This window comes from Streptomyces sp. NPDC107454 (assembly GCF_055582885.1).
In genome coordinates, this window is sequence record NZ_JBVJPA010000002.1 from 1 (window position 1) to 767,901 (window position 767,901).

A 767,901-nucleotide genomic window follows, 5' to 3' on the forward strand; every position below is an offset into this window, starting at 1 on the left:
GCCCGCGACTACGAAACCCACCCCCACCGCTCCGAAGCCATAATCCACGTCGCGATGATCGACCTCATAAGCCGCAGACTCACCCGCGAATCCACTCCCAACTGGCGCGACACCTGAACCTCGAACCAAACAACCTCGCCAGGACAAAACGCTCTTTTAAGGGACAGCCTTTACTTACGTGGCATCCAGTTGGAAGGTCCAGAGCACCAACCCATCCCGACCGTAGACGGCGGCCGTCGATGGCGGTCGCTTCCCGGCGGTGACGAAGTGGTCCCTGATCTTGGCGACCGTGTCGGGGAGTCCCGCCTCGGTACTCTCCGGGATTGATCCCTCCGGCTGCCAGTACATGGTCAGCTCCCAGTGTTCGACCGGACAAGCTTTAGTCAGTGAGCCCGCTGCGGTAGGCGTGGATGACGAGTTGGACGCGGTCGCGGGCGTCGAGCTTGGTCAGCAGTCGGGCGACGTGGGTCTTCACCGTGCCCGCGCCGATGTAAAGCCGTGCGGCGATCTCGGCGTTGGTGAGTCCTTCGGCGATGAGCAGCAGCACTTCGTGCTCACGGGTGGTGACGGCCTTGGGCAGACGCGGCGGTTCCTGACCGCGCGGTGGCTGTGCCGGCCTGTTGACGTATGCCGCGATGAGCCGTTTGGTGACGCGTGGCGCGAGCAGCGCCTCGCCCTGGGCGACGGTGCGGACGGCGGACAGCAGGTCGAGGGGCGGTGCGTCCTTCAGGAGGAAGCCGCTGGCCCCGGCGCGCAGTGCGCCGAAGACGTACTCGTCCAGGTCGAAGGTGGTGAGCATCAGGACACGGGCGTGGCCGGCGGCGGTGATACGGCGGGTGGCTTCGATGCCGTCCATCTCGGGCATCCGAATGTCCATCAGGACGACGTCGGGCCGGTGTTCGGCGGCGGTTGCGACGGCGTCCCGGCCCGTTGCGACGCTGCCGATCGACTTGAGGTCCGGGGCGGTGTCCACGATTCCGGCCAGTCCGATGCGGATCAGCTGCTGGTCGTCGGCGACCAGGACCCGGATGGTCACGGCCGCTCCCGCGCGTCGACGGTGGGCTGTGGCCCGTCCACGGGGATGCCGGCCCGTACTCGGAAGCCGCCGGTCGTGGCCGGCCCCGCCTGCAGGGTGCCGCCGTAGAGGGCGAGGCGCTCACGCATCCCGGTCAGCCCGCGCCCGGTGCGGCCCGGGGCCGGCCGGACGCTGCCGTCGTCGGTCACCGTGAGAGTCAGCTCGCCGGGTCCGTACGCGACGGTGACATGCGCGGTGCTCGCGTCGGCGTGCTTGACCACGTTGGTCAGCGCTTCCTGGACGATCCGGTACGCGGCTGCCTCCAGCCCAGGGGGCAGGGGTCTGGCGTGCCCGGTGACGGCGAGGTCGATCCGCAGGCCGGCGCTCCGGGTCCGTTCGGCGAGATGGTTCAGGTCGGCGAGTCGCGGGGCGGGGGCCAGGGCCGTGTCGTCCACGTCGTGGGTGTCGTCATGCAGCACGCCGAGCATGCGGCGCAGTTCGACGAGGGTCTCCCGGCCGGTGGCCTCGATCGCCTCCAGCGCGCCGCGCGCGTCCTGGGGACGGTCGTCGAGCACCAGGCGGCCGAAGCCTGCCTGGACGGAGATCACGCTCATCGAGTGGGCGATGCTGTCGTGCAGCTCGCGGGCGATGCGCAGCCGTTCCGCCGCCGCCTCACGACCGGCGCGGTCTCGTTCCTGCTGCAGCAGCCCGTGCAGATACCGGCGCCGCTGGCCGACCGCGAAGCCCACCGCCCAGGCGACGGCGAAGAGCAGAGCGAAGGGCACCACGGCCCCGGCGTGTTCGAACCTGGGCAGGCCGGTGGACACCGCCATCGCCAGCGCCGCGGCCAGGGCGATTCCCGCGGTGCGGGCCGGGCGCAGGGACGTGACGCAGAAGAGCGCGAAGGCCAGCGGCAACCCGCCCCAGAAGATCGCCTGCGGATGCCACGGCGCCAGGCCGCACACCGCCAACGACAGGACAACAAGGGACTCCGGCCAATAGGGCCGGAACGACTCCGGGGCCGCATGCGTCTTCCGTTCCACGACCTGAGGCTATGCGCCTCCCGGCCATGCCCACATCGTCCGCTGGCCGTATGCCGTACGGCAGACCCGGGCCCGACAGGACCTGCCCGCAGGCAGATGAAGCATCCTGCCCGTCCCGGCATCGTCATGGACGTGATTCGATGTGAACACCTCACCAAGCGCTTCGGCCGCAAGGTCGCCGTCGACGACCTCAGCTTCGAGGTCCACCCCGCCCGTGTGACCGGCTTCCTCGGCCCCAACGGCGCGGGGAAGTCGACCACCATCCGAGCCGTCCTCGGCCTGGACACCCCGGACGCCGGACGCGCCCTGGTGGACGGCGCACCCTACCGCCAGGCCGAACAGCCGCTGCGCCGCGTCGGCGCGCTCCTTGACGCCGGGGCCGTCCACCGGGGCCGTACAGCGCGGGCGCATCTGGCCGTGCTCGCGGCCACCAACCACATCCGGCGCGGCCGGATCGACGAGGTACTCGCCCTCACCGGCCTCGCCGACGTCGCGCACCGCAGGATCGGCACCTACTCGCTCGGCATGAAACAGCGCCTGGGCATCGCTGCCGCCCTGCTCGGCGACCCGCCGGTACTCATCCTCGACGAACCCGTCAACGGCCTGGACCCGGAAGGCATCAGGTGGATCCGGACCCTCATCCGATCACTGGCCGCCGAAGGGCGCACCGTCGTCGTCTCCAGCCACCTGATGAGCGAGATGGCCCTCACCGTCGACCACCTTCTCGTCATCGGACGAGGACGCCTGCTCGCCGACGTCCCGATCACCGACTTCGTTCCGGCCGGCGCCTCACTGGAAGACGCCTACCTCACCCTCACCGAATCCGCCGTGGAATACCGAACCGAAGGGACAGGCCACTGATGCCCACCGCGCTGACAGGAGCCATGACCGGCGAGGTCATCAAGCTGCGTACCCTCCGCTCGACCTGGATCACCGCCCTCATCGCCGTGGCATTCGGCCTGGCACTGAGCCTCATGGACGTCGCGCACACCGCCAACGCCTGGCCGCACATGACGACGGCCGACCGGACCCAGTTCGACCCCGTGGGCGATTCACTCTCCGGCTTCGCCTTCGCCGTCCTCGCCTTCGGCGTCCTCGGCGTGCTGGGCGTCAGCAGCGAGTACACCACCGGACTGATCCGCTCGACGCTGACCGCGACACCCAGGCGCGCGCTCGCCTACACCGCCAAGACCCTCGTCATCGGCGGATTCGCCCTGCTGCTCGGCGAACTGACCGCGTTCACCAGCTTCTTCATCGGACAGGCTGTCCTGGCCAAGCAGCACCTTGACGTCGGTCTGGGCACTCCAGGCGTGCTTCGCGCCGTGTCCTGTGCCGGGCTCTACCTGTTCGTCGTCACCATCGTGGGCTATGGCCTCGGGGCCGTCATCCGGCACACCGCCGGAGCCATCGCCGCGCTCTTCGCCCTGGTCTACCTCGGCTACGGCGCGGCCAAAGCCGTCGAAGGCTGGTCCACCCTGCCCAGCAAGCTCATGCTGAGCAACGCCGCGGACACCCTCGGCCAGCTCCACCCACACCCCCTTCACCCGGAACGCACCCCCTCCCTCTCCTTCGCCCTCTTCGACCTCGCCCTCTACCTCGCACTCGCCCTCGCCTGCGGGGCCTGGCGTTTCACTCGAGACGCCGCATAGATCGAGACCGGAATCATCACCACGACAAGTGAACAACCAGACGGGAGTTGTCCTGTCGCAGTGCATGTGACAGACACCGAGCGACTGACCTGCTGGGCTGCCACATCGGTTGAGAACGTGTACCTTCACCGTTCTCAACCGGTGCGGTGTTCGCGGAAGCCGGACTCGTGTTGATGGACCGAGAAGATCCCCACGGTCACTCGGGTTCCCCACGCAGCGCGCGACGCGATGAGAATCCGCCAGCCTCGGTGCGACAGGACAGGAGTTCGTCTCATCGCGTCGTCCCTTGGGCCGGCCAAAGGCCACGGCGAACTAGAAGGGGACAAACGAAATGCGCGCCTACACCGAGCCTGTCAGCGGGTACGGGCTGCTCGATGCACTGGCCCGCAACAAGGTGAACGTGCAGAAGGTGCTCACGGCCTGGCCGGTGTCGGCGGGCAGGGATGACGGGGCTCATTCCCGACGGCCCCTAGGTGAACCCCTGATCCCGGCGTCGGGGCAGGCGGCCCTTCGTTCCGGGAAACCCCCTCCTTCCCCGGGTGGATCCCTCGTACTGGCGTGGACGGGCACCATCGTCCACGCCAGTACGACGGGGGCACAGGGAACAGCGAGGGCGGGAGAACGATGAGGGGCTCACGATTCGGGGCGTTGGCGCTGCTGACGGTGTGCGCGCTGGTTCCCGCGGTGGGCGGTGCGGCCGCCGCACCGCCCACCGCGGTACCGGACGCGACCGCGTTGCAGGCGGCGCTGGACCGGGTGACGGCGACCGGCGCGGTCGGCGCGGTCGCCGAGGTCCGCCAGGATGGCTCGGTGTGGCGCGGCAGCAGCGGCACGTCCCGGCTCAACGGCCGGCAGGCCGCTCCTGTCGACGGCCGCTTCCGCGCCGGAAGCGTCACCAAGACATTCACCGCCACCGTAGTGCTCCAACTGGTGGGCGAGGGGCGGCTGCGCCTGTCCGACACCGCCGAGCGGTGGCTTCCCGGCCTCGTCCCTGCCCCCGGAGGCGACAAGATCACGGTCCGGGAACTGCTCCAGCACGCCAGCGGCCTGCCCGAATACACCGACGGGCTGCTCGACGGCGACGCCCCCCACGACCGCTTCCGCACCTGGACACCCGCCGAGCTGGTCCGACGGGCCGTCAAGGACGGCAACCGCAACCGCCCTCTGCTGTTCCCGCCGGGCACCGATCACCACTACTCCAACACGGACTACATCGTGCTCGGGATGATCATCGAAAAGGTCACCGGCCGCTCCTACCGCACCGAAGTCGACCAGCGCATCATCCGGCCCCTCGGACTCCGGGACACCCGCCTGCCGGGCTCCTCTCCCCTCATCACCGGGCCCCACTCCCACGGCTACGAACCGGTGAAGAAGGAGGACGGGACACTTGTCCCGGTCGACTACACCACCGTCAACATGTCCATCGCCGGCGCTGCCGGCGAGATCATCTCCACCACCGCCGACCTCGACCACTTCTTCCGCACCCTGCTCAGCGGCGGCCTCCTGCGCCCGGCCGAGCTGCACGAGATGACCGCCGACACCAGCGGCGGCGGCTGGGGCCTCGGCCTGGAGATGGCCACCCTCCCCTGCGGCACCATCGTGGGCCACGGCGGCGGCACTCCCGGCTACCGCACCATCTCCTTCCACACACTCGACGGCACCCGCCAAGTCACGGTGGACTGGACCGACTGGGGCACCGACGCCGACGCCAGCCCTGCGGCCCTCGCCCTGATGACCGCCGCCCTCTGCCCCTCGTAGCCGCAGGCGCCCGAGCCTCCCGCACTCCGGAACGAGGAAGCAGTGGGAAGCGGTGGAGGGCGCGGAAACCGTGTCGAAGGCGACGCGACACCGTCCGTCGCTCTCGTGTTCCCAGACGAAGATGTCCGGCCGCTGCGGCTTCTGCACGAAGGCGAACTGGTCACCGCCCCCGTTGCTCCCGAATGCCGGAAGAGACTCGCTGCTCGTGGGGCCGCCCCGGGGGGAACGCGTCGGGGCAGAATGGGCGTATGGGTGTCCGGCGTGGGCGTTTGTCGCGTGATCGCCTCCTGGAGGAGCCATCGAGCCGCGGGCTGGTGGCGATCCCGCTCGTACTGATCGTGGCGATCACCGCGCTGGATCTCTACACACCGGCCGATGTCCATCTCGGGCCTCTGCTGGTCATCGCACCCGCGCTCACCGCCTCTCTCTCCGGGACGCGGCTGACCGCTCTCGTCGGGGCCCTCGCGGTGGCCGCCCTGGTGCTCGACGCCGGGCTCGACGGCACACTGACCACGGCCAACCGCATAGCGCAGATCTTCGCGCTGCTCTTCCTCTCCGCCCTGACAGTCTTCCTGCGATACGTCACGGAGCGGCGTGAGCATGCGCTGAGCCGGGCACGCTCGGTGGCGGCGACCACGCAGCGGGTCCTGCTGCGGCCTCCGCCGCGCCGGATCGGCCCGTTGCGGGTGGCCTGGCTGTATCTGTCCGCGGAGGACGAAGCGGAGATCGGGGGTGACCTCTTCGCGGTCGGCCGGGCCGGGCATGCCGCGACCCGGGTGGTGATCGGAGATGTGCGGGGCAACGGCCTGGCCGCGATCGGTGAGGCCTCGCTGGTGCTGAGTGCCTTCCGTGAGGGCACTCACCGCTGCGCCTCTCTGCTCGAGCTGGTGGCCGTCCTTGAGGACAGCGTCAGCCGGAACGTGGAGGACGTGGCAGACACCAAGCATGATCCCGGCGAGCACTTCATCACCTGCCTCGCCCTGGAGATCCCCGACGAGGGCCCGGGGGCCGAGATGGTCAACTGCGGGCACCCGCCACCGCTGCTGGTGACCGATCAGCGGGTGACGGTTCTGCACGCCCGCCGCCCCCTGCCGCCGCTGGGCATTGGCGAACTGCCCGCCGAGGCACGCCGCACCGACCCGTTCACCTTCCAGGCCGGCGACATGCTCGTCCTCTACACCGACGGTGTCATCGAGGCCCGCTCACCGACCGGAGCGTTCTATCCGCTCGCCGAGCGGGTCGCGTCCTTCCCCGCCGCAGGCCCCGACGATCTGCTGGACCGGATCCACCGCGACCTGCTCGCCCACATCGGCGGCCCTCCCGCTGACGACGCCGCCATCCTCGTCATCGAACACGCCCCCTCGCACCACCTCCTCCGGCCCCGCACCCACTAGAAAAGCCTCAACGGCTCCCACCGGCCCCGCACGCCAGATGCAGGCGCCGCCCCCTCGGTGTCCAGAGGTGCTCGCGAGTACGTCTACGGCGCCGCTGTACGCCTCCAAGATGACGTACGCCGACAAGCACCACGAGCACGGCGTTTGTCGCCGCCCAGGTCGGGAGCCTTTGGGAGGCATGCGCGCCTCCACGTGCGTACCCCGTGCACACGAAAGGTCAACACGGGCATGTCTCATGCGAGTCGCTCGCGCCAGGTTGGAGGAAGACTCCCGTCCACGAGCACCACGCGACGCCGACTCGGCACAGGCCCAAGTACCACCACGAGCACACCGACGACGGACACCAGCCGCGCCTTCTGCCCGCCGAACGAGTCGAGCCGGATGCCGTTGAGGAGGAGGCCGCGTACCAGGACCCGACCGGCCGGAAAGGTCGGCGAAACCTCGGAACGGGGGTTGCCGCGACACCCCGACCACCTTCGCCCGAGAACTGAGAACTGAGAACTGAGAAGAGCGTCTTCCGACAGCCGCCCCCGGCCCTGCACCGCGTGAGGACAGCGAGGCAGTTGGCCGGGCTCAGATCAGCGTGGCCACCGAACGACGCCGCGCCGTACTCCACTGAGTGCATCCGCGAAAGTCGCGCGGGGCAAGAGTTGTTGGGGGAGAGACCCGCGGACGCACCAGGCGGGGTCAGTCCCAGACCAGGTTGAGGGAGCGTTCGAAGTTGACGTATCCGGCACGGGCGAAGGACTTCGCCATGGGGACGTTCCCGAGGTCCGTGGATGCCCTGATCCGGTCGACGCCCTCGGCGGCCAGGACGCGGGTGCCCTCGGCGAGGATCTCGTCGATGTAGCCGTTGCCGCGGTGTGCGGGCAGGACACCGATGTACGCGATGATCGGGTGGTAGCTGTTGCGGGCGGGGATCACGAAGCCCACCGGGCCGCCACCGTCGGCCAGTTCAGCGACACGCCACCACTCGTGCGGGCTCTTGAACCCGGCGAACTCTCCGTCGTAGTGCCGTTCGGCCGCCGCGCGCGGGCTCAGTCCGGATGACAGGTCCGCCTGGCCGTGGGCGTCGAGGGTGCCCTCCATGACCGGGGCCATCAGGGCGAGGAGGTCCTCACGGTCGGCCACCGGGCGGAAGACAAGACGCCCCCTGGGCTCCGGGAGCTGGGACGACGGAGTCCACTGCAGCCGCAGCCTCTCGACCAGCAGCCGTGCGCCGGTGCTCTCCAGCACGCGCGTGCGGGACTCGACCACCTCGCGGGCTGCGAGGTCCTCACGCCAGTCGGGCGGGACGAAACGACCGTACTCCGGCAGTTTGGCGCCTGCTGGGAAGACGGCCGCCGTCGCCTCCTTGAACAGCCGCAGACCGATCTCGTCGCGGTCGGCTCTGGGCAGCGTGTCGTCGATGTCGAAGAAGTCGAACTGCAGCGGGACGTCACCGCCCGGGGTCGTCCACCAGGCGAGCCGGGCGAGGAGGCGGTCGCCGTCCAGGGCCACCCAGGCCCACTCGGGGCGGCGGCATCCGCTTGCGAAGTCGTCGGTCAGTTCGTGGTCCAGGACGTAGGAGAGCCGGCAGAAGAGATCGATCTCCTCGGGGCCGGTCAGAGGTCGGTAGCTCACCGATGTCGGTATCAAGTCAACTCCTGTGAAGGGGTACAGCGCTCGGGACCCGGCAGGACGTGCCGGTCAGGCGCGCCGGATGTCCCGGGCAGACGGCGGGGCGGGCCACCTGCTGATCAAGCCGATTCGAGGACCGGGCGGATTTCGAGCGCCTCCGGGGTGGGGAAGCCGCGGGCCAGCTCGATGGCCTCGGCGCGGTCGGCCACCTCCAGCACGAACCAGCCGCCGAGGGTCTCCTCCCCCCTGTGCACGGGCCCCTCGGTCACCGCTGCGGACCCGTCCGCCGTCTTGCGCACGGTGACAGGGCCCTGGTGCTCGGTGTCGAGGGCGTCGCCGCCCGCCAGCTTGCCTGCTGCCGCGAGCTCGCCGATCCACGTCTCGTACGCCTTGCGGTAGGCGTCGCGGTCGGCCTGGATCCGGGCACGTGACGCGTGCGTCTCGAAGATCACGAGGGCGTACTTCATGAGGCATTCTCCTGTTCGGTATTCCTGGTGATGTTGGTGGTGGTGGGTCCGATGCGGGCCAGTGCACCTGTCTCCAGGGCCGTCCATAGGGCACCGTCCGGGCCCACCGTGATGCCATGCGGTTCGGAGGCCGGGGTGGGCAGGTTGTGGGCGGTGACCATGCCGTCGGAGGTGATCGAGCCGACGCGGTTGCCGCCCCACTCGGTGAACCATGCGGTGCCGTCGGCGTCGGTGGTGACGGCGTGCGGCCTAGCCGAGCGGTCGGGCAGCGGGTACTCGGTGATCCGGCCGTCGGGCGCTCTGCGACCGATCTGGCCAGCCGCGATCTCGGTGAACCAGACGCCGCCGTCCGGACATACGGCGATACCCACCGGCGCGGCCGCCGCGGTGGGCAGCCCGTGGACCGTGATACGGCCGTTCATGCCGATGCGGCCGATGGCGTTGGCCTGGTTCATCGTGAACCACATTGCGTCCTTGGCCGCGGCGATCGCGGAGGGGAACGCGCCGGTGCACGGCAGCGGGTACTCCGTAACCGATCCGTCAGTGCTGAGGCGGCCGATGCGGTCGGTGGCGGTCTCGGTGAACCACAGCTCACCGTCCGGCCCCGCGGCGATCCCGAAGGGACCGCACTGCGCGGTCGGCAGCGCGAACTCCGTCATGTGGCCGGCCGTCGTGACCCGGCCGATTCGGTGCGCCCGGTACTGGGTGAACCACAGCGCGCCGTCCGGCCCGTCGCTGATGACCGTCGGACCACTGTCCGGGGCAAGCTGATGACTCGTCGGCTCCTGTCCTGGGGCGAAGCGGCCGATCTGGCCGCTGTGCACCAGGGTGAACCACAGCGCGCCGTCCGGGCCACTGGTGATCCCGTACGGGCCGCTGTCGCGACCGGACACCGCGTACTCCTCGACCACCCAGGTCACTGCTGCTGCTCCAGACCTTCCGCGGCGGCGATGCGCTCGATGTCCTGCGGGGAACCGGCCATGACGGTGCGCGCGTTGGCGGTCACCAGCTCGACGGGCCAGTCCCACCAGGCAGCGCGCACGAGCCGTTCGATGTCGCTGTCGTCGAAGCGCTGTCTGATCGTTCTGGCCGGGTTCCCGCCCACGATGGTGTACGGCGGTACGTCGGCGGTGACCATCGCACCGGCCGCGATCACCGCGCCGTCGCCGATCCGTACTCCCGGCATCACGGTGGCTCCGTATCCGAACCATACGTCGTTGCCGACCACCGTGTCCCCGCGGCTGGGCATGCCGGTGACGATGTCGAGGGTCTGCTCGGCCCACTCCCCACCAAACATGGTGAAGGGGAAGGTGGACACCCCCATCGACGGGTGGTCGGCGCCCGCCATCAGGAACCGGGTGCCCGTGGCGATCGCGCAGTACTTGCCGATGACCAGCCGTTCCGGACCGTAGGCGTACAGCACATTGCGCTCCACGAAGTCGGTCGCGCCGTCGGGGTCGTCATAGTAGGTGAAGTCACCTGCAACGACGTTCGTCCCGGCGACCAGCGGCTTGAGGAAGACGACCCGCTCGTGGGCAGGCAGCGGGTGCAGGGTTGCCGGGGCAGGTGTCCGGGCAGTGCTCGGGTCAGAGGTCACGCGGGAATCTCTCCATAGGGGTTCGTGCGCGGCGGGCGGCGAAGCCCCAGGGCCGATGAGGTACGCGCCTTCCTCACGGTCCATGTCATTCGGGCCGACGGCTGAATCGAGCGGGCCGATCCTGCGGTCTCGTACGGTTCATGTCGCCACCGGTGGGAGTCGGCTCCCGGCTCGGTACCCAGCATGCGGAGCGAGCAGCCCGGGAACAATGGCCGATCTTGTTATGGTCGTTAACCCAGAGGTTCATGATGTGGGGGCCGTGATGGACGGGGGCAGGATGGAACTGCGGGACATAGAGATCTTCCTGACGCTCGCGGAGGAACTCCACTTCGGCCGCAGCGCCGAACGCCTGCATGTCTCCCCAGCCCGTGTCAGCCAGGCGATCAAGAAGCAGGAACGCGTCATCGGCGCCCAGCTCTTCGAGCGGACCAGCCGGCAGGTGCGAATGACCCCCGTCGGAGAAGTGCTGCTCCAGCGGCTGAAGCCGGCATACGAGGGCATCCAGGAAGCCATAGCCGAGGTGACCACCATCGCCCGCCACCCGGCCGGCACGCTGACGCTGGGGGTCATGGGCGCACAGATGCATGACATGCGCCCGGTCCTGACCCACTTCCGGTCCCGGCACCCGTCGGTCGAACTCCGGTTCAAGGAGGTGTTCTTCAGCGATCCGTTCGCAGCCTTGCGGGCCGGCGAGGTCGACGCAGTGACCACGTGGCTGCCGGTTCGCGAGCCGGACCTGACCGTCGGAGTGGTGCTGCGCGAGGAACCGCTCCACTTGATGGTGGCCGCGGACCACCCGCTCGCCCAGCAGGAGTCGGTGAGCATGGAAGTACTCGGCGACCACATCGTGCCGCGCCTGAACGGTCCTCTTCCCGCCTACTGGGAGAGCGCCGTCCTGCCGGCCCGCACACCGGCCGGACGCTCCGTCCGCCGCGGCCCGGCCGCCTCCACCTTCAACGAGATCCTTGCCCTCGTCGCCGCAGGCGACGCGGTGTGCACAGTGCCCGACGAGGGACGGCGCTACAACGCCCAGCCCGACGTCGTCTTCCTTCCCCTCCACGATGCCCCGCCCGTCCAGTGGGCCCTCATCTGGCCCACGGACCGCGCGACCCCCCAGGTACGCGCACTCGCCGAGGCGGCGACGGACTGCGGGGACCTACTGAGTTCTTCGGGTTGTTGTCGGCCGTTGAGTCAGCGTGAGTCCGGTGCCAGCGCGGTGTTGGCCAACGGGCCACGCCGTAACAGAGACCAGACGCCCTCCATCGGATTCAGGTCCGGTGCGTAGAAACAGCGGGCCAAGGGCGACTGCGGTCTGCGCGGGTTGATGCTGGATGGACGGCGCAAGTCGATTCAGGCGATGGCCGCTCGGCTGCCGGATGGCAACGAGCAGAACCTGCAGCAGGAAGTCGAGTTCGAAGCGCGACAGGTCCTGGGGGGCGCGCACATCGAGGACGGTCCGGCCGTGCAGCCGCCCGGTGCGCAAGGAGTAGCCGTCCCGGACGTCGTAGTGCGGCACGTCGATGCCGCCGTTGCCGTCCTGTGGGAAGTACGGGTCTCCCGTCCCGCTCGCACCGGGCGTCGGGGCCCGTTCGGCCACCGCGGGTCCGGCTGGCAACGACCCGGCCGGCGTCAGCCCAGGCAGGGCCGGGATGAGCCCGGTACGGAGGATCACGCCGGAAACCCACGGCACCGCTGGGGCCGCTCGGTGCGGGCCGACTTTATTCGGTTGCCGCTCCCTGTGTCCGCCCCTCACCATGGGCGAGACACCGGGAGCTGCCCGGTGCTCCACGAGAGGAGGCACGACCGTGACTACGACTGTCCTCGGCCTGCCCGCAGACCGCCTCTCTCTCGCCTCATGGAGCACCTCCAGCGATGTCTCACGACGATCTCTCGCAGCACCCTCAGCACCCTCAGCACCCGGCATTTGCTGACGGCATCATCACCGACCCCCACCGCCATGTCCCGCCGCCGGACGACCTGGGCGACGTCGACGACCGGTTCGTCTTCGACTTCATTTCCTACGATGACCTCGAGGACGGCCAGCGCTGGTCGACCTGGCTCAGCGTCGAACCCCTCTGCCGAGGCCCCGAGCCGCTCCCGGACTGGGTAGTGACCTCACAGGGCGCGATCGACACCGAGCTCGGCGTCCTCAAGACCGGCAAGGAGGCCGACGTCCACCTCGTCGAGCGCGCCGACCCGCTCGACCCCGCTTCAGGCGTGGTCATGGCGGCCAAGCGGTACCGCTCTCCCGAGCACCGGACCTTCCACCGCGCCGCGTTCTACACCGAGGGCCGCTCGATGAAGCGCTCACGTGACGAGCGGGCCCTCAAGCGGAAGAGCACCTTCGGCCGGCAGGTCGCGGCCGGCGAGTGGGCGGTGTCCGAGTGGGGTGCGCTGGTGCGGCTCTGGGACCTCGGGCTGCCGGTTCCCTACCCGGTCCAGATCGACGGCACCGAGATCCTGATGGAGTGGATCACCGTCGTCGACGAGGACGGCGCCGTCCAGACCGCGCCCCGGCTCGCCCAGACCCGACCCTCACCCGAGCTGCTGGCGGCGTACTTCGAGCAGCTCACCGACGCGCTCGCGACGATGGTGCAGAACGGCGTCGTGCACGGCGACCTCTCGGCGTACAACATCCTGGCGGCGGGCGAGCGGCTGGTCATCATCGACCTGCCACAGATCGTCGACCTGGTCGGCAACCTCAACGGGATGAACTTCCTCCAGCGCGACTGCGCCAACATCTGCGGCTGGTTCCGCTCGCGGGGCCTCGAGGTCGACGAGCAAGCGCTGTTCGCGGAGCTGATGGCGCACGCCTTCTGAACCGGGCGGGCCGGCTAACAGCCCCAGCGGTGCCTCAGGACCCCGGACGGCCACCCGCACCACCCGGTCGGGATGCCCGAGCTGCGCCCGCTCGCCGACTTCGTCTTCGGCCACGGAGCCGTCGGCCCTGCTCTGGAACAGGTCTGCACGCTGCCGGAACGCTGGGAGACCTCCCCGAAATCGCAGCCGGAGTTGGTCCGTTCCTCGATGCACGATGCCCTGCTCAGCGCCGGCAGCCCGCACCCGAAGGACGTGACCCTGGAACTGCTGCAGGACCTGGTCGCCGACCATCCGGCATCCAGCGCACGGCGCCGCGGGTTCTTCAAGATGTCCCGGGTCCTGGCGGCGAACGGTTTCATCCCCGAGCCGCTCACCGGCAGCCGCCAACAGCGCGGAACGCGTCCGGAGACCGTGGCCTCGGTCCCGCCGGAGTGGTTGGAGATGGTCGTGCGCCGGCGGAAGTTCAGCACCGACGAGCCCGGCACCATCCGCACCGAATTCCCCTTGCTGCGGGTGGCCGGGCGCTGGGCGGCCGAACGACACCCAGAGGCGACGATCCACAAGCCTGGACACGTGACATAGCCGCGGAGTACATCGCGGACACCTCGATCGCGGTTCATGGCCAAGGGGCCGGCCACAACCGCAACCGCACCGGCTGGGGCGAGCCCTTGAGCGCCAGCGAGAAGGCCGGACGGGTTGACACGATACGCAGCTTCTTCTGCGACCTGATCGAATGGGAATGGATCACCCCTGGGTTCGATCCCCGCCGCGTCCTGGCTCTGCCGCTATCGGTCCGAGCCGGGCGCGACCCGGACCCCCGGATCACCGACGATGCCGCCTGGGCCAAACTCATGGCCGCCGGACTGACGCTGACCTCCGACGACTTGCGCGCCTACGGGACACCACGGGCGAAGGCCGCCGGATGGCACGCGAACTACCACCCGATCGACATGATCCGCGCCCTGGTCGGGGTGTGGTTGTTCGGCGCAGCGGCATTCTCCAACCCGGTCGACCCCATCGTCGGTGAGCTCATCGATGCCTGGAAGGACGTTCGCCCTGCCCAGCCGGACATCCCCGATCGCAAGACCGGACAGTGACGCCAGCATCTGTTCTGCTGCCGCGCCCAGCTCATCGGCTCCGCCTACCTCAATGACAAGCTCATCGCGATTCTCTGCGCGAGGGCCGGCATCCCCGAATCCGACTCTCGCGGCGCACTTACGAGCCATCGGGCTCGTGCCACGATCGCCACCCAAGCTGAACGCCAAGGACCCCCTGTCTCTGGCTGACCTGCAGCAATGACTGGGACACCAGCACCCGTCCAGCACCCGTTACTACGCCGGCTCATGAGCACCGTTCCTGCGCGGAAGTCGGGGCAGCACGACAAGCGAGATATCGATCGAAAACCGCATGGCTATCAGGAGTGAAGGTCCACTGCTGCAGAGCCCGCCGCAGCTCGGACTCAGTCAGCCACCCGTGCCAGGCCACCTCTTCCGGATCGGGGGCGACGATCTCCGGAAGCACGGCGTCACAGACCGCAAGCCAGTGAGGGCTGAGCCCGCCCCTGTTGAGGAACTTGAACCGAAGGCACACTGTCGCCCGAACTCCCAGCTCCTCGCTGAGCTCGCGGGCGGCTGCCTGCTCATAGGACTCGCCGACTCCCGCAGCACCCCCGACCCCAAGTTCGTAGTGCCCTGGGTAATGGGACAGGTGCTCGGCCCGCCGATGGACGAGAAAACGGCCTTGCCCATCGCGGCACACCACCACGCCAACCCGGTGCAGCCAGCCCTCCCGAACGGCGTCCCCCCGACGGGCTACCCCCAGCACACGGTCCCGAGCGTCAACACGTTCCACGAGTTCATCCACGACGCACACGATCGCAGAACCCACTGACACCCGCCCGGAATGCCCGGACAGGCACGCAGTCAACGGCCGTCGGACCGACCTCACCCCACCAAACGAAAGGACACAGCCCTGTCTCGATTCTCAATAACCTGCCATTTGATGCCGGTGTCGACCAGGTAGCGGATCGCATCGAGTATCGGCGCGGTGGCAGTACGCCTCCGGCTGCCCTCCCCGGCCGCGCATCAAGCCCGGCACCGGCAGCAACCGCCGCGTTCCCGAACCGGTGAGCGACACAATCACACCCCGGTGCAGCCGAGTTGGACTCCACCGGCACGAACGCGTACCACTGCGGGATCCGGGTCTCCTGGAACTCGGTTGGCTTCACAACCCCGAGCTACCAAGAGGCCCTGTCCTCATGCCCGCAGACAGCCTCGATCACCCGATCGAGACTCCCGTTCGACACGCACCCCTCAAGATCGGAACGACGACAGCTGCTAATCGGCTGGCCTTCTCCCTCACCTGGCAGCGCAGGAGTTCCTTGATCCGCTGGTCGAGGCCGTCCTGGCGCCACAGCGTGAAGTAGTAGAACACCGCCGACCAGGCCGACAGGTCATGGGGCGGATATCGCCACTGACAGCCCGTCCGGTTCTGGTAGAAGATCGCGTTCACGACCTCCTGGAGATCACAGGTCCCGGGGTCTCCTGTCGCCGACCGCCCCACCCGGTCCTGTTTCCAAGCCGTGATCATCGGCTCGATCAACGCCCACGGCTCGTCCGATAAGTCGCTCGGATACGGTCTTCGCTCCATGCCCGCATCCCAGCATGTGCATGCCGAACTGCCGGTCTGCACGACGATCAGTACCACGAACGAGCGATCACGCAACGAGTGGGAACGGACTTAACACCCTTTCAGTGCGCGGCACCTTCCTCGGCCGGGACTCCGGTGAGGCCGATCAGGCTCGTTTTGGCCGCCACGTCAGCGTCGCCATCCGACGGTGGCGAGGGCTGTCACACATCGCGACTCCACCCTGTCTTAACCAACGTAAGAAGATCCAACCGACCATGAACGATGAGGAAACTCATGAGCACCGAACACTCGCACCACATCGAGAACCCCAACGCGACCACACCGCCGCCCAAGATCGACGTGATCGGCTCCGTACCCGGCGCACGGCAGATACCCGAGGGCGCCGAGGCGATGACACTCCTGGTCACCCTCCCGCCGGGCTGCGAGGGCGCCCCGCCGCACCGCCACTCCGGCCCTGCCTACGGCTACGTCCTCAAGGGCGAGATGATCTTCGAACTGGAGGGCGAGCCGGCGCGCGTCCTCAAGGCCGGCGAGACCTTCTGGGAGCCGGGCGGCGACGTCATCCACTACCAGGACGGCAACAACCTCGCCGACGCCGAATCCGCATTCGTCGTGACGATGTTCTGCGCACCCGGCCAGCCGATGCTCATTCCGGTCAGCGCGGAGGAGCTCGAGCAACGGCGGGACCGTCGCGCACCTCGCCCCTGACTGCACGGGGGAGGTCGGATCCGTGCCCGCCTCCCCCGGCATTCCGGCGCCTGAGGACAACCGGCGCCTTGTGCGCGAATACGACCACCGCCCCAGGAGTCCGGAGTCTCGCGAGCACGGGGCGATGCCCGACGTGATGACGCGCTGGTGGCTGACGTCGCCACCAGTCGTTCCTCCAGGGTCTCAAGCGCGAGTTGCTCCACGGAAGGCGCAGGACATCGAAGACGCAGACTCGACTGGAGCTGTTCCGCCGCCTGTCGTACTACAACCGGCACTGTCGGCACCGTGATCCCCGCGTCCTCCACCGCGGTGAGGATGGACTTCTCCGGGGAACGGTCAGCGTGAGGTCGCTCTGGGCGAGGTGAATCTCGAAGGCCTCGTTCAGGACCGGTTCGGACAACGGCTTGGCCACGAACCGTTCGACGTGCAGCGCGTCCTGGGGCCAGGCCGCGCACTTCTGCTCGACAGCGGTCAACAGCGGCTCGGGCCCACAGCAGTAGACCTTCGTACCGGGCTGCGGCACGCCGAGCAGGCCGTCGAGGTCGATAAGTCCCTTGTCGTCCTGCGGCCATACGGTGACGCGGTCGCCGTAGCCCGCGAGTTCGTCGAGGAAGGCCGTCGAAGCACGCTGCCGGCCGCCGTAGACGAGCCGCCAGTCCGCGCCCGCGGCCTCGGCGGCGCGGATCACGGCCAGGATCGGGGTGATGCCGATGCCGCCCGCGATGAACAGGTAGCGCTCTGGGCTCGGCCACCAGTGCGTCGACCCCAACCGGGGGAACTCGCGGCGCTGACGCGCCCATGCTCATCAGGCTCGGCATTCCCGTCCGGCCACACGACCATCAGGTCGAGCTTCTCCTCCCGCTCACGATGGTTCGGCGAGGAGAGTTGCCTGCGCGGCCAGGAACCGGGCCAGCGGCTCGGGTGCCGAGTAGAACGGCGAATGATCGCAATCGAGTTCGATGCGTGTGGTGGCTCGCGCGGCGCAGGCGCGCTGTGCCGCGGGCCGTACGACCCGGTCCGCAGCACACACGACGTAGGCGCTCGGGACCGTCAGCCACGCGGGGTTGTCGAGGGACGCCTGTGGCACCCGGCTACGCATCGGCCGCCACAGCGCCGTCGCACGTGCGGCGTACTGCGGCGGCGTGGCGGAGTAGAGCACGTCCCGAGCTCCCGGCAGCAGTGTCGCCGTGCCGTCGGGGGCCGTCTGTACGCCCTGGTGGAAGGCTGGGTCGTTCCAGTGCGGGGTGAGCTGCGCGGGGGACTCACCGGGCAGCGGCATCCGCGCGGCGACGTACACCAGGCGCCCAGCGGCCTGCCCTCCGGCGGAGACCGGCAGTCCGCCGTAGCTGTGCGCGACGAGCAGTACGGGGCCCTGTCGTTCCGCCTCGCGTACAGCGACGCGCACCGCATCGGTGTCATCGGTGAAGGAGGTGAGAGGGAGGTCGATGGCGTGGCTGCGCACGCCGGCCGCCGTCAGCCGGTCGGTCACCGGCTCCCAGCACCAGGCGCCGTGGTGGGCGCCGTGCACGAGCAGGACGAGGGGCTCGCGCGCGGGCGGCGCGGTCACGGGCGGTTCCCGGGGTGCGGGTCGGGGGCTACGGAATGGTTGTTCAGGTCGACGGAGAGGAAGATGTCGTTGCCGACCGGGTTCCGCATCTCCTCGGCGAGCTGGCCGATCAGCCCGGCGGTGCGGGCCAGCAGCGCGAAGCCACGCAGGAGCGGGACGGGCAGGTCGAGGTCCGCCAGCGCTGCGCCGCACACCCCGGCGCCGTTCAACGGCAGGGTCTTGCCCAGCACTTGCGGGTGCGTCCGGCCGATCGCCGCGAACAGCGACAGGTGGGGGCCGAACTGCTTTTCCTGCGCGGCGATCTCCATCAGCCGGGGGGTGCGCGGATCGCCGTCCTTGTGGACGTGGTGGCCCAGTCCGGGCACGAACCGCCCGGCCTCCCGCAGTTCACGTACGGTCGTGAGCGCGAGAGCGTCCCAGTCCGCTTCGCGGGACGGAAGCGGGCCCGGGTGGCGCTCGATTACCTCGTGCAGGAAGGTCCCGGTGTCCTCGGTGACGCCGAGGAAGCGGGAGCCACCGCCCAGCAGGCCCGCGGCGAGAGCGCCCTGCACCGAATCCGGCGCCGACAGGTAGGTGAGGCGGGTGACGATCGCGGTCGGGGTGAAGCCATGGTCGGCGAGCGCGGCCAGCACTGCCTCGAAGACCCGTACCTGGCCGGGGGTGGGGCGGCGCTGGGTGGCGAGCCAGTAGGCGAGTTCGCCGAAGCCCACCTGGCCCATGACGTCGCGGGCCAGGTCCTGGCCGAGCAGCGTGATCGTGGTGCGGTTGGCGGCGCCCAGTGCGGTGGGATAGGACGGCTGGTCAGTCACGGTGAGCCTCCGGTGTCGCGTGCGCGTCCCGTGGTGCGGCGAGCCACTTGCGCAACTCCGGGCCGTGCTCGTCGAGTTCGGGGGGCGGCAGTTCGTAGCGGGCCGGGGTGGCGGAGAAGGTGATGGGGTGCCGGACCATGGGCACGGACCGCTCGCCCTCCCCGACCTGGACCACGGGGTCGAGTTCGAAGCGCTCGGCCATGGCGAAGCCGCCGTCGATGGTGTTGATGGGCCCGGCCGGCACCCCGGCTGCGACGAGGGCTTCGAACCACTCGGTCGCGCCACGGGTGGCCAGTCGTTCGACCAGCAGTGGCCGCAGCTCCGCACGGCGGGCGGTGCGGTCCTTGTTGCGCGCGAACCGCGGGTCGTCGGCCGTCTCGGGGATGCCGAGCACCTCGCACAGGCGCCGGAACTGTCCATCGTTGGCGGCGGCGACGATCAGGGCGCGGTCGGCGGTGGGGAGGGGCTCGTAGGGGAAGACGCTGGGGTGGGCGTTGCCCATCCGATAGGGCACGGTGCCGCCGGCCACGTAGGCGGAACTGTGGTTGACCAGGCCGGACAGTGCCGAGGAGAGCAGGTTGACCTCGACATGCTGGCCGCGGCCGGTCGCGTCGCGGTGCCGTAGCGCCGCGAGAATTCCGATGGTCGCGTGGTTGCCGGCCATCACGTCGAAGACCGAGATGCCGGCCCGGTAGGGCTCTCCCTCCGGGTCGCCGGTCAGGCTCATCAAGCCGGAGATCGCCTGCACCATCAGGTCGTAACCGGGTACGTGGCGGCCGGCACCGGGCCCGAAGCCACTGATGGAGGCGTAGACCACGCCGGGGTTCGCCGCCGCGACGCTGTCGAAGTCCAGGCCGAACTTGGTCAGTGCGCCGGGCTTGAAGTTCTCGATCACGACGTCCGCCCGGTATGCCAGCTCACGTGCCGCCGTGGCATCCGCCTCATCGCGCAGGTCCAGAGCGATGGAGCGCTTGTTGCGGTTGACTCCCAGGTAGTAGGTGGACGTCTCGCCGCGGGTCGGCGGCACCCAGGTCCGGGTCTCGTCACCGCCGGGTGACTCGACCTTGACCACCTCGGCTCCGAGATCGGCCAGCAGCATGGTCGCGTACGGGCCTGCCAGCACCCGCGAGAAGTCCGCCACCAGCACCCCGGACAACGGACCGCCGCCCTGGCCCGGTGCTGCTGACCGTGTGGGTATCTTCATGGAACCATCCCTCCGCGACCGCACAGCGGACACTTGTCCGTTGATCGACGATTGTGGCACGCCGAACACGCCCCGGCGAGGGGGCGGAGAGCATTTCACCGGCCGGCAGCAGCGCAGGGTCCCAACGGGGGGATCAGGGCCGGGGGCCTGCCACAGCGTGCGGGACGGAGGCCAACCGGGCGAAGTCGCAGCCGATCTCGCCCGCCGCGTGCAGCAGGAGCGGCAGGTGGTCGTCCAGCAGCGTCCGCACCGAGGTCTCGGCGGCATGGGCGTTGACGTTGATGGCCGCGATCACCCGTCCCTCACCGTCTCGCAACGGCACCGCGACCGAGCGGATGCCCAGCGCCAGGTCCTCGTCGGCCAGCGCCCAGCCGCGGGCCCGTACCTCACGCAGGACCCCGTCCCGCTCCTCCGGACCGGGCTGCCACAGGGGAGTGAGCCCGGACCGAGTCGGCTCGGCCAACACCTTCTCCAGCCGCTCCGGCTCCAGCGCCGCCAGCAGCACTTTGCCCAGCGAGGTCTGCAGTGCCGGGAAACGGGTACCGATCTGCACCGCGAGCGTCACGATCTTCGGCACCGCCACCCGAGCGACGTACACGATGTCACTGCCGTCGAGCTGCGCGATCGAGCAGGATTCGCGCGTCCTTGCCACCAACTGCTCCATGTGCGGCCTGGCGACGTCCCACAGCCCCAGCGAGCGGACGTACGCCGTACCGAGGTCGAGCACGCGAGGGGTCAGCGTGAACCCCTTGTCCGAGGTGCGGACGTAGCCGAGCTCCTCGAGCGTCAACAGGATCCGGCGCGCCGTCGGCCGGGCCAGACCGGTCGCCGCCGCCACCTCCGACAGCGACATCACCGGCCGTTGCGGGGCGAAGGCCACGATCACGTCCAGCCCTCGGGCCAGCGCCTCGATGAAATCCGGTCCGGTACCCGTGCGCGGCATACGCTGCGCCTCCCAAGTCGCTCGACTGCAGGTCGCCCCAGGTTACTGCCGCTCGTCCGCAGCCCGGACCGCCTTCCGCCCAGCGGTCGCCTTCCCGCACTCGACGCGTGCAACAACCTTGACGCCGAGGGCTGCAAGCAAGAAGGTATCGAAGAGTGCCCGCACAGCGGACATGTGTCCGATGATTTCCCACCGTCTCCGAGCCATGGAAACTCAAAGGAGAGTCGACAATGACCCAGGCTTCCACCGCGCCCCCGTCCGGACCTGTTGCCGCGGCCCTGCCCTCGCGGCTGCACCACAACGCCTACGTCACTCCCGACCAGGAGGCCACCCGAGCCTTCTACGAGGACCTCATCGGCCTGCCTCTCGTCGCGACCTGGAAGGAGTCCGACGAGCTCTTCGGCGCGGTGCGCACGTACTGCCATACCTTCTACGGCCTGGGCGACGGCAGCGCACTCGCGTTCTTTCAGTTCGCCGATCCCGAGGACCAGAAGCAGTTCGGCCCCCTGATGCCGCACTCGCCGTTCCAGCACATCGCGCTCAAGGTCACCGAAGCGGTGCAGACCGCGATCGCCGAACGGCTCGACAAGGCCGACTGGCGGCCCGACGACACCTACGTACTGGAACACGGCTACTGCCGCTCCCTCTACACCACCGACCCCAACGGCCTGCTTCTCGAATTCACCCTGGACGCGCCGGGCATCGAGGACAGCGACGCGGAACGCCGCGCCACCGCCCACGCTGAACTGGCCTCCTGGCTCGCGGGCGACCACGTCAGCAACAACACCTACCGCTGACCGGCATCCTGCTCGATGACCAAAAGTCGATCACTCGGGAAGGTACGCCCTTTGCGCCCAACCCGAGGCCGATCCACAGGTCATGAGCATTGCTCCCGAACACCTCGTAGAGCTCCTTGTAGTCCGCCGGCAGCGAGACACCCAGTTCTCCCTCGACCGCCGCCCAGTCGACGGAGATCCCGAGCGGTATCGCTCACCCCCTCGTCGCTCAAGTCAAGATCGGCAGCTACCGCACTCAGCCGACCTTGGCGGGTTCCTCAGCCCGGGTTCGGGTGGTGGTTGACGGTCCTTCGCTGTGAACGATGTGCTGCCGCAGCTGAATGAGCTGCTGTTCTCCAGGCCAGCGCCACGGCTGCCGATCCGGCCGAATCTCAACACAGCGTCCTCGTCGGCCATCCACCGGTCGGACTCCGCCTGGGTCACGAAGATCGGTTGGCCGCCGGCCGCCCTGCGAACGGGCTCAGTAGGCGTAGATCGACGTCGTCTTGATTCGCCTGTATGCGCCCCACGTCGTGCACAGGGTGGTGCTGGACTTGTTGTACTAGGTGCGTAGCCCTCCAGTGGGTAGTGGTACCCCGCTGCGGAACGCAGGTACACGCACAGCGGGCCGCACGACCCTGACGGCCCGGATCGCGGTCTGTCGAAACTTCTGACAGGCGCTGTCATGTTGTTGGGCGCGTGGGTGTCTGACGGTGCGTCGGGGCGTGGTTGGGCCCGGTTCGGGGCCTGTGCTCAGATCGTGGTGGCCAGGCCGACGCGCCGGTGATCTGTTCCCAGATCGCGAAGCGAATGGTCATCCCGGCTCGGAGGGCAAGGCCGAGGCCAGTGCCGGGGGTGGTGCGGCTGGCCTCAGCGCGGGTGAAGCGGTCGAAGGTGCGCGGGAGAAAGTCGGCCGGGAAGCCGGGTCCCTCCTCGGTCACGGACAGGCGCAGGCGCCCGCCGGTGACCCGCGCGCGCAGCCGGAAGATCAGTACGATACGGCGACGAGCGTGAAGGGTGCCGGCGACCACGCCGCCGCGGGTAGCTGCATGACAGTCCGCAGGACACCCCATTACCGAAGACCAAGAAGGCCTGCCCAGGGCCTGCCCCGGTTCGCCAGGACCGGCGGCCGGCCGCGCAGGACCTCGGACAGTTCGAAGGGGCTCGACCGAGCCTCTTCGGCATCTGTTGAACCGCCTCCTTGTGGCCGCCGGTTACGAGATGTCCATCCGGTCTGCCTCGGCCGGTGCTCCCGTCGGGGCGCGCAGAACCGGTCGCCGCGACGGCGGAAGCAAGGTGCCCGCCAGCGTTGCGGCGACGCCGAGGCCGGCGGCCACCGCCATTGCCGCTCCGAAGCCGTCACTGAAGACAGCGGCCGAGGTGTAGCCACCGGTGGCGGCGAAGACCGCGGCGGTGATCGCGACGCCGAAGGCTCCGCCGAGCTGTCGCATCGTGCTGTAGGCGCCGGAGGCCTTGCCGATGTCGGCGGGCGTGCTGGTGCTGACCACCGCTTTGGTGACGGCGGGGATCGCCAGGGCGAAGCCGATGCCCGCGAGGCTCAGCGGGACGACCTGCGGCGCGTAGGAGAGGTGCGGGGCGGCGATGAGGGCGATCCAGGCCGTGCCGATGGTCTGCAGGGCAAGGCCGCCGACGACGAGGGAGCGTTCGCCCCAGCGGTCGGCGAGTGCTCCGGTGCGTGAGGCGAGCAGGACCACGAAGGTGCCCCACGGGAGCAGCCGCAGACCGGCGCCCAACGGGCCCTGACCCAGGGCGACTTGCTGATACTGGGCGATGAAGAACACCGAGGCGGACATCGAGCCGCTGAGCAGGAACATCACTGCGTTGCCCGCCGAGAACGCCCGGGAGCGGAACAGCCGCAGCGGCAGCATCGGCGTACGGGCCCGGGACTGCCACACCAGGAAGACAGCGACCAGGACCGCTCCCCCGGCCAGCGCGCCCGTCACCTCCGCACTGCCCCAGCCCGCCGCATCCACCCGGACCAGGCCCCAGACGAGTCCGAACGCGGCCAGGGTGAAGAGCAGCAGGCCCGGGAAGTCCACCGCCGTGCCCTGGCCAAAGCCCTCCTTGATCCGGGCGAGTACGGAGGGGATCGGGGCCAGGCCGACCGGCACGTTCAGCCAGAAGATCCACTGCCAGGCCAGTCCCTCGGTGATCACGCCGCCCAGGACCGGGCCGAGCAGCACAGCGAGGCCGGTGACGCTGCCGTAGATGCCGAGCGCCCAGCCGCGCCGCTCGGGCGGGAACGCGGCGTTCAGCAGGGCCAGGGCGAGCGGCATGACGGTCGCCGCGCCGATGCCCTGGACGGCGCGCGCCGCGATCAGGGTCCCAGTACTGGGGGCCAGCGCGCATGCGGCCGACGCCACGGAGAACAGGGTGAGCCCGGCGACGAACAGCCGCCTGCGGCCGAAGCGGTCGCCGAGCGACGACGCGGTCATCAGCAGGGCCGCGAAACTGAGGGTGTACGCGTTGATCGTCCACTCCAGGTCCTCGATCGACGCGTGCAGGTCGCGCTGGATCGCGGTCAGCGCCGTGGCCACCACCAGCAGGTCGAGGACGACCATGAACGAACCCACCGACGCCAGCGCGAGCGTCCACCGCTGCGCCGCCGTGACGGACTTCTCGTTGCTCTTCACTGGTGCTCCCGTCGCCATGTGTCTGCAGTCGTGCTGTCGGTGGTGGAGACACGGGGCGGTCCGGAAACTGGGCGGCGAACGGTCGCGGACTCTGCGATCGGCTGCGGATTTTGCGGACGGTCGGGACTCGGCGACCAGTTTCGGCCGCCGTGGGTGTCATAACTGTCGACGGACCCGAACTACCCCAACCGACGAACCGGAGCCTGGGAGGCGACGTAATGCCGAGCGAGGAGACGCCGATGCCGATGTCGACACGCACGCTGGAGCGGGCGCGGGCGGGCGACGGGCAGGCGTTCCGTGAGCTCACCGAGCCCTACCGACGCGAGCTGCAGGTGCACTGCTACCGCATCCTCGGCTCGGTGCAGGACGCGGAGGACCTTCTGCAGGAAACCCTGCTCGCGGCCTGGCGCGGACTCGACGGGTTCGAGGAGCGGTCGTCGCTGCGCTCCTGGCTGTACCGGATCGCGACCAACCGCTGCCTGAACGCACTGCGGGACGGCAGCCGCCGACCCGGCGAGGGCTGGGCGTACCGCTTGGAGGTTCCGTTGCCCGAACCCACCCGCCGCGGCGACCCCAGCTGGCTTGAGCCCTATCCGGACGTGCTGCTCGCCGGGCTGCCGGACGCCGCGCCCGGACCGGAGGCCCATTACGAGACCAAGGAGGCGGTCTCCCTGGCGTTCCTCGTCGCGCTGCAGCACCTGCCGCCCCGGCAGCGGGCGGTGCTGGTCCTACGGGACGTGCTCGGTTTCCGCGCGGCCGAGGTCGCCGGAATGCTCGACACCAGCGTCGACTCGGTCACCAGCGCGCTGAAACGCGCCCGCGCCACGCTCGCGACCCGGCTGCCCGCGGACGCCCACGCCGAGGCGGAGCTGCCGTACTCACCCCGCGAACGCAAGCTCGTTGACGACCTCTCCCTCGCCTTCGAACGCGCCGACGTCGACGCGATCCTCGCCCTGCTCACCGACGACGCGTGGCTGACGATGCCGCCGCTGCCGTACGAGTACCAGGGACTGGAGGCCATCGGTCACTTCCTCAGGACGGTCGCGCTGCGCGACGGCCGCCGTTTCCGGCTGGTACCCACGCACGCCAACGGCCAGCCCGCCTACGGCGTTTACCTCGTCGATCCGAGGACGCCGATCGCGCACGCCCACGGTCTGCTCGTCCTCACCCTGTCCGGCCAACGCGTCTCGGCGCTGACCCGCTTCGTCGACAACAGCCTGCTCCCCCGCTTCGGTCTTCCCCGCTCGCTACGCGCCACCGGCGCCTAGTGCTGGTGTGCCGCTCGCGTGGCAGTGCGAGATGTGCGTGGGCCGGGCAGAGGCTGGGCAGCCCCGCGGCGCGCACCGGGTCACCGTCACCGTCCCGACCACCGTGGCCAACTCGCACTGGTGGCACCTCTCCAGGCGCCTGCGCCCGCGGCCGAGCCGGGGCCGGCCGGGCGCATCCAGCACTGACAGTGCCCGTTCTTCCTGCTCAGCGCGCAGGTCGAGATGGTCCTGCAGCAGGAGGCGGGCCACCTCCCGGCCGCCGGCCGGCCATCTCCTCCACCTCCTGGTGCGGCAGCCGGAGCGCATCGGGATGGGAGAAGCCGGCGAGCCGCAAGACCGTGCTCGACCGCTGCCCGGATCCCGTGTCGTACGGTCTGATGTCGCGGCCGCCCACCGTCCGCGACGGATCTCACCGAACCCGGCGGTGCCGCCGGTACGGCCGAAGATCTGAACCAGTACCGGGAATCAGGCCGCGACGAGCTCCTGCTCGCGGTCCGGCGTCTTGACCTTGGGCTTCTTGTTCGGCAGCGAGAGCCGGAAGACCTTGCGCCACGCGGAGAACACCTGCTTGGGCAGCGGCCCGGTGACGTACTCCAGCTCGTACTTTTCGAACAGCGCGCGCACCTTCACCGCGACCTCGGCGTACCGGTTGCTCGGCAGGTCCGGGAACAGGTGGTGCTCGATCTGGTGCGACAGGTTGCCGGTCATGAAGTGCATGGCCCTGCTGCCGCTGATGTTCGCCGAGCCCATCATCTGGCGCAGGTACCACTGGCCGCGCGTCTCGCCCTTGATCGACCGGCGCTCGAAGACCTGCACGCCCTCGGGGAAGTGCCCGCACATGATCACCGAGTGGGACCAGATGTTGCGGACCAGGTTCGCGGTGAACGTGGCGGCGAGCGTGGTGAGGAACGACGGGCCCGACAGCAACGGGTGGATCACGTAGTCCTTGAGCACCTGCTTGCGGATCTTGCGGCCCACGGCCTTGGCCCGCGCGCGGAACTCCGGGTTCTTGCGGCGGCGCTTGTGCAGGTTCTTGCCGAGCTCCAGGTCGTACGCGGCGATGCCGTACTCGAAGAAGCAGGCGTTGAGGAAGTTCCACAGCGGCTGGCCGAGGTGGAAGGGGTGCCACTTCTGGTCCTCGTCGACGCGCATGATGCCGTAGCCGAGGTCGTTGTCCTTGCCGATCACGTTGGTGTACGTGTGGTGCAGCTCGTTGTGCGAGTGCTTCCACTGGTCGGCCGGCGAGACGTGGTCCCACTCCCAGGTGGTGGAGTGGATCTTCGGGTCCCGCATCCAGTCCCACTGGCCGTGCAGGATGTTGTGGCCGATCTCCATGTTGTCCATGATCTTCGCCACGGACAGACCGGCGGTGCCGATCAGCCACGCGGGCGGGAAGATCGAGAACAACAGCACGCCCCTGCTGACCAGTTCGAGCTTGCGCTGCGCCGAGATGACCTTGCGGATGTAGGCGGCGTCCTTCTCACCACGGCTGGCGATCACCTCGTCGCGGATCGCGTCCAGTTCGCGGCCGAGCTCCTCGATCTGCTCCGCGGTCAGGTGGGCGGTGGGGTCGATGGCGGTCAAGGTGCTCCTACCGTTCGATGTCACAGGGGCCCGCGGCGGCGGACACGCAGGTCTGGATGAGGACGCCCGGCTCGGCCTCGGTGATCTCGCCGGTGCGCAGGTCGCGGACGGCGCCCGCCTTGAGCGGCGAGACGCAGCCGAAGCAGATGCCCATGCGGCACCCGGAGGGCATGAGCACGCCGGCCTCCTCGCCGATGTCCAGCAACGGCGTGCCGCCGTCCGCGTCGACGGTCCTGCCGGTGGCACTGAAGGTGACCTCGCCGCCGTCACCGGCGACGACGATGCTGGGGCGGAAGCGCTCGGTGTGCAGGCGCTCTGGCACGCCGTGCTCGGTCCAGTGCTTTTCGGCGGCGTCGAGCAGGCCCGCGGGCCCGCAGGCCCAGGTCTCGCGCTCGGCCCAGTCGGGCACGAGTTCGTCGAGACGGGCGATGTCGAGCATGCCGTCCGTGTCGGTGTGCACCTCGGTCAGCCGCAGCTTCTTGTCCGCGACCAGGTCGTGCAGTTCGTCGCGGAAGATCACGTCGCGCGGCTGTGGCGCGGAGTGGACCATGACGACGTCGTCGAACCCGGTGTCGCGCAGCATGCCCATCACGGGCGTGATGCCGCTGCCGGCCGTCAGGTAGAGCACCTTGGCGGGCTTGGCCCGCGGCAGCACGAAGTCACCGGTCGGCTGGTCGAGATGGATCAGCGTGCCCGGTTTCGCCCTGCGGACCAGGTGGTTGCTGACCTTGCCGTCCGGGATCGCCTTCACGGTGATCGTGAGGCGGCCGTCCTGGCGGTCCGTCGGCGAGGTGATGGAGTAGGCACGCCACAGGCGCACCCCCTCTACGTCGACCCCGATCCGCACGTACTGACCGGCCGTGTGGCCGCGCCAGCCCCGTCCCGGCCTGATCACGACGGTCGCGGCGTCACCCGTCTCGGGGTGCACGGCCTCGATGCGGCCACGCAGGTCAGCGCCCGCGCGCAGCGGGCTGACCAGGTCGAGGTAGTCCGACGGCAGCAGCGGCGTCGTGACCATCTCCAGCAGTTTCCACGCCCTGCTGCGGAGGGCTGCACTCGTCATGACTCCAGCTTGCTGTGCCTCAGGGCGTAAAGTCCTGACCGCAGGACGTAAATCTGGTCGGCTGAATTGTTCGCAGGGAACAGAAACGTGAGTCATGCAATCCGGAGGGCCAGCGAACTGGCCCTCGATGAGACGACGGTCACCGCACTTCGGGCCGCGGTGAAGACCACCGCCGACGAGGTCGTCCAGGCGATCATCGACGAGGTCCCTCCCTACGCCAACGCCCTTTCGGGCCGCATGGGCGGCACCATCCGCCGAGCCGTCCGCACCGCCCTGGGGCACTACCTGGACCTCGCGAGCGGAAACGCCACAGGCGGCGACGCCGGTGACGCAGCCTACGAGCTGGGCCGCGGCGAGGTCCGCGACGGCCGTTCGATGGACGCCCTGCTCAGCGCCTACCGCGTCGGCGCCCGGGTGGCCTGGCGATGCCTGGCAGCGGGTGCCGTACCCGCAGGTCTGCCCGCCGCCGAGGTCGCCAAGTTCGCCGAGCTGACCTTCGCCTACATCGACGAGCTCTCCGCCGCGAGCGCCGCGGGCCACGCCGACGAACTGGCCGCCCGGGGCAGGGCCCACGAGCGCCACCTGGAACACCTGGCCCGCGACCTCCTCGCCGACGCGAGCCCGGACGTGCTGCTGGCCTCTGTTCAACGGGCCGGGTGGCACCCTCCGGTTTCACTGACCGCGGTCCTGCTGCCCGCGGCCCAGGCCCGGCCTGCCTACCGCACGCTCGACCCGGGCACCCTCGTCCTCGACGATCTGCCGGACGCCACCGGTGTGCTGCTCGTCCCCGATGCCGACCGATCGCATCTCTTGCGGCAGCTGACCGACCGCACCGCCGTGGTCGGCCCGGCCCGGCCATGGACTCGTGCGTCCGCCTCGTACGCACGAGCCGCACGCGCGCGCTCCCTCTCCTCCGATATTCGCGACACCGAGGACCACCTGCCCGAGCTGGTGCTGAGCGCCGACGCGGAGGCGTTCGCAGACCTGCGTGCCCGAGCCCTCGCACCGTTGCGGACCTTGCCTGTCGCCACCGCACGGCGGCTGGAGGAGACGTTGCGGGCGTGGCTGCTGCACCAGGGCAGGCGGGACGAGGCGGCGGCGGCGTTGTTCGTCCATCCCCAGACAGTCCGGTACCGGATGTCGCAGCTGCGGGAGCTGTTTCCGGATCTCGCATCGCCACACCGGGTCCTCGAACTGACGCTGGCGGTCGGTCTTCGGGTCAGCTGACGCGGGGCCCTCCACCTTGATCGTGGACAGACTTGAACGCTCCCGAGGGCCCCGCCCGTGCCGGCGCGGGGTCAGCCCGTACCCCCGGGTCAGGAGTGCGGAACCACCGCCACCGGGCATGGCGCGTGATGCATCACCGCGTGGGTGACCGAACCGATCCGTGCCCCTACCGCCGAGTGGTGTGCGCGGCGACCGACGACCATCAGCTGGGCCCGGTCGGCCAGCGCCAGCAGGACCTGCCCGGCGCTGCCCATCTCGACGTGCGGGGTGACGGGCACGTCGGGGAAGCGCTCCCGCCACGGCTGGAGCGCCTCGGTGAGCGCCTTCTTCTCGTAAGGCTCCAGGCCCCCGGCCTCGTCCAGCAGCTTCAGCGAGCCGGGGCTGTAGGCGAACACCGGCGGCAGGCTCCACGCCCGTACGGCGCGCACCCCGGCACCGCGCGCCGCCGCCGTCTCGAAGGCGAACCGAAGGCCGGCCGCGCTGTCGTCCGGACCGCCCTGCTGGCCCACGACGATCTCCCGGCCGCCCGCTTCGGACGCGGCGCGGTCACCGGCCCGCACCAGGACGACCGGGCACGGGGCCTCGGCGATCACCTGCTGGCCGACGGAACCGAGCAGGAAGCCGACGATCGTGCCGTGTCCCCGGGATCCGAGGACCAGGGTCCGGGCCGCCGCGGCCTCGGCCAGCAGCGAGTCGACGGCGCCGCCGTCCAGTACCTCGGTCGTCACCGGCAGGTCCGGGTGCCGGTCGGTGACGGTGCGGGCCGCGTCCTCGGCCATGTCCCGTGCCCAGCGCGCCTGCTCGTCCCGGTCCGCGCCGCCGAGCAGTTCGTGGTGGGACCACTGCCAGGCGTACACCGCGCGCAGGGGCAGCCCGCGGCGGACGGCTTCCCTGCCCGCCCAGGCCAGCGCGGCCCGGCTCTCGGGGGATCCGTCCACGCCCACGGTGATCCTGTCGGTCATACGCCCGCCTCTCCGTCGCCGGCCCGCCCGCGCTGCCGGCCCCTCGATCCTGCTGACCGGTCCAGTGTCCGCCACCGCCACCGCCGCGTCGTGCAGGGCCCGGGGTGCCGCCTACGCCGACTCGCGCACCACGAGCTCCGGATCGAAGATCACCGAGGTGGGCTCGGTGCGCGCGCCCCGGAGGTGCTCGTCGAGGAGCCGGGCCATCACCGAGGCCATCTCCTCGACGGGCTGGCGCACGGTGGTCAGCGGCGGACGGCAGGCCGTCGCCGCGCCGGAGTCGTCGAAGCCGATGACGGCGACGTCGTCGGGCACCCGCCTGCCCCGGTCTCGACCTCGCCCCCACCGGCTACGGCTGGGCCGGCGGCGGCTACCTCGCCGACAGCCGTATCGACGGTTCGGTCGGACCGTACTCGCAGCAGCAGTGGTACACCCGCGACAGTTCGGTGGGCGGCTGGACCAACGCCGTCTGGAACATGGTCTTCTCCGGTGTCCAGGGCGCACCCGCGCAGTCCTTCCCGAACCCGCCCTGGTGGTGGCCTTGCCCGCGCCGGCGCCGCCGATCCAGACGAAGACGTCCTGGACCGTGGTCGGGTTGGCGGAGTGGCTCGCTGAAGCCCCCGTGGGGCCCACCTCGAGGAGCGTCGAGGAGTTCACGGGACCGGCGTCGATGAGGAATCCCGCGAGCCGCACCCCGTCGACGTCGCCCGTCCTGAGCGCGGTCACACCGTTGTCCGGGATCAGGGTGGCGTAACCGGGCGTACGACGCGCCGAACCAGGCCGCCATCCAGAACGGAAGCGTCAAGGGGTACGCGGCCTACGAGGTCGCCGACTCCGTGACCACGCACGAGGGATGGGGCCTGGGCAGCTACTGCTACTACCGTCTCGCTGGGCGGCCAGGGTCAGTACGAGCACGTCTCGTACCCCTGACCGCCCCGCGCGGAGCCCGGGATCAGCAGGACGTCAGGCTCCCGAGGTCCACGGCGTCGGCCATCGCCTGCATCCCCTTGTCGTTGGGGTGCAGGTGATCGCCGCCGTCGAAGAACGGCAGGATCAGCCGCGGGTCGTAGGGATTGCGCGTGATCCTGTCGAAATCCGTCACGGCGTCGAGCGCCCCGCTGTTCCTGATCCAGTCGTTGACGCCCTGGCGCACGGCCTCGGAGGCGGCGTCGTACTCGTACCAGCCCTTGAACGGCATGACGGTCGCGCCGACGACACATTTGCCCGCCGCGTGCGCCAGGTCGATGATCTGCCGATACCCGGCGATCATGTCGTCCACCGTGACACCGGTATGGGCCTTGATGTCGTTGATGCCTTCGAACAGGAAGACCGTGCGGACCCCGGGCTGGGAGAGGACGTCACGCTGGAGTCTGTTCAGGGCGGCCTGCCCGGCGCCGTCCGCGAGCACCTTGTTGCCGGAGATCCCCTCGTTCGCCACTCCCTTCACGGTGAGCCCGGACGCGGCCTGGAGCCGCCGGGACAGATAGTCGGGTCAGCGGCGGTTCTGGTCGGTGGTCGAGGCCCATCCGTCGGTGATGGAGTCGCCGAGGGTCACCACCGAGCCGACCTCGGCGGACGTCTGCACGTCGACGGCGTCCAGCCAGTACCAGGAGCCCATCGGATCGGTCCAGTTGGCCGCGCCTTCTTCGGCCGCGTGGTCGCCCGCGGTCGCGTAGTTGGTCTGCATGGCCATGCCGTGGCCGGTCGTCGGTCCCTGGGCGCCGGTCACGTACAGGCTGATGACCAGGTCGCTCTGGGCGGCCAGTGTTCCGGGCAGCGGATCGCTGAGCACGGTCTCGCCGGCCGGGACGGTGACGGACGCGGCCCCGCCGAAGGACAGCCGCCGGTTGGAGCCGTGGACCAGCTCCGCGCCTTGTTTCCGCAGCCCGGCGTACGCGCTCGCGAAGGTCACCGGGTGCTCGCCGAAGGCGTTGGACAGCCGGATCCGCATGTTCGTGCCGCCGACGCTGGTGCGCACGATCAGTCGGTAGCTGCGGTCGGCCGGTCCCGCCCCCTGCCGGTCGGCGCTGGCGCCCCAGGTGACCACGGAGTGCTTCGCGCGCGCCTCGGCGGCGGGCGTCACCGGCGCGCCCGACGAGGCTCCCGGCTGCGCCGCCGCCGAGGCGGTCAGGGGTCCGCAGACCGCGAGGAGCAGCGCCGATACGACGCCCACGGCGCGGCGTCGGAACCGGGCGCCGCTCACCGCAGGCCCCGCAGGGTGAGGGACTCACCGGGCTTGAGGCTGACCTTGCGCGAGGCGCCGCCCGAGACGACGGTCGTCTCGCGGCCCCCGACGCTCTTCAGCGTGGCCCGGGTCACCTTTCCATTCTTCCAGCTGAGGTCGGCGACGAAGCCGCCGCGGACACCCACGCCGGACACCGAGCCGGATGCCGCCCAGGCGGCGGGCAGGGCGGGCAGCAGCTCGATGTGTCCGGGCCGCGAGTAGACCAGCATCTCGATGATCGCGGAGGGGGTGCCGAAGTTCGCGTCGATCTGGAAGATGCCGCGGCCTTCCCCCATGTCCATGATGTCGAAGAGGTTCGGCGCCGTGCCGTTGCCACCGCTCACCGACGGCTTCAGGTTGTTGACGACGAGCTGGTAGGCGTTCTCCGCGTTCTTCAGCCGGGCCCAGCACAGGCTGCGCCAGGCGTTGGACCAGCCGTAGCTGTTCATGCCACGAGCGGTCAGGAGGGCCGTCGCGCCGGCGAGGATGTCCTTCGGCGTGGAGTCGTCCGGGCGGATCCGGTCGCCGGGGAAGAGACCGATGAGCGGGGAGAGATGACGGTGTGTGGTCTCGCCGAGGTTGTCGGGCGACATCCACTCCTCCAGCCAGCCGGTCTTGGGGCTGACCACGGGCAGGTACAGGCGCTCACGCAGGCCGTCGACGGTCTTGCGGTAGGCGGCGTCCTTGGCGAGTACCTCGGTCGCGGTGCGGTAGTTACCGAAGAGGTTCCACACCAGTTCCTGGGCGTACGTGATGCCCTTGGCGTCGAGCGGACCCTGTTCGGGCGACCAGTCGCTGTCGGCGATGAGCACCTCCCGCTCGGCCCCCGACGCGTCGGTGACGGTCGTGGTGATGAGGCGGGTCTCCCAGAACTGCACGGCGCCCTTGAGGAGGGGGTAGATCTTCTTGAGGTGGGCGCGGTCCTGTGTGTACTCGTAGTGCTCGAACAGGCTCTGGCAGATCCAGGCGTTGCCGGCCGGGTGCCACCACCAGCCGCCCCCGCCATAGGGGTTGGTGGAGATCGCCACGGTCCAGCCGGCGATCTTTCCGCTGGAGTTGCGGTACCGGTTGGCGGAGTCGTTGAACAGCCGCTGGGTGACGTCCGTCCAGTCGGGCAGCTGCGCGAGGCAGTAGTCGGTGAAGGCGTCGAAGCCGTCGGACAGACCCGCCCGGTCGGCCATCCAGTAGTTCATCTGGACGTTGATGTCGGTGTGGTAGTCGCCCATCCAGTCCGGGTCGTTGCCGTCCAGCCAGGGGCCCTGGAGGCCCATCGGCAGGCTGCCCCGGGATCCGGAGATCATGAGGTAGCGGCCGAACTGCAGGTAGGCCGCCTCGAGTTCCGGGTCGGGGACATCGTCCCGGTGGCGGGCCTGAAGCCGCTCCCAGGTGTCCAGTTCGCGCTGCGCCGCGGAGGACGTACCAAGGTTGATGTCCAGCTGTCCGAACACGGCCCGGAAGTCGGCGACATGTGTGTGCAGCAGGGTGCTCGCCGGGTGACCTGCCGCGTTCAGGACCTTGGTTCTGGCGAGGCGCTCCGGGGCCAGGGACGGATCGCGGAACTTCGCCGCCGCGTCGGGCGCGTAGTCGGTACCACCGCTGACGACGACGGTGAGGTCCTTGCAGCCGCTGAACGCGATCGACGTACCGTCGACGCGGACCCGGCCCGTGCCGCTGTACGCGGTGACGGCGGCACCGTACTTCAGGCCGTTGGCCAAGGAGGCGCCGAACGAGGCGTAGCGGCCCGCGCTGTTGGCGGTGGTGGACTCGCCGTGGGTGCCCGCGAGGGAGACGGTACCGGTGTAGGAGCCGCCGCCCTGCTGGGAGAAGTACAGGACGATGGCGTCGTCGGGGCGGCTGGCGAAGATCTGCCGCCGGTAGGTGACGCCGGAGATGTCGTACGAGGTGCTGATCAGGCCCTGGGCCAGGTCGAGGGTGCGCCGGTAGTTGTTGACGTTGCCCAGGTCGTGGCCGGGGAGGGCGACGGTGAGTTCGGCCAGCATGGTCAGGGAGCCGAAGTCGTCCCGGCCGTACGGGAACTGACCGTCGCTCTGCAGCTTGTCGTTGAGGCCTCCGGTCCACAGGGTGGCGTCGGTGATCATCAGGAGTTCGCCGGCGGGGTCGTTGCTCGCGAGCGCGCCGAGGCGCCCGTTCCCGACCGGCAGCCCCTGCTCGATCATCGACCTGGCGGAGCCGGGAGCCGACCACCACAGCTGGTTCTTCGCGGCGTCGGCCGCGGACAGCATGGGCGACGCGGTGGGGCGCAGGGGGGCCGCCGAGGCGGTGAAGGCGGGCAGACCACCGAGTGCGGTGGCCGCGCCGGCCGCGGCGGCGAGGGCGAGGAAGCCTCTGCGGCTGGGGGTGTTGTCGCGTGATGCGCTGTGCTGAACGTCCACGGTGTTGCACTCCATATCCGGGAGCTGCTCATGCGGGAACGACGGCTGCGGACCGTCGGCGTGCTGCAGGTCCCCGCGGGGCCCGGGTCGTGTCACCGGGCCCCGCGGGAAGCGGGTCGGACGGACTGCTGAGCTGAGAACCGGCCGCTGAACCGAGAACCGGCCGCTGGACCGGGAACCGAGTACGGAACTCAGACCGCCTACGGAACTCAGACCGACTGCGGGACGACGATCCTGTCGATGTCGGGTGCGTATCCGCTGCCGCTGTCGAAGGTGATCGTGTTGGAGCCCGCCTTCAGCGCCAGTTGGACGCTGACCGTCTCGGCCGTGCTCCAGTCGCCCGTGGAGGGGAACTTCTCACTGGTGCCGTTGCCGCTGTTGGAGAAGACGGTCACCGAGCGGGGGTCGCCGCTGACGTAGGCGACCTGGACGGTGTAGATGCCGTCCTTCTTCACCGTGACGTTGTTGAACCGCAGCTTGCCGCCGGTGTAGAGGTTGCCGACCTTCTTGCCGCCGGAGCAGGCGTCGCAGCCGGCGACCGAGGCGTTGCCCGACAGGGTGTTGGCGTCGGACTCGGCCTCGTAGCTCGTGGTGGCCGGCGTGCCGCCGCCGGGCTTGACGGTGAACAGCCGCGAGCCGTGGGCGGGCAGCGCCTCGGTGATCTTGTTCTTGTAGGTCCCGAGGTTCGCCTTGTTCCACAGGTCGCGCACGGAGGCGTTTCCGGTGAATCCGAGCGAGGCCCACTGGGCGGTGACGGAGGCCGGCGAGTCGGCGAGGTTGAACAGGGCGACGGTGTAGCTGCCGTCGGCGTTCTTGGTGCCCCAGACCTGCTGGTCGCCGACAGGGGTGACCGGACGCGCCACGGGCGAATCGTTCTGGTCGACGGCGATGACTTCCTTGTTGGTCAGCAGGGAGACCCCGTAGCTGTCCAGCTTGGTGAGGTCGTCGCCGGTGAACAGCGGCGACTTGTTGATGGCCCACAGGGTCATGTAGCTCTGCCGCTCGGCCTTGGTGAGGCCGTCCATCTCGCCGTTGCCGACGTCGATGGCGTCCAGGTCGTTCCAGCCGCCCGGGCCCGCCTTACGGCTCCACGCGGGGGCGTCGTCCCACCGGTCGTTGACCGAGTTCTCCCAGGTGACGAGGGTGTTGCAGTAGCACTCGACGTCGGTGTCGATGCGCCAGCCGTTGGAGTACTTCTTCCAGTCGGCGGCGTGGCCGATGTCGAGCGACCAGGAGAGTTCGAGGTGGATCGGGCGCCCGGCGGTGGCGATGGCCTTCTGCCAGGCGGCGACGTCGGGCACGTTGTCGTAGTTGTCACCCGACTTGAAGGAGCCCGGGCCGACGCCGTCCAGCTTGAGGAAGTCGTAGCCCCAGTCGGCGAACTGCTGCGCCTGCGAGTCGATGTACTTCTGCGCGCAGGGCTTGTCGAAGTCGATCTTGTAGGCGTTGTCCCAGCCGTTGGTGGTGCGCAGGTCCGGGTAGACGATGTCGGCAGTGGTGCAGCCGGCGGCGTTCCAGATCGGCGTACCGCCGTCGCCGTACGCGCCCTTCTCCAGGCCGACGGGCAGGTAGATGCCGGCCTTGAGGCCCTTGGAGTGGATGTGGTCGGCGACCGACTTCATGCCGTGGGGGAAGCGGACCGGGTCGGGCGTCTGGCGGCCGTACTGGTCGAAGCCCGTCTTCCAGGTCTTGTCCATCCACCAGCCGGCGTCGATGTTGACATGGTCGTAGCCGTAGTTCTTCAGCTTGGCGGCGAGGGCGTCCGTCTGATTCAGGACGTTCGCCTCGGTGAGGTAGCTGTAGTCGCCGTCCGGGTTGAGGCCCGGGTACTTCGACGACTGCATGCTCCAACTCGACCAGCCCATGTACGGCTTGGCGGCGACGGGGGTGGTGGCGGTGCTCTCGCGCGGCTCCGGGGTCTTGGCCTGTGCGGCCGGGACGGTCGTCGCGAGTCCTGCCGTGAGGGCGAACACCACCACGGCTCTCAGGGTGCGTGCGGGCAGGACGGAATACGAGGATGACCGCATGGGTCGTGCCTCCTGTGGGGTCAGGGTTGGGGCGGCTCAGCCCTTGCCCGAGCCGATGGTGAGTCCGCTGATGAACTGGCGCTGGAGCGCGAAGTACACCAGGAGAGTGGGGATCGCCGTCATCAGGGCACCGGCCGCGATGAGGTTGGGATTGGTGAAGTACGCACCCTGGAGGTTGGCCAGGGCGGAGGTGATCGGGCGCTTGTCGCCGCTCTCGATCAGCGCGAGCGGCCAGAAGAAGTCGTTGTAGATCCAGATCGATTCGAGGGTCGCGAGGGCCGCGAACGCGGGGCGGCACAGCGGCAGGATGATCTGGAAGAACTGGCGCCAGACGGGCGCGCCGTCCACGAGCGCCGCCTCGGAGATCTCCTTCGGGATCGTCTTCATGTAGTTGCTGAGGACGAAGGTGCAGAACCCCGACTGGTAGGCGATGTGGATCGCGATGATGCCCCAGGCCGAGTTGTAGAGGAGGAGGGAGTCGCTCATCCACGGCGGCAGCGGGATGAGGAGGTAGAGGCGGTACAGGGGGGTGATGAGGACCTGTGCCGGGAGCAGGTTGCCCGCGGTGAACAGCATCAGCAGGACGATGTTCCAGCGGAAGTCGAAGCGGGAGACGAAGAAGGCGACCGCGGCCGAGAACAGCAGGGTGCACAGGACGGACGGCACCGTGATGAGGACGGAGTTCCAGAAGAAGTGCGGCATCCCGGACTGGTTCCAGGCGTCGCTGAAGTTGCCGAGGCCGATGCTGTGGGGCCAGGAGAGATAGCCGTGCTTCGCGGTGTCCGAGTAGGGCCGCAGCGAGGTGTACATGGCCCACAGCAGCGGGACGAGCCACAGCAGGGCGATGCCGCCCAGCATCAGATGGCGGCCGGTCTGGCGCCGCGGCCCGGTGGGGGTCTTCGGCGTCTGCTGCGCGCGCCGGGTCCGCGGTCGGGAGGCCGGGCGCGGCACGGTCGTGGTCACTGGTCCTCCTTGCGGAAGTTCTGGACGAGGAAGGTCCCGATGGCGGCAAGGGAGACCACGAGCAGGACGACCGCGAGGGCGGACCCGTAACCGATGTGACTGGACTCGCCGATGATGTTGTCGGTGATGAGGAGGGACAGGAGTTCCATGCCCGGCTTGCTTCCGACGCCGCCGCCGAGGACGTAGACGACGTCGAAGGACCGCAGGGACTCCATGACCGTGATGACCAGGATGATGACGTTGACCGGCTTCAGGGCCGGGAAGACCACCCGCAGGAAGGTCTGGCGTCCGTTGGCGCCGTCGAGCGCGGCGGCCTCCTTGAGTGCCGGGTCGAAGCCCTTCAGGCCGGCCAGGTAGAGGATCATGATGTATCCGGTGTGCCGCCAGCTGGAGGCGACCAGGACGGCCCACAGGTTGAGGTCGGGGTTGCCCAGCCAGTCGATGTGGTGGCTGGATCCGGCCGCGCTCAGGATGCCGTTGAGGAGCCCGGTGTCGGGGTTGTAGATGATCTCCCAGATGAAGCCGACGACGGCGAGGGAGAGCACCATCGGCAGGAAGATGGCGGTCTGGTAGACCCTCGTGAAGCGGATCTTCCGGTCGAGCTGGTAGGCGAGGAAGATGCCGAACGGGGTCGGCAGCAGGGCCGTGAACAGCAGCCAGATCACGTTGTGCCGCACCGCGGGCCAGAACGGCGGGTAGTTGGTGAAGATCTCCTTGTAGTTGTCCAGGCCGATCCAGTGGATGTCGGCCAGGTCGATGCCGTCCCAGGTGGTGAAGGACAGCCCCAGGGAGGCCAGTGCGGGCAGCCAGACGAAGAAGAGCAGGGCCGCCAGCGGGATGCCGATGATGACGGTGAGGAAGATCCGGTCGCCGGTGCCGAGGCGGCGCGGGCGGGCGCCCCGCGGGGCGGGGGGCGTGGTGGGCGCGGAGGACACGGTGCGTAAGACCTTTCCGGTCCTGGTCAGGCCGTGAAGAAGCGCGAGCGCTGGGACTCGATCTTCGTCAGCGTTCCCGAGCCGTCGTCGGGGTGGTCGAGCCACTGCGTCAGGCCGGGGAGTACGACGGTGGAGATGAAGCCGGGGTCGCTGTCGCGGTCCGCGAACTGGCTGATCTGCTTGGCGGAGGCGATGAGGTCGGCGGACTTCTTCTGGAGCGCGTTGTACGAGCCGGTGCTCGCCTTGTCGTTGACGGCGAGGTTGCTCGGGTCGACGCCCATGTACAGCTCCTCGCTGTGGGCACCGCCGAGGAACTCCAGGAACTTCTTGGCACCGTCCTCGTTCTTGGGCCGGCGGCTGAGCATGAAGCCGTCGGTGGGTGCCTCGACGGCGTCCTGACCGTGCGCGGCGTCGATCTCGGGGAAGGGGAAGAAGTCGATGTCGGCGCGTATCTTCTCGTCGGTGATCTGCTGTCCGAGGAAGAGGCCGATGACGGCCATCCCGGACTTCTTGTCGAGCAGCGACTGGGCGGCGTCCTGCCAGGAACGGCCGGCGGCACCCTGCTGGTAGTAGGGGGCGAGTTCGCGCCAGTGGTCGAGGGTGGCGAGGGCGCGCTTGTCGGTCCAGGAGACCTTGCCGCGCATCAGGGACATGTGGAAGTCGTAGCCGTTGGTCCGCAGGTTCACGTAGTCGAAGGCGCCGAGGATGCTCCAGCTGTCGCCGCCGCCGTATCCGGAGGCGATCGGGGACAGCCCGTCCTTCTTCATCCGCTTCGTGAGCGCGATGAACTCGCTCCACTTCTGCGGGACTTGGTAGCCGCGCTCCTTGAAGAGGCTCTTGCGGTAGAAGACGGCCCACGGGTAGTTGTACAGCGGCACGAAGTAGTACTTGCCGTCCTCGCCGCGGGAGAGCTGCTTGGTGGCGTCGCTGAAGTCGGCGCCTATCGTGTCCCACACGTCGTCGAGGGGGCTGCAGAGCTTCTTCTTGGCGAAGTACTGCATGCGGTAGCCGGCGAACCAGGTGAAGACGTCGTCGGGAGTGCCCTGCAGATAGGTGGAGATGCTCTTCTGGAAGGTGTCGTGGTCGACGGTGTTCGTCTTCACCGTCAGACCGCTGTCCTTGGCGAACGCGTCGGTGACGGAGGCGTAGGCCTTCTTGGGGGTGGCGTCGGCGCCGTTGGATCCGAAGGTGACCGTCTTCGGGTCGGCCCCCGCTCCCCCGCCGCAAGCGGTCAGAACGGGCGCGGCCAGTGCGGCGGCGCCGAGTCCGAACAGTCCGCCGACGACTCTGCGGCGGCCCGGGTTACGCGCAGCCAGGGGATTGCGGCTCTGCTGCGTCATTGTTGCTCCTCACGCGTGTCCGTACATGTCTGATCTTCAGTGCGTGGCTGTGGTTCAGTACGTGCTGGTCGGTGCGTGGTGCGCTCGTCGGCGCGTGCTCGCCCCTCAGGGCGTCGTGCTCCTCAGCGCGCGTCCGAGGTGGTGAAGGACTGGATGGCGGTGGCCGCCGCGCCACGTGCCCACTCCTCGAAGGGCAGCGGCCTGGTCTGTACGTCGCAGTCCGCGGCCGAACCGAACGCGGCCGCGGCGAACGCGTCACGGATCTGCTCGGCGAACAGGTCGTAGGCGGCCAGGCCTTCACCGGAGATGATCACGCGCTCGGGGCCGAGGAGGTTGGCCACGGTCGCGATGCCCCGGCCGATCGCCGCTCCCGCCCGGGCGTACACCTCCCGGGCGCCGGGGTCGCCGTCGTGGGCGAGGGCCAGGGCCTCGGTGGCGTCGGCGACACGCGCGCCGGTGACCTCCCGGATCCGGCCGACGATGGCGGGGTCCGAGGCGATCGCCTCGACGCAGCCCCGGTTGCCGCAGTGGCAGCGGGGACCGGCCGGGTCGATCGCCACGTGCCCGATCTCACCGGCCACGCCGTGCGCTCCCGCCACCACCTGTCCGTGCACCACCAGGCCGCAGCCGATGCCCGCGCCGACGGTCACCAGGGCGAAGTCGGACAGCCCCACCCCGGCCCCGAACCACTGCTCGGCCACCGTCAGCGCGCGAACGTCGTTGTCGAGGGTGACCGGCAGTCCGGTAGTGGTCGCGGCAAGTTCGGCGAGGGGAACGTCGCGCCACTCCAGGAACGGCGAGTAGCGCACCACCCCGGCCGCCCGGTCCACGTCACCCGAGACGGCGATGCCGAGCCCGCGGACCTGCACCCCGAAGCCGTCCGCCTCCGTCAGCAGTTCCTGTACGAGTCCCGCGACGGACGTCAGTACCGCCTTGGGCTCGCGGGAGGTGAGCGGAACGCGCCGGGCGACCCGGATGCGGCAGCACAGGTCGGTGAGTACGGCGATGAGCTCGTCGCCCGTCACCTTGATCCCCAGGAACAGGGCCCTGCCGCCGTCGACCCGCACCGGGTTGGCGGGCCGCCCGAGGACGGGCTGCCGTGCGTCCTCCGCGATGTCCTCCACTAGGTAGCCGGCCTCGATCAGCGGCCGGACCGCCTTGGTGACCGCCGCCGCCGACAGCCGGGTCCGCCCCGCTATCTCCGACCGCGTGAGCGGGCCGTGGGACAGCACGGTGGTGAAGATCTGGGAAGCGGCCGGCGTGTGGGCCGGGAACGCCTCGGTGGGAGAGGTCGAGCGCATGGCCGGAACCTAAGGCTCTTATTTTCTGCTGTCAATGAAAGAAGCAGGATTCTCTTGAGGACGCTCCATGAGGCAGCTGTGACCTATGAATTCCAGAATGCGAGCAAGCATTGACACGTGATCCAAGGTCGGGGTTGGCTTTTCCTTGTCTCGTACGTGAGCACCACCTGAACGCGAGGATCCATGTCGCCGATCTCCTTCGCCCCGGACACCGGGGTCTGGCTGCTGTCCACACCGCGCACCTCGTACGCGCTGCGGATCGACGAGACCGGAGCGCCCTGTCACGTCGCGTGGGGTCCACGACTGACGCCGGCGGAGGCCGAGGAGCTCGCCGTGCCACCCGCGCCCGAGGCCAGCAGCTTCGAGGGCAGGCCGCCCGTCGGGGAAGAACTGCCGGTCGACGGCGGCACGCGCTACGGACCGCCGTCACTGCAGGTCCGGTTCGCGGACGGCTCCCGCGCCTTCGAGTGGCAGCCGACCGGCCACCAGGTCGACGAGGGCGAGCTGACCCTGTCGTTCCGCGACCGCCGCTACCCGTTGCGGGTGGCGCTTCACTACCGGGTGCGCGAGGACACGGACGTCATCGAGCGCTGGACCGTCGTCCGCAACGACGGCGACGAGCCCGTCACCCTGCTGCGTGCCGACTCCGCCGCCTGGACCCTGCCGCCGCAGCGGGACTACCGGCTCAGCCATGTCACGGGCCAGTGGTCCGCCGAGAGCCAGTTGCGACGCGACCGGCTGCCGTACGGCGAAACCGTGTTGACCAGCCGTCGCGGGATCACGAGTCACCACGCGAACCCGTGGCTGATGCTCGACGCGGGTGAGGCGACGGAGGAGCACGGGCGGGTGTGGAGCGCCGCCCTCGCGTGGAGCGGGAGCTGGCGCGTCACCGTGCAGCGCACCCCCGACGGGCGGGCCGGATTCACCGGCGGCCCCGGCCAGGACGGTACGGCCGTGCCGCTCGCGCCGGGCGAGGAGTTCGCCACTCCCCCGTTCGCGGGACTGTGCACCGACGGCGGCTTCGGCGCGGCCAGCCGCGCCTGGCACGCGTACGTCCTGGCCCATGTCCTGCCCCACGCTGACGAGTTCGCCCCGGTGCTCTACAACTCCTGGGAGGCGACCGGCTTCGACGTCGACGAGGTAGGGCAGAAGGCGCTCGCCGAGCGGGCGGCGGCGCTCGGGGTGGAGCTCTACGTCGTCGACGACGGCTGGTTCGGGGCGCGCCGCAGCGACCGGGCGGGCCTCGGCGACTGGACACCGGCGCCCGACCGCTTCCCGGACGGGCTGGCCCCGCTGGTCCGCGCGGTGCACGGGCTCGGGATGCGCTTCGGCCTCTGGGTGGAGCCCGAGATGGTGAACCCGGACAGCGACCTGTACCGCGAACACCCCGACTGGGTACTGCACTTCCCCGGCCGCCCCCGCTCCGAGCTGCGCAATCAGCTGGTCCTCAACTTCGCCCGCCAAGACGTCGCCGACTGGGCCCACGGCTGGCTGACCCGGCTGGTCGGCGACCACGGCATCGACTTCCTCAAGTGGGACATGAACCGCGCGTTCAGTGAGGCCGGCTGGCCCGACCGGCAGGACGGCGCCGACCGCCTGGGCCCCGCCTACGTACGCAATCTCTACGGCGTCCTCGACCGTCTGCGCGCGGACCATCCGGCGCTGCGGATCGAGACGTGCAGTGGTGGCGGCGGCCGCGTCGACCTGGGCATTCTCTCCCGTACGGACCAGGCGTGGGCGTCGGACAACACCGACGCCGCCGACCGGATGGGGATCCAGCAGGGCTACGGCCAGATCTACCCCGCCCGCACGATGGGCGCCTGGGTGACCGACGTACCCAACCAGCTCACCGGCCGTACGGTCCCGCTGCGCTTCCGCTTCCACGTCGCGATGGCCGGGGCGCTCGGCATCGGGGGCGATCTCACGCGCTGGTCCGAGGAGGAACTGCGGGAGGGGGCCGACCTGGTCGCCACGTACAAGAAGGTCCGCCATCTCGTCCAGCACGGCAGGCTCGACCGGCTGTCGCCGCCCGCCGAGGACTCGGACTGCGTGGTGCAGTACACGGCCGCGGACGCCTCGGAGACCCTGCTGATCGCCTACCGGCGTGTGTCCCGCCACGGCGCGCCGAGGCTGCCGGTCCGGCCGCGCGGTCTGACCCCCGGGGGCCGCTACCGCGACGCCCGCACCGGCGCCGTGCACCGCTCCACGGTGCTCGGCGAGTACGGTCTCGACGTCGAGCTGCCGGCGGGCGACTGGTCCAGCACTGCGGTGCACCTCGTCCGGGAGGACTGACGCCCCGTCAGTACCGCTGGGCCTTCGCCAGGACCGGGGTCAGCTGGGGCTGGGTGGGCTGTCTGCTGATGGCGACGGGCTGGGCGCGCTGACCCGGCTTGAGGTTCTCCGCGCCCACGAACCTGGTCTCGACGACCTTGCCGTCGGCGTTCTTGAAGTCGACCTGGACGGCGTACGAGGCCGTGCGATCGGTGTTGTTGGTGATGTTGACGAGCACGGCGAGCAGGCCGCCCGTCTTCGCCCTGGGCAGGCCGCTCATGGCGACGTCGGACCGCGCGTTCCCGAAGCCCTGCACCTTCTTCAGCTCCGCCTGTGCCTGCGCGCTCGCGCGGGCCGTGTCGGCCGAGACGGACGCCTCGAACTCCGAGGCCGCGGCGGACAGCGACGAGGCAGCCGCCGAGGCCGAGGCCCGGGCGGAGCCGATGATCGAGGAGGCGGCCGAGGCCAGGGCCGACGGCGGTGTGCCACTGAACGACGAGGTGTCCGGCGGGGTGGCGCGCGGGGTGACGGAGGCGGCGCCGCTGTCACCGCCGCTGTTCGTGCTGCATGAGACGAGCGCGACGCCGCAGGTCAGGGTGGCCAGGAGGGCCGCGGTCGCGCGGCCGCGGCCGGTCCGTGCGGGGCCACCGTGGGTGCGTCTGCTCATGGAGCTCGTCCTCTTCCTGCCGGTCCGAAAACCCGGTCTGCGGGCCTCCCTCATGCTTCCTGCCCGGCTCGGCGTCCGCGATCGGTGCTGACCCGTTGGGGTTGCCCGGCCCACGCCATGAGGATCTTCAGAACTCCCGGTTCGACGGAAAAGGGTTGGGCGGGACGATGCCGGGGCTGCTAGCGTCCGGGACACCGTGACATCGCGCGAGGAGGTGAGACCCATGAACGCCGTATCCCATGGGTGCTCCCCATCTTCTTCACGGTCGGGCGATTGACGTAGTTGTCGCCGGGAGCACCTCGACAAGGCACTCCCGAAAGGCAACAACCCATGCATTTCACCGCGGAGACATCGTCGAACGGTGTCGTCGAACGCAACTTCACTCTGGATGAGGTCACCGGCGTGCTCTGGTCACCCGCATCCGGCTCCGCCGGCGCACCCCTGGTCCTGATGGGTCACAGTGGCGGCCTGCACAAGAAGGCACCGGGAATCCTGGCCCGTGCACACCACTACGTAACCACCTGCGGATTCACCGTGGCCGCCATCGACGCGCCCGGACACGGCGACCGGCCGCGCAACGCGGAGGACAAGCAGTGGGTCGCCGCTCTCCTGGGGGCCCGGGCGGCAGGAGAGCCGATCGGCCCGATCATCGCCGACTTCAACGGCTCACTGGCCCAGCGGGCCGTGCCGGAATGGCAGGCAGCCCTGGACGCCCTCCAGGCACTGCCCGAGATCGGCACCGAGGCGCCGGTCGGCTATGGCGGCATGACGTTGGGCACCGCGACCGGACTGCTGCTGACGGCGATCGAACCCCGGATCACCGCCGCCACCTTCGGCGGGGTCTTCGTGTACGAGGCGCTGACCGAGGCGGCCAGGCAGATCACCATCCCGATCGAGTTCCTGCTCCCGTGGGACGACGAGGAGATCAGCCGCCAGTCCGGACTCGCGTTGTTCGACGCCTGCGCCTCGAAGGAGAAGGCGTTGCACGCCTACCCGGGCAGGCACAACCAGGTGCCCGGATACGAGGTCGACAACTCGGCCCGGTTCTTCCTGCGGCATCTCGGCCGGGCCGGCACATCACCGGCCTGACCTGACGGCGGTGTCGGGAGGCGTGAGCCACGGCGACCGTCAAGTGTCCGAAAAGACCTTCTTGTCAGTTCCAGTGGACGGCAAAAGGAAAAGGCAAGGAGAGCTCTCTCCTTGCCACTCTCAACATATAGCGCACCGGGGGGCTTGCCGCAAGACCCGGGTCACGGCGCAGAATCGTCGGCCGATGCCACAACCTGCGGAAATGGGGACACGACGTGCGTGTGTTGTTGTCGACGTATGGGCCCGACCGGGCGGAGCGGTCGGCCGACTCGGCAGAGGGACGGCAACCAGGGAGGAGGACGCGCTCGACAAGAACTTCGACGGAGTCCGAGACGCCGGTGATGCGATCGGCCGCCGCACTGCGACGGAGCACGGCTGTCTCGGGGGTATCGCGATGACTGAGCGGTACGTGTGGGACCTTCAAGAGGTTGACCAGACGCAACTTGCGGTCGTCGGCGGCAAGGGCGCGCACCTGGGCGGGCTGTCGCGGATCGAAGGCATCCGCGTGCCGGCCGGCTTTTGCGTGACGACGGACGCCTTCCGGCGGATCAGGGCGGAAGCGCCGTCGCTCGACGATCGGCTCGATCAGCTGTCGCGCCTGAACCCGGACGACCGTGAGGCGATCCGCACGCTCAGCGCGCAGATCCGCCGGACCATCGAGGGAATCGCCATCCCCGGCGATCTCGCGGCGGTGATCACCGGCGCGCTCGCCCAGCTCGGCGAGCAGGCCGCCTGCGCCGTCCGGTCCAGCGCGACGGCGGAGGATCTGCCGACGGCCTCCTTCGCCGGCCAGCAGGACACGTACCTGAACGTCGTGGGGCCGACGGCGATCCTCCAGCACGTCAGCCGGTGCTGGGCCTCGCTGTTCACCGAGCGGGCCGTGACCTACCGCCGGCGGAACGGGATCGACCACCGTACGGTCCACATGGCCGTGGTCGTCCAGCGGATGGTCTTCCCGCAGGCGTCCGGCATCCTGTTCACGGCCGACCCCGTCACGGGCAACCGGAAGGTCGCCACCGTGGACGCCGGCTTCGGCCTCGGCGAGGCCCTGGTCTCCGGCCTGGTGAACCCGGACGTCTTCAAGGTGCGGCACGGCGAAGTCGTCGCCAGGACGATCGCCGCCAAACAGCGTGCCGTTCAAGCACTTCCGGCCGGCGGTACGCACGAAGTCGCGATCGACGCGCAGCGGCAGGAGCAGCCGACGCTGACGGATGCGCAGGTCGTACGGCTCGTGCAGCTCGGGCGGCGGATCGAAGCGCACTTCGGCCGCCCGCAGGACATCGAATGGTGCCTGGCCGATGACGGCTTCCAGATCGTTCAGAGCCGGCCGATCACGACGCTGTTCCCGATCCCGGAAAGCGGTGACCAGGAGAATCACGTCTACCTCTCCGTGGGTCATCAGCAGATGATGACCGACCCCATGAAGCCGCTGGGGATCTCGGTGTGGCAGCTGACGGCCATGGCGCCCATGCAGGAGGCCGGCGGGAGGCTGTTCGTGGACGCCACCCGGCGCCTGGCCTCGCCCGCGGGCCGCGCCGGCTTCCTGGACCTCGTGGGGAGAGGCGATCCGTTGGTCAGGGACGCTCTGGAGACCGTCCTCGACCGCGACGATTTCGTTCCGTCGGTCCCGGACGCGGGGCCCGGCGGGCCGCCGGCCGGCGGTGCGTCCGCCCCGATCGCGACCGATCCGGCCATCGTCACCGAGCTGATCGCGCGCAGCCAGGTGTCCATCGCCGCCCTGGAGCGCGACATCCGGGCGAAGTCCGGACCGGCGCTGTTCGACTTCCTGCTGGAGGCCTTCGAGGAGCACAAACGAGTCCTCCGTGATCCGCTGAGCATGCGGGCGATCATGGCGGGGATGGAGGCCACGTGGTGGCTCAACGACACGCTGCAGGAGTGGCTGGGCGAGAAGAACGCGGCTGACACGCTCTCGCTGTCCGCTCCCGACAACGTCACCTCGGAGATGGGACTGGCGCTGCTCGACGTCGCGGACGTGATCCGCCCGCACGCGGAGGTGGTGGCGTTCCTGCGGGGCGTCGCGTACGTCGAGGACGAGGCCTTCCTGGACGAGCTGGCGAAGGTCGCGGGCGGGACCGAAGCGCGCGACGCCATCGAGGCCTACCTCGACCGGTACGGCATGCGCTGCGCCGGCGAGATCGACATCACGAGGCCACGTTGGCGCGAGCGCCCCACCACGCTCGTGCCCGTGATCCTCGACAACGTCAGGAACTTCGAGCCGGGCGCCGCCGAGCGGCGCTTCGAACAAGGGCGGCAGAAGGCGCGGAAGAAGGAACAGGACGTGCTCTCACGCTTGCGGGCCCTGCCGGACGGGGCCCGGAAGGCCGACGAGGCCAAGCGGATGATCGAACGGGTCAGAACCTTCATCGGGTACCGGGAGTACCCGAAGTACGGCATCATCAGCCGCTACTTCGTCTACAAGCAGGCCCTGCTGGAGGAGGCCGAGCGCCTCGTGGAGGCAGGCGTGCTTCCTGAGAAGGAGGACATCTTCTACCTCACGTTCCAGGAACTCCACGACGTCGTGCGCTCGAACCAGGTGGATGACCGGCTCATCCAGCAGCGGAAGGACGCCTTCCGGTCGTACCACGCGCTCACACCGCCGCGGGTGCTCACCTCGGACGGTGAGGCCGTCACCGGGGCGTACCGGCGCGACGACGTGCCGGCCGGCGCCTTGATCGGCCTCCCGGTTTCCGCCGGGACCATCGAGGGGAGGGCCCGCGTCATCCTTGACATCGCGGAGGCCGATCTCGAAGCGGGCGACATCCTGGTCACGACCTTCACGGACCCCAGTTGGTCGCCGCTGTTCGTCGCGGTCGCGGGCCTGGTGACGGAGGTGGGCGGCCAGATGACCCATGGCGCGGTGATCGCCCGGGAGTACGGCTTGCCTGCCGTCGTGGGCGTGGAGCAGGCCACCCGGCTGATCCGGGACGGGCAGCGGATCCGCGTGCACGGAACGGACGGGTACGTCGAGATCCTGCCTTGACCGACCACACCGAGAAGCCCCATCCGTGGCTTCCGGCTGAACAACGCCAAGCAGTAGGGCCCGAGACCGGAGAGGAGAGCGGGGGCGCACCCTGAGCGGGGAACGGTCCGGCGATGAGAGACCGACCGCATCAGGCGGATTCGGTCCCCAGCGCCGGGCCACAGCGTTCCGGAAGCGAGTCCTTACGGGTGTGCGATGTCGGTGATCACCTGGTCGTACCGCCGAACGTTCCCGGTGAATGTGTAGTTGGGGTACCTCGGCCGCAGGCGCGCCAGGGCCGCGTCGACGAAGGCCCACATGTCGCCGATATCGGCGGTGGCGTCGAAGATGGCGTGAGTCAGCCATTCACCCTCGTCGTTGGCCACGTAGGCTTCGTACTTCTGCGCTTCGGTGGTGACGGCCATGGGTGTATCGGTCTCCTGGTTCGTGGCCTGCCGGGTGTCGTCGCTGGTGTCGTCCGCGGTGGCGGCTGCCTCCGCTGTCCCTGCCGCGGTGAGAAGCGCTGCCGCTGCGGCCGTGCCGGTGGCGGCGCCCAGCACGGTCCGCCGGGAAATCTCTGACACAGTTCTCCCCCTGTGTTGGCCCCTCCCGGTGAGAGGCCGCAGCCGACCATACATTCAAGTCCCTTTAAAACCAGAGCGGTTGGAAGAAATTCGCCCCTCTCACTCGCGCGCGACAACCTGGGGATTCACGCGGCTGCGACCGGGCGTGCGGCAGCCGCTGAGAGACGGAACCCGACGAGTGCCCTGAGAGCCCTCTGGATGGCTGACGCAAGGTCAAGACGCCTCTGTTACACGGCTGTTGATGATCACCTCGTACCTTAGTGATCAACACGGCGCTCGTCGGCGCCCCTCATGCAACGGAGAAGAACCACCATGCGCCTGTTCCACGCCGCCACCGCTGTCGCCGCCACGTCCGCGCTGGCCCTGACGCTCACCGCCTGCGGGAACGGCAGCGGCAACGACGCCTCGGGCGACCAGTCGCCCGCACCGGCTTCCTCGCCCTCGGCCACGGCGACCGGCGGCGCCCCGGCCGAGAACGCGGGTGCCACCAAGGATGCGGGCAGCAGCACGGGCGGCAGCGGTACGGGCGGCAGCACGGGCGGCGGTACGGGCACCAGCACCGGCAGCAGTGGCGGCACCGGCGCGGGCCGCTGCCACACCGCGGGGCTGGGCTTCTCGTTCGGCTCCGGCGACGGCAAGGTCAGCAGCTCGGACGACCAGCAGCAGCTGGCCGTGGTGCTGAAGAACAAGACGTCCGCCGCGTGCACCATCCAGGGCTTCCCCGGGGTCGACCTCAAGTCCTCCGGCGGCAGCTGGTCGCTGACCCGCAGCGGTGCGACGCCCAAGAAGGTCACCCTGGCCGCCGGCAGCAGCACGACGTTCACCATCACCTTCCTGCCGTGGAACCAGGGCAGCGGCACCGAGTTCAAGGCCACCTCGGTCGTCGTCACCCCGCCGAACGAGACCACCTCGACCACCCTGGCCTGGCCCGGCGGCAGCGTCCTGCTCCAGGACGGCGCCACGCACCCCGGCACCTACACCGGCCCCGTCGGCGGCTGACGGCAACTCGCCCGCGCCGTACCCGAGACGTCGTCCTGGCGTGGGGGTGCGAGGAGTCGGCCGCATGCGCCACAACCTGGCCAGGGGCGAGCCCGTGGAGACGACGAGAGAGACCCCGCCTCTACGATGGACCAATGGCAGCGATCAAGCAGATACAGGTCACCTTCGACTGCGCAAAACCTGAGCGCGTCGCTCGTTTCTGGTGCGAGGTGTTGGGGTACGTCGTACCGCCGCCGCCGGAGGGGTTTGCTACTTGGGACGATTTCGACCGCGCACTGCCGCCTGAGCGTCAGGGTTCGGCGTTCGCATGCGTTGATCCCTCAGGTGTGGGCCCGCGACTGTATTTCCAGCGTGTTCCCGAAGGCAAGGTCGTCAAGAACCGGGTGCATCTGGACGTGCGGGTCGGCACCGGGCTCGTGGGTAAAGAGCGCGTGGCCGCACTCGAGGCCGAATGCGCACGGCTGGTCGCGCTCGGCGCGGTACGCGTGCGACTACTGCTTGCCGATGGCGACAACGAGTCGTGCCTCTTGATGCAGGACATCGAGGGCAACGAGTTCTGTCTCGACTGAGGGGCCGCGAACGCGGCACCTTCGGGTGTCGACTGGTGCAGTTCGCCATCACGGGGGTCGCCGTCCCGCGGGGAACCCACTCTCAGTCCGCGTGGACGCCGCCTTCGGTGTGGGAGGCGCCCTCGGTACCGGGAGGGGCCGTGAACCACAGGAGGCGCTGGCGGCCGTCCTCGCTGAACAGACTGTGGCGGTCCAACTCGATATCCGGCAAGTGCGGACATGACTGAACAACCTTCTTTGCGGTGCGGAGAGGGGAATGAGTCAGGAGTCAGCAGGCAGGGGACGCGGGTGTAGTGGGTGCTCGGGAGCCGGCCGGCAGAGGGATGGGGCTCAGGAGTCGGTCGGCGCCGACGCGGGTGTGGTGGGGATCGGCTTGTCGAGCATGGTGCACACCGCGGCGTTCACCAGGGCCTGGTTGGCGGGGCCGGCCGGATTGGTGGGGCCGGTGTTCGGCGAGGCCAGACCGAAGACCGTGGTGGTGAAGACCGAGACCGTGCGGCGGCCGGTGGGGTCGGTGTAGTCCTCGCTGGAGTAGCCGGGAGCCTGGCCGCTGTGGCCCCAGACGGTGCCGCAGGGGGTGGACACCTGCTCCAGACCGAGCCCGTACCGGCGGTTCGGGAACTCGGACTCCTCGGCGACGGTGGTACGCATCTCCTTCAGCAGGACGGGCGGCAGAAGCTTGCCCGAGTTCAGCGCACCGGAGAAGCGGGCCCAGTCCTGCGCGGTGGAGACCATGCCGCCGGCGGCCCAGAGCGTGCTGGCGTTGACCCGGGTGGTGTCGACGTATCCCGCGGACCGTGCCGGGCCAGCGAACGCCGTCCCGGCGGGCGCGTACGGAGGGAGCAGCGGGCCGATGTGGGCGGCGTCCGGTTCGTAGCCGTGGGCGAGACGAGGGTTCTTCGTCTCGCCGAAGCCGGTGACCAGGTAGGTGTTCTTCAGGTGCAGCGGCCCGGCGATCCGCTGCTGGATCAGGTCGCCCAGGGTGTGTCCGGTCACCTTCTCGGCGATCAGGCCGAGCGCGAGGTAGTTGGTGTTGCTGTAGGAGTAACTCGTGCCGGGTGCGAACAGCGGGTCGTACCGGACGGCGGCGGCGAGCACCTCCCGGGGCGTCCAGACCCTGGTGTCCTGGCCGGTGAACGCCTTGAGCACGTCGGGTTCGGTGCTGTAGTTGAACAGGCCGCTGGTGTGGTTGAGCAGCATGTGCACGGTGATCGCGGCCCCGTTGGGGACCAGGCCGGGCAGCCACTCGCCGACCGGCTCGCTCAGCTTGAGCCGGTGTTCGGCGACCAGTGGCAGGATCACGGTGGCGACCATCGTCTTGGTGTTGGAGCCCATCCGGAACTCGTCGCTCGTGGTGAGCGCGTGGTCAGCCCTGGTCCAGGGCGCCTGCCGGGCGATCTCGATCGCCCGCCCGTCGCCCTTGTCGACCCGCACGACAACGCCGGGAGCTCCGGCGTCCACGTCCCGCTGGGCGAGCCTTGCCAGTCGGGCCTCCTGGGCTGCCGCCGCGCTGGGCCGTCCGGTCGGGGTGTGGGCGGTGCCCTGCGCCACGGCGGACGCCTCGCAGGTCGCGAGCGTACCCGTCAGTGCCGCGGCCAGGGCCAGCGTCAGATATGCCTGCCGAGCGTGGCGCGAGTAGGGCGTGTTCCGGGGCATGAGGTGTCCTCCTGGACATGGAGCATGGGTCGATCGAACGTGAGCCATGGGCCGATCGCACGTGAGGCACGGGCCGATCGGGTCGGGCGAAGGCCGCATCCACGTGGGGCCTGCCGCACCACGCGTTCCGACCCCTTCGGCCTCCCGGCCGCGGAGAAGAAGAACACGGGTGCTGGGTCCCTGCGATGGTGGAGATAACCCCAGTGCGCGGACTCGGGCCGGCAAGTCATCATCAACTTCAGGCCCGTGACGGTGGCTTGGCATCGGCCGGCCGGTCGACCGGTCGACGCGGCACCGAGCACGAAGATGGACCGATGCACGACGATGGAGCGCGATGACTCACTCCGGCGAGCGCCACTCCCCCGGTGGCACACCGCAGTCGGGGGTACGTCCCGCGACCGGCGTCGCCCCGCGCGCCGGTCTCGCCCTGCGGGTGAACCTGCTGGGCTGGTCGCTGGTGCTGCTGCTCGGCGCGGTCCTGGGTTTCGGCCTGCTCACGCTCTGGATCACCTCGGTGACGCTCGTCGTGCTCGGGGCCGGCATCCCACTGGCCCTGCTTTCGACCGTCCTGGTGCGCTGGTTCGCCGACCTGCACCGCCAGTGGGCCGCCGACCTACTCGGCGAACCGGTGGCCCGGCCGTACTCGCCGACACCCGACGGCGGTTGGCTGGTGCGCCTGGGGGCGATCCTGCGCGACCCGGCGACCTGGCGGGACTGGGCCTGGCTGGTGGTCAACTCGATCACCGGGTGGTTCACCTACGGGCTGTCGTTCCTGTTCTTCCTCTGCGGCGTCTTCCACTTGAGCTATCCACTGCTGTACGCGCTGACCCCTCCTCAGGTGTTCCGCACGCCGCTGGGCAACGGCTTTCGCCTGCACAGCGTCCAGGAGTCGTTCGCGCTGGTTCCTCTCGGCCCGGTGTTCCTCCTGCTCTGGTACACCACCGCGGAGCGGCTGGCGAACCTCAACGCCCTGGTGATCCGCTCCCCGCCGGCGCCCACCGCGCAGGCACAACTACGAGCCCGTGTCGCGCAACTGGCCGCCTCGCGAGCCGAGACCGTCGACACCCAGGCGGGCGAACTGCGCCGGATCGAACGGGACCTGCGCGACGGCGCACAGGCCCGACTGGTGTCGCTGGGCATGAGCCTTGGCCTGGCCGAACAACTCCTGCCCGGCGATCCGCAGGCCGTCCAGCAGCTGCTGGCCGAGGCCCGCGCGCCGACCGCCGACGCCCTGGCCGAACTGCGCGACCTGGTACGCGGCATCCCTCCGCCGGTGCTCGCGGACCGCGGCCTGGACGGTGCCGTGCAGGCGCTGGCCCTGGCGAACCCGATACCGACGACGGTGATCACCGCCTGCCCGGACGGTTGCCCGCGCCGGTCGAGTCCGCGGCCTACTTCGCCGTCGCCGAGGCCCTGACGAACGCCATCAAGCACGCCCAGGCCCAACACATCCAGATCACCGTGGAGTTCACGCCCAGCCCGGGCACGACGACGGGGTTGCTGACGATGCGGGTGTCCGACGACGGCGTCGGGGGCGCCAGTCCCGACGGCGGCACCGGCCTGCGGGGCATCGCGCGCCGCCTCGCGGCCTTCGACGGCACCCTGACCGCCGACAGTCCGCCCGGCGGACCCACCGAGATAAGGATGTCGCTGCCGTGCGCATCGTCATAGCCGAAGACCTCGCCCTGCTCCGCGAGGGCCTGATCAGGATCTTCCAGACCAACGGCTTCGAGGTCGTCGACGCCGTCGACAACGGCCCTTCGCTGATCAGGGCGCTGACGACCCACCGGCCCGATGCCGCGGTCGTCGACGTGCGGCTGCCCCCAGCCTTCACCGACGAAGGTCTGCGCGCCGCGATCGACGTACGCAAGCGGATCCCGGGCCTGCCCATCGTGGTGCTCTCGCAGTACGTCGAGCAGCTGTACGCCGGGGAGTTGATGTCGGACCGCGCCGGGGCGGTGGGCTACCTGCTGAAGGACCGGGTGCTGGATGTCGGCCAGTTCGTCGCCAACGTCCGGCAGGTCGCGGCCGGCAGTACGGTCATGGACCCCGACGTGGTCGGCGCTCTCCTCACGCACCGCTCGGCAGACCCCCTCCTGCTGGAACTGACCCCGCGTGAGCACGAGGTGCTCTCGCTGATGGCCCAGGGCCGCTCCAACGCCGCCATCGCCGGCCGGATGTTCGTCAGCGAGAAGACCGTCAGCAAGCACAGCTACAACATCTTCACCAAACTCGGACTCGAACCGTCCGAGGACGACAACCGCCGAATCCTGGCAGTACTCGCCTACCTGGAAGGCTGAGCCGCCTCCGAGGCCGACTAGGAGCTGTCCGGCCGATCATGTGCGGAGCCAGATGACCAGGGCGGCTGCTGTGACTGTGCCAAGGAAGACATAGCCGCGCTTGTCAAAGCGGGTGGCGACTGCCCGGGAGTTCTTCAGCCTGTTGACGGCCCGCTCGACGGTGTTGCGTTTCTTGTAGCGATCCTTGTCAAAGCCGGGCGGTCGTCCACCTCGCGATCCTTTGCGCAGGCGGGCGGCCTTGCTGTCGGTGTTCTCCGGGATCGTGTGCCGGATGCCTCGTTCTCGCAGGTACTGGCGGCAGGGGCCGTTGCTGTAACCCCTGTCTGCCGCGACGCTGTCGGGCTTCTTGCGGGGCCTGCCCGTTCCGAGGCGAGGAACCCTGATCTTCTCCAGCACCGATGCGAACTGGGTGCAGTCCGCCCGTTGCCCTGCAGTGACGATCAGGGACAGCGGGCGGCAGAGGCCGTCGGCACTCAGGTGGATCTTGCTGGTGAAGCCGCCGCGTGAGCGGCCCAGGCCCTCATTTCGTTCGTCGCCACCACCGCCGGCCGACCGACCAGACTTCGGCATGATCTCTCGACTTGGTGTTCTGTTTCCTCGCCCCCTTTTGACCTGGCGTGTCTCAGGGGTGGATCGGTACGGGCACCGGCCGCGTGCTGATGGGCGCGCACAATAGTGGAGTCCACCGACACGTCCCAGTCGATCTCGCTTACCGCATCGGCCATGGCCTGCACGTGCTGCAGCAAGCGTTCCCATGTGCCGTCCGCCGACCATAACCGGTGCCGCTCGTAGATCGTCTTCCAGGGCCCGAACCGCGTGGGCAGATCACGCCATGGCACCCCGGTCCGCACCCGGTGAAGGATCCCGTCGATCACCTGTCGATGATCTCGCCAACGCCCGCACCGCCTGTTGCTCACCGGCAGGTGTGGCCGGAGTCGTTCCCACTCGACATCCGAGAGATCGCCGCGTTCAGGCATGGCCTCCCCTAACGTCGCGTCAGCCAGGTCGCGATCTCGTCCACCACCGCGGGGGCAACATGTCCTTGCCTCGCATACTCGGCCGGGGTGGGTTGGCCGCTGCCGGGAAAGAACAGGTGGTTGGCGTCCTGGTGGATCCGGATCGTCACCTCCGGGCGGCGCGCCAGGGCGCGCTGCCAGCGTGACAGGTCATCGGCGACGGTCACTTGGTAGTCCCGCCCGCCCTGCAGGATCAGCATCGGGCAGTCCAGTTGGGCTGCCGTGGCCACCGGGTCGTAGGCACGCAGATCGAGCCAGTAGGCGGCGGAGAAGCCCAGTGGCAGCAGCTTTGGCGGTGTGTCAGGTGTGAGTTCTGGGTCGGTCACCGACGCGGCTTGCCGGACGAGTGCTGCCACCGCCTCGTCCGCGCTCGGACCGGGGGCGAGCTCCGCGAGATAGCGGGCCACCCGAACGGCCGCCTCATGCATCGGCTGCGTGTCCGCAGCGAGCAGCACCATACCCGCGATCGACGGGTCGGCGGCGGCGATCCGGGGCGCCGCCTTGCCCCCCCATGCTATGGCCGAGCAGGTGGATCCGGTCCGGCGCCACCTCGGGATGCTGCCGCAGCAGCCGGACGGCGGCGAGTGCATGAGGCAGGTACTCGTCGGCCATGGTGAAGTCCGATGGCAGACGATCCGCGTGCGCGAAGGTCACCTTGTCGAAGCGCAGCACGGCCACCTGCCGGGAAGCGAGCCCCCAGGCGAGGTCCTTCAGCGGCTTGTTCGGGCCGCTGCTTTCGTCCCGGTCGAACGCGCCGCCACCGCTGAGCAGCACCACGGCGGGCCACGGTCCGGGATGGGCGGGCAGGCTGAGCGTACCGGGGACCGCGAGCGGCCCGGTACCGACCAGGACCTCCCGCTCGGTGAACCGGTCCGCATCCGCGTAGTGCGGCGGCTGCCACACGGCGCCGCTGTGCGGATCGAGTCTCAATCCGTGCAACAGACCGTCGTCGCCGACCGAAGTGACCACGACGAAGCCGCCGTTGGCGCAAGTCACCGGGATGCGCACGCGCACCAGGTCGGCCTCGCCGGCCTCGGTCACCGGCTGCTCGATCACTTTGACCCCGCCTTGTCCGGCGGCCTCGGCCGTCCACGCGAGCCGCAGCGCCTCGGCCGAGACCGCGGCCCTCAGTGAGGGCGCGAACAGCCCCATGATTTCGCCGAACCGCTCAGCCTGCAGCAGCGCGGCGAAGCCCCGCGCCACATCCAGTGCCCCACCCTCATTCATTCTCATACTTGAGAAAGGTAGCAGTCGTGAGAAAGTTGAGCATGGACTCCCTGCACCTGCTCGCCCACCCCATCCGGTTGCGGATCGTGCATGCAATGGGCGGCGGAAGGCTGCTGACCACCGCTCAGCTCTGCGCGCGCATTCCAGAAGCCTCCAAGGCCACCATCTACCGGCACATCGATCTCCTGATGGGCGGCGGGATCCTCGAGGTGGCCGAGGAACGCAGAGTGCGCGGCGCCGTGCAACGCCACTACCGGCTGCGACAGGACCGGGCCGTGATCGGCCCCGAGGTGGTCCGCACACTCACCCCCGAGGACCACCGGCAGGCTTTCGCCACCGCAATGACCGCCCTGCTGGCCGAGTTCACCGCCTATCTCGACCGCGACGGAGCTGATCCCGTGACCGACCAGGTGGGTTACCGCCAGCACGCACTCTGGCTCAGCTCGGCGGAGCTGGAGGAACTGATCGGCGAGCTGCGCGCGGCCATCGCGCCGAAACTTGCCAACCAGCCGAGTCCCGAGCGAGCGCAATACCTGCTCAGTCCCATCCACTTCCCGATGGAAGCCCCTCAGCTGGAACCCGAGCGGCAAACCACAGGCGCCGAGCAGGAGCCAGACACATGATCGGCCGGACAGCTCCTGGGTGCCGAACCGCCCTCTGAGACAGGGGTATCCCGTCGGGGGTTACCTGCGCTCAGGAGTCCGGTCAGACTCGGCGCATGGGAGATGGCACCTCATGGTCGCTGGATGATGACTGGGATTGGCTGATGCAATGCGCACGAGCTCATGATGCGTCGCTGCGTGGGACGGACTCGTGGGTGCCTCCCGTCGAGGAGGAACTGGCGCTGGCCGCCCGGGCAAGTGCGTTGAGCCAGTGGCATCCCTCCACCAGTCACAACTACCTCCGGTTCTCGGACGGCCCTCCGCCCTGGGTACCTGGAGGACGCAGCGACTCGAGATATCTGCCGGGATGCATCTCCTTCGCGAAGGAGGGAGCGGACGGCGGCGCTGTCTTCCGAGTCTGGAGCGGATTCCTGTTGCAGACCCCTGACCCGGTGCTCGTGCTGGCCACCCCGGAGGCCGTGGTCGCTGTTGAGGCCCTGGTGAAGGTTCTGACCACCGACAGCTGAGAGCCAAGGGGCCTGGCGGGGTGCAGGTCACGCCGATGTAGTGCACCGGCTGCCCGGCGGACGACCTCGTCGGACGACCTCGCTGTCGATTCCCTACAGAGCGATCATTCGCACTTCCCAACCGCTCACGCACGTCTCTCGGCCGTCTTCACCACTCACGTTGCCTCGTCGTAGGAGCGGCGGGCCGCTTCGATCTCGTCGTTGTGGTCGGTCGCCCACTGCACGAAGGTGTAGAAGGTCTCGCGCAGGCCGTGCCCCAGGGGGGTCAGCTCGTATTCCACCCGGGGTGGCACCTGCGGGTAGACGGTGCGCGTCAGCAGGCCGTCGCGCTCCAGGTGGCGCAGGGTGATGGTGAGCATGCGTTGGGAGATGCCGGGGACCTGATCGCGGAGGACTCCGAAGCGCAGCGGGCCTGCCGCGAGGATGCCGACCACCAGCACCGACCACTTGTCACCGACGCGGTCCAGGGTCTCGCGGATCCCGGCACCGTTGTCCGGCCAGGCCGCGCACGGGTGCGGTGGGACTGCCGACGGCGCGGGCGGAGTCTCAGAGGAGTCGTCGGTCGCCGGAGCGTGGGAGGCGGCAGGGGCGTCGTGGGGATCAGCGGTGTTACTACCGAACATGCTTGTGCCTTTTGTGAGCATCGTCCTGAGTTACTACCGTGGCGTTACCTACAAAGGGTAACTATTGAGAGGGGCTCCCCATGCCCACACCCCCGTCCACCATCGCCGTCGTCGGCGCCGGAGCCAACCTGGGCCGCTCCATCGCCCGCCGATTCGGCAGCGCGGGCCACCGCGTCGCCCTGATCGCCCGCAACCGGCACAATCTGGAGGCCCTCGCTTCCTCCCTCGCCGACGAGGGCATCACTGCGGGCGTCTACCCGGCCGACGCCAGCGACGAGAAGACGCTGACCGATGCCCTCGAGGCGGCCTCCGGCGACCTGGGCCGCATCGGCGTCCTGTCCTACAGCCCCGCCCCGGTGTGGAGCCACGCCGGTGAGGGCCTGCCCGACATGGCCGCCATGGGCTTCACCAGCACCCTGGAGACCACCCCGGCCTCCGCCCGCGCCCAGTTCGATCTCACGGTCGGTGGCGCGCTGACCGCCTCTGCCGCCGTGCTGCCCGCGATGCGCGAAGCCCGCGACGGAGCACTGCTGTTCACCACCGGTCGCTCCGCCGTCGACCCCCTGCCGTTCCTGGGCAACGCGGGCATCGCCCAGGCGGGCCTGCGCAACTGGGCCGGCGGCGCCCACACCGAACTGGCCTCAGACGGTGTCTACGTCGGCCACCTGAGCGTGGGCGTGCCCATCCTGCCCGGCGCCGGAGAGGGCGACCCCGACGCCATCGCCGACCGCTGGTACCAACTGGCCCAAGCCCGGGACACCTTCGAGACCACCATCGGTTTCTGAACCCGCGGCGCCCAGCTCCTCCCCATGGGCTGGGCGCCGCAACATCAGGCGGAGCCAGGGATCGACACCGCCCGGGGGGGGCAGTTGGGGATCGGCCACGGGGGAAGCGAAGCGGTCTCGCATCTGTCAACGAGAACCGGACTACTCCACTCTGCCGGAATCCGCCTCGTCGGAATCCCCTCACTCAAGGAGAGAGCGAGTCCGCCCGCGGCCAGCTTCTGGCCGTGAAGGACGGCATCGACCAGATGCTCGAACAGCTCGATCTCACCGACGACGAACGCGATGCTCTCGAAGGAGACCGCGAAGCGGTCACCGCTCTTGCCGTACGCCTCGCCGACACCCCCACACCCTTCGGCCCAACCCCCAGAGAGCTCGGAACGACCAGCGGCTTCATTCCTCTGACCCAGCTCACGAACACCCTCTCCGCGAAGACGCCGGGTCAGCGCGATGTGCAAGATACCGACCGAAAATCTCCTGACTATCAGGAGTGAAGGTCCACTGCTGCAGAGCCCGCCGCAGCTCGGACTCGGTCAGCCACCCATGCCAAGCCACTTCTCCCAGGTCGACGGCGCCGGTCTCCGGAACCACGGCATCGCACACCCCAAGCCAGTAAGGGCTGAGCCCACCCCGGTTGAGGAACTTGAACCGAAGGCACACTGTCGCCCGCGCCCCCAGCTCCTCACTGAGCTCGCGGGCAGCCGCCTGCTCACAGGGCTCGCCGACTCCCGCAGCACCCCCGACCCCAAGTTCGTAGTGCCCTGGGAAACGGGACAGCTGCTCGGCACGCCGATGGACGAGAAAGCGACCGTGTCCATCGCGACACACCACCATGCCAACCCGGTGCAGCCAGCCCTCCCGGACAGCCTCCCTCCGGCCGACCAATCCCAGCACTCGGTCCTGAGCATCGACACGTTCCACGAGTTCATCCACAACGCATTCGCTCCCAAACACCACTGACACCCGACCGAAATGCCCAGAGGGTCAGGCCATCAGCCCCGTCGAGCGAACTCCACTGCACCGAACGAAAGATCACGCTCCTGTCTTGATTCTCAATAACTTGTCGTTTTCCGGTGTCGATGGGCGCCATGGACGCACCTGGAACGGATGCGGCGGTACCCGGACATCGCCAGACGGGTGCTGCGCCTGGAGTACACGTCGGTCAGCCTCAACCCCAAGGCGAAGCTGTTCGGCCGGCGCAGTCTGCTGGAGCAGTTCGACCCTGGCCGGGCCGCGGACCGGCCTGTCCTCGCCGCGTTCGAGGAGGAGCTTGCCTGCCCGTGGGCGCTGTACCACGTGCGGCGGATCCTGCCCGTGGCGAAGGCGGACCCGACTCGGCGCGCGCGGGCGATGCGCGGGTGAACTCGATGTCCGAGCCGTCCACGCGGACCTGCTGGGTGAGCAGGTCGATGTGCATGGGGCCCAGGCGCAGGACCGTCTCGCTGCTGTTGCTGTCGGGGTCCCGCGATACCCCGTGCCCATGGTGCAGGTACGTATCGAACAGTACGCCCCCGGCTTCACAGAAACCGTCGTCGCCAGCCGCGGTATCAGCGCCCGCGACTACGAGGCCTACAACCCCAACTACGTCGGCGGGGACATCAACGGCGGTGCTGTGACCCTGAAGCAGAGCGTGCTCCGCCCAGCCCCCCGGGTGAATCCCTACCGCACGCCGCTCCGCGGCGTGTACCTGTGCTCCGCATCCACACCGCCAGGACCTGGCGTGCACGGGATGTCCGGTTACCTGGCCGCCCGTTCCGCACTGAGACACGAATTCGGCATTCACACGACACCAAGCCTCGCCCCCTGACCGGATCGCCCGCACCCGTCCATGAGGTGGCGGGCACGACAGACCGCCGAGGTCCCTCGTGCACGGCCTGTGCAGCCTGGGTACGTCGCTTACTTGCCCTGGCCCGGGCCCCACACGACCGCGGACCGGAAATGCTTTAATGTGCGAGCCATGACGGCTGATGAACGTGAAAACCCTGGCACCGAGAAGGAGTTAGCGGCGACTCCTTGGAGCTGGGGGGGCCTGGGCCCGGTCGGCGGGTTCCTCTTGGTGCTCTCCGGAATCGGTCTGCTCCTGTGGGGATTCCTGGGCCGGACAAGCTCCAGCCCTTCACTGATCTACCAGGCCGCGAAGGTCGTGGCGATCGGCCTGGTGGTCACCGGTACCACTCTGGTGGCGCGCCGACGTGACTCGTCACGATGCCCGGACGTAGAGACAGAGTCTGCTCCACGGTCGTGATACGTACCGGTCCGAGCCGGAGATCTGGCTCGCGCCGGCGGCGCGCCGTTGCAGCAGCTGTTCACAGTCCTGGCCGGACCCGTCGCCGGGTCCACCCAGGAAGACGGCCACCGACGTCGTTCCCTTCCTGGTCGAGGACGAACTCATCAAGCTCGGAGGCGTCTACTCCAAGGCCGACGACTGGCAGCCGTACGTCCTACAGGACGGTCTGCTGATCACCGGGCAGAACCCGGCCTCCTCGGCTCCCGCGGCCGGCGCCCTGATCGAGCTGGTCAACAAGGGCAGGTCGTCGGATGCGGGGCGATCGAAACCCTGGAGGACGCGCCGTTCGACGGGGTGCTGATCCATCTCTTCCCCAGCGTTGCGGACGCCCGGGCCTGGTACGAGAGCCCGGCCTACCAGGCGGCGCTGCCCCACCGCCAAGGGGGTGCGGACTACCGCGTGTTCATCGTCGAGAGAGTCGGCGACACCCAGGGCCGCTGAGACTGCTTGGCCGGCGGCCACCGGCGTCTTCCACCACCTCCACCGACGGCGACACCCCCATGACCGGAGCCGTCACCGCACTGACGACGCCACGTCACTGAGCCCGGTCTGCGCCCGCCGTGGCTTCACGCACCACTGGCAGGGTTGGAGGGGGAAGGTCTCGCCTGCCACGGTGATATCGCCGATCTCCGTCACGGGAAGTCCGGTCCGCTCGCGCCTGAAGCAGCTCCCGCCTTGCCAATCGAACCGGCTCCACAGCTCGGCGGGCTTCAGTCCCATTCCGGCTCCTCCTCTGCGAGGTGGGGCAGAGGGGTTCCGCCGACAACGGGCACGAAGCGCACCGGATGGGCATGCCAGATGAACCTGTCGCGTCCGGCCGAGAGGGGGAGCGTGAACTCCTCGCCGTTCTCCAGGGCTTCGGCGCGCTCGCGCGCCATCCGTCGGACAGCCGGTCCCAGACATAGCCAACCACCGACGCGCCGATGGCCGAGGCGATGACGCGCATCTGAATGCGAGCCCAGCGGATCGCGCGGTCCGGCGTGGACATGGCCGCGAGCGCGAGCTGCTTGCCGTCCTCCTGGCGCCACTCGCACCAGAACCCCGACTTGGGCACCACCGGTTCCGGTACGGCGATGGTGCACCACGTGAGTGTGCCGTCCTCGCCGGTCCCCCAGTCCTCGGCGAGGGCCGGACGCACCGAAGCCGAACAGCACGGCAAGGCCGGCGAAGCCGCCCACAATCAGGCCCTGCGCGCATTCGCCATCGCCCTCTACGCCCCCGACCAGGCCACCGCGGAAATCGACCTCGCCCACCAGCTCCTGGCCGGCCTCAATCTGCGCGCCACCACCATCAACGTCCGCCGGGCCGAACTCATCCGCGACGCAGGCAGCGACCGTGCCGACGACCAGATCGCCACGCTGCGCACCGAACTCGATATCGCGGGCCTCGCCTCCCTGACACCCGCGATCGAGCTGGCCGGCGCCTTCCACCACGCCGTCCTCGACGACCACATCGCACTGAACGCCACCCTCACCCGGCTACGAGAACAGACGTCCGACGAAGATCACGCCTACTTCGTCGACATCGCCCACTTCATGGCCGGCCTGCCCCTCGATGACCCGTCGCCGGCACAGTGGATCGACGGCGAACCAGCCACCCGCAGCCGCTGGCGGGCCCTGGTCACCACACGGCGCGAGCACCTGGACTCACTGCGATGACAGCTGCGGGACGTGCCTCACCTCACACGTCCCGCAACGTCAACACCGGAACAAGCAGGGGAAGTTCACCGTTCATCTACATGTGGCTGCGGAGGGGACAGTGTCCCCGGGCCTCACCTACAGCCCATGGGGACGATCGTCCGGCGATGCCCCATGGAGCCTTCCGCCGCGAGGCGACCGCCCTCCGCACGCCACCACCTCCGGCCCCGGCTGGCTTCCCCCGTCCAGCCGGGGCTTTCACCGCAGCGTGAGCGCAACAGAACGCCCGCTGGGCCGCCCAACGCGCTGACTCAGCGGCTGGCATTCCGTTCCCTCACGAGCCGCATCTCGCCGGTAGGTGCACCCCCGTGGCAGGGCCGGCGGTGATCGGAAAGCGTTCCTCGACCCCGGCGACACCCGCTTCGTCTCGTCGCTCGACCGCTACGGTCGCAGCCTCCAGGACCTCACCAACAGCGACGATCGAGCCAGCCACAGAGCCCTGGCTGGGCCGACGGCGATGCAGTGTTCTTGTAGGTTCGCAATCGGAATGTCACGTTCCATCGTGACGACCTGCATGCTCCCGCACTGTCTCGTTCGGTTGGCCCGTCATTCCGTCTCGCGATTTTGGCCCTTATGTCGTGGTGCCACCCAACGGGATCACCTCCCAGGTGATGGTCGAGTTCGACTTCGGCGGTGGCGTACGACTCCGTCAGGTGCAAAGCACCGGTCTCGTACGTGGCGGCTGCAGCGCCGAGCACGACCTCGAAGGCCCGTGTGGCGGCGGTCCGCAGCTCGTTCAGCGGCTCATCGGGCCCGAGATCGAAAATGAGCCCACGGCTTGACACAATGGGGATCCATGAGCGGATGCCGATGACAGACAGCTACCGACGCAGTTGGCCGAGTCGACTGCGGGTCAACCTCCGATACGACGGAGTGTGCGTAATCAGGCGCCCGCGTGGACGTGTGCGGCCCACACCGACGGCAGGTTCGGATACTTCGTCCTGAGCTGCCTGACCGTGCGATGGACCGCGGCCGACGCGCACAACGCACCGGATCGATCCGCGATCAACTCGCCGTAGATCTGCTGACTGAAGGCTGGTGCCACGGCGTCGTCGACGCGCCAGAGCGTGCCGACTACCTGGGAAAACCCGGCTATCTGAAAAGCCGCCAACGGGTGGATCGCCTCGTCGGACAGGCGCGCGGTGGTGCGGGCCGTGTCGCAGGCCGACAGGAACGCGAACTCCGCGTTCCGCAGGCGCAGCCCGGAAATGTCCAACACCCTAAACGGCGTGCGATCGTGGTCGTGCAGCGCGAGGTGGCTGTCCGAAGGGTTTTCCGGGTCGCTGTACCCGTGGCAGGCGAAGTGCGCCCAGCCACTGGCCGGCAATGCGTCGAGAACGGCGTCACGAGTCGCGTCCGCGCCGACCAGGACCGTGGCGCCGGGTATGAGAGCGGCCAGGTGGTCGGCTTCGGCCTGTGCACCGGGCAGGTCCGGGGCGTCCGGAGTGTGCGGCATCGCGACCACCAGCAGCCGCGGCTCGTTCCGGTCGTCGCGGCGGCCCGCGCGGGCGTGCCCCAGGGCGCGGATCGTCGGCGTCGTCGAGGAGACGACGCGATCGAGGAGCACAGGTCCGCCGTCGCGGTGGTGGCCCGCCGCGTGCAGCGGGAGCAGGCTGAGCGATCCGACCGGGGCCCACCAGATCCTTGGCCACGGACCATCCGCCGCCGGTTCCGCCGTCAGCCCCAGTTCGCCGAGCACAGGGCCCACGACAGTGTCCCACAGCCACTCGAGCGTGTCATGGATCGCCTGCTCGGCGATCAGCCGCCCCTCCGTGAACGCGGTGTGCAGAGCGCGTACGCGGTGACTCACGGTCTCTTCGCTCAGCCGGTCCAGCGCGCGTGACCGGACCCCGTCCGGAGTGATGAGCAGCGCGTCACACCGGTGCCGGCTGACGTTGATGTACACGATCGGGCCCTCGTGCGCCTGCGCGGTGAGGTCGGTGAGCAGCGGCGGCCGTAGGAACCGCTCCATCCCGGGCAGCGCACGGATCCGGTCGGTCACCGCGTCGAGCTCGTCGGCGAGGGCCACGCGGTCGCTCGTGGTGTCGGTTTCGAACTCCGCGGTGAGCGTCCGGAAGCGCTCGGCCAGCTCGGGTGCCCGCTCGCGCAGACCGGAAAGATCGCTGCGGCTGTCGAGTGCCTGGGCAGCGAGCACGCAGCGCCCGGATTCAAGCAGGGTCACCGCGCTCACCTCGTCGCCGACGACCAGCGCGCACGCAGCCGCGTCGGCGGCAACCCCGGCGAACCGGCCGAGCCAGTACTGGGCGTCCTCGCGGCCCAGGCGGCGCCCGGCGAGCCGGGGCAGCAGCCGGACCGCGGCGGCGTATCCCTCGGCGGCCACGTCGAACTGCCCTGCCTCGGCGGCCAGACCGCCCCACCGGTCCGCCGCTTCCGCCCGCATGGCCGTCGGCGATCCGGCAGACGCCGCGGCCTCCCGATAGCAGCCGAGTGCCTCGGCCAGCGCGTCGCCGTCGCCGAGGTGCCGGAAGCCGAGCGCTAGGACGTCGGCGACGCGGGTCAGTGAACTCGCCCGCCAATAGGCGTCCTGCTCGGGCCTCCGCGCCGCACTCCGGGCCAGGCCGACCGCCTCGGCGAGGACCTGCGGATCCGGCGGCTCCCGTCGCGCGACGGCGGGTGCGACGGGGTTCGTGCACCAGTCGCCGAGCGCAGCGGCCAGGCTCGAGGTGTACCGGGGCCAGTGCGGGCTGTCCTCCGGAGTCGCGGCCACGGACGCGCGCCGCGCGGCGATGGCGTCCCGCAACGCGTTCCGGTCGCCGAACTTCTCGTACGCCTTCTCCAGCACACCGCCGAGATTGGCCAGCCGCACTGCCCGGTCCGGGTCGCCGTCCGCCGTCACATCCGTGGCCGCGCGGTGCGCGTCGATCGCCTCGTCGAGCACGCTCGCCTCGCCCGTCCTGGCGAAACAGTCGGACAGCATGGCGCCAAGGTTGGAGAGCCGCTGGGCCTGCCCGGGGACGAGGCTCGCGCCGAGGCGGACGGACTCCCGCGCGCGGTCGACCGCCTCTGACAGAACCTGCAGTTCGCCGGTCACCCGGAACCGGGTGTGCAGCACGGCGGCGAGGATCTCGAGTAAATACGGGTGGCGGGCCTGCCCTGCGGTGACCTCGGCGGCACGGCGAGCAATGTCGATCGCGTCTATGACGTGAGCCAGCTCTCCGGTTGCATGGAACAACGCGTGCAGGTTGACGGCAAGGTTGCCCATGAACTGGACCCGCCGCGGATTCCCCGCGGATGTGCACGCGACCGCCTCCCGCTCGATCATGACGGCCTCCGCGAGCGCGACGCGGTCCCCGAACGCTTCACCGCGGGTGGCCAGCGCCGCAGCGAAGTGGTCCAGCCGCACGCCGCGGCGTGGGTGCCCGGCGGGGGTTGCCGCCGCCACCGAGCGTCCCAGCTCGATCGCCCGCTCGAGCAGGGCCGAGTCCCGGGTCAGCTCGAACTCGGCGGCGTAGCGGCCGCACGCTTCGGCTTCGGTGTCGGCGCGTTCCCAGTCGGGGGTTGATTTCGGGCGCTCGCCGGTGAGCGCGGCCCAGTCTCGTTCCGTGGTCGTCAGCTCGACGAGGTTCTGCGAGTGCTGCGGATCGGTAACCGGGGTGTGGGCCACCAGCGTCTGCCGGACCCGGAGCAGTTCGGACAGATCATCCCGCGCTCCGCGAGCCTGGTAGCGGTCGTCGAGAAGGTACGCGAGGTTCTTCAACCGGTCGAGCACGTCGGACGACCCGGCCGGCGTGAGCTCCACCGCTCGCCGCGCGGCGTCGACAGCCTCCTCCACGACACCGGTCTCCCCGGTCTCATGGGACCAGTCGCGCAGGACGACGGCGAGGAAGTGCAGGCTCCTCGCGGTGAGCACGTCATCGGGGGAGCACTCGACGGCAGCCCGCGCGTGCTCCACGGCTTCCGCCAGGGAGGCGAGGTCCTTCGTCACAGTGAACGCCGTCCGCAGCGCGACAATGAGGTTACCCAGGTAGAACGCTTTCTTCGTGGACGGTTCCTCGTCAACGGCCGTCCGGCTCCACTCCAGCGCGTCGGCCAGGGTTCCGCGGTCCTGGTTCTGCCGGAACGCGGTATGCAGCAGCATGCCGATGTTGTTGGCGTAGTTGGCGGAGTCCTCCGGGCTTTCGTACGCCAGGAAGTAAGCCTCCGTGACAATGCGGACGGCTTCCTGCAGGAACTCGAAGTCGCCGGTCTGGTGGTAGCGGGTCTGCAGCAGGCCCCCGAGATTGGACAGGACCAAGCGGCGCTCGGCCACGTCCCCCGCGGCCAGCACGGCACGGCCGAGGTCGATCGCCGTCTCGACCGACGCGGGGTCCGCGCTGTGCCGGGCCACGTGGAACGCCTCCCAGAACCGCTCGGCCAGGCCGTTCACAGGCCCGCCACCCATCCGTCAGTCCTCGTTGCCGTTCGAGGTGCCAGCCGGGCCGCCAGGCGCCTCGTCCGGCTCGGCGACCGTGCGTTTCGGGGTGTAGCCGCGTTCCGCGGCCTCCTGCAGCAGTGCCACCTCTTCGGGCGAGAGCTCGGGTTCGGGCAGGGGCTCGGGTTCGTGCGCCATTACCGCTCCTCCTCCGGCACGGTCGCCGGTTCTCCGGGTTCGACGAACTCCAGCACGTCGAAGTCTTCCGCCCGCAGCCGCAGGCCCGCCGTCCCGCGCACGCGCGCGCCGAACGCCCCGTCGGCACCCATCACGCGCGCCGATTCGAGGTACAGCTCGGCCGGGTGGGGGTACGAGGAGGCGTACGACCGGTTCCCGTACCAGCCGCCCGCCCAGTTGCCGTCCTTGAGCCGCACGCGCACGAAGCATGGTTCGCGGTCGCGGAATGCGTGGTCCCAGGCGCTGGGCGTGCGCAGGAACCGAGCCTTGCGCCGCTGCCGATCCACCAGGGAAACGGTGACCGCCGCCATGGCCGGCACGACGAGGAACAGCACCGCGGCGACGAAGCCGACCACTTGCGGTCGGTCCACGAAGCCGTCCCAGCCGCCGGCGCCTCGGGCCAGGCGAACCAGCGCTGGCCCCGCCACCACTGCGTACAGGGCGTCCAGCGCGATCGACGCGACGATCGCCCGCAACACCCGCTCACCCAGATCACGCTCACCGGGCACCGGACCACGGCGGCGTTCCCGGACGAACTGATAGGTGACCCCGGGCAGCACCAGAAGGACGAGCAGAGCGAGCTGCACGACGGTCGCAGGCGCCTGCACTCACCACCCCCATGTCTCACGGACTCCGCTCGATCAGGCTACTGGCTTGCCTCTCCGCGGTCGGCAGAACACCCCTTTCCGCGGCTACTGGGAGGCAGCGGGCCGGCCTCGGCGACGCCGGTCCGCATGAGCCCGTTGATCTGCGGGACGGGGCTCTGTCCTACGGCCGCGCGGACGTAGCCGACGACGGCTGGGGCCGATGGGGTTCGCCGTAGGGAGGACGCGGTCGTCATCGGGTGTCCACCTGCTCATGGTCGGGACGGCCCGGAGGGCGCCATGGGTAGAACGGCAGGCTGCGGTCGCAGGGTTCTTGCTCGACCCAGCGGATCAGTGGGGCGCGTATGCCGACGGCTTCCACGCCGTCGTCGGGGACGGCCGACACCTGGAAAGTCGGGTACGTGGCAGCGCCGGCGACCGTCGACGGTGGGGTATGCCCGCAGTACACGGCCGTGCCGTCGTCGCTGCCGAGGCGGAATGCGATCTCCCGGCCAGAGCCCGCGGGCAGGGTCTCCTCGGTGAGCCGGCGTACCTCCGCTCTGACGACGGCCCGGTTGGGCTGGTCGGGGTGGCGGCGCTCGTAGCCGTGGAGGGTGTACGCGGGCAGCGGGAAGTACGCCAGGTTGTCCGTGTCCGTCGCGCGGCGGGCCAGGGTGGGGTCGCAGCGCAGGAAGAAGGCGAACGCGTCGAGGAGGGTCTCGATGACGAGGTGGCCGCCAACCGTGTCCCTGTAGGCGCTGTGGGAGCGCTCGTTCGTGCCGTTCCCGTGGCCCTGACCCCTTCTGTTACCGAGGACAACGGCGGGCAGCTGGTCGTACGGCTGCCAGGTGGGCAGCACCCGGTAGCCGTCGCCTTCGCCGACGACGCGGTCAACGTGGAGGTCGAGGGTGGCGGGGAGGTGGATGTCGGCGTTGCGCGCCAGCACCAGTCCGAGGACGACCTGTCCCTGCGGGTCGGTCTCCTGCAGAGACAGGTAGCGCTGGGCGGCGGCCCCACTCAGGCCGGCGCGGAGAACCTCGAGGTCGAGAGTGCGGACGGCCGCGAGAGCGGGGGCGATCTCCAGGCAGACGCCTTCGGATTCGACTTTCAGACCGTGTGTGCGGGAGAGCGTGGTGTCAGTAGAGGCGGCGGCTTCCCAGACGTGGGTGATGTAGAGGGCCAGGCCGTGCATCTTCTGGCGCCCCTTGGCGTGGCGGTCGGGGTCGGCGATCGGGAACAAGCCTGTGGGCTTCTGCGCCATGGAGGTTCTCCCGGGTGACTCCGCTGTGGAGCGAAGGGGGCAGAGTATCGCCGGGCGGTACCAGAGCGCCCCGGGATTCAAGACGTTGACGGGTCGTTTCGCGGCGAACTCCGTCGTGGTCCCAATGTCTTCCGTGACTATGGAGCCAAGCGAAGGTGCGCTCAACGACCCACCGACTGCTCCCCCAAGAGCAAGCCACAACCCTCCGAGAAGCGGAAATCCCGCGACGATCACCACAATCTGAAACGATCATTAAACACTCAGTTCAGCGGCCATCAAAGCATCTCTGACCCGCAAAGACCCCTGCTCAGACCGACACCCAACTGTGGCACGGATTCCTGAAACGATCACTACATTCGCAGTTCAAGGACACTGCTCGCGCAGTGATCAGTAGCGGATTTGTCACAGACGGCCGCCTCCGGGATCGCCCGGCACCGGTAGCTACCGAGGGCGAGATCCGCTGTCGCAGCAGGCTCCCCACCACGGCGGCCTCCCCGGCAACGAGCTCATGGACCAGCCCGGCGACGTCCTCCAGGGCAAGGCCGGCCGTGTCGGCGAGCGCTGCCAGGTCCACGGTGCGGCCGTCGACCGGCGGGCGCAGCACTGCCTCCGCCTCGCGCGCGAACTCGTACACGACGTCGGCTGCGGTCAGCATCACCGTGTCCTCGCCGAAGTCGAGCACCACGCGGGCGATCGTCAGCCGCACCCGCAGACCGCCGTCGACGGGGACGGCGTCGATGTACGGCAGGCTCGGCACCATCCGGCCGACGGCCTGGCCGCCCAGCGTCCCCCGGATGCGGCGGGGGACGGGCTCGACATGCCCGACCGGCGCGATCAGGCTCGGGTGCTGGACATTCTCCGAGGTCATCGTGAGTACCTCGATCAGTGGTGGGCGCTCGGCAGGGGAAGTGGCGCGGGCCGGTGGTCAATCGGCATGGAGACCGCGAAGCAGGCCGGTGGACTGACCCACCTCGATGAGGTAGCCGTCGGGATCGCGCAAGTAGCAGCGCAGTTCCGAACCGCGGTCTAGGGGTTCGGTCAGGAAGTGAGCGCCCTTGGCGACCGCGTGGGCGTGGAAGGCGGCCATGTCCGCGAGGCGGACATTGAGAAAGCTCGACACCCGTTCGGTGTTCTGGGGCACCTCGAGGGTGACGCCGGGTTTGTCGGGGGTGGGGCCACCTCCAGGATTCATGATGATCCAGCTGTTGGCCACCTTCACGATCGCCGGGTTCTCCTCCATCACGACCTCGCCGCCGAACACGTCGGCGTAGAAACGCCGTGATCTCTCCACGTCGCGCACGGTCAGGAAGTGTGTGACAACGAGCCCTTGTTGCGGGGCGGGTAGATCACCGTGAGTCGTCATGGTCCGTCATCCTTACTGTGCATGGAAAGTGCCGCCGGTCGTGAGCGGGACCGACCCTTGTGGGGCATGCGCGGACCGCTGCCGTGGCTGCAAACCGACAGCTACCCTCGGTCCCCCTTCGGACATGCCGCAACAGAAGTGACCGATCAGCCCCGGCATATGTGAGACCTTCCAGATCGCCCCACCACGCAGTGCCCCGCAAGTGGGACCGTGGCAGGGCCGTTGACGCATCGCACCCGCTTCACATCCTTGTGACACGATGCTTCACCTTGCCTCGTCGATGGACTCAGCGGCCATGAAACGAGCATCGGCAGACCTATTTACACCTGCCGTATGTGACAACCCCGAAGCGGTGGCGCGCGCGACAGCACCACCGCTACGACAAGGCTGATCACAGAAACCGGACCAGGAGAGAGGACTTCGGGTTAGTCCACGAAGTAAGAGTCGTGCTTCTCGAAGAACTTGGCGCGCTCTTCGTCCGTGGCACTGGCAAGCTGCGACACCTGCTCGAAGTACTCTTCACGCGGGGCTCCCGGTGTGAAGAGCAGCAGCATTTCGGCCGGAGCGTCGGAGTCGTTACGGAAGGCATGCAGTCCGCCTTGCGGCACATGCAGGAAGTCGCCCTTCTGCGCGTCGATCCACTGTGCGCCGTCGAAAATGCGAACGGTGCCGTCGAGGATGTAGAAGGACTCCGATATGGTCTTGTGGTAGTGGGGCTTGGGGCCGCCTGCCTTCGCCTTCATCTCGAATCGATAGAGGCCGAACTCGCCCCGTGTGGTGACCGTTGTCGCCAGGTAATGAATGGCGTCCTTACCGACTTCTCCGTGATTCGGCGCGGTGTTCGCCGGACGGAAACCAGCGCTGACCTCTCCGCCCTCTCCCCAATACACCTGTTCCGGATACGACATATTTACCATCCCCTATGTTTGTTGGATGCACGATGATAGAACGACGTACTGATGGGGAATGCACAGGCCGCTTCGGCGTTCGCCGACCGACGGCCTCACCTGATTTCCCCGGTGTGCTGACGACCATGCTCCAGTGACGCCCTGCGGAGGTGCGGCAGGAGCCCTTCGCCCGGTCATCGGCTGAACAATTCGAATACGACGGCCGCCTTCCCGCCGAACCGGGCACTGTGCGCGCTGGTGCTGTCCGTCAGGAAGCGGCGTACGTACGTCTCGGGATCCTCGTCGGTCAATGTCTCGATGTATGCGCGATGCTCGAGCAGCGACAGCACTGCCTGCTCGAGACCCCGGTCCGCACTCACTGCGTGGGTGGGGTTCGGGGAGTTGGCGACGGCGACCCACCGGACGCCATTCCACGGCGCAAGCTCCTGCTCAGCCAGTTCCGGGAAGATCCAGCGGTTGCCGGCGTCCGCTGCCGCGTCGAGGACGGCGCGCCCCACCGCCACGTGATCCGGGGTGTTCCAGGTACCCGGCCCCCAGGTCGCATGGTGGTTCAGGGTGACCACCAACTCGGGCCGGTGACGGCGGATGGCTGCGGCGATGTCGCGACGCAGCGATACGCCGTACTCGATCGTGCCATCCCGGTGGTCGAGGAACTCCACCACGCGGACACCGACGACGGCGGCACTGGCGCGCTGCTCTTTCTCCCGCAGCGGTCCAGATTCAGCCGGCGCCAGCGTGTCGATGCCCGCTTCGCCGCGTGTGGCGAGGACATAGGCGATCTCACGGCCGTCCTGGATCCAGGATGCGACAGCAGCCGAGCACCCATACTCCAGATCATCAGGGTGGGCCACCACGGCAAGGGCACGCTGCCAGTCGGCCGGCATCGGCTGCAGGGGCGGGAGATTCGAATCGGTCACAGTACCTGCTTTCATAGATTCTTCCCGTGGTGGTGCGAGAACGGCCGGCGGGGCTGAGGCCGCCGGAACTGCGACAGGGCTTGACAGATAGACCAGACCGAGGGTTCTCGTGTGACGTATCTCCCCGGCCTACCCTGAACCTCTCCGGGTTTGATGGAGACATCGAAGACCCGGAAGGATGCCGATCATGGCTGCTCCCCGTAAGTACCCCGACGAACTGCGCGAGCGTGGGACGCGGCTGGCGATCGAGGCCCATGAGGACCCCGCCGGCCGTGCCGGTGCGATCAAGCGGATTGCCGACCAGCTCGACGTGCACCCCGAGGTCCTGCGCGGCTGGGTCAAGCGCGCCGAGACCGGCAAGGCCATCGTGCCCAGCACCAACAGCACGGATGCCGCACGGATCGCGGAGCTGGAGCGGGAGGTGAAGGAACTACGGCGCGCGAACGCGATATTGAAGTCCGCCTCGGCTTTCTTCGCCGCGGAGCTGGACCGTCCACTGCGATGAAGGTCGCCTACATCGACCAGTACAAGGAGACGTTCGGCGTCCAGCCGATCTACGACGTCCTAGACGGACGCGCCCATCGCGCCGAGCACCTACTTCGCCGCCCGTAGCCGGGAGCCCTCAGCTAGCAGCCTGCGAGACGAGCACCTCACCAAGGAGATCTGCCGGATCCACGAGGCCAACTACGGCGTCTACGGCGCCCGCAAGATCCACGCCGCCCTCGTGTGCGAGGGATTCGACGTGGCCCGGTGCATGGTCGAGCGCCTCATGCGCGCGGCCGGTCTGCGCGGGGTGATCCGGACCAAGAGCCCACGCACCACCCGTCCCGCACCCGAAACCGTACCCAGAAGGCGCAGGAGTCTCACATGGCATGCCCTCTGGCGCTCCGCACACCGGCGCAGGCAACGGCACAGCATCACTCAGGCGCCGCCCGAGGAGCTGCCCCCCCTTGAGACGCTCAGCGCGTTCGACTGGGCCGAGGGCACCGATTCGCCATCCACGCGGGCACCGGCTGGAAGGCATACCTCAGGGTGAGGGCGCGGTGCCGGCGTCGCCGTGCGCCGTCGCCCGGATCGCCTGGATGTGGAGGTCGATCTGGGCGGCGAAGAGCGCGTCCTCGTCGAGGGTGATGGCGAGGGCCGGTACACGGGAGGCCCTGGGCTCATTGCGGGCGATGTCCGCGTAGAGGGCCGAGAGAGCCGCGTCGTCCTTCCGGCGGACGTCGTCGTCGAGCGATTCGCGCATGGCGTCGAGGGTGAGCAGGCCCATCACGGTGTCCGTGAAGAGCTCGTAGTGGAAGAGGGCCTGCTCCTGGGTCAGGCCGGCATCCAGAAGGAGCCGGAGGGTGGCCAGAGCCACGGCCTGGTCGCCCGGGCCGCCCGTGTTGCGGTAGCCGAGCCACGCCAGGGTGACCGCGTGCCGACGGCCCACATCCCGTCCCAGAAGGGCGAGTTGGCGCAGGTCGGCCGCCCAGTCCCCGCTGGGGGCGAACCGCTCGCCGATCTCCACGAAGATCTGGTCGGCGAGGGCGAGCATCAACTCGTCCTTGTCGCGGAAGTGCCGGTACAACGCCGTGGCGACGACGCCGAGGCGGGCGCCCAGGGCCCGGAAGGAGACGCCGGCCGGGCCTTCGGCGGTGCTGATCTCCACGGCCGCCTCGATGATCTGCTCCCGTGTGAGCGTGCTCCCCCGGCGTCGCCCTCCGGTGGTCCCTGCCGCTCCCATGGGCTTCCCTCCCGCGCTGTCTGCCATGCGTGTCATGCCTGCGGGTGATCCTAGGGAACAACCCTGTGACCAGTCCAGACAACGTCATGGACAACAGTCTAGACAACAGTGTTCACATTGCTGTTCAATCAGGGCCACGTCGACGCCACGTACCCCCTCCGGCGCCACCCTCCGCACGCACCCGTGTATCCCGCACCGCACCCCCGCTTCCCTCCCGGAGCCGTGAGATGCCTCTCCCCGTGCACCGCGCCGAACCCGCCCCCGTCCCCGGCACCGCGACCCAGGTCATGGTCGCGATGCGGGACGGGGTGCGCCTGGCAACAGACCTCTATCTGCCGCCCGACCACGACGGCCGCCTCCCCGTGGCCCTGGTCCGGCTGCCCTACGACAAGAACAGCCGCTATGTCTTCATGGACCGCATCGCCGCCTACCTGACCGCGCGCGGCTACGCGGTCGTCATCCAGGACGTGCGGGGCAAGTTCCGCTCCGAGGGCGAGACGATGCCCTTCGTCCACGAGGCCGACGACGGCTACGACACGATCGACTGGATCGTCCGCCAGAAGTGGTCCGACGGCCGGGTCGGAATGTTCGGCGACTCGTACTACGGCGCCACCCAGTGGGCGGCCGCCTCCGCCGGGCATCCGGCGCTCAAGGCGATCGCCCCGAGGGTCACCGGCGCGGACGGCATCCGCCCCGACTACTGGCAACGCGACGGTGTCACCCAGCTGTTCGGCGCCCTCTACTTCGCCGCCTACTGGACCGACAGGTGGGTCTACGAGTTCGAGCCCGACCTGACCCGTCGCCCCCTGGTCGAGGCACTGAAGGAGATAGCCGACGGCATCGGCGCCCGACCGGCCATGTGGGACAGCTTCCTTCCCGAGGTGGCGGCGCTGCCCGCGTTCCCGCACGGCCACCCCTTCGACGGCCGTCCGCTGCCGGTGCTGCACCAGGCCGGCTGGTTCGACAACTGCCTCCAGCCGGGCATCAACGACTGGGCCGATCTCGCTTCCCGCCCGGACTGGGCCCCGCTGCAGTACCTGCACGTCGACTCGATCGACCACGAGAACTACCACCTGAACGACGTCCCGGTACCGCCCGAGCTCGACCACGCGGACGTGGACGCGGCGGTGGAGCGGCTCCTGCCGCGCTACCTGGACCCCCTGGTCGCGTTCTTCGACGTGTTCGTCAAGGGCGAGGGCACCGCGGAGCGGCTGCCCCGGGTGCGCTGGCACCACGGCCATCTCGGCGACCGTACGGCGGACACCTGGCCGCCTCCCGGTTCCCGCACCCTGCGTCTGCATCTGGGCGCGGAGAGCCTGCGGGCACAGGCGCCGGTCCCGGAAGAGGCCGTCACCTGGGTGCACGATCCGTCGGACCTGGTGCCCAGTCTCCTGGAGGACTCCTTCTCCGCGCTCCGGTTCCACGTCGACGAGTCACCCCTGCACCGCCGAAGCGACGTGCCGACCTTCACCACCGAACCGGTCGGTGAACCGCTGGACCTGGCCGGTCCGGTCCGGGCCGTGCTGACGGTCGGCACCGACGGGCCGAGCGCCCATGTCTTCCTCAAGCTGCTGGACGTGTCTCCCGACGGCAGTGCGCATGTGCTGGTACGAGGTCAGCGGCTGATCCCGGGCGGCCCGCCCGCGCCGGTCACCTTCGACCTCACCCACGCCGGGTATCGCCTCCGCTCCGGCCATGCCCTGCGTCTGCACATCGCCTCCAGCGACTTCCCCACCTATCTGCCGCACCCGGGCACGCAGGAGAACCCGTGGCTCGCGGTCGACGGCAAGACGACCGTGCAGACCCTGCTCACCGGCGGGGAGCACGCCTCCCACCTGTCCCTGACCGTTGTCGACGCGGCGAGCCTGTCGTGAGGCGGCGTCGGGGTCTGTTCCTCGCACTGACCGCTCTCGTGCTGGCCGGCTGTACCGGTCTGCCGCGCGCCGAGCTCGGCAGCGCCGCCCTGCGCGACACCTCCGATCCGGCGACGGGCAGGCTCGGCTCGCTCGTGTGGGACCTGCCCGCCGGGGAGCCGACCACCCTCGACTACCAGCAGGCGGGCGACTCGTCGCCGTATCTGTTGGTCAGCAACCTGTGCGACAGCCTCCTGCGCCTGAACCCCGACTTCAGTACGTCGCCCGCGCTGGCCCGCTCGTGGCACCGGCCCGATCCGCGCACACTCGTGCTGCATCTGCGCGACGACGTACGGTTCTGGGACGGCACCACGCTCACCTCCGCCGACGTGGTCTACAGCCTCAAGCGGCAACTGGACCCGAACGCGATCGCCAACTCCTTCTTCGTCAACGTCCGTTCCATCGAGGCGACCGACCCCCACACCGTCACCGTCCGCTTCACCCGCCCCGACGAACTGTTCCTCAAGGAACTCGCCACCACCGCCGGCACCGTCGTCCAGGCCCGGTACGCCGAGCACGCCGGCAAGAAGTTCGGCACCGCAGCCGGCGGCCTGATGTGCTCGGGTCCTTTCGAACTGGCCGCGTGGAAGTCGGGCGCGAGCATCGAGCTGAAGGCCAACTCGCGCTATTGGGAAGCCCGTTACCGAGCGCGTGCGCGCAAGGTCACCCTGCTCTTCGTCACGGACACCACCGCGCTCACCCAGGCGCTGGCCAGCGGCGCCATCGACGGCGCCTTCGACGTGCCCAACGCCGCGCTGCCCACCCTGAAAGGAAGCGTCGCCGGACAGCTGTACTTCGGCCCCAGCCTCAAGTCCGTACAGCTGGCCCCGCTCCAGGACACGGGGATCGCCGCGGAACCGGACATCCGCCGCGCACTTTCCCTGGCCGTCGACCGCACGCAGCTGGCCGACACCGTCTTCCGGGGCGCCGCCACACCGAGCACCACCGTCCTGCCGTCCGCCGGCTGGGATCCCGAGGCCAGAGCGGTCTATGAGAAGGCCGCCGCCACCCTGCCCCTCGCCCACGCCTCCCCCACCACGGCCGACCTGACGCAGGCCCGCGCCCTGGTGGCCAAGCACCCCCACCTTCGCGCCAGCACCCTCGCCGTCCAGGCGGGAAACCAGGACCAGGTCAACGCCGCCGCCGTGATCCAGCAGGCGGCCCGGTCCCTCGGCATCAAACTGACGATCCGCCAGCTGCCCGCCCTGCAGTTCTCCAGCATGTTCTACGACCCCACCTACCGCCGTGGGCTGGACTTCGTACTGGCGGAGACCTTCCTGGACATCCCCGACCCGCTGGACTGGATCCCCAACCTGGTCCTGCCCAAGGCGATGTTCAACTGGGCCGGCTTCGACGATCCGGCCGTCACGTCCGCGCTCACAAAGGCACAAGCCACCCTCGACCCCCACGACCGCGCCGCGCTGATCACCGGCGCGCAGCGCCGCTGGGAGGCCAAGACCCTCGCTGTCCCGCTGCTCTCCCTCCATGAGGTGACGTACATGAACAAGCGCATCACCGGCGCCACCACCTCCTTCGCCCAGCTCTTCTCCCCGTCCCTCGCCTTGGTCGGCAGCAGGTGAACGCCATGAAGCCCCTCGCCCGTACGGCGTCCACGGTCCTCCTACGGCTGATCGGAATCGCCGGCAGCGTGCTGGCCGCCGCCTTCGCCCTGTTCGTCGCGTTGGATCTGGCCCCCGGGGACCCCGCCAGCCGCCTGGCCGGCGCGCACGCCTCCGAACGCACCCTGGACGCCATCCGCCACCAAATCGGCCTCGACCAGCCCTTGTTCACCCGGTTCTGGGACTGGCTTACCGGCCTCTTCCGGGGCGACCTCGGCACCTCGCTGACGTACCGTCAGCCCGTCTCCTCCCTCATCGGCCCCCGCATCGCCGACACCCTGCTGCTCGTCGGGTACGCCGCTGTGCTGATCCTCGTGGCCGGCCTGGGGCTGGGCATCTGGGCCGCGCTGTACCGCCGTATGGGCACGGTCATCACCACACTCACCGGCGTCGGACTGGCCGTGCCCTCCTTCGTCGCGGCCTCCGCGCTCGTCGCGCTCCTCGCCGTGAAGGTCCATTGGCTCCCGGCCCTCGGCGGCGGCGGGCCGTCCCTCGGCGACCGCCTCCAGCACCTGACCCTGCCCGCCCTCACCCTCGCGCTCGCCTCGGCCGCCTACCTCGCCCAGATCACCAAGGCGGCCGTACGCGAGGAAGCTGGCCGCGAACACGTCGAGACCGCGCGCAGCCGCGCCCTGCCCGCGCGTCGCATCCTGCGCCGGCACATCCTGCGCAACGCCATGATCCCCATCAGCACCGCCGCCGGCCTGACCGTCGGCGGGCTGATCGCCTCGGACGTCGTCGTCGAGCAGGCCTTCGGCCTCAGCGGCCTCGGCGCGACCCTGGTGGCCGCCGTGGCCCAGAAGGACACCCCTGTCGTCCAGGGCGTCGGCCTGCTCATGGTCGTGGTCTTCATCGTCGTCAACGCCGCCACCGACGCCCTGCAGGCGGCCCTGGACCCGAGAATCCGGGCGGTGAGCTCCCGATGAGCGACGCATCCTCCGTGCGGCTCGGCACCCGCATGCTTTCCCTGCGTCTGCCGGTGCGCCGCCTCGCCCCCTCCACGACGCTGCTGGCCGTGGTGGCCGCACTCCTCGTGGCGCTCGCCGTGCTCGCCCCGGTCCTCGCCACGCACCGGCCGGACGCCGTGGACATGGCCGCCGCCAGTCAGGACCCGTCCGCCGCGCACTGGCTCGGCACCGACGCCCTCGGCCGCGACCTGTACTCCCGCCTGCTGTACGGCGCCCGGATCAGCCTGCTCGGCCCGGCCCTCGTCATCACCGGCGCCACCGTGGGCGGCGTCGGCCTCGCGCTGCTGTGCGCCTGGCGGGGCGGCCGCCTCGACCGGATCGTCAGCCGGATCAACGACGTCCTCTTCGCCTTCCCCGGCCTGCTCCTGGCGGTCCTCACCGTCGCCGTCCTCGGCCCCGGACTGACCGCTCCTGTGGTGGCCCTGGCGATCGCCTACCTGCCGTACATGACACGCATCGTGCGCGGAGTGGCGGTGCGTGAACGCCGACTCCCTTACGTCGCCGCCCTGGAGGCCGCCGGGATGTCGGCCTGGCGGATCAACCTGCGCCACCTGCTGCCCAACCTCGCGCCCTTCGTCGTCGCCCAGGCCACCGCCGCGTTCGGCTCGGCGCTGATCGACCTCGCCGGGGTGTCCTTCCTCGGGCTCGGCGTCCAACCACCTACCTCTGACTGGGGGTTGACGGTGTCGGAGGGACAGTCCTCGCTGCTCGCCGGTGCGCCCGGGCAGAGCCTGATGGCCGGCGGCCTGATCGTCCTCACGGTCGTCGTGTTCAACCTCCTCGGGGACACGATGATCGCCCGCAGCCACCAGGAGGCCCTGCGATGACCGCCGTTCCGCCTCTGCTACGGGTCGAGCACCTCGGCATCGACCTGCACCGCCCCCGTCAGGCACCGCGCACCCTCGTCCGCGACGCCTCCTTCGACCTCGCGCCCGGTGAGGCCCTCGGCCTGGTCGGAGAATCCGGCTCCGGAAAGTCGCTCACCTCACGCGCGGTCATCAAACTGCTGCCGCAGGGCGGCCGTTCGCGCGGCACGATCGCCTTCGAAGGCCAGGACATCCACGCGATGAACCGGGCCCGGCTCACCCGCTACCTCTCCCACGACGCGGCGATGATCTTCCAGAACCCCCGCGCCCACATCAACCCGGTCCGCACGCTCGGCGACTTCCTCACCGAGCCCCTCGTCTGCCACCAGGGCCTGAACCGGGCCCAGGCGGAGGAACGGCTGATACCACTGCTGGCCGAGATCGGCATCCCGGACGGCCCGCGCCGCCTCGAGCAGTACCCCCACCAGCTCTCCGGCGGCCTGCTCCAGCGCATGATGATCGCCTCCGCCCTCGTCACCGCCCCGCGCCTGCTGCTGGCGGACGAACCCACCACCGCCCTCGACGTCACCACTCAGCAGGACGTCATGGCGATCCTCGACGAACAGCGCCACGAGCGGAACCTCGCCCTGCTCTTCGTCACCCACGACCTGGAACTGGCCACCGCGGTCTGCGACCGCATCGCCGTCATGTACGCGGGCACCATCGTCGAGCAACGCCCCGCCGCCGCCCTGCACTCCGGCCGCCGGCACCCCTACACGGCCGGACTGCTCGCCGCCCGGCCCGGCCTGGGCACGCCCGGCGCCCGCCTACCCGTCATCCCCGGGCGGCCGGCAGCGGCCTACGAGTCCCACCAGGGCTGTCCCTTCGCCCCGCGCTGCGCCTTCTCCGAGGACCGCTGCCGCGTTGAACGCCCGTCGCTGCTCCCGGACTTGGACGGCGCCGTCGCCTGCCACCGCGCCGACGAACTCGCCGGCGACCTCGACCGTACGAAGGAGGAAGTGTGACCGCCCTGCTCGAGGTCACCGGCCTCTCCAAGCGCTACCCCAGCCGCCACGGCGAGGTCACCGCCTGCGAGGACATCAGCTTCCAGGTCCGCCGGGGCGAGACCTTGGCCCTGGTCGGCGAATCCGGCGCCGGGAAGTCGACGGTGGTCCGTCTCGTCGCCGGCCTGGAACAGCCGACCGCGGGCCGCATCCTCCTCCACGGCAACCCGGTCCACGAACGGCCCAGGGGGCGCACGGCTCGCCTGGCCCGGGCGGCGACCGTCCAGATCGTGCACCAGGACCCGTACTCCTGCCTCGACCCCCGCCAGACCATCGGAGCCGGACTGGCCGAACTGCTGCGCCTGCACGGCCGCCGCCTGGGCCACGGCTCGGCCACGGCCGACCGCGTCGCCGAACTCCTGGACACGGTCGGCCTGCCCGACCAGGCCGGCGCCCGACCCGCCCACCTGTCCGGCGGCCAGCGCCAGCGCGCCGCGATCGCCCGCGCCCTGGCCGTGGAACCCGACGTCCTGCTCCTCGACGAAGCGGTCGCCGCCCTCGACGTCTCCGTCCAGGCCCAGATCCTCAACCTCCTGACCGACCTGCGCGAACGCTGCGGCACGACCCTGGTCTTCGTCACCCATGACCTGGCCGTCGTACGGCAGCTCTGTCAGGTGGCGGTGGTCATGCGGACCGGCCGCGTCGTCGAGGAGGGCCCCGTCACCCGGGTCCTGACCACACCGGAGCACCCCTACACGCAGGCCCTGCTCGAAGCCGTACCGCGACCGGGCTGGCACCCACGCCGGATCCGCCCCACGGCATAGGCCAGGCTCACGCGGTGTCTTTCCTGTGCCTGCGATGCCCTCGGGCGCCGGACTCTTGTCTGCCGGTCCGCTGACGAACATCGCCCAAGAGGCGGGCGTATCGCTCAGCACCGTGTCCAAGGTGGCGCACCGGCGCCGTGACGTGGGTGCGCCCGCCCGCATCGTCGGGCAGCGGCCGCCGGTGGTGCTGATCGACCCGCTCAGCGCGCCCTCCCTGGACATCCCGAACATCGGGGTGAACCAACTGGAACGGCGCCAGGGACGCGATGCAGCACCTCCTCCGAGTGGCGACCAACGCCGTGGGTCCTGCCGGCAGTTCGGTCCTCCTGTTTCGGCCAGAGCCGGGCGCGGTACGAGCGGTTCCAGCCGGTCGGTTCGCATCCCCGCACACACCGAGTTCACTGCCGGCCGGCCTCTTCGAGACCCTCGCCCACGAAACCGGTACCCGCCAGGCTCAGGCCGCGGGCCGCGAACTCAGGACGGCCCTTGGCACCACCCAGCCGACCACGCCGGCGGTCGCCGCCAGCCCTACGGCCAGCCGTACGGCACCACGGAGGCCTGAGTCAATCAGTTGTCTGGGCCGTCCGAGGCCGCTCGACAGTGGCCAACGATGACCAGTGACACCCGCTCAGACGTATCGCGTCGACACCCTGACCTGCGAAAGCCCAGCTCCCCAAGATCCCCGACAAGACCCAGGGCAAGAAGAAACAACTGAACCGATCGGACCTTCTGCCGACGGGCTGCCTTCGCATTGGTCCAGCCGCGTGTCAGACTGCTGCCCATGATTCACAGCCGAAAGGGCTATGCCGCGTAGGCGCCCCTCACGCCTCAGGGCGGACAACAGACACTTTGCCGTGCATCACGGCTACTCAAAGATCGGTCAGCTCTCCGGCCCAGCTCAAGCACAGATCATTCTATTGGAACGGACACGGCTCCAGCCCGGCCTGATCGCACAGGCTCTTACCCGGTGGGCTGACATCGCGAGGGCACCAAAAGATCAACTCCCTTCGCCGTTCAGAGACCGCTGCGGCATCCCAGACTGTTGCCCCGAACCCGCGGACGAACGAGATCTACTGGAGCTGGCGATCTGTGCTCTCCCTAAAAAGAGCTCGTGTGAGCTCCGCAGCATCGTGCAACCTCTCGATCTGAAGATCCTCGAACGCCTCGACGCTGTGCCGTACGGCGATCCACCACATCGTTGGTGGCAGTGCGCCTTCTGAATAGACACCCGCAGAAACGTGGATGACGCAGCGAGCGCCAAGCGCCAGGCCTACACACCACCATCTCAATTTCCGTCTCATTCGGCCCCGTTCACAGCCGCACATAGGGGACCACACGTCAGGCTCGCCGCACGCGCCACACGCCCAGGAACGCAGGTGAACGCCCCCGCACACACCCCAACACCCCGCCAACACAGTTGGAAAGCGTGCGCGCCGGCGCAGGATGACGGCTTGGTCGGCGTCCGGTGCGACGCTGTCTCTGTCGAACAAGCCACCGCTGAAGGAAGTCGCGGGCCCTTGAGGTGCTGATGGGCAAGGATGGAGTCGTGGCTTTTATCAATGTCCAAGGAGGGACCGGGGACGGACCGTATCGCTGTCCCTGCTGCGGCTTCATTACCCTCGCCGAGCGCGGGGCGTACGAGATCTGCCATATCTGTTTCTGGGAGGACGACGGCCAGGACGAGCACGACGCGGACGAGATCCGGGGCGGCCCGAACCGCGGCCTCAGCCTCCGCAAGGCTCGCCGGAACTACGGAGAGATCGGCGCATGCGACGAGCGCTGCATCCGGTTCGTGCGTGACCCGATGCCCCACGAGCACCCCGACAGCGGCACACCGTACGGAACAGGGACCATCCACCCCAGCCCATGACACCCGACCGCGCACCGTACGCCTCCGCACCGCAGGCGCACCACAACCGCACCAGATCGAGCGGGGAACAGCTGGGAAGCACGGTGGGAGTAGCCCGACCCCGAAAGGCGGCAGCGCAGCCATTGGCCCAGCTCAGCAGCCCATCTGCCCGCGAAGTCACAACGCTGCACGAATCGCGCGTCCATGACTGCGCGAGCCACCGAACGAGCGCCGCGGCGGCTACTATCGCCCCGTGATGGACCGGTGGAAGGGCCACATATCCCGTCATCCCCTATGGGGCGCAGTCGAGTTGACGCTCGCGTGGCATGCTGTGCTGCTGCTGTGCGCCAAGGTGATCCTTCCTCCGCTGGCCCCGTCGTGGTTCCCGGACCTGGGTGCCACCGCGGTCAACGCCCTCTGCTTCGCGGCGGTCTGGTTCGTGCTGTGGCGGTGGGGATGGCTGCGTGCCTCCGGCGTCACCGCAGTGGGCCGACCGCGCCGCTGGTGGCTGGCCGCTCCCCTGCTCCTGATCGCCTCCTCGTACGCGCTGGCCGGACTCGACGGCAGCACGACCGTCGTCGTCAGCTCGCTGGTCTCGCTGCTGTGGGTCGGCGTCAGCGAGGAGGTCCACAGCCGCGGCCTGGTCCAGCAGGTGCTCACCCCGCTCGGACCACTGCACGCCGCGGTCGGTGTCGCCGTCCTCTTCGGCGCCGGGCATATGCAGAACTACTTGTTCTTCGACGCGCCATTGGACGACACCCTGTGGCAGATGCTGTCCGCCGCCTTGTTCGGCTTCACCTGTGCCGGTCTGCGCTACGCGATCGGCTCCGTCTGGCCGATGGTCGTCGTCCACTGGCTCGATGACTTCTTCCAGATCCGCTCCCCCGGAGCGGCCCCGGACTGGTGGCAGCTGTGTGTCTACGTGTTCGAAGCCGCGTACGGGCTGTGGCTGCTGCGCCGATTCAGCAGCGCCGCTGCCCAGCCCCGGCATGACCTCGCGCCCGCACACCCCGCCGAACATCCCGATCAGACCGGGACGCTCGACTGACACACCGACACATCGACGCACTGACGCACTGACGCACTGACACATCGCCACTGTCACCAGTGTGGGAGCGCGCGCCCCGCCACCGCTACATCCCCCCAACAACACGGCATGTCATGGATGCGCAGTTCACAGGTGCGGCCCCAGCGCTCTCCCCGGTTCCCACTGGGGCGGCACAGCATGCTGTGAACCTGATGAGGCCGCACCATGGCGACAAGGACCCTGGCACCTCTGCCGATCATTCACCATGGCCACCGCCGAACGTCCATCCAGAACCCCCTCCGCGCCGGCCCTCGGCGCGCTGATCGGGCACTGCTCGCCCCCAGCGGCCCGCTCGCATAAACCCACCCTTCATATGAGCCGTCCGCCAACCCCGCACCTGACCCACCATCAGCCCAATTCACTCAAAATCAGGCCCCTTGCCAGCAGAAATAGCCGCGTACTGATGCACGCGGACGATGGTGGAGCCCACGGAGACTTCCCAGTCGATCTCACCCGCGGCGTCAGCCGCAGCCTGGACCTGCCATCGTCGTGCCCCTAGGGAAGACTGTCCGCACGGTTTCGAACGACACCGGTGGCCGCTCCTGGTCGAGGGCCGAGCGCTGACCGACGAGCAGACACGGGTAGGCCGAAGCAGTCCGGCGACGGTGCCGACAGGTGAGCCAGGCGGCGGCGAGCTGATGGGTGAACACCTCCGGATACACGGTGCGCCACAGTGGCCTGCGGCGAACCTGAAGCGTGCGGGTCCTGCTCAGCGCCCCCTGGCCCGGCGCCGAGACCCGCCGGGCCCGCCCAGACCTTCCCGGTCGGGCGGCGCGCCGGTGGGGAGCGCCCGGGCGCGGCCGGACGTGCCCAGCGGCAGGTCGATCGGCGGCTGGGTGGCCCGCACCGATCCGTGCGTGTTCCATCCGCGCCCCGCACCGACGCGAATACTCGAAGAGGTGCGAGGAGAAGGCTTCGAGGCGCGGGACTCCCCTTCGAAGCACACGACCCGAGATCGGAAGGACAACAGCTCCTCACGCCGCGTCCTGGCTGATCGGTTCTTTGACCAGGAGTGACCGGGTGACGGAGCTGTGGTGTCGGTCGGTTGTCGGAGGCTGTCGGTCCGATGTCGGCGGGAACTGGCACCTTTCCGGAAGACCCGCCGGGTGCCCATCCGGCTGTAGGTGTGAGTAAGGGGATCTCTGGTGCGTGACGTAGTGATCGTGGGGGCCGGCCCGGTCGGTCTGTTCCTCGCCTGTGAGCTCGGCCTCGCGGGCTGTTCCGTCCTCGTGCTCGAACGGGAGGCGGAGTCCAGCTCACCGTTCAAGACGGAGCCACTCGGAATGCGAGGCCTGTCCGCCGCGTCCATGAAGGCGTTCTACCGGCGCGGGATGCTGCACCCGCTGCTGACGGCGTCGGGCGTCCCCGACGACTCCGGCGTGGACCCCGACGCGGACGAGCCGACGCCTCCTCAGCACGGTGGCCACTTCGCCGGCATCGTGCTCGACGGCGCCAAGGTCGACGTCGCCGCCCTGCCGTTCCGGCTCCCCGGCCCTGCCCCGCAGGGTCTCCTGACCTACCTCGAAACGATCGAGGCGGTGCTGTCCGAGCAGGCAGCCAAGCTCGGCGTGGAGATCAAGCGCGGCGTCACGGTCGACGCCATCGCCCAGACCGAGGAGGCCGTGGTCGCGGGGGCCGGCGCGGACGAGTACGCGGCGCGCTGGCTCGTCGGCTGCGACGGCGGACGCAGTACCGTGCGGGGTCTCGCCGGCTTCGAATTCGTGGGCACCGAGCCGAAGTCCACCGGCTACAGCATGCACGTCGTCCTCGCCGATCCCGAGAAGCTGCGCCCCGGGTTCAATCTGACACCGACGGGCATGTACCTCCAGACGCCGGGCGGCGGGCAGATCGGCATGATGGACTTCGACGGCGGCGCGTTCGACCGCTCCCAGCAGCCGACGCTCGACCATCTCCAGACGGTGCTGCGTCGGGTGTCCGGCACGAATGTGACGCTGAGCGAGGTCCGTCTCGCCTCGACCTTCACCGACCGGGCAATGCAGACGACGACCTACCGCCAGGGACGCGTCCTGCTCGCGGGCGACGCCGCCCACATCCACTCCCCCCTTGGCGGGCAGGGACTCAACACCGGCATCGGCGACGCCGTCAACCTGGGCTGGAAGCTCGCGGCGACCGTGCACGGGCACGCGCCCGACGCGCTCCTCGACACCTACACCGGCGAGCGCCGTCCGATCGCCGAAAAGGTGCTCGACTGGTCTCGCGCCCAGGTGGCCGCCATGAGCCCGGACCCGCATGCCCAGGCCATCCAAGGAGTGATCCGCGACCTGGTCGAAACCCGGGACGGAACGACCTACGTGTTCGACAGGATGTCGGGACAGTCGATCCGCTACGACCTCGGCAACGAGCATCCGCTGGTCGGCCGCAACGCCCCGGACTTCCGCCTCGAGGACGGCACTCGCCTCGGCGACCTGATGCAGAGCGGGCGAGGCGTCACGCTCGACTTCAGCGTCGACCGACACCTGCACGGCTCGGCGGCGGGCTGGGAGAGCCGGATACGGTATGCGGCCCGGGCGGCGAGGAACGACCTCGGACTCGGTGCCGTGCTCGTCCGGCCCGACGGCGTGGTCGTCTGGGCAGGTGATCGCCAGCCGGATCGTGAGGCGTTCGAGCGGGCCGCCTGCCAGTGGTTCGGCGGTCCGGAAATCCGAGCTGTGTGATCGACGCGCGGAGAGTGGCTCGGCCGGCCCCTCCGGCCGAGCCCGCCCTCTTCGGTGCTCGCCGGTTCGACATTCTCACCTGCCCATGAAATCCCCCAGGGAGTGAGGACAGGAGAGATTCCGGCCTCGACCGCCTGGGGCCTGCATGTGGTCTTGATCATGCGACGGGGCGGAGGCGGTCCCGCTGGAGGCGTTCCGTCGGCCCGTCGCGGCGCCAAGTCGATTGCGCCGTCACATCCGTCGGCACGTCCTGGCCCGGCACGGCGCCACGCTCCAGCAGCAGATCGCCCTGCGCGCCGCCATCGCAAGATCACGGACCTGGCTCTCGGCCGCTCCACCGTCCGCGACCGCTTCACCGGCGCCGCCGTCCTCCGCACCCGCGCGGCCCGGGAGACCGGCCGGCTCGGCTACGTCGCCCGAGCCAGCGGCCTGCTCGGCGCCGCCCGCCTCGCGCACCCCTTCACGCCCTGAACACCGGCGACGTCCTGCCCCGCTTCCCGGTCCGCGCTGAGATCGCCGTGTCCCTCGGGGCGCGGCACGATCGCCACCCGCGTCGAGGTGAGCCGGGCCCCAACGGCTACCTCGGCGCCCGGTCAGGCAAAGCCTCCCAGGCGATGACCGCGCTCGGCGACACGATCTGATCAGGCGCTGAGACGGGCGCTGAGCTGCGTAGGATTACCCAGCGGAGGCAGCGACCACCGGGTTGCCTGTTGTGGCCGGCCGCACCACCTATTGGCGGGAAAGCTGGAGGATGCTGCCATGGTCGGCGCGAACAGTTTCTCCGTCTCGGGTTACGGCCCCGAACGCGCCGGCTGGACGCGGTTGTTCGCCCGGGACTCGCTGGTCCGCCGACTGGACTGGCCGATACTGCTGGCTGCCCTGGCGCTGTCGTTCCTCGGCTCGCTGCTGGTCTACTCCGCGACCCGCAACCGCACCCAGATCAACCAGGGCGACCCGTACTACTTCCTGGTCCGGCACCTGATGAACATGGGCATCGGGTTGGTCCTGATGATCGGCACGATCTGGCTGGGCCACCGCGCCCTGCGCAACGCTGTGCCGATCCTTTACGGCCTTTCGCTGTGCGGGGTGCTTGCGGTGCTCACCCCGCTCGGTGCCACCATCAACGGCAACCGGAACTGGATCGTGCTGGGCGGCGGATTCTCTCTTCAGCCGTCCGAGTTCGTGAAGGTCACGATCATCCTCGGCATGGCGATGCTGCTGTCCGCCCAGGTCGACGCGGGCGACAGGAAGTACCCCGACAGCCGCACGGTGGTTCAGTCCCTGGGTCTGGCCGCCGTGCCGATCATGGTTGTCCTGATGATGCCCGACCTCGGCTCGACGATGGTCATGACGGTCACGATCCTGGGCGTGCTGTTCGCCTCTGGCGCCTCCAGCCGCTGGATCTTCGGCCTGCTCGCCGTCGGCGTCCTCGGCACCGTCGCCGTGTGGCAACTGCACGTCCTGGACCAATATCAGATCAACCGCTTCGCCGCCTTCGCCGACCCGAACCTGGACCCCTCAGGTGTCGGCTACAACACCAGTCAGGCCCGCATCGCCATCGGCTCCGGCGGTTTGGCCGGCGAAGGTCTCTTCCATGGCTCCCAGACCACCGGTCAGTTCGTGCCCGAACAGCAGACCGACTTCGTCTTCACCGTCGCGGGGGAGGAGCTGGGCTTCGCGGGCGCCGGACTGATCATCTTCCTGCTGGGCGTGGTCCTGTGGCGCGCCTGCCGCATCGCCCGCGAGACCACCGAGCTGTACGGCACCATCGTCGCCGCAGGCATCATCGCCTGGTTCGCCTTCCAGGCTTTCGAGAACATCGGCATGACCCTCGGAATCATGCCGGTGGCGGGCATTCCGCTGCCCTTCGTCTCCTACGGCGGATCGTCGATGTTCGCGGTGTGGGCGGCGGTAGGGCTGTTGCAGTCGATCCGGGTACAGCGGCCCATGTCGGCGTAGACCTGCGGCGAGCCGTTCGCCTGCGGCTGTAGAACCGCTCAGCGGTGACCGTCGAAGAGGGGTGCCGGTGCGTGGCGGTGTTTCCTTGCCGTGAACGCGGGCGTTGCTGTCGGGCGCGTACGCCGCACGGTAGGCAGGACGGCGGCGAACACCAGTGCGGCGGTGCCGGAGATGAGGAGTGCGGCACGGCCGTCAGTGGCCCCGCAAGCCCGGCCCAGATACCGGCGAGGAGGACGACCGCACCGGTGACGCAGGCGTTTCGCCTTCGACCGCGGCGCCTCCACCCGGCTGGCAACACCTCCACGCAGAACTGGGCGGCGATCTCCTGGCAGGTCACCGGACCCAGGCCCAGCCGGGCCCGGTCGGCCAGCACCTGCAGGGATGCGCTGGTGGTCCGCCGACAGTGCCGACCAGGCACGTCCCCTCGCGTCACACCGGCACTTGCGACTCCGGTACCTGCGGTTGACAGCGGTGTGCGTCATGAGGAGGAACCGACGGCGGAAAGATGGAGAGCCGGACACAGGGGTGATCGCCCGGCAGGGCGGGGAGGACGGTCGCACCCGCACTCCGACCGCGGCTACACCATGACGAAGGGCCCGACCTCAGCCTTGGTCGGGGCTTTCGGGCTGCTGGTCAGGCCGCCCGCGGTTGCAGGTAGCGAGCCGGCAGGTCGTCCAGACTCACCATGCGGGTCAGGCGGCTGGAGTCGTCGGGACCACGGCGAGCGCTGAACGGCGCAGCAGGTCGATGGCGTCAGAGGCCGCAGCGTCCTCGGTCGGTTCGGGCACGGGCCGGGCCAGGTCGCGGGCGCTTGTGGTCCGGCCCCCGGCGCGGCCGACCATGGCGTCGCGGGCGTGGATCGAGCCGAGGACGGTGCCTTTGTCGTGGACCAGCAGCCGGGTACGGTCGCTGCAGGCGGCCAGGCGCAGGATGTCCTCGATACCAGCTGCACCGTCGACGGAGGTGATCTCGGCGGCCGGGACCTGGCCTCGGCATACCCGAGGGGGCCGAGGCACCGGGGCCCCCTCGACACACTCGGGCTCGACGAGAACAACTCACCGGTGCTGGTCGAAGCTACCGACCGTGAGTTGCGATGTCCATGATGTCCGTCTGGGCCTGTGACGCGGACGTCATGGGATCGTTCAGCGAGTCGATCCGGCCGCCGTGAACCGGCCCGGTGCTGTACTCGCTCGACGTCAGCCTCATAAAACAGGCGATATGTGATCTTGGCTGCCGACGCAGCTCACCGGCACCGTCACGCAGAGCGCGGACGGGGTGCTGGTCGAGTGCGGCGCGAATTTCGGCACAGATGGCGTGGACGGTCTCGGCCGGTGTGCGGGCTGCCGGGCAGGGCGTCACATCGGAAGTGCGCCGTACTGTGCTGCGCCCACGGCGGCGAAGGCCGCTCCGGCCCACTGGGGCCAGGAAGAGATACGTCTTCTTGCCACATAGGCGAGGGCCGTGGCGGCCATGGTGGGCCACAGAATGCTGAAAGCGGCGCCGCCGAGCGAGAATTGGTCCGCGGCGAAAGCGGTGGCTGTGTACCCGGCGATGGCAGCTGTCGCGGCGACCGGGAAGCCCGGTCGATGCGATCAGCGATGCACCGGCGGCTGCGGTCCACAGCAGCGCCGGGGCGATCAAGAGGGGCCGGGCGAGTTCATGGGGATCCTTCTCATCAGCCTGGCGCGACGGACATGTCGTCGGAGTCTGCGCTGGCGGCATGCGGCGGTCCAGGTCCTGGTCCTGATGCACTTGCTGTAGACGGAGTCGATGCCCTGGAGCTCACATCCGGGGCGCGTCATCGGTTCCAACGAACCTGGGACGATTCCATCACCCGTGCTCCAGCTTTTGTGCGGTGCCGCGGAGGAGGTCGGGGAACGCCGTCGGGCAACCCGCCTGTGGCCCTACCGACGGCCGCGACCCGACGCCTGCGCCGATCAACCGAGTCTTTCAAAGTTGCGCAAGCCGGGAACCATTACACTCGCCACTCTTCCCACCTCGCAGGAGTGCGGTGGGACCCGTACCGTCGCAGGCTTTGATTCATCGGGGGGTCATACATGCCAGATCCTGAGCCTTCAGGGACGGAGACCGGCATCGCTTTCGAGCGGATGCTGGATCAGGCTCTGAACTCCCGGCAGGTCGAAGAGGCGTTGGACCGCTCCGGCGGGGCGCTCAGCCCCGAGGAGTTGCGCACCCGGGCGCTCCAAGCTCATGCCGCCATCATTGCCACGGCGGCCGTCGAGTACCACGAATATCTCGAAGCCAAGGCTGCGGCTGCGGGGCAGGGCGGCCAACGGGGCACCGATTCCGCTTCCGCCGTGGTGGGCACGCGTGGAGGGGGTGGATTCCTGCCTGCGCTGGCGGTGTTCGTGCCCAGCCTGGCAACCGTCGCCGCAGCCGCATTCCTTCTGATCGGTTTTGGCCTGCGTGCCCTGGGCGGGCGTCCCTACGTCGGCGAGGGGCTGATCACGGCGGGGCTCATCGCCGCGGCCGTGGCCGCCGGAGCGGCGGTCGGCGACCTCGCCTGGCTGCTGGTGGCGGCGGCGCGCAACCGCTCGGCCACGGATGACGGGCGGGCCGGCGCTACGGACCCCGAGGTCAGGAGGGCGTGGGAGCAGTGGGAACTGGCTCTGCTGGAGCGTGGGATGGTGCCGTTCCTGCTCGGTCGCCTCGAGGAAGCCCGAGCAGCCGAACGGGGTGGTCGCTCCGCAGGCTAGACGCCTCACGGACCCAAGCCGTCAAGAAGGCAGCTGAGGCGTCTGTGTTCCTCAAGGCTTGATCTGCGCGGGCGGCAGGTGATCACCACCCACCGGCAGACTCTTGGTCTCCAGTCAATTCCGGTGCGCTTCACGAGACCGGGCCCGCCTGCGGATCGGCGCAAGCCAAGGCAATCAGCCCTCTCCCCCGCTCGCGCACGCACGAAAAGACGGCTGGGCAAGGCCAGACTCAGCCTGCACGCGGTCACCGTCGGTGTATCTGACCACTCGTCAGCAGAGTCAGCAAAAGGCCGGCAAAAGGTCAGCAAGTGTCTGATCAGGCCTGGTCACGGACGCCAACACTTGCACGTCGCGGTCCAGCCCGAGCCGATCACGACGAGACGCCCCCCTCCCCCTGGTCAGCCGCACCGGCGAGAGTTCGGAGCGGGCGGCGGAGTTACGTCAAGCCCCCTTCCGCCGCCTCGAAACGGCTCCCCTCCGGCCAGCCCCTCCGGCCAGCCCTTCCGGCCGCCCCGACGCCCTGCCGGAAGTGCCCGACGCAGTTCACGACGGCGGCCGCACGGCCATCAAACAGCAGGTCAGCCACGCTCCCACCGGCATTGGCGACCACTTCCGCCAACTACCCGCCGGATCCGCCGGAGACATCACCGTGTGACACCACCGCCCCCAGTTGGACCAGACCAATCCTGCCGGAATCGTTGACATGTACGGCACCCGCCGCAATTCTGAGAGCGCTCTCAACGAGAACCGGACGGCTCCACTCCGCCGGAATCCACCTCGTTGCAATCCCCCCACTCAAGGAGAGAGCGAGTGCCCAGAAGGCTCAGGAGTCTCAAATGGCATGCCCTGGCGGTGGCTGCGGCCACCGTCACCACGGCGCTTCTCACGTTCGGCGCCCCCTCCGACGCGGACGCGGCCGTCCCCACGACGATCCCGCTGAAGTTCACGAACAACTCCGGCCGCAGCGAACCCGTGTACATCTACGACCTCGGAACGCTCCTCTCGACGGGTCAGCAGGGCTGGGCCGACGCGAACGGCACGTTCCACGCCTGGCCCGCCGGCGGCAATCCGCCGACGCCCGCGCCCGACGCCTCGATCACGGGACCGGCCAACGGCCAGTCGATGACGATCCGGATGCCCAAGTTCTCCGGCCGGATCTACTTCTCCTACGGCCAGAAACTGGACTTCCGTCTGACCACCGGCGGCCTGGTGCAGCCGGCCGTGCAGAACCCGAGCGACCCCAACCACAACATCCTCTTCAACTGGTCCGAGTACACGCTCAACGACTCCGGGCTGTGGATCAACAGCACCCAGGTCGACATGTTCTCGGCCCCGTACGCCGTCGGGGTCCAGCTCGCCGACGGGAGCACCAAGAACACCGGCCACCTCAAAACGGGCGGCTACACCGGGTTCTTCAACGCCCTGCGCGGTCAGCCGGGCGGCTGGGCCAATCTGATCCAGACCCGGTCCGACGGCACCGTCCTGCGGGCGCTGGCTCCCGGCCACGGCATCGAGGCGGGCGCGCTGCCGGGCACCGTCATGGACGACTACGTCAACCGCGTGTGGCAGAAGTACAGTTCGTCGACGCTGACGGTGACGCCGTTCACCGATCAGCCGAACACGAAGTACTTCGGGCGGGTCTCCGGTGACGTCATGAACTTCACCAACAGCGCGGGAGCGGTCGTCACCAGCTTCCAGAAGCCCGACTCGGACAGCATCTTCGGTTGCTACAAGCGGCTGGACGCCCCCAACGACCTGGTACGCGGCCCCATTTCACGGACCCTGTGCGCGGGCTTCAACCGCTCAACCCTTCTCACCAACCCCAGCCAGCCGGACACGAGCTCGGCGAACTTCTACCAGGACGCGGTGACCAACCAGTACGCCCGCAAGATCCACGCGCAGATGGCCGACGGCAAGGCCTACGCGTTCGCCTTCGACGACGTCGGCAACTACGAGTCCCTCGTCCACGACGGCAACCCCCAACAGGCGTACGTCACGCTGGACCCGTTCAACTGACGGACACCGAAACGCTAGGGCCTGTCCGGCACCGGGCAGGTGGTCCGTTTCACGAGGTCGTGCCAGCCGGACTCCAGGCGGTCGAGGGGCATCCCGCACTGGCGCGTCAGGTGGTGGATCAGGGCGGGTTCCAGGTAGCCCATGAGGGTCTGGGCGAGGAGAACGCCGTCCGCGCCGGGCACGGCCTCGCGCAGGAGCATCGCGACATGCGTGAAGCGGACACGGTACGGGGCGGAGCTGAAGCGACGGGAGGCGTCCGGCTCGGCGGCGATGTACAGGTCGAGCCGGTCGTGGATCTCGCGCAGGACCCGGCAGCCGAAGGCGTGCAGGCGGTCCGCCGGTGACGCGCCGGGGCCGAGAGGTGGCGGGCCGCTGAGGAAGGCGGCCTGGAACTGCTGCTCGGTGTGGTCGAGCAGGGCCATCAGCAGGCCGGTGCGGTCACCGAAGCGCCGGAAGACGGTTCCCTTGCCCACCGAGGCCGCGGCGGCGACGGCCTCCATGGTCACATTGGCGACCCCGTGCTCCTCCACCAGTCGGGTGGCGGCCTCCAGCAGCCGGGCGCGGTTGCGTGCGGCGTCGGCGCGGAGCTGCGGCGCGGCGGGCCCGACGGTCAGCTCCAGCGGAACCGGGGCTCCCGAGGGTTCCTGCCCCTTCGGGAAGGGCGGAAGTGGGGTGGACATGAACACAGCGTAACGGCAGAAGGGGGCAACTGGACCCTGGTCCGTTTAGGTGCTACAACATTAAACAGACCAGCAAGCGGACCTCGGTCCGGTTTATTGCCGCAATGTTTCGTCCCCAGGAGTTCCCCATGTCCGTACGCATCCTCGCGCTCGTCGGCAGCCTTCGCGCCGGCTCCCACAACCGCCAGCTCGCGGAGGCGGCTGTCAAGCTCGCCCCCGAAGGCACGGAGATCGAGCTGTTCGAGGGGCTCGCCGAGGTCCCGTTCTACAACGAGGACCTCGACGTCGAGGGCAAGGTGCCGGCCGCCGCCACCGCCCTCCGTGAGGCCGCGGGCCGCGCCGATGCCTTCCTGCTCTTCTCGCCGGAGTACAACGGCACGATCACCGCTGTCCTGAAGAACGCCATCGACTGGCTGTCGCGTCCGTACGGCGCCGGCGCCTTCACCGGCAAGCCGGCCGCCGTGGTCGGCACCGCGTTCGGTCAGTTCGGTGGCGTCTGGGCGCAGGACGAGGCCCGCAAGGCCCTCGGCATCGCGGGTGCCGCCGTCCTGGAGGACGTCAAGCTCTCCGTTCCCGGCTCCGTGACCCGTTTCGCCGAGACCCACCCGGTCGACGACGCCGAGGTCGCCGCCCAGCTCACCGAGGTCGTCGCCCGCCTGCACGGCCAGGTCGGCACCGCCAGCGCCGCCTGACGACTCCCCCGGGGTCGGTCCGGTGCCACCGGACCGGCCCTTCGTGCGTTCCCGGCAGCCGCCGGCCGCCCCCAACGGCCCCAGGCTGTCAGCGATCTTGGCGGAACCGAACCCTCCGGGCCAAGATGCCCGCATGAAGGGTGATCTCTTTTCCAGTGACCACATGGTGCAGCCCGCAGTCTCGCCGGGCATGACCATCCAGAACGCCAAGTCGATCAAGTACGCCGTCAACGGCGACATGCTCGCGCGCCAGGGGGCGATGATCGCCTACCGGGGGAATCTGCAGTTCGAGCGCAAGGGCCAGGGCGTGGGCGGCATGCTCAAGCGGGCGGTCACCGGTGAGGGACTGCCGCTGATGACGGTGCGCGGGCAGGGCGAGGCCTGGTTCGCGCACGAGGCGCAGAACTGTTTCATCATCGACGTCGAGCCGGGCGACCTGTTCACCGTGAACGGGCGCAATGTCCTGTGCTTCGACTCCACGCTGTCGTACGAGATAAAGACCGTGAAGGGCGCGGGCGTCACCGGCGGCGGCATCTTCAACAGCGTCTTCAGCGGTCACGGAAGACTGGGGCTGATCTGCGAGGGCAACCCGCTGGTGATACCCGTCTCACCGCAGCAGCCGGTGTACGTCGACACGGACGCGGTCGTCGGCTGGACCGCGCAGCTCCACACCTCGCTGCACCGCTCGCAGTCGATCGGTTCGATGATCCGCGGCGGCTCGGGCGAGGCCGTGCAGCTGAAGCTGGAGGGCGACGGCCTGGTCGTCGTACGGCCGAGTGAGGCGACTCCGCAGAAGACACAGCAGCACTGACGCCGGGGGAACGGCGAAAGGGGCCCCACCCGGTGGCGGGGCCCTTCTTCCGGTGCCGTCCTGCTCGTGCCGTCCGTCAGCGTCCGGCGGCCGGGGTGTTGGCGGTGGTGACGTTGACGGCGGCCCACGCCGCGTCCACCGCCCGGTACTCGGCGCCGGTCGCCCCGTACATGTCGGCGGCGGCCTTGAGGGTCGCGGTCCGCGCGTCGTGGAAGTCGGTCGTGGAGACCATGTAGCGGGTCAGCGCGCGGTAGAAGATCGCGGTCGCCTTGGCGCGTCCGATGCCGGTCACCCGCGAGCCGTCGTACGTCGGCGAGTCGTACGTCACACCGCCGATCGTCTTGCGGCCACTGCCCTCGGCGAGCAGGTAGTAGGCATGCGAGGAGACGCCGGAACCGGCGTGCACCTCGGTGTCGTACGCCTCGGGCGACCAGTAGTCGATGGTGCCCTCCAGCTTGTCGAGGGAGGGGTGGTCGAGGCGGCGCAGGAACTTCTGGGCGAGGCCCAGCTTCTCGCCCATGAGGTAGTTGGGCGGGTTCTTCGGGTTGTTGGCGGAGAACTCGACGTTGGACCCGAAGATGTCGGCGAGTGACTCGTTGAGTGCGCCCGGCTCGCCGTACTGGTTGCCGTCCGCGTCCACCCGGGTGGGTTCGAGGGCGGCGGTGGCGTCGACGACGCCGTGGGTCAGCTCGTGGCCGGTGACGTCCAGGACGACCAGCGGCTTCTTGAACATGGCGCCGTCACCGTCGCCGTAGAGCATGCAGCCGCACGTCGAGTCCCAGAAGGCGTTGCCGACCTTACGGCCGAAGTGGACCATCGCGCGGGCGCCGGTGCTGTTGTTCTTGATGCCCTTGCGGCCGAAGGTCTTCTTGTAGAAGTCCAGCGTCTGGGTGATGCCGTACTGGGCGTCGACCGCGGTGGTGGTCCGGTTGGCGGTGGTGCCGGTGCCCCACTTGTTGGTGGTGCTGGTGAACTTCGTGCCGCGCGAGAAGGCTTCCAGTTCCGCGCCCTTGGCGTCCCGGGTCTCGGTGTTCCACCGGGTGGGGTCCTTGAGGAGGAAGCTGGTGCGTGCGGTCCGGGTCGTGGTCAGCGTCACCTTGCCGGCGAAGAGGGAGGTGCCGCTGCCGGTGGCCTTGACCGGGTAGCGGGCGGCCGCCGTCGCGCCGAGGGGGCCGGAGGGCTGGGTGGCCACGCCCGTCACCGGGCTCGCCGTCTCGCCCTTCTCGCGCAGCGTCTTCTCCAGGTGCGGCGAGATGAACTCGTCGCTGTCGGGGGTGTTGCTGCGGATCCGGCCGCTCTGCGCGTCCACGACGACCGTGCGCGAGCCGGCGACCTCGGTGGTGTCGCTGTCGGTCACGCGCACCTGGTAGGCGAGGGCGGCGGCGCCGTCGCGGGCGTCGACGACGAGTTCGGCGCTGCCCGCGTCGCCCTGGGCGACCGCGGCGGCCTTCTGTTCGGCCTGCTGGGGCGTCAGCTTCGCCTCGGTCGTGGCCGGCTTGACGGCGTGGTCGGCGGCCCGGGTCACGCCCAGGTAGGCGGACTCCTTGCCGAGGTGGACGACGAGGTCGCCGCCGAGCACCGGGAGCCCCTGGTGGCTGCGGACGAAGCGGACGTGCTGCTTGCCGTCCGGGTCCGTCATGACGTCCGTGGCCCGCAGGGTGTCACCCGGGCCGACACCGGTGGCCGGGGCGTGGGCGAACGCGGCGGCCCGGGCGGCCTCCACCGGCGAGGAGGCCGAAGTCGCGGCGCGGGCGGGCGAGTCGGGCGTCGCGAAGGCGGGGCCCGCCGGAAGCGTGGCCGCCGTCGTCACCGCGACGGCGATCGCCACGCGGCGTATGTGGGGTCTACGCACTGAGTTCCTTCGAACGGGGGCGGCCGGCGTCGCCAACCGCCCTGAGGCACGGCGCCGTTGAACGCCGTGGAGGCTGTCGGGCCCTCCCGACAGATGCGACGAGGGGGGCGGTGGTTGCCCCACGAGGTCCACCAACCCGCACATGTGATCGAGGTCGCAGCGCCTCCGGCCCACAGCGGGGGGGGAGCCGGAGGAGCGCAGGTGTCAGATCGTGCGGTGGGCGAGGGAGGAGAGGAGCGTCCGCAGGTCCGCGGCGGGACGCGGGGCCAGGGAGGCTCCCGCCAGCAGGGTGTCCGCCGCGGTGAGGTGCCGGCGTGCCGCGCCCAGGGCCGCCGTGCGACCACCGGCCCGCTCGACCAGGGTCGCCGCGCGGCGTACGGCGCCGTCGGAGAGGACGGCGGTGGAGGCGAGGAGTTCGGCGAGCGGGGAGCGGCCCGGCGCGGCCAGGGCGGCGAGAACGGGCAGGGTCTTCTTCCCGTGCCGCAGATCACCGTGCACCGGCTTCCCGGTGACGGCCGGATCGCCCCAGATGCCGAGCAGGTCGTCGGCGATCTGGAAGGCCACCCCGAGATGCCGTCCGGCGCGGTCCAGGGCGGCGGCGGTCTCCCGCGGCGCGCCCGCGAGACCGGCCCCGAGTGCCAGCGCGCAGCCGAGCAGGGCACCGGTCTTGTGCTCGGCCATCGCCTCGTACTCCCCCGCACTCACCGCGTCGGGGCCCGTCCAGGGGCGGCGGGCGAACAGCAGGTCGTCGGCCTGACCGCGGACCAGGTCGCGCGAGGCCCTCGTCAACCGCCGCACGGCCGCCGCGGCGTGGTCGGTCGCGGGCGCCGCGGTGAGGGTCTCGACGGCCAGGGCGAAGAGCGCGTCGCCCGTGAGGACGGCGGGGCCGGTGCCGTAGGCCTTCCACACGGCGGGACGGCCGCGGCGCAGCGCGTCGCCGTCCATGATGTCGTCGTGCAGGAGCGAGAAGGTGTGCAGCAGTTCCACCGCCACCGCGCCCGGCACGCCCCCCTCGGCGGAACCTCCGGCCGCCTCGGCCCCGAGTACGGCGAGTGCCTGTCGTACGCCCTTGCCCTGGCGGTGGGTCGCGGGGGCGCCGCCGGGCTCGCAGCGGCCCAGCGCGTAGCCGGCCATCTCCGCCACCCAGGGGTGCAGCCCGTCGACCGCCTCCGCGAGGGCCGGGGCGACCAGTTCGCGGCAGCGCGCCAGGATCTCCGGGGCGGCGGGCGGCGCCGTCAGGACCGTACGGGGAGAGGTCATCGGGCTGCCTCCGTGTCCGCGCCCTCCGCCGGGGTGAGGCCGAGTTCCGTCCGCGCCCGCTCGACCATCTCCCGGGCGTGTCGCAGCCCGATGCCCTCCAACACGTGGGCCAGTTCGGTGAGTTCGGCGGCGGTCTCGGCGTGGTCGCGGCCGAGCCTGGCCAGGGACTTGACCAGCCCGAGCCGGGACAGCGCCCGGCCGCGCGGCTCGCTCATCGCCTCGAACTCCGCCAGTGCCTGCGCGTAGAGGTTCCGGGCCCGCTCATAACGCCCCGCCCGGTAGAGGACGTTGCCGCGCATCTTGTGGTTGTAGGCGAGAGCCCCGGACAGGTTCATCGCCCGGCAGGACACCTCCGCCTCGCTCAGCAGTGCCAGCGCGCGGTCCGGGTCCCGGTCGCGTACGGAGACGATGTCCGCGAGGCCGCGCAAAGCCCAGGCGTGGCCGCGCCGGTCCTCGGCGCGCGCGGCGATCTCGGCCGCTTCCTCGAACATGGCGTACGCGGTGTCGTAGGCGCCGGTGTTGCGGTGTATCTGTGCGATGCCCTCCAGGGCCCATACGGTGTGGCGGGCCTCGCCGCGCTTGCGGGCCTCGGCCAGCAGTTGTTCGTGCAGGGCGGTCACGGCGGCGTAGTCGCCCTGGATGCGGCCGGTCTCCGCCAGGCCTGCCAGGGAGTAGCCGCGTACGACGACGTCCCCGGACTGCTCGCCGAGTTCGGCGGCCAGTCGCAGTAGCCGCCGGGCCAGCGGGAACGCCCCGCGCTGGCGGGCCAGGGTGCCGCCGCTCCACAGTGCCCACGCCATCGCGCCGGTGTCCCGGGCCGCGCGGGCGGTGCGGTAGCTCGCCTTCCATGCCCGGTCGGCGTCGGCCACCTGCCCGAGCCTGCGGTGCGCCTCGGCGACCGCCAGGCCCGACCGGGCCGCCTCGCCACGGGCGCCCTCGCGCTCGGCGGCGCGCAGTTGCTCGGTACCCGCCGCCAGGACATCGGTCAGCGAGGAGTTCACGGACAGGGTGGTCAAAGCGCCCTGGTACTCGGGGGCGAAGGCCTTGCCGTACATGGATCCCTTTCGATCGGCTGACTTGCACGGATCGGCGGCACCCGGCGACTTGACTGTGCATCTACGTATACACACTCTGTATACACACCTTGTATACATGGAGCGTATAGTGTGCTGGATTTCCACTCGGGAATCCCTGCCGTATCGCGGCTGCCAGGCCGCCCATCCGTTGCCGATCAAGACGGCGATGGCGTGCACCAGGTTGCCTGTCGCGAAAAAGAAGCGCGAACCTCCGTCGCCCCAGGCATAGTTGGGCCCCGTGTCAGACAGAGAACCAGAAGCGCAAACGATTGCCGAGAGCCCGATGCGTCCCGGCGAGTTCCCGATCGACGCCGCGCTCGTGCGACGACTGCTGGCCGCGCAGTTCCCGCGGTGGGCCGAGCTGCCCCTGAAGCGCTTCCCGTCGGCGGGTACCGTCAACGCCCTGTACCGGCTGGGCGACGACCTGGCCGTACGCCTCCCCCGGATCGAAGGGGGCGCCGGGGACGTGGCCAAAGAAGCGCACTGGGTGCCGCGGCTCGCCCCGCTGCTCCCCGCCACCGTCCCCGAGATCCTCGCCACCGGCACACCCGGCGAGGGCTACCCGTGGCCCTGGATGGTGCAGCGCTGGCTCGACGGCGAACCCCCGCACGCCGGCCGTCTCAGCGACCCGCTGCCCCTGGCCGCCGACCTCGGCGCCTTCGTGGCCGCGCTGCGCCGGGTCCGGCTGCCCGACGGGCCGACCGCCTACCGGGGCGCCCCCCTGTCCACCGCCGACGCCATGACGCGCGCCGCGCTCGACGAGCTGCGCGGCACGATCGACACCTCGGCCGCCACCGCCGCCTGGGAGGCGGCGCTCGCCGAGCCCGCGTGGACCGGTCCGCCCCTCTGGGTCCACTCCGATCTGATGCCCGGCAACATGCTCATCCGCGGGGGCCGGCTCGACGCCGTGCTGGACTTCGGCACCGTCGGCGTCGGCGACCCGGCCTGCGACCTCATCCCGGCCTGGAACCTGCTGCCCGCCGAGGCGCGGGGCACCTTCCGGCAGGCGGCGGGCGCCGACGACGCCACCTGGGCACGCGGACGCGGCTGGGCCCTGTCCATGGCGCTCATCCAGCTCCCGTACCACCGCGTCACCAATCCGGTGATCGCCGCCAACGCCGAGCACGTCATCCACGCGGTCCTCACGGAGGCCGACGACAGGCCCTGAGACATCAATGGAACGCATATTCGAATACGGAGTAGGGTGGAGGCATGTCCACGCACCTCCAGGGCTCGCTGTTCGACCAGACCGACGAGCTCCACCTCAGTCAGCTGAACGCGATGCGCCGGACGGTCCTGGGCGACGGGGCCTGGATCGACCTGTTGCCCGGATGGCTCAGCGGCGCCGACGCCCTGTTCGCACGGCTCGTCGACGAGGTGCCGTGGCGGGCGGAGCGGCGGCAGATGTACGAGCACGTGGTGGACGTACCGAGGCTGCTCGCGTACTACCGGGCGGGCGACGCGCTGCCGCACCCGGTCCTCGACGAGGCGCGCCAGGCACTGTCCACGCACTACGCCCGTGAGCTGGGCGAACCGTTCACCACCGCGGGCCTGTGCTACTACCGGGACGGCCGCGACAGCGTGGCCTGGCACGGGGACCGGATCGGGCGGGGCGCACGGGAGGACACCATGGTCGCGATCCTCTCCGTGGGCGCTCCGCGCGACCTGTTGCTGCGCCCGCGCCACGGCGGGGAGACCCTGCGGCGCCCGCTCGGACACGGCGACCTGATCGTGATGGGCGGCTCCTGCCAGCGCACCTGGGAGCACGCCATTCCCAAGACGGCGCGGGCGGCGGGGCCGCGGATCAGCGTCCAGTTCCGTCCGAACGGCGTGAACTGAGACGGGGCGGGTGTTGCGGTCCGGCAGCGCCCTTCGCCTCACGGCGTCAGGAGTGCCTGGACCGTGGGGCCGTACCGGTCGACGATGTCCTCGATCGCGGTGGCGCGCAGCCGGGCGCCGCGTGCGATGCCGTACATCGCGCCGAGCCCGAGCAGTGTGCCGACGGCGAGTTCGGCGCGCAGGCCCGCGTCGGGACCGCTCAGCCGCAGGGCGAGGCGGTCACTGACCTGGGTGCGGAAGTTGGCGCGCATGATGTCGCCCTGGTCGCCCTGACGCGGGGCGAAGATGATCCGCAGGACCGGGTCGGCGCCGCGCTCGGTCTGGCCGACGAGCACCTGGCGGACCATGTGGGCGCCGAGTTGGTCCAGGGGTGCGTCCAGGAGGGCGGCGGCATCCGTCTCGAAGGACATCACGCGCCCGAAGAGCGCGTCCTTGTTCCCGAAGTACTTGAGGATCAGCGGAGCGCTCACCCCCGCGCGGTCGGCGATCGCCTTGAGCGTGATGTCCGCGTGGGCGTGCCGGGCCATCAGATGGCGGGCCGCGCGGAGGATGGCCGCCTTCGTGGCCTCGGCGTCGCGGCGCGGTGGGTCGATCGGGGCCGCGCTGAGTCCGGGGGGCGGAGTGGACACGGTGCTCAGGCTCCTTCGAATGCCTCGTCCCGAGGTACGTCCGAACTGCTGGAGGCCCGTCGGGGGTCGGGAAGTGCGGGGTCGGCGGGTATGACGAGGGCGGCGGCACAGGCCACCAGTGCGACCGTACCCGCCATGGCGAAGGCCAGCAGATAACCGTGCAGCGTGGGGATCGGGGCACCGCCGACGAGGCTGGTGTGGTGGACCAGGATCGCGGCGACGGCGGCGCTGCTCACGGCCTGGCCGACGGTGCGCATCAGCACGTTGACGCCGTTCGCGGACGCGGTCTGCCCGGCGGGCACGGCGCGCAGGATGAGGGTGGGCAGCGCCGAGTAGGAGAACGCCGTTCCCATCGAGCAGATCGCGGAGCCCAGCAGGATCACCAGCAGGCTGTGGCTGTTGATGATGCGTATGCCGTAGCCGGCGGCGATGACCAGGGTGCCCAGGGCCAGCGTCACCCGGGCGCCGCGGGCCGCCGAGATACGCGCCGAGACCGGCGAGAGCAGCAGCATGATCACCCCGCCGGGCAGCAGGACCAGGCCCGTCGCCACGATGGACAGCTCGAGGCCGTAGCCGGTCGCCTTGGGCGCCTGCACCAGCTGCGCCGTCACCAGGGAGTTGGCGTAGAAGGCGAAGCCGGTCAGGAGCGCCGCGATATGAGGCAGGGCGACGCGGGGACTGGTCGCCAGTTTCAGGTCGACCAGGGGGCGTGCGGCGCGCAGTTGCTGCGCCCACCACAGGCCGAGGACGCAGACGCTCCCGACGAACAGGCCGAGGATCCGGGGGCTGGTCCAGCCCCACTGGCCGCCCTGTGACACCCCCAGCAGCAGACAGGACAGCCCCAGGGCCAGACCCAGCGCGCCGGTCATGTCGAAGCGGCCCGGCTCCCGGACGGGCGACTCGCGCACCGCCCACCAGGCCAGCCCGGTCCCGAGGGCGCCGACCGCGGTCGTCCCCCAGAACATGACGTGCCAGCTGGCGTACTGAACCACCATCGCGGCGATCGGCAGGCCGAGGGCGGCGCCGATCCCGACGGTGGAGCTCATCAGCGCCACCGCGGAACCCGTGCGCTCGGGCGGCAGTTCGTCCCGCAGGAGACTGATCGACAGCGGTACGACGGCGGCCGCGGCCCCTTGCAGGGCTCGGGCCGCGATGAGTATGCGGATGTCGGACGTGAGGGCGCACATGAGCGAGCCGACCGTCATCATCCCGAGGGAGATCAGCAGCACCTTCTTCTTGCCGTACATGTCGCCGGCGCGGCCCAGCACGGGGTTGAGCACCGCTCCGGTCAGCAGTGTCGCCGTCACCATCCAGGACACGGCACCCGCCGACGCACCCGTCAGCCTCGGCAGGTCGGGCAGCAGCGGCACCACCACCACCTGCATGACGGCCATGAGGCTCCCGCCGAGCGCGAGGACCGGGACCGTCAGTCGGTCACGCAGTGCCACCATGAACACTCCAGAAGTCGGCGCGAAGAAGAAGGGTGAATAGCAATTCACCATAGCTGGTGAATTGCTATTCACCCAAGGGGCGCCCTACTTCAGGGGGTGCTACCGGCGCGAGCGGGCCTGCACCGTGCGCGCCACGCGCGGACCCAGCCAGCGCTTGAACCGGCGCAGCGCCTCCAGTTGCCCGGCCGCGCGGTCGATCCGGTAGTACAACTGCGGCGGGATGTACGGGAGCAGTGGAGAGTGCCGCTGGCCGAGCAGGGCGAACATCTGGGCCGGGGGGAGACGGATGTAACGCGGCAGGTTCTCGTACCACTGGGCACTGTGCCGGGCGGCGCTCTGCACCGACAACAGCGCCGCCCTGCGCTCCTGTTCGTAGTGGGCGAGGGCGGCGGACAGTTCCCGGTGCTCGCCCAGGGCTCCGGCCAGGGAGATGGCGTCTTCCAGGGCGAGGGTGGTGCCCGCGCCGATCGAGTAGTGCGTGGTGTGCGCGGCGTCGCCGAGCAGGACGAGGTTGCCGCGGCTCCAGGTGCGGTTGGTCAGGGTGCGGAAGTTCAGCCACTGCGCGCTGCCGTCGGCCTGCGCCCGCCCGATCAGTCCGTGTCCGCCCAGGAGGTCGCCGAAGAGCTTCTCCAGCAGCGCCAGGCCGTCGGCCTCGCTCGCCCGGTCCAGCCCGAGACCGGTCCAGGTCTCCGGGGCGCACTCGACGACGCAGGTGCTCTGTCGGGCGCTGAATCCGTAGGCGTAGCACCAGATCCAGCCGTGGTCCGTCTCCACGAAGGCGAAGGTGAAGGAGTCGAGGACCTTGGTGGTGCCGAGCCAGATGTACAGGTTGCGACCCAGGGTGATGTCACTGCCGAAGTGGTCGGCGTGACGGGCGCGCAGCGCGCTGTTGACTCCGTCGCCGGCGACGACGAGATCGGCCTCGGGCAGCCGGTCCGCGGTGACCTCGTGCTCGAACTCGACGCGTACGCCCAGGGATCGGGCCCGCTGCGCGAGGAGGTCGAGCAGGGACCGACGGCCGATGCCGAACCCCTCGTCACCGTGGTGGACCGTCGTCCGGTCGCCGACGTGGGCGACTCCGTCACTCCAGCACACCGAGTGGTCGCGGACGGCGCGCGCGGACTCGGGGTCGCCCTCGTGGAGTTTGTCGAGCAGGCCCGCCCAGTACGTCACTCCCCAGCCGTAGGTCGATCCGGCCGGGTTCCGTTCGTAGACGGCGATGTCGTGGGACGGGTCCTGGCGCTTCATCAGGATCGAGAAGTACAGGCTCGCGGGTCCGCCACCGACGCACGCGATCTTCACGCGCACTCCAATTCGTCGCACAAAGCGGTCAATTGATCACGTAGAGTAGCAGGCAGGTGCGACCCCCGCGGTTCGCGCCAGCTTGCGGGCGTGAGCCGCGCCACCCGCCACCGGCCGACCCGGAAAGATCATCGGCGGAGCGTCCGCCGACCGGAGGAATTCCGCCTTCCGGTCGATCGCGGTCACCTGCGCAGCAAGATCATCTTCGTTCAACCTTGCACGACATTTACTTAATTGTCCTGATCGCGGCCAACCGACATCCGGCGATTTCTGCCGCTCTCCGACGAACCGATAGGCATATCGGGTCATCGACCGAGCTTGATCGCAGGAGGTCTCCGCATGCCGGAACTCACCCGTCGCCGTGCCCTCGGGGCCGCGGCCGCCCTCGCCGCCGCGGCCGGCACCCAGACCGTCGCCGTGGCCAGGGCCGCGGACACCGGACACCACGGCGGGCCCGAGGCCTTCGACGAGGTCTATCGGGGTCGTCGCATCACGGGCCGCGCCGCCACCGGCGGCGGTCACCATCACGAACACGGCGCCGGGTACGCCGTGTTCATCGACGGGGTCGAGCTGCACGTGATGCAGAACGCCGACGGCAGCTGGATCAGCGTTGTCAGCCACTACGACCCGGTACCCACCCCGCGCGCCGCCGCCCGCGCCGCGGTCGTGGAACTCCAGGGGGCACCGCTCGTCCCCCTCGGCATGCCCATGCCCATGCCCCAGCAGTGACCCAGCCCCGTCAGCACACCGTGGAGTCCCGCACATGACCGTACGCAAGAACCAGGCGAACCTGACCGCCGACGAGAAGCGGCGTTTCACCGACGCGCTCCTCCAGCTGAAGCGCAGCGGCCGGTACGACGCCTTCGTCACCACGCACAACGCGTTCATCCTCGGCGACACGGACAGCGGCGAACGCACGGGCCACCGTTCGCCCTCCTTCCTGCCCTGGCACCGCAGATTCCTGCTGGAGTTCGAGCGGGCACTGCAGTCCGTGGACGCCTCCGTCGCCCTCCCGTACTGGGACTGGAGCACCGACCGTTCGCCCCGTTCCACCCTGTGGGCCCCCGACTTCCTCGGCGGCACCGGGCGCAGCCTGGACGGCCGGGTGATGGACGGCCCCTTCGCGGCCTCCGCGGGCAACTGGCCGATCAGCGTGCGCGTCGACGGCCGTACGTATCTGCGGCGTTCGCTCGGCAGCGGTGCCCGTGAGCTGCCGACCCGCGCGGAGGTGGACTCCGTGCTCGGCATGGCGACGTACGACATGGCGCCCTGGAACAGTTCCTCGGACGGTTTCCGCAATCACCTCGAAGGGTGGCGCGGCGTCAACCTCCACAACCGGGTGCACGTATGGGTCGGCGGCCAGATGGCCACCGGTGTCTCCCCCAACGACCCCGTCTTCTGGCTGCACCACGCCTACATAGACAAGCTCTGGGCCGACTGGCAGCGCCGCCACCCCGCCTCCGGCTATCTGCCGCTCGCCGGCACCCCCGACGTCGTGGACCTCGACGAGACCATGAAGCCGTGGAACGACGTGAAACCGGCGGACCTGCTGGATCACACCGCGTTCTACACCTTCGACACCGTCTGACCGCGCGTTCACAAGTCCGGTCCCGCTCGCTCCTCCCCACCGGGAGGGGCGACCGGGACCCCACGCCGCTCGTCCAGACGTCCTGCGGCGGCCACCGGGCGCCCACCTGGTACAAGGCCTCCCGCAGGGCTTCCAGGGCGGGCCGGCGTTCCGCCGCCCGCCGCCGCACTCCTGCCGGAATTGAAGTGTTCTCCCTCGTGAACGAGGGAGATTCCTGCCTGCCTTGCGGTGGCGGGCTTGACGCCACGGGAACGCCTGACGACTGCCCTCCCGGCAGCCGGGAGGGGTTTCTGCACGCGAACGCGGCCTGGTTCTCCCGGCTGCCCGGCGTGGTGAGACCACCAGCCGAGCAGCGCAGAGAGGTGCCGTGGGCTGGGACCTCGCGCAGGGTGCCGCCCCGGCGGGCGGTCTTGTACATCAGCATCGTCACGGTGCGGCCCCACGCCCCCGGCCGGTGCCGAAGATCCCACATCCTCCCCGACGCGCCCCGTCTTCGCACCAGGGTCCGCGGTGTCCGCCACGCACTTCGGGGGCTGTCCGCCGGGCGTGCGGCGGACAGCCCCCGAAGGAGACCGAGGCAGGACGAGTACTAGGCGTTGCTGGGCTCGGACGTACGGCAGTCGGGGTGCCCCCAACCCTGGCCGTTCTTGGCGATGGGCTCACCCGCCGCGTAGGAGCGGCCGCAGACGCAGCGGCCCGGGAACTTGGCCTTGATCGTGCGGGGCGACGTGCCCTGCCGGGGTGTCCTGGCGGAAGCGGTGGCCGTGGTGCGGCGGCGGCCGGCGCCGGAGGGGGCCGGGGTGTCGGGGGACGGCGGGGGTTCCGGGGAGCCGAGGTCGCTGCCGGCGGGCTGCTGGGCGAGGGCGGCCTGGCTCGCGGCGCGGTCGGCGAAGTCGTTCAGCCGGTCACCGTCGACCTGGTGGGCGGGGACGTAACGGAACTCCACGGTGCGGCCGTCGAGGAGTTCGTCGATGCGCGCGACCAGTTCCTGGTTGGCGACCGGCTTTCCGGAGGCCGTCTTCCAGCCCTTGCGCTTCCAGCCGGGCAGCCAGGTCGTGACGGCCTTCATCGCGTACTGGGAGTCCATCCGGATCTCCAGCGGGACGTCCGGCGCGATCGCCGTCAACAGGCGCTCCAGCGCGGTGAGTTCGGCGACGTTGTTCGTCGCCGTGCCCAGCGCACCCGCCTCCCAGCGGGTGGGCGTCTCCGCGCCGTCGGCCACGACCCACGCCCATCCGGCCGGTCCCGGGTTTCCCTTCGAAGCCCCGTCACAGGCGGCCACCACACGTTCAAGCATGTCCCCGATCATGCCACGGTCCGGCGGCGGCTCCCCGCACGGGCCGGAGCACGCTCTCCCGCATCCGGGGGCTGGTACCGAGCAGCCGCATACCCAGCAGCGTCGCCGTGTGCAGGACGTACTTGCCGTCACGATGGCTGGCGACCAGTCCCCCGTCGCGCAGCACGCTGATCTGGTAGCTGGCGCTGGGCAGCGCGATCCCCACGGCCTCGGCCACCTCGGAGGTGGTGCGGGCACTCTGTCCGGCGACCTCGGTCAGTACGGCGGCCCTGGTGCGGCCGAGCAGGCGCTCGACCCCGCCGTCCGTACCGTCCGCGACGGCGAGCGGAGTCTTCGCCACCGGGTACACGAGCACGGGATCCAGACCGGGGTCCGCCAGCGCGGTCGGTCTGCGCCAGCAGAAGTAGGAGGGCACCAGGAGAAGTCCACGGCCCTCCAGATACAGGTCGCGCTGGACCGGATAGTCCACTTCCAGCACGGGGGCATTCCAGCGCGCGACCGGGCGCAGGCTCTCCAGCAGTGCCTGGGTGCCGCCGTCGAGGAGGGCTCGGGCGCGCACCCCGACATCGTTGCCAACCGCCGTACGGATGTGCAGCCAGTGCGGTTCCAGGAGACCGCGGAAGTAGATCCCCAGGGAGTTCGCCAGCACCTTGAGCGCGTCGCTGCCCGGTCTGCCCAGCGAGGCGGCCCAGTTCGGGACCGGACGCGACTCGGCCAGCCGCGACAGTTCGCGGACCAGTTGCACACGCGGTGTACGCAGCAATTGGTCGAGTCCGGCGGAAAGACCGCCGCCGGTGACCGGTGGGGTGAGGAAGTCCGGAATATAGCCGGTGGCGGGGATCAGGGCGCGCACGGGGCGCAGCGCGCGGCCCAGGTTCGAGTCGCCGGAGAATCGTTGCCGTGCCGAGCGACGCCAATGTCCGAATTCCAGCGGTCCCTGGCCGGTTTCCAGACGGCAGACACTGCACATCAGTTCCCACAGGGGATCAGGCTGCCGGGCCACTCGAATGTTCTGAAGGTCGTCCGAAGTGAAGTGAATGCGGAGCATGAGGTCTCTTTCGCTCGCAATCCTTGTGGGGGGTTCGGCCGTTCGAACGTGCCGCAACCACAAGGGGGGACGAGTAACCGCATGCGCATGGTTGCCCGGGAGGCAAAAGGCCCGGTCCGCCCCGGAGGAATTCCGCCATTCTCCGGGGGCCGGTCGGTGGGGGGATCCGTGGTCCGTTCAGGACACGTCGGTCGCCTTGGGCATCGCGCCCTCGGTCGTCTTGACGTCGATCACGGAGAACGCCGCGCCCTGCGGGTCGCTCAGTGCGGCGAAGCGGCCGAACGGGCTGCTCATGGGCCCGAAGCGGAGGATCGCGCCCTTTTCGGTGGCCTTCGCGACCGCGGCGTCGCAGTCCCCGACGGTGAAGTACACGTTGAAGTACGGGGGAACCTCGGGCGGGAAGTCGTCCGTCATCCGCATCCGGCCTAGGACCGGATCCTGGCCGAGGTCGTACAGCCTGAAGTCGACGGCGTCGTCGTCCAGCTGCTTCATGCGGTATCCGAAGACGGCCGAGAAGAAGGTGTCCGACTTCTCGGGCTCACGGGTGAAGACCTCGGCCCAGCAGTACGCGCCGGGAACGCCCCGGGCCTCGAAGCCCTCGTGCCGGCCGGGCTGCCAGACTCCGAAGACGACTCCGCTCGGGTCCCGGGCGATCGCCATCGTGCCGAAGTCGCCGACCTGCATCGGCTCCATCAGCACCTCGCCGCCGTCGGCCCGGATCTTCTGGGCGGTGGCGGCGGCGTCGGGCGACGCGAGGTACAGACACCAGGCGGACTGGCCCTCCTGGCCGGGCATGGGCGGGACGACGGCGGCCACCGCCTTGCCGTTCGCGTAGGCCTGGGTGTAGTTGCCGTACTCCGACGACGACTCGCCGAACGTCCAGCCGAGCACCTCACCGTAGAAACTCTTCGCTCCCTCGACATCGCTGAACATCGCGTCCGCCCAGCAGGGCGTTCCCTCGGGCTGTACGGCCATGGCGTTCCACTCTTCCCGGTTCGTTATGGTTCATTCCTGTTTCACGCTAGCCAGCCTCCCTCCGGGCCGCGCGCCGAGCGGGACGCCCTGGACGACACTGGAGACAGGCCTCGGGTGGTCGTCGACGGGACGGGGACACGGGATGATGCACGCGTGGGAAGTGGCCCGGCCCGGGCCGATCGAGGGGGAAGCGCTGCGTCTCGTCGAGCGGCCGATCCCGGTGCCGGGGGCCGACGAGCTTCTCGTCCATGTGCGCGCGTGCGGGGTGTGCCGCACCGACCTGCACGTCAGCGAGGGAGACCTGCCGGTGCGCCGGCCCCGGGTCACGCCCGGCCACGAGGTCGTCGGCGTGGTCGCGGCGACGGGCGAGGACGTGCTCGACCACGCGGTCGGCGACCGGGTGGGCGTCGCCTGGCTGCGCCGTACGGACGGCACGTGCGGGTACTGCGTGCGCGGGTCCGAGAACCTGTGCCCGGCCTCCGCCTACACAGGCTGGGACGCCGACGGCGGCTACGCGGAGTACACGACCGTCCCGGCGGCCTTCGCCTACCGGCTGCCCGGCGAGGTGGACGACGTCGCGCTGGCGCCGCTGCTGTGCGCGGGCATCATCGGCTATCGCGCGCTGCTGCGAGCCGCGCTGCCGGACGCCGGACGGCTCGGCCTGTACGGGTTCGGCGGCAGCGCCCATCTGTGCGCGCAGCTGGCCCTCGCACAGGGCGCCACCGTGCACGTACTGACGCGTGACCCGGCCGCGCGGCGGCTCGCGCTGGAACTCGGCGCCGCGTCCGCCCGGGGCGCGTACGACGAGCCGCCCGAGCCGCTGGACAGCGCGATCCTGTTCGCTCCGGTCGGCGACCTGGTCCCGGTCGCGTTGCGGGCACTCGACCGGGGCGGGATCCTGTCGGTCGCCGGGATCCATCTGAGCGACACCCCGCCGCTGCACTACGAGAGCGACCTGTTCTACGAGAAGGAGCTGCGCAGCGTCACCTCCAACACCCGCCGGGACGGGCGGGACTTCCTGGCGCTGGCGGCCCGCCACGGCGTACGTGCCACGACGCACGCCTACCCGCTGTCCGAGGCGCAGAGGGCCCTGCGGGACCTCAAGGCCGGCCGTTTCGACGGGGCGGCCGTGCTGGTGAACGAATTCCCGGCGCGCACCTGAGCATGCGCGCCCGCGACGCGCGTGCATGGATGGAACCAGACGTGTGTGCGACGGTGGAGGTGGCATGACGGGCCGAGGCGGTGACGACGCTACGGGGGCAGGGGCGTCGTTCGTCGCGATGGAGGACGCCGTCGAGGCGATCGGCACCACCCTGGACGAGCGGACCACCTGCAAGGAGCTCGCGGAGTTCGTGTGCCGGGAGGTCTGCGACGCCGCCGCGGTGGATCTGCTGCCCACGGACGTCCCGGCCGCCCAGCACGCGCACGAGCCGAACCTGACCCGGGTCGCCACGGCCGGCCGGACCGAGTTGCTCACCCCGTGGACCCCGCAGGGCGCCCGCCCGCTGTCCGTCCAGGCGCTCGACGAGGGGCTTCCGATCACGGCGTCGCTCGACCTGTCCGGCACGGTCCCCCGTGAGGTCATGACGGTGCCGCTGCTGGCACACGGCCACCTTTTCGGAGTGCTGCTGGCCGTCCGGCAGGGGCGGGCCTTCAGCGACCGGGGAACCGCCGTCACGCACTACGCGGCCCGGCTCGCGGCCGTCCACCTCGGCCACTCACGGCAGCACGACGCCGTACGGGACACCGTGCTCTCCCTGCAGCGGGCGCTGCTGTCCGAACCGGGCCGCCCGCATCCCAACCTCGACCTCGCCACCCGCTATCTGCCGTCCGGCAGCAGCGTCCTGGTGGGCGGGGACTGGTTCGAGACCATACGGCTGCACTTCGGGCGCACCCTGCTGGTGGTGGGCGACGTCATGGGCCACGGGCTGGACGCCGCGGTGGACATGAACGCGTACCGCTCGATGCTGCGCTACGTCGCCTCGACGGATCTGCCGCCGCACCGGGTGCTGCGCCGCCTGGACGCGGCCGTCTCCGAGGACAGCGCCCGGCGTCCGGCGACCTGTCTGCTCGTCCAGGTCGACCCGGCCCGGGGCACCGCCACGCTGGCCAGCGCCGGGCATCTGCCGCCGGTCGTGTTCGCCGGGGACGGCACCGGGGAACTCCTGCAGCTGGAGGTCGGCCCGCCGCTGGGCACCGGCGTGGGGGGCTACGAGGCGGTCATGCGCACGCTCGCTCCCGACGACACCCTGATGATGTTCACCGACGGTCTGGTGGAGCGGCGCGGCGAGGACATCGACGCCTCGCTCGCCCGGCTGGCCGGGCTGCGGCTGCCTCCAGGGACCGGTGTCGACGCGGCCCTCGACAGGGTCCTCGCAGGGCTCGACGCCCGGCACGCGGAGGACGACGTGGCGCTGCTGGCAGCCCGCATCCGTCACCGTCCCCCTGCCTGAGGCCCGACGCCGTCCTGACCGACGTACGTCTTCCCCCTTCTGGGCCGCTGTGCTTGCCTGGGACCCCTTTCGGCGGGCGGGGCGGGAGTTGCTTCATGCGGAGGCCGTGGATCGTGGGGGTGCTGTTGGCCGGGCTGCTGCTCGCCGCGTGCGGGGATCCCGCGTCGGGGCCGGAGCAGTCGCCGCCGGATCCCGCGTTGCCCACGGCCGCTCCGTCACCGACCACGACCACCGCCCAGCGCCCCGCCGCCTCACCCACGGCAGCTGATGTGACGGCGAAGGCGCCCACCGTTCTCCACCTCGGGGACTCGCTCGCCATGGAGAGCCAGAAGGTGCTCGGGCAGTCGCTCCGGGAGCAGGTGAACGCCCGTTACACGAGTGCCCCCTACTCCGGCACCACCCTCTGTGACTACCTGGAAGGGACTGGGGAACGATCCCTCGTACCGCCCGCGGCGAAGGCCGCCGCGCTGGTGCGCTCGCTCCGGCCGGACTTCGTGGTGCTCCAGTTCTGGGGCAACTCCTGGGGCTACACGCCCTGCATGGACGGCATCACGTACGACAAGGAACCGGCGACGTACTTCAAGCGGTACACGGCGGACATGCAGCGGCTGACCGAGCAGATCGCGGACGCGGGCGGCGCCCGACGGCCCCGGATGGTCTGGGTGTCGCAGGGTCCGGACCCGATCACCCCCGAGCGGATCCGGACCGTGAACGCGCTGTACGCGGCACGGGCCGCGGCCTCCCACGACCTGGTCGCCGACGCCGGGAGGACGGTGAGCCCGGCGACGGCCCGCTACACGTGGGCGCAGTACCTGCCGTGCACCGCGTACGAGCACGACCATCCGTCGTACTGCACCGAGCCGGGCCGCGACCGTACCGCCCTCCACCGCGACGACGACCATCTGCACTTCTGCCTGGCGCCGACCACATCCACCCCGAAGCCCTGCCCGGTCCGCTCCCCCGGCATCGCACGGATCACGCGCGAGATCACCCGGGTGATAGCGGACCGCGTCGGCTGACGGTCCGCAGGCTGCCCTGCCAGGGTCTTGTGGCGGGGTCGGCCGGGGTGTGGCGCAGGTGTTCCTCGGCCCGGACCGCCAGGGCGGCGAGCGGGATGAGGAAGGCGTTGCCGTGCAGGGTGACGGCGCACTGGGAGCGCAGCGGTGGTCCGTGGTGGACGGTTCGGATGAGGGGTCCGGCGACGGCCAGTTCGTGGCGGCGGTCGGTGAGGATTCGGTCGCTCATACCGGGCACGCGCTCGTGCACCTCCCGCACCGAACCGAGTAGGTTTGACATAGAGAGAAGGAACGTTACATCTATCTCGGCTCTCTTGAGAGGAGCGGTTCTCCGTGTCTTCCAACTTCGCCGCCTATCTGCAGCGCAATGAGACGTTCGCGGCCACCGACGCCAAGCTCCGGGTCCCCGAGATTCCCTTCATCCCGTTCCAGCAGCTCTACTTGCTCACCTGCGTGGATCCGCGCGTGGAACCGGCGGCGATCGTCGGCGTGCGGCTCGGCGAGGCGATCGTGGCCCGCAACATCGGCGGCCGCGTCACCGAACCGTTCGTGCTCGACCTCGCCTGGATCTGCCACCTGCACGAGAACAAGACCCCGGACGCCGACTGGTTCGAGGTCGCGATCATTCACCACACCGACTGCGGCTCCGCCCTGTTCGCGGACGCCGACCTGCGCCGGGGCTACGCCGCGCGCGGCGGCTACGACGAGGACACCGCCGCGGCCATGGCGGTGCTCGACCCGGCCGCGACCGTGCGCAGCGACGTCGAGAAGCTCCGCACGGCCCCCGCGCTCGCAGGCAGCATCGGGAACTTCAAGGTCGGCGGCTACGCCTACGACCTGAAGACGGGGCTGCTCTCCACGGTCGTCGAGCCGGGCTAGGTCCTGTCGTCAAAGCCTTCCACCACCTGCCGGCCCATGCCCTGGCCGCCGGAAGTCGGCGTACGGGTCGCGGAGTTCGTCGGCGACCTGGGTCTGACCGCCGTGCAACGGGGCCGGATCGACGGAGGTGACCCGCCCCGTCGAGGCGCCCAACGCCCTCGTGCTGCACAACTTCATCGAGCGGTCGTTCTGATCCGCGGCTGCCGCAGCGGCGCACGAATCTTCCTTCCAGAGCATCGCCACAAGGGGCATGGAAACGTGACGTCAGTTGTGCTCATCGGGGCAACGCAGGGCACCGGCCGCAAGCCGGCAGCGGAGTACGCGCGCCGGGGCGGCGCACATGATGCTGACCGGACTGATCGACAGCCATGTCGGCCGGTCCATGCTGATCCCCAACAACGCGGAGCGGGGCACCGCCCTGCGCGTCGTTCCGGTCCCCGGCCAGGCCGGTGACGCCGTCGCGGACGTGGCCCCTACCGGTCCCTCGCCCCCAGCCCCGTGACGCACGTGTCCGGCACCGAGGTGGCCCCGGCTCAGCCTCGTGCCGCCCTTCTACGTCACCAGGGCGATGGCCGCCCTGCGCCGCGACGAACCGGTCGCCGCGACCGAAATCGAGGCCCAACTCGTCGCAGCCGCACCTGCGTTCGCGCAAGGCACCGTGGGCGGGCTCGGGGTGCGCGAGTACGGACATCTGGCCAGTCGTGCGGCGGGGACTCCCCTTCGCGTGGTGCGCACCGCCACACGCGACACGGCCCGGGCACACTGTGTGGGCGCGGCGCGGCAAGGTGTTCGCAACGCCTCCGGCAATCATCCGGGCGTGCACCGGTCGTGGCTGGAGGCGCCGGCGTTGGGGTACCGCGTCGCCGTCCGCCCTTCGCGACGCGAGCCGTTCACACCGCACCGGCTGGTCGGGGCGCTGCGTCAGGCGGATGGCGCCCGGAGTGCCCCACGACAGCTTTCTGTCCGACTGCCTGATGCGCAGCAAGGCCGTCATCGGCGCAGGGTGACGTGGCGAAGGGGGGCCGCACCCTGACGTGGCGCCGGCGGTCGTGCCGGTCAGTGCGGCATGACCAGCATGACCGCCGCACCCAGGGCCATCGACCCGTCCCAGAAGTGACGGTACGGGGACCGAAGTACCGCCGAGGTCCCTGGCCCTGCACGCAGCACGGGCATGTCCCGGGTCAGCGACCACAGCGCGCAGACGAGCAGGCACAGGGCCAGCAGGACCGTCACCCGTGATCCGGCGGGTGGCGCGTGGTGCAGGGCATGCGGGGCGTGCGCGGTGTGCGCGGTGTGCGCGGTGTGCGCGGCGCGCAGCATCCAGACCATCGCGGTCATGCCCAGCGCGGAGGGCAGTCGCCGCACCGTCGCCGCCGAGCGGGACTCACCGGCCCTGCGCACGGGGGTGAGCAGGAACCAGAAGGCCGCGGCGGTGAAGAGCACGGCCTGTCCCGTTCGCGACGGCACCGGCCCCCACAGCATCGCCGCCATGGCCACAGCCATGACGGCGTGCAAAGAATGGTCGACGCGGCCGTGCCACGCCCCGCCGGACGGTGCGCACGCATGCCGCACGGCGTAGCCTGCCGCGCCCACGAACAGCGCGGTCAGCAGGGCGTGCACGGTGTCGGCAGCGTTCATCGCCCGGCGCGCCCTCCCGCGCTGTGGCCACCCATCGAGCGCCTCACTCGGTGGGCCGCGGGGCGCGCAGACGGGCGCGCTGCTCCAGCTCCTGCTTGGAGACGAGTTCGAGCATGGGCTTGCCCGGCGCGCACATGATGGTCACGACGAAGCGGGTCCGCGCGTCGCTGAGCGCGTTGCCGTCCTGGTAGTGGATGGCGTCGCCGCCCGGCTCCCAGAACGTGCCGCCGGCCTCCACCACCCGCTCGGGCTCACCCTCCATCTCGAAGCGGACCGCGCCCTCCACGACGTAGCCGAAGGCGGGACCCGAGTGGCGGTGCGGCGGGGTTCCCGGATCTCCCGGTTCCCACTCGACCTGGATGGTCATGGCCGAGGCACCTTCGGGGAACGTCAGAGGGGAGGCGTCCTGCAGGAGCTTCGCCGCCTTCATCCAGCTCTCCGTCGCCCCTTCGCCGCCGGCTCCGTGCATGTGCTCTGCGTGATTCTCCGACACCGTTGTGCACCTTTCGTGAGTCACCAGGTGGCCGGGCGGGTGGAACTCCGCACCCTTTCGATCCTGTTGACCGGGAAGTGAGCGGATCTGTGACACGGGGACGGCACTCCGCGGCCGTGTTCGCGGAAAGTGTCACAACAGCGACGCAACGACTGTCGTAGGTGTGATGGGTGGCCGATGTCGCCGTCACGCACGCATCCGCGGGGTCGCCGACCCCCTGACGGGAAGAGACCCAGATGAGAGTCGTTGTTGCAGGGGCCACCGGCGTGATCGGATCCAGGACCGTCGCCCGGCTCCGGGACCACGGTGTGGAGGTCGTGCCCGTGTCACGCCGCGAGGGTGTCGATGTCCTCACCGGGCAAGGGCTCGCCGAGGCCCTGCACGGCACCGACGTGGTCGTGGACGTCACCGACGCACCCTCCCGTACGGAGGCGACGAGCGTCGCGTTCTTCGACACGTCCACCGGCAACCTGCTGGACGCCGCCGCCACGGCCGGCGTCGAGCACTATGTCGCGCTGTCCCTCGTGGGCGTCGACCGGATCAAGCAGGGCTACTTCCGTGCCAAGGCGGTGCAGGAGGAGCGGGCCAGGCGCTCGCCGACCCCGCACTCCCTCGTGCGCGCCACACCGTTCTTCGAGTCGGTGGACGCCCTGTCCCGCTCGACCGCGCACACCGACGGGGTCCGCGTCGCGCCCGTACTGATCCGCCCCATGTCGACGGACGACGTCGCGGCCCGACTCGCCCATGTGGCCGTCGGGTTGCCGCAGTTCGGCGCCGTGGAGATCGCCGGGCCCGAGGAATACCGCCTCGACGAACTCGCCGCCGAACTGCAGACCGCCCACGGCGACGCGCGCGGCGTGGTCACCGACACACGCGCTCCGTTCTTCGGCGCCGTGGTCGGCGAGCGGTCGCTGCTGCCCGGCGCGACGGCTCACCCGGGTCACGAGACGCTCACGCAGTGGCTCGCGCGGCACTGACCGCCGCCGCGGCCAAAACCCGCGCCCTCACCGCCGCTGTCCGGCGCGGGAGCACGGCTCCCGCGCCGGCACCGGCTCCTCCTCACTCCATGTGCCACGACAGGAAAGACCGACATGACTGACCCGGCCCGGCCCGCTGAGCCCTCGACCAGCGAACTCGACCAACTGCCCGACCGCGACGCCGAAGAGACCGCCGAATGGCAGGCCTCCCTGGAGGCCGTCGTGCGCACCGCGGGTCCGGACAGGGCGGCGTACCTCCTGCGGCGCGTGCACGCCTACGCGACGAAGGCCGGGGTCCCCGTGCCGGCCCTGCTGAGCTCCGACTACATCAACACCATCCCCTCGTCGGCCCAGCCCGACTACCCCGGCGACCTCGCCATGGAAGCCCGGATCACCGCCCTCAACCGGTGGAACGCGGCCGCGATGGTGACCCGCGGCTCCCGCCTGGGCCTGGGCGGCCACATCGCCACGTACGCCTCGGCGGCCTGGCTCTACGAGGTCGGCTTCCACCACTTCTTCCGCGGCAAGGAACGGGACGGATCCGGCGACCAGCTGTACGTGCAGGGACACGCCTCGCCGGGCATCTACGCCCGGGTGTTCCTCGAAGGACGCCTCCACGAGCGGGAGTTGGACGGTTTCCGCCGCGAGGCCGCCGGCCACGGGCTGCCGTCGTACCCGCACCCGAGGCGGCTGCCGTGGCTGTGGGAGTTCCCCACCGTGTCCATGGGACTCGGCCCGCTCGCCGCCGTCTACCAGGCCCGCTTCAACCGCTATCTGCACGACCGGGGCATCAAGGACACGTCCGGCTCCCGGGTGTGGGCCTTCCTCGGCGACGGGGAGATGGACGAGCCCGAGTCGACGGCGGCGCTCGCGCTCGCCGCCCGGGAGGGCCTGGACAACGTCACCTTCGTCGTCAACTGCAATCTGCAGCGCCTGGACGGGCCCGTACGGTCCGGCTCCAAGATCGTCCAGGAGCTGGAGGGACGCTTCCGCGGTGCGGGCTGGAACGTGGTCAAGTCCTTGTGGGGCGAGGCCTGGGACACCGTCCTGCGCCACGACACCGACGGCTCACTCGTCCGCCGCCTCGGCGAGGTGCCCGACGCGCAGATGCAGACGTACGCCACCCGCGACGCCGCCTACATACGCACGCACTTCTTCACCGGTGACCCGCTCTCCGGCATCGCGGCGGGGCTGAGCGACGCCCAACTCCTCGATCTCTTCGGGGAATCACGCGGCGGTCACGAGCCGCTCAAGGTGTATGCCGCATACCGCGCCGCGGCCGAACACCGCGGACAGCCCACCGTCGTTCTCGCGCAGACCGTCAAGGGCCACACTCTGGGGCGGGGCTTCGCGTCGCGCAACGCCAACCACCAGATGAAGAAGCTCACCATGGACCAGTTCCGCGACATGCGCGACGCACTGGATCTGCCCATCCCGGACAGCGCGCTCAGCGGCGACCTGGTCCCGTACTGGCATCCGGGCGAGAACTCTCCCGAGGTGCAGTATCTGCGCGACCGGCGCACCGCTCTGGGCGGCCCCGCCCCCGCGCGCATCGTCGTTCCCAAGCCGCTGAAGCAGCCTCCCGCGCGACCCTTCGTAGCCCTGTACAAGGGGTTCGGCCAGCAGGAGGTGGCCACCACCATGGCACTGGTCCGGCTGGTCAAGGACCTGATGCGGGACGAGGAGACGGGGCCGCGCTGGGTACCGATCATCCCCGACGAGGCCCGGACGTTCGGCATGGAGTCGCTCTTCCCGACGGCCGGGATCTACGCCCCGCAGGGGCAGAACTACGAGCCGGTGGACGCCGACCAGCTGCTGCACTACCGCGAAGCCAGAAACGGGCAGTTGATCGACGAAGGCATCACCGAGGCCGGTTCCATGGCCGAGTTCACCGCCGCGGCGACCTCGTACGCCACCCACGGCGAACCGATGATCCCCTTCTACATCTTCTACGCGATGTTCGGATTCCAGCGCACCGGCGACCAGTTCTGGGCGCTCGCCGACCAGATGGGGCGCGGATTCGTGATCGGTGCGACGGCCGGCCGTACGACGATGACCGGCGAAGGTCTGCAGCACGCCGACGGCCACTCCCACCTGCTGGCCTCCACCAACCCGGCGGCGGTGAGCTACGACCCGGCCTTCGCCTATGAGATCGCCGTGATCGTCAAGGACGGTCTGCGACGGATGTACGGGGAGCGACCCGAGGATGTCTTCTACTACTTGACGGTCTACAACGAGCCCAAGCGCCAGCCGGCCATACCGTCGGGCGCCGCTGTGGAAGAGGGCATCGTGCGGGGCCTGTATCGCTTCCGGGAAGCGGACGCGGACGCAGCCGGGCCCCGGATCCAGTTGCTGGCCTCGGGCACGGCGATCCACTGGGCGCTCGAGGCACAGCAACTCCTCGGCTCGCATTGGGGTGTTCGCGCCGACGTGTGGTCGGTGACCTCCTGGACGGAGCTGCGCCGGGACGCGCTGGACGCCGACCGGGCCCGGCTGCGCGGCGAGGAGCGCGTCCCCTACGTCACCCGGGCGCTCGACGGGGCCGCGGGTCCGGTCCTCGCGGTGAGCGACTGGATGCGTCAGGTACCCGACCAGATCAGCCAATGGGTCGCGCAGGACTACTCGTCGCTGGGGACCGACGGATTCGGTCTGTCGGACACCCGGGACGCGGTGCGCCGCTACTTCCGGGTCGACGCCGAGTCCATCGTCGTCGCGGCGCTGGACCGGCTGGCCCTGGCCGACGAGATCGACCCCGGCATGGTCGCCAAGGCCCGCGATCGCTACGGCTGGAAGGGATGACGGGCCCGACCGGGCCTGCGGTCACCGACGCCGGACGAGGACCTGGGGTGCGACGGCGCCCCGCGACGACACAAGGAGCACGCACCATCATGGCCGTTTCCGTCCCCCTGCCCGCACTGGGCGAGAGTGTCACCGAAGGCACTGTCACGCGCTGGCTCAAGAACGTCGGAGACACCGTCGAGGCCGACGAACCCCTTCTGGAGATCGCCACCGACAAGGTCGACACCGAGATCCCCTCCCCCGCCGCGGGCATCCTGATCAGCATCACCGTGGCCGAGGACGAGACGGTGGAGGTCGGTGCCGAGCTCGCCGTCATCGGCCAGGCGGAAGAGGCTCGGCCGCTGCCGGATGGCGACCTCACGCCGCCGGGGCCCGAGGAGACCATGGCGCCCGTCCCCGACGCGACACCGCCCGAGCCCGCGCCCGACGTGGCACCGCCGGTGCCCGTCCCGTCCGTGGCACCGCCCGTGCCCCCGGCGCCACCACTGTTCGTGCGCGAGACCCCGGCGCCCGCGGCGGCCACCCCACCCGCACCGGCCACCCCCTCCTCGTCGCTGCGGGGCCAGACCGCCCCAATGACCCGCATCCGCAGGCTCATCGGCGACAACCTCAAGAAGGCGCTGCAGGAGCAGGCCCAGCTCACCACCTTCGTCGAGGCGGACGTCACCTCGCTCATGCGGCTGCGCTCGCGCGCCAGGGAGGACTTCGCGGCGCGCACCGGCGTCAAGTTGTCCCCCTTCCCGTTCTTCGTCAAGGCGGCCGCCCAGGCGCTCAAGACCCACCCTGTCGTCAACGCGCGACTGGACATGGACGCGGGGACCATCACCTATTTCGACACGGAGAACATCGGCGTCGCGGTCGACACCGGCAAGGGTCTGACGACTCCGGTCATCAAGGCCGCGGGCGACCTGAGCATCGCGGGGATCGCCCGCGCGACGACAGCACTCGCCGACAAGGCCCGCACCGGCCTGCTCACCCCGGGGGACGTCTCGGGCGCCACATTCACCATCTCCAACACCGGTTCCCGTGGCGCCCTGTTCGACACGGTGATCGTGCCCCCCGGCCAGGTCGCCACGCTGGGCGTCGGCAACGTGGTGAAGCGTCCTGCCATCGTGGAGGCCGACGGCGCGGCGGCGATCGGCATCCGCGACATGGTATTCCTGTCGCTTTCGTACGACCACCGCCTGGTGGACGGTGCCGACGCGGCCCGCTATCTCGGCACTGTCAAAACGATCCTCGAGTCCGACGCGCTCGGTGCGGACCTCATGCCGGTCACGTGGTCCTGACGTCGCAATCCGTTCTGCTTGGCAGCGGAATCCGCGCTGCTTCGAAGGCCCCGGTCGCCTCATGGCACCGGGGCCTTCGCGGCGCGTGCGTCGGCTCCACACCGAAACACACGGTTGTCACAAAAGCGAAGTGTCGCCGGTCTTGGTATGTATGCACACAGTCATCTCCCGGGCGCCGGATCCTGCGCCCGCGCTGAACGAGTACGCCGTCAGCGCCGAGTTCTACGACGTGCTCCAGGCCCAACAGGACGCGCTACGGGTCCACCACCTCTACGGCGACGCCGTGCGCGGTGCCCGCCTCGGCGTCCTGGATGTGGGCGCCGGAACCGGTCGTGTCACGTGGCTGAGTCTGCGCGAATCCAGGGTGGGCGTGCACGCCGTCGAACCCGCTCGGGCCATGCGGACCTCCCTGATGACATATCTGGCCTCGCTGCCCGCCGAGTCGAGGACACGCGTCACGGTTCATCCCCACCCGCTCGACCGGGCCGGGCTGTACGACGTCGCGGACGTGGCCGTCTGCCACAACACCGTGGCCTGTCTGACGCCTGCCGCGCGCCGCGCCCTGTGGCCGTCCCTCGCCCACGCCCTCGTCCCCGGCGGCACGCTCCTTCTCCAGCTCCCACCAACTCGCCTCCCCGGCGAGGACGTCGTGCGTCACTTCCCTGCGCAGCAGGTCGGCCGGCACGAGTACGCAGGACGCATGGTGATGTCGGCCGACGGTGCGCGGATCCGCGCACGGTTCGACTACTGGGTGCGCGCGGGACGGCGCGTACTGCGCGAGCACACGGAGACGTTCTGGATGTGGCCGGTCTCGCGCGCGGAAGTGATCGGCGAACTGCGCGCACACGGCTTCGTGCCGCTGCCCGACCCCACCGACACGTCCGTGCTCGCCCTCGGTCTCGACAGTTCGGGGCCCGGCTCGCCCGGATGACCGACCCCCTCCGGGCAGGACCGCCACTCGCCTACACCCTCGTGGCAGCCTGGATGTCACAAGAACGCGTACTCGTCGGTCAACCAGTCATCCGGAATCCGGATGTCCCTTGACCAAAGGACAGCGCAACGTGACACATGTCGTGAGCGACGCGCAGGCGCCCGCCCGGCAACGGGAGTTCCGCCTCGCCGTCCGAGAGAAGATCCCCCCACCCGCGTGCGGCGTCCCCACCGCGTTCCCGCCCTATCGGTACGTGTCACCAGGCATAGGCCCGTGCACGTGCCACGACAACGCCGGAGTCATCCTGTGACCGAGCAGTTCCCGTTGCCGAACCTGTCCACGGAGAAGGACTACGTGGGCACGGCCTTCTCCCCCATCTACACGACGACCGTGACCGTGAGCGGCGGCGTCGCCTCCCACGGGCGCGCCTCCGGCCGGGCGGTCTCGTCCGACGGTGCCCTCGATCTCGACCTGCGCATGCCCGCCGAACTCGGCGGGGACGGCCGGGCGACCAATCCCGAGCAGCTGTTCGCCGCCGGTTTCGCGGCCTGCTTCCACGGAGCTCTGAGCCTGGTGGCGCGCCAGGAAGAACTCGACCCCGCCGCCATCTCGGTGGACGCGACCGTCTCCTTCGGGCGGGATCCGGACGACGGCGGCTATCTGCTGCACATCGCTCTGGTGGTGAACTGGCCGGAGGTGGATCCGGAGATCGCGACCCCGCTGCTGGAACAGGCCGACTCGCTCTGTCCCTACGCGCGTATGGCGTGGCGCGGCACTCCGACCACCATCAGGCTGGCTTCCTAGAGCGGGCTGCCGACCACCGTTCGCCGACACCGGTGACCGCGCGGACCCGACCGCCGCGGCGGTGCGGGAGGGCGTCGGCGATGCCGCCGGCGCCCGCCCGGACCGGGCCCCCGGCCCTTGGTTCTGCCGTGGGTCCTCGACGAGAGAGGGTGACGTCGACGCAGGGTTGCGCGATGACGTAGGTCATCCACCTCTCCTTCGCCGTCCCTGGGGCGTTCGCTGTCAACGGGGCTGACCGGCTCAGCCCCTCTCGGCACCTGTATGACCAAGCAACACGTAGAAGTGTGACAACAGTGTGCCCCCCGCTTCCCTCGCCTCACGCTCGCGCCCGCCGCTCCTGTCACAAGATGGGTGACAACTCGGTCTGAAGGTTGAGTCACGCACCATGCCACCCGCCATGGCACGACCGGAAACGAGGAACTCCATGTCTGGTGTGAATCCCTTTGTGATCGTCGGAGGCGGCCTGGCCGCGGGCACGGCCGTGGAGGCCCTGCGCGAACGCGGCTACGACGGCCGCCTCCTCGTCATCGGTGACGAACGGGAGAGGCCCTACATCCGGCCTCCGCTGTCCAAGGGCTATCTGCTGGGCAAGGAGGACCGCGAGTCGATCTACGTCCACCCCGAGAACTGGTACGCCGACCACGACGTCGACCTGCTGCTCGGCACCACCGTGCGCACCGTCGACCCGCGCGCGGCACTGGTCGAACTGGAGGATGGCCGACGCATCGCGTACGCCAAACTGCTGCTCGCCACCGGTTCGACGCCGCGCCGTCTGCCGGTCCCCGGAGCCGACCTGGAGAACCTGCTGTACCTGCGCCGGGTCGGTGACAGTGATCGGCTCAAGGCCGCCTTCACCGAAGGCGCGCGGATCGTGGTGATCGGCGGCGGCTGGATCGGCCTGGAGACGGCGGCCGCCGCCCGCCTGGCCGGGGCGGAGGTGACGGTCCTCGAGCACTCCGCGCTGCCGTTGCAGAAGGTCCTGGGCCGGGAGGCTGCCCAGGTGTTCGCCGGCCTCCACACGGAACACGGAGTGCGCCTGCACCCCCATGCGGAGGTCGAGCGCATCACCTCGAGCGACGGCCGCGCTGACGGCGTGCTGCTCGCCGACGGGACCCACCTGCCGGCCGACGCCGTCGTCGTGGGTGTGGGCATCACACCGAACGTCCAGCTCGCGCAGGAAGCCGGTCTGGAAGTGCGCGACGGCATCGTCACCGACGAGCATCTGCGTACCTCGGCGCCCGACATCTACGCCGCGGGAGACGTCGCCAACGCCTACCACCCTCGGTACGGCCGTCATCTGCGCGTCGAGCACTGGGCCAACGCACTCCACCAGCCCCGCGCGGCGGCGGCGAGCATGCTCGGCGAGCACGCCGTGTACGACCGCCTCCCGTACTTCTACACGGACCAGTACAACCTGGGCATGGAATACACGGGCCACACCGAACCCGGCGGATACGACCGTGTGCTCTTCCGGGGCCCGACCGACAAGCGCCAGTTCATCGCTTTCTGGATGTCGGGGAACCGCGTCGTCGCGGGGATGAGCGTCAACGTATGGGACGTCATCGACCCGATCCGCACGCTCATCGAGTCCGGGGCCGAGCTCGACGACGCCGCCCTCACCGATCCCGCCGTACCGCTGGGCAGCCTTCTGCCCTGACGCACCGCCACGGGCCCCGGGTTGTGATTGCGCCTGACGCCAGGGCTTCCGCACCAGCCACATCCACACCAGCCCTCTCTCCCGCCGTCCAGCCGAGACAGGACCACACGATGACGACCACCTCCCCCACCCCGCTCTCCGTCGCGGATCTCGCGCAGTCTCTGGCCGCGGAGGCCGTCTCTCTCGCCGCCCGCATCTCCGAACTGCGCGGCACCCTCGCACTGCTCGACGTACAGATGCAGTCGGTGTCCGGCGCCCTGAAGCAGCTTCGGGCCGCCGAAGCCGAGAAGGCGGCCTCGTCACCACACCCTTGCGGCGCGCTCTGAGCTCCGCTCACGAGTCGACGCATCGACGACCATGACTCCGGCGATCCTGTCCGCTCCTTCCGGTCCCGTCCGATCATTCCGATCCTTCCGATCGGGCGAGATCATTGCGTTCCCGGACTGTGCGGGAGACACCGGGCGGCCGGTGCGGCGTAGGCGTGCGCACGCGGACAACTAAGGGGGGCGGCCAACTCGCCTCCACACCCAAGGGTTTGGTGCCGAGTCAGTGCACCGGTCCCGCAGCCGCCTCGATGACGCGGACGACCTCACCCGGCCGCGAGACGCTCACGGCGTGCGACGCCTGTACTTCGATGGTGTACGCGTGGGCACGGTCGGCCATGAAGTGCGGGGCCTTCGGAGGAATGTTGCGGTCCTCGGTGGCCACGAGGACCCACGAGGGAATGGTCTTCCAGGCCGGCTCGGACGCGCCCTCCTCCAGGGCGGCACTGGTCACCGGCCGCTGGGTGCGGCCATGATGTCGGTGGTGCCGCGCGGGACGTCGGCCGCGAACCGGTCGTGGAACTCGGCCTGTTCGATGTAAAGGTCGGTGCCCTGGGAACCGTCGGGCAGTGTGACCGGGACGGGGCGCAGGGCCTCGCCCCGAGTGCTGCCGGGGAACTTGCCCGACAACTCGACCGCGCTCTCGCCCTTCTCCGGGAGGAAGGCGGCGATGTAGACGAGCGCCTTGACGTGCTTGACACCCGTGGCGGCATCGCTGATGACCGACCCGCCGTAGGAGTGTCCCACCGACACCACCGGCCCGTCGAGGTCGGCCAAGACCTCCTTCAGGTAGGCGGCGTCGATGCCGAGCCTGCGCAGCGGGTTGGCCGCGGCCACGACCGGATAGCCCTCCCCCGTCAGCCGCTGCACGACACCGTTCCAGTTGCTGGAGTCGGCGACCGCGCCGCGGACGAGAACGACGGTCGGCTTTCGGCGGGACGGCGGAGAACCCTTGCCTGCGCTCGCCGGCGCGACCGACGTGGCGAGCAGGGCCGCGGCGACACTTGCCGTGGCCAGGAAGGAGAGAGGGCCGCGGGCGCGTCGGGGCAGAGAAGGTCGTTGCATGGCAGGGCCTTTCGGACGGGAGACTGCTTCATCCGTCCGGTCGGACGGAAGCGCGGGTGAGGGGTTGGCGCACGGCCGGGGAGGGCCGCGTCGAGGAGGACGCCCGGTGCGTGTCAGTCGTCATGGAGGGCGGTGCGCAGGCTGCGGACGGCCTGCTGCACGGCGGCGTCGGTGGCTCGCGTGTCCCGCACGGGGTTGAGCATCATGAAGTCGTGCAGGCTGCTGTTGTAGCGAATGCTGGTGGTCGGCACGTCGGCCTGAGTCAGCTTGCGGGCGTATGCCTCGCCCTCGTCGCGCAGAACGTCGTTGTCGTCCACGAGCACGAGCGCCGGCGGGAGTCCCTGCAGGTCCTCGAGCCGGGCCCGCAGCGGCGACGCCGTGATCTCCGCGCGCTGCGCCGGGTCGGTGGTGTAGCAGTCCCAGAACCAGGCCATCGCCTTCGCCGTGAGGTAAGGGCCGTCCGCGAACTCGCGGTAGCTCGGGGTGTCCTGGCCCGCGTCGGTGACCGGGTAGTAGAGCGACTGGTGAACAAAGGTCACGTCACCACGCTGCTTGGCCATGAGGGTCAGCGCGGCCGTCATGTTGCCACCGACAGAATCGCCGGCCACGGCCATGCGGGAGGCATCGAGGTCTTCCTGGGCGCCGTTCGCGGTGACCCACCGGGCGGTCGCGTACGCCTGCTCGATGGCGACCGGGTACTTGGCCTCCGGGGACCGGTCGTACTCGACGAACACCACGGCGGCCCGTGCGCCGACGGCGAGTTCGCGGACCAGACGGTCGTGGGTGCCGGCGTTGCCGATGACCCAGCCCCCGCCGTGGACATAGAGCACGACCGGCAGGGTGCCTTCGGTGTCGGCGGGCTTGACGATGCGGACCTGGACGTCGCCGACGTCGGCGGGCACCGTGATCCATTTCTCCTGCACATCGAGCTTCTCGACGGGCGCGGACTGCAGATCGTCGAGCACCTTCCGGGCACCGTCCGGGCCCAGTTCGTACAGGAACGGCGGAGTGGCCGTCGCATCGGCGATCGCCTGGGCAGCGGATTCGAGTATGGGGCGGTTCATGGTCTTCCTCCGTGTATCAGTGCGATTACGTACCGCGTGCACTGTCATGACAGTTGACCCGTCGAAGGTGTGACATCGATGTGAGACGGTGTTTGTCAGTGCTGTCGGTCGGCGGCTTCCTTCTGCTGCGCCACGCACGTGCCGGGGCGGCGCCGGCGTTCAAGCGGAGGTGCTCGCCGCGTCGCGGTCGCCGCGTGCCCTGCGACGTCGCAGGGCACGGCGTTCGGCTTCCGTGGTGCCGCCCCAGATTCCCTCCACGGCGGCCACGTTCAGCGCCCAGCCCATGCATTCCCGCAGGACGGGGCAGGTGTGGCACACGGCTTTCGCCTCGTCGATCTGGTCGAGTGCCGCGACGCTGCTGCTCGCGCCGATGGGAAAGAAGAGTTCGGGGTCCATGCCCCGGCAGATGGCCGATTCACGCCAGTCCATGAGCTTCCTCCTGCGCGGAAAGGTGGATGGGTTCGCAAGCGCACGGTGCGGTGTCGTGCCCCACGGGTGTGAGGTCGCTTGGGGGCGCAGTCCTGCCTGTGCCGCTCAGAACGGCGTCACGGTCACCGGCACATGAGACCGGGCGCACCGTGCTTGTGTGACACCGAAGTGCCGGCCGGTCCGGCATCCAAGGCACATCACCGCGGTCGCCACCGCGATGTCACAAGACCTGTGCCTGCCTGGTCACGTCTATCGAGACGGAGAAGGAGGCGGGCATGGAGTTTACCGACGGGGCGCTGCCGATCGGGGAGTTGGTGGCCGAGAGGCGCCATCTGCTGGATGTGGCGCTCTGGATGCTGAGCAGTGGCGGTGAGGCCGAAGCAGTGGTGGATGAGGCCTATCGGCAGTGGTACGGACTTCCCGAATCGGAGCAGGCGGTGATCGAGGAACCCCGCACGTGGTTGTCACACGTGGTGGGCGGGATCTGCCTGGAACGCCTGACGCGGCCGGGCAGGCGGCGGCGTGGCGGGCCCGCTGCGGAGCCGGAGGGCGCGGCCGGCGAGCAGCGGCGCATGCTGGAACGGGAGGTCAGCACGGTGCTGTTGGGGGCGCTGGACGCGTTGTCCCCGGCCGAGCGGGCCGCGTTCGTGCTCAACGATGTCTTCGGAATGGCGCCCGGAACGGTGGCGACCATTGTCGGGCAGTCCGAGCCGGAGTGTTCCGAGCTGGCGGAACGGGCCCGGCAGAGTCTACGGGCCAGGCGCGGGCGGCCGACGACACCGGAGCAGCAGGACGCGGTGGTGTGCGAGGTGCGCGAGGCGTGCACGCTCCAGGATCCGGAGCGGCTGATGGCGGCGCTGGCGCAGGACGTGACGGCGTTCTTCGACGGCGGCGGCAAGGTGCGGGCCCAGGTACGGCCCGCGCACGGGCGGGAAAAGGTTGCACGGAGTCTGCTGACACTGTTGGCCCCGCGTCCGCGCACAATGGTGGACCTGCACTCCGTGAACGGGCGGACCGGGCTGGTCGTGCGCTACGACCGGCGGGTCGCCGCGGTCATCAGCCTCGACCTCGCCGGCCCTCAGGTCGTTCAGGTCTGGGTCGTCGTCAACCCCGACAAGCTACGTCCCTGGAACGAGGCCGCTCCCAGGTACCGCTGACGCACCACGCCATGCCGGTGCGGCCAGCGAGGACATGCCACGGCGGCCGCACCGGCGCGGGAGCGGCCCGCCTCGCCCAGACCTGACCGGGATCGCTCCCCTCACACGCCGAGCGCGGTCTCGTACCGTGAAGGCGAGTCGAGGAACGCGGCGATCTTGCTCGGGTTGAACACCCACATCACCCGGTGAACGCCTTCAGTCGAAGCCGCCACCGTCATGAACGTCGTGGGGCGGCCGCCCCGGAAGAGCAGCACCCCGCTCCGTCCGTTCGCCTCGGCGAAGCGCACCTCCACCTCGCCCCAGAACCTCGGGAACGCGGTCGACAGATTCGCCACCCGCGCACGTCCCAGCACCGGAACGCGAGCGGCGCCGCGCCGGCCGTTGCCGTCGGACAGGCTCACGGCCCCTGGTGTCAACAGCGCCTCCAGCGAGGCGACATCACCCTGCCGTGCCGCCGCCACGAACGCCTCGAGCAGGCGCCTGTGCTCTGCCGCGTCGACGTTCTCGCGCTGTTCGGACACGAGGTGCTTGCGCGCCCGGCTCACGATCTTCCGGACGTTGACCACCGTGAGCTGGAGCATCTCCGCGATCTCGGGGTAGGCGTAGTCGAACGCCTCCTTCAGGACGTACGCGGCCCGCTCCGCGGGCGTCAGCTTCTCCAGGACCAGCAGGAGCGCGAGTTCCAGCCCTTCCGCCCGTTGCGCGCCCACCTCCGGATCGCTGCTCGTGTCGATCGGTTCCGGCAACCACGGGCCGATGTAGGTCTCCCGGCGCACACGGGCGGACTGGGCCACGTTGATCGCCAGCCGGGTCGTGGCGCTCGACAGAAAGGCCACGGGGCTGACCACGGCCGCACGATCGGTCTTCTGCCATCGCAGCCACACCTCCTGCACGACGTCCTCGGCCTCCACCACACTTCCCAACATGCGGTAGGCGATACCGAAGAGCCGTGGCCGGAGCTCCAGAAAGACGGAGACGGCCTCGTCCAGGGAATCCTCCGCGGGATGCGTCTCAGGATGCATGATCCTTCTGTCTCCGTTCCTCTCCGGTGAGGCCGGCAGCCCGGAATCCCAAGGGCGGTGGCCACTGATCATCACGGTGTCGCCCATTGCGTCTACCTCATTGACAACGGGCATCCCTGGTTTGTGACAGATCCGCCGGGAAATTTTGGCGCCGGCGATGAGAATCGGACAGAGGGGATGTTTGGACACCTCGTTCGCTCCGAGGTCGCGGCAACCAGGACTCGCATCGGCCGGAATCGCGGCGACAGGACACTCCCAGCCCTGGCTGCGACTTCGAGCACTGAGTACAGACCAGGCACCGTGTGCATCGATCTGATGTCTTCACGGCACAAGACGGATCCCTCATATGATGGGGAGTGGTACGTGTGGGGGCGGACAATTCGAGGCGAGCCGTGCCCGGGCCCGATCACACGGGTCGAGGACGAGAGGAACGCATGGTGTCTGTCACCCACGCGGCACATCACATCGAGGCCACCGCCGAGAGCCTGCAGGAGGACCTGGCCCGCCTGGAGGTCCAGAAGCAGGCGCTGGAGAGGGAACTGGCCGCGGTCGTCGCCCACCTCGGCTCCGTCCAGCGGGCCCTCGGCGCCCTTCAGATCCTCATGCCGGCCGCCGGATCGAGCTCTTCGGATGCTGCGGCCGTGACGCCCGCGCCCCGCCTCCCTGTGGTGGACCCGGCTGTGCCCACGGCCGCACCCCAGGACCAGGAAGTCGCGCCGGAATCCTCCGAAGTGACGGGCGAGCAGAACAAGTACGGCAAGCTCACCGAGCAGATCCTGGACTACTTCTCCAGGGCAGGCGACACCGACGTACGGGCCCGCGATGTCGCGGCGGCGCTCGGCCGGGCCACGGACAGTGGGAGCATCAACGCGGTCCGCAGCACTCTCGACCGGTTGGTCGGCACCGCGCGGATCCGTCGCACGGGCCGCGGCCTGTACCGCGCCGCGTAGGTCATAGGCCCGACACTGTCAGCACCGGTCCGCGCGGTCGAACGAGGTGAGCAGCGGTCGCGGATGGCGACGGCCTCCTCGACATGTCTGAGTCCGAACGCCTCCTCGCTGAGCCCGGGGATCGGGATGGTGCGGGTGACGGCTCCGGCCGTCACCACGAGGATGTCGCAGGTGAGTTGGCGGTCCGGCCCGCTTCCCCCGTGCCTCCCCGCGACGCACCTTCTTCTCCAGGCCCCACGCGGTGTGGAGGCCCGCGTGGCCGCCGCCCACGATCGCGATCTCACGCACGGTGCCCTCTGTTCTCTCCGCATCACCTCTCAAGACAGGGCGGGAACGGCAGCTGTGACACCGGTTGACCTGAAACCACTGTCACGACACACCGTATGAATGGACTGTCCCAGGATCAGCGGGACTGGTCGGTCGGCCGGATCAGGTTGGTCTCGACCATGCGCGTCCACTCGGAGGTGTCCGCGCCGAGGATCGGGCTGCTGAGCATGACATCCGCGTTGTTCACGAGGACGTCGAGGGTTCCGCAGTGCTCGACGGTTGCCGCGACCGCGTCGTTCACCGACTGGCGGTCGGTGACGTCCAGTCAGCAGGACCTCGTGCAGCCCTGCCGGACCTCGGCCTCGTCCCACGGGCGGCGCCGGCAGGTCATGCCCGAGCCGAACGCTCAACTCCCGCCCAGGGCACGGCCATCAGGGGCAGTACACCTCAGTGTGTCAGGCGTTGTTGGCGTGCCCGGCACGGTTCCATTGCGAGGACACCGCACCGCTCGGCTCTTGACGGAACACTCGCTGCGTGATCCGAGGCCAGGGTGCCCATACGGCACGCGATCCGGACTCGGGACAAGGCTCAACCGTAGCATTCTGTCGGCATCACTCCGGGCGCGTTCGATCCCTTTGAATTCCGGAAAAGGCGCATGCGCATTCCACGTCCGCCGCGCGATTCCCCATGCCCCGGGGATCAGTCCGTGAGATCGACGCGCACGGTCGTCAGGCCGGCCCCCATCGCCCGCACCGCGGCGCTGTTGAACCGCGGCAGGGTCCTCAGCCGCGCGCGGGCGTCGTCCTCGGGCATCACATGGGCGGTCCCGGTGTACCAGCGGCCCCGGACGCGGACCCGGACCCGCGGATCCGCCTTGATGTTGCGCACGTACTGCGAACGCCCGCCGTACTCGCTGACGAACCAGAACTCCCGCCCCACCAGCCGTCCGCCGACCGGGGTCCGGCGCGGCAGCCCCGACTTGCGTCCCGTGGTCTCCAGCAGGGTCTGGATCGGCAGGCGCTTCAGGAGCGGGTTGCCGATCCACCGCTGGAACGAGGTGACGACGCGGTATTTCCGTTCGGGGTTGCGGGACATGCGGGGGTCCTCCTGTTCGATGCCAGACACCATTGTGCGGGCCCGGTGACCGTCTCACGACCGCCGTCGGAGTTCCGTTCCGATCAAGCGGTTGAGGCGGCGGCGCGCGTTCGCGGTGCGCGGCCGGGGTGCCTGTCGCAGCCGTTTCCTTCTACCGACGTCCTCGGGGTGCTGCGGTGCGCCGCCCGTACGTACCGGTGCTCTCGACGACCAGGCGGGGCCGGCCGTCCGATACGCCGGTAGTCACGGTGATCGTGCCTGGTGGCACGTTGTACGTGACCGCGTTGCCGAGACCGGCGATCCATCCCTGCCAAGTCACCAGCCTCACTGAGCCCTTCGTGCGCTATGGACGGCCACGTTCATACCATTTGTTCAGTCACGCCCCCTTGCGACCGTCCTGTGCAAGGCGCCGTCCACCCGACGCGTTTGCGAAGGAATGAAACGCCGGAGGGTGGGCGTGCGCCGAGTCGGACAGGGCGGGACAGGCCGTGGATGATGCCCTGCGCGACGCGGACAACCGCGTCTTGCCCGTGTCCTCGGTGGTGTGTGCTCGCGGCCGCGGGCGCAAGGGAGCCTTCGTCGAGCGACGGCAACTCCCCCGAGGCTCGGCCCGGCTCCCGGCTGGTCCGGCGAAGGGGGCAGGTCGCATCCCCGACCGCAGGGACCCGCGCGTGAACGCCTGTCGCGGCCGACCGCCGGACACGCCGGGGGCCCGGGGCCGCTCGTCGGTCCAGGAAGGCGTGACCACTCGTCGGCCTCGGGATCACGACACTCAGAGCACCCGGCTGCGAACTTCGCTCTCAGAAAGTCTTGTTGGCCTCGTTGACACGCCTCAAGCACTCGCGTTTCACTCGACTCTCGTGCATGGCAACGTTGTCAGGCCGTCGGAGCGACCGGCGTCGTTGCCCCCCGCTGGCGTTTTCCGTTCCCCGAGGACGTCAGCACCGATGTGCGAATCGTGAACCGCTGCGGAGGCAACCGATGGTCAGACCTCGACGTTCTACGGCGCCACGTGACCGAATGAGATTCCGCCAACGCCTGGCGGTGGTGTCCGTCCTGGGCATCGCCGTACTCCCACTCCCGGCGATCGGGGGCGCCCATGCCGCGAGCGCCCCGACGCCGGCCCTGGTGAAGGACCCCGCGTCCCTCGTCAACCCCCTCATCGGCACCTCCGGTGCGGTGGACACCTTTCCCGGCCCCGACATGCCCGCCGGCATGGTGCAGTGGGGTCCCGACACGACGCCCGACCGGCCCTCCGGCGGCGGCTACGAGTACAACGACAACAAGATCTCCGGCTTCAGCCTCACCCATGTCTCGGGCCCCGGCTGCGGCGTCGCGGGCGACCTGCCCGTCCTGCCGGTGACCGGCGCGCTGTCGGGCAAACTCGGCGACACGTCCGTCGGCTTCAGCCACGACGACGAGCAGGCGGGTATCGGGTACTACAAAGTCACCGACGCGAACGGGGTGAAGACCCAGCTGACCGACACCACCCGTGCGGGGCTGGGCACCTTCACCTTCCCCGCGGGCCAGCAGGCGAACCTGCTGTTCAAGCTCAGCGGGGGTGCCACGCAGGTGGACGGAACCCGAGTCCAGGTGGTGAACAACAAGGAGATCAGCGGCTCGATCGACAGCGGTCACTTCTGCGGCGCGAGCAACAGGTACACACTGCACTTCGACATCAAGTTCGATCGGCCGTTCGCCGCGAGCGGCACCTGGGTCGGCAGCACCATCAACCCCAGCGCGACATCGCTGAAGGCGGGCAAGGCCCAGCAGAACCTGCCGACGCACCCGTCGAAACCGCTCAAGGAGAAGCACTTCACCGTTCCCGCGGCGCCCTCCCCGACCGTGCACGGGAGCGGATCCACATCCTCGAGCACGCCGTCCCCGACGCCCAGCGCCGATGCGGGGTCCGGGGCGTCCACCACGAGCAAGGCCGCGGTCGAGCCCCCCACCACGGGTGCGAACGGCATGTACCTGACTTTCGACACCTCCTCGATCCCGACGGTGAGCGCGAAGGTCGGCATCTCGTACACGAATGACGCCAACGCCGCGGACAACCTCGCCGCCGAGATCAAGAGTTGGGACCTCGGCGCCGTCGAGCAGGCGAACCACGACGCCTGGAACGCGGTACTGAACAAGATCCGGACCGGCGGCGGGTCCTCGGACCAGCAGGTGCAGTTCTACACCGCGCTCTACCACGCGCTGCTGCACCCCAACGTCTTCTCGGACGACAACGGCCAGTACATGGGCATGGACAACCAGGTCCACAAGCTGGCCAAGGGCCAGCAGGCCCAGTACGCCAACTACTCGGGCTGGGACACCTACCGCTCCCAGACCCAGCTGATGGCGATGGTCGAGCCCAAGGTCACCAGCGACGTCGTCACCTCGATGCTCAACGGCTACGACCAGACGGGCCTGCTGCCCAAGTGGGCCTCGAACAACGGCGAGAGCTATGTGATGGTCGGCGACCCCGCCGCCGGCATCATCGCCGACGCGTACGCCTTCGGTGCCCGGAGCTTCGACACCGACAAGGCGCTCGCCGCCCTTCAGCACGAGGCCACCGCCCCGAACAACGACCGCCCCGGCGAGTCGGTGCGGGACACGAAGGGCTACCTCCCGCTGGATGAGAACGACTACGGCTGCTGCAACTTCTACGGCCCGGTCTCCACGCAGCTGGAGTACGACTCCGCCGACTACGCCGTCGCCGCCTTCGCGAAGTCGCTGGGCAAGACGGCCGTGTACGAGAAGTTCGCCACGCGCGCCCAGGACTGGATGAACGTCTTCAACCCGCAGACCGGCTACATCCAGGGCAAGAACAAGGACGGCCAGTTCGCGACCGGTTTCACCCCCGGCACCTCCAACGGCTTCGTGGAGGGCACCTCGGCCCAGTACACGCCGATGGTCCCGTTCAACCTGCGGCAGCTCATCCAGGCGCGCGGCGGTGCCAAGGCGTACTCGTCCTTCCTGGACAGCCTGCTCGACAACATCACGCGCCCCGGCAACACCGACGCCGACCTGAGCAACGAGCCCAGCGTGGAGATCCCCTGGGAGTACAACTACACGGGCCAGCCGTGGAAGACCCAGTCGGCCGTCCGCAAGGCCCAGCAGAACCTGTACTTCAACGCTCCGGTCGGCTCGTTCGGCAACGACGACCTCGGCGCGATGAGCTCCTGGTACGTCTGGTCCGAACTCGGCATGTACCCGCAGACCCCGGGCACGGACACCCTGGCGCTCGGCAGCCCGGCGTTCCCGGTGGCCAAGGTGACCTTCGGCAACGGCAAGTCGGTGCAGATCACCGCGCCGCAGGCCGCGCCCGACGCGCCGTACGTGCAGTCACTCGACGTCAAGGGCAAGGAGTGGACGACCTCCTGGCTGACCTACCAGCAATTCGCGGGCGCGGGCACGGTCGACTTCACGCTCGGCACCGAACCCGACACGTCCTGGGCGTCCGACCCGTCGGCGGCACCGCCGTCCGACACCACGGGCGGCGACCGGGTCCTGGCGGCGACCGGCCCCTCCAGCGACGGCCTGGTGCTCCAGCCGGGCGCGTCCGGTGACGGCACGCTGGACCTGACCAACCTCGGCGGCAAGGCCGTCACGGTCGACTGGAAGGCGACGGCGCCCTCCGGCGTCACCCTGGACACGACATCCGGCTCGGTGACGGTGCCCGCCTCGGGCAGCGGCGAGGCGAAGGTCCACGTGACGGCGGGCGCGGACGAGGGAACCTTCCCGGTCACCTTCGCCCTGACCGACCACAGCACCGGCGCGGCGCTCAGCGGGGCCACCCTCCGCGTGGCCGTGGCCAAGGCCGGTGCGCTGTGGCCGTACGACACCAACAAGGGCATCTACCCCGACGGCACCGGCTACTCCGGCGGTTTCGACGGCGGCGGTTGGGCGTTCTCGCAGAACGCGCTGTCGACGGCGGGAGTCACGAGCGGATCGACCGTCACGGTCGACGGCGTCTCCTACACCTGGCCGACGGTGACGTCCGGTCAGCTCGACAACCTGGAGATGGCCGGTCAGACCATCCCGATGCCGGCCGGTACGTCGGGTGCGTCGCTGGGCCTGTTGGGCTCGGCGGCCAACGCGCCGACCGACGGCAGCGGGGTCTCGGGCACGGTGACCGTCACCTACACCGACGGCACCACCTCCCAGGCGACCGTCGGCTTCTCGGACTGGACACTCAACGGCGGGTCGAGCAAGCCGCTCGCGGGTGACACGACGGCCGTCACGACGGCCTACCGGAACACCGGGAGCGGAGGCCGGGACAACGTGAAGACCTACGTCTTCGCCACGAACGTCCCGCTCGACGCGTCCAAGCAGGTGGCGTCGATCACGCTGCCGGTGACGGGCTCGACGGGCACCAACCACCTGTTCGCCTACGGTTTCGGCCAGTAAGAGCTCGGCGCACGCCGACGAAGACGGGCCGGTTCCCAGGCATGAGCCCGGGAACCGGCCCTCCGCGGCGAGTACACGGCAGCCCCCTGCGCTCACCGCGCCGGCCATCGCGTCCACCGCCGCCCGGTTCGCACCACTCGAGCAGGTAATAACGCCACGAACGCCCGCGTGACATGCAACGGTCCGTAGAGGTCGGTCTCGAACTCGCGGCGCACGTCTTGATCGAGTACCGGGGAGGGCTACTCGCCGGATGTCCGCTGCGGCCGTGCCCTGTCTTCGTCCTCGTCCTCGTCCTCGATGGCGCGTACGAGATCGATGGCGCGGCCCAGGGTGGTGAGGCGGGCCTCCAGGGTGTCCCCGGCCGGATAGAAGCGGACGGTGTCCACAGCGGCGTCGCGCCAGATCCGCAAGCGGTCGCGGACCATCTGCTCGGTGCCGATGAGTGTGGTACCCAGCACCATCTCGTCGGTGACCAGGTCGGCGGCACCTTCACGGTCGCCGGACTGCCAGCGTTCGCGCACAGCCGTCGCGACATCGGCCCAGCCTTGGCGGCTGTAGGCGTCGTTGTAGAAGTTGGTGCTGCCCGAGCCCATCCCGCCGAGGCTGAAGGCGAGTTCCTTCTTGCGGGGGGCGATGAGCGCGCGCAGATGTTCCTCGTCTTCGGCGAAGTTGACTTCCGCACCCTGGCAGATGTCCAACTCGGTGCGGGAGCGGCCGGCCTCCGCGAGGCCGGCGTCGAGGTGGTCGAAGTAGGCTTCCTTGGCCCCTTCGGGGACGAAACTCGTGCCCAGCCAGCCGTCCGCGACTTCACCGGTGAGGTGGAGCATCTTCGGGGAAAGCGTGGCGAGGTAGATGGGGATGTCGTGCTCGGCGCGCATGGAGAGGCGCATGGGCTTGCCCTCGCCACCGGGCAGCGGGATCTGGAACTCCCGCCCCGAGTAGGTGATCTTCTCGCCTGTTGTGGCCTGCCGGATGATCTCCACCGTCTCCCGCATCCGCGACAGCGGGCGGGCGAACGGAACGCCGTGCAGGCCCTCGATGACCTGCGGTCCGGAAGGGCCGAGACCGAGCAGGAAGCGTCCCTCGGAGATCTGGGAGAGCGTGATCGCTGTGCGGGCGATCACTACGGGGCTGCGGGTGGCGAGCTGGATGATGCCGGAGCCGAGCAGGAGGCGCTGGGTGCGGGCGGCGAGGTAGCCGAGCGGCGAGGGGGCGTCGGAGCCCCATGCCTCGGCCACCCAGCAGATGTCCATGCCGAGCCTCTCGGCCTCGGTGACGAAGTCGACCGTCTCCTGCCACGAGCCGCCAGAGGCTTCGATGGTGGTCGCCGTGCGCATCAGGCACCCGTCCTTCCGGTGGTTCCCGCTTCGGCGCGCTGTTTGATCGCCGCCAAGGTGGTGGTGATGCCGGTCTCGAACTCGCGCATCCGCACGAAGACGATCTTCTGCTCCTTCTCCGGCATCCGGTCGATCGCGAGCGACAGCCCCGAACGGCCAGGTCCCATCTGCATCCACTGACTCAGCTGCGTACCGCCGTTGCGTGACTGGAGGGAGAACCGCCACAGCGCGGTGGGCCGGTCGGGGTCCTCCACGGCCCAGGCGAACACCCGGATCGGTTCGTACTCCACGATGTACGAAGTGGTCTCCCACTCGCCGAGGGCGTCGTGCTTGCTGTGGCCGATGAACCGGGCGCCCAGCGCTGGGCCTGAGCGCCCGTCCTGCCACCGCACCGACTGCAGCTCGGCACTCATGCTCGGCATCAGCTCGACATCCGACACCAGCGCCCACACGCGCTCCGGGGGAGCGTCGATCCAGGTGTCCACCTCGACCGTCGGCGTATCCGCATACCGTGCGCCCGTCCACTCCATCTGCCGCTCAGCCTCCCTACTGTCACGCCTTTGACCTTGAGAGTTTCGTAGATAGACTTACATGTCAAGGATAGCCGGCTGGTGACGGATCGCATCCTCGATCGCGTGTCCGGCTTCCGGCCAAGGCCGCCCCGGCGGGCCTACTGTCCTTGAGGGGAAAGGATGAGGTCCGCCAGGACATCGAGGCGTCTGGCCGGCGAGCCGAGCAATGTGCGCCGGGCCCGGGACCGCCTCAGCAGGACGTGCGACGGGTGCTTCCAGGTGAAACCGATGCCGCCATGAGTCTGCAGGGCGTCAGCAGTCGCCGCGTCGGCCGCGTCACCGGCGGCCGCCAGTGACGCGCAGGCAGCCGCCAGAAACCCCTCGTCCTGGTCGTCCAAGGACTGCGCCGCCGACTGGACGAGCATCCGGGCGGCGTCGAGCTGGACGTGCCGGTCGGCGAGCATGTGCTTGATCGCCTGAAAGGAGCCGATCGCACGGCCGAACTGCCGCCGCTGTCCGGCGTACGACCCCGACATCCGTCGCCGCATCGCGTGGTGCCACATCCGGGTCGAGCAGTTGGCGCTGCCACGGGCAGCGCACGGCCGAGGCCCTCCTCGGCGGGCAGGAGCCGGGTGCCTCCGCGGCCGCCTTCGAACTGCTGTGGAGCGAACACCACCGTGTGGCCACCGAACTCGCCCTGGACATCCTGAGGCTGGACGGGCTGACACCCGCCGGACGGCCCTCGCCGAACTGGTACCAGACCGACGACCCCGGAGCGCCGAACTCCTCGGCCTCCTGGACCAGCGTCTAGCTCAACGCCCGCGCCGGAACCATCTACGCCTGCTCCTCCCAGATCCAGCGCGGCATCGTCGGGGAACTCCTGCTCGGACGCCCGAAGGAGCCGAGCCCCGCGTCTTACTGAGGCCCACCTGCCGCCCAACGACTCAACGAGGACTCTGACGACCATCCCCGGTGGCTGTCCCGCGCCGGCCAAGCGGCTGAATCGCCACCGCCGAGATCCCCAAGCCGCCTGCGGGCAGGATCCCGCGCAAGAACTCGCGCGGGCCCCGGGCGGCCGACGCCTTGCATGAGCATGCAGATCCTTCTGGTGCCCGCGTTTCCCCCGCGGGTCAGGCGCCGTCAAGTGACGGCGTGAACCGCTGCCGGATCTCCGGACGCTCCGCCAGGTGCGGCGGGTATCCGGGGCCCATCCGCGGATGCGTATCCGCCGCGGTCATGGGTTCCTTGCACTCACCGCACACGACTTCCGGCTCGCCCTGGTGTCCACAGCGGTCGTGGTGAAAGACGACGGGAGCCCCCCGCTCGCCGGCCAGCCACCGATTGCCCCAGCCGTTCATGGCTGCCAGCACGCCGAAGAAGTCACTCCCCATCTCGGTGAGGACATAGTCGTAGCGCACCGGATCCTGCTGGTAGGAGCGCTTCTCCATGAGGCCCTCGTCGACCAGGCGTCGCAGCCGGTCCGCCAGGGTGTTCCGGGCGATCCCGAGCTCCTGCTGGAACTCGTCGAAACGCTTGATTCCGTAGAACGCCTCACGCAGCACGAGAGGCGTCCACCAGTCTCCCAGCAAGTCCATGGTGCGCGCGATGGAGCAGGGCCAGTTCGCGAACGAAGTCCTTCTCATCCCCCCAGCATATGAGAGTCGCGAAAAGAGACCCAGCAGCTGAGCGATGGGGAGGGGCAGCGCGCGCCGATCAAGGCGCAACGCGGGCAATCGTGGTCTACGCCGCACGGCGGCCGGCTCACCCCATCCCCGCCCGGGCGAGGAGACGCGGGCCGGTCATCGTGCCGGCGGTCCGCTACTCGCCCGCGTACGCCTTCTCCAGGGCCGCGATGTCCAGTTTGGACATCTTGTACATCGCCTGGGCCGTCCGGGCCGCCTTCTCGGTGTCCGGGTCGCTGATCAGGTCGATGAGCCTGCTCGGGACGACCTGCCAGGACAGGCCGTACTTGTCCTTGACCCAGCCGCAGGGGCCCGCCTCGCCGCCGTCCTCGACGAACTTGTTCCAGTAGTGGTCCACCTCCTCCTGGTCGTCGCAGTGGATCTGGAACGAGACGGCCTCGTCGAACGTGAACTGCGGGCCGCCGTTCAGCGCGACGAACTTCTGTCCGTTGGCCACGAAGTCGGCGGCCATCACGGAACCGGCGGTGCCGTGCTCGGACTCGGAGTAGCGGACGGTCCTGCCGAGCTGAGAGTTCTTGAAGATCGAGACGTAGTAGTGCGCGGCCTCCTCGGCCTGACCGTCGAACCACAGACACGTGGTGAATCCGTCGGCGGACATAGGTACCTCCTGCGGCGGGAAAAGTTTCGTCACCTCTGTCGACCGATCGTCGTCCCAAAACTCATCGGCGTCGCGCGGGATCCTTTCACCGGGGGGACGGTGGCGGCCGTTCGCCGCGCCCTCCAGGGGGCGCTATAGCATGCGCGGACATGACTTCCTCCGCTGATTCCTCCAGCCCTTCCTCCGCCTCGGGCAGCGCGCGCATCGAGCCGTTCCGTATCGACGTCCCGCAGAGCGACCTCGACGACCTGCACCAACGCCTCGATCGCACCCGCTGGCCCGACGAACTGCCAGGGGTCGGCTGGGCCTACGGCGTCCCGCGGGAGTACCTGCGCGAACTCGTACGGTACTGGCGGCACGACTACGACTGGCAGGCGGCGCAGGCGCGGCTGAACGCATGGCCGCAGTTCACGACGGAGATCGACGGCGCGCGCATCCACTTCGCGCACGTCCGTTCCCCGGAGCCGGACGCGACCCCACTGGTCATCACACACGGCTGGCCCGGCTCGATCGTCGAATTCACCGACGTCGTCGGCCCGTTGACCGATCCGCGCGCACACGGCGGCGATCCGTCCGACGCCTTCCATCTCGTCGTACCGAGCATTCCCGGCTTCGGGCTGTCCGGGCCCACCCGGGACACCGGCTGGGAGTTCCAACGGGTGGCCGCCGCCTTCGCCGAGCTCATGACACGGCTCGGCTACGAGCGGTTCGGCGCCCAGGGCGGCGACTGGGGCGGGGCCATCTCCCGGGAGCTGGGCCGGGCGTACCCCGAGCGGCTCGTCGGTGTCCACCTGAACCTGCTGCCCGGATCGTCCGCGGCCACCGAGCCGACTCCCGAGGAACTGGCCGCGCTGAGCCCCGAAGAACGCGAGCGCACGCTGCTGTCGTGGCGGCGGGGTCTGGAATGGCGCCGCGAGGAGGCCGGTTACGCCGAACTCCAGGGCACCCGGCCCCAGACCCTGGCCTACGCGCTGACGGACTCCCCCGTCGGTCAACTCGCCTGGATCACCGAGAAGTTCAGGGCGTGGACGGATGCGAAGGACCGCCCCGAGGAAGCCGTCGACCGGGACCTGATGCTGACCAACGTGATGCTGTACTGGCTGACCGCCACGGCAGGGTCCTCGGCCCGCATCTACTACGAGCGGGCGCACGCGGACTACTGGGGCACCGCGCCCGAGCCGTCGACGGCGCCGACCGCGCTGGCCGTCTTCCCGCACGAGCCCCTCGTAGCGCTGCGGCACATCGCGGAGCGTACGAACAACATCGTGCGGTGGACGGAATTCGACCGGGGCGGACACTTCGCCGCGGCGGAGGAGCCCGAGCTGCTGGTCGAGGATGTGCGGTCCTTCTTCCGGGACCTGCGCACCGACGCCTGAGCACGGGTCGGACACCTGGGCCCCGGTCCCCCGCCGGGGCCGCCGGTGACGTCGGTGGCGGCAACCCCGTAGCCCCTCTGCCCGTGGCGAATCTGCTGCGGGCCGAGAAAGCTGATCCGCAAGGCCCTTCGGTCCGAGAGTGGGGATCGCGGCGACGACAGCCGCGCCACCACGAGGAGGACCGATGACTCCACTCATCACCGGCCGGTACCCGGCCCACGCACCGCGCGCCGAGGACGGCGACACCCCCGCGACCCGCTTCGACGACCAACTGGCCGCCCAGCTGCTCGCGCAGCGGATCGTCCTTCTCGGCACCCAGGTCGACGAGGTGTCCGCGAACCGGGTCTGCGCCCAGCTGCTCGTGCTGTCGGCGGAGGACCCGCGCACCGACATCAGCCTGTACATCAACAGCCCGGGCGGATCGGTGACCGCGGGGCTCGCGATCTACGACACCATGCGGCTGATCCCCAACGACGTCTCGACCCTCGCCATGGGATTCGCCGCGAGCATGGGACAGTTCCTGCTCAGCGTCGGCACCCACGGCAAGCGTTACGCGCTGCCCAACGCGCGGATCATGATGCACCAGCCGTCGGCGGGCATCGGCGGCACCACCGCCGACATCGAGATCCAGGCGCAGAACCTGGAGTTCACGAAGCGGGCCATCGAGCGGATCACCGCGGAGCACACCGGCCAGAGCGAGGAGACGATCTCCCGGGACGGCGACCGCGACCGCTGGTTCACGGCCGAACAGGCCAAGGAGTACGGCATGGTGGACCGGGTCGTGGAGTCGCTCGACGACGTCCGCCCGGCCGCGTCACGGCGACGGATGGGGCTCTGACATGGGTACGTACACGATTCCGAACGTCGTCGAGCGGACCCCGCAGGGCGAGCGGTCCTACGACGTCTTCAGCCGGCTGCTGTCCGAGCGGATCATCTTTCTCGGCACCGAGATCGACGACGGGGTCGCCAACGTCGTCATCGCGCAACTCCTCCATCTGGAGTCGTCGAGCCCGGAGAGCGAGATCGCGATCTACATCAACTCGCCCGGTGGGTCGTTCACTTCGCTCATGGCGATCTACGACACGATGACGTTCGTGCAGGCGCCCATCTCGACGTTCTGCGTCGGCCAGGCGGCCTCCACGGCGGCGGTGCTGCTGGCCGGCGGGGATCCCGGGCGGCGGTTCGTGCTGGAGCACGCGCGTGTGCTGCTCGGTCAGCCCGCGAGCGGCGGCCGGCAGGGGACGGTGTCCGACCTCGCCCTCCAGGCGAAGGAGATGCTCCGTATCCGCGCCCAGGTCGAGGAGGTCCTGTCCCGGCACACGCACCACGACGTGCCGACCCTGCGCGCGGACATGGACCGCGACAAGGTGTTCACCGCACAGGAGGCCGTGGCATACGGACTCGCGGACGAGGTCCTGAGCCGACGGCTGGCGACGGTCTGAGACCGGACCACCGCCAGGGCCCGCGTCCGCGGCGTGGTCCGCCGGGCAGGCCCTGGCCGGTCGGCCCGGTCAGGCGGCGAGGCACATGCCGTTGTGGTGCGAGGCCGAGGGGGTGCGGCGGGCGGGCCGCACCTGGGCGAGGCGAGTGAGTTCGCCCTGGGCCAGCGAGAGCAGATCGGTGAGCCCGAGGCCCAGGGCGCGCGCGGCGGCCGCGAGGACTTCGGAGGAGGCCTCCTTGCGGCCGCGCTCCAGCTCCGAGAGGTACGGCATCGAGATCCGGGCCGCGTCGGCGACGTCCTTGAGCGTCCGCTCCTGCGCGAGCCGCTCGCGCCGCAGGACGTCACCCACCACGTCGCGCCACAGCGGCTCCCTGATCCTGGGCGCCGGTGGCGTCTGCCGGGGCGCGAGGGCCGGGCGGGGCCGCTGGGGCGCGTCGGAGACGGGGGCCGCAGGGCCGGTGGGACGGGTCGCCGGGCCGGTGGCCGGGGCCGGTGCGGTCGCCGGGCGGAGGGGAATGACGCGGGCTTCGTTCGGCGCTTGGTTGCTCACCCCTTCAGCCTAGAAGCGCCGGGCCGCGACGGAAGGGATCGGCTCGGCATTCCGCTCTGGGGGGAATCGAGCCACGTCACCCGTGCCTCACTGCCCGACGCGCCCGTCGATCCGCTCGCGCAGCAAGTCCGCGTGGCCGTTGTGCCGGGCGTACTCCTCGATCAGGTGCACCAGCACCTCCCGCAGCGCGATCGGCTCGTCGTCGTGGGTGCCGGTGATGTCGAGGTCGCGGGCCTCGTCCACGAACCGCTCGGCGAAGGCCACCTCGGAGCGCCAGGTGTCCCAGGCATCGGCCACCACCTCGGGGTCGGGTACCGCGCCGTTGAAGTCGCCGTTCGGGTCGCCGTCCGAGCGGTAGTGCCGCGGCGCGTCCTGGCCGGCCAGCACCCCGCGGAACCAGGCCTGTTCGACCCCCGCCAGATGACGCACCAGCCCGAGCAGCGACATGTTCGAGGGCTCGACGGAACGCCGGGCCATCGCCTCGGCGTCCAGACCCGCGCACTTCATCTCCAACGTCAGCCGCTGGTCGCGCAGATACCCGACGAGCGTGTCCCGCTCCCCCACGAACCCCCCGTCGGAGCGCGGATCGTCGTCCGGGTGCACGAACATGTCCCACCACCCGAAGCTCCGCTCGGACGGGGTGTTCCCGGACTGGGGAGGCTGGGGAAGTGTGGTGTCGGCCATGCCTACGAGCATTGTCGCCCCGACCGCGATCCGCCACCGGTTTTCCGCCGCTCCGAAACGGTGTCAAGTCGCCCGCCGTGCCCGGGAGTCGGGGCGCGACCCGGCCCGCGTGGATCGGGAGGAACCGGGTGGCAGGGGCCCTTCAGCCCCTTCAGCGCAGCCACTGGTCCTTCTCCGCGGGCCGGTACAGCGTCACGGCACGTGTCACCTTGTCGAGCACCAGCCTCGGCGCCGCGACCCGGGTCACTTCGCCGTCGTAGGAGAACCGCGGGTCGCCGTGCAGCACTTCGAGCCGCAGGCCGCGCACCTGCGCCGTGGTGAGGACCCGGCTGTTGTGCAGGGTGCCGGTCAGGACGGCGAGCAGCAGCCGGGTCCTGGCCAGCGGAGTGCCGGCGTCGACGGCACGGACGTCGAGCAGTCCGTCGTCGAGCTGGGTACGGTAGGTGGGGGCGAACCCGGCGGGGTGGTAAATGCCGTTGCCCGCGAACAGGAGCCACAGGCGCTTGGGACGGCCGTTGACCGAGACGGTCACGGGGCTGCCCTTGGTGAGGACCCTGGCAAGTCCGACCACCAGCGCGGGCCACTTCCCGATCCGCTGCTCCAGCTTCTCCCGGGCACCGACCAGGTCCGAGTAGACGCCGAGACTGAAGGTGTTGAGGAACACCTGCTCCGGTCCGCCGGGGGCGCGGGCCCGCCCGAGGTCCGCGACGACCGCGTCGCCCGCCTGCACGGCTCGTACGACGTCCTCCAGGGTCTGGTTGCCGAGGTCGACGGCGAAGTGGTTGAAGGTGCCGCCGGGGAAGATCGCGAGCGGCAGGCCGAGCCGGGCGGCGATCTCCGTCGCGGCGTTGATGGTGCCGTCGCCGCCGCAGGCGCCGAGGGCGCCGCCCTCGGCCTTGGCCCGCCGGGCGGCCTGTTCCAGAAGTTCCACCAGGTCCTGGTCCTCCTGCGGCGCCGTGATCCCGGCCTTGGGCAGCGCGGCGCGCAGATACGCGCTCGCGTCGGGGGTGTCGGCGCTCCAGGAGAGCCCGGAGGACGGGTTCACCACGATGTGCAGTCCGGCGCCCCCGGGCAGCGCGGGAGCGGGCCGCCGCGGGCGTGCCGCCGCGGCCGCCGCCTCCGGTTTGACCGGCCACCAGCGGGCGGTCAGCGCGGCGGCGCCGACACCGATCGCGACGCCCACGGCCACGTCGCCGGGACGCCGGTCGCCCGAGCGCGTGCGGGCCATGGTCAGTGCCGCGGCGCCGGGCACCGCGAACAGGCCGTACCGGGGCGCTTCGAGCAGGACGCCGACGGCGAACGCGGCGGCCGACGCGACCCGGCCGGCCGCGCCCGGCGGCTGCGCCTTGCGGGCCGCCGGGCGCGCCAGCACGCGGGTCACGCCCGAGGCGATGGCGACGGTGCCGATGCCGCGCAGCGCGGCCCGGCGCGCGGTCCGGTTCCCCGACGCGCCGAGGGCCGCGGCGGCGGCGCCCCACGCGAGCCCACCGGCCACGGTCCGCCGCCATCCGGAGGGCCCGGCCGGTCCCGTGGCCGCCCCGCCCGGCCACCACGGCGTGCCACCGCCTGTTCGTCGCCCCGTCCCGCGCCTTCTCATCTGAGGCCCACCCTCGCGTCTCGACAACAGATCTCCTGGTCGGCAAGGTTGTGCCGCCGTTGTCCCTGTTCCCCGACTTCGCGCATTCATGGACCCCGGCCGGTGCGGGGGTCAGATGGTCTTGGGCAGCTTCACCACGGTCACGAAGAAGTCGTCGATCTGGCGGACCGCGGCGATGAACTGGTCGAGGTCGACCGGCTTGGTCACATAGGCGTTCGCGTGCAGTTTGTAGCTGCGCAGGATGTCCTCCTCGGCGGAGGAGGTGGTGAGGACGACGACGGGGATGTGGGCCAGTTCGTCGTCGGACTTGATCCGCTCCAGGACCTGGCGCCCGTCGTACTTGGGCAGGTTGAGGTCGAGCAGGATCAGGTCGGGGCGCGGAGCCTCGGTGTACTGGTTGGCGCGGTAGAGGAAGTCGAGGGCCTCCTCGCCGTCCCGTACGACGTGCAGGGTGTTGCGGATCTTGTTGTCCTCGAACGCCTCGCGGGTCATCAGCTCGTCGCCGGGGTCGTCCTCGACGAGCAGGACCTGAATGGGTACGGCGGGGGTGCTCACGTGTGTGCTCCTTCGGGTGGGCGCGCTGCCTCCTCGGCCCCGGGGGCGGGTTCCGGTCGCGCCATGGGCAGGGTGAAGGACACGCGTGTGCCCGCACCGGCGGCGCCGTCCAGGGTGATGGCGCCCCCGTGATGCTCGACGATCTTGCGGCAGAGGGCGAGGCCGATTCCCGTGCCCTCGTACTCGTCGCGGCCGTGCAGCCGCTGGAAGATGACGAAGACCTTCTCCCTGAACTCGGGTTCGATGCCTATGCCGTTGTCCTGTACGGTCAGCCGCCACGGTCCGTCCTCCGGCTCCGCCTCGCAGCGGACGGCGATCTCGGGCGGCCGGTCGGGGTGGCGGAACTTCACGGCGTTGCCGATCAGGTTCTGCCAGAGCATGGTCAGGGTCGTGACGTCACCCGTCACGGTGGGCAGCGGCCCTTCCCGTACGACACGCGCGCCCGTCTCCTCCAGGACCACGCTGAGGTTGCCGAGTGCCCGGTCCAGTACGTCGTCGAGAGCGACGGGGACCAGTTCCTCGCCGACGCGGCCGACGCGGGAGAAGGTCAGCAGGTCGTTGATGAGGATCTGCATGCGTTTGGCGCCGTCGACGGCGAAGTCGATGTACTGCTTGGCCCGGTCGTCCAGTTGGTCGCCGTACCGTTTCTCCAGGAGCTGGCAGAAGGACGCGATCTTGCGCAGGGGTTCCTGCAGATCGTGCGAGGCGACGTAGGCGAACTGCTCCAGCTCCGCGTTCGAGCGCTTCAGTTCCAGGGTCTGGGCGTCGAGTTCCTCGGCCTGTCGCTCCAGGAGGACCTCACGGGCCTTGGAGGCGGAGAGTTCCTCGACGATGCGGCGGCGCATCTCCTCGACGGCCCGGGCGACCCTTTCCAGGTCGCGTGGCCCGTCGAGCCGGATCCTGTGCTCGAACGCGCCGCCGCTGACGTCCACCGAGGCCGCTTCCAGAACCCGCAGAGGGCGCCCCACGATCCGGTGCAGCAGCAGGGTCAGCGCGAGGCCGCTCGCCAGGAAGGCGGCGAGCATGCCGCCGAAGAGGAGGTTGCGGGACCGGCGGCTGTCGTCGGCCGAGGCGCGGGTCCGGTCGCGCAGTTGCTGGATGTCCTGCTCCAGGGTGGCGAGCTGCCCCCGGATCTCGTCGAACCTGGCCTTGCTCGCCTCCAGGGAGGGGGCTTGGGCGCCGCCGGGCGTGCGGGCCGCCTCGATCAGCGGCTCGGCGTAGTCCCTGCGCCAGGCGTCGCTGAGGCGTCCGGCTGTCTTCAGGTCCGCGGCGATCCTGGAGTGGTCGGCGAGTTGCGTCGCCAGGCGGGCCTCGAAGGTCTTCTCGTCCCGTGCTCCGGACGCGTACGGATCGAGGAATCCGGTGTCCCTGCTCAGTACGTAGCCTCGTACGCCTGTCTCCTGGTCCACCAGCGAGGTCTCCAGCTGGTAGGCGGTGGCGCGGGCCGGCTGGATGCGGTCGGTGAGCAGATCGGTGCGGTCGTCGGCGCGGGCCTGGAGGACACCGCCGGACACGGCGCAGACGATCACCAGCAGCACGTTGGCGGCCAGCACCACGTGGATCCAGCCCTGCACGGTCAGCCGGGCGACGCGTGGGGGCTTTACGTCCTCGGGAGTGTCCGCCGTGGCATCGTCCGGTCCCGGGGCATTCGGCGTACGGATCATGACATCCCGTCCGTCGCCAGGTGCAGGACGGCCACGTCGTCGGCGAGTCCGCCGTGGGAGGCGGTCAGCGCGGCGACGTCCTCGACCACCGCGTCGGCGAACGGGCGCCCGCGCAGGGCCTGGTGTTTCCTCGCCACCGCGAGCAGCCCTTCCTCTCCCAGTCGCCGGCCCGGGGCCACGACGCCCTCGAAGAGACCGTCGGTGAACAGCGTCACGGCGCTGATGTCGTGCGCGGGCAGCTCGGTCTCCGGCCAGTGGGCCCGGCCCGGAAGCAGTCCGAGCGCGGGGCCCGGGGCCGGCTCGAAGAGCTCGATGCCACGCGAGGTACCCACGAGCAGTCCCGGGTGTCCGGCGCGGATCACGCTCATACGGCTGCGGTCCTTGGCGATCCGCAGGACGGTGAGGGTGGCGAAGATGTAGTCCGCGGCGCGCTCGGCGCCGATGATCTCCTCCAGGAGCTCGAGCTGGCGCGTGCCCACGCATCCGGACAGCACGGCGGCCCGCCAGGCCACCCGCAGACAGACGCCGAGCGCGGCCTCCGCCGCGCCGTGGCCGGAGACGTCCCCGATCACCGCGTGCACGGTGCCGTCCTCGCTCTCGACGACGTCGAAGAAGTCGCCGCCGAGCAGCGCGTGGTCCCGTCCCGGGCTGTAGCGCGAGGCCACCTGACAACCGGCTCCCCGCAGCAGGGGTGTGGGCAGCAGTCCGCGCTCCAGGCGCGCGTTCTCCCGGGCCAGCAGCCGGCTCGCCTGGAGTTCGGCGCCCGAGCGCTCCACCTGCTTGCGTTGCAGGGCGTACCGGACCGCGCGGCTGAGCGCCTCGGCGTCCAGGCCGTCCTTGGCGAGGAAGTCCTGCGCTCCTTCGGCCACCGCGGCGAGCCCGGCCTCGTTCTCGGCGACTCCGGTGAGCACCACGACGGCCGCGTCGGGCGCGGCGTCACGCACCAGCCGGACCGCGCCGAGTCCGTGGGTGTCGGGCAGATGCAGGTCCAGCAGGACGCACACGGAGTACGGCGTGGCGTCGAGGAACACGCGTGCCTCGGCGAGGGACTTGCACCAGGTGACCTCCATCGGCAGTCCGCTGTCGGCCAGCACCTCCCGCACCAGCAGCGCGTCTCCGGCGTCGTCCTCGACCAGCAGCAGTACCGCGGTGGCGTCCAGGCCCCAGCGGGGATCCGCACTCCCCTGCCGGGGCACCGCGCCTCGTTCACCTGTCCGCGGCAGGCGATCCGCCACGCTCGCCCCCCTTGAATGGCCCACGACGACCATGGTCCGCTGTGAGCCTACTGGTACGTCGCTCCGGGTCAACGGCGAAGGGCGAGCCGGGCCTTGACGCACTTTCCGACCGGTACCCGCCCGACGGTCACCTCCGTCGCGAGCGCGTGCACGATCTCCAGGCCGTGCCGCCCCACGCGTTCGGGATCCCGGGGATAGCGCCGGGGCAGTGCGGCGCTGCTGTCGTACACGATGACGGTCACGGAGGTGTCGGTTCCCTCCAGTTCCAGGATGTACGGCCCATGGCTGTGCCGGTCCGCGTTGGTGACCAGCTCGCTGACGACCAGCAGGAGGTCGCCGGTGGCCTGTGCGCCGATCTCGGCACACCACTCCGAACGGAGCTGTTCGACGAACAGCTCGGCGAAATGGCGCGCTTCGGCGATGCACCCCGGCTCGCCGGTGTAGTGCGCCGCCCGCCGAAGCGGTTCCACGGGCACGTCGAAGCCAGTCGGTATCACCGCTCCGTCCAAGCGCTCGATCATGTGGTTCTCTCTCGGATGCTGGTACGTCGGGACATTGCGCGTCCGGACGTTGCTGCACAGGGGCTCGTACCCCGTGAAGTCCTCCACAGTCACCCCGATGTTCCCCCGTCCCGGTGGCTTCCGCACACGATTCCCACAAGGGAACGGTGTCATCCCGACGCGGCAGGGCAGGGCCTCCAGGCGAGGCATGACCGGTCACCGAGTTCTCGGTACGAGCAAGGGGCGCGGACGGATGGACGGACAGGAGCCCGAAGTACGGGACGGCATACCGCCCCGGGAACGGGACAACGCCCTGCTCCAGGCCGCCGACCGGCTCGCGGCCGCGGCGGAGATCCTGGTCTCCGTGTCGGCCCGTACGGCGCTCGCGGTCGACAGCAGACTCTCGCCGCCGCTGCTGCGGGCCCTGACCCTGGTGGGCACGGATCCGGGTCTGACGCTCGCGGCACTCGCGGAGCGGGCGCAGATCAGCCGCTCCCGGGCGAGCCGGGTGTGCGACACGCTCGAAGAGGCCGGACTGCTGGCCCGTTCGCCACGCACCGAGGACCGCAGGGGCGTCGGCCTGAGTCTGACCGGCCGCGGCCGCTCGGCCCTCGACCGGGTGCGGGATCAGCGCACCGCCTGGATCAAGGACGCGCTGCTGCGGATGCCGGAGTCCGATCTGAGCGGACTGCTGGCCGCGCTGCGCTCGCTCGGCCCGTCCCTGGCCCACGGGCATCCGGAGCACGCGGAGACACCCGGGCCGTCCGACCGGTCCGTCTGACACGCTCTCAGACCGCATCGGCCTCCAGTGCCTCCCCCACGCCGGGGAAGACCGGCAGCACGTCCGAGACGCCGGTGATGCCCAGCACCCGCTCCACGAACGGGGAGAGGGCGGCCAGCCGGAGCCGCGGGCCGAGCACCCCGTGGGCCCGCAGGACGACGTTGATCGTGGTCGAGTCCAGAAAGGTCACCGCGGCCAGGTCGAGGACCACCGCTCCCGGACCGGCGCGGCCCGCCGCCGCGAGGGCCTCGTCGAGCTCGCCCGCGTTGTCGAGATCCACCTCGCCGCGGACCGCGATCACGGTCGAACGACCGGCCTCGCGCATCGACAGCGACATGGCCGCCTGACCTGGACTCCGGCCTGAATGCACAGCGATCCCTCGAAAGGTTGTCGAATCCGCGGAGAGTGGGGTAACCGCATGGGGACGGTGCGCCACAACGCCGCGATGGAGCGGTGTCAGGCCCTACCGTAGCCGATCGTTGTCATTTGACAACAATTGCCGTCAGGCAACAATCTGGTTCCCCTGCGATCCCAAGTCCGGCGACCCGTGGGCCGGTTGTCGCAGTGATGGGGTCGCAGTGACGGGTCGCACCGAAGGGACGCAGATGGAGCTAACCGGTACCGGTCGCATGCCCGGGCGCCCGGCCGGACCCGCCGGAGCGCTCTTCGAGCTGGTCCAGCGCGGTCGCCCGGAACGCTTCGAGGCCTTCGGTGAGCCGGGCGACGTCCGCCGAGGACATCTGCTCCAGCACGGCCCGCACCTCGCGCGCACGGTGCTCCCGCAGTTCGCTCAGCACCTGCTCGCCGAGCGGGCTGAGGCCGACCTCGACCTCGCGCCGGCTCGTCGAGCTCGGCACTCTGCGGATCAGGCCGACTGCCTCCATCCGGTCACACAGACGGCTGACCGAGGAGGGACGCGAGGCCAGGGCGTCACCGAGCGAGCGAAGATTCATGGACCCGCCCTGCTCGATCACGATCAGGGCCCGTAGCTGAGAGGGCGGCACCGGTCCGGACGGCGCGGACTCCTGCCCTCGGCCCCACAGGAGTTCGAGGAGCTCCGAGACGGCGTCGAGGGTATGCGCGGCTTCGTCTCGGGAGACGGGTGGACGGATCGAGCGAGGCACCGATCCACCTTGTCATCAACTCAAGGCCATTGCCAGCCGCGCCGGTCCACCGGAGCCCTCGTGACAGACCCCTGCGACCACGCAGACCGCCTCGCACGACCACCGCACGAGAAAGTCATCACGACCGTGACCTCTGTGAACGACGTCGACAGAGCCCTGCGCGCGGCCCCGCCGCACGCGCTGCTCGACACCCTGCGCCCCCTACTGACGGATGTCTGGGGGGCGATCGACGCCGACCTGCTGCTGGCGGACTACGGGATGACCGTGCTGCAGCCGGTCGAGGAGCCCGGCGACCCCGCGCGTGCCGTGTCCCTGCACAACACCCCCGAGAGCCGCGCCTTCGGCAGTCAGGAGCCGCACGAGGAACACCCCCGCAACACCGAACGGACGCGTCTGCATCTGCCGGTCACCGCCCGGGGCGAACGCCTGGGCATCCTCACCGTCCTGCTGCCCCCGGGGCCCGTGGACCCCTCGGTGACCGACGAACTCGTGCAGGTGGCCGATCTGCTGGGCCACGCGATCGTCGTGGCCGAACGGGACACGGACGTCTACCGTCAGGCCCGGCGGGTCGGCCGGCTGACGCTGGCCGCCGAAATGCAGTGGGAGCTGCTCCCGGGCCGGGCCTCTGCCCGCGAGGAGTTCGCCGTCGGCGCCCAGCTGGAGCCCGCGTACGCGGTGCGCGGGGACAACTTCGACTGGTCCTCGGACGCACACCGGCTCACCCTGTCGATCATCAACGGGATGGGGGACGGCATCCACGCGTCCTTGCTGACCCACCTGGCCGTCGGCGCCCTGCGCAACGCCCGCCGCGCCGGGCTCCCGGTCGCCGACCAGGCCAGACTCGCCGATCAGGCCCTCTACGCCCAGCACCACGGCGACCAGCACGTGTCGGCGCTGCTGCTCTCCTTCGACCTCGCCACCGGCAGCGCGCTCGCGGTGGACGCGGGCTCGCCCCGGATGTGGCGCCGCCGGGGCACGGCCGTGGAGCGGATCGCGCTGGAGGCGCAGCTGCCGCTCGGCATGTTCGAGGAGTCCGACTACGTGGCGCAGGAGTTCGGCGTCCTGCCCGGTGACCGGCTCCTGGTGGTGAGCGACGGGGTGTACGACGCCCTGTCCCCGCTGGGCGAGGTCTTCGGGGAGCGGGCGCTGGCCCGTGCCGTGTCGGCCACCGCCCTGCTGCCCGCGGCCGACGTACCGCGCGCCGTCCTCGACGAGCTGGCCCGCTACCGCGTCACCGAACCGCTGGACGACGCCCTGATCGTGTGCCTCGACTGGTCCGGCAGAACGGTCGGCACGCCGTCCGGCTGACGTCTCGCCCGGGTCGGCCGCCGAAATGACGACGGCCACCGCGCATTCCCCGGTCCGCTCGGGGCACGCGGACCGGGCGGAATCCGGCCGACGGCGGCCGGGGCCCGAAGGCCCGGAGGTGGACGGTGGACTGGTGGATGTGGCCGGTCGTCGTGATCGCGGCCCTGGTGCTGCTGAGCGCGGCGGCGGTCTGGGTGCAGACGAGCAGACGGTCGGGGACCGTCATCGCCGTGCGGCGCGGGCACCGGTTCGGGAAGCGGGAGGTGCGATGAGCGAGTTGATGTCCGCGCGTGACCTCGCTGGACGGCCGGTGGTCACGCTCGGCGGTGAGGCGGTGGCGCGGGTCAAGGACACCGTCTTCGACGGGCCCGCGGGACGTGTCACCGGCTTCACGCTCAACGGCCGGGGGCTGCTCGCGGGGCCGCTGAAGCAGAGCCTGCCGTGGAGCGCGGTCCACTCGCTGGGCCGCGACGCCGTCATGATCGTCAGCCGGGGGGTCCTCGCCGAACCGGCCGCGGTGATCGCCCGGGACGAGGCGGCGCACGGCCGGGTGCTGGGCGCCAGGGTGCTCACGGACGGCGGCACTGAGGTGGGAACCGTGCTCGACCTCGTCGTCGAGGCCGGTATCAGCGGCCGCGTGGTGGGGTTCAAGATCGCCGCCCGTCAGTCCCTGGAGTCCGGTTCGAAGCGCCGCCGCCGCAGGGTGTACGTCCCCCGGGGCGAGACGCTCGCCGTGTCGGGACAGGCTCTTGTCATCCCCGCGGACGCGACCCGCTTCGTCGCGGACGACCTGGCCGGTTTCGCCGCCCAGGTCGAGGCGTTCCGGCTCCGGGACACCGCCGACCGGACGGAACCCGCACCGTGACGCTGTTCTCCGGGATCCGCGGCCTGCCGGTCGTCACGCTCGGCGAGGCGGACGAGCTCGGCGTCGTCAGGTCACTCACGATCGATGTCGTATCGGGGCTGGTCGGCCAGGTGCGCCTCACGCCGGCCCGGGGTCGCAAGGAGATCGCGATCGACTGGAGCGCCTTGCACGTGATCGGCCCGGAGGCCGTCCTCGTCCGGTCGGGCGCCACCCTGGACACCGCCCCTCCCCCGGCGCCCGCGGACATCCTGGGCGTCCGGGTCCTGAGCGAGGACGGGGACGAGCGCGGCACCGTGCGGGACATCGCCTTCGACCCGGTCACCGGCCGCGTCGAGAAGATGTGCACGGCCCTGGGCGACATCCCGGGCGACCGGCTGGTCGGGCTCGGGGACTACGCCCTGGTCGTACGGACCGGCTGAGGTCGCCTCAGTACCCGGGAGGCGTCAGGGCCGGCTCCGGCGCGTCGTAGGACGACGAGGTGTCCGGCGTCGTGGCGCCCGCACTCGCCGTGATGTCGGTGGTCGTGTCGGGAGACGTGCGGCCGGAGTACGCCCCCGCCGACTCCGATGCCGTCACGACAGGGTCGGAGGAGGAGTGCTCCGCATCCGATGACGAAGAGGTGCGCGGAGACGGCGCATCGGACGACGAGGAGGAGGGTGAGGAAGGGGAGGCAGAAGAAGAGGACGGCGACGGGGACGAAGGGGGCGGAGACTTCGATGCCGGAGACTTCGGTGGCGCCGACGACTCGCTCACCGCGGGGGACGGCTTCGCCGGAGGGTACGTCTCCTTGTCCCGGCGGCCGTCGGAGTCGCCCCGGTGACGACCGACCCATGCGTCGCGGTGGGGGTCGTAGATGACGAAGACGTCGATGGTGGTCGTCGCGGGCACGACGACCACCACGTTCTGCGACCGGTACGAGGCCCAGGTGTCACCGGTCCGCCTGGGCACGGTCTGCTGCGCGACCGCCGGTGTCAAGGGGTTCCCGCAGGCACAGCGCACGCGCGGCACCCCGTGGCCGTCGACGAGGACCGCCGTGCCCGACTGGAGCACCGCCTGGTAGCCGGTGGCCGCGCCGCCCCGGTAGCCGTGGTTGGTGACGCGCGTGTCCATCCGCAGCTGTACGGGGGTGAGCGAGCGCAGGTAGGCGGGGACCTCGGTGGGCCGGACGTCCTCCACGGAGGCGAACGCCTTGTTCTTCGCCGGCTCCGCCCTGAGCGCCTTGACCTGCTTCTCCACATCGCAACTCGCGGTGTTGCGGGTGCCGCCGTAGAGCCCGGGTGCGGAACCCGACACACCGCGCGTCACATTGGCGGACTCCGGCGCGTTCGCCGCCGGTGTCACCGGCGCGATGGAACTGTCCTTCGCCGTCGACTCCGTGAACGGGTAGGGACCCGGTTTGCTCGCGGCCTGTAGGAACAGCTCACCGCCCGACGCCGTGCCGGACGTTCCGCCCGGGCGGGAGAGGACGACACCGAGCACCACCCCGGCCGCCACGACCCCGGTGATCAGCGCCATCCGCGGCGCCGACTTCCACCAGGGGCGGTCCGGACCGCCTCCGTGACGGGGCCGGCCGCCGGGACCACCGCCTCCGGAACCGCCTCCACCCGGCGGACCGGTCGGCGGTCCGGTCGGTGGACCACTGAGCGGACCGCTCGGCGGAACACTCGGCGGTGGCGGGAGCGGGCGGCCGATCCCTTGGGTCGGAGCGTCGTCGGAGGCACCCGGCCGGGGGGAGCCCGACAGCGGTCCCGAAGGAGGCCCGGTGGGCCGGTCGGAGGACGGCGGGTCGACGCTCACGGGCTCTTCCTCCGAGCGTAGGGATCTCGCGGCATTTCACGCCTTATATGCCGTTTCATTCCACAACGAGCCCATTGTGTGCTCCGGCCGGGTGTCCCCCGCAAGCTGACGCGGTCGGCCCTCCCGACGGGCGGTGGACCCCGGTGCTGCTTAGCGTGGCAGCGTGCGCCCGCAGACACGGTCCGACCAGGTCATCGCCGCTCCAGGCGAGCGGACGGCCGCCCGTCACGGCTGGGTCCAGGCCCTGCTGGCGGTGGTGGCCGGGGTGATCGTCATGCTCGCGGTCGCCGCCCTCGGGCTGTGGGGTGCCGGTGCGACGGGCCTGCCCGAGCACGCCTACCCACGGGTCGTCGCGGCCTCCGTGGTGACCGCGGTCGGCGGCACCATCGAGCTCGCGGGTGACGCGGGCGTGATCGCCGACACCCGGGCGGGACTGACGGTGATCCCTCTGTCGGTCACGCTCGCGGGGGCCCTGATGATCGCCGCCGGGTTCCTGCGGCCGCTGCGGCACCGGGCCGTCGCGGGTGCCGCCGAGTTGGCCGGCTGGGCCGCCAGAATCGCGGTCCTGTGGCTGCTGGCCCTCCTCGGACTCGCGCTCTACTCCCACCAGAACTTCAAGATCTCCCTCGGTACCGGGACGATCAGCGACATCGGCGACCTCATCGGGGTCTCGCCCGAGGTGGGCTTCAAGACAGCCGTGCCGGTGACTCTGTTCTACGGGGTGCTGTGGCTCGCGGGTGTCCTCGTCCTCGCCCTGTTGGTGTCGCGCGGAGCTCCGCTCCCGGCCCGGCTGCTGCGCTTCCAGGAGTCGGTGCGCCCGGCCGCGTACGCCATGGTCGTCCTGCTCCTCGCCTGCGTCGCGGCGGGAGCGCTCGTCGCGCTGGTGGTGGCCGCGACGCGCGGACACGTCCCCGAGACCTTCGCGGTGATCTTCCTCGGGCTGCCCAACCTCGCCTGGCTCGCCTTCACGATCGGGCTGGGCGCCACCTGGCGGGGGCGGGTGGACGGGCCGTTCGGGCTGCCCATGCCGCACGTCCTCGACGAGGTGCTGCGCACCCCGGACGTCTCCGCGGTCAATCTGCGCACCCTGGGCCACTACGACGGCAGGGTGTGGTGGCTGCCGGTCGTCGACGCACTGCTGCTTTTGGGCGCCGCGTTCCTGATGGCCGCCCGCTCACCGGCCCGGATGCGGGCCTGGCAGCACGCCGTCCGCATGGCCCTCGCGCTGGCGCTCGCGGTGCTCATGATCTGCCTGGTCGGCAGGATCTCGGCGCACTACGGCCTGTCGCTCATCGGCATCGGTGACGCCGCCGGCGGCCTCGCGGGCGAGCTCTTCCTCAAGCCGAAATTCTGGAGCGCGCTCGGCCTCGCCGTCGTGTGGGGCCTGGTGACCGGGTTCCTCGGCGCCCTGCTGGCGAGGGGAGTCCACCGAAAGGGCGAGGTCGTGCAGGACACGGTCGGCTAGGAGGCGGCACGGCAGGACACCAGCGGCCAGGGCGGTCGGCTCCCGCGCTGTCAGCGGTCACCCGGCTCGTCCACCCCCGGGACCAGACGGGTCGGTTCATGGTCGTCGGGCGCCCGTACGACACCTGTGCGCGCCCGGCCCGGAACGCTCCCGTTCCGCTCCCCGGTCGCCGCCGGTTCGTCCGCGACCGCGTACGTGCTCAGCCGCGTCCCGTCGGTGTACACCCAGCGCTCGTGCTCGGCGTCGTACAGCCAGAGGGACTCGCCGTCGACGACCACCCCGATCCGCTGCCCGCGTGTGAGGCCGCGGAAGGACGCGCCGTCCAGCCGCCCGGCCGCGAGGTCCTCGGCCGCGCTCCGATAGCGGATGAGGGCCTGCTCGACGCGGGCGAGGAGCGGGCGAGGGTCGGCCGTTCGGGTGAGGGGCTCGCCCTCCGCGGGCGGCGGCTGCGGTACGGCGACCAGCAGTCGGCCGTCGACCCAGGCCGACCAGCCGTTGGCGCAGACGACCCGGCCCCAGTCACCGAGCCGCTCGACGAGCTGCACCGGGAGCAGCCCGTCGAGCGGCACGGTGGGCCGGGAGGGGTCCGGCGCCTCCCAGGCGGGCAGGCCGTCCGGCGGAACGACGTGCGTCGGGCGGAACTCGTCGGTCGTCGCCGGGTCGGGAGTCGTCATCGCACCTACTTCCGCATGACCTCGGGTTCGTGCCGCCGCAGCAGCCGGGCCACCACGCACCCGAAGACGATCGACAGCACGACCAGCATGCTCACGTTGACCAGCCACACGCTGGGCTCGTGCCGGAACAGCGGGTCGGAGGTGAGCGACCCCGGGACGATCCGGCCCAGGGCGATGGTCCCCGACATCGCACCCAGGGCCCAGCGGGCGGGGACGAGCCAGGCCAGTTGCTCCATGCCGGGCACCCCGTGCAGCGTGAGCAGCGCGCCGCTGAACACCACCTGGACGACGGCGATCAGCACCAGCAGCGGCATGGTGACCTCCTCCTTGGTCACCACGGCGGAGACCAGGAGGCCGAGCATCATCGCGCTGAAGGCCAGCAGGGCCACGACCAGCGTGATCTCGAGAAGCGGTGACATGAGGACACCTTTGCCGCGGGGCGCGTTGAGGTCGACGCCGAACAGCGCGACGAGGGTCAGGACGACGGCCTGGAGAACGGTGATGGTGCCGAGGACCACGATCTTCGACATCAGGTACGCCGACCGGGACAGGCCGACCGCGCGCTCCCGCTGGTAGATGACCCGTTCCTTCACCACTTCGCGTACGGCGTTGGCCGCGCCCGCCAGGACTCCGCCTATGCAGAGGGTGAGCAGCGCGTTCATCGACGTCTCCAGCGTCAGTTTGCTGCCCGCGACGGCTCGGGCCATCACCCCCATGATGCACGGCAGCGCGATCATGACGGCGAGGAAGGTCCGGTCGGCGCTGAGCACGGCCGCGTACCGGCGCACCAGGGTGCCGAGTTGCGCGCCCCAGCTCTGGGCCTTGGGTGGCGGTCCGACGGGGGCGGCCGGGCCGGGCCGGGCCGGATGAGGCTGTGGGCTGGAGCTGTCGATGTACCGGCCCTGGAGCGGCGAGCTCCGGTACTCCCCCGCCCAGTCCCGGTCCTGGTCCCGCTCGAAGGCCTCGAAGGCCTCGGGCCACTGCTCGTAGCCGAAGTAGGCGAGCGCGTCTTCGGGCGGTCCGAAGTAGGCGACCTTGCCGCCGGGAGCGAGCACCAGGAGCCGGTCGCAGACGTCGAGGCTGAGCACGCTGTGGGTGACCACGATGACCGTACGGCCGTCGTCCGCGAGGCCGCGCAGCATGTGCATCACCGAGCGGTCCATGCCGGGGTCGAGACCGGAGGTGGGTTCGTCCAGGAACAGCAGCGACGGCTTGGTCAGCAGCTCCAGGGCCACACTGACCCGCTTGCGCTGACCGCCGGACAGACTGTGGATGGGCAGGCCGGCGCGCTGCTCCAGGCCCAGTTCCTGGATGACCTCGTCGACCCGGGCCTGGCGCTCCGCCTTCGCGGTGTCCTGCGGGAAGCGCAGCTCGGCGGCGTACGCGAGGGCGCGCCGCACCGTCAACTGGGCGTGCAGGATGTCGTCCTGCGGCACGAGGCCGATGCGCTGGCGCAGCTCGGCGTAGTCGCGGTAGAGGTCGCGGCCGTCGTACAGGACGGCTCCGCGGTCGGCGGGGCGCTGCCCGGTGAGGGCGTTGAGGAGCGTGGACTTCCCGGCGCCGCTGGGGCCCACGACGGCCAGCAGACACTTCTCGCCGACGGGAAAGGACACCTGGTCGAGGAGGATCTTGCGGCCACGGTCGACGGCGACGGTCAGTTCCTGGACATCGAGGGAGACCTCGCCGGTGTCGACGTACTCCTGCAACTCGTCTCCGACGAGGCAGAACGCGGAGTGGCCGATGCCGACGATGTCACCGGGGATGATCGCGGCGCGGGTGACGGGCTGCCCGTTGAGGAACGTGCCGTTGTGGCTGCCGAGGTCGAGGATCTCGTACGTCCTGTCCGGGTGGGCCAGCAGTTCGGCGTGCCGCCGGGAGACGACCAGGTCGTCGATGACCAGGTCGTTGTCGGCGCCGCGGCCGATGCGGACGGTGCGGGTGGGCAGCGGCCGTACGGTGGTCGGCCGTGGGAAGGTGCCGCTGGCCCAGGGCTGGAATTCGCCCGAGGGCCGCTGCGGGGTCTTGTCGGCGAAGACCGCACGGGGGCCGTCGGAGGGGCTGCCGAAGTGGATGACGCTGCCGGGTCCGACGCCCCATTCGCGAACTCGCCTGCCGTCGGCGTACGTGCCGTTCGTGCTGTTCTCGTCCTGGATCGTCCAGTGGTCGGCCTCGGGCCGCAGGACCGCGTGGTGCCACGAGACCCGGACGTCGTCGATGACGATCTCGCTCGACGGGTCACGCCCGACGTGATAGTCGCGGCTCGGACTCAGCACCGTGGAGCCCGTCTCCGTTTCGAGGACGAGTTCGGGCGCCGTCGGCGCGACCGACCGCTCTCCCATGCCCAGAATTCTAGCTATTCGTTCATATATGCGCCTGATCAGCGGCTCATGGCCGGTGCTGAGCGAGCTCCGCGAGGCGGGTCAGGGCGGGCATCGCGTCCGCGATCCCGCGCCGCCCGGGGGTCAACCGGGCGAGGAGCGGCGCCAGACGGCCTCGGGGATGTGGACGAGGGCGGCGGGTCTGCCACTCAGGTCGGGACACCGCTCCACCAGCCGAGTCCACCGGCGTCCGCACCAGGACGCCTACGACCCGCGGCGGCGCACGCTCGTCTCCGACGGCTCCGACCTGGCGCTGATGGCCGGCGGGACCCTCCGGGAGCCGCCCGGCGGCGGTCAGGCTGCGGAGCTGCCGAGGGCGGCGGCGGTCCGCTGCATGCGCAGCGCGTCGACGGATTCGGCGAGCAGTTCGTACTCGGTGGTGTCGTCGCTGGTGGCGATGCGGACGAGCTTTCCGGCGGCCAACTCCTCGGCTACCAGCTCCTGTTGGAGGGTGTCACCGCACCAGGCGCGCAGGACGCTCGGCACGTCGGGGACGGTGTCCGCCACCGGCGCGATCGAGTTCGGCGGGAAGGTCGGATCGTCGGGCTGCGGATCGAGCCGCGACGCCATCCAGGAGGCCCGGTCCCGCATCCACCACAGGGCCAGCGCCAGGGTGGGCGCGCGATAGGTCCCCAACGGGACGCCGACGCGTCTACCTCCGCATATTCCGTATGCGGTCACATGGCACAGGAATTCGTCGTGCACGATCGCTCCCCCATTGCAACGCTCTCCGCCGGCCCGGCCTCGCTTTCCCTGCGGCTCGTTCACTGCGTGCGGCTCGTTCGTGGTGCACGGTGGTACTGCGCGCGTCGTGCATGGTCGTGCAGCGCGCGGGCGTGGCTGAATCGCCCTGTCACTCGAGTATCGCCACTCCTGACACTCTGTCACCATGCCATTCCAGCCAGTCTCCTGGCATATTCACCGCCCGGTTTGGCCGAAACGCGACTCGCTGTCCTTACCCGGGAGGTAATCGACGTCCTCGGGCGTCGGCGGGCATGGTTGCGGTATCGGATCCCGGCGGGGAACCACCGCCCAAAATCCACTCGTTGACCAGCAACTACCTTACTTTCCACGGAGGTTGATCCACCATGTCCGCAGCCGACAACCGTTACGAGAACGCCGTCGCCCGCTACTTCGAGGCCTGGAACGCCACTGACCGCGATGCGCTCACCAAGGCGGTCGCCGCCGCCTGGAGCGCGGACGGCAGCTACACCGACCCGCTGGCCGAGGTCCGCGGGCACGACGGGATCGCGGCGGTGATCGCGGCGGCGCACGAGCAGTTCCCGGGGTTCTCCTTCCGGCCCGCCGGGCCGGTCGACGGGCACCACGACATCGCCCGCTTCGGCTGGGAACTGGTCAACGACGCCGACGGCACGGCGCCCGTCGCGGGATTCGACGTGATCACCCTGGACGGCGACGACCGGATCCGCGGCGTGCACGGATTCCTGGACCGCGTGCCGACCCAGTGACGCTCCCGCGCCTCCAGTGCGTCAGGGCGGAGTTCGACGAGTTTTCCCGCCTCCGGTGGTCTCTTGAGCAGGACAGCCACCGGAAGCGGAGGACCATAGGAACACCGTCGGCAGGAAAGACCGGGCGGGCTGCACCAGCAGTTCAGCGCGGCGCTGCGCAAGAGCCCCGACGACGGCGGCTGGACCTGTGTCGTCTGGCCGGAGTCCGTCTCCTTCTTCGGAACCCGCGGGCTGGTGAAGGTCAGCGGCACGATCGACGGGCACCCCTTCCGCGGTTCCTTCACGGCCCTGGGGGACGGCGCCCACAAGCTGCCGATGAAGGCCGACGTGCGCAAGGCGATCGGGAAGCAGGAGGGCGACACCGTCACGGTCCGCCTGGAGGAGCGCCTCAGCCCGTGAGGGCGGCCCGCGCGACGTCACGGTAGCGCCGCGGCGCGACACCCGTCGTCCGCTTGAAGGCGTTGCTGAACGCACTCTCGGACGTGTAGCCGACCCGCTGGGCCAGGGCCGACACCGATGTCTCACCGTCCCGCAGGGCCCGGCGGGCCAGACTCATCCGCCAGTCCAGCAGATACGTCAGGGGCGGCACCCCGGCCACGGCCCGGAAGCGCTCGGCGAAGGTGGTCCGGGACATGGCCGCCGCCCTGGCGAGCTCCTCCAGCTGCCAGGGGCGGCCCGGGTCGGCGTGCATGAGCCGCAGCGCCGGGGCGATGCGCTCGTCGGCGAGGGCGCGCAGACGTCCGGCAGGCAGGGCGTCGGCGTCCGTGAGATAGGCGCGCAGGACCTGGACGAACATGAGCTGGGCGAGCTGGTCGGCCGCGAAGTCGGCCCCGGCCCGCTCGGTGGTCAGTTCGCGCAGCAGCTGGTCGAGCAGCCAGCGCATGACCGGCGCCTCCTCGGCGCCGGAGCGGACACACAGCAGCGGCGGCAGGGCGTGCAGGAGCAACTCCTCGCCCGCCCGGCCGAGTTCGATGTGCCCGCCGACGAAGACGGCATCCTCTCCGCCGCCGTAACGAATCACGGACCCGGCGGTGTCCGCGAAGAGTGTCGCGGCGTCCGCCGGCTCCACGGACGGATCGCTCGCGACCACGAACGCCCGGCTGCCGTCGAACACGGCCACATCACCCGGCTCCAGCCGTTCGAACTCCGGCAGTCCGTCCAGGGACACCGACATGCCGCCCTTCACCACCGCGGCGATCTTGAGCATCCCGGGCGGCGGGAAGCGCAGCGCCCAGTCACCGCCGGCCGTGAAACCGCCGGAGATGACGCACCGGGCGTCCATGAGGCCGAGGGTGTCGGAGAGAGGATCCGCAGGCATGTCCGTACTATCGCGCAAGTAATGCGGACTATCAAGCATTCATCGTACGGAGCCCCGGTTCTACGGTGGTCGGGAAGGCACACATGAGGAGAGCCGAACCATGACCACCGAGCAACAGCAGCAGCCCCTCCACTCCGGATTCGACGCCGCGTCCAGCGCCGAGGACGTCATCAAGGGCATCGATCTGACCGGCAAGGTCGCCGTCGTCACCGGCGGCTACTCCGGCATCGGCCTGGAGACCGTGCGCGTCCTGCGGGCCGCGGGCGCCGAGGTCGTCGTACCGGCGCGGGACACCGAAAGGGCGCGGGCCGCGCTCAAGGGGATCGACGGCGTCGAGACCGCGCCCATGGATCTGCTGGATCCCGCCTCGATCGACGCGTTCGCCGAGCGCTTCGTCGGCTCCGGGCGGCCGCTGCACATCCTCGTCAACAGCGCGGGCGTCATGGCGACGCCGCTGACGCGCGACGCCCGGGGGTACGAGGTGCAGTTCGCCACGAACCACCTCGGCCACTTCCAGCTGGTCGCCCGCCTGTGGCCGGCGCTGCGCCGGGCGCACGGGGCCCGGGTCGTCTCGGTGTCCTCGTGGGGCCACCGGTTCTCGCCCGTCCTGCTCGACGACCCGCACTTCGAGCACCACGCGTACGACCGCTGGGTCGCCTACGGGCAGTCGAAGACGGCGAACATCCTCTTCGCGCTCGGTCTCGACGAGCGGGGCAGGGCGGACGGGATCCGGGCCTTCGCCCTTCACCCGGGAAGCATCGTCGACACCGGTCTGAAGAAGTACCTGGCCGAGGAGGACCTCAGGGCCGTCGGCGTCCTCGACGCGGACGGCCGGCCGATCCTCGACCCGGAGCGGCAGCTGAAGACCGTCGAGCAGGGGGCGGCCACCAGCGTGTGGTGCGCGACCAGCCCCCTGCTCGAGGGCAGGGGCGGCGTCTACTGCGAGAACAGCGACATCGCCCCTCCGATGTCCGCGGAGGAGGGCCGTGAGTGGTCCCTCGGGAACAGGTCGTGGAAGGCCGGCGTCGTGCCCTACGCCGTGGACCCGGTGGCGGTCGACCGCCTCTGGGAGCTCAGCGAGCGGCTCACGGCCTGACGACCGGGCTCCCTGGCCCGGCCGGCTTCTCCTGGGGCCTGATCAGCGGGCCTCAGGCCTTGATGATCGCGTCGATCCGCGCCAGCTCCTCCGCGGTGAAGTCCAGGGCGCGGGTGGCCGCGACGCTGTCCTCCAGCTGCTGGGGGCTGCTCGCGCCGATGAGCGCGGAGGTCACTCGGCCGCCGCGCAGCACCCAGGCGAGCGCCAGCTGCGCCAGGGACTGGCCGCGGGACTTGGCGATCTCGTCGAGGGCGCGCAGCTGCCCGACCAGGTCCTCGGTGACCGTGTCGGCGCTCAGGAAGGGGCTGTCGCTCGCGGCGCGCGAGCCCTCCGGGATGCCGTCGAGGTAGCGGCTGGTGAGCAGGCCCTGCTCCAGCGGGGAGTAGGCGATGGAGCCGACCCGCAGCTCGTCCAGCGTGTCCAGGAGCCCCTCGTCCTCGGGGCGGCGGTCGAGCATCGAGTAGCGCGGCTGGTGGATCAGCAGCGGGGTGCCGAGCTCGGCCAGGATGCGGGCGGCTTCCCGGGTCTGCTCCGCGGAGTAGTTGGAGATGCCGACGTAGAGCGCCTTGCCCTGCTGGACCGCCGAGTGCAGGGCGCCCATCGTCTCCTCCAGGGGAGTCTCCGGGTCGGGGCGGTGCGAGTAGAAGATGTCCACGTAGTCCAGGCCCATCCGGGCCAGGCTCTGGTCGAGCGAGGACAGCAGGTACTTGCGGGAGCCCCACTCACCGTAGGGGCCCGGCCACATCAGGTATCCGGCCTTGGTGGAGATGACCAGCTCGTCGCGGTGGTGCGCGAAGTCCGCCTTCAGGGCGTCGCCGAGCGCCGACTCGGCGGCGCCGGGCGGCGGACCGTAGTTGTTGGCCAGGTCGAAGTGGGTGACACCGAGGTCGAAGGCGCGGCGCAGGATCGCGCGCTGGGTCGCCACCGGCCGGTCGGGGCCGAAGTTGTGCCACAGGCCGAGCGACAGCGCGGGCAGCTTCAGTCCGCTGCGTCCGGTGCGCCGGTAGGGCATGTCCGCGTAACGGTCGGGGTGTGCGGTGTACAACGCGTACTCCTGGTAGGCCGGGAAAACAGGTCTCCACTCTCGCGCGGGCACGGTGCAGAGGTCCAACGGGAGAATCGGATGGGACTGTGCGACGGCGCTTCTCAATCGGCGACTACTGTGGTGCCCCATGGAACTGCGCCACCTTCAGCACTTCGTCGCGGTCGCCGAGGACCAGCACTTCACCCGGGCGGCGGAACGGCTGATGGTGTCGCAGTCGGGACTGTCGTCCTCCATCCGTGCCCTGGAGCGGGAGCTTCAGGCTCCGCTGTTCGTGCGTACCACCCGCCGGGTCACGCTCACGGAGGCCGGTCGCGCGCTGCTCGGCGAGGCGGAGCGGATCCTCGCCCAGGTGCGCTCGGCGCAGGACGCCGTGGCTGCCGTACAGGGCGTCCTGCGCGGCACGCTCTCCCTCGGCACCGAGCAGTGCATCGCGGGCGTCGACGTGGCCAAGCTTCTCGCGGCGTTCCGGCGGCGCCATCCCGACGTCGAGATCCGGCTGCGGCAGGCGGGTTCCGAGGCGCTGGCCGAGGAGGTCGCCGCGGGCCGTCTCGACCTGGCCTTCGCCGTCAGGACGCGGGCGGACGGGGACCAGCTGCGGTCGGTCCCGCTGACCAGCGAGCCGATGACCGTGCTCTGCCATCCCACGCACCACCTCGCGACCGCCGCCGTGGTCACGCCCCAGGAGCTGGGCGGCGAGGCCTTCGTCGACTTCCACCCCGACTGGGGGCCGCGCCGCACCACGGACGCGGCCTTCGCGGCGGCGGACGTACGGCGGACGGTGGCGCTGGAGGTCAGCGACGTGCACAGCCTGCTGGAGCTGGTCCACGAGGGCCTCGGCATCGCTGTCGTGCCCCGCCACTTCGGCCACAAGCGCGAGGCCGGCGATCTCACCGCACTTCCCTTCAAGGGCGCCAGTGAAGCCTCGTACGAGACGGTCGCCGTGCTGCCGCCGCCGGACGCCACCAGTCCGGCGGCGCGGGCGCTGATGGTGCTTCTGGACACCCCGCGAGAGGGGGCCTGACACCACCCGCGGAGGGGCTCCAGCACTCCTGACCGGGCCCGCCGCCCGGCCGCAGACTCGTGGACGTCCACGAAGACAACTGCGAGGCTGGAGTACGGAGATGGCGGATCACACACGGCGGACGGTCCTGCGCGCGACGGCGGTCGCGGCGGCGGGCGGGCTCGCCGGCGCGATGGGGGGCCAGGTGGCAGCGGCGGCAACGGTGCCGGGCACGGCGGCACAGGGCGGGCATCGGTTCCCCTTCCTGGAGGGGGCGTTCAAGCCCGTCACCGAGGAGCTGACGGCGTTCGACCTGCCGGTCACCGGACGCATCCCGCGCGAGCTGAACGGCCGCTTCCTGCGCAACGGCCCCAACGTCCTGGGCCTGGAGGACCCGCGCGCCCACCACTGGATGCTCGGTGAGGGCATGGTGCACGGCGTGCGGCTGCGGGAGGGTCGCGCGGAGTGGTACCGCAACCGCTGGGTCCGCTCGGCCTCCGTGGCGAAGAAGCTCGGCGAGCCGTACCCCGGGCCCGTCCCGCCGGACGACTTCCCGTGCAACACCCATGTGATCGGGTACAGGGGACGGATCCTGGCCCTCCAGGAGAGCGGGCCGCTGCCGTACGAACTCGACCACGAGCTCGGCACGGTGGGCACGTACGACTTCCGCGGCACCCTCGAAGGGGCCTTCACCGCCCACACCAAGTTCGACGCGGCGGCCGGAGAACTGCACGCGATCGCCTACTACCCCACCTGGGACCACGTGCGGCACCAGGTGATCGACCACACGGGCCGGGTCGCGAGGACCACACGGATCCCGGTCGCGGACGCGCCGATGATGCACGACTTCGCGCTCACCGAGAAGTATGTCGTGATCTTCGATCTGCCCATCACCTTCGACCCCGCGGGAGCCGAGCGGGGCGACCTCGTGCCGTACGTCTGGAACGAGAAGCACCCGACGCGGGTCGGTCTGCTGCCGCGCGCGGGCGGCGAGGTCCGCTGGTTCGAGGTGGATCCGGTCTACTACTCGCACACCCTGAACGCGTACGACGAGGGCTCGTCCGTGGTCGTCGACATGACGACCTACCCGGCGCCCTTCTACGTCGCGGGCCGCGGCTCCGACGGACCGTACGGCGCCGGCACCGCCTCGCTCGAACGCTGGACGATCGACGTGGCGCACGGCCAGGTGCGCACCAGGACCCTCGACGACCGCCCCCAGGAGTTCCCGCGCGTCCACGAGGCGTTGGTGTCCAGGCGGCACCGTTACGCCTACACGGCCGCCGCAGCGGACATGACCCTGGCGTATCTGACGCCCGACGGGAACCCGCCCGACCGGGCCTTCGCCAACGCGCTGATCAAGCACGACCTGCTGCGCGGGACCACACAGGTCCACCGGCTGCCGCGGGACGCCGCCGCGGGGGAAGCCGTCTTCGTACCCTCCGAGGGCGCACGGGCCGAGGACGACGGCTACGCGATCGCCTATGTGCACAATTCCGATCGCGGGGCCGCCGACCTGGTGATCCTGGCCGCCCAGGACTTCACGGGCGAGCCGGTCGCCCGGATCCATCTCCCGGGGCGGGTGCCGCTCGGCTTCCACGGGAGTTGGATTCCGGACGCATGAGGGACCGCGATGCGCGATGGTGGACGCATGCATGCAAAGGACATCCTCATCGACGCGTACAGCCGCATCCAGGAAGAGGTCCATGCCGCCGTCGGGGGCCTGCCGCCGGACGTTCTCAACGCCCGCCCCTCGGACGACGCCAACTCCGTCTCATGGCTGGTCTGGCACCTCACCCGCGTCCAGGACGACCATGTCGCGGACGCCGCCGGGCTCGAGCAGGTCTGGCTCACGCAGGACTGGGAGAAGCGCTTCGGGCTCGATCTGCCGCGCCGGGACACGGGGTACGGGCACAGCTCCGCGAAGGTCGCCAAGGTGCGGGTCGACTCCGGTGACCTGCTGACCGGTTACTACGACGCCGTGCACGAACAGACGCTGGAGTTCCTGCACGGGCTGACCGCCAAGGACTTCGAGCGGATCGTGGACGAGCGCTGGGATCCCGCGGTCACGCTGGGCGTACGGCTGGTCAGCGTCCTGTCCGACGATCTGCAGCACGTCGGACAGGCCGCCTATGTACGGGGGCTGGTTCAGAGGCCGTAGCCGGGCAGCACGACGTCCTCGATGAGGGCCTTGCGCTCGTCGAACGGGATGAACGCGCTCTTCACGGCGTTCACCGTGACCGTGCGCAGGTCCTCCACCGTCCAGCCCGCCTCCTCCACCAGCAGCGCCATCTCGCGCGTCATCGTCGTGCCCGACACCAGACGGTTGTCGGTGTTGAGGGTGACGCGGAAGCCGAGGTCGCGCAGGGCGGTGATGGGGTGCTCGGCGATGGAGGTCGCGGCACCCGTCTGGAGGTTCGACGTCGGGCACATCTCCAGGGCGATACGGCGGTCGCGCACCCAGCCCGCGAGGTGGCCGAGCTTGCCGTCGACGATGTCCTCGGTGATGCGGACGCCGTGGCCGATGCGCTGAGCTCCGCAGACCTGGAGGGCCTGGTGGATGCTGGGCAGGCCGTGGGCCTCGCCGGCGTGGATGGTGAACGGGACGCTCTCGCCGCGCAGGTGCTCGAAGGCGGCGAGGTGGTCGGCGGGCGGGAAGCCGTCCTCGGCACCCGCGATGTCGAAGCCGACGACGCCGCCGTCCCGGAACGCCACCGCGAGGTCGGCGATCTCCCGGGTGCGGTCGAACATGCGCATCCCGCACAGCAGGGTGCCGACCCGGACCGGGGTGCCGGCTGCCGCCGCCTTGGCCATACCGGCCGCCAGGCCCTCCTGCACGGTCTCGACGACCTCGGGCAGGGTCAGCCCGCCGTTCACCATCAGCTCGGGTGCGTACCGGACCTCGCCGTAGACGACGCCGTCCCCGGCCAGGTCGAGCACGTACTCCTCGGCCGTGCGCAGCAGGCCCTCGCGGGTCTGCATCACGGCGAGGGTGTGCTCGAAGGTGGCTATGTAGCGCACCAGGTCACCGGAGTTGGCGGCCTCGTAGTACCAGGCGGCGAGCGCGTCCGGGTCGGTGGTGGGCAGTGTGTGGCCGACCGTCTCGGCGAGCTCCACCAGCGTGGCGGGGCGCAGGCCGCCGTCGAGGTGGTCGTGCAGCACAGCCTTGGGGAGGCGGCGGATGGTGTCGATGTCGATGCGGGGCGCGGTCATGCGTGTCGTTCCTCGGCAGGTTCTGAACAGATGGGTGGATGTCAGGCGGTGACGGGCTGGAGCAGGTCCCAGCGGTTTCCGTACAGGTCCTGGAAGACGACGACCGAGCCGTACGGTTCGTGGCGCGGCTCTTCCAGGAAGGTGACGCCCGCCTCGCGCATGCGGGCGTGGTCGCGGGCGAAGTCGTCGGTGTGCAGGAAGAAGCCCACGCGCCCGCCGGTCTGGTCGCCGACCCGGCCGCGCTGGACCTCGTCCTTGGCCCGGGCCAGCAGCAGTCCGCTGCCGCCGCCCTCCGCGCCCGGCTCGACGACGACCCAGCGGGAGCCGTCGGGCCGCGGCTGGTCCTCGACGAGCCGGAACCCGAGGGCTTCGGTGTAGAAGCGGATCGCCTCGTCGTAGTCGTCGACGACGAGGGTGACCAGCGCGATGCGTCGCATCGGGACCCCTTAGGTAGTTATACGTAACACGCTAGGGTACGGCATCCCACCGCATGCTCCTGCCCGCCCTGTCCATGCCGAGTCGCCAGGTGCGGCGGGGTGCGGGACGCTGGGCACACCCTCGGCCCTCGTCGCCCGCCGGCGTCCGGCAAGGCCGCGCCCCACGCACGGCGTTCATCTTTCGCGACCGCCGCGGGAACGATCTCGGCCCGCCAATCGTCTACAGTTCTGTAGACCGTCTACAGGATTGTAGTCACCGCGGACGCGGTCTTCCGACGCGTCCGCACGCCCATCATGGAAGGGGCCTCCGTCGATGTCCGCAGCCCTGCACGCCGCGCCGCCGTACGCGGTCGATGTCCTCCGGGCCCTGTCATGAGGCGTGCGGACGCGTCGGAACTCGCGGGATCGACCGCCGTCGGCAGCCTGGTCGCCTTCGTGCTGCTGACGCTGGTCGTGACCGGCCGGGACGGCGCCCCGCTCTTCGGCGACCAGGACCTCAACGCCTGGTCCGCGGACCACCGCCCACCCGTGGCGCTGGCCGTGGCCCGCGGGCTGACCTACACGGGCACAGGCGTCCTGCCGTACCTGCTGGTCGCGCTGGCGGGTGTCGTCCTCGGTCGCACCGCACGACAGCGGATCCTCTTCGCCCTCGGCTGCGTCGGCTGTCTCGCCGCCGCCCAGGCCGTTCGGTACGGCGTGATGTCCCTGGTCGCCCGCCCCCGCCCCGCGACGGTGCAATGGGCCACGCAAGCCTCCGGCTGGTCCTTCCCCTCGGGCCACACCACCACGTCCGCCATCACCGGCGGTCTGCTCGTCCTCGCGGTGCTCTCGCGGGCGCCCCGCGGCGGGCGGGCTCTCGCGGCGCTCGTCGCATGCTGGGCCGTCCTGGTCGGACTCACCAGGGTCTACCTGGGCGTCCACTGGTTCTCCGACGTGCTCGCCGGCTGGCTGTTCGCCCTGTGCTGGCTGAGCCTCAGCGTCTACACCCTCGCCCGCATCGCCCCGCACACGTTCTCTTCCATATCGGCGCTCCGTCTCCGCCCTGGTCCCACGCCGACGGAAGAGCGCCCCGATGACTCCCACCCGCACCGCGAAGTCCCCCCTCACTCGGCTCCGTGACCACCTCGGCTGGGCTGTCGGCGGGTCGTACGTCGCCGCCGCGGCCCTGCCGACGCCGGGGCGGTGGTTGCGTCATCCGCACCTGATCGGGGCGGCCGGGTTACCGCACATCGCCTTCGAGACCCCGCGTCTCCTGCTGTCCCTGCTCCTGTTCACCGCCGGCCTGCAGGTGCCGGTCCACGCACTGCGCGCGTTGGCCAGGCGCCCCGCCGCACTGCTGACCGGGCTCGTCCTCCATCTGGTCGCACCCCTGCTGATCATTCCGGGCGTCGCCTTCGCCCTGAGCCGGTCGCCCGACAGCGACGGGGGCAGCGGAATGATCGCGGCGATGATCCTGATCGTCGCGATGCCGGTGGCGGCCGGAGCCACCGTGTGGACGAGCAAGGGGGACGGCGACCAGTCGACGACCGTGGGCCTGGTGCTGGCGTCCACGATCGTCAGCCCGCTCACGATCCCCATCACCTTGACGGCCCTGTCCCCCCTGCTGAGCGGCGACTACGCGAACACGCTGTCGGGGGCCGCCCTGACCGCCGGACACGCCTTCGCGCTCACAGGGGTCCTGCTGCCCTGCGGTGCCGGAATCCTGTGCCGGCTCGCCCTGCCGGACCGTGTGCTGACCCGCCTTCTCGCCGCCGCGGTCCCCACGGCGATGGTCGGCTCACTGCTCCTGACGTACGTCAACGCCAGCGGTGTCCTCGGCCCCTTCCTCACGCATCCCGAACCGGTGCTGCTGGTGGCGGCGCTGGTCGTCGCCGCCACGGTCTGCGGCCTGTCGTTCGCCCTGGGCGGGATCACGGCCCGCGCGCTGCGCCTGGACGCTCCCGCGGGCGCCTCCGTGACACTGGCCTGCGGGATGAACAACAGCAGCGCGAGCGCGGTTCTCATCACGACGACCCTGCCCGACCGGCCGCACGTCCTGCTGCCGGTGCTGGCGTACAGCCTGCTGCAGAAGGTGGCCGCGGGGCGCGTCGTGCGGGCCGGGGGCAGGCCGGGCGCCCGCGCATGACATCGTGGAGATCAACTCGGGGCCGGCCCCGCCGGCTCCTGCCCAGCGCTGCCCCACAGGAGTTGAGTGCGATGTCCGAGCTGCCGAAGCCGACCGGAGCCCCCGCCCATCAGAACGTGACCTTCCCCAGCGCCGGGACCACGGCCCACGGCTATCTGGCACTGCCGCCGTCCGGGCAGGGACCCGGGGTGATCGTCATCCAGGAGTGGTGGGGTCTGACCGACCACATCGCGCAGGTGGCGGACCGACTGGCCGCGGAGGGCTTCGTGGCCCTCGCACCCGACCTGTACGGCGGCAGTGTCGCCCATGACAGCGGCGAGGCCTTCCGGATGATGAAGGAGCTGCCGGTCTCGCGCGGCGTCGAGCTGCTCTCCGGTGCGGTCGATCATCTGCTCGGGCTGCCCGAGGTCACCTCGGACACAGTGGGCGCGGTCGGCTTCTGCATGGGCGGCGGCTTCGTCCTCTATCTGGCCGCGGCCGACCCCCGGGTCAGCGCGGCGGTGCCGTTCTACGGCGTGATCCAGGGTGAACTGCCCGACTTCTCCCGCCTGAAGGCACAGATCCTGGGTCACTACGGCGAACTCGACACGAGCATCCCGAAGGAGAACCTGGACCAGCTGAGGGAGGCGGTCCAGCAGCAGGCCGGCATCGCCGCGGACTTCCGTCTCTACCCGGCCAACCACGCCTTCTTCAACGACGGCCGACCGGAGGCGTACGACCCCGAGTCCGCCGCGCGGGCCTGGGAGCACACGGTGCCCTTCCTGCACGAGCAACTGGGCTGAGCAGGTCACCCGGGGCGGCCCGACGAGGACCGCCCCCGGTGACGTGGCCCATCGGTCACTCGCCCGGCCGATGGAGTGCGTCGAGGCGGACCATCTCGTCGTCGGTGAGCCGCAGCGCGCCCGCGGCGACGTTCTCGACGAGGTGGTCCGGACTGCCGGTGCCGGGGATGGCGAGCACGTGCGGACCCTGGCGCAGGGTCCACGCGAGGCGTACCTGCGCGGGCGTCGCGCCGTGCGCACGCGCGACGGCGAGCACCTCCTCGTCGCCGTCGCTGCCGCTTGCGCCCTGCTCACCGCCCTTGCCGGCGATCGCGAAGAACGGCACGAACGCGACGCCCAGCTCCCCGCACCTGCGCAGGAGTTCGTCGGTCCCGGCGTTCAGGGAGTCGAGCCCGTACCGGTTCTGCACGCTCACCACCGGCGCGATGGCCTGCGCCTCCTCGAGGTGCCGGAGTCCGATGCTCGACATGCCGAGGTGCCGGATCAGCCCCGCCTCGCGCAGCTCGGCCAGTGCGCCGAAGTGCTCGGCGATCGAGTCCTGCCCGGTCCGCCGCAGATACACGAGGTCGAGGTGGTCGCGGCCCAACTGCCGCAGGTTCTCCTCGACATGGGCACGGAGCTGGTCCGGCCGGGCCGGGCTGCCCCACTCCCCCGCGTAGTCGCGGAACGGCCCGACCTTGGTGGCGATGACCAGGTCGTCGGCGTACGGGGCCAGCGCGCTGTTGATCAGCTCGTTCGCCGAGCGCACCGACGAGAAGTAGAAGGCGGCGGTGTCGATGTGGTCGACACCCAGCTCGATCGCGCGACGCAGCACCGCGATCGAGCGGTCGCGGTCGCTCGGCGTGCCGAGGTGGAAGGCCGCGCTGCCCGTCAGCCGCATCGCGCCGAAGCCGATGCGGCGGACGGGGAGGTCTCCGAGTGTCCAGGTGCCGGAAGCTGCCGCGGTGATCGTTTCCGAGGTCATCGCGGCAGCTTCGCACACCTTCTGCGGGGCCGGGCGGCTGCCGTCGACGGGCGGTCAGCAGGCGAGGTTGCCGCCGGCCGAGGTCCCGAGGATCTGTACGAAGCGCTGGTAGGCGTCCACCCTGCTCTGCACCTGCGCCGGGTTCTTGCCGTCGCACTCCAGGGAGCCGTTGATGCTGCGGATGGTCTGGCCGAATCCCGCGCCGTTGACCATGGCGTTGTGGCCCGTCATGCTGCCCGGCCCCGTCTGGGTGTTCCAGTACCAGAGGCCGGTCTTCCAGGCCACGGCGGCATCGTTCTGCACGAGGTAGGGGTTGTTGAGGAGGTCGATGCCGAGCGCGTCGCCCGCGGCCTTGTAGTTGAAGTTCCAGCTGAGCTGTATCGGGCCGCGGCCGTAGTAGGCCGACTGTCCGGCCGGGCAGCCGTAGGGCTGGCTCCAGTCGCAGTAGTGCGGGTAGTTGGCGGTGTTCTGCTCCACCACGTAGACCAGGCCGCCGGTCTCGTGGCTGACGTTGGCGAGGAAGGCCGCGGCCTCCTGCCTCTTCACCGTGTCGCTGCCGGTGTTGGCGAAGGCCGGGTAGGCGCTCATCGCCGCCCGCAGGCCGCTGTAGGTGTAGAAGGAACTCCGGTTCGGGAACATCTGGTTGAACTGCGCCTCGCTCACCACGAAGCCGTCGGAGGGAGGCGTGGAACCTCCGTCGCAGGCGTAGGGGTCCCAGAACCAGGTGCTGATGGTGGGGTCGTAGCCCGGGTTGTCGTGCTCGGCGATGTAGGTCTTCCCGTCGGTGTAGCGGACGACGTCACCGGTGACGTACGACCTTCCGGCCACCCAGCTCGGATAGCTCGAACAGGCGGCGGCGGAGGCCCCGGCGGCCGGCAGGAGCACCGGGGTGGCGGACGCGAGGGCGAGGGCTGTCAGGACTGCGGAGATGCGGCGCCTCGACACAGGTCAACTCCTTTGCGGGACACGGCCGCTCCCCGTCAAGGGCAGCGCGGAGCTGAGCCTTGTACGCACGTGCCGGCGGGGCCGGCCACGGCATCGGGGGCGGCCGTGGTGGGGGGTGTGGAGCCACACTCAACCGCTTTGGTATGTACCAGTCAAGGGTGTAGACCAGTCAGATCTGACAACGTTGGCAGAGGAGATCGCACAACGGTGCCCCGACAGATCCTCACGATCTCCCGGGGCACCGAAGGGCCGGACAGGCCCTAGCCCAGCGGCTTCTCCAGCACCGCCTTGCGGTGGCTGAACGTCTCGATGGAGTAGCGGCCGTGGTAGCGGCCCATGCCGCTCTCGCCGACCCCGCCGAACGGCAGGTCGGAGACGGTCAGATGGGCCAGCGGCAGACCGAGACCGAGGCCTCCGGAGGACGTCTCCTCGGCGATCCGCTCCCGGGTGGTGTCCGACTCGGTGAAGACGTAGAGCGCCAGGGGCTTGTCGCGGTCGTTGATGAAGTCGATGGCCTCGTCCAGCCCCGCCACCGTGACGATCGGAAGGATCGGTCCGAAGATCTCCTCCTGCATCACGGGGGCCTTGGGGTCGACGTCGGCGAGGACGGTGGGCGCGAGGTACTTGGTGGCCCGGTCTCCGGTGCCGCCGATGACGGTGCGCCCGGAGTCCAGCAGCGAGCTGAGCCGGTCGAAGTGCCGCTCGTTGACGATCCGTCCGTACTCGCCCGAGCGCCGCGGCTCGGCACCGAACAGGGCCTCGACGGCGCGGGCGAGCTCGGACTCCAGCGCGCGGGCGGTCTCCGGGTCGGTGAGGACGTAGTCCGGTGCGACGCAGGTCTGCCCGGCGTTGAGGAACTTGCCGCGGGCGAGCCGGTCGGCCACGACGGACAGGTCGGCGTCACGGTCGACGAACGCCGGGGACTTGCCGCCCAGTTCGAGGGCGACGGGGGTGAGGTGCTCGGCGGCGGCCCGCATCACGATCCGGCCGACCGCGCCGTTGCCGGTGTAGAAGATGTGGTCGAAGCGCTCCGCCAGCAGCGCGGTGGTCTCCGGAACCGCGCCCTCGACGACGGCGACCGCGTCCGTGTCGAGGTAGCGCGGCAGCAGCCGCGCGACGGCCGCCGAGGTGGCGGGGGCGAGCTCGCTGGGCTTGACGACGACCGTGTTGCCCGCGGCCAGCGCGCCGAGCATCGGCGTCAGCAGGAGCTGCACCGGATAGTTCCAGGGGGCGATGACCAGCACGACGCCCAGCGGGTCGTACCGCGTCCAGGCCGTCGCGTCGGCACCGAGGTGGGCGGGGACCGGGGCGGACTCGGGGCGCAGCCACTCGGCGAGGTGGTCGAGGGTGTGGTCGATCTCGCGCACGGTGAAGTCGATCTCGGTGCGGAAGGCCTCGGTGGAGCTCTTGCCGAGGTCCGCGTGGAGGGCCTCCGCGAGCTCGGGGCCGTGCGTGGTGAGCAGTTCGCGCAGTCGGCGCAGCTGGGTGGTGCGCCACGCGAGGGGCTTGGTGCGGCCGGAGCGGAAAGTGGCGCGCAGCCGGGCCACGATGTCGGCGGGCTGCTCGGGGGTGCGGTCGTTCACAGTGCCTCGCTGATCGGTGCGGACCTGGCGGCCCACGGGCGGTCGTCTTGAGCCGAAGGGCTCGGTGTAAATGCCAACCTTTCATGTGCCCAAATAAATTCCGGGTACACGAAGAATGCGTTCCGCGGTCAAGGCGTTACGGACAGAGTTCGGAGGGCGGGCTTCGCGGGAGTGCCGCGCGGGCCCGTTCGAGGTGGGCGCGCTCCGGTGCGCTGTCGGTCAGCGCGATGGCCGCCTCGTACGCCCGTACGGCCTCGGTGTGGCGTCCGAGGCGGCGCAGCAGGTCCGCGCGTACGGCGTGGAAGGCGTGGTAGCCGTCCAGGTCGAGCGCGTCCACGAGAGCGAGCGCCGGCTCCGGGCCCTCGACCTCGGCGACGGCGACGGCGCGGTTGAGGGTGACCACCGGGCTCGGGGCGAGCGCGGCCAGCTGGTCGTAGAGCTGGAGGATCTGGCCCCAGTCCGTGGCGGCCGCGGTCGGGGAGTCGCTGTGTACGGCGTTGATCGCGGCCTGGATCTGGTACGGGCCCGGCCGGTCGCGGCGCAGACAGCGGCGTACGAGGGTCTGTCCCTCGGTGATGAGATCGCGGTCCCACCGTGAGCGGTCCTGGTCGGAGAGAAGGATCAGGTCGCCGTCCGGTGTGGCGCGGGCGGGCCGGCGCGACTCGATGAGGAGCATCAGCGCGAGCAGGCCGAGGGCCTCGGGCTCGTCCGGCATCAGCCCGACGAGGAGCCGGCCGAGCCGGACGGCTTCGGCGCAGAGGTCCTCCCGGCCGCCGTACCCCTCGTTGAAGATGAGGTAGACGACCGCGAGCACCCCCCTGACACGGTCCGGAAGGTCCGCGTCGCGCGGGATGCGGTAGGGGATGCGGGCGTCGCGGATCTTGGCCTTGGCGCGGACGATCCGCTGCGCCATGGTCGGCTCGGGGACGAGGAAGGCGCGGGCGATCCGCGGCGTGGTCAGACCGCCGAGGAGGCGCAGGGTGAGGGCCACCTGGGCCTGGGTGGCGAGCGCGGGGTGGCAGCAGGTGAAGATCAGGCGGAGCCGGTCGTCGCGCACGGGGCCCTCCTCGGCCGGGTCGTCCCGGGCGTACAGCCGCTCGGCCTCGGCGTGCCGGGCCTCGCGCGTGGACTCGCGGCGCAGCCGGTCGACGGCGCGGTTGCGCGCGGTGGTGATGATCCATCCGGCCGGGCTGGGCGGTATGCCCGACTCCGGCCACTTCCGCAGGGCGGTGGTGAAGGCGTCCTGGACCGCTTCCTCGGCGAGGTCGATGTCACCGAGGAAGCGGACGAGGACGGCGACCGCGCGGCCGTATTCGGCGCGGAACACGGCCTCGATGTCGGCGTTCGGGGTCATCCGTCCTCGGCTTCGCCCATGAAGGGCCGCACCTCGATGGGGAGCGTGGTCGCCACCGTCGCCTTGCGGCCCCATGCGAGCGCCGCGTCGAGGTCGGGTGCCTTGATCAGACAGATCCCGCCCAGGTACTCCTTGCTCTCGGTGTACGGGCCGTCGGTGACGAGCACGTCGCCGTCCTTGGCGCGCACCACGGTGGCCGTCTCCGGTCCGTGCAGTCCCCCGGCGAACACCCACGCACCGGCCTCGCGCAGCTCCGCGTGGAAGACGTCGAGATTGTGCATGATCTCTTTCAGGATCTCGGGCGCGGGCGGCTCACCGGGCGGCTGCATCACGCTCAGCAGGTAGTACTTCATGTGTGCTCCTCGGCCGTGTCGTTCTCGGCTCGTTCTCGGGTGGTCTTTCACTGACTACACGAACCGGAGGCGGCCGGATCGACACACGACACGACGACAGCGGGAGATTTCTTCGATGACCACCCCACCGCATCCGCTCGTCGCGGCGGCCGGACGGCTGGCGGCCGAGGTGCTGGCCCCACGGGCGCAACGCGTGGACCAGGAGGGCATGCCGGCGAGCAGCATCGAGGCGATCAAGCGGTCGGGGCTGCTCGGGGTGAGCGCGCCGGTGGCCTACGGCGGGTCGGCCGCGCCCGCCGCGGTGGTCCGGGAGACCGCCGAGATCCTGGCCGGGGCGTGCTGCTCGACCTGGTTCGTGCAGACCCAGCACCACACTCCGGTGCTGACCCTGGCGAAGGGCGAACGCGCGGCGCGGGAACGGTTGTTGGGCCCGCTGGCGAGCGGGGAGCTGCTGTCCGGGGTCGCGTACGCACAACTGCGGGCCTACCCGCGGGTCCCCGTGCGGGTCACCCGTGAGCGTGGCGGCTGGCGCTTCGACGGGACGGTCCCCTGGTACACGGGCTGGGGACTCAACGACGTGATGCTGCTCGCCGGGGTGACGGAGGCGGACGAGGCGCTGTTCGCGTTCACCGAGGCGCGCGAGCAGCCCGGACTGCGCCCCTCGCCGCCGATGCGGCTGGCGGCGCTCACCGCCTCGCGCACGGTGTCCCTGGAACTGGACGGGCTGTGGCTCCCGGACGACGCCGTGGCCCTGCGCACGCCGTACGAGAGCTGGGCGGTCACCGATCGCCCCAAGAACACCAACGCCTCGCCGGCCGTCTTCGGGATCACCGCGTCGGCGCTCGGCCTGCTGGACGGCGATCCCGCGGCGAAGGAGACCGGGCAGGTGCTGCGCGCCCGCCTCGAAGAGGTCAGACGGCAGGCGTACGAACTCGCCGACCACCCGGTGCCCACCGAGCGGATCGAGGAGCGGCTGGCGGTCAAGACACGGGCGTACGACGTCATGCGCGCGGCCACGACCGCGGCGCTCGTGGCCGGTGGCGGGCGCGCGATGGACCTGGGCAGCCCGGCGCAACGGCTGGCACGCGAGGGGATGTTCCTGCTGGTGCAGGGGCAGACCGCCCAGGTGCGGACCGCCCACCTCGGTTCGCTCGGCTCGTTCGGCTCGCCCGGTTCGCTCAGCCCGTGAAGGGCACCTGCGCGGCGGGGACGGACGTAGGTGCGAACGGGTGCTGCCACAGGCCCTGTGCGGCCAGACGCGGCAGGACGCCCTCGCCGAACCAGTACGCCTCCTCCAGGTGCGGATAGCCAGAGAGGACGAACTCGTCGATGCCGAGGGCGTGGTACTCCCTGATCCGCTCGGCGACCTCGTCGTGGCCGCCGACCAGGGCGGTACCCGCGCCGCCGCGGACGAGACCGATGCCGGCCCACAGGTTGGGGTGGATCTCCAGGTCCTCGCGGTTGCCGCCGTGGAGGGCGAGCATGCGCCGCTGCCCCTCCGACTCGCTGCGGGCCAGGCCCGCCTGGACGGACTTCACGGTGTCCGGGTCGAAACCGTCAAGGAGCTTGTGGGCCTCGGTCCAGGCCTGTGCGGCGGTGTCGCGTGTGATGACGTGCAGCCGGATGCCGAAGCGGACGGCGCGCCCTTCCTTCGCCGCCAGCCCCCGTACCCAGGCGATCTTCTCGGCGACCCGGGCGGGCGGTTCGCCCCAGGTGAGGTAGACGTCGACGTGGCGGGCGGCGATCTCGCCGGCGATGGGTGAGGAGCCGCCGAAGTAGACCTCGGGGACCGGGTCGGGGACCCGGGCCAGCCTGGCGTCCTCGACCTGGAGGTGGTCGCCGGACAGGTCGACGGTCTTGCCCTCCCACAGGTCCCGCACGATCTGCAGGAATTCGCCGGTACGGCGGTAGCGGGCGTCCTTGTCGAGGAAGTCGCCGTAGGCACGCTGTTCTTGGCTCTCGCCGCCCGTGACCACGTTGAGGAGCAGCCGGCCGCCGGTCTGCCGCTGGAAGGTGGAGGCCATCTGCGCGGCGAGCGTGGGCGAGACGAAGCCGGGCCGGAAGGCGACCAGGAACTTCAGCCGTTCGGTGTGCTGACTGACCATCGCGGTGGTCAGCCAGGCGTCCTCGCACCAGGCCCCCGTGGGGGTGAGCGCGCCGACGAAGCCCAGGTCCTCGGCTGCGCGGGCGATCTGGCTCAGATAGGCGACCGTCGGCGGCCGGTTCCGGCCGAAGGCCGTGGCGGGAGTACCGTGACCGCCGCCGACGACATGGCGGCTGTCGCCGTTGGTGGGCAGGAACCAGTGAAAGGTGAGGGACACGGGGGCGTTCTCCGATCGTGGGGGCCGGTGAGCGAATGGGGTACTGCTCCGTGGAGTTGGGGTCCCCTGGAGTAGTGCTTGACGCCGGTCAGGACGTACGAGCCGTCAGGTATGGGGGCGGGGCGCCGAAGAAGAACGTCTGCTGCTGCGGGGTGCCCTGGCGGCGCAGCACGTTCACGTACACGAAGTGTTTCTGCGGGATCCGGGCGAGGCCGGCGTCGGCCGAGGCCGGCAGTCGGAAGACCTCCGCGAGGGTTTCCTGCCCTACGTCCGCCCCGCCGTGCTCGGCGGGCACGGTGACGGCGAGCAGTCCGGAGGTGGAGAGATGGTCCGACTCCTCGCGCGGTAGCCGCCGTTCGGCGTCCCCGCGCCGAGGCACCGGCACGGAACTCCTCGGCGAGCGCGGCGGCGACGGCCGGGGCCTCGACGTCGTCGGCGATCACCTCGGCGGACATCGCCTCAGCCCGCCGCGGCCAGCAGGGGCGCGCTGCCGAGGGCCGCCGAGAACTGGTCGACCACCTGTGTGAGGGCCTCTGCCGTGGCCGGGGCGATGGTGATGCCGCCGTCCTCGCCCGCGGTGATGTCCTTGTCGAGGGTGAACCAGCCCTGGACGATGTGCGCGGCGCCCATGGAGTTGAGGACCGGGCGCAGGGCGTAGTCGAGGGCGAGGACATGCGCGGTGCTGCCACCGGTGACGAGTGGCAGCACGGTCTTCCCGGTGAGGGCGTACTGCGGGAGCAGATCGAGCAGGGCCTTGAGGACGCCGGAGTAGGCGGCCTTGTAGACAGGGGTGCCGATGACCACGCCGTCGGCGCGGGCGAAGAGTTCGGTCGCCGCGACGATGGCAGGGTGCTTGAAGTCGGCGCCGAGCAGGGCCTCGGCGGGGATCGTGCGGACGTCGAGCGGGATCACCTCGTGTCCCTGCGCGGTCAGCCGGGTGTCCAGATGCCGCAGGAGCTTCGCGGTGCGGGAGGAGACGGACGGACTGCCGGAGACGGACAGGACGGTGGCCATGGGGTCCTCTTTCGGGAGCGGGAGCGGGAGCGGAGTGGGGCACGAAGTGCGGAACGGATTCAGACGTGCGCTGAGACGGACTCCGGCGCCGACGCGGTCTCGGTCGCGGTCCCTGTGTCCGGCAGTCGCGCTACCAGTTCGCGCACCAGGAGCAGCACCCGACGGCCGAAGTACTCCATCTCCCTCGTGGTAGTGGGCGCGGGCGTTCGGGGGTGTCGAGAGGCTTGGGCTTGAGCGAGACGTCGCGCAACCGGTGGAAGTCCCCGGCGAGTTCGGTGTGGTCCTCGGTCCAGATCTGGCGCAGGACGCGGATGAACTCCTCGGAGTGAACGGACCTTCCTGAGCGCGTAGTCGAAGCCGTTGTTCTCGGCGAGTACGGCCAGTTAGCGGTAGTAGTCGTCACCCCAGTCGGTGCGTTGCGGAACTCCTGTTGCGGATTTCGGGTACGCCGAATTCAGAGGGCGAGTTCAGGACGGCGCACGGGATCGCGGAATTCAGGCGGTGGTGTGAGAACGCCGCACACAGCTGTCCGACGAGAGCGGTGGGGCCGATGGGGTGCGGCGGATCCGGGGACTCAGGCCGCGATGCGACAGGAGGCGCTGGAGACGCGCGCGAGGTCGACATGGCGTCGCCGCGTGAGGTCCAGTCGCATCATCATGCCGTCGATCGTGGCAGCCTGCCGCGAGGGCAGTCAAGGAAAACCCGACCGGTCTCGTATCGCGGACCACCGAATTTCACGAACGTGTGACAGGGAAACCCTTGAACGGGCCGTGAAATGGCCCGCATTCTGCCGGCGTGCGGACAGAACGACTGGAATACATCGCGGCGGTCACCCGGCTCGGCTCACCGCGCCGGGCAGCCGAGGAACTCCACCTCCCCCAGCCGGCGTTGAGCGAGACCGTGCGGAAACTGGAGCGCGAACTCGGCGTCGATCTGCTGAGCGCAAGCGGTCCGGAGCACGGATGAACGCCGAGCGGCGGGAGCTGCAGCCTCACATCATCAACGTGCTGGACGCGGTGGACCGGCTGATGCGGCGCGGCAGACGAGCAGCACCGCATCAGCCGGTGGTCCGCATCGGCACGGTGAACGCGGCGACGGTGCCCCTGCTCATCCCGACGGTCAGGGAATTCCGCGCGGCGCATCCGCTGACGCAGGTCGAGGTGGTCGCCGCCCAGCAGACGGAGATCCACCGGGCCCTGTCGGAGGGCGGCCTCGACCCGGGCCTGGTGAACCATCTCGACGACGATGACCTGCCCGCCGACTTCGAGACAGTCCGCTCACCGCACTCGCCGCGGTGTCGGCGGCGGACCTGCTGGACGGACGCGAGGCGCTGATCGCGATGCGCTCACCTGATCCGAACGACAGGCCCTGGGTGCGACGGTCCTGCCCGTTTTCAGTGTGATCGGGGATCCCCTCGAGCGGTGCGGCGCGATCACCCACCGGCCGCTCACGGACGACACGACACGGGTCCTGCTGATGCTGCGACGCCGCTGGGCGGAGTCGGTGCCGCGTGCCGCCCACGACCTGCACGAGGCGTTCGTGCACAGGCGGCGGAGCTCGGCGTCCGGCTCTCGGATCGGACCTGGCCAGGGTCGTTCAGTCCTCGTCGCCGACCGGCACCACCACGAGGAAGGCGTCCGACTTCAGGTCCATCACCACCGTCGCCGGCTGCCCCTCGGTGCGGCGCCGGGCCGCGTACTCCTCCGCCGTCCAGGATCCGCGCGGGCCTCCCGCGGGAAACCGCTCCAACACCTTCGTGCCCCTCACGGCAGACACCTCCAGCTGTGACCGCGGACTCTCGTGTTCTCCCGTCTGCCCGCGATTCCCCCGGGCATGTCCGCGAAGACTCCGCCGGACAGCTCCTGGGCGCATCCGACCGCCGTGTTCGCGTGGAAGAGATGAGAGAGGGAACTCGGAAAACCGGTGGCCCGGTGAACGACGGAGGGACCCATGAGCGACGACGATCCCCGCCCCGGCCCGCGCTGTCTGGTGACAGGCGCCACCGGCTACATCGGCGGCCGGCTGGTCCCCGAACTGCTGGAGGCGGGTCACCGCGTACGGTGCCTCGCCCGCTCCCCCGCCAAGCTGCGCGACTACCCGTGGGCGGGCGACGCGGAGGTGGTTCGCGGCGACGTCACGGACGCCGGCTCGGTCGCCGAGGCGCTGCGCGGCATCGACGTCGCGTACTACCTGGTGCACGCCCTGGGCACGGGCCACGACTTCGAGGAGACCGACCGGAAGGCGGCCCTGATCTTCGGCGAGCAGGCCCGCGCCGCCGGGGTGAGCAGGATCGTCTACCTGGGCGGCCTCACCCCGGCGGGTGTCCCCGAGGCACGCCTCTCGCCGCACCTCAGGTCGCGCGCCGAGGTCGGCCGCATCCTGCTGGAGTCGGGCGTGCCGACCACGGTCCTGCGCGCGGCCGTGATCATCGGTTCCGGCTCGGCCTCCTTCGAGATGCTCCGCTACCTCGCCGAACGCCTCCCGGTCATGGTCACGCCCCGCTGGGTGCGCACCCGGATCCAGCCGATCGGCGTACGGGACGTGCTGCGCACCCTGGTCGGCAGCGCGCGGATGCCCGCCGACGTCAACCGCGCCTTCGACATCGGCGGTCCCGAGGTCCTGACCTATCTGGAGATGATGCAGCGGTACGCCGCCGTCGCCGGGCTGCCGCGCAGGCTGATCCTGCCCGTGCCGGTGCTGACCCCCGGGCTCTCCAGCCACTGGGTCGGCCTGGTCACCCCGGTGCCCGCGTCCATCGCGCGCCCGCTCACCGAATCGCTGCGCCACGAGGTCGTCTGCCACGAACACGACATCGCCCGGTACGTCCCCGATCCCCCGGGGCGTCCGATCGGCTTCGACGAGGCGGTGTCGCTGGCCCTGCAACGGGTGCAGGACGCCCAGGTCACCACCCGGTGGTCCACGGCCTCCGTGCCCGGCGCGCCCAGTGATCCCCTCCCCACCGACCCCGACTGGGCGGGCGGCAGCCTCTACACCGATCGACGCGAACAGGCGGTGGACGCGCCGCCCTGGGCGCTGTGGCGGGTGATCGAGGGCATCGGAGGTGAGAACGGCTGGTACTCCTTCCCGCCCGCCTGGGCGCTCCGGGGCCGGCTGGACCGGCTGGTGGGCGGTGTCGGCCTGCGGCGCGGACGGCGCGACGCCGCCCGGCTGCGCGTGGGCGACTCGCTCGACTTCTGGCGCGTCGAGGAGATCGAGCCGGGCCGTCTGCTGCGGCTGCGCGCGGAAATGCGACTGCCGGGCCTCGCCTGGCTGGAGATGTACGCCGAGCCCGGCGCCGAGGGTCGGTCCCGCTACCGGCAACGGGCCCTGTTCCATCCGCACGGCCTGCTGGGACACGCCTACTGGTGGAGCATCTCGCCCTTCCACGCCGTCGTGTTCGGCGGCATGGCCCGCAACATCGCCAAGGCGGCGGCCGAGGCCGACGTACCGTCCGGGGCGCGGCAGCCCGCCGTGCCGTCCCGCTGAGCCCCGCATCCACTCGCCGATGACCGCATCCGCGAGGGACCGCGGGCCCGAAGCAGTCATGGCCGCACTCGTCGCCGCCCCGTCACAGCACCGCCTCGCCCTTCCCGGAGTCACCCCATGAACGTCTCGGTCGTCCTGTTCACCTCGGACCTGCGGCTGCACGACCATCCGGCGCTGCGCGCGGCGCGGGACGGCTCGGCCGCGCTGGTGCCCCTGTTCGTACGGGACGACGCGGTCGCCGGAGCGGGGTTCACGGCGCCCAACCGCATGGCGTTCCTCGCGGACTGTCTGGCGGACCTGGACGCCGGACTGCGGGAGCGCGGCGGCCGTCTCGTGGTGCGCTCCGGCGATGTCGTCGCGCAGGTGTGCAAGGTGGTCGCCGAGGCGGACGCCGACGAGGTGCACATGGCGGCGGGGGTGAGCTCCTACGCCCGCCGCCGTGAGGAGCGGTTGCGCCTTGCCCTGGAGGGCGAGGGGTGCCGGTTTCATGTCCACGACGCCGTGATCACCGCGCTCGCGCCCGGCGCCGTCACGCCGTCCAGCTCGGACCACTTCGCCGTGTTCACGCCGTACTACCGGCGCTGGTCGCAGGAGCCGCTGCGCAACGCGGTCGCCGCGCCCCGGGCGATCCGGGTGCCGGACGGCGTCGGCTCGGAGGAGATCCCCTCCCGCACGGGTCTGTCCGGGCTGTCGCCGGGGCTGGCGCGGGGCGGCGAGCGGGAGGGCAGGCAGCGGCTCACGGCCTGGCTGCGGGCGGGGATCACCTCGTACGACGACGGCCGTGACGACCTGCCGGGCGACGCCACCTCCCGGCTCTCCCCCCATCTGCACTTCGGCACACTCTCCCCGGTCGAACTCGTGCACCGGGCGCGCGCGGCGGGCGGCCCGGGCGCCGAGGCCTTCGTACGCCAACTGGCCTGGCGGGACTTCCACCACCAGGTGCTCGCCGCCCGGCCCGACGCGGCCGTGGCCGACTACCGCACCAAGCACGACCGTTGGCGCTCGGGGAGGATCGCGCGCGAGGACATCCGGGCGTGGAAGGAAGGTCGCACCGGCTATCCGGTCGTCGACGCGGCGATGCGCCAACTGCGCCACGAGGGCTGGATGCACAACCGGGCACGGCTGCTGGCCGCCAGCTTCCTCACCAAGACGCTGTACGTGGACTGGCGAATCGGGGCCCGGCACTTCCTGGACCTGCTGGTGGACGGCGATGTCGCGAACAACCAGCTCAACTGGCAGTGGATGGCCGGAACGGGCACGGACTCGCGGCCGGGCCGCGTCCTCAATCCGGTGACGCAGGCCAAGCGGTACGACCCGGACGGGGAGTACGTCCGGCGCTGGGTGCCGGAGCTGGCGGGGCTCGCGGGCGGCGCGGTGCACGAACCCTGGAAACTCCAGGGCCTGGAGCGCGCCGCGTACGACTACCCGGAGCCCGTCGTCGAACTCTCCGACGGGCTGGCCCGGTTCAGGGCCGCCCGGGATCGTGGCTGAGCGGCATCGCAGCTGAGGGGCTGAGCGGCATCGTGGCGGGTGGGTCCGCGGATGAGACGCTGGCTCAGCGGTTCGCGACCGCGCGGGTGGCGGCACGGATTTTACTTGCCCTAAAGATTTCTCCGGCCCGCACAGCCGTACTGGTGAACGTCCGACACACCCGTACCGGATCCACGCACCGGATCCACCGAGCGGCCCACCGGAGCCTCACTCCGGGCCGCCGCCCCGCCAGGAGGCTCAATGCGCATTGCACGAACCGCAGGAACCGTCTTCGTGGCAGGTGCATTGGTCATGACTCTCGCCGCGCTCGCATACCCCAGCATGCTCGGGCTGCAGACCACGGCCACTGCCCAGAACCGCATCATCGCCAACACCGCGACGGGCCCGCTGACCGAGGCCGACCGCGACTTCGTCGTCAAGGTGCGGGCGGCCGGGCTGTGGGAGTACCCCGTGGGGATGCTGGGCCTGCAGAAGGGCACCACCCCGGCGGTCAGGACCGCCGGTGACCACCTGGTCAAGGGCCATGCCGCGCTGGACGATACCGACCGCAAGGTCGCCGCCGCACTCGGCATCACCATCCCCAACAAGCCGTCCCCTCAGCAGCAGGGATTCGTGTCGACCCTGAGCGGCGACACCGGCAAGCAGTTCGACACCGACTTCGCCAACATCCTGCGGGTGACCCACGGTTCGATCTTCAACACCGTCGCCAAGATCCGGTCCACCACCGAGAACTCGCTGGTCCGCCAGCTGGCCGACCAGGCCAACGTCACCGTGCTCGACCACATCACGGTGATGGAGAAGACCGGACTGGTCAACTTCGACCAGGTGCTGTTCCAGGAGACCACCCCGCCGAAGCTGCCCGCCTCCGATCTCACTCCGCCCGCGCCCGCGCCGGGTGAGCCGACCGCCGTACTCACCCCGCCCGCCGGCAGCTCCCCCTCGCCCACCGGGACGGTCGGCTGAGCCGTTCCCGGGCCGACCGTGCTTTGGCGGTCAGCTCCGGGTGACCGGTACGGGCGGGCCGTACAGGGCAGAGAGGGTCCCGAGGGCGTCCCGAAGCCCGGGCGGGCGGAGCATCCCCCGCACCGGGCGCCCCGCCCAGCCCGGCCCGCCGAGCAGCACGGCCGGGTGACTGCGGGCCCCCTTCACTCCCCACCGGGTGTCCGCGACATGCCGGGCCAGAGGCAGGTCGGCCGTCGAACGGGTCTGGGCCCACAGCAGTACGGCCTTCGGGCCCAGCCGCCGTACGGCGGCGGTCAGCGCCTCCGTCGGAACCGCCGCGCCGAACATCCGGGTCGGCAGGCCGAGTTCGACGAGCCCCGCGTGCAGCGCCTCCAGCGCCAGGCTGTGCTGTTCGCCCGGGACGCACGCCAGCACCACCGGACCCGCGGCGGCCGGGGTTCCCACGAGCCCGACCGGCGCGGTGGCACGGTGCAGGGCACGTGAGATGTGCCAGGACAGCAGGTGTTCCACCTCCACGTAACGGTCGCCGGAGGACTCCCACTTGCGTCCGACGGCGTGCAGGGTCGGCACCATCACCTCGTCCCAGGCGAGGACCACGCCGTAGCGCGCCACGAGGGAGGCCAGCTGGTCGCCCACGGTCGGTGCGTCGAGGCGGACCGCGGCGCGCGCGAGACCCCTGCACTCCTGACGGACGTCACCGAGCGGCAGCGCGCCGGCCGCCTGCGAACGATGCCCACCGGGCCGGTCACCTCCCCCGGGCTCCGGTTGGGGCCGATGCCGCCCGACGCCCTCCTGGGCGGTCCTGGCCGCCTCGGCGGGCGGTACCCCGGCCGAGGTCAGCCGGCACATCTCCTCGAGCATCGCCACGTCCTGCGGCGTCCAGCGGCGGTGCCGCCCGTCAAAACGCACCGCGGGCCCCATTCCGTACCTCCGGTCCCAGGAACGCAGGGTCGTGGGCGACACCCCGAGGCGGCGGGCCAAGGACCCTGTCGTGACGCCCGCTTCGACGGGCCGCGCGGCCGCCTCCCGCCCCTGTACCGGTTGGTTCTCGCCCATGCGGCGACTATACGACGCACAAACGATGCGAGTTGTCCGCCTTGTGCCTCGGTTCACACGATGGGGATCACCGGGCGCGTCGCGGGAAGCGCACGGTGACCGGGAGCACGTCCGAACCGAGGAGCCGTGGCCATGACCGTGGATTCCATCACCGAGCAGTGCGTCGAAGGGCGGTGGGAGGCGCTCTCCGACACGGATCTGGCCCAGGGCCTCGTGGACGGCGACGAGGAGTGTCTGTCCGCCGCCTACCACCGCTGGGGAACCCTGGTGCAGACACTGGCCGGACGTTCGCTGGGTGACACCCGGGAGGCCGAGGACGTCACCCAGCAGGTGTTCCTGGCCGCCTGGCAGGGCCGGCGGGGGTACCGCCCCGAGCGGGGCGCGTTCGTGGGCTGGCTCGTCGGCATCACCCGCCGCAAGATCGCCGACGCGCTCTCGGCGCGCACCCGCCGTACCGATCTGGTCGCCGCCGCCGGAGCCCTCCTCGGCCCGGTCGACGACACCCAGGCCCGCCCGGAGACCGTGCTCGACCGCGTCCTCCTGCGCGGCGAGCTCGCCAGACTTCCCGCGCCCCAGCGCCGGGTGCTGCACCTCGCGTTCTACGAGGACCTGACCCAGCCCCAGATCGCCCAGCGCACCGGCTGGCCACTGGGCACCGTCAAGAGCCACTCCCGGCGCGGACTGCACCGACTGCGCCGCTGTCTGCGCGCGCAGGCCGTCGGCTGAACGCCTGAGTTCGCCTCCGCGAGCCGATCCGCCGGCAGCCGCGGGCCTGGCCGGGGTGGACCGCGATCACGACGGAGTCGTTCCCGGACCATCACCCCCGCCCGCGTAGCGCGCCAGTTCCCACGGGTCGTGTGCGCTGAAGACCTCCACCTCGTCGCCGTGCAGCCGCACCAGTTCCCGCAGACGGGCGTGGTTTCCGAGGCGCAGCGGCCGGTCCACCTCGGTGATCTGCTGGAGGACGTCCATGCCGGGGTGTCCCCGGGGGTGGTCGGGGTCGATCTCGTGGTGGGAGTAGTACGCGTCCCCGCAGTGCAGCAGCCGGCGATCACCGTCGGCGACGGCGATCCCACTGTGGCCGCGGGTGTGGCCGCCGAGCGGGACCAGCAGGATCTCGGCGTCCAGGCCCTCCAGCGGGCGCACGGCGTCGAAGCCGAACCACGCCTCGCCCTGCGGGTGCGCGTACGTCACCCAGTGCGGCCGGTGCGCCCACTGGGCGGGGCGGTAGCGGACGCGGTCCTCGGGGTGAGCGCCGGGGGCCGCCATCGCCGCACGGTGTTCGGCCTCGCTGAGGTGGACCTTGGCCCAGGGGAAATCGGGCAGTCCCCCGGCATGGTCGAGGTCGAGGTGGCTGAGGACGATGTGCCGGACGTCCTCCGGGCGGAAGCCGAGCGCGGTGACCTGGTGCAGGGCGGTCTCCGCGAGGTCGAGGACGGGCTGGGCCCGGCCGAGGAAGTCCGGGCCGAGGCTCTCCTCGGGCCGCGCCACGTCCTCCGTACCGATGCCGCTCTCGACGAGGACGAGCCCGTCGCGGTCGGTCTCCACGAGAAGACAGTGGCAGACCGCGGGAAGGCTCCCCTCCTCGGTGTCGATCGTCCGCATGGAGCCGCAGTTCAGGTGATGGATCTTCACGGTGAGTCCCTTCGGTGGGCCGCTCGAGCACATAGCGCACGAACGATCGTGAGCTAATTACGAACGGTCGTTAGGTTAAGGTGACCGCATGAGCCCCCGCAAGTCCGTTGCCGAAACCGCCGCCACGCGGAGCCGGATCATCGACAGCGCCCTGACGCTGGCCTCCACGGACGGCCTCGAAGGCCTCACCATCGGCCGACTGGCGACCGATCTGGAGATGAGCAAGGCCGGAGTGATCGGCCACTTCGGCAGCAAGGAAGCGCTCCAACTCGCTGTTCTGGCCGCGGCCGTGGAGAGGTTCCGGCTCCGCGTGCCGGCCCGGGCCGTCGGCGCCAGACCCGGCACGGAGCGGCTGACGCGCGCCTTCGACGAGTGGATCGACTACATGACGGAGGACGAGGGGCACGGCGGCTGCTTCCTCACCTCGGTGGCGAGCGAGTTCGACGGCCGGCCGGGTCCGGTCCGCGACGCGGTGCTCGACGCGCTCGCCTCGTGGTCGGCTTATGTCGCGGCGGAGTTGGGCACGGCGGTCGAGGCCCGCGAACTACCGCCGCACACCGATGTGGAACAGCTCGCCTTCGAGCTCAACGGCGTGGCCCTGGCGGCCAATCAGTCCATCCAGCTCCATCGTGACCCACAGGCGCCCACGCGGGCCCGCCGCGCCGTCGCCCGCCTCCTCATCACCCCCTGAGGACGGATCCCGCCCCGGCGGAGCAAAAAGCCACCTCTACACATAAAGAAGAAATAAGCGCACAATGAAAACAAGCGGCGCCAACCGCATACCGCACCAGAAGCGGTCAGGCCTGCACAGAACGAAGGAGACGACTCATGGCCAACGTCTCGCACCCCAGAAGTGACATCACGACCCACCCCGATACATCCGAAATGCGGGAGCGGTACGACCGCATACTCGGTGGCCGCGATGTGGCGCTCGTGGACGGACCGGTGTTCCTGCTCGGTCTGTACTGCGCCGCGTCCCCATGGATACTCCACTACACGACGAACCAGCCCGCCCTGGCGACACACAACCTCATCATGGGCATCGCCATAGGCCTGCTGGCCCTCGGATTCACCATGGCCCCCGAAAGGATGTACGGCCTGAGCTGGGCCATCTGCGCGATGGGCGCGTGGATGATCATCTCACCGTGGGTGGTCGGAACCAGCCCGGACACCGGCGTCGTCCTCAACAACATCATCATCGGCGCGTTGGCCGTGGTGCTCGGGGCGCTGTGCGCGGTCACGACGACAAGGAACACTCCTCGGGCGTAGGCCCGACGGACATCCTTCGGAGCGGTCCCCGACAGACACTCCCGGGACCAGCGCCGGAGGCCCGTACCCGGGCTCAGCCCCGCGAGTCGATGCCCGAGCTGAGCCCAGGCCCACGAAAGGAAACGAACAACCCCACAGGCCGGCCCGCCCACACGGACCGGCCTCCTTCATGCCCGCCCCCACGCATCCCGATCGAGGCGGCGACCGGCCACGGACAGTTGCGCAGGTGGTTGCCGCGTGTTGGCGGGCCGAAGAGCCGTGGGTCTCTAGACACCCGCGCCGAGCGACCAGCTCGGGGCGCTGCCCGCGAGGCGGCAGGTGAGGAAGTACAGCGGAATCGGCGGCGTGTAGGGCGAGTCGCCCTCGGGCCGGTGGATCAGACGGGGGCGCGCGGGCCGCGAGCGCAGCAGGGCCCGTGTCCAGGACGGGTCGGCCAGCCGGGCGCCCACCGCGTAGCTCACGGAAGGCGGCCAGGTGACGCCTATGTGGGAGCCGGAGGGGACGATCCACCACCACCGCTCGTCGTCGGCGAAGACACAACCGACACGGGGCAGACAGTCCATGATCCGTTCCCCGTGTTCCGGGGAGGTGCCCACGGCGTCGTATCCCAGACCGGCGGACAACTCGGCGGGTATCGCCAGTCGTGCCGGGGACTCGTGCGGCGGCGCGGTGGGGAGGTACATGCGCAGGCCAAGGACGGCGGGATACGGGCGCGTTTCGACGGCGGCGGTGTGATCGCGGCCGTCGGGGGCCGGGAGAGGGCCTCGGCCGTCGGGGGCCGGGAGACGGTGGCTGCCGTCGAGGGCGGACAGGTGGTCGCCCACGTGTCCGGCGGGCTGGTGGTCGCGCAGGTCAGGAATGTGCTGTCGTTCCATCAGATAAAGATCCTTCGGCCGAGTGGGGGATGGGCCGGGCCATGGTCACGGTCGCCGGCGAGCCGGTCGACACGGTGTCTCCTCCCTTCGACGGCAGTACGGCCCAGACGATGCGCCCGGTGCCGTCGGCGGTGTCTTTGACGCCCCAGTCGCTGCTCAGGGCGCCGACCAGCAGGAGCCCTCGTCCACCCTGGTCGTCGGGCCCCGGCCTGCGCTGGGCCGGAAGGCTCCAGCCGCGGTGCTGGTCCTCGACCTCGATGTGGAGCCGCTCCTCGGCGATGTGGACTCTGCACACGATCCACTCGCTCGCCGTGTGCGTCAGCGCGTTGGTGACGAGCTCGGAGGTCACCAGGATCGCGTTGTCGCGGGTCTCGGGGTCGATGCCCCACTCGGTGAGCCAGTCACGGACGTCTCTTCGGGCCATACCCACCGAGGCGGGGGCCGCGGGCAGGGCGAACACACCTGCCCGAGGGGGATGTTCGTCCCCTGGTGGTAGGCCCAAAGGCTGGGGGAGGGAGGGCGGGGTCATCGCCGTTCGCCTTTCGTCTGCCTTCGCACCACAAGTGGTGCCAATGCCGTCCCCCGTGGCCCCGCACCGCCGCGAGATACACACAACTCGCCGCGCAGGACATCACGTTGCAGCCCCGTCTCCCCCAACTGGGCCGCACAACCACTCCCTTCACCGGGCCAGGGACGATAGGACCACTGTGGCAGCTGCCAACAACACCTCGCAACCGACAAGTTGAAAATTGCAATGTGCCAGGTGCATGCTTCCCCCGTTGACGGATGATCGTGACAGACTGCGACCTCGAAGCCCGCTGTGAGGGGGTAAGGCGTGTCCACGGAGACCGACTGGGGCGGCGCCCCCTCCGTCTTACGCATGATTCTCGGCAAGCAGCTCGAGGAGCTGCGCACCCAGGCCGGGCTCACATACGAGCAGGCCGGCGAGGCGATCGGCGTCAGCCACTCCACCATCCGCCGGATGGAGGCCGCCAAGGTGGCCCGGCTCCGGCTCACCGACGCCGAGAAGCTCCTCCAGACGTACGGCGTGACGGACCAGCAGGAGATCGACACCTTCCTGAAGTCGGTCCGCGAGGCCAACAAGCGCGGCTGGTGGCACACATACCGCGATGTCCTGCCGGACTGGTTCGCGGCATATCTGAGCCTGGAGCAGGCGGCCCTCCAGATCCGCGTGTACGAGGCGGAGTTCGTGCACGGGCTGCTGCAGACGGAGGCCTACGCCCGCGCCCTGCTCGGCGCGGGCAATCCGCACGCCTCGGCCGAGGCGACCGAGCGCCGGGTCGCGCTGCGCATGCGCCGTCAGGAGCTGCTGTCCCGGCCCGCTCCGCCGCGCGTCTGGGTGGTGATGGACGAGACCGTGCTGAGGTGGCCGGTCGGCGGGCCCGAGGTGATGCGCGCGCAGATCGACCATCTGATCGCGGTCAACGCGCTCCCCCATGTGACCCTGCAGATCATGCCGTTCAGAAACGGCCCGCATCCGGCCATGCGAGCCGGCGCGTTCCATCTCTTCCGGTTCAAGGCACGCGAATTGCCGGACATCGTCTATCTGAGCGGTCTGGTGGGCGCCGTCTACCTCGACAAGGACGACGACGTCGTGGTGTACCGCGAGGCCCTGGACCGGCTGGGCGCACAGTCGGCGCCCGCCAGGAAGACCGAGGAACTTCTCGGTGCGATTCGCAAGGAGCTATGAGTGCACCACCACATACGCAACGGTATGCCGTCCCGCGAACTGGGCACGCAGGGCTGGTCCAAGCCGTGGAGCGACGACGCGGGCGGCGCCTGCGTCGAGGCGAAGAAGCTGGGCGACGGCCGGATCGCGCTGCGTCAGTCCACCGATCCCGAAGGGCCCGCCCTGGTTTTCACGCCCCGTGAAATGACGAGCTTTCTTGCGGGCGTCAAGGCGGGGGAGGCCGACTTCCTCCTCTGACAACCTTGTCTGATTCCTATGCCCTGATTCTTTCCCCCACGAAGCTCTCTTTCCCCACGAACCCCCGCTGTGTACCGACGACTTGATGGGAGGGGCGGCGTTGCCCGACAACGGATGGCCTGCCGACCGTATCGACACCGAGAGCGCACACTCCGCGCGCATCTACGACTACATCCTGGGCGGTAAGGACTACTACCCCGCCGACAAGGAGGCGGGCGACGCGATGGCACGGGAGTGGCCCGCCCTGCCGATCCACATGAAAGCCAACCGCGACTGGATGAACCGAGCGGTGGCCTATCTGGCCAAGGAGGCGGGGATACGCCAGTTCCTCGACATCGGCACCGGCATCCCCACCTCCCCCAACCTCCATGAGATCGCCCAGGCGGTGGCCCCCGACTCCCGGGTCGTCTACGTGGACAACGACCCCATCGTCCTCACCCTGTCGCAGGGTTTACTGTCGAGCACCCCCGAGGGCAAGACCGCTTACGTCGAGGCGGACATGCTCGACCCGGCGACGATCCTGGGCGCGGCGGAACTGCGCGACACCCTCGACCTCACCCAGCCGGTCGCCCTCACGGTGATCGCGATCGTCCACTTCGTCCTGGACGAGGACGACGCGGTCGGCATCGTCCGGCGCCTCCTGGAGCCCCTTCCCTCGGGCAGCTACCTGGCGATGTCCATCGGCACCGCCGAGTTCGCTCCCGACGAGGTGGCCCGCGTCGCCCGTGAGTACGCGGCCCGCAACATGCCCATGCGGCTGCGCACCCACGCGGAGGCCGAGGAGTTCTTCGAGGGCCTCGAACTCGTCGAGCCCGGCGTCGTCCAGGTCCACAAGTGGCACCCGGACGGCACGGAGACGGGCATCCGCGACGAGGACATCGCGATGTACGGGGTGGTGGCCCGCAAGCCGTAGCCCGTCCGCTCCACACCACCCGTGCCGCCGGCCCCAAGTGAAAGGGGCCCGGCGGCACGGGCGTTCTCGTCGGCCGAGCGCCAGGCCCTGTCCGGCGGATCACGCCGCAGACGCGGGGCTTGGCACGGCCTTCTGTGCCGATGAGACACCGTCGCTTCCCTCCGGCCTGATCCCACCGGACAGGCTCAGGCGTCCGCCGTGGAGTCGAGCAGGGCCGCGCACTCGGCCGCGAGGGCCGCCATGCCGTACGTCCGGGCCACGCGCAGCGCCTCCCGCAGCAGTCCGGAGGCGTGGGCGGCGGCGCCGGGGCGGTCGGACCTGCGCAGCGCGCGGGCCTGGGCCAGCCGGAGGCGGGCCAGCTGGGGCTGGGAGGAGCGGACCGGTTCGGTCGCGGTGCGGAAGTGGGCGAGGGCCGTGTCCGGCTCTCCGGCGGCCAGGGCCAGCAGGCCGCGGGCCCGGGCGGTCGGTCCGATCAGCACGGTGGGCCAGCCCGCGAGGGCGATCTCCTCGCCGTCGTGGGCGGCGAGCCGCTCCCGCAGTACCGGCAGGACCTGGCGCAGCTCGGCCTCGAATCCGCCCCGGGCGTCGAGCGCGGCGCTCACCTCGGCGAGCAGCACCAGCGTGGGCACCGCCCATCCGGAGGGCGGGAACCGGCTGAAGTCGGCGGTGTCGTGGGCGAATCCGACGAGCCGGTCCGCCCCTTCGGCGTACTGACCCGTCTCGCACAGCGCGAGCGCGAGCCCGGCCCGCCAGACGGGGAAGTAGCCGTGCCGTTCGACGGTGTCGGCCAGACCGGAGGCGAACAGGTCCGCCATCCGGCCCTGTTCGCGCAGCAGCCAGTAGGCCTGGCCGAGGCGGGTCTGGTGCAGGTTGTCGGCAGGGACGGCCAGATCGGCGGGTAATCGCTCGACGAACGTCAGCGCGTCGCCGAATATCCAGCCCGCGGCCTTGTCGAACCGGCCGTGCCACAGGTCGAGCAGCGCGTCCAGGGTGTGCTGCTGCCAGGTCGTCAGCACGCCGCGCGTGTCCGCGGCGTGCTTGCGGTACTGGTTCGCCGTGGCCAGCGCGCTGTACACCTTGCCGGCCCGCAGCTGGTCGAGGGCGACGGCCATGAGCGCCTCGCCGCGGAAGTAGGCCGAGCCGTGCCGGGCCGCGGCGTCCCGCAGGCGTTCGGAGAGCGTCAGGGACTCGGCGGTGGACATGAAGTCGTACAGTCCCCACCGGCATTCGGTGAGCACCTCGCAGGCCACCTCGTCGTCCTTGCCGTCCACGGACAGCCTGCGCAGTGTGCTGCGCGCCAGCCGTGCGCCCTGCTCCGGGCCCGCCTGGCCGGCGGCGGTGTCCTGGCTGACCGCCATGGACAGCTTCTTCGCCAGGTGCGCGTTGAGCCTGAGGCGCAGTCCGGCGGCCTCGACGCTCCCGTCGTCGCCCAGCGCGGCGAGACTCTCCCTGATCAGCTGGAGCAGTTCGTGGTCGACCTGCCCGGGGTCCGACCAGCGGCGGGCCATCCTGATGACGGCCTCCGCCCGGGCCGTGGGATCCCCCTCTGCGCTCGCGTACGCCGCACGGTAGAGCCGGTCCGCCTCGCGCATGTCCCCGGCGGTGTGGCTGAGGTCGCCGCGCCGCAGCAGCCGGTCGAACTCGTCCCGTTGCCGGGCGGCGGACGAACCTCCCGTGTCCGCAACGGACTTGACCAGTTTGGCCGCCCGCTCCCCCGGGCCCGGGCCGATCGTCTTCGAGATCCGCTCGGTGGACGGACCGGGAACGAGGGCGAGCAGCGCGCCCTTCGCCTCCAGCCGTTCGTCGCACAGCTGCGCGAGCTCGTGCGTGACACGTCGCTGGCCCGTCTCGATCCTGCTCAGAAAGCTGCGGCTGCAGTGCACCTCTTCGGCCAGCTCGCCCAGTGACTTGCCGGCCGCCGTCCGACGTCGGCGCAACTCTGCGCCGAACGCGTTCTCTTCGATCGCCATCCTCCCAACGGCCCGCTCCCCGCCCTGTGTTGCCAGAAAGCGTTGGCAACAGCCGACCGCTCCACGTTGCCGCGGAAACCCACCACTCTGTCTGTGAGCGAGCTTACAGCGAGCAAGGGTGCGAGCACCGGCGGACAGGAGCACTGGTCATGGGATCGGACGAAGCCAAGGTGGTGGCGGCCGTCGACTTCGGCACGCACGGCACCGGCTTCGCCTGGACGGTGCGAACGCCGCTCAACGACGATCCGCTGACCAGGCGGGTCCAGTTCTTCACCCGGTTCCCCGGCCGGCAGCTGGACAGTCCGAAGAACCTGACCGCGATCCTGGTGACGGACGAGGGGGACACGGTCGCCTGGGGCCATGAGGCGCGCGCTCGGTGGGTCGAGGCCCTGGCGAAGGGCGAGACCGAAGGGCTCGGCTACGCCTACGCCTTCAAGACGGCGCTGAAGAGCGGCGGTTCGATGGCGGACCTGCCGATCACGGGCGGCTTCGTCGACCGCTCCGACCGCGGTCTGATACGGGAACTGGTCACCGCCTACCTCAAGGAGATCCGCGAACTGGCGACCGCGGAGATCAAGAGGATGACGTACACGGAACGAGAGGTCCGCTGGTGCATCACCGTCCCCGCGATCTGGGACGACGAGGACAAGGCGGTGCTGCGGCGGCTGGCCGTGGACGCGGGGTTCCCCGGTGATCCGGAGCGGCTGCTGCTGGCCATCGAGCCGGAGGCGGCGGCCCTGTACTGCCATCTGCGGATGCCCGACGCCGCCCCGGGTCCGCACCGGCGGGCCCCGCTGCCCCTGCACCTCGACGGCTTCCGGTCCGTGGTGGTCGACTGCGGCGGCGGCACGGTCGACATCACGGCGTACGAGTCGCACGGCGACGCCGGTCCGTCCATCGCGCTGCGTGAGATCGGCCTCGCCACCGGTGGGTGGCTGGGTTCCGAATACGTCAACCAGGCCTTCCTCGACAAGACGCTCGGCGACCGCTTCGGTCCGGCGGTCTTGAAGCGGATCGAACGGGACCACCCCGGCGAGCTGCTCAAGCTGTCCGGACAGTGGGAGCGGGCCAAGGCGACGGTGGAACTGGACCGGGAGGCGGATGCGGTCGCCCCGGTGCTGGACCCGGTGCGGATCGAGGTTCCGGTCACCGTCTGGGACCTCCTGGACGAGCAGGTGCGGGCGCGGCTGACGCACGACGCCGCCGGCCTGCCACGGCAGATCGTCCTGCCTCCCGAGGAGGTGGAGGCGCTGCTCGACGAGAGGGTGGACGGCATCCTGGACAAGGTCGCGGAGCAGCTCGCGACCATCGGCCGGACCAGCGGCGCGAGCGCGGAGCCGGAGACCCTGGTCCTGGTCGGCGGATTCGCCCGCTCCCCGTGGCTGCGCGAGCGGATGGGGGACCGCTTCGGTGAGCGGCACCGCATCCTCGTCCCGCCGGATCCGGCCCTCGCGGTGCTAGAGGGCGCCGTCCACTTCGCCTACCGGCCGGACGTGTTCGTCTCCCGGCAGGCGAAGTACACCTACGGCTTCGAGACGGCCGAGCCGTTCGAGGAGGGGGTCGACTCCACGATGCGCATGTACCGCGACGACGAGGGCGACCTCCTGTGTGTCGGCCGCTTCGGTGTCGCGGTCCGGCGCATGGACAGCGTGCGGGTGAACGACGCCCACCCCTTCCGGATCGTGCCGGTCCGCGAGGACCAGGACGAGCTCGACGTACGCCTGTACCGCTCCGCGAAGGCCGATCCCCGGTACGTCGACGAGGACGGGTCCGAGGAGATCGGCCGGCTGACCGTCGACCTGTCCGGCACCGTCGGCAGACCGCTGCGGGAGCGTCCGATCATGCTGCTGTTCCACTTCGGCGCCGCCGAGCTTCGGGTCGAGGTGTTCGACCCCGCCACCGGAGAGACCAGCCGGGTCTCCGTCGACTTCGACCGCGTATAGCCATGGCCTACCGCCCCGAAGGAGGAGACGTGTTGTTCAACCGCGACAAGGGCAAGCGGCCGCAGGAACTGAGCATCAGGCTGGACGGCTTGGACACCCTGGAGTCGCGGATCCGGAAGCTGGAGGCCGCCGCGGACGACCAGCGTGCCGCGCTCGCCGCGCTCAACCCGCTGGGTGACCGGCTGATCGAGTTGAGGATGCGCCAAGAACGCGCGGAGGAACGGGCCCGGACGCTGGAGACGGCCGTCACGGACACCCGCCGCGTGCTCGACGAGCAGAGCGAGGTACTGGACCTGGTGCGGGTCACCCAGGTGGCGCAACGGGACGATCTCACCCGTGAGGACTTTCTCGTCCACTACGAACTCGCCCAGCGGTTGCGGGCGTTGTACACCCAGCGGATGCCCGACCTGATCCAGCCGCGGCTGACGGCGGAGCGGCCCCGTGATGTGGTACGGCGCCAGGCGCAGTTGATCAGCCGGCTGTGCGTGGTGCTGTTCGGCCCCGACGAGCACGGTGGGCTCGGCGAGCCCGACCTCGCCGAACTGGCCCGCATCGCCACCGACGCCGGGGTGGTGGGGCTCGACGCGCGCCACCAGCGGCTGTTGGAGCGGGTCGGCACGGAGGCCGCCCATCTGTTCCGGGCCATGACCGGCAGTGGCCATACCGGCCACTTCGACTTCGCGGTGGAGCCCGGCGCCCCGGCGGATCCGGAGGAACACGCTCTCTGGCCCTCGTGCGAGGCCGGGCGACCCGTCGCCTTCGTGGTGTGCCCGGGATACCGGGCGGCGGACCGCCGGCTGCTGGAGACCTTCGTCTACACCGAGGCCGAGGGCTGACGCCGGAGGTTTCGTTCGATGTGCTGTCCGGCCCCCGGGTCCGGGTCGGACAGAAGGATTTCGGTCCGGGGCGCGCGGGGGGCGCTCCGGCCCGGAAGGCCACAGGACCCGAGGGGGGACCGGGTTGGGGGACCCGGGGGAAGGGGAGCGGAGTCGCCGCATCGGCTCCGCTCCCCTTCTGATGCGCGCGTCGTCCGGTGCCTGCGTCTTCCGGTGCGCGCCCCCGGCCGCCGATAATCGCTGGCCGGGGGCGCATCCGGTCGTTCACACTCGCGCGGTGACAAGAACCGTGAGTGCGTGGGTGACTTCGGGTGACGAGTTCCTCGGGAGCGCGGGGCCGTTCGCCGTGGACGTTCCCTGGTGGTCCGAAGTGGGGCCGGTCATCGGGTGGTTGGAGGGGCTGCTCGGGGTGCCCGTGCTGGTACTGCGTCTGCTGGACGTGGAGGGGGGTGCGGGCGGGCGGGACGGCCATGTGACGTACCACGTCGAGGCGTTGGAGCGTCCGGTGAGCGATCTGCTGGATCAACGACCCGTCGAACCAGGGGTGTTGGACGGTCCCGAGGCGCTCAGGTCGCCCTGGGCCCGGGCCGAGGGGCTGCGCGAGCTGCTCGACTGGGCGGCCGGGGAGCTGGCTTCGGCGGGGCGGCCGGTGAGCGGTCCGGTCGTGCAGCGGCGTACCTGGAATCTGGCCGGGCTCTTTCGTCTGCCCACCGCGCGCGGTCCGGTGTGGCTCAAGGCGACACCGCGCTTCGCGGCGGACGAGGCCGCCGTCATCGCCGCGTTCGCGGGGGTCGACCCGGGACTCGTTCCCCCGCTCCTCGGGGCGGGTGAGCGGCGCGTCCTGATGGAGCACATTCCCGGTGAGGACTGCTGGGGAGCCTCGCCGGAGACCGTCGGTGCGGCGATGGAGCGGTTCGTCGGCGCGCAGGCCGCGGTCGCCTCCGGGGGTTCGGGTGAGCGCGGCTTCGTGGCGGGGGTGCGGGACTGGCGTGCGCCGGTTCTCGCGGTGGCGGTTCGTGATCTGCTCGACGGGCCCCTCGCGCAGGAGTTGACCGAGCGGGAGGTGCGGGGAGCGCGGGAGTTGGCCGGGCGGTGGGAGCTTCTGTCGGAGTGCGGACTGCCCGACACGCTGGTGCACGGCGACTTCCACCCCGGGAATTGGCGCAGCGACGGTGGGGCGCCTGTCGTGATGGACTTCGCCGATGCCTATTGGGGCAATCCGGTCCTCGACGGTCTGCGCGTCCAGGGCTTCCTTCCCGAGTCGGGTCGTGCGGCGGCCGCCCGGGACTGGGTGGCGGCCTGGAAATCGCGGGTGCCCGGCAGTGACCCGGCTCGGGCGCTCGATCTCGCCGAGCCGCTGGCCCATCTCACGTACGCCGTCCGCTATCAGGAGTTCCTGGACGGCATCGAGCCCTCGGAGCGGCCCTACCACCGGGGGGATCCGGCGGACGAGGTCCGGGCGGCGTTGCGTTGCGCGGGGATCGGGGGGTGACGGGCGCCGGCGCGGTCGTGCGTGGGGCGGGGCCGTGCCGGTACGTCGAGCCCGTCGCCGCCGGATCAGGCGTTGCCCTGTAAGGAGCCGTTTCCGGATCCGAGCGTAAGCGACGGGCTCGCGGTGTACCGGCACGGCCCCTTCCGTGCGTCGTCGGGTGCGGGCACTGAGCTGTTCAGGCTCCGGCGGGCTCCGGGTCCGGGGTCGAGGGGGTCAGGTACTCTTCCTTGATCTCCTTCGGGCCGAAGGGCCACACCTTTTCCAGGTTCGCCCAGATGACGAAGGCGACGCAGCCCAGGGCCACCCAGGCCAGGGACCATTCGATGGGGTGGCGGCCCGGGGAGTTCTTGTCGGCGTAGCCGTAGATCGTGAGCCAGCCGACGAGGGCGAGGAGGCTGGGGATCGGGTAGAGCCACATCTTGTAGGGGCGGTGGAGGGTGGGCTGGCGCTTGCGCAGGACGGAGAGGGCGACGATCTGGGCCAGGGCCTGGACGATCACCATGACGGTGGTGAGGAGTTGGATCAGGGTGGCCAGGTCGGTGTGGCGTCCGATGAGGAAGCCGATCGCCGTGATGACGCCCATGGTCGCCAGGCCCAGCATCGGGAAGCGGTGCTTGGGGTGCAGCTTGGCGTACGGGCGGAAGAAGACGCGGTCGCGGGCGGCGTCGTAGGGGACGCGCGAGCCGCCGAGGAGTCCGGTGAAGACCGAGGCGAACGCGGTGATGAGGATGAGGACCGTGACCGTGTCGGCGGCTCCCTTGCCCCAGGTTTTTTCGAGGACGGCCGAGGCGACGGAGGTGGAGGCGATGTCCGTCGGATCGGTCATGCGGTGCCAGTCGATGACACCGAGCGTGCCGATCTGGAGGAGGAGGTAGATCGCCATGATGCCGAGGATGGAGAAGACGATGGAGCGGGGCAGGGTGCGGCCCGGATCCTTGATCTCGGCGCCCATGTACGCGGTGGTGTTGTAGCCCAGGTAGTCGTAGATGCCGATGGTCAGGCCCGCGGCGAAGCCGATCCAGAAGTGGCTGCTGGTCAGTTCGAAGGCGTGCGCCGGGTAGGTGAAGGCCAGATGGGCGCTGAAGTCGGTGGCCGCGGCGATGATCACCAGGAAGACCGAGGTGATCATGACCGCCCACATGACCGCCGTGATGCGGGCGATGTGTTCGATTCCGCGCCACAGGAGCAGCACCACGAGGGCGACCACGGCCAGGCCGATGAGGTCGCCGGTCGTCTTGCCCATGCCGGGGGCCAGGTAGCCGAGGTACTGGACGAAGCCGACCACGCCGGTGGACATGATCAGGGGGATGAAGAGCATGGCCGTCCAGACGAACAGGAACGGCATGAGGCGTCCGGTGCGGTACTGGAAGGCCTGGCGGAGATACACGTAACTGCCGCCGGAGCCGGGCATGGACGCGCCCAGTTCGGCCCAGATCAGGCCGTCCGCGAGGGCCAGCAACGCGCCCGCGACGAAGCCGATGATCGCCTGCGGGCCGCCGAACGCGGCGACCATCAGCGGGATCGTCACGAACGGGCCGATGCCGCACATCTGGCTCATGTTGATGGCGGTGGCCTGGAACAGGCCGACGCGGCGGACGAAACCGCCGGTGGGTGGCGGGCTACCGGACATAGGGGTCTCCTGATATCGGGACGCGGGGAGGCGGGCTCCCCTTCGGCCGGCCCGGCGAGGCTGACTGGGCGATAAAGTTAAGGAGACTTACTAGATGCGTCAAGGGGGTGTATGGCATGCGTGAGAATGGTGCGATGCCCGCCAGCGACGCCATAGCGCAGCCCGAACAGCCCTGGAACCGGCAGCGGCTGCGCAGTACCAACGAGCGGCTGCTGCTCGACCGGCTGCGTACGGGCGGCGCCGCCTCACGGGCTCAGCTCGCACGGGAGACGGGACTGTCCAAGCCGACGGTCTCCAGCGCGCTCGCGGCACTGGAGGAGGCGGGACTGGTGCGTGAGGCGGGCACGCACGCACCCGAGCGCGGCCGGGTGGCGGTGCTCTACGCTCCGGATCCCGCGGCCGGGTACGCGCTCGGCATCGACATCGGGCGCAGCTGGCTGCGGGTGGCGGTCGCCGATCTGGACGGCGGCGTGGTCGCACGCGCCGATGTGCGCAATCGGGCGCGCAGTTCGGGTGCCATGGCCGACCTCGTCGTCTCCACCGCCCGCCAGGTCGTCGCCAACTCCGGTGTGGGAGCACACGAGGTGGCGCACGCGGTGGTGGGCACGCCGGGCGTGTACGACGAGGAACGGCGCCGGGTGCGGTACGCGATGCATCTGCCCGGGTGGGGCCGCGCGGGCCTGTTCGACCGGATGCGCGAGGAGCTGGACATCCCGCTGGAGGTGCACAACGACGCGAACCTCGCGGCGCTCGGCGAGTACACGTACGGCGTCGGCGCGGGCAGCCGGCTGTTCACGTACATCCTGATCGGCACCGGTCTCGGCATGGGCGTGGTGAGCGAGGGGCGGCTGTTCACGGGGGCGCGCGGCGGGGCCGGGGAGATCGGGTTCCTGCCGTGGCCGGGGCTGCAGAAGCCGGAGACGCTGGAGGACGCGGTGTCGGGGGAGGCCGTCGTCGAGGCCGCGCGGCAGTTCGGCATGACCGGCCAGCTCACGGCCAAGGCCGTGTTCGACGCGGCGCGCGCGGGGGACTCCGCCGCGGTGCGGGCGGTACGGCTGGAGGGCGAGCGGATCGCCTACACGGTGGCCGCGGCCGCCGCGGTGCTCGATCCCGATCTGGTGGTGCTCGGCGGCGGCGTGGGCCACAGCATCGACCTGCTGCTGCGGCCGGTGCGCGAGACCCTGCGTACGCTCACGCCCCTGCGTCCGAAGATCGTGCCGAGTCGGCTGGGCGAGGACGCGGTTCTGCTGGGCGCGGTGGCGACGGCCCTCGACACCGCGAGGGACGTGGTGTTCGAGCGACGCTCGGCGTCCTGAGCGGGGCACTCGCCTTCGGTGATTGACACGGATTGCCCGGCCGCCTAGCTTGTGCGCCAGTTAGTAAAGTTTCCTAACTTGCAGGCCCGGCTCGCGCCTCCTTGCTCCTGCCTTGCTCATGCCTCGCAGTGCCGACATGCAGTCTCGTAGCGCGGATGCTCCCCACCCCCAAGGAGACCACCGTGTTCCATCGCCCTGCCCCAGGACGGCGTTCCGCCACGGCCGCCGTCGCCCTGTGCCTCCTGTGCACCCTCTCGACCAGCGCGTGGGCCGGGTCCCGGCACACCGGACCCGACGCGTCCGCGCGCGTGCCGGTCACCCCGGTGCCCGCCACCGCGGGCAGCACCACCGCGCTGTCCGGGTACGCGATCCAGTCGACGGCCAAGGTCACGGACGCGGCGTCCGACGTCTCGAGCCCGGGCTATCCGGCGAGCGGCTGGTACCCCGCGGGTTCCCGCTCCACCGTCCTCGCGGCGCTGCTCGCGGACGGGAAGTACGCCGACCCGTTCTTCTCGACCAACCAGCAGAAGATCCCCAAGACCGACTTCCAGGTCCCCTGGTGGTACCGCTCGGACTTCACGGTCGCCGACACCACCGAGCGCAGCTACCTGGACTTCAGCGGGGTGATCTCGGCGGCGGACGTCTACGTCAACGGCAAACAGGTCGCCACCGCCGCCGATGTCACGGGCGCCTACACACGGCACGAGCTCGACATCACCTCGCTGGTGCGATCGGGCACGAACACGGTCGCCTTCCGCATCCGGCCCAACGAGCCCGACAAGCACCTGACCATGGGCTGGTTGGACTGGCTCCAGCCCCCGCCCGACCAGAACATGGGCATCGTGCGTGACGTTCTCGTCCGCCGGGGCGGTCCGGTCGCACTGCGCGACGCGCACGTCGTCACCGAGCTCGCCGTCCCCTCGCTCGCCTCCGCGGACCTGACGGTCAAGGCACAGGCCCGCAACGAGACGAGCGCTCCCGTCACGGCGACGGTGTCCGGCAGCATCGGCTCGGACGCCTCCTTCAGCAAAACCGTTTCCCTCGCCGCGCACGAGACGAAGACCGTCACCTTCTCCCCCGCCGACACCCCCGGCCTGCAGCTGAGCGCGCCGAAGGTGTGGTGGCCCGCGGGCATGGGCGGACAGCCGCTGTACGGCCTCGACCTGACGGCCTCCGTCGGCGGCACCGCCTCGGACACCACGCACGAGGACTTCGGCATCCGTGAGGTGAAGGCGCCCCTCAACTCCGACGGCGCCCGGCAGTACAGCGTCAACGGCCGCAGGCTGCTCATCAAGGGCGGCGGCTGGTCCCCGGACGAGTTCCTGCGCTGGGACCGGACGTATGCCGAGGACCGGCTGAAGTACGCGCTCGACCTCGGTCTCAACACCATCCGCCTCGAGGGCCACATCGAGCCGGACGAGTTCTTCGACCTCGCCGACCGGTACGGCATCCTGACGCTGCCCGGCTGGGAATGCTGTGACAAGTGGGAGGGGAACGTCAACGGCAGCGAGGCCGGCGACAAGTGGACCGCGGCCGACTACCCCGTGGCCAAGGCGTCGATGGCCGCCGAGGCCGCCCGGCTGCGCGACCACCCGAGCGTCATCTCCTTCCTCATCGGCAGCGACTTCGCGCCGGACGCGACGATCGAGAAGAACTACCTCGACGCCTTGGCCGCCGCCGACTGGCCGAACCCCGTGGTCGCCGCCGCGGCCGACAAGTCCTCCCCGATCAGCGGCAGTTCGGGCATGAAGATGACCGGTCCCTACGACTGGATCCCGCCGAACTACTGGTACGCCAAGCGCGAGGGCGGCGCCACCGGCTTCAACTCCGAGACCAGCGCGGGCCCCGACATCCCCACCCTCGACACCCTGCGCCGCATGATGTCCCCCGCCGAGCTGGACACCCTGTGGAAGAGCCCGACCACCAAGCAGTACCACCGCTCACCGTCGTCGACCTTCGGCACGCTCAAGCTGTACGACGCCGCGCTCGCAGGACGGTACGGAGCACCGAGCGGCCTGACCGACTACGTGCGCAAGGCGCAGCTCGCCCAGTACGAGAACGTACGCGCGCAGTACGAGGCGTACGGGCGCAACGCCACCGACTCCGCCAAACCCGCGACCGGGGTCGTCTACTGGATGTTCAACAGCGGATGGACGTCGCTGCACTGGCAGTTGATGGACCGTTACCTCGACCAGGGCGGTGCCTACTTCGGGGCCAGGAAGGCGAACGAGCCACTGCACATCCAGTACTCCTACGACACCCGTTCGATCGTCGTCGTGAACAACCGGCACGCCGCCGCGTCCGGGCTCACGGCCCGGGTCACGCTCTTCAACACCGACGGCACGCAGAAGTACGACAGGACGGCGACCGGGGTGGACGTGGACGGGGACGGCGCCCACAGCACCCCTCTCACCGTGCCGTCCTCCGTGAGCGGCCTGTCGACGACCTACCTGGCACGCCTCGTCCTCACCGACACCGAGGGCAAGGAGGTCAGCCGCAACGTCTACTGGCTGTCCACCAAGTCCGACACCCTCGACTGGGCCAAGACCGACTGGTACTACACGCCGACGACGAGCTACGCGGACCTCAAGGGGCTCGGCTCCATGGCACAGGTGCCGGTTTCGGCGACGGCCTCGACCTCGGCCGACGGGGACGGCGCTTCGATGACCACGGTCACGCTGCGGAACACCGGGACCGGCAGGACGCCGTCGCTGCTGACCGACGTGCATCTCGTGGACTCGGCCGGCAAGCCCGTTCTGCCCGTCCAGTGGTCCGACAACCAGGTCAGCCTGTGGCCCGGCGAGTCCACGACGCTCACCGCCACCTACCGCACGGCCGATCTGCACGGTTCGGTGCCCCGGGTACGGGTCTCGGGATGGAACACACCGGAGACGACCGTCCCGGCGGCCGACACCGAATCCAGCCGACACGGAGAGTGACTTTCACCCGCGCTTCTTATGCATTATGACCCGATTAGTCATATGCCGATGGTATGTCGCTACCACTTTCGTCACGGAGAGTCGAATAGCGTGACGGCCGTCGCGCCGATCGAACACCGGCGCACGTATGGCCCTTCGACTACCTGCAAGGAGTGAGCGTGAAAGCTCGTTTTGGCGTGAGCCGAGGAAAGGCGCTTGCGGTCACCGCACTGGCCGCGATCCTCGCCTCGACCGTCCCGGGATCGGTGCCCGCTCTCGCTGATGGAAACCGAGTGCGCTCGGAGCACTGGGGCGTGATCACCCGCAACACGATCGGCTCCCCCGTCGCCGCTCTCAGGAACGGCCCCTACGGCTCGTTCGGCGTGCTGGACTCCTCCGGCAGGCCGCCCTACGGAAGGGGCAGCCTCGGAATCGAGGTGGCGGACAACTCCACCACGCTGACTCCCCACAGCGAGAAGGTCGACTTCGGCAACGAGGTCGACTTCTTCGGGGACCCGGTGCTCGGCCTGGACAAGGTCGGATTCCACGTCTTCCAGACCGGCGAGAACGTCGACAACGGCGGCCCGGCGAACCTCCCGAACATCAAGTTCGAGATCAATCCGAACGTGAGCGCGCATCCGGGCGACACCTACTCCACCCTGGTATGGGTGCCGGACGCGCTCACGGTGACGAACCGCTGGAGTGGTTACATCAATGCCACCACGAGCGGCTACTGGTACCTCACCGGCGGCGAGACCGCCTGCAACGACGCCGCCCACTGCACCTTCGCGCAGGTGAAGAACTCACTCGACGACGGCGGCGCGGTGCCGGTCATCTACTCCGCCGCCGTGGGCAAGGGCCGCGACCACCTGTGGACCGGCGCCGTCGACGGACTGCGGATCAATCAGTACGTCTACGACTTCGAGGCCGACGGCGTCAAGGTGCGTCGCGCCTGATTCGGCGGACCCGTCGGACTCCGGCGTACGACGGGCGGGCCCGCTCCCGGGCCCGCCCTCTGGCTTGTTCGCGCTCAGCTCACGTTGAGCGCCGTGTCGTCGAGGACGAACGACGTCTGCAGGGTGGAGCCCTCGGTGCCGGTGAACTTGACGGTGACCGTCTGCCCGGCATAGCCGGACAGGTCGAAACTGCGCAGCGTGTAACCCGACGCGGCGTTCAGGTTCGAGTACGTGGCGAGCGTCGACAGGACCGTGCCGCTGCTGTTGAGCACCTGGGCCTTGAGGGTGTCGTAGGCCGTGCTGGTGGTCGTCTCGGCCGTGTCCACGTGGAGATAGAAGTTCAGGGTGGCCGCGCAGCCGGACGGGATGGTGACCGACTGGGAGAGCGTGTCCGTGTTGGCCGAGCCGTAGCCGTTCAGCCAGGCCTTGTAGGAGCCCGTACGGGCGGCCTCGCTGGAGCTGTTGGTGATGACACCGCTGGTCGCGGTCCAGGACGTGTTGCCGGACTCGAAGCCGGGGTTGGCGAGCAGCTGGGCGGCCGTGCAGGTACCGCCACCGCCCCCTCCACCGCCACCGCTGCTGCTGCCGCCCGCGAGCCACTCGGTGGCGTTCAGGGCGAGGGCGGCGTTGGTGGCGCCGGTGTCGTTCCAGCCGTCGTACAGCGTGTTGCCGGACTGGCCGGTGCCGTCGTCGATCGGCGAACTGTCACCCCAGAAGGCGACCTTGCCACTGCCGAAGGTGCTGGTGGCGAAGAAGGCCCCGGTGTTGCCCGAGTAACCGGAGCGGTAGAGCAGGCCCTTGACCGCCGAGTTGTCGGCGGGCTTCAGCGTGGCCGTCGTACCGTTCGCGATGAGGCTCTTGGTGACGGTGCCGAACGAGCCGTGCAGAACGGCGTTGGTGCTGTCGCTGATCGCCGCGGGATAGCCCGAGCTGATGTTCAGCGAGTCGATGGAGAAGCCGAACGGGTCGGTGGAGTCGACGCTGTTGTTGGTCATCAGGTCGTTGAGGATCTCGACCGCGTCGTAGCCGTCGTTGTTGCGGTCGGCCCCGGTGTGGTCGGAGATCATGAACAGACCGCCGCCGTTCTTCACGAACGTCATGATCGCGGTCTTCTCCGCGGTCGTGAAGAGCGTGTTGGGCTCGGGCAGCACCAGCGTGTCGAAGTTCGACAGGTCGGTGGCCGTCGAGCCGCCGTAGGCCAGGCTGGAGCCCGAAGGCAGCGTCTTCAGGCTGTAGTCGCCGGTCTTCTGCAGGGCCACACCCCAGGAGGAGAGGGCTCCGGTCCAGTCGGTCTCCGCCGACGGCGAGGAGTCCTGGCCCAACGGGTCGGGCTGGCTGGTGGAGATGATCCAGTCGGCGTTGCCGGCCGTCTCCGCGTGGGCGTTGTCGAACAGGATGCGGTGCGGGGTCGCGGCGGCGGCCGGAGCGGCCGCGGACGCCTGGACGGCCGCACCCGCGACGAGCAGTCCGAACACGGCCGCGGCCGTGGTGAGTCTGTGGCGGGATCGTCTGAATCCGAGCATCCTGCAAACCTCCATGAGGGGTGGGGAGAGGCGGTGCGGGCGCCAAGTCTGCGCGCGTAGAACGGTAGTTGGCCGTCCGCCACGCGACAGATTCTTGAACGGTACATGGCAGGAACGCGACTGAACAGGAGCCCGCCGGAGCGGACGCGGGACGGCCGGAAAGCGGAACGGACTGTCTTCGCCCGCAGGGGGAACACACCTAACTGCGGGGGTCCAGACAAAAAGGGGCGGAGATGGAGATCTCAGGCATCATCAGTGCCATTCTCATCGGCATCATCATCGGCGTACTGGGCCGGCTCGTGGTCCCGGGACGCCAGCGCATCGGCATCCTGTGGACGATCCTCGTCGGCATCGTGGCCGCGTTCATCGGCTCGGGGATCGCCGCCGCGTTGGGCGTGGCGGACACGAAGGGCGTCGACTGGATCGAGTGGGCCATTCAGATCGGACTCGCGGCGGTGGGCGTCGCGGCGCTCGACCGGGTGAAGGTGCGCCGCTGACGGGGCCGGCCTGCGGTCGGTGACGCCGTCCCTGCCCGGACGGCGTCGGGCGTCACCCGTACACGTACGGCGTCGTCGTGGTCAGGGGTTCGAAGCCCAGGCGGGCGAGGACCGGGCGGCTCTGGCTGGTGGCGTCGACCTGGACGTAGCGGTAGCCGCGCTCGGCGGCGACGCGGGCGCGGTGGGCGACCAGCGCACGGTAGATGCCGCGGCGGCGCCAGGAGTCGATGGTGCCGCCACCCCAGAGGCCGGCGAAGCGGGTGCCGGGGACCATCTCCATGCGGGCGGCGCTGACCGGGACGTCACCGGCGAGGGCCACCACCGCGACGACGTTGTCCTCGTCGCCGGTGAGCTGGGCGAGGAGTTGGTGGCGCATGCGGGTGCTTTCCGTACCGAAGGCCTGTTTGTGGACGTCCGCGACGAGGTCGACGCCCGCGCGGTCGGTGACGGGCAGCAGCCGTACGCCCTCGGGCGGCTGGGCGTCGAGCGCGAGGTCGCCCAACTCGGCGATCATCAGGGTCTCCTCGGGCTGGGCGACGAACCCGGCGGCGCGCAGCCGCTTTCCCAGACCCTCGGGCTTGTCGTGCCCGTACAGCTTCCACTCGAACTCGCGGCCGAGCTCGCCGAAGTAGCGCATCTGCTCGGCGATCGCGGCGTCGGCGATCGATTCGTCCAGGTCCGACCAGATCACCCCGTTCCAGCCCTGCTCGGTGCCGACCTGGCGCACCACCTTGCCGACGCGCTCGACCCGGGCTCCCGGGCTGTCGGGCCGCGCGCCCTCCCGCATGTCCCGGTCGAACAGGGCCAGTACCGCAACGTGATCCATGGGGTCACTCCAGCACCCCGGAGCGCATAGGGCAACGGCTCTGCACCGGGGCGGAGTCGATCGAGCCACCCCACCCCGGTGTTCCGCCGCTGGTCAGGCGCGGTTCAGTTGCGGGTCCACTGCTGGTTGGATCCGCCGTTGCACGACCAGAGGTCGATCAGGGTTCCGTTGGCCGTCGCGGCGCCCAGCGCGTCCAGGCACAGGCCCGAGACGTTGTTGGTGACGGTTCCGTTGGAGTTGAAGGTCCACTTCTGGTTGGTGCCGCCGTTGCAGTCCCACAGGACGACCTTGGTGCCGTTGGCGGTACCGCTGTTGTAGGCGTCGAGGCACTTGTTGCCGTAGACCACCAGTTCACCGCGCGCGGTGGAGGTGAACGTCTGGTTCTGGCCACCGCCGCAGTCCCACAGTTCGGCCTGGCTGTTGTTGGTGATCGTGCTCTTGAAGAAGTCCAGGCACCGTCCGGATCCGGTGCCGACGACCGCGGTCCCGTTGGTGCCCGGCACCGCGCGCACGGCCACGGCGTCGATGTCGGGCGCGGTGCCCAAGGCCCCGAAGGTCAGCGTGTTGGAACCCTTCGCCAGGGACGCGAGGACGGAGACGGTCCGGTAGGTGGTCGCCGAGCCGGTGGGCGGGAAGGCCAGCGTCTGCGCGTACTGGCCACCCACCTGAAGCGTCGCCTTGCGGTCCGCGGTACCGCCGTTGGCGTACGTGATGTCGATCAGCTTGGTGCCCGCGGCGGACGCCGTGACTCCGGTGAAGGCCGGGGTCGTCGCGGAGGTGGTGTCCTCGTACGTCGTCCCGGACGCCTCGGTGCCGGAGACGGTGAGCAGCACGCCCTCGCCCGCGGGGACACTGGTGGTGTAACTCGTCGCGAACGAACCGGCGTTGGACGCCGACCAGACGTTGCGTACGGCGGCGGAGGCGGTGGTCAGACCCATGTCCTGCCAGCGGGCGGTGATGTTCGCCGCGGCGGACGTACGGTTCAGCAGCAGGACCGCACGCTTCCCGGTACCGGCGAGGATCTTGCTGTAGACCTGCAGGCCGGTGCTGTCCTCGGCGACCTTGACGCCCTGGAGGCCGCGCGGGTCCTGGTCGATCGCGACGACCTCGGAGTTGGTGAGGACCGAGGCGGTCGTCGAGCTCATGGTGGCCAGGTTGTTGCCCGCGAGCAGGGGGGCGCCGGCGATCGCCCACAGGCCCATGTGGGTGCGGTTCTGGGCGGCGCTCAGGCCGTTCATACCGACCGTCATCATGTCCGGGTCGTTGTAGTAGCCGGTGTGCTGGGCGGCGGGGTGCAGCGACTTGTCGAAGTTGGCCAGGATGCTGGTCATCGTCGGGTTGTCGGGGTAGTAGACGATGTCGGTGCTGGTGCGCCACATCGCGCCCGTGCCGGCGGCCCAGTTCCAGGGGTTGCCCGTGCCCCACTCGCACAGCGACAGGACGAGCGGGCGGCCGGTGACGGCGGTCGCTGCGGTGTTGGCGTCGCGGATCGCCTTGTAGGTCGTCTCCTGGTCGAGGCCCTCGGCGTCACCGCCGCACCAGTCGATCTTCAGGAAGTCGAAGCCCCAGTTCTGGAAGGTCTCCAGGTCCTGCTGGTTGTGGCCCTCCATACCGGTGTTGGGCGCGGCGGGCGTTCCCGAGGGGGTCGGGTAGTAGTAGCCGCAGCCGTTCTTGCCCGCGTCGGTGTAGATCCCGGCCTTGAGGCCCTTGCTGTGGATGTAGTCGACGATGGCCTTCATCCCGCCCGGCCACTTGGCGGTGTCGACCGTGATGTTGCCGTTGCTGTCGCGGGTGCCCAGCCACCAGCCCTCGTCGATGTTGACGTACTTGTAGCCCGCGGCGGCCATGCCCGACGACACGAGGGCGTCGGCCTGGGCCTTGATGGTGTCGTAGTCGATGACGCTGGCGAAGGTGTTCCAGGACGCCCAGCCCATCGGGGCCGGGGCGACCCCGATCTGGTTGGTGCTGACGGCGGCCGGCTCGGCCGTGAGCACCGTGGCGGAGCGTCCGACTCCGGCCAGTGCGGCGACGGCCAGGCCCAGGACGGCGCCATGGACGGCTGCGCGCTTCAGGAGGCCTCTGAGGCGCTTGGTGTGCGAATAGGGGGACATACGGCTCTCCCTCGAGCGGTTTGTTCGCAGACTCGAACAAAAGTCAACGAGACTCGCCATATGGGAGCCGCCATTCCACAGGCGCGTCAAGTCCCTTGCCGACAGGGCCCGTTCACGTTCAGCCACGTCGTCGGTGAACGCGTCCGCGCCCCGGAGGCCGCCCGTCGCGTCGCCACCCGCACGCGGTACCTTCAGTGCGATCCGGCCCGACCCGGCCGGCGAAGATCTCAAGCAACGGGATGGTCATGCGCGAGGACGCGATCGTCGAGGTGGCGGCCGGAATCCATCTGGTCCACGGCAGCAACACCAACTGGGTGATCCTGACCGAGGGGGACGCCGTCACCCTGATCGACACCGGATACCCGGGTGACCGCCCGGACGTCCTCGCCTCCCTCGACGCGCTCGGCCACTCCCCCGAGGCCATCAGCGCCGTACTCATCACCCACGCGCACAACGACCATCTCGGGTCGGCCGAGTATCTGAGCAGCACCTACGGCGTCCCGGTCCATCTGCACGAGGAGGAGGTGCCGCACGCGCGCCGCGAGTTCCTCCAGCAGGTGAGCGTGGGCGAGGTGATGCGCCAGGCCTGGCGCCCCGGAGTGCTGCCCTGGGCGGTGCACGCGATCCGGTCCGGTGGCAAGGCGGACGTCCGGATGACCCGGCCCGAGCCGTTCCCCGGCCAGGGGGCGCTCGATCTTCCCGGCGGTCCGGTGCCGGTGCACACCCCCGGGCACACCGCCGGACACTGCGTCTACCACCTGCCGGAAGCCGGCATCGTGATCTCCGGCGACGCCCTGGTCAGCGGTCACCCCACCTCGCGGATACAGGGCCCGCAACTGCTGCCCGCCATGTTCCACGCCGAGCGCGCGAACGCCCTCGCGTCGCTGAAGCTCATCGAGGCACTCCCGGCGGACGTCCTGCTGCCCGGGCACGGCCCGGTGCACCGCGGATCCGTGAGCGAGGCGGCCCAGCGCGCCCGGGCGCTCGCCAACTGACGGCCGCCGTGAGCCGGCCGGCTCAAGTCCGCGGGGTTCCCGGCTGGACGGTGTCGAGGCAGGCCCGCAGCGCGTCCCGGTTGCGGGCCAGGCAGTCGATACGGCTCTGGATGCGGTCGATCTCGCCCCGCAGGAGTGCGGCGGTCTCCTGGCTCAGGCACTCGGGGTGGAGATGGATCTCACCGGGGTCGGAGAGAAACGGCAGGATACTCCGATCCCCGGGGCAGACGCGCTTGCCTTCACACTGATGTGAAGGTTTCAGCATGGTCGCATGTCGCTCGCACCCCCCGCCAAGGGCACCGCTCCGCCCGCTTCCGGGCTGCCGCTCTCGGGGCTGCTCGCTCTGTCCACGGCCGCCTTCACCGCCGTACTGACCGAAATGCTGCCCGCCGGTCTGCTGCCGCCCTGCGCCGTCTCCTGCCCGCCGAACGCACCGCCGCCTGAACCAGCGCCCGACCTGATCCGCCGGACAGGCCCTGGGCCGAGGGGACCTAGCCGAGTTCGAGCGTGGTGACCCCGTAGACGCGCTCGCCGTTGAACGGCCTGACCGGGCCGGTGTACATCCGGGCCGTCTCGAAGGAGGGGGTGAGGCCGAACTCCTCGGCGAGGGCCACGCCCGGCGCGTTCGACTCGGGGATGTCGATGGCGACCTCGCCCCCGGGAGCGTCGGCGGCCAGCGCCAGCAGGAGGGCGCGGGCGTCCTCGGCGGTGTCGGCGAACAGCGGGCCCACCCGCGGGCGGTCGAGAGCGGGGCGGACCACCGCGTAGCCGGTGAGGTGGCCGTCGGCGACGCGGACGAAGGTGTGGTGGCCGGGACCGGTGAGCCACCGCTGCAGGAAGCCGGGGCGGTCGGCCGGGCAGCAGGCACTGTCGTACGCCGCGATCGACGCGAAGTCGGCCGCTGCGGCGGCCCGCACCCCCGGTGGCGTCTGTTCCGCCGGCACGGTTCCGATGAACCGGACGGTGCGGTGGGCGAGTTCGAAGCCGGACTTGCGGTAGTTGTCCTGCTGCGCCACCACACCGTCCAGACCGACGGTCCGGCCGCCGGCGTGGGCGAGGGCCGTCCTCCAGGTGGTGAGGCCGTGGCCGCGGCCGCGCAGATCCGGTCGTACGAGATAGAAGCCCAGGAAGGCGTAGTCGGCGTCGTACGTCACGACCGAGACCGCCGAGACCGGCTGCCCGTCGATCCTGCCGATGAAGAAACCCTCGGGATCCTGGGCGAAGAAGCTCGGTGCGTCGGACAGCCCCGGATTCCATCCCTCGTCCCCCGCCCACCCGCTGATCACCGACCAGTCGTCGAGCGAGGCCCGGGCGACAACGAGATCCGCGGGACCCGGAGAAGTCATGTGTGCGCTCCATTCGCTTACGGCGGGGGTGCGCGGCGGTCGTCCGCGCCCGCAGCATCCTTCCCGATCTCCACGGATTTCAGCCTCCGTCACTCATAGGCTTGCCGTCCATGAGTGTCGATGACGTGACCCTGCGCCCGGTGGCCGAGGACGACCTGCCCGTCCTGGAGCGGTTCCTGACGGAACCCGCGACCGCCACGCCCTTCCAGTGGTTCGGCTGGCGGGACCCGGACCGCTGGCAGCGCAAGTGGGCGGAGAACCGCATGCTCGGCGACGACGCGGGCCATCTGATGGTCGTGCGCGGCGAGGAGCGCCTGGGCTTCGTCGGGTGGCGCAGGATCCGGCCCACGCCGAGCACGTACTACTGGAACATGGGCATCGGCCTGCTGCCGGAGGCCCGCGGCAAGGGCTGGGGCACGGAAGCCCACCGGCAGCTCGTCCGTTACTTGTTCGCGCACACGACCGTGGTGCGGATCGAGGCGGACACCGAGGCGGAGAACATCGCCGAGCAACGCGCCCTGGAGAAGACCGGGTTCACCCGCGAGGGCGTGCTGCGCAGTGTGACGTTCCGGGACGGCCGGTGGCGCGACGGCGTGCGCTACAGCATCCTGCGCGACGACCTTCCCGAGCTGCGCTGACCCCGCCCGGGCACCGCGCGCGGAAGCCACCCGAACGGGGCCCCACCGGTCGTGAGCCCGGTGGGGCCTGGGCCCTGTCGCCACGACAGGACCCAGCGCGTCAGCGGACCCCCGTGGGCCGGAACCGCCGGTACAGCACGGCCCCGCCCAGCAGCAGGGCGGCGCTCGCGGCGACCGCCGGCATCGTCTGGTCGGCGCCCGTGTGGGCGAGGGAGGCCATGGGCCGCGACGGGGCCTGGTACGGCGTCCCCTGCGCCCTGGGTGTCGTGTGCGGCCTCGGGGCGGTCTTCACCGGCCGGGGGTGGTCGCCGGAGGTGTTCGTGGACGTGTTCCCCACGGACGCGTTGCCGAGGCCGACCACGCTCACGGAGTTGCCGCTGACGTTCACCGGGAGGTGCACCGGGAGCTGCAGGCCGTTGCCCGAGAGCACGCCCGGAGAATCCTTTCCGCTCCCGACCGCGTCGGCACCGCCGCGGGTGACGGCACCGCCGCGGACCACGCCACCGGCGCCTTCGCCGCTCCTGCCGTGGCTCCTCCCGCCGACGCCCGGGCCCCCGCCCTCGCTCACGTTCGCGCAGCCGTTGCCCGCGGCGGGGTTCAGGAGCCCGGCCACGTTCACGGTGTTCCCGCACACGTTCACGGGGACGTGCACCGGGAGCTGGAGGGTGTTGCCGGAGATCAGCCCGGGCGAAGCCGCCGTGCCGCCGTCCGCCGAGGCGTCTGCGTGCGCCGGCATCGTCACGGCCATCGCCGCGCCCGAGGCGGCGGCCGCGGCGATCAAACCATTTCGGGTAACCCGTTTCATAGGTTCCCTGCCTTCCAGACATGGACGCGGGCACTCGCCCGCACCGCGTAAAACGCGGGAGAACCATCCGACGTTATGGCTGATCGTGTTTTCACCCCATCGGGGGTCACGCTTATCGAACGCCCGCCCAGAGGCGCGCCCCCGGACACCCGCATATCGTGAGCGAGGAGCTATCCCCTGGCGCCCGGTACGACGCCGGGCGTCCCTGGAGGCATCCATGCTGTCCGCGCACCAACGCTGGGCGTACGCCGGAGCCGGCGTCGTGGCACTGGCCCTGCTGGCGGCGGGGCTGCCCTCGGGGGTGGCGACGGCCGCCCAGGGCCCCGACCTGTCCCGCTTCTACCACCAGCAGATCAAGTGGGGCACCTGCAAGGGCGACGCAATGCCCGCGGATCTGCAGTGCGGGCAGGTGACCGTCCCGCTGGACTACGCGCACCCGGGGGCCGGGACGCTCGACCTCGCGCTGGCCCGCTACCGCGCCACCGGCGTGTCGAGGGGATCCGTACTGCTGAACTTCGGCGGCCCCGGCGTCCCGGGAGTTCCGCAGCTCGCCGTGAGCGGCAAGGACTTCATGCCGCTCACCAACGGCTACGACGTGGTGACCTTCGACCCGCGTGGTGTCGGCCGGTCCTCTCCCGTCAGCTGCGGCGGCGACATGGGCCAGGCCCCCGGCGCGGCGGGCGCCGCCACCCACGACAGCAGCCCGGAGGCACTCCTCAAGCAGGTGCGGAAGGACGCCGACGCGTGTGCCAGGCACTCCAGCCCGGTACTGGCCCACATCGGCACGGTCAACGCCTCCCGGGACCTGGACGTGATGCGCCAGGCCCTCGGCGACAAGAAGCTCAACTACCTGGGATTCTCGTACGGAACACGCCTGGGCGCGGTGTACGCGAGCCAGTTCCCCGACAAGACGGGGCGCATGGTGCTCGACGGCGTGGATACGCTCACCGAGCCGCTGTCCGAGTCGGGCCTGGTGAGCGCCGAGGGGCAGCAGACCGCCCTGGAGGACTTCCTCACCTGGTGCGCCCAGGACACCTCGTGCCCGTTCGGGCAGGATCCGCGCGATGCCCGTCAGCGGGTCGCCCGGCTCGTCGCCTCGCTGGACAAGAACCCGGTGCCGACGAACTTCGGGCAGCAGTTCTCCGGCCAGGACCTGGTGGCGACCATGGGGCTCGAACTCTTCGAACGCAAGGAGTGGCCGAAACTCGAGCGGTCCCTCGCCTCACTCGTCCAGGACGGGGACCCGAGCCCACTGTTGCAGGCGGCCGGGGGCGGCGTCGCGCTGCCCCACGCCACGTACAGCGGGCTGGTCGACCCCGCGAACGTGCCCCCGGACAACCTCGAGACCGCACTCCTGGCGATCAACTGCGCCGACGACCCCGATCGGCCCAGCGCCGCGCGGCTCACCAAGGAGATCGACGAGCTGAAGGCCGCCTACCAGGAGGCGTCGCCGGTCTTCGGCCCGCTCCGCCTCAACGAGCTGCTGATGTGCTACGGCCGCCCCAGGGGCAGCGACTACATCCGCGAGAAGGTACGCGATGTCCACACGCCGAAGATGCTCCTCGTCGGCACCCGCGGGGACCCCGCGACCCCGTACCGCTGGGCCGAGGAGACCGCCGAGCGGCTCGGCTCCGCGGCCGTCGTGCTCGACAACAAGGGCGAGGGCCACACCGGGTACGCGTCGTCCAAGTGCGTGCGCCAGAAGGTCACCGACTTCCTGCTGTACGGCTCGCTGCCGGACAACGGCAGCTCCTGCGGCCCGGAGGACGCGACGCCGCCCTGAGTGGTCGGATACAACCCGGAGGACACCTGGGCCGTCACACTGAGCAGGCGTCGCTCACCGATCGTGACACCACGCATGACATCGCTCGTGACACCGCTTGTCACACCGCTCGTGACCGAAACAGGGGGAACCCACCGATGCGCGTCCGACCCGTTCTCGCCCTCCCGGCCGTCGCCGTGACGCTGCTGCTCGCCGTGCCGCAGAGCGGCTCGGCCGACGCGCGGCCCGCTCAGTGCGCGGAGAAGGCCGTCTCCGTCCACGCCCACCGCTCCGCGGACCCCACCCTGCTGCACCTCGGCGTCACCAACCGCTCCACCCGGGCGTGCACCGTCGATCGCATCCCGACCGTTGTCTTCGGGGACCTCGACGGCGGCGCCCTGCCGGTGCCCGCGGGGCGCAGCGGGCCGTACCTGCTCGAGGCGGGACGGACGGCGTACGCCGCCCTGCGGACCATCGCCGACCCGGCGGACCCGGAGGCCCGCCGGGTGGAGGGGATCAGCGTCTCGGCGGACCCCATGCGCTTCGGGCGCTCGTTCACCGCGCGCGAGCTGGGCGTCGGCCGCGTCGTCCTGGTGTGGGAGCCGGTGACCTCGTGGTGGAAGCCCTCGCAGGCGGCCGCCGACCGGGCGCTCAGGTAAGGAGCACGTCCGGGGCGTACATGTCCAGCCACAGCGCCAGATCCAGGGTGCGCTCCAGGCCCCGCCGCGACGCCTGCGTGACCTGCGGGCTGTCGCGGTGGGCGGCCCGGCGGACCCGCTCCCGGTCGACGAGGTCGAAGACCGGGTGCGCGGGCCGGGCCAGGAGGTCCTTGGCATGTTCCTGGAGGGCGATCGCGTACTTGGGATCCTGCGTCGAGGGATAGGGGCTCTTGACCCTGTCGTACACGGACTCGGGGATCAGGTCCGCGGTCGCCTCCCGCAGCAGGCTCTTCTCCCGTCCGTCGAAGGACTTCAGGGACCAGGGCGCGTTGTAGACGTACTCGACGAGCCGGTGGTCGCAGAACGGCACCCGCACCTCCAGGCCGACGGCCATGCTCGCGCGGTCCTTGCGGTCGAGCAGGACGCGGACGAAGCGGGTCAGGTGGAGGTGGCAGATCCGCCGCATCCGGTACTCGAAGTCGCTCTCGCCGTCGAGGCGCCGGATGCCCGCGACGGCCGTGCGATAGCCGTCGGCGACGTACGACTCCAGGTCCAGCGCCTTGGTGAGGTCCGGGCGCAGTACGTCGGCGTCGTCGCCGAAGTCCCGGCTGAACCGGACGAGCCAGGGGAAGGTCTCGGCGCTGCGGGCCTCCTCGTCGAAGAACTGCAGATAGCCGCCGAAGACCTCGTCCGCCGACTCCCCGGAGAGCGCGACCGTGGAGTGCTCGCGGATGGCCTGGAAGAGCAGGTACAGGGAGGCGTCCATGTCGCCGAAGCCCATGGGCAGGTCGCGGGCCCTGATCACCTTCGCGCGGACGTCGAGGTCGGCCAGGGCGTGCGCGTCGAGGACGATGTCCTGGTGGTCGGTGGCCGAGGCGCGGGCCACGTCGTGCACGAAGGGGGTGTCAGGGGTGCCCCGCAGCTCGTCGGCGACGAAGTGGTCGGTCTGGCCGACGAAGTCGACGGCGAAGCTGCGGACCTTCTCGCCGTGCTCGCCGAGCTGCCGGGCGGCCAGCGCGGTCATGGCGGAGGAGTCGAGTCCGCCGGAGAGCAGGGTGCAGCGCGGCACGTCGGCGACGAGCTGGCGGCGCACGATGTCCTCGAGGAGCGAGCGGACGGTGGCGATGGTGGCGTCGCGGTCGTCGGTGTGCGGCCGGGTCTCCAGCTGCCAGTAGACGCGGCGGCGCAGACCGGAGCGGTCGACGGTGACGACGGTGCCGGGCTCCACCTCGCGCATGCCGTCCCAGACCGCGTGTCCGGGCGTCTTGACGAAGGTGAACAGCTCGCGCAGTCCGTCCAGGCGGACCCGGGCCGGGACCAGCGGGTTGGCGAGGATCGCCTTGGGTTCGGAGCCGAAGAGGACGCCGTCGGGGGTCGGGTAGTAGTAGAAGGGCTTGATGCCCATGCGGTCGCGGATCATCACGAGCTTGTCGTGCCGGCCGTCCCAGACCGCGAAGGCGTACATCCCGTTGAGCCGTTCGGGGAGTGCCTCGCCCCATTCGAGGTAGCCGCGCAGCACCACCTCGGTGTCGGAGTCGGTGGCGAAACGGTGTCCGCGGTCGGTCAGCTCGCGGCGCAGCTCGGTGAAGTTGTAGGCCTCCCCCGAATAGACGAGCGCGACCGTGCCGTCCGGGGTCTCGGCGGTCATGGGCTGGCGTCCGCCGGGCAGGTCGATGATCGCGAGCCGGCGGTGCCCGAGGGCCGCGGGCCCCTCGGTCCAGGTGCCGCGGTCGTCGGGGCCCCGGCAGGACATCGTCTCCGTCATTGCATCCAATGTCTCCGCCTCGGCGCGCAGGTCGCGGTCGAAGGAGACCCAGCCGGTGATGCCGCACATGTGTTACCTCCCGCGTCCGGTTCTGCTGGGAACACCGCGCCTGCCTGCGGTTTCATGGGCGGGTCGACGCCTCCGCAAAACCAGTTGTATTGGGCAGCTATATGACGAGGTTGTGTCATGTGCGCAAGTGACGTCAACACGTCCGTAACCTGACCGGACCCATCACCCCGACGGTTTCGGCCGCGCTTTGCATCCCGCGGATGGATGGACGGGCCCGCTGCCGGGCGCCTGCGAGCGGGAATCGGCCACGGGCAAAGTCTTCCTCAACATCCGCCGGGGCGCCCGTGGGGGGATCGTCGGGGACCCGAGCGGCATGCCCCCTTTCGCCCCTTTCCGCCCCATGGGTTTGACTCATGGTGTGCGCCGGATGCTCTTGCCGCTGTTCGTCGCCCTGGGTGCGGCCGGGGCGCTGGTCCTGGCATGGGCCGTCTCGCCCTGGTGGTGGTGGGCGGCCACCGTACTGCTCGCCCTGACCGCGCTCGCCGTCCGGGACCTGGCCCAGCGCCGCCAGGCGGTCCTGCGCAACCGTCCCCTGCTCGGTCACCTCCGCTTCCTCCTGCGGCCCGACGACCGTGATGTGCGCGCCATCGTGTACGAGCGCGCCCGGGGCGTCGAGGCCGAGGAGCCCTTCGGCACCGGGCTGGACCCGTACGGGGACGGGTACGAGTACCTGGAACCGTCGATGCGCCCGGTCGAGATGCCGGACGAGCCGCCCGTGGTGCGTGTGGGCGGCCCGGACTGCACCCAGCCGTACGACATGGCCCTGCTGAACGTCTCCGCGATGAGCTTCGGGGCGCTGTCCTCGCACGCGATCCTGGCGCTCAGCAGGGGCGCGGCGCTCGGCGGTTTCGCGCACGACACCGGCGAGGGCGGTCTTTCGGACCACCATCTGCGGGGCGGCGGCGACCTGATCTGGGAGATCGGCAGCGGGTACTTCGGCTGCCGCACCCCGGAAGGGGACTTCGAAGCAAGGGAGTTCGCGGACAAGGCCGCGCTGCCGGAGGTCAAGTGCGTGTCGCTGAAGCTCTCCCAGGGGGCGCAGCCGGGCATCGGCGGGGTGCTGCCCGGCGCCAAGGTGAGCGCCGAGATCGCCCGGGGCCGCGGCGTCCCGGAGGGCGAGGCGGTGGTGTCACCGCCGTACCACCGGGTGTTCTCGACCCCGCGCGAGCTGGTGTGCTTCCTCGCCCGGATGCGGGAGCTGGCGGGCGGCAAACCGACCGGTTTCAAGCTCTGTGTCGGCTCGCGCCGCCAGTTCCTCGCCGTCTGCAAGGCGATGCTCGCCGAGGGAGTCTCGCCCGACTTCATCGTGGTCGACGGCGCCGAGGGCGGTACGGGGGCCGCGCCGCCGGAGTTCGCCGCCTCCCTCGGTACGCCCCTGACCGAAGGGCTGATCACGGTGCACAACGCGCTGGTCGGCAGCGGGCTGCGCGGCCGTGTGCGGATCGGCGCGAGCGGCCGGGTCGCCACCGGTTCGGACATCGTCAAACGACTGGCGCAGGGCGCCGACTACACGAACGCGGCTCGCGCGATGATGTGGGCGCTCGGCTGCCTCCAGGCCCGGCGCTGCCACACCAACACCTGCCCGGTCGGGGTCGCGACCCAGGACCCGCGCCGGGTGCGCGCGCTGGACGTGGCCGACAAGTCGGCGCGGGTGCACCGCTACCAGCGGGCCACGGTCCACAGCGCGAGCCGGATCATGGCCGCCATGGGGGTACGCGATCCGGCCGAGCTCGGACCGCATCAGCTGCTGCGGCGTACGGACCCGGCGACCGTACGGTCGTACGCGCAGCTCTACGAGTGGCCGGCGCCCGGGGTGCTGCTGGCGGAGCCGCCCGCGTCCTGGGAGGCGGACTGGAAGGCGGCGGATCCGGACGTGTTCTGAGCGTTCACAACTCCACCGGGTCCCTGATGATGGGGCAGGTCATGCAGTGGCCGCCGCCCCGGCCACGCCCCAGCTCGGCGCCGACGATGGTGATGACCTCGATCCCGGCCTTGCGCAGCAGGGTGTTGGTCTGGGTGTTGCGGTCGTAGGTGACCACCACGCCCGGTTCCAGCGCGACCGCGTTGTTGCCGCTGTCCCACTGCTGCCGCTCGGAGGCGTACACGTCCCCGCCCGTCTCCACGATCCGCAGTTCCGACAGCCCGAGGGCCTTGGCGACGACCTCGGTGAAGGGGCGTGCGCCCTCGTCGGTGAGTTCGATGCCGGGGGCCTTGTCGCTCGGGCGCAGGGAGAAGGTGCGGACGGCGTCCATGATGGTCGGATAGAGGGTCACCAGGTCGCGGTCGGCGAAGGTGAAGACCGTGTCGAGGTGCATCGCGGAGCGCAGCTTCGGCAGGCCCGCGACGATCACGTGCTCGGCGGCGCCGTTCTCGAACAGGGCCGACGCGACCTGGGTGATGGCCTGGCGTGAGGTGCGCTCGCTCATGCCCATGAGCACGACGCCGTTGCCGACCGGCATGATGTCCCCGCCCTCGAATGTGGCCTCCCGCCAGTCCCGTTCGGGATCGCCCCACCACACGGTCGAGCCCGCGAAGTCGGGGTGGAAGGTGTAGATCGCCTTCATCAGGAGCGTCTCGTCGTGCCGGGCCGGCCAGTACAGCGGGTTGAGCGTGAGGCCCTCGTACAGCCAGCAGGTCGTGTCGCGGGTGTAGAGGGTGTTGGGCAGCGGTGGCATCAGGTACTCGGGTACGCCCGTGGACTCACGGGCCAGTGCGAGGTAGGCGGAGCGGTGGTCCTCGGGCAGGTCGGCGGTGGCGAGACCGCCGATCAGGAACGTGGCGAGCCGGGCCGGTTCCAGTGTCTCCAGGAAGGCGCGGGTGCCGTCGACGAGTCCGACACCGACCTCGTTCGGGGTGATCTTCCGGTCCAGGAGCCAGTCCCTGGCGACCGGGAGCGCCATGGTCCCGGCGAGCAGATCGTGCAGTTCGACGACCTCGACGCCCCGTTCGCGCATCTTGTTGACGAAGTCGGCGTGGTCGCGCTGGGCGTTCTCGACCCACATGACGTCGTCGAAGAGCAGGTCGCCGGAGTTGGTGGGAGTGAGCCGGCGGTGCGCGAGACCGGGCGCGCAGACGAGTACCTTGCGCAGTCTGCCGACCTCGGAGTGGACGCCGTACGCCGGGCGGCCGGTGGTGTCTTGACTGGTCACGGTGTGCCTTTCTCCGGGGCGGGGACGGGCGGGTCAGAGGCTGATCCAGCCCAGCGCCAGGGCGACGATCCCCAGGACCGCGCCGGCGATCGAGACGAGAAGGATGACGAGTTCCCGGGGTGAGAACAGCCGTCTGCCCTGTTCGCGCCGGGCCATCACGAACAGCACCGTGGCGGGCGCGTAGACGATGAAGGAGACGAGGAGGTACTTCGGTCCGGCCGCGTAGAGCAGGAACGCGGTGTAGAGGGTGGCGAGCGCGGCGACGACCAGGTCACCGCCGGGTCTCCCCCGTGCGGTCTTCAGGGCGAAGGCCGCCGCGAGCAGGAACGGGATCAGGGTGAGGGCGCTGGTCAGGTCGAGCGCGAAGCTGAACGCGTCGTCCGAGAACAGGGTGACGACCAGTACGACCTGGGTGAGCAGCGTCGTCATCAGCAGCGCGGGCACGGGCACGTCGGCGGCGGTGGAGCGGCCGAGGAAGCGGGGCATGTCCTCGTCCCCGGCCGCGACGAAGAGCACCTCGGCCGCCATCAACGTCCAGGCGAGATAGGCGCCGAGCACCGAGACGATCAGGCCGACACTCACGAAGGCCTTGCCCCAGGTGCCGACCGCGCTCTCCAGGACCCCGGCCATGGAGGGCTGCCGCAGCTCGGCGATCTCGCTCATCGGCAGGAGTCCGTACGACACGATGGTGACGGAGGCGAAGATGGCGAAGACGCTCAGGAAGCCGAGGACGGTCGCCCGGCCGACGTCCTCGCGGCGTCGGGCGTGCCGCGAGTAGACACTCGCGCCCTCCACACCGAGGAACACGAAGACGGTGGCCAGCATGGTGCCCTTGACCTGGTTGAACAGCGAACCGGCATAGTCGGCGCCGGCGAAGTTCTCGGCGAAGACATGGGGCTTGAGGTAGAAGAGCGCCAGGACGACGAAGACGAGGATCGGCACGACCTTGGCGACGGTGACGATCCGGTTGATGGCCGCGGCCTCCTTCACGCCTCTGCGGATGAGGAAGAAGAAGCACCACAGGCCCACCGAGGACAGGGCGACGGCGAGCAGGGTGTCACCGTCGCCGAGTGCCGGGGCGACGGCCCCGATCGTCGACATGATGAGCACCCAGTACGTCACGTTGCCGACGCAGGCGCTGGCCCAGTAGCCGAACGCCGAGAAGAAGCCCAGGTACTCGCCGAAACCGGCCTTGGCGTACGCGTACACGCCCGCGTCGAGGTCGGGCCTGCGGACCGCGAGCCGCTGGAAGACGAAGGCGAGCATCAGCATTCCGGTGCCCGCGACGGCCCAGGCGATCAGGGCGCCCGCCACGCCCGTCTCCTGGGCGAACAGGCGCGGCAGGGAGAAGACCCCGGCCCCGACCATGGAGCCGACGACCATCGTGGTGAGGGTCGGCAGCGTCAGTTTGGCGGCCGGGGGCGCATGGGTTTCGGTGTCGGCCTGCGTCATGGGCGTCCTGCGGAGGCGGGCGTCGTCGTGCGACGACGACGCGGGGAACGTCATCTGGCGACCCGAGCGACACTAACAATCAATTGCCCCAAATGCCCGATAACTGAATCGGCTCTATCGTGCTGTTATGGAGCACGCACTCAGCCCAGCGACCCTCACCATGCTGCGCAGGCCGCGGCCTTATCCCGCGGTGTCGGTGCTGACGCCCACGCACCGCCGCGAACCCGACAACGCCCAGGATCCGGTCCGGCTGCGCAATGTCGTGGCCGAGGCCAAGAAACAGATCGAGTCCGATCCGGCGGTCACCCGTGAGCGGCGCACCGACCTCGTCCAGCAGCTCGACCAGGCCCTCTCGGAGGTCGACCTGGCGCACGCGGAGGAGGGCCTCGCGATCTTCGCGGCACCCGGCGAGCACCAGGTGTGGTCGCTGGCCCGCACGGTGCCCGAACGCGTGGTGCTCTCGGACACCTTCCTGACCCGCAACCTCGTCGCCGCACAGGTCTCGGAGCGGCCGTTCTGGGTGCTCGCGGTCTCGGCCGACCGGGTGACGCTGTGGAACGGCGGCGCCGACCGGGTCACCGAGGAGCGCATCGGCGGTTTCCCGCGGACCCGCAGCCTCGAGGACCCGAACGCCGAGCGCAAGGAGCGCATCGGAGACCTGCCGAGCACCTTCCGTGACGAACGGACCAAGCACTTCGTGCGGGACGCCGACACCGCGATGAGCGCCGTCCTGCGCGAGGATCCGCGTCCGCTGTACGTCACCGGCGAGACCGCCGCGCTCTCCCTCCTCGACGAGGTCGGCACGGTCACCAAGGACGCCACGCACATCCCGCACGGCGGACTCGCGCACGGCACCCCCGACGCCGTGTGGCAGGCGGTCCGTCCGCTGATCAGCGCCGAGGAGCGCAGGGACACCGACGCGGTGGCGCGCGAACTCGAGTCGGCCCGTGGCCGCAAGGAGTTCGCGGCCGGGGTCGACGAGGTGTGGCAGAACGCCTCCCAGGGCCGGGTCCGGCTGCTGGCCGTCGAGGAGAACTACCGCGTGACGGTACGCGACGACGGCGGCGACCATCTGATCCCGGCCGAGAGCGGTGATCTGGACGCCCGCGAGGACATCGTCGACGAGATCGTCGAGCAGTGTCTGGAGACCGGAGCGGAGGTCCGCTTCGTCCCCGACGGCAGCCTCGGTGACGCGAAAGGCATCGCCGGGGTGCTGCGCTACTGATCATTCCGGCAGACAATCGCCTCCAGAGCTGTCTGCCGGAGAGGTGAGCGCGTGAGTGAGCTGTTGGGTGTCGCGGTCCTGGGTGCGGGTCACATGGGGGCCGACCACGTACGGCGGATCGATCGGGTGGTCAACGGCGCCCGGGTCGCGGCGGTGGCCGATCCCGACACCGGGCGCGCCAAGGACGCCGTCACCGGCATCGACGGTGTCTCGGTGCACACCGAGGTGGCGGCGGCCCTCGACGCGCCCGGTGTACAGGCGGTGTTGATCGCCTCCCCCGGGCCCGCGCACGAGGAGGCGCTGCTCGCGGCCTTCGAGCGCGGTCTGCCGGTGCTGTGCGAGAAGCCGATGGTGCCGGAGTCGGCCGGGGCACTGCGGGTGGTGGAGGCGGAGGCACGGCTCGGCCGGAGGCTGGTGCAGGTCGGGTTCATGCGCCGGTACGACGCCGAGTACCAGCGCCTGAAGTCCCTGCTGGACAGTCGGCGGCTGGGGCGTCCGCTGATGCTGCACTGCACGCACCGCAATGTGTCCTCCCCGCCCGGCTTCACCTCGGCGATGCTGGTCAACAGCTCCGTCTCGCACGAGATCGACGTGGCACGCTGGCTGCTCGACCAGGAGCTCACCGCCGTGACCGTGCTGCGCCCTCGGCCGTCCGCGGGTGCCCCCGAGGGTCTTGTCGACCCCCAGTTCGTGGTGTTCGAGACGGCCGAAGGCGCCCTCGTCGACGTCGAGGTCTTCGTCAACTCCGGCTTCGGCTACCAGGTGCGCTGCGAAGCGGTCTGCGAGTCCGGGAGCGCACGGATCGGGGACGAGCACACCATGGTGGTGACGACGGCGGGCGGTGCCCGCGAGGGGGTGGCACAGGACTACCTCGTACGGTTCGCCGACGCCTACGACCGCGAGGTGCAGGCCTGGGTGGACGCCACCCGGCAGGGGAAGGTGACCGGGCCCGGCGCGTGGGACGGGTACGCGGCCTCGGCCGTCGCCGAGGCCGGGGTCCGGGCGCTGGAGAGCGGCGCCCGGGTGACCGTCGAACTCGCCCCGCGCCCGGACCTCTACGCGTGATCAGCCGCTGACGCTCGCCGTGCCCGTCTCGATGTGCCCGGTGAACCGGCGCGACCAGCTCGCATCGGAGTCGACGGTGATCGTGAAGTCGTACCAGCCGTTCTGGTACGCGACGGCGTTGAAGAAGTCCTCGGCCGAACCGCCCGCGGCGACGGTGTACGTCCACGGCCCGTCGCCGCGGTACTGGTTCGAGGTGATCGTGAACTTCACCGGGGCGGCCGAGGAGTTGGTCATCTTGAAGTAGAGGGCGGTCCTGCCGGTGCCGGGTTCGGTGGCGTAACGCGTGCTCACCTCGGCCGACTTGCCCGCCTGGGTCGCGTCGCCCTTGAAGCGGCGCAGGAAGCGGTTGGGGCCGGCCATGGTGAAGTCGTACTTGCCGTTGCCGAACCCCGAGCCGATGTTGAAGGAGTCGGAGGCGGTGGCGCCGGCGTCGACGGTGTACTGCCAGGGGGTGGTGTCGCGGTAGGCGTTCGGGTGGATCGACAGGTGCGCGGCCCTGCCGGCCGGGGTGCCCTGGTTGGCCATCGCGAACCAGGCGAGGATCTTGCCGCTCGTCCCGAACTCCAGATGGTCCAGGTAACCGTTCGGCTGGTAGGGCAGGGCGCGGGCGGGCCGGGTGCCGGGCTCCTGGGCGGGCAGGGCATTGGTGGTCGGCACCGGGTTGGGCAGGGGGCCGCAGGTGGCGATGCCGAGCACGCTCGTGGCGGGCAGCGGGACCGTCCCGTAGGCCGGGTTGCCGAAGTCGAAGACTCCGGTGAGGTCGCCGGTGACCTTGCGACGCCAGGCACTGATGTTGGCGCAGGCGGCGGGCTTGCCGAGCGCCGTCGTCCACGTCTCCAGGAAGCGCAGGACGGAGGTGTGGTCGAAGACCTCCGAGGAAACCCAGCCACCGCGCGTCCAGGGCGAGATGACGAGCATCGGGACGCGGAAGCCGAGACCGTACGGGACGCCGTTGAGAAACTCCCCCGCCGTGTTCGCGGGCGGGGCCGGGGGCGGCACGTGGTCGAAGAAACCGTCGTTCTCGTCGTAGTTGAGGAACAGGACGGTGGAGTCGAAGACGTCCGGGTCGGCCGCGAGGGCCTTGTACACCAGGTCGACGAAGTGGGCGCCGTCCCCGGGCGGGGCGTAGGGGTGCTCGGAGAAGGCCTGGTTGGCGACCACCCAGGAGACCTGGGGCAGGGTGCCCGCGAGGACGTCGGCCTTGATGGCGGCGGCTATGTCGTCGGGGGTGGAGCCGGTGACCTTCGGCACGGAGGCCATGCCGCGGTCGTACAGCGGGTCGCCCGCCTTGGCGGAGGCGAACTTCTTGAAGTAGGCGCAGCCGTTGTCGCCGTAGTTGTCCTGCGCGTTCTGGTAGACCTTCCAGGTCACTCCGGCCGTCTGGAGCGCCTCGGCGTAGTTCTGCCAGGTCAGTCCGGACTCGTCGCCGCCGTCGTAGCTGGAGCCGTCGACCTTGCCGCTCCACAGATAGGTGCGGTTGGGGCCGGTCGCGCTGAGTGCGGAGCAGAAGTAGGCGTCGCAGATCGTGTAGTTGTCGGCGAGCGCGTAGTGGAAGGGGATGTCGGAGCGGTCGAGGTAGCCGAGCGAGCGGACGTTGCCGACGCCGGAGACCCAGGTGTCGAGGCGTCCCTTGTTCCAGGCGGAGTGCTGCGAGGACCAGGAGTGCGGGAGGTCGCCGTTGCACTGTGCGAGGGTCTCGCCGTCCTTGCCGCCCGCGGCGGGCGTGGAGCTGAGCTTCCACGGGTACTGCCGTCCCGCGCCGTTCGGCTGGTTGAAGACGGAGTACCCGCCGGACAGGGTGATGCCACTGCGGTCGTCGAAGCCACGGACGCCCTTGAGGCGGCCGAAGTAGTGGTCGAAGCTGCGGTTCTCCTGCATGAGGACGACGACGTGCCGTACGTCCGAGATGGTGCCGGTCGTCGCGCCGGCGGCCGCCGCCGGGCGCGAGCCGACGCCCAGCGCGGCGCCCGCCGCCATGGATGTGCCGAGTCCCACGAAGCCTCTACGGCTGATCGGTGTCATTCGCCCGCCCCCTCGTCACCGGAGTGCCCCTGCGGCACACCGCGCGCCAGCGTGCACGCGGCAATCGCCAAGGGTCATACCGATGCGGTGAGGGACGAATGAACAGCGGCCGAACGCCGTCGCCTTGCGTCCGTTCACGGTGAACGCGGGCACCTCGTTCCCCGGCATGGACGCGCGGCGTACATATGACCGTCGAACAAAGAAATGAAGGCGGGTCCCGGCCACCCCTGGAACCCCTCAAGTCACGTACGCTTTCTACGACTTGGGCGCGCGACCCGTGTACCGAACCCAGGCCGGTCGACCCGTCCGTCTGGACTGCGGCATATGCCAGAAGCACCACCGGATCGTGTGTTGCCAAATCCCTTACAGGGCGTCGCGGGCTGTGCAACAGTCGTAACGGTCCTTCCGCCCAGCCCTGGTCGTACCGTCCCCCCTCGGAGTGCGTCATGCCGTCCCATCTCTCTGCGGACCGCCCAGCCGCCCAGCCGCCCCCGCGCGGCTCGGTCGACGCGCTCATTTCGCAGACGCGACGGCTGCGCGGCGAGATGGACGCCGTACGGCGGGACGCTCCCATCGACGGCACGGACCCCCAAGGACGCTGGCAGCGGGCGCTGTGCGATCTGGCGGTGCATCAACTCGACGACCTCGACGAGCACTTGGCGCAGCTGCGGGACGGACCCCCGCCGGTGCCCGCTGAGCCGGCCCGCGCGCCCGCCGCACCGGCCGTGTCGGCCGCGCCCCGGCGCGGCTCGCTGCTCAGCCGGGTGGGCAGTGCCGAGTGGAACCTGCTCACGGACGAGGCCAGTTGGTCCGGAGAGCTCTACGACATCCTGGGCCGCGACCCCGCCGCTCCCCCGCTCACCCTCGACGAACTGCCGTCGCTGATGCTCGACGAGGACCGGCCGATGCTGACCGCGATGGTCACCGACTGCCTCATCGACGCGAAACCCATCGACGGCGAGTTCCGCATCGTGCGCCCCGACGGCGGGGTACGGACCGTGCACATGATGGGCGAGCCCGTGCTCGACACCGACGGCAGCACCGCCGCGATGTGGGCCGTGCTGCGCGACGTCAGCGAACTGCGCCGCAGCCAGCGGACGGTGAGCGAGAGCCGTGAGTCGCTTCAGCTGCACCGGCACCACGCCCAGAGCGAGCGCAGGCTCGCGGTCCAGCTGCAGGAGGCCGTGCTGCCGCCCTGGCGCGGCTCCCTGCGGTTCCCGCAGCGGGGCCCCGAGGCCCTGGACCTCGCCGCCCGCCATCTGCCCTCCTCGAACAGCGCGCTGATCGGCGGCGACTGGTACGACGCGATGGAACTGCCCGACGGAGCGACGCTGTTGAGTGTCGGTGACCTCACCGGACAGGGTGTCACCGTCGCCTCGGGCATGGCGATGCTGCTCGGCGCGCTGCGCGGCATGGCCGTCGCGGGCACCCGGCCCGGGCAGCTCATGTCCTGGCTCAACCAGTTGCTCGACGCCTCGGTGCAGCCGTCGCTCGGCAGCGCCGTCTGCTGCCGCTACCGGCCCGAGACCCGCACCCTCATCTGGGCACAGGCAGGACACCCCGCCCCGCTGCTGTTCCGCAACGGGACGGGGCGCATGCTGGCAGCGCCGGACGGCGTGCTGCTCGGGGCGACCTCGGGGGCCGTCTACGGGCAGGCCGAAGAGAACCTCGAAGACGGCGACCTGCTGCTCCTGCACACCGATGGACTGGTCCCCGGGCACTATGGAGCGCAAGCCGTCCAGAGGCTGCTCGACCTGGCCCCGCGCTTCCGCGGAGCCCGCACGGCCCAGGACTGCGTACGGACGGTTGTCGAGGAATTCGGCGAGAGTGAGCGCGAGGACGACGCCTGCGTGCTCATCGCCAGGATCGGCTCATAGACCTCGCCTGGACCGGCCCACAGACCGACCTGGAACCCTTTCTGTGCACAGGCAAGGCGTACTCATGCCTGTGTGGTGGTGCCCCCGCGCTTCGGCCTGAGCGAGCCCTTGGGGAGGGCGAGTTGGATCTCCTCACGCAGTTCGTGGATCTTCGGGTAGCCGGAGTACTCGGCGGTGAGCCGGTACATCTCGCGCAGTCGGTCCCAGGTGCGGTGGGAGGAGTTCGCCCCCATCGACACCAGGGCCAGCCGGGCATAGCGGTCCGCCTGCTCGGGGTCGTCCGCGATGAAACACGCCGAGGCCAGCGACAGCCAGTCGAAGATCTGTGACCGCTGCCGCCCGTTCTCCCGCAGATGCAACGCTTCCTTGGCGTGGCGCTGCGCCGTGGTCGCCGCGGCCGGATCGTGCTCCGCGAGCGTCCGGTAGGCCAGGGCCTGCATGCCGTGCATGTCCGCCTCGTCGAACATCTGCATCCAGCTCGGCGGTGGCACATCACCCTTGTCGGAGACGAAGAGGTCCTCCGCCTCCCCCAGGGTGCGCCGCATGGCCTGGCCCTTGCCCATCGACGCCTGAGCCCAGGCCTCGATCGTGAAGAGCATGGCGCGGGTGCGCGGCAACATCTCGGAACCCGAGCCCGACTTGGCGAGCTTCATCAGGTCCAGGGCGTCGTCGGGCCGGCCCAGGTGCACCATCTGACGGGCGGCGCGGGAGAGCGCCTCCCCGGCGCGCGGCCGGTCGCCGCCTTCTCTGGCCGCGTGCGCGGCGATGACGAAGTACTTCTGGGCCGTGGGCTCCAGGCCGACGTCGTGCGACATCCAGCCCGCGAGGACGGCGAGATTGGCGGCGACGCCCCACAGGCGGCGCTGCAGATGGTCAGGGTGTCGGTAGGAGAGCATGCCTCCCACTTCGTTGAGCTGGCCCACCACGGCCTTGCGTTGCAACCCGCCGCCGCGGGCCGCGTCCCAGGCCCGGAACACCTCGACCGAGCGCTCCAGTTCCTCGATCTCCTGCGACCCGATGGGGGCGGCCTCGTAACGGTCGAACCCAGCGGGGTCGGCGTGCAGGGGATTGTCGACTACAGGGGCGTCGGCCATGAGGGCCGGATCGGTGTGGAGCCAGTCGTGCATGGCACTGCTGAGTGCGGATCCCGCGGCGAGCGCGGCACCCGCGCCCACCAAGCCGCGTCGGTTGAGCATGAGGTCCATTCCCGTGAATTCGGTGAGGACCGCAGCGGTTCGCTCGGGCGCCCACGGCACACCGTCGGGATGTTCCACATTCCCGCCGCCCGGCCGTTTCCCCACACGCCCGTGCCGCACCAGACCGAGGTCCTCGATGGTCACGACACGGCCGAGACGCTCGGTGAAAAGAGCCGCCAGCACTCGCGGAACCGGATCACGCGGGATCTCTCCCATGTCGATCCAACGCCGCACCCGTGAGGTGTCGGTCGCCAGCTGAGGGTGACCCATGGCCGCCGCCTGCTTGTTGACCAGCCTCGCGAGTTCGCCCTTGGACCAGCCGGCCAGGCCGAACAGATCCGACAGACGAGTGTTGGGTTGTCCGTTCACGTCAAGCCCCCAGGTTCTCGGCTGAGTTGACAGTAACCCTCTGTCAGTTGCTGAGCGACTATTCGCCAGGGTTCGCCAGGGTGCGCCAGATGGTCTGCCACTGGGCATCCGGTGTCAGGTAGGAAAGCGCCACCCCGACCCGGTTGCCGAGGGACATTCCCCCAGGGTGTACCAGGGCGGCCGGGGCGGGTAGCGCAGCAACTTGCAGGCACACGAAGGGATCTGTTTCGCCCATGTACACAGCATCGTCCTCCGTGTCCGCTCCGCCCCGGTCGCTTCACCCCCGCCCGGTGGCGGCGGGCAGCGGCCCCTACCTCGACCCCGCTCGACCGGCGGCCCCCGTGCTCGGCGCCGGCAGGACGCGGCGCGTTCCGGGGCTCGGCACCCAACCGCTCAGCGGGAGAATCGACTTGTCCGGCCCCCAGGGCGCGCAGCTGCGCACGGCGATCGCGTCGGTGCACCGGATCTGTCCGGAGTTCGCTCCGGTCCAGGTACTGCGCCGCAGCGGGCGCTCCGTGCTCCTCGTCGGCACGACGGGGCGCAGCACGGCGGTCGCCAAGTGTTTACTGGACCACTCCTCGATCTGGGCGGAGCGGATCAGGCACGAAATAGCGGCATACCGATCGTTCGTGCGGCATCGGCCGCCGGTCCGGGTGCCCCGGCTGATCGCGGCGGACCCGGACAACTGCACCCTCGTGATCGAGCGGATGCCGGGGCGGGTGGCCGCGCTGCAGCGGCACCCCGCGGAGGCGCCGCCCCGCGCGGACATCCGGGCGGCACTGGGTGCGATCTGCCGCCTGAACGCGTGGCGGCCGCCGGCGGGGACGTTCGACGCCCCGCTGGACTACGCGGAGCGGATCTCCCGTTTCCATGAGCTGGGTCTGCTCACGGACCGGGACATGGGCGACCTGCAGAAGCTGGTGCACGGCATCGCGCACTCGGCGGGCCGTCAGGGCATGGGCCAGTTCTGTCACGGGGACGCGTTGCTGTCGAACATCCTGCTCTCACCGGCCGGTCCAGTGCTGGTGGACTGGGAGCACGCGGGCTGGTACCTGCCGGGCTACGACCTGGCGACGCTGTGGGCGGTCCTCGGTGACGCTCCGGTGGCGCGCCGCCAGATCAGTCAGCTCGCGCAGTCCGCCGGTCCCGCGGCGCGCGACGCCTTCCTGGTGAACCTGATGCTCGTACTGACCAGGGAGATCCGTACGTACGAGACGGCCGTGCAGCGTTCGATGCACGACGCGACCCCGGCGGCACCGGGACCGGCCCATCCGGGTGCTGCGCCGTCCGGCGAGGAACAGCGGCTGCTGCTGCGGCGGCTGCACGACGACTGCCAGATGGCCCGTCGGGCCGTTCGAGCGGCGGTCGGCACTCGCTGACGGGGACGAAGGCCCGCGGTGCGCCTGAACGGCGGCGCACCGCGGGCCTTCGACATGCGGGGGCACTGCCGGGGGCGCCGATGTACGGCGAGCGGCGCTTCCCGCCGGTATCCCTTCCGGGGCATGTTCACCCGTTCGCGCCACCGGTCCACTCCACTGACGCCTTGCAGGCCGTCCCGCCGCCGCCACGAAAACCTGTTCGTCCCTCGCTGACATGGGAAACGGCCTGCTCCTGGGCATGATTGACGGATCGTCGGAGAGCCGATACGACTGACCCACGTTCGGCCCGCACGCCCCACCGCGCTCGACCGTCCCAGGAGGCTGCATTGCGAGGATCCTTCACCGACCCCGAGGCCACCGCCGGGCACAGACGCGCGCGCCGTACCGCGGGCGCCGTCGCCTCGGCGGCGATGTTGCTGCCGCTGCTCGGCGCGGCACCGTCGAACAGCACCGCGCAGACGTCCTCCGCCGGACTCCAGCGGGCCTTCGCGGGCGCCGCCGCCGAGTACCACGTGCCGCTGAGCGTCCTGCTGGGCGTCTCCTACCTCCAGTCCCGCTGGGACGCGCACGCCGGCGCGCCGAGCGTCAGCGGCGGCTACGGCCCCATGCACCTCACCGACGCGCGGACGGCGATCGCGGAGGCACCGCACCACAGTGAGGGCACGGAGGACGCCCGCGGCGACAGCTCGCGTGCGGCCCTGCTGCCCACCACCGAGGTGCCGCAGAACTCCCAACTCCCGGCTCGGCTCAAGACGTTGACGAAGGCGGCCCGGCTCACCGGCCTGCCCGAGGAGCGGTTGCGCACGGACGCCGCGGCGAACGTGGCGGGCGGGGCCGCGCTCCTGGCCGCCGCGCAGAAGGACCTCGGCGAGCCGCTGAGCGACGACGCGGCCGACTGGTACGGCGCGGTGGCGCGCTTCTCCGGCGCGGACGACACCGCGACCGCGGCGACGTACGCCAATGACGTCTACGGAGTGATCCGCGAGGGCGAGGAGCGCACCACGGACGCCGGTCAGCAGGTCGCGCTCGCCGCCCGGCCCGGACTGCGCCCCGACACCGCGCAGCTGCGGCGGGCCGGGCTGCGTACCGTCTCCGCCAAGGACACTCAGTGCCCGACCACCGTGTCCTGCGAGTGGATTCCGGCCCCGTACGCGCAGTTCGGCGACGGTGACTACGGCAACCACGACCTCGGTGACCGGCCCACGTCGCAGAGCATCAAGTACATCGTCATCCATGACACGGAGGGCAGCTGGGACGGCGTTCTGAAGCTGGTCCAGGACCCGACCTATGTGTCCTGGAACTACACCCTGCGCTCGACCGACGGTCACATCGCCCAGCATGTGAAGGCGAAGGACGTGGCCTGGCACGCGGGCAACTGGTACATCAACGCCAAGTCGATCGGCCTGGAGCACGAGGGGTTCCTCGCCTCGCCGGACGCCTGGTACACGGAGGAGATGTACCGGGCCTCGGCGCGGCTGGTGACCTACCTCGCCGAGAAGTACCGCGTGCCGCTGGACCGGCAGCACATCCTGGGCCACGACAATGTGCCGGGCCCGACCACGTCGACCATCCCCGGCATGCACACGGACCCGGGCCCCTACTGGGACTGGCAGCACTACTTCACGCTGCTCGGCCACCCCTTCCAGGGGGCGACGAAGGCGAAGACGAGGACGAGTGGCGGTCTGGTCACCGTCCTGCCTGACTTCGCGGAGAACCAGCCCCGGTACACGGGCTGTGTCACCAGCGGCGAGCCCTGCGCGGCGCACGGTTCCAGCGAGGTGCGGCTGTACTCCCGGCCGGACGAGACCTCGCCCCTGATCAAGGACATCGGGCTGCGTCCCAAGGGCGACGACTCGACGATCGACGTGAACGACGTGGGTTCACGGGTCTCCACCGGACAGCGGTACGCGGTCGCGGACCGTGACGGCGACTGGACGGCGATCTGGTACCTGGGCCAGAAGGCCTGGTTCAAGAACCCGCAGAGCCGGCCGACTGCGGTGAACGCCTCGGGTCAGGTCGTGACCCCCAAGGCCGGCGTCACGGAGATCCCCGTGTACGGACGTGCCTATCCGGAGGCGGCGGCGTACCCCGCGGGTGTGCCCGTCCAGGCCGTCTCGCCGCTGCCGTACAAGATCCTGGCAGGCCAGAAGTACGTGGTCGGTGACAAGGTGCCGGGCGAGTACTTCTACGCGCCGACGTTCGACACGGCCCCGCACAGGGTCGTGATCGGCAAGGACATGTACTACGAGATCCAGTTCGGCCACCGGGTGGCGTTCGTGCGGGCGGCGGACGTGAACCTGACGCGCTCGCACGCATAGGTGCCGGGGGCGGGGGCCGGGCCGCGGACAGCTCCCCGGCCCCCGGCTCCCGTACCGTCCTTACTCCGACCGGTCGAGCTGGTGTGCCGGCACCCCGGAGGTCAGATCTCCCGGGTGCCGGGCCCGTCTCCGCTACACCCAGTCCCGGCGAGCGGCCTGCCAGGCCAGTTGCATACGGGTGGCCGCGCCGGCGAACGTCATCAGTTGCTGGATATGACGTTGGACCGTGCGCCTGCTCAGGCCCAGTTGCGAAGCGATCGCCTTGTCCGTGACGCCTGCGACGAGCAGGGAGAGCAGCCGTCGGTCCGTGGTGGAGAGGGAGTCGGCGCCGGATGTCCCGTCGGTGCCGCTGACCGTTCCGGTGTCATCGACGTGCAGGGGTACGGCGTCGTCCCAGTAGCGTTCGAAGAGTGCGATGAGCGCGGCGAGGAGGCTGCTGTCGCGCACCAGGGCCGCGGTGGGTTCCTCGGGGCTGCCGTGCGGACCACCGGGTACGAGGGGGCAGATGGCGATGGCGCGGTCGGCCACGGCGAGCCTCAGGGGCAGATGGGGTACCGCGCGGGCGACTTCACCCGCCCGTACGCCCTCGATAACGTTGTCCACGGCTCCCTCGTCGTCGAAGAACGCCTTCTCGTAGAGGACCCGATAGCGCACCCCGCGGGCCAGGGCGTCGAACTCCGCCTCGTTGCTGCCCGACGGCATGGCGACGTACTGGGCCTTGCAGAACCACAGCATCTCGTCCTGGGTGTCCGCCTGGATGCGGCGGAGGTGCTGGCGCAGCGCGTCCGCCCCGGTGATCACCTCGATGAGCTCGCCGGCGTCGCGCCGGCGCATGGTGTCCCGGTAGGTCGCCAGCAGGGCGGTGGCCGTGGCGCGGGCCTGGTCGAGGGCGTCGGCGTTGCGTTTGAGCCGGGGCATGAGGGCCACATCGGGTGGCGTGGCCCGGTAGAGCCGTGGTGATCCGTCGGTGTGACTGGCCAGTCCCCTGGCCGTGAGCGCCTCGAGGGTCTGTGCGGCGCCCGCGGTGGTGGCACCCGAGCGCATCGCGAATTCGCGCGCCGAGGCGTTGCTCATCGTCACCAGGATCCGGTAGGCGGCCTCCTCGGCATCGGTGACCCCGGCGGCTTCCAGCGTCACGGCGCTCTCCTTGGTCCCACCCCGTCCAACCGTTGAACACCGTACTGCATCCGTGTGGACGGGCGGCGGGTGCACGGCCGCGTCGCTCCGCCGTGCACCCGCCGTGCGCACTGTGCGCAGCCGTGTCTACCCCCGTTGCAGGTAGGCGCGTTGCACCGTCTGCCGGACACTGTCGCCGAGCCGGTCCCGCGCCGTGACCCGCAGGGTCACATACGCGACGCCGTGGCCGGAGGGCCTGGTGACGGTGGCCCGGAAGGCGTTGTGCCCGCGGTCCTGGACCGCCGCACCGCCCCAGTGCCTGCCGTCGTCGTAGGACACCTCCACGCGCAGGGACACGCCACGCGGGGCGGGCTGCCCGTCCTGGGCGCGGACGGCCAGGCCGATGGTGTGCGTCCGCCCGGCTCCCACCGCGTTGTGCGCATCGACCGGTACGTCGTAGTCGAGTTGCAGCAGGGACAGCGGCGTCGCCGTGGCCGTGGTCGCGGAGCGGAAGGACCAGGAGGTGTCCGTGCGGGCGGCGAACGCCCACTCGTCGTCCACGCGCGAGGTCGTCAGGTCCAGCCGGTAGTCGGCCGCGCCCGGGGAGACCTCGAAATCGGTCCAGGCGCTGCCGGCGTCGGCGACCTTCACGCCGTCGCGGTAGAGCGCCGCGGCTGCCGTGTCACCGCCCGGCGCGTCGGCCGCCGTGGCCAGTCCGCCCACCCCGCCGCCGTCACCGGCGAGCAGCCGTGACCAGTGACCCGCCGTGGAGTCGGTGAACTCCGGGATGCGCAGGGCCAGTACGTCTCCGGTCCGTACCGAGGGCGTCGTGGTGCCCCGGGGGATCGAGGGGCGCACCACCGCCCCCTGCCAGCGCTCGTCGAGGTGCTCGCCGGGCCGGTAGGTTCGGGGCGCGTCGACCATGCCCACGGCCAGCGGCATATCGACGTCGAACGTGGTCGTGTGATGCACCCGGTGGAGCCAGGTCGTGCCGTTCGCGCTGACGTACTCGGTGCGGACGAAGCCCGTCGGCACGTAGCGGGTGTACTGCAGCCAGGCGGTGTCCTGGTAGGGGCGCCGGGCGAACCGCTGTTCACTGGCCCAGGGCGCTCCTCCGTTGTCGGCGTATGTGGTCCGCAGCACCGCGCTGTTGCGCTCGGAGACCGTGTACACGACCTGCCGGGGTATCTGTTGGGACGACGTCTGCATGACGTCGTAAAGGTACGGGCTCTTCGCCGTTCCGGTGAACCTGACGGTGGTGGCCGGGTGCTTCTTCAACCGGTCGAGCAGGGCGGCGCCCGCCGCCTTGCCGATGCGGACGGTCGGCACGGCGGTGCGTTCGCCGTCGGGGCTCCAGCGCGTCCAGGCGATGTCGGAGAAGTGGGTCATCAGCAGTCCGCGTACGCCCGCCGCGGCCGCCTGCCGGGTCAACTCCCGCTCGTCGGTGCCCTCTTCGTTGCGGACGATCGCGAGTTTGCCGCGGGCACGGCTGAAGTCGGGCTCGGCGAAGGTGCCCGCGTCCACGGCTCTCAAGGTGGTGCCGCCGGCGTCGAACAGCGGTGAACTCGGCATGTAGTACGCGTCGAGAGCGCGGTCGCTGCCCGACACCTTCGCCTGGATCAGCGGGGCGACCAGTTGCCAGCGCGAGGCGAACTCGAAGGTGCCGTCGGTGACGGCCGCGGTGGGGCTGACGTAGAGCCGCTTGGCCAGGTCGAAGTACATCGTGCCCTGGAGGAGGCTGTGTCCGTCGATCTGCCGGTAGGTCTGGTAGTCGAGGATGCCGCGCTGTTCGGCGGGCCGCGGCGTGCGGATGTCGACCTTGGTGGTCTTGCGCGCGTCCAGGGTGACGGCCGTGTCCTTGGTGACCTTCACCTCCGGCAGGACGACGTGGCGCAGTTCCTGTCCGTCGTCGGCCGTGTCCAGGCTGGAGTAGTCGAGTTGATAGGTCCCTTCCTCGACTTCGGCGACGGCGGGCTCGGTGCTGACGTAGTCGACGAATCCGTCCGTGCCCCAGATGGTGGGCAGTGCCTGGACGCGGTTGCCGTCGTGGTCGTAGGTGGTGACGGTGAGCTTGTGGGTGGGGCCGTGCACCACGACGCTCACCGTGGTGTGGACCTTGACCGCGCCGTCGGTCGTGGTGGCGGTGACATAGCCGTAGTAGTCGCCCCGGCCGGCCCGGGAGGGGTCCACCGTCAGCGGCACGTCCGCGGTGGCACCGGCGGCGATGCGCACCAGGTCGGAGCCGAGTCGCAGCGCACCGGTCGTGAGTTCCCGGCCGCCGGTGGTGGCGAGGTGGGCGGCGAGCGCGAGGGTGACGTCCTTGTCCGAGGTGTTGGTGTAGCGGACTGTGGCCGTGCGCGGGACGCCGTTGTCGCCGCCGGTCCCATAGGGTCCAAGGGCCACACTCCCGGTGGCGGTGACCGGTCCGAGCGCCGCCGCGGCCACGTCGACGCGGCCGCCGCCCTCCTCGGTCACCTGCTGTCCCCCGACGGTGTGCGCCGTGCTGATGAGCGCGTCCTTGAGCCGCTGTCCGCTCCAGGCCGGATGCGCCTGGGCGAGCAGGGCGGCGGCGCCCGCCACATGCGGGGTGGCCATCGACGTACCGGAAGCAGCCACGTAGTACTGGTCCACCGGTTCGCCCATGGTGGTGCCCGCCGCGCGGGCCGCGACGATGCCCACGCCCGGCGCGGTGACATCGGGCTTGACCGCGCGGTCGCCGTGGCGCGGACCGCGGCTGGAGAACGGGGCGAGTGAGTCGTCGCGGTCCACCGCGCCCACGGTCAGTGCGGCGTCCGCGGCGCCGGGCGAACCGACGGTTCCCGCGCCCTGCTCTCCGCTGTTGCCGGCCGCGACCACGAACAGGGCGCCACTGGTGCTGCTGAGTTCGTCGACGGCGAGGCTCATCGGGTCGGTGCCGTCGCTCACTTCGTCCGAGCCCAGGCTCATGTTGACGACCCTGGCGCCCTCGGCGGCGGCCCACTCCATGCCGTCGATGACCTGCGACTCGGTTCCGTAGCCCTCGTCCCCGAGAACCTTGCCGATCAGCAGGTCGGCGCCCGGTGCCACCCCCTTGCGGGTGCCGCCGGACGCGGCACCGGTCCCGCCGACCGTGGAGGCGACGTGGGTGCCATGGCCGAAGACGTCACCGGTCCCGGAGCTGCCCGAGAAGTCCTTCGCCTGGCTGATGCGTCCGGCCAGGTCCGGATGGGTCCGGTCGACACCCGTGTCGAGTACCGCGACCTTGACGGACGTGCCGTCGTACCCGGCCTTCCAGACCGCCGGGGCGTTGATCTGTCCGGTGCTGCGGTCGAGGGTGGCGTCCACCCGGCCGTCCAGCCAGATCTTCGGCGTGGCGGCCACGCCCGCGGCGCTCACCCTGTTCGGGGCGGGGGCGAGTTGTCTCCAGAACCGGTCCAGGTCGTCGTCGGGGATCCGGACCGCCTGCGCGTCGATGCTGTCCAGTGTGCGGGCGGGCGCGTCGTCCTCGGTCAGCGTGGTGAGCCTGCTCACCGCGGAGGCGGGGACACCGTCCGGCCTGCCGATGATCAGGGGGAGCGTGTCGGTGTGCGCCGCGTCGTACTTCTGTTTGATGAGTGCGCTGACGTTGAACAGCTGCCGGTCCAGGCGCCCGGCGGAGACCAGGTCCTGGGCGTCGGAGGGCAGCACCGTCAGATCGCCGTCCTGTTCGACGGTACGGAACAGGATGCCGCGCCTGCCGCTGCCGGGCTCGACGGCGGCGATCCGCTTGCCGTCACCGTCCGTCGTGACGGTCACGCGGTCGCCGGTGATCAGCCGCACGGTGGCGCTGCCGCCGGGCGAGCCTCCCGCCGAGGCAGCCGTGGCTGCCGTTGCCGTCCCGGCCGTACTGGACACACCAGCCGCGCCGGCCGCCGATGGCATGCCGCCGGCGGTCAGCGCCAGGCCGGCCGATATCACCGCCGCGAGGCGGATGCGTCTCATCTGATCAGCACCTTTCCGTGCATGGTTGTGCGCGTGCGGAGATCTTCATTCGGGTGCTGCACAGAATCCGCTGCCGCCGGACGCGATGTCACCGTTTCCCGGTGGCGCGGATGGGACATGTCGCAACCGCGCCACCCCGCGGACTCGGTGGACGTCGGGGCGGGAGCGCGGAAACCGCCCGCCACCTCGGGCATAGTCGCCGTGGCGCTGACGTTCGACTGTTCAACGGAGATCGTCGCGAACGTTGGAGGAGCCTCGTGCCACTGCCCTCACGCCCCTTGCGGAAGCTGGGCTTCTTGACCATCGGGCTGTTCGACGAGGCCGATCCGCGGCGTGGTCACGAATCGACGCTGGAGATCATCGAGCTCGGTGAGCGGCTCGGATTCGACAGCGCGTGGGTGCGCCACCGTCATCTCCAGTACGGGATCTCCTCTCCCGTGGCCGTGCTGGCGGCGGCCTCGCAGCGCACCAGCCGGATCGAGCTGGGGACGGCGGTCATCCCCGTGGGGTGGGAGAACCCGCTGCGGTTGGCCGAGGACCTCGCCACGGTCGACATCCTGTCCGGGGGCCGCCTGAACCCTGGCGTCAGCGTCGGCCCGCCGATGCACTACGACCAGGTCAAGCAGGCTCTCTACCCGGGCACCGGCGACGTCGAGGACTTCAGTTACGCCCGCGTGGAACGACTGCTGGACTTCGTGCGGGGCAAGTCGGCGACCGACTTCAGTGGCGTCGAGGGCTTCGAGGTGTTCTCCGACCGCGTCCAGCCGCACGCCACGGGTCTGGGCCGGCGTATGTGGTACGGGGGTGGCAGCCTGCGCTCCGCGCAGTGGGCGGGCGAGCACGGGATGAACCTGCTGACCAGCAGTGTCGTCAAGGCGGAGGAGTCCGAGGACTTCGCCGACATCCAGCGGTCGCACATCCGGACGTTCCGCGCCCACCACCCCGAGGGCGATCGTGCCCGGGTCTCCCAGGGCCTTGTCGTCATCCCCACCGACAGCGCCTCACCCGAGCAGCGCGAGAAGTACGAGGAGTACGCCCTGAAGCGCACTCCTCGCACCGCGACCCCGCAGGGCCCGGCCCGGATGATGTTCGCGCCCGATCTCGTCGGCACCTCCGAGGAGATAGCCGAACGGCTGTACGCCCACGCCGCGTTCCGGGAGGTCGACGAGGTCGCGTTCGCGCTGCCGTTCACCTTCGGGCATGAGGACTACGTGCAGATCCTCGGCGACATCGCCACCCGGCTCGGTCCGGCACTCGGGTGGCAGCCGGCCGCCTGAACGCGGCGCCGGGGCCTCAGCCCTGCTGGAAGAGCTCCGGGGGCAGCGGCTTGAGCAGGGCGTACAGGTCGTCGGTGATGGGACGGTCCCAGGCGGCGATGGTCACCAGCACGTTGTCGCTGCGGTCGAACTGCACGCAGGAGATGCGGGTCTCGGAGAGCTTGAGACGGCGCACGATGAGGAGACCGTCACCCTGCATCACCGGGATGTCCTCGGTCCCGGTGACGGTGACCTCCTCGTCGTTCTCCAGCGCCAGCAGCAGCTGGGCCACCTCGAAGGGGATCTCGTCCTCGGCGACCTCTCGGGCCGGGGAGCCCTCGGGCAGATTGCCGATGATCATCGCGGGGCCACGGCCGCCGAACAGGTCGTAGCGCAGGAAGACACCCTGGCAGCTGCCGTCGGGGGCGGGCAGCAGACCGGCACCGAGATTGCCCGGCCAGTCACCCGGATCCATGGCCAGAACGTCGAAGTCGGGCCCGGCGGGCGTGGCGCTGCGGCGGCGGAGGAAGGACATGCCGCAATGGTACGTGCCCGGGCGCGAACCGGACCTCGGGGGCGTCCCCCGCGCGTGGCCGCCGGACCCCGCTGTGCATGGCCGCCGGACCCGGCTGCGCGTGGTTGCCGGACCCGGTTGCAGAGGGTCGCCAGACCCGGTTGCAGAGGGTGGCCAGACCCGGTTGCAGAGGGTGGCCAAACCCGGTTGCCGATGGTCGCCAAACCCGGTTGCCGATGGTCGCCAAACCCGGTTGCAGAGGGTGGCCAGACCCGGTTGCCGATGGTCGCCAAACCCGGTTGCCGAGGGTGGCCGGACCCGGTTGCCGAAGGTGGCCGGACCGGTTGTGGAGGGTGGGCGAACCGGTCCCGCATGGCTACCGGACCGATTGCTGGCCCAGCGCCGCCGCCAGGCCCGTACGGTCCGTGCCCACCTTCCGGTAGACCGCCGAGAGCAGACGGACGACGGCCGGCTCCTCGGTCCCCAGTTCCTCGGCGACCTCCGTCGTGGTGCGGCCCCGGGCGGTGAGCGCGGCGGCCGCGCGTTCACGGGCGGTGAGGGTGTCCGTCTCGGTGCTGTGCAGGCGGCGCGGGCGCAGTCCGGCGGCGGCCAGTTCGGCGCGGGCCTCGTCGCCGAGACCGTCGGCGCCGCACTGCATGGCCGCGTCCAGCCCCCGGTACAGGTGTTCGGCGGCTTCCTTGGGAGAGCCCGAGCGGCGCAGTTCGGTGCCCAGGGCGACCAGCGCGCAGGCCAGTTCGTAGGCGGCCGGGGAGCGCTCCAGATGGCTGACGGACTCTTCGAGGAGCTTGACGCGGGTCGCGCCGGAGGAGACGTCGGCGGCGGCCCGCAGCGCCTGTCCGACGGCCGAGGGAGCGCCGAACTGGCGGGCGCGGTGCACCGCTTCGAGTGCCGTGGCGGCGGCGCGTTCCGGCGCGTCGTGCCGTTCGGCGCGGGCGAGGTGGAGCTGCCAGGGGCACCAGGAGGGGTTGCGCATGCCGCGCGGGTCCAGGCGGCGTCCGGCCGCTTCGAGCTCGGCGGCGGCTTCCTTGGTGAGGCCGCGGGCGAGCAGCAGTTCGCCGTGCACGGTCTGGACGTCGGGGAAGGTGACGGCGGCCGGGAAGGGCGCGCCGAACGCGTGGTCCTCGCCGATCTGGGCGGCCTCGGTGACGCGACCGCGGGCGAGCAGGATCTCGATGATGACGCCGACGGCGTACCAGTGGACAGGGGTTCCCGCGCCGACGCGTTCGGCGAGCCTGAGGCCCGCGCGGGCGAAGTCCTCGGCCTCGGCGAGTCGGCCGCGGCGGTAGCGGACGTATCCGAGGAGGGTGTAGCCGAAGGAGAGGTGGGCGCCGTGCCAGCCCTGGGACTCGAAGTCGGCGATCCCGGCGGCGAACAGTTCCTCGGTGCGGCCCGGGCGGTCGGCGTACATGAAGGTGAGCGCGACCAGGACGGGCACCTCGAAGCCGCGGTCGGCCTCGGCCCAGCGGATCCCTCCGGCGAGGGCCCGTTCGGCGTGGTGGAGCGCGACGTGGGCGGGCTCGCCGCGCAGGGTGGCGTCCCAGGCGCGCAGGCCGATGACATAGCGCTCGGTGAGGTCGCGGCCGGTGAGCCGGTCGGCGAGGCGGGCCAGGCGGCGGGAGCGGGCCGGGGAGTCGGGTTCGTCGGCGCGGAAGGCGTCCCACATGAACTGTTCGGACTGCATGCGCAGCCGCACCCGGGCGTCGCCGGTCACGCGGATCTCACGGGCCAGTGTCTCGGAGGCCTCGGCGAGCCGGTCGCTGTGGGCGAGGACCTGGGACAGCCGGTAGACGATGTTGTGGCGCAGCTCCGGGTCGGTGATGGGTTCTTCCAGGGCGGCCCGGAGGTGGTTGACGGTGGTCGCCGGTTCGGTGAGCAGGGAGGCGCAGCCCAGTTCGTGGAGGACCGCGGCCCGTTCCTTGAGGGGCGGCGGTTCGCTCAGGGCGCGGGCGAGGTAGCGGCGGGCGGTGTCGGGGGCTCCGGCGCGCTGGGTCTCGCGGGCGGCAGCGCGCAGCTGCTGGACGACCCAGTTGTCGCCCTCGGGGTGGGTCTCCATGAGGTGGCGGGCGGCGGCGGAGGGGCCGAGCCCTTCGTTGATGACGCACCAGGCGGCCTGGCCGTGCAGGGCCACGCGGACGGCGCCGGGGATGGCGCGGTAGACGGCGGTGGCGATGAGGGGGTGGACGAACTCCAGGGTGTCGGCGCCGGCGAGGATACGGGCGCCGCGCAGGGCGTCCGCGGCGTCGGCGGCCTCCTCGGAGCCGAGGCCGGCTACGGCTGCGGCCAGGGTCGGCGGGATCTCGGTGCCGAGGACGGCGCAGGCCCAGGCGAAGCGCACGGTGGAGGCGCCGAGGCGCTCGAGGCGGGCGATCAGGCCGCTGCCCTTGACGGCGGCGGCGAGGTCGCGCAGCAGGTGCGCCCCCTCCTCGGTCGGGACCAGCCCGCGGTCGCGGACCTTGGCGGTCAGCTCCACCGCCTCGAAGGGGTTGCCCGCGGTGACCGCCCAGCACTCGCGGCAGAACACGTCGTCGGCCTGGGTGCCGAGGTCCTCGCGGACGAGTCCGGCGACGGCGGCGGCGCTGAGCGGTTCGAGGTCGAGGGGGCGCTGGCCCGCGCGTCCGGGCAGTCCCCTGAACGCCTCTGCGTGGTCGGGGAGTTCGTCGGGCCGGTAGGCGACGGCGAGCAGCAGCGGAAGTTCCTCGACGCGCGGCGCGAAGGCGGCGAGCCAGCTCAGCGACTCGGGGTCGGCCCAGTGCGCGTCGTCGAGGACGAGCACCATCGGGGCGCGCTGCACCGCGAGGTGGGTGAGCACCCAGTCGAGGCCGTCGCGCAAACCCTGCTGGTCGGGCGGGGCTCCCTCGGACGGGGCGCACAGGCCGAGCGCGGGGCCGACGATCGCGTACCAACTCCCCAGCTGGGCGCGGAGTTCCGCCTCCGCGATCCCGGCGAGCTGCGGTTGCAGGAGCTGGCGGGCGACGTGGAAGGCGACGCCCTGTTCCTGGTCGCCGCCGCGCGCGGACAGGATGGTGCAGCCCTGGGCCGCGGCGCGCCGCCGTACCTCGGCGAGGAGCGTGGTCTTGCCGATTCCGGCACGTCCGGCGAAGGCGAGGAGCGCGCCGCGGGGCCGCTCGGATGCTTCGGTTCCGTCCTCGCGCAGGCCGGTGAGCTCGTTCAACGCCTCGTCGGCCGCGGCGAGTTCACCCTCCCGTTCGAAGAGAGTCCTTCTGCTGCGTACAGCGCGCTGTCCCATGATCCACCCCCTGGCCACGGTGGTGCGGTCCACGCGGGGAGCGGATGCGTACCGTGACCTCCAGGGACCTCAGAGTACGCTCGTAACGCCTCGTGGGGAGCCCTTCCGCCGCTACCGGTGCGGGCTTCGGCCGACCGACCGGAATCTTCGGTCAATCCCCTACGGCCTGCGCGGATTTCCTGTGCCGTTCGTGATGGCGGGCGACACGTGCACGGTTCCCGCACGAGGGTTTGCACCACTCCTGTCGCGGGTGTTCCTTGATGAAGTAGCGCACGCAGCGCGGCGCGTGGCAGGCGTGCAGCCGCGACCGGTCCGGGCTCGCGAGGAAGGCGAGGGCGGCGCGGGCGAGCAGGGCCGGGAGGGGTGCGGTGCCGCCCACGGCTTGTCGGCGTACGACGGGTTCGGCGCCGTCGTCCCAGGTGAGGACGGGGACGGTCGGCGCGAGGGCGGCGGCTGCGTTCAGGCAGCGCACGGCCTGCGGTACGGGCAGCAGCCGGGCGGCGTCGGCCGGGCTGGGGTCGCCGGGGCGCACGGCGCGGGCGAACAGGGCGCGGACCGCGGCACGCAGGTCGCGTACGGCGGCGAGCGCGGCGGCGTCGGCGATGAAGCCGTCGGCTCCGGGCAGCAGGTCGGCGTGCCCGCGCACCCAGGTGGTGAGTCCACCGGGTTCCGTCAGGTCGTCGGCCACTGCGCCATGTCCGTCGTGCCGGATGGTGAGGGCGAGGTCGAGGGCGAGCCGGGTGTCCGCGTCGATCGAGTCCGCCATGGCGTTAATGATAGGTACCCGTGCACCCATGAGCCGCTCGGAGCCGCCGTGCCATTCAGCCGCTCGGGGCCGCCACACCGTTCAGCCGCTCCGGGCCGCCGTGCCGTTCACGGATCGCCGGCCCCCGAGAGGAAGCCTCGTCCTGGGGCCGGACCCCGGCTCGGGCACCGGCCCCTGGACGGGACCCACGTCGCGTATCGCCTCCTCGTACGGGGCGTCGGCTCGTCGTCTCGACGTCAGGTCGGCTCAGGTCAGGTCGAACTCTCCCTCGCGGGCGCCCGACACGAACGCGCCCCACTCGGCCGGTGTGAAGATCAAGGAAGGGCTCGCGGGGCGGCCACTGTTGCGCATCGCGATGAAACCCTCGACAAAAGCGATCTGGACGTCTCCCCGCCCTTGGCTGCTGGACTGCCATTCGGCGTTGCTGAGGTCCAGCTCAGGCTTGTCCCACCCCGCCAGCGGGTGCTGCTCGATGGTGCTCTCGGCCACGTCCGTGCTCCTCCCGGTTCGTCGTCCGCCGCCAGCCTAGCGATCGGTTACGGCGGCGGACAGGCCACGTGAGGGGGACGCTTTCAGGAGGTGGGCGGCTCGGCCCCGACCAGCCACATCGAGAAGAACTGGGATCCCCCTCCATAGGCGTGTCCCAGCACCCTGCGAGCCCCTTCCACCTGGTGTTCTCCCGCCTGACCGCGCACCTGAAGTGCCGCTTCGGCGAAGCGGATCATGCCGGAAGCGCCGATCGGATTGGTGGAGAGGACGCCGCCCGACATGTTGACGGGCAGGTCCCCGTCAAGCTCCGTCACACCGGATTCGGTGAGCTTCCAGCCCTCGCCCTCCTCGGCGAAACCGAGGTTCTCCAGCCACATGGGCTCGTACCAGGAGAAGGGCACGTACATCTCCACGGCGTCGATGTCACGGCGCGGGTCCGCGATGCCCGCCTGCCGGTACACATCGGCCGCGCAGTCCTTGCCCGCCTGCGGCGACACACAGTCCTTGCCCGCGAACAGGGTCGGCTCGCTGCGCATCGCGCCGCCGTGCAGCCAGGCGGGCGGCCTCGGCGAGCGGGCCGCCCCCGCCCGGTCGGTGAGGATCATCGCGCAGGCGCCGTCCGAGGACGGGCAGGTCTCCGAGTAGCGGATCGGGTCCCACAGCATGGGCGAGGCCTGCACCTTCTCCAGCGTGATGTCGTGCTCGTGGAGATGGGCGTACGGGTTCTTCAGCGCGTTGCGCCGGTCCTTGTACGCGACCAGCGAGCCGACGGTGTCGGGCGCGCCCGTGCGCCGCATGTACGCCCGTACGTGCGGGGCGAAGAAGCCGCCCGCCCCGGCCAGCAGCGGCTGTTGGAAGGGGATGGGCAGGGACAGGCCCCACATGGCGTTCGACTCGGACTGCTTCTCGTAGGCCAGGGTCAGGACGGTGCCGTGGACGCGGCCCGCGATCAGGTTGGTGGCGACCAGGGCCGTGGAACCGCCTACGGAACCCGCCGTGTGCACCCGCAGCATCGGCTTGCCGACCGCGCCGAGCGCGTCGGCGAGGTACAGCTCGGGCATCATGACGCCTTCGAAGAAGTCGGGCGCCTTGCCGATGACCACGGCGTCGATGTCGGCCCACGTCAACTCGGCGTCGGCGAGCGCCCGCCCGGCGGCCTCGCGGACGAGTCCCGCCAGGGACACGTCCCGTCGGGCCGCCACGTGCTTGGTCTGGCCGATGCCTACGACGGCCACGGGCTCCTTGCTCATCGCGGATCCCCTTCGAGTACGGCGACCAGGTTCTGTTGGAGGCAGGGCCCGGAGGTGGCGTGGGCGAGCGCACGGTCGGACTCGCCCCGGTGGACGCGGGCGGCGGCCTCACCGATGCGGATGAGCCCGGCGGCCATGACCGGGTTGGCGGCGAGGGCGCCGCCCGACGGGTTGACACGCACCTCCTCGCCGAGCCGCAGCGCCTTGCGCAGAACCACCTCCTGGGAGGTGAACGGGGCGTGCAACTCGGCGGTGTCGACGGGCCGTTCGAAGGCTCCGGCCCGCTCCGCGGCGAGGCGGGTCGACGGCGAGTCCGTCAGGTCGCGCACGCCGAGGCCGTGCGCCTCGATGCGGTGGTCGATGCCCCGGATCCAGGCGGGCCGCTCGCACAGCTCGCGAGCCCGCTCCCCCGCCGCGAGGATCACGGCGGCGGCACCGTCGCCGACGGGCGGACAGTCTCCGACGCGCAGGGGCCGTACGAGGTACTCACCCTGGGCCACCGAACCCCGCAGCTGAGCATGGGAGTTGGTGGCAGCCGACGCGCGGCTGCGGGCCGCCACCCCCGCCAGCGCGGGCTCGTCGGTCTCGCCGGCGTCGATGAGCGCCTGCGCCTGGAGGGCCGCGAGGGCGACGGAGTCGGGCCACAGGGGCGCGACGCAGTACGGGTCGAGCTGCCGGGTCAGAACGTCCCGTACGGATCCGGGTGAGGACTTCCCGTACCCGTACACCAGCGCGGTGTCGGCGTCCCCGGTGAGCAGTTTCGTCCACGCCTCGTACAGCGCCCAGGCCCCGTCCATCTCCACGTGCGACTCGGAGATCGGCGGCCAGGCGCCCACCCCGTCGAGGGCCATGGTGAAGGAGAAGGCGCGGCCCGCCAGGTAGTCGCTCGAACCGGAGCAGGTGAAACCGATGTTGCTGGTCTTCAGCCCGGTCTGGTCGAGGACGGCGTGCAGGACCGGGATGAGCATCTCCACCTCGGAGAGCTCGTCGGTGGTGCGCAGATGGTCGCTCTGCGCGAAGGCGACGACGGCGATGTCCCTGATGGGCGGCATCTACAACAGCTCCTTGTACGTGTCGTACTCGGCGTCCGGTTCGCCGGTGGGCCGGTAGTGGTCGGGATAGCGGCCGCCCTCCGTCCACACCGGCTCCACCCGCAGCCCCATGCGCACCTGGTCGTAGGGGATGCCGCCGATCCGGCCGTGCAACGCGAGGTCGGCGCCGTCGAGGGCGATGTGCGCGTAGACGTACGGCACCTCGATGTCGAGGTTCCTGGCCTTGATGTTGACGATGCAGTACGTGGTCACGGTGCCGCGCGGGCCCACCTCCACCTGCTCCGACGTGACGACACCGCAGGTGGGGCACGCGCCCCTGGGCGGGACGTACACCTTGCGGCAGGACGGGCAGCGCTCGCCCACGGTGCGCCGGGAGGAGAGGCTGTTGATGTAGGCGGACTGGGCGCGGCCGGGCGAGTAGACGTAGTCGAGGCGCGCGGGAGCGACGATGCCGGTGACCATGTCCTCGAACCGCCCGTCGTGGCCCGCGACATGCGGGCGGTCTCCGTCGTACGGCTCGAAGCAGGCGATGTCGGTGATGGCGCCGGTACGCTGCGCCGCCCAGCGGACCCGCACGCGCATACCGGTGCGTACCGCCTCGGGGCCCGGCGCGTCCAGGGCGTGCAGGAGGGCGGTGTCCGCGCCGTCGAGCCGGACCAGGATCCAGGCGAAGGGGGTGTCGAGGGGTTGGCCCCGACGGGGTTCGTGGTTCCAGGCCCAGGTGGTGACGGTGCCGGTGGGGGCGACCTCGACGAGTTCGCCCAGGTCCTCGGCGGTGACGGGGTCGTACTCGACGGGCGGGACGAGCGTCCGGCCGTCGGCGGTCTTCACACCCAGGACGACACGCTCACGCAGCCCGGTGAGAAACGCGCTCTGGACGGGGCCGAGCGAACGGGTGAAGGGGAACTCGACGACGAGGGGGGCTTTGAGGACTTCGGGCATCCCGGTTGTCTCCTTAGGGGAGGGGGATCGTGCGCGTCACGACTCCGTCGGGGGGGGAGGGCGAGGATCACGCCCGTCCCGGCCCCGCGCACCGTCACGACCCCGGACGTCACGCGCGCCGATAGACGGGTGGGCGTTTCTCGGTGAAGGCTCGGGAGCCCTCCTTCGCGTCGGCGGTGTCGAAGATCGGCCAGCCGCGGGTCAGCTCGGCCGCGAGGCCCTCCGTCTCCGTCATCTCGGCGGTCTCGTACACGGACGCCTTCACCGCCTCGACGGCCAGCGGACCGCAGGCGTTGATCAGTTCGGCGATCTCGAGGGCCTTTTGCCGCGCCGTCCCGTCGGGCACGACGTGTCCGACCAGGCCGATCCCGGCGGCCTCACGGGCCGAGTACGGACGCCCCGTCAGGAGCATCTCCAGGGCGTGCGTGCGTGGGATCTGGCGTTGCAGGCGGACCGTGGAGCCGCCGATGGGGAACAGCCCGCGCTTGACCTCGAAGAGCCCGAAGGTCGCCGACTCCCCCGCGACCCGGATGTCGGTGCCCTGGAGGATCTCGGTACCGCCCGCGACACAGTGGCCCTCGACGGCGGCGATCACCGGTTTGCGGGGGCGGTGGTGGCGCAGCATCGCCTTCCAGTGCAGATCGGGGTCGGCCTTCAGCCGGTCCCGGTACTGCTGGCCCTCCATGCCCTGCCCCGCCAGCGCCTTGAGGTCCATGCCGGCGCAGAAGGCGTCCCCCGCGCCGGTGAGCACGATCGAGCGGATCGCGTCGTCCTCGTCGGCCTCGATCCAGCCGTCGTACAGACCGACGAGCATCGGCAGCGAGAGCGCGTTCCTGGCCTCGGGCCTGTTGAGCGTGAGTACCAGTGTGGCGCCTTCGCGCTGCACGGTGAGGTGTTCCGTACCACCCATTGCCGTCCTCCCGTCAGACAGGCTCTCTGGAACGAGAACAGGTTGCAGGAGGCGCGGGACCAGTACAAGAGTTTTCTGACAGACAGTCAGATTTCTTCTGCGCGGGCCCTTCCCAGTTGTGGCGGGCTTTGCTCTGATGGCCGTCGAGCCGAGGGGCGGGACCGGACGCACGACGTCAGGAGGAGCGGTGGAGTACAACCTTGCCGATCTGTTCGAGTCGGTCGTCGACGTGGTTCCGGGCCGCGAGGCCCTCGTGTACATCGACCATCCGGGCACGGGCGCGGAGCGCCGTCTGACGTACGCGCAACTCGACGCGGCGGCGAATCGCGTCGCCCATCACCTGATCGACAGCGGCATCCGCCCCGGCGAGCACCTCGGACTGCACCTCTACAACGGCGTCGAGTACGTGCAGACCGTGCTGGGCTGCCTGAAGGCACGGATCGTGCCGGTCAACGTCAACTACCGTTACGTGGAAGAGGAGTTGGTCTACCTCTACCGGGACGCGGATCTGGTCGCGCTGGTCTTCGACGCGGAGTTCACCGACCGGGTGGCGGCGGCACTGCCGCGGGCCTCGGCGCTGCGGCATCTCCTGCGGGTGGGGAGCGCGGCGACCGACGGGGCCTCCCTGCCCGCCCTGGACTTCGCCGAGGCCGAGGCCGCCGGATCCCCCGAACGGGGATTCCCGCCGCGCTCGGCGGACGACCAGTTCATCATCTACACCGGCGGCACCACCGGCATGCCCAAGGGTGTGATGTGGCGCCAGGAGGACCTGTTCTTCTCCGGGCTGGGCGGCGGAGCCCCGACGGGCGAGCCGGTCAGCAAGCCGGAGGAGCTCGCCGAGCGGGTGGCGGCCGGCGGCGAGGGCATCACCTTCTTCCCCACTCCCCCGCTGATGCACGGCACCTCGACCCTGACGGCGTTCATCGGGTTCAACTTCGGACAACGGGTCGTGATCCACCGCAAGTTCGTGCCCGAAGAGGTCCTGCGGACGGTGGCGAAGGAGAAGGTCACCAGCATGTCGCTGGTCGGCGACGCGATGCTGCGCCCGCTGATCGACGCACTGCGGGGGCCGATGAAGGGCACGGACTGCTCCTCGATGTTCAGCGTGTCCTCGTCCGGCGCGATCATGTCGGAGACGGTGCGTGAGCAGTTCCAGTCACTGGTCCCGAACGTGATGCTGCTCAACAACTACGGCTCCTCGGAGTCCGGCTTCAACGGCACCGCGACCGCGGACTCGGGGGCCGGACAGGGTTTCCGGCTGCGGGTCAACTCCCGTACGCAGGTGGTGGATCCGGCCACGTACAAGCCGGTCGCCGTCGGTGAACCCGGCCGGGTCGCACAGCGCGGCCATGTGCCCCTCGGCTACTACAACGACCCGAAGAAGACCGCCGAGACCTTCTTCCAGAAGGACGGCGAGCGGTGGGTGCTGCTCGGCGACATGGCGACGGTCGACGAGGAGGGCATCGTCACCGTCCTCGGCCGCGGCTCCCAGTGCATCAACACCGGTGGCGAGAAGGTCTATCCGGAGGAGGTCGAGCAGGCCCTGAAGTCCCATCCGGACGTGTACGACGCGCTGGTCGCCGGGGTGCCGGACGAGAAGTGGGGCAACCACGTGGCGGCGGTCGTCCAGCTCCGCGAGGGCGCGGGCAGGCCCTCGCTGGAGGACATCCAGACCCACTGCCGGGGTCACCTGGCCGGCTACAAGATCCCCCGCCAGCTCGTCATCACCGACACCATCCAGCGCTCGCCCAGCGGCAAGGCGGACTACCGGTGGGCGCGCTCGGTGGCGACGGAGGCGACCCGCTGACGCATGCCGCGCAACCCGCGGCGGCCGTCGCGACCGACTGCCACGGCCTCGGCACCAGGTGGCCCGCGATCGACGTGCGGACGCGTTCAAGCGGAGCGGGGCGAGGAACAGCGCTCCGTGGAAGCCCAGGTCGGGGAGAGCGCCCACACCGGGCCCGTCCCGGGGCGAGCGGTCGCACACGACGGTCGTCGGCCGGCTCCGCCAGGGCGCCCTACCCCTGGGCGGTTTCGGCCCGTGCGTCCGCGAAGCGGTCCCTCAGCTCGCGTTTGAGGATCTTCCCGCTGGCGTTGCGTGGCAGTGCGTCCACGAAGACGACCTGCTTGGGTGCCTTGAAGGCGGCGAGCTTCTCGCGTGCGTGGGCGAGGAGTTCGGCCTCGGTGACCTCGCTGCGGGCGACCACGACCGCCGTGACCGCCTCGATCCACCGCTCGTCCGGGAGCCCGACCACGGCCACCTCGGCGACGGCGTCGTGCGTGTAGAGCGCGTCCTCGACCTGGCGCGAGGCGACCAGCACGCCACCGGAGTTGATGACGTCCTTCACCCGGTCGACGACGGTGAAGTAGCCCTCGTCGTCGCGCACGGCGAGGTCCCCGGAGTGGAACCAGCCGTCACGGAAGGCCTCCGCGGTCTCCTCCGGCTTGTCCCAGTAGCCCTCGCACAACTGCGGTGAGCGGTAGACGATTTCGCCCCGCTCCCCGTCGGGCACGTCCGTGCCCGACTCGTCGACGACCCGCGCCTCGACGAACAGCACCGGCCGCCCGCACGAGTCCATCCGCCCCTTGTGCTCGTGGGGTCCCAGGACCATGGCCAGGGGTCCGATCTCGCTCTGGCCGAAGCAGTTGTAGAACGCCAGCTTCGGCAGCCGCTCCCGCAGCCGTTCCAGAACCGGCACCGGCATGATCGACGCCCCGTAGTACGCCTTGCGCAGCCCGCTCAGGTCACGGGTGGCGAAGTCGGGCCGGTTGGACAGTCCGATCCATACGGTGGGCGGCGCGAACAGGCTGTCCGCGTGACCGGCCTCGACCAGGTCGAGGATCTGCCCGGCGTCGGGCGCGTCGAGGATGACGTTCACGGCGCCGACCGCGAGATAGGGCAGCAGGAACACATGCATCTGCGCCGAGTGGTAGAGCGGCAGCGAGTGCACGGGCAGATCGCCGGCCTGCAGATCGAGGGCGGTGATCGCGCTGAGGTACTCGTGCACCAGCGCACGGTGGGTCAGCATGGCGCCCTTGGGCAGCGCGGTGGTGCCCGAGGTGTAGAGGAGTTGCGTCAGGTCCTCGCCGCGGGGCTCCGGTCCGTCGTACGGCGTGGTCGTGTCGAGCCGCGCGAGCAGCGAGCCGTCGCTGTCGCGCAGGGCGAGAACGCGGGTTCCCTCGGGGAGGTTCCCGGCCAGGTCCGGGTCGGCCAGGACCAGTCCGCAGCCGGCCTGTCCGACGATGTACGCGAGGTCGTCACCGGTCAGGTTCTGGTTGACCGGCACGTGCACAAGGCCGCCGCGCGCACACGCGAGGAAGCCGATCAGGTACGCGTCCGAGTTGTGGCCGTAGGCGCCGACTCGGTCGCCCGGTACCAGTCCCGAGGAGCGCAGCACCTGGGCGGCGCGCGAGACGGCCTCGTCGAGTTCGGCGTAGGTCCAGCACCGGTCGCGGTAGTGGATCGCGACGCGTTCGGGGGTCCGCCGGGCGCTGCGCCGCAGCACCCCGTCGACCGTGACGCTCCGTCCCGCCGCCACCGTGGGGTTGTGACCCGCCGTCATGACCTGCTCCTTCGTCCGACTGCTGTGCCGCGATCCTCGTTCCGGCCCGCGAACGGGGTCAAGCGTCCCGCGCCCTTGGCGCGAAGAGGATCAACCCCGCCGTGGAACGTACTGACACCAGGTCACACGTCTGTGGCTGTTGTTACGCTCAACCGCCCCTTCCCTCAATGATGTCGGGAGGCACGATGCGCATCCGCCCCAGACGGTTCGCTGTCCTGGCCGTAGCCCTGCTCACCGCCTCGGCCGCGCTGCCCGCGACCGCCGCGAACGGCCAGGAGCGTCAGCACTCTCCGTCCCACCCGTCCGCCGGCGGTCTGTCCGCCGTGATCCGCTACACCGAGTACGGCATTCCGCACATCCTCGCGAAGAACTACGCGGACCTCGGCTTCGGCACCGGCTGGGCGCAGGCCGCCGACCAGGTGTGCACCCTCGCCGACGGGTTCGTGACCGTACGCGGCGAACGCTCCCGCTTCTTCGGTCCAGACGCGGAGCCGGACGGTTCGCTGTCCTCGGCGGCCGAGAACCTCTCCAGCGACCTCTATTTCCGCGGCGTACGTGCGACGGGCACCGTCGAGAAACTGCTCGCGGTGCCCGCCCCACGAGGTCCGAGCCGCGATTCCAAGGATCTTATGCGGGGCTGGGCGGTCGGCTACAACGCCTGGCTCGCCCAGAACCGGATCACCGATCCGGCCTGCCGGGGCGCCTCCTGGGTCCGGCCCGTGACCGCGGTGGACGTGGCCGCGCGTACCTTCGCGCTGGCGGTGCTCGGCGGTCAGGGCCGCGCGGTCGACGGCATCACGGCCGCGCAGCCGCCCGCGACGGCCGCCGCGCGTACGGCCGTCGGGACACCCGACGCGCGCGGTGCCGCGCGCGCCGCCCAAAAACTCTTCGACACAGCCGACATGGGGTCCAACGCGGTCGCCTTCAGCGGTGCCACCACGGCGAACGGCCGCGGGCTGCTGCTCGGCAACCCGCATTACCCGTGGCAGGGCGGCCGTCGTTTCTGGCAGTCGCAGCAGACGATTCCCGGCGAGCTGAACGTGGCGGGCGGCGCGCTGCTCGGCTCCACCACGGTCTCCATCGGGCACAACGCACGGCTCGCCTGGAGCCATACCGTCGCCACCGGCGTCACGCTCAACCTCCATCAGCTGACGCTGGATCCGGCCGACCCGACGACGTACCTGGTGGACGGGCAGCCGGAGCGGATGACGAGGCGGACCGTCACCGTCGAGGCGCGGGTCGGCCCGCCCGTCACCCGCACCCAGTGGTGGACCCGCTACGGCCCGGTCGTCACCTCGCTCGGCGCGGGACTCCCGCTGCCCTGGACGTCCACGACGGCGTACGCCCTCAACGACCCCAACGCCGAGAACCTGCGCGCCCCCGACACCGCCCTCGGCTTCGGCCGGGCGCGCGGCACGGCCGACGTCCTCACGACGCTGAGGCGCACACAGGGGCTGCCCTGGATCAACACGGTCGCCGCCGACTCGGGCGGGCACTCGCTGTTCACGCAGTCGCAGGTGCTTCCGCGGATCACCGACGAGTTGGCGCGGCGCTGCTCGACGGCGCTCGGCAAGGCCCTCTATCCGTCGTCCGGTATCGCGGTCCTCGACGGCTCCCGCGGCGACTGCGCGCTGGGCAGCGACCGCGACGCCGTACAGCCCGGGATCTTCGGGCCCGCGAGCATGCCGGTCCTCAAGGACGCGCCGTACGCGGAGAACTCCAACGACAGTGCCTGGCTGGCCAATACGGACCGGCCGCTCACCGGGTACGAACGGGTCTTCGGACCGGTCGGCTCGCAGCTGTCGACCCGTGCGCGCGGCGCGAAGGCGGACGTGTCCGCGATGGCCGCGAGGGGGGAGCTGACCGTACGGGACCTGCAAGCGCAGCAGTTCGCGAACCGGGCGACCTCGGGGGACCTCATCGCCGACGACACGGCCCGTGCCTGTGCCGCGCTGCCCGGTGGGACGGCGACGGGCAGCGACGGCAAGGCCGTCGACGTGAGCGAGGCGTGCGGTGTGCTGAAGGCGTGGGACCGCTCCATGAGGACCGGCAGCCGGGGCGCACTGCTCTTCGACCGGTTCTGGCGGCGGCTGAGCGCCGTGACCGCGCCCGCGCAGCTCTGGAAGGTCCCGTTCTCGGCGGCGGACCCCGTGCGCACGCCGAACACGCTCAACACGCGGGCGCCCGGCGTGGCCACGGCCCTCGCCGACGCGGTGAGCGAGCTGCGGGCGGCGGGCATCGCGCTGGACGCGACGCTCGGCGCGCACCAGGTCGTCGTCCGGGGCGGTCAGCGCATCCCCGTGCCGGGCGGCACGGAGTCGCTCGGTGTGTGGAACAAGGTCGAGCCGGTGTGGGACGCGGCGGCAGGCGGCTACACCGAGGTCACCACGGGGTCCTCGTACATCCAGGCCGTCGGATGGGACGGCGGCCGCTGCCCGGTCGCCCGCACGCTGCTGACCTACTCCCAGTCGTCGAACCAGGACTCGCCGCACTTCAGCGACCAGACGCGGCTGTTCTCCGAGGGGAAGTGGGTCACCTCCCGGTTCTGTGAGAAGGACATCCTGTCCTCGCCCGGGCTGCGGGTGATCCGCGTGGGCGAGCACCGCTGACGGCAGCGGGGTGGTCCCTGCCCGCACGGGCGGGGGCCACCTCGGTCACAGCCCGCTCCGCTGTCACACCGCTCGCGTACGGCCCTCCCAGTAGGGATCCCGCAGGCGCCGCTTGTACAGCTTCCCGTTCGGGTCGCGCGGCATCGACTCGATGAAGTCGACGCTCTTGGGGCGCTTGTACCCGGCGAGCAGGCGCTCGCAGTGGCGCAGGACGTCGGCGGCGAGGTCCGGGCCGGGCTCGTGGCCCGGAGCGGGCTCGACGACGGCCTTGACCTCCTCGCCCCAGTCGTCGTGCGGGATGCCGAAGGCGGCCGCGTCGGCGACGGCGGGGTGGGAGAGCAGCGCGGCCTCGATCTCGGCCGGGTAGATGTTGACCCCACCCGAGATGATCATGTCGATCTTGCGGTCACGGAGGAAGAGATAGCCGTCCTCGTCGAGACATCCCAGGTCACCGACGGTGAAGAAGTCGCCGATGCGGTTCTTCTTCGTCTTGCTCTCGTCCTTGTGGTACGAGAATCCGCCGGTGCTCATCTTCATGTAGACGGTGCCGAGTTCACCGGGCGGCAGCCGGTTGCCGTCGTCGTCGAAGACGGCGAGTTCGCTGATGGGCCAGGCCTTGCCGACCGTGCCGGGCTTCTTCAGCCAGTCCTCGGTGGTGGCGAAGGCGCCGCCGCCCTCACTGGCCGCGTAGTACTCCTCGACGCTGTGGCCCCACCACTCGATCATGGCCCGTTTCACATGGTCGGGGCACGGGGCGGCGCCGTGGATGGCGTGCCGCATCGAGGTGACGTCGTAGCGCGCCTTCACCTCGTCGGGGAGGGCCAGCAGCCGGTGGAACTGGGTCGGGACCATATGGGTGTGGGTGCAGGCGTGGGCGTCGATGACGCGGAGCATCTCCTCGGGCGTCCACTTGTCCATCAGCACCAGGCGGTGCCCGATGTGCAGGGAGGCGCCTGCGAACTGGAGTACGGCGGTGTGGTAGAGCGGCGAGCAGACCAGGTGCACGTTGTCGTCGTACGGCCTGATGCCGAAGATGCCGAGGAAGCCGCCGAGGTAGGACTCCTCGGGGAGCTTGCCGGGCAGCGGGCGCCGGATGCCGCGGGGGCGGCCCGTGGTGCCCGAGGTGTAGTTCATGACCCAGCCGAGGGTGCGGTCGGCGGGCGCCGAGTCGGGCTGTGCGTCGAGGAGTTCGGCGTACGGCCGGAAGCCCGCCACCGTGCCCACCGCGTACCGCTGCGCGGCGGGAAGCTTCGCCTCGTCGGCGGCGTGGCGGGCGGCGTCGGCGAACCGTTCGTGGGCGATCAGCACCTTGGCGCCCGAGTCGGAGACGATCCAGGCGATCTCGGGGCCGACGAGGTGGTGGTTGACCGGCACCAGGTAGAGGCCCGCCTGGGAGGCGGCGAGGTAGGCGACGAAGAACTCGACGCCGTTGGGCAGGACGACCGCGAAGGCGTCGCCCCGTTCGAGTCCCGCGGCGCGCAGACCGTGGACGAGTCGATTGGCCGCGGCATGCAGCCGGCCCGCGGTCCACTCGTCCCCGTCCGGGGTGACGAGGACCGTCCGTCCGGGGTCGGCGGTGGCCTGGGCCCAGAAGCCGTTGGGTGAGGTGCTCATGACGGTTCGCCCCTTCCCGCGATCCGGTTGACGCGCTCGACGGCCCGCTCGAAGCCGCTCGTCAGGTCGTCGAAGACGGCCTGGACAGTGCGCTCGCTGTTCATCCGGCCGACGATCTGCCCGACCGGCGTCCCGAGCAGCGGTTCCACCTCGTACTTCTGGATCCGGGAGACCGCCTCGGCCACCAGCAGCCCCTGAAGCGGCATGGGGAGTGTGCCGGGGCCGTTCGGGTCGTCCCAGGCGTCGGTCCACTCGGTGCGCAACTGGCGCGCGGGCTTGCCGGTCAGCGCGCGCGAGCGGACGGTGTCTGCGGACCCGGCGGCGAGCAGCTTGCGGGTCACGGCGGGCGCGTGCATGTCCGCTTCCGTGACGGTCAGCCACAGGGAGCCGAGCCACACCCCCTGGGCACCGAGGCTGAAGGCGGCGGCCACCTGCTGTCCGCTGCCGATGCCGCCCGCCGCCAGTACGGGCAGCGGGTCGACGGCGTCGACGACTTCGGGGGTGAGCACCATCGAGGCGATCTCGCCGGTGTGGCCGCCCGCCTCGTAGCCCTGCGCGACGACGACGTCGATGCCCGCCTCGGCGTGTTTGCGCGCGTGCCGGGCGCTGCCCGCGAGGGCCGCGACGAGGACCCCGCGCTCGTGGGCGCGTTCGACGACGTCGGCGGGTGGTGAGCCCAGCGCGTTGGCGAGCAGTTTGATCGGATAGTCGAAGGCGACGTCGAGCTGGGTGCGGGCGACCTGTTCCATCCAGCCGGTGATGCGCCAGCCGGACGTCTCGCCCTCGGCGAGTTCGGGCACGCCGTACTTGGCGAGGGTGTCCTTGACGTACTGCCGGTGCCCCTCCGGGATCATCGCCTCGACGTCGGCCTCCGTCACCCCCTCGACCTTCTTCGCGGGCATGACGACGTCCAGGCCGTACGGTTTGCCGTCGACGTTCGCCTCGATCCAGTCGAGGTCGCGTTTGAGGTCGTCGGGTGCGGTGTAGCGGACCGCGCCGAGCACACCGAATCCGCCCGCGCGACTGATGGCCGCGGCGACGGCGGGAAACGGCGTGAAGCCGAAAATGGCGTGCTCGACTCCCAGTTTCTTGCTCAGCTCCGTCTGCATGGCCGCAGAATGCCGCAGTCCTCCGGACGAGGGAAGGCCTTTTCTGATGCTCCGTCAGATTTCTGGCCAGTCCCTCGACGGGGTTCCAGGATTCGCGCCGCGCGGGCGGCACACGACCGACCGGCGGAGCTAGTCGTTCGCCCCCTCCAGTACGGCCATGGCCGCGTTGTGCCCGGGCACCCCGCTCACGCCGCCGCCGCGCACCGCGCCCGCCCCGCACAGCAGGACGTTCGCGTGCCGGGTCTCGACGCCCCAGCGGCCCGTGCCCTCCTGGGCGTACGGGAAGGCGAGATCGCGGTGGAAGATGTTGCCACCGGGCAGCCGCAGGTCGCGCTCCAGGTCGAGCGGGGTCTTCGCCTCGATGCAGGGGCGGCCGTCCGCGTCGGTGGCCAGGCAGTCGGCGAGCGGCTCCGCGAGGTGCGCCTCCAGCTGCGCCAGCGTCGACTTCAGCAGCTCCGCCCGTACGGCGTCGTTGTCCCGCTCGAACAGCCGGGCGGGTGTGTGGAGGCCGAAGAGGGTGAGGGTCTGATAGCCCTGCTCGACCAGGTCCTGGCCGAGGATGCTCGGGTCGGTGAGGGAGTGGCAGTAGATCTCGGAGGGCGGCGCGGTGGGCAGCTCGCCGGACGCGGCCTGCGCGTGGGCGGTCGCCAACTGCTCGTAGCCCTCGGCGATGTGGAAGGTTCCGGAGAACGCCTCACGCACGTCGACCGAGGTGTCGCGCAACCTCGGCAGCCGCTTGAGCAGCATGTTGACCTTCAGCTGGGCGCCCTCGGCGGGGGTGGGCGGTTCGTCGCCGGTGAGGTGCGCGAGCTCCTGCGGCGAGGCGTTCACCAGGACGTGCCGGGCCGTCACGACGCCCTCGCCGTCCGTGGTCCGGTAGGCGACCTCGGCGGCCCGCCCGTCGGTCTCGATGCGCATCACCTCATGCCCGGTGGCGATCACGGCGCCCGCCCCGCGCGCCGCCGCGGCGATCGCGTCGGTGAGGGCGCCCATGCCGCCGACCGGCACGTCCCAGGCGCCGGTGCCGCCGCCGATCACGTGGTACAGGAAGCAGCGGTTCTGGCGCAGGGACGGGTCGTGGGCGTCCGCGAAGGTCCCGATGAGCGCGTCGGTGAGAACGACACCGCGTACGAGGTCGTCGGCGAAGTTCTCCTCCACGGCGACACCGACCGGCTCCTCGAAGAGGACCCGCCAGGCCTCCTCGTCGTCGATGCGGGCGCGGAGTTCCTCGCGGGTGGGAAGCGGTTCGGTGAGTGTCGGGAAGACCTGCTGGGCGACCTGGCCGGTCATGCCGTAGAAGCGCTGCCAGGCCTCGTACTCGCGGTCCGAGCCGGTCAGCCGCGCGAAGGCCTCGCGGGTGCGACGCTCGCCACCGCCGACGAGCAGGCCGGTGGGCCGTCCGCCGCGTTCGACGGGCGTGTACGAGGACACCGTGCGGCCACGCACGCGGAAGTCGAGGCTCAGATCCCGCACGATCTTCCGGGGCAGCAGACTGACCAGGTAGGAGTAGCGCGACAGCCGGGCGTCGACTCCGGCGAACGGCCGGGTGGACACGGCGGCGCCGCCGGTGCTCCCCAGGCGCTCGAGCACCAGCACGGACCGGCCGGCCCGGGCCAGGTAGGCGGCGGCGACGAGTCCGTTGTGGCCCCCGCCGACGATCACGACGTCGTATCCCTCGTGTGCAGGCATGGTTCTTCGTAGCACGCGATGATCTAGAACGGCCAGAGGTACGCGGCACCCGGCGGGCGTCCGGACGGGGCACGAGCGCGGGCAGCCGCCCCGGCGTGGCCTTCGGCACGGTCGGCCACGGCACCGCCGTATGGCCGGTGCCGCCCCTCGGACAGGGCGAGCACACCCCCGCACGGGCGCCTCTCAGCCTCCCCGTGCCGCCCGCTGCTGGCGCAACGCGGCCACTCTGCGGTACAGCTCCACCGCCTCCTGGCCCCGGCCCAGTTGCTCCAGGCAGTGTGCCTCGTCGTTGCGGCTGGCCAGGGCGTCGGGGTGGTCGACGCCGAGAACGTGTTCGCGGGCGGTGGCGACGCCCCGGTACTCGGTGAGGGCGTCGGACCAGCGGCCCAGCCAGCCGAGGCCGACCGCGACCTCGCGGCGGCTGACGAGGGTGTCCGGGTGGTCGGGGCCGAGCACGCGCTCGCGGATGGCCCACACGTCGCGGGACTCGGCGAGCGCCTCCTCCCAGCGCCCCATCCGGCCCAGGTTGACGCCGAGGCCGTGCCGGGCTCGGAGTGTCTCGGGGTGAGCGGGGCCGTGCACCCGGGTGCGGTCGTCGATCAGGTCCCGGTACAGCTCCAGGGCCTGCGCGCTGCGGCCGAGCCGGCCGAGGCTGATGCCGACCTCGTAGCGGGCGGAGAGAGTGTCCGGGTGGTCGGGGCCGAGGGCCTGAGCCCGTGCCTCGGCCACTTCCCGGTAGGTCTGCAAGGCCTCCGGCCAGTGGCCCAACTGACCGAGGGCGTAAGCGACTTCGTACCGTGTCACGAGCGTGTCGGGGTGGTTCGCACCGAGCACCCGGGTCCGCGCGGCGGCGACCTCGCTCGCCATCCGGTACGAGTCCTCCAAGCGGCCCAGCCTGCTCAGGTTGAAGGCCAGGTTGTGGCGGCAGCGCAGGGTGTCGGGATGGTCGGGGCCCATGGCACGCTCCCGGACGGCGAGCACCGCGGTGTACGTCTGGTGTGCCTCGAAGTGACGGCCCAACTGGCCCAGTACGTACGCCATTTCCTGACGCGCGGCCAGGGTGTCAGGATGGTCGGGGCCGAGCGCCCGCTCCCTGCCCCGGGCGACCCGCGCGTACTCGCGCAGCGCTTCGGCGGCGCGTCCGGTGCGGCTGAGGGTGAAGCCGACCTCGTAGCGGCTGGCGAGGGTGTCGGGGTGGTCGGGGCCGAGGACGTGCTCGCGTTCGGCCGCGACCGCGCGGTGCACCTCGCCCGCCTCGGTCCATCGGCCGAGCCTCCCGAGGCTCAGTCCGGCGTTGTGCCGGCCCGTCAGGGTGGTGAGCAACTCCGGTGAGGGAGTCGGGCGTTCGACGCGCTCCGGCACCTCCGGCGCGGACGTGCCCGGGCGCGCCGTCCATTCGCCGGTCAGGCCCGCCGCCGCGTCCGGCGGGGTGGCGCTCAGTCCGGCTCCGGTCGCCTTGTGGCCGGTGGTCATGCCCCGGGTCCAGGAGGGCAGCCGGGGTTCACGCGAGGAAGAGGGTGCGGGAGCCCTCGTCGACGGCTCCAGCATGCGCCGCTCGTCGGCGGGACGGCCGATCGCGGGGGACACGACCGTCGGGACGTACACCGGAGTCGTACGCCCCGTGCCGATCCGCCGGCCGAGCTCGCGCGCGTCCTGCGGGCGGCTCTCCGGCTCCTTGGCCAGCAGATCCAGGATGATCCGCTCGAAGTACTCGGGGAGCTCGGCGCGGTGGTGGCGCGGCGGCTCGGGAGGCGTGTCACGGTGGCCGACGAGGATCGCCCACGCGTCGTCCAGGTCGAACGGCGGTGCCCCGGTGGCGATTTCGTAGAGCACACATCCGAAGGAGTACAGATCACTGCGCTGGTCGACCTGGGCACCGCTGATCTGCTCCGGCGACATGTAGTGCGGGGTGCCCATGGCGATGCCGGTGCCGGTCAGCCGGGCCGTGAAGCCGATGTCGTGGCCGAGGCGCGCGATGCCGAAGTCGCAGATCTTCACCGTGCCGTCGGCCAGCCGCATGATGTTGGCGGGCTTCAGGTCGCGGTGCACGATGCCCTGTTGGTGGGTGTAGGCGAGGGCCCCGGACACCTGGTCGGCGATGTCGACGACATCGGCGACGGGGAGGGGATGCTGCTTGTTGTCCTCCAGGAGCTGGCTGAGGTTGCGGCCCTCCAGCAGCTCCATGACCAGGTACAGCACACCCTCCGACTCGCCGAAGTCGTGCACCACGGTCACCCCGCGGTGCTGCAGCGCGGCGGCCACCCGGGCCTCGCGCCGGAATCTCTCCCGCAGCACTCGGGTGAACGACTGATCGTGGTGCGGGCCGAGCGGTTTGAGGCACTTCACGGCCACCTGCCGCCCCAGCGACTCGTCGCGGGCGCGCCACACCTCACCCATACCTCCCCGCCCGATCAGATCGAGCAGTCGGTACCGGCTCTGGATCAGCCTGGTCTCCGCCATCTCGTGCGATCGCCCCCGTCGCTGCTCGCCGCGCCCTCCCCTGGCCCGTCCAGTATGGCGAGTTATCTGCCGACTTTGTACGGCGCCGGTCGGGAGCCGGGGCCGAGCCGCGCCATGGCCCGCAGAATGTGTTTGGGCGGGAGTTGCCAGCGAAGACGTGCGGGAACGCAGCGCAGCGCGGTGCCCGTGACACGCAGGCGCCGGGTCACCGTCGAGGGTGCCGGTGCGGGTCGGCCGTACAGTTCGTGGGCGTACGGCGGCAGGGCGGCGTACGCCAGATGCGCCACGCGCCGCCACAGCAGGGCGCGCGCCGGGACGAGCAGCGGGTGAGCCGGCGGGCGCGACAGGAAGTCGTCCACGTCCCGCGCCTCGGGCCCGGCGGCGAGCTCCGGCAGCACCTTCTCGAAGTAGGCGGCCAGCTCCGCCCGATTCGCCGGTACGCCGGTGGGGTCGAGGCCGACCAGGCGTGCGCCGACCCGGTGTTCGTCGATGTACCGGTCGGCGTGCGCGTCCGTCATCGGGAACCCCGAGCGGCGCAGGACGTGCAGATAGGAGTCGATCTCGGCGCAGTGCACCCACAGCAGCAGCTCCGGCTCGTCGATCCGGTACCGCTCCCCCGTGTCCGGGTCGGTGGCCTTGAGCAGGGTGTGGATCTTCCGGACCCGGGCACCGGCCTGCTCGGCGGCCTCGGTGGTGCCGTACGTCGCCGTGCCGACGAAGTTCGCGGTGCGCATGAGCCGGCCCCAGGCGTCGCGCCGGAAGTCGGAGTTCTGCAGGACGCCCCGGACCGCGCGGGGGTGCAGGGCCTGGAGGTAGAGCGCGCGGATCCCGGCGACCCACATCATGGGATCACCGTGCATCTGCCAGGTCACCGAGGCGGGACCGAACAGACCCTGGTCACCTGTGCGAAGCGCGTCCACCCTGTCAGTGTGACTCCTGGAGCTGCGGGAAACCATGCCGCACCCCGACCGGAGTGGGCCGCCGCCCACCCACCCGGCGGGAAGGGTGTTCCTGGTTCAGGCCTCGGCGACGACGAGGAGCCCGTCGATCGTGCCGGCCGGACGCTAGGATCCGGTTTTCGCGACCACCCGCCATACTCCGGGGCCAGGGACACCTGGTTGAAGTAGTTGCCCCTGTTGTCCGGCAGGAGGGCAACAGCGGGACCGAGCGCACCTCCGTCGGCCGGCGGGACGGAAATTGGCCGACGAGTCGTCCCTCCACCAGGGTGGGACACTGCTGAACCGGGGCACGGTGCCGCCACCACCGAAGTGCGGCCACGGAGGGAAAGTCTGCGCCACGGCTCGCCCTCGCTCATTGCACCCGCCCTATGCGGGAGCCAGCAGACGGCCGGTCAGTACGCGGACCGCCTTGATTGGAGTGCCCGGTGGTCCACGGCGTGGTGTTCGGGGCGGACGTTGATCGGCCCTGCCGTCAGGAGCAGTACCGGCAGCTCGGCAGTCACGGTCCCGATGACCTCATGGCCCGCAACGAGCTCCATCACGCAGGGGACTTCGCGTCACTGACCGGCCCGCCGGCCCAAGGCAAGAGACGCATCGTCAACACCCTCCCGGACGGAGCCGAACCCAGAGCTCGCGACTGGTTCGCTTCGGGCACAGCGCATCCGTGAACCACCCCGGACCCCGTCCCTCGCAACCGCCTGGCTACGACGCGACCTCAGCCGCCGCATGGTCGAAGCCCCTCTCGCGTGACGGTCCCGGGGTGTCCCTCCCCGCACTCGATCGGCAGGGATTCCCACCGGCCGCGCGTAACGACCCCGTGAACGCCCCTCTCAGGCCGCGTGTTCCTGCGGCTTCCACCCCTTCGCGGTCGTGACCAGCACCCGCTGCCCGGCGAGGTCGCGGTCGCCGACGATCTCGACGAGGGCGCGCGCGACGTTCGCGAACGGGAGGGTGGGCAGGCCCGGGACCTTGGCGACCCGATCGAGGCGCTTGACCGTGGCGGCGGGGGCGGCGGGGGCCTCCTTGAGGTTGACCGGGTGGACGATCGTCCAGTTCAGGCCGCTCACGGGCAGCCCCTTCTCCGAGAGCTCCTTGTCCTTGAAGATCGCGGCGACGACCGTGCGGTAGACCAGCCGCGCGAGAAACGACGCCTTCGCCGCCGTGGCCCCGACCCCGAACGCGGAGACGAGCACGAACCTCTCGACACCGGCGTCCTGCGCCGCGGCGGTGACGACCGGCAGGGTGCGCTGCATCAGGTCGACGGGTTTCTTCGCGCGCAGGGCGACCCCGACGGCCGAGATCACGGCGTCGCTGCCGGCGAATGCCTTCGCCATCGCGGCCCGGTCGTCGAGGGAACCCCGCACGACGGTCAGCCCCGACCGCGGCTGCATCGCGTCGGGGTTGCGGACGTAGGCCACGACCTCGTGCCCCTGGGACAGCCCCTCTTTCACCACGTGTGAGCCGATGTTGCCGGTGGCACCAAGTACGACGATCTTCATGATTCTTCCCCTGCTTCGGAGGACCCACTCGGTCCATTTGCTTCGAATTCGACGCATTAGCCTGCAACGGCTGCTCGATCAGCAGGTGCGCGACGAGGGCCAGCCTGCGCATGACCGATCGCTCCGACCTCGCTCGACCCTGGGCAGACTTACGCCATAAGCATTCTGCCGCGACCACCTTACGGCATAAGTCATCGGCTTTGGGCCGGAGCCCCTCCCCACCGCCACGGCACGCGAAGACCGCAACGTCGACACCCGCGCGATGTGGGGTATCCGCCCGCCGGCTGCAGCTCCCGGCGGCGGGTTGCTCCTCCGGCCCTCCCGGACCGACCGGCCCTGGCGGCCTCTTCCTGCGGCGCTGCGGATTCGGTTCCGAAAGGGGTCGCGGCCATCCGGCCGGACGGATACGTCGGCCGACGGTCGACCGGTGCGGCGATCACTGCCGACGAGGAGCTCACGGAAGGGATCAAGCAGATCATCGGCCACGGTGAGCACCGGCAGTACATCATTTACATCGTCCGGCCGGTTGCTTGAGCGAGGAAGGCGAGGGAGAGGCGTGGAGATAGACGTCAAACGGCGTAGACCGGGCGTAGCAGCTGTGCTGCGAGGACTTCGGGCACCCGGCCTCGCCCCCTGGACACACCTGTACGAGCCACCGGCGCCGCTTCAGCCGGGGATGCCGCACAGCGTATTCCTCGGCGTGTCCACGATCCTGATCGGCGACGGTGACACCGCGATCCTCACCGACGGGTTCTTCAGCCGTCCCGGACTGTTGCGCGTGCGGTTCGGCCGGGTGCGACCGGACCGCGCTCGCATCACCGCGGCCCTGCGCCGGGCCGGTATCGATCGCCTCGACGCCGTGTTCGTCGTCCACTCGCACTACGACCACGCCCTGGACGCCCCCGAGGTGGCCGCGGCCACCGGCGCCCGTCTCATCGGCTCCGCCTCGACCCGCAACATCGCCGCCGGGCACGGCTTCCCCGAGGATCGTTTCCAACTGGTCGTCACCGGCGAGCCGTTCACGATCGGGCGCTTCACACTCACCGCCCTGCCCGCCCGGCACAGCCCGGGCGACCTGGCCCCCGGCCGGATCGACCGCCCCCTGAGCCCTCCGGCCCGCGCCACGGACTACCGGACCGGCGACTGCTACAGCCTCCACGTCCGCCACGGCGAACGCGAACTCCTCGTCCACGCCAGCGCCCACAGCCTGCCCGGCGCTCTCGACGGCCGCCGCGCCGACACCGTGTACCTGGGGATCGGCGCGCTCGGCAAGCAGGGCGAGGCATTCCGGGAGGAGTACTGGGACCGGCTGGTCGCGAGTACGGGCGCCCGGCGCGTCGTGCCCGTTCACTGGGACGACTTCACCCGCCCCCTCGACCGGCCACTGCGACCCTTCCCCGCCTTCTTCGACGACTTCACGGCCACCATGAGCTTCCTGACCCGCAAGGCCGAGCGCACGGGAGTCGCCCTGGCCCTGCCCGTGGTGGGTCAACGGGCCGACCCCTGGCCGTCCTGACCCGGACGCTTGGATGGCTCAACCCGCCGGGCCGACGCGGCGGCGCACCCCGTAGACGAAGAGTTCCGGCCCGAACTCCCTCTCGGCCTCGTGATCACAGAACGCCGGGTCGGCCGCCACGGCGGGCAACCCGCTCTTGACGAGGTCCCGCTCCCGGCCGGCGACGACACCCAGGATGGCGCCGGCACAGGTCGGCGCCGAGCCGACCGCACGGGCGAGGGTCCCGATCAGGAAGGCGATGAAGGCCCGCAGGACGTGCACGGCGGCGGCCCCCTCCATGCCTGCCCGGGTCAGCACGCGCGGCGCGGCCTCGAGAACGGCACGGCGGCGGGGGCGTTCAGACGCCGGGGCAGAACCGGGGCCGCGGAGTGCGGACACTTCAGGGCGGCGACGCGGAAGGCGCGGAAGAGCCCGCGCAGTCCGTCCCGCCCGGACATGGCGTGCACGTCGGGGATCTCGATGCCCTGCGGAATCGCGTCCGCCATGACGTCGAGCACATCGGTCTTGTCGTCGACGAGGTGGTACAGCGACATGGTCCGCACCCCGAGCGGAGAACCGTCCCGTCTGCGGTGGGCGCATTGACAGGACTTATATCGTAAGTCTATCTTGAGGGAAGGTGAACATACGCCGTAAGTGTCGGTCGGCGTCCACGCACGACCGCGGCCGGGCTGGCAGCAGCCCCCGCCCTCACACCTCCAAGGACACCCACCATGAAAGTCCGCCACCTCAACTGCGGCACCATGCAGCCGCCCGGCGCCCGCCTCGTCTGCCACGTCCTGCTGATCGAGACGGCGAACGGCCTGGTCCTCGTCGACTCCGGCTACGGCCTCGACGACATCGCCGACCCCAAGCGGCGCGTCGGACCGGCACGCCACTTCGTCCGGCCGGTGTTCGACCCCGACGAGACCGCCGCCCGGCAGGTCGAGAAGTTCGGATTCCGGCGGGACGACGTCCGCCACATCGTGCTCACCCACTTCGACGCCGACCACATCGGCGGCCTCTCCGACTTCCCTCACGCCCAGGTCCACCTCACCGCGGACGAGGCGCGCGGAGCCGTCCACTCCCCCTCCTGGCGGGAGCGGATCCGCTACAGCTCGGCGCAGTGGGCACACGGCCCAAAGCTCGTCGAGCACCGTCCCGACGGCGAGAAGTGGCGCGGGTTCGCAGCGGCCAAGGAACTCGACGCGATCGCTCCCGGCATCGTCCTGATCGCTCTCCCCGGCCACACGCGCGGCCACGCCGCGGTGGCGGTCGACGCCGGTACGCGCTGGGTGCTGCACGCCGGTGACGCCTTCTACCACCACGGCACCCTCGACGGCCGCTCCCCCGTCCCCGTCTCCCTGCGCGGCATGGAGACCGCCGTCGGCTTCGACCTGAAGAAGGTCCGCGACAACCACGCCCGCCTCGCCGAGCTGTACCGGCGCGCCGATCCCGAACTCACGATCATCAGCGCCCACGACCCGATCCTGTACGAGAAGGCGCGCACGAGCGCGTAGCGAGGCGGAACCGGCGTGATGAGCGTGCCCCCGCTGTCGGCAGCACCCACACTTCGCCGGCCTCGGCGGCGATCCGGCGCCGCGCGAAACGCAGGCCGTCCACCGGCGCCTCGCTGGAGACGGACCGTATGGACACCACTCCCGGGAAGAAGCCGCCGGCCCGTTCAACCCAGCCGCCCGTACACCGCCGGGAGCCGAAGCCGTACGACGCGGCTCCCGGCGGGTCGGGCGATGGGCCAGGCACGTCCGGGCGGTCCGTGCCGCGGGTGAGGACGGCTCGGGCCCACCAGGGTTACGAAGGTGCTGCGGCTCGGCGGCGGACCGCGTCGAGGAGAAGCTCCAGGCCGAACTCCATCTCCGCTACGTGGTCGATCACGGCCAGTTCGGCTGCCGCGGCGGCCACGGCGGACAGCCCGCTGTCGACGAGTTCCTGCTCGCGCATGGCGATCACACCCGGGATGGCGCCCGCGTACGTCGGCGCGAACCCCACCTCTCGCGAGAGCGTCCCGATCAGGAAGGCGATGAAGGCCCGCAGGACATGCACGGCGTCGGCGCCTTCCAGGCCGGCGCGGTTCAGGAAACGCAGCGCGGACTCCACCACCGGCATGGCTGCGGGCGCGTTCAGGCGCCGGGTCAGCACCAGGGACGCGGAACGGGGATACTCCAGGGCGGCGGCACGGAAGGAGTATGCGATCGCTCGCAGCCCGTCCTCCCACGGCGTCTCGTCGGCCTCGGGGATCCGGATCCCTCTCAGGATCACGTCCGCCATGGCGTCCAGCACGTCGGCCTTGTCGTCGACATGGTTGTACAGCGACATGGTCCGCACCCCCACCGCCGCCGCGATCTTGTGGAGCGACAGCTTCTCCATGCCCTCCGTCTCAGCCACCACCAAGGCCTGACGCACAATCTCCTCCCTGGTCAGTGGCCCACGGCGGGTCATCCTCTGCGCCATCACCCATCCCTTCGATCAGCGGTGCACACCTGCGCCACGTATCAACTTATCTCATAAGTTTCAAGCGCCATGAGGAATACACGACACGTCAGGACCTGGAAAGCACCCAGAACCGCCGCCCGCGTCAGCGCAAGCACGGCGGTCCGGTCATCGACGGCGTCACATCCAGGGGCGACCGCGACGACCTGCACGAGGAAGCGGGACGCAAGCTCGCCGGCGGCGCACTCGACAGGGCGGAGCGACGCATCGGGAACCAGGACGAGGACCGGGCGGGTCGCGAGGGGCCGAAACAACGCGTTGGGCTCGCCCGCCGGCCCGGTACCGCACACATGGGGCAGCAGAGCCGGGCGGCTCTCCGCACGTGCTGCCGCCTTCCACCTCCTGACGCCCGCACGTCCCCGGCGCCACCTGCGGGCGGGGTCACGGGCACGTCCCTCCCGGACCCCCGTCGTACGGCACCCCCACCCGCACCGCCAGACCGGCGATGAGCAGTTCGATACCGTGCTCGAACTCGGCCTGGTGATCACTGACCGCGAGATAGGGGGCGGCGGCGGACAGGAGGGGATCACCCACGGCGGACATCTCGTCGACCCGCCGCTGGACCTGGTCCGGTTCGACCGCGCCCTCGGTGATGGCCGAGCCCAGTTCCCTCATGATCATGCCGACGATGAAACCGGCGAAACTCCGCACCACGTGAACGAGTTCCTGTGGTGGGAGACCGAGTTCGGGAAATCCGGCCAGGGCGCAACGGACGTTTTCCAGGGCCGCCGGTGACTGCGTGGGCCGGGTGAGAACCAGAGTGAACGCCTTGGGACGTCGCAGAGCCGCGGCCCGGAAGGCGGCAGCGTGCGCTCGAGCACGCTCCTGCCAGGTTCCCGCGTCGGCGCCGGACAGGTCCACCCCACCCAGCAGCGCCTCCGCGACACCGTCCAGCAGGGCGTCCTTGTTCGGTACATGGTTGTAGAGCGACATCACTTCGACGCCCAGTTCACCCGCGAGTTTCCGCAGGGAGAAGGAGTCCGGGCCGTCCCGGTCGATCGCCGCGAGGGCTGCGTCGATGACCTTGTCCCGCGTCAGACCGAGCCGCCTGCCCCGTCCGCTGCCCCGGACCTTCATCCAGTCGCCCTTCCTGCCCTTGACACAACTTATTCCATAAGTCTAGCTTGAGGAAACGGCGTACATACACCGTAAGTATTGAGGGCTCGTTACCTGCGCATCACCGGGCGAGCGCACTCCCCTTCCCCGTCTTTTCCACGTCGTAACGGAGAACCACTGATGACCAGCACCATGCGGGCGCTCATGGGCGGCGCCGGACCCGAGTGGGACGTCCGGGACGTCGGCGTACCGACACCGGGACCGGGACAGATCCGCGTCCGCGTTCGGGCCGCCGCCGTCAACAGGGCGGACCTCTACATGCTGCAGGGCACCTACAACCCCCGGGCGAAGACGAGCGACCTGTTCACCGCCGGCCTCGAATTCGCCGGCGAGGTCGACGCTGTCGGCGCCGGCGTGCGCCACCGAGCCGTCGGCGACCGGGTCATGGGCGTCACCCTGGGCGCCTTCGCCCCTTACGCCCTGGTCGACCACCGACATGTGATCGCGGCGCCGGAGTGCCTGTCGTGGACCGAGTCCGCGGCCCTGCCGGTGGCGCTGGCGACCGAGCACGACGCCCTCACCCAGGGCGGATTCGGCCTGAAGCAGAGCGTCCTCGTCGTCGGCGCCACCTCGTCGGTCGGCCTGATCGGCGTACAGCTGGCCAAAGCGCTCGGCGCGTCCCAGGTCATCGCGACCACCACCTCCGACAGCAAGGCCGATGCCCTGAAATCCGTCGGCGCGGACGTCGTCGTCAACACGGCGTCCGAGAAACTCGCCGAGGCCGTGGCCGGCGCCACCGGCGGCGCCGGGGCGGACCTCACCCTCGACCACGTGGGCGGGCAGCTCTTCGCCGACACCTTCCTGGCCACGCGCGTCGGCGGCACCGTGGTCAATGTCGGGCGACTGGCCGGGGCCGAGTCCACCATCGACCTCAACCAGCTGTCGTTCCGCCGCCTGCGCGTTCTCGGTACGACCTTCAGCGTGCGCACGCCCGACGAACTCGCCGACGCCTGCGCCGCCCTCGCCACCGATGTCGTACCCGCCGTGAAGGAAGGCCGGGTCCGAGCCGTCGTCGACCGCGTCTTCGCCTTCGACGACGCCAAGGCGGCGGCGGACCACATGCGTTCCGACACGGCCACGGGAAAGATCGTGCTGGAGATGCCGGTGCCATGACGCACACCTTCACCCCGCCCGCCGGCCTCGGCCGGCTGCGGGATCACAGGATCGCCGTCGACGGCGGCCTCACGGCACTGAGCCCGCTGTCCGTCGCATCCGCGTCGGCGGAATGACATCACGCGCACACAGCACTTCCCCGCGGAGACAGGAAAGAGTCACCTCATGAGCCGCATCTTCGGACAGGTCGCCCAGATCGGGTATGTCGTCCGCGACCTGCACGCCGCGATGGACTTCTGGGTCGCCCAGGGCGTCGGTCCCTGGTACTACCAGGACCCGGTGCAGACGGACTGGTTCACGTACCGGGGCGCCGACTCCGGCATGCGGATGGCCGCGGCGATCGCCAACTCGGGTGCTGTGCAGATCGAGTTGATCCAGCCGCTCAACGACGAGCCCTCCCTCTACAAGGACTTCCTGGACGCCGGGCACGAGGGTGCGCAGCATGTCGCCTACTGGACCGACGACTACCAGGAGCTCTACGACCGCGCCCTGTCCCTCGGCTACACCGTCGCCCAGGAGGGTGCCATCCAGGGCGGCCGCTTCGCCTACCTCGACACCGAGACGCTCCCCGGCACGGTCATCGAGATCTCCGACATCGGCGGCGCCAAGGGCGAACTCTTCGCGGCGCTGCGGGAGATGGCGGCCCGGTGGGACGGCACCAACCCCATCAACCAGGTCGGCTGACACCGCCGTACGAAGGAGAGAACCGATGAGCATGGAATACCCCGACCTGGCCGCGCTCCCCGCCGACCTGCAGAAGGTCGCCGCCGAGCGGTCCGGCGTCAACATCTACCGCATGGTGTTCCACTCGCCTGCCCTGGCTCCCGCCTTCCTGCAGATGGCCGACGCGATCTTCCAGGGAGCCCTGCCGCACCCCTCGCGCGAACTCGCCATCCTCCGGGTCGGGCACGCCTACCGGGCGCCGTACGAGATCCACCACCACGAGAACATCGGCCGGCTCCTCGGGCTCGACGAGGCCGGCATCGCCGCCGCCAGCACCGGTTCGGCCGAGGGGCTGTCCGCGGAGCAGGCGGCGCTCCTCGCCCTGACCGACCGGCTGCTGGAGCAGCACACCCTGACCGAGGCCGAGCGCGCCGAGGCGCTCTCCTTCCTCACCGCCGGGCAGCTCTCCGACCTGGTCCTCACGGTCGGCTTCTACCAGTTGGTCTGCACCTTCCTCAACACCTTCGGCGTGACGACCGAGGGCGAGAAGGCCCCCTACTGAAGGCCCTCCTCAAAGGCGCTCCGCACAGCCCCCGCTCACATCCTCCGGGAGGATCGATGAAGCTCGCCTGGCAGGACTCCGATGTCCTCGGCATGCCCACCCTGGGCACCCGCGTCACCGCCTTCGACGGCCTGACCGAGGTACCTGGCGGCTACGGCGCAAAACTCGCCTGGGCCCGCGATCAGGCCAAGGCCTTCCGCGCCGAGTTCGCCGCGACCGGTACCCCGGACAGCGTCACGACCTGCGACCTGATCACGCTGCCGTACCCGACCAAGTTCGGCCTGTTCCGGGCCAGTCGGGCGATCGCACCGTTCGTGTCGATCACCAACCGCATGCTGGTGGTGCGGTGGACGGAGAGCGACGGACGGAAACGGGTGCTGCTGTTCGAGCCCAGCGATCACGAACTGGGCCAGAACACGCCGTACTTCGCCGCACTGATCCGGCGCACCCCGAAGCCGGTGCAGTCGCTGCTCACCACCGAACACGGCACGGTCCTGAGCCACTTGGCCCGCCTCGGCATCAAGCCGGAGGACGTCGACTACCTGCTCTTCGACCACCTGCACACCCAGGACCTACGCCGCTGGGTGGGCACCACCAGCCCCCAGTCCGACCTCGGCGGCGTCGTACAGCCCGCCTTCCCCAACGCCAAGGTCATCGTGCAGCGCCACGAGCTGCTCGCCATGTCCCAGTTGCACCCGCTGCAACAGCCCTGGTACCAGCCGCAGACCTACCAAGACGTACGGCCGGAGGCGTTCCTCCCCGCCGACGGTTCCCTGATCCTCGGCCCCGGCGTCGCCGTGATCGAGACCCCGGGGCACGTACTCGGCAACCAGACCATCGTCCTCAACACCTCCACCGGCATCTGGGCGAGCAGCGAGAACGTCATCGCAACCGAGTGCCTGACCCCCGAGCACTCCCGCATGCCGGGCATCGCCCGCTGGGCCCGCACCTGGGGCCAGGAGGTCGTCCTCAACGCCAACACCATCGAGACGACTGCCGAGCAGTACAACTCTCTGATCGTCGAGAAGACGCTGGTGGACCGCTCCCAGGCCGACCCCAGGTTCGTGCAGTTCTTCCCCTCCAGCGAACTGACCGCCTCCTGGGCCAACCCGGGAACGTCGCCCACTTTCACCCACAGGGCGATCGCACACTCGTGAGGGGGCCGGCCGAAAGCCGGACGAGGACGGCGGCGCCCGTGCACGCCTGCGGCACTTTCACGTGCGGACCTGATGTCGATGCCCGTCTGCCGACCCCGCGATGAACCACCGCTAGAGTCGGCCGGTGACCGCGGACGGCAGGAGCGTCGAGACGAGGAGCCCGGACGATGGACCTGGAGCTTCGGCATCTACGAACCTTGTGTGCGATCGCCGACGCCGGGAGTCTGGGGCGAGCCGCGGCGCTCCTGAAGTACTCGCAGCCGGCGATGAGCACCCAACTGCGGCGGATCGAGCGGCTCTTCGGTGACGACTTGTTCGTGCGTACCGCGTCGGGAGTGGAGCCGACCCGGTACGGCCTTGAGATCCTGACTCAGGCGCGCGACATTCTGGCCCGTGCGGATGCCATCAGACGTCGCCCGGCGGGGGACGGCGTCGGAGCACCCCGGGTCCTGCGCCTTGCGGCGACCAACTCGCCCATCCTGTCCGGCATGGTCGGCCGTATACGCAGCCGGAGGCCTGATCTCGCCCTGACGGTGAGCAGCGTCTACCCGTCGTCGGAGATAGTCGAGCACTTGGAGAACGGCGAGCTGGATGCCGCGATCGCCGCGGACTACCCCGGAATGGAACTTCGGCACTCCGCGGCCGTGGCGCATCGCGAGATCGTCAACGAACCCGCGTTCGTAGCCCTGCCCGCCGGTCACCGGCTCAAGCACCGCATGGAGGTCCCCCTCGCCGAACTCGCCGACGAGGCCTGGTTCCTGACCCCCGACGACGGTGCCGGCTGGCCGGGAGTGTTCTACGCGGCCTGCGCGGCAGCCGGGTTCACGCCCGCGGCCGTCCATGAGTACCTCGGTGACCGGCTCCAGCTCCAGGACATGATCGCCGAGGGACTCGGGGTCTCCATCGTGCAGGCTACGACCCGGCCGAACCAGAGCGTGATCGTCAAACCGCTGACCGGCACACCGATGTGGACCCGCTATCTGCTCGCATGGCGCCGCGATCAGGTCCCGGAGGACATCGCGGAGACACTGTTCAGCTCCGCGCACGCGTCCTACCGCGACCTCATCACGCGATCGACGCACTTCCAGGCGTGGGCGGCGCAGACGTTCCGTCTTCCGCGGTCCTAGGACCAGTTACGGCGGCGCCCGCGCCCTGGGGCGCAGGGTCAGGCCAGGAGCTCGCCCATCCACGTCTCGATCGCCGACGCGGTGCGCGGCAGCGCCGACGACATGAGGCGGGCGCCGTCCTGCGTGACGACCAGATCGTCCTCGATGCGCACGCCGACGCCGCGCAGCTCCGGCGGCAGCGTCAGGTCGTCCGGCTGGAGATACAGGCCCGGTTCGACGGTCAGGACGTGGCCCGCCTCCAGAACGCCGCCCAGGTACTGCTCGGCACGGGCGGCGGCGCAGTCGTGGACGTCCATGCCCAGCATGTGGCCGCTGCTGCACCACGTGTAGCGACGGAACAGACCGCTCTCGGGCTCAAGGGCCTCGTCAGGCGTCACCGGGAGCAGGCCCCAGGAGTGCAGCCCCTCGGCGATGACCCGCATCGCAGCGAGGTGGAAGTCACGAAAGCGCGCGCCCGGCCGGACCGCCGCGATACCGGCGTCCTGCGCGGCGAGCACGAGGTCGTAGAGGTCGCGCTGCGCGGCGGTGAAGGTGCCGCTCACCGGAAGGGTGCGCGTGATGTCGGCGGTGTAGAGCGTGTCCGACTCGACGCCGGCGTCGAGCAGCAGCAGGTCACCGGGACGGACCGGACCGTCGTTGGCGATCCAGTGCAGTACGCACGCGTGTGCTCCGGCGGCGGCGATCGTCTCGTAGCCGAGGCCGTTGCCCTCGAGGCGGGCACGCAGGCCGAAGACTCCCTCGACCCAGCGTTCACCGCGCGGATGGCGGACGGCCTCGGGCAGCGCGCGCACGACATCGGTGAATCCGGCCGCCGTGGCGTCCACCGCGATCTGCAGCTGCTCGACCTCCCACTCGTCCTTGACCAGGCGCATCTCGGACAGGAAGGAGACGAATTCGAGGTCGGCCTCTTCGCGGCCGGTGCTGTCGACGAGCGCGTCGATCTCCGGGTCGACGCCGCGCAGCAGGCGGGTCGGCCGCGCGCCGCTCAGCCGGGCGGGCACGTCGTCGAGGCCCTGGGTCGCCACGCCGAGCAGTGCGGAGGCCTCCTCGAGAGTGGCGCGGCGGCCGACCCAGATCTCACCGTAGCGGCGGTCGCGGTAGAACTCCCCGGTGTCGCGCGGAGATCGCGGGCGGACGTGCAGCACCGCCTCGTGACCAGAGGCGGTCGGTTCGAGGATCAGGACGCTGCCCGGCTCGGTCCCACCCGTCAGGTACGAGAACGCGGTGTGCGGCCGGAACCGGTAGTCGCAGTCGTTGCTGCGCACCTTGAGGACGCCTGAGGGAACGACGAGTCGTTCGCCGGGGAAGCGCGCGGACAGCCGGTCGCGCCGTTTGGCCGCCCACGGTGCGATCGACTGCGGGGGCGGATCGGCGCGCGGCGAAGACTCCCAGTTCCCCATGAGGAACTCGGCGAGCGCTGAGGAGACCGGAAGGTCGTGCGAACCGGTGTGGACCGGCTTCTTGGTCGTCATACCGGGATCGTAGGGAGCAGGGGGCCGCCCCGCCCCATACCGTCTTTCCGCCGCACGCATAACACGAGGCACAGACCTGCTCGGCGTTCCGCTCCGACCGTCAACTGCCTCTGAGGGCACGGATGTTATGGCCCGCCCCTCCACAGTCGTATCCCTCGGTCCGTTGTCGTTGGCCCCTGCGAGTGGGACGTTCCCCTCACGCCTCGCCGCTCGTGCTCGAACCACCCCCCACTCATGAAGGAGCATTGATGCGTCGTCGACCTGCCCTGCCCGGATTCCATCCCGGAAGTCCGTCCAGATTCGCGTCCGGATTTCTGGCCGTCAGCCTGGCGGTCAGCGCCCTGATAGCAGGCCTGCCGGCCGCACCGGCCCTCGCAGCAGCCGGACCGAAGACCGCCACAACAGCTGCTCCCACGACCACCGCCGTGACCAAGCCCAAGCCGCGCGCGCTGTCGCCGCTCGGCGCGAACACCGCTGCGTCCGATCGAGCAGACGTCCAGAGCGGGCGGCTGGCCGCCGACCATGTCCGGCCGCTCAGCCCGCAGTTGCCGCGGACCTCCTCGACCGCTGAGGCCGTACGGCCTCCCAAGGCCACGCAACACGCGGCAGCCGCGTCGTGCACCCCGGCCGACTTCGGCACCCGTGCCGGATCCGAACTGGTCGCGTACATCCAGGACTCGACCACCGACTGCGTCAATACGCTGTTCGGCATCACCGGCACGGACGCCCGCAACGTGTTCCGCGAGGCGCAGATGGTGACCGTCGCCGGCGCCTTCCAGGACGCGTCGCGGACGTATCCCGGCGACAACTCCACCCACGTGTGGCAACTCGTGCTGTTCCTGCGCGCCGGCTACTACGTCCAGTACAACGACTCGGCCGACGTAGGCGACTACGGTCCGGCCCTGGCTGCGGCCACCGAAGGCGGACTGGACACGTTCACCGCCAACTGCCACTTCATGGACGTCAGTTCGGAACACGGCAACGTCCTGGGCGACGTCATCATCCTGACGGACAGCGCCAACGAGCAGGCTCGCTACCTGGACACGTACGAGAGAGTGCTGAACGCCTACGACAGCTCCTACGACGCCTACTGGAGCATGGAAACGGCCGTCAACGACGTCTTCACCCCGCTCTTCCGCGGCCACTTCAACCCCGCATTCATCAGCGCTGTCACCGCCGACCCGAGCATCATCGACACGTTGGACTCGTTCACCCTGAACCACATGCCGATGCTGGGCGGGACCTGGTACTTCATGGCCTCCAACGCCGGAACCGAGACGGCGCGCTTCCTCGACACGGCCGGGCTCCAGGACAAGGTGCGGCCGATGGTGAAGGGCCTGCTCGGCGCCTCCTCGATCACCGGCCCGACCGCTCCGCTGTGGGTCGGCGCCGCCGAGATGACCTCCGCGCACGACGCGGCCCAGTGCTCGTACTACGACACCTGCGACCTGACGTCCCAGCTCACCGCGGCCGCACTCCCCATCGCCCACAAGTGCGATGACGGGCATACTTTCCTGGCCCAGTCCCTGACCGACTCGGCGCTCGCCGAGGCCTGCAAGAGCGTGCAGGGACAGGACGCCTACTTCCACGGCATTGTCAAGGACAGCGGCCCGGTCGCCGACGACCGCAACACCAACATCCAGATCGTCGTCTTCGCGAGCCCCAGGGACTACCAGACGTACTCAGGCTGGATCTTCGGCAACAGCACGGACAACGGCGGCGAATACCTGGAGGGCAACCCCGCCGACCCCGACAACCAGGCCCGCTTCGTCGCCTACGTGAAGAGCGTGGACGACGGCTTCCCGGCGGACATCTGGAACCTGAACCACGAGTACACCCACTACCTCGACGGCCGCTACGACACGTACGGCGACTTCTCCGCGGGCCAGACGGTCCCGGACATCTGGTGGATCGAGGGCTTCGCCGAGTACGTCTCGTACAGCTACCGGGGCGTGCCCGACACCGAGGCGCTCTCCGATGCCGGGAAGCACACCTACGCCCTGAGCACCCTGTGGCAGAGCACGTACGCCAACTCCGGCCTGACCCGCACCTACCCATGGGGCTACCTGGCCGTCCGCTACATGGTCGAGAACCACCCGGACGACGTGCAGGCCATGCTCACCAAGTTCCGCACCGGCGACTACGCCGGAGCCTATGCGGTCTACAACACCGGTATCGGCACCCGTTACGACGCGGACTTCGCCGCCTGGCTCGACACTTGCGCGGCCGGCGCCTGCGGGGGGAGCAGCAGCTGACCGAGCGTTGCTTGGACCCCATGAACCTCAACTTCCCCTGGTATCACGGACTCCACGCTACGAGGGGACCTTCAAGCAGGACGGCATGCAGAGTGTGCAGTTCCTCCAGCGAGAAGGTCGCGGTCCCGCCTGTGACGAGCCGCTCGTGGAGCTGCTCCAACCGCTGCCTGCCGCAACCTGCTCGCACAGTCAGGGCCGGTTCCTCCCCACGTCGATGGGCAAGCCACAGCAGAGCGTCTCTAACGACGGTGCACTGCTCGCCGACGAACCGGACGGAGTAACCCGTTCCCTCCCGCCGTACGAATGGCCTAGACCTCACGGCGTGCCTCCGCGGTCTATCAAGACGTACCGGCCGTCATGGACACCTTGCGCCCACTGATCGGCGGAGTACTGGAAGGCGTGGATGTTGTATGGCGTCTTCACCACCAGCACTTCCTTGCCCACGTAGTAAACGACCTCCGGGCCCTTCGTGGTGTCACATCGCCGACCAGTTCGACATCCACCCCGAGGCCCTGCGCGGCTGGTGCGGCAGACCGAGACCGACGACGGCGCGCGGCCGGGCAGTGACCGACCCTTAACCCTCACAGCGAGGCGTCCTCCCGTGCGTTGCACGGGAGGACGCCTCGCTGACGACCCTCACTCAGTTGCTGTCAAGCACCCAAGTGATAGTCGCGCTGGGCCCTTCGGCGATCCTGCGGTCGACCTCACCCTCAAACCCGCGCATTGCCCCCGGCGAGAACCCTTCGACGGGCACAGCCTGCCCGACCAACGACAGCACCGCTTCCCCAGCCGAGGAGTGTGGCAGGAGACCTACAAGCGACCTCTATATATCAGGACCCTCTGACGGCAACGCGACTGCACAGCCACAACCGTACTGTTTCCCGAGCGACCAATTGCGCTGTGCAGGTTTACGATCGCAGCTCACCACGGGAATCGAAAAATGATGAAGCCGTGTCGGCAAGATCAGCCAATTCGACATCAGCCAGAATCTCACCATCAGACGATGATTGCACAGAAAAGCGACCGTTACCCTGCGGTTCGATGCATATCTCACCAGCATCCCTCTTAAAGGGATCGATTGCCAACCGCAAGACGTCGTGAGAGAAGAACGGAAACATGCCACTCAAGCGAGAGTTTGACCGCAGCGCGGCCAGCATCTCACGATGAGAGATGCGGTTATCATCCGCCAAAAGGATACCCCAAGCGGTTTCCGCAGGTTCGCCGCACTCGTAACCTTCAGCCATTTTGGAAAACTCGATGAATGGAAAGCGCTCACGCAGAGGCGCAAGAAGTACACCGCTCCGCCATGCGTCGATAACTTCTGCAACGTCTCCCAGAGCGGTAGTGCTCCCATTTGCCCAGACGAAATCACCCTCGGCACTGTCCATGGAGATTGAAAAGGCTCTCCGGTTCAGGACCGTGCTAATTCTGATGAGTCCACGACTCGAAGCAGCCTCGGCAGTGCGATACACGCTGAGCCCTCGATCCGAGGCAGGTCGTACGTCTCCAAGGTCGAGACCACGGTCTTCCTCAAGGCGCCGAAGCGCCTGAGACAGACCACCATACGCCACTAGCTCTGGGTAGTACTTTGCGTCTGGAGCTTCAGCGAAGCTAGCCATCGACATATCCACGGCTCTCAGGCCTCTCCACGCTGTTGGTTACGATTCATCAGGGACCCCACAGTAGCCACATCTTGGAAAGGGCGGGGTCTGTCGACCAGGCTGGCTCGTCCAACGGCAGCACGTCTCCGTTTGCATCGTAGAGGGTTATCGACTTCCATGACCGTTTCCCTGAGACCACCGACTTTGCAAGCCATGCCATCTCCTGCTCGGTCGCTTTCGATCCCGTCGACATCCCTCTCAGTGCGGAACCGGTAAAGCCGCCAGCGAATCCCTTGGTATTGACGTGAATGTGAATATTGGGGTTGTCGATAGCCGCCATGACCGACTCTTGCCAAGTTCCCCCGTCTGGGAGCTTGCCCATGTAGTGGGTGAAACCATTGTCAAGGGCCCACTCGACAGTCCCCATATCCTGCGCACCGAGTGCCACATCGGTACAGTTCGTGTTATGGACCAGCACGGGCGTGTCGCCCGCGACCACATAGTACGTGTGGAGGTTGTCGATCGTGAGGTTGTAGGCGGAGTGGAGGCGGTGAAAGTGATGGACGCGGACCACGGTGACGGTCTCGCCGTTGTTGGTGCGCAGGGTCTGGCCGGGTTTGAGATCGCCGGCGTCGATCCATCGGTGGGCGCTGGGTGACCAGAAGGGGTGGTGCTGTGTGGCGGTGATCTGTGCTTTGCCGATGTTTATCGTGATGTCGGCGAAGTCGGTGTCGTCCGGCGTATAGATGGTGCGGGTGACGGTGTGGCCTTCGGTACGACCCGTTTCAGGGTCAGTGGCTAGAGCCACATCACCGATCCGAACGTCCTCGATCGGCTTGGTCGTGCCGTCACCCATCAGTACGCGCGTGGTGCCGGGGAAGCTATTGCGTTCGCATGTCTTGGCAAGAGCTTCGCTGGCTCTCCTGGCGATACCGGCAATGGCCTAGGGCCAAGCACGCCGAGACGCGTGGCGAGATCCGCAGCGCGCTGCTTACCGCTTCAGTCGGTGGGGTCGACCTCCCGGCCGCCGCCATGGACACCCCCATCAGAAGATGGTGCGGCAGGGCATTCCCACCACCGGACTGTCCGCCGCCGAGCTGATCGCCGCAGCAACCTCTCCCGAGCCGAGCGACGGCCGTGACGCCGCCCTTACCGAGCTGGCGCACGTCGCGTGGTGTCAGAACCTGCTGAAAAGTGCCATCTCTCGCTGCCAATCTCATCACCTCTGAGAACGGCCGCGATCTTGGTGCCAACTATCCACGGCATGTGACAACTAGCGTCGGTGGTCACACCGGACTAACGCCGGACCCGCGGCATCCCCAGTCCGATCCACGAGATGATCTCGCGCTGGATCTCGTTGTTCCCGCCGCCGAAGGTGAAGATCACCGCCGAGCGGTAGCCGCGTTCCAGCTCGCCGTGCAGGACGGCGCCCGTGGAGCCCTCCTTGAGGGCGCCGGGCGCGGCGACGATCTCCATGAGCCAGGCGTACGCGTCCCGGCGGGCCTCGGAGCCGTACACCTTGACCGCGGAGGCGTCTTGCGGGGTGAGGGTGCCCTCCTGGACGGCGTTCACCATCTGCCAGTTGAGGAGTTTCATCGCGTCGAGCCTGGTGTGGGTCTGGGCGAGGCGGCGGCGCACCCAGGGGAGGTCGGCGACGCGGCGGCCGTCGGCGAGCTTGGTGTCCATGGCCCAGCGCTGGACGTCGTGCAGGGCGCGGATCGCCATGGTGCCGTGTGCGGCGAGGGTGACGCGTTCGTGGTTGAGCTGGTTGGTGATCAGCCGCCAGCCCTTGTTCTCCTCGCCGACCCGGCGCGAGACGGGGACGCGGATGTTCTCGTAGTAGCTGGCGGTGGTGTCGTGCGAGGCGAGGGTGTTGATGAGGGTGCAGGAGTAGCCGGGGTCCGAGGTCGGCACCAGGAGCATGGTGATGCCCTTGTGGGGTGGGGCCTCCGGGTCGGTGCGCACGGCGAGCCAGACCCAGTCGGCGGTGTCGCCGTTGGTCGTCCAGATCTTCTGCCCGTTGACGGTGTAGTGGCCGGTGGCCTCGTCGCCGTCCCGTACGGCCCTGGTCTTGAGCGCCGCCAGGTCCGTCCCCGCGTCGGGCTCGCTGTAGCCGATCGCGAAGTCGATCTCGCCGGAGAGGATCCTGGGCAGGAAGTACTCCTTCTGCTCCGCGGTGCCGAACCGCATGATCGTCGGGCCGACGGTGTTCAGCGCCATCAGGGGCAGCGGTACGCCTGCCTGGGCGGCCTCGTCGAAGAAGATGAACTGCTCCATCGGGGTCAGCCCGCGCCCGCCGTACTCCGTGGGCCAGCCCACCCCGAGCCAGCCGTCCCTGCCGAGCCGCCGGATCGTCTCGCGGTAGAACCGTTTCTGGGCGGCCGGGTCGTCGTATCGGGCATAGGCGTGGTCGGGCACCAACTCGGCGAAGTAACCGCGCAGTTCGGTCCGCAGCCGCTGCTGCTCTGGCGTGTATTCGAGATGCACGGCGCCTCCTGGCTCCCAAGGCCGGACCTGACGGCGCACACCGTAGAACGTGTTTCAGAAATTGTGAATGCCGAAGACACCGGCGCCCCGACCGCGACCCTCCCGGCGAGCCCTCATCCGGGGAACCCGTCCGAGGCGTCGGCCGGGCGGCCGTGCTCCCAGACACGGTCGAACTCGGCCTGGAAGTGCTGGTACCAGTGCCTGTCGCGGTCGGGGCGCAGAGTGAACACGGCGTCGCCACTGCCCGAGCTGTGGGAGTAGATGTCCACATGGATGATGCCGCCCGGCCGCCGCGGGTCCAGCAGCACCAGCCCGAAGGCCGGCACGAACGGCAGGAACCTCACCTCGACCCTGTCCCTCACCCCTGGATTCTCGAGCAGCTCCCGCAGGAGGTCGATCGAGGTGCGCAGTCGGTTCTGGTACACCTCGGGCCGGTGGGGGACGGTGCTGCGGCGCGCGGCCTCGGCGGGCGCCGTACCGGCGGGGTCGATGAGCGCGATCCTGATCGCGGATCCGGCTACGGCTCGACGTTCCAGCTCGTCGATCGAGTTGCGGAGGGTGCGGGCGAGGGTCACTCCGACGATGCTGATGTCCTGCGCCCCACGTACCTGTTGGACGAGCTCCGGCTTGTCGCCGCTGAAGAAGTCCTCCGCCGAAATGTCGCCGGCGGAGCGGGCCCGCACCTCCGCCGCCAGCTCGGCGACCTGCCGACGGCTGCCCAACAGTCCTCCGGCCAGCAGGGCGAGGGTCGCAAGGGTGGCTGCGGCCAGTACCTTGCCGCCGGCCAGATCGAGTGCACCGAGTGCCGCCAGGGTCAGCGAGAGCAGCGCCGTGACGTAGATTTCCAGGTTCTCGCCGGAGGAGAGATCGTCCCGAACGCGCCGCAGAAATCGCATGCGAGCCATCGTCCGTACCGCGGCGCCGATCCGTCAACGAGGTCGTGACCGAACTCCCGGTCGAGTTCCGGGGATTCAGGCGCGGCTCAGTGTGGCGAGGAAGTCCGTGCAGGCCTGGGCGCACTCCCGGCAGGACTTGGCGCTGTCCTGCCCACCCGGGTGCTCGTCGAAGACGTCCGCGCACTCGCGGCAGACGGTACGGCACCACTCGACCTGGACGCGGATGCCGGCCGTGTCCCGGCGGGCCTCCTCCGCCAGCACACGACAGGTCGCGTCGCACACCTCCACGCACAGAAGGCCTTTGCGCCGTACGAGTTCCTGCTCCCTCGGCCCGTCGGGATCCACCACGCTCGCCCGCAGCGCACAGGCACGGGCGGCCTCGGCGCAGGCCTGCGCGCACTCGAAGCGGTCCTCCAGGAATCGGATGAGTTCTTGCTGGGATGTCATTGCTGTCACCGCGAGCGGGTAGCCGCGGGAAGGCCCGCCAAACCCCGCACCTCAGGGCCCCTGCGCCGCTCTCCGGGCTGCTGGACAGTGAACGAACGGTTCCTAGCCCTCCATCGACTCCGCCGCTTCGCGAGAGATCCGCTCGAACTGGGCACCCATCGCCTCGGAGAGCGCATGGGCCGCCGAGAGCGGGCGGACCATCACCATCAGGTCGTCGATCCTGCCGTCCTCGTCGAAGTGCAGGAAGTCGCAGCCGTTGAGCTCCTTGTCGCCCACCTTCGCGGTGAAGACGAGCGCGTGGTCGCGGCCGTCGGCACCGGCGATCTCGCGTACGTAGCGGAAGTCGGTGAAGACACGGGTGACGCCGCGCAGGATGGCCGCGGTGATGGCCTTCCCCGGGTACGGCTTGAAGGCGACGGGGCTGGTGAACACCACGTCGTCGGCCAGCATCTCCTCGATCGCGGTGAGGTCGCCCGCCTCTACGGCCTTCCGGAAGGGGTGCATCCGAGCCCCGCCTCTCACACTCAACTAATTGATTAGGTTACGAACAGAGTAGTGGGGGTGGCGTCCGGCGTCCAGGCATTGGCTTTCCAATGGATCCGGCCGCACTCCCTATTGGTCACCTATGCCAGAGCCGCATACGGTCGAGGACATCACCGCCCCGACGATCTGGGTCAAGAGCGTCGGGGCGTACGACAGGAACAACCGGCAACGCCCCCCGCACCCTCGGAGAAACGCACCATGTCGAAGATTCTCTTCGTGATCACCGGCGCCGACCACTGGACGCTCGCCGACGGCACCCGCCACCCGAGCGGCTTCTGGGCCGAGGAGGCCGTCGCCCCGTACGAGGCGTTCGAGGCCGCGGGCCACGAGGTCGTCGTCGCCACGCCGGGCGGCGTCGTGCCGACCGTGGACAAGGGGAGCCTGGCTCCCGAGGTCAACGGCGGCCAGGAGGCCGCCGACCGCATCGCGCACACCCTCGCGTCGATGACCGCGCTCCAGCGGCCGGTCAAGCTGGCGGAGGTCGACCTCGCCGACTACGCGGCCGTCTTCTACCCCGGCGGCCACGGTCCGATGGAGGACCTGGCGGTCGACGCGGACTCCGGCCGGCTGCTCACCCTCGCGCTGGAGTCGGGCAAGCCGCTCGGTGTGGTGTGCCACGGCCCGGCCGCGCTGCTCGCCGCGGTGAAGGAGGACGGCACCAACGCCTTCACGGGCTACCGGGTCTCCGGGTTCACCAACGCCGAGGAGACGCAGGCCGGTCTCGCCGGCCGGGCGAAGTGGCTGCTCCAGGACCGGCTCGTCGAGGCGGGCGTCGACTTCCAGGAGGGCGAGCCGTGGGCCCCCAAGGTGGTCGTCGACCGCAACCTGGTCACCGGCCAGAACCCGGCGTCCTCCGCCCCCCTCGCCGCCGAACTGCTGAAGCAGCTGCCCTGACCTTCACGGGGCCAGGGCCGCGGCGGCAGATCGTGGTGACCGGCACTCGGCGGACTCCTCGCCGGGGAGTCCGCCGAGTCGGACGGACAGCAACTCGGCGGTGGGACCGTGCCGGACCAGGCGACCCGACTCCAGCAGGTGCACGGTGTCCGTGCAGGCCGCCACCAGGTGCGGTTCGTTGCTGACCAGCGCGACAGCCAGGTTCCCTTCGGCGCGCAGACGCCGAAGGAGTTCCATGACGGCGGTGGCCGTGTCCGGGTCGAGGGCGGAAGTGATCTCGTCGCAGAGCAGGAAGTCGGGCTCTGCGGCCGGCGCGCGGGCGATGGAGATGCGCTGCCGCCGGCCTCCCGACAGCTCCGCGGGATGGCGGCGGGCGAAGTCGGCGGGCAGCTCGACCTGTTCGAGGAGTTCCGCCACCCGGTCGGACACCGGCTCTTGGCCAGGGCGCGGTGCAGTCGCAGCGGGCGGGCCGGCGCGGCACCGACGGTGTGGGAGGGGCTGAGCGTACCCAGCGGGTTCTGCGGAACGAGTTGGATGCGTCGATGGTGCGTACGGCTGCGACGGCGTGCCGTGGCCCCGACCGGCTGCCCGTCCAGGGTGACGTGGCCCGCGTCGGGCCGGTTGCAGGCCCGCCAGCACGCGCAGCAGCGTGGTCCTGCCGGAACCGGACGGCCCGACGATGCCGGTGGCGCCGCCCGGCACGGCCGTGAAGTCCGCGGCGTCCAGGGCGTGTTGGACCTGTCCCCGGTGCCGGAAGGCGACGCTGATCCCTCGCGCCGTGATGCCCTCGCTGAGGACAGGCGACCGTTCGACGGGGGGTGGCTCTGTCCTCGCCCGGGGTGCCCGGGGCTGCGCGGGAGTCGACAGATGGACGACCTGGTCGGCGCAGGCCGCGACGAGTTCGGGGTCGTGGCAGGCCATCACCACGGCGAGGCCGCGTCTGGTGGCGAGGTCGCGCAGCAGCTCGGCGATGTCGTCGCGCAGGGCGGAGTCGAGTCCGGCAGTCGGCTCGTCCATACGTCAGCCGCGAACTCGCCCTCGGGCGCGTCGACGACGCCCGGCGTATCAAGAACACCGCGCCGGCCTGCGCGGCGGCCGTGATGACGGTCGTGGGCGTCGTCTACGTCACGCTGCCGGGTCTGGTGCCGGCCCCGTTCCTGGACTCAGGCTCCGACCGGGCACTCGACATCGCCACACACCTGCTCATGGTCACCGCGTTCCTGCAGTTCTTCGACTGAGCGCAGAACATCGGTGTCGGACTGCCGCGCGGCCTCGACGACACCAAGAGCGGCTTCCGGATCACGCTGATCGGCTCCTGGGCCGTCGGGCTGCCCGCCGCCTGGCCGGGGGCCTACCCACTCGGCCTCGACACCGTCGGCATCTGGCTCGGTCCGCTCACCGGCCTCGCCGCCACCGCCGTACTCCTGCCGCGCCGCTACTCGGCGTCCCTCACCGCCCGCACCGCCGTCGCTCCGGCAACGGCTCCCGCCTGACCGAGCGGGGGTGCCGTGGTGCCGCGGACCTCGAGGGCCGGGGCGGTGAGGACGACCTCGCCCGGGCGGGCGGGGTCGGCGATCCGGTCGAGCAGACACTGCGCGGCACGGCGGCCGACGTCATGGCCGGCGCTGTCCACGGTGGTGAGCCACAGGTGCCGCAGCCGGGAGAGGTAGGTGTTGTCATAGCCGACGAGGGAGAGGTCGCGCGGCGCCTGGAGGCCGAGTTCCTCGGCGGCCGAGAGGGCGCCGACGCAGGCGATGTCGTTGAACGCGAAGACGGCGGTGGGCCGTTCGCGGGCGCTGAGCAGCCGGACCGTGGCACGGTAGCCGCCCTCCTCGGTCAGGTCGCCCTGCTCCACGACCGCCTCCGCGGCCAGTCCGTGCTCGCGCATGACCGCCTCGAAACTGCGGCGGCGCAGCTCACCGACCACCCCCCGCCCCGCGATGTGCGCGATCCGGCGGTGGCCGAGGCCGATGAGATGCTCGGTGGCCAGGCGGGCGCCGCGCTCGTCATCGTTGGCGACGACGTCGACACCAGGCAGCTCGGGCTCCCGGGCGCCCGCGACCACGGTGGGAATCTGCCCGGCCGCCGTCCGCAACGCCTCGGCGGCCGGCAGGGTGCCGACGGCGATCAGACCGTCGACACGCAGGTCCACGAAGGTACGGGTGAGGTCCTCGCCCAGACGCCGGTTGAGATGGCCGTCGGCGAGCAGCATGTGCAGGCCCGAGTCGTGCAGCCGGGAGTTGAGACCGTCCAGCAGTTCCACGAACCAGGGGTTGCGCATGTCGTTGAGGAGCACCCCGACCGTGCGGGTGCGCCGCTCGCTGAGGCTGCGCGCCGCGGCGTTGGGCCGGTAGCCGAGCTCCTCGACGGCGGCCAGCACGGCCTGCCGCTTCTCGTCACGGACCTGGTCGGAGCCGCGCAGCACGAGGGAGACCAGCGACTTCGACACTCCGGCTCGCTCGGCGACGTCGCGAATCGTCGGTGCTCTCATGGTCTGTGTGGCTCCATTCCTGGACCGTTCCATACGGCGGGCGAGCTTGTCAAAGGGCTTGACACACACCGCAGCGGCCTTCAGTGTGAGCCGGGAAATCGTTGGACCGGTCCAAAGAGGGGCAGTCATGGTGCGTACGCTCGGCGTTGCCGTCGTGGGGTTCGGCTGGATGGGACGGGTGCACACCCAGGCGTACGCCCGCGTGCCCCACCACTTCCCCGGGCTGTCCGTGCGGCCCGAACTGGTCGCCGTCGCCGACGAGGTGCCGGGCCGGGCGGAGGAGGCCGCGGCCCAGTACGGCTTCGCCGCCGCCCACCGCGACTGGCGCGAGGTGGCCGCCGATCCCCGGGTCCAGGCGGTGAGCATCGCCGCGCCGAACTTCCTGCACCGCGAGATCGGCCTCGCCATGGCCGAGGCGGGCAAGCACATCTGGATCGAGAAGCCGGTGGGACTGACCGCCGAGGACGCCCGGGCCGTGTCGGACGCGGTCACCAAGGCCGGGGTCCAGGGCACGGTCGGCTTCAACTACCGGGGCGCGCCCGCCGTCGCCGCCGCCCGCGAACTGATCGCCTCGGGCGAGATCGGCACCGTCACCCATGTCCGCATCCGACTGTTCAGCGACTACGCGGCCCATCCCGAGGGCGCTCTGACCTGGCGCTACGAGCGGGAGCGCGGCGGCAGCGGCGTCCTCGGCGACCTGGCCTCGCACGGCGTCGACCTGGCGCGCTTCCTGCTCGGCGAGATCGAGGCACTGACCGCCGACACCGCGATCTTCCTGCCTCGCCGGGCCCGCCCGACCGGCGCCACCGCCGGTCACACCCGCGCGACGGGCGGCGAACTCGGCCCGGTGGAGAACGAGGACTACGTCAACTGTCTGCTGCGCTTCGCCTCCGGTGCGCGGGGCGTGCTGGAGGCCTGCCGGGTCTCGGTCGGCGAGCAGAACAACTACGGCTTCGAGGTGCACGGCACCAAGGGCGCGGTCTTCTGGGACTTCCGGCGCATGGGCGAACTGGGCGTCAGCAGGGGTACGTCGTACCAGGACCAGCCCGTCAGCACGGTGTACGTCGGCCCCGGGGACGGCGAGTACGCGGCCTTCCAGCCTGGTTCCGCCAACAGCATGGGCTACGACGATCTCAAGGTCATCGAGGCCCACCACTTCCTGCGGTCGATCGCCGAGAACACCCCGTACGGCGCGACGCTGGCCGACGCGGTGCACAGCGCGGCCGCGCTGGACGCGATGTCCCGCTCCGCCGAGCGGGGCACGTGGGTGCCTCTGGCATGACGGGACGGTCGCGAGGCCGGATCCGTCATCGCGTCCATGAAAGGAAGGCCTCTGATCGACTTTCTGTTATCGGCCGCGTTCCACAGCGTCTCCTGTGTGCAGGCATCCCCGGGCACCGAGCGCTAAGGAACCACGTCAGTGACAGCACAGATCAGTCGCCGGAACATGCTGAAGATCGCCGGGGCCGCCGCGGGCGCCACCGTGGCCGGCACCGCCCTCGCGGCGGCCCCGGCAACGGCGGCGGACGGCGGCTTCGCGCACCCCGGGATGCTGCACACCCGGGCCGATCTGCATCGCATGGCGACCCAGGTGAAGGCCGGCGCGGAGCCCTGCACGGCCGGCTTCGCCAGGCTGACGGCCAACCGGCACGCCCAGAGCACCTGGACGGCCAATCCCCAGGCGACCGTCTACCGGGGCTCGGGCACGCCGGAGAACTACGCCACGCTCTACAACGACATCCACGCCGCCTACCAGAACGCCCTGCGCTGGCACGTCACGGGCGACATCGCGCACGCAGACGCCGCCCGTGACATCCTCAACGCCTGGTCGGCCAGGCTGACCAGGCTGGACGGCAGCGCCGACCGGTTCCTCGCCTCGGGTCTGTACGGCTACCAGTTCGCCAACGCCGCCGAGCTCGTCCGCGGCCACGACGGCTTCGAACTGGCCCGGTTCCAGAAGATGATGCTCGACGTCTTCCACCCGCTGAGCGAGGACTTCCTCGCGCACCACAACGGCTCCTACGTCACCAACTACTGGGCCAACTGGGACCTGACGAACATCGCCTCCGTCCTGGCCATCGGCATCCTGTGCGACGACCACGCGAAGGTCGACCGCGCCGTCGAGTACTTCAAGCACGGCGCGGGCATGGGCTCCGTCAAGAACGCGATCCCGGTCGTGTACGCCGACGGCCTCGCCGAATGGGTCGAGGCGGGCCGCGACCAGGGTCATGCCCTGCTGGGCGTCGGCCTGATGGGCACCATCTGCGAGATGGCCTGGAACCAGGGCATCGACCTGTACGGCTACGACGACAGCCGCTTCCTCAAGGGTGCCCAGTACGTCGCCAAGTGGAGCCTGGGCGGAGACGTGCCCTACACCTCGTACACCCGGAAGAAGGGCGCACCCGGCATCTGGTCGGGCTCGGAGACCGCGTCCGCGGCGGCGGCCGTCGACCCGGCCATGGCCCGGCCGATCTGGGCCATGATCGCCAACCACTACACCAAGCGCCGGGGGCTGGACGCGCCGCACCTCACGAAGATCGCGGCCCGGTTCGCGCCCGAGGGCGGCGGTGGGGACTACGGCCCCAACAGCGGCGGCTACGACCAACTGGGCTTCGGCACGCTGGCGTTCACCCGGCCCCGGGCCACCGCCGCCGAGACGACGGCGTCGCCGACGCCCCCTGCCGGTGGGTCCGGCACGTCGCCCTCCAGCCACGCGTCCGGCGCGTCACCGTCCGGCGGCGCGTCCGTCACGCCCTCCTCCTCCGCGAGCCCCCTCGGCGGGCGGGGCGGCGACCTGGCCGCCACCGGTTCCTCCGACCTGCCGGCCTGGACCGCCGCCACCGGCGTCGCCGCCCTCGCGGGCGGCTTCCTCCTGCTGCGCCGCCGCGACCGGGCCCGCCGCGACACCGGGGAGTGAGGGGCGGGCGCCCGTCGGTCGCGGCGCGGTCAGGTACGGAGCAGCAACTGGAACTCGAAGGCGTACATCGAGGAGCGGTAGATGTGGGTGCCGTACTCGACCGCGCGGCCGGTGTCGTCGTAGGCCGTGCGCTGCATGGTGAGCAGGGCGGTGCCCGCCGGTTCGTCCAGCCGCTCGGCCTCCTCCGGCGAGGCGGAGCGGGCGCCCACGGACTGGCGGGCGCTGTGCAGGGTGATACCGACGGCACGCATCATGCGGTACAGGCCGGTCGACTCCAGCCGGGCGGTGTCGATGTCCAGCAGCCCTTCCGGGATGTAGTTGCACAGGGCCGCCACGGGCCGGTCGTGGGTGAGGCGCAGCCGCTCCACGCGGTGTACCGCGCCGCCCTCCGCGATGCCCAGGGCCGCCGCGACCTCGGCGGACGCGGGCTCGACCGCGTTGTGCAGCACCTGCGTCGTGGGCCGCTGTCCGGCGTTCTCCAGGTCGTCGTAGAGGCTGCTGAGCTCCAGTGGGCGTTTGACCTGGCTGTGCACCACCTGGGTGCCCACGCCCCGGCGGCGGACCAGGAACCCCTTGTCGACCAGGGTCTGGATGCCCTGGCGGACGGTGGGGCGGGACAGGCCGAGGCGGCTCGCGAGCTCGACCTCGTTGCCCAGCAGGCTGCCCGGGCTCAGCACACCGCGCTCGATCGCGGACTCCAGCTGTTGCGCGAGCTGGTAGTAGAGCGGTACGGGGCTGTTGCGGTCCAGCGCGAAGTCCAGGCCCACGGGCATCGCGGCCGCTGCTCGTGGGGTCCGGGCGGTCCGGCGGACGGGAACCCTTGCCATCGCATCGTCCTGACGGTCGGTCCTGAGGACGGCCGGTGCGGGAGTCGAGGAGATCTGCTCCCGCACCGGCCGCCACTGCGAGTCAGGAGTGGCTGGGGAAGCCGAGGTTGATGCCCGCGTCGGCCGGGTCGGGCCACCGCGTGGTGATCACCTTGCCCTGGGTGTAGAAGGCGATGCCGTCGTTGCCGTAGATGTGCAGGTCGCCGAAGAGGGAGTCCTTCCAGCCGCCGAAGGAGTGGTAGCCGACCGGCACCGGGATCGGCACGTTGATGCCGACCATGCCCGCCTGGACCTCCAGCTGGAAGCGGCGGGCGGCGCCGCCGTCCCGGGTGAAGATCGCGGTGCCGTTGCCCCAGCGGGAGGCGTTGATGAGCTTGATGGCGTCGTCGTAGGTGTCGGCGCGCACCACGCACAGCACCGGGCCGAAGATCTCGTCCTTGTACGCGTCCGCGGTCACCGGGACCTTGTCGAGCAGCGAGACACCGAGGAAGAAGCCGTCCGCGCACTCGGGGTGTCCGTCGACGGAGTAACCGGTGCCGTCGACGACGACCTCGGCGCCCTGGGCCGCCGCGCCGGCGACGTACGACGCCACCTTGTCGCGGTGCTCGCGCGTGATCAGCGGGCCCATCTCGGAGGCCTGGTCGTTGCCGGGGCCGATGCGCAGGGCCTTCGCCCGCTCGGCGATCTTGCCGACCAGTTCGTCGCCGGTGTCGCCGACCGCGACCACGACCGAGACCGCCATGCAGCGCTCGCCGGCCGAGCCGTAGGCGGCGTTGATCGCCTGGTCGGCGGCGAAGTCCAGGTCGGCGTCGGGCAGCACGAGCATGTGGTTCTTGGCACCGCCCAGCGCCTGTACGCGCTTGTCGTGCTCGACGCCCTTGAGCTGGATGTACTTGGCGATGGGCGTGGAGCCGACGAAGGAGACCGCGACGACGTCCGGGTGCTCCAGGAGGCGGTCCACCGCGACCTTGTCGCCCTGCACGATGTTCAGCACACCGTCCGGCAGCCCGGCCTCGGAGGCCAGCTCGGCGAGCCGGAAGGAGGCCGACGGGTCCTTCTCGCTCGGCTTGAGCACGAAGGCGTTGCCGCAGGCGATGGCGAGCGGGAACATCCACATCGGCACCATGGCCGGGAAGTTGAACGGCGTGATGCCCGCGACGACACCCAGCGGCTGCCGGATCGAGGCGACGTCGACCCGGGTCGAGACCTGCGTGGACAGCTCGCCCTTGAGCTTCTCGGCGATACCGCAGGCCAGCTCGACGATCTCCATGCCGCGGGCGACCTCGCCGAGCGCGTCCGAGTGCACCTTGCCGTGCTCGGCGGTGATCAGCTCGGCGATCTCGTCGCGGTGCGCGTCGAGCAGTTCGCGGTACTTGAAGAGGATCGCCGTGCGCTTGGCGAGCGAGGCGCTGCCCCAGCTCTCGTACGCCGCCTTGGCGTTGGCGACGGCGGCGTCCACCTCGTCGACCGAGGCGAAGCCGACCTGCTTCTCCTGGGCGCCGGTGGCCGGGTTGTAGACGGGGCCGAAGCGTCCGGAGGCGGACTCGACGGGCTTGCCGCCGATCCAGTGGGTGATGGTCTTCATGGTGCGGGGGCCTTTCGGTGGCGGGGCAGGCGAAGAGGTCGGGATCAGAGGTGGCGGCGGCGGTCGGCGACGTGGCCGTCGTACCGTTCACGGGCGGTCGACGCGGCGTCGCGGGAGGCGACTTCGGCGACGGGCACGTCCCACCAGGCCTCGGCGGGCGGAGCGGTGGGCGTCGGATCGGTCTCGACGTACACGCAGGTCGGCCGGTCCGAGGCGCGTGCCGCGGCCAGGGCGTCACGCAGTTCCCGTACGGTCTTGGCGCGGATGACGTCCATGCCGAGGCTGGCCGCGTTGGCGGCGAGGTCCACCGGGAGCGGGGCTCCGGAGAACGTGCCGTCGGCGGCGCGGTAGCGGTAGGCGGTGCCGAAGCGCTCGCCTCCGACCTCCTCGGAGAGGCCGCCGATGGAGGCGTAGCCGTGGTTCTGGATCAGGACCAGGTTGACGGGCAGGCCCTCCTGGACGGCGGTGACGATCTCGGTGGGCATCATCAGATAGGTGCCGTCGCCGACCAGCGACCAGACGGGCGTGCCGGGGGCGGCCTGCTGGACGCCGATGCCGGCCGGGATCTCGTAGCCCATGCAGGAGTAGCCGTATTCCAGGTGGTACTGGCGCGGGCCGCGCGCCCGCCACAGCTTGTGCAGGTCGCCGGGGAGCGAGCCGGCCGCGTTGATGACCACGTCGTCGTCGCCGACGACGGCGTCCAGGGCGCCGAGGACCTGCGTCTGGGTGGGCACGGCGGAGTCCTCCGCCCGGTAGGCGGCCTCGACGACCTCCTCCCAACGCGCCTTGCCCGCGCGGTACTCGGCCTCGTACGCCGCGTCGACCCGGTGGCCGGACAGCCCCTCCGTCAGCGCGTCGAGCCCCGTCCGCGCGTCCGCGACCAGCGGCCGGGCGGCGAGCTTGTGGGCGTCGAAGGCGGTGATGTTGAGGTTGACGAACCGCACGCCCGGCTGCTGGAACAGCGTGTTCGAGGCGGTGGTGAAGTCGGTGTAGCGGGTGCCGACGCCGATGATCAGGTCGGCGGTGCGGGCGATGTCGTCGCTGACCGCGGTGCCGGTGTGGCCGATGCCGCCGAGGTCGGCGGGGTGGTCGTGGCGCAGTGAACCCTTGCCCGCCTGGGTGGAGGCGACCGGGATGCCGGTGGCGTCGGCCAGGGCCTTGAGCGCTGCCTCGGCCTCGCTGTGGTGCACTCCCCCACCGGCCACGATCAGGGGGCGCTCGGCGGCGCGGATCGCCCGTACGGCTTCGGCGAGTTCCGAAGGATCGGGGGCGGGCCTGCGTACGCGCCAGACGCGCTCGGCGAAGAACTCCTGCGGCCAGTCGTACGCCTCCGCCTGCACGTCCTGCGGCAGGGCGAGGGTGACGGCACCGGTGTCGGCCGGGTCGGCCAGCACCCGCATCGCGTTCAGCGCGGCCGGGATCAGCATCTCCGGGCGGGTGATCCGGTCGAAGTAACGGGAGACCGGGCGCAGTGTGTCGTTGACGGAGACATCGGCCTCGACGGGGTGTTCCAGCTGCTGGAGCAGCGGGTCGGCGGGGCGCGTCGCGAAGTAGTCGCCGGGCAGCAGCAGTACGGGCAGGCGGTTGATCGTCGCGAGGGCGGCGCCGGTGACGAGGTTGGTGGCGCCGGGACCGATGGACGTGGTCACGGCCTGCGCGGAGAGGCGGCTCCGCTGGCGGGCGTAGCCGACCGCCGCGTGCACCATGGACTGCTCGTTGCGGCCCTGGTGGAAGGGCATATTGTCCTCGCCGGCCTCCAGGAGCGCCTGGCCGATGCCCGCCACATTGCCGTGGCCGAAGATGCCCCAGGTGCCGGCGATCAGCCGGTGGCGTACGCCGTCGCGCTCGCTGTACTGCGCGGACAGGAAGCGCACCAGCGCCTGGGCTGTCGTCAGGCGACGGGTGGTGGTGCTCATCAGGACCTCTCGGGGGCGGTGTAGAGGGGCAGGCGGGGGTCGACCGGCCGCTCCGGCCAGGTGTCACGGATCCAGGCGTGGTCGGGGTGGTCGCAGATCAGCCAGGCGCGGTCGGTGCCGGGGCCCGCCATGACGTTGAGGTAGTACATGTCGTGGCCGGGCACGGCCATGGACGGCCCGTGCCAGCCGTCGGGGATGAGGACGACGTCGCCGTCGCGCACCTCGGCCAGCACATCGGTCTGGGCGCCGTGGCCCGAGGGCGAGACGCGCTGGTAGCCGAGGCCGGGTGTGCCCTCGTGGGGGGCGAACTCGAAGTAGTAGATCTCCTCGAGTTCGGACTCCTCGCCCGGCCGGTGCTCGTCGTGCTTGTGCGGCGGGAAGGAGGACCAGTTGCCACCGGGGGTGATCACCTCGACGGCGATCAGCTTGTCGCACTCGAAGACCCCTGCGGCGCCGAAGTTGTTGACCTGGCGGGAGCAGTTGCCGGTGCCGCGCAGTTCGACGGGGACGGAGGAGGCGGGCCCGTAGCGGGCGGGCAGCCGGCGGGTGCAGCGGGCGCCGGTGAGCGCGAACCGGCCGCCCTCGCGCGAGGCGATCGAGACCTGGGCGTCGCGGGGCACGTACGCGAAGTCGCTCACCCCGCTGAAGACGCTCTCGCGCCCGGCGAGCCGAAACGTGTCGCCGCCGACCGCGACGGTGCAGCCACCCGAGAGGGGGAGCACGATCCACTCGCTGTCGCCGGTGTCGAAGGCGTGCCAGCCGCCGGCGGGCAGTTCGAGCACCCGCAGGCTGGAGTGGCCCCAGCCGGCCGACTCGGGAGTGACGTCCACGGCGTAGACGTCGGCGGCGGCCTTGCCCGCGGGCAGATGGTGCGTGGTGGTCATCGGGAGGGGCTCCTCTACGGGAATCAGAGCGGGCCGTCGGGAGGCGGCGACTCGGCGCGGGCAGGTGGGAGTCAGAGCAGGCCGACCGCGGTGTCCACCGCGGTCTCCACGCTGCCCTCGGCGGGGTAGAGCAGCGAGCGGCCCACGACCATGCCCTGGACGGTGGGCAGCCGCAGGGCCTTGCGCCACCTCTCGTACGCGCCCTCCTGGTCGCCGCCGACCTCGCCGCCGAGCAGTACGGCGGGCAGCGTGGAGGCCTCCAGCACCCCGGCCATGTCGTCGGGGTCGTCGGTGACCGGGAGCTTGAGCCAGGTGTAGGCCGAGGTGCCACCGAGGCCGGAGGCGATGGCGATGGACCGGGTGACGGCCTCGGCGCTCAGGTCGTTGCGGACCTTGCCGTCCACCCGGCGGGATATGAACGGCTCGACGAACAGCGGCAGCCGGCGGGCCGCCATGTCGTCGATGGCGCGCGCGGTCGTCTGCAGGGTCTCCAGGGAGCCCGGGTCGTCGTAGTCGATGCGCACCAGCAGCTTTCCGGCGTCGAAGCGCAGCCGCTCGATGTCCTCGGCGCGGTGGCCGGTGAAGCGGTCGTCCATCTCGAAGGACGCGCCGGACAGGCCGCCGCGGTTCATGGAGCCCATCACGACCTTGTTCTCCAGGACGCCCAGGAGCAGCAGGTCCTCCAGGATGTCGGCGGTGGCGAGCACCCCGTCCACCCCGGGCCGGGACAGCGCGACGCAGAGTCGTTCGAGGAGGTCGGCGCGGTTGGCCATGGCCAGGCGGTGCCCGCCGACGCCGAGCGCGCCGCGCGCGGGGTGGTCCGCGGCCACGATCATCAGGCGGCCGCTGTCGCCGATCAGCGGGCGGCGGACCCGGCGGGCGGCCGCTTCGGCGATGGCCTCCGGATGCCGGGCGCGCACCGTGGCGAGGTCGGGGATGCTGATGCTCAAGACAGGCTCCGTTCAGGGGGTGGCGTCGGTCAGCCGCGCGCGAGGAGGTTCTCGACCTCGGACTCGGTGGGCATCGCGGAGGAGCAGGCGAGACGGGAGGCGACGAGCGCGCCGGCCGCGTTGGCGTACCGGATGGTCTTCTCCAGCTCCCAGCCGGACAGCAGACCGTGGCAGAGCGAGCCGCCGAAGGCGTCTCCGGCGCCGAGGCCGTTGACGACCTCCACCGGGACCGGCGGGACCTCGGCGACGGTGCCGTCGCGGTGGACGGCCAGGACCCCCTTGGGGCCCTGCTTGACGACGGCGAGTTCCACACCGGCCGCCAGCAGGGCTTCGGCGCAGGCGCGGGGTTCGCGTACGCCGGTGGCGATCTCGCACTCGTCGAGGTTGCCGACGGCGACGGTGGAGTGCCGCAGCGCCTCGGCGTAGTACGGGCGTGCCTCGTCCGGGTCGGACCAGAACATGGGCCGCCAGTCGAGGTCGAAGACGGTGGTGCCGGACTTGGCGCGCGTCTTCAGCGCGGCGAGCGTGGCGGAGCGGCTGGGCTCCTCGCTCAGACCGGTGCCGGTGATCCAGAAGATGCGGGCCGCGCGGATCGCGAAGAAGTCCAGCTCGTCGGTCCGGATCTCCAGGTCGGGTGCCTTGGGCCGCCGGTAGAAGTAGAGCGGGAAGTCGTCGGGCGGGAAGATCTCGCAGAACGTGATCGGCGTGGGGTGGGCGTCGACGGGTGTGACCCAGCGGTCGTCGACGCCGAACTCCTTGAGCGCCTGGTGGAGATAGGTGCCGAAGGGGTCCTGCCCGGTGCGGGTGATCACCGCGGTGGCCCGGCCCAGGCGTGCGGCGGCCACCGCGACGTTGGCCGCCGAGCCGCCGAGGAACTTCCCGAAGGACTCGACCTGCGCGAGCGGCACACCCGTCTGCAGGGGATACAGATCGACGCCGATGCGTCCCATGGTGATGACGTCCAGGGACTCGCCGTCGAAGGATTCAGCGGACTCAGGCATGCGTGACGCTCCTGATGCGTGGGATGCGGGCAACGGGGCGCCCGGTGCCTCTTAGGTGTAGGACCCACGGCCCTCCCCTGTCAAGACTTTGTACTGACATTCGGACCTGCTCAGGAAATGATGTCTTAACAAAGTATTGACAGGGGGGTGCGTCAGGGACTTGTATCCCGTCCCAACGAAGCAGCCGCGTCACCCGCATCGACCCGGACGTCCTGTCCGGGCCCCGCACGGGCCCAGCGCCCCGGCGCCGTCCCGTTCCCTTTCCCCTGTCGCACAGTGAGGTGCTGGAAAGATGGACCGCACGTTTCACCCCCGTACCCGCAGAATCGCCCCACTCGTCGCGACCGCGGCGGCATCCGTGCTGCTCATAGCCGGCTGCTCCAGCAGTTCCGGCGGAAAGAAGGCCGAGGAGAGCGGGGCGGCGGTGTCGGCCGGCAAGGCCGACACTCCCCGTATGACGGTCGCGCTGGTGACCCACCAGGCACCCGGCGACACGTTCTGGGACATCGTCCGCAAGGGCGCCGAGGCGGCGGCCGCCAAGGACAACGTGAAGCTGGTCTACTCCGCCGACCCGAACGCGGGCAACCAGGCCAACCTGGTCCAGAACGCCATCGACCAGAAGGTCGACGGCATCGCGATCACCCTGGCCAAGCCGGACGCCATGAAGGACGTCGTGAGCAAGGCGACGTCGGCCAAGATCCCCGTGGTCGGTCTCAACTCGGGCGTCAGCGACTGGCAGAAGCTGGGTCTGATGGAGTTCTTCGGCCAGGACGAGACGGTGGCGGGTGAGGCGCTGGGCAAGAGGCTGAACTCGGAAGGCGCGAAGAAGGCCGTCTGTGTGATCCAGGAGCAGGGCAACATCGGACTCACCCAGCGCTGCGACGGAGTGAAGAAGACCTTCAACGGCACGACGGAGACCCTGTACGTCAACGGCACCGACATGCCGTCCGTGAAGTCGACGATCACCGCCAAGCTCAAGCAGGACAGCGCCATCGACTACGTCGTCACCCTCGGCGCCCCGTACGCCCTGACCGCGGTGCAGTCGGTGGGCGACGCCGGCAGCAAGGCGAAGATCGCCACGTTCGACCTCAACAAGGACCTGACCGGCGCCATCAGCAAGGGCACGATCCAGTTCGCGGTCGACCAGCAGCCCTATCTCCAGGGCTACTTGGCCGTCGACTCGCTGTGGCTCTACAAGACGAACGGCAACTACAGCGGCGGCGGTGAGCAGCCGATCCTGACCGGCCCGGCGTTCGTCGACAAGTCCAACGTCGACGCCGTCTCCCAGTTCGCCGCGAAGGGCACCCGGTGATGAGCATGGCCCAGCAGGCTGAGCCGGCGGTGACCACACCGCCGGCCCCCGGCCCCAAGGAGACCGACGGGCGGACCGCGCAGCGCTCCCTGACGCTGCGGCTGCTCGCCCGGCCCGAGGTCGGCGTCTTCCTCGGCGCCGTGGCGGTGTTCGTCTTCTTCCTGATCGCGGCGCCGTCGGTGCGCTCCGGCAGCTCGATGGCGACCGTCCTCTACCAGTCGTCGACGATCGGGATCATGGCACTGCCCGTGGCCCTGCTGATGATCGGCGGCGAGTTCGACCTGTCGGCCGGTGTCGCCGTGATCACCTCGGCGCTCACCGCGAGCATGATCAGCTACCAACTGACCATGAACGTCTGGGTGGGTGTGATCGTCGCGCTCCTCGTCTCGCTGGCGGTCGGCGCGTTCAACGGCTGGATGATGGTCCGCACCGGGCTACCGAGCTTCCTGGTCACGCTCGGCACGTTCCTGATCCTGCAAGGCGTCAACCTCGCGGTGACCAAGCTGATCACCGGGAACGTCGCGACCGACGACATCAGCACCATGGACGGCTTCGACCAGGCCAAGAAGGTCTTCGCCTCCTCCTTCGACGTCGGCGGCGTCCAGGTGAAGATCACCGTCGTGTGGTGGCTGGTCTTCGCGGCCATCGCCACCTGGGTCCTGCTCCGCACCAAGTACGGCAACTGGATCTTCGCCGTCGGCGGCAACCAGGACAGCGCCCGCGCGGTCGGCGTACCGGTCACCTTCACCAAGATCACGCTCTTCATGCTGGTCGGCTTCGGCGCCTGGTTCATCGGCATGCACCAGCTGTTCTCCTTCAACACCGTGCAGTCCGGCGAGGGCGTCGGCCAGGAGCTGATCTACATCGCCGCGGCGGTGATCGGCGGCTGTCTGCTGACCGGTGGCTACGGCTCCGCGATCGGACCGGTCTTCGGCGCCTTCATGTTCGGCATGGTCAACCAGGGCATCGTGTACGCGGGCTGGAACCCCGACTGGTTCAAGGCCTTCCTCGGCGTGATGCTGCTCGGCGCCACGCTCATCAATCTGTGGGTCCGCCGCGCGGCGACCCGGAGGTGAACCGACCCATGACAACCAACGGATCCGGACCCGCCGGCGCCATCCTCCCGGACGCTCCGCCCGAGGACGGCACCGCCCCGATCGTCGAACTGCGCAGCGCCGGCAAGGCCTACGGCAACATCCGTGCCCTGCACGGAGTCTCCCTCGCCGTCCGCCCCGGCCAGGTGACCTGCGTCCTCGGCGACAACGGCGCCGGCAAGTCCACCCTCATCAAAATCATCTCCGGCCTGCACCAGCACACCGAGGGCGAATTCCTCGTCGACGGCGTCCCGGTGCGCTTCTCCACCCCGCGTGAGGCCCTCGACAAGGGCATCGCCACCGTCTACCAGGACCTCGCCACCGTTCCCCTCATGCCGGTCTGGCGCAACTTCTTCCTCGGCTCCGAGATGACCAAGGGCCCCTGGCCGATCCAGCGCCTCGACATCGACCGCATGAAGAAGACCGCGGACGAGGAACTGCGCAACATGGGCATCGTCCTCGACGACCTCGACCAGCCCATCGGCACCCTCTCCGGCGGCCAGCGCCAGTCGGTGGCCATCGCCCGCGCCGTCTACTTCGGCGCCCGCGTGCTGATCCTGGACGAGCCGACCGCCGCCCTCGGCGTCAAGCAGTCCGGCGTGGTCCTGAAGTACATCGCCGCCGCCCGCGACCGCGGCCTCGGCGTCATCTTCATCACCCACAACCCGCACCACGCCTACATGGTCGGCGACCACTTCAGCGTCCTGCGCCTGGGCACCCTCGAACTCAGCGCCGCCCGCAGCGAGGTCAGCCTGGAAGAGCTGACCAACCACATGGCAGGCGGCGCCGAACTCGCCGCACTCAAGCACGAACTGGCCCAGGTCCGCGGCGTCGACGTCGACGAACTCCCCGAAGCGGAGGACCTCAAAGCACCCGCGGCGGCCACTTCCGAAGGGACCTCCTGACATGACCGCTCCCCTGGACCGCATCCGGGTCGGCTCCGCGCCGGACTCCTGGGGCGTCTGGTTCCCCGACGACCCCCAGCAGGTGCCCTGGGAACGCTTCCTGGACGAGGTGTCCGAGGCGGGCTACTCCTGGATCGAGCTCGGCCCCTACGGCTATCTGCCGAGCGACCCGGCCCGGCTCACCGCCGAGATCGACAAGCGCGCCCTGAAGGTGTCGGCCGGCACGGTCTTCACCGGGCTGCACCGCGGACCGTCCGTCTGGGACGCCACCTGGGAACACGTCAGCGAGGTCGCCGCGCTCACCCAGGCCATGGGCGCGAAGCATCTGGTGGTCATCCCCTCCTTCTGGCGGGACGACAAGACCGCCGAGATCATCGAGCCGCCGGAGCTGACCGCCGAGCAGTGGGCCCACCTCACCAAGGGCATGGAACGGCTGGGCCACGAGGTCAAGGAGACCTACGGCCTCGACATCGTCGTCCATCCGCACGCGGACACACACATCGACACCGAGGACCACGTCGAGCGCTTCCTCGACTCCACCGACTCCGACCTGGTCAACCTGTGTCTGGACACCGGGCACTACGCCTACTGCGGCGGCGACAGCGTCAAGCTCATCGAGACGTACGGCGAACGCATCGGCTATCTGCACCTCAAGCAGGTCGACCCGGCGATCCTCGCCGACGTCGTCAAGAACGAGGTGCCGTTCGGTCCCGCCGTGCAGCGCGGTGTGATGTGCGAACCCCCGTCCGGCGTACCGGAGTTGGAGCCGGTGCTGGTGGCCGCCCAGCGTCTCGGTGTGGAGCTGTTCGCCATCGTCGAGCAGGACATGTACCCCTGCGAGCCGGACAAGCCGCTCCCGATCGCCGTACGCACCCGCAAGTTCCTGCGCTCCTGCGGCGCCTGACCCGTCCGGCACCCGCGCCCGCATCCGCCGGCACCCGGATGTCCGCTCCGTGAGGCGGCCTCGTCAGCCCGACGAGGCCGCCTCAGGCGCGTAGGGGGTGTCGTCCGGATCACCCCCCAGCCGAGAATGCCCTTGGTCTCCAGGTGGCCGCGGAAGCCGAACTCGCCCCACTCCCGCCCGTTGCCGCTCTTCTTGTACCCGCCGAACGGGCAGCCGAAGTCGAACGCGTCGTTGATCGCGACCCATCCCGCCCGGATGCGCCGCGCCACGGCACGCGCCTTCTCCAGATCCGCGCCCGCCACATAGCCGGCGAGGCCGTACTCCGTGTCGTTCGCGATCTCGACGGCGTGGTCGACGCTGTCGTAGCCGAGGATCGTCACCACCGGCCCGAAGATCTCCTCGCGGGCGACGGTCATGTCGTTCGTGACCCGGGCGAAGACGGTGGGCTTCACGTAGTAGCCCTTCTCCAGGCCGTCCGGACGTCCCGTGCCGCCGGCCACCAGGGTGGCGCCCTCGTCGATGCCCTTCTGGATCAACGCCTGGATCTTCTCGGACTGGACCCCCGAGACCACCGGCCCCATCACGAAGTCGCCCCGGGGGTCACCCACGGTGATCCCAGACGCCGCCTGCCGGGCGACGGCGACGGCCTCGTCCATCCGGGCGGCGGGGACGAGCATCCGTGAGGGCGCGCTGCACGTCTGCCGGGCCGGTCCGCGATCAGCGCCGCAGCCGCCCTCGACACGCCCTGCCCTCGAAGGGAGACCCGCGTGGCGCCCGCCCCCGATGTCGCCGCACGGATGTTCGGCCTCGATGGCCGGGTGGCGGTCGTGACCGGTGCCTCGTCGGGGCTGGGAGCGGCGGTGGCGCACGCGCTCGCCTCGCTCGGTGCCCGGGTCGCCGTGGTGGCCCGCCGCCACGACCGGCCGGCCGCGCTCGCCGAGGGGATCGACGGCCTCGCCGTCCCCTGCGACCTGTCCGACCTCGACCGGATCGGCTCCGTGGTGCCCACGGTCGTCGAGAAACTGGGACCGCCGGAGATCCTCGTCAACGCCGCCGGAAACATGTTCACGACCGAGCGCGCCGAGTCCGAGCCGCTCGACGCCGTCCGCCGGACGGTGGACCTCAACCTGCTGGCCCCGTTGCTGCTCGCGCAGGCCGTCTTCCCCCACATGCGCGCCCTGGGCCGCGGCGCGATCGTCAACGTCTCGTCCATCAGCGGCCGGGTCGGCATCCCCGGCGTCCCGCAGGCCTCGTACGCGGCGAGCAAGGCCGGCCTGTCCGGCCTGAGCGCCGAACTCGCGGTGCAGTGGGCGCGGCATTCGATCCGCGTGAACACGGTCGCCCCCGGCTTCTTCCGCAGCGAGATCACCGGCCCGCTCCACGAGGGTGAGCGCGCCGCCGAGTACCTGCGCCGCAACACCCCGCTGCCCAAGGAGGGAACCGCCGACGACATCGTCGGCGCGGTCCTGTGGCTCGTCGGCGACGCCGGAGGCTATGTCACCGGGCAGACGGTCGTCGTCGACGGCGGCTGGACCGCCCGCTGACAGCACCTCCTGCCGAGTAGAGGTGAACGGTTACGCTGAGGTCATGTCGTCCACACGTCGCACAGCGCGCCAGACCGACCTGCTCGAAAGGCTGGTCGCCCTGCTGGCGGCGGAAGGTTTCGCCTCGTTCACGCTCGACGAGCTGACCGAGCGGCTGCGCTGCTCGAAGACGACGTTGTACCAACTGGCGGGCAGCAAACAGGAGTTGGTCCGCGAGGCCGTGAAGCACTACTTCCGGAGCGCGGCCGAGGCCATCGAGAAGCAGGTGGCGGACACCTCCGCGCCCGCGGAGCGCGTGGTGGTCTACCTGAACGCGGTCGCCCAGCAGTTGAGGCCGCTGTCCCGGCGATTTCTCGACGACATGGCCGGATTCGAACCGGCCCGCGAGGTGTACGAGGCCAACACCCGCCTGGCCGCGGGCCGGATCCGACAGCTGATCGCGGACGGCGTCGCCGCCGGCGCGTTCCGTGACGTCCACGCGGCCTTCGTGGGCGAGGTCGTCGCCGCCACCATGCAGGAGATCCAGCGCGGCGAGGTGTCCGCGCGCACGGGGCTGACCGACGCGGAGGCGTACGCCGAGTTGGCGTCGCTCATCGTGCACGCGGTCTCGCCCTGACCGCGGGGGTGGCGGCCGGGGAGCCGACACCCCAGTCCCGCAGCACCGACTCGGTGTCCGCCCCCGGCGCGCCCGGAGCCGAGGGCCGCCGGCTGGGCGTGCGCGAGAAGCGCGGGGCGGGGGCGGCCTGGAGGATGCCGTCGACCTCGATGAGGGTGCTGCGGGCCACCACGTGCGGATGCGCTCCCGCCTCCGCGAACGTCAGCACGGGGGTGACGCACGCGTCCGTGCCGGCGAAGTGCGCGGCCCACTCGTCGCGCGTACGGGAGGCGAAGCGGCGCGCGAACCGGGCGCGCAGCGCGGGCCAGCCGCCACGGTCGCCCTGGGCGGACAGATGGGCCCCGGCGATGCCCAGGCCCTCCAGCAGCGCCGCAAAGAACTGCGGTTCGAGCGCGGCGACGGCCACGTACTTGCCGTCGCCGCACTCGTAGGTGTCGTAGAAGGGGGCGGCCCCGTCGAGGAGGTTGGCGCTCCGTTCGTCCGACCACTCGCCCATGCCGCGCAGCGCGTACGTCATCTGACCGAGCAGTGCGGTCCCGTCGACCATGGCGGAGTCCACGACCTGCCCGGCCCCGGAGCGTGCGCGCTCCCAGAGCGCGGCCAGGACGCCGATGACCAGGAGCATGGACCCGCCCCCGAAATCTCCGACCAGATTGAGCGGCGGGGGCGGCGGATCACCGGCACGGCCCATCGCGTGGAGCAGTCCGGTGAGACCGATGTAGTTCAGGTCGTGCCCGGGATCCTGGGCGAGCGGGCCGTCCTGACCCCAGCCGGTGACGCGTGCGTAGACGAGCCCCGGATTGTCCCTGCCGCAGTCGTCGGGGCCGACGCCGAGGCGCTCGGCGACGCCCGGCCGGAGGCCTTCGACCAGCACATCGGCGCGGGCGGCCAGCGCCCGTACCAGCGTACGCCCCTCGGACTCCTTGAGATCGGCGAAGACCGACCGGCGGCCGCGCCGCACGATGTCGGTCGCGTCTTGCGGGCCGAGTCGCAGCGCTCGGCCCGAGGGCCGCTCGACGCGCACCACGTCGGCGCCGAGATCGGCCAGCACCATGGCCGCGTGCGGAGCCGGACCGAGTCCCGCGAGTTCGAGGACGCGTAGGCCGGCGAGGGGACCGGCGGATCCATCGCTGGACTGCATGGCATCACGGTACCAAAAACGATACTGTTGTATCGCTCGCCGTATCATTAATGTCTGAGCGACCGAGGAAATCCCATGCCAGCTACCCGCACGCTTCCCGCCCCGGAAGCAGTCGACCTGATCGGCCTGACCCGTGAGCTCGCCGAGAAGGAGCTCGCGCCCCGCGTCGCCGAGGCGGAGGCCGAGGAGAAGTTCCCCCGCGAGGTCTTCCGCACACTCGGCCGGGCGGGCCTGCTGAGCCTGCCCTACGCCGAGGAGTACGGCGGTGGGGACCAGCCCTACGAGGTCTACCTCCAGGTCCTGGAGGAGATCGCCGCCGTGTGGGCGAGCGTCGGGGTCGGCATCTCGGTGCACGCGTTGTCCTGCTTCGCCCTCGCCGCCTTCGGCACCGAGGAGCAGCGCAAGGAGTGGCTGCCCGACATGCTCAGCGGCGAGCTGCTCGGCGCCTACTGCCTGTCCGAGGCCCACGCCGGTTCCGACCCCGCCGCGATGCGTACGCGAGCCGTCAGGGACAGCGACGACTACGTCCTGAACGGCGCGAAGGCGTGGACCACGCACGGTGGGCACGCGGACTTCTACACGATCATGGCGCGTACGTCCGACGCGGGCTCGGGCGCGATCTCCTGCTTCCTCGTCCCAGCCGACACCCCCGGCCTGATAGCCGATCCGCCCGAGCACAAGATGGGTCTGACCGGGTCGGCCACCGCGACCATCCGCCTGGAGGACGTGCGCGTCCCGGCGGATCGCCGGATCGGCGAGGAGGGCCAGGGACTCAAGATCGCCTTCGCCGGGCTGGACTGCGGACGACTGGGCATCGCGGCCGTGGCCACGGGTCTGGCCCAGGGCGCGCTGGACCACGCGCTGCGCTACTCGCGCGAACGGGAGACCTTCGGCCGCCCGATCATCGAGCACCAGGGCCTGGCGTTCGTCCTCGCGGACATGGCCGCGGCGGTCCAGGCCTCCCGGGCCACCACGCTGGCCGCCGCCCGGCTCAAGGACCAGGGGCTCCCGTTCGCCTGCGAGGCGTCCATCGCCAAGCTGATCGCCACGGACAACGCCATGAAGGTCACCACGGACGCCGTCCAGGTCCTCGGCGGCGCCGGCTACACCCGCGACTTCCCGGTCGAACGCTATATGCGGGAGGCCAAGGTCATGCAGATCTTCGAGGGCACCAACCAGATCCAGCGCCTGATCATCGGTCGCGCACTACGGGAGAGCGACCGGGGCACCCTCCGGGTCCAGAACTAGGGTCTGCGGACCTGGGAGTGCGGGAGCCCGTGAAGCCGGGCTCGCAGGGCGCGGGCCATACGGTCCGCGCCTTCCGCTGTCACCCGCTCCGGCTCCGGGGGGTCCAGGAGCCCGAAGATGCCCGGCCCACGGTGTACGACGGGCAGATCCGCCATGCGCGGCACGATGTGGAAGTGCACGTGCGCGAAGCCCTCGGACTCGGCGAACTGGACAACGTAGGTCTTGAGGCAACCGGTCGCCCCGCGCAGCGCCCTGGAGAGCCCGACCTGCCAGACCCCAAGGGCCCCGGCCTCGGCGTCGGTGAGGTCATGGACGGCCGTCACGTGCCGTCGCGGCAGCAGCACCAGCCAGCCGGGCAGCGCGGTGTTGAAGCTGTGAGCCACCCGCCAGTACTGGTCGAACGCGATGCGTTCGCGTGGCGGTAGTTCGTCGAACCGCGCTTCCTTGCCGCATGCGTGGCAGGGGGGAGTCGTCATGCCCCCGAATCGTAGAACGGATCTCAACCGCGGCATCAACGGCGGCACTTCACGGTACAGATCACGACACAGATCACGTACGGAGAGGAAGCCGCCATGGCTGTCATGCGCGCAGTTCGTCTGCACTTCCCGACCCACGAGCTGCGGGTCGAAGAGGTCGAACGGCCCACCCCCGGTGCGGGAGAGGTCCTGGTCAAGGTGGAAGCGGCCGGGGTGTGTCTGTCCGACGTCCACCTGATCTCCGGGGAACTCGGCGGCACACCCGCGCTCTTGCGGGGCGACACGGTGACCCTGGGCCACGAGGTGGCCGGCACCGTCGCCGAACCGGGTCCGGACGCGGACGGCTGGACGGTCGGCGACCGCGTCGTCCTACAGGCCGGCGAGTACCGCGACGGGCGGGGCTGGACCCGTGGTGTCGACTACGACGGAGGCTGGGCCGAGTTCGCGCTCGCCCGGATCGACACCCTGGTCCCGCTCCCGGACTCGATCCCCTTCGAGCAGGGAGCGGTCATCCCCGACGCGGTCTCCACCCCGTGGGGCGCCATCACCGACACCGCCGGCATCCGCCCCGGCCAGGCGGTCGGGGTGTGGGGCATCGGCGGCCTGGGCGCGCACGGGGTGCAACTGCTGCGCATGGTGGGCGCGTGCCCCGTCATCGCCGTCGACCCCTCCCCCGCCGCCCGTGACCGCGCCCTCGCCTTCGGAGCGGACCTCGCCCTCGATCCGGCCGACCCCGCTCTGGCGGACAAGGTCGCCGCCGCCACCCGCGGGGCCGGCATCGAGGCCGCCTTCGACTTCGCCGGCGTCACCCCGGTGCGCGAACAGGCCCTGTCCGTGCTGGCCGACGGCGGCAAGCTGGTCCTCGTCGGGCTGAGCGGAAAGCCGGTCACCATCGCGGACAGCACCACCTTCAGTACCCGCGAGCTACGGCTCCTGGGCCACTACGGCTCCGGCGCGAACGCGGTGGCGCAGCTCATCCACCTCACCGAGAACGGGCGGCTGGACTTCTCCCGCTCCATCTCGGACGTACTGCCCCTGGAGCGGGCGGCCGAAGCCGTCGACCGGCTGGAGCACAAGAAGGGCGACCCGATCCGCCTGGTGCTGCGCCCCTGAGGACGCCGCTCGCGTCGCGGAGAGGCGGAGCGAGGCCACGGGGGTGCGCAGGAGCCCGAGGACCCCCGCGGTGGAGGTCACCGCGGGGTGGGCGACCTCCTCGCGTGGCCGGTGCTCCGGCGCCCCGCACGGGCTCAGAAGTTGATCATGTGTCCGGCCAGACCGTGCACAGCTTCCTTCACCGCTTCACCCAGGGTGGGGTGGGCGTGGACATTGCGCGCGACCTCGTGCACGGTCAGGTCCCACTGCTGCGCCAGCGTCAGCTCCGGGAGCAGCTCCGTCACGTCCGGGCCGATCAGATGGCCACCCAGGAGCTCGCCGTACCTGGCGTCGCTGATCAGCTTCACGAAGCCGACCGTGTCGCCCAGGCCGTGCGACTTGCCGTTGGCCGTGAAGGGGAACTTGGCGACCTTGACGTCGTAGCCCCGCTCCTTCGCCTGTGCCTCGGTGTAGCCGAAACTGGCGATCTGCGGCTGGCAGTACGTGGCACGCGGGATCATCACATAGTCCAGCTCCATGGTCTCCGCGTCCGCGATCGTCTCGGCCGCGATGATCCCCATGGACTCGGCGTTGTGCGCGAGCATCAGCTTCGCGGTCACGTCCCCGATCGCGTAGATGTGCGGTACGGACGTACGGCAGCGGCCGTCGACGTCGATCGCGCCGCGCTCGGTGACCCGTACACCCGTGGCCTCCAGGCCGTACCCGGTGACGTTCGGCGCGAAGCCGATCGCCTGGAGGACCTTGTCGGCCTCCAGCACCTTCTGCGCACCGTCCTTGCCGGTGACCGTCACCCGCACCTGCGGGCCCGACTCGTCGATCGACTCGACACGCGTCGAGGTGAGCACGTCGATGCCCAGCTTCCGGTACTGCTTGGCGAGTTCGGCGGAGACGTCCGCGTCCTCCAGCGGGGCGACCCGGTCCAGGAACTCGACGACGGTGACCTTCACGCCGTAGTTGTGCAGGACGTACGCGAACTCGATGCCGATGGCCCCGGCGCCCGCGATCACGATGGAGCGCGGCAGGTCCTCGGCGAGGATCTGCTCCTCGTAGGTGACGACTCGGTCGCTGCGCCGGGTGCCGGGCAGCAGCTTGGGGGTGGCGCCGGTGGCGATGATGCAGTCGTCGAAACCGACCGTCTTCGTGGTGCCGTCGGCGAGGGCGACCTGGAGCGTGTGGGCGTCGAGGAAGGTGCCGCGGCCGTCGATCTCGGTGATCGCGTTCTTCTTCATCAGGAAGTGGACGCCCTTGACACGGCCGTCCGCGACCCGGCGGCTGCGCCGGAACGCCTCGCCGTAGTCGAAGGAGACCTCGCCGTCGACCTTGATGCCGAAGGTCTTCGCCTCCCGCGTGAAGATGTGCGCCAGCTCGGCATTCCGCAGCAGCGCCTTCGTGGGGATGCAGCCGACGTTCAGACAGACACCACCCCAGTACCGCTCCTCGACGACCGCCACCCGCTTGCCGAGTTGCGCGGCGCGGATGGCGGCGACATAGCCGCCCGGTCCTGCTCCGAGTACGACCACGTCGAAGCGCTCGTCCATGAGTGGATCCTTCCGGTGAAACCCGGCTCACAGCCGGTCCAGCATCCTCTGCACCATCTGACCCTGTGACCTTATGTCTTCAGTGCCGCTACGGCGCTTTTCGTGTCCGTGATGACATGCGCGTAGGTCGGACCGTTCAATTCATGGGCGGCCCTCATGAGTTCGCTCGAGTACGCCGCGGTGGCGTCCGTCACCAGCGACACATGGAATCCGAGTTCCATCGCGTACTTGGCCGTGGTCTCGATGCAGGTGTTCGCGAGCAGTCCGACGACGATCACGTGATCCACGCCACGCTGACGCAGGCGCATCTCCAGGTCGGTGTTGGCGAACCCGCTCTGGGCCCAGTGCTGTACGACCACCGTGTCCGAGGGCTCGGGCCGCAGGGGCGGGTACCAGTCCCCGCCGAACGCGTCCTGGGCGAAGAGCTGATGCTTGTCCACGGCACGTTGTGACGGGTTCGGGTGGGACCAGGACTCGTACAACCCCGGTGTCCAGCGGTGATGCGGAACATAGAACACCGGCACGTCGACCTCACGAGCGGTGGACACCAGTTCGGACAGATGGGCCCGCAGGTCGACTTCCCGCGCGACCTCCGCGATGCGCGGCCAGAGCTTGCCCTCGTCGGCGAGGAAGTCGTTCAGCGGATCGACCAGCAGAACCCCGGTGCGGCGCCTGTCGTAGTCGTACACCGTCATGGCTGCCTGCCTTCCGTACGTCGCGCTCCTGTGCGGGCGGTCGCTCAGACGGGGAACAGCAGACAGCTGCTGGTGGTGTGCGCCAGCAGCCGGTTCCCGGAATCGAAGAGCTCGGCCTGCGCGAGGGCGGTACGACGTCCGCTGTTGAGGACGGTGCCCACGGCACGGACCTTGCCGCTGTCCACGGTGACCGGGCGCAGGAACTTCACATTCAGGTCGAGTGAGGTATACCCCATCCCCTGTGGCAGGACCGACTGCACCGCGCAGCCCGCCGCCGAATCGAGCAGGGTGGCGTACACACCGCCGTGAACGCTTCCGATGGGGTTGTAGTGCTCCTCGCCCGGGACGAGGGCGAAGACGACCCGGCCGTGCTCGACCTCTTCGAACGTCATCCCGAGGGTCGCCGCGATCGGCGCGGCGGGGAGCCGTCCGGCCTGCACCTCGCGGAGGAAGTCGAGACCGCTGTACTGCCCGACGGCAGCGGCGGAGACGGCGGGGTCCTCCCAGTCGTACGTGCGTGACCTGCCCATTTCGCTCCCTCGATGATCTGGATGTGGAATTCGAAGCTAGCCAGCACAAGGTCTGGATGTCAACGTCGAAGCCAGCCTACGATGGGCCGCATGACGTGGCTGGAGACAAGCACCGAGAACTGCACGGTCCAGCGGACTCTCGACCTGGTGGGCGAGAAGTGGTCGCTGCTGGTCCTGCGGGACGCCATGAACGGCGTACGGCGTTTCGACGACTTCCGCCGGCACGTCGGGCTGTCCGAGAGCGTGCTCGCGGACCGGCTGCGCAAGCTCGTCGCGGCGGGGATCCTCGACACCGCCCCCTACAACGAGCCCGGCAGCCGCATCCGCCACGAGTACCGGCTCACCCGCAAGGGCTGGGAGCTGTGGCCGGCGATGATCGCCCTCAAGCAGTGGGGAGACCGCCATGCGGCGGACCCCGAGGGCCCGCCCCTGGAGGTCACGCACGCCGGCTGCGGCGCGCCGGTCGAGACCGTGGTCGTCTGCTCCGCGGGACACGGCGCCCTGGTCCCGCCGGAGGCACGCACCCGCCCCGGCCCCTCGGCGAAGCCCTTGGACCGCACCGCTCCATAGACCGGTCGGCATCAGGGTTGCCGGAGTGGGTGACGAAGGAGTGGCCGACGCGGCCGTCGGTCGTCGCCGCGCGTCCGGTGGTACGGAGTGATGTCGCGTCCGAGGGGAGCCAAGCGGTCGTCGCTCAGGCCGACGTCCGGGCCTTCCCGTGGCGAGCGACGGAGGTGAAGCGCAGGTTGTCGTCCTCGACGGGGCCGCCGCGCAGCAGTTTGACGTCGGAGTGGTAGTTCATCGACATGAGCCAGGGATAGGCGAGTCCTTGACGCGGCATCATGTGGAGGGACCGCTTGACGTAGCCGGCATCGAAGTCGAGCAGCGGACGGGTCGGCATGGCCGGATCGGGGAGCTCGGGGCAGCAGATGTCCGCGCCGGTGGCGTCCATGTGTCCGAGCAGCCGGGTGAAGTGCTCGCACAGCAGACCCACCTTGAGCGTCCACGAGGAGTTCGTGTAGCCGATCGCGAAGGCGAAGTTCGGAACGCCGCTCAGCATCATGCCCTTGAAGGCCACCTTGTCGGCGAAGTCGACGGGTTCGCCGTCCACCGAGAGCGCCATCCCACCGAACAGCTGCACGTTCAACCCGGTGGCCGTGACGATGATGTCGGCGTCGAGCTCACGCCCGGACTCCAGCCGGATGCCGGTCTCGGTGAATGTCGCGATCCGGTCGGTGACGACCGAGGCCGTGCCCTTCTTGAGCGCCTTGAACAGGTCCGCGTCGGGGACCGCGCACAGCCGCTGGTCCCAGGGGTCGTAGGACGGGTTGAAGTGCTCGTCCACGGGATAACCGGCGGGCAGTTGCCTGATGTTCACGGCGCGGATGAGACGTCGCACGACCCGTGGGTGGCGTTGCGAGGTCTGCCAGATGAAGCGCTGCATGGCGATGTTCTTGCGCCGGGTGAGCCGGTAGGCGAGGCCGGCGGGCAACACCTTGCGCAGCGTGTTCGCGATCACGTCCTCGGACGCGACCGGAAGGATGTAGGTGGGCGAACGCTGGAGCATGGTGACATGGCCCGCCGTGTCCGCCAGTGCCGGGATCAGCGTGACGGCCGTCGCGCCGCTGCCGATCACCACGACCTTCTTGCCCGCGCAGTCCAGGTCCTCCGGCCAGTGCTGCGGGTGCACGATCTGCCCGGCGAACCGCTCCCGGCCCTCGAACCGGGGGGTGAACCCTTCGTCGTAGCGGTAGTAACCACCGGCGCAGAACAGCCAGTTCGCGGTCATCGACACCGTCTCACCGGTGTCGGCGCGCTCGATCTCCACCGTCCAGCGGGCCTCGGCGGTGGACCAGGCCGCGCCGCGCACCCTGTGGTGGTAGCGGATGTGCTGTTCGATGCCGCTCTCCCCCGCGGTCTCCCGCAGGTAGTCGAGGATCAGATCGGCGGTGGCGATCGACTTGTCGTTGCGCCACGGTTTGAAGGCGTAGCCGAAGGTGTGCAGGTCGGAGTCCGACCGGATGCCCGGATAGCGGAACAGCGCCCACGTGCCGCCGGAGACACCACGGGCCTCCAGGATCGCGTAACTGCTGCCCGGCCGCTCGGTCTGCAGGTAGTGGGCAGCGCCGATGCCGGAAATGCCGGCGCCGATGATCAGCACGTCGATGTGCTCGCTCTGACGGGTCATGTGCGGGGACTCCGTTGATGAGGCGTTCGCTGGGTGGTGCCTCGATGATGACCTCACATACCGACCAGTACGGTGTGGCAGTTCGCACCTCCATCGAAAAAGACCAGTGCATTTTGCACCACTGCGGGCTAACGTGCGGACATGACCTGGCAGCACCCTTCCGAACGTGCGAGCGATTTACTTCGGCAGGGTGCGGAGATCGCACTCAACAGTCTGCAGGAGTGGCTCGACGAGATCGACGAGGCGACCTTGGCGGCGGCGACCATGCGAGCCATCGCGCAGGACCCCGCCCTGCGCGCCGCCACACGGCGCATCAACCGGGCCCACCTGACGTTCTGGGCGTCGGAGACCGTGCGCGACCCCGGCGCGCCGGTACCCGCGTACACCGGCCCGGACAGTCTCAGCCACGCCCGTGACCTGGTACGCCGGGGGCTCGACGAATCGGCCCTCGACTCCTACCGCGTCGGACAGAACGCGGCTTGGCGGCGCTGGATGCAGACCGCCTTCACCCTGACCTCCGACCCCGACGAACTGCGCGAGCTGCTCGATGTGTCGGCGCGCTCCGTCTCGGGGTTCCTCGACGCCACGATCGTCGACATCGCCGCACGCATGGCCGCCGAGCGCGAAGAGCTGACCCACGGCACCCACGCCGAACGTCGCGAGATCGTCACCCTGCTCGTCGAGGGCGCGCCCATCAGCCGACAACGGGCGGAAGCACGCCTGGGCTACGCCCTCGACCGGACGCACACCGCCGCCGTCGTGTGGAGCGAGGAACCGTCCCCCGAACCGGGCCACCTCGAGCGTGCGACCGAGGCTCTGGCGCAGACGGCCGGAGTGCAGCAACCGCTCACCGTGATCGTCGGCGCGGCCACTTCGTGGGTGTGGCTGCCCGGATCCGCCGCACTGGACACCGGTCTGCTGAGCTGGCTCCTCGACCCGCTGCCGGGGGTCCGGATCGCCGTGGGCCCGCCCGCCGGGGGCAGGGAAGGCTTCCGGCGCAGCCACCTCGCCGCGCTGACCACCCAGCGCATGCTCGCCAGGCTCCGTTCGCCGCGTCGTGTCGCCGGTTTCGACGACGTCCAGCTCAGCAGTCTGATCAGCCAGGACGTCGAACAGGCCGACGACTTCGTCAAGGCCACCCTCGGCGACCTCGCCACGGCGAGCCCGGAACTGAGGCACGCCGTCCTCACGTACATCCAGGCCCAGTGCAACACGACCCGCGCCGCCGGCCGGCTCTACACCCACCGCAACACCCTGCTCCGGCAGCTCGACCGAGCCGACCAACTGCTCCCGAAGCCACTGGAGGACAACACCGTCAAGGTCGCCGTCGCCCTCGATCTGCTCCAGTGGCGTGGCAGCGACTGAGGGCCACGAGCCGCGATGGTGGGCAGCCGGAGGACGACGTCACCCAACTCCGGTGCGTTCAGACGGCGTGCAGGAAGAGTTGCGGCGACCACGCCGTGCAGGTGCCGGGACCCGGGCCGTCGATCGTTCTGGCGCAGGCCCGCACCTTGAAATTCCAGTCGCCGTGAGCGGGCGCGCGGAGCGTCGCGACCCTGTTCGGCCCCATCTGCATCTGCCAGCTGAACCAGCCGAGCTGTGACGGATAGGTGTAGCGGATGTCGTAGTAGGCGTAACGGGGGCTGGAAAAGCCGCCGTAGTACAGCTTGAGCGTGTTGGTGCAGCCGTCGAAGCGGGCACCGGCGTACGGGCTGCCCGTATGCCGGTACCGATTCGGGGCACCTCCGATGTTGGTGCCGCCGGCGGGAGGGAATGCGTCACGGTACGTGCACAGGGTCGCCGGAGCAGAGGTCCGGTCGGCCTGTGCCTCGGCCGCGGTCCCCACGCCCCCCGCAGAAGCGACGGAGACCAGGAGGACTGCGGCAGTGGTCATAGTAGTGAGCGGATGCCTCATCGCCCTTACCTCCAGCGAGATATGCCGCCATTACCACCATGCGCCTCCGCCTCACCCGTCGCATCCGGGCGGGGGATGCGTGACTTCTGGTCCGAGGTTGATCGTGTTCCGCTGGGGAGATCCTGGCGCGTACGGCGGCAGCTGGTGGACGACGGCAGGATGTCGGTCAGGTCGATCCAGGCGTTGAACCCCTTGTCGGCGAGTTGTTCCTGAGCCGTTGGACGTCCTCACGGTCCTGGCGCTAAGGGCAGAGGAACACACGCTTTCCGCGATCGGCCGCGCGGCCGACTCGCTTGAGCGGAAGCACACTTCAGCCTGTCGGTCCGGAACGGGCATCGGCAGCCCCAGCAGGAGAAACGCGCTCATGAGCGTATGCCGGCACGGCCGTCGTACCTTTGCCGGCCGCGGCCGGGAGACCGAGGACCATGGTGAGTCCGCCGCCGGGGGTGTCCTCGGCGTCGAGGGTGCCGCCCATCGCCTCGGCGAAGCCGCGGGCGACCGCGAGGCCGAGGCCGACGCCCGCGCCGCGGGGAGCGTCGCCGTAGCGCTGGAAGGGCGCGAAGATGCGGTCCTTGGCCTCGTCGGGTACCCCCGGGCCGCGGTCCACCACCCGCACCTCCACCCGGTCGGCCATGGCACTCGCCGCGACCAGGACCGGTGCGCCCGCCGGGCTGTACTTCACCGCGTTCTCCACGAGGTTGGCGACCGCGCGTTCCAGCAGGCCGGGGTCGACGGCGACCATGGGCAGCGTCTCGGGGATGTCCAGCTCGGCGCTGCCCTCGGGTACGCCGCCCAGCGCCATCGGGACCACCTCGTCGAGGTCGATCTCGCGGACCAGCGGGGTGACCGTGCCGGTCTGCAGACGGGACATGTCGAGCAGGTTGCCCACGAGGTGGTCGAGCCGGTCGGCGCCCTCCTCGATGCCCTCCAGGAGCTCGGCCCGGTCCTCCTCCGACCAGGCCACGTCGTCCGACCGCAGCGAGGTGACCGCGGCCTTGATCCCGGCCAGCGGGGTCCGCAGGTCGTGGCTCACGGCGGCGAGCAGTGCGGTGCGGATGCGGTTGCCCTCGGCCAGGGCACGCGACTGGTCGGCCTGGGACTGCAACCGCTGGCGGTCCAGGACCACCGCGGCCTGGGCGGCGAACGCGGCGAGCACCCGGCGGTCCTCCGCCGGCAGGACCCGTCCGGACAGCGCGAGCGCCATCCGGTCCCCCACCGGCATGTCCACGTCCGCGTCCTCCGGCCGCTCCAACGTTCTCCCCGTGCCCACCCGGCCCGCGCAGGTCCACGGCGTCACGTCGCTCTCCCGTTCCAGCAGGGCGACCGACTCCATGCCGAAGGTCTCCCGGACCCGTTCCAGCAGGGCCTCAAGACTGGTCTCGCCACGCAGCACGCTGCCCGCGAGGAAGGAGAGGATCTCCGACTCGGCGCGCAGCCGGGCCGCCTGGTGCGTACGCCGAGCAGCCAGGTCCACCACCGACGCGACCGACACCGCGACCCCGACGAAGATCGCGATGGCGACGAAGTTGTTCGGGTCGGCGATCGTCAGGGTGTGGACGGGCGGGGTGAAGAACCAGTTCAGCAGCAGGGAGCCGACGACGGCCGAGGCCAGGGCGGGATACAGCCCGCCCAGCAGGGCTGCGGCCACCGTCAGCGTCAGGTACAGCAACATGTCGTTGGCCAGGCCGACTTCGGGCGCGACACCGGTCAGCAGCAGGGTGAGCAGGGCCGGCCCGGCCACGCCGGTCAACCAGCCCCAGACGACCCGCAGGCGGCCGAGCCGTGCGCTCCGGGCCACCGGCAGTCCGCGCCCCTTGCCCGCCTCGCCGTGCGTGATCAGGTGGACGTCGAGGTCGGGACCCGAGTCGCGGGCCACCGTCGCCCCGACGCCCGGCCCGAAGACGTACTGCCATCCCTTGCGCCGGGACACGCCGAGGACGATCTGGGTGGCGTTCACCCCACGCGCGAAGTCGAGCAACGCCGTTGGTATGTCGTCCCCGACGACGTGGTGGAAGGTGCCGCCCAGGTCCTCCACCAGCGTGCGCTGGACCGCCAGTTCCTTCGGTGACGCGGAGGTCAGTCCGTCGCTGCGGGCTATGTAGACGGCCATGACCTCGCCGCCCGCGCCCTTCTCCGCGAGCCGCGCGGCCCGGCGGATCAGTGTGCGGCCCTCCGGACCGCCGGTGAGACCGACGACGATCCGCTCCCGCGAACCCCAGATCTTCGAGACCCGGTGCTCACTGCGGTACTCGGTCAGGTACTCGTCGACCCGGTCGGCCACCCACAGCAGCGCCAGCTCACGCAGCGCGGTCAGATTGCCGGGCCGGAAGTAGTTGGACAGGGCCGCGTCGACCTTGTCCGGCTTGTAGATGTTGCCGTGCGCCATACGCCGGCGCAGCGCGGGCGGTGACATGTCTACCAGTTCGATCTGGTCCGCCCGCCGTACGACCTCGTCCGGGACGGTCTCCTGCTGCCGGATGCCGGTGATGGACTCGACGATGTCGCCCAGTGACTCCAGGTGCTGGATGTTGACGGTCGAGATCACGTCGATCCCGGCGGCGAGCAGCTCTTCCACGTCCTGCCAGCGCTTGGCGTTGCGGGAGCCGGGGATGTTCGTGTGGGGCAGCTCGTCGACCAGGACCACCTGGGGGCGACGGGCCAGCACCGCGTCGATGTCCATCTCGCCGAACGTGGTGCCGCGGTACTCCAACTCCCTGCGGGGCACCTGCTCCAGGCCGTGCAGCATCACCTCGGTGCGTGGCCGGTGGTGGTGCTCCACATACGCCACCACGCAGTCGGTGCCCCGCTCGACCCGGCGGTGCGCCTCGGAGAGCATCGCGTACGTCTTGCCGACGCCCGGTGCCGCACCGAGGTAGATCCGAAGCTTGCCGCGTGCCATCTTCTCTTCTCTTCGTCGGATTCATACGCACGCTTCAGCTCTCGAAGCGGTATCCCATGCCCGGCTCGGTGATCAGATAGCGGGGGTGGGCGGGGTCCGCCTCCAGTTTGCGGCGGAGCTGGGCCATGTAGACCCGCAGGTAGTTGGTCTTGTTGCTCTGGCTGACTCCCCACACTTCCGCCAGCAGGTGCTTCTGTGTGATGAGCCGGCCGGGGTTGGTGATCAGGATCTCCAACAGATGCCACTCGGTGGGTGTGAGGCGGATGTCGTGCCCGGAGCGGGTGGCCTTCTTGGCGAGCAGGTCGATGGTGAAGCCGTCCGTCGTGACGAGCGTCGTCTCGGGGGCCAGCGGAACGTCGTCCCGGCGGCGGACGGCGGCGCGCAGCCGGGCGAGGAGTTCGTCCATGCTGAACGGCTTGGTGATGTAGTCGTCGGCGCCCGCGTCCAGGGCCGCGACCTTCTCGTCGGAGGCCCGGCGGGCGGACAGGACGAGGATCGGTACGCGGGTCCAGCCGCGCAGGGCCTTGATCACGTCGGTGCCGTCCATGTCGGGCAGGCCGAGGTCGAGCAGGACCACGTCGGGCTGCCGGGCGGCGGCGATGCGCAGTGCGGTGGTGCCGTCGGGGGCCGGGTCCACTCCGTACTTGCGGGCCTGCAGGTTGATCACGAGGGCCCGGACGAGCTGAGGGTCGTCCTCCACCACCAGTACCCGGGTCATCGGTGTGCGCCTTTCCTGTTGTACGGCGGGCCGGAACCCGTGGAACCGGCCTCGTGAACGCGGGAGTTGACGAACCGGGGTCTGTTCCCCGTCCGCCAACTCCCGCGCGGTGCGCCTAAGCCCATCAGCTCTTCGCCACAAGTCCCTTGAGCGCGATGTTGAGCTCCAGCACGTTGACGCGGGGCTCGCCGATGAAGCCGAGGGTGCGGCCGTCGGTGTGCTCGTCGACCAGCTTCTGCACCTGGGCGACGGACAGGCCGTTCTTCTCCGCGATCCGGTGCACCTGGATGTCGGCGTACTTCGGGGAGATGTCCGGGTCCAGGCCCGAGCCGGAGGAGGTGACCGCGTCGGCGGGCACGTCGGACGGCTTGACCGTGTAGCCGTTCACCGAGTTGTCCTTGATGACGGCCGCCTTGGCGTCCTTGACCCACTTGATCAGGTCGGCGTTGTCACCGGAACGGTTGGTGGCACCGGACAGGATCAGCTTGTACTGGGTGTTGACGCTGTTGGCGCCCAGCCCGTTCGCGGGGCGGCCCTGGAACCACTTCAGGTCGGCGTCCGGGGTCTCCTGGCCCTTCTTCAGCGGCAGGTTGTAGGACTGGCCGATCAGCGAGGAGCCGACGACCTTGCCGTCCGCCTTGATCTCCGAGCCGTTCGCCTGGCCGGAGAACAGGCCCTGGGCGACCCCGGTGATGGCCAGCGGGTAGAGGACGCCCGTCACCACGGTGAGCACGAGGAGCGCGCGCAGGCCCGCCCAGAGCAACCGGGCAGTGTTCGTAACCGAGTTGTTCATAGCCGATCAGCCGATTCCGGGGATGAGGGAGATGAGCAGGTCGATGATCTTGATGCCGATGAAGGGGGCGATCAGGCCGCCGATGCCGTAGATCCCGAGGTTGCGCCGCAGCATCTTGTCGGCGCTCACCGGCCGGTACTGCACACCCCGCAGGGCGAGCGGCACCAGCGCGATGATGATCAGCGCGTTGAAGATGACCGCGGAGAGGATCGCCGAGTCGGGTGAGGACAGGTGCATGATGTTCAGCTTGTCCAGGCCCGGGTAGACCGCCGCGAACAGCGCCGGGATGATCGCGAAGTACTTCGCGACGTCGTTGGCGATGGAGAACGTCGTGAGTGCGCCCCGGGTGATGAGGAGCTGCTTGCCGATCTCGACGATCTCGATGAGCTTGGTCGGGTTCGAGTCGAGGTCGACCATGTTGCCGGCCTCCTTGGCGGCCGACGTACCCGTGTTCATCGCCACGCCCACGTCCGCCTGCGCGAGGGCCGGGGCGTCGTTCGTGCCGTCACCGGTCATCGCGACGAGCTTGCCGCCCGCCTGCTCGCGCTTGATGAGCGCCATCTTGTCCTCGGGAGTCGCCTCCGCGAGGAAGTCGTCGACGCCGGCCTCGTCCGCGATCGCCTTGGCCGTCAGCGGGTTGTCACCCGTGATCATGATGGTCTTGATGCCCATCCGGCGCAGCTCGTCGAACCGCTCCCGCATGCCCTCCTTGACGACATCCTTCAGGTGGATGACTCCGAGGACGCGCGCGCCGTCGGTGTCCTCGACGGCCACCAGCAGCGGCGTGCCGCCCGCTTCGGAGATCCGGTTGGAGAGGGTGTCGGCGTCGGCCGACACCTCGCCGCCCCGCTCCTGGACCCAGGTGATGACCGAACCGGCCGCGCCCTTGCGGATCTTGCGTCCGTCGACGTCCACACCGGACATGCGGGTCTGGGCGGTGAAGGCGATCCACTCGGCCCCCGCGAGCTCGCCCTGGTGGCGTTCACGCAGCCCGTACTTCTCCTTCGCCAGTACGACGATGGAGCGGCCCTCGGGCGTCTCGTCGGCCAGCGAGGAGAGCTGGGCGGCGTCGGCCACCTCGGCCTCGGTGGTGCCGGACACCGGCACGAACTCGGAGGCCTGACGGTTGCCGAGGGTGATGGTGCCGGTCTTGTCGAGCAGCAGCGTGGAGACGTCACCGGCGGCCTCAACTGCCCTTCCGGACATGGCCAGCACGTTCCTCTGCACCAGCCGGTCCATGCCCGCGATGCCGATCGCGGAGAGGAGTGCGCCGATCGTGGTCGGGATCAGGCAGACCAGCAGGGCCACCAGGACGACCATCGTCAGGTGCGTGCCCGCGTAGTCCGCGAACGGCGGCAGCGTGGCCACCGCCAGCAGGAACACGATCGTGAGCGACGCGAGCAGGATGTTCAGCGCGATCTCGTTCGGTGTCTTCTGCCGGGCCGCGCCCTCGACCAGAGCGATCATCCGGTCGATGAAGGTCTCACCGGGCTTCGTCGTGATCTTGATGACGATCCGGTCGGAGAGGACCTTCGTACCGCCGGTGACGGCGCTGCGGTCACCGCCGGACTCGCGGATGACCGGGGCCGACTCACCGGTGATGGCCGACTCGTCGACGCTCGCCACACCCTCGACGACGTCACCGTCGCCGGGAATGATGTCGCCCGCCTCGCAGACGACCAGGTCGCCGACGCGCAGTTCGGTGCCGGGCACCTGTTCTTCGGTGGAGCCGTTCAGGCGACGGGCGACGGTGTCGGTCTTCGCCTTCCTGAGCGTGTCCGCCTGGGCCTTGCCGCGGCCCTCGGCCACCGCCTCCGCCAGGTTGGCGAAGATCACGGTCAGCCACAGCCAGGCACTGATCGCCCAGCCGAACCAGTCACCCGGGTCCTTGAAGGAGAAGATCGTCGTCAGGACCGAGCCCACGAGGACCACGAACATGACGGGCGACTTGATCATCACCCGCGGGTCGAGTTTGCGGAAGGCGTCCGGCAGCGACTTCAGCAGCTGCTTCGGGTCGAACAGACCCGCGCCGACCTTTCCTTCGTCCTTGTGACCCGTCGGCACATCACTGTGCGGCGCCCGGGTCGGAGTGGCTGTGGACATCGAGTCCTCTTCTGAAGGCGAATCTGTGCGAGTGGTCATGACGCCAGCCCCTCGGCCAGCGGACCCAGCGCGAGCGCCGGGAAGTAGGTCAGACCGGTGATGATCAGGATGGCGCCCACCAGCAGGCCCACGAAGAGCGGCTTGTTGGTGCGCAGGGTGCCCGCGGTCTCCGGGACGGGCCTCTGCTCGGCGAGCGAACCGGCCAGCGCCAGCACGAACACCATCGGCAGGAAACGGCCGAGCAGCATCGCGATGCCGATCGTGCTGTTGAACCACTGCGTGTCGGCGTTCAGGCCCGCGAACGCGGAGCCGTTGTTGTTGGCACCCGACGTGTAGGCGTACAGGATCTCGGAGAAGCCGTGCGCCCCGCTGTTGGTCATGGAGTGACCCGGAGTGGGCAGGGCCATCGCCGCGGCGGTGAAGACGAGCACCAGCGCCGGGGTGATGAGGATGTAGCAGGCCGCGAACTTGATCTCGCGGGTGCCGATCTTCTTGCCCAGGTACTCGGGGGTGCGGCCGACCATCAGACCGGCGATGAACACCGCGATGATCGCCATGATCAGCATGCCGTAGAGACCGGAGCCGGTACCACCGGGCGCGATCTCGCCGAGCTGCATGCCCAGGATGGTGATACCGCCGCCGAGGCCGGTGAACGAGGAGTGGAAGGAGTCCACCGCACCCGTCGAGGTCAGGGTGGTCGACACCGCGAAGATCGACGAGGCGCCGACACCGAAGCGGTTCTCCTTGCCCTCCATCGCGCCACCCGCGAGCTGGAACGCCGGACCGTGGTGGGCGAACTCGGTCCACATCATCAGGGTGATGAAGCCGAGCCAGATCGTGGCCATCGTGGCGAGGATCGCGTAGCCCTGCTTCAGGCTGCCGACCATGCGGCCGAAGGTGCGGGTCAGCGCGAACGGGATGACCAGCAGCAGGAAGATCTCGAAGAGGTTCGAGAAGGGGGTGGGGTTCTCGAAGGGGTGGGCGGAGTTGGCGTTGAAGTAGCCGCCACCGTTGGTGCCCACCTCCTTGATGGCCTCCTGCGAGGCGACCGCGCCGCCGTTCCACTGCTGCGAGCCACCCATGAACTGGCCCACGGAGTGGATCCCGGAGAAGTTCTGGATCGCGCCGCAGGCGACCAGGACGATCGCGGCGACCACCGAGAGCGGCAGCAGGATGCGGATCGTGCCGCGCACCAGGTCGGCCCAGAAGTTGCCGAGCTCACCGGTGCGGGAGCGCGAGAAGCCGCGTACGAGCGCCACGGCGACGGCGATGCCGACCGCGGCCGAGACGAAGTTCTGCACCGCGAGGCCGCCGGTCTGCACGACGTGGCCCATGGCCTGCTCGCCGTAGTACGACTGCCAGTTGGTGTTCGTGACGAAGGACGCGGCGGTGTTGAACGCCTGGTCCGGGTCGATGGAGGAGAAGCCGAGCGAGCCGGGCAAATGGCCCTGGAGACGCTGCAGCAGATACAGGAACAGGACGCTGACCGCGGAGAAGGCCAGGACACCGCGCAGGTACGCGGGCCAGCGCATCTCCGTGTTCGGATTGGCGCCGATGCCCTTGTAGATCCACTTCTCCACACGCCAGTGCTTGTCGGAGGAGTAGACCTTGGCCATGTAGTCGCCAAGGGGGACGTAGGCGAGGGCCAGTGCCGCTATGAGCGCGAGCAGCTGGAGCACGCCGGCAAGAACGGGACTCATGGCGCTCTCAGAACCTCTCCGGGAAGATCAGGGCGAGGACGAGATAGCCCAGCAGGGCGACGGCCACGACCAGGCCGACGATGTTCTCGGCGGTCACAGCTTCGTCACCCCCTTGGCGACGAGGGCCACCAACGCGAACACCGCGATCGTGGTGACGACGAAGGCCAGATCGGCCATCGCGAACTCCTAGATGAGGTTCAGAAATGAAGCGGACGGTTAGAGGTAACCGCCTCGATGGCCGGATCTGGCCGCCGTTGACACCTCCCATACGGCGGCCGGTCCGCCTTTGACGGAACCCTTACGGCCGACTGCTCCACGTGCGGCGACGGGTCCCGCCGTCCGGAGCGGGGCGTCGGAGCAGGGCGTCAAAGGATTCAGTGGACGCGGAACCGCAACCGGCAGATCACGGCGTCCGTGTCACGGCGCACCGCGTGGGCGACGATCGCGCCCCGCTGGTTCTGGAGCAGCCGCTGCCACAGCCGGTCCGGCTCGACCTCGGGGATCAGCACGGTGACCCGGGTGCCGGGCTCCGCGGCTGCCGTCTCGCCCACGTACTCGGCGATCGGGCGCCCCACGGTGCGGCGCTCGGAGGTGAGCTGGACGAGCGGTACCCCGGGGTCCCACTGTGCCCAGTCGCGGGCCAGCGCGTGGGTGTGGGCGCGGTCCTCGGCGTCGGGATGGCACACCGTGACGGCGCGCACCTCGTCGCCGAGGGAAGCGGCGGCGTTCAGCGCCTCCACGGTCAGCCGGGACAGGTTCGACACCGGAACGATCACCAGTGAACGGTCGCGGTGCGGCGGCTCGGGAATCCGCCCCAGGCCCAGCCGCTCACCGATCCGCGCGTACGCCCGGTGCACCGTCTCGAAGGCGGCCACCAGCAACGGCACAGCGATCACTATCAGCCATGCACCCTCCGCGAACTTGGTCGCCGTCACCACGACCGCCGAGACACCGGTGAGCACGGCGCCGAAACCGTTCAGCAGGGCCCTGCCGCGCCACCCCCTCCCCCGCTCACCACGCCAGTGCCGGACCATTCCGACCTGCGCGATCGTGAAGCCGATGAAGACACCGATGGCGAACAGCGGCACCAGGGTGTTGGTGTCGCCGCCGGAGAAGACGAGCAGGGCCGCCGAGATCAGGGCCAGCGCGAGCACACCGTGACGGTGCACCTGCCGGTCCGCCTTCAGGGCGAAGACGTGCGGGAGGTAGTTGTCGCGGGCGAGCAGCTTCAGCAGCACGGGCAGGCCGCCGAAGGAGGTGTTCGCGGAGAGCGCGAGCAGGATCATCGTCGCGAACTGGATGACGTAGAAGGCCCAGTTGTGGCCGAGCGAGGCGTCCGCGAGCTGGGCCAGGACCGTGACGCCCTCGACCGGCTGGAGGTGGAAGCGCGAGATGAGGACCGACAGGCCGATCAGCATCACCCCGAGGACGGCGCCCAGGGCCACCTCCGCCCGCTGGGCCCGGCGCACGCGCGGGACACGGAAGGACGGCACGGCGTTGGCCAGCGCCTCGACACCGGTGAGCGCGCTGCACCCCGAGGCGAAGGCCTTCAGCAGAAGCAGCGCGCCGACGGCGGTGGCGTTGCCGGCGAGGACGGAGGCGTGCCCGGCCGCGGCCGCGGTACTGACGGGTGCGGACCGGAAGAGACCGACGGCTATCAGCACCAGGATCGACACGACGAAGACGGCCGTCGGCACGATGAACACGCGCGCCGACTCCACGATGCCGCGCAGATTCACGCCCGTGATCAGCACCAGCACGGCCAGGCACAGCCACAGCCGGTCGCCGTAGAGTCCAGGGAACGCCGAGGTCAGCGCAGCCACCCCGGCAGTGACGGCGACCGCCACATTGAGCACGTAGTCCAGGACCAGCGAGGCCGCCGCCACCAGGCTCGTGCGGGCGCCCAGATGCGTCCTGGCGACGGCGTACGACCCGCCGCCGTCCGGGAACGCGGCGATCACCTGCCGGTACGAGGCGACGAGCACCGCCAGCAGCCCGGCGATGGCCAGCGTCACCGGAAGCGTGAAGCCGAGGCCGTGCGCGCCCGCCGCGGCCAGCACCAGGACGATGGCCTCGGGCCCGTACGCCACCGAGGCCATCGCGTCCAGCGACAAGGCGGCCAGACCCGTGAGGGCGGTGAGGCGATGGCGCTCGCCGGTATCGGGCGGCTCCTCGTCGGCGGGGGTCGCCCCCGGCTCGATGGTCAGGACAGACATGGAATACGGGCTCCTTACGCGGTGGCCCGCGCACGCGGGGAGGCGATGCGCGGGTGCGCCCAGGTTCTGTCCGTCCCCGATTGCTTTCGATCCTTCCTTGCGCCTTCTTCGCGTCGAAGCCCCGGACCTTGACGCGACCTTGACGACCATGCGCACCGCGCGGCTCCAGCTCGGCCGCGCTCAGTGACTCTGCGGGTACCTACCTCCCGGCCGTGTCGAGAGCTGCGCCCGTCTGGTCGGCGAGAGTGACCGCCACCAGGCGGGCCTGGAGCGGCGGTACGGGGCCCGGGCCGGGGGTGAGCATGAAGCGGCCCAGGTAGTGGCCGTTGCCGTAGGTGCGCAGTTCGATCTCGCCGCCCGGCCAGCCGCAGGCGTCGACGTCCCGGCGCCGGTGGCCGACCGAGACGTTTCCGTCCTGCTCGAGCCGGGGCGGCTGCCCCAGCAGGATGCCGTACTCGTAGCGGCAGCCGCGCAGGTCGAGCAGGTCGGTGAGCTGGCCGCGGACATGGTCGACCACGATGTCGGAGGACTTCGCGGACCGGGCGAGCTCGGCGGTCTCGTGGACGCGGGCGAGATAGTCCGCGTCCGTCACCGCGATGACCTCCAGGCGGCGGGCCCGGGCCGCGAGCTGGGACACGATCAGACCGACGACGAACAGCAGCACCGCCGTCTCGATGTCGGCCGAGGTGTGGATGTCGAACGTCTCGTACGGGCGGGTGAGGAAGAAGTCGAACCAGGCCGCCGCGGACAGTGCCGCGAGCGCCCCCGCCGTGCGGCTGCCGAGGGCGGCGACCGCGACCACCGCCACGACCAGGATCAGCGCCGCGTTCGTACGCGACAGATCCGTGCGGAAGGGCACCAGGACGAGCGCCACCAGGAAGGGGCCCGCCAGGCCCGCCACCAGGGCGAGCCGGTCCCGGAGCGAATAGCCGGTCATCACACCGTCACCTCCTGCGGTTGCCACGGCGACCTCGGGCCCGAGCCCTGGTACGCCGCTTCCACGACTCGTACGCTCCCTGCTCATACGCCGCCTCCTACGCTCTGCGTATCACTGGGAAGATCGACCCGCCCGGCGAAGGGCAGCGACAGCACCATCGTCAGACCGCCGCCGGGAGTGTCCTCCGGGCTGAGGGTGCCGTCCATCGCCTCGGTCAGCCCCCGGGACAGGGCCAGGCCAAGGCCGAGGCCGGTGGTGTTGTCGGTGTCGCCGAGGCGCTGGAAGGGCTCGAAGAGCCGGTCACGGACGGGGGTGCCGCCCTGCTCGGGCACAGCCGGGAGCTTGAGGGACGGCGGCAGGCCGGGGCCGCGGTCGACGACACGGACTTCGACGCGGCCCGCGTGTGTGCTCGCGGTCAGCAGCACCTTGCGGTCCGCCGGGCTGTGGCGGGCCGCGTTGCCGACGAGGTTGGCGATCACACGCTCCAGGAGCGGCGGATCGGCCAGCACGGCCGGAACCTCCTCCAGGTCCCCGACCACCACCTCGGGGGTGTCCGCGAGCGCCGCCGGAAGGACCTCCTCCAGTGTGGTGGCCCGCAGGTTCAGCGTGAGCGCGCCCGCCTGAAGGCGGCTGAGGTCGAGGAGGTTCTCGACCAGGCGGTTGAGCTTGGCCATGGACTCGTCCGCGGTCGCGAGAAGTTCGTCCCGGTCCTCGTCGGAGAATGCGACATCCCGGCTGCGCAGCGAGGAGACCGCGGCCCAGCCCGCCGCGAGAGGCGTGCGCAGGTCGTGGCCGACCGCCCGCAGCAGCGCCGTCCGCATCCGGTCGGCGGCCTTGACCGGTTCGACCTCGGCGGCGGCCTCCGCGAGCCTGGCGCGTTCGACGGCGGATCCCACGTGGGCGGCGAAAGCGGCGAGCACGCGCCGCTCGGAGGAGGGTAGCGGGCGCCCGCGCAGGACGAGGAAGGCCCCGGGGCCCGCGGGCACGACCGTCGCGTCGTTGTCCACGGGCGGCTCGTCGACCAGTTCCGCCGAGTCCATGCCGAAGGTCTCGCGCGTGCGTTCCACCAGCGCCGGGATCGTGGCGCCGCCCCGCACGATACTGCCGGCGAGCGAGGACATGGTCTCGGCCTCGGCGGTGGCGCGGGCCGAGCGCCGCGACAGGCGCAGGGAGCGGTCGACGACACCGGCGACCACGGCGGCGACCACCGCGAAGACCGCCAGGGCCAGCAGCGCGTTGGGATCGTCGAGCGTGAACTGCCCGACGGGCGGGATGAACCAGTAGTTGAGCAGCAGGGACGCCGTCACCGAGGCGATCACCGCCGAGACGACCCCGCCTATGCAGGCCACGCCCACCACGGTGAGCAGAAACAGCAGCGCCTCGCTGGTGAGGTTGAGTCTGTCGCGGGTCGTGTCCGGATTCAGCAGGAGGGTGAGCGCCACGGGCAGCAGCAGTCCGGCGACCGGGCCCGCGATCCGGCGCGCGGTCGACAGGGTGCGCCGCCGCGAAGGCAGCAGCGTGCCGCGTCCTGCGCGCTCGTGCGTGACCGTGTGGATGTCGATGTCGCCGGAGAGTTCGACGACCGTCTCGCCGGTGCCGCGTCCCGTGAGGAAGCGCTCGATGCGGCCGCGGCGGCTGGTGCCGAGGACGAGTTGGGTGGCGTTCTCGGCGCGGGCGAAGTCGACGAGGGCGGACGGCACGTCGTCGCCGACGACCGAGTGGTAGCTCCCGCCCAGGTCCTCGACCAGCCGCCGCTGCCGGGCGAGTGAGGCGTGCGAGGTGCCGGCGGCGAGACCGTCGCTGCGGGTCACATGCACGGCGAGCAGGTCACCGCCCGCCGACCGGTCGGCGATCCGGGCGGCCCGCCGGATGAGGGTGTCTCCCTCGGGCCCGCCGGTGAGGGCGACCACGACCCGCTCCCTGATCTCCCACACCCCGCCGATGCCATGCTCGGAGCGGTACGACTGGAGCGCCTCGTCGACCCGGTCGGCCACCCACAGCAGGGCCAGTTGGCGCAGCGCGGTCAGATTGCCGGGCCGGAAGTAGTCGGCCAGGGCCGCGTCGATCTTCTCGGGGGCGTAGATGTTGCCGTGCGCCATCCGGCGGCGCAGTCCCTCCGGCGTGATGTCCACGAACTCGATCTGCTGCGCCCGTCGTACGACCTCGTCGGGCACCGTCTCGCGCTGCGGCATCCGCGTGATCTTCTCAACGACGTCGTTGAGGGACTCCAGATGCTGGATGTTGAGGGCCGTGATGACGTCGATCCCGGCGGCGAGCAGTTCCTCGACGTCCTGCCGGCGTTTGGCGTTGCGGCCGGCGCCGGGGACGTTGGTGTGGGCCAGCTCGTCGACGATCGCGACCTGCGGCCGGCGCTCGAGGACCGCGGCGAGGTCCATCTCCTCGAACTCCCCGCCGCGGTGGGCGCAGCCGGCACGCGGTACGACCTCCAGGCCGTCGAGCAGCCCCTCCGTGCCCGGGCGGCCGTAGCACTCCGCGAACCCCACCACCACGTCGGCGCCGCGTGCCGCCCGGCGGCGCGCCTCGTCGAGCATGCGGTAGGTCTTGCCGACCCCCGGAGCCGCCCCCAGATAGACCTTCAGCCGACCGGGCCGTACGTCACCCACGGCGGTCCGTGCCTCACCCCCGCCGGTCCGCACATCACTCATCTCGGTCGGTCCGTCATTCATCGCAGCCGACGCGCTCCGCTCACTGAAGATCAACTCTCCGACGGGAAGGGATACTTCCCCCCACCGAAGCCCCTCCGTGAGTCGTCCGGCACGGCCCTTGACGCATCCTTGGCGCCGGTCACGTGGACGTTGACACCGCCTTGACGGGCCCTGGCCCGACCGGGTGAAGGACGCCCCGCCGGCCGGAACCCTGCACCCACGACGGCACGCCCCACCCCCCCCTTTCGATATGATCGGAAAGCCAGTCGATACTGTCGGACAGTCAGTCCGGAGCAATCACAGACGGAGACTGCCGACGTGCACGTGAACCGATGCGTACGGGCGGCCGGTGCCTACGGGCACCTGCTGCTCGTCGTCGTTCTCGCGCTGGGCGTGTTCGTCATGCACACCGTGGGACACCCCGACCAGCCGCCCGGCGACGGCATGAGCCCCGCGGCCCAGGTCTCGACGATGTCCACAGTGGTGGCCGCCCACGACCCCATGGGGGCTCCGGCAGCACCGGAGCGGGGCAGCGCCGCGCACTCCACGCACACGTCCTCCAAGGACAGGCCGGCCATGGCGATGGACATGGTCTCGCTGTGCGTGGCGGTGATGTTCGGTGCGTGGGTACTCACCGCACTGCTGAGGCGGGCCCTCGCCCGCCGTCCGGACTGGCTGGCGAAGCTCCTCGCCGCGGCGCCCGTCATGCTGCGGCCCAATCCCCCACCCCGCGGCCCTGATCTCACCGAGTTGTCGGTCCTGCGGCTGTAGGCCGAACCGCCCTCGCGGACGCGCACCAAGCGCGCTCCCGCGACGACGCGTACGCCCACACAGCCAGAACCAACACACAAGGTGAGTTCACGATGACTGCCTTCACACGCGCCTTCCACGGCAAGCACCTCCACCGCAAGCCCGTCCGCCGTGTCGCGGCCGTCGGCGTCGTAGCCGCCGGGGCCCTGCTGCTCTCCGCCTGCGGCAGCGACGGCGACGGCGCGAGCGGCATGAGCGGCATGGACCACGGCGGCAGCAAGAGCTCGGCCACGGCGACCGCCTCGGCGGCCGCCGAGGCCGGTGACGCCGACCAGGCGGACGTCACGTTCGCGCAGATGATGATCCCCCACCACGAGCAGGCCGTGGCGATGGCCGAACTGGCCGGCGGCCGCGCTTCCGACGCGGAGATCAAGGACCTGGCCGCGAAGATCGAGAAGGCTCAGGACCCCGAGATCAAGACCATGACCGGTTGGCTCAAGTCCTGGGGCAAGCCCATCGCGATGGGCGACACGCCCGGGATGGACATGGGCGGCGACGGCATGATGTCCGACAAGGACATGACCGAACTCAAGGCCATGCAGGGCAAGGAGTTCGACAAGATGTTCGCCCAGATGATGATCGACCACCACAACGGCGCGATCGCCATGGCGAAGACCGAGCAGAAGAGCGGCCGGCACGCCGACGCCAAGAAGATGGCCGACGCCATCGTCACGGGCCAGTCCGCCGAGGTCAAGCAGCTCCGGAGCATCCTCGACCGGCTCTGATCCGCATGACCCGTTGACCGTTCCGGGCCCCCTCGGCCGCCGTGTGGCGCCTGGAGCGGCCACGCCCGGCCCTGGCGTCACCGCCGTCGGGGCCGGGCACGTCCTGCTTCCACCACACCCTGACCAGCAGCCGGATCACGTGGCGCCGACGCGGGCGTCAGCCGCCCTTGGACGGCCCCTTGGACGCCCCGCCGATGGATGCCCTGCCGAGGCGGACGGCGAAGCGGCCCGGGCCGGTGCGTACGGTGATCTTCGCCAGGACAACTGCCAGGACGAGGCTCGCCACCCAGCCGGTCCACCGCCCGTGGGCGAACAGGACCGCGCCCGGCCCGAGGTGCACGGCAACGGTCAGTACGCCGACCGCCGCGACCGCCGTGGTCCTGGCGGCCCAACGACGCGTTACGACTCCCCCGCCGGTCGTGGAAACCGCCCCCGCGGTCGTGGAAGCCGAGCCACGGGCCGGGCTGCCGGGATCAGCCGTCGAGGCCTGGCCGCCTCGCCACTCCGCCTTCAAGCGCTCACGCCTCCCGAACCTCTCGACATGCCCGCCCACGAGTTCCTGGAGCCGCCGCAGGTTCTCCTCGTCGGCGGCCTCCGCCCGCACCGCCGGCGCCCCCGGGCGGGCCCGCAGCGCACACCGCGTCGCCGTCGCCGTTGTGAGCGCGCGGCCGATGCCCCAGGTGTCGGCCCTTGTTGTCGAAGTGCTTGCAGAGTGGGACGAGGTACCGGCTCGGACGCTCGGTCTCGACGCGGGCTTCGGCACTGACCATGAACGTCCCTTCGCTGTGCGCAGAGCCGTCGACCGGCCGCCGAGGAGCCGTCGGCCGGCTCGCTGCTCGGTGCTGCCGCGCGGGCGCTTCAGTGCACATGCGGACCGCCGGTCGTCCGTGGCCTGCCGCGCGGTACGAGGAACAGGGCGACGCCCGCGCTCACGGCGGCGACGACGGCGCTGAGTGTGAACGCGTCCGTGAATCCGTCGATCGCGCCGTGCTCGACGCCCGCGGCGGCGACGGTGGACAGGACGGCCACGCCGATCGAACCCCCCACCTCGTGGAAGGTGTTGACGACGCCCGAGGCGAGCCCGGCCTCCTCGTGGGCGACCATGGCAAGCGCCGTGGTGGTGGCGGTGACGAAGACCGCCCCGAGGCCGAGTGAGGCGACGGCGAGGCCCGGCAGCAGGCCGGCGTACACGCTGCCGTCGTGCGACAGCCGGGTCAGCGGCGCGGTGCCCGCCGCCGCGATCAGCATGCCTCCCACGGCGGTCGCCCTGCTGCCGATCCGGCCGACGAGCCTGGATCCGAGGTGGGCGCCGACGGCGGTGGCGACGGCCACGGGCAGGAACACGAGGCCGGTCCCGAGCGGGCTGAAGCCGCGTACATGCTGCAGGTAGACCGAGCCGAGGAAGAAGAACGCGATCAGCAGCGCGGTGGCGATCAGCAGCAGGAACGCGCCCGCGACCACCGGACGGCGGGTGAGCATGCGGAGGTCCATGAGTGGGGCGCCGCCGACCCGTTCGGCCGCGGCGAACGCCCCGTACAGCACGACCGCCGCGAGCAGCGACAGGAGTGTGGCGGCTCCGCTCCAGCCCGTGTCGCCCGCCTTGACCAGGCCGTAGATGAGCGACCCGGTGCCCGCGGTGACCAGCAGCGCGCCGGGCAGATCGAGCCGGGCCGGCCGCGGCGGACGGGCCGGGAGCAGGCCCGGCAGCGTGACGAGGGCGAGGACACCGACCGGCACGTTGATGTAGAAGACCCACTGCCAGCCGGGCCCGTCGGTCAGCGCCCCGCCCAGCAGCACGCCGATGGCGGATCCGGCGCCACCGACGGCGGCCCAGACGCCGAGCGCCTTGTTGCGTTCCGCGCCGTGGAAGCCGGTGGTGACGATCGAGAGGGCGGCCGGGGAGAGCAGGGCGGCTCCGATGCCCTGGGATATCCGCCCGCCGAGCAGCATGGGTGCGCTCGTGGCGAGCCCGGTGACCAGGGACGCGGCGGTGAACACCGCGATCCCGGCGAGGACGGTGCGGTGGGCGCCGAACACGTCGGCGACGCGCCCGCCGAGCAGCATCAGCCCGCCGAAGCACAGGGTGTACGAGGTCACCACCCAGGTCAGCGCCTGCCTGCCGAGGTCGAGGTCGGACGCCATGTCGGGCAGGGCGACGTTCACGACGGTGACGTCCAGGATGAGCATGAACTGGGCCAGGCAGAGCAGGACGAGCATCAGCCAGCGGCGCGGGTCGGCCGGGGGGTGCGAAGCGGACGCGTGGTGCGCGTCAGCGGTGCTGTGCGTCACGACGACTCCTCCAAGCGTGCGATACGGAAGGGGGAAGTGCGGCCGGGCCACGACGAACTCCGTACGAGCCCGGTCATCGGTACGAGCCCGGTGAAGTGAACTGTACGGCTCAGTACATATGAACTCAACCGTTCAGTTCACATGTATCGATAGACTCCCCACATGAGCACGAAGGACGTCAAGCGGCCCCCCACCGGACCGCGTGCCGAGGCAAAGCGACTGGCCATCCTCAAAGCGGCCCGCGAGCTCTTTCTGCGTGAGGGCTTCGACGTGAGTGTCGATCTCATCGCCGCCGCGGCGGGCGTGTCCAAGGTGACGGTCTACAACCACTTCGGCAGCAAGGAAGCCCTGTTCATCGGGGTCGTCAAGGACTCGCTCGACGCCCCGCTCGGCGGCACCCTCACCGGCGCCGTCGCCCGCCTCGCCGACTCGGACGACCTGCGTGAATCGCTCATCGCCGCCGCCCGCGCCTGGGTGGCCGGAATCCGCGCCGACCCGGAGATCCTCGCGTTGCGGAACGTCGTCGCCCGCGAACTGCACCGCTTCCCCGAACTCGGCAGAGGCTGGCACGACGCCGGCCCCGAGCGCCATCACCCCGCCGTCGCGGGAGCACTCCGGCAACTGGTCGCACAGGGCCGGCTCGACGTCCCCGACATCGAGGTGGCCGTGCTCCAGCTCTACTCCCTGCTGGTCTTCCCGTACCTGGTCTTCAGTGCCTACGGCACCGACATCGACGACGATCTCACCGACCGCCTGATCACGGGTGGGGCCGACATGTTCCTGGGCCACTACACCCCGCGTCACACCGAGCCGTAACCGAGCCGTAAGGGGAACCGCCTTGTCCGATCCCAGCGCATACGAGATCCGCCCCGGCGTCCCTTCGGTGCGGGACTACCGCCGGCTCCGCACCCGCGCCGGCCTCAGCGACAAGTCCGACGAGGGCGCGACGGTGGGGCTGGCCCACACCTGGTACGGGGTGCTGGCCGTCCACGGTGGCGATCCGATCGGCATGGGCCGGGTCATCGGCGACGGAGGATGCTTCTTCCAGATCGTCGACATCTGCGTCCTGCCCGAGCACCAGGGCCGCGGACTCGGCCGCCGCATCATGCAGGCCCTGAACGACGAGCTGGAACGCCGCGCGCCGGCACTCTCGTACGTCTCCCTCATGGCCGACGGCGACGCACACCATCTCTACCGGAAGTTCGGGTTCACCGACAGGGCGCCCAAGTCCATCGGGATGGCCCGCTTCATCCGGGCCGACTGAAGGGCACCGCCGTCCGGCGTCGTCCCGGAACCCTCGGCCGGCGGCCCCCTTCTTCATACGGCAGGTTCATCGAGCCTGACGTGCCTCGCCCGATTCCTGGCTGCGCGCCCGCGCTCATTCCGTCACCGTCACCGTCCCCCTCACCGCCACGGCCGGGTGCGGAAGCGCCCCTGTCAGGCCGCTGCGGGCTGGGGCTCGGCCGTGTCCGGCACGCGGCTCACGGCCTCGCGCCGGAAGACGTCCTTGAGGTAGAGCACGGCGGCCGCGCCCAGCACCCACAGCGGGAGGATCACCAGGGCGCGGGCCAGTCCGTCGTCCTGGAATCGGGAGAGCCCCTGCATGGCGCGGACGCCGACCCCGACGGGCAGGATCTCGGACAGCGGGCGCAGCCAGGCGGGGAGGTAGGCGGCGGGCATGATGCCGCCGCTGCTGCTGTTGCCGAGGATCAGCAGCAGGATCGAGGCGAGACTGACGCCGGCCGAGCCGAACAGGCGCAGCAGCACCATGGTCGTGGCGCCGACCGCCGCGCCCATCAGCGCGACGACGAGGGCGAGGGGCAGGAAGGGGCCGGGCAGGGCGCCGAAGCCGGTGCTTCCGGCGATGACGGAGACCAGTACGCCGCCGGCCACGCCGAACAGCGCCAGGCTGGCCATCCGCCAGCGGTACTGGAGGCGGGGGGCGAGCTGGTAGGTGGTCATGCCGAAGAGGTATCCGGCCAGTACCAGGCCGAACGCCGCGTAGAAGACCGACAGTCCCCGGGTGTCCCCCGCCGACGCGGGGGCGACGTCCTCGACGGAGAGGCGGTGGTGTTCCGCGCGGGCCACGGAGCCGAACGCGGTGGTCAGGGTGGCGGTGACGGCGGCTCCGTTGGCACTGCCGTAGAGCAGATCCCCCTTGCCGAGGTAGGCCGCGTAGACGGACCGGTCCTGGACCGCGCGCCGGGCGGCGGATTCGTCGGGGTAGGTCTCCAGGGTGAAGCCGTCCGGGACGGCGTGCGCGAGGTCCTGGCGCAGGCTTGCCTGATGGGTGCCGATCTCCGTGGTGCCCACCCGCAGCTCATGGGGGCGCGGCGCGTGGAAGGCGGCGAGGTAGACGCTGACGAACACGGTGCCGATCAGCAGGACGACCGCCACGGGCACCAGGACGGCGCGCGGGGTCCCGGGGCGCGGCGGCGCATGGGCCACGTCCAGGGCGTGCTTGTGGTGCTGTCGGACGGAGGCGTGCTGGGACATCAGAGGCAGGATCCTCGAAGAATAGGAAGAATAGAAGCCAACTGATAATCTGTTGTACACCACAATCAGCTGCCTTACAAAAGGGGTCCGCCACGTGAAACATCCCGACCGGCGTACGGGCTATGTGGCCTGGCAGATCGGCCAGATCATGGCGACCCGGATCGAGCGCACCCTGCGCCCCTTCCATCTGACCCTCGCCCAGAACAGCGCCCTGGTGCAGGCCGCCTTCGACCCGGGCGTCACCAGCGCGACCGCGGCGCGCCGGGCGGCGATCACCCCCCAGTCCATGGGAACCGCCGTCAACGGGCTGGTCGAGCGGGGGCTCCTGGAACGGCGGACCGCTCCCGGCGACAGACGCACGCACCGTTTGCACGCCACCGAGGCCGGCCTGCGGCTCGCGGCCGAGGCCGGCGCCGCCGTGGACGCCACCCACGCCGAAGCCCTGGAAGTACTCACACCGACGGAGCAGGAACAGGCCCACTCGCTGCTCCTGAAACTCCTGGCGTCACTGAACCCGGCGGCCATGGACGTCGACAGCGCACCCTGAGGAGCCACCGGGCCGAGCACGGCAGTGGCGCCCACGATGTGGGGGGGGCAGGCGCAGTTGGTCACAGACGTGGCGTCGGCATCCACCAGATGCCCGAAACCCCGCATCAGCCGTACCTGTTGTTGTGCGCGTCCGCCCAGGACGCGGAACTCGCCCGGGAGTTCGCCTACGTCATGGTCCAGGGCACCACAGCGGCTATGTTCAGCAGTGGTCCCGGGGCGGGAGACCAGCCCCCGTCGCCGCCTGGTCTGTGCGTCACCTAGGGATTCGCCCCGATGACCGCGCCGAGGTCGCTCGCCTACCGTCATGAGTAGTGCTGAACTTCCGGTCAGCCGATCCCATCCGCATCGAACTCGTATGCCGTGGAGGCCCGATGAAGGCGATCGCCCAGGACCGGTACGGCTCACCTGAGGTCTTGGAACTCAGGGAGGTCGACAAGCCGGTCGTCGCCGACCATGACGTACTGGTTCGAGTCCACGCGGCCGCGGTCAACGCCCGCGACTGGCACCTCATGCGGGGCGACCCGTACCTGGCGCGCCTGGTGCTCGGGTTGAGCGGCCCGAAGACGAAGATCCGGGGCACGGACTTCGCGGGTCGGGTGGAAGCGGTGGGCAGGAACGTGAAGCGGTTCCGTCCCGGTGACGAGGTATTCGGTGAAGTCGACGGGGCCTTCGCCGAGTACGTGTGTGCCCAGGACAACGTGGTGGAACCGAAACCAGCCGGCCTGTCGTTCGAGCAGGCGGCCGCGGTGCCGCTGGCGGGGAACACCGCGCTGATGGGCCTGCGCGACCTGGGACAGGTACAGCCGGGACAGCAGGTACTGGTCAATGGTGCGTCAGGTGGTGTAGGCACCTTCGCCGTACAGATCGCCAAGGCGTTCGGCTCCGAAGTGACCGGCGTGTGCAGTACGAGAAACTTGGAACTGATCCGGTCGATGGGCGCGGATCACCTCATCGACTACACCCGGGAAGACTTCACCCGGAACGGACGGCGGTACGACGTCGTGTTCGACCTGGTGGGGAACCATTCGTTGGCCGAGTGCCGCCGCGCCCTGACACCCACGGGGAGGCTCGTTCTCTCCGGTGGGGGCGTATCCGAAGGCGGGAGTCTTATCGGGCCGATGGGTCTCATCCTCAAGGGGCAAGTGATGTCTCACTTTGTCCACCATCGGCTGCTCATCCTCACGGCGACGCCGAGCAAGGAGAACTTGGCAGCGCTGAGAGAACTCGCCGAGTCCGGGAAACTCACCCCGGTCATCGACCGGACCTACCCGTTGAGTGAAGTACCCGAGGCCATTCGGTACCTCGAAGTGGAGCACGCGCGCTCGAAGGTCGTCATCACCGTGTGACGGCCCGCTGAGCCCCAGCATGTAGCTGAGGCCGCCGCCTCTTCCTCACTCCTCCCGACGCCTGGACCGGTCAGCGGACAGCCATGCGACAGGTACGCGAGCATGCGGCACCGCCGTTCGCGGATTCGAATGTCGCGGTTCCGAATGCGGTCCCCGGGCAGTGGATGGGCTACGGGTTGAGGGTGACCGAGTTGTAGGGCGTCAGGTTGAAGCTCCCGATTTCCTGCACCTTGAGCGCCACGTGGCAGCCAACGCCGTTGTAGCCGGTGCACAGACTCATGCCGGCGCCGCCGTACTGGTTGTTGAAGACGTAATGGTCGCCGTACTGATTGCTCAGGTTGTGGGCGCCGTAGCTCCAGTACACGTTGGTCGGGTGAGGGTCGAGGTACGGGTTGCGGTCCTGGCCCCAGATGCAGACGGCCCCGTACGGGCAACCATTCCAGTCGCCTTCAGCGGGCTTCGCCTGCGCCGCGCCGCACATCGCCACGACGGCTGTCGCCGCGGTCGCCAACGCGGCGAACCCGCGCAAGATTTTGCGCATGTCATTCCCCCTGTGTCTGAACCGGTCGACGGAAAGGACATAACCATCGGCTGCGCGCCGCCGCTCTGACCATCGTTTCGACGGTGCCCGAAAGGGGTTTGGGGCGGCAATGCCGTAGGAGGAAGGTCGCGACGCCGCAGGCCCTGCAACGCAGAGTCCTCCAGCCGACGGGTGAGCAACTGCGCAGGCCTACCGGCTGGAGGCGATGCTGCAGGCTGCAGCCTGAATCAGCGTGATGGGACGGGAAGAAGGTGGGCGGGCGCAGGCGGCACGTCGTGGTGGACTGCCTGGGACTGCTGCTGGTCGTGATGGTCACTGCGGCCGGTGCTGTCCGGCACGCAGGCGTGCCGTCCGTTCCTCGGTCGGGGTGTCTGCCGTCCGGTCGCCGGCCGGCCCCGGCCCGCCCTCTCGAGATTGTCTCGTGCAGCAAGCTCCAGCGCCTCCAGTGTCTCGCCGACGGCCCAACCGGCCCATCGCGACAACCGGCTCTCACGGCCGAGTCCCTCATCAGCTGGAAACCCCGACGCCACTCACCCAAGTGGCGGTACAGCCACCCCTTGCAGACAGTAAGAGATATGAACCGTCACCGACGCTCATCCCGTCGAGCCCCTTGGATCGCGGGCGGTGCCGCCGTGCTGGTCGCCGGTGGCATCGGCGTCGGCGTGTGGGCGACAGTGACGCCCGACCATGAAGCCGCTCGACCCGCGCCGTCGCACGTAACACAGCCCACGTCTACACGCACCCCGAAGCCCAAGCCGACAGCCACGGCTCATCCCCGGCCATCGGCACCCTCGAGCCACCGGCCTCAGCCGACGCCCCACCAGACGGCGACGGCCCCCTCGTCCAAACCGAAACCGAAGCCACCGGCAACACGGCTCCCCGTGCCCACACCGTCGGCGACAGCAGTGCCGAAGCCCACGCCGAAACCGCCTGTACCGTCCGTGCCCAAGCCCAAGCCCACGCCGACACCGACGCCGACGCCGACGCCCAAGCCGACGCCCAAGCCGACGCCCAAGCCGACGCCGACGCCCACCCCCAAGCCCATGCAGCCTCCATCACCCAAACCACCGACAACAGCAACGGCAACACCAACGCCCACACCGGCACTGAGCGCGCTGCTCCCACCCAGGCCCACACCAATACGGCCTTCTGCGCCCAAGCCGCCGACAACAACTCCGAAGCCCGCACCAACGCCGCCCAAGCCCACGTCCACGCCGCCCCCGCCGCCGTCGCCGTCCGTGTCGCCCGTGGCGCCGTCGCCGTCTGTGTCGCCCGTGCCGTCGGTGTCGCCCCCGCCGCCCGTGCCGCCCGTGCCGCCCGTGCCGTCGGTGTCGCCCGTGCCGCCGTCGCCGTCGCCGTCACCCTCGCCGACACGGTGGTACACGAGCGCGGCAGCGACGGCCGCTGCTCAGCGCATGGCCGCCGCAGGAGTGGTCGGCGATCCTGCCTGTTCTCTCGCGGCCGTCGGCGAGCCGGACCCGGCGCAGCTTCCAACGGGCCTCACATCGGTCGGCACCGGGCAGGCCGGCAGCTACTGGTGCCTGATCTGGTAGCGCCCTGGGTCCGGGCCGCTCGAGTCGGCATTCTCGCGCGGCTGGCAACTAATGCGGCAGGACAACCGATCGTGACAGGGACGCGCAATTCCTCGCCCTGCGCCATCAGATCACGGTGCTGGAGCGCCAACTCGGCGCAGGGAGAGTGCGGTTCACTCCGAGCAACCGGACGTTCCCAGCGGCGCTGCTGTGCACGCTGCCCTTGGACGTTGCGCGGAGGTGGCGGCTGCCGGCGCGCCCGGACACGGTGCTGCGTCGGCACCGCGACCTGGTCAGACATCGGTACACGCAGGCGTCCAGGCCGAGGCGCCCAGGCCGGCCGCGCACCGTTCGCTCCGTCCCTGCCCTGGTGTTGCGCCTGGCGCAGGCGAATCCCAACTGGGGGTGTCGGCGCGTCCACGGTGAGCTGCTCGTCCTGCGGGTGAAGGTGGCCGCCTCCACGGTGTGAGAGAGCCGAACCTTGATCTCGAACCAACGCCATCTGCTCCACGCGCTGCGGGAGTTCGCATGGTTCTCCAACGACCATCGGCCCCATCGGGGCATCGCGAACGCCGCCCCATCTACCCATATGCGGCATGATCGGCCACACATGATGAGTCGCTGCGGGGCCGGAAGCAGTTGGACATCCGGACGGTCCTGAACGGGATCGTGTGAACGTTCCATCAAACCGCCGGAGCCCGAAAACACCGTGGTGAACGCGGTTCCCCGGGATGCACTACGGCGAAATCTGGAGCAGCATCGAATCAGGGGCATTGGTTCGAGCGGGATTCGCCGCCTTCAATCACCCGTCGAACGTTCCAGAATCCTGCGCCAGGTCAGGAATGGCCCTTCAATGGTCAATCACTCTCGACCCGGCCGCGTACCAGGAAATGCGGGCATCAGCAGAAACGATGGCGTGTTTCGCGAGCCGGCTGTCGAACTGCCCCAGGACGCAACGGAGAGGAACGTCCGGAGCGGGCCCGACTCGACAGCCCATGAAGACGAGATCCCGCTGGCCATGACGCCAATGCCGCGACGGCGCAGCCGCCTCCCGTCGTGTCGTACCCGTTCGACTCCTGCCTCGGTATCGACTCGACCGGCGCCTGGAAGACGGTGTCGATGCGCCGGCGCGACCCATACGCCTGTCCCGATGGCGTGAACATGGACGCGTGAGCCCCCCGCCCCCGCCCCAAGCAACCAAGTCAGGAACATCACCATGACTGCTCAGCAGGAAAAGGACGCTCAGCGGTACTGCGCCCAACCCCCGCAGAGAATACCCGTGCTGCCCTCGGACCTCAGTCTTCCGCGGACCAGGGCGATACTGGCCAATCATGCGAAGTGGGTGAACGGCACTCAACTGCGCTACAGCTTCCTCGACGGCGCCGACGACGGTGTGTCGAAGGCGTGGTTGACCGAGGTCCACAACGGTTTCGAGGAGTGGGAGCGCCTTGGTATCGGATTGCAGTTCCGTCCCGAGGACAACCCTGCGGACTCGGAGATCCGGATCGCCTTCGCCGACGACGGATCCTGGTCGTACGTCGGCACGGACTGTCTCGGCATCAGCGCCGAAGAAGCCACGATGAACTTCGGATGGGACCCGACGTCGCCCTACGGCAAGGCCACGGTGAGGCACGAGATAGGGCACGCGATCGGTTTCTGCCATGAGCACCAGAATCCTTTCGCCGGCATCGAGTGGGACGAGGAGAAGGTTTACGCGTACATGGCCGGCTCGCCCAATTTCTGGCCACCGGAGACGACCTACCAGAACATCATCCGCAAACTTTCCACGGACCAGGTGAGCGGTTCACAGTGGGACGTAAAATCGATCATGGAATACGGGTTCGGGCCCGGTCTGATCAAGCGACCGGAGGCATATCAGAACGGCATTCCTTCCCCGCTCGAACTGTCCGAGCAGGACAAAGAGTACGTGAGCATGTGGTATCCGCCGCTCGCTCCTCACATGAACGAGTTGAAGCCGTTCCAATCGGCTGTCCTCGGCCTCGGCTCAGGAGAGCAGGCCGATTATGAGGTGATCCCGGAGAAGAGCCAGAAGTACCAGTTCAGCACCTTCGGGGACGCCGATGTGAAGATGGTCCTCTTCGAGGAAGCCGACGGTGAGAACCTGCACTACGTCACCGGCGAGGACGACAGCGGCGAGGACCGCAACGGCCGCTTCGAGGTCAAACTCTTCAAGCAGCGCCGGTATGTCCTCCGTGTCCGGATGTACTCCACGTGGGGTTCCGGGAACGCGTCGGTCATGTACTGGTGACCGTCAGCCGGTCACGGCGAACGTGGTGCCGGCGAAGCAGGAACGGGCGGCCTGCTCCAGGCGCCGCATAGTTCTCTCGCCCGGCGCGTCGGTCTTCCCGGTGAACACGAACCCCACCGGCACGTAGCCTCCGCGATGCGCGCGCATGCGGCACACGACCGCGCTGGGGTCGTCACCGTCTCGGTCCCGCGACGGCGTACGCCGCGGTACCGGCAACCGCTAGGACCAGGGCCGTCCAGGTGCCCGCTGCCGTGCCGGGCGGCAGCAGCATCCAGCTCGCCACCCGCATCGGCGCACTCGTCGGGGGAGGGGCGAAGAACGAGGACGAGAGCCAGGCGAACGGCAGCGTCCAGGCGTACTGGCCGCCCGAGAGCGCCGCGCCCAGGGCGACCAGTCCCATCAGGCCCGCGCTGTCCCGGACGACGAACGCGGTGGTGGCCATGTCCTCGCCCATCGCCTGCACTGTCAGCAGCACCGCGCCCACGACCGCCCCGCAGAGCAGCACGTGCGCCGCTCTGCGGGGCACCCAGCGGATCGCGGCCGTCCGGTCCAGCGCGAGGTCCTGCCCGCTGAGCCCGATCGAGGCGGCCATCGCCCCCGTGGCGAGGGCGAGCACGGGCAGCCGCGGATCACCGGGCCCGCCGCTGCCGTCCCGGGCGAGTGCCCACACCGTCACCGCGCTGATCACGACCGCGGCGAGCGACGCGGGTACCTGACGCGAGCGCGCGTACAGCGTCAGCCATCTCACCGGGACGCACCGCCTTTCAGCGCGGCGAACGCGTCGCCCTCGCAGGAGAGCGCGGCGGCGCGCATCGCGTTGATCCGCGAGAGCTGCTCGGCCCTCGGCAGCGCCTTGAGTTTCTTCCACACCGGGCGGGTCTCGGCGTCGACCTCGCGGCGCATACTCGCCGACAAGGTGCCGGGAAGCGGTCTGAGGTCCCCGAGGACCCAGCCCACCGCGACGGTCTGCGCGAATTCATCTCCTCCGAAGCTGCTCCAGCCGACGGGGGCGCACCCTGGCACCAAGCCTTTGGCGATCAGGGCCCAGGTCAGTTCCTCGCCCTTCGCGGCGGCGATGATGTCGTCGTCGAAGTCGAAGAGCACGGTCTTGCGGGACCAGTGCGGTGTGGAGCCTTGCGGCAGTACGGCGGTGTTCTCCCGGACCGAGACCGGCGCCTGGCCGCCCAGGGCGCCGTGCAGCAGGCGCAGCGCCTCCTTGCCGGGACCCGCGAGGTCGGCGAGCCGCGCCTGCTGCGTCTTCGTCACGCACACCGGGCCGTCGCACACCGGCTCCGCGGCGGCCTGGTCGACGACGTACATCCGGCGCGGGTCGGACGGGAGGACGAGCAGAGCGATCACCGCGCCCGCCAGGACGGGCGTCAGGGCGAGCAGCCGGGCGCGCGGGGTCGCGGCGACCAGCAGCGCGAAGCCGGTCGCGGCCATGCAGAGCAGCCAGATCGTCTGCCCGACGTGCACGGAGGCGGAGAGCGTGACGAGTGCGTCGCGCACCTCGCCCACCGCCGGTGACAGCAGGGAGACCTGGTTCGGCTCCGTGCTCGTGAACCCCGTCGCCGTGGTCGTCTCCGTCCGGCCCAACGACATCTGCATGAGAGCCGTGAACACGAAGGCGCCCATGGCCAGCGCGGGCGGGGTGAGCACGGACGGCAGGGCCCGCCCGGCCCCCATGCCCAGCACGGCCCCCGCGACGAGAGCGAGTGCCCCTACCAGCGAGATCGGCAGCCACCCGACATGGTTGTACTCGGTGTGGGCGACCACCTGGACCGCGCCCACGAGGACGAGGAGCGCGAAGGCCGAGGTCAGCGTGATCGCCGTCGCGCCCGCCAGCGTGCCCGCGCGGTGCCGGGCGGGCCGCGGCGTGCTCGTCAGCAGCTCGGACATCTTCGAGCGGTGGTCGCGCAGTCCCTGCAGCGCTCCGAGCCCCACGGCCAGCGGCCACAGGTAGAACAGCAGGGAGCGGGTCCACAGGGCCATGGGCGTCCACTGGGTCGTCCACGCGGTGGTGCCCGTCCACCACGATCCGGGAATCAGGTAAAGGAACGCCAGTGCCGGCGCCAGGACCATCGCGCCGGCCCACGGGGCGACGGAGCGCTTCAGCTCGATACGCAGGACGCGGACGTTCACCAAGTTCCCCTTCCCTGCTGTGGGTTGAGCAGCAGCGCCGAGTAGCCGCGCTCCAGGGGGCTGTCCCCCACGTGCTCGGGGCCGCCCACCGAGGCCAGCTCGTCCGGAGGGCCCTGGAAGACCAGTCGCCCCTCGGCGATGAGCACGACGTCGGTGCAGGCGGCGGCGACGTCCTCCACCAGATGGGTCGAGACGACCACGCAGGTGTCCGTACCCAACTCCTGCAGCAGCTCGCGGAAACGCAGCCGCTGCGCCGGGTCCAGGCCGACCGTCGGCTCGTCCAGGAGAAGGATCGTCGGGTCGTTGACGATGGCCTGGGCGATGCCGGCCCTGCGCACCATGCCGCCCGACAGGGCCTTCATCCTCTCGTCGGCGCGGTCCGCCAGACCCACCCTCTCCACGGCGCGCTGCACGGCGGCGGGGATGTCCGCCTTGGGCACTTCCTTCAGCCACGCCATGTACTCGACGAACTCGCGCACCGTGAAGCGCTTGTAGTAGCCGAACTCCTGCGGCAGGTAGCCGATACGGCGGCGCAGCGCACGATGCTCGCCCATGCCGCCCGCGGACTCGCCGAGCAGCTCCAGGGTGCCCTCGGTGGGGCGCAGTACGGTGGCCAGCGTCCGGATGAGGGTGGTCTTGCCCGCCCCGTTGGGGCCGAGGAGGCCGTGTACGCCGGTGCCCAGCGACAGGTCGAGCCCGTCGACGGCCATCCGGTTCCTGCCGACCTTGACTTTCAGCCCGGTGGCCTGGATCTGCCAGGCGTAGGCCGTCGGTGCGATGTCGGCCGCGTTCGCCGCGGACATGGTGTGGTGTTCCTTTCCGATGGTCATCGATGGGCTCCCAGCACGGAGTACGCGCCCCTGCGTGCGATCACGACAGCGGTGCCGAGCGCGAGGAGCAGTCCCCACCCGGGCAGGCTGCCCGTCTGCAGGGTGAAGGCCGTGCGGCTGGTGGCCAGGGTCGGCGCCAGGACCGCCGCGGCCCACACGGCCGCCAGCGCGACAGCGGCGCGGGTCACGCCGACGAGACCGCCGAGCGCCAGGGTCGTCGCGGTGAAGGCCAGACAGGGCAGCAGCCACTGTCCGGCCGTCACACCGGTCGTCCATCCGGCCACCAGCAGCGCGGGGACGACCACGGCCAGCACGGACGCGGTGCGCCGGAGCACCAGGTACAGCCCCGCCCTCGGCGCGGAGGCCGTCAGCTCGTACGCCGGGTCCAGGCCGCGCGACCACGACGCCGCGACGCCGAGGACGGGCAGGATCGGGGCGAGCAGCAGCACCAGCGACACCTCGCCGAAGCCGGTGTCGACCAGGTCGAGCAGGAGCGCGAGCAGTGTCACGCTCACGACCATGGCCAGCCACGGCACCATCGTGGGCGTCATCCACCTCGACAGCCACGCCGACCGGCGCCGTCGGCGCGGCATCGTGGCGGTGGCGGCCAGCTGGGGTTCGAGGTCGGCCCATACGGCGCCGACCAGCGCCGCCACGGTGGGCGCCTCGAAGGTGACGGCGGCCGACAGCCGGTCACGACACACCCCGCATGTCTCCAGATGGGCCTCCAGAGCCCAGACCTCGTCGGCGGCGAGGTCCGTGCCGCCGCGTGCGTAAGCGTCGATGATCCGCGTCGACGCGTGTTCCCCGCTCATGCCAGCGCCTTCCGCATCTCGATACGAGCCCGGCGGGCACGGGTCTTGACCGTGCCCTCGGGCAGTCCGAGCAGGACCGCGGTCTCCCGGACGGAAAGCCCGTCGAGCACCATGGCCTGCAGTACCTGTCTGAGTTCCGGCGCGAGGTGCCGCAGTGCGTCGCCGACGTCACCGCCGACGGTCGTCGCGAGTGCCTCCTCCTCGGCGGCGGGCGCCGCGTCGGGGAGAGCGGCGGCCGCGGGCGGCTCGGCGTGGTGGGCTCTGCGCCGGAAGGCGTCCACGAGGCGGCGCGCCGCGATCGTCCACAGCCATCCGGCGGCCGTCCCGCCCGTCGAGGACCCCGCGAACGCCCCCGCCGCGCGCCACACCGCCAGATACGTCTCCTGCATGACCTCGGCGACGATCTGTTCGTCGGCGCAGCGACGGCGCAGCCGCAACGCCATCCACGGCGCGGTACGCCGGTACAACTCCTCGAACGCCGCGCGGTCGCCCCTCGCCACCAGCCGGACGAGCTGTTCCTCGTCCAACGCGCGCGGTGTCTTCCTGACTGATCTCACACCGGCTAGACGCCCGGGCCGGGCCGAAGGTTTTCACCCCGACGTGATCCGCGCCACATGCGGGAAGCCCGTGGGCTCCATATCCAGCGAACGAACGACGCCAAGCGGTTGGCCTTGGAGGGCCGCGCGTCAGGGGAGACGGCCCTTGAGGTCCTCGGAGCGCCGGCCCGGCTGGTCCGCGGCTGCCGTCACAGGCTCAGCAGCAGGTCCCGGACCGCGGCGGGCCGGGAGAGGAACGGGTGGTGGCCTGCGTCGAGTTCGACGACGTGGCCGGCCCGGCGGGCGAACTCGCGCTGCAGGCGCGGCGGGGTGCCGCGGTCCTGAGCGCAGACGAGGTACGTCGAGGGCACCTGCCGCCATGCGGCCGCCCCGACCGACTGCCCGGTCACCTGGACGCTCTGCCGGGCGAGGTGGTCCGCCGCCTGTGCCTGGACCTCGGGGTCGCAGTCCTGCAGGAATGTGTCCACGAGCAGCTCGGGGCGTACCCCGAACGTGCCGGCGTCGGGGTCGACGTCGAGGAACGGGGCGGGGCTGCCGTCCCCGAACTCCGACAGGCTCTGCCCGACCTCGGGCAGGTAGCTGGAGACCAGCAGCAGGTGGCGCACCGACCCGATTTCCGCGGCGGCCTCCGCGGTGACGATGCCGCCGTAGCTGTGGGCGACCACGACGGTCGGCTCGTCGCCGGCCTGCAGCACCTGCCGCACGGCGGCAACATCCTCGGACAGCCCCGGACCGCCGACGCCGCCGGGCAGGCCCGCCTCGCCGCAGCTCGGCAGCGCCGGGGCCACGCTCGACACCCCTCGCTCCTGCAGCAGTTCGGCGGTGCGGTGCCACCACCACGACCCGTCCCGCACGCACGCCCCATGCACGAACACGACCCTCATCGCCACCTCCACGGCTGACTTGACTGCCTTTCGATCAACGGTAGACGTAGCTGCTGTTACGTGAAAAAGTCGCGCCGTGGGCAGACGACCGCAACCGCACATCAAGGAGAGGCTGCTCGATGCCTGCGCTGATCACGCCCTGGCGCACGGCCTCCCCGACCGGCTCGAGCCGCTGGCCTCCGCCACCGGCGCCTCTGCCCGCATGCTGATTTATCATTTCGGCACCCGTGACGCCCTGCTGCGGGCCGTCCTCGGGCGCGCGCGGCAACGCCAACTCGACACATTCGGCGACCTCCTGCGGGTGCGACCCGACGAGCCCTGCACGGCCACCCTGGCTCGCGCCTGGACCTCCATCACCGGCCCGGACGGGCGGCCGTACCTACGGATGTTCGGTCAGCTGCGCGAGAGCGCGGAGCAGCAGTTGTGGCCCGACTTCCGGCGCACCGCGACGACCGACTGGCTCGGGCCGCTCGAGGACGGCCTGCGCAGCATCGGTCGGCCGGATCTCGCGACGCTCGTCCTCGCTGTCATCCGTGGTCTCCTCATGGACCTGGACGCCACCGGCGACACCACCCGCACCGACCGGGCCTTCCGCGACTTCCTCGGCACACTCGAGCACCTGTCCGGCGGCTAGCAGCAAATCCAGGTCTGGGCGATTTCCGCGACCCAGGTGTCCGCCGCCTCGGGAGCGGGCGGAGGTGCGCCGACGACGACGAGTTCGGTGACGCCTGCCGCATCGAGTGCGGGGAGGTGCTCCGCGGTGCCGTCGCTCAGCGCGACGGCGACGGTGAGCTCGTCAAAAGCGCGACCGTGGCGGGCGCACTCGTCGGCGAGAACGGCGACACGCGCCGGGACCTCGGCCGCTGGGACGTTGAAGCCGTACCAGCCGTCGGCGAGCGTGGCCGCGCGGCGCAAGGCGGCGTCGCTGTTGCCGCCGACCACGACCGGGAGCCGGCCGCCGCGCAGTGGTTTCGGGTTGACCCGGATCGCGTCGAAGCGGGTGAACTCCCCCGTGAAGGAAGCCGGGTCCTCGGCCCAGAGGGTGCGCATCGCGGCGAGGTACTCTTCGGCCCGCCGCCCGCGACTGGCGAAGGGGACTCCGAGCGCTGCGAACTCCTCGGCCGACCAGCCGACCCCGACCCCGAGGCTGAACCGCCCGGCAGAGAGCACATCAAGTGTGGCGGCCTGTTTGGCGACCACGATCGGATTGTGCTCAGGCAACAGGAGCACGCCGGTGGCGAGTTCGATCCGGCTGGTGACCGCCGCCGCGAAGGTCAGGGCAAGCAGCGGGTCCAGCCAGTCCGCGTCCGCGGGCACGGCGATCCGGCCGTCCACGGAGTAGGGGTAGCGGGAGGCGGACGCATCCACGAGCACCACGTGCTCGCCGCACCAGAGCCTCGCGAAGCCGTGCGTCTCCGCGGCTGCGGCCACCGCGCGGATCACCTCGGGACGGGCACCGTCACCGATACCGAGCGCGTGCAACCCCACTCGCATGCTCCACCTCCGGGCGTCACCTTAAGCGCGCAGCACGGACACGCTCGGGTGACGTGGCGCGCCGCGCGCGCAGGCGGCGGGGCCTGTCGTCCGGACGAGTGAGACCACCACCGGCTGCCACCCCATGGCTGCACATCCTGCCGATGGCACCCGGTGCCCCCGTGGGTTCGGATGAAACACGCGGGCGGAGCGATCCGAGGCTTCCGGTGTGGCGTCGGTCTAGACGTCCTCGGGTGATGCCGGCCGCCCACCGAACTGCCAGTTGTGCACCTCGATGTCGGCGTATCGGTCCTGGGTCAGGATGGCTCTTGCCGTATCCGGGTCCGGCGCCCGGAGCAGCGCGGCCGTGCCCAGCCAGGTGGTGCCGTCGTCGGACAACAGCGGCCCGTAGGCGATCAGCTCGTCCCGGTCGGCCGGCACGGCGAGGTCGGCGGCCTGCCCTGTGCCGAGGCCGAGCACCAAGTACCGGTTGCCGCCGGTCCGGCCACCGGGGAAGTCCCACATGGTGCGCCCCAACGTGTTGCGCCACCGTCGCAACAGCACGTCCCGGTAGACGCCGGCCTGGTGGCCCGGCTCGTCGAAGACGAACGCGCGGGCTGCGACGGGATCGGGCAGGTCGATGATGTGCACGCTGCCGGTCGGAGCGTCGTCGTCGCCGGTAAGGGTCGGGCCCCGGGCGATCAGCTCCTTCGCGTACTGGTCCATGTAGGACCAATGCTGTTCCAGTAGCTCGTCGCGCAATGCTACGGAGCCGGGTCGGTCGCGGTGGTAGCAGAAGAACTCCATGCCCGTAGCATCTCTTCAAGGAGGTATGCGGGTCGAGCAAGTTTCACTGCGCTGACCGCTCGGCAGCTTCACCCAGAAGCACGCGTGCCGACTCCGCGTGGCGGATGGCTGTTGTCTCCGGACGCGGCCGTGGATGACGAGCCGGCGGTTGCCGATGTCGAGGTCGTCCAGCTGAAGGCGGCGACAGCGACCCCGTGCGTCGCGGTGGTTGACCCACCCACCCTCTTCAGGGGCGCGAGCGGCGGTTCACCGGGGCCGGGGCACGGCTGGGTCAGTCGGAAGACCTCGCCGGCAGCCATGGGTCGTGCCATCGCGGATGTCCGGCGACGAGCTTGCTCACGCCCGCCGGTCCCCAGGTCCCCTGCCGGTAGCGTTCGGGGTCGCCGGGCGCCTCCAGCAGTGGCTGGACGATTCGCCACGTCTCCTCCACCGAGTCCTCCCGGGTGAACAGGCTCGCGTTGCCTTGCATCGCATCACTGAGCAGGCGCTCGTACGGTTCGGGTGCCTCGCCCAGCTCGGCCGCGAAGAGGAGGTCAAGGTCCACCAGCTGCGTGTCCTGCTTGCCCGGCTGCTTGGCCTGGATGCGGAAGTTCATGCCAGGGCTCGGATCGATCCGCAGGATCCACTGGTCGGGCTCGGGCGCGAACCGCTCCGCGAACGCAAGCCGCGGCGGCCGCTTGAACATGATCCGGATCTCGGTCACTCGCTCGGGGAGCGACTTGCCGGCGCGGATGAAGAACGGCACCCCGGACCAGCGCCAGTTCTCGACCTCCAGTCGCAACCCGACGAAGGTCTCGGTGCGCGAGTGCGGCCGCACGCCAGGGACCTGTAGATACCCCTCGTACTGCCCGCGGACGTAGTGGGCCGGGTCGGCGTCCGGGATCGCCCGGAACACATCAACGCGGCGGTCCCGGAGCGCGTCCGCATCGGCGGCTGACGGCGGCTCGGACGCCACCAGGGCGAGCAGCTGCAGCAGATGGTTCTGCACGACGTCGCGGAGCGCGCCTACGGGGTCGTAGAAGTGGCCGCGGTCCTCGACCCCGAAGTCCTCGGCCATGGTGATCTGCACGCAGGAGACGTGGTCGCGGTTCCACACCGGCTCGAACACGGAGTTGGCGAACCGCAGGAACAGGATGTCCATCGCCGGCTCTTTGCCGAGGAAGTGGTCGATCCTCAGCAGCTGGTCCTCGTCGAGGAGCTGACGCAGGTCGGCGTTGAGGGCGCGCGCCGACGCGAGGTCATGCCCGAATGGTTTCTCCACGACAACCCGGGCGCCCTTGGTCAGCCCGGCGCCCGCCAGACCCCCGACCACCCGGGCGAACAGCGACGGTGGGATCTCCAGGTAGAAGACGGGGCGCCGCTTGCCGTTGACCGCCCGGGCAAGGCGATGGAACGTCTCCTCGTCGGCGTAATCGCCCTGCACATAGCTCAGTCGGGCGGCGAACCGGGCGAAGACGCTGTCGTCGAGCGGCTCGCCCGTTGCCTTGATCGCCGCGCGGGCGTGGTCACGCAGCGCGTCGTCGGACCAGCCGTCGCGCGCTACTCCGACGATCGGGCAGGTCAGCAGCTTGCGCCGCTCAAGCCGATAGAGCGAGCGAAACGTCATCTTTCGCGCGAGGTCGCCAGTGATCCCGAAAATGACCAGCACGTCTGCGGGAACGTTCGATGAGTTCAAAGCCATCTGATCCCCCTTACGGGGCCGGCACGGCACGAGGGTCGGGTGTCAGGGTCATGCTGGCGACTGGGCGCCGGCCGGGACCTGGGCGGCCGCCGCGTCCGCGAGGACGAGCGACGCCGCCGCCTCGACCCGGCCGGCGGGAATCGACCGGTCTCCCGCAACGAGCCTCGAGAGCGGTTCGTGCTTGTCCGCTCCGGTGATGAGCCAGAGCACTTGCTGGGCGCGGGCGAGCGCAGGATAGGTGAGTGTCATGCGCTGGTGGCCCATGTAGGGCGCCGTCAGGGCGACCAGCCGGTCCGAGACTTCGAGGACCGGGTCCTGTGGCACCAGCGAGGCGGTGTGCCCGTCCGGGCCGAGGCCCAGGTGAACGAGGTCGAAACGCCCGGGCAGCGACCTCCCGTAGGCGGCGGCCGCCGCGTCCAGGTCGGCGTCGTTCACGGGCATCGCGATGACCTCTGCCGGGGCCGCACCGAGGCTCTCCCGCAGGTGGGTGAGGTTGCGGTCCGGGTCGCCGTCGGGCGCGACCCGCTCGTCGACCTGGAACACCGCCACGTGCTCCCAGGGGACGTGCTCATGTGCGAGCCGCGCGAACATCGCCCATGGCGTGTGCCCCCCGCTGACGGCGAACGTGAATCGGCCGTGGGCCTGCGTGCAGGCCCGGGCCAGCCGCGCCACGAACGCCGCCGCGGTGCCGGCGACCGCATCGGCGTCGGCGACGACTTGGAGTTCGTGATGCACAGCCCTCAGCCCTTCTTTTCGGCGTGCCCGCCGAACTCCGAGCGCATCGCCGAGAGGATCTTGTCGGTGAACTCGCCGGCCTCCCTGGACTCGAAGCGCTCGTAGAGCGAGGTGGTGATGACCGGTGCCGGGACGCCCTCGTCCACCGCGGCGAGGACGGTCCAGCGGCCTTCCCCGGAATCGGAGACCCGCCCGGCGAAGCCGTCGAGAGAGGGCGAGCCGGCGAAGGCGTCGGCGATCAGGTCGACCAGCCACGAGCCGACGACCGAGCCGCGCCGCCAGACCTCGGCCACCTCTCCGACGTCGATGTCGTACTGGTAGGCCCACGCATCGCGCAGGGGCGTCGTCTCCGCGTCGACCTCTTGCCGGCTTTTGCCGGCGTCCGCGGCCTTGATGATGCTGAGGCCCTCGGCGATCGCGGCCATCATTCCGTACTCGACCCCGTTGTGGACCATCTTCACGAAGTGCCCGGCGCCGTTCGGCCCGCAGTGCAGGTACCCGAGCGGGGCGGTGCCGTCGGTCCGGGTCCGGCTCGGCGTCGGTTCGGCGCAGCCCTCGCCGGGAGCGATCGTCTTGAAGATCGGGTCCAGATGGGCCACGACCTCGTCCTCGCCGCCGATCATCAGGCAGTAGCCGCGTTCCAGGCCCCAGACTCCCCCGCTGGTCCCGCAGTCGACATAGTGCAGCGACTTGTCGGCAAGACGCTTGGCACGTGTGATGTCGTCGCGGTAGTAGGAATTGCCACCGTCGATCAGGATGTCGCCGGGCTCCAGCAACGGCTCGAGCTGGTCGAGGATGGAGTCGACGATCGCAGCCGGAAGCATGAGCCATACAACCCGTGGCTTGTCCAGTTTCGCGACGAAGTCCCGGGGTGAGTCCGCGCCCGTCGCGCCCTCGCCGGCCAGTTCGGCGACGGCGGCCGCGTTGACGTCGGACACGACGCAACGGTGACCGTCTCGCATCAGCCGTCGCACCAGGTTCGCCCCCATCCGGCCGAGCCCGATCATCCCGAGCTGCATGGGCTTGTCCGTCGCCATGTGGCGCCTCCTAGTCCTTGAGCGTGGCGGGTCGGCCGGAATCGGCCGCCTGGATGGCGTCCATGCACAGAGTGCGGATCGTGTTGACGGAAAGTGGTTCCAGGTCGTTGTTGCTCAATGCGAGCCTCCCTGAAGGCGCTGCCTCCGCGCTCATGTCGGGCACGGCAGACTAGGGTTGAGCTTTCCCGGCCGGGGCGAAGAGCGCCGCGCCGACAATGCCCGCATCGTTCAACAGCTGCGCCGGCACGATCTCGGTCCTGAGCTCGATGTGCGGCAGGAACTTGTCGGCCTTCTTGCTGACGCCGCCGCCGATGACAATCAGGTCGGGCCACAGCAGCCGCTGGACGAGCTCAAGATACGTCTCCAGACGGTGCGCCCATTTCTTCCAGGACAGGTCGTCGCGCTCGCGCACCGACTCCGCGGCCCAGTCCTCGGCGTCCTCGTGGTGCAGCGGCAGGTGCCCCAGCTCGCTGTTGGGCACCAGAAACCCGTCGGAGAAGACGGCGCTGCCGATACCGGTGCCGAGCGTCACCATCACGACGACGCCCTTGCGTCCTTTGCCGGCGCCGAAGCGCATCTCGGCGATCCCGGCCGCGTCGGCGTCGTTCACCACCCTCACATCGCGGTCGGTCGCTCGCGCGAAGAGCTGGGCCGCGTCCGTCTCCATCCAGGCCGGGTCGATATTGGACGTCGTCTGCACTTTGCCGCCCCGAATGACTGCCGGGAGCGTCAGCCCGACCGGTCCTGGGACGCCGATCTGGGAGAGCACCTGCACGACCACGTCCGCGACTGCCCCGGGAGTCGCCGGATGCGGGGTCGGGATCCGGACCCGCTCACCGATGAGGCTGCCGAGCTCGAGGTCGACCGGCGCCCCCTTGATACCGGTTCCGCCGATGTCGATCCCGAGCGCATGGGCCGTCTTGTCCTGACTTGACTGCGCCACTGCCCGCTCCCCTCAGGGGCCGGCCCAAAATGTGTTGTGTGAATTTTGGACGTCATGCCCCATAAGAGCTTCGCCATGTAATCCTCAACGCTCGCACATATCCCTTATATTCGCCACATCACTCCTACAGGGTTATATCGAGGCCCAAGGGGTATATCGAAGCATTGCGCGCCCTCAAGGGCATTGGCCTTCCCCTCTGTTCGAGAGGAACGCGACTGCGACTCATGCGAGCCGCGACGGTGCCCTCCGGCAACCTTCGGAAATCAGGCCGACCGGGAACCCGTCCCAAAGGTCCCCCGCGTCCATGAGCCGTTGCCTCTTCCTACCGGGACCGGCCACGACCAGAGCTTACGGAGGCGCGATGCCAACCCCCCCGATCCGCCTGCTTCTTGCCGACGTCGACGGCACTTTGGTCACGAGCGACAAGGTCCTCACGGACCGCGCCGTCCGTGCGGTCCACAAGCTCCACGACGCCGGCGTCCTCTTCGCGGTGACCAGCGGGAGACCGCCCCGCGGCATGTCCATGATCATCGAGCCCTTGGCGCTGACCACCGAACTCGCCGCCTTCAACGGTGGTCTCATCGTCAACCCGGATATGACCGTTGTCGAGCAACAGGTCATTCCCGCGGAGGTGGTGGCCCCGGTCGTCGCGCTGATGGAGTCGTTCGGCCTCAGCGTCTGGATCTATCGGGGTGCCGACTGGTACGTCCGCGACGTGAAGGGGCCGCACGTGGATCGCGAGAGCTGGACGGTGCAGTTCGCGCCCACGCTCGTTCCCGACTTCGACGGGCTCGAGCAGGGCACCGCCAAGGTCGTCGGGGTCAGCGATGACCACCAGGTCGTCGAGGCGGCCGCGGTCGCAGCTCGCGCACAGTTCGGCGAGCATGTCTCGGCCGCCCGCTCGCAGCCCTACTACCTCGATGTGACCCATCCGCAGGCCAACAAGGGCGGCGTCGTCAAGTACTGGTCCGCCAAGCTCCAGATTTCCCCCGAGCAGATCGCCACGATCGGCGACATGCCCAACGACGTACTGATGTTCGCCCACTCGGGACTGTCCATCGCGATGGGCAATGCCGGCGACGAGGTCCAGCGCGCGGCGAGGCGGGTGACGACGAGCAACGAGGAGGAGGGCTTCGCGAACGCGGTCGAGCAGTTCATCCTATGACCCGCGTCACCGCATGCCCGGCCTGGCTGCCCTCAGCCTGAGACTGGGCCCAAGGAGGTGGAGGACCGTGAGCGTCGAGCATGAGAAGCAACGTGCCGCCGAAGCAGCGGCCGAGCTGGTGGAGGACGGCATGACCGTCGGCCTCGGCACCGGATCGACCGTCGCCCACCTCCTTCCCGCGCTGGCCCGCCGCGGTCTGTCACTGCGCTGTGTCGCGACGTCGCCGCAGACCGAGGAGGCGGCCCTGACGCTCAATCTGCGGGTCGAACCGTTCGGCAGCATCGACCGCTTCGACATCACGATTGACGGTGCGGACCAGATAGCTCCGGACGGCTGGCTCGTCAAGGGCGGCGGCGCCGCGCACACCAGGGAGAAGATTGTCGCGGCGGCCGCCGACCGCTTCGTCGTGATCGCCGACTCGAGCAAACCAGTGTCAGCGCTGCACCCGCCGGTCCCGCTCGAACTGCTCGAGTTCGGGCTGGCCGCGACCATGCGCCTGCTCCACCCGGTCTCCCTGCGCGACGCGCCACGCAGCCCCGACGGCGGCGTCATCGCGGACTACCACGGTGCCGTCGACGACCTCGCGGGCCTGGCGGCGCTGCTCGGCGCCACCCCCGGCGTCGTCGAGCACGGCCTGTTCCCCCCGACGCTGGTCGCCGACGTATTCGTCGCCCGCGGCGACTCGGTCGAGCACCACCGTCACGCCAAGTCCCGAGCCTGAGAGGATATTTGGTGGGGGCGGACTGCCCTTCGTCTCCTCCACTCCGACGCCCGGTCCTCCGCCGGCTTCTGCGCCACCGGTTCCCGCAACTGCTGATTCCCGGCCGACAAGCACGGTTCGGGCCGTCGCGCACGATCCCGGACCCGGTTCCCGGGCACGAGGAGGCCACGGGCGCCCTTCGGCGGTGGGCTGGAGGGGCTGAGGGCCCATGACCGGGCCTGCGGGCGGTACGTCGTTCGGCGCGGGTGACGCCGTTGGCCCGCACGGGGTTCTACGCGGCGCGCTACGGCCTGGGAAACCACGTCGCGGCGGTCTACGCACTGTTCGGCGAGCGTCGTCCTACCGACGGCTGCTGTGGCGCCGGAGTCCTCCAACGGCGGGACTTCGGGAGTGGACAGCGGGGCGCCGTCGTGGCCGTGTACTTCTCCGAAGCGAGTCCGCTCCCTCTCCGTCCAGCCCTTCCGCTCCGCCCCTCCTCGATGTCCAGCCGCGAACGCCCGACGAAGTTCCCACACACGACGGTCCCTCGACCGACTGCAACCCCGCCAGGACTGCCGCCGCCGTCCCCTCCGACCCCCTTCACGACATCTGGCAGCCAGCCAGAATTTCGGGGATGCTCGGTTCAGCGGGCCGCGACGGACTTCTCCACCACCAGGCCTGCATGGAATGGAGAACACGTCCGAGCCTGGGATCGAGACACGAAGTGCTTACTACACTCGCGCCGGAGCCCTCCGCGCCTCCGATGAACACTCCGTCGGACAGTGTCTTCGCAGCCCGCCCCGAGACCGGGCTTCGCCCGGCAGCCGGACAGCCGCCGACGTTTCCGTTCGCATCCGCACGGATGATCACCGCATCCCCAGCGCGGGCACTTCCCGGAGCATGCTTCCCGGGTCGATCCGTACGCATGCCAGCCATATCGGACACCCGGCCACCGAAGTCGGCACCAGGTCAGCTTCAGCACCGCCGAAACCCGCTTCCGACCAGCACGAACCGCCAGGATCATTTGCTCGCCCAACGTGGTCTGACCTGCAAAAACTGAGGTCAGAGGCTCACCTGTCAGTCTCACCAGGAGGTACCCATGAAGATGCTCATCAACGTGGCGGAGACGGTGGTCGCGGACGCGCTGCGGGGTATGGCGGCCGCGCATCCCGAGCTGACGGTGGATGTGGACAACCGGGTGATCGTACGGCGGGACGTCCCGGTGCCCGGCAGGGTGGGACTCGTCTCCGGCGGCGGGTCGGGGCATGAACCGCTGCACGGTGGATTCGTGGGCCCCGGGATGTTGTCGGCGGCCTGTCCGGGCGAGGTCTTCACGTCACCGGTGCCGGACCAGATGCTGCGCGCGGCGGCGGCCGTGAACAGCGGAGCGGGCGTGCTGTTCATCGTGAAGAACTACACGGGGGACGTGCTCAACTTCGACATGGCGGCCGAGCTCGCCGAGGACGAGGGCATCCGGGTGGCGAAGGTCCTCGTCAATGACGACGTCGCCGTCACCGACAGTCTGTACACCGCCGGACGGCGCGGCACCGGCGCGACCCTGTTCGTGGAGAAGATCGCGGGCGCCGCGGCCGAGGAGGCCGCGCCGCTGGAGCGGGTGCAGGCGCTGGCCCGGCAGGTCAACGAGAACTCCCGCAGCTTCGGTGTCGCACTGAGCGCCTGCAGCACGCCGGCCAAGGGCAGCCCCACCTTCGACCTCCCGCCGGGGGAGCTGGAGCTCGGCGTCGGCATCCACGGCGAGCCGGGGCGGGAGCGGCGCGCGATGATGACCTCGCACGAGATCGCCGACTTCTCGGTCAACGCGATCCTGGAGGACCTGAACCCGCGCAATCCCGTCCTGCTGCTGGTCAACGGCATGGGTGCGACGCCGCTCCTGGAGCTGTACGGGTTCTACGCGGAGGTGAACCGGGTGCTCACCGAGCGCGGGGTGCCCGTGGCGCGCACGCTGGTCGGGAACTACGTCACCTCGCTGGACATGGCGGGCGCCTCGGTGACGCTGTGCCAGGTGGACGAGGAGTTGCTGCGGCTGTGGGACGCGCCGGTGAAGACGCCCGCGTTGCGCTGGGGCGTGTGAACCCCGGCGGCATCGGCATGATGTCGCCCTCCCGCCCGGTCAACGTTCGTACCACGCAAGGAGATTCTGTGCTCGACGCCGAGTTCTTCCGCCGTTGGATGACGGCGACCGCCGCGTCCGTGGACCGCGAGGCGGAGCGGCTCACCGCTCTGGACTCGCCGATCGGCGACGCCGACCACGGCAGCAATCTGCAGCGCGGGTTCACCGCCGTGGTGGTCGCGCTGGAGAAGGAGGCGCCGGACACCCCCGGCGCCGTTCTCACCCTGGCCGGACGCCGGCTGATCTCCACGGTCGGCGGCGCGTCGGGGCCTTTGTACGGCACCCTGCTCCGGAGTACGGGCAAGGCCCTGGGGGACGCCGCGGAGGTCACCGAGGAACAGTTCACGGACGCGTTGCGCGCGGGCGTCGACGCGGTGATGGCGCTGGGCGGAGCCGCGCCCGGCGACAAGACCATGATCGACGCGTTGGTGCCCGCGGTGGACGCGCTCGCCGAGTCCTTCGCCGCGGCGAAGACGGCCGCCGAGGAGGGCGCCGTCGCGACGACACCACTCCAGGCCCGCAAGGGCCGGGCCAGCTACCTGGGCGAGCGCAGCATCGGGCACCAGGATCCGGGTGCCACGTCCTCGTCCCTGCTGGTCAGCGCGCTCGTGGAGGCCCGCGATGAGTGAATCCCCTGGCAGCACGAACCAGTTCGTCGGCATCGTGCTGGTCTCCCACAGCGCCGCCGTCGCCGCCTCGGTCGCCGAGCTGGCGACGGGACTCGCGGGCGGCGACACGACCGCTCCCGTCGCCGCCGCCGGCGGCACGGTGGACGGCGGTCTCGGCACCAGCGCCGAACTGATCTCCGCGGCGGCCGCCTCGGTGGACCGCGGCGCCGGAGTCGCCCTGCTCACCGACCTGGGCAGCGCGGTCCTCACCGTGAAGGCCCTGCTGGCGGAGGGGGACGAGCTCCCCGACAACAGCCGCCTGGTGGACGCGCCCTTCGTCGAGGGCGCGGTGGCCGCGGTCGTCACGGCCTCGACCGGAGCCGACCTCGCGGCGGTCGAGGCGGCGGCCGCGGAGGCGTACACCTACCGGAAGGCGTGAGAGCAGGGGCTGGAGCGTGTGAGTGCCGGGGGCCGGAAGGTGTGATTGCGGGGCCGGGGAGGTCTGAGCGCTGGGCCCGGAGGCCTGAGCACCGGGCCGGGAGGCCTGAGCACCGGGCCGGGAGGCCTGAGCACCGGGCCGGGAGGCCTGAGCACCGGGCCGGGAGGCCTGAGCACTGGCCCGGGAGGCCTGAGCACTGCGCCGGGAGGCCTGAGCACTGGCCCGGGAGGCCTGAGCACTGCGCCGGAAGGCCTGAGCACCGGGCCGGGAGGCCTGAGCACTGCGCCGGAAGGCCTGAGCACCGGGCCGGGAGGCCTGAGCACTGCGCCGGAAGGCCTGAGCACCGGCCCGGGAGGCCTGAGCACTGCGCCGGAAGGCCTGAGCTCTGGGGCACGAAGGCCTCGTCGGCCGGGCTTCGACCGGGGGCGACCGGCGCCCGGCCCAGCCCTCAGGCGAGCCCTTCCGCGACGATGGCGAGGGCCGAGCGCACGGTCGACACCAGTTCGGCCTGCGCCACCGCGGGGTCGGGCTGCTCCTCGTCCGTGCGCCACGCGTAGTGCTCGACCGCCGTGCGCAGGGCGCTGTTGAGCATGGCGGCCTGGATCTCCGAGCGCAGGTCGACGGCGGGCAGGCCGGCCCGGTCGGCGAGGGCGCGGGCAAAGGCCGGCTCGGCCTCGTCGTGCGCCTGGAGCCAGACGGCGCGCAGGCCCGGCTCGGTCCGGGTCAGTCTCATCAGCGCCCGGATCTTGGGGGGGTGCGGTGGGGGCATCGAGGGGTCGCCGGTCGTGACCGCCCGTTCCAGGGCGTCCTCGAGCGGCCGGCCGGGGCGCCATTCCCGCAGGGAGGCGGCTATCGCGTCGATCCCGGCCGCGAACAGCGGGCTCACACAGCTTTCCTTGCTCGGAAAGTAACGCCACACGGTCCGCGCGGAGACCCCGACGGCCTGCCCGATCTGCTCCCCGGTGGTCGCGGCCACCCCATGGGCGACGAACAGTTCCACCGCGGCGCGGGCGATCTCCAGCCGGATCTCGGCCTTGCGCCGCTCCGTCAGCGGCGGGCGGCCCGTACGGCCGCGGCCCCGGCCGGGGGGTTCGGTGATCGCGCCGTCCGGCACTGGCGACTCCCTCGACTCGACGACGGGCGGTTGCCGCCCGGGGCTGCCGCGATTCTAACGATCTCGAAAACGGCTCCAGACTTTATGTCATTGAGAGACATTAAGTCGTACTGTGTGGCGCACGACGACCTCGTCGCACCACGCACGCACTTCTGGGAGCACGTCATGAGCACCACTGGACTGGCCGGCCGCAGCGTCATCGTCACCGGAGCGGGCTCCGGAATCGGGCGGGCCACCGCCCTGGCCTTCGCCGCCGAGGGCGCCCGGGTCCTGGTGGCCGACCTCAACGTCGAGGGCGCCGAGAAGGTCGTCCAGGAGATAACGGCGGCCGGCGGCACCGCCGTGGCCGTGACGGGCGACCTGAGCGAGCAGGCCGTGGTCGACCGGGTGACCGCGACCGCCGTGGAGCAGTTCGGCGGGGTGGACGTGCTGGTCAACAACGCCGGGATCATGGACCGCATGTCGGCGGCCGGTGAGGTCGGGGACGCGGAGTGGGAGCGGGTGATCCGGGTCAACCTCACCGCCCCGTTCCTGCTCACCCGGGCGGTGCTCCCGCACATGCTGGAGGCGGGCAAGGGCGCCATCGTGAACACCGCCTCCGAGGCGAGCCTGCGCGGCAGCGCCGCGGGCGCCGCGTACACCGCCTCGAAGCACGGCATCGCGGGCCTCACCAAGTCCCTCGCCGTGACGTACCGCAACAAGGGCATCCGGGCCAACGCCGTCGCCCCCGGCGGCACGAAGACCGCCATCACCGTGGACGCCGACCGCGACGCCCTCGGCCCGCAGGTCCTCGCCTCGTACATGGGCAATGTGGGCACCGCGGCCGAGGCCGAGGAGCAGGCCGCCGCCATCCTGTTCCTCGCCTCCGACGCGGCGAGCAACATCAACGGCGCGATCCTGCCCGTCGACAACGGCTGGTCGGCGGTCTGACGCCCTCGAGCACCTGAAGCAACCGCCACCGCGGCCGCTCAGCCGCCGCGCACGAACTCCCGGGCCAGTCGCTCACCCGCCGTCACTGCTGCCGGGTGATCCTCGATGGGCGACACCCGGGAGTTCTTGAAGGCGATGTAGGTGACCCCGGAACCCGTCCCGCCACCGTGCGGGTCGGGGCGGATACCGAGCGCCTTGGCGGTGGCGTAGGAGGCCTCGCCGATGATGTCGCGCGGTCCGATGTCGCCGACCACCGCGTACTGGACCCGGTCCCGGTAGATCACCGCGACCACCGAGCCGCCTCGGATGCCGTGGGCGCGGTGGTCCCAGATGTCGCTGGGTGCGGGCACCACGACGTACGGGAGGGTCTCGGAGCTCAGATACCGCCCGTCGGACTGCTGATACGCGGTGATCCCGGAGAAGAGCGCATCGGTCCGCTCGTTGCACACGAGACCGGGGCGGCCGTCGCAGTCAATGTCCATGTCAGCCTTCCAGAACACCGCGCTCCGCGTGCCGCAGACGGGAATCTCGGCGCGGCTGCCGTCGTCGGAGCGATAGCGCCCCTTCGAGACGGGCACGCAGTCCCGGACCTTGGCGAGCAGATCGGCGGCGCGCACGCTCCCCTCCCGCACCGCCACGGGCGGGCCCGGACGGGCGGCGGGAAACGGGACGGGAGCGAGCAGGGCCACGCTGGCCGCGGCCAACGCCAGCGACTGAACACGCACGATAAAAGACCCTCTCCTGATGGACATTGACGATCGTTCGGCAAAATTTGGCGTGTTTCTGACGATGCGTCCACTGGGAAGGGGCCGGACGGCGCACAACGGGGGCACGGCGGGTACACGGCGAATTCGGCGATTACACGGTGGATTCGCCGAGTGCATTGCGGCCGAGAGCCCGAGCCGTGGTGGACCCGGGCCTCTCGACCGCCCTCGCCGGCGCGGCATCAGCGACGACAGCGGTCCGCGCCGTGGGCACGAACTCCCCTGCCGAGAGGGTGAGTTCACACCGCGTCAGGCATCAGCATACGTAGCCCGAGGACGGTCCGACGAACGGCCAGCGCCCCCTTGATGTGGCCGCGTCAGCCGTGTCTTATAGGTACAGACCAATCCCGTCGAGGGAAGGCAGGCCCGTGCGACGCGTTTCCCTTGGATTGATCTGCGGCTCGCTGCTCGTCCTCACCGCGTGCGGAGGAGGTGCGGGAGCCGACGCCAGCGGCGAGCGGCTGCCCCCGGCCCCGATGGGAGTCACCGCGACGGCGGGCAGCGCGACCAGCGTGCACGTCATGTGGAACCGCGTCTCCGGGGACGTGAAGGTCACCGGTTACGAGGTGTACCGCGGCACCACACGGGTCGAGCGGGTCCCCGGCGACGAACACATGGTGGACGTCACCCGACTGACCCCGTCCACGAAGTACGTCTTCACGGTCCGCGCCCTGAACACCGACGGGAACCCCGGACCCCTCAGCGAGCCCGTGCGCGCCACCACACCGGTCGCGGCCGCCGCCGACCGCACGCCCCCGACCCGTCCCGGACGCCCGCACGGCAAGGCCGTCGGGAGCCGGGCGGCCCAACTGGAGTGGGCGGCGTCGACGGACGCCCGGGGCGTGGTCTCGTACGACGTCTACCAGGGCGGCTCGAAGATCCACAGCGTGGGCGGCGGACAGACGGCGACCGTTGTCACCGGGCTGAGACCCGGCACGGCGTACGCCTTCACCGTGCGAGCCCGCGACGCGGCGGACAACCTCTCCCCCGCGAGCGCCGTCGTCCGGCTCAGCACCGCGCCGGGCGCGGACGACGGCCGCGGCACCGCGCCGACCGGGTTCCGCGCGACGTCCCACCGCACGGACGGGGCGTACTACCTCGACCTGTCCTGGCTGCCGCCGCGCACGGACGGGGTGATCACCGAGTACCGGATCGACCTGGACGGCCGCCAGGCGACCTCACTCGTCTGGGGCGGCACACCGCCCAGCGGCAGGGCCACCTACAGCTTCTACGTGGGACGGGAGGCCGGGATCGCGTACCGGGTGCGGATCAGCGCGAAGCTGCCGGACGGCACCTGGGGCGGGTTCTCGGCGGAGCGGACGGTGACGACGGGCTCTGCCACGGGTGGGAACGCCGGCAGCGCCCCGAAATAGGCGAACCGTAGGCTCACCCCTGTGCCCCATAGCGAACCCAATACCTCGACGGCTCCCCTGGACATCTCCCTGCTACGCACCTTCCTCGCCGTGCACCGCGCGGGGTCGTTCACGGCGGCCGCGCGGCTGCTCGGTCTGTCCCAGCCGACGGTGACGACGCAGATGCGTGCGCTGGAGGAGCAACTGGGACGGGAGCTGTTCGAACGGCAGCCACGGGGCGTGGTGCCCACCTCGGTGGCGGACGAACTCGCCGCGGAGGTCGCCGCGCCCCTGGACGCGCTCGTGGCGGTCGCGGACCGCCGCGGCGCCGGCGCCGACCAGCCGCCGGACCCGGTACACCTGGCGGGCCCGGCCGAACTGCTGTGCACGCGCGTCCTGCCCGCGCTGGCGCCGCTGACCGCACAGGGCATACGTCTGCGCGTCACTCCCGGCCTCACCGACGAACTGCTGGAGGGACTGCGCGGCGGCCGCTTCGACCTGGTCATCGCCACGACCCGGCCGCGCGGTCGCACCCTGACCGCCGTGCCGCTGATGGACGAGGAGTTCGTGCTCGTCGCCGCCCCGTCGTGGGCCGAGCACATCGACCCGGCCCGAGTGGCGACCGAGGGGCCGACCGCGCTGCACGGGGCACCCCTGGTGACGTACGCCGAGGATCTGCCCATCGCCCGGCGCTACTGGCGGCACGTGTTCGGCGTACGGCTGACCGGCCAGGCGTCGATCACGGTGCCCGACCTGCGGGGCGTACTGGCCGCGGTGGTCGCGGGCGCCGGGATCACCGTGCTCCCCCGCTATCTGTGCCTCGACGCGCTGGCCTCCGGTGCCCTGGTGCCCCTGCTGTCCCCCGAGGAACCGCCCATCAACACCGGGTACCTCACTCAGCGGCCGGGCGCGTCGGACAACCCGCATGTGGCGGTTGTCCGAGAGCGGTTGCTTCAAGCGGGTCGCACGTGGTGATGACGGAGAGCGGGTAGCAGATAGGAGATGACAGATGACGGATAACAGATGACAGATATCGCTATCCGTCAGCTGTCATCCGTCAGCTGTTATCCGTCAGCTGTCATCGGCCATCCGCACGGAGAGAATCACCAACGAATCGCGGGAATTCATCCGCCGGACGAACGAATTCGTCACCTGCCCGGTCCCCGTCCACGTGCGCCCCGAGCCGGCGGCGCATTGGCTCTCCCTGAGGCAGCACGGCCTTTCCAATCCTCGGCGGCGCATGGGATGTACCGCCAACCGTGCCGCTGGAGGGCAGTCCTATGCGTACTTCTCAGATATTCCTTCGCTCCGGCCTGACCGTGGCCGCCGTCGCTGCGCTTCCGCTCACCCTCACCGCTCCGTCGGCGGCAGCCTTCGGTTCGGGGATCTCGGTGAGCACCAGCGGGTCCAGCGTCTCGGTCACCACCAATTCCTGCCCGAGCAAAGGCAGCAGTTTCGGCAGCGCCTCGCTGCTCGCCAATGGGCAGGTGAACTTCTCCCAGGGCCGCCAGATGCCGTTGTCCGGAACGAGCACCACTCAGTCGGCGGTCTGGTCCAACGTCAGCGCCGGCACCTATACCGTCATCGTGGTCTGCCAGGACGGGACGACGGCCGGTACGCAGTCCGTCATCGTCTCGACCAGCGCGGTCCCCAAGGTCACCAAGACCCCGAGGATCTCCTCGCCCTCCTTGCCCTCCTTGCCCTCCACGCCGTCACGCGGCGTGCTGGGCGGTCTGGGCGGGGCCACCAAGGACTACAGGACCGCCACGCTGGTGGGCGGCGGTGCGCTGGTGGCGTCGGGCGTCCTGACAACGGCCTGGTACCTGCGCCGCCGGGCCAAGCCCCACCGGCTCTGATCCCGGGGTCCGTCGCACCGGTGGCCGTCCGTCCGAATCCGGTGACTCCGGTCCGTTGGACGGCCGACTCCGGTCGAGGGGACGGCCCCTACCGCTCGTCGAGGTGCTCGAACTCGTCCAGCGCATGCGTCAGCCACTGGGTCCAGAACGTCTCCAGGTCGATCCCGGCCCGCAGCACCAGATGCCGCAGCCGGTCCTGGGGAGCGTCCTTGCCGGGCGGGAAGTCGCGCTCCTGGATCTCCTCGTACTCGGCCAACTGCCTTTGGTGCAGGTCGAGATGACGTCGCAGGTCCGTCGCGATGCCCGCGGTGCCGACGACGGCCGAGGCGCGCAGCCGCAGCAGCATCGTGTCCCGCATGGGCTTCGGGTCCTGGGACGCGGAGGTCCAGCGGGCCAGTTCGTCGCGGCCCGCCGGCAGCACCTCGTAGCTCTTCTTCTGTCCCCGGGCCGGCTGCTGGGACGGCAGGGCGCGGATGTAGCCCTCGGACTCCAGTCTTCCCAGCTCGCGATAGATCTGCTGATGCGTCGCCGACCAGAAGTAGCCGATCGACTTGTCGAACCTCCGGGTCAGTTCGAGGCCCGACGACGGCTTCTCGAGCAGGGCGGTGAGGATCGCGTGCGGGAGTGACATGGGGTCATCCTAGGGACGCCGGACCGAGGCCCCGGGCGCGACCGCTCCGGCCGCGGCGCGACCGGTCACAGCGCCGCCGCCAGCTCCGTGCCCTGCTTGATGGCGCGCTTGGCGTCCAGCTCGGCGGCCACGTCGGCACCGCCGATGAGGTGCACGCTGCGCCCCGCCGCGGACAGTTCCTCGTACAGGTCGCGGCGCGGGTCCTGGCCGGTGCACAGCACGACGGTGTCGACCTCCAGGACCTGGCTGTGGCCCTCGACGGTGACGTGCAGTCCGGCGTCGTCGATCCGGTCGTACTGGACGCCCGGGACCATGGTGACGCCCCGGTGCTTGAGCTCGGTGCGGTGGATCCAGCCGGTGGTCTTGCCGAGTCCGGCGCCGACCTTGGAGGCCTTGCGCTGGAGGAGGTGGACCGTGCGCGGCGGGGCGGGGCGCTCGGGTGCGGCGAGGCCGCCGGGTGCCTGGTAGTCCATGTCGACGCCCCAGTGGCGGAAGTACGTCGCAGGGTCCTCGCTCGCCTTGTCGCCGCCGTCGGTCAGGTACTCGGCGACGTCGAAGCCGATGCCGCCGGCGCCGAGGATCGCGACCCGGTCGCCGACGGGGGCGCCGTCGCGCAGGACGTCGAGGTAGCCGAGGACGCTGGGGTGGTCGACGCCGGGGATCTCGGGGGTGCGCGGGCTGACGCCGGTGGCGACCACGACCTCGTCGTAGGCGGCGACGTCCTCGGCGGCGACGCGGGTGTTCAACCGGACGTCCACGCCGTGCAGTTCGAGCTGGGTGCGGAAGTAGCGGATCGTCTCGTCGAACTCCTGCTTGCCGGGGACCATGCGGGCCACGTTGAGCTGGCCGCCGATCTCGCTCGCGGCGTCGTAGAGGGTGACGTCGTGGCCGCGTTCGGCCGCGGAGACCGCGCAGGCCAGGCCGGCGGGCCCGGCGCCGACGACGGCGACGCGCTTGCGCAGCCGGGTCGGCGCGAGGACGAGCTCCGTCTCGTGGCAGGCGCGCGGGTTGACGAGGCAGGACGTGATCTTCCCGCTGAAGGTGTGGTCGAGGCAGGCCTGGTTGCAGCCGATGCAGGTGTTGATGGCCTCCGGCTGCCCGGCCGCCGCCTTGGCCACGAAGTCGGGGTCGGCGAGCATCGGTCGGGCCAGCGACACCATGTCGGCGTGGCCGTCGGCGAGCAACTGCTCCGCGAGTTCTGGGGTGTTGATGCGGTTGGTGGTCACCAGGGGGATGGAGACCGCGCCCATGACCTTCTTGGTCACCCAGGTGTAGGCGCCGCGCGGCACGGAGGTCGCGATGGTGGGGATACGGGCCTCGTGCCAGCCGATGCCGGTGTTGATGATCGTCGCTCCGGCCGCCTCGACGGCCCGGGCGAGTGTGATCACCTCGTCCAGGGTGGAGCCGCCCGGCACCAGGTCCAGCATGGAGAGCCGGTAGATGATCATGAAGTTCTCGCCGACGGCCTCGCGCACGCGCCGCACGATCTCGACGGGGAAGCGCATGCGGTTCTCGTACGAGCCGCCCCAGCGGTCCTCGCGCTTGTTGGTCTGAGCAGCGATGAACTCGTTGATCAGATAGCCCTCGGAGCCCATGATCTCGACGCCGTCGTACCCGGCCCGCTGTGCGAGCTCGGCGGCGCGGGCGTAGTCGTCGATGGTCCGCTCGACCTCGGCGTCGGTGAGCGCGTGCGGCGGGAAGGGGCTGATCGGGGCCTGCAGGGCGCTCGGGGCGACCAGGTCCTGGTGGTAGGCGTAGCGCCCGAAGTGCAGGATCTGCATCGCGATCTTCCCGCCTTCGCGGTGCACCGCGGCGGTGATCTCGGTGTGCTGCTCGGCCTCCGCCTCGGTGGTCAGCTTCGCGCCGCCCTCGTAAGGCCGTCCCGCGTCGTTGGGCGCGATGCCGCCGGTGACGATGAGGCCGACGCCGCCGCGGGCCCGGGTCGCGTAGAACTCCGCCATGCGCTCGAAGCCTCGCTCGGCCTCCTCCAGGCCCACGTGCATGGAGCCCATGAGCACGCGGTTGGGCAGCGTGGTGAAGCCCAGGTCGAGCGGGTTCATCAGGTGCGGGTAACGGCTCATCGGGCCCTCCGTGGCGGTGTCGTGTGTCTGTTGTAGACGACGGACAGCGCCTTATGCAACTAGTTGCACAATGACGGAGGTCACTCGCCGAGGGCCGGCCCCGCTCCGTGGCGACGGCCGGCCCCGCTCCGTGGCGACGGGCGGGCCCGGGTGTCCGCCGAGCCCGCCTCGCAGGTCAGGTCGCCCGCGGCGGCCTGGTGCCGATCACCACGTTCGCGTACAGCTCGTCGGAGACGGCCAGCGTGGCGGTCAGACCGCCACGGGCGAAGGCCTCGACGGCCGCGGGGGCCTGGCGCTCGCTGGTCTCGACCAGGAGGCAGCCGCCCGGGGCCAGCCAGCGGGGCGCCTCGGCGGTGACGCGGCGCAGGACGTCGAGGCCGTCCGCGCCGCCGTCGAGGGCGACGAGCGGTTCGTGGTCGCGGGCTTCCGGCGGCAGCAGGCCGACCTCGTGCGTGGGGACGTAGGGCACGTTGGCGGTGAGGACGTCGACCCGGCCGCGCAGGGCGTCGGGCAGGGCATCGAACAGGTCGCCCTGGTGAACGTGCCCGCCGAAGGGTGCGACGTTGCGGCGCGCGCAGCGCACGGCGGCCGGATCGATGTCCGCGGCGTGAAGTTCGGGCCCGCCGAGGGCGGCGGCCAGTGCGGCACCCACCGCGCCGGAGCCGCAGCACAGGTCCACGACGAGGGCGGCGCCGCGCGCGCGAGCCACCGCCTGGTCGACGAGGAACTCCGTGCGGCGGCGGGGTACGAAGACGCCCGGCTCGACGACGACGCGCAGGCTGTGGAACCGGGCCCAGCCGAGGACGTGTTCGAGGGGGAGACCCGAGACGCGCCGGTCCACCATGGCGGTGACCTCGTCCGGGGTGCGGGCGGTGGAGAGGATCAACTCCGCCTCGTCCTCGGCGAAGACACAGCCCGCGGAGCGGAGCGCGGCGACCACGGAATCGGAAAGAGGGGGCATGAGAGCCGAGAAGCCTTTCGGTGAGCCGAAGGGCGCTCTCGCGGTCACCTACAGGCGGCGATCCGCAGGGTCCTGAGGTGAGAGCACCCGACCTGACACAGCGGTAATGGGTCTCACCTCCTCGGCAACTCCCGGGCTGGGGCGGTCCGCAGCCAGGACGGTCACCTTACAGGAAGGGCCCGACGGCGTGGGAGGTGCTCCCTCGCCTCGCGCCGGTCGCGGACCTTCAAGTTGTACTGTGCAACTAGAGAGGAAGGAGCTCCCGTGAATGCAGCCGACGCGTCCGTCGAGACCATCCAGCGCGAGATGACGGCCTTCGCCCGCCGCGCCCGGGCGTCGGCGGGGCGTATGCATCCGGAGCTGTCGCTGGTCTCGTACACCCTGCTGGGTCATCTGGAGGAGAGCGGCGGCTGTCGTGCCACCGACCTCGCCGCGCACTACGCCCTGGACAAGTCCACGGTGAGCCGACAGGTGGCGGCGCTGGAGCGGGCCGGGCTCATCGAACGCCGAGTCGACCCCGAGGACCACCGGGTGCAGGTGCTCCAGCTGACGGAGGCGGGCACCCGCATCCTCGCCCAGGTCACCGAGAGCCGTCGGATCGCGTTCCGTGAGCGGCTCGCGGACTGGCCGGCGGCGGACCTGGAGCGGTTCGCCGCCTACCTGGTGCGGTACAACACGGCGGCGGCCGGGGAATCGCTCGCCGCGCAGGCCTCCGGGAGCTGAGGCTTCACCACCGGAGGCCTTCGGGAGCCGTCAACGGACCCCCACGGCCTGGCCGTCCGTCAGATGCTCCGGAACCCGTGCCGCCATGAACCGCGTGCTGCGGCGCAGCTTGAAGCCCAGGGACTCGTAGAGCCGGATGGCGTTGGTGTTGCTCGCGGCGGTGTGCAGGAAGGGGGTCTCTCCGCGTTCGCGGATGCCGTGTGCCACAGCCAGGATCAGGCGGGTGGCGAGCCCCTCGCCGCGGAAGTCCGGGTCGGTGCAGACCGCGCTGATCTCGGTCCAGCCCGGCGGGTGCAGCCGCTCCCCCGCCATGGCGATCAGCGCGCCGCCGCGCCGGATGCCGAGATAGGTGCCGAGCTCGACGGTGCGTGGCAGAAAGGGGCCGGGCCTGGTGCGCTCGACGAGGTCCAGCATCTCGGGTACGTCGGCGGGGCCGAGCCGCACCGCCTCGGCGTCCGGCGCCGCGGCGAGTCCGTCGTCGACGAGCTGGACGCCGTCCAGGCTGAAGGTCACCTCCCAGCCCTCCGGGGTCGGCCCGTTGAAGCCGGCCAGCGGGGCCTCGCCGCCGGGGCCGACGAGGACCGCGAGGTCCGCCCAGTCGTCGTCCGTCGGGTCGTCGGGCAGGGCCAGCCACGGCGACACGTCGACGGGATAGCGCAGGACGTGTCCCCGGCGTTCGGCGAAGTGCGCGTGCGGGCCGGTCAGCGAGGCGAGGGCCGGGTTGTCCAGCGGGTGCGTGGCGTCGGCCGGCGGACGGGGGCTCGTGATGCGACGGTCACTCATCGGGCGACCTCGATCACGATCTTGCCGCGGGCGTGGCCGTCCTCGACCGTGCGCAGCGCCTCGGCGGCCCGGTCGAGGGGAAAGGTCCCCGTCACGAAGGGCCTCAGCCGGCCGTCGACCACCAGGCGCGCCACCTCGTCGAGGACGGCGGCGGTGCGGGCCCGTTCGACAGGGCCTCCCCCGAGCCGGGCGGCGGTCTCCCGGTCGGCGCCGGTGATCAACTTCGTACGGTCGTCCAGCAAGGTCGCCGCGGCTTCCAGCACCTCGCCCCCGACCAGGTCGAAGACGGCGTCCACTCCGTCCGGAGCGGCGGCCCGCAGCCGCTCGGCCAGTTCCGGCCCCGACGGGACGTGCACGGCCCCGAGCTCCTCGACGAAGTCCTTCTTGCCCTCGCCGGCGACGCCCACCACGGTGAGTCCGAAGGCGCGCGCGATCTGCGTGGCCGCGACACCGACGCCACCGCCCGCACCGGTGATCAGCACGGTCGCGCCGGAGGGCAGGCCGAGCTGGTGGATCCCGTCGTACGCGGTCGCCGCGGCGACGGGCAGGGCCGCCGCGTCCGTGAAGGAGAGCGCGGCGGGCTTGTGGGCGGCGGTCGCGGTCGGCAGCAGGGCGTACTCGGCGTATCCGCCGGCCACCGGGTTGCCGAAGACCTCGTCCCCCACGGTGAAACCGGTCACGTCGGGACCGAGCTCCTCGACGACGCCCGCGACCTCGTTGCCGAGCACGGCGGGGAGCGCGCGTGCCCCGGCGCCGGGGCGGGCGAATCCCGTCCGCTGCTTCCAGTCGACGGGATTCACGCCCGCCGCGCGGACCGCCACGAGTACCTGGCCGGGGCCCGGGCTCGGCCGGTCCTGTTCCACCAGGGCCTCGGTCTCCGGTCCGCCGTACCGGGTGAAGACGTACGCCTTGGGCATGTGCTTCCTCGCTCTCCTCGTGCCGCACCGCGGGCGGCACTATCGGCAAGGAAGATCACGGCGCGGCTATTCCCGGGCCCCGGGAGAGTTCATACGGCCGCAATGGTCGGGATCCCGCCCGGGCGCGGAGCACGGCCCGCGGGCACGTACGGTTGAATGCGTAAGCACCGATCACGCTCGATCCGCGGGCCGCCGCACCCGACGGCCTGGAGGCACCACCGCCATGAACGTCACCCGAGCCTTCACCGGGCGCCCCCGCGTGGACAACGCCGGACTGCCGCCCGGCCAGTACGACGCGGGCGACGACTGGCCCGTCCTGTCCGCCGAGGTCACCCCCGACCTGGCACCCGCCGACTGGACCTTCCGGGTCGACGGGCTGGTGGCCGAGCCGCGTACCTGGAGCTGGGAGCAGGCGCACGCGCTGCCCGCCTCGGCGTACGAGGGCGACATCCACTGCGTGACGAGCTGGTCGAAGTTCGGGGTGCGCTTCGGGGGTGTCTCCCTGGACGCGTTCCTGGACACCGTGCGCCCGGACGCGTCCGCCACCCACGTGGTCGCCTACTCGCACACCGGGTACACGACGAACCTCCCGCTCGCCGACATCACCGGCGGTCGTGCCTGGATCGCCTGGGAGTACGAGGGGAAGCCGCTGCCTTGCGAACACGGCGGCCCGGCGCGGCTGATCGTGCCGCACCTGTACTTCTGGAAGAGCGCCAAGTGGATCGCCGGCCTCAGGCTCCTCGACCACGACGAGCCGGGCTTCTGGGAGCAGAACGGCTACCACGCACGCGGCAACCCCTGGGAAGAACAGCGCTACTCCGGTGACTGAGACGATGACCGACACGTTCGTACCGCCCACCCGGTTCGCCGTGCCCGGGCGGATCGCGGTGAGCAACCGGGCCGCCGCCACCTGGCAGAGCGCCACGCTCACCGAGATCCGCCGGGAGACGCCGGGCGCCGCCACCTTCCGGTTCGCGGTGCCGCAGTGGACGGGGCATCTGCCCGGGCAGCACCTGATGTTGCGGCTGACCGCCGAGGACGGGTACGTGGCGCAGCGTCACTACTCCCTCGCGTCGCCGCCCGACGACACCGGGCACATCGAGCTCACCCTCGACCACGTCGAGGGCGGCGAGGTCTCCGGCTGGTTCCACACGGTGGCCAAGCCCGGTGACTCGGTCGAGGTGCGCGGTCCGCTCAGCGGGTTCTTCGCCTGGCCCGGCGACCGGCCCGCGCTGCTCGTCGGCGCGGGCTCCGGTGTCGTACCGCTGATGTCGATGCTGCGCCACCACCGGGCCCGCGCACTGGACGTGCCGCTGCGGCTGCTCGTCTCCGCGCGTGGCCCCGAAGAGCTCATCTACGCGCGGGAGTACGGCGCCGAGACCACGCCCGTCTTCACGCGCACCGCACCCGAGGGGATGGCCGTGGGACGGCTCGCGGCGGCGCATCTGGCGCCGCTGCTGGCCGAGCGGCCGCCCGGTGGGTGGGAGGCCTATGTGTGCGGCTCCAACGGGTTCGCGGAGCACGCCTCGCGGCTGCTGGTGGAGGCCGGGCAGCCGGTGGACCGCATTCGGATCGAACGCTTCGGCTGAGACGTCCTCTTCCGACGAACCCGGTCGGCCGAGACGTCCTCACCCGTCGAACCCGGTCAGTCGTGCGGAACGACCGCCACCGGGCAGCCGGCGTGCCGGATCAGCGACCGCGCGGCGCGGCCGGGGCCCCGGCCCGTGCGGCGCCCGACGACCAGCAGACCGGCTCGCGCGGACGCTTCCAGCAGACGGGGGCCGGGATCGCCGTCGACGCGGTGTTCGCGGACCGTGGTCCCGGGGAACCTGTGGCGCCAGAGCCGCAGTGTGCTGGTGGGCAGGGTCCACGGGTGCACCACGTACAGCGGCGCCGAGCGCACGGCGGCCGTGTCGAAGGCGTAGCCGATCAGGTCGTCGGCCGAGGCGTCCGGATCGAGTCCGAGGACGACCGGCAGGTAGGGCGCCGTACCAGGCGGTGAGCCGTCGACGACGGACACCCGTTCGTCCTCGGGGAGTTCACCCGCGCGCACCAGGACGACCGGGCGGTCGGCGCGGGCCGCGACGCCGAGGGCGACCGAGCCGACCGGGAATCCCGCGCTCCCCGTACGGCCGCGCGAGCCGAGGACCAGCGTCTCGGCCTCGACGGCCGCGGCGAGCAGCGCCGGGACGGCCGGTGCCGGGGTGCGGCGGGCGATGATGTCCAAGGCCGGGTGGGCGTAGGAGAGTTCGATGGCGGCCCGGTCGAGTGCGGCTCGGGTGCGCCCGGCGGGAACGTCGATGTCGTCGTTGTAGTCGATGTCGTCGGTGCCGAAGAGGCCGCCGGAGACGGCCGGTTCGGTTCCCGCGTGCAGCAGCCGCAGGGGGAGCCGGCGGCGCTGCGCCTCGCGGGCGGCCCAGTCGGCCGCGTCCAGGCTGGGTCGCGAGCCGTCGATGCCCACGGTGATCGTCCGTGTGCCGGTGCTCATGGCTTCCGCCTTCCCCGGGGGTGCGACCGCGGGCAACTGTCCTTCGTGCGGGGGTCGGTTACGCGCCATTGTGCGTCGAGTGCTGCTGGATGGGCACAGGTCATGGTGACTCCTGTTCGCTGCGCGGAGTGGTTCGCGGGTTCCACAGGAGGCGCGGATCAGTCACGCCGGGTGAGCCGAATCGTCCCGGTGCGGGGTCCATTCGGCCCATCGGAAACGGAACCCTGAAGGCGAGGAGGTGAAGATGCGTACCCGGGTACGCGGTTGGCGCTGGCGCCGCAATCCGCTGCGCCGCCGCTCGGACGTCGTCGAGGCGTGGACGGTACTGGCCGTCGCCGTGCTGTTGTTCGCCGGTGCGCCGCTGGCCGGAGCCGCTGTGGGGTGGTGGCGGTACGACAGCGCACAGGCACGGGCGGCGACGCAGCGGGCCGAGCGGCAGCGGGTGAGCGCCGTACTCGTCGAGACCGCGCCCGCGGCGGTGCCCTCGCCGCAGGGTGCCAGGCTGCCCACGTTCCGGGTGAAGGTGCGCTGGACCGAGCCGGGCAAGGGGCCCCGGACCGGTGAGGCCCTGGTGCCGGCGGGCGGGCAGCCCGGCGACCGTGTCGCCGTCTGGCTCGATGCGCGCGGCCGGAACGTCGGTCCGCCGGTGAGCACCGGCGCGGTCTGGCAACACGCGCTGACGACGGGCGTGTCGACCGCCGCGGGGGTCGTGACCGTCGTACTCGCCTGGCACTTCGCCGTACGGCGGATCGCCGCGCGTCGCCGACTGGCCGAGTGGGAGCGGGAGTGGGCGCGTACGGGGCCCGAGTGGCGACGGCACGCGGCTTGATGGCGGGGGTACCACCCGGCTTGACGGCCCGGGGTGCCACCCGTCCCGCGACTTTTTCGCGCACCCCGTACTGCGGTCCGGCGGCCGACGCGCCTACGGTGTCGACAGCGGCCGGTGCGCCATCGACACGGGAAGGACGCCATGCCCACGCTGATCAACCTGTGCGAGGAGCCCGACTTCTGTCTTCGGTTCGTCAACGGGGGCCCGATGGCCGACCGCGCGGTCGATTCCGTGCGCGCCCTGTCCCTGGCCGCGACCGCGGGCGGCGCGCTGGGTGATGTGAGGGACGCGCTGGTGGTCATCGGTGACTTCTGGGCTTCCGGGCGGACGTCCGTGCACGAGGAGGTCGAGCCGTTGCTGCGTGAGTTGTCGCGGCAGCGGGCCGCCGGACTCGCGGTGGTGGTCGGGCAGCACGGCGCGCAGTCCGTTCCGGTGGTGATCCGCAGCTCGGCCGTCCGCCTCGGCGTACCGCTGCTGACCACGACGAAGGAACTGCACGACTGGCACGAACTGATCCCTCGGCTGCGCGAGTACCGCTACCGGCAGGCCGAATGGCACGCCGATCAGCTCACCGCGCTGCTGAACCGGCTTCCGGACCGGCTCGCCGACGCGCACACGGCCCCGGATGCGGACACGGACGCGATGCAGCGGATCGCGGACTGGCTGGCAGCCGCGGTGGACGCCGAAGTGGTGGTCAGTGATCCCCTGCGCGGTGTACTGGCCGCGGCGCCCGACGTCCTCACCCGGCAGTCCCCGCGCACCGCCTTCCCCCGGGCGCGGACGGAGTCGCTCCCGCTGAGCACCGCCGGTTCCGGCGCGGTCCTGTCGGTGACCCCTCGCCGTCCGCTCGACGACGTGCGCACCGAGTTGCTGGGGCACGCGGCGAAGGCGCTGGGTCTCATCGACCGGACCCGGTTGCCCGACCAACTGGCGGAGACCCGGCGCGAGGTGCAGCTGAGCGTCCTGCAACTGCTCATGGTGGGTGAGGAGGTGGCGGCCCAGCGCGTGCTGGCCGGCCTCGCACCGGGGCTGCTGGCGACCGAGTCGGTGCGTGTCCATGTGATCGACTGCGCGCGGGAGGACCGCGAGGTGGCGCTCCGGCAGGCGGAGGACGCGCTCGCCGGACGCGCGCTGCTGGCGCGGTGCCCGGTGTTCAATCACCTGATCGTGGTCGATCCGCTCCAGCCGGACGAGGACGCTCCGGGCGGTGTGTGGCACACGCTGGAGGGGGTCGTCGCCGCGCTGCCCGGGCACTGCATGGGCGGCAGCCGGGTGTACGCGCTGAGCAGTGTGGCGGACGCGTACACGCAGGCGGCCGGCACCCTCGTGACGGCGCGCCGGACGGCCGGCCGGGTCGCGCTCGCCGAACAGCGTGCCGACCTGATGGACGTCCTGCCGCCGGACACGGCCCGACGGTGGGCCGGCACACTGCTGCGCCCGGTGCTCACCCTGCCGGCCGGGCAGCGCGAACAGCTGGTACGGACACTGGAGTTGGGGCTCGAGTTCCCGCACACGGCCGTCGGCCGACTGCTCGGCATCCACCGCAACACGGTGACGCACCGCATCAGCAAGGGCTTCGGTCTGCTCGGCCTCGACCGCGGCCAGGTCCTGAACCGGGTGGTGGTCTCCACGGCGCTCCAGGTAGTCGTGAAGTACGGTCATGACGCGCACTCGGCCGACCCGGCGGCGGACTTCACCGCGATGGTGTCCGCTCCGGAGGTCCGCGCCTGGGCCGACTCGTTCCTCGAGCCGCTGCGGGCCGACCGCCGCGATCTGCTGCGCACGCTCCGGGTCTGGCTGGAGAACGACACGCACACCGGGCGGACGGCCGCCGCGCTCGACGTGGCACCGGTGACGGTCCGCAGTCATCTGCGGGCCGCCGCGCCGCTGATCCAGCGCCATCTGCCGGTGGGCCCGGACGAGACGGACTCGCTCGACGGAAACGAGCACGAGCAGGCGCTCAGCGGCGTACGCCCGCTGGCGTTCGCGCTGCACGCGGGCACCGGCCGCCCCTCCCTGCCGGCCGCCTGAACCCGCCCCGCACCGGCGCCGGACTGTGCACCGGTGGGGGGCGCGCCTGCCCTCTTGTGCACCGGAACGGCTCCCGTCCGCCCCGGCGGCGCGTCCGGCCGCCCGACTGTGCACGCGTGACGTGGCGGGGCGGGACGGCGCTTCCTAGCGTGGCGCTCGCCCGCCCGACGCCGTGTCGGGGCGGCGCGAAGGAGGTCGCCGTGAACGCCAACCGCTGGTCGCGCAAGAGTGAGGACGAGCGGGCCGGGCGACGTGACTGCGGGTGGTCCGTGGCCCTGGCCCTCGGACCCGGTGACTGACCGCAGGGAGGTCTGGCGGCCCTACGGCGTCACACGTACGGTGTGATCATCCGCACCCGTGACGTCAAAAGGTGGTCCTTCATGGCCCAGTTCGACCTCCCCCTCGACGAGCTTCGCGAATACCGCAGCGCGTCCGCCGAGCCCGAGGACTTCGACACCTTCTGGGCCAAGACCCTGCAAGAGACGCGGGGGCACGACCTCGACGCCCGCTTCGAACCCGTCGAGACGCCCCTCAAGACGGTCAAGGTGTACGACGTGACGTTCGCCGGGTTCGGCGGGCACCCGGTCAAGGGCTGGCTCACGCTGCCCGCCTGGGCGAACTCCGCCCTGCCCACGGTCGTCGAGTTCGTCGGCTACGGCGGCGGTCGCGGCCTCTCGCACACGCATCTGTTGTGGGCCTCGGCGGGCTTCGCGCACTTCGTGATGGACACCCGTGGTCAGGGCAGCGCGTGGGGCGGCGGCGAGACCCCGGACCCGGTGGGCAGCGCACCCGCGTACCCCGGTTACATGACCCGTGGCATCGACGCCCCCGAGAACTACTACTACCGCCGGGTGTTCACCGACGGTGTGCGCGCGGTGGAGGCGGCCCGCTCGCATCCGCTGGTGGACGCGGAGCGCGTGGCGGCCGTCGGCGGGAGTCAGGGCGGCGGGATCACGATCGCGGTGGGCGGTCTGGTCCCCGACCTGGCCGCGATCGCGCCCGACGTGCCGTTCCTGTGCGACTACCCGCGTGCGACGACGCTGACGGACCGGCACCCGTACCGGGAGATCGGCAACTATCTCAAGACCCACCGCGGCCGCACCGAGGACGTCCTGCGCACGCTGTCCTACTTCGACGGGGTGCACTTCGCGGCGCGCGGGCGGGCGCCGGCCCTCTTCTCGGTCGCGCTGGAGGACCAGACCTGCCCGCCCTCCACGATCTTCGCGGCCTTCAACGCCTGGGACCACGAGGACAAGAAGATCGAGGTCTACGACTTCAACGACCACGAGGGCGGCGGCCCCTACCAGGAAGCGGCCAAGCTGGCCTGGCTGCCCGCGCACCTCTGACGCGGCCGTGGAGTGGTGACGGCCGGCGCTCAGCCCGCCGTTCCGCGCGGTACGACCGTCGACAGGACCGCGGGCAGGGGGTACCAGTCGGCCGAGACCACGCTGGCGTGCTGCCGGGCGAGGAGGGCGACGCGGTCCAGGGCCTGGGCCTGGGTGGGGTTGGTGGCGTCGATGGCCGGGGGCACGTTCTGGCCGTCGGTCATGACGACGAGGTAGTGGCGGTCGTCGTACCAGGCGGTGTCGATGGTGCCGTTCGCGTAGGTGGCGGCGTCGCCGTCGAAGATCACGAACCAGGGGCGGATGGTCGGGTCCGTGTAGCGGGTGCGCGGGTCGCCCGTGGCCGCGTTGTGGACGGCGGGGAAGGCGGCCGCCTCGCGCAGCCGCCCGGCCGCGGCGAGGTCGCGGAGGTGGGTGGCGTACTCGCGGTCGGTCCAGAGCGAGTCGAGGGGGTTGCCCTCCTCGACGGTCCCGGGGATCAGCTCCACCATGAACTTGCCGGCGAGGGCCGAGCGGGCGGGCCAGCCGTCGGCGCGTACCGCCGAGTCGAGGTCGGCGTGGGAGCCGACGATGTCGGCGGGGCGCAGCAGGGCGTCGCCGAGCTTCGCGGTGAGCAGGGCGTCCAGCTGGGCGGGTCCGCGGCCGTTGTTGGCCTGGAAGCCGTCCTTCATCTCGATCTTCAGCTGGATCGGCCGGTGGCCCGGGTGCGCGTCGTGCCAGGCCTTGATGTCGGAGAGACAGCCGGCGAGGTCGCGGTTGCGGGACTTGGTGCGCAGTTCGGAGGCGTTCGCCGCGTTCTCGCAGTTGTTGTCGTTGCCGATCGGATTGCTGTGCGAGACGCGCCAGGAGGCGCCGAACACATTGGTCCACACGTCGAGTTCGAGCATTCCGGCGCCGGAGTCCAGCGCGTCGGCGAAGTAGGTGTACTTGGCCTTGTCGTAGGAGTTGTGGACCCCGACCGAGGTGCTGGCGGAGTACGAGAGGTCCGCGGCGGTGGCGCCGGGGGCCGTGGTCAGAGCGAGGGCTCCCGCCATCGCCACCGCGATCCCGGTGCGCGTCAACACCCTCACATGTCTGTACATGCTCCCCTGCCTCCTGCGTCTCGGTGGTCAACCGACGTGCAGCGTAGGGGTGTTGGGTGACATCCGGAAGATCCCGCGGTGAAGGACGACGGGCGACGACGACACGTGCGCAAGACGGATGCCGTCACACCGCTTCCCTCCAGTCCGACCAGTCGGTACGTTCGGGTCCGGAGTCCCGATGGATGACGGAGGTCCCATGACACAGCCCGCGCCGCCGCGCGTTCACGGCCACTGCGACGCCCGCTTCGCGGCGGTGCGCACCGCGTTCGAGGAGAACTTCCGGGATCGCGACGAGCTCGGCGCGGCCGTGACCGTCACGCTCGACGGCGAGACGGTGGTCGACCTGTGGGGCGGCTGGGCGGACGCGGCGCGCACCCGGCCCTGGGAGCGCGAGACGCTGGTCAACGTCTGGTCGACGTCCAAGGGCCCGACCTCGCTGTGCGCGCACATCCTGGCCGATCGCGGGCTGCTCGACTTCGACGCCCCGGTGGCCGCGTACTGGCCGGAGTTCGCGGCGGCGGGCAAGGAGTCCGTGCTCGTACGGCATCTGCTGTCGCACCGCGCGGGGCTGGCCGGGCTGCGCGAGCCGCACGACCTGGCCCAGCTGTACGACTGGGAGCTGACCGTGGAGCGGCTGGCGGCGCAGGAGCCGTGGTGGGAGCCGGGGACCCGGTCCGGGTACCACGCGCTCACCTTCGGCCATCTGGTGGGAGAGGTGGTGCGGCGGGTCTCCGGGCTGCGGCCGGGGGCGTTCCTGGAGCGGGAGGTGACCGGGCCGCTCGGGATCGACTTCACCATCGGGCTGCCGGAGAAGGAGGCCGAGCGGGTGGCCGAGCTGGTGCATCCGCCGGTCGCGTCGCGCAGTGAACAGGCGGCGATCTTCGCCCAGCTGGCGCCCGCGGCGGTCGCCGCCCTCGCCAATCCGCTGGTCGGCGCCACCGAGGCCAACACGGACCGGTGGCGGGCGGCCGAGATACCGGCGGCCAACGGCCACGGCACGGCTCGCGCGATCGCCGCGCTGTACGGGATCTTCGCCGGGCGCGGGGCGTACGGCTCCCGGCAGGTGCTCTCCCCACAGGCCGCGGAGCGGGTGCGCGAGGGGCAGGGCAGCTGCCGGGACCTGGTGCTCGGCGCCGGGTTCGAGCACGAGACGGAAACCGGCCTCGGGCTGTGGCTGAGCGGGCCCAACGGCTCCTACGGTCCCAACCCGAGGGCTTTCGGACACGACGGCTTCGGCGGCTCCTGCGGTCTCGCCGACCCGGAGTCGGGCCTCTCCCTGGGGTACGTCATGAACCGGATGGGCCCGCACATCGCCGACGACCCAAGGAAGATGGCGCTCGTGGACGCCCTGTACAGCGCGCTCTGAGCGCGCCCGCGACGCCCGGCGGGTGCGGGCTGAAACCGGCCGAACCGGCCGACCGCCCTTCCCTCGTGGTTTAGACCAATGCTAGATCTGGTGGCGCACAGAGCCCGCACGGCTACTTCTTGTCACCACGATCAGCACGCTCACCACGGTCACCTCTCAGGAGGCGCGGACATGGCCCGCACCACCAGTCCAACCAGCACTCACCCGTCCGACCAGGAGCCCCGCTACGCGCGGATCGCCGCGCAACTGCTCGGCGAACTGCGCGACGGGACGGTTCCACCCGGTGAACGACTGCCGGGAGAAAGGGAGTTGGCCTCACGCTTCGGCGTCAGCCGCGAGACGGTGCGGCAGGCGCTGCAGCGGCTGCGGCGCGACGGGCTCGTCTCCACCGACCGGCGCGGCAGCCACGCCACCCTGCCCGGCACCACCGCCGAGCACATCCCCTCGCTCGACTTCCCCGTCGGCGCGCACACCGCCGAGCCGTGCGCCGTCCACCGCGCCAGCATCACCTGGGAGGCTCCCCCGCCCGAGCACGCCGAGGCACTGGGGCTCGCGCCGGCCCGGCCGACCCTCGTGCATCGCTACGAGTCGGCCGCGGCGGACGGCAGCGGACTGCGTACGGCCTTCACCTCGTTCTCCGCCGTCGCCGTGACCGAGGTCGAGGAACTCGCCCGCTACCGCGACCGCGCGGACGGCTCCGCGTCGGCGCAGCTGCGGCGGGCCTACGACTGGATGCGCAAGGCCGGGCTGACCCTGCACCACCGGGACGCGATCACACGGCTCCCGCAGTCCGTGCGGGTCACCCGGCGCGTGCACGACCAGTACGACCGGCTCCTGGAGATCACCGAACTGGTGGTGGAGGCACAACAGGACGCCCTGGTCTACGAGTTCGTACTGCCGGCGGCGGGGTGAGACCGGTCCGGGGATGCAGTCACGTGACAGATCCCAGGAGCGCCGTACGCGACTACGTTCGAGACATGACCACCAACGACGCACAGCAGATCGAGCGGGCCAACTCCACGGGCCGCCTCCCGGTCGTCTTCGTCCACGGCCTGTGGCTGCTGCCGAGCAGCTGGGACCGCTGGACCGCGCACTGCGAGCAGGCGGGCTACGCGCCGGTCTCCCTGTCCTGGCCCGACGACCCCGACACGGTCGAGGAGGCCAACGCCCACCCGGAGGTCCTCGCCGGCAAGACGGTCGGGCAGGTCGCCGACCATCTCGAGACGCTGATCGGCGGCCTGGAGAAGAAACCGGCGGTCATCGGCCACTCCTTCGGTGGGCTGCTCACCCAGATCCTCGCCGGCCGGGGCCGGTCCGCCGTCTCGGTGGCGATCGACCCGGCACCGTTCCGGGGTGTGCTGCCGCTGCCGGTCTCGTCGCTGCGCTCCGCCGCCCCGGTCCTGGGCAACCCGGCCAACCGGCACCGGGCCGTCCCGCTCACCTTCGACCAGTTCCGCTACGGCTTCGCCAACGCGGTGAGCGAGGAGGAGGCCAAGGAGCTGTACGACACGTTCGCCGTACCCGCGCCGGGCGCCCCGCTCTTCCAGGCCGCCACCGCGAACTTCAACCCGTGGACCGAGGTCAAGGTCGACACGGAGAACCCCGACCGCGGCCCGCTGCTGATCATCTCGGGCGAGAAGGACCACACCGTGCCGTGGGCGATCGCGAACGCCTCGTACAAGAAGCAGCAGCACAACCCGGGCGTCACCGAGATCACCGAGATCCCGGGCCGTGGACACGCGCTGACCATCGACCACGGCTGGCAGGAGGTCGCCGACACCGCGCTGGAGTTCGTCCGCCGCTTCGCCTGACCTCCCGCGACAGCGCGGGTCAGCCGGAACCGGAGGCGGCGTCCGAAGCGGCGGCGGAGGCACCGCCGCTTCGGGTGGCCACGACCATCCGGCAGCGCGGGCTGCCGTCACGCCGCCACCCGAACTCGGGCAGCGCCAGGAGCTCCACCTCGAACCCCGCCCGCCTCAGCTCCCGCTGTACGTCGCCGAGCCGGAACGCCCGGTAGTACATGACGAACGGTGGCCGCCAGACGGCGTTGCGCACCCGCATCGCCGTGTCGAAGCCCAACAGGGCCCAGTACCAGGGCGAACTCGGGCGCGGCGGGGCCGTGACGGGGAACGCGAAGCGCCCGCCCGGTCGCAGTGCGGAGTGGACCTGGGCGAACAGACCCGGCAGCTCGCGCGGCAGAAAGTGCCCGAACGCGCCGAAGCTGACCACGAGGTCGAAGACGGGGCCGAAGGGCAGGGCACGCGCGTCACCCCGTACCCACGCGAGGCGCGGCGGCATCCCCTGGTCCGCGCCCTCGTACGATCCGGGGCTCGCCCCCGCTCGCGCGCCGGGCCGCGGGCGCGTCCGGGCGCCGGGGAGCGCGACCCCCGGCGCGTCCGCTTCGGTACGCTTCAGTCCCCCCGTACCCGTCCGCTCCCGCCCCACGGCCAGCATCCCCGCGCTGATGTCGACCCCGGTGACCCGACCCCGGCACAGTCCGCTCAGCACCTCCATGCCCGCGCCCGTGCCGCAGCACAGGTCGAGACCGTGGTCGAACGGGCCGATGGGGAGCAGTGCACGGGCCACGGCGTCGAGGATCGCGTCCGGAGTCCGGAACGGCGTGTGATCGAACTTGGGTGCGAGCAGGTCATAGCCGTGCTCGACGGAGGACAGTGCCTGCGTGGCCAGTTCGCGGAGGGTGGGACCTTGCGGGGTGAACATCGCTCTCAGCTTAGGGGCAGCGCGCGCCCCGGGCGCCGGTCTAGGGTCCCGTTCATGACTTCGTTCCGTCCCGCCCCCGCCTGGCTGGCCGACGCCGTCTTCTACCAGATCTATCCGCAGTCCTTCGCCGACTCGAACGGCGACGGCATCGGCGACTTCAACGGGATCGCCGAGCGCCTCGACCACCTCGCGTGGCTGGGCGTGAACACCGTGTGGCTGAACCCGTGCTTCGTCTCACCGTTCCGCGACGCCGGGTACGACGTCAGCGACTACCTGGCCGTCGCGCCGCGTTACGGCTCCGTCGACGACCTGGCCAAGCTGGTCGACGAGGCCGGCCGGCGCGGCATCCGGGTCCTGCTGGATCTCGTGGCAGGGCACACCTCCGACGAGCACCCGTGGTTCAAGGCCGCCGCGCACGATCCGGCCGACGACCGGTACATCTGGGCGGCCGAGGGCCGTCCCGACGGCTTCGTCCCCTCCCCCGGCACCCGCCCGGGCGCGTACCTGCCGAACTTCTTCGCCTTCCAGCCCGCCCTCAACTTCGGCTACGCGCGGACGAATCCGGCCGAGCCCTGGCGCCTGCCGGTCGACGCCGAGGGGCCGCGCGCCAACCGGGCGGCGCTGCGCACGATCATGGACCACTGGCTGGGTCTCGGCCTGGCCGGCTTCCGTGTCGACATGGCCGCCTCGCTCGTCAAGGACGATCCGGACAAGACGGAAACCGCCAAGGTCTGGGCCGAGTTGCGCCACTGGCTGGACGGCGCGCATCCGGACGCGGTGCTGCTCTCGGAGTGGGGCGAGCCGGAGGTGTCCGTCCCCGCGGGCTTCCACGCGGACTTCTTCCTCCAGTTCGGCGGCCCCACCGACGGCCTCGCCCTGCGCTCGCTGTGGAGCAACGGCGAGGGGACGGTCAACGAGAGCTGGGACCCGCTCGACTGCTTCTTCGACCGGAGCGGCCGGGGTTCGCCGCGCCCCTTCCTCGAAGCCTGGGAGAAGGCGTCCACCGCGCTCGGCGCGAGCGGTTTCATCTCCCTGCCCACCGCCAACCACGACTTCTCCCGCCTCAACTGCGGCCCGCGCACACCCGAGCAGCTGCCCGCCGCCTTCGCGTTCCAGCTCACCTGGCCGACGCTCCCGGCGATCTACTACGGCGACGAGATCGGCATGCGCTACCTTCCGGGCCTGCCCGACCAGGAGGGCAGCGTCCTCGGCCCTCGCTACAACCGCGCGGGCTCCCGCACCCCGATGCAGTGGGACGAGGGCCCGAACGCCGGTTTCTCCACCGCCGCGCCGGACCGCCTCTACCTCCCCGTCGACCCGTCGCCCACCCGCCCGACCGTCGCCGCCCAGCGCGCCGACGAGGCCTCGCTCCTCCACCTCGTACGCCGCCTCATCACCCTGCGCACCCACACCCCGCAGCTCGGCTCCCGGGGCTCGGTGGAGGTGCTGCACGCCGGCCATCCGTTCGTGTACCTGCGCGGCGGAAGGTACCTCGTGGTCATCAACCCACGGGAGCGCGAGGCGAGTTGCGCCTTCGACGGTGCCCGCATCGGGGTGCCCCTGGAGGCCGACGGGGTCACGGTGAACGGCTCCACGATCACCGCCGAAGGCTTCGCCTACGGCGTCTTCGATCTGGGCCCCGACCGCTAGTCGCCGTCCCTGCCCTCGTCCAGGAACGCGCACACCGCCTCCGTGAACCGCTGAGGCGCCGCGCTGTGGATGAGGTGTCCGACGGGGATCGTGACGACTCGCCCGCCGGGGACGCGGCGGGCGAGTTCGGCGATCCCGTCCTGCGGCACATGGCTGGCGGGTCCGCCGGCCAGTACCAGGGTGTCGGCGGTGATCCTGCTCAGCCCCTCGAGCCAGGCCGGGTCTGGCGTGTCGATCTGCCTTCTGACGGCCACCACCATGTCCCAGTCGAAGGTGAGCTCGCCGTCCGGCCTGGTCGGGGTGGTCCTCTCGCGGGGCCGCGGAACCGGCACGTCCTCCAGGACGAGCCGGCTCACCCGCTCCGGTCGCTCCTGCGCGAGCAGGTAGGCCACGACACCGCCCATGGAGTGTCCGATCAGGTCCACCGTGCCGAGTCCCAGGACGTCGAGGAACCGGAGCACGTCGGCACGCATGAGTTCGAGCGAGTACTCCCCCGGCCAGTCGCTCCGCCCGTGGCCGCGCAGATCGAGAGCGTACACCCGTCGTCCGCGGGCGAGGGCGGGCATGACCTCGGCCCAGTCGGTGCTGTTCTCGCCGAGCGCGTGCAACAGGACGAGGGGCGGAGCGGACTCCTGCCCCCACACCTGGCAGACGAGCCGGACCCCGCCCCCATCGACCGTAAGGTGATCAACCATGCGGGAGAGGATATGCGTCGGCCGTCGCCCGCCGGGCACCGGCGTCGGACGCCCCCAGTGGCTCAGCCGACCGTGAGGACGATCGCGCCGGAGTAGGCGCCTCCTGCCTCGATGGCCGTCTGCGTGCCGTCGACCGTCATGGTCACTGACTTGCCGCTCGCCGCCCGCACCGCCGCGTCGGCGGCGAGCGTCAGCCTGGTCAGGTGGGAGGTGCCGGTCACGGTCCAGGTCGAGCCGCTGCTCAGCTGGACGATCACGCCGTTGTTGACGGCGGCCTTGACGGTGTTGGTGACCTGGCCCAGCTCGTAGAAGTTCGAGGAGTCGATCGTGTCGACGCGGTGCTTGGCCTCCGTGGCCGAGATGACGCCCTGCACGGTCGAGTCCTCGAAGGTGAGGACCATGTTCCTGCCCGCGCGCATGCCGTTGTAGAAGTCGCCCGCCAGCGCGATGGAGGTGAAGGTGGCGGCGCCGTCGGCCGTGTGGACCGAGGTCGGGTCGAAGGAGGTGTCCTTGGCGGGGTCGCCCGTGGGTTCGGTGTAGACGCCGACGTTCATCATCTTGCCGTCGACGTTCACCGGGCCCGGGTCGTCGCTATCGATCATCTGCAGGATGATCCCGTTGCCGGGGTTGAGCTGCGCGCCCTGCGAACCGTCCACCGTGATCGAGGTCTGCTGGCCCTTGTTGAGGAAGGTGGTCTGCGCGGAGGTGATGACCGTGCCGCCGTCCAGCTTCAGGGTGCCGGGGCCGAAGAACATGAAGCCGAAATGGCCCGAGTTGACGACCGTGATCCGCGCCGGGACAGCCGCCAGTTCGGCCTTGGTCAGGCCGAGACCGAGCGAGGAGTTGAGCGCCGCGACGGCTTCCCGGGTGCTGTCGCCGTAGTGGATCGAGGCGGCCGGGCCCGCGCAGATGGTGGCGTAGCTGCCGACGTCGAACTGCGAGCCGAGCACGCGGACGGTGGCGTCCCCGATGGCGTAGGTGCCGTAGCCGTACGTTCCCGTGTTGCCGACGCTGCTGTTGATCGCCGTCAGCTGGAGCCCGCTGCCGCCCTCCACCGACAGGGCTCCCCAGGTCTCCGACTGCACGGTCGAGTTGATGTACGTCGCCTTGGTGCCGGCGCCGATGAGGTTGGTGGCGCGGACATTGCCGTCGAGGCCCAGCATCCACGGCACGGACTCCATGTACGGGGTCTCCACGGTCGCCTGGTAGTCGGCGGGAAGCGTGCCGTTGCGGGCCCGCAGGCGGGAGTTCTTCACGATGACGTTGGCGCCGTCGTCCGCGACGACCGTCGTGCGGACCACGCCCTTGTTGGTGATCCTGGCGCCGTCCACGACGAGTGTCGTGGCGGAACCGGTACCGACGACCGCGGCGCCGTATCCCGCGAAGTCGCAACGCCCGTTGCCCGTGAGGGAGATGGCGGGGCTCTTGAGCGTGTAGGTGCCGTTCTTCACGAAGACACCGTCGAAGCACTCGCCGGTGGAGGTGATCGCGACGTTGCGGGCGAGGGTGTCGGTGAGCGTGCCGCCGACGACGCCGGACAGGACGGACCTGGCGCGGTCCACGCCGTCGGCGCCCACGTAAAGGGCCTGCCGGAAGGGGAAGGTGAGGGTCTGGTACGTGACCGCGTTGGCCTCCGCCACCGTGAGCACGATGTCGCCCTGGTAGGTGCCGGCGGAGATCAGCGTCTCGGTTCCGCCCGTCTCGGTGAGGAGCTGTCCGGTCTCGACCCCGTCGACGGTGAGGGTGACGCTGTACCCGTCGGGCGCGGTGACCTTTCCGCCTTCGGCTATGGACAGCTCGCTCACGCGCGTGGTCGCCGAGAGCGCGTACGTCTCGCCGGCCCCCACGGAGATCTTGTCCGCCCTGGTCGTCTTCGCCGTGGGTCCCGCGGCCAGGGCGGGGGCCGCCGAAGCGAGCACGGCTCCGGCCGTGGCCGTACCGGCGATCAGGAACGAACGTCGGGTGATCAGCGTCATTGCATGCCTTCCCAGAGATCGAGTGCGCCGTCGCGCAGCGTGACCGGCCGACCGTCGGACTCATGGGGGCGACAGCTCGGGCGGAGGCACCAAAGGTGCGCGTGAGAAAGTCAATCAGCCCTGTGTACAAGGGAGTAGCCACCTTGTGGACACATACCGGAGGGCGATGTCTCGGATCGCGCGGCCCGCTTCATGGCGGTCACACAGTGTGTTCACAGACGGGTCGGCGGGGACCGCATGCCGGTGCGGCGGACGACCTGGGACCGTCCGCCGGACCGTGCTCGCCGCGCCCGGGACTACGCCGGTGCGACCATCCCGGCCGACAGGTCGATGTCCGCCCCGCACAGCCCCGGCATCGCGAGCATCGCCACCAGCGCCCGGGCGACCTCGTCCTCCTCCACGAGCCGGCCCAGGGCGGCGCGCGAGGCGAAGTCCCGCTCGGCGGCCTCGACGCTCGTCCCGGTCAGCTCGGCCGTCAGCCGGAAGTTGCGGGCCATGCGCGGGCCCCGAACCGGCCCGGGGGAAAGGGAGTTGACCGCGACGCCATGCGGCCCGACCTCGCCCGCCAGCGTCCGGGTCAGACCGAGGAGCGCCATCTTGGAGGCGGTGTACGGGGTGCGGTTCAGCAGCGGCCGCTTCCCGCTCACGGAGGCGATGTTGACGATGTCACCGCCGCCGACCGCGATCATGGGCGGCAGGAAGGCCCGGCACATCAGGTACGCCCCGCGGACGTTGACGGCGAACACCTCGTCCCACTCCTCGGGTTCCATGTCGGTGAGCGGCCGTACCGGTCCCGCGACTCCGGCGTTGTTGACGAGCAACGACACCTCCTCGTCGGCGAGTTCCAGGGCCAGGGCGCGCACCGACTCCGGGTCGCGGACGTCACACGCCGCCGTTCGGGCCCCTCCGCCCTCCTTGGCCACCAGCGCCGCGGCGTCGGCGAGAGCCCGCTCGCCGCGGCCGACGAGGATCACCCGTGCCCCGGCTCCCGCCAGGGCGAGCGCGAAGGCCCGCCCCAGCGGTCCGCCGCCGCCCGTGATCAGCGCCGTACGTCCGTGGAGGGTCATGCCTCGTTCCACGGCAGTTCGTCGCCCGCCGCCTTCGCCGCCCGTACGTCACCGGAGCGGGCGTGCCCCTCGAACAGCTCGACGCGGGAGGCGCGCCCGCACAGCCGGCCGAGCAGGGCCCCCGAGCCGGAGTCCGTGACCTCCTGGTAGGTGACCGTCTTGAGGTACTTCCCGACCCACAGGCCGCCGGTGTAGCGGGCGGCACCCCGGGTCGGCAGCACATGGTTCGTGCCGATGACCTTGTCGCCGAAGGACACACAGGTGCCCTCGCCCAGGAAGAGCGCGCCGTACTGCGTCATCCTGCGCAGGGCCTCGCGCGGCTCGGCGGTCAGGACCTCGACGTGCTCGAAGGCGAACGCGTCGGCGAGCGTGTACAGCTCGTCGAGGGAGTCCACGACGTGCACCTGCCCGTGGTCGCGCCAGGCGGGCCCGGCGAAGTCGCGCGTGGGCATGCCGGGGAGGAGTCGCTCGACCTCGGCGACGGTCTTCTCGGCGACCTCGCGGGAGGTGGTGATCAGAACGGCCGGGGAGTCGGGTCCGTGCTCGGCCTGGGAGAGCAGGTCGACGGCGCACACGAAGGGGTCGGCGGCGCTGTCGGCGAGGACCAGGATCTCCGTCGGGCCCGCGAAGAGGTCGATGCCGATCTCGCCGAACAGCTGCCGCTTGGCCTCGGCGACATAGGCGTTGCCCGGCCCGGCGATCAGGTTCACCGGCTCCATCGTGTCCGTGCCGACGGCCATCGCGGCGACGGCCTGCACCCCGCCCAGCAGCCAGATCTCGTCCGCGCCCGCGAGATGCGCGGCGGCGACGGTGGCCGCGGGGATCTCGCCGTGGATCGGGGGCGTACAGGCGACGACCCGCGGCACGCCCGCGACCTTCGCCGTGACGATGGTCATGTGCGCGGACGCGGTGAGCGGGTAACGGCCACCGGGGATGTACGCGCCTGCCGCCCGCACCGGGATGTGCTTCTGCCCGAGCCTGACGCCCGGCAGGGTCTCCACCTCGAACTCGCCCATCGAGTCGAGCTGGTGGCGGGCGAAGGAGCGCACCTGGTCGTGGACGAAGCGGATGTCGTCGATGACCTGCCGCGGGACCGAGGCGACGATCTTCTCGATCTCCTCGGCGGAGAGCCGGAAGGAGTCGGGGCTCCACCGGTCGAACTTCTCGGAGTACGCGCGCACGGCCGCGTCGCCGCGCTCGCGGACGTCCGCGATGACGCCCGCCACGGTCTCGCGCACCTGGTCGAGAGAGGTGGTGACCTCCGCCCCCGGTACGGCGTGCTTCAGGATCGTTGCCACAACTGGGCCTTTCTGCGGGTGGTTGACGGCGGTCGACGGCTACACGGGGGGTGCGACGAACAGCACGTCGGGATCGTTGAACTGCTCCTTGGCGACCGACTCGCTCATCGGGTCGGCGGTGCCCCACTGGTCCTGGGTGATCGGATCGTCCACGTCGTGGCGGCCCGGGTGCCACAGGTCCTCCTCCAGGACGGCGAGTTCGGTCGTGTACTCGACCGTGTTGCCGTGCGGGTCGTGAAAGTAGGAGAAGGTGTTGTCGCCCGCGAGATGGCGGCCCGGCCCCCAGGTGAGCCGCGTCCCGGCGCGCAGCGCCCGCCCCGTACCCCGCATGTACTCCTCCACCCCGCGCATCTCGAACGAGGCGTGGTGCAGGGAGACATGGGGTCCGCGTGCAATGGCGAAGGAGTGGTGGAGCGGGCTGCACCGCAGGAAGTACATGAGGTCGCCCATGTGCGCCGAGTACAGGGTGTCGGTGAGCCGGAAGCCGAGGTGCCGGACGTAGAAGTCCTTCAGCCCCTCCGGGTCCTGCGAGTTGACCACGCAGTGCGAGAGGCGCACCGGGATCGCCTCGCGCTCCTCGATCCTGCGGTGCGCACGCGTCTCGACATCGGCCGACACCTCCACGACCCGGCCGTCCGGGTCGAAGAAACGGAAGCCGTAGCCGCCCCCCGGAGTGTCCAAAGCCCCCGGCTCACCGATGAGTTGGACTCCGGAACGCCCGAGTCGCAGATGCAGCTCGTCCACGGCGGCCGGTGAGACGGCGCCGAAGGCGACCAGGTCCATCCGCTTCCGCTCGTCCTCGCGGATACGGACGATGTACTGCTCGGGGCTCCCCTCGGCGGCGAAGAAGGCGATCCCGCTGTCGCCGGCGACCTCGGTCAGACCCCAGGTGGCGCCGTAGAAGGCGCGCTGCCGTGCGAAGTCCGGTACGGCCAGGTCGACATGGCGGAGATGGGTGATGGGCTGGAAGGTGCTGGTCACTGTCCGCTCCTGACGGTGTTGCGCTGGTGGCCGAGGCCCGTGATCTCCGCCTCCATGACGTCTCCGGGCTCGAGGAAGACACCCCAGTGCGCGCCGTTGCCCGCCGGGGAACCGGTGAGCAGCAGATCGCCGGGGCGCAGCGTGGTGGTTGTGGAGACGTAGGCGATGAGCCGGGGAATGTCGAAGATCATGTCCTTGGTGGACTCGTCCTGGCGCACGATCCCGTTGTGGCGCAGGGTGATCCGGACGTCCGCGTCTTCGGTGGGGTTGCCGACGAAGGCGGCCGGTACGAGGAAGGGGCCGGTCGGCAGGAAGGTGTCGGCGTTCTTGGCGGTGAACCAGTCGGTGCCGATCGCCTTGAGGTCGGGCCGGTAGAGCCGGTCGCGGGTGGTGAGGTCGTTGCAGATGGTGTAGGCGGCGACGTACGACATCGCGTCCTCGGCGGGGATGTGTTTGCCCGTCCTGCCGATGACGAGGGCGAGTTCGAGTTCCCAGTCGTGCTGCTCACCGAGCGCGGGCAGCACGATGTCGTCGTACGGGCCGCAGATCGCGCGGGGCGAGCCGAGGAAGACGTAGGGGACGCCGCTGCGGATCCGCTCGTCCATCATCCGCTCGGCGTCCGCGCGGGCCTCCTCGGGCGTGGCGCCGTGCACGCTCTCCTTCTCGGCGGCGACCAGGTCGACCACGTGCTTGCGGTAGTTGGCGCCGCTCTGCAGGACCTGGCCGGGCTCGATGGGGGCGAGGACGCGCAGGTCGGCGAGGCCGTGCCAGGCGCCGGCGCTCTCCTGGGCAAGGCCGGCCAGGCGTGGGAAGAGGGCCTCCCAGTCCTCGATGACCGCGCGCACGGACGGGGCCGCGTCGGACAGGTCACGTACCCGGGGCCCGACGACCAGGCCCGGGAAGACCCGGGAGCCGTACCCGAAGGTGCCGAGGGCGAACGGCCCGGTGTGGGAGGGAATTCGGTCGGGCACAGGCTGTCTCCTCGTACGGCGGATGGCTTGCCGTCGACGCTAGGCAGCGCGGGGGCGGGGCGGAAATGGCGATCCGCGATGCCTGCCATCAGGGGGCCGGAGGCCGTGTGATCAGCGGCCCATCGTCGTACGGGATGGATGACGTCCCCCTTGCCGATGCCTCGATCCGTTGACCCTGCAACGACCCTCCGAGCAGGCTCGGAGCACCATCGGACCTGAGGAGCGAGTGTGATCGTCGAGCATGCCGAACTGACCGTGGAAGCCGGTCGTGAGCGGGTTTTCGAGGCCGTCTTCGACAAGGCCCGCGAGGTGCTCGCCGAGGCGGACGGGTTCCGCTGGACCGAGCTGCTGCGCTGCGAGGAGCACCCTGACCGCTATCTGCTGCTGGTCGGCTGGACGTCCGTGGAGGCGCACGCGGTCGGCTTCCGCAGCTCCGAGCGCTTCCAGCGGTGGCGCGCCCTGGTCGGGCCGTTCTTCGCCGCGCCGCCCGCCGTCGAGCACTACCGCACGCTCGGCGGCCGCTTCACCGCCTGACCGCACCCCACCGCACCCCTGTTCTTCTTCTACGTTCGCAAGGATCGCCCATGCCCGTACACAAGGTGCTCGTCGTCGGCGGCGGCATCACCGGTAGCGTGCTGTCCCTCGCGCTCGCCCAGCGGGGCGCCGAGGTCGAGCTCGCCGAGATATCGCCCCAGTGGTTCGGTGTGGGCCACGGCATCACCGTCCAGGGCAACGCGCTCAAGGCGCTGCGCTCGGTGGGCGTGCTCGACCGGGTGCTCGCCCGGGCCGTCCCCTTCGACGTGATGCGGCTGCGCCGGGCCGACGGCGGACTGCTCGCCGAGCTGCGCACCCCGCACACCGGCGGTGCCGAACTGCCGTCGACGGCGGGCGCGCTGCGCTCGGACCTTCAGGACGCGCTGTGCGACGCGGTCCGCGCGCAGGGGGTGCGTGTCCGGCTCGCGCTGAGTGTGGCGAAGCTCGACCAGTCCCCCGGCCATGTGGACGTCACGTTCACCGACGGCACCAGCGGCCGCTATGACCTCGTGGTCGGCGCCGACGGCATCAACTCGCGGATGCGGCAGCTGATCGGCATCACCACCGGGCCCCGCCCGGTGGGTATGTCGATCTTCCGGGTGGTCGCGCAGCGGCCGCCCGAGATGGACTGCGCGGAGGTGTACTACGGCGGTCCGCGCTACAAGGCCGGCTACAGCCCGATCTCGTCCGACCAGTGCTACGCCTACCTGCTCGACGAGAACCTCGACGCCTCGCTGATCGGTCCGCGCGCCCCGCTGTCGCTGCTGCGTGAGCGCGGCGCCGGGTACGGCGGCACCTGGGGCAGGATCCTCGCCTCGCTGCCGGAGGACACCCCGGTCGACTACCGGTGGATCGAGGCGATCCTCGTCGACGAGCCCTGGTACCGGGGCCGTACGGTGATCATCGGGGACGCCGCGCACGCCTGCCCGCCGCTGATCGCGCAGGGCGCCGCGATGTGCGCCGAGGACGCGGTCGTGCTCGCGGAACTCGTCACCGGCGGGGCGCCGCTGGACGAGGCGCTCGACACGTTCATGGCGCGCCGGCTGCCCCGGGTGCGGGTGGTGCTGGAGAACTCGCTGCGGCTCGCCGACTGGGAGATCCACCCGCAGACGCCCGGCGCGGACCCCGGCCGGATCATGTCGGAGACCCTGGACTATCTGACGGCCGCCGCATGAACGTTCCCGTCGTGGACTTCCACGGTCACCTCGCCGTCCCCGCCGCCGACGCGCTGTGCGCGGGCACACCCGGCCTGGCCGCCGAGCTGGCCGCCGAACAGCGGGCGCACTCCCCCACGTCACTGGCGGTCAACCGCGCCCAACTTCAGCGTGTCGCAACGAAGTTGACGGACGTCACGACCAGGCTCGCCGACCTGGACGCGATGGGGGTCGACCTCCAGGTGGTCGGCCCGATGCCGATGCACCACTACTGGGCGGACGCGGATCTCGCCGTACGCCTGGCGCGCACGGTCAACGAAGCCGTGGCGGCGCACTGCGCGGTGGCGCCGGAGCGGCTGTACGGGCTGGGCACGGTCCCGCTCCAGCATCCCGGCCTCGCGGTCGCGCTCCTCGACAAGGCGGTCACGGAGTACGGCCTGTACGGGATCAGCGTGTCCACGACCGTGGACGGCCGGGAACTCGCGGACCCCGCGCACGATCCGGTGTGGCAGCGGGCCGAGGAGCTCGGCGCGGTCGTCTTCGTGCACCCCTGGGGCTGCTCGCTCGGGGAACGGCTGGCCACGCACTACCTCGGCAACACGGTCGGGCAGCCCCTCGAGACGACGGTCGCGCTCTCGCACCTCATCTTCACCGGTGTCCTGGACCGCTTCCCGCGCCTCAAGCTCGTCGCCGCGCACGGCGGGGGTTATCTGCCGACGTACATCGGCCGTTCCGATCACGCCTGGCACATGCGCGAGGACGCGCGGGGCTGCGCGCGGCCGCCGAGCGCGTATCTGCGGCGCATGTGGTTCGACGCGCTCGTCTACACCCCGGGCGGACTGCGCCATCTGGTCGAGGAGGTCGGCGCGGACCGGGTCGTCCTCGGCACCGATCACCCCTTCGACATGGGCGTCGAGGACCCGGTGGCCCGGCTGGACGCCGCCGGGCTGTCCCCGGCCGGCCGTGCCGCCGTCGCCGGGGGCAACGCTCTCGGCCTGCTGCAGAAAGGACGTACTCGATGAGCCTGGGTCCGATTGAGGAAGAGCTCGCCAAGGCCCGTTCCGCCTACCGGAACTGGGGCCGGTGGGGTGAGGACGACGTGCTGGGGACGCTCAATTTCATCGACGACGCGATACGGGCGCACGCGGCGGGCCTGGTCCGGCGGGGCCGGTCGTTCTCGCTCTCCCAGGAGTTCAACGAGAGGGGCCCGCAGCGCGGTTTCCGTGGCCGGATCAACCCCGTGCACTACATGAAGGACACCGGTTCGGACGCGGCTGCCGGGACGCAGGGCTTCCCGCACGGATTCGGGGGCGCCGACGACCATGTCGTGATGCCGCTCCAGGCCTCCACCCAGTGGGACGGCCTCGGCCACATCTACGACAACAAGCAGGCCTGGAACGGCCGTCCGTGCACCATCGTCAACGGCGACGGGGACTCGGTCACCGGCATCGAGCACATGAAGGACGCCTTCACCGGGCGCGGGGTCCTGCTCGACGTGGGCCGCGCGGTCGGCGACGAACACGGCGAACTCCCGGACGGTTTCGCGATCCTGGAGGAGCATCTGCGCGCCACGATCGAGGCGCAGGGCGCCACCTCGTCCGTACGGCGCGGCGATCTGGTCCTCATCAGGACAGGGCAGTTGGGGCGGGTACGGCGACTCGGCGCGTGGGGCGGGTACGCCGCCGGGGACGCCCCGGGACTCTCCTTCACCACGCTCGGCTGGCTGCACCGTACGGAGATCGCCGCGATCGCCTCCGACACCTGGGGACTCGAAGTACGCCCGTACGAGTTCGCCCAGCCGGCGATGTCCCCGCTGCACCAGATCGCGATCCCCAACATGGGCCTTCCGCTGGGTGAGATGTGGGACCTGGAGGAGCTGGCCGAGGACTGCGCCGCCGACGGTGTCCACGAGTTCCTGCTGATCGCGGCTCCGCTGCCGGTCACCGGCGCGGTGGGCGCCCCTGTCAATCCGATCGCGATCAAGTGAGTACGCGCGTGCACATCGACCGTTTCTCAGGCACCCTCCACTTCCCCGGCGACGAGGACTTCGAGGAGGCGTGTTTCGGCCGGGTCTTCAACGCCCGCCGCCCGTCGGACCGTACCCCGGCCGCCGTGCTGATGGCCGGGTCCGAACAGGACGTCGTCGACGGCGTACGACTCGCCTTGGAGCGGGGCTGGCAGGTCGCCGTCCGTTCCGGCGGGCACAGCTGGGCCGCCTGGTCGGTGCGCGAGGACGCGCTGCTGATCGACCTCGGGGGCCTGCGCGAGATGGCGTACGACCCGCGGACCGGGATCGTGACGGCGAGCCCCGGCATCAAGGGCGGCGACGAACTCAACCCGTATCTCGGAGAGTTCGGGCGCTTCTTCAACGGCGGGCACTGTCCCTCCGTCGGCATCGGCGGCTTTCTGCTCCAGGGCGGACAGGGCTGGAACGCGCGCGGCTGGGGCTGGGCGGCCGAGAACGTCGTCGCGATCGACGTCGTCACCGCCGAGGGCGAGCTGGTGCGTGCGGACGAGGCGCACCACGGCGATCTGTTCTGGGCGGCGCGCGGCGCGGGCCCTGGCTTCTTCGGGGTCGTCACCCGCTTCCATCTGCGCACCCGCCCGCTGCCGAAGCATCTGGCGCACACCGTCCACGCGTACCCGCTGGACCTGTTCGACGAGGTCATGACCTGGCTGCACGGTATGCACCACACCGTCTGCGACCTGGTCGAGATCGTCGCCCTGACACAGACGCCGCCCGCCGGGGACGGTCCGGTGCTGCTGGTCACGGGCGTGTCGATGACCGACACCGCCGAGGAGGCCGCCGAGGCGCTGGCCCCGCTGCACGCCAACCCGTACGCGGACCGGGCGCTGCTGCGGATCGAGGCGCGGCCGACGACCCTCGCCGAGCAGCTTCAGGGCCAGCGCCTCGCCAACCCCGAGGGGCACCGCTATCTCGTCGACAACGCCTGGCTGACCGGGTCGGCCGCCGAGGTCGTGCCGGCGATCCGCAAGGCGTTCACCGAGCAGCCGACCCGGCAGACCTTCACCATCTGGTTCTCGATGGCCCCGCTGCGTGAACTCCCGGACATGGCCTTCTCGTTGCAGTCCGAGATCTACTGCGCCACCTATGTCATCCACGACGATCCCGGACGCGACGCCGAGCTGCGCGGCTGGCTCGGCGAGGCGATGGCGGCGATGCGGCCGGTGACCGTCGGCCAGTACCTCGGGGACTGCGACTTCACCGTGCGGCAGCTGAGGTTCATGGGGGACCCGCAGTGGGAGCGGCTTCGGGAGATCCGGGCGGCTCGCGACCCGAAGGGCCTCTTCGTGGGCCATCTGAGCGCCGGGACCGTCACCAACACCAACGACTGGGAGCGATAGGGCATGCGGTTCACGACATACGCGTACGAGGGGGTGGAACGCGCCGGGGTCGTGCGGGACGGGGTCATCCATCCGCTGCCGCCCGGCACGACCGTCCTGTCGCTCGTCGAGCAGGAGGCGCTGCATGCCGCGGGCGGCGAAGCGCTCTCCATCGAAAGTGACTTGACGGTGGATCAGGTACGGCTGCTTCCCCCGCTGAAGCCGCCGTCCATCCGGGACTTCGTCGGTTTCGAGGCGCACATCGAGGGGGTCGCCAAGTCGCTGGACGGTCTGGAGCAGGTGCCCGAGGAGTGGTACCGGGCGCCGAACTTCTACTTCACCAACCCGCACGCGGCCTACGGCGCGCACGACGACGTTCCGGTACCCGCGGGCTGCTCGGTGCTCGACTTCGAGCTGGAGGTGGGCGCGGTCGTCGGCCGCGCGGGCCGGGACCTCACGCCCGAGCGGGCCCGCGAGCACATCGTCGGCTATCTCGTCTTCAACGACTGGTCGGCGCGCGATCTGCAGAAACCGGAGAAGAACCTCGGTCTCGGCTTCTCCAAGGGCAAGGACTTCGCGAACACCCTCGGCCCGTATCTGGTCACGGCCGACGAGGTGGCGGACCGGCGCGACCCGGACGGCTTCCTCGACCTGGAGATGACGGTCACCCTGAACGGCGAGCTGATCGGCCGCGACACCCTCGCCAACGTCTCCTGGACCTTCGAGGAGATGGTCGCCTACGCCACCCGTGACACCTGGGTGCGCCCCGGCGACATCCTCGGCTCGGGCACCTGCGGCTGGGGGGCGCTCGCGGAGTTCTGGGGACGCGTCGGGGAACGGACGCCGCCGCCCCTGAAGCCCGGCGACGAGGTGACGCTCACCGTGGAGCGCCTCGGCAGCGTCTCCAACCGGATCGTCCCCGGGCGCAGGGACGTGTATCTGCCGCGGGCTCGCAAACGCGGCCGGACGCCCCGGCCGTAACCTTCCGTACCCCTTTCGACCTGCACACATCCAGGGATCCGATGGCAGCCATCGGATCCCTGTGAGTTGCCTCCGGGCCCTTCCTCGGCGGGAACCCGGTCGTTACGCTCCCGTTTCACCGAGCTTCAACGACGCGGCCGGAAGGAGACACACATGGGTCTCGGAGCGATCGACCTGAATCTCCTGGTGGCGCTGGAAGCCCTCCTGGAGGAGAAGAACGTCACCCACGCGGGGGTGCGGCTGTCCACCAGCCAGTCCGCGATGAGCGGCTCGCTGGCCCGGCTGCGGCGGCACTTCAACGACGAGCTGCTGGTGCGGGTGGGCCGCGAGTACGAGCTGACGCCGCTGGCCGAGCGCCTGCTGCCGGTCGTCCAGGCCTCCCTGCACAAGGCCGAGGAGGCGCTCTCGCTGACCCGGCACTTCGAGCCCGCACGCAGCCGGCAACGCTTCTCGGTGGTGATGTCGGACTATGTGATGACGGTGTTCGTGGAGCCGCTGCTGCGGGCCATCGCGCAGGAGGCGCCGGGCGTCCGCATCGACTTCCACCCCATCGTGGACGGGCAGTTGGAGACGGAGACCCATCTGCGCTGCCACGACCTGATGATCGTGCCGCTCGGTTACCAGCTGCCGGGCGTCAGCGAGACCGTGATGCACGACCGGTTCGTGTGTCTCGTCGACCCCGACAACCCGCGGCTGGTGGACGGGCGGCTCGCCCTGCGCGACCTGGCGGAGATGCCGCACGCCGCGTGCGGCATCGGCAAACTCACACCGGCCGACCGCCAGCTGGAGACCCTCGGCATCACGCCCAGGGTGCAGGTCAGTACGCCAGGCTTCAACGTGCTGCCGTTCCTGGTGAGCGGCACCGACCTGGTCGCACTGGTGCCCGAGCGGCTCGCCCGGCGCTACGAGGGCTTCGCCCGCTGTGCCGTCGTACCGACGCCGTTCCCGGACGTGCCGCTCGTGGAGGCCATGTACTGGCACCACAACCGGCACGCGGATCCCGCGCACCGGTGGCTGCGGGAGAAGGTCCGCAAGGTGGGCGCGTCACTGGACGATCCCGCGCCCGCGGAGATCGTCGACGCGGATGCCAGCCATGGCGAACGCGCGTTTCCGGAGCTGGCCCCGGCTTCCTAGCGTGGGGAGCGAACCCCCGCCCCCTTGGAGGAAGCCGTGAGCCGTACGCGCCTGGCCGGTCGTACCGTCGTCGTCACCGGAGCCGCACAGGGCCAGGGAGCCGTGGAGGTGGCCGCGGCTGCCCACGCGGGGGCCTCGGTGGTCGCCACGGACGTCCTCGACGAGCCCGGCGAGAAGCTCGCCGCCGCCCTGCGCGCCGACGGCCTCGACGTGCGCTACCGCCACCTGGACGTGTCGTCCCCGGACGACTGGGCGGCCCTGGCGGCCTCCCTGGAGGCCGTGCACGGGCTCGTCAACAACGCCGGGATCCCCATGCGGGCCCGCCTCGGCGCGGTCGAACTCGCCGACTGGAACCGGGCGTTCGCGGTGAACACCACCGGCCCGATGCTCGGCGTCCAGGCCCTCGCCCCGCTGATGCCCCCCGGGTCCTCGATCGTGAACGTCGGCTCGGTGGCCGGTCTCACCGCCCATCACGCGGTCGCGTACACGGCGAGCAAGTGGGCGCTGCGGGGCCTGTCGAAGGTGGCCGCGCTGGAACTGGCGCCGCGCGGTATCCGTACGAACGTGATCCACCCCGGTTATATCGAGACGCCCCTGATGGCGACGGCCAATCCGGTCTTCACGCGGGCGCACCTCTCGATGACTCCGCAGGGCCGCCCGGGCAGTTGCGAGGAGGTCGCTCCGCTGGTCGTGTATCTGCTCTCCGACGAGTCGTCCTACGTGAACGGCGCCGAGATCACCGTGGACGGCGGCTACTCCGCGCACGGCGGCGTGAAGGCGATCACGAACGCGCTCGACTCGGTGTGACCACCCGGCCCGGGGACGGTCGCAGCGGACGGGTCCTACGCCGATCGGCACTCCGCGAGCCGCTTCTCCAGAAAGCGCCGCTCGGCGGCGTTCTCCACGAGCTCCAGCGCCCGGCCGTACGCCTCGGCCGCCTCCGCCGGGCGTCCCATGCGGCGCAGCAGATCCGCGCGGGTGGCGGGCAGCAGGTGGTAGCCGTCCAGCTCGCCCTCCCGCTCCAGCTCCGCGACGAGCGCCAGCCCCGCTTCCGGGCCCTGGGACATGCCTACCGCCACCGCACGGTTGAGCCGCACCACGGCGGAGGGCACCAGGCGCGCCAGTTCCCCGTACAGCGCGGCGATGTCGGCCCAGTCCGTGTCCCCGGCCGTCGCGGCGGTGGTGTGGCAGGCGGCGATGGCGGCCTGGATCTGGTAGGGCCCCGGGCGTCCGCGGCGCAGGGCGCTCTCCAGGAGGGCGGCGCCCTCGTCGACGGCGGCCTTGTCCCAGGCCGTACGGTCCTGGTCCTCCAGCGTCACCAGTTCGCCGGCCGCGTCCACCCGGGTGGCGCGCCGGGCGTCGTGCAGCAGCAGGAGGGCGAGCAGACCGACGACCTCGGGTTCGTCGGGCATCAGACGGGCCAGGACCCGGGCGAGCCGGACGGCCTCCGCGCAGAGGTTCGTCCGCACCAGGTCGGCGCCGGACGTGGCGGCGTACCCCTCGTTGAAGAGCAGGTAAACCACGCCTAGGACGCCGGTGGTGCGTTCGGGCAGCAGATGCGCGGGCGGTACGCGGTAGGGGATGCCGGCGTTGCGGATCTTCCGTTTGGCCCGCACGAGGCGCTGCGCCATGGTCGCCTCGGGCACCAGGAAGGCGTGGGCGATCTCAGGGGTGGTGAGCCCGGCGAGGGTGCGCAGGGTCAGTGCCACCCGGGCCTCGATGGGGAGCGCCGGGTGGCAGCAGGTGAAGATGAGGCGCAGCCGGTCGTCCCGGACGCCGCTGTCGTCGCCGTCGTACTCCGGGTCGCTGGGCCCCTCGTCCCGTGCCAGCACCGCCGCCTCCCGCAGTTTCTGAGCCCCCACCGCCTCGCGGCGCAGCACGTCCAGGGCCCGGTGGCGTGCGGTCGTCGTCAGCCAGGCGCCGGGGCGGCGGGGCACTCCGTCGTGCCGCCACCGGTCCAGGGCCTGGGCGAAGGCGTCCTGGGCGCACTCCTCGGCGAGGTCCCAGTCGCCGGTCACCCGGATCAGGGTGGCGACGACCTGGCCCCATTCCTCGCGGAAGGCGGCGGCGACCGCCGCCTCCACGTCTCCGATGTCGTTCACTCCCAGACCGGCCGCACCTCGACCGAGCCGCCGGCCAGCGCCGCCGGATGCCGGGACGCGAGCGCGATGGCCTCGTCGAGGTCGGCGACCTCGATGAGGTCGAAGCCGGCCACGTACTCCTTGGACTCCACGAACGGCCCGTCGCTGAGCAGGACTTCGTCGCCCTGGACACGGACGGTGGTGGCGTCGGTGGAGGGCCGCAGCCGTGCGCCGCCCTTGACGATGTCGCGGCTTCGGACCTCGTCGATGTAAGAGATGAAGCGGGGGTCGTCGGCGATCTGCGCGGGGCTCAGCTCCTCGCCGCCGATGGGGGTGCAGATGAACAGGACGTACTTCATGACCGGACCTCCTCGATGCCCGCGTCGAACGGGACCGACGCGTGCTCGTGGGCGATCTGCCAGCGGTCTCCCACGGCTCGGTAGCCGGTCGTCACGCGCACCGTGCTGTCCAGCGGCTCCCCCGTGGTGAACGTGCCCCGGATCCGGACGAGCCCGTGGCTGAAGGCGACGCTCTCGTCGACGCGGAGACGGAAGGCGAGCACCTCGCGGCGCACGGGCCCGGTCACGGTGGAGTAGAACCATTCCTGGGCCTTGCGGAGAGCGTCGGTTCCGCTTTCCTCCAAGCCGCTCATCGGGTGGAACACCTCCGTGTCCGGCGTGTAGCAGGCCAGCCACCGGTCGACGTCCCGCTCACGGAAGGCCGCGGTCAGCTCGTCGTCGAGTCGGCGGATCTCCCCCTCGGCGTCCTCGTCCTCCCAGAACGCGCGCACCTCCATGGCCCCGATGGATGCCACAGGGTGCTTGGCGGCCGCCTCGATGGCCTCTTGCATGCTGTCGCACTCGAGGATGTCGTATCCGGCGACGTACTCCTTCGTCTCCGCGAACGGCCCGTCGGTGCGCAGCACCTCGCCGCCGCGCACCCGTACGGTGACGGCGTCCGAGGGCAGCCGCAGGCGGTGGCCGTGCAGACGGACACCGCTTTCGCCGAGTTCGTCGACCCACGGTTCCACGGGCGCCATGCCCGACGCGTCGGCGGTGTCGTCGCCGCAGACCAGCAGCATGTACTTCATGGTTCCTCCCGGTGCTCATGAACTTCCTACACCCCACCGACGAACGGGACCGCGCCGAATCGACACCCTGGTCACACGAAGAGGCCGGGACCCGGGTCCCGGCCTCTTCGTGAAGATCCGCGCTACGCGGTGGCCGTCCGCACCGACGTCTCGCCGCCGGCGCCGGCGCCGACCGCCGCTCGGGCGGTGTTCTTGCGCACCAGCAGCAGGGTGACCAGCGCGCCGAGCAGGGAGGCGCAGCCGCAGATCACCACGCCGAGGGCCATGCCGTGGCCGAGCGCGGTCCGCGCGGCGGCCCTGGCGCTGTCGCTGCCCGCGTTGACCACGGCGAGCGGGCCCGCGGCGGCTTCCATGCCGGCGTCCGCGCCGCCCAGCTTGCCCACCAGGGCGGAGGACGCGGCGCTCATCGCGACGGTGCTGATGACGGCGGGGCCCAGGCCCTGGCCGAACTCGCGGACCAGGCTGGTGGCGCCGCTGGCCATGCCGGTCATGTGGATCGGTACGGCGTTCACGGCGGCCGAGGTCAGTGAGGAGACGACGCAGATGAAGCCGATGCCGAGCAGCAGCACCGGGCCGATGAAGGCGGCGAGGGAGGTCGTGGTGATGGGCAGCGCGGCGATCCAGAACTGTCCCGCGGCCATCGGCAGCAGTCCCCCCATCAGGAGCCAGCGGGCGTCGACGCGGGTGAGCATCCTGCTGAGCACCGGTGCCAGGAGCAGCGGGATCAGCTGGAGGATCACGAACGGCATGCTGGCGCGCAGTGCGCTCAGATGCATCACGGCGCCGAGGCGGATGGAGACGCAGTACGCGGTGCCGATGAAGCCGAACATGCCGGCCAGGGCGACGACGGCCGCCGCGGCGAAGGACGGGATCCTCAGCAGGTCCAGGTTGAACATGGGCGAGGCGGCGCGGGTCTCGGCGACGACGAAGCCGACGAGGGCCACCGCCGCGAGGGCCAGCGAGCCGACGATGGCCGCGCTGCCCCAGCCGCGGTCGCCGCCCTCGATGATGCCCCAGAGCAGGGCGGTGAGGCCGACGGCGATGGTGATCTGGCCCGGCCAGTCCAGGGCGCGGCCCTCGGGGGCCTTGGAGTCGGTGACCAGTTTCCAGCAGGCGACCGCGACCGCAAGGCCGAGGACGACGGGCGGCACGAACGCCCAGCGGAAGTCGGCGACCGTGGCGAGCACCCCGGAGGACAGCGGTCCCACGGCGGAGGCGAGGGAGATGCTGAGTGCCCAGGTGGAGACCGCCTTGGCACGGTCCTTCCCGTCCGGGGTGGCGGCCGCGATGACCGCGAGGGAACTGGGGAAGAGCGCCGCGGCACCGATACCGGCCAGCGCCTGCCCGGTCCACATCATGGTGATGTTCTGGGAGGTGGCGTTGAGGAGTTCGCCGAGCGCCAGGACGAGTCCGCCGAGCACCAGCAGGCGTTTACGGCCGAAGAGGTCTCCGACCACACCGAAATTCAGTTCAAGAATGGCGGTGGGGAGAATAAAGGCGGACGTGACCCAGGCGACCTGGGAACCGGACGCCCCGAAGGCGGCCTGGATTTCCCCATTGATGGGGGACGGAACGGTAATGCACAGTTGCGCGGCGGCGACTGCGAGACAGCAGGCTATGAGTGTTCCGAGGTCCAGTTTCTTCAAAGAGGTCGTGGAGATCGAATCCGTCATCGTGCGTGCCCTCACTCTGCGTTTTTCTCTATGAGTTCGATGAGATTTCCCTCGGGGTCGGTGACCCAGGCCATGCGAATACCGGGTTCGGGGGAAGGACCCGGTTTCATGGCCTCGCCCGCTCCGTGCGCCACCAAGGCCGCGTAGACGGGGTCGAGTTCCGGGGTGGTGACCGCGAAGTGCCCGTATCCCTCGGTGAGGGCGGCGGTCAGCGGGTCCGGGGCCCGCAGCCCCGGCGCGGATCCGGGCCTGGCGAGGAGTTCGATCCGCCAGCCGTGCGGATGTTCCAGGACGACGGCGCTCAGACCGGGTCCTTCGAGGGTGAACGCGAAGACGGTCCTGAGTCCGAACGCCCCCTGGTACCAGCTGGTCTGGGCGGGCAGATCGCGTACGTTGACGCCCACGTGGTCGAGTCGGACGGTCACCGGCGCTCAGCCGGCCATCGCGCTGTCGCCACCGTCGACCATCAGGTTGGCGCCGTTGACGAACGCCGCCTCGTCGGAGCAGAGGAAGGCGGCGGCGCGCGCGATGTCCTCGGGCTCTCCCACCCGGCCCACCGGGATCCGCGCCTCCAGCTGCGCCTTCGGTCCGTCGGGGTCGTCGAGGAAGGGCGCGGTCGCGGAGGTGCGGGTCATGCCGGGGGCGATGGTGTTGACCCGGATGTGGTGCGGGGCGCCGGCCGCGCACAGGTGCTTGCTCATCGCCAGCACCCCGCCCTTGGCGGCGCCGTGCGGGACCATCGGCATGAAGGGGGCGCCCCGGACGGCGGCCACCGAGGCGACGTTGAGGACGGCTCCGCCGCCGCGGGCGATCAGGTGCGGCCAGGCGGCCTGCGTACAGAAGTAGGGGATGTCGAGCTCGTTCTTGATGGTGAAGTACCAGTCCTCGGCCGGCATGGTCGCGAACGGCCCGTTCCGCAGTGCGGAGGCGTTGTTGTAGAGGATGTCGATCCCGCCGAGGGCCTCGATCCCCGCGTCGATCCACTCATGGGCGCCCGCCTCGGTGGAGAGGTCCACCGGGGCGAGGGACCGCATGACACCGCCGGCCTTCCGGACGAGTTCCACCGTTTCCGCGGCGGCGTCGGCATCGAGGTCGCAGCCGAATACGGTGGCGCCTTCCGCGGCGAATACCTGGGCCGCGGCACGCCCTATTCCGGCCCCCGTTCCGCTGATGAAAGCGATTTTTCCGGCCAGTCGACCCATGATTGCCATGTCCCTTGTCCAGTGCCGCCGGTGTGCGGTGCTGGCAGCGTAGGGACGGCCATTGCGCAGAACAAGAAAAGGGTCGGCTCAGGGGCATCGCGGTGTCGTATGGCTGGTATGCGGCGCGGTGTCGTACGGCGGTGTGCGCGCGGTCAGCCGCGGGAGGTGCCGAGCCGTACCGGAAGTGCCCGCACGCCGTTGCCGACGAAACTGGAGTGCCGGGAGAGTTCCGCCTCCGTCACGGCGAGGTCGAGGTCGGGGAAGCGGGTGAACAACTGCTCCAGGGCGATGGTCGCCTCCATGCGTGCCAGCGGGGCACCGAGGCAGTAATGGGCGCCGTGCCCGAGGGAGAGGTGGCGGGCGGCGCCGGGCCTGCCGGGCCGCGTCACGTCGAAGCGGTCGGCGTCCGGGCCATGCACGGACGGGTCGCGCCCCGCCGCCGAGTAACCCGCAAGCACGGGCGTCCCCTTGGGGATCACCGTGCCGTCGACGGTCAGGTCCCGCACCGGATAGCGGAAGGGGAAGTAGCTGACGGGCGCGTCCCAGCGCAGGGTCTCCTCGACCACGTCCGCCCAGCCCACCCCGCCCTCGCCCTTCATGACCAGCTCCAGCTGGTCGCGATGGCCGCAGAGCGCCCGTACGGCGTTGGTGAGGAGGTTGAGTGTGGTCTCGTGCCCCGCGATGATCATCAGTACCAGGGTGCCGATCAGCTCCTCCTGGCTGAGCCGGTCGCCCTCCTCGTCCCGGGCGGCGATCAGCGCGCTGGTGAGGTCGTCGCCCGGCCGCTCGCCCCGCGCGAGGGCCACGGTGGCGAGCACGGCGACGAGTTCACGGTTGGCCGCCAGGGCCTTCTCGGGGCCGATGTCGGTGGCGACCACCTGGCTCGACAGGTGGTGCAGCCGGTCGCGGTGCTCCGCGTCCACCCCGAGCAGTTCCCCGATGACCCCCATGGGCAACGGCATCGCGAAGTGCCGCCGCAGATCGGCCACTGAGCCGTCCCGCTCGGCCGCGGCTTGGAGGTCGTCGAGCAGTCCTGCCGTCAACTCCTCTATCCGGGGCCGGAGTTCCTCGACCCGGCGCGCGGTGAACGCCTTGCTCACGAGCGACCGCAGCCGCCGGTGGTCCTCGCCGTCCGCGGTCGTCATCCCGCGTACGGTCGCGAAGGTCGCGAGCGGCCACCCCGGCGCTATCCGCCCCTCCCGCAGCTCGGTGAAGTGCTCGGCGCCCTTGGCGACTTCGGGATGCGCGAGGAACTCCTTCAACGCCTCGTGCCCGAGCACCGCCATGCCCTCCACCTCGCCGGGCAGCACCACCGCCGCGACGGCGTTCCGCTCGAGCAGCCGCGCGTTGTCGGCGTGCGGGCAGCCACCGGCCGGGTCCATGCGGTGCGGCGTGACGGGAGAGGTGTCCACCGGAGGTCTCCTTGTGGGGGTCGGAAGTCGGGCGCGGGCGCCGTGAGCCGGTACGACGAAGGATTCTGCCCGCTCGATCCCGTGGCCGACAGCGATGGCGTACGCGCCGATCCGCGGTTCTTCCCCCGGATCCGCCGCCGTCCACGGTTGGATGGTTCCATGACCGACGAGCACGAGCGGATGATGCGGGCCAACCAGGCCAACTGGGACGCGCGGACGCCCGTCCATCTCGCCAGCCGGTTCTACGGCCTTGGCGAGAATCTCGACCCGGCGCGCTGGTTCGCCGCCTTCGAGTGGGAGGACCTCGGTGACCTGGCCGGCCTCGACGTACTGCATCTCCAGTGCCACCTCGGCACCGAGACGATCGCCTTCGCCGAGCGCGGCGCGCGGACCGTCGGCCTGGACATCTCCGAGGCGTCCGTGACGGCCGCGGCCGACATCGCGGCACGGGCGGGCGCCGACGTGACGTACGTACGGGCCAATGTGTACGACGCCGTCGAAGCCCTGGACGGGCGGCGGTTCGACGTGATCTACACCGGCAAGGGCGCCCTGTGCTATCTGCCCGACCTGGACCGCTGGGCCGCCGTCATCGCTCAACTGCTGCGGGAGGGAGGGAGGTTGTACATCGCCGAGTTCCATCCGCTGTTCAACGCGCTGGGCCCCAAGCCCGCTGAGGGCGAGGGCACCGAACTGCTGCTGCGCCACGACTACCTGGGCGGCCGGGACGCCGTGCACCGGAACGCGACCTACACGTACACCGACGGACCGGCCGTCGAGGGCGCGACCGACAGTTACGAGTGGATGCACGGAATGGACGAGGTCGTCAACGCGTTGACGAGAGCGGGACTGGGTATCCGCCGGCTCCGGGAGAGCGACGAGCTTCCCTGGCCACGCTGGCCGCAGATGGTCCGTACGCCGTCCGGCTGGTGGCGCCTGCCGGAGGGGGAGCCGCGCATTCCGCTGCTGTACGGCCTCCTGGCGAGCCGTTGAGAGTCAGATCACAGCCGTTCCGCCGCAAGTCGTGGTAGTGTGCCGTCAGCACTTGTGTACGCCCCGTCTCGGGCGCCGGTGCTGAATCTCCTTCTTTCGCTGACATGCCCCGTCACTTTTCCGATCGGGCGAGCAGCTTCTTCGCATCACCTTCCGAGCGCGGTCTGCCGTAGCTCCTTCAGGTGGTCTTCCCCGCCGTACCGAGGCGTGAGCACGCCGCCTCCCCCGGCACACCCCTCCCTTCCTCATGACCTCATGAATCCGTCCTCGAAAGGACCACCTCTCATGACCACCACACTCGAACACCCTCCCGTACAGAAGCAGCTCCCGGCCCACGCCACCGGTGTCCTCGACATCGCGCACAACGGGCAGGGGTACCTGCGCGCCGCCGAGAGCTGCCTGCCCACGCCGACCGACGTCCAGGTCCCCGCCGCACTGATCCGCCGCCACGGCCTGCGCAAGGGCGACACCGTCGAAGGCGTACGCGGCGGACCCCGCGCCCTCGCCGAGGTCGAGCGGATCAACGGCCGCGCCCCCGAAGAGCTGCGCCGCCGCCCGCACTTCCACGACCTCACCCCGCTGCACCCGCGCGACCGGCTCCGCCTGGAGCACCCGGCGAGCGGCATGGCCGGACGCGTCGTCGACCTGGTCTCCCCCGTCGGCAAGGGCCAGCGCGGTCTGATCGTCGCCCCGCCCAAGACCGGCAAGACGGTACTGCTCCAGCAGCTCGCCGCCGCCGTCGCGGGCAACCACCCCGAATGCCATCTGATCGTGCTGCTCCTCGACGAGCGGCCCGAAGAGGTCACCGACATGCGGCGCTCCGTCCGCGGCGAGGTCTACGCCTCGACCTTCGACAAGACGCCGAAGCAGCACATCGCCCTGGCCGAGCTCGTCGTCGAGCGCGCCAAGCGGCTCGTGGAACAGGGCGAGGACGTCGTCATCCTGATGGACTCGCTCACCCGGCTGTGCCGCGCGCACAACAACGCGGCCGCCTCCGGTGGCCGCACCCTCAGCGGCGGTGTCGACGCCGCCGCGGTGCACGGCCCCAAGCGGTTCTTCGGCGCCGCGCGCCTCGCCGAGGAGGGCGGCTCGCTCACCATCCTCGCCACCGCCCTGGTGGAGACCGGCTCCCGCGCCGACGACTACTTCTTCGAGGAGCTCAAGAGCACCGGCAACATGGAGCTCCGCCTCGACCGGATCCTCGCCTCACGGCGTGTGTTCCCGGCCGTGGACATCACCCCATCCGGCACCCGCCGCGAGGAACTGCTTCTGCCCGGGGCCGAGTTGACCGCCGTACGCGGCCTGCGACGCGCCCTGCAGACCCAGGACGCCCAGGCCGCCCTGGGAACCCTCCTGGAGCGGCTGCGCGCCACGCGGGACAACGCGACCTTCCTGCGTCAGGTCCAGCCGACCCTGCCCACCGCCTGATCCCACCCCGAATCCACCGCGCCGGACCTCCCGGACCTCTCCCGCGTGTGGCATCCGGGTGCTGCATCCCCTCGCTCGGGCCTGGCACCCCGGCGCACGGCGACTCCGTTCCTACGTTTGCGGTATGACAATCGGATTCCCATCCCGGATGGTCGTCTCCCTGACCGCCTTCTCCTGCTCCGCCCTCTGTGTGGCCGGAGCACTGGCCCTCGCCCCGAGTCCGGCCTTCGCCCGCCTCGGTCCGGGCCTGACGAGACCCATGGCCTCCCAGACGCCCTACCTCCAGCGGGCCGGGACGCAGGTACGCACACGGTCCGACGCCCCGGCGCTGCCGGACATCTCGGCGCTGTCGTGGGTGGTGGCCGACTCAGGCAGCGGCGAGGTGCTCGCCGCGCACGACGCGCACCTCAAGCTGCCGCCCGCCAGCACCCTCAAGACCCTCTTCGCGCTGACCGTGCTCCCGGTGCTGCCCGCCGGCATCCAGCACACCGTCAAGGAGGAGGAACTGGAGGGCATCGGCGACGGCAGCAGCCTGGTGGGCGTGGCCGCGGGGCACACCTACCGCGTGTCCGACCTGTGGCGCGGCGTCTTCCTCAACTCCGGCAACGACGCCGTGCACGTACTGGCCGCGATGAACGGCGGCTGGCACCGGACGGCGGTGCGGATGCAGGCCAAGGCCCGCTCGCTGGGCGCACTCGACACCCATGTCGAGTCGCCCGACGGCTACGACACCCCCGGCCAGGTCTCGTCGGCGTACGACCTCGCGGTCTTCGGACGGGCCGGACTGCGCAACCCGGAGTTCGCACGCTACTGCTCCACCGCCGAGGCCAGCTTCCCCGGCGACGGCTACCCGTACCAGATCCAGAACACCAACCGGCTGCTGACCGGCGCCGACGGGGTGGCGCGCTACCCGGGCCTGATCGGCGTCAAGAACGGCTACACCACCAACGCGGGCAACACGCTCGTCGCCGCCGCGCACCGGGGCGGACGCACCCTCCTCGTCACGGTGATGAACCCTCAGGCGGGCGGCGGCACCACGGTGTACGAGGAGGCCCGCTCGCTGCTCGACTGGGGCTTCGCGGCCGCCGGGCACGTCGAACCCGTCGGATCGCTCCCCGATAGCCGGTCCGTCCCGGCGGCGGGCGCCTCGCCCGTACAGGCGAGGACCGGGTCCGCGGACGGCCCCGACGGCGGCTGGCCGGAGGCGGCCGGAATCCTGGGCGCCGCGGGTCTGGGCGCGGGCGGAGTGGCCCTCGCTCTGCGTCTCAAGGGCGTGCGGGCCACCCGCGACTGACCCGCGGGCAGCCACAGCAGCAGCCCCAGCGTGATCCACGTGTACGTGTTGCTGCCGAGGAATCCGTCGAGGCCGGAGGAGTCGTCGAACCAGAGCCACACCACGCTGCTGCACAGCACCGCGTACAGGGCCGCCGCGACCCGCGCACGGTGCCGGTGCAGCAGTACGGCGAAGGACGGCAGCAGCCAGACGAGGTGGTGCACCCAGGTGATCGGGCTGAGCAGGCAGGCGGCGAGCCCGGTGAGGGCGAACGCGGCCCTCCAGTCCTCGTCGGCCAGCGCCCACGAGGTCCGCCACGCCCACACGCACAGGAACACCAGGGCGGTCGCCGCCCACACGGCCCGACTCGGTTCGCCCGGTGCGGCGAGCCGGGCCAGGACGCCCTGCAGCGACTGGTTGGAGACATAGGCGAGACGTCCGATGCGATTGGTGTCCCACAGTGCCTCGGACCAGTAGAAGCGCGAGGCGTCCGGCGCCACCCAGGCCGCGAGACCGGTGGCCGCCGCGGCGACGGCCGTCGCGACCCCGGCGGCACGCCAGCGGCGGCCGAGCAGCAGCAGAGCGATGAAGAGCGCGGGGGTGAGTTTGATCGCGGCGGCCAGCCCGATGCCGACGCCCGCCCGGCGTCCCCGGCCGGTGGACAGCAGCCAGGCGTCACTCAGGACGAGGGCCAGCAGCAGCAGGTTGACCTGCCCGAAGCTGAAGGTGTCGCGGACCGGTTCGAGCAGGGTCAGCAGACAGGCCGCGAGGGCGTAGCCGTACCAGCCGTAGCGGCGCAGCGCGGGCCCGACCAGGATCCACACCACGACCGCCAGCGCCGCGAGATTGAGCACCACGGAGACGGCGATCGCCGCGCGCAGCCCGATCAGCGCCATCGGCAGCATGGTCACGGCCGCGAACGGCGGATAGGTGAATCCGTACGCGGTTCCCGGCACCCAGTAGTCGTAGATCCCGCCGCCGTGATGGACCCAGGCGTCGACGGTGCCGTAGTAGACGCGCAGATCGAACCAGTCGCGCAGCAGCGGCACGGTCGCGGTGAACACGCCCACCACGACGGCGAGACAGAGCAGGCCGAGCAGCCGTCGGCCGTCGGTGTCCAGATGTCTCATGCCGTCCGCCCCAGCACCGGCGGCTGCGCCGACTCCTCGGCCCAGGCGGCCTGACGGGCCTGCCAGAGCACGACGAGGGCGAGCGCGCCGCCGGAGACGGCCAGCACCACCTGATCCACGTCCGGCGGTCCGCCGCTGGGCAGTACGGCGAGCGCGAGTACCGCACTGGCCGCCGCGACCCGGTGGCGCACCGAGCCGTTGGGCGCGGCGGCGGCGATGAGGAACAGGCCCCACAGCGCGTACCAGGGCCGGATCGCGGGTCCGAACACGGCGACCGCGCCCAGGCTCAGACCCAGCGCGTAGATGGGGCCCGGTCGCAGGCGCAGCCATATGAACAGGACGACCAGGACGGTCACCACCAGCCCGGTCGCGTGCCAGACGGGCATCGCCAGCGGGGCGAGACCGCTGCCGAGGTCCTTCAGCAGCGCGCCCGTGGCGCGGCCCAGGACGCTGGTGGGCGACCAGTTGTGCGGGGAGACGGGGGTCTTCAGGGCCGCTATCCAGCCGTACCCCGTGCCCGTCACGGCGGTCACCGCGGCCGTGGTGGCGAGCGCGACCCCGGTCGTGGTCAGGACCGTGCGCATGACTGCGCGACGCCCGCGCAGCGCCACCACCGCCAGCAGGCCGAGCACGGCCGGCGCCTTGACCAGTGCGGCGAGGGTGATGAGGACGACGCCCAGCAGATGCCATCGGCCGCGTGCGGCGACCAGGCCGACGCCGAGCAGTCCCAGCATGATGGCGTCGTTGTGCGCACCGGCCACCAGGTGCAGCAGCACGAGCGGGTTGAGCGCGCCGAGCCACAGCGCGGCGGCCGGATCGGCACCGCTGTGCCGGGCGAGGCGGGGCAGCGCCGCCGCCATCAGGCCCACGCCGAGCAGCGCGACCAGGCGCATGCCGAGCAGCCCGGCCGGTATCTCCCCACGGGTGAGGCCGGACAGCGCGGAGGCGACGGCGAGGAAGACCGGGCCGTACGGCGTCGCGGTCTGCTGCCACACCGGTGCCACCTCGTCGGCGAGCGGCCCGCCGAGCTGCGCGGGCCCGTTGGCGTACACGTCGATGTGCGCGTCGACCATGGCGCCCTGCGCGAGATAGCTGTACACGTCCCTGCTGAACAGCGGCGGCGCGAGAAGCAGCGGCGCCGCCCACGCGGCGAGCACCAGGAGCAGTGACCGCGGCGTCGGCGGCTGCGGACCGCGTACGACCTTGCCCAGCAGCACCCACGCGGCGATCAGCAGGACGACACCGAAGTAGACCCCGACCACGCCGAGTACGGCACGCGCGGAGCCGGGGTCGAGGAAGTCCCGCGTGGGCAGGGCGCCGGCCGTCTCACCGCCCAGCGCGAGGAAGGCGGTACCGATCAGGCCCAGGGCCTGACAGCGGTGGAGATCGAGGGGAGCCTTGGCCAACACTTGGCAAGCGTGTCAAGGGCGGGTGGCCGGAAAGCGACGGGGCGCCCTCCGGACGGGGGATGTGGCGTTACCTCCATGTGGCGCGCTGTCGCGTGCGGGCTCTGTTGTGGCTGGTGGACAAGTCCCGCCCCATGACGGCTCAGAAGACGGACACTCCCGTCAGTGTCGTGAAGCGGTCCAGGGCGGCCACGCCCGCCACCGAGTTGCCCCGCTCGTCCAGACCGGGGCTCCAGACGCACAGGGTGCAGCGGCCGGGGACCACCGCGATGATGCCGCCGCCGACGCCGCTCTTGCCCGGGAGGCCGACGCGGTAGGCGAAGTCGCCCGCCGCGTCGTACGTGCCGCAGGTCAGCATGACCGCGTTGACCTGCTTGGCCTGGCTCTGGGTGAGCAGTCGGGAGCCGTCGGCGCGCAGGCCGTGCCGGGCCAGGAAGCTCGTGGCGAGGGCGAGGTCGGCGCAGGACGCCTCGATCGAGCACTGGCGGAAGTACTGCTCGAGGAGCACCGGTACCGGGTTGTCGATGTTGCCGTACGAGGCCATGAAGTGGGCGAGGGCCGCGTTGCGGTCGCCATGGGTGGCCTCGGAGGCGGCCACCTCCTTGTCGAAGGTGAGCTCGGCGTTGCCGCTCTCCGCACGGAGGAAGGCCAGCAGGGTGCCGGCCGCGTCGCCGGTACGGGTCTGGAGGCGGTCGGTGACGACGAGGGCGCCCGCGTTGATGAACGGATTGCGCGGGATGCCGTTCTCGTACTCCAGCTGCACGAGTGAGTTGAAGGGGTTGCCGGAGGGCTCGCGGCCGACGTGTTCCCACAGTTCGTCGCCCTCACGGGCCAGGTCGAGGGCGAGGGTGAAGACCTTGGTGATGGACTGTGTGGAGAACGGCTGCCGCCAGTCCCCCACGCCGTACACCGTGCCGTCGAGCTCGGCCACGGCCATGCCGAAGCGCCGGGGGTCGCAGGCGGCCAGCGCCGGGATGTAGTCGGCGGGCCGGCCGCGGCCGGGCGTCTGCCCGATCTCGGTGGCGATGCGCTCCAGGACCGGCTGGAAGGTCGGGGACGACGGATACGACGAAGACACAGCCATGATCACCATTGTGCCGCCGGACCGGTCCTGGTGCGCATCTTGTCACACCGCCTGCGGGGTACCGCTGCCCGCGATCACCTCGGGCCGCAGCAGCGCCGCCAGCCGCTCGGCGGGCAACAGGCCCTTCTCCAGGACGAGTTCGGCGACGCCGCGCCCGGTGGCGAGGGCCTCCTTGGCGATGTCGGTGGCGGCCGTGTAGCCGATGTGCGGGTTCAGGGCGGTCACCAGACCGATGGAGTTCTCGACCGCGGCGCGCAGGACCTCCGTGTTGGCGGTGATCCCGGTGACGCAGCGCTCGGCGAGGGTCAGGCAGGCGGTGCGCAGGTGGGTGATGCTCTCGGACAGGGAGTGCAGGATGATCGGTTCGAAGGCGTTGAGCTGGAGCTGCCCCGCTTCCGCGGCCATGGTGATGGTGACGTCGTTGCCGATGACCTCGAAGGCGACCTGGTTGACGACCTCGGGGATCACCGGGTTGACCTTGCCGGGCATGATGCTCGAACCGGCCTGCACCGGCGGCAGGTTGATCTCGCCCAGGCCCGCGCGCGGCCCGGAGGACAGCAGCCGCAGGTCGTTGCAGCTCTTCGACAGCTTCACGGCGATCCGCTTGAGCACGCCGGACATCTGGACGAAGGCGCCGCAGTCCTGCGTGGCCTCGACCAGGTTGGCGGCGGTGACCAGGGGTAGCCCGGTGATCGCGGCGAGGTGGCGGCGGGCCGATTCCGCGTATCCGGCGGGGGCGTTGAGGCCGGTGCCGATGGCCGTGGCGCCGAGGTTGATCTCGAGGATCAGCTCGACGGCCTCGGCGAGCCTGCTGCGGTCCTCGTCGAGCATCACCGCGTACGCCGAGAACTCCTGCCCGAGGGTCATCGGCACCGCGTCCTGGAGCTGGGTACGCCCCATCTTCAGCACGTCACGGAACTCGAAGGCCTTGGCGGCGAAGGCGTCCTGGAGCACGGCCATCGCCTTGAGCAGCTCGCGCACCGCGAAGACGGTGGCGACCTTGACGGCGGTGGGGTAGACGTCGTTGGTCGACTGGCCGAGGTTGACGTCCTCGTTGGGGTGCAGGTACTGGTATTCGCCCTTGGCGCGGCCGAGGAGCTCCAACGCCCGGTTGGCGACGACCTCGTTGGCGTTCATGTTCGTCGAGGTGCCGGCGCCGCCCTGGATGACGTCGACGACGAACTGGTCGTGCAGCTTGCCGGCGCGGATCTCCCGGCAGGCCGCGACGATGGCCATCGCCTTCTCCGGTTCGAGCAGGCCGAGTTCCTCGTTGGCGCGGGCGGCGGCCTCCTTGACGGCGGCCAGGGCCTCGATCAGATGCGGGTAGGCGGAGATCGACGTGCCCGTGATGGGGAAGTTCTCGGTGGCGCGCAGGGAGTGGATGCCCCAGTACGCCTCGGCCGGGACGTCACGGTCCCCGAGCAGATCGTGTTCACTGCGGTGCGCTACGGCGACGGTCATGACTGAGCGGTCCTCTTTCGGAGGGGTGAGGGTGGGATGGGTGAGGCGTAGGGGCGGGTCGGTCGGGGCGAGCTGCTGATCCGGCCCTGAGGCGGACGAACGCAAGGGGCGCGGGGAACCGCGCGACCAGCCACAGCGAACCCGCACCCGCCGACGCAGCCCCACGACCCCGGTCGCACGCCGCTCAGCCCGGGAGCGGATCGAGTACCCGGGCCGGGCGCAGCCCGCCCACAACGGCACCGCCCCCGAGCAACGGCACGGAGCCGAACTCCGCAAGCAGCGCCGGGGCGACCCCCGCGCGCGCGAGCGCCGCCGCGGCCACCGGCCCACGCGCCCGGTCCGCACCGTCGGCGATCTTCACGGCGACGGCCCGGCCGTCCGGCAGCGCGGCCATCTGGACGCCTTCGAAGCCGTCCTTGGTGAGCAGCCCCGGCACGGCCCGCATCAGCGCCGCGACATCGCGGCCTGAGCCGGACGCCATCTCGGCGTGCTCGCGCATCGCGTCGGCGACCCGCGCCTCGGGGGTGCCGGCCGGCGCGGTGGTGATCCGGGCGGCGGCGCGGGCGAGCCCGTGCAGCGAGACGGAGAAGAGGGGCGCGCCGCAACCGTCGACGGTGACCTGGGCGATCGCCTGCCCGGTGAGGTCCTCGACGATCTCCGCGATGGCCTGCTGGAGGGGGTGGCCCGGGTCGAGGTAGTCATCGAGGGACCAGCCGTTGAGCCGGGCGGTCATCAGCATGGCTGCGTGTTTGCCTGAGCAGTTCTGCGCGAGCCGGGACGGCAGCCGCCCCTCGCGGATCCAGGCGTCCCGCACGACCGGGTCGTACGGCAGGTCGGGCACGTTGCGCAGGTCGTCCTCGGTGACTCCGGCCAGTTCCAGGATCCGCCGGGTCCCGGCCAGGTGCCGTTCCTCGCCGGAGTGACTGGCCGCGGCCAGCGAGAGCAGCTCGCCGTCCAGCGGCAGTCCCGCCCGCACCATCGCCACCGCCTGGACGGGCTTGAGCGCCGAGCGTGGGTAGAACGCGGCCTCGATGTCCCCGATCTGGAGGTCGACGCCACCGTCGGCGGCCAGCACGGCCACCGAGCCGTAGTGGACGCCTTCGACGACTCCACCGCGGACGAGCTGGGCGACGGGGGCGTGCAGGGGTTCGCGGATCACCGGGGCGGCGGCGATCGAGGCGGCGTACGTCATGCTCGTGCTCACGCGTCCACTCCGTCACGGATGCCGGAGACCCGGCGGCGCACCCCGTACCACCCGGCGACGAGCGCCACGGCGATCAGCGGCAGACACAGCACGGTGGTGCGCCCCGCTCCCCCGTCGGCGTACATCAGGACGAGGACGGAGACGAGGAAGCCGATCGTCACGATCTCGGTCCACGGCGAGCCGGGCAGGCGGTAGCTCGGCCTGGTCAGCTCACCGCGCTGGGTCTTCCGCCAGAACAGCACATGACAGAGCATGATCATGCCCCAGGTGGCGAGGATGCCGATGGCGGCGAAGTTCAGGACGATCTCGAAAGCGTCGGCGGGGACCACGAAGTTGAGGCCGACGCCGAGGACGCAGATCCCGCTGGTGAGCAGGATGCCGCCGTACGGGACCTGGCTGCGGCTCATCACGCCGGTGAACCTGGGAGCGGAGCCCGACATCGCCATGGAGCGCAGGATGCGGCCGGTGGAGTAGAGGCCGGAGTTGAGGGACGACATGGCCGCGGTGAGCACGACCAGGTTCATCACGCCGCCCGCCGCCGGGATGCCGATGTTCGACAGGACGGTCACGAAGGGGCTCTGGTCCGCGCTGTACTTGTTCCAGGGCAGCAGCATCGAGAGCAGGACGACCGAGCCGACGTAGAACAGGCCGACACGCCACATGATCGAGTTGATCGCCTTCGGCATGATCTTCTCGGGGTTCTCCGTCTCGCCCGCCGCGACACCGACCAGCTCGACGGAGGCGTAGGCGAAGACGACGCCCTGGATGATCAGCAGCATCGGCAGCAGGCCGTTGGGGAAGATGCCGCCGTTGTCGGTGATCAGGGACGGGCCGGGGGTGGTGCCGTCGACCGGGTGCTGGGTGACCAGCAGGAAGATGCCGATGAGCATGAAGACGACGAGCGCGCCCACCTTGATGATCGCGAACCAGAACTCCAGTTCGCCGAACATGCGTACGGATATCAGGTTCACCGTGAGGACGACGGCGAGCGCGACGAGCGCGATCACCCACTGCGGGATGTCGGAGAACATGCCCCAGTAGTGGGTGTAGACGGCCACGGCGGTGATGTCGGCGATACCGGTGGTGGCCCAGTTCAGGAAGTACATCCAGCCGGCGACGTACGCGCCCTTCTCCCCCAGGAACTCCCGGGCGTACGACACGAAGGCGCCGGAGGACGGCCGGTACAGGACGAGTTCGCCGAGCGCGCGCACGACGAGGAAGGCGAAGACGCCGCACACCGCGTACGCGACGAAGAGGGAGGGGCCGGCGTCGGCGAGCCGGCCGCCCGCGCCGAGGAAGAGGCCGGTGCCGATGGCACCGCCGATGGCGATCATGTTGACGTGCCGGGACTTCAGCGACTTGCTGTAACCCGCGTCTCCGGCGTCGACGTGCGCGGCCGGTTTGCCGGCCGACGTGGCCTCGTCTTTGAGGGACTGCTCGCTCACGCCTCGGGTCCGCCTTCCGTGGGGATGTCCGTACGCGCGGGGCGCACGATGTCGGTGAGGGTGGTCTCCACGCGGTCGAGGTGATGGGACATCGCCTCCACCGCGTCGTGTTCACTGCCGTCGATCAGCGCCTCGACGATCGCCCGATGCTCACGGTTGGACTGTTCACGCCGGCCGCCGAGCTCGTTGAGGAAGGCGGACTGACGGGCCAGCGCGTCCCGGATCTCTTCGATCACCCTGCGGAAGACCGGGTTCTGGGAGGCCTCGGCGACCGCGATGTGGAAGATCGTGTCCATCGCGACCCACGCCGTGGTGTCGGTCTCCCGCTCCATCCGCTCCAGCAGATGGGCCAGGTGGTCGAGGTTCTCCGGGGTGCGGCGCACCGCCGCGTAACCGGCGACCGGGATCTCGACGTGACGGCGCACCTCGAGCAGGTCGCTCGCCGCGTAGTCGCCGAAGGTGGGGTCCTCGACCGTGTTGGCGACCACGAAGGTGCCCTTGCCCGTACGGGACACGGTCAGGCCCATCACCTGCAGGGCCCGCAGCGCCTCGCGGAGCACCGGCCGGCTGACCTCCAGGCGGCGGCACAGCTCGGCCTCGGAGGGGAGTTTGTCGCCAATGGCGTATGCGCCGCGCTCGATGGCGCCGCGAAGGTGGGTGAGCACCGCTTCCATGGCGCTGACGCGCCGCGGTACCGACCCACCTGTCTGGCTGTCTGACAGGTTCACGGGGGTGATCCTGCGGGTGACAAGAGGGGGCTGTCAAGGGCGGTGAAAAGAAACATTCAGGGGGTGCGAAGCCTGTAAACCGGCTTCGCACCCCCTGTGAGCTGCTGTTTCCGCGATCAGCTGGCGAGGGACCCGCTCGCCAGCAGCCCGAACAGTGCCAGACCGATCACGATCCGGTAGATCACGAAGGCGTTGAAGGAGTGCTTGGCGACGAACTTCAGCAGCCAGGCGATCGACCCGTAGGCGACGACGAAGGAGACGATCGTGCCGACGGCGAGCGGCGCGGCGCCCACCCCCGTGCCCAGGGCGTCCTTCAGTTCGTACAGGCCGGCGCCGGTGAGGGCGGGGATGCCGAGGAAGAAGGAGAGCCGGGTGGCGGCGACCCGGTCCAGGTCGAGGATCAGCGCGGTGGACATCGTGGCGCCGGAGCGCGAGAAGCCCGGAAAGAGCAGCGCGAGGATCTGCGAACAACCGACCAGCATCGCGTCCTTGAAGGACGTGTCGTCCTCACCGCGCTTGTGGCGTCCCATCTGGTCCGCCGCCCACATCACACCACTGCCCACGATCAGCGAGCCCGCGACCACCCACAGGGAGCCGAGCGCCCCGTCGATGAGCGGCTTGGCGGCGAGGCCCACGATCACGATCGGGATGGTGGCGTAGATGACCCACCACGCGAACTTGTAGTCGTGGTGCTGTCGCTCCTCGCGGTTGCGCAGCCCCCGGCCCCACGCGGAGACGATCCGCACGATGTCCTTGAAGAAGTACACCAGTACGGCGGCGATCGCGCCGACCTGGATGACCGCTGAGAACCCGACGACGGCCTTGTCGTCGACCGGGATGTTCATCAGCCCCTCGGTGATCTTGAGGTGGCCGGTGGAGGAGACGGGGAGGAACTCGGTCACTCCCTCGACGACTCCGAGGACGACGGCCTGACCGACGTTGATGACGCTCATAGGATCCAGTTCTAGGTCTGAGGGGTTGATGGTGGGGAGTATTGGTCGACAGTGCTGTAGACAGTCTTACTATGCGCGAGTGACGGCCGGTGTCTACGCCCACACCGCCTGGGCGAACGAGACACCCGCGAACGCCGCGCCGAGCCCGGCCGTCACGCTCACGAGCACGTTGGCCGCAGCGTAGAACCCCGCGCCGGTCTCGGTCAGCCGTAGTGTCTCGTACGAGAACGTCGAGTACGTGGTCAGCGCCCCGCACAGGCCGGTCCCGAGGAACAGCTGAAGGTGGGAACCCGCCGCCCCCGCGGCGACCGCGCCGGTCAGCAGGCCGAGAATCAGACAGCCGACGACGTTGACCGCGAAGGTGCCCCAGGGGAAGACGGTGTCGTGCCTGGTCTGCACCGCACGGTCGGTCAGATAGCGCAGGGGCGCGCCGGCCATTCCGCCGACGATCACCAGCAGCCAGTTCACAACAATCTCTTACCTTTCTTGCCCGTTTTGCCGGATTCGACGTCACGTCCCGCATGGCGGGCGCTGCCCGTCAGCCGTGTCATCGCCACCTCCGCACCAGGGCGCGGCGAGTCGCGGTGACCGCGAGCCACACCGCCGTGAGCGCCGCGCACAGGGTCGCGGCGAGATAGGCGAGGCCGGTTCCGGGATGGCCCGAGTCGACCAGTTTCCGGATGTCCACGGCGTACGTCGAAAAGGTGGTGAACCCTCCGAGCACACCGGTGCCGAAGAAGGGCCGCACGAGTCGGTGGGCCGCCCACACGTCCGTGATGACGACCATGAACACGCCGATCACCGCGCAGCCGATGACGTTGACCCAGAACGTGGTCCAGGGGAACCCGCCCGTCTCCACGGGCCACAGCCGCGCCGCCCCGTACCGGGCGGTGGCGCCGATGGCTCCGCCGAGCGAGACCATCGCCACGACCGGGGCCTGGCCGTGCCAGGGGGACGCGGGGCGCGGGGTCGGCCGTGCGGGGGCAACGGGTTCGTCGACGCGCTGGGGATGCGGGACTGTCACGACGTACTTCTCCTACTCGCCGGTCCCGGGTCCCCGGGCACACCTCATCGCAAGTAGGGACCGTTGGCGGCATCAGCGCCGCGGTTCGGGTACGGCGGGCCCCACCGCCGCGCCGCGACATGTGATCGCGGCCGCTGAACAGCCTAACGCCGCCGCCCTCGCACACTCGACCGGAGCACGCGGCACCCCGCCGCTTACCAGCCCTTCTCGAACAGGGAGCGGACCTCGGCGATGCGGTACTCGTCGCGGTGGTAGAGCGTGCGCCGCCCGATCCTTCTCGCGCGCAGGAGCCCGACCCCGACGAGGAGGTCGAGGTGGGTGCGGGCGACGGCGTGGCTCACGCCGAGCTTGGCGGCGAGGGCGGCCGCGTCGACGCCGTCGACGAAAGAGCCGTGGCGCTCGGGCGGGAAGTGCGCGGCGGGATCCCGCAGCCACTCCAGGATGTCCAGGCGTCGCCCGCCTACGGGAACCCTCAGCATCTCGTCCCCCCTGCCGTTCGTGATGCTGGCGCTGTGTGACCACTGTCCCGCAGCCCGGGGCGGCCCGCACGGGTCTTCCACGCCTTCGCGCGGCCGAAAGTCCCCGGGACACCACAAGGGCCCGGCCACCTCGGCGGCCGGGCCCTCATGTCATCGACGGTGACTGATCAGGTGGCTGATCAGCGGTGGCCGAACTGCGACATGGCGGGCAGCGCCTTGTCGTCGAAGCCGAACAGCGCCTGGTTCTCCCAGCCGTTGCCGGACGTGGCGTCGGCCGGGTCCCAGCCGTTGCCCGTGACGGCGGTCCAGGTGGCCTCCCAGTAGAAGACACCGAGGCCGCGGCCGTTCGGGACGGCCTCCACGACGTTCATCACGTCCCGCAGCCACGCGGACTGCCCGGCGGTGGTGGCCGGGTAGCCGGAGACCAGCTCACCGGTCGTGTCGATCTGGTTGACGAGCGAGTCGTCGCTGTCGAGACGGAAGGGGTAGGCCGTCTCGGCCAGGAACACCGGCTTGCCGTAGCGCGCGGCCGCGTCGTCCAGGGTCGTCTGGAAGTCGGAGAGCGGGCCGTGCCAGTAGCCGTAGTAGGACAGGCCGATGGCGTCGAACTTCACGCCGTTGGAGACCGCGTTGTCGAACCACCAGCGGGTGCCGGACAGGTCGCCGCCCTTGGCGAGGTGCAGCGCGACGGTCGTCGACGAGCTGACGGCCTTGACGGCGTCGTAGCCGGAGTTGAGGAGCCCGGCGAGCTGCGACCAGTTGTCGGTGGAACCCTCGGACCACAGCATGCCGCCGTTGATCTCGTTGCCGACCTGGACCATGTCGGCGGTGGTGCCCTGCGCCTTCAGCGCGTTGAGGACGTCGTAGGTGTGGTTGTAGACGTCCGTCTTCAGCTGGCTGTAGGAGTGACCGGCCCAGGCGGCCGGCTTGGTCTGGGCGCCGGGGTCGGCCCAGGTGTCCGAGTAGTGGAAGTCGACCAGGAGCTTCATGCCCTGCGCCTTGATGCGCTTGGCCATCGCCAGGACGCGCGTCTTGTTGTTGTAGCCGTCGGCGGGGTTCACCCAGACCTTCAGGCGTGCGTAGTTCATACCGGCGGACTTGAGGATGGCGAGCGCGTCACCGGTGGTGCCGGAGCTGGTCCTGTAGACGCCGCCGAGGGCCTCGCTCTTGGCGAGGGAGGAGATGTCGGAGCCCTTGACGGACAACCCGGTGGCGCTGCCGGAGGTGAACGTCAGGTCGTCGACGTTGATCCAGTTGCCCGCGTTGGCATCGGAGTTGATGCTGATCGTGCACTGGTTGTTGGTCACCGCCACAGGGACGACGAGGTGTATCCATCCGCTGCTGGAGACCGGCAGGTCGGTGCGCTGCTCGGTGCCGCCGCAGTTCTTCAGCGCGAGGTAGGCGGAGTTCTGGCCGCCGCCCGAGCGCACCCAGGCGGTGAGCCGGTAGTTCCCGTTGGTCAGTCCGGAGAGGTACTGGTACGTCTCCACCTTGTAGGCGGCGGAGGAGTACTGCGAGAGGCGGTAACCACCGCTGTGGCCCCCGGCCTCCACGTAGGAGGCGCCGGTGTCGCCGTACTCCGACCAGCCGGCCGGCGTGGCCGTGCCGGCGCCGTCGGCCTCGAATCCGGCGTTGGTGAGGGTGCTCGCCGCCTGTGCCGTCTGCGCGGGCAGGGCGGTGAGGGCCAGCCCGGCCGCGAGCGGCAGCAGCAGGGTCCTGAGTGTGCGTCTGGGATGGAACATCTTCGTCCGTCGTCCCTTCGACGTGATGGGAATGGGGGTGCCCCCGGGGTGGCTCTGGGGGGCGACCCCTCCGCCCGCGGCTCTCGTGGCACTCACGGGCGGAGGGGAGTTCGGCTCCGCCGCGGGGTCATGCGCCCGGCGGCGGTCGGGTCAAGCGTGGAGTCGTACGACGCGGACGGCGGTCGGCCCAGCCGTCGAGCCGTACAGCCGGGACACCGGTCGGCTCAGCCGTCGAGCCGTACGACCCGGACGGCCCCCGCGGGCAGCACGAGGCGGCCCGCGGCGCGTTCGCCCGTCAGCAGCTCGGTGCCGGCCGCGTCCAGCGGCACCTTCGCGTCCGACGAGGTGTGGTTGATCGCGAACAGGAAGGTGCCCGACTCACCGCCGCGGCGCACCACCTCGACATCGCGGGGCAGGTCGGCGCGCGGCGCGATCCGCGCGTCGTCGGACGCCCAGCCGATGAGGGCGTCCAGGCCCTGCGCGCCGAGGCGGGTGGAGACGTACCAGGCGGAGCCCTCGCCGAGGCGGTGCCGGGTGACGGCCGGGCGGCCCGCGGTGAGTCCGTCGGCGTACGTCCACACGGTCTCGGCGCCGCGCGGCACCACGAACTCGGTCCAGACGTCGCCGGTGAGTTCGGAGCCGTCGGGGCCGGTGATCCGGACCCGGTCGTCCTTCAGGAGCGGTGAGAACTCCTCGACGGTCAGGCCGAGCACGTCCCGCAGCGCACCGGGGTAGGCGCCCTCGTGCACGGCGTCGTGCTCGTCGACGATGCCGGAGAAGTACGAGACGACGAGGGTGCCGCCGTTCTCGACGTACTCCCTGAGGTTGTTCCCGGCGGCCTCGGTCATGAGATACAGGGCCGGGACGACGACAAGGGGATAGGCCGACAAGTCGGCTTCCGGGTGGGCGAAGTCGACCGTGAGGTGACGGTCGTAGAGCGCCTCGTAGAACGCGTCGGCGCGCTCGCGCGGGTCGTGGTCCTCGCTGGGGCGCCAGTCGAGGGTCTGCGCCCACCAGGAGTGCCAGTCCCACAGCACGGCGGCGTCGGCGACGGTACGGCTGCCCTTGACCGAGGTCAGCGACTCGATGGACGCGCCGAGTTCGACGACCTCGCGCCAGACCCGGGAGTCGGTGCCGGCGTGCGGAAGCATCGCCGAGTGGAACTTCTCGGCGCCGCGCCGGGACTGCCGCCACTGGAAGAACATGGCGCCCTCGGAGCCGCGCGCCACGTGCGCGAGGGAGTTGCGGGCCATCTGGCCCGGGGACTTCGCCGGGTTGCGGGGCTGCCAGTTGACGCCGGACGTGGAGTGTTCGAGCAGCAGCCAGGGGGCGCCGCCCGCGACGGAGCGGGTGAGGTCGGCGGCCATCGCGAGGTTGACGTGGGTGCGGCGGCCGTCGGTGATCAGGTAGTGGTCGTTGCTGACGAGGTCGACCTCGCGGCCCCAGGCCCAGTAGTCGACGGAGTCGCACTGGCTGAGGGCGGTCATGAAGTTCGTGGTGACCGGGATGCCGGGGGCGAGACGGTGCAGGATGTCGCGCTCGGCGACGAAGTTCTCGCGCATGGTCTCGTCGGCGAAGCGCTTGTAGTCCAGGGCCTGGGCCGGGTTGCCGACCGTGGGGGTCACGCGCGGCGGGTTGATCTGCTCGAAGTCCGCGTAGCGCTGGCCCCAGAACGCGGTGCCCCAGGCCTCGTTGACCGCGTCCACGGTCCCGTACGTGCGGGCCAGCCAGCGGCGGAAGTGGGCGCCGCAGGACGCGCAGTAGCAGGCCGAGACGGGGACGCCGTACTCGTTGTGGACGTGCCACAGGGCGAGCGCGGGATGGCCGGCGTACCGGGTGGCGAGTGCCGTGGTGATGCTCGCCGCGGCGGCGCGGTAGTCGCTGTTGCTGTGGCAGATGGCGCCACGCGAGCCGAACTCGTAGCGGGTGCCGTCGGCGGCCACCGGCAGCGCCTCGGGGTGCTCGCGGTAGAACCAGGCGGGCGGCGCGACGGTCGGGGTGCCGAGGTCGGCGCGGATGCCGTTCTCGTGCAGCAGGTCGAGCAGCTGGTCCAGCCAGCCGAAGTCGTGCGTCCCCCGGGCGGGTTCGAGCAGCGCCCAGGAGAAGATCCCGACGCTCACCATCGTGACACCCGCCTCGCGCATCAGCCGGACGTCTTCGTGCCAGACGTCTTCCGGCCACTGCTCGGGGTTGTAGTCCCCACCGAAGGCGAGCCCGGTGAGGCCCTTGGGTGTGGTCTCCGGCATGGATCTTCTCCCGTTTAATCGATCATTTGGGAACGTGCACACACTCGATCAGCGGCGCGAGCCCAACATAACCGCACAGCAACAACCATTGACAAGTGTCCGGGATGTTTCTCTACTGTGAACGCTCACAGAAGCATGGCACGGTCGCCGCAGCAGGCGGGGACCCAGGTCAGGGGAGAAAGATCCATGCCAAACACGAAGCTGCGTCGCCTCGTGGCCACCTCCATCGCCGTCACGCTCGGCGGCACCGCACTCGCCGCCTGCGGCTCGTCGGACGACAAGAGCTCGTCCGAATCGGGTCCGGCGTCCCTGACGTACTGGTCCTGGACTCCGGGCATGGACAAGGTGGCCGACCTCTGGAACAAGGGGCCGGGCAAGCAGCAGAAGATCACGGTCACGGTGAAGAAGCAGGCGTCGGGCGACACGCTGGTCACCAAGATCCTCACCGCGCACAAGGCGAAGAAGGCCCCGGACCTGGTCCAGGCCGAGTACCAGGCGCTGCCGACCCTGGTCAGCAATGACGCGCTCGCCGACATAGCCGGCGAGTCGAAGGACGCGAAGAGCAAGTTCGCCGAGGGTGTCTGGCAGCAGACGACCCTGGGCTCGGACGCCGTCTACGCGATCCCGCAGGACATCGGCCCGATGATGTTCTACTACCGCCAGGACCTCTTCAAGAAGTACGGCCTGACGGTTCCCACGACCTGGGAGCAGTTCGCCGAGACCGCCCGCGCGCTGAAGAAGAAGGCCCCGGACAAGGACCTGACCACCTTCTCCGCCAACGACTCCGGCCTCTTCGCGGGTCTCGCCCAGCAGGCGGGCGCCAAGTGGTGGACCGCCTCGGGCGACAAGTGGAACGTCGGCATCGACGACGCGGCGACGCAGAAGGTCGCCGACTTCTGGGGCGGCCTCGTCAAGGAGGGCGCGATCGACAACCAGCCGATGTACACGCCCTCCTGGAACAAGGCGCTGAACACCGGCAAGCAGATCGCCTGGGTCAGCGCGGTGTGGGCGCCGGGCACCCTCACCACCGCGGCCCCCGACACCAAGGGCAAGTGGGCGATGGCCCCGCTGCCGCAGTGGGACGGCAGCAAGGACGTCACCGGCAGCTGGGGCGGCTCCTCGACGGCCGTCACCACGGACTCGCAGCACAAGGCGGCCGCCGCGAAGTTCGCCACCTGGCTGAACACGGACCCGCAGGCGGTGGCCGCGCTGGCGAAGGAGGGCGGCATCTACCCGGCCGCCACCACCGCGCAGACCAGTGACGCCTTCTCCGAGCCGCCGGCGTTCTTCTCCAACCAGGCGGACTTCTACCCGAAGGCCGCGGAGATCGCCAAGACCACCGCGGCCTCCGCCTGGGGCCCGAACGTGAACGTCGCCTACACGACCTTCAAGGACGCCTTCGGCGCCGCCGCCAAGGACAAGTCGGACTTCGGCGCCGCCCTGAAGAAGATGCAGGACGACACGGTGGCCGACCTCAAGAAGCAGGGCTTCGGGGTCGCTCAGTGACGACGGCACGTCGGAAGTCGTACGGGGTCAAGGGGGCCCCGTACGCTTTCCTCCTCCCCGCGACGATCCTCTTCGCCCTCTTCTTCGCGCTGCCCATCGGCTACGCGCTCTGGCTGAGCCTGCACAAGGTGCAGGTCAAGGGCCTGGGCCTGGGCTCGGGTGCGCGGAACGAAGTCTGGGCGGGGCTGGAGAACTACAAGGACGCCCTCTCCGACTCCGAGCTGCTGAGCGGCGCGGTGCGCGTGGTGGGCTACGGCGCCATCGTGATCCCGGTGATGCTGGGTCTCGCGCTGCTGTTCGCGCTGATGCTCGACACGGACAAGGTGCGCCTGGCCCCCTTCACCCGGCTCGCGATCTTCCTGCCGTACGCCATTCCCGGCGTCGTCGCCGCGCTGCTGTGGGGCTTCCTGTATCTCCCCGACGTCAGCCCCTTCTACTTCGTTCTCGACAAGCTGGGGATGCCGCAGCCGAACCTGCTGGACGGCGGCCCGCTGTATCTCGCGCTGTCCAACATCGCGGTCTGGGGCGGCACCGGCTTCAACATGATCGTCATCTACACCTCGCTGCAGGCCATCCCGGCCGAGGTGTACGAGGCGGCGAAGCTGGACGGCGCCACGCCCCTGCAGATCGCGCTGAAGATCAAGATCCCCATGGTGGCCCCCTCGCTGGTGCTCACCTTCTTCTTCTCGATCATCGCGACGCTCCAGGTGTTCAGCGAGCCGACCACCCTCAAACCCCTCACCAACTCCGTCTCCACGACCTGGAGTCCGCTGATGAAGGTGTACCAGGACGCCTTCGGCAAGGGCGACATCTACTCGGCCGCCGCGGAGGCGGCGATCATCGCCGTCGTCACCCTCGTCCTGTCCTTCGGCTTCCTGCGGGCCGCGAACTCCCGTAACAAGCAGGAGGAAGCACGATGAGTTCTCTTGCCGTACGCAAGGCCGCACCGGCCGCGGGTACCACCCCCGGCACCGCCCAGGGCCCGCCCCTGCGCCGCCGTATCGCCTTCGTGCCCACCCTGACGCTGCTGCTCGGCGCGCTCTACTGCCTGCTGCCCGTCGCGTGGGTGCTGATCGCGGCCACCAAGTCGGGCCGTGAGCTGTTCTCGACCTTCACGTTCCTGCCGGGCTCCGGCTTCACACAGAACGTCAAGGACCTCAACGCCTACCGCGACGGGATCTACTGGAAGTGGATGGGCAACTCCGCCCTCTACGCGGGCCTCGGCGCCCTCCTGTCGACGGCCGTCTCGGCGCTCAGCGGCTATGCCCTCGCGATCTACCGCTTCCGGGGCCGCGAAACCGTCTTCGGCGTCCTGATGGCGGGCGTGCTCATGCCGCCGGTGATCCTGGCGATCCCGCAGTACCTGCTGCTGGCGAAGGCGGACCTCACGGACTCGTACGCGTCCGTGCTGCTCCCCCTCATCCTCTCCCCCTACGGCGTCTACCTCGCCCGGATCTACTCCTCCGCGGCCGTGCCCGGTGACGTGGTCGAGGCCGGGCGGATGGACGGGGCGAGCGAGTGGCGGATCTTCACCCGGATCGCGCTGCCGATGATGGTGCCCGGACTGGTGACGGTGTTCCTCTTCCAGTTCGTCGCCGTGTGGAACAACTTCCTGCTGCCGTACATCATGCTCAGCGACGACGAGAAGTTCCCGATCACGCTGGGTCTGTTCACGCTGCTCGAACAGGGCTCCAACACCCCGGCGCTGTACACGCTGGTGATCACCGGCGCGCTGCTCGCGATCGTCCCGCTCATCGCTCTCTTCCTGGTCATCCAGCGTTTCTGGAGCCTCGATCTGCTCTCGGGAGCCGTAAAGTCGTGACCATGACCAACGCGGGGGGCAGGCGCAGACCGCCGACGATCCATGACGTCGCGCGCGAGGCCGGCGTGTCCCGGGGCACGGTGTCGCGAGTGCTCAACGGCGGGCACTACGTGAGCCCGGCGGCGCAGGAGGCGGTCAACGCCGCCATCCGCAGAACGGGCTACGTCGTGAACCGGCACGCCCGTTCGCTGATCACCGGCCGCTCCGACTCGATCGGTTTCCTGCTCACCGAACCGCAGGAGAGGTTCTTCGAGGACCCGAACTTCAACGTCCTGCTGCGCGGCTGCACCCAGGCGCTGGCCGCGCACGACATTCCGCTCCTGCTGATGCTCGCGGGCACCGAGGACGAGCGGCGGCGCATAACGCGGTACATCACCGCGGGCCACGTCGACGGAGTGCTGCTGGTCTCCAGCCACTCGGGCGACCCGGTCGCCGAGCAGCTGCGTGAGGCGGGCGTGCCGCTGGTCGCCTGCGGCAAGCCCATCGGGCTCGGCTCCAAGGTGAGTTACGTCGCCGCCGACGACCGCGACGGCGCCCGGGACATGGTCAAGCACCTGGTCTCCCTGGGACGTCGCCGCATCGGCATGGTCACGGGTCCGCTCGACACCCCGGGCGGTGTCGAGCGGCTCGCGGGCTACCGGGAGGTGCTCGCCGAGGCGGGCATCGAGGCCGACGACCGCCTCGTCGCCTCCGGCGACTACAGCCGGGCCAGCGGCGAGGCGGGCGCCGAACAGCTCCTCGAGCGTGCGCCGGACATGGACGCCGTCTTCGTCGCCTCCGACCTGATGGCACAAGGCGCACTCGCCGCTCTGCACAAGGCGGGCCGCCGGGTCCCGGAGGACGTCGCGGTCGGCGGCTTCGACGACTCCTCCGCCGCCATCTCGGCGACCCCCGCCCTCACCACCATCCGGCAGCCGTACGACCGCATCAGCGCCGAGATGGTCCGCGTCCTGCTCGCACAGATCGGGGGCGAGGAGCCGGCGGCGGTGATCCTGCCGACGGAACTGGTACGACGCGACTCGACCTGAGCCGCACCCTCGACGCCGGGGGGCCGGGACCGGTCAGGATTCGAGAAGCCTCCCGGCCCTCCCCCGCCCTACCGTGAAGGCACCGGAACACACCACGGAGGAGTCACCATGACCGCAGGGCTGAAGACCATCATCTACCCCGTCAAGGACCTCGCACGGGCGAAGGCCCTGTTCGGCGCGCTGCTCGGTACGGAGCCCTACGCGGACACCGCGTACTACGTCGGATTCAAGGACTCCGGGCAGGACGTCGGCCTCGACCCCAACGGTCACGCCAAGGGGATGACCGGACCGGTCCCGTACTGGCACGTCGACGACATCCGGGCGACGCTGGCGGCCCTGCTGGAAGCCGGTGCCGAGACGCTCCAGGACGTCCAGGACGTGGGCGGCGGCAGGCTCATCGCCTCGGTCAAGGACACGGACGGGAACCTCGTGGGGCTCCTCCAGGACGGCTCCGGCGCATAGCCCCGCCGGGTTGTTGCAACCGCACTAGTTGCACACTCAATAAAACCCCGGACCTCTGTTACCGTGCATATATGGCAGTGAACATGGCGAGCGACGCCCGGCTCGAGGACCGGTGGCGGGACATCCTGTCGGTGCACGCGCGCACGATGTGCGAGATCGACCGCGCGCTGCACCCGCACGGTCTCGGCGCCAGCGACTTCGAGGTGCTGGACATCCTCGTCTCCAGCGAACTCGCGCACGAGGGCGAGCACTGCCGGGTGCAGAACATCGCCGACCGTGTCCATCTGAGCCAGAGCGCCCTGTCCCGCCTGATCGGGCGGCTGGAGAAGGACGGCCTGGTGGAACGCACCGTCTGTATGGAGGACCGGCGCGGGGTGTGGGTCGCGCTCACCCGCAAGGGACGCGACCTGCACACCGAGGTACGCCCTCTGCAACGCGCCGTGCTGGCCCGCATGCTGAACGCCTAGCGTCTACACCACGAACTCCGCCCCGTCCTGCAGTACTTCGACCCCCGCCGCGCTCACCCGCGCACGGGCGTCCGAGTCCGGGTCGAGCAGCGGGTTCGTGTTGTTGAGGTGGGTGTAGATCCGCCGGGGGCCAAAGTGGCGGGCGAGGGCCACGAGGCTGCCGCGCGCGCCCGCCACCGGAAGGTGCCCCATCGCTGCCTGCCGCCCGCCCCGCGAGCGTACGGCCGTGCCCATCTCGTCGGGCGCGTAGAAGGTGCCGTCGAGCAGTGCGCAGTCCGCCGAGGCGAGCAGCTCGTCCAGCTCCGGGGTCCAGGCGCCCAGACAGGGCGCGTACAGGAGCACTCCGCCGCCTGCCAGGTCCTCGATCCGGTACGCGGTCACCCAGCGGTCGTCCGGGGCGGGGCCGACGACGTACTTCGGGGCCTTGGGACCGACCGGGTGCGCGGTGACGACCAGACCGCCGGACAACACGAACCCGCCTTCGGTCAGGCTGTCCGCCCACTCCCAGGGGGCGTAGCGGTCGAGCAGGTCGCGCAGTGGGGCCAGGGTGGCGAGGACGGGCGGCGCGGCGTAGACCTTGAGCCCGGCGCCGCCGCGCAGCACGGTCAGCCCGGCGACGTGGTCGGCCTCCGCGTCGGTCAGGAGCACGCCCCGTACGGGTGTGTCCCGTGGCCCCGGTCCGGGCGCGAGCGCGGGGGTGGTGGTCAGCTGCGTACGGATGTCGGGCGAGGCGTTGAGCAGCCACCAGTCGCGGGAGTTGCCGCTCAGGGCGACGGACTCCTGGGTCCGCGCGGGCAGTTTTCCGTCACGGGCGGCCGCGCAGAGCGCGCACGCGCAGTTCCACTGTGGGAAGCCGCCACCGGCGGCCGTACCCAGCAGGACGACTTTCAAGGGGACTCCCATCCCTGCGCATCGAACCGTACCCGGGGGATCTTCCCCACTCGGCGGCCAGAACTACGCGGCGGCCGGGGGCAGTTCGGGACGATCTTCGCCGGGGCGCCGGTCCGCGGGGCGCGCGGGCGGGATCGGCGTCGAGGGGAAGTCCCGCGGCCCGGTCCACAGCGCAGGGACCGCGTCGCCACGGCGGCACAACTCGAAGGCGATCGTCTCGTAGTTGACCCGCCAGCCGTGAAAGTGCGGCCACGCCTGTTCGGCCGTCCGCTCGGCGGGGAAACCGGCCGCCTCCAGCATCGCGACGGCCGCGTCGAACTCCAGGTAGGTGAGCTGGATCGGGGTATCGGGCGCGGGGTCGGTGTCGTACGGGAAACGCAGGGAGCGGGCGATGTCGCGCAGTGCGGTGAATCCGGCGCGCAGCACCAGGCGGGCCTCCGGCGGGGCGCTGCTCGGGGCGAGGGCGAGCTGCATGGCGGCCGCGTCCATGACGGCGACGAGGGCGACGATCCAGCTGCGGTAGGGCCGCGGTGAGCGGAACGCGAGCAGGACGGGGTACGTGGAGTGGCTCTCGCCGATGTCGGAGGCGAGCCGTTCCCAGGAGCGGTACAGCTCGGGCAGCGCGGTCTCGGTGTCGACCAGCCACTGCCGGGCGAGGATCTCCGGTCCCCAGGCGGGTTCGCCCGCGCGCGACTGGAGCAGGGTCACCTCCAGCTCGCGGCGGTTGTAGGCGGCGTACAGGGTGGGCAGGTAGGCGATCTGGAGGGCGATCACGACCGGTCCGGTGACGGCGGCGATGAAGTCCACCACGGACAGGTGCAGTCGGTCGCCGCTGGCGAAGCCGAGCGTGAACAGGCTGGAGCCCGCCTCCCGGACCGACTGGGTCCAGGTCAGCGAGGAGATGGCGTGCAGCAGCAGTCCGAAGCCGATCAGGGCGCCGCCGAGCCAGCTCACGAGCGTGCCCATCAGCATGAGCGGGGCGAGCCAGGTCTGCGCGCGGTCGATGGCGCGGTAGCTGCCGCCGGGGGCGGCGAGGCGCAGCAGGGAGCGCAGGCAGCGCCACCAGCGGATCACCATCGAGGAGTACAGCCCGCGGGGCACGACGAGGGTGCGCAGGATGCTGGCGAACACCAGCAGCAGGAGCAGGCCGCCGGCCACGCCCGAGATCCATTTCATGCGGTCATTCTCACGTCCGACGCGGACGTCTTCAGCGCAACGGATCTCGTACGGCGCGAGCGGGGCCCGCCGCCCGCAGGTCGAACGGTCAGGCCCGCGGCCGGACCAACAGGGTACGGACGCCCTCGGAGGTGAGGGTCAGGCCGTTCGGTGAACTCGGGTCGATGGTGAGCGACAGATCATCGGTCGGCCACTGGGAGGCGAGCGCGCCCAGCGGAACCAGACGGTAGCGGGAGACGAACGGCAGCAGTTCGGCCATCGCCGGCTCCGAGGTGAACACCGGCACCACCTGCTCCCCGCCCGGCTGCTCCAGCACGGGCAGCGCCACGGCGGCGGGGTCGCGCACGTCCTCCTCGCTCGCGTCGTCCGGCACGGGGACCAGCACCTCGCTGCCGGCCAGGGTGTCCAGCGCCAGCGGGTTCTCGGTGTTCTCCGCGAGTGCCTTCAGCGCCTCCTGGGCGGGTGTCGTGGCCGTCGGCAGGTAGTGAGGGTTGTTCGAGGGTGTGTCCATTGGCAGATCCCAGGTAGTGACGGACAGGCCGCCCGGGGCGGGACTCGCCCCGGGCGCGGCTCCTGTCGCGCGTACCCACTCGCGGCCGGGGCATTCCCCGCACCCGCCCGCCGGTGCTCACGAGATCAAAAGACCGGGAGACCGAGAGACCGAGACTGAGAGATCAGGACATCAGGAGATCAGCGGGATGTCGTCCGACGGCAGGCCGAGGCGGTCGCGGCCGACACGGCGGGCCAGCGGTTCGGCCATCGTGGGGCCGAGGTGCGACCAGATCGTGGCGGCGTCCCGGAAGTAGCGCTGCATCCGTGCGCCGTCGCGGGCGTGCCGGGAGCCCGCCGTGCGGAACAGGATGCCCTGGAGCGCGTCCCAGGCCAGACGCCCGGCGGTGACGAAGACCAGCGCGAGCCGGTTGTCGACGGCGGTCGTGAAGGGAGCCCTGCCCGACACGTTGTCGCAGCAGGCCTCCATCCAGTCGTCGGCGGTTGCCCGCAGCGCCGCGTCCGCCGTACGGATCGCGGCCAGCGCCTCCCCCAGGTGGCGCTGGTAGTCGTGGAGGTCGGCGCGGGTGCGGCCGGGGTCCAGGACGAGCGGGCGTTCGGCGATGATCCGGGCGTACTCGTCGGCGGCCGCGTACGCGGTGCCGATCATGAGTGCGGCCAGCTCGCCGTGGAAGAAGCTCGCCGCGCGCCCCGCGTACATGGGATGGCCGTGCAGCTTCGAGCCGAAGGAGCCGCCCTCGACGGGCAGGTCGAGCAGGCTCGCCTCCCGGGTGAAGTGCTCGGGGATACGGGCCTCGTCGAAGCGGATGCTGTGGGAACCGCTGCCGCGCAGGCCGAGGACGTCCTGCCAGTCGTCGAGCAGGGTCCAGGCGGAGCGCGGCGCCACGAACAGCACGAGCGGGCCCGGCGGGTCCTCCGGCTTCTCGGGGGCGCGCAGGGTCTGACCGACGTAGTGGGTGGAGTACGGGGAGCCGGAGGAATAGGACCAGGTGCCGTCGAGGACCACATGACCGTAGCCGTCGGGCCGCGCCACTCCGACGGGGGTCGCGGTGGAGGCGGCCCGGAAGTCGCCCTCGTCGCCGAAGAGTTCGTCCTGTGTCTTCTCCTCGAAGACCGAGGCGACCTGGAGGACATGGGCGGCGGTGAGAGACAGGGCCCAGCCGGTGGAGGGGCAACCGCGCGCGACCTCGGTCACGACGCGGTAGAAGGTCGGCAGGCCGAAGGCGTAGCCGCCGTACCTGCGCGGCTGCAGCATCCGGTAGAAACCGGCGCGCAGGAACTCCTCGTGGGTGTCCTTGGGGTAGATCGTCAGCCGCTCGGTCTCCGGCTGCCGTTCGAGCAGCGCGGGCCGCATCGCCACGGCCCGCTCGATCACTTCGCGTTCGGTGAGTTCCGGTTCGGGAACGGCGATCACGGGGCCTCCTGGCAGGCGGGACTGTCCATACGTGTGGCGCTACCAATGATTGAACACGCAGATCCGCCACGGTGTACCGCCGGATAACGCCAAGTACGAGAATCCGTACGCCGGTTGAAGCGTCGACGCGCCCGCACGGGGGCGCGAAGGGAGCGCCTTTCCCACCCCTCGGCCAGGGCTTCGAGGCGATGGCCATGGTGAAAACGAACCAGTGATGGTGACCGGGGCCCACGCGCCCCGCGAGCCCCGCCGCCTACCGTGGGCGCATGCCGATGCAACCCTGGTTTCCCGACGCCAAGCTGGGCGTCTTCATCCACTACGGTGTCTACGCCGTGGGCGGAGCGGCCGAGTCCTGGTCGTTCTACACGGGCGAGATGACCCACGAGCAGTACATGAAACAGCTCGAAGGCTTCACCGCGTCGAAGTACGATCCGGACGCCTGGGCCGAGCTGTTCGCCCGCATCGGCGCCCGGTACGCGGTCCTCACCACCAAGCACCACGACGGCGTCGCCCTCTGGGACACCGGCCACCGCAATCTCGACGTCGTCCGGGACACCCCGGCCGGCCGGGACCTGGTCACGGGTTTCGTCGACGCGCTGCGCGAGCGGGGGCTGAAGGTCGGGCTCTACTACTCGCACTCCGACTGGAACCACCCCGACTACCCCAGCATCCGGCACGTGAAGCCCGGCGAACCGCCGAGTCCCTACTCGCACGCCGAGCCCGGCACGGAGGACCAGGCCGCCTGGGAGCGCTACCTCGCCTACCGCGACGGCCAGGTCGGCGAGTTGATGGACCGCTTCCGCCCCGACCTGCTCTGGTTCGACGGCGAGTGGGAGCGCACCGAGGAGCAGTGGCGGATGGACGAGCTCGCCGAGCTGATCCTCGCGGGCAACCCCGACGCCGTCCTCAACGCGCGGATGCTCAGCCACGGCGACTACGCCACCCCTGAGCAGGGCACCCCGCTGCAGGCCCCGGAGGGCCCGTGGGAGCTGTGCCTGACGATCAACGACTCGTGGAGCTACCGGCCGCAGGACCGCGACTTCAAGTCGGTGCGCCAGCTGGTGCGCTACTTCACCGAGACGATCGGCATGGGCGGCAATCTGCTGCTGGGCGCCGGGCCCCGCGAGGACGGGACCATCCCCGAGGAGCAGATCGAACGCCTGGAGGGGCTCGGCGCCTGGATCGGACGGCACACGGACGCGGTGTACGGGACGGTCGCCGGCCTGCCCGCCGGGCACCACTACGGTCCCAGCACCCTCTCCGCCGACCGGCGCACGCTGTACCTGGTCTGCTTCGACGCCCCCCGTGACAACGTCTCGCTGCGCGGTCTGCGCAACGAGGTCAAGCGCGTCACGGTCCTGGGCACCGGCACCGAACTGGGCCACCACGTCACCGGCGGCCTCGACGCCGTCCCGGGCGTGACCTGGATCGACGCGCCCGCCGCGGCCGACCTCGACGAGTACGCCACCGTCCTCGCCGTCGAGCTGGAGGGCGAGCTGGACCTCTACCGGGGGACCGGCCGCGACTGACGGAGGGACCGCGTCAAGGGCGTGCGGCGGCAGAACGGGGCGAGCAGCGGTAGAGGCGTGACGTCGGGAGCGGTACGCGTGCGCAATGGGCGCGCACCCATACGGCGTTGGTCCGGCCCGGGACGGTCACCGCGCCGCCGAGGACGACGTAGCGCAGTCGGCCGGTGGCGACGAGGTGACGGAACTGGGCGCCGGTGGGCGTGGGCGCGGCCCCGGTGAATCCGCCCATGGGAAGCACCTTGGCGCCCGCGTAGAGGATGTACGCGGCGGCGGACCGCCAACTGGTCGTCGCGAAGAGGTAGGTGGCTCCGTCCTGGTGGGCCCGGGTGTAGGCCAGGAGCCGCTGCTGGTCCTCGTCGAGTGCGTCGGTGGACTTGGGGGCCCTGTCGCCCGCGTTCCGGGCGACGGGCGGTGCGGAGAAGGTCCGTTGCCGCGCGTTGTGGTGGTGCCACGTGGACACCGGCCCGGCGGAGCCCATGCCGGAGTGCCCGTACGCGGGGTCCAGGACCGAGGCGGCCCAGGCCGCGGAGGGCCCCAGCATCGCCGCGACGGCCAGGCCGAGGCCCAGCACCGCGGTGCGCCGGCGCGCCCCTTCGGCACCATCGGTACGGGACAGTGCCAGCAGCGCCAGCGCGCCCGCTCCGAGGATGATCGCGGCCGGGGCCAGCCACGGCAGGAACGTCGGGTACTGCCCCGCGATCACCGCCGACCAGGTCACCGTGGTCACCACCGCGACGGGCAGCGCCCACGTCCGTGCCCCGCTCCCCTTGCGCCAGGCACGCCAGAACTGCACCGTCCCGGCGCCGAAGAGCGCGGCCAGCGGTACGGCCACGACACCCATGTAATACGTGTGGCCACCGACCGCTCCGGCGCTGAACACCAGGAAGTACGTGGCCAGCCAGACCCCCCAGAGCAGGAAGCCCGCCCGCAGCGGGTCCGTGCGCGGCCTGCCGCGCAGCCACACCAGGCCGCACACCGCGGCGAGCGCGGCCGCCGGATACAGCCAGCCGACCTGCGAGGCCAGCGAGGGGCCGACCATCTTGGCCCACTGCGTGGCGGCGTGTCCGTGCCCTGGCTCGGTGGGGGCGGTGCCCGCCATGGTCTGTGCCGCCACGCTTCCGGTGTCCTTGGCGTCGATGCCGAGGCTGGAGAAACGGGTGAGGAAGTTGTATCCGACGACCTGGCTGACGGCCGAGTTGTTCGTCGTACCGTCCACGTACGGACGGTCCTTGGCCGGGGTCAGTGTCACCAGCAGCACCCACGAGGCCGAGACCGCCAGACACACCGCGCCGGCGGCGGCCAGGTGGGCGAGGCGTCGGCGCAGCACCACCGGTGCCGAGACCACGTACAGCAGACCGAGGGCCGGGAGTACCGCCCAGGCCTCCAGCATCTTGGCCTGGAACCCGAGGCCGACCCACATCCCCGCCGCGAGCAGCGGGCGCAGCCGGGCCTCGCGGGCCGCGCGCAGCGTGGCGTCGGCGGCCAGCAGGACGAGCAGGGTGAACGCGGGATCCTCGGCCTGCGTGCGGAAGAGCCCCGCGACCGCCGGGGTGAGCGCGAACGCGCCCGCCGCGAGCAGGCCCGCGCTCTCCCCCGCCCAGCGGCGTACGGCGCGGTACAGGACGGCGACGCTGAGCACGCCCTCGATGAGCTGGGGCAGGGTGAGCGCCCACGGATGGAATCCGAAGATCCGCGCGGACAGCGCCTGGGGCCACAGGAAGCCGGGCAGTTTGTCGATCGTGATCGAGTTGCCGGGGTCGAAGGAGCCGAACAGGAAGCCCCGCCAGCTCTCGGACATGCTGCGCGCGGTCTGCGCGTAGAACGCGTGGTAGGCACTGTGCTGGATGTCCCAGGTGAACAGCAGGGCCGCCACCGCGAGGATCGCCAGCAGCGCGGGTCTGGCGTGGGCCGGGCCCCCCACCGGACTGCGGCCGGACGTCCCGGGACGGGCTAGCAGCCGCCCGCCCGTCCGCTGGGCCGACGCGATGATCGCTGCGGTGGTGCTGACCATGGACGTACCTTCCCGGTGTACTCGCCGTTCGCTCAGCGAGAGGGCGGAACGGCCCACCGGGATGCCTGGGGGCGGTGACTGTTCAGGTGACGTTCAGGTCGGGGGACGGACGCCGCGGCTCCCACCGTGGGGCGCGGCGGGTGCGCTGCCGAAGTCAGCTCGTCTCCGCCGCGCGGCAGGATCCGCAGGTGATGTGGCGGGCCGGCTTCTCGTGGATGGCCCGGCCGGTTCCGGTGATGTCCTGGGTCGGCGGGTGGCTTTCGTGCACATGCGTGCGACACAGCGCCGCGCCGCAGCGGATGCATACGGCGACCGCGGGACCGGGGGTGCCGGGGCAGTCGTAACAGTTCATGTCCTCACCTCGTTCATTGGTGAGGGCCCTGTGGGGGGCTCCGCGATCCATCCTCCATCATCCTTGCGGACATCGCCTGGCCGGAGAACCCGGCCACGAGCCGTCGGGTCCCCGGTGTGCCCGCGCTCAGGCCGTGGGGTCGAACCACGTGGGCGCGTCCGACAGGGCCTGCTTGATCCGGAACATCCCGAACTCGTTCAGCTCGGGCAACGCGTCGACGGCGAACCAGCCGACGTCCAGGGACTCGTCGTCGTTGACCCTCGCCTCGCCGCCGACGGCCCGGCACCGGAACGTGGTGTCCATGTACTGGCAGGTGTCGCCGTTCTCGTAGGTGACCGGCTCCAGGGCCTGGACCAGCACCACGCGCTCGACGACGCAGCGCACGTTGGTCTCCTCGAACACCTCCCGCACGGCGCAGGCCGCGGGCTGCTCGCCCGGGTCCGGAATGCCGCCGATGATCGACCACTTCCGGGTGTCGGTGCGCCGGCCCAGGAGCACTCTGCCCTCGTCGTCGAAGACGATGGCGCTGACTCCGGGGAGCCAGAGCAGTTGGTGACCGGCCGAGGCCCGGATGGTGCGGATGAAGTCAGGGGTAGCCATGGACCGACCCTAACGGCCGGATTCCGTCATCCGGCCGAGGTCACGCGAGATCGCCCGGAACGTCGCCGCTGCGGCGCCCGCGGACCACCGTCGTACCCGCCCAGCCGAGACCGCCCACCGCGACCGCCACCAGCAGCATCTCCGGCAGGATGCCGAGCCGCGTGGCGGGGGTCTCGGAGGAGCGCAGCGGCACCTTCTGGACCAGCGAGTCCGCCACGAACATCCCGGTCCGCTGGGTGATCCTCCCGTCCGGCATGATCACGGCGCTGACGCCGCTGGTCACCGGCACCGTGACGGTACGGCTGTGCTCGACGGCGCGGACGCGGGACATGGCGAGCTGCTGATAGGTCATCTCGCTGCGGTCGAAGGTCGCGTTGTTGCTCGGCACCGAGATCAGCTGCGCGCCGTCGGTCACGGTGCTGCGCACGGCCCAGTCGAAGGCGGCCTCATAGCAGGTGACCAGTCCGACCCGGGAGCCGTCCATGGTGAACACGCCCGGCTTGTGGCCCCGGCTGAAGTCCTGGCGGACCATCGAGGTCCAGTTCTTGTTGATCGCGCCGAGCAGTGAACGCAGCGGAAGGTACTCGCCGAAGGGCTGGACCTGTCGCTTGTCGTACGTGTCGAGGGGGCCCCTGACCGGGTCCCACAGGATCTGCTCGTTGTAGAGCTTGCCGTCGCGTTCGACGACGCCACCGACCGAGATGGGCGCGCCGATGGCCTTGGCGGCGTCGTCGATCACGAGGCGGGCGTCGGGGCTGGTGAAGGGGTCGACGTCGGAGGAGTTCTCCGGCCACAGCACGAAGTCGGGCCGGGCGACCTTGCCCGCCTTGACCTCGGCGGCCAGCCGCTCGGTCTCCCGTGCGTGGTAGTCGAGCACGGCGCGCCGCTGGGAGTTGAAGTCGAGCCCCGCGCGCGGCACGTTGCCCTGGATGACGGCGACGGTCGCCGTGCCGTTCTCGGCCTTGTCGCTCACCAGCGACCGCGCCGCGAGCGCCCCGACGACGGGGACGGCCACGCTGAGCAGCGCCGCCGCGGCGGCCCCTCGGCGTACGACGCCGGTGCGCCGGCCCTCGACGACCTGGCGTACGACCTCGTACAGCCCGAATCCGCAGAGCACGACCGCGAATCCGAGCACCGGGGTGCCGCCCACCGCGGCCAGCGGGAGGAACATGCCGTCCGCCTGGCCGAAGGCGATCTTGCCCCAGGGGAAGCCGCCGAACGGCGCACGCGCGCGTGCCGCCTCGCCCGCGATCCAGACCGCCGCCGCCCACAGCGGCCAGCCGGGCAGCCGGGAGACGAGGGTGATGCCCGCGCCGACGAGCGCCACGTACACCGCTTCCACGGCGACGAGTGCCAGCCACGGGCCGGGGCCGACCTCGACACCGGTCCACACGAGCAGCGGCAGCAGGAAGCCGAGGCCGAACAGATAGCCGAGCCCGAGGCCCGCCTTCCAGGAGCGACCGCGCAGAAGCCACCCGAGGACCGCGAAGGCCGGCAGGGCCAGCCACGAGACGGTGCGTGGCGGGAAACTGACGTAGAGCAGCACTCCGGAGAGCGCCGCGGCGGCGGCCGGAGCGTATCGCCGAGCCAGTCTGGCCCCGCGTGATGCGGGCGCGGCCTGGGGTTCGAGCTGATCCGGCTCGTCTACGGAAGTTGCGGTGGCGGTCACCCGGGGAGTGTACGGCTCGTGACCTGGGCGCCGACAGCACGGTCCGCACCATGAACCTCCCGGCGCCCGGGGGCGGTCCGCACGCTCCGCAGACCGTCGCATGCCCGCCCGATGCACCGTTCCTGCGCAACTCATCCACAAACCGGCGCATCAGCCGTTACGGTGTGCCCAGCCTCTGACGTGCGGCCGGATGCGGCCGTGGCGGTCGGGGCCCGGCACAGGTCGGGGGGCGACGGGGTGGGGTCCACGGGGATGAGATCCGCGGCCGGTTCGGCGGCCGAAGGCGAGAGACGAAACGTTTCGGACGCCATGGGTGTGATCGTGCTCGGGGCCTGCGCGGCGTGGGCCCTGATCACGGCGACGGCGCACGACGGGCGGCCCGAGGGGGTGCTCCTGGCCGTGCTCGCCGTGGCCGCCGGGTACGCCTCGGGCCGGATCCTCGGCGCACTCCTGCCGGTCGCGGCACCGTGTACCGGAGCCCTCGCCGGACTGGGCCTCGCGCTCACCGTCGCGCACACCACCCCGGGCCCGCAGGTCACGACGCCACTCGGGCACGGCGGTGCCACAGCCGCGCTGCTCGCCCTGTCCACCGGTGCGGCGTGCTGCGCGGCCTGGGCGGCCCGCAGGCCGGCGCAGCGGCTCGCGCTGAGTCTGCTCGCCGTCGGGATCGTGGTGAGCGCGGCGGCGCTCGGCTCGACCACCGGATGCCCCGCCGGCGCCGGAGTGCTGCTGTGCTCGCTCGCCGCCGACCGCATGCGCCGCCGCGCCCTCGGACTCGGGGGTCTCGCACTCGTAGCGGCGCTGGTGACGGGCGCGACCTGGGCGGTCGCGGAGAACGTGCTTCCGGACGGTCTGAACGCCGCCCTGGAGGGGCAGCTCACCGAGCACCGGGTCCTGCTCTGGCGCGACGCGCTCCACCTGACCGGACACCATCCCGCCTTCGGCGTGGGGCCCGGGCGGTACGGGGAACTCAGTCCGACGGTCACGCAGTCGCTGCTGCCCGACGGCAAGCCCCACTCGGCGCCGTGGCAGCAGGCGGCCGAGCAGGGGCTGACCGGCGTCGCGCTGCTCGCCGCGGTCTTCTGCTGGGTCCTCTATTCGCTGTGGCGTTCACCGCGGTCCACGACGATCGCGCTGACGGCGGGCGCGGCCCTCACGGCGCTGGCCGTGATCGCCTCGCTGGGCAACGCGCTGAGCTTCACCACGGTGACGGCGGGTGCGGGGCTGCTCGCGGGACTCGCGACGGCACGGCCCCTGGCCGACGAGGACCTGGAGAGCGTCCTGGACGCGGGAGACCGAACCCCGAGGAACCTGCTGGAGCCGTGAACTCCGCGACGGTCAGATGACCGCGCCGGGCGTGGCCGGCCGCAGCCGGTCCCGGATGATCCGGACCATCGCCTCCGCGTTGTCCACCGTGATGGTGAACGTGTGTCCGTCACCGAGCTGGAGCACCACACCCTCGCCGCGCCGGACGATGACCGCGGTGCCCTTGTCGGGACGCCAGCGGTAGCCCCAGCCGCCCCACTGCCGCGGGGTGACCCGGGGGGCGAAGTCGGCGCCGACGACGCTCGAGAGCGGAATACGCCGGCGGGGCAGACCGATGTGGCCGCAGCGCACTTCGAGGCAGTCCTTGTCGACCTTCACGGCGACATGCACGAAGGCGAGGGTGCCGAACATGATGAGCAGTCCCGCCGCGATGCACCCGACGACGGACATGGCCAGTGCCGCGACACCCGACGTCCACGTCGAGTCGACGGCCAGTTCGACACCCAGCGCGATGCAGGCGGCCCCGCCTATGGCGGGCAGCCACTGGATGCGATTGGTCGCACTCCCGGTCCAGACATCGGGGTGCGAGAAGTTTTCGCGGTGGAGGTGGTACCTCATGTTTAAGAGACTACTCAGGTTCCGCACCGCGGGCACCGGGTCGCGGAGGGTCACTGCTCCGGGTGGGCGCGCGGCGCACGCGGGGCGTTCGAGCGGTGACGGACGGTCGCCGTCCGAAGGCCCCCACTCGGCGACACGGTCAGCGGGCGGGGCTGACCGCCTGAAGAAGGCGGCCTTCCTCGTACGCCAGCGCGGTCGCCGACAGGCCGCCCTCGCTGCCGCTGAGGAGCACGGTGAGGGAGCCCTCGGCGGGGGCCGACGGGTCCGGGCGCTCGCCGATCCTGCGCAGTGCCTGCGCGGCGACGGCCCCGGCGGAGCCATGCAGGGCGAGCGGCGGGAGGCCGGGCTGCTGCACGGCCGTACGGATGCGTTCGGCGACCAGCTCGTAATGGGTGCAGCCGAGGACTACGGCCCTTACATCGCGGGGGGTGCGCTCGGCCGCCGTGGCGATCGCGGCGTCGATGCCCTCCTGGTCACCGTGCTCCACAGCGTCGGCCAGCCCGGGACAGGCCACTTCGGTCACGGACACTCCCCCGGCGAACTCGCCGATGAGCCCGCGCTGATAGGGGCTGCCGGTGGTGGAGGGCGTGGCCCAGATCGCGACGGGTCCCCCACCGGCCGCGGCCGGCTTGATCGCCGGAACGGTGCCGATGACGGGCACCGCCGGCTCCAGACGGGCGCGCAGCGCCGGAAGGGCGCGTACGGAGGCGGTGTTGCAGGCGACGATCAGGGCCTCGGGACGGTACTGCGCGGCGGCCTCGGCCACGGCGAGCGCGCGGGCGGTCACGTCCTCGGGCGTACGCGGTCCCCAGGGCATGCTGCCGGGGTCCGAGGAGAGCACGATATCGGCGTCCGGCCGCAGTCGACGTACCGCGGCGGCAGCAGCGAGCAGTCCGATTCCGGAGTCCATGAGCGCGATCTTCACCCGGTCACCATAGACGATCCGCCCCGGCGGACCCCTGGGGTGGGGCAGACTGCGGCGGATGAGTGCCGTCGCGTGGACCGCCTTGGGATCATTGGCCGCCTGGCTGTGGCTGCTGCTCGGCCAGGGCTTCTTCTGGCGTACGGATCTGCGGCTGCCGCCGCGTCGGGAACCGGACGACTGGCCGTCCGTCTGTGTCGTCGTACCGGCGCGCGACGAGGCCGCCGTACTGCCCGAGAGCCTGCCCGCGCTGCTCGCCCAGGACTATCCGGGGCGCGCCGAGATCTTCCTCGTCGACGACGGCAGCTCGGACGGCACCGGGGAGCTGGCCCGTGAGCTCGCCCGCACGCACGGCGGGCTGCCGCTCACCGTCGGCTCGCCCGGGGAGCCACCCGCGGGCTGGACCGGAAAGCTCTGGGCCGTGCGTCACGGTATCGGCCTGGCACGCGCGCGTGGCCCCGAATACCTGCTGCTGACGGACGCGGACATCGCGCACGCGCCGGACAGCCTGCGGACGCTGGTCGCCGCGGCGCGCACCGGCGGCTTCGACCTGGTCTCGCAGATGGCCCGGCTGCGGGTGGAGAGCGTGTGGGAGCGGCTCGTCGTCCCCGCCTTCGTCTACTTCTTCGCACAGCTCTATCCCTTCCGGTGGATCGCGGTGAAGGACTCACGGACGGCGGCCGCGGCGGGCGGCTGCGTACTGCTGCGCGCGGACGCCGCCGAGCGGGCACGAATCCCGGACGCCATCCGGCACGCCGTCATCGACGACGTGGCGCTCGCGAGGGCGGTCAAGGGCAGCGGGGGCCACATCTGGCTGGGGCTGGCCGAGCGGGTCGACAGCGTGCGTCCCTATCCCCGGCTGCACGACCTGTGGCGCATGGTCTCGCGCAGCGCGTACGCCCAGCTGCGGCACAACCCGGTGCTGCTCCTCGGTACGGTCCTCGGCCTCGCCGTGGTGTACCTGGTGCCGCCGGCCGCCCTCTTCACGGGTCTCTTCTCCGGGCATTCGGGGGTCGCGGCGGCCGGCGGGCTCGCGTGGCTGCTGATGACGGTGACGTATCTGCCGATGCTGCGCTACTACCGGCAGCCCGTGTGGCTCGCGGCGTCGCTGCCGGTGACCGCGTTCCTGTACCTCCTCATGACGGTCGATTCCGCGGTGCAGCACTACAGGGGGCGCGGCGCGGCCTGGAAGGGCCGCACCTACGCGCGCCCGGACACCGCGCTCGACGAGCGCTGACCGGTCACTTCCCGCGAGTCATTTCCTGTGGGTCACTTCTTGTGGGTCACTCCCCGCGGTCACTTCCGGCCGGGGGTCCAGTTCATGCCCCACCCGTAGACGCGGTCCACCGTGCGCTGCGGGCTTACGCCGCGCTCGGGGACGAGGTAGCGGGCTTCACGCTGGACGATCAGGTCGCCGCCGTTGTTGGTGATGAGGGCGAGGGCGCAGACCGTCGAGGGCACCGTGCACTCGTCGAGCGAGAAGTCGACGGGGGCGCCGTTCAGCGGTTGCAGGGTGACCGTGGCATGCAGGTCGGCGAACGAACGTGCCCCTTCGTAGATGGTGACGAAGATGAGGATGCGCCGGAAACTCTGCTTGTGGTCGAGGTTGACGGTGAGGTTCTCGCCGCTCGCCACGGCACCGGTGCGGTCGTCGCCGTCGAGGTGGATGTACGGCGGCTGGTGCAGCGCCCCGAAGGCGTTGCCGAGCGCCTGGACGACTCCCTTGCGGCCGTCGGACAGCTCGTACAGGGCACAGAGGTCGAGGTCGAGGTCCCTGTGCGCCGCGACGGCCCGGCCCCGCTTGCTGCCCCACCCCGAGAACTGCTTGCGCACCTCCCAGTTGAGGTTGACACGCATGGCTCCGGACGTGCCGCCCTGCTTGGTCAGCGAGACCGAGGGCGCCTCCTTGGTGAGCGTGACCTTGGAGAGGCGGACCGGGGCCCCGGTCCGGGCGGGCGGCGGAGCCATGGCGGGGGGCGAGACGGTGACCGGCGGTGCGGTGACGGGCGGGGGCAGGTTCACCGGCGGCCCGACCGGCGGCGGACCGGCCACCCGGGTACCGGGCGCGGGCGGCATGGCGGCGGGGGGTGTGGAGCCGGGCGGCGCGGGGGCAGGCGCTACGGGAGCGATCGGCGCGGCGGCGGTCGGTGCGGGGGGAGGCGGGGGCGGCGGCGAGTGCTGCGGCTCGTCCACCGTGATTCCGTAGTCCTTCGCCAGCCCTTCCAGTCCGCTGCCGTAGCCCTGTCCGACCGCGCGGAACTTCCAGGCACCCTGGCGCCGGTAGAACTCGCCGAGCACGAAGGCGGTCTCGACGGTCGCGTCCTTGCTGTCGAAGCGCGCGATCTCCGTGCCCTGCCCCGCGTCGAGCACACGTATGTACAGACCGGGCACCTGCCCGAAGGCGCCACCGTCCGCGGAGGCGGCCAGCACCACGGTCTCGATCGCGCCCTCCACGCGCGCGAGGTCGACGAGCAGTGTGTCGGTCACCTGACCGCCGTCGCCCCGCTTGCCCTCGTGCCGCACGGCGCCGGAGGGGTGTGCCGGCTGGTTGTAGAACACGAAGTCGCCGTCGGAGCGGACCTTTCCGGAGACCAGCAACAGCGCGGAAGCATCCGCGTCGGGAACCCCGGGCCCCGAACGCCACCCCATTTCGACGCGCAACGCACGCGTCGGCACAGGAACATTCGAACCTTTAGGCATTGTCATGTCCGCCCCCATCACGTGTCACCGCGCCAGGCCGCGCCTCGGGCCGTCCCTCGGGCCCTTTCCCGACCAACCTATTCCCCCAAGGCGGAGAACTCCCGTGAGGTGCTCCGGAAGATCGCACGAGGGGCCTCGAAGACTGCTGGCCAACCACCGGTAACCCCCTCGGAACTCGGCCTTTACACGATCTGAACCCTGTTTGACGCCCTTTTTTGCCGAGTTCGCTCGCATTGGGGATCCCGCGTCACTGCCGACACGGAAAACAACCCTCTTATCGGTCTCCCCAACCAGCACATCGTGGGCTTAACTTATGTGCCATGACCTCCCCCCGCTCCACCTATGGCGGCGGTTACTACTCCGCGCCGTCCTTCCCGGACACCCCGATCTACGACTCCCTGGTCGCCGAGCGGGGCACTCCCCAGATCGCCCCGATCCGGGTTCCCGCCGCCTACGACACGGGCAGCAGCTACCTTCCCGCACTCCCCTCGGCACTTCCCGCCCTGCCCGCAGGACCTTCGCACCAGGCCCCCATGTACGGCGGCTACCCGCAGGCCCAACAGCCCGCACCGCTGCAGCAGGCCCCGGCGCCGTACATCCCGCAGCAGGCCGGCGCCCCGCGTGGCTACCCGGGACCCCAGCAGCAGCCGCAGCGCCCGATGGCGGCCGGCACCGGCTACGAGGCGATGCGCCCCGCGGCTCCCCGCCCCGCCCCGGCGCCGTACCAGGACCCGTACAACAACCAGCAGTACCGCGGGTACTGAGGGGCTGAGGTACGCGGGCACCGCGGCATTCGGACCGGAATGTCGGTGCCCGCTGGCACCATGGAGTCATGGGGAATGCGGAGCTGCACTCGATCCATGTCCATCCGGTCAAGGCCTTCCGGGCTCTCTCGCCCCGGGAGGCCGTCGTGGAGCCCTGGGGGCTGGCCGGAGACCGACGCTGGGTACTGATCGACGACGGGGGAAAGGTCGTCACCCAGCGTCAGCAACCACGGCTGGCACTGGCCGCCGCCGAGCTGCTGCCCGGCGGCGGCATATGCTTGTCCGCACCCGGCCGTGAGCCGCTGACCGTCCTCGTGCCCCGGCCGGCCGGCACGACGCCGCTGGACCTCTTCGGCGACAAGGTGGAGGCGGTCCTCGCCGACGCGGACGCGCACGCCTGGTGCAGTGACTATCTGGGGACCGAGGTCCGTCTCCTGCACATGGACGACCCCGCCACACGCAGGCCGGTGGACCCGGACTACGCACGTCCGGGCGAGACCGTCAGCTTCGCCGACGGCTATCCGCTGCTGGTCACCACGCTCGCCTCGCTGGACGCACTCAACTCCTTGATCGCGCAGGGCGACCGCGCCGACGAGGGCCCCCTCCCGATGAACCGTTTCCGGCCGAACGTGGTGGTGGCGGGCACGACGGCATGGGCCGAGGACGGCTGGCGGCGGATCACCATCGGCGAGGTCGGCTTCCGGGTGCCCAAGATGTGCGGCCGCTGCGTCGTGACCACCACCGACCAGGACACCGCCCAGCGCGGCAAGGAGCCGCTGCGCACGCTCGGACGCCACCGCCGCTTCGGCTCCCAGCTCGTCTTCGGACAGAACCTGGTGCCGGAGTCCCGCGGCACGGTGCGGATCGGCGATCCGGTCACGGTCCTCGAATGACCCGCCCGCGGGAACCCGGGCCCCGGGCACGGTCGTTGAGTGTGTGAGAAGTTCATGAAAGACCCGTGCGAAGGGTGATTTCGCTCTCTCTTTCCCGGGGCTCGCATATGAACGGCTCCGCCGGGGGTTATCACGGAGGCGAAAGGGGGTGCGGGACGGTGCGAGCTATCGGCGGACTCTGGCGTTGGCGGCACAATCCGCTGCGCCGCACGACCGATCTGGTCGAGGCGTGGCTGGCCCTGCTGACCGTCCTGCTGATCCTCAGCCTCGCGCCCCTGCTCGGCGCCCTCACCGGATTGACGGCCGAGGACGCTCTCCAACAGGCCGTTCGGGACCAGCACCTGGCCCGTCACGAAGTGACGGCCACCGTGGTCGGCAAGGCGGACCGGGCTCCGCTGGACCCCGATCCCGAGGCCTCGTCGGCGCAGGATCCGCACAGCCGTGTGCTCGCCGACTGGACCGCTCCGGACGGCACGGCACATCACGGCAAGGTGATAGCCGCCCTCAAGTCACCGCACGAGGGCGACCACTTCACGCTCTGGACCGACGAGCACGGTGCCATGGTCGCCCGCCCGCTGGATTCGGCCACCGCGACGACGCACGCCGTGCTGGCGGGCATCGGCGCGGCCCTGCTCACCGCGGGGCTCCTCGACAGCGGCAGACGTCTGTTCGTGTGGCGCATGGTCCTTCGCCGGTACGCCCGTTGGGATCAGGCCTGGGACAGGGCGGGTCCGGACTGGGGCAGGACGGGCACCGGCAGCTGACCGCCTTCCGGCTCCGGTCAACCCACCGTGCCCGCGCACGCTACGGTGGACCGACCGAATCGTTCGGCACCGCCGTGAGAAGCTGTCCTTGATCGCGACGGGGTTTCAGCACGGCCTCGCAGGACCCGCGTACGACGAGGTGGGGGCACTACAGCGCCATGGCACAGGGCACGGTCCAGGTGACGCACACCGGCACCTCGCGGTGGCGGCGCCGCACAGGAGAGTACGCATCGCTGGCCGCCGCCCTGGAGGCCGCGGCCGACGGGGACGTGCTCACCGTCGCACCCGGCACCTACCGGGAGAATCTCGTGGTCCAGCGCGCGGTGACGCTGCGCGGCCCGGAGGGCTCCCCCGGCTCCGTGCGCATCGCGCCGGTGGACGGCGTGCCGCTGACCGTGCGCGCCTCGGCCGTGGTCCAGGACCTGCATGTGGAGGGCCAGGACTCGGCGGCGCCCGCGCTGCTCGTCGAGGAGGGCACCCCGGAGCTCCTCGACGTGCGGATCGTCACGCGCTCCGCGGCCGGCATCGAGGTGCGCGGCGGCGCCCGTCCGACCGTGCGGCGCTGCACCGTCGACAATCCGGCCGGCGTCGGCATCGCCGTACTCGACGGCGGCGGTGGCGTGTTCGAGGAGTGCGAGGTCGTCGCGGCCGGACAGTCCGGCATCGCGGTCCGCGGCGGCGCGCATCCTCGTCTGGAGCGCTGCCGCGTTCACCACGCCTCCGGCGCAGGCCTGTCGGTGACCGGCGAGAACTCCTCACTGGAGGCGGTCGGTTGCGAGGTGTACGAGGTCAAGGGCTCCGGTGTGCAGATCACCGCGCGCGCCGCGGCCCATCTCACCGACTGCGATGTGCACCGCACGATGTCCGACGGCGTCACCCTGGACACGGACGCCGTGCTCACCCTCGCCGACTGCCGCATCCACGACATCCCGGAGAACGCGGTGGACCTGCGTTCCCGCTCCGTCCTCACCCTGACCCGCACCACCGTCCGGCAGTTCGGGCGCAACGGCCTGTCGGTCTGGGACCCGGGCACACGCGTGGACGCCAACCAGTGCGAGATCTTCGACAGCACGGGCGACTACCCCGCGGTGTGGGTCAGCGACGGCGCGACCGCGGTGCTCGAGTCCTGCCGGGTGCACGACGTGCCCGACGCCCTGTTCGTCCTCGACCGCGGTTCACGCGTGGACGTCGTCGACAGCGACCTCTCCCAAGTGCGCAACACCGCCGTCTCGGTGAGCGACGGCGCGACGGCGCAGCTCGACGACTGCCGTATCCGCGACGCCGCGACGGGCGCCTGGTTCCGTGACCACGGAAGCGGCGGCACCCTGTCCGGCTGCACCGTGGACGGCACCCAGACCGGCGTGATCGTCACCAAGGGCGCCGACCCCACCTTCGAGCGCTGCACGGTCGACTCCCCCGCGGAGGCCGGTTTCTACGTGTCGGCGGGTGGCCGCGGCAGCTTCCACAACTGCCGGGTGACAGGCAGCGGGGGCTACGGCTTCCATGTCATCGACGGCTGCCGGGCGACACTGAAGAAGTGCCGTACGGAGCGCTGCGCGCGCGGGGGTTACGAGTTCGCCGACGGCGGCAACGCACCGGGCGGCGGCCCGGTCGTCGAGGACTGCACGAGCGATGAGAGCGCCGGAGTGCGCCCCCCGGCGCACGAGACGGCCGTACAGACGTCCAACCCGTCCACGAGCCTCCTCGGCGCGATCCCGGGCCAGCGCACCACCGAGCAGGAACCGCTCGTCACCGCCACGGAGCCCGCGCCCGCGCAGCCGGCCCGTACCTCGAAGGTCGTCCTCGGCGAACTCGACGGGCTGGTGGGCCTGGACAGCGTCAAGCGCGAGGTGCGCGCCCTCACCGACATGATCGAGGTGGGCCGCCGCAGACAGCAGGCGGGCCTCAAGGCGGCCTCCGCCCGCCGCCACCTGGTCTTCACCGGCTCCCCCGGCACCGGCAAGACGACGGTCGCCCGGCTGTACGGCGAGATCCTGGCCTCGCTCGGTGTCCTGGAGAAGGGGCACCTGGTCGAGGTGTCCCGCGTCGACCTGGTGGGCGAGCACATCGGCTCCACGGCGATCCGCACCCAGGAGGCGTTCGACCGGGCGCGCGGCGGTGTCCTGTTCATCGACGAGGCGTACGCGCTGTCGCCGGAGGACTCGGGCCGCGACTTCGGCCGCGAGGCCATCGACACGCTGGTGAAGCTGATGGAGGACCACCGGGACGCGGTCGTCGTGATCGTCGCGGGCTACACGGCCGAGATGGAGCGCTTCCTCACGGTCAACCCCGGCGTGGCGTCCCGCTTCTCACGGACCATCACCTTCAGCGACTACGTCCCCGAGGAGCTGCTGCGGATCGTGGAGCAGCAGGCCGAGGAGCACGAGTACAGCCTGGCGCCCGGCGCGCCCGAGGCGCTGCTGAAGTACTTCACGGCCATCCCCAAGGGCCCGGCGTTCGGCAACGGCCGCACCGCGCGGCAGACCTTCGAGGCGATGGTCGAGCGGCACGCGGGGCGGGTCGCCCAGCTCGACGAGCCGAGCACGGACGACCTCACGCTGCTCTACCCCGAGGACCTGCCGGAGCTGCCCTGAGCGTCGCCCCGTGGACAGGCGGTCGCCCTCAGGCCGTGGCGTCGCCGTCGGGACGGGGGCCCGGTACCGCCTCGGGCCGCAGCCGTGCCAGCAGCCGTTCGCGTTCCTCGGCGAAGGCCGGGTCCGCCTGGTAGTCCCCGTGTCCGAGGATCGGCGCGGGCAGCGGATGCTCCTGGGTACGTCCGTAGGCGAGCGGGTCCTTCAGGGGCGCGCGGTCGACCTGGGGACCGCAGTCGCCGGCCAGCCGAACGGGGCCGCCGATGGGGTCGGTGAGGCGGTACAGGTTGCGCCAGCAGTCGACCTCCCGGTGCAGCGAGGTCAGGGCGGCCGGGCCGAAGTGAGCCGGGAACCAGCGCCCGTAGAGCCGTTCCAGGGGAGAGCCGTAGGTGAGCAGCGCGACCCGCCTGCGTACCGAGGGCTTCAGCTGCCAGGCCGCGGCGGCGGCCAGCACACTGCCCTGGGAGTGCCCGGAGAGCACCAGGCGCCCGCCGGTGGCCCGGGTCCAGGTGACCATGCGCCACGTCAGGTCGGGCACGGCACGCTCGGCGTAGCAGGGCGGCGCGAAGGGGTGGGCGGCGCGCGGCCAGAAGGTGCCGACATCCCAGAGGATGCCGATGGTGCGGCGGGCCGCCGGGTCCTTGTAGGCGCGCCGCCCCGAAGTGACGAGAAGGACGAAGCCGAGGCCGATCAGCCAGGACCCGAGCGCCTGCGCGGTTTCGGCGGCGCCCCGGACGAAGGCGTACGACCCTCGCGCGGCCTGCGCCGGGGTGTCACCGGTGGTCAGGACGCCCACCAGGGCTCCGGCGCCGAGGAGCAGGGTCACGAACGAGATCACGCCGACCATGAGGGGCGCCCGGTCGGTGAGGGCGGCCATCGCGCGGGTGCTCGCGATACGGCCGGTACGCGTGGTGTCCTTGGCCTCGCCCGGGTAGTCGAGTTCCACCGCGCGCGTCTCGAGGACGCGCAGCCGCCAGGTGCGCAGGGCCAGCCTGCCGCACAGGCCGAGGAGCACGAGGAGCGTCGGCGGGATCACGGACGCCTGCCAGGTCAGCAGGACGGGCGGGCCGGGCAGCGAACCGCGCGTGCCGTCCAGCCAGTCGGCGACGCGCTGCGCGACTCCGCCGGACATCACGCCGCCCAGGGCACAGGCCAGCATCGCGACGGCGGGTCCGGCCAGACCACGCAGGGCGGTGCGCGGATCGGGTCTGGTGCGGTACAGGACGCGGGCCACCACGCCGAGCGTGATGACGAGCAGCCCCTGGGCGAGGGCGAGACCTCCGAAGGCCGCATCGCCCGGCAGCCGCCCCGCCGAGTGCCAGCCGGGCCGTGACCATCCGGCGTACACCAGGGTCAGGCCGAACAGGACGATCGAGCCCAGGGGCAGCCCGCGCACGAGCCTGGCGTCCAGTTCCTGGTCCAGCCGGTGTTCGCTGCGCCCGCGCCGGCAGACCACCCACAGCACCACGACCGCGCCCACGACGAGCGATGCGTACAGCAGCAGGCCGAGGGTCCCGAGCACGGAGGGTCCCCCGGCCTCCCGGTCGAAGCGGGCCGCGGGGCCGCCGACGGCGGCGGTGACGGTGAGGAGTCCCGCCGCGGTGTGCGCTGCGCGCAGCCGGGCCACCAGACGGCGCCCGTACCAGAAGCCGGGCCTGCCGAGCCCGGTGCGGCCGGTCTCCTCGGCGGGCTCGGGCCTGCGGGACACGGGCTGCTGGGACTCGTACGCGCTCCAGGTGCGGTGCGAGAGGTACCAGAGCAGGCAGGTGAGACCCGCGGGCACCAGGGCAGCGAGGGCGAGGCGGCGGCCGGGTCGGCTCCACCAGCCGTTGTCGGACAGGTCCGGGGAGAGGAAGCCCAGCCACGAGTGCGCCTCGGCGCACGCGCGTGTGCCCGCGCACTGCCAGGCGGTCAGGTCGAGGGCGACCTCGCAGGCCGCGGCGACCAGCAGCACAGTGAGGGTGAGCCCGGCCAGCCGGACGAGCAGGCCGTACAGGCGGACCGTCCGGGTGCGGCCGCGGGTGGCGGGACGCATCCAGTGCGCGAGGTTGACGACCATGAAGGGCAGCAGCAACAGCCACAGGGCCCGGGTGCCGTTGCCGGAGGTGAGGTTGCACCACACATAGGCCTCGGGGACCGGTTTGCCCCGGCAGTCGTCGGGGCGCCGCTCGGCGTCGGCGTCGGCGACGCGCCGGTAGACCGCCGCGGTCTCGTCGCCGCTGATGCGGACCGTCCGCGGATCGTCCAGCATCTCCTCGGGTGTGGTGCCGCCGACTCCGTGGACCAGGAGTTCGAGGGCGGTATCGGCCGTTTCGGGCCGCTGTGCGGGGCCGTTGAGCTCCCCCGCCGAGGCGTGTTCCCGTGCACGTTCCACTTTTCTGCACTTCCCCCGTGCGCGCGTCTGGCATGTGTCATGTGCAGGCACAAGGATCTCCGCTCAGGGGTGCGCGCACACCTGTGGTCACGGAATCTCCCCGATACGTGTGACAGTGACGCAACGGGGAGTGGCGCACGTGTCGGTGGCCCGTGCGAGGATGGGTCGTCCTCCAGGCCTAGGACAAGGAGAATGTCCACGTGGGAGTGGGTTCGGACGGAGTGGCGGGCAGCTTGTGGCGCGAGGATCGGAGCGGACGTGAGTGAGAATCAGAACCTTCTCGCGGAGCAGCGTCGGGCCCTGATTCTCGACGAGGTACGGCGCCGGGGCGGCGTCCGTGTGAACGAGCTGACCCGCAAGCTCGGCGTCTCCGACATGACGGTCCGTCGTGACCTCGACGCGCTCGCCCGCCAGGGCGTGGTGGAGAAGGTGCACGGCGGCGCGGTGCCGCTGGTCGAGGCGAGTACGCACGAGCCGGGTTTCGAGGCCAAGTCGGGCCTGGAGCTGACCGCCAAGGAGGACATCGCGCGGGTCGCCGCCGAGCTGGTCGCGCCGGGCACGGCGATCGCGCTCTCGGGCGGTACGACGACGTACGCGCTGGCGCATCAGCTCCTCGACGTGCCGGACCTGACCGTGGTCACCAACTCGGTGCGGGTCGCCGATGTCTTCCACTCGGCGCAGCGCCTCTCCGGCCAGCGGCAGGGCGCGGCCACGGTCGTGCTGACGGGCGGGGTGCGCACCCCGTCCGACTCGCTCGTCGGCCCCGTGGCCGACCAGGCCATCGCGGCGCTCCACTTCGACGTGCTGTTCCTCGGGGTGCACGGGATATCGGTCGAGGCGGGCCTGTCGACGCCGAACCTGGCGGAGGCCGAGACCAACCGGCGGCTGGTGCAGTCCGCACGGCGGGTCGTCGTGGTCGCCGACCACACCAAGTGGGGCACGGTGGGTCTGAGTTCGTTCGCCGCGCTGGACCAGGTCGACACGCTGGTCACCGACGCCGGGCTGCCGGCCGAGGCGCGGGCGGAGGTCTCCGAACACCTGCGGCGCCTGGTGGTGGCCGGAGAGCCCGAGGACGGTACAGACATCTGACGGTCCGCCAGCTAAGGTGACGCTGCCCGCGGCTCTGCACGCGGGACCGGAGGCTCCGTTCCCAGGTGGGGGTTTCGTCCATGGCACGCCGTCTTCGCCCGGTGGGGCTCGACTTCGCCGAGACCGCTCCCCTGCGTCTGGTGTTCGCCCGCGAGGTGGCGGCCCCTCCCGAGGTGGTCTTCCGCGCACTGGCCGAGGACGTGCCCGGCTGGAGCGAGTGGTTCTCGGCGGTGACACTCGCCCGGCCGACCGCGGACGGCGCCGGGCGGGAGATCCGGCTCCGGGGCGGTACGCGCTTCCAGGAAACGGTCCTCGCGGCCGAGGCACCCGAGGTGTACGCGTACCGGGTGGACGTCTCGAACGCGCCCGGCCCCCGGGCCCTGGTCGAGGAGTGGCGGCTGACTCCGGCCGGGAAGGGCACCCGGGTCCAGTGGACCTTCGCCGCCGACGGCGCGGCCCCGTTCCGGCTGGCCCTGAAGCTGGGCCGGGCGGGCCTGGGCCGCGCGTTCCGCCAGGCGGTGACGGCGCTGGACCGACGGCTGGCGTCGACACGCGCGTGACGGCCAGGGCCTGTCGTGTGGAGGTCGTTCCAGGCGACGGGGCTTGATCAGACCCCGCGGGCCCGGGCCTGATCCGAACGACAGGCGCTGGGTCCGCCCGTGGACGCGCCCGGCGAGCCGCGCCCCGATGGTCAGTCCGGCCAGATGCCCGTCTGGAGCAGGGCCGCGATCGCCGCGGTGTAGGGCGCGATGTCCAGCCCCTGTTCGGCCAGCCACGCGTCCGAGTAGTACTTGTCGAGATAGCGGTCCCCGGGGTCGCAGAGCAGCGTCACCACGCTCCCCTGGCGCCCCTCGGTCACCATCTCGGCGACGATCTTCAGCGCGCTCCACAGCCCGGTGCCGGTCGAGCCGCCCGCCTTGCGCCCGATGGCCTGTTCCAGTGCCCTTACGGCCGCCACGCTCGCGGCGTCCGGCACCTTCATCATCCGGTCGATCGCGCCCGGCACGAAGCTCGGCTCCATACGAGGCCTGCCGATGCCCTCGATACGCGAGCCGCAGTCGCAGGTGACGTCCGGATCGCCGGTGGTCCAGCCCTCGAAGAAACACGAGTTCTCCGGGTCGGCGACGCAGATGCGGGTGTCGGCCTGCATGTAGTGCACGTAGCGCGCGAGGGTCGCCGAGGTACCGCCGGTGCCGGCTGTGGCGACGATCCACGCGGGCTCCGGGAAACGCTCCAACTCCAGCTGGCGGAAGATGGATTCGGCGATGTTGTTGTTGCCGCGCCAGTCCGTGGCCCGTTCCGCGTAGGTGAACTGGTCCATGTAGTGGCCGCCGGTCTCGACCGCGAGGGCGGCGGACTCCTCGTACATCCTGCGGGAGTCGTCCACGAAGTGGCACTGCCCGCCGTGGAACTCGATCAGGCGGCACTTCTCGGCGCTCGTGGTGCGCGGCATGACCGCGATGAAGGGCACGCCGATCAGCTTCGCGAAGTACGCCTCGGAGACGGCGGTCGAGCCGCTGGACGCCTCGATCACCGGGCGGCCCGGCCGGATCCAGCCATTGCAGAGCCCGTACAGGAAGAGTGAGCGGGCGAGGCGGTGCTTGAGGCTGCCGGTGGGGTGGGTCGACTCGTCCTTCAGGTAGAGATCGATACCCCACGCCTCGGGCAGCGGGAAGCGCAGCAGATGGGTGTCCGCCGAGCGGTTCGCGTCGGCCTGGACTTTGCGGACGGCTTCTTTGAGCCAGGTCCGGTACCGCGCGTCGCTGTGGTCGACGTCGAGGGTTTCGCCGGTCCGGATCTGCTGAGGGGTGCTCACGGCGGGGCTCCTTACGCATCGCGCCGACGCCGGTTCAGATGGTCGGACGCCTCGATCATAAACACCTTGCGCACGCTTCTCACCTGCATAAACACACCTTTGAGCACCTCAAAGGCACCCCTGGAGCAGGGGTGTCCGAAGCGACGGGGGCGCACCCGGGCGAGTGCTCCCGTCCCCGCCGTCACCTCGTCATGCGCACTGGTGCTCGCCGCTGCCTGCGGGCAGACTGCACCGCAGGGAACGCGGCCCGCGTCCGACCTCGCCGCACGGGATGACACTCCCGTAGCGGTCGCGCACACCGGAGCACGGCCCGCGCGAAGTCCGGGACCGGGACGCGGGACAGAGAGACGCGGGACAGAGCACAGCCGACGCGCACAAGGGGGCGGAGCATCATGGCAGAGCCGGAGTTCACGGCCACGGGCGTGCGGATCGGGAAGAGGCTGCGGTCGCTCACCCGGGCCGGACAGGTCCGAATCAGCGACGGCAGGCTGGAGTTGCTGACGAGTTACGGCAGCGAGATCGACAGTGCGCCGGTGCAGGCGGTGCGGGCGTCGAAGCCGTGGTTCGCGCCCGGGGACCGGGCGTCGGCCGACGTCAACGGCACCCGCTATTCGCTCACGCTCGGCGAGCACGACCCCGCGCCGGGCAAGCCGGGGCCGCCCTCGGCGCGCCGGTTCATAGAGGCGGTTCGCAGGGCGGCGGGGCGCAACGGCTGAGTCGGCCGCGCGGCAACCGACACGGGAGCCTTCGGTTCGCCACCGGCAAGGGCCGACACAGGCACCCACGACTCGCGACCGGCGACGCCCCGCGCGCAGGCCTTCGACCTCCGGCCACCGGCCGCCCACCGGGCACCCCCGAGCGCGCTACCAGCGACGCTCGCGACCCGTGCCGGTCGGCACGCGAACCCCGGGCCCGCACCCCCCGGTCGCCGACCCGGGCAGCCCCGGCCCGCAACCGGCGACGGCGACCGGGCAGGCCTCGGACGTCCGGCCGTCGACGTCCGCCGCGAACGCCCCCACCACAGCCGACCACCGCGGACCGGCACGGCACGGGCTCACGCCCGGCGATCCCCGAACCGGAAGCCAGACGACCACCGAGTCGTCGACGTCCGCCGCGAACACCCCCACCACAACCGACCACCGCGGACCGGCACGACGGGGGCTCACACCCGACGATCCCCGAACCGGAAGCCAGACGACCACCGAGTCCCGGTGGCGGACCCCTCGTCCGACGAGAGCCGAAGGCGCACCCCGAACGCACGCCCCGCGAAACCCGACGCGGGACCCGGCACAACAGCCGCCCACACACAACCGCCAACGGCCCGTGGCAAGGACGTCGGCCCGCAACCGCCGACGGCCCACAACAAGGCCGCGAGCCCACAACCGCCGACCGCCCACAACAGAGCCCCGAGCCCACAACCGGCGCTTCCCGGCGCGCAAGCCCTGGGCCGACAACCACCCAAGCCCGATCCAGAACCCTCCAGCCCACGCCGGGCGGAACACGACGCGAGAGCCACCCGCACGCAACCGGCGACCGTCGACGGGGCAGCCCTGGGCTCGCGGTCGACGACGGCCGGAGACGAACCCCTGGACTCACCGCCGACGAGGTCTGGCTACGGGGCCTCCAGCCCCCGCAGGAGAAAACCCGGGGTGGGAGCCACCCGCCGACGGCCGGCTGCGGCCGACCGAGAAGCCTCGGGCTCCAAACCGGCCCGCCCCGGACCACGAGCCTCCGGCCCATGCCCGGCAACATCCGGGGTGGCAGCCTCCCACCCGCGGGCGGGAGGCTTCGGGGCGCGTGCGGCGAGGGGTGGTGTCCAGGGCATCGGTCGGCTGTGGCCGAGGGGAACGCGGTCCGGGATCGGTGCCGTCGGCACCGAGGCCCCCGTCCGCGGTGGGTGACGTCCGGTGCGTGAGCGATCCGCCCGCTCCCCGCGGCGGTGAACGATGAACCCCGGCCCGCCGGACGCCGCCGCTCAGGCGAGACCCCCGCCCCGCGACGGCTCGGGCCGGAGCGGACCGCACCGCGAGTTGCAGGACCGCACCCCCTGAGTCACGCTGTTCTCACATCATCACTCTGGGTTCACCGGCGATCACGCTATGAATCAGCCCGCCGGTCACCACAGCAGGCGGCCGTTCCACTCAGCCACTCTGCTGGATCCGATCTCCGTCTTCTTCCGGACCTCAATTCGGGGAGTCGCAGCCGTGATCAGCCAGCCAAGCAGGCATTGCACGGTGGAGCTCCAAGCCCTGCCGTCGCGGATCGGCCAGGTCCGCAGAATCCTTTCTGCGCAGTTGCGCTACTGGCATCAGGACCCCTTGATAGACCGGGCCGCGCTCGGAGTGACCGAGCTGCTGACCAACGTTCACCGGCACGCCCAGCCGGACAAGGTGTGCACCGTGGAGATCGAGCTGCTGCTCGACCGGCTCACGGTCTCGGTGCACGATCACGACCCCCGCCTGCCCGAGGTACAGGACGTGGACCCCACGGCCACCTGCGGACGCGGTCTCGCGATGATCGCCGCGGTGAGCGAGAGCTGGGGCGCGCGTCCGGACGGCGAGTCGGGCAAGGTCGTGTGGTTCACCCTGCCGGCGACCTCGCCCGCGGTGGCGGAGCCCGCGCTTCCGCCGTACGAACAGACTCGCGAGACCTCGCGCCGACGCGCCGTCGCCCCGCTCGACCCCCTCGACGAACGCCGGCCCGAACACGCTCCCGCCCGGTCCGCCGTTGCCGGCTGACCGGGCGGTGACCCCCGTCTCGTACGTCACTCGGTGGCGATGGCGCGCAGCACGTCCAGGCGTGCTGCGCGCCGGGCCGGGCGCAGCCCCGCGAGGGCTCCCGCCGCGAGGCCCACGAGCGCCACCACGACGAGCCGCACGGGCGGGATCGCGAAGGCGAAGGCGCTCTCCGACGCGCCGTCGGAGGCCTCGACGAGCACCCAGCCCAGGAAGGCACCGAGGGCGAGTCCGCCTGCCGTTCCGAAGGCGGCGACGAGGACCGACTCCCAGCGGACCATGGCGCGCAGCTGCGCCCGGGTCTGCCCGACCGCCCGCAGCAGACCGAGTTCACGGGTGCGCTCGTGGATCGCGAGGGTGAGCGTGTTGGCGATGCCGAGCAGGGCGATGAGCACCGCGAGTGCGAGCAGCGCGTAGACGAGGGTCAGCATCATGTCGATGCCGCCGGCCGAGGACCGCGCGTACTCGTCGCGGGTCTGCACCTCGGGGTTGCCGTACCGCGCGGCCACCTTCTCGACCGCCGCCTTGCCGTCGGCCGTACCGACACCGTTCTTGAAGGTGACGGCGACGAGCGAGTCGGAGTCCTGGGTGCGGTGCGGGGCCCAGGCGGCGCGGGTGATGACGTAGTCGCCGGCGAGTTCGGATCGGCCGTAGACCGCGCGGACGGTGAAGTTCTCGCGTTGCCCGTCGGCGAAGGTGAGCCGGGCGGTGTCACCGGTCGTGAGGTGCTGCTCGGCGGCCTCCTTCCGGGTGAGCGCGATGCCGTCGGTGCCCAGGTCGTCGAGCGAGCCGCGCACCTCACCGAGGTCGAAGACCTTGCCGAGTGTGACCGGGTCGGTGACGGTCAACGCCCGCCCCTTGCCGTCGACCTGGGCGGCCCCGCGGCCGAGGCCGACCGCGTACCGGACGGCCGGCTGCCGCGCGATCGCGGGCGCGAGCTCGGGACTCAGCCCGCTGCCGCCCGCGCCGAAGGACGGGGTGCTGACGGCGACGTCACCCGCGAAGGACCGGGAGACCGTCTGGTCCATGGTGGCCTTCAGCGAGGCGCCGAAGACCGTGAAGAGCGAGACGACGGCGACGCCGATCATCAGGGCGCTCGCGGTGGCGGCGGTCCGCTTGGGGCTGCGCAGCGCGTTGCGCCGGGCCAGGCCGCCGGTGACACCGCGCAGCCTGTCGAGGGGGGCGCCGAGGGCTCGCACGGCGGCCGACGACGCCACGGGGCCGAGGACCACGAAGGCGGCGAGGGCGAGAACGGCGCCGAGGCCCGCGAGCCACAGCGACGGGCTCACCAGCACGCCGGTCAGGGTGGCGCCCACCGCGAGTACGGCCAGCGCCGCACCCACGATCGCCCGCCCCCGTGAGGCCCCGGACCCGTCGACGGCCGTCTCGCGCAGCGCGGCCAGCGGCGCGGTGCGTCCGGCCCGTACGGCGGGCAGCAGCGCGGAGCCCAGGCAGACCACGATGCCGACCGCGAGCGGCAGCAGCATGGACAGGCCGCTGATCACCAAGTCGCCCTGGGGGAAGGGGAACCCGATGGCGGGGAACAGCGCCTGCAGCCCGGCCGCGATCCCGATGCCGCCCGCGAGGCCGACGGCCGACGCGGTCACCGCGACCACGCTCGCCTCGACCAGGGACGAGGCGGTGACCTGGCGGCGGGAGGCGCCCAGGGCGCGCAACAGGGCGTTCTCGCGGGTGCGTTGGGCGACGACGATCGCGAAGGTGTTGTGGATGGAGAAGGTCGCGACAAGCAGCGCGATGCCGGAGAACACGAGCAGGAAGGTGGTGAAGATGTTCAGGAACTGGCTGGAGATCATGTCGGTGTTCTCCCGCGCCGACTCCTGGCCGGTGATCGCCTCGACTCCCTCGGGCAGGACGGGAGTCAGGCCCGCGACGAGCTCGGCCTGACCGACCCCGGGACCGGCCCGCACCCGGATGTTCGCCGCCTCGCCGGGCTTCGCGGTGAGGTACTTCTCGGCGTCGGCCTCGGTCATCCCGGTGAACGTCACCTGCGCCATGCCGTCCTCGCCGCCGAAGGTCGCGAGGCCCACGATCGTCACCTTGACGGGACCGGGGGTGCGCAGGGTCGTCGTGTCGCCGATCTTCAGGCCGCCCTTCTTCGCGGCGCCCCGGTTGACGACGACCTCGCCGGACTTCGACGGGGCGTGGCCCGCGGCGAGTTGGTACGGGTTGAGCTTCGGGTCGGTGATCCAGTTGCCGGCGAGGGTGGGCGGGCCCTGGCCGCCGACGGGCTTGCCGTCGCTGCCGACGAGCTGGCCCGCGCCCTGGATGTCGGGGGCGGCGGCCGCGACGCCGGGAACCCGCTCGATGGTCTTCACCAGGGCGGTGTCGACCGGTTGGCGCACACCCTGGCTCTCACCGGGCGTCGTGATGGCGTCGGCGCTGCGGACGACCGCGTCGGTGCCCTTCGTGGCGTCGCCGAACAGCGTGCTGAAGCTCGCTCGCAGCGTGTCGCCCATGACCAGCGTTCCGGCCAGGAAGGCGACACCGAGGAGCACCGCCAGGAACGTACCGGCGAAGCGGCGTCGGTGGGCGCGCAGGGAGGACACGCTCAGGCGCACGGAGGCGTTCACGACCGCCCGCCTTTGGCGTCGAACGCCTTCATCCGGTCGAGGACCTTGTCGGCCGTCGGGGACTCCATCCGGTCCACGAGGCGTCCGTCGGCGAGGAAGACGACCTCGTCGGCGTGTGCGGCCGCCACCGGGTCGTGCGTGACCATGACGACCGTACGGTCCATCCGGCGCACCGCGCGGCCGAGGAGGTTGAGGACCTCATCGCCGGAGCGGGAGTCGAGGTTGCCGGTGGGTTCGTCGGCGAAGACGACGTCGGGACGGCCGGCGAACGCCCGTGCCACGGCGACGCGTTGCTGCTGTCCGCCGGAGAGTTCGGACGGGCGGTGGTGGAGCCGGTCACGCAGGCCGACGACGTCGACGAGCGCGTCGATCCACTCCCGGGAGCCCTTCGTCCCGGCGAGGTCCAGGGGCAGCGTGATGTTCTCGGCGACGGTCAGCGTCGGGATCAGGTTGAACGCCTGGAAGACGAAGCCGACACGGTCGCGGCGCAGCAGGGTGAGACGGCGGTCGTCCAGCGTGCTCAGGGGGGTGTCGCCGATGAACGCGGCGCCCGAGGTGAGTGTGTCCAGGCCCGCCGCGCAGTGCATCAGAGTGGACTTGCCGGAGCCCGAGGGGCCCATGATCGCGGTGAAGCGTCCGGCCGGGAAAGCGACGCTCACCCCGTCCAGGGCCCTGACGGCGGTGTCGCCGCTGCCGTACACCTTGACGGCGTCGGCGACACCGGCGGCATGACGCGTCGTGATGGCGGTCGTCATGCCGCTCCTCCCTTGTCCGGGCGGCCGAACTGCTCGTCCAGGACGGTCAGTCGGCGCCAGTACTCGTCCTCGTCGATCTCGCCGGTGGCGAAGCGGCGGCCGAGCAGCGCGATCGGCGAGTCGCCCGTGAGGCGGGAGTCGCGGGACGGGCCGAAGTCGCCCATGGCGCGCCATGGTCCGCGACGCCCGCGCCCCACGGTGCGGCGCAGGACCGTCACGACGCCGATCACGGCGGCCGCCCAGATCAGCGGGAAGAACAGGATCCACGGGCCGGGGCCGCCGTCCCAGTTCGCCAGGGTCTGCATCTCGGGTCATCTCCTAGAGGGGAGCTGTTGTAGGTGGGAGCTGTTGCGATGCATCGAGACTCGCTCCGGGAGGGGGCCCGAGTCGTCGTACGGCCAGCGGCCGTTCCCGTACCTCCGCGGGAGTACGCGGAGCGCCGTCGTCTGCTTCCTCAGTCCGCTCTTACTGCCCTCGACGCTGTACCTACTAGTATGTACAGTGAGTTCATGAGCACTCCGGAGCGGCTGATCGAGTCCACGCGTGAGCTGTTGTGGGAGCGCGGTTACGTGGGCACCAGCCCCAGGGCGATCCAGGAACACGCGGGCGCCGGGCAGGGCAGCATGTACCACCACTTCAAGGGCAAGCCCGATCTCGCCCTGGCCGCGATCCGACGCACCGCCGAGGAACTGCGGACCACCGCCGAGGCCGTACTGGGCGCGCCCGGTTCGCCGTACGAGCGCGTCGAGGCGTATCTGCGCCGGGAACGAGACGTCCTGCGCGGCTGTCCGGTCGGTCGGCTGACGATGGACCCGGACGTGATCGCCAGTGCCGAGCTGCGCGCCCCCGTCGACGAAACGATCGACTGGCTGCGCGAGCGGCTGGCCGGGGTCGTCGAAGAGGGCAAGGAACAGGGGCAGTTCGCGCCGTCGCTGGACGCCGAGGAAATCGCCGCGACGATCCTCGCGACCGTCCAGGGAGGGTATGTGCTCGCGCGCGCCTGCGGCTCCCCGGCCGCCTTCGACACGGCCGTCCGCGGGCTGCTCGCCCTGCTCTCCCCCGCCGGTCGGGACCTCGGATGAAGACCTGAAGACCTCAAGGCCTGACGACCCGGAGGCCTCAAGGCCCCTCAAGGAGGCATGCGATGCACGCGATGCAGTACGAACTGACGTTCCCCGCCGACTACGACATGGGGATCATCCGCGCCCGGGTCTCCCGTATCGGGCACCTCCTCGACGACTGGGAGGGGCTCGGTTTCAAGACGTATCTGATGCGTGAGCGGGGGGTGCACGGCTCGCCGGTCAATCAGTACGCGCCCTTCTACCTCTGGAACACCGTCGAGGGCATGAACTCCTTCCTCTGGGACGGCGCCTTCCAGGGACTCGTCGATGACTTCGGGCGGCCGGTGGTGCAGAACTGGACGGGCCTCGCGTACGAGGAGGGCGGCGCCGCCGGTGCGCCGGCGCAGGTCGCGGTGCGGCGACGGCAGCCCGTACCGGAAGGCGTGGACCTGGCCGAGGTGATGGCGGACGCCGCGGCCCGAACGGAGCGGCTGGCCTCGCTCGACGGCGCGGTGTGCGCGGCCGCCGCCGTCGACCCGCGCCACTGGGAGCTGGTCCACTTCTCCCTCTGGGACCACGACACGCCCAAGGTTCCCGGCGAGGTCTTTCAGGTGCTGCACGTGTCGGCGCCCGGGCGCGACCGGCTGCCCCGGGGCCGGCAGTGGTGAGCCCTGCCCCCACGAGCCCCGGTGGCGCCGTCCCCGCGAGGGTCCGTACGGTCCTCGGGGACGTGCCGCCCGAGCACCTCGGGGTGTGCGACGCCCATGACCACCTCTTCTTCGGCAGTCGCGTGCTCCCCGGCCAGGAACTGCGCGACGCGTCCGTCGCGCGGGCCGAACTGGCCGCGTTCCGCGAACAGGGCGGCGGGAGCGTGGTGCAGTGGACGCCCTACGGACTGGGCCGGCGCGCCGCGGACCTGCCGCTGCTCTCCCGTGACACCGGGGTCCGTGTGGTCGCCGCGACGGGCCTGCACCAAGCGGTCCACTACGCACCGGAGTCACTCTCCGAACTGCGCGGCAGGCTGACCGACGTGTTCGTCTCCGAACTCACCTCCGGCATCGGCACGTCCGGGGTCCGGGCCGGACTCGTCAAGGTCGCGGGCGGCTTCCACGCGCTCGACGCGCACGCCCGCTGGACGATGACCGCGGCGGCCGAGGCGCACCACGCCACGGGCGCGCCGATCGCCGTGCACCTGGAACTGGGCACGGCCGCGCTCGACGTGCTCGACCTGTTGTGCGGCGCGTTGGAGGTGCCGCCGCACCGGGTGATCCTGGGTCACCTCAACCGCTCCCCGGACCTCGTGGTGCAGCGCCAGGCCGCCGAGGCGGGCGCCTACCTCGCCTTCGACGGCCCCTCCCGTGCCAACCACGCCACCGACTGGCGCATGCCCGACGCCGTACGCGCCCTGGCCGACGCCGGTTTCGGCCATCGCCTGCTCCTCGGCGCCGACACGACGACCGCGGCGGCGCGCTCGGTCAACGGCGGCCCCGGGATGCCGTATCTGCTGCGCCGGGTGCGCCCACGGCTCGCGTCGGCCCTGGGTGCGGAACTCGTGGAGCGCGTCTTCACACACAACCCCGGCCGGGCGCTCGCCGTGAAGTGGCGCGACACGCCACCCCGGCTGCCGGACACCCCCTAGGCCCCGCGGAGTCCGGTCTCAGGTCCGGGACAGTGCCGCCGGTGGGTCGTCGAGGACCGGCTGCCAGGCCAACTCCGCGGCACCCACCAGGGTGTTGTGGTCCAGGGTGCAGGCGAGGATCGGTACGCCGCCGCTCTGGCCCCACAGGCTGCGGTCGGCGACGACGGCGCGCAGCCGGTCGGGGTCGGCGTCGAGGAGGGTGCGGTGCAGGCCGCCGAGGATGATCCGGTCGGGGTTGAGGATGTTGACCAGTCCGGCCAGGCCGAGGCCGAGGCGGTCGATCAGCGCCTCGGTGGCCGTGCGGACGGAGGGGTCCTGGTCGTACCGGGTGCGGATCAGGTCGTTGGCCTGCTGAAGGAGGGACACCTCGGGGCCCGGGTCACGGCCCGCCGCCGTGAGGAACGCCAGGGGGTCCGCCTCGACGTCGAGGCAGCCGCGGCTGCCGCAGTAACAGGGGCGGCCCTCGGGGTTGACGGTGAGGTGGCCGACTTCGAGGGCGAGGCCCGAGCTGCCCGTGTGCAGCCGCCCGTCGAGGACGAGCGCGCCGCCGACGCCCCGGTGCCCGGTGGCCACGCACAGCAGGTCGCGCGCGCCGCGCCCGGCGCCGTGGCGGTGCTCGGCGAGCGCGGCGAGGTTGATGTCGTTCGCGGCGAACGCCGGGCCCTCGATGCCCGCCGCGCGCACCCGCTCGGCGAAGATCCGGCGGACGGGGGCGCCCGCGGGCCAGGCGAGGTGGAGGGGGTTGAGGGCGAGCCCGTCCGGCTCGGCGACGGCGGACGGTACGGCGAGTCCGGCGCCCACGCAGCGCCGCCCGGTCTCGCGGAGCAGCTCCGCGCCGGTCTCGACGACGGCGCCCAGCACCTTCGCCGGGTCGGCGTCGACGGTCTCGCAGCTGGGCGCGGTGGCGACGATCCGGCCGCCGAGCCCGACCAGTGCGGCGCGGAACCCGTCGGCGTGCACCTGTGCGGCCAGCGCAACCGGACCGTCCTCGGCGACCTCCAGGCGGTGCGAGGGCCGTCCCTGCGAACCGGCCGCCGCGCCGGGCCGCGCGTCGACCCGGATCAGCCCGAGCGCCTCCAGCTCCGAGGCCACCGCGCCCGCGGTCGCCCGGGTGACGCCCAGCTCGGCGGTGAGTACGGCACGCGTCGGCGCACGTCCGGTGTGCACGAGTTCCAGCGCGGGCCCGAGTGCCCCGCGCCCCCGGTCCAGCCGTGTCCGCGTGTTCCCTTCCCCCGCCGTCCGGGGGCCCGCCTTGCCGTTCATGAGGGCGAGTCTCCCATGATCCGCTCGTGCGGTGTCCCGTCCGAGGGCACCTGGAAGCCACTCACCCGTAGCGTCACGTTCAGGCGGCCGGTCAGGCCCAGTTCGGGCGGCGCCGTATCGGCGTGCACGCGCGGAACCCCGTGGTAGGCGAGCCGGGAGGCACCGCCGAACACGAACAGGTCCCCGCTGCGCAGCTCGACATCCGTGTACGGGCGCGAGCGCGACTCGGTGTTCCCGAAGCGGAAGACGCAGGTGTCGCCGAGGCTCAACGACACCACGGGCGCGTCGGACTTCTCGTCGCTGTCGCGGTGCATGCCCATTCGGGCGTCGGCGTCGTAGAAGTTGATCAGTGCGATGTCGTACGGGGCGGTGGCGTTCTCGGGGCCCAGGGTGTCCGCGACCGCTCGGCGGCCGAGCTCGTCCAGCCACGCGGGGAAGGGCTTCACCGGGGCGCCGTCGCCGTCGGCGACCGTGCGCGCGTACCGGTACGGGTACCAGTGCCAGCCCAGGCACACCTGCCGGGAGGTCATCGTGCCGCCGCCGGGCGTGCGCACCGTACGCAGTCCGGCCGGCGGGCTGGCCCACGTACGGCAGGCTTCGAGAAGCTCCCGCTGGGCAATCGGGTCCAGCCAGTCCGGCAGATGCACCGCGCCCGGCGCGATCTCCGCCCGGCTCCGGGGGAACAGCTCAGCATCCATGGACATGCCACCATCCTCGCGCACCCCGCCCGTCCCGTGCGCGCACCTGATCAAGACCCGGCCCGCACCTGGCTGAGCTGCGGCTCGGCTAGCCTTGACCCACGATGAACGACCGGATGACCGCGCCCTGGGCCGAGTACGCGCTGGCCCGCTTCCCCGAGGACCCCCGCGACCAGCTCCGTGCCTGGGACGCCGCCGACACCTATCTGCTGCGGCACCTCGCGGAGAGCGGAACGCCGCTGTCCGGGTCGGTCGTGGTGGTCGGCGACCGCTGGGGAGCGCTCGCCACGGCGCTGTCGGCACACCGGCCGACGCAGATCACCGACTCCTTCCTCGCGCAGGAGGCGACCCGGGCGAACCTGGCCCGCAACGGGGTCGAGGCGACCGCGGTGCGGCTGCTGACCACCCAGGACACGCCCCCCGACCGCATCGACGTCCTGCTCGTCCGGGTGCCGAAGAGCCTCGCCCTGCTGGAGGACCAGCTGCACCGGCTGGCACCTGGCGTGCACGAGGGGACCGTCGTCGTGGGCACGGGCATGGTGAAGGAGATCCACACCTCGACGCTGCACCTCTTCGAGCGGATCCTCGGCCCGACCCGGACCTCGCTGGCCGAGAAGAAGGCCCGGCTGATCTTCTGCACCCCGTACCCCGGGATCGCCCGGGCCGCCAACCCCTGGCCGTACAGCTACCGGCTCCCCGACGACATCGGACCGGTTTCCGGCCGCACCGTCGTCAACCACGCCGGTGTGTTCTGCGCCGACCGACTCGACATCGGCACCCGCTTCCTCCTCCAGCATCTGCCGCGCAGCCGGGGCCCCGAGCACATCGTGGACCTGGGCTGCGGCAACGGAGTAGTCGGTACGGCGATGGCGCTGGCCAACCCGGAGGCGGAGGTGCTGTTCGTGGACGAGTCGTACCAGGCGGTCGCCTCGGCCGAGGAGACGTACCGGGAGAACACCGACGGCGTGGGCGCGGAGTTCCGCGTGGGCGACGGACTCGCGGACGTCCCCGCCGGGAGCGTGGACCTCGTCCTGAACAATCCGCCCTTCCACTCGCACCAGGCGACGACGGACACCACGGCCTGGCGGATGTTCTCGGGGGCGCGGCGCGCGCTGCGGCCCGGCGGCGAGCTGTGGGTCATCGGGAACCGCCATCTCGGCTACCACCTGAAGCTGCGCCGCCTCTTCGGCAACAGCGAACTCGTGGCGAGCGACGCGAAGTTCGTCGTCCTGAGGGCCGTCAAGAAGTAGTTCCGCGCAGTGCGCGGGGCGAGGCGCCGAGTTCACGGCGGCACGCCTTGTTGAACGCCTGCAGGTCGGGGATGCCGACGGAGGCGGCGACCGCCGGGATGGAGAGCGTCGAGGCGCGCAGCAGATGGTGGGCACGCTGAAGTCTGCGGCGCCGGATGTAGGCCACGACCGTGGTGCCGGTCTCGGCGCGGAAGAGCCGGGTGAGGTGGTTGTGGGAGATCCCGGCCGCACGGGCGATCTCCGGGATGGTGAGCGGCGCCGCCAGCCGGGCCTCGATGTGGGCGATGGCCGCGCCGACCGCCGGGTGCGGGCCGCGGCTCGTGGCGGCGGGCGGGGTGAGCCGGGCGACGCGCCACAGCGCGGTCCAGATCTCGGCCCGGGTGTGCTCGGGCGCCCCGGGGGCCGCCGCGATCGCGTTCAGCAACAGGCTGGAGAGCATGGGGAATTCGGGCCCCGCGTCCTGCATCACGGGGATGGTGCGGGGCGGCCCGGCGGGGGCGATGCGCAGATGGGCGTAGAGGTGTTCGGAGCGGCCCTGGTAGCGGTAGCGGACCGTGGTGCCGGGCGGTACGAGGCTGACGCGGCCGGGGCGGATGGTGTGCGCGGTGCCGTCGATGGTCAGTTCGGCGTCGTACTGGTAGAGGTGCAGCTGCCACAGCTCCGGCAGCCGGAAGACGTCCGTGCGGCTCGCCACGCCGTGCACGCCGACGCCGATGTTGACGACGGCGGGCGGCTCGCCGAGGTGGACGTCCGTCTCCCGCATGGTGAAAAGCTACCAGCAGTGGTGAGCCGCGCCCACGCGCCGTCGGCGGCCCCGCCCCTACGTTGAGTCGCATGACCAACACGCTGGAGCACACCTCGGGCATCCCACTCCTGAGTTCGGTCCGGATGGCGCACTTCGTGGCCCACGGCTCGCTGCGGCTGGACACCGTGGTGCCGCCGGAGATGAACGCCGAGGGCATGGAGGTGCTGCGCGCGGGCGTGCCCGAGGTGCCCTACGGCAGCTCCGTGCCGGCCGCCTACCCGGCGGGTTCCTTCGTCCGCCGGCTGCTGGAACTCCCCGCCGTGGCCGGGGCCCTGCGGAGCCTCGTCGGGCCCTGCCCGGCCGTCGACCACCACTACGTCCACGTCCGTGAGCCGCACGAGGGGCGGGCGCAGCCGCTGCACGCCGACGCGATCATCGATGTGCGCACGGACGCCTTCGACGTGCAGCTGATGTACTACCCGCAGGACGTCACCCTCGACATGGGCGGCACGCTCAGCGTGCCGGGCAGCCATCTGCGGCGCACCAACGAGACGGACACCGGGCGCTACCAGAATCTGCGCGGGCAGAGCCGGCTGGTCTGCCCGGCGGGCACCGTGGTGTTTCTGCACCATGGCCTGTGGCACGGCGGGCGGCGCAACGACAGCGACGTGGTCCGCTATATGTTCAAGATCCGCTTCAACCCGGCCGTGCGGCAGCGGCGGCTGTGGGACATCTCGGACCTCGGCGACCCGCGGGTCGCCGAGGAACTCTCCACGACCTTCCCCTGGTACGAGCCCGCCACCGGCCGTCTCGAGATCTACCACCGGGTCCTGCTGTGGCGCGCGCTCACCGGGGACGACTCCTTCGACCTGGACCACTGGGTCACCAGGGTCTCCAACCATCCCCAGGGGGAAGCCATATGAGTGTCCGTCAGCAGGTTCTGGTCCTCTATCTGGCCACCTCCGCCCTGGACGCGGAGGTGGTGGGCTGGTCGGTCTACGACGGCACCGGCCGCACGTCCCCCACGACCGGGGACAGCGACGAGCCGCCGTACGCGTCGGGGGTGGACGCCTTGCGGGACGGCTGGCGGCTGTTCCAGGCGGCGCAGCTGATCCCGCCGTTTCCCGGGGGCGAGTACGACGTGTCGTTCCTCAAGCACGAGTTCTTCTTCGAGCAGCTGGTCGACGTCGGTGCCCCCTGAGGTCAGGCGCTCAGTACGCGGATCAGGCGCGCCACCGTCCCCGCCATCGCCTCCCGCCCCACGCTGAGGTACTTCCGGGAGTCGACGGCTTCGGGGTGGGCGGCGAGGAACTCCCGGACGGCGCCGGTCATCGCGATGTTCAGGGCGGTCCCCACGTTCACCTTGGCGATGCCGCCGGCGACGGCCGCGGCCAGTTCGTCGTCAGGCACTCCGGAGGAGCCGTGCAGGACGAGCGGCACGCCGAGCGCCGCGTTCAGCCGCTTGAGACGGTCGTGGTCGAGGGCGGCGGTGCGGGTGGTCATCGCGTGCGAGCTGCCGATCGCGACGGCCAGGGCGTCCACGCCGGAGTCGGCCACGAACGCGCGGGCCTCGGCGGGGTCGGTGCGGGCGCCGGGCGCGTGCGCGTCGAGCGGCGGCTCACCGTTCTTGCCTCCCACCGCCCCCAACTCGGCCTCGATCCAAAGGCCTTGCGCGTGCGCCCAGTCGGCGGCGGCCCGGGTGGCGGCGAGGTTCTCCTCGTACGGCAGCCGGGCCGCGTCGTACATCACCGAGCTGAATCCGGCGGTGGGCGCCTGGCGGAGCAGGTCGTCGCTCTGGACGTGGTCGAGATGCAGCGCGACGGGCACCGAGGCGCGCTCGGCGGCCGCGGCGGCGGCGCGGGCCAACGGCAGCAGCCGCCCGTAGCGGAACTTCACGGCGTTCTCGCTGACCTGGAGGACGACGGGGGTGGCCACGGACTCGGCGCCCGCGATGACGGCCTCGACATGCTCCAGGGTGATGATGTTGAACGCGGCGACGGCGGTCCGCGCCCCGGCCGCGGCGGTGACCAGGTCACCGGTGGCTGCGAGTGGCACAACTCCTCCTTCTGGGTCAGCGGGCCGACGGCTCAGCGGGCCGGCGGGGCGAGGACGACCGAGCGGGTGAGGTGGCGCGGCCGGTCGGGGTCGAGTCCGCGGGCCGCGGCGACGGCGACCGCGAGCCGCTGGGCGCGGACGAGTTCGGCGAGCGGGTCGAGTTCACCCGCCACCCACCGTCCCCCCGTGGCCCGTACCTGCTCGGCCAGCCCTTCGGGGGCCTCGCCGAGCATCCAGGTGGCCGTGCCGGCGGTGGTGACGCTGATGGGCCCGTGCCGGTACTCCATCGCCGGGTACGCCTCGGTCCAGGCCAGGGAGGCTTCACGCATCTTCAGCCCGGCCTCGTTGGCGAGCCCGACGGTCCAGCCGCGGCCGAGGAAGGTGAACTGCGCGCAGTCGACGAGCCCTTCGGGCAGCGGGGTCGCGAGCGCCGTGCGCGCGTCCGCGACGACGGCGTCGGTGTGCAGTCCGAGGTGGGCGCGGAGCAGGGTGAGCGCGGTGGTCGCGAACCGGGTCTGCACCACGGAGCGTTCGTCCGCGAATTCGAGTACGACGAGGTCGTCCGCGCGGTCCATCACGGGGGTCGCGGGGTCGGCGGTGATCGCGGTCGTCCGGGTACGTCCGCGCAGCCGCCCGAGAAGTTCGAGCACCTCGGTGGTGGTGCCGGAGCGGGTGAGGGCGACCACACGGTCGTAGGAGCGGCTCTCCGGGAACTCCGACGCGGCGAAGGCGTCCGTCTCGCCCTGCCCGGACCCCTCACGCAGCGCGGCGGCGGCCTGCGCCATGAAGAAGGAGGTCCCGCATCCCACGATCGCGACCCGCTCCCCCACTTCCGGCAGTGCGCCGTCGTGCGCCTTGGCCTGCTCGGCGGCGCGGATCCAGCACTCGGGCTGGCTGTTCAGCTCGTGCTCGACATGGGTCATGCCGTACCCCTCCCACTGACGCTGTTCATGCAAGATAGTGCAAGTTAAGGCCGACTTTCGAGCACAATCAAGCATGTCGACTGTGGAAACGCCAGGGAATGTGGTGCGCTGGGGGTGCGCTAGGGTCGCGAAGGATCGAGGAACGGAGAGTGCGGATGTCGCGCGACGCCCGCTGGAGGGCCCTGCTGGAACTGCTCGTGGAGCGGGGCCGGCTGGAGGTCGAGCAGGCCGCGGCCGAGCTGGAGGTGTCACCCGCCACGATCCGGCGCGACTTCGACCAGCTCGCCGAGCAGCAGATGCTCGTGCGCACCCGGGGCGGCGCGGTCGTCCACGGCGTGTCGTACGAACTGCCGCTGCGCTACAAGACCGCCCGGCACGCCTCGGAGAAACAGCGCATCGCGAAGGCGGTGGCCGATCTCGTCGCGCCGGGCGAGGCGGTGGGGCTGACCGGCGGCACGACCACCACCGAGGTGGCGCGCGCACTGGCGGTACGCCCCGATCTCGCCTCGGGGTCGCCCGCGCTGACCGTGGTGACGAACGCGCTCAACATCGCGGGCGAACTGGCCGTGCGGCCCCAGTTCAAGATCGTGCTGACCGGCGGGGTGGCACGCTCGCAGTCGTACGAGCTGGTCGGGCCGCTCGCGGACGGTGTGCTCAGCCAGATCACCATGGATGTCGCCGTCCTGGGCGTGGTCGCCTTCGACGTGACGCACGGGGCAGCCGCCCACGACGAGGCGGAGGCGGCGATCAACCGGCTGCTGTGCGAGCGCGCCGAGCGGGTGATCGTCGCCGCCGACTTCAGCAAGCTGGGCCGGCGCGCCTTCGCCCGGATCTGCGCGGCCGAGTCGGTGGACACACTGGTCACCGACGCGGCGGTGGACGAGGAGACCGTGCGGCGGTTCACGGAGGCGGGGGTCGGGGTCGTCGCCGTCTGACGACCCCGGCCGGCCCGCTGACTCGACGCCGGACTCACGAGCCCTTCCGCTGCGGCACGGTGGCCGTCAGCGTGTGGATGTCGCGGCTGGTGGCGGAGGCGTCGGGCGCGACGAGCACCGTCCTCGGGCCGCCCGGGCGGTGGACGACGACACTGGGGAAGGCCGGTTCGGCCAGGGCGAGTTGCCCGGTGCCTGCGGCTTGCGGGTACATGCCGAGGCTCGCCCACACGGCCCAGGAGGACATGGCGCCGAGGTCGTCGTTGCCGACGAGGCCGTCGGGGCGGTCGCTGAACAGGGTGGCCAGGGCGCGGCGGACGATGTCGCGGGCGCGGTCGGGGCGGCCGGCGAAGTCGTACGCCCAGGGGGCGTCGAACGAGGGCTCGTTGCCGAGGTAGGCGTAGGGCTGGGTGCCGCCCGCGTTGAGCTGGGTGAAGAAGGTGTCGAGGCGGGCCGCGACGGCGGCGTTCCCGCCCATCAGGGTGAAGAGACCGGGCAGGTCGTGCGGGACCATCCAGGTGTACTGGGCGGCGTTGCCCTCGACGTACTCGTTCGTCTGCGCGGGAGTGAAGACCGGCCAGGTGCCGTCGGCGGCACGCGGCTGGAGGTAGCCGGTGACGGGGTTGAAGAGGTTGCGCCAGTTCCCGGAGGCCTTCAGCAGGGTGCCGTAGGCGGCGGTGTCGCCCAGACGGTGGGCGAGCTGGGCCAACGCGTAGTCGGAAACGGCGTATTCGAGGGTGGTGGCCGCCGAGCCCCACACTCCCTTGGTGCCGGCGGGGACGTAGCCGAGGGCGTCGTACTGCGCGTGTCCGGGCCGCTGGCGCTCGTCGTCGCGGCCCGCCATCGCGGCGCGCAGCAGGCCGCGGGCGTCGAAGTCGGTGGCGCCGAAGGCGTACACGGCGGAGGCGATGACGGGCAGCGGGTCGCCGACCATGACGCCGGTGCCGCCGTTGGCGAGGGTCCAGCGGTCGAAGTAGCCCGCCTGGCGGCCCTGGTTGAGGACGGACCGCGCGATGTCGGAGGCTTCGTGCGGGGCCAGCAGGGCGAGCAGTTGGACCTGGGAGCGGTAGACGTCCCAGCCGGAGAAGTTCGCGTACTGGACGTGTCCGGCGGGGGTGGTGTGGATGCGGCCGTCCATGCCGGGGTAGCGGCCGTCGGCGTCGCTGAAGGCACTGGGGTGCAGGAGCGAGTGGTACAGGGCGGTGTAGAAGACCCGGCGCTGGGTTTCGGTGCCGCCGCCGACGCTGATGCGGCCGAGCCAGTCGTTCCACTGGGCGCGGGCGGCCCGCCGGATCTGGTCGTAGGGGTTCGTGTGCTGCTCGGCGGCGATGTTGCCGCGGGCGCCGTCGACGCTGACGAAGGAGACACCGACGCGGACGGTCACCGTGCGTACGCCGGGGGCGAAGGAGACCTGCGCGGCGCCCGGCCTGCCGCCGGGGTGGACGACATGGGCGAAGGGGTGGTCGAACACGGCGTGGAAGTAGAGCCGGTAGCGGTTGGCGGACTTGCAGAAGCCGCCGCTGTCGGTGAACCCGGACAGGGTGTCGGTGCCGATGTCGACCGTTCCGGTCGCCGCGTTGAACGCCTTGCCCGCGTCGACACTCAACGCGGCGGGACGGTCGTCGGTGGCCGGGTAGGTGAAACGGGCGATGCCGGAGCGCTGCGTGGCGGTGAGTTCGCTGCCGATGCCGTTGTCGAAGGTGACCCGGTAATTTCCGGGTGTCGCCTGCTCGTTGGCGTGCGAGAAGGTCGCCTGCCCGCTGGTGTCGCCGGCGCGCATCGGCATGAAGGGCACGTTGCCGTAGTCCCTGCAGCCGGCCCCGGAGATGTGAGTGAGGCTGAACCCTCTGATCCGGTTGTCCCCGTACGCGTACCCGCCGTGCTGGTAGGTCACCGTGTCCGGGCTCCACTGCACCCCGCCGAGGGGTGCGGTCGCGCCGGGAAAGGTGTTTCCGGCACCGCCGCCATGGCCGAAATCGGCCCCTCCGGGCGCGGTACCGACGAAGGGGTTCACGTACTGGGCCGGGTCGGCCACCGTGTCGTCCGAGGCGGCCGGTGAGGCCGGGGCGGACGACACGACGAGCACGGCGGCGCCGGCCAGCGCGGCCCGGCGGAAGGGGAATCGCAAGTGGGTCTCTCCGGGCTGTGGCAGGAGGGGCGACAGGGCATGAGGGCGACAGTCTCCCCAGAGATGTCGTCACCTCCGCGCCGCCACGCCCGGAGATCACCCGCACGGCGGAGCGCCCGCTCGCACCCGACCGGCTCGTTCGACGCGGCGGGCTCCACCTGCGCATCCGCCACAACCGGCCACCCTGCGGTGCCCGAACACACGCGCCAACTGGCTAGACTACGCAGCCTCGTGCATGTGATCCGGTCACGTCCGATCACAGCCGTTCCCGAAGGGTTTCGACGCTTGATAGCCATCGAAGATGTCAGCAAGCGATATGCCGACGGCACGGTGGCCGTCGATCGCCTGTCCCTCCAGATACCGAACCACTCGATCACCGTGCTCGTCGGGCCTTCGGGGTGCGGCAAGACCACCACACTGCGGATGATCAACCGCATGATCGAGCCCAGCAGCGGCACGATCCGCGTCAACGGCGAGGACATCCTCCGCAAGCCGGTCAACGCCCTGCGCCAGTCCATGGGTTACGTCATCCAGAACGCGGGGCTCTTCCAGCACCGCACGATCCTCGACAACATCGCCACGGTGCCGCGGCTGCTCGGCTGGTCCAAGCAGCGCGCCCGCGCCCGCGCGGCGGAACTGATGGAACGGGTGGGCCTGGACCCGGCCATGGCCCGCCGCTATCCCTACCAGCTCTCCGGCGGCCAGCAGCAGCGTGTCGGTGTCGCCCGCGCGCTCGCCGCCGACCCGCCGATCCTGCTGATGGACGAGCCGTTCTCCGCCGTCGACCCGGTCGTCCGCCGTGGTCTGCAGGAGGAGTTGCTGCGCATCCAGGGCGAGCTGGGCAAGGCCATCGTGTTCGTCACCCACGACATGGACGAGGCCATCACGATCGGTGACCACGTCGCCGTACTGCGCACCGGTGGCAAGCTCGCCCAGTTCGCCGCCCCCGACGAGCTGCTGTCGGCGCCGGCCGACGCCTTCGTGGAGGAGTTCCTCGGCGGCGACCGGGGCATTCGCGGGCTGTCGTTCCTGTCCACCCGCGACCTCGCACTCGACCGCTCCCGGGTCTTCCCGGTCGGCAGCGACTGGCAGCAGCTCGCCGGGAAGTCGGCGGGCGCGGGACCGGTCCTGGTCACCGACGCGGACGGGAAGCCGCTGGGCTGGGCCGACCTGACGGTGTGGGCCGGTGACGTCCAGGCACTGGAGCCGCACGGGCAGGCCTTCGAGGTCGGCAAGGACTCGCTGCGGGTCGCGCTGGACCGGGCGGTACTCTCGCCCACCGGTCAGGCGGTCGCCGTGGACGGGGCGGGACGTGTGCTGGGGCTCGCCGGGCAGGAGACGGTCGCCGCGGCGATCCGCGCGGCCAGGCAGCGCCGCGCCGTGGACTCCGAGGGCGTCTCCACGGTGAAGGCCGCGCGATGAACGGCTTCTTCGACATCCCGAGCGACCTCCAGAGCAGCTATCTCGGCCTGATCTCCACCCACATGCAGGAGGCGCTGGTCCCGGTTCTCCTCGGCCTCCTGCTGGCGCTGCCGATCGGCCTGTTGTGCGTCCGGGTCAACTGGATCTATCCGCCGGTCCTCTGGATCACCACGGTGCTGTACGCGATCCCGTCGATCGCCTTCTTCGTGGTGCTCATCGACTACACCGGCCTGAGCAAGACCACCGTGATGATCCCGCTGACCCTCTACAGTCTCGTGGTTCTGGTCCCGGCGGTCGTCGACGGCGTCCGCTCGGTCCCCGAGGAGACGAACGCCGCCGCCGCGGCGATGGGCATCGGTTCGCTGCGGCGCTACCTCCAGGTCCAACTGCCCATCGCCGTACCCGCGATCATGGCCGGTCTGCGCGTGGCGACCGCCTCCAGCATCAGTCTGGTCAGCGTCGGTTCGCTGATCGGCAACCAGGGGGCGCTCGGCAATCTGCTCACCACCGCGATGCTCTACCACCGACCTCTCCTCGCCGTGAACTCGGTGGTCACCACCGCCGTTCTCGCGGTGCTGGTCGACGCCGTGCTCGTCCTGCTGCGCCGCGTGCTCACCCCCTGGCAGCCGGCCTCCGGCCGCAAGGCCGCACGCCGTACGTCCACGATCGCGGGCGCCGCCCGCACTCCGGAGAGCGTCTCGTGAACGTACTCAACTTCATCCAGTCCTTCTTCTCCGACGGCTCCCACTGGCACGGGTACGACGGGATCCCGCAGCGCGTGTGGGAACACCTCCAGTACACCGCCGGGGCGCTCGCGATCGCCGCGGCCGTCGGCCTGCCCATCGGCCTGGTCACCGGACACACCGGACGCGGCGGCAACGCGCTGGCCTTCGTGTCGGCGGGTGCCCGGGCGCTGCCCACCTTCGGGCTGCTGGTGCTGATGTTCGTCTGGCTCGGCCTCGGCATCGTGCCCGTGATGATCCCGCTCGTGGTGCTGGCGGTCCCGCCGATCCTCATCACCACCTACGAGGCGATCCGCACCCTGGATCCCTCCCCCGTCGACGCCGCCCGCGGCATGGGCATGCCGGAGGGGAAGGTCCTGTTCCAGGTCGAGGTGCCGGCGGCGCTGCCGCTGATCCTCAGTGGTCTGCGTTCGGCGGCGATCCAGATCGTGTCCACGGCGACCATCGCGGCCTATGTGAGCCTCGGCGGGGTGGGCCGTTACATCCTGGACGGCCTCTACCAGCGCAACTACGAGAAGGTGGTGGGCGGCGCGGCCCTCACCGCGATCCTCGCGCTGCTCGTGCTGGTGCTGTTCTGGGCCATCGCCCGGGTGGCGGTGTCCCCGGGGGTGCGCAGGCGCCGTACGGTCTGAGGAATGGGAAGAGGGGGGACGAGCCGCAAGGCCCGTCCCCCCTCTTCCCTCGTTCACTGCTGCGCGGTCGCCAGGGCGTGTTCGAGGACGACGAGGAGCGCATCCCGTACGGACCCGCGCTCGCGGGCGTCGAACACGGTGAGCGGCACATGGTCGCCGACGTCGAGAGCCCACCGTACGTCGTTCAGATCGTGTTCGACCTTGCCGTCGAAGGCGTTGACGGCCACCGCGAAGGGGATCTCGCGATGCTCGAAGTAGTCGACGGCCGCGTAGCAGTCGTCGAGCCGGCGGGTGTCGACGATGACGAGCCCGCCGAGGGCGCCCTCGACCAGGTCGTCCCACATGAACCCGAAGCGCTCCTGGCCGGGGGTGCCGAACAGATAGAGCTTCAGGGTCGGGTCGAGCGTGACACAGCCGAAGTCCATGGCGACGGTGGTCGTCATCTTCTCCGGGGTGTGGGAGAGGTCGTCGATGCCCGCGGCGACCGAGGTGATGGACGCCTCGGTGGTGAGCGGCTCGATTTCGGAGATGGCACCCACGGTGGTGGTCTTGCCCACGCCGAAGCCGCCCGCGATCACCATCTTCACCGGCATCGGCGGCCGGGGACCCTCGGTGTCAGCGCTCACGGATCGCGCCCCGGGAGTCGGGGATAGCTCGGAGACCATCGATAACCCTTCGCAATACGGTGGCGTCGCGGGCGGATTCGGCCTGCGGTGCGTACAAGGCCAGTTGACCGTCGGCGCGCAGATCGTCGGCGAGCACCCTGATCACATTCAAATGCATCCGCAGTTTCGCCGCGATCTCCGCCAGCGACTGCGGCTGGCGGCAGACCGTGATGATGTCGCGGTGCTGGTCGAAGACGAACGCGTCCAGCGTGGCCAGACCGAGATCCGTCGCGACGACCTGCGTCTCGATCGGAATCGTCGGCACCAGACTGTCACCGCCGGCGATCCGCCCCGCGGTCAGCAGGAATGGCCGGACGATCGACGGGGGGTGCTCCGCTCCCCACGCGTCGTCGTCGGCGGCTGATGGCTCGCCGGCCGTCATCTCGTCCTCACCCTTCACCTCGCGGGTCGTCCCGGCCTTCGTGACGCCCCCGCCGACCGTCAACCGGTCGGCGCGATCCCCACGGTGTTCTTGAGCTCCATGACCAGTTGCGGGCTCAGAGCGGCACCGGCGCGGTTGGCGAAGAGGGTCATCTCGTACGCGATGTTCCCGAGCTTCGCCTCCTTGGAGGCGACCACGCCGAGCACCGCGCCCGCGCCGAGGGCGGACACCAGGACGTGCCCCTCCTCCAGGTCGATGATGACCTTGTTGAGCCCGCCGAGGCCGTAGTTGCCGGAGGCGCCCATGGCGAGGCTCGTGATCCCGGAGACGATGGCCGCGAGCCGCTCCGAGTCCGCCTTGCCGCGCAGTTGGGACACCGCGATCAGCAGGCCGTCGGAGGACACCCCGATCACGTCGACGACGCCGGCGGTCTCGGTGGCGAAACGATTGAGCAGCCAATTGAAGTCGGCAGCGGCGGCCTTCACGTCCGTCGCCTGTTCCACGGCCGCGGACTCCGGTCCACCTGTCCACATGGTCACTTGCTCATGCCTTCCGGGAATGAGGGTCTGTTGTTCTCTGTGCTGGAATCGCCAGAGCTGTCGGGACGGCCCCCTGAACGGGCCGACCCGAAGCCGGTACCGCGAGCCTCTGTCGCGCTCTCGCGCTCGGCCCGCAGAACGGCTTCCTCGAACTCGTCGATCTCGGATCGTGCCGCTTCCGCGTCGGCGGTCTGCCAGGCGGGCGGCCGTGGGTTGGTGATGGTCTGTTTGGGCAGCCGGGTCGAGGCGGTGGTGGCCTGCAGGGTCGCGCCGCGCACGCGCCGCCTGAGCGGACTGGGGCCGCCCTCGCCCGGTCGCGCCGGGGCGCTGCCGGGTGCCGACGGGGCCGAACCGGAGCCGCGCGCGGTGCTCGCGCCGCGGGGCGGCAGGCCGAGCCCCCCGTTCGTGCCCGTGTTCGGGCCGCGCGGCGGCTGCCCCGCCGCATTCCCCGGGCCGGTGCTCGCGCCGCGTGACCTCTGCACGAGCCCGCTGTCCATACCGCTGCCCGCGGCGCGTGACGGCCGGCCCTGTCCGCTCTCCATGCCGGCGCCACGCTGGTGGCCCGGGCCGCCGACCGCGTCCTGAGGCATGCCGCGTCCCGCTGTCTCGCGCTCCGCGGGCTGCGCCGCCCCCGGAGTCGTGGTGCCCGGTGTGCCGCCCGGCCGGGGCCGGGACGCGCCGTAGCCCCCCGAGGCGCCGTCGCCCGTCGGTTCCTGACGGCCCGTGTGGCCGTCCGCTCCCCGGCTGCGCGCGGGGATCCTGCGCGGCAGGGACGAGGGGCCGGGTTCCGGGTCGACCGCCGCGGGGCGCGGTTCGGTCCCGCCGGGGCGGCGTGGCGGCGGCAGGATGTGCGGGGCCCTGGTCGCGGCCCCCGTGGGATCGGCGAGCAGCAGATGGGAGCCGGGCACCGCGACGGTGACGGTGACGCCGCCGCCCGGGGTGCGGGTCAGGACGACCTCGATGCCCCAGCGCCGGGACAGGCCGCCGACCACGAAGAGGCCCAGGACCTCGGTCGGGGCCAGGTCGAGCCGTTCGCGGCGGATCAGGCGGGCGTTCTCCTCCTCCAGCCGCTCGGCGCTCATCCCGAGCCCGTGGTCGATGATCTCGATCAGGGCGCCGCCGCTGGAGCCGTGCCGGGGCCGCAGGACGACTTCGACGCTGCTGGACGCCGGTGAGAACGTCACCGCGTTCTCCAGCAGTTCGGCGAGCATCAGCGTGAGGTCGCCGACGATGTCGGGGGCGACGGTGACATCGCCCTCGGCGTGCGGGGTGACCCGCTGGTAGCCCTCGATCTGGCCGAGCGCGGCGCGGACGATGTTGCTGAGCCGCATGGGCCCGGTGTTGAGGCCCGTCTCGCGGATGCCGGCGAGCAGCATCAGGCTGTCGGCGTTGCGCTGGAGACGTACCGCGATGTGGTCGATGCGGTAGAGCCGGTCCAGTACCTCCGGGTCGGTCTCGCCGCGCTCCACCGAGTCGATCAGCGCGAGCTGGCGAGCGGTCAGGTTGCTGACGCGGTGGCCGACGTTGCCGAACATCTCGGCGATGTTGCGGCGGCTGATGACCTGGCGCTCCAGCAGGGCGGTCGCGGTGACCTGCACCTGGTTGAAGGCTTCGGCGAGTTCGCCGAGTTCGTCGCGGACCGGCACGGGCACGGCCTCGAGGCGCGGCGGGCTCGCGTCGTCGGCGTCGTCGTCGGCGACCCGGGCCAGCTCGGTCTCGGCCGCGTCGGCCACGTGCTGGGCCGCCTCGGTGAGGCTCCGCACGGTCCGCACCACGGAGCGACGGACCAGTACGGAGAACAGGATCCAGGCCGCGAAGGCGGCGAGGTTGGCGGCCACCAGCCACAGCACCTGCCACCAGGCGTCGCTGGACGCCTTCTGGGTGTCGGCGGCGATCTGGTGGATCAGCGACTCGGTGATCTTCAGCCGGTTCTCCGCCTGACGCTGGTACGTCGGGTCGGCGGCCAGGGCGTCGTCGAGCGCGGCGCGCAGCTGCGAGGCGTTCTCGGCGACCAGACCGCTGGGGTCGACCTGCAGCGCGGCGTAGTGCTGGGCGACGACGCTCTGGTACGGGCTGTGCTCGATCGCGGCGAGTTCGGCGCCCTGTTCCTGGCTGGCGAACCGGGTGAACCGCTCGGCCTGGTAGGTGTACTGCTCGTAGTCGCCGACAGCTCCGGTGTACTCGATGAGCGCGTTGGGGTCACGGGTCCGGGCCGCGAACACGCTGGTCTCGAAGGAGGCGTGGGCGGTGTCGGCGCGCAGTAGCGCGTCCAGCAGATTGCCCGCGGACTCCGAGGACTCGCCGCCCGACTGACCGAGCCCGAGGCCGTTGATGAGGCCCTCGATGACCGATCCGTACGCCGGGTCGATGTTGTCGGCGGGGATCGGACCCTCTTCGATGGTCTTGCGGAGGCTGTCGAGGCCTTCCAGCTCCTTGAGGGCCTGGGCCTCGGCGTCGGGCAGTCGGTCCCCGTAGGCGGACCGCACGGCCTCCGCCTGGGCGGTGACCTTCTGCTGCGCCTGGAGGAAGGCGGAGGTGTTGGGTGCCTTGTCGCCTGAGCGGGCGGCCTCGTAGCGCAGGGAGACGAGGAGTGCCTGGCGGTGTTCGGTCTGCACGCCGTCGATGAGCTGGGTGACCTGCGCGCTGTCCCGCACGAGTTGGGCGGTGGAGGCGGCGGAACGGGCCGAGTCGATCTCGGCGTACACGACATAGGCGATCATCGCCGAAACGACGGCGAGCGGGACAATCACCAGGACGTTGAGTTTCCTGCGGAAAGGCCAACGGTCGAGGAGGGAAGGCGTCCGGCCTATTCGGGGAGCCGTGGTCTGCGGCCCCCGGGCGGCTTTTCTGTGCGCGGGCACCAAACCTCCTTGACTTCATTCCCAATTGGAAGCCCGCAGCCCGGGCTGCGTGGACGTGGGTCATGTCAGCACGCTCGGGCCGAGCAAGTGGAACCAGGTCCCCCGACTCGGCCAACATTAGCGGCTGCCGCAAGAGTACGGCCATGATCAACCAAAAACTGACATGGCGATACGTCGGATTCACGCCTGTTTCGGTCAGGTTGCGCCCACGCGGCGAAGCCGTGTGGTCTCCATCGGTGATCTATTCGTGTCTTGACGGTGCGTTACTGGGCTCGATTGGATCGTCATCACGCCATGCCTTCCGGCCGCCGACCGCCCATGCACAAGTCTGGATGACCAACGTGACCCACGCCAGAAGCACCAGAACGACCGCAACGTACGCTGTATCCCTGCTGGTTGTGGCTACGGCCGCCCTCACGGGCTGCGGTTCCTCCGACAACTCCGACAACAAGGACCCGTTGAAGGGCGACACCGCCAAGGGCGGCACGGTCGTGGTCGGCTCCAACAACTTCCCCGAGAGCATCCTGCTCGCCGACATCTACGGCGAGGCCCTGAAGGCCAAGGGCATCAAGGTCAGTTACAAGTTGAACATCGGCAGCCGTGAGACCACCTACGGTCTGATCAAGAACGGCACGATCACCGTCCTGCCCGAGTACAACGGCGCGCTGCTGGCCTATCTGAACGCCAAGGCGGCCCCGACCACGGTCGAGGACACCAGCAAGGCCATCACGGCCGCGCTCGATTCCAAGCTGACCCTGCTCGAGCCCTCCAAGGCGGAGGACAAGGACGCGATCGCGGTCAACGCGGAGACCGCCAAGAAGTACAAGCTCACGACCTCGTCGACGATCGCCGACCTCTCCGCCTCGGCCAAGGACCTGGTCATCGGGGGATCGCCGGAGTTCCAGACGCGCAAGCAGGGACTGGTGGGCCTCAAGTCCGAATACAGCCTTGAATTCAAGTCGTTCAAGGCACTGGACGCGGGTGGGCCGTTGACCGTGGCCGCCCTCAAGGGCAACAACATTCAGGCCGCAGATATTTTCACGACCGACCCCGGAATCACCAAGAACAAGTTCGTGGTCCTTCAAGACCCGAAGAACCTCTTCGGTTTTGAGAACGTGACGCCGCTGGCCTACAAGAGCGGTCTCTCCTCCGCCGGAGTTTCCGCACTCAACGCCGTGTCGGCGAAGCTCGACACGGACACCCTGGTCAAGCTCAACGCCCAGGTGCAGAACGACAACAAGGACCCCCTGGACGTGGCCAAGAGCTGGCTGTCGACCGCCGGACTGTAGTTCTGACGGAGGTGCGCAGGCCGGGGCGGGGATCCGCCGCTCCGGCCTTTGCCGTGCCGCGGGGTCTGCGGGGCGGGACGGTTGGCCCGTCCGTCGCGAGATCACTCACGCCCGCCGACTGATCTCCTCATCAGTTCTGAAGGGGCCGCGACTAGGATGAGCGCATGCCCGATCAAGCCGCCGCCCAGCCCGCCAACCGCTTCGAACGCAGGCGCGCCCAGACCCGCCATGCCCTGATCACCGCCGCCCAGGGGATCCTGGCCGAGCAGGGCACGAGCGATGTCAGCATCCAGCAGATCGCCGAGCGTGCCGACGTCGGGTTCGGCTCCTTCTACAACCACTTCCAGACGAAGGCGGAGCTCTTCGAGGCGGCGGTCGTCGAGGCGCTGGAGGAGTACGGCAAGCTGATCGACTCGATCACCGGCGACCTCGGCGACCCCGCCGAGGTGTTCGCGGTGAGCGTCCGGCTGACCTTCCGGCTCGCCGACACCCACCCGGAACTCACCCGCGTCCTGCGCTACGGCGGCCTCCCCTACATCCACGCCGACTTCGGCCTGGGCCCCCGCGCCCTGCGGGACATCGAGAGGGGCAACGCCTCCGGCCGCTTCCAGGTGGACAGTCCCCTCGTCGCCCTCAGCGCCGTCGGCGGCGCCCTCCTCGGGCTGCTCCAGCTGAAGTCGTCCGCCAAGTCCGAGCAGTCGGGCCCCGGCGCCGACGAGGAGATGGCCGAACTCGTCCTGCGCATGTTGGGCCTGCCCCCCGAGGAGGCCCACGAGGTCGCCCGGCGCCCACTGCCGGTCCCGACGACAGGGCCCGGGGCGACCTCGTAGGTTCGCAGGTGTCTCAGGGGCGCTCGGTCAGGAACCGGTCGATGGTCGAGGTGAGTTCCTCGGGCTTCTCCACCGGGAGTTCGTGGCCGGCGTCCAGGATGCGCACCTCCGCGTCCGGGTACGCCTTCGCCATCCGCAGCATCTGGGAGACGGGCAGCTGGATGTCGTAGTAGCCGTGGATCATGAGGGTGGGGACACGGATCTCCCCGACCCGGTCGAGGACGTCGAAGGACCGCATCGCGCCGTAACAGGTCATGACCACCTCCCGCGGTGTGGCCGCGGAGGTCCGGATGTACTCCTTGATCTCCTCGCGCGGGTACCCGGGGGCGAAGGCCCGCTGGATGTTGGCGGCGACGAACAGCTTGAACGGCACCTGCGTGGACACCGCCATCAGCAGGCCCCTCCCCCGGCTGTACGTCATCCGGCTGATCGAGTTCACCAGGACCATGCGCTCGATCCGGTCCGGGTGGCCCAGCGCCAGGGTCTGCGCGATCATCCCGCCCATCGAGTGACCGACGGGGACGAACCGTTCGACCTTCAGGTGATCGAGGACGGCGAGGACGTCTTCCGCCAGCTCCCCGATGCTCCGCCGCCCCGACCCGTCGCTCTCGCCGTGGCCGCGCAGATCGACACGTATGACCCGCCGCGTGGCGGAGAAGTGCGCCAGCTGGTGGTCCCAGCGGTGCCGGTTGGCGGTCCAGCCGTGGATGAACACCAGGGGCGTGCCCGCACCGTCGCGGGGGCCCTCGTCGTCGTACGTCAGTCTGGCGCCGTCGACTTCGAGCTGCGGCATGGGTGGCCTCCTGCGGTGCGGTCCGGTTACTGACGGGTACGGTAACCGGCCGCCCTGGCCTCCGTCACCGTCGTTCGCCGAGGAATTCGAGGATGTGCCCGAACACGTCGAGGGCCGCGCCCCGGCCGAGGAACGTGTCCAAATGGCCGTAGCCGGGAATCTCGGTGTACGCGACGTCCAACTGCGGCTGTCTGCGAGCCAGTACGTCGTGACAGAGCTTCTGGGAGTCGAGCCACAGACCGTTCTCGCTGCCGGCGAGCAGCAGGACGGGGGTGTCGATACGGGCCGCCGCGTCCAGCGCGTTCTGCGGCAGCGCCCGGTAGCGGTGGTCGCCGTCGTGCCAGCGCACCACGGTGCGGGCCAGTTCGATGCGGCGCAGATGCGGCAGGATCCACAGCGGGGCGGGGCCCAGCAGCTCGGCGAGCCGGTGGTGGGTGGCCTCGGACAGGTGCTCGTGCACGAACAGCGAGGCGCCCGTCCCCCACGCCGAGTTGTGCAGGATCTGGCAGGTCGGATCCGGGCAGCTCGCCCCGCGCGAGGCGAGCGCGAACAGGGGGGTGTACTTCGACCACAGGCCGGCCTTGCGGATGTCGACCGGTAGGTGATCGATGCGGGACCTGAGCAGCTCCCCGGCCAGCGACATGCGCAACGAGGTGCGGCCCGCGAGCTTCGGTGTCAGGAACACGCCCTGGGACACCACGCCCGCGAGGCCCGGGACCAGCCCGGCGGTCATGCTGAGCGACAGCGTGAGGGAGCCGACGCAGTGGGCGACCACGAACAGCGGCCGGTCGCCGATGCGGCGGCGGATGTGGGCGACGGCGGCGGGGATGTCGTACAGGGCGACGTCGTCGTACGTGTACTTCTGGCCGGTCTCGTTGTACGGCAGCCGGCAGCTGCCCCGCCAGTCGAGCAGCCAGGGCTCGTAGCCGTCGTCGAGCAGGACGTCGACCAGGTTGCGGGTCTCGGGCAGCAGGAACATGTCGGCGGACGCGGTGTGCCCGTGCAGGAGCAGCACGGCGGGGCGGTCCGTGTCGCCGCTGTCGACGCGGGTCAGGCCGAGGCGTACGCCGTCGTCCGCCCGGAAGGGGATCTCCTCGACCCGCGCCGGGTCGAGGCGGTGGTGGAGGGGGCGCAGGGTCGTGGTGCTCCTGACCCTGCGGAGCGTCGGCCTGGTGCGGGAGTCACTGCTCCGGAGGATCATCGGTGGTGCTCCGAGGGGGTCGGGGTGCGGCGCAGGTCGAGGAGGTCGGCGGCGGCCCGGGCGAAGGGGCCGAGCAGACCGCGGCCCATCTCCAGGCCGAACCAGGCGAGCCAGGTCAGCTTGGCGGCCCGTTTCTCCTGGCTGGTCAGGCGCGGATCGACCTTGATGCCGTCGACCTGGTCGCGCAGATAGGTGCCGGCGGGCACGACGAGTTCGCCCGCCAGGGCCGCCGGTGCGCCCTCACGGCCGATCTCGACGGTGAGCGCCCGGGTCTGGCGCCACACGTCACGACGGGCCCGGGCGTACTTGTGGCCCTCCAGCCACCAGCGGCCGCCTTCCGCGTCACGCAGGGTCAGCCGGTAGCTGAGGAGTCGGTGGCGGATACCGTGCCGCTGCGGGATGCCCTCCTGTGGCCGGATCCAGACGTCGCCGTGCTCGACGACCAGCGGTTCGGGATGCACCGCCGCGCACGTCAACTCGCCGGTGACATCGACCCGGCGCTCCTTCACCAGCTGGTACATGCTCGCGAGGGAGAGGGTGAGCGCCATCGAGCAGGGAGTGACGGCGGGGGCACCGACCGGGCCGACACCGCCCTCGGTCGTCTCGGAGAACCACAAGTAGGGCTGGTCGTCCTTGTGCGGCAGCCGGGCCAATCCGTCCTCGGCGAGCCGCTCGAAGGTCCTCAGCTGGGCCTGGGCGTCGTAGCGGGCGGCGGGCCGCAACCCGAGCGCCTCGACGAGCGCGGTGGTGCGCTCGGCGGTGGCCGCCGGGCCCTTCAGGGTCGCCTCGCACAGTTTGAGGGCGGTGGGACTCCGCAACACCCGGGTGAGGAAGGCCAGTTCGGGCACCGGCTCGGCTTCCAGCCGGGCCAGGGCATGGGTCCGCCACTCGTCCCAGTCCTGTACGCGTACGTGCATCCCGCCGAGCGCCATGTCCCGTACGACGTCGTCGAGGGTGTTGGGTACGCCGGTCAGGTGGTAGTCGTAGCCCCACGCGTCGGGTTCGCAGACGACTCCGACCGCGACCCGGCTCACCCAGTCCACCGGGGCCGCGTTCAGGTGGCTGAAGGCGGGGACCGTGCGGAAGCGGCCGAAGGCCGAGAGGAGACCGCTGCTGAGGTCCTGCGGGTTGTAGGCGCCGGTCCTGGTGTGGCCGCCGATGCCGCCGGGACGCAGGGCCGTGACGATCAGGCCGTGGTCGCGGGCCCGTCGTAGGGCGACCTCCGCCGCCCACTTCGTCTGGTCATAGCCCGCGACGAGTCGGTCGACGTGGGCGAGCGGGTCGTCCTCGCCCATCGCGGTGATGCCGACCTCGTTGAAGACCGCGATGGAGGAGATGTGGTGCAGCGGTTTCGGCCGGCCGGTCGCCGCGAGCTCGGCGAGGGTCAGCGAGCCGACGACGTTGCTCTGCCGCAGCGACTGGTAGCCGCGCAGGAAGTCCACGGCCGCCGCCACGCCGACGACGCTGTCCAGCTCGTGGGTGAGCGTGGTCCACAGGTCGTCCGACAGGCCCAGGTGCGGGCGCCGGATGTCGCCGGGGAGCACGGTCACCCGGCGGCGGACCTCCGACGACCAGGGCAGCTCGTACCGCTTGAGCGCCTGACCGAGCCGCCCGAGGGCCGCCTCCTCGTCGGCGGCACGGACCAGGCAGTAGACGTGGGCGTCGCTGTGCCGCAGCAGGTCGAGGAGCATATGGCTGCCGAGGAAGCCGGTGGCGCCGGTCAGCAGGATCCGGCGGGGCGGCAGCGGCTCGGGGTCGCCGGTCCAGGGCAGCCGGTCGGCGAGCGACAGGTCGGCCAGGATCTGGTCGAGGTCCTCGGGACGGGCCGTGGCGTACGGGGCGGGGGTGACGGCCACCGCGGGGGCGGTGCGGGGGGCCGGGACGGGGAGGATGCCGGGTGCGGGCGCCGGACGGGTACCCGCGGCGGACGGCGGAAGCGGACTTCCCACCGTGACCGGGGCCGAGGTCCCCACGGGCATGGCTGTACCTGCCGTGTCCGGGGCCCAAGTCGTCCCGGGCGTCGGCGTTTGCGATGCGGCCGGGAGGAGGGCGGTGGCGCTCGCCGTCGACAGCCGGCGCTGGGCCAGGCTGGTCGGACGGGCGTCGGCGAAGACGTCGTCGAGGGCGATCTCCATGCCCAGCTCGTCCTCCAGCGCCGCGACGAGTTCCACGGCCCCCACCGAGGTGCCCCCGGCGTCGAAGAAGTCGGCGTCGGGCGACAGATGCCCTTCGGGCAGATGGCGGCCCGCCACGGCGGCGATGGCTGCCGCCAGAGCCTCCACGTCCGGGACCTCTGCCCTCGGACACTTCACGTCCGGGACCGCTGCCGCCGGACGCTTCACATCCGGGACCGCTGCCGCCGGACCCGTCACGTCCGGCACCACGTCCGGAACCGCTGCCGCCGCGACGCCCCCGTCGGCACCGGTCGGCGTGGGCGCCGCGGCCGTCCTCACCTTCGCCAGCAGGGCGTCCACGCTCAGCCCGCCACCACCCCGCTCGACCGCCTCGGCCGTCGCCCGCTGTCCGGCGTACGCCGACGCGTCCTCGTTCACCTCACGCATGAGAGCCCTTCACCCCGTGACTTGTCCTTTCGCGCATTGCCACCACTGCCGCGGATCTCCCCCGTCGGCGCCGCCGGTTCACCCCCGCCGCCAGGACCGGAAGGCCCGCAGGTGTTCCGGCGTGACCACGGTCTCCAGGCGTTCGTCTTCCTGGTCCCCGCCACCAAGCGCGGCCAGCATCCGCCGGGCCGGTACGTTGCGCCGGGTGCGCTCCGCCGTCAGCCGGACCTTGACGCAGCCCAGCTCGTCGGCACGGTCGGCCAGCCACCCCAGCAGCCGTTCCTCGACTCCCCGGCCGAGCGCCCGGCAGCTCATCAGCCAGGCCAGTACGTCGAGTTGGTCGCCCTCCGCACGCAGGGCGAGCAGCCCGATCTGGCCGTAGTCGCCGAACCGGTCCCGGGCCGCGGCCGTCCACACCTCACCGCGCTCCCGCCACCGTCCGAGATCACCCCCGTCGGCGGACCGGGCCCGCAGGGTGAACTGGTTGGTACGGCGGACGAGTTGTTCGGCCCGCTCGGCATCGGCCCCGGACAGGGCCCGGATGTCGACCTCAAGGTCCAACCGGGCGAGGAACTCCTCGAATCCGGCCTGCGCGCGCACCGCGTCCCGGTGCCGCTCCTGTTCGTAGAACCGCGCCCGCAGCGCGTCCTCGGCCGTCGCCGCGGCCGGGACGAGCGGCCACAACCTGCCCAGGAACGCGCCGAGTTCGGCCGACGGCGGGCACGTCACCGACAGCACCTCCGGCAGCGCGGACCGCACTCCCGCGATCTCGACCGGGTTGTCGTCGAGGAACAGGAAGCTGTCCAAGCCGAGGCCGAGCGTCCGGGCCGCCTCGGCGAGCCGGCCGGACTTCGGACCCCAGGCCGCGGAGAGCACGCTGAAGTGTTCGGCCTTGAGCAGGCTGTCCGGGCGGTCCAGGACGGCCCGTACCGTGGCCTCGTCGTTGTTGCTGACCAGTGCCAACAGCGCACCCGCCGCACGCCACTGAAGGAGCCGGCGGGCGAGCAGGGCACGCGGCCCGGTCAGGTCCACCGCCTCCGGGCCGATCTCCCCGGCCACTCCACCCCACAGCGTCTCGTCGCCGTCCACCGCGATCACCTTGGGCGCGGGGCGCCGTACCGCACGTACGACGTCGGCGAGGCACAGCGCCACCGCCGCCTGGAAGTGCGGGGTGAACGGGAGGTGGGCGATGCGCTCGGTCCGCTCGTCGAAGGGTTCCTCGACGGCGTGGCATCGGGTCCAGTCGTCGGGGCGGAGCACCGCGATGCCGGGCGCCTCGGCCAGTTCGTCGGCGATCTCGCGCTCCCACCCTGCGAAACGGTCCTGCGCGTGCGCGGCCGGCGGGAAGCCGACGACCAGCGGCTTTCGCGTCCGTTCGGACAGGGCACGCAGCGCGGCCGGGAACGCGGTCCGCAACTCGGCGAGCAGCGCGTCGTCCACCGGGCCGAACCGTTCCAGGTCCGCCGCCCGCAGCAGCGCCACGCCCACCTCCGCGGTGGGGTCGGCGAAGACGCCGGAGGGGTCACGCAGGGCGGCGAGCACCTGGTGGTACGGGGCTTCCGCGACGGTCAGGCCGCCGTCCCGCGCGCCCTCCTCGACCGCCGCCTCGCACAGCACGGGCAGATTCCCGAGGGCGAAGGTGGCGGCGAGGGCGAGCGACCGGCGCGGGGAGCGGCGAGTGTCCTCGGTCACCCCCTGGGGCACCCCCACCGCCGTAGCTGTCGCCGTACGGATCTCCGAGGTCGCCTCGCCCGCCGTACCCGGCGTCGGACGGACCGCCGTCGTCGGATCGTCCGCCGCCTCCGCGAGCAGCCGCAGGAACTCCTCCCCCAGTTCGACTGAGGTCGCCGCGTCCAGGATGTCGAGGTTGTGGTCGAGCCGGATCCGGCCCGCGTCCGGGGTCATGGTGATCATCAGGTCGAGGTCGGAGTACCCGGTCCCGGCGGGCAGGACCTCCAGGTGGGCGAGGCGGCCCGCCGAAGAGCGCACGTAGTTGAAGTACACCTCCACCAACGGTGCGTTCGCCCGGTGCAGCCCCTGTCGGGCGAGGGTCGACAGTACGTCCGAGAACATGGCGCCCTTCGCGAGGACCCGGTCGAGGCGGCCGTCGGTGCGGCGCAGCACCTGCTCGATCCGTTCGTCCGCCCCGGCCTCGGCCGGGAACGGCACCGGCACTCCGAAGAAGCCCACCGCGTCGTACGCGTCGGCGTGGATGCGGGTGTCGACGGGCACGGCGAGAACGAAACGTTCCTTCTGCCGCATCCTGGCGAGCAGCACGGTCAGGGTGCCGAGGCAGTAGGCGGCGGGCGTGATCGCGAGCCCGCTCGCGGCGGCCGACACCCGTTCCATGAGCCCGTCGGGGATCGTCACGCTCACGCTGCCGGCCCGGTACGAGCGTGTCGCCGGACGGGGCCGGGCGAGCGTCAGGTCGAGTCGGGCACTGCCCTGGAAGGCCTCGCGCCATGCGGTCACGCCCTCGCCGGGGGTGTCGTCCGTCCGCTGCGCCTCGATCATGAGATCGATGTCCCGGTTGGTGACGGCGTCGCCGAGCGAGCTGCCGGACAGTTCGGCGTCGAGTTCCCCCGCCACGAGCAGCAGCGACTGCAGATCGCTCACCGCGTGGTGCGCGCCGTACGCCAGGATCTGGCCCCGGGCGCCGGCGTCGAGCAGCTCGAACCGCCACAACGGAGGGTTCCCCAGGTCGAAGGAGGGTTCCAGCAGCCGCCGCAGCCGGTCGGCCGCGTCGAGTTCGTCGTCGCCGGGCACGTCCGTCCAGCGCAGCACCGGCCGTGCGAGCTCCCGGTCCACCCGGAGCAGCCGCGCGTGTTCGCCTCCGGCACCGGTCACGATCGCGGTGCGCAGTGCGGCGTGCCGTCCGGCGAGGCGGGTGAGGATGTCGGTGAGCGCCTCGCGGGTGGTGGGCGTGGTGAGCCGGAGGGCCAGGCCGACGGCGTGGGCCGCGTCCGGCATGCCCGGCCGGGCGCTGCGCAGCAGTCGCAGGACATCGCGGGTCGCGGGCCGCGGGTCGCTCTCGGGCACCTCGACGGCGACCTCGGGCCGCCGTTCCCCGGCCCGCGCGACCGTGTCCCGTTCGGGCAGCACCTCGCCGAGCGCCCGGGCCAGGCCGCGGATGTCGGAGGCGGAGAACACGGTGGCGGCCGGGAGTTCGGCGCCCAGCTCGCGGGCGAAGGCGTTGCGCAGCCGGACCAGCATGAGGGAGTCCAGGCCGAGTTCCTTCAGGGCCGTGGTCGCGGAGACGTCCACCGTGCCTTCGGAGACCTGGCCGACCCGGGCCCGTACATACGCTTCGAGGCGGTCCGCGCGGTCCCGTTCCGTCGTCGCCGCGAACACGCTCGCGACGAGGTCGTCCGCGCCGTCACCGCCGGTCGGTACGGTGATCAGGTCGCCGAGGATCGGACGGGTGCGGGCCGCGTCCGGATCGTGCGCGAGTGCCTCCCAGTCCAGGGCGAGGGGGGCGAGTTGGCGGCGGGAGGTGGCCAGCACTCGTTCGAAGAGCTCGCCCCCGTCCTGCGGGGAGAGGGCGAGCAGCCCCGACCGGCCGACCTCGGCGGCCCGGGGACCGGACTCGGCGGCCATGCCCACGCCCGCCCAGGCGCCCCAGTCCAGGCTCAGCGCCCGGCGGTCGACTCGGGAGAGGTGGTGCGCCCAGGCGTCGAGGAAGGCGTTCGCCGCCGCGTACGGGCTCTGTCCGGCGGAGCCGAGGAGACCGGCCGCCGAGGCGAACAGGACGAGGCTCCCGGCCTCCGGGATCAGTTCCGTGAGCAGTGTGGTGCCGAGGACCTTGGGGGCGAGCACGCGCAGGACGCGCTCGTCGGTCAGGTTCGCCACCGTCGCGTCGTCGAGGACACCGGCCGCGTGGACGACTCCGGCGATCGGCCCCGCTTCCCGTCGTACGGCGTCCAGGGCTGCCGTCAGTTCCTCGCGGTCGGCCACGTCGGCGCGAGCGAGGTGGACGGTGGTCCCGTGTTCTTCGAGGCCCCTGATCCAGCTCGCGGTGTGCGCGTCGGGCTCGCCGCGGCTCATCAGGGCCAGTCGGCGGGCGCCGCGGCGGACCAGTCGTTCGGCGACGACCCGGCCGAGGCCGCCAAGACCGCCGGTGATCAGGTACGCGTCGTCGGGGGTGATCTCGCCGTCGCCGCCGTCGTCGGGGCGGGTGCGGGCCAGGCGCGGGACCAGTCGGCCCGACTCCCGCAGCGCGACGAGCCGTTCGTCGTCCGCGTGCCGCAGTTGTGTCCACAGCGCGTCGACACCGTCGGTGGGCGGCAGGTCGATCAGGGTGGCCGACAGCTCCGGGTACTCCTGCGCCACCGCCAGGCCGAAGCCCCAGGCGAGGGCCTGCTGCGGGTGCGTCACCCGTGTGCTGCCACCGGCGGCCTGGCTGCCCCGCGCGACGACGAAGAGACGGGGGGCCCTGCCCCGCGGCCGGTCCGCCAGCGCCCGTACCAGGTGCAGCGTGCTCAGGCAGCACAGCCGCGCCGCCTCCTCGGCCGTACCGGCATCGGTGATCGCCGGGGCGTCGAGCGCGGACAGCTGGACCACCCGCGCGGGCGGCCCGTCGGGGAAGGCCTCGTCCAGGAGGCGGGCCAGGTGCCGCGGATCGGCGGGGTCCAGCACGTAACGACCGGGTCCCTCGACGCCGAACGACTCACCGCTGCGGGCGATCACCCGCGGCACGGTCGAACCGAGCCGCTCCTCCAGTTCGGCCGCGACACCCGTGTCGTCCGCGAGGATCAGCAAACTGCCCTCGGCGGGCGGCTGTTGCGCGGCCGGGCGCGGCTGCCAGTGGGTCTCGAAGAGCGCGCCGTCCAGCGCAGACAGTGCGGCCAGTTCGAACTCCCTGACCTCCAGCACCAGTTGCTCGGCCTCGTCCCACAGCCGCAGGTCCACGGTCGCCGTGTCGCCGTCCACGGATCGCAGACGGCAGGTCGCCCACACGGGCGGCGTGCGCAGTCCGGTGAACCTCAGCTGTCCGACGGCCGCGGGCACGAACGCCCGGCCCCCGGGAGCACCGCCCGGCAGGGCGGCCGTGTGGAAGGCCGCGTCGAGGACGGCGGGATGCAGCAGATGACCGGCGGCGGGCGTGCGGGCCAGGCGGCCGAGGGCGGCCACGTCCGTACGGCGGCCCTCCTCCAGCGCCCGGAAGGCGGGGCCGTAGTCGATGCCCAGGGCCGCGAGCCCGGCGTAGACCGCTGACAGATCGACCTGCTCGTCGCACCTTTCGCGCACGGCGTCGAGCCGCTCTTCGTCCTCGGCGGCGGTTTCCGCGGCGACCGCGAGCCGTCCGCTGACGTGCCGCTGCCACGGGGCGCCGTGCCCACCGGCGGGTGTCGAGGCGATGGTGAAGTCCCGGAAGCCGTCCTCGGCCGGGCTCAGGACCAGTTGCAGCCGTACGGGCCGGTCCACCTCGAGCGGCAGCGGCTGTACGAACCTGACGTCGGCCAGCCGTACCTCGCCGCCGCCCCGCAGCGCGGACGCGGCCTCCAGGGCCATGTCGAGGAAGGCGGCGCCGGGCAGCCAGACCTCACCGGTGACCCGATGGTCGGTGAGATAGGCGAAGCGGCTGTCGTCGAGGTCGACGTCGGCCTGGAAGAGGTGCCGGTCGGGTGCGTCGCTGGCCTCCAGGTGCGTGCCGAGCAGCGGTGATCCACCGGCCGAGGCGGTGGCCGGGGCGGGCGCGAGCCAGTGGCGTTCGCGGGCGAAGGCGTAGGTGGGCAGGCCGACCCGGCGGCCCTCCGGGAACAGCAGCGGCCAGTCGGGCGTGTGCCCGGCCGTGTACAACTCCCCCAGCCCGCGCAGCAGTACGTCGTGTCCGTCGCTCTGCCGGCGCAGCGAGCCGATGCCGACCGCGTCGATCCCGGCCTCCGCCGCCACCGCCTCGATCGACGAGGTGAGCGAAGGGTGCGGGCTCAGCTCGACGAAGTAGCGGTAGCCGTCGTCCAGCATCCGTCGGATCGTGTCCGCGAACCGGACCGGCTCCCTGAGGTTGGCGTACCAGTGGTCGGCGTCCAGCCGGTCGCCGGGGACAGGTTCGGCCAGCACCGCCGAGTACAGCGGGGTCGGTGTCCGGGAGCCCCTGACGCCGGAGAAACGCTCGAGCAGCTCCGCCTGGAGCGGGTCCATCCAGGGGGTGTGCGAGGCGAACGGTGTCGACAGCGGGCGTGCGGTGATGCCCCGCTCGTCGAGGCGGTGGCGCAGCTCGGCCAGCGCGTCGGCCTCGCCGGAGACGGCCGTGGACCGGGCGCTGTTGACCGCCGCGACGAACAGGCGGCCCGCGAACGGCGCGAGCAGCTCCTCGACCCGCGCGGACGGCAGTTCCAGGGACAGCATGCCGCCCTGGCCCACCAGCGGTACGACGGCCTGCCCGCGCCCGGTCACGACGGTCACGGCCTCGTCCAGGGTGAGGGCGCCCACGCTGTACGCGGCGGCGATCTCGCCCAGGCTGTGCCCGACGACGGCGTCCGGGCGGACACCGAGCGCGCGCCAGGCGGCGGCCAGCGAGGCGTTGACCGCGAACAGCACCGGTTGCAGGAACTCGGTGCGGCCGAGCGGGGCGAACTCCTCCGGCGCCCGCAGGGCATTGAGCACCGACCAGCCGACCCGTCGGCGAACGGCCTCGTCGATGCGGACCAGCTCCGCGCGGAACGCCTCCGACCCGGCCATCAACTCCACGCCCATTCCGGGCCATTGACCGCCGTGCCCGGCGAAGACGAAGGCCACCTTGCCCGCCCCCTCGTCGCGGTGCGCGGCACGGGGCGCCCGCCCGCTCGCCAACGCGTCAAGGCGTAGCAGCAGTTCGTCCCGGTCACCCGCGACGAGGGCCGCGCGCCGTTCGAAGTGGCTGCGGTGCCGGGCCAGGGTGTGGGCGACATCGAGGAGAGTGAGGTCCTCGTCGGCCTCCTCGGTCAGGTGGTTCGCCAGTCGCGCGGCCTGCCCCCGCAGGGCGGCCTCGCTGCGCCCCGACAACACGAACAGCCGCTTCCCCGGCGGGACTTCGTCCTTCGCGTCCGCCTTCTCGACCGGCGGGGCCTCCTCCACGATCACATGCGCGTTGGTCCCGCTGATCCCGAAGGCACTCACTCCGGCCCGTCGTGTCCGCCCGGGCGGCGACGGCCAGGCCACCGTGTCCCGCACCAGCCGCAGCCCGCTGTTCTCCCAGTCGACGTGCCGGCTGGGCGTGTCGGCGTGCAGGGTGCGCGGCAGGGTCCGGTGGCGCAGCGACTGCACCACCTTGACGAGCCCGATCACACCCGAAGCCGCCTGTGCGTGTCCGATGTTGGACTTGAGCGAGCCCAGGTACAGGGGGTGGTCCTGCGGACGTGAGTCGCCGAAGACCTCCGCCAGGGCGTTCGCCTCGATCGGGTCGCCCAGCGTGGTGCCCGTGCCGTGCGCCTCCACGTAGTCGATGTCGGCGGGCTCCAGCCCGGACAGCTCCAGTGCCCGCCGGATCACCTGTTCCTGCGCCGGACCGTTCGGCGCGGACAGCCCCTGGCTGCGGCCGTCCTGGTTGACGGCCGTGCCGCGCAGCACCGCGAGCACCTCGTCACCGTCGCGCCGGGCGTCGCTCAGTCGCTTCAGTACGACCATGCCGGCGCCCTCGGCCCAGATGGCGCCGTCGGCGTCGTCGGAGAAGGAGCGGCAGCGGCCGGTCGGGGACAGACCCCGCAGCCGGCTGAACTCCACGAAGGTTCCCGGGGTCACCATCACCGTCACGCCACCGGCGAGCGCGAGGTCGCACTCTCCTGACCGCAGCGCCTGCGCCGCAAGGTGCAGTGCCACCAGCGACGAGGAGCACGCCGTGTCCACCGTCAGCGCGGGGCCGCCCAGCCCCAGCGCGTAGGCGAGCCGCCCCGAGGCCACGCTCAGCGCCGAGCCCGTACCGACGTACCCGTCCAGCTGGTCGAGGCGGGACCCCGCCAGATAGTCGCTGCCGAACATGCCGACGTACACACCGGTGGTGCTGCCCGCGAGTTCGGCGGGCACGATCCCGGCGCGCTCCAGCGCCTCCCACGCCGTCTCCATCAGCAGCCGTTGCTGCGGGTCCATCGCGGCCGCTTCCTTCGGGGTGATCCCGAAGAAGCCCGCGTCGAAGGACGCCAGGTCGTCGTGGTTCAGGAAGCCGCCCTCACGGGCGTACGACTTGCCGACGGCGTCCGGGTCGGGGTCGTACAGCGCCGCCACGTCCCAGCGTTCGGCCGGGAAGGGACCCACCGCGTCGCGCCCCTCCGCGACCAGGTTCCACAGGCCTTCCGGATCGCTCACACCGCCCGGCAGCCGGCAGGCCATGGCGACCAGGGCCACCGGCTCGTCGCAGGCCGGCAACGTGGCGCGTGTGGGCCGTGTGGACCGTGTGACGGGAGTGGTGCGGTCGCCCGCCGCGAGGGCGGTGGACAGCAGGTGCGCGGCGAGCCTGGCCGCGGTGGGGTGGTCGAACAGCAGGGTGGCCGGGAGCTTGGCGCCGATCCGGGCGCCGATGCGGTTGCGGAGTTCGACCGCCGTCACCGAGTCCATGCCGAGTTCGCGCAGTGGCTGGTCGGGGCGGACGGACTCCGTCGAGCGCAGACCGAGGGCGCGGGAGATCTCCTCGCGGACCAGGGCCAGGACGCGTTCGGCGCGTTCGGCCTCGGGCAGCCGGGCCAGGCGGTCGGCCAGACCGTCGCCGCCGCCGCGGCCGGTGCGGGGCGCGGGCAACAACGAGCGCCACAGCGCCGCTGTGCCGCCGTCGGTGGTGGTCACGGTCTCGCGCAGGCGGGGCAGGTCCAGGGCCCAGGCGACCAGGTGCGGGGCGCCCTGCCGCAGGGCGAGTTCGGCGAGTGTGCGGCCCTGGTCGGGGGTGAGGGCGTGGTGGCCGAGGCGGGCCATCCGGTCCAGGTCGGCGTGTGCGGCGGCGAGGCCCTCGCCCGCCCATGCGCCGAAGGCGAGGGAGACGCCGGGCAGGCCCAGGGCCCGCCGGTGGTGGGCGAGTTGGTCGAGGAAGACGTTGGCCGCCGCGTAGTTGCCCTGGCCCGCGTTGCCGACGACTCCGGCGGCCGAGGAGACCAGCAGGAACAGTTCGACTCGCGCGTCGGCGGTGAGCCGGTGCAGGTGGGCGGCGCCGTCGACCTTGGGGCGCAACACCTGTGCGAGGCGTTCGGGCGTCAGCTCGGCGACCACCCCGTCGGCCAGGACTCCGGCGCAGTGCACGACACCGCGCAGTGGCGTCTCCTCCCCGATCCGGCCGAGCAGCCCGGCCACGGCCGCCGCGTCCCCGATGTCGCAGGCCGCGACCTCGACCTCGGCGCCGAGCGCGGTCAGTTCGGCGGCTACCTCGGCGGCGCGCGGATCGTCGGGTCCTTGACGAGAGGTCAGGAGCAAGCGAGGAACGCCGTGTTCGGCGAGCAGCCGGGCGAGGTGCCGCCCGACGGCACCGAGACCTCCGGTGATCAGCACCGTGCCGTCGGTGGGTACGAGGGTGGGGCGGCCGGCCAGGTCGAGGACGGCCGGGGTGGCGGTCGCGTCCCGGTTGCGGGCGCGGACGAGTCGCGGCGCGAGCAGAGTGCCCGCGCGGAAGGCGAGTTCGGGCTCCTCGGCGTGGGTGACGGCGGTGGGGAGCGCGTCGGCCGGGTCGGAGTCGTCGAGGTCGAGGAGGGTCAGGCCGAGTTCCGGGTGTTCGGCGCGGGCGCTGCGGGCGAGTCCCCACAGCACGGACTGGGCGAGGCCGGGCACGGTGTCCTCGTCGACGGCCCCGACCGCACCGCGCGTCACCCACACGGTCCGGGCAGGTGCCGCGTCCTGCGGGAGGGCGATCAGGGCATGCAGTTCGGCCAGGGCCGCGGCCGCCAACTCCTGTGCCGCGGCGGCTGGTTCGGCGTCCGCCGCCGGGCGCGGCCAGAACCGTACGAGCACGTCGACGCCGCCCGTCCCGCTCACGTCCGCACCGCCCGTCCCGCTCCGGACGTGGGTCCCTGCCGCCGCGAGGCCGCGCAGGGTCCCGGCGACCTCCGGGTCCGAGGGGTCGCCGACGACGGCCCACTCGGTGCCCGGCGCCGCGGCGGGCTGTTCGGGTACGGCCGTCCAGACCACCTCGTACAGGTGCCGGGCGTTCTCCGGGGCGCCGGTCAGGTCCGCCGGGCCCGCGGCCCGCAGTCGTACGCCCTCCAGACGACCGGCCGGGAAGCCGTCGGTGTCCCACAGCGTGACGTCCAGGGTGAGGTCCGTGCCGGAGCCGCCCGTGCGTCGTACGGCCGCGGTGAGGTCCCTCGCGTCGACGGGCGGCAGGACGCACCGGCCCACCGCGACCGGGAGCGGCACCCGGCCGTCGGACGCGTCGAGCCCGGCGGCCACGTGCAGCGCGGCGTCCAGCAGGGCGGGGTGGAGGGGGTACGGGTCTGCCGCGTCGCGGGCCGTGGGCGGCAGCGAGAGCCGGGCCAGCAGTTCACCGTCGCCGGTCGTGATCGCCGACCGTACTCCCTGGAAGGCCGGGCCGTAGCCGAGGCCCAGTTCGGTGAGCCGCTCGTACGTCCCCGGGGTCCAGGCCGGTTCGGCTGCCTCCGGCCACGTCGGAGGCCGTTCCCCCGTCGGCGCGGCGGGCGCGGACGCGGACGCGGTGGCGTGCAGGGTCCAGCCCGTGGCCTCCTGGGTGCGCGGGCGGCTGTGCACGGTGATCTCCGGTACGTCACCGGCGGTGACGACCTCGACGGACACCTCGACCGTGCCGGAGTCGGGGAGGGTGAGAGGGCTGAGGAGGAGCAGGTCGGTGAGGTCGGCCGGGTCGGCCGGGCGGGCCACGGCGAGCGCGGCGCGGCAGAGTTCCATCAGGGTGGTGCCGGAAACAACGGTCCGGCCGAACACGGTGTGGTCGGGCAGCCAGGCTGCGGTGTCCTTGGACCACTCGCCCCGGAAGGTCCAGCGGGTCTCGTCCGGCGACTGGAGCTGGATACCGAGCAGGGGGTGCGCGGCACGGTCGAAGAGGCCGGGGGCACCGGTCGTGGACTCGGGCTCGATCCAGTGGCGCCGCGGATCCCAGGCGTACGTCGGCAGGTCGGCGGGGGCGGTGTCGGGAACCAGCCTGCGCCAGTCGATCCGCCGTCCGTGGACGTGGAGTTCGGCGGCGGCCCGGTCCAGACAGGCGGGCCCGTCCTCGTCGCGGCGCAGCGAGCCGACGGCGACCAGGTTCTCGTGGCCGGAGTCCTCGGCGACGGTGTGCAGGGCGGTGACGAGGGAGGGGTGGGGGCCGAGTTCGACGAAGCAGCGGTAGCCGTCCGCGGCCATGCGCTCCACGGTGGGTGCGAAGCGCACGGGCTCGCGCAGATTGGTGTACCAGTAGTCGGCTTCCAGCTCCTGCGTGACCGGCTCGCCGGTGACGGTGGAGTACCAGGCGACGGAGGTCGGGCAGGTGGTGACGCCGTCGAGTTCGTCGAGGACCGTCGCGCGGACCGGCTCGACCCCGGGGCTGTGGGAGGCGTAGTCGACATCGAGGCGGCGGGCGAAGACCTGCTCGCGGTCGAGGTCGGCGAGCAGGGTTTCCAGGGGCTCGACGTCACCGGCGATCACCGTCGAGCGGCCGCTGTTCACGGCGGCGACGCAGACCCGTCCGTCGAGGTCGGCGAGGCGGTCCTCGACCTCGGTGTGCGGGAGGGCGACGACGGCCATGGTGCCGGTGCCCGACAGCCCGGTCAGGGCCTGGCTGCGCAGGGCGACCACCGCGGCGGCGTCGTTCAGGCTGAGCGCGCCCGCGACGCAGGCCGCGGCGACCTCGCCCTGGCTGTGCCCGACCACGGCGTCCGGCCGTACGCCGCGGGCCCGCCACACCGCGGCCAGGGACACCATCACGGCGAACAGGACCGGTTGCACGACGTCCACACGGTCCAGGGGCGGGGCGCCCTCGCCACCACGCAGCACGGCCGCCACCGACCAGGTGGTGAAAGGGCGCAGGGCGGCGTCGCAGCGGTCGAGTTCGTCCGTGAACACCGGGTCGTGGTCGAGCAGATCGCGGGCCATACCGGTCCACTGGGAGCCCTGGCCGGGGAAGACGAAGGCCAACTTGCCGGCGGGGAGCGCCTGCTGGGGTCCGACGACCGTATCGATACCGATGCCTGTGCCGGTGCCGGTGCCGGTGCCGGTGCCGGTGCCGGTGCCGGTGCCGGAGTCCGTGCCGCTGTCGGTTCGGCCCTCGGCGAGTGCGCGCAGGGCGGTCAGCAGGCCGTCGTGGTCGGCCGCCCGGACGACGGCCCGGTGCTCGAAGTGCGTGCGGTGGTGGGCCAGCGTCGCGGCCACCTCGGGCAGGGCCGGCCGCGGCTGTCCGTCAAGCGCTTCGAGGAGGCGCGCGGCCTGGCCCCGGAGGGCGCGGAGGGTGCGGGCGGAGAGCGGGAAGAGGGTCGCGCCGGGGAGCTCCGCCAGGGGTGTCCCGGTGGCCGGCCGTACGAGGTCCCGCGGCGCCTCCTCCAGCACCACGTGCGCGTTCGTACCGCTGATCCCGAACGCGCTCACCCCGGCCCGCCGCACCCGGTCGCCGCCCCGCGGCCATGCCCGGGCCGCGCTGTGCACCCGCAGGCCGCCGCCCGCCCAGTCCACATGCTCGGTCGGGGTGTCGGCGTGCAGCGAGGCGGGGAGCAGTTCGTGGCCGAGGGCCAGGACCGTCTTGATGACACCGCCGATGCCCGCCGCGGCCTGGGTGTGACCGATCTGGGATTTGAGGGAGCCGACGCCGAGCGGCCGGTCGGCCGGGCGCCCCGGCCCGAAGACGGCGGCGAGCGCCCGGCCCTCGATGGGGTCGCCGAGCCGGGTGCCCGTGCCGTGCGCCTCGACGTGGTCCAGGTCGTCCGGGCGGAGTCCGGCCGCGTCGAGGGCGGCGCGCACCACCCGTTCCTGCGCCGGGCCGCTCGGGGCGCTCAGACCCTGGCTGCGGCCGTCCTGGTTGATGGCCGACCCCTTGACGACGGCGAGGACCCGGTCGCCGTCGCGGCGCGCGTCCGCGAGCCGCTTGAGCAGCACCAGACCGCAGCCCTCGGCCCACACCACGCCGTCCGCGTCGGTCGAGAACGGGCTGCACCGCCCGGACGGCGACAGCCCGCGCAGCCGGCTGAACTCGACGTGTCCGCGCGGGGTGACAAGGAGCGTCGCGCCGCCCGCCAGCGCCAGGTCGCACTCGCCGCTCGCCAGCGCCCGCGCGGCCAGGTGCAGGGCGACGAGGGAGGAGGAGCAGGCGGTGTCGACGGTGACCGCAGGGCCCTGGAGTCCGAGGGTGTAGGCGATGCGTCCGGAGGCGACGCTGGACGCGGAACCGGTGCCCACGTGCCCGTCGAGCCGGCCGAGCGCGGCCGAGGCCTGGTAGCCGCTGTCGTACAGCCCGATGTAGACGCCCGTGGAGCTGCCGTTCAGCGTGTCCGGCACGATCCCGGCGCGCTCGATCGTCTCCCAGGCGGTCCCGAGCAGCAGCCGCTGCTGGGGGTCCATGGCCGCGGCCTCGCGCGGTGAGATCCCGAAGAAGGACGCGTCGAAACGGTCGATGCCGGAGAGGAAGCCGCCGCGCAGGGTGTACGCCTTGCCGGGGGCCTCCGGGTCGGGGTCGTAGAGCCCCCGGGTGTCCCAACGGCCCGCGGGCACCTCGGTGATGGCGTCCTCGCCGGAGGCGAGCAGCCGCCACAGCGCCTCGGGGTCGTCGGCGCCGCCGGGGTAGCGGCAGCCCATGGAGATGACGGCGATGTCCTCGTCGCCGCGTACGGGCGCGTCCGCCGGCACCGGCGCCGCCGCGCCGACGGGCCCTTCGCCGAGGACCGCCGCGGCGAGCGCCGCGATGGTGGGGTGGTCGAAGACGAGGGACGGCTCCACGGCGCGGCCGATCCGCCCGGAGAGCTCCGCGGCCAGGGTCACCAACTGGCGTGATCCCAGACCGAATTCGGCAATCGGCCGCTCGGGGTCGACGGCCAGGGGGTCGAGCCCGGCCGCCTCGGCGACGGCCGACGTCAGCCAGGCCCGCACGTCCTCGGAGGTCACGTCCTCGGAGGCCGTGAGGGACATCTCGGGGAACTGCTTCGGGGACTCGCTCGCAGGCATCGGGAAAGGTGTCCTCGTGAACTCGGGTTCAGGCGGATTCCGTACGACGGGTACGGCGACGACCGTGGACGGCGACCGGTGGACGGCAATTGGTGGACGGCGATGGGTGAAGGCGGCGACACCGGCGCGCGACTGAGGAAGCCCTGGCGTACGGCGGGTACGACCGGGGTGCCCCGTCGGCGAGGGTGTCCGCGCCGACGGGGGTGACCTCGTCTACCTCATGTCGCGGCGGGCGCGCCGACCACCGCGAGGGCGTCGGCCAGGTAGGCCGCCCGGGAGGCGTGGCGCTGGATCTTCCCGCTGGACGTCTTGGGGATGGTGCCGGGGTGGACCAGCACGACGTCACGCACCGCGAGGCCGTGGGCCTCGCCGATCGCGCTGCGGATCACTTCGGTGATCCGCTCGGAGTCGGCCGCCGCGTCCAAAGCCGTCTCGGCGACGATGACGGGCTGCTCGCCCTCGACACCGCCGTCCACGGAGAACGCGGCGGTGCAGCCCGGCCGGAGCGCCCCGTGGGACATCTCGGCGGACAGCTCCAGGTCCTGCGGGTAGTGGTTGCGTCCGTCGATGACCATCAGGTCCTTGAGGCGGCCGGTGACGAACAGCTCGCCCTCGCGCAGGAATCCGAGGTCCCCGGTCCGCAGGAAACGGTCCGGACGGTCCTTCAGCATGGCCCGGAAGGTCTCGCGGGTGGCGAGGGCGTTGCGCCAGTAGCCCTTGGCGACGCCCGCGCCGCTCACCCAGATCTCGCCGACCTCCCCCTCGGGCAACTCCTCACGCCGTTCGGGGTCGGCGATCACCACGGTCGTACCGGGGACCGGCCGCCCGGAGCCGACGGCGGCCGCGTCGGCGGCTCCCACGTGCGGCCCTGCCCCGGGGGCCGGGGCGAGGGTGGGCGGGGTGTCGACCGAGCCGCCGGTGACGATGAGCGTGGCTTCGGCGAGGCCGTAGCACGGATAGAGGGCCTCGCGTCGGAAGCCGGCCGGGGCGAAGGTCTCGGTGAAGCGCCGCAGGGTGGCGGCCCGTACCGGTTCGGCGCCGTTGAAGGCGACCTTCCACCGGCCGAGGTCGAGTCCGTCGAGGAGTTCGGGGGTGGCGTGCTTGAGGCACAGCTCGTAGGCGAAGTTGGGGCCGCCGCTGGTGTGCGGGCGGTAGCGGCTGAGGGCTGTCAGCCAACGCGCAGGCCGCTGGAGGAAGTGCAGGGGCGAGAAGAGCGTGGCGGTGGCGCCGAGGTGGACGGTGTTCAGGACCGGGCCGATGAGGCCCATGTCGTGGTACACGGGCAGCCAGCTGACGAACAGTTCGCGCTCGTACTCCGCGAGCGTGTCGGGAGTGTGGCCCATCCGCTCGGTGACGGCCCGCTGGTTGTCCAGCACGTTCCCGTGCGTCACCATGACGCCGCGCGGGGCGGAGGTGGAGCCGGAGGTGTACTGGAGGAAGGCGACCGAGTCGGCGGTGAGGTCGGGTTCACGCCAGGAGTCGGCCGCCTTGTCGGGTATGTCCTCGGTGGCGACGCAGGTGAGCCCGTCCAGTTCGGGCAGGTGTTCCGCCTGGGCGGCCAGGGTGGCGAGCACCTCACGGCCGCCCAGGATCACCTTGGCGTCCGCGTCGGCGATGAGGCGCTTCATGCGGGTCAGGGCACGGTGGTTCTGCGACCGCCCCTGCGGGGGAACGCCCGGCACGGCGACGACCCCGGCCGAAAGACAGCCCAGGTAGCCGCAGATGAACTCCAGGCCGGGCGGGTACAGCAGCAGGGCGCGGGATCCGGCCAGGCCGCGTTCCTGCAGCCAGGCAGCGACGGCTCGGGACCGACGGGCCAGACGTCCGTACGAGATGTCCTGGATCTCTCCGTCGCAGTCGCCCGTGAGGAGGTAGCGGTATGCCGTCCGCTCCGGCTGTTGCGAGGCGTGCGTGGTCAGTAAGTCGACCAGGGAACGAGCCATATGAGGAGTCTCACCTGTTCGAATGAGTGAGCGAGAAAAGTGGAGTTCGAAGGCCGCGGGGTGCGTACGCACAGGTGCCGTGGCCGCCCGGCCCCCTTGCCGGACAGTCCGTCTCGACCAACCCGCCCGAGGAACGGCGACGATGCATACGCCGGCCCCTCGCGCCTCCCGCTCGGCTTGCTACTAACGAGTAACACGATAGCAAGTCTTGTCGGCCCAGTGGATGTAACCCCGGGTATTCAATAGGTAACTGGCCAATCTGCCGTCCCCCACGCCTTCATGACGTGTCGGGAGCCCCAGGGTGTTCGATGTGCGCGGCGAAGGCGGCGAGGTCGGCGACCACGCGCTCGGGCTGCTCCCAGTGGACGTCGTGCCCGACGCCCTCGTAGGCGATCAGGCGTGAACCGTGGATGGCGTCCAGGATGGTCTGCTGGTCGCCGCGGGGCAGCAGGTCGTCCTGGTCACCCCAGATGACGAGAGTGGGCACCAGGATGCCCGCGAGGGTCGCGCGCAGATCGGTGTCGAGCAGTGCGCGCAGGGTCTCCCGCCAGACGTACGCGGGGACCTTGAGGTTTTCTTCGATCATCGTCTCGACGAGGCCCCTGGCGACGGGGCGGTCCACCGCGCCGGAGACGAACTCCCTGACGAACTCCCGGGGGACGGGGTCCGAGAGCCCCTCGACGGCCTCCCGCATCCCGGTCACCGCCGGCTTGTCCTCGAGTGTGCCGGGTACGCCGATCAGCACCAGCCCCGAGATCCGGTCGGGATGGCTGCCCGCGACCATCCGGGCGGGCACGCCGCCGCTCGAGGACGCGACGAGCACGGCGCGGTCGATGTCGACGGCGTCCAGGAAGGCGACGAGGTCGGCGGCGTAGTCCTCGGGTGTGTAGCCCTCGGCCGGGCGGTCGGCGTCGCCATGGCCGCGCTGGGTGGGCGCGTAGCCGCGCAGTGCGGCCGGAAGGCGCCTGAGGAGGGGCTCGAAGGCCCACCAGGAGTCGCCGAGCCCGTGCACGAAAACGACCGGTGTGCCACCGGGGTAGCCGGCCTCGGCGTAGGGCAGCGTGAGCCCTTCCCGCACCTGGGCGGACTTCAGGGAGATCACGGTCACGACACCCTGCCTCCTTCGCTCCGCCGCCCGGTCGGTGAACCAGGAGCGGAGAGCGAGCGGCGATCACTTCCGACAGTACCGACGAGTGACGGGGCCCGCGTCTCAGGACGTCCGGACGAAGCGCGTGAGGGCGGCGGCGCACGGCCGCGGACGGGTGACGTGGGGAATGTGTCCCACTCCTTCGACGGTCTGCCGCCGCGCCCGCGGCAGGGCCGCGGCCGACCGGTCGAGGATCGTCGCCCACCACACCGGGCTCTGCGTGCCTCCGCTGAGCAGTACCGGTGCGGCGCACCGGGCGAGGGCGTCGGTATCGATCTCCGCACAGTCGGAGTCGGACTGTTCGTCCAGCCAGGTGGGCGCGTTGTGCACGAACGTCTCGCGCACGGCGGCGGGCAGCCGGTCCCAGGTGCCGGGTCCCACGGCCACTTCCTCCACGAACTGCCAGGCCGTCCTCGTCCTGTCGGCGGGTGCCCTGGCCCGGCCCCGCTTCGCTCTTCCCGTGACCCCGGCGGTCGTAGGTGACCGCCCGGCACGACTCCCGAAGACCGGCCTCGATCGCGGGCTGCCACGGCGAGCGGGAGCGGCCCGCCGTGAGCATGCCCTCAGTGTGCGCCGCAAGCATCGGCCGCGATGTCAGGACACGGTGCGGTAGCGGTGTTCGGGGCGGCCGGTCGCGCCGTAGCGCAGTTCCAGTCGGACCATGCCCTCCCGGACGAGGTAGGACAGGTAGCGCTGGGCCGTGGCGCGGGAGACGCCGGTGAGTTCCGCCGCCTCGGCCGCCGACACGTCCCGGCGGGCGGTGCGGACCGTCTCGTGGAGCAGGGCGAGGGTCGGCGCGGAGTGGCCCTTGGCCGGGACGGCGGGCAGGGCGGTCGGGCGGACGACGCTGAACAGGGCGTCCACGTCGGCCTGGTCGGTCTCCGCCTCCGGGCCCAGGACGTCCACCCGGTGCTGGAGTGCGCGGTAGGCGGCGAGCCGCTCGGCCAGGGCGTCGGCGCCGAAGGGCTTGACGAGATATCCGACGGCTCCGAGCTTCATCGCGGTCCGTACGGAGGTGATGTCCCGGTCGGCCGTGATCACGATGGCGTCCGGGCGGGCGCCGCCCGCGTCGCCGGTCAGCTGTCGCAGCACGTCGAGGCCGCTGCCGTCGGGCAGGAAGATGTCGAGGAGCAGCAGTTCCGGGCGGAGCGTACGGACGGCGTCCAGCGCCTCGGCCACGTTCGCCACCTGGCCGACGACCTCGAAGCCCTCGACGCGGGCCACGTAGGTGCAGTGGAGTCCGTTCACCCGGAAGTCGTCGTCCACCACCAGGGTCCGTATCACCAGCGCTCCCCTCCATCGGCCGCGGCCAGGGCGCCCGCCGGTACCGGCAGGGCCGTCGTGAACAGTGCGCCCCGCGGCGCGGGCGCGGCGTCCGGCAGGGGCAGCGTCACGGTGAAGACCGCCCCGGGTCCCTCGCTGACCGTGATGGTGCCGCCGTGCCGCTGGACCAGCCGGTGGACCAGGGCCAGTCCGAGGCCGCGCCGGGCGGTGCCGCGGTCCGGCCGGGTCGACCAGCCGTCCTCGAAGATGGACTCGGCCGCGCCCGGCGGGATGCCGGGTCCGGTGTCGGCCACCCGCACCAGCACCTCCGTGGTGGCCTCGACGACCGTGAGCCGTACCTCCCGGCCGCCCGCCGGGGCCGGTCCGCCGACCGCGGCGTCGAGGGCGTTCTCCAGCAGGTTGCCGACGATGGTCAGCAGCCGGTGCAGATGCGGCGGCTGCTCGCCGAGCGCGGAGTCCTCGCCCAGCACGATCCGTACGCCGCGCTCGGCGGCGACCGTCGTCTTGGCCACGACCAGACCCACCATCAGGGCGTTCCCGATGTGCTCGCGCACCGACTCGGTCAGCTCCTGGTCGGCTCCGGCCAGCTCGACGGCGTACTCGTACGCGGACTCGTGCTCCCCCACGTCCAGCAGCCCGGCCAGGGTGTGCATCCGGTTGGTGAACTCGTGCTGCTGGGCCCGCAGCGCGTCCGTCAGCCCGCGCACCGAGTCCAGTTCCCTGAGCAGTCCGACCAGTTCGGTGCGGTCGCGCACGGTGACCACCGCTCCCAGCGCCCGGCCGTGCAGCGTCACCGGCATGCGGTTTACGGCCAGGCAGTGGTCGTCGGTGAGGACCGTGATGTCCGTCCCGCTGAGGCTGCCGTCCAGTGCACGGCGCAGCCGACCCTCGGGCAGAAGTTCGTCCAGCCGGCCGCCCAGTGCCGTGCCCAGACCGAGCAGATGGCGCGCCTCGTCGTTGATGACGGTGACCCGGCCCTCGGGGTCGAAGGCGACCACGCCCTCCCGGATGCCGTGCAGCATCGCCTCCCGGTCCTGCAGCAGCCCGGCGATCTCTTCCAGCTCCAGCCCGAACGTCGTCCGCTTCAGGCGTCTGGCCAGCAGGAACGCGGCCACCGAACCGAGCGCGGTGGCGATCGTGGCGTACAGGCCGAAGGTGGGCAGCTCCCGCCAGAGCTCACCGAGTACGTCGTGTTCCGGGATGCCGGCCGACACCTCGCCGACCAGCGTGCCCGTGGGCCCCTTGAGCGGAGCCTTGCCGTTGGCGGACCGCCCGGTCGCGCCGTGGTCGGAGCCGACGTGGGGGAGGCCGTCCAGCACCGCGATCGGCTCGCCCACCGGCTCGCCGATCAGTGCCGGGGTGGGGTGCGAGTGGCGGATGCCGTGCAGGTCGATCACGACCACGTACGACGCCCCGGACGCTCTCCGTATCCGTTCGGCGACGGTCTGCACGATGTCGCCGCCACCGCCGTACTCCATGGCCTGCTGGATCTGCGGCTCCGCGGCTGTGGTCTGGGCGATGGCCAGCGCCCGCTGCTCGTAGGAGCGGTCGATCTCGGCCCGCTGAGCGAACGCGAACAGTACGAAACCGATGGCGCCAGTGAGGGCCAGGATGGCCAGTTGGTTGGCCAGAATCCGCGCGGAGAGCCTCCCCTTCCTGGCGCGGCCGAGACGGATTCGGATGGGCATCACAGGTGCCTTCGCCCTTGTCTTGCTGCCGGGCCCGGCCCCTTCGCCGTAACCCGTGGTGGCGTGATTGTGCCCCACCGGGGACATGCTGCCCACCCCTGGCCCACTGAGCAGAACGTGCAGAACCCCGGTTAACACAACTAACGCGAGATACGTCTGAAACAGCGACGTAATGCGGGGCGGCCTCTAGCGTCTGCCTTCCTCGACCCCGAGGTTAGGGAAGGAGACGGCCTCAGATGGCTTCGCGAAACGATGCCGCGTTGAGCACGGTCGCCGACAAAAGCGGCCAGGACAGCGCGCGAGTCGAGATTTCAGGGCTCACCAAACGATTTCTGACTCCCGCGGGTGAGGTGTTCACGGCGCTGCAGGACGTTTCGTTCACCGTGGAGCCTGGCCAGTTCTGCGCGGTGGTGGGCCCGACGGGCTGCGGCAAGTCGACGACCCTGAGCATGGTCTCCGGGCTCGACCGGCCCAGCGAGGGCTCGGTCAAGGTCGGCGGCCGTGAGGTGGACGGTGTCACCGACGGCGTCAGCTTCATGTTCCAGACCGACGCGCTGCTGCCCTGGAAGACCGTCCTCGGCAATGTGCTGATGGGCCCGGTCTTCCGCGGCGTTCCCAAGCAGAAGGCCCAGGTCTCGGCGCGCGACTGGCTGCGGCGGGTGGGCCTGTCCGGGTTCGAGGACCGCTACCCGCACCAGCTCTCCGGCGGCATGCGCAAGCGCGTGGCGATGGCCGCGGCGCTGATCAACGAACCGAAGATCCTGATCATGGACGAGCCGTTCGGCGCCCTGGACGTGCAGACCAAGGCGATCATGTCGACCGAGCTGCTGGGCCTGTGGGAGCAGATCCGTCCGTCGGTCATCTTCATCACCCACGACCTCGACGAGGCCGTGGCGCTCGCCGACCGGGTCGTCGTCATGACGTCCAGCCCCGGATCGGTCAAGGCGGTCTTCGACATCGACCTGCCCCGCCCGCGCGGCGCGGTCCAGGAGATCCGCTTCCAGCCCCGCTTCATCGAACTTCAGCACCAGATCTGGGAAACGCTGCGCGAGGAGGTGGAGCGCGCCTACGCACGCACCGCAGGAGGTACGGCATGAGCACGACGTCCGCAGTTTCCGCCGCGCTGGTCAAGGACGGCGCACCGTCCTCGGCCGCGGCCACCGCGAAGCGGGCCGCCCGGCGGCGCACCGCGCTGGTGTGGGTGGGCCGTATCGGCCTCGCGGCCTTCGTCATCGGCGGCTGGCAGGCGTTCACCACCTGGGGGATCGTCGACCCGTTCTTCTTCGGGCAGCCGTCGGGCATCGCCAAGCGGCTGGTGGACCTCTTCCAGCACGGCACCGAGTTCGGGTCCTTCTACTCGAACATCTGGACAACGATCCAGGAGGCACTCGCCGGCTTCGCCCTCGGGGCCGTCGCCGGCGTGATCTTCGGCGTCGCACTCGGCCAGAGCCGGTTCCTCGCCGATGTGCTCGGCCCCTACATCAAGGTGGTCAACGCGATCCCGCGTATCGTGCTCGGCTCGATCTTCATCGTCGCGTTCGGCATCGGTGTGCTGCCGAAGATCCTGCTCGCCGCGGTGCTGGTGTTCTTCATCGTCTTCTTCAACGCCTTCCAGGGCGTCCGTGAGGTCGACCGCAACATCCTCGCCAACGCCAAGGTGCTCGGCGCCTCGCAGACGCAGATCATCCGGCACGTCACCGTGCCCTCCGCGCTCACCTGGATCATCGCCAGCCTGCACAGCGCCTTCGGCTTCGCCATCGTCGGCGCGCTGGTCGGCGAGGTGCTCGGCGCGCAGAGCGGGCTCGGCCTGGTCATCAAGACCGCGCAGAACCAGTTCGACCCCAACGGCGTGTTCGCGACGATGCTCGTCATCTCGGTCATCGTGCTCGGCGCCGAGTGGCTGATCAGCAAGCTGGAGCGCCGGCTGCTGTCGTGGCGCCCGCCGGCGCCGACCGAGGCCAACTCCCTCTGACGCCTCCGCACTTCCCCTCCTTCATCTCAGAACCCTCAGCTTCGTCTTCGAACCCTCAGCAAAGGAATGTGATCAGCCATGTCCAGACGACCCGTCGCCGTCGCCGCGTCTGTGCTCACCGTTCTCGCCCTCGGCACGGTCAGTGCCTGTTCCGGCAACTCCTCCGGCACGAGCGGCGGTTCGGGCTCCACACCGACCGTCAAGCTCATGGCCGGCGGTCTCGACAAGCAGATCTACCTGCCGTACCAGCTCGCCCAGCAGCTCGGCTTCTACAAGAAGTACGGCGTCAACGTCCAGCTGAGCACCGAGCAGGACGGCGGTGTCGGCGCCGAGGAGGCCATGGCCTCGGGGCAGGTGGACATGGCGGGCGCCTGGTACAACCACACGATCGAGTTCCAGGCGAAGGGGAAGGCGGTCGAGGACGTCGTCCAGCTCTCGGGCGCGCCGGGCGAGCGTGAGATGTGCACCAAGAAGTCGGGCGTCACCTCGGGCGCCGACCTGAAGGGCAAGACCGTCGGCGTCACCGACCTGGGTTCGGGCACCGACACCCTCACCCAGTTCCTGGCCGCCAAGAAGGGCGTCAAGACCAGCCAGTACCACCGGATCGGGGTCGGCGCCGGATCCACGGCCATCGCCGCGCTGCAGAACGGCAAGGTCGACTGTGTCATGACGACGCAGCCGACGGTCGCCGCGATCGAGAAGAAGGGTGTCGGTGCCTCCGCGATCGACCTGGCCACCACCAACGGTGCCACGGCGGCGATGGGCGGTGCCTATCCCGCGGCTGGTGTGATCGCCCGCACCGACTGGGTGAACTCGCACAAGGACGCGACGCAGAAGGTCGTCGACGCGCTCGTCGCCACCATGCACTGGATCAACACGCACAGCGCGGCCGACATCGCGAACAAGCTGCCGGCGTCGTTCGTGTCGAACCAGTTGGTGACCAAGGCCGACTACATCTCGGCCCTGACCGAGGACAAGGGGCAGTTCCTCCCGGACGGTCTCATGCCGGCCGGCGGTCCGAAGACCTCTCTGGCGACAGAGCAGTTGGTCGGCAATGTGAAGGGGTCGGTGGACCTCGGCAAGACGTTCACCAATGACTTCGCCCTCCAGGCCAACAAGACCGAGGGCTTCAAGACCACCACGACCCCGGCAGGGCCGAACGGCTGAGCCGTCGCCGACCACGGGGCCGCCCAGGTGCCTGCCACCCGGGCGGCCCCAGGCCGTCGGCACGAGCCCCCGGGCGGGTACTTTCTGCGCCGCGCCCGCATCTCCCCGCCCACCCGCTCGCAAAGGAGACCAGTGATGAAGCCGGTCACCGCGCCCTTGCTCGCCAGGGCCGCCTGCGTCGCTCTCGCGCTGGCCGTGCCCGCCTGCGGCGCAGGGGGCAGGTCCGGCGCCGCGGTCGCGTCCGGGAACGACGACGGCACGCCCACGGTGCGGATCATGACCGGCGGCCTCGACAAGCAGATCTATCTGCCGGTGACGCTCGCTCGGGAGCTCGGCTACTACCAGGCGCAGGGCCTGGATGTGCGGTTCTACGACGAGCCGGACGGGGTCGAGGCCGAGACCGCCATGATCTCCGGCCAGGTGGACGCGGTGGTCGGGTTCTACGACCACACCGTCGACCTGCGGTCCAAGGGCAGGTCCACCGAGTCCGTCGTGCAGTTGCTCCGCGCCCCCGGCGAGGTCGAGATGGTCCGCACCGACGAGGCGGGCAGCGTCAGGAGCCCGGCGGACTTCGGCGGCAAGCACCTGGGCGTGACCGGCCTCGGCTCCTCCACCAACTTCCTCACCCGGTACCTGGAGGAGACGAACGGCGTCAGTGGGGACAGCGCCACGTCGGTCGCCGTCGGCGCAGGCTCCACCTTCGTGGCGGCGATGCGGAACAAACAGATCGACGCCGGTATGACCACCGAGCCGACCATCTCGCTGCTGGAGCGGAAGAAGCTGGCCAAGCCGCTGATCGACCTGCGCACGACCGCGGGCACGAAGGCCACGCTCGGCGGCACCTACCCGGCCTCCTGTCTCTACCTCACCACCGGGTACGTCCGGAAGAACCCGGAGGTGGTGCAGAAGCTGGTCAACGTCTACGTCGAGACGCTCAAGTGGATCCAGGCCCACTCCGCCACCGAGATCGCCGACAAGATGCCGGCCGCCTACTACGCGGGCGTCGGCAAGGCCGTCTACACCGAGGCGCTCCAGAACGAGAAGGGCATGTACTCCCCCGACGGTCTGATGCCCGCCGACGGTCCCAAGACCGTTTACAGGGTCCTCTCCGCCTTCGACCCGACGGTCAAGGGTCACACCGTCGACGTGTCCAAGACCTACACCAACGACTTCGTCGACAAGGCCGGCTGACAGCCCACGCCGCCGTCACGGTGCCGGTCGCGCCGGGAGTGCCGAGGTGAACGGGGTGACGGGGCGCTCCAGTCGTTCCCCGTCCACGGTGATGTCGACCGCTTCGTTGTAGAAGGCGAGGAGGTCTTTGACGGCGCCCACCGCGGGCAGTGGCTCCGGGTAGCTCCAGACGAGGTGCGCGGGGGCGTCGCCGCCACCCCGCCACGACCAGTACGCGGCGGTGCCCTTGTAGGGGCACCCCGTGCTGAGGTCGCTGGGGACGAACAGGTCGAGGCGGACGTCCTCACGCGGGATGTAGTACCGCGTCGGCAGGCCGGTCTCGAAGAGCAGCACCGGACGGCGGGTGTCCGCGACGACCGTGCCGTCGATCTCGACCCGGACGTGACGGCTGCTCGGGAGGGCGTCCACCCGTTTGTGCGGATCGCGGGGGTGGATGAAGATCTCCTCGTCCTCCTCGTACCAGTGGTCGAGCCCCCGGCCGCTGCGGCTGAACCACTCGAAGGCGATGTGGCCGGCCAGGTCGTCGGCGGGAAACGTCCAGGCCGCGTTCTCCAGCAGTTCGCCGTCGACTTCGAGGTCGTAGAAGACCCGCGATCCGCTGTGGGTGCCGGTCGGCGGGTTCTTCGCCGGGCGGAGCAGGTCCTCGCGGACCTCCTCGCGCGGGAACGCGTAGAGCGGAACGGGCACTTCGGGCTCCCAGACGAGGACCGGGTGCCGGCTGTCGACGACCGTGACCTCGCGCTTGCACCCGCGCACCCAGCGCCCGCTGGGTTCCCATCGCAGGCCTTGCGGAGTTGTGAGGTTCATGGCACCTCACTACCCAAGGATCCGGCGCTTCTGCTCCTCGAACTCGGCCTCGGTCAGGACACCCTGGGCCTTGAGTTCCCCGAGTTGCTTCAGCTGATCGATCCTGCCGCTCATGTCGCCGGCCGACGGGGCGGGCGGCGGGGGCGGCGCGGCGGGCATGGGTTGCGGCGGGGCCTCCTGGTACTCCTGCTGAGCCCATCGCCCCTGCTGACGGCGTGACACACGGTTCGACACGGCGGTCGCGGTACCGGCCACCACGGCTGTGCGGGCGACCCCGCGAAGGAGACCTGGCACGGCGGTTTCCTTTCTGGAAAAGCGGCCCGTGAATCCGGGGGGCGGCCTGCGGAATATCCACACTCCCTGAACGACGGGCAATTCTCGGCGGGCAATTCTCGGCGCATGGGACACCTCCATTGGAGCACCGCACGGATTCCCCCGCACATCGGCGTCGGCGCCACCCCACGGGAATTCCGCCGTTCTGCCGGTCGGTGACTCTCATGGCAAGCTGAAATGTGGACCACCGACCGGTCACAGGTCAGTGGTGAGGTCTACGTGGGAGGAGCTCGATATGGCCACGACCGGAACGCACCAGCGACACGAGACCGGGAGCGGCGGAGCGTGGGCGTCCAGCTGGACCGCCTTCGCCGCAGTCATGATGATCTTCGGCGGAGTGATGGCGATATTCGAGGGAATCTCCGCCATCGCCGAGGACGACGTCTTCGTCGTCACCCGCAACTACGCGTACAACTTCAATCTGACGAGTTGGGGCTGGATCCACCTCTCCCTCGGCGTCCTGGTCGTTCTCGCGGGTGCCGCGCTGTTCACCGGAGCGATGTGGGCACGCGTGGTCGGAGTCGTCCTGGCGGGCCTGTCGATGATCGCCAACTTCATGTGGCTGCCGTACTACCCCGTCTGGGCCATCGTGCTGATCGCCGTGGACGCCTTCGTCATCTGGGCGCTGTGCGTCGGAATCAGCCGGCAGCCCCGTACCGAGTAGCCGGGCGCGCCGTCCCGTGTGGACCCCGCGGGTGGGCATTCGGCCGTTCAGCCCGGGTCGGCCCCCCGAGCGGCTGACAGCGGACGTGCCGACGAGCCGGCCCGACTCACCAGTGTTTTCGTTGTGGGGCGGATTCCTCCGAAAAGCGGATTCCTCCGATGGTCCGCGTCGGCACCCACAGGGAGACACGAGTGGAAACCAGCGGCAGTGATGGTCGCCAACCCCTTGCCTTCCCGCTCCTCAAGGGGCAGAAGGCGCTGGTGACGGGCGCGAATTCCGGCATCGGCAAGGCGACGGCCATCGGCCTCGGCCGGGTGGGCGCCGACGTGGTGGTGAACTACGTGTCCGGGCGGGACGCCGCGGAAGAGGTCGTACGCGAGATCGAGGGCTTCGGGGTGCGCGCCTACGCGCACGAGGCGGACGTGTCCCAGGAGGACCAGGTCGTCGACATGGTGTCCCGCATGGTCGAGGAGTTCGGGACCATCGACATCATGGTGGCGAACGCCGGGCTCCAGCGTGACGCCCCCGTCACCGAGATGACCACGGCCCAGTGGCAGAAGGTGCTGGACGTCAATCTGACCGGACAGTTCCTGTGCGCCCGCGAAGCGACCAAGGAGTTCCTGCGGCGGGGCGTCGTCCCCGAGGTCTCCCGTTCGGCCGGGAAGATCATCTGCATGAGTTCGGTCCACCAGATCATCCCGTGGGCGGGCCATGTGAACTACGCGTCGTCCAAGGGCGGGGTGCAGATGCTCATGGCGACCCTCGCGCAGGAGCTCGCGCCGCAGGGGATCAGGGTGAACGCCGTCGCCCCGGGCGCGATCCGCACGCCCATCAACCGCGACGCCTGGGACACCCCCGAGGCCGAGGCCGACCTCCTCCGGCTCATCCCCTACCGCCGCGTGGGCGACCCGGACGACATCGCGAACGCGGTGGCGGCGCTCGCGTCCGACCTCTTCGACTACGTCGTGGGCACCACGATCTACGTGGACGGCGGCATGACGCTGTTCCCCGGTTTCGCCACCGGCGGCTGAAGCGCAGGACCCCTCAGCCATCCCGTACGAACCACCGAGGTCATGTGAACAGCGCAATCGGCCACCTTCTCGCGGACGGTCCACCACAACTCCTGCCGGCCCGGGAGCTGATGGCCTTCACCCTGGCTTCTCACATCCTGCTCGTACCCTTCGGCGTGGCCCTGCCCGCCATCACGCTCCTCATGCACTACCGCGGGCTGCGCAAGGGCGACGCCGTCGCCCTGCTGCTCGCACGGCGCTGGTCGGCGGTCATGGCCGTCCAGTTCGCGATCGGCATCGTGACGGGCACCGTGCTGTCCTTCGAATTCGGTCTGCTGTGGCCGGGGATGATGGGCCGGTGGGGCGATGTCTTCGGCCTCGGCTTCGGGATCGAGGCCTGGGCGTTCTTCCTCGAGGCGATCCTCATCGCCATCTATCTGTACGGCTGGCGCAGGCTCAAGCCGTGGACGCACTTCTGGCTCGGCCTGCCGCTGCCGCTGGCCGCCCTGATGGGGGCGTTCGGCATCGTGGCGGCGAACGCCTGGATGAACACCCCGCGCGGCTTCACTCTCGACGCGTCCGGCCGGCCGGTGAACGTCGATGTGCGGCGGGCGGTCTTCACACCGATGTTCGGCCCCGAGTACTGGCACTTCGTGGTCGGCGTGGTCCTGACCGCCGGATATGTCGTCGCCGGGGTGTACGCGGTCGGCCTGCTGCGCGGCCGCCGGGACCGCTACCACCGGCTCGGCTTCACCGTGCCGTTCACCGTCGCCGCGATCCTCACCCCCGTGCAGTTCGTGCTCGGGGACTCCATCGCCCGCTCCGTCTTCCTCAAGCAGCCCGTGAAGTTCGCGGCCACCGAGCTGGTGTGGAAGACCGACACCCACGTACCGGAGTACGTCTTCGGACGTCTGCATGCCGACGGATCGGTATCCGGCGGGATCAAGATCCCCCAACTGGACTCGGTCCTCGCCGGATTCAGACCGGCCACCGAGGTGACCGGACTGACGTCGGTCCCGGCGAGCGACCGCCCGACGGTGATCCAGGCCACCATCGCCCACTGGGCGTTCGACATCATGGTGACCGTCGGGAGCCTGCTCGTGCTGCTCGCGCTCTGGTACGCCTGGTGCCGGCTGCGGCGTCGTGAACTGCCCCGGTCGCCCTGGTTCCTGCGGTGTGCCGCCCTCGCCGGCGCCGCCTGTCTGCTGACCGTGGAGTGCGGCTGGATCACGACCGAGGTGGGCCGGCAGCCCTGGATCGTCTACCAGAACATGCGGGTCTCGGAGGCGGTCACGGGCACCCGCGCCGCGTCCCTGTGGACGATGTTCGGCATCGTCGTGGTGGTCTACGTCCTCGCTTTCGGTTCCTTCCTGACCGTCCTCGCGAAGATGAGCCACCGCTGGCGGCTGGCCGACGAGGGCGCGCCCGCGGGTGCCGCCGCCGAGGACGTGGAGGGCGACACTCCCTACGGGCCCCGCCCCTTGTCTGCCACCGCGAGCAAGGACAGGGGAGACGAATGATCCAGGACGTCGTCGCCTGGGTGCTGCTGGTGGCGGTGGCCGCCTACGCGTGTGCCGGTGGCACGGACTACGGTGCCGGATTCTGGGACCTCGTCGCGGGCGGCGCCGAACGCGGCAAGCGCCCGAGGTGGCTCATCGACCACGCCATGGAACCCGTCTGGGAGACCAACAACGTCTGGCTCATCTTCGTCCTGGTCATCATGTGGACCGGGTTCCCTGTCCTGTTCCAGACGGTCTTCTCCGCCATGTGGCTCCCGCTGGCACTCGCGGCCGTGGGACTCGTCCTGCGCGGTGCCGGCTTCGCCCTGCGCAAGCCCACGCGGCGCCTCGCCGGGCGCAGGGTCTACGGCGCCGCCTTCGCCGTCTCCTCGCTGCTGACCCCCTTCTTCCTCGGCGCGGCGGTCGGGGGGATCGCCACGGGCCGGGTGGCTCCCGGCACACAGGCGTCCGCCGACGCCTGGTCCAACGGGACCTCCGTGATCGCCGGGCTGCTCACCGTCGCCGCGACCGCCTTCCTCGGGGCGGTGTTCCTGACCGCCGACGCGCGCCGCTTCGACGCCCCCGACCTCGTCGGTTACTTCCGGCGGCGGGCCTGGTGCACTCTCGTCGTCCTCGCCGTGCTGGCGGTCGTCGGCCTCACCGTGACCCACGACGACGCGCCCTACGTCTACGACGGGCTGACCGGCGGAATCGGTCTCGTCCTCGTCATCATCGCCGTCGTCAGCGCGTCGACCACCGCCTGGCTGCTGTACCGCGTCGCGACGGGATGGGCGAGGATCACCGCGATCGGCAGCGTGGCCCTCGTCGTCGTGGCCTGGGGACTGGCCCAGCGGCCCTATCTCATCCCCACCTCGCTGACGGTGTCCCAGGCGGCCGGCGCGGCGACGACGCTGCGCTGGCTGATGCTGGTCACGGTCATCGCGGTGGTGCTCGTGGGGCCGCCGCTCGTGCTGCTCTACCGGCTGGACACCCGCGGAGCCCTCCAGCCCCTCAGCGAGGCGGACCTGCGGCAGACGGCACCAGGGCGGGAACCCGAGAGCCCGTGACCGGGGCCGGGGGCAGCGCCGGAGGCGGCGAAGGAGACGGGAAAAGGCCCCCGATCATCGTGGTCCTCGGCGTGTCGGGATCCGGGAAGACCACCTTCGGCCAGGCGGTCGCCGTGGACCTCGGCCTGACGTTCGTCGAGGGCGACGACTTCCATCCCGCGGCGAACATCGCGAAGATGACCGCGGGCCACGCCCTGGACGACACCGACCGCGCGCCCTGGCTGCGTGCCCTCTGCGAGCGCATCCGTCGCTCCGCCGAGGCCCGCGAGGGACTGGTGGTCGCCTGTTCGGCCCTCAAGCGGGCCTATCGCGACGAGTTCCGGGAGGCCGGGGGGCCGGCGTTGCGGTACGTGTACCTCGCCCTGGACCGGGCGACGGCCCGGGACCGGGTGGCCCGGCGCACCGGCCACTTCATGCCCGCCCACCTGGTCGACTCGCAGTTCGAGACGCTGGAGCCGCTGGAGCGGGACGAGCCGGGCATGACCCTGGATGCCACGGCCGGCCTGCCGGTGAACCTCTCCCGGGTGCGGGCCGCCGTCGAGCGCTGCGCCGGGCGCCCGGGCCCCTGAGGGATCAGGCGCTCACGAGTACGGCGACGATGCCTCCCGAACGCGCGGAGGGCGGGCGTGTGCTATTCCGTCGCGTCCAGCGCGGCCAGCACGGCCGGCACCGGGATGCGCCCGGAGGCGACCAGTTGCGCACCGCCGCGGCGCAGGGCGGTGGCGAAGGGAGCGGCCCACAGGTTCTCGTAGACGAGGATTCCGGCCGAGTTGCCGGGCTCCAGGGCGCTGCCGGCTTCTTCGATGTCGTCCTCGCCCAGCAGGCCGGAGGAGGCGCCCTCGAAGACGGCGAGGTCGAGGGCTCCGTCGCCGGTGAGGTCGGCGATCTCCAGGCCGGCCACGGATCCGTCCTCCTCCTTTCTGACAAACATCAGATCGAGGATCCGGATGACGCCGCGGTCCACGAGGTCGACCAGCAGGGGAAATCCTTCGCCGGTCATGCGGTTGCCGGGGAACTCGACGACTATATAGTCGATTGGGCCCATTTCGGCGAATTCATCGCTCATGGAAGAATCGCTCACGGCTTCACCCCTGGGTGGTCATGGAATTTCCCCAGTCCCCGAATGCCTGCGCATCCACGGGCCCGAATTCCATTGCAGCATCGGACGGAAGGCGCCGCACTTCGGTGCGGTGTTCACCCGCCGGGCCGGTTCCGGGTCGCGGGATCGGATCCGTCCGCCTCTGCTGTAACCATGACGAGCAGCCCGCCTCCTCCGGACCCGGATCAAAAGCCCCCAGAACCGTCCGGCGAGCAGCGGCTCTCGGCGCGGGAGCGCAACGAACTGGACGAGCTGCGGCACCGGGTGAGCGCTCTGGAGACCGGGGGGCCGTCGGGGGCCGCGCGGCACCACTGGCTTCGCTCGACGGGTTCGGTCCTGCTGATTCTCCTCGCCTCGCTGCTGTCGCTGCTGGCCGTCGTAGCGGTCTGGGCGAACAGCATCGTCCGGGACACCGACCGCTATGTCGCCACCGTGGGGCCGCTGGCGAGAGATCCGGATGTGCAGAAGGCGGTCACCAACCGGGTCACCACCGCGGTGCTGGCGCAGATCGACGTGGACGCGCTGGTCAAGGATCTGGAGCGGGCTGCTGCGGAGAAGGGTGCCCCGCCGAGGGTCGCCACGCTGCTCGGCGACCTGGGCGGCCCGATCACCAGCGGGCTGAAGAGTCTGGTCGGCGACACCGTGCAGCGCGTGGTCGCCAGCAAGGCCTTCGACACCGTCTGGGTGGACGCCAACCGCCGGGCCCACAGCGCGCTGGACAAGGCCCTCACGGGCAACGCCACCGGTGCGGTGTCCGCCAAGAACGGTCAGGTCAGCATCGACGTGGCGCCGATCGTGGCCCAGGTCAAGGACCGGCTGGTCAGCGCCGGCTTCAAGCCGGCCGCTCGGATCCCGGCCGTCCACACGGACTTCGTGGTGTTCGCGTCGGAGGACATCGGCAAGATCAAGACGTATCTGCGGGTGCTGGACATCATCGGCGGCTGGCTCCCCGTCATCGCCGTGCTGATCGCCGCCGCGGGCGTGTATCTGGCCACCAACCGTCGCCGGGCCCTGATCGGGGCCGCGCTCGGGGTGTTCGCCGCCATGGTGGTGCTCGGCATCGTGCTGGCCGTCGCGCGGGCGGTCTATCTCGACCACCTGCCCGTCGGGACGTCCGAGGACGCCGCCGCCACGGTGTTCGACTCCCTCGTCAGGTTCCTGCGCGCGGGTGTTCGCGCGGTCGGCGCGCTCGCGCTCGTGACGGCTGTAGGCGCCTTCCTCATCGGGCCGTCCGGGATCGCCGTCCTCATCCGTACGGGCTGTCGCCGGGGCATCGGCGCCCTGCGCGACGTCGCCGTGTCGGCGGGGCTCCCGCTGGGTCCGGTCGGCGGGTTCGTGCACCGCTTCAAGCGGTGGATCGGCGCCGCGATCCTGGCGGTCGCCGCGATCGTGCTGTTCACCTGGAACTACCCGACCACATGGGTCGTGGTGTGGACCGTGGTGATCGTGCTGGTCGCCTTCGCGATCCGCGAGTTCCTGGACACGGGCGCTCCCTCGGCCACGGCCGCTTCGACACCGTCACCTCTGGCGCCGTCCACCTGACCTCGCGCCGGTGCCTGCGTTCGCCCCCGCCAGACCACCCGCCCTCCGCGTTCCGGTGCGGTACGCCGACTCGTGATGTGGACAGGTCGCTTGTTCATTGACGCGGTGGCACCTGCCCCCGGCAACTCGGCGTGCCGGAATCCGGCTTCTGTCGGAGGCTGGTGCCATGCCGATGCCCGACGAGCTGAGCGAGGCCGAGTTCCGGTCGCTCTACCGCCGACTGCGCGGCACGGTCTCCGGCGGTGGCAGGCGCCGGGGCGCCCTGGACACGATCACCGCGGAACAGGTGCTGGCGGCCCTCCGCGAGGTGCGGTCGGGACATACGGTGTCGCTCGCCGCCCCCGTGGAGACCCGTGCCGAACCCGACGACGCCGATCCGGCCGAGCACCGGCTCACCGCTCCGGCGGACGGCGAACCGGTCGAGAAGGGCCTGGACTTCGCGCGGGACCGCTTCGCCATGAACGTTCACGGCGATGTGGACAGTCACCTCGACGCGCTGTGCCATGTCATCTACGACGGCACGCTGCACGGCGGCATACCGGCGGCGGACGCGCTGTCGCCGGAGGGCGCGAGCGTCCTGTCCGTCGAGCTGGCCCGCGACGGCATCGTCGGACGCGGGGTCCTCCTCGACATACCCCGGGTGCACGGCCTCTCCTGGCTCGAGCCCGGATCGAACGTGACCGCCGAGGACCTGAGCGCCGCCGAGACCCGGCAGGGGTTACGGGTCGGCCGCGGCGACATCCTGCTCGTACGGGTCGGACACCGCAGGCGCCGCGAGGAGCTGGGCCCCTGGGACGTGGCCGCCGCCCGTGCCGGGCTCCATCCGACCGCGATGGAGTTCGTGGCCGACCGGGAGGTGGCGGTGCTCGGCAGCGACAGCAACAACGACACGGCCCCGAGCGCGGTGCGAGGGGTCGCGTTCCCGGTGCATGTGCTCGCCGTCCACGCCCTGGGACTGCATCTGCTCGACTATCTGCGGTTCGAGGACCTCGCGCCGATCTGCGCGCGGGAAGGCCGCTGGTCATTCCTGTGCGTGATCGCTCCGCTCCGGCTGACCGCGGCCACCGGCTCGCCCGTCAATCCCCTGGCGATCCTGTGACGACGGTCATCACCCGGCGCCCGTAGTGGCCGGCGCTCGCCCTGGTGGTGCCGTGATCGCGGCCGTCACCCGGGTGGTGCGGTGATGGCCGGTCAGGGTCAGGCGGTCAGCTGGTAGATGCTCTTGCCCACGAGCCACAGCCCCAGCAGCAGGCACACCGTCACGATCGCCTGGTCCTGATGGCCCTCCAACCACGTCCGCAGCCGCCCGAGCCGCACGCGGGACGAGTCGGGGGCGAAGGTCGCGTAGATCTCCATGGCCAGCAGGCTGGAGCTGGCCAGCAGGCAGTAGCCCATCAACGCCGCGTACGAGGCGGCGTGGGAGAGGTCGGCCTCCACCACGGTGGCGGCGCCGGCGGCCACCAGCCCCCAGGGCTGGAGGAACAGCGCCAGCCCGGCCGCCGTCCACGGGGAGATCCGGTCGAGCCGGGACATCATCCCGGATGACGTGCGCCGCATGCCCCTCCTGCGGCGGGTGCGCTCCCCGTACCAGACGAGGCCCACGCCGATGGCAAGTTTGGCGGCCAGGGCGGCCGTAGAGGGCGCCGACTTGGGCGGCGGCGGTTTCCCGCCCGTCATCAGCAGCACCACGGCGATGATCGCGACGAAACTGGCCAGCCAGGTGAGGACGAAGGCCAGGCCGTTCCAGATCCCGCCCCGCGCGGACAGCACCAGCACGAACGCGGTGACCGAGAAGGGGTTCACGGCGATCGCCAGACCGATGAGGACCAGGTCAAGGACCATCGCTGCCTCCGCAGGGCCGCGCGAGGTTCGGGGCGCCGCCGGATGCGCGCATGGCCCCATCGTCACCGCTCCCGCCCGCACCCACCATTCAGCGGTGCCGTCCGGAAGGCCTCGGGCGGCCTCTCCCCCGTACGGCGCAACGGCGCTCGCGCCGCAGGCGGGCGGCTGCCCGGGACGGCACCCTGGTGGCGTGGTCACGCCTCGGGGCGTGGAGCCCAGTCCGGACCCGGGGAGCGGAAGTGCACGCAGGCAGAGGACCCGGCCCGTCCACCGACGGAGGGGCGGGCCGCCTGCGCGGGCGGGCCGCGGAGCTGGGGGCGCGGCTGCGGCGGCTGCGCGGCAGCGCCGAGGAGCGCTTCCCGGTGATCACCCGTCTCAGCTCGCACCTGATCGCGGTGAACCTGCTGGATTCCGCGACCCGGCTGGCGGCCCAGCTGTTCCTGACCGCCGTCCCGCTGCTCTTCGTGGTCGCGTCCTTCGCCCCGCGGGCGGTGCGCGACGAGATCGTCGCCTCTCTCCATGACGTCTTCGGTATCAACGGCTCCTCCGAACTCGAGCTGAAGAAGGTCTTCGACGCCGATCCCGCGAACCTGCAGCAGAGCGCGGGAGTGGTCAGTTCGCTGATGGTGCTGCTCTCCGCCACGGCGTGCAGCCGGGCGATGCAGCGTCTGTGCCAACGCGCCTGGCGACTGCCGGGTGCGAGCGCGCGGATCGCCGCCTGGAGATGGCTCGTGTGGATCGCGGCCTGGCTGGTCGTCCTCGCCCTGCAGGGACCGCTGCGCACCGGGTTCGGCGTGGGGGCGTGGCTGGGCGTGCCGCTCCTGCTGGTCGCCCAGGTGGGCGTCTGGTGGTGGTCCCAGCACCTGCTGCTGGCCGCGCGCGTCCCCTGGCTGCCCCTGCTGCCCGGTGCGCTCCTGACCGGGGTGGCCATGACCACTCTGTCGGTGGTCGCGAAGCTGTACGTGCCCAGCGCGCTCAACCGCAGCCTGGACCGCTACGGGTCGCTGGGTGCGGTCTTCACGGTGCTGTCATGGCTGATCGGGCTGTGTGTCGTCATCGCCGCCGCGATCACCGCCGGGGCGGTGATCGCGCGGGAACCCGCCGTGTCCCGGCGCCTCGGTTCACCCGAATAGTCCAACTCGCCGGAAATACCCCCCAGGGATACCTTGGGCTTTGAGGCAGATGCCCACGGTGGACAGTGGGGACGGTGGCCTGCATGACCGAGGCACAGCACTACGACGTCATCGTGGTCGGCACCGGTGCGGGCGGTGGCACGATCACCCACCGGCTGGCGCCCATGGGGTTCGACAAACACAGAGAGCTGGAGAGCGTCACCTCGGTCGTCGCCTGCGGCGCCGTCAACTCCGCTGCCCTTCTGCTGCGTTCGGCGAACGACCGGCATCCGCAGGGGCCGGCCAACAGCCCGGATGTCGTGGGCCGCCCCTACATGCGGCACAACAACCTCGCCCTGATCCACGGCGAGGCGCCCCGCGGGGCCGGGGCCGTCCGTCCCGACATGCCCTTCGAGGTACCGGTCCACGACGCGGTCGACTTCTGGCCGTGCGGAGAGGACCTGCCCGCCCCCGACAACCGCGTCACGCTGGACCGGGACGGCGGCATCCACCTGGCCCTGGCCGAGAAGAACGACATCGCCGGTGATCGCATCGCGGACCGACCGCGATGACCTCGCACCACCCGGCCGACGGTGTCGTCCCGCACCGCACGCCCCGCGAGCGTGCCGAGACCGGCAAGGCCGCCCGGGCCGCCGTACCCCGCTCCAGTCACGCGGAGTTCGCTCCCGCTCGGAAGCGGCCCGACCCCGTGGACGTCATCGAGGCGCAGTCCGCGACCCGGGTGCCCGAGCTCGTACCGATCCGCTACGGGAGGATGATCGAGTCGCCGTTCCGCTTCTTTCGGGGGGCCGCCGCCATCATGGCCGGGGACCTCGCCCACACTCCCCGCAGCGGGATCACGACGCAGGTGTGCGGCGACGCGCACCTGCTGAACTTCCGGCTGCTGACCTCGCCCGGGCGCCGCCTGATGTTCGACATCAACGACTTCGACGAGACACTGCCCGGCCCGTGGGAGTGGGACGTCAAGCGGCTGTCCACGAGTCTCGTCATCGCCGGCCGGGCGAACGGCTTCAGCGCCAAGGAGCGGGCCGACGTCGTGCGGGCGACGGTGCGGTCGTACCGCGAGTGGCATCGGCGCTTCGCCGCGCTGGGCAATCTCCGCGTGTGGTGCGCCCGGTTCGACGAGGACTGGGTGCGGACCCACGTCTTCCAGGAGGTGAGCGCGCGGGCCCGCGAGCGCTGGTCGTGGTCGGTGGCGAAGGCACGCACCCGCGACAGCCTCCAGGCCTTCGACAAACTCACCCACGTCGTCGACGGAAGGGTCCGCATCGCTGCGGATCCCCCACTGCTCACACCGCTCCGGGACCTGCTTGGGGACGTCGAACGCGACGCGATGGAGGAGCTGATCCGCCGGATGATCGAACGGTACGGCCAGAGCCTCCCGTCGGACCGGCGGTTGCTGCTGGAGCAGTACCGGCTGGTCGACGTGGCCCGCAAGGTGGTCGGGGTCGGCAGCGTGGGCACCCGCTGCTGGATCATTCTGCTGCTCGGCCGCGACGACCAGGATCCCCTGCTCCTGCAGGCCAAGGAGGCCGACGAGTCGGTACTCGCGCCGTTCACCGGGGCGAGCGGCTGCCGGACCCAGGGGGAGCGCGTGGTCTGCGGTCAGCGGCTCATGCAGGCCACCAGCGACATCTTCCTCGGCTGGGCCAGGGCTGACGGCATCGACGGCGGCCGACGGGACTTCTACGTGCGGCAGTTGCGGGACTGGAAGGGCATCGCGGAGCCCGAGTCGATGGTGCCGGACGGGATGCGGTCCTTCGGTGAACTGTGCGGTGCCACGCTGGCCCGCGCGCACGCGAGGTCGGGGGACCGGATCGCCATCGCCGCCTACCTCGGCGGGGGCGAGGTCTTCGACCAGGCGCTGGTGACGTTCGCCGAGCGCTATGCCGACCAGAACGAGCAGGACCACCGGGCACTCGTCGACGCCGTCCGTTCCGGGCGGGTCAAGGCTGAAACCGCCTGACACGCCTGACAAGGAGAGCAGCATGGATCGCTATCCGCCCATCGCCGACCACGGGCTCGTCGGGGACCTTCAGACCGCGGCTCTGGTCTCGTCCCAGGGAGTGATCGACTGGTTCGCGGCACCGCGCTTCGACTCACCGAGCATCTTCGCCGCGCTGCTCGACCACGACGGCGGCGGCTACTTCGTCATCGCGCCCGAACACCCCGAGGGCACCTGGAGACAGCTCTACTACCCGGACACCGCCGTCGTGGTGACCCGCTTCATGTCGCCCGACGGAGTCGGCGAGATCGTCGACCACATGCCGGTCCAGCCGGGCCCGACGGCGACCGACCGGCACAGCCTGGTGCGGGTCGTCCGCTCGGTGCGCGGCACCGTGCGCTTCACACTCGAATGCCGGCCGCGGTTCGACTACGCGCGGGCCTCCCACGAACTCGACCTGACGCACGACAGGCCGCTGCAGGAGACGGCGACGTTCCGGGCTCCCGGAACGACCGCCTACCTCCAGGGCAGCATCCCGCTCGAACGGGACGGACAGGACGTCCGTGGGGCCTTCACCCTCAACGCCGGGGAGACGGCGGCCGTGGTGTTCACCGTCTGCGCGCCGGACGGGGCGGCGCCACCGCCCCCCACCGTCGAAGGGATCACCGAAGCTCTCTGGGAGAACGTCGACTTCTGGCAGAAGTGGGTGCGCACCTCGCGCTACCACGGCCGCTGGACGGACATGGTGCACCGCTCCGCGATCACCCTCAAGCTCCTCACCTACGCCCCCACGGGCGCCCCGGTCGCCGCCGCCACCATGGGACTGCCCGAGCAGGTCGGCGGGGAGCGCAACTGGGACTACCGCTACACCTGGGTGCGGGACGGCTCCCTGTCGGTACGGGCCCTGCTCGACCTCGGCTTCGTGGAGGAGGCCACCCGCTTCACCCGCTGGCTGGGCGACCGTCTGGGCGCCCGCGAGGGCCCCGACGACGAACCCCTCCAGATCATGTACCGGGTCGACGGCGACCCCCATCTGACGGAGGAGATCCTGGAGCACTTCGAGGGCTATCGCGGTTCCTACCCGGTCCGGGCCGGCAACGCCGCCTGTGACCAACTGCAGCTCGACATCTACGGCGAGGCCCTCTACGCCCTGGCCGAGGGCCGCCAGGTCGGCGAGCAGGCGGGCTACCACGGCTGGAAGGGGCTCGCCGCCACCCTCGACTGGCTCGCCGACTCCTGGGACCGGCCCGACGAGGGCATCTGGGAGACCCGGGGCGGGCGCAAGGACTTCACCTACAGCCGGGTGATGTGCTGGGCCGCGTTCGACCGCGGGCTGAAGCTGGCGCAGGAGTTCAGCAGGCCGGCCGACACCGTGCGCTGGACCCGGGCCCGGGACGCCATCCTCGAACAGGTCATGGAGCGCGGCTGGAACGACAAGGAGCAGGCCCTCGTCCAGTACTACGGCGGCGACGTCCTGGACGCCTCCCTGCTGCTCGTCCCCCGGGTCGGATTCCTGGCCCCCCGCAGCCCCGGCTGGCTCAACACCCTCGACGCCATGGACCGCGTCCTCGTCTCCGACAGCCTGGTCTACCGCTACGACCCCGGGGCCTCGCCCGACGGACTGCGCGGCTCCGAAGGAACCTTCAGTCTGTGCACCTTCCTGTACGTCGACGCCCTCGCCCGCGCGGGGCGCCTCCCCCAGGCCCGCTATGCCTTCGAGAAGATGCAGACGTACGCGAACCACGTCGGCCTGTTCGCCGAGGAGATCGGTCCCAGCGGGGAGCAACTCGGCAACTTCCCGCAGGCCTTCACCCATCTCTCCCTGATCATGGCCGCGACGACGCTGGACGAGGCGCTCGACGCTCTTCCTCGCTGAACACCGGGATGGGCTGCCCCTGCGGCAGCAGTTCGGTGGTCACGAAGGACACCACGGCGGCGAGCACGATCACCGGTACCGTGTCCGAGTTGCCCACCATCAGCACGACCAGCACCACACAGCTGACCGGCAGCCGGAGCGCGGCGGCGGACGAGGCCGCCATGCCCGCCGCCACGCCCGGCACGACGCCGAGCCCCGGCAGCGGCGCGAGCAGGGCGCCCATCGCGCCGCCCAGGAACAGCGCGGGGAACACCGGACCACCACGCAGGCTGCCCAGGCAGAGCGCGTACGCGACGCCCTTGAACACCAGGACCGCCACCAGACTGCCGACCGACCAGGCGTGCGGGTCGGTGGCGAGCTGACCCAGGATGGACTGGCCCGACAGGGCCACGTCGGACGGCGAACGGCCGGTGAGAACCGCGTAGAGCGCCGCACAGACGGCCGCGCCGAATGCGCAGAGCACCGTGTTGCGCAACGGACGCGCGACCACGAGGCGCGCCGCGATCCGCCCGCCCGCGATGATCCAGTGGATGGCCGCCCCGATGACGACCGCCAGGAGCACCGACCACACCACGTCCCCGGCGTCGAGGACGGACGGCGCGGGCAGTCCGATCTCCAGGCTCCCGGTCTTCAGTCCGGTCCAGTGTCCGAAGCCGGTGAACACGATGGCGCCGATGCCGCCGGCCAGCAGGACGGGGAGCATCACCGCGAACAGCTGCGGCCCGCCCACTCCGGACGCCTCCATCAGCAGCACGGCCGCCACCACCGGGCTTCCGAAGATCACGGAGATGGCCGACGCGGCGCCCGCGGCACCGAGCATCGCCGTGTTCGTCCCGGTCGCGGGAACGCGTACGAGATCCCGGAACAGCAGCGCCAGACCGCCGCCCAGGGCGATCAGGGGCGCCTCGGGTCCGAGCACGGCTCCCAGCGGCAGACTCGCCAGCGCGGCGAGGACCACGCCGGGAACGGCGGCCTTCGACGCGCCTCCGGGCTGCAGGCCCCCCGCCGGGATGTGCCCGCCCCGGCCGGGAAACCGCAGGACGACCAGGGCGACGACCGCACCCGATACCAGAGCGGGCGGCAACGGCCACCACCACGGCGGCTTCGACCACCCGAGATGGTGCGGCCAGTCCACCCAGATCAGGTGTTCCAGCTCGTGCAGCAGGACGAGGAACCAGAACGCGACCAACGACACCGGGATCCCGATCAGGCCGCAGAACAGCAACGTCCGCCGGTACGCGGGCTGCCGCAGCATGTCCCTCAGCTGCTCGGCCTCGCGGGGCTGATCTCCCGGGGCGGACTCCCCCGGTACGGGCTCCGGTTCGGTGATGGGTCTTCTCCTGGGTCCGCTCGCAGCGATGCCGCCGGTCGGAGCGCGAGATTACCCACCACGTCGCCCATGCCACCGCGAGCCACGCGACACCACCCGGAAACCCTCCGGGTGGACGCGTCCACCGATGCCGCACGGCCACCCGGACCCTCGGTGGAGAAGCCGGCTCAGCGGGCGCGCGGGCCCGCCGCACCGGAGTCCGGCCGGCCCGAGGTACGCAGCGTGCCCACCGTCTTCAGCAGTCGGTCGGCCGGATCCCGCAGCCTGGGATGGGCCAGGACCGTGTTGCGCAGGCCCCGCACCGGCCTGCGCCAGAGCCGGTGTGCCGTGGCCATCGGATGGGGGCGGGTCGCGAACCCTTCGCCCACGCGCAGCTCCCGGGTCTTGAGCCAGTCCTTCCACTCCTTGTCGCCACGGCCCAGATCCATGAGCCGCACGCCCTCCCGCCCGGCGGCCTCGGCCATCCGGAGGTGCATGATCAACCCGGGCGAGTAGTAGCGGAGTTCGGGGTCGTACGCGGTGAACCAGGCCGCGAACAGCGTGCGCGAGGTCGGTCCGAAGTGTGCGGCCACCGGCCGGTCACCCGCGTACAGCACGGACAGCACGCCGTTGAAGTGCTCCTCACGGACCCGGAAGAGATGGTCCACCAGGTCCACGATCCAGGGCCGCGCGAACCGGTCCATCCGTCCCGTCCTGCGGTACTGGGCGGACTTCCAGCGCATGAGGGTGCGCAGCACCCGCGGGTCACGCTCGTCGTAGACGAACCGCATCTCGCCCAGGTCGCGTCCCAGGCGGCGTTCCTTCTTCAGCGTCGTCTTGGCCAGTCCCGGGTAGGCGCCGCGCAGCCACTCGGCGTAGGTGCCCTCGCCGACCTTCAGGTCTATCACCGGTGAGGCGAACGTCCCGGTGACATGTCTGCCGAAGGGTTTCTGCTCCTCGACGAGGTGGTCGAACTCGAAGACGGACAGCCCGCAGGCCCGCAGCAGTTCCTGTGTGTCCCAGGTGACCCCGGGGCGGTGCACCAGGGCCTGACAGTCGGAGAGACCGAGACCGATGGCCCGGCCGACGCCCAGGGAGTTGCGCTCGTAAGGGAAGAAGCCGACGGGCTCCCCTCTCTCGTGGAGGACCGCCACGTGCGCCCCGCCTCGGTACCTGTCGATCCCCGCCGCGAACTCCGGGGCCAGGAACGGGTTGGCGTAGTCGGGCGACTCGTCCATCACCCGATGCCAGGCCAGGAGGAGCGAACTGTCCAGCTCCTCCGGTCTGTGGATCGTGATCTCCACCTCAGATCAACCGCCCTTCCGCGGGCTCCGCGAGGGACGTACCGTTCGCAGCGCGGACCCCTAAGGCGTGAGGATCGTTGTTCATCGATCGCACGGCCGATCGCCCCCCATTCCCCCATGACGCGTCTCGAACTGTTCCGCGAGGCTCAAACGTCGCGAATCAGTACGCAAGCTGTCAAGGGTGTCTGTCGTAACGGAAGAGTGGGAATTGGCCCGCCGGACCCGGCCGGGCCGTCCGGCGCTCGCGTCCGACCGCGGATCGGAGGCCGATTCACTCACCGTTCACCCAGCGCAAGAGGCGCTGCCGTCCACTCGTCGATGTCCCGTACGCCGGTCTCCTCCGCCCGGGTGCGAAGCAGCGGGACGCGCTCGCGGTGGGCGGCGAAGGCCTCGCGCTTCCACGGCGCGTCGTTCCGCTGCCCCGGCGCCGACCGGGAAGCGTCAAGCCATGCGGCGCACGCTCCAGTCGAAGCCCCCGCGGCACACGGGTGTGCCCGTCGCATCGGTGATCTCGGCGTGCGTGGCGAATCTGGCCCGGTCGGTCTCGCCCCGCAGCAGCGGGCGCAGGACGCCGAGCGCCTCCTCGGAGAGGCGGCAGCGGGCCACCAGCCGTCCTCGCGCGGGAGCGAGGAACTCCAGGGACGCGGACCTGCCCAGCGGTACGACGCCCTCGAAGTCGGCGGCGTCCGCGCTCGCGGCGAGAATCGCGCCCAGCCCCGCCGCGTCGACGAGGGTGATGAGCCCCGAGGAATGCAGCGAGCCGATGACGTTCGTCAGCGCCCGGGGTGTCTCCAGCGCGATCTCGGCCGCGCCGTCGGCGGCGGAGATCACCTCGATAGCGGCGGTGCGATGGGCCTGGATGGGGTCGAGCAGGGTGCGCGCGAGCGCCGTCATGTCCATCGGCGAAGCCTCGCAGGCTGCCCTTACGGCCGAGTGACTCCGGGGCGACGGACTCAGTCCTCCCGTGGAGTGCAGGCGTTCGACGACCAACGGAGCGAGGCCGAGCGGCAGTTCGTCGGCGAGGAGGAGCCGGGGGCTCGACGCCGGGCACTGGCACTGGCACTGGCCCGGGCCAGTGCCAGTGCCAGCATCTGCTGTTCACCGCCCGACAGCATGCCCGCGCCCGTCCGGAGGCGTTTGTCGAGTTCGGGGAAGAGTTCCAGGGCCTGCCCGGTTCTCACCCGGCCGGAGTCGCCCCGCCGGCACACCGCCGACCGGCCGTCAGTCCGCCGATCGGGCGGTCTGGGTGTCCAGCGCGGCGCAGAGCCAGTCGTGGGTGGCACCTGCGGTCGGTTCCGACGAGCCGGACAGCTCGGCGGTGAGTTCCCAGTAGCGGTCGATACGGGGATCCGCGGCCAGCACCCGGCTGAGTCCCCGGCGGAAGGCGGGAGTGTCCCGCGTGCCGCGTGAGCGGGCGTAGGCGGAGACGAAGCAGTCGAGTGCCTCACCCTCGTGCGGTGGCCGCCCCGCCCGCAGCCACGGCGATGCCAGCGCATACGCCTCGGCGAGACCGTCGTAGAGCACGGCCGGGCGGCCCCCGTCGGGCCCGTGTGCCACGGGCTGGCCGCGACCGCCGCCGGTGCAGGGGGCGGACACGAAGGCGTGCAGCCGGGTGAAGGCCAGCACCTGGGCCGGCGTCGGGCCTTCGGGGAGCTGCGGCACCGCCTGTTCGACGATGGCGGAGACCAGCCGGGCCGGCAGCCGCGCCGGCAGCCAGCGCCGCCAGAAGCGTGCCAGCGCGGCCGTGCTGGGCGGGACGGACACGGCGCCGATCAGCCGCAGCCGCTCGGCGCGTTCCTCGGGGGCACACTCCTGGAGCAGCTGGAGGGCTGCCTCCTGCCAGCGCAGGGCAGCCAGCCGCGAGCCGATCTGCCGCAGCTGCCCCGCGACGACGTCCTCCAGCGTGTCCTCCTGGTCGAGGACCCGGCCTACTGCGGGGACCGGCAGGTCGAGGGTGCGCAGGGAGCGGATCAGGTGGAGCCGGTCGAGTGCCTCGGGGCCGTACCTGCGATGGCCGCCCGCGCTGCGGGCGGCCTCGGGCAGCAGACCGCGGTCCGAGTAGAAGCGGACGGTCTTGACGGTGACGCCCGCGTGCTCGGCGAGCTCTCCGATACTCCATGTGCTTTCAGGGCGCACGTCTTGAACCTCCCTCAGGGGGAGTTCCTACCGTACCGACGAGCGCGGACGGCCGGTACGGACGGCCCTGCGACCACGGCGTAAGAGGAGACATCGATGACGGCATTCATCCTGGTGGCGGGCGCCCACACCGGCAGCTGGATTTGGCAGGCGGTGGCCGCTCGGCTGAGGGAGTCGGGGGCACAGGCGTATCCGGTGACGCTCACCGGCATGGAGGACCACGGCCATGCGGCCGGACCTGACACGGACCTGGAGACGCACATCCACGACCTGCTGCGGGTGATCGACCGGACGGACGCGGCAGAGGTGGTGCTGGTCGGTCACTGCTACGGCATCTACCCGGTGCTCGGCGCCGCCGACCGGCGCCCGGAACGGGTCGCCCGGATCGTCCACCTGGACGCGGGCATGCCCCAGCACGGCGATCAGGCTCTCACCCTGGTGCCCGACCAGGCGGTCCGCGACCGGCTGCTGCACCGGGCCGGGCCGGGCGACGACGACCGGCACATCCCCCCGCCGCCGCTTGAGGAGTGGCAGCGCTGGGGCAGCGTCGCCGGCCTCTCGCCCGCCGTGCTGGCTCGGCTGGCGGCAAACGCCGTTCCGCAGCCGGTGGGCACGCTCACCCAGCCGCTCCGCCTGTCGAAAGCGGTCTCCGAGCTGCCGAGGACCGGCGTGCTGTGCACCGCCAACGGTTCGAGCATCGCCATGGTCGAGGCCCTGGTGGGGATGGGGGATCCCCGCTTCCAGGTGCTCACCGACCCCCGGGTGAGTTTCTTCGAACTGGGCACCGGGCACTGGCCGATGCTCTCCTGCCCCGACGAGGTGGCCGAGACCCTGGTCCGGGCCGCCGCGGGAGAAGGGCACCGGGTGGCCGCGAAGGTGAACGAACAACCGGCGCACCTCCGCCCCTTCCTGATGGATGTACCGGAGCGGCCTCGCGAGCGGGTGGGACGGGTCGATCTCCACCTCCCCGACGACCTCGCTGAAACCGACCGCCCGCGGCCTGCGGTGGTGTTCGTCCACGGTGGGCCGGTCCACCCCGACGTGCGGCCGACTCCGCGGGACTGGCCGGGTCTCGTCGGCTACGGCCGGTACGTGGCGGGTATGGGGGCCGTCGGCGTGACGCTGGACCATCGGCTGCACGATCTCGCCGACTTCGCGCGGGCCGCCGAGGACGTAGCCGATGCGATCGACCTCGTACGGGCCGATCCGCGCGTCGACGGGGATCGCGTGGCGCTGTGGTGCTTCTCCGGTGGCGGGCTGTTGTCGGCGGACTGGCTCGCGGCGCCCCCGCCGTGGTTGCGGTGCGTCGCGGCGAGTTATCCGATACTCGCGCCGATGCCGAGCTGGGCGCTCGTCGACTCCCGGTTCCGTCCGGCGGACGCGGTGCGTACCGCGGGACGGTTGCCGATCGTGTTGACCCGGGTGGAGCTGGAGCACGCGGAGATCGCGGCGACGGTCGAGGAATTCCTGGCCGCCGCCGAGAAGTACGACGCCGATGTCGAGGTGATCGACGTCCCGCTCGGCCACCACGGTTTCGAGACCATCGACCGTACCGACCGGGCGCGCGAGGCGGTGGAGCGCGCGGTGCGATCCGTGCTGGGGCACCTGCGGCGCTGAGACCTCCTTCGTACCTCGTGCACCACTCGCACGTTCGCTCGCGAACCGGCCGACTGAGGCACGACGTCACAACGGGGGGGGCGACCCCGATGTCCTCCTCGGGGTCGCCGAGGCACCCCGGGGGATGCCACCCGGTACCTCTCCTTGCCCCACCCCCGCCCACCACCTACGCTGAGTTTGTGCCGCTAATAAACAAAACCCGATCGCACAGTGTCGTGCGGGGCCCCGACGACCTCACCCGCCTGCGTGGCGCCATCACCGCCTTCTTCGCCCTCGACGGCTTCGTCTTCGCGGGCTGGGTCGTCCGCATCCCGGCCATCAAGGAGCAGACCGGCGCCTCGGTGAGCGCCCTGGGGCTCGCGCTGCTCGGCGTCTCCGCCGGAGCGGTGATCACGATGACGCTCACCGGGCGACTGTGCCGCCGCTTCGGCAGCCATCCGGTGACCGTCGCCTGCGGCATCCTGCTGGCGCTCAGCGTGGCCCTGCCCCCGCTGACGCATTCGGTGGTCGCGCTGGGGCTGGTCCTGCTCGTGTTCGGAGCGGCGTACGGCGGTATCAACGTCGCCATGAACAGCGCCGCCGTCGACCTGGTGGCCGCGCTGCGGCGGCCTGTCATGCCGAGCTTCCACGCGGCGTTCAGCCTGGGCGGCATGGTCGGCGCGGGGCTCGGCGCACTGGTGGCGGGTTCCTTGTCCCCCACCCGGCACCTGCTCGCGCTCACCGTGATCGGCCTGTTGGTGACCGCCCTCGCCGGACGCATCCTGCTGAGCCACGAGCCTCCGGCACCCCCGGAGCACGGACAGTCGCACGAGGAGCGCGCCCCGCGTCGCCTCGACGCACCCACCCGGCGGCTGGTGTTCGTCTTCGGCCTGATCGCCCTGTGCACCGCGTACGGCGAGGGCGCCCTGGCCGACTGGGGAGCCCTCCACCTGGAACAGGACCTGCGGGCCCACCCGGGCGTCGCGGCCGTCGGCTACTCCTGCTTCGCGCTCGCCATGACCATCGGCCGGGCCGGCGGTACGACGCTGCTGGAACGGCTGGGCCGCACACGGACGCTGGTGGGGGGCGGTGCCACGGCCGCCACCGGCATGCTGCTCGGCGCGCTCGCCCCCTCCGTGTGGGCGGCCCTGCTCGGCTTCGCGATCACGGGGCTCGGACTCGCCAACATCTTCCCCGTCGCCGTCGAACGCGCGGGCTCCCTCGCCGGCCCCGGCGGTGTCGCCATCGCCTCGACGCTCGGCTACGGCGGCATGCTCCTGGGCCCGCCCGCGATCGGGTTCATGGCCGGCTGGTTCTCGCTGCCCATCGCCCTCACCAGCGTGGCGGTGCTGGCGGCGCTGGCCGCACTCATCGGATTCGGGACGCGCCGGGCCGCCGTGAGCTGACGGCGTGTCGCCCCCGGGCCCTGGAGGGATGCCCCCCGCGGACCGGGCCGGCGTGCTCCACCTCACAGCGGGCGACGGGGCCGGGCGGGAACAACTCAGGGGGGTCGGCCGTTGATCCGTACGTGGCTGCGGAGGGGACAGTGTCCCCGGGTCTCACCTACAGCCCATGGGGACGATCGTCCGGCTGAAGCCCCATGGAGCATTCCGCCGCGAGGCGACCGCCCTCCGTCGGCCACGACATACGGCCCCGGCTGGTCTCCCCCGTCCAGCCGGGGCTTCTCCTTGCCCGCCGACGCCGGCCGCCGGGGCGGCGGCCCACCGGGCCGTCGGCAGTGATCCCCGCCAGGTGACGCGATCCGCGTCCGCGGTCCCCCGCAGCCCACTCCGTCCGGCACACTCGCCGCATGGAGATTCCGGAGTTCGTGGAGACCCTGGACGAGGAAGGCCGGTCGCTCGCCGCGGCGGCCGAGCAGGCGGGGCCCGACGCCAAGGTGGCGACCTGCCCGGGGTGGCAGGTGCGGGATCTGGTGCGGCACACGGGCATGGTGCACCGGTGGGCGACGGCGTTCGTCGCCGAGGGGTACGCCGCGTACCACCCGGACGGCGGCCTGCCCGAGCTGGACGGCACCGAACTGCTGGCCTGGTTCGGGGACGGCCACCGTCGCCTGGTCGACACGCTCGCGACCGCTCCGCCCGACCTGTCCTGCTGGAGCTTTCTGCCCGCGCCCTCGCCGCTCGCCTTCTGGGCACGGCGGCAGGCGCACGAGACGACCATGCACCGGGTCGACGCGCAGTCGGCGCTCGGCGAGACGCCGGACACGGTGACGCGGGGCTTCGCGGTGGACGGGATCGACGAGTTGCTGCGCGGCTTCCACGGACGTCCGAGGAGCCAGGTGCGTTCCCAAACGCCCCGCGTGCTGCGGGTGCGCGCCACCGACGTGGACGCGGTGTGGACCGTACGGCTGTCGCCCGAGCCGCCGGTCAGCGAGCGGGGCGCGGCGGCGGGCGGGGACGTCGACTGCGAGCTGGCGGGGCCCGCGGCACGGCTCTATCTGGCGCTGTGGAACCGGCTGCCGTTCCCGGACGTGACCGGTGACGCCTCGCTCGCCGCGCTGTGGCGCGAGAAGTCCGGCATCACCTGGGGCTGAGACACCGGGGCCCGAACGGGTCGATCCTGATCGGTCCGCATACGGTGGCGGTCCGCACGTGGCTGCCTCCGACCGCCGGTCCGCACGCGGCTGCCTCCGACCAGCGGTCCGCGTGTGCCTGCCTCCGACCAGCGGTCCGCACGCGGCCGCCTCCGACCGCCGGTCCGCACGCGGCCGCCTCCGACCGCCGGTCCGCACGCGGCCGCCTCCGACCGCCGGTCCGCACGCGGCCGCCTCCGACCAGCGGTCCGCACGTGGCTGCCTCCGACCAGCGGTCCGCGTGTGCCTGCCTCCGACCAGCGGTCCGCACGTGGCTGCCTCCGGCTCGCGGTCCGCGGTGTCAGTCGCCGGTGGCCGTCCCGCCCGCCAGCATCCGCGTCAGCACCGCCCGCTGCGCCGGCAGCACCTCGGTATGGAGCGTTCGCCCCTTCGGAGTGAGGCAGACGCGCACCCCCCGCCGGTCCTCCTGGCACATGCCGCGCGTCACGAGACCGTCCTTCTCCAGGCGGGCGATCAGCCTGGAGAGGGCGCTCTGGCTCAGATGGACGCGGTCGGAGATCTCCTGGACGCGGTAGGAGCAGTCACCGTCGGACGCGGCACCCCCGGCCAGCACGTCCAGCACCTCGAAGTCGCTCGCACCCAGGCCGTGTCGGTGCAGCTCGCGGTCGAGCTCGCACAGGGTGCGCGCATGCACCGCGAGGATGTCACGCCACTGGTCCACGAGCACCTGCTCGGCCTTCTTCGCCGCCATGGGCGCACCGTAGCAAAGAATCGAGTTTGTTGCATCGGAATTAAATGCACTTGCATTCGATGCATGCGCATGCACTGTCTCCCGCATGACCTCTCCGCTCACCACCCCCACCACCGAGGGACGCTGGACCCCGCGGCTGTGGGGCACCCTGCTGGTGCTCTGCGCCGCGATGTTCCTGGACGCGCTGGACGTGTCGATGGTCGGCGTCGCCCTGCCGTCCATCGGCTCCGAACTCGACCTCTCCACCTCGACGCTGCAATGGATCGTCAGCGGCTACATCCTGGGATACGGCGGACTGCTCCTCCTCGGCGGCCGCACCGCCGACCTGCTGGGCCGCCGCGAGGTCTTCCTGGTGGCCCTGGGTGTCTTCGCGCTCGCCTCGCTGCTCGGCGGGCTCGTCGACTCGGGCCCGCTGCTGATCGCCAGCCGCTTCATCAAGGGCCTGAGCGCGGCGTTCACCGCCCCGGCGGGCCTGTCGATCATCACCACGACCTTCGCCGAGGGCCCCCTGCGCAATCGCGCCCTGTCGATCTACACGACCTGCGCGGCCACCGGCTTCTCGATGGGCCTCGTCCTGTCCGGCCTGCTCACCGAGGCCAGTTGGCGCCTCACGATGCTGCTGCCCGCCCCCATCGCGCTGCTCGCCCTGCTCGTCGGTCTGAAGCTGCTGCCGCGCAGCGAACGCGAGAAGGACCACAACGGCTACGACATCCCCGGCGCCGTCCTCGGCACGGCCTCGATGCTGCTGCTGGTGTTCACCGTCGTCCAGGCCCCCGAGGTCGGCTGGGCCTCGACCCGTACCCTCCTGTCCTTCCTCGCCGTGGCCGTCCTGCTCACCGTCTTCGTCCGTGTCGAGCGGCGCTCGGCAGGGCCGCTGATCCGGCTCGGCGTGCTCCGCTCCGGCAGTCAGATCCGCGCCCAGCTCGGCGCGATGGCGTTCTTCGGCTCGTACGTCGGATTCCAGTTCCTGGTGACGCTGTACATGCAGTCGCTGCTCGGCTGGTCGGCCCTGCACACCGCGCTCGCCTTCCTGCCCGCCGGGGCGCTGGTCGCGCTCTCCTCCACGAAGGTCGGCGCCGTCGTCGACCGCTTCGGGACCCCGCGGCTCATCGCGGTGGGCTTCGTGCTGATGGTCGTCGGCTACGCGCTGTTCCTGCGCATCAGCCTCGACCCGGGGTACGCCGCAGTGATCCTGCCCACCATGCTGCTGATCGGCGCGGCCTGCGCGCTGATCTTCCCCTCGCTCAACATCCAGGCCACCAACGGTGTCGACGACCACGAGCAGGGCATGGTCTCGGGTCTGCTCAACACCTCCGTCCAGGTGGGCGGCGCCCTCTTCCTGGCCGTGGTGACGGCCGTCGTGACCGCGAACTCCTCGGCGGGTGACTCGCCGCAGGCCGTCCTCGACAGCTACCGGCCCGGTCTGATCGTGGTGACGGGGATCGCCGTGGCGGGGCTGCTGATCACACTGCCGGGGCTGCGGACCCGGCGCCCGCGGCAGACCGTCGTGGTCGCACGGTCCATGGGGAACGACTCCGTACGGGAGGAGTCGCAGGGGCGGGTGGCGATCGGCGACTGACCCGGTTCGCCGGTGACCTCAACTCACGTCGTCGACGCGGCACTTCGAACCCGCGCTTCGATCCGACGCGCCCGGCCGGCAACCCCTTGCCCGCCGGGCGCGCTGTCGTGACAGACTCGGACCATGGGGAGACGCGGGCAGGAGCAGCGGGACGCGATGACGATCGAGATCGGGTACGCGCTCCTCAGCGCGACCTTCGCGGCGGGCCTGGCGCTGGGCGCCGTTTCAGGCCCCGCGCTGCTCTTCGATCTCCCGCTCACCATCGAGAAGGGCCTGATCACCTCGGGGGTACTGCTGGCGACCGCGCTCTTCGCGGTACGCGTGGTCACGGTACTTGTCCGCTTCGGCCGCGCGGCCGGCACTCACCCGAGCCACCCCGGCCGCACCAACCCCGACTCATAGGCCAGCACGACCAGTTGGGCCCGGTCACGGGCGCCGAGCTTCACCATGGTGCGACTGACATGGGTCTTGGCCGTGAGCGGGCTGACGACCAGACGCCGCGCGATCTCGTCGTTGGACAGTCCGATACCGACCAGGGCCATGACCTCCCGCTCCCGCTCGGTGAGCCGGACGAGCGACTCCGCGGCCGCGGGCTCCTTGGAGCGGGCCGCGAACTCCGCGATCAGACGGCGCGTCACGCCCGGTGACAGCAGCGCGTCGCCACCGACCACCGCCCGTACCGCGCGGAGGAGTTCGTCCGGTTCGGTGTCCTTGACGAGGAAGCCGGACGCGCCGGAACGGATCGCCTCGAAGACGTACTCGTCGAGCTCGAAGGTGGTGAGCATGACCACCTTCACGTCCTTCAGGTCCGGGTCGTCGGTGAGACGGCGGGTCGCGGCGAGGCCGTCGAGCAGCGGCATGCGGATGTCCATCAGGACGACGTCGGGGCGCAGTTCGCGCACCTTGCGCACCGCCTCCTCGCCGTCGGCCGCCTCACCGGCCACCTCCAGGTCCGCCTGTGCGTCGAGCAGCGCCTTGAAGCCCGCCCTGACCAGTGACTGGTCGTCGGCGAGCAGGACGCGGATCACCGGTCGCTCCGCGCCGTCCACCGACCCTCCCCGGCTACCCACCGGCTCTCCCGCACCATCCGCCGGCTCCCCTGCGCCATCTGCCGGCTCTCCTTCACCGTTCACCGGTCCTCCTTGACCTTCAGCGGGAGCACGGCCAGCACCCGGAAGCCTCCGTCGTCGCGCGGGCCCGCCTCGATCGTGCCACCGAGGGCGACGGCCCGCTCCCGCATACCGGCCAGCCCGTTGCCGCTGCCGCCCGCGTCGGTGCCGGTCGCGGGCCCGTCGTCGTCGATCCGCAGCCGCAGCGTGCCCTGTGCGGCTTCGAGCCGCACGCGCGCGTGCCGCGACCCCGAGTGCCGTACGACATTGGTGAGGGCCTCCTGGACGATACGGAACGCGGCGAGGTCGGTACCCGGCGGAAGCTTCGGAACGCCGCCGGGTTGCTCGATCCCGACCGTCAGACCCGCGCTCGCCGCCTGTTCGACGAGTTCGGGGAGCCGGTCGAGCCCGGGCGCCGGCGCGCGCGGCGCCTCCCCCGGCGTACGGAGTGTGTCGAGCACCTGGCGGACCTCTCCGAGCGCCTCCTTGCTGGCCTCCTTGATGGTGGTGAGAGCTGTGCGCGCCTGTTCCGGGTCGGAGTCGAGAAGCGCCAGGCCGACGCCCGCCTGGACGTTGATCACGGAGATGCTGTGGGCGAGGACGTCGTGCAGTTCACGGGCGATCCGCAGCCGCTCCTCGTCGGCGCGCCGGGCGGCGGCCCGCGCGCGTTCGGCGCGGTCGCGGGCCCACTGCTCACGGCGTATCCGGGCCAGCTCCGACACGACCATGATCACCACGCCCCAGGTGACGATGCCGAGTTCCTGGTTCCAGGAGGCGGCCCGGTCCCCCGTGGGCGGCAACCAACGGTAGAGCCAGTGCCCCACCAGCAGATGACTGGCCCACAGCATGCCGACGGCCGTCCAGGCGGCCCAGCGGTGCCCCGCGACGACCGCGCCGAAGCAGCCGACGGCCACGGTGACGAAGACGGGCCCGTACGGATATCCGGCGGCCAGATAGACCAGCGCCGCCGCGGAGGTGCCGAAGGCGACGAGCACCGGGTACCGCTGCCGCCACAGCAGCAGGCCGGTGCCGAGGATCAGCAGCGCCCTCGCGAAGAGGTCCAGGGGGGCGCGTCCGCCGTCCTGGGCGTGCGCCGCGAACTGGGAGCCGACCAGCACGAAGACGGTCAGCAGCAGGGTGGAACGCCACGGCCACCGGTCACCGCGGCCGCCTCGCCCGCCACCATGGTCCTCGCCACTCCATCGGTGCCACCCCGGTGGCCCGTGCCGCCACCACGGCGGCACCCCGCCCCACGCCGGGGACCTGGGGGTTCGCTGCTCTTCCATGACGGTCACGCTAGACGGCACGGGCCGCCGGGAGCGTCAGCCGGGCGAGGTGATCACGCGTACTCCCCACGGAGTACCACCCGGTCGGCATCAGGGACCGCCCGTGGCGTTCCCCTTGCCCGAGGACCCGGTCGGCTCGGGGTACACCAGGCCCACGCCGTGGGCGAGTTGGTCCACCGCGTGCCGGAAGAACGGCTCGCGGTCCTCCACGAGCCGGTTGAACTGCCCGAAGAGCTCGAACCCGATCAGCCCGTAGAGCTGGGCCCAGGCGGCGACGAGCCCCGCCACCGCCTCGGGCGGCAGGTCGGGCGCGAGGTCGGCGGCCATCCGCTGCGCCTCGGCCTTCAGCTCGGGCGACAGCGGGGTGCGGGCCACCCCCTTGCCCCGATACGCGTCACGCACGATGCCGACCAGTAGCAGCCCCACGCGGGAGGCGGCCGGGATGGTCGTGTCCGGTGCGGTGTAGCCGGGCACGGGCGAACCGTAGATGAGCGCGTACTCGTGCGGCTGCGCCAAGGCCCAACGGCGCGCCGCCACGCACACCGCGATCCAGCGTTCGCGCGGCCCTGCGCCCGCGACCTGCGCGTGCGCCGCCTCCGCACTCTCGCCGAGCGAGTCGTAGGCGTCGATGATGAGCGCGGTCAGCAGGTCGTCACGGCTGGGGAAGTAGCGGTAGAGCGCGGAGGAGACCATGCCGAGCTCCCGGGCGACGGCTCTGAGCGAGAGCTTGGCGGCGCCCTCCGCGGCGAGCTGTCTGCGCGCCTCTTCCTTGATGGCCGCGGTGACCTCGATCCTGGCTCGGGCGCGTGCTCCGCGTGCGGTGCTCATGCGGGAAAGTGTGCCACGTTTTCAGAGCAGTGCACACAAACGAGAGCGGTGCACATAAACGAGAGCACCGCTCTTGATTTGGATCACCGATCTCATGCAGACTGCTCACAAGCGAGAGCAGTGCTCACAAAAGCGAGCAGCGCTCCCACTCAGAGAGCAGCGCTCTCGCAACCGATGGGGGTCATCATGTCCACGCACGTCCAGAAGCCCGGCTGGTTCACCGTCAACGTCTTCAACCGCTGCGTGGCGTTCATGACCCGCCGCGGTCTCAGCATCTGGGGCTCCCGGGTCCTGGCCGTCCGTGGCCGCAAGAGCGGAGCGTGGCGCACGACCCCGGTCAATCTGCTCACCGTGGACGGACAGCAGTACTTGGTCGCCCCCCGCGGCCACGTCCAGTGGACGCACAACATGCGGGCCGCGGGCGGCGGCGAGCTGCGCCTCGGCAAGAGGGTGGACACGTTCACCGCGACCGAGGTCGGTGACGACGACAAGGTTCCGCTGCTGCGTGCCTACCTCAAGCGCTGGAAGGCGGAGGTCGGTGTCTTCTTCGGTGGCGTCGGTCCCGACTCGTCCCCCGAGGAGCTGCGGCGCATCGCCCCCGACCACCCGGTCTTCCGGATCACGGTCACGAGCTGACCGGCCGGAAGCCGACCGCCACCCCCGTCAGCCGCCGGCCACTCCACGGGCAGGCTCCGCGGCCAACGGTCACTCCGTGGTCGGAGCGCTGTCGACGGCCGTCGGCGCGGCGACGGCCGGTCGCCGGTCGAGCGCGGACAGGGCGCGCCCTGCCATCGGGTGGGAACGCACCATCTCGCCCAGCGTGGTCGAACCGCGGGTGATCCCGGCGAACGCCTTCCAGGCGGGCCGGAAACTGGTGATCGCCGCGTGGAGCATGCCCGGCCGACGCTCGAAGGCCGCGAGCATGCTCTTGCCGACGGCCATCTCCACGCCGAGCCCCGCCTTGATGGCGAAGGCGTAGTTGAGCGCCTGGCGCCGGGTGTCCACCGCGTCGTGCGCCTCGGCGATCCGTACCGACCACTCCCCCGCGAGCCGTCCGGAGCGCAGCGCGAAGGAGATGCCCTCGCGGGTCCAGGGTTCGAGCAGCCCCGCCGCGTCGCCGCAGACCAGCACCCGCCCGCGCGACAGCGGAGAGTCGTCGGCGCGGCAGCGCGTCAGGTGTCCGGAGGAGACGCTCGGCTCGAAGCCGGCGAGCCCGAGCCGGGCGATGAAGTCCTCCAAGTACCGCTTGGTGGCGGCGCCTTCGCCGCGCGCGGAGATCACGCCGACGGTGAGCGTGTCCCCCTTGGGGAACACCCAGCCGTAACTGCCCGGCATGGGACCCCAGTCGATCAGGACCCGTCCCTGCCAGTCCTCGGCGACGGTCTCCGGCACCGGGATCTCCGCCTCCAGGCCGAGGTCGACCTGGTCGAGCTTCACCCCGACGTGCGCCCCTATACGGCTGGCGCTGCCGTCCGCGCCGACGACCGCCCGCGCCAGCACGGCCTCGCCGCCCTGGAGGACGACGGCGACGGTGCGCCGGTCGGGCACGGCGGACCCGTGCTGTTCGACCCGCGAGACCGTCACTCCCGTGCGCAGCTCGGCGCCCGCCTTCTGGGCGTGCTCGACGAGCTGCTGGTCGAACTCGGGCCGGTTGATGAGCCCGAACAGCATCTGCTTGGAGCGCCGGGTGCGGGTGAACTTGCCGTCGAGCGAGAACGTGACCGCGTGCACCCGGTCCTGGAGCGGTAGCTCGAAGCCGGGTGGCAGGGCGTCGCGCGAGGGGCCGATGATGCCGCCGCCACACGTCTTGTAGCGGGGCAGTTCCGCCTTCTCCAGCAGCAGGACGCTGCGTCCCGCGACCGCTGCCGCATAGGCGGCCGAGGCGCCCGCGGGCCCCGCGCCGACCACGACGACGTCCCACACCCGCTGTTCGTCGTCCGCCGAAGAGTTCTCGCTGCTCACGATGGTCTACTGCTCCCAGTCCAGCCGTCTGCCGCCACGGTCCCGAGCATCCTACGGCGGGCATCGCCGCAGGCCACTGTGGGAGGATCGGGGGCGTATGCGCCCTGCACACCAGGAACGCGCGTACGCACCACCCGATCACTTGTACACAGAAGTACAACGTCGCACCTACAAGGAGCGTGCCCATGTCGTCGAATCCGGTCGCCGAGACCGTCGCCTCGCTCATGCCCAGGGCGCAGGCGGAGCTCACCGAACTGGTGGCCTTCAAGTCGGTGGCGGACTTCGACCAGTACCCCAGGAGTGAGAGCGAGGGCGCCGCGAACTGGATCGCCGACGCGCTGCGCGCCGAGGGTTTTCAGGACGTGGCGCTGCTGGACACCCCGGACGGCACGCAGTCGGTGTACGGCTTCCTGCCCGGGCCCGAGGGCGCCAAGACCGTGCTGCTGTACGCGCACTACGACGTGCAGCCGCCGCTGGACGAGGCTGCCTGGACGACCCCGGCGTTCGAGCTGACGGAGCGCGACGGCCGCTGGTACGGGCGCGGCGCCGCCGACTGCAAGGGCGGGTTCATCATGCACCTGCTCGCGCTGCGCGCGCTGAAGGCGAACGGTGGCGTCCCGGTGAGCGTCAAGGTGATCGTCGAGGGTTCGGAGGAGCAGGGCACGGGCGGTCTTGAGCAGTACGCCGAACAGCACCCGGAGTTGCTGACCGCCGACACCATCGTCATCGGCGATGTCGGCAACTTCCGGCTGGGTCTGCCGACGGTCACCTCGACCCTGCGCGGGATGACGCTCGTTCGCGTGCAGATCGACACGCTGGAAGGCAATCTGCACTCGGGTCAGTTCGGCGGGGCGGCGCCCGACGCGCTGGGCGCGCTGATCCGCGTACTGGACTCGCTGCGCGCCGAGGACGGCTCGACGACGATCGACGGACTGTCCGGGGACGCGCGCTGGGATGGGTTGCAGTACGAGGAAGAGGCGTTCCGCAAGGACGCCAAGGTGCTGGACGGAGTCGAGTTGATCGGCTCGGGTACGGTCGCCGACCGCATCTGGGCGCGTCCCGCCGTCACCGTGCTCGGCATCGACTGCCCGCCGGTCGTCGGCGCCACCCCGTCCGTACAGGCGGGCGCGCGGGCGCTGGTGAGCCTGCGGGTGCCGCCGGGCGTGGACGCGGTCGAGGCGACCAAGCTCCTGCAGGCGCATCTGGAGGCGCGCACGCCGTGGGGCGCGCGGGTGAGCACCGAGCAGATCGGCCAGGGCCAGCCGTTCCGCGCCGACACCTCCAGCCCGGCGTACACGGCGATGGCCGAGGCGATGGCGGTCGCCTACCCGGGCGAGGAGATGCAGTCCGCGGGACAGGGCGGTTCCATCCCGCTGTGCAACACCCTCGCCTCGCTCTACCCGCACGCGGAGATCCTCCTCATCGGCCTGAGTGAGCCGAAGGCGCAGATCCACGCCGTGAACGAGAGCGTCTCCCCCGACGAGCTGGAGCGTCTCTCGGTCACGGAGGCGCTGTTCCTCCAGAAGTACGCGGCGAGCTGACCACCCGGCCGAGAGGGTCCTCGCCACCCGGCGAGGACCCTCTGGCTCGGCCGTCTGAACAGCCTCCACTCCGTGCGCCGTTGACCGTCGACACCCGATCACCCGGTGTCCGTACACCGTCGGCGCCGGATCACCAGGTGTCCGTACACCGTCGACGTCAGTCGTGGGGTGGCCCGGCATCGACGTCAGCCGAGCGGTATGCCGGCCTCCAGGTAGAGTGCGGCGCCGCGCTCCCGCGCCCGCAGGGCCCACCGCAGTCGCTCGTAGCGCACCGGTGGCAGCAGGTCCGCCGCCTCCCGCTCGGTCACGAAGCGCCAGGCGCGCAGTTCGGGGCCGGGGAGCAGCAGCCGGCGGGCCTCGTCGGAGCCGAGGCGGCCGCCGTCGAAGAGAAGGCGCAGACCGCCGTAGCCCGGGGGTGCGGGCGGCTCCCAGTCCACCACCAGCAGACCGGGTACGTCCTCGAGCCGTATGCCGGTCTCCTCGGCGACCTCGCGCATGCCGCCGCGCGCGGGAGCCTCCCCCGGTTCGACGACGCCGCCGGGAAACTCCCAGCCCGCCTTGTAGGTGGGGTCGACGAGCAGCACCCGGTCCTCCTCGTCGAAGAGGAGGACTCCGGCGGCGACGGTCTCGGAGGTCGGTTCGGGGGTCTGCACGATGTCGCACGCCGACGCGTCACCGGTGCGTACGGCTTCGGCGACGCGCAGCGCGGTGTCGTACGGGGTGAGGGCGCTGGTGTCGACGAGGTGGGCGTCGGCGGTGAGCCAGGAGGCGAGCGCAGCGCGGTAGGGCTCGATGTGGTCGTAGGACCACTGGCGCACCCGTATCTCGCCGTCGGGGAGGTCCTCGGGTATCTCCCGGTCGGCTATGCGCGCCCGCAGGATCGTTTCCGCCGGGGCGAGGAGCACATGGCGTACTTCGATCCGGCGCGAGGCGAGGCCGCCGAAGATCTCGTCACGGTACTCCTGGCGCAGCAGGGTCATGGGAACCACGAGCACGCCGCCGAGCTCCGCGAGCAGGGCGGCCGCAGTGTCGACCACCAGGCGCCGCCAGATCGGCAGGTCCTGGAAGTCGCCGACTTCGGCGAGGCGTTTGGCGGGCAGCAGGTGCGCGAGCTCGCCGCCGATCACCTCGGGGTCGAAGAGCGTGCTGTTCGGGATCAGGTCGATCAGTTCCCGTGCGGTGGTGGTCTTCCCCGCACCGAACGCTCCGTTGATCCAGACGATCACGGACAGTTCCCCCTCTTCTATTGGCCCCCTGAGGCTTGCCCGCTTCACCCTGCCACGGAAACCAGCCGCAGATGAGGGAGCCGACGGCGCGGCGCCGGTGTTCCGTCCCGGGGAGCACCGGCGCCGTGTGTCCGTCCCGGCGCCTCAGCCGTCCTGGCCGAGCGCGGTGTCGTCCACGGCCAGGCTGTCGCTGCTGAGCGTGTGGTCGAGGCTGCTGAGCGTGTCCTTGACTGGCAGGTCGCCCAGGGAGTCCCTGTCGACGGCGTGGGACGGGGTGATCGCCGCGACGACGAATCCAGTGGCGAGGGAGGCGATGGCGAGCATGCTGCGCTTCTTCATGCCCGGTTCAACTCCGCACGCGACGAGGAGTCACGGGTGGGGCACGCAACTCCCGCTCCTCCAGCAGCGAGCCCCGCACCGGGCGCTGTTCCGGGCGGGGCATCAGCAACAACCCGACTGGATCGTTGGGATGTTGACGACAATGCTACGGGCGGCCACTGACAACGCGGGCCGGCGGACGAAAGCGATCAGGACGGGCCTGTCAGACGCCAGGTTGGAAGAACGCGAGCATTTTCCGACTGGCGTCCGGCGACATCAGGATGTCCTGGACGCGCGCGGACTGCCGACCGGCGGCGCTGGTGCGTTCGAACATCTCGCGTTCGTAGTCTTTGACGGCGGCGGGAAAGTCGTCCGGGTGCGCGGCCAGCGCGAGGCCGAGCAGGGCGCCGTCGAGCAGCGCCATGTTGGCGCCTTGCCCCACCGGCGGCATGAGGTGCGCGGCATCGCCGAGCAGTGTGACGTCCGGCCTAGACGGCCAGGTCAGACCGACCGGGAGAGTGGTGATCGACCGCGGCACGACCGTGTCGTCGCAGGCTGCGATCAGTGCGGTGAACCGTGAGTCCCAGCCGGTCAGCAGGTCGATCAGCCGCACCCGGGCGGCGGCCGGGTCGCCGAACGGGACCCCACTGGTGGCGAACCAGTCCTCGGTGGTGTTGTAGAAGCCGAGGTAGACGCGTACGCGGCCGTCGCCGTTGCGCTGCGCCGACAGGGACTGCCCGTTGCCGAGCACCCAGTAGTTGCCGCGCCCCACCATCGCCGCGAGGTCCGGGTGGGTGCGGTCGATGTCCGGAATACCGAGCTCGACGACGTGGTGGCCCGTGTGCGCCGGGCGGGCGTCGGTGAGCAGCGCGCGGACCCGGGAGTCCACACCATCGGCGCCGACCAGCAGGTCGTACGTCGCACTGCTGCCGTCGGCGAAGTGCAGCAGGCCGTGGTCGGCGGCCTCGAGCGCGTGCCCCCAGCGCACCGCGTGTTCGGGGAGAGAGTCCAGCAGCAGGTTGCGCAGATCGGCACGGTCGACCTCGGGCCGCTCGAGCGGGGCGTCGTCGGGCGTGTCCTCCTGGAGCAGCAGGGTGCCGTCCGGCTCGAGAAGTCGCAGGTCCTGGCCTTCACGACGGGCGATCGCGTGGAACTGGTCGATCAGACCGGCCTCGCGCATCGCCCGCTGCCCGGTCCCGGAGTGCAGATCGAGCATGCCGCCCTGACCGCGCGCGCCGCGCGACGATTCCCGTTCGTACACGACGGCGTCGATGCCGTTCATGTGCAGCACACGGGCAAGAGCCAGCCCGCCCAGTCCTGCTCCGACGATGGTGACGGTCATGGGTGGCTCCGATTCGCCGTATGGCCTGCTCGCGGGACATCAACCCGTGGTGCGCGCGGGCCACCACCGGCGGGGCGCCGCACGCGACACCGGACTCGCCGATCGCCTCGGCCCGGAACCTGGTCGGCCAACCGGCCTCGACGGGCTCGGCGAGGCGCGACCAGCAGCGCGCGCCGGCCGGCGGCGACGGCCTGACAGACGCCGCGCTGCACCTCGGTGGGCGCGGCGCACGCGCCTGTGAACGACGCCCTGGTCGTCGACGAGAACGGCGTCGGCGCATCGTCGCTCACCGCGCCCCCGTCCTCGCCTGTCCCACGGACCGGTTCCGGCCCGTTGTCCAGCCGGTTCACCGGCGGAGCCGGGGCGCGAGGACCGTGCGCACGACCTTGGCCGCCTTGCTCCCGGCGGATCCGTCCTCTTCCTCGGGTTCCGGTTCCAGCACACGCTGGATCTGCAGCAGCACCTGGTGGGTCGACCGCCAGAGCGGGACGAACATGCCGGCCACCGGCCCGACGCCTTGGATCGGGCCGTCGGACAGCTCGGTGACCTTCTTGGCGAGCGTGACCGTTGCCGGGTCCCGCAGGATCAGGTGCACCTCGTCGTCGACCAGCCGGATTTCCATCTTGCGCGCAGCGGCCTCCTCCGGGTTCGCGTCCGTGGTCGTCTCCGGATCCAGTTCGTCGATCTTGGCGGCGACCGCGTCAGGGTCGACCCCGAGTTCGCGCAGCACCCTGGCCGCCATGCTGTTCTCCGCCCGCAGCATCGCCTCAAGCAGGTGATGGCTGCCGACCGGCGCACCACCCGCCAGCGCGCTGGCGGCGGACACGGTGTCCTGGGTGGCAGGTGTGCCGGCCGGCCATGGTCCGGTCGCGGCGTCCTGCGATCCCTCCAGTGATGCCAACACCGCGGCACGGATCTTGCTGACCGGATCGATCCGCTCGGCAAGCACCTTCGCGCCGAGGCCCTCACCTTCCCCGGTGACCAGGGCAAGCAGGATGTGTTCCGTACCGATGGAGGTGTGGTGCAGCTGCTGCGCCTCTCGCAGGGCGAGGTCCAGCGTCTTCTTCGCGCCCGGCGCGAACGGGATATGGCCGCTCAGCTGCTCCGTGCCGGGCTTGGCGACCGCGGCGATGTCGACCTGCGCCGTCTCCTTGTCGTAGCCGAGCTGGCGCAGAACTTTCGCCGCCGTGCTGTCCGGCGCGTCGAGCAACCCCAACAGGATGTGCTCCGTGCCGATGTGGTTGTGCTTGAGCAGCCTCGCCTCCTCCTGAGCCGTGACGACCACCTTGCGGGCTTCCACCGTGAACCGTTCAAATGGCATGGTTCTATGCTCTCAACCCCTGTCAATACACTGTTATTGACAGGGTCACTCTGCTGAAGGGAGGGTGTGATGGAGACACCGTCGGACTGGGAGGACCGGCTCGCGCGCTGGCAGAACGAGCTGGAGCTGTTCGAGCAGCTGGACGAGACACCCTGGGTCACGCTGGCCAAGGCGGAAGCCGAGACCGGCGTTTCCCGCTCGGCCCTGCGGTCCTGGTACCGCAATGGCGAGATACAGTCCCGGCTGGTGGACGGCCCGAACGGGCCGCAGCGCCTGGTCCAGCTGGACGCGGTGATCGAGCGCGCAGCAGCGTCACCGCGGATTCAGCGCCGGGCGGAACGGGAAGTCAGCCTGGAAGCCCAGGTCACCCTGCTACGGCACCGGGTCGACCAGCTTGAGCTGCGGCTGGCCGCGCTGGAGCGGAAGTGAGCGCGCGCGAGCAGCACCGCGCCATCGGCCCGGAACGGTGACACTGTCGCCGGAGCCGCCCGCGCATCCACGACCAGGGTGTAAGGCCACCCAGAACCCGCAGGTCACAGAAGATCAACATGACGTGTGTGGCGAGAAACTACATCAGCGAACTGGATCAGCCTACGAGCGCCCACGCCGTCCGGCACGCGCTGCGCGAGGCGCGCTGAGCCCGCGCTCCGGATGCGCATCCGGGCGGGCCGAGCGAGCCTGAAACCATGCCCGGAGAGCTGCACGTGATCGTGTACCCACCATCGCCGACCGACGGCAGCCGACAGGTGCGCGTCAACGGAGAGCTGCTCACCGCACACTCGCTGCGCGACCTGGCCGCCTTCCTCCGCTACGCCGGACTGGAAGGGATCGACGAAGTCGATGTAGCCAACTCAAAGGTGATCGAGTGGCACGGCGGCGGGCCTGAAGCGTGGTCTCCGCCGACGTGACGAGCGGCCGAGCCCGAGGCCGACACCTTCAACAAGCCTTGAATCTGCAGGTCAGGACCTACCCCTTGGTGGAGCCCAGGGTCAGGCCCGCGACGAAGTGCCGTTGCAGGAGCAGGAAGACCAGGATCGTGGGGAGGGCGACCAGGACGGAGCCCGCGGCCAGCAGGTTGTAGTCGGTGAAGAACTGGCCGCGGAGGTTGTTGAGGGATGACGTGATCGGAAGCTTGTCGGGGTTGGAGATGAAGATCAGGGCCCAGAGGAAGTCGTTGTAGATCCAGGTGAACTCGAGGGTCCCGAGGGCCGCGAGGGCGGGGCGGCACAGCGGAAGGGTGATGCGCCAGAACTGCGTCCACACGCCCGCGCCGTCGACGATGGCGGCCTCGAGGATCTCCTGCGGCAGCGTCCGCATGAAATTGGCCAGCACGAAGACGCAGAAGCCCATCTGGAACCCGATGTTGACGATGATGACGGCCCAGTAGGAGTCGTACATCGTCAGCGAGTCGGACATCCACCAGGGCAGCGGGATCTTGTTGAACAGGACGTACAGCGGGGTGACGATGACCTGCTGGGGCAGCAGGTTGCCCGCGGTGAAGAACATCAGCAGGACGAGGCCCCCGCGCAGCTTCAGCCGGGACACGGCGAAGGCGACGAACGAGGCGAGGAAGAGGGTCACGAGGACGGCGGGCACGGCGATGAGCAGGGTGTTGGTGAAGTACTTGCCCATGCCGGATTCGCTGTAGGCGCGGCGGTAGTACTCGAAGGACAGGTGCTTCGGGAAGGAGAAGTAGCCGTTCTGCGCCGTCTCCTCGTACGGGCGCAGCGAGGCGTAGACGGCGAGCAGGAGCGGCGCGAGGAAGGCGAGCGAGACGCCCATCAGGAAGATGTGGACGCCGAAGCGGCCGGCGCGCGGCCGGCGGCGGGGAGCGGGCGTCGGCTCCGGAGCGGGTGCCGGGCGCACGGGGGCGCCGGTGCGGATGTCGGCGGTCATCGTTCGCGCGCACCTCGCAGCTCTTGGACCAGGAACGTCACGATGAACCCCAGGGAGACGGTGAGCAGGACGACCGCGATGGCGGAGCCGAATCCGATGCGGCTGGCTTCCCCGATGATGTTGTCGGTGATCAGGACGGAAAGCAGTTCCAGGCCGTTGCGGCCCTTGTTGACCGCGTAGACGATGTCGAACGCGCGCAGCGCCTCGATGACGGTGATGACGCCGACGATCACGTTGACCGGGCGCAGCGTCGGGAAGACGACGCGGAAGAAGGTCTGGCGGGCGTTGGCGCCGTCGATCGCGGCGGCTTCCTTCAGCTGCGGGTCGACGGACTTGAGTCCGGCGAGGTAGAGGATCATGACGTAACCCGTGTGCCGCCAGCTCGCCGCGATCATCATCATCCAGATGTTGAGGTGCGCGTCGCCGAGCCAGTCGATCGGGTTCTCGTGGTTGTTGAGGATCGTGTTGACCACGCCCTGGTCGGTGCCGAGGATCAGCTGGGCGATGAAGCCGACGATGGCGAGCGAGAGCACGACCGGCAGATAGATCACGGACTGGTAGAAGCGGCTGAAGCGCACTCCGCGGTCGATGAGCACCGCGAGGAACAGTCCGAACGGGGTGGCGATCAGGCCGAGGAAGAGCAGCCACAGAACGTTGTGGCGGACGGCGGGCCAGAACGCCGGGTAGTTCTCGAACACGTTCTTGTAGTTGTCGCCGCCCACCCAGTGGATGTCGCCGACGCCGTCCCAGGAGGTGAAGGAGAGCCCGATGGAGGCGAGGGTCGGGCCCCAGACGATGACGATGTCGAGCAGGACGGGTATGCCGAGGAGCACGCCGAGGACGACGGTGTCGCGGCGGGTGAACCGCCGCAGCCGCCGTCGTCCGGCGCGCCGTGGGATGTTGAGCGCCACGGAACGTCTTCCCCCAGTGATCAGCCGACGGGCGACGAGAAGATGGTCTTCTTCTGTCGTTCGATGCTGTTGCAGAGACCGTCGACGTCCTTCGGGTTGCCGATGAAGTCCTGGATCGCCTTGATCATCACGGTCGAGGCGAAGTCCGGACGGGTGTCACGGTCCATGAACTGCGAGATCTGCTTGGCGCCCGAGACGAGCTGGGCCGACTTCTTCTGCAGGGCGCTGTACTTCGTGGTGTCGGCCCCGTCGTTGACTGCCACGTTGTTGGGGTCGAGGGCGAGGTAGGTGTTCTCGGCGGTGGGGGTGCCCAGCCATTTCAGGAGGGCCTTGGCCCCGTCGAGGTTCTTCGACTTCTTGGCGACCAGGAAGCCGTCGATCGGTGCTTCCACGGCGTCCTGCGCGTACTGCGGATCGATCTCGGGGAAGGCGAAGAAGTCGATGTCGTCGCGTTCGTTCTCGGGGAACTGGGTGCCCGGATGCGGCATTCCGAAGACCGCCATCCCCGTCTTGCGCTGCTGCAGGCTCTGCCCGGCCTCCTCCCAGGTCCGGCCGAGGGCGCCCTTCTGGTAGTAGGGCATGACCTCGCGCCAGGTGTCGAAGACGTTCTTCACCTTGCTGTCGGTCCATGCCTCCGTGCCGGCCATCAGGGACTTGTGGAAGTCGTAGCCGTTCAGGCGCATGTTGATGTAGTCGAAGGTGCCCATCGCGGGCCAGCCGTCCTTGTCACAGAAGGCGACCGGCGTCCCGTCCTTGGACATCCGCTTGGCCAGCGCGATGAAGTCGTCCCAGGTCTTGGGCTGTTGGTAGCCCTTGGACTGGAAGAGGCTCTTGCGGTGGAAAACGGCCCACGGATAGTAGTAGTACGGCACGAAGTACTGCTTGCCGGAGTGGGTGGACTGCTCCTTCAGGGCGTCGGAGAAGCCGGTGAAGCCGCTCCACACGTCGCTGATCTCGTGCAGGAGCCCCTTCTCCGCGAAGTACTGCATGCGATACCCCGCGAACCACATGAAGACGTCGTCGGGCGTGCCCTGGAGATAGCGGTTGATGTTCTCCTGGAAGTCGTTGTGGTCCTTGGTGTTGGCCTTGACCTTCTTGCCGGACTCCTTCTCGTACGCCGAGAAGGCCGCCGCGTACGCCTTCTTGGGGACCGGGTCCGAGGCGTTGGACCCCACGGTGACTTCGTTCTTGTTTCCGCCGGGCCCGTCGCCGCAGGCGGACAGCAGGGCGGGGAGCGTGAGCGCGCCGGCTCCGACAGCCGCGCCACGCAAGAGATTTCGCCGGGACATCCGATGACCTGAGGTGCCTTCGGGCACGACAATCCCCTTCAACGATGACTGTGCCATGTCCCCCTCCTCGGGGTGCCACCCAACACAACCGAACGCGAGGCTTGGATCTCACTCCCATGTCGGAGTGTCGTCAAGGGTTCAGACGAGATATCGAACAACCGTTACCACTTCTCTTCCAACAGAGTTGGACAGGTCCTACCGTAAGCGCGCACCCTTGTCGCGGACATGCAGTCATCCTATCTTTCGCGAGTTCGGAGGAACGTAACGATGCGTCACCTTCCCACCCGCACAACCCGCCGAAGAGTGGTCGGAGCACTCGCGACGGCCCTGTTGTGTACGACCGGCCTGACCGCCCCGGAGGCCCTGGCCGCCTCCGCCCCCACCGAGGCCCCCACGTCCCCCGCCCTGGCCGACGGCCTCGCGCTCACCCCTCCGATGGGTTTCAACAACTGGAACTCCACACACTGCCGGGCCGAGTTCAACGAGACCATGGTCAAGGGGATCGCGGACCTCTTCGTGGAGAAGGGGCTCAAGGACGCCGGGTACCAGTACGTCAATCTGGACGACTGCTGGGCCCTGCCGTCCCGGGACGCCGACGGCAAGCTGGTACCCGACCCGGTGCGCTTCCCGAACGGGATCAAGGCGGTCGCCGACTACGTGCACGCCAAGGGGCTCAAGCTCGGCATCTACACCAGCGCGGGCACGAAGACGTGCAGCAGCGTCGGGTTCCCGGGCGCCCTCGGCCACGAGTACAGCGACGCCCAGCAGTTCGCGGACTGGGGCGTCGACTACCTCAAGTACGACAACTGCAACAACCAGGGCGTGGACGCCAAGCTGCGCTACACGACCATGCGGGACGCACTGAAGGCGACCGGGCGGCCCATCGTCTACAGCCTCTGCGAATGGGGCCAGAACAAGCCCTGGGAGTGGGCTTCGGACGTCGGACATCTGTGGCGCACGACCGGTGACATCAGCGACAACTGGGGCTCGATGCTGTCGATCCTCAAGCAGAACCTGCCCCTCGCCCCGCACGCGGGTCCCGGTCACTGGAACGACCCGGACATGCTGGAGGTCGGCAACGGCGGCATGACCGACACCGAGTACCGCTCACACTTCTCGATGTGGTCGGTCATGGCGGCTCCGCTGCTCATCGGCTCGGATCTGCGCAAGGCGTCGCCCGCCACCTTCGACATCCTCGACAACAAGGAAGTCATCGCGGTCGACCAGGACCCACTGGGCCAGCAGGGCACCGTGCTCTCCTCCGAGGGCGGACGCTGGGTCGTCGCCAAGGAGATGAAGGACGGCAGCCGGACGGTCGCGCTGTTCAACGAGACCGGCAGCGCCCAGCACATCGCCACGACCACGGCGGCCGTGGGACTGCCGGCCGCCCACGGCTACACCGTGCGCGACCTGTGGCAGCACCGGAGCTACAACACCGCCGGCGCCATCTCCGCGACCGTCCCCGCGCACGGCACGGTCCTCGTCCGCGTCTCGGCCGACCGCCACTGGGCCAAGAACCCGCCCGCCGTCGAACTCGGCGTGGACGGCAGCCCGTTGATGGAGGCGGCCAAGCCGGTCTCCCTGACGTCGGCGGTGACCGACCTCGGCCGTACGGCCGCGCGGCACGTCTCGGTGGCGCTGAGCGGTCCGGCGGGCTGGAAGGTCGCGGCCGCCTCACCCACCACGGCGGGCACGGTACGCACGGGACACTCCCTGCGTACGAAGTGGCGGGTCACCGCGCCCGAGGGCACGGCCACGGGATCGTACGACCTGACGCTCAAGGCCACGTACCGCTCACCGAGCGGCATACGCGCCGAGAGCGTGCTCCCGCTCACGGTGTCGGTCGTCGTGGCTCCCCCTTCGGGCGTGTCCTACCTCGGCGACCTGCCATGGCTGTCGACGACCAATGGATTCGGCCCGGTTGAGCGCAACACCAGCAACGGGGAGAGCGCCGCGGGCGACGGTCATCCGATCACTCTCGGCGGAGTCGTCTACGCCAAGGGACTCGGTGCGCACGCCCCGAGCGCCATCGAGTACTACACCGGCAAGCGGTGCCGGACCGTCACCGCGGAGGTCGGCGTCGACGACGAGAAGGGCGCCAAGGGCACCGTCGCGTTCGAGATCTGGGCGGATGACGCGTTGGTCGCCTCGACCGGGGTCCTCACCAACGCCATGCCGGCCCAGCCGGTCTCGGCCGACGTGACCGGCGCCCAGGTGGTTCGCCTCGTCGTCACCGACGGCGGCGACGGCGTCGACTCGGACCACGCGGACTGGGCGGACGCCCGACTGACCTGCTGACCGATGCGCCGAGCCGGGGGTCTCCTCCGGCTCGGCAGCGGACGGAAACCCGGCCGATGGGCCCGCTGTCGGTCGCCGGGCCACCTCACGCCGGCACCCCGCCGACCACCGAAGTACTCGGCACGACCGGGGCCGGGCCGACCGCGCCGGATGCCTTGCCCCAAGCAGGCTCCCCGCAGGGGGCATCGGTCCCGGCCCGCACGCCCGGTCACGACTCGAGCCGCAACCGCGCTCCCCTGGCCTCCGTCGGATCACCCGCACCTCCGGGCGGCACACCCGGCCCGCACACACAAACCGCAGCGCACACCCGCCCAACCGCCCCAGCCCAGGCCATCGACCCCCGACCCAGCAGGCCAGACCCAGACCCCGGCCGATCAGCCGCGGCCCGGCGCGGCGTCAGCCCGCGACCCGCTCCGCGGACGTGCTCGGCTGCCTGCTGAGCGCGGCCGCCGCCGCGCCGACAAGACCGGCGTCCGTGCCCATCAGTGCGGGCGCCACGGTCAGCCGCTGCACGAACGACAGGGTGGCGTAGTCGGCCAGCGCCTTGCGGAGTGGCTCGAAGAGCACGTCCCCGGCCTTGCCCACTCCCCCGCCGATGACGGCGATGTCGATCTCGACGAGGGTCGCGGTCGCCGCGATGCCCGCCGCCAGCGCCTTCGCCGCGCGTGCGAACGAGGCCACCGCCACCGGGTCGCCCTCGCGCGCGGCGGCGGCCACCGCGGCGGCCGAGGTGTCGCCGTCGGGCCCCGGCCGCCAGCCGCCCTCCAGCGCCCGCCGCGCGATGTTCGGACCGCTCGCGATGCGCTCCACGCAGCCGCGCGAACCGCACGGGCAGGGGTCACCGTCGAGGTCCACGCTGATGTGCCCGATGTGGCCCGCGTTGCCCGTGGGACCGGGGTGGAGCTGACCGTTCAGGACCAGCCCGCCCCCGACACCCGTCGAGACCACCATGCACAGGGCGTTGTCATGGCCGCGCGCCGCACCCTGCCAGTGCTCGGCGGCCGTGATGGCCACCCCGTCGCCGATCAGCTCGACCGGCAGGTCCCCGGTCGCCGCACGGACCCGCTCGACGAGCGGGTAGTCGCGCCAGCCCGCCACGTTCACCGGACTCACCGTGCCCGCGGAGGCGTCCACCGGCCCCGCGCTGCCGATGCCGACGCTCCCCGCCCGGCTCCACAGCGGTGACGCGGTCAGCTCGCCGAGCACCTCCTCGACGGCCCCCATCACGGTGTCGCCGTCCTCCTGCGCGGGCGTCGCGCGCTGCGCGCGCAGAAGAATGCGGCCGCGGCCGTCCACCAGCGCTCCGGCGATCTTGGTGCCGCCGATGTCGAGCGCGGCCACGAGGTCGGTGTGCATCAGTGTCAGTTCTCCCGGTGAACCTGGTGAAAGGGGCAGACCGGTCTCGCGATGGGGGGCGCAGGCCGGAGAATGCGGTGGACAGTGTCTCCCGCATCTGACAACGTTGTCCAGGCTCTATGCTCGACGCCACATCCTCATACAACCCCATGGACCGACGCACCCCCGTGGACAACAGGACCCGTGGCCGACAGGGACCGCCGCGTGGACGACGGGAACCGTGGACGACAGGACAGGACAGCGCATCGTGGCAGAGACCGCCCGCCGATCCGAGAACCGCTACGGCAACCGTCCGACCATGAAGGACGTGGCGGCACGAGCCGGGGTGGGCCTCAAGACGGTCTCGCGGGTCGTCAACGGTGAGCCCGGAGTCACTCCGGACACCGAGCGCCGCGTCCAGGAGGCCATTGACGCGCTGGGTTTCCGCCGCAACGACAGCGCCCGGGTGCTGCGCAAGGGCCGCACCGCGAGCATCGGCCTCGTCCTGGAGGACCTCGCCGACCCCTTCTACGGCCCCCTCAGCCGCGCGGTCGAGGAGGTGGCCCGCGCCCACGGCGCGCTGCTCATCAACGGCTCGAGCGCCGAGGACCCCGACCGCGAACAGGAACTGGTTCTCGCCCTGTGCGCACGCCGCGTGGACGGGCTGGTGATCATCCCGGCCGGTGACGACCACCGCTATCTGGAGCCCGAGATCAAGGCGGGCGTCGCCACGGTGTTCGTGGACCGCCCGGCGGGACAGATCGACGCCGACGTGGTGCTGTCCGACAGCTTCGGCGGGGCCCGCGACGGCGTCGCCCATCTGATCGCCCACGGCCACCGCCGGATCGGCTTCATCGGCGACATGCCGCGTATCCACACCGCCGCCGAGCGGCTGCGCGGCTACCGGGCGGCCATGGAGGAGGCGGGCATACTCGTCGAGGACGCCTGGATGTCCCTGGGCGTCACCGACCCGCAGCGGGTGCGGAAGGCGGCCGAGGACATGCTGTCCGGCCCCTCCCCCGTCACCGCGGTCTTCGCCGGCAACAACCGCGTCACCGTCACGGTCGTCCGTGTCATCGCCGAGCGCGGCCGGCCCGTCGCTCTCGTCGGCTTCGACGACATCGAGCTCGCCGACCTTCTCGAGCCCGGCGTGACCGTCGTCGCCCAGGACGCCGCCACCCTCGGCCGCACCGCCGCCGAACGCCTCTTCCGCCAGCTGGAGGGCACCCTCATCACCCCGGAACGCATCGAACTCCCGACCCGTCTGATCACCCGCGGCTCGGGCGAACTGCCGCCCGCTGACTGAGCCGTGGCCGAGCCGGACCCGCGCACTCTCGAAGCGCTCGGCCTCGCCGAGGCGCCCCGCGAGCACCCGCTGAGCTACCCGGGCGCCCGGCCCGAGGAGTCCGTACTCCTCGACGGGGACCGGCTGTTGCCGCTCACGCGCAGGGTGTACGAGGACCGCGTCCCGGTCCTCGCGGTCGGCTCGAACGCCTGCCCGGCCCAACTCCGGCACAAGATGGCGCAGTCCGGGGTGTCGGGCGCGATCCCGATGGTCAAGACGCGGGTCTTCGGCCTCGGGGTCGGCGTCTCGGCCCATGTGAGTCTGATGGGGTACGTGTCCGCGTCGCCCTTCCACGCGCCGGGCGCCGTCGGCGAGTTGTTCCTCACGTGGCTGGACGAGGCGCAGCTCGCGGTGGTGGACGCGAGCGAGGGCGTTCCGGTGGCTGACGGGGCGTACGGCCGGGCGTGGCTGTCCGCCTCCGACGTGCGGATCGAGCTGGACTCCGGTGAGCTCCTGCCAGGTGCCCATGTGTACGTCAACCGCCGCGGAGTGCTCCACAGCGGCTCCGGATCACCTCGCTCGCACCCCGGCGAGCGCCCGCTGCTCGCCTCACTGCTCGCCGGGTCGGAGCGGCTGCGGGAGCTGTTCGGACAGACGCCGGAGGAGTTCTGTGCGCGGGCTCGCGGCGACGCCGCGCTCTGTGCGCGGGGCACGCAGTTGTTCGCCGCAGAGGGGCTCACCATGGCTTCGGGGCTTGAGAGATACGCGTAGAGGGTCCGTCGTCACCGTGCGGGCCGCATGTGGCTGGTCGCGCCCACGCGGCGGAGCCGCACGGTGTCACGGCCTCGCGCCCTTGAGAGCAGGGAGTTTCACTTCCCCGAGATGGTCAGATCGCCCCGCCTCGGCACGGCAAAACCCTCCAGGTCGGCCCTCGTCAGACCCGTCACCCGCGCCACCTCCGCGATGTCGAGGGCACCGCAGTCCAGGCCGCGCAGGAGGTAGCCGCTGAGGGCCTTGGCGGTGGCGGGCTCGTCCATGACGTCGCCGTCGGTGTGGTTGGCGTACCGGGAGAGGCGGGCGGCCGCCTGTTCGAAGCCCTCGCGGTAGAAGGCGAAGACGGCGGCGTAACGGGTCGGGATGTGGCCGGGGTGCATGTCCCAGCCCTGGTAGTAGGCGCGGGCCAGGGCGCGGCGGGTGAGGCCGTAGTGGAGGCGCCAGGCGTCGTGGACCTTCTCGGTGGGGCCGATCGGCAGCACGTTGGTGGAGCCGTCCGAGACGCGTACGCCGGTGCCGGCGGCCGCGACCTGCATGATCGCCTTGGCGTGGTCGGCGGCCGGATGGTCGCTGGCCTGATAGGCGGCGCTGACGCCGAGGCAGGCGCTGTAGTCGAAGGTGCCGTAGTGCAGTCCGGTGGCGCGGCCCTCGGCGGCCTGGATCATCCGGGCGACGGTCGCGGTGCCGTCGGTCGCGAGGATGGACTGGCTGGTCTCGATCTGGATCTCGAAGCCGATGCGGCCGGGCTCCAGACCGCGCGCCTTCTCGAACTCCTCCAGGAGCCGGACCATCGCGGTGACCTGCTCGGCGTACGTCACCTTCGGCAGCGTCAGCACGAGCCCCGCGGGCAGGCCTCCCGACTCCATCAGGCCCGTCAGGAAGATGTCGAGCGTGCGGATGCCCCGGTCTCGCACCGGCGCCTCCATGCACTTCATGCGGATGCCCATGTACGGGGCAGCCGTGCCGTTCTCGTACGCCTCGGCGATCAGACGGGCCGCGCGGGCCGCCGCCTCGTCCTCCTCGGCGTCCGGGCGCGGGCCGTAGCCGTCCTCGAAGTCGACCCGCAGGTCCTCGATGGGCTCGCGCTCCAGCTTGGCGCGTACGCGGTCGTACACGGGTTCGGCGAGGTCGTCGGTGAGGCCGAGGACGGCGGCGAAGGACGCCGCGTCGGGGGCGTGCTCGTCGAGGGCGGCGAGGGCCCGGTCGCCCCAGGAGCGGATGGTGTCGGCGGCGAACACATCGCCGGGGACGTACACGGTGTGGACGGGCTGCCGGGTGCCGGGGTCTCCGGGGTAGCGCCGCGCCAGTTCGGCGTCGACCGGGGCGAGGGAGGCGCTGATCTCCTCGCTGACGGCGCCCGCGAGGCTCGTCGCCACGTTCTCCTGCTGGCCCTGACCCATCCCACACCCTCCAGTTTTCCGCTCCACGGAATCAATAATCCGTAAGGCGAAGTTATCCATGGCCCTTCCCGATGGTCAACACCTGTCCACGGCATGGTCCGTCATGTGCGCTCCTGCCCCACGCCTTCTTTCGCGTCGCGGGCACACCCCTCATGCTGGCCCCGAGGGGAGGGGATCACACATGTCGAACACCCGCAGAGTGACGCGACGCATGGGTCTGCGGACGGTGGTGGCCGCCGCGGTCGTCGTACCCCTGCTCACCACGGCGTCCGCCTCCGCCAGCCGGCGCGGCGGCCACCGTCTGGAGGTCATGACGTTCAACCTGCGCTTCGCGAGCACCGCCGAGCCCAACAGCTGGGCCGTGCGCCGCCCGGTGATGCGCGAGTTGTTGCGCCGGGAGGCGCCCCACGTCATCGGCACCCAGGAGGGCATCTACCAGCAACTGCGTGACATCGAATCCGACCTCGGACCGCACTACGACTGGATCGGCACGGGCCGCGTGGGCGGCAGCCACGACGAGGCGGTGGCGATCTTCTTCGACACCCGTCGGCTGGCACCGGTCGAGCACGACAGCTTCTGGCTCTCCGACACCCCCGAACTGATCGGCTCGAACACCTGGGGCGCCGCCTTCCCCCGCATCGTCACCTGGGTCCGCTTCCGCGACCTGCGGGACGCACGGGAGTTCTATGTGCTCAACACCCATCTGGACCACGCGAGTCAGTACGCACGCATGCGTGCCGCGCGTCTGATTTCCGAACGCATCGCGCGCTTCGACCGCGCTCTGCCGGTCGTCGTGACCGGCGACTTCAATGCCGTCGCCCACCAGAACCCGGTGTACGAAGCGATGCTGGGTGCCGGGCTCGTCGACACCTGGGACGCGGCGGCCGAGCGCGGCACGCTCTACGGGACCTTCCACGGCTACCAGCCGTTGGCACCGGACGGCGACCGTATCGACTGGATCCTGGTGGGACCCGGGGTGACCGTGCACCGGGCGGCCGTCAGCACCTTCTCGGTGGACGGCCAGTTCCCGAGCGACCATCTGCCCGTGCAGGCCTGGCTGAGCCTGGCATGAGCGAGGCCCCCGTGACCGCGTCGGCGGTCACAGGGGCCTCGTACGGCCGGAGCCGGACTCGATCAGCCCTTGCGGGTCTTGATCTCCTCGGTGAGCTGCGGGACGACCTCGAAGAGGTCGCCGACCACGCCGTAGTCGACCAGGTCGAAGATGGGCGCCTCGGCGTCCTTGTTGATCGCCACGATCGTCTTCGACGTCTGCATACCGGCGCGGTGCTGGATCGCGCCCGAGATGCCGGAGGCGATGTACAGCTGCGGCGAGACGGACTTGCCGGTCTGGCCGACCTGGTTGGTGTGCGGGTACCAGCCGGCGTCCACCGCGGCACGCGAGGCACCCACGGCCGCGCCGAGGGAGTCGGCGAGCGCCTCGATGATCGAGAAGTTCTCGGCGCCGTTGACGCCACGGCCGCCGGAGACCACGATCGCGGCCTCGGTCAGCTCGGGGCGGCCGGTCGACTCGCGCGGGGTGCGCGCGGTGACCTTGGTGCCGGTGGCCTTCTCGGAGAAGGAGACCGCGAGGGCCTCGACGGCGCCCGCGGCCGGGGCGGCCTCCACGGCGGCCGAGTTCGGCTTGACCGTGATGACCGGGGTGCCCTTGGCGACACGGGACTTGGTGGTGAAGGAGGCGGCGAACGCGGACTGCGTGGCCACCGGACCCTCGTCACCGGCCTCCAGGTCGGTCGCGTCCGTGATGATGCCGGAGCCGATGCGGACCGCGAGGCGCGCCGCGATCTCCTTGCCCTCGGCGGAGGACGGCACGAGCACGGCGGCCGGGGAGACAGCCTCGTACGCGGCCTGGAGCGCGTCCACCTTCGGGACGACCAGGTAGTCGGCGTACTCGGCGGCGTCGTGCGTGAGGACCTTGACCGCACCGTGCTCGGCGAGCGCGGGGGCGGTGGCCTCGGCGCCGGAGCCGAGGGCGACGGCGACGGGCTCACCGATGCGGCGGGCCAGCGTCAGCAGCTCCAGGGTGGGCTTGCGGACGGCGCCGTCCACGTGGTCGACGTAGACGAGAACTTCAGCCATGGGACTTCTTCTCTCCTGCTTACGAAAGATGAGGGGCGGTCAGCGAGTGGAGGTTCAGCGAGCCTCGAACGGGCCTTTAGATGAACTTCTGGCCCGCGAGGAACTCGGCGAGCTGCTTGCCGCCCTCGCCCTCGTCCTTGACGATCGTGCCGGCCGTGCGCGCCGGGCGCTCGGTCGCGGAGTCGACCTTGGTCCAGGCGCCCTCGAGACCGACCTCGTCCGCCTCGATCTCCAGGTCCTCCAGATCCCAGGACTCCACCGGCTTCTTCTTGGCGGCCATGATGCCCTTGAAGGAGGGGTAGCGCGCCTCACCCGACTGGTCGGTCACCGACACGACCGCCGGGAGGGAGGCCTCCAGCTGCTCGGACGCGCTGTCACCGTCACGGCGGCCCTTGACGACGCCGTCCTCGACGGAGACCTCAGAGAGCAGGGTGACCTGCGGGACACCCAGGCGCTCCGCCAGCAGGGCGGGGACGATACCGGCGGTGCCGTCGGTCGACGCCATGCCGGAGATGACCAGGTCGTAGCCGGCCTTCTCGATCGCCTTCGCGAGCACCAGCGACGTACCGATCGCGTCGGTGCCGTGCAGGTCGTCGTCCTCGACGTGGATGGCCTTGTCCGCGCCCATGGAAAGCGCCTTGCGCAGCGCGTCCTTGGCGTCCTCGGGGCCGACGGTCAGCACGGTGATCTCGGCGTCGTCCGCTTCGTCGGCGATCTGCAGCGCCTGCTCCACCGCGTATTCGTCGAGCTCCGAAAGCAGACCGTCCACGTCGTCACGGTCCACGGTCAGGTCATCGGCGAAGTGCCGGTCGCCAGTGGCGTCGGGCACGTACTTCACAGTGACAACGATCCTCAAGCTCACGCCGGCTCTCCTACTGCATCGTCATTTCTGGGCTGCCTTCTTTCAGGCAGCATAGGCGCCTGAAGCGGCCGATCCCGGTCGGGGCGGCCCGCGCTCCGAACGAAATATTACTCGCCAGTACACCCAGTTCCTGCCCACTAAGCAAGCGCTTTGAACTGTGACCTTGGCAACGCTGCGTAACCGGCGAGTAGGACTCACCGGTAGGACCGGCGAGTAGCTTCAGTCGCGCAGGCCGTTGAAACGCCCCTGGTGGTACAGCAGCGGGCGGCCCACGCCCGACGGATCACCGAGGACGACCTCCGCCAGCACGATGCGATGATCCCCGGCCGGCACCCGCGCCGCGACCCGGCAGACCAGCCAGGCCAGTACGCCGTCGAGGACGGGAACACCTTCCGGGCCCTTGCGCCAACGGGTGGGCGCGCCGAAGCGGTCGGCGCCGCTGCGGGCGAAGGTGGCGGCGAGTTCCTGCTGGTGCTCGCCGAGTATGTGGATGCCGACGTGGTCGGACTCGGAGATCGCGGGCCAGCTGGAGGCGCCGACACCGATGCCGAAGGAGACGATCGGCGGCTCGGCGGAGACCGAGCTGAGCGAGGTGGCGGTGAAGCCCACGGGACCCGAGCCGCCCTGCGCCGTGATCACGGCGACACCGGCCGCGTGCTGCCGGAAGACGGAGCGCAGGAGGTCGGGTGAGGCGAGTTGCGCATCGGGAGAGGCGAGCCGAAAAGTGTCCAGGTCGGGCGTGGCCGTCATGGAGTCGTCCTTCTGCGAGTGGTGAAGAGCAGATCCGTCGGTGCTCAACAGGCCGGACAGCGCGCACTCGCGGTGCGGGCCAGGTCCACGTGGACGCGCTCGAAGAGAAGGAGTTCCAGGGGCATACGGTCAGGTTGACGATAGGTGGTGCGTGCAGTCAAGTACGTCCGGTCATCTGCGAGATGCCTCACCATGATCGCCACGGGTCAGACGGCCTCTCCCAGCGCCGCGATCACATCCGCCTTGCGCGGCTGTCCGGTGGCGCGCCGCACGATCCGTCCGTCGGCGTCGAGGACGAGCACGGTCGGGGTCTTGAGGATCTCGAGTTCCCGGACGAGTTCGAGTCGGTCCTCGGCGTCGATCTCCACGTGGTGCACGCCCGGGACCATTCCGGCCACCTCGGTGAGCACCCGCCGGGTCGCCCGGCACGGAGCGCAGAACGCACTGGAGAACTGGACGAGCGTGGCCCGTTCACCGAGCCCCTCCCCCAACTCCGCCGCGCCGAGCCGCTTTCCACCGTCACGCCCGCGCACTCTCACCCTCCCGTTCCGCCGCCGATGCAGCACTCCGAACACGCTTGCCGCCGCGAGCACCACCACGCACACCACAAGTCCGGTCATCTCCAGCACAAGCATTCACGAGACCGCAAAGATTCCCGGGTCCCTGGACCGCCCTTCATACGGAATGCTTGATTCATGGACATTGACGCAAGAGGGCCGCGGTTCGGTGCGGCCGTGACGACTGTCGTACTGGCGGCCGTTCTGATCAGCGGCAGCACCTGGCTGTTGGCCTGGCAGGTACTGGCGTTCGCACTGGGTGCCTCGGGTGGCGTGGCGCGCTCTCCCTACGGCTGGCTGTTCCGGCAGGCCGTTCGCCCCCGACTCGGGCCGCCCGCACAGTTCGAGTCGCCGCAGCCGCCGCAGTTCGCGCAGGCCGTCGGGCTCGTGTTCGCCGTGGTGGGGCTGATCGGTTTCACGGCGGGGCCCGACTGGCTGGGGTTCGCCGCGACCGGCTGCGCGCTGGCGGCCGCGTTCCTCAACGCGGCATTCGGGTACTGCCTCGGCTGTGAGACGTACCTGCTCCTACGTCGAGTGACGGTACGCACCCAGTGACGGTGAGTTAGAACTCCGAGGTCGATCAGGGGACACGTGACGAGGATCTCGCCGCATCGCGGCACTGGGACTGGCCACTCGTGCGTTCTTGGGGCACGATCTGCGCAATGCCGTAAACCTACGGCTGCGTAACTTTCCCGCCGGGAGACCCCTTCCCGAGCAGAGAGAAAGGGTCCACCCCGTCCATGGCAGAGCTTGTCTACCGTCCCGTCGTCGGTCTCGCCCAAGTGTTGTTCAAGGCCTGGGACCTCAAGATCGACTGCAAGGGATCGGAGAACATTCCGCGCTCGGGCGGCGCCGTGCTGGTCAGCAACCACATCAGCTATCTGGACTTCATCTTCGACGGTCTGGCCGCCCTGCCGCAGAAGCGCCTGGTGCGTTTCATGGCGAAAGAGTCGGTCTTCCGGCACAAGATCTCCGGTCCGCTGATGCGGGGCATGAAGCACATCCCGGTGGACCGCAAGCAGGGCGAGACGGCGTATCAGCACGCGCTGGATTCACTGCGGTCCGGCGAGATCGTCGGCGTCTTCCCCGAAGCGACCATCTCCCAGTCCTTCACCCTGAAGAGTTTCAAGTCGGGTGCCGCGCGCATGGCCCAGGAAGCCGGCGTACCGCTGATCCCGATGGCCCTGTGGGGCACCCAGCGACTGTGGACCAAGGGCCACCCGCGCAACTTCAAGCGCAGCCACACCCCGATCACCATCCGGGTCGGCGAGCCGGTAGAGGCGCCGCAGGACCAGTACGCGGGCGCCATCACCCGGCGGCTGCGCGAGCGCGCACAGGAGCTCCTGGAGGCCGCGCAGCGCTCCTATCCGGTCCGCCCCAAGGGCCCGGACGACACCTGGTGGATGCCCGCACACCTCGGCGGCACGGCGCCGACCCCCGAAGAGGTGAAGGCGGCCGAGGCCCGCTGAATCGTCACGCCGGGGTGTGGACGGTGGTCCGCGCCCCGGGGTTGAAGTCCTCCAGGAGTGCGGCGAGTTCGGCCCCGTCGCACCGCACCGTCCCGCCCGCGTCCGGGTGATGGGCGGCCGGTCTCAGCTTGTCTTTTATCCTCTGCCCCTGTCGTACGGCGGTGACGGTTGGTTCCAGACGTCATCACACCTGCTGATGATCTGACGGAGCTCGCGGGCAGTTCGAGGCGACATGGCCTGCGTCACGGCGTCGAGGAGAGCACGCGCTTCAAGGGGATTGCCGCAGCAGAACCAGTGCACGTTGCCCCACTCGTAGTCGTGCCACAGCTCGCGCTCGGGACGACGGACGTAGTCCTTCCACAAGCGCACGGCTGCGCTGACGTCGCCTGGCTGCAGATAATTCCGAGTGCACTCGAGACGGTAGATCTCTGACAGTGCACGCGAAGACAGGCCGTCGATGACGGGGTTTGCGTCTGGTGTCCGGTGGCGGCGGGAGATGCCGGCCCGGATGTGTCCTGGCCGTCTACGCGGCATGGACCTTTCGGTTCGTCGTCATGCCGAACATGGTGCCATGACTCCGAACGACACCTCGAACGGGTTCGCTCGTCCGGGGATTCGCCAGGCAAGCGGACGGCCCTCGCATGAACCTGCGTTCCGCCACGGAATCAGTTTCATACGAAGGCCGCAGAGGTGAGTGTGCTGGACCACCATGCCCGGCGGGACGCGTTCGACTTCACGTCACACTTCCGGGAGGACCTGCACGCGTGCCTGACCCGACGCGGTGACACCCCGTTCGAGATCACCGACGCGATGCTGTGCGAGAACGGGCCGGTGACCTCGCCGGTGAACCTGACGTTGCTGGCCGAGCACCGCCGTGGTCACGGTGCGTTGTATGACGCGCTGAACTGCGGCCGCATCGACGCGAACGCGCTTCGCCACGCCCTGACGGTGCTGCCGCAGCCCAAGGCGGCCGACGACCGCATCGTCCTCGCGGTCGACGTCACCAACTGGCTGCGCCCGGACGCTCCGTGCAGCCCGGAGCGGCTGTTCTGCCACGTCTACGGACGCAGTGGACGCTCCAGTGACCAGTTCGTTCCCGGCTGGCCGTACTCGTTCGTCGCCGCACTGGAAACCGGCCGCACCTCCTGGTGCCAGTTGCGGGACGCGGTCCGCCTCGGCCCTGATGACGATGTCGCCGAGGTCACCGCTGCCCAGGTCCGCCGGGTGGTGACTGACCTGATCGAGGGCGGCCAGTGGGAGTCGGGGGATCCGGACGTCCTGATCGTCTTCGACGCCGGCTACGACGCCCCGCGCATGGCCTGCCTCCTGGCCGGGCTGCCCGTCGAGGTCCTCGGACGGATGCGCTCGGACCGGGTCATGCGACGGTCGGCACCCTCGCCCAAGGAGTACGCCCTTTGCTATCCCCAGGGCGGCCGACCTCCGAAGCACGGCAAAGAGTTCCGCTTCGCCAAGCCCGAGACCTGGGGCACCCTCAACGCGGAGACCGTGCAGGTCACCGACCGGTACGGCACCGCCCATGCGATGGCCTGGGACCGCATCCACCCCCGGCTCACCACCCGCTCAGCCTGGATCGACCACACCGGCGAACTCCCGCTGATCGAGGGCACATTGATCCGTCTGGAGGTCGCCCACCTGCCCGGCGGCCAGGACCCGCTGCCGCTATGGCTGTGGTCCTCAAAGACCGGCATGACCAGCAGCGACGTCGACCTGCACTGGCAGGCATTCCTCCGCCGCTTCGACTTGGAACACACCTTCCGCATGATCAAACAGACCCTCGGCTGGACCCGCCCGAAGCTTCGCACGCCCGAGGCCGCGGACCGCTGGACGTGGCTCGTGATCGCGACGTGATCGCGGCCCATACCCAGCTCAGGCTCACTCGCGAGGCCGCCGCCGATCTCCGGCGTCCCTGGGAAAAACCGGCCGAGCCTGACCGCCTGACCCCGGCGCGGGTCCGGCGGGGGTTTCGGAACCTCCGCCCGCACCTGCACTGCCCAGCCCGTGCACCGAAACCCTCAACACCCGGACCAGGCAGCCCACCTGGCTCGAAGAACCGTCACCCAGCTGCCCGCCACGACGCGGGCAAAACAACCAGACGACCCGAGACCATCGCCGAACACAACCGCCTCAAACCTCGCAAAGGTTAAATAACAAGCTTAGAAGCTGTGTCAGAACCGGTGATCCGTGGCGCGGCGTGACGGGCGCCGATGGTACCGGGCCACCGCCAGCCGCCTACGGGGCGTTTTCTGGACGCCATCCTCTACGTGAACCGGAACGGGATCTCCTGGCGTCACCTCTTGCTCGACTACCCGCAACGGCTGCCGACGTAGTAGGTTATAGGTCGACCACTAACGTAGGAGTGAAGATGACAGTCAAGGAAGACGACGCCAACCGCCGCGCCGCTGCCCAGCACGCCCTGGCCGAGCACCTGCGTCTTACCGCCGCAGGACGCGTCGATGAATGGGTGGAGCTGTTCGCCCCGGACGCGGTGCTCGAGTTCCCGTACGCGCCGGCCGGTGTGCCCCAGCGGGTGTCGGGGCGAGAGGCGCTGGTCGCACACATGAGCAACTTTCCCGAGACCTTTGACGTGGAGTTCGTCGACCTGGTGTTCCACAACACGGTCGATCCGAGTCTGGTGATCGCCGAATTCCGCTCGAAGGGCACTGCGCTGCCGACCGGCAAGCCGTACGAGCAGACGTGCATCTCCGTCGTCCGGACCGATGACGACGCGCGCATCACCCACTACCTGGACTACTGGAACCCGCTGGTGGCGATCGAGGCGCTCACGCCCAACGACGTGCCGTCCGACTCTGACCTCAGCGTGACGTTTGGAGGCTGAGGGGAGCCGTGTTTGACTGACGCCCATGCCTGCCGCCGGTACCAGCACGAAGAGCGACGAACGACGTCGGACCATCATGGCCGCCGCGGTCGACTGCTTCGCGCAAAAAGGTTTCTACGGTACGACGACGCACGAGATCGCCGAGTGGGTCGGCATCTCTCAGCCGTATCTCTATCGCCTGTACCCGAACAAGGAAGCGCTGTTCGCGGCGGTGGTCGACCACGTGTCCGTCGTCATGACCGACACGCTGGTCGCTCACTCGCCGGCGTCGGGCGGGGCAGGGTTGGCGCCCGACGCGGCGTTGGATGCCGCACGCGGCGCATACGCCGCGCTCGTCGCGGACCGGAACATCCTGCGTTTCCTCATGCACGCGAACTGTGCCGCCGGCGAGCCGCTGGTGGCGCAGGCCGTGCGCCGGTGCTACGCCAAGCAGGTTGACACCGTCCGGCAGCTGCTGGGCGACGACGACGCCGTGCGGCGCTGGTTCGGCGCCGGAATGCTCGACAACGTGGTCGCCGTGCTGGGTCTGGCCGACATCGATGAGCCGTGGGCGCACGTCCTCACCGCTCGATGACCCGCCACCGGGGGATATGCCCGCGCCGATTGACCCGGCGGTTACAGGAGTGGGACGGCAGCCTGCCAGCCGCGCGAGTGCCGTGCCCGGACCGCTCCACGCTGCTGCCAGCGAGCGAAAGGTAATCCGAGGTCAGCGCAAGGTGGTGGGAGCCAGCCGGATCGTCTGTGGTTGCTGCATCCGGATGCGTATGGGCTTGGGCTTGCCGGCCGCTTTCACCGGCTCGACAGGGTGCGGTGACGTACGGGGTGGTCGGGGAGGGCGGGTGAGGCGGCGGACCATGAGGGTGATGAGGGTCCAGATGATGTGGGCCTCGCTGCGGGAGATGAGCCGCTCGTAGTCGCGCACGTTTCTGCGGGCTCTCATGATCCACGAGATGGCCCGTTCGACTCGCCACCGTTTGGCGAGGACGGCGAAGCCGTCCTGGTCCTTGCGGCGGGGCACCGTCTTGAGGGTGATGCCGAGGAAGGTGTGGGACCAGTCGACGAGGGTTCCGCTGCAGGCGGAGTCCGCCCAGGCGACGGCGAGTTCGGGATGCGTCAGGCGCAGGCGGAACAGCTGGTCGCGGTCGGGGATGCTGTCGTGCGGTGAGGCCTTGGTGACCATGACGGCCAGAGCCATGCCACGCATGTCGACGGCCAGGTGCCGTTTCCGCCCGTTGATCAGCTTCCCGCCGTCGAAGCCGCGGGTGTCCAGGCCCACGGTCTCGGCGCCCTTGACGGACTGGGAGTCCAGGATCACCGCGACGGTGCGGGGATTGAGACCGTCGTGAACACGGACCATCTGGTGCAGCTCGGCAAGGCCAAGGAGAAGCTCGTTACCCTCGACCGCACTCTGGAACGCAGCCGCAGCACCGGCCAGGGCGGTCCCAGCGACCTCGGCATGCCCGTCATCACCAAGCCGTCCGGCTGGTGGAGGCGCAGCTGGAGCGTGAGTCGCCGGGGCAGCTGCTGGTGACACATGTCGAGGAGCACGAACTGGCGTGGGTTGTCTCCTACCAGTCCGCGGAGTACGTGCGGACGGGAGACCCCTCTCAGCTGCTGGTGGGCAATGGCCCATTTCTCGTTGATCGCGTTGATGGCGGGCTGCACTCCATCGGTGTGGTGTCCGCGCACACGGGCGCATGGGAAGAGGACTACCGGACCCGCATCCGGAAGACGGCCACACGAACGACGGTGGACGACCTCCACGACGAGATTCGCCAGACAACAGCAACTCGCGGGCGGATCTTCGCTCTGCACGTCCTGCGGCAGAAGGTTCCGGTGCTTGCTCACGCGGAGGTCATTGAATACGTCAGTGCTCTGCAGAGCGGCTCAGCACCGGCCCATCTCGTGGCTATCTCCACCAAGGCCCTCGTCCCCGAACTCGACCCCGTCCTCAGCGTCCACACCATCCAGCCAGGACAACACGCAGGCTGAGCTCAAGCCACCAGCCGGTAGTCCGGATAATCGTCGGCCATCGCCTTCGAGGCGACCGCGGGCCGGCGCAAGAAGTCCGTCGTCACCTTCGCGGCGACCTGGTCGTCGGCGGCCAGGTCGTGGATCGCGTCCACCTTCTCCTGGACGCTCTCGGGGGTGTCGACCTTCCAGCCCACGATCCGCTTCGCGCTGTCGTGCGTCCACCGCGCCGGACCCCCGCGCGGGTGGGCCGGAGGACTGGCGACCGCCTCGAACCGCTCCTCCTCGTCCGGGATCGACGCGAGGATCTTGTGGATGGTGTGCGAGACGTCCGCGCGGCGGTGCTCCTTGGGCCAGCGCGAGGCCACCCACCGGTAGTCCCGCACCGTAGTGTAGGCGAGGCCGACGTCCTCGGCGAACATCCGCAGCGCCTCACTGACGGTGAACAACTCCTCGCTCCCCGGCGGGTTCACCCCGCCGTGGGCGCGCATAGGCTCGATCTCCCCCGGCCGCGTTCCCAGCCGCCACTGGACGGAACTCATCTCCGCGACCCAGTCCCGGCCCAGCTTCACCAGCTCGTCGTAGCGCTGCCGGGTCACACTGCCGACTATCCCGGCCATCCGGACACCACCCCCACGAGCCCCCAGGGACGACACCCGACCCGTGCCGTCAACTTGCCCTGGAAACCCTCCACTTCGCACCATCCGACCGCCTCGCCCCCGGCGGGAAGAGCGTACGGACCCGGCGCCCGAAGACCTCCCGCAGCCCGGCGGCGTGCGGGCTCACACCTCGTCCGCCTGCGCGCGCCGCGTATGCCAGGCCCGTTTGCGGCAGACGGAAGAGCAGTAGACCGCCGAAACCAGGCGGTCGACCCCGACCGTCCACTCGGCCCCGCACTGCGGGCACTCGGCCCTCACGCCGGCCGTCACCGCCTCGGTCCGCGCCCTCGTCCGCCGCGTCCCACGCCAGTTCCTCGACCGGCAGGCCGACGAACAGAACACCGCCGTCGCCTTCGCCGACGGCATCAACGGGCCACCACACCCCCGGCACAACCTCGGCCCGCCCTCATCGTTTGCGGCGACGGCCAAACGCAGCCGGGGCACCTTGTCCCTGCCCATAGGAGCACCGTACGGCGGCCGACCCCATCCGCCCAGCCGTTGTCTATGGCCGGGTGGCCATAGACAACGAGGCGCTGACCTGTGCAAACAGACTACTCAGCCTGTCATGAAGGACCAGGCACGGGCACTGAGGGCCAGGAGAAATGTCCCCATCGCGACTTCCGGCATGTTGCCTTCCCTCTCGGTGTCGCGTCGGCTCAGCTCACGGGAAAGTCCGCGGCGTGGTCCGCAGCCCACACATCGAACCCCAAAGCCGGGCGGCCCAGGATCCCTTCGACGGTGTCCGTCGCGGGCGAGTTCCCTGCAGCGGCATCATCGAGAAACAGCAAGACGGCTTCCGCCTCGACCGGTGGCATGAACCGAGCAAACTGCGCCAGGGCAGCCTCGCGAGTAAGCCTGTCGACCGCTATGTCCCGGCCGGTGGCGTCGGCGATGGCGTGGGCCTGGTCGCGCTGGGAGATTCGGGCCGGGCCGGTCAGGAGACCGGTGGTGTCGTCGTTGCCGAGCAGCGCTGCGACGGCAACCGCGGCGATGTCGCGTTCGTGGACCGGCGCGGTCAGCGCCTCCGGCTGATACAGCGGCAGTCGTCCCGAAGTCTTGATCGGATATGCCCACCCGAGCGCGTTCGTCGCGAGCACCAGGGGCCGGATCGGCACCACCATCAGATCCGGTGCCGCCCGAAACGCCTCCTCCACCTCCCGGTGCTCTTCGGTTATCGCGTTCCCGCGCGACGAGGGGTGGATCACACTGCCGGACGACATCAAAACGATCCGCTCAACACCAGCGGTACGGGCAGCGGCGATCACACCGTGCACGCCCTCGTGGTGGGCGTACAGGAACACCTGTCCGGCTCCGTCGAATGCGGGCAGGAGACTCTTCGGGTCGGTCAGATCCGCAGCGAACACCTCAACGCCGGCGGGGAACTGCCCCGGCTCCGGACGTCGCGCCGATGCACGGACCGGACTCTGCCGGTCGAGCAGCTCAGCAAGGACACGCCGACCCACGCTGCCTCGAGCACCCATGACCAGGGTGGGCTTAAGGGATACGGTTGCCATGACGGACTCCAATGCGCGTAGAAACTACGCGCCAACCGAGCCACCCCATGGCAACGGGGCGTTCCGACGCATCACCCCATCAGTGTCAACCTACCGCAGAGCGCCCCGAGTGCAGCACCACGGCCTGGTGCAGCGAGGTTTTTCCAACCTGGTTGCGTGGCACGTCGGTTGGCTGAAGACCGCGTCAAGAAAAAGGTGAAGCTCCTGGTAGATGGGTTGTCGACCAAGATCAACCTGTCCGCCCGGAGCTTCATGTGCTTGTCTACCCATCGGGGATCGACCTGTCCGACTCGACCCTGCGCTACCTGTCCGACCTGCTGAGAGCCCGGCGTCGTGAGCGCGGCACGCGCTGGCGCCGCCTGACCGCGGACCGACAGGCTCTGCTCGCGCTGGCACATCTGCGCTGCGGGCACACGTACGCCCAGCTCGCGGCCGGCTTCGGGATCGGGCCGGCCACCGTTTACCGGTACATCTCCGAGGCGGTTGAGGTCCTGGCCGCCCTCGCCCCCACCCTCCCGCAGGCCATGACCGCCGCCGCCAACAAGGCATTCGTAATCCTGGACGGCACCCTGCTGCACATCGACCGCATTGCCATCGACCGCCCCTATTATTCCGGCAAGCACAAGCGCCACGGCATGAACGTCCAGGTCATCGCCGACGCGTTCGGACGGCTGCTCTGGGCCTCACCTGCCCTGCCAGGTGCCGTCCACGACATCAAGGCCGCCCGCACCCACGGCATCATCGAAGCACTCACCCGAGCCGGCGTCCGGACGTGGGCAGACAAGGGATATCAGGGAGCCCGGGGGACGATCGGGGTGCCTTACCGCGGCTGCTGGAGCACCCTCCCAGCAGGGAAGCGGGCGGTGAACTCCTCCCACGCCAGGATCCGAGCCGTCGGAGAGCAGGCCAACGCCACCCTGAAGAGTTGGCGGCTCCTGTGCAAACTCCGTTGCAGCACCACCCGCATCACCGACATCGTCAAGGCCGTCCTGGCCTTGCACCTCGCCACGACAGCCTGAGATCGCTGCGGCTGGAGGCATGGACAAGGACAGTGCCACCATCGACGACAGCAAGGGAGATTGCTCACCGTGACAGACGTCAGAGTCACCTACGACAAGACTGTCAACGCAGCGTACGTATACCTCACCGAACCGCAGGCCTGCGTGACGTCCGCGCGCATGTATCCCTGCGATCCAGTGGACGTCGACGGCATGATCAACCTCGACTTCGACGAGCAGGGCCGCCTCATCGGCATCGAGGTGTTGGCGGCCAGTTCAAAACTGCCCGAGTACCTGCTCCAGTCCGCGGAGCGACTTGACACCGAAGGTGCGTGACCAGCCGAGTACCACGCTCGCGGCGAACAGGTTGGAAAAGGCTCACTGCCCACCTTGTCCGCGCCGTTGATCTCTTCAGGCATGGCATCCACCACCCACCGCGGGCCCGGGGCGCGACCCCTCGGCCGCGGCGAGACCTGTCCCGCTCAAGCCCGAGAGCCAGACCGTAAATACGACGATCACAACGTGCGACCGCAATTGACCGGGTTCTGACCGGAGTCGGGATCCGGATGCGCTCGCGATGCGGTCACCGTGACCGTTCGCCGAACACTTCCTTCCGGACCCGCCAGGCCCTCGTCACACACCGCCGCGAGCAGTGGACCGCGCTCGAACGGCGGTCCACCCCGGCCCTACCAGTACGACGGCCATGGAAACTACGGGGCCTTCGTGCGGCACCGGTTCGAGTTCAAGGTCTGAGCAGCCCAGTCACAACTCTGCCCGGCCAGCGACGCCCGACGCAGCCACGGCCCACGTGGCCCTCGCCATCGGCATACCCGAGGGACCCCCTGCCACAGAGGCCGCGAAGCACACGGTCGAGCCGCTCGTCGTCGAACACCCCGTTGGTCATGAGGGCGAGCAGGCCGACGTCGGCGGCAACGAGACTGTTCCGCGGCAGCCCATGCCCGATGCCCCGTTCACCGCGTAGGTGGCCGGAGCCCGAACCGGCAGGACTGCGATCACACGGTACGACCGACTCGACCAGTGTCGCCGCCAGCGCGGGGCCAGCTCGGTCTCAGCGCAGCCTCCCCACCGCGATCTCCTGATCCACCAGACGCACCCACCTCAGCCGTTGCCGTTCGGGGAACTGCCACGGCGACCGTTCCCCGAACATTTGGGGCAAAGCCACCATTTCTGGCTGACGCGCCTCCACCTGCTGATCCAGGGTTCAGGAACAGGCACTCAGAGTGCGCTGGGCAGCGTCTTCCAGAGGTACGGCCGGTCGGGGGCGGCCTTGAGGGCGCTCAGCACGACCGGGTGCGGTTCGGCGTACAGGACCGGATGGTCGAGCTCATCGAACTCGGGGTCGGGCGTGAAGGCCAGCCGCTCGCCGTCCAGGGAGAACTGGGCGTCCACACCCGGCTTGTTGCCGCGGGGGTCCTGCCGGTGCCAGGCGCCGTTGAACCGCACGGCGACGAGCCCGTGCACCTCGTCGAACTTCTGGTAGCAGAACGCCGTCGGGATGTCCTCGGCCCGCAGCAGCGCGGCCAGGGCGTGGGCCTTCGCGTAGCAGATGCCGGTACGCCGCTCCAGCACGTCGGAGGCACGCCAGGTGACCCGGAGATCGCCGGAGTCCTGCGAGTGCGGGATGGTGTCGCGCACGAATTCGAAGGCCGCCCGCGCATAGGCATACGAGTCGGCGGCCTCCTTGGCCAGCCGCGCGGCCGTCTCCCGTACGAGCGGATGGTGATGGTCGATGACCTCGTCGGCGGCCAAGTAGGCGGACAGGTCGGCGGTGTTCTGGATCAGCTCCATGCCCGGAGAGCATAGGAATGCGATCACCCGAGAGTCAATGACTTTTCAGGTGACCGCATATCTATGCAGGAGCTGCGCTCGGGCTACACGTGAGCCATCTCTTCCTTGAGCGCCGCCACGAACCCGTCGACGTCGTCCTCGGTCGTGTCGAAGGAGCACATCCAGCGGACGTCGCCCGCCGCCTCGTCCCAGAAGTAGAAGCGGTAGCGCTTCTGGAGCCGCTCGCTCACGTCGTGCGGCAGACGCGCGAAGACGGCATTGGCCTGGACCGGGTGGAGGATCTCCACGCCGTGCACCGCACGCACGCCCTCGGCCAGCCGCTGGGCCATCTGGTTGGAGTGGCGGGCGTTGCGCAGCCACAGGTCCTTGGCGAGCAGCGCCTCCAACTGCACGGAGACGAAGCGCATCTTGGAGGCGAGCTGCATGGACAGCTTGCGCAGGTGCTTCATGTGACTGACCGCGTCCTGGTTGAGGACGACGACGGCCTCGCCGTACAGCGCGCCGTTCTTCGTCCCGCCGAGACTCAGCAGGTCGACGCCGACCGCGTTGGTGAACGTCCGCATGGGGACGTCCAGGGAGGCGGCCGCGTTGGCTATCCGGGACCCGTCCAGGTGCACCTTCATGCCGTGCGCGTGGGCGTGGTCGCAGATCGCCCGGATCTCGTCGGGCGTGTAGAGGGTGCCCAGTTCGGTGCTCTGGGTGATCGAGACGACCTGCGGCATCGCACGGTGCTCGTCGTCCCAGCCGTAGGCCTGACGGTCGATCAGCTCGGGGGTGAGCTTGCCGTCGGGCGTGGGCACGGTGAGCAGCTTGAGGCCGCCCATGCGCTCGGGGGCGCCGCCCTCGTCGACGTTGATGTGCGCGCTCTCCGCGCAGATCACCGCGCCCCAGCGGTCGGTGACCGCCTGGAGCGCGACCACGTTCGCGCCGGTCCCGTTGAAGACCGGGAAGGCCTCGGCGGTGGCGCCGAAGTGGCTGCGGATGATCTGCTGGAGGTTCGCCGTGTAGTCGTCCTCGCCGTACGCGACCTGGTGCCCGCCGTTGGCCAGGGCCACGGCGGCGAGCACCTCGGGGTGGGCCCCCGCGTAGTTGTCGCTGGCGAAGCCGCGGACGGCCGGGTCGTGGTGACGCCGGGCGTCGGTCTTCGGAGGGTTCACGGCTTCTCGGTCAGCCACAGACGGTTTCCGTTCACTTCACCGGCGGGCCGTGTCCAGACGTCGGCGATGGCCTCGGCCAGATCCTCGACGTCCGTGAAGCCCGCGAACTTCGCGTTCGGGCGCTCGGCGCGCATCGCGTCGTGCACCAGTGCCTTGACCACCAGGATGGCAGCCGCGGAAGTGGGGCCCTGCTCGCCCCCCGCCTTGCGGAAGTAGTCGGCCATGGCCAGCGTCCACGCCTCGGCGGCGGCCTTGGCGGCGGAGTAGGCGGCGTTGCCCGCGGTGGGCTTGCTCGCGCCCGCGGCGCTGATCAGGAGGTAGCGGCCACGGTCGCTTCGCTGCAAGGCCTCGTGGAACGCGAGGGACGTGTTCTGCACCGTGCGGATGAGCAGCAGCTCCAGGAAGTCCCAGTCGTCGAGGCTCGTCCTGGTGAAGGTCTCGCTGCCCCGCCAGCCACCGACCAGGTGGACCAGGCCGTCGACGTGGCCGAAGTCCTTCTCGATGCGGACGGCCCAGTCGCGGGTCGATTCGAGATCGAGCAGGTCGACCGTGTCGCCCACGACGGTGGCGCCGCCGTGCCCGTAGCGGGCGGCGTCCACGGCCTCCGCGAGCCGCTCGGGATCGTTGTCCGATCCGATGACGGTCGCGCCCGCGTCGGCGAGCCGGGCCAGCGTCGCGCGCCCGGCGGGTCCACCCGCTCCGGCGACCGCGATCACCGCGCCGCTGAGAGGTCCGTTGCCGTTTCCGTGTGACATCGCCTTCGCCTCCTGAACATCCCCGGTACGAGCGCTCACGCGGCGGCCCGCTCGGCGCTCGTCGCGGTGATGCCCTTGGTGGAGGCGATCACGTTCTTCAGTTTCTTGGAGAGCGCCTCATAGAACATGCTCAGCGGAAACTCGTCCGGAAGCACGTCGTCGACGAGCTTACGGGGCGGCTGGGTCAGATCGAGGGCGTCCGGGCCCTTGGCCCAGCGGGAGCCGGGGTGCGGGGCGAGATAGGTGGAGACGAGCTCGTACGCCTTGAACCAGTGGACGAGCTTGGGACGGTCGATGCCGGCCCGGTAGAGCTCCTCGATCTCGGCGCACAGCTCGTTGGTGATCTGCGGGGCACGCTGCCAGTCGATCTGCAGCTTGTTGTCGGTCCAGCGCACGACGTCGTGCTGGTGCAGATAGGCGAAGAGGAGCTGGCCGCCGAGACCGTCGTAGTTGCGGACGCGGTCGCCGGTGACCGGGAAGCGGAACATCCGGTCGAAGAGCACCGCGTACTGCACGTCACGGCCGTGCTGGTGGCCCTCGGCCTCCAGCTTCACGGCCTCCTTGAAGGCGGTGAGGTCGCAGCGCAGCTCTTCGAGGCCGTACATCCAGAACGGCTGCCGCTGCTTGATCATGAAGGGGTCGAACGGCAGGTCACCGTGGCTGTGGGTGCGGTCGTGGACCATGTCCCACAGCACGAAGGCCTGCTCGCAGCGCTCCTGGTCCTGCACCATCGCGGCGATGTCCTCGGGCAGCTGAAGGCCCAGGACGTCCACGGCGGCGTCGGTGACGGCGCGGAAGCGGGCGGCCTCGCGGTCGCAGAAGATGCCACCCCAGGAGAAACGTTCCGGCGCCTCACGCACGGCGATCGTCTCCGGGAAGAGGACGGCCGAGTTGGTGTCGTAGCCCGCCGTGAAGTCCTCGAAGGTGATGCCGCAGAACAGCGGATTGTCGTAGCGGGTGCGCTCCAGCTCCGCCAGCCACTCCGGCCAGACCATGCGCAGCACGACCGCCTCGAAGTTGCGGTCCGGGTTGCCGTTCTGCGTGTACATCGGGAAGACGACCAGGTGCTGGAGGCCGTCCTCGCGGTGCGCGGCGGGCTGGAAGGCCAGCAGGGAGTCCAGGAAGTCCGGCACCTGGAAGCCACCGTCGGCCCAGCGGCGCAGATCCTTCACGAGCGCCTCGTGGTACTCGGCGTCGTGCGGCAGCAGCGGGGCGAGCTGCTCGATGGCATCGACGGCACGGCGTACGGCCAGATCGGCGTCGGCCGTGTCCGGGGCGCCCTCGGCTTCGAAGTCGATCGACCCGTCCTTGGACTGCCAGGGCCGGATCTGCTCCACGGCATCCTTGAGCACAGGCCAAGCCGGGTGCTCCACCACCCTGCCCACGGGAGGAACCCGCTCCTCCACACCCACTGGCACAAGAATTTCCGTCATCTCTCACCCTCCACGGGAGAACCTCGCGTATGCACACCGTATGTAAATGAGGTTCCTTCCCGCAAGGGGAGACTCGACAGATTATCCTGCACCACCCTGTCTTCACCGCTCTTTTTCCTGCCGGATACCGTGAAGGCGACTACTTCCCCTATACGGCGCCGCGCACACGGGCATCCGCGGGAAGGGCCGGGAAGTGGCAGGAGCAACGGCTCCGGGGCGCTCGGGGTCAACCGCCGAAAGACTCGCCCACGCCCGGGTGACGCGCGCCGGCGGCAACGGCCCGCCTCCCCATGCGGCAGACACGCCCTGCCTGGCGTACGAGCGGGTACATCGCGCGGCGGGACGATTAGGCTGCGGCCTTGCCGCGTGGGTGCCGCCGAAACCACGCGCGAGCCGAGCCGCCGTCGACGGAAGCGAGTCGAATCTTGAACTTCCTCACCATCGGTCATCGCGGAGTGATGGGTGTCGAACCCGAGAACACCCTCCGTTCCTTCATCGCCGCCCAGCACGCGGGCCTCGACCTGATCGAACTCGATCTGCATCTGAGCAAGGACGGCGCGCTGGTCGTCATGCATGACGCGGACGTGGACCGTACGACCGACGGCTCGGGGCCGATCGCCGAGATGACCCTCGCCGAGCTGCGCGCCCTGGACGCCGGGCACGGTGAGCGCGTGCCCGTCTTCGAAGAGGTCCTGGACGCCGTCAGGGCGCCGCTGCAGGCCGAGATCAAGGACACGGCGGCGGCACGGGCGCTCGCCGAGGTGATGCACCGGCGCGATCTGGTGGGGCGGGTCGAGGTGTCGTCGTTCCACGACGAGGCGATCGCCGAGATCACACGGCTCGTGCCGGGCGTCCGCACGGCGCTCATCGCGAGCCGCTACGGCGTCGATGTCGTGGACCGCGCCGTGGAGGCCGGCGCCGCCACCGTCTGCCTCAACATCCGCCGGCTGACCCTGGAGGTCGTCGAGCACGCCCGTAAGGCCGATCTCAGGATCATCGGCTGGGTGGTGAACACCCAGGACCACCTGCGGCTGGTGCGCGCCCTGGAGCTGGACGGCGCGACCACCGACTACCCCCAGATCAAACGCACCGGCCGCTTCACGGCCTGAGGATCACTTCGGCGGTTACGCCAGGGGCTTGACCAGCAGCTCGAACTGCAGGTCGGCGCGCTGCGGAATGCCGAAGCGCTCGTCGCCGTACGGGAAGGGCGTCATCTGTCCCGTACGGCGGTAGCCGCGCCGCTCGTACCAGGCGATGAGGTCCTCGCGCGCGGAGATCACGGTCATGTGCATCTCCGTGACCCCCCAGGTCTCGTGGGCGTGCCGTTCCGCCTCGGCGATGATGACCTTGCCGAGGCCGCCGCCCTGGAGGGCGGGGCTGACCGCGAACATGCCGAAGTAGGCGTGGTCGCCACGGTGTTCGAGTTGGCAGCAGGCGACGACGACGCCGTCCCGCTCCACGGTCAGCAGGCGGCTGTCCGGCGACTTGATGACGGCGCGCACGCCCTCCGGGTCGGTCCGCTGACCTTCGAGGATGTCCGCCTCGGTGGTCCAGCCGGTCCGGCTGGAGTCCCCGCGGTAGGCCGACTCGATCAGCGCGACGAGGGCGTCCACATCGGCGTCGGTGGCATCGCGGAAGGTCAGTCCGGTGGCGGCGGCGGTGTCCATGGAACGGTTCTCCGAAATCTCTGGCGCGGCTCGGGCACCGCTGAGCGTAACGCCCCCGCCCTTGAGGCCCTAGGCTCCGGGTGCATGGTGCATGTACTGAGCAGTCGGATCCTTCTGCGGCCCACCGACCCGGAACGCTCCCGCTCCTTCTACGGCGAGCGGCTGGGGCTCGCCGTCCACCGGGAGTTCGGGACGGGGCCCGAGCGCGGCACGGTCTACTTCCTCGGCGGCGGCTTCCTGGAGGTCTCGGGCCGCTCCGAGGCCCCGCCCTCACCCGCGCTCAGGCTGTGGCTCCAGGTGGCCGACGCCGACGCGGCGTACGAGGAGCTGTCGGCGGCCGGGGTCGACATCGTGCGCCCGCCGGTGAAGGAGCCGTGGGGGCTGATCGAGATGTGGATCGCGGATCCTGACGGTGTCGAGATCGTGCTCGTGGAGATCCCGGCGGATCATCCGCTGCGCTACCGCCCCGGAATCTGAGCGCACGACGCCCGGCACCGGATGGCCACGGCCCGGGCACGGGCATAGCGTGCTGGAGGGGCCTTCTGGCGGAAGGGCGGAGGAACGTCATGAAGCTCGACAAGCCGGTGCCCGGCGGTCCGTGCTGGACCGAGCTCGGGACCAGCGATCTGGAGGCGGCCAAGCGCTTCTACGCCGATCTGTTCGGCTGGCGCCCGGAGACCGACCCGCGCCAGGAGGCGGGCGGCTACACGGTCGCGCACCTCGGCGACGCGCCGGTCGCCGCGATCTCCCCGCTGTACCAGGAGTCGCAGCCCGTCGCCTGGAACGTGTCGTTCGCCGTGGCCGACGCGGACACCGCCGTGGACGCGGTGCAGGCCGCGGGCGGCACGGTCGTCCTCGGCCCGATGGACGTGTTCGACGTCGGGCGTTTCGCAGTGGCGTTCGACCCGACCGGCGCGGCCTTCCAGCTGTGGCAGGCGCGGGCCTTCCCGGGCGCGGGGCTGTTCAACGCGCCCGGCGCGCTCGGCTGGGTGGAGTTGCTGACGCGCGCCCCGGACCGGGCCGTCGAGTTCTACACCACGGTCTTCGGCTGGACCGTGAACGCCTCCGAGCACTACACGCAGTGGGGCATCGGGGGAGCCGACTTCGGCGGCATGGTGGCGATGGACGACAACTTCCCGCACGCGCTGCCGCCGCACTGGCTGCCGTACTTCGCCGTCGAGGACGTGGACGCCGCCGCGAACGCCACCGTCGGGGCGGGCGGCAGCATCCTCATGGAGCCCACGTCCGTGCCGCAGGGCCCCCGGATCGCCGTCCTGCGGGACCCGCAGGGGGCGTACTTCGGGGTTCATGTGGCGGGCGAGGAGGGCTAGGGGGACGAGGGGGACGCTCGACCGGAACTCATGCCAGGGGTGTCACCGCCACCTGGTCGATGACCGGCGCGTACGCGGAGCGCTGCTGGTGGGCGTTGGTGGTGTCGCCGTCGAAGTCGGGCCGTTCGTCGGCGGTGAAGGTGAGGGTGTTGGTGCCCTTGTTCAGGGTGACGGGGACGGTGAGGTCCCAGAAGTTGTTGAAGTGGAAGGTGGTGGGGAAGAGGATCCGGTGCGCCGGCGCCCCGTTCACGGACAGGTCCGCGTGGCGGCAGACCGGATCGGGGTTGTAGTGGGTGGCCGGGGGCTGCTCGCCGTTGGAGTAGCGGACGGTCACGGCATGACGTCCGGTGCGTGCCGCCGTGACGGTCAGGGTGAGGGCGTTGTCCGGCCCCCTGCCGATGCCCTCGACCGCCTTCCCGCCGGTGGCGAAGGTGTGGGCGCCCGTCACCTTGGCCTCGCCGGTCACCGTGCCCTCCTCGGCGGGGTACACGGTGGTATTGAGGCGTCCGGTTCCCGGTCCCACCCACAGCCGGTCGAGGACGAGGCGCTCCGAAGTGCCGGTCACCGTCAGTTTGTTGATGCCGCCGGCCAGGAACAGCGGGATCCCGTCCGGGTCGAGGCCTCCCACCTCCACCCCGTTGACCGTCAACAGCCCTTCCCCCGGGCCGATGTGATCGACCGTCACCAGGGCCTCGCCGTCGGCGGCCGCGTGCGCCCAGAACGTGGCGCTTCCTCCTGGCGGCAGCAGTACGGCACCCGGCCCGCGGGCGCCGTGGTGCTCGTACGTGACGCGGGCGCCGGCGCCGAGGCCCGCGTACGCGGCCTCGTACAGCGCGGGCGCGGTCACTTGAGCGTCCTGCAGGACGAGGTCGATCCGGTCGATGAGCGCGTCGCCCTTGGTGGCGCCGAGGTCGGGGTCCCGCGCGGAGAGGGTGAGCGTGTGCGCGCCCGCCGTCAGTTCCACCCGGGTGTCGGTGTGCCCCCAGACGACCGGCTTGTAGCCGAGGGGGAGCCGCAGTTCCTGGGGGTCCGCTCCGTCGACCCGCAGGAAGACGTTGGTGGGGCCCTGCTCCCGCACGAGTTCGTGGAGGTTGTGGGAGCCCGCGAGGACGCTCAGGTCGTACGTCCCGTCCCGCGGGACCTCGATGGAGAAGGCGACGGCGAGGTCGGAGCCGGTGCGGAGGCCGGCGACGTGGTAGGTGCCCGAGGTGGCGAACCTGTCGACGTCGCAGGGGGATCCCTCGGGCCCGTTCCTCGTGTGCCCCTCGCCCGTGCAGGTCGCGTTCTCCGCGTGGTACGACCGGCGCCAGCCGATCGAGGGCGGGGCGAGGACCCCGTCCCCGCCGGGCGAGAGGATCACCTCGTAGGCGGACATCGCGTCGAGGTCGGCGAGGGGAAGGACCACCCTGCCTTCGCCGACTGGCAGTTCGAGATCCTTGATGCGCAAGGGCTGTGCCGAGGCGCCGACTTGGCCGGTCCACGGGATCTCGTGGAGCCTGGCGTGGACCGTGCCGCCGAAGAGCTGGGTGGGGACGTTCTCGAAGACGAGATCCGCGGCGCCGCCGCTGCCGCCGAACAGGGCACGGGCCTGGCGCTTGTCCGGGTCGAGCGTGGCGACGCCCTGGAGGGTGTACTGGGCGTTGGGGTGCGGCGCCCGCACCTGGACCGTGCGGCCGGTCATCCGGCCGTAGGTGTGGAACAGCCACCACTGGCCGTTGCCCTTGTTCGCCTCGACCGCCGAGTCGTTGAGGTTGCCGTCGATGTTCCAGTACGCCATGTCGGCGTCGATCTTCGACTCCTCGATGGCGGAGATCCACTGGATCATCTGCCCGGGCACGGAGAGGTGGTAGTTGTGCGCGTACTCGTTGATGTTGACGGGGAGGGGGCCGATCCCCACCTCCCGTTCCATGGCGCGGTACTTGGCGACGTTCGTACGGATCGCGGCGGGTGTCGACAGCTCGTGCCAGGTCACCACGTCCGGGAGGACGTCGTGGGCCTTGGCGAACTCCAGGAAGCCTCGTACCTCCTCGTACAGGACGCAGGTGTTGGGGCCCGCGATGCGCGCGTGCGGGTCGAGGCCCTTGATGAGGTGGTGGAGGTCCTTCCAGGCGGCGAAGTAGTGCCGCGGGTCGGTGTGCCAGGAAGTCCTGTCGTAGCTCCACTCCCCCGTGCCGAACATGTTGCCTTCGGGTTCGTTGAACGGTACGTAGACGATGTGGGACTTGAGGGCACCCGTCGTCAGGACCTGCCTGACCTGCTTCTCCACCCTGGCCCGGTAGTCGGCGAGGCGTTCCTCGCCGGTGGCGCCGGGCCACTGGTAGGGGAAGCCGCGGTAGATGTCGGTCATGTAGAGGTAGACGTCCCTGCCGCCGCAGTCCACGAAGGAGGGCAGGATGTCGAGGGCGTCGGCGCCGGGGTGCTGGGTGCCGTCCTGGGCCTTGGTCGACACCGTGCGCACGTACATGCCCTCGACCACGTTGCGGCTGGGCACCCCGTCGCCGTACAGGCCGTAGAGCGTGCCGCTCGCCCCGCCGTGGAAGGCGCCGGTGTCGGTGCCGAGGTCGATGGTGAGCGTCTCGGTGTCTGCTGCCACTGCGCCTCCGCGGTCACACTGCATGTTCGACATCCCGTACGTCAGCCGGAACTCCGAACCGGGCGAGGCTGAACGTAGGAGCGGCGCGCTGCTCATGTCAACGGCGCGTGCCCCCGAAGCCAGTCCCCCCCGGGCCGCCTCAGACGCGTGGCACCCCGAGACGGCCTTCGAGCTGACCGAGCAACTCACCGAGCAGATCGGCGAGTTCGCGTTGACGGCCGAGGTCTATCCCGGACAGGGCCGCCGTCTCGTACGCGAGCTGCTGGGGCAGGATGCCGTCGACGAGGTCGCGGCCCGCGTCCGTGAGCCGGACGTGCGCGACCCGGCGGTCGCGGGTGTCACCGCGGCGCTCGACCAGGCCGCGCTCGGTCAGCTGCTTCAGGCGCTTGGTGACGGCGGCACCGGAGGAGAACGTCTCGCGGGCGATCTCACTGGGGGTCAGCTCGTGACCGGTGCGGCGCAGGGTCCCGAGGACGTCGAACTCCGGACGGGTGAGCCCGGCCCGGCGCAACGGAGCGTCCTCGGCCTGCTGGAGCAGCGCGGCCGAACGGTTGATCCGGCCGATGATCTCCATCGGCCCGGTGTCGATCCCGGGATGCACGGCCTGCCACTGCCGCACCACGGCAGCCATGGTGTCGACCGGGGGTGGGGTGCCGGGGGGTGTGGGGGTGGGGGTACCTGAGGTGGTTTGGGGGCCTGAGGTGGCCGGCTGCCCGTGCGGCGCCGCGTGCCGAGGTGTCGCCGGGCTCGCAGTGCCGCTCCGGCCGAGTGCCGCGTCCGTCGCGCGCCCATCCGCTGCCGTCATGCCTGTGCGCCCTCCAAGGAGTGCAGTCCCTGCCGCCGTACCGTCGCCGCGAGCGTACGGTGTCCGGACTGTTCGGCCCGCATCACCCGCTCCTCCGGAAGAGCGCGTTGCCACCATTCGCCGGCGGCGGCGTCGGCGGTGGCGCGCAGTTCCACGACGGCACCGGACAGCGCGCGACGGGCGGACTCCAGGGCGCCGGGTTCGGGACGCTCGGCGTCGAGCAGGCCCACGGCACGTTCACGGGCCCGCTCGACGGCGTCGAGGGCGTCCTCGATACGGGCGCCGGCCCGCCGGTTGGTGACCGCGACGGCCGCGACGAAGCCGACCAGCGCACCCACCAGGGTGTCCGCGACCCGGTCGGTCATCAGCTCACCGGGCTGCTGGACGCGGGCGAACTCGGTGATGAGCAGCGCCATGGGGGTCACACAGATGCTGCCGAGCCAGTAGTTGCGGCCGATCAGGGCCTCGGCGCCGAAGTTGAGGGCGAGGCACAGCAGGACGAGGACCGCCTGGCTGAGATGGGCCAGTGGGGCGAGCACGGCGAACAACAGGACGCCGATCAGGTTGCCGACGACGCGCTGCACTCCCCGACTCCAGGTCAGGGTGATGTTGGCCTGGTAGAGCGAGGCGGCGGTGACCAGCGCCCAGTAGGGGCGGCCGACGCCGAGCGCGAGCGACGCGTATCCGGCGAGGGCACAGCCGAGCGCGGTGCGCAGGGCGATCGGGGCGAGTGGGCCCAGGCGACGGAACAAGGGGGTCGGGGGCACGGCGAGTTCGACGTCCACGCCCAGGAGTTCGTCGGCGGCTTCCCCGAGGTCGTCCGGACGAGGTACGAGCCCGGCGCCCCGCACCTCGCGCGCCCACGCCCGCAGCCGCTCGGGCTCTGTGTCGGCGGGCGCGGCGATCGCCACCTCGGCACGCACGACTAGCAGTTCCAGGGCGCGCCGGGGCGCGCTGCGGGCGCCGGTGGAGAGCAGCGACTGCCAGGCTCCGTGCACGGCGGCGGCCGCGGCGGCGCGCGCCCGGGCGGCCCCGTCACCGGTGCCCACTGTCTCGGCGTAGGTGGCCGCGGCGTTCAGCGCGTGCGCCGTCGCGCGGCGCTCGGGCCCGTGCGGGCGGACGAGTCCGGGTGCCATGCCGACGATCCACGCCCAGGCACCCGCCGCGGCGCCCAGCGCGAGATGGCCGGGAACCTGGCCGAGCGTCTGCGGCACGAACAGGGACGCGGAGCTGATGAAGGCGAGGACCACGTGACCGGGCGGCCCGATGCGCGTGGCGTCGCACAGCGCCTTCTGCACGGCGGCCAGCAGCGCGCCGAGGGTGACCAGCACGACGGCGTTCGTCGTGAGCGAGGCCGCGGTCAGCGCGACGGCGAGGCCGCCGAGCATGCCGAGGACGACCCAGGCGAGCGCGCGGGCGCGGGCGGCGTACGGACGGTTGTGGGCGTAGAGCGCGCAGAGCGATCCGGCCATGGTGTACATCGCCAGATCGAGCCGCCCGAGCGCGAGAAGCGTCAGATTCGGCGGGGCGATCGAGGCGACCGCGCTCAGCGCGGGCTTGAACCAGATGTCGGCGGGGCGGCCGAGCCGCAGCACACCGGCCAGCGGGAGACGACGTCCACGAGAGCGGTGACGTCCATGGGGGCGTCGGCGTACGCGGGGGGTCTGGGGGGTCGCACTGCTCATACCTTCAAGCTTAGCAGGTGTTTTACTCGTGAAATATATTCTCTCCTAGCCACCCACCTGCGACGCACCCCCGCACGCTCCCCGTGTACACCTGTGCGCTCGCTTGCGCACCGCCCCGCCCGGGCATGCCCTGACCGACTGTCCGACATCAACGACTGTCCGACTCCGTCGAGCGGGGAGGTACGCGGTGCACGGACCGGCGTCACCCGGCTGGCTGCTCGTAGCGCTGTGCGCGGCGAGCGGGGCCTACTGCCTGTTGCGGATGCGCAGCCCCGTCGAGGAACAGCGCCGCACCGCGGGCGCCGAGGCGCTCATGGGGTTCGGCATGGCCGCGATGGCCGTGCCCGCCGCGGCGGCCACTCCGCCGCGCTGGGCCTGGTTCGCGTACGCCGTGGTGTTCGCTGCCGCCGCCGTGCGTGCCCTGTGGTCGGTCCGCAGCAGCCCGCACCATCTGCACCATCTGGTCGGGGCCTGCGCCATGGTCTACATGGCCGCCGCGATGGCCGCCTCCCCCGGGCACCACGAGCACGGCGGCGGCGGTTCCGGGATTCCGCTGGTCACGGGGGCGCTCCTGGTCTACTTCGTCGGCTACGTGCTGCGCTCCGGGGCCCGGCTGCTGCCGGTCGCGGCGGTGGCCGGCGACTCGGGGACACTCCGCGGCGCCCCCCGGCCCCTCGGCTGGGGCGACCGCCCCGAGCTGTCACAGGCGTGCCGTCTGTCCATGGGGATCGCGATGCTGGCCATGCTGGTCACGCTCTGAGCGCCGCTCCCGCCCCGGTCATGTGAAACCGTGGCGTACGTCACTTTGTCGTCGCGGGCCGTATCCCCCGGCGACGCTCCGCTCATAGGCTTCACCCCATGATGGTCCCCGCGGCACTGTTGCTGCTCGGCGCCCTGGCCGCCGTGGTCGCTCCACGACTGCTCGCCCGGGCGGACTGGCCGGACCATGAACCCGTGGTCGCCCTGTGGGCGTGGCAGTGCGTGGTGGCGGCCGTTCTGCTGTGCTGCGTCCTGTCGATGACGCTCAGCGCGGCCGCCGCGTGGGTGGCGGTGCGCGGCCATGTCTTCGCCCCCGCTCCGCACTCCGTCGTGGACGCCTACGCGTTGAGCAAGGGGAGCCCGTGGGCCGCGACGACCGCCGTGGCGCTCGCCTGCGGCGGTGCCTGGACCGCGGCGATGCTGGTCCGCGAGGTGCTGCGGGCCCGGGCCCACCATCGGCAGAGCCGTGATGAACTCCTCGTACGCGCGCCGCTGTTGCCCGGTGAGGAGCCGAGCAGTGACCGGCTGGTGGTGCTGGAGGGCGAGCGTCCCGACGCCTGGTGGCTGCCCGGGACCACTCCCCGACTGGTCGTCACCACAGCCGCGTTGCGCCGTCTCAAAGGGCGTCAGCTGGACGCCGTGCTCGCCCACGAACAGGGTCACGCGCAGGCCCGGCACGACTGGCTGCTGCACTGTTCGGCCGCGCTCGCCGTCGGCTTTCCGCAGGTGCCCGTGTTCGCCGCGTTCCGCGACGAGATGCACCGCCTGGTCGAACTCGCCGCCGACGACATGGCCTCCCGCCGCTTCGGCCGCCTCACGACCGCCCTCGCGCTGGTGGAACTGAACGAGGACCGGGGCGTGTTCGGCCCCTGTCCGACTCCGCAGGCCCATGTCCCGCAGCGAGTGCACCGCCTGCTTGCTCCCCCGGACCGGCTGACGCCGTCGCGGCGGCTGCGACTGACGGCGGCGGCCACGCTGGTGCCGGTGATCCCCCTGCTGGTGGCGTTCGTACCGGGCCTGCGGGCGCTCGGCTAGCCGCGCCGGCGGCGGTTCGGCGCCACGGGGCTGGCCTCCGGCCCCGTACGTCGGCGAGGATCACCGTATGCGCTCCGCGCCCCTCGACCCACCGCTTCGCACCCCGACCCTACGGACCGCGGCACTCACCGCGGCGGTGCTCGCCGTTCCATCCGCGCTGCTTCTCCTGCTGATCGCGTTCTCCTGGCGACCGCTGCTGGCCCTCGACGGCGACATCGCGCGCACCACACACCGCTGGGCGGTCGACGAACCGGGTACCACCCAGGTGTTCCGCGTTCTGACGGACTGGGTGTGGGACCCGTGGACGATGCGCGCGCTGGGTGCGCTGGTCGTGCTCCGGCTGGTGTGGCGTTGTTCGGCGTGGCGGCCGGCGCTGTGGGTGACGGCCGCCTGTGTGCTGGGCACGGTGGTGCAGCAGTCACTGAAGGCGGCGGTCGGCCGCGCACGCCCCGTCTGGCCCGACCCCGTGGACTCCGCGCACTACGCGGCCTTCCCCTCGGGCCACGCCATGACCGCGACGGTGGTGTGCGGGCTGCTGCTGTGGCTGCTCCAGCTGTACGGCGCCGGGCGCGCGCTGCGGCGTACGGCACTGGCGCTGGCCGTGGTCTGCGTCGTGGGTGTCGGCCTGACCCGTGTCTGGCTGGGCGTCCACTGGCCCTCGGACGTCCTGGGCGGCTGGCTGCTCGGCGCGCTGGTGGTCGCCCTGGCGGTGATGACCCATGAGCGCCTCTTCGGCTCGGAACGTACTTGACCGGCGCGGAGTGTGCGCGACCCGCCCGGAGCGTGCTTGACCGGCGCGGAGCGCGCCCCGAAGGATCTCCCTCATGACGATCAAAGGCGTGCTCTTCGACTTCTCCGGAACCCTGTTCCGTGCCGAACCGACCGAGTCCTGGCTGCGCGCGGTGCTCAGGGACGCCGATCTCACCTTGCCGGAGCGGGAGTTGACCGAGGCGGCGGATGCCCTGGAGGCGGTGGGCGCGCTGCCCGGCGGTGGCGTCGCGCCCCGACTGCCGGAGGGCTCGGAGGACTTGTGGCGCAGGCGGGACGAGAGCGCCGAGGGGCACCGGGCCATGTTCACCGCGATCTCCCGCCAGGTGCCGCTGCCCGATGTCCGGCTGCACGACGCGCTGTACGCCCGTCACATGCTCCCGGCGGCATGGGGGCCCTACCCCGACACGGCCGAGGTGCTCGACGCCCTGTGCGAGCGCGGGGTCGCGGTCGGGGTGGTCAGCAACATCGGCTGGGATCTGCGGCCCGTCTTCCGTGAGCACGGCCTCGACCGGTACGTGGACGCGTACGTGCTGTCGTACGAGCACGGCATCCAGAAGCCGGACGCCCGGCTGTTCGCGACCGCCTGCGACGCGCTGGGCATCGCCCCCGAGGACACGCTGATGGTCGGGGACGACCGCCGCGCGGACGGGGGTGCGGCGGCGCTGGGCTGCGCGGTGCACTTCGTGGACCACCTGCCCGCGGCGCGGCGCCCGGAGGGACTGCGGCCGGTACTGGACCTGGTCGGCTGACCCGTACCGCTTCCTGGGACCACCCACGGGCCCGAAGGCCGTCGATGTCGGCCGACAGGCTCGGGGGCGGCCCCTCGCGATCAGCTTTGATAGCCCTCGACCTGCGAAGACGGTCGCACGCGCGCCTCGTCGGGGTTCTCCCCGAACTCGGACTTCGCGCGCCGCTGGCGCAGCAGGTCCCAGCACTGGTCGAGGTCGCGCTCCAGCTGTCCGAGCCGTTCGTGTTCCGTGGCGCTGTCGATCTGCCCTGATGCGACGGCGTCGCGCAGCCGACGCTCGTCGTCCACCATCGCCGTGATCTTGGCCAGGATCTGGTCTTGATCCATCTCCACCCGCCTCCTCGGCACTTTCGCCCACTCTAAGGAGGCCACGGCGGCTGTGCGACTCGCTCGGGAATCCTGCCCGGCCGGGAATTTCCGCTCGTCCTGTGCCCGTCCGCCTGAGACGATCCCCCGCGTCGCCCCAGGCGGACGGCAGCCCGAAGCCTCCCCCGCGGTGGGTCGTGGCCCGGACGCTCTGAGTATAGTTGGCTGGCAGCCAGTCAACACAGGAGTTCCAGCATGTCCCCGCGCAGCCCGTCGGTCAATGAAGAGTTGCGGCGGCGATCCCGGGAACGGCTGTTGCAGGCCGCGGTGGAGCTGGTGAACGAGCGCGGCTACGAGGCGACGACGCTCGGGGACATCGCGGATCGCGCCGGATCGGCGCGCGGACTGGTGTCGTACTACTTCCCCGGTAAACGCCAGCTCCTGCAGTCCGCCGTGCACCGGATGATGCACCGCACGCTGGAGGAGGGGCTGGAGCGCGAGCCGCGTACGAAGGACGGCCGGGAGCGGCTGGCGCGGGCCATCGACGCGATTCTGGGCCTGGCGCGGGACCGGCCCGTGCTGATGCGTCAGCACATGGCGGGCATATTGCAGGGCGAGGGGTTCGTGCAGTGTCCGGAGCAGCAGCGCCTCGCGCAGCTCCTGCGGGAGACCGTCGCCGAGTACGGCTCCCAGGACGCCGACACCGACTACCCGATGCTGCGGGCGGTGCTCATGGGCGCGGTGTACGCGGCCCTGGTGCCGGGTGCGCCGATGCCGGTGCCGAGGCTGCGGGCCGAGCTGTTCGAGCGCTACCACCTCGACTGGGAGATGGGTGTCCCGCCGGACACCGAGGTGCCCGGCGGGACGCGCGAGAGCGATCTGTCGCGGTTCTTCACGACCGGCCGGCGACCGGACGAGCAGCCGCCCGACGATCAGTCGAGGTAGTCCGGCTGCGTCTGCACGTTGAGCTCGCGCAGGTGGACCCGCTTGGCCGGGTCGGTGCGCCGGTCGCTGAGCTTGAGGACGTCGAAGCCCTTGGCGATGTCGTTCGAGTAGATGTAGCCGTTGTAGTAGTACGCCGACCAGGAGCCGCCGACCGTGAGCTTGTCGGTGGTCAGCGGTCCGCGCTCGAAGTAGGCGATCTCCTTCGGGTTCGAGGAGTCGGTGAAGTCCCAGACGGAGACACCGCCCTGATACCAGGCCTGAACCATGAGGTCCTTGCCCTTGACGGGGATCAGCGAGCCGTTGTGGGCCACGCAGTTCTCGGTGTCGGCCTGGTGGCGAGGAATCTTGAAGTAGTTCTTGAACACGAGCTTGCGCTTGTCGCCCTTGCCGACGATGTCGTAGATCCCGTCGGCGCCGCGGTTCGGACCGATGGCCGCGTTGCAGGTGGCCGCCCCACCGCCGCCCAACTCGTCGGTGAACACCACCTTGTTGGCCTTCTGGTTGAAGGTCGCCGAGTGCCAGAACGCGAAGTTGACGTTGTCCTCGACCTGGTCGATGACCTTCGGGTGCTCCGGGTCCTTGATGGAGAACAGGATGCCGTCGCCCATGCAGGCACCGGCGGCCAGGCCCTCGGAGGGCAGGACCGTGATGTCGTGGCAGCCGGTGGTCTTGGAGACGCCCGGGTTGGTGGGCGCGCCCGGGTTGCCGCCGCCGTCCGGTCCCTCGCCCGGGAACAGCACCGGGAAGTTCACCACGGCGGCCTTCTCAGGGGCTTTGCGCGGCACCTTGATGACCGAGATGCCGTCGTGCGGGGGCTGGCAGTCGGGGAAGGTGGCGCTCGGCGAGTACGAGGCGACGTAGATGTAGACGTTCTTGCGCTCGGGCACCAGCGTGTGGGTGTGCGAGCCGCAGGCGGTCTCGACGGCGGCGACGTACTTCGGGTTCGCCTTGTCGGTGATGTCGAAGACCTTCATGCCCTCCCACGAGGACTTCTCGGTCGCAGGCTGCGTGGTGCTGTTGCAGGAGTCGTCGCTGCGCGAGGAGTCGGTGGACAGGAAGAGCAGGTTGCCGGAGACGGACACGTCGTTCTGCGAACCCGGGCAGAGCACCTGCGCCACCGTCCTGGGCGCCTTCGGGTTGCTGATGTCGAAGATGCGGAAGCCGTCGTAGTTGCCTGCGAAGGCGTACTTGCCCTGGAAGGCGAGATCGGAATTGGTGCCGGGCAGAGCGTCCTTGGGGATGTTGGTGAGGTGTTCGATGTTGTCGGAGTGGACGATCTCGTCCTGCCCGGGTATCTCTCCGTTCGCGATCGCCGTCCTGGTCTCGTTGGCGTCACTGCGGGACACCTTCGCCGGAACGCCGGGGCCGTCCCCGGGATCGGGGGTCGCGGCCGCCGGGCCGGCCGTGAGCAGCGCGGCCAGAAGTCCGGCCGCGGCCGCGGCAACTCCCAGACGTCTGCGCCGCGTTCGGGGATCGATCAACAGGGTCACTGCGTCCTCCCTTGTAGCCGTTCGCAGTCGAACGGTTCACGGACCCCAGAAGTATCGTCCGGACCATGCGCTGATCAACAGATGGCAACGCACTCGTAATGAAGGTTTTCAATCGGTAACGTTCACCGGCGTGCTAGGACGGACATGAACCACCCGTGAGGTGTCCGGCGATTCATGTGCCCCTGGAGGTCGATGTGTTGCTCCGTCGTACGTCCCGCGCGTCCCGTGCGCTCCTGGGCGCGGCCTCGCTGACGGTCGCCGTGCTCACGCTCGGGGGCTGCGACTCCGGCTCGGCCTCCGCGCCCAGGTCCGCCGGGACGAGCGGGCCTTCGGTGATCGCCCCCGGCAAGCCGGGCGAGGCGGCCGAGACACTCTCCGCCGCGGACGCCGCGAAGCAGCGCAACGAGGACGACTCCCCCAACACGGCGGACTTCGCCTACGCCCGGATGATGATCGAACATCACACCCAGGCCCTGGAGATGACCGCACTCACCCCGAAGCAGGCAGCGTCGGGCCAGGTGAAGCGACTCGCCGCGCGGATCGCGGCCGCGCAGGGGCCGGAGATCACCACGATGAAGGGCTGGCTCACGGCCCACGACGGCGACAAGCGGGCCACGGCGCACCGGCACGAGGCGATGCCCGGCATGGCGACCGAGGCACAGCTGAAGGAGTTGCGCGCGGCGCGCGGCAAGGCCTTCGACGCGCTCTTCCTGAAGCTGATGATCACACATCACGACGGGGCGATCGCCATGGCCACGGAGGTGAAGGCCCAGGGCAACAACATCCAGGTCGAGGAGATGGCCGACGACGTGATCGCCCAGCAGACGAGCGAGATCAGCAGGATGCGCGCGTTGCGGTGACGCTCGGCGACACCTCCGGCGACCGCCGGAACGATCACCATATGTATTCTTGTCATGACTTTCCGTGCGGATGAACCCGTAGGCGTGTGCCGCGCGCCGGACCCTGTCAGCGGAGCGTCGGTGGTGCGATGCTGGAGCCATCAGCGATCTCCTCGAGCTGTTCGGGTTTCGGATTGGGAGTTCCGCCGTGCTGTATGTCGCCGTCGTCGGCTCGGGGCCCAGCGGGGTCTACACCGCCCAGAGCCTCGTCCAGAGCGGGCTGTCCGAGGTCCGGGTGGACGTCCTGGACCGGCTGCCGTGCCCGTACGGCCTGGTGCGCTACGGCGTGGCGCCGGACCACGAGAAGATCAAGTCGCTGCAGAACAATCTGCGGACGGTCCTGGAGGACAACCGGGTGCGGTTCCTGGGCGGTGTCCAGGTCGGCCCGGGCGGGGTGCCCGTGACCCGGCTGCGGGAGCTGTACCACGCGGTGGTCTACTGCGTGGGCGCCGCCACCGACCGCCATCTCGGAGTGCCGGGCGAGGCGCTGTCGGGCAGCTGCTCGGCGACCGAGTTCGTGTCCTGGTACAGCGCGCACCCCGACTCCGTCACCGACGGCTTCGTCCTCGGCGCGCGCTCGGCGGTGGTCGTCGGCGTCGGGAACGTCGCCGTGGACGTGACCCGGATGCTGGCCCGCGGCGCGTCCGAGCTGAGCCCCACGGACGTGCCGCAGGCGGCGCTGAGCGCGCTGGCCGCGAGCAAGGTGACCGAGATCAGCATGATCGGGCGGCGCGGTCCCTCGCAGGCCCGGTTCACCACCAAGGAGCTGCGCGAGCTCGGCTCGCTGCCGGACACCGAAGTCGTGGTGGATCCTGAGGAGTTGGCGCTCGACCCGCAGTACACCGACCCGTCGGACCTGCCCGCCGCGCAGCGCCGCAATGTGGAGGTGCTGCGGGGGTGGGCCGCCGCGCCGGCGCAGGACCGGGCCCGCCGGATCCGGCTGCGCTTCTTCCTGCGCCCGGCCGAGTTGCTGCCCGACGAGGGCGACGGCACCCGGGTGGGCGCGGTGCGCTTCGAGCGTACGGCGCCCGACGGGCACGGCGGGGTGACGGGCACGGGGCGGTACGAGGACATCGAGGCGCAGCTGGTGCTGCGCTCGGTCGGCTATCGGGGCGTCCCCCTCGAAGGACTGCCCTTCGACACGGACCACGGCACGGTGCCGCACCGCGCGGGCCGGGTGCTGCGGGACGGCGTGGTCGCGCCGGGCGAGTATGTGGCGGGCTGGATCAAGCGGGGCCCGACCGGTGTCATCGGCACCAACCGGCCGTGCGCCAAGGAGACGGTGACCTCGCTCGTCGAGGACGCCCCCGAACTCACACGACGGGAGCTGGCCGAGGATCCCCTCGCGGCGCTGCGGGGGGACGGAGCGACACCGGTTCCGTGGGCCGGATGGGAGGCGATCGAGCGGGCGGAGGCGGAGCTCGGGGCCTCGCTCGGGCGGGGTGTGGTCAAGCTGCCCGACTGGACGTCACTGCTGGCGGCGGCGCGGACGGCGACTTCGTCCTAGGGCGGTTCCGGCGGGGTCGGGCGCGACTCGGTGGGCATGACACATAGCGGCAACGGGCCTGAAATCAACAAACTGTTCAAGCCCCTTACGGTCTCGTGCTGTTCGGACGTTCCTCGCGCCGTCCGGCCGCCCCCGTCCCCACCCGCCGCTCCTGGAGTGCCCATGGCGACCACCGCACCCGCGCATCCCGTGCATCCCGTCGACGAGGTCCCACCCGTACGCCACCTGGCCGCCTTCGGGCTGCAGCACGTGCTCGCGATGTACGCGGGCGCGGTGGCCGTGCCGCTGATCGTGGGCGGGGCGATGAAGCTCTCGCCCGCCGACCTCGCGTATCTGATCACCGCGGACCTGCTGGTGTGCGGTCTCGCGACCCTCATCCAGTGCGTGGGCTTCTGGCGGTTCGGTGTACGACTGCCGATCATGCAGGGCTGCACCTTCGCGGCGGTCACGCCGATGGTCCTGATCGGGACGACGGGCGGCGGACTGCCCGCGATCTACGGATCGGTGATCGTCGCGGGGCTCGCGATCATGTTGCTGGCGCCGGTCTTCGGCAGGCTGCTGCGCTTCTTCCCGCCGCTGGTCACCGGCACCGTCATCCTGATCATCGGGGTCTCGCTGCTGCCGGTGGCGGGCAACTGGGCGGCCGGCGGCGTGGGCGCGAAGGACTTCGGGGAACCGAAGAACCTGGCGCTCGCGGGCTTCGTCCTGGCCGTGGTGCTGGCTGTGCAGCGGTTCGCGCCGCCCTTCCTGAGCCGGATCGCGGTGCTGGTCGGCATCGCGGTGGGCCTCGCCGTGGCGGTGCCGTTCGGATTCACGGACTTCGGCGGGGTCGGGGACGCCGACTGGGTCGGGATCAGCACGCCGTTCCACTTCGGCACGCCGACCTTCCACGCCTCCGCGATCGTGTCGATGCTGGTCGTGGTGCTGGTGACGATGACGGAGACGACCGGTGACCTCATCGCGGTCGGCGAGATGACCGACCGGAAGGTCGAACCGCGCACGCTGGCCGACGGTCTGCGCGCCGACGGTCTCTCGACGGTGCTCGGCGGTGTGTTCAACACCTTCCCCTACACGGCGTTCGCGCAGAACGTGGGTCTGGTCGGCATGACCCGGGTGCGCAGCCGCTGGGTGGTGGCGACCGCGGGCGGCCTCCTCGTCCTGCTCGGTCTGCTGCCCAAACTGGGCGCGGTGGTCGCGGCGGTGCCGGCGCCGGTCCTCGGCGGCGCGGGTCTGGTCATGTTCGGGACGGTCGCCGCGAGCGGGCTGCGAACGCTGGCCGAGGTGGACTTCAAGGGCAACAACAACCTGACGGTGGTGGCCGTCTCGGTCGCCGTGGGCATGCTCCCCGTCGGCGTGCCGACGATCTACGCGAAGTTCCCCGACTGGTTCCAGACGGTGATGAACAGCGGGATCAGCGCCGGGTGCCTGACGGCGATCGTCCTGAACCTGCTCTTCAACCATCTGCCGGGGAAGGCGGGCTCGGCCGGGGCCGCCGCCGAACCGGAGGCCGCCTCAGTCTGAGCCCCGCCGGGCGCTCGGCCGATCGCCCGACCGGTCACCCAGCCGTTCGCCGGGGTTCGCCGAGCCGCTCGCCCTGCCGCTCGATCGCGGCGAGGACGCTGTCGAGGAACCCGGGGAACAGCGCCTCCAGATCGGCTCCGCGCAGGGCGTTCATCTTGGCCGTTCCCCGGTAGACCTGCCGGATCACCCCGCTCTCACGGAGCACCCGGAAATGGTGCGTGGTGGTGGACTTGGTGACCGGCAGGTCGAAGTGCGAACAGGAGAGCTCGTCGCCGACGGCGGCGAGCTCGCGCACGATCCGCAGCCGCATCGGGTCGGAGAGCGCGTGCAGCACCGATTCCAGGCGGATGTCCGCACGCACGGGGTGCGGCAGGTCGCGGCTGCTGCCGGCGGGGTCTGCGGTCGTCACGATGGCTCCACTTCGTTCAGGAACCTCATCTTCGCCCAAGAACCTCAGCGTACTAGCTTTGTTCGACATCTCTCATAGTTTGACACATGCCGTACTACGATGCCTATCGTACGAGGTGCAGCTCGGTACCCTCGACGAACGGAGTCCGCCGTGAGCACGCTCTTCGCGCCCATCACCCTGCGCGAGGTGACCATCCCGAACCGGGTGTGGATGCCCCCGATGTGCCAGTACTCGGCCGCGCCGCAGGGACCCTCGACGGGCGCGCCGAACGACTGGCACTTCGCCCACTACGCCGCCCGCGCCACCGGCGGCACGGGGCTGATCGTCGTCGAGGCCACCGCCGTCTCCCCCGAGGGCCGGATCAGCCCCTACGACCTGGGCATCTGGAACAACACGCAGGTCGAGGCCTTCCGCAGGATCACCCGCTTCCTCAAGGGCCAGGGCACCGTGCCCGCGATCCAGCTCGCGCACAGCGGCCGCAAGGCCGCCACCGACCGTCCCTGGAAGGGCGGCGCGCCGGTCGGCGAGGACGCGTACGGCTGGCAGCCGCTCGCTCCCAGCCCGCTGGCCTTCGACGAGCGGCACCCGGTGCCGACCGAGCTGACCGTGGCCGGGATCCGGGAGATCGTGGGCCAGTTCGCGGACGCGGCGCGGCGCGCCCTGGACGCCGGTTTCGAGATCGCCGAGATCCACGGCGCCCACGGATACCTCGTCAATGAGTTCCTCTCCCCGCACTCCAACCGCCGCACCGACGCGTACGGCGGCTCGTACGAGAACCGTGTCCGCTTCGCCCTCGAGGTCGTGGACGCCGTGCGGGAGGTCTGGCCCGACGACAAGCCGCTGTTGTTCCGGATCTCCGCCACCGACTGGCTGGAGGAGGGCGGCTGGAGCGCCGACGACACCGTCCGCTTCGCGGGCGAGCTGCGCGCGCACGGCATCGACCTGCTGGACGTGTCCACCGGCGGCAACGTCTCGGGCGTACGCATTCCGGTCGGGCCGGGCTACCAAGTACCCTTCGCCGCCCGGGTCAAGGCGGAGACCTCGCTGCCCGTCGCCGCCGTCGGTCTCATCACCGACGCCGAACAGGCCGCGAAGATCCTCGCCAACGACGAGGCCGACGCCGTGCTGCTGGGGCGCGAGCTGCTGCGCAACCCCTCGTTCGCGCGCCTGGCGGCCCGTGAACTGGGCCCCGAGGTCCAGGCCCACGTCCCCGACCAGTACCACCGCTCCGTGTAGCGGTACCACCGCCCCGCGTGAGCCGTCCCGGGAGCGCGCGCTAGCGTGCCGCGTTCCGGTGCAACCGTCGTAGGACCAGCGCCAGTTGGAGGCGGAGTCGGCCGTGCGGGTCGTGGACCGGCCAGTCGAGCCAGTGCTCGGCCTGGACCAGGCGGTCCTGGAGTGTGGAGTGGTGCACGTTCAGCTCCGCCGCGGCGGCGCGCAGACTCGTGCTGAAGGCGACCGCGTTCAGCGTGCTCGCCGCCCAGGGGGCCGTCGCGACGGCGTGTTCGAGGGCGCGGACGTCGGGCAAGGGTTCCGTGGTCGGGCCGACCGTGTCCGCGAGCAACGCAAGGCCGCCCAGCTCGTCCGCGTACACCGTGCGGGGGCCGGGGTCCTGGTCGGTGCCCTCCGCGGTGAACCGCAGGGCGGTTCGGGCGGCGGCCCACGACGTCGGGAGGTCCCGTACGGGCACCGCGGGGCCGATGCCCGCGCGACGGCCACCGGTGGTGGGCGTGCTGTCGCCGGTGGCGGGCACCGCTTCGACGAGCGGCCCGCCCTCGGCGGTCGCCACCACACGGGCGGCGGCCACGTCCCGCAGGCCGAGCCGGACGGCCGCCTGCCACCGGGCGTGCTCGGTGGCGGAGGCGTCCAGGAGCACTTCGACCGAGGCGGGGTCGGCCTGGCGGGTCTCCGCCGGAGCCCGCCCGCGCGTCCGGTCCAGCACCACCCGGGCGGCGGCCGCGGCGCGCTCGAGGACCATCGCGTGGACCCCTTCGGAGACTCCCGTGCGGTCGGAGATTCCCGTGCGCTCCAGCCAGACGGCAGGGGGTCCGTCCGGCGTCAAGGGGGCCGAGGGCCAGGCCGGGTCGAGGGGGCCGCCGTCGTCCCGGCGCGTCCCGTCGGCCTCGACCCGGACGCGGACCCCGCGCTCCTCGTCGACGAGCCGCGCCGGGCTGCCGGACAGCACGGCCGCGCCCCGCACCAGGGACTCCAGACCCGCCCGGCCCTCGATCAGCCGGTCGAAGTAGGAGATCACCTGGAGTGCGGCACCTGCGTCGGGGTCGAGCGCCGCGAGCCTGCCCGCCAGCTCCTTCACCGAACTCACTCACCTCGCACGGGCCACCGGAATGCGTCGCCCCTCATGCTCCGTCCTCGGGCGCCCGGTGCCAAGCCGTCACCGGCAGGAACACCCGGTGGAGGGGGTCAGTTCTCCAGGAGTCGGCGCAGCCAGCGCAGCCGTGCCGCCTTGGTGTCCTGGGACAGGGCGGCCTGCGGCGCCATCAGGTCGTATCCGTGGAAGCCACCGGGCCACACGTGGAGTTCGGCCCGGCCGCCCGCCTGCCACAGGCCGCTCGCGTAGGCGACGGCCTCGTCCCGGAAGGTCTCGGCCGAGCCGACGTCGATGAAGGCCGGGGGCAGCCCGGAGAGGTCGTCGGCGCGGGCCGGGGCGGCGTAGGGAGAGACGTCCGGGCCGCCGCGGGCGTCACCGAGGAGAGCCGTCCACCCCATGTGGTTCGCGGCGCGGTCCCACACGCCGAGACCGGCCATCTGATGACTGGAGGGGGTGTCGTTGCGGTCGTCGAGCATCGGGCACAGCAGCACCTGCCCCAGGAGCGCCGGTGCGCCGCGATCCCGGGCGAGCAGGGCGACCGCCGCGGTCAGACCGCCCCCTGCGCTCGCGCCCGCGACGATGATCCGCTCGGGGTCGAACCCCAGTTCCCCGGCATGCTCGGCCATCCACTTCAGTCCGGCGTAGCAGTCCTCGACGAGGGCCGGATGCGGGTGTTCGGGCGCGAGGCGGTACTCCACCGACACCACGGCCGTGCCCAGTTCCTCGGCCCAGTCGAGCATTTCCCCGACGCCGGTGCGGTTGTCGCCGATCACCATGCCGCCGCCGTGCACGTTGTAGACGACGGGCACGGCCCCGGCGGCCCGGGTCGGCCGGCAGATGAGCAGGGAGATGTCCGGTGCGCCCTGGGGCCCGGGCACCGTGCGCTCCTCCACCGCGAAGGCGCCGTCGCGGGTCAGGTCCAGGTCCGCTCCTTCGGACAGGGCGATGCCCTCGCGCAGCGCCGGGATCATCTCGATGCTGAACGAGGACGGCAGCTGTTCGCGGATGATCTCGAGGGCGGCGGCGAGCTCCGGGTCGAACGGCGGAGGCGGCCCGACCTGGGAGCCCTGTGCCTCGGCGGACGGATTGGTGGTCATCGGCTCTCCCTGCGTCCGGGCCACGTCCCTGTGACCACTGGCTGTCATCGTGCCGCGCGCCCGCGGTCCCACGGCAGCGCCAGACGGCGGAGAAGTCCCGCCGGACGGCGGGATGCCCGTCGCCGCTCAGTCCCCGACCCGTACGAGCCCGCTCTCGTAGGCGAAGATCACCGCGTGGATACGGTCCCGGAGGCCGAGCTTGGTCAGGATGCGGCCGAGGTGGGTCTTGACGGTCGTCTCGCCGACGAAGAGGCGGGCCGCGATCTCGCCGTTGGCCAGTCCCCGGGCGACCAGGGCGAGGACCTCCCGTTCCCGCTCGGTGAGAGCGGCGAGGCGGCGGCGCTGGGCGGGCGTGGACGCGGACGCGGGCCCGTGCAGGACGAAGCGTTCGACCAGCCGCCGGGTGAGCGAGGGCGCCACCATGACCTCGCCCCGCAGCACCGCCCGCACCGTCACCAGGATCTCCTCGGCCGGGGCGTCCTTGACCAGGAAGCCGTTCGCGCCGGCACGCAGGGCCGCGTAGGCGTACTCGTCGAGGTCGAAGGTGGTGACGACGAGGATCCGGGGCCCGTGGGGCTGCGCGCAGAGGTGCTCGGTGGCGGCGAGTCCGTCCAGACCGGGCATGCGTACGTCCATCAGGACGAGGTCCGGCGCCAGGGCCGCAGCGCCCGCGATCGCCGCGTCGCCGTCGGCGGCCTCGCCCACCACGGTCAGGTCGGGCTGGCTGTCGACGACCATGCGCAGCCCCATCCGGATCAGCTCCTGGTCGTCGCAGATCAGTACGCGGAACGGGGACGGGACCGCGGTCGGGGTTGGGGTCGGGCCGGTCATGGGGCCGTCCCGGTGGGCTCGGGCCCGGCGACGCGCAGGGTGGCGGCGACCTGGTAGCCGCCGTCGGGTGTGGGCCCGGCGTCGACACTCCCGCCGTACAGGGCGGTGCGTTCGCGCATGCCGGTGAGACCGCGACCGGACGAGGGCAGGGGGGCGGGGCGCTCGGCGACGGCACCCCCTGCGGCTGAGGCTCCGGCTCCGGCTCCGGCCGAGTTCTCCACGCGCACGCGGACCTGCCGCCCGGGTCCCTGAGTGCCCGTGTCGACCCGTACGTGGATCGTGGCGTCCGGCGGCGCGTGCTTGACGATGTTGGTGAGCGCCTCCTGCACGATGCGGTACGTCTGCACGGTGAGGTCCGCCGGAAGGCCGCCCCGCTCACCGCGCAGGTCCAGCCGGGCGCGCGTGCCGTTGGTGTTGAGGCGTCCGATCAGCCGACGCAGATCGGCCGCGAGGGGCTCGGGAGCCGCATCGGGGCCACAGTCGCGGGCGGAGTCGGGGCTGCGGTCGAGGTCGACGTCGAGGTCGGGATCGGGATCGGCTGAGGCGTCCGCGTCGGGCGTACGCAGCACCTCCAGCAGCCGGCGCAGTTCGCCGAGGGCCTCGCGGCCGGTCGCGCTGATGACGCCGAGGGTGCGGTCGACGACGGCGGGGTCGACATGCCGCATCAGCCTGCCGCCCTCGGCGTTGACCACCATCACGCTCACGCTGTGCGCGAGGACGTCGTGGATCTCGCGGGCGATGCGCGCCCGTTCCTCGGCGACGGCGACCCGGGCCAGGGCGAGGCGCTCCGACTCGACGAGTACGGCCCGCCGCTCGAACTCGGCGAGATAGGCGCGCCGGGCACGGACGTACTCGCCGAACACCCAGGCCCCGCTCAGCAGCAGCCCCACCGCGAGCGGGGTGAGCCAGGCACCTCGGGCGCCCGGACCCACGTACTCCCGCTGCCACGCGGGAATCCAGAGCGCTACGCAGGCGGCGGCACTGACCACCGTCAGCGCGGCGGCGCGGCGCAGACCGCGCACGGTCAGGGTGGCCAGGACCGCGGCCACGGCGACGGCGCCGCGCCCCGGTTCCTGTCCCCACACGTGTCCGAGGTACTGCGCCCAGAAGGCCGCCGTCACCAGGGCCGCGACGAGCACCGGCCGACGGCGGCGCCACAGCAGCGGCAGCACCAGGGCGACGTACACGCCCCCCTGTACCCAGACCGGCCGCCAGCCCGGCTCCGGGCGGATGACCGGGGGCACGGCCACCAGCACGACCAACAGGACGTCGGTCAGCCACGGGTGGCCGCGCCACCGGCGGAGCAGGGTCTCGATCAGCCGATGCACCGCCTCACGCTATGACCGGGGCCCGCTCCGCCGCATCGTCCTGCGGGGCGTCACGGGGTCCTCCCGCGGTCGTACGCGCACCGGCCGGGGATACGACGTGCGGCCACCCGGCGCGCTTCCAGCATGGCCGCCATGTCGATCACCACCGAGTTCCTCAGACGGCCCCTCATGACCGGTGCCGTGGCGGCCAGTTCACGTCGGCTGGCCCACGCGATGACCGAAGGCATCGGTCTGGAGCAAGCCCGGCTCGTCGTCGAACTGGGCCCGGGGACCGGGGTGTTCACCGATGCGATCCTCGCCCGGCTCGCGCCCGGGGCGCGGCTCGTCGCGGTCGAGCTCAATCCGGTGCTCGCGGCACGGCTGTCGGCCGCACGGCCCGACGGACGGCTGACCGTGGTGCGGGGTTCGGCCGCCGAGCTGCCCGCCGTGGTGAGCGGACCGGTGGACGCGGTGGTCTCCGGGCTGCCGTGGACGGTCATGTCGCGGCAGCGGCGCGGGCACATCCTGGACGCCGTGAGCGAAGTCCTGGCGCCCGGCGGCCGGTTCACCACCTTCGCCTATCTGCACGCGGCCTGGACTCCGCCCGCCCGTGACTTCACCGCCGAACTGGCCTGCCGCTTCGGCCGGTTGGAACGCTCGCCCGTGGTGTGGCCGAACCTCCCGCCGGCCTTCGTGCACCGGGCCACCGGGAGGTCGTGACGCTCGGCGCAGGGCGACGCGTCCCGGCCGAATTGCCCGGGAAGATCCCGCGACCCGATGGAGACCCGACACCGAAGCGGTTGACGAGCGCAAACCCTACATACTGTAGGGTTTGCCTCATCGTGAGCCTCTTACGTCTCGGGGGACCCCCAAATGAAGGAACGTGACGACGGTCCGGCGGCGCCGAGCGACGGCACCTTCGAGCGGATCCTGGACCGGGCCCTCCACTCCCCCGAGATCATGGCAGCCGTGGAACGCGTCGGCGCGCGGGACACGCGCGAGCGCCTGCGCGCCGAAGCCCTTCAGGCGCGCCCCTCGCTCTCCCGGACGGCGGCGGTCGAGTACGACCGGTACCTCCGGGTGCGGGCGTCCGGACGGCATGAGGGCCCCTCAAAGGCCACCGTGCGTGTGGGAGATGGCTCCGTGTCCGTCTCGGCGCTGCTCGTGCCGAGCCTCGGTGTCGTCGCCGCGGGCGTGTACGTCCTGAGCGGGTTCGACCTGCACGCCCTCGACGTACGCCCGCATCTGAACGACGGGCTGATCATGGTGGTGGTGATCCTGGCCGCGGTGACGGCGGGCGCGGCGCTGGGCGACCTCCTCTGGTCACTGGCGACGCGCGACCGCCCCACCTCGGAGGATCACGATCCCGAGGTGAGGCGTGCCCATGAGGAGTGGCAACTGGCCCTGCTGGAGCGCGGAGTGATGCCGTTTCTGCTCGGCACCCTGGACGGGACGGCCTCGTGCCTGCCCCCGCTGCCGGGCGCGGCCCAGCCCCCTCTTCCCCCTTCGCCTCAGCCCTCCACGAGGGAGCGGCCCAGCCAGTCGGACTTGTCCTTCACCCCGGGCAGCGCGAAGAAGTAGCCGCCCCCGGTGGGGCTGATGTAGTCGACGAGCGGCTCGTCGATCAGACGCGTCTGGGTCGCCTCGAACTGACGGACCACGTCCTGCTGGTAGGAGCAGAAGGCCAGGCCCATGTCGAGGTTGCCCGCCTTGTCCACGCCCCGGTCGTAGTTGTAGCCACGGCGCAGGATCCGGGCGGTGTCGGTCTTGGCCGTACGGGGGTTGGCGAGCCGGATGTGGGCGTCCAGCGGGATCGCCTCGCCCTTGGGGTCCTTGGTGTAGCGCGGGAGGTCGGTCTCCTGGGCGCCGTCCAGCGGTGCGCCGGTGTCACGGCGGCGGCCTATCATCTTCTCCTGCTCGGTGAGCGAGACCCGGTCCCAGAACTCGACCAGCATCCGGATGATCCGGATGACCTGGTAGCTGCCGCCGACCGCCCAGGCCGGCTCGCCGTCGGCCGCGGTGACCCAGACCAGCTTGTCCATCTCGCGGGACGAGGTCGTGTCGGGGTTGGCGATGCCGTCCTTGAACCCGAGGAAGTTGCGCTGCGCGCCGGTCGGACGGGACGGGTTCTGGAAGCCGTCGATGCGCCACTTGATCTGCATCGCCCCGCGGGTGTGCCGGGTGATGTCGCGCAGGGCGTGCAGCACCGTGTCGGAGTTGGCGGCGCACAGCTGCAACGACAGGTCGCCGTGGCACTCGGCGGCGTCGAGGTTGTCGTTGGGGAAGGTGCGCATCGGCTTGAGGTGGCGCGGCATGCGGTCGGCGAGACCGTAGCGGTCGTCGAAGAGCGAGGCCCCGACGCCCACGGTGACGGTGAGGTCGTCCGCGGGCAGGTCCGGTCCCAGCAGACCGCTGTCGGAGGGCGGCGCTCCCACGCCGAGGTCGACCGGGGTGCCACCGGTGGTCAGGAAGCGGGCCCGTTCGGTGATCGTGCGCAGCAGGGTGACCAGTTGGGTGCGGTCCTCGGCGATGACGTCGAAGGAGACGAAGACGGCGGCCGTGGGCGCGGGGGTGGTGATGCCGGCCTGGTGGGCGCCGTGGAAGGACACCTTGCCGCTGCCCGAGTCGGCCGCCGCGGCGGGAGTGCTGCCCGCCGCCACCTGGGCCCCGACGAGCCCGGCGCCCGCCAGGGCGGCTCCGGCCGCGCCGACACCGAGGGCGGTCTTGGTGAACGTACGGCGGCCGAAGGGGCAGCCGCCCGGCGCGGCCTGGTCGTCCTGGCTCGGGGTCGTCATCGGGGGAGGTCCTCTCCTGTGGGCACATGGTCCCGGTACTGCGGGGGCGGTGGTGCGGTGCGGGTGGGCCGACGGTCTCGGGGCGGCGCCGCCGCGCCGGGCTGCTGACGCGGCCTTGGGGTCGCTCGAGCAGGCGTTGGGCCGCTCACGCGGCCTTGCGGATCTCCAGGAGGTCCGGGATCGGGGCGAGCTCTTCCAGCAACTGGCCGACCGCGCCGTCGAGGCGCTGCCGGTCGGTGTCGGACAGCTTGTCCAGCGGCGTCCAGGTGCCGTCCTCAGCCCGCTGGGCGAGCACGAGTTGCTCGGTGCGCCGCATCCACGTGTCGACGGCCGGGGTCACCTTGGCGTTGCGCTGGTCGATCAGCGGGCGGAGCAGGGTGAGCAGTTCGCGGGTGCCGTCGAGGTTGGCCTCGGTGGTGGCCAGCTCGGTGCCGCTGCCGTAGTCGGCGTTGCCGCTCAGTTCGCGGTGCAGGGTGTTCTCGAGGATCTCGTGGGTGCGCAGCGGGAGGTCGGCCGGGTCGAAGTCCTGCTTCGGGAAGTCCTTGCGCAGGGCGTCCACATCGGCGGCGAGTTGCTTGGCGTACGGCGCGAGGGTGGCGGCGGACTGGCCGTGCCACAGGCCGTACTCGATGCGGTGGAAGCCGGTGAAGGCCGGGTCGTCGACCCCGCCCGCGAGTCCGGCCGTACGGCCGTTGATCTTCGCGTCGAAGTCGGCGAACGTCCCGTAGGCGGCGCCGAGCGAGGCGTACCGCGTGTGCGCGGGCAGCCAGTCCTTGCGGGCCTGGTCGAGCTTGCCGGCGTCGAGGTCGCTCTGGAGGGTGCGCGCCCTGGTCTGCAGGTCGGCCAGACCCTGGTCGACGTACGTCCGGTAGGCGGCCAGCGGTGCGGCGAGGTCCTTGTCGGAGACCGGCAGTACGGCCTGGACGGAGCCGCCGCCCGCGCTGACGCGGACAGCAGCCGAGGTGACGGCCTTCCCGCCGTTGGGCACACAACGCCAGGCGTACGAGCCCGTCCCGACGGTGGCGATCAGGGCGCGGGTGGTGCCGGGGGCGATGCCCTCGACCTCGCCGTAGACGGCGTTGCTGACCGGGTCGATCAGATAGATCTCGGAGGTACGGGAGCCGGTGTTGCGCACCTGGAAGGTCTGCCGGCCCGGCTTGGGCGCGGTGAAGCCCTTGCCGCAGGCGGCCGCGGACACCTCGACGACGGACGTCCCGGACGCGGGCTTTCCGCTGCTGACGGCGATGGTGATCCCCGCGATGAGTGCGGGCGCGGCGACGAGAGCGGCGGGGACCGTCCAGCGGGGGAAGCGACGGGGGGTGGACGGCGTGGCCGTGGCGCCTTCGGCGGGAGCGGACAGCTCCTCGGGGCCGGAGGAGACAGGCTCGGCGGACTTCTCGCCTTCGGAGGCGGGCTCGCCCTCGGCGGCGGACATGGCGGAACGGCCGGCCTCGGCCTCTGTCGCGGCCGACGTGGCGGCCTTGTCCGCGTCGGCGGACACAGACCCGGCCTCACCCCCGACCGGAGCGGGCGCGGTGGACCGCTCGGCCTCGACGGCGGTCGACGCGACGGCACTCCCGGCGCCGGGGTCGGGGTCGGGGTCGGCGGCACTCCCGGCCCGCGTCGCGGGCTGCTCCGCCTCGGCGGAGTCAAGAGGGACGGACACGCGCTCGGCTGCCCCCGCGACGTCCGTCGCGGCGAGCGTCGCGGGCTTCGTACCCTCGGCGGGTGCGGACGCGCCGGTCGTCGGCTCGGCGGCCACCGCGGCGGTGGGTACCACGGGCACCGGCTTCGCCGGGGCCGCCCCGCGGACGCCGCGCACGAACAGCGTCATCACGATCGCCAGGTACGCGCCGTAGAAACCGACCTGAAGCCAGGTCATCTGCGGGGTGAGGTTGAGCGTGCCCTGGACGACGGTGACGTACCAGGAGGCCGGGTCGACATGCGCCGACAGATCGAAGGCGTACGACGTGCCGCCCGGGATCACCGTGGCTTCCTGGAGGTCGCGCATGCCGTAGCCGAGGACGCCCGCGGCGATGACGATGAGTACGGCGCCGGTGATGCTGAAGAACCGCGTGAGGTTGATGTGCAGGACGCGCCGGTACAGGCCCCAGCACAGCGCCGCGGCGATCAGCAGTCCGACCGCCGCTCCGGCCAGCGGACCCGAGGAACTCCCCGCGGCCTGCGCTGTGGTCCACAGGAACAGCGCGGTCTCCAGGCCCTCGCGGCCGACGGCGAGGAACGACGTGGCGATCAGTACGCCCGCGCCCATGCCCAGCGCGGCGGTGACCTTCTGCTTGATCTCGCCGGAGAACGTACGGGCCGAGCGCCGCATCCAGAACACCATGGCGGTGACGAACACGACCGCGACCAGACTCAGCGTGCCCCCGAACGCCTCCTGCGACTTCCCGGGCAGGTTCGCCGCCGTGAACGTGAGGACCGCACCGAAGCTCATCGACAAGCCGATGGCGGCGGCAACTCCCGTCCATACATGAGGCAGCCGGGCGCGCTGCTCGGACCGTACGAGCGTGGCTACCAGAACCGAGACGATCAGTCCCGCTTCCAGCCCCTCACGCAGACCGATCAGAAAGCTGGGAAACGCGTCGTCCCACACCTCGGGCCTCTCTCCGATGCAGCAAATACCAGGCCGGACGGCCAAGGGCGGGGCTTAGTGTAGGCATGCCTAACTAACGGTCAAGAGAGCGCGCAAATCGCGACACAGTGGACGCGGATCACCCGCCGAGCCCGGGTCGGCCGCATGGAGGATGGATCGGCCGATCAGTCGTCGCGAGGGCCACGCAAGGCGAGAATCACGCCTCTGAGCTGCGGTAACACGAGAGCGGTGGACAAGAGGCCCCGCGCCCGCGTCCCCGCGCGGGGCGCACGGCGACAGCGTGGCGGCGCGGTCGCACCCAGGCCACGAAGATTCGGTCCGCGCTTCGATTCTTACCAGTTACTTACCCCTCGGCACCGCCGGGACCAGGCAGTCTTTCCCCGCAACACCGCTGACCGCCACTCGTTAAGACCCTCGGTGGCAATCCTCACCGCGACCACAACTCACCTTTTCTTACAGCATGTAGGGTTTCCCCGCTCTGCCCCTCTCAGGGAACACACAGGGTTACCCGCCCCCGCTCCCGCAGCTCTCCCCCACCGCCCTCTCCCCAAGGTGATGCTCCACGGTGTCTGCACAACAGCCAGTACTCGTCCCGGAACAGAGGAACTCGAAGTCGCGTCGGACGGACCCGGCCGGACGGCCGGGCATCGGCGACCGGTTGCGACCACGGGCGGCCGCGGCCACGGTCTGGTACCTGCGACTGCTCGCGCTGCTCAACCTGGTGGCGGTCACGTCGCTGCCGTTCCGGGAAGAGGTGCACGAGCACAACGGAGGCGAGTTCTTCACCCCGTACCTGGCCACCGCCGGACTCGTCTCGGCCGCGCTGGCGCTGTTCCTGGCCCTGGTGATGCGGCGCCGCAAACGGGCCGCGTGGATCTTCAACATGCTGCTGGCCGGACCGCTCTTCGGGCTGTACGTCCTGGCTCTCACGCAGGAGCAGTACCGACGGCACGGCTTCAACTGGTTCTCGACCGTGTTCACCGGGCTCTTCGTCGTCGCGCTGCTGGTGGGGCGAAGGGAGTTCCAGGCCGTCGGGGACCGCTCCAACCCCCGGCTGGCGCTGGCCGTCGGCGCCGGTGGCTTCCTGGTCAGCGGCACCCTCGGAACGCTGCTGGTGAGCGCCACCAACAAGGTGTCCGGGGCACCACTGAGCGACCGGATCGCGTACACGCTGCTGCGTGGGGTCAGCGTCGGCCCGCTCGCCGACCGCCTCGACACGGTGGTCGCGCCCCGCTGGGTGGACGTGATCGTCAACATCCTGATCGCGGCCTCATTCCTGCTCGTGCTCTACGCCTGCTTCCGCGCCCCGCGCGGGCGGGAACTCCTCGGCGAGGACGACGAGCGGCGTCTGCGCGGCCTTCTCGCCAAGCACGGTGAGCGGGACTCGCTGGGCTACTTCGCGCTGCGCCGCGACAAGGCCGTCATGTGGTCCCCGAGCGGCAAGGCGGCGATCGCCTACCGGGTGGTCGGCGGAGTGACCCTGGCCTCCGGCGACCCGATCGGCGACCCCGAGGCCTGGCCCGGTGCGATCGAGGCATGGCTGCACGAGGCGCGGCGGCACGCCTGGACGCCGGCCGTGATGGGCGCCGGCGAGGAGGCCGGCACCATCTACGCCCGGCACGGCCTCGACGCCCTCGAACTCGGCGACGAAGCCATCGTGGACCGTGCCGACTTCACCCTCGAAGGGCGCGCGATGCGCGGAGTGCGCCAGGCGCACAACCGCATCCGCCGGGCCGGGTACACCGTCGGCATCCGCCGCCACGAGGACATCCCCGAGGCCGACATGGCCACCCTCATCGACAAGGCGGACCACTGGCGGGACGGCGAGACCGAGCGCGGGTTCTCCATGGCGCTCGGCCGTCTCGGCGACCCGGGCGACGGCCGGTGCGTGATGCTGGAGTGCCGCGACAGCCAGGACGAACCGCGGGCCGTGCTGAGCTTCGTACCGTGGGGAGACAAGGGACTGTCGCTCGACCTGATGCGCCGGGACCGTGACTCCGAGAACGGTCTTATGGAGTTCATGGTCATCGAACTCCTGCTGCGCGCCGAGGAGATCGGGGTGCAGCGGGTCTCACTGAACTTCGCCATGTTCCGTTCCGTCTTCGAGCGCGGCTCCCGGCTGGGCGCCGGACCGGTGCTGCGTCTGTGGTGCTCGGTGCTGACGTTCCTCTCCCGCTGGTGGCAACTCGAGTCCCTGTACCGGGCCAACGCAAAGTACCGGCCCGTCTGGGAGCCCCGTTACCTCTTGTTCGAGAAGAGCAGCGACCTGCCCCGCATCGGGATCGCCGCCGCCCGCGCGGAGGGCTTCCTCACCCCGCCCGCGCTGCCCGCGCTCGGCCGCCGCTCACTCCTGCGCAGGCCGGGAGGACGGTCACAACCCCCGCACGGGAGCGGGCAGATCCCCGGACAGCAGAGCAGTTCCTCGACCAAAACCTCGTCAACCAGGTAACTTTTCGGGCCTGTTCGAGGTACGGGCGCCGGGGCACGCGCACCCGGCGCCCGCCATGTCACAGTCACCCGACGTTCACGTCGTCCGGAAACGATGCGGCCGGTCACCGAGCCCGCCCCCGGACGAATCGACGCCCCCATGAAACGCATCGCGGCCGCCCTGGCCCTCACCCTCTCCGCGCTCTCCGTCCTCCTCATGTCCCCGCTCCCGACGCAGGCGGCGGGCGGGGCGGCGGGCAGTTACGGGACGAAGACGCCGTACGCGCCGCAGCAGAACGCCCGTACGTACCAGCGGGCACCGAAGGGGTTCGTCCCGGTGTTCACCGAGAACGTGTCCCGGCACGGTTCACGCGCGGCGACGAGCGGCGAGGACGGAGAGTTGATCCTCCAGCTGTGGGACAAGGCCGAGAGCGAGGGCGAACTCACCCGTGCCGGAGCGGAGTTCGGCCCGCAGGTCCGCTCGCTGCAAGCGGCGATGGAGAAGGTCGGATACGGCAACCTCAGCGGCCGGGGCAAGCGGGAGATCCAGGGCACGGCGGCCCGCATGGCGCAGCGGCTGCCCGGACTGTTCGCGCGGATCGCCAAGGACTCCGAGCCGATCGACGTGGTCAGCTCGGGCCAGGGCCGCGCCGTCGACAGCGGCGCCCTCTTCGCCTCGGCCCTCGCCGACGCCGACCCGGCTCTCGCTCCCCTCATCGGCCCGGCGCGCACCGACCCCGACCTGCTCTACTTCCACAAGTCCGCGGGCGGTGCCGCCTACCGCGACTACATCGCCCACGACCAGCGGCTGGCCACCACTCTCCAGAGCGTCTCCGAGCAGCCGGCCACCCACCGCGCGGCCCGCGACATCCTGAAGAGGATCTTCACCCCGGCCTTCGTGCGGCGGATCTCGGCAGGGGAGTTCGCCTCCATCGGCAGCGAGGTGGACGCGGCCCAGGCGGTCTACAACCTCTACAGCATCGCCCCGGCCATGACCGACGAGGGCAGCTGGCACCTGGAGCGCTACCTCGACCCGCGCGACGCCGCCTGGTTCGCCTACCTCAGCGACGCCGAGGACTTCTACGAGAAGGGACCCGGCTTCGCGGACAGCGACATCACGTACAAGATGGCGGACGTCCTGCTCGACGACTTCTTCAAGAAGGCCGAGGCCAAGCGTGACGGAACCGGCGGCCTCGGCGCGGAGCTGCGATTCACCCACGCCGAGGAGATCATCCCGCTCGCCACTCTGATGCGGCTGCCGGGCAGCACGAAGCCGGTGACGACGACTCAGTCGTACACCTATACGGACAACCCCTGGCGGGGCGGCTCGGTGGCGCCGATGGCCGCGAACATCCAGTGGGACGTGTTCCGCAAGGGCGACACCTATCTGGTGCGGATGCTCTACAACGAGAAGGAGACCGCGTTCAAGGCGGGCTGCGCGCCCGTGACGAAGGGCAGCGCGTTCTACGACCTGGCCGAGCTGGAGCGCTGCTTCGGGCGCACGAAGTCGTGAAAGATGCCTCCGTCCAGGTGACTTGGGAACTTCTTTGCCGATGCCGTCAGTTCTGATCACACCGGCTCGGGATCGCTCCGAGCCGGTTCGAAGCGATGAGTGCGATCAGTGAAGGAGCCACACCGACATGGTGTTCAAACGGCTGCTCGGCGCGATGGGCGCAGGCGGCCCCTCGGTGGACACGGTTCTCGACGGCGGCGCGGTGGCGCCCGGCGGGATCCTGTCCGGGCAGGTCCATCTCCAGGGTGGCAGCGCGGACGTGGAGATCGAGCACATCGGGCTCGAACTGATCGCCCGGGTGGAGGCCGAGCACGAGGACGGTGAGAGCGAGGGCGCCGTCGTCTTCGAGCGGTTCACGGTCGGCGGCGGTTTCCGCCTCGCCGAGCAGGAGCGGCACAGCGTTCCGTTCAGCGTGTCCCTGCCGTGGGAGACACCGGTCAGCGAGCTGTACGGGCAGCCGCTGGGCATCGTCCTCGGTGTGCGCACCGAGCTCGCGGTGGCCGGTGCGAGGGACAAGGGCGACCTGGATCCGCTCGCGGTGCGTCCGCTGCCGGTCCAGGAAGCGGTCCTGGAGGCGCTGGGGCAGCTGGGCTTCGGCTTCAAGTCCGCAGACCTCGAACGCGGCCACATCGGGGGTACGGGGCAGCAGTTGCCCTTCTACCAGGAGATCGAGCTGACGCCCGCGCCGCAGTACGCGCACGCGGTGAACGAGATCGAGCTGACCTTCCTCGCCACCCCGGCCGGCATGGAGATCGTCCTGGAGGCCGACAAGCGCGGCGGGCTCTTCGAGTCCGGGCAGGACACCCTCACCCGCTTCTCGGTGAGCCATCACGATGTCGGGGCCCGCGACTGGAACGGCGAGGTCGACGGCTGGATCAGGCAGTTGGTCGAGCACCGGGCGTCGTACGGCTCCCACGCCACGTACGGCCACGCCGATCCGTATGCCGCCGGAAGCGGGTACGGGCACCACTCGGCCCACGGGTCCGGCCATGAGTCAGGCTATGGGTCCGGCCATGAATCCGGCCACGGGTCAGGTCATGAGGGACACCGCTCCGGTCCCGGCCTCGGTACCGCGGTCGCGGCAGGCGCGGCGGGACTCGCGGTGGGCGTGGTCGGCGGGCTGGTCGCGGCCGAAGTCGTCGACGAGGTGGGTGACTTCTTCGAGGGCGACGACGAAGGCGGCGAAGAGGACTGAGTCCTCAGACGTGTCCGTGTCCGGGGGCGGTGTGCGCCGTCCCCGGACACGGACCACGCGGGCTCAGTGCGCGGCGCCCTGGGCCTCGGTCGTCACGCGCGGGGCGGCCTGCTCGGCGGAGTTCTTGATGACCGCCGTGGGAGTCACCGGAGCCGTGCCCTGTTCGGCGGTGGCGGCGGACGCGGGGTTCTCGTCCTTCATCGCCCTGGTCTCGCTCTTGAGGATGCGCATCGACTTGCCCAGCGCGCGGGCGGTGTCCGGCAGTTTCTTCGAACCGAACAGCACGATGAGCACGATCGCCACGATCAGCAGGTGCCAGGGTTCCAGTCCGTTGCGGAGCATCGCGCGCCCGCCTTTCGTCGCCTCGGTCGAGGGCACGCCGCACTGGCCGCCACCCACTTGAAGATTGCCGCTTTGCGCAACAGTACAACCATCGGTGCGGATCGGAGGGCTCCCGACTCCCCCTTCCGTCTCCCTTCCGTTCCCGTTCCGCTCCTGTTCCGCCACTATTCCGTGCGCAGGGCGGCGGCGGTGCGGGTCCGGGCGGCCCAGCCCGCGGGCAGCAGTGCGCCCAGGACGGCGGTCAGCAGTCCACCGAGCGCGAGCAGGATCAGTTCCGGCGTGCCGTAGACGGCGATGACGGACTCGGGCGATCCTCATCGGCGACGGCATCGACGTGGTCGCGGAGGCGGCCGACGGCGCCGAAGCCGTGGAGGCGGTTCGCCGCACCCCGACCGGCGCGTCCGACCCGCCCCGCGTGATCATCCTGACGACCTTCGATCTCGACGACCTCGTGTACGCGGCGCCGTCCGCCGGGGCCGGCGGGTTCCTCCTCAAGGACGTCACCCCCGAACACGTGGTCTCCGCCGTCTGGTCGAACGCCAGGCCCGCCGGTCCCCGGAGACGGCCACGCCCCTCGCGACCTGGCCCCTTTGGCCCCGCGAGAACTCGAAGTCCTGCGTCTGCCGGCCCAGGGCCTGACCAACGCCGAACCCGCCGCCCACCCCCACCTGGCCTGGTCACGCCCGGCACCGTGGCGAGGAGCACGTAGGACCGACGAGTTCCGGCCGCCAACCCCCGGTTCATTTCTACAGTGATGTAGTTTTTTGGTGTCGATCCATCCAGCGCCCGGCATCCACTCGCCCGGCCGACGGCAGCACGAAGGAGATCAGCGTGGGAGTTTCCCTGTCCAAAGGCGGCAATGTCTCGCTCAGCAAGGAGGCGCCGGGCCTGACCGCGGTGCTGGTCGGTCTGGGCTGGGACGTGCGGACCACGACGGGCACCGACTACGACCTCGACGCGTCCGCGCTGCTGGTCGACGAGTCGGGCAAGGTCCTCTCGGACCAGCACTTCGTCTTCTACAACAACCTGAAGAGCCCGGACGGTTCGGTCGAGCACACCGGCGACAACCTGACCGGTGAGGGCGAGGGCGACGACGAGTCGATCAAGGTGAACCTGGCCGGCGTACCGGCCGAGGTCGCCAAGATCGTGTTCCCGGTCTCGATCCACGACGCCGACGCGCGCGGACAGAGCTTCGGCCAGGTCCGCAACGCGTTCATCCGTGTCGTGAACCAGGCCGGCGGCACCGAACTCGCGCGCTACGACCTGTCGGAGGACGCCGCGTCCGAAACCGCGATGATCTTCGGCGAGTTGTACCGCAACGGCGTGGAGTGGAAGTTCCGTGCGGTGGGCCAGGGGTACGCCTCGGGTCTGTCCGGGATCGCCTCCGACTTCGGCGTCGGCGTCTGACGCGTCCCGCCGGCTCCCCGCCGTCCCCGCCCCGATGCGAATCCCCTGGGCGCGGGCGGCGGGCCGTTGCCGGCCCTGTCGCCGGAACACGCCCCAAAAGGCACACGTGACTGTCAGTGCCTTGGTGCACACTCACGATGAGCTGTCGTACGCCTGGGGAGGATGCCGTGTTCACCGGGATGGACGAGGTCGGCTGGGCCTCGATGAAACATGCCTACGGAAGCGCCGAGGACGTCCCGGAGTTGCTCCGCGGACTGGCCTCCACGTGCCCTCAGGAGCGTGAGAGAGCGCTCGACGGGATGTACGGAGCCGTGCACCACCAGGGCGATGTCTACGACTCGACGCTCGCGTGCATCCCGTTCCTGTTCGAACTCGTCGGGCACGAAGAAGTCCGCGACCGGGGCGGCGTCGTGGAGCTGCTCGTCAGCATCGGCGGCGGGGACGCCTTCGACGGCGGCCCGCTCGAAGACGGGGACGGCGCCGAGGGCAACTACGCCATGGCCCGCACGGCGATACGGTCGGGCGCCGCGGCCTTCATCGGCCTGCTCGCGGACCGGGACCCGGAGGTGCGCCGGGCGGCACCGACGGCGCTCGTGCGGTTCCTCGGCCAACCGGAGCGCGTGCTCGGGCTGTTGGCGGGACGACTTGAGGAGGAAGAGGAGGAACAGGTCCGGCCGGCCCTGGCCGAGAGCCTGGGACTGTTCGCGCGCCTGCACCCCGCGTCCGCCGCTCCCGCGGTGGAGTACCTGGTCGAACTCGGTGCCGCTCCGCACGACGCCGGGCTGCGGCTCGCCGCCCTCGGCCAACTCGCCGGCTGCGCACCCGATCGCCTTCCGGCCGACCTCGTTCCCACCGTCATCGCACTGCTCCGGGCCAGATCACCACGCCCCCGGGTGCCGGACCAGCCCGAGCGACCCGACACCGACACCCTCATCGGCCACCTGCGACGCCTGCGCCCCGCCGACGAGGAGGGCGGTCATCTCCTGCGGACCCTGCACACCGCGCTCGGCGGCCGCACCGCCGATCGGATCGCCCTGCTCAAGGGGCAGTTGAGCAGCGACGAGTCGGCAGACCGGTGCAACGGCGTGTGGATGGCGGCGGGGCTGCTTCGCGAATGGCGGGGCTCGTACGAAGAGCTGGTCGTGTTGATCGGCGAACAGGTCGTCACCGAGGAGCAGCGGCTGCGCGATGCCGCGGCCTCCGTCCTGGAGACACTCTTCGGTCTGGCCGCCCCGGCCGCCGACCACCTGGCCGCCCTGGTGGCGGTCGGCCCCGAGCACCGAATACGCCAGTGGGAGCACGGGGCACCGGCCCTCGCCGCCCCGCTCAAAGCGCTGGCCAGAGCCGGCGATCCGCGCGCGGTGGCGGCACTCGCCGAGCTGCTGGACGGGCCGGTCGTGCCCCCCGAAGCCGGGTACGAAGTCCAGCACTTGGGTCCGGCGGCGGCCACACTCGCTCCGCTGCTGCGCGAGCGGCTCCGCGAGGTCCCCCTCGACGCCCTCGACACCTACGACCGTGCGGTGCCGCTGCTGTTCGCGCTCGGCAGGCTGGGACACGCACCGGCGGTACCGGAGATGCTGCGGCTGCTGCACGGGGCGCCGGAGGGGCTGCGGAGCCGGGAGTGGCTCGTGCGGGCGATCGCCGACGCCCTCGGCAGGTGCGGCCCGGACGCTCGGGAGGCGATACCGGCCCTGCGTGAACTGCTGGACGGGTCGTGCGCGGTGGCGGCGGCCGGTGCGCTCTGGTCGCTGGAGGGTGACGCGGAGGCCGTACTGCCGACGTTGCGAAGGGAATTGGTGGCGGGGCAGTTCCACGCGCGCAACGCGGCCGAGGCCCTGGGCCGACTGGGGCCCGCGGCCCGGTCCGCCCTGCCGGTGCTGCGCGGCATGGCCGACTCCGGGAAGGTGTGGCCGCGGGCGAGCGCCGCGGGCGCTCTGTGGGACATCGCCGGGGATCCAGGACCGGTCCTCCCGGCACTCCGCTCCGCCTGGGAGCAGAACGTGCACACCCGCATCCTCCTCGCCGGCTGTCTGACCCGGATGGGTCCGGCGGGCGCGCCCGTCCACGATCTGCTCCGTACGGAACTCGCCATGCCACGGCGGCACCAGGCGCGGGCCGGCACCCACGGGAGCGACAACATCGGCGAGGACGAACAGCTGTTGCGCGCCTGCCGCGCCGCCCTGGACGCCGCGTAGAAACCGCAGCTCAAGGCCGCTTGAGCACAGCTCGTCGAGGCATTGTCAGACCCCTCCCCTACTGTGATCACCATCGCCGACAGGTGGGTTCGGGAGGGGTCCTGTCATGGGTTGGATCGAGACATCCAGTGGGTACGCCGTCACGTTGGACGGCGCACAGGTGCGGTGCCGCAACGCGGCGGGACGCATGCTGAAGCAGGTGCCCGCGAAGCTGCGGGACGACGTGGAGGTCGTCCGGCTGCGGCAGTTGGCCGAGTGGCTGGAGCGGCATGAGCGGGAGTGCCGCTCCCAGGTGGACACCTGGATCGTCCGCTCCCTGCCCGTGCCGACGGACCTGCTGGCCCGGGTGTGGCCCGACGCCGCCTGGCAGGCGGCGCTGCGCGACCTGGTGGTGGCGCCGGTGGACACGGACGGCACGGTCGCGCTGGAGCGCGCCGGATTCCTGCGGGACGCGGATCCGGAGCAGGGCCTCGGCGTGGTCGACCTGGACGGCGACTCGGTCCGGCTCGCCGCGCGGACGGTGGTGATACCGCATCCGGTGCTCCTCGAAGACCTGGAGGAGCTGCGGGAGTTCGCGGCGGAGCTCGGTGTCGAGCAGGGCGCCGGTCAGTTGTTCCGGGAGGTCTGGCCGCGGCCGGACGACAGGGACGGCACCGCCTTCGAGTGGAGTGCCTACGCGGGCGGGAAGTTCGAGGAACTGCGGCACGCGACCGCGCGGGCGGGCTCGTACGGCTATCGGGTGCGCGGCGGGTACGCGGTGTGCCCGCTGATCGAGAACGGAGTCGCGGTGGAGGCGGCCTACTGGATCGGCGCCGACTACCCGGAGGCCGAGACCCGCACCGGCGGCCTGGAGTGGCGGGCCGCTGGCGGGCGCCGACTGCCGTTGCGGGAGGTGGGGCCGGTCGCCTGGTCGGAGGGGGTTCGGATGGCGGCTTTGGTGTACGCGGGGCGTGTGGTGAACGGCGAGGACGAGGAGGGGGAGCTGTGAGCGGGGATCAGCTGCTGGAGTCGGGAGCGGTACTGCCGCTGGGCGAGGGTACCGGCGATGTACTGACGGCGCGGACGTACGGGCATCCCGTCCTGGAGGGGCGCACGGTGGTGCGGCTGGTGCCCGAGGCGATCGGGCCCGCCGAGGACCTCGCCCTGGAGTACCTGGGCTTCGGCACCGCCGACTCTGTACCGGTGGGCCGGGTGAGGCGTCAGTCGCTGGGCTTCCCCGCCTGGGCGCTGGTCAACGACCCGGTGAACGGGCACCATGCGCTCGCCGTGGTCAAGGAGATGGAGCGGCTCACCCGGATGGTGTCGAGCAAGCCGGGCCACGCCAAGGACGGCTTCGACGAGATCGGCGCCCGGCTGGACCGCTCGGTGCCGCACTTCCTGCCGACGTACTACGAGCAGGTGGCCCGGTTGTTCCTGGCGGCGGAGTCGCGCCAGCACGCCGCGTCGTTCTTCGGCAAGGCCCGGGCGGCCGAGCAGCGCCACGCCCTCGCCGTGGACGAGGACCGGCTGCGGGAGGTGTTCCTGGAGTTCGCCGGGGCGGGCGCGCTGAGCGGGAAGGCGCTGCGCGACCACGCCAAGGGGCTGGCGGCACGACTGTCCGGCACAGCCGCGTACGAGCAGTTCAGGACGCTGTCGTCGCAGCGCTGTGCGGCCGGGATCGCTCCCTACGCGGGCATGCTGGAGGATCTGCGGCGGCTGGCGAAGGGTGCGGGGCTCGATCCGCGCGCCGAGGAGCGTGCACTGCTCGCCGAGATCCTCCCCTCGGGCGCCATGAACCGCGCGGCCGGGAGCTTCTGGAAGTCCGCGCTGCCCGCACTGGCGGAGCTGGCGCACGAGGATCCGGCGGTACGGGAGCGGTTGTTGACGCTGATGCCCTTCACGGGCGGTGATCAGCGTGAGGAGTTCGACGCGGCGTGGCTCGCGCTGCTCGATGCCTGCGGTGCGATCGGTCTGCTGCTCGACGGCACGGTCGACGCCGCCGACTGGCTGAGCTCCTGGGACCGGCACCGTCAGCGTGGCTGGCGGCAGCGCAAGCGGATCGTCGAGGAAATCGCCCTGGTGGAACGGCTGGCGCCCCGGCTGATCGCCGACGGCAAGCCGGTGCGGCTGCTGCGCGAGCAGGGCTGGAACTCCTACGTGGATCTCGACCTCCTGGACACCGCCCTGGCGGCGGGTGTGCCGGTCGCCGACCCCTCGCCGGGGACCGAAGGTCTGGAGCTGCGCTACTGGACGGACGACGAGCGCCCGGGCCGCCGGGACCTGGCCGCGGTCGCCACCGACCCGCGCTTCGCTCCCCTGTTGCGCAGGGCGGTGGAGAGTCTCTCGCTCGCGGACGCACCCGCGTCCGGACCTTCGGCACGCGTGCGACGGCTCGCGGACCATCCGGCGCTGCGCACGGCCGTGGCGGGCTGGCTTCGGGACCGCGCCGACGAACTGGCCGGGCCGGTCGGCCTGCCGGGGCTCAAAGAGCTGCTGACCAAGGTCTCCCGCTTCTCGGCACCCGCCGCACTGGCGACGGCACCGGAGGCCGTCCGGCGGATCGTCGGCTTCGATCCCGCGCCGGTCCTGGGCCGCACTCTGCGTACGGGCATCCTCGACGAACTGGGCTGGCCCGCCCTCGAAGAGGCCCTGGACACCCTCGGCAAGGTCGCCCCGCCGGCGAGCGGGCAGCACCCGTGGCCGCACCAGCACGGCCGTACGTACCAGTACGCGGACGCCTGGCCCGCGCTGATCGTCCGTGTCGGGACCCAGGTCGCGCTGGCCGGCCCCGACGCGCTGCTCGACGCGCGCACGCTCACCCTGCCGTCCCAGGGACGCCAGTACGGCGAGCCGACGGTGCGTCACGTGGACGGCCAGTGGCTCGTCGCGTCGGGGTACGGGAACGAGCAGCGGGCCGTCTGGTCCGGGCGCCCCGCCGACGTGTTCAAGCCGACCGGCCTGCCGGGCGGCTGGTACGGCGGCCACCCGGTGTCGCTCGCGCTGCCCGACGGCGGCCGCTGTTTCGGCGGCCGGCCCGTGCACGCCGGGGACACCACGTTCGCCGAGCAGCACCGCGAGATCGCCTCGGACGGCATCTCGTACTGGGTGCTGCACGAGAAGCGCTGGCACGAGTACGACCCCGCCTCCGCCAAGCGCGGCCGGATGTCGGTGCCCGCGTTCTTCGACTCGGCGCTCGCCGACGCCCGCCCTGGCATCGTCCTCACACAGACGGACTGCCGGCTGCTGCCGGTCCAGCCGGGTCTGGAGGGCTCGCCGTTCGGCAGCAAGGACGGGCTGCTCGGCTGGTGGGTGACGCACGACCAGAACTCCGGTGCCTGGACGGCCTGTTCGGTCGACGGGAACCGCAGTCCTGCGACCACCAAGGGTGTTCCGGCCCCGCCCCTGCGGCTGCCGGGCGGTGCCGCCCTGCATCCCGTGCAGACCGGCTGGAACCGCACGATCGTCGAGCTGTGCGACAGGGACGGCCTGTCGCTGGCCCGCCTCCAGCTGGGCGACCGCGGCAGCGCACATGCGGCGGGGACCCGCTTCCTGCCACCGCTGTGGTACTGGCACGCGCTGCGCCCGCGCGACGAGCACGGCTCGGCCGCGCTGCGGGCCGTGACCGACGCGGACGCCACCGCGCTGCTGGCCGCCGTCCGGGACGGCGAGAGCCCGCGGGAGGCCGTGGCCCGGCTGCTGCCCGCCGTCACCGACGAGCGGCTCGCCCTCGGGGTGGCCGGGTTGGTCGAGGAGACGGCCCGCTGCGCCCGGCGAATCGCCACGCTCGCCGAGCGGGCCGAGCGGCCGGTCGCCGCGCCGCAGGAGGAGGACGAAGTCCGGCACGCGTACGACCAGGTCCTGCGCGAGGCGCTGCGGGAGCTCACCGCCCCCGGACACTTCTACGGTTACTACGGCAACGAGCAGCACGCCACCACCGCGGTCGACCAGCTCAAGGCGCTGCGCTCGCTGTTGGTCCCGGGCACACCGCCCGCGAAGTTCCCCTTCGTCGGCACCGGGGTCGCCTGGCTCTCGCTGTCCGGTCCCGGCACGGCGGCGGCCGCCCTGCGCGCCGCCGCGCCCACCACGCCGGAGGGGCGGCGCGCCGGGCTGCTGGAATTCCTCGACGTCGTCCTGTCGGTCGGCGACGGCGTGCTCGTCGATCCCCGGGGACGACTGCGGATCGTGCAGCTCAAGGCCTCCCGCTCGGAGCGGCCGGAGCGCGTCGGGGAGGTGCTGGCCTCGGGCGACCGGCGGCTGCTGATCCTGTCCTGCCAGAAGGTCGACGCGGGCGACGCGTACTGGAACGCCGTCGAGTACGACCCGGCGGGCGAGTTCGGCCCCTGGCAGGGCTTCGCGATCGTCGAGACCGAGATCCGGGGCACGTCCGGGGACGAGGCCCTGGCGCCCGCCGTGCGGCGGTTGGTGGCGCTCGTGAGGGAGCGAGGACCGCTGCCCTACCGGCCGGAGCAGGCGCGGGAGTTCGCCGAGCGGGTGGGGGTGAGCGCGGTGGCCGGAGCGCTGCTGCTCCTCGGGCTGCCCGGGCTCAACTCCTACGGCAAGGACGGGCTCCTGCCCGCGGAGCACCTCCAGCCGCTGGGCGCGAAGAGCGCGGAGGCGCAGGCCGCCCGCAGCGCCCTCGGCGAACTCTCCATCGCGGAACGGCAGTTGTTCACCGCGGCGCTGGTCCCCACGGATCCCGGACACATGGAGCGGCTGTGGACCGACGGTTTCGACCTGGAGCCCGTCGTACGGATCTGGATCGAGCGGCGGGGGCAGCGGCGGGCGGCGCCGCCCGAGCTGATCGCGCGGATGGTGAGCGAGATCGGGCCGGGCCGGATGCTGGACGCCGTCCTCAACCCCCAGGCGCGCCCTGAGCTGACCGGTCGCACCGAGCAGCGGATGCGGGACAACAGACTCGAACCACTGGACGCCCAGGCCCTGTTCACCGGCTCCGACCTGGCCGCGTACGTCAGCATGCTGCGCTGGCTCGCCTATCGACTGCCGTACGGCGATCCGCTGCGCGCGACGCTGCCCGAGACCCTGCGCATGCTCCGCGAGCGCCTCACCGACCCCGGGCTGCTGCTCGACCTCGGGGTGACCTGGGGGCACGACGGCAACACGGTGTCGACCCGGGTACGGGAGACGTTCGGGCTGCCCGCCCTGGGAGGCGGGGACGCGGAGGGCCTGCTGCGGGCGGGCCCGGCGATCGTGCTGGCGCCGATGCGGCACCGCTCGGAGTGGGACACCGTATGGCTGCGGCCGTCGGCCGTGCTGCCGCAGGCGGGCGAGGAGGGCGGACCCGATCACCCGGCGCTGAAGCTGCTCGCGGGGCTGAGCCGGGACAGCGGGCAACTGCAGTCGCTGCGCACGCTGTTGAGCGAGGAGTTCACCGCCCTGATCACGGCGGACGGCCCTCCCGGAGCCGCACAGCACCCGGCCCACAGCGTGCCGGAGCTGGTGGCCGAGGCGGCACAGCGGTGCGGGCTCTCCGAGGACGCGGCCGGGCTCTATCTGATGCTGCTCGCGCTCCCGGACCCCACGGACCGCAACCAGGCGGCCTGGACCGACTGGAAGCCCGCGCGGCTGAAGCGGGCCAGGGCCGAAGTGGCCGCCGCCGGGCTGGTGGTGGAGGCGAAGCGGTCCCGGGCCGGGCGGGCGCAGTTCCTGCCCGGCGGCTGGCTGGAGCACAAGGCGCCGCGGCTGCCCGTCGAGAGCTGGAAGACCCCGCTGCTGCCGGAGACGGCCCACGGTTTCGTGGTGCCGGACCGCCCGGTGCCGGAGTTGTTCGCGCGGGCCTGGCAGCGGGTCGTCGAGGGTGACGCGCCCGGGTTCGAGGAGTTCGCCGGGCGCGGTGGCCGGGGCGGCAGAGGCGGCCGGGGCGGGGGCAGGGCATGAGCGGCGGACAGAGCACGGCGAGCGGGATGAGGGCAGCGGGTGCGACGGCGAGGACGGACGTGACGAAGGCGATGGGCGTAAAGGGTGTATCGGGCGTGTCGAGCGTGACGGGCGCGCGGCAGATCGAGCTGCCCGAGGACCGTCACACCGAGGAGCTGGCGTTTCTCGCGGCGTACGACGAGGGGCCGCGACCGCCGGGCTGGCACCTGACCCCGCGCGCCGTGGTGACGTTCGTGTGCGGTTCGGACGGCGAGACACTGAGCGGCGCGGACGGGCGACGGCTCGTCGTGTCACGCAAGTTCGTGGGCGACCGGGGACTCGTCGAGCGGTGCGTGGTGACGCTCGCGGGCGAGCGGGGTCTCCTGCTGGTCGGCGAGCCCGGCACCGCGAAGTCGATGCTCTCCGAGCTGCTGGCCGCCGCCGTGTGCGGCACCAGCGCGCTCACCGTGCAGGGCACCGCGGGCACCACGGAGGACCAGCTCAGATACGGCTGGAACTACGCGATGCTGCTCGCCACGGGGCCGAGCCGGGCGGCCATGGTGCCCTCACCCGTGCTCACGGCGATGACCCGGGGAGCCGTCGCCCGGATCGAGGAGGTCACACGCTGTCTGCCCGAGGTGCAGGACGCCCTGGTGTCCCTGCTGTCCGAACGGCGCATCGCCGTACCGGAGTTGGCCGGTGGCCCGGACGGGGACGGCACGGTGCACGCCGTGCCGGGGTTCACGCTGATCGCGACGGCCAACCTCCGTGACCGCGGTGTCTCCGAGATGTCCGCCGCCCTCAAGCGCCGCTTCAACTTCGAGACCGTCGGACCGATCGACGACCTCGACGCGGAGACGGAGCTGGTCCGAGGCCAGGCCACGGCGGCGCTCGCCCGCTCGGGTGCCCGTTTCTCCGTCGACGACGCGGTGCTGGAGGCGCTGGTCACGGCCTTCCGGGATCTGCGCTCGGGCCGCAGCGCGGAGGGCTGGGAGGTCGAGCGGCCCACCACGGTGATGTCGACGGCGGAGGCGGTGCAGGTCGCCACCTCCATGGGCCTGGGCGCCGCGTATCTCGGGGACGGCAGGGATGTCGTGCGCACCCTGCCCGGCCATCTGCTCGGCACGGTGCGCAAGGACGACCCGGCCGATCACGCACGGCTGCTGGGCTACTGGGACGGTCCGGTGCGGCGGCGCGCGGAGCAGGGCGCCGCACTGTGGCGGACGCTGTGGGAGCTGCGCGATGACCTCGTGTGAGGCGGCGCCCGGCTCGGCGGCGTCGCCCGAGGTGGCTCTGGAGGCGCTGGCCGGGTGTCGGGACCCGTTCCTGATCGGTGTGCGACATCATTCGCCGGCGCTCGCGGCGGCCGTGCCGGGGATGCTGTCGGCGGCGGCGCCGGAGGTGCTCCTCATCGAGCTTCCGGAGGAGTTCGCGCCGTGGCTCGAATACCTGGGGGATCCGGCGACGGTGCCACCGGTGGCGCTGGCAGGGAGCCGGGAGCACGGCGGGGTGGTCTTCCTGCCCTTCGCCGAGTTCTCCCCGGAGCTCGCGGCGATTCGCTGGGCGAGGGAGGCAGGGGTGCCGGTCGTGCCGTTCGACCTGCCCCTGGCCGCGCGGGACGCGGAGGAGCGGGCTCGGGAGGTGGCGCAAGAGCCGGGCGCGGGCCGAGCGGGTGGCGGGCGTGGGCGGCTGGCGGCCGCCCTGCGAGCGCGCGCCGGGGGCCGGACGGGGGACGACCTGTGGGCGCGACTGGTGGAGTCGGGCGCGCCGGGCGCCGGGGCGGAGGAGTTGCGGCGCGCCGCGCTGCTCGTCGGCTGGGCGTTGCGGGCGGACACCGGAGAGGACGCCGTGGACCCGTACGACCTGCGGCGCGAGGCCAATATGCGGGGACGACTGGCCGAGTACGCGGGGCGGCGTACGGCAGCGGTGACCGGGGCGTTTCACGCGCCCACCCTGCTGCGGGCTGGTGCCGGGCCGGTGGGTTCGGGTGCCGGGCCGGTGGGTTCGGGTGCCGGATCCGCGGAGGCCGTCCCCTCGGTCGTCACCTCCCTCGTGCCCTACTCGTACCCGCTGCTCGACGAGCGGTCCGGGTATCCGGCCGGCATCCGTGATCCGGAGTGGCAGCGGGGGGTGTTCCGGGCCGCCGGGGAGCCGGGACGGCTGGACGAGTTGCTGACGGCGACGGCCGTGCGGATCTGCGCCGCCGTCCGCGAGTCGGGACATCCCAGTGGCCCCGCCGACGCCCGGGAAGTGGTGCGGGTGGCGCGGGATTTGGCCACGCTGCGCGGGTTGCCCGCCGCCGGCCGCGGCGAGCTGGTCGAAGCGGTGCAGACGGTACTCACACAGGGCCAGTTGCTGGGTCGGGGGCGAGTGGTGGCCGCGGCCATGGAGCGGGTGCTCGTCGGTGACCGGCAGGGGCGACTCGCCCCCGGCACGCCACGCTCCGGCCTCGGCCCCGCGGTCGAGGGCCTCCTCGCGGAACTCTCACTGCCCTCCCCCACCGCTCCCGCCCGCCGTGAGCTGCGGCTCGACGCGCTGCGCTCCGAACTCGACCGCCGGCGCGAGATCTGTCTGCGCAGGATGGCGGTCTGCCGTGTTCCCTACGGCGACGAGGCCGGAGTCGCACGGGTCGGCGACGGCGCCGCGCTCACCACACGGTGGACGGTGACCTGGACGCCCTCGACCGCGGCGATGCTGGATGTGACCGGCGTTCACGGAGTGACGTTGGAACAGGCGGCCTACGGCGTACTGGCGCGGCGACGGGCGGCGGAGCGGCGCGACGGCGGTCCGACCGCGGCCCAGGTGCTCGCCGGGCTCGAGGACGCGGCCCACTGCGCCCTCCCGGGGCTCGCCTCGGAGCGCCTCACGGAAGTCGCCGAACTGCTGCCCGCGTCCGGCACCCTGCCCGAACTCCTCGGCGGGCTCGACCTGTTGAGCCGGATCGGCGCGGGACATGTGCCGGGGCTGCCCGCCCCCTGGGAGAAGGAGCGGATCGAGGCCGCGTACGAGGAGCTGGGAGCCGCCGGTGTCCGCGCGCTCGACGGGCTGACCGGTTCCACCGACACCGCCGACGCCCGCGCTCTGGTGGACCTCGCCACCCGGGTCGACGGCGCGGGAGGCGGACTCCGGCTCTCAGACGCCCTCGGCCGCCTGGACGAGGACGGTACGCCGCTGATCCGCGGCGCCGCGGGAGCCGCCCGGGTGCTGCTGGGGCTGCGGGAGGCGAAGGAGTTCGGCACCCGGCTGGCCTCCCGTGTCGACGGTGCCGTGACTCCCGAACTCCGTTCCGGCCTCGCCGCGTTCCTGCGCGGCACGCTGCTCGCCGCCGGTCCGCTGCTCGAGACGGGCGAGGCCGTGGACCCACTCCTGGAGCGCGTCGAGTCCCTCACCGACCGGGCCTTCCTCGACCGCCTGCCGGCCCTGCGCGCCGGCTTCGACGTCCTGGCGCCTGCGGCCCGGTCCCGGATGCTCGCCGCGGTGGAGGACCGCACCGGCCACGCGGTGGGCGAGTTGCCGGACGCGGTGGCGGAGCCGGGGTTCCTGGCCCGGCTGGCGGCGGCGGATCTGGCGGGGCGGACGGCGTTGGCGACGGCGGGCTTGGACCCCTTGGGCACGGACCCGACACCGACCTCGCATCAGCCCCCGCAGGACAACCCCGGCGTACCCAACAGTGCTGCCGTACCAAGCAGTCCTGCCGCACCAAGCAGTCCTGCCGTACCCGGCGGTCGCGCCGTACCCATCAGCCCCGCCGTGCCCAACCCTCCCGCCGCACCCAACAGTCTCGGCCCCGGAGATCGCTGGCGGCTCCTGCTGGGCAGGGCAAGGCAGTTGACGGGGCGGGCCGGCCGGATCGCGCGCGCACTCGACGAGTTGTACGGGAGCGGGCGCGGCGAGGGGGTCGGAGAGCCCAGCGATGGCGGTGCCGGTGGCGGGAGCGAGGCGTCGTTCCCGGATGTGCGGAGCTGGTCCGAGGAGCTCGCGGCGCTCTTCGGACCCGGAGTACGGGAAGAGGTGCTGGCAGCGGCGGCCGACGCCGGACGCGTCGACGCCCTGCAGGAACTCGACCCCGCCTCGGCCCGCCCCTCCGTGGAGCTCCTGCGGACGGTCCTCTCGTACGCGGGAGGCATGCCCGAGCAGCAACTGGCGCGGCTTCGGCCCCTGGTGGCCCGGCTGGTCAAGGAGCTCACGGACGCCCTCGCCCAGAGACTCCGGCCCGCCCTCGCCGGCCTCGCGCATCCGCGGCCCACCCGCAGACCGGGCGGCCCCCTGGATCTCGCCCGCACCGTGCGCGCGAACCTCGCGACGGCGCGCCGCGATCCTGCAACGGGAGCGGTGACGGTACTGCCCGAACGGCCGGTCTTCCGTACCCGGGCCCGCAAGGCGGCGGACTGGCGGCTCGTGCTGGTCGTCGATGTGTCCGGGTCCATGGAGGCGTCGACGATCTGGGCGGCACTCACCGCGTCCGTGGTCGCCGGGGTCCCGGCACTGAGCACGCACTTCGTGGCGTTCTCGACGGACGTCGTGGACCTCACCGACCAGGTGGACGACCCCCTCGGGCTGCTCCTCGAGGTGCGGGTCGGCGGCGGTACGAGCATCGCCCGGGGCCTGCGGCACGCACGCTCACTGGTGACGGTTCCCTCCCGCACGCTGGTCGTCCTGATCAGCGACTTCGAGGAGGGGGGTCCGGTGGGCCCACTGCTGTCCGAGGTGCGGGCGCTCGTCGACTCGGGCTGCCATGTCCTCGGCTGCGCCTCGCTGGACGACGCGGGCCGACCGCGCTACTCGGCCGGTGTGGCGGGGCAGTTGGTGGCCGCGGGCATGCCGGTGGCGGCCCTCAGCCCGCTGGAACTGGCCCGCTGGGTGGGCGAACGCATGGGAGGTACACACCGATGACCACGCTTCCCCCGGTGACGGCCGAAGTGGCGGCCGCCGCGCTGGAGTCGCTCCCGACCCGTCTGCGCAAGCGTGCCGACTCGGCCGCGGCCAAGGCGGCTGACTGGCCCGTCGCCGTGACGGACGCGACGGTCGTGGTGCGGGTCGACGACGCGACAGCGGTCACCCTCACCACCACGGCCGGGGTGGTGAGGTCCGCCGAGGATGCCGTGTGCAGCTGTCTGCTCGCGCCGGCGTGTCTACATCGCGCGGCGGTCCTGACGCTGGCACCGCTGGCTGAGGAGACGGACGGACCGGCGGCCACGGCTGCCGTGCCGTCGGACGCCGGCGACTCCACCCCTGTCCCTCCGGAGACCGGGGCCCTCGACCTCACTCCCCCGCAGTCCGCGGCGGTGCACGCCCTCCGGGTGGCCGCGACCGCCGTGCTGGCAGCCGGAGTGACGGGCTCCGGTGCCGTGCACCGCGCCACGCTCCTCCACGCCGCCCACTCGGCGCGCGTCGCCGGACTCCACCGCGCCGCGGCCGCGGCCGTCCGGGTGGCGCGGCGGCTCTCCGAGGCGGGCACCGGGGACCCCGCGTTCCGGCTGCCCGAACTGGCCTCGGAGCTGGCGGAGTTGCTGACCGTCGCCGTCGGGCTGCACCGCGCGCCGGACCCGGATCTGATCGGCACCGCACGTCGGGCCTATACGGCGAACGGTTCGCTGCGGCTGCACGGTCTGTTCACCGAGCCGGTGGTGACCGCCTCGGGGTACGCCGGGGCGGTCACGTACGCCCTCGCGCAGGACGGCCGGCTCCGCTCGCTGTCCGACGTGGCACCGGGCGACGCCGACCGTGCCCGGCAGGCCGCCGGCTCCGCGGTCCCCGGCGGCAGCGCCCTCACCCTGCGGGAACTGGGCGACCACGGCGGGGCGATCCTCACCGACCCGACCGTCTCGCCGGACGGGCGGATCGGGGGTGGCGGCGCGGTCCGTTCCGTACGGGCGTCGGGGGCCCGTTGGCACGAGGAGCCGCTCGACACGCTCTGGCGGCGTTCCCCGGCCGACCAGGTGGCCGCCGCGCTGCGGTGGTGGGCCGAGCCCGCCGACGAGCGGGAGGCGGGTGGTGACCTGCTCTTTCTCACCGGGACGATCACCGGCGGAGGGTTCGCCGTGGACCGTGGTCCCACGCTGCGACTCCTGGCGCCGGACGAGCGCTCCGAACTCCCCTACGTCGAGAACCTCCGGCTTCTGGCGGGGGCCCACGGTCTGTCCCTGCGCCTCGTCGCGCGGCTCGCGGCGGACCGGCCGAGCGGGGTACGCGCGCTCGCCGCGGCCTGGCAGGGCACGGACGGCGACCCGATCCGCGCGGACCTCGGCCTGCGCCGCCTCCACCGCACCCACCTGCCCAGGACCGGAACGGCCGTCATCCCTTCCGCCCCGGCGCCCGCGCTTCCCACGGAACTCGACCTCCTGCGGCGGGCCGTGGACCGCGCGGTCGCGGGTGGCCGCGCCGTCACCGCCACCGGGGCCGACGGCGAACTCCCCCGTCGGCTCGCCGCGGTGGGTCTGACCACGGGGGCCGCGTGCGCGCGGGCGCTGGTGGACACCGCGTCGGACCGGCGCCATGACGCGCTGGGCCGACTGCGGCCGGCCGACCCGGAGGCGTACGCCCGCGCCTGGCTCGCGTCGTCCACATACGCCTCGGCCGCCACGGCATCCCTCCTCACGGCCGCGTGGGCACCGGAGGAGGACCACGTTCCGGGCTGACCGCGGGGGTCCTGCGGGGCGGGGTGGGGGCGGCGGAGGCCAAACGTCCCACGCCTCGGCCCCGTAGTCCTCCCCCCTCTCCACACCCCCGCTCCGCACCCAGACCTCGCTCGCCTCAGCCCGTCTTCCGCCCCCACAGGGGGCCGACCCGTTGCCAGTCCTCGTCCCACTGCGCCATGCGCCGCCGTTCCATTCGTCCGCGTACCAGCCGTCCGCCGATGAACGGCACGCCCGCGACGCTCACCCCTACCAGAACGCCCACCAGCGCGGCACGCAGTTGGGCCTGGGAGGGCGTGGGGGGCTTGGTGACGAGGCGGCCGTGGGCGTCCGTCCATACCGTCACCGGGGTGCCCGCGGTGCTGCCGACGGACACCCGGGCCTGGCCTGCGTGCGGCGAGCCGTCCGACGCGGTCCAGTGGACCTTCGCCCAGACCATGTCGGCGTCGTTCGCCGACGCGGTCGACTTCGGTACGTCGTCGTTGAGCAACGCCAGAACGGAGTGCCACTCGGCCCGCTGCCTGGCGAGGCCGTTCTCCACGGACTGCGTCGCCAGCAGACCGGTGAGCACCCCGCCGAGCGCGGTGAGCGCCCAGACGACGAGCACGATCCAGGCCTCCAGCGCGTCACTGCGACGCCGCAGCGGATTGCGCCGCCATCGCCACAGCCACACCTTCGGAGCCTTCGGACCACGGAATGCCGCCATCGATGGCGTCCTCCTCACGACCGCACGGACATGCCACATCGCCCTCCCATACGGGATCGGTCCCTCCGATGCTCACAACGAGTCCCGCGACCCGGGCGTTCCAGAATTCCGGCCATCCCCCGCCCGTAGGCGCGTCGGCCGGGACGAGACGTCGCCGATGACCGACGCCACTCGGCTGACCTGCGGAAATTCGGCGCACAGGGGAGACTGTCAGCGCCGGGGTGCAGACTGGCCGATGTCTGAGACGACGTCGTCGCGGAGGTGATCGACATGGCCGAAGTACTGCTCACCGTCGGTACACGCAAAGGGCTGTTCATCGGACGGCGGCGCGGCGGCGCCTGGGAGTTCGACGACAGTCCGTACTTCAACGCGCAGGCCGTGTACTCGGTCGCGATCGACACCCGCGGCGAGACACCACGGCTGCTGGCCGGAGGGGACAGCGCGCACTGGGGTCCGTCCGTCTTCCACTCCGACGACCTGGGGCGGACCTGGACCGAACCGGCGCAGCCGGCCGTCAAGTTCCCCAAGGACACCGGGGCTTCGCTGGAGCGGGTGTGGCAGTTGCACCCGGCGGCGGCCGAGCCGGACGTGGTGTACGCGGGCACGGAGCCGGCCGCGCTGTACCGCTCCGAGGACAGAGGCGAGTCCTTCGAGTTGGTCCGGGCCCTGTGGGAGCACCCCACCCGGTCGCAGTGGGTGCCGGGCGGCGGTGGCGAGGGGCTGCACACCGTCCTGACCGACCAGCGCGACCCGGAGGCCGTCACGGTCGCCGTCTCCACGGCGGGGGTGTTCCGTACGCACGACGGCGGGGCGAGCTGGGAGCCGTCCAACTCCGGTGTCTCCGCGGTGTTCCTGCCGGATCCGAACCCGGAGTTCGGTCAGTGCGTGCACAAGATCGCACAGGACGCGTCGACCCCGGACCGGCTCTACCTCCAGAACCACTGGGGTGTGTACCGCAGCGACGACGCGGGCGGCGAGTGGACCGACATCGGCGCGGACCTGCCGTCCACCTTCGGGTTCGCGGTGGCCGCGCATCCGCACCGCGGCGACACGGCGTACGTCTTCCCGATCAACGCGGACGCGGACCGCGTCCCGGCCGACCGGCGCTGTCGTGTCTTCCGCACGCAGGACGCCGGCAGGACCTGGGATCCGCTGACCGCGGGGCTGCCCACGGAGGACCACTACGGCACGGTGCTGCGCGACGCGCTCTGCACGGACGGCACGGACCCGGCGGGTGTGTACTTCGGCAATCGCAACGGCGAGGTGTACGCGTCGGCGGACGACGGGGACAGCTGGCGGCAACTGGCCTCGCATCTGCCGGACGTGCTGTGCGTACGCGCCGCGGTCGTCGGCTGAGGCCCGGGAGCCGCTCCTGGGACGACATCCGGCGTCGGTCACCCGCCGTGGTGGTGCCGACCCGACCGGTAGCGAATTCACCGCGTCGAACGGTCTCTTACGCCGCTGGCGCGCCACTGCAGGAGGCGCGAGCATGGAGGTATGGGGATGGCGGTGAAGACGTGACACCTGCGATTCCGGAATCGGGCGAAGGTCCCGGCACAGAGCCCTATATCGGTGCGGAAGAAGCGGCCTCGGACGCGGCGGCGATCGTCACCCTGTCCGGCGTGGTGATCGGCTGGACCAGAAGCGCGGAAGAACTCGTCGGCCGTGCGGCCCGCGACGTCGTCGCAGGCTCCGTCGGCCGGCTGCTGGCCGTGCCCGTGGACCCCTGGCGCGTAGCGGCGATCATGGAGCGCTGCCGTGCGGGCCAGGCCTGGAGCGGTGTGGTCACGCTGTCGCATCTCGACGGCCGTCGTGTCGAAGTGAATCTGCGGGTCTCCGCGTCGTTCCAGGTCGGCGACGACGAGTGTTTTCTCCTCTCGGCACGGGAGCGCATGACGCGCTGGGCCATGGGCCAGTCCGTGCTGGACGGGTTCCTGACCCGTTCCCCCGTGGGAATGGCCATCGTGGACATGGACCTGCGCTGCACCTGGGTCAACAACACCATGGAGAGCATCGGCGGCATACCGCGTGAGCAGCGTCTGGGCCGGCGCCTGACCGACCTCTTCCCGGGCCTCCAGGCGGAGACCATCGAGGACGTGATGCGCAAGGTACTGCGGACCGGCGAGCCGGTCAGCGACTTCGAGTACCTGGGCTGGAGCTGGGCCGACCCGCATCGGCAGCACGCCTACTCCACGTCGTTCTTCCCCCTGGTGGACGTCGAGGGCGCCGTCACGGACATCTGCTACATGGTGCTCGACGTCACCGACCGGTGGAACGCCCGCCAGCTGATCTCCATGGTCAATGAAGCCGGCGCCTGTGTGGGCAGCACCCTGGACGTCATGGAGACGGCCCAGGAGCTGGCCGACTTCGCCGTGCGCCGGTTCGCCGACTTCGCCATCGTGGACCTGCTGGAGCCGGTCTTCAGCACCGAGGGCACCGAGCGGCGCGGAACCTGGCTGTCCGACGCGGGTCCGGCGGTGACGGGGCCGGTGATGCGGCGGGCGGGCATGAGTTCCGTCCGGGAGGGGTGTCCGGAAGCGGTCGCCCAGGTCGGCGATCCGGTGGACTTCGTCCCTCCCCCGCACGATCTCGACCTCCTCGTGAACGGCGAGCCCGTGCTCATACCGGTGCTGAACCCCGACAACCCTCAATGGGTCGTCGAACAGCCGTCCAGGACCTCGAGCATGCGCGAGTTCGGACTTCACTCACTCATCTGCGTGCCGATGCGGGCCCGGGACACCATCCTCGGCCTCACCACCTTCATCCGCTCGCAGAACCCGGCCCCCTTCACCTCGGACGACGTACTGCTCGCCCGGGAACTGGTCGCACGGGCGGCCGTCTGCGTCGACAACGCCCGCCGCTACACACGGGAGCACCACGCCACACTGACGCTCCAGCGCAGCCTGCTGCCCCACACGCTGGAGGGCGGCATGGCCGTGGACGTCGCCTCCATGTATCTGCCCGCGGACGCCAAGGACGGTGTGGGCGGGGACTGGTTCGATGTCATCCCGTTGTCCGGAGCCCGAGTCGGCCTCGTCGTGGGCGATGTGGTCGGCCACGGTCTGAGTGCGGCGGCCACCATGGGCCGGCTGCGTACCGCGGTGCAGACGCTCGCCGACATGGATCTGCCGCCCGACGAGCTCCTGGCCCACCTCGACGACCTGGTGCTCCGCCTCAGCGAGGAGGAGTCCCATGACGCGTCGGCCGACCTGATCCGGACCACGGTGATGGGTGCCACCTGCCTGTACGCCATCTACGACCCGGTCACACGGAACTGCACGCTCGCCCGGGCCGGCCATCCGCCGCCCATCCTCGTGACTCCGGAGGGCCGGGTCAGCTTCCCTGAACTGCCGGCCGGTCCGCCGCTGGGGCTGGGTGGACTCCCGTTCGAGGCAGTCGACATCGAACTCGCCGAGAACAGCCTGATCGGCCTCTACACCGACGGTCTCATCGAAGGCGGCGAGCGGGACGTCGACGTCGGAATGGCCCACCTCGGGGACGCCCTGTGCCCTTGCGATCTCCCGCTCGAGTCGCTCTGCGCCAACGTGCGGGACCTGACGTCCGCGCCGCAGTCCGACGACGTCGCGTTCCTCGTGGCGCGCACGCACGCGCTCAGCGCCGACCACGTCGCCTCGTGGGACGTGGCCTCCGATCCCGCCGCCGTGGCCGGGGCCCGCGCCCTCGCCACCCGCCAACTCCGTGCATGGGGACTGGAAGAGCTGGCCATGGAGACCGAACTCGTCGTCAGCGAGCTGGTCACCAACGCGGTGCGCTACGCACCGGGCTCCGTGCGACTGCGGCTGCTGCGCGCATCCCGTCTGATCTGCGAGGTCACCGACACCAGCAACAGCTCCCCGCGGCTGCGGCACGCCCGGACCACCGACGAGGGGGGACGCGGCCTCTTCCTCGTCGCCCAGCTCGCGCACCGCTGGGGCACCCGGTACACACACGAGGGAAAGATCATCTGGGCGGAGCTGGACTCGCCGGTGCCCGCAGCGCGGTGGTGATGTCGGCGAGGTGGTCCGCGACGGGGCCGAGAGTGATCAGGCCGCTGCCCGCGCCGGCGAGTTCCCCGGCAGCAGGCAGCAGGCGGGTGCGGGCCCGCTCCAGCACGTCCCGGTCACCGACCTCCCGCGCGACCACGGCCTCCAGGCAGCAGCACGCCTCGTACATCAGGTCGCGCGGCGGCTCCGGGAGCGCGCGCAGTGCCGCCCGTGCCTCGGCCCGGCGTCCGGACGCCAGCAAGGCGAAGGGCGTGGCCCAAGGGCGGTACGGGCCCCAGTCCGCCCCCAGGTCGATCTCGACCGGCCCTGGACCGGTACTCCCCGAACCGGTACCCCCTGGACCGGCGTCGGACCACGTCCTCCCGTGCTGCACCCGCAGGCACAGCAGGGCGAACGGGAGAAGCCCACGTTCCAGGCCCGGCATCCCGGCGCCGTCCAGCCGTGCGGCGGCATCCCGGTAGGCGGTCTCGGCCCCCGCCGGTTGCCCGGACGCGGCCAGCCGCAACGCCCGGTACCACTGGGTGAAGACGCCCGCGAGCGGCAGCTCGTGGCGCTCGGCCAGCCGGTCCACGGCAGCGGCATGGCGGTCGGCCGCGGCGAAGTCGGCCAGCGCGCCGCGTGCCTGGAGCCGGATGAGGTGACCGAGTACCTCATAGGTCACCAGGTCGTGCCGGGCGGCCAGTTCGACCAGCTCCGCGCCGATCTCGTCACGCCGTGGGGCCAGGCCCGCGCGGGTGAAGGACTGCATGAACGCGCCGTTCAACGCGAACGCCAGCAGCGCGGGATCGTCGAGACGACGGGCGATCTCCTCCGCCTCGCGGGCGGCCTGGGGGCCGCGTGGTGCTCGGCTGCCGCGCGTCTCCAGGGCGATCGTGGCCAGCAGGCGGCACCGCGCGGCCTCGTGCGCGTCGCCCGCCGAAGCGGTGAGGGCGCGCTCGGCGGCCTCGACGATCCGTCGGGCCAGCTCCGGATCGTCGCTGCGGGTCCAGATCGCGGGGACGTCGTAGGCGCCGATCACCCGGGCGGTCAGGTCCGGGTCGCCGAACTCCTCCGCCGCCGCGACGGCCTCCATACGGTGCTGCCTGGCGGCCGCGAGCCCACCGCCTCCGGTGACCGCGAGGTTGCGGATCAGGCTCACCGTCGTCTCCAACCGGGCCCGGGCACCGGCGGCGACCGTACGGTCGTAGGCCGCCGCCGTCCGTGTCCACAGGCGGGCCGCGGTCGCCGTCGGCCCGGCCGGAGGATCGAGCCCGGGATCCTGGGCGAGGATGTCCGCCTCCAGGTGGCGCAGCCGGGGCCCGGGGTCCACCCCGAGCTGGTCGGCCAGGACCGCCCGGGCTCTGCGCAGCACGCCCAGCGCATCCCCTTGACGGTCCTGCCGGTACAGCGCCAGCGCGAGCAGCCGCCAGGCGTCCTCGCGCCAGGGGTGAGCGGCGAGGTGTACGTCCAGGTCGGGCACCGCCTCGGCGGCCAGGCCGAGGTCCAGCTGTGTCCGGGCCCGCTGCTCCACCGCCTGGAGCCGCAGCTCGGCGAGGCGGGAGCGCTCGCCCCGGGCCCAGTCCTCCTCCTCGAACTCGGCGTAGGCGGGCCCGCGCCACAGTGCCAGCGCCTCCTCCAGTCGCGGCAGCGCCTGCGTGGCCGGCAGCCGCGCGGCGGAGCCGACGGCCGTCTCGAAGCACCAGGCGTCCACGGCGTCCGGCTCCGGACGCAGCGCGTACCCGGGGCCGTCCGTGACCAGCAGCCGGGCGGGGGCCCGGGACGGACGGTCCGGCTCCAGGACGCGTCGCAGCGCGGCGACGAAGGTCTGTACGGCGCCCACGGCGCCGGGCGGGGGATCCGTCCACAGGTCGCCGACCAGGTGGGTGACAGGGACGACCCTGCGGCGGGCCACGACCAGCCGCGCCAGCACGGCCCGGTGCCTGGGCCCCTTCAGCCCGAGCGCGCGGCCGTCGCTCTCGGCCACGGTCGGTCCGAGCACGCCGAACGCGACCCGCACCCTTCTCGCCTCTCCCGACACCCTCGCCACGGTACTGCGCCGACGACGTGCTGATCACCTGCTGATTCGCGCCCGGCAGGCTCGTCGTGTCCGTCATCTTCCGCATCCGCCTTCCAGAAAGGGCGAACCATGGCACCGACCATCCCCGGCTTCGACTACCGGCGCGTCCCCGTCGCCGACCAGGTCGCGCTTCACGTCGCCGTCGCCGGATCCGGCAGCCCGATCGTGCTGCTGCACGGCTTCCCCCAGACCCACCTGATGTGGCGGCACGTGGCCGCCGACCTCGCGGCCGACCACACCGTCATCTGTCCCGACCTGCGGGGCTACGGTGCCAGCGACAAGCCCGTCGACACCGGCGCCGACGGCAACGCGTACGCCAAGCGCACCATGGCCGCCGACGTCGTCTCGCTCGCCCGCGCCCTGGGCCACGAGCGTTTCGCGCTGGCGGGACACGACCGGGGCGCGCTGGTCGCCATCCGCGCAGGCCTGGACCACCCCGAGGCGATCACCCATCTCGTCTCGCTCGACGTGCTGCCCACGCTGGACACGTGGGACGTGATGCACGGCACCGGCGCGGCCGTCGGCTTCCACCTCTACCTGATGGCCCAGCCACCGGGTCTGCCCGAGCGGATGATCCACGCCGCCGCGGACGTCTTCTTCGGTCATTTCCTCGACATCTGGACGCGGGACCCGAGGGCGATCCCGGACGAGATCCGCGCCGCCTACCTGGCGGCTTCCCGCGCGGCCGTCCCCTCCATCGTCGCCGACTACCGCGCCTCGGCCGGTATCGACGTCGAGCACGACCGGGCCGACCGTGCTGCCGGGAACCAGCTGCGGATGCCCGTGGCCGTTCTCCAGCAGGACTGGGGCGCGGCCCTCGGCTTCGACGCCGCCGCGCGGTGGCGCGCCTGGGCGCCCGATCTGCGGCACACGACCGTCTCCTGCGGTCACTTCATGGCCGAGGAGGCCCCCGCCGACGTCGTCAAGGCCATCAGGGACCTCGTCGCCGACCACTGAGCGGATCTCCTCCCCGACGCCGCTTCGTCGCGTGCCGGACCACGCGCGGGGCGAGAATCAGGGGGTGACTGTGCCAGCTGAGACCTCGCCCATGTCGGGCCAGACCGTGTGCGGCAAGGGCGGGCGCGGTCCGCTGCGCTCCTTCCTGCAGACCGAGACCGGCAGCGCCGCGGTTCTGCTGGCCGCCACGCTCGCGGCCCTCGCCTGGGCCAACCTGGGGCCGGGCACGTACGAGGCCTTCTGGAGCACCGAGCTGTCGGTCCGCCTCGGGGCGGGCGGAGTATCCCTGGACCTGCGGGAGTGGGTGAACAGCGGGCTGATGACGCTGTTCTTCTTCGTCGTGGGACTCGAGGCGCGCCGGGAGTTCGACCTGGGCGAGTTGCGGGAGCGCAGAAGGGTCACGCTGCCGCTGCTCGCCGGGCTCAGCGGCATGGTCGTGCCGATCGCGATCTACCTCGCTCTCAACGCGGGCCACGACTCCCTGCACGGCTGGGGCGCCGCCATGTCGACGGACACGGCCTTCGCCCTGGGCATGCTCGCCCTCTTCGGGGCACGGCTGCCCAACAGCCTTCGGGTCTTCATCCTCACCGTCTCCGTCGTGGACGACTTCCTGGCGCTGGCCGTGATCGCCGTCGCCTACAGCGGCGCCCTGGCCCTGCCCGCGCTGCTGACGGCGCTCGGCCTCTTCGCGGCCGTCGTGCTGGTGCGGCGCACCCTCGCGATGCGGATCCCCGCCCTGTACGCGGTGCTGGGCGCGGCGGTGTGGGTCGCGCTGCTCAAGTCGGGGGTGGACCCGGTCGTGACCGGGCTCGCGATGGGCCTGCTCACCTACGCCTACCCCGCCGAGCGCGTCGACCTGGAACGAGCCAGCCATCTTTTCCGGCGGTTCCGCGAGCAGCCGACGCCGGAACTGGAGCGCTCCGTACGGCGCGGGATCGCCTCGACGCTCTCGCCCAACGACCGGCTCACGCGGATGTTCCACCCCTGGACGAGCTATGTGATCGTGCCGCTGTTCGCCCTCGCCAACGCCGGCATCACCATCAGCACCGACCAGTTGGCCCATGCCTTCACCTCACCGATCGCCCTCGGCATCCTCCTCGGCTACGTGCTCGGCAAGCCGCTCGGCATCATCGGCGCCACCTGGCTCACGACGCGCGCCAGCCGCGGGCGGCTGCACCCGCCGGTCGGCTGGGGCGCCATCACCGCGGGCGGCACCCTGGCGGGAGTGGGGTTCACCGTGTCCCTGCTCATCGCGACGCTCGCCTTCGACGGGGCCCGGCTGGCGGAGGCGAAGGTCGGCATCCTCGCCGCCGTGGTGGGCGCGTTCCTCCTCACCTGGCTGGTCACCTCGGTGATCGATGCCCTTCCCAAGCGTTCCCGTATCCGGGCCCTCCTAGGTACGGGCACCACCATCGTCGACCTCAGCGACCCCGTGGACGTGGACCGCGACCACGTACGCGGCCCGCTGGAGGCGCCCGTGACACTCGTCGAGTACGGGGACTTCGAGTGCACGTACTGCGGCCTGGCCGAGCCCGTGGTCCGCGCGCTGCTCGCCGACTTCGGCGACGTGCGCTACGTGTGGCGGCATCTGCCGCTGACCGACGTCCATCCGAACGCCCAGTTCGCCGCGGAGGCCGCCGAGGCCGCGGCCCACCAGGACGGGTACTGGGAGATGCACGATCTGCTGATGCAGCACCAGGGCGATCTGCGGCCGAAGGACCTGCTCCGCTACGCCGAGGAGATCGGCCTCGACACCGAACGCTTCCGCAAGGATCTCCGCGAGGGCACGGGGACGGCCAGGGTCGCGGCGGACGTGGAGTCCGCCGACCTCAGCGGTGTCTCGGGCACCCCGACGTTCTTCGTCAACGGCCGCCGCCACTACGGCGCCTACGACATCGCCTCGCTGTCGGCGGCGGTGCGCGCCGCGCGGCAACGGGCGGCGCTTCAAGGGGTCGGCCGGCAGGACTGAGCCCCGGTCAGGGCGAGGCCGTACGCCTCGGGGCGTCTCGCGGACACCCTCGAACAGGTCGCTCTCCCGTGTGCCGCCGGTCCACGGCGGGTGTGCCCGTACGTACTCCTCGACCCGGCCCTCGTCCCCGGGCAGACCGAAGAGCTTCGGCCGCCTCCCCCGGGTCGGCCGCCGTGCCGCTCGCGGCGCGTTCCTGGGCCCGCTCTTCAGGGCCCCGTCGAGGGGTCTGCGGGGTCCTGGGAGGTTCGCGCGCCCGCTTCGATACTTCCTCTGATGCCGAGTTTTCTGCGTGCTCGCTGGTAGAACGTCGTACCGCCCAGGCGTACGACCTGAGCCGCCGCGGGGCATGCCGACACGGTGACACGGTCGCCCGCGTCGAGGTAGCCGAGCACCTCGCCGTCGACCTCGACCGCCAGTCGCCCGGTCGTGGGGAGCAGCTCGAGGGTGACGTCCTCGTCCGCGGGCAGGGCGAGCGCCCGGTCGAACGACGAGTGCGCGCTGGCGGGGACGACCAGGATGGCTTCCACCCGGGGCGAGAGGATCGGGCCGCCCGCGGCGAAGCTGTACGCCGTGGATCCGGTCGAGGTGGAGACCACGACGGCGTCGGCGGCGTAGCGGATGAACTCCTCGCCCTGGAGCCGGATCGCGATGGCGGCCATGCCGCTGCCGGGTACCCGTACGAGGGCGATGTCGTTGAACGCACGGACCTCGCGCCCGTCCGGGAGGCGCGTTCGTACGGCCATCCGGGCCTCGGTGGTGAACTGGCCGCTGTCGATACGGTCAAGCGCCGACTGGAGCTCGTCGACATCGATCTCCGCGAGGAAGCCCAGCCGGCCCAGGTTGACGCCGAGCACCGGAGTTGCGCTTCCGGACAACAGCCTCATGGAACGGAGCATGGTCCCGTCCCCGCCGAGACTGACGATCAGGTCGGCCCGGGCGACGAGGTCCACATCCGGTACGGCCACGGCGCTGCAGTCGATACGGCCCACCTCGTCCGGCAGCCCCAGCACCTCGGCCTCGTTCTTGCGGGCCCACTGCACGACCGACTCGATGACCGGTCCCGGATTGCGCCGGGGATGCAGGATCAGGCCGATCGATCCGATCAGACCCATGAGAGGGTTCCCTTCCGTCGAGAAGCCATGTCCAAGTAGTCCATCATTGCCCGATGAGGGACATTTCCGACCGATGCGGCACGGAATGCAGCCTGGACGACTCACGCGGAAGGGGTCGGCGGCGGACCGGCGCCGTCCGCGGGGAGCACGGCGCCGTCGACGAACCGCCGCGCCGGCCCCCGGCTCAGGCTCAGGCCTGGTACGGCTGCTGGGGCTGCTGCGGCTGACCGTACTGCTGGGCGGCGTGCGCGCTCGCGGCCTGCGCCTGCAGCTGCTCCGCCTGCTCCTTGGTCGCCTTCTGCTCCACGCCGCAGAAGGTGCACTGCGTCGCGTACTTCGACGAGATCGGGAACAGCGGCACGAAGAAGAGCGTGAACTTCGTGACACGCTTGCGGAGCGTGTGCGCCGAGGGATTGCCGCAGCTGCCACACACCAGCGTCAGTATCGCGAGCTGGTACAGGTATCCCCTGGTGCCAAAAATGATCATACTGTTGGTCCCTCCCGGGTCGGTGCGGACGAGCTGCGGAACGCAGTCGCGGAGCACAGTCTCGTGCACGTCGACGCGTTCGACGATGGCGGGGTTGCACGACGCCGCCCGAAAACGTGGACCGCCTCGGCCGTCGGCCCGGTCAGGTCCTCGCGCGAAGCAGTCGGCCAGGCACGCCAGTTGGCCCAGCGGCTGCCCCGACGGCGAGGCGCTCGCCCACCCCGCGGACGGTGTTCGTGGCCGCGGGGTGGATCGTCGACGTGAGCCCCGGAACCCGCGCGGGTGGCACGAGATCCGGTGACCGCTCTACGGCAGGCGCCAGTCCACCGGCTGGACGCCCTGCCTCTCCAACAGCTCGTTGGCCCGGCTGAACGGACGCGAGCCGAAGAAGCCGCGATCGGCCGACATCGGTGAGGGGTGTGCGGACTCGATCGCCGGGAGATCCCCGAGCAGCGGCCGCAGATTGCGGGCGTCACGCCCCCACAGGATCGACACCAGCGGCTTCTCCCGCGCGACCAGCGCCCGGATCGCCTGCTCCGTGACCTCTTCCCAGCCCTTGCCCCGGTGCGCCGCGGGCTTGCGGGGCGCCGTCGTCAGCGCCCTGTTGAGCAGCAGCACCCCTTGCTCGGTCCAGGGCGTCAGATCGCCGTTGGAGGGCCGCGGCAGCCCCAGGTCCGTGTGCAGTTCCCGGAAGATGTTCTCCAGGCTGCCCGGCAGTGAACGCACCTCGGGCGACACGGCGAAACTCAGCCCGATGGCCATCCCCGGCGTGGGGTAGGGATCCTGGCCGACGATCAGCACGCGGACGTCGTCGAAAGGCTGCTGGAAGGCCCGTAGGACATTCGCCCCGGCCGGGAGATAGGTCCGGCCCGCCGCTATCTCGGCACGGAGGAAGTCCCCCATGGCGGCGATTCGTTCGGCCGCAGGTTCCAGAGCCTTCGCCCAGCCTGCTTCGATGAGTTCATGCAAGGGTCGTGGTGCCACGACGTGCCACTCTACTGGCACACGCCGTGACGCATTCCTACGGATTCACCTGACGCGTTCCTGCGGATTCATACGGACGAGCGCCGCGCGCGGAGGCGCCTCTCGGCGCTAGCCTTCCTCCGTGCCGAGATCGTCGAGCCGGTCCAGCCGATCACCCAACCGATCGACCGGCGGCCGGTCGGCAGAAAGGAGGGGAGCCTGTTGCGTCCCTCCCACGCCTCGGCCGGTGTGCTGGCGGTGGACTCGGGTGGCTCGGGGCTGCGGGCGGCGCTGGCCGTGCGCGGGCATGTCGTGGGCGTTCCACTGACCTCCAAGGAGCCGGTCCGCACCGGCCCGCGCGGCATCGACGCCGGACATCTGCTGGAGCAACTGCTCCCGATGGCCCGGGAGTTGATGGCCGCCACCGGGACGGAGGAACTGGGGGCCGTCGCCGTCGGCGCGGCAGGTCTCGCCACCCTCGGCGACGCGCTGCGCGCCGAGCTGCCCGCCGCGCTGGAGCGTGAACTCGGGGTGCGGCGGCTCGCGTTGGCCGCCGACGCGGTGACCGCGTACGTGGGCGCGCTCGGGCCCCGGCCGGGCGCGGTGATCGCCGCGGGTACCGGCATGATCGCGGTCGGCACCGATCTGGGCAGCTGGCGCAGGGCGGACGGCTGGGGCCATCTGCTCGGCGACTGCGGCGGTGGGGCGTGGATCGGCCGCGCCGGGCTCGAGGCGGCCCTGCGGGCCTTCGACGGGCGCCCGGGCGGGTCGGGGCAGTTGCTGGCGCGGGCCGAGGAGATGTTCGGGCCGATGGCCGGGCTGCCGGGCAAGCTGTATCCACGCACCGACCGGCCCGCCGTACTCGCCTCCTTCGCGCCCGAGGTGGGCGCGTGCGCCGCGTCCGCCGTCGGTGACCCCGTCGCGCGCGACGTACTGCGCGCCGCCGCCCGGCACCTGGCCGACTCCGCGGCCGCCGTCTGCCCGGACACCGGGGAGGACCGGGTCGCTCTCACCGGGGGGCTGTTCAAGATGGGCGACCCCCTCCTCGTACCGCTGCGCACGGAGTTGACGCAGCGGTTGCCGCACGCCCGGCAGGTGCCGGCCGCGGGCACCCCGCTGGACGGCGCCGTACGGATCGCCGTCGACCTGGCGGGCGACCGGCTCACGCTCCCCCGCGACGCACACATGCTCTATGTGATGACCGAAAAGGGCACGACCTCGCCGTCCGCCCCCCAAAAGGGGGATTCATCCCCCCTGTCGGACCAGTGAAGCCGACTCCCACCGTGGTCGCCACAGGAGCACCACAGCACCGGCGAGTCCAGCCACGCCGATCATTTCTGATCCACGCGTAACTCATCAGACAAAAGGGGACGGATACCGCTCACCTGCACCCTCCCCGAACAGGGGAGCCCAAGAAACCAGTAACATGCGTCGCCATGAGCTCCCCCACTGGGCCCGCGTCCGGCCTGCCAGTACGAATGCCGCGGCCTCGCCAGCCCGGGCGGCACCGCCGACCCGAGCCGCTGGCGGCTCCCGAGGGCGCGCCTGCGCTCGTCCTCGCGGTGCCGGGCACCTCCAGCGCGGCCACGCGCAGCCTCGCCGAGGAGGTCGTGAGCATCGCGCGCTCCGAGCTGCCCGGCCTCGACGCCCGGATCGGGTACCTCGACGGGGACGACGCCGAGTTCCCCACGCTGCAGTCCGTGCTCACGCGTGCCGCCGAGGAGCGCACCGCCCGCTATGAGCAGGCCCGTGCCGCCGGTGCGGACGTCACCGAGCCCGACGGCCCCGTCGCCGTCGTGGTGCCGCTGCTCGCCGGCCCGGACAACGCGTTGCTGCGCCGGGTCCGCCAGGCCGTCATGGAGAGCCGGATCGCGGCCGACCTGACCGACGTTCTCGGCCCCCACCCGCTGCTCGCGGAGGCGCTGCACGTGCGTCTGTCCGAGGCGGGTCTGGCGCGCGCCGACCGTGCCCGGCTGTTCACCGTGGCCACGGCCGCCGACGGCATCATCCTCGCCTCCGTGGGCGGCGAAGAGGCCGTACAGGCGGCCGGGATCACCGGCATGCTGCTCGCCGCGCGGCTCGCCGTGCCGGTGATGGCGGCGGCGCTGGACGAGGAGGGCGCGATCGCGGCCACCGCCGAGCAGCTGCGCGGCTCGGGTTCCCAGCAGCTCGCCCTGGCTCCGTACCTGATCGGACCGGAGATCGACGCCGGTCTGCTGGACGCGGCCGCCAAGGAGGCGGGCTGCTCCGCCGCCGAGGCGCTCGGCCCGTACCCGGCGATCGGCAAGCTCGCGCTGGCCAAGTACACGACGGCGCTGGGCATCGCCCCGCAGCAGACGCAGGGCGCGCCGGTCCGCTGACCGCCCAGGCACCACCCCTCGCACGTCGAAGGGCCCGCTCCTCTCACCGGAGCGGGCCCTTCTCTCGTACGTCGGCGGCTTGTACGTCGGCAGCGGGCCGCCGCCGGGCGGGTCAGCCGAAAACCACGCAGGACGCCGCCGGAACCTCCACCGAGCCGCCCCGTCGCGGCACCCCCGTGTCCGGGTCGACCGCGAACCAGGTCACGTCCCCCGAGCGCTCGTTGGCGGCGTACAGGAAGCGCCCCGAGGGGTCGAGGGCCAGCGCGCGCGGCCAGGTGCCGCCGCAGGGCACCGTGGCGACCAGCCGCAGCCCTTCGCCCACCGCGTCGGGCGTGAGCACGGAGACGACGTCCTGGCCGCGGGTGGCGGTCCACACGAAGCGCCCGTCGGGCGACACCACGATGCCCGAGGGGTACGCGTCACCGTCCGGAACCCCCGGGAGCACCGGCGTCTCCCCGACGGGACGCAGAGAGCCTTCCTGGGCGCTCCAGCGGCAGACGGTGACCGTGGGGGCGAGTTCGTTGAGCACGTACGCGTGTGCGCCGCGCGGGTGGAAGGCCAGGTGACGGGGCCCGGAGCCGGGGCGCAGCGCGATCTCGCGGTGCAGCGTGAGCCGGCCGCCGTCCAGCGCGCACACCCGCACGGAGTCCGTGCCGAGGTCGACGCTGACGGCCCAGCGCCCGCTCGGGTCGGGCTGGACCTGGTGGGCGTGCGGGCTCTGCTGGCGCCGGGTGTGCGGGCCGCGGCCCTTGTGCTGGAGCACGCTGGAGGCGGCGCCGACGAGTGCGCCGTCGTCGCGCACGGGCAGGGCGGTGACGCTGCCGGAGCCGTAGTTGGCGGTCAGGACGTGTCCGTCGAACACGCTGAGGTGCGTGGGGCCGCTGCCTCCGACGGAGACCAACGGCCCGGCGGCCTTCGGCTCGTCGCCGTCCACCCGGTACGCGGCCACCGCGCCGTCGGCCGTCTCGCTGACCGCGTAGAGCATGTCGCGGGCCGGCGAGAGGGCGAGGTACGAGGGATCGGGTACGCCGTCCACCGCGCTCAGGAGGGTCAGCGCGCCGCTGCCGCGGTCCACGGCCGCGGTGAGGACGCCGGGGCCTCCCGCCGCCGTGAACGAGCCGATGAACGCCCGCTGTTCCCGCGTGCCGCCGTCTGCCACTGCCGTTCCCCTCTCGGTCCCGCACTGTCCGGGGCCGACGGTAGCAGTCGGCGACCAACGGTCTAGACCAAGGTCCCGCCCGCCTCCCCGAGCGCCCGTGCGCGCGCCTCCGGGTGGTGGACGTACGCGGGATGCCGTTCCACGGTCTCGTAGGTGCGATGGAAGACGGGGGTGGCGCTGCCGGAGATGGGCGGCACGATCCACGACCAGTCGGCGCCGACCCGGCGGCCCTTGCTCTCCTCGCGGCCGAGGTGGGTGAGGAAGCGCCGGGACTCGGTGTGGTGGTCGGTGACGGTGACGCCCGCGTGGTCGAAGGAGTGCAGGACGGAGCGGTTGAGTTCGACGAGCGCGCGGTCCTTCCACAGCGAGCGGTCGGTGCGGGTGTCGAGGCCGAGGCGGTCGGCGAGGTACGGCAGGAGGTTGTAGCGGTCGGTGTCGGCGAGGTTGCGGGCGCCTATCTCGGTGCCCATGTACCAGCCGTTGAACGGGGCCGCCGGGTAGCAGATGCCGCCGATCTCCAGGCACATGTTGGCGAGCGCGGGCACGGCGTGCCAGCGCAGTCCGAGCGAGCGCCACCAGGTGTACTCGGGGTGGGCGAGCTCCACTTCGAGCACCGCGTCCCGCGGCAGCGTGAACCAGCGGGGCTGGTCGTCGGGCCTGGGGGCGGCGCCCTGGATCACCAGCGGCAGGACGTCGAACGGGGTGCCGGGGCCGCCGGGCCAGCCGAGCCGCCGGGCCAGCGCGGTGAGGCCCGCGTTGCGCGGATCGCCGGTCACGCCACCGTCCGGGCGGGCGTATCCGGCGTACCGGATGAGCTGTTCGTTCCAGATCCGTGGCCCTGGGCGGCCCGGCCGGTCGGGCGCGAAGACGGTGATGAGCGCCCTGATCCTGCCCTCACCGGCGGCCTCCCGCAGATGGTCCGCCGACGCCTCGGCGACGTCCTCGGCCGTCCGCACGTCCCTGCGGTCACGGACGCAGAGGGAGCGCCAGTACAGGCGCCCGATGCAGCGGTTGGCGTTGCGCCAGGCGACGCGGGCGCCGAAGGTGAGTTCCTCGGTGGTGTGGCGGTAGGTGCCGGTCTCCGCGATCTCGGCCCACGCGGCGGCGATACGCCGGGCCGGGTCGCCGAGGCGCTCCTCGGTGTGGCGGAGGGTGAGGAACTCGGCGGCGGCGCGCAGGAGTGCGTACGGCGGGGAGTCGTCGTGCGACGTCGGGGCGTCGGAACGGCCCGGCACGGGTGTCAGGCGCCCGCCGAGACCCGGGACGGACGGCTGCGTCCGCCGGGCACCGCTGGCGTACGGCAGTGCGGCCGGGGGCGCCGCGCGGGCCCTGCGACCTGCCGGAACGCGGTCCAGCCAGCCGCCCGGCCCGTCGGCCCACGGCACCGGGTGCCGCGCGCTCCCGTCGTCGCCGAAGCGCTCTCCCTGTCCGGTTCCTCGCGGGAAGTCCCGCATGGTGCCACCCCCAAGCGGCTTGGCCCGCGCGCCGCTCCCCCACGGTCCGCGGGTTCCGTGCGTCCGATAGCCGCGGGGTTACCCCGCCCGGGCGGTGATCCACCCTCTACGTGGTCCGTGCACGTGCCTCGCGCGTGTCACGCGTGTCAGACGCGAACAGGGTTCGAAGCACGGGGGTGCAGGAGGGGCGCGGCGAGGTCGGCAAGTGCCCGCTCGAGTCCGTGCAGGTGTGCGAGTACCGGCTCTTCCAGAGGAGGTGTTCCGGCCTGGACCGTGATCCGCCGCGGCTGGGGTGAGGTGAGTGCCTCGACGGCCCTCTCGACGCGCTCGCACGCGACGGTGAGGCGGTCGTCGCAGGAGGCCACGGGGTCCGACGCGATGGCGGCGAGGCCCCGTACCTCCAGGGCGCAGGTGTTCAGCGCGGCGAGTACCTGGCGCGCCCTGCGGCCACGGGCGCGCAGGGGACTGAGGGGGTGCAGAAGGGGGGTGAGCGAGAGCCGCACCTTGTTCAGCACGGTCTCCAGCTCCGCGACGCGTGCCGCGGGGTCGGCGGTGGAGGAGCCGTTCAGACGGGCCGCGGCCTCGGTCGTGCAGGCGTGGACGCACTGGATCGCCCGTACGATCCAGGCGTCCGTCGTGGCGTGCGTGGTGATCGGCAGCACGAGCAGGACCGCCAGCGCGGCGCCGATCGCCCCGATGCCGGTCTCCGCCAGACGCAGCACGACCAGGTGCTGGTCCAGCACGCCGAACGTCCCGTACAGCAGCTCGGCCATCACCGTCACCGCGAGCATCATCCAGGTGTACGAGACCGCGGCACTGTAGAAGATGACGAACACACACACGGCGAGCAGGACCACGGTCGGTACGGGCGCACCGTGCAGGGGGACGACGACCGAGGCCCCGAGGGCGATGCCGATCACCGTTCCGAGGACCCGGCGATAGCCGCGGATCAGGGTCTCGCCGCGCGAGGTGGTGTTGACGAAGATCCACCAGGTGGCGCCGACGGCCCAGTACCAGCGCTCCTGGGACAGCAGGCTTCCGACGCCCAGGGCGAAGGCGGCGGCCACGACGGCCTGGACCGCCTGGCGGGTGGTCGGACGGGTGAGGCCCCGGCCGGCCGAGGGGGCGGGCGGGGCGGCGGGCGGCATCCGGCGCTCGTAGCACCACAGTCCGAACCGGACCGCCGAGGACGCGAGGAGGGCGAGCAGGACGGCGCCGTACAGCTCGGGCAGTCGCGCGGGCACGGTGTGCAGGAACTGCGCCATGAAGAAGGCCATGAACCCGAAGACGCCGAGGGCATGGCCGCGCGCGCCCCAGCGCCGGGCGTACACACCGGCGCCGACGACGGCGAGGAAGGCCGCGCCGCGCGCCGCCGGGTGGTCGTGCAGGGTGGCCGCGAGAGCCAGGACCGGAAGGCCCACCACGGGCAGCAGCACCGTCGTCGCCAGCTGTCCGCGCACCGTGGCGTCGGTGACCGTGAAGAGGGCGAGCAGCGCCGCGAGTCCTCCCGCGACCGCACCCGCGAGGGAGGAACCGGTGACGCCGCACAGGGCCACCGCCAGGCCGATGCCGAGGACGGCCCGGATGGCGCCGCGCAGCCGCAGCCGGCCCGGGTCCGGTGCCACGAACACCCTCTTCAGCACTGTTTCCCCGCCCCTTGAGCTCAGCCTGTACTTCAGGCATGCAAAAGGCGCCGCGGGGGTCCCGCAGCGCCATCGACCTGCCCATCACAGCATCATCGGGGCTGTTGGCTCAAGTGGACTCCGAAGGACTGGACCATTGGCACAGCCGCCGAGCGGAGAGGGGAGCCACGTGGATGCCATTGGCATCACTCCGTGTCGACCGGGTGCGCGGGGAGCTCGAAGCGCAGCAGGGCCCCGGTCAGGTGCGTGTGCAGGTCCGTCTCCATCTCGATGTGGCGGACCTCGCCGCCGTCCTCGATGACGGTCTTCACCAGTTCCTCGATGACGTCGGGGACCTCGCGCAGGGCGTCTGCGCACAGCGGGCACCGCTCCCCCGCGCGGGCCAGCAGCCCGTCGCGGTCGCAGACGACCCCCGGGACGACGGCCTCCGCGTCCACGGCCAGCGTTCGGATCGCGGCCAGCGAGCCCGCCCACAGGGTGTCGTCGAGCCCGACCGTCGCGTGGTGCTTGGTCGCGACGGACTCGAGGATCTCGCCGACCAGCCGCTCCTGCTCCTGGTACGCGCGGTCGGCCACCAGGAGGCGTACTTCGTCCCGGATGTCGGCGGCGGTCACGGTGTCGCGGCCGGCGGTGAAGCGGCCGACGACCCGGTCGTGCAGGTCACGGGGGAGGAACTCGATGAAGGCCGGTACCTGGTAGGGGTGCCCGCCGATGGCCAGCAGATCGAAGCCTCCCTCCTTGAACAGGCGCTTGAGCTCGCCGATGAGCCGCCGGTAGTGCCTTTTGCTCAGCTCGTCGGCCCTGTCGCGGACCCGGACCTCGTCGAGCCCCTCGGCGTGCTCGGGCTCCCGCAGCATCCGGTCGCGGATCGCCTCCAGCTCCCGGACCTCGTCCAGGTGGTACTCCCAGACCTGTGCGGCGACCTCGTCCACGACGACCGCGCAGGTGCGGTCGTACTCGTCGAGCACCGCCAGCATCGGACGGACATAGGGGTCCACGTCCACGACGACGCGTTCGCGGGTGGCGCGCGGCAGCCACACCTCCTCGTAGACGCCGTGGCCACTGCAGGAGAAGACGACGACGGTACCGGGCCGCTGGGGTTCCTCGCCGAGCCGCTGCTCGATCTTCGCGATGTCGTCGTGCAGCGAGAGCCGTACGTCGTGCTCCAGCGAGCGGTCGTCCGCGAGCGGCCTGATGCCCTCCAGCAGGCCGGCCAGCCGGGCTTGGTACGTACGACGGCCGGGCTGGTCCGGTTCCACCGGAAGATAGAGGGAGACGAACGGGAGCCCGTTCCCGCCGAGCCGCAGAATTCGGTCGACCTGCTCCTGCGTGATCATCGTCGCTCCTCACCGCTCCTCGAGCCCTGCGCCACCTCTCCAGGTAACGCGGTGGGCGACGCACCGGCAAACGCGGCGCGGCGGACAAGCTGGGCGCAAGGAGGTGAACCGGCCCACCGGGGTCACGGCGGGCTGAGCCATTGGTACGGTCGAAGAAGATCAGCCCAGGCGGCAGGGAGGCCGGTGGATCATGGCCGTGGACGAACTCGACACCCGCATCCTGCGGCTCCTGCTGGAGCAGCCGCGCACCAGCGTGCGCGAGTACGCCCGCATGCTCGGCGTCGCCCGCGGCACGCTCCAGGCCCGCCTCGACCGGCTGGAACGGGACGGGGTGATCACTGGTACCGGCCCCTCGCTGTCCCCCGCGGCGCTCGGCCACCCCGTCCTCGCCTTCGTGCACATCGAGGTCACGCAGGGCCACCTCGACGAGGTCGGCGACGCGCTGGCCGCCGTACCGGAGATCATCGAGGCGTTCTCGATCACGGGCGGGGGCGATCTGCTCACCCGGGTCGTGGCGCGCGACAACGCCCACCTGGAGGACGTGATCCAGGCGCTCATCAGCATGCCCGGTGTCGTCCGCACCCGCACCGAGGTGGCACTGCGCGAGCGGGTTCCGCACCGGGTGCTGCCGCTGGTGGAGTCGATCGGGCGTGCGACCAGAAGCTGACGGGTGGCACAGGGGTGATCGGCCGCGCCCGGCCCTCGCTTGGCATCCTGGATCCCATGAGCACTCTCGGCCGTACTTCGGTCATCTTCGATCTCGACGGCACACTCGTGGACAGCGAGCCGAACTATTTCGAGGCCGGCCGCCAGACGCTCGCCGAGCAGGGCATCACCGGCTTCACCTGGACCGAGCACGAGCGCTACGTCGGCATCAGCACCCGGGAGACGGTGGCGCTCTGGAAGGAGCGCTACGGCCTGCGGCCCCCGCTGGACGCCCTGCTCACCGACCTGAACCGCCGCTATCTGGAGCTGGCCCGCGCCGCCACGCACGTGTACCCGGAGATGCGGAAGTTCGTGGAACTGCTGGCCGCCGAGGGCGTTGCGACGGCCGTGGCCTCGGGCTCGGCACCCGCCGCGATCGAGGCGATCCTGACGGGCACCGGCCTGGCCGCCCATCTGACGACCGTCGTCTCGGCCGACGAGGTCGCGCACGGCAAGCCCGCCCCGGACGTCTTCCTGGAAGCGGCGCGCCGGCTGGAGGCCGACCCGGCGGACTGCGTGGTCCTGGAGGACGCCGCTCCGGGCGCCGCCGCCGCGCACGCGGCCGGGATGCGCTGCATCGCCGTCCCGTACGTCGCCGCACAGGCCGACGACCCGGAGTTCGCCACGGCGGGTCTGCTCCTGCGCGGCGGTCAGCGCGAGTTCACCGCACAGACCGCGTACGACTGGCTCACTCGCTCGGCCTCGGCTTCCTGAGCCGCGGCCACGGCTCGACGACCTGCCGTGACCGGTGTGGGCTCAGGAGACGTGCAGCACGATCTTGCCCCGGCGGTGGCCCTGTTCCAGTGCCGCGTACGCCTGCGCGGTCTCGGCGAGGGGGAAGACGCGGTCGACGGGCGGGGCCAGTTCGCCGTCCGCGACCAGGCGGGACAGCTCCTCAAGGCCGGAGCGGTCCGGTTCCACGATGAAGAACCTGCCGCCCTCCTTCGTGGCGTCGGGCGGGGCGACGATGCTCACCAGACGGCCGCCGGGACGCAATACCCCCCAGGAGCGCTCCTGGGTGTCGCCGCCGACGGTGTCGAAGACCAGGTCGACGTCCTTGACCTGCTCCTCGAAGCGTTCACTCCGGTAGTCGATGACCTGTTCGGCGCCCAGCTCGCGTACGAAGTCGGCGGCTTCGGCGCCGGCCGTCGCGGTGACCGAGGCGCCGAGTGAGACCGCGACCTGTACCGCGAAGGAGCCCACCCCGCCTGCGCCGCCCTGCACCAGCACCCGGGCACCGGGGCGCAGGCCGCCGTGCTCGACCAGACCCTGCCAGGCCGTCAGCCCGGCCAGCGGCAGCGCCGCCGCGTGGTCGTGGTCGAGCCGGGCCGGCTTTGCGGCGAGTACGGCCGCGGGGACGGCGACGAACTCCGCCGCGGCCCCGTCCCGGGTGAACGGGATCAGTCCGTACACCTCGTCGCCGACGTCCCAGTCCGACACCTCGGGGCCGAGCTCGGCGACGACACCCGACACCTCCTTCGACGGCACGATGGGCACCCGCTCGCTGCCGCTGTCGTCGAGGCTGTCGGTCCAGGTCGCGTCCCAGACCAGTTCGTCGGGCGTGATGGACGCGGACCGCACCTCGACCAGGACCTCTCCCCGGCCCGGCACCGGACGCGGGGCGACCTCGTACGTCAGCTGCTCGGGGCCGCCCCGCCGGTGGCCGCGCACCGCGTGCATGGTGTCCATTCCAACCTCCCAGGTCGCGCCGGCCGGGAACCGGCGGTACCTCCAGAGTGGTCGACCCGAGCACCTCCCGCACGCGTCTTCCTCAGGCGGCCTCCCGCGCCCCCTGCGCACCGGTCCCCCGCCCACCCCCGTCGCGGTGGATCGGGGTTCTGGAGCCGGTCAGTGGAGCGCCTGTCCCGCCCTCCCGGGCCGCGACGATCTCCGCCGCGATGGACAGCGCGGTCTCCTCGGGCGTACGGGCCCCGAGGTCGAGCCCGATCGGGGATCTCAGGCGGGCCAGCTCCCGCTCACCGAGGCCGACTTCGCGCAGCCGCCGCTCACGGTCCTCGTGCGTGCGGCGAGACCCCATGGCGCCGACGAACGCCACCGGCATCCGCAGAGCCGCCTCCAGCAGCGGTACGTCGAACTTGGCGTCGTGCGTGAGCACGCACAGGACCGTGCGGTCGTCGGTCACGGTGCGCCGGAGGTAGCGGTGCGGCCAGTCGACCACGATCTCGTCGGCGTCGGGAAAGCGGACCCGGGTGGCGAAGACCGGGCGGGCGTCGCACACGGTCACGTGATAGCCGAGGAACCTGCCCACCCGTACCAGCGCCGTCGCGAAGTCCACGGCGCCGAAGACGATCATTCGGGGCGGTGGCACGCTCGACTCGACGAGCAGGGTCACGCCACCCGGGCAGCGCGCGCCGTCCTCCGACAGTTCGAGGGTGCCGGTGCGGCCCGCCGCCAGCAGGGCACGAGCCTCGGCCACCGCCGTGCGGTCCAGCTCCGGACGACCGCCGAGGCTCCCCTCGTGCAAGACGCCCGGGCCTCCCCCGTACGACGTGGACGCCCCGGAGGAGTCGGACGAGCCGTCGGGGCGGACGAGCAGCACCCTGCCCAGCAGTTCCGCCGGTCCCCGGGCCACCCGGGCGACGGCCGCCGCCTCGCCCCGGGACGCGGCCGCAAGGGCCGCCGCGTACACCGGCCGCTCAGGCGCCTGCGCGCGCATCGGGGTGACCAGGACCTCGATGACCCCGCCGCAGGTCAGCCCCACCGCGAAGGCGTCCTCGTCGCTGTAGCCGAACCGTTCCAGCACCGTCCGGCCGTCCTGGAGCGCCTGGACGCACAGGTCGTACACGGCGCCTTCCACACAGCCGCCGGAGACCGAGCCGATGGCCGTGCCGCCGCTGTCGACCGCGAGGGCGGCGCCGGGGCCGCGCGGGGCGCTGCCGCCGACGCTCACGACGGTGGCGACGGCGAAGTCCCGGCCCTCCTCGGCCCACCGGTTCAGCTCGTCGGCGATGTCAAGCATCCCGGTCCCCTCCCGTACCCGCCAGGAGCACCCGGTCCGGGCGGATCGGCAGGTTCCGGTGGCGTACACCCGTCGCGTGCCAGACCGCGTTGGCGATCGCCGCCGCCGCTCCGACGACCCCGATCTCGCCGATGCCCTTGATGCCGACCGGGTCCCCGGGGTCGGGGTCGTCGACCCAGTCCGCCTCGATGTCGGGTACGTCGGCGTGGGCGGAGAAGTGGTAGCCGGCGAGGTCGGCGCCGACATGGCCGCCGCTCGCCCGGTCCCGGTGAGCCTCCTCGTGCAGGGCCATGGACAGGCCCCAGATCATGCCTCCGACGAACTGCCCGCGCGCGGTCAGCGGGTTGACGATCCGGCCGGCCGCGAAGATGCCGAGCATCCGCCGCACCCGCACCTCCCCGCTGGTGACATCGACGGCGACCTCGGCGAACTGGGCCCCGAAGGAGTGCCGTTCCTTCTGTTCCAGCGCGCCGACCGCCTGGGAGGTGTCCGAGCGTGCCGTGATCCCCTCGGGCGGAATGCCGCCGCCCAGGGCCAGCCGCTCGCGCAGCTCGTCCGCCGCGACCCTGATCGCCCAGGCCCAGGAGCGGGTGCCCATCGAGCCGCCGGCGATCATCGCGAAGCCGAAGTCGCTGTCCGCGATGCGCATCCGGATGCGCTCCGGCGCCACCTCCAGCGCGTCCGCGGCGATCAGGGTGAGCGCGGTCCGGGCCCCGGTCCCGACGTCGGACGCGGTGATCCGTACGGTGAAGCTGCCGTCCGGCTCGGCCGTCACGGCCGCCGTGGACGGGGCGGACAGCACGGGGAACGTGGAGGCGGCGGTGCCGGTCCCGAGCAGCCAGCGGCCCTCGCGGCGGACACCGGGACGCGGGTCACGGTCCGCCCAGCCGAACCGGCGGGCCCCCTCCTCGAAGCACGCGAGCAGGTTGCGGCCGCTGAACGGCAGCCCGGAGACGGGGCCGACGGCCGGTTCGTTACGGGCGCGCAGCGCGATCGGGTCGAGTCCGCACTTCTCGGCGAGTTCGTCGAGCGCGGACTCCAGCGCGAACGAGCCCGGCGCCTCGCCCGGCGCCCGCATCCAGCTCGGGGTCGGCACGTCGAGCCGTACGACACGGCTCTGTGAGTAGTGCGCGTCGGAGTCGTACATCGCGCGCCCGAACTCGGCGCACCGCTCGACGAACTCGTGGACGGTCGAGGTGAGGCTCTCGGCCCGGTGGTCGAACGCGCGCAGCCGGCCGTCCGCGTCGGCGCCGAGCCTGACCCGCTGGGCCGTGGGGCTGCGGTAGCCGACCAGCGAGAACATCTGGCGGCGGGTCAGTACGACGCGCACGGGCCGCTGCAGGACGGTCGCGGCCATCGCGGCGGCGACCGAGTGCGGGCGGGTGCCCTTGGAGCCGAAGCCGCCGCCGACGTGTTCCGAGCGCACCCGCACCGACTGGGGGTCGAGCGAGAACAGCTTCGCGAGCTCGTCCGCCACGAACCTGCTGCCCTGGTTGGAGTCGACGACCTCGAGCCGGCCGCCGTCCCAGCGTGCGATCGCCGCGTGCGGCTCCATGGGGCTGTGGTGCTCCTCCGGAGTGCTGTACTCGGCGTCCACGACGACGGCGGACGCGGCGAGTTCGGCCTCCAGGTCGCCCTTCTGCGCGGCGGGGGCGCTCTCCGGCGCGTACACCCCGGGGAGCCCGGCGGCGAACACGACGTCGTGGCCCTCCTCGTCGTACACGACGACGAGGGCCTCGGCGGCCTCCCTGGCCTGCTCGGGCGTCTCGGCGACGACCAGCGCCACCGGCCAGCCGACGAACGGGACCCGGTCGTGCTGGAAGATCTGGGCGATCGGGTCGGGCGCCCCGAAGGCGTTCGTGTAGTCGCCGTTGAGACGCGGGGCGTTCTCGTGGTGCAGGACGGCGACGACGCCCGGCATCGCGAGGACGGGCGCGGACTCCACCGCGCGGATCCGGCCACGGGCCACGGTGGACAACACCAGCCAGCCGTGGGCGAGTTCGGGATACGGGACCTCGCCCGCGTAGCGCGCCGCCCCGGTGACCTTGGCCACGCCCTCGACGCGGGTGCGGGCGGCGCCGACGGCCCCGATCGTCGCGGTCGCCGCCGCCGTCGCGGTCGTGGTCGCGGTCGTACCGCTCATCGGGCCGCCTCCTCGGTGAGTTCGGTCAGCATCGCCACGACGAGATTGCGCATCAGGGGCACCTTGTATCCGTTGTGGGGCAGCGTCCGGGCTGCCGCGAGCTCGGCGTCCGCGGCGGCGGCGAAGGCCTCGGCGCTCGCCGGTCCTCCGGTCAGCGCCCGTTCGGCCGCACGGGCCCGCCACGGCCGGGAGGCCACCGCGCCGAAGGCGAGGCGCACTTCGCGTACGACACCGTCGTGGACGTCGAGGGCGGCGGCGATCGAGCCGATCGCGAACGCGTACGAGGCGCGCTCGCGCACCTTGCGGTAGCGGGAGCGGGCGGCGACCGGGGCGGCCGGCAGGTTGACGCCGGTGATCAGCGCGCCGGGCGGCAGAGCGGTCTCCAGGTGCGGGGTGTCACCCACCGGCAGATAGAACTCCGCGAGCGGCAACTCCCCCGGACCGTCCGCCGTTTCGTACGAGACGACGGCGTCGAAGGCGGTGAGGGCCACGGCCATGTCCGAGGGGTGCGTGGCCACGCAGTGCGCGGAGGCACCGAGGACGGCGTGGTTGTGGTGCTCGCCCTCGATCGCCGGGCAACCGCTGCCGGGGACCCGCTTGTTGCAGGGCTTCGCCAGATCGGCGAAGTAGCCGCAGCGGGTGCGCTGGAGCAGGTTTCCGCCGACCGTGGCCATGTTGCGCAGCTGACCGGAGGCCCCGGCCAGCACGGCCTGGGTCAGGGCCGGGTAGCGGCGCCGCACGTCGGGATGGGCGGCGAGGTCGCTGTTGGTCACGGTCGCGCCGATCCGCAGCCCGGCGCTCCTTGTGAACTCGACGCGGTCGAGGGGGAGTTCACGCACGTCGACGAGCCGGGCGGGCCGCTCCACCCCGCTCTTCATCAGGTCGACGAGATTGGTGCCACCGCCGAGATAGCGTGCGTCCGGGTCGGCGCCCAGCAGGGCGACCGCGCCGGTGACGTCATAGGCGCGCTCGTAGTCGAACTCCCTCATGCCGCCTCCTCCTTGGTCTCGGACGACCGTGTATCGGACGACTGCGCCGCCCGCGCGACGGCCTGGACGATCGACACATACGCGCCGCACCGGCACAGGTTGCCGCTCATCCGCTCACGGATCTCCTCGGGCGTGAGCTGGGGAACCCCCGCTTCGGGCCGCACGTCCGCGGTCACGGCGCTGGGCCAGCCCGCCGCGTGCTCCTCGATCACCGCGAGGGCCGAACAGATCTGGCCGGGCGTGCAGTAGCCGCACTGGTAGCCGTCGAGGTCGAGGAAGGCCTGTTGCACGGGATGCAGCCGCTCACCGTCCGCCACCCCTTCGATGGTGGTGATCTCGCGCCCCTCGGAGGCGACGGCGAGTTGCAGACAGGAGACGGCCCGGCGTCCGTCGAGCAGCACCGTACAGGCGCCGCACTGGCCCTGATCGCAGCCTTTCTTGGTACCGGTGAGATCGAGACGCTCACGCAGGGCGTCGAGCAGGGTGGTGCGATGGTCGACGGGCAGCGTGTACTTCTCGCCGTTGACGTGCAGGGTGATGGCGCTGGACGTCGAGGTCGTGGCGCTGGACGTCGTGGGGGCCATGATCAGCCTTCTTTCGCCTGTCTGAGGGGGGAAGGAAGTCGCGAGAGGGCCGGGAAAAGGGCGCACCGATGGTCCACACTGGCCGGATCCGGCGGTATGGTGAACCCCTAACCGGACAGTTGTCCGCTCATCCCGAACCTATCGGACAGCTGTCCGCTTAGCAAGGTACTCGCCTGGGCGGGCGAAGGACGAAGGAGGCCCGAGTGCAGCAGAAGAAGGCCACCCCGCTGCGCTCGGACGCGCAACGCAATCGCGAGCGCATTCTCGAGGTGGCCCTGGCCGAGCTGACACGGTCGGCCGACACCCCGCTCAGCGCGATCGCCAAGAAGGCGGGGGTCGGGCAAGGGACGTTCTACCGCAACTTCCCCAATCGCGAGGCACTCCTCCTGGAGATCTACCGCCACGAGGTGCAGCAGGTCGCCGACACCGCGGCGCAGCTGCTCGAGACGCGTGCGCCGGACCGGGCCCTGCGGGAGTGGATGGACCGCCTCGCCCAGTTCGCCATGACCAAGGTCGGCCTGGCCGAGGCCCTGCGCGCGACCACCCTCGCGCACGGCACCCTGACCCGGCTGGGGCACAGCGGGATGTCCTCGGCCATCGCGCTGCTCCTGGCGGCGAACGACAAGGCGGGCACCATCCGCCCCGGAGTGACCCCGGAGGACTTCTTCCTCTTCATCGCCGGTCTCTGGCAGATCGACGCGGACGGGGACTGGCAGCCGCGCGCCACCCGCCTTCTGGACCTCGTGATGGACGGTCTACGGGTGGGCGCACCGGGGTGCGCGCCGCCCGAGTGAGCCGAGCCGCAGCCCGCGGGCTGCGGCGGGAGCGGCGGCCCGTCATCACCGACAGCCGCTCCTACGCGCACGACGAAGCCGTCCGCCTGTACTCCCCCGTGGCGGACGGCTCGTGTCGCGGTGTTCAGAGATCGGGATCGGTGTCGGCGACGTAAGTGTCCTGGGCCGCTGGACGACACCCGCCGGAGCGGGCGACGGGATTCGAACCCGCGTCTCTCTCTTGACAGGAGAAGTAGCCGAAACCTTCGCACCTGAACGAGTTCACCGTAGTGGTCACCGCCCTCGCGGTCACCTGGTTTCCGGCGGGCAGCAGACGCGTGCCGGGGCGTTGTCAGTGGTGGCGTGCAGGATGGCGGGTATGACAACACCAGCCGCAGTGATCGTGGATGCCGCCGCCTACGCGCAGGCGGTCGAGGACGCCGTGAAGGCTTCGGCCGCCTACTACGCGGGCGGTACGTCGGTGCTGGACGACGACACCTACGACCGGCTCGTGCGGGGCATCGCGGCGTGGGAGTCCGCTCATCCCGACGAGGTGCTGCCCGACTCACCGACCGGGAAGGTCGCCGGTGGCGCGGTGGAGGGCGATGTCCCGCACACGGTGCCCATGTTGAGCCTGGACAACGTCTTCTCGCCCGAGGAGTTCACCGCCTGGACCGCGTCGCTGGCCCGGCGGATCGGCCATGACGTCACCCGGTTCGGTGTCGAGCCGAAGCTCGACGGGCTCGCTATCGCCGCCCGGTACACCCGTGGTCGCCTCACCCGGCTGATCACCCGTGGCGACGGGACGGCCGGGGAGGACGTCTCGCATGCCATCGGCACCGTCGAAGGCCTCCCGGCCGAACTGGCCGAACCGGTCACGGTGGAGGTGCGCGGCGAAGTCCTGATGACCACCGCCCAGTTCGAGCACGCCAACGAGGCACGCACCGCGCACGGCGGCCAGCCGTTCGCGAACCCGCGCAACGCCGCGGCGGGCACGCTGCGCGCCAAGGACCGCGCGTACACCGTGCCGATGACCTTCTTCGGCTATGCCCTGCTGCCACTGCCCGGCACCGAGGACGCCCTCGCGGCACGGCTGGGTGAGGCCGCGCACAGCGAGCTGATGGCCCGGTGCGGCGAACTCGGCGTGAACACGACCGCCGCCACCGCCGTGCCCGGGACCACGGCGGAGACCGCCGAGCAGGTCCTGTCCCGGGTCAAGGAGATCGCCGCGCTTCGGGCGGAGTTGCCGTTCGGGATCGACGGGATAGTCATCAAGGCCGACCTCGCCGCCGATCAGGAGGCCGCCGGATCCGGTTCGCGTGCACCGCGCTGGGCGATCGCCTACAAGCTGCCGGCCGTGGAGAAGATCACCCGGCTGCTGGAGGTGGAGTGGAACGTGGGCCGCACCGGCATCATCGCTCCGCGCGCGGTCCTCGAACCGGTCGAGATCGACGGCTCCACCATCACCTACGCCACCCTCCACAACCCTGCCGACATCACCCGCCGCGACCTGCGTCTGGGCGACCACGTGATGGTCCACCGCGCCGGGGACGTGATTCCCCGCGTCGAAGCCCCCGTCGCCCATCTGCGCACCGGAGAGGAGCGGCCGATCGTCTTCCCCGAGGTGTGCCCGCGATGCGGCTCCACCATCGACACCAGCGAGCAGCGCTGGCGTTGTGAGAGCGGCCGCAACTGCCACCTGGTCGCCGCCCTCTCGTACGCCGCCGGCCGCGACCAGCTCGACATCGAGGGCCTCGGCCACACCCGTGTCGTCCAGCTCGTCGAGGCCGGCCTGGTCGCCGATCTGGCCGACGTGTTCGCCCTCGCGCGCGACCAGCTCCTCGCCCTGGAACGGATGGGTGAGACCAGCACCGACAATCTCCTCGCGGCGATCGGCGCGGCCAAGGGGCAGCCGTTGTCGCGGGTGCTGTGCGCGCTCGGCGTCCGCGGTACGGGCCGCTCCATGTCCCGTCGTATCGCCCGGTACTTCGCGACCATGGACCACATCCGTGCCGCCGACGCCGAAGCGATGCAGCGGGTCGAGGGCATCGGCACGGAGAAGGCCCCGTCCATCGTGGCCGAACTCGCCGAACTCGCCCCGCTCATCGACAAGCTCGCCGCGGCCGGGGTCAACATGACCGAGCCCGGTGCCACTCCGCCCGTCACCGCCGACGACACCGACACCGACACCGACAGCGGCGCCCAGGGCGCGGAGCCGGTGGGAGGGCCGCTGACCGGGATGGCGGTCGTCGTCACCGGAGCCATGACCGGCCCGCTGGAGAAGCTCAGCCGCAACCAGATGAACGAACTCATCGAGCGCGCCGGTGGCCGCTCCTCCTCCAGCGTCTCCAAGAAGACCACGCTGGTCGTCGCCGGCGAAGGCGCCGGATCCAAGCGCGCCAAGGCCGAGGACCTCGGCATCCGGCTGGTCACCCCCGACGAGTTCGCGACTCTGGTCGCCGACTACGTCGACTGAAGGGCGTCGCTCTCACCGATGGTGTAACCCGCTACACCATCGGTTCGGGAGTGGGCTCTCTCGTGACGGCGAGCCGGCACCGAGATCGTTGACACATGAAGACTTCCGCACGAGCCGGGCTCGCCGTCATGGCCGCGGGCGGCATTTTTTTCGCCGCCACCAGCCTGGGAGACAACAACGGCTCGGCCACCGCCGCCCCGAAGAGCGCGGCCGTCTCCGGGTCATCAGCAGGTCCCGGTCCGTATGTGGCACTGGGTGACTCCTACACCGCCGGCGCCGGTATCCCCTCAGGGACCGGAACCCCCACGGGATGCGATCGCTCCGACCACAACTACCCCACCCTGGTCGCCCACGAACTCGGCGTCGAAAAGGCCGACTTCCACGACATGAGCTGCACCGGCGCCACCGTCGAGGACCTCACCGCACCCCAGACCACGAGCCACGGCACCAACCCCGCCCAGCTCTCCGCCCTCAGCACCCACACCGCCCTCGTCACCCTCGGCATCGGCGGCAACGACATCGGCTTCGGCAAACTGATCACGCAGTGCGCCAAATCCGGCATCCTCTACTTCGCCACCGGCAGCGGCAAGTACACCGGCAACCACGCCCCCTGCCGCAGCCAGTACGTCGACGGCACCACCGACGCCGTCCGGCAGAAGATCAGCACCGTGGGCGACCGGCTCGCCGGCACCCTGGCCGAGGTCAAACGCCGCGCGCCGCAGGCACGCGTCTACGTGGTCGGGTACCCGGCGATCCTGCCCGCCACGGCCGGCGACTGCGGCCGCGACATGGGCCTCGCACCCGGCGACGTCACCTTCCTCCACCAGGAGCAGCAGCGGCTCAACGCCACCCTGCGGCAACGCGCCGAAGCCGCAGGTGCCGGGTATGTCGACACCTACGCTCCGTCGAGCGGTCACGACGCGTGTTCCGCGCGTGAGGCACGCTGGGTCGAACCCCTCGTGCCGCTCGCCCCCGCCGCACCCGTCCACCCCAACGCACGCGGTGAACGCGGCATGGCCGACGCCGTCATCAACACCGTCAACGCGAGCAAGGGGTCCTGAGGCCAGAGGGTTCCGAGGCCGAGGAGGGCCTGAGGCCGAGGGGGCTCAGAGGAGCCCCGAGGCCTACGCGCCGCTCGCGTCGAGCATGTCCTCGCGCTCGACGATCTTGACGCGTTCCCGGCCCTGCGGTTCGCCCAGCGCCTTCTCCGCGGCGTCCAGGCGGTACCAGCCCTCCCAGGTGGTGAAGCGGACGTCCCGCTCGCCGAGGAACGCGTCCACGGCCTCCGGGTCGGGCGAGCCGGGCGTGTGCAGACGTCCGTTCGCGTGGTCGTCGAGCAGGCTGGCGACGGTCTCGTTGGCGTCGCCCTTGGTGTGGCCGATCAGACCGACGGGGCCGCGACGGATCCAGCCGGTGACGTATGTCGACTGCAGGTGCTCGCCGGTCTCCTCGATCACCCGGCCGCCCTGGTCCGGGACCGTGCCCGACTCGGCGTCCCAGGGGAGCTTGGGCAGTTCGTCGGACAGGTAGCCCACGGCGCGGTAGACCGCACCGAGGTCCCAGTCCTTGTACTCGCCGGTTCCCTTGACGTTGCCGGTGCCGTCGAGGGCGGTGCGCTCGGTGCGCAGGCCCACGACCTGGCCGTTCTCGCCGAGGATCTCGGTCGGGGACTCGAAGAAGTGCAGGAACAGCTTGTGCGGGCGGTCACCGGTGTCGCGGATGGCCCAGTTCTCCAGGGTCTTGGCGACCATGTCGGCCTGCTTGTTGCCACGCCGGGTCGCGATCGACCCCTCGTCGTAGTCGATGTCCTCGGGGTCGACGATGACCTCGATGTTCGGGGAGTGGTCCAGTTCCCGCAGCTCCATCGGGCTGAACTTCGCCTGCGCCGGACCGCGGCGGCCGAAGACGTGGACCTCCAGGGCCTTGTTGGCCTTGAGGCCGTCATGGACGTTCTGGGGGATCTCGGTCGGCAGCAGTTCGTCGGCGGTCTTGGCGAGGACGCGGGCGACGTCGAGCGCGACGTTGCCGACGCCGAGGACGGCGACCTTCTCCGCTTCGAGCGGCCAGGTCCGCGCCACGTCCGGGTGGCCGTCGTACCAGGAGACGAAGTCCGCGGCACCGTAGGAGCCGTCGAGGCCGATGCCGGGTATGTCGAGGGCCCGGTCGGCCGTCGCCCCCGTGGAGAAGATCACGGCGTCGTAGAAGGTGCGCAGGTCGTCGAGGTTGATGTCCCCGGGGTAGTCGACATTGCCGAAGAGACGTATCTGGGGCTTGTCGAGCACCTGGTGCAGGGCCGTGATGATGCCCTTGATCCGCGGGTGGTCGGGGGCCACGCCGTAACGGATCAGGCCGAAGGGGGCCGGCATCCGTTCGAAGAGGTCGATGGACACACCGGGCTCGACCGCAACTGCGGACTTCAGCAGCGCGTCGGCAGCGTAGATCCCGGCGGGGCCGGCTCCGACAATGGCTACCCGCAGAGGGCGAGGCATGATCAGGTTCCCTTCGAACGGTGGCAGGGTGGCTCGTCGGGAAGCCTAAACTAAGGCAAACCTTAGTCAGTAGCCGGGTTGGATCTATGACCTCATAAGCCGATCTTATGACTCGCCGCCGGGAAGCACAGGCCTCGGAATCGGGGGCAAAATAGGGTATGTGGATGTCCGGCGTGTGTCAGTGGACCGCCTCGTGGAGCAGCCGTCGGGCCGCGGACTGGTGGCAATCCCACTCGCGCTGATCGTAGTGATCACGGTGGCGGACCTCCACTCCCCGACCGATGTCCATCTGGGTCCGTTGCTGGTCATCGCCCCCGCCCTCACCGCCTCCCTGGCCGGGCCACGGCTGACCGCGGCCGTGGGGGTGCTGGCCGTGGCCGCCCAGGTCTTCATCGCGGTGTTCCACGGCGGGCTGACCACCTCCAACCACATCGCGCAGATCATCGCCCTGACCGTGCTCTCCGCGCTGGTGGTCTTCGTCTGCCATGTACGCGAGCGGCGTGCCCGGGAGCTGAGCCGGGCACGGTCGGTGGCCGAGACGGCACAGCGGGTCCTGCTGCGACCACCGCCCCGCCGGATCGGGCCCTTGCGCGTGGCCTGGCTGTATCTGGCCGCCGAGGACGAGACGCAGATCGGCGGCGACCTGTTCGCGGTCTCCCGCTCCGCCCAGGCCTCCACGCGGGTGATCATCGGGGACGTACGCGGCAAGGGTCTGGCCTCCATCGGCGAGGCCTCGGTGGTGCTCGGCTCGTTCCGGGAGGGCGCTCACCGGTATGCCACCCTGCCCGAGCTCACGGCTGCACTGGAGGTCAGTGTGTGCCGCGACCTGGAGGACGTGGCCGACACCGAGCACGACCCGGGCGAGCACTTCATCACCTCGCTCGTGCTCGACATCCCCGACGAGGAGGCGGATGCCTGGATGATCACCTGCGGTCATCCACCGCCTCTCCTGCTGCACAACCGGGAGGTCACGGTCCTGCACCCGCGCCACCCCCTCCCCCCGCTGGGCATGTGCGAGCTGCCCGCCTCGAGCCACCGGGCCGACCCGTTCACCTTCGAAACCGGTGACATCCTCCTGCTCTACACCGACGGCGTCATCGAAGCCCGCTCACCGTCGGGCGTCTTCTACCCGCTGCTCGAGCGGGTCGCCTCCTTTCCCGTCTCCAGCCCCGACGCCCTGCTGCGGCACATCCACGACGACCTCCTCGCGCACGTCGGCGACCACCCCGGCGACGACGCCGCCCTCCTGATCATCGAACGCACCGCGTCCCACCACCCGCATCGACCGCATTTCGCCACCCGCCCCGTCGACGGCCACCACCGGCTCCATCCCACCGGATCGCCCCCGCCGACGGAACGCTGACCTCACTCCCGGGCCATGTCCGACTCCGCCGCGCTCGCCGCGGAATCGGCGTCGTCGACGAGTTTCCGCAGATGACCGAGGTCCGCGGAGGAGGTGGGCGCGGGCTGCCGAGTGGTCTGCGTGCCCTGTGCGGTCTGTGTGCCGTGCGTGCTCTGTGCGCTCCCGCCGTGGCCGCATCCCGCCAGGAACAGCAGGGCGGCCAGTACGGCCGGCACGGTGTGGCGCGCGCGCATCAGTTCGTACGACCGTTGTCGTGGGTGCCGCACCACTTCTCGACGTCGGCCAGGTCCTTCTGGCGGGTCTCCAGAGTGGGGACCAGAGAGCGCCGGGCGGTGAGCCGGTCGTTCAGGTAGGTCTCGATCTGGGTGTGCCCCGCGGACTTGGCGTTCGCCACCCGCTGCTCGAGACGGGCGATGGAGCCACGCTGGGAAGCGTCCGCGCGCAGCCGGGTGAGGATCCGGTCGATCCGCCGGTCGATCTTCGGCGCGCGCTTGCAGAGCGCCGCCGCGCCGTCGCCCGTGGGGGTGCCGGACGGCGCGGGAGTCGCGGCGTCGGCGGTGGCGGCGCCGGCGGCGCCGAACAGCGATCCGGCGGCGACCAACGAGACGACCGAGATCACGGTCTTCCTGGTGCTTGGCATGACGAACTCCTCCACGTTCACGGGCGACTGCCCTGTCGCCGGGAAAGCTAGGAGCCGTCTTTGTGGAATTCTTGTGGCCGGTCGGCGGCCGTGATCATCCAGTTGCGCGGGAGCGGAAGCGTGGCCCCCGTGTCCGCGGTGCCGTCGCTCAGCGGCAGCGTGACCTCGACGCGGGTACCCGGACCCGTGGGCCGGTCCAGTACCCGGATCCCACCTCGGTGCAGGGCGATCTGCTGGGCGACCAGGGTCAGTCCGAGGCCGGAGCCGGGGCTGTCCGGTCGGCGGCGGAAGCGTTCGAAGACCTCGGTGCGCAGCGCGGGCGGGATGCCAGGGCCCCGGTCCTCGACGACCAGGAGCGCGTCGGCGCCGCTCGCGCGCAGGGTCACCTCGACCTGCGGGGGCTGCCCGTCCGTGTGTCCGTGGACCAGGGCGTTGACGAGCAGGTTGTCCACCAGGCTCCGCAGTCCCGCCTCCCAGCCGTGTACGCGCAGCCCCGCTGCGCAGTGGCCGGCCACCCGTGCGTGCGGATGGCGTCGCCGCTGTTCCTGCGTGCTCGCTTCGACGAGGTCGGCGAGGTCGACCGGGCCGAAGGCGTCCGCCTCGACGAGGTCTCCGCGGCCGAGGTCGCGCAGCATGACGAGGACCCCGAGGAGGCGTGCGTGTTCGCGGCTCAGGTCGTGCAGCACTTCGTCGCGGTCGGGTCCGGCGAGCTCCGGATGCTCGGTGAGGATCTCCAGGTTGGTCTGCATGCTCATCAGCGGGGTGCGCAGTTCGTGCGAGGCCGCCGAGGCGAAGGAGCGGGCGGTGGCCAGTGCCTCGGCGGTCCTGAGCGCCTGCTCGTCGTAGCGTGCCAGGACGGTCTGCAGGGTGTGTGCGAGGTCGTCGACCTCGGCGATCCGCGTCGGGCTGTGGTCCAGGCGGGTGGAACTGGAGCGGGGGTCGAGGCCGCTCGCCCGGCGTTGCAGACGGCGCAGCGGTGCGCTCGCCCGGGTGGCGACGGCCCAGGCGAGCAGCCCGGACAGCGGTGCGGCGAGCAGGGCGACGGTCACCGCGCGCCGTCGGACCAGGCGCACCTGGGTGTCGGCGGCGGTGTCGGACGCGAACAGCCACAGGGTGCCGCGCACGCCGGGGCGCGCCCCGGTCACCCGGGTCGACAGGATCCGCCAGCTCCTGCCGTCGGCACGGAGGGTGACCGGCACGGGCGCCCTGGCGGGCAGCGCCACGTCCGCCGCCGGTTGCGGGCCGCCGGTGAAGGTCTCCTCGGGGCCGATCAGCCGTACGCCCACGTCCAGGGCCGAGGTGAACACCCGGCGCTCGCGGGCCTGCTCCACCGCCGCCGACCGGTCGGCGGCGCTCGCGCGCAGCAGCCCCCGGGCGTCCTTGGCGACGGCCACCGCGCGCTCACGCAGATGCGTGTCCTGCTGATCGTGCAGATCCGCGGCGACCAGCCGCAGCAGCAGCCAGCCGGTGGCCAGTACCAGTACGGGCACGCTGGCGCCGACGGCCAGGGCGATCCGCGTGGACAGTCTCACGGCCGCTCCCGCGGGTCGTCGTCGCGCAGGACGAAGCCCACGCCTCGTACGGTGTGGACGATCCGGGAGCGCCCCGACGTCTCCAGTTTGCGGCGCAGATAGCTGACGAAGGTGTCCACCGCGTCGGTGCGCACCTCGAAGTCGTAGCCCCATACGCGATCGAGGAGCTGGTCCCGGCTGAGCACGATGCCGGCGTTGCGGGCGAGGAAGTGGAGGAGTTCGAACTCGCGGCGGGTCAGTTCCACCGGCCGCCCGTCGAGGCTCACGCTGCGGGCGGCGGGATCCAGGAGCAGCCCGCCGACCCGTACGGTGCCGCTGTCCCGCGGCGGCCTGCGCCGCAGCAGTGCCTCCAGCCGCAGGACCAGCTCCTGAAGGGCGAAGGGCTTGACGAGGTAGTCGTCGCCGCCCGCCTGCAGGCCCGCGATCCGGTCGGCGGTCTCGTCGAGTGCGGAGAGCATCAGCACGGGTACGTCGTTGTCCTCGTCCCGCAGTGCCCTGCACACCTCGATGCCGCTGAGGTCGGGCATCGAGATGTCCAGCACGATCACATCCGGCGGCGTCCGCCGGGCCACCGCCAGGGCCGGCCGTCCCCCGTCGGCCAGGTCCACGGCGAATCCGCCGAGCCTCAGGCCCCGCTCCAGCGAGCGGCGGATCGCCGCGTCGTCGTCCACGACCAGGACACGGCCGCGCTGCCCACTCATCACCACTGTCCCTCCCCGCCACACCCGGCGTCCTGCCGGGGCCCGCCGCCGCCCATCGTGCATCAGCCGCGCCGGTCCCGGCCCCGAGGGGTGACCCAAGGGTTCGGTGAGAACCGCCCGGTCCGGCCCCGGTCGGCGCGGGCCCGGCGGAGCGTGGCGGTTGCGCGGGGCCTGGCCCGACGGTTGCATACGACTGTGTCGTCGATGGCCGACCCCGCACACAGCCAACGACCCGCCGAACCGGGCTCCCGTGCGGCCGGGCCCGCCAGTGCCGGACTTCTACGACGTCCGTGGAGGAGCGATGGGTGTGGACACGAGCGCGCGGGTCGGCCACGGGAATCGGTGGGCGGCCAGGGCCGCGCTGCTCGCGGCGGCGCTGGCGGTGCTGCTGCCGCTCGGTTACGGAGGCGTGGACGGCGTACTGCTGCTCCTGGCCGCGCTCCTCGGCGTGGCCGTCACGGCGGCGGCGCTGTGGTGGGCGCTGACCCGGCGCGGTCCGCTCCGCTGGGTGGCGGCCGTGCTGGCGGCCGTCGTGCCCGGCGGCGTGCTCACCCTGTTCGCCGTGGCCGGGCTGCTCTGGGCCGTTCCCGTGTCCCTGGCACTGTGGACCGTGGCCGTCTGGAGCGGCCGGTACGCCCTGCGGAGCGACCGGACGCGCGCCCCGCGCCCGAAGGAGCGCAGGGCACCGCCGCCGCGGCGCCCCTTCCTCCTCATGAACCCGCGCTCCGGCGGCGGCAAGGTGGCGAAGTTCGGGCTGCGGGAGAAGGCGGAGGGGCTCGGCGCGCAGGTCGTGCTCCTCGACCCGGACAAGCACCAGGACGTCACCGCGCTGGCCCGGGCCGCCGTCGCGGACGGCGCGGATCTGCTGGGCGTCGCGGGCGGTGACGGTACCCAGGCACTGGTCGCGGCCGTCGCCGCCGAACACGGTCTGCCGTTCCTGGTGGTCTGCGCCGGCACCCGCAATCACTTCGCGATGGACCTCGGCCTCGACCGCGACGACCCGGCGACCTGTCTGGACGCCCTCACCGACGGCGTCGAACTCCGCGTGGACCTCGGCTTCGCCGGCGGCCACCCGTTCGTCAACAACGCCTCCTTCGGCGCGTACGCGACGGTCGTGCAGAGTCCCGCGTACCGCGACGACAAGATCGGCACCATCCTGGATCTCCTGCCCGACCTGCTCACCCGCCAGCGCGGGCCGCGACTGACCGCTCGCGCCGCGGACACGACGCTCGACGCCCCGCAGGCCGTACTGGTGAGCAACAACCCCTACCGCACCAACGATCCGGCCGGTCTCGGCCGCCGCGAACGGCTCGACTCCGGGCTGCTCGGTGTCCTCGGCATCACGGTGGACAGCGCGGCCGAGGCCGCCGCGCTGGTACTGGACCCCGCGCCGGACGGGCTCGTGGTCCTGACCACCCGTGAGGTGGTCATCGACGCCGACCGCGCGGAGATCGAGGCCGGCATCGACGGCGAGGCCCTGGTCCTGCCCGCCCCGGTGCACTGCCGCGTCGAGCCCGGCGCCCTGCGCGTCCGCGTCCCGAAGGAACGGCCCGGTGTGCCGGAGGTCCAACCCCCTTTGGACTGGCGCCGGTTGCGCACGCTCGCGGCGACCGTGGGGCGCACGGCGGTCGTACGGCATCCTGGTCGTGACCGGGACACGTAGACGAAGGTCACAATTACATATCGGACAGTTCGCGCTCCAATCTTCACACCAGGCACACAAATTGGCTAAGTTGGCGGTAGGCCGCACGACTCCCTCCGGCGAACCTCGCCGGGTCGCGCGGCCTCCGCCGAATCCGGTGCCCCCGTGGTGACCGGAACCTGGACCCAACCGACCTTGGGGTGAATCGGCCCAACTGCCCGATCGGGCAAGGGCCGTAGGGCATGCCTTCCGGAATCTTCCGCCCGAACCCGACAGCCGACCCGGTAGGCGGAGTACGGAAGGAGTACGGCTCCCATGGCGCCGGAACGAACCCCGCGCCCTGGAGGCAACAGCCTCCCTGGCATGCCTGACTCCGCACGCGCGGCGGCCGCCCTCAGTGGCGCGGACGGTCCGAGCCGCGAGGAGGTGCAGCAGCGGATCAGCTCCCTCTACGACCAGGCCGAGAACGCCGTCGGGTTCGTCAACGGGACCCGCGCGATGACCACGGGGAGCCGAAGCCGCGTCAACCCGGCGCCGGAAGCCGCGCGCAGGCGCCGCGACCCCGCCCTCGACGACATCACCAGGACCTGGTTCGACGCGGCGCGCGCGCAGCTGGGGCCGTCCGCGCCGGCCAGGCTGCCGGCCGACCGGATGCTGAAGCCCCCGGCCGAGGCGCGGCCCACGGGCCCGGCGAAGCGGCCGGAGGACGGACTCACCGACCGTGGGCGGGAGTTGACCGCCCGCCCTGTTCTGGAGTTGACCGCGGGCCCCTCCGCCGAGGCGGCCGCCGGGCCCGTGGCCGAGTTGACGGCCAGGGCCGTCGCCGCACTGCCGGCCGCGCCGGAGCCTGCGCCGCAGCCCACGCTGGAGGCCGCCACGGCCCTGCTGCCCGCGCTGCCCGCCGGGCCGGGGCAGTCCTCGTTGAAGACGTCCAAGGAGAAGATCCAGCGCAAGCTGGCGCTGGCCCGTGATCTGGTGTCCCAGCACGCCGCGCGCTGGAACCCCGGGCCCGCGGCGATCGAGTCACGTCCGGCCGAGGCCGTCTGGCCCACCCCGGAGGACCAGGCTCGCCGGCAGACCGCGGAGGAGTGGCAGCGACAGCAGTCGACCGCACTCGGCCCGGACATGTCCTTCGGCACCGGGATGCCGCTCGGTGCGGACATGTCCCTCGGCACGGGGATGCCCCTGGCCGCGGGCATGCCGCCCGGCGCGGGGATGCCCCTCGGCGGAGGCGTACCGCCGGCCACGGACATGTCCATGGGTACGGGAATGCCCCTCGCTGCCGACATGTCCCTCGGCGCCGGAATGCCCCTGGCCGCGGGCATGCCGCCCGGCGCGGGCATGCCCCTCGGCGGAGGCGTACCGCCGGCCACGGACATGTCCATGGGTGCCGGTGTCTCCACCGGTGTGGTCAACACGGCCGTCGGCGCTGCGGAGTCGGCGTACGGCGGGAAGGCCGCCAAGGCCCTCGCCTTCGCCCGCGAGCAGATCGGCAAGCCGTGCGTCTGGGGCGCGACCGGACCGGACTCGTACGACTCCGCCAGCCTCGTCCAGGCCGCCTGGAGGGCCGCCGGGGTCGCGCTTCCGCGCACCGTGCACGGGCAGGCGACCGCCGGTGCGGCGATTCCGCTGACCGACATCCAGTTCGGCGACCTGATCTTCTTCTACGACAACGTCAGCCACGTCGGGTTCTACACCGGCAACGGCATGATGATCCACGCCCCCAGCCCGGGTGCCTCGATACGCGAGGAGTCCCTCTTCTTCGCCGGACAGAAGGCGATCCACAGCGCGCTGCGCCCGGCGTGACGGACGCAGCGACATCTCCAGCGCCTCAAAGCACACATAAGGCACTGGAGCGGTCAAAGTTCCGCAAGAGGGGATGTATGTGATCCACGCGGGCCTCGCCGCCCGACCGGCCACCCGCGCTGACCATACTGGGAGGCCACGCCGCCTCCCACCGCAAAGTGACTCATGCCCAAGCCCTCCACCGCCCGCGCCACCGCCCCGGAAACCGTCTGGCTGGCCGGCGGGCGCCACGTCGGGCCCGCCCCGCAGGAGATCCTCAGGGAGAACCTGCGGAGGCTGAAGGCCGACGAGACGATCCACGACTTCCTGGACGCAGCGAACCCCTCGGACTCCGAGGGACGTGTCTTCGAGGCGCGCTGGCTGGTCGACGACGCCGTCACGGTTCGCGCACGGCTCACGACCGACGGACGCGAACACTCCGCCGAGGGAACCCGCTGGACGCTGGTGGCCGAGGCGGAACGGCCCTGGGACCTCGCGTGGCCCTCTCCGGCGACCATGTTCTGGCCCGAGGGACACGAGGTCCCCTGGGACCACGACATCGTGGCCGGGCTCCGGCTGCGGGACATCAACCCGCTGCCGCAGGAGGACAAGGCACTGCGCCGTCTGCTCAAGGAGGCCGCGCAGCACAGCTGGAGCATCAACGTCGTCATCCACGAGGCGATGACCACCGACGAACGCGGTCGCCTCCCGCTGGCCCGGCTGCTCCCGCCCGGTCTGCGTCACCGCGTCGTGGAACACCGCGCCGCGCCCGAGCAGTTCCAGGCGGTCAACTGGGCGCTGTACGACCTGGGCGTACGGGTGCCGCGCGGCGGCGCCGTGATTCTGCCCGGTTCCCCCGCCCGGCCCGGGTACGACGAGCAGGACTGCACCGTACGCAGTGTGTTCCTCGACGGCTCGGAGCCGACGGAGCTCCTGGAGAAGGTCGTAAGGTACGCGGCGCTGCCCCGGCCGCTGCCGGAAGCGGCGGATGACGCCCTCACCGGCCTCCGGGAGGACTGGAAGCTGCTGACGCTGGAGGAGGCGCGGGCGCTGGTGGCTGTCTACGCCGAGGCACTCGACACCATGACGAAGTCGCGCGACCAGTACCGCGAGGCGACCGAACTCGCACATGCGGCGCTGGCCGAGCTCCGAGACCTCCGGACGACGGCGTCCGGTGCGCACGAGACGTCCGCCGGTCAGGAGGGCAACCCGCTGCACCAGCTGACACGGACGTTCCAGCGGGTCGCGGGCACCGTACGGGCACGGCGCGCGGCCCGCGACGACGGCCCGGACCGGGCCACCGACACTGGAACAGGTACCGGCACCGGCACCGGCACCGGCACCGGCACGTCAGAGAACGGGCCCGTCAAGGGCGAGTGATCGCTACCGGAAACCGGCGCCGGCCCGAGGCCATCCTCTGAAACCTGCGTGTCGCGGCGTGCCCGCTCGCGTCACGCACCTCGCCAGAGATTGGCGAACGCCGCGTTCTCGATGGACCGGCGCTGGCGTACCGCTTCCAGTTCCATGACCGCGTCGTTGACGGCGGCCAGCACGGTCGTCACCGCGTCGTCGCTCACGACCGGTACGTCCGCGCCCTGCTCGGCCGGAATCCCGACGGCCGCCGCGAGGGAGACGAGGACGGGCTCGTCGGCGGCCCAGCGGTGCAGGGCCCGGCGCCGGGCGGGCGAGTCGACCACGACCATCCGGACGGCTCCGAAAAGCAGCCGTCGTTGGCGTTGCCGGGTCAGCTGACCGTCCGCCTCGAGGGCGGCGAGATGGACCGCGGCCAGGCCACGACCCCTGCGCCACAGCCAGTCCTCGACCGGCTCGTAGGGCACCTGACGTACGAGCGAGGACGCGGCCTCGGCCAGGAGGCGGTCCTCCGTCGCCGGCTCCGGGGCCGGCACGAGGCGGTCGCCGTCCAGGTGGACGGCGTCCGCGGCGAGGAGGTCGATCACCTCGGCTCCGGCGAGTGCGAGGGACAGGTCGCCCTGGCCCACGGGGCGGTCCGGGTCCACGTCCATGGCGGTGATCAAGAGGTCCCTGGCCGTGGTCATAGATGGCTCCCCCACACAGTCTCCGGAGGGGCAAGCCTACGATCTTCGGCGGGGAAAGCCTACGAACCTCCACCGCTCGGCGCGGGTGCGCGCGGAGCGGAGCAGGGGGCCCGTCGCTCCATGCGACGGGCCCCCTGCTCCGCGTGAACCGTGCGCCCCACGGGCATCAGCCGCGGAAGATGTCCTTGGTCTTCTCCTTCGCCTGACGCGCGTCACCCTTGGCCTTCTCCAGGCGCCCCTCGGCCGTCATCCGCTCGTTGCCCACGGCACGCCCCGTGGTCTCCTTGATCTTGCCCTTGGCCTGCTCGGCCTTGGCCTTGGCTTTCTGGTCGCGAGCCATGGAACTCACCTCTCGGTGCTCTCGGATCAGGTGCTCACTGAGCCGTGTGACCCTGGGCAGATCGCGTAAACATGCCTGGTCCATGGAGTTCGTGGAGTTCGTGGGGTCCATGGAGATCGCGCACGGCACAGGAGCTAGAGCCGCCGGAGCACCGCCCCGGCCATGGCCGCCTCGCCCTTGGCGTTGGGGTGTGCGGGGGCGGCGGGTGAAGCGGGCTGCAGCGGCTCGATCCACCGGTCGGCAGGTGCCTTGCACATGTCGTGCCCGACGGTGGGTTTGTAGGTGTCGACGTATTCGGCACGGCTGAACAGGGCCACCGTGCGCATCATCAGGTTGAGCCGCTTCCCGACGTCACGCAGGTAGGCGAAGTCCTTGGCGGCGAACGGGACGGACGGATAGCAGCCGCTGCCGTCGTCGGGCAGGAGGTCCGGGTAGCCGACGACGAGCACGCGGGCGTGCGGGGCCCTGTCGTGCACGGCGCGCAGCACCCGCGCGATCTTGGGCGCCGTCTCGATGATGTTCCGCGTCAGCTGGTCGAAGCCCGCGGAGTTGTAGTACTGCTGGCAGGGGTTGCCCGACGGGTCCTTGGAACTCAGCGCGGCACAGGTGCCGATGATGGAGCCGAAGCCGATGTCGTTGCCGCCTATCTGCACGGTCACCAGATCCGTGGAGCGCTCGACGGCGTTCAGCTGGGGTCCGTTGGTTCCCTGCGCCTTCCACATGTCGTCGGTCGTCGCACCGGCGCAGCTCACGTCCGTGAACGTTCTGGTCTGCCGCCGCGTCGCGACGAGCGAGGGGTAGTTCTGGTCGGAGCGGGCACAGTTGGCGTCCACCTGACGAGGGATCAGGGGTCCGGAGGTGTACGAGTCGCCGAGCGCCACGTAGTCGGCTCCCCGATGGGAGTGCGGTCCGCTCGCGACGGCGGGAGACGCGGAGGCGACGCCGAGGAGCAGGACACCACTACCGAGGGCGGCTCCCAGCGCGGAGGCGTGTCGTCGTCTTCGGGTGACGTCGCCCCGGACCACGTGATGGTTCATCATCTCTCCTCCGTCGACACTGACGCGGCATTGCTTGCAGGCTCAACATCGCTTGTATACCGGCCGGTAGGTCGCTGGAGAAGAGATCTGTCACATATGCGGGAAACCCCGCCTCCCGAGTAGCGGAGACGGGGCCTCGCGGCGCACCCGCCGCGGCACGGCGAGGGGCGTCAGATCATGTGTCGTCAGGCGATGGTTCCGCCGCCGTCGACGTACACGGTGGTGCCCGTCGCGTAGGCGTTGCCGGTGACGAAGAGCACCGCCTGGGCGACGTCGGCCGCCTCGCCCACGCGCCCCACGGGCAGTCGTTGCGTCGCCGCCTCGTACATCCGCTCGCGGGCGGTGACGTCCATCCCCTCCCAGAGCGGGGTCCGCAGCAGCCCCGGCGAGACGGCGTTGACGCGCAGCGGCGCGTACTCCAGGGCCAGGCCGCGCACGAGGGCCTCGAGGGCCGCGTTGATGGCGCTCTGCAGGGCCGAGGCCCGGCCCGGCCGCTGGGAGAGGTAGCCGGCGAGCAGGGTCAGCGACCCGGAGGGCCGGACGCGGACGGACCGGGCAATGCGGTACGCGCCCCAGAACTTGCTGTCCATGGCGGCGTACGCGTCGGCCAGCGGCAGGGCGTCGACCCGCCCCATGGGGGTCTCCCCCGCCGAGACGACGACGTGGTCGAACTCCCCGGCGGTGGCGGCGAACTTCTCCACCTCCTCCTCGGAACGGATGTCCAGGGTCTGCCCGTTCACCGCCCCGCCACCGGACGCGGTGAGCCCGCCGAGCACCGCGAGGGCCGCGTCGAGTCGCTGCGGGCTGCGCGAGGCGATGACAGTGTCGGCGCCCTGCGTGACGAACTCCCGGGCGGCGGCCAGGCCGACACCGGAGGTGCCGCCGACGACCAGGACGCGCTGGTCTGCGTATGCGCTCATGACTGGTTCTGCTCCTGTACGTGGAGGGGGCGGGGCCGGTCAGGCCGCGGGACGGCCGCTGTGGTCCTCGGACCGGGTCCGGGCGAAGCTCGGGCGGTCCAGCTCGGTGATCTGGACGGAGATGTCGCAGGCCGTCTCGCGCAGGGTTGCCTCGAAGGCGTCGGCGAGCACGGTCAGGGCGGCCTCGCTCACCGCCGTCTTGGCCTCCGGGGACTTGCCGCCGAACGTCCGTACGTCGAGGTTGACGAACGACTGCTCGCGGGTGCCGTCCCCGATGAAGTACTGGTCCATGCGGACGGCACGGCTCTTGAAGTCCTGGATGCGGAAGCCTCCGACGGAGGCCAGTTCGGTGTGCAGTTTCCCGAAGAGGGCGGCCGGGTCTATGCGCTCCCGGACGTTGCCTGAGTATTCGAGCACGAGGTGAGGCATGGAACGGGGACTCCTTGGGGTAGGGCGACCGGGTGGCGGCCGTCAGCGCGCGTCGGCGGTCTTCAGAGCGGGCTCGGACCCGGCCTTGGACACGGCGGCCGTCGCGGTGGTCGCCTGCCGCCTGGGCAGGCCGACCGCGCTGAGCACCGCGCTGATCGCGAGGGCCACCACGGCGCAGAGCAGGGCCGCGCGCAGGCCGGACAGGAAGTGGTCGGAGGCGGCCTGGCCGACGAGCAGACCCATCACCGCGACCCCGATCAGGCCGCCCAGCTGACGCGAGGCGTTGAGCACGCCGGAGGCGATACCGGCGTTGGCCGGGTCCACGGAGCCGAGCATGGCGTTGGTCATGGAGGGGACGACCAGGCCGATGCCGAATCCGGCGACGACGAACTGCGCGGTCATCTGCGCGTACGCCCCGGAGTCGACGACGGGGACCGTGGCCAGGTAGCCGAGGACGGCGAGGGTGTTGCCTGTGATCAGTACGGTCCGGGCTCCGTAGCGCTTGACCAGCGGACCGCACGACAGGTTCGCGATCATGATGGCGGCCGTCATGGGGAGGAACGCTAGTCCGGCGCCGATGGGCGAGTAGTCCCAGACCTGCTGGAAGAAGAGGCTGAAGACGAAGATCAGGCCGTAGAAGGCGAAGTTCAGCAGCACTCCGATGAGGGACGTGGAACTGAACGCCCGTCGGCCGAACAGGTGGAGGGGCAGCATCGGGTCGCCGCTGCGGCGCTCCACCGCGAGAAAGCCGGCCAACGCGACCAGGAAGACGGCCAGGCAGGTCAGGACGGTGGCCGAGGACCAGCCCTGCGCGTTGGCCTCCACGATCGCTCCGGTGAACGCGCCCAGGCCGACGACGGCGAGGAGCTGACCGGGCAGGTCCAGCGAGCGGCGGACCGAGGCGTCCCGCGCGGGGGCGGGCCGGGCGTGGGCTCGCACGAGCACGATGCCGACGGCGGCGATGGGGACGTTGACGTAGAAGATCGAGCGCCAGCCGAGCGAGTCCACCAGCAGGCCGCCCACGACCGGGCCGAGCGCGAGGGCGAGTCCGCCGGCCGCGGCCCAGAGGCTCACGGCGCGGGTGCGTTCCGCCGGGTCGGGGAAGTTGGTGTTCACGATCGACAGCGAGGACGGCACGATCATCGCGGCGCCGACGCCCTGGACCACACGGGCGGTGATGAGAGCGACCAACGAGGGAGCGGCGCCGCAGGCCAGGGACGTCACGGCGAACAGGGCGAAGCCCGCCATGAAGATCTGCTTGGGGTCGTAACGGTCGCCCATGGCACCGGCGGTCAGGAGGAAGGCCGCGAAGGTGAGCGTGTAGCCGTTGATCACCCACTCAAGACCGGACAGACTGCCGCCGAAGTCCGCGCCGAGCGCCTTGGTGGCGACGTTCACGACGCTGACGTCCAGGATGACGACCACGAAACCGAGGCAGGCCGCGAACAGCGTCAGTCCCGGCCTGGTCTTGTGGGGTTGGGTCTGAGGCACGGTTTTCCTTCCGTCGTGCCGGAGGGCGGTGGGGGGGCCGGAGCCGGGCGATACGCAGCGGGCTCCGGTAGACTGTTCGTCTACGAGCGAACAGTCCGAGTGTACGCAGATCATCGAACACTCTGCAATCCGTGTACGGCACGCCTCACGGACCAAGCGAGTCGGGACGGAGCAACCAGCCATGACGGCACAGAGCCGAGAGTCGACGGCAGCCTCGAGTCACCGGACGCCGCCGATCCACACTCCCCCGGGCGAGGTACAGCTGGAGGCGGCGCTGCTCGCCCTCGCCGACCCGGTCCGCCAGACCCTGGTACGGGAGTTGGCCGGGGCCGCCGACTGGGAACGGTCGTGCGGCAGCTTCGACGTGCCGGTCACCAAAGCGACCCTCAGCCGCCACTTCGCCGTACTGCGCGAGGCAGGCCTCCTGGAGCAGCGCGACGCCGGACCCAAGAGACTCAACCGGCTGCGCCGCGCCGAGTTCGACGAGCGCTTCCCCGGCCTCCTCGCCCTGGTCCTGCGCACCGAGGACGCCCAGGACACCGAGGACACCGCGAACAGGGCCTGAGCACCTCATCGGGAGGCCCCCGCCGACAGACCCCGTCGCGCCTCGGCGGGGCGCAGCACGCGCTCGCGCAGCGCCTTCGCCACGGCGCGGACCGTGTCCGGGTCGGTGCTGGGGGTGCCGAAGGCGAGTGCCGTCGTGAACGCCCCGCCGAGGGTGCCGAGATGGAGGACCACTCCGTAGTTGGCGCCGACGCGGTTGACCACGGTGCGATAGCCGGTGACGCGGGCGGTGTGCGGGCCGAGCGCCGGGTCGACGACACCGACGTTGGTGATGCAGATCCCGGCGGCCGACCGGGCGGCGGCGGTCTCCTCCACCACCCGCCGGATCACCGCGTGGTCCCGCAGGGGCGGTCGCCACGCGGAGTCCGCCCGTGCCAGCGCCGCGGCGTAGTCACGGGCTTCGTCGGCCGGGTCGCCCCGGCCGACCCGCACGGGAACGTTCAGGACGTTGATGAAACAGCCCACGTCCGGCAGTTCGGCGCTCTCCTCGTATCGTCCCCGCAGCGACACGGCCGTGCACAGATTCACCTCCGAACGGCCCGTGGCCTCGGCGTACGACTCGGCCAGCGCGACCGCGAAGAACTGATTGACCGTCACCTCCCGTTCTCTGCACCGGGACTTGAGGTCCAGGCTCTCCTCCCGGGTGAACGCCAGCGGGACGAAGTCCGCGGCCCGCTCGTCCCAGGGCCGGTGCGCCTCGAACGGCAGGGGATCGGGCCGCGGCACGGGCTCCCGTACCGGGGCGTCCGGCGGCGCGGGCGGACGGTACGTCAACGTGTCCCCGTTGGGCGGCAGGGTTCGGACGTCGTGAACGCTCACCCCCTGGGCCGGGGCGAACAGCGCGTCCAGCAGCGCGCGGACCACGGCACCGGTGGAGTGGCCGTCCGAGATCGCGTGGTTGCGGGTGAAGTAGAGGTGCGACGCCCCCGCGCCCGGGTCGCGGACGAGGCGCAGCCGCCACAGTGGACCACCGGTCTCCAGCACGTCGTTGAGCTCCCGGCGCAGTACGTCGTCGGGCGAGTCCGGCGCGCCGAGCGGATCGTGCTGGATCTGTCCGGGCCGGGGTCCGGGGCCGGTGGTGAACCACAGACCGTCGGGCCGCTCCTCGATGCGCAACGACAGCAGCGGCAGCTCGGCGGCCCACCGCTCGGCGCCGCGCCGGAAGTGCTCGGGGTCGAGGTCGCCGCGCACCGTGACATGGGTGGTGACCTGCGTGGTGCCGTGCATCAGCGCGTGGGTGCGGGCGAACGCCGCCTCGACGTCACTGAGTCGGCGCAGCGGGGTCACGGCGTCAGTCCTGTCCGGGGCGGCGCGTCCACACCAGCGGGTGGGACAGCCGCACCCCGTGGCTCGCGATGTCGATGGTGACCCGGTCGCCGTCCGCGGTCCGGAACCCGGCGTGGAAGCTGCTGCGGTCGGCGCCGATGTAGACGTAGTGCACCCGGCCGGGGCGGTGCAGGGCCTCGTAGGAGAAGAGGCGCGACATCATCGTGGGCAGGTCGTAGTGGAGGGCGTCGACACCGGTGGTGAACGGGCCCTTCCAGGCGGGTGCACCGCCCCGTTCGACGGTGACCTCGCCCGTCACCGAGCGCGGCGGTTCGCCGAGGTGCAGCCAGGGGGACACCCCGGCATCGCACAGCTTCGCGTACGACAGGTGTCCTGCGTGCTGTTTGAAGCGGCCTATGTCGGTGACGTCGTTGCCGAAGGTGTAGCCGGCGTAGCGGGGCGTGCCTCGCTCGTCGCCCACGTAGACGAGGACCACCTCGGCCTCCTCGCACACGGCCACGGCGTCACCGGGTACGGACAGCTCCTCGCCCGGCACCTTCAGGACGTCTCCGAGCCCCTTGACGAACCAGTTGGGCTGATCCGGGACTTCGGCGCCGACCTTCACGTTGTGCGTCATCATGAAGCCGCTGACCAGCGCGTCCCCCACGTGCGCGGGCAGCAGCGGCGGCAGCAGCCGCGCCCGGTGACGTTCCGCGGCCGGTACGTCGACGGCCGCCCGGCCCCGGGTCAGCAGCGCGGCGATGTCCGCCCCCTCGCCGACCGCCGTGGTGAGCAGCGCGGCGAGGGTGTCACCGGCCAGGGGATACAGGCGCAGGGGGGCTCCGGCCTCCGGCACGCCCAGTCCGAGGTGCCGCTCGTCGTCGTAGATGCATTCGAAGACCACCGTCATGGTGGGTTCCTCCTGGGAAGTCGCGGGCTGGGAAGGCGGTGGCCCGCCCGGTCCGGGCGGGCCGGTCCGGTCACTCCATGAGGATCTCGACGAGGACGGGCTTGCCGTGCTCCTTGATGTGGGCGACCGCCTCGCGCACGGTCGGCGCGACGGCGTCGACGCGCTCCACCCGCGGCAGGGTGTGGACACCGAACGACTGGGCCAGTGTCACGAAGTCGACGGGCCGGTCGTAGAAACTGGTGGCAATGTGCGCGCGGTCGATGTCCCGGTCGCGGTTGCCTGCGATGCGCTCGGCGTGCTGGGTGGAGTTCAGGTAGAGGCGGTTGTTCATGACGATCACCAGGAGCGGCACGTCGTAGGCGGCGAGAGTCCACAGCGCGCTGGGCGTGTAGAGGAAGTCGCCGTCGGCCTGGAGGTCGACGCAGAGCGTGTCGTCGCTCTGGTGGGCGAGCGCCGCGCCGATCGACGCGCCGAGGCCGTAGCCGAGGCCGCCGCCGCCGTTGAGGCCGAGGTAGCTGCCGGGTCGCTCCAGCGGCCAGAGCTTCTTCACCCAGCCGTCGATGGTGAGGCTGCCGGTGTTGGTGAGGATCCACTCCTCGTCTCGGACCGCACGGTGGATCTCGTCGACGGCCGCGGACACGTGGATACGGTCGCGGCCCTTCGCCTCCTCGGCCTGGCGCGCCCAGTCGGCACGGGCTTCGGTGTGCAGGTCGGCGAGGGCCTTGATGCGCTGTTCGCGGCGCTCGGTGAACGCGGGCGCCGCGAACGGACCGGCCGGGTCCTCGACGACCGTACGCAGCGCGGCCACCGAGTCCGCGGTGTCGGCTGCGACGGCGCGGGTGACCGGCACGAACTGCTGGTAGTCGGCGGCCCATTTGCTGGTGAGCAGTTCGTTGAAGCCGACGGTGACGATGTCGGCGCCGTTCGCGGGCGCTCCCTGGTCGGTGAGCGTGAGAAAGGAGCCGAGGGCGCCGACCAGGTCCTGCACCTCGAGGGCGAGGACGAGGTCGGCGTCGGACAGGAGCGTGCCCGAGGTGTGGCTGACGTTGAGCTGGTGGGTGTTGGGGAAGTTGAGCCGGTTACCGCGGTCGACGACGGCCAGGCCCAGTGCGTCGGCGAGCGCGACCAGCTGCGCGACGGTACCGGGGTCACGGCCCGAGAAGTCGACGACCAGGACCGGGAGTCGGGCGGCGAGCAGTCGCCCGGTCAGGTCGTCGAGGTCGGCGCCGTTCAGCGCGGGCAGCCGGGCGGCCTCGGTGGCCCGCGCGGGGAGCAGCCGTACGCCGTCCTCGAGCGGCTGCTCCTGCACGTCGAAGTCGAGCGCCACGAACACCGGCGCCTGCATCGGCGTGTTCATCAGCTTGAAGGCGCGGTAGAGGGACTCGACGGTGGCCCGCTGGCCGATGGGCTGGTCGCACCACTTCACGTAGTCCTTGACGACGGACTCGATGTTCTGCGAGGTGTGGATCCAGTCGATCCACGGGCGGCGCTTGCCGGCGTCGACGGGGCCGTTGCCGCCGAGTACGAACAGCGGTACGCGGTCGCACCAGGCGTTGAAGACGGCCATCGAGGCGTGCAGCAGACCGACGTTGGCGTGCACGAACACACCCATGTGCCGGCCGCTCGCCTTGTGGTAGCCGTGTGCCACGGCCACGGCGATCTCCTCGTGGCAGGTCATGACGATCTCGGGGGCGATCTCGGCGTTGTCCGCGTGGACGAGGGAGTCGTGCACGCCGCGGAAGGACGCGCCGGGGTTGAAGGCGACCTTGTCGATGCCCTGCTGGTGCAGGAACTCCACCACCAGGTCGGAGAAGTAGGACGTCGTCATGCGTGTTCCTTCGTACGGGGCGCGGGAGCGGGGACGGGCCGCCAGGACGTGTCGCCCTCGGTGCGGCGCAGCACGGCCCAGGGTTCGGCGTGTTCGTTGAGGTCGAGGCCGAAGCCGGGTCCGGGGGCCGGGGTGATGGTGTTGGTGGTACGGCACACCGCCGGGGGCGGTGAGACGACCGGTTCGGGGAAGAAGCGGTCGGACTGGCCGGCCTCCACGGTGAACGCGTCGCCGTGTGCGAAGGCGAGGGCGCGGCCGGCGTTGATGAGCGGTCCGACCTCGGCGACCTGGACGCCGATCTGGAAGCCGAGGCCGGCGCGCCGGGCCAGCTCGATCACCTGCGCGGCGGTCACCGGGCCGCCGTTCTTCGCCACGCGGACGTTGAAGGCGTCGCAGGCCCCGGACTCGACGGCGGTGCGGGCGTCGTCGAGGGTGCACACCGACTCGTCGAGCAGGATGCGAAGACCGGTGCGGGCCCGCAGCCGGGCGAGTTCCGCCCAGGACCCCTTGGCCAGGGGCTCTTCGACGAGGTCGGCTCCGGCGTCGCGCAGCGCGGCCAGCTGCCCGTGGGCCTCGTCCGGGGTCCAGCTCATGTTGGCGTCGACCATGACGGGGACGGTGTCGCCGAGGCGGGCGCGGATCGCGGTGACCGTGCGCAGGTCGCGGGCGATGTCGTCGGCCGCCTTGACCTTGACGAAGTGGAAGGGGCCGCGGGTGTCGAGGAACTCCTCGACGTCGAGGCTGAGGTCGAGTACCTGGGAGACGGGCAGCGCGGGGCGGCGCGCGGCAGGTGCCCCTTCGGTGGGCACCAGTTCCGCCCCGCCCAGGCCCAGCCGCCTGCCCAGCAGGTCGAGCAGCGCGGTCTCCAGGAGGCAGAGCAGATTGCCGCCGCCCCGCAGGCCGAAGGTCGCGGCGACTCCGCCGTGGCGCAGCCGGGCGAGGAGCGCGGCCGGTTCGGTCGAGCGGACCCGCGCGAAGATCTCGTCCAGCGGTACATGGCGAAGGGCGCCGGTCACGGTCTCGGTGGTCTCCCCGGTGACGTACGCCCTGGGGGCGCACTCCCCCAGGCCGCACGCTCCGTCGACGTCCAGGCGCAGCAGGAGGCTGTCGGAGGTGGAGCGGCGTTTGGCGGGGTGGTCGAAGGGGACCGCCATCGGCATCTCGACCCGGTACAGGACGGCCTCGGCGGCGTCAGGCATGGCGGTCCAGCCCTTGAAGGAGGGTGAACGTGGACGCCCAGTCGACGAGCCGGGCCCGTACGTCGGTGTAGAAGAGGTAGTGCTTGTCGGTGGCGAACTGGAGCAGGGCGCCGTGGCTCCCGGTCATCCCGAGGAAGGTGCGCCGCGCGTCGTCGAGGTCGATGATCGGGTCGCTGATGCCGGACACGAAGGCCGCCGGAACCGCGGGCAGCGCCCGCTCGGGCCGCATGTACAGCCGCTCCAGGTCGAGCAGCACGCTCCGGGAGCGCCGGGTCAGTTCGCGTACCGCCAGGTCGTCGTGGTCGATGAAGTGCCGGTGGCGCGGCTCGTCCGTGAAGTCCTGGGCCCTGAGCCCGGCGTCCCACGGCTCCTGGCCGGTCTCGGCCGCCAGGGTCCGCAGTTGCTCGTCGTCGAGGGTGGCGTGCAGTTTGCCCAGCCATGCCGAGCAGAAGACGGCCGCGTCGTAGCGGGTGGTGAAGTCCGGGTGGTGCATGAGCGCCGCCATGAAGGAGCCGCCCAGGCAGTGCCCGAAGAGCGACAGCGGCACGCTCTCGCCGACCGCCTCCCGTACGTACTCCAGCGCGGCCACGTAGTCGCGGATCACCGTGTCGACGCCGGGCAGGTCGTGCCGTGTGCCGCCGCTGATGCCGCTGCCGCGCCGGTCGAGGACGTAGAAGGCGATGTCGTTGTCGGCGAACTGGGGCCCGACCTCCCACAGCCAGCCGGCGTGCGACTGCAGTCCGTGGAAGTAGAAGACGGCGCCCTTCACCTGTCCGCGCGGCCGCCACAGGTGCAGCGCCAGTTCGGCGCCCTCGACGGGGATGCCCACGATCTCGCGGCGGATGTTCTGCGGCGGCCTCTTGGTCTCGATCACGTCCGAACTCCCTTGTCAGCGGCCGGATATGCGGCCGGATACGGCGGCGACGAAGTCGATGTCCTGCTGGAACGGCTTGTACTTGTACTGGGTGGCGTTGCGCGCCTGGCGGCGGCTTTCGATATAGGTGGTGATGGCGTCGTGGGGCACGGTGACGACCTCCAGCGCGCCGAGCCGCCCGCTGTCCCGCTTGGACGCGTACTCGATGTTGATCTCGTGCAACGCGCTGTCGACGTCGGCCGACAGGGTCTGGTCCAGTCGCGGTGACGGCTCGGGGGCCTCGGCGACGACGATGTAGTACGGGGGCTCCGCCCACCGAGGTCCGCACATGTAGAGCCCGGTGCCGAGGCCGCTGGCCGCGAGACCGCGCCGGATGGCCTCGGTGACCTGGGACTCGGTGATCTTCTCGCCGGTGAAGGAGTGGAAGATGCCGTCACGGTGGACGAAGTGGACCCACGGGGTGCCGTCCACGATCCGGTCGACGCGGTAGATGTCGCCCGTCCACAGGCGGTAGAGGCCGTTGCCCTGCGTCATGATGAGGTGGTAGTCGCGGCCGGGTTCCACCTCGTCGAACAACAGCGTGTGAACCGGCTCGCCGCTGTCGACCAGTTCACCCAGGGGCACGTCGGCGGGTACGAACTCGAAGTACGCCTGCCCCACGGCCAGCGGCTGGCTGTGCGGCGAGTCGTCCACCGGGATGGTGGTGACCCCCTCGGTGCCGCAGCTCATGAACGGCATCTTGTCGACGCCGGGGAAGACCGCGTCCAGCTTCGCCGCGTACAGCCCGGCGGAGGCCGAGAGCCAGCAGGTGTAGAGGGTGAGGGAGGGCCACACGTCCTTGAGGCTGAAGTCCGGCTTGCGCAGGACGTCTTCGAGGTGCCGGGCGGCCCGCTCGTCGGGTTCGGCGTACGGCCTGCCGTCCAGCGTTCCCTCGCGCAGGTCGCGCACCAGGTCCGTGCCGTGCGCGGCCAGCAGGTCCCGCAGGGAGATCAGGGTGCTCGGGTTGATCGCCGAGATGTAGTGCAGGTCCCTGCCGACGAGGTTGCGGATGCGGTGGTACATGCGGCCCTCGTGGGCGCTGGGGACGGCCGGGCCGAACCACGGCGACTCGTACCACGGCGGGTTCCAGTCGCGACTGTTGATCTGCGGGTGCCGGTTGCTGACGGCCTGGTGCCCGATCCCATGGACGAAGTCGAAGACGTCCTCCCGGACGGTCTGGGTGTCGAGCGTCGCGTACGGGTGGTCGAGCAGCTCCGGGTGGTACTCCAGGTATGTGCCCCACATCGCCTTCATGGCGGGGATGCGGTAGGTGAGGAGCCAGTGCAGGGTGTAGGGCACCAGCTTGGGGACTCCGGTGGTCCCGCTGGTCTTGAGCCAGCGCAGCACCGGACTGCAGGTCAGGGTTCCGCCCTTGGTACGGGTCTCGCGCTCGATCTCCGGTACGAAGTCGTCGTAGCGCATGATGGGCAGCACCGAGCGGAAGAGGCCGGGGTCGGCGGCGACGGCGTCGTAACCCCGCTCCCGCCAGTGGACCGAACCCGCGCTCATGTCGATGACGTCGGCGAGGACGCGCTGTTGTGCGACACCGGGTTGCTTCAGATCGGACAGCAAGGCGTCCCGGGCCTGCCGGCACTCGTCCGCGAAGGGAGCGCGGCGGTCGTTCCAGTGTTTCTGCCAGTGCGGTATGTCCACGGCTGCTCCTGAGGATCTGTTTCTGGCTCTGGGCTCTGCTGCGGGAAAAGGCGAGAACGGCACGTCGCAGGACGGCTCTCGAGAACCTGGCCGGGAGGAGTCAGCGGTCGATGTAGGCCATCATTCGCTCGTTGTAACGAGGACCGGCGACCAGATCGGCGCGTACGGCGTCGTCGATCTCGGCGAGCGTGTCCACGCTGAGCGCCACGGTGGCGGAGCGGGTGTTCTCCTCCAGGTACGTACGCCGCTTGGTGCCCGGGATGGGGACGATGTCGTCGCCCTGGTGCAGCGCCCAGGCGATGGCGAGCTGGGCCGGGGTGAGGCCGTGGCGCTCCGCGACCTCCCGGATCTTCGCGGCGATCGCCATGTTCTGGTCGTAGTTGACGCCCTGCAGACGCGGGTCGTGGTGCCGGAAGTCGTCGTCCGGGTAGTCCTCGGCGCGCTGTACGCCACCGGTCAGGAAGCCCCGACCGAGCGGGCAGAAGCCGACGAGGCCGATACCGAGTTCCCGCAGGAGCGGCAGGACCCCGTCCTCCAGGTTCCGCTCCCAGACCGAGAACTCGCTCTGCACGACGGACAGCGGGTGGACGGCGTGGGCGCGACGGATGGTCTTCTCGCCGGCCTCGCACAGTCCCAGGTAGCGGACCTTGCCCTGCCGTACGAGGCCGGCCATGGTGCCGACGACGTCCTCGATCGGCACCTTCGGGTCGACGCGGTGCTGGTAAAGCACGTCGATGTAGTCGGTTCCGAGGCGCTTCAAGGAGGCCTCGACGACCTCGACGATGTGCTCGGGACGGCTGTCGGCCTCGGCCGTCGTGCCGTCCTTGAGCTTCATCGGGAAGCCGAACTTCGTGGCGATGAGGGCCTGTTCACGGCGGCCTGCGAGGGCGCGGCCGAGCAGCACCTCGTTGTCGTGAGGACCGTAGGCCTCGGCGGTGTCGAAGAGGGTGTAGCCCAGTTCCAGTGCCCGGTGGACGGTGGCGACCGACTCACGGTCGTCCGTGGCGCCGTACCACTGGCTCATGCCCATGCAGCCGAGGCCGAGCTCTGAGACCTCCAGCCCCTGACGGCCCAGCTTCCTGGTGGTGAGCATGCCTGCTCCTTCGCACTCGGTGGTGGGGATCGCGTCGCAACTGAAGCACATAGATGTACTGGAGTTCAATAGTCGACTCGAGGTCACCGGAATCCTTCAGGGGGAACCGGTGGGGCCACGGGCGCCTCGTGCGCAAAGGCGCCGTCAAAATCCGTTCATGTGGCGTTTGTTACACAGAATCCCTCCGCCATGACCCGCCCTTAACGACACCTTCATCAAAAGGACTTCGGATCAAGTTTGTTCTTCGGTATAGATTTGGACTACTGACTCGTCAGGAAGGCGCGGATGTGAACACAGTCGAACCGATCGCGATCATCGGCATGGGATGCAGGTTCCCCGGGGCACCAGGGGTGGAGGAGTTCTGGAAACTGCTGGAGAGCAACACCGATGCCGTCGTACCGGTGCCGCGGGACAGGTTCGACGTCGCCGCCTGGTACGACCCACGGCCCGGCACGCCCGACCGGCTGATCTCCCGTCACGGCGGCTTCCTGGACGGCGTGTTTGACTTCGACGCCGCCTTCTTCGGGATATCGCCGCGCGAGGCACGCACCATGGACCCGCAGCAGCGCCTGCTCCTGCACGTCGTGTGGGAGGCGTTCGAGGACGCCGGCATCCCGCCCTCCACGGTCCGCGGCAGCGGCACGGGGGTGTTCGTCGGGCAGGCGACCGCCGAATACGGCGACGCGACGGGGCCGTCGGCCACGGCGGACGTGCGCGCCATCGCGGGCAGCAGGCTGCGCGCCGTCACCGCCGGACGTGTCTCCCACGCCTTCGACCTGCGCGGGCCCAGCCTGGTGCTGGACACCGCCTGCTCGTCCTCCCTGGTCGCCCTGCACAGCGCACGCCAGAGCCTGCTCACCGGTGAGTGCGAACTGGCCGTCGCCGCCGGGGTCAACACGATCCTCACGCCCACCGACGCGGTCGCCTACTCCCAGGGGCGGATGCTCGCGCCGGACGGCCGGTGCAAGTTCGGCGACAGCTCCGCGAACGGCTTCGTGCGCAGCGAGGGCGTGGGCACCGTCCTGCTCAAGCGGCTGTCCGACGCCCTCACGGACGGCGATCCGGTGCACGCCCTGCTGCTGGGCAGCGCCGTGACCAATGACGGCGACGGCAGCGGCCTGCTCCTGCAGCCCGCGGTGTCCGGGCAGGTGGCGATGGTCCGCTCCGCGTGGCGCAGCGCCGGGGTGAGCGGGTCCCAGGTGGACTACGTGGAGGCGCACGGCACCGGGACGACCGTCGGTGACGGGGTGGAACTGCGGGCGCTGGCCGAAGCGTTGGGGGCCGAGGACCGTACCGGGGCACCGCTGCTGGTGGGCTCGGTGAAGACCAACATCGGCCATGCCGAGGCCGCCGCCGGCATCGCGGGCCTCATCAAGACGGTGCTCGTGGCCAAGCACCGCACGGTGCCCGCCTCGCTCCACCTGACGTCACCCCACCCCCAGCTCACGGAGCCCGGCTTCCCCATCACGGTGGCGGACCGCAACACGTCACTGCGCCCCAGGGGAGACCGTGCGGTGCTCGGAGTGAGTTCGTTCGGCCTGTCGGGGACCAACGCGCACGCGGTGATAGGCGAGTACGTCCCCGAAGCGGCACCCCTCCCGGACGGCGGCACACCGCGGTCGGCCGAGGACGCGGGCCCGCACCTGCTCGTCCTCAGCGCCCGCACCCCCACGGCCCTGCGCCGGCTGGCCGTCCGCCACGCCGAGCATCTGGGGCCGGACGGGCCCGGCCGCGGGCACCGGCTGCGCGACATCTGCCGCTCGGCTGCGACGGGCCGCGACGCACACCCCTTCCGTCTGTGGGCCGTCGGCCACTCGCACGACGCCCTGGCCGACGTACTGCGCGCCCTGGCGGCGGATGAGCCCACGCCCGACGGCGGGATGCACGAGGCGGGCTTCGACGGTCCGCGCGAGGTCGCCTTCGTCTTCTCCGGGCAGGGTTCCCAGTGGCGCGGCATGGGCCGGGAACTGCTTCGGACCTCCGACGCCTTCCGCGCGGCACTGACGGAGTGCGACGCGGCGGTGCGCGAGGAGCTCGGCTGGTCGGTCGTGGACCTGCTGCTGGACGACACCGCGGAGCTCGCCGACGCCGTCGAGAAGGTGCAGCCCGCCTTGTGGGCCGTGGAGGTCGCACTCGCGGCCCACTGGCGCGGCATGGGGGTGGAACCGGACCTGGTCGTCGGACACAGCATGGGAGAGGCCGTGGCCGCGTGCGTGGCCGGTGCCCTGTCGGTGCGGGACGCGGCGCGGGTGATCTGCCGCCGCAGCAGCCTGATGCAGCGCCTCGCGGGCCGCGGCGCGATGCTCGCCACGGAGCTGTCCCCCAGCGCGGCGCACGAACTCGTCGCGGCGTACGGCGACGACGTGTGCGTGGCGGTGGAGAACTCGCCCAGCGCCACCGTGCTGGCCGGCGACGCCGTCGTACTGGAGAAGATCGCCGGCGAGTTGGAGCGGCGCGACGTCCTGTGCCGCAGGGTCAAGGTCAACGTCGCCTCCCACTCCCCTCTCATGGACGAGATACGCGACGACCTGCTGGCAGGGCTGGCGGACGTGGAGCCGGTTGCGCCGCGGACGGAGATGATCTCCACCGTCCGGTGCGCTTCCGTGCGGGGCGCCGACCTCGACGCGGGCTACTGGGTGGACAATCTGCGCCGTCCGGTGCGCTTCGCCGAAACCGTGCGGCAGCTCGCCGAAACCCGGGACGTGATCTTCGTCGAGATCAGCCCGCATCCGTTGCTGGCCCAGGCGATCGACGACGTGCAGAGCGCGGCCGGCGTGGCACCGAAGGTGGTGTCCACGCTGGTCCGGCTGCAGAGCGAGGCGACGGCGACCGCCCGTGCGCTGGGTCGGGCGTTCGCCCTCGGCGCCCGGGTCGACTGGCGGCGCTGGTACGGCGACGACAACCGCCGAATACCGCTGCCGTTGTACACGTGGGACGCCGAGGACCACCGCGTCGAGAGCGTCTCGTCGACGGCTCCGGTGCGGCTGTACGAACGTCAGGTCCGGCTGTCGCGGCTGGGCGTCGCGGACCTGGACACGGGTGTGTCGGTGCGCGGACTGTCCCCCGTGCCGCCCGCGGTGTTTCTGCAGGCGGTCGCCGAGGCGGTGCGCGACCTGGTCGGCGAAGGACCGGTCGAGCTGCTCGACACCCGCATCGGCGCGGGGCTGCCGCTCCTGTCCGACGCCCCGCGGACCAGTGTGCGGATCCGGTTGGATCGATCGGCCGGGGCAAGGGACCCGCTGGCCGGGGAGAGGCAACCCCTCGCAGAGGAGGGGGAGTTCACCTTCGCGGTCGAGGTGGTCTCCGAGGAGTCCGGCGCGTCCGCCCTGTGCGTGGCGGGAACCGCACGGGCGGCGGCGACACCGGCCCACGCCTCCGGGCTCGCCCCGCTGGACGGCGCGCTGACCCGGTGCGGCGAGTACGTGCCCGGCGCCGAGTTCTACCGGCGGGCGGAGGCCCGCGGGTACTCCGTCGCCCCGCCGCTGCGCACCGTACGGCAGGTGTGGCGGCGGGAGGGCGAGGCGGTGGCGCGGTTGCACGCGCCCTCGGGTGCGGTGAGCGGCGCTCTGGAGGCCGGTCTGCTGGCCATGCTGGGAGCCTGGCCGCACTCCACGGCGGCGGACGACCCGACGCGGGCCCATCTGCCCCTTTCCTTCGCCCGCGTCCTGCTGGCCGACGCACCCGGCGGCGAGTACTGGAGCACGGCCCGCTCGGCCCCCGAAGCCGACCGGGACCGTACTCGCTGCGATGTCCTGCTCACCGCGCCGGACGGGCGCGTGCTCGCCGAGTTCGAGGGCATCGCGCTGGTCCGGTCGCCGGGTCGCTCCGACGCGGCGCGCCACGAACACGACGCGATGACGGCTGCCGGCGCGGCGCTTCCTCCCGTCGAGCGGGCTCCCCTGCCGAAACCGGGGGCCGGCCGGTCGCACACCTCCCGTCCGCCCGCGGAGCGCCTCTTCATCCACACCGCGACGATGCTCGGCACCACCGTCGACCGGGTCGATCCACGGCGGTCCCTGCGCGACCTGGGCCTCGACTCGCTGATGGCGACCCAGCTCAGGCGCATCCTGCACCGGGAACTCGGGGTGGATCTCCCGACCAGCCGTCTGCTGGGCAACGAGAGCGCCGCCGCCATCGCGGCCGATCTCCGCGAGGAGGCGGCGCCCGAGCCCCGGAGCCGCTGAAGCCTGCCCGGGCGACCAGGTCGCCTTCAGCCGGAGCGGTCGTACCGCGCTACACGCGGTACGACCGCTCCGGCGTTCAACGCGTCACGTACCGCACCTAGAACCGCAATGCATTAATGGACTACGGTATACCGATACGGTCGCCGTGGACCCGGTCTCTTGGCACGACGGTAGGGATGCCCGTCGTCGACTCCGAAGGTTCGCGGAGACGTCCGGTCGGAGCCGAGAGAAAGAGAGAGCCGATGACGGTTGAGAATTCCCAGCCCGTACGTCCCCCCGGCCGGCGGGAACGGAGCAGGCAGCGCATGCACGACCGCCTGTACGCGGCAGCTCTGGAGCTCTTCGCCGAGCAGGGGTACGAACGCACGACGATCGACCAGATCGCGGAACGCGCCGATGTCGCCCGGGGAACGTTCTTCAATCACTTCCAGCGCAAGGAAGACGTCGTCACGACGTGGGCGGAGCAGCGCCAGGACGACCTGCGGGCCTTCATGGACAAGTCGCTCTCGCACAAGGACGACGACGCCACCGTCCAGTTGGAGCGGTGCATGGCCGCCCTGGCCGATTTCAACGAAGCCGAGCCGGACCTCACCCGGGTGATGCTGACCGCCTGGGTCAGATCGGGCCAGCCCCTCCTCGAGGAGCCCGACTACGCGGGGCATGTCTTCACCCGGGTCATCACGATGGGGCAAACCCGCGGGGACATCGCCCGCGACATCGACCCGGTGGTGGCGGGCAACATGCTGCGCGACGCCTACCTGGGGCTTCTCTACCGCTGGACGCAGGCCGCCGAAGGCAGGGCCCCCCTGCACGTCGAACTGCGCGCCCTCCTGCGGATCGCGCTCACCGGCGTCCTCTCCTGGACCCGCACCTCGAACGCGCCCCTCCGGGACCGCTGACGGCACCGGCCGCAACGAGCGAACCCCGCCTCCGGTATCCGGAGACGGGGTTCTGTGGAGCGCCGGGCAGGCCTTGCACCTGCATCTCCCCGCAGGAAGCGGGGCGTCTTTCCTTGGACCACCAACGCGAGGCCTGCCGCCGAGACTTCCGGCGGTCTGCTCAAGATCAATCATAGCCTATTCCAAGCCACCGACGGCGCACGCGTCAGGCGGCCGACGGCCGGGCGTACTGGAGAAGGTGGTCGGCCAGCAGGTGCAGAACCGCCTGGCTGTGGTCGCTGTTGCGGTCGACGAGCCAGGTCATGTTCAGGCCGTCGATCACCGAGTGCACGTACCGCGCGAGGATCGGCACGGGCTGCGTCCACTCGATCCCGGCGTTGTCGGCGGCCAGTTCGAGCAGGGAGGCGAAGGCGGCCAGGAAGATCTCGTACTGTCTCCTGGCGATGTTCTCGAAGCCGGGATTGCGCAGCGCGTACTGAGTGAGCTCGTAACTGATCTGGTGCTCTCCGGGGTTGGCCTCGAACCCCTTCCAGAACGCGTGCAGGCTGTCGAGGACGCTGTCGCGGATGTCCCTGTGCGGCGCGAACAGGCCCCGGACCTCGGCGACGTAGCGCTCTGTGAGGGTCTCGGTGACGCGTTCGAGGAGCTGCGCCCTGGAGTCGAAGCAGTAGTGGAAGGCCCCGAGGGTCATACCGGCCTCGTTGACGATCGCACGGGTGGTGGCCTTGGCCACGCCGTCACGCGTCATGACCCGGATCGCGGCCTCGAGGAGCTCGGCCCTCCGGTCGCTCGCCGCCATACGGGACACACGATCTCCCCTCTTCACCTGCGGGTTCGTCCGCCAGGATAGCCAGACCCACGGGCCGCGCGTCGGCTCGGAGCTCGGATCCGCCACGAAGTAAGTCAAGCGTCCAAGACTCTTGACTTACTTCTACGCGATGGGCGACCGTAGCGGAACCCGACGCCTGGCACGAGCCCCCTCAGGAGGCGGAAGTGCGACCGCAAGCCACTGTCGTTCTGGACGGATTCGGCACACTGGAGTCCCTGCGCTGGCACGACGGCGCGCTGTGGTTCTGCGACTTCGCCCACGGGACGGTGCACCGCTGGGACACCCTCGGGGAGCCGGAGACCGTGCTGGAGGTCCCCGGCCGGGCCGGCGGCCTCGGCTGGCTGCCCGACGGACGGATGCTGGTCGTCTCGATGGACGGACGCCGCGTCCACCGCCAGGAACCGGACGGCTCCCTGGTCGTGCACGCGGACCTCGGGGACATCGCCGGCGGCCCGGTCAACGACATGCTCGTCGACGGGCAGGGCCGCGCCTACGTGGGCAATTTCGGCTTCGACTACCACGGCTTCGTCCGACAGCGGCCCAACGCCATGCTCTACGCACCGCCGGGCCCGCCCAGGGCGCCGCTCGCCTGCCTGTCACCGGAGGGCGAACTGCTGGGCCTGAGCGAGCCGTTGGTGTTCCCCAACGGCTGCTTCCTCATCGACGAGGGGCGGACCCTGCTGGTCGCCGAGACACTGGCGATGCGGCTCACCGCGCTGCCCGTCCTGCCGGACGGACGGCTCGGCCCGCCACGCCCCTGGGCTCCGCTGGTCCCGGCCTGGCTGTGGAAGTCCCTCAACAGTCCCGGGCTGCGCGGCCGCATCACCCGGCGGGTCTCGTCCCTGCTGGACCACCAGGCGATCGCCGACCGCTCCGACACCCCCATCGCCCCGGACGGCATCGCACCGGGCAAGGACGGCACGGCCTGGGTCGCCAACGCGCTGCGCGGCGAGTGCGTCCGGGTCGGCCCCGGCGGCACGATCCTGGACCGCGTCGCCACCAGCCAACGTACGCTCAGCTGCCTGGTCGCGGGCCCGCGCGGCGACACCCTGTACGCCGCCACCGTCCCCACCGACGACCCGGAGCGCGCGGCACAGCTCGACGGCGCACGGCTGGAGGCGTACGTCCTGCCGTCCTGACCGCGGACACGCGCACTCCGTCCACGGGGCCATCCCCCGCCCGCCTCCTGGGAGTTCACATGCACGGACACCGAACGGGCGACGGCGCCCACGACACTTCGTACCGCGCCTACGACGACACTTCGTACGGCGACCACGACGACACCTCGTACGGCAGCGGCGGCACATGCCAGGGCAGGCCTCGATGAGCGTGGTCCTGGTGACCGGCGCGGCCAGTGGCATCGGCGCCGCCACCGCGCGCGAGGCGGTGCGCCGCGGCCACCGGGTCGCCCTCGCCGACGTCGACCTGGCCGGTGCCACCCGCCTCGCCGACCGACTCGGCGCCGCCGCCTGCGCGATCCCCCTGGACATCCGTGACGGGGACGCCTGGGAGGAGGCCTTCGACGCCGTCGCGGCCCGGCTCGGCCCCGTCGAGGTTCTCGTCAACAACGCCGGGATCATCCACACCGGATACGCACGCCAGTTGTCCCTGGAACAGCACCGTCACATGGTCGAGGTCAACCTGCTCGGCCCGATGACCGGGACGCTGACCGCGCTGCCCCGGATGCGCGCCCAGGGGCACGGGCACATCATCACGGTCTGCAGCATGACCTCGTTCCTGCCGCTGTCCGGTTACACCACCTACGGCGCGACCAAGCACGGGCTGCGCGCCTTCCACCACAGCGTGGCGATCGAGGAACGGGGCGGGCCGGTGACGTTCAGCATCATCCACCCGCCCGGCACCCGGACGCCGATGCTGGAGCAGGAGATGGCCGACCCCAGCGCGGTGATCACCTTCGCCGAGAAGCCGCTCACCCCCGAGAAGGTCGCCTCGGCCATCGTCGACGCGATCGTGAAGAAGCCGGTCGAAGTCGTCCACCCCGCCGTCGGCGGACGCGTTCAGCGGGTCGCCGGGGTGTTCCCCCGGCTGATGCGCTTCGTGATCCCCCGAGTGGCGGCCATGGCGGAACGCCGCAGCAGGAGCATCGCCCCGGCCACGGCCGTGGTGCGCGAGCGAGGAGACAACAACCGATGACCACCGACACCGCCGCCACCCCGGCCCGGCCCGCCCCCGCGGAACAGGGGCGCTTCGACCGGTTGCGGACGGCGACCGCTGGCCTGGAGCCGCCCTTCGGCGTCATCGATCTGGACGCGTTCGACGCCAACGCCGTCGACCTCGAACGCCGCGCGGGCGGCAAACCGATCCGGCTCGCCAGCAAGTCGCTGCGTTCGCGCGCCCTCATCCGCCGGGCTCTCGCCCGCCCCGGGTTCCAGGGCATCCTCGGCTTCACGCTGCCCGAAGCCCTGTGGCTGGCCGAGGAGTTCGAGGACGTCGTCGTCGGCTACCCCACCACCGACGCCACCGCGCTGCGCCGGCTGGCCGCCGACGAACAGCTCGCCTCCCGGATCACCCTGATGGTGGACTCCGTCGAGCACCTCGACCTCGTGGACGCCGCGACCGGCCCCCGGCAGACCCGCGTCCGGGTCTGCCTGGAGCTGGACGCCGCCCTGCGACTGGCGGGCGGCCGTCTCCATCTCGGGCCGCGCAGGTCCCCGGTGCACACGCCGCGGGAGGCGGCCGCGTTCGCCCGCGAGGTCGCGGCCCGTCCGGGCTTCGAACTGACCGGGATCATGGGGTACGAGGGCCAGGTCGCCGGCCTCGGCGACAACCAGCCCGGTTCGCTGCTCAAGCGGGCCGTCGTGCGCGCGATGCAGCGTTCCTCCGTCGAGGAACTGCGCCACCGACGGGAGGCCGCGGTCGCCGCCGTACGTGCCGTCACCCCGCTGCGGTTCGTCAACGGCGGTGGCACCGGCAGCCTGGAGACCACGACGCGGGAGGACGCCGTGACCGAACTCGCGGCGGGCTCCGGCCTGTACGGTCCCGGTCTCTTCGACTTCTACCGGTCCTTCCGGCCCGCCCCCGCCGCGTACTTCGTGCTGCCCGTCGTACGCCGCCCCTCCCCGAAGATCGCGACGCTCCTGGGCGGCGGATGGATCGCGTCAGGGCCGCCCGGCAAGGACCGGCTGCCCACCCTGGCCTGGCCCCCCGGCCTGCGCGTCACCGCGACCGAAGCGGCGGGCGAGGTACAGACCCCGCTGCTCGGCAAGCCCGCGCAGGTCCTGCGCATCGGAGACCGGGTGTGGCTGCGGCACGCCAAGGCCGGTGAACTGTGCGAGCGGGTCGGCGAACTCCACCTGGTCAGCGGCGGCGAGGTGGTCGACACCGTACCGACGTACCGGGGCGAGGGCCGGCACTTCCTGTGACGGCCCCTCCTCCGGGCGAGGTGACACCATGACCCGCGTCACCGACCGAACCGTCCTGATCGTCGGTGCCTCCTCGGGCATCGGCGCGGAGGTGGCACGCCGACTCGCGCACCACGGCAACCGGCTGGTCATCACGGCGCGGCGGGCCCCCGAACTCGCCTCCGTGGCCAAGGAGGTCCGAGCCGCGGGCAGCGCCTGTCTCGACATCGCCGCCGACGCCCTGGACCCGGGGGCGGCCTCCGCCGTGGTGGCCGCGTGCGTCGCGGAGTACGGATCCGTCGACGTCGCGCTCCTCAACGCCGGCCAGGGACCGGACATGTCCATGGACCAGGTCACCGTGGCCGACATCGCACGGATCACGGCCCTGAACTACGACGTCGTCGTCCACTACCTCGTCCCGCTGATCGCACAGATGAAATCCCAGCGCGACGGAGGCCTGATCGCCCACACCAACTCGCTGGCCGGCCTGATGGGCATCCCCCGCCAGGGCCCCTACTCCGCCGCGAAGGCCGCTGCCCGCACCCTCATCGACACCGCTCGCGTAGAACTCGCGCCCCACGGCGTCCGGTTCACCAGCATCCACCCGGGCTTCGTCGCGACCGAGCGTGTCGGCGCCGACGGACTCCCCAAGCCCTTCCAGGTCAGCCGGAACCGGGCGGCACGACACGTCGTACGCGCCCTGGAAAGGGAACCGGCACAGGCGTACTTCCCCTGGACCACGACCACCCTGGTCCGCACCCTGCGCGCCCTCCCCACGCCGCTCTGCGCCCTGATACTCCGAAGACTGGCCTCGCTCTAGGAGCTGCGGTCGATTCAGGGTTCGATGACGAGGCGTTCCACGAGGTCGCCGCGGAGCGTGAACCGGTAGCGCAGGTCGACGGTTCCGCCGGGGAAGTCGCCTTCCAGATGGTGCGTGGCGGTGTAGTGGCTCGCGTCGGTGCGCTCGGCCCCGGTGAGATCGATGGTGTACGTGAACTCGGTCGCCGACCGGTTCAGCCACCGCTCGATGGCGGCGGTGCCCTGGTAGGTGTTGCCGTCGTCGATCACCGTGGCGTCCTGGGTGAACGTGGCGATGGCCACGGCGGTGTCGTGGGCGCGGTGCGCCGCGAGGTAGCGGGTGATCGCCTCGGGCAGGGTGTCCGGGGCGATGGCCTGGGGCTGGTCGTGCTGCATGGCGGGCCTCTCGGTGGTGGCGTCTTTCAGGTGCGGTCGGCGAGGGCGGCTCACACCGTGGGGGTGGTGCCGCCGTCGATGACGTGCTCGGCGCCGACGATGGCCGAGGCGCGGTCGGAGACGAGGAAGGCGACGAGTTCGGCCACTTCCTCGGGACGGTTGGGACGGCCGAGGGGGATGCCGCCGAGGGAGTCCATGAGGCGGGCCAGTGCCGCGTCCTGGGTGATGCCGGCGTCGTGGGCGATCCTGGCGACGAGGTTGTCGGCGGCGGTGGTCTGGACGAAGCCGGGCGAGGCGGTGTTGACGCGGACGCCGTGCGGGGCGACCTCGTTGGCGAGGCCCTTGCTGTAGGTGGTCAGGGCGGCCTTGGCGGCGGCGTAGGCGAGGGTTCCGTTCCACAGCGGCATGCGGCGCTGGATCGATGTGACATGCACGAGGGCACCCTTTCCGGCCGCGATCATGCCGGGCAGCAGTCCGCGGTCCAGGCGGACGGCGGCCAGCAGGTTGACGTTCAGTTCCCTGGCCCAGTCGTCCTCGCCGAGTGCCGCGAAGCCCCCGGCGGGCGCCTCGGAGCCGCCGAGGGTGTTGACCAGGATGTCGACACCTCCGAGCCGGGCCTCCACCTCATCGACCGCCCGTGCGGCGCCGTCGGCCGTGGACAGGTCGGCGGCGATGAACGTCTTCTCCTCGACCTCGTCGGGACGGCTGCGGGCGGTGACGAGTACGGTCGCCCCGGCCTCGGCGAGGCGTCGGGCGATGGCCGCTCCGGTGCCTTTGGTGCCGCCGGTGACCAGGGCTCTACGGCCCTCGAGGGATTCGCCGGGGTGGGTGGCCATGGTGCGCTCCGTTCCCGGGTGCGGGCATGCCGAACACCGCCGCCCCGTTACTGCTAAAATAGAAGCTAGTAACTTCGACTTTAGCAGTAACCGAGGGGATGGTCGCCGTGGCGAGCCGCATCAGGCTGGAGGACCGGGAGTGCCCGCTGTCCACGACGGTGGAACACGTGGGCGAGTGGTGGACGCTGCTGATCCTTCACGACGCCTTCGACGGCTACACCCGCTTCGACCAGTTCCAGGAGAACCTGGGAATCTCCTCCAGCATGCTCACGGCCCGGCTCAAGAGCCTCGTCGCGGACGGACTGCTGGCGCGTCGGCCGTACCGGACCAACCCCGTACGCCACGAGTACGTCCTGACGGAGCTCGGCCGTTCGCTGCGCCCGGTGATCGTCGCCCTGGCCGCCTGGGGCAACTCCCGGCTGGCGCCGCAGGACCGCAGCATGATCCTCGTCGACGCGGACAGCGGCGACGAGGTCGAGCCCGTCGTCGTCGACGCCAGGACCGGCCGCCGGCTCGACGACAGCGACGCCTTCGTCTTCACGGCGGGCCCGGCGGCGAGCCCCGCCATGCGCGACCGCTACCCGAACGGGTCGAAGACGGAGAGGTGAGCGGCCCCGGCGGCCGATCACCGCGACCGCTCAGCCGGGCGGAAGGGCGCGATGGCCGGACGAGAGGGGGCGACGGCCGGGCGGCGCGTCCCGCGGGGGCAGCTCGCGTCCCAGGCGGGCGAGTGGGGACAGGGCCATCAGCGCCGGGGACAGCATCATGCCGGCGGCCGTCACCAGGAGACTGGTGCGCAGCCCCCACTCCCCCGCGAGAAAGCCGCCGAGCAGTGAGCCGAGCGGGGCGGCCCCCATGCCGACGAACGTGATCGTCGCGGCCACGCGGCCCTGCATCCCGTCCGGGGTGACGGCCTGCCGCACGGCCATGACCGTGACGTTCACCAGTTGGCCGAAGGTCCCGAACACGAAGTTGACCGCGACGAGCGAGACGATCGTCACCGCGGAGGGGCCGCTCAGCGCGGGCACGCACAGCATCACGCCGTCGCCGAGCGCCGCCGCCGACACGAGCACCACGCCGTGACCGAACCGGCCCGGGAGCCGGGCGGCCAGCACAGAACCCAGGAGCGCGCCCGGCCCCGTGGCGGCGAGTGTCAGCCCCACGACGCTGCCCGACAGGTGCAAGTCCCGTGGCAGGAAGAGCAGATAGCCGGTCATCGTCGCCGCGAAGGAGAACTGGAAGGCGGCCGAGGCCAGGCCCACGGTCCGCAGCGAGGTGTCCCCGGCGACGAAGCGCAGGCCCTCGTGGATCCGGCGCCAGACCCGAGGGGCCGGTCCCGACGGCTCGGGGACCGGTTCGCGGCGCCGGATCCGCCGGATCGAAAGGAACGACCCCGCGAAGGACAGGGCGCAGGACGCGGCGGCGATCGGCGCCGACAGAAGGGACACCAGCGCGCCGCCCAGGGCGGGGCTGACGATCTGTGCCGCCGAGCGGCTGCCCTCGATCGCGCTGGTGGCCCGCGTCAACAGGTCGCGTTCCACCAGTCGTACGAGAGAGGCCTGGTACGCCACGTCGAAGAACACCGACAGGGCCCCGACCGTGAAGGCGACCACGAGGAGCGCCGGCAGGCCGAGCCCGCCGAGGAGTCCGGCCAGGGCGGCGCCGCCCAGCACCAGGGCCCGGCCGAGGTCCGCCAGCACCATCACCGTGCGGGTCCGCCATCGGTCCACCCACGCGCCGACGAGGAGCGCGAGCAGCAGGGTCGGCGCCTGCCCCACGGCGCGGAGGACGCCCAGCCGGCCGGCATCGGCGTCGAGTGTGAGAACCGCGATCAGCGGAAGGACCACCAGGCTCGCGTGTTCGCCGAGTTGGGAGGCCGTCTGTCCCACCCACAGCCGGCGGAAGTCGGCGTCGCGCCGGAGGGACGACGGAACAGGACGCCCCGAGCCGGACACGGAGGGAGACGACGAGGATGAGGACGAAGGCGAAGGCGAAGGCGAAGAGGACGGACAGGAGGAAGCGTCCGGCACAGGAAACCCCTTGGGTCGCGCAAGACAGAGCCCGCCACCCGGCGCACGTCGAGGACGCCGACGGTTCAGGTGAGGGAAGGCTCGCTGTGCCGCGCATCAAGGGCAGCACGCGATGACGGGCCGCTCAGGGCCTACGACGTCAACGCGCGCTCGGACGACCGGGTGGACGACCGGGCATGTCTCGACTCCTCAGGGATCACATTCGCTGCCCAGACTCTAGCCTTCGGCCGATAGCCGCGAAAGGGGAATACCTACGCGGCAGTTGAGGTGTTCAGGTCCCGGTTGACGGCGCGCGCGGCGCTCTCGATGGTGGCGACGCCGTCGGCCATCGTGCGGTTGTCCTGGGAGAGTACGACCAGTCCGTAGTCGTGGCCGCCGCCGGTGAACACACCGACACTGTGCACCCGCCAGCCATGGGTGTCGCGCGGCAGCCAGCCGTTCTTGACCTGAACGGTCGCCGACGCGGGGGCCCCGGCGGGCGTTCCCCAACGCTGCTCGGGGACGACCTGGTTCATGAGCTGGAGGGCGTAGGTACGCGCGTCCCCGTCGAGGACGGAGTTGTCCGAGGTGAGCAGTCGGAGCAGCTTCAGCTGGTCCTCGGCCGTGACCTGGGTGTGCCCCCAGTAGACCTCAGGCCCGGGGACGGTGTCCCCCATCCCGGCCAGGGTCAGGAAGTGCTGGATGCCGGTGTGGCCGATCTGGTGCCACAGGGCGTTCGTCGCGTCGTTGTCCGACTTGGTGATCATGGCGGTGGTCAGTTCCACCTCGTGAGCGGTCAGGGCCCGGTGCTGCTCCATGCTCTGGCGCAGCAGCGCCCCCAAAATCGTGACCTTGACCACGCTCGCCGAGTCGAAGGCGGTGTCGGCCCGGAAGCCGCACGAGGTCCCCGTGGTGCGGTCGTACAGCGCGAGCGCCGCGGCCTGGTCCCGCCCGTGCAGGGCACCCGCGACGTCCTTGGACAGCCGGGCCGCGAGCTCCGGCCGCTGCGAGGTGCACGTCACCTGGGAGCCGCCGACGGTGGCGGTGGCTTCGGAGGTGGCGTCGGCGGTGCTCGCCTGGGCCGGGGTGGCGGCGAAGAGCGCCGCCAGCGCGGACCCGGCTGCCGCGGTGGCGGCCAGTCCACGCCGCGCGCGGCGCAGTGCGTGCATGTCCGGCATGAAGATTCCCTGCTCTGTGTCTGCGGTCACAACGGGAGCCCATGTGCGGGCTCATCCCGATTCCCGAATGACGGCGACGCTACAGGGACGGAAGAGACCCCGGTGCACCGAAAAAGGCATATGTCCGAATTGGGAGGTTTTTGGCTGTGTGACATTCATCAACCCATTCATCCCTGCGGATGGTGGTCACACCTGAGGGGACGCCGGAGAAGGAGCCTCCGTCACGGTTCGCCGGCGGCGTGGCACGGGCCCCAGCAGGACGTAGCCCGCCGAACCGGCGGCGAAGGCCAGCCGGATCAGACCGCAGACACGGTCCGAGGGCACCAGCAAGGTGCTGCCGTACAGGGAGAGCAGGGCGATCCAGCTCCACCACGGCACCAGACGACGCTGCCCGACCGCGTCCCACAGCAGGGTGCCGAGCAGGATCGAGGCGCTGTAGTACGTGTAGACACTCGGGTCCAGTGCGATGCGGGCATCGGCGCCGAGCAGCACGACCGCGGGCCAGCGGCCTCTGAGTACCGCCAGCGCGCCGAGACCGAGCCCCAGGAGTACTTGGGCCGGGCGGTCCCACCAGGGCGTGGCCGGGGCCAGGACGCCCAGCCAACGCAGCGCCGAGGCGGGCTGGTTGGCGATGGTGAATCTGGCGGCGGCGGCCGAGTTGAGATGGGTGACGTAGAACGGCAGCCACGCGACGGCCACCAGGCCGGCCGTCCAGAGCGCGGAGTTGCGTCGTTGCGTCGCCGGCAGGGCGAGCAGCAGTGCCGCGAACGCCAGCGCCCAGGGTTTCGAGTCCACCGCCAGCGCGAGCATGATGCCCACCGTGCGCCCTTCGCCCCGCACCAGGGCACGTACGGCCAGAGTGGTGAAGAACAGCGCGAGTACGTCGTCCAAGTGGGCGAAGCGGACCGCCACTTCGACCCACATGGGAATGAAGGCCACCCCTGCCACGAGCACCCGCTGCTGGAGTCGGCGGTGGTTGAGTCCCGTGCCGCGGTTGTGGTCGGCCGCACTGCGGCCGACCAGCACCAGCATGTAGAGGCCGAGTGCGGACATCACCGCCTCCGCCAGCACCTCCGCCATGTGGGGTGGCAGCGGGGCGAACAGCGCGGCCGCCAGAAAGCTCACGGGGCCGATCTGCAACTCCGGATGGTTGGCGTAGATGGCCAGCCCGCCGCCCGGAACGGCGCCGAAGAGCAACTGGCCCCCGGTGCGCAGGTAATGCCAGGAGATCCCCCCGTGTCTCTGGACCAGCAGGAACCAGAGCAACGTCCACGCCGCCAGGACGACGATATGGGGTCGTATGCCCTTGCGTTCCTGTCGCATGACCCAGGGGACGGCCCGGCCCGCCGCGCGGCCACCGGTTCCGCGGTGACTTTGCTCCGGGTCCTGCGCCTGTGTCGGTCCCCCCGCGCCCTCGCGGCCCTCGTGCCACCGCACAGGCGCCTACCGCGCCGACTGATCGGCGACGCCACGGACCGGCGCGCACCGGTCCCCCACTGGAAGATCCGCGCCTTCCATCAACACCCCTTGTCGTTCCCTCACCCGCGGCACAGACCGCGGGCGGTTCCCCGCGGGCTCCGGCACTCAATCGCCTGACGCCACGACAACCGCTCTCAGGTGCGAGGTACTGAACTCGCGTTGTCCGTACCGCCGGAGACATGTTCCGAGGGCCTGGTCACGGCCCTCGCTGCTTTCCCGCGCTTACGGATCAACCCTAGACATACATTCGAGCGCGACTTGCTGCACAGGGGAAACACACACCCCACTCTCACCCGCCGCGGTGTTCGGCCGACGCCCGAGAGGCCGCGGCGAGGACTCCGTCCAGGATGACGTCCAGAGCCCAGTCGGTGCGGCTCGGACCGTCTCCCGACACGAGCGTGTCGCCGAGCCGGGCGAGGTGGGGGTGGCGCGCCGGGTCCGCGGTGGCGATCTTCGCGGCCAGAGCGGAGAACTCGTCGGCCTTCTGCGTGGCGGACTTCGGGGAGCTGTGTTCGACGGCCACGGCGGTGGGATACAGCAGCAGGAGGTCCATGGCCCAGGCCGCTTCCTTGCCCGACACACCGCCCTCGTCGAGGAGACCGAGGAGCGCGTCGGCCAGCGCCAGGTAGTTCGGACCGCTCGGCTGCGTGGACATCGCCATCCGGGCGATCTCCGGGTGCCGGAAGAGCACCTCTCCATAGCTGACCAGCAGCGCCTTCAACCGGTCCCGCCAGGTCCCGGCCTCCGGCGCGGGCACCTTCACCGGCCCCAACAGGGAGTCGAGGATCTGCGCGTGCAGGTCCCCCGTGTTGCGGACGTAGACGTAGAGCGACGCGGGCCCGGTGTCGAGGGCCGCGGCGATGCGGCGCATCGTCACCTTGCCCAGCCCCTCGTCACGAAGGATCGCCAGCGCGGCGTCGATGATTCCCTGCCTGGTCAGGGCGGGCTTCGCCGGGCGTTCCCGTCGGCTGACCGGAGCGGGCTTCTCTGGAGTCATGCCGCACGAGGATAACGAACATGTTCGTGAAAAACAAGTTCGTATCGAACGGTGCGGTCACACGGCGCGCCGGACACCGCCACGGGGACGCCACGGGGCCGCCACGCCCGTGCCTCGGGCGTGACGACCCCATGTTCCTCACACCGCGATCCCGTTCAGCTCGGCCAGCTCCTTCTCGGGAAGGACCAGGGCGGCAGCGGCGATGTTGTCACGCAGGTGCGCCACCGAGGAGGTACCGGGGATGAGCAGGATGTTCGGGGAACGCTGCAACAGCCAGGCCAGGGCGACGGCGACCGGAGTGGTCTCCAGCCGGCCCGCGACCGCGTGCAGGGTGTCCGACTGCAGCGGGGAGAAGCCGCCGATGGGGAAGTAGGGGACGTAGGCGATGCCCTGCTCGGCCAGGGAGTCGATCAGCGCGTCGTCGGCGCGGTTCGCGAGGTTGTAGAAGTTCTGCACACACACGACGGGCGCGATGGACTGGGCTTCCTTGATCTGCTCGGCGGAGACGGTACTGACACCGAGATGCCTGATCAGCCCCTCCTGCTGGAGCTCCGCGAGCACGGTGAACGGTTCGGCGAGCGAACCCGGCTCGGGGGCGTCGAGCCCTCCGACCCTCAGGTTGACGACGTCGAGTGCTTCCAGGCCCAGGTTCTCGAGGTTGCTGTGCACGGCCTGGCGCAGTTCGTCGCGCGACAGCGCCTTCGGCCAGCCTCCCTCGGCGTCCCGCCGTGCCCCGACCTTGGTCACGATGTGCAGGTCGGCCGGGTAGGGGTGCAGCGCTTCCTTGATGATCTGGTTGGTGACGTACGGGCCGTAGAAGTCCGAGGTGTCGATGTGGGTGATCCCCCGCTCGACCGCCTCGCGCAGAACGGCCACGGCGGCGTCCCGGTCGGCCGGCGGCCCGAACACGTGCGGACCGGCGAGCTGCATGGCGCCGTAGCCCATGCGGGTGACCGTCAGGTCCTTGGCCATGGTGAACGTTCCGCCGGGAAGTGACCGCACGGTCATGTCGATGCTCCTGTTTGTTCGGTGGGGCGGTGGGACGGTGGGGCTGAGTGGCGGTCGCGGGGTCTGGCACACGTACGTGGTGGCGTACCGGCCCGGACTACCAGGGAAGGGTGCCTTCGGCGTCGAAGAAGCCCCCGGTGGGACCGTCGGGGCCGATCTGCGCCATCCGTACGATGATCTCGGCGCCCTGCTCGACGGTCTGGACGCCGGTGTTCCCGTTCAGGTCGGTCTTGGTGAAGCCGGGCTCCACCGCGTTGATCCGCATGCTCGGGAACGCCTTCGCGTACTGCACGGTGATCATGTTCACGGTGGTCTTCGAAGCCGGGTAGGCGACGCCGGGGTAGGCGTACGCCGGGGTGCCCGCATCGCTCACCCGGGCCAGCGAGGCCAGCCCACTGCTGACGTTGACCACCACCGGGGCGGCCGAGGCCTGGAGCAGCGGGAGGAAGGCGTGGGTGACGCGCACCATGCCGAAGACGTTCGTCTCGAATGTCTCCCGCATCACATCGGCGGTCACGTCCGCGGCGCCGATCACGGAGTTGCCCTCGCCCCTGGACTCGATGCCCGCGTTGTTGATCAGTACGTCAAGCCCGCCCTCGGCCTCGATGGCCTTCACGGCGGCCTGCACCGACGCGTCGTCGGTGACATCGAGCTGGACGGCCCGGGCGCCCAGCTGTTCGGCGGCCCGGCGTCCGCGTTCGGCGTCCCGGCTGCCGACGTGGACCGTGTGGCCCGCGGCGACGAGCCGGCGGGCGGTTTCGTAGCCGAGCCCCTTGTTCGCTCCGGTGATGAGTGTGGTCGTCATGACTCCACCCTGCGACCGGACGATGTGCACAGCCAGTAGCCCGGTCTTCCTGGGACTGTCGGTACCACGCTCGTACGCGTCCGGCGGCGCGCCATGAATCCGTCCGCGCACGACGGCGGCTCCGGGCACGGGAACAACAGCGGGGCCCTGCCGAACCGACCGCACCACGAGTGCCAGACTGCACGACGGGACCGAAGCGATCAGGTGACCGTCGGAGATCCGCGCGGCACCCCGAAACGCCCGCAAGACGCCCCGGGAGACACCCGAGAGAAGAAGAGGGACGCCCATGACCGATGCACGTGCCGTACGCGGAACCACTGTGAACATCCCCACCCAGGACGGCTCGGCCGACGCCTATCTGGCCCACCCCGACGACAACACCGCCCACCCCGCGGTGCTGTTCTACATGGATGCCATCGGACTGCGCCCCCGGCTGAAGGAGATGGCCGACCGGCTCGCCGGGGCCGGTTACACCGTGCTGGTTCCCAACCTCCTCTACCGCCACGGTCCTGCCCCGGTAGTGGAGCTGCCCGACTTCATCGACGCGGCCCACCGGCCCGCGCTGTTCGGGCAACTCATGCCGCTCATCCAGGAGTTGACCCCCGACCTGGCCATGCGCGACGCCGACGCCTATCTGTCCTGGCTGACGGCCTGCCCGCAGGCCGCCGACGGACCGGTCGGCACCACCGGCTACTGCATGGGCGCAGGCCTGGCCCTGCGCACCGCCGGCACCTACCCCGAGCGGGTCGCGGCCGTGGCCGGCTTCCACGGCGCCCGGCTGGCGACCGACGCACCGGACAGCCCGCACCTGCTCGCCGGCCGTATCACCGCGGAGCTGTACTTCGGCCACGCCGACCAGGACGCCTCCCTGCCTCCCGAGCAGATCGAGCGCCTCGACAAGGCGTTCACCGAGGCGGATGTCCGCCACCGCAGCGAGGTCTACACCGGCGCGCACCACGGCTACACCATGGCCGACACCGCCGTGTACGACGCCAAGGCCACCGAACGCCACTGGGCAGCCCTGCTCGACCTCTTCGAGCGCGCCCTCTGAACACGCCTCTCCTCCGGTCCCGGGGACGGCCGTCCCCCGTCGGGAACCCTCAGCGCGGTTGAGTGCTCGTGCCCTGCGTACGCCCCTCACCACGGGGCGGGAACAGCCGCTCCAGGCCACTGCGTGACCATGCCGAGAACAGCAGGGCGCCGAGGGATTCCCGCAGTCTTCGGCAGCGCCCGTGCAGCACGGCCAGGACGATCGCGGCGCCCACGGCGATCAGGTGCTCACGGCCTGCCAGATTGGGTTTGACGATCGACTCCCACACCATCGAGCCGCCGGTGAGCGCGAACACGATGGGGGCGCGCCGGATGACCGAGAGGTAGGTGAACAGTCCCACCACCGCGGCAGAGGGTCCGGTGTCGAGCACCTGCCCGATCCCGGGCGGCAGCCCGAACCCCCACCAGCCCGGGCCGAACGCGATCATCACGCGGACCATGAGAGTGCCGGCCAGGGTCGTGGCGTACGCGACGACCAGTGTCCGGGCCCGGCCGAGGGCGAGTTCCGCGAGCGCGAAGGCGAAGAACAGCTGGGTGATGCCCGCCCACACAGGAAGGTCGAGAGCGGGCACGTACAGCGACACCGGAGTACGCAGCAGGGCCAGGGGCAGCGGCAGACAGGCCTTCACTCCGCCGGTCAGCCGCACGATCACCGCACCGGTGGGATGTTGGGCGAGCGCGTGGAAGAAGATGACCCCGAAGACGGCCACGAACGCCAGCAGGAGTCCGGACAGCCCACGGCGCACGAGTTGCCGTACCGGATCCACGACGATGCCGTGCCACTCGCCGTACAGCGTGCGCCCGATGAACAACACGAAACGGCGCAGCGGGCCGCGCGGCCGCGCGCCCGCGTCGTCACTCGCGGCGTACGGCGACCGGTCGTCGTCGAGCCCGTCGCCGTACGCATGACCGTCCCCGGTATCACCGCGACGCTCGTCGACCGCCCAACCCAATGGACTCTCCCCCAATCCCCCCACAGGACGCCTCATCGTATAGAGCGACAAAGCCCGCTCCACGAAGCCCCCGGCCAGTACCTGTTCCAAGTCTTCTTGGCCCGTGCTCCGTTGCGACAGGGGTGTGCCGCGCGCGCCGTTGCGACGTGTTGTGTGCGGTCGTGACGACGGGACGCATGTCTGAGCAGGGGGACGGGGCAGGGGAGCCGCGAATTCCGAGGTCACGGCTTGCGGACTACGCGGAGATGGCGGGCCGACCGGCCGTGCCGGAGCCCGTGACATCTTCGCGGGAGCGTCGACGACGGGCCCGGTCCGGACCACGAGCGCGGCATCCCGACCGCCGCTCCGATGGGCATCCGCTTCGCCCTGGCCTTCTCCGACGAACGGGCACTGGCCCGTTACGCCGTGGCACACGGCGAGGCGGCACGCGAGTGGGCAACGGGTTCGCGGTGCAGACCGGACGGTCCGCGGGCACCTCCTACGAGACCGGGCGGTACGTCGAGGATCCGGCGCGTACGGCGGCGTGGACTACGGCCAGGAGTCGACGTCTCCGACACCGCGTACGACCGCCTCGACGACACCTTCACCCCCGAGGCCGGCCCTGCGGCCTGATGCGGGTGTCAGTTAGCAGTCGCCAGCTACCAGTTGCCAGGCGTCAGGTGCTCCCGTGGATGTCAGTCGGACACCGTCTCCTGCTGCGGCTCGGCCGGCGCGGGCTCCGAGGTGACTGCCGTGGTGTAGAAGACCGACGAACCCTGCTTGGTGCGGTGAGCGTGGCTCTTGGCGACGAGTCCTTCGAGGGTGGTGCGCACGACCGTGGTCTTCACGCTCCGGTCGGGGTGGGCCTGCGTGAGCGCGGTGGTGATCTCGGCGGCGGAACGCGGCTCGCTCTGCTTCTCCAGGTGTCCTCGGATCAGCTCGACGAGGGTCGGCTTGGCGGCGGCCGGGGACGCCTTCACGGATGAGGTCTTGGCGGCGGTCTTCTTCGACGCCGTCTTCTTGGCGCCCGTGGCGGCCGCCTTCTTGCCCTTGCTCTGCTTGGGTTCGGCAGAGGCCTGGTGAGGCACGGTGGGCGCAGCCGCGGTCTCCGCCCCGGCGGCCGGGCTGGGACCGCCGAGCGCGTCCTGCATGTTCACCAGCACGGTGTGATCGTGCTGCAGGGCACTCAACTGCTCCTGCAGTGCGTCGATCTCCGCAGCGACGCGCTCCTGCTCCTTGGCATTGCGGTCGAGGTCGCCCGTCACTTGGGCGATGTACTGCGACGTGAGTTCTGTGGAGTGGGAATGGGAGCTGACTTCAGTCATGACATGGGCCAATCACTCGCAGGACACAACTGCCACGGCCTGCAGCAGTGTAGAGATAGTACGCATGAGTGGAACCGGATGCTCCTGTCGCGTAGACATGTGCGACACATGTGCTTCCCGGGCCGACTCATGTGCTAGTGCGGGCGACCCACCATGTGGCTCGCGATCGTGGGAAGTTGGCCGCTCCCGTCGCCCGCGACCGCTTCCTCGCCGAGCCGCAGCACCCTGGCCGATCAGCGGTTGGTCAGCCCTTCGGCGATCAGGATCGCGAGCGGAGACCTCAGCCGTTTCCTTCCGCCGCCCATCCAGCCGGAGATGCGTTCGAGGCGTTCCGGACAGGTCACCGCGTCACTCACGTGTCCCTCTTATGTGTGAACCTCGGCGCGGGAGGCCCACAGTTCGTCACACACAGGTTCCGTTGCCACGCCTCGGCCTACGCGCCACGACGAACCCGGGCGGCCTTGCGGGCCTCGGCCGTCTGGCGTGCCTCGGCGGCCCGGCGGGACTCGCCGCCGGCGCGGCCCGGGCGGGTGCCCAGGCCCCGGAAGGGAGCACCGCCGCGCTCGGGTCGCTCCGCGACCGGCCGGCTGCCGCCGATGGGAACACCGGAGGGAGCCTGCGCGCCGGTGATACGGCTCAACTCCGCCTCGCCGGAACGCACCTGGGTGACATGTGGCCGGATGCCCGCGTCGGACATGAGACGGATCATGTCGCGGCGCTGGGCGGGCAGCACGAGCGTGACGACGCTGCCGGACTCCCCGGCGCGGGCGGTACGGCCGCCTCGGTGCAGGTAGTCCTTGTGGTCGCTGGGCGGGTCGACGTTGACGACGAGGTCGAGATCGTCGACATGGATACCGCGGGCGGCGACGTTGGTCGCCACCAGGACCGTGATGTGACCGGTCTTGAACTGGGCCAGCGTGCGCGTGCGCTGGGGCTGTGACTTGCCGCTGTGCAGTGCCGCGGCTTTCACCCCGCTGCCCAGCAGGTGCCTGGTGAACTGGTCGACGGCGTGCTTGGTGTCCAGGAACATGAGCACACGCCCGTCGCGGGCGGCGATCTCGGTGGCGGTGGCGTACTTGTCGGCGCCATGCACCTGCAGTACGTGATGCTCCATCGTGGTCACCGCGCCCGCCGAGGGATCGACCGAGTGGACCACCGGGTCATGGAGATATCGACGGACCAGGAGGTCGATGTTGCGGTCCAGGGTGGCGGAGAACAAGAGGCGCTGACCGTCGGGGCGCACCTGGTCCAGCAGCTCGGTGACCTGGGGCATGAAACCCATGTCGGCCATCTGGTCGGCCTCGTCCAGGACGGTGATGCTCACCCGGTCGAGGCGGCAGTCATTGCGCTCGACGAGATCGGTGAGACGGCCCGGGGTCGCGACGACGACCTCGACCCCGGCCCGCAGCGCGGCGGCCTGCCGCCCGATCGACATACCACCGACCACGGTGGCCAGTCGCACCTTCAGCAACTGAGCGTACGGGGTGAGCGCATCGGTGACCTGCTGGGCCAGCTCGCGGGTGGGAACGAGGATCAGGGCGCGCGGCTTGCGGGCCTCCGCCCGCTGTCCTGCCGTGCGCACGAGGAGCGCGAGGCCGAAGGCGAGCGTCTTGCCCGATCCGGTGCGCCCGCGGCCCAGGACGTCGCGTCCCGCGAGGGAGTTCGGCAGCGTGGCGGCCTGGATCGGGAACGGCTCGTTCACGCCGAGGCTGGTGAGCTTGTTCAGCAACTCGACGGGGAGATCCAGTTCACCGAAGGCCGCGACCGGGGGAAGGGCCGGGGTGATGGTCTCCGGCAGCGCGAACTCGCCCTGCGGTGCGGCGGGACGGCGGCCGTCGCCGCCCGAACGGGCGCCGGGGCGACCCTGGGCGCCCTGCCGACGGGTCTTGGCAAAACGGTCGCTCGTGCGAGCTGAGCGGTTCATGGAGAACCTTCCTCGATATGGCACGTATCGAGGAATTCTCGGCAGCGGTGAACCGAATGAATTGCAAGAACGAACCGAATCCGACTTCCTGGCGGTATCCAGGGGTCCACGTTCTGCGAAATGCGAAAATGCCCGACGACATAAAGTCATCAAAGGCACTTGTTTTTACGCGAACCACAACTGAGGGCAACTTTAGCACGGCACGCGCGTCCGGACACGAAAAGTACCATTATCGACCGGCAGACCGGCCGATCGAGCCCACGCAGGCCTGCCCCGCGGGCTCTCCCAGGCGCCGTCAGGCCACCCGAACGGCGGGACGGGGCGCCGGGGCCCCGAGGTCGTGGGGATACGCGACCGACCGGTGCCGGAAGGAGAGGAGGTCGCGTCTCTCGGAGTACGTGGATATGAGCGGCAGGCCGCCTCACGTCCAGGACGAACGCCCTGGACCGGACGACCTCCTACGAGCGCGACGCCCTCGGCCGCACCACCCGCAAGGACGCCGACGGCCAGGTCACCACCTACGTGTACGACCTGACCGACCAGGTCGCCGAGGCCACCGGCCCCGACGGAACGCACCTGACGATCCTGCGCGACCAGTACGGCCGGGTCCGCTCCGAGACCGTCGACGGCCGCCAACTGACCTACGAATACGACGGGTTGGGCCGCCGCATCGGCCGCATCACCCCCACCGGCGCGCGCACGACCCGGTCGCACGACGCGGCGGGCCGCCAGGTGGACCTGATCGCCTCGGGCCGCGCCATGGACGTCACCTACGACGCGGCCGGACGTGAACTCACGTGTGACGTGTGTGACTTCCTCACCCTCGAGAACGCCTTCGACCCGATGGGCCGGCTGTCCGCGCAGTCCGCGACAGGCGCGGACGGCCGCACCCTGCAGCGCCGCGCCTACACCTACCGCGAGGACGGCCACCTCACGGCCCTGGACGACCACCTCGACGGGCGCCGCACCTTCGACCTGGACCCGGCCGGTCGCGTCACCGTCGTGCATGCCACCGGCTGGACCGAGACCTATGCCTACGACGCGGCAGGCAACCAGACCACGGCCACCTGGCCCGCCTCCCACCCCGGTCACGAGGCCACCGGTGAGCGCGACTACGCGGGCACCGGCATCATCCGGGCCGGCGGCGTCCGATACGAGCACGACGCGCTGGGCCGCGTCACGCTCCGCCGGAAGACCCGCCTGTCCCGCAAGCCGGACACCTGGCGCTACGCGTGGGACGCCGAGGACCGCCTGACCCAGGTCACCACGCCCGACGGGACGGTGTGGCGCTACACGTACGACCCGAAGGGGCGGCGTACGGCGAAACTCCGCATGGCGGCGGACGGCACTACGGTCGTCGAGCGCGTGACGTTCACCTGGGACGGCACGACACTGTGCGAGCAGACGACCCACTCGCCGGAACTGACCGCCCCGGTCACCCTCACCTGGGACCACCGCGGCCTGCACCCCGTCGCACAGACGGAACGCATCACGGCGTCGGATCCCCCTCAGGAGGAGATCGACTCCCGGTTCTTCGCCATCGTCACCGACCTCGTCGGCACCCCACGCGAACTCGTCGACGAACACGGCGACATCGCATGGCGGACCCGAAGCACCCTCTGGGGCACCACCACGTGGAACACGAGCGCGACCGCGTACACCCCCCTGCGCTTTCCCGGCCAGTACTTCGACCCCGAAACAGGTCTGCACTACAACTACTTCCGGCATTACGACCCGGAAACCGCCAGATATCTCACCGCTGACCCCTTGGGCCTCGCCCCCGCGCCGAATTCATCGGCCTATGTCGCGAATCCGCACACGATCTGTGACCCCCTGGGGCTGATGCCTTCCGACTACAAGAAGGTCGCCTACGGCGAGTCCAAGGGCGCAGGTCAGCGTCCCGAACGACTTGCGGACCACCGGGCTGTCCCCCGACCAGATCGAGCAGGGGATCGTCAACTCCGTCTACGACCACATGAAGAACGGCGGGACCGTGCCCCGCGTGGGGCCGGGCTTCACCGGTCCCATGGCAGTTCGACTTACGCGGAGGATGCGCCGCGCATCCCGGACCCGGTCCGGGACTTCATCGAGAAGATCACGTTCGCCACTCCCGAAGAAATCCTCCCGGCGCTGCGCGAGGCAGCGGCCGATCTCCTCTCTTTCGGACCCGCCTGGGATCATTTCGCGGAGGAGCTGAAGGCTCGGGCCACCCGCCTGGACAGCTGATTCCCACGACCGACGCCGAACTCCCGCACACACGTCGGCCAGGACCGCTCTAGCCCAGAAACGACAACCGCACCTGCCGCCGAGGATTGTCCCGGTTCGTGTCCACCAGGCACACCGACTGCCACGTCCCCAGTTCCAGCCTCCCGCCCAGCACGGGAAGCGTCGCGTGGGGCGGGACGACGGCGGGGAGTACGTGGTCACGGCCGTGCCCGGGGCTGCCGTGGCGGTGCTGCCAGCGGTCGTCCGCGGGCAGCAGGGCGTGCAGCGCGGCGAGGAGGTCGTCGTCGCTTCCGGCGCCGGTTTCGATGATCGCGACACCGGCGGTGGCGTGGGGCACGAAGACATTCAGGAGACCGTCGCGGCCCGCCGCCGCCTCTCGGAGGAAGGCCTCGCAGTCGCGGGTGAGGTCGAAGACCGTCTCCGCCGAACCGGTGGTGATGTTCAGGACTCGGGTGGTGAAGGCATCGGGCATGACCCGATTCTCACCCGCCCGCGGTTTCCGCACACGACCGACAGCTCGCGCCCTTGCCCATGCGTCCGATTGCACTGCATACGCGTTCCATTCCGCGAGACACCATTGACCGGACTGCGGGCCGCCCCTTCTGGAGGCCGTCAACGCCAAGGCCGTCGACATCGGCGGCGTCGGCAGCACCCCGCCCGTCTTCGCGGCCGGCGCGGGCTCGAAGCTCTCGGTGGTGGCCGCCTGGCACGGCACGTCCGAGGGCGAGGTCCTCCTCGTACCGAAGAACTCGTCGCTGCGCCCGAGGAGGTCAGGGGCAGGTCCATCGCCGTGGCGCAGGGTTCGTCCGCGCACTTCCAGCCGATCGCCTCGCTCAAGGAGGTCGGTCTGAAGCTGAGCGATGTGAAGGTCAAGTGTCTGCAGCGCGCCGACGCGCTCGCCGCGTTCACCGGCGGCAAGGTGGACGCGTGGGCGGTGTGGGACCCGTACACCTCACAGGTCCTCAGTGCCGAGCAGGGCCGGATCCTGGCCGACGGGGACGGCGTCGTCAACGGGCCGAATTTCCAGGAGGGCGGCGCCGAGTGCGGAGCGGCTGCGGCGCGCCCAGGACTGGGTGTACCGGCATCCGGACGCCTGGGCCAAGGTGTGGGCGAAGGACACCGGCCTGCCGTACGAGGTGGCGCTCGCCTCGGTGAAGCGCACCAACGCCAGCCGGATCGCGGTCGCCGTCGACAAACCGCTCAGCGCGTCGGAGCAGCAGATCGCGGACACCTTCACCGGCCTGAAGCTGATCCCGGGCAAGGTCGACTTCGCCGCCTTCGTGGACACGCGTTTCAACGGCGGCCTGCCCCCTCCACCACCACGCCCGGTGCCTGACAAGGACTCCTGAGGACCGTCCCTCCAGGTTCCCGGCCGGCGGATCGCGCGTCGGGTGGCTCACAGGCGTCGCCGTTCGGGAAGATCCCGCGCCCCGGTCGAGTTGGTGGAAGCGTGAACAACACCGGGGCGCAGGCGCGTGGAGTCCGCGAGGTCGATGTCGTCGTCATAGGCGCTGGGCAGGCAGGACTGTCCAGCGCCTATCACCTGCGGCGGAGCGGTTTCGAGCCGGAACGGGACTTCGTGGTGCTGGATCACGCACCGCGTCCGGGCGGCGCCTGGCAGTTCCGGTGGCCGTCGCTGACGTACGGCAAGGTGCACGGGATGCACTCCCTGCCCGGTATGGAGCTGGAGGGCGCCGACCCGGCGCGGCCGTCCTCCGAGGTGATCGCGGAGTACTTCGACACCTACGAGCGCACCTTCGACCTGCGGGTGAGGCGGCCGGTGGACGTGCGGGCGGTGCGGGAGGGCACCGGCGGGCGGCTGCTGGTCGAGTCCTCCGACGGTACGTGGTCGACGCGGGCGCTGATCAATGCCACGGGCACCTGGGACCGGCCGTTCTGGCCGCGCTATCCGGGCCAGGAGACCTTCCGGGGGCGGCAGTTGCACACGGCGCAGTATCCGGGGCCCGAGGAGTTCGCCGGGCAGCGGGTGGTCGTCGTGGGCGGCGGCGCGTCCGGCACCCAGCATCTGATGGAGATAGCCCCGTACGCGGCCGCGACCACCTGGGTGACACGGCGGCCGCCCGTCTTCCGTGACGGACCCTTCACCGAGGACGTGGGGCGCGCGGCCGTCGCGCTCGTGGAGGAACGGGTACGGCAGGGACTGCCGCCCAAGAGTGTCGTGTCGGTGACGGGGCTGCCGCTGAACGACGCGATCCGGCAGGCGCTGGCCGACGGCGTGCTGGACCGGCAGCCGATGTTCGACCGGATCGCCCCGGACGGTGTCGAGTGGGCGGACGGACGTCACGTCGACGCGGACGTCATCCTGTGGGCGACCGGTTTTCGCGCCGCCCTCGATCATCTGACGCCGCTGCGGCTGCGTGAGCCGGGCGGCGGCATCCGCGTCGAGGGGACGCGCGCGCTCGCCGATCCCCGGATCCATCTGGTCGGGTACGGGCCTTCCGCCAGCACGATCGGCGCCAACCGCGCCGGGCGCGCGGCGGTACGGGACATCAGGCGGTTGCTGGCGGGAGTGACCGTCGGCGCCTGATGCCCCGTGGCCGGCTCGGAGACCTGATGGGCGGGGTCGCAACGGGCAGCGGGCCTCAGCTCGGGGCCGAGGCGGACGGCGAGCCCGGAACCGGGGTCGAAATCGAGTGCGAGGGTGAGTGCGAGGTCGAGGGTGAGGCACTCCTGCGGAGCCGGTTGAATTCGGCGACGTTCCTCTGCTGCTCCTCGTAGCTGGCCGTGAACCGGGTATCGCCCGGCTTGACCGTGACGAAGTACAGCCAGTTGCCCGGGGTGGGGTTGATCGCGGCACGCATCGCGGCCTGGCCGGGGTTGGAGATCGGTGTGGGCGGCAGCCCCATGCGCTGGTACGAGTTGTAGGGGCTCTCGAGCTTCGTGTCGTTCGTGGTCGTGGTCGGCGTGAAGCGGTTCAGCGCGTAGTCGAGGGTCGCGTCCATCTGCAGCGGCATACCCCGCTCCAGGCGGTTGAAGATGACCCGGGCCACCTTGCCCATGTCGGCCTTGGTGGAGGTCTCGACCTGGATGATGCTGGCGATGGTGATCGCCTGGTAGAGGTTCATCGCGTTGCGCTGGGCGCCCGCGGTGAGGGGGCTGCCGCTGAACTTCTTGTTCGCGGTGTTCACCATGAGCGCCAGCAGGGACTCGGGGGTCGCCGTCTTGTCGAGGGGGTACTTCGCCGGGTAGAGGTAGCCCTCGGGGTTGCCCTCCGCGTAGGTGGGCAACTTGAGGTTGGCCTTGGCCAGGGACCTCTTGGTGGATCCCAGGGGCAGCGCGAGGGCCCTGTCGACAGCCTCGTAGACCTGGCCGGTGCGCCAGCCCTCCGGGATGACGAGGGACGTGGGTCGCGTCTCCTCGTCCTCCGTGGTCAGGGTGAGCAGCGGCACCGTCACGGCGGTGGCCGCCACGACGGCTCCGGTCGCGATGAGGGCGACCCGGCCCCGGCGCGTCAGTCGAATCGTGCTCCGTGGCGGAGTGTTCATCTGCATGCGGGCACGGTAACCCGCTAAAGCCTACAAACCCGGCATATCGTCATCTTGTCGGCTCCAGTTCGGCGTCCCGGTGGACCAGCGCCGCATAGCGCCCCTCCCGCTCCAACAACTCCTCGTGCGTGCCGCGTTCGACCGCGCGGCCGGAGTCCAGGACGACGATCTGGTCGGCGCCACGGATGGTGGAGAGCCGGTGCGCGATGGTCAGCGTCGTCCGGTTGGCCGACAGGGCGTCGATGGCCTCCTGCACGGCGTACTCCGTGCGGGTGTCCAGGGCGCTGGTCGCCTCGTCGAGGATGAGGACAGGCGGGTCCCGCAGAATCGTGCGGGCGATGGCGAGGCGCTGCTTCTCGCCGCCGGAGAACCGGTGGCCGCGTTCACCCACGACCGTGTCGTACCCGTCGGGCAGTGACGCGATGTGGTCGTGGATCTGGGCCGCCCTCGCCGCCGCCTGCAACTCCTCGTCGGTGGCGTCGGGCCTGGCGAAGCGCAGATTGTCCGCGACCGAGGCGTGGAAGAGGTACGTCTCCTGGGAGACGACGCCGATCCCGCGGGCGAGCGTGTCGAAGTCGAGGTCGCGTACGTCGACGCCGTCCAGCGTGACGCGGCCGCCCGTGACGTCGTACAGCCGTGGCACGAGATAGCTGAGCGTGGACTTGCCGGAGCCGGTCGGGCCGACGACGGCGAGACTGCCGCCCGCGGGGACCGTGATGTCGATGCCCTCGAGGATCGGGCCGCTCTTGTCGTCGTAGCGGAACTCGACGTCCTCGAAACGGATCTCACCCTTGACCTGGTCGAGGTGGACCGGGCGCTCCGGCTCGGTGATGTCGATGGGCAGGTCGAGGTACTCGAAGATGCGCTGGAAGAGCGCGAGCGAGGTCTGGATCTGGACGCCGGTGGACAGCAGGCTGACCGTCGGCCGGAACAGACCCTGCTGGAGCGAGACGAAGGCGACGAGCGTGCCGATCGACACGGACGGGCCGCCGAACTGGAGGGACATGCCCGCGGCCCAGTAGATGACGGCCGGCATGGCGGCCATGACGATGCCGATGACGGACATGCGCCAGCGGCCCGCCATGTTCGACTTCACCTCGAGGTCGACCAGGCTGTCGGACTCGGCCTCGAACGCCTTGGTGAGCGAATCACCGCGGCCCATGGTGCGGCCGAGCAGAATGCCGCTGACGGAGAGCGACTCGGTGACGGTGGCGGCCATCGCGGCCATCTGCTTCTGGCGCTGGGTCGCTATTTTCTTGCGTTCGTTGCCGACGCGCCGGCTGATCCACACGAAGACCGGCAGCAGGAGCAGCGAGACCACGGTGAGCCGCCAGTCCAGGGCGACCATCGCGACGATCGTGGCGACCACACTGGTGAGGTTGGAGACCAGCGAGGTGGCGGTGGAGGTCACGGTCGCCTGCATGCCGCCGATGTCGTTGGCGATGCGGGACTGGACCTCGCCGGTGCGGGTCCGGGTGAAGAAGGCGAGCGACATGCGCTGCAGCCGGCCGTAGACGGCGGTGCGCAGGTCGTGCATGACGCGCTGGCCGACGGTCGTGGAGATCAGGGTCTGCAGGACACCGAAGATGCTGGTGACGACCGCGCTGAGGATCATGCCGAGCGCGAGCAGGCTCAGCAGACCGGTGCGGCCCTGGGGGATCGCGACGTCCAGGGTCTCCTTCAACAGGAAGGGGGTCGCGACGGTGACGAGGGACGAGGCGCCGACCAGCAGGCCGACGATCGCGAGGCGGCCGCGGTAGGGCCGGAACAGCTTCAGGATGCGGCGCACCTGCCGTGGCTGTTCGCCCTCGGCGGGTGACGGGGTCCAGGTGGATTGGTCGGGACGCATGGGCTCCTACGGGAGGTGAGACGACGGTTACACAGGGCAGGGAAACAATGACTGGCGGAGCTTAGCTCATTGTTACCTATACTCACAATGAACCGCATCCTGTTATTGTTCCCGTATGACCACCCCCGATGCCGACGGCCTGCTCGCCGAGCAGTTGCTGCGGCTGACCCGACGTGTGCACCGCATCCAGAAGCGGCACCTGGAGCAGCGCGAACTGGGCATCACCCCGGCCCAGTCCCGACTGCTGCGCACGCTCGCGCACTACAGCTCACCGCCGCGCATGGCGGATCTCGCCGAGCGCCTGGAGGTGGTGCCCCGGGCCGTGACCACGCTGGTGGACGGCCTGGAGGCGAGCGGGAAGGTGCGCCGGGTCCCCGATCCCACCAATCGGAGGGTGATCCGGATCGAGGTCACGGACGAGGGGCGCGAGGCGCTGCGCGAGCTGCGCGGGGCACGCAGGTCGGCCGCGGAGGAGATCCTGGCGCCGTTGACGGACGAGCAGCGCGAGGTGCTCGGGGGGCTGCTGGACACGCTGGTGGACGGCATGCCCAGGCTTGAGCACCGCTGCTGAGGGGTTGCCGCGGGCGGCCTCGTCACGCGGCGGACAACGCGACGGGCCGCGGCCCCACTCCGTACGGCTGGAGTGCGTGCGCGCGGCCCGTTCCGGAGGCGCCGGGGCGGAACCGGAGCCCGAGTCGACCAGGGCGGAAGTCCCCGTCCACTCGGTCGAGCCAGAGGTCTCCGTTCACTCGGTCGAGCCGGGAGTCCCCGTCCAGTCAGCCAAGGATCCTGTCCCCGAGGTCGGTTGACCGACCCGGGACCGTCGGCGACTGCCGCGTCGGCGGCTCGTCGTCCTCCTCTACGAACGCGATCTCGCCGTCCAGCATCTTCTTCGCCCGCTCCGTGTCGAGCGCACCCTCCCAGCGGGAGACCGCGAAGACGGCGACGCAGTTGCCGAGGAGGTTGGTCGCGACGCGCATCGAGTCCATGATGCGGTCCACGCCGAGGAGGAGGGCGACGGCTCCGGCGGGGATGACCCCGAGCGAGGAGGCCGTCGCCGACAGAGCGAGGAAGGCGGAACCCGGCACACCCGCCATGCCCTTGCTGGTCAGCATGAGCACGAGGACGACCGTGATCTGCTGACCCAGGCTCAGGTCCACGCCCACCGCCTGCGCGATGAACAACGTACCGATCGACAGGTAGATCGAGGCGCCGTCGAGGTTGAAGGAGTAGCCGGTGGGCAGGACCAGGCCCACGGCGTCGTCGCGGCAGCCCGCCTGGCGCAGCTTCTGCATCATGCGCGGCATGACCGTCTCACTGGAGGCGGTACCGAGCGCGAGCAGCATCTCCTCGCGGGTGTAACGGACGAACTTCCACAGGCTGAGCCCCGTGACCGCCTTCAGAGCGACGGCGAGCAGCGCGAGGAACAGCAGCGCGACCGCATAGCACAGGACGATCAGCTTGCCGTACGTCTTGATGACGCCGAGCCCGTACTCCCCCACCAGGTGGACCATCGCGCCGAACACCGCGAGCGGGGCCAGCTTCATGATGAAGCCGACGATCGCGAAGACGACGTCCTGGACCTGCTCGACGGCCGGCAGCACCTTGGGCACCTTGGAGTTGCCGAGGTGAAGCAGTGCCGCGCCCACCAGGCAGGCGAGGACGAGGACTTGGAGCAGGGAGTTCTCGGCGAAGGCCCCGACCGCGCTCTGCGGCAGCGCGTTCAGGATGAACTCGCCGGTCGACGGGAGCGAGCCGCCGCCGGTCTTGCCGTCGACGGCCGAGGCGTCGAGCTTCGAGGGGTCGGCGTGCATGCCCGAGCCCGGGCCGACGACGTTCGCCGCGATCAGCCCGAGGAGCAGTGCGGCGGTGGACGCGACCTCGAACCAGACCAGGGCCTTGAACCCGATCCGGCCGAAGGCCTTCAGGTCACCGGCCTTGGTGATGCCGACGACCACCACACAGAACACGAGCGGTGAGATGACCGCCTTGATGAGGCGTACGAAACCGTCGCCGAGCGGCTGGAAGGTCGTGGCCGTGTCCGGCCACAACCTTCCTACGACGATTCCGAGTACGAGCGCGCAGGCGACCTGCGCGAACAGTGAGGTACGCAGTATGCGTGCGACGCGTCGCGGGGACGGTACGGACGGCGGCACGGGCACTCCTCCAAGGAGACTTCTGGTATGCGGAAACTTCCTTCCGCAGCGATCACTATCGAGGAGCTGCCGGTGCCGCCGCGCCCGGAGCCCCAGCAGGCTCAGCAGTCGCTGCGGTCCCGCGTCAACACTCCCTGCGCGGTGACCAGAACGCGGTGGTAGCAGCCGTCCGAGCCGTACAGCCGGTAGCGCTCACTCGTCGTACCGACCGCATGCCGTTGGTCGCGGGGCACGTTCGCGGTATACGTCGCGTCTCCCGCGTACGTGTCGTCGAGCCGGGACCACGTGGTGCGCCGGCCGCCGCGCGTCTCGCCGACCGCGGCCCGGTCGCCGAGCGTCAGCACGGTCCGCAACCGGTCGTCCGCGGCGAGCGTCGTGGTGCCGTCCATGGTGTACGTGCGATGGGTGCGCCTCACGCCGACCGGTCCGCGCCCGTCGACGGTGACCGTCTCGTCGTCGGTCCAGGTGGCCTTGAGCGCGTCCGTGTTCTCACCGTCGGTCCAGTGGTGCGCGGAGGTGTTGGCGAGCGTGCGGCGCACGGTGGTCCACACCCGGCCGTGCGAGGTGTCGACGTATCCGGCGGTCGTCAGCCGGTGTCCGCCCACGGTGTCGAGCCGCTCTTGCGAACCGGGGGTGTACGTCGAGGAGTTGGTGAGGTCGCCCGCCCTGACCTCGGTGAGCGCGCCGCTCACGTGCGCGCGCTTCGCGTCCTGCCAGACGAGGACGTCGACCGGGGTGCTCCAGCCGGTCTGGCCCGCGGGGACGCCTACGACGGAGACGTCGATCCGGTGCGGGCGACCGTCGTTGAGGAGACCGGCGTAGGGCGTGAGGTCGTATTCGATCGGCTTGATGTCGAAGGCGCGTGGGCCCGGGATCACGTACCAGAGGAAGGGGTTGGACCAGCCGCCGGTCCACACGGTCGGGAACGGCTCGGCGATGCCCGCGAGTTGGCCGTCCACCTTGATCTGCACCTCGCGATAGGGGCCCTTGCCCGCCTTGCAGGAGTACGGGGCGGGGTCGGGCACCGTCAGGTACCAGTACTCCTCGCAGCCGCCACCGGAGCCGGTCGCGTACACCTCGGCGACGATGCGCTCGCTGTTGCGCGGGGTGGTGAGGGTGCCGTCCTGGAGGGTGAGGACACGGTCGGGGGTCGCGGCGGACTTCACCGCGCCGCCCTGCGCGTAGAAGGTCAGGCTCACCTTCACGTCGAGGACTCCGGTGTACGTGTCGTCGACGACGTTCCCGATGAGCATCTCGACGTCGCCGCCGCGCCGGAACGTGTCGCTGTACCTGGTCACGTCCTTCTCGACGGACCACTCGATGCCGTCGGGCGAAGGCTCCGGCGTGGACGTACGGAAGATCTCCACGCCGCCGATGTGCAGATAGCCGAGCCGGTCGAACTGGCGCCCCTTGACGTTGCCGTCGAGTCGCAGGACGACCTTGCTCCAGTGGTCGCCGCAGCCGCTCGGCGGTGTGTACGTGCCCCGATACGGCGTGAAGTCACGGAACTGCGCCTCGGCGACCGTCACCGCACAGGACGTGGTGGCCGGGTTCGCCACCGGCGGGGCGGCGGTCAGCGGGTCGTGCCAGTCGGTGCCGAACTCGGCGGGCGCATCGGCGGCAGTCGCGGCGGGCACATCGGCGGACGTATCGGCGGCAGTCCCGGCGGGCGCCCCGGAGGGCGCGTCGCGGGGCGTGGCGGCGACCCGGTCCGCCGGCCGGACGGGGGCGGCGGCGAGCCCGGCGGCGCCCGCCGGCAATGCCGCCGAGGCCGGGCCTGCTCCCAGGAAGGTACTCGCCGAGAGAATCACTCCGGCGAGCATGGACATGACGATCCGTCTTCTCATGTGCGGTGTTCTACGGGGGAGTCGGCCCGCCCCGCAATGGGCTCTCGGTCACCGCGCCACGCGGGGCGGCCCGGTCGGCCACGGCCGCTACACCTTCAGATCGGCCTTGTCCCCCATCACGATGACGGGGTGCTGATGCGGGTCGAGCGTCCGCAGGAGGTACTCCATGGCCGGCTTGGGCACACTGACACACGCGGACGTACCGCTGCCATGGTCCATGTGCAGCCAGATGCTGCCGCCCTTCGACTGACCCAGGGGGCGGTCCGGGTCGTCCGGCGGGGTTCCCACGCGGCGGTTGTAGTTGATGGCGACGACGTAGTCGAAGTCGTGCCAGTGAGACCTGGCCCAGTCACGGGGAGCGTGATAGGCCGCCGAGTGGTCGTACGGGAGCAGGGCACCCGGGTCGTCGAGCACTCCGCCCGCGTCGGTGAGCGAGAACACCCCGACGGGGCTGCGCTTGTCGCCCTCGTGATGGTCGGTGGTCCAGCCCTTCGTCCCGTTGTGCGCGCGCCAGGAACGCCGCACCTCCCAGGTGGATCCGGACTTCGCGTACAGCACGACCGTGGCGTCGGCGGAGTCCCTGCCCTCGCCGTAGACCGCCACCACCTGGTGGGCGTTGGACGGGATCCGGGCCTGCAGACGGTTGCCGACCTCGGGTATCCGGGTCAGATCGACGGTGCGCGCGGGGGCTTGTTCGCCCTTGGCACCGGCTCCGCCGTGGTCCTTCACCGCGCCGCTCCCCCCTCCCGAGCCCCCGCAGGCCGACAGGAACACAGCAAGGGCACCGCACGCCACAGCGGTGAACCCCGTACGCCTCGCACCGTCTTTTCGCATGCGACCCATCGTTGCATCACGTATCGGACGAATAACCCCTACCCCCTCGACTTCTCGGTCAGGTGTTGCCTTTCCGGGCACCCTTTCGATGGGCCGGAAGCGGTCCCAGCCTTGCCTCGGAGCCCCTGACCCAACTCCTGTCTCCCGAACGCGTGTCCCGATTCTCTGTCCTGAATCCATGTCCTGGGATGAAAAACCGTTTGCCTCCGGTCGCGCCGTGACGCGAACCTTTCACGGTTTGCTGCCGACCCCCCACGGTCGGCCGGTCGCCGGAACGCCACGGCATCGCCCCGGCCCCACCCCCTGACCCCACCCCTTACACGAGCCACTGGGACGTCATGCAGATTCAAGACCTTCCCTATCCCGACCCGGGTGTGCCGGACGCGCGCTCGGGTCCCCGATTCCTGTGGTGGCTCGGCCGGAATCAGCTCGGCGGGCAGTTCAAGGCCCTTGCCTGGGGACTGCTGCACTTCGTGGCCGTCTCCGGGCTGCCGTTCTGCGTCGGCCTCGCCGTCCAGGCAGTCGTCGACCGCTCCGGCACCCGACTCGCCCTGACCGGTGGGCTGCTGGCAGTCTGCGGCGCCTGCATCGCGCTGGGCGACACCATGCTGCACCGCGCCGCGGTCACCAACTGGATCACCGCCGCCGCGCGCGTCCAGCAACTGCTGGCCCACAAGACCGCCCAGTTGGGCTCCGCCCTGACGCGACGTGTCGCGGCCGGCGAGGTCGTCGCGGTCTCGACCGGCGACGTCGAGAAGATCGGCTGGTTCGTGGAGGCCCTGTCGCGGTTCGCGGCAGCCGCCCTGACCGTCGTGCTGGTCTGTGCCGGCCTGGTCGTCTACCAGCCCGCGCTCGGCATACTCGTCGCGGTGGGTGTGCCCGTCCTGGCGCTCGCCGTACTGCCGTTGCTGCCTCGTGCCACCCGGCGCGCGGACTTCCAGCGCGAGAAGGCCGGCCGCGCCACCGAGCTGGCCTCGGACACCGTCGCGGGCCTGCGCGTGCTGCGCGGCATCGGCGGCGAGGACCTGTTCCTCGACCGCTACCGCCGCGCCTCCCAGGAGGTCCGCCGCGCCGCCGTGCGCAGCGCCCGTATGTGGTCGCTGATCTCGGCCATCCAGGTGCTGTTGCCCGGCCTGCTGATGATCGCCGTCATCTGGCGCGGCGTTCACCTGGCCCGCGACGGCCGGATCACGGTCGGCGAACTCGTCACCGTGTACAGCGCGGTCATGCTGCTCACATACCCATTGCGGCACTTCGAGGAGATCGCGATGGCCTACTCCTTCTCCCGCCCGTCCGCCAAGCGCGCCGCCCGGGTGCTGTCCCTGGAACGGGCCATGGACAGCGGCGGATCGCGCTCGGCCGAGGTGCCGGCCGGCGATCTGTACGACCCCGCGACCGGGCTGCTCGCGCCCGCCGGGCGGCTCACCGCCGTGGTGTGCGGCGACCCGGACGCGGCGGGTGCGCTCGCCGCGCGGCTGGGTGGCCACCCCACGGAGGGGGGCACCTCGGTGCTCCTCGGAGGCGTACCCCTCGACGACTTGCCGCTCGACTCCGCCCGTACGGCCGTCCTCGTCCAGGACAAGGACCCGGTGCTGCTGTCCGGCTCGCTGCGCGAGCTGCTCGACGTGCCTTCCTCGGGTCTTGTCAGCGCCGAGGCCGCACTGACCGCCGCGCAGTGCGGCGACGTCCTGGACGCGCTCACCCAGGGGTCGTTGGACGCAGGGAACCCGATGGAGGCCCGCATCACCGAACGTGGACGCTCCCTCTCCGGCGGCCAGCGCCAGCGCCTGGCCCTGGCCCGGTCACTGATCACGGACCCCGAAGTGCTGGTCCTCGACGAGCCGACCTCCGCGGTCGACTCGCACACCGAGGCCCGGATCGCCGACGGGGTGCGCGCCCTGCGCACCGGACGCACGACGGTCGTCCTCACCTCCTCGCCGCTGCTCCTGGACCACGCGGACCGGGTCGTTCTGGTGCACGACGGCGAGGTCGCGGCGGTCGGCGTCCACCGCGAGCTGGTACGCGGTGAGCCGCGGTACCGGGCCGTGGTGACCCGGGAGACCGATGACGAGGCCGCGCGAAGCGGTGTGCGGGAAGAGGACGGGCCCGCGCGAAGCCGCGTGCGGAAAGAAGACGAGGCCGACCTGGGCGGCGTACTGAAGGAACTGGAAGAAATCGAGGAGACCGCATGATCGGCCTGGCCCCACCGGCCTACGACCCGGCGGCCCCGACGACGGCGCACACCCTGCCCGTCGGCGCCCCCGCGACCGTACGCGCCTATGTCACCGAACTCTTCCGGCGGCACCGTCGGGCCTTCCTGCTGCTCATCGCCGCCAACACGGTGGCCGTGGTGGCCTCGATGGCCGGCCCCTACCTGTTGGGCTCGATCGTCGAGCGGGTCTCGGACCACGCGCGGGAGCTCCATCTGGAGCGCACCGCCGCGCTGTTCGCCGTCGCACTCGTCGTGCAGGCCGTTTTCGTACGCGAGGTGCGGCTGCGCGGGGCCGTGCTCGGCGAGCGGATGCTGGCCGATCTGCGCGAGGACTTCCTCGTACGGTCGGTCGGGCTGCCGCCCGGCGTTCTCGAGCGGGCCGGCACGGGCGACCTGCTGTCCCGCATCACCACGGACATCGACCGGCTCGCCAACGCGATGCGCGAAGCCGTACCGCAGCTCGCCATCGGCGTGGTGTGGGTGGCTCTGCTGCTCGGCGGGCTCGCGGTGACCGCCCCGCCGCTCGCCCCCGCCGTACTGGTCGCCGTGCCCATCCTGCTGATCGGCTGCCGCTGGTACTTCAAGCGCGCACCGTCCGCCTACCGCTCCGAGGCCGCCGGTTACGCCGCCGTCGCCGCCGCCCTCGCCGAGACCGTGGACGCGGGCCACACCGTCGAGGCGCACCGCCTGGGCGAGCGCCGCATCGACCTGTCGGAGCGCCGGATCAAGGAGTGGACGGCCTGGGAACGCTACACGCTCTGGCTGCGCACGGTGCTCTTCCCGGTCATCGGTGTCACGCACGTGATGATCCTCTGCTCGGTCCTGATGATCGGCGGGGTCTTCGTCCTTCAGGGCTGGATCGGTGTGGGGCAGCTGACGACGGGCGCGCTCATCGCGCAGATGCTCGTCGATCCGGTGGGCCTGATCCTGCGCTGGTACGACGAGCTGCAGGTCGCCCAGGTGTCGCTGGGCCGGCTGGTCGGTGTCCGGGACATCGAGCCGGACGCGGGCGACCCGGAGATGATCCCTGAGGGGCGGGACGTGCGCGCGGACGAGGTGCGCTTCGGCTACCGGGCCGGGGTTGACGTGCTGCGCGACGTCTCCCTGGAGGTCGCCCCGGGTACCCGGCTCGCGCTGGTCGGACCCTCCGGTGCGGGCAAGTCCACCCTTGGCCGGCTGCTCGCAGGGATCTACGCGCCCCGGGACGGCCGCGTCACGCTCGGCGGGGCCGAACTGTCCCGGATGCCCGCCGAGGCGGTCCGCTCCCACGTGGCCCTGGTCAACCAGGAGCACCACGTCTTCGTGGGCTCCCTGCGCGACAACCTGCTGCTCGCCAGGACGGGAGCGGTCGACGCCGAGCTGTGGGCGGCACTCGGGGCGGTCGACGCGGAGGGCTGGGCGCGGGCGCTGGACGACGGTCTGGACACGGAGGTCGGCTCGGGCGGGCTCGCGCTCACCCCTGCCCAGGCCCAGCAGATCGCCCTTGCCCGGCTGGTCCTCGCCGATCCGCACACCCTGGTGCTGGACGAAGCGACCTCGCTGCTCGACCCGCGCGCGGCCCGTCACCTGGAACGCTCGCTGGCTCGCGTCCTCGACGGACGCACCGTGGTCGCCATCGCCCACCGGCTGCACACCGCCCACGACGCGGACGTCATCGCCGTCGTGGAGAACGGCCGGATCAGTGAGCTCGGCAGTCACGACGAGCTGGTCGCGGCGGACGGCGCCTACGCGGCGCTGTGGAGGTCCTGGCACGGGTGAGGGTGCCCTGCCGGTGCGGTCCGGGCTCGTGTGCGGAAGCGGTCGCACCGGTGCCCTGGACCTGCCCGCGCGGGCGGGCCCGTACCGCCTCGGACCGTGTGGCGTTGCGCAGTGCCGAACCGGAGTGGAAGGCTGGATATCGGCACCGGCTCGGGGAACGCCCGGGAACCACCCGGTTCGCGAAGGGCGAAGCCTGTGTCGAGTGGCCCGCGCGCCCGCCGTCGAGCGCGGTGGGATCGGGCTCGCCCGCATCACCTGGAGGTACCCGTGAACAGCGTCGACGGATGGGGAGACGACGTCTACCAGCCCGACGGATCCGAGGTACAGGACGACGCGGGGCTGCTCGACTCCGAGGACACCCTGCTCTCCGACGGTGTCGGTGACCCGCTCGACCGGGGCTGGTCCCCGCCGGAGCGGCCGTGGGCGGTGGAGCACTCCGGGGTGACCGCCGCGGAGCGCCGACAGGGCGAGAGCCTGGACCAGCGCCTCGCGGAGGAGATGCCCGACGTCGCCGAGCCGGACGGGGACGGCATCGGAGACTGCCAGGGCACCGACGGCGAAGCCTGGGACAACGAAGTGGGCGCCAGCCGCTCCGGTCGTCTCGTCGCCCCCAATGAAGGAGCGCACGAGGACGACGAGAGCGGTCTGATCGCCACCGACGTCGGCATCGACGGGGCCGCGGCCTCGGCCGAGGAGGCCGCGATGCACATCGTCGACGAGGACACCGCGTCCGGCTGACCGGCCCCCGCCCCTCTCCCCCAAGGAGCACCCATGCAGCAGGACAAGCACCCCGACTACCACGCCGTCGTCTTTCGCGACCGCGCCGCCGGGTACGCGTTCCTCACCCGGTCCACCGCGACGAGCGACCAGACCATCGAGTGGGACGACGGCGAGACCTACCCGGTCGTCGAGGTCGAGATCTCCTCGGAGAGCCACCCCTTCTACACGGGCAAGGCCCGGACCGTGGACTCCGAGGGCCGGATCGCACAGTTCGAGAGGCGGTACGGGGGTGCGGGGCAGGGAGCGGGCCAGGACGGGACGGCGTGAGGGGTCGCCCCCCGCGCTCGGGCGCGGGGAGCTGACACTCCTCCTCGGGCGTGCGGGGCTGACGCGCTCGCTCAGATGACGTTGAGCGCCGCCGCGCAGCCCACTCCGCCGAGCAGCATGAAGACCGGCATGAGCACCTTGAGCTCGACCCAGCTGCCGGCCCGGAAGCGCATCGCCTTGGGCGGGCCGATCGGGTACCAGCGCTTGCGGCCGATCGGGATGGGCCACAGGACCGGGCAGCCGGACACCGTGAGCGCGTCGCCTATGTCGTGCACCAGGGCGCCCAGGACGATCGGCAGGCCGAGCCACAGGTACTCCTGGCCCGGTGCGGTGAACAGCCAGTCCGAACCGTTGCCCGGCTTGTCCAGGACTCCGGCGAGGATCCAGGCGCTGGTCGCGGCCAGCAGCCAGACCAGGATGTCGCTGCTGGAGCCGCGGGCGGCCCGCCACAGCAGTCCCTCGATCGCGAGCACCATGTGCACGAAGAGGATGGCCAGGACCGCCCAGCGGCCACCTGTGATCGCAAGGGCCGCGGTGCCCGCGCCGATCATCACCGCCCACAGCCAGGTGTGCGTCAGCGTGCGGTGGCCGCCGTTGCGCCGTGGGTCGCCCGGCTTGCGGGTCGACTTGTAGACGGCGTACGAGAGCTTGTCGACGATCTCGCACAGGGTCCGTGAGACGGGCCCGAAGGCCCTCGAGATCGTCGCCGCCTTGTGGTCCAGGTCGGGGGCGAGCGCGGCTCCCGCGCAGATCAGGGCGCCGACGAGGAGCACCGGCCAGGGCATCGTGTGACCGGTGGCGGCCGCTGCCGCTCCGACGCCGAGCCAGGCCGCGGCTCCCGAGAGTGAGTGTGCTGGTCCCATCATGGCCGTTCCCCGCCCCATTCTTCTTTAGCCGCTGTCCAGTTGCCCGCATACGCTGACGCTTCGTCGGCGCCACAGCGTAACGGTCGTGATCTTCTGACGAGCATCCGATTCCCCCATCGAGCGGGTCGACAGGCAAGATGGGGGCGTGACCCTCATCGATCAGCTGCCGCAGACCCCAGATCCCGACGCCCTCTACGAAGCCTTCGAGTCGTGGGCCGGGGAACGCGGTCTCACGCTCTACCCCCATCAGGAGGAGGCGCTGATCGAGGTGGTCTCGGGTGCGAACGTGATCGTCTCGACGCCCACCGGCTCGGGCAAGAGCATGATCGCCGCGGGCGCCCACTTCGCCGCGCTCGCCCGCGACGAGGTCACCTTCTACACGGCGCCGATCAAGGCACTGGTCTCGGAGAAGTTCTTCGAGCTGTGCAAGATCTTCGGCACCGAGAACGTCGGCATGCTGACCGGCGACGCCTCCGTGAACTCCGACGCCCCCGTCATCTGCTGCACCGCTGAGGTGCTGGCGTCCATCGCGCTGCGGGACGGCAAGCACGCCGACGTCGGCCAGGTCGTCATGGACGAGTTCCACTTCTACGCGGAGGCCGACCGCGGCTGGGCGTGGCAGATCCCGATCCTGGAACTGCCGCAGGCGCAGTTCATCCTGATGTCGGCGACGCTCGGCGACGTCTCGATGTTCGAGAAGGACCTCACCCGGCGCACCGGACGCCCCACGTCGGTGGTCCGCTCGGCGACCCGGCCCGTGCCGCTCTCCTACGAATACGTGCTGACCCCGCTGACGGAGACGCTCACCGAGCTGCTCGCGACCAAGCAGGCTCCGGTCTACATCGTCCACTTCACCCAGGCGCAGGCCGTGGAGCGGGCGCAGGCGCTCATGAGCATCAACATGTGCACGCGCGAGGAGAAGGACCAGATCGCCGAGCTGATCGGCAACTTCCGCTTCACCACCAAGTTCGGCCGCAACCTCTCCCGGTACGTACGCCACGGCATCGGCGTGCACCACGCGGGCATGCTGCCCAAGTACCGGCGACTGGTGGAGAAGCTGGCCCAGGCCGGTCTGCTGAAGGTCATCTGTGGCACGGACACCCTCGGTGTCGGCGTCAACGTGCCGATCCGCACCGTGCTGTTCACGGCGCTGACGAAGTACGACGGCAACCGGGTGCGCACGCTCCGTGCCCGTGAGTTCCACCAGATCGCCGGCCGCGCCGGGCGCGCCGGATTCGACACGGCGGGCTTCGTGGTGGCGCAGGCGCCCGAGCACGTCATCGAGAACGAGAAGGCGCTCGCCAAGGCGGGCGACGACCCGAAGAAGCGCCGCAAGGTGGTCCGCAAGAAGGCTCCCGAGGGCTTCGTCGGCTGGACGGACAACACGTTCGAGAAGCTCATCGCCTCCGATCCCGAGCCGCTCACCTCCCGCTTCCGGGTCACCCACACCATGCTCCTGGCGGTGATCGCCCGGCCCGGGAACGCCTTCGAGGCGATGCGACATCTGCTCGAGGACAACCACGAGCCGCGCAAGCAGCAGCTGCGACACATCCGGCGGGCGATCGCGATCTACCGCTCGCTCCTCGACGGCGGCATCGTCGAGAAGCTCGACGAGCCGGACGCCACGGGTCGCATCGTGCGCCTCACCGTGGATCTGCAGCAGGACTTCGCGCTCAACCAGCCGCTGTCGACCTTCGCGCTCGCCGCGTTCGAGCTGCTGGACCCCGAGTCCCCCTCCTACGCGCTGGACATGGTGTCCGTCGTGGAGTCCACCCTGGACGACCCGCGGCAGATCCTCGCGGCCCAGCAGAACAAGGCGCGCGGCGAGGCCGTGGCGGCGATGAAGGCGGACGGCGTCGAGTACGAGGAGCGCATGGAGCGGCTCCAGGACGTGTCGTACCCCAAGCCGCTGGAGGAGCTGCTCTTCCACGCCTACAACACCTACCGCAAGAGCCACCCGTGGGTCGGTGACCATCCGTTGTCGCCGAAGTCCGTCATCCGTGACATGTACGAACGGGCCATGTCCTTCACGGAGTTCGTCTCCTACTACGAGCTCGCCCGTACTGAGGGCATTGTCCTGCGCTACCTCGCGAGTGCCTACAAGGCGCTTGAACACACCGTCCCGGACGACCTCAAGTCCGAGGACCTGGAGGATCTGATCGCCTGGCTGGGCGAGCTGGTGCGCCAGGTCGACTCGAGCCTCCTCGACGAGTGGGAGCAGCTCGCCAACCCCGAGGAGATGACGGCCGAGGAGGCCCAGGAGAGGGCCGACCAGGTCAAGCCGGTCACGTCCAACGCCCGCGCCTTCCGTGTCCTCGTCCGCAACGCGATGTTCCGCCGAGTCGAACTCGCCGCACTCGACAACGTCGACGAGCTCGGTGAGATGGACGGAGAATCCGGCTGGGACGCCGACGCCTGGGGCGAGGCGATGGACAAGTACTGGGACGAGTACGAGGACCTCGGCACGGGCCCCGACGCCCGTGGGCCCAAGCTGCTGTCGATCGTGGAGGAGCCGCAGAACAGTCTGTGGCGCGTCCGTCAGACCTTCGCCGACCCGAACGGTGACCACGACTGGGGCATCAGCGCGGAGGTCGACCTCGTGGCCTCCGACGCGGAGGGTCGCGCGGTCGTCAAGGTCACCGACGTCGGCCAGCTGTGAGCACAGGAGAATCCCACACATGACGAACCCAGCCGAGAGGCTCGTCGACCTGCTCGACCTGGAGCAGATCGAGGTCAACATCTTCCGTGGCCGCAGCCCGGACGAATCACTGCAGCGGGTCTTCGGCGGCCAGGTGGCGGGCCAGGCCCTGGTGGCGGCCGGGCGCACCACCGAGGGCGACCGGCCGGTGCACTCACTGCACGCGTACTTCCTGCGCCCGGGCCGCCCGGGCGTGCCGATCGTGTACCAGGTCGAACGGGTCAGGGACGGGCGGTCGTTCACCACCCGTCGCGTCACCGCCGTGCAGCAGGGGCGCACGATCTTCAATCTGACCGCCTCCTTTCACAAGCCTGAGGATGGGAGCTTCGAGCACCAGTTGCCGCCGGCCCGCGAGATACCGCACCCGGAGTCGCTGCCGACGGTCTCGCAGGAGATCACCGAGCATCTGGGCGCGCTTCCCGAGTCGCTGGAGCGCATGGCGCGGCGCCAGCCGTTCGACATCCGGTACGTGGACGGACTGCGCTGGACCCCGGAGGAGATAAAGGACGCGGAGCCGCGCAGTGCGGTGTGGATGCGTGCCGTCGGGCCACTGGGCGACGACCCGCTGGTGCACACCTGCGCCCTCACCTACGCGAGCGACATGACCCTCCTGGACGCCGTCCGCATCCCGGTGGAGCCGCTGTGGGGTCAGCGCGGCTTCGACATGGCCTCGCTCGACCACGCGATGTGGTTTCACCGGCCGTTCCGCGCGGACGAGTGGTTCCTGTACGACCAGGAGTCGCCGATCGCGACGGGCGGTCGCGGGCTGGCCCGCGGGCGCATCTACGACCTGGAGGGACGCCTGCTCGTCTCGGTCGTCCAGGAGGGGCTTTTCCGGGCGTTGTAGGGATGCAGGAAGTGGGTCGCTGTAGGGGGCTGTAGGGACGCAGGAAAGGGTCAGGGGTTTCTGCGGCGCAGCCATCCGAGGAGCCTGCGTGGCCGCTCGGGCTCCACGCTCGGGGCCGGGTCGTCGAGGGCGGCTTCCCGCGGTCGTGAGACCGCCGGAGCCGCCCCGCTCAAGGGGGAGACCGACGTCGGCGATGTCTTCGGCGTCGGGCGGGGCGCGGGACGGAGTTCTCGGGCTTCGACGAGCGCCTGGCCCAGATCGGCACGGAGCCAGCTGATCTCGTCGGGATCCTCGGCCGTCATGATGCGCGAGACGAGGTGCGCGGCGGGTGTGTCCGGCGCGGCGCCGTGGGCGGCCCGCTCGGGCCGGAAGCGGTTCAGATACGCGCGCTCGTAGGGGTCCCTGACGATCCCGGCCACCTGAACGGGGTCGAGCAGTGAGGCCACGATCGCGGCCCGCGCCCAGGCGTCCTCGGTCTGCCGCAGCAGGAATCCCATGTGCCGGCCCCGCCAGTTGCGGGGGCGGAGGTCCAGGCCGGCTTCGAGTTGGTCGCGGAGTCCCTCGGGGGTACGGCCCTTCAGCAGCGGCGCGTTCTGCTCGTCCGCCCCGAACTGGCGCAGTTCTTCGGCCAGGTACAGCCAGACCACAGCCCTGTACCGGTTGAGGTAGAACTTCACGGGCACCACCAGGCCCAGGCGCGCGAGGCGCGTGAACCTGGCGGCCGTCACGCCCATGAGCGACGCGCCCTCCGTGGTGCCGACGGCCTTGATGCGTTCCCGAAGTGCCTCGGGGAAGCCGTCCTCGGATCGCACCCGCTCGATCTCCGCACGATGGACGCGGCGTCCGCCTCCGCCCTCGTCGGGAACGGTGCGGACGCATCCGAGATGCAGGGCGAGGTCGAACTCGCCGCGCTTGAGTTCCAGTTCTCGCGCGGCGCGTGCGAGCGACGATGTGGCGGACCTCGATGCGGTGGACTGTGAGGTGGTGGACTGCGGGACGGTGGACTGCGTGATGGTGTTCCCGGACATGACGGTTCTCCCCCGTGGAGTGAGGTGCTCGCGCCGTCGGGCGCTTGCTTCGAGAAAAACCGTAGCCGGTTCGGCGGATCTCGCGGCGAGCCTGTGGATAACTCTGACCGCGATGACGTATCCGCAGGTCAGAGATCCACGGAAGACGAACGCTCCGGTTGGCGTACATCCACGCCGAGGTGTTCGCCGACACGGTTGACGAGCAGTGTCATCTCGTAGGCGACCTGGCCGATGTCGGCTTCCGCGGCGCTGAGGACACACAGACAGCTGCCCGCGCCCGCCGCGGTGACGAAAAGTACCGCGTCGTCGAACTCGATCATCGTCTGGCGCACCTGACCGGCGCCGAAGTACCGTCCTGAGCCCTTCGCCAGGCTGTGCAGGCCCGACGAGACCGCCGCGAGATGCTCGGCGTCCTCACGTCGAAGTCCTGTGCTCGCGCCGGTCACCAGCCCGTCGTTGGACAACACCAACGCGTGCCGTACGTGTTCGACGCGCTCGGTCAGGTCGTCGAGCAGCCAGCCGAGCCCCGTGTTCTGCGCCATGCTCCATCTCCCCGTGATGCTTTTCCCCCCTGGCTGGAGGATCCGACCAGCCAGCCTTCCCCACAGCCGCCCTCCGGGCAAGGAGGATGGGCGCATGGCACAGAAGATGACCGATGAGCAATGGCGGGCCTTCGTCTCGCAGGGCACCCGCACCGGAAAGCTGTCGACCGTCCGCGCCGACGGAAGTCCGCACGTGGCGCCGATCTGGTTTCTCCTGGACGGCGACCACGTGCTCTTCAACACCGCGAAGGAGACTGTGAAAGGACGGAATCTGGCCCGCGACGGGCGAGTCGCCCTCTGCGTGGACGACGACCGGCCGCCGTTCGACTTCGTGGTTCTGGAGGGTCGTGCCGAGTTGTCGGAGGATCCGGACGAGCTGCGTCACTGGGCAGCTCGGATCGGCGCACGCTACATGGGTGAGGACCGGGCCGAGGAGTTCGGGAAGCGCAATGGCGTCCCGGGTGAACTCCTCGTCCGCGTGAGGATCGAGAAGGTCGTGGCTTGGGCCTCGATGACGGACTAGGTCTCTCCTTCGGAGGCCTCGGCCCGATTTTTCCGTGGCCTCAACCGACGGAGTCGAGCAGCCGGGCGGTGTGCACCCGCCCGGCGTACTCCACGAGCCGGATGAGTACCTCCTTCCCGGAGTCGCGGTCCCTGGCGTCGCAGAGCACCACGGGCGTGCCACGGTCGAGGTCGAGGGCGCGGGACACGTCCTGGGCGCCGTAGGCGCGGGCGCCCGTGAAGCAGTTGACGGCCACCACGAACGGGATGTGCCGGTGCTCGAAGTAGTCCACCGCGGGGAAGCAGTCCTCGAGCCTGCGGGTGTCCGCGAGGACGACGGCCCCCAACGCGCCCTGCGACAGCTCGTCCCACAGGAACCAGAACCGGTCCTGGCCCGGCGTGCCGAAGAGGTAGAGGGAGAGGCCGGACCGGATGGTGATGCGTCCGAAGTCCATGGCGACGGTCGTCGTGACCTTGTGGTCCACTCCGCCGGTGTCGTCCACCGACTGACCCGCCTCGCTGAGCAGTTCCTCGGTGCGCAGCGGCCTGATCTCGCTGACCGCGCCCACCAGGGTGGTCTTGCCCACGCCGAACCCGCCGGCGACCAGTATCTTCAACGCCAGGGCGGTCGTTTCGTCGGCCGAGGCGTCGGAGTTCTCGGAGACCATCGATCACTTCTCTCGGGAGTGGCGGCAGCGGTCGGCGTCGGTCGAACGGTGCCGGGTATGCGTCGGTGCATGTGTGCGGGTGTGTGAAATCGCGTGGTTCATCTGTGCGTGCGGAGTCGCGTCGTTCCCATGGGTGTGCGGAGTCGCGTGGTGCACCTGGATGTGTGGAGTCGCGTCGTTCATCTAGAGCGCCCTCAGTCCCTCGATCACCTCGCGGAGGATCCGCTCGTCGGGCAGTTGTGCGGGCGGCACCGGGCGGCTGATGGTGACGCATCCCAGTTCCAGCAGGTCGCCGAGCAGCACCCTGACCACGCCCACCGGCAGATCCGCGCCCGCGGCGAGTTCGGCCACGGATTGCGTCTCCGTGCGGCACAGGTCGATGAGGGCCCGGTGTTCCGGCCCGAGCAGGGAGTCCTCGTCGACTCCGGGTGCACCCTTGTCGAGGGTGACCAGGGCGATCAGATCGAAGCGCACTCCGGTAGGGCCTGGTTTGGTGCGGCCGCCCGTCATCGCGTAGGGACGGACGAGCGGTCCCGCTTCGCTGTCGTACCACTGGCTGCCCGCGAGGTCCTCGGTCATCTGCGCCGCCCGCCCCCGGTCATCCGGCGGCGGGCGGCTGCGCGGCGACCCGCGGCGGCGTGTAGAGGTGCTCGCCGACGCGCTTGACCAGCCGCGCCATCTCATAGGCCACCAGACCGATGTCGGCCGTGACCGCGGTGAGGACGGCGAGGCACGAGCCGTCGCCCGCTGCCGCGACGAACAGAAAGCCGTCGTCCATCTCCACCATCGTCTGGCGTACGCCCCCAGCGCCGAAGTGGCGTCCCGCGCCCTTGGCCAGACTGTGAAAGCCCGAGGCGACGGCGGCCAGGTGTTCGGCGTCCTCGCGCCTGAGGCCCGTGGAGGAACCCACTGCCAGTCCGTCGTTCGACAGCACCACCGCATGCCGTACTTCGGCAACGCGCAGCACCAAGTCGTCCAGTAGCCAGTCGAGTTCGCCGGATCGCTGGGCTGCCCTCATGCCCGGGTCCTGGATCATGCGGGGTCTCCTTCACTGCTGTCGCTGCCCGCGTCGGGGGCTGGAGTGGCGCCGCGACCGGATGATCTGCCGCCGCCGCGCGCCCAGCCGTCGCGGTAGGCCGCCATCCGGTCCCGTACGAGTTCGGGGGTGCGTGTGTCGTCGTGCTGGTGGGCCGCCACTTGTGCCGGCTCCTCGGTTCGCTGTGCGCGCAGTTGGGGCGCGAGGCTCGCCTGCCGTACGCGCCGTGGGAGGTCGTCGGACCCCTCGGAGTCGTCCGGAGGGCGGTGCAGCCGCAAAGTGGTGACTCCAGGTGGTGTCGTTTCCGGTGAGCCGTTCAGAGGGGTTTCGGACGAGACGTTCACGGGGGCTTCCGGAACGCCGTGCGCTGGGGGTTCGACAGCGGTCTGCAAGAGGGGCACGAGGGCGGGCCGCTCGATGGGAGCCTGGACGGAGTCGTGCTCCGGGGCAGCCGACACACGCGCGTACTCGCGTTCGTCGGGCCTTTCGTTGTCTGTCTTGCGGGGGGAACGTTCCGCCGCGCCTCCGTGCAGCAGCGCGGTCGGCAGCAGGACGACGGCGGTGGTGCCCCCGTAGGGCGAGGTGCGCAGGTGCACCTTGATGCCGTGCCGGGCCGCGAGCCTGCTGACCACGAAGAGACCGAGCCGGTCGCTGTCGAACAGGTCGAGCGCCTCGGACTGTTCGATGCGCCGATTGGCCTCGTCGAGTGTCTCCTTGCCCATGCCGAGCCCTCGGTCCTCGACCTCCACGGCGTAGCCGTTGCCGACCGGTTCGCCGGTGATGCGGACGCGGGTGTGCGGCGGGGAGAACTGGGCGGCGTTCTCGACGATTTCCGCCAGGAGGTGCGTGAGGTCGGCCACGGCAGCGCCGCCCACCGACGCCTCGGGCAGCTGTCGTACCTCCACGCGCGCGTAGTCCTCGACTTCGGACACGGCCGCGCGGACCACATTCGTCAGCGAGACCGGCATGCGCCAGGCCCGGCCGGGTGCGGCGCCGGAAAGGATGATCAGGCTTTCCGCGTGGCGCCGCATCCGGGTGGTGAGGTGGTCGAGCCGGAAGAGGTCACTCAGTTCGTTCGGGTCCTCGGACCTGCGCTCCATGCTGTCCAGCAGGCTCAGTTGGCGGTGCACGAGGACCTGGCTGCGTCGGGCGAGATTGACGAAGACCCCCGAGATCCCGCTGGCCAGTTCCGCGCGTTCGACGGCGGCGCGCAGGGCGGCCCGGTGCACAGTGCTCAGGGCCTCCGCGACCTGTCCGGTCTCATCCTCCGACGGTGGTCCTGACGGAGCCTCCGCCCGGACGTCGATCTCCTCCCCCGCGCGCAGTTTGCGCATCGCCTCGGGCAGCTTGCGTCGAGCGATCTCGAGGGCGCTGTTGCGCAGGAGCACCAGCTCGACGACGAGGCCGCGTCCGATACGTACGGAGATCACGAGGGAGGCGACGACGGCGGCGAGGCCGAACACGACAGCGGCGCCGGCGGATGTCAGCAGACCGCGGGTCAAGGGGTCTGCCCGGTCCGCGACACCCCGGCCTGCCTTCGCCTCGATGGCGCGCATGGCGTCCTGCACGCGCGCGTAGGCGGTGTTCCAGTCGGCTTCCGGCGCGGCGTCGACGGCGTTTCCGCCGGGCTTCGACGCAAGCACCTTGTCCTCGACGGCGCGTACGTCGGCGTACGCGCTCCCCGTCGCAAGGTCACGCCAGGAGGCCTGTTCGGGCCCACGCAGATCCGGGACGGCGGCGTCGGTCAGGGCGCGGCGGGTGGCAACCGCCCCGGTGAACTGCCGCAGTCGCTCACCGTCCAGGGTGTGGGCGAGCCGGGCACCGGACAGCACGGTGTCCTCCTGGGCCAGCGCCTCGCCGGCCCGGGAGAATTCGAGGAGTACGCGCGCGTCGGAGCCCAGGTCGGCGTCCTGGATGCCGGTGAGGGCGCCGCCGACCGCGAAGGCTGCCGAAATGGTCCTGGTGTACTGCCCGTACGCCTCGTCCCATCCGGTACGGCGCTCCAGTACGGCGGAGCGCAGGGGCCCCAGGCTCTCGGCCCCGTTGACGAAGGCGTCGAGCCGCCCGGCCACTCCGGCGGGCAGGTCGGCGCCGTCGGCGACGGTGTTGCGGCCGCCCAGTCGCAGCTTCGCCACCGCGCGGTCCGTGCGTTCCGCCAGTGTCTTGAGATCGCTCTGTGGCTCGGAGGTCGGGTCGGTCGCATGGCGGACGGCGGCCGCGCGTTCGGCCTGGAGCGCGGCGACGGCGTCGTCGACCGGGGCTCGGACGGTGGAGTCCACACGCTGCAACTGCCGCAGCCGCGCGACGTCCTGAGCGGTACTCACCGTGGCGTACGCCCACAGGGCGAGCAGCGAGACGACCGGCACCATGAGCAGACAGACGATCTTGGCCCGCACCGTACGAGGACGTATGCGCCATCGTCCCGCGCGCGCGGATGCCTCTGGCGGCGCCCCTGTGGCGTCCTCGTCGGGGTCGGTGTACTCGTCCGCGGGCGGTCCCGCGTGAGCGCGGCGGCCGCGCTGCGGGGGTGGGGCCGACGGTTCGGCGCCGGCTGCAGGGGTCCTACGGGGTGTACGCATGGCCTCCTCGCTCGGAGTGGTTCGAAGCGTGTCGTCCGAGCCGTCGCGGCTCGGGCCCACCGCTAGCGGGCGACGCCCTCGACCGGCCGTTGGGCCGATGCGGATGCCTCGCGCTCGCGGGCCGTCGGGGACAGCGCGACGAATGCCGAGGTCAGGAAGAGATAGGACCCGAGGCCGACGGCGAGGGGGAAGATGAACTGCATCGCCGTGGCCCCGGGAAGGGCCTCCCCGGAGGGGCTGACACGCACGCTCACCGCCATCATTCCGGTGTAGTGCATGCTGCTCACCGCCCCGCCCATGACGAGGGAGGCGACGGCGACCGCGACGGGCGACCTGATGTTGAGTGCCGCCCACAGGGCCGCGGTGGCCGCGACCACGGCGATCACGACGGAGAGTCCGACGAGCACCGGGTCGTAGCGCACGGCGCCGTGCAGCCGCAGCGCCGCCATGCCCAGGTAGTGCATGCTCGCGACGCCGAGTCCGGTGGTGAGCCCGCCGAGGACGAGCGCACGGCCCCGGTCGCGGCCGTAGCCGACGGCGAAGACGCCCGCGCCGACGACGACCATCGCGACGAGCAGACTGAGGATGGTCAGCGGCACGTTGTAACGCATTTCCGTACCGCTGACACTGAAGCCGAGCATCGCCACGAAGTGCATCGTCCAGATGCCGGTGCCGATCGCGGAGGCCGCGGTGAGCAGCCAGTTGCGGCGCGAGCGCCCGGTGGCGCCGAGCGCGCGGACCGTGCAGCGCAGCCCCAGGGCGGCGCCTATACAGGCCATCACGTACGACAGCACGGGGGTCAGCCAGCCAAAGGCGGCGTGGTCCAGGTGTCCCATGGCCCAGGGACGCTAGTCCGGTCAGGGGCGCGCAAAGAGGGCGCATTTCGAAAGGTGTTGAAATATGACACAGACAGGTACATGTCCGATCGCGTGACGCTCGAACGTGTGCACAGCGTCGTCCTTCGTGTCGGTGAGAGATCATGCGGAACATGAGCGACGACCACACACACGTCCAGGAGTTCTTCACGGCGCGCGCGGCCGACTGGGACGCGCGGTTCCCCGACGACGGGCCTGCCTATGCGGCGGCGGTCGGCGAACTCGGGCTGCGCGAGGGGAACCGCGTACTCGACGCGGGCTGCGGTACCGGGCGGGCGCTGCCGCCGCTGCGCGCGGCCGTGGGGCCCTCCGGAGTAGTCGTCGCAGCCGATCTGACCCCGGCCATGCTGGCGGCCGCGGTACGGGCCGGACGGCACCGCGACGGGCAGTTGCTGCTCGCCGACGTCACCGCGCTGCCGCTGCGCACGGAATCACTGGACGCCGTCCTCGGGGCAGGGCTGATCGCGCATCTGCCCAACCCCGCCGAGAATCTGAGGGAGTTGGCGCGGGTGGTGCGGCCCGGTGGCACGCTGGCGCTGTTCCATCCGATCGGCCGGGCCGCGCTCGCCGCGCGCCAGGGGCGCCGGATCACACCGGACGACCTGAGGGCGGAGGCCAATCTCCGCCCTCTGCTGGCCGCTTCCGGCTGGGACATGACCTCGTACGTCGATGAGGACGCACGCTTCCTGGCGCTGGCCACACGGCGGGGCTGAGACCTCACACTCTTCCGGCGACCTCGGCCACGAAGACGTCGGGGTTGTCGAACATGACGTTGTGCCCCGCACCGGGAACGGTCACCACCCGGACTCCGGCGGCCTCCAGCCCCTCCCTGTTCGCCAGTTCACCGCTCAGTGCCCCCTGAAGGTAGACACGGTCCGCCGACAGCTCTTCGAGCAGGTGGCGCATCGTGGGGACCGTGCCGCGCGCAAGGCCGATCGCGGTGCGGTGCAGCGCGCGCGGGTCGGCGAGCCGCATGGTTGCCGCCCAGGAGGGGCCGACTTTGTCGAGCACGCGCGCGTGGCCACCGTTTTCGACGTACTCCTCCTCCGTGTACGAGGCGATGCCGCTGCTGCCCGCCGTGACCGGTGGATACGGGTCGAGGTTCGCCTCCACGAGGACCAGCCTGGACACGAGCTCGGGACGCCGATGGGCGAGCACGATGGCCACCGCGCCGCCCATGCTGTGCGCGACCAGCTCCGCCGCTGTGACACCGGCCTCGTCCAGGGCGGCCGCCAGCGCGTCCGCGTGCTCCTCCAGGGTGTAGCCGAAGTCCGCGGGCCGATCACTGATGCCGTGACCGGGCAGATCGACGAACAGGGTCCGGCGCCCTGCCAGTTCGGGCCGGGCCGCGATGTGGGCGTTGTAGACCGCAGAGGCCGACCCCAGTCCGTGTACGTACACCCGGGCGGGTTCAGCGCCCGTCGCCTCCGTCCAGCGGATGCAGCTTCCCTTGCCGTCGAACTCGGCCTGCATCATCGCTCTCCCTCAGGTCTGCCTCATCGTTCCTCGTGCTCCAGGACAATACATCGGGTTCGATGTATTGAGGAAGCGATGTACCTAGGCAGTGATGTACACCGCTGGTGCGGCAGAATGCGGGGCATGCTTGAGCTGGCCATCCTCGGTTTTCTGTACGACGCCCCGCTGCACGGCTACGAGCTGCGCAAGCGCATCACCGCGCTGACCGGCCATGTGAAGCCCGTCGCGGAGAGCACGCTGTATCCCGCGATCAAGCGGCTGGAGAAGGCGGGGTTGCTGGCGCGGGCGACGCAGCCCGGCTCCGTAGCTGCCCCTCGCCATGTCCTGACGCTCACCGAGGAGGGGGGAAGCGAGTTGCGCCGCCGACTCGCGGACCCCGTACAGCGCGACATCACCGACGAGAACCGCTGGTTCACGGTGCTCGCCTTCCTCAGGCACCTGGCCGACCCCGCGGCGCAGGCCGCGGTACTGCGCCGCAGGCTCGCCTTCCTGGAGGAGCCGGCGAGCTTCTTCTACGAAGGCGACCGGCCGTTGCGCGCCGAAGAGCTCGACGATCCCTTCCGGCAGGGCATTCTCACCATCGCCCGGGCCACGAGCCGGGCCGAACTCACCTGGCTGCGGGCCACGATCGACTCACTCGAAGGGAACGTTCGCGACGCTTCACCGGGCCGTCCCTCTTCTGCCGCCGGGCCTTCAACCCTACGTTGAGTAGCAGCAGGTGAACGATCAGCGATGGCAACCGCGCAGGGGGAAGGTGGCCCGATGACCGGAATGTTCGGCAGACTCCGCGAGATATGGCACCGGAAGGCGGCCGACGAGGCCGAGGCGCAGCGGCCCGCCAAACAGCGACCGGAGAAACGTACACACAATCTTTTCGAGGCGGCCGCGGCCTATGTGTCGGCCTGCGCGGAGGACGACCAGGAGCGGATCGACGAGGCCGCGGCCTGGGTGTCGCCCGAGGCACTGTCGTTCGGGGTGAACGAGCTGGCCTGCCGTGCCGTCATCGCTCTGGCGCGGGAGCGCGACGAGTCGCCTCGGACGGTGGCGCGGACGCTGCTCGGCCTGCCCGCGGCCTGACCGCGGTGGGCGCGGGCCGGGCGTTTCGCCCCCGTCCAGCCGGATAACTGCAGCTCCGCGTCTGTTTCGGGCTCGTGACAAGCGCCTTCGGGTCGCATTATGGTGCGCCGACGAACGTAGCGATCGGGAGGCTGGGATGGCCGGGACGGACGATGGCGCCGTCGCCACCGGGGACGACGACGCGCTGTATGTGCTGACAGCGGTGCTGTTGACGCCCGCGAAGTTCCCCAGCGTGCTGGGGGACGACTACCCGGAGGCCTGCGCGGCGCTCGAGCTGGCACCCCTGGCCGACGGGTACGGTCTCGTGCTCGGCCAGGATGGCGAGGGTGCGCGGTGGACGGTCGTGATCGACGACGTCTCGCTGGTCGCCGTCGCCATCGCGTCCTGGGACTGCGGGATGGAGCACGAGCTGTCGCCCGACGAGCGCACGGTCGTCTCCGCACTGCCCGGCTGGCCCCTGGACGTCGCCGTCGCGGCTCCCGGGGTGCCGGCCCCGCACGACCCCGCGCCCGAGCTCACGGATCGGCCGGCGCTCACCCCGCCGAACACCGCAATCTGGGGACCGGCCCAACGGCGCCTCGGAGCCGACGAGATCGCTCTCCAGTGGGCGATCTGGCGGGAGCAGATCGACGACGGCGACTTCGTCACGTCGAAGGACACCGCCCAGCCCGAGGACGCCCACCCGGACGAGACGGAGAGCACCGACGGCGACAGCGACGGCGACAGTGGCGAGACCCGCAGCGGTATCCGCCGCGTGCTCGCGGAGGCGCGCTCCTACGTGGACACCCCGCCGCCCCTGGGCCGCGTCCGCTCGTCCTTCGCCACCGGCGATGCCCGGACCCTGCGCGCGGACGGCCCCGGCTGGTCCATGGTCGCCCGGACCGACGACATCGCCTTCGTCCTCCTCGACGAGGAACCCGGAGAAGTCCTGCCCGTCGGCCGGGGCCCGGAACTGCCCGGTCTCCTGGAGGCCCTGGACAAGATGGCCGTACGCCCCAGTTGAACGGACGCGCAGCGGGTCGCTCCTCGCCTCGGACGAAGCGTGGCACGCGCCCGCTCGCGGACCCTGCCGACGGCACGGTCCGCGAGCGGCGATCGAGCCGCCTCCCGCATGCCGGGAGACGCACCCGATCGGCAGCGCCTCAGCGGCCGAGTTCCTTGCGGGTGATGCGGCGCAGCCTGCGCCGCTGCGAGGGGTCCAGCGTCAGGTACGCGGCCGCCGGAACTCCCACCACGATCAGGAAGGAGACCCACCAGGGCAACCAGATCAGCAGGATGAGGCCGACCGCCACACCACCTGCGGCGATCTTCGCGTTCTTCGACATGTGTCGCCTCCTTCGCGGCTGCTGCCGCTCTCTGTCCTGAAAACGGGTCCGCGCCTCTCACGGTTCCAGTGCGCGACCCTGAGACATCCCTGAGGCGCTCCCCTGACTCACCCCTGAGACCGTCCGGGCTCACTCACCCCCTGAGACCTTCCGCGGCTGCTCAGCCCTGAGGGGTTCGCCGACCTCGTGCATGTGGCGCAGGGCCTGCCGGTAGGAGTCGACGAGCCCGGTTTCCGCGTAGGGGATACCCAATTCCCGACAGTGTGCGCGCACCAGCGGCTGGGCGAGCTTCAGATGGGGCCGGGGCATGCTGGGGAACAAGTGGTGCTCGATCTGGTAGTTGAGGCCACCGAGGAACCAGTCGGTCAGGGTGGCACCGCGAACATTGCGGGAGGTGAGCACCTGGCGGCGCAGATGGCCCCAGCGCTCGCCGTCCGGGTCGGGCATTTCCATGCCCTTGTGGTTGGGCGCGAAGGCCATGCCCAGGTGCAGGCCGAACAGTGCCTGGTGCAGCGCGGCGAAGGCCAGGGCCTTGCCGAGGGACATGGAGGTGAGCAGCAAGGTCGCGTATGCCACGACGTGGGTCACCAGCAGCAGTGCCTCCACCGTCCGCTCACGCGGGGGCTGCCGACGCAGGTCCTGGAAGCCGTGGACCTTCAGGGCGACGCCTTCCAGGAGAGTGAGCGGGAAGAAGAGCCAGGCCTGGTTGCGGGTGAGCCAGCGCCGGAAGCCCACCCGGACCTCGGCCTGCTCACCGGTGAAGACCAGGACGTCGGCGACGACGTCGGGATCCTTGTCGATGTGGTTCGGGTTGGCGTGGTGGCGGTTGTGCTTGTGGTTCCACCAGGAATAGCTCAGCCCGAGGAGCAGGTTGCCGTGGACCAGGCCGATCGCACGGCCGACCGACTTGTTGCCGGTGATCTGCGTGTGGCCCGCGTCGTGGCCTATGAAGGCCGTGCGGGCCGAGAACACGGCGAGCAGTGGGGCGAGGACAAGCGCCCACCAGGAGTTGCCGATCAGGGCGACCCCCGTAACGACCGCGGCCAGGGCCAGCGCGTTCACGGTGATCGCGCGTGCGTACCAGCCGTGGCGCCGGTCCAGGAGACCCCGGGCCCTGACGGTGCGCAGGAGGGGCGCGAAGTCGCTTCCGGGGTTCTGCCCGGCACCCACCCCTGGAAGGTCTTCCACGACGGCTGTGGCGGTCTGGGGCATGGCGGGTCTCCGGTTTCTCAGACAAGGGGCTGACCTGATGAAACGTACGAACCAGTGACCCTCGGCGACCATGACGCCACCACCCGCGTCCGTACTGAGGCTTTCCCCGTCCATCGAGGGGGGTTACGTACACCCCCGGCCTGGGGGAAGCCACCTCACGGTCCGGGCATCCCCGCCCGGTGCACGCGGTGCTGTACCCTCGGCGACTCCGACCCAGTAGTCAAATTTGAGGAATGCGCCATCGCTGTGCAGAGAATTCCTGCGGCGACGCCCGCCGAGATCTCCGAACTGGCCCCATGCTGTGCCGTGTTCATGCCCGCCGACACGTCCCGTACCGGAAGCGTCGCTTTCTGGCGGCCCGACGGCGACGTCCCACCTGTGGTGGCGACCGGCGCCCTCGACGACCTGACCGTCGCACTGCCCGGAGACGACGGTGTCGAGCTCGTGACCGTGCCCGCCGTCCTGCTCCCGGTGCGCGCCGCGCTGCCGGTCCTCACACGCGCGCGTGCCGCCGCGCACGCACACCGGGCGACCTCCGTCTGGGGCGCGGCCGCGGTGCTCGCCCTGCAACTCGCCGCACGGGGACTGCTGCTGCCGGGGCTGACGGCGAGCGACCACGACGCGTGGCGTGCCGGTCCACTGCGGGCCGACGACCTGGAGCGCGTACGCGAGCTCGCCGCGGCGATGCCGCCCGACGCGCACGCCGTACCGTTGGACGGCCGTGAGCCGGTGCGGCTGCCCGACCCGGAGCGGTTGCTGCGAGCCTTCCTCGACGCGGTCGCCGACGCGCTGCCCCGCTCCCCCGCCGCGTCGCAGGCCGCGGGAGGCGCGGCCTTCGCGGCGCCGGAGCCGCAGTATGTGCCGGAGCAACGGGCCTGGGCCGCGGACGTGGCCGCGGGGCACGACGCGGGCGTACGCGTCTCGCTGCGCGTCGAGGTCCCTGGGCTGGCGTCGGCCGGGGCGGACGAGACACGTCTCCCGTTCCGCGGGGTGCTGCAGGTGCACAGCGTGAACGACCCGGGCCTTGTCGCGGACGCCTCCGCCGTCTGGGCCGGATCGGCGGCCTTCGGCCCGCGCGCGCGGATGGACGTCCTGCTCGCCCTGCGCCGTGCGGCCCGCGCCTGGCCCCCGCTCACCCCGTTGCTCTCGGCGACGGTGCCGGACGCCGTCGAACTCGCCGACGAGGAGGTCACCGAACTCCTCCGCGAGGGCGCCCGCATGCTGGGGTCCGCCGGCGTCGACGTGCACTGGCCCAAGGAGTTGGCGCGCAAGCTGACCGCGCGCGCCGTCATCGGCCCGCCGGACGACGAGCGGAGTCCGGACAAGGTCGCGTCGGCCGTGCCCTCCTTCCTGTCCGCGGACGCGCTGCTTGCCTTCAACTGGTCGTTCGCGCTGGGCGATCAGCGACTCACCCGACAGGAGCTGGACCACCTCGCGGAGGCGAACCGCCCCATGGTGCGGCTGCGCGACCAGTGGGTCCTCGTCGACCCGCAGGAGGTGCGCCGGGCCCGGGCGCAACAGGATCGCAAGGTCACGCCCGTCGAAGCGCTGAGCGCCGCTCTGACGGGCTCCACGGAGGTCGACGGCCGCAGGGTCGACGTACGGCCCACGGGGTGGCTGGCGACGCTGCGGGAGCGGCTCTCGGACCCGGAGGGACAGGAGCCGGTCGGGCAGCCCGCCGCGCTCACCGCGCCCCTGCGGGACTACCAGGTGCGGGGCCTCAACTGGCTCGCCCGCATGACCTCCTTGGGACTGGGCGGCTGTCTGGCCGACGGCATGGGGCTGGGCAAGACGATCACGCTGATCGCCCTGCATCTGCACCGGCAGACCGACACGTCGGCGGCGGGCCCCACCCTCGTGGTCTGTCCGGCCTCCCTGATGGGCAACTGGCAGCGCGAGATCGAGAAGTTCGCGCCCGGCACGCCGGTGCGCCGTTTCCACGGCTCGCGGCGCAGTCTGGAAGGCCTGGTGGACGGGGAGTTCGTGCTCACCACATACGGCACGATGCGGCTCGACGCGCCGCGACTGGCCGCGGTGTCGTGGGGCATGGCCGTCGCGGACGAGGCGCAGCACGTGAAGAACCCCTACTCGGCGACGGCGCGGGCGCTGCGCACCGTCGGCGCCCGTGCGCGCGTGGCGCTCACCGGCACGCCGGTGGAGAACAACCTCTCGGAGCTGTGGGCGATCCTCGACTGGACGACGCCGGGCCTGCTCGGGAGTCTCGGCTCCTTCCGGACGCGTTACGCGCAGGCCGTCGAAGGCGCTCAGGATCCTGCGGCGGCCGAGCGGCTCACCCAGTTGGTCCGGCCGTTCCTGCTGCGGCGGCACAAGTCGGACCCGGGTATCGCGCCCGAGCTGCCGCCGAAGACCGAGACCGACCGTGCCGTCTCGCTCACCACGGAGCAGGCGGGTCTGTACGAGGCAGTGGTGCGCGAGACCCTCGCGGAGATCTCGGGCGCGGACAGCATGGCGCGGCGCGGTCTGATCGTGAAGCTGCTCACCGGGCTGAAGCAGATCTGCAACCACCCGGCGCAGTTCCTCAAGGAGGACCGGCCGAAGATCCCGGGCAGGTCCGGGAAGCTGGAGCTGCTGGACGAGTTGCTCGACACCATCCTCTCCGAGGGAGCGAGCGTTCTGGTCTTCACGCAGTACGTGCGGATGGCGCGCCTCATCGAGCGCCATCTCGCGGTGCGCGGCGTCGCGACGCAGTTCCTGCACGGCGGAGCGCCCGTCCATGAGCGCGAGGTGATGGTGGAGCGTTTCCAGGAGGGCGAAATCCCGGTCTTCTTGTTGTCGTTGAAGGCCGCGGGCACGGGCCTGAACCTGACGCGGGCCGAGCACGTCGTGCACTACGACCGCTGGTGGAACCCGGCCGTGGAGGCGCAGGCCACGGACCGCGCGTACCGCATCGGGCAGACCCGGCCCGTGCAGGTGCATCGACTGATCGCCGAGGGGACCATCGAGGACCGCATCGCCGAGATGCTGCGGCGCAAGCAGCGGTTGGCCGACGCGGTCCTCGGCGCCGGAGAGGCGGCGCTCACGGAGCTGACCGACGCCGAACTGGCCGACCTGGTGAAGCTGCGAGGGGACGCACGATGACGGATGGGAACAAGGAGCGTACGTTCGCGGCGCTGCCGCCCGCACAGGGGCAGGGATTCGCGCAGACGTGGTGGGGCCGCGCCTGGCTGAAGGCGCTGGAGGACGCGGCGCTGGACTCGGAGCCGGTGAAGACGGGCCGCCGACTCGCGCGTACGGGGGCGGTGGGCGCCGTCTCGGTGCGGCCGGGGCGCGTCACCGCAGTCGTTCGGGACCGGGACGGCACCGCACACCGCTCGGACGTGCTGCTTCAGGAACTGTCCGAGGAGCAGTGGGACCGTTTCCTGGACATGGCCGTCGAACGGGCCGGGCATGTCGCGGCGCTGCTCGACCGCGAGATGCCCCCGCATCTGGTGGAGGACGCGGCGGCGTCGGGAGTCGAGCTGCTTCCGGGTCTGGGTGACTTGGAGGCCGAGTGCGACTGCGGGGCCTGGGACCACTGCGGGCACACCGCGGCGCTCTGCTATCAGATGGCGTGGCTGCTCGACCAGGATCCGTTCGCCCTGCTGCTGATGCGCGGCCGCACCGAACGCACTTTGCTGGACGAGCTTCAGTCGCGCGGCAGCGCGACCGCGAAGAATCGGCCCGACGCCCCGGAGCCCGCTCAGCAGGGCGTGGACGCCGGCGAGGCGTACGCGGCCGGGGACATCCTGCCGCCCCTGCCCGCTCCTCCGATACTGCCCGAGGTGCCCGGTCGGCCGCCCTCCCTGGACACCGAGGCCGCACCCGCGCCCGGCGTCGACCCGGCCGCCCTGGAGTTCCTCGCTGCCGCGACCGCGGCCGAGGCGCACCGGCTGCTCGCCGAGGCGCTCAGACCGACTCACGGGCAGGAAGCACCGGCGGCGGAATTGACGGTCGAGCAGGACGCGGTCCGGCTTGCGGCGGCGGCCCCCGGGGGTGCGATCGTCGAGCGGCTGGCCGACGGATCGGGGCGCGACCGGCGTGAACTGGCGCTCGCCGTACGCGCCTGGCACCACGGGGGTGTGGTCGCGCTGGCCGTGCTGGAGGACGAGTGGACCGTGGAGGCGGAGGCACTCGCACGCGCGCGTGCCGCCCTGGATGCGGCCTGGGACGAGGACGAGCGGCCGCGACTGCGTGCCACCCGCAACCGCTGGACCGCCGTCGGCGCACCTGCCCAGCTGCGTCTGGGGCGTGACGGCCGATGGTGGCCGTACCGCAAGGAGCGGGGCCGTTGGACGCCCGCGGGACCGGCGGCAGGGGATCCGGCCACCGCCTTCGCGACGGCGCAGGGAGACCAGGGCGGCGACCCGATGAGCCGTTGACGCCCCACGTTCACCTCCAAGTCGTGCGACGTTCGACGCAGCGGCCAACTCTGGCCGCTGTCAACGAACTTGTGCCTCAGGAGGCCCGATGTCCCCGCATGCCGTCGGCCGGCGTCACGTCCACCGAACCGTCGCCGCGGGTGTACCGCTCGCGATGCTGGCCGCCCTCGTGGCGGTCGGCACCGCGAACGCTCAGGGCTACCCCTCGCAGCCGAGGGTCACGCGCACCGCGACCCTCGGCGACATCCCCCTGGGCACGTTCAGCAACGCGCTGTTGCCCGGCACGGTGGGCGACGACCGGAGCGTGGACCTCGGTGGGATCGGCAGCGACATCTACCCGGCGGGGCGCCGGGGCGAGTTCTGGACGGTCACCGACCGCGGCCCCAATGGACAGATCAAGGTCGACGGCAAGAAGCGCCGCACGTTCCCGGTGCCCGGCTTCGACCCGGCGATCGTGAAGATCAGGGTGTCCGGTGACACCGTGAAGGTGCTGGACGCGCTCCCGATCACCACGTCCTCCGGGAAGCCCGTCACCGGGCTGTCCAACCAGGCGGGGCGCGACGAGGCGCCGTACTCCTATGACGCGCAGACCCCCCTCACGTACAACCCGAACGGTGTGGACACCGAAGGCATCGTCCGTTCCGCGGACGGCAGTTTCTGGCTCGTCGACGAGTACGGACCCTCGTTGATCCATGTCTCCGCGCGCGGGAAGGTCCTCACGCGCTATGTGCCCAAGGGACTGAACCTGACCGGCACCGACTACCCGGTGGTCGAGGCGCTGCCGGCCGTCCTGCTGCACCGGAAGATCAATCGCGGCTTCGAAGGGCTCGCCCAGCTTCCCGGCGGCGACCTGGTGTTGGCCGTGCAGAGCCCGCTCTCCCTGCCGGACGGCGACGCGGGGGATGCCTCACGCACGACGCGGCTGCTGCGTTTCTCCCCGAAGAAGCGGGCCGTCACCGCCGAGTACGCCTACCGCTTCGACCCGGTGAACGTGGTCGACCCCAGCGAGGACGACACGTCGGAGCTGAAGATCTCCTCCGTGGTGGCCGTCGGCCGTGATCGGCTGCTGGTGGAGGAACGCACGGACAAGGCGGCCCGGTTGCAGGTGGTGGAACTCACGCGCGGCGCGAACATCCTCGGCGGCCCCTGGGACAGCGACACGACGTCCCCCTCTCTGGAACAGCTCGACGATCCGGCCGCCTCCGGTGTCCCGGTGCTCGCCAAGCGTCTGGTCGTGGACCTGGGAACGGTCGCGGGGGTACCCGGAAAGATCGAGGGCGTCGCGCGCGTGGACCACGACACACTCGCGCTGATCAACGACAACGACTTCGGGATGACCGACGGGGCGGGCGCATTCGACGCGCAGGGCCGCCTGGTGGACAGCGGTATCGAGACGACGGTCACGTACGTACGACTGCCGCACGGGATCTGACCTCAGGATCCTTTTCGTCGGGCACGCGTGCGTGAGTCGCGAAACGGCGTCCACGCGCGCGTGCCCATCACCTCGGCGGCTTACGGCAGCCGCCGTTCCCCTAGGTCGGCAGGAGCGACTGCAGGTCGCTCGGCAGAATGCTGCGCAGATCACTCGGCAGCTCCGAGGGCAAGGACGAAGGCAGGGACGAGGGCAAGGACGAAGGCAGCGACGAAGGCAGCTCGCTGGGCAGCTCGGACGGAATGCTCAGCGACGGGGAAGACGATCCCTGAGTGCCCCCACTCTCGGTCGACCCCTTCTTGTCGGGCGTGCCGCTGCCGCCGCGGGCCATCAGCACCACGGCGACGACAACCACAACGACCACGAGCGCGGCTAGCGCGAGGAACAACGGGGTACGGCGCCGCCCCCTGCCAGGGCCTCCCGGACCACCGGGAAATCCAGAGGGAGGCTCGGGACCGTCACCCCCCGGAGGGGGACCGTAGCCCTCGAAAGGGGGACCTTGGTCTCCCGGAGGAGGCCCGTAGCCTCCGGGCGGCGGGCCGAAGCCACCGTTTCCCGGAGGGGGCGTGTTTCCTGGAGGCCGGGGAGGCTGGGGCGGTAAGGGCGGGGTGGCCATACCGTCAAGACTCGCCTCGAACCGGTCATGGGGCGACCCCTGTGCCGAAGTTGATACGGACTCATGCCGTGGATCGCATGATTCCGGAGCATTCCCCGCCGGGTCCGCGCAGCGATATGTGAGGCCCGGCCCGCCAGGAGACGGGCCAGACCTCACCGGGGCACGATCAGCTCCGCGCGCCCAGCAGGTGGTCCATGGCGAGCTGGTCCAGCCGCTCGAAGGCCATCCCGCGCGCAGCAGCCGCCTCCACATCGAACTCCTCGAAGGCCGCACGGTCCGCGAGCAGCCCCGTCAGGCCGTCGGCCGCGGTGGGCTGCGCCAGTTCGTCGAGGCGTGACGCGCGCAGCGCCTCCTGGACCTCGGGGTCGGCACGGAAGGCGGCCGTACGCTCCCGAAGGATCAGGTAGTTGCGCATGCAGCCCGCTGCCGACGCCCACACCCCGTCGAAGTCCTCGGTCCGCGGGGGCTTGAAGTCGAAGTGCTTCGGCCCCGCGTACCCGGCGCTCTCCAGGAGGTCGACCAGCCAGAACGCGGAGCGCAGGTCACCGGCGCCGAAGCGCAGGTCCTGGTCGTACTTGATGCCGGACTGTCCGTTGAGGTCGATGTGGAAGAGCTTGCCGGCCCACAGGGCCTGCGCGATGCCGTGCGGGAAGTTCAGCCCGGCCATCTGCTCATGGCCCACCTCGGGGTTGACGCCGTACATTTCCGGGCGCTCCAGGCGCTCGATGAAGGCGAGCGCGTGGCCGACGGTGGGAAGCAGGATGTCGCCGCGCGGCTCGTTCGGCTTCGGCTCGATCGCGAACTTGAGGTCGTAACCCTGGGAGATCACGTACTCACCGAGGAGGTCGAAGGCCTCCTTCATGCGGTCGAGTGCGACGCGCACGTCCTTGGCGGCGCCGGACTCGGCACCCTCACGGCCGCCCCAGGCGACATACGTCTGCGCGCCGAGTTCGACCGCGAGGTCGATGTTGCGGATCGTCTTGCGCAGCGCGTAGCGACGCACGTCCCTGTCGTTCGCGGTGAACGCGCCGTCCTTGAAGACGGGGTGCGTGAACAGGTTGGTGGTGGCCATCGGCACCCGCATGCCGGTCGCGTCCAGGGCCTGGCGGAAGCGCTTGATGTGCGACTCGCGCTCGCTGTCCGAGGACCCGAAGGGAATCAGGTCGTCGTCGTGGAAGGTCACACCGTGGGCGCCGAGCTCGGCCAGGCGCTGTACCGACTCGACCGGGTCCAGGGCGCGCCGGGTGGCGTCGCCGAACGGGTCCCTTCCCTGCCAGCCGACGGTCCACAGGCCGAAGGTGAACCTGTCCTCGGGGGTGGGCTGGTAGTTCATGCCGCGGCTCCTTGCTAGCTCCGACTATTTCGTCATGGCGGTTAACAAATTAGTATGCGGAGGCATCTCTGGGAAGAGACGAAATGCGAAACCTGGGCCACACCGGTCCGGGAGCCCCATCACCAAGACAGACCGGACAGATCCCGCGGAGCCGCGGAAGAGGGAGAGCTCGATGTCAGCAGCCGAGGGTCCGCTCGTCGTCGGGGTGGACACATCCACCCAGTCCACCAAGGCCCTGGTCGTCGACGCGTCGACCGGACAGGTGGTGGCGAGCGGGCAGGCGCCGCACACCGTCTCCACCGGGGCGGGCCGCGAGAGCGACCCGCGGCAGTGGTGGGACGCGCTCCGCGAGGCGCTGCACCAGTGCGGCGAGGCGGCCCACGAGGCCGCCGCGGTGTCGATCGGCGGGCAGCAGCACGGGCTCGTCACCCTCGACGCCCAGGGCGATCCCGTACGCCCGGCCCTGCTGTGGAACGACGTGCGCTCGGCGCCACAGGCCCGTCGGCTGGTCGAGGAGCTGGGCGGCCCGAAAGCCTGGGCCGAGCGCACCGGCAGCCTGCCCGGCCCCTCCTTCACGGTCACGAAGTGGGCTTGGCTGGCCGAGCACGAACCCGACGCCGTCCGCGCGACCGCGGCCGTACGGCTGCCCCACGACTACCTCACCGAACGCCTCACGGGAGAAGGCACGACCGACCGCGGCGATGCCTCCGGTACCGGCTGGTGGGCGTCCGGTACGGAGAGGTACGACGAAGAAGTCCTCGCACACGTCGGCCTCGACCCGGCGCTGCTCCCCCGCATCGCGCGGCCCGGCGAGGTGGCCGGAACCGTGCACGCCCGCGATGATCTGCCCTTCTCCAAGGGCACGCTGGTCGCCGCCGGCACCGGCGACAACGCCGCCGCCGCGCTCGGCCTCGGACTGCGCCCCGGCACCGCCGTACTGAGCCTCGGCACCTCCGGCACGGTGTACGCCGTCTCGACGCGGCGCCCCGCCGACCCGACCGGCACCGTCGCGGGCTTCGCCGACGCACGCGGCGACTGGCTTCCGCTGGCCTGCACCTTGAACTGCACGCTCGCCGTCGATCGTGTCGCCGCGCTGCTGGGCCTCGACCGCGAGGCCGTCGAACCGGGCGCCGGCGTCACGCTGCTTCCCTACCTGGACGGCGAGCGCACCCCGAACCTCCCCCATGCCTCGGGGCTGCTGCACGGCCTCAGGCACGACACGACGGGCGGCCAGCTGCTGCAGGCGGCGTACGACGGCGCGGTCCACTCGCTCCTCGGCGCCCTCGACCTGGTGCTCGACCCGGACGCGGACCGTTCCGCGCCGCTGCTGCTCATCGGCGGGGGTGCCCGGGGAACGGCCTGGCAGCAGACCGTACGCCGGCTGTCGGGACGTCCGGTTCAGGTGCCCGAGGCCAGGGAACTGGTCGCGCTGGGCGCCGCAGCGCAGGCCGCGGGCCTGCTGACCGGCGAGGACCCGGCCGCGGTGGCCCGCCGCTGGGGAACGGCCCACGGGCGGGTGCTCGATGCCGTGGACCGGGACGAGGAGACGCTCGCCAGGATCGCCGGGGTACTCTCCGACGCGGCCCCGCTCCTGGAACGGGAACCGAACAAGGACTGAGCGAGCGCTGAGCGAGCGCGAACGAGGACAACCCCTAGTGGGACCGGCCGGACGAGGACTGACGGAGGCATGACCGCACCACTGCACGAGGCCCACCCGACCGGTTCCGGCCGTCGACTGCCCGACACCCAACAGGGCATGCGCCGCCGCAACCTCTCCCGTGTCATGCACACAGTGAGCGCGGAGGGGCCGCTGTCGCGTGCCGCCGTCGCCTCGCGCATCGGTCTGACGCGGGCGGCGGTCTCGACGCTGGTGGACGAGCTGATCCGCTTGGGGCTCCTCGAAGAGCTGGGCCCCGAGCGGCCCGGACGGGTGGGGCGACCGGGCTCGGCACTCGCCGTCAGCGGGCACGGCCCCACCGGGATAGGCGCGGAGGTGGGCGTCGACCATCTGGCGGTGTGCGCCGTCGATCTGCGCGGTGACGTACGGGCACGGGCGGTGCTGCACGGCACGAACCGAGGGCGGCCGCCCGAGCCGGTGCTCCAGGAGCTGACCGCGCTGGTGCGGCAGGTCGTCGCCGAGGCCGAGCGGGAGGGGCTGTGGCCCGCGGGCCTCGCGGTCGCGGTGCCCGGTCTGGTGGCCCGCGACGACCGGACCGTGGTCCGTGCCCCCAACCTCGACTGGCATGACACGGATCTCGGCGCGCTGCTGCCGGGGGACCTCCCGCTGACCGTGGACAACGAGGCGAACTTCGGCGGTCTGGCGGAACTGTGGCTCGGCGATGCCACCCCACGTGACTTCCTGCATGTGTCCGCGGAGATCGGCATCGGTGCGGCCGTGGTCGTGGACGGACGGTTGCTGCGCGGAACCCGCGGTTTCGCGGGCGAGCTGGGGCATGTGCCGGTGTGGCCGGACGGGCCTCCTTGCCCGTGCGGCGGACGTGGCTGCCTCGAGCAGTACGCGGGTGAGGAGGCCGTGCTGCGCGCGGCCGGTCTGGAGCCGCGTGAGGACCGGGTCGGGTTGCTGGCCGAGCGTGCCGCTCAGGGCGACACGGAGGTACGGCGTGCCCTGCGCGACGCCGGGACCGCGCTCGGTATCGCGCTCACGGGCGCGGTCAACCTCCTCGATCCGGAGACGGTCGTGCTGGGTGGAGCGCTGTCCGGTCTCGCACCGTGGCTTCTTCCCTCGCTGGAGGTCGAGTTGGCGCGGCGCACGGCGGGCCCCGCCTGCGCCGTGTCCGTGTCGCCCCTGGGCCCCGAGGGTCCACTGCTGGGGGCCGCCCACTCGGTGGTGCGGGCGGTGCTCGACGATCCGGCGGGGTTCGCGGAGCGGGCGTAGCGCGGTCATCGCGGTCATGACGGTGATGATGGGCATGACGGTCATCGCAATGACCGCGGCCATCGCGGTCGACGGCGCAGTACTCAGGGTCCCTTTCCCCCTCGCGGGTGACCGAGTTGTCCACAGTCCCGGAGTTGTCCACCGACGAACGCCATGCCCTCCCGCCCAACCGGCAAGCGCCGTACCGTAATTCACGCGAGGCGCAGCCGTCGGGCCGATGGCTGGTTGTCCGGGCGAATCCGGGGATCGGGGGTTCAGATGTCGGGGGAGACGGTTCCAGGACTGCGGCGCGAGGCTGTTGGGCTGCGGGAGGTCCTGTTCCAGAGCATCACGGCCATGGCGCCGGCCGCGGCGGTCGCCGCGTCCATTCCGTCGGGCGCGGCCTTCGCGGGCGGCAGTCTGCCCCTTTCCGTGCTGATAGCCCTCGTCGCCTGCCTCTTCACCGCGTCCTGTGTGGCCGAGCTGGCACGACAGCTGCCCACCGCGGGCTCGGTGGCCACGTACGCGGCCCAGGGACTGCACCCGGCCGTGGGGTTCCTCGTCGGCTGGGGCTATGTGTTCGTCGAGGCGCTGGTGCCACCGCTGCTGCTCCTGCAACTCGGGTTCACGACGGCGGGCACACTCCATCAGGAATGGTCCTCCTACCCGGACGACCTGTGGTGGCCGTGGTCGCTCGCGGGCGCGGCGATCATCGCGGTCGCCGGATACTTCGGAGTGCGCGCCTCGGCCCGCTTCGGCACCGTCCTCGGTGTCTTCGAGGTGCTGGTCTTCCTCGTCTTCGCGATATGGCTGATCGTCAAGGCCGGGGGCGACAACACGCTGTCGGTGTTCGGCACCTCTCACACGGCCGAGGGATACGCAGGCGTCAGTGGTGTGTTCGCGGGATCGGTCTACACGGTGCTGGCCTTCGCCGGATTCGAGGCGGCGGCACCGCTCGCCGAGGAGACGAAGGATCCTCGCCGGACCATGCACCGCGCGGTCCTCGGCGCGGCGCTGGGGATCGGTCTCTTCTACGTCCTCACCACGTACGCCATGTCGGTGTACTTCGGCCCCGACCGCTTCGGGGGCTTCGGCGCCTCCGGCGCGGCGTCCTGGGAGGGCGTGGCCCGGGCTTCCTTCGGATTGTTCTGGGTGCTGGTGTTCCTGGCGGTGGTCAACTCCACGATCGCCAACGCCAACGCCTGTGCGACGGTCTCCACTCGCACGGCCTTCGCCCTGGCCCGGATCAAGGTGTTCCCGCGGCTCTTCGCGCAGGTGCATCCGAGGCACCGCTCCCCCGTCGCCGGCGTCGCCGCGCAGTGCGGCGTAGCGGTCGCGGCTGTGCTGGGCCTCGGCCTGTACTACGACCCCGTCACGGCGTTCCTGCTGCTCGCGACGGTGATCGTCACGGTCGTCATCGGCGTGTACATCGTGGTGAACCTCTCCTGTGCGGGCTATTTCCTGCGCCGCAGACGCGAGTTGCTCAAACCGGTGCGGCATCTGCTCTTCCCTCTGCTGGGCATCGTCGCCTTCGTGCCCGCGCTGCTGACGGCCGCGGGCCTGCCCGTCTTCGACTTCGTTTCGGAGCTCACCGCGCCCGTTTCGTACGCGGGACCGGTTGTCGGAGTCTGGATGGCGGCCGGGGTCGTGGTATTGATCGTCCTGTCGCGCCGCCACCCCGGGCGCATAGCCGAGACCGCCCGTGTCCACCTCGACGAGACCTCGTCCCCCGAGTCCCCCGACCTTCGGCAGAGCGGAGCCGTGCAGCCATGAGTGACCCCCGCATCCTGACCGTGCGCCCCGAACCGGGCGAGTACGCCTGGACGTTCGGTGGCGCGCCGCCCGTGGCACGCATCGCGCCGGGCACCGTCCTCGATCTGTACACGGAGGACTGCTTCGCCGGGCGGGTGCGCTCGGAGAAGGACCTGGTGTCCGAGGTGTGCGAGTTCCCGTTCCTCAATCCGCAGACCGGCCCCTTCCATGTGGAGGGCGCGGAGCCGGGCGACACCGTGGCGGTGCACTTCGTGTCGATCGAGCCCGCTCGCGACTGGGCGGCCTCGACGACGGTCCCGCTGTTCGGCGCGCTCACCTCCACGCACACCACGGCCACGCTGCAGCCTCCCCTGCCGGAGACCGTGTGGATCTGGCAGCTCGACCGGGAGCGACGCACCGCCCTGTTCAGCGCCCGGGACAGCGACATCCGAATCGAGTTGCCCATGGACCCGATGCACGGCACCGTCGGAGTGGCGCCCGCGAACCTCGAGGTGCGCTCCGCGCTGGTGCCCGACGCGCACGGCGGGAACATGGACACTCCGGAGATGCGGGCCGGCGTCACCTGTTTCCTCGGGGTGAACGTCGAGGGCGCCCTGTTGAGCCTCGGTGACGGGCATGCCCGACAGGGCGAGGGCGAGACATGCGGTGTGGCCGTCGAGTGCGCGATGAACACGGTGGTGATCGTCGAGTTGCTCAAGGGAGTCGCCACCCCTTGGCCGCGTATCGAGTCCGACACGCACATCATCTCGACCGGCTCGGCACGCCCGCTGGAGGACGCGTTCCGCATATCGCAGCTCGACCTGGTGCAGTGGTTGGTGCGCGACTACGGGTTCAGCGAGCTCGACGCGTATCAGTTCGCGACCCAGGCGGTCGAATCGCCGCTCGCCAACGTCTGCGACACCAACTACACGTGCGTCGCCAAGATCCGCAAGGAGTGGCTGCCCGCGCGCGAGACACACCGCGGCCTGCACGCGCGACTGCGTGACACCGCCGCGACGCTGCAACGCTGAGTGCGGCTGACCCTCGTCCCCCCATCACCGAAAGGCAACTCCCCTATGGAACGGGCCAGATCGTTCCCGAGCCGGCGGCGCCTGCTCAAGGGCGGCGCCGCCCTCGCCGCCCTCCCCTACGCGTTACTCCCGGGCGCACAGGCGACGGCGGACACGGCGGCCGTCGACTATCCGCTCGCCGAATGGGCAGCGGCGAGCACCTCCAACTACACGGCGTCCACTCGGCCGACGGCCTATCCGCTCGACTACGTGGTCATTCACGTCACGCAGGAGACCTTTCCAACGACCGTGGCCATCTTCCAGAACTCCCAGAAGAAGGTGTCCGCGCACTACCTCGTGCGATCAGCCGACGGGCATGTCGCCCAGTGTGTCAGGGAGCGCGACATCGCCTGGCACGCGGGGAACTGGGACTACAACACCCGCAGCATCGGCATCGAACACGAGGGCTGGGTGGACCGGCCCGCCTATTTCACCAACGCGCTCTACGAGGAGTCCGCCAAGCTCACGGCCGCGATCTGCGCGAAGCACGGCATCCCCAAGGACCGGGCTCACATCATCGGCCACTACGAGGTACCGGGCACCGACCACACGGATCCGGGGCCGAACTGGGACTGGACGCGGTACATAAAGCTCGTCAATTTCGCCTGACGGAGCGCCCGCCGCGGCTCCCCGACGCCCCATGCCTATATGAGCGCCGAGTGAGGAGCTCCGTCACGGTGCTTGTCGGCGCCCGCACCGGGAGTGACGATGGTCTCAGCCGCATCGCCTACCGGGAGACCGAATTGACCGAACCGTGGGTGGCCCTCGAACCAGGAGCCGATCCCGTCGAGCGGGTGCGGGTACTGCGCCGCGCGCACGAGGCGTTCACCGAGGCCGGCACGGTGCCGCGACCGGTGCGCTCCGTGGTGGCCGATTCATGGCGGCGATCGGCACGGGCCGGTGTCGCACCGGACGGCACGGCACGGGTGGAGCTCACGGACGGCGACCTGGGGTCCTACCGGGCGGAGCATCCGCTGGCCCGGGTGATGCCGCTCTTCCGGGAGCTCATGGGGACGTTCGCGGCGGACGGCGAGCACCTTCTCGCGGTGTGCGACGCGCAGGGCCGGCTGTTGTGGGTCGAGGGACATCCGGCGACGCGGCGGCAGGCCGGGCGGATGAACTTCGTACCGGGCGCGCGGTGGTCGGAGACCTCGGTCGGCACCAACGCGCCGGGAACGGCGGTCGCCGTGGACCGACCGGTGCAGGTGTTCGCGGCCGAGCACTTCATCCGCCGGGTCCAGCCCTGGACGTGTGCGGCGGCGCCGGTGCACGATCCGCGCACGGGGCGGGTGCTCGGCGCGGTGGACATCACAGGCGGGGACGGGCTCGCGCATCCGCACAGTCTCGGCTTCGTGCAGGCGGTGGCGCGGGCCGCCGAGTCCCAGTTGGCGCTGCTCGCACCGGCGGATGCAGCCGCCGACACGGTCGAGCTGACCGCACTCGGCCGCGACGAGGCCCAACTGGTCGCGGGCGGCCGGAAGGTCAGGCTCAGCCGCAGGCACAGCGAGATCCTGGTGCTGCTGGCAAGACACCCGGAGGGACTCTCGGGCGACGAGTTGCTGTGCGCGCTGTACGAGGACGAGTCGGTGACGCCGGTGACCCTGCGCGCCGAGCTGACCCGGCTGCGCCGGCTGCTCGGTCCCGGCCTGCTGGGCTCGCGGCCCTACCGGCTCACGGGGCCGGTCGAGTCCGACGTGGCGGTCGTCGAACGGCGGCTCGGTACGGGTGCGGTCACGGCGGCCGCGGCGGCGTACGCCGGTCCGCTGCTGCCGGGTTCGGGGGCCCCGGCCGTGGTGCGGTTGCGGCGCCGCCTCGCCGACGGGCTGCGTACGGCGCTCATCGCACGTCGCGACCCCGACCTGTTGGCGGACTGGGCGCGCGCGCCGTGGGGCGAGGACGACCTGGACGTATGGCGGGCGCTGGCCGCCGTGCGCCCGACGGCGACAGTGCGGGCCCGGCTGGAAGCGCTGGAGCGCGAACAGGCCGCGCCACCAGGCCGACCGTACCCTCCGGCGCTCGCGGCGCGGCGTCGGTCGGTTGCCGGGCAGGGCCGGCCTGCCGCGTCCGCAACGTCGTTGCAACGTCCGCGCTCCTAGCCTCGCGGCGAGAGCTGTCCAACGGCGGGCAGCGCTTCTCCGGGAGGCAGACCAGCATGACCCGTTACGCGGCGCCCGGCACCGAGGGCGCGATCGTCTCCTACCAGGCGCGTTACGACCACTTCATCGGCGGCGAGTACGTGCCGCCGGCTCGTGGGCAGTACTTCGAGAACCCGAGTCCGGTGAACGGACAGCCGTTCACGGAGGTCGCGCGGGGCACCGCCGAGGACGTGGAGCGCGCGCTGGACGCGGCGCACGCGGCCGCGCCCGGCTGGGGCCGCACCTCCGTCACCGCGCGAGGCGACATCCTGCTGAAGATCGCCGACCGGATGGAGGCGAACCTGGAGAAGCTGGCGGTCGCCGAGAGCTGGGAGAACGGCAAGCCGGTACGCGAGACCCTGGCCGCCGACATCCCGCTGGCCATCGACCACTTCCGCTACTTCGCGGGGGCGATCCGTGCCCAGGAGGGTTCGCTCGGCGAGGTCGACGACGACACCGTCGCGTACCACTTCCACGAGCCGCTCGGGGTCGTCGCGCAGATCATTCCCTGGAACTTCCCGATCCTGATGGCGGTCTGGAAGCTCGCCCCGGCGCTGGCGGCGGGCAACGCGGTCGTCATCAAGCCCGCCGAGCAGACCCCGGCGTCCATTCACTACTGGATGAGCCTGATCGCGGACCTGCTGCCGCCGGGCGTCGTCAACATCGTCAACGGCTTCGGCGTAGAGGCGGGCAAGCCGCTCGCGTCCAGCCCGCGGGTGGCGAAGGTGGCGTTCACGGGTGAGACCACGACCGGGCGGCTGATCATGCAGTACGCCTCGGAGAACATCAAGCCGGTCACGCTGGAGCTCGGCGGCAAGTCCCCGAACATCTTCTTCGACGACGTCTGGGCGCAGAACGACGACTTCCGCGACAAGGCGCTGGAGGGCTTCACGATGTTCGCCCTCAACCAGGGCGAGGTCTGCACCTGTCCGTCACGGGCGCTCGTCCAGCGCGGTCACTACGGCGAGTTCATGGAGGCGGCGGTCGCCCGCACCGAGCTGATCAAGCCGGGCCACCCGCTCGACACCGACACGATGATCGGCGCGCAGGCCTCCAACGACCAGTTGGAGAAGATCCTCTCCTACCTGGACATCGGTCGGCAGGAGGGCGCCAGGATCCTCACCGGTGGCGAACGTGTCGAGCACGACGGCGAGTTGAAGGGCGGCTACTACGTCCAGCCGACGATCTTCGAGGGTGACAACCGGATGCGGATCTTCCAGGAGGAGATCTTCGGCCCGGTCGTCTCGGTCACGTCGTTCGACGACTTCGACGACGCCATCAAGACCGCCAACGACACGCTGTACGGCCTCGGGGCCGGCGTATGGACGCGCGACATCAACACCGCGTACCGCGCGGGCCGTGCGATCCAGGCGGGCCGCGTGTGGACGAACTGCTACCACGCCTACCCCGCACACGCGGCGTTCGGCGGCTACAAGCAGTCCGGCATCGGCCGCGAGACGCACAAGATGATGCTGGAGCACTACCAGCAGACGAAGAATCTTCTGGTGTCGTACTCGCCGAAGAAGCTGGGCTTCTTCTAGGCGCACGAAAAAAGGCGCCTGACCTGGTCTTTCACCCGTCAGGCGCCTTTCCCTCAGCTTGCTCTCGGCCGAGCCCGGCTTGCGTGCTAACTCCCAGTTCCTCCCACACCTGTACCGCTCCTGACCAGTACTTCCGGACCAGTCACGGACCAAACCCACGCTTCAGCCCTCGGTTGCTTCGCCTTGGCTGACACGCCCCCA

Annotated in this window: 674 protein-coding genes, 24 pseudogenes and 1 riboswitch; of the genes and pseudogenes, 325 read left to right on the plus strand and 373 right to left on the minus strand. The window is 70.9% G+C overall.

Annotation, left to right across the window (positions count from 1 at the left end; genetic code table 11):
* A pseudogene (locus tag ACZ69M_RS04085) lies at window positions 1-117 on the plus strand (IS5 family transposase); the annotation flags it as partial.
* 262 nt (window positions 118-379) lie between these two features.
* Here the strand turns inward: ACZ69M_RS04085 and ACZ69M_RS04090 are convergent.
* Window positions 380-1,036 carry a response regulator gene (locus ACZ69M_RS04090; RefSeq protein ID WP_470046412.1) on the minus strand — a complete coding sequence of 219 codons (657 nt, stop codon included), beginning with the start codon at window positions 1,034-1,036 and terminating at the stop codon, window positions 380-382.
* On the minus strand, window positions 1,033-2,058 hold the full coding sequence (locus ACZ69M_RS04095) for a sensor histidine kinase (protein WP_470046414.1): 1,026 nt from the start codon (window positions 2,056-2,058) through the stop codon (window positions 1,033-1,035). The genes ACZ69M_RS04090 and ACZ69M_RS04095 overlap by 4 nt, the downstream gene beginning before the upstream one ends.
* A 132-nt stretch (window positions 2,059-2,190) precedes the next feature.
* Here ACZ69M_RS04095 and ACZ69M_RS04100 point away from each other — a divergent pair, with 132 nt between their 5' ends.
* The 4 genes from ACZ69M_RS04100 to ACZ69M_RS04115 all read left to right on the plus strand — a co-directional run bounded on the left by ACZ69M_RS04100 (window position 2,191) and on the right by ACZ69M_RS04115 (window position 6,859).
* Window positions 2,191-2,919 carry an ABC transporter ATP-binding protein gene (locus tag ACZ69M_RS04100; protein ID WP_470046416.1) on the plus strand — a complete coding sequence of 243 codons (729 nt, stop codon included), beginning with the start codon at window positions 2,191-2,193 and terminating at the stop codon, window positions 2,917-2,919.
* On the plus strand, window positions 2,919-3,707 hold the full coding sequence (locus ACZ69M_RS04105) for an ABC transporter permease (protein WP_470046418.1): 789 nt from the start codon (window positions 2,919-2,921) through the stop codon (window positions 3,705-3,707). The genes ACZ69M_RS04100 and ACZ69M_RS04105 overlap by 1 nt, the downstream gene beginning before the upstream one ends.
* Before the next feature lie 624 nt (window positions 3,708-4,331).
* Entirely contained in the window at window positions 4,332-5,465 is a 1,134-nt protein-coding gene (locus ACZ69M_RS04110; protein ID WP_470046420.1) for a serine hydrolase domain-containing protein, read from the plus strand.
* A 248-nt stretch (window positions 5,466-5,713) separates the two neighbouring features.
* Complete coding sequence (locus tag ACZ69M_RS04115; RefSeq protein ID WP_470046422.1) at window positions 5,714-6,859, plus strand: PP2C family protein-serine/threonine phosphatase; 1,146 nt, start codon at window positions 5,714-5,716, stop codon at window positions 6,857-6,859.
* A gap of 687 nt (window positions 6,860-7,546) precedes the next feature.
* Here ACZ69M_RS04115 and ACZ69M_RS04120 read toward each other — a convergent pair.
* From ACZ69M_RS04120 to ACZ69M_RS04135, 4 genes are all read right to left on the minus strand, one after another.
* The gene (locus ACZ69M_RS04120) at window positions 7,547-8,482 is read right to left on the minus strand and encodes a GNAT family N-acetyltransferase (protein WP_470046424.1); all 936 of its coding nucleotides are present in this window, start codon (window positions 8,480-8,482) and stop codon (window positions 7,547-7,549) included.
* 116 nt (window positions 8,483-8,598) lie between these two features.
* On the minus strand, window positions 8,599-8,946 hold the full coding sequence (locus ACZ69M_RS04125; RefSeq protein ID WP_470046426.1) for a YciI family protein: 348 nt from the start codon (window positions 8,944-8,946) through the stop codon (window positions 8,599-8,601).
* The gene (locus ACZ69M_RS04130) at window positions 8,943-9,866 is read right to left on the minus strand and encodes a Vgb family protein (RefSeq protein ID WP_470046428.1); all 924 of its coding nucleotides are present in this window, start codon (window positions 9,864-9,866) and stop codon (window positions 8,943-8,945) included. Before ACZ69M_RS04130 ends, ACZ69M_RS04125 begins: the two co-directional genes overlap by 4 nt.
* Window positions 9,863-10,543, minus strand: a complete 681-nt coding sequence (locus ACZ69M_RS04135; protein WP_470046430.1) for a CatB-related O-acetyltransferase — start codon at window positions 10,541-10,543, stop codon at window positions 9,863-9,865. The genes ACZ69M_RS04130 and ACZ69M_RS04135 overlap by 4 nt, the downstream gene beginning before the upstream one ends.
* A 277-nt stretch (window positions 10,544-10,820) precedes the next feature.
* Here ACZ69M_RS04135 and ACZ69M_RS04140 point away from each other — a divergent pair.
* The 5 genes and pseudogenes from ACZ69M_RS04140 to ACZ69M_RS04160 form a co-directional block, all read left to right on the plus strand.
* A pseudogene (locus tag ACZ69M_RS04140) lies at window positions 10,821-11,672 on the plus strand (LysR family transcriptional regulator); the annotation flags it as partial.
* A 159-nt stretch (window positions 11,673-11,831) separates the two neighbouring features.
* Window positions 11,832-11,951 (plus strand): annotated as a pseudogene (locus tag ACZ69M_RS04145) (transposase); the annotation flags it as partial.
* A gap of 464 nt (window positions 11,952-12,415) precedes the next feature.
* Complete coding sequence (locus tag ACZ69M_RS04150; RefSeq protein ID WP_470046432.1) at window positions 12,416-13,363, plus strand: serine protein kinase RIO; 948 nt, start codon at window positions 12,416-12,418, stop codon at window positions 13,361-13,363.
* A gap of 72 nt (window positions 13,364-13,435) precedes the next feature.
* A complete protein-coding gene (locus ACZ69M_RS04155) occupies window positions 13,436-13,945 on the plus strand; it encodes a hypothetical protein (protein ID WP_470046434.1) in 510 nt (169 codons plus the stop codon).
* A gap of 86 nt (window positions 13,946-14,031) precedes the next feature.
* Window positions 14,032-14,460 (plus strand): hypothetical protein, encoded by a 429-nt coding sequence (locus ACZ69M_RS04160; RefSeq protein ID WP_470046436.1) that lies wholly within the window; start codon window positions 14,032-14,034, stop codon window positions 14,458-14,460.
* Window positions 14,461-14,704: 244 nt separating this feature from the next.
* Here the strand turns inward: ACZ69M_RS04160 and ACZ69M_RS04165 are convergent, their stop codons facing one another.
* Together ACZ69M_RS04165 and ACZ69M_RS04170 are read right to left on the minus strand one after the other, a co-directional pair.
* A complete protein-coding gene (locus ACZ69M_RS04165) occupies window positions 14,705-15,214 on the minus strand; it encodes an NUDIX domain-containing protein (protein ID WP_470047504.1) in 510 nt (169 codons plus the stop codon).
* 486 nt (window positions 15,215-15,700) lie between these two features.
* Window positions 15,701-16,012: pseudogene (locus tag ACZ69M_RS04170) on the minus strand (transposase); the annotation flags it as partial.
* Between the two features lie 273 nt (window positions 16,013-16,285).
* On the opposite strand from ACZ69M_RS04170, the gene ACZ69M_RS04175 reads away from it, so the two are divergent.
* Window positions 16,286-16,720, plus strand: coding sequence for a cupin domain-containing protein (locus tag ACZ69M_RS04175; protein WP_470046438.1), 435 nt, complete (start codon window positions 16,286-16,288; stop codon window positions 16,718-16,720).
* Window positions 16,721-16,982: 262 nt separating this feature from the next.
* Here ACZ69M_RS04175 and ACZ69M_RS04180 read toward each other — a convergent pair whose 3' ends face one another.
* The 5 genes from ACZ69M_RS04180 to ACZ69M_RS04200 all read right to left on the minus strand — a co-directional run bounded on the left by ACZ69M_RS04180 (window position 16,983) and on the right by ACZ69M_RS04200 (window position 21,243).
* Window positions 16,983-17,408 carry a ferredoxin reductase domain-containing protein gene (locus ACZ69M_RS04180; protein WP_470047506.1) on the minus strand — a complete coding sequence of 142 codons (426 nt, stop codon included), beginning with the start codon at window positions 17,406-17,408 and terminating at the stop codon, window positions 16,983-16,985.
* Between the two features lie 174 nt (window positions 17,409-17,582).
* Complete coding sequence (locus tag ACZ69M_RS04185; RefSeq protein WP_470046440.1) at window positions 17,583-18,287, minus strand: alpha/beta fold hydrolase; 705 nt, start codon at window positions 18,285-18,287, stop codon at window positions 17,583-17,585.
* Window positions 18,284-19,096 carry a citryl-CoA lyase gene (locus ACZ69M_RS04190; protein ID WP_470046442.1) on the minus strand — a complete coding sequence of 271 codons (813 nt, stop codon included), beginning with the start codon at window positions 19,094-19,096 and terminating at the stop codon, window positions 18,284-18,286. The genes ACZ69M_RS04185 and ACZ69M_RS04190 overlap by 4 nt, the downstream gene beginning before the upstream one ends.
* Window positions 19,089-20,300, minus strand: a complete 1,212-nt coding sequence (locus tag ACZ69M_RS04195) for a CaiB/BaiF CoA transferase family protein (protein ID WP_470046444.1) — start codon at window positions 20,298-20,300, stop codon at window positions 19,089-19,091. Before ACZ69M_RS04195 ends, ACZ69M_RS04190 begins: the two co-directional genes overlap by 8 nt.
* Before the next feature lie 133 nt (window positions 20,301-20,433).
* A complete protein-coding gene (locus tag ACZ69M_RS04200) occupies window positions 20,434-21,243 on the minus strand; it encodes an IclR family transcriptional regulator domain-containing protein (RefSeq protein ID WP_470046446.1) in 810 nt (269 codons plus the stop codon).
* A 230-nt stretch (window positions 21,244-21,473) separates the two neighbouring features.
* Here ACZ69M_RS04200 and ACZ69M_RS04205 point away from each other — a divergent pair, with 230 nt between their 5' ends.
* Window positions 21,474-22,040 carry a VOC family protein gene (locus tag ACZ69M_RS04205; protein WP_470046448.1) on the plus strand — a complete coding sequence of 189 codons (567 nt, stop codon included), beginning with the start codon at window positions 21,474-21,476 and terminating at the stop codon, window positions 22,038-22,040.
* Between the two features lie 662 nt (window positions 22,041-22,702).
* Here ACZ69M_RS04205 and ACZ69M_RS04210 read toward each other — a convergent pair.
* Together ACZ69M_RS04210 and ACZ69M_RS04215 are read right to left on the minus strand one after the other, a co-directional pair.
* Window positions 22,703-23,050 carry an ATP-binding protein gene (locus tag ACZ69M_RS04210; RefSeq protein ID WP_470046450.1) on the minus strand — a complete coding sequence of 116 codons (348 nt, stop codon included), beginning with the start codon at window positions 23,048-23,050 and terminating at the stop codon, window positions 22,703-22,705.
* 183 nt (window positions 23,051-23,233) lie between these two features.
* Window positions 23,234-24,673 (minus strand): MFS transporter, encoded by a 1,440-nt coding sequence (locus ACZ69M_RS04215; RefSeq protein WP_470046451.1) that lies wholly within the window; start codon window positions 24,671-24,673, stop codon window positions 23,234-23,236.
* Window positions 24,674-24,912: 239 nt separating this feature from the next.
* Here ACZ69M_RS04215 and ACZ69M_RS04220 point away from each other — a divergent pair, with 239 nt between their 5' ends.
* A complete protein-coding gene (locus ACZ69M_RS04220; protein WP_470046452.1) occupies window positions 24,913-25,941 on the plus strand; it encodes a sigma-70 family RNA polymerase sigma factor in 1,029 nt (342 codons plus the stop codon).
* A 465-nt stretch (window positions 25,942-26,406) separates the two neighbouring features.
* On the opposite strand, the gene ACZ69M_RS04225 is transcribed toward ACZ69M_RS04220, so the two are convergent.
* Window positions 26,407-27,525, minus strand: coding sequence for a fatty acid desaturase family protein (locus ACZ69M_RS04225; RefSeq protein ID WP_470046453.1), 1,119 nt, complete (start codon window positions 27,523-27,525; stop codon window positions 26,407-26,409).
* Window positions 27,526-27,532: 7 nt separating this feature from the next.
* Window positions 27,533-28,588: a ferredoxin reductase gene (locus tag ACZ69M_RS04230; RefSeq protein WP_470046454.1), complete on the minus strand. Its 1,056-nt coding sequence runs from the start codon at window positions 28,586-28,588 to the stop codon at window positions 27,533-27,535.
* Window positions 28,589-28,675: 87 nt separating this feature from the next.
* Between ACZ69M_RS04230 and ACZ69M_RS04235 the strand changes: the two genes are divergently transcribed.
* Window positions 28,676-29,815 carry a PucR-like N-terminal domain-containing protein gene (locus ACZ69M_RS04235; protein ID WP_470046455.1) on the plus strand — a complete coding sequence of 380 codons (1,140 nt, stop codon included), beginning with the start codon at window positions 28,676-28,678 and terminating at the stop codon, window positions 29,813-29,815.
* A gap of 89 nt (window positions 29,816-29,904) precedes the next feature.
* On the opposite strand, the gene ACZ69M_RS04240 is transcribed toward ACZ69M_RS04235, so the two are convergent.
* Both ACZ69M_RS04240 and ACZ69M_RS04245 read right to left on the minus strand, forming a co-directional pair.
* The gene (locus tag ACZ69M_RS04240) at window positions 29,905-30,777 is read right to left on the minus strand and encodes a universal stress protein (protein ID WP_470046456.1); all 873 of its coding nucleotides are present in this window, start codon (window positions 30,775-30,777) and stop codon (window positions 29,905-29,907) included.
* Between the two features lie 111 nt (window positions 30,778-30,888).
* Window positions 30,889-31,110, minus strand: a pseudogene (locus ACZ69M_RS04245) (substrate-binding domain-containing protein); the annotation flags it as partial.
* Between ACZ69M_RS04245 and ACZ69M_RS04250 the strand changes: the two are divergent.
* Window positions 31,104-31,310: pseudogene (locus ACZ69M_RS04250) on the plus strand (coagulation factor 5/8 type domain-containing protein); the annotation flags it as partial. The pseudogenes ACZ69M_RS04245 and ACZ69M_RS04250 overlap by 7 nt on opposite strands.
* On the opposite strand, the pseudogene ACZ69M_RS04255 reads toward ACZ69M_RS04250, so the two are convergent.
* The 8 genes and pseudogenes from ACZ69M_RS04255 to ACZ69M_RS04290 all read right to left on the minus strand — a co-directional run.
* Window positions 31,309-31,533 (minus strand): annotated as a pseudogene (locus ACZ69M_RS04255) (coagulation factor 5/8 type domain-containing protein); the annotation flags it as partial. The pseudogenes ACZ69M_RS04250 and ACZ69M_RS04255 overlap by 2 nt on opposite strands.
* A 196-nt stretch (window positions 31,534-31,729) precedes the next feature.
* Window positions 31,730-32,980, minus strand: a pseudogene (locus tag ACZ69M_RS04260) (SGNH/GDSL hydrolase family protein).
* Window positions 32,977-35,394 carry a glycosyl hydrolase family 95 catalytic domain-containing protein gene (locus ACZ69M_RS04265; protein ID WP_470046457.1) on the minus strand — a complete coding sequence of 806 codons (2,418 nt, stop codon included), beginning with the start codon at window positions 35,392-35,394 and terminating at the stop codon, window positions 32,977-32,979. The pseudogene ACZ69M_RS04260 and the gene ACZ69M_RS04265 overlap by 4 nt, the downstream one beginning before the upstream one ends.
* Window positions 35,395-35,603: 209 nt before the next feature.
* Window positions 35,604-37,421, minus strand: a complete 1,818-nt coding sequence (locus ACZ69M_RS04270) for an alpha-galactosidase D (RefSeq protein ID WP_470046458.1) — start codon at window positions 37,419-37,421, stop codon at window positions 35,604-35,606.
* 36 nt (window positions 37,422-37,457) lie between these two features.
* Window positions 37,458-38,384 (minus strand): carbohydrate ABC transporter permease, encoded by a 927-nt coding sequence (locus ACZ69M_RS04275; protein WP_470046459.1) that lies wholly within the window; start codon window positions 38,382-38,384, stop codon window positions 37,458-37,460.
* The gene (locus tag ACZ69M_RS04280; RefSeq protein ID WP_352052306.1) at window positions 38,381-39,319 is read right to left on the minus strand and encodes a carbohydrate ABC transporter permease; all 939 of its coding nucleotides are present in this window, start codon (window positions 39,317-39,319) and stop codon (window positions 38,381-38,383) included. The genes ACZ69M_RS04275 and ACZ69M_RS04280 overlap by 4 nt, the downstream gene beginning before the upstream one ends.
* A gap of 26 nt (window positions 39,320-39,345) precedes the next feature.
* A complete protein-coding gene (locus ACZ69M_RS04285) occupies window positions 39,346-40,659 on the minus strand; it encodes an ABC transporter substrate-binding protein (protein WP_470046460.1) in 1,314 nt (437 codons plus the stop codon).
* 122 nt (window positions 40,660-40,781) lie between these two features.
* A complete protein-coding gene (locus ACZ69M_RS04290; protein ID WP_470046462.1) occupies window positions 40,782-41,960 on the minus strand; it encodes an ROK family protein in 1,179 nt (392 codons plus the stop codon).
* 183 nt (window positions 41,961-42,143) lie between these two features.
* Between ACZ69M_RS04290 and ACZ69M_RS04295 the strand changes: the two genes are divergently transcribed.
* A complete protein-coding gene (locus ACZ69M_RS04295) occupies window positions 42,144-44,252 on the plus strand; it encodes an alpha-galactosidase (RefSeq protein WP_470046463.1) in 2,109 nt (702 codons plus the stop codon).
* Window positions 44,253-44,259: 7 nt separating this feature from the next.
* On the opposite strand, the gene ACZ69M_RS04300 is transcribed toward ACZ69M_RS04295, so the two are convergent.
* Entirely contained in the window at window positions 44,260-44,898 is a 639-nt protein-coding gene (locus ACZ69M_RS04300; RefSeq protein ID WP_470046465.1) for a hypothetical protein, read from the minus strand.
* 330 nt (window positions 44,899-45,228) lie between these two features.
* Between ACZ69M_RS04300 and ACZ69M_RS04305 the strand changes: the two genes are divergently transcribed.
* Both ACZ69M_RS04305 and rph read left to right on the plus strand, forming a co-directional pair.
* Complete coding sequence (locus tag ACZ69M_RS04305; protein WP_470046467.1) at window positions 45,229-45,987, plus strand: alpha/beta hydrolase family protein; 759 nt, start codon at window positions 45,229-45,231, stop codon at window positions 45,985-45,987.
* 394 nt (window positions 45,988-46,381) lie between these two features.
* On the plus strand, window positions 46,382-48,988 hold the full coding sequence (gene rph, locus ACZ69M_RS04310; RefSeq protein ID WP_470046469.1) for a rifamycin-inactivating phosphotransferase: 2,607 nt from the start codon (window positions 46,382-46,384) through the stop codon (window positions 48,986-48,988).
* Window positions 48,989-49,170: 182 nt separating this feature from the next.
* On the opposite strand, the gene ACZ69M_RS04315 is transcribed toward rph, so the two are convergent.
* The gene (locus tag ACZ69M_RS04315; protein WP_470046471.1) at window positions 49,171-49,551 is read right to left on the minus strand and encodes a hypothetical protein; all 381 of its coding nucleotides are present in this window, start codon (window positions 49,549-49,551) and stop codon (window positions 49,171-49,173) included.
* Between the two features lie 312 nt (window positions 49,552-49,863).
* Between ACZ69M_RS04315 and ACZ69M_RS04320 the strand changes: the two genes are divergently transcribed.
* Together ACZ69M_RS04320 and ACZ69M_RS04325 are read left to right on the plus strand one after the other, a co-directional pair.
* On the plus strand, window positions 49,864-50,550 hold the full coding sequence (locus tag ACZ69M_RS04320; protein WP_470046473.1) for a DUF4232 domain-containing protein: 687 nt from the start codon (window positions 49,864-49,866) through the stop codon (window positions 50,548-50,550).
* A gap of 134 nt (window positions 50,551-50,684) precedes the next feature.
* Complete coding sequence (locus tag ACZ69M_RS04325; protein ID WP_470046475.1) at window positions 50,685-51,119, plus strand: VOC family protein; 435 nt, start codon at window positions 50,685-50,687, stop codon at window positions 51,117-51,119.
* An 82-nt stretch (window positions 51,120-51,201) separates the two neighbouring features.
* Here the strand turns inward: ACZ69M_RS04325 and ACZ69M_RS04330 are convergent.
* Together ACZ69M_RS04330 and ACZ69M_RS04335 are read right to left on the minus strand one after the other, a co-directional pair.
* Window positions 51,202-51,357 (minus strand): annotated as a pseudogene (locus tag ACZ69M_RS04330) (transcriptional regulator); the annotation flags it as partial.
* A 92-nt stretch (window positions 51,358-51,449) separates the two neighbouring features.
* Complete coding sequence (locus ACZ69M_RS04335; protein WP_470046477.1) at window positions 51,450-52,775, minus strand: serine hydrolase domain-containing protein; 1,326 nt, start codon at window positions 52,773-52,775, stop codon at window positions 51,450-51,452.
* Window positions 52,776-53,109: 334 nt separating this feature from the next.
* Here ACZ69M_RS04335 and ACZ69M_RS04340 point away from each other — a divergent pair, with 334 nt between their 5' ends.
* Genes ACZ69M_RS04340 through ACZ69M_RS04350 form a run of 3 tightly spaced genes read left to right on the plus strand, consistent with a single transcriptional unit; the run spans window position 53,110 to window position 55,075 of the window.
* On the plus strand, window positions 53,110-54,192 hold the full coding sequence (locus ACZ69M_RS04340; protein ID WP_470046479.1) for a sensor histidine kinase: 1,083 nt from the start codon (window positions 53,110-53,112) through the stop codon (window positions 54,190-54,192).
* Entirely contained in the window at window positions 54,141-54,446 is a 306-nt protein-coding gene (locus ACZ69M_RS04345; RefSeq protein WP_470046481.1) for a sensor histidine kinase, read from the plus strand. The genes ACZ69M_RS04340 and ACZ69M_RS04345 overlap by 52 nt, the downstream gene beginning before the upstream one ends.
* Window positions 54,431-55,075, plus strand: a complete 645-nt coding sequence (locus ACZ69M_RS04350) for a response regulator transcription factor (RefSeq protein WP_470046483.1) — start codon at window positions 54,431-54,433, stop codon at window positions 55,073-55,075. The genes ACZ69M_RS04345 and ACZ69M_RS04350 overlap by 16 nt, the downstream gene beginning before the upstream one ends.
* 36 nt (window positions 55,076-55,111) lie before the next feature.
* Here ACZ69M_RS04350 and ACZ69M_RS04355 read toward each other — a convergent pair.
* The 3 genes from ACZ69M_RS04355 to ACZ69M_RS04365 form a co-directional block, all read right to left on the minus strand.
* Window positions 55,112-56,052, minus strand: a protein-coding gene (locus tag ACZ69M_RS04355; protein ID WP_470046484.1) for an IS5 family transposase whose coding sequence is annotated in 2 segments (ribosomal slippage) — window positions 55,112-55,684 and window positions 55,687-56,052 — 939 coding nt in all. Because the reading frame shifts where the segments join, the coding sequence is not laid out codon by codon here.
* A gap of 8 nt (window positions 56,053-56,060) precedes the next feature.
* Window positions 56,061-56,549 (minus strand): alpha/beta hydrolase family protein, encoded by a 489-nt coding sequence (locus ACZ69M_RS04360; RefSeq protein ID WP_470046486.1) that lies wholly within the window; start codon window positions 56,547-56,549, stop codon window positions 56,061-56,063.
* A complete protein-coding gene (locus ACZ69M_RS04365; protein ID WP_470046488.1) occupies window positions 56,512-57,324 on the minus strand; it encodes an alpha/beta hydrolase family protein in 813 nt (270 codons plus the stop codon). Before ACZ69M_RS04365 ends, ACZ69M_RS04360 begins: the two co-directional genes overlap by 38 nt.
* Window positions 57,325-57,359: 35 nt before the next feature.
* Here ACZ69M_RS04365 and ACZ69M_RS04370 point away from each other — a divergent pair, with 35 nt between their 5' ends.
* The gene (locus tag ACZ69M_RS04370; RefSeq protein ID WP_470046490.1) at window positions 57,360-57,941 is read left to right on the plus strand and encodes a helix-turn-helix domain-containing protein; all 582 of its coding nucleotides are present in this window, start codon (window positions 57,360-57,362) and stop codon (window positions 57,939-57,941) included.
* 194 nt (window positions 57,942-58,135) lie between these two features.
* Window positions 58,136-58,447: a hypothetical protein gene (locus tag ACZ69M_RS04375; protein WP_470046491.1), complete on the plus strand. Its 312-nt coding sequence runs from the start codon at window positions 58,136-58,138 to the stop codon at window positions 58,445-58,447.
* Window positions 58,448-58,602: 155 nt separating this feature from the next.
* Here the strand turns inward: ACZ69M_RS04375 and ACZ69M_RS04380 are convergent, their stop codons facing one another.
* A complete protein-coding gene (locus tag ACZ69M_RS04380) occupies window positions 58,603-59,070 on the minus strand; it encodes a winged helix-turn-helix transcriptional regulator (RefSeq protein WP_470046493.1) in 468 nt (155 codons plus the stop codon).
* A gap of 80 nt (window positions 59,071-59,150) precedes the next feature.
* Between ACZ69M_RS04380 and ACZ69M_RS04385 the strand changes: the two genes are divergently transcribed.
* Both ACZ69M_RS04385 and ACZ69M_RS04390 read left to right on the plus strand, forming a co-directional pair.
* Window positions 59,151-59,855, plus strand: coding sequence for an SDR family NAD(P)-dependent oxidoreductase (locus tag ACZ69M_RS04385; RefSeq protein WP_470046495.1), 705 nt, complete (start codon window positions 59,151-59,153; stop codon window positions 59,853-59,855).
* A 224-nt stretch (window positions 59,856-60,079) separates the two neighbouring features.
* Window positions 60,080-60,346, plus strand: coding sequence for a hypothetical protein (locus tag ACZ69M_RS04390; RefSeq protein ID WP_470047571.1), 267 nt, complete (start codon window positions 60,080-60,082; stop codon window positions 60,344-60,346).
* Here the strand turns inward: ACZ69M_RS04390 and ACZ69M_RS04395 are convergent.
* Window positions 60,264-60,773 (minus strand): NUDIX domain-containing protein, encoded by a 510-nt coding sequence (locus ACZ69M_RS04395; RefSeq protein ID WP_470047508.1) that lies wholly within the window; start codon window positions 60,771-60,773, stop codon window positions 60,264-60,266. The genes ACZ69M_RS04390 and ACZ69M_RS04395 overlap by 83 nt on opposite strands.
* Before the next feature lie 186 nt (window positions 60,774-60,959).
* Between ACZ69M_RS04395 and ACZ69M_RS04400 the strand changes: the two genes are divergently transcribed.
* From ACZ69M_RS04400 to ACZ69M_RS04410, 3 genes are all read left to right on the plus strand, one after another.
* Complete coding sequence (locus ACZ69M_RS04400; RefSeq protein ID WP_470046497.1) at window positions 60,960-61,214, plus strand: hypothetical protein; 255 nt, start codon at window positions 60,960-60,962, stop codon at window positions 61,212-61,214.
* A 118-nt stretch (window positions 61,215-61,332) separates the two neighbouring features.
* Complete coding sequence (locus ACZ69M_RS04405; RefSeq protein ID WP_470046499.1) at window positions 61,333-61,659, plus strand: phytoene desaturase family protein; 327 nt, start codon at window positions 61,333-61,335, stop codon at window positions 61,657-61,659.
* Between the two features lie 774 nt (window positions 61,660-62,433).
* A complete protein-coding gene (locus ACZ69M_RS04410) occupies window positions 62,434-62,580 on the plus strand; it encodes a DUF1330 domain-containing protein (RefSeq protein WP_470046501.1) in 147 nt (48 codons plus the stop codon).
* A 269-nt stretch (window positions 62,581-62,849) separates the two neighbouring features.
* Here ACZ69M_RS04410 and ACZ69M_RS04415 read toward each other — a convergent pair whose 3' ends face one another.
* Window positions 62,850-63,017 carry a hypothetical protein gene (locus ACZ69M_RS04415; RefSeq protein WP_470046502.1) on the minus strand — a complete coding sequence of 56 codons (168 nt, stop codon included), beginning with the start codon at window positions 63,015-63,017 and terminating at the stop codon, window positions 62,850-62,852.
* A gap of 72 nt (window positions 63,018-63,089) precedes the next feature.
* On the opposite strand from ACZ69M_RS04415, the gene ACZ69M_RS04420 reads away from it, so the two are divergent.
* Together ACZ69M_RS04420 and ACZ69M_RS04425 are read left to right on the plus strand one after the other, a co-directional pair.
* Window positions 63,090-63,797, plus strand: coding sequence for a hypothetical protein (locus tag ACZ69M_RS04420; RefSeq protein WP_470046504.1), 708 nt, complete (start codon window positions 63,090-63,092; stop codon window positions 63,795-63,797).
* Window positions 63,798-64,414: 617 nt separating this feature from the next.
* Window positions 64,415-64,618 (plus strand): hypothetical protein, encoded by a 204-nt coding sequence (locus ACZ69M_RS04425; protein ID WP_470046506.1) that lies wholly within the window; start codon window positions 64,415-64,417, stop codon window positions 64,616-64,618.
* A gap of 101 nt (window positions 64,619-64,719) precedes the next feature.
* Here the strand turns inward: ACZ69M_RS04425 and ACZ69M_RS04430 are convergent, their stop codons facing one another.
* From ACZ69M_RS04430 to ACZ69M_RS04470, 9 genes and pseudogenes are all read right to left on the minus strand, one after another.
* On the minus strand, window positions 64,720-68,238 hold the full coding sequence (locus ACZ69M_RS04430) for a CHAT domain-containing protein (protein ID WP_470046508.1): 3,519 nt from the start codon (window positions 68,236-68,238) through the stop codon (window positions 64,720-64,722).
* A 3-nt stretch (window positions 68,239-68,241) separates the two neighbouring features.
* Window positions 68,242-68,406: a hypothetical protein gene (locus ACZ69M_RS04435; RefSeq protein ID WP_470046510.1), complete on the minus strand. Its 165-nt coding sequence runs from the start codon at window positions 68,404-68,406 to the stop codon at window positions 68,242-68,244.
* A complete protein-coding gene (locus ACZ69M_RS04440; protein ID WP_470046512.1) occupies window positions 68,406-69,053 on the minus strand; it encodes a DUF6338 family protein in 648 nt (215 codons plus the stop codon). The genes ACZ69M_RS04435 and ACZ69M_RS04440 overlap by 1 nt, the downstream gene beginning before the upstream one ends.
* Window positions 69,054-69,282: 229 nt before the next feature.
* Window positions 69,283-70,290 (minus strand): hypothetical protein, encoded by a 1,008-nt coding sequence (locus ACZ69M_RS04445; RefSeq protein WP_470046514.1) that lies wholly within the window; start codon window positions 70,288-70,290, stop codon window positions 69,283-69,285.
* A 307-nt stretch (window positions 70,291-70,597) separates the two neighbouring features.
* A complete protein-coding gene (locus ACZ69M_RS04450; RefSeq protein ID WP_470047510.1) occupies window positions 70,598-71,074 on the minus strand; it encodes a winged helix domain-containing protein in 477 nt (158 codons plus the stop codon).
* Window positions 71,057-71,158, minus strand: a pseudogene (locus tag ACZ69M_RS04455) (DUF427 domain-containing protein); the annotation flags it as partial. The gene ACZ69M_RS04450 and the pseudogene ACZ69M_RS04455, both read right to left, overlap by 18 nt.
* Before the next feature lie 57 nt (window positions 71,159-71,215).
* The gene (locus ACZ69M_RS04460; protein WP_470046516.1) at window positions 71,216-71,653 is read right to left on the minus strand and encodes a VOC family protein; all 438 of its coding nucleotides are present in this window, start codon (window positions 71,651-71,653) and stop codon (window positions 71,216-71,218) included.
* A 425-nt stretch (window positions 71,654-72,078) separates the two neighbouring features.
* A complete protein-coding gene (locus ACZ69M_RS04465) occupies window positions 72,079-72,561 on the minus strand; it encodes a cupin domain-containing protein (RefSeq protein WP_470046518.1) in 483 nt (160 codons plus the stop codon).
* A 173-nt stretch (window positions 72,562-72,734) separates the two neighbouring features.
* A complete protein-coding gene (locus ACZ69M_RS04470; RefSeq protein ID WP_470046520.1) occupies window positions 72,735-73,478 on the minus strand; it encodes a PIG-L deacetylase family protein in 744 nt (247 codons plus the stop codon).
* 187 nt (window positions 73,479-73,665) lie between these two features.
* Here ACZ69M_RS04470 and ACZ69M_RS04475 point away from each other — a divergent pair, with 187 nt between their 5' ends.
* Window positions 73,666-73,983 (plus strand): transposase, encoded by a 318-nt coding sequence (locus ACZ69M_RS04475; RefSeq protein WP_470046522.1) that lies wholly within the window; start codon window positions 73,666-73,668, stop codon window positions 73,981-73,983.
* Window positions 73,984-74,112: 129 nt separating this feature from the next.
* Window positions 74,113-74,514: an IS3 family transposase gene (locus tag ACZ69M_RS04480; protein ID WP_470047512.1), complete on the plus strand. Its 402-nt coding sequence runs from the start codon at window positions 74,113-74,115 to the stop codon at window positions 74,512-74,514.
* Here ACZ69M_RS04480 and ACZ69M_RS04485 read toward each other — a convergent pair.
* Window positions 74,506-75,240 carry a TetR/AcrR family transcriptional regulator gene (locus ACZ69M_RS04485; RefSeq protein ID WP_470046524.1) on the minus strand — a complete coding sequence of 245 codons (735 nt, stop codon included), beginning with the start codon at window positions 75,238-75,240 and terminating at the stop codon, window positions 74,506-74,508. The two genes, ACZ69M_RS04480 and ACZ69M_RS04485, sit on opposite strands and share 9 nt — an antisense overlap.
* A gap of 191 nt (window positions 75,241-75,431) precedes the next feature.
* On the opposite strand from ACZ69M_RS04485, the gene ACZ69M_RS04490 reads away from it, so the two are divergent.
* From ACZ69M_RS04490 to rodA, 11 genes are all read left to right on the plus strand, one after another.
* Window positions 75,432-77,078, plus strand: coding sequence for a CocE/NonD family hydrolase (locus ACZ69M_RS04490; protein ID WP_470046526.1), 1,647 nt, complete (start codon window positions 75,432-75,434; stop codon window positions 77,076-77,078).
* Entirely contained in the window at window positions 77,075-78,697 is a 1,623-nt protein-coding gene (locus tag ACZ69M_RS04495) for an ABC transporter substrate-binding protein (RefSeq protein WP_470046528.1), read from the plus strand. The genes ACZ69M_RS04490 and ACZ69M_RS04495 overlap by 4 nt, the downstream gene beginning before the upstream one ends.
* Window positions 78,698-78,702: 5 nt before the next feature.
* Window positions 78,703-79,662, plus strand: a complete 960-nt coding sequence (locus ACZ69M_RS04500) for an ABC transporter permease (RefSeq protein ID WP_470046529.1) — start codon at window positions 78,703-78,705, stop codon at window positions 79,660-79,662.
* Window positions 79,659-80,531 (plus strand): ABC transporter permease, encoded by an 873-nt coding sequence (locus tag ACZ69M_RS04505; RefSeq protein ID WP_470046531.1) that lies wholly within the window; start codon window positions 79,659-79,661, stop codon window positions 80,529-80,531. The genes ACZ69M_RS04500 and ACZ69M_RS04505 overlap by 4 nt, the downstream gene beginning before the upstream one ends.
* Window positions 80,528-81,535, plus strand: a complete 1,008-nt coding sequence (locus ACZ69M_RS04510) for an ABC transporter ATP-binding protein (protein ID WP_470046533.1) — start codon at window positions 80,528-80,530, stop codon at window positions 81,533-81,535. Before ACZ69M_RS04505 ends, ACZ69M_RS04510 begins: the two co-directional genes overlap by 4 nt.
* Window positions 81,532-82,338, plus strand: a complete 807-nt coding sequence (locus ACZ69M_RS04515; protein ID WP_470046535.1) for an ABC transporter ATP-binding protein — start codon at window positions 81,532-81,534, stop codon at window positions 82,336-82,338. The genes ACZ69M_RS04510 and ACZ69M_RS04515 overlap by 4 nt, the downstream gene beginning before the upstream one ends.
* A 1,546-nt stretch (window positions 82,339-83,884) precedes the next feature.
* Entirely contained in the window at window positions 83,885-84,208 is a 324-nt protein-coding gene (locus tag ACZ69M_RS04520; protein ID WP_470046537.1) for a CPCC family cysteine-rich protein, read from the plus strand.
* A gap of 235 nt (window positions 84,209-84,443) precedes the next feature.
* Complete coding sequence (locus ACZ69M_RS04525; protein WP_470047513.1) at window positions 84,444-85,235, plus strand: lysostaphin resistance A-like protein; 792 nt, start codon at window positions 84,444-84,446, stop codon at window positions 85,233-85,235.
* Window positions 85,236-86,419: 1,184 nt separating this feature from the next.
* Window positions 86,420-87,949: an FAD-dependent monooxygenase gene (locus ACZ69M_RS04530; RefSeq protein WP_470046539.1), complete on the plus strand. Its 1,530-nt coding sequence runs from the start codon at window positions 86,420-86,422 to the stop codon at window positions 87,947-87,949.
* Between the two features lie 159 nt (window positions 87,950-88,108).
* Window positions 88,109-88,420 (plus strand): hypothetical protein, encoded by a 312-nt coding sequence (locus ACZ69M_RS04535; RefSeq protein ID WP_470046541.1) that lies wholly within the window; start codon window positions 88,109-88,111, stop codon window positions 88,418-88,420.
* A 288-nt stretch (window positions 88,421-88,708) separates the two neighbouring features.
* Window positions 88,709-89,908: a rod shape-determining protein RodA gene (gene rodA, locus ACZ69M_RS04540; RefSeq protein WP_470046543.1), complete on the plus strand. Its 1,200-nt coding sequence runs from the start codon at window positions 88,709-88,711 to the stop codon at window positions 89,906-89,908.
* 633 nt (window positions 89,909-90,541) lie between these two features.
* Here the strand turns inward: rodA and ACZ69M_RS04545 are convergent.
* Window positions 90,542-90,891 (minus strand): annotated as a pseudogene (locus ACZ69M_RS04545) (CBS domain-containing protein); the annotation flags it as partial.
* A gap of 1,074 nt (window positions 90,892-91,965) precedes the next feature.
* Here ACZ69M_RS04545 and ACZ69M_RS04550 point away from each other — a divergent pair.
* From ACZ69M_RS04550 to ACZ69M_RS04560, 3 genes are all read left to right on the plus strand, one after another.
* The gene (locus ACZ69M_RS04550) at window positions 91,966-92,625 is read left to right on the plus strand and encodes a hypothetical protein (protein ID WP_470046545.1); all 660 of its coding nucleotides are present in this window, start codon (window positions 91,966-91,968) and stop codon (window positions 92,623-92,625) included.
* Between the two features lie 529 nt (window positions 92,626-93,154).
* Complete coding sequence (locus tag ACZ69M_RS04555; protein ID WP_470046547.1) at window positions 93,155-93,280, plus strand: hypothetical protein; 126 nt, start codon at window positions 93,155-93,157, stop codon at window positions 93,278-93,280.
* 197 nt (window positions 93,281-93,477) lie between these two features.
* Window positions 93,478-94,641: a glycoside hydrolase family 64 protein gene (locus ACZ69M_RS04560; protein WP_470047515.1), complete on the plus strand. Its 1,164-nt coding sequence runs from the start codon at window positions 93,478-93,480 to the stop codon at window positions 94,639-94,641.
* 14 nt (window positions 94,642-94,655) lie between these two features.
* Here ACZ69M_RS04560 and ACZ69M_RS04565 read toward each other — a convergent pair whose 3' ends face one another.
* The gene (locus ACZ69M_RS04565; protein ID WP_470046549.1) at window positions 94,656-95,321 is read right to left on the minus strand and encodes a TetR/AcrR family transcriptional regulator; all 666 of its coding nucleotides are present in this window, start codon (window positions 95,319-95,321) and stop codon (window positions 94,656-94,658) included.
* A 128-nt stretch (window positions 95,322-95,449) separates the two neighbouring features.
* Here ACZ69M_RS04565 and ACZ69M_RS04570 point away from each other — a divergent pair, with 128 nt between their 5' ends.
* The gene (locus tag ACZ69M_RS04570) at window positions 95,450-96,013 is read left to right on the plus strand and encodes an NADPH-dependent FMN reductase (RefSeq protein ID WP_470046551.1); all 564 of its coding nucleotides are present in this window, start codon (window positions 95,450-95,452) and stop codon (window positions 96,011-96,013) included.
* Between the two features lie 133 nt (window positions 96,014-96,146).
* A complete protein-coding gene (locus tag ACZ69M_RS04575) occupies window positions 96,147-96,824 on the plus strand; it encodes an AIM24 family protein (protein ID WP_470046553.1) in 678 nt (225 codons plus the stop codon).
* A gap of 76 nt (window positions 96,825-96,900) precedes the next feature.
* On the opposite strand, the gene ACZ69M_RS04580 is transcribed toward ACZ69M_RS04575, so the two are convergent.
* The 3 genes from ACZ69M_RS04580 to ACZ69M_RS04590 form a co-directional block, all read right to left on the minus strand.
* Window positions 96,901-98,676: a M4 family metallopeptidase gene (locus ACZ69M_RS04580; RefSeq protein ID WP_470046555.1), complete on the minus strand. Its 1,776-nt coding sequence runs from the start codon at window positions 98,674-98,676 to the stop codon at window positions 96,901-96,903.
* Between the two features lie 204 nt (window positions 98,677-98,880).
* Window positions 98,881-99,936 (minus strand): polyprenyl synthetase family protein, encoded by a 1,056-nt coding sequence (locus ACZ69M_RS04585; RefSeq protein ID WP_470046557.1) that lies wholly within the window; start codon window positions 99,934-99,936, stop codon window positions 98,881-98,883.
* On the minus strand, window positions 99,933-100,991 hold the full coding sequence (locus tag ACZ69M_RS04590; protein WP_470046559.1) for a tetratricopeptide repeat protein: 1,059 nt from the start codon (window positions 100,989-100,991) through the stop codon (window positions 99,933-99,935). Before ACZ69M_RS04590 ends, ACZ69M_RS04585 begins: the two co-directional genes overlap by 4 nt.
* Window positions 100,992-101,295: 304 nt before the next feature.
* On the opposite strand from ACZ69M_RS04590, the gene ACZ69M_RS04595 reads away from it, so the two are divergent.
* Complete coding sequence (locus ACZ69M_RS04595) at window positions 101,296-102,180, plus strand: aminoglycoside phosphotransferase family protein (RefSeq protein ID WP_470046561.1); 885 nt, start codon at window positions 101,296-101,298, stop codon at window positions 102,178-102,180.
* A gap of 44 nt (window positions 102,181-102,224) precedes the next feature.
* On the plus strand, window positions 102,225-102,851 hold the full coding sequence (locus ACZ69M_RS04600; protein ID WP_470046563.1) for an alpha-ketoglutarate-dependent dioxygenase AlkB: 627 nt from the start codon (window positions 102,225-102,227) through the stop codon (window positions 102,849-102,851).
* A 38-nt stretch (window positions 102,852-102,889) separates the two neighbouring features.
* Here the strand turns inward: ACZ69M_RS04600 and ACZ69M_RS04605 are convergent, their stop codons facing one another.
* The 3 genes from ACZ69M_RS04605 to ACZ69M_RS04615 form a co-directional block, all read right to left on the minus strand.
* Window positions 102,890-103,489 carry a TetR/AcrR family transcriptional regulator gene (locus ACZ69M_RS04605; RefSeq protein WP_470047517.1) on the minus strand — a complete coding sequence of 200 codons (600 nt, stop codon included), beginning with the start codon at window positions 103,487-103,489 and terminating at the stop codon, window positions 102,890-102,892.
* Entirely contained in the window at window positions 103,486-104,931 is a 1,446-nt protein-coding gene (locus tag ACZ69M_RS04610) for an MFS transporter (protein ID WP_470046565.1), read from the minus strand. Before ACZ69M_RS04610 ends, ACZ69M_RS04605 begins: the two co-directional genes overlap by 4 nt.
* A gap of 99 nt (window positions 104,932-105,030) precedes the next feature.
* Window positions 105,031-106,233 carry an FAD-dependent monooxygenase gene (locus ACZ69M_RS04615; RefSeq protein ID WP_470046567.1) on the minus strand — a complete coding sequence of 401 codons (1,203 nt, stop codon included), beginning with the start codon at window positions 106,231-106,233 and terminating at the stop codon, window positions 105,031-105,033.
* A 339-nt stretch (window positions 106,234-106,572) separates the two neighbouring features.
* Here ACZ69M_RS04615 and melC1 point away from each other — a divergent pair, with 339 nt between their 5' ends.
* The gene (gene melC1, locus ACZ69M_RS04620) at window positions 106,573-106,962 is read left to right on the plus strand and encodes an apotyrosinase chaperone MelC1 (protein WP_470046569.1); all 390 of its coding nucleotides are present in this window, start codon (window positions 106,573-106,575) and stop codon (window positions 106,960-106,962) included.
* Window positions 106,963-106,996: 34 nt separating this feature from the next.
* A complete protein-coding gene (gene melC2 / locus ACZ69M_RS04625) occupies window positions 106,997-107,821 on the plus strand; it encodes a tyrosinase MelC2 (RefSeq protein WP_470046571.1) in 825 nt (274 codons plus the stop codon).
* Between the two features lie 349 nt (window positions 107,822-108,170).
* On the opposite strand, the pseudogene ACZ69M_RS04630 reads toward melC2, so the two are convergent.
* The 4 genes and pseudogenes from ACZ69M_RS04630 to ACZ69M_RS04645 form a co-directional block, all read right to left on the minus strand.
* Window positions 108,171-108,293 (minus strand): annotated as a pseudogene (locus ACZ69M_RS04630) (hypothetical protein); the annotation flags it as partial.
* 117 nt (window positions 108,294-108,410) lie between these two features.
* Window positions 108,411-109,130: a ribonuclease H family protein gene (locus ACZ69M_RS04635; protein ID WP_470046573.1), complete on the minus strand. Its 720-nt coding sequence runs from the start codon at window positions 109,128-109,130 to the stop codon at window positions 108,411-108,413.
* Complete coding sequence (locus ACZ69M_RS04640) at window positions 109,111-110,166, minus strand: ArsR/SmtB family transcription factor (RefSeq protein WP_470046575.1); 1,056 nt, start codon at window positions 110,164-110,166, stop codon at window positions 109,111-109,113. Before ACZ69M_RS04640 ends, ACZ69M_RS04635 begins: the two co-directional genes overlap by 20 nt.
* A gap of 177 nt (window positions 110,167-110,343) precedes the next feature.
* Complete coding sequence (locus ACZ69M_RS04645) at window positions 110,344-111,141, minus strand: VOC family protein (RefSeq protein ID WP_470046577.1); 798 nt, start codon at window positions 111,139-111,141, stop codon at window positions 110,344-110,346.
* A 145-nt stretch (window positions 111,142-111,286) separates the two neighbouring features.
* Here ACZ69M_RS04645 and ACZ69M_RS04650 point away from each other — a divergent pair, with 145 nt between their 5' ends.
* From ACZ69M_RS04650 to ACZ69M_RS04660, 3 genes are all read left to right on the plus strand, one after another.
* Complete coding sequence (locus ACZ69M_RS04650; protein ID WP_470047518.1) at window positions 111,287-112,303, plus strand: zinc-binding alcohol dehydrogenase family protein; 1,017 nt, start codon at window positions 111,287-111,289, stop codon at window positions 112,301-112,303.
* Between the two features lie 64 nt (window positions 112,304-112,367).
* The gene (locus ACZ69M_RS04655; protein ID WP_470046579.1) at window positions 112,368-113,594 is read left to right on the plus strand and encodes a PP2C family protein-serine/threonine phosphatase; all 1,227 of its coding nucleotides are present in this window, start codon (window positions 112,368-112,370) and stop codon (window positions 113,592-113,594) included.
* A 95-nt stretch (window positions 113,595-113,689) separates the two neighbouring features.
* A complete protein-coding gene (locus ACZ69M_RS04660) occupies window positions 113,690-114,613 on the plus strand; it encodes an SGNH/GDSL hydrolase family protein (RefSeq protein ID WP_470046581.1) in 924 nt (307 codons plus the stop codon).
* On the opposite strand, the gene ACZ69M_RS04665 is transcribed toward ACZ69M_RS04660, so the two are convergent.
* On the minus strand, window positions 114,582-114,839 hold the full coding sequence (locus tag ACZ69M_RS04665) for a hypothetical protein (RefSeq protein ID WP_470046583.1): 258 nt from the start codon (window positions 114,837-114,839) through the stop codon (window positions 114,582-114,584). The two genes, ACZ69M_RS04660 and ACZ69M_RS04665, sit on opposite strands and share 32 nt — an antisense overlap.
* A 104-nt stretch (window positions 114,840-114,943) precedes the next feature.
* Here ACZ69M_RS04665 and ACZ69M_RS04670 point away from each other — a divergent pair, with 104 nt between their 5' ends.
* Both ACZ69M_RS04670 and ACZ69M_RS04675 read left to right on the plus strand, forming a co-directional pair.
* On the plus strand, window positions 114,944-115,489 hold the full coding sequence (locus ACZ69M_RS04670) for a carbonic anhydrase (protein ID WP_470046585.1): 546 nt from the start codon (window positions 114,944-114,946) through the stop codon (window positions 115,487-115,489).
* A gap of 340 nt (window positions 115,490-115,829) precedes the next feature.
* The gene (locus tag ACZ69M_RS04675; RefSeq protein WP_470046587.1) at window positions 115,830-115,991 is read left to right on the plus strand and encodes a hypothetical protein; all 162 of its coding nucleotides are present in this window, start codon (window positions 115,830-115,832) and stop codon (window positions 115,989-115,991) included.
* A gap of 554 nt (window positions 115,992-116,545) precedes the next feature.
* On the opposite strand, the gene ACZ69M_RS04680 is transcribed toward ACZ69M_RS04675, so the two are convergent.
* Window positions 116,546-117,127 (minus strand): DUF5134 domain-containing protein, encoded by a 582-nt coding sequence (locus tag ACZ69M_RS04680; protein WP_470046589.1) that lies wholly within the window; start codon window positions 117,125-117,127, stop codon window positions 116,546-116,548.
* A gap of 43 nt (window positions 117,128-117,170) precedes the next feature.
* Window positions 117,171-117,620, minus strand: coding sequence for a cupin domain-containing protein (locus tag ACZ69M_RS04685; RefSeq protein ID WP_470046591.1), 450 nt, complete (start codon window positions 117,618-117,620; stop codon window positions 117,171-117,173).
* Between the two features lie 236 nt (window positions 117,621-117,856).
* On the opposite strand from ACZ69M_RS04685, the gene ACZ69M_RS04690 reads away from it, so the two are divergent.
* The 7 genes from ACZ69M_RS04690 to ACZ69M_RS04720 all read left to right on the plus strand — a co-directional run bounded on the left by ACZ69M_RS04690 (window position 117,857) and on the right by ACZ69M_RS04720 (window position 126,400).
* On the plus strand, window positions 117,857-118,597 hold the full coding sequence (locus ACZ69M_RS04690; RefSeq protein WP_470046593.1) for an SDR family oxidoreductase: 741 nt from the start codon (window positions 117,857-117,859) through the stop codon (window positions 118,595-118,597).
* A 114-nt stretch (window positions 118,598-118,711) separates the two neighbouring features.
* Window positions 118,712-121,396, plus strand: coding sequence for a pyruvate dehydrogenase (acetyl-transferring), homodimeric type (gene aceE, locus ACZ69M_RS04695; RefSeq protein ID WP_470046595.1), 2,685 nt, complete (start codon window positions 118,712-118,714; stop codon window positions 121,394-121,396).
* 89 nt (window positions 121,397-121,485) lie between these two features.
* A complete protein-coding gene (locus ACZ69M_RS04700) occupies window positions 121,486-122,682 on the plus strand; it encodes a 2-oxo acid dehydrogenase subunit E2 (protein WP_470046596.1) in 1,197 nt (398 codons plus the stop codon).
* A 151-nt stretch (window positions 122,683-122,833) separates the two neighbouring features.
* Window positions 122,834-123,613, plus strand: coding sequence for a methyltransferase (locus tag ACZ69M_RS04705; RefSeq protein ID WP_470046598.1), 780 nt, complete (start codon window positions 122,834-122,836; stop codon window positions 123,611-123,613).
* A 306-nt stretch (window positions 123,614-123,919) separates the two neighbouring features.
* Complete coding sequence (locus ACZ69M_RS04710; RefSeq protein ID WP_352050244.1) at window positions 123,920-124,417, plus strand: Ohr family peroxiredoxin; 498 nt, start codon at window positions 123,920-123,922, stop codon at window positions 124,415-124,417.
* A gap of 424 nt (window positions 124,418-124,841) precedes the next feature.
* Window positions 124,842-126,074: an NAD(P)/FAD-dependent oxidoreductase gene (locus tag ACZ69M_RS04715; protein ID WP_470046600.1), complete on the plus strand. Its 1,233-nt coding sequence runs from the start codon at window positions 124,842-124,844 to the stop codon at window positions 126,072-126,074.
* Window positions 126,075-126,184: 110 nt separating this feature from the next.
* Window positions 126,185-126,400 carry a hypothetical protein gene (locus tag ACZ69M_RS04720; RefSeq protein ID WP_470046602.1) on the plus strand — a complete coding sequence of 72 codons (216 nt, stop codon included), beginning with the start codon at window positions 126,185-126,187 and terminating at the stop codon, window positions 126,398-126,400.
* Between the two features lie 220 nt (window positions 126,401-126,620).
* Here the strand turns inward: ACZ69M_RS04720 and ACZ69M_RS04725 are convergent.
* From ACZ69M_RS04725 to ACZ69M_RS04735, 3 genes and pseudogenes are all read right to left on the minus strand, one after another.
* Window positions 126,621-127,462, minus strand: a pseudogene (locus ACZ69M_RS04725) (alpha/beta fold hydrolase).
* A 113-nt stretch (window positions 127,463-127,575) separates the two neighbouring features.
* On the minus strand, window positions 127,576-128,526 hold the full coding sequence (locus tag ACZ69M_RS04730; protein WP_470046604.1) for an alpha/beta hydrolase: 951 nt from the start codon (window positions 128,524-128,526) through the stop codon (window positions 127,576-127,578).
* Window positions 128,527-128,685: 159 nt separating this feature from the next.
* Entirely contained in the window at window positions 128,686-128,955 is a 270-nt protein-coding gene (locus ACZ69M_RS04735) for a WhiB family transcriptional regulator (RefSeq protein WP_470046606.1), read from the minus strand.
* A 275-nt stretch (window positions 128,956-129,230) separates the two neighbouring features.
* On the opposite strand from ACZ69M_RS04735, the gene ACZ69M_RS04740 reads away from it, so the two are divergent.
* Window positions 129,231-130,112, plus strand: a complete 882-nt coding sequence (locus ACZ69M_RS04740) for a sigma-70 family RNA polymerase sigma factor family protein (RefSeq protein ID WP_470046608.1) — start codon at window positions 129,231-129,233, stop codon at window positions 130,110-130,112.
* Between the two features lie 101 nt (window positions 130,113-130,213).
* On the opposite strand, the gene ACZ69M_RS04745 is transcribed toward ACZ69M_RS04740, so the two are convergent.
* Window positions 130,214-131,134, minus strand: coding sequence for an RNA polymerase sigma-70 factor (locus tag ACZ69M_RS04745; RefSeq protein ID WP_470046610.1), 921 nt, complete (start codon window positions 131,132-131,134; stop codon window positions 130,214-130,216).
* A 434-nt stretch (window positions 131,135-131,568) separates the two neighbouring features.
* Between ACZ69M_RS04745 and ACZ69M_RS04750 the strand changes: the two genes are divergently transcribed.
* Entirely contained in the window at window positions 131,569-132,084 is a 516-nt protein-coding gene (locus tag ACZ69M_RS04750; protein ID WP_470046612.1) for a hypothetical protein, read from the plus strand.
* A gap of 30 nt (window positions 132,085-132,114) precedes the next feature.
* Here the strand turns inward: ACZ69M_RS04750 and ACZ69M_RS04755 are convergent.
* From ACZ69M_RS04755 to ACZ69M_RS04765, 3 genes and pseudogenes are all read right to left on the minus strand, one after another.
* Window positions 132,115-132,372 (minus strand): annotated as a pseudogene (locus ACZ69M_RS04755) (NAD(P)/FAD-dependent oxidoreductase); the annotation flags it as partial.
* Between the two features lie 115 nt (window positions 132,373-132,487).
* Window positions 132,488-132,676: an SDR family NAD(P)-dependent oxidoreductase gene (locus ACZ69M_RS04760; protein WP_470047520.1), complete on the minus strand. Its 189-nt coding sequence runs from the start codon at window positions 132,674-132,676 to the stop codon at window positions 132,488-132,490.
* Window positions 132,677-133,050: 374 nt separating this feature from the next.
* Window positions 133,051-133,446 carry a nitroreductase/quinone reductase family protein gene (locus tag ACZ69M_RS04765; protein WP_470046614.1) on the minus strand — a complete coding sequence of 132 codons (396 nt, stop codon included), beginning with the start codon at window positions 133,444-133,446 and terminating at the stop codon, window positions 133,051-133,053.
* A gap of 1,020 nt (window positions 133,447-134,466) precedes the next feature.
* Here ACZ69M_RS04765 and ACZ69M_RS04770 point away from each other — a divergent pair.
* Entirely contained in the window at window positions 134,467-137,844 is a 3,378-nt protein-coding gene (locus ACZ69M_RS04770; protein ID WP_470046616.1) for a GH92 family glycosyl hydrolase, read from the plus strand.
* A gap of 146 nt (window positions 137,845-137,990) precedes the next feature.
* Here ACZ69M_RS04770 and ACZ69M_RS04775 read toward each other — a convergent pair.
* The 4 genes and pseudogenes from ACZ69M_RS04775 to ACZ69M_RS04790 form a co-directional block, all read right to left on the minus strand.
* Window positions 137,991-138,080, minus strand: a pseudogene (locus tag ACZ69M_RS04775) (short-chain dehydrogenase); the annotation flags it as partial.
* Between the two features lie 3 nt (window positions 138,081-138,083).
* A complete protein-coding gene (locus ACZ69M_RS04780) occupies window positions 138,084-139,181 on the minus strand; it encodes an LLM class flavin-dependent oxidoreductase (RefSeq protein ID WP_470046618.1) in 1,098 nt (365 codons plus the stop codon).
* On the minus strand, window positions 139,181-139,711 hold the full coding sequence (locus tag ACZ69M_RS04785) for an SRPBCC family protein (RefSeq protein WP_470046620.1): 531 nt from the start codon (window positions 139,709-139,711) through the stop codon (window positions 139,181-139,183). The genes ACZ69M_RS04780 and ACZ69M_RS04785 overlap by 1 nt, the downstream gene beginning before the upstream one ends.
* 140 nt (window positions 139,712-139,851) lie before the next feature.
* Window positions 139,852-140,229 carry an acyl-CoA dehydrogenase family protein gene (locus ACZ69M_RS04790; RefSeq protein ID WP_470046622.1) on the minus strand — a complete coding sequence of 126 codons (378 nt, stop codon included), beginning with the start codon at window positions 140,227-140,229 and terminating at the stop codon, window positions 139,852-139,854.
* A gap of 143 nt (window positions 140,230-140,372) precedes the next feature.
* Here ACZ69M_RS04790 and ACZ69M_RS04795 point away from each other — a divergent pair, with 143 nt between their 5' ends.
* Window positions 140,373-140,504, plus strand: a complete 132-nt coding sequence (locus ACZ69M_RS04795; protein ID WP_470046623.1) for a hypothetical protein — start codon at window positions 140,373-140,375, stop codon at window positions 140,502-140,504.
* A 319-nt stretch (window positions 140,505-140,823) separates the two neighbouring features.
* Here ACZ69M_RS04795 and ACZ69M_RS04800 read toward each other — a convergent pair whose 3' ends face one another.
* Window positions 140,824-141,336 (minus strand): winged helix-turn-helix transcriptional regulator, encoded by a 513-nt coding sequence (locus ACZ69M_RS04800; RefSeq protein WP_470046625.1) that lies wholly within the window; start codon window positions 141,334-141,336, stop codon window positions 140,824-140,826.
* 175 nt (window positions 141,337-141,511) lie between these two features.
* Window positions 141,512-141,994 carry a VOC family protein gene (locus tag ACZ69M_RS04805; protein WP_470046627.1) on the minus strand — a complete coding sequence of 161 codons (483 nt, stop codon included), beginning with the start codon at window positions 141,992-141,994 and terminating at the stop codon, window positions 141,512-141,514.
* A 149-nt stretch (window positions 141,995-142,143) separates the two neighbouring features.
* Here ACZ69M_RS04805 and ACZ69M_RS04810 point away from each other — a divergent pair, with 149 nt between their 5' ends.
* From ACZ69M_RS04810 to ACZ69M_RS04820, 3 genes are all read left to right on the plus strand, one after another.
* The gene (locus ACZ69M_RS04810) at window positions 142,144-143,370 is read left to right on the plus strand and encodes an epoxide hydrolase family protein (RefSeq protein WP_470046629.1); all 1,227 of its coding nucleotides are present in this window, start codon (window positions 142,144-142,146) and stop codon (window positions 143,368-143,370) included.
* Window positions 143,371-143,554: 184 nt separating this feature from the next.
* Entirely contained in the window at window positions 143,555-144,208 is a 654-nt protein-coding gene (locus ACZ69M_RS04815) for an ATP-dependent Clp protease proteolytic subunit (RefSeq protein ID WP_470046631.1), read from the plus strand.
* A gap of 1 nt (window position 144,209) precedes the next feature.
* Entirely contained in the window at window positions 144,210-144,812 is a 603-nt protein-coding gene (locus tag ACZ69M_RS04820; protein WP_388528179.1) for a ClpP family protease, read from the plus strand.
* Between the two features lie 69 nt (window positions 144,813-144,881).
* Here ACZ69M_RS04820 and ACZ69M_RS04825 read toward each other — a convergent pair whose 3' ends face one another.
* From ACZ69M_RS04825 to ACZ69M_RS04855, 7 genes are all read right to left on the minus strand, one after another.
* Window positions 144,882-145,361: a helix-turn-helix domain-containing protein gene (locus ACZ69M_RS04825; RefSeq protein WP_470046634.1), complete on the minus strand. Its 480-nt coding sequence runs from the start codon at window positions 145,359-145,361 to the stop codon at window positions 144,882-144,884.
* A gap of 87 nt (window positions 145,362-145,448) precedes the next feature.
* Window positions 145,449-145,970, minus strand: coding sequence for a DinB family protein (locus ACZ69M_RS04830; protein WP_470047522.1), 522 nt, complete (start codon window positions 145,968-145,970; stop codon window positions 145,449-145,451).
* A 226-nt stretch (window positions 145,971-146,196) separates the two neighbouring features.
* Window positions 146,197-147,540, minus strand: coding sequence for a diacylglycerol/lipid kinase family protein (locus tag ACZ69M_RS04835; protein ID WP_470046636.1), 1,344 nt, complete (start codon window positions 147,538-147,540; stop codon window positions 146,197-146,199).
* Window positions 147,541-147,753: 213 nt separating this feature from the next.
* Window positions 147,754-148,197: a response regulator gene (locus tag ACZ69M_RS04840; protein ID WP_352051621.1), complete on the minus strand. Its 444-nt coding sequence runs from the start codon at window positions 148,195-148,197 to the stop codon at window positions 147,754-147,756.
* Complete coding sequence (locus ACZ69M_RS04845; protein ID WP_470046639.1) at window positions 148,194-149,861, minus strand: sensor histidine kinase; 1,668 nt, start codon at window positions 149,859-149,861, stop codon at window positions 148,194-148,196. The genes ACZ69M_RS04840 and ACZ69M_RS04845 overlap by 4 nt, the downstream gene beginning before the upstream one ends.
* The gene (locus ACZ69M_RS04850) at window positions 149,858-151,096 is read right to left on the minus strand and encodes a PP2C family protein-serine/threonine phosphatase (RefSeq protein WP_470046641.1); all 1,239 of its coding nucleotides are present in this window, start codon (window positions 151,094-151,096) and stop codon (window positions 149,858-149,860) included. Before ACZ69M_RS04850 ends, ACZ69M_RS04845 begins: the two co-directional genes overlap by 4 nt.
* Before the next feature lie 68 nt (window positions 151,097-151,164).
* Window positions 151,165-151,617: an ATP-binding protein gene (locus ACZ69M_RS04855; RefSeq protein ID WP_095856485.1), complete on the minus strand. Its 453-nt coding sequence runs from the start codon at window positions 151,615-151,617 to the stop codon at window positions 151,165-151,167.
* 232 nt (window positions 151,618-151,849) lie between these two features.
* On the opposite strand from ACZ69M_RS04855, the gene ACZ69M_RS04860 reads away from it, so the two are divergent.
* Window positions 151,850-152,377 (plus strand): MarR family winged helix-turn-helix transcriptional regulator, encoded by a 528-nt coding sequence (locus ACZ69M_RS04860; protein WP_470046643.1) that lies wholly within the window; start codon window positions 151,850-151,852, stop codon window positions 152,375-152,377.
* Window positions 152,378-152,384: 7 nt separating this feature from the next.
* On the opposite strand, the gene ACZ69M_RS04865 is transcribed toward ACZ69M_RS04860, so the two are convergent.
* Both ACZ69M_RS04865 and ACZ69M_RS04870 read right to left on the minus strand, forming a co-directional pair.
* Window positions 152,385-152,714 (minus strand): STAS domain-containing protein, encoded by a 330-nt coding sequence (locus ACZ69M_RS04865; protein WP_470046645.1) that lies wholly within the window; start codon window positions 152,712-152,714, stop codon window positions 152,385-152,387.
* Between the two features lie 274 nt (window positions 152,715-152,988).
* Complete coding sequence (locus ACZ69M_RS04870; protein ID WP_351305593.1) at window positions 152,989-153,501, minus strand: MarR family winged helix-turn-helix transcriptional regulator; 513 nt, start codon at window positions 153,499-153,501, stop codon at window positions 152,989-152,991.
* 126 nt (window positions 153,502-153,627) lie between these two features.
* On the opposite strand from ACZ69M_RS04870, the gene ACZ69M_RS04875 reads away from it, so the two are divergent.
* The 4 genes from ACZ69M_RS04875 to ACZ69M_RS04890 all read left to right on the plus strand — a co-directional run bounded on the left by ACZ69M_RS04875 (window position 153,628) and on the right by ACZ69M_RS04890 (window position 156,093).
* The gene (locus ACZ69M_RS04875) at window positions 153,628-154,809 is read left to right on the plus strand and encodes a PP2C family protein-serine/threonine phosphatase (protein WP_470046648.1); all 1,182 of its coding nucleotides are present in this window, start codon (window positions 153,628-153,630) and stop codon (window positions 154,807-154,809) included.
* Window positions 154,810-154,934: 125 nt separating this feature from the next.
* A complete protein-coding gene (locus ACZ69M_RS04880) occupies window positions 154,935-155,081 on the plus strand; it encodes a hypothetical protein (RefSeq protein ID WP_470046650.1) in 147 nt (48 codons plus the stop codon).
* A complete protein-coding gene (locus ACZ69M_RS04885; protein WP_470046652.1) occupies window positions 155,078-155,674 on the plus strand; it encodes a PRC-barrel domain-containing protein in 597 nt (198 codons plus the stop codon). The genes ACZ69M_RS04880 and ACZ69M_RS04885 overlap by 4 nt, the downstream gene beginning before the upstream one ends.
* Window positions 155,671-156,093, plus strand: coding sequence for a hypothetical protein (locus ACZ69M_RS04890; protein WP_470046654.1), 423 nt, complete (start codon window positions 155,671-155,673; stop codon window positions 156,091-156,093). The genes ACZ69M_RS04885 and ACZ69M_RS04890 overlap by 4 nt, the downstream gene beginning before the upstream one ends.
* A gap of 7 nt (window positions 156,094-156,100) precedes the next feature.
* Here the strand turns inward: ACZ69M_RS04890 and ACZ69M_RS04895 are convergent, their stop codons facing one another.
* The gene (locus ACZ69M_RS04895; RefSeq protein WP_470046656.1) at window positions 156,101-157,471 is read right to left on the minus strand and encodes a DUF6777 domain-containing protein; all 1,371 of its coding nucleotides are present in this window, start codon (window positions 157,469-157,471) and stop codon (window positions 156,101-156,103) included.
* 163 nt (window positions 157,472-157,634) lie between these two features.
* On the opposite strand from ACZ69M_RS04895, the gene ACZ69M_RS04900 reads away from it, so the two are divergent.
* On the plus strand, window positions 157,635-158,936 hold the full coding sequence (locus tag ACZ69M_RS04900; RefSeq protein WP_470046658.1) for a streptophobe family protein: 1,302 nt from the start codon (window positions 157,635-157,637) through the stop codon (window positions 158,934-158,936).
* 50 nt (window positions 158,937-158,986) lie between these two features.
* On the opposite strand, the gene ACZ69M_RS04905 is transcribed toward ACZ69M_RS04900, so the two are convergent.
* From ACZ69M_RS04905 to ACZ69M_RS04915, 3 genes are all read right to left on the minus strand, one after another.
* Window positions 158,987-159,610 (minus strand): hypothetical protein, encoded by a 624-nt coding sequence (locus ACZ69M_RS04905; protein ID WP_470046660.1) that lies wholly within the window; start codon window positions 159,608-159,610, stop codon window positions 158,987-158,989.
* A 5-nt stretch (window positions 159,611-159,615) separates the two neighbouring features.
* Window positions 159,616-161,949, minus strand: a complete 2,334-nt coding sequence (locus tag ACZ69M_RS04910) for an FHA domain-containing protein (RefSeq protein ID WP_470046662.1) — start codon at window positions 161,947-161,949, stop codon at window positions 159,616-159,618.
* A gap of 333 nt (window positions 161,950-162,282) precedes the next feature.
* Window positions 162,283-162,693: a hypothetical protein gene (locus tag ACZ69M_RS04915; RefSeq protein ID WP_470046664.1), complete on the minus strand. Its 411-nt coding sequence runs from the start codon at window positions 162,691-162,693 to the stop codon at window positions 162,283-162,285.
* A gap of 383 nt (window positions 162,694-163,076) precedes the next feature.
* Here ACZ69M_RS04915 and ACZ69M_RS04920 point away from each other — a divergent pair, with 383 nt between their 5' ends.
* A complete protein-coding gene (locus tag ACZ69M_RS04920; RefSeq protein ID WP_470046666.1) occupies window positions 163,077-163,457 on the plus strand; it encodes a nuclear transport factor 2 family protein in 381 nt (126 codons plus the stop codon).
* Window positions 163,458-163,586: 129 nt separating this feature from the next.
* Window positions 163,587-163,856, plus strand: a complete 270-nt coding sequence (locus tag ACZ69M_RS04925; RefSeq protein WP_470047524.1) for a DUF1905 domain-containing protein — start codon at window positions 163,587-163,589, stop codon at window positions 163,854-163,856.
* Here ACZ69M_RS04925 and ACZ69M_RS04930 read toward each other — a convergent pair.
* Entirely contained in the window at window positions 163,846-164,775 is a 930-nt protein-coding gene (locus ACZ69M_RS04930) for a helix-turn-helix transcriptional regulator (protein ID WP_470046668.1), read from the minus strand. The genes ACZ69M_RS04925 and ACZ69M_RS04930 overlap by 11 nt on opposite strands.
* Window positions 164,776-164,875: 100 nt before the next feature.
* Here ACZ69M_RS04930 and ACZ69M_RS04935 point away from each other — a divergent pair, with 100 nt between their 5' ends.
* A complete protein-coding gene (locus ACZ69M_RS04935) occupies window positions 164,876-165,871 on the plus strand; it encodes an oxidoreductase (RefSeq protein WP_470046670.1) in 996 nt (331 codons plus the stop codon).
* Between the two features lie 52 nt (window positions 165,872-165,923).
* Here ACZ69M_RS04935 and mgrA read toward each other — a convergent pair whose 3' ends face one another.
* Window positions 165,924-166,916: an L-glyceraldehyde 3-phosphate reductase gene (mgrA, locus tag ACZ69M_RS04940; protein ID WP_403696329.1), complete on the minus strand. Its 993-nt coding sequence runs from the start codon at window positions 166,914-166,916 to the stop codon at window positions 165,924-165,926.
* Window positions 166,917-167,043: 127 nt separating this feature from the next.
* Between mgrA and ACZ69M_RS04945 the strand changes: the two genes are divergently transcribed.
* The 3 genes from ACZ69M_RS04945 (at window position 167,044) to ACZ69M_RS04955 (ending at window position 170,074) form a co-directional block, all read left to right on the plus strand.
* On the plus strand, window positions 167,044-167,937 hold the full coding sequence (locus ACZ69M_RS04945; RefSeq protein WP_470046673.1) for a LysR family transcriptional regulator: 894 nt from the start codon (window positions 167,044-167,046) through the stop codon (window positions 167,935-167,937).
* 100 nt (window positions 167,938-168,037) lie between these two features.
* The gene (locus ACZ69M_RS04950; RefSeq protein WP_470046675.1) at window positions 168,038-169,537 is read left to right on the plus strand and encodes a carotenoid oxygenase family protein; all 1,500 of its coding nucleotides are present in this window, start codon (window positions 168,038-168,040) and stop codon (window positions 169,535-169,537) included.
* A 27-nt stretch (window positions 169,538-169,564) separates the two neighbouring features.
* Window positions 169,565-170,074 carry a mycothiol transferase gene (locus ACZ69M_RS04955; RefSeq protein WP_470046677.1) on the plus strand — a complete coding sequence of 170 codons (510 nt, stop codon included), beginning with the start codon at window positions 169,565-169,567 and terminating at the stop codon, window positions 170,072-170,074.
* Here the strand turns inward: ACZ69M_RS04955 and ACZ69M_RS04960 are convergent.
* Both ACZ69M_RS04960 and ACZ69M_RS04965 read right to left on the minus strand, forming a co-directional pair.
* On the minus strand, window positions 170,062-171,126 hold the full coding sequence (locus ACZ69M_RS04960) for an adenosine deaminase (RefSeq protein ID WP_470046679.1): 1,065 nt from the start codon (window positions 171,124-171,126) through the stop codon (window positions 170,062-170,064). The genes ACZ69M_RS04955 and ACZ69M_RS04960 overlap by 13 nt on opposite strands.
* 41 nt (window positions 171,127-171,167) lie before the next feature.
* Window positions 171,168-171,563 (minus strand): VOC family protein, encoded by a 396-nt coding sequence (locus ACZ69M_RS04965; RefSeq protein WP_470046681.1) that lies wholly within the window; start codon window positions 171,561-171,563, stop codon window positions 171,168-171,170.
* Window positions 171,564-171,935: 372 nt separating this feature from the next.
* On the opposite strand from ACZ69M_RS04965, the gene ACZ69M_RS04970 reads away from it, so the two are divergent.
* From ACZ69M_RS04970 to ACZ69M_RS04980, 3 genes are all read left to right on the plus strand, one after another.
* Entirely contained in the window at window positions 171,936-172,682 is a 747-nt protein-coding gene (locus ACZ69M_RS04970; protein ID WP_470046683.1) for a phosphatase PAP2 family protein, read from the plus strand.
* The gene (locus ACZ69M_RS04975) at window positions 172,636-173,688 is read left to right on the plus strand and encodes a bile acid:sodium symporter family protein (protein WP_470046685.1); all 1,053 of its coding nucleotides are present in this window, start codon (window positions 172,636-172,638) and stop codon (window positions 173,686-173,688) included. Before ACZ69M_RS04970 ends, ACZ69M_RS04975 begins: the two co-directional genes overlap by 47 nt.
* A 71-nt stretch (window positions 173,689-173,759) precedes the next feature.
* Complete coding sequence (locus ACZ69M_RS04980; RefSeq protein WP_470046687.1) at window positions 173,760-174,470, plus strand: dienelactone hydrolase family protein; 711 nt, start codon at window positions 173,760-173,762, stop codon at window positions 174,468-174,470.
* A 55-nt stretch (window positions 174,471-174,525) separates the two neighbouring features.
* Here ACZ69M_RS04980 and ACZ69M_RS04985 read toward each other — a convergent pair whose 3' ends face one another.
* The 5 genes from ACZ69M_RS04985 to ACZ69M_RS05005 form a co-directional block, all read right to left on the minus strand.
* Entirely contained in the window at window positions 174,526-175,434 is a 909-nt protein-coding gene (locus tag ACZ69M_RS04985) for an aldo/keto reductase (RefSeq protein ID WP_470046689.1), read from the minus strand.
* A 54-nt stretch (window positions 175,435-175,488) separates the two neighbouring features.
* A complete protein-coding gene (locus ACZ69M_RS04990; protein ID WP_470046691.1) occupies window positions 175,489-176,379 on the minus strand; it encodes a glycoside hydrolase family 19 protein in 891 nt (296 codons plus the stop codon).
* Between the two features lie 260 nt (window positions 176,380-176,639).
* Window positions 176,640-177,998: an aldehyde dehydrogenase family protein gene (locus tag ACZ69M_RS04995; protein ID WP_470046693.1), complete on the minus strand. Its 1,359-nt coding sequence runs from the start codon at window positions 177,996-177,998 to the stop codon at window positions 176,640-176,642.
* 100 nt (window positions 177,999-178,098) lie between these two features.
* Window positions 178,099-179,316 (minus strand): RNA polymerase sigma factor, encoded by a 1,218-nt coding sequence (locus ACZ69M_RS05000; protein WP_470046695.1) that lies wholly within the window; start codon window positions 179,314-179,316, stop codon window positions 178,099-178,101.
* Window positions 179,313-179,669, minus strand: a complete 357-nt coding sequence (locus ACZ69M_RS05005; protein ID WP_067377593.1) for a YciI family protein — start codon at window positions 179,667-179,669, stop codon at window positions 179,313-179,315. The genes ACZ69M_RS05000 and ACZ69M_RS05005 overlap by 4 nt, the downstream gene beginning before the upstream one ends.
* A 115-nt stretch (window positions 179,670-179,784) precedes the next feature.
* On the opposite strand from ACZ69M_RS05005, the gene ACZ69M_RS05010 reads away from it, so the two are divergent.
* Window positions 179,785-180,858 carry an acyl-CoA dehydrogenase family protein gene (locus ACZ69M_RS05010; protein WP_470046698.1) on the plus strand — a complete coding sequence of 358 codons (1,074 nt, stop codon included), beginning with the start codon at window positions 179,785-179,787 and terminating at the stop codon, window positions 180,856-180,858.
* Here the strand turns inward: ACZ69M_RS05010 and ACZ69M_RS05015 are convergent.
* From ACZ69M_RS05015 to ACZ69M_RS05035, 5 genes and pseudogenes are all read right to left on the minus strand, one after another.
* A complete protein-coding gene (locus tag ACZ69M_RS05015) occupies window positions 180,848-181,990 on the minus strand; it encodes an LLM class flavin-dependent oxidoreductase (protein WP_470046700.1) in 1,143 nt (380 codons plus the stop codon). The genes ACZ69M_RS05010 and ACZ69M_RS05015 overlap by 11 nt on opposite strands.
* 38 nt (window positions 181,991-182,028) lie before the next feature.
* Window positions 182,029-182,445: pseudogene (locus ACZ69M_RS05020) on the minus strand (acyl-CoA dehydrogenase family protein); the annotation flags it as partial.
* Between the two features lie 4 nt (window positions 182,446-182,449).
* Complete coding sequence (gene ssuE, locus ACZ69M_RS05025; RefSeq protein ID WP_470046702.1) at window positions 182,450-183,004, minus strand: NADPH-dependent FMN reductase; 555 nt, start codon at window positions 183,002-183,004, stop codon at window positions 182,450-182,452.
* Window positions 183,005-183,137: 133 nt separating this feature from the next.
* Window positions 183,138-183,329: pseudogene (locus ACZ69M_RS05030) on the minus strand (dimethylsulfone monooxygenase SfnG); the annotation flags it as partial.
* Between the two features lie 249 nt (window positions 183,330-183,578).
* Window positions 183,579-183,662, minus strand: a complete 84-nt coding sequence (locus tag ACZ69M_RS05035; protein ID WP_470047526.1) for a putative leader peptide — start codon at window positions 183,660-183,662, stop codon at window positions 183,579-183,581.
* Between the two features lie 137 nt (window positions 183,663-183,799).
* Between ACZ69M_RS05035 and ACZ69M_RS05040 the strand changes: the two are divergent.
* A pseudogene (locus ACZ69M_RS05040) lies at window positions 183,800-184,585 on the plus strand (LysR family transcriptional regulator); the annotation flags it as partial.
* 15 nt (window positions 184,586-184,600) lie between these two features.
* Here the strand turns inward: ACZ69M_RS05040 and ACZ69M_RS05045 are convergent.
* Window positions 184,601-184,780 carry a hypothetical protein gene (locus tag ACZ69M_RS05045; protein ID WP_352051588.1) on the minus strand — a complete coding sequence of 60 codons (180 nt, stop codon included), beginning with the start codon at window positions 184,778-184,780 and terminating at the stop codon, window positions 184,601-184,603.
* 174 nt (window positions 184,781-184,954) lie between these two features.
* Between ACZ69M_RS05045 and ACZ69M_RS05050 the strand changes: the two genes are divergently transcribed.
* The 3 genes from ACZ69M_RS05050 (at window position 184,955) to ACZ69M_RS05060 (ending at window position 188,944) form a co-directional block, all read left to right on the plus strand.
* On the plus strand, window positions 184,955-186,490 hold the full coding sequence (locus ACZ69M_RS05050) for an SDR family oxidoreductase (RefSeq protein ID WP_470046704.1): 1,536 nt from the start codon (window positions 184,955-184,957) through the stop codon (window positions 186,488-186,490).
* A gap of 117 nt (window positions 186,491-186,607) precedes the next feature.
* On the plus strand, window positions 186,608-187,981 hold the full coding sequence (locus tag ACZ69M_RS05055; protein WP_470046706.1) for a cryptochrome/photolyase family protein: 1,374 nt from the start codon (window positions 186,608-186,610) through the stop codon (window positions 187,979-187,981).
* A 240-nt stretch (window positions 187,982-188,221) separates the two neighbouring features.
* Window positions 188,222-188,944: a DUF4142 domain-containing protein gene (locus ACZ69M_RS05060; protein ID WP_470046708.1), complete on the plus strand. Its 723-nt coding sequence runs from the start codon at window positions 188,222-188,224 to the stop codon at window positions 188,942-188,944.
* 30 nt (window positions 188,945-188,974) lie between these two features.
* Here the strand turns inward: ACZ69M_RS05060 and ACZ69M_RS05065 are convergent, their stop codons facing one another.
* A complete protein-coding gene (locus tag ACZ69M_RS05065; protein ID WP_470046710.1) occupies window positions 188,975-190,000 on the minus strand; it encodes a MerR family transcriptional regulator in 1,026 nt (341 codons plus the stop codon).
* Between the two features lie 132 nt (window positions 190,001-190,132).
* Between ACZ69M_RS05065 and ACZ69M_RS05070 the strand changes: the two genes are divergently transcribed.
* Window positions 190,133-190,726 carry a sigma-70 family RNA polymerase sigma factor gene (locus ACZ69M_RS05070; protein WP_470046712.1) on the plus strand — a complete coding sequence of 198 codons (594 nt, stop codon included), beginning with the start codon at window positions 190,133-190,135 and terminating at the stop codon, window positions 190,724-190,726.
* A 66-nt stretch (window positions 190,727-190,792) separates the two neighbouring features.
* Here the strand turns inward: ACZ69M_RS05070 and ACZ69M_RS05075 are convergent, their stop codons facing one another.
* The gene (locus ACZ69M_RS05075; RefSeq protein ID WP_470046714.1) at window positions 190,793-191,635 is read right to left on the minus strand and encodes an MBL fold metallo-hydrolase; all 843 of its coding nucleotides are present in this window, start codon (window positions 191,633-191,635) and stop codon (window positions 190,793-190,795) included.
* Window positions 191,636-191,723: 88 nt separating this feature from the next.
* On the opposite strand from ACZ69M_RS05075, the gene ACZ69M_RS05080 reads away from it, so the two are divergent.
* Window positions 191,724-192,326: a TetR/AcrR family transcriptional regulator gene (locus ACZ69M_RS05080; RefSeq protein ID WP_470046716.1), complete on the plus strand. Its 603-nt coding sequence runs from the start codon at window positions 191,724-191,726 to the stop codon at window positions 192,324-192,326.
* A 137-nt stretch (window positions 192,327-192,463) separates the two neighbouring features.
* Window positions 192,464-192,904, plus strand: a complete 441-nt coding sequence (locus ACZ69M_RS05085; RefSeq protein ID WP_470046718.1) for an SPW repeat protein — start codon at window positions 192,464-192,466, stop codon at window positions 192,902-192,904.
* Between the two features lie 266 nt (window positions 192,905-193,170).
* On the opposite strand, the gene ACZ69M_RS05090 is transcribed toward ACZ69M_RS05085, so the two are convergent.
* Window positions 193,171-193,779 carry a hypothetical protein gene (locus ACZ69M_RS05090; RefSeq protein ID WP_470046720.1) on the minus strand — a complete coding sequence of 203 codons (609 nt, stop codon included), beginning with the start codon at window positions 193,777-193,779 and terminating at the stop codon, window positions 193,171-193,173.
* Window positions 193,757-194,308: an ATP-binding protein gene (locus ACZ69M_RS05095; RefSeq protein WP_470046722.1), complete on the minus strand. Its 552-nt coding sequence runs from the start codon at window positions 194,306-194,308 to the stop codon at window positions 193,757-193,759. Before ACZ69M_RS05095 ends, ACZ69M_RS05090 begins: the two co-directional genes overlap by 23 nt.
* A 306-nt stretch (window positions 194,309-194,614) precedes the next feature.
* Between ACZ69M_RS05095 and ACZ69M_RS05100 the strand changes: the two genes are divergently transcribed.
* The 3 genes from ACZ69M_RS05100 to ACZ69M_RS05110 all read left to right on the plus strand — a co-directional run bounded on the left by ACZ69M_RS05100 (window position 194,615) and on the right by ACZ69M_RS05110 (window position 196,640).
* Entirely contained in the window at window positions 194,615-195,490 is an 876-nt protein-coding gene (locus tag ACZ69M_RS05100; protein ID WP_470046724.1) for a helix-turn-helix domain-containing protein, read from the plus strand.
* Window positions 195,491-195,514: 24 nt separating this feature from the next.
* Window positions 195,515-195,727, plus strand: a complete 213-nt coding sequence (locus tag ACZ69M_RS05105) for a DUF397 domain-containing protein (RefSeq protein WP_054233852.1) — start codon at window positions 195,515-195,517, stop codon at window positions 195,725-195,727.
* Window positions 195,728-195,827: 100 nt separating this feature from the next.
* On the plus strand, window positions 195,828-196,640 hold the full coding sequence (locus ACZ69M_RS05110) for an SAM-dependent methyltransferase (RefSeq protein WP_095858309.1): 813 nt from the start codon (window positions 195,828-195,830) through the stop codon (window positions 196,638-196,640).
* Between the two features lie 185 nt (window positions 196,641-196,825).
* Here ACZ69M_RS05110 and ACZ69M_RS05115 read toward each other — a convergent pair whose 3' ends face one another.
* On the minus strand, window positions 196,826-198,610 hold the full coding sequence (locus ACZ69M_RS05115; RefSeq protein WP_470046726.1) for a helix-turn-helix domain-containing protein: 1,785 nt from the start codon (window positions 198,608-198,610) through the stop codon (window positions 196,826-196,828).
* Between the two features lie 149 nt (window positions 198,611-198,759).
* On the opposite strand from ACZ69M_RS05115, the gene ACZ69M_RS05120 reads away from it, so the two are divergent.
* The 3 genes from ACZ69M_RS05120 (at window position 198,760) to ACZ69M_RS05130 (ending at window position 202,881) form a co-directional block, all read left to right on the plus strand.
* Window positions 198,760-200,553 carry an Hsp70 family protein gene (locus tag ACZ69M_RS05120; RefSeq protein ID WP_470046728.1) on the plus strand — a complete coding sequence of 598 codons (1,794 nt, stop codon included), beginning with the start codon at window positions 198,760-198,762 and terminating at the stop codon, window positions 200,551-200,553.
* A gap of 29 nt (window positions 200,554-200,582) precedes the next feature.
* Entirely contained in the window at window positions 200,583-201,389 is an 807-nt protein-coding gene (locus tag ACZ69M_RS05125) for a hypothetical protein (RefSeq protein ID WP_470046730.1), read from the plus strand.
* A 277-nt stretch (window positions 201,390-201,666) separates the two neighbouring features.
* A complete protein-coding gene (locus tag ACZ69M_RS05130; RefSeq protein WP_470046732.1) occupies window positions 201,667-202,881 on the plus strand; it encodes an aminoglycoside phosphotransferase family protein in 1,215 nt (404 codons plus the stop codon).
* A gap of 175 nt (window positions 202,882-203,056) precedes the next feature.
* Here the strand turns inward: ACZ69M_RS05130 and ACZ69M_RS05135 are convergent, their stop codons facing one another.
* Window positions 203,057-204,511: an APC family permease gene (locus ACZ69M_RS05135; RefSeq protein WP_470046734.1), complete on the minus strand. Its 1,455-nt coding sequence runs from the start codon at window positions 204,509-204,511 to the stop codon at window positions 203,057-203,059.
* Window positions 204,512-204,645: 134 nt separating this feature from the next.
* Between ACZ69M_RS05135 and ACZ69M_RS05140 the strand changes: the two genes are divergently transcribed.
* The 3 genes from ACZ69M_RS05140 (at window position 204,646) to ACZ69M_RS05150 (ending at window position 209,701) form a co-directional block, all read left to right on the plus strand.
* The gene (locus tag ACZ69M_RS05140; RefSeq protein ID WP_470046736.1) at window positions 204,646-205,827 is read left to right on the plus strand and encodes an ROK family transcriptional regulator; all 1,182 of its coding nucleotides are present in this window, start codon (window positions 204,646-204,648) and stop codon (window positions 205,825-205,827) included.
* A 182-nt stretch (window positions 205,828-206,009) separates the two neighbouring features.
* On the plus strand, window positions 206,010-208,766 hold the full coding sequence (locus ACZ69M_RS05145; protein ID WP_470046738.1) for a glycoside hydrolase family 2 protein: 2,757 nt from the start codon (window positions 206,010-206,012) through the stop codon (window positions 208,764-208,766).
* A 158-nt stretch (window positions 208,767-208,924) separates the two neighbouring features.
* Window positions 208,925-209,701 carry a hypothetical protein gene (locus ACZ69M_RS05150; protein ID WP_470046740.1) on the plus strand — a complete coding sequence of 259 codons (777 nt, stop codon included), beginning with the start codon at window positions 208,925-208,927 and terminating at the stop codon, window positions 209,699-209,701.
* 74 nt (window positions 209,702-209,775) lie between these two features.
* Here ACZ69M_RS05150 and ACZ69M_RS05155 read toward each other — a convergent pair whose 3' ends face one another.
* Complete coding sequence (locus tag ACZ69M_RS05155; RefSeq protein WP_470046742.1) at window positions 209,776-211,224, minus strand: hydrolase; 1,449 nt, start codon at window positions 211,222-211,224, stop codon at window positions 209,776-209,778.
* 233 nt (window positions 211,225-211,457) lie between these two features.
* Between ACZ69M_RS05155 and ACZ69M_RS05160 the strand changes: the two genes are divergently transcribed.
* A complete protein-coding gene (locus tag ACZ69M_RS05160; protein WP_470046744.1) occupies window positions 211,458-211,721 on the plus strand; it encodes a GlsB/YeaQ/YmgE family stress response membrane protein in 264 nt (87 codons plus the stop codon).
* A gap of 52 nt (window positions 211,722-211,773) precedes the next feature.
* Here the strand turns inward: ACZ69M_RS05160 and ACZ69M_RS05165 are convergent, their stop codons facing one another.
* Both ACZ69M_RS05165 and ACZ69M_RS05170 read right to left on the minus strand, forming a co-directional pair.
* Window positions 211,774-212,547, minus strand: coding sequence for a GNAT family N-acetyltransferase (locus ACZ69M_RS05165; protein ID WP_352051899.1), 774 nt, complete (start codon window positions 212,545-212,547; stop codon window positions 211,774-211,776).
* Window positions 212,548-212,651: 104 nt separating this feature from the next.
* Window positions 212,652-214,658, minus strand: a complete 2,007-nt coding sequence (locus tag ACZ69M_RS05170) for an RICIN domain-containing protein (RefSeq protein ID WP_470046746.1) — start codon at window positions 214,656-214,658, stop codon at window positions 212,652-212,654.
* Window positions 214,659-214,903: 245 nt separating this feature from the next.
* Between ACZ69M_RS05170 and ACZ69M_RS05175 the strand changes: the two genes are divergently transcribed.
* Window positions 214,904-215,653, plus strand: coding sequence for an MBL fold metallo-hydrolase (locus ACZ69M_RS05175; RefSeq protein ID WP_470046748.1), 750 nt, complete (start codon window positions 214,904-214,906; stop codon window positions 215,651-215,653).
* 22 nt (window positions 215,654-215,675) lie between these two features.
* Here ACZ69M_RS05175 and ACZ69M_RS05180 read toward each other — a convergent pair whose 3' ends face one another.
* Together ACZ69M_RS05180 and ACZ69M_RS05185 are read right to left on the minus strand one after the other, a co-directional pair.
* Complete coding sequence (locus ACZ69M_RS05180; RefSeq protein ID WP_470046750.1) at window positions 215,676-215,918, minus strand: hypothetical protein; 243 nt, start codon at window positions 215,916-215,918, stop codon at window positions 215,676-215,678.
* A 226-nt stretch (window positions 215,919-216,144) separates the two neighbouring features.
* The gene (locus ACZ69M_RS05185; protein WP_470046752.1) at window positions 216,145-216,999 is read right to left on the minus strand and encodes a GNAT family N-acetyltransferase; all 855 of its coding nucleotides are present in this window, start codon (window positions 216,997-216,999) and stop codon (window positions 216,145-216,147) included.
* Between the two features lie 110 nt (window positions 217,000-217,109).
* On the opposite strand from ACZ69M_RS05185, the gene ACZ69M_RS05190 reads away from it, so the two are divergent.
* Window positions 217,110-217,637 carry a GNAT family N-acetyltransferase gene (locus ACZ69M_RS05190; RefSeq protein ID WP_470046754.1) on the plus strand — a complete coding sequence of 176 codons (528 nt, stop codon included), beginning with the start codon at window positions 217,110-217,112 and terminating at the stop codon, window positions 217,635-217,637.
* 100 nt (window positions 217,638-217,737) lie between these two features.
* On the opposite strand, the gene ACZ69M_RS05195 is transcribed toward ACZ69M_RS05190, so the two are convergent.
* Window positions 217,738-218,442, minus strand: a complete 705-nt coding sequence (locus ACZ69M_RS05195) for a chaplin (protein ID WP_470046756.1) — start codon at window positions 218,440-218,442, stop codon at window positions 217,738-217,740.
* Between the two features lie 217 nt (window positions 218,443-218,659).
* Between ACZ69M_RS05195 and ACZ69M_RS05200 the strand changes: the two genes are divergently transcribed.
* Window positions 218,660-220,225 (plus strand): alpha/beta hydrolase, encoded by a 1,566-nt coding sequence (locus ACZ69M_RS05200; protein ID WP_470046758.1) that lies wholly within the window; start codon window positions 218,660-218,662, stop codon window positions 220,223-220,225.
* 137 nt (window positions 220,226-220,362) lie between these two features.
* A complete protein-coding gene (locus ACZ69M_RS05205) occupies window positions 220,363-220,863 on the plus strand; it encodes a DUF4232 domain-containing protein (protein WP_470046760.1) in 501 nt (166 codons plus the stop codon).
* Here ACZ69M_RS05205 and asnB read toward each other — a convergent pair.
* A complete protein-coding gene (gene asnB, locus ACZ69M_RS05210; RefSeq protein WP_470046762.1) occupies window positions 220,856-222,697 on the minus strand; it encodes an asparagine synthase (glutamine-hydrolyzing) in 1,842 nt (613 codons plus the stop codon). The genes ACZ69M_RS05205 and asnB overlap by 8 nt on opposite strands.
* Before the next feature lie 367 nt (window positions 222,698-223,064).
* Here asnB and ACZ69M_RS05215 point away from each other — a divergent pair, with 367 nt between their 5' ends.
* Window positions 223,065-224,579 carry an FMN-binding glutamate synthase family protein gene (locus tag ACZ69M_RS05215; RefSeq protein ID WP_470046763.1) on the plus strand — a complete coding sequence of 505 codons (1,515 nt, stop codon included), beginning with the start codon at window positions 223,065-223,067 and terminating at the stop codon, window positions 224,577-224,579.
* 4 nt (window positions 224,580-224,583) lie between these two features.
* On the opposite strand, the gene ACZ69M_RS05220 is transcribed toward ACZ69M_RS05215, so the two are convergent.
* Window positions 224,584-225,846 (minus strand): arginine deiminase, encoded by a 1,263-nt coding sequence (locus ACZ69M_RS05220; protein ID WP_470046765.1) that lies wholly within the window; start codon window positions 225,844-225,846, stop codon window positions 224,584-224,586.
* 33 nt (window positions 225,847-225,879) lie between these two features.
* The gene (locus tag ACZ69M_RS05225; RefSeq protein WP_470047528.1) at window positions 225,880-227,298 is read right to left on the minus strand and encodes a basic amino acid/polyamine antiporter; all 1,419 of its coding nucleotides are present in this window, start codon (window positions 227,296-227,298) and stop codon (window positions 225,880-225,882) included.
* 127 nt (window positions 227,299-227,425) lie between these two features.
* Between ACZ69M_RS05225 and ACZ69M_RS05230 the strand changes: the two genes are divergently transcribed.
* Window positions 227,426-228,523, plus strand: coding sequence for a baeRF3 domain-containing protein (locus tag ACZ69M_RS05230; RefSeq protein ID WP_470046767.1), 1,098 nt, complete (start codon window positions 227,426-227,428; stop codon window positions 228,521-228,523).
* Window positions 228,524-228,574: 51 nt separating this feature from the next.
* On the plus strand, window positions 228,575-229,588 hold the full coding sequence (locus ACZ69M_RS05235) for a Gfo/Idh/MocA family protein (protein ID WP_470046769.1): 1,014 nt from the start codon (window positions 228,575-228,577) through the stop codon (window positions 229,586-229,588).
* Here the strand turns inward: ACZ69M_RS05235 and ACZ69M_RS05240 are convergent, their stop codons facing one another.
* On the minus strand, window positions 229,589-231,610 hold the full coding sequence (locus ACZ69M_RS05240) for a phosphocholine-specific phospholipase C (protein WP_470046771.1): 2,022 nt from the start codon (window positions 231,608-231,610) through the stop codon (window positions 229,589-229,591).
* A 446-nt stretch (window positions 231,611-232,056) separates the two neighbouring features.
* Here ACZ69M_RS05240 and ACZ69M_RS05245 point away from each other — a divergent pair, with 446 nt between their 5' ends.
* Entirely contained in the window at window positions 232,057-233,487 is a 1,431-nt protein-coding gene (locus ACZ69M_RS05245; RefSeq protein WP_470046773.1) for a PP2C family protein-serine/threonine phosphatase, read from the plus strand.
* A 62-nt stretch (window positions 233,488-233,549) separates the two neighbouring features.
* On the opposite strand, the gene ACZ69M_RS05250 is transcribed toward ACZ69M_RS05245, so the two are convergent.
* On the minus strand, window positions 233,550-235,052 hold the full coding sequence (locus tag ACZ69M_RS05250) for a DNA-binding protein NsdB (RefSeq protein WP_470046775.1): 1,503 nt from the start codon (window positions 235,050-235,052) through the stop codon (window positions 233,550-233,552).
* Between the two features lie 233 nt (window positions 235,053-235,285).
* Between ACZ69M_RS05250 and ACZ69M_RS05255 the strand changes: the two genes are divergently transcribed.
* Both ACZ69M_RS05255 and ACZ69M_RS05260 read left to right on the plus strand, forming a co-directional pair.
* Entirely contained in the window at window positions 235,286-236,431 is a 1,146-nt protein-coding gene (locus ACZ69M_RS05255; RefSeq protein ID WP_075025831.1) for an aminoglycoside phosphotransferase family protein, read from the plus strand.
* A 326-nt stretch (window positions 236,432-236,757) separates the two neighbouring features.
* Window positions 236,758-238,749 carry an N-acetylmuramoyl-L-alanine amidase gene (locus tag ACZ69M_RS05260; RefSeq protein ID WP_470046778.1) on the plus strand — a complete coding sequence of 664 codons (1,992 nt, stop codon included), beginning with the start codon at window positions 236,758-236,760 and terminating at the stop codon, window positions 238,747-238,749.
* Between the two features lie 132 nt (window positions 238,750-238,881).
* Here ACZ69M_RS05260 and ACZ69M_RS05265 read toward each other — a convergent pair whose 3' ends face one another.
* Window positions 238,882-239,886, minus strand: a complete 1,005-nt coding sequence (locus tag ACZ69M_RS05265) for a helix-turn-helix domain-containing protein (RefSeq protein WP_470046780.1) — start codon at window positions 239,884-239,886, stop codon at window positions 238,882-238,884.
* A gap of 126 nt (window positions 239,887-240,012) precedes the next feature.
* The gene (locus ACZ69M_RS05270) at window positions 240,013-243,825 is read right to left on the minus strand and encodes a S8 family serine peptidase (RefSeq protein ID WP_470046782.1); all 3,813 of its coding nucleotides are present in this window, start codon (window positions 243,823-243,825) and stop codon (window positions 240,013-240,015) included.
* Window positions 243,826-244,082: 257 nt separating this feature from the next.
* Between ACZ69M_RS05270 and ACZ69M_RS05275 the strand changes: the two genes are divergently transcribed.
* The gene (locus ACZ69M_RS05275) at window positions 244,083-245,102 is read left to right on the plus strand and encodes an LLM class flavin-dependent oxidoreductase (RefSeq protein WP_470046784.1); all 1,020 of its coding nucleotides are present in this window, start codon (window positions 244,083-244,085) and stop codon (window positions 245,100-245,102) included.
* A gap of 16 nt (window positions 245,103-245,118) precedes the next feature.
* On the opposite strand, the gene ACZ69M_RS05280 is transcribed toward ACZ69M_RS05275, so the two are convergent.
* The 8 genes from ACZ69M_RS05280 to ACZ69M_RS05315 form a co-directional block, all read right to left on the minus strand.
* Entirely contained in the window at window positions 245,119-245,616 is a 498-nt protein-coding gene (locus ACZ69M_RS05280) for a hypothetical protein (protein WP_054232928.1), read from the minus strand.
* A gap of 355 nt (window positions 245,617-245,971) precedes the next feature.
* A complete protein-coding gene (locus ACZ69M_RS05285; RefSeq protein ID WP_470047530.1) occupies window positions 245,972-248,863 on the minus strand; it encodes an ATP-binding protein in 2,892 nt (963 codons plus the stop codon).
* Window positions 248,864-249,014: 151 nt separating this feature from the next.
* Window positions 249,015-249,629, minus strand: a complete 615-nt coding sequence (locus ACZ69M_RS05290) for a CGNR zinc finger domain-containing protein (RefSeq protein WP_470046786.1) — start codon at window positions 249,627-249,629, stop codon at window positions 249,015-249,017.
* Between the two features lie 246 nt (window positions 249,630-249,875).
* Window positions 249,876-250,118, minus strand: coding sequence for a DUF397 domain-containing protein (locus tag ACZ69M_RS05295; RefSeq protein ID WP_075025824.1), 243 nt, complete (start codon window positions 250,116-250,118; stop codon window positions 249,876-249,878).
* 83 nt (window positions 250,119-250,201) lie between these two features.
* Window positions 250,202-251,368, minus strand: a complete 1,167-nt coding sequence (locus ACZ69M_RS05300) for a thiolase domain-containing protein (RefSeq protein ID WP_351700017.1) — start codon at window positions 251,366-251,368, stop codon at window positions 250,202-250,204.
* Window positions 251,365-252,420, minus strand: a complete 1,056-nt coding sequence (locus ACZ69M_RS05305) for a thiolase domain-containing protein (protein WP_470046789.1) — start codon at window positions 252,418-252,420, stop codon at window positions 251,365-251,367. Before ACZ69M_RS05305 ends, ACZ69M_RS05300 begins: the two co-directional genes overlap by 4 nt.
* On the minus strand, window positions 252,421-253,362 hold the full coding sequence (locus ACZ69M_RS05310) for a Zn-ribbon domain-containing OB-fold protein (protein WP_470046791.1): 942 nt from the start codon (window positions 253,360-253,362) through the stop codon (window positions 252,421-252,423).
* Window positions 253,363-253,471: 109 nt separating this feature from the next.
* Complete coding sequence (locus ACZ69M_RS05315; RefSeq protein WP_470046793.1) at window positions 253,472-254,272, minus strand: crotonase/enoyl-CoA hydratase family protein; 801 nt, start codon at window positions 254,270-254,272, stop codon at window positions 253,472-253,474.
* Window positions 254,273-254,459: 187 nt separating this feature from the next.
* Here ACZ69M_RS05315 and ACZ69M_RS05320 point away from each other — a divergent pair, with 187 nt between their 5' ends.
* Window positions 254,460-256,079 (plus strand): acyl-CoA synthetase, encoded by a 1,620-nt coding sequence (locus ACZ69M_RS05320; protein WP_470046795.1) that lies wholly within the window; start codon window positions 254,460-254,462, stop codon window positions 256,077-256,079.
* A gap of 211 nt (window positions 256,080-256,290) precedes the next feature.
* On the opposite strand, the gene ACZ69M_RS05325 is transcribed toward ACZ69M_RS05320, so the two are convergent.
* Window positions 256,291-257,835 carry an acyl-CoA synthetase gene (locus ACZ69M_RS05325; protein ID WP_470046797.1) on the minus strand — a complete coding sequence of 515 codons (1,545 nt, stop codon included), beginning with the start codon at window positions 257,833-257,835 and terminating at the stop codon, window positions 256,291-256,293.
* Window positions 257,836-258,020: 185 nt separating this feature from the next.
* Here ACZ69M_RS05325 and ACZ69M_RS05330 point away from each other — a divergent pair, with 185 nt between their 5' ends.
* The gene (locus ACZ69M_RS05330; protein WP_470046799.1) at window positions 258,021-260,444 is read left to right on the plus strand and encodes a penicillin acylase family protein; all 2,424 of its coding nucleotides are present in this window, start codon (window positions 258,021-258,023) and stop codon (window positions 260,442-260,444) included.
* 63 nt (window positions 260,445-260,507) lie between these two features.
* On the opposite strand, the gene ACZ69M_RS05335 is transcribed toward ACZ69M_RS05330, so the two are convergent.
* The 6 genes from ACZ69M_RS05335 to ACZ69M_RS05360 all read right to left on the minus strand — a co-directional run bounded on the left by ACZ69M_RS05335 (window position 260,508) and on the right by ACZ69M_RS05360 (window position 269,774).
* A complete protein-coding gene (locus ACZ69M_RS05335) occupies window positions 260,508-262,058 on the minus strand; it encodes an acyl-CoA synthetase (RefSeq protein ID WP_470046801.1) in 1,551 nt (516 codons plus the stop codon).
* Window positions 262,055-263,167: an NAD(P)H-dependent flavin oxidoreductase gene (locus ACZ69M_RS05340; RefSeq protein WP_470046803.1), complete on the minus strand. Its 1,113-nt coding sequence runs from the start codon at window positions 263,165-263,167 to the stop codon at window positions 262,055-262,057. Before ACZ69M_RS05340 ends, ACZ69M_RS05335 begins: the two co-directional genes overlap by 4 nt.
* A gap of 129 nt (window positions 263,168-263,296) precedes the next feature.
* Window positions 263,297-264,856 carry a phytoene desaturase family protein gene (locus ACZ69M_RS05345; RefSeq protein WP_470046805.1) on the minus strand — a complete coding sequence of 520 codons (1,560 nt, stop codon included), beginning with the start codon at window positions 264,854-264,856 and terminating at the stop codon, window positions 263,297-263,299.
* A 183-nt stretch (window positions 264,857-265,039) separates the two neighbouring features.
* Window positions 265,040-267,316 (minus strand): serine/threonine-protein kinase, encoded by a 2,277-nt coding sequence (locus tag ACZ69M_RS05350; RefSeq protein WP_470046807.1) that lies wholly within the window; start codon window positions 267,314-267,316, stop codon window positions 265,040-265,042.
* A 62-nt stretch (window positions 267,317-267,378) separates the two neighbouring features.
* Complete coding sequence (locus tag ACZ69M_RS05355) at window positions 267,379-268,272, minus strand: oxygenase MpaB family protein (protein WP_470046809.1); 894 nt, start codon at window positions 268,270-268,272, stop codon at window positions 267,379-267,381.
* An 833-nt stretch (window positions 268,273-269,105) separates the two neighbouring features.
* Window positions 269,106-269,774, minus strand: a complete 669-nt coding sequence (locus ACZ69M_RS05360; RefSeq protein ID WP_470046811.1) for an NAD(P)-dependent oxidoreductase — start codon at window positions 269,772-269,774, stop codon at window positions 269,106-269,108.
* Between the two features lie 700 nt (window positions 269,775-270,474).
* On the opposite strand from ACZ69M_RS05360, the gene ACZ69M_RS05365 reads away from it, so the two are divergent.
* A complete protein-coding gene (locus tag ACZ69M_RS05365) occupies window positions 270,475-271,290 on the plus strand; it encodes an MBL fold metallo-hydrolase (RefSeq protein ID WP_470046813.1) in 816 nt (271 codons plus the stop codon).
* An 18-nt stretch (window positions 271,291-271,308) separates the two neighbouring features.
* Here ACZ69M_RS05365 and ACZ69M_RS05370 read toward each other — a convergent pair whose 3' ends face one another.
* Window positions 271,309-271,587 (minus strand): hypothetical protein, encoded by a 279-nt coding sequence (locus ACZ69M_RS05370; protein WP_470046815.1) that lies wholly within the window; start codon window positions 271,585-271,587, stop codon window positions 271,309-271,311.
* Window positions 271,581-271,823, minus strand: coding sequence for a hypothetical protein (locus ACZ69M_RS05375; protein WP_470046817.1), 243 nt, complete (start codon window positions 271,821-271,823; stop codon window positions 271,581-271,583). The genes ACZ69M_RS05370 and ACZ69M_RS05375 overlap by 7 nt, the downstream gene beginning before the upstream one ends.
* Window positions 271,824-272,000: 177 nt before the next feature.
* On the opposite strand from ACZ69M_RS05375, the gene ACZ69M_RS05380 reads away from it, so the two are divergent.
* Window positions 272,001-272,786 carry an MBL fold metallo-hydrolase gene (locus tag ACZ69M_RS05380; RefSeq protein ID WP_470046818.1) on the plus strand — a complete coding sequence of 262 codons (786 nt, stop codon included), beginning with the start codon at window positions 272,001-272,003 and terminating at the stop codon, window positions 272,784-272,786.
* Window positions 272,787-273,078: 292 nt separating this feature from the next.
* On the opposite strand, the gene ACZ69M_RS05385 is transcribed toward ACZ69M_RS05380, so the two are convergent.
* Both ACZ69M_RS05385 and ACZ69M_RS05390 read right to left on the minus strand, forming a co-directional pair.
* Entirely contained in the window at window positions 273,079-273,690 is a 612-nt protein-coding gene (locus tag ACZ69M_RS05385; RefSeq protein WP_470046820.1) for a TetR/AcrR family transcriptional regulator C-terminal domain-containing protein, read from the minus strand.
* Between the two features lie 468 nt (window positions 273,691-274,158).
* A complete protein-coding gene (locus ACZ69M_RS05390; protein WP_470046821.1) occupies window positions 274,159-274,854 on the minus strand; it encodes a TetR/AcrR family transcriptional regulator C-terminal domain-containing protein in 696 nt (231 codons plus the stop codon).
* Between the two features lie 159 nt (window positions 274,855-275,013).
* Here ACZ69M_RS05390 and ACZ69M_RS05395 point away from each other — a divergent pair, with 159 nt between their 5' ends.
* The 5 genes from ACZ69M_RS05395 (at window position 275,014) to ACZ69M_RS05415 (ending at window position 279,515) form a co-directional block, all read left to right on the plus strand.
* Window positions 275,014-276,006: a quinone oxidoreductase family protein gene (locus tag ACZ69M_RS05395; protein WP_470046822.1), complete on the plus strand. Its 993-nt coding sequence runs from the start codon at window positions 275,014-275,016 to the stop codon at window positions 276,004-276,006.
* Window positions 276,007-276,171: 165 nt separating this feature from the next.
* A complete protein-coding gene (locus ACZ69M_RS05400) occupies window positions 276,172-276,690 on the plus strand; it encodes a VOC family protein (RefSeq protein WP_470046824.1) in 519 nt (172 codons plus the stop codon).
* Window positions 276,691-276,715: 25 nt separating this feature from the next.
* The gene (locus ACZ69M_RS05405) at window positions 276,716-277,231 is read left to right on the plus strand and encodes a carboxymuconolactone decarboxylase family protein (RefSeq protein WP_470046826.1); all 516 of its coding nucleotides are present in this window, start codon (window positions 276,716-276,718) and stop codon (window positions 277,229-277,231) included.
* A 56-nt stretch (window positions 277,232-277,287) separates the two neighbouring features.
* Window positions 277,288-278,388: an MBL fold metallo-hydrolase gene (locus ACZ69M_RS05410; RefSeq protein WP_470046828.1), complete on the plus strand. Its 1,101-nt coding sequence runs from the start codon at window positions 277,288-277,290 to the stop codon at window positions 278,386-278,388.
* Between the two features lie 167 nt (window positions 278,389-278,555).
* Window positions 278,556-279,515, plus strand: a complete 960-nt coding sequence (locus ACZ69M_RS05415) for a LysR family transcriptional regulator (RefSeq protein WP_470046830.1) — start codon at window positions 278,556-278,558, stop codon at window positions 279,513-279,515.
* A gap of 38 nt (window positions 279,516-279,553) precedes the next feature.
* On the opposite strand, the gene ACZ69M_RS05420 is transcribed toward ACZ69M_RS05415, so the two are convergent.
* The gene (locus tag ACZ69M_RS05420) at window positions 279,554-280,987 is read right to left on the minus strand and encodes an aminopeptidase P family protein (protein ID WP_470046832.1); all 1,434 of its coding nucleotides are present in this window, start codon (window positions 280,985-280,987) and stop codon (window positions 279,554-279,556) included.
* Window positions 280,988-281,235: 248 nt separating this feature from the next.
* Between ACZ69M_RS05420 and ACZ69M_RS05425 the strand changes: the two genes are divergently transcribed.
* Complete coding sequence (locus ACZ69M_RS05425; RefSeq protein ID WP_470046834.1) at window positions 281,236-283,242, plus strand: collagenase; 2,007 nt, start codon at window positions 281,236-281,238, stop codon at window positions 283,240-283,242.
* A 908-nt stretch (window positions 283,243-284,150) separates the two neighbouring features.
* Here the strand turns inward: ACZ69M_RS05425 and ACZ69M_RS05430 are convergent.
* Window positions 284,151-284,630: a hypothetical protein gene (locus tag ACZ69M_RS05430; RefSeq protein ID WP_329524989.1), complete on the minus strand. Its 480-nt coding sequence runs from the start codon at window positions 284,628-284,630 to the stop codon at window positions 284,151-284,153.
* 280 nt (window positions 284,631-284,910) lie between these two features.
* The gene (locus tag ACZ69M_RS05435) at window positions 284,911-285,699 is read right to left on the minus strand and encodes a polymorphic toxin-type HINT domain-containing protein (protein WP_470046836.1); all 789 of its coding nucleotides are present in this window, start codon (window positions 285,697-285,699) and stop codon (window positions 284,911-284,913) included.
* Window positions 285,700-285,895: 196 nt separating this feature from the next.
* On the opposite strand from ACZ69M_RS05435, the gene ACZ69M_RS05440 reads away from it, so the two are divergent.
* Window positions 285,896-286,072, plus strand: coding sequence for a hypothetical protein (locus ACZ69M_RS05440; RefSeq protein WP_470046838.1), 177 nt, complete (start codon window positions 285,896-285,898; stop codon window positions 286,070-286,072).
* Between the two features lie 67 nt (window positions 286,073-286,139).
* Here the strand turns inward: ACZ69M_RS05440 and ACZ69M_RS05445 are convergent, their stop codons facing one another.
* The 4 genes from ACZ69M_RS05445 to ACZ69M_RS05460 form a co-directional block, all read right to left on the minus strand.
* Entirely contained in the window at window positions 286,140-287,330 is a 1,191-nt protein-coding gene (locus tag ACZ69M_RS05445) for an acyl-CoA dehydrogenase family protein (protein WP_470046840.1), read from the minus strand.
* A gap of 113 nt (window positions 287,331-287,443) precedes the next feature.
* Complete coding sequence (locus tag ACZ69M_RS05450) at window positions 287,444-288,226, minus strand: hypothetical protein (RefSeq protein ID WP_470046842.1); 783 nt, start codon at window positions 288,224-288,226, stop codon at window positions 287,444-287,446.
* Between the two features lie 75 nt (window positions 288,227-288,301).
* A complete protein-coding gene (locus tag ACZ69M_RS05455; RefSeq protein WP_470046844.1) occupies window positions 288,302-288,682 on the minus strand; it encodes a four-helix bundle copper-binding protein in 381 nt (126 codons plus the stop codon).
* Window positions 288,683-288,775: 93 nt separating this feature from the next.
* Window positions 288,776-289,177, minus strand: coding sequence for a nuclear transport factor 2 family protein (locus ACZ69M_RS05460; protein WP_470046846.1), 402 nt, complete (start codon window positions 289,175-289,177; stop codon window positions 288,776-288,778).
* Window positions 289,178-289,414: 237 nt separating this feature from the next.
* Here ACZ69M_RS05460 and ACZ69M_RS05465 point away from each other — a divergent pair, with 237 nt between their 5' ends.
* Window positions 289,415-290,110 carry a type 1 glutamine amidotransferase domain-containing protein gene (locus ACZ69M_RS05465; protein WP_470046848.1) on the plus strand — a complete coding sequence of 232 codons (696 nt, stop codon included), beginning with the start codon at window positions 289,415-289,417 and terminating at the stop codon, window positions 290,108-290,110.
* A 3-nt stretch (window positions 290,111-290,113) separates the two neighbouring features.
* Here the strand turns inward: ACZ69M_RS05465 and ACZ69M_RS05470 are convergent, their stop codons facing one another.
* Window positions 290,114-291,127 carry an ATP-binding cassette domain-containing protein gene (locus ACZ69M_RS05470; RefSeq protein ID WP_470046850.1) on the minus strand — a complete coding sequence of 338 codons (1,014 nt, stop codon included), beginning with the start codon at window positions 291,125-291,127 and terminating at the stop codon, window positions 290,114-290,116.
* Window positions 291,128-291,210: 83 nt separating this feature from the next.
* Here ACZ69M_RS05470 and ACZ69M_RS05475 point away from each other — a divergent pair, with 83 nt between their 5' ends.
* Entirely contained in the window at window positions 291,211-291,348 is a 138-nt protein-coding gene (locus ACZ69M_RS05475) for a hypothetical protein (protein WP_470046852.1), read from the plus strand.
* A 197-nt stretch (window positions 291,349-291,545) separates the two neighbouring features.
* Here ACZ69M_RS05475 and ACZ69M_RS05480 read toward each other — a convergent pair whose 3' ends face one another.
* Window positions 291,546-292,601 carry a LacI family DNA-binding transcriptional regulator gene (locus ACZ69M_RS05480; RefSeq protein ID WP_470046854.1) on the minus strand — a complete coding sequence of 352 codons (1,056 nt, stop codon included), beginning with the start codon at window positions 292,599-292,601 and terminating at the stop codon, window positions 291,546-291,548.
* Window positions 292,602-292,728: 127 nt separating this feature from the next.
* On the opposite strand from ACZ69M_RS05480, the gene ACZ69M_RS05485 reads away from it, so the two are divergent.
* On the plus strand, window positions 292,729-293,883 hold the full coding sequence (locus ACZ69M_RS05485) for a Gfo/Idh/MocA family protein (RefSeq protein ID WP_470046856.1): 1,155 nt from the start codon (window positions 292,729-292,731) through the stop codon (window positions 293,881-293,883).
* A 165-nt stretch (window positions 293,884-294,048) separates the two neighbouring features.
* Entirely contained in the window at window positions 294,049-295,518 is a 1,470-nt protein-coding gene (locus tag ACZ69M_RS05490) for an alginate lyase family protein (protein ID WP_470047531.1), read from the plus strand.
* A gap of 29 nt (window positions 295,519-295,547) precedes the next feature.
* Here the strand turns inward: ACZ69M_RS05490 and ACZ69M_RS05495 are convergent, their stop codons facing one another.
* The 6 genes from ACZ69M_RS05495 to iolC all read right to left on the minus strand — a co-directional run bounded on the left by ACZ69M_RS05495 (window position 295,548) and on the right by iolC (window position 302,681).
* Complete coding sequence (locus ACZ69M_RS05495; protein ID WP_470047533.1) at window positions 295,548-296,291, minus strand: GntR family transcriptional regulator; 744 nt, start codon at window positions 296,289-296,291, stop codon at window positions 295,548-295,550.
* Between the two features lie 136 nt (window positions 296,292-296,427).
* Window positions 296,428-297,930, minus strand: a complete 1,503-nt coding sequence (locus ACZ69M_RS05500; protein ID WP_470046858.1) for a CoA-acylating methylmalonate-semialdehyde dehydrogenase — start codon at window positions 297,928-297,930, stop codon at window positions 296,428-296,430.
* Window positions 297,931-297,974: 44 nt separating this feature from the next.
* Window positions 297,975-299,846, minus strand: coding sequence for a 3D-(3,5/4)-trihydroxycyclohexane-1,2-dione acylhydrolase (decyclizing) (gene iolD, locus ACZ69M_RS05505; protein ID WP_470046860.1), 1,872 nt, complete (start codon window positions 299,844-299,846; stop codon window positions 297,975-297,977).
* The gene (iolB, locus tag ACZ69M_RS05510) at window positions 299,846-300,730 is read right to left on the minus strand and encodes a 5-deoxy-glucuronate isomerase (protein ID WP_470046862.1); all 885 of its coding nucleotides are present in this window, start codon (window positions 300,728-300,730) and stop codon (window positions 299,846-299,848) included. The genes iolD and iolB overlap by 1 nt, the downstream gene beginning before the upstream one ends.
* 71 nt (window positions 300,731-300,801) lie before the next feature.
* A complete protein-coding gene (locus tag ACZ69M_RS05515; RefSeq protein WP_352051245.1) occupies window positions 300,802-301,680 on the minus strand; it encodes a Cgl0159 family (beta/alpha)8-fold protein in 879 nt (292 codons plus the stop codon).
* Between the two features lie 29 nt (window positions 301,681-301,709).
* Window positions 301,710-302,681, minus strand: coding sequence for a 5-dehydro-2-deoxygluconokinase (gene iolC, locus ACZ69M_RS05520; RefSeq protein ID WP_470046864.1), 972 nt, complete (start codon window positions 302,679-302,681; stop codon window positions 301,710-301,712).
* Between the two features lie 292 nt (window positions 302,682-302,973).
* On the opposite strand from iolC, the gene ACZ69M_RS05525 reads away from it, so the two are divergent.
* The 4 genes from ACZ69M_RS05525 to ACZ69M_RS05540 are packed head-to-tail and all read left to right on the plus strand — an operon-like array spanning window position 302,974 to window position 306,896.
* Window positions 302,974-303,993: a sugar ABC transporter substrate-binding protein gene (locus tag ACZ69M_RS05525; RefSeq protein ID WP_470046866.1), complete on the plus strand. Its 1,020-nt coding sequence runs from the start codon at window positions 302,974-302,976 to the stop codon at window positions 303,991-303,993.
* Window positions 303,993-305,069, plus strand: coding sequence for an ABC transporter permease (locus tag ACZ69M_RS05530; RefSeq protein ID WP_470046868.1), 1,077 nt, complete (start codon window positions 303,993-303,995; stop codon window positions 305,067-305,069). The genes ACZ69M_RS05525 and ACZ69M_RS05530 overlap by 1 nt, the downstream gene beginning before the upstream one ends.
* Before the next feature lie 8 nt (window positions 305,070-305,077).
* Window positions 305,078-305,992 (plus strand): ATP-binding cassette domain-containing protein, encoded by a 915-nt coding sequence (locus ACZ69M_RS05535; protein ID WP_470046870.1) that lies wholly within the window; start codon window positions 305,078-305,080, stop codon window positions 305,990-305,992.
* 1 nt (window position 305,993) lies between these two features.
* Window positions 305,994-306,896, plus strand: a complete 903-nt coding sequence (locus tag ACZ69M_RS05540; protein ID WP_470046872.1) for a sugar phosphate isomerase/epimerase family protein — start codon at window positions 305,994-305,996, stop codon at window positions 306,894-306,896.
* A 191-nt stretch (window positions 306,897-307,087) separates the two neighbouring features.
* Here the strand turns inward: ACZ69M_RS05540 and ACZ69M_RS05545 are convergent.
* Window positions 307,088-307,573: pseudogene (locus ACZ69M_RS05545) on the minus strand (aldehyde dehydrogenase family protein); the annotation flags it as partial.
* Window positions 307,574-307,663: 90 nt separating this feature from the next.
* On the opposite strand from ACZ69M_RS05545, the gene ACZ69M_RS05550 reads away from it, so the two are divergent.
* A complete protein-coding gene (locus ACZ69M_RS05550) occupies window positions 307,664-308,440 on the plus strand; it encodes an SDR family NAD(P)-dependent oxidoreductase (RefSeq protein ID WP_470046874.1) in 777 nt (258 codons plus the stop codon).
* A gap of 43 nt (window positions 308,441-308,483) precedes the next feature.
* Window positions 308,484-309,056 (plus strand): TetR/AcrR family transcriptional regulator, encoded by a 573-nt coding sequence (locus ACZ69M_RS05555; protein ID WP_470046876.1) that lies wholly within the window; start codon window positions 308,484-308,486, stop codon window positions 309,054-309,056.
* Here the strand turns inward: ACZ69M_RS05555 and ACZ69M_RS05560 are convergent.
* Entirely contained in the window at window positions 309,031-310,197 is a 1,167-nt protein-coding gene (locus ACZ69M_RS05560) for a CaiB/BaiF CoA transferase family protein (protein ID WP_470046878.1), read from the minus strand. The genes ACZ69M_RS05555 and ACZ69M_RS05560 overlap by 26 nt on opposite strands.
* Window positions 310,198-310,272: 75 nt before the next feature.
* Here ACZ69M_RS05560 and ACZ69M_RS05565 point away from each other — a divergent pair, with 75 nt between their 5' ends.
* Window positions 310,273-311,445, plus strand: a complete 1,173-nt coding sequence (locus ACZ69M_RS05565) for an acyl-CoA dehydrogenase family protein (protein ID WP_470046880.1) — start codon at window positions 310,273-310,275, stop codon at window positions 311,443-311,445.
* Here the strand turns inward: ACZ69M_RS05565 and ACZ69M_RS05570 are convergent.
* Window positions 311,442-311,921, minus strand: coding sequence for an HIT family protein (locus tag ACZ69M_RS05570; protein ID WP_470046882.1), 480 nt, complete (start codon window positions 311,919-311,921; stop codon window positions 311,442-311,444). The genes ACZ69M_RS05565 and ACZ69M_RS05570 overlap by 4 nt on opposite strands.
* A 96-nt stretch (window positions 311,922-312,017) precedes the next feature.
* Between ACZ69M_RS05570 and ACZ69M_RS05575 the strand changes: the two genes are divergently transcribed.
* Window positions 312,018-313,034, plus strand: coding sequence for a zinc-binding dehydrogenase (locus ACZ69M_RS05575; protein ID WP_470046884.1), 1,017 nt, complete (start codon window positions 312,018-312,020; stop codon window positions 313,032-313,034).
* Between the two features lie 134 nt (window positions 313,035-313,168).
* Here ACZ69M_RS05575 and lpdA read toward each other — a convergent pair whose 3' ends face one another.
* From lpdA to ACZ69M_RS05590, 3 genes are all read right to left on the minus strand, one after another.
* On the minus strand, window positions 313,169-314,572 hold the full coding sequence (gene lpdA / locus ACZ69M_RS05580; protein ID WP_168489342.1) for a dihydrolipoyl dehydrogenase: 1,404 nt from the start codon (window positions 314,570-314,572) through the stop codon (window positions 313,169-313,171).
* A 71-nt stretch (window positions 314,573-314,643) separates the two neighbouring features.
* Window positions 314,644-315,267 (minus strand): cysteine hydrolase family protein, encoded by a 624-nt coding sequence (locus ACZ69M_RS05585; protein ID WP_470046886.1) that lies wholly within the window; start codon window positions 315,265-315,267, stop codon window positions 314,644-314,646.
* A 44-nt stretch (window positions 315,268-315,311) separates the two neighbouring features.
* Window positions 315,312-315,797 (minus strand): PaaI family thioesterase, encoded by a 486-nt coding sequence (locus tag ACZ69M_RS05590; RefSeq protein ID WP_382122958.1) that lies wholly within the window; start codon window positions 315,795-315,797, stop codon window positions 315,312-315,314.
* 90 nt (window positions 315,798-315,887) lie between these two features.
* On the opposite strand from ACZ69M_RS05590, the gene ACZ69M_RS05595 reads away from it, so the two are divergent.
* Complete coding sequence (locus tag ACZ69M_RS05595; protein ID WP_470046889.1) at window positions 315,888-316,367, plus strand: winged helix-turn-helix transcriptional regulator; 480 nt, start codon at window positions 315,888-315,890, stop codon at window positions 316,365-316,367.
* Between the two features lie 124 nt (window positions 316,368-316,491).
* Here ACZ69M_RS05595 and ACZ69M_RS05600 read toward each other — a convergent pair whose 3' ends face one another.
* Entirely contained in the window at window positions 316,492-317,985 is a 1,494-nt protein-coding gene (locus tag ACZ69M_RS05600) for a flavin-containing monooxygenase (protein WP_470046891.1), read from the minus strand.
* Between the two features lie 141 nt (window positions 317,986-318,126).
* Between ACZ69M_RS05600 and ACZ69M_RS05605 the strand changes: the two genes are divergently transcribed.
* Window positions 318,127-319,350, plus strand: coding sequence for a PucR family transcriptional regulator (locus ACZ69M_RS05605; protein ID WP_470046893.1), 1,224 nt, complete (start codon window positions 318,127-318,129; stop codon window positions 319,348-319,350).
* Window positions 319,351-319,408: 58 nt separating this feature from the next.
* On the opposite strand, the gene ACZ69M_RS05610 is transcribed toward ACZ69M_RS05605, so the two are convergent.
* The 10 genes from ACZ69M_RS05610 to ACZ69M_RS05655 all read right to left on the minus strand — a co-directional run bounded on the left by ACZ69M_RS05610 (window position 319,409) and on the right by ACZ69M_RS05655 (window position 333,890).
* On the minus strand, window positions 319,409-319,879 hold the full coding sequence (locus ACZ69M_RS05610; protein WP_470046895.1) for a hypothetical protein: 471 nt from the start codon (window positions 319,877-319,879) through the stop codon (window positions 319,409-319,411).
* 331 nt (window positions 319,880-320,210) lie between these two features.
* The gene (locus ACZ69M_RS05615) at window positions 320,211-322,799 is read right to left on the minus strand and encodes a DUF4118 domain-containing protein (protein WP_470046897.1); all 2,589 of its coding nucleotides are present in this window, start codon (window positions 322,797-322,799) and stop codon (window positions 320,211-320,213) included.
* Between the two features lie 34 nt (window positions 322,800-322,833).
* Window positions 322,834-323,517 (minus strand): response regulator, encoded by a 684-nt coding sequence (locus ACZ69M_RS05620; RefSeq protein ID WP_470046899.1) that lies wholly within the window; start codon window positions 323,515-323,517, stop codon window positions 322,834-322,836.
* A gap of 124 nt (window positions 323,518-323,641) precedes the next feature.
* On the minus strand, window positions 323,642-324,310 hold the full coding sequence (locus ACZ69M_RS05625) for a potassium-transporting ATPase subunit C (protein WP_470046901.1): 669 nt from the start codon (window positions 324,308-324,310) through the stop codon (window positions 323,642-323,644).
* 6 nt (window positions 324,311-324,316) lie between these two features.
* Entirely contained in the window at window positions 324,317-326,413 is a 2,097-nt protein-coding gene (gene kdpB, locus ACZ69M_RS05630) for a potassium-transporting ATPase subunit KdpB (RefSeq protein WP_470046903.1), read from the minus strand.
* A 35-nt stretch (window positions 326,414-326,448) separates the two neighbouring features.
* On the minus strand, window positions 326,449-328,113 hold the full coding sequence (gene kdpA / locus ACZ69M_RS05635) for a potassium-transporting ATPase subunit KdpA (RefSeq protein WP_470046905.1): 1,665 nt from the start codon (window positions 328,111-328,113) through the stop codon (window positions 326,449-326,451).
* 7 nt (window positions 328,114-328,120) lie between these two features.
* Window positions 328,121-328,210: a K(+)-transporting ATPase subunit F gene (gene kdpF, locus ACZ69M_RS05640; RefSeq protein ID WP_016434100.1), complete on the minus strand. Its 90-nt coding sequence runs from the start codon at window positions 328,208-328,210 to the stop codon at window positions 328,121-328,123.
* 277 nt (window positions 328,211-328,487) lie between these two features.
* A complete protein-coding gene (locus tag ACZ69M_RS05645; RefSeq protein ID WP_470046907.1) occupies window positions 328,488-330,329 on the minus strand; it encodes an APC family permease in 1,842 nt (613 codons plus the stop codon).
* Between the two features lie 199 nt (window positions 330,330-330,528).
* Window positions 330,529-331,266 carry a DUF4118 domain-containing protein gene (locus ACZ69M_RS05650; protein ID WP_470046909.1) on the minus strand — a complete coding sequence of 246 codons (738 nt, stop codon included), beginning with the start codon at window positions 331,264-331,266 and terminating at the stop codon, window positions 330,529-330,531.
* 83 nt (window positions 331,267-331,349) lie between these two features.
* Window positions 331,350-333,890, minus strand: a complete 2,541-nt coding sequence (locus ACZ69M_RS05655; protein ID WP_470047535.1) for a sensor histidine kinase — start codon at window positions 333,888-333,890, stop codon at window positions 331,350-331,352.
* A gap of 360 nt (window positions 333,891-334,250) precedes the next feature.
* On the opposite strand from ACZ69M_RS05655, the gene ACZ69M_RS05660 reads away from it, so the two are divergent.
* Both ACZ69M_RS05660 and ACZ69M_RS05665 read left to right on the plus strand, forming a co-directional pair.
* Window positions 334,251-334,703 carry a DUF6153 family protein gene (locus tag ACZ69M_RS05660; RefSeq protein WP_470046911.1) on the plus strand — a complete coding sequence of 151 codons (453 nt, stop codon included), beginning with the start codon at window positions 334,251-334,253 and terminating at the stop codon, window positions 334,701-334,703.
* Between the two features lie 92 nt (window positions 334,704-334,795).
* Window positions 334,796-335,467, plus strand: a complete 672-nt coding sequence (locus ACZ69M_RS05665) for a DUF305 domain-containing protein (protein ID WP_470046913.1) — start codon at window positions 334,796-334,798, stop codon at window positions 335,465-335,467.
* A 157-nt stretch (window positions 335,468-335,624) separates the two neighbouring features.
* On the opposite strand, the gene ACZ69M_RS05670 is transcribed toward ACZ69M_RS05665, so the two are convergent.
* Window positions 335,625-336,071 (minus strand): DUF2218 domain-containing protein, encoded by a 447-nt coding sequence (locus ACZ69M_RS05670; RefSeq protein ID WP_470046915.1) that lies wholly within the window; start codon window positions 336,069-336,071, stop codon window positions 335,625-335,627.
* Window positions 336,072-336,325: 254 nt separating this feature from the next.
* Window positions 336,326-337,756, minus strand: a complete 1,431-nt coding sequence (locus ACZ69M_RS05675) for an MFS transporter (RefSeq protein ID WP_470046917.1) — start codon at window positions 337,754-337,756, stop codon at window positions 336,326-336,328.
* A gap of 162 nt (window positions 337,757-337,918) precedes the next feature.
* Between ACZ69M_RS05675 and ACZ69M_RS05680 the strand changes: the two genes are divergently transcribed.
* Together ACZ69M_RS05680 and ACZ69M_RS05685 are read left to right on the plus strand one after the other, a co-directional pair.
* Window positions 337,919-338,572, plus strand: coding sequence for a TetR/AcrR family transcriptional regulator (locus ACZ69M_RS05680; RefSeq protein ID WP_470046919.1), 654 nt, complete (start codon window positions 337,919-337,921; stop codon window positions 338,570-338,572).
* 22 nt (window positions 338,573-338,594) lie between these two features.
* Window positions 338,595-339,020, plus strand: a complete 426-nt coding sequence (locus ACZ69M_RS05685) for a GNAT family N-acetyltransferase (RefSeq protein ID WP_470046921.1) — start codon at window positions 338,595-338,597, stop codon at window positions 339,018-339,020.
* Window positions 339,021-339,193: 173 nt separating this feature from the next.
* Here ACZ69M_RS05685 and ACZ69M_RS05690 read toward each other — a convergent pair whose 3' ends face one another.
* The gene (locus ACZ69M_RS05690; protein WP_470046922.1) at window positions 339,194-340,252 is read right to left on the minus strand and encodes an ABC transporter permease; all 1,059 of its coding nucleotides are present in this window, start codon (window positions 340,250-340,252) and stop codon (window positions 339,194-339,196) included.
* 94 nt (window positions 340,253-340,346) lie between these two features.
* On the opposite strand from ACZ69M_RS05690, the gene ACZ69M_RS05695 reads away from it, so the two are divergent.
* The 3 genes from ACZ69M_RS05695 (at window position 340,347) to ACZ69M_RS05705 (ending at window position 342,147) form a co-directional block, all read left to right on the plus strand.
* The gene (locus ACZ69M_RS05695) at window positions 340,347-340,799 is read left to right on the plus strand and encodes a MarR family winged helix-turn-helix transcriptional regulator (RefSeq protein ID WP_470046924.1); all 453 of its coding nucleotides are present in this window, start codon (window positions 340,347-340,349) and stop codon (window positions 340,797-340,799) included.
* 89 nt (window positions 340,800-340,888) lie between these two features.
* The gene (locus ACZ69M_RS05700; RefSeq protein ID WP_470046925.1) at window positions 340,889-341,062 is read left to right on the plus strand and encodes a hypothetical protein; all 174 of its coding nucleotides are present in this window, start codon (window positions 340,889-340,891) and stop codon (window positions 341,060-341,062) included.
* Between the two features lie 110 nt (window positions 341,063-341,172).
* Entirely contained in the window at window positions 341,173-342,147 is a 975-nt protein-coding gene (locus tag ACZ69M_RS05705) for an NAD(P)-dependent alcohol dehydrogenase (protein WP_470046927.1), read from the plus strand.
* A 169-nt stretch (window positions 342,148-342,316) separates the two neighbouring features.
* Here ACZ69M_RS05705 and ACZ69M_RS05710 read toward each other — a convergent pair whose 3' ends face one another.
* Both ACZ69M_RS05710 and ACZ69M_RS05715 read right to left on the minus strand, forming a co-directional pair.
* Entirely contained in the window at window positions 342,317-342,688 is a 372-nt protein-coding gene (locus ACZ69M_RS05710; RefSeq protein WP_470046928.1) for a hypothetical protein, read from the minus strand.
* Between the two features lie 805 nt (window positions 342,689-343,493).
* Entirely contained in the window at window positions 343,494-344,072 is a 579-nt protein-coding gene (locus ACZ69M_RS05715; RefSeq protein ID WP_470046930.1) for a hypothetical protein, read from the minus strand.
* A 1,364-nt stretch (window positions 344,073-345,436) separates the two neighbouring features.
* Here ACZ69M_RS05715 and ACZ69M_RS05720 point away from each other — a divergent pair.
* On the plus strand, window positions 345,437-346,489 hold the full coding sequence (locus ACZ69M_RS05720; RefSeq protein WP_470046932.1) for a M12 family metallopeptidase: 1,053 nt from the start codon (window positions 345,437-345,439) through the stop codon (window positions 346,487-346,489).
* A gap of 3 nt (window positions 346,490-346,492) precedes the next feature.
* On the opposite strand, the gene ACZ69M_RS05725 is transcribed toward ACZ69M_RS05720, so the two are convergent.
* The 7 genes from ACZ69M_RS05725 to ACZ69M_RS05755 form a co-directional block, all read right to left on the minus strand.
* Window positions 346,493-346,636: a hypothetical protein gene (locus tag ACZ69M_RS05725; RefSeq protein ID WP_470046934.1), complete on the minus strand. Its 144-nt coding sequence runs from the start codon at window positions 346,634-346,636 to the stop codon at window positions 346,493-346,495.
* Between the two features lie 25 nt (window positions 346,637-346,661).
* Window positions 346,662-347,237 carry a hypothetical protein gene (locus ACZ69M_RS05730; RefSeq protein ID WP_470046935.1) on the minus strand — a complete coding sequence of 192 codons (576 nt, stop codon included), beginning with the start codon at window positions 347,235-347,237 and terminating at the stop codon, window positions 346,662-346,664.
* On the minus strand, window positions 347,234-348,631 hold the full coding sequence (locus ACZ69M_RS05735) for a hypothetical protein (protein ID WP_470046937.1): 1,398 nt from the start codon (window positions 348,629-348,631) through the stop codon (window positions 347,234-347,236). The genes ACZ69M_RS05730 and ACZ69M_RS05735 overlap by 4 nt, the downstream gene beginning before the upstream one ends.
* Entirely contained in the window at window positions 348,628-349,461 is an 834-nt protein-coding gene (locus ACZ69M_RS05740; RefSeq protein ID WP_470046938.1) for an ABC transporter ATP-binding protein, read from the minus strand. The genes ACZ69M_RS05735 and ACZ69M_RS05740 overlap by 4 nt, the downstream gene beginning before the upstream one ends.
* Entirely contained in the window at window positions 349,458-350,276 is an 819-nt protein-coding gene (locus ACZ69M_RS05745) for a zf-HC2 domain-containing protein (RefSeq protein WP_470046940.1), read from the minus strand. Before ACZ69M_RS05745 ends, ACZ69M_RS05740 begins: the two co-directional genes overlap by 4 nt.
* Window positions 350,273-350,833: an RNA polymerase sigma factor gene (locus tag ACZ69M_RS05750; RefSeq protein WP_470046942.1), complete on the minus strand. Its 561-nt coding sequence runs from the start codon at window positions 350,831-350,833 to the stop codon at window positions 350,273-350,275. Before ACZ69M_RS05750 ends, ACZ69M_RS05745 begins: the two co-directional genes overlap by 4 nt.
* A 188-nt stretch (window positions 350,834-351,021) precedes the next feature.
* Entirely contained in the window at window positions 351,022-351,717 is a 696-nt protein-coding gene (locus ACZ69M_RS05755) for an alpha/beta fold hydrolase (protein WP_470046944.1), read from the minus strand.
* Between the two features lie 76 nt (window positions 351,718-351,793).
* On the opposite strand from ACZ69M_RS05755, the gene ACZ69M_RS05760 reads away from it, so the two are divergent.
* On the plus strand, window positions 351,794-352,351 hold the full coding sequence (locus ACZ69M_RS05760; protein WP_470046946.1) for a TetR/AcrR family transcriptional regulator: 558 nt from the start codon (window positions 351,794-351,796) through the stop codon (window positions 352,349-352,351).
* On the opposite strand, the gene ACZ69M_RS05765 is transcribed toward ACZ69M_RS05760, so the two are convergent.
* The 6 genes from ACZ69M_RS05765 to ppgK all read right to left on the minus strand — a co-directional run bounded on the left by ACZ69M_RS05765 (window position 352,348) and on the right by ppgK (window position 358,393).
* The gene (locus ACZ69M_RS05765; RefSeq protein ID WP_470046948.1) at window positions 352,348-353,211 is read right to left on the minus strand and encodes an LLM class F420-dependent oxidoreductase; all 864 of its coding nucleotides are present in this window, start codon (window positions 353,209-353,211) and stop codon (window positions 352,348-352,350) included. The two genes, ACZ69M_RS05760 and ACZ69M_RS05765, sit on opposite strands and share 4 nt — an antisense overlap.
* Window positions 353,212-353,430: 219 nt before the next feature.
* A complete protein-coding gene (locus ACZ69M_RS05770; protein WP_470046950.1) occupies window positions 353,431-353,997 on the minus strand; it encodes a YciI family protein in 567 nt (188 codons plus the stop codon).
* 271 nt (window positions 353,998-354,268) lie between these two features.
* Complete coding sequence (zwf, locus tag ACZ69M_RS05775) at window positions 354,269-355,678, minus strand: glucose-6-phosphate dehydrogenase (protein WP_470046952.1); 1,410 nt, start codon at window positions 355,676-355,678, stop codon at window positions 354,269-354,271.
* Between the two features lie 48 nt (window positions 355,679-355,726).
* On the minus strand, window positions 355,727-356,413 hold the full coding sequence (gene pgl / locus ACZ69M_RS05780; RefSeq protein ID WP_470046954.1) for a 6-phosphogluconolactonase: 687 nt from the start codon (window positions 356,411-356,413) through the stop codon (window positions 355,727-355,729).
* 5 nt (window positions 356,414-356,418) lie between these two features.
* Window positions 356,419-357,450, minus strand: a complete 1,032-nt coding sequence (gene gnd, locus ACZ69M_RS05785; RefSeq protein ID WP_470046956.1) for a phosphogluconate dehydrogenase (NAD(+)-dependent, decarboxylating) — start codon at window positions 357,448-357,450, stop codon at window positions 356,419-356,421.
* A 169-nt stretch (window positions 357,451-357,619) separates the two neighbouring features.
* Window positions 357,620-358,393, minus strand: a complete 774-nt coding sequence (ppgK, locus tag ACZ69M_RS05790) for a polyphosphate--glucose phosphotransferase (RefSeq protein ID WP_470046958.1) — start codon at window positions 358,391-358,393, stop codon at window positions 357,620-357,622.
* A gap of 361 nt (window positions 358,394-358,754) precedes the next feature.
* Between ppgK and ACZ69M_RS05795 the strand changes: the two genes are divergently transcribed.
* The 5 genes from ACZ69M_RS05795 (at window position 358,755) to ACZ69M_RS05815 (ending at window position 363,436) form a co-directional block, all read left to right on the plus strand.
* Window positions 358,755-359,558, plus strand: coding sequence for a Cof-type HAD-IIB family hydrolase (locus ACZ69M_RS05795; protein ID WP_470046960.1), 804 nt, complete (start codon window positions 358,755-358,757; stop codon window positions 359,556-359,558).
* A gap of 67 nt (window positions 359,559-359,625) precedes the next feature.
* Complete coding sequence (gene rpiA / locus ACZ69M_RS05800; RefSeq protein ID WP_470046962.1) at window positions 359,626-360,279, plus strand: ribose 5-phosphate isomerase A; 654 nt, start codon at window positions 359,626-359,628, stop codon at window positions 360,277-360,279.
* Between the two features lie 1,078 nt (window positions 360,280-361,357).
* Window positions 361,358-362,350, plus strand: coding sequence for a dihydroxyacetone kinase subunit DhaK (gene dhaK, locus ACZ69M_RS05805; protein ID WP_470046964.1), 993 nt, complete (start codon window positions 361,358-361,360; stop codon window positions 362,348-362,350).
* Between the two features lie 68 nt (window positions 362,351-362,418).
* Complete coding sequence (gene dhaL / locus ACZ69M_RS05810) at window positions 362,419-363,018, plus strand: dihydroxyacetone kinase subunit DhaL (RefSeq protein WP_470046965.1); 600 nt, start codon at window positions 362,419-362,421, stop codon at window positions 363,016-363,018.
* Complete coding sequence (locus ACZ69M_RS05815) at window positions 363,011-363,436, plus strand: PTS-dependent dihydroxyacetone kinase phosphotransferase subunit DhaM (protein WP_470046967.1); 426 nt, start codon at window positions 363,011-363,013, stop codon at window positions 363,434-363,436. The genes dhaL and ACZ69M_RS05815 overlap by 8 nt, the downstream gene beginning before the upstream one ends.
* A 448-nt stretch (window positions 363,437-363,884) precedes the next feature.
* Here ACZ69M_RS05815 and ACZ69M_RS05820 read toward each other — a convergent pair whose 3' ends face one another.
* On the minus strand, window positions 363,885-364,550 hold the full coding sequence (locus tag ACZ69M_RS05820) for a TetR/AcrR family transcriptional regulator (protein ID WP_470046969.1): 666 nt from the start codon (window positions 364,548-364,550) through the stop codon (window positions 363,885-363,887).
* A 165-nt stretch (window positions 364,551-364,715) separates the two neighbouring features.
* On the opposite strand from ACZ69M_RS05820, the gene ACZ69M_RS05825 reads away from it, so the two are divergent.
* Window positions 364,716-365,480 (plus strand): SDR family NAD(P)-dependent oxidoreductase, encoded by a 765-nt coding sequence (locus tag ACZ69M_RS05825; RefSeq protein ID WP_470046971.1) that lies wholly within the window; start codon window positions 364,716-364,718, stop codon window positions 365,478-365,480.
* Between the two features lie 38 nt (window positions 365,481-365,518).
* On the opposite strand, the gene ACZ69M_RS05830 is transcribed toward ACZ69M_RS05825, so the two are convergent.
* On the minus strand, window positions 365,519-366,205 hold the full coding sequence (locus tag ACZ69M_RS05830) for a glycoside hydrolase family 75 protein (protein ID WP_470046973.1): 687 nt from the start codon (window positions 366,203-366,205) through the stop codon (window positions 365,519-365,521).
* Between the two features lie 407 nt (window positions 366,206-366,612).
* On the opposite strand from ACZ69M_RS05830, the gene ACZ69M_RS05835 reads away from it, so the two are divergent.
* The 3 genes from ACZ69M_RS05835 (at window position 366,613) to ACZ69M_RS05845 (ending at window position 369,452) form a co-directional block, all read left to right on the plus strand.
* Window positions 366,613-367,617 carry a fibronectin type III domain-containing protein gene (locus ACZ69M_RS05835; protein WP_470046975.1) on the plus strand — a complete coding sequence of 335 codons (1,005 nt, stop codon included), beginning with the start codon at window positions 366,613-366,615 and terminating at the stop codon, window positions 367,615-367,617.
* A 21-nt stretch (window positions 367,618-367,638) separates the two neighbouring features.
* Window positions 367,639-368,571: a LysR family transcriptional regulator gene (locus tag ACZ69M_RS05840; protein ID WP_470046977.1), complete on the plus strand. Its 933-nt coding sequence runs from the start codon at window positions 367,639-367,641 to the stop codon at window positions 368,569-368,571.
* A gap of 305 nt (window positions 368,572-368,876) precedes the next feature.
* Window positions 368,877-369,452, plus strand: coding sequence for a hypothetical protein (locus ACZ69M_RS05845; RefSeq protein ID WP_470046979.1), 576 nt, complete (start codon window positions 368,877-368,879; stop codon window positions 369,450-369,452).
* Between the two features lie 88 nt (window positions 369,453-369,540).
* On the opposite strand, the gene ACZ69M_RS05850 is transcribed toward ACZ69M_RS05845, so the two are convergent.
* The 3 genes from ACZ69M_RS05850 to ACZ69M_RS05860 form a co-directional block, all read right to left on the minus strand.
* Window positions 369,541-370,083, minus strand: coding sequence for a PadR family transcriptional regulator (locus tag ACZ69M_RS05850; protein ID WP_470046980.1), 543 nt, complete (start codon window positions 370,081-370,083; stop codon window positions 369,541-369,543).
* 65 nt (window positions 370,084-370,148) lie between these two features.
* On the minus strand, window positions 370,149-372,164 hold the full coding sequence (locus tag ACZ69M_RS05855) for an NADPH-dependent 2,4-dienoyl-CoA reductase (protein WP_470046982.1): 2,016 nt from the start codon (window positions 372,162-372,164) through the stop codon (window positions 370,149-370,151).
* Window positions 372,165-372,339: 175 nt separating this feature from the next.
* A complete protein-coding gene (locus tag ACZ69M_RS05860; RefSeq protein ID WP_470046984.1) occupies window positions 372,340-373,125 on the minus strand; it encodes a putative protein N(5)-glutamine methyltransferase in 786 nt (261 codons plus the stop codon).
* Between the two features lie 306 nt (window positions 373,126-373,431).
* On the opposite strand from ACZ69M_RS05860, the gene ACZ69M_RS05865 reads away from it, so the two are divergent.
* Window positions 373,432-373,848 (plus strand): MarR family winged helix-turn-helix transcriptional regulator, encoded by a 417-nt coding sequence (locus tag ACZ69M_RS05865; protein WP_470047537.1) that lies wholly within the window; start codon window positions 373,432-373,434, stop codon window positions 373,846-373,848.
* Window positions 373,849-373,878: 30 nt separating this feature from the next.
* On the opposite strand, the gene ACZ69M_RS05870 is transcribed toward ACZ69M_RS05865, so the two are convergent.
* Complete coding sequence (locus tag ACZ69M_RS05870) at window positions 373,879-374,631, minus strand: GNAT family N-acetyltransferase (protein ID WP_470046986.1); 753 nt, start codon at window positions 374,629-374,631, stop codon at window positions 373,879-373,881.
* Window positions 374,628-375,548, minus strand: coding sequence for an NADP-dependent oxidoreductase (locus ACZ69M_RS05875; RefSeq protein WP_470046988.1), 921 nt, complete (start codon window positions 375,546-375,548; stop codon window positions 374,628-374,630). Before ACZ69M_RS05875 ends, ACZ69M_RS05870 begins: the two co-directional genes overlap by 4 nt.
* 223 nt (window positions 375,549-375,771) lie before the next feature.
* On the opposite strand from ACZ69M_RS05875, the gene ACZ69M_RS05880 reads away from it, so the two are divergent.
* Window positions 375,772-376,377 (plus strand): sulfite oxidase-like oxidoreductase, encoded by a 606-nt coding sequence (locus ACZ69M_RS05880; RefSeq protein WP_470046989.1) that lies wholly within the window; start codon window positions 375,772-375,774, stop codon window positions 376,375-376,377.
* 4 nt (window positions 376,378-376,381) lie between these two features.
* Entirely contained in the window at window positions 376,382-377,137 is a 756-nt protein-coding gene (locus tag ACZ69M_RS05885) for a ferredoxin reductase (RefSeq protein ID WP_470046991.1), read from the plus strand.
* Window positions 377,138-377,193: 56 nt separating this feature from the next.
* On the opposite strand, the gene ACZ69M_RS05890 is transcribed toward ACZ69M_RS05885, so the two are convergent.
* The gene (locus ACZ69M_RS05890; RefSeq protein WP_470046993.1) at window positions 377,194-378,036 is read right to left on the minus strand and encodes a universal stress protein; all 843 of its coding nucleotides are present in this window, start codon (window positions 378,034-378,036) and stop codon (window positions 377,194-377,196) included.
* A gap of 244 nt (window positions 378,037-378,280) precedes the next feature.
* On the opposite strand from ACZ69M_RS05890, the gene ACZ69M_RS05895 reads away from it, so the two are divergent.
* The 3 genes from ACZ69M_RS05895 (at window position 378,281) to ACZ69M_RS05905 (ending at window position 382,242) form a co-directional block, all read left to right on the plus strand.
* The gene (locus tag ACZ69M_RS05895) at window positions 378,281-378,865 is read left to right on the plus strand and encodes an Rv1733c family protein (protein ID WP_470046995.1); all 585 of its coding nucleotides are present in this window, start codon (window positions 378,281-378,283) and stop codon (window positions 378,863-378,865) included.
* 141 nt (window positions 378,866-379,006) lie between these two features.
* The gene (locus ACZ69M_RS05900) at window positions 379,007-380,896 is read left to right on the plus strand and encodes a CdaR family protein (RefSeq protein ID WP_470046997.1); all 1,890 of its coding nucleotides are present in this window, start codon (window positions 379,007-379,009) and stop codon (window positions 380,894-380,896) included.
* A gap of 380 nt (window positions 380,897-381,276) precedes the next feature.
* Window positions 381,277-382,242, plus strand: a complete 966-nt coding sequence (locus ACZ69M_RS05905) for an acetylxylan esterase (RefSeq protein ID WP_470046998.1) — start codon at window positions 381,277-381,279, stop codon at window positions 382,240-382,242.
* Window positions 382,243-382,271: 29 nt separating this feature from the next.
* Here ACZ69M_RS05905 and ACZ69M_RS05910 read toward each other — a convergent pair whose 3' ends face one another.
* The gene (locus tag ACZ69M_RS05910; protein WP_470046999.1) at window positions 382,272-383,321 is read right to left on the minus strand and encodes a phosphatidylinositol-specific phospholipase C domain-containing protein; all 1,050 of its coding nucleotides are present in this window, start codon (window positions 383,319-383,321) and stop codon (window positions 382,272-382,274) included.
* A 196-nt stretch (window positions 383,322-383,517) separates the two neighbouring features.
* Between ACZ69M_RS05910 and ACZ69M_RS05915 the strand changes: the two genes are divergently transcribed.
* From ACZ69M_RS05915 to ACZ69M_RS05925, 3 genes are all read left to right on the plus strand, one after another.
* Window positions 383,518-384,687 carry a serine hydrolase domain-containing protein gene (locus ACZ69M_RS05915; RefSeq protein ID WP_470047001.1) on the plus strand — a complete coding sequence of 390 codons (1,170 nt, stop codon included), beginning with the start codon at window positions 383,518-383,520 and terminating at the stop codon, window positions 384,685-384,687.
* Window positions 384,688-384,858: 171 nt separating this feature from the next.
* Window positions 384,859-385,599: a GntR family transcriptional regulator gene (locus ACZ69M_RS05920; protein WP_470047003.1), complete on the plus strand. Its 741-nt coding sequence runs from the start codon at window positions 384,859-384,861 to the stop codon at window positions 385,597-385,599.
* A 65-nt stretch (window positions 385,600-385,664) separates the two neighbouring features.
* Window positions 385,665-386,498, plus strand: a complete 834-nt coding sequence (locus tag ACZ69M_RS05925; protein WP_470047005.1) for an alpha/beta hydrolase — start codon at window positions 385,665-385,667, stop codon at window positions 386,496-386,498.
* 19 nt (window positions 386,499-386,517) lie between these two features.
* Here ACZ69M_RS05925 and ACZ69M_RS05930 read toward each other — a convergent pair whose 3' ends face one another.
* Window positions 386,518-387,408, minus strand: coding sequence for a class I SAM-dependent methyltransferase (locus ACZ69M_RS05930; protein ID WP_470047007.1), 891 nt, complete (start codon window positions 387,406-387,408; stop codon window positions 386,518-386,520).
* Window positions 387,409-387,462: 54 nt separating this feature from the next.
* Here ACZ69M_RS05930 and ACZ69M_RS05935 point away from each other — a divergent pair, with 54 nt between their 5' ends.
* A complete protein-coding gene (locus tag ACZ69M_RS05935; protein ID WP_470047009.1) occupies window positions 387,463-389,058 on the plus strand; it encodes an alpha-amylase family glycosyl hydrolase in 1,596 nt (531 codons plus the stop codon).
* Here ACZ69M_RS05935 and ACZ69M_RS05940 read toward each other — a convergent pair.
* The 6 genes from ACZ69M_RS05940 to ACZ69M_RS05965 all read right to left on the minus strand — a co-directional run bounded on the left by ACZ69M_RS05940 (window position 389,055) and on the right by ACZ69M_RS05965 (window position 396,046).
* Window positions 389,055-389,753, minus strand: coding sequence for an alpha/beta fold hydrolase (locus ACZ69M_RS05940; protein ID WP_470047011.1), 699 nt, complete (start codon window positions 389,751-389,753; stop codon window positions 389,055-389,057). The two genes, ACZ69M_RS05935 and ACZ69M_RS05940, sit on opposite strands and share 4 nt — an antisense overlap.
* A 62-nt stretch (window positions 389,754-389,815) precedes the next feature.
* The gene (locus ACZ69M_RS05945) at window positions 389,816-391,729 is read right to left on the minus strand and encodes a hypothetical protein (protein ID WP_470047013.1); all 1,914 of its coding nucleotides are present in this window, start codon (window positions 391,727-391,729) and stop codon (window positions 389,816-389,818) included.
* 296 nt (window positions 391,730-392,025) lie between these two features.
* Complete coding sequence (locus ACZ69M_RS05950; RefSeq protein WP_470047015.1) at window positions 392,026-392,796, minus strand: SDR family NAD(P)-dependent oxidoreductase; 771 nt, start codon at window positions 392,794-392,796, stop codon at window positions 392,026-392,028.
* A complete protein-coding gene (hisD, locus tag ACZ69M_RS05955; protein ID WP_470047017.1) occupies window positions 392,793-394,094 on the minus strand; it encodes a histidinol dehydrogenase in 1,302 nt (433 codons plus the stop codon). The genes ACZ69M_RS05950 and hisD overlap by 4 nt, the downstream gene beginning before the upstream one ends.
* Window positions 394,095-394,133: 39 nt before the next feature.
* Window positions 394,134-395,075, minus strand: a complete 942-nt coding sequence (locus tag ACZ69M_RS05960) for a VOC family protein (protein ID WP_470047019.1) — start codon at window positions 395,073-395,075, stop codon at window positions 394,134-394,136.
* Entirely contained in the window at window positions 395,072-396,046 is a 975-nt protein-coding gene (locus ACZ69M_RS05965) for a fumarylacetoacetate hydrolase family protein (RefSeq protein ID WP_470047020.1), read from the minus strand. Before ACZ69M_RS05965 ends, ACZ69M_RS05960 begins: the two co-directional genes overlap by 4 nt.
* Before the next feature lie 228 nt (window positions 396,047-396,274).
* On the opposite strand from ACZ69M_RS05965, the gene ACZ69M_RS05970 reads away from it, so the two are divergent.
* From ACZ69M_RS05970 to ACZ69M_RS06005, 8 genes are all read left to right on the plus strand, one after another.
* Window positions 396,275-396,580: an antibiotic biosynthesis monooxygenase family protein gene (locus ACZ69M_RS05970; protein WP_470047022.1), complete on the plus strand. Its 306-nt coding sequence runs from the start codon at window positions 396,275-396,277 to the stop codon at window positions 396,578-396,580.
* A 50-nt stretch (window positions 396,581-396,630) separates the two neighbouring features.
* On the plus strand, window positions 396,631-397,755 hold the full coding sequence (locus tag ACZ69M_RS05975) for an FAD-dependent monooxygenase (RefSeq protein WP_470047024.1): 1,125 nt from the start codon (window positions 396,631-396,633) through the stop codon (window positions 397,753-397,755).
* Window positions 397,752-398,756 (plus strand): amidohydrolase family protein, encoded by a 1,005-nt coding sequence (locus ACZ69M_RS05980; RefSeq protein ID WP_470047026.1) that lies wholly within the window; start codon window positions 397,752-397,754, stop codon window positions 398,754-398,756. The genes ACZ69M_RS05975 and ACZ69M_RS05980 overlap by 4 nt, the downstream gene beginning before the upstream one ends.
* Window positions 398,753-399,721, plus strand: a complete 969-nt coding sequence (locus ACZ69M_RS05985; protein ID WP_054233297.1) for a cyclase family protein — start codon at window positions 398,753-398,755, stop codon at window positions 399,719-399,721. Before ACZ69M_RS05980 ends, ACZ69M_RS05985 begins: the two co-directional genes overlap by 4 nt.
* Before the next feature lie 8 nt (window positions 399,722-399,729).
* A complete protein-coding gene (locus tag ACZ69M_RS05990; protein WP_470047539.1) occupies window positions 399,730-401,100 on the plus strand; it encodes an FAD-binding oxidoreductase in 1,371 nt (456 codons plus the stop codon).
* Between the two features lie 3 nt (window positions 401,101-401,103).
* On the plus strand, window positions 401,104-402,060 hold the full coding sequence (locus ACZ69M_RS05995) for a fumarylacetoacetate hydrolase family protein (protein WP_470047028.1): 957 nt from the start codon (window positions 401,104-401,106) through the stop codon (window positions 402,058-402,060).
* Between the two features lie 153 nt (window positions 402,061-402,213).
* Window positions 402,214-403,194, plus strand: coding sequence for a LysR family transcriptional regulator (locus ACZ69M_RS06000; protein ID WP_470047030.1), 981 nt, complete (start codon window positions 402,214-402,216; stop codon window positions 403,192-403,194).
* Between the two features lie 36 nt (window positions 403,195-403,230).
* Window positions 403,231-404,001 (plus strand): SDR family NAD(P)-dependent oxidoreductase, encoded by a 771-nt coding sequence (locus ACZ69M_RS06005; protein WP_470047031.1) that lies wholly within the window; start codon window positions 403,231-403,233, stop codon window positions 403,999-404,001.
* A 35-nt stretch (window positions 404,002-404,036) separates the two neighbouring features.
* On the opposite strand, the gene ACZ69M_RS06010 is transcribed toward ACZ69M_RS06005, so the two are convergent.
* The 7 genes from ACZ69M_RS06010 to ACZ69M_RS06040 form a co-directional block, all read right to left on the minus strand.
* A complete protein-coding gene (locus tag ACZ69M_RS06010) occupies window positions 404,037-405,287 on the minus strand; it encodes an RNA polymerase sigma factor (RefSeq protein ID WP_470047541.1) in 1,251 nt (416 codons plus the stop codon).
* A 5-nt stretch (window positions 405,288-405,292) separates the two neighbouring features.
* Window positions 405,293-405,634 (minus strand): YciI family protein, encoded by a 342-nt coding sequence (locus ACZ69M_RS06015; protein WP_470047033.1) that lies wholly within the window; start codon window positions 405,632-405,634, stop codon window positions 405,293-405,295.
* On the minus strand, window positions 405,631-406,365 hold the full coding sequence (locus ACZ69M_RS06020; RefSeq protein WP_470047035.1) for a nuclear transport factor 2 family protein: 735 nt from the start codon (window positions 406,363-406,365) through the stop codon (window positions 405,631-405,633). Before ACZ69M_RS06020 ends, ACZ69M_RS06015 begins: the two co-directional genes overlap by 4 nt.
* Window positions 406,366-406,487: 122 nt before the next feature.
* Window positions 406,488-408,038: an MFS transporter gene (locus tag ACZ69M_RS06025; RefSeq protein ID WP_470047036.1), complete on the minus strand. Its 1,551-nt coding sequence runs from the start codon at window positions 408,036-408,038 to the stop codon at window positions 406,488-406,490.
* Between the two features lie 11 nt (window positions 408,039-408,049).
* Window positions 408,050-408,463 (minus strand): VOC family protein, encoded by a 414-nt coding sequence (locus tag ACZ69M_RS06030; protein WP_352045439.1) that lies wholly within the window; start codon window positions 408,461-408,463, stop codon window positions 408,050-408,052.
* Between the two features lie 6 nt (window positions 408,464-408,469).
* Complete coding sequence (locus ACZ69M_RS06035) at window positions 408,470-409,249, minus strand: SDR family NAD(P)-dependent oxidoreductase (protein ID WP_470047038.1); 780 nt, start codon at window positions 409,247-409,249, stop codon at window positions 408,470-408,472.
* 143 nt (window positions 409,250-409,392) lie between these two features.
* Window positions 409,393-410,652 (minus strand): cytochrome P450 family protein, encoded by a 1,260-nt coding sequence (locus ACZ69M_RS06040; protein WP_470047040.1) that lies wholly within the window; start codon window positions 410,650-410,652, stop codon window positions 409,393-409,395.
* 159 nt (window positions 410,653-410,811) lie between these two features.
* Between ACZ69M_RS06040 and ACZ69M_RS06045 the strand changes: the two genes are divergently transcribed.
* The 3 genes and pseudogenes from ACZ69M_RS06045 to ACZ69M_RS06055 all read left to right on the plus strand — a co-directional run.
* Window positions 410,812-411,642: a class I SAM-dependent methyltransferase gene (locus ACZ69M_RS06045; RefSeq protein WP_470047042.1), complete on the plus strand. Its 831-nt coding sequence runs from the start codon at window positions 410,812-410,814 to the stop codon at window positions 411,640-411,642.
* Between the two features lie 285 nt (window positions 411,643-411,927).
* A complete protein-coding gene (gene rho / locus ACZ69M_RS06050; RefSeq protein WP_470047043.1) occupies window positions 411,928-413,070 on the plus strand; it encodes a transcription termination factor Rho in 1,143 nt (380 codons plus the stop codon).
* Window positions 413,071-413,329: 259 nt separating this feature from the next.
* Window positions 413,330-414,028: pseudogene (locus ACZ69M_RS06055) on the plus strand (D-alanyl-D-alanine carboxypeptidase family protein); the annotation flags it as partial.
* Between the two features lie 59 nt (window positions 414,029-414,087).
* Here ACZ69M_RS06055 and ACZ69M_RS06060 read toward each other — a convergent pair.
* The 13 genes from ACZ69M_RS06060 to ACZ69M_RS06120 all read right to left on the minus strand — a co-directional run bounded on the left by ACZ69M_RS06060 (window position 414,088) and on the right by ACZ69M_RS06120 (window position 429,245).
* Window positions 414,088-415,473, minus strand: coding sequence for a glycosyltransferase 87 family protein (locus tag ACZ69M_RS06060; RefSeq protein ID WP_470047045.1), 1,386 nt, complete (start codon window positions 415,471-415,473; stop codon window positions 414,088-414,090).
* Window positions 415,470-416,882 carry a polyprenol phosphomannose-dependent alpha 1,6 mannosyltransferase MptB gene (gene mptB, locus ACZ69M_RS06065; RefSeq protein ID WP_470047047.1) on the minus strand — a complete coding sequence of 471 codons (1,413 nt, stop codon included), beginning with the start codon at window positions 416,880-416,882 and terminating at the stop codon, window positions 415,470-415,472. The genes ACZ69M_RS06060 and mptB overlap by 4 nt, the downstream gene beginning before the upstream one ends.
* Window positions 416,883-417,021: 139 nt before the next feature.
* A complete protein-coding gene (locus tag ACZ69M_RS06070; protein ID WP_470047049.1) occupies window positions 417,022-417,972 on the minus strand; it encodes a glutaminase in 951 nt (316 codons plus the stop codon).
* Window positions 417,973-418,005: 33 nt separating this feature from the next.
* The gene (gene aspA / locus ACZ69M_RS06075; RefSeq protein WP_470047050.1) at window positions 418,006-419,424 is read right to left on the minus strand and encodes an aspartate ammonia-lyase; all 1,419 of its coding nucleotides are present in this window, start codon (window positions 419,422-419,424) and stop codon (window positions 418,006-418,008) included.
* Window positions 419,425-419,608: 184 nt separating this feature from the next.
* Window positions 419,609-420,616 (minus strand): asparaginase, encoded by a 1,008-nt coding sequence (locus ACZ69M_RS06080; RefSeq protein ID WP_470047543.1) that lies wholly within the window; start codon window positions 420,614-420,616, stop codon window positions 419,609-419,611.
* Window positions 420,617-420,624: 8 nt separating this feature from the next.
* Window positions 420,625-422,073, minus strand: coding sequence for an amino acid permease (locus ACZ69M_RS06085; RefSeq protein ID WP_470047052.1), 1,449 nt, complete (start codon window positions 422,071-422,073; stop codon window positions 420,625-420,627).
* A complete protein-coding gene (locus ACZ69M_RS06090) occupies window positions 422,070-422,747 on the minus strand; it encodes a FadR/GntR family transcriptional regulator (RefSeq protein WP_470047545.1) in 678 nt (225 codons plus the stop codon). Before ACZ69M_RS06090 ends, ACZ69M_RS06085 begins: the two co-directional genes overlap by 4 nt.
* Window positions 422,748-422,917: 170 nt before the next feature.
* Window positions 422,918-423,754 (minus strand): undecaprenyl-diphosphate phosphatase, encoded by an 837-nt coding sequence (locus ACZ69M_RS06095; RefSeq protein WP_470047054.1) that lies wholly within the window; start codon window positions 423,752-423,754, stop codon window positions 422,918-422,920.
* Between the two features lie 93 nt (window positions 423,755-423,847).
* Entirely contained in the window at window positions 423,848-424,222 is a 375-nt protein-coding gene (gene crcB / locus ACZ69M_RS06100; RefSeq protein ID WP_470047056.1) for a fluoride efflux transporter CrcB, read from the minus strand.
* A gap of 79 nt (window positions 424,223-424,301) precedes the next feature.
* Entirely contained in the window at window positions 424,302-424,778 is a 477-nt protein-coding gene (gene crcB, locus ACZ69M_RS06105; protein ID WP_470047058.1) for a fluoride efflux transporter CrcB, read from the minus strand.
* Between the two features lie 194 nt (window positions 424,779-424,972).
* Complete coding sequence (locus ACZ69M_RS06110; RefSeq protein ID WP_470047059.1) at window positions 424,973-425,257, minus strand: ArsR family transcriptional regulator; 285 nt, start codon at window positions 425,255-425,257, stop codon at window positions 424,973-424,975.
* A 179-nt stretch (window positions 425,258-425,436) separates the two neighbouring features.
* On the minus strand, window positions 425,437-426,999 hold the full coding sequence (locus ACZ69M_RS06115; RefSeq protein ID WP_470047061.1) for a glycosyl hydrolase 53 family protein: 1,563 nt from the start codon (window positions 426,997-426,999) through the stop codon (window positions 425,437-425,439).
* A gap of 224 nt (window positions 427,000-427,223) precedes the next feature.
* Window positions 427,224-429,245 carry a beta-galactosidase gene (locus ACZ69M_RS06120; RefSeq protein ID WP_470047063.1) on the minus strand — a complete coding sequence of 674 codons (2,022 nt, stop codon included), beginning with the start codon at window positions 429,243-429,245 and terminating at the stop codon, window positions 427,224-427,226.
* Between the two features lie 186 nt (window positions 429,246-429,431).
* On the opposite strand from ACZ69M_RS06120, the gene ACZ69M_RS06125 reads away from it, so the two are divergent.
* The 6 genes from ACZ69M_RS06125 to ACZ69M_RS06150 all read left to right on the plus strand — a co-directional run bounded on the left by ACZ69M_RS06125 (window position 429,432) and on the right by ACZ69M_RS06150 (window position 434,530).
* Window positions 429,432-430,751 (plus strand): ABC transporter substrate-binding protein, encoded by a 1,320-nt coding sequence (locus ACZ69M_RS06125; RefSeq protein WP_470047065.1) that lies wholly within the window; start codon window positions 429,432-429,434, stop codon window positions 430,749-430,751.
* A complete protein-coding gene (locus tag ACZ69M_RS06130) occupies window positions 430,748-431,671 on the plus strand; it encodes a carbohydrate ABC transporter permease (protein ID WP_403686574.1) in 924 nt (307 codons plus the stop codon). Before ACZ69M_RS06125 ends, ACZ69M_RS06130 begins: the two co-directional genes overlap by 4 nt.
* The gene (locus ACZ69M_RS06135; RefSeq protein WP_097226657.1) at window positions 431,668-432,573 is read left to right on the plus strand and encodes a carbohydrate ABC transporter permease; all 906 of its coding nucleotides are present in this window, start codon (window positions 431,668-431,670) and stop codon (window positions 432,571-432,573) included. The genes ACZ69M_RS06130 and ACZ69M_RS06135 overlap by 4 nt, the downstream gene beginning before the upstream one ends.
* Window positions 432,570-433,601 carry a LacI family DNA-binding transcriptional regulator gene (locus ACZ69M_RS06140; protein WP_352045454.1) on the plus strand — a complete coding sequence of 344 codons (1,032 nt, stop codon included), beginning with the start codon at window positions 432,570-432,572 and terminating at the stop codon, window positions 433,599-433,601. Before ACZ69M_RS06135 ends, ACZ69M_RS06140 begins: the two co-directional genes overlap by 4 nt.
* 108 nt (window positions 433,602-433,709) lie before the next feature.
* Window positions 433,710-434,063 carry a VOC family protein gene (locus ACZ69M_RS06145; protein ID WP_054233267.1) on the plus strand — a complete coding sequence of 118 codons (354 nt, stop codon included), beginning with the start codon at window positions 433,710-433,712 and terminating at the stop codon, window positions 434,061-434,063.
* Window positions 434,064-434,134: 71 nt separating this feature from the next.
* Window positions 434,135-434,530, plus strand: a complete 396-nt coding sequence (locus ACZ69M_RS06150) for a MarR family winged helix-turn-helix transcriptional regulator (RefSeq protein ID WP_470047068.1) — start codon at window positions 434,135-434,137, stop codon at window positions 434,528-434,530.
* Window positions 434,531-434,533: 3 nt separating this feature from the next.
* Here ACZ69M_RS06150 and pqqB read toward each other — a convergent pair whose 3' ends face one another.
* The 4 genes from pqqB to ACZ69M_RS06170 all read right to left on the minus strand — a co-directional run bounded on the left by pqqB (window position 434,534) and on the right by ACZ69M_RS06170 (window position 438,521).
* Window positions 434,534-435,433: a pyrroloquinoline quinone biosynthesis protein PqqB gene (gene pqqB / locus ACZ69M_RS06155; protein WP_470047070.1), complete on the minus strand. Its 900-nt coding sequence runs from the start codon at window positions 435,431-435,433 to the stop codon at window positions 434,534-434,536.
* A 51-nt stretch (window positions 435,434-435,484) separates the two neighbouring features.
* Entirely contained in the window at window positions 435,485-436,597 is a 1,113-nt protein-coding gene (locus ACZ69M_RS06160; RefSeq protein WP_470047072.1) for a hypothetical protein, read from the minus strand.
* Window positions 436,598-436,685: 88 nt separating this feature from the next.
* On the minus strand, window positions 436,686-437,108 hold the full coding sequence (locus ACZ69M_RS06165; protein WP_470047074.1) for an SseB family protein: 423 nt from the start codon (window positions 437,106-437,108) through the stop codon (window positions 436,686-436,688).
* 171 nt (window positions 437,109-437,279) lie between these two features.
* Window positions 437,280-438,521 (minus strand): acyl-CoA dehydrogenase family protein, encoded by a 1,242-nt coding sequence (locus ACZ69M_RS06170; protein WP_470047076.1) that lies wholly within the window; start codon window positions 438,519-438,521, stop codon window positions 437,280-437,282.
* 266 nt (window positions 438,522-438,787) lie between these two features.
* Between ACZ69M_RS06170 and ACZ69M_RS06175 the strand changes: the two genes are divergently transcribed.
* Window positions 438,788-440,050 carry an alpha-L-fucosidase gene (locus tag ACZ69M_RS06175; RefSeq protein WP_470047078.1) on the plus strand — a complete coding sequence of 421 codons (1,263 nt, stop codon included), beginning with the start codon at window positions 438,788-438,790 and terminating at the stop codon, window positions 440,048-440,050.
* A 13-nt stretch (window positions 440,051-440,063) separates the two neighbouring features.
* Here ACZ69M_RS06175 and ACZ69M_RS06180 read toward each other — a convergent pair whose 3' ends face one another.
* The 4 genes from ACZ69M_RS06180 to lnt form a co-directional block, all read right to left on the minus strand.
* Window positions 440,064-442,061: an ArnT family glycosyltransferase gene (locus ACZ69M_RS06180; protein ID WP_470047079.1), complete on the minus strand. Its 1,998-nt coding sequence runs from the start codon at window positions 442,059-442,061 to the stop codon at window positions 440,064-440,066.
* Window positions 442,062-442,215: 154 nt separating this feature from the next.
* Entirely contained in the window at window positions 442,216-442,413 is a 198-nt protein-coding gene (locus ACZ69M_RS06185) for a DUF2180 family protein (protein WP_352045462.1), read from the minus strand.
* Between the two features lie 126 nt (window positions 442,414-442,539).
* Window positions 442,540-443,013 carry an NUDIX hydrolase gene (locus tag ACZ69M_RS06190; protein WP_470047081.1) on the minus strand — a complete coding sequence of 158 codons (474 nt, stop codon included), beginning with the start codon at window positions 443,011-443,013 and terminating at the stop codon, window positions 442,540-442,542.
* A 40-nt stretch (window positions 443,014-443,053) separates the two neighbouring features.
* Complete coding sequence (gene lnt / locus ACZ69M_RS06195; protein WP_470047083.1) at window positions 443,054-444,682, minus strand: apolipoprotein N-acyltransferase; 1,629 nt, start codon at window positions 444,680-444,682, stop codon at window positions 443,054-443,056.
* A 309-nt stretch (window positions 444,683-444,991) separates the two neighbouring features.
* On the opposite strand from lnt, the gene ACZ69M_RS06200 reads away from it, so the two are divergent.
* Complete coding sequence (locus ACZ69M_RS06200; RefSeq protein ID WP_470047085.1) at window positions 444,992-446,008, plus strand: O-antigen ligase family protein; 1,017 nt, start codon at window positions 444,992-444,994, stop codon at window positions 446,006-446,008.
* Window positions 446,009-446,020: 12 nt separating this feature from the next.
* Here the strand turns inward: ACZ69M_RS06200 and ACZ69M_RS06205 are convergent, their stop codons facing one another.
* Window positions 446,021-446,566, minus strand: coding sequence for a hypothetical protein (locus tag ACZ69M_RS06205; RefSeq protein WP_470047087.1), 546 nt, complete (start codon window positions 446,564-446,566; stop codon window positions 446,021-446,023).
* A gap of 139 nt (window positions 446,567-446,705) precedes the next feature.
* On the minus strand, window positions 446,706-447,491 hold the full coding sequence (locus tag ACZ69M_RS06210) for a glutamate racemase (RefSeq protein WP_470047089.1): 786 nt from the start codon (window positions 447,489-447,491) through the stop codon (window positions 446,706-446,708).
* Between the two features lie 58 nt (window positions 447,492-447,549).
* Between ACZ69M_RS06210 and ACZ69M_RS06215 the strand changes: the two genes are divergently transcribed.
* On the plus strand, window positions 447,550-448,725 hold the full coding sequence (locus ACZ69M_RS06215) for a glycosyltransferase (RefSeq protein ID WP_470047090.1): 1,176 nt from the start codon (window positions 447,550-447,552) through the stop codon (window positions 448,723-448,725).
* Between the two features lie 59 nt (window positions 448,726-448,784).
* On the opposite strand, the gene ACZ69M_RS06220 is transcribed toward ACZ69M_RS06215, so the two are convergent.
* Entirely contained in the window at window positions 448,785-450,194 is a 1,410-nt protein-coding gene (locus ACZ69M_RS06220; RefSeq protein ID WP_470047092.1) for a TerD family protein, read from the minus strand.
* Between the two features lie 314 nt (window positions 450,195-450,508).
* Here ACZ69M_RS06220 and ACZ69M_RS06225 point away from each other — a divergent pair, with 314 nt between their 5' ends.
* From ACZ69M_RS06225 to ACZ69M_RS06240, 4 genes are all read left to right on the plus strand, one after another.
* On the plus strand, window positions 450,509-450,952 hold the full coding sequence (locus tag ACZ69M_RS06225) for a DUF6643 family protein (RefSeq protein ID WP_067373139.1): 444 nt from the start codon (window positions 450,509-450,511) through the stop codon (window positions 450,950-450,952).
* 68 nt (window positions 450,953-451,020) lie between these two features.
* On the plus strand, window positions 451,021-451,845 hold the full coding sequence (locus ACZ69M_RS06230; protein ID WP_470047094.1) for an MOSC domain-containing protein: 825 nt from the start codon (window positions 451,021-451,023) through the stop codon (window positions 451,843-451,845).
* A gap of 158 nt (window positions 451,846-452,003) precedes the next feature.
* On the plus strand, window positions 452,004-452,609 hold the full coding sequence (locus ACZ69M_RS06235; protein WP_470047096.1) for an Rv1733c family protein: 606 nt from the start codon (window positions 452,004-452,006) through the stop codon (window positions 452,607-452,609).
* Between the two features lie 158 nt (window positions 452,610-452,767).
* A complete protein-coding gene (locus ACZ69M_RS06240; RefSeq protein ID WP_470047097.1) occupies window positions 452,768-455,203 on the plus strand; it encodes a right-handed parallel beta-helix repeat-containing protein in 2,436 nt (811 codons plus the stop codon).
* 28 nt (window positions 455,204-455,231) lie between these two features.
* Here ACZ69M_RS06240 and ACZ69M_RS06245 read toward each other — a convergent pair whose 3' ends face one another.
* Entirely contained in the window at window positions 455,232-457,574 is a 2,343-nt protein-coding gene (locus ACZ69M_RS06245) for a hypothetical protein (RefSeq protein ID WP_470047099.1), read from the minus strand.
* Between the two features lie 258 nt (window positions 457,575-457,832).
* Between ACZ69M_RS06245 and ACZ69M_RS06250 the strand changes: the two genes are divergently transcribed.
* Both ACZ69M_RS06250 and ACZ69M_RS06255 read left to right on the plus strand, forming a co-directional pair.
* On the plus strand, window positions 457,833-458,663 hold the full coding sequence (locus ACZ69M_RS06250) for a DeoR/GlpR family DNA-binding transcription regulator (protein WP_054228731.1): 831 nt from the start codon (window positions 457,833-457,835) through the stop codon (window positions 458,661-458,663).
* 80 nt (window positions 458,664-458,743) lie between these two features.
* On the plus strand, window positions 458,744-459,223 hold the full coding sequence (locus tag ACZ69M_RS06255; RefSeq protein ID WP_470047101.1) for an SRPBCC family protein: 480 nt from the start codon (window positions 458,744-458,746) through the stop codon (window positions 459,221-459,223).
* 131 nt (window positions 459,224-459,354) lie between these two features.
* Here ACZ69M_RS06255 and cds1 read toward each other — a convergent pair whose 3' ends face one another.
* Entirely contained in the window at window positions 459,355-460,479 is a 1,125-nt protein-coding gene (cds1, locus tag ACZ69M_RS06260; protein ID WP_470047103.1) for an L-cysteine desulfhydrase Cds1, read from the minus strand.
* Between the two features lie 392 nt (window positions 460,480-460,871).
* Here cds1 and ACZ69M_RS06265 point away from each other — a divergent pair, with 392 nt between their 5' ends.
* Both ACZ69M_RS06265 and ACZ69M_RS06270 read left to right on the plus strand, forming a co-directional pair.
* Window positions 460,872-461,195: a hypothetical protein gene (locus ACZ69M_RS06265; RefSeq protein WP_470047105.1), complete on the plus strand. Its 324-nt coding sequence runs from the start codon at window positions 460,872-460,874 to the stop codon at window positions 461,193-461,195.
* A 1,488-nt stretch (window positions 461,196-462,683) separates the two neighbouring features.
* The gene (locus ACZ69M_RS06270) at window positions 462,684-463,217 is read left to right on the plus strand and encodes an ATP-binding protein (RefSeq protein WP_470047107.1); all 534 of its coding nucleotides are present in this window, start codon (window positions 462,684-462,686) and stop codon (window positions 463,215-463,217) included.
* 26 nt (window positions 463,218-463,243) lie between these two features.
* Here ACZ69M_RS06270 and ACZ69M_RS06275 read toward each other — a convergent pair whose 3' ends face one another.
* Genes ACZ69M_RS06275 through ACZ69M_RS06285 form a run of 3 tightly spaced genes read right to left on the minus strand, consistent with a single transcriptional unit; the run spans window position 463,244 to window position 466,865 of the window.
* On the minus strand, window positions 463,244-465,805 hold the full coding sequence (locus ACZ69M_RS06275) for an ABC transporter permease (RefSeq protein ID WP_470047109.1): 2,562 nt from the start codon (window positions 465,803-465,805) through the stop codon (window positions 463,244-463,246).
* Window positions 465,802-466,560 (minus strand): ABC transporter ATP-binding protein, encoded by a 759-nt coding sequence (locus ACZ69M_RS06280; RefSeq protein WP_470047111.1) that lies wholly within the window; start codon window positions 466,558-466,560, stop codon window positions 465,802-465,804. The genes ACZ69M_RS06275 and ACZ69M_RS06280 overlap by 4 nt, the downstream gene beginning before the upstream one ends.
* Window positions 466,557-466,865 carry an SHOCT domain-containing protein gene (locus ACZ69M_RS06285; RefSeq protein WP_470047112.1) on the minus strand — a complete coding sequence of 103 codons (309 nt, stop codon included), beginning with the start codon at window positions 466,863-466,865 and terminating at the stop codon, window positions 466,557-466,559. The genes ACZ69M_RS06280 and ACZ69M_RS06285 overlap by 4 nt, the downstream gene beginning before the upstream one ends.
* Window positions 466,866-467,069: 204 nt before the next feature.
* On the opposite strand from ACZ69M_RS06285, the gene ACZ69M_RS06290 reads away from it, so the two are divergent.
* The 3 genes from ACZ69M_RS06290 (at window position 467,070) to ACZ69M_RS06300 (ending at window position 469,260) form a co-directional block, all read left to right on the plus strand.
* Window positions 467,070-467,642: a TetR/AcrR family transcriptional regulator gene (locus ACZ69M_RS06290; RefSeq protein WP_470047114.1), complete on the plus strand. Its 573-nt coding sequence runs from the start codon at window positions 467,070-467,072 to the stop codon at window positions 467,640-467,642.
* A gap of 62 nt (window positions 467,643-467,704) precedes the next feature.
* Window positions 467,705-468,289, plus strand: a complete 585-nt coding sequence (locus tag ACZ69M_RS06295; RefSeq protein WP_470047116.1) for a DUF4865 family protein — start codon at window positions 467,705-467,707, stop codon at window positions 468,287-468,289.
* Window positions 468,290-468,351: 62 nt separating this feature from the next.
* Window positions 468,352-469,260, plus strand: a complete 909-nt coding sequence (locus tag ACZ69M_RS06300) for a phosphotriesterase family protein (RefSeq protein ID WP_470047118.1) — start codon at window positions 468,352-468,354, stop codon at window positions 469,258-469,260.
* Window positions 469,261-469,278: 18 nt separating this feature from the next.
* Here the strand turns inward: ACZ69M_RS06300 and ACZ69M_RS06305 are convergent, their stop codons facing one another.
* A complete protein-coding gene (locus ACZ69M_RS06305; protein WP_403686521.1) occupies window positions 469,279-470,523 on the minus strand; it encodes an ROK family protein in 1,245 nt (414 codons plus the stop codon).
* Window positions 470,520-471,221: an alpha-ketoglutarate-dependent dioxygenase AlkB family protein gene (locus ACZ69M_RS06310; RefSeq protein WP_470047547.1), complete on the minus strand. Its 702-nt coding sequence runs from the start codon at window positions 471,219-471,221 to the stop codon at window positions 470,520-470,522. Before ACZ69M_RS06310 ends, ACZ69M_RS06305 begins: the two co-directional genes overlap by 4 nt.
* A 104-nt stretch (window positions 471,222-471,325) precedes the next feature.
* Here ACZ69M_RS06310 and ACZ69M_RS06315 point away from each other — a divergent pair, with 104 nt between their 5' ends.
* Entirely contained in the window at window positions 471,326-472,471 is a 1,146-nt protein-coding gene (locus tag ACZ69M_RS06315; protein WP_470047120.1) for a methyltransferase, read from the plus strand.
* Here ACZ69M_RS06315 and ACZ69M_RS06320 read toward each other — a convergent pair.
* Window positions 472,461-473,234 (minus strand): helix-turn-helix domain-containing protein, encoded by a 774-nt coding sequence (locus ACZ69M_RS06320; RefSeq protein ID WP_470047122.1) that lies wholly within the window; start codon window positions 473,232-473,234, stop codon window positions 472,461-472,463. The genes ACZ69M_RS06315 and ACZ69M_RS06320 overlap by 11 nt on opposite strands.
* A gap of 71 nt (window positions 473,235-473,305) precedes the next feature.
* On the opposite strand from ACZ69M_RS06320, the gene ACZ69M_RS06325 reads away from it, so the two are divergent.
* Together ACZ69M_RS06325 and ACZ69M_RS06330 are read left to right on the plus strand one after the other, a co-directional pair.
* On the plus strand, window positions 473,306-474,139 hold the full coding sequence (locus tag ACZ69M_RS06325; RefSeq protein ID WP_470047123.1) for a phytanoyl-CoA dioxygenase family protein: 834 nt from the start codon (window positions 473,306-473,308) through the stop codon (window positions 474,137-474,139).
* On the plus strand, window positions 474,136-474,417 hold the full coding sequence (locus ACZ69M_RS06330; protein WP_470047124.1) for a hypothetical protein: 282 nt from the start codon (window positions 474,136-474,138) through the stop codon (window positions 474,415-474,417). The genes ACZ69M_RS06325 and ACZ69M_RS06330 overlap by 4 nt, the downstream gene beginning before the upstream one ends.
* Before the next feature lie 2 nt (window positions 474,418-474,419).
* On the opposite strand, the gene ACZ69M_RS06335 is transcribed toward ACZ69M_RS06330, so the two are convergent.
* Complete coding sequence (locus tag ACZ69M_RS06335; protein WP_470047126.1) at window positions 474,420-475,271, minus strand: class II fructose-bisphosphate aldolase; 852 nt, start codon at window positions 475,269-475,271, stop codon at window positions 474,420-474,422.
* 32 nt (window positions 475,272-475,303) lie between these two features.
* Window positions 475,304-476,194 (minus strand): SIS domain-containing protein, encoded by an 891-nt coding sequence (locus ACZ69M_RS06340; protein WP_470047127.1) that lies wholly within the window; start codon window positions 476,192-476,194, stop codon window positions 475,304-475,306.
* A 155-nt stretch (window positions 476,195-476,349) separates the two neighbouring features.
* On the opposite strand from ACZ69M_RS06340, the gene ACZ69M_RS06345 reads away from it, so the two are divergent.
* Window positions 476,350-477,129, plus strand: a complete 780-nt coding sequence (locus tag ACZ69M_RS06345) for a DeoR/GlpR family DNA-binding transcription regulator (protein WP_470047128.1) — start codon at window positions 476,350-476,352, stop codon at window positions 477,127-477,129.
* 34 nt (window positions 477,130-477,163) lie between these two features.
* On the opposite strand, the gene ACZ69M_RS06350 is transcribed toward ACZ69M_RS06345, so the two are convergent.
* Window positions 477,164-479,254 carry a GH92 family glycosyl hydrolase gene (locus ACZ69M_RS06350; RefSeq protein WP_470047130.1) on the minus strand — a complete coding sequence of 697 codons (2,091 nt, stop codon included), beginning with the start codon at window positions 479,252-479,254 and terminating at the stop codon, window positions 477,164-477,166.
* 285 nt (window positions 479,255-479,539) lie between these two features.
* Here ACZ69M_RS06350 and ACZ69M_RS06355 point away from each other — a divergent pair, with 285 nt between their 5' ends.
* From ACZ69M_RS06355 to ACZ69M_RS06365, 3 genes are read left to right on the plus strand one after another with little or no spacing between them, the layout of a single operon-like run.
* On the plus strand, window positions 479,540-480,676 hold the full coding sequence (locus ACZ69M_RS06355) for an ABC transporter ATP-binding protein (RefSeq protein ID WP_470047132.1): 1,137 nt from the start codon (window positions 479,540-479,542) through the stop codon (window positions 480,674-480,676).
* The gene (locus ACZ69M_RS06360) at window positions 480,673-481,380 is read left to right on the plus strand and encodes an ABC transporter permease (RefSeq protein ID WP_099939834.1); all 708 of its coding nucleotides are present in this window, start codon (window positions 480,673-480,675) and stop codon (window positions 481,378-481,380) included. Before ACZ69M_RS06355 ends, ACZ69M_RS06360 begins: the two co-directional genes overlap by 4 nt.
* Window positions 481,377-482,051, plus strand: coding sequence for an ABC transporter permease (locus tag ACZ69M_RS06365; RefSeq protein ID WP_388124484.1), 675 nt, complete (start codon window positions 481,377-481,379; stop codon window positions 482,049-482,051). The genes ACZ69M_RS06360 and ACZ69M_RS06365 overlap by 4 nt, the downstream gene beginning before the upstream one ends.
* 53 nt (window positions 482,052-482,104) lie before the next feature.
* Here ACZ69M_RS06365 and ACZ69M_RS06370 read toward each other — a convergent pair whose 3' ends face one another.
* Genes ACZ69M_RS06370 through ACZ69M_RS06385 form a run of 4 tightly spaced genes read right to left on the minus strand, consistent with a single transcriptional unit; the run spans window position 482,105 to window position 486,498 of the window.
* Window positions 482,105-482,716 (minus strand): GTP-binding protein, encoded by a 612-nt coding sequence (locus tag ACZ69M_RS06370; RefSeq protein WP_054228753.1) that lies wholly within the window; start codon window positions 482,714-482,716, stop codon window positions 482,105-482,107.
* A complete protein-coding gene (locus ACZ69M_RS06375) occupies window positions 482,667-483,098 on the minus strand; it encodes a DUF742 domain-containing protein (RefSeq protein ID WP_060898551.1) in 432 nt (143 codons plus the stop codon). The genes ACZ69M_RS06370 and ACZ69M_RS06375 overlap by 50 nt, the downstream gene beginning before the upstream one ends.
* Window positions 483,099-483,157: 59 nt before the next feature.
* Window positions 483,158-483,631, minus strand: a complete 474-nt coding sequence (locus ACZ69M_RS06380; protein ID WP_054228754.1) for a roadblock/LC7 domain-containing protein — start codon at window positions 483,629-483,631, stop codon at window positions 483,158-483,160.
* A 2-nt stretch (window positions 483,632-483,633) separates the two neighbouring features.
* Window positions 483,634-486,498, minus strand: a complete 2,865-nt coding sequence (locus ACZ69M_RS06385) for a sensor histidine kinase (protein WP_470047135.1) — start codon at window positions 486,496-486,498, stop codon at window positions 483,634-483,636.
* A gap of 332 nt (window positions 486,499-486,830) precedes the next feature.
* On the opposite strand from ACZ69M_RS06385, the gene ACZ69M_RS06390 reads away from it, so the two are divergent.
* Both ACZ69M_RS06390 and ACZ69M_RS06395 read left to right on the plus strand, forming a co-directional pair.
* Window positions 486,831-487,787, plus strand: a complete 957-nt coding sequence (locus tag ACZ69M_RS06390) for an ABC transporter substrate-binding protein (RefSeq protein ID WP_470047137.1) — start codon at window positions 486,831-486,833, stop codon at window positions 487,785-487,787.
* A 164-nt stretch (window positions 487,788-487,951) separates the two neighbouring features.
* Complete coding sequence (locus ACZ69M_RS06395) at window positions 487,952-488,617, plus strand: TetR/AcrR family transcriptional regulator (protein WP_470047139.1); 666 nt, start codon at window positions 487,952-487,954, stop codon at window positions 488,615-488,617.
* A 13-nt stretch (window positions 488,618-488,630) separates the two neighbouring features.
* On the opposite strand, the gene ACZ69M_RS06400 is transcribed toward ACZ69M_RS06395, so the two are convergent.
* From ACZ69M_RS06400 to ACZ69M_RS06440, 9 genes are all read right to left on the minus strand, one after another.
* On the minus strand, window positions 488,631-489,410 hold the full coding sequence (locus ACZ69M_RS06400) for an alpha/beta fold hydrolase (RefSeq protein WP_470047141.1): 780 nt from the start codon (window positions 489,408-489,410) through the stop codon (window positions 488,631-488,633).
* A 64-nt stretch (window positions 489,411-489,474) separates the two neighbouring features.
* A complete protein-coding gene (locus ACZ69M_RS06405) occupies window positions 489,475-490,611 on the minus strand; it encodes an alpha/beta hydrolase (RefSeq protein ID WP_470047143.1) in 1,137 nt (378 codons plus the stop codon).
* The gene (locus tag ACZ69M_RS06410; RefSeq protein ID WP_470047145.1) at window positions 490,608-493,172 is read right to left on the minus strand and encodes a thioester reductase domain-containing protein; all 2,565 of its coding nucleotides are present in this window, start codon (window positions 493,170-493,172) and stop codon (window positions 490,608-490,610) included. The genes ACZ69M_RS06405 and ACZ69M_RS06410 overlap by 4 nt, the downstream gene beginning before the upstream one ends.
* A gap of 78 nt (window positions 493,173-493,250) precedes the next feature.
* Window positions 493,251-507,224 (minus strand): SDR family NAD(P)-dependent oxidoreductase, encoded by a 13,974-nt coding sequence (locus ACZ69M_RS06415; RefSeq protein WP_470047147.1) that lies wholly within the window; start codon window positions 507,222-507,224, stop codon window positions 493,251-493,253.
* 218 nt (window positions 507,225-507,442) lie between these two features.
* Window positions 507,443-509,167: a fatty acyl-AMP ligase gene (locus tag ACZ69M_RS06420; protein ID WP_470047149.1), complete on the minus strand. Its 1,725-nt coding sequence runs from the start codon at window positions 509,165-509,167 to the stop codon at window positions 507,443-507,445.
* A 277-nt stretch (window positions 509,168-509,444) separates the two neighbouring features.
* A complete protein-coding gene (locus tag ACZ69M_RS06425) occupies window positions 509,445-510,275 on the minus strand; it encodes an alpha/beta fold hydrolase (RefSeq protein WP_470047151.1) in 831 nt (276 codons plus the stop codon).
* A 102-nt stretch (window positions 510,276-510,377) separates the two neighbouring features.
* Window positions 510,378-510,695, minus strand: coding sequence for an alpha/beta fold hydrolase (locus ACZ69M_RS06430; RefSeq protein WP_470047153.1), 318 nt, complete (start codon window positions 510,693-510,695; stop codon window positions 510,378-510,380).
* A 213-nt stretch (window positions 510,696-510,908) separates the two neighbouring features.
* A complete protein-coding gene (locus ACZ69M_RS06435) occupies window positions 510,909-511,598 on the minus strand; it encodes a response regulator (protein WP_470047155.1) in 690 nt (229 codons plus the stop codon).
* Window positions 511,595-513,286, minus strand: coding sequence for an ATP-binding protein (locus tag ACZ69M_RS06440; protein ID WP_470047157.1), 1,692 nt, complete (start codon window positions 513,284-513,286; stop codon window positions 511,595-511,597). Before ACZ69M_RS06440 ends, ACZ69M_RS06435 begins: the two co-directional genes overlap by 4 nt.
* A gap of 236 nt (window positions 513,287-513,522) precedes the next feature.
* Here ACZ69M_RS06440 and ACZ69M_RS06445 point away from each other — a divergent pair, with 236 nt between their 5' ends.
* From ACZ69M_RS06445 to ACZ69M_RS06460, 4 genes are all read left to right on the plus strand, one after another.
* The gene (locus tag ACZ69M_RS06445) at window positions 513,523-514,383 is read left to right on the plus strand and encodes an ABC transporter ATP-binding protein (RefSeq protein ID WP_075025582.1); all 861 of its coding nucleotides are present in this window, start codon (window positions 513,523-513,525) and stop codon (window positions 514,381-514,383) included.
* Entirely contained in the window at window positions 514,380-515,258 is an 879-nt protein-coding gene (locus ACZ69M_RS06450; RefSeq protein WP_470047159.1) for an ABC transporter permease, read from the plus strand. Before ACZ69M_RS06445 ends, ACZ69M_RS06450 begins: the two co-directional genes overlap by 4 nt.
* Window positions 515,259-515,336: 78 nt before the next feature.
* Window positions 515,337-516,425, plus strand: a complete 1,089-nt coding sequence (locus tag ACZ69M_RS06455; protein ID WP_470047161.1) for an ABC transporter substrate-binding protein — start codon at window positions 515,337-515,339, stop codon at window positions 516,423-516,425.
* 135 nt (window positions 516,426-516,560) lie between these two features.
* On the plus strand, window positions 516,561-517,616 hold the full coding sequence (locus tag ACZ69M_RS06460) for an ABC transporter substrate-binding protein (RefSeq protein WP_470047163.1): 1,056 nt from the start codon (window positions 516,561-516,563) through the stop codon (window positions 517,614-517,616).
* A gap of 15 nt (window positions 517,617-517,631) precedes the next feature.
* On the opposite strand, the gene ACZ69M_RS06465 is transcribed toward ACZ69M_RS06460, so the two are convergent.
* Together ACZ69M_RS06465 and ACZ69M_RS06470 are read right to left on the minus strand one after the other, a co-directional pair.
* Complete coding sequence (locus ACZ69M_RS06465; protein WP_470047165.1) at window positions 517,632-518,423, minus strand: DUF427 domain-containing protein; 792 nt, start codon at window positions 518,421-518,423, stop codon at window positions 517,632-517,634.
* A 9-nt stretch (window positions 518,424-518,432) separates the two neighbouring features.
* Window positions 518,433-518,717: an SHOCT domain-containing protein gene (locus ACZ69M_RS06470; protein ID WP_470047167.1), complete on the minus strand. Its 285-nt coding sequence runs from the start codon at window positions 518,715-518,717 to the stop codon at window positions 518,433-518,435.
* A gap of 274 nt (window positions 518,718-518,991) precedes the next feature.
* Here ACZ69M_RS06470 and ACZ69M_RS06475 point away from each other — a divergent pair, with 274 nt between their 5' ends.
* The 5 genes from ACZ69M_RS06475 to ACZ69M_RS06495 all read left to right on the plus strand — a co-directional run bounded on the left by ACZ69M_RS06475 (window position 518,992) and on the right by ACZ69M_RS06495 (window position 523,565).
* The gene (locus tag ACZ69M_RS06475) at window positions 518,992-519,420 is read left to right on the plus strand and encodes a DUF7144 family membrane protein (protein WP_352045507.1); all 429 of its coding nucleotides are present in this window, start codon (window positions 518,992-518,994) and stop codon (window positions 519,418-519,420) included.
* A 191-nt stretch (window positions 519,421-519,611) separates the two neighbouring features.
* On the plus strand, window positions 519,612-520,451 hold the full coding sequence (locus ACZ69M_RS06480) for an SDR family oxidoreductase (protein WP_470047169.1): 840 nt from the start codon (window positions 519,612-519,614) through the stop codon (window positions 520,449-520,451).
* Window positions 520,452-520,561: 110 nt separating this feature from the next.
* Complete coding sequence (locus tag ACZ69M_RS06485) at window positions 520,562-521,950, plus strand: cytochrome ubiquinol oxidase subunit I (RefSeq protein WP_470047549.1); 1,389 nt, start codon at window positions 520,562-520,564, stop codon at window positions 521,948-521,950.
* Window positions 521,947-522,996: a cytochrome d ubiquinol oxidase subunit II gene (locus tag ACZ69M_RS06490; protein ID WP_470047171.1), complete on the plus strand. Its 1,050-nt coding sequence runs from the start codon at window positions 521,947-521,949 to the stop codon at window positions 522,994-522,996. Before ACZ69M_RS06485 ends, ACZ69M_RS06490 begins: the two co-directional genes overlap by 4 nt.
* Complete coding sequence (locus ACZ69M_RS06495) at window positions 522,993-523,565, plus strand: gluconokinase (RefSeq protein ID WP_470047173.1); 573 nt, start codon at window positions 522,993-522,995, stop codon at window positions 523,563-523,565. Before ACZ69M_RS06490 ends, ACZ69M_RS06495 begins: the two co-directional genes overlap by 4 nt.
* Window positions 523,566-523,627: 62 nt before the next feature.
* Here ACZ69M_RS06495 and ACZ69M_RS06500 read toward each other — a convergent pair whose 3' ends face one another.
* Window positions 523,628-524,062, minus strand: coding sequence for a DUF6325 family protein (locus ACZ69M_RS06500; RefSeq protein WP_470047175.1), 435 nt, complete (start codon window positions 524,060-524,062; stop codon window positions 523,628-523,630).
* A gap of 186 nt (window positions 524,063-524,248) precedes the next feature.
* On the opposite strand from ACZ69M_RS06500, the gene ACZ69M_RS06505 reads away from it, so the two are divergent.
* Together ACZ69M_RS06505 and ACZ69M_RS06510 are read left to right on the plus strand one after the other, a co-directional pair.
* Window positions 524,249-525,637 (plus strand): hypothetical protein, encoded by a 1,389-nt coding sequence (locus ACZ69M_RS06505; protein ID WP_470047176.1) that lies wholly within the window; start codon window positions 524,249-524,251, stop codon window positions 525,635-525,637.
* Window positions 525,638-525,803: 166 nt separating this feature from the next.
* On the plus strand, window positions 525,804-526,736 hold the full coding sequence (locus ACZ69M_RS06510) for a cyclase family protein (RefSeq protein WP_470047178.1): 933 nt from the start codon (window positions 525,804-525,806) through the stop codon (window positions 526,734-526,736).
* Window positions 526,737-526,834: 98 nt separating this feature from the next.
* Here the strand turns inward: ACZ69M_RS06510 and ACZ69M_RS06515 are convergent, their stop codons facing one another.
* Complete coding sequence (locus ACZ69M_RS06515; protein ID WP_470047180.1) at window positions 526,835-527,479, minus strand: GAP family protein; 645 nt, start codon at window positions 527,477-527,479, stop codon at window positions 526,835-526,837.
* Between the two features lie 239 nt (window positions 527,480-527,718).
* Between ACZ69M_RS06515 and ACZ69M_RS06520 the strand changes: the two genes are divergently transcribed.
* The 4 genes from ACZ69M_RS06520 to ACZ69M_RS06535 all read left to right on the plus strand — a co-directional run bounded on the left by ACZ69M_RS06520 (window position 527,719) and on the right by ACZ69M_RS06535 (window position 532,433).
* Window positions 527,719-528,612, plus strand: coding sequence for a YhjD/YihY/BrkB family envelope integrity protein (locus tag ACZ69M_RS06520; RefSeq protein WP_470047182.1), 894 nt, complete (start codon window positions 527,719-527,721; stop codon window positions 528,610-528,612).
* Window positions 528,613-528,695: 83 nt separating this feature from the next.
* Window positions 528,696-529,163 carry a hypothetical protein gene (locus ACZ69M_RS06525; RefSeq protein ID WP_470047184.1) on the plus strand — a complete coding sequence of 156 codons (468 nt, stop codon included), beginning with the start codon at window positions 528,696-528,698 and terminating at the stop codon, window positions 529,161-529,163.
* The gene (locus ACZ69M_RS06530) at window positions 529,160-530,578 is read left to right on the plus strand and encodes a DUF2252 domain-containing protein (protein WP_470047185.1); all 1,419 of its coding nucleotides are present in this window, start codon (window positions 529,160-529,162) and stop codon (window positions 530,576-530,578) included. Before ACZ69M_RS06525 ends, ACZ69M_RS06530 begins: the two co-directional genes overlap by 4 nt.
* A gap of 22 nt (window positions 530,579-530,600) precedes the next feature.
* Window positions 530,601-532,433 (plus strand): glycoside hydrolase family 15 protein, encoded by a 1,833-nt coding sequence (locus tag ACZ69M_RS06535; RefSeq protein ID WP_470047187.1) that lies wholly within the window; start codon window positions 530,601-530,603, stop codon window positions 532,431-532,433.
* On the opposite strand, the gene ACZ69M_RS06540 is transcribed toward ACZ69M_RS06535, so the two are convergent.
* From ACZ69M_RS06540 to ACZ69M_RS06560, 5 genes are all read right to left on the minus strand, one after another.
* Window positions 532,384-533,688 (minus strand): chloride channel protein, encoded by a 1,305-nt coding sequence (locus ACZ69M_RS06540; protein ID WP_470047189.1) that lies wholly within the window; start codon window positions 533,686-533,688, stop codon window positions 532,384-532,386. The genes ACZ69M_RS06535 and ACZ69M_RS06540 overlap by 50 nt on opposite strands.
* A 242-nt stretch (window positions 533,689-533,930) precedes the next feature.
* The gene (locus ACZ69M_RS06545) at window positions 533,931-535,046 is read right to left on the minus strand and encodes a GNAT family N-acetyltransferase (RefSeq protein ID WP_470047191.1); all 1,116 of its coding nucleotides are present in this window, start codon (window positions 535,044-535,046) and stop codon (window positions 533,931-533,933) included.
* A gap of 441 nt (window positions 535,047-535,487) precedes the next feature.
* Window positions 535,488-535,946 (minus strand): DUF4442 domain-containing protein, encoded by a 459-nt coding sequence (locus ACZ69M_RS06550; protein WP_470047193.1) that lies wholly within the window; start codon window positions 535,944-535,946, stop codon window positions 535,488-535,490.
* A gap of 53 nt (window positions 535,947-535,999) precedes the next feature.
* Window positions 536,000-536,227 (minus strand): hypothetical protein, encoded by a 228-nt coding sequence (locus tag ACZ69M_RS06555; protein WP_470047195.1) that lies wholly within the window; start codon window positions 536,225-536,227, stop codon window positions 536,000-536,002.
* A 40-nt stretch (window positions 536,228-536,267) separates the two neighbouring features.
* Entirely contained in the window at window positions 536,268-537,182 is a 915-nt protein-coding gene (locus tag ACZ69M_RS06560; RefSeq protein WP_470047196.1) for a helix-turn-helix domain-containing protein, read from the minus strand.
* Window positions 537,183-537,278: 96 nt separating this feature from the next.
* Here ACZ69M_RS06560 and ACZ69M_RS06565 point away from each other — a divergent pair, with 96 nt between their 5' ends.
* The 3 genes from ACZ69M_RS06565 (at window position 537,279) to ACZ69M_RS06575 (ending at window position 541,332) form a co-directional block, all read left to right on the plus strand.
* Window positions 537,279-538,799, plus strand: coding sequence for an alpha/beta hydrolase (locus ACZ69M_RS06565; RefSeq protein WP_470047198.1), 1,521 nt, complete (start codon window positions 537,279-537,281; stop codon window positions 538,797-538,799).
* A gap of 215 nt (window positions 538,800-539,014) precedes the next feature.
* Complete coding sequence (locus ACZ69M_RS06570; protein ID WP_470047200.1) at window positions 539,015-540,184, plus strand: MFS transporter; 1,170 nt, start codon at window positions 539,015-539,017, stop codon at window positions 540,182-540,184.
* A gap of 404 nt (window positions 540,185-540,588) precedes the next feature.
* Window positions 540,589-541,332 carry a maleylpyruvate isomerase family mycothiol-dependent enzyme gene (locus tag ACZ69M_RS06575; protein ID WP_470047202.1) on the plus strand — a complete coding sequence of 248 codons (744 nt, stop codon included), beginning with the start codon at window positions 540,589-540,591 and terminating at the stop codon, window positions 541,330-541,332.
* Window positions 541,333-541,672: 340 nt separating this feature from the next.
* Here the strand turns inward: ACZ69M_RS06575 and ACZ69M_RS06580 are convergent, their stop codons facing one another.
* Window positions 541,673-542,083: a MarR family winged helix-turn-helix transcriptional regulator gene (locus ACZ69M_RS06580; RefSeq protein ID WP_470047203.1), complete on the minus strand. Its 411-nt coding sequence runs from the start codon at window positions 542,081-542,083 to the stop codon at window positions 541,673-541,675.
* Window positions 542,084-542,168: 85 nt separating this feature from the next.
* Between ACZ69M_RS06580 and ACZ69M_RS06585 the strand changes: the two genes are divergently transcribed.
* Window positions 542,169-543,662 (plus strand): MFS transporter, encoded by a 1,494-nt coding sequence (locus tag ACZ69M_RS06585; RefSeq protein WP_470047205.1) that lies wholly within the window; start codon window positions 542,169-542,171, stop codon window positions 543,660-543,662.
* A gap of 123 nt (window positions 543,663-543,785) precedes the next feature.
* Window positions 543,786-544,064, plus strand: a complete 279-nt coding sequence (locus ACZ69M_RS06590) for a DUF6332 family protein (RefSeq protein WP_470047206.1) — start codon at window positions 543,786-543,788, stop codon at window positions 544,062-544,064.
* Here the strand turns inward: ACZ69M_RS06590 and ACZ69M_RS06595 are convergent.
* The 3 genes from ACZ69M_RS06595 to ACZ69M_RS06605 form a co-directional block, all read right to left on the minus strand.
* Window positions 544,025-544,690 carry a response regulator transcription factor gene (locus ACZ69M_RS06595; RefSeq protein WP_054228788.1) on the minus strand — a complete coding sequence of 222 codons (666 nt, stop codon included), beginning with the start codon at window positions 544,688-544,690 and terminating at the stop codon, window positions 544,025-544,027. The genes ACZ69M_RS06590 and ACZ69M_RS06595 overlap by 40 nt on opposite strands.
* A gap of 101 nt (window positions 544,691-544,791) precedes the next feature.
* Entirely contained in the window at window positions 544,792-546,057 is a 1,266-nt protein-coding gene (locus tag ACZ69M_RS06600) for a sensor histidine kinase (RefSeq protein WP_470047208.1), read from the minus strand.
* 90 nt (window positions 546,058-546,147) lie between these two features.
* Window positions 546,148-546,885: a TetR/AcrR family transcriptional regulator gene (locus ACZ69M_RS06605; protein WP_470047210.1), complete on the minus strand. Its 738-nt coding sequence runs from the start codon at window positions 546,883-546,885 to the stop codon at window positions 546,148-546,150.
* A gap of 186 nt (window positions 546,886-547,071) precedes the next feature.
* On the opposite strand from ACZ69M_RS06605, the gene ACZ69M_RS06610 reads away from it, so the two are divergent.
* A complete protein-coding gene (locus ACZ69M_RS06610) occupies window positions 547,072-547,521 on the plus strand; it encodes a nitroreductase family deazaflavin-dependent oxidoreductase (protein ID WP_079089222.1) in 450 nt (149 codons plus the stop codon).
* Between the two features lie 69 nt (window positions 547,522-547,590).
* On the opposite strand, the gene ACZ69M_RS06615 is transcribed toward ACZ69M_RS06610, so the two are convergent.
* Window positions 547,591-548,847, minus strand: a complete 1,257-nt coding sequence (locus ACZ69M_RS06615) for a geranylgeranyl reductase family protein (protein ID WP_470047212.1) — start codon at window positions 548,845-548,847, stop codon at window positions 547,591-547,593.
* A 185-nt stretch (window positions 548,848-549,032) separates the two neighbouring features.
* Between ACZ69M_RS06615 and ACZ69M_RS06620 the strand changes: the two genes are divergently transcribed.
* The gene (locus tag ACZ69M_RS06620; protein ID WP_470047214.1) at window positions 549,033-550,388 is read left to right on the plus strand and encodes a M20/M25/M40 family metallo-hydrolase; all 1,356 of its coding nucleotides are present in this window, start codon (window positions 549,033-549,035) and stop codon (window positions 550,386-550,388) included.
* A 185-nt stretch (window positions 550,389-550,573) separates the two neighbouring features.
* On the opposite strand, the gene ACZ69M_RS06625 is transcribed toward ACZ69M_RS06620, so the two are convergent.
* The 4 genes from ACZ69M_RS06625 to ACZ69M_RS06640 all read right to left on the minus strand — a co-directional run bounded on the left by ACZ69M_RS06625 (window position 550,574) and on the right by ACZ69M_RS06640 (window position 554,595).
* Window positions 550,574-551,614, minus strand: a complete 1,041-nt coding sequence (locus tag ACZ69M_RS06625) for an NUDIX hydrolase (protein WP_470047216.1) — start codon at window positions 551,612-551,614, stop codon at window positions 550,574-550,576.
* A 144-nt stretch (window positions 551,615-551,758) separates the two neighbouring features.
* A complete protein-coding gene (locus ACZ69M_RS06630) occupies window positions 551,759-551,953 on the minus strand; it encodes a hypothetical protein (RefSeq protein ID WP_470047218.1) in 195 nt (64 codons plus the stop codon).
* A gap of 202 nt (window positions 551,954-552,155) precedes the next feature.
* A complete protein-coding gene (locus tag ACZ69M_RS06635; protein WP_470047220.1) occupies window positions 552,156-553,274 on the minus strand; it encodes an FAD-dependent oxidoreductase in 1,119 nt (372 codons plus the stop codon).
* A gap of 346 nt (window positions 553,275-553,620) precedes the next feature.
* Entirely contained in the window at window positions 553,621-554,595 is a 975-nt protein-coding gene (locus ACZ69M_RS06640; protein WP_470047221.1) for a Clp protease N-terminal domain-containing protein, read from the minus strand.
* Between the two features lie 69 nt (window positions 554,596-554,664).
* On the opposite strand from ACZ69M_RS06640, the gene ACZ69M_RS06645 reads away from it, so the two are divergent.
* Both ACZ69M_RS06645 and ACZ69M_RS06650 read left to right on the plus strand, forming a co-directional pair.
* Complete coding sequence (locus ACZ69M_RS06645; protein WP_252841671.1) at window positions 554,665-555,024, plus strand: hypothetical protein; 360 nt, start codon at window positions 554,665-554,667, stop codon at window positions 555,022-555,024.
* 257 nt (window positions 555,025-555,281) lie between these two features.
* Window positions 555,282-555,503: a hypothetical protein gene (locus ACZ69M_RS06650; protein WP_402039637.1), complete on the plus strand. Its 222-nt coding sequence runs from the start codon at window positions 555,282-555,284 to the stop codon at window positions 555,501-555,503.
* 58 nt (window positions 555,504-555,561) lie between these two features.
* On the opposite strand, the gene ACZ69M_RS06655 is transcribed toward ACZ69M_RS06650, so the two are convergent.
* Genes ACZ69M_RS06655 through ACZ69M_RS06665 form a run of 3 tightly spaced genes read right to left on the minus strand, consistent with a single transcriptional unit; the run spans window position 555,562 to window position 558,691 of the window.
* Window positions 555,562-556,491, minus strand: coding sequence for a carbohydrate ABC transporter permease (locus tag ACZ69M_RS06655; RefSeq protein WP_470047224.1), 930 nt, complete (start codon window positions 556,489-556,491; stop codon window positions 555,562-555,564).
* A complete protein-coding gene (locus ACZ69M_RS06660) occupies window positions 556,488-557,402 on the minus strand; it encodes a carbohydrate ABC transporter permease (RefSeq protein WP_079065231.1) in 915 nt (304 codons plus the stop codon). Before ACZ69M_RS06660 ends, ACZ69M_RS06655 begins: the two co-directional genes overlap by 4 nt.
* Window positions 557,403-557,422: 20 nt before the next feature.
* Window positions 557,423-558,691, minus strand: coding sequence for an ABC transporter substrate-binding protein (locus ACZ69M_RS06665; RefSeq protein ID WP_470047551.1), 1,269 nt, complete (start codon window positions 558,689-558,691; stop codon window positions 557,423-557,425).
* Window positions 558,692-558,958: 267 nt separating this feature from the next.
* Between ACZ69M_RS06665 and ACZ69M_RS06670 the strand changes: the two genes are divergently transcribed.
* On the plus strand, window positions 558,959-560,989 hold the full coding sequence (locus ACZ69M_RS06670; protein WP_470047226.1) for an NPCBM/NEW2 domain-containing protein: 2,031 nt from the start codon (window positions 558,959-558,961) through the stop codon (window positions 560,987-560,989).
* A 396-nt stretch (window positions 560,990-561,385) separates the two neighbouring features.
* Here the strand turns inward: ACZ69M_RS06670 and ACZ69M_RS06675 are convergent, their stop codons facing one another.
* Window positions 561,386-562,345 carry an ROK family protein gene (locus ACZ69M_RS06675; RefSeq protein WP_470047227.1) on the minus strand — a complete coding sequence of 320 codons (960 nt, stop codon included), beginning with the start codon at window positions 562,343-562,345 and terminating at the stop codon, window positions 561,386-561,388.
* A gap of 220 nt (window positions 562,346-562,565) precedes the next feature.
* Here ACZ69M_RS06675 and ACZ69M_RS06680 point away from each other — a divergent pair, with 220 nt between their 5' ends.
* The gene (locus ACZ69M_RS06680; protein ID WP_470047229.1) at window positions 562,566-563,630 is read left to right on the plus strand and encodes a LacI family DNA-binding transcriptional regulator; all 1,065 of its coding nucleotides are present in this window, start codon (window positions 562,566-562,568) and stop codon (window positions 563,628-563,630) included.
* Between the two features lie 3 nt (window positions 563,631-563,633).
* On the plus strand, window positions 563,634-564,380 hold the full coding sequence (locus ACZ69M_RS06685) for a hypothetical protein (protein WP_470047230.1): 747 nt from the start codon (window positions 563,634-563,636) through the stop codon (window positions 564,378-564,380).
* Window positions 564,381-564,478: 98 nt separating this feature from the next.
* On the opposite strand, the gene ACZ69M_RS06690 is transcribed toward ACZ69M_RS06685, so the two are convergent.
* A complete protein-coding gene (locus ACZ69M_RS06690; RefSeq protein WP_095856179.1) occupies window positions 564,479-565,783 on the minus strand; it encodes a DUF6986 family protein in 1,305 nt (434 codons plus the stop codon).
* A 181-nt stretch (window positions 565,784-565,964) separates the two neighbouring features.
* Between ACZ69M_RS06690 and ACZ69M_RS06695 the strand changes: the two genes are divergently transcribed.
* Window positions 565,965-566,855 (plus strand): endonuclease/exonuclease/phosphatase family protein, encoded by an 891-nt coding sequence (locus tag ACZ69M_RS06695; RefSeq protein ID WP_470047232.1) that lies wholly within the window; start codon window positions 565,965-565,967, stop codon window positions 566,853-566,855.
* A 62-nt stretch (window positions 566,856-566,917) separates the two neighbouring features.
* Here ACZ69M_RS06695 and ACZ69M_RS06700 read toward each other — a convergent pair whose 3' ends face one another.
* From ACZ69M_RS06700 to ACZ69M_RS06715, 4 genes are all read right to left on the minus strand, one after another.
* Window positions 566,918-567,880, minus strand: a complete 963-nt coding sequence (locus ACZ69M_RS06700; RefSeq protein ID WP_054228808.1) for an electron transfer flavoprotein subunit alpha/FixB family protein — start codon at window positions 567,878-567,880, stop codon at window positions 566,918-566,920.
* A gap of 76 nt (window positions 567,881-567,956) precedes the next feature.
* Window positions 567,957-568,742, minus strand: coding sequence for an electron transfer flavoprotein subunit beta/FixA family protein (locus tag ACZ69M_RS06705; RefSeq protein ID WP_054228809.1), 786 nt, complete (start codon window positions 568,740-568,742; stop codon window positions 567,957-567,959).
* A gap of 219 nt (window positions 568,743-568,961) precedes the next feature.
* Complete coding sequence (locus tag ACZ69M_RS06710; RefSeq protein WP_470047234.1) at window positions 568,962-569,492, minus strand: flavin reductase family protein; 531 nt, start codon at window positions 569,490-569,492, stop codon at window positions 568,962-568,964.
* A 206-nt stretch (window positions 569,493-569,698) separates the two neighbouring features.
* Window positions 569,699-570,112 (minus strand): TlpA family protein disulfide reductase, encoded by a 414-nt coding sequence (locus tag ACZ69M_RS06715; RefSeq protein WP_470047554.1) that lies wholly within the window; start codon window positions 570,110-570,112, stop codon window positions 569,699-569,701.
* A gap of 75 nt (window positions 570,113-570,187) precedes the next feature.
* Between ACZ69M_RS06715 and ACZ69M_RS06720 the strand changes: the two genes are divergently transcribed.
* From ACZ69M_RS06720 to ACZ69M_RS06740, 5 genes and pseudogenes are all read left to right on the plus strand, one after another.
* Entirely contained in the window at window positions 570,188-570,604 is a 417-nt protein-coding gene (locus ACZ69M_RS06720; protein WP_470047236.1) for a DUF4395 domain-containing protein, read from the plus strand.
* Between the two features lie 185 nt (window positions 570,605-570,789).
* A complete protein-coding gene (locus ACZ69M_RS06725) occupies window positions 570,790-571,518 on the plus strand; it encodes a lysophospholipid acyltransferase family protein (protein ID WP_352050895.1) in 729 nt (242 codons plus the stop codon).
* A 696-nt stretch (window positions 571,519-572,214) separates the two neighbouring features.
* Window positions 572,215-573,683: pseudogene (locus ACZ69M_RS06730) on the plus strand (NF041680 family putative transposase).
* Between the two features lie 218 nt (window positions 573,684-573,901).
* Window positions 573,902-574,375 carry a nuclear transport factor 2 family protein gene (locus tag ACZ69M_RS06735; RefSeq protein ID WP_470047556.1) on the plus strand — a complete coding sequence of 158 codons (474 nt, stop codon included), beginning with the start codon at window positions 573,902-573,904 and terminating at the stop codon, window positions 574,373-574,375.
* A 25-nt stretch (window positions 574,376-574,400) separates the two neighbouring features.
* Window positions 574,401-574,949, plus strand: coding sequence for a TetR/AcrR family transcriptional regulator (locus ACZ69M_RS06740; protein ID WP_470047238.1), 549 nt, complete (start codon window positions 574,401-574,403; stop codon window positions 574,947-574,949).
* 132 nt (window positions 574,950-575,081) lie between these two features.
* On the opposite strand, the gene ACZ69M_RS06745 is transcribed toward ACZ69M_RS06740, so the two are convergent.
* A complete protein-coding gene (locus ACZ69M_RS06745; RefSeq protein ID WP_470047240.1) occupies window positions 575,082-575,732 on the minus strand; it encodes a transposase in 651 nt (216 codons plus the stop codon).
* Between ACZ69M_RS06745 and ACZ69M_RS06750 the strand changes: the two genes are divergently transcribed.
* Both ACZ69M_RS06750 and ACZ69M_RS06755 read left to right on the plus strand, forming a co-directional pair.
* Window positions 575,718-575,906 (plus strand): hypothetical protein, encoded by a 189-nt coding sequence (locus tag ACZ69M_RS06750; protein ID WP_470047242.1) that lies wholly within the window; start codon window positions 575,718-575,720, stop codon window positions 575,904-575,906. The genes ACZ69M_RS06745 and ACZ69M_RS06750 overlap by 15 nt on opposite strands.
* Window positions 575,861-576,367 carry a YrhB domain-containing protein gene (locus ACZ69M_RS06755; protein ID WP_470047244.1) on the plus strand — a complete coding sequence of 169 codons (507 nt, stop codon included), beginning with the start codon at window positions 575,861-575,863 and terminating at the stop codon, window positions 576,365-576,367. Before ACZ69M_RS06750 ends, ACZ69M_RS06755 begins: the two co-directional genes overlap by 46 nt.
* A gap of 2 nt (window positions 576,368-576,369) precedes the next feature.
* Here ACZ69M_RS06755 and ACZ69M_RS06760 read toward each other — a convergent pair whose 3' ends face one another.
* Together ACZ69M_RS06760 and ACZ69M_RS06765 are read right to left on the minus strand one after the other, a co-directional pair.
* Window positions 576,370-576,966, minus strand: a complete 597-nt coding sequence (locus ACZ69M_RS06760) for a DUF6192 family protein (RefSeq protein WP_470047246.1) — start codon at window positions 576,964-576,966, stop codon at window positions 576,370-576,372.
* 695 nt (window positions 576,967-577,661) lie between these two features.
* Complete coding sequence (locus ACZ69M_RS06765) at window positions 577,662-578,519, minus strand: SDR family oxidoreductase (protein ID WP_470047248.1); 858 nt, start codon at window positions 578,517-578,519, stop codon at window positions 577,662-577,664.
* Window positions 578,520-578,773: 254 nt separating this feature from the next.
* On the opposite strand from ACZ69M_RS06765, the gene ACZ69M_RS06770 reads away from it, so the two are divergent.
* From ACZ69M_RS06770 to ACZ69M_RS06780, 3 genes are all read left to right on the plus strand, one after another.
* The gene (locus ACZ69M_RS06770; RefSeq protein WP_470047250.1) at window positions 578,774-579,538 is read left to right on the plus strand and encodes a transposase family protein; all 765 of its coding nucleotides are present in this window, start codon (window positions 578,774-578,776) and stop codon (window positions 579,536-579,538) included.
* Between the two features lie 69 nt (window positions 579,539-579,607).
* Window positions 579,608-579,853 (plus strand): DUF2283 domain-containing protein, encoded by a 246-nt coding sequence (locus tag ACZ69M_RS06775; protein WP_470047251.1) that lies wholly within the window; start codon window positions 579,608-579,610, stop codon window positions 579,851-579,853.
* Window positions 579,854-580,325: 472 nt separating this feature from the next.
* Window positions 580,326-580,499: a hypothetical protein gene (locus ACZ69M_RS06780; RefSeq protein ID WP_470047253.1), complete on the plus strand. Its 174-nt coding sequence runs from the start codon at window positions 580,326-580,328 to the stop codon at window positions 580,497-580,499.
* Window positions 580,500-580,753: 254 nt separating this feature from the next.
* Here the strand turns inward: ACZ69M_RS06780 and ACZ69M_RS06785 are convergent, their stop codons facing one another.
* From ACZ69M_RS06785 to ACZ69M_RS06800, 4 genes are all read right to left on the minus strand, one after another.
* Window positions 580,754-581,326, minus strand: coding sequence for a transglutaminase domain-containing protein (locus ACZ69M_RS06785; RefSeq protein ID WP_470047255.1), 573 nt, complete (start codon window positions 581,324-581,326; stop codon window positions 580,754-580,756).
* Window positions 581,327-581,409: 83 nt separating this feature from the next.
* The gene (locus ACZ69M_RS06790) at window positions 581,410-582,483 is read right to left on the minus strand and encodes a threonine aldolase family protein (RefSeq protein WP_470047257.1); all 1,074 of its coding nucleotides are present in this window, start codon (window positions 582,481-582,483) and stop codon (window positions 581,410-581,412) included.
* Window positions 582,480-583,238 carry an SDR family NAD(P)-dependent oxidoreductase gene (locus tag ACZ69M_RS06795; protein ID WP_470047259.1) on the minus strand — a complete coding sequence of 253 codons (759 nt, stop codon included), beginning with the start codon at window positions 583,236-583,238 and terminating at the stop codon, window positions 582,480-582,482. Before ACZ69M_RS06795 ends, ACZ69M_RS06790 begins: the two co-directional genes overlap by 4 nt.
* A gap of 35 nt (window positions 583,239-583,273) precedes the next feature.
* Window positions 583,274-584,671 (minus strand): DUF6421 family protein, encoded by a 1,398-nt coding sequence (locus ACZ69M_RS06800; protein ID WP_470047261.1) that lies wholly within the window; start codon window positions 584,669-584,671, stop codon window positions 583,274-583,276.
* Window positions 584,672-585,096: 425 nt separating this feature from the next.
* Here ACZ69M_RS06800 and ACZ69M_RS06805 point away from each other — a divergent pair, with 425 nt between their 5' ends.
* Complete coding sequence (locus ACZ69M_RS06805) at window positions 585,097-585,780, plus strand: glycerophosphodiester phosphodiesterase (RefSeq protein ID WP_352050890.1); 684 nt, start codon at window positions 585,097-585,099, stop codon at window positions 585,778-585,780.
* 15 nt (window positions 585,781-585,795) lie between these two features.
* On the opposite strand, the gene ACZ69M_RS06810 is transcribed toward ACZ69M_RS06805, so the two are convergent.
* Window positions 585,796-586,338 carry a GNAT family N-acetyltransferase gene (locus tag ACZ69M_RS06810; RefSeq protein ID WP_470047263.1) on the minus strand — a complete coding sequence of 181 codons (543 nt, stop codon included), beginning with the start codon at window positions 586,336-586,338 and terminating at the stop codon, window positions 585,796-585,798.
* An 84-nt stretch (window positions 586,339-586,422) separates the two neighbouring features.
* On the opposite strand from ACZ69M_RS06810, the gene ACZ69M_RS06815 reads away from it, so the two are divergent.
* Window positions 586,423-586,815: a VOC family protein gene (locus tag ACZ69M_RS06815; RefSeq protein WP_470047265.1), complete on the plus strand. Its 393-nt coding sequence runs from the start codon at window positions 586,423-586,425 to the stop codon at window positions 586,813-586,815.
* A gap of 89 nt (window positions 586,816-586,904) precedes the next feature.
* The gene (locus ACZ69M_RS06820; protein ID WP_470047267.1) at window positions 586,905-587,669 is read left to right on the plus strand and encodes a VOC family protein; all 765 of its coding nucleotides are present in this window, start codon (window positions 586,905-586,907) and stop codon (window positions 587,667-587,669) included.
* Window positions 587,670-587,697: 28 nt separating this feature from the next.
* On the opposite strand, the gene ACZ69M_RS06825 is transcribed toward ACZ69M_RS06820, so the two are convergent.
* The 3 genes from ACZ69M_RS06825 to ACZ69M_RS06835 all read right to left on the minus strand — a co-directional run bounded on the left by ACZ69M_RS06825 (window position 587,698) and on the right by ACZ69M_RS06835 (window position 592,752).
* Window positions 587,698-590,286 carry a cellulosome protein gene (locus ACZ69M_RS06825; protein ID WP_470047269.1) on the minus strand — a complete coding sequence of 863 codons (2,589 nt, stop codon included), beginning with the start codon at window positions 590,284-590,286 and terminating at the stop codon, window positions 587,698-587,700.
* A 115-nt stretch (window positions 590,287-590,401) separates the two neighbouring features.
* Window positions 590,402-590,893 carry a MarR family winged helix-turn-helix transcriptional regulator gene (locus ACZ69M_RS06830; protein WP_470047271.1) on the minus strand — a complete coding sequence of 164 codons (492 nt, stop codon included), beginning with the start codon at window positions 590,891-590,893 and terminating at the stop codon, window positions 590,402-590,404.
* 170 nt (window positions 590,894-591,063) lie between these two features.
* On the minus strand, window positions 591,064-592,752 hold the full coding sequence (locus ACZ69M_RS06835) for an FUSC family protein (RefSeq protein ID WP_470047273.1): 1,689 nt from the start codon (window positions 592,750-592,752) through the stop codon (window positions 591,064-591,066).
* Window positions 592,753-592,939: 187 nt separating this feature from the next.
* Between ACZ69M_RS06835 and ACZ69M_RS06840 the strand changes: the two genes are divergently transcribed.
* The 4 genes from ACZ69M_RS06840 to ACZ69M_RS06855 all read left to right on the plus strand — a co-directional run bounded on the left by ACZ69M_RS06840 (window position 592,940) and on the right by ACZ69M_RS06855 (window position 596,066).
* Window positions 592,940-593,512, plus strand: coding sequence for a DUF5134 domain-containing protein (locus tag ACZ69M_RS06840; protein WP_470047275.1), 573 nt, complete (start codon window positions 592,940-592,942; stop codon window positions 593,510-593,512).
* Between the two features lie 98 nt (window positions 593,513-593,610).
* Window positions 593,611-594,546, plus strand: a complete 936-nt coding sequence (locus ACZ69M_RS06845) for a M56 family metallopeptidase (protein ID WP_470047277.1) — start codon at window positions 593,611-593,613, stop codon at window positions 594,544-594,546.
* Window positions 594,547-594,613: 67 nt separating this feature from the next.
* A complete protein-coding gene (locus tag ACZ69M_RS06850; RefSeq protein WP_470047279.1) occupies window positions 594,614-595,297 on the plus strand; it encodes a phosphatase PAP2 family protein in 684 nt (227 codons plus the stop codon).
* A gap of 73 nt (window positions 595,298-595,370) precedes the next feature.
* Window positions 595,371-596,066: an HAD family hydrolase gene (locus ACZ69M_RS06855; RefSeq protein ID WP_470047280.1), complete on the plus strand. Its 696-nt coding sequence runs from the start codon at window positions 595,371-595,373 to the stop codon at window positions 596,064-596,066.
* Between the two features lie 80 nt (window positions 596,067-596,146).
* On the opposite strand, the gene ACZ69M_RS06860 is transcribed toward ACZ69M_RS06855, so the two are convergent.
* On the minus strand, window positions 596,147-596,392 hold the full coding sequence (locus ACZ69M_RS06860) for a DUF2630 family protein (RefSeq protein ID WP_470047282.1): 246 nt from the start codon (window positions 596,390-596,392) through the stop codon (window positions 596,147-596,149).
* Between the two features lie 234 nt (window positions 596,393-596,626).
* On the opposite strand from ACZ69M_RS06860, the gene ACZ69M_RS06865 reads away from it, so the two are divergent.
* Entirely contained in the window at window positions 596,627-597,316 is a 690-nt protein-coding gene (locus tag ACZ69M_RS06865; protein WP_470047283.1) for a TetR/AcrR family transcriptional regulator, read from the plus strand.
* On the opposite strand, the gene ACZ69M_RS06870 is transcribed toward ACZ69M_RS06865, so the two are convergent.
* Entirely contained in the window at window positions 597,304-598,806 is a 1,503-nt protein-coding gene (locus ACZ69M_RS06870) for an LVIVD repeat-containing protein (protein ID WP_470047285.1), read from the minus strand. The two genes, ACZ69M_RS06865 and ACZ69M_RS06870, sit on opposite strands and share 13 nt — an antisense overlap.
* Window positions 598,807-599,000: 194 nt before the next feature.
* On the opposite strand from ACZ69M_RS06870, the gene ACZ69M_RS06875 reads away from it, so the two are divergent.
* From ACZ69M_RS06875 to ACZ69M_RS06885, 3 genes are all read left to right on the plus strand, one after another.
* On the plus strand, window positions 599,001-599,666 hold the full coding sequence (locus ACZ69M_RS06875) for a DUF305 domain-containing protein (RefSeq protein ID WP_470047287.1): 666 nt from the start codon (window positions 599,001-599,003) through the stop codon (window positions 599,664-599,666).
* 187 nt (window positions 599,667-599,853) lie between these two features.
* Window positions 599,854-601,212 (plus strand): FAD-dependent oxidoreductase, encoded by a 1,359-nt coding sequence (locus tag ACZ69M_RS06880; RefSeq protein WP_470047289.1) that lies wholly within the window; start codon window positions 599,854-599,856, stop codon window positions 601,210-601,212.
* A 162-nt stretch (window positions 601,213-601,374) separates the two neighbouring features.
* Window positions 601,375-602,733 carry a nucleobase:cation symporter-2 family protein gene (locus ACZ69M_RS06885; protein WP_470047291.1) on the plus strand — a complete coding sequence of 453 codons (1,359 nt, stop codon included), beginning with the start codon at window positions 601,375-601,377 and terminating at the stop codon, window positions 602,731-602,733.
* 34 nt (window positions 602,734-602,767) lie between these two features.
* Here the strand turns inward: ACZ69M_RS06885 and ACZ69M_RS06890 are convergent, their stop codons facing one another.
* Window positions 602,768-603,142, minus strand: coding sequence for an ArsR/SmtB family transcription factor (locus tag ACZ69M_RS06890; protein ID WP_470047293.1), 375 nt, complete (start codon window positions 603,140-603,142; stop codon window positions 602,768-602,770).
* Window positions 603,143-603,292: 150 nt separating this feature from the next.
* Here ACZ69M_RS06890 and ACZ69M_RS06895 point away from each other — a divergent pair, with 150 nt between their 5' ends.
* Window positions 603,293-604,378: an NADH:flavin oxidoreductase/NADH oxidase gene (locus ACZ69M_RS06895; RefSeq protein WP_470047295.1), complete on the plus strand. Its 1,086-nt coding sequence runs from the start codon at window positions 603,293-603,295 to the stop codon at window positions 604,376-604,378.
* Window positions 604,379-604,418: 40 nt separating this feature from the next.
* Here the strand turns inward: ACZ69M_RS06895 and ACZ69M_RS06900 are convergent, their stop codons facing one another.
* From ACZ69M_RS06900 to ACZ69M_RS06915, 4 genes are all read right to left on the minus strand, one after another.
* Entirely contained in the window at window positions 604,419-605,456 is a 1,038-nt protein-coding gene (locus tag ACZ69M_RS06900) for a helix-turn-helix domain-containing protein (RefSeq protein ID WP_470047296.1), read from the minus strand.
* 107 nt (window positions 605,457-605,563) lie between these two features.
* Entirely contained in the window at window positions 605,564-606,568 is a 1,005-nt protein-coding gene (locus ACZ69M_RS06905; protein WP_470047298.1) for an alpha/beta hydrolase, read from the minus strand.
* A gap of 126 nt (window positions 606,569-606,694) precedes the next feature.
* Complete coding sequence (locus tag ACZ69M_RS06910; RefSeq protein WP_470047300.1) at window positions 606,695-607,399, minus strand: response regulator; 705 nt, start codon at window positions 607,397-607,399, stop codon at window positions 606,695-606,697.
* The gene (locus ACZ69M_RS06915) at window positions 607,396-608,727 is read right to left on the minus strand and encodes a sensor histidine kinase (RefSeq protein ID WP_470047302.1); all 1,332 of its coding nucleotides are present in this window, start codon (window positions 608,725-608,727) and stop codon (window positions 607,396-607,398) included. The genes ACZ69M_RS06910 and ACZ69M_RS06915 overlap by 4 nt, the downstream gene beginning before the upstream one ends.
* Window positions 608,728-608,859: 132 nt before the next feature.
* On the opposite strand from ACZ69M_RS06915, the gene ACZ69M_RS06920 reads away from it, so the two are divergent.
* Window positions 608,860-609,426 carry a class I SAM-dependent methyltransferase gene (locus ACZ69M_RS06920; RefSeq protein ID WP_470047304.1) on the plus strand — a complete coding sequence of 189 codons (567 nt, stop codon included), beginning with the start codon at window positions 608,860-608,862 and terminating at the stop codon, window positions 609,424-609,426.
* Window positions 609,427-609,579: 153 nt separating this feature from the next.
* A complete protein-coding gene (locus ACZ69M_RS06925; protein WP_470047306.1) occupies window positions 609,580-610,287 on the plus strand; it encodes a hypothetical protein in 708 nt (235 codons plus the stop codon).
* On the opposite strand, the gene efeB is transcribed toward ACZ69M_RS06925, so the two are convergent.
* Window positions 610,218-611,501 (minus strand): iron uptake transporter deferrochelatase/peroxidase subunit, encoded by a 1,284-nt coding sequence (gene efeB, locus ACZ69M_RS06930; RefSeq protein WP_470047308.1) that lies wholly within the window; start codon window positions 611,499-611,501, stop codon window positions 610,218-610,220. The genes ACZ69M_RS06925 and efeB overlap by 70 nt on opposite strands.
* A gap of 145 nt (window positions 611,502-611,646) precedes the next feature.
* A complete protein-coding gene (efeU, locus tag ACZ69M_RS06935) occupies window positions 611,647-614,115 on the minus strand; it encodes an iron uptake transporter permease EfeU (protein ID WP_470047310.1) in 2,469 nt (822 codons plus the stop codon).
* A 565-nt stretch (window positions 614,116-614,680) separates the two neighbouring features.
* Here efeU and ACZ69M_RS06940 point away from each other — a divergent pair.
* From ACZ69M_RS06940 to ACZ69M_RS06950, 3 genes are all read left to right on the plus strand, one after another.
* Entirely contained in the window at window positions 614,681-616,564 is a 1,884-nt protein-coding gene (locus ACZ69M_RS06940; protein WP_470047312.1) for a phosphatidylglycerol lysyltransferase domain-containing protein, read from the plus strand.
* Window positions 616,565-616,702: 138 nt separating this feature from the next.
* A complete protein-coding gene (locus ACZ69M_RS06945; RefSeq protein ID WP_470047313.1) occupies window positions 616,703-618,055 on the plus strand; it encodes a histidine-type phosphatase in 1,353 nt (450 codons plus the stop codon).
* Between the two features lie 127 nt (window positions 618,056-618,182).
* Window positions 618,183-619,250 (plus strand): sporulation protein, encoded by a 1,068-nt coding sequence (locus tag ACZ69M_RS06950; protein ID WP_470047315.1) that lies wholly within the window; start codon window positions 618,183-618,185, stop codon window positions 619,248-619,250.
* A 63-nt stretch (window positions 619,251-619,313) separates the two neighbouring features.
* Here the strand turns inward: ACZ69M_RS06950 and tatA are convergent, their stop codons facing one another.
* The gene (gene tatA, locus ACZ69M_RS06955; protein WP_470047317.1) at window positions 619,314-619,592 is read right to left on the minus strand and encodes a Sec-independent protein translocase subunit TatA; all 279 of its coding nucleotides are present in this window, start codon (window positions 619,590-619,592) and stop codon (window positions 619,314-619,316) included.
* A 310-nt stretch (window positions 619,593-619,902) separates the two neighbouring features.
* Between tatA and ACZ69M_RS06960 the strand changes: the two are divergent.
* The 8 genes and pseudogenes from ACZ69M_RS06960 to ACZ69M_RS06995 all read left to right on the plus strand — a co-directional run.
* A pseudogene (locus ACZ69M_RS06960) lies at window positions 619,903-620,266 on the plus strand (DNA-binding response regulator); the annotation flags it as partial.
* Window positions 620,267-620,423: 157 nt separating this feature from the next.
* Window positions 620,424-620,999 carry a TerD family protein gene (locus ACZ69M_RS06965; protein ID WP_470047319.1) on the plus strand — a complete coding sequence of 192 codons (576 nt, stop codon included), beginning with the start codon at window positions 620,424-620,426 and terminating at the stop codon, window positions 620,997-620,999.
* A 167-nt stretch (window positions 621,000-621,166) separates the two neighbouring features.
* A complete protein-coding gene (locus ACZ69M_RS06970; RefSeq protein ID WP_470047321.1) occupies window positions 621,167-623,194 on the plus strand; it encodes a HEAT repeat domain-containing protein in 2,028 nt (675 codons plus the stop codon).
* Window positions 623,195-623,300: 106 nt separating this feature from the next.
* A complete protein-coding gene (locus tag ACZ69M_RS06975; protein WP_470047323.1) occupies window positions 623,301-624,182 on the plus strand; it encodes a DUF4132 domain-containing protein in 882 nt (293 codons plus the stop codon).
* Window positions 624,179-629,068 (plus strand): hypothetical protein, encoded by a 4,890-nt coding sequence (locus tag ACZ69M_RS06980; protein WP_470047324.1) that lies wholly within the window; start codon window positions 624,179-624,181, stop codon window positions 629,066-629,068. Before ACZ69M_RS06975 ends, ACZ69M_RS06980 begins: the two co-directional genes overlap by 4 nt.
* A gap of 71 nt (window positions 629,069-629,139) precedes the next feature.
* Window positions 629,140-630,303: an ATP-binding protein gene (locus ACZ69M_RS06985; protein ID WP_470047558.1), complete on the plus strand. Its 1,164-nt coding sequence runs from the start codon at window positions 629,140-629,142 to the stop codon at window positions 630,301-630,303.
* Complete coding sequence (locus ACZ69M_RS06990) at window positions 630,290-633,940, plus strand: vWA domain-containing protein (RefSeq protein ID WP_470047326.1); 3,651 nt, start codon at window positions 630,290-630,292, stop codon at window positions 633,938-633,940. The genes ACZ69M_RS06985 and ACZ69M_RS06990 overlap by 14 nt, the downstream gene beginning before the upstream one ends.
* Window positions 633,937-635,685, plus strand: coding sequence for a hypothetical protein (locus ACZ69M_RS06995; protein WP_470047328.1), 1,749 nt, complete (start codon window positions 633,937-633,939; stop codon window positions 635,683-635,685). Before ACZ69M_RS06990 ends, ACZ69M_RS06995 begins: the two co-directional genes overlap by 4 nt.
* Window positions 635,686-635,800: 115 nt before the next feature.
* Here ACZ69M_RS06995 and ACZ69M_RS07000 read toward each other — a convergent pair whose 3' ends face one another.
* Complete coding sequence (locus ACZ69M_RS07000; protein WP_470047330.1) at window positions 635,801-636,388, minus strand: Rv1733c family protein; 588 nt, start codon at window positions 636,386-636,388, stop codon at window positions 635,801-635,803.
* A gap of 270 nt (window positions 636,389-636,658) precedes the next feature.
* Here ACZ69M_RS07000 and ACZ69M_RS07005 point away from each other — a divergent pair, with 270 nt between their 5' ends.
* Together ACZ69M_RS07005 and ACZ69M_RS07010 are read left to right on the plus strand one after the other, a co-directional pair.
* Window positions 636,659-637,744 carry a WD40/YVTN/BNR-like repeat-containing protein gene (locus tag ACZ69M_RS07005; protein ID WP_470047332.1) on the plus strand — a complete coding sequence of 362 codons (1,086 nt, stop codon included), beginning with the start codon at window positions 636,659-636,661 and terminating at the stop codon, window positions 637,742-637,744.
* A 161-nt stretch (window positions 637,745-637,905) separates the two neighbouring features.
* Window positions 637,906-640,395, plus strand: a complete 2,490-nt coding sequence (locus tag ACZ69M_RS07010; RefSeq protein WP_470047334.1) for a SpoIIE family protein phosphatase — start codon at window positions 637,906-637,908, stop codon at window positions 640,393-640,395.
* Here the strand turns inward: ACZ69M_RS07010 and ACZ69M_RS07015 are convergent.
* On the minus strand, window positions 640,349-642,388 hold the full coding sequence (locus ACZ69M_RS07015) for a BTAD domain-containing putative transcriptional regulator (RefSeq protein ID WP_470047560.1): 2,040 nt from the start codon (window positions 642,386-642,388) through the stop codon (window positions 640,349-640,351). The genes ACZ69M_RS07010 and ACZ69M_RS07015 overlap by 47 nt on opposite strands.
* 129 nt (window positions 642,389-642,517) lie before the next feature.
* Here ACZ69M_RS07015 and ACZ69M_RS07020 point away from each other — a divergent pair, with 129 nt between their 5' ends.
* Window positions 642,518-643,405: an alpha/beta fold hydrolase gene (locus tag ACZ69M_RS07020; RefSeq protein ID WP_470047335.1), complete on the plus strand. Its 888-nt coding sequence runs from the start codon at window positions 642,518-642,520 to the stop codon at window positions 643,403-643,405.
* Between the two features lie 91 nt (window positions 643,406-643,496).
* Window positions 643,497-645,374, plus strand: coding sequence for a Na+/H+ antiporter NhaA (gene nhaA, locus ACZ69M_RS07025; RefSeq protein ID WP_470047561.1), 1,878 nt, complete (start codon window positions 643,497-643,499; stop codon window positions 645,372-645,374).
* Window positions 645,375-645,580: 206 nt separating this feature from the next.
* Here the strand turns inward: nhaA and ACZ69M_RS07030 are convergent, their stop codons facing one another.
* The 3 genes from ACZ69M_RS07030 to ACZ69M_RS07040 form a co-directional block, all read right to left on the minus strand.
* Window positions 645,581-646,486, minus strand: coding sequence for an NAD(+)/NADH kinase (locus ACZ69M_RS07030; RefSeq protein WP_470047336.1), 906 nt, complete (start codon window positions 646,484-646,486; stop codon window positions 645,581-645,583).
* Window positions 646,487-646,676: 190 nt separating this feature from the next.
* Window positions 646,677-646,973 (minus strand): zinc-ribbon domain-containing protein, encoded by a 297-nt coding sequence (locus ACZ69M_RS07035; protein ID WP_352050851.1) that lies wholly within the window; start codon window positions 646,971-646,973, stop codon window positions 646,677-646,679.
* Window positions 646,974-647,279: 306 nt separating this feature from the next.
* The gene (locus tag ACZ69M_RS07040; protein ID WP_054228853.1) at window positions 647,280-647,957 is read right to left on the minus strand and encodes a uracil-DNA glycosylase; all 678 of its coding nucleotides are present in this window, start codon (window positions 647,955-647,957) and stop codon (window positions 647,280-647,282) included.
* Between the two features lie 201 nt (window positions 647,958-648,158).
* Between ACZ69M_RS07040 and ACZ69M_RS07045 the strand changes: the two genes are divergently transcribed.
* Both ACZ69M_RS07045 and ACZ69M_RS07050 read left to right on the plus strand, forming a co-directional pair.
* Window positions 648,159-649,205 carry an N-acetylglucosamine kinase gene (locus ACZ69M_RS07045; protein ID WP_470047338.1) on the plus strand — a complete coding sequence of 349 codons (1,047 nt, stop codon included), beginning with the start codon at window positions 648,159-648,161 and terminating at the stop codon, window positions 649,203-649,205.
* A 167-nt stretch (window positions 649,206-649,372) separates the two neighbouring features.
* Entirely contained in the window at window positions 649,373-650,296 is a 924-nt protein-coding gene (locus ACZ69M_RS07050; protein WP_470047339.1) for a sirohydrochlorin chelatase, read from the plus strand.
* 112 nt (window positions 650,297-650,408) lie between these two features.
* On the opposite strand, the gene ACZ69M_RS07055 is transcribed toward ACZ69M_RS07050, so the two are convergent.
* The 4 genes from ACZ69M_RS07055 to ACZ69M_RS07070 form a co-directional block, all read right to left on the minus strand.
* The gene (locus tag ACZ69M_RS07055; RefSeq protein WP_470047341.1) at window positions 650,409-651,455 is read right to left on the minus strand and encodes a lactonase family protein; all 1,047 of its coding nucleotides are present in this window, start codon (window positions 651,453-651,455) and stop codon (window positions 650,409-650,411) included.
* Window positions 651,456-651,517: 62 nt separating this feature from the next.
* The gene (locus ACZ69M_RS07060; RefSeq protein WP_470047343.1) at window positions 651,518-652,909 is read right to left on the minus strand and encodes a nitric oxide synthase oxygenase; all 1,392 of its coding nucleotides are present in this window, start codon (window positions 652,907-652,909) and stop codon (window positions 651,518-651,520) included.
* A 146-nt stretch (window positions 652,910-653,055) separates the two neighbouring features.
* A complete protein-coding gene (locus ACZ69M_RS07065) occupies window positions 653,056-654,552 on the minus strand; it encodes an FUSC family protein (protein WP_470047345.1) in 1,497 nt (498 codons plus the stop codon).
* Between the two features lie 185 nt (window positions 654,553-654,737).
* Window positions 654,738-655,889: a baeRF10 domain-containing protein gene (locus ACZ69M_RS07070; protein ID WP_470047347.1), complete on the minus strand. Its 1,152-nt coding sequence runs from the start codon at window positions 655,887-655,889 to the stop codon at window positions 654,738-654,740.
* 190 nt (window positions 655,890-656,079) lie between these two features.
* Here ACZ69M_RS07070 and ACZ69M_RS07075 point away from each other — a divergent pair, with 190 nt between their 5' ends.
* Window positions 656,080-656,556, plus strand: a complete 477-nt coding sequence (locus ACZ69M_RS07075) for an Lrp/AsnC family transcriptional regulator (protein ID WP_351423299.1) — start codon at window positions 656,080-656,082, stop codon at window positions 656,554-656,556.
* 56 nt (window positions 656,557-656,612) lie between these two features.
* A complete protein-coding gene (locus ACZ69M_RS07080) occupies window positions 656,613-657,308 on the plus strand; it encodes an HAD family hydrolase (protein WP_470047349.1) in 696 nt (231 codons plus the stop codon).
* A gap of 42 nt (window positions 657,309-657,350) precedes the next feature.
* Here ACZ69M_RS07080 and ACZ69M_RS07085 read toward each other — a convergent pair whose 3' ends face one another.
* The 5 genes from ACZ69M_RS07085 to ACZ69M_RS07105 all read right to left on the minus strand — a co-directional run bounded on the left by ACZ69M_RS07085 (window position 657,351) and on the right by ACZ69M_RS07105 (window position 663,290).
* Window positions 657,351-658,283, minus strand: a complete 933-nt coding sequence (locus ACZ69M_RS07085) for an NADP-dependent oxidoreductase (protein WP_470047351.1) — start codon at window positions 658,281-658,283, stop codon at window positions 657,351-657,353.
* Window positions 658,284-658,365: 82 nt separating this feature from the next.
* Entirely contained in the window at window positions 658,366-659,574 is a 1,209-nt protein-coding gene (locus ACZ69M_RS07090; protein ID WP_470047353.1) for an XdhC family protein, read from the minus strand.
* The gene (locus ACZ69M_RS07095; RefSeq protein ID WP_470047355.1) at window positions 659,567-661,717 is read right to left on the minus strand and encodes a xanthine dehydrogenase family protein molybdopterin-binding subunit; all 2,151 of its coding nucleotides are present in this window, start codon (window positions 661,715-661,717) and stop codon (window positions 659,567-659,569) included. Before ACZ69M_RS07095 ends, ACZ69M_RS07090 begins: the two co-directional genes overlap by 8 nt.
* Window positions 661,714-662,706: an FAD binding domain-containing protein gene (locus tag ACZ69M_RS07100; protein ID WP_470047357.1), complete on the minus strand. Its 993-nt coding sequence runs from the start codon at window positions 662,704-662,706 to the stop codon at window positions 661,714-661,716. The genes ACZ69M_RS07095 and ACZ69M_RS07100 overlap by 4 nt, the downstream gene beginning before the upstream one ends.
* Entirely contained in the window at window positions 662,703-663,290 is a 588-nt protein-coding gene (locus ACZ69M_RS07105; protein ID WP_470047359.1) for a (2Fe-2S)-binding protein, read from the minus strand. Before ACZ69M_RS07105 ends, ACZ69M_RS07100 begins: the two co-directional genes overlap by 4 nt.
* Before the next feature lie 203 nt (window positions 663,291-663,493).
* Here ACZ69M_RS07105 and ACZ69M_RS07110 point away from each other — a divergent pair, with 203 nt between their 5' ends.
* The 3 genes from ACZ69M_RS07110 to ACZ69M_RS07120 all read left to right on the plus strand — a co-directional run bounded on the left by ACZ69M_RS07110 (window position 663,494) and on the right by ACZ69M_RS07120 (window position 667,600).
* Window positions 663,494-664,084: a TetR/AcrR family transcriptional regulator gene (locus ACZ69M_RS07110; RefSeq protein ID WP_470047361.1), complete on the plus strand. Its 591-nt coding sequence runs from the start codon at window positions 663,494-663,496 to the stop codon at window positions 664,082-664,084.
* 349 nt (window positions 664,085-664,433) lie between these two features.
* Entirely contained in the window at window positions 664,434-666,539 is a 2,106-nt protein-coding gene (gene ligA / locus ACZ69M_RS07115) for an NAD-dependent DNA ligase LigA (RefSeq protein ID WP_470047363.1), read from the plus strand.
* Window positions 666,540-666,634: 95 nt separating this feature from the next.
* Complete coding sequence (locus tag ACZ69M_RS07120) at window positions 666,635-667,600, plus strand: SGNH/GDSL hydrolase family protein (protein WP_470047365.1); 966 nt, start codon at window positions 666,635-666,637, stop codon at window positions 667,598-667,600.
* A 63-nt stretch (window positions 667,601-667,663) separates the two neighbouring features.
* On the opposite strand, the gene ACZ69M_RS07125 is transcribed toward ACZ69M_RS07120, so the two are convergent.
* Complete coding sequence (locus ACZ69M_RS07125; protein WP_470047367.1) at window positions 667,664-669,028, minus strand: FAD-dependent oxidoreductase; 1,365 nt, start codon at window positions 669,026-669,028, stop codon at window positions 667,664-667,666.
* A gap of 175 nt (window positions 669,029-669,203) precedes the next feature.
* Here ACZ69M_RS07125 and ACZ69M_RS07130 point away from each other — a divergent pair, with 175 nt between their 5' ends.
* Entirely contained in the window at window positions 669,204-670,391 is a 1,188-nt protein-coding gene (locus tag ACZ69M_RS07130; protein WP_470047368.1) for a PP2C family protein-serine/threonine phosphatase, read from the plus strand.
* Window positions 670,392-670,393: 2 nt separating this feature from the next.
* Here the strand turns inward: ACZ69M_RS07130 and ACZ69M_RS07135 are convergent, their stop codons facing one another.
* The 4 genes from ACZ69M_RS07135 to ACZ69M_RS07150 are packed head-to-tail and all read right to left on the minus strand — an operon-like array spanning window position 670,394 to window position 673,264.
* On the minus strand, window positions 670,394-670,624 hold the full coding sequence (locus ACZ69M_RS07135; protein ID WP_470047370.1) for a hypothetical protein: 231 nt from the start codon (window positions 670,622-670,624) through the stop codon (window positions 670,394-670,396).
* Window positions 670,624-671,031 (minus strand): hypothetical protein, encoded by a 408-nt coding sequence (locus ACZ69M_RS07140; protein ID WP_470047372.1) that lies wholly within the window; start codon window positions 671,029-671,031, stop codon window positions 670,624-670,626. Before ACZ69M_RS07140 ends, ACZ69M_RS07135 begins: the two co-directional genes overlap by 1 nt.
* Window positions 671,032-671,078: 47 nt before the next feature.
* Entirely contained in the window at window positions 671,079-672,563 is a 1,485-nt protein-coding gene (locus ACZ69M_RS07145) for a sensor histidine kinase (RefSeq protein ID WP_470047374.1), read from the minus strand.
* A complete protein-coding gene (locus ACZ69M_RS07150; RefSeq protein WP_470047376.1) occupies window positions 672,560-673,264 on the minus strand; it encodes a response regulator transcription factor in 705 nt (234 codons plus the stop codon). The genes ACZ69M_RS07145 and ACZ69M_RS07150 overlap by 4 nt, the downstream gene beginning before the upstream one ends.
* A gap of 301 nt (window positions 673,265-673,565) precedes the next feature.
* Here ACZ69M_RS07150 and ACZ69M_RS07155 point away from each other — a divergent pair, with 301 nt between their 5' ends.
* The 3 genes from ACZ69M_RS07155 to ACZ69M_RS07165 all read left to right on the plus strand — a co-directional run bounded on the left by ACZ69M_RS07155 (window position 673,566) and on the right by ACZ69M_RS07165 (window position 678,071).
* Window positions 673,566-674,927 (plus strand): diacylglycerol/lipid kinase family protein, encoded by a 1,362-nt coding sequence (locus ACZ69M_RS07155; RefSeq protein WP_470047377.1) that lies wholly within the window; start codon window positions 673,566-673,568, stop codon window positions 674,925-674,927.
* 115 nt (window positions 674,928-675,042) lie between these two features.
* A riboswitch (cyclic di-AMP (ydaO/yuaA leader) is annotated at window positions 675,043-675,213 on the plus strand.
* Window positions 675,214-675,269: 56 nt separating this feature from the next.
* The gene (locus tag ACZ69M_RS07160; protein WP_470047379.1) at window positions 675,270-676,712 is read left to right on the plus strand and encodes a C40 family peptidase; all 1,443 of its coding nucleotides are present in this window, start codon (window positions 675,270-675,272) and stop codon (window positions 676,710-676,712) included.
* Window positions 676,713-676,877: 165 nt separating this feature from the next.
* Window positions 676,878-678,071, plus strand: a complete 1,194-nt coding sequence (locus ACZ69M_RS07165; protein ID WP_470047381.1) for a hypothetical protein — start codon at window positions 676,878-676,880, stop codon at window positions 678,069-678,071.
* Window positions 678,072-678,142: 71 nt separating this feature from the next.
* On the opposite strand, the gene ACZ69M_RS07170 is transcribed toward ACZ69M_RS07165, so the two are convergent.
* From ACZ69M_RS07170 to ACZ69M_RS07195, 6 genes are all read right to left on the minus strand, one after another.
* Window positions 678,143-678,748, minus strand: a complete 606-nt coding sequence (locus ACZ69M_RS07170) for a GOLPH3/VPS74 family protein (protein WP_470047383.1) — start codon at window positions 678,746-678,748, stop codon at window positions 678,143-678,145.
* A gap of 166 nt (window positions 678,749-678,914) precedes the next feature.
* Window positions 678,915-679,088: a CsbD family protein gene (locus ACZ69M_RS07175; protein WP_470047385.1), complete on the minus strand. Its 174-nt coding sequence runs from the start codon at window positions 679,086-679,088 to the stop codon at window positions 678,915-678,917.
* Window positions 679,089-679,222: 134 nt separating this feature from the next.
* A complete protein-coding gene (locus ACZ69M_RS07180) occupies window positions 679,223-680,125 on the minus strand; it encodes an SGNH/GDSL hydrolase family protein (RefSeq protein ID WP_470047563.1) in 903 nt (300 codons plus the stop codon).
* A gap of 185 nt (window positions 680,126-680,310) precedes the next feature.
* Complete coding sequence (locus ACZ69M_RS07185; RefSeq protein ID WP_470047387.1) at window positions 680,311-681,045, minus strand: SDR family oxidoreductase; 735 nt, start codon at window positions 681,043-681,045, stop codon at window positions 680,311-680,313.
* Between the two features lie 39 nt (window positions 681,046-681,084).
* Window positions 681,085-681,474 (minus strand): 5-carboxymethyl-2-hydroxymuconate Delta-isomerase, encoded by a 390-nt coding sequence (locus tag ACZ69M_RS07190; protein ID WP_470047389.1) that lies wholly within the window; start codon window positions 681,472-681,474, stop codon window positions 681,085-681,087.
* Window positions 681,475-681,516: 42 nt separating this feature from the next.
* The gene (locus ACZ69M_RS07195) at window positions 681,517-682,965 is read right to left on the minus strand and encodes an MFS transporter (RefSeq protein WP_470047391.1); all 1,449 of its coding nucleotides are present in this window, start codon (window positions 682,963-682,965) and stop codon (window positions 681,517-681,519) included.
* A 181-nt stretch (window positions 682,966-683,146) separates the two neighbouring features.
* On the opposite strand from ACZ69M_RS07195, the gene ACZ69M_RS07200 reads away from it, so the two are divergent.
* Window positions 683,147-683,530: an ArsR/SmtB family transcription factor gene (locus ACZ69M_RS07200; RefSeq protein ID WP_470047393.1), complete on the plus strand. Its 384-nt coding sequence runs from the start codon at window positions 683,147-683,149 to the stop codon at window positions 683,528-683,530.
* Between the two features lie 5 nt (window positions 683,531-683,535).
* Here the strand turns inward: ACZ69M_RS07200 and ACZ69M_RS07205 are convergent, their stop codons facing one another.
* The 7 genes from ACZ69M_RS07205 to ACZ69M_RS07235 all read right to left on the minus strand — a co-directional run bounded on the left by ACZ69M_RS07205 (window position 683,536) and on the right by ACZ69M_RS07235 (window position 692,391).
* Window positions 683,536-684,816 carry a phthiocerol/phthiodiolone dimycocerosyl transferase family protein gene (locus tag ACZ69M_RS07205; protein WP_470047395.1) on the minus strand — a complete coding sequence of 427 codons (1,281 nt, stop codon included), beginning with the start codon at window positions 684,814-684,816 and terminating at the stop codon, window positions 683,536-683,538.
* 4 nt (window positions 684,817-684,820) lie between these two features.
* Complete coding sequence (locus ACZ69M_RS07210; protein WP_470047397.1) at window positions 684,821-685,705, minus strand: FAH family protein; 885 nt, start codon at window positions 685,703-685,705, stop codon at window positions 684,821-684,823.
* 70 nt (window positions 685,706-685,775) lie between these two features.
* A complete protein-coding gene (locus ACZ69M_RS07215) occupies window positions 685,776-687,533 on the minus strand; it encodes a thiamine pyrophosphate-binding protein (RefSeq protein WP_470047399.1) in 1,758 nt (585 codons plus the stop codon).
* Complete coding sequence (locus ACZ69M_RS07220) at window positions 687,530-688,732, minus strand: mandelate racemase/muconate lactonizing enzyme family protein (RefSeq protein ID WP_470047401.1); 1,203 nt, start codon at window positions 688,730-688,732, stop codon at window positions 687,530-687,532. Before ACZ69M_RS07220 ends, ACZ69M_RS07215 begins: the two co-directional genes overlap by 4 nt.
* Complete coding sequence (locus tag ACZ69M_RS07225; protein WP_470047403.1) at window positions 688,725-689,606, minus strand: alpha/beta fold hydrolase; 882 nt, start codon at window positions 689,604-689,606, stop codon at window positions 688,725-688,727. Before ACZ69M_RS07225 ends, ACZ69M_RS07220 begins: the two co-directional genes overlap by 8 nt.
* Window positions 689,607-689,621: 15 nt before the next feature.
* Window positions 689,622-691,298 (minus strand): GH3 family acyl-acid amido synthetase, encoded by a 1,677-nt coding sequence (locus tag ACZ69M_RS07230; RefSeq protein WP_470047405.1) that lies wholly within the window; start codon window positions 691,296-691,298, stop codon window positions 689,622-689,624.
* A 100-nt stretch (window positions 691,299-691,398) separates the two neighbouring features.
* Window positions 691,399-692,391: an aldo/keto reductase gene (locus ACZ69M_RS07235; RefSeq protein WP_470047407.1), complete on the minus strand. Its 993-nt coding sequence runs from the start codon at window positions 692,389-692,391 to the stop codon at window positions 691,399-691,401.
* A gap of 287 nt (window positions 692,392-692,678) precedes the next feature.
* Between ACZ69M_RS07235 and ACZ69M_RS07240 the strand changes: the two genes are divergently transcribed.
* Together ACZ69M_RS07240 and ACZ69M_RS07245 are read left to right on the plus strand one after the other, a co-directional pair.
* Window positions 692,679-696,575, plus strand: coding sequence for a type I polyketide synthase (locus ACZ69M_RS07240; RefSeq protein ID WP_470047408.1), 3,897 nt, complete (start codon window positions 692,679-692,681; stop codon window positions 696,573-696,575).
* A gap of 305 nt (window positions 696,576-696,880) precedes the next feature.
* Window positions 696,881-697,474, plus strand: coding sequence for a TetR/AcrR family transcriptional regulator (locus tag ACZ69M_RS07245; RefSeq protein WP_470047410.1), 594 nt, complete (start codon window positions 696,881-696,883; stop codon window positions 697,472-697,474).
* Between the two features lie 205 nt (window positions 697,475-697,679).
* Here ACZ69M_RS07245 and ACZ69M_RS07250 read toward each other — a convergent pair whose 3' ends face one another.
* Window positions 697,680-698,273, minus strand: coding sequence for a TetR/AcrR family transcriptional regulator (locus tag ACZ69M_RS07250; protein WP_054228878.1), 594 nt, complete (start codon window positions 698,271-698,273; stop codon window positions 697,680-697,682).
* A 194-nt stretch (window positions 698,274-698,467) separates the two neighbouring features.
* Here ACZ69M_RS07250 and ACZ69M_RS07255 point away from each other — a divergent pair, with 194 nt between their 5' ends.
* From ACZ69M_RS07255 to ACZ69M_RS07275, 5 genes are read left to right on the plus strand one after another with little or no spacing between them, the layout of a single operon-like run.
* Window positions 698,468-699,442, plus strand: a complete 975-nt coding sequence (locus tag ACZ69M_RS07255; protein WP_470047412.1) for an SMP-30/gluconolactonase/LRE family protein — start codon at window positions 698,468-698,470, stop codon at window positions 699,440-699,442.
* Window positions 699,443-699,501: 59 nt separating this feature from the next.
* On the plus strand, window positions 699,502-699,630 hold the full coding sequence (locus ACZ69M_RS07260; protein ID WP_470047414.1) for a hypothetical protein: 129 nt from the start codon (window positions 699,502-699,504) through the stop codon (window positions 699,628-699,630).
* Entirely contained in the window at window positions 699,627-700,457 is an 831-nt protein-coding gene (locus ACZ69M_RS07265) for an SDR family NAD(P)-dependent oxidoreductase (RefSeq protein WP_470047416.1), read from the plus strand. Before ACZ69M_RS07260 ends, ACZ69M_RS07265 begins: the two co-directional genes overlap by 4 nt.
* Window positions 700,454-701,686, plus strand: coding sequence for an amino acid deaminase/aldolase (locus ACZ69M_RS07270; protein WP_470047418.1), 1,233 nt, complete (start codon window positions 700,454-700,456; stop codon window positions 701,684-701,686). The genes ACZ69M_RS07265 and ACZ69M_RS07270 overlap by 4 nt, the downstream gene beginning before the upstream one ends.
* 28 nt (window positions 701,687-701,714) lie before the next feature.
* Window positions 701,715-702,485, plus strand: coding sequence for an SDR family NAD(P)-dependent oxidoreductase (locus tag ACZ69M_RS07275; RefSeq protein WP_470047420.1), 771 nt, complete (start codon window positions 701,715-701,717; stop codon window positions 702,483-702,485).
* Window positions 702,486-702,499: 14 nt separating this feature from the next.
* Here ACZ69M_RS07275 and ACZ69M_RS07280 read toward each other — a convergent pair whose 3' ends face one another.
* Complete coding sequence (locus tag ACZ69M_RS07280; protein WP_470047421.1) at window positions 702,500-702,859, minus strand: nuclear transport factor 2 family protein; 360 nt, start codon at window positions 702,857-702,859, stop codon at window positions 702,500-702,502.
* A gap of 50 nt (window positions 702,860-702,909) precedes the next feature.
* Window positions 702,910-703,695, minus strand: coding sequence for an SDR family oxidoreductase (locus tag ACZ69M_RS07285; protein WP_470047423.1), 786 nt, complete (start codon window positions 703,693-703,695; stop codon window positions 702,910-702,912).
* Window positions 703,696-703,793: 98 nt separating this feature from the next.
* Here ACZ69M_RS07285 and ACZ69M_RS07290 point away from each other — a divergent pair, with 98 nt between their 5' ends.
* Window positions 703,794-704,303 carry a winged helix-turn-helix transcriptional regulator gene (locus tag ACZ69M_RS07290; protein WP_470047425.1) on the plus strand — a complete coding sequence of 170 codons (510 nt, stop codon included), beginning with the start codon at window positions 703,794-703,796 and terminating at the stop codon, window positions 704,301-704,303.
* A 30-nt stretch (window positions 704,304-704,333) separates the two neighbouring features.
* Here the strand turns inward: ACZ69M_RS07290 and ACZ69M_RS07295 are convergent, their stop codons facing one another.
* The 6 genes from ACZ69M_RS07295 to ACZ69M_RS07320 form a co-directional block, all read right to left on the minus strand.
* On the minus strand, window positions 704,334-705,650 hold the full coding sequence (locus ACZ69M_RS07295; protein ID WP_470047427.1) for an MFS transporter: 1,317 nt from the start codon (window positions 705,648-705,650) through the stop codon (window positions 704,334-704,336).
* 326 nt (window positions 705,651-705,976) lie between these two features.
* A complete protein-coding gene (locus tag ACZ69M_RS07300; RefSeq protein ID WP_470047565.1) occupies window positions 705,977-706,873 on the minus strand; it encodes a serine hydrolase in 897 nt (298 codons plus the stop codon).
* A gap of 195 nt (window positions 706,874-707,068) precedes the next feature.
* Window positions 707,069-708,205 (minus strand): hypothetical protein, encoded by a 1,137-nt coding sequence (locus ACZ69M_RS07305; RefSeq protein WP_470047429.1) that lies wholly within the window; start codon window positions 708,203-708,205, stop codon window positions 707,069-707,071.
* Between the two features lie 445 nt (window positions 708,206-708,650).
* Window positions 708,651-709,358: a TetR/AcrR family transcriptional regulator gene (locus ACZ69M_RS07310; RefSeq protein ID WP_470047431.1), complete on the minus strand. Its 708-nt coding sequence runs from the start codon at window positions 709,356-709,358 to the stop codon at window positions 708,651-708,653.
* Between the two features lie 138 nt (window positions 709,359-709,496).
* Window positions 709,497-710,366 carry an aldo/keto reductase family oxidoreductase gene (locus tag ACZ69M_RS07315; RefSeq protein ID WP_470047433.1) on the minus strand — a complete coding sequence of 290 codons (870 nt, stop codon included), beginning with the start codon at window positions 710,364-710,366 and terminating at the stop codon, window positions 709,497-709,499.
* A 97-nt stretch (window positions 710,367-710,463) separates the two neighbouring features.
* Window positions 710,464-711,171 carry an SDR family NAD(P)-dependent oxidoreductase gene (locus ACZ69M_RS07320; RefSeq protein ID WP_470047435.1) on the minus strand — a complete coding sequence of 236 codons (708 nt, stop codon included), beginning with the start codon at window positions 711,169-711,171 and terminating at the stop codon, window positions 710,464-710,466.
* A 286-nt stretch (window positions 711,172-711,457) separates the two neighbouring features.
* Here ACZ69M_RS07320 and ACZ69M_RS07325 point away from each other — a divergent pair, with 286 nt between their 5' ends.
* The gene (locus ACZ69M_RS07325; RefSeq protein WP_470047437.1) at window positions 711,458-712,222 is read left to right on the plus strand and encodes a dienelactone hydrolase family protein; all 765 of its coding nucleotides are present in this window, start codon (window positions 711,458-711,460) and stop codon (window positions 712,220-712,222) included.
* 49 nt (window positions 712,223-712,271) lie between these two features.
* On the opposite strand, the gene ACZ69M_RS07330 is transcribed toward ACZ69M_RS07325, so the two are convergent.
* Entirely contained in the window at window positions 712,272-713,033 is a 762-nt protein-coding gene (locus tag ACZ69M_RS07330) for a hypothetical protein (protein ID WP_470047567.1), read from the minus strand.
* A 489-nt stretch (window positions 713,034-713,522) separates the two neighbouring features.
* Here ACZ69M_RS07330 and ACZ69M_RS07335 point away from each other — a divergent pair, with 489 nt between their 5' ends.
* Complete coding sequence (locus ACZ69M_RS07335; protein WP_470047438.1) at window positions 713,523-713,786, plus strand: hypothetical protein; 264 nt, start codon at window positions 713,523-713,525, stop codon at window positions 713,784-713,786.
* A gap of 62 nt (window positions 713,787-713,848) precedes the next feature.
* Here the strand turns inward: ACZ69M_RS07335 and ACZ69M_RS07340 are convergent, their stop codons facing one another.
* From ACZ69M_RS07340 to ACZ69M_RS07350, 3 genes are all read right to left on the minus strand, one after another.
* Window positions 713,849-714,478, minus strand: a complete 630-nt coding sequence (locus tag ACZ69M_RS07340; RefSeq protein ID WP_470047440.1) for a hypothetical protein — start codon at window positions 714,476-714,478, stop codon at window positions 713,849-713,851.
* A 233-nt stretch (window positions 714,479-714,711) separates the two neighbouring features.
* Window positions 714,712-714,834, minus strand: a complete 123-nt coding sequence (locus tag ACZ69M_RS07345) for a hypothetical protein (protein WP_470047442.1) — start codon at window positions 714,832-714,834, stop codon at window positions 714,712-714,714.
* Between the two features lie 77 nt (window positions 714,835-714,911).
* Window positions 714,912-716,402 carry a DEAD/DEAH box helicase gene (locus tag ACZ69M_RS07350; RefSeq protein ID WP_470047444.1) on the minus strand — a complete coding sequence of 497 codons (1,491 nt, stop codon included), beginning with the start codon at window positions 716,400-716,402 and terminating at the stop codon, window positions 714,912-714,914.
* Between the two features lie 408 nt (window positions 716,403-716,810).
* Here ACZ69M_RS07350 and ACZ69M_RS07355 point away from each other — a divergent pair.
* Window positions 716,811-718,253 (plus strand): annotated as a pseudogene (locus ACZ69M_RS07355) (RHS repeat-associated core domain-containing protein); the annotation flags it as partial.
* 424 nt (window positions 718,254-718,677) lie between these two features.
* Here the strand turns inward: ACZ69M_RS07355 and ACZ69M_RS07360 are convergent.
* On the minus strand, window positions 718,678-719,100 hold the full coding sequence (locus ACZ69M_RS07360; protein WP_470047446.1) for a YjbQ family protein: 423 nt from the start codon (window positions 719,098-719,100) through the stop codon (window positions 718,678-718,680).
* Between the two features lie 118 nt (window positions 719,101-719,218).
* On the opposite strand from ACZ69M_RS07360, the pseudogene ACZ69M_RS07365 reads away from it, so the two are divergent.
* Both ACZ69M_RS07365 and ACZ69M_RS07370 read left to right on the plus strand, forming a co-directional pair.
* Window positions 719,219-719,977 (plus strand): annotated as a pseudogene (locus ACZ69M_RS07365) (ABC transporter substrate-binding protein); the annotation flags it as partial.
* Between the two features lie 101 nt (window positions 719,978-720,078).
* Window positions 720,079-721,176: an NAD(P)-binding domain-containing protein gene (locus ACZ69M_RS07370; RefSeq protein ID WP_470047448.1), complete on the plus strand. Its 1,098-nt coding sequence runs from the start codon at window positions 720,079-720,081 to the stop codon at window positions 721,174-721,176.
* A gap of 55 nt (window positions 721,177-721,231) precedes the next feature.
* Here the strand turns inward: ACZ69M_RS07370 and mltG are convergent, their stop codons facing one another.
* Both mltG and ACZ69M_RS07380 read right to left on the minus strand, forming a co-directional pair.
* Window positions 721,232-722,140: an endolytic transglycosylase MltG gene (gene mltG / locus ACZ69M_RS07375; RefSeq protein ID WP_470047450.1), complete on the minus strand. Its 909-nt coding sequence runs from the start codon at window positions 722,138-722,140 to the stop codon at window positions 721,232-721,234.
* A gap of 43 nt (window positions 722,141-722,183) precedes the next feature.
* Window positions 722,184-723,983 (minus strand): ABC transporter ATP-binding protein, encoded by a 1,800-nt coding sequence (locus ACZ69M_RS07380; protein ID WP_470047452.1) that lies wholly within the window; start codon window positions 723,981-723,983, stop codon window positions 722,184-722,186.
* 115 nt (window positions 723,984-724,098) lie between these two features.
* Here ACZ69M_RS07380 and ACZ69M_RS07385 point away from each other — a divergent pair, with 115 nt between their 5' ends.
* Window positions 724,099-724,554 carry a MarR family winged helix-turn-helix transcriptional regulator gene (locus ACZ69M_RS07385; protein WP_067372629.1) on the plus strand — a complete coding sequence of 152 codons (456 nt, stop codon included), beginning with the start codon at window positions 724,099-724,101 and terminating at the stop codon, window positions 724,552-724,554.
* Window positions 724,555-724,759: 205 nt separating this feature from the next.
* Here the strand turns inward: ACZ69M_RS07385 and ACZ69M_RS07390 are convergent, their stop codons facing one another.
* From ACZ69M_RS07390 to ACZ69M_RS07400, 3 genes are all read right to left on the minus strand, one after another.
* Complete coding sequence (locus tag ACZ69M_RS07390) at window positions 724,760-726,139, minus strand: cation:dicarboxylate symporter family transporter (protein ID WP_470047454.1); 1,380 nt, start codon at window positions 726,137-726,139, stop codon at window positions 724,760-724,762.
* Window positions 726,140-726,240: 101 nt separating this feature from the next.
* Window positions 726,241-727,986 (minus strand): peptide-N4-asparagine amidase, encoded by a 1,746-nt coding sequence (locus ACZ69M_RS07395; protein ID WP_470047456.1) that lies wholly within the window; start codon window positions 727,984-727,986, stop codon window positions 726,241-726,243.
* Window positions 727,987-728,073: 87 nt separating this feature from the next.
* Complete coding sequence (locus ACZ69M_RS07400; protein WP_470047458.1) at window positions 728,074-728,820, minus strand: hypothetical protein; 747 nt, start codon at window positions 728,818-728,820, stop codon at window positions 728,074-728,076.
* A gap of 338 nt (window positions 728,821-729,158) precedes the next feature.
* On the opposite strand from ACZ69M_RS07400, the gene ACZ69M_RS07405 reads away from it, so the two are divergent.
* The 4 genes from ACZ69M_RS07405 to ACZ69M_RS07420 all read left to right on the plus strand — a co-directional run bounded on the left by ACZ69M_RS07405 (window position 729,159) and on the right by ACZ69M_RS07420 (window position 733,837).
* Window positions 729,159-731,012: an ABC transporter ATP-binding protein gene (locus ACZ69M_RS07405; RefSeq protein ID WP_470047460.1), complete on the plus strand. Its 1,854-nt coding sequence runs from the start codon at window positions 729,159-729,161 to the stop codon at window positions 731,010-731,012.
* Window positions 731,009-732,790, plus strand: coding sequence for an ABC transporter ATP-binding protein (locus tag ACZ69M_RS07410; protein ID WP_470047462.1), 1,782 nt, complete (start codon window positions 731,009-731,011; stop codon window positions 732,788-732,790). Before ACZ69M_RS07405 ends, ACZ69M_RS07410 begins: the two co-directional genes overlap by 4 nt.
* A gap of 267 nt (window positions 732,791-733,057) precedes the next feature.
* The gene (locus ACZ69M_RS07415) at window positions 733,058-733,528 is read left to right on the plus strand and encodes a DUF5709 domain-containing protein (RefSeq protein WP_067372614.1); all 471 of its coding nucleotides are present in this window, start codon (window positions 733,058-733,060) and stop codon (window positions 733,526-733,528) included.
* A gap of 33 nt (window positions 733,529-733,561) precedes the next feature.
* Window positions 733,562-733,837, plus strand: coding sequence for a type B 50S ribosomal protein L31 (locus tag ACZ69M_RS07420; protein WP_352046802.1), 276 nt, complete (start codon window positions 733,562-733,564; stop codon window positions 733,835-733,837).
* A 71-nt stretch (window positions 733,838-733,908) separates the two neighbouring features.
* Here the strand turns inward: ACZ69M_RS07420 and ACZ69M_RS07425 are convergent, their stop codons facing one another.
* The gene (locus ACZ69M_RS07425) at window positions 733,909-734,703 is read right to left on the minus strand and encodes a metal-dependent hydrolase (protein WP_470047464.1); all 795 of its coding nucleotides are present in this window, start codon (window positions 734,701-734,703) and stop codon (window positions 733,909-733,911) included.
* Window positions 734,704-734,848: 145 nt separating this feature from the next.
* Between ACZ69M_RS07425 and ACZ69M_RS07430 the strand changes: the two genes are divergently transcribed.
* Together ACZ69M_RS07430 and ACZ69M_RS07435 are read left to right on the plus strand one after the other, a co-directional pair.
* On the plus strand, window positions 734,849-737,362 hold the full coding sequence (locus ACZ69M_RS07430; RefSeq protein WP_075025434.1) for a DEAD/DEAH box helicase: 2,514 nt from the start codon (window positions 734,849-734,851) through the stop codon (window positions 737,360-737,362).
* Window positions 737,363-737,381: 19 nt separating this feature from the next.
* The gene (locus ACZ69M_RS07435; RefSeq protein ID WP_352046799.1) at window positions 737,382-738,248 is read left to right on the plus strand and encodes an acyl-CoA thioesterase; all 867 of its coding nucleotides are present in this window, start codon (window positions 737,382-737,384) and stop codon (window positions 738,246-738,248) included.
* A 50-nt stretch (window positions 738,249-738,298) separates the two neighbouring features.
* Here ACZ69M_RS07435 and ACZ69M_RS07440 read toward each other — a convergent pair whose 3' ends face one another.
* Entirely contained in the window at window positions 738,299-739,276 is a 978-nt protein-coding gene (locus ACZ69M_RS07440; RefSeq protein ID WP_470047466.1) for a DUF6397 family protein, read from the minus strand.
* 128 nt (window positions 739,277-739,404) lie between these two features.
* Window positions 739,405-739,818 (minus strand): roadblock/LC7 domain-containing protein, encoded by a 414-nt coding sequence (locus tag ACZ69M_RS07445; protein WP_075025432.1) that lies wholly within the window; start codon window positions 739,816-739,818, stop codon window positions 739,405-739,407.
* Window positions 739,819-739,912: 94 nt separating this feature from the next.
* Between ACZ69M_RS07445 and ACZ69M_RS07450 the strand changes: the two genes are divergently transcribed.
* Window positions 739,913-740,341 (plus strand): PPOX class F420-dependent oxidoreductase, encoded by a 429-nt coding sequence (locus ACZ69M_RS07450; protein ID WP_470047468.1) that lies wholly within the window; start codon window positions 739,913-739,915, stop codon window positions 740,339-740,341.
* Between the two features lie 40 nt (window positions 740,342-740,381).
* Here ACZ69M_RS07450 and ACZ69M_RS07455 read toward each other — a convergent pair whose 3' ends face one another.
* The 5 genes from ACZ69M_RS07455 to ACZ69M_RS07475 form a co-directional block, all read right to left on the minus strand.
* Window positions 740,382-740,987 (minus strand): GTP-binding protein, encoded by a 606-nt coding sequence (locus ACZ69M_RS07455; RefSeq protein WP_470047470.1) that lies wholly within the window; start codon window positions 740,985-740,987, stop codon window positions 740,382-740,384.
* A gap of 183 nt (window positions 740,988-741,170) precedes the next feature.
* On the minus strand, window positions 741,171-741,566 hold the full coding sequence (locus tag ACZ69M_RS07460; protein ID WP_075025429.1) for a DUF742 domain-containing protein: 396 nt from the start codon (window positions 741,564-741,566) through the stop codon (window positions 741,171-741,173).
* Between the two features lie 19 nt (window positions 741,567-741,585).
* The gene (locus ACZ69M_RS07465) at window positions 741,586-742,023 is read right to left on the minus strand and encodes a roadblock/LC7 domain-containing protein (protein WP_352046793.1); all 438 of its coding nucleotides are present in this window, start codon (window positions 742,021-742,023) and stop codon (window positions 741,586-741,588) included.
* Window positions 742,020-744,602 carry a sensor histidine kinase gene (locus tag ACZ69M_RS07470; RefSeq protein ID WP_470047473.1) on the minus strand — a complete coding sequence of 861 codons (2,583 nt, stop codon included), beginning with the start codon at window positions 744,600-744,602 and terminating at the stop codon, window positions 742,020-742,022. Before ACZ69M_RS07470 ends, ACZ69M_RS07465 begins: the two co-directional genes overlap by 4 nt.
* Before the next feature lie 62 nt (window positions 744,603-744,664).
* Window positions 744,665-745,438, minus strand: coding sequence for an MHYT domain-containing protein (locus ACZ69M_RS07475; protein ID WP_403686220.1), 774 nt, complete (start codon window positions 745,436-745,438; stop codon window positions 744,665-744,667).
* A gap of 152 nt (window positions 745,439-745,590) precedes the next feature.
* Here ACZ69M_RS07475 and ACZ69M_RS07480 point away from each other — a divergent pair, with 152 nt between their 5' ends.
* The gene (locus ACZ69M_RS07480) at window positions 745,591-746,190 is read left to right on the plus strand and encodes a class I SAM-dependent methyltransferase (protein WP_470047475.1); all 600 of its coding nucleotides are present in this window, start codon (window positions 745,591-745,593) and stop codon (window positions 746,188-746,190) included.
* Window positions 746,191-746,194: 4 nt separating this feature from the next.
* Here ACZ69M_RS07480 and ACZ69M_RS07485 read toward each other — a convergent pair whose 3' ends face one another.
* On the minus strand, window positions 746,195-746,953 hold the full coding sequence (locus ACZ69M_RS07485; RefSeq protein WP_470047477.1) for an alpha/beta fold hydrolase: 759 nt from the start codon (window positions 746,951-746,953) through the stop codon (window positions 746,195-746,197).
* 123 nt (window positions 746,954-747,076) lie between these two features.
* Here ACZ69M_RS07485 and ACZ69M_RS07490 point away from each other — a divergent pair, with 123 nt between their 5' ends.
* The 3 genes from ACZ69M_RS07490 to ACZ69M_RS07500 all read left to right on the plus strand — a co-directional run bounded on the left by ACZ69M_RS07490 (window position 747,077) and on the right by ACZ69M_RS07500 (window position 749,033).
* The gene (locus ACZ69M_RS07490; protein ID WP_470047479.1) at window positions 747,077-747,661 is read left to right on the plus strand and encodes a PadR family transcriptional regulator; all 585 of its coding nucleotides are present in this window, start codon (window positions 747,077-747,079) and stop codon (window positions 747,659-747,661) included.
* A 54-nt stretch (window positions 747,662-747,715) separates the two neighbouring features.
* On the plus strand, window positions 747,716-748,030 hold the full coding sequence (locus tag ACZ69M_RS07495; RefSeq protein WP_470047481.1) for a hypothetical protein: 315 nt from the start codon (window positions 747,716-747,718) through the stop codon (window positions 748,028-748,030).
* Window positions 748,031-748,166: 136 nt separating this feature from the next.
* Entirely contained in the window at window positions 748,167-749,033 is an 867-nt protein-coding gene (locus ACZ69M_RS07500) for a hypothetical protein (RefSeq protein ID WP_470047483.1), read from the plus strand.
* A gap of 139 nt (window positions 749,034-749,172) precedes the next feature.
* Here ACZ69M_RS07500 and ACZ69M_RS07505 read toward each other — a convergent pair whose 3' ends face one another.
* Window positions 749,173-749,355, minus strand: coding sequence for a hypothetical protein (locus ACZ69M_RS07505; RefSeq protein ID WP_067372573.1), 183 nt, complete (start codon window positions 749,353-749,355; stop codon window positions 749,173-749,175).
* 129 nt (window positions 749,356-749,484) lie between these two features.
* Window positions 749,485-750,567: a fatty acid desaturase family protein gene (locus ACZ69M_RS07510; RefSeq protein ID WP_470047485.1), complete on the minus strand. Its 1,083-nt coding sequence runs from the start codon at window positions 750,565-750,567 to the stop codon at window positions 749,485-749,487.
* A 246-nt stretch (window positions 750,568-750,813) separates the two neighbouring features.
* Between ACZ69M_RS07510 and ACZ69M_RS07515 the strand changes: the two genes are divergently transcribed.
* The 4 genes from ACZ69M_RS07515 to ACZ69M_RS07530 all read left to right on the plus strand — a co-directional run bounded on the left by ACZ69M_RS07515 (window position 750,814) and on the right by ACZ69M_RS07530 (window position 756,650).
* The gene (locus ACZ69M_RS07515) at window positions 750,814-753,666 is read left to right on the plus strand and encodes a DEAD/DEAH box helicase (protein WP_470047487.1); all 2,853 of its coding nucleotides are present in this window, start codon (window positions 750,814-750,816) and stop codon (window positions 753,664-753,666) included.
* A complete protein-coding gene (locus tag ACZ69M_RS07520; protein WP_470047489.1) occupies window positions 753,663-754,946 on the plus strand; it encodes an SWF or SNF family helicase in 1,284 nt (427 codons plus the stop codon). The genes ACZ69M_RS07515 and ACZ69M_RS07520 overlap by 4 nt, the downstream gene beginning before the upstream one ends.
* Window positions 754,947-755,034: 88 nt before the next feature.
* On the plus strand, window positions 755,035-756,378 hold the full coding sequence (locus ACZ69M_RS07525; protein WP_470047491.1) for an esterase-like activity of phytase family protein: 1,344 nt from the start codon (window positions 755,035-755,037) through the stop codon (window positions 756,376-756,378).
* 137 nt (window positions 756,379-756,515) lie between these two features.
* Window positions 756,516-756,650, plus strand: a complete 135-nt coding sequence (locus tag ACZ69M_RS07530) for a hypothetical protein (RefSeq protein ID WP_470047493.1) — start codon at window positions 756,516-756,518, stop codon at window positions 756,648-756,650.
* A 510-nt stretch (window positions 756,651-757,160) separates the two neighbouring features.
* Here the strand turns inward: ACZ69M_RS07530 and xylA are convergent.
* Window positions 757,161-758,327: a xylose isomerase gene (gene xylA / locus ACZ69M_RS07535; RefSeq protein WP_470047495.1), complete on the minus strand. Its 1,167-nt coding sequence runs from the start codon at window positions 758,325-758,327 to the stop codon at window positions 757,161-757,163.
* A 172-nt stretch (window positions 758,328-758,499) separates the two neighbouring features.
* On the opposite strand from xylA, the gene xylB reads away from it, so the two are divergent.
* The 7 genes from xylB (at window position 758,500) to exaC (ending at window position 767,700) form a co-directional block, all read left to right on the plus strand.
* Window positions 758,500-759,945 (plus strand): xylulokinase, encoded by a 1,446-nt coding sequence (gene xylB, locus ACZ69M_RS07540; protein WP_470047497.1) that lies wholly within the window; start codon window positions 758,500-758,502, stop codon window positions 759,943-759,945.
* 69 nt (window positions 759,946-760,014) lie between these two features.
* Window positions 760,015-761,223, plus strand: a complete 1,209-nt coding sequence (locus ACZ69M_RS07545) for an ROK family protein (protein ID WP_470047499.1) — start codon at window positions 760,015-760,017, stop codon at window positions 761,221-761,223.
* A 258-nt stretch (window positions 761,224-761,481) separates the two neighbouring features.
* On the plus strand, window positions 761,482-762,975 hold the full coding sequence (locus ACZ69M_RS07550) for an APC family permease (RefSeq protein ID WP_470047500.1): 1,494 nt from the start codon (window positions 761,482-761,484) through the stop codon (window positions 762,973-762,975).
* The gene (locus ACZ69M_RS07555; RefSeq protein ID WP_470047501.1) at window positions 762,972-763,985 is read left to right on the plus strand and encodes an acetamidase/formamidase family protein; all 1,014 of its coding nucleotides are present in this window, start codon (window positions 762,972-762,974) and stop codon (window positions 763,983-763,985) included. Before ACZ69M_RS07550 ends, ACZ69M_RS07555 begins: the two co-directional genes overlap by 4 nt.
* Window positions 763,986-764,030: 45 nt before the next feature.
* Window positions 764,031-764,633 (plus strand): N-acetylmuramoyl-L-alanine amidase, encoded by a 603-nt coding sequence (locus ACZ69M_RS07560; protein ID WP_470047503.1) that lies wholly within the window; start codon window positions 764,031-764,033, stop codon window positions 764,631-764,633.
* 134 nt (window positions 764,634-764,767) lie between these two features.
* Window positions 764,768-766,120 carry a GAF domain-containing protein gene (locus tag ACZ69M_RS07565; RefSeq protein WP_470047569.1) on the plus strand — a complete coding sequence of 451 codons (1,353 nt, stop codon included), beginning with the start codon at window positions 764,768-764,770 and terminating at the stop codon, window positions 766,118-766,120.
* A 56-nt stretch (window positions 766,121-766,176) separates the two neighbouring features.
* Window positions 766,177-767,700: an acetaldehyde dehydrogenase ExaC gene (gene exaC, locus ACZ69M_RS07570; protein WP_054228929.1), complete on the plus strand. Its 1,524-nt coding sequence runs from the start codon at window positions 766,177-766,179 to the stop codon at window positions 767,698-767,700.
* Window positions 767,701-767,901 lie beyond the last annotated feature (201 nt).

Coding starts and splice junctions, on each gene's coding strand:
- ACZ69M_RS04105 (WP_470046418.1), top strand. CDS start 2,919: ATGCCCACCGCGCTGACAGGAGCCATGACCGGCGAGGTCATCAAGCTG.
- ACZ69M_RS04110 (WP_470046420.1), top strand. CDS start 4,332: ATGAGGGGCTCACGATTCGGGGCGTTGGCGCTGCTGACGGTGTGCGCG.
- ACZ69M_RS04115 (WP_470046422.1), top strand. CDS start 5,714: ATGGGTGTCCGGCGTGGGCGTTTGTCGCGTGATCGCCTCCTGGAGGAG.
- ACZ69M_RS04125 (WP_470046426.1), bottom strand. CDS start 8,946: ATGAAGTACGCCCTCGTGATCTTCGAGACGCACGCGTCACGTGCCCGG.
- ACZ69M_RS04150 (WP_470046432.1), top strand. CDS start 12,416: ATGTCTCACGACGATCTCTCGCAGCACCCTCAGCACCCTCAGCACCCG.
- ACZ69M_RS04155 (WP_470046434.1), top strand. CDS start 13,436: ATGCCCGAGCTGCGCCCGCTCGCCGACTTCGTCTTCGGCCACGGAGCC.
- ACZ69M_RS04175 (WP_470046438.1), top strand. CDS start 16,286: ATGAGCACCGAACACTCGCACCACATCGAGAACCCCAACGCGACCACA.
- ACZ69M_RS04195 (WP_470046444.1), bottom strand. CDS start 20,300: ATGAAGATACCCACACGGTCAGCAGCACCGGGCCAGGGCGGCGGTCCG.
- ACZ69M_RS04200 (WP_470046446.1), bottom strand. CDS start 21,243: ATGCCGCGCACGGGTACCGGACCGGATTTCATCGAGGCGCTGGCCCGA.
- ACZ69M_RS04205 (WP_470046448.1), top strand. CDS start 21,474: ATGACCCAGGCTTCCACCGCGCCCCCGTCCGGACCTGTTGCCGCGGCC.
- ACZ69M_RS04220 (WP_470046452.1), top strand. CDS start 24,913: ATGCCGATGTCGACACGCACGCTGGAGCGGGCGCGGGCGGGCGACGGG.
- ACZ69M_RS04230 (WP_470046454.1), bottom strand. CDS start 28,588: ATGACGAGTGCAGCCCTCCGCAGCAGGGCGTGGAAACTGCTGGAGATG.
- ACZ69M_RS04240 (WP_470046456.1), bottom strand. CDS start 30,777: ATGACCGACAGGATCACCGTGGGCGTGGACGGATCCCCCGAGAGCCGG.
- ACZ69M_RS04270 (WP_470046458.1), bottom strand. CDS start 37,421: ATGCGGTCATCCTCGTATTCCGTCCTGCCCGCACGCACCCTGAGAGCC.
- ACZ69M_RS04285 (WP_470046460.1), bottom strand. CDS start 40,659: ATGACGCAGCAGAGCCGCAATCCCCTGGCTGCGCGTAACCCGGGCCGC.
- ACZ69M_RS04290 (WP_470046462.1), bottom strand. CDS start 41,960: ATGCGCTCGACCTCTCCCACCGAGGCGTTCCCGGCCCACACGCCGGCC.
- ACZ69M_RS04295 (WP_470046463.1), top strand. CDS start 42,144: ATGTCGCCGATCTCCTTCGCCCCGGACACCGGGGTCTGGCTGCTGTCC.
- ACZ69M_RS04300 (WP_470046465.1), bottom strand. CDS start 44,898: ATGAGCAGACGCACCCACGGTGGCCCCGCACGGACCGGCCGCGGCCGC.
- ACZ69M_RS04305 (WP_470046467.1), top strand. CDS start 45,229: ATGCATTTCACCGCGGAGACATCGTCGAACGGTGTCGTCGAACGCAAC.
- rph (WP_470046469.1), top strand. CDS start 46,382: ATGACTGAGCGGTACGTGTGGGACCTTCAAGAGGTTGACCAGACGCAA.
- ACZ69M_RS04320 (WP_470046473.1), top strand. CDS start 49,864: ATGCGCCTGTTCCACGCCGCCACCGCTGTCGCCGCCACGTCCGCGCTG.
- ACZ69M_RS04325 (WP_470046475.1), top strand. CDS start 50,685: ATGGCAGCGATCAAGCAGATACAGGTCACCTTCGACTGCGCAAAACCT.
- ACZ69M_RS04335 (WP_470046477.1), bottom strand. CDS start 52,775: ATGCCCCGGAACACGCCCTACTCGCGCCACGCTCGGCAGGCATATCTG.
- ACZ69M_RS04340 (WP_470046479.1), top strand. CDS start 53,110: ATGACTCACTCCGGCGAGCGCCACTCCCCCGGTGGCACACCGCAGTCG.
- ACZ69M_RS04360 (WP_470046486.1), bottom strand. CDS start 56,549: ATGGTGCTGCTCGCTGCGGACACGCAGCCGATGCATGAGGCGGCCGTT.
- ACZ69M_RS04365 (WP_470046488.1), bottom strand. CDS start 57,324: ATGAGAATGAATGAGGGTGGGGCACTGGATGTGGCGCGGGGCTTCGCC.
- ACZ69M_RS04370 (WP_470046490.1), top strand. CDS start 57,360: ATGGACTCCCTGCACCTGCTCGCCCACCCCATCCGGTTGCGGATCGTG.
- ACZ69M_RS04380 (WP_470046493.1), bottom strand. CDS start 59,070: ATGTTCGGTAGTAACACCGCTGATCCCCACGACGCCCCTGCCGCCTCC.
- ACZ69M_RS04385 (WP_470046495.1), top strand. CDS start 59,151: ATGCCCACACCCCCGTCCACCATCGCCGTCGTCGGCGCCGGAGCCAAC.
- ACZ69M_RS04400 (WP_470046497.1), top strand. CDS start 60,960: ATGCGGCGGTACCCGGACATCGCCAGACGGGTGCTGCGCCTGGAGTAC.
- ACZ69M_RS04405 (WP_470046499.1), top strand. CDS start 61,333: ATGGTGCAGGTACGTATCGAACAGTACGCCCCCGGCTTCACAGAAACC.
- ACZ69M_RS04415 (WP_470046502.1), bottom strand. CDS start 63,017: ATGGCGCGCGAGCGCGCCGAAGCCCTGGAGAACGGCGAGGAGTTCACG.
- ACZ69M_RS04420 (WP_470046504.1), top strand. CDS start 63,090: ATGCGAGCCCAGCGGATCGCGCGGTCCGGCGTGGACATGGCCGCGAGC.
- ACZ69M_RS04430 (WP_470046508.1), bottom strand. CDS start 68,238: ATGGGTGGCGGGCCTGTGAACGGCCTGGCCGAGCGGTTCTGGGAGGCG.
- ACZ69M_RS04435 (WP_470046510.1), bottom strand. CDS start 68,406: ATGGCGCACGAACCCGAGCCCCTGCCCGAACCCGAGCTCTCGCCCGAA.
- ACZ69M_RS04445 (WP_470046514.1), bottom strand. CDS start 70,290: ATGGCGCAGAAGCCCACAGGCTTGTTCCCGATCGCCGACCCCGACCGC.
- ACZ69M_RS04460 (WP_470046516.1), bottom strand. CDS start 71,653: ATGACGACTCACGGTGATCTACCCGCCCCGCAACAAGGGCTCGTTGTC.
- ACZ69M_RS04465 (WP_470046518.1), bottom strand. CDS start 72,561: ATGTCGTATCCGGAACAGGTGTATTGGGGAGAGGGCGGAGAGGTCAGC.
- ACZ69M_RS04475 (WP_470046522.1), top strand. CDS start 73,666: ATGGCTGCTCCCCGTAAGTACCCCGACGAACTGCGCGAGCGTGGGACG.
- ACZ69M_RS04485 (WP_470046524.1), bottom strand. CDS start 75,240: ATGACACGCATGGCAGACAGCGCGGGAGGGAAGCCCATGGGAGCGGCA.
- ACZ69M_RS04490 (WP_470046526.1), top strand. CDS start 75,432: ATGCCTCTCCCCGTGCACCGCGCCGAACCCGCCCCCGTCCCCGGCACC.
- ACZ69M_RS04500 (WP_470046529.1), top strand. CDS start 78,703: ATGAAGCCCCTCGCCCGTACGGCGTCCACGGTCCTCCTACGGCTGATC.
- ACZ69M_RS04505 (WP_470046531.1), top strand. CDS start 79,659: ATGAGCGACGCATCCTCCGTGCGGCTCGGCACCCGCATGCTTTCCCTG.
- ACZ69M_RS04510 (WP_470046533.1), top strand. CDS start 80,528: ATGACCGCCGTTCCGCCTCTGCTACGGGTCGAGCACCTCGGCATCGAC.
- ACZ69M_RS04525 (WP_470047513.1), top strand. CDS start 84,444: ATGGACCGGTGGAAGGGCCACATATCCCGTCATCCCCTATGGGGCGCA.
- ACZ69M_RS04535 (WP_470046541.1), top strand. CDS start 88,109: ATGCGACGGGGCGGAGGCGGTCCCGCTGGAGGCGTTCCGTCGGCCCGT.
- rodA (WP_470046543.1), top strand. CDS start 88,709: ATGGTCGGCGCGAACAGTTTCTCCGTCTCGGGTTACGGCCCCGAACGC.
- ACZ69M_RS04550 (WP_470046545.1), top strand. CDS start 91,966: ATGCCAGATCCTGAGCCTTCAGGGACGGAGACCGGCATCGCTTTCGAG.
- ACZ69M_RS04565 (WP_470046549.1), bottom strand. CDS start 95,321: ATGTCCACCCCACTTCCGCCCTTCCCGAAGGGGCAGGAACCCTCGGGA.
- ACZ69M_RS04570 (WP_470046551.1), top strand. CDS start 95,450: ATGTCCGTACGCATCCTCGCGCTCGTCGGCAGCCTTCGCGCCGGCTCC.
- ACZ69M_RS04575 (WP_470046553.1), top strand. CDS start 96,147: ATGAAGGGTGATCTCTTTTCCAGTGACCACATGGTGCAGCCCGCAGTC.
- ACZ69M_RS04585 (WP_470046557.1), bottom strand. CDS start 99,936: ATGACCTCTCCCCGTACGGTCCTGACGGCGCCGCCCGCCGCCCCGGAG.
- ACZ69M_RS04590 (WP_470046559.1), bottom strand. CDS start 100,991: ATGTACGGCAAGGCCTTCGCCCCCGAGTACCAGGGCGCTTTGACCACC.
- ACZ69M_RS04595 (WP_470046561.1), top strand. CDS start 101,296: ATGCGTCCCGGCGAGTTCCCGATCGACGCCGCGCTCGTGCGACGACTG.
- ACZ69M_RS04600 (WP_470046563.1), top strand. CDS start 102,225: ATGTCCACGCACCTCCAGGGCTCGCTGTTCGACCAGACCGACGAGCTC.
- ACZ69M_RS04610 (WP_470046565.1), bottom strand. CDS start 104,931: ATGGTGGCACTGCGTGACCGACTGACGGTCCCGGTCCTCGCGCTCGGC.
- melC1 (WP_470046569.1), top strand. CDS start 106,573: ATGCCGGAACTCACCCGTCGCCGTGCCCTCGGGGCCGCGGCCGCCCTC.
- melC2 (WP_470046571.1), top strand. CDS start 106,997: ATGACCGTACGCAAGAACCAGGCGAACCTGACCGCCGACGAGAAGCGG.
- ACZ69M_RS04635 (WP_470046573.1), bottom strand. CDS start 109,130: ATGATCGGGGACATGCTTGAACGTGTGGTGGCCGCCTGTGACGGGGCT.
- ACZ69M_RS04640 (WP_470046575.1), bottom strand. CDS start 110,166: ATGCTCCGCATTCACTTCACTTCGGACGACCTTCAGAACATTCGAGTG.
- ACZ69M_RS04645 (WP_470046577.1), bottom strand. CDS start 111,141: ATGGCCGTACAGCCCGAGGGAACGCCCTGCTGGGCGGACGCGATGTTC.
- ACZ69M_RS04650 (WP_470047518.1), top strand. CDS start 111,287: ATGCACGCGTGGGAAGTGGCCCGGCCCGGGCCGATCGAGGGGGAAGCG.
- ACZ69M_RS04655 (WP_470046579.1), top strand. CDS start 112,368: ATGACGGGCCGAGGCGGTGACGACGCTACGGGGGCAGGGGCGTCGTTC.
- ACZ69M_RS04660 (WP_470046581.1), top strand. CDS start 113,690: ATGCGGAGGCCGTGGATCGTGGGGGTGCTGTTGGCCGGGCTGCTGCTC.
- ACZ69M_RS04665 (WP_470046583.1), bottom strand. CDS start 114,839: ATGAGCGACCGAATCCTCACCGACCGCCGCCACGAACTGGCCGTCGCC.
- ACZ69M_RS04675 (WP_470046587.1), top strand. CDS start 115,830: ATGATGCTGACCGGACTGATCGACAGCCATGTCGGCCGGTCCATGCTG.
- ACZ69M_RS04680 (WP_470046589.1), bottom strand. CDS start 117,127: ATGAACGCTGCCGACACCGTGCACGCCCTGCTGACCGCGCTGTTCGTG.
- ACZ69M_RS04690 (WP_470046593.1), top strand. CDS start 117,857: ATGAGAGTCGTTGTTGCAGGGGCCACCGGCGTGATCGGATCCAGGACC.
- aceE (WP_470046595.1), top strand. CDS start 118,712: ATGACTGACCCGGCCCGGCCCGCTGAGCCCTCGACCAGCGAACTCGAC.
- ACZ69M_RS04700 (WP_470046596.1), top strand. CDS start 121,486: ATGGCCGTTTCCGTCCCCCTGCCCGCACTGGGCGAGAGTGTCACCGAA.
- ACZ69M_RS04705 (WP_470046598.1), top strand. CDS start 122,834: ATGCACACAGTCATCTCCCGGGCGCCGGATCCTGCGCCCGCGCTGAAC.
- ACZ69M_RS04715 (WP_470046600.1), top strand. CDS start 124,842: ATGTCTGGTGTGAATCCCTTTGTGATCGTCGGAGGCGGCCTGGCCGCG.
- ACZ69M_RS04720 (WP_470046602.1), top strand. CDS start 126,185: ATGACGACCACCTCCCCCACCCCGCTCTCCGTCGCGGATCTCGCGCAG.
- ACZ69M_RS04730 (WP_470046604.1), bottom strand. CDS start 128,526: ATGAACCGCCCCATACTCGAATCCGCTGCCCAGGCGATCGCCGATGCG.
- ACZ69M_RS04735 (WP_470046606.1), bottom strand. CDS start 128,955: ATGGACTGGCGTGAATCGGCCATCTGCCGGGGCATGGACCCCGAACTC.
- ACZ69M_RS04740 (WP_470046608.1), top strand. CDS start 129,231: ATGGAGTTTACCGACGGGGCGCTGCCGATCGGGGAGTTGGTGGCCGAG.
- ACZ69M_RS04745 (WP_470046610.1), bottom strand. CDS start 131,134: ATGCATCCTGAGACGCATCCCGCGGAGGATTCCCTGGACGAGGCCGTC.
- ACZ69M_RS04750 (WP_470046612.1), top strand. CDS start 131,569: ATGGTGTCTGTCACCCACGCGGCACATCACATCGAGGCCACCGCCGAG.
- ACZ69M_RS04765 (WP_470046614.1), bottom strand. CDS start 133,446: ATGTCCCGCAACCCCGAACGGAAATACCGCGTCGTCACCTCGTTCCAG.
- ACZ69M_RS04770 (WP_470046616.1), top strand. CDS start 134,467: ATGAGATTCCGCCAACGCCTGGCGGTGGTGTCCGTCCTGGGCATCGCC.
- ACZ69M_RS04780 (WP_470046618.1), bottom strand. CDS start 139,181: ATGCGCACGGCGACCACCATCGAAGCCTCTGGCGGCTCGTGGCAGGAG.
- ACZ69M_RS04785 (WP_470046620.1), bottom strand. CDS start 139,711: ATGGAGTGGACGGGCGCACGGTATGCGGATACGCCGACGGTCGAGGTG.
- ACZ69M_RS04790 (WP_470046622.1), bottom strand. CDS start 140,229: ATGTCGGGGTCGTACGCCGGACAGCGGCGGCAGTTCGGCCGTGCGATC.
- ACZ69M_RS04800 (WP_470046625.1), bottom strand. CDS start 141,336: ATGAGAAGGACTTCGTTCGCGAACTGGCCCTGCTCCATCGCGCGCACC.
- ACZ69M_RS04805 (WP_470046627.1), bottom strand. CDS start 141,994: ATGTCCGCCGACGGATTCACCACGTGTCTGTGGTTCGACGGTCAGGCC.
- ACZ69M_RS04810 (WP_470046629.1), top strand. CDS start 142,144: ATGACTTCCTCCGCTGATTCCTCCAGCCCTTCCTCCGCCTCGGGCAGC.
- ACZ69M_RS04815 (WP_470046631.1), top strand. CDS start 143,555: ATGACTCCACTCATCACCGGCCGGTACCCGGCCCACGCACCGCGCGCC.
- ACZ69M_RS04820 (WP_388528179.1), top strand. CDS start 144,210: ATGGGTACGTACACGATTCCGAACGTCGTCGAGCGGACCCCGCAGGGC.
- ACZ69M_RS04830 (WP_470047522.1), bottom strand. CDS start 145,970: ATGTTCGTGCACCCGGACGACGATCCGCGCTCCGACGGGGGGTTCGTG.
- ACZ69M_RS04845 (WP_470046639.1), bottom strand. CDS start 149,861: ATGATCCGTACGCCGAATGCCCCGGGACCGGACGATGCCACGGCGGAC.
- ACZ69M_RS04855 (WP_095856485.1), bottom strand. CDS start 151,617: ATGATCGAGCGCTTGGACGGAGCGGTGATACCGACTGGCTTCGACGTG.
- ACZ69M_RS04860 (WP_470046643.1), top strand. CDS start 151,850: ATGGACGGACAGGAGCCCGAAGTACGGGACGGCATACCGCCCCGGGAA.
- ACZ69M_RS04865 (WP_470046645.1), bottom strand. CDS start 152,714: ATGTCGCTGTCGATGCGCGAGGCCGGTCGTTCGACCGTGATCGCGGTC.
- ACZ69M_RS04885 (WP_470046652.1), top strand. CDS start 155,078: ATGAGCGAGTTGATGTCCGCGCGTGACCTCGCTGGACGGCCGGTGGTC.
- ACZ69M_RS04905 (WP_470046660.1), bottom strand. CDS start 159,610: ATGACGACTCCCGACCCGGCGACGACCGACGAGTTCCGCCCGACGCAC.
- ACZ69M_RS04910 (WP_470046662.1), bottom strand. CDS start 161,949: ATGGGAGAGCGGTCGGTCGCGCCGACGGCGCCCGAACTCGTCCTCGAA.
- ACZ69M_RS04920 (WP_470046666.1), top strand. CDS start 163,077: ATGTCCGCAGCCGACAACCGTTACGAGAACGCCGTCGCCCGCTACTTC.
- ACZ69M_RS04930 (WP_470046668.1), bottom strand. CDS start 164,775: ATGCCTGCGGATCCTCTCTCCGACACCCTCGGCCTCATGGACGCCCGG.
- ACZ69M_RS04935 (WP_470046670.1), top strand. CDS start 164,876: ATGACCACCGAGCAACAGCAGCAGCCCCTCCACTCCGGATTCGACGCC.
- ACZ69M_RS04945 (WP_470046673.1), top strand. CDS start 167,044: ATGGAACTGCGCCACCTTCAGCACTTCGTCGCGGTCGCCGAGGACCAG.
- ACZ69M_RS04950 (WP_470046675.1), top strand. CDS start 168,038: ATGGCGGATCACACACGGCGGACGGTCCTGCGCGCGACGGCGGTCGCG.
- ACZ69M_RS04955 (WP_470046677.1), top strand. CDS start 169,565: ATGCATGCAAAGGACATCCTCATCGACGCGTACAGCCGCATCCAGGAA.
- ACZ69M_RS04960 (WP_470046679.1), bottom strand. CDS start 171,126: ATGACCGCGCCCCGCATCGACATCGACACCATCCGCCGCCTCCCCAAG.
- ACZ69M_RS04965 (WP_470046681.1), bottom strand. CDS start 171,563: ATGCGACGCATCGCGCTGGTCACCCTCGTCGTCGACGACTACGACGAG.
- ACZ69M_RS04970 (WP_470046683.1), top strand. CDS start 171,936: ATGAGGCGTGCGGACGCGTCGGAACTCGCGGGATCGACCGCCGTCGGC.
- ACZ69M_RS04975 (WP_470046685.1), top strand. CDS start 172,636: ATGACTCCCACCCGCACCGCGAAGTCCCCCCTCACTCGGCTCCGTGAC.
- ACZ69M_RS04980 (WP_470046687.1), top strand. CDS start 173,760: ATGTCCGAGCTGCCGAAGCCGACCGGAGCCCCCGCCCATCAGAACGTG.
- ACZ69M_RS04985 (WP_470046689.1), bottom strand. CDS start 175,434: ATGACCTCGGAAACGATCACCGCGGCAGCTTCCGGCACCTGGACACTC.
- ACZ69M_RS05000 (WP_470046695.1), bottom strand. CDS start 179,316: ATGACCCCGAACGCCGACATCGAGGCCGTGTTCCGCGCCGAATACGGC.
- ACZ69M_RS05005 (WP_067377593.1), bottom strand. CDS start 179,669: ATGAAGTACTACCTGCTGAGCGTGATGCAGCCGCCCGGTGAGCCGCCC.
- ACZ69M_RS05010 (WP_470046698.1), top strand. CDS start 179,785: ATGACCACCCCACCGCATCCGCTCGTCGCGGCGGCCGGACGGCTGGCG.
- ssuE (WP_470046702.1), bottom strand. CDS start 183,004: ATGGCCACCGTCCTGTCCGTCTCCGGCAGTCCGTCCGTCTCCTCCCGC.
- ACZ69M_RS05035 (WP_470047526.1), bottom strand. CDS start 183,662: ATGATGATGCGACTGGACCTCACGCGGCGACGCCATGTCGACCTCGCG.
- ACZ69M_RS05050 (WP_470046704.1), top strand. CDS start 184,955: ATGAGCGACGACGATCCCCGCCCCGGCCCGCGCTGTCTGGTGACAGGC.
- ACZ69M_RS05055 (WP_470046706.1), top strand. CDS start 186,608: ATGAACGTCTCGGTCGTCCTGTTCACCTCGGACCTGCGGCTGCACGAC.
- ACZ69M_RS05060 (WP_470046708.1), top strand. CDS start 188,222: ATGCGCATTGCACGAACCGCAGGAACCGTCTTCGTGGCAGGTGCATTG.
- ACZ69M_RS05065 (WP_470046710.1), bottom strand. CDS start 190,000: ATGGGCGAGAACCAACCGGTACAGGGGCGGGAGGCGGCCGCGCGGCCC.
- ACZ69M_RS05070 (WP_470046712.1), top strand. CDS start 190,133: ATGACCGTGGATTCCATCACCGAGCAGTGCGTCGAAGGGCGGTGGGAG.
- ACZ69M_RS05080 (WP_470046716.1), top strand. CDS start 191,724: ATGAGCCCCCGCAAGTCCGTTGCCGAAACCGCCGCCACGCGGAGCCGG.
- ACZ69M_RS05085 (WP_470046718.1), top strand. CDS start 192,464: ATGGCCAACGTCTCGCACCCCAGAAGTGACATCACGACCCACCCCGAT.
- ACZ69M_RS05090 (WP_470046720.1), bottom strand. CDS start 193,779: ATGGAACGACAGCACATTCCTGACCTGCGCGACCACCAGCCCGCCGGA.
- ACZ69M_RS05095 (WP_470046722.1), bottom strand. CDS start 194,308: ATGACCCCGCCCTCCCTCCCCCAGCCTTTGGGCCTACCACCAGGGGAC.
- ACZ69M_RS05105 (WP_054233852.1), top strand. CDS start 195,515: ATGCCGTCCCGCGAACTGGGCACGCAGGGCTGGTCCAAGCCGTGGAGC.
- ACZ69M_RS05115 (WP_470046726.1), bottom strand. CDS start 198,610: ATGGCGATCGAAGAGAACGCGTTCGGCGCAGAGTTGCGCCGACGTCGG.
- ACZ69M_RS05120 (WP_470046728.1), top strand. CDS start 198,760: ATGGGATCGGACGAAGCCAAGGTGGTGGCGGCCGTCGACTTCGGCACG.
- ACZ69M_RS05135 (WP_470046734.1), bottom strand. CDS start 204,511: ATGTCCGGTAGCCCGCCACCCACCGGCGGTTTCGTCCGCCGCGTCGGC.
- ACZ69M_RS05140 (WP_470046736.1), top strand. CDS start 204,646: ATGCCCGCCAGCGACGCCATAGCGCAGCCCGAACAGCCCTGGAACCGG.
- ACZ69M_RS05155 (WP_470046742.1), bottom strand. CDS start 211,224: ATGCTCGGATTCAGACGATCCCGCCACAGACTCACCACGGCCGCGGCC.
- ACZ69M_RS05160 (WP_470046744.1), top strand. CDS start 211,458: ATGGAGATCTCAGGCATCATCAGTGCCATTCTCATCGGCATCATCATC.
- ACZ69M_RS05165 (WP_352051899.1), bottom strand. CDS start 212,547: ATGGATCACGTTGCGGTACTGGCCCTGTTCGACCGGGACATGCGGGAG.
- ACZ69M_RS05170 (WP_470046746.1), bottom strand. CDS start 214,658: ATGTCCCCCTATTCGCACACCAAGCGCCTCAGAGGCCTCCTGAAGCGC.
- ACZ69M_RS05175 (WP_470046748.1), top strand. CDS start 214,904: ATGCGCGAGGACGCGATCGTCGAGGTGGCGGCCGGAATCCATCTGGTC.
- ACZ69M_RS05180 (WP_470046750.1), bottom strand. CDS start 215,918: ATGCTGAAACCTTCACATCAGTGTGAAGGCAAGCGCGTCTGCCCCGGG.
- ACZ69M_RS05185 (WP_470046752.1), bottom strand. CDS start 216,999: ATGACTTCTCCGGGTCCCGCGGATCTCGTTGTCGCCCGGGCCTCGCTC.
- ACZ69M_RS05190 (WP_470046754.1), top strand. CDS start 217,110: ATGAGTGTCGATGACGTGACCCTGCGCCCGGTGGCCGAGGACGACCTG.
- ACZ69M_RS05195 (WP_470046756.1), bottom strand. CDS start 218,442: ATGAAACGGGTTACCCGAAATGGTTTGATCGCCGCGGCCGCCGCCTCG.
- ACZ69M_RS05200 (WP_470046758.1), top strand. CDS start 218,660: ATGCTGTCCGCGCACCAACGCTGGGCGTACGCCGGAGCCGGCGTCGTG.
- ACZ69M_RS05205 (WP_470046760.1), top strand. CDS start 220,363: ATGCGCGTCCGACCCGTTCTCGCCCTCCCGGCCGTCGCCGTGACGCTG.
- asnB (WP_470046762.1), bottom strand. CDS start 222,697: ATGTGCGGCATCACCGGCTGGGTCTCCTTCGACCGCGACCTGCGCGCC.
- ACZ69M_RS05215 (WP_470046763.1), top strand. CDS start 223,065: ATGCTCTTGCCGCTGTTCGTCGCCCTGGGTGCGGCCGGGGCGCTGGTC.
- ACZ69M_RS05225 (WP_470047528.1), bottom strand. CDS start 227,298: ATGACGCAGGCCGACACCGAAACCCATGCGCCCCCGGCCGCCAAACTG.
- ACZ69M_RS05230 (WP_470046767.1), top strand. CDS start 227,426: ATGGAGCACGCACTCAGCCCAGCGACCCTCACCATGCTGCGCAGGCCG.
- ACZ69M_RS05240 (WP_470046771.1), bottom strand. CDS start 231,610: ATGACACCGATCAGCCGTAGAGGCTTCGTGGGACTCGGCACATCCATG.
- ACZ69M_RS05245 (WP_470046773.1), top strand. CDS start 232,057: ATGCCGTCCCATCTCTCTGCGGACCGCCCAGCCGCCCAGCCGCCCCCG.
- ACZ69M_RS05255 (WP_075025831.1), top strand. CDS start 235,286: ATGTACACAGCATCGTCCTCCGTGTCCGCTCCGCCCCGGTCGCTTCAC.
- ACZ69M_RS05270 (WP_470046782.1), bottom strand. CDS start 243,825: ATGAGACGCATCCGCCTCGCGGCGGTGATATCGGCCGGCCTGGCGCTG.
- ACZ69M_RS05280 (WP_054232928.1), bottom strand. CDS start 245,616: ATGTCCTTCCTCCGCCGCCGCAGCGCCACGCCCGCCGGGCCCGACTTC.
- ACZ69M_RS05285 (WP_470047530.1), bottom strand. CDS start 248,863: ATGGGACAGCGCGCTGTACGCAGCAGAAGGACTCTCTTCGAACGGGAG.
- ACZ69M_RS05290 (WP_470046786.1), bottom strand. CDS start 249,629: ATGGCGGACTCGATCGACGCGGACACCCGGCTCGCCCTCGACCTCGCC.
- ACZ69M_RS05300 (WP_351700017.1), bottom strand. CDS start 251,368: ATGAGCAAGGAGCCCGTGGCCGTCGTAGGCATCGGCCAGACCAAGCAC.
- ACZ69M_RS05305 (WP_470046789.1), bottom strand. CDS start 252,420: ATGCCGCCCATCAGGGACATCGCCGTCGTCGCCTTCGCGCAGAGCGAC.
- ACZ69M_RS05310 (WP_470046791.1), bottom strand. CDS start 253,362: ATGCCCGAAGTCCTCAAAGCCCCCCTCGTCGTCGAGTTCCCCTTCACC.
- ACZ69M_RS05315 (WP_470046793.1), bottom strand. CDS start 254,272: ATGGGTGGTACGGAACACCTCACCGTGCAGCGCGAAGGCGCCACACTG.
- ACZ69M_RS05325 (WP_470046797.1), bottom strand. CDS start 257,835: ATGACGGCGGGTCACAACCCCACGGTGGCGGCGGGACGGAGCGTCACG.
- ACZ69M_RS05330 (WP_470046799.1), top strand. CDS start 258,021: ATGCGCATCCGCCCCAGACGGTTCGCTGTCCTGGCCGTAGCCCTGCTC.
- ACZ69M_RS05335 (WP_470046801.1), bottom strand. CDS start 262,058: ATGAGCACCTCACCCAACGGCTTCTGGGCCCAGGCCACCGCCGACCCC.
- ACZ69M_RS05340 (WP_470046803.1), bottom strand. CDS start 263,167: ATGCAGACGGAGCTGAGCAAGAAACTGGGAGTCGAGCACGCCATTTTC.
- ACZ69M_RS05345 (WP_470046805.1), bottom strand. CDS start 264,856: ATGCCTGCACACGAGGGATACGACGTCGTGATCGTCGGCGGGGGCCAC.
- ACZ69M_RS05350 (WP_470046807.1), bottom strand. CDS start 267,316: ATGGCGGAGACCAGGCTGATCCAGAGCCGGTACCGACTGCTCGATCTG.
- ACZ69M_RS05355 (WP_470046809.1), bottom strand. CDS start 268,272: ATGGTTTCCCGCAGCTCCAGGAGTCACACTGACAGGGTGGACGCGCTT.
- ACZ69M_RS05360 (WP_470046811.1), bottom strand. CDS start 269,774: ATGAAGATCGTCGTACTTGGTGCCACCGGCAACATCGGCTCACACGTG.
- ACZ69M_RS05375 (WP_470046817.1), bottom strand. CDS start 271,823: ATGTCGCTGTACCACCTCGTCGACGACAAGACCGATGTGCTCGACGTC.
- ACZ69M_RS05380 (WP_470046818.1), top strand. CDS start 272,001: ATGAAAGTCCGCCACCTCAACTGCGGCACCATGCAGCCGCCCGGCGCC.
- ACZ69M_RS05390 (WP_470046821.1), bottom strand. CDS start 274,854: ATGAAGGTCCGGGGCAGCGGACGGGGCAGGCGGCTCGGTCTGACGCGG.
- ACZ69M_RS05395 (WP_470046822.1), top strand. CDS start 275,014: ATGACCAGCACCATGCGGGCGCTCATGGGCGGCGCCGGACCCGAGTGG.
- ACZ69M_RS05400 (WP_470046824.1), top strand. CDS start 276,172: ATGAGCCGCATCTTCGGACAGGTCGCCCAGATCGGGTATGTCGTCCGC.
- ACZ69M_RS05405 (WP_470046826.1), top strand. CDS start 276,716: ATGAGCATGGAATACCCCGACCTGGCCGCGCTCCCCGCCGACCTGCAG.
- ACZ69M_RS05410 (WP_470046828.1), top strand. CDS start 277,288: ATGAAGCTCGCCTGGCAGGACTCCGATGTCCTCGGCATGCCCACCCTG.
- ACZ69M_RS05415 (WP_470046830.1), top strand. CDS start 278,556: ATGGACCTGGAGCTTCGGCATCTACGAACCTTGTGTGCGATCGCCGAC.
- ACZ69M_RS05420 (WP_470046832.1), bottom strand. CDS start 280,987: ATGACGACCAAGAAGCCGGTCCACACCGGTTCGCACGACCTTCCGGTC.
- ACZ69M_RS05425 (WP_470046834.1), top strand. CDS start 281,236: ATGCGTCGTCGACCTGCCCTGCCCGGATTCCATCCCGGAAGTCCGTCC.
- ACZ69M_RS05430 (WP_329524989.1), bottom strand. CDS start 284,630: ATGGACAGTGCCGAGGGTGATTTCGTCTGGGCAAATGGGAGCACTACC.
- ACZ69M_RS05435 (WP_470046836.1), bottom strand. CDS start 285,699: ATGGGTGACGGCACGACCAAGCCGATCGAGGACGTTCGGATCGGTGAT.
- ACZ69M_RS05440 (WP_470046838.1), top strand. CDS start 285,896: ATGGTGCGGCAGGGCATTCCCACCACCGGACTGTCCGCCGCCGAGCTG.
- ACZ69M_RS05450 (WP_470046842.1), bottom strand. CDS start 288,226: ATGCGATTTCTGCGGCGCGTTCGGGACGATCTCTCCTCCGGCGAGAAC.
- ACZ69M_RS05460 (WP_470046846.1), bottom strand. CDS start 289,177: ATGCACCCCTTCCGGAAGGCCGTAGAGGCGGGCGACCTCACCGCGATC.
- ACZ69M_RS05465 (WP_470046848.1), top strand. CDS start 289,415: ATGTCGAAGATTCTCTTCGTGATCACCGGCGCCGACCACTGGACGCTC.
- ACZ69M_RS05470 (WP_470046850.1), bottom strand. CDS start 291,127: ATGGACGAGCCGACTGCCGGACTCGACTCCGCCCTGCGCGACGACATC.
- ACZ69M_RS05475 (WP_470046852.1), top strand. CDS start 291,211: ATGACGGTCGTGGGCGTCGTCTACGTCACGCTGCCGGGTCTGGTGCCG.
- ACZ69M_RS05480 (WP_470046854.1), bottom strand. CDS start 292,601: ATGAGAGCACCGACGATTCGCGACGTCGCCGAGCGAGCCGGAGTGTCG.
- ACZ69M_RS05485 (WP_470046856.1), top strand. CDS start 292,729: ATGGTGCGTACGCTCGGCGTTGCCGTCGTGGGGTTCGGCTGGATGGGA.
- ACZ69M_RS05490 (WP_470047531.1), top strand. CDS start 294,049: ATGCTGAAGATCGCCGGGGCCGCCGCGGGCGCCACCGTGGCCGGCACC.
- ACZ69M_RS05495 (WP_470047533.1), bottom strand. CDS start 296,291: ATGCCCGTGGGCCTGGACTTCGCGCTGGACCGCAACAGCCCCGTACCG.
- ACZ69M_RS05500 (WP_470046858.1), bottom strand. CDS start 297,930: ATGAAGACCATCACCCACTGGATCGGCGGCAAGCCCGTCGAGTCCGCC.
- iolD (WP_470046860.1), bottom strand. CDS start 299,846: ATGAGCACCACCACCCGTCGCCTGACGACAGCCCAGGCGCTGGTGCGC.
- iolB (WP_470046862.1), bottom strand. CDS start 300,730: ATGACCACCACGCACCATCTGCCCGCGGGCAAGGCCGCCGCCGACGTC.
- iolC (WP_470046864.1), bottom strand. CDS start 302,681: ATGCCTGAGTCCGCTGAATCCTTCGACGGCGAGTCCCTGGACGTCATC.
- ACZ69M_RS05525 (WP_470046866.1), top strand. CDS start 302,974: ATGGACCGCACGTTTCACCCCCGTACCCGCAGAATCGCCCCACTCGTC.
- ACZ69M_RS05530 (WP_470046868.1), top strand. CDS start 303,993: ATGAGCATGGCCCAGCAGGCTGAGCCGGCGGTGACCACACCGCCGGCC.
- ACZ69M_RS05535 (WP_470046870.1), top strand. CDS start 305,078: ATGACAACCAACGGATCCGGACCCGCCGGCGCCATCCTCCCGGACGCT.
- ACZ69M_RS05540 (WP_470046872.1), top strand. CDS start 305,994: ATGACCGCTCCCCTGGACCGCATCCGGGTCGGCTCCGCGCCGGACTCC.
- ACZ69M_RS05555 (WP_470046876.1), top strand. CDS start 308,484: ATGTCGTCCACACGTCGCACAGCGCGCCAGACCGACCTGCTCGAAAGG.
- ACZ69M_RS05560 (WP_470046878.1), bottom strand. CDS start 310,197: ATGCAGTCCAGCGATGGATCCGCCGGTCCCCTCGCCGGCCTACGCGTC.
- ACZ69M_RS05565 (WP_470046880.1), top strand. CDS start 310,273: ATGCCAGCTACCCGCACGCTTCCCGCCCCGGAAGCAGTCGACCTGATC.
- ACZ69M_RS05570 (WP_470046882.1), bottom strand. CDS start 311,921: ATGACGACTCCCCCCTGCCACGCATGCGGCAAGGAAGCGCGGTTCGAC.
- ACZ69M_RS05575 (WP_470046884.1), top strand. CDS start 312,018: ATGGCTGTCATGCGCGCAGTTCGTCTGCACTTCCCGACCCACGAGCTG.
- lpdA (WP_168489342.1), bottom strand. CDS start 314,572: ATGGACGAGCGCTTCGACGTGGTCGTACTCGGAGCAGGACCGGGCGGC.
- ACZ69M_RS05585 (WP_470046886.1), bottom strand. CDS start 315,267: ATGACGGTGTACGACTACGACAGGCGCCGCACCGGGGTTCTGCTGGTC.
- ACZ69M_RS05590 (WP_382122958.1), bottom strand. CDS start 315,797: ATGGGCAGGTCACGCACGTACGACTGGGAGGACCCCGCCGTCTCCGCC.
- ACZ69M_RS05595 (WP_470046889.1), top strand. CDS start 315,888: ATGACGTGGCTGGAGACAAGCACCGAGAACTGCACGGTCCAGCGGACT.
- ACZ69M_RS05600 (WP_470046891.1), bottom strand. CDS start 317,985: ATGACCCGTCAGAGCGAGCACATCGACGTGCTGATCATCGGCGCCGGC.
- ACZ69M_RS05605 (WP_470046893.1), top strand. CDS start 318,127: ATGACCTGGCAGCACCCTTCCGAACGTGCGAGCGATTTACTTCGGCAG.
- ACZ69M_RS05610 (WP_470046895.1), bottom strand. CDS start 319,879: ATGACCACTGCCGCAGTCCTCCTGGTCTCCGTCGCTTCTGCGGGGGGC.
- ACZ69M_RS05615 (WP_470046897.1), bottom strand. CDS start 322,799: ATGGCACGCGGCAAGCTTCGGATCTACCTCGGTGCGGCACCGGGCGTC.
- ACZ69M_RS05620 (WP_470046899.1), bottom strand. CDS start 323,517: ATGACCCGGGTACTGGTGGTGGAGGACGACCCTCAGCTCGTCCGGGCC.
- ACZ69M_RS05625 (WP_470046901.1), bottom strand. CDS start 324,310: ATGAACAACTCGGTTACGAACACTGCCCGGTTGCTCTGGGCGGGCCTG.
- kdpB (WP_470046903.1), bottom strand. CDS start 326,413: ATGTCCACAGCCACTCCGACCCGGGCGCCGCACAGTGATGTGCCGACG.
- kdpA (WP_470046905.1), bottom strand. CDS start 328,113: ATGAGTCCCGTTCTTGCCGGCGTGCTCCAGCTGCTCGCGCTCATAGCG.
- ACZ69M_RS05645 (WP_470046907.1), bottom strand. CDS start 330,329: ATGTCTGTCCTGACCATCGAGCCGGGGGCGACCCCCGCCGACGAGGAG.
- ACZ69M_RS05650 (WP_470046909.1), bottom strand. CDS start 331,266: ATGACCGGCTATTCGCTCCGGGACCGGCTCGCCCTGGTGGCGGGCCTG.
- ACZ69M_RS05665 (WP_470046913.1), top strand. CDS start 334,796: ATGACTGCCTTCACACGCGCCTTCCACGGCAAGCACCTCCACCGCAAG.
- ACZ69M_RS05680 (WP_470046919.1), top strand. CDS start 337,919: ATGAGCACGAAGGACGTCAAGCGGCCCCCCACCGGACCGCGTGCCGAG.
- ACZ69M_RS05690 (WP_470046922.1), bottom strand. CDS start 340,252: ATGTCCCAGCACGCCTCCGTCCGACAGCACCACAAGCACGCCCTGGAC.
- ACZ69M_RS05700 (WP_470046925.1), top strand. CDS start 340,889: ATGCCCGAAACCCCGCATCAGCCGTACCTGTTGTTGTGCGCGTCCGCC.
- ACZ69M_RS05705 (WP_470046927.1), top strand. CDS start 341,173: ATGAAGGCGATCGCCCAGGACCGGTACGGCTCACCTGAGGTCTTGGAA.
- ACZ69M_RS05710 (WP_470046928.1), bottom strand. CDS start 342,688: ATGCGCAAAATCTTGCGCGGGTTCGCCGCGTTGGCGACCGCGGCGACA.
- ACZ69M_RS05720 (WP_470046932.1), top strand. CDS start 345,437: ATGACTGCTCAGCAGGAAAAGGACGCTCAGCGGTACTGCGCCCAACCC.
- ACZ69M_RS05725 (WP_470046934.1), bottom strand. CDS start 346,636: ATGCGCGCGCATCGCGGAGGCTACGTGCCGGTGGGGTTCGTGTTCACC.
- ACZ69M_RS05740 (WP_470046938.1), bottom strand. CDS start 349,461: ATGACCATCGGAAAGGAACACCACACCATGTCCGCGGCGAACGCGGCC.
- ACZ69M_RS05745 (WP_470046940.1), bottom strand. CDS start 350,276: ATGAGCGGGGAACACGCGTCGACGCGGATCATCGACGCTTACGCACGC.
- ACZ69M_RS05755 (WP_470046944.1), bottom strand. CDS start 351,717: ATGAGGGTCGTGTTCGTGCATGGGGCGTGCGTGCGGGACGGGTCGTGG.
- ACZ69M_RS05765 (WP_470046948.1), bottom strand. CDS start 353,211: ATGCGAGTGGGGTTGCACGCGCTCGGTATCGGTGACGGTGCCCGTCCC.
- ACZ69M_RS05770 (WP_470046950.1), bottom strand. CDS start 353,997: ATGGAGTTCTTCTGCTACCACCGCGACCGACCCGGCTCCGTAGCATTG.
- zwf (WP_470046952.1), bottom strand. CDS start 355,678: ATGGCTTTGAACTCATCGAACGTTCCCGCAGACGTGCTGGTCATTTTC.
- gnd (WP_470046956.1), bottom strand. CDS start 357,450: ATGGCGACGGACAAGCCCATGCAGCTCGGGATGATCGGGCTCGGCCGG.
- ACZ69M_RS05795 (WP_470046960.1), top strand. CDS start 358,755: ATGCCAACCCCCCCGATCCGCCTGCTTCTTGCCGACGTCGACGGCACT.
- dhaK (WP_470046964.1), top strand. CDS start 361,358: ATGAAGATGCTCATCAACGTGGCGGAGACGGTGGTCGCGGACGCGCTG.
- ACZ69M_RS05815 (WP_470046967.1), top strand. CDS start 363,011: ATGAGTGAATCCCCTGGCAGCACGAACCAGTTCGTCGGCATCGTGCTG.
- ACZ69M_RS05825 (WP_470046971.1), top strand. CDS start 364,716: ATGAGCACCACTGGACTGGCCGGCCGCAGCGTCATCGTCACCGGAGCG.
- ACZ69M_RS05845 (WP_470046979.1), top strand. CDS start 368,877: ATGCGTACTTCTCAGATATTCCTTCGCTCCGGCCTGACCGTGGCCGCC.
- ACZ69M_RS05850 (WP_470046980.1), bottom strand. CDS start 370,083: ATGTCACTCCCGCACGCGATCCTCACCGCCCTGCTCGAGAAGCCGTCG.
- ACZ69M_RS05855 (WP_470046982.1), bottom strand. CDS start 372,164: ATGAGCCGTTACCCGCACCTGATGAACCCGCTCGACCTGGGCTTCACC.
- ACZ69M_RS05860 (WP_470046984.1), bottom strand. CDS start 373,125: ATGCCCCCTCTTTCCGATTCCGTGGTCGCCGCGCTCCGCTCCGCGGGC.
- ACZ69M_RS05865 (WP_470047537.1), top strand. CDS start 373,432: ATGACGGCCTTCGCCCGCCGCGCCCGGGCGTCGGCGGGGCGTATGCAT.
- ACZ69M_RS05870 (WP_470046986.1), bottom strand. CDS start 374,631: ATGAGTGACCGTCGCATCACGAGCCCCCGTCCGCCGGCCGACGCCACG.
- ACZ69M_RS05875 (WP_470046988.1), bottom strand. CDS start 375,548: ATGCCCAAGGCGTACGTCTTCACCCGGTACGGCGGACCGGAGACCGAG.
- ACZ69M_RS05880 (WP_470046989.1), top strand. CDS start 375,772: ATGAACGTCACCCGAGCCTTCACCGGGCGCCCCCGCGTGGACAACGCC.
- ACZ69M_RS05885 (WP_470046991.1), top strand. CDS start 376,382: ATGACCGACACGTTCGTACCGCCCACCCGGTTCGCCGTGCCCGGGCGG.
- ACZ69M_RS05890 (WP_470046993.1), bottom strand. CDS start 378,036: ATGAGCACCGGCACACGGACGATCACCGTGGGCATCGACGGCTCGCGA.
- ACZ69M_RS05895 (WP_470046995.1), top strand. CDS start 378,281: ATGCGTACCCGGGTACGCGGTTGGCGCTGGCGCCGCAATCCGCTGCGC.
- ACZ69M_RS05900 (WP_470046997.1), top strand. CDS start 379,007: ATGCCCACGCTGATCAACCTGTGCGAGGAGCCCGACTTCTGTCTTCGG.
- ACZ69M_RS05905 (WP_470046998.1), top strand. CDS start 381,277: ATGGCCCAGTTCGACCTCCCCCTCGACGAGCTTCGCGAATACCGCAGC.
- ACZ69M_RS05910 (WP_470046999.1), bottom strand. CDS start 383,321: ATGTACAGACATGTGAGGGTGTTGACGCGCACCGGGATCGCGGTGGCG.
- ACZ69M_RS05915 (WP_470047001.1), top strand. CDS start 383,518: ATGACACAGCCCGCGCCGCCGCGCGTTCACGGCCACTGCGACGCCCGC.
- ACZ69M_RS05920 (WP_470047003.1), top strand. CDS start 384,859: ATGGCCCGCACCACCAGTCCAACCAGCACTCACCCGTCCGACCAGGAG.
- ACZ69M_RS05925 (WP_470047005.1), top strand. CDS start 385,665: ATGACCACCAACGACGCACAGCAGATCGAGCGGGCCAACTCCACGGGC.
- ACZ69M_RS05930 (WP_470047007.1), bottom strand. CDS start 387,408: ATGTTCACCCCGCAAGGTCCCACCCTCCGCGAACTGGCCACGCAGGCA.
- ACZ69M_RS05935 (WP_470047009.1), top strand. CDS start 387,463: ATGACTTCGTTCCGTCCCGCCCCCGCCTGGCTGGCCGACGCCGTCTTC.
- ACZ69M_RS05940 (WP_470047011.1), bottom strand. CDS start 389,753: ATGGTTGATCACCTTACGGTCGATGGGGGCGGGGTCCGGCTCGTCTGC.
- ACZ69M_RS05945 (WP_470047013.1), bottom strand. CDS start 391,729: ATGACGCTGATCACCCGACGTTCGTTCCTGATCGCCGGTACGGCCACG.
- ACZ69M_RS05950 (WP_470047015.1), bottom strand. CDS start 392,796: ATGACCCTCCACGGACGTACGGCGCTGATCACGGGCGGCGGCGGACCG.
- ACZ69M_RS05975 (WP_470047024.1), top strand. CDS start 396,631: ATGCCCGTACACAAGGTGCTCGTCGTCGGCGGCGGCATCACCGGTAGC.
- ACZ69M_RS05980 (WP_470047026.1), top strand. CDS start 397,752: ATGAACGTTCCCGTCGTGGACTTCCACGGTCACCTCGCCGTCCCCGCC.
- ACZ69M_RS05985 (WP_054233297.1), top strand. CDS start 398,753: ATGAGCCTGGGTCCGATTGAGGAAGAGCTCGCCAAGGCCCGTTCCGCC.
- ACZ69M_RS05995 (WP_470047028.1), top strand. CDS start 401,104: ATGCGGTTCACGACATACGCGTACGAGGGGGTGGAACGCGCCGGGGTC.
- ACZ69M_RS06000 (WP_470047030.1), top strand. CDS start 402,214: ATGGGTCTCGGAGCGATCGACCTGAATCTCCTGGTGGCGCTGGAAGCC.
- ACZ69M_RS06015 (WP_470047033.1), bottom strand. CDS start 405,634: ATGAAGTACGTCCTGTTCATCTGCACCCCCATCGGCGGCGAGGAGCTG.
- ACZ69M_RS06020 (WP_470047035.1), bottom strand. CDS start 406,365: ATGAAGTACATGCTGCTGGTCTGCGGCGACGACACCGCCGACGCGTCG.
- ACZ69M_RS06025 (WP_470047036.1), bottom strand. CDS start 408,038: ATGACGGATTCGATCTCCACGACCTCTTTGAAGAAACTGGACCTCGGA.
- ACZ69M_RS06035 (WP_470047038.1), bottom strand. CDS start 409,249: ATGGCAATCATGGGTCGACTGGCCGGAAAAATCGCTTTCATCAGCGGA.
- ACZ69M_RS06045 (WP_470047042.1), top strand. CDS start 410,812: ATGACCGACGAGCACGAGCGGATGATGCGGGCCAACCAGGCCAACTGG.
- rho (WP_470047043.1), top strand. CDS start 411,928: ATGACCACCACACTCGAACACCCTCCCGTACAGAAGCAGCTCCCGGCC.
- ACZ69M_RS06060 (WP_470047045.1), bottom strand. CDS start 415,473: ATGAGACATCTGGACACCGACGGCCGACGGCTGCTCGGCCTGCTCTGT.
- ACZ69M_RS06070 (WP_470047049.1), bottom strand. CDS start 417,972: ATGGTGATCATGGCTGTGTCTTCGTCGTATCCGTCGTCCCCGACCTTC.
- aspA (WP_470047050.1), bottom strand. CDS start 419,424: ATGACCGTCGCCGTAGCGCACCGCAGTGAACACGATCTGCTCGGGGAC.
- ACZ69M_RS06080 (WP_470047543.1), bottom strand. CDS start 420,616: ATGACGTACGCCGCCTCGATCGCCGCCGCCCCGGTGATCCGCGAACCC.
- ACZ69M_RS06090 (WP_470047545.1), bottom strand. CDS start 422,747: ATGGAAGCGGTGCTCACCCACCTTCGCGGCGCCATCGAGCGCGGCGCA.
- ACZ69M_RS06095 (WP_470047054.1), bottom strand. CDS start 423,754: ATGAGCGTCATCAACGTCGGTCAGGCCGTCGTCCTCGGAGTCGTCGAG.
- ACZ69M_RS06110 (WP_470047059.1), bottom strand. CDS start 425,257: ATGCTGAGGGTTCCCGTAGGCGGGCGACGCCTGGACATCCTGGAGTGG.
- ACZ69M_RS06115 (WP_470047061.1), bottom strand. CDS start 426,999: ATGTTCCATCCCAGACGCACACTCAGGACCCTGCTGCTGCCGCTCGCG.
- ACZ69M_RS06120 (WP_470047063.1), bottom strand. CDS start 429,245: ATGCCGGAGACCACACCCAAGGGCCTCACCGGGCTCGCCTTCGGTGGG.
- ACZ69M_RS06125 (WP_470047065.1), top strand. CDS start 429,432: ATGCCAAACACGAAGCTGCGTCGCCTCGTGGCCACCTCCATCGCCGTC.
- ACZ69M_RS06135 (WP_097226657.1), top strand. CDS start 431,668: ATGAGTTCTCTTGCCGTACGCAAGGCCGCACCGGCCGCGGGTACCACC.
- ACZ69M_RS06145 (WP_054233267.1), top strand. CDS start 433,710: ATGACCGCAGGGCTGAAGACCATCATCTACCCCGTCAAGGACCTCGCA.
- ACZ69M_RS06150 (WP_470047068.1), top strand. CDS start 434,135: ATGGCAGTGAACATGGCGAGCGACGCCCGGCTCGAGGACCGGTGGCGG.
- pqqB (WP_470047070.1), bottom strand. CDS start 435,433: ATGGGAGTCCCCTTGAAAGTCGTCCTGCTGGGTACGGCCGCCGGTGGC.
- ACZ69M_RS06160 (WP_470047072.1), bottom strand. CDS start 436,597: ATGAAATGGATCTCGGGCGTGGCCGGCGGCCTGCTCCTGCTGCTGGTG.
- ACZ69M_RS06165 (WP_470047074.1), bottom strand. CDS start 437,108: ATGGACACACCCTCGAACAACCCTCACTACCTGCCGACGGCCACGACA.
- ACZ69M_RS06175 (WP_470047078.1), top strand. CDS start 438,788: ATGCCGATGCAACCCTGGTTTCCCGACGCCAAGCTGGGCGTCTTCATC.
- ACZ69M_RS06180 (WP_470047079.1), bottom strand. CDS start 442,061: ATGGTCAGCACCACCGCAGCGATCATCGCGTCGGCCCAGCGGACGGGC.
- ACZ69M_RS06185 (WP_352045462.1), bottom strand. CDS start 442,413: ATGAACTGTTACGACTGCCCCGGCACCCCCGGTCCCGCGGTCGCCGTA.
- ACZ69M_RS06190 (WP_470047081.1), bottom strand. CDS start 443,013: ATGGCTACCCCTGACTTCATCCGCACCATCCGGGCCTCGGCCGGTCAC.
- ACZ69M_RS06200 (WP_470047085.1), top strand. CDS start 444,992: ATGGGTGTGATCGTGCTCGGGGCCTGCGCGGCGTGGGCCCTGATCACG.
- ACZ69M_RS06205 (WP_470047087.1), bottom strand. CDS start 446,566: ATGAGGTACCACCTCCACCGCGAAAACTTCTCGCACCCCGATGTCTGG.
- ACZ69M_RS06215 (WP_470047090.1), top strand. CDS start 447,550: ATGAGTGCCGTCGCGTGGACCGCCTTGGGATCATTGGCCGCCTGGCTG.
- ACZ69M_RS06220 (WP_470047092.1), bottom strand. CDS start 450,194: ATGACAATGCCTAAAGGTTCGAATGTTCCTGTGCCGACGCGTGCGTTG.
- ACZ69M_RS06225 (WP_067373139.1), top strand. CDS start 450,509: ATGACCTCCCCCCGCTCCACCTATGGCGGCGGTTACTACTCCGCGCCG.
- ACZ69M_RS06230 (WP_470047094.1), top strand. CDS start 451,021: ATGGGGAATGCGGAGCTGCACTCGATCCATGTCCATCCGGTCAAGGCC.
- ACZ69M_RS06240 (WP_470047097.1), top strand. CDS start 452,768: ATGGCACAGGGCACGGTCCAGGTGACGCACACCGGCACCTCGCGGTGG.
- ACZ69M_RS06255 (WP_470047101.1), top strand. CDS start 458,744: ATGGCACGCCGTCTTCGCCCGGTGGGGCTCGACTTCGCCGAGACCGCT.
- ACZ69M_RS06265 (WP_470047105.1), top strand. CDS start 460,872: ATGGCAGAGCCGGAGTTCACGGCCACGGGCGTGCGGATCGGGAAGAGG.
- ACZ69M_RS06280 (WP_470047111.1), bottom strand. CDS start 466,560: ATGACGACCGCCATCACGACGCGTCATGCCGCCGGTGTCGCCGACGCC.
- ACZ69M_RS06285 (WP_470047112.1), bottom strand. CDS start 466,865: ATGCAGACCCTGGCGAACTGGGACGGCGGCCCCGGCCCGTGGATCCTG.
- ACZ69M_RS06290 (WP_470047114.1), top strand. CDS start 467,070: ATGAGCACTCCGGAGCGGCTGATCGAGTCCACGCGTGAGCTGTTGTGG.
- ACZ69M_RS06295 (WP_470047116.1), top strand. CDS start 467,705: ATGCACGCGATGCAGTACGAACTGACGTTCCCCGCCGACTACGACATG.
- ACZ69M_RS06305 (WP_403686521.1), bottom strand. CDS start 470,523: ATGAACGGCAAGGCGGGCCCCCGGACGGCGGGGGAAGGGAACACGCGG.
- ACZ69M_RS06310 (WP_470047547.1), bottom strand. CDS start 471,221: ATGGATGCTGAGCTGTTCCCCCGGAGCCGGGCGGAGATCGCGCCGGGC.
- ACZ69M_RS06315 (WP_470047120.1), top strand. CDS start 471,326: ATGAACGACCGGATGACCGCGCCCTGGGCCGAGTACGCGCTGGCCCGC.
- ACZ69M_RS06320 (WP_470047122.1), bottom strand. CDS start 473,234: ATGCGGGAGACGGACGTCCACCTCGGCGAGCCGCCCGCCGTCGTCAAC.
- ACZ69M_RS06325 (WP_470047123.1), top strand. CDS start 473,306: ATGACCAACACGCTGGAGCACACCTCGGGCATCCCACTCCTGAGTTCG.
- ACZ69M_RS06330 (WP_470047124.1), top strand. CDS start 474,136: ATGAGTGTCCGTCAGCAGGTTCTGGTCCTCTATCTGGCCACCTCCGCC.
- ACZ69M_RS06340 (WP_470047127.1), bottom strand. CDS start 476,194: ATGACCCATGTCGAGCACGAGCTGAACAGCCAGCCCGAGTGCTGGATC.
- ACZ69M_RS06345 (WP_470047128.1), top strand. CDS start 476,350: ATGTCGCGCGACGCCCGCTGGAGGGCCCTGCTGGAACTGCTCGTGGAG.
- ACZ69M_RS06360 (WP_099939834.1), top strand. CDS start 480,673: ATGAACGGCTTCTTCGACATCCCGAGCGACCTCCAGAGCAGCTATCTC.
- ACZ69M_RS06370 (WP_054228753.1), bottom strand. CDS start 482,716: ATGGTCTCCGAGCTATCCCCGACTCCCGGGGCGCGATCCGTGAGCGCT.
- ACZ69M_RS06375 (WP_060898551.1), bottom strand. CDS start 483,098: ATGACGGCCGGCGAGCCATCAGCCGCCGACGACGACGCGTGGGGAGCG.
- ACZ69M_RS06380 (WP_054228754.1), bottom strand. CDS start 483,631: ATGTGGACAGGTGGACCGGAGTCCGCGGCCGTGGAACAGGCGACGGAC.
- ACZ69M_RS06390 (WP_470047137.1), top strand. CDS start 486,831: ATGACCAACGTGACCCACGCCAGAAGCACCAGAACGACCGCAACGTAC.
- ACZ69M_RS06395 (WP_470047139.1), top strand. CDS start 487,952: ATGCCCGATCAAGCCGCCGCCCAGCCCGCCAACCGCTTCGAACGCAGG.
- ACZ69M_RS06400 (WP_470047141.1), bottom strand. CDS start 489,410: ATGCCGCAGCTCGAAGTCGACGGCGCCAGACTGACGTACGACGACGAG.
- ACZ69M_RS06405 (WP_470047143.1), bottom strand. CDS start 490,611: ATGATCCTCCGGAGCAGTGACTCCCGCACCAGGCCGACGCTCCGCAGG.
- ACZ69M_RS06410 (WP_470047145.1), bottom strand. CDS start 493,172: ATGCGTGAGGTGAACGAGGACGCGTCGGCGTACGCCGGACAGCGGGCG.
- ACZ69M_RS06415 (WP_470047147.1), bottom strand. CDS start 507,224: ATGCCTGCGAGCGAGTCCCCGAAGCAGTTCCCCGAGATGTCCCTCACG.
- ACZ69M_RS06420 (WP_470047149.1), bottom strand. CDS start 509,167: ATGGCTCGTTCCCTGGTCGACTTACTGACCACGCACGCCTCGCAACAG.
- ACZ69M_RS06440 (WP_470047157.1), bottom strand. CDS start 513,286: ATGCCCATCCGAATCCGTCTCGGCCGCGCCAGGAAGGGGAGGCTCTCC.
- ACZ69M_RS06445 (WP_075025582.1), top strand. CDS start 513,523: ATGGCTTCGCGAAACGATGCCGCGTTGAGCACGGTCGCCGACAAAAGC.
- ACZ69M_RS06450 (WP_470047159.1), top strand. CDS start 514,380: ATGAGCACGACGTCCGCAGTTTCCGCCGCGCTGGTCAAGGACGGCGCA.
- ACZ69M_RS06455 (WP_470047161.1), top strand. CDS start 515,337: ATGTCCAGACGACCCGTCGCCGTCGCCGCGTCTGTGCTCACCGTTCTC.
- ACZ69M_RS06460 (WP_470047163.1), top strand. CDS start 516,561: ATGAAGCCGGTCACCGCGCCCTTGCTCGCCAGGGCCGCCTGCGTCGCT.
- ACZ69M_RS06465 (WP_470047165.1), bottom strand. CDS start 518,423: ATGAACCTCACAACTCCGCAAGGCCTGCGATGGGAACCCAGCGGGCGC.
- ACZ69M_RS06475 (WP_352045507.1), top strand. CDS start 518,992: ATGGCCACGACCGGAACGCACCAGCGACACGAGACCGGGAGCGGCGGA.
- ACZ69M_RS06485 (WP_470047549.1), top strand. CDS start 520,562: ATGGCCTTCACCCTGGCTTCTCACATCCTGCTCGTACCCTTCGGCGTG.
- ACZ69M_RS06490 (WP_470047171.1), top strand. CDS start 521,947: ATGATCCAGGACGTCGTCGCCTGGGTGCTGCTGGTGGCGGTGGCCGCC.
- ACZ69M_RS06500 (WP_470047175.1), bottom strand. CDS start 524,062: ATGAGCGATGAATTCGCCGAAATGGGCCCAATCGACTATATAGTCGTC.
- ACZ69M_RS06505 (WP_470047176.1), top strand. CDS start 524,249: ATGACGAGCAGCCCGCCTCCTCCGGACCCGGATCAAAAGCCCCCAGAA.
- ACZ69M_RS06510 (WP_470047178.1), top strand. CDS start 525,804: ATGCCGATGCCCGACGAGCTGAGCGAGGCCGAGTTCCGGTCGCTCTAC.
- ACZ69M_RS06515 (WP_470047180.1), bottom strand. CDS start 527,479: ATGGTCCTTGACCTGGTCCTCATCGGTCTGGCGATCGCCGTGAACCCC.
- ACZ69M_RS06525 (WP_470047184.1), top strand. CDS start 528,696: ATGACCGAGGCACAGCACTACGACGTCATCGTGGTCGGCACCGGTGCG.
- ACZ69M_RS06530 (WP_470047185.1), top strand. CDS start 529,160: ATGACCTCGCACCACCCGGCCGACGGTGTCGTCCCGCACCGCACGCCC.
- ACZ69M_RS06535 (WP_470047187.1), top strand. CDS start 530,601: ATGGATCGCTATCCGCCCATCGCCGACCACGGGCTCGTCGGGGACCTT.
- ACZ69M_RS06540 (WP_470047189.1), bottom strand. CDS start 533,688: ATGCTGCGGCAGCCCGCGTACCGGCGGACGTTGCTGTTCTGCGGCCTG.
- ACZ69M_RS06550 (WP_470047193.1), bottom strand. CDS start 535,946: ATGGACATGACGGCGCTCGCGCGCACCCTGCTCGACCCCATCCAGGCC.
- ACZ69M_RS06565 (WP_470047198.1), top strand. CDS start 537,279: ATGACGGCATTCATCCTGGTGGCGGGCGCCCACACCGGCAGCTGGATT.
- ACZ69M_RS06575 (WP_470047202.1), top strand. CDS start 540,589: ATGGAGATTCCGGAGTTCGTGGAGACCCTGGACGAGGAAGGCCGGTCG.
- ACZ69M_RS06580 (WP_470047203.1), bottom strand. CDS start 542,083: ATGGCGGCGAAGAAGGCCGAGCAGGTGCTCGTGGACCAGTGGCGTGAC.
- ACZ69M_RS06585 (WP_470047205.1), top strand. CDS start 542,169: ATGACCTCTCCGCTCACCACCCCCACCACCGAGGGACGCTGGACCCCG.
- ACZ69M_RS06590 (WP_470047206.1), top strand. CDS start 543,786: ATGGGGAGACGCGGGCAGGAGCAGCGGGACGCGATGACGATCGAGATC.
- ACZ69M_RS06600 (WP_470047208.1), bottom strand. CDS start 546,057: ATGGAAGAGCAGCGAACCCCCAGGTCCCCGGCGTGGGGCGGGGTGCCG.
- ACZ69M_RS06605 (WP_470047210.1), bottom strand. CDS start 546,885: ATGAGCACCGCACGCGGAGCACGCGCCCGAGCCAGGATCGAGGTCACC.
- ACZ69M_RS06610 (WP_079089222.1), top strand. CDS start 547,072: ATGTCCACGCACGTCCAGAAGCCCGGCTGGTTCACCGTCAACGTCTTC.
- ACZ69M_RS06620 (WP_470047214.1), top strand. CDS start 549,033: ATGTCGTCGAATCCGGTCGCCGAGACCGTCGCCTCGCTCATGCCCAGG.
- ACZ69M_RS06630 (WP_470047218.1), bottom strand. CDS start 551,953: ATGAAGAAGCGCAGCATGCTCGCCATCGCCTCCCTCGCCACTGGATTC.
- ACZ69M_RS06635 (WP_470047220.1), bottom strand. CDS start 553,274: ATGACCGTCACCATCGTCGGAGCAGGACTGGGCGGGCTGGCTCTTGCC.
- ACZ69M_RS06640 (WP_470047221.1), bottom strand. CDS start 554,595: ATGCCATTTGAACGGTTCACGGTGGAAGCCCGCAAGGTGGTCGTCACG.
- ACZ69M_RS06645 (WP_252841671.1), top strand. CDS start 554,665: ATGGAGACACCGTCGGACTGGGAGGACCGGCTCGCGCGCTGGCAGAAC.
- ACZ69M_RS06650 (WP_402039637.1), top strand. CDS start 555,282: ATGCCCGGAGAGCTGCACGTGATCGTGTACCCACCATCGCCGACCGAC.
- ACZ69M_RS06655 (WP_470047224.1), bottom strand. CDS start 556,491: ATGACCGCCGACATCCGCACCGGCGCCCCCGTGCGCCCGGCACCCGCT.
- ACZ69M_RS06665 (WP_470047551.1), bottom strand. CDS start 558,691: ATGTCCCGGCGAAATCTCTTGCGTGGCGCGGCTGTCGGAGCCGGCGCG.
- ACZ69M_RS06670 (WP_470047226.1), top strand. CDS start 558,959: ATGCGTCACCTTCCCACCCGCACAACCCGCCGAAGAGTGGTCGGAGCA.
- ACZ69M_RS06675 (WP_470047227.1), bottom strand. CDS start 562,345: ATGCACACCGACCTCGTGGCCGCGCTCGACATCGGCGGCACCAAGATC.
- ACZ69M_RS06690 (WP_095856179.1), bottom strand. CDS start 565,783: ATGGGTCAGGGCCAGCAGGAGAACGTGGCGACGAGCCTCGCGGGCGCC.
- ACZ69M_RS06695 (WP_470047232.1), top strand. CDS start 565,965: ATGTCGAACACCCGCAGAGTGACGCGACGCATGGGTCTGCGGACGGTG.
- ACZ69M_RS06700 (WP_054228808.1), bottom strand. CDS start 567,880: ATGGCTGAAGTTCTCGTCTACGTCGACCACGTGGACGGCGCCGTCCGC.
- ACZ69M_RS06710 (WP_470047234.1), bottom strand. CDS start 569,492: ATGACGGCCACGCCCGACCTGGACACTTTTCGGCTCGCCTCTCCCGAT.
- ACZ69M_RS06715 (WP_470047554.1), bottom strand. CDS start 570,112: ATGACCGGACTTGTGGTGTGCGTGGTGGTGCTCGCGGCGGCAAGCGTG.
- ACZ69M_RS06720 (WP_470047236.1), top strand. CDS start 570,188: ATGGACATTGACGCAAGAGGGCCGCGGTTCGGTGCGGCCGTGACGACT.
- ACZ69M_RS06725 (WP_352050895.1), top strand. CDS start 570,790: ATGGCAGAGCTTGTCTACCGTCCCGTCGTCGGTCTCGCCCAAGTGTTG.
- ACZ69M_RS06735 (WP_470047556.1), top strand. CDS start 573,902: ATGACAGTCAAGGAAGACGACGCCAACCGCCGCGCCGCTGCCCAGCAC.
- ACZ69M_RS06740 (WP_470047238.1), top strand. CDS start 574,401: ATGCCTGCCGCCGGTACCAGCACGAAGAGCGACGAACGACGTCGGACC.
- ACZ69M_RS06745 (WP_470047240.1), bottom strand. CDS start 575,732: ATGGTCCGTGTTCACGACGGTCTCAATCCCCGCACCGTCGCGGTGATC.
- ACZ69M_RS06760 (WP_470047246.1), bottom strand. CDS start 576,966: ATGGCCGGGATAGTCGGCAGTGTGACCCGGCAGCGCTACGACGAGCTG.
- ACZ69M_RS06765 (WP_470047248.1), bottom strand. CDS start 578,519: ATGGCAACCGTATCCCTTAAGCCCACCCTGGTCATGGGTGCTCGAGGC.
- ACZ69M_RS06785 (WP_470047255.1), bottom strand. CDS start 581,326: ATGGAGCTGATCCAGAACACCGCCGACCTGTCCGCCTACTTGGCCGCC.
- ACZ69M_RS06795 (WP_470047259.1), bottom strand. CDS start 583,238: ATGTCACACGGAAACGGCAACGGACCTCTCAGCGGCGCGGTGATCGCG.
- ACZ69M_RS06800 (WP_470047261.1), bottom strand. CDS start 584,671: ATGACGGAAATTCTTGTGCCAGTGGGTGTGGAGGAGCGGGTTCCTCCC.
- ACZ69M_RS06810 (WP_470047263.1), bottom strand. CDS start 586,338: ATGGACACCGCCGCCGCCACCGGACTGACCTTCCGCGATGCCACCGAC.
- ACZ69M_RS06815 (WP_470047265.1), top strand. CDS start 586,423: ATGGTGCATGTACTGAGCAGTCGGATCCTTCTGCGGCCCACCGACCCG.
- ACZ69M_RS06820 (WP_470047267.1), top strand. CDS start 586,905: ATGAAGCTCGACAAGCCGGTGCCCGGCGGTCCGTGCTGGACCGAGCTC.
- ACZ69M_RS06825 (WP_470047269.1), bottom strand. CDS start 590,286: ATGCAGTGTGACCGCGGAGGCGCAGTGGCAGCAGACACCGAGACGCTC.
- ACZ69M_RS06830 (WP_470047271.1), bottom strand. CDS start 590,893: ATGGCTGCCGTGGTGCGGCAGTGGCAGGCCGTGCATCCCGGGATCGAC.
- ACZ69M_RS06835 (WP_470047273.1), bottom strand. CDS start 592,752: ATGAGCAGTGCGACCCCCCAGACCCCCCGCGTACGCCGACGCCCCCAT.
- ACZ69M_RS06845 (WP_470047277.1), top strand. CDS start 593,611: ATGATGGTCCCCGCGGCACTGTTGCTGCTCGGCGCCCTGGCCGCCGTG.
- ACZ69M_RS06850 (WP_470047279.1), top strand. CDS start 594,614: ATGCGCTCCGCGCCCCTCGACCCACCGCTTCGCACCCCGACCCTACGG.
- ACZ69M_RS06855 (WP_470047280.1), top strand. CDS start 595,371: ATGACGATCAAAGGCGTGCTCTTCGACTTCTCCGGAACCCTGTTCCGT.
- ACZ69M_RS06860 (WP_470047282.1), bottom strand. CDS start 596,392: ATGGATCAAGACCAGATCCTGGCCAAGATCACGGCGATGGTGGACGAC.
- ACZ69M_RS06865 (WP_470047283.1), top strand. CDS start 596,627: ATGTCCCCGCGCAGCCCGTCGGTCAATGAAGAGTTGCGGCGGCGATCC.
- ACZ69M_RS06885 (WP_470047291.1), top strand. CDS start 601,375: ATGGCGACCACCGCACCCGCGCATCCCGTGCATCCCGTCGACGAGGTC.
- ACZ69M_RS06905 (WP_470047298.1), bottom strand. CDS start 606,568: ATGACCACCAATCCGTCCGCCGAGGCACAGGGCTCCCAGGTCGGGCCG.
- ACZ69M_RS06910 (WP_470047300.1), bottom strand. CDS start 607,399: ATGACCGGCCCGACCCCAACCCCGACCGCGGTCCCGTCCCCGTTCCGC.
- ACZ69M_RS06920 (WP_470047304.1), top strand. CDS start 608,860: ATGTCGATCACCACCGAGTTCCTCAGACGGCCCCTCATGACCGGTGCC.
- ACZ69M_RS06925 (WP_470047306.1), top strand. CDS start 609,580: ATGAAGGAACGTGACGACGGTCCGGCGGCGCCGAGCGACGGCACCTTC.
- efeB (WP_470047308.1), bottom strand. CDS start 611,501: ATGACGACCCCGAGCCAGGACGACCAGGCCGCGCCGGGCGGCTGCCCC.
- ACZ69M_RS06945 (WP_470047313.1), top strand. CDS start 616,703: ATGAAACGCATCGCGGCCGCCCTGGCCCTCACCCTCTCCGCGCTCTCC.
- ACZ69M_RS06950 (WP_470047315.1), top strand. CDS start 618,183: ATGGTGTTCAAACGGCTGCTCGGCGCGATGGGCGCAGGCGGCCCCTCG.
- tatA (WP_470047317.1), bottom strand. CDS start 619,592: ATGCTCCGCAACGGACTGGAACCCTGGCACCTGCTGATCGTGGCGATC.
- ACZ69M_RS06975 (WP_470047323.1), top strand. CDS start 623,301: ATGGGTTGGATCGAGACATCCAGTGGGTACGCCGTCACGTTGGACGGC.
- ACZ69M_RS06985 (WP_470047558.1), top strand. CDS start 629,140: ATGGGCGTAAAGGGTGTATCGGGCGTGTCGAGCGTGACGGGCGCGCGG.
- ACZ69M_RS06990 (WP_470047326.1), top strand. CDS start 630,290: ATGACCTCGTGTGAGGCGGCGCCCGGCTCGGCGGCGTCGCCCGAGGTG.
- ACZ69M_RS06995 (WP_470047328.1), top strand. CDS start 633,937: ATGACCACGCTTCCCCCGGTGACGGCCGAAGTGGCGGCCGCCGCGCTG.
- ACZ69M_RS07000 (WP_470047330.1), bottom strand. CDS start 636,388: ATGGCGGCATTCCGTGGTCCGAAGGCTCCGAAGGTGTGGCTGTGGCGA.
- ACZ69M_RS07005 (WP_470047332.1), top strand. CDS start 636,659: ATGGCCGAAGTACTGCTCACCGTCGGTACACGCAAAGGGCTGTTCATC.
- ACZ69M_RS07020 (WP_470047335.1), top strand. CDS start 642,518: ATGGCACCGACCATCCCCGGCTTCGACTACCGGCGCGTCCCCGTCGCC.
- nhaA (WP_470047561.1), top strand. CDS start 643,497: ATGTCGGGCCAGACCGTGTGCGGCAAGGGCGGGCGCGGTCCGCTGCGC.
- ACZ69M_RS07030 (WP_470047336.1), bottom strand. CDS start 646,486: ATGGGTCTGATCGGATCGATCGGCCTGATCCTGCATCCCCGGCGCAAT.
- ACZ69M_RS07035 (WP_352050851.1), bottom strand. CDS start 646,973: ATGATCATTTTTGGCACCAGGGGATACCTGTACCAGCTCGCGATACTG.
- ACZ69M_RS07050 (WP_470047339.1), top strand. CDS start 649,373: ATGAGCTCCCCCACTGGGCCCGCGTCCGGCCTGCCAGTACGAATGCCG.
- ACZ69M_RS07060 (WP_470047343.1), bottom strand. CDS start 652,909: ATGCGGGACTTCCCGCGAGGAACCGGACAGGGAGAGCGCTTCGGCGAC.
- ACZ69M_RS07070 (WP_470047347.1), bottom strand. CDS start 655,889: ATGATCACGCAGGAGCAGGTCGACCGAATTCTGCGGCTCGGCGGGAAC.
- ACZ69M_RS07075 (WP_351423299.1), top strand. CDS start 656,080: ATGGCCGTGGACGAACTCGACACCCGCATCCTGCGGCTCCTGCTGGAG.
- ACZ69M_RS07080 (WP_470047349.1), top strand. CDS start 656,613: ATGAGCACTCTCGGCCGTACTTCGGTCATCTTCGATCTCGACGGCACA.
- ACZ69M_RS07085 (WP_470047351.1), bottom strand. CDS start 658,283: ATGGACACCATGCACGCGGTGCGCGGCCACCGGCGGGGCGGCCCCGAG.
- ACZ69M_RS07090 (WP_470047353.1), bottom strand. CDS start 659,574: ATGCTTGACATCGCCGACGAGCTGAACCGGTGGGCCGAGGAGGGCCGG.
- ACZ69M_RS07095 (WP_470047355.1), bottom strand. CDS start 661,717: ATGAGCGGTACGACCGCGACCACGACCGCGACGGCGGCGGCGACCGCG.
- ACZ69M_RS07100 (WP_470047357.1), bottom strand. CDS start 662,706: ATGAGGGAGTTCGACTACGAGCGCGCCTATGACGTCACCGGCGCGGTC.
- ACZ69M_RS07105 (WP_470047359.1), bottom strand. CDS start 663,290: ATGGCCCCCACGACGTCCAGCGCCACGACCTCGACGTCCAGCGCCATC.
- ligA (WP_470047363.1), top strand. CDS start 664,434: ATGGCGGGTATGACAACACCAGCCGCAGTGATCGTGGATGCCGCCGCC.
- ACZ69M_RS07120 (WP_470047365.1), top strand. CDS start 666,635: ATGAAGACTTCCGCACGAGCCGGGCTCGCCGTCATGGCCGCGGGCGGC.
- ACZ69M_RS07125 (WP_470047367.1), bottom strand. CDS start 669,028: ATGCCTCGCCCTCTGCGGGTAGCCATTGTCGGAGCCGGCCCCGCCGGG.
- ACZ69M_RS07135 (WP_470047370.1), bottom strand. CDS start 670,624: ATGCGCGCGCGCCACACCGTGCCGGCCGTACTGGCCGCCCTGCTGTTC.
- ACZ69M_RS07140 (WP_470047372.1), bottom strand. CDS start 671,031: ATGCCAAGCACCAGGAAGACCGTGATCTCGGTCGTCTCGTTGGTCGCC.
- ACZ69M_RS07150 (WP_470047376.1), bottom strand. CDS start 673,264: ATGAGTGGGCAGCGCGGCCGTGTCCTGGTCGTGGACGACGACGCGGCG.
- ACZ69M_RS07155 (WP_470047377.1), top strand. CDS start 673,566: ATGGGTGTGGACACGAGCGCGCGGGTCGGCCACGGGAATCGGTGGGCG.
- ACZ69M_RS07160 (WP_470047379.1), top strand. CDS start 675,270: ATGCCTGACTCCGCACGCGCGGCGGCCGCCCTCAGTGGCGCGGACGGT.
- ACZ69M_RS07165 (WP_470047381.1), top strand. CDS start 676,878: ATGCCCAAGCCCTCCACCGCCCGCGCCACCGCCCCGGAAACCGTCTGG.
- ACZ69M_RS07170 (WP_470047383.1), bottom strand. CDS start 678,748: ATGACCACGGCCAGGGACCTCTTGATCACCGCCATGGACGTGGACCCG.
- ACZ69M_RS07175 (WP_470047385.1), bottom strand. CDS start 679,088: ATGGCTCGCGACCAGAAAGCCAAGGCCAAGGCCGAGCAGGCCAAGGGC.
- ACZ69M_RS07180 (WP_470047563.1), bottom strand. CDS start 680,125: ATGAACCATCACGTGGTCCGGGGCGACGTCACCCGAAGACGACGACAC.
- ACZ69M_RS07185 (WP_470047387.1), bottom strand. CDS start 681,045: ATGAGCGCATACGCAGACCAGCGCGTCCTGGTCGTCGGCGGCACCTCC.
- ACZ69M_RS07190 (WP_470047389.1), bottom strand. CDS start 681,474: ATGCCTCACCTCGTGCTCGAATACTCAGGCAACGTCCGGGAGCGCATA.
- ACZ69M_RS07200 (WP_470047393.1), top strand. CDS start 683,147: ATGACGGCACAGAGCCGAGAGTCGACGGCAGCCTCGAGTCACCGGACG.
- ACZ69M_RS07210 (WP_470047397.1), bottom strand. CDS start 685,705: ATGACGGTGGTCTTCGAATGCATCTACGACGACGAGCGGCACCTCGGA.
- ACZ69M_RS07215 (WP_470047399.1), bottom strand. CDS start 687,533: ATGACGACGTCCTACTTCTCCGACCTGGTGGTGGAGTTCCTGCACCAG.
- ACZ69M_RS07220 (WP_470047401.1), bottom strand. CDS start 688,732: ATGCCTGACGCCGCCGAGGCCGTCCTGTACCGGGTCGAGATGCCGATG.
- ACZ69M_RS07235 (WP_470047407.1), bottom strand. CDS start 692,391: ATGCTCACCACCAGGAAGCTGGGCCGTCAGGGGCTGGAGGTCTCAGAG.
- ACZ69M_RS07245 (WP_470047410.1), top strand. CDS start 696,881: ATGCACGACCGCCTGTACGCGGCAGCTCTGGAGCTCTTCGCCGAGCAG.
- ACZ69M_RS07250 (WP_054228878.1), bottom strand. CDS start 698,273: ATGGCGGCGAGCGACCGGAGGGCCGAGCTCCTCGAGGCCGCGATCCGG.
- ACZ69M_RS07260 (WP_470047414.1), top strand. CDS start 699,502: ATGCACGGACACCGAACGGGCGACGGCGCCCACGACACTTCGTACCGC.
- ACZ69M_RS07265 (WP_470047416.1), top strand. CDS start 699,627: ATGAGCGTGGTCCTGGTGACCGGCGCGGCCAGTGGCATCGGCGCCGCC.
- ACZ69M_RS07270 (WP_470047418.1), top strand. CDS start 700,454: ATGACCACCGACACCGCCGCCACCCCGGCCCGGCCCGCCCCCGCGGAA.
- ACZ69M_RS07275 (WP_470047420.1), top strand. CDS start 701,715: ATGACCCGCGTCACCGACCGAACCGTCCTGATCGTCGGTGCCTCCTCG.
- ACZ69M_RS07280 (WP_470047421.1), bottom strand. CDS start 702,859: ATGCAGCACGACCAGCCCCAGGCCATCGCCCCGGACACCCTGCCCGAG.
- ACZ69M_RS07285 (WP_470047423.1), bottom strand. CDS start 703,695: ATGGCCACCCACCCCGGCGAATCCCTCGAGGGCCGTAGAGCCCTGGTC.
- ACZ69M_RS07290 (WP_470047425.1), top strand. CDS start 703,794: ATGGTCGCCGTGGCGAGCCGCATCAGGCTGGAGGACCGGGAGTGCCCG.
- ACZ69M_RS07300 (WP_470047565.1), bottom strand. CDS start 706,873: ATGCACGCACTGCGCCGCGCGCGGCGTGGACTGGCCGCCACCGCGGCA.
- ACZ69M_RS07305 (WP_470047429.1), bottom strand. CDS start 708,205: ATGCGACAGGAACGCAAGGGCATACGACCCCATATCGTCGTCCTGGCG.
- ACZ69M_RS07310 (WP_470047431.1), bottom strand. CDS start 709,358: ATGACTCCAGAGAAGCCCGCTCCGGTCAGCCGACGGGAACGCCCGGCG.
- ACZ69M_RS07315 (WP_470047433.1), bottom strand. CDS start 710,366: ATGACCGTGCGGTCACTTCCCGGCGGAACGTTCACCATGGCCAAGGAC.
- ACZ69M_RS07320 (WP_470047435.1), bottom strand. CDS start 711,171: ATGACGACCACACTCATCACCGGAGCGAACAAGGGGCTCGGCTACGAA.
- ACZ69M_RS07325 (WP_470047437.1), top strand. CDS start 711,458: ATGACCGATGCACGTGCCGTACGCGGAACCACTGTGAACATCCCCACC.
- ACZ69M_RS07335 (WP_470047438.1), top strand. CDS start 713,523: ATGGGCATCCGCTTCGCCCTGGCCTTCTCCGACGAACGGGCACTGGCC.
- ACZ69M_RS07340 (WP_470047440.1), bottom strand. CDS start 714,478: ATGACTGAAGTCAGCTCCCATTCCCACTCCACAGAACTCACGTCGCAG.
- ACZ69M_RS07350 (WP_470047444.1), bottom strand. CDS start 716,402: ATGAACCGCTCAGCTCGCACGAGCGACCGTTTTGCCAAGACCCGTCGG.
- ACZ69M_RS07360 (WP_470047446.1), bottom strand. CDS start 719,100: ATGCCCGATGCCTTCACCACCCGAGTCCTGAACATCACCACCGGTTCG.
- mltG (WP_470047450.1), bottom strand. CDS start 722,140: ATGCAGATGAACACTCCGCCACGGAGCACGATTCGACTGACGCGCCGG.
- ACZ69M_RS07380 (WP_470047452.1), bottom strand. CDS start 723,983: ATGCGTCCCGACCAATCCACCTGGACCCCGTCACCCGCCGAGGGCGAA.
- ACZ69M_RS07385 (WP_067372629.1), top strand. CDS start 724,099: ATGACCACCCCCGATGCCGACGGCCTGCTCGCCGAGCAGTTGCTGCGG.
- ACZ69M_RS07395 (WP_470047456.1), bottom strand. CDS start 727,986: ATGAGAAGACGGATCGTCATGTCCATGCTCGCCGGAGTGATTCTCTCG.
- ACZ69M_RS07400 (WP_470047458.1), bottom strand. CDS start 728,820: ATGCGAAAAGACGGTGCGAGGCGTACGGGGTTCACCGCTGTGGCGTGC.
- ACZ69M_RS07405 (WP_470047460.1), top strand. CDS start 729,159: ATGCAGATTCAAGACCTTCCCTATCCCGACCCGGGTGTGCCGGACGCG.
- ACZ69M_RS07410 (WP_470047462.1), top strand. CDS start 731,009: ATGATCGGCCTGGCCCCACCGGCCTACGACCCGGCGGCCCCGACGACG.
- ACZ69M_RS07420 (WP_352046802.1), top strand. CDS start 733,562: ATGCAGCAGGACAAGCACCCCGACTACCACGCCGTCGTCTTTCGCGAC.
- ACZ69M_RS07425 (WP_470047464.1), bottom strand. CDS start 734,703: ATGATGGGACCAGCACACTCACTCTCGGGAGCCGCGGCCTGGCTCGGC.
- ACZ69M_RS07435 (WP_352046799.1), top strand. CDS start 737,382: ATGACGAACCCAGCCGAGAGGCTCGTCGACCTGCTCGACCTGGAGCAG.
- ACZ69M_RS07440 (WP_470047466.1), bottom strand. CDS start 739,276: ATGTCCGGGAACACCATCACGCAGTCCACCGTCCCGCAGTCCACCACC.
- ACZ69M_RS07445 (WP_075025432.1), bottom strand. CDS start 739,818: ATGGCGCAGAACACGGGGCTCGGCTGGCTGCTCGACGACCTGACCGAG.
- ACZ69M_RS07450 (WP_470047468.1), top strand. CDS start 739,913: ATGGCACAGAAGATGACCGATGAGCAATGGCGGGCCTTCGTCTCGCAG.
- ACZ69M_RS07455 (WP_470047470.1), bottom strand. CDS start 740,987: ATGGTCTCCGAGAACTCCGACGCCTCGGCCGACGAAACGACCGCCCTG.
- ACZ69M_RS07460 (WP_075025429.1), bottom strand. CDS start 741,566: ATGACCGAGGACCTCGCGGGCAGCCAGTGGTACGACAGCGAAGCGGGA.
- ACZ69M_RS07465 (WP_352046793.1), bottom strand. CDS start 742,023: ATGATCCAGGACCCGGGCATGAGGGCAGCCCAGCGATCCGGCGAACTC.
- ACZ69M_RS07470 (WP_470047473.1), bottom strand. CDS start 744,602: ATGCGTACACCCCGTAGGACCCCTGCAGCCGGCGCCGAACCGTCGGCC.
- ACZ69M_RS07475 (WP_403686220.1), bottom strand. CDS start 745,438: ATGGGACACCTGGACCACGCCGCCTTTGGCTGGCTGACCCCCGTGCTG.
- ACZ69M_RS07480 (WP_470047475.1), top strand. CDS start 745,591: ATGAGCGACGACCACACACACGTCCAGGAGTTCTTCACGGCGCGCGCG.
- ACZ69M_RS07485 (WP_470047477.1), bottom strand. CDS start 746,953: ATGATGCAGGCCGAGTTCGACGGCAAGGGAAGCTGCATCCGCTGGACG.
- ACZ69M_RS07490 (WP_470047479.1), top strand. CDS start 747,077: ATGCTTGAGCTGGCCATCCTCGGTTTTCTGTACGACGCCCCGCTGCAC.
- ACZ69M_RS07495 (WP_470047481.1), top strand. CDS start 747,716: ATGACCGGAATGTTCGGCAGACTCCGCGAGATATGGCACCGGAAGGCG.
- ACZ69M_RS07500 (WP_470047483.1), top strand. CDS start 748,167: ATGGCCGGGACGGACGATGGCGCCGTCGCCACCGGGGACGACGACGCG.
- ACZ69M_RS07505 (WP_067372573.1), bottom strand. CDS start 749,355: ATGTCGAAGAACGCGAAGATCGCCGCAGGTGGTGTGGCGGTCGGCCTC.
- ACZ69M_RS07510 (WP_470047485.1), bottom strand. CDS start 750,567: ATGCCCCAGACCGCCACAGCCGTCGTGGAAGACCTTCCAGGGGTGGGT.
- ACZ69M_RS07520 (WP_470047489.1), top strand. CDS start 753,663: ATGACGGATGGGAACAAGGAGCGTACGTTCGCGGCGCTGCCGCCCGCA.
- ACZ69M_RS07525 (WP_470047491.1), top strand. CDS start 755,035: ATGTCCCCGCATGCCGTCGGCCGGCGTCACGTCCACCGAACCGTCGCC.
- ACZ69M_RS07530 (WP_470047493.1), top strand. CDS start 756,516: ATGCTGCGCAGATCACTCGGCAGCTCCGAGGGCAAGGACGAAGGCAGG.
- xylA (WP_470047495.1), bottom strand. CDS start 758,327: ATGAACTACCAGCCCACCCCCGAGGACAGGTTCACCTTCGGCCTGTGG.
- xylB (WP_470047497.1), top strand. CDS start 758,500: ATGTCAGCAGCCGAGGGTCCGCTCGTCGTCGGGGTGGACACATCCACC.
- ACZ69M_RS07545 (WP_470047499.1), top strand. CDS start 760,015: ATGACCGCACCACTGCACGAGGCCCACCCGACCGGTTCCGGCCGTCGA.
- ACZ69M_RS07550 (WP_470047500.1), top strand. CDS start 761,482: ATGTCGGGGGAGACGGTTCCAGGACTGCGGCGCGAGGCTGTTGGGCTG.
- ACZ69M_RS07555 (WP_470047501.1), top strand. CDS start 762,972: ATGAGTGACCCCCGCATCCTGACCGTGCGCCCCGAACCGGGCGAGTAC.
- ACZ69M_RS07560 (WP_470047503.1), top strand. CDS start 764,031: ATGGAACGGGCCAGATCGTTCCCGAGCCGGCGGCGCCTGCTCAAGGGC.
- exaC (WP_054228929.1), top strand. CDS start 766,177: ATGACCCGTTACGCGGCGCCCGGCACCGAGGGCGCGATCGTCTCCTAC.